The following is a 913,757-nucleotide window of genomic DNA, read 5'->3' on the forward strand; positions in this document are numbered from 1 at the left end:
TGGTCGACCACTACTGGCGCGACACCGTGCTGTCAGGTGTGACCTTGGACATGCAACTGCTGATCGATGGCCAGGTCGCCGCGCGCCACGAGCGCATGAGCATCCGCTGGATGCCTTCGGCCAGCTGGGACAAGTTGCGCGCCCGGGGCCTGGCAAGCGTTCCCGCCGATGCGGACCCACGGGTACAGCGCCCCGAACCGCTGGCCCCGCGGCGGGTAGGGCGGCACTGGCTGACCAACGTGGTGCTGGGGCGCGACCTGGACGAACAGGAGGACGGATTCTCCGCGAGCCTGATCGTCGACCGCGACAACCCGGCGATCTTCGACCACCCGCTGGATCACATCCCCGGCATGCTGCTGCTCGAAGGCTTCCGCCAGGTAGCGCTGGTCGCGGCACGTCGTTATCGCTCCATCGAGGCCGATGCGTTGCTGCTGTCGCAGTGCAAGGTTGCCTTCACCCGCTTTGGCGAGTTCGGCCTGGAGACCCGCTATCGGGTGCGCTCGGCCGACCTCCGGCTACAGGAGGACGGGCAGACCCTGTCGTTGCCGGTGGAGGTGGTGCAGGGCGGACAGGTGATCGCTCGTGCGGAAGTTCACCTGGTGCCGATCGCCTCGGCGCTCCCCCAGGAAGTCAGCACCGTGCCGCTGCGCGAAGAGGTGGCCTGAGATGAGCGCACCCAAGTTCGTCTGGTTCGATTTCGGCGGCGTGCTCTCGCCGCCGATTCCGGAACTCTTCACCCAGTACCAGCGCAAGACCGGCATCGCACCGGCGGCCCTGCAGCAAGCCATGCAGGATGTCGCCGACGATCTGGGACTGCCGATGCTGGCGCCCATCGAGAACGCCGTGCTGAGCGAGGTCGAGTGGGGCGCGCGATTGGCCGAGGCGCTGCGCCGCAACGACCCTTCCCTGGACCTCTCCCGGGCACGCCTGGAGCAGTTCGGCCAGCAGTGGTTCAGTGGTGTCGAGCCCAATCCCGCGATGCGTGAGGCGGCGTTGCAACTCAAGGCGGCGGGTTACCGGGTCGGCATCCTCACCAACAATGTGGTCGAGTGGGAACCTTACTGGCGTGAGTTGGTGGGGCTCGACACGGTGGTGGATCTGATCGTCGATTCTTCCCGCGAGCGCTGCCGCAAACCGGACGCCCTCTTCTTCGACATCGCTGCCCGGCGCGCAGGACTCGCTCCCGCGCAGAACCTGCTGATCGACGACGTCGCCGAGAATATCGAAGCGGCCGCCGCGCTCGGCTGGCAGACACTGCACTTCCGCGACAACCCCGGTGCGCTCAGCGCTCTTGAGGCCTTGACGGGCATACCTTTGCGCGCGCCGCAGGAGGCACTTGCATCATGACCATAGCCCTTCACACACGTCCCCCCGTGCTGGTGTCGCAGATTCCCAACCTCGACGCGGCTGCACAGTACCGTGTTGCCGAACCCGCTGCGGGTCTGCCGCGAATCGTCCTGCCCAGCGGGCACCTGGCCTATCACCTGACGCGCTACGAGCACGTCCAGCAGATACTCACCGACGCACGAGCGATCCGCGGCCCGTGCAACGCCGAGGACGGTGCCAGCTTCCTGCCAACCATCACGCCCCCGGAAATGCTCCTCAACAATGACGCGCCCTTCCACAGCCGCCTGCGCAAGGTGATAGCCAAGGACTTCAGCCCGGCGGGTGTGGCCGAACTGGGCGAGCTCGTGGCGAGTGTCACCCATCAGCGCTTGGACGAGCTGGCACGGGCGGGCGAGGGGGCCGACCTGTTCGGGCTGGTGCTGGATGAAACACCCGCGACGGTGGACTGCCACCTGCTGGGTATCGATCTGGCTGACCGCGCCTATTACCGGCCCCTGAGCCACACCATGCAGATCGCGTCCGATGAGGACGTCCCGGAACTGCTGCGGCAGTTCTGGGAGGTCTATGGCTACCTCACGGACCTGGTCACCGGCGTGCGGCCATCCCTGCCCGGCGGCCTGATCCAGCGTCTGGTCGCGGGGCGCGGGGACAGCGAGCCGCCGCTCAATGACAAGGAGCTCGTGGGAATCCTCATTGGCGTACTGGTGGGCGGCGACCAGAACATCCTCACGGTACTGACCAAGGCGCTCTACACGCTGCTCGCCGCGCCCGGCCTGTGGCAGTCGCTGGTCGACAACCCGGCGCTGATCCCCTCGGCGGTGGAAGAGCTGCTCCGGCTGATTCCGCTGGGCACCATTTCCACCTTCCCGCGCCTGGCCAGCGAGGACATCGACGGGCCATGGGGCGTCATCCCCGCCGGCAGCGCCATCTATGCCGATGCCTTCGCTGCCAACCGCGATCCCGAGGCTTTCGCCGACCCGCTGGTGATCCGCCTGGATCGCCAGGGACCGCGCCACCTGCAGTTCGGTTATGGCATGCACAACTGCATGGGTGCAGCGCTGGCTCGCCTGGAGATCACCACCGTCCTTCAGGTGCTGGTCGAGCGGCTGCCGCGTCTGCGCCTGGCGGTGCCCGCCCAGGAGCTGCCGTGGGTCCACGGCATCATCCTGCGACGTCCGCAGCACCTGCCGGTGCGCTGGTCCGCCACTCACTGACCTCGACGGGAGCGAACATGAGCAAAGCACTGATCGACAAGGCCCTACTGGGCGTAATTCTGCTGGCGATTTTCGTCGTCCCCAGTTCGATATCCGGCACGGCGCTGGCGCTGCCGGCGATCGGCAGCGATCTGTCAGCGCCGCTGACCGGCCTTCAATGGGTGGTCAACGCCTTCAACCTCGCCTTCGCCTGCTTCACCCTGACCTGGGGAGCGCTGGCTGACCGTCTGGGGCGCCGCCGTTGCTTCACCATCGGCGTCGGCCTGTACGTTTTGGCATCGCTGTTCTCGGCGCTGGCGTTCCAGGCCTGGGTACTGGACCTCGCTCGGGCGCTGGCGGGAATCGGGGCGGCAGCGATCTTCTCCTGCGGTATCGCGATTCTCTCCACTTACTTCGAGGGCCCGGCGCGGCTGCGTGCCTTTGCCCTGTTCGGCACGGTGGCGGGGTTAGGCGTGAGCCTGGGGCCGACCATTTCCGGTCTGCTGCTGGACAGCGTCGGCTGGAGAGCCATTTTCGCTGCCCATACCGTGACGCTGGGCCTGGTGCTGCTGGGCAGTCCGTTGATACCCAAGGATGTCGCTCGCCCCGGCGGGCAGCGGTTTGACGTGCTCGGCGCCGGCCTGTTCATCCTGGCGCTGCTGGCATTGATGAGCGCTATCGTCCAGGGCTCGCAGTGGGGCTGGCAAAGCCAGGGCATCGGCTTGCTGGTGCTGGCGGCTGCGGGCCTGCTTGGCCTGTTCACCTGGCAGGAGAGGCGACATGTGCAGCCGATGCTTGATCTCTCGCTGCTGGCCAATGCCCCCTTCGTCGGTCTCGCCCTGGTGACGGTTGCTGCATCCTTCGGCTTCGTCACCCTGCTGACGTACCTGCCCAGCTACCTGTCCGGAGTCTTGCGCCTGGCGCCTACCCACGCGGGCCTGGCCATGCTGCTGCTCACCGCGCCGATGCTGGTTTGTCCGATCCTGGCGGGCAAATGGGTCGGTCGAGGCGTCTCAGCGGTGGGGATCCTCAAGGCAAGCCTGCTGGCGCTCCTGGCCGGGCTGGTTTCTCTGGCCCTGCTCAGTCAGCCGGGTGCGCTGCTCGCCCATCTGGCGGTGCCGCTGTTGCTGGTCGGGATCGGCATGGGGCTGTCCGCGGGTCTGGTCGACGGCCTGGCGCTGAAGACAGTCCCGGAGCAGCAGGCAGGCATGGCGGCTGGCCTGCTCAATACCTTCCGGCTGGGCAGCGAGGCGGTGGCGGTAGCGCTCTACGGCTCGCTGCTGGCGACCTTCCTCGGCCAGCAACTGGGGCCTCGTATCGCCCCGCTGGTTGAAGGGCCCGGCAGCCTGAAGGGTTGGTTGGATGCCACCGCGGCGGGAAACCTCGATGGGCCTGCCGGCGCCCCCGAGGGTCTGCTGCAGAGTCTGCAACCCTTGTTGCTGGCGGGCTACGACCAGGCTTTCCATGAAGTGCTATGGGTGCTGGCTGGCATCGTGCTGGCCCTGAGCCTTGCGGTGGTATGGCTGGTCCGTCCGCTACGCGCGCAGGAACGTCAGGCGACGCTGGCCGGCGCGATCTGACGGCTGCTACAGAGCCGACAATATGCGCAACGGGCTCCTTCCGAGGAGCCTGCTGGCGTGTGTCCGCGTGTCGCATTTCATATAACGAAATTGCTGCAGCTTGAAATTTTTTATTTCTTCTTTGAGGCGATTGGATCATGCAGATTGATAGCCAACCGGTTCCTCGCAGGTCCCGGGTGCGTCGCCACGGCGCACGCCTCTTTCAACGACAGGCCCACTACCGCACCACACGTTGGCGTGAGCAGTCCCCAAAGGCCTCGATTCATATGGACCATGAAGCCCTCAAGCAGAAAGTATTCGGCCAGCTGTTTCAGCAGAACTACGCCTGGCTCTGTGCTCGCCTGTCTTATCGCACCGGCTGCGCCCACAGCGCTCAGGACATCGCCTCGGAAACCTTCCTGCGGGTCTGGTCGCACACCGACCCCAGCGCCATCCGCGAACCCCGTGCCCTGCTCACGACCATCGCCCAGCGTCTGATGTACGAAGGCTGGCGCCGGCGCGAGCTGGAAAAAGCCTACCTGCAGGTGTTGGCCACGACCCCGGAGGAAACCCATCCCTCGCCGCAGGAACAGTGGATCCTGGTGGAAAGCCTCCTTGCCATCGATCGCATGCTCGATGGCCTGTCGCGCCAGGCCAAGTCGGTATTCGTCTACAGCCAGATCGACGGCCTGACCTACAGCCAGATCGGTGAACGCCTGGGACTCTCGCTCGGGCGCGTGCACCAACTGATGGCCGAGGCGTTGCGTTGCTGCTACCAGGAGTTGGCCGGATGAGCCGCAAGCCCCTTGCCGATCCACTGGTGGAAGAAGCGATTCAATGGATGGTGCGCCTGCAATCGGGAGAAACCACGGAGCAGGAACGTCGAGCGCTGGAACACTGGCTGAGTACTTCGCCGCGGCATGAGGCGGCGTTTCAGAAGATTTCCCAGGGGCTCTCGCCGCTGCGTGAATCGCCATGGCGATCGCGCTCCGGGGATCAGCTGCTCAGCGCCATGCGGGCGCCGTCAGGGCGTCGCCAGTTCCTGCGCGCCAGCCTGGCGCTTGCCGGCCTGGCACTCGCCGCAGGCGCGATTCTACGTGTGGAACGCGCAGGGCTGGCGCTGCCCGGCGATCTCTACACCGGCACCGGCGAGCGGCGCTCCTGGAACCTGGAGGACGGCAGCCGCATCGATCTGAACGCGCGCAGCGTGGTTGCCACCTGTTTCGAAGAGCATCAGCGCGGCGTGCGGTTGCGTCAGGGCGAACTGTTGCTGCGGGTCGCGCCGGACCGTCGGGGAGCTTTTCGATTGGCCACCGGCAACGGGCAGGTGCTGGTCCATCGAGGCAGCCTGATGCTGCGCGAGGAAGCGCAAGGGACGCGCCTGGTCACCCTCGACACTCCTGCGCAGTTGACTCTGGGGAATGCCGGTACCCATGATCTTCAGGCGCACCGCAGCGTACTCTTCAATGAGAACGGCTTGTTGGCCAATGATGCGATGCAGCCATCGGAGAGTGCCTGGGTGGATGGATGGCTGGCGGCGCATGATCGCCCGCTGGCGTGGGTCGTCGAGGCAATCAAGCCCTATCGCCGCGGAATAGTCAGCTTAGATGCTGCCATTGCGGGCGTTCGCGTCAGCGGGCTATACCCGCTGGATAACAGTGACCTGACTCTGGAGATGCTCGAGCGCAGCCTTCCGGTGCGAGTAGTAAGGCGCAGCGAATACTGGGTCAGGATTGAAGCTCGGGGATAATTGGCGGGTCTGTGCTAACAAGCCCGTCTCTCTAGGCTGACAAGGTCTTGGCTGAGAGACTGCTACCGACCGATTCTGTTGAAAAAGTAGCGGCCTCTCCATACCGTTGGCAAAATTGCTCTGTCAGCGAGCGTGGGGGCGAACAGCATGATGGGGCAGTTACCGGGAGGACAGCAGCGCCTGTTCTACTCGTTCAACCTAGAAGATCACGTCCCGGCTCAACACCTCCTGCGCAGCATCGACCAGTGCCTGGATCTTAGTGATCTGCGCGCCTACCTGGCGGACTTCTATAGTCCCATCGGACGCCCCTCGATTGACCCGGAATTGATGGTGCGCATGCTGGTCGTCGGCTACTGCTATGGCATTCGTTCCGAGCGGCGATTGTGCGAAGAGGTGCACCTGAACCTGGCCTATCGCTGGTTCTGCCGGCTGGGTCTGGAAGACGAAGTCCCCAATCACTCGACCTTCTCGAAGAATCGCCATGGGCGTTTTCGTGACAGCGATCTGTTCCGCTGGTTGTTCAATGAGGTGCTGCGGCGTTGCATGGCAGCCGGCCTAGTCAAGGGCGAAGGTTTTGCCGTCGACGCTAGCATCATCAAGGCGGATGCCAGCCGGCAACGTGGGGTAGCGGGAGATGAGGTCGATTGGAACGATCCAAAGCTCAGCAGCCGCGCAGTGCGCGAGTACCTCGAAGCCCTTGATGAAGAGGCGCTGGCTGAGGCTCTTCCCAAGAAAATTTCGCTCACAGATCCTCAGTCCCGTTGGACAGCAGCGCCAGGTGGGCCGGCCTTTTTTGCCTACTCCACGAATTACCTGATCGACACTGAGCACGGTGTGATCATGGACGTGGAAGCTACCCCGGCGCACCGTACCGCCGAAGTCGATTCGACTAGGACGATGGTTGAGCGTGTCAAAGCTCAGTTCGATCTCACACCGGAACGCCTTATCGGCGATACCGCTTATGGCACCGCCCCGATGCTGGCCTGGATGGTCGAAGAAAAGGACATCGAGCCGCATGTGCCGGTGTGGGACAAGACTGAGCGCAAGGACGACAGCCTCTCCAGTAACGACTTCCACTGGAACCAGGAGGCCAATGAATACCGCTGCCCAGCCGGCAAACCACTACGCAGTGAGTGGCGCGCCTTCACCCAGAAAAGATCGCGGGTGACCAAGGCCCACACCATCATTTATCGCTCCAGCCAAACCGACTGCACTACCTGTCCGCTGAAAGCGAAATGCTGCCCCAACACGCCGAATCGGAAGATCGTCCGCAGTATCCATGAGGCTGCCCGCGATGTGGCCAGGCGCATCGCCAAGACACCGGAATACCTCGTCTCTCGCTGCGAACGAAAGAAGGTGGAGATGCTGTTCGCCCACCTCAAACGGATCATGAAACTCGATCGTTTACGACTGCGCGGCCTGACAGGTGCCACTGACGAATTCACTTTGGCGGCGGCGGTGCAGAACCTGCGACGCATGGCCAAGCTTTTGCCTCAAGGGCCACCGCTCACGGGATAGGTACGCCTGCTGAGAGCAGAAACCTTCAAATTAACCCTCAGGCCTGAGCAAGGACGCTCAGCGAAACGCCGAAAGGCAACCTGAAGTGGCTTGCAGTCACTTCGACAGCAGGCACACCTGATCGGCAGGCCGCCGCTAAACCTACTTTTTCAACAGAATCGGCCGGTTTCTGCCTGTCGCGACCGACAGAAGCCGACCCATTGCAACAGCTCACAGGTGACCTGAACCGGCCAGAAGTGGGCGCTGGCGCTCCCAGCCTCAAGCCTAAGGCGTCCCCGATTTTCCAATTCTCGTGGACAGGGGCATCTGATTACAGCTTGAAGTCATCGTATCCACTATTGCTTCGCTTCGTTCTGGCGCCGTGGCCTGGTCCATCAGTGACTGGCGACGATGAAGACACTGGAGGGAGCAATGGCTGGGTACCGTTTTGAGGGTCAGAGAAGTTGATCCAGCTGTTGAACGCATTGGCCTCTTCGGCGAGAAAACGCTCCAACTGCTTTTGCTGCTTTGGGTTTAAGAACCTACCGGTGGCGCCGATCGTTAGCGTATCAATTAACTGATCCAAATCATTGGCGGTTGGTTGATCCAAAAGCTTCACGGAGCTTGTTCCGTAAATCAGCATCATCAGCCCATTAGTAAGCAGGCCTTCTGAACGTATAGCGGCGAAAATCCGGGCGAATCTTGTCGTGTTGTCTCCTCCAACTGGCACCTGCTTTAGCCACTCCAACAAGCTGTAATGCTGTTCCATGGCCGGATATTTGTCGGGCAGCATTGAGGGCTCTGAGTAGTTGGTGGCTGCCAGTGTCATCTCTGGGAAGTCGTAGGGCTGAGGCTTTTCGTAATACGGCATTAGGGATGCCGTGTTGTAAACGTAGATAATGGGAAAACCACATCTTTCGAAGCTCAGATTCTCCTTGTATTGCTCCTCCTCAAATCTGATCAGCTCCCCCCCTTCCTGCACCTTCGTTTCGGCGAGCAGGAGTGTTGAGTCATCCAGCGTCGCAAGGAAATCCGCGCAAACTCGATTTACCCCATCGCCCTGTTGGTTTGCAAAGTACTCAAGGTGGCTGCAGCGGATCCTTTTGTCGCGGCAGTAAGCCCCCAAAGCGCCGATGATTGCGGATTGCAGCTCGTTTTCCTTCTGGGTGCGTTCACGTCTTTGTCGCATTGGAATACCTAAATCAGAGAGATAAGCAGGGAGGAGGATGCTTGGATGAGCTGGCCATCGTCGCTGGTGATGACGGCCTTACTCTCATCAGCAAAAAACCGCTGTGCGCCAATATGCCAGAGTCCCCTGGCCAGTACTGGCTGTTTAGCAGCTGAATCGCCCCTAGTTTCGTCGTGACTACCGAATCTCATAAGGGGCTTAATCAATGGCGGCTTCTGGTCCAGGCTGTGTGAAAACGTCGCCCTCGCCTAGAGTTGCTGGAGTATTGTCGCGGGGCGGGGTATGAAGCGATTCATCGAAGAGGTGAGCCGGGCGCAGGTCAGCTTGCATTCCCGAATGCCTGGATGACTTCGTCGCCGAAGAATATCCGATTCGCTTCGTCGAAGCCTTCGTTGAGTAACTCGACTTGGTGGCCCTGGAGTTCGATGGGGTCACCCCTGCCGTAACTGGGCGACCGTTCTATCACCCCCGTGGTGGTGCTGAAGGTCTACATCTACGATTACCTCAACCGTATTCAGTCCAGCCGTCGTTTGGAGCGCGAATGCCAGCGCAACCTGGTGTTGAGGTGGTTGACTGGGCGGTTGGCACCGGACTTTAAACCGTTGCCGACTTCTGGCTCGACAATGGCACAGCCATTCGCAATGTCTGCCGGCAGTTTGTCGCCCTGTGTCGTCAGCTCGACTTGTTCTCCCGGTCGCTGGTTGCCATCGATGGCAACAAGTCAAAGCGGTCAACAACCGCGCTCGAAACTTCATTCATGGCAAACTCCGGATTAATAGAGTCCAGTGCGGTCTCTTCAGCCGCTCGGAAATAGCTGCAGTCGGCAGCCGAGGCTGCAACTTTAGTGGCCTCAGACCATGGTCTATTCGGGCGTACTTTTCCGGTCAACTTCATAAAAAAGAGCTTCTACTGTGTTCCTTGACTGCCAATTAGTCACTTCTACCTACGAAGGAACCTACTATGTCCATCAGAAACATTCGCGTCTCGACTCGTATCAGCCTGGGCTTCACCGGGCTAGTGCTGCTGCTGATGGTGGTCGGCGGTGGCTCGCTGCTACAGATGCAGCGTATGAACACGAGTTCGGCGGAGGTTCATGACAATTGGCTGCCGAGTATTCTCGCCTTGGATGAGCTAAATGGCGCCTCCATGCGCGTGCGAATTTCGACGTTGCGCGCGGCGGTCCGCCTGGAGGCCGATGCTCTGCCGCGCATCGAGCGGGAACGGGCCGGCCTGGCTGAGGCCCAGGAGCGCTACCGCAAGTTGATTTCCAACTCCGAAGAACAGCAGATCTACGAGCGCTTCGCGGCTAACCAGCAGACCTACATCGAAACCCAGAATCAGTTGCTGGAGCTGCTGAAAAACGCCAAGAGAGAGGAGGCCGACAACCTGATCGGCCAGATGAGCAGCCGAGCGACGAGCATCGCCAGCGACCTGGAAGCACTAACGAAGCTGAACAGCGATGGCGCTACCAGCGCGGCCATGACCAGCAAGACCGCCTATGAGAACGCGAAGCTTATGGTCTGGCTGATCCTGGCTGGCACTGTGGCCCTTGCCATTGGCCTGGCCGTGCTGCTCTCGCGCAGCATCGTGCGGCCGCTGGCACAGGCGGTGCAGGTGGCACGTACGGTGGCCTCGGGCAACCTCAGCGAGCATATCCAGGTGGAGGGCCGCGATGAGGCGAGCCAGTTGCTGGAAGCGCTGCGCAGCATGCAACAGGGCCTGCGCAAGACCATCAGCACCATCTCCGATTCCTCGGCGCAACTGGCCTCGGCCTCGGAAGAGTTGCATGCGGTGACCGACGATTCTAACCGCGGGTTGTTGCAGCAGAACCAGGAAATCGAACAGGCGGCAACCGCCTGCAATGAGATGAGCGTGGCGGTGGATGGCGTGGCGCATAACGCCGCCAACACCCTGGAGGCTTCTCGCCACGCCGACCGCACCGCCAAGAACGGCCGCGAGCAGGTGCAGCAGACGGTGCAGTCGATCAATGCCCTGGCCAGCGATGTGACCGGCAGTGCCGAGCGCGTGGAGCTCCTGGCGCGGCAGATGCAGGATGTCGGCAAGGTGCTGGATGTGATCCGCGCCATCGCCGAACAGACCAACCTGCTGGCGCTCAACGCTGCCATCGAGGCGGCGCGGGCCGGCGAACAGGGCCGTGGCTTCGCCGTGGTGGCCGATGAGGTGCGGCTTCTGGCGCAGCGCACTCAGCAATCGACCCAGGAGATTGAGCAGATGGTCGGCGCCCTGCAACAGGAAGCCGCCAGCACCGTGCAGACCATGCAGGATAGCACCACCCTGGCCCAGTCCACCGTGCAGCTGGCGGAGGCCGCCAACGCCTGCCTGGACGATATCACCGACACCATCGCGGCTATCAATGAGCAGAACGTGCTGATCGCCAGCGCTGCCGAGGAGCAGGCCGCGGTGGCCCACGAGGTCGAGCGCAACCTGACCAACATCCGCGACCTCTCGGCGCAAACCGCAGCTGGCGCCAGCCAGACGAGCGCCTCCAGCCAGGATCTCTCGCGCCTGGCGGTGGACCTGCACTCGGTGGTGGCGTCGTTCCGCCTGTAAGGGCGGCTCGCCACCGCCACCCGTACGACTACATCGACGGTAGTCTTGGCGTGGGGAATGCTCAGCAACTCAAGGGCGCGCTGGTAGGCGCCGACCTCGACGAGACGCGGATCGCTCCAGGGCACGATGTTGATGAGCACGAAGATCGAGCCCAGGTAGAACAGGCAGATTCGCCAGGTGACCGAGTTGGTCGCACGGGTAATCTGGCGGCAAGGGTCCTTCGATTCGGCCGCGGCGATGATTACGAGCCGAACTCAACTGGTTTGCAACCGACATCATGAAATGAATAACCCAGCCCAAAAATTGACTATCCAAGGTGCCGCGAGCATTAGCATTGTCGGGAATGGTCCCGGTGAAATGCCTATGCTTGAGCATGACCGGCCATTCATTCGCTTTAATCTCAGTAACGACACGCCCCTATCGCCGTTGGAAGTTCGGGTTTCCAATCCGCGAGCGGCCCGAAGGTCCAGTGAGTCAGCCGCATTCCAGGTTCTGAGTCGGGTCTTGAGTGGCGCAGAGCGCGATCAGCTCCAGCACATACTCACACATCAGGCATTTGAACTTAGTGCCGAATTGGGATGCTTGCCATCCACCGGCCTTGCTACCGTTTATGCCTGTATGGAGCTCGGTCTGTCGCTGCAAGTATTCCGTATGCCGCTGCGCCCGTCACTGTGCCGGGCCTCCGACCTAGCACCGAGGCAACCGTTGGCGGCGGCATTTCACAATTGGCTGGGTGAGCAGCGCTTGGCGTGGCGGCTGATTGCTTCTCAGGGCGACCACCTGCGGTGGCCTGAAATGACGACAAAAGGTTGCGCAATACCGAGTGAAACCAAGGGGCATTTGGATCCCTATTCTTGCATTTTCGAATGGATGCAAGACGCGGCAAGAGACCCGAACTCTGCTGATCAGACGAGCCTAGTGGAATTGGCCACCTCTTCACGATTCGATTGGGAGGGATTCGCGAAGCACGAGCATCTACGTCAACTCGAGCCCTTTTTCCATCTGGATCGGACCAGGCAGGAGACACCAAACTGGTGGCTGTACAGCAACTCGCTCTCAATAACTATCGACGCACTTCTCGGGCGGCTCACCCAGGCTCAGCAGTTCCTCTACTTTGAGCAGGCGGCAAGCTGAAGATCCAATCGAGCAACATCTTCTGTCGCGCTTTCCGATCGGCAGGGTAAGCCTCACGTTGGTGATAGTAGCAATACAGATCGTCGATAAAAAAAGGCTGCCTAGCCAGCTCACTCAGCGGCAGCATAATCCCGTAGTCCGTCACCTCATCCAACCAGGCGCCGTCATGCCGGAGATAGTCCGGGGCTAGCGAATCAAACAGTCGCTTGCGAAAACCACGCAGATGCGCCCAGATGTTGCCGCCCCCTTGCGCCCGTGCGTTCGAATAGCTCGGCGGATACTCCTGTAACGGCTTATCGGGACGAAACATTGCGCCATTGATCAGATCCGCCCCAGCCGCCTGAGCAGCCAACAATCGGGAGGCCACATCGGGTGACATCAGTGCGTCATCCAGATCCACGGTGACAATAAGCGTCTCCGGGTCGCGGCAGATGTCCTCCACTGCGATCAGAAAATTCGGGATATATCCGTAGCGGCGTTCACGCCGAATCAACGTGGTGCGATCTCGCAGGTCCCCGAGCAGCATGGGAATTTGCCATGTTTCGTCGGCGGGGCTGCCATCATCGATTACGATCAGGCCAAACCTCTGTTCACGTTGCAGGGCGAGCGAAGCCAGACTGCGACGCAACTTGGCGATTCCGGTATGCCGTCCTTTCAGCAGAAATACCAACGGCTCCTCGCGCGGAGGGTATTTCCACCCAGCATCAGCAACCAAGTCCCATTTCCCACGCTGGAACGGGGGCTCCTTTCCTTGGGCCACCAAATCGCGCCAATGCGGCAGATTTCCTGAGTTTTTATCCGCATTCTGTGGGTGCAGGTAGTAAGTGCGACTGTCACCGCCACGCAGTGAGCACGCTGCCGCACTGGCCTGAGCTTGTTGAGCGCTGCGATGCCACATTAGCTCGAAGCGCCCCTCAACGACTCCGTTAGGCAATGGACACATGGCCTGCATGCGCGGCACATGGAGCAGACCGCAGCGAACCTCAGGTGGGTATTCCCCTGGCTTCCCGATGTAGGGTTTCACAGCCAACGTTAGCTGAGGGATGTTAAACCCAACCGAGACGACGCCCGGCGCCTCAATGGCACGACACATGTCATCGAGGAAGTCGTGCTCCCAATCACGCCGACCGACCAGGATGTCGATATCGCATTGCAATACCAGTTGCGTATCAAGCTGATCAAAGGCCCAAAGCTGTGCGAACAACGGTGCGCCAGCGTGCGTGTGACTATGGGCAACATCATCTCGGCCGAACCATCGCCGGTAAGTTGTTTTGATGTCGCCGCTGTCGGTGGGCGCCATCCAAACGGCATCTATCACCTGGTCTTGCAAAAGGCTATCAGCCACGCGCACCAACCCGGCCAGATCCGCGCTGGCGTACTGCCTCAGGAATGGGCCCGAATGGGTATCGAGCAACAGAATGCGGCGTGAGAACGCAGCAGGGTAGGACAACTGACTGACGATATGCCGCGCCTGAGCATCCAATACGTCCGCATCCTGGGCACAGGCCTTGATTAACAATGTGACCCGCGATTCGTGCCGCACTGGCGGAAATGCCGATGAGTAACGTGCGACATCCACATGCGGATAGGCCGCTTCAATCAGCTCACGGAAGAACGCCGAGAACCCCGGCAGAGTATCCAGTGCTTCATGCTGGCGCAGTGTCGAGTCCCGCCGAGCCAAATCGTGGTCGGCTTGGCCCAGTATCCCGACGCTGTAGAGCCGTGCCGCAGTATCCAGAAAGCGCGACACAGTGAGCTCACTGATATCCGCCCCTATATCGATACAGACCAGACGGCCATCCGATCGCACGCGAAAATTGGCTCGGGTGACATTACCAGTGACGTAACCACAGGTGAGCAGCTGCAGAAGAAAGCACTTTACCGTCTCGACGGGAAGGCGCGATGGCAAGGGCTGGCTCTCGAACCAAGCGTAGCGGCAGTGCCAGCTGCCTCCTTCTGCTTGCCACCATTGCGCCCTCGGCACTGGCCCTTCGTCGTCCTGGACCAAGGCCTCAATGCGCGCTGCATCGTCCGCACTCATGGCCCATGGGTAGAACTGCTTGTGTACCCACTCGCCTTCACGCCAAACCACACCCTCCTGGCCCACCCCCAGCAGTGATTTGCGGTGCCTACGGGACTCGGTCCAAATCCTGGCCGCTTGCGCCAAACGCTCCCGCTGACGATACCAATGATCCGAACGACGATTCGCGCAGGTCAGCTCACCACCCAACGAATAGATGCTCACCACCGGATAGGGAAGAATTACCCCTTGCTCACCCTCAAGGATGAGTAGACGGGCCACGAGCCAGTGATCTTCGGCACTACGCGTATGTGGATAGCGAATCCCGCTACGAGTGCGCAACAGCAGATTGCAAGACGGCAACTCTTGATCCGCCTGCCCCAGGCAAAAGGCTTCGATGAATTGAACCAGTCGCTCAGTGTCATGAAGCCATTCCGAGTCGGCGATATTGCTATGCGGCTGCGGCACGCCACCCAATTCGAGATGATTGCTGCCCAACACAAAACGCGCCTTGGCCCGTTCGCCGGCGCGCACCATCGCGGCTACCGCCTCCGCGCAGGCAAAACGGTCATCCGCATCCAGCCGCGCGACCCAGGCCGCCGCAGGCAGGTGCTCATCCACCCAATCCAGTAGCGCATTGCGGGCCTTGGCGGCGCTGCCGCAGTTCGCCGTGAGCACGATCAGTTTCGGATCGGACAACAAGGACTCGACCGCCGATTGCCAGTTATCACTGGAGCCATCATCGAGGATCACGACTACTCCTCGGCCCTGCTGCACGATCTGCTGCGTCATGGCAGAGTCGAGTGCGCTTGGCAGCTTGCTGGCTTGATTGTGCAGACAGATACCGATGACGACCTCGGCCGTCCTTGCGCTGGCCGATAATTCGCCGACCAAGTGAGTCCCGCGTGAACAGACGATGCGCGAGCGTCGGCGTGGCGCACTAAGGTGCATGATCCAATTCCTTTTGGCGTTGCAGTATCAGGTCACGGGAAAGACCGAATAGATCCTGTGCGCGGGTAAAGAAGCGTATCTCAAGCTCAACTGTCATCCGCCAGCCGTGTAGCTGATGGAACCGCGCCAGGCCATTGAGCTTTCCATCTGACCCAGCCGAGGAGAGGCAAGCGCGCCCACGCTCATGGTGCCAATTCACCGTATGGCGTGCGGTAAAGGCAGGGCGGACATCATCGAGGCTCAATACCCGTATGGCAAGATCGCGGTCATTGCAGCTCGAAAGGCCTGGGGTAAAGCCCCCGGCCCTCAATAATGTAGCGATGCGAATGAAGGTATTGGATCCCTGCCAACCGGGATTGCCCGCCAGGAAATCGCTCACACACATAGTTCGAATCGGCTCGCGGGGCTGCTCGATGCCATCCAACCAGGTGCGGATGCCAGAGATAACCAAGTCCGGCCAGTCCGCTTGCACCGCACAGCTCAGACATTCCAACAGATGCTCCGAATCCCAGGTGTCATCGTCATCCAATATGGCCAAGTAGTCGTCTGGCCAGCGCTGCGCTATGTAGTCGATGCCAGTGTTCCAGGCGTTTGCTGCACCGGATGGACCTGGGTTCTCTAGCCAATGCAGATCCTCGACCACTAGATCAATTGCCGCAGCGATATCCGCTGGCATCAAGCCGCAGTCGCACACGATCACTACTGAGTTCGGTGCCATCGTCTGGGCGCAGACTGATGCTATTGCCCGGCGCAGCAACTCTGTGCGCCCTGGCACTGTGGTAATCAAAACCCTGATCCCTGGCATCAGCTCTCCAAATTCAAGGCAACAGATGTTGTTCGAGGTGGTCCTATCGACGGCGAAGAGTGCGTTGTGGAGCGATTAAGGTCCAGGCAGTTAGTTCGTCACGTGCCAGAGCGATTCAGGTTTCGGGTACGCCAGCTGGTTTTCTATCAGCCAGAACAAGGTTTGGTGGGTGTAAGTCGATGCTTCAGCCGGCGGCTCCTGGTCGGCTGAGGGGATCACTGTCACCGGCGACAGCGGCACCTGCGACAGTGAGCTAGTTCGAAACTTCTATGCCCTGGTTCGGGTTGAGTTGCCCTGCAGTTCAAACAGCGGAAGCGTCCAGGACTGAAGTAAGATCGGGTCGCTGCCCTGTCAGGCTATAACCATGGCAATGAACTTCTTCCCCGGCGACCTTGCCGAGACGCTTTCCGAGATGGCCGGCTACAAGGTTGGCCTAGCCCTTTCTGTGGAGGAGATCTGCGAACACCTCGCGCAAGGGCCAGGCAAGATGGCCGACATTATTCGGCACTCTGAAGTCTATGGAATACGCATCCGCTCCGAGGAGTACGAGGCGCTTCACTACCGCCTGTTGCATCGTATTGGCTACACCAAAAACGAGCAAAGTGGACTTTTGCCGGGAATTAGCGACTACCGCAAATACAAGGCTTGTCCAGAACTCCTGGAGATCAGTCAGCGGATGAAGCTGATCTTCACTGATACGTTGGAAGTGATGATGGATGAGGCGCTGGCTAAGGGGGAGAGAGGTATCAGTCCGATCCCTTTCCTGGACCGGTGCAGAGCGGAACTGGGACCCATAGGGCTGAAGATGGCGTACGAATTTCTGCAGCAATGGGTAAACGCGCAACGTACCAGCCCATACCACCAGAGTCGCAGTGTGGAATGGCAAAGCCCACTGGAGCTGAAGAAGCTGTTCACGGGCACTGACCAGACGCCGGAGGCGGGGAAGTTCATTGACCAGCGGTATCTCGACTACCTCGCTAACAACACCAACCGGCTGCAGGACATGCACTGGAGGAAGTTCGAAGAGATGACCGCGGAGTACTTCGAGCGGGTGGGCTTCCGCGTAGAAATTGGTCCCGGTAGTAACGACGACGGGGTTGATGTGCGGCTCTGGAAACCGGATGCGCCTGAGGACGCTAAGCCGACCTGCCTCGTTCAGTGCAAACGGCAGAAAGCCAAAATCGAGAAGGTCATCGTCAAGGGCCTGGCCGCAGACGTGCAGTACATGGAGGCTGACTACGGCATGATTATCACCACGTCGACACTAAGTCCTGGAGCAGAGGCGACCATTACTGCGCGGGGCTATCCGATTCAGGCCGTCGAACGCGACGCGGTGACCAAGTGGCTCGAGCGGCTGCGAACACCTGGCACTGGCATCGTGCGGGTGTAGCCGATCCAACGGTGCACTTCCCGCTGAGGAGCTCATCTGTAAGGCGAGAAGGGGCTCCGAATCGCAGCAGGTTCCCCTAGACCACACGCTTTCACCGAGTGGCGTCGCTTGGCGGTGAGGACCGATCAGGGCGGAACAGATGGGCGAAATGACGCCGAAGGCCCAAAGCTTGGAGTTGGACGTCAGGAAGATATGGGGCGAGCGAGGTGCATAAGAGTCGACTCTCGCCCAGGGGCTTGTGCATTGAGGGCAGCTACGGGTAGATTCTTTGGCCTGCATCCCTTGGATGCCTCGGCCGTGAATGGCCTTAGAACTAGAAAAAGGCACCGCACCTTCGGAGACTTGCCACTGAGCCTCTCTGAGCAGCGGAAAACGCGCATAGCGCACGTCCTTTTTTGTGGTTCTTGGAGGCTTCCATGTCTTTTTTCCGTAACGACTCTGTTGCTGCCGGCGAAAGCGTTGTCATTTCTCGTGGTCCAGTTGCCACGGTGACAAAGCAGGTACGCAGTGCGTCGCTTCCCGTGAAAGTTAGCCGTCGCACTGTTCGGATGACTTCTCGTTACGCTTCGAATTGTGCTGCCTGCGGTAGCGAAAATATCCCTGGATTTGCATCGTGGCTTCACAATGTTGAGGTAGCTGGCCTTGCCTTCGAAGGGGGAACCGCCTGCTGCGAGGATTGCTACAAGACCCTTCGAATTCGCATGGCCAATGAGCTCTTCTATGCAAAGGTGATCAAGTCCGTCTCGATCAACTACGAAGGCAAGCTGAAGTCGGCACTCCGCCTTGATCGAGATCTCTGCACTGGGGATTTTCCGATTGCCAAACTCGCTCGACGGGAGCTGTTGCTACAGGCTGCGGAGCGAGGTTGCACCTATATCATCGAGGTAGACGTGCATGATGAGGTGGTGTACTGCGAGGGCAGAGAAAAGACGGTCTACTGGGCCACAGGTAGGGTGTAGCCCATCGCAGGGTTCGTTTACCGCAAGCGTTCATCAGATGACCCGACCTTCTCTGTGCTTTATCGCACGACAGGTATCACGACGAAGCATCTTCTGACGGGGCGAGATCTGGTTCCGGCATTCAGCGGCCTCACTGCTGCCAGCCTCGTGCTGAGCGTCACCTCCAGTCGGGTGCAACTGTTCAAAGATCACTGGTGCAGAAGGCGCGGGCTCTTGAGCTGCTGTTTGCGCTTGGGGGCACTCTGATGAGCTGCGCTGTTGGCGCCGCGGTTGCAGCATCGTGGAACCGTTGCCAATCCACCTTCGAAAGAAGTTGTTGGTGCGTGCCCATTCTCCTGTTGGGGATGGCGTTAGACGTGTTCGTGTTGGTCACTGGACATTCGTGTGGGGTGCGTACGATGAGCATTTCCCTGGAAGGGGGCCGGGCTCAGGCGAAATGCGGAGCTGTTTCAATGGCAGCCTCAGTTTTGGATGCAGTAGGCTCTTGTCAGGCCAAAAGCGCTAATAGGAGTGCAGTGGGTGAGCGAGAAGGGAAATCGATGCCTGCAGCATTACCTGTTGACCTACAGAAGGACCTTATCAACTGGTAGCAGCCGTGCTCTCGATGAGTGCTTACACCACTTCTTGGATCAGCGACCTGCCGGCAAGCATCTATCGGCACTCGATCGTGCGATCGGCTTAGCTTCAGCACCATTCTGGTGGGACCCGCAGGCCGTACAGGGCTCCGAACTGGCCAGTTTGGCGCTTAGCCGAGTGCTTCATTTCGACAACGCCATCAGTCTCGATCTGCTGGTACATCTGGCTAACCGAAACCCTGAGACGCTCAGGTGGGCGATCCGCTACTCGAAGCTCTTTGAGCGTTCAGGTTCTCCTCTATGGACTGGCCTTAGAGCAGCGCTAGAGGAGGAGGGGTGGCAGATCTTCTTCGGTGTCTGCGAGCGCCTGCTAGAGCAGCTAGAGTCTTTCGATGAGCTCATTTTCAAGGCCGAAAATCAGCTCAAGCATTTATCGCTGCTTGAGCTGCTCTCTTACCTCAGTGTTCTCGCCTATCAGGCATTTACTGATGAGGTTCAGGCCGATCCTTCCGGACAGCAATGGGAGGTCTATAACCGCATCATTTTACGGAAGCTCCAAACCTGCCAGGAGGAAGATTTCCGTCTGAATGAGCTACGGTTGGGGCGCTCCCTGAAACAGCATCTCGCTCCGATTCTCTTCATGGAACCAGGGACAGCAGACTCGGCAGAGTGTCGTGCCAATCTCGAATCGTTGGCTGTGCTGATCGCGGCAACCCACGAGCGAATCGATTATGAAGGCTCGATCAACTGGTTCTGCTTCGACTCCGAATGTCGTTATCAGCTGAAGCCTGGCGAGCCTGTTCTCTACAACGATACGGAAGAGGGAGCAGAGCGCTGGCGTCGAACCGGGCATAAGCATGATCTGCTGTGGCACTACTGGATGAACCGTGCTGTGCAGGAGCTTATCGACTCCGGTATGGCAGGGGAGATGATCGGCTCAGCTGAGAATCATGAACTGAACCAACTGGCCTACATCAAGACGCTTCGCAGCAAGCTGCAGCTGCAGACGATTTATGGTGTCGAAGAGCATCTCTCGCTTGGAGATGGTTCCAAGGTTCAGCTTCAGCACGTGCTGCTGGCGAGCGAGCTGACCTCTGTTTTCTTTCAGAAGGAATTCATCCAGCCATTCCAGGAATACTTCCGTGACTCCGGCGTGGTCGCCCATGCGCTGGGACGACTAGCTATGAAGGGCATGCAGGTGGGCGAGAATCGATTTCCAATGACCTGGTCGGAGGAAGAGGAAAAGATCCGAAGGATCAGCGGATGGACTGTCTGTGAGGAGCATCCCAAGGGCAGCGCAGATTCGGCCAAGTCGATCCTGAAATTTTGGACCAGCGACTTAAAGTCATTGTCGCAGCAACTGAAGGCGCAGCCTCGAATGCCGGTGCCTAGGCTCTATGAGCGTCCTTTCTACAAAATTGGGCGCTACAGCTTTCAGTTCCCTTGGATTGTCGCGCAACAAAACAACCTGACCGCAACCTTCAACAATCTAAGGCGATTGGGGGCTCGTAGAGCCGGTATGCAGGCAGAGACTCGGCAGGTAGAACTCCTGCTAGCTGAGAGTTTGAGGCGTCGTGGCTTCGCTGTTGAGGTTGGCTTTCGGCCGCCGGTAACAGAGGACGATGATGCCGGTGAGGTCGACCTGATTTGTCAGCTGGATGGCGTACTGCTGCTTTTGGAGGTCAAGTCAGGATACATCCGCTCGACAACCCATGAAGTCTGGCTCCATCGATCGAATACCTTGCGTAAGGCCGCGTGGCAATTGCGACGTAAGCTCGTTGCAGTTGCAGGCGCGTTGAGGGAGGACCAAAGCCTACGATCGAGGTTAGGATACCGTGGCGAACATCTGGAAAGAGATCTGCGTGCTTGGATCGTCGATACTTCCATCGAGCTAGATGGGCAGTTAATCGATGGGTATAGAGTCGTTTCTCGTGAGGCCCTTGAGGTCATCTTACGGGACGAAAAGCACCTACTGCAGCCGGTTGGGCAGGTTGGCGCAGATGACCAGGACTCGTTGTTTCCTGAAGGATTCTCCGCGGGCCGATTCGTCGAGATTGTCGAATCAGGGGCGCTTTGGCGTGATCTCTGTTAACGATCAGCATCCAGACGATGGCAGACCTGTTCACCTAGCGGTGCAGCAAACTCCGGATCGTCCCCCCCGGAGGGTGCTTTGGATCGAAACGTCCCTACGCTTGTCGATTTCCGGTTTTGGCGCAGTTTCGGCATTGGCTCAATGAAGGAGAAGTGATTGTGGCCTCGGTCGGCACGAGAGATGAGTTTAAAAAGGAAACTATCCGCACACTTCAGGAGCGTGCTGGGAACAAGTGTTCAGCTAAAGGGTGCGAGCGCCTTACCTCCGGTCCTAATCTTCAGCCAGATAAGGCAAGTCGTATCGGCGTGGCTGCGCATATCACAGCTGCTGCACCTGGTGGACCGCGTTACGATCCCTCTCTTTCATCTGAAGAGCGATCCTCTATCCGTAACGGGATATGGCTTTGTCAGAACTGCGCCAGACTTATTGATGTTGATCCCAGTCGCTACACGGTTCTGCGCTTAATGGGCTGGAAAGAGGACGCTGAACGTGCTGCGCTGGCCGAACTTGAAGGACGGGGAACTCCTCGTACCTTACCGAATGAGGAGTTGGACGAGGACGGATGGATCTGCCCGCATTGCCGGTCCTTTGTGAAGCTTCAGCAGACTGTCTGCTTGGGATGTAAGGCAGAGGTGATAGCGGGGGCGACTCAACAGGAAAATGCGAACGCTATGCAATTGGGGGCAATAGCCGGTGGTGCTATTTCTTTTGGCGTCCTTACCTACGTGCCCCAATGGCTGAATTCTGCATTCAACTTACAAGTTCCTGGGAATTTTGGGCTCGGATTTACGGCGCTAGGGGTCGGGGGAGGTGTGGCGCTGATAGGTGGCTTCGCGGGCTTGATATTTGTCGAGAGGTATTGGAGAACTCAGCCGCCTCGGTTTGTTCGTCGAAAAATGGAGTAGCAAGGTGCCAGGGGATTGCTGGTTGGGATTGTTTTGAAGCTTAAGCACAGGTTTTCAATTCGCAGCCTTTCCAGATTGTGGGCCTCAGGGAAGGCCCACTTGCTTCTGAGCGGTCTTCATTTGTTATTAAAAATACAATAACGTCCAGCTCTTGGTCTCCCGCTCACTCGCTCATCAAGTAAAAATTCTTGGTTTTTGTATAGTGGCAGAGCCGTGATTGTGACGATCTCGCCATTTCGTAGTATGGGTTCCTCTTCCGTAATAATTGATTCTTTGAATTTGTATCGACCTTTGTCCTTTATGAGATGTCCGAGCTTCCCTAATAGCTCAATCGCAGCTTGTAATCGGTCTGCATTGGCTCTGCCTCGAAGTCTATAGGGGCCGAGCTGCTTAATTTGAGTGAGGGTGACGGTTGTCTTGAACCCCTCTCTCAGATGCGGTGGGAGATTTGATCTATTTATTCTCAGATTCGCACCAGGCGCGCCCTCGTCAAAGATGTGATTGTTGCGAGAGTCATCTTGAGATATTCGCAACAAGTAGTTTGCAAGCTCGCAGGCGTCTGTGACGATCTGCGGTTCATTAGCCAGATTTTTGGAAAAATGCCCCGAGCAGGCCTGGGCAAATCTCCAGCTGAACTTCAAGGTGAAGAGATCAATTTCGACATCATCATTCGAACTTCTTTCAAATGCGTGCAGAACAGCGGCTACGCGACTGGTGTTTTCCAGTAGCTTTGATGCGTGATCTTTCATGTAGTGGAATAGGCCGCTTTCTTGCATCTGGTCTTCTATGTATTTGTTGATTTCAAACCATAGGCTCTTGGCGGGCTCTGAAAATGTAAGCGTTTGTCGGGCGGCTGGAAGTGGAGTTTCAAAAATCTCACGAATTCGATTATCGAAGGCCTCCTTACGTGGTTGGGCAGCAGCTCTCATACTGTTAGTGCGCTCGCCGGCCTTGGGTTTTGGCTTTGCGACGAGAAACCGTGCGAGAAAACCAGTGCCGCGCGCTTCTTCCCCGCGCCGTCCCATGAAATTGGAAATTACACTTGGCTGCGCCATAAGCGCCATGGTAAGCCGAGCGCCTCTAAGCGTAATAGGGGCCCTGGATAGGCGATCTACGATTAGGGTGCCTCCGTCCCAAAGAGTATTTAGCTTGTCGATCTCACTCATGGCTTTTCCGTTGAATATACTGTTAGCTTCACTGGTCAGCAGGCAGCCATTCTCTGAGTTCTCGTAGAGAAACTGAACCAAAGCTTGGGGTGTCGTATCCTCATATAGGAACTTTCCTGAGGGGGTGGGGACTGGCTCAAGTCGTAAGTGTTCTTCAATATCCTTAGTTGCCGCGTCAGCCGCTTCATCGTCACCCACACTTGCATACTTGCCGTACATTCGTTCTAGGTGACGCAGCTCCGTTTTCCAAAGCTTGTGCTTTATCCGATGTTCTCGGAGATCTTTAGAGTTAGCTTCAATGGCTTTTCCATTTATCTTGTCGATTGATTCAGAAAAATACTTTTGTGTAGTGGTCTTGCGCTCTCCTGATTCGGCGATTGTTAAAAGCATCAGGGACGCTGGTGCTTTACTTCCAGATGGCATTTCTACATCTACATACCGCTGGCAAGCCGTTGCCATCGCTCCAAGTGCGCACATCATGGCCATCTCTCGAGATACCTCCAGCTGTCGGGATGACTCCTCTACAGCGGCCTCAAAGAGGCTGTGCTCTCGATAGCATGGCCACTCGTCTTGCCTTCTCGGCTCTTCGGGGTCCGTGGATTTAGATGTGTTGCTGATCATTTCGCTCATGATTTTCCTGCTATTCATGCTAGGTCTAGCGAAAATAGCAGGGTTGCATTGATTCCTGTTTGTGGATTTTGTGCTGACTTGAGGAAAACTTACCGAAAATTGATATTTATCAAATTTTACTTTGAAGCTGGTGTGGCCCTCTATTAGTCGAGTTTTGACTCTGGCTCTCGGCGGCGAAAGGCGTGGAAGCTGCATTCGATTTGCCAGGTCAGTAACTTTTTAACGAACCCGCCAATTCTCTGGACGAACATGAGGAGCACGTTCATGAGAATTATTCGGCTGCAAGAGGTCATGGCTACAACTGGTCTGGCTAGATCGACTATTTACAAACTGATCAGCGAAGGCACGTTTCCCAAGCCTGTTCCTTTAGGGGGGCGATCCGTGGGGTGGGTCGAAGAAGAGGTGCAGGATTGGGTGCTGGAGCGAATTGAAGAGCGTGATGCGGAATTGAATGCTGCATAAAAATAACTTGGCTAAATTCAATGCTTAGGCATAAACACCATGACTGGATGTGATTCCAGTCATGGTGTTTATGCCGTCCACGCTGGCTGATTGAGAATTATTTTTTGAATATCACGGGCGGAAATATTAGTTCGTGCCAGGTGGATGGCTCAATTTTATTTATGGCGGATTAATGGTTAAGGATGTCTCTGAGGATATTAGGTAATCTGTGCGGTAGACTTGTAAGCTCTTAGGATAAAGATATATTTACACTCCTTGTGAGGTGGTCGGCTGGATTGAATGCCATCACGATCAAAAAGCTCCGTGAGGGTGTCGGTTGTTCAATTGCCTCTGAAGGGGCGGAGATATTTCTAATGCTAGGATTGAGTGGGGTTTGATATTTTGTAGGAGCAATAATCTCCTCCAATGACTCAATCATCTATGCTGTTTTGATGTAGTTGTGCTAGGAAATCTTGAGGGTTCTATTTTCGGTGCGGGTAATATGCTTTAACTGTCTTCATGCATAGAGCAAAGCTCATGTCCGACTACTCCTCAGCTCTGTGATCACCTCTTGGTCACCTAACCAGTGCGCGGTAAAAAAATACCTCCTGTGCAGAGGGTGTGAACCTCACATAGGAGTACCCTCATGCGGCGCCATGTAATCAACACCAATCTTCACTTGTACCATGATAGGACCTTCGAAGGCCTGCCCGTTATGGACAAGAAGGGCCCATTTATTGAGCAGTACCTTTCTCGCTGTAAATACACTATCGAGAGGGCCCTGGAGCATTACTCGAGAGTATTCGCCTTCAGAGTGGACCTACGGCTGCCACTGACGCGTGAGCTTCCTGAGCATGCTTACACGAATGTAGTCATCAGGGAGTTCCTGGAGTCATTCAAAGCCAAGATCGAGCATGACCGGCAGAGAGCCCGGGCGCGCAACCGGTACGCTCATGACAGCAAGGTTCGTTACATTTGGGTCAGGGAAGTGGGGAGGGGAGATCGACCGCATTATCACCTGCTCTTCCTTCTCAATGCGGATGCTTACTTCAAAGTAGGTAAGAAGACCTCTCGAGAGCAGAACATCTTCCATCGCCTCCAGGAGGCATGGGCCCAAGCGTTGGGGCTAAGTGAAGAGGATGTCAGTGGGCTGGTAGGGATTCCTCCAGCGGCTGAGTATCGGCTCACTCGAAGGCCTGCAGATGAGAGCGTGTTAGAAGAGTTGTTCTATCGAACGAGCTACCTGTGCAAGGCTGCCACTAAGACCTATGGAGATGGTCAGCATGGCTTTGGGAGTAGCCGGCACTGAGGCTCCCAATGGCTGTTTGACTTGGCGTGCCCTGTCTCCGGCCACTGGAAATTTTCCTCCTCCAAGTGATTGCCAAGTGATTCCTGAAGGAGTCGGGTGGGCTCAGCGTGGCGTCGGGATGTTCTGAGTCCATTTGCAGCTGGGGTAGTTGGAGCAACCGTAGAACTGCCCATACTTCCCCGATCTGAGCTTCCGGAATCCGCTGCCGCACGCGGGGCAAGGTTCTGATGAGACCGCAGCTCCATCATGGCCGATTATGGTGATCTGCCCCTTTTTCGCCAGCTCGTCCAGAAATGCAGAGCGGCGAAATTCAAGCGTGTAGATGAAGACGCCACGCCGTGCCCTGGTGAGCGCAACGTAGAAGAGCCGACGCTCCTCTGCGAAAGGGAACTCCTCTGGTAGGGGCATGGCTGCTTGAAGGATAGGGTCGTCGGCGATCTCGCTAGGAAAGCCTTTGCGGCCGCGGGTGACATTCAGGATAAGAACGTAGTCTGCTTCGGTGCCCTTACTGCTGTGCACCGTAGTGAAGTTGATCTCGATATTGGGTCCGCAGATCCGCTTGAGCTCGGGCATGTTGTATGGCCGATCGCTGCGATACCGGCCAAGCAACATGATTGTGGGTTTACGCGGCAGATCCCACACGGTTTTGAGTTTTGCCGCGATCCTAGTTAGGGTGCTTTCGACGAGCTCCAGCAGCTCATCGTCGCTCTTCGCTGCGTAGCACTGGAGCGCCTTTCCGGTCACAGTCGAGGTTGTCTTAACCTCCTTTTTTAGCTGTAGCGGATTTTGCTGTACGAAGTCGGAAGAGATCTTGCAGATCTCCTCCGGACAGCGAAACGTTTGCGTCAGCTGCAGTACCGTTCCTGAGCCATAGAACGCCTGGAAATTTCGCATCACACTGATATCGGCGCCAGCGAAGCGGTTGATGCTCTGGGCGTCGTCACCCACGGCTGTAAGGAATGTGTCTGGCCGTACTGTGATCGCGCGAAGAAGTCGCGCTCGGGCAGCGGAGGCATCCTGATACTCGTCGGCGATGACGAGCTTGTATGGGGAGCGATACCGGCCCGATTCAGCATGATCGATGGCGAGGTTGATCATGTCGTCGAAGTCGACTGTGCCGGCTGCCTTTAGCTCAGCTTGCCAGCGCTCAAGCACCCTCTCATACAGACGGATGATCAAGGGACCACGAATAGGGTCGACTTTAGCAGCTCGCTCACTGAGCTCGCTCGGCGTAAGGTGGTTGCCTTTGGCGTGCTGGATCAGGTTGCGAATAATCCTTGCCAGAGCTTCGTACTCTAGCGGAGGACGGCCTGTTGGGATTCGATCCGGATCTGGCTTGAGGATTACGCCGCGACTCTCCAAAGCGTGTTGCAGCGCCGGCAGGCCTTCACCGGTGCGCAGCGTATGGCTAGTTGTCTCGAACAGATCCGTTTCATGTTGCTGGTGTAGCGCGCGCTTCCAGGTAACGCCCTGTGCATAGCCCTTGAACTCTATCGGCGGAACGCCGTGGGCGTCCAACGCGAAGTGCTCATGGAAGAGCTTAATTTGTGGATAGTAGAAGTCCGGGTGGTATTGGCTGTGCTGGGCGTCGGCTGTATTGACGGGGTAGGGGGCCTCGTACTGGTAGTCCACCCAGTGGAAGAACAACCAGTCAGCAATCAGCTGCTCTTCGCGGCTTTTCACCTTCTCCCCTCGGGAGGTAACCAGTTCATCGTCGTCACTCTGCGGTGACGTGACTGCGCCGGGCGTCCCGCCAATTGGACGGGCGAAAACTGTCCTGACCAGCATCAGATTGCTGTGGAAGGACGCGTCTGACTGATCCAGCGCTTGCATCAGAGCGACTACTTTGGCGATGTCCTGACCGGACTCAAGCCACGGCGCTGGGCGTGGCTTGGAGCCAGTTGCTTCACCGATGACAGACAAGCCGAAGCTGTGGAAAGTCTTGCACGCAATTTGGTCAGCATCTGGGTATTGGCCCAGGCGCTTATTCAGGCGTTGCTGTAGTTCCTCAGCTGCATCGGTGTTGAACGCCAGCATGAGAATTTCATGGGGTTTGGCGATGCCAGTGGCGATTGCATAGGCGGCCTTAGCAACCATCGTGGCGGTTTTTCCGGAGCCAGCAGCGGCTACGAGCATCAGTTTTGAGTCGAAGCAGATCACAGCCCGCCGTTGCTCCATGGTGAGCGGCGTGGCTTCCAGAGTGTCAAACAGCGAGAGCGACTTGTGCTGCTCAAAGAGTGTCTCGTTGAGCTTGCTCAAGTGAGCATTTAGGCCTTGAGCCGGACTGATGGGGTGCGTCGGTAGAATGTTCGGATATGCCTTGCTGGCCTCGACTATCAACGGGTGTGAAGCAATGGCTTCAACGGGTAGCCCGCATTTGAGTTCAACAGTTGGTTTGGTGCTGGCCAGATGATCCCCCATCCATGAGGGATGCCAGCAGTTGGGTAGCTGGCTGATAATCCTTTTCGACCATTTGGCATAGTCTGCCAAGGCCTCCTTTCCTGCGGTGGCAAGGCATTTGAGCTGCAGAGATTTGAATGCGCCTTGCCAGCGATCACCTTCGATCTTTTCGATCCCGTCGAGCTTAACGTCATCGCCGTTGAGCGTTTTGATCTGCGCTGCTGCCCAAACAATGCCGGGGCGCAGCTCAATCTCCGCGATAGCCACGAGCGGCCAGGAGTAGTTCTGGTCTCCAAGCTTCAGGGTGAGCTCATCCTCGGTCAGATAAGCAGTGAAGCGAGGTGAGAATGTGAGGCTGGCGCCAATGAGGCTATTTCTGAGTATCACGTCCTTGTTCCGATAGGCGGGATTCAGGGATCCCTTGAGCCAGTTCGTCTTTGTATCACAAGGATTCGCTGAGTCCTTGGCTTGCGCCAAGCCGGCGAGCATTCGGCAAGCTTTGGCGCCACAGCCAAAGCACTGCGAGCAGTATATGGGCAGCTGAAATACGTCTGAGCCAGTGCTGAGAAACACACTACGTCATTGCACTCAGAACGATCTCTTAGACAGAAGCCTTAGCCCTTGTCCTGAAGACCCTTCCGCGACCAGGCAGTCAGGCCGTAGCTTCAAAATCCAAGCTGGAATCCCCCTCTGAGTGATGGCATAAAGCCTGTGTGTTGTGCGTGGGCGTGGTGTGTCCATCGCGCTAAGAGGTAGTCATGGAGGGACTGGAAATGCGCATCGGAATCGATTTTGGAACTAGCTACACCGCTGCGGCGGCCTACATAAACGGCTCCATTCAGCACATTCTTTTTCGAGGTGAAAGCCAGTTTCGTACGGCTGTTTTTGTTCCTGAAAAACCAGTCGACATGAGCCAGTTCGATGAGTCGCTCTACGTGCAGGAGGTCGCCAATAGCATCCTCAGCTCAAAGAGTAGCTACACCCAGAAGCTCAAAAAGTATGAAGAAGCGGCTAGCCAGATCCGAGTGGATTACCGCAGGCAGGTTCGTGATGGATACCTTTCAGAAGAGGAAGCCATCGCGAAAATAGGTCAAGCCATCTTTGCCCTGAACAAGCCTACCCTGAGGTCCGATGACGATCTCAGAAAGTCTGCGTATGGCGAGATTCGTCGCCGCTGGGTTCAGGCTCAGATTTCTGCTGGCCGTGAGCAGACGACCAGCATTGATGACTCTGCTGTCTTTGGTGAAGAGGCGATTGAGGAGTTCTTCGCCTATGAGGCCGGTCGGCTGATCCAGTCTCCCAAATCCATGCTCGGCTTCAAGCTAGGAGAACCCCAGCGTGTTGCGATAGTCCGCATTGTCTCCAACGTACTACGTCATATCCGTTTGGCCGCCTGTGAACAGCTGGGCATGGACGTGACCGAAGCGACAATCGGGCGGCCCGTTACGTTTCGAAGCTCCATGGGAGAGGCAGGGAGTAAGCAGGCTATTTGCCTGCTGCGCGAGGCTGCCTCGCAGGCTGGATTTACATCAGTCGATTTCCTCGCTGAGCCAGCAGCGGCAGCAATTACCTATCACGCCAGCTCGCCCATTATGCGGCGAACAGTAATCGTCGACGTGGGTGGCGGCACGACTGACATAGCGCTCGGAGATGTCGGAGGCTCAGCTAGCGAGCCCAAAATCGACACGACATGGGGAGTGGGAAAAGGAGGTACCGATGTGGACCTTGGTCTTTCGCTCAAGGCGGTCATGCCGAAGTTCGGTAAAGACCAGTGCCTCTTGCTCGCCCCTGTTTATGTGAATGCAGCGATGGTCAGTGATCTCAACCGGCAGAAGGAGTTTCGACAGACTCAGTTGCTTGGAGTGCAAGAGCCATTTCTGAGTCGTATTCGCTCTCTGCAACGCAACGGGGTAACGGTCCGGCTGAACCGTGACGTTGAGGCCCTTAAGGTGGCCCTGAGTGCAGAGGCCCAAGCCGAGGCCGTGCTTGATTACATTGAATCAGATCTTTCGGTTGCCGCGACGCGATCGGACCTTGAGCAAGGACGCGAGCGATTTATGCGGTCGTTCGATCAGCTTTTACATCAGGTGAGCGAGGCGACTGCCAACAGCTCTCCCGTCTTGTTTCTCACTGGTGGCATGTCGCGTGCGCCCTACATTGCTGAAGCGGTGCGTAAGCATTTCCCCCACAGTGAAATCGTTAATGGCGATGCATCGTTAGGTGTCGTTGGAGGCTTGGCCATACACGCGGCGATGAATCACTCTTCGCTGACTGTGGACGTGTGAGGGCAAGCGACACCAGCGGGTGATGATCGTTGGGCCTAGCGAGTGAGTCTGCTGTTATACCGAGGTACTGCGATGCCTCTAGCTTGGGGGTGCAGCAGACTGACTGTCCTCTCGTTACGCCTTCAATGCACAAAGCCTATTGGGCGCTGTGCCGGCGCCTCTTTGAGTGCTAGCTCCGATTGCAGTGCATGGAAGAACTCATCGGCATCGGAAAATGGGCGGAAACGAGAGCGGCGGGCGAGAGTGGCGAAGTCTCCGGGCGTCAGGCGCTGCAGCCTCCTTACTTTCGCATCTTGTTCAGCACTAGGGGCGCTAAGCCCCATCTGCTCCAAATGCAGGCGAAACAAATGGCTGACTTGTTCGGGGCGCAGGTAACCAAAACCAACCTTCAGATCGAAGCGCCGTAGTGCCGCTTGATCGAGATTGTCCATCAGGTTGGTCGAGGCAATCAGCAAGCCCCGGTGGCTATCCATTTGCATGAGCATCTCGTTCACTGCAGTGACCTCCCAGGAGTGCTGGGCATGCCTGCGCTCCTGGAGGAAGCTGTCCACTTCGTCGAGAAGAAGAACGGCATCCTCGTCCCTGGCTTGCTGAAAAGCATGGGCAAGATTCTTCTCGGTCATGCCGAGGTAGGGCGAAACAAGATCGGAGACTCGCTTAACCAGCAGCGGCTGGCCGATTTCTCGCGCCAGCCAATGCCCGTATGCCGTCTTGCCCGTGCCAGGTGGCCCATAGAAGCACAGTCTGGCATCGCGATTGTGCGTCAGTCCCTCCAGAAGCCCTTCCAACGGAACATCAGTGTTGCTCTGCTCCGGGGAGTAAAAAACGGGCAGTACTTGGTCCTGAGCTCGTGCGAGCTTGTCGAAGCCTTGCGCCTGTAGAGTGGCGTTGACCATGTACTCGACTGCTCGATTGAGATTTGGGGCATCGGCCGATCCGCGTAGGCTTTCTGCTACTCGCAGGGCCCGGGTGGCTACGGCGGGAGTGAGGTGTTCGTGGCTGGCCATGCGCAAGAGCAACGCATCTTCAAGTTCTCCAGCGGCATTGCGGATGATCCGCTCACGCTCGGCTTTCGGAGGGTTCTGCAGCTCTAGAAGCAAGTCGAAGCGGCGAATGTAGGCATTGTCCAAGGCTTGAATATTATTGGTGAGCCAGAAGCAGGGCAGCGAATTCTCTTCCAGCATACGGTTGATCCAGCCCTTTCGTTTGCCCTGGTCGGGAGAGTAGATGCTTGGCTCGCTGATCAGGTCCTCAATCTCGTCGAGCACCAGCATCGTTGCCTTCTGATTCAGGATACCCATAGCTGTACGAAGGGCGCAGAGGCGTCCACGGCCATCGATAGGATCGCCATCACGATTAGTGCAGGCGATCTCGAAAAGCTCAGCGTTCAACTCCTCGGCAAGTAGGCGAGGCAACTGACTTTTCCCCGTTCCCGGAGGCCCGTAGATCAGCACGTTTACGCCGCGCGCTGCTTCCTGGAGCGCTCGTTTGAGATACGGGCGGGCGATTGAAAGGGGGAGCGCGAGGTGCCGGTAGTCATCGATGCATAGCTCGCCCTCTGGTGCCTTGCGGAAAGCGCTCTGAAACAGACCGATGGGGGAGCCGCTGTGGAAGCGCAGATCTCGAAGCAGATCCTTATTGCCAATACCCAGGCGGTCAATGAGACCGGAGCGATAGGTGCGAGACATATTCACTTCGACAAGCCCTGTACGCACTAGTGGGGCATTCGCAGACAGATGTTGCCTGATGGCCTCTGCTGGGTATCCAAGCAGGAGGGAGAGTACTCGCAACGTGCGGTTGAAGCCGATCTGGCCGAGCTGGTCGGTAGCTTCTTCCAGGAGTGCGTCGCTATGCATGAGCACGCAAAAGCCCAGCAGCGCGCGATCAATCTCTTCCAGGCCAATCAATTGCGCCAATTGGCCAAGGTTTTCTGCCAAGTTGTCCGGATAGCTGAGCGCGGGAAACTCACGCCGGAAGAGGCGTTGCTCTTCAGCCATTCGGCTGAGCACTTTTTGGCGGAAGCTGGTTCCTTGCTTCGGAGGCGAGGTGTCTTCGTCCTCATCGTCAAAATGGAAGCGCCGTTCTTTGAATTGCTCCTCAAGCTCAGCCACGCCCAGCTCCATGGCGAGCGCATCATCATTGAAATTACGCTCGCCGATCAGCTGGCGGTGACCGCCCAGGTCGAGAATCAAGGTGAAGATCCACTTCAGCGTAAGCGGGGTGACGTCATCAGAGTGCGGGCCTGCGGCGCGTACAGTCTTACTGCGCATGATGTCTCCTGGCGTTCTTGGGCAGTGAAGGCTCGAGGCAAACCTTCACAAGGTCGACCGAAGGATTAACCAAGGGTGCGACAGATTGTGTCGTGATGAAGCTCAGGTGTGGTCTGCCCTCACGCGGGACCAAATCTCAGGAGTCTGAGGCCACAGCCTGAATGCCCTTTAGACAGCCAGCCAGTGGCAATGACTTGGCACTCGATAGCTGCTCCAAGCTGGTCAACAACGTTTGTGAGATCGCCGATCGTGAGGTCGAGATTGGACTCGATTAGCAGTAAGGCTTGGGCCGTGTTGGCATGGTCTGCAGGCTTTAATTGCGCCAGTAGACTGGTCGCGGCGAGGGATGCGGTGGTGCCCCTGCTATTTGTCACCTGACCGAATCCAGGTCCTGGTGACCATGTGGTGTAGCTGTTCCAGTCGAGTCCGGGGACGCTTGGGTTTTCTCTGGCTACGTACAGGCTTGCCCAGAACGCAGCCAGTTCATCCCAGCTGCGCCATAGGTAGTGGCGAGCGTGAGGGTGAGTATCGGAAGCAGGGGGATCCAGGTGATGGACATGAACGATATCTGCGTGAGCGAACAGCCGCGGATATGGGATAGGGTAGGAGGGCGAAGCCCTAAGCCAATGGATCTCATTGACTCGCTGGTTGGACCAGTTCTGGGCCGTGTCCAGAGCGGTGACCCGGTGCCAGCGAAAGCGCAGTTGGTCTAAGGCGAGGAGGCCATCGCAGTGCCTCTGGATGTCGTTCACGACCTGCCTGGCTTCGGTATTCGTTTCGGCAGCCAATCCTATCTTGATGCAGTCCCGAGGCAGCGCTTGTGCCGTTGTAACCTCATGCGCCAGTCGCTGCACTCGGTGCTTTCCCATGGTCAGCGCACCTGTACCGGCGCGTTGATGCACTTGTACCCAGGGTACTGAGCCTCAGCCGTTACTCGGGCCATATCCGAGCTAACAGCTTGAACCGTTATCTTGAAGTTTGCTCGAGAGCCGGCGCTGGGCACAACACGCTGTAGGAAAGCGGAGTAGGTTTTCATCATTCAGTCTCCTTCGATTAGCGACAGGAGACAGAGTGATGGTTGCTTGCGACACCTCATGTCGCATGGGCTATTGCGATTTGTAGAGCATCGCCATGCGCGCGGCTGTCTCGGAGATTTGCTCGCGTAACTCAATGGGTTCGAGCACCTCCACATGCTCCCCCTGACTTAAGAGCCACAGATCCAGCCCCTGGCTTAGATGGAGGCTGCCAGTCATCAGCCACCAGCCGTCTTTGAGCGCTTCCAATCGCTGGTCATGGGTGAGTGCGTTTTCCTGCAAACGTACGTGAAGTGTCTGGCTTACGCGAAGCTTCAGGGGCACTGGGTGGTCTGTCTTCAGACCTACCAGGCTTTTCTGTGCGGCGATGGAGTTGAGGTCAAAGTTTTCGGGAGCTGGGAGGTCCTCGAAAGTCGAACGGGCTGACAGAAAGCGGTGCAATGGAAGCGCGGCGATGCTGTCTTGTGGAAGCCCTTTGAAGACGCAGGAGAGGTAGATGTTGGAGTCTTGATAGGAAAGGCCTAGAGGCTTGAGATGAAGCTCCTTAGGCTGCTGCGCACCTCGCTTCAGATAACGAGCCTTCACACTGCATTCGTCCAGCAGTGCTTGCTGTATCACTGCGAGAACATCGGGGTCCACAGCGCTTGGGGCAAGCGTTACGAAACGGGTGTTGCTGACGATCTTTCCGGTGCAGTCCTGGGCGGGGCGATTTCCCTTTAAGAGGGATACGGCGTACTCCCGGATAGAGGCTAACTTCTGCACCTGCGCCGCCATACCGAACCGAGATGCATGATCCATGATCATGACAAGGTTCATCGCATCGGTCGGCAACATGCTAAGGCGTGAGAGCGACTTGTCCGCCCACCACAATTTAGCTTTTCCGCTGCCCTTAAGGCGACTGTGCACATGGGGATACTTCAGCTCGAGCTCACTCAGATCCCGCTGGATGGTGCGCTTGTCGACGTCGAGCCCTTGGCTGGTTACACGTTGATGAACGGCGGCGCTATCGAGCGCATTTTCCTTGTTCGGAAGTAGGCCAAGGATTAGGTCTTGGCGATAAAGCTGTTCCACTCAGTCATCCCTGTTTGCTTGCGACACGAGCTGTCGCATGGCTGTTGAAAATAGGCTGAAGCGAATGATCAACGATGGGCATCAGCCCGTGCGGGTCCACCGACATGCTCAATCGGATGAGGAGTCTCTTCCTACCCATGGCCTCGCTTCCCGTGATCCGGGTGGCTGCTTTAGCGCTTTGAGCGTGATATTGCAATAAGGCTAGGAAGTGGAGGGGCGAAATAAATTTCTGCCTAGTTTGATAAGTGTCAAATGGCCATCCATCGATAGTAGGATGCTTGAGCTCAAATTTATGGTGCAGCAGGGAGGCGGCATGGAGCTTTTCAGGGCAATTCCGTCCAACCAGATAGCTAAGGCAAGAGAAGGACAGCGGAGGCATTCGTCCGCTCGCATCCCAAGCAACGTGCCTTATGTGGTGGATAACCTCTGGGAGTGGCTAAGGCCTTTGAGCATGCCCTCCCGGCGGCACGCTATCTATGCCAGTCCCACTCCCGAAATGGCGCTTGCCAACGCGAGTGCCCCCCTCAATGAGGGCGAGCACTACATTGCGTGCCGCGTGATCGTCGATCCAGACCATGTACGACTTGCGCAGCTCCCCGTGCGTGATGCGCGTGAGCATCCCGATATTCGAGTGATCACTCGTTGGGTGAGCAGCAATGGCAATGCATTTACCGCACTAGAGCCTGCGCAAAAACAGCAGGTAGCGCCGCTGTTCATGCCTGGCTTGGGACGCGAAGAGCTTGAGGACTTACTCCACAAGGACCGTCTGGTGGAGCAGCTCTGCCGTTACATTCGCCAGACTTCGACCTTCTGGAGCGCTGCGTCGACGCCAGTCGCTGCATCTGAGGGGGAGCTGTTCTTTGAGCTTATTGACCCGTTTGTTACCTACCGGCTGGAGCCGGTCTGAGGAAGTAGTGACATGAACGATGTTTTCCAGATTGAGCCGTTCACCCAAATTGACCGAGCGCAGTCCTACATCCGCGCCTACCCCCATATTTTGTCGGCGTTGAAGACGCCGTACGTACTGGATGAGCAGGCCTTCGTTTGCGGTGCTCACATGGTGTACGGGTGGATGCCAACCATTTTGGAGATCCACGTCAGCGAGTCGATTGATGTACATGCCGGGGTGGCATTGCTCAACAAAGCTCGCACTGCTGGACGCCTTAGCCGTGAAGAGATTGAGCAGCTAGCAGGTCTCGTTAATCGCTCTGTCGTTGGGGCATCCAAGCTGCTGCACTTTGTGAATCCAGAGGCATTCGCAATCTGGGACTCTAGGATCTATCGCTTCCTACACCAGAAGCCTGCACACGCTTATCGCGTCAACAACGCCGGCGAGTATGAAACCTATCTGGACCTGTTGCAGCGCTTGCAGCAGGACGATCGATTCCCTGAGCTCCATGCCTCCGTCAATCGGAAAATGGGGTATGCGGTTTCGCCGCTACGTGCGCTTGAAGTGGTGATGTTCCTCAACTCTCCCTCCGAGGCGGCGCCCCCAGAGAGAGCATCGCATCCGGCAGAAGCGGTTGCCGTTTAGCGATGCTGCTTCAACGCTGTTGTGCGCTTTGTGAGCCATGAGTTGGTGGTGACGACATGCGTTGTCGTCGCGCTCCTTTAACGTTTCCCTTCTGTGCATATGCAGGAACCTGACTGATGCAGGAGCTTGAGCCTGGCCTGATCATCATCCACGGCAATCACCTGGAAGAGCTGCGTTCTCTTTCGGTGCAGTGGATGCGCCGCTACCCATTGCGGCCACTGGAAAACGAAGTGCTACTGGTGCAAAGCAATGGCATCGCTCAGTGGCTTAAGCTTGCGCTCGCTGAGCACGAAGGCTGTGGGATCGCCGCGGCGCTTGACGTTGATCTGCCGGCGCGCTTTCTGTGGCAAGCCTACCGCACCGTGTTGGGCAAGGACGCGATTCCTCCGCAATCGCTGTTGGACAAGGCTCCCCTGACGTGGCGTCTGATGCGATTGCTCCCTGGCTTGCTCGCTGACGATGCTTTCGTTCCCTTGCGCCGCTTTTTGTCGGACGACAGCGATCTGCGTAAGCGATACCAATTGGCCGAGCGCTTGGCGGATCTGTTTGACCAATACCAGGTTTACCGCGCCGACTGGTTGGCTGATTGGGCTGAGGGGCAAGATCGGCTACGCACATCGCGTGGCGGCGAGCGTCTGTTAGACGATACCTCTCGGTGGCAGCCGGCTTTGTGGCGAGCCTTGCTCAGCGATGTAGGGCACGAGCATTTGGCGGAGAGCCGGGCTGGCGTGCACCCACGCTTCGTCGCCCGCCTGCGAGAGCTTGAGGAACGACCACCGGGCCTGCCGCGTCGGTTGACGGTCTTCGGGATCTCGTCCTTGCCAGCCCAGGTGTTGGAGGCGCTGCAGGCAATGGCACGTTTTACCCAGGTCATGCTGTATGTCCACAATCCTTGCCAGCATCACTGGGGCGATATTGTCGAAGACAAGGATCTGCTACTCCACGACTACCGACGGCAGCAGCGTAAAGGTGGACTAAGCGGGCCATTCGACGATACGCAGATGCACCAACATGCTCAGCCGTTGTTGGCTGCGTGGGGGAAACAAGGGCGCGATTACATCAACCTACTCGACCGGCATGACGAGCCTGAGCGTTATCGTGACCGGTTCGAGCGCATCGATTTGTTCACTGCGGCTCCTGAAAGCACGTTGCTTGGCCAGTTGCAGAACGACATCCTGGATCTGCGCACACTGGCCGAAACTCGAGCGACTCACCCTCCGGTGGATCCTGATCTTGATAGCTCGTTGCGCTTCCATGTAGCCCACAGCGCTCAGCGTGAAGTGGAGGTGCTGCACGACCAGCTTCTGGCGTGCTTTAGCTCCGACCCGAGCCTACGGCCGCGCGATGTAATCGTCATGGTGCCGGACGTGAATGCCTATGCGCCGCATATTCAGGCGGTGTTCGGTCAGTTCACCCCTGGGGACCCGCGGTTCATCCCGTTCACCTTGGCTGACCAAGGCGTGCGTGGCAAAGAACCTCTAGTGATTGCATTAGAGAATTTGCTGCGTCTGCCTGAGAGCCGACTTAGTGTCAGCGAAATACTCGACCTTCTGGATGTAGCAGCTGTACGTGCGCGCTTTGGCATCGCTGAAGAGGACATGCCGACGCTTCGTCGCTGGCTTGAGGGGGCAGGCGTGCGTTGGGGCTTGGACGCTGCCCAACGTCAGTCCTTCGGCCAGAGTGAAGGGCTGGAGCAGAACACATGGCGCTTCGGTCTTCGACGCATGCTGCTGGGATATGCAGTTGGGGCCGCCGGGAGCTTTGCCGAGATCGAACCTTACGATGAGGTAGGTGGCCTCGATGCAGTGCTGATAGGCCCACTAACCCGTTTGCTGGACGCACTCGATCGGCATTTGCAGCTTCTTCGAGAGCCTGCGGTCCCCTCGGCTTGGGGAGAGCATTTGCGTGGGCTGCTGGAGGCTTTCTTCCTGCCCTGTAGCGATGGCGACGAGATGCTGCGTACTCAATTGCTGGACGCTCTCGAGGGCTGGTTAGCGCTTTGCGATGCTGCGGCATTGAGCGAGATGCTGCCCTTGCCCGTGGTGCGCGAGGCGTGGTTGGCAAACCTCGATCAGGGGCGGCTGAGTCAGCGATTCTTGGCTGGCTCAGTGAATTTCTGCACGTTGATGCCGATGCGAGCCATCCCATTCCGTCACGTCTGCTTGCTGGGCATGAATGATGGTGACTATCCGCGCAGTCAGGCGCCGCTGGACTTTGATCTGATGGCTGGCGATTACCGTCCTGGTGACCGATCGCGACGCGAGGACGACCGCTATCTGCTGCTTGAGGCATTGTTGGCTGCTCGTGAACGACTCTATGTGAGCTGGGCCGGACGCAGCATTCGTGACAATAGCGAACGTCCTCCATCAGTACTGATCGGCCAGTTGCGCGATCACTTGGCTAGTGGGTGGCGCTTGTCGAGAGCAGGGAAACTGCTCACGGCGCTGACTACGGTGCACCCCCTTCAACCCTTTAGTCGCCGGTACTTTGGGGACGAGCCAGGTCTATTTAGTTACGCCTACGAGTGGGCTGAGCTGTATGGGCAGGTAGCTGCACCAACAGCGGCGCCTGCCCTTTCTCAGTGGGAGGAGGGCCGCAAAGTCAGCCCCGAGCAATTGCAGAGCTTCCTGAAGGATCCGGTTAAGTACTTCTTTACGCGTCGCCTACGGGTGTACTTGGACGAAGAGGAGCAGACGCAGTTGGATAGCGAGCCCTTTGGCCTTGACGGTCTGGAGCGCTACCACTTGCAGGACCAATTGCTCAAAGCTGCACTGGCAGTGCCGCAAGCAGATCGCGAGGGTGCTTTGGAAGCAGCTGCCAATCGATTGAGGCGCAGTGGTCAACTGCCGCTTGCTGGCTTTGGCGAGCAGTACCGTGCAGATCTGTTGGGGCCATTGCCAAATCAGATGCAGCGATACAGCTCGCTATGCGAGCTCTGGCCCGAATGCCAAGAGTCTTCCCTGCAACTGGCTTTTGAAGCCTCCGGTATACAGCTGCAGGGTTGGCTCAGTGGGCTGCGTCGTCATGCTGATGGGCGTCTGGCTCGTTTGGAATTGATGCCTGGTAGCCTCGCCAACGATAACGATTTGAAGTGGCACCGTTTGTTGCGGCCGTACGTGATGCACGTTATTGCAGCGGCCTGCGGAGCACCATTGACGACGCTGTTGGTGGGGGCGGATCAGTCGCTGAGCTTCGCGCCGGTATCAGGGGTCGATGCCGAACGCGTACTAGGTGGGTGGTTGCAAGCTTGGGGTACTGGTATGGCGGTTCCTCTGCCAGTGGCTCTGAAAACCTCTGTGAATTGGCTGCAGAACCAGGATGAGGACAAGGCGCAAAGCTGTTATGAGGGCGCCTTCAAGGTCGTCGGTGAGGTTACCACTAGTGCCAGCCTTGCTCGCCAATATCCCGACTACTCTGCGCTCATCGCAGACGGGCAGTTCCCGATTTTGAGCGAACAGCTCTATCGATCTCTTTTGGATAGTGAGCTGACCCAGCTTGAGGAGTCCCAGGCATGAGTTCGTCACAACGGCCTCTGGCCCTGCGCTTCCCGCTGTATGGCAGCAGACTGATTGAAGCAAGTGCAGGTACGGGTAAGACCTTCACCATATCCGCACTCTACTTGCGGCTGATCCTTTGTCATGGAGGCGAGCACGCCTTCCGTGAGCCCCTCTTGCCGCCCCAGATACTCGTCGTGACCTTTACTGATGCGGCTACTCGAGAGCTGCGAGATCGCATTCGTGCGCGGTTGGTGCAGGCGGCGGAGGTTTTTCGAGGAGACGGTGAGCCAGACGAGTTGCTCGAGGAGTTGCGCGGTGATTTTCCCGAAGCTGAGTGGGCAAGTTGTGCGCGACGTTTGGAGCTGGCTGCGCAGTGGATGGACGAGGCAGCGGTCTCAACAATTCATGGCTGGTGTCAGCGCATGTTGCGCGAACATGCTTTCGACAGTGGCAGCTTGTTCAACCAGACCCTAGAGACCGATCACAGCGACCTACTGGCTGAGGTAGTCCGTGACTATTGGCGACAGCATTGCTATCCGCTAGATGGGGCTGCGCTGTCATGGGTGGTTAAGAACTGGGAAACCCCTGCGGGTCTTGGCAAGAAGTTGCAGGATCTGCTTGGCGAGACGGACGCTCCTGACAGCCTCTCGCTTCGAGAGGTGATTGATCACAGCCAGGCCAGGCGAGCGCAAGAATTGTCAGACCTGAAGGCACCATGGTCGGCCTGGGCAGATGAGATCGAATCGCTGCTAGATGAGGCACGAGAATCCAAAGCGTTCAACGGAAGTAAGCTCAAACAGCCGGACTACAAGGGCTGGAGCAGGAAGTTGAGGGAATGGGCCTCTGGTGCTGAGGTGGCACTGAAAATTGGCAGAGGCTTCGAGCGTCTGACTCCCAACGGCCTGGCTGAAATCTGGAAAACGACGCCGCCCGATCACCCAGCCCTGAACGCCATGACCACGCTGCCCGAGCAACTGAAAAGGCTCCCTGATCCAGTTGAGGCAGCTCTGCGCCACGCAGCAGCCTGGGTGAGTCATCGCTTCGATCACGAAAAGCGCCAACGTGCTGAGATGGGCTTTGACGACATGCTGTCCCGTCTTGACGCAGCGCTGCAGAGTGACAATGGTCCGCGCCTTGCTGAGGTAATTCGTCGGCAGTTCCCGATCGCGCTGATCGACGAGTTCCAAGATACCGATCCGCTGCAGTACCGCATCTTCGACACGCTTTACCAGGTCGAGGCCAATCGGGACGACTGTGGATTGTTCATGATTGGAGATCCCAAGCAGGCCATCTATTCGTTCCGTGGCGCCGATATCTACACCTATCTGCGGGCACGCCGTGCAACCCTTGGGCGGCACTACAACCTAGAGCGTAACTTCCGTTCCAGCCAGAACATGGTTGATGCTGTGAACGAGCTCTTCTTGCGTGCTGAGCGGTCTGAAGTCGGGAGTGGGGCATTTCTCCTACGTGATGAGCTGCCGTTCATTCGCGTGGATGCAGAAGGTCGCGAAGAAGTTTGGACTGTGGAGGGCGAGGAGCAGCCGGCCCTCACCGCTTGGCAGTTGACCCAAGACGAACCAGTGGCAAAAAAGGTCTATCTCAAGGCTATGGCAGAAGGGGCGGCCAGCGAGATTGTCCGTTTGCTCGATTTGGGGCAGCAGGGGAGGGCTGGATTTAGACACGAAGGCGAGTTTGATTCGCTGCAACCTAGCGACATTGCAGTGCTGGTGCGCGATTTCAAAGAAGCCCAGGCTATTCGAGGGGAGTTGGCAACCCGCGGTGTGCGCAGCGTGTATATGTCCGACAAAGACTCAGTATTTGCCGGACAGGAAGCACGAGATGTCTTGCTCTGGCTACGTGCCTGCGCCGAGCCCGATCAAGATCGTCCGCTGCGAGCGGCGCTTGCGAGTGCAACGTTGGGGCTGGAGCTCGTCGAGCTAGAAGCACTAAACCTCAATGAGCGTACTTGGGAACGTCGAGTGATGCAGTTCCGGGAGTACCGCCAGCGTTGGCAGCGCCAGGGTGTTCTGCCGATGCTTCGTCAGTTACTCCAGGATTTCGCACTGCCACAGCGTCTGATGGGGCGTACGGAGGGCGAGCGCGTACTAACCAACGTGTTGCATTTAGCTGAGCTTCTACAGCAGGCCTCTGCTGAGCTTGATGGCGAGCTGGCGCTGATCCGACATCTGAGTGAACTGCTAGCCAATGAGGGACAGGCTGCGGACGATCAGGTGCTTCGTCTGGAGAGTGATGAAGCGCTGGTGCGCGTGGTGACGATCCACAAGTCCAAAGGTCTGGAGTACCCGCTGGTATTTTTGCCCTTCATTTGCGCCTTCCGGTCGGTAGATGGCGATAAGCCAATTCAGATACATGATGGGGAGCAGCGGCGACTGGTGTTCAACGCCGACGCACAAACCCTGGCGCGTGCTGAGCGCGAGCGTTTGGGTGAAGATTTGCGCCTGCTCTACGTTGCTCTGACACGGGCACGACATGCGTGTTGGATGGGCGTTGCGGATCTGAAAATTGGTAACGCACACCGGTCGCGGCTACATGATTCTGCTCTGGGGTATTTGCTCGGCGGTGGCCTACCGCTAGCTGCTAGCCAAGATTTGAACGGATGGCTGGCGCCTTTGATCGATCCTTTGCGCAGTGCAGTCGCAGCTGCCCCAGAAGCCAGCCAACAGTATTACCGCGCAGATGAGGCACAACTCCCTCCCGTTCGATGGAGCACCCCAGAACGGGATGCCGCTGAGGATTGGTGGATTGCGTCATACAGTGCACTACGCCTAGACGAGGGGGCGATCATCCCGGTGAGTCGGCATGAGGATACTGCGCCAGACAGCCTGGCGATGCAGAACTCCACTGATGATGACAGCTCCGAAGTGGTACCGGCATCGTTGCTCATGTCCGCTCAGGGGCTGCATCGTTTCCCTCGCGGATCGAATCCAGGAACGTTCCTGCATGGCCTTCTGGAGCTGTCTGCTGAGGAGGGTTTTGCCCACTGTCTGGCGAACCAAGCACAGATGCGCGAGGTCGTGGCACGACGTTGTCAGCGTCGTGGCCTCGAGGCTTGGATCGATCCGTTGCACGAGTGGCTGTTGGCATTGCTGAGTCAGCAAATGGCCCTCGGCGACGGGGGCTCGGTGAGCCTAGGAGATTTGACTCAGTATCAGGCTGAGCTGGAGTTTTGGTTCGAGGCCCGGCAGGTCGATGTCAGGCAGCTCGATCAATTGGTCAGGAGTACTGAGCTGCCCGGCCTACCGCGGCAGCCTTTGCAAGCCGACACACTGAACGGCATGTTCAAGGGCTTCATTGACTTGGCCTTCGAGTACCAGGGGCGCTACTACGTAGCGGACTACAAGTCCAACTGGCTCGGCGCTGATGATGCTGCTTACACGCGCAAGGCGATGGAGTCGTCGATGGCAGCCCATCGCTACGACCTGCAGTACGTGCTCTACGTGCTAGCACTGCACCGTCAACTGCGTTTACGTCTGCCGGATTATGACTATGACCGTCATATGGGGGGAGCTCTTTACTTGTTTGTGCGCTCCCCAGGGGGCGGGGTTTACCAGGCTCGCCCTACGAGAGGGTTGATTGAGCAGCTAGACGCCTTGTTTCTTGGCGAGTCCCAGGAGAGCTTCGCATGACTGTTGAATTGTCCTCGGCGCTTTTCGACCGCACTGAGACGCTTGCACTGCTCGAAGGTTGGTGCGAACGCGGCTGGTTGCGCGATTTGGACCGGGCATTGGCTCAGTTCTTCATTGAGTTGGACCCAGCAGCCTCTCCGCTTCTGATCCTGGCTGCCGCGTTGGCAAGTCATCAACTGGGACAGGGCCACATATGCCTTGATCTTGAAGCGACGCTGAGACACCCAGACCTGACCCTGTCACTGCCGCCCGAAGGCGAAGCCCCGGAGGTAGCTGCGCTGCTGCCCTCCCAAATACTGGCAGGATTGAGTTTAGAGGCGTGGCTACAGTCTTGTGCCGGTAGTGTGTTGTTAGAAGGTGATTGCGCTCCGCTCGTGTTGATCGGTCCTTGTCTGTACATGCGACGTTACCGGGATTACGAGCAGCAAGTTGCTACCAGCATTGCGCGACGGATGCGATTGCCAGCAGATGCACCAACGGACCTTGCTGCTCGCCTGTCGACATTATTTCCCGAACCGTTTCTGCTGGATGGTGAGCGCAAGACCGACTGGCAGAAAGTGGCTTGTGCGCTCGCTGCGCGAGAACATTTCACTCTCATCACGGGCGGGCCAGGTACCGGGAAGACCACCACAGTAGTTCGGCTCATTGCCTTGCTGCAGGAGTCAGCGCTTGCTGTGGGCGCACCGCTGCGAGTGAGTTTGGCCGCACCAACTGGTAAGGCCGCTGCACGTCTTACCGAGTCAATTGGTGATCAGGTGGCATCGTTGCCGGTGCCAGCGAACGTGCGTGAACAGATACCTACCACCGTAACCACATTACACCGCTTGCTTGGCAGCCTGCCCGACACTCGCCACTTCCGGCACAACGCGAGTAATCCATTACCGCTTGATGTGCTCGTGGTGGATGAGGCGTCGATGATCGACCTAGAAATGATGGCCAGCCTGCTCGGCGCATTGCCTGACCACGCTCGACTGATATTGCTTGGAGATAAGGACCAGCTTGCTTCAGTGGAAGCGGGGGCGGTACTGGGCGATCTCTGCAGAGAAGCGGAGAGTGGGGGGTACAACGAAGCCACCCGTGCGTGGCTAGAGTCCCAGACTGACGAGCAATTAGTTGGCGCAGAGTTGATATCGGGCGACCAGGAACTGGCACAGCACATCGTGATGCTGCGGCACTCGCGGCGCTTTGGTAGTAGCTCTGGAATTGGCCGTTTGGCGCGCGCCGTCAATGCGGGTGATGCAGTCACTGCGCGGGCGACGCTGGCCGACGGAGATGAGAGCCTGCATGTGCAGAGGCTCGCAGGAGAGCATGATCGGGCCTTAGAGCAGCTGCTACTCGATGGTGTAGGAACTGCTGATCGACGTCCCCGTGGTTATGCACATTACTTAGAGGTTATGCAGGCTTATCGACCTTCGCTTGGTGATGCTGGCGAAGTCTGGAATGCCTGGGCGAGTCGTGTGTTGACTGCCTTTGACCAGTTCCAGCTGCTCTGCGCGGTGCGGAAAGGGCCTTGGGGCGTGGAGGACTTGAATGGGCGCATCGCCCATGCGCTTCAGGGGCGAGGCTTGTTGGAGCAGGACCATGGTTGGTATGAGGGGAGGCCGGTACTGGTAACCCGAAACGACTATGGCTTGGGGTTAATGAATGGAGATGTTGGTATAGCCCTGCGCCTGCCTGAGCCCTCAGAGCTGCCAGGCTCACCGCCGAATCCGGTTCTGCGAGTCGTTTTTCCGCGTAATGACGGTAGCGGCGAGCTGCGGCATATCCTGCCAAGCCGGCTAAGCGCGGTAGAAACGGTGTTCGCAATGACCGTACATAAGTCCCAAGGCTCAGAATTCGAACACTGCGCGCTGATCCTGCCGGATGCGCTGAGTCCTGTGCTCACCAAGGAGCTGCTTTACACCGGTATTACACGTGCAAGAGACTGGTTCACCCTGTTGGAAAGCCGTGCTGGGCTATTGGAGCAGGTCGTCCGTAGGCGAATAGAGCGACGTAGCGGGTTAAGGGCGTCATTGATTACAGGGGACTAGTGCTTCTAGCTGTGGCAGGTGCGACATAGATTGTCGCACCTGTCTGCCAGTTTGGGAGCACATGGTCGTCGTGAGTGCATGTGATGCCGATACCTCCCCAACCCTACGTAATCAGCTGTACCTCCTGTCGATGGAAGAAAACCATTATTCCCCTTAGTGATGTGCTTGCTTTGGGGTGGGACTGGTTCGCCAATTGTCCCCAATGTGGTTGCGAAGCTTTGCGGCAGCGACCAGCTTCGCAAGCAGAGATCCTGCGTGCCAGGATTGAGCGCTTCCTTCGAGTTGGCCGATGGTGAGTAATCAATCATGTAAGGCCCTTGTTGCATGGCCAAACGCCATCTTCCGTTGTAGGCTTGCACCACTGTCGTCGCCAATCGACTGGCGACGTGCGTTTGACAGGCTTTAGGGAATTGAAGCAATGCTGCCATCAAGGATGCACTGGCCGGAGCCCGTCCTCCCCCGCAATGGATTATCCGAGGCTCATTCATCCATCGGAATTGGCGTCTGCCGGATGATTAGTTCAGGCATTGCGCAACACAAGCTTGCCAACTCATTTTTCTGCAACCTAGCACCCACTGGCGCAAGGCGGCCTTTGCGGTGTTGGGATACCTCAATCGGACTGTTCAAGTGTGCTGCTGACGTAGCTCGCTCGTAATTTGCTGGCCTCAGAAAAGAGGCTCGTTCAAGGAGATGACATGCACGAAAACACCATCGCAATTCTTCAGGAAGAAGCGCGCAGGCTTCTTGATGTTGAAATTGACCTGCTAGAGCGGATGCAGGCCGAGCCTGGTGTGGTGGTAGATGAGCAGGATGGTGGGCATCAGACGTTCTCTAGCACTTCGATAGGTAAAGACATTGAGATGCTGCGTGGTGAGCGAGCCAAGCTAGAAAACCTAGATATGGTGCTGGCTGTCGTTGGGACGATGAAGGCAGGCAAATCCACCACCATCAATGCGATTGTTGGCACTGAGATTTTGCCGAATCGCAATAGACCGATGACTGCTCTGCCGACGCTGATCCGACACACTCCAGAGCAAATCGAACCTGTGCTGCGTTTGGAAAACAACGCTCCCATTAATGATCTGCTTGGCCAACTGTACGAGGTCTATCGCAGCCCGGCCGGTCAGCAGGCATTAGAGGGACTTGAGCGTACTGATGACATGCTGCAGCTACTGAGCATGATTCAGCGGCAGGAGCGCTTTGCAATGCGTTATGAGGGGCCTGAAGCTATTTTCGGATTCCTCAAGAGCCTCAACGACTTAGTGCGCTTGGCCGCAGTACTGGGTGTGGAGTTTCCATTCTCGAGCTATGACGAAGTCCACGAGCTGCCTGTCATCGAGGTACGCTTTGCTCACCTGAGCGAGACGGCCGAAGCCGGAGGGCGCCTCACTCTTCTGGACACTCCTGGACCAAATGAGTCCGGGCAGCCTCACCTGCGGAAGATGCTACGGGAGCAGCTAAGAAATGCTTCGGCAGTCCTGGCAGTCATGGATTTCACTCAGCTCAAGTCAGAGGCTGATGAGCAGGTTCGCCAGGACTTAGAGAGTATTTCTGAAATCTGCAGCGGTCGTATGTATGCCTTGGTCAATAAAATTGATCAGGCAAACCGGAATAGCGATAGCCCAGAGCAAATTCAGGCATTTGTCGCCGATACCCTCATGGGTAAGCGTCTGAAACGTGAACATGTGTTTCCCGTTTCTTCCAGCTTTGCATACTTGGCCAATCGCGCCCGCCATGAGTTGGCCAACGGACGGCGTTTGTCTGTTAGCGATGCTTGGGTCGGTGACTTCGGTGAGCTGGCTTTAGGGATGGACTGGGAAGAGGATATTGAGGACTCTGATGAGGTTCTACGCCGGGCTGATAAGCTGTGGAGGAAGTCCCAGTTCAGTGCGCCATTAGATAACGTTATCCGTATGGCGCATGGGCAAGCGGCAAAGCTTGCTATAGCTTCCGCGGCGTCAAAGCTAGTAGACATTTCTTATCGGCTCAGCCGCTTCCTAGAAGTTCGTGATACCGCGTTGGCCAAAAGCTCCAAGGAACTTGAGGACCAGATAACGTCACTGCTTGATGATGTCAGAAAAGTAGAATGCCTTGAGAGGGAAAGCCAAGATAAGGCTGAAAATGTACTGAAAAAAATTGATGCCGGCTTGGACAAGATCTTCAACGCCATTCACGGAAAAATTAGTCAGGAAATAGAAGAAGGGTTCAAGGCAGGGAAAGCCACTGAGAAGGAGCAGGCACGAGTCCGCGCGCAGCAAGATGCTTCACCTAAGGGGGTTATGGCGCTTGCAGGTTTTCTTATTTCTGGATTAAGTGTCGCGCGTGACCGCGGCAAGACGGGCTTTGGTTTTGAGTTTGACGAAAACAATCCGTTGATTGCTTTCGACAGCAAGGATGAAGCCACTGCATTGGTAGCAAAGATTGAAGAAGGTGTTCAGTACATTATCGCTGACGGCGAAAAGGAAATGGCGGGAAGTATTGACGTTTTGCTTTCGGGATTTCGCTCCACTTTTTCCAGTGACGTTAAGGCTGAGGCCATTAGTCTGATTGAAACGCTCAATGAACGCTTCAATCGTAGTGGGTTTGCAATTGACATCTGCCTTCCGGATACTGCTCCGCTCACTTTTAACTATTCGGCAAGTGAGTTGCTGGGAGAGGCGGTCGACAGCAAGCAGCGTACAGTAACCCGCTACCGGCGTAGTAGTGGTGTATGGGGGACGATTTGCAGTTGGTTCGATAGCTCTGACTGGGGGTGGGAATCCTATAAAGCAACCGAAGGCTACTACGAAGTGGATATCGATAGTGTTCGGAAAAAAATAGATGGCTCTGTTAATAACTTGTTCGAGGAGCTGCGCGAAGCGACCAATATAACAATCAAAGCGCCGTTGGAAGCTGGTGTTCACCAATTCTTTGAGCAGCTTAAGTTGACCTTGGAGAATATTCGGAGCGATTTGGCGCAAAGCCTAATTGATAAGCAAAGCAATCGAGGTGAGCAGGAGGCGTTGGCTCAGCGTCTTGCCGGTCTTAAGCGCCATGTGCCAGAAATCCGGAAAGACAGCGAAGAGCTCAAGAATGATGTACAGCCTGCTGCAGAGGGGATGTTGGCATGAGCGACGCCAGCGTGCTGAACTTGGACTCTGAAGTTATCCAACTACTCTCTTCCCTGCCGGAAAAGTTCGTAGTTGATTTTGCTAATGGCATCGATGTGGCCCGCGAGCGCCAGCGCTATATTGCTGGTAGAACTGCATTTTTCTCCCGGATGTACGATGGGCTTACTGGGCAGGGAGCACGACATCAAGCAGAAATCAATTCCAGCCTCACTGATGGTGTGGAGGGGGCACTAGAGTGGCTCAAAGATCTTAGTGGGTCTTTGGCCAAGAGCAATCACGCCATCGTCCAAGTAAATGCCAGAGTCAGTGCTCTTAAAGAGGACGCCGCCAAGATTGCAAATTACTCCATCGTCACTCGTCAGTGCTTAGAGCAGCTGTCCAATGAGTTGGAGGATAGGTGTGGGGCACTGGAGCAGGAGGTTGCTCGAATTGGAAGTTTGCAACAGGCCCAAGTCCATCTAGACGCCGTTTTTAGCAAGTGGGCCGCTGGCCGATTCAGCAGTTTCTCACTGTCAGGACGTTGTTACGCCGCTCTGGAGGAGTTGCGTTGGGGAGCGTTTGGCGATCATCTGCAGCGGCTCTCAGGGCACGAGCGTCAAAAACAATTGGAGCTGCTAGCCAATCGAGCCATCGTTCAACTAAGCCAAGACGCAAGTCTGAGTGTAGGGGAGCGGATTGGCACCCGAGACCGCTGGCTCGCCCTGCCGCAAGGGCGTCACGTACTGGCCGATGCAAGCGACGCTCTAGGGTACCTGGGCGATTGGGCTGACGCCGAGCACAATCCATTCACGTTCGTTGTTTCCCAGCAGCCTCAGGAGCTGCCGCTGCAAGTCCCACTCTTGGGATCCGCGCAGCGCTTCACTGAGACACTCATTAGTGAGCTTTTCCTGGAGGCGTGGCATGGCTGAGTCGATGAAGGTTGGTTTGGTTCTGTCTGGTGGTGGAGCTAAAGGTGCTTATCAAGTCGGCGTTCTCAAGGCTCTCAGGGAGCTAGGTACTCAAATTGATGCGGTTTCCGGCGCCAGCATCGGCGCGCTGAACGGTGGAGTATTGGCTTCTGCTCCGTCTCTGGACGTCGCGATTGCGCGCCTTGAGGAGCTTTGGGGGCGTTTGGCCAAGCAGTCACCCCTGAATATGAAAGTCCCAGGTTATCTGATGTTGCTTGCCGCCGCGGGCTTGCGGCTCCAGGGCGCAGGAGCTGCGCTAACAGCTGTGCATGCCGCTCAGGACATCGCTCGTCGATTAGATTATGAGCTGCCAGAATGGCTGGAGTTTCTTGAAGACAGCGTGCTCGACGACCAGCCACTCCAGGAGCTGATGGACGAGTACCTCGTCTCCGACGGACTCGAAACTGGTCTGCCGCTTTATGTCTCTATCTACAAGAGCAATGGAGGACTAACCGATCTTCTATCCGCTTTTAAAGCAGAGCTTGGTTTCGCCGATACTCCAGATTCTGAGTTTGTCCATATCCAGTCGAAGGAGCCCGCCGAGCGCAAGAAGCTTCTTCTGGCCTCCGCTGCGATCCCTATGTTGTTCAAACCCCGAACCATACAGGGGCAGCGTTATACCGATGGTGGTCAAGGTGGTTGGCAAACCATGCAGGGTAATACTCCGATTACGCCGCTGCTCAACTCTGGCTGCAATTTGATCATCGTGACCCATCTCAGCGATGGTTCGCCCTGGAGTCGACATGACTTCCCAGGCGCCACCATTCTGGAAATTCGCCCGAGTGAATCGCTCAACCGCGCTCAAGGCCCTCTAGGAGGAGCTCGTGACTTACTCGGTTTCGATGCTGACAAGATTCCGTCGTGGATTGAGCAGGGGTATCGCGACACCCTCGCATGTGTCGGCAGAGTCATGGACGCTCAAAAGAGTCGAAATGAACTGCGTGTCTCCGAGGCTGCGTTAGAGGCTATCGATCAACAGGGTGACCAAGCTGACAAGGCGCTTGCAGACGTAATGGCCAAGTTGAAATAGACATGAGTGATGTAAGCGAAGTCGGTGCGCTGGCACAGTTACTCGCCAAGGCGAATTTGGAATATCTCGATCTTTTGGTGGACTACATCACCGACGCCGGGAAAGGGCGCCTGATGTTGTCGTCCGCCAATTGCAGATCGCTGCTGAAGGCTAAAGCTGAGAGCGACTATTCGGAAATCAATTTGGAGCTGCTGGTCAGCGAGCTATTGCACTTCGGGGGCAACAGCATCGCCAACCTGTTGCGTAGCCAAGGCGCCTCTTGGGTATCGATCGTTGTAGATGTGCTCGATCATCTAAAAGGAAAGCGTGAAGAGGGAGACTCGATCATCGAGTTGGAGCGGCGGGTGCTTGTGCAGCTCCTTAGGCACTTTTGGAGCAAGTTGTCTGAAAGCGAACTTGGGCCTTTGTGCGAAGTGCTGGAGCTAAACGGTGTACCGGACCAGGACCAGCTGGAGGTTCTGCGCCAGGCCGTGATGGGAGCAACCGAGGTTGGGACGACGCTCGCGAAGATATTGGCCGCTGCTATGGCAAGTTCAACCTTCGGCGCCAGCGCGGCGTTTACTGGCCTGTCCTGGGGGGGCGCCGCAGCGGGAGTTGCGCAGTTTGCGGCTGGCCGTGGAGCCTCAATAGCGTTGGGGCCCATTGGACTGGCGCTGGGGGGGATCTGGGGCGCCTACAGCCTCACTGGGCCAGCTTTTCGCGTAACCGTACCTTGCGTGGTGTTGATTGCCTTGATCCGCCTTGAGGCGAGGCACCCAGGCTAATCTCATGTTCGTGCGGCTGGCCGGAAGCAATCTCAAGCTGGTCGGTCGTTGGAAGAGTGCAATAAGTAAAGGTAGTGCTATGTCTGAAGCGAAGGATACGCTGCTCAGGATGTTTGCTTTGCTACGCCTGATCCCCGAATTTCCCGGTCATATCGCATCGACAACGTTGTTGGAGAAGCTGCGCGACCGTGGCTTTTTTGTTGATATGCGTACAGTGCAGCGGGATCTAATTCGGCTTAGTACGCCTTTCTCGTTGATGTGTGATGAGAGCGTTACACCGTATCGCTGGAGCTTCACGAAGGATGCGGAGCTGGATCTGCGAGAAATGGACCCTTCCACCGCGCTAGTTCTGTATCTAGCCCAGGATCATTTGAAGAGTCTCTTGCCGCAAAGCGCACTCGACCTGCTGGCGCCTCAGTTTAACCGGGCTCGTAACTACCTGGATGGCTTGGGGCAGAACGGTTTATCGCATTGGGCGAGGCGTGTACGCGCAATCCCTAATGGGAGAGCTCTGGTGCCAGCACAAATCCCGCTACAAATCTGGGAGCAGGTATCGACTGCGTTGCTGGAGCATCGTCAATTGCGGGTTCTCTACCTCAGCCGCAGTAAGGCGGCACTAAAGGAGATGCGACTGCATCCTGTCGGCTTCATTTCACGCCATTCGATCAGCTATCTGATTGCTACGGTTGATGGTTACAGCGATGTCATTCAGTTTGCTGTGCACCGTATCCGTGAGGCTGAATGCCTTGATCTCCCTGCTGTGGAGCGCATGGCAGTAGATCTCGATGAATACCTAAACGGCGGTGGCTTCAACAGTGCAGGACCTGTGCCTACGGTGGAGCTGAAGGCTGATATTTCGCCTCAAATTGCCTGGCACTTGAGTGAGACGCCATTGAGCGAGGAGCAAAGTCTCGAGTCCCTACCTGGGTCGGATTGGAAACGTTTGCATGCTCGCGTGCCACAGGATCAGGAAACCCTGTGGTGGATATTCGGTTTGAACGAGAACATTCGCGTTCTTGCGCCGCAGGTTTGGGTGGATGCGGTCAAGGAGAAGCTAGAAAAGGTCCGGCAGATGTACGCCTGACAGCTGAGGATGCAGTGCCATCGGACTTCGCTGCTTACGCCGATGGCACTGCATTTACAGAGGAGTGGTGATGGCATGAGCCTCCCACTCAATGGCTTGAGGCGAGCAATTCTTCCAGTTGATCAACGATTGCCTTGGCATCATCGTCGCTTCCGAGCTCTGCCAGGCCGACTCCATGCTTTCGCCAGAAGTCTTTGCTTTGCAGCTGCACGACTGCCCCCCCGCGGGGGACTAGTAAAAGAGCGCAGGTCGGGCGATGACCGAACCAGCGCAAACTGTCATGGTAAATATGTGCTGAAGCCATGCCGTCGAGAACCCCTTCGCGGCTGGTCCTGTACTTAGCATCAAGTATCACGAACCTGCGTTGGTCCCCCAACTCCAGAGCAATCACGATGTCCGGAAAGCGTCGTTTCGAGAGACTAGAGAAACCTTGGTAAGGCTTTTTGTCGATGGCTGGGCATCGGACCTGAAGCCAGATTTTCAACGTGAGCCCCGGACCTTTTCCTCTCCAGCAAATGCAGTCGTCGCTCTGTGTCGGGTAGTGGCCTTTCCACTTTAGCGTCGGATGGCGTAATCGCAGCTGCTCGACGATTTTGATGTAGCACCAGCGCTCGTAGATCTCCCAGGTAGGGCTGATCCACAAGCTCTCATCGCTTGTCGTACCCAGCAGCCCGGGCCGTAGGCAGCGCCAGCCGAAACGGTAAGCCCGTGCATAGATGGGGTGCGCGGAGATTGCATTCAGTCCTGCCGCAGTGATGTGCCGAGCACTCAGGTGGCAGAAGGGCTCCATTCTCTGTTGGCGTCGCAGAGCTCGGTACAAGCTATCAAGGTAGGCGATACGCCTGTTCAGGCGTGGGGCTAGCTGTGAGCGGGTATCAGAGGTGCGTTCTGTTTCGGCAATACGTTCGAATGCTTGTACCGTCTCTCGGCAACGCAACATCACCTTATGAAGTATCGCCCCGAGCACCTGATTAGCTGGGTTGTCTTGATGCTCAAAAACCGCAGCGACCTCGAAGGTAGCTTGCGATGAGGGCAAGGTTACACCCTCTGATCTCGGCACCATTGTGCGGCTTTTAAGGGCCGCTCTGACTGTCGATGGTTCAAGGCGCCTAACTTGGTGGGCGCCTACTGCAACACGTTCGCGACGAAGCCTAGTCAGTGGTCTTTCTGTCACCTGTCGAAGAGCGGCCACTAGCGATTCTCCGTAACGGCGAAGGCGCGCGTATTGCAGGTGGGGGCTTGAGTCATCCCCATCCGTGCCAACGGAGAACTGGGCACTCTCAGTGCCGAACAGTAATTTGGCGTCGAAGGCAAAGATCTCATCCAGCATCGTCGCGAAAATGTCTCGGCCGAGCTTGTCGCCGCTGGGCGCGACATCAAGGCGGTAACTGGCGATGATAGAGCCGTGCAGGTCCGTAAGCTCCGCCGAAACCTCACCTGCGAAGTATCCTGGCTCCCAAAGCCAAACGGCTTCACCTTCGTGTAGCTGTTCAGGCAGCAGTGCGTCGTCAATGTAAAGCCGATGTTCTGGCAGTGCTCTGAATCGGTAGACGTCCAGCTCACCAAACCCCGACGTGAGTACGTCGGGGAGTATCGTGACCTCTGAGCCTTGTTCGTCGTAGCAGAGAAGACTCGTCATGATTAACGCCAGAAACGGGCGGAACCTAAGTGACGCAGGTCTTCGAGCATTTCCTTCACCTTGTTAGCGGAAGCTGTCAGTTCAGCTTTCGTCAGCGCCTCTAGGACCTGGCTGAATACCTTCTGTAAACGTGGACTATCTTCACCACGAAGCTTCGGAAGCACCTTCGCGTAAACAGCCTGGTCTAGCGCTTGGTTGAAGGGGATGACTTTGCCGCTCGCAGCTTCTTGGAGGTAGCCGATCACATCGTGCAGGGTCCGCCAGCCAAAGTGCAGGCGCATAGGCCGTAGTGCCTGGACGAGCTCAGTAAGCAGGTTTCGAACGAAGGTAACCTGCTCGGCCGGTAGCGAAGATGTCACCCAGCCCGGGAAAGCCCCCACGTCGATATCCCAGAATTCGATAACCGAAGCTCGATCGAGCACCTTGTCACTCAACCCATGAGTGGTCTCATCCATGTTCACGGTGCCAATGATTAGCAAATTGGCGGGGTAGGCGATGGAGGTAGGCACGTCACTGATGCCGTCGCCTAATGCGTGGAGTTCTATGTGATCGCCGGTCTCCATCGCTGAGAGCAACGGAGCCAGATACTGCTCCGGATGCGATAGATTCATTTCGTCCAGAATCAGCGTGTAAGGCGTGGTTGGGTCAGCGCTGGCACGTAGCAGGAAGTCCAGGCAGGCAGTGCGCACGTAGGTATCGGCTTCCAACGGGTTTACATACCCGAGAAGGCACGATGGGTCATGCCAGCCAGGCTGTACTGGCACGATCAGCAATCCTTCGTGAGGATTCTGGGCGTGTTGCCAGAGACTTAGCGCGTATCCTCGTGCCAACTGCGTTTTACCCGCCCCGCTAAGGCCCGTCAGCACGGCTAAGTGGCGACGGGAATGGCTCCAAAGCCCAGCATCCAGCTGGGCGATAAGCTCAGGTGGGAACTGGATTTCTGGAGCAAAGCCTTCAATGATTTCCATCAATGGCGGACGCCTGGCATTACCTGAGGCAGCCTCATTGGACTGGTCGCTGGCGCTAGACTCTGCCGCAGATGGCCCTGCTTTAAGCACACCAGGTGTCCAATGGATGCGAGCAACCCATTGCTCACCTCTTTCCGACAAGTGCAGTGTCTTTGAGTCGTCGAGCTCAACCAGTAGTAACGAGCGAAGCCAGCCCACCAGTGCGCTTGGTGCGAAGTTGGTGGTCCATCCCGGATTCACTTTGCGCAGAAGCTCATTGGCCTGCTGAGTGGATAGAGGGGAATGTCCGAGCGCATGTAGCAGATTGTCGAAGCCGAGGACTCGCGTAATCATCCAGTCGACGACTTCATCTGGATCACCTGACTCCAGAAAGGCTTCGCCCCGCGGCGTTAGTTGTAGGTCACTGCCTTGTGCTCGTAGCACCCCCCACTCGGCGATTAGCGCATTCAGCTGGGTGTTCAGCGAGGATCTCTTGGATGCAGGGTTCAGCGACTGAAGGTGTTGAATGAAGTCCTCGCGGGTGCATCCTTCACGAGCGAATTCGATCATCGCTAGTACGGTCGCCAACCCGCCGCCGATCGAAAGTAGGCCTCGGCGCCGGCGTTCTGCAGGTAGGGGATTGAGCAGCTCTTCGCCGGTTTCTGGGTCGGCTAGCTCCGTAGACTCTTGCTCAGGGCGTTGGACGTACGTCACATACAACAGCCATGGGAGAGTCATCCGCTCCACGCCGGCGGTAGTAAAGATGTCTGCTGCGGGACCTAGCACTTCATCCAGCCGGTCCAGCACCTTGCGATGAAGGATCTGGCGCGACTCACCTCGCTGGGCTGCTCCCATTGCGCTAGCGAGCTCGCGAAGTTTTCGGGAGTGCCCGATGGTGGTGAAGAATCCTGGGCATAGCACTGCGAATACACGGTACATCTTCAGCTTGGGGAAGCGCTTGACCAGCGGTGTTATAGCGGTGAACAGCGAGTTCCAGGTCTCAGTGATCAGCAGCTCCTGTTGAGCTCTTTCAAGATCTGGAAACCGTTTCTTCAGCCGCCACAGCTGCTCGATCACACCGTGATCCTGGGCAACCTTCGAAATATCGACTTGCCCCATTCCGGTGGATGTAACCTGCTCGCTATCCCACAAGTTGCGCTGGAACCGCTCGCTGAAGAAGGTTGGCTCGTCGACATCACGGACTTCCTGCAGCAGTTTCAGCAAGCCTGCCACCCAGTCTTGATTCCCCTTTTGCCCTAGGGATTGCTGCAAGGTTGTGTCGCATGCGTGCTTCAGTTGAGCATCGTCTTTCAGGTTTAGGACCATCGAGGAGCCATCTCCGGCGGAGTTATTACGGTTGAAAGAGGGGCGTAGCCTGCTGGGCGATCAGGCGAATTCCTGGAGTTTGTCGCGCTCTTCCAGTACCTCTTCAGTTACATGCCGTGCGCGATTTCCACGTCCGCTAGGTTGCATGACCACGCGAATGGATTCTTCCAGCGTCATGAGATTGTCATCGGCGTCCTCGCCAATCACGTAGGTGCGCGAGAAGGGGGCAAGGGCATGGGCGAGCTGCTCGATCATTGTCTCGCGGTCTGAAAGCTCGTCCTCGTCGAGCTCAAGCATCGACGCCATGATCGAGCAGTCGATCATCGTGGCCGGCAGCCACTCACAGCTTGACGCGTAGCCGGCGCACCACTTGACGTTTGTGCCCTGCATAAAGACCTCAATTCTGTCGGTGTCTGTCCCGGCGAAGCAGGCCCCAAGCATGATGCCGGTGATGTTCGTGCTCTTGGAGTGATCTCCGATTTCGAACAGGATGTCCTCCAACTTGACGCCCCCTACCTTACTTTTGCTGCCGTGCGCTGCGATGTAGATCACTGCATTGTTAAAGCGAGGGCTGCAAAGGATTTCGAGTGCCCGGTCGAAGCTTCGCTTGTCATAGAAGTTGGCGTGAAATACCTCGGTATCGCCGGCCAGCTTGGCAATGCCTTCAACAAAGGGCAGCACGCTTGAGCGGTTGCAGTCTCCGCCATCCAGTTCCCAAGGGTTTTCGAGGATCAGGATGGCTCTGTTGGAGTAGTGGTGTCTCGGCATTGTCTGGCTTCCTTGTCAGGGGGCCTGAAACATCAGGCATATGTTAAGAAAGGGGCGGATGGTTAGCGGAGGGTTGGCATGGCTCGACATTCTCTGACGGCGGCATTGCGTGCATGGGCGTCAGCCGAAAAGGGCTGCCTTGGTAAGGTCAGGGTCAGGATCGTTATCGTCGACCAGGTGTGCCATTTTCGTGAGGCTACGAGCTTGTGTCTCGTACTTCCCCCATAAGACGAGCATGTGCTCGAAAACCTGGCAGATGGCGTCTTTGGCGTGGAGGGGAAGTCCTTCTACATCTACGTAGTCATAGGTTTTTTGAAGGTGCTGTGACTCGAGATGCTCCTCAAGAATTGATTGCTGCTCAATCAGCAGGTTATAGCCTTCGTAGCACTCATCTCGTAGCTGATCTGCATATTGGCGGAAGTCCTGATCATCATCGCCAAAGTGCTCTTGGAGGTGCTCAGGAATGTCCTGCAAGCTGCGAAAGCGCCGGCGCTTCCCATCGCGACGGATCTGCGAGGCGAGCCACTCTTGTTCGTCGAAAGCCTGACCCTCTGGGAGGAAACCACACTGAGTGTTGGCGAGCTCCGCCTCTTCGACGCAATCCGAGACCTCATTCATGATTTCGCCTACGACTGTACCGGCGAAAAAAGGCGCGAGATGGGCCTGTAGGTCGTAGAAGTTTCCAAGATGCTCGTAGTAACGGGCAGCAGTTTGGTTCGCGTGTTGTAGGTCCATGAAAAAGCTCCCACGGCTTCTCAGGTGCATCAGGGGAGTGGCGTATCTTTGACTCAATGCGCAGAGACGGCCTATGTATGACGTCGTCTTGAGCTTGATGCTACCGAGGGTGGTGGCGCTGCGCCATCGGTCTTGCGTCAAGCACGCCCTTCAAGATCAATCATGTCCGGTGGACTTCAGGAACTGCTCTAGGCGTTCTTTAAGAATTTCCTTCTTGTTCGCAATGCGTACATCTAGCGAGGGATTCTGGCAATTAGGGCAGCCAGTGAACCACTCGAGAGGGCGTACCGGCACGTCACCTCTTGGGAGGAAGGTCTTCTTCCATGAGCAGTGACGGCAGGTCAGGGTGAGTGGTTGTGGCGGTGAAAACATGGTTGCATCCGTGGCCATCGATTGGCGGCAGCTTGGCTGCTATGGGCGACAGAATGTGTCGCTCATGGAGGCCGCTGGCCGCTGAATGCAGTAATCGACCTAGGATGTTTGTTGGCTGGGGGAGGGGAGCGAAGGTACTCCCCTCCGTCGGTTGCGGTGACCGTATCGGGGCTGGGTCGTGAGGTAGATTTCAGTGGTACAGCCAAGGCTGCAGTTCATCAAGGTTCGCCGCGACAATCTGTTGAGCCGTCGCCTTGGCGTGCAACTTGGTCGGGTCGATCTGATAGCGCTGCAGCACGTATTGGACTAAGGCACCGCGGGTTTCAATCACCAATTGACCATCCTGCATGCCGTAGTCGGCCTCGATGATGCTTCGCTGCTCAGGCTTAAGTCGCGAATCGGGTTCGATGATGACCGGAACAAGCGTGTTCCATCCAAGGTCGTCTTCTCGGGTGTCTTCAGACTGGTCATCCATTAGCTCTGGGATACCACGGAAGCGGCTCAACACAAAGTCACGATAATCGCGGTTCTTCTCGCAGTAGGCCCGGACGTGCCAGCGTATGCCGGTGTAGATGAGTGTATGAGGTGCTATCAGCCTGGTTTCACCACTCGGGGTGGTAAAGGACACGTACTCGCACTCTAAACGTAAACCTTCCCGGCAGGCTCTGAGCAACGGGCGTAGCACTTCGGGGCGAACTGTACGATCGGGAACGCTCAGGACTTCTGTGTGGGCATAAGCGAGCGCTAACCCCTCGACGTGCGGGGCACGCTCGTGGTTTTGATTCAGCAGGTGTAGGTAGGCGCTGGCACTGTCGTCAATGAACAAGGGCCTGAACTGCTTACTCGGTACGTACCCTTTCAGATGCTTGTCGTATGTCAGATTTTTGGACGCATGCTCATTGATGTAGGTATTGATGTCCTTTGACGCCTGCTGTCGGCTGATCCCAAAGCTCTGCATCAGGTGACCTGTGGTTAGCCGTCCCTCCCACCAGACCACGGTCTCTATTAGCTTATAGCGAAGGGCCAAATCCCAGCGGACTGACTCGATCGACTGCTTACGTTTCATTGGCTCTCCATGTGCTCGAAATGTTTACCTGTACATGTAAACATTCTAGATACAACTTGGAAGGCTACATATCGTGAAGGTGTTCTAGGCCGCTGCGGGAGACTGGCCCTCGATATGGATTTTCTTACCTTGCTCTGGGCTGTTGTGGCCACGTGGCTTTTCCTGGGCTTGCTGGGCACCGGCTTGGTTATGTCTTTCTGGGTGCGCTGTGACCAATTGGCGGAGCAGAAAGCCAGCCTCCAGCGACAACTGGAGATTGAGCGCGCAGATAGAGCTGATTTGGTGAGCAACCTGATGGAGCTACAGGCCGCCCTGCGAGCGGAGAAATTTCATGTTGAGCAGCTGCAGCGCAAGATCCAACTGTTGCAGTTGCCCTATGGCCACGGTTGCTAACGTGTCGGAGGCGAGAGGGGCATTGATGAACGTTGACGCGACTAGCAGTCACTTGGGTAGAGAGCCCGCGAGCCTTGAATCAATCGTGGCTTGAGGGCAAATTGACACTATTAGGATATTGGGAGGGAGTTATGCAGCAGCTGACTACGGCGCAGGGAGCATTCGAGTTGACGTTGCTCAACGCCGAGTGCGCCAGAGATCAATTTGATGATCTGGTCATCGAGGGATTGAGCCTCGGTATTCCGGCAGAGATCATGACTCGTCTTGAGGCGATCTGGTCTACCACAAGGAAAATTGCTGGAGAGGTAATCACTGTCGGCAGGATCGTTGTGAGGCAGATTCTGGCATTCATCAAGGCCCATCCTGGAATTGCCATCGGCGTGGCTATAGGGGCTGCTATCGGGGGTATAACCTCAGCGATTCCTTTCATTGGTCCTCTGCTCGCGCCAATTACAACAAGCGCTGCAGTGCTGATGGGAGCAGCTGTCGGGGCCACCATTGATTCGGGAAGTCCCTCTTCAGATCCTTTGGTTGCGGCGATCCAGCTCGCTCGGAAATTCTTTGAGTTCATCCAATCGGTCTTTCTGGCAGTCAGAGACCATTACTCCGAGGTTTAAGGCTCGTCATGGATGACTACATCGCGAAGGTTCATCGACTACGGAAAGCTGCAAGGGAGCGGGTGCAAGCCGAAGACTCCACTCCGGATCAAGGTGCAATGGCCGTATCCGAAGAGCTAGCGGCCATTGCCTCTGAGGATCCTAAGGTTCGAGCGGCCCTCGATAAGCTTAAAGGTCGAGACCGAGTTGGCGTAATGGGGGAGGGGGCCGCACTTCTCGGCGGCGCTGGCGCGGGAGCAGCATTGGCCGGAAGTGCTGCGGGCATGGCAGGCGCTACCACATTGCTCGGCTCTACAAGCCTAGCGAGCCTGCTAGGAGGTGTGTTCGTTACGACCACTCCGATTGGCTGGGTAGTTGGATCTGCTGCAGTGGCGGGAGCCGCTGGCTACGGCATTGCAAAACTCATACGGTCAGGCAGTAAGCAGGATCAGCTAAGGGGCGAGTTGTCTGGTCGCATAGCCGCGCGGTTGGTCGAGCACTCTCAGCCTGCGGCTGAAGATGAGTTGGAGACACTGCTTGCCACGGCACTAAAGACTGGGACAGTTACTTCAGCGTCCGCGCAAAGAATGCAGACTCTGATGCAGGCGGGGCTGCTGCATCCAGACATGGCGTTGCAGCGTCTTAGGGCAATCGTCAGTTCGCATCAGGAGTGATTGCATTTATTGATCCTCCACAACTCAACAAGGATGTAGTCGAATGAAAAAGCCAACCACAGTTAAGACGCTGGAAGATCTCGGTCGAGTAAGACTCTCCACTCACTTCTTCATGCGCGACTTCCTCTATTCGGAAATCAGCCAGATTGAGGGTATTGCAAACATTCCGGATTTCCCGGATCGCGCCGTTGAGGCTGGACGACAGCTTTGCGAACAGCTGTTAGAGCCGTTGCAGGATAGGTTCGGCCGGATCGCCATTCGCTCGGCTTATCGATCGCCCTCGGTGAACGCCAAGGGGGCAGAGAATGGCAACCAGTACAGCTGTGCAACTAATGAAAAGAACTATGCCTCACACATCTGGGATTACCCGGATGAGCAGGGGCACCTGGGGGCTACGGCGTGCATCGTAGTGCCTGCATTGTTGCCCTGGTATGAGCAGACGGGGGATTGGACGCCGCTAGCCTGGTGGATTCATGACAATCTGCCGTACGCGAGCCAATTTTGGTTCCCCAAGCTTGCTGCGTTCAATCTGCGCTGGAGTGCCAATCCAGCCACGCTCCCGAGCATTAGCACCTATGTCCGTAATCCACACACTGGAGACCGGACAGCACTAGTCAAGGATGGTGTGGCTGCGTGCGGCCTTGAAGAGCGAAAGCTCATCGTCGGGCCATGGTTGGCCAGCCTCAAATGAATGCGCGCGGAAAATTGACGGATTTGCTGGTCAGGTACCAGTAGCCCGCGCCAGTGCCGCTCCGAGCCACCCAAACCCGCTTAGATAGTTGACCTGTATGAACACCCAATATTGGTGTGTCTAGTAGGGCGACATATCCTGCTGCTGTACCCGCTGGATGTGGGTAGGGAAAGCCCGCCGGTCAAGGATGACCAACCTGACGGGGCAAGGGTCGACATCGGCAGAGGAGCTGGGCAATGGAGCTTACCGCACATGCCACGCAACGTTGCAGTCAGCGCGGAATACGCTTACAGCAGATTGATTGGTTGATCGCGTACGGACGCCACGTGTGGAATCGAGGTGCTCGCGTGTACTTCTTCGATAGGGCGCATTTCCGGCAGATGCTATTCAGCCTGACGGCATCAGAACGACAATTGGCTGAGAAAACGCGCAACAGCTATGTCGTGGTGAAGGACGATCAGGTAATCACCGCCGGGCATCGTCAGCCGGTGTTCTGTGCCAATAAGCCGGGGAGTCACCACCATAGGCGTACTGACTGGCGGCATGGTGCATCTCGAGTTGCGTGAGCCCAGCCGCTGACCAGCGAATCAAAGGAAAAATTCCGTCTAGGCCTCTGCCGGTCTTTACCCACGAAAAGCAGGTGGATATTGTGAGGGGATTCATATTTTGCTCAGCCTCAGCTATGTCGTTCAGCAGATCGAAAGTGCTGAAGGTCGCCGTGGTGAAGGGTTAAACCACCACAAGGCGGTTTGAAATATGTGGTCAGAGCTTTATGCCTCGTGACAATAATGGATTGAAGTTGAGAGGGCGTCATGGCGTTCAAGGATAAGGCGGAGCTGCGTGCGTTTCTGGAGAGAGAAGCGGCATCAGTTTCTCACTTGCCGTCCCCGTCTCGGCGTGGGGAGCCCTCCGCCAGCGCTGATGAGTACGCTCGAGCGCTCAAAGAAATCGAGCCCCGTATTTCTGACGGCCAGCGTCGCATGCTGACAGGCCACGCTATAGCACCAGCGCAGACCTTAACCATGACGCAGTTGGCCGCATTGATGGGGCAGGACAAGTTTCAATCTGCCAATAGTCAGTATGGTCGACTTGGTGGAATGCTAGTTGCGGCTCTTGGTGTGCCGAGGCCTAAGTGGTTGGTCTATGCCATCGCGAGCTTCGATGACAATCCGGAGTCCGGGAAAAGGCGTGCGCGTATGCATCCTGAGCTGTGCCAAGCGCTTTTGCAGTTGGGGTGGATATCTGAGCAGGATTTCGGTGACGCGATTACCCGTCAACCTAGCAAAGAGCAGGGGTCGGCTTCTGGACCTCATCAAGGCTCGCTCAGTGCTCAAGATGTCATTTCAACGCTGGAGAGCGCGGGCTTTAGTCGGCCCGAACAGTCTGGTCTCAAGGTAGTGCGTCTGGCGCATCCAGCTCTGACTGCCCCTGTGTTCGTCAAGCAGAGCGCCAGTGAGACGCCACTCGTGCTACACCCGCAATACGAAGAGCTGCTCTCTAGCTGGTCGAACATCCAGGGTGTCGAGCAAGGCCAAGCGCTTTACTACCACAACAGCAATCTCCGCGGCTTTCCCAAGCGGCGTCATACCGGGGTTACAGAGATCAGCTATGGCATTGACCTGGGCTTCCAGCATTCAGGTGCGCTCAAGGCGCTCATCCGTCAGCTGATCGGCCAGCCGCAGGCAGTGGATGACGTACAAATCACGCCGACACGCTTGTTCTCGCAAGGTGACTTGGAGGACATGGCCCTGACCGACACGGAGCGAGAGGCCTTGATCAAGGCGCGTATTGGTCAGAATGGCTACCGTGAGGCGCTTTTGGCTTATTGGGGAGGTTGCGCGGTTACTGATTGTTGTGTGCCTGAGTTACTGCGCGCGTCGCATATCAAGCCCTGGCGCGTCGCTAGTTCTAGCGAGCGATTGGATCCGTTCAATGGCCTTTTGTTGACTCCAAATCTTGATCAGGCCTTCGATCAAGGTTTAATCAGTTTCGACGACGAGGGTCAAATTCTGCTCAGCGGCGATCTGGATCCCGCTAGCGCTACGGCGCTGCACCTCACGTCAAAACTTCGCTTGCGTCAGGTTGAGCCACGTCACCGCGATTATCTGGCTTGGCACCGTGAACACTTGTTCAGAGATTGAGTATGTCGTTCTCATGGACTGCCAGTCCATCCGTAAAAAACTACGCAAGGCTGCCAAGGCTGAGGGTAGTGACCAGCGGCGACAAGCTTACGGGCCGGATTGAAGCCAACTCGTTTCAGCGCCGCAGAATCTGCCATCACCTCTAACTTTTTGTACGCCGACCCCACGGACGGATTGCCATGACTGAACTGCTGCATCACCTCTGGCCCAACTTCTCGCTGCTGAAGCAAGGAAGCACCGAAGCGTTGGGTGCGTTTTTCTGGATTGTCATGGCCACAATCTTTGCTGGGTCGCTGCTCGCTTTGCTACGCAGCTGGCTTCACTTTAAGGGGCGAATGGGCAGCTTGAACAAGCTGCTAGCGGGCCAGACACGCGAGAACCTTGCCATCAATCGGCGCGAGATGCTGCAGAAGGCCGATGCCCTAAAAGACAAGCGTATCGCGTCGCTTTGGTACGAATTTGACGACAGCTTGGTCGCATCCAGCGATCAAAAGAAATTGTTCAACACCTTAGATGCTGATCATTTCTTCAACGCGCGCACGTTGGCCGTGGGATTGACGGCAAGCCGCTTGCTTGGCGCCCTCCCAGGGTTGTTGGTGGGGCTGGGTGTGCTAGCTACCTTTGTGGGGCTGACCATCGGCCTTTCTAAGCTGAAATTGGATAGCCATGCAGGTGTTGAGCAACTGCGTGCCGGTATCGACGTGATGATTCAGGGGGCTGCCGTTGCGTTCATGGCATCCGTCTGGGGGGTGTTCTTCAGCTTAGTGCTCAATTTGATCGAGAAGCTGGTCGAGCGGAGAGCGCTAGGGCAGATTTTGGACCTGCAGCACCGTATTGACGCGCTGTATCCGCTCATTCCCGCGGAGCAATCGTTGGTTCACATCGCTGATTACAGTCGGGAAAGCAAGGAGGCACTGCAAGAGCTCCACGAGCGTATAGGTGACCGCCTTCAGGAAAGCTTGGTAGGCATGAACGAGGCTATGCAGGCGGCCCTTACGGATGCCCTGAACAACATTATGGCTCCGGCCATCCAGACCCTCGTCAGCACTACCAGCCAACAATCTACGCAAGTATTGGAAAAGCTGGTGAGCAATTTCACTGATGGTCTCACTTCGGCTGGGCGTGAGCAGGGCAGCCTGATGCAGCAAGCTGCTGCCGATGTAAATGCTGCGGTTGGCGGAATGACCGATCGTTTGAATCAGCTATTCCAGACTCTGAGCGATCAGCAAGGGCGACAGCAGGAGGTGGCCAGACAGCAAAGCAGCGAGTTTCAGGCTCAGATGGATCGGCTTTCTTCGTCAGCAGATCAGCGCCAACAACAATTGGAGTCACGCTTCAGTGAGCTGATGAGCGGATTGACTGGCCAGTTGGATACGCAGCTTAGCTCCGCGCAGCGACGGGATGAAGAGCGCCAGGTGCTTTTCGAGCGCACCTTGGTTGAGGCAGGGGCGAGCCAATCTGCGTTGTTGGAGAGGTTTGCAAGCGCAAGCCGTGAACAGCTTCAGGCTATGGCAGAGGCTGGAAACGAGCGGCATGGCAATCTGGAGAAAGTCTTCTCCCGGTTAATGATGACACTGAACTCCCAGCTGGATTCGCAAATGGGTGCTGCTGAGACGAGAGAGCAAGAGCGAGCCTTGCGCCATGATCAGCAGCAGGCTGCGGTATTGGCGCAGCAACAGCAGTTAATTGGCAGCCTTGGGCAGACCAGCCAGCAGCAGATCGGTGCAATTGCTGAAGCGACGGCTGCACAGCAACGTGCTTTGGAGGAGTCAGTTAGCAAGCTGCTCGGTAACTTCAATGAGCAGATGTCGGGCCATGGCCAGCAGGCTGAGCAGCGTGAACATTCTCGCCAGCAACGCTTCAACGAGCAGCTGGAAAGCATGGCGGCGCAGCAGCATGCTCTGCTGGAAGGTATCGCCACAGCTGTACAAGCAACCCAGCAGCAAAGTCGCCAAATGGCTGAGCAGCATCAGCAACTGATGGGGCGTTTGCAGCAAGCCAGCGACGCGGCAGCTACTAGCAGCCGGCACATGGACAGCAGTGCCAACCAGCTCGGATTGCTCTCAACCAATGTTCGTCAGGCAGCAGAGCTTCTTGGTCAGCGGTTAGAAAGCGTGACGCAGCGTATTGAGTCCGCTGGTGAGCAGAATGCTGAGCTCGCAGGCCAACTGCGGCAACAAGCTACCGCTTTGGCGCAACTTCAAGGTGCGTTGTTGGACGGCGCTCAGCGCTTCGAGCAGGCCGCCGCAGAAGCGCGCAGCGGATTTGGCGAGATGAGAGCTCATCAGCAAGAGTTCCTAGCCGGAGTGCGTGGTGAGTTCACTGCTCTGGGAGAGGCGCTGCGCAGTCAAGTGCAGGGGGTCGAGCAGCAAGCTGAGCAATGGCTGCGTAGCTACTCCACCGAAGTTCGCGACCAGGTGCATGAGCGCATGGACCAGTGGAACAAGGAAACCCTGAGCTTTGCTGGCCAGATGCATGCCGCAGTGCAGGCGATCAGTAACGTGGTCGACGAGCTGGAGGCGCGCTAATGCGTTGGCGAAAATCCCATGACGTACCAATGGAAGACGAGGATCCGTACTGGAAGTCTTTCGTGGACATTATGTCGGCGCTGCTGGTGCTCTTCATCTTGGCGTCGGTGGTACTGATCCTTCAGTTGATGGAGAAAAGCGCTGATTTTGATCAGCAGGTCGAGCAGCTGAAGAAAGCAGAAACCGTACGGCAGCAGATTCTCGATGAGGCGGTGGAGAAGCTCCGCCAGCGCGGAATTAAGGTTGAGGTTAGCGAGAACCATACGGTCCTGCGTATACCCAACGAATTGCTTGGCTTTGACACGGGCGCCTTTGAAATTCAACCACGCTACCAGCCGACGGCCCTGGAGATCGGGGAGGTCATCAACCAGGTAATCAGTCGTGAAGATCGGGTCAACTACCTCGATACCATCTTCATCGAAGGGCACACAGACAACCGCCCCTTCCCGGGCTTTATGGGGAAGGGGAACTGGGGATTATCGACGTTTCGTGCAATCTCACTCTGGCAGTTCTGGAGCACCGAGATGCCTGAAGCGGAGCGTCTGAACCGACTGAGCAATCAGGACGGTGAGCCTTTGTTCTCGGTTAGTGGCTACGCCGAGACTCGCCCTGTAAGTAAGCGGCAGGACGGGGAGGAAGACTATCGGTTGAATCGTCGTATCGACATTCGCTTCACCATTCGCCGGCCGCAGAGTTCTGAGTATGAAGCGGTTAAGTCATTGCTCGGGAACTCAACTAAATGAAGCTGCCGCCGATCGATAACCGTCCTGGTGAGTGGTCGCCTACGGTCATCGAGGGCTGGTCGCGCTTGGTGGAAAGGGCCAGCCGCATGAAGGCGAAGGCCGGTAGCGGCGATGCTTTCGAGCGAGCTATTGCCCGGTTGCGCAGCATGGCTAGTAGTGGGCGATTCGACGGACTAGTTGAGTTACTCAGCCGACGTCTAGGTGCTAGAGCGCTTACTTGGCTTTGGTTGCATGATGATTTTGCTGGTACTCGACTGTTCAACGGACGAATGCTAGAGGCCTTGTTGGAGAACCAGCAGCCCCGCTTGAGCCGACTGACGTTGATTCAGTTGCTCCAACTGTATTTCATCGTTTTTGATCGCCTTGACGAGAGAGACAAGCAGGCCAAGACCAGCTTACGAGGAAGGTTGGAGTGGCATTTACTGGATCAGCTCAAACGTTTGCCGGAGAAAGCTCGGCCCCAATCATTCGTTGCTGATCCGTTAACAACGCTCAAGACGGAAGGAGATTGGCTGCTGGCACTGGACGGCCCACTTCGTCTCGCACAGGCTGTGCGACAGCGTGGCAAGGAGCTAGCACAGACTTTCGAAGAGATGGGCCTGAGCGGATTTGATGTCGGACGTTATGGGGATATCTGTCGCGCACACTTCTACTTGGAAAGGCTGCGCCAGCTGCGACCAGGTGAGTGGGATGAGGTGCTCGAAGAGCTGCTCAAACCATCAGTGAGTAAGGCACCGTATGAGGCGGATAGACGCATTGGTCATGCTGCACTGGAGATCATGATCGATCGTGCTGGGGATGATCCAGGTGACACCTGGCAAAACTTCATTCTCAGCCTGGCGGGTGATCCACGTATTGCGAGCTCAGCTCCGAATTTCCGCGAGTGGTGGAAACCTCTGGGCGAGGAGCGCATTGGTAAGGTGCGCGGGTGGCTATCCAAGGAAGACCTGCGTTTATTCCTGCAGGCTGTTGAGCAGTATGGCGTGGAGTCAGGCAAAGAAGACCTCCAGCGTATGTTCCCGGCACGCAAGCTCTTTCTGGAGGGGTTGTTCAAGCTTGGCCTTATCCGATACACACGGCTGATGCTCGGTAACAGCGCCACGCACTCCGTTAAGCGCATCCTTGGGGGTGAAGTAAAAACTAGTTTTGCCAGCATGGACTCAGTGATGAATGACAAGGCTGTGATCTATCTGGACTGCGGTGATTTCCATTTAGTCGAGGGCTCGCATAGCTTCAGAATCTGGGCCTATCTCGGTCAGCCGGGCCATTGGATCAAGTCATACGAGCGCAATCATTTCTCGCATCATGACCTGACTATTTCGTTGCCCAGGGAGTACAAGGCGGCCTATCCGGGTCTTCCCTATGAGGCAGTGGTTCACAACGGTTCCTGGCAACACAAGGTGTTCGAGTTTCTGGCAGAAAACGGCATTGCTCTGGATATCGAGAAGCTGCTTAGCCGATCGGACTACAAAGCGTATCTAAGCAGGTACGGCATGCCGGTTGTTGGGCTAAAGAAGGCGAGAGTTGAGCCCTTAGTGCCGCCGACTGCGGAAAGTGGGATTAGCAAGGATCGGGAGCTTGGGGCCATGAGCTCGGCCGAGTCGAACCTGGTCAAGCTTCAGGCTGCAAGGAGGGTTGCATCCTCCGCAGGAGCACCTGGTCCCTCTCAGATCGAGCTCAACAAGACTCAGCGTTCAATCTTGACCTATTTAGCCTCGAATCCAGATCGTTCCATGGGGGAAATCCGGCGGGCGATGGATGGGGATGAGGCTTTGCTTTACGAAATACAGGAGAGTCTCAGGGGTAGGCTTGCAGCTTACGTTCAACAAAATGACGTCTTCCAATGGTCCTTGTCAGAAGCAGGGCGAAATCTACTTGGAGACGTGCCTGCCCCTGCTCGAACCAAGAGCCCTAGTACGGGCAGCTCTAATAGCGCAGCTCAGCTGAAGCGGCTTGGCGCGTTTGAGTTGCAGGTGCTTTGGTACTTCAAATCAAACCCAGGCGACAGGGTGAGATCTGCGGCCAACGTTCTTGATGTTGAGGCGCGAGAGATTAATCGGGTGCTCTACGGAGCCCTTAAAAATATGTGTGAGCAAGGCAGAAACTTTGGCTGGGCAGTAAAGGCCGACATATCTGACGCCTTGGAGCAACTGCCAACAGAATCGTGAGACGACCATGGGATTGGCTGACATCTTTAAAAGCCTGCTTGGCGAGGGGCGAGCAACGCTGAGCACGCAGCAGGGATTTGCCTACGCAGGGGACTCGGACGGCGTGAATTTCTACTTGGACAAGACGGTGTACGCGGCGCTGGCCACCGGCCAAGGGAATGCCTTGCAGAAGGTCCAGCTGATCGTTTTGCGTATGCTGCAGGAGCAGGGCTTAGCTGAGCCACTTGCTAATGGATTCCATGTGGCTGCTGAAGACGTCGCCGGCATGGATGATGAGCAGGCTGAGATTCTTCGTTTGCCCCGCCGGCTCAGTATGAGCTTTGTCAGCAGAATCAGCGGTCGAACTGGGCATAGTGGTTTTCGTGTCGATCTGACAATTCAATCCAAGGCAGGTGAAGTGCCCTTCACGCGGAAGGGGCCACTGCTCTACCTGACGTCCACAGAATGCTATCGCCTGACGCCTGCTGAGTTGATGGGGCTAATGGCGTGGGAACACCACCAAAACCTGCCAGCACAGCAACGAGGAGAAGCCTCCAATTTGCGGATGATGGCTGAGCTGCAGACCGCTGCGCGTAGCGGGATGCGTGTCGACCTCAGCCATTTTGAAAGGCTGGATGTGGTGGTGCCGGAGAACATTGGCGTCATTGCTACGCGTCTGGCAGATGGCAGCCTCATGCTCAGCCCCAGCTTGGGAGATGGCTCTACACCGGATCAGTTAGAGAAGCGCTGGTCCCAACTGGATATGGGAGCAGATGGCGGAGTATTGCGCATCGACAACCGTGTGGTGCTGCTTGAGCCGCAGAAGATGGCTGCGATTAAGGAAGTGTTGGGCAGTAAACGCATTCCTGCTGACAGAGTCGCGGAGTTCATTGCCACACCAAGCGCGTTCCTGGATGCGGCGTTGGTCAATCTTGACCTTGGTTTTTCTGTCCGGGTCGCAGGCATTGGCAAGCTTCAACACATGGAGTTTGGCGACCTAGACAATCAGAAGAATGATTGGTTTGCACTGGATTCACGCCCCGCTCCCGCTGAGATCATTCCGAAGTTAGTGCAATCCGAAGAGGACCTACAGCACTTCAACGAGCTCTACAAAGCGGCCATTGAGCAGGGCGCGACCAGCATGACCTTTGGGGGAGAGACGATTGATATCTCCGATCCCGCCCTTGTTGAGCAACAGCTGAAGAGGATTGAGGCGTCTCTGAGGGACCCGGCACTCGACGAAGTGCCCGGGGACTCATTGTCAGTAGAGCCCAAAGAGCGAGTGAGTGTGCTGCTACGTGATGCTGACGAGATCAGCAGCACGTTGTTGCGCAAAGCAAGCGAGGCTAAGCCCGCGCACGAGCCTGAGTGGAGTGCGTACGCGCGCCAACCCTTCCCGCACCAACGGGAGGGGGTTGAGTGGATGCTTGGGCTGCTGGAGTCGGCAGTTTGCGATGATCATGATGATCTGTATCGGTTGCAGGGCGGACTGCTCGCTGACGATATGGGGTTGGGTAAGACCTACATGTCGCTGGTTACAGTAGGTGAGTATCTAGCACAGCAAAAGGCCTCTGGGCGTGCACAAAAACCAGTGCTTGTGGTGGCTCCCTTGAGCCTGCTGGAGAACTGGGAAGATGAGGTCGGGCAGACCTTTAGAAGCATCCCATTCCGGGACATCGTAGTGCTGCAGTCCGGAAGGGACTTGAGCCGCTTCAGAGTCAAAGGGGCCGAGCGAGAGTCCGCGCAATTGGCTTCGCTGATAAATGACGATGGAGAAATGGACGATGAATCCATTCGCTATGCGCTCACCATCGGTCCAGAGGTGGGTGTCCATCGCTTGGATATGGACCGCCGCCTGGTTCTGACTACTTATCAAACCCTAAGGGACTACCAGTTCTCCCTGTGTAGGATTGACTGGGGGCTGGTGATTTTTGATGAGGCACAGAACATCAAGAATCCTAATGCGGCGCAAACGCGAGCGGCGAAGGGCTTGAAAGCGGACTTCAAACTGTTGGCTACCGGTACTCCAGTCGAGAACAGTTTGGGGGACTTCTGGTGCCTCATGGACACGGCCCAGCCAGGAATCCTAGGAGGCTGGAGCCAGTTTCGTGACAATTGGATCAAGCCGATCCTGGCTGCGACAGATGATGAAAAGGATGAGGTTCGGCGAAGGGTTGGGGCTGATCTGCGAGAGGCTGTAGGCAGATTCATGCTCCGTCGTATCAAGGAAGACCAGTTAAAAGGGCTTCCAAGCAAGACCATCCATAGCGGCGTGGCGCAGCCTCAAGGGGGGCTTCAGCTTCATGCAGCTCATCTTGCGGTTTCCATGAAGGGCCTGCAGCTTCAAGCTTACGACGCCGTGCTCGAGGGCTTCCGGGCAAGGCGTGCGACTGAGGACATGCGCGGTGCTGCGCTTGCAGCTCTTTCTCAGCTTCGAGAGATCTCTCTGCATCCTCGTCTTCGTGAAGAGGCAGCGCTGATAGCTGGCAGCGCTAGTGAGGCGCGTACCCATATGGCTCAGTCAGGGAAGCTGGTGGTGCTGCTGGACTTGCTCGATCGAATTCGTCAGGGCGAGGAAAAGGTCATTCTGTTCATGGTCACCAAACGGCTTCAGAGGATCTTGAAGCTGTGGCTCGACCAGATCTACGGGTTGGACGTAGCGATCATTAATGGTGAGACCGCGGCAGTTGCGAAGAGATCAGATGAGCTGACTCGCAAAAAACTGATCGGTGTTTTTGAGTCTAAACCTGGCTTCAACATCATGATCATGTCTCCGGTTGCTGCAGGGGTTGGATTGACTGTGGTCGGAGCTAATCACGTTGTGCATTTGGAGCGACATTGGAACCCCGCCAAGGAGGCTCAGGCGTCCGATCGTGTGTATCGGATTGGCCAGAAGAAAGACGTGCACATACACCTGCCCGCTGTGCTCCATCCGCAATTCGACTCTTTTGACGTTCACCTTGATCGCTTGCTTAGAGGCAAGCTGATGCTCAAGGATGCGGTAGTGACGCCGGAGGTCGTGAGTGAGGGGGAGATGATTCACTCAATGGGGTTGTGACGAGCAGAGTTAAGGGCTGCGCGTTGACTTGCCGGGGGCGGGGCAGCGTTGTTGCCTTCGTTCGTTTTTCTCAAATAGCCTACAGTGACAGGGCGAAGCGATTGCTCTCCGCCCTGATCAGATCATCGTGCATTACCCAGCGTATGAGCTGATGAGGCGAGCAGTCTGCGGGTCGTAAGTTACATCGGTAATCGACCCATCTCGAATACGTTCAACCGCCTCATCGATCACATGCAGCGGCACCAGAAACCACTCCCTAGGTTTGACTGGATGGCCAAAGCGATCTTCGATGGTCAAGTCCAGCTGCGCTGCGCCGAACAGACGATGGAAAATTTTTTCCAGCCTCGTGCGGTTCAGATTGTGCAGCTTGTAAGTAGCGACCACCTCCACATCAGCCAGCAGGTAGGTAGCATCTTTGTCCGCACCTGCGATGCGAGTTTCAACCTTGCCACCAGTCACGCCGATCTTGTGGATCAGCTCGCGGTGCTCGGCTACAAATGGGTGGTTGGACTGGCTGCGCAGCACATAGATAATGCCAGTCTCGATGTCGTCCGGCTCTGCTATGTCGCTGAACAGTGGCCCGGAATCTACCTTGATGAGCCGAGATCCGGCACGCCCCTCACTGTCCTTGTAGAGCGCCCGTTGCAGGGATCGTAGTAGCAGATCGCTTTCCGTTTCATTGGAGTAGATGACGCGCAAACGCCCATTGGTCTCAGCATTAGGCGTTTTGTAGGTGTCGCCGATCTCGGCGACATAGGCAATGAGGCCGCTCAGAATGAAGAAGTCTCCGGCCTCAATACTGGCGTTCTTGCCAAAGGGCCTGGTTGCCCACAGGTTTTGCTTGAGGCCCGCTTCAACCTCCGCGAACAGTGGCTTGAACTTCTCGAAGTCCTTACATGGAGTCCGAGCGGCCATTTCTTCTGCGGCTTTAATTGCAGCACTGGAGCGCACATGCCGCAGCACGGTGATGTCATCCTGGTCGACGGACTCGCTACCGATGCCTAGCTCGGCGAGCAATGCGTCTTCATCCAGCTCATCCACATTTACTGCTGCGGCCGCAGTACCTGACAGTAGGCCGTAATTATCCAGGTCGGCCAGTAGGGTTTGTGCCTCCGGCAACTTGCGTAGCTGATCCAGGCGCACGGCGTACAAGCGCTCGAAGATGTCACGGTCTTCGCCATGCAGTGGGGGGCGGCCGTGGGTTTGATAGAAGCGCTGGATGTCCTCGAAGCCAGCGATGATGCGTTCCTCGCGAGGGGTTCGAGTGGCTGTCTTGAGCGTGGGGACTTCTACCCCCAACGCATCCAGCAGGTCGTCATCGTTCATTTCAGCCATTGGCGGATTCCCCCTGCGCCGCTTTGGCTTGGGCGCGGTAGCGTGCCAACGCGGCTACGCCTTCAGCCATGCGCTTTTCCCAGGCATCGGCAGAGTTGATGTCGGGCAGGCGGCCGCGCTCGTTCTTGAACTGCAGGGCACGCTTGGCCAGCTCTCGCGCCTCATCTTCAGGGATGCTCACCTTTTTGGCCGCAATGCTGGCCTGCACCTGGCGTAGGGATTTTTCATCCATCGCCTTCGCCAGTACCGCATAGGCCGCATCGAAGGGGTTTATGCGATCGATCAGGTCAATATCCAGCTCGCGCACGTTTACGAACTTGCGCACGCCATCCAGTAGCGCAGTACTGCCTTGCACGTTGTCGCCACCATTAGCATCAGCCTGCGCTAGAGCCAGCTTGGCCTGCTGGGTAATGTTCATAGCGGCAATGGCGTGCTGGCGGATGGCCTCCTGGTCGACGTCACTCAAGTCGGGGTAACGTTCACGTACGATCTTGCCCATGCGCAGTTGGGTCAGCTCTTCCGGCAGGGTGTTTTCCTTGTCGAACAGGCCGCACTCCAGGACGGTTTTGTCCTGCAGGAAGCTGGTCACTACTTCGTTCAAGTCTTCTTTGCAGATGCGCGTGGCTTCCGTGCTTTGCGGTGTAGTCAGGCCGTTAATCTCGACATGGAACTGGCCCGTGGTTTCATTCACACCCAGGTTGGTGCCGCCCAGTTGATACCCCTCCGCCCCGTAATTGAAGCCTTCTTTCGGCCCGGTATCTTTCGGGGTGAACTCATAGCGCGGGGCGAGCACCTGTTCCATCAGCAGGCTGGCGGAAATGGCCTTGAGCATATCGTTTACCGCTTCGGCTACAGCTGCTTGATCAGCCATTGGCTCAGCGATCAGGTTGGTGAAGCGCGAGCGCTCCTTACCCTCGGCATCACGGGTGGCACGGCCAATGATCTGCACGATTTCGGTCAGGCTCGAACGGTAGCCGATGGTCAGAGCATGCTCGCACCAGATCCAGTCAAAGCCCTCCTTCGCCATGCCCAGCGCGATGATCACATCCACGTTGTCGCGATTGTTCTTCTGAGCCGGGTCCTTCAGTGCACCGAGCACTTTGGAGCGTTTGCCTGGGTCGCTGTCATCCACCAGGTCGGCCACTTTCAGCGTGCGGCCGTCCTTGGCTTGGATCAGGTGGAAGCCGGTCGCTGGGTCGACACCTTGCCAATCGCCCAGCGAGCTCATGATCTCGTTGACCTCGCGCTCCTTGTCTTTGAGACTCTCGCGGGCATTTACGTTTGGAATGTGGACGATAGTTTTCAGCGCTGGGTCCAGCACCTTGGCGACCGCATCCACGTACCTCCCGGTGTAGAAGAAGTAGCCAATATCCAGTGACTTGAGCCAGCGATAGCCGTTGAGCTGCTCGTAGTAGGTGTACGTCACAGTCTCAAACTTGTTCTCTTCCGACGGGGCAAGCACGGCCTCGCTGTCACCACGGAAGTAGGAGCCGGTCATGGCAATCAGATGCACCTTGTCGCGGTTGATAAACGCGCTTAGTTGGCTACCCAATTTGTTGTCCGGGTTGGCGGAAACGTGGTGGAACTCGTCGATGGCAATCAGGCGGTTGTCGAAGGCGTCAATACCCAACTCTTCCACGGCAAAGCGGAAGGTGGAGTGTGTGCAGACCAGCACCTTGTCGCCGCTCTTCAGGAAGGCGCGCACGGCGTCTACCTTGGACTTGGCCACACGCGGCTCATCGATGCCTGGGGCATTGCACAGGTTCCACTGTGGGGCTACTTGCCAGTCCCAGTAGAAGCCATGTTGGCTCAGCGGCTCATCGGCGAAGCTGCCGCCAATGGAACGCTCGGGTACTACTACGATGGCTTGCTGCAGGCCCTGGTTATTCAGCTTATCCAGAGCGATAAACATCAGGGCGCGAGACTTGCCTGATGCCGGTGGCGATTTGATCAGCAGGTACTGTTCGCCACGCTTGGCATAGGCGCGTTCCTGCATGGTACGCATGCCCAGCTCATTGGCCTTGCTGGATGCTCCAGTGTGCGCTGTAACGATGGATACCGACGGCACCGTGTAGCTGTTGGTCGGGTTGGTAGTGTTAGTCACTGTGATTCTTCCTCCATGAGGGTGCCATCACCCGGATATTGTTGATGCGGCCTTTTAGGTCAGCCAACCACTCGCTGCAGCCTTCGAGTGGTGTAGTTAGGCTAGCAGGGGGATTGCTCACGCCTTTTTTCCCCGTGGTTTCTTCGGCGCGGCCATTGCTGTTTCTGCGATCATCTTGGTGTAGAGATCAAACAGCTTTTCCAGACGCTCGGTGTCGTTCTTGAAGCGGCGACCGATATAGATGCGCTCCAGTACTTCATCGTTGCGCTCGTGGGCGCGACGCAGGTTATCCGGCATTGTGTCCGGGTCGTACAAGTCGGCGATGGTTGCGGGAAAATGGGCTTCGCGGGCTATCAGGATGTCCTCGGCACAGCGGGTCAGATCGGTCTTATTCTGCTCGGTGAGCAGGGGGACCGGGAAGGTGTTGTAGCAAGTGGCCGATGTATATCGAATCCTATCCTCTAGTTTTCCCGCCACTGCACGAACCCAGCAAATATGCATGGATGACGAAATAATTGCGAAAACGTGCGATTTGGGAGCCTGCACAATGCTTGCTGCGTTACTTACGATATAGCGGTCATCCAATAGGCCTGCCGTGATGTATTCGCGCCTTTCCGAGAAGACGGTTGGAATAATGAGCTGAAGGCCGTGCTGCTTGTTTGTCCACGCGAATCTATGGGGACGACCAACTGCTGTTTTTGCTCGCGTACCCGCATTCATTCGAAATTTTTTGACCGCATCAATGCGGTTGGCAATATGTGGACTCTCTAAAGCCAGAGACACATCAGCATCCTCAATCCACAGACACCAGCGGGTCGTGCCACGGATGAATTCGCTCGAGCCAAGATAGGGCCGTACAAAGCGCTCAAATTTACCCATCGAGTCCGTTAAAATGGAACGGTATTCGTCGCTCGACAGTATGAGGTGTCCGCCGTCTAACGCGCCGCTTCCATCGGTAATTAACGAATCGAATGAGAGTGGAGCTTTCGCCGCTGTTACAAAAACTTTTTTGGCATTTAAGAGGTAAGCGTTGATCTGTTCAACTTGCCGAACGCTCGCCACACCGGATGTTCCGACATCGTACAAAAATTTATTTTTTACAGGAGCCGGAGATAGGCCAATGACGATTACTGATACCCCAGCGTTATAGCTCGCTAAATTTGCCCATTTAAATGACGTGTGAGCGAAAGCAATGTCCTGACCCAACTCAAAAATTAGCGGCCACAGTATTGATGCTTGAAGCCCTTGGCAAACTGAGTTGGTGGTTACGAAGGCAGAAGCGCAGGGCGAGCGCGAACTGTATTCAGCGGCTTTGATAATCCAGCCGGTTACATAATCCAACGCTTTCCAGCCATCACACTTGGAAGAAAAAAGCTGACCAAGTTCTTCCGTCTGCTCTGGGGTTCGCCAGTTGCTGCCTTTGTAGGGCGGATTCCCGCAAATGAACGTTTCTCCTCCTTCGTTCTCGAAGTCAATTTCCTTTTGATCCAGCGGCGTGCCAAACAAATCATCGGCAAGCACTTTTACACCTGTGCCTGTAGGTGGACAGATGCTCAACCAATCCAGCCGTAGCGCATTGCCGCACACAATCCAGTTCTGCGCATCCAGCGGCAAAAACTCGGCCAGAGCATCCTGCTGGCCGCGATACAGCACGTCGCACTGAAACTCAGCAATGATCAGCGCCAACCGTGCAATTTCTGCCGGGAAGTCACGTAATTCAATGCCACGGAAGTTGGTCAACGGTATTTCTGACCTATTGTGAGCCTCACCCCGGCGGCGATTGATTTCCGCCTCGATCTCGCGCATCTGCTTGTAGGCGATAACTAGGAAATTGCCGGAGCCACAGGCTGGGTCGAATACGCGGATATGCGCCATGCGCTTGCGCAGGTTGAGCAGCTTGGTTCTGTTGTCACCGGCCGCTTTCAGCTGAGCGCGCAGATCATCCAGAAACAGCGGGTTCAGCACCTTTAGGATGTTGGGCACGCTGGTGTAGTGCATGCCCAGTGCGCCGCGTTCCTCATCGTCAGCCACGGCTTGGATCATGCTGCCGAAGATGTCCGGGTTAATTTTTTGCCAGTTCAGGTTGCCGGCATGCAGCAGGTAAGTGCGAGCCATGCGCGTAAAGCGCGGCGCCTCGGTACTGCCGGAGAACAAGCCGCCATTCACATACGGGAATTTGTTGGCCCAGCCAGGCAAGCGCGGTTCGGCGCTGGCGCGCTCGGCGAGCTTGATGTTCATGGCGCGGAAGATTTCCGACAGCACCTGGTCGGTGTTGGAGCCATCGCGCTCGCTGAACTGTTCAACCGTTTTGGTAAACAGACCATCGCCATGGAAAATATCGGTGTCTTCGGCAAAGAAGCAGAACACCAGGCGCGCCATAAAGTGGTTCATGTCGGCGCGGCGCTCGGCTTTGGCCCAGTCCGGGTTCTCGTTCAGCAGTTCGACGTACAGCTTGTTCAGGCGGCTGGTGGCGCGCACGTCGATGGGGTTGTCCTTGATCTCCTTGATGGTGGAGATGCCGGCCAGCGGCAGCAGGAAACCGAAGTGGTTGGGGAGGTCTCGGTAGTCGCAGGTGATGGTTTCGCCCGTGATCAGCTCCTCAGCCTCCAGCGTTTGCCCATCGGTGGCGAGGATAAACTTGGCTTTGGCTTTTGTGGTGGCCGAGCTGACGCTCAGAGCCTTGAGCGTTTCGCCTACGCTGCCGGGCGTGCAGGTGGCGATATGAATATTGTTGCGCAGTAGTACGCCGCCAGGTACGTCCGATGTGTTGTTGTTGCCGGCGCGCAAGCGCTTGAGCGTAGTTTCCTTGTTGCCGAACGCGGCCAAGAAGGTGAATGGAAACTCTGCTGGGTCAAAGGGTTCTAGGGCCAGGTCTGATATGGCGGACTCAATTTCTACTGCATTCATGCTTTAACTCTATCCAGATCGCTGGTGCGCGAAGGCGGCGATTTTAGCCGCTAATTTTTCTTGGGTGATGGCTGCATCCTGGCCGGCACATGCCGTTCTGTCGGCTTGGCGGCGGCATCGGCAACTCAGCTATGCTCGGGCGCATCCGTTTATACCGGATGCCACTTGATGCGGCGGAGCGCCCTGAGCCAATGACCGAGAAATCAACCAACACCAGATGCCGGGGATGATAGAGGAAGGTGCATCTGTAATGTGAAAAAGCCGCAGAATAGTATCTTCGAGTGTAGAGCGGGGCGGTTGGCGGCGCTCACCGACAGGCTTACTTCTACGATTTGCTGTCAGCGTCGTGAGGGTACTTTCCGAAACGGGTAGGCGAACCGCCACTAGCCCGTCGACAAGGACGTCATAAACGTTTCTAGCTTCGCTCCCAGAAGCCGCCAAGCTTCTGTTTTCTCCTTTGCATAGTCGTGATGCAAGTAATGGCGGCGCACCTTAGATCCGCCCAGTAAGTGGTTCTGACAGCGGTCGATGATTTCCAGAGTTACTCCAAGCTCCTGCATCATCGTTGCACCGGTGCGGCGTAAATCATGTGGCGTCCATTCACCCTTGGTGCCTTTGCTCAACACCAGTGAGTCGTCATGGTGGCGGCCTGTCAAAGGTTTGCTGCGGTTCTTGAAACGGCACTGCCGATCACCGATCAGCTTGCTGACCGTCTTGGTGTCGACATGGTTTTCCTCGTCTTTGCTGGGGAAGCAGAAGGGAGTATGTCCGGTTTCTTCTTTCAAACGCCTGAACTGTGCCAGGGAGAAAGAGGACAGGAACACGTGGTGATCTTGGCGCTTGCCCTTATGTCCTTTCGTGGCTTCGGCTGGGATGAACCAGGTGCCTTTGTCCAGATCCACATGGCTCCATTTGGATTTGAGCAACTCGCCGATACGGCAGAGTGTGCTCAGGCAGATCCAGACGGCACATTGCACGCGCGGATTGACCGGGCGGATGCCGGAGTATTTCTGGCCGGCGGGGAGGGCATCGTAGTCGCGCTCCAGGCGGGCGAAGATGTCGCGCAGTTCGCGGATTTCGCCAGGGGAGAGCACGCGGTCCCGCTGTTCCTCGTAGTCGTGGTCGAGCAGCTTGTTGACGTCTATCAGATCGGCCGGGTTGCCATCGGCCATTAGGGTGCGCCATGGCTTGCGTTTCTCGGCCCAGCGCAGCATCTGACCGATGTCCTTGCTGCGGATCACTACGGTGCGGTTCAGGCCACGGGCTTTGACTGAGCGCAGGACGTTGAGCAAGTCTTTCTCGGTTAGAGTACGCAGCGGCTTCTTGCCAATGAGTGGAAGCACGTCTTTTGTGAAACTGCGGCGCAACTCGGCGTTGCCGTCCTGGCGGGACACGCCGTCGCGCATCCATTCTTCGAAGAGGTCGGCGACCGTCTTGTTCTCTGCAGTCTGGCGCTCGGCCTCGGCAATGGTGGCCGCGATGGCGGCCTGGGCTTCGATCTTGGCAGCCTTGCGGGCAGCTGTGGGGTCGATCCCTTTGGCAGCTATCGCTTTCACTTCGTCGCGTTCGGCGCGAATCTGCGCCAGCGATTTCTTCGGCCAACTGCCCAGGCTTTGGTCGCGCTTCATTCCATCTTGCTTGAATTCGTAGCGGAACTGCACTGTCACGCCACGTATGCCGGCACGGACTTTGGCGACCAGGCCTCCATCCTCCCGGAGGATCCGACCGTCATCGGCAGTGGTGAGCGCTTCCAGTTGCTTGGCTGTCAGTTTGGCCATGTCCTACCTCTTGCCTAATTCGGTTTCATGGAATTTTACCCCACTTTTACCCCACCTATTTGCTTGGCTGTCGGTGGATGCTCGTGGATCGCGGTGGACGTTAATTTATCCTGTATGCCCCGTATTTAGTAGGGTTTTTGCGATCCATCAGTGTCCACTGGTGTCCATGAAATTTCATGGATTAAGCGCATGGGGTGCAAGGGGTCGAGTGTTCGAATCACTCCGTCCCGACCAAAAAACCCTAAAAAATCCAGTCACTTAGCGGTGACTGGATTTTTTTATGCGTAGTGGTTTTGCGGTGCCTTAGATTTTTGTGCCACTTTTTGTGCCACCGAGATTTTGTGCTGCTATCGAGCGAAAGGCTGGTTTGTTATCCGCCGCCTTTATCCAGTGGTCGAAGGCACAGCTTCTCTTCTGTGCTGCCAGAGGGAGCTCCGGGTTTGTGCATCTCTACAGCATTCAGTTTCCGCTTCGTATGCGCATTGCTTGTAATGGTCAACCCACTGTCCGGGATGGGTTGACCACTACAAGGAGACAGCGGTGTCTGAGCGACGTTTTCCTACGAGGCCTGGCGTACGAGCGCAGGGCGAGATGCGGCAGGAATGGGATGAAGGTTCACAGCGAAACCAGCGCCCCCTGAGCAGATACTCTCTGCCCGAGGGGCGCTTGGCCTCAATCCTCAACTTGCATGACAAGGCGCCGCCTGGTGACCTGAATGCTCACCTTGCAGCCAACCTCAAAGCCCGCAGCCTCCAGCCTCCAGCCAATCGCCACTCAACCGCAGGTAGGGAATTTGCCGTGGTTTGCCACGACGTTCCCAGTCGCTATGACGGCTTTCATAAAGCTGATAACCGACTTTTAAATGCCGAGACTTCGAAAGAGAAGCTTTCTTGATGGTCATGAGTTTTTTCCTAGAGATCGTTCAGTTTCGCCTCCTGTTCAGAGAGGCGGCCGGGCGCTTGAACACCGCTCTAGGACGGCCCGCAGTTTTCCCCCGAAGGGTCTTGTATGGCTGCGCGCCACCCGGCCATAAGCGGGCATGACCGAAGATTCGATCCTGCAAAACTTATGGACGCAAAAAAACCGCTTGGCTTTCGGGAGCGGCTAACCGCCTAGAGAAGGTGTGTTCAGCACCTGGCCGGCAGGGTAGCGAGGGGGCATCCAGGGGTCAAGCGATGGGCTGCCCGGATCGAATGCCTCGCCGAGGCGCCAGCCGGCCCCTTCACAACCCCCTCTGCCGCACCACCCCCATCTCCTGCTGCTCTTCCTCGCCAATCTCCTTCAACGCCACTTCTCCCACCCCCAGCGCGCGTTCCACGCTGAGTTCGCCGCCCTGGGCGGCGAGCAGGGCCTGGAGGCGTTGGAACTCGCCGCACCAGAGGGTTTCGATGTCGCGGTCGCGCTGGCTGTCGCGGTTGGCGTTGAGGGCGACGGCGCGCAGTTGCAGGCGGCCGTTGTCGGCCTTGCCGCCGACTTCCAGGCCGTAGCCGGGGGTGGCGGGTTTGCGCAGGACGACCCTGCCGGTCTGCGCCCAGGCGGTGGCCATGCCTTCGCGGACTTCGTAGCCGAGGCTGGCGAGGCCCTGGAGCACGGCCTGGCGGCGGGCGAGGGCGGCCTGTTGCTGGAGGTGGGCGGTGAGGATGGCGTTGCATCGCTCGGTGAGTTCGGCGAGTTGCTGCGGATCGCTGTCGGGCTGGCAGGCGGCGGCGCGCTGGAGCAGTTCGGCGTGTTCGGCGGCGCCGAGGGCGGCGACTTCGCTGGCGAGGTCTTGCAGGTGTTCCAGGCGCTGGCGTTGCTGCTGGTGTTCGCGGGCGGCCTGGGCGAGGTCGAGGACCAGGCTGTCGAGCAGCAGGTTGCGGCGCTCCGGGCGCTGTTCGGCTTCGGCGCGTGCCAGTCGCTCGAGGAACGCTTGGGCGCTGGCCTCGCCTTGCAGCAGTTGCAGTTCGGCGATGTGCCGGTCGATGCGCGCCAGGCGCTGTTCGCGCGGGGCGTCCTGTTGCTGGCGGGCGCGCCACTGTTCCAGGGTGATGGGCGTTTCGTCGGTCTTCAGGCGCTGGGCGAGTTCGTGCTGGGCTTCGCTGAGGCGTTCCTCGGCGGGGGCGCTGGCGAGGGCGGCGAAGCCTTGGGCGAGCAGGGCTTCCGCGTCGTCGCGGAGGGCGCCGTCGGCCAGCGCTTGCAGGGTTTGCCGGAGTGCCGCGCTGGCGGCATCGGGCTTGGCGTCGAGGGCCTGGAGCAGGGCGCTGGCGTTTTCCTGGAGGCGGCGGTGTTGCTGGCGTGATTCCGCGGCCTGGCGGATGGCGCGCTCTTCGCGTTCGGCGAGGTCGCGCTTGAGGAATTCGCTTTCGATCTTCACCTGTAGTTGCACGTCCAGCCAGCGTTCCTGTTCGAGCAGGGCGTGCAGGCTGGCGCGGCGGGCGTGGGCGGCGGCGCGCTCGGCGTCGCTGAGCTGGGCGAGCCGGCTGGCCTGGTTTTCCCAGCGCGCGAGGGCCTTGTCCAGGCGTTGCAGGTCGCGCTCGCAGGTGGCGATGGCTTCTTCCCGGGTGACGATTCTTACAACTTTCGGTCCGCTCATTGGGAGGCCTCCGCTGCTGCCGTGGGATGGGTTTCCGCGCTGGGCGCCAGGGCCTTCTCGATGGCGGCGCGCAGCCGTGCGCGTTCGTTGTCGCCGTCGTGGTACCAGCCCTGGGAGGAAACCCGGTGGAGGTGCGGGATCGCCCGCCGCAGCACCGAGGGTCGCCAGATTTCCCGGGCGCGGGCGCGTTCCAGCAGCGGGTGGCAGGGGGCGTCGCATTCGATGCCGATGGCGTAGAGGCCGGTGGCCGGGTTCTCGATGGCGAAGTCGAGGCCGAAGGCGTCGCCTTCGCTGGCGGGTGCGGCGGACCAGCCCAGCGAGCGGATGTACTCGCCGACGATCTCGCTGAAGCCGTCGTGTCGCTGGTAGTGCTGGCGGCGCTGGTCGCTGCGGTCGGTGTGCAGGCGCTCGAGCAGTTGGCCGGTACCGGCGAACTCGCCGGCGGACAGTGCGCGGGCGTATTCCAGGTAGCCTTGCAGGTAGTCGCGCGGGCTGCTCGGCGAGCGCTGGGTGCCGAGCATGTCGGAGATGTCGCCGATCGGCATCGAGGTGATCATCACCACCTTGCGCCGCGCGCGGGTCACCGCCACGTTGAGGCGGCGCTCGCCGCCGGTCTGCCCGAGCACGCCGAAGTTGCGCCGGAAGCTGCCCTGGCCGTTGCGGCCGAAGGTGGAGGAGAAGACGATCACGTCGCGCTCGTCGCCCTGCACGTTCTCCACGTTCTTCACGAACACGCCCATGTCCTCGCCGTCTTCGCTGCGCTCGCGCTCCTCGCTGTAGGCGGCGCGGAACGTCTCGTCCTGCTCGGCGCGCAGTTCCAGGCGCTCCTCGATGAGGTCGGCCTGCTTGCGGTTGAAGGTGACCACGCCCACCGACGGCCGCGCCGCGTAGGGTTGGCGCCAGAGTTCGGCGAGGTAGTCGACGACTCGCTCGGCCTCGCGCTCGTTGCTCTGGTTCTGGTACAGGCCGTTCACCTGGATCAGTTCCAGCGGCTTGATGCGCAGGATGTTGGCCTGCGGATGGCGTACCGGCACGCTCAGGCGGTTGCCGTAGAACGAGGCGTTGGAGAAGCCGATCAGCTCGCGGTAGGCCGAGCGGTAGTGGATCTGCAGGGTGGTGCTGGGCAGGGCGTTGCGCGCCAGTTGCAGGAGGTCCGGGCAGTCCTTGATCTCGCGGCGGTTCCAGGTGTCCTCGTAGGCTTCGCGCTGCTCCTCGTCGGCGTCCTCGTCGGGCGCTTCGCCGTCGAACAGTTCGGCCTCGTCGCTTTCCACGCGGCTGGAGAAGAACGCGGTCGGCGGCATCTGCTTCTCGTCGCCGCTGACCACCGTGACCCGCCCGCGATAGAGGGTCGGCAGGGCGAACTCCACCGGCATCTGCGAGGCTTCGTCGTAGATCACCATGTCGAACAGCCCGGCCTTGAGCGGCAGCACGCGGCTGGCCAGGTCGGGGTTCATCAGCCAGACCGGGCGCAGGCTCATCAGGCCGAGTTCGGCGCCCAGCTCGATGAACTCGCGCAGGCGCCGCGAGCGCTTGCCGGTCAGGCGGGTGACGTCTTCCCATTGCTTGCGGCTGCCCAGGCGCGCGGCGCCGATGCCCTTGCCGAGCAGTTCGCGGTTCAGCGCGCGCATCTGCACATCGGCTTCGGCGAGGCTGGCGACCCTGGCCCTGGCTTCGTCCTGGCTGAACAGCAGTTCCGGATTGTCTTGTTCCAGGCGCTGCTTCCAGCCCAGCCGCGCTTCGCGGTTGAGCATGCGGCGCACCGTGGCTTCGAGTTCTTCGGCGGGAATCGCGTCGAGTCGTTCCTGGCGCTGGCGCAGCAGGGCCAGGAATTCCAGGTCGGTGGCTTCGAGCTGGCCGGCGCGGCCACGGAAGCGCTGGTAGGCGACTAGTTGCGGTAGCGCCTCGCGCAGGCGGCCGAGGGCCGGCAGGTTGCTCTGGTTGCCGGCGATGGCGCGGTGCAGCTGTTCCAGCAGTTCGTCGCCGAGCCAGTCGGCGAGCACCTTCAGTTTGTCCAGGCTGAGCTGGCGTGCGGCCTGGCGGATCAGCGCGGCGTCGAGGTCGCCGAGCAGCGCTTCGAAGCGCTGTTTCTCGCCGGTGAGGATCACCGCGTCGAGCTGCTCGGCGCGCGGCGCTTGGGCCAGGCCACGAGCCAGGACCTGGATCTCGCGCAGCTGCTGGCTGGCGTGGCCGGCCAGGCCGGTCAGTTCCGGACCGGCATCGGTGGCGACTGTCGCCAGCCCCAGGCTCTGTTGCAGCGCCGCCAGTTGCCGGCGCAGCGGCCGCCACTGGCGCTCCAGGTCGCAGGCGCCGAGGAGGGCGGCCAGGCGGCTGTCGTCGTCGGCCTCGCCGTGCTCGCGCAGGAAGCGCCGCAGGCGGCCGCGCCGCAGCAGGCGCAGCGGGTTGAGCCGAGCCAGCCAGGTGCGTGCCTCGAGCACCTGGCGGGCGTGGGCCTGGAAGCGTTCGAGGTTGTTCTCTTCGAGCATGGCGAGGGCCGGCGACAGCAGCGGCGCATGCCGTTCGAGGTCGAGCTGGCGCAGTTGCCGTTCGATCTGCTCGGCCTCCGCCAACAGGCCGTCGCCACGGCTCGGCTGCCCTGGCGTGGCGTCGCGGAACAGCGGCAGCCAGTGGGCCAGGCGCTGGCGCTGCTCCTCGCGCAAATTCAGCAGGGTACCGACCTGGCTTGCCAGCCAGGCGCGGTAGGGCGTCGGGTCGTCGACCTCGAAGCTCGCCGGGTGTTCGTCGAGGGCTTTCTGCCGGGCGTTCTCCGCTTCGCCGAAGGCGCGCAGGCTGTCGGCGAAGGCTTGCAGGGTGGCCTGGTCGGTGGCGAAGGCGCGCAGTTGCGCCAGCGGGCTGCCTTCGTAGCGGGCCGGTAGCCAGAGGCGGACCAGCGGCGCGCAGTTTTCCTCCAGGCGCGCCAGGCTGCCGATGTCCAGCGCCGCCAGGCGCTGGCGCAGGGCCGGGAAGTCCAGCGGCGGCGAGCCTTTCTCCAGCTCGATCAGTTCGCCGAGCAGGCGCCGGTAGCTCAGCCCGGTGGCCTCGTCCACGCGGTGCAGGCTCTGGTGGTAGCGGTCCAGTTCGCCTTCCAGCGCCTCGATACGCGCCGCCAGGCGCTCGCGCTGGCGCTCCCAGCCCTGGGCGCCGCCGGCGTCGGCGAACAGCGCTTCGAGCTGCTCGCGGATGTTGCGGATCACCGGTTCGCGGTCGCGGTTGACGTCGTTGAGCATGACGATGCGCTGGCCCAGGCCCTCGGCCACCAGGCGCTTGTGTACCACTTCCAGGGCGGCGTGCTTCTGGCAGACGATCAGCAGGCTGCGCTGGCGGCCGATGGCGTCGGCGACCATGTTGACGATGGTCTGGCTCTTGCCGGTACCGGGCGGGCCTTCCACCAGCAGCCCCGGGCTCTGCCGGGCCTGCAACACGGCGGCCTCCTGGGACGGGTCGCTGGCCACGGTGAAGTAGCGCTGCAACTCCGGCGGGCTCTCGCGGGCTTCCGGCTCGCCGTTCTCGCGCAGGCGCAGCGCGGTCTCCAGGCCGGTGCCGGAGGGCGGCAGGCTCTTCAACTGGCGCAGGTCCTCGCCGATCGCCTGGCCCATGAAGGTGACGTGGAACAGCACCGCGGCGCAGGCCAGTTGGTCCTGGTAGGGCGTGACCTCGGTGGAACTCGGCGGCAATCCTTCCAGCACCCGAGCACGCGGGGTGGCGAGCAGGCCGAAGGCATCCATCACGTCGGCGGCGCGCAGCGCGGAGCGGCCGAGCAGTTCGTCGGCGACCTTGCGCCAGCGCTTGCACGGCTCGGGGCCGAGCAGGCTTTCCAGGGCCGGGTTGAGGCGCACTTCCTCGCGCTCGCCGTCGAAGGCCAGCGCCACCTGGCCACGGCTGCCGACTTCCAGCTGCAGCTTCAGCGGCCACAGCAGCAGCGGCACGATGCGCGTGCGGGTGGTGCCGCGCGGGTCGCGGTTGAGCAGGAAGGGGAAGCCCAGGTAGAGCCCGTCGATGCCGGTGTCGCGCTTGTACAGCGAGCTTTGCCGGGACAGCGCGTTGAGCCGCACTTCCAGTTGCGGGTTGGCGAGGAAGCTGTCCGGGTCGAGGCTCACCGCGCGGGCGTTGCGTTGCAGCAGGTGGTCGAGCAGGGCGGCGGCGGGGCGTCGCGCGCTATCCAGTTCGTTGAGGTCGATGCGTGGAGTGCTCTTGCCGATGCTCATGCGCACCAGCGGCCCGCGCATCACCGCGGCGACCACTTTCTTCTCGAAGAAATCGAGGATCTGCGACACGTACTGCTGCTTCTGCGGTTCCAGCCACTGTTCCGGCGGGATCGCCAGCAGCACCAGGACCCTCGCCAACGGCATGCGCCGCTCCAGGCGGAACTGCTCGGCCCATTCGTCGACCCTGGGCACGCCGCTGCGGGCGAAGCCGCTGATGCGTTCGTCGACGCGGCGGTACAACTCCTGCCGCGAGTGCTGCAACAGGCCGCGCGCGGTCTCCGCGTCGAACAGGTGCACATCGGCGTCGCGGGCCAGGCCGGCGGCTTCCTCGACGATCGCCTCGGCGGCACGGAACTGGCCGATGTTGGCGCTGAGCAGGACGATCAGGTCTTCCTCGGCGATCACCCGGCGCTCGGCCAGGGCCAGCAGGCCGGGGTGCTCGGTGTCCGGCAGGAGGCGCTGGCGCTCCTGCCACTGCGCGGCGAGGCGCGCCCGCGAGGTCGACAGCAGGTAGATGCGCAACTGTTCTTCGGCGAGTTCGATGTGCTGGTGCAGGGCGCGCTGGCGGACGTTCTCGGCGCGGGTCTTGAGCCGCGACAGCCAGCTTTCGGTGTGCAACTGTTCGAGCAGGTCGGGCACCGAGCCGCTGATCAGCCGGTAGCCTTCCAGCGGATGCTCCAGCAGCCAGCCGGGGGTGACGATCTCGCCGCGCTGGATCAGCGGGATTTCCGGGTTCAGCAGCTTGAGCGCCAGCATCAGCCGGAAGTCGTCCTCCAGCCCCTCGTGCTGGGCCACCTGGCGCAGGCCGGCGAGCAGCCTGGGCGACAGGCCGATGTGCTCGGCCCAGGTGACGATCGCCCCGCGCAGCAGGTGGTCGAGGGCCTCCGCCCAGTGCTCGGCCTGGGCCGCGGCCAGGGCGAAGACCGTCGGCTTGCGGAAGCGCCGTGCGCCGAGGGCGATGCTGGCGCCTTCGGCGTCGTCCTTTTCGCTGTCCGCCGAGGCCGGCGCGTCCACCGCCTCGCCGTTCAGCCAGGCCTGTACCTGCGGCCACTGCCAGCGCTGGTGGCGGTCGCGTGCAAGCAGGCCGCGCAGCAGCAGGTGCAACTGCGGGTCGAGGTCGTCGGGCAGCGCCACGCCGTTGGCCAGCACGTGGATCAGGAAGGCGTTGGCGTTGACTCCTTCGAAGCAGGCGCCGCGGGTCAACTGCTCCAGCAGGATCATGCCCAGGCTCCACCAGTCGGAAGCCGCCGCCACGCCGCCGGCGATCGCCTCGGGGGCCATGTAGCGGCTGGTCTCCAGCGGCGAGACGATATCCAGGTCGAACTCCGACAGGCGCGCCGAGCCGAAGCCGCTGATCACCAGGTCCAGTGGCTCGTGGCTGCGCACCAGCAGGCTGGCCGGGCGCAGGTCGCGGTGGCGCAGGCCGGCTTCGTTGAACACGTGCAGGGCGTGGCCCAGCTCGCGGACCACGTGGCGCACCGCCTCGCGGTCCTCCAGCACGGTGCCGAGGTCGGCGAGGCTGCCGCCGGTGAGCTCCTCGACCACTTCGTAGGCGCGCTCGTCCCAGCGGCCGGTGGCGAGGATTTCCGGTACGTGTTCGCGCGGCAGGCGGCGGATCACGTCGTAGATCGCCGGGTCCGGCTCGGCGCCCGGGCGATACAGGGTGAGCACCGCCTGGCGGGCGCCTTCCGCGTGTTCGGCCAGGTAGCGCTCGCGCACGCCGTCGCTGCTGGCGATCTGCCGCAGCAGACGCCAGCCGTCGATCAGGGTTTCCGTGACGGCGGGCTGCGGCGTGGCCTCGGCCTGCATCGGCAGCGGGCCTTCGGCCGGCGCGGCGCCGCACTCCAGGCACATCAGGTCGCCGGGTTGCAGCGGGTGGCCGTTGGCGCAGAGCGGGGCGGACGCCGCTGGCGGCTCGCTGGCGGGCGGCGCGATGGCTTCCTGGGTCAGCACCGGTTGCGGTCGCCAGCCGGCGGGATGGATGGCTTCGGCGGAAAGGTCCCAGCCGCAGGGCTGGCCCTGGATCGAGCCTTCGCAGAAGATTTCCGAAAGCGAGCGTTCGCTCTGGCAGTTGGGGCAGAAACGTATCATCGGTATCGATCCATTCAGCGCGGCCGGTGGGCGCTGACGCTAAGTTGGTGGCCCTGGTCGCGCAGCAGGTCCTGTAGCCGCAGCAGGTCGTCGCGGCGCGGGATGCCGGCCATCCACACGCTGCCGTCATGGTCGAACATCAGGTCGAGGGCCTTGTCGTCTTCGCGCAGTGGCCGCTGGTAGCCGCCGAGGCGCGCGCGGCCGAGTTCGGTGAGCAGGCTCAGGCGCTGGTTGTCGCTGCCGCGCAGGGCCAGGCTCTGTTCGGCGTGCTGTTGGTAGGGGTCGCTGATCAGCGCGTCGATCAGCCCGGCGGCCTGTTCCAGTTGCGCGTGCAGATGCTCCAGCGGGTAGCCGCTGTAGACCAGGATGTCGGCGCGGCTGCGCCGGCGCAGTTCGCCGAGCAGGGCGAGGAGGGCAGCGAACTGCTCGAAGGGTTCACCGCCGGAGACGGTGATGCCCTCGGCCTGCTCCAGCCATGGCTGGATGTCGGCGAGCAGGCGTGCCAGGGCGATACGCCGCCTGCCCGGCCCCCAGGTATCGGCGGAGATGCAGCCGGGGCAGCGGATGCTACAGCCCTGGAACCAGATGCCCAGGCGCCGTCCCGGGCCCAGGGTGGTCACCGGGAAATGCACCCGCGACAGGCTCAGTTCCATCTCAGCGGCGTTCCAGGGTCAGGCCGTCGGCGTCCAGGGCGCTGATCAGGAAGCGCTCGCCCGGCTGCGCGTCCTGGTCGAACAGTGCCCGCGACAACGGGTTGAGCAGGCGCGCTTCGAGCTGGTTGCGGATGCCGCGGCCGCCGTTGGACAGGTCGCCCAGGCAGAGGTCGTGCAGCGCCTGGCGCGGCGCCTCGGCCAGTTCGATGACGAGGCGCTGCTCGCGGAGGTCGGCGAAGGTGCCGTCGACCATCTGGGTGAAGATCTGCTCGGCGACGTCGGCGCGGATGAAGTCGAAGACGATGATGTTCTCGCCGATCCGGTTGAGGATTTCCGGGCGGTTGAGAACCAGCTTGAAGTAGCGCTCGATCTCGCCGTGGACCTTGCCCTGCACCGCCTCGAAGGGCTCGCCGGGGAGCACGTTGGCGACCCGTTCGCCGTTTTCCCCCTGGCGGTAGATGCCCAGGTTCGAGGTGAACACGATCAGCGCCTCGGAGAAGTACACGCGATCGCCGCGCCCGGAGGTGAGCACGCCGTCGTCGAGGATCTGCAGGAACTTGTCGAGGATCCGGGGGTGGGCTTTCTCGATCTCGTCGAAGAGCACCACGCTGAAGGGTTTTTCGCGGATCGCGTTGGTCAGTTCGCCGCCGACGTCGTAGCCGACGTAGCCGGGCGGCGCGCCGATCAGGCGCTGGTCGGCATGCTCGGCGCTGAACTCGGACATGTCGAAGCGGATGTAGGCGCTCTCGTCGCCGAACAGCAGGCTGGTGACGGTCTTCGCCAGCTCGGTCTTGCCGACCCCGGTGGGCCCGGCGAGGAAGGCCACGCCGCGCGGGCGGTTGCCCTTGCGGCTGGCGCCGACCCCGGTCATCGCGCGCTTGACGATGTCCAGCATGTGGGTCACCGCGTGCTGCTGGCCCTTGACCCGGCGGCGGACGATCTCGTCGGCCTGGCGGATGCGCTGGCGGTCGATCTTCAGCCAGGGGTCTTCGGTGACGCCGACCTTGTAGCGCCGCACGGCGTCGGCGATGCGTTCCATGGCCAGGCCTTCCACGCGCGCCAACTGGACGATGGCGTTGAGATCGAGGAGTAGCAGGCCTTCGGTGTTCTCGACGAAGGTTGCGGCGGCCTGTTGCAGGGCCTCCTCGGCGACGCCCGCGCCGCCTAGCCCGCGGAGCAGCGCCGGGGCCAGGGCCCGGCGCGCCGGCTGGTCGGGCTTCGACACCGGGATATGGCGCAGGCGCGGGTTGTCCACCAGCAGCCAGTCGGGCAGGTCGCCTTCCTTTTCCACCACCCACAGCACGCTGTTGAAGAACGGTTTGCGCTGTTCCCCGGCGGGACGGCTGCGGGCCTGGTGGGAGAGCACCAGGGCCTGGGTGAACAACTGATGCTCGGCGGCGCTCAGGGCGTCGTTGCGCACCGCCAGGCGCGAGGCGAAGTCGACGATCAGGGCGATCGGCTCGCCGCTACGGTTGACCAAGCGTTGCAGGGTCGCGCCGAGCAGGTCGATGCCGGCCGGCGCGGCGCCGTCCACCGGGGTCAGGCCGAGGTCGAGAAGCACCTGCGGAGTGGCCCCCGCCTCGCTGCCCGGCCGGCCGAGCACGCGGAACCCGGCCAGCGGATCCCAGGCCAGCACCTGGGTGTAGCCGGCGTCCAGCAGGGCGTCGCAGAGGGTCTGGTTGAAGCTCTGCGCGGTGACCGTACCCGGCACCACTTCGCAGGCTTGCAGGTCGCGGATGTTCCCGGAGAGGACGAATTGGCTCTTGAGGGGCAGGAAGCGCAGGAGGTCGCGCAACCAGCGTGGCTTTTCGAACAGTGCAGTCCCTGGCATCGATAGTCGCTCACAGCGTGTGTCGTGGCCACAGCATATTGCCCCGAGGGCCATGTCTCCAACCCTGACCTCGCCGGAGGCGACGAAAACCGCTACGAGTTCCGGGTGCCAGGCTTGGCGGAGCGCCTGCTCAACCGTCGTAGCTCCGGCAGCCCCAGCGGAACGCCTGCGCCGCCGCCTCGATCCCGCGGCCGATCACCAGGCGCGGCGGGCTTTCGTCGAGGTCGGGACGCGGCGGCAACGGACGGCTGTAGAGCACCTCCAGCTCGCCGAAACCATCCAGCGCGGCGCGTTCCGCCGGGTGCGGCGTCGCGCCCTGGCGCCGGGCGAAGTCTTCGAGGTCGCCCTCGGCGTAGGCCATCACCAGCACGCTGCTGTCGCCGCGTACCCGCACCGCGTTCACCAGGCTGCCGTCGATGCGCAGCGGGGTGGCGAAGCGGTAGAGCAGGTCGAGGGTCTCGCCGGGCGCGCGATCCAGCACTTCGACGCCCTCGGCGCGCAGGCGCTCGGCGGTTGCGCGGTCGCGGCCGTCGGGGAAGTCGCCGCGGCAGTGCAGGGCGTCGGCGAACAGTGCGGTCAGGTTCGGTGCTGGCGGGGCAGGGGACGTGCAGGCGGCCGGCAGGAGCAGCGCCAGGCCGGCGGCGAGACGGAGCAGGTAGGGGCGGGTCATGTAGCCTTCCGTTGGCGGACAGTGCGGTGGGAGAAATTGCCAGCAGACGCTTCCGAGATACTGGCGGCCTGCGCTCAGAGCAGTACGGGCAGCGCGTCTTCGCCCAGCCCCGCTTCCCTCAATCGAGCCCTGGCCCTGGCGGTCGCGCGCACGGCGTCGAGGTCGCAGCCGCGAGGAATATAGACCGGATCGAAGCCTTCGAGCACCAGGTAGGTGGAGGCCTGGCCGCGGGCATTCAGGTAGGCGTTGAAAGCCTGGTCGGCCGGGCGCAGAAAGACATCGCACCAGTACGGCAAGCGCTGCGCGAAGAGCGCCTTGGCGATCTCCAGGTGCTCTTCGAACAGTTCGTCCATGCTGCCTCCCTTCTCCTGCTGGAACAACGTCACTCTTCGCTGCGTCCGTCGCCTTCGCGATCCCTTTCATAGTGCCGTGCCAGCGGAAACGCCGGCAACCAGCCCTCGCGGCGGACGGTCCAGAGTTCGTAGGTGGGCTGGAACCGGTCGGGAGCGTCGAGGGCGCCGAGGCTGACCTCGATCTCGTCGGCGCTGCGTGAGAATACCGAGGAGCCGCACTGCGGACAGAAGAAACGCCCGGCATAGTCGCGGGTCTCGCCTTCTATGCTCACCGCCTCCTCGGGAAAGATCGCCGAAGCGTGGAATAGCGCGCCGTGGTGCTTGCGGCAGTCGAGGCAGTGGCAGAGCCCGACCCGGTAGGGGCGGCCGCTCGCCACCAGGCGGACCTTGCCGCAGAGGCAGCCGCCGGTGAATCGATCCATTTCGTGACTCCTTTGCAAGGCGTTGGGGCGTTCAGCCCTTGCAGGCCTTCTCTATGGTGGCGATATCGATCCTGCCCATCGTCATCATCGCCTCGAAGGCGCGCCTGGCCGCCGCGCGGTCGGGGCTGGCGATGGCTTCGCTGAGTACGCGCGGGGTGATCTGCCAGGAGATGCCCCACTTGTCACGGCACCAGCCGCAGGCGCTTTCCTCGCCGCCATTGTCGACGATAGCGTTCCACAGGCGGTCGGTCTCGGCCTGGTCGTCGGTGGCGACCTGGAAGGAGAACGCTTCGCTGTGGCGGAAGGCCGGGCCGCCGTTGAGCCCGAGGCAGGGAATGCCCATCACCCGGAACTCCACCGTCAGTACGTCGCCCTCCTTGCCGGAAGGGTAATCGCCGGGCGCGCGATGGACAGCCAGCACGGCGCTGTCGGGAAATGTCTCGGCGTAGAAGGTCGCGGCCTCCAGGGCGGCGCTGTCGTACCAGAGGCAGATGGTGTTCTTGCTGTTCATGGCGAGGTCTCCACGGGCGGGGTCGACCCCGCCAGTCTAGTCGGCTGGCGTGCGGCGACCTGGGCAGGCGCCGAACGGGAGGTCGCGCCGCGAGTGCCGATCTGCGCTACCCTATGCCGCGTTTCGCCCGGCCTCGCCGGGCTTTCCGGGCAGCGCCTCGGCGGCGCGCCCTCGACCATGCAAGGACAACCCATGGAAGCGGTCTCCGTCTCGCAGCATCTGGCTGCTCTGTTCGAATCCCACCGGATCGACTGCGTCGTGCACGGCGAATGGGTGGCGCCAGCCGGGCGGCTACCGGCGATCCGCGCCACCTGGTATGCGGGGGAGAAGACCGGACGGCTGGATGTCGACGTGCTGCTGGAGGACGAGCACCAGTTGCAGGAAGCCTTCGCCGGCATCGGCAGCGCCGAGGACGGCTTGCAGGACGCGTTGCGTAACTTCGCCTCCAGCTCTTTCCACGTGCTGCTTTCCGCGCTCTGGGGCCAGGCCGAGGAGGACCAGGTGATGGTGGAGACCTGGGAGATCGGCGAGCGGCGTTTCGAGGTGCATATCGGCAACCTCGGCCTGCGCGGCGCCGAAGGCAAGGCGCCGCCGCTGCCGGCCGGGCTGTTCCCGAGCATCGAGCGGGCGATCCGCACCGAGCCGCTGGACGCGCGCCTGCACTGGTTCCGGCATTTCTTCTGTGCCTTCGGCAACCAGCGCACGGTGGAAGCGCTGTTCGACAACCAGCCGTGGGAGGCCGGCATGCAGAACCTGGCCGCTCTCGACTGGCAGGATTCGCAGGGTTACTACAGCGTGCGCAACTTCCTCATGCTCAAGCCGCTGGCGTAGGCCGCCGCGTCGCCCTTCGACGAGTTCGACCCCTACCACACGACCAGCACTGCGACGATCCTGCGGCCCCTGGCCGACGGGACGATGCAGAATCGTTCTTCATCGGCAAGCGGCGCCATGACTTCCAGATGAGGCGCGCGCAGGACTGACACGCCGCGTTCAGCCGAGCAGGGCGGCCACCTGCTCGGCCGTGGCCTTGGCCGACTGCGGGTTCTGCCCGGTGACCAGGCAGCCGTCGACCACCACCTTGCTGGTGAACGGCAGCAGGCTTCTTTCGTAGAGCGCGCCGCGTCGTTTCATTTCTTCCTCGACGTTGTACGGCACCTTGCGGGCGACCCCGGCGAGCACTTCCTCGATCCAGGAGTAGCCGGTGAGGCGGCGCCCGGCGACCAGCAGGCGGCCATCGTCCAGGCGTGTGTTGAGCAGGCCGCAATAGCCGTGGCAGACCGACGAGACGATGCCGCCGCGCTGGTAGATCTCGCGGGTCAGGTGCTGCAGCCCGGCGTCGTCGGGGAAGTCCCACATCACGCCGTGGCCGCCGGTGAAATAGATGGCGTCGAACGCCTCCGCGTCGACCTGCTCGGGAGCGGCAGTGTCGGCCAGCAGCGCCAGGCGCGTCTCGTCGGCCAGCCAGGCCTTGGCGCTGGCGTCGGCGTGGGGCCAGCCGAGGGCGCGCGGCTCCAGCGGCGACTCGCCGCCGCGGGGGCTGACCAGGCGTTGCTGGTAGCCCCGAGCGGCGAAGATCTCGTAGGCATGGGTCAACTCCGACAGCCACAGCCCGGTGGGCTGGGTCGGATCGGCATAGTGGGCGACGTTGGTGACGACGTGCAGGATGCGCTTGGTCATTGCGTTGACCTTCCTCGGTGAGTGATCCCGTCGGCAGCCGGTTTCGGCAGGCTGTCCGGGTGGGTTGGCGTCACTCTAAGATTCAAGTCGACTTCAAGGTCAAGCGTCGGAAAGCCGCTGCTCCGCCGGCGTGGGAGAGGACGCCCGCGAGCGGGTTTGCCGTGGACGCCCGACCGTCTGTGGAGGGCCTTCCTCGCGCAGGCGCTCCAGCACGCGCTGGGTGTTTTCCGTGCACTGCAGACCGTCCGGCTTGTTCTCGATGCTTTCGATGGCCACCAGCAATTGTGCCTTGTTCTGTTCCAGGCGTCGTTGCAGGGCCTCGATCTCGGCCACCTTGCGGCGCAAGCCTTCGAGCAGCTCGCCGTGCTGCCAGGCGCCGTCGCCGCTCGGCAGCAGGCGAGCGATCTCCTCCAGGGAGAAGCCGGCGCCCTGGGCGCCGGTGACCAGCTCCAGGATCCACACGGTGTCTGCCGCATAGTCGCGGTAGCCGTTGGCCTTGCGCTGCGAGCGGATCAGGCCGCTGGCCTCGTAGAAGCGGATGCGCGATGTCGCCAGGCCGGTGAGCTTGGCCAGTTCGCCGATTTTCATGTCGCACCTCGAAACGCGTTGACCTTCAAGCCTACTTCAAGTCTAGGGTGGTTTCACGGCCGGGCGACGAACTCGCCTCCATCGACGGGTTCGCCAGGCCGCATGGGCGCTACCGCCGGTCGCGTTTTCCTCGTCCAGGCGGCGCAACGCAGGCGGCTTTCTACTCTACACAGGGGACGGCGGCCGCAGGGTGGCGCCGTTGCCTGCATCCACACCGATCGGGAGAAGCGACATGGGTTACGTGACAACGAAGGATGGCGTCGAACTCTTCTACAAGGACTGGGGGCCGCGCGACGCCCAGGTGATCTACTTCCATCATGGCTGGCCACTGAGTTCCGACGACTGGGATGCGCAGATGCTGTTCTTCCTCGCCGAGGGCTTTCGCGTAGTGGCCCACGATCGCCGTGGCCACGGTCGCTCCAGCCAGGTCTGGGACGGCCATGACATGGACCACTACGCCGACGACGTGGCGGCGGTGGTTGAGCGCCTCGGGGTGCGCGGGGCGATCCATGTCGGCCATTCCACCGGCGGCGGCGAGGTCGTCCACTACATCGCCCGCTATCCCGACGACCCGGTGCCGAAGGCGGCGATCATCAGCGCGGTACCGCCGCTGATGGTGAAGACCGAGGGCAATCCGGGCGGCCTGCCGAAGAGCGTCTTCGACGATCTCCAGGCGCAGCTCGCGGCCAATCGCGCGCAGTTCTACCAGGACATTCCCGCCGGCCCGTTCTATGGCTACAACCGTCCCGGGGCGCAGCCCTCGGAAGGGATCGTCCGCAACTGGTGGCGGCAGGGCATGATGGGCGGCGCCAAGGCCCACTACGATGGGATCGTGGCCTTTTCCCAGACCGACTTCAGCGATGACCTGAAGCGCATCGACATCCCGGTGCTGGTGATGCATGGCGACGACGACCAGATCGTGCCCTACGAGAATTCCGGCGTACTCTCGGCGAAGCTGCTGCGCAACGGCACGCTGAAGATCTATCCGGGGTTCCCGCACGGCATGCCGACCACCCAGGCCGAGGTGATCAACGCCGACCTGCTGGCCTTCATCCGCGGCTGAGCGCGCCGGGTGCCGGGGCGCGCTCCCGGCACCCGGTCGGGGCCCGGGCGGCGCGGCAAAAAAAGCGTTGACCTTGAAGTCGACTTCAATCTTATCGTCGGGCCACTGTCCTCATGAGGTAGGCCCATGAACCTGTTCGACACGCTGACGCTTCCCAACGGCTCGACCATTCCCAATCGCCTCGCCAAGGCCGCCATGGAGGAGAACATGGCCGATGCCGCGCAGGCCCCCTCCGAACGCCTGATGCGCCTCTACCAGGCCTGGGCCGACGGCGGCGCCGGGCTGCTGATCAGCGGTAACGTGATGGTCGACAGCCGTGCCATGACCGGCCCCGGCGGGGTGGTCCTGGAAAACGACGCGCAACTGGAGAAATTCCGCCGCTGGGCGCGCATCGGGCGTTCCGCCGGCGCGCAGTTCTGGTTGCAGATCAACCATCCCGGTCGGCAGATGCAGGCCAATCTCGGCCAGCAGGCCTGGGCACCCTCGGCGGTGCCGCTGGAACTGGGCGGGATGTCCAGGCACTTCGCTACGCCGAAGGCGATGGACGAGGCGATGATCGCCGAGGTGATCCAGCGGTTCGCCCGCAGCGCCGGCCTGGCCGAGCGGGCCGGCTTCAGCGGGGTGGAGATCCATGCCGCCCACGGTTACCTGCTCAGCCAGTTCCTCTCGCCGCTGAGCAACCGCCGCAGCGACGCCTGGGGCGGCTCCCTGGAGAATCGCGCGCGCCTGCTGCTGGAGATCGTCCGGGCGGTGCGCGCCGAGGTTGCCCCTGGCTTCGCGGTGGCGGTGAAGCTGAATTCCGCCGATTTCCAGCGCGGCGGCTTCAGCGCCGACGATGCCCGCGAGGTGGTACGGATGCTCGATGGCCTGGGCGTCGACCTGGTCGAGCTGTCGGGCGGCAGCTACGAGGCGCCGGCCATGCAGGGCGAAGCGCGCGACGGGCGGACCCTGGCCCGCGAGGCCTACTTCGTCGAGTTCGCCCGCGACATCCGCGCGGCGGCGCGGATGCCGGTAATGGTCACGGGCGGCATCCGCCGGCGGCCGGTGGCCGAGCAGGTGCTGGCCAGCGGGGTGGACATGGTCGGCATCGGCACGGCGCTGGCGATCGAGCCGAACCTGCCGCGCGACTGGCGCGCCGGCAAGGACTCGGCGCCGCAGTTGCGGCCGATAACCTGGAAGAACAAACCCCTGGCATCGCTGGCGAACATGGCCGCGGTGAAGTTCCAGCTGCGCAAGCTGAGCCGGGGCAGGGCGACCAACCCACGGGTGTCGCCGCTGTGCGCGTTGCTCGCGCAGCAGGCCGGCGCGCTCCTGCAGACCCGCCGTTACCGGCGGCTCATGCGTTCGCGCGCCGAAGCCTGAGCACCGTCAGCGCCTCAGGCGCCGTTGCGGTCGAGTTCGGCCAGCTTGCCCGGCAGGCCGAACCAGGCGTCGTGGTCGTCGGGCGCCGGCTTCTTGCGGGTGATCTGCGTCCAGTTGGGATGCGCGGCGAGTTCGCCATTGAGGGCGATGAACTGCCGTTGCCCGAGCGGCACCTCGTCCTCGGCGCGAATCGCGGCGACCGGGCATTCCGGCTCGCAGAGCGCGCAGTCGATGCATTCATCGGGGTGGATGACGAGGAAGTTGGGGCCTTCGTAGAAGCAGTCCACGGGACAGACTTCCACGCAGTCGGTGTGTTTGCAGCGGATGCATTCTTCCAGCACGACGAAGGTCATGATCGTCCTCCCTGGCTCAGGCGTTCGTAGCGGCGGGCGTCGCCAGCCGTTCCAGGCGCGCCGGCACGTACTTGTGCCAGGGCGTGCCGGCGAGGAAGTCGCGCTGGGTGCAGTCGGTCACCTCGTTGGGCGCCACGCCCCGGCGCACCACCTCGCCCTCGGCGTTGCGGTAGTCCAGGCCCTGGCCGTTGGGCAGGGAGATATTGCCCGGCTGCATCATGTCGCTGATCTCCACTTCCGCCTCGACCTCGCCGCGGCGGGTCACCACGCGCAGCACCTCGCCGTCGGCGCAGCCCAGCGCCTCGGCGTCCTGCGGGCTGATGCGCAGGGTGCCGTAGCGCCCGCGGCGGTGCCAGCCGGTGTCGCGCACGGCGGTATTGCTGGTGTCGCTGCGCCGCTCGCCGGCGGCGAGGATGAACGGGTAGGCCGGATCGTGGGGTGGCGCGCTGTGGGCGAGCTTGGCCAGTTCCGGCAACAGTTCGGGGATGTGCAGGTTGATCCGCTGTTCGGGACGGGCGACGGCCTGCCAGCTTTCGGCGTAGGTGGTTTCGGCGAAGACCACCCCGGACGGGTTGTCGAGCATGGCCTGGAACAGGCGGTCGGCGGCCAGCGGCGGCAACCCGTCGAAGCCGGCGCGGGCAGCGGTCTTGCGGTTGTTCAGCACGTGCAGTTGGCAGATGCCCCAGATCGCCGCGGCCGCTTCCATGCCGGCGGGCAGGGTCGGGCCGAGGGTACGGTAGAGCAGGACCGGCGCGTATTTCATGACCTTGGGGCGGGTCGCCGCGGCGGCGAGGAAAGCCGCCGAGAATGCCTTGCGCCCGAGCTTCAGGGCCAGGCGCAACGGCCGGTAGTCTTTCTCGCCGAGCACGCCCATGGCTTCCAGCAGGCGGGCGTGGATCTCCGCTTCCGGCAGGGTGCCGGGGCGCGCCGGGAACAGCGGCGCGCGCAGGTGGAAGGCGTTGCGCGGGAATTCCAGGTTGAAGAAGGTCGCCTCGGCCTTTTCGAACTGGCTCGCCGCCGGCAGCACGTAGTCGGCGTGGCGCGCGGTCTCGGTCATGGCCACGTCGATCACCACCGACAACTCCAGGGCGCGCATGGCTTCGCGCATGCGCTGGCTATCGGCCAGCGAATGCAGCGGGTTGCCGGTCTCCACCAGCATGGCGCGATAGCGCTTGGGATGGTCGGTGAGGATTTCCTCTGGAATCACGTTGCAGGGAATCAGGCCGATGATGATCTTGGCATTGGCCACCGGGCTGCGCTTCTCGACGCGTGGCGCGCCCCTCTTGCCCATCGAGGTATCGCCCTTGCTCGCCTTGGACAGCGAGAGGAAGGGCACGAAGGCGTTGCTGGTGCCGGGGCGCCCGTAATGGCCGGTGAGTAACCAGACCAGGCGTTGCAGGTAGCTGCCGAGGGTCGAGTGCAGGTTCATCTGCATGCCCAGGTCTTCCAGCGCCGATACGCTGCTGGCGCTGGCGATCCGCCGGGCGGCGGCGCGCAGCTTGTCTTCCGCCACCCCGCAGGTCTCGGCGCAGTAGGCCACCGGGATGGCGTTCAGTTCGTCGACGATGTGCTCGTAGCCGCTGGTGTGTTCGGCCAGCCAGTCGCGCGCCAGCAGCCCGTCCTGGACGATGATCCCGACCAGCGCCGCCAGGCACCAGGCGTCGGTGCCCGGACGGATCTGCAGGTGGAAGTCGGCCAGGGCGGCGGTTTCGCTCAGGCGCGGATCGATCACGATGATCGAGCGTGCGGGGTCCTTGGCCATGGCGTTGAGCAGCACGCGGGCGCGGGCGAAACCATGGGATTGCCAGGGATTCTTGCCGATCAGGATGGCCACCTCGCAATGCTCGAAGTCGCCGTGCACGCCGGTACCGAACATCTTGCCCTGGACCCAGAACTCGCCGGTCTTTTCCTGGGCCAGGGCGTTGGAGCGGTACTTCACCCCGAGGGCCTTCAGCGTGCTGTCGCCGTAGGCGCCGCCGAGGTGGTTGCCCTGCGCGCCGCCGCCGTAGTAGAGGATGCTTTCGCCGCCATGCCTGCGCTTGATGGCGAGGAATTTCTCCGCCACCTCGCGGATCGCCGTGTCCCAGTCGATGGCTTCGTAGCTGCCATCGGGGCGCCGACGCATCGGCGTGTCCAGGCGGTCGGCGCCGTTCTGGTAGTAGTCCATGCGCTGCGATTTCTCGCAGACGTAGCCCTGCGAGGCGGGGTGGTCGTCATCGCCGCGGATCTTGCTGATGCGGCCATTCTCGGTCTGCACTTCCAGCCCGCAGTTGAGGCTGCAGAGGATACAGGCGGTCTTCTTCCATTGCGGGGACGGCGTAGTCACGGTGTGTTCCTCGTTGTTGTCGTTGCCGGCGCAACCTGGGGCGCACCCCAGCCGTGCGGGCTTCGTTCTTTCGGGACTGCCTGACGCTGTGCTGCAAGGACGACGCGCGGGCGGCACACGGAACCCCGTCGTATCGGCCTTTCCCTCTCATGCTCGACGCTTCTACAGTTCCGAATCGGAACTTATTACGCGGGCGCTGACATGGGACCCGTCCGTAGTGCTGGTTTGTCCGATCCTGGCAGGAGCGCGCCGGGTCCATGACCTTTTCGGCCGGATACTAAGTTCCAATTTGGAACTGGTCAAGCTCCGAAGCGGCCCCCTAGAATGGACGGAGGTTTTTCCGGGAGAACCCCATGAAATGGCAAGAAGTCGGCGAAACGCCCTGTTCGATGGCGCGCAGCCTGGCGATCCTCGGCGATCGCTGGACGCTGCTGATCCTGCGCAACTGCTTTCTCGGCATGCGCCGCTTCGATGAGTTCCAGGCCAGCCTCGGGGTCACCCGCCAGGTACTGGTCGACCGCCTGAGCCGGCTGGTGGAGGCGGGCGCGCTGAAGAAGGTGCCTTACCAGGAGCGACCGCCGCGCTACGAATACCGCCTCACCGAGATGGGCCACGACCTGCATCCGGTGCTGCTGGCCCTGGCCAATTGGGGCGACCGCTGGCTCGACGAGGGCCGCGGCGCTCCGGTGGAGTATGTGCACAAGGCCTGTGGCCACAAGTTCCGGCCGACCATGGTCTGCCCGGAGTGCGGCGAGCCGGTGGGGTCGCGCGATGTGACGGCGGTGCCGGGGCCGGGGTTCGCGGCGATGGCTGGCAAGCTCGCGCAGAACTGAATCCGCGCGCGCTCTGCCAAGGGCGGGCCGCGACCCGCTCGGTTCGCTCAGCCGGCCTTGCGGAAGACGAACATCAGCCCCACCACGATCAGCCCCATGCCCAGCAGGCTGAGCCAGCCGAGGCGGTTGCCGAAGACCATGAAGTCCATGATCGCGGTCACCGCCGGCACCAGGTAGAACAGGCTGGTGACGTTGACCAGGTTGCCCTGGGCGATCAGCCGGTAGAGCAGCAGGGTCGCGCCCACCGAGACCACGACGCCCATCCATAGCGCGGGGACCAGGAAGCCGGCGTTCCATTCGAACTCGAACGGCTGGAAGGGCACGAACGCCAGGCACAGGCCGAGGCCGGCGAGGTACTGCAGGGGCAGGGTGCCCAGCGGGTTCTCGCGGATGCCCTTCTGCATGATCGAGCCGCCGGTGACGCCGGCCAGCGCCAGCAGTGCGCAGAGGATGCCGGCCGTGGACATCCCGGCCAGACCGATGCCCTGGTAGACCACCAGCACCAGGCCGGCCAGGCCCAGCAGCAGGCCGAACAGGCGCGCCGGCGACTGCCGGCGTTCGAGGATGACGGCGGTGAGGATCGGTTGCACGCCGAGGATGGTCGCCATCATGCCGGGAGTGACCTGCAGCTTCAGCGAGAAGATATAGAAGATCGGATAGACCCCCAGCATCACCAGGCCGGTGAGCAGGGCCTTGCCGCGCTCACGCGCGCTGCGCGGCGCGCGCAGCCTGAGCAGCGGGGCGAGCGGCAGCAGGCAGGCGAGGGCGATGCCGAAGCGGAACACCAGGAAGGCGAACGGCGAGGAATGCGCCAGGCCCCATTTCGAGGCGATGGCCCCGCTGCTCCAGAGCAGGACGAAGAGGCTGGTGCTGGCCAGGCCGGCCAGTGCGGATTTGTTCAGTGCAAACATGGATCTGCCACCTTGTAGTCGGGCATGCCGCGGGCTCGGGCCGGCGGCGGACGGCACGCTTCGGCAGCGGATGGCGCTGCTTGCGGCGGGCTGTGGAAGGGCGTTGGGGCGCTACCGCGCTCGTCAGGGACTGACGCCCGGCGGCGGGCAGGCGGCCGAACCGGGAGGGGGAGGCGGCGGCGAGGCGACTACAGGAGGGGAAACGCAGCCCAGGCTGGCGCACGGCTGGAGCGCGCCGACCTCGCCGGTGGCTACCGGAAGGGCGGGGAGCGAGCTGTGCGAGCGCTGGTTCATGGAGGCTATCCGGTCGATGAAGACAACGAGAGGGACTATAGCGGGCCGTCCGGGATTTGACGAGCCTGTGGGCGAGCCTTGCGCTAAAACGCCAGCCCGGCGACAAACCGGGCCGGCGCCGGGCTTCACTTGCCGGTCTTCGCCGTGTTCCAGGTGCGCGTGCGCACGCGGTCGATCTTCTGCGGCATGGACTCGAGGGCGAACAGCTTGGCCATCTTCTCCTGCGGCGGGTAGATCGCCGGGTCGGCCTTGATCTCGGCGTCCACCAGCGGGTCGGCGGCCAGGTTGCCGTTGGCGTAGTGCACATGGTTGCTGATCGCGGCCATCACCTCGGGACGCAGCAGGTAGTTCATGAAGGCGTAGCCGGCCTTCTCGTCGGGCGCGTCGACCGGCATCGAGACCATGTCGAACCACAGCGGCGAGCCTTCCTTCGGCGTCGAGTAGCGCACTTCCACGCCGTTGTTGGCCTCCTTGGCGCGGGTCGCGGCCTGCAGGATGTCGCCGGAGAAACCGACCACCATGCAGATCTCGCCGTTGGCCAGGTCGCTGACGTACTTCGAGGAGTGGAAGTAGCGGATGTACGGGCGCACCTTCAGCAGCGCCGCCTGGGCCTGCTTGTAGTCGTCGGCCTTCTGGCTGTGGTGTGGCAGGCCGAGGTAGTTGAGGGTGATGGGCAGCAGCTCGGGGCCGTTGTCCAGCACCGCCACCCCGCACTTGCTCAGTTTCTGCATGTATTCGGGCTTGAAGAAGATATCCCAGGAGTCCAGCGGCGCGTCGTCGCCGAGCACCGCCTTGATCTTCGCCGGGTTGTAGCCGATGCCGGTGGTGCCCCAGAGGTAGGGGAAGCCGTACTGGTTGCCCGGATCGTTGACCTCCAGGGCCTTGAGCAGCACCGGGTTGAGGTTCTTCCAGTTGGGCAGCTGGGACTTGTCCAGCTTCTTCAGGGCGCCGGCCTGGATCTGCTTGGCCATGAAGTGGTTCGACGGGAATACCACGTCGTAGCCGGATTGGCCGGTCATCAGCTTGCCGTCGAGGGTCTCGTTGCTGTCGTAGACGTCGTAGGTGGCCTGGATGCCGGTTTCCTTGGCGAAGTTCGCCACGGTTTCGGGAGCGATGTATTCGGACCAGTTGTAGATCTTCAGGTTGTCCGCGGCGAGGGTTGCGCCGCTGCCGCAAGCGAGGGCGAGGAGGGTGAGGGAAGCGATGCGGGTCTTCATTGTTGTAGGTGTCCTGTCGGCTGACGACAGCGTCGGCGACGGACTGGTTCGCCGCCGGCGCTCAGGGGGCGCCGGCAACGCTGGCCGGCACCTGGGTTTTATCCCGCGTTGCCGGAAGCGAGGAAAGGGGCGGCTTTTACCTGCGGGCCCGCAGACAGGCGCCGGCACCGCAGCGGGGCGTCGCTCCGCCCGCCTGCCTCAACTCAGGGCGACCTTGACCCCGAGGGCGATCAGCAGGCCGCCGAGCAGCTTGTCCACCACCCCCTGGGCCCTGGCCAGGCCGCGGCGCACCACCGCGCTCTGGATCAGCACCACCAGCAGCGGCCACCAGAGTGCGGCGAGGCCGACGATGATGCCGGCGTACCAGAGCTTCTCGGCGAAGCTGGAGTCCAGGCTCAGCACCTGGGTGAACACGGCGAGGAAGAACAGCGTGGCCTTGGGGTTGAGCAGGTTGCACAGGTAGCCCTGGAGGAACGCGCTCCAGTGGCCGACGCGCTGCACGCCGCCGACCGCCAGGTCGAGCGTGCCGCCGCCGCGCGAGCGCAGGGCCTGGATGCCGATCCAGATCAGGTAGACCGCGCCGGTGTACTTCAGCGCGTTGAACAGCCACGGCGTGGTGGTGATCAGCACCGCCAGGCCGGCGACGCAGTAGGCCATGTGGGTGGCCACGCCGAGGATCACCCCCAGCGAGGTCATCATCGCCGCCGAGCGCTGGTAGCGCGCCGCGTTGCGGATGATCAGGAAGAAGTCCGGGCCGGGCGAGAGCATGCCCAGGGTGGCGAGGGTGGCTACGAAGAGCGAGGTTTCCAGCATGATTCGATACGCCTGGCGCAAGGCGGCGCCGGTTCGCTGCGGCGCCGCGGGTCGGTGGTTACTGGGTCAGTTCCTGTTCGCTGAACAGGCCGTCGAAGAGCATGCTCGAAAGATAGCGCTCGCCGGAATCGGGGAGGATCACCACGATGGTCTTGCCCTGCATGTTCGGCTCCTCGGCCAGGCGCACCGCGGCGGCCATCGCCGCGCCGGAGGAGATGCCGCAGAGGATGCCTTCTTCCTGCATCAGGCGCAGCGCCATGTTCTTCGCTTCGTCGTCGCCGATCTTCTCGACCCGGTCGACCAGCGACAGGTCGAGGTTCTTCGGCACGAAGCCGGCGCCGATGCCCTGGATCTTGTGCGGGGCGGGCTTGACCTCCTCGCCGGCGAGGGTCTGGCTGATCACCGGCGAGGTCACCGGCTCCACCGCCACGGCGAGGATCGGCTTGCCCCGGGTGTTCTTGATGTAGCGCGAGACGCCGGTGAGGGTGCCGCCGGTGCCGACCCCGGAGACCAGCACGTCCACCGCGCCCTCGGTATCGTTCCAGATCTCCGGGCCGGTGGTCTTCTCATGGATCGCCGGGTTGGCCGGGTTGTCGAACTGCTGCGGCATGAAGTACTTCCCGGGATCCCCCGCGACCAGTTCCTCGGCCTTCTGGATCGCACCCTTCATGCCCTTCGCCGGTTCGGTCAGGACCAGCTCCGCGCCCAGCGCCTTGAGCACCTTGCGTCGCTCCAGGCTCATCGACGCCGGCATGGTCAGGATCAGTTTGTAGCCGCGTGCGGCGGCGACGAAGGCGAGGCCGATGCCGGTGTTGCCGGAGGTCGGCTCGACCAGGGTCATGCCGGACTTCAGTCTGCCGCTGGCTTCGGCATCCCAGATCATGTTCGCGCCGATCCGGCACTTCACCGAATAGCCGGGGTTGCGCCCTTCGATCTTGGCCAGGATGGTGACGCCGCGCGGGGCGATGCGGTTGATCTGGACCAGCGGCGTGTTGCCGATGGACTGCGCGTTGTCTGCGAAGATGCGGCTCATGATGGTGTCCTTGTCGCATGGAGAAAGATCAATCAGCCTATTCCGCCCCCGCCCGCGCGTCCAGACGCGTTCGAACCAGCGGCGCGCCGCGCGTGTCCACTGTCCAGGAGGGCCGTACCGATGAAGAAACGCTATGCCATTCCCCTGGGCAGCCTGGCGGCGCTGCTTCTGTTGTTGCTGGCGCTGCACCTGGCGCTGCCGTACCTGGTGCGCGACTACCTGAACGGCAAGCTGGCCGACATGGGCGACTACCGTGGGCACATCGCCGACGTCGACCTGGCGCTCTGGCGCGGCGCGTATCGGATCGACGGGCTGAGCATCGTCAAGGACAACGGCAAGGTGCCGGTGCCGTTCCTCGACGCGCCGAGCATCGACCTGTCGGTGAGCTGGCAGGCGCTCTGGGATGATCACGCAGTAGTGGCGCGGGTGGTCTTCGAGCGTCCGCAGCTCAACTTCGTCGATGCCGGCGGCGACCGCGACGCCTCGCAGACCGGTGCCGGCACCGACTGGCGCGAGCAACTGGACAAGCTGCTGCCGATCACCCTCAACGAGGTGCGGGTGGTGGACGGCACCCTGCGTTTCCGCAACTTCACTTCGAAGCCGCCGGTGAACCTGCACGCCTCGGCGCTCAACGCCAGCATCTATAACCTGACCAACGTGGCCGACGCCCGGGGCGAGCGGCCGGCGCGTCTCGAAGGCACGGCGCGGATACTCGGCCAGGCGCCGCTGGAAGTGGCGGCGCATTTCGACCCGCTGAGCGACTTCGAGGACTTCGACCTGCGCCTGCGGGTCACCCGCGTCGAGCTGAAGCGGCTCAACGACTTCGCCAGCGCCTATGGCAAGTTCGACTTCAATGCCGGCACCGGCGACCTGGTGCTGGAGGCCCAGGCTAAGCGCGGCCAGTTGGATGGCTACATCAAGCCGCTGCTGCGCGACGTGGACGTGTTCAACTGGCGGCAGGACGTGGAGGATGGCGACAAGAACCTGTTCCGCTCGGTGTGGGAGGCGCTGGTCGGCGGTGGCGAGACGGTGCTGAAGAACCAGCGCAAAGACCAGTTCGCAACCCGTGTGAGCCTGAGCGGTAATATCCACCAGCGGGACGTCAGCGCGTTCCAGGCGTTCCTCGGGATTCTCCGCAACGCGTTCGTCGAGGCGTTCAACGCTCGTTTCGAGCGTTCCCCGGCGACGCGCGACGACGACGGTTGAAGACGCGGGCGGAACGGCGGGTCGCGAGGTGGCCGGGCATTCAGTGACTGAATGACCCGTCTGCGTTCACAGTGCGCTTGTCCCCGCGTTATAGTCGGGTTTTCAAACAATACTGAACTGCCCGGTTTTCCAGCCAGGGCGTTACCGTTCGAGGATTTCCTGATGAAGTTCGAAGGCACCCAGTCCTACGTCGCCACCGACGACCTCAAGCTCGCGGTCAACGCCGCCATCACCCTGCAGCGGCCGCTGCTGGTGAAGGGCGAACCGGGCACCGGCAAGACCATGCTCGCCGAGCAGCTGGCCGAGTCCTTCGGCGCCAAGCTGATCACCTGGCACATCAAGTCCACCACCAAGGCCCACCAGGGCCTCTACGAGTACGATGCGGTAAGCCGCCTGCGCGATTCGCAGCTGGGCGTGGACAAGGTTCACGACGTGCGCAACTACATCAAGAAGGGCAAGCTCTGGGAGGCCTTCGAGGCCGAGGAGCGGGTGATCCTGCTGATCGACGAGATCGACAAGGCCGACATCGAGTTCCCCAACGACCTGCTGCAGGAACTCGACAAGATGGAGTTCTACGTCTACGAGACCAACGAAACCATCAAGGCGAAGCAGCGCCCGATCATCATCATCACCTCGAACAACGAGAAGGAACTGCCCGACGCCTTCCTGCGCCGCTGCTTCTTCCATTACATCGCCTTCCCCGACCGCGAGACGTTGCAGAAGATCGTCGACGTGCACTACCCGAACATCAAGCAGTCGCTGGTCAGCGAGGCGCTGGACATCTTCTTCGACGTGCGCAAGGTGCCCGGCCTGAAAAAGAAACCTTCGACTTCCGAGCTGGTCGACTGGCTGAAGCTGCTGATGGCCGACGAGATCGGCGAAGCGGTGCTGCGCGAACGCGACCCGACCAAGGCGATCCCGCCGCTGGCCGGCGCCCTGGTGAAGAACGAGCAGGACGTGCAGCTTCTCGAGCGCCTGGCGTTCATGAGCCGCCGCGCCAGCCGCTGAGTGCGTCGGCCCTTTCCGGGGAAAGGGCTGCGGGGCGGCACGCCAGACAGCGGAGGAACATCCCATGCTCAGCGGAAGTTGCCTGTGCGGCGCGGTAAGCTATGAAATCGACGCGCCCATCGAGTCGGCCAGTCATTGTCATTGCAGCCAGTGCCGCAAGGCCCACGGCGCGGCGTTCGCCACCTACGGCAAGGTGCGCCGCGAGGCGTTCCGCTATGTCGCCGGAGCGGACGCGGTGGCCGAATACCACTCGTCGCCAGGCGTCACCCGTACCTTCTGCCGCCACTGCGGATCGAACCTGCAGTGGCTTGGCGGCAACGAGGACCCGACGTACACCTCTATCGCCCTCGGCACCCTCGACTCGCCGCTGCCATCGGTAGCGCAGCGGCACATCTACGTGGGTTCGAAAGCCGACTGGTACGTCATCGCCGACGACCTGCCGCAGGAACACCAATACTGACCGGCGCTCGCGCGCCGGGATCAACGGACAACAGACGAGGTCGCAGCCATGCTGCTCAACCTGTTCAACGAAATGCGCGCAGCCAAGGTGCCGGTGTCGGTGCGCGAGCTGCTCGACCTGATCGATGCCCTGAAGCACCGCGTGGTGTTCGCCGACATGGACGAGTTCTACTACCTGGCGCGCACCATCATGGTCAAGGACGAGCGCCACTTCGACAAGTTCGACCGGGCCTTCGGCGCCTACTTCAAGGGCCTGGAGAAGCTCGACGACCACCTCAAGGCGCTGATCCCCGAGGAATGGCTGCGCAAGGAGTTCGAGCGCCTGCTGACCGACGAGGAAAAGGCGCAGATCCAGTCCCTCGGCGGCCTGGACAAGCTGATCGAGGAGTTCAAGAAACGCCTCGAGGAACAGAAGGAGCGCCATGCCGGCGGTAACAAGTGGATCGGTACCGGCGGTACCAGTCCGTTCGGCTCCGGCGGTTTCAACCCGGAGGGCATCCGCGTCGGCGACGCCGGCAAGCGCCAGGGCAAGGCGGCCAAGGTCTGGGACCAGCGCGAATACAAGAACCTCGACGACCAGGTCGAACTGGGTACGCGCAACATCAAGATCGCCCTGCGGCGCCTGCGCAAGTTCGCCCGCGAGGGCGCGGCGGAGGAGCTGGACATCGACGGCACCATCGACCACACCGCGAAGGACGCCGGGCTGCTCAACATCCAGATGCGCCCGGAGCGGCGCAACACGGTGAAGCTGTTGCTGCTGCTGGACATCGGTGGCTCGATGGACGCCCACGTCAAGGTCTGCGAGGAGCTGTTCTCGGCCTGCAAGACCGAGTTCAAGCACCTGGAGTATTTCTACTTCCACAACTTCATCTACGAGTCGGTGTGGAAGAACAACCTGCGCCGCAGCAGCGAACGCACCGCCACCTTCGACCTGCTGCACAAGTACGGTCCGGACTACAAGGTGGTGTTCGTCGGCGACGCGGCGATGGCGCCCTACGAAATCACCCAGGCCGGCGGCAGCGTCGAGCACTGGAACGAGGAAGCCGGTTACGTCTGGATGCAGCGCTTCATGGAGAAGTACAAGAAGCTCATCTGGATCAACCCCTATCCGAAGGACACCTGGAACTACACGGCGTCCACCGGCCTGGTCCGCGAACTGGTCAAGGAACAGATGTATCCGTTGACCCTGAGCGGCCTGGAGGAGGGCATGCGCTTCCTCTCGCGCGGTTGAGCCAACTGCCTGCGGGACCGGCGACAGGCGCGGCGGCACGCAACTTGCCTACCCTGTGTATCCCGTCCGCGCGGTAACAGCGCGGCGCGGCCACCGGTAACGATGGGCACGCCATGATCGACTCGACCTTCTCCCGCGCCACCTGGCTCAACTCGCTGCACATGTCGACCCTCACTCTCTCGCTGCTGGAGAAGGAAGGGTTCGCCCGCGAGCAACTGCTCGAAGGCAGTGGCATCACCCCCGCCGACCTGCTCGACCTGCGGCGCCTGATCAGCCCCTGGCAGGAGCAGCAGGTGTTCGCCAACGCCTGCCGGCTCAGCGACGAGCCTGCCCTCGGCCTGCGCCTGGGGCTGCGCACGCGGATTTCCGCCTACGGCCTGCTCGGCTACGCGCTGCTCTCCGCGCCGACCCTCGGCGAGGCGCTGCGCATCGGCCTCAGCTATCCGGTCTTGCTCGGCACCTACTTCCACCTGTCGCTGGAAGTCGCCGACGGCCGCGCCTGGCTGGTGGCCACCGGCTACGGCGAGGACGAGGCGCTGCGGCCATTCAACACCGAGCTTTGCCTGGGCTCGCTGAAGGTCACCTGCGCCGACCTGCTCGGCCAGCCGCTGCCCTTGCTGGAAGCGGCCTTCGACTATGCCGGCGACGAGGCGATGGCGCGGGCCTACGCCGAGGGTTTCGCCTGCGAGTTGCACTTCGAACGCGAGCGCAGCGCCATCGGCTTCGCCGCCGAATGGCTGGAGCGCCCGTTGCCGCTGGCCGACCCGGTGACCCACCGGGAGATGCTGGAACAGTGCCGGCGGCAGAACATCGACCTGGCCGCGCGTCGTGCCTGGCTGGACAAGGTCCGGGCGATCCTCGCCGAGCGCTTGCAGGACCCGCCCGGCCTGGAGGAACTGGCCAGGCGCCTGAACTGTTCGTCGCGCAGCCTGCGCCGGCACCTTCAGCAGCAGCGCACCAGCTACCAGCAATTGCTCGACGAGTTGCGCTTCGCCCGCGCCAAGGAGTTGTTGCAGAGCGGCGACATGCCGATCTACCGGATCGCCGAGGAACTCGGCTTCAGCGAGACCGCCAGCCTGCGCCATGCCTTCCAGCGCTGGAGCGGCCAGCCGCCGAGCCATTTCCGCGCCTGAGCGCTCGCTCAGGCGGAGGGGCTGGTGTCGGCGTGGCGCCGTCGCCGTTCGTCCGCCACCTCACTCAGGGATTTTGCCGCGCCGTCGCCAATCCAGGCCATGAAGGCACGATCGAAGCGGAAGTCGGCGCCGCACAGCCCGACGAGGAAGCGCCGTACGTCCTGGGCGTTGCGCTAGTCGCGGCACACTGCGGTGTCGCGGGTGATGGTGTCGCCGTGCCAGCCGAAGACCATCTGTCGTTTCTCTGCGCGCGCTGGAGCGGGCAGGCCAACGATGGCCTGCCCACGGGCCGTCAGGATGCCGGCTCTTCGATCAGCCGGTCATAGGGCGGCAGGCCGCTGTATTGGCCCAGGGCTTGCTCGTAGGCGTTCTTCAGGTCGTCGGCGGCGAGGTCGTAGCCGACCAGCAACTGTTCGAGTTCAGCGGCGTTCTGCGGGTCGTCGTTCTGCAACTGCGCGTCGAGTTCGCGGGTGCGCGCGGCGACGCACTGGATCGCCACCATCAGGGTCTGGGGTTTCAGGTTCATGGTTCACTCCTAGAGCCCGCGGGCTTTTTCCCATTGGCGGCGGATGGCGTTGCGCACGAAGTTGTCCAGTTGGCCCATGAGGACCTCCCGGTACATCGGCTTGGCCGGCATGATGGTGTAGTGGGTGGCTTGCAGGCGCTTGTTGTAGCTGTCCTGCTTCACCTTAAGGTCCGGCGGGATGTCGGTGCCGTCGGGTATCACGAAGTCGCCGTCGGCGCGGCGCAGCACGCCGGCGCGGTCGAACATCGAGGTGCCGCCGGTGTCCGGGGCGTAGAGGCCGTCGCGGCCGGCGACGATGTCCGGCGCGCGGGCGGGGACGCCAGGGGTGTTGGGGCTGTCGAAGGTCGGATGCAGCAGCGGGGCGACTTCCGCAGCCTCGGCGAGTTCCTTGTCGGGATGCAGGTAGCGACCGACGTCGCCGTCGTAGTTGGCCTTGAATACCGCCCGGTAGAGGGTGAGGCTGGTTTTCTCGTAGTCGTAGGACATGCGTGGACTTCCCTGTGGGTTGCGTTCGCGGCGCCGCGGGTGCGCGGCATCGCTACCGGCCACCGTCCTTGTGGCGCCATCGGCGAGCAGGATAACAGCCGTGGGCGGATCCGCCAGGGGCAGGCGACGACCGTCGCCCGGGAGGCTCAAGGCCTGGCCGCGCCGTGCAGGTAATGGCGGATGCGCACCTCCACGCCGGCGCTCTGGAAGCGCCGGGCGGCGGCCTCGACCCGCAACTCGCCGCGGGTCACCCGCTGGTGGTGGCGCAGGTGCTCCAGCCAGGATTCGTCGATGAAGAACTCCAGCCACAGGCGACGGTTGCCGCTGTCCTGGACCAGCCCCCAGGACACCGCGCCGTTGCGCCGACGCATGGCGCGCACCTCCACCATCGCCGCCTGGAATGCCGCGGCGTCCTGCGGGTCGATGTCGTACTCGAGGGTGACCATCACCGGGCCGCGTTCCTGGTCCACCTCTTCGTCGACCAGTGGTGCCGGCCAGTGCAGCGACGGCGCGAGGTCCTCGGCCTCGGTGACCGGCAGCCGACAGCGCAGCGACGCGAACAGGCCGAGCAGCAGCGCGGCGCTGGCGCAGAGCAGGGCGAAGGTGATCGACAGGTGGCTGGCGACCAGACCCCACAGGGCGCCGCCGGCGGCCATGCTGCCGAAGAACACCAGGATATAGACCGCCAGCGCGCGGGCGCGGACCCAGGCCGGTACGGAGGTCTGCGCGGCGACCTGCAGGCTGGAGAGCACGGCGATCCATGCCGCGCCGCTGAGCAGCATCACCGGCACCAGCAAATAGAGGTTGCGCAGCAGCGCCAGGGCCACCAGCACCAGTGCGTAGAGCACGCTGGAGAGCAGCACCAGGCGGTCGCTGCCGAGGCGTTCGCGCAGGCGCGGCAGGAACGCGGCGCCGAGCACCGCGCCGACGCCGACGCTGCCCAGCAGCAGGCCGAAGTCCATGGCGTTGCCATGCAGTTCGCCGCGCACGATCAGCGGCAGCAGCGACATGCCGGCGCTGGCGCCGAGGAAGAACGCCACCGCGCGCACCAGCACCGATTGCAGTGGCCTCGAGCTGCGGCTGTAGCGCCAGCCGGCGCGCAGGGCGCCGAACAGGCGTTCCGCCGGCAGCACCGAGGGCACGGCCTCGCGTTTCCAGGCCAGCAGCACGGCGATCACCGCGAAGAAGGAGAGGGCGTTGAGGGCGAAGGTCAGCCAGGGGCCGACCAGGCTCACCAGCACCCCGGCGATGGCCGGTCCGACCGCCCGCGCCAGGTTGACCCCGACACTGGACAGCGCCACCGCCGCCGGCAGTTCGTCCTTGCCCACCAGTTCCGGAGTGGTGGCGCTCCAGGCCGGCATCATCAGCGCGGTGCCGATGCCCATGCACAGGGTCAGGCCGAGCAGCAGCCAGACGCTGGTCAACTGGAGCAGGGTGAGGCTGGCCAGCAGGGTGGCCACCAAGGCCATCCACAATTGCACGCCGAGCAGGTAGCGGCGCTTGTCGACGATATCGGCGAGGGCGCCGGCCGGCAGGGCCAGGAAGAACATCGGCAGCGATCCGGCGACCTGCACCAGGGCCACGTTCAGCGGGCTGGCGGAGAGCGAGGTCATCAGCCAGCCGGCGCCCACCTCGTGCATCCAGGTGCCGATGTTCGAGGCGATGCTGGCCAGCCATAGCCAGCGGAAGGTGGCTTGGCGCAGGGGACTCCAGGGTGAGGCGGCGGGTGCGGTCATGGTCAGAGCGAGCCTTTGAGTGGGTATTCGACGATCAGGTAGAGGCGGTCGATGTCGTCGCCGGCCTGGGCCGCGTTGGCCCGGTGGCTGAGGTGCGAGACGTTCAGCGAGAGGTCCTTGAACGGGCCCGAGGCGAACAGGTAGCGCAGGTCGAGGTCGCGCTCCCAGTGCTTGCCGCCGCTGCCCTGCAAGGGCCGGTAGCGGCCATCGGCGCCCAGCGGGTTGTAGGCGCCGCCGGCCGGCGCATGGCTGCCGTCGATGGCGCGGCCGCTGACGTAACGCGCCATGAAGCTCAGCCCCGGCAGGCCGAACGGGGCCAGGTCGAGGTCGTAGCGGGCCTGCCAGGAGCGTTCGCCGGGACCGTTGAAATCGGCGTACTTGATCGAGTTGGCGAGGTAGATGGAGTCACCTCCGACGAAGTCGAACGGCGTATCCCCATGGACACGCTGGTAGGCCAGGGAGAAACCCTGCGCGCCGACGCGGTACTTCAGTTGCAGGCTGTAGGCCAGGGTGTCGATCGCGCCGGCCCGGCTGCGGCCCTGGTCGCGCGTGCGATAGAGGTTGCCATCCAGGCTGAACGCGGCACGTTGCAGGTTCATGTTGAGATAGACCTGGCGCCAGACGTTGTCCAGTTGCGCGGCGAACAGCGAGCCGCTCAGGTTGTCGCTGGCCGCCAGGCTGGCGCCGGCGAAGCCGATGGCGCTGCCGGCGGTGCTCGCGCCGTAGCCGTCGAAGTCGCCATGGCCGGAGCTGGAGGCCTGTTCCTTGAAGGCGGTGAAGCGCCCGGCCTGGATCCGCACGCGGTCGAGGTCGTCGCTCTGCAGGAAGAAGCCCCTGGCGTACTGGGGTTGCAGGCGCTTGTCGCTGGTATCGAAGACCGGGGTCTCGACGGTCATCTCGCCGACCTTGAGCAGGCTCTCGCCGAGCCGCAGCTTGAGTGCGGCGCCGGCGTCGGAATACTCGCTGGCGTTATCGCCGGATGAGTCCAGCGGCAACAGGCCGGTGCCGGCATGGCCACGTCCGCCGTCGAGCTTGAAGCCGGCGAAGCCGTGGAGATCGAGGCCGAAACCGACGCGGCCGGGAGTATAGGCCGACTCCAGGTCGGCGATCAGGCCGTGTGCCCATTCCTTGCGGTAGCCGCGCCCGGCGTCCGCGCGGCGATAGTCGTTGTAGAGGAAGTAGTTGCGGTTGAGCAGGCGCCACTCCAGGTAGTCGGGTGCCTTGGCTTCCTCTGTCGCGGCGTGGCACGGCGAGGTGCCGCCCAGCGCCAGGAAAAGGGCCAGGCGGCCGACCGGTCGAACGCGGATCATCGGGAAAACTCCGGGCGAGGCGGGCCGCGAAGGGCCCGCCCGGGTACGTCAGAAAGCGAAGCAGGAACAGCCGAATGCGCCCCAGAAACCCTGGAAGTCGCTCACCGGTACGTTGGAGTGGCGCGCGCGGTTGTGCTCGTGGGCGTGTACCGCGCAGGCACCGACGCACTGGTGGAGCTGGGCGGTCAGCGGCGCGCCTTGCCGCCAGTGGCCGGGTACCTTGGCCACCGGCGACCAGTCCGGCAGCACCGGCGGCGCCGGCGGACCGAGCTTGTCGAACTCGGCGGCGGCATAGACGACCTTGCCGTCGACCACCGTGAGCACCGACTCGATCCACTTGATGGCCTCTTCCTCGACGCCGAAGAAGTCCGCCGACAGCGCCGCCAGGTCGGCGAGCTGGCCAACCTTGATCTGTCCTTTCTTGCCCTGCTCGCTGGAGAACCAGGCGCTGCCGTGGGTGAACAGCTGCAATGCCGTTTCCCGCGGCAGGCCCTGCGGATACAGGGCCATGCCGCCGACGGTGCGGCCGCTGACCAGCCAGTACAGCGAGGTCCAGGGGTTGTAGCTGGAGACCCGGGTGGCGTCGGTGCCGGCACCCACCGGCACGCCCTCGGCGAGCATGCGCTGGATCGGCGGCGTGGCCTCGGCGGCCTTGGCACCGTAGCGGTCGACGAAGTACTCGCCCTGGAAGGCCATGCGGTCCTGGATCGCGATGCCGCCGCCGAGTGCCCGCACCCGCTCGATGTTGCGCGGGGTGATGGTCTCGGCGTGGTCGAAGAACCAGGGCAGGCCGTTGAACGGAATGTCGCGGTCGACCTTCTCGAACACGTCGAGCATCCGCGAGATCGATTCGTCGTAGGTGGCGTGCAGGCGGAACGGCCAGCGCTGCTCCACCAGGTGGCGGACCACCGGCTCCAGCTCCTGCTCCATGGTCTGCGGCAGGTCCGGGCGCGGTTCGAGGAAGTCCTCGAAGTCGGCGGCGGAGAACACCAGCATCTCGCCGGCGCCGTTATGGCGGAAGAAATCGCTGCCCTGGCCGTACTTGACGCTGCCGGTCCAGTTCTTGAAGTCGGCGAGTTCTTCCTTGGGTTTCTGGGTGAACAGGTTGTAGGCGATGCGTACGGTGAGCTGGCCCTGGTCGGCCAGTTCGCGAATCACCTGGTAGTCGTCCGGGTAGTTCTGGAAGCCGCCGCCGGCGTCGATCGCGCTGGTCAGGCCGAGGCGGTTGAGTTCGCGCATGAACTGGCGGGTGGAGTTGACCTGGTATTCCAGCGGCAGCTTCGGTCCCTTGGCCAGGGTGGCGTAGAGAATCATCGCGTTGGGCCGGGCGATCAGCATGCCGGTGGGTTCGCCGCTGCTGTCGCGGACGATCTCGCCGCCGGGCGGGTTGGGCGTGTCCTTGGTGTAGCCGACCACGCGCAGGGCGGCGCGGTTGAGCAGGGCGCGATCGTACAGGTGGAGGACGAACACCGGGGTGTCCGGCGCGGCCTTGTTCAATTCCTCCAGGGTCGGCATGCGCTTCTCGGCGAACTGGAACTCGTTCCAGCCGCCGACCACCCGCACCCACTGGGGGCTGGGCGTGCGTTCGGCCTGGTTCTTGAGCATGCGCAAGGCGTCGGCCAGGGAGGGCACGCCTTCCCAGCGCAGCTCCAGGTTGTAGTTGAGGCCACCGCGGATCAGGTGCAGGTGCGAGTCGTTGAGACCGGGGATCACGGTGCGCTTCTGCAGGTCGATCACCTGGGTGGCGCTGCCGCGATGGAGCATCGCCTCGGCGTCGTTGCCGACGGCAAGGAACTTGCCGTCCTTGATCGCCACGGCGGTGGCGGTGGGGTTGTCGCGGTCCACGGTGTGGAAACGGCCGTTGTGCAGGATCAGGTCGGCGGTCATGGAACCTCCTGGGTTGCTTGCGGGAGAAAGGCTGGCGGCGTTGGCGAAGGGCAGGGCGGACCACAGGACTCCGGCGGCGCCCAGCACCGAACTGGTAGTGAGGAAATGGCGGCGGTCCTTGCTCGGCGGATCGTGGCTCATGGCGTGCTCCTGGCAGCGGGGCGGAATCGGTCAGCGAGGGCGGCGGCGAGAGAGGCCACCGGACAGGATAGGTGCGGCGGGAAACGTACGGGACGAAAGAGCGGTTTTCCCGAATGACGCATCCTCCTGCAAGCGCAACTTGCTGGTGGTCGATAGCAAGTAAGGCGCGAGACATGTCCTGAACTTCATGGGGGCTTTTTCTTATAGGGCGGACTGTCGATTCTGCTAGCTGGTAATCCTTCTTTTATTGTCTCTGTGTGCGCTTTTTGTATGGATGTGTCGAATATTTTGAATATCGCCGTTCAACTTTATCCAGGGCCGCAGTTCAGTGATTTATTTTCTCGAAAAGTTTGTTTTTTCCAATATTCATGCTTCATAGTCTGGCCGGCCACGGGAAATTATCTGTTGGCCTGCGTGCTGTTGTGCGCAACAGCTGGAATTCATCGTTCGTTGTCAGGAAACAATCATGAGCCACTATCTCGAAGTTCTAACTCCGCAGAACAGCCAGATCATCTTCATCGACCAGCAGCCACAGATGGCATTCGGCGTACAGTCCATCGATCGCCAGACGCTGAAGAACAACGTAGTGGGCCTGGCCAAGGCGGCGAAGGTATTCGACATCCCGGTCACCATCACCACGGTGGAAACCGACAGCTTCTCCGGCCCGACCTATCCGGAGCTGCTGGCGGTGTTCCCCGAGCAGAAGATCCTCGAACGCACCTCGATGAACTCCTGGGACGACCAGAACGTGCGCGACTCGCTGGCCGCCGCGGGCCGCAAGAAGGTCGTGGTCGCCGGGCTGTGGACCGAGGTCTGCAACACCACCTTCGCCCTCTGCGCCATGCTCGAGGGCGGCTACGAGATCTACATGGTGGCCGATGCCTCGGGCGGCACCTCCAGCGACGCCCACAAGTACGCCATGGACCGCATGGTCCAGGCCGGCGTGGTACCGGTGACCTGGCAGCAGGTCCTGCTGGAGTGGCAGCGCGACTGGGCCCGCCGGGATACCTACGACGCCGTGATGGCCATCGCCAAGGAGCATTCCGGGGCCTACGGCATGGGCGTGGACTACGCCTACACCATGGTGCACAAGGCGCCCGAGCGGGTGACCCACGGCGAACGCATCGGCCCGAATCCGGCCAAGTGAATGCCGGCCGTGCCGCTCCGGTCCGCCGGGTGGCACGGCCGCGAAGGAGAACGAAGATGAAGCTCTACGTATTGTCGCTGGGCGCCGGACTGTTGGTGGGGATCGTCTACAGCCTGCTGCAGGTGCGTTCGCCGGCTCCGCCGCTGGTGGCGCTGGTGGGGTTGCTCGGCATCCTGCTCGGCGAGCAGGTCATCCCGGTCGGCAAGCAATTGCTCGGCGGTTGCGCGTTCGCCTCGGCCTGCGACAAGGCGGGTTCGGTCGGCCATGTGCTGGGGCAACTACCGGGTCGGCATCGCCTCGACCAGGCCGCTGGCCCGTCGGAAAAGGAAAAGGGTTGAGCGTTATATCATCGAGTAACAGCGCAGTAATCTGGTAGTTATCTTCGTCGGTTAGATTTCCCCGGAACGGCTCCCTCGGATTAATCTCTGGGGGAGCTTTCGTGCGTCGTTTTTCGCGTCGAGAGAAAAGTGTCACGAGATCATCGGGCGCATGGAATCAGGGGGAGTCATGACTGTTGCCATAGACAGAACAAAGGGCGACCAATCCACGCCAGGGAACATCATAAGGGGAGAAGGGTACGCCTTGATTCGCAATAGTGAGGCGACTCCCGATCCGGACAAGGTGATCCATATTCCTTGTGCCGATTCGTTTTCCGTCATCGTGCAGTTGCGCGATTTCAATTCCCATCGTCTCTGGAATGGAAACAAACTGGTTTTCGATGGCGGACATCCACGGAAAAGTATCTCCATCGCCTATCTTGGCGATGAAATAAAGTGCCAGCACCGGACAACTTACGACAATGTCCGCTTCATGTTGCCGCGCGCTTCGATAAAGGAGTTTCTCTACGAAGAAGGGCAACGCGCGTCCGCCGAGCCGGAGCGGATCATCGGTGTCGACGATCCGGTGGTCTATCACCTGGCGCTGGCGCTGCTGCCCAGCTTCGCCAGGGCGGGCGAGCGCAACGAACTGTTCATCGAGCAGGTCATGCTGGCGCTGTTGACCCACGTTCAGGATCGCTTCGCTTCGACCCAGGTCCCGGTCTGCACCGGCAAGGGCCTGGCGCCCTGGCAATTGCGCAGGGCCAAGGAGCTGATCGCCGGGCATCTGGCCGAGGGCGTGTCGGTGGCGCGCCTGGCCGAGGAGTGCGGGCTCTCGCGCAGCTATTTCACCAAGGCCTTCAAGTGCAGCACCGGTTTTTCGCCCCACGAATGGCTGATGCGCATGCGCGTCGACCGGGCCAAGGAGCTGATGCTGGGCAGCGACGAACCGCTTTCGCAGATCGGCGTCGCCTGCGGCTTTTCCGACCAGCCGCATTTCTCGCGGATCTTTCTCCGGCTGGCCGGCGCCTCGCCCTCGACCTGGCGTCGGGTCAAGCGGCAGCGCACCGACGCAGCGCTGTGAACCGCGACCGTGCGTGACGGACGGTACGGAAGCCGCCGGATGCTCGGCTAGAATGCCCTGGCTTCGGCGGTCGCCATCGGCCGCCCACTTCGCAACGGAACAGGGAATCGCAGATGAAAGCAGTACGCCAGGGTCGCGGCGTAACGGGGTTGCTCATGCTCCTGGCGCTGGCCGGGTGCAGTTCGCGGTCGGCGGAGCCGCCGCCCAACCCCGACGAAGTACGGGCGAAGATCGTCCGCCTGATGCCGGCCACGGTGCGCGATCGCCAAGGGTGGGCCAGCGATATCTACGCGGCCTTTTCCGCCCAGCAGATCTACCCCAGCGACGAGAATCTCTGTGCGGTGCTGGCGGTGACCGAGCAGGAGTCCACCTACCAGGTCGACCCGCCGGTGGCCGGCCTGGGCAGGATCGCCACCCGCGAGGTCGAGCGTCGTGCCGGCAAGCTGCACGTGCCGGCGTTCCTGGTCAGCTCGGCGCTGAATATCAAGTCGCCCGATGGCCGCACCTACAGCCAGCGCCTGGCCGCGGCGCGCACGGAGAAGGAACTGAGCGAGACATTCGACGATTTCATCGCCATCGTGCCCATGGGCGGCAAGCTGTTCGGCGGCTTCAACCCGGTACACACCGGCGGGCCGATGCAGGTCAGCATCGCTTTCGCCGAGCAGCACGCGGACGGCTATCCCTATCCGCTGGACGGCAGCATCCGCCGCGAGGTGTTCAGCCGGCGCGGCGGCATGTATTTCGGCATCGCCCACCTGCTTGGCTATCCGGCGGACTACCCGGCGCCGCTGTACCGCTTCGCCGACTTCAACGCCGGCTGGTATGCCAGTCGCAACGCCGCGTTCCAGAGCGCGGTGAGTCGCGTCTCGGGGATTCCGCTGGCGCTGGATGGCGATCTGATCCGCTACGGCACGCGCACGCCGGGCTCCACCGAACTGGCCGTGCGCAGCCTCGGCAAGCGCCTGGACATGAGCGACGCGGCGATCCGCCGGGCGCTGGAGCAGGGCGACAGCCCGGAGTTCGCCGACAGCGCGCTGTACCGCAAGGTCTTCGCCCTGGCCGAAAGCGCCACCGGCAAGACATTGCCCCGCGCCGTGCTGCCGGGGATCACCCTGGAGAGCCCGAAGATCACCCGCAAGCTGACCACCGCCTGGTTCGCCAAGCGCGTCGACGAACGCTACCAGCGCTGCATGGCGCGCGTGCGGAAACGCTGAGTCCATCGTCGCGCGGGTCGAACCTGGCGCCGCCGCGGGAGTCTGCCGTCCTGTCAGCCAAGCTCATGGAGAAGCAGCGTATGAAGACCCGATACAGCGCCGAGGCACCGGCGCGCGACGAACTGGACCGGCTCGCCGGTCCGACGCTGGTGGAGTTCGGTACCGACTGGTGCGGCCATTGCCAGGCCGCCCAGCCGCTGCTGGCGGAAGTATTCAGCGACTATCCGGAGGTCGGCCACCTGAAGGTCGAGGACGGTCCCGGGCGCCGCCTGGGGCGCTCGTTCCAGGTCAAGCTGTGGCCGACCTTCGTCTTTCTTCGCGACGGCCGGGAGGTGGCGCGGGTGGTCCGCCCCGGCAGCGCCAGCGTGCTGGAAGAAGCGTTCGAGAGCCTGGTCGGCGAGGGCTGAGGACCCGGCCCGCGGGCCGGGCGGCGTTCAGGCCGGCATCGCGTGATCCACCTGTTCGCGGATCTCCTGGTAGCGCAGTTCCATCAGCTTGCGCTGCTCGCGCCGGGCCAGGGCCTGGGCGTAGCGGCGTTTCTCGATCGCGGTCTCCGGTTCCAGCGGACGCACCGCCACCGGCCGGCGCTGGTCGTCCATCGCCACCATGGTGAAGAAGCAACTGTTGGTATGGCGCACGGTGCGCTCGTGGATGTTCTCGGTCATCACCTTCACCCCGACCTCCATCGAAGTGCGCCCGGTGTAGTTCACCGAGGCGAGGAAGGTCACCAGTTCGCCGACATGGATCGGCTCGCGGAAGATCACCTGATCCACCGACAGGGTCACCACGTAGCGTCCGGCGTAGCGCTTGGCGCAGGCAAAGGCCACTTCGTCGAGGAGCTTGAGCAGCGCGCCGCCGTGGACGTTGCCGGAGAAGTTCGCCTTGTCGGGGGTCATGAGCACGCTCATGGTCAGTTGGTAGCTGCCAGGTTCCATCGTTCACCTATCACGCAAGTTGGTCACGGGCCATTGCAGTGGGCCGGCGGCCGCTCTGCGGCGGCCTCTGGCGATAGGGTAGGGAGAAACGCCGGCGCGATTAGCACCGCAGTCGACAATGGTGTTTTCCGCGAAACGGGCTTGCGGCGCCGCTCCGTATGCGCCAAGGGCTAGTCGCGGGAGCCGCCGCGTCCTTCCCGGCTGGCATCCATCCAGCGCAGCACTTCTTCGCCGAACTCCGGTGGCGCGATACGCCCCACCCGGCGTACCAGGTCGAGGATGGTCTGCTGGGCCAGCGCTTCTTCCATGCGCTTCTGCGCGGTGAGCATCACCGCGTGGATCGAGCAGGTGTTGCGGGTCGCCCAGGAAGGCGGGTTGCCTTCGAAGATCGCGCAGCGCTCGCGGACCTCGCGGCATTCGAAGATCGATTTGTCGCCGTCGATGGCGCGGACCACGTCGAGCACGCTGATTTCGTTGGCTGGCCGTGCCAGGCGGAAGCCACCGCGCACGCCTTCGGTGGCAGCCACCAGGCCGGCCTTGGCCAGGCGGGTGAAGACCTTGGCCAGCAGTTCCGGCGGCACGCCCTGCAACTCGGCGAGGGTGCGTACGCTGGACTCGCGGCTGTCGCCTTTCTCGTCGGCGAGGAACAACAGGCAGTGGATGCCGTATTCGACGCCGGCGCTATAGAGAGCCATCACTAACTCCGACAGAAATATTCGCAATATTCTGCGCGGTTTTCAGGCCGCTCACAAGGACAGGTCGTTCGCTGTCTTCCGCCTCGAAGCGCTCTATCTCCGATCCTTTTCGTATGTTTTCGACGTCTTTTCCTCTCTTTCACGGCGAGGGGCGATTGCCTGTCGGAACGCTTTTCGGGGATTGATCTTCTTAACTGCGACAAATATAGTCGTAGTTACGGAGAGGCTTTTCTCCGGATATCCCGTCCTTTCCCTCCAGGAGCCCCCAATGAAACAACGTATCCTGATCGTCGGTGCCGGATTCGCCGGCATGTGGAGCGCGCTGAGCGCAGTGCGCCAGCTCGACCGCCAGGGCCGCGACGACGTCGAGGTCGCGGTGCTCGCGCCGCAGCCCGAGCTGCGCATCCGCCCGCGTTTCTACGAGCCTGACGTGCAGCGCATGGCGGCGCCGCTGGGCGAATTGTTCGCCGCGGTCGGCGTGCGTTTCGTGCAGGGCAGCGCGCAGCGCATCGACGTGGCCGGCAAGCGAGTGGAGTACCGCGATGCCGAGGGCACGCTGGCGCAACTGGACTACGACCGCCTGGTGCTGGCGGCCGGCAGCGGCGTGTGGCGTCCGGCGAGTGTCGCCGGCATCGACGCGGCCTTCGATGTCGACCAGTTGGAAGACGCCCTGCGCCTGGAGGCACACCTGCATGCCCTGCGCGACTTGCCGGATTCGCCGGCACGCAACACCGTGGTGGTCGCCGGCGGCGGCTTCACCGGCATCGAGACCGCCACCGAGATGCCGGCGCGCCTGCGGGCGATCCTCGGCGAGAAAGCGGCGCTGCGAGTGATCGTGGTCGACCGCGGCGCCGCCATCGGCGCATCGATGGGCGCGGACCTGAGCGGCTTGATCGCCGAGGCCTCGGCGGAACTGGGCGTGGAGTGGTGCCTGGGGCGTTCGGTGGCGGCGGTGGATGCCGAGGGCGTGACGCTCGACGACGGCCAGCGGATCGAGGCGAAGACCGTGGTCTGGACCGTGGGCGTGCGGGCCAGCACCCTGACCGGGCAGATTCCGGGCGAGCGCGATGCCCAGGGTCGCCTGCATGTCGACCGCAACCTCAAGGTGCTCGGTCTCGACGATGTCTACGCCACCGGCGACGTGGCCCGCGCGGCTACCGACGACCTCGGCAACCATGCCCTGATGACCTGCCAGCACGCCATCGCCCTGGGTCGCTCGGCCGGCAATAACGTGGCTGCCGACCTGCTCGGCGTCGAGCCGATTCCCTACAGCCAGGTGAAGTACGTGACCTGTCTCGACCTCGGCGGCTGGGGCGCGGTGTTCACCGAGGGCTGGGACCGCCAGGTACGGCTCGTGCGCGAGGAGGGCAAGAAGATCAAGACCGAGATCAATGGCGTGTGGATCTACCCGCCGGCGGCGGACCGCGCCGTGGCGCTGGCGGCGGCCGACCCGCTGATTCCGGTGGTAGCGTAGGGCGATTTTCCCTCACCCCAACCCTCTCCCGCAGGCGGGAGAGGATGCCGTGCAGCGTAGAGGGATGCAGCGGCGCGCGGATGCCTGGCTTCCGGTAGGGCGAATAACCGCGAAGCGGTTATCCGCCGTTGCCTCGGTTCTCTTGGGAGCGTGCGTCTTCAGCGCTGGCGTTCCACCGCCGGACGGGCGAGCAGAAGGCGCAACGAGGCCCCCAGCGTTTCGCCATGACCCAGGCCGTCGAGCGGCTGGAAGTCCAGCGTGAGCCCGGCAACCCGGCGCAGGTCATCTACCAGCCGCGCCATCGCCTGGCCCGGCTCGGCTTTCAGCGAGCCGCGCGGGCTGGCCGGTTCGGCGCTGCCGCGCCAGAGCAGGAGTTCCGCGCGCTTTCCGCGCAGGCGCTGTTCGAGCCCCGCTCGTTCGCCGAGGATCGCCCCGTCGCGCCACCACAGCGACGGGCTGGCCGCGGCGTAGCGGGCGAACTCGCCGGGACGGGTGAACAGTGCGTGGAGCACCAGCAAGCCGCCGTAGGAGTGTCCCCAGAGGGTTTGTCGCGCAGTGTCCAGGGGCGCCTGCGCCGCCACGGCCGGGCGCATGCCGTCGCGCAGCAGGTCGAGGAAGGCGTCGGCGCCACCGCTGGGCAGGCCGTTGAGCGGGTCGCGCTGATCGGCCTGGCCGGGACTCGCGGGGGTGTAGTCGAAGGTACGCCCGGCGCGGTCGATGCGCAGCGGCGTGCGGTAGCCGATGGCGACCAGCAGCGGTGCGTCGCCGTCGGCCAGGCGTCTCAGGGTTGACTCGTCGAGGGCGCCGACGGCGGCGTTGCCGTCGAGCATCCAGACCACCGGGTAGCCGGCGGCGGGCGGTGCCTGCAGCGGTCGGCCGAGCCACAGCCGGTAATGCCGCTGGCCATCGACGGAATCCAGGTCCACGGCGCTGAAGCGATAGGGCAGGTCCTGGCGTTGCAGCAGGCTGCGGTCCATGGTCGCCTCGGGGTCCGGTTGCGCCAGCGGCGCGCCGCCGGGCAGGGCCGCCGCCAGGGCGAGGCCCAGGGCGGCGACGAGCAGGGAGGTTCTCATCAGGCTTTCTCGTTATGGCTCAGAACGACGCGGTCAGGCTGGTATAGAAGGTCCGTCCGGGCTCGTTGTAGGTCGCCGCGCCGGCCCCGTCGATGCCGACCACGCCCTGGGCATTGCCGGCGCGGAACAGGCGCTTGTCGAACAGGTTGTCGACGCCGGCGCCGAGGCTCAGGTTCTTGCTCAACCGATAGGTGCCGCCAAGGCCGGCGATGGCGTAGGGCGAGAGCTGGTCGTTGGCGCTGCCGGTGACACGGTCGCCGTGATAGTCGTATTTCTTCGGCTTCTGCTTGCCGTACCAGGTGACCGTGGCTTGCAGCGAGAGGTCGTCGGTGGCCTGCCAGTCGAGCATCGAGTTGAGGGTGTAGCGCGGCGTCACCGAGAGCACGTCGCCGGTTTCCTTGTTCTTCGATTGCAGCATGTAGGTGAAGTTGTTGCTCCACTTCAGGCCGTCGGCCAGGGGCAGGGTCAGGGTACCTTCGAGGCCCTCGACCACCGCCTTGGGCACGTTCTCCCACTGGTAGATCGCCGCGTTGGCGTAGTCGCCCTTGCCGCCGCTGGCGTGGTCGACCGGTGACAGGCCGGATTCGATCTTGTTCTTGTAGTCGTTGCGGAAGTAGGTCAGCCCCGCTACCAGGCCGTCGTGGCTGTACTCGATGCCCAGTTCCTTGTTCACGCTGGTCTCGGCCTTGAGGCCGTCGTTGCCGCGCAGGTAGCAACTGGTGCTTTGCCCGTAGCAACCCTGGCCACGGCTGTAGAGCAGGTAGTCGGGGTTCAGCTGGTACAGGTTGGGGGCCTTGTAGGCGCGGGCGATACCGGCCTTCAGGGTGACCCGCTCGGTGAGCGCGTGGGACAGGTTCAGCGATGGGCTCCAGTTGTCGCCGACGATGTCGTGGTGGTCCCAGCGCAGGCCTGGGGTGAGCATGGTGCCGGGCATCAGCTCGATGTTGTCCTCGGCGAACAGCGAGAAGATCCGCGCTGAGGAACTGCTGCTGCGGTTCTTTCCGGCGAGACCGGGGATCGAGCCGCCTTCCTCGGTGTTCTGGGTGTTGGAGCTGGGGTCGTCGAGCTTCTGCTCGGTCCACTCGCTGCCGAGGGTCAGGGTCTGCTCGTAGCCCAGGTGCAGCGGCAGGTTGACCTCGCCGTGGGCGGTCAGGTCGCGCAGGGTGGCGGTGTAGAAGCCGGCGTTGTTGGGGTCGAAGATACCTTCGGTGCCGCCGGCCAGGCCTTCGTTGATCCGGCTGTTGCGGGTCTTCTCGTACTGCAGGTAGGCCAGCGAGCTGCCGAAGTCCCATTCGCCGCGATGGGTGACCGAGTAGGTCTCGCGGTACATGCGGTTGGTCTCGTGGCCGAGCATCTGCTTCACGTAGTTGTTGCTGTTGGTGTTCTGCGTGTCGCCGGTGTAGATGTTGCCCTGGCGGCTGAAGCCGGCCTCGAACTCGAGGGTCTGCTCGGGCGTCAGGCGCCAGCTGAGCAGCCCGTCGATGTCCTTGTTGCGCACGCCTTCGCGACCGGCGGGGAGGGTGCCGGCCTGCTTGCCGGTGCGGTTGGATTCGTGGCCGGCGTTGATGTCCCAGTCGTCCGAGTCGGTCTTGGCGATGTTGCCGTAGACGCGGTAGCTGAGGTTTTCCGTGAGCGGCCCGTTGAGACCGAAGCTCATCCGTTCGCTGGCGCCTTCGGCCTTGTGTTGCGGGAAATTGCTGTAGACGCTGAGATTACCGTGGGTTTCCGCGCCGGCCTGCTTGGTGATGATGTTCACCACGCCGCCCGCCGCGCCGTTGCCGTAGCGCGCCGCCGCCGGGCCGCGGATCACTTCGATGCGCTCGACCTGGTCGGCCGGCACCCAGTTGGTATCGCCGCGGCTGTCGCGCTCGCCGCGCCAGCCGTAGCGCACCGAGTTGCGCGAGCTGACCGGCTTGCCGTCGACCAGGATCAGGGTGTTCTCCGGGCCCATGCCGCGGATGTCGATCTGCCGGTTGTTGCCACGCTGGCCGCTGGAGCTGTTGCCGGTCAGGTTGACCCCCGGCATGGTCCGGATGATCTGCGACAGGTCGTTGCTCGGCGGTCGCTTGGCGATGTCCTCGGCGGTGATGATGGAAACCCCCGGCGCCTGCTTGGTTTCCTCCTGGGCGGTGGCGACCACGGTCTGCTCGCCCAGCTCGATGACGGAGCCGTCGCCCTGGCCGGCGGCGTGTACGGCGTTGGCGAGCAGGCAACTGGACAGCAGCAGGAAGGGAACGGCGGGAAGGGCGCGTGAGGACATCGGTGATCTCCGGGCAATGCAGCGAAATGCAAGAGATCACGAATGATATTGATTGTTATTTGAGAGTAAAGCGCATTAACTTTCTAAACACTTCGCCCTCAGGCGGCCGCCGGCAGCCACAGGTGCAGGCACAATCCGGGCTTGCCGTTGCTGGCCCAGAGCCGGCCGCCCTGTAGCTCGATGGCGCGCCGGGCGATCGCCAGGCCGAGGCCGAAACCTTCGCCGGCGCTATCGTCCAGGCGCTGGTAGGGGAGGAAGATGCGTTCCAACTGGTCTTCCGCCACGCCAGGGCCTTGGTCCTGCAGGCGCAGGTGCCAGAAGTCGCCCTCGCGCTCGCCGTCGAGGCTGACCGTGCCGTTCTCGGGCGAGTGACGGATGGCGTTGCGCAGGAGGTTCTCCATGGCCTGGGCCAGGCTGTCCAGGTGGACCTCGACGCGACAGTCGACGCCCAAGCGGCAGGGTAGCCGCGCCGGGTCCCAGCCGCTTTCGAAACAGGCGTCCTCGCGCAGCGCTTCCCACACCGACAGCGCCAGCACCGGCTCGGTGGGCAGTTGCGGGCGCTCGGTGTCCATCCAGGCGAGGTCGAGGGTGTCTTCCAGCAGTCGTTGCATATCGCCGATTTCGCGATCCAGGCGCTGGCGCAACTGTCCCGGCGGTAGCTCGCTGTCGTGGGCGATGCGCAGGCGCGCCAGCGGCGTGCGCAGTTCGTGGGACAGGGTGCGCAGCAGCAGGCGCTGCTGGGCGAGACTCAGGCGCAGGCGCTCGGCCATGTGCTCCAGGGCCTGGGCCAGCTCGCCGAGTTCGTCGCGGCGGGCCGCCAGCGGTGCGGCGAGGGGAGTGCTTTCCAGTTCGTCGGCGCGCAGGGCGTCGGCGCGATCGCGCAAGCGGTTCAGCGGCACCACCAGGTGGCGGTAGAGCAGCAGGCCGAGCAGGGCGGCCAGCAAGGTCGGGACTATGCCGTGGGTGACCAGGTGGGTCCAGGGGGTCAGTCCGCCGGGCAGCAGGCGCTCCGGTAACTGGATTACCAGCCGGCCCTGCTCGGGATGTCCGGGGAACTCGATGCTGACGTACGGCAGTTCGTCCTGCAGGCGCCGGCTCATCGGCCAGTCGAGCTTGCGCATGAAGGTCAGGTGGCTCGACTCCTCGGTGCTTAGCGGCGTGCTGCCGAGGCTTTCCAGGTGCGGTCCGACCAGCGCCACCCAGGTATCTTCCTTCGCCGACAGTTCCTTGCGGAAGCGTTCGGCGCCCGCGGCACCCTCGCTGCGCCAGGCATCCTCCGCCTGCCGCGCGTAGTCCGCCAGGTAGCTGCGGTCGGCCGGGGCGAGGAAGTAGGTGCTGCGCTCCACCGACAGGCCCCAGGTGTAGATCAGCCAGGTCAGCAGCAGGCAGAAGCCGACCTGCAGCAGCGCCAGTTTCCATAACAGCGGGTGCCTGCGCATCAGGGGTGTTCCGTCTCCACCAGTAGGTAGCCCTGGCCGCGTACCGCCTGGATCTGCAGGTGACGGACGGCGACCGCGGCGAGTTTGCGCCGCAGGTTGCAGACGTGCACGTCGAGACCGCGGTCGAGGCGCGTGTAGCTGCGGTGCAGCACGCTCCGGTAGAGGAACGGCTTGCTCAGCGCCTCGCCAGCGTGTTCGCGGAGCGTCGCCAGGAGGCGGTACTCGGATGGCGTCAGCCCCGCCGGAAGGCCCTGGTGGAGCACATCCTGGGCCTGGTCGTCGAACACCAGCCGGGTATCCCGCCGCTGCGCCGACGGCAGGCGGTCCAGTCGTACGCGGCGCAGCAGGGCGTCGGTGCGGGCATCCAGCTCGGCCAGGCTGAACGGCTTCGGCAGGTAGTCGTCGGCGCCGCGGGTGAAGCCGCTGATGCGATCCTGTTCGGCGCCCAGGGCCGACATCAGCATCACCGGCGTGGCCTGCTCGCGGCGCAGCGACTCCAGCAGGGCCAGGCCGTCGAGGCCGGGTAGCATGATGTCCAGCAACACCAGGTCGAACGCTTCGCGCCCGGCGGCTTCCAGTCCGTGCGAGCCATCGCCGCAGACGGTTACGCGGAAGCCGCGCCGGCGGAAATGCGCGTCGAGATCATCGCGTAGGCGCGGGTCGTCTTCGACCAGCAGCAGGCGGGGAGATGGGATTGAAATATGAGAATGATTCACGTTCGTGAATATCTCATTTTTGCCGGGTATCGGGCAATGGGCCAATGCGCCGCAGCGTGCTCGGAGCGGAAATACTTTTCGACAAAGCCGTCGTTGCTTCGGCTTTGGTTCTGGCTTAGGGTCGGCGGGTCCGCAGGAGGCGGGCAGGAGTGTCGTGGCTATTGGCCAGCCTTTCGCGACGGCACTGGGTTGTACGATCATCTGGCGCGCTGCTGGCGCGTTGTTCGGGCCGCCCGCCGCAGGTGACTATCAAGGAAGATTCCCCCATGCTGTTCTCCCAACACACCCGCCTGGTACACGTGGACTCCCCGCTGGGACCCGAGGTCCTGCAACTGCAACGGCTGGAGGGTCGCGAAGAGCTGGGCCGGCTGTTCAGCCACGAGCTCGAACTGGTCTCGAGCAATCCCGCCTTGCCTCTGGATGCCCTGTTGGGCAAGCCGATGAGCCTCGCGCTGGAACTTCCCGGCGGCAGCCGGCGGTATTTCCACGGCATCGTCGCGCGCTGTAGCCAGGGCGCCGGCGCCGGCCAGTTCGCCAGCTACCAGGTCACCCTGCGGCCCTGGCTGTGGCTGCTGACGCGCACCTCCGACTGCCGCATCTTCCAGAACCAGAAGGTCCCGGACATCATCAAGCAGGTGTTCCGCGACCTTGGCTTCTCCGACTTCGAGGACGCCCTGAGCCGCTCCTACCGCGAGTGGGAATACTGTGTGCAATACCGCGAGACCAGCTTCGATTTCGTCAGCCGGCTGATGGAGCAGGAAGGCATCTACTACTGGTTCCGCCACGAAAAGAAGCGCCACATCCTGGTGCTCTCCGATGCCTACGGCGCGCACCACAGCCCGGCCGGCTACACCAGCGTGCCCTATTACCCGCCGAGCCTCGGCCATCGCGAGCGCGACCACTTCTTCGACTGGCACATGGCGCGCGAGGTCCAGCCCGGCTCGCTGAGCCTCAACGACTACGACTTCCAGCGTCCCGGCACCCGCCTGGAAGTGCGCTCCAATGTCGGGCGCGCCCATGCCGCGGCCGACTACCCGCTCTACGACTACCCTGGCGAGTATGTGCAGAGCCAGGACGGCGAACACTATGCACGGACCCGCATCGAGGCGATCCAGACCCAGTACGAGCGAGTTCGCCTGCGGGGATGCGCCAGGGGTATCGGGGCGGGCCATCTGTTCCACCTGAGCAACTACCCGCGCCTGGACCAGAACCGCGAATACCTGGTGGTTGGCGCCGAGTACCGGGTAGTCCAGGAACTCTACGAGACCGGTAATGGCGGGGGCGGCGCGCAGTTCGAGAGCGAGCTGGACTGTATCGACGCCGGCCAGGCTTTCCGCCCCTTGCCGTCGACCCCGGTGCCGGTGGTGCGCGGCCCGCAGACCGCGGTGGTGGTCGGGCCCAAGGGCGAGGAGATCTGGACCGACCAGTATGGCCGGGTCAAGGTGCATTTCCACTGGGACCGCCACGACCAGTCCAACGAGAACAGCTCCTGCTGGATGCGCGTCTCGCAGGCCTGGGCCGGGAAGAACTGGGGCTCGATCCAGATCCCGCGGATCGGCCAGGAAGTGATCGTCAGCTTCCTCGAAGGAGACCCGGACCGGCCGATCATCACCGGGCGGGTCTACAACGCCGAGCAGACGGTGCCCTACGAGCTGCCGGCGAACGCTACCCAGAGCGGCACCAAGAGCCGTTCGAGCAAGGGCGGCACGCCGGCCAACTTCAACGAGATCCGCATGGAGGACAAGAAGGGCGCCGAGCAGTTGTTCATCCATGCCGAGAGGAACCAGGACATCGAGGTCGAGAACGACGAGACCCACTGGGTCGGCCACGACCGGACCAAGACCATCGACCACGACGAGACGGTGCATGTGAAGCACGATCGCACCGAGACCGTGGACAACAACGAGACCATCACCGTGCATGCCAACCGCAGCAAGACGGTCGACCGCAACGAGACGGTCAGGATCGGCATGAACAAGACGGAAACCATCCTCATGGCCTCGTTGCAGAACGTCGGCATGGGGCGCATGGAAAACGTCGGGCTCGGCTACAGCCTGAACGTCGGCATGATGATGAACACCGTGGTCGGGCTGAACCAGAGCACCCAGGTGATGAAGAAGAAGACCTTGTCGGTGGGCGATAGCTACGAAGTGAGCGTGGGCGGCAGCGACGATGGCTCTAAGATCACCCTGGACGGTCAGAGCATCACCCTCGGCAGCCAGCGCATCGAGCTGACCGCCGACCGCGAGATCCTCTTGCGCTGCGGCCAGAGCACGATCCGCCTGACGCCGGGGGAGATCGAGATCCTCTCGCCCAATGTCGATATCAACTGTTGAGCGGCGGGCGGATGTCCTGTCGCGGCTTTTCCCAAGGAAGGATGGATAGATGAGCGGCCTACCGGTTTCCCATGTCGGCGAGAAAGTCTCGGGAGGGGTTATCTCCACCGGCTCGCCCACCGTGCACGTCGGCAGCAGCGCGGTCGGCCTGGCCGACCGGGTGTCCGCCTGCGTGCCGTTGGTGGGCAAGCCGGTCAACCCGATGCTCGGCAGCAAGCTGCTGCCGGAAGAGGTCGATTTCGCCCTGGCGGCGCCGGACACCTTCACCTTCGCCCGTGGCTACCTGTCGAGCAACCCCCGTATCGGCCGGCTCGGCCGGGGCTGGTGGCTGCCGGGCGAGAGCATGCACCTGGAACTGAGCGAAGACGCCTGCGTGCTGGTCGACGCCCAGGGCCGCCGGATCGGCTTTCCTGCGCTGGCTCCCGGCGCCCAGCATTATTCCGGCAGCGAGGAGCTGTGGCTGCGCCGCGGCGGTTCGAGCGGCGGCGAAGCGCAGGCCTGGCGCGGGCGCTGGGCGGCGGTGCCGGCCGAACTGCAGACGCAGGAGGGCTCCGTGCTGGTGCTGTCCGGCCACAGCTACCTGCATTTCCAGCGTTGCCCCGACGGTATCTGGCGCCTGCAGGCCAGCTTCGGCCGCGCCGGCTACCGCACCGAGTTCCGCTGGAGCGGACGTGGCCTGCTCACCGGCGTGCGCGACAGCGCCGGGCGCAGCTATGCGCTGGTCTACCAGCAAGCCTGCGAGCCGAGCGAGGGCGACGACGGCCTGCGTCTGTTCGGCGTGATCCTGGCCAGCCACGACGGACCGCCTCCGGACTACATCGATCCGCAGAGCCCGGGGCTCGACTGGCTGGTGCGCTACCAGTTCAGCGACAGCGGCGATCTGATCGCCGTGCGCGACCGTCTTGGCCAGGTGGTCCGGGTATTCGCCTGGCGCGAGCACATGCTGGTCGCCCACGGCGAACCGGGCGGGCTGGAGGTTCGCTACGAGTGGGATGTCCATGCTCCGCACGGGCGGGTCGTGAAGCAGATCGAGGCGGGCGGCCTGACCCGTACCTTCCGCTACCTGCGCGATGCCACCGAGGTCAGCGACAGCCTCGGCCGCGTCGAACGCTACGAGTTCGCCGGCGAGGGCGGGCAGCGGCGCTGGACCGCGCTGGTCAGGGCCGACGGCAGCCGTAGCGAGTTCGACTACGACCTGTTCGGCCGCCTGGTCGCCATGCGCGATCCGCTGGGACGGGAGACGCGGCGCCGGCGCGATGGCCAGGGGCGGATGCTCGAGGAGGAGTCGCCGGGCAAGGCGCGCTATCGCAAGCGCGTCGACGAAGAGACCGGGCTGCTGGTCGAGCTGGAGGACGCGATGCAGCGCCGCTGGACCTTCGAGCGCGACGAACGGGGCAATGCGACGACGGTGCGCGGCCCGGCCGGCAGCACCCGCTACGCCTACGAAGACCCGCGCCTGCCCGACCGGCCGACGCGAATCGTCGACCCGCGCGGCGGCGAGCGGCGCCTGGAGTGGAACCGCTTCGGCCTGTTGGCCGCGTTGACCGATTGTTCCGGCCAGGTCTGGCGTTACGACTACGACAACGAAGGACGTTTGGTCGCCAGCAGCGACCCGCTGGGACAACTGACCCGGCGCCGCTACGACCCGCTGGGGCAACTGATCGGCCTGGAATTGGCCGACGGCAGCGCCCTGAGCTATGAATACGACGCCCTTGGGCGGCAGACCCGTATCGCCGATGCCGAGGGGCACGCCACGCTGTTTTCCTGGGGGCACGGCGATCTGCTGGCGCGGGTTTCCGACGCCGGCGGCGGCGAATTGTCCTACCTGCACGACGAAGCCGGCAGGCTGGTCGCCCTGACCAACGAGAACGGCGTCCAGGCGCAGTTCCGCTACGACCTGCTGGACCGTCTGGTGGAAGAGACCGGCTTCGACGGTCGTCGCCAACGCTATCGCTACAACGCCGCTGACGAACTGATCGCCCGCGAGGATGCCGACGGTCGCGAGACCACCTATGCCTACGACCGCGACGGCCGCCTGGCGAGCATCCGGGTTCCCGCCACCGAGCACGCACCGGCCCTGGTCGAGCGTTACCGCTGGTTGGCCGACGGCCGCCTGGCCAGCGCCGGCGGGGCGGATTGCGAGGTGCGCTACACGTACGACGAGGTCGGTAACCTGCGCCTGGAAAGCCAGGTACATGCCGACGGTTGGGTCTACAGCGTCGAGCACAGCCACGACGCGCTAGGCGTGCGCCAGACCAGCCGCTACGGCGACGCGCCGCCGGTCGCCTGGCTGACCTATGGCCCGGGTCATCTGCACGGCGCGCTGGTCGGTGCGGTCGAGCTGGCCTTCGAGCGCGATGCCCTGCACCGTGAGGTGCGTCGCGACGCCCGCCGCGACGGGCAGGATGACGCGTTGTTCACCCAGGAGCGCCAGCACGCGCCGCTGGGACGCCTGCAGCGCAGCCGCCTGCGTCTGGCCGGCGGTTTCGACTGGCAGCGCGGCTATCGCTACGACGGACTTGGACAACTGGTCGGCATCGACGACAACCAGTATCCGTCGGTGCGCTACGAATACGACCTCGGCGGTCGCCTGCTGGCCAGCCGGCGCGCTGGCGCGGCGGCCAGCACCTACCGCTACGATGCCGCCGGCAACCGCCTGGAGGGCGTCGGCGAGTACGCGCGCGAGGACGCTCGCCAGGCATTCGCCGAGAACGAACTGTACCGCTCCGGTTTCAGTCGCTCCGAGACGCGCGCGAGCCAGGCCGGCGAAGGCCCGGCGCGCTGGGCCGGCAACCGCGTGGAGAGGATCGCCGGCAACCGCTATCGCTTCGATGCGCCGGGCAACCTGGTCGAGCGTATCGGCGCCGACGGCGAGCGCCTGCGCCTGGCCTACGACGGCGCGCAGCGCCTGGTCCATCTGACGCGCGATTACGCCGACGGTACGCGGCTGGAGGCGCGCTACCGCTACGACGCGCTGTCGCGACGGATCGCCAAGGTGGTGCTGCGCGACGGTGTCGAGCAGCAGGTGCGCTTCGGTTGGGACGGCGATCGCCAATGCGCCGAAGCCTTTGCGCGGGAACTGCGCACCACCGTTCACGAACCGGGCGGTTTCGTCCCGTTGCTGCGCCTGGAGCAGGCCTGCGAGCCCGATCCCCCGGAGCTGCTGCAACTGCGCCAGGCGTTCGCCGCCGAAGGCCAGCCGCTGCCGGCGCAATGCGTGCCGGCGCTGGGCGAGGCGCGGATCGCTTTCTTCCACACCGATCACCTCGGTACCCCCCTGCAGCTGAGCGACGAACGTGGCCAACTGCGTTGGCAGGGCGTTCCGGACGACTGGCGGGCGGTAGCGCCGGAACGACAGCCGGGTGCGCAGCCGATCCGCTTCCAGGGGCAGTACCACGATGAGGAAAGCGGCCTCTACTACAACCGCTACCGTTACTACCTGCCGGAAGCCGGGCGCTATGCCAGCCAGGACCCGCTCGGCCTGGGCGGTGGCCCCAACCCCTATGCCTACGCGCTGAACGCGCCCACGCTGGCCTACGATCCCACCGGCCTGATCATCCCGCTGGTGGTGATCGGCGCCTTCGCCGCCCGCGCCGCGATCGGAGCGGCGCTGGGCGCCGGCATCGAGCTGGGGATGCAGACCGGCAAGCAGGTGCTGGGGCAGATGAAGGACAATTGGGACAGCGATCGCGACCTCACCGATATCAAGTGGAAGTGCATCGACATCAACTGGAAACACGTCGGCGCCTCGGCGGCCATCGGCACCGTGGCGCCGGGCATGCTCAGCACCGGCAAGACCGTGGTGCAGTCCGCCAAGGCGATCAGGACCCTTTCCGGACAGGCGGCCAACACCGCCAACCGCGCGGCCAAGCTGGCCGCGCGCAAGGCCGCCCATGCCGATACCATCAAGAAGGCCGTGGCCACCCAGGCCGCCTGGCAGACGGGCAAGCAGATCGTCAAATGCCCGCTGAAGGACGAAGAAGAGGAGTGCCCGCCGCAATGATCAAGCATTACCTGCTGATGACCCTCGTCTGCATACCGCTGGCGTTGCTCTATGTCTGCCTGGAATGGTTCTTCGGCAACACCTGGGTGACCGTCGGGGTGTTCTTCGGCGTGCTCGTCGTGCTGCGCCTCGGGCTCTACCTCTACCGCCGCTCGAAGGGCATCAGGGACGGCTACCTGGACGAGTGAGGCCGACCCGGCATCGCGGAGCATCGACCCATGCAGGGCCTCTTCGTCAATGGCTCCGCCAGTCTTCCGCCGCCGATGCTGTCGCGCAGGCGCTGCTGGCGGCGTTCGCCTGGTAACCTGGTGACCTGCCTGTCTTCTTTGCCAAGGTCCGAGGAGCCGACCATGCACGACCTGCCTACCTACGACGATGTGATCGCCGCCGCCGCGCGGATCGCCGGGCATGCCAACCGCACGCCGGTGATGTCCTCGCGTACCCTCGACGAAGAACTCGGCGCGGAAGTCTTCTTCAAATGCGAAAACCTGCAGCGCATGGGAGCGTTCAAGTTCCGCGGCGCCTTCAACGCGCTGTCGCGGTTTTCCGCCGAGCAGCGTGCCGCCGGGGTGGTGGCGTTCTCCTCCGGCAACCACGCCCAGGCCATCGCCCTCTCGGCGCGCTTGCTGGGGATCCCGGCGACCATCGTGATGCCGGCCGACGCGCCGGCGGTGAAGATCGAGGCGACCCGTGGCTACGGCGGGCAGGTAGTGCTCTATGACCGCTATACGGAAGATCGCGAGCAGATCGGCCGCGACCTGGCGCAGCGCCATGGCCTGACCCTGATCCCGCCCTACGATCACCCCGACGTGCTGGCCGGGCAGGGCACCGCGGCCAAGGAACTGTTCGAAGAAGTCGGTCCGCTGGACGCCTTCTTCGCGCCCCTCGGCGGCGGCGGCTTGCTCTCCGGCTGCGCCCTGGCGATCCGCGCGCTGGCGCCGGCCTGCCGGATCTACGGGGTGGAGCCGGAGGCCGGCAACGATGGCCAGCGTTCGCTGCGCAGCGGCGCCATCGTGCATATCGATACGCCGCAGACCCTCGCCGATGGCGCCCAGACCCAGCATTTGGGCAATCTCACCTTCCCGCTGATCCAGCGCAACGTCGATGACATCCTCACCGCCAGCGACGCCGAACTGGTGGATGGCATGCGCTTCCTCGCCGCGCGGATGAAGCTGCTGGTCGAGCCCACCGGTTGCCTCGGCCTGGCCGCCGCCCGCCAGCGCAAGGACGAATTGCGCGGCAAGCGGGTCGGGATCCTGCTCAGCGGCGGTAACGTCGACCTGGCGCGTTTCTGCGCCTTGCTCGGCGGCTAGCCGGCCGCTAGAGGCCGAGTCCTTCGCTGGCTGCCCAGCGCGCCATCAGGCGGTTCGACGGCAGGCTTTCGTCGAGCAGCTTGCGCGCGCTTTCCACCCCCGCGACCGGCAGGCCCTGCGGGTCGAGCAGGCCGATCTGCACCAGCACGCCGGCCTGGTCCCAATAGATGTGCTCGTGGTAAAGGCGGTCGCCGCGAAAGCGCACCACGCCGAGCATGGGGATTTCCACGAAGCGCCCGGTGGGTGGGACGCCGGGCAGCAGCCAGTCGATCTCGCAGCTGTGGGTGAAGCGCATGACGAACTCGTCGACCACCTGCAGCGCCCCCACCGTCCGCGAAATCGGCGTGAGGGTCATGTCCGGCGGGTTGCCGTGGATGAAGTGATGGCGGTAGAAGCGGCTCAGTTCGCGCTGGCCTACGCCGCCGGTGAGGGTCGGGACATGGTTGACGTAGGGCTCGGCGACCATGGTCGCCATGGTCGCGGCGACGTCGCGGGTATCGAACTCGTGGCGCACATGCTCGTCCCACAGCGCGGAGAGGTCGAAGTTCGGCCCGATCTCCCGCTTCAGGGCGGCGATGCTGCGTTCGTGAGCCATCAGGTAGGCCGGTTTGTCGAAGTGCATGCCGCCGACGCGGGCGAAGGCGTGATCGACGCCGGGGTAGAGGTACAACTCGGTCTTGGGCAGGTTGCGCAGGCAGGGCAGGATCGCGTCGCGGGCCTGCTGCGGGCAGTAGGCGTCCTGTTCGGCGAAATGCAGCACCAGCCGGCCCTTGATCTGTTTCGCCTCGTCGAGCAGCGCCTCGATGCCCATGCCGTAGTAGCCCACCGAGCAGGAGACGTCGGTGCGCGTCGCGGCGAGGTAGGCCAGCTTGCCGCCCATGCAGAAGCCGACGAAGCCGATCCCGGCGTGGACCACCTCCTCGCGTTGGCGCAGGTGCTCGATACAGGCGGCGATGTCGTCCACCGCGGCGTCCAGGTCGATGCGCTGGAACAGCTCGATGGCCTTGGCGAAGGCCGCTTCGTCGTAGCCCAGGTCGACCCCCGGCTGCAGCCGCCAGAACAGGTCGGGGACCAGGGCCACGTAGCCCTCTTCGGCGTACAGGTCGGCCACCGCGCGCATGTTCGCGTTGACGCCGAAGATTTCCTGACCGATCACCACGCCCGGCCCCTTGCCGCTGGCGGGGAGCGCGAGATACGCGTCGAACCGGCCGCTGCCGTCGGACGCGGCGATGCTGACGTACTGTCCCATGCCTGGATTCCTCATCGGGTTGTTGTTGGAGTGGGAAAACGGGAAAGCGAAGCGAACCAGCCTAGTAGGAACCGGTCGGCGGGTCATTGGCTATCCGCATGCTGGCGGGAGGGTATCCGGATTGTCCGGGAGCGAGGGGCGGGAGGCGGCGCGCTCCTCGGCGAGCCGCTCGCGGATACCGCTCAGGCCCGCTGGCGCTGCCAGGGCGGGCCAGCGGCGAACCGCGCTTCCACCCATTGGCGGAACGCGCTGGCCGCCGCCGTGGCGTAGCGCGCCGAGGGGCGCACCAGGTAGACGCCGGCGTCGGCGTCCAGTTGCCACTCCGGCAGCACCCGTACCAGCCTGCCGGCTTCGAGGTCGCGGCTCATCAGCCACTCGCCGGCGGCGAAGATGCCCAGGCCCTGGCGTGCGGCGCAGAGCAGGGCTTCGTTGTCGTTGCTGACCATCGAGCCGCGTACCCGCACGGGCTGCTGTTCGTCCTGGCGGGTCAGCTTCCACTCCGGGTACGAGTGCAGTCCGCTGAAGCCGAGGCAATTGTGTGCCGCCAGGTCGGCCGGGATACGCGGTACCCCATGCCGCTTCAGGTAGTCGGGAGCGGCGCCGAGGATGCGCCGATGGGCGCACAGCCGCCTGGCCACCAGGCGGCTGTCGGCCAGTTCGCCGACCCGGATCGCGAGGTCGAAGCCTTCCGCGATGATGTCGACGAAGCGCTCCGAATAGTCGGTTTCCAGCACCACCTGCGGATGCGCCAGGGCGAACTCCGCCAGCAGCGGACCGAGCCAGAGCCGGCCCATCGCCGACGGCAGGGCGATGCGCAGGCGTCCGCGCAGTTGCGCGGCGCCCAGGCTGGCTTCGTGCTCGGCCTCGTCGAGCAGGTCGACGGCCTGGCGGAAGCGGCTCGCCAGGCGCTCGCCTTCATCGGTGAAGCGCAGTTGCCGGGTGGTGCGTTCGACCAGGCGGATGCCGAGGCGACGCTCCAGTGCGCCGAGCCGCTTCGAGAGCACCGAGGGATGGCGTTGCAGGGCGCGGCCGGCGGCGGCGAACGAACCGTGCTCGGCCAGGGCCAGGAGCGTGGCGACTTCATCGGCCTGCCGGCTGTCGAACGGTTGCATGCATGCGCCTCTTGCGGGTGGGTCAGGGCAAGAGTACCAGCGCGCCTTGCGAGCGTCCCTCCAGCAGATCGGTATGCGCCACGGCCGCCTCGGCCAGCGGGTAGCGCCGCCAGACCTGGGGCTGGATGACACCGTCTGCATGGGCGCGCAGCACAGCCTGCGCGCGTAGCCGGTATTCCTCCGGGTTGGCGGTGTGGGCGGCGAGCGAGGGACGGGTGAGGAACAGCGAACCCTTGGCGTTGAGGGTGGCGACTTCGACGGCTGGCGGCACGCCGGAGGTAGCGCCGAAGGACACCAGCAGGCCGCGCGGACGCAAGCTGTTCAGGGATGCCTCGAAGGTAGCGCGACCGATGGGGTCGTAGGCCACATCGACCTTGCGCCCGGCGGTCAGCTCGGCGACCTGGGCGGCGAGACTGGCCGCGTCGAACACCAGCACCTCGTCGCAGCCGGCAGCCCTGGCCCGCTCGACGCTTTCCGCCTTCGACACCACGCCGATCACCCAGGCGCCCAGGTGCCGGGCCCAGGCCGCCATCAACTGGCCGACGGCGCCCGCCGCGCCGTACAGCAGGATGCGTGTGCCGGGCCCGACGGGGTAGGTGGCGTGCAGCAGGTAGTGCGCGGTGATGCCCTTGAACAGCAGCGCCGCCGCGTCCTCGAAAGCGAGTCTGTCGGGCAGCTTCAGCAAGCGCTCGGCGGGGTAGAGCCGGGCGCTGGCATAGGCGCCCAGCGGGCCGGTGGCATAGGCGACGCGGTCGCCCGGCGCCAGTCCGGAGACTCCCGGACCCAGCGCGGCGACCACTCCGGCGCCTTCCAGGCCGAGGCCGGACGGCAGCGGAATCGGTACCGCTCCCGAGCGCTGGCCGAGGTCCAGCGGATTGACGCCGATGGCGGCCTGCTCCAGCCAGACCTCGCCGGGGCCCGGTTGCTGCGCCTGGACTTGCTCCAGGCGCAGGACCTCGGGGCCTCCGTTTGCGTTGAGGGTGATGCGACTGGGCATGGCGGTCTCCTTGGCTGCGTTCGTCGTTCCGGCAGTCTAATGAAGCATCCGGGGATGACCAGGTAGGTTCTTTGCAGTTGATTGCTGCACCGCATGCAGTAGTGAGACGGTGCTCCAAGGTGACCGAAAGTCGTGTTTCCGTATCGACAGGATTCGCCTAATGTAAGGCGGCAGCCTGGACGGCCATGGTCCCTGTGGTCGCCGGGATCATTTCGGGAGAGTCCCATGACGGCACCTTTCAAGGATCATTTCTCCACGGGTTCGGCGAACTACGCCGCACATCGTCCGACCTACCCGGCGCGGTTGGTCGACGAGCTGGCCGCGCTCTGCCCCGGCACCCGCCTGGCCCTGGACTGCGGCTGCGGCACCGGACAGCTCACGGTGCTGTTGGCCGAGCGTTTCGAACGGGTGGTCGGTACCGACGCCAGCGCCGCGCAGATCGACAAGGCGCAGGCTCGCGAGCGGGTCGAGTATCGCGTGGCCCTGGCCGAGGACAGCGGACTGGCGGCGGCCAGCGCCGACCTGGTGACGGTCGCCCAGGCCGCCCACTGGCTGGACCTGCCGCGCTTCTACGAGGAAGTCCGGCGTGTGGCCCGCGCGGACGCCATCCTGGCCCTGGTTACCTATGGCGTATTGCATGTCGACGGACCCATGGAACCGCTGGTCCAGCACTTCTACCACCAGGTCGTCGGCCCCTACTGGCCTGCCGAGCGGCGCCACGTGGAGGAGGGCTACCGCAGTCTGCCGTTCCCCTTCGAGGAGCGTCGCCTGCCGGACCTGGCCATCGAGGTGGCCTGGACCCTGGACGAACTGCTGGGCTATGTCGGTACCTGGTCGGCGGTGAAGGAGGCCGGCAAGGCCCTTGGCCAGGATCCGGGCGCCGCGTTCGTCGATGAGCTGCGCGAAGCCTGGGGCGACCCGCAGACGCGCTATCGGGTCAGTTGGCCGCTGACGGTGCGCGCCGGGGTGATCCGCTGAGCCATCGGACGCAATCCGAAACTCAACCATGACGGCGGGGAGAGCGCCGATCGCGTCCGCCTGCCGTCTACGCAGGTCGCTGCAACCCCTTGGCAGCCGCGGCGTCGCTTGAGCGCGGGCACAGGGGGCAGGTGGTGCGCCGAGTCGTATTCGTCGAACTCGCCATGCCGCCCCAGGCCGGGTCGGCGTGCAGGTTGCCAGTTCCTGGCGTACGGGGCGCTCAGTGCGTGCTTTCGTTTCACTGAGCGAGGTTTTCCAGCGCTATGAAGAAATCGCCCCGATTGCAGGATGAGTCTTGCTTTCGTCCCGGTTTCCCTGCCGCTGGCTGCTGAATCGAGGGTGCACTCCGCGCAGTCCGGCCCCTCACCTTGAGAGCCGTTGCCATTGTCGGGGTTACCCACGTGCTTTCCAGCAGGTACGGAGCCGATGGGAGATCGAGTTGGCGAGAGTGCCGGCTTGCTCCGGCCTTCTGAAGGCTCTTCTTGAATCAGAAAAACCTTACGCCAGAAGTAGTGGGGGCTGATGGCCCCGCTCGCTTCGATCCTTCATGGTTAGCGGGTTCTGTTCTTCTTCGCCGTGGAGAGTTTTTCTGTGAGTGGTTCCCTCTTGGTACCGGCCAGTCTCGCCAGTCGCATCAGGCTCCTGCTGGTCATGACCCGGCGCGAGGTCGAACTGCGTTATCGCGACGCCATGTTGGGCCGCATCTGGATCATCGTCTCGCCGTTCCTGCTCTTGCTGATCTATACGTTTGTCTTCGGCTTCGTGCTGAAGTCGCGCTGGGGTGGAAGCCAGAGCACGCTCTCCTTCGCCTTGACCCTGTTTTCCGGACTCCTGCTGAACGGGATCCTCGCTGAAAGCCTGTCCAGGGCCCCGACTATCATCCAGGCCAACGCCAACTACGTGAAGAAGCTGGTTTTTCCCCTGGAGATACTCCCCCTCACACCGCTGCTGGCCGCTTTCTTCAACGCCATGCTCGGCTACCTGGTGCTCTGTATCTTTCTTCTCTTCAGCGGCGTCGAGCCAGGCTGGCAACTGGTTCTGCTACCGCTTGCCCTGCTCCCCTTCCTGCTCTGCGTGACGGGGCTGGCGTGGTTCCTCGCGGGGCTCGGGGTCTATGTTCGCGACATAGGGCAGTTCGTCCAGTTTCTCCTGGTGCTTCTGCTATTCATCAGCCCGGTGTTCTATCCGCTGTCTTCCTTGCCACCGGTAATGCAGCCCTACCTGTACCTCAATCCGCTGACGATCCCGGTGGAAATGGTCAGGGCGATCCTTTTCGATGCTCCCTATCCGACCCTTGGGGTCTTCAGCGTTTATTGCGTTGCGTCTCTGCTGGTCTGTTCATCGGGCTTCCTCTGGTTCCGTCGGGTTCAGGAAGGTTTTGCAGATGTCCTCTGAGGCCGTTTCCCCGGGCCCGCAGATGACGGCCGAGTGGATACCGCTGGGGCAGCGTTTGCTCGAACGCGGGTTGGTGAGCGGCCAGGAACTCGAGCGGGCGCTCGACCTGCAACGCCGGCTTGGCGGCCGTCTGGGAGGCATTCTCGTGCGTTCCGGAGCCATCTCGGAAAATACCCTCATGCAGGTGCTGGCGGAGCAACTGCGGTTGCCGCTGGTGGGGGACGACCTGCGGAAGCCGAGCGAAGAGTCCATCGCCGCATTCCTGCTCAGTACCCCGATCAATACCGACTGGTTCGTCGAAGAGCAACTGGTGGTCTGGGAGGAGGGCGAGCAACTGCTGTTCGCGGCGCGTGATCCGTTATCTCCTTCGATACGCGAAACCCTGGGCTATTTCTATCCGGAGCGCTCGATTCAAGCAGTGCTGTGCCGCTCCCAGGATCTGGACGGCTGGTTGGAGCACTCCCTGGACCTGGCCCGGCAAGGTGCGGATCGGCACGCCTACGGCAGCGAAGACATCCGCTACCTGCGGGAGTTGGCGGAGGAGGCGCCGGTAGTCGAACTCGTCAACAACGTGATGAGCCAGGCCATGGAAAAGCGTTCTTCGGATATTCACATCGAACCCCGGGAGTTCGACTTCCGTATCCGCTTCCGCGTCGACGGCGTCCTGCACGACCAACTGAGCCTTCCCCGCGAGCGATTCGCGGCGGTCGTCTCGCGGATCAAGCTGATCTCCGCCATCGACATCGCGGAGCGACGGTTGCCGCAGGATGGACGCATGAGCATCCGGGTCAGCGGTACGGAGCTCGACGTGCGGGTCTCCACCTTGCCAGGGGTGCATGGCGAATCGGTGGTCATGCGCCTGTTGCCGAAGGAGCGCGAGGGGTTGCGCCTGGACCGGCTCGGGATGCTCCCGGACCACTTGCGGAGGATGCGTGCATGGGTAGCGGAACCCCACGGCATCATCCTGGTGACCGGCCCCACCGGATCGGGCAAGTCCACCACGCTCTATGGCGCGCTGGAGGAAATCAATGATGGCGTGCGCAAGCTCATCAGCGTGGAAGATCCCGTGGAATACCAGGTGCCCAATATCACCCAGGTCCAGGTCCATGCCGACATCGGCCTGACCTTCGCTGCCGCCTTGCGCTCGATCCTGCGGCAGGATCCCGATGTGATCATGATCGGGGAGATACGCGACCTGGAGACGGCGGAGATCGCCGTACAGTCCTCGCTCACCGGTCACCTGGTGCTTTCGACCCTGCATACCAACGATGCGGTGAGCGCCTTCACGCGTTTGATCGACATGGGCGTGGAACCCTTCCTGGTGGCTTCGCCGGTGCGCGGTGTCCAGGCCCAGCGACTGGTGCGCAGGTTGTGCGCCCACTGCGCGGAACCTTGCGAGCCAACCCTTGCTGCGGCCGATCTGGCAGCGACCCAGGCGGCCACCGCGCGGCTGTTCCCGGGGCAGGCAGCGCAATGGCGCGTGGCGCGAGGCTGCGGCCGCTGCGAAGGTACCGGCTACAGCGGCCGTGTGGGCATCTACGAACTCGTCGATCTGTCTTCCGAGATGCGCGACCTGATCGTGCAGAGAGCTTCCCTCGAACAGATGCATCGGCTTGCCGCCAGCCAGGGACAGCGCAATCTGCGTGAAGATGGCTTGATCAAGGCCTGGTTGGGTATGACCAGTCTTGACGAGGTGCATCGCGTGACCAGCGGCTAAGCCCATGAATTTCATCTACCAGGCCGTCGATCGCAAGGGCAGGCGCGTTCGTGGCGAACTCTGCCTCCCCACGCGCCAGGATGCGCTGCGGCAGTTGCAGCGCCAGGGGCTCACCCCGCTCAGCCTGGAGGTGAAACGCCGCAACCTGGGCTCGCGACGTCGGCTCAAGGCCGAGGAATTGAACATGGCCATCCACGAGCTGGCCACCATGCTCGCGGCGGGAGTGAGCATGGCCGACGCGGTGGAGGCTCAGGAGCGAGGCGCGCGCCACCCGAAGTTGATTACCGCCCTGCAGGCGATGGCCAATGGCCTGCGCCAGGGGCAATCCTTTCCCGTGGTGCTGGAGAGCGCCGGCCTCGACTTGCCGCGCTATGTATATCAACTGGTGGCGGCCGGCGAGATGACCGGAAACCTCGCAGGAGCCTTGAGGGACTGTGCCACGCAGATGGAATACGAATGGCGAACCCGCGCCGAGTTGCAAGGGGCGCTGATCTACCCTGCGATTCTGGTGCTCAGCGGGGTGCTCGCCGTGGCGACCCTGTTCGTCTTCGTCGTTCCGAAATTCGCCAATCTCCTGAACGAGACCGCCCAGCTCCCGTGGCTTGCCTGGGCAGTGCTGAGCATCGGGGTATGGAGCAACGAGAGTTCCGGCTTGCTGGCGTTCGCCGTCCTGCTGCTTGCTGGCGGCATCGCCGTGGCGCTGCGCAATCCGGCGCTCCGCGCCCATGCGCTCGACCAGTTGGTGCGCCTGCCCGTAGTCGGGGAATGGTTGATGCAGGCGGAAATAGCGCAATGGTCGAAGGTGCTTGGAACCCTGCTGGGAAATCGTGTGCCGCTGGTGGAGGCCCTGCTGCTTTCCGCCGCTGGCGTCCGCATTGCCCGGCAGCGCCGGACCCTGGAGCGAGTCACCCAGGATGTGCGGGCCGGCATCGCCTTGTCGGCAGCGTTGGAGGAGCGCCAGGCGGTCACGTCCATCGGTTCGAGCCTGGTGCGGGTTGGAGAGGCTTCCGGGCAGCTCGCGGAGATGCTGCAGAGCCTGGCGACGCTCTATGGAGAGGCCGGGCAGGCGCGAATGAAAAAGGCCCTGGTACTGATCGAGCCTTTGGCGATCCTGCTGATCGGCTCTGTGTTCGGCCTGATCATTACCGGCGTGGTACTGGCGATTACCAGCGCCAACGACATGGTGCTTTGAATGCCGGGTATCGATGCCGCGGCTGGTTGGATGAGACGTGAAGTGGAAACCGTATGAACAGAGCTGCACAACAGGGCTTCACCCTGCTCGAGATGATTGTGGTGTTGGTGATTATCGGCATGCTGATGGGGCTCGTCGGGCCGCGACTGTTCAATCAGGCCGACAAGGCGAAGGCGCAGACGGCGGATACCCAGGTGAAGATGCTCAAGGGCGCGTTGCTCACCATGCGCCTGGACATCGGCCGGCTGCCGACCGAAGAAGAAGGCCTGGCGCTACTCAACACGCCGCCTTCCGATGAACGTCTCGGGGCCTTCTGGCACGGGCCCTACCTCGAGGGCGGCGTACCGCTGGACCCCTGGAACCGGCCTTACCTGTACAGCGACAGGCCGAGTGCCGAACAACCCTTCACTCTCTACAGCCAGGGCGCGGATGGGCAGCCCGGTGGGAAAGGCCTGGATGCCGATGTCGGTTACGCGCCCAAACGTTGACCAGGCCGCGTTCACCTTGCTCGAACTGCTGGTGGTGCTGGTGATCGTCGGGGCCATTGCTGCGGTGGCGTTGCCCGGCCTGGTGAGGATGCAGGAGACCTGGGCGCGCAGGACCGCGCTGGACGATCTGTTCAATCAATTGCAGACCTTGGGCTATCGCGTGCGCAGCGATGGGCGGGAGCTGCTCATTGGTGAGAGCGGGGCGGTTCCCGAGCAGTTGCTGCGACTGCCCGATGGCTGGACGGTTACTGCTCGGCCGCCGATACGTTACATGGCAAACGGAGTTTGCCTGGGCGGAAAGTTGCAGGTCCATCATGGGCGCGCGACACATACGCTGCTGCTTCAGCCACCCCTCTGCGCGCCCGGGACGATCCGCTGATGCCGGCGCGGCAGGAAGGCTTCACGCTCCTGGAGGCGGTGGTTGCGCTGACGCTCCTGGCAGTGGTCGGCGGTGCGCTATTCGCCTGGCTCAACAGTGCCTTTCGGAGCATGCAGCGGGTCGAGGCGGCCGAGCTGCGCATCGAGACGGCCCGGGTGGCGATGGCCTATCTGGAGCGCATGAACCCTGCGCTCGAACCCGCAGGCAGGGCCCGGCTGGGGCATTACCGGCTGGAGTGGCGAAGTTCGCCGCTGTCCGCGTCGAAAGCGGCGGTGGGCCGCCATAGCGGCAGTCCGGGCATCTACGACGTGACCTTGTTCAGGGTCGTCGCCAGCATCCGGGCCGGCGATGGAACGCCGCAGACGCTGCAACTGGAGCTTCCCGGGTACGTGGTCATCCCAGCGCGACTGGGTGATGGACCATGATCCGCTCGCGACGAAAACAGGGTGCATTCACCCTGCTCGAGATGATCGTGGTGCTGCTGGTCGTTTCCTTCATCGGCACGTTGCTCATGCAAGGGTTGAGCTATGCCAGCAAGGCCAACCAGTCCTTGCACCAGAGCCTGGGGCGCGGACAGGTCCGGGCGCTGACCTTCGATTGGTTCCGTGATGCGATGGAGAACCTGGTCGCTCCCGAGGCTGGCGAGGTCCGCTGGCGTCTGCGAGGGGACGAACTCAGTTTCGAGGCCATGTCTGCCGCGGCCCTGGATCGCCGTGCGGGCATCCCGACGCCCTTGGCCTTCCGGCTTGAGCGGCGGGCAGGAGAGGACCGGACCGAGTTGATCTATGTGCGAAGGCTGGAGGACAGTCGCTGGCCCCTCCTGCATCTGCGCGGCGAAGCTCGCTTCCGCTATCTGGACGGTCACGGCCAGTGGCACCGGGACTGGCCGCCGAGCGCGCAACTGGCCGATACCCTTCCCGAGGCGATGGCACTGGCGGCTCCCGAGGAGCGTCTGTTTGTCCTTGTCGCGGTCGCACTGCCCAGAGCGAGGCCCGCCGAACATGATTTCTGATGGCGCACGCCGACATGCGGCGTCTGCCCGCTCGTCTGGCTTCGTTCTGGTCGGAGTGGTCTGGTTCCTGGCCATCATGACCCTGCTGGCCAGTGCCGCTGTACTCTGGGTCGGGCGCTCGCTGGATGCCACGGAAAACCGGCGCAAGGTGCTGCTTCGTGAGCTGGAGGAGCATGCCTTGCTGGCGCGGGTCCAATGGCTGGTGGCTACCCAGCGCTATACCGTCGCGGGCCTGAGCGTACCGGGAAATGCTGGCGCCGCGCCGAGCAAGGTGGACATGGACACTTCGATCCTGCCCATTGGCGGGGAGCTGCCTCTGGATGGCCGGGAGTTCTGCATGGCCAATGGCTGGTGCGTTGCGCTGCTCGATCGCTCTGCGCGCCTCAGTCTTTCCGGCATCGATCCGCGGGTACTGTCCAGGCTGCTGGCGGGGTTGGGGGTTCCCGCCGAGCAGGTGCAGGTCATGGTCGCCCAATGGTTCAGCTATCTCTATCCCGGCGCCGCTCCACGACTGGGTAGTGCCGCGCAAGCCAGCGACAGGTCCTCTCCGGGCCAGGCCCGGCGCCGTCCGTTGCGCTCGGTGATGGAAGTCTTCCGGCTGGAGGCCTGGCGCCCCTGGGAAGCGCATTTGCTCGACGCCGGTTGGCGCGATCTGGTTGCGGCGGACGAGGCGGCGCTGAACATCAACACTGCGGATGCCCGAATCCTGTCTCTTGCCTGGGGACTACCGGAGGACGCTGTCGGCCGACTGCTGCAAGCCCGCTGGCAGCGTCCGTTCACCCGGATGTCGGACCTGCATGACATCCTCGGGGGTCATGCGAGGCTGGTTCCCGAGGATGGATGGGCGCGCCTGGCCAGTCCGGTCCTGTCGATTCGGCTCTACCCGCCAGGAGCCGAGCAGGGGACGGAATACGAGGTCCGCTTCAACTCAGAGCACCGCCTGCTGCCACCCTGGCAGCTTCTCTCGAAGAGGTCCGTGAAGATAAATGATCGCTACTCGAATCCTCCGCTGCATCCCGATATCGCCCCCGGGGTTCTTGCCGCCCCGCTTGTGGCAAGGCCGTGGTAAGGATGGCCGGGCGCAGCTTGAGTGGGTACGTAGAGGTACAGGGTTGGCGCGGCGCGCCCCAGCGCAGTGGATCGTGGATCGGGCGTGGTGTGTCTATCGCTGTCTCGATCTCAATCATGTGCCGCGCTCTGACCGGTATCAGGCACTGGCGTTGAAGCTTGCCGCCCTGGCGCCTTTTCGCCGCGCGGGCCATTACGTAGCCTGGCGGGGTGGCCATGCTCTGGTCTGGTTCTGGGATGAGGAGGTCCGGGAGGCCGTTGCCGAAGACTGCGTCGACCAACCTCGGCGTTATCGCTGTATCCCCGAATCCCTGCTGCAGGCTCCCCCTCGGTCGATCGCGGAAGGCGAGACGGTTCGGCTGCTTCGGGTTCGCTCCGGGCTGGATCTCCAGGTCTGGAGAGATGACTGCCTTGTCCTGAGCCATTTCTTTCCCAGCCCACCCCAGCCAGAACAATGGGTTCGGTTGCTCCGGGGGCTGGCGGGAATACGCATCCCGGAGAGCCTGGTTGCCGAGCCTGGAGAGTCACTGGGCCGTCCCTGGGCCGTTCCGGCGGCGGAAGCAACGCTGCTGCGATGGGAGCGTTGGTTGCCGCATGGGCTCATAGCCACCCTGTTGCTGGGATGCGGATTCAATCTGGGGGAAGGTTTGTCCTGGTGGTGGGCCGAGCGTGCGCTGCGAACGCAGTACGACCAACTGAGCGGCCAGGTCTCGCCGATCCTCAGCGCACGCAACCAGGCCTTGCAGACCAATCGGATGGCCACGGAGCTGGGGCGCGCTTTGCAGCATCGCTCGCAGGTGGCGCTGCTGGGACAGGTAGCGGAACTGTTGCCGAAGGACAGTCGGTTGCTCGCCTGGCGCTATCGAGGCTCCGAGCTGGAGTTGCGGATTGGCACCGACAGTGTCGACCCGTGTCTCTATGTGAGGCGTTTCATGGAGTCGGGGAGTTTCGACGATGTCAGGGTGGAACCTTCGCAGAGCGAGGGGCTATCGCTGAGCCTGGTCCTGCGTACGCCGGGGGAGGGTGCCTGATGTCGGACTTCCAGCGATCACTGCAGTTCCAGGGGCGGAACCTGCAACGACAATGGCAGGAAAAACCACTCTTGCGCATGGCCATCTGGAGCCTGTGCCTGCTGCTGGTTGTGCATCTGGTCATGCTCAGCATGGATTGGAGGGAGGAACGAGGGGAGGAATATCGTCGTCTGGCCGGGGAATGGCTCAAGCTCCAGGACGTTTCCCGGCAGACCGCCTGGCCGGAGCGGGCGATGCAGGCGGAGCAGGTCCTCAACCTTCAGCGAGAGCGCTTCTGGCAGGCGCCGAATGCGTCGCAGGCGAGGGCCGATGTGCAGGCCTGGCTGACCGAGCGGGTTCGCCTGGCGGGCGTCCCTGACGCGGAAGTGAGCGTACTGCTTCCTCGCGGCTTCGAGAAGCAAGGGACGATCGCGCGTATCGAGGCCCAGGTTCGCGGGCAGTTGCCGCCAGCCTCGTTCAGTCGGTTGTTGCAGGATATAGAAGCGGAGCAGCGACAAGTATCGGTGGAGTTTCTGGAACTGAACAATATGTTGTCGCCCATGCTCAATCTACAATTGCCGTTCCTGTTCGTAGCGGCCTATTGAAGCGGATGCGGAACGGGCAGCACCCGTTTGCCGGAAGAGTTCGGCTAGAGGTCGGCGCCCGTCGATGGAGCGAGTTGCCGCCAGGCGGCCGGGAAACCGAATCCGCTCGGGACGCCTGCGATTCGGCTCTCCGGCCCGCCACTGTCGCATTCGCGCAGCGAAGAACGGCCAGTCTGGTCCGGCCTGTAAACAAGTGCAAAATTTTACTTCATGGTCGGCTTGGCACTCCGAGCCGGCTCGTCCATGCTGGAGCACAACTTTCCCATGGATACCATTGCCATGAAGTTCCTGCTGCCCCTGCTGCTGTTATTCCCGCTTTCCGCTCTCGCCGACGACAAGGACTACGACCAATGCATACTCGACTACCAACGCACGGCGAAGAGCGGGGTGGCGGTTCACTTCATCACCCAGGCCTGCGACAAGTTGTATAACGACGGCTCCTTCCTGCTGTCGCGGGAAAAGGCTTATTACGAGTGTCTGCTGGAGAACCTGCCGGGGGTGGAGAACAACCTGGCGGCGCAGAAGATCAGGAGCGCTTGCGAATCGAAGTCGCAGAATTGATCTGGCGAGGAGGGGAGCGAAAGTAGCCAGTGGGGTTTCCGACGGCATCGGCAGGATGCCGTCGGGAAAACCGGCTTAGCGTTGCAGCCAGGATTCGACGGTTTCGGAACCGTACTGTTCTTTCCAGGCTTTCAGAACCTTGTGGTTGCCGCCCTTGGTTTCGACGACTTCACCGTTGTTCGGGTTCTTGTAGACCTTCAGGGCGCGGGCACGGCGCTGCGGAGCGGCGCTGACGGTGACCGGAGCCTTGGGGTCGAGGATGGCGATGATGTTGTGCAGGGTCATGCCGTACTTGTCCATCAACGCCTGCAACTTGTCCTTGAATTCCAGTTCCTGCTTCAGGCTGCTGTCGCTTTTCAGCTTTTCCAGCAGGGCCAGTTGCTCCTGAAGTTTGCGCTCTGCCTCGCGGAACTCGGCAAGTTTGGACATTCGTTTCACTCCCGTTCTAAAAATATGGTGCTGGGTTTTGGTGCATTTATAGTGGCTTTACGGACTTTCCGTGTCCGCGGCAAAGGATAAGTCTTTATCTACTGGAAGAACAATATAGTTACACGGTTTTATTGACTAACGGACTGTAGGGACAGCTTGCCGGATGTTTCCCGGAAGAATATGAAACCTTTATGTCCGTGGGGATAATGCTTCGTACAACCCATGGGAGAGAGACGGCAGAACGGGCCCGTTGTGTGGAAGCCCGTTTTAGAGCAGATGGCGAAGCGCCAGGGGAGAGTCGGGCGAATCAATCGCCCCGATATTCGCAACCGCTGGTGCAAGTTTCGTGGACGCGGACCTTGGAGAGTTCCGGCAACAGCGGCTTGAGTTGTTGCCAGATCCAGCGGCAGAGGTTTTCGCTGGTGGGGTTTTCCAGGCCTGGAATATCGTTCAGATAATTGTGGTCGAGTTGCTCGTAGATCGGCTTGAAGATCGCCTTGATTTCCGCGAAGTCGCGGATCCAGCCGGTATGCGGATCGACCTCACCTTCGATGTGGATGGCGACACGGAACGAGTGGCCGTGCAGGCGCCCGCATTTGTGGCCTTCGGGGACGTGGGGCAGGCGATGGGCGGATTCGAAGGTGAATTCTTTGAAGAGTTCCACTGTAGTGCGCTCTGGATCGGGGTTATCGGACAACCGGAATGGGGGCGCCATGGTAGCAGGTTTGCGCGCCGGACCCGGTCTGCTCCGACCGGGCGGTCGTTTACCTGAGTTGCAGGCGGCGCGCCAGGCGCGCCAGGTTGGCGCGATCCAGGCCCAGCTCGCGTGCAGCCGAGGCCCAGCTTCCCTGGTGGCGGGCCAGGCAGTCCTGGATCAGGCGGCGTTGGTAGGCGTCGGTGGCCGCGCGCAACGAGTGACCGGTCGTTGGCGCGGCGGGCGCGGGCTCGACCACGCTGCGAGGTGGCGCGGGGGTTTCCGCGGGCAGGTCGAGATCCTGCCGATGCAGGGTGACGATCCGCGACCGCTCCGGATTGTGGCCGAGGGCCTTGAGCGAGGCGCGGCCGACCAGGTGCTCGAGTTCGCGCACGTTGCCCGGCCAGCGATAGTCGAGGAGCGCGGCCTGGGCCTCGTGGTCCAGGCGCAGGCTGCGCAGTCCCAGGCGCGGTCGGTTTTCCTCGAGGAAGTAGCCGGCCAGCAGGAGGATATCGCGGCCGCGCTCGCGCAGCGGCGGCACGCGCAAGGGATAGACGCTGAGGCGATGGTAGAGATCGGCGCGGAAGCGCCCGGCACGCACTTCCTCGGCCAGGTCGCGGTTGGTGGCTGCGATCAGGCGTACGTCGACGCGGTGCTCGCGATCGGAGCCGACCCGCTGCAACTGCCCGCTCTGCAGCACGCGGAGCAGCTTGGCCTGCACCGCCAGCGGCAACTCGCCGACCTCGTCGAGGAACAGGCTGCCGCCGTCGGCCAGTTCGAACTTGCCGCGCCGTTCGTTGACCGCGCCGGAGAAGGCGCCGCGCACATGGCCGAACAATTCGCTTTCCACCAGGGTCTCGGGCAGCGCGGCGCAGTTGAGACTGATCATCGGCTTGCCGCTGCGCATGGAATGCCGGTGGATGGATTGCGCCACCAGTTCCTTGCCGACCCCGGTCTCGCCGGTGATCAGTACGCTCAGGTCGCTGTTGGCGACCAGGCGGATTTCTTCCAGCAGCGCCTTGTGCGCGGCGCTCTGGCCGATCATTTCCCGTGGCCGCTCGCCAGCGGCTTCGAGATAGGCCTCGGCGCGCTGGTGCTCGTCCTCGGCGCGGCGGGTCAGGTCGCGCATCCGCTCGCTGGCCTTGACCGTGGCGGCGGCGAGGCTGGCGAAGGCCTCCAGGGTATCCAGGTCGGCGCTGGCGAAGCGCGACGGATCGAGGGTATCCAGGGTCAGCAAGCCCCAGGGCTGGTCGTCGAGGTACAGCGGACAGCCCAGGCAATCATGGATTTCCAGGTGGCCGTGGAGGCCTTCCACCAGACCGTCGTAGGGATCGGGCAGGCCGCAGTCGGCGGGGAAGCGGGTCGGCCCGCGGCGCTCCAGGAGGGCCTCGAGGCGCGGATGTTCGCCGACCCGGAAGCGCCGGCCGAGGGTGTCCGGGCTGAGGCCGTCCACCGCCAGCGGGATCAGGTATTCGCCGTCCAGGCGCAGCAGCGCGGTGGCGTCGCAGGGCAGCAGGTCGCGCAGGGCCTGGAGCAGGCGGCGGTAGCGTTCGTCTTCCGGCAGGTCGCGGGACAGGTCGGCAACCAGCGGGATCAGGGTGGCAAGCAAGGGGTTGGTGGTCATTTCGACCTCTTTGCAGTCCTAATGACTCTGAATGGTTGCAGTCATTATGACCTATGCCGGCCTGCAAGGCCCGTGAATTCTGGTAGTTTGCCTTGGCACGCTTCCTGAAATGCTTCGAGGTGAAACAAAACCTTGCATGCGTCAGGAGTCATCTATGTTGTCCAATGCCCAACGTGCCCTCATCAAAGCCACCGTACCGCTGCTGGAGACCGGCGGTGAAGCGCTGATCACCCATTTCTACCGCACCATGCTCGGCGAGTACCCCGAGGTTCGCCCGCTGTTCAACCAGGCCCACCAGGCCAGCGGCGACCAGCCGCGGGCGCTGGCCAATGGCGTGCTGATGTACGCCAGGCACATCGACCAGTTGCAGGAACTCGGCCCGCTGGTGGCCAAGGTGGTGAACAAGCATGTCTCCCTGCAGGTGCTGCCCGAACACTATCCGATCGTCGGCACTTGCCTGTTGCGGGCGATCCGCGAGGTCCTCGGCGAACAGATCGCCACCGACGAAGTCCTCGAAGCCTGGGGCGCGGCCTACCAGCAACTGGCCGACCTGCTGATCGAGGCCGAGGAGTCGGTGTATGCCGCCAGCGCCCAGGCCGAGGGCGGCTGGCGCGGCGTGCGGCGCTTCCGCGTGGCACGCAAGCAGGCGGAGAGCGAGGAAATCACCTCGTTCTACCTGGAGCCGGTGGACGGCCAGCCGCTGCTGGCGTTCCAGCCGGGACAGTACATCGGCCTGCGGCTGGACATCGACGGCGAGGAAGTGCGCCGCAACTATTCGCTTTCCGCTGCCAGCAACGGCCGCGAATACCGCATCAGCGTCAAGCGCGAGGCGGGTGGACGGGTCTCCAATTACCTGCATGACCGGGTCGCCGAGGGCGACGAGCTGGATCTGTTTCCGCCGGCTGGCGATTTCGTCCTGCGTGACAGCGACAAGCCGCTGGTGCTGATCACCGCCGGCGTCGGCATCACCCCGGCCCTGGCCATGTTGCAGGAAGCGCTGCCGCAGGCGCGGCCGATCCGCTTCATCCATTGCGCCCGGCATGGCGGCGTGCATGCCTTCCGCGACTGGATCGAAGACGTGTCGGCGCAGCACGAGCAGGTCGAGCACTTCTTCTGCTACAGCGAACCGCGTGCCGGCGACAGTGCCGACGCCGAGGGATTGCTGAGCCGCGAGAAACTGGCCGACTGGTTGCCGCAGGAGCGCGACCTGGACGCCTACTTCCTCGGACCCCGGCCTTTCATGGCGCAGGTCAAGCGCCACCTGGCCGACCTCGGCGTACCCTCGCAGCAATGCCACTACGAGTTCTTCGGTCCGGCCGCCGCGCTGGACGCCTGAAGCGACGGGCCGGCGCGAGGTGCGTCGGCCCTTTTTCGGAAAAAGGAGATCGAGATGAACGCTCTGTTCGATTGTCCACGGCGGGTGCTGCGGATCGGTCACGGGCTGCTGGCGGCCGGCCTGGCGCTGCTCGTCGCCGGCGTGATCGCCGCCTATTTCCTCGACCGCTACCTGAACATGCCGGCGCTGGTGTTTTCCCATGCGCTGGTGATCCTCGGCCCGACCCTGTTGAAGATCGGCTACGTGATGCGCCTGAGCGCGCTGTTCCGCATGCGTCGACCCGGTTGGGAGGTCTGCTGTGCAAGTGCTTGATCGTTCCAGGCTGATGGCCATACCGCCGATCTGGCGCCTGGGCTTCCGCCCGTTCTTCCTCGGCGGCGCGCTGTTCGCGGTCCTCGCCATCGCGCTCTGGCTGGCGGCGCTGGCCGGGCTCTGGAGCGGCTGGCAACCGGTCGGTGGCTGGCTGGCCTGGCATCGTCACGAAATGCTCTTCGGTTTCGGCGTGGCGATCATCGCCGGCTTCCTGTTGACCGCCGTGCAGACCTGGACCGGCGTACCCGGCCTGCAGGGCAAACCCCTGGCCCTGCTCGCCGGGCTCTGGCTGGCGGCGCGCCTGGCCTGGCTATTCGATGCGCCGCTGGCGCTGCTGCTGGTGCTGCAACTGAGCTTCCTGCCGCTATTGGCCTGGGCTATCGGTCGCAGCCTGTGGCGGGTGCGGCAGAAGCGCAATTACCCGGTGGTGGGCCTGTTGCTGCTGTTGACCCTGGCCGACGCCCTGGTCCTGCTCGGCCTGTTCGAGGGCAACGACGACTGGCAACGGCGTGCCTCCATCGCCGCGCTATGGCTGATCGCCGGGATGATGAACCTGATCGGCGGGCGGGTGATCCCGTTCTTCACCCAGCGCGGTCTCGGCCGTCAGCAGCAGGTGCCGGCGATCGCCTGGCTGGACAATGGCATCCTGCTGGGCTGCGTGCTGGTGGCGCTGCTCACCGCCGCGGGCGTCACGACGCAGCCGACGCCCTGGCTTGCAGGACTGTTCGCCGCCCTCGGTGGTGCGCAACTGTGGCGTCTGTGGCGTTGGCGCGATCGCGGCATCTGGCAGGTGCCGCTGCTCTGGTCTCTGCACCTGGCATATTTCTGGATCGCCGTGGCGCCGCTTGGCATGGCGCTCTGGAGCCTGGGCCTGGCGCTGGCGCCGAGCCAGGCGCTGCACGCGCTGGCGGTGGGCGGCATGGGCGGGTTGATCCTGGCGATGCTGGCACGGGTCACTCTCGGCCATACCGGTCGCGCGCTGCAACCGCCGGCAGCGATGCCCTGGGCTTTCGCTCTGCTCAATCTCGGCTGCGCGGCGCGGGTGTTCCTGCCCAGCCTGTTGCCGGCGAACTGGGCGCTGCCCCTGGCAGGCGGACTGTGGGCTTTGGCGTTCCTGCTGTTCGCCTGGTTCTATGCGCCGATGCTGTGTCGTCCGCGGGTCGACGGCCATCCCGGTTGATCAGGGGGCTTGCCGCAGACGCCGCAGCTCCTGGTTCAGCCAGTCGGCGGAGTTGCGCGTCTGCGTGGCGCAGCGCACCTGGTAGGGCTTGCCGCTGAGGCTGCTCTGGGTCGCGGCGCGCTCGATGAAGTCCTCGCTGCTGGCGACCAGGTCCTTGCGCTCCAGGTAGTCGAGCTTCTTCTGCAGGTGGGCGCGGGCTTCCGCGGCCGGGTATTCGCTGCCGTTGCGGATGAAGGTGCAGCCGCTGTCTTCAACAAAGCTCAGCAAGCGGCCGATCTCCTGGCTCGCCTGCGGGGAGGGCGCGGCCAGCGCCGGCAGGCTCGAGGCCAGCAGCCAACAGGCGGCGCAGGTAGTCCGCCAGGTAATCGTGAAAACGCGCATCGTTCCAGTACTCCATGTGGCTCAACGGGGTGTGCCGCTTGTACCAGGGTCCGACCGGCAGGGCGAGGTCCTCGTGGACGACCGCGGCGTAGTTCTGCAACGGCCGCAGCGGATAGCCGAGCGGATCGGCCGGCGCGTAGACGTTCAGCCAGCGTGCCTGCTGGCGGATGGCCGGGGGCAGGCAGTGGCCGGGAAAGCGGATCGGGCAGACCTTCTCGTAGGCGAAGGTGAACAGCGGGATGTTGCAACCGAAGGTGACCAGCCCGGCCAGGGTTTCCAGGCCGAGGAAGGGGTCGATCGAGCAACTCGGCGTGCGGTTGAGCTTCTGCTGGTCCCAGATGAAGTTGGATACGATGTGCCCGCCCAGGGAGTGGGCGAGGATCACCAGCGGCGTCTGCGGCCCGACCTTCGCGCGCAGGGCCATGATCCCGCTGCGCACGTGCTGGTGGACCTGCTGGTAGGTGGTGTCGTAGGCGGCGCTGACCTTGCGGTAGCCGCTGGCGTCGCCGAGGAATAGCGTCACCGCCCGGCGCAGCCAGCGCCAGCCCAGCGGCTCGCGCTCGATGCGCTTGAGGTAGGCCAGCTCGCGGGCGTCCAGTACGCTGGCCCAGTACAGGCTCTGGAAGGCCACCTCGCCGGCTTCCGCGCCGAGACGTCGGCGCAGCGCCGCCACCAGTTCGCGGGCGTAGCTGTGCAGACCGTCCTCGTCGCGGCTATCGGGCTGGTCGCCGATGCCGTGGATCAGCGCTACGGCCAGTTTCATGCAGGATCCTTCTCGTCGGTGGCGGCTCAGTCCAGCGCTTGCAGGCGTTCGCCGAGCCGGCCGCCGTCGACCAGTTCGAGGAATTCGTCGCCGAGCCTGCGGCTTTCCGCCATCGCCTGGCGCCAGTAGCGCTCGCGGCCGTCGTCGTCGCCGAGGTAGCGGGTGAAGTCCTTGCGGTCCGGCAGCTTGGCGTGCGGCAGGCGCGCCAGGTAGTCGCGCGACGGCGCCAGAAGCAACACGTCCTGCAGGCGCCCGGCGTCGCCACGGCGCCAGGGCAAGCCCTTGTCGAACCAGCCGGGGATCACCTTGTCGGTGAAGTGCGGGTAGAGCACCACGCCGCGGTCCTCGTAGGGCAGGTCGAGATGGTAGTCGAGCAGGCCGCCGTCGCGGTAGGTGCCGGGGCCGGCGCCAGGCAGGTCGCGGACGCCTTCCATGACCATCGGGATCGAGCCGGAGGCGAGCAGCGCCTGGCGCAGGTTGCCGCCGTCCAGGTGCAGGTAGCGCGACGGGAAGTCGGTCAGCGCGGCCAGCGGCGGCGCCTGGCGGGCGTCATGCAGGATCACCCGTTCGAAGTGGCGGTGCAGATGGCGGCGGCCGATCAGGTTGTCGCGGATCACCGAGGACAGCCCCAGGCCGAGGCTGGCCTTGTGGTCGTGGGCGAGGCGCCCGTGGCTCTTCACCACCACCACGTTGAGGCGGTACAGCGGGTTGTCGAGGATCCGCGCGTCCTGGCCGGCGAGCAGGTCGTCGAGCATCGCCGCGCACTTGCGCGAGACTTCGGCGATGCTCACGCCCTTGGGAAAACGCTGCCGGGTGTACAGCTCGCCGAGGCGGGTGAGGCCGGCCACGGCGTCGGGCAGGCAGGCACTGGCGAAGCGCCAGGAACCGATGGAGGCGCCGATCAGCGAGCGTTCACGCGGGGCGCGCGGCAGCCACTCGCCGAAGATCGCCAGGTCCAGTCCCTGGATGCCCAGCGCCTTTGGCCCGCCGGCGGCACCGGGGACGATGCCGACGTCGGCCGGCTGCAGGCCGCGCTCGCGGATGCGGGCGAGGGCGCGGCGACCGGCCTTGAGGGTCAGTGCGGGGGACTTGATCTGGATGGCTGGCATGCTGGTCTTCTCCCTTGCGGACCGGCGATTATAGGACGAGTTGTCGCAGGACCAAGCGCTTTCGAACGCCGGCGAGCCCCATCGCAGAGGCTTTCCGTTACCCTATGGCGCGCCCCGGCCATGTCCTTGCGGCAAATTCAGCTTCAATTAAGAGCGCCCGGTTAATCTGCAAACCGTCGAAAGCAACACGATTGATTCCCACGGAGAGATTCCCATGAAGAAACTGACTGCCCTGTTCGCCGCCACCGCCATCGCCCTGACTGCCGGCCTGGCCCAGGCCCGCGACCTCGGCCCGGACGAGGCGCTGAAGCTGCGTGACGCCGGGACCATCAAGTCCTTCGAAGAGCTGAACAAGAACGCCATCGCCAAGCATCCCGGCTCGAGCGTCCACGATACCGAGCTGGAAGAGGAATACGGCCGCTACATCTACCAGGTCGAGTTGCGCGACCCGCAGGGCGTGAAATGGGACCTGGAGCTGGATGCCGCTACCGGCGCCGTGCTCAAGGACCACCAGGACGACTGATGAAGTGGCTCATGCGCTACGCCGGGATCGTCGCACTGGTCCTGGCGGTCATCAGCCTCGAAGCGATGGCGCGCGACCTGGACCAGGACGAGGTCCTGCGCCTGCGCCAGGACGGTGTGATACAGCCGCTCGAATCCCTCATGCAGGAAGCCCTGGGGCGTTACCCCGGGGCGCGCCTGCTGGAAGTCGAGCTGGAAGAGGAAGACGACGTGTATGTCTACGAGGTGGAGCTGCTCACCCGCGACGGCGTCGTGCGTGAACTGGAACTGGATGCCCGCAACGGCCGCATCCTGAAGGACGAGGAAGACGACTGATGCGGTTGCTGCTGGTTGAGGATCACGTTCCCCTGGCCGACGAACTGATGGCCAGCCTGACCCGCCAGGGCTACGCGGTGGACTGGCTGGCCGACGGCCGCGACGCGGCGGTGCAGGGCGCCAGCGAACCCTACGACCTGATCATCCTCGACCTCGGCCTGCCCGGGCGTCCCGGCCTGGAGATACTCCAGGAGTGGCGTGGGCTGGGACTCGCGACTCCGGTGCTGATCCTCACCGCGCGCGGTTCCTGGGCCGAACGCATCGATGGGCTCAAGGCCGGTGCCGACGACTACCTGACCAAGCCGTTCCATCCGGAAGAGCTGGCCTTGCGCATCCAGGCCCTGTTGCGCCGCGCCCATGGGCTGGCCAACCAGAGCCAGCTGGAGGCCGCCGGGCTGCGCCTGGACGAGCAGCGCCAGTGCGTGTGCCTGAACGGCGCCGACGTCGACCTGACCGCCGCCGAATTCCGCCTGCTGCGCTATTTCATGCTGCACCCCGGCCAGGTCCTGTCCAAGGGGCACCTGGCCGAGCATCTGTACGACGGCGAGACCGAACGCGATTCCAACGTCATCGAGGTCCACGTCAACCACCTGCGGCGCAAGCTCGGCCGCGAGGTGATCGAGACCCGCCGTGGCCAGGGCTACCGCTACGCCGGGGTGGCCGCCGGATGAGGTCGATCCAGCGGCGCCTGAGCGTCGGCCTGTTCGCGGTGCTGCTGGTGGTCGGGCTGGTCCTCGCGCAGACCGGCCTGTGGCTGTTCGACCAGGGCCTGCGGCGCTATTTCGCCGGCAATCTGCGCGAGGAGGCGGAGAACCTGCTGGTGGCCATGGTGCGCGGGCCGAACGGCATGCAACTGGACGAGCAACGCCTCAACCCGGCGTTCCAGCGCCCGTATTCCGGGCGCTATTTCGTCATCGAGCTGGAAAAGGACACCTGGCGCTCACGCTCCCTGTGGGACAGCGAGCTGGAAGTGCCGCACAAGAAAGGGCTGGTGCAGGGCCTGGTCGATGGGCCCGAGGAGCAGCGACTGCTGGTGTTCCGCGGCCACTACAAGCGCATGGGCCAGAAGCTGCGGATCGTGGTGGCGCAGGACTATACGCCGATCCTGGAAAGCTTCGCCCGTGTGCAGTGGATGGGTCTGGGCGCCGGCGCCCTGGCGCTGCTCCTGGTATTGCTATTGCAGCGCCTGACCGTGCGTCGTTCGCTGCGTCCGCTGGAGGAGGTGCGCCTGCAGATCGCCCAGCTGCAACAGGGCCAGCGTAGCCAACTGGACAACCAGGCTCCCGAGGAACTGGAGCCGCTGGTGGAGCAGATCAACCACCTGCTGGCGCACACCGAGGAGACCCTGAAGCGTTCGCGCAACGCCCTGGGCAACCTCGGTCACGCCCTGAAGACGCCGCTGGCGGTGCTGGTCAGCCTCGCCGAGCGCGAGGAGATGGCGCGCCAGCCGGAGTTGCAACAGGTCCTGCGCGAACAGCTGGAACAGATCCAGCAGCGCCTCGGTCGCGAGTTGGGCAAGGCGCGCCTGGTCGGCGAAGCGCTGCCTGGCGCACATTTCGATTGCGCCGAGGAGTTGCCGTCGCTGTGCGACACCCTGCGCCTGATCCACGGCCCGCACCTGCAGGTGAGCTGGAGCGCGCCACCGGGGCTGCGCCTGCCATGGGACCGCGAGGACCTGCTGGAGATGCTCGGCAATCTGCTGGACAACGCCTGCAAGTGGGCCGATAGCGAAGTCCGCCTGACCGTCGCGCAGGGCGAGGGCATGGTCCGCCTGAAGGTCGACGATGACGGCCCCGGTATCCTCCCCGACCAGCGCCAGGCGGTGCTCGAGCGGGGTACCCGGCTCGACGAGCAGGTCAGCGGCCATGGCCTGGGCCTGGGCATCGCGCGCGACATCGCCGAGGCCTGCGGTGGCCGCCTGAGTCTCGAGGACAGCCCGCTGGGCGGCCTGCGGGTGAGCGTCGAGTTGCCGTTGCAGAAGAGCGGCCGCGCCGCCAGGGCTTAACAGTTCTTCACCATTTGCCGACAGTCCCGGCAAGATTTCCTCCTGCGCTTTCCCTAGCATCCCGGGCTTCTTGCAAGGAGGTCTTGGACGATGAAACGGCGGACGGGTACGGGCCGCTGGCGCTGGGCGCTGATGCTGCCGGTGCTGGTGTTCCTGTTGGGCGAGTCCAGTGGACAGCGAGAGGAGGGGCGGTCGCCGCGGTTACCCGCGCAGGCTCGCTACGAGCAGGCCGTGGAAAACGCGTTGCGCAGCGAGCGCGGCGAGCCGCGACAGGCCGGGACAGCGGCAGCGAAGGTGGCCGAGGCGGGAGCCCCGGCGCGTCTGCGTGGCTGGCTGCGCTCGCTGGCCCGCCTGGCGATCTGGGGGACCTACGGCCCCCCGGCGCTATTCAGGCCGTGAACGGTCAGGCCTTGAACTGTTCCATCAGGCCCTGCTGGTGGTTGGCCAGGCGGTTCAGCGACTGACTGACCTGGGCCGATTCCTCGGCCTGGCTCGACAGCGACTCGGTGACGTCACGGATCGCCGCGACATTGCGGTTGATCTCCTCGGCTACCGAGCTCTGTTCCTCGGCGGCGCTGGCAATCTGCAGGTTCATGTCGTTGATCACCGTCACCGCCTCGCCGATCCGTTGCAGCGCGGCCACCGCTTCATCCACCTGCTCGACGCTGCCCTGGGCCTGGCGATGGCTGCCGTGCATGGCGTCGACCACGTCGCGGGTGCCCTGTTGCAGGCCTTCGATCACCCCGCGGATCTGTTCCACCGAGTCCTGGGTGCGCCGGGCGAGGTTGCGCACTTCGTCGGCGACCACCGCGAAGCCGCGGCCGGCGTCGCCGGCGCGGGCCGCCTCGATGGCCGCGTTGAGCGCCAGCAGGTTGGTCTGCTCGGCGATGGCGCGGATCACTTCCAGCACCGAACCGATTTCCTCGCTGCTGCTGGCCAGTTGCTCGACCTGGCCCATGGCGCTGGTCAGGTTGGCGGCCAGGCTGTCGATGCTCTGGGTGGTGCGGTCGATCAGCGCCAGGCCGTCGCGGGTCGCCTGGTCGGCACCGCGCGCGGCGTCGGCGGCCTGGGCGGCGCTACGGGCGACGTCCTGGGCAGTGGCGGTCATCTCGTGGGATGCGGTGGCGACCTGGTCGATCTCGCGGAACTGCTGCTGCATGCCGGCGCTGGTCTGGCTGGAAATCGCCGCCGACTGGTCGGCGGTACTGCGCGCATCGCGCACCGAGACCTTCACGTCGCGGATGATCGGCTGCAGCTTGTCGAGAAAACGGTTGAACCAACCGGCCAGTTCGCCCAGCTCGTCGCGCCCGGTGTGCGGCAGACGCTGGGTCAGGTCGCCTTCGCCGCTGGCGATGTCGCGCAGCATGTGGGCGACGCCGAGGATCGGCCGGGTCACGCCGCGGGCGCTCAGCCACAGCACCAGCAGGCCGAGCACCGCGGCGCCGAGGCCGAGGCCCAGTTCGACCCAGGTGCCTTCGCGACGCATGTCGTCCAGTTGCCGCTCCAGCGCCAGGGCCGGGCCGAGCAGGGCGCTCTTCGGCACTTCGAGGAGCACGCCCCAGGGCTTGGCGCCGGGAATCGGCTGCAACGGTTGCAGCACCTTGAGGTCGTCGTTCTCGTTGAACAACCGGCTCTTGCCGGCGGCCAGCAGTTGCAGGAGTTCGCCGGCGTGCTGCGGATCCGCCTTGGCCAGGTTCTTGCCGAGCAGGCCGGCGTCGCGGCTGTTGCCGGCGAACAGCCCGGCCGGGCTGAGGATGCCGACCTGGCCGACGCCGTCGTAGAGTTCGCGGTTGCCCTGTTCGCTGAGCGCCTGCAGGTTGCTCAGGTTGATGTCCAGGCCCATCACGCCGATCACCTTGCCATCCAGTTCGAGGGGAAAGGCGATGCTGGTCATCAGCAGTTGGCGTTCGCCGACCTTGTCGAAGTAAGGATCGAGCACGCAGGGTTGCCCGCTTTCCTTCGGGCAGGTGTACCAGGCGTTGTAGGCCGCGCCGCTGGGCCCGCTGCTGGTGTCGGCGAGTTCGGACTCGATCATCGACTCGGATTCCAGCTGTCCCGGCGTGGCCTGCGCCCAGTACAGGGAGAAGCGTCCCTTGTCGTTGCTGCCCAGGGCGGGCTGGTCGACGAACAGTTCGTCCTTGCCGTCCAGCGCATTGGGTTCGAAGACCACGTACAGGCCGAGCACCTCGGGATTGGCGGCGAGCGCGGTGCGCACCTGGCGGGTCAGGTCTTCGCGCAGGTCGTAGGCATCGAGGAAGCGCTTCTGCGCCTGGTCGCGGAGGAACAGGATCTGCCGGGAGAAGCCCTTGCCGTACTGGAAGGCATCCATGAAATAGCGCTGGATGCGTAACGCCTGCAATTCCCCGCGGGCTTCCAGGCGCAGGCGCGCCGATTCGTCGAGCATCTGCGTACTGGCGCTTTTCACCAGCACGCTGCTGTGCTGCATGCGGTAGACCGAAAGGCCGACCAGCAAGGCGACCACGCCGAGCAGGCAGAGCCCTGCCAGCAGGGTGATCTTCCATTGGATGGACAGGCGGCGAAGGAACATGGGAGGGGTCCTTGTACGAAGAAACTGCGGGGGCCCAAGGCTTATCGGCAGGGCTCGCCCATTCTTGACGACGGTCCGGTCGCTGGCGCCGGATTGCCGTCGTTCGGCGAATCGCACGCAAGAACCGTGCACAACGGTTTATAGCCAGGCGACATTCGCGCATGCGCGGCTTTGACAGGCGAGGATGGCTGTAGCAGAGTACGCCCCTTTTTTCGGCCGCAGACGGTCGAGTTCGTTTCATTTGCAAGGAGTTCAACGATGAACGCAGTGGTGCTGGCGGTGGGGCTGATGCTCGTCCTCAGCCTTTGCCGTGTGCATGTCGTGCTGGCGCTGATCATCGGCGCGGTGGTCGGCGGACTGTTCGGTGGCCTAGGCCTTGAGGGGACTCTCAAGGCCTTCAACGGCGGCCTCGGCGGGGGTGCCACGGTGGCCCTGTCGTACGCCATGCTCGGCGCCTTCGCCGTGGCCATCGCCCGCTCCGGCGTGGCCCATGCGCTGGCCGACAAGGTCCTGGCGCTGCTCGGCCGGCACGACGAGCAGGGCAAGGGCGCCGGTGCGTTCAAGTGGATCCTGGTCGGCCTGCTGCTCTGCGTGGCGGTATCCTCGCAGAATATCCTGCCGATCCATATCGCCTTCATCCCGCTGCTGGTGCCGCCGCTGCTCTATGTGCTGAGCAAGCTGCAGATCGACCGGCGATTGATCGCCTGCGTCATCACCTTCGGCCTGATCACCCCGTACATGTTCCTGCCGGTGGGCTTCGGCAACATCTTCCTCAATGAAATCCTGCTGGCCAACGTGGCGCGCAACGGCGTCGACGTCAGCGGGATCAACGTCACCCACGCCATGTTCATCCCAGCCCTGGGCATGCTCGCCGGGTTGCTCATCGCGGTGCTGTTCAGCTACCGCCGCAAGCGCATCTACGACTTGCAGCGGATCGAGCAGGCCGAACGCGTCGATGTCAGCTACAACCCGAAGAGCCTGGCGGTGGCCGGGGTATCCATCGTCGCCGCGTTCGTCGCACAGCTGTGGCTGGACTCGATGATCATCGGCGCGCTGGTCGGTTTCGTGGTCTTCTCGCTGTCCGGCGTGGTGCGCTGGAAGGAGACCGACGACCTGTTCACCGAAGGCATGAAGATGATGGCCACCATCGGTTTCATCATGATCGCCGCGGCCGGTTTCGCCGAGGTGATGAAGGCCACCGGCGAGGTGCAGAGCCTGGTCGACGCCTCGGTGGCCTGGATCGGCAACAGCAAGGCGGTCGGCGCCATGCTGATGCTGCTGGTCGGCCTGCTGGTCACCATGGGCATCGGCTCGTCGTTCTCCACCGTGCCGATCATCGCCGCGATCTTCGTCCCGCTGGCGGTGCAACTGGGCTTCAGCCCGCTGGCCATCGTCAGCATCGTCGGCACCGCCGGCGCGCTGGGGGATGCAGGTTCTCCGGCGTCGGACTCGACCCTTGGGCCGACCTCCGGGCTCAACGTCGACGGCCAGCACAATCACATCTGGGACACCGTGGTGCCGACCTTCCTGCACTACAACCTGCCGTTGCTGGTGTTCGGCTGGGCCGCCGCGATGTTGCTCTGAGTTCCATCTCGGGCGGTCGCCTGACGGAATGTCGGGCCGGCCGCTTAAGCTTCCGACGGGATTGCCGATGAAACGGGAATCCCGTTTTTTATTGGGCGTCATGCTAGGAGTTGATGATGCGTCTGACCCTGAAATCCAAAGTCCTCCTGCTGGCCATGGTGCCGGTGCTGCTCTTCGCCCTGGTGCTCAGCGGCGGAGCGGTGCTGATCCTGAAAAAACAGGCTGATGCCGAAGTCAAGGATACCCGCGAGCGCCTGCTCGGCGACCGTCGTGCCGAACTCGAGCACTACGTGCAGATCGCCATGGGCAGTATCCAGGCCGAGTACGACCGCTCGGCCAACGGCGACCTGAATGCCCGCGCCGAGGCCATCGCGCGCCTGTCGAAGATCAAGTACGGCAAGGACGGCTATATCTTCGGCTACGACTCCCAGGTGGTGCGCCTGTTTCGCGGCGACAGCCCGGTGGACGTCGGCAAGAGCTTCCGCGACCGCCGCGATCCCAGCGGCGTCTACCTCAACCGCGAACTGGTGGAGGCCGGCCGCAACGGCAGCCACTACGTGACCTATACCTCGCCGCTGCCGGGCAACGAGAGCGTCATGGTGCCCAAGCTGTCCTACACCCTGTACCTGCCGAAGTGGGACATGGTTATCGGCTCGGCGATCAACCTCGACGGCGTCGAGGCCCAGTTGGTGGAAATCAAGCAGGACATCGACGAGCGTATCGGCACCCTGATCGCCAGTATCGTGGGGATCGCCGGCGTCCTTCTGGTGGTCCTGCTGGTGATCGGCCTGGCGGTGGCCAACGCGATGCTGCGGCCGTTGCACCAGATCCGCCAGAACCTCGATGACATCGCCGCCGGCGAAGGCGACCTGACCCGTCGCCTACCGGTGACCAGCCACGACGAGCTGGGCGAGCTGGCCGGTTCCTTCAACCGCTTCGTCGAGAAGATCCACGGTCTGGTGCGGCAGATCGCCGGGATGACCGGCGACCTCAAGCAACTGGTGGAGCAGATGTCGGCCCAGGCCGAGCGTTCCGAGCAGGCCATGGAGCGCCAGCGCCACGAGACCGACCAGGTCGCCACCGCGATCAACGAGATGTCCGCCGCCGCCCATGAAGTGGCGCAGAGCGCCCAGCGCGCCGCCGAGGCCGCGCAGCAGACCGACCACGAAGGCCAGGCGGCCAAGCGCGTGGTGGACGGCAGCATCGAGCGCATCCACGCGCTGGTGGACGAGATCCGCGACAGCGGGACTTCTCTGGATAGCCTGCAGCAGGACGTGCAATCCATCGTCAGTGTGCTCGGGGTGATCCGCTCCATTGCCGAACAGACCAACCTGCTGGCGCTCAACGCGGCCATCGAGGCGGCCCGTGCCGGCGAGGCCGGACGTGGCTTTGCGGTGGTCGCCGACGAAGTGCGGGCGCTGGCCAGCCGCACCCAGCAGAGTACCCAGGAAATCCAGGGCATGATCGATCGCCTGCAGCAGGGCACCAACGCCGCGGTCGACGCCATGCGCCGTTCCGGCGAGGCCGGCGAGGGCACCAGCAACCAGGCCAACCAGGCCGGCGATTCGCTGGATGCCATCGCCCAGCTGATCGCCACCATCAACGCGATGAACGCGCAGATCGCCAGCGCCGCCGAGGAGCAGACCGCGGTGGCCGAGGAGATCAACCGCAGCGTGCACCAGATCGCCGGCGCGGTGGACAGCGTCGCCGACGAGGCCCAGCAGGGCGCGCAGACCGCCCGCAGCCTGGCGCAACTGGGCCAGGGCCTGGGCCGACTGGTCGGTCAGTTCCGCATCTGACCCTTCCCCCGCGCGACCGCTGCCGGCAAAAGAGCCAGCCGGCAGTGGTGCGCCGCAGAGCCTTCCTGTCATTATTCGGCGGAGTCGGCCGGCAGTCGTGAACGATCCACGTCCGCCGGCTGACTAATGCTTTGCTTCCCACTGCCAGATGGATTGGACATGCTCGACACGAAACTGGAATCCCGGACTTTTCTCCTGTTGCTGGCGGTGGTCACGCTCGCCTTCGGCTGGCTCTTGCTGCCGTTCTACGGCGCGGTGTTCTGGGGCACCATCCTGGCGATCATCTTCGCCCCGGTGCAACGCCGCCTGCAGGTGCGCCTGAGGGATCGGAAGAACCTCGCCGCGCTGATCACCCTGCTGATCTGCGTGCTGATCGTGATCATCCCGGTGATCTTCATCGCCGGTTCGCTGGTGCAGGAAGGCGCGAGCGTCTACCAGCGGGTCAAGTCCGGCGAACTGAACTTCGCCGCCTACCTGCAGCAGGCGGTGGCTGCCTTGCCGCCATCGGTGCACCAGTGGCTGGAGCGCTTCGACCTGGCCAATCTCTCGAGCCTGCAGGAGAAGCTCTCCTCGGTGGCGATGCAGGCCAGCCAGGTGGTGGCGACCAAGGCGTTCAGCATCGGCCAGAACACCCTCGACTTCGTCATCAGCTTCGGCATCATGCTCTACCTGCTGTTCTTCCTCCTCCGCGACGGTCGCGTGCTCGGCCGGCGGATCAAGCAGGCGGTGCCGCTGAGCCAGGAACACAAGCACCACCTGTTCGCCAAGTTCACCACGGTGATCCGCGCCACGGTGAAGGGCAACATCGCCGTGGCTGCCACCCAGGGCGCTCTCGGCGGCCTGATCTTCTGGCTGCTGGGCATCGAGGGCGCCTTGCTCTGGGGCACCCTGATGGCCTTCCTGTCGCTGCTGCCGGCCATCGGCGCGGCGCTGATCTGGGCGCCGGTGGCGGCCTATTTCCTGCTCACCGGGGCGATCTGGCAGGGCGTAGTGCTGATCCTGTTCTGCGTGGTGGTGATCGGCCTGGTGGACAACATCCTGCGCCCGATCCTGGTCGGCAAGGACACCAAGATGCCGGACTACGTGGTGCTGATCTCCACCCTCGGTGGCATGGCCTTGTTCGGCCTCAACGGCTTCGTCATCGGCCCGCTGATCGCCGCGCTGTTCATGGCCAGCTGGGACCTGTTCACTGGTCGCGAGGAAGAACCACAGGCCTGAGTCGCGCCCGTGGCAGACAAGCCCCGCGAATGCGGGGCTTGTTCGTTTCAGGCCTTGAAGGTCAGCCACGGACGCAAGCGTGCCAGCGGCCGGATCAGCCCGGCACGCTCTTGGGCATCGATCACCGGCCCCACCGGCTTGTAGGCGCCCGGGGCCTCTTCGATGCGGCGCTCCTCACGGAGGGTCACGCAGTGCCAGGGCAGCGCGCTGTCGCCCGGGCCTTTCAGCGCTCGTAGCGCCTGCCGGCGGATGCTGCGGCCGGCCCCATGGCTGCAGGACCATAGCCAGTCCGGGTGGCCCAGGCCGCTGGCGATGTACGAGTAATCGCCCATCGAGCCGGGAATCAGCAGCAGATCGCCCTGGCGGGCCGGCGTGGCGCCCTTGCGGTGGAGATTCAGGCCCTGTTCCTGGAGCACCACGTTGTGCGGGACGTCCACCAGCAGGGCGCTGTCGTCGCGCTGGAAGGTCTCGCGCAAGACCTTGCGCACCAGCTCCGCCAGCACCACCCGGTTCAGCCAGGCATAGCGCGCAGCGCCACCCATGGCCTGGAGGTATTCTCCGGCCAGCTCGCCGCCCAGCGCGTAGAGGCCGGACGCGGGGTGGCGCCGGCCGCGCGGCCAGGCGGTGCGGGCACGGTCCATCCAGCGCTGGCCGACGTGGAAGCCGACATCGCGCGAGCCGCTGTGGATCATCACCACCAGTTCGTCGGCCCTGAGGCCCAGGGCGAAGGCCTGGTGGCGGTCGAGCAGGCGGTCCACCACCTGCAACTCGACGAAGTGATTGCCGGAACCGGTGGTACCCAGGCCGGGATCGCGGATCAGGCTGCGGCGGCGATCGCGCAAGGCCTCGGGGGCATACTCGAGACGCCCGCCGAATTCATCCAGGCCGATGCAGCCCTGTAACTCGCGGAACAGCCGCGCCTGGTCGACCTCGGCCCACAGGCCGTCTTCGCTGAGACGCTCCAGGCAGTGCCCGGGGCTTTCGGCGAACAGCGCTTCGAACGCCTGGACCCGCAATGGTACGTCGCGACCGTTACGCAGCAGGACGTGGGTCAGGCCGGCGACCAGGGCTTGCCTGTGCTCCTCGGCGCTGGACAGGGTCAGGCCGGTACGCAGCAGGCGCATGCCGCAATTGATGTCGGTGCCGATGGCAGCGGGAATGACGAAGTCCGCCGTACTGGCGACGATGGAGCCGACCGGGGCGATGCTGCCGGGATGGAAGTCCGGCGTGGCGCAGGCCTTGCAGACGTGCCCGGTGTCGCCGGGTGCCTGGACCGAGGCGAAGTCGAGCAACTGGCGCACGGCCTTTTCCTCCAGCGCGAAGCTGGCGGGCAGCAGGACCTGGGCCGAAGTACCGTCGTGACGACGGGTGAGGGTGACGATGTCCTGCTGGCGGTCGACGAGGATGCCGCTGCGCAGGAAGGCTTTTTCAAGCCGGGAATGTTTGGACATGACAGTGCCGCTCTACAGACAATGCGAAGCCGTCCGGTGGAAACCGGAGGCTGGCGTCTTTCCGCTCAGCAGCACAGGCGGGAAGGGAGCGCGGACTCTAAGGTCCGCGCGCGCCGCTGTCAACCGGCGGCGGACCTCGGCTTGAGCGCGCAGGTGGCGAGGAAGGTCGGCATGAAGCGGTCGATGACGAAGCGCGGGTGCGGTTGCCAGTCTTCGTAGAAATCCTGCAGCAGCAGGCCGGCGGCGAGCTGGCCGGCGATCTGCTGGGTCAGGCTATGGCCGAACACCAGGGCTTCGCCTTTCTCGCGCTTTGCCGCGAGGGCTTCGGCGGAGAGGCTTTCCAGGTCGGAGTAGGGCAGGCGATGTCGCGGCCGGATCAGGCCCTGCTCTGCCAGTTCCGGCGAGCGGTCCTCGATGAACAGCGCCGGGTTGTAGAAGCTCGCCAGCAGCTTGCCGCCCGGCCGCAGCACCCGCGCGCATTCGCGCCAGACCGGCAGGACATCGTCGACGTAGAGATTGGAGATGGGATTGAAGACCAGGTCGAAGGAGGCATCGGCGAAGGTCGAGAGGTCGCGCATGTCGCCCTGCACGCAGGCCAGTTCGAGGCGGTCGCGGGCGGCGACCTGGCGGTCCTTGTCCAGCTGTCCCCCCGAGGCGTCGAACAGCGTGACCCGTGCGCCGGCGGCGGCAAGGATCGGCGCCTGCTGGCCGCCGGCCGAGGCCAGGCAGAGGATCTCGCGGCCGCGTACGTCGCCCAGCCAGTGAGCGGGTAACGCGCCCGGGGTCAGCTTCACCGCCCAGTCGCCGCGGCGTGCGGCGGCGACCTCTTCGGCGCTGACCGGTCGCGACCATTCGCAGTCACGGGCGGCCTGGGCGTCCCAACTGGCGCTGTTGTGTCGCAGGACGTCGATTTCGTGGAAGGTGGGCATGAGGCCTCCGGGTTCATCCATGGAGCGCGGAGCATGCCACGGCAGCGGGGCAGGGTGCGTGGGGCGGGCCAAAGAAAAACCCCGCCGAGGCGGGGTTTTCGTGGAGCGGGCGACTCAGCCGGCGAGGGCCAGGCCGGAATGCTGGAGGATTTCCAGCAGCGGCTGCGGGTAGACGCCGAGGAAGAACGCCAGCAGGGCGATGGCCACCAGCATGATGCCGCCGGCGCGCTGGCCCCAGTTGAACGGTGCGTCGTGCTGGCGGATGCCGGGCTCGACCAGGAACAGGGTGACCATGACCCGCAGGTAGTAGTACAGGCCGATGGCGCTGCCCAGCACCAGGGCGCCGATCAGCCACCACAGGTGCGACTCGACGCCGACCGCGATCACGTAGAACTTGCCGATGAAGCCGGCGGTCAGCGGGATGCCTGCCAGCGACAGCATCATCACGGTCATCACCGCGGTCAGTACCGGCCGGCGCCAGAACAGGCCGCGGTACTCGAACAGCGCATCGGCGTCGCGGCCGCTGTACGGGGTGGACATCAGGGTGATCACGCCGAACGCGCCGAGGGAGGTCAGTACGTAGGTGGCCAGGTAGACGCCGACCGCTTCCACGGCCATGCCCTTGCTGGCGATCAGGGCGACCAGCAGGTAGCCCAGGTGGGCGATGGACGAGTAGCCGAGCAGGCGCTTGATGTTGCTCTGGGTCAGTGCCAGCAGGTTGCCGAAGAGGATCGAGGCGACCGCGATGACGCTCAGGGAGATGTTCAGCAGTTGGTTGTCCAGGGCCGCCGGGGCGATCTGGAACAGCCGCAGCAGCACGGCGAACACCGCGACCTTGCTGGCGGTGGCGAGGAACGCCGAGACCGGCGCCGGGGCGCCTTCGTAGACATCCGGGGTCCACAGGTGGAAGGGCACCAGCGACAGCTTGAAGCCCAGGCCGACCAGCATCATGCCTACGCCAACGCTGACCAGCGGACCGCTCAGCACGTGCTCGGCGACCTTGGCGCCAAGGCCGGCGAAGCCCAGGGTACCGGACTCGGCGTAGAGCAGGGCCATGCCGAACAGCAGGAAGGCGGAGCCGGCGGCCGAGAGCACGGTGTACTTGATGCCGGCTTCCAGCGAGCGCTTGTTGAAGAAGGCGTAGGCGACCATCCCGTAGACCGGGACCGAGAGCAGCTCCAGGCCGATGAACAGGCTGGCCAGGTGCTGCGCGCTGACCAGCACCAGGCCGCCGGCGGTGGCCAGCAGCAGGAGCAGGTACAGCTCTTCGCGGTTACCCGGATAGCTTTCCATGTAGGCGTGGGCGAGGGTCACGCAGGCCAGGGCGGAGACCAGCACCAGGGCCATGTAGAAGCAGGCGTAGTTGTCCACCAGCACCAGCGGTGTCACCTCGATCGGGGTGACGCCGAGGACCGGCAGCAGCGACAGCAGGGCCAGGTTGAGGCCGATCACCGAGAGGGTGGCGGTGAACGAGTGATTGCGTTTCCAGGCTACCGCCAGCATCACCACCACCAGGGTGGCGCTGGTGATCAGCAGTGGCAGGAGCGCGATGAAGTGTTGAATCGTAAAGGTCATTTCGCGACTACCGTCCTGCAAGGGTGGAAAGGGCTGCGCCCAGCCATTGCTGCACGCCGTGCATGCTGGCCGCGGAGATGTCCAGCACTGGCTGCGGGTAGACCCCGAGCAGGACCAGCAGGACCGCCAGGCCGAGCACCATGCTCAGTTCGCGGGCATCGAGGCCGAGGATCGGCTCGTCGGACTGGCTGGGGCCGAAGTAGGCGCGGTGGATCATGATCAGCGAGTAGACCGAGGCGAAGACCAGGCCGAAGGTGGCGATCACGATGATCACCGGGACCACCTTGAAGGCGCCGATCAGGATCAGGAACTCCCCGACGAAGTTGCCGGTACCGGGCAGGCCCAGCGACGCCGAGGCGAAGAACAGGCTGATCGCCGGCAGGTAGGGCATGCGCGACCACAGGCCGCCCATCTTGCGCATGTCACGGGTATGCAGGCGCTCGTAGAGCTGGCCGCAGAGGATGAACAGCGCCGCGGCGGAGAGGCCGTGGGCGATCATCTGCACCACCACGCCCTGCAGCGCGACCTGGCTGCCGGAGTAGATGCCGATCATCACGAAGCCCATGTGCGAAACGCTGGAGTAGGCGACCAGGCGCTTGATGTCGGTCTGCGCGAAGGACAGCAGGGCACCGTAGAAGATGCCGATGATGCCGAGCCACATGGCGATCGGCGCGAATTCCGCCGAGGCGTTGGGGAACAGCGGCAGGGCGAAGCGGATCAGGCCGTAGGCGGCGGTCTTCAGGAGGATGCCGGCGAGGTCCACGGAGCCGGCGGTGGGCGCCTGGGCGTGGGCGTCCGGCAGCCAGGAATGCACCGGCACCACCGGCATCTTCACCGCGAAGGCGACGAAGAAGCCGAGCATCAGCAGCCATTCCACGTGGGGGCTCAGCTGGGTCTTCAGCAGGGTGGCGTAGTCGAAGGTGATCACGCCGGTGGCATTGAAGTTGACGAACACCAGGCCGAGGATCGCCACCAGCATCACCAGGCCGCTGGCCTGGGTGAAGATGAAGAACTTGGTGGCGGCGTAGATGCGGGTCTTCTTGCCGTCATCGGAACTGTGTCCCCACAGCGCGATGAGGAAGTACATCGGCACCAGCATCATTTCCCAGAAGAAGAAGAACAGGAACAGGTCGATGGCGAGGAACACGCCGATCACACCGCCCAGGATCCACAGCAGGTTCAGATGGAAGAAGCCGATGCGGCGCTGGATCTCGTTCCAGGAGCAGAGGACCGAGAGCACGCCGAGCAGGCCGGTGAGGGCGACCATCAGCAGCGACAGGCCATCCATCGCCAGGTGGATGCTGATGCCGAGACGCTCGATCCACAGCACCTTGAATTGCAGGGTCCATTCCGGCTCGCCGCCGGGCGCGGGCGCCAGCTGGAAGTCGCCGGTGGCCCAGATCCACAGGCTCAGGATCAGGACCAGGGTCATCGAAAGCAGCGCGATCCAGCGGGGCAGGGTCTTGCTGCTGTGTTCGGCGATCCAGCAGAGGAAACCGCCGATGAAGGGGATCAGGATTAGCCAGGGCAGAATCATGACAGGCTCAGTCTCTCCGTGAATTCGTTAGGCCAGCAGCAGCGCGCCGAGCAGGATGGCGGCGCCACCCACCAGGGAAGCGGCGTACCAGCGCAGGCGGCCGTTCTCGGTGAGGCTGAGGAGGTTGTGTCCGCCGCGCACGCTGAACGGAACGACGCCCAGGGTACGGTCGATGGGGTCGCGCCCCAGCAATTGGCAGAGCAGCAGGTAGGGTTTCACGAACAGCTTGTCGTATAGCCAGTCGAAGCCCCAGGCGTGGTACCACCAGGTACCGAAGAAGCGACCCGGGGCGCTCTTCGCCAGGGCGCTGACGAAGCGGCGCTGGCCGAGGAAGAGCAGGGCGGCCAGCAGGATACCGGCGATGGCGATGGCACCCGAGGCCAGTTCCAGGCTGTGCTTGGCTTCGCCACCGGCGTGGCCGACGCTTTCCGGCAGGACGCCAGCCAGCGGCGGGGTGATCAGGGCGCCGACGAAGGTCGACAGGACGATCAGCACGCTGAGCGGCAACCAGTGGGAAATCCCGTGGCCGGCGTGGGCTTCGGTCTTCGGCTCGCCGTGGAAGGCGACGAAGATCAGGCGGAAGGTGTAGATCGAGGTCAGGAACGCACCCACCAGGCCGGCGATCAGCAGTTCGCGATGGCCGCTGGCGAAGGCCTCCCAGAGGATCTCGTCCTTGGAGTAGAAGCCCGCGGTGAGGAAGGGCAGGGCGGCCAGCGCCGCACCGCCGACCACGAAGCTGGCGTAGGCCAGCGGCAGCTTCTTCCACAAGCCGCCCATCTTGAAGATGTTCTGCTCGTGGTGGCAGGCGACGATCACCGCGCCCGAGGCAAGGAACAGCAGGGCCTTGAAGAAGGCGTGGGTCATCAGGTGGAAGATCGCCGCGTCCCAGGCGCCGACGCCGAGGGCGAGGAACATGTAGCCGATCTGGCTCATGGTCGAGTAGGCGAGGATGCGCTTGATATCGGTCTGTACCAGGGCGGCGAAGCCGGCCAGGACCAAGGTCACCGCGCCGACGATGCCGACCAGTTCGAGGATGTCCGGGGCCAGGGTGAACAGGCCGTGGCAACGGGCGATCAGGTAGACGCCGGCGGTCACCATGGTGGCGGCGTGGATCAGCGCGGAGACCGGGGTCGGGCCGGCCATGGCGTCGGCCAGCCAGGTCTGCAGCGGCAGCTGGGCGGACTTGCCGACCGCGCCGCCGAGCAGGGCCAGGGTCGCCAGGGTCAGCCAGAGGTTGCCTTCCGGGAACTTCTGCGGCGCCAGCACCAGCAGCTCCTGGATGTTCAGGGTGCCGAACTGCTGGAACAGGATGAACAGGCCGAAAGCCATGAACACGTCGCCGACGCGGGTGACGATGAATGCCTTGAGCGCCGCGTTACCGTTGTTGCGATTGCTGTAGTAGAAGCCGATCAGCAGGTAGCTGCACAGGCCCACGCCTTCCCAGCCGAAGTAGAGGAACAGCAGGTTGTCGCCCAGCACCAGGAACAGCATGCTGGCGATGAACAGGTTGGTGTAGGCGAAGAAGCGCGAATAGCCGGTTTCGCCACGCATGTACCAGGAGGCGAACAGGTGGATCAGGAAGCCGACGCCGGTAACCACGCCGAGCATGGTTACCGAGAGGCCGTCCAGGTACAGGGTGAAGTTGGTGCTGAAGTCGCCGGCCGCCATCCACTGCCACAGCACCAGGCTGTAGGCGCCGCCTTCCGGCGGACTGCTGTGGAAGCTGAAGATGGCCCAGGCCGCGCTCAGGGCGGAGAGGCCGACCGAGCCGACGCCGACCAGCGCCGAAAGGTTTTCCGACCACCTGCCGCGGGAGAACGACAGCAGCAGGAAGCCGACCAGGGGGAACAGGAAGGTAAGAGGTAGAAGGTTCATCCGCGCATCTCGCTGGCAGCGTCGATATCGAGGGTGTGGAAGCGGCGATACAGTTGCAGCAGGATCGCCAGGCCGATGCTCGCTTCGGCGGCCGCGAGGCTCAGCACCAGGATGAACATCACCTGGCCGTCGGGTTGGCCCCAGCGGCTGCCGGCGACCACGAAGGCGAGGGCGGCGGCGTTCATCATCACTTCCAGGCTCATCAGTACGAACAGGATGTTGCGTCGCACCATCAAGCCGACCAGTCCGAGGGCGAACAGGACGCTGGCGAGGGCCAGGCCGTGTTCCAGTGGTATTGCGTTCATAGCGTTACGTTCCCTTGGGGCGGGCGCAGGGCGCCCGCCGAACCTTTATTGTTTGGCGTCTTGACGACCCAGGTGATAGGCAGCGACCAGGGCCGCGAGCAACAGCATGGAGGCCAGTTCGACCACCAGCAGGTACGGGCCGTAGAGGCTGATGCCGACCGCCTTGGCGTCTACCGTGGTATGGCCGATGCCGGCACCGCTCGGGGTGCGGGCGAGGACCACCAGCAGTTCCACCAGCAGGACCAGGGCCAGGGCCGAAGGCCCGACCCAGATGCCGGGCGTGAGCCACTTGCGCTCCTGCTCGACCACGGCCGGGCCGAGGTTGAGCATCATCACCACGAAGACGAACAGAACCATGATGGCGCCAGCGTAGACGATGATCTCCAGGGCACCGGCGAAGGGTGCGCCGAGGCTGAAGAAGGTCATCGAGATGGCCAGCAGGGAAATGATCAGGTAGAGCAGGGCATGCACCGGGTTGCTGTTGGTGATGACCCGCAGCGTGGCCAGTACGGCGACGCCGGCAGCGAAATAGAAAGCGAATTCCACGCGACGTCTCCTTATGGCAGCAGGCTTTTCACGTTGATCGGTTCGGCTTCGTTCTGCGCGGCGCCTTTCGGCTTGCCGGCGATCGCCATCCCCGCAACGCGGTAGTAGTTGTAGTCCGGGTTCTTGCCCGGCCCGGAGATCAGCAGGTCGTGCTTCTCGTAGACCAGGTCCTGGCGCTTGAACTCGCCCATCTCGAAGTCCGGGGTGAGCTGGATCGCGGTGGTCGGGCAGGCTTCCTCGCACAGGCCGCAGAAGATGCAGCGCGAGAAGTTGATGCGGAAGAACTCCGGATACCAGCGACCGTCCTCGGTCTCGGCCTTCTGCAGGGAGATGCAGCCAACCGGACAGGCCACGGCGCACAGGTTGCAGGCTACGCAGCGTTCCTCGCCGTCGGGGTCGCGGGTCAGGACGATCCGGCCACGATAGCGCGGCGGCAGGTAGACCGGCTCTTCGGGGTATTGCAGGGTGTCGCGCTTGCGGAAGGCATGGCCGAAGATCATCACCAGGCTGCGAAGCTGGGTGAAGGTGCCATGCACGACGTTGATGATTTCTTTGATCACGGTGGTTCTCCTTACTGGGCCGCGGCCAGCACGAGCGCGCCGGTCACCAGCAGGTTGATCAGGGTCAGCGGCAGGCACACCTTCCAGCTGAACGCCATCACCTGGTCATAGCGCGGACGCGGCAGCGAGGCGCGGATCAGGATGAAGAGCATGATGAAGAAGCCGGTCTTGGCGGCGAAGTAGAAGAACGACAGCCAGGGCAGGGTGTCCAGGAACGGACCGTGCCAGCCGCCGAAGAACAGGGTCGCCAGCAGCGCCGAGACCAGTACGATGCCGATGTACTCGCCGACGAAGAACATGCCCCATTTCATCCCGGCGTACTCGATGTGGTAGCCGTCCGCCAGTTCCTGTTCCGCTTCCGGCTGGTCGAACGGGTGACGGTGGGTCACGGCGACGCCGGCGATGATGAAGGTGCAGAAGCCGAAGAACTGCGGAATGATGAACCAGACGTTGTCGATCTGGTACTGGACGATGTCGCGCATGTTGAACGAGCCGACCTGGGCGACGATGCCCATCAGCGACAGGGCCAGGAACACCTCGTAGGAGATGGTCTGGGCCGAGGCGCGCAGGCTGCCGAGCAGGGCGAACTTGTTGTTGCTCGACCAGCCGGCGAACAGCACGGCGTACACCGTCAGGCCGGCCATGGCGAAGAAGAACAGGATGCCGATGTTCAGGTCCGCCACGCCCCAGGTGGGGGTGATCGGCACGATGGCGAAGGCGACGAGCAGGGCGCCCATCGCGATCACCGGGGCCAGGGTGAAGATCATCTTGTCGGCGAACGGCGGGGTCCAGTCCTCCTTGAAGAACATCTTGACCATGTCCGCGCCGAGCTGGAACGCACCGAACGGACCGACCCGGTTGGGGCCGTAGCGGTCCTGCCAGAGGCCGAGCAGGCGGCGCTCGACCCAGCTTAGCAGGGCGCCGCAGATGACCACGGCGAGCAGCACCACGATGGCCTTGACCACGGTGAGGATGATGGTGACCAGAGCGGGAGTCAGCCAACTCATTGTGCAGCCTCCTGCAGACCTTCCACGGAGCAGCCGGCGATCGCCGCCGGGATGCCGGCGAAGCCGACCGGCAGGCCGATCAGGCCGGCGCCGAGTTGTTCATCGATGCGCAGCGGCAGGCGCAGGGCCTGGCCCTTGAGCTGGAAGCCGAGGGTCGCGCCGTCGTTGACGCCGAGGCGGTCCGCGTCTTCCTTGGACAGGGCCACGTAGGTCTCCGGGATGCGCTGCTGGATCGGCGCGGCCCGCGAGCTGTTTTCCTCGCTGCCGAACAGGTGGTACAGCGGCACTACCTTCCAGCTGTCGGCCTTGGCGCTGAACGGCACCGGCACGGCCTGGAACCAGTCGAGGCCTTCGCCCTTCGGTTCGATCAGGCGCACGCCGGGGTCGCCGGCGCGCAGGTGGCCGCCGACCTCGTCCTGGAACTTGTTCCAGGCCTGCGGCGAGTTCCAGCCCGGCGACCAGGCGAACGGGATCTGCTGACGGTCTTCCTGGCTGCCGGAGTAGCCTTCCATGGAGAAGGCGAACGCCGAGTCGATGTCCTGCGGGGTGCGCGGCTCGTGCACGCTGATATTGGCGCGCATGGCGGTACGCCCGCTGTAGCGGTGCGGTTCGCGGGCCAGCTTGAGGCCCTTGATGCGGAACGAGGCGGCCGGTGCGGCGTCGCGGATGCCGGCCAGGATCGGCTTGGCCTCGGCCACGGCTTCGGTGACGTGGTCCAACTGGGTCCAGTCGACGCGCTTGCCTTGCAGGGTGCTGTGGATCGCATGCAGCCAGCGCCAGCCCTCGCGGACCATGTTCCTGGCGTCGTAGTAGGTCGGGTCGAACACCTGGAAGAAGCGCTGGGCGCGGCCTTCCTGGCTGACCAGGGTGCCGTCGCCTTCGGCGAAGCTGGCCGCCGGCAGCACCAGGTGCGCCTTGGCGGTGGTGGCGGTCTGCTGGTGATCGGCGACGATCACCACCTTGGCCGCCGCCAGGGCCGCGTCGACACGGGCGGCGTCGGTGCGGCGATAGAGATCGTTCTCCAGCACCACCACGGCGTCGGCCTGTCCGGAGGTCAGTCGCTCGAGCGCGGCTTCCACGGAGTCGCCGCCGAAGAGCGCCAGGCCGAGGCTGTTGGCTTCGCCGACCACCAGGCTGATGGAACCGTTCTTCTCGCGCTGCTTGAGGGCTTTGGCGATGTTCGCCGCGGCTTCGATCAATGCCTTGTTGCCCAGCGAGTTGCCGGACACTACCAGCGGACGCTTGGCCGCCAGCAGGGCATCGGCGATGCGCTGGGCGAAGGCCTGGGCCTGCGGGTCGAGGTCGGCCACGGACGGGGCGCTTGGGTCGATCGCGTGGGCCACGGCGAAGCCGAGGCGAGCGAGATCGTCCGGCGCGGCGTGAACGGTTTCCTCGGCCACGTCGTCGAGGCGGGTCGCGCTGACGCTGGCGATGAACAGCGGGTTCTGCGCATGCTGGGCGATGTTCTTCACCGCGGCGTCGAGCCACGGCTGGACCTTCATGTCGGCAGCCATCTCGACGGCCTTGCCCTTCACCGACTGGCGCAGGGCCAGGGCGATGCGGGCGGCGGTCTGGGTCAGGTCCTCGCCGAGGACGAAGACCGCGTCGTGGTCCTCGATGTCGCGGATGCTCGGCACCGGCAGCGGGCCTTCCTGCATGACCTGCAGGATCAGGCGCAGGCGGTCGAGTTCGCCTTCGTTGATGCCGCTGTAGAAGTTGCCTTCGCCAACCAGCTCGCGCAGGGCGAAGTTGCTTTCCAGGCTGGCGCGCGGCGAACCGATGCCGACCACCTTGCGCTCCTTCAGCAGGGCGGCGGCCTGGTCGAGGGCGCCGTCCAGGCTCAGCTTCTGCTTGCTCAGCACCAGCAGCGGCTGGCGCGGACGGTCTTCGCGGTTGACGTAGCCGTAGCCGAAGCGACCGCGGTCGCAGAGGAAGTAGTGGTTGACCGAGCCGTTGTAGCGGTTCTCGATGCGGCGGATCTCGCCGTAGCGCTCGCCGGGGCTGATGTTGCAGCCGCTGGAGCAGCCGTGGCAGATGCTCGGGGCGAACTGCATGTCCCACTTGCGGTTGTAACGCTCGGAGTGGGTCTTGTCGGTGAACACGCCGGTGGGGCAGACCTCGGTGAGGTTGCCGGAGAACTCGCTTTCCAGTACGCCGTCCTCGACCCGTCCGAAGTAGACGTTGTCGTGGGCGCCGTAGACGCCGAGGTCGGTGCCGCCGGCGTAGTCCTTGTAGTAGCGCACGCAGCGGTAGCAGGCGATACAGCGGTTCATCTCATGGGCGATGAACGGGCCGAGTTCCTGGTTCTGGTGGGTGCGCTTGGTGAAGCGGTACCGGCGCTCGTTGTGGCCGGTCATCACCGTCATGTCCTGCAGGTGGCAGTGACCGCCTTCCTCGCACACCGGGCAGTCGTGCGGGTGGTTGGTCATCAGCCATTCGACGACGCTGGCGCGGAACTGCTTGGCCTCTTCGTCTTCGATGGAGATCCAGGTGTTGTCGGTGGCGGGGGTCATGCAGGACATGACGAGGCGACCACGCTTGTCGTTCTCGTCGGTGTACTGCTTCACCGCGCACTGGCGGCAGGCGCCGACGCTACCGAGCGCCGGGTGCCAGCAGAAGTAGGGAATGTCGAGACCGAGGGACAGACAGGCCTGCAGGAGGTTGTCTGCACCATCGACTTCGAGCGTCTTGCCGTCTACGTGGATAGTGGCCATGGTTCAAGTCTTCGTTGGCCCGTTGTCAGCGGGCGTGGCTAATAGAAACTCACGGTTCCGTCGGGCCTGCGGCCGGGCCGCGGCACGACGACGAAACATCGCCGGACGGCTGGCCGTCCGGCTGCAAAGCATCAGGCGCCGACCGTTGCCGGGCGCGGCGCGGCCGAAGGCTGGCGGGAGATGCCCGCCTCGAATTCGGCACGGAAATACTTGAGGGCGCTGCCCAGCGGCTCGACGGCTCCCGGCGCGTGGGCGCAGAAGGTCTTGCCTGGGCCGAGGAAGTTGACCAGCTGCTCGAGGGTCTCGAGGTCGCCGGGCTGGCCTTCGCCCCGCTCCAGGGCACGCAGCAGCTTCACGCTCCACGGCAGGCCATCGCGGCAGGGGGTGCACCAGCCGCAGGACTCGCGGGCGAAGAACTCTTCCATGTTGCGCAGCAGGGAAACCATGTTGATGCTGTCGTCCACCGCCATGGCCAGGCCGGTGCCCATCCGGGTGCCGACCTTGGCGATGCCGCCGGCGAACATCTGCGCATCCAGGTGCTCCGGGAGCAGGAAGCCGGTACCGGCGCCGCCGGGCTGCCAGGCCTTGAGCTGGAAGCCGTCGCGCATGCCGCCGGCGTAGTCCTCGAACAGCTCGCGGGCGCTGACGCCGAACGGCAGTTCCCACAGGCCGGGGTTCTTCACCTTGCCGGAGAAGCCCATCAGCTTGGTGCCCATGTCTTCGCTGCCGGGGCGGGCCAGGGTCTTGTACCAGTCCACGCCGTTGCCGACGATGGCCGGCACGTTGCACAGCGTCTCCACGTTGTTCACGCAGGTCGGCTTGCCCCAGACGCCGACGGCGGCAGGGAAGGGCGGTTTGGAACGCGGGTTGGCGCGGCGGCCTTCCAGCGAGTTGATCAGCGCGGTCTCTTCGCCGCAGATGTAGCGGCCGGCACCGGTGTGGACGAACAGCTCGAAATCGAAGCCGCTGCCGAGGATGTTCTTGCCGAGCAGGCCGGCGGCCTTGGCTTCGTCGATGGCGCGGTTGAGGTTGCGCGCCGCGTCGACGTATTCGCCGCGCAGGAAGATGTAGCCGCGGTAGGCCTTCAGCGCGCGCGCGGAAATCAGCATGCCTTCCACCAGCAGGTGCGGCAGCTGCTCCATGAGCATGCGGTCCTTCCAGGTGTTCGGCTCCATCTCGTCCGCGTTGCACAGCAGGTAGCGGATGTTCAGCGACTCGTCCTTCGGCATCAGGCCCCACTTCACGCCGGTGGGGAAGCCCGCGCCGCCGCGGCCCTTGAGGCCGGAGTCCTTGACGGTCTGGACGATGTCGTCCTGGGCCATCTGGGTCAGCGCCTTGCGCGCCGCGGCATAGCCGTCCTTGCTCTGGTATTCCTCGAGCCAGACGGGCTGGGCGTCTTCGCGCAGGCGCCAGGTCAGCGGATGGGTTTCCGCCGAACGCGCCATGCGGTTGGCCGGACCAATGGAGGTAAGGGTCATACGTAGGCCTCCAGCAGTTTGGCGACACCGTCGGGACGCACGTCGCCATGGGTGTCGTCGTCGATCATCAGCGCCGGGGCCTTGTCGCAGTTGCCCAGGCAGCAGACCGGGAGCAGGGTGAAGCGTCCGTCGGCGGTAGTCTGGCCGAGACCGATGCCGAGTTGCTTCTGGATCTCGCCGACCACCGACTCGTGGCCGCCGATGTAGCAGACCATGCTGTCGCAGACGCGGATGATGTGGCGGCCCACCGGCTGGCGGAATATCTGACTATAGAAGGTGGCGACGCCTTCGACGTCGCTGGCCGGGATCCCCAGCACCTCGCCGATCGCCGGGATGGCGCCGTCCGGCACCCAGCCGCGCTGTTTCTGGACGATCTTCAGGGCTTCGATGGACGCCGCGCGCGGGTCCTCGTAGTGATGCATTTCATGCTCGATGGACGAGCGCTCGGTTTCGCTGAGGACGAAACGGTCGGTCTGAATCAGGTTGCTCTGGCTCATGTCAGCGGTCCACGTCAGCCATAACGAAATCGATGCTACCCAGGTAGGCGATCAGGTCCGCGATCATGCTGCCGTTGATCACCGAGGGGATCTGTTGCAGGTGCGCGAAGCTGGGCGTCCGGATACGCGTGCGGTAGCTCATGGTGCTGCCGTCGCTGGTCAGGTAGTAGCTGTTGATACCCTTGGTCGCCTCGATCATCTGGAAGGCTTCGTTGGCCGGCATGACCGGGCCCCAGGAAACCTGCAGGAAGTGGGTGATCAGGGTTTCGATGTGTTGCAGCGTGCGTTCTTTCGGCGGCGGCGTGGTCAGCGGATGGTCGGCCTTGTAAGGGCCTTCCGGCATGTTCTTCAGGCACTGTTCGATGATCCGCAGGCTCTGGCGCATCTCGCCCATCTTGACCATGCAGCGGTCGTAGGCGTCGCCGTTGTGGGCCAGCGGTACCTCGAACTCGAAGTTCTCGTAGCCGGAGTAGGGGCGGGCCTTGCGCAGGTCGAAGTCGCAACCGGTGGCGCGCAGGCCGGCGCCGGTGGTGCCCCACTCGAGGGCTTCCTTGGTGTTGTACTGGGCGACGCCGATGGTCCGGCCGCGCAGGATGCTGTTCTTCAGGGCCGCGGTCTCGTACTCGTCGAGGCGCTTGGGCATCCAGTCGAGGAACTCGCGGACCAGCTTGTCCCAGCCGCGCGGCAGGTCGTGGGCGACGCCGCCGATGCGGTACCAGGCCGGGTGCAGGCGGAAGCCGGTGATGGCCTCGACCACCTTGTAGGCGCGCTGGCGGTCGGTGAAGGTGAAGAACACCGGGGTCATGGCGCCGACGTCCTGGATATAGGTGCCCAGGTACAGCAGGTGGTTCAGGATACGGAAGAACTCCGCCATCATGATCCGGATCACGTCGACCCGCTGCGGCACCTTGATCCCGGCGAGCTTCTCCACCGAGAGTACGTAGGGCAGGTTGTTCATCACCCCGCCGAGGTAGTCGATGCGGTCGGTGTAGGGAATGAAACTGTGCCAGGACTGGCGCTCGGCCATCTTCTCGGCGCCGCGGTGGTGGTAGCCGATCTCCGGGACGCAGTCGATGATCTCCTCGCCGTCCAGCTGCAGGATGATGCGGAACGCGCCGTGGGCGGACGGGTGGTTCGGGCCGAGGTTGAGGAACATGTAGTCCTCGTTCTCGCCGTGGCGCTTCATGCCCCAGTCTTCCGGCTTGAAGCGCAGGGCCTCCTGCTCCAGGTCCTGCTTGGCGGCGGACAGGGAGTAGGGATCGAACTCGGTGGCGCGCGCCGGGTAGTCCTTGCGCAGCGGATGGCCCTGCCAGGTCGGCGGCATCAGCATGCGGGTCAGGTGCGGGTGGCCGGTGAAGGTGATGCCGTACATGTCCCACACTTCGCGCTCGTACCAGTTGGCGTTGGGCCAGATACGGGTGGCGGTGGGCAGGTTGAGGTCGCGCTCGGACAAGGCGACCTTGATCATCACGTCACTATTACGCTCCAGCGACATCAGGTGGTAGAACACGCTGAAGTCGGCGCTCGGCAGGCCGCGGCGATGGGTGCGCAGCCGCTCGTCGACGCCGTGCAGGTCGTAGAGCATCACGTAGGGCTTGGGTACCTGACGGAGGAAGGTCAGGACTTCGATCAGTCTTTCGCGCGGGACCCAGAGCACCGGCATGCCGGTACGGGTGGGCTGGACGGTGAAGGTCTCGGCGCCAAAGCGGGAATTCAGTTCGACGACGATATCCTGGTCGTCTGCCTTGTAAGGCGGGATGTACAGAGCGGAGTCTGCAGTCATGGTCTCGGTCGCTTTCGGTCAACGGTGGGGTGAACGCGGCTGGTCTCGGCCGGCCAGCGGGGCTGGCCGGGAGTTCCGGATCACACTTCGTCGGGGCTGCGCAGGTTGGTCACCTGGATGCGCTGCTCGCGTTTCAGGTCTTTCTGGGCCGGCATTTCGGCGCGGTAGACCCCCTGGTCGCCAACGACCCAGGACAACGGGCGGCGCTCCTGGCCGATGGATTCCTGCAGCAGCATCAGGCCTTGCAGGAACGCCTCCGGACGGGGCGGGCAGCCGGGGATGTAGACGTCCACGGGGAGGAACTTGTCGACCCCCTGGACCACCGAATAGATGTCGTACATGCCGCCGGAATTGGCGCACGAGCCCATGGAGATGACCCACTTGGGTTCGAGCATCTGCTCGTAGAGGCGCTGGATGACCGGGGCCATCTTGATGAAGCAGGTGCCGGCGATGACCATGAAATCGGCCTGGCGCGGCGACGCCCGGATCACTTCGGCGCCGAAGCGGGCGATATCGTGCGGCGCGGTGAAGGCGGTGGTCATCTCCACGTAGCAGCACGACAGCCCGAAGTTATAGGGCCAGAGCGAGTTCTTGCGACCCCAGTTGACGGTGGAGTTCAGCACATCCTCGAGCTTGCCCATGAAGATGTTCTTGTGAACCTGGCCCTCGACCAGCGGGTCGGCTACGGTTTCCCGTTCGCCTATCGGGTATTGGTCGTTGGCCGCATCGGGATCGATCCGGGTAAGTTTGTATTGCATCGCCAAAGCCTCATTGTTTTAGCTTCGCCTGCCGCTTGCGACGGCTTTCGGGAGCCCAATCGAGCGCACCGATCCGCCAAAGATAGACAAGACCCGCCAACAGAATTGCTATGAAAATGGTTGCCTCGATCAGACCGGCCCAGCCGCTTTCGCGAACCGACACCGACCAGGCGAAGAGGAAGAGGGCTTCGACGTCGAAGATCACGAAGAGCATCGCGACCAGATAGAATTTTGCCGAGAGACGCAGGCGTGCGCCTCCGGTGGGGACGATCCCGGATTCGAAGGGTTCGTTCTTGCTGCGACCAAATGCCTTGCTGCCAAGCAGGGACGAAACCCCTAGCATGAAGGCGAGAAGGCCAACGACCCCTAGAAGGAAGGCAGCGAATCCCCAGTGATGAGCTGCAAGTTCAGCTGGGTTTGGCATGCTGATACTCCTTCTGTACCGGATATATAAGATCGTGGGTTCTGGGCGCAATGCCCGACTTCTTGTGCAACCCGCTGCGTAGTGAGCTAAGGGTTGTATGTATCTTTCCGATTTTATGCCCAAAGCGCCGGACAAGTAAATTTTTCTAACACAAACAGACGCTTCTCTGCTTTTTCCAGCGCTTTGGTTAATCCCCGAAAGCCTCGTGAATGCTGTCTCTGCGAGAGATGGCGCGGCCTGGCTGGCTTTTGGTCGTATTGCCGCGAAGCGTGGGGGAGGGCTCTTTGCAAGACCTCAAACGATAATGAATATCGTTTGCAATGTCGCATCCGTATAACTTCGCTACATATATTCTTCGCCGCGTTACTATTGTTTACCCTTTTATTGGTAATTACTCGCGATCAATCCGTTATTGCATTAAACCGGGAATATTTTCCGGGCCGGGCGCATGGCGGTTTTTCTTCTTTCCGCACCATGACAACCCGGCTGTGGCGCCGCCTGGGGCTGCGCCCGCGGTTCTTCGTGACGGATGCGAAGGCGCTGGGCAAGGTTTGCGGCGGTTCGCTTCGCAGCACAGATGTAGTCGCTCTGGAGGTGCGCTACCTAGGGGCTGCGGTAGCGTCCCGGGGTTTCTTGCCGACCCAGGCCCAGACCATCTCGCAGGCGATCGGCTGGTTGCCGTTCTCGTCGCTGACCAGCACCGCCACGCGGACCTCGCCCTTGTCCTGTTGCCGGATCTGCTCGATCTGTCCGGCCTCCAGCGTCGCGATGGCGGTCAGGTCGCCCTGGGCGCGCTTGAGATAGTCGATCTTCATGGTCTTGATCAGCGGCAGCTTGTCGTCCGGTACGTTCATTCCGACCAGGAAGCCGCTGGCCGACTCGGCGAGCAAGGCCATCGCTGCGGCATGGATACCTTTTATGTGGTTCTGCACCGGTCGACGGTTCTTCAGGCTGAGGATGGCGCGCTCCTGCCCCAGTTCATGGATGCGCACCCTCGCCGTGCCGGCGAAGCGCACCTGGGAGCCCAGCAGCAGCGTCAGGCTGCGGCTGCGCAGGCGGCGGGGGAGGAGGTTGATGGCGCCGACGGCGCGGCTGAGACGATTGCGCTTGGGCATGCTGGCGTCCTTCCATAGAGAGGGGAGCCTGCATTCCACCCGCTTTGCCCGGGCTTGCCCACGGCTGTAGCGGCGACCTGCGCCGGCATTCCGGCCAACGCAGGTCGTCGTGGCGCGTCAGAGCAGGCGTCGGCCGTCTTCGCGGGTGATCACCACGGTGGCCGAGCGTGGCCGGCGGCCCGGCCCGTCCGGCCAGGTGCTGAGGAGGTTATCGGCGGTCGAGCCTTCCCCCGGGTGCTGGATGTTGATGAACAGCGTACGGAAGTCCGGCGTCGCGGCAATGCCGGTCACCTCGCAACCCAGCGGACCGGTGAGGAAGCGCTTCAGTTCGCCGGTGCGCGGGTCGGCCACCAGCATCTGGTTGTTGCCGAACGGGCCGCTGCTCAACTGGCTGCCGCTCATGTCGGTCTGGATCCACAGGCGGCCTTCCGGGTCGAACCAGAGGCCGTCGGGGCTGGCCAGGATATTGTCCTGGTTCAGCGGCTTGCCGTCCGGGCCGCGGCTGTCTTCGCCGGGACCGGCGAGCATGAACAGGTCCCAGGTGAAGCGTTGCCCGGCATAGTCGCGGCTGCGTTCGCGCCAGCGGATGATATGGCCGTAGGCGTTCTTCACCCGTGGGTTGGCGGCGTCGGCGACGGTGCGCGACGTGTTGTTGGTGAGGGTGAAGTAGACGTCGCCGTTGTCCGGGTTGACCGCGCCCCACTCCGGGCGATCCATCTTGGTCGCGCCGAGGACATCGGCGGCCAGGCGGGTGTTGATCAGCACTTCGCCCTGGTCGGCGAAGCTCACCCCGGCCTTGCGACAGGCCGCGCGGAAGTTGCCGTCGGCGATGTCCAGCGGCAGCCACTGGCCGCTGCCATCGGCGTTGAAGCGGGCGACGTAGAGGGTACCTTCGTCGAGCAGGCGAGCGTTGCTGCGACCCGGACGGAACTTGTCGCGGCTGACGTACTTGTAGATGTACTCGTTCTGCGAGTCGTCGCCGGAGTAGCAGACTACCTGGCGGCCCGGCTTGACCGGGGCGAAGACCAGGCCTTCGTGGGCGAAGCGGCCGAGAGCGGTGCGCTTGACCGGTACCGATTGCGGGTCGAACGGGTCGATCTCGACGATCCAGCCGAAGTTGTTCGGTTCGTTGCGGTAGTCGTCCTGAGCCTGTTTGCCCTTGCGGGTGGCGTCGAAGCGCTCGAACTCGTCGCCCGCCAGGGTCTCCCAGCCGAAACGGCTGGTGTTGCGAATGCCGTAGCGGGTCAGTTCGCGCGGCAGTTCGCTGTCCTGGGTGGAGAAATAGCCGACCCAGTTCTCCTCGCAGGTGAGGTAGGTGCCCCAGGGGGTGAAACCGTTGGAACAGTTGTTGTGGGTGCCGCGGGTGCGGGTGCCGTCCGGACTGTGGCGGGTGCGCAGCAGTTCGTGGCCGCGCGCCGGGCCGGCGATACGCATCGGCGTGGCGGCGGTGATCCGCCGATTGCGTTGCGACGGTACGACATTCCACTCGCCACGCACGTTGCGACGGATCTCCACGACGGAAACGCCATGGGCGTTGATTTCCTTGCGCACTTCATCGGCGACGGTGCGCTTGCCATCGACCACGGTCGGGCCATTGGTGTGCAGCAGCGGCGCGTCGATGTATTCATGGTTGAGCACCAGCAGGCCATGGTTGCTGATGTGTCCGCCGCCGAAGCCGAACTGCGCGTCGATCGGGAAGAAGTGCATGCCGTCGTGGTGCATGCCGATCTGTTCGGCCTGGTCCTGGGCGCTGTTGCTGGCGTCGTCGAGGAATCCCGGATAACTGCCGCTGATCGGGGTGCCCCAGGGTATGAAGGGCGTCGCCTTGTAGCCGGCGGGCACCCGGATGGTATCGGCGCGGCCGCTGGCGATGGCTTCGAAGGGCAAGCGGTTGCGGCGTTTGAAAGGCAAGCCGCGCAGGCCTTCCGCGGCGGGCGCCTGCGCTTCGGCGGGAGCGGCGCTGGCGGGGAGCGCGACGCCGAGGAAGGCGAGGGCGCCGAGCGCCGCGCCGCCGGCCAGGACCTGGCGGCGGCCGAGGCCGGCGATCAGGTCGTTCATGTGCGGGTTGTTCGAATGGTTGCTGGGCAACTCGTCGCCATCACCGAACAGGATGGCATCTTTTTTCTCCAGGCTCACGGACGTGCTCCTTGTGGGCTGATCGACGGAGCATTGACGCTAACCGCTGAAAGCGACGGGACGATGACAGGCACTCGAGGCCTTTTGCCATGATCCGGAAATGAAAAACCCCGGCCGGAGCCGGGGTTTTCGCGAGGCGGGCCGGGCAGATCGTGGCTGCCCGGCTGGCCCCTGTTCCTTAGTGGAACTGGTTCATGGTGTTGTCTTTGCCGCTGGCCTTCAGAGCGGCTTCGCCAGCGAAGTACTCTTTATGGTTGTCGCCGATGTCGGAGCCCGCCATGTTCTGGTGCTTGACGCAGGCGATGCCCTGGCGCAGTTCCTGGCGCTGCACGCCCTTCACGTAGGCCAGCATGCCTTCGTCGGCGAAGTAGCCCTTGGCCAGGTTGTCGGTGGACAGCGCGGCGGTGTGGTAGGTCGGCAGGGTGATCAGGTGGTGGAAGATGCCGGCGTGGGCCGAGCCATCGCGCTGGAAGGTGCGGATCTTCTCGTCGGCGACCTTGGCCAGCTCGGTGTCGTCGTACTCGACGCTCATCAGCTTGTTGCGGTCGTAGGCGGAAACGTCCTTGCCTTCGGCGACGAACGCATCGAACACCTGCTGGCGGAAGTTCAGGGTCCAGTTGAAGGACGGGCTGTTGTTGTAGACCAGCTTGGCGTTCGGAATCACTTCGCGGATGCGATCGACCATCGCCTTGATCTGGCCGACGTGCGGCTTCTCGGTTTCGATCCAGAGCAGGTCGGCGCCGTTCTGCAGCGAGGTGATGCAGTCCAGGACGCAGCGATCTTCGCCGGTGCCCTTGCGGAACTGGAACAGGTTGGAAGCCAGGCGCTTCGGACGCAGCAGCTTGCCTTCGCGCTTGATTACGACGTCGCCGTTGCCCAGCTCGGCCTCGGAGATCTCTTCGCAATCCAGGAAGGAGTTGTACAGGTCGCCCAGGTCGCCCGGCTCGTTGGTCACGGCGATCTGCTTGGTCAGGCCGGCGCCCAGGGAGTCGGTACGGGCGACGATCACGCCATCGTCCACGCCCAGCTCGAGGAAGGCGTAGCGTACGGCATTGATCTTGGCGAGGAAGTCGATGTGCGGAACGGTAACCTTGCCGTCCTGGTGGCCGCACTGCTTCTCGTCGGACACCTGGTTCTCGATCTGGATGCAGCAGGCGCCGGCTTCGATCATCTTCTTGGCCAGCAGGTAGGTCGCCTCGGCGTTGCCGAAGCCGGCGTCGATGTCGGCGATGATCGGCACCACGTGGGTTTCGAAGTTGTCGATCTGGGCCAGCAGCTCGGCTTCCTTGGCCTTGTCGCCAGCGGCGCGGGCAGCGTCCAGGCCGGTGAACAGCAGGTCCAGCTCGCGGGCGTCAGCCTGGCGCAGGAAGGTGTACAGCTCTTCGATCAGGCCGGAAACCGCGGTTTTCTCGTGCATGGACTGGTCCGGCAGCGGGCCGAAGTCGGAGCGCAGCGCGGCGACCATCCAACCGGACAGGTAGAGGTAGCGCTTGTTGGTGGTCTTCAGGTGCTTCTTGATCGAGATCAGCTTCTGCTGCCCGATGAAGCCGTGCCAGCAACCCAGCGACTGGGTGTAGACGGAGGAGTCCGCATCGTATTCGGCCATGTCCTTGCGCATGATGGCCGCGGTGTACTTGGCGATATCCAGGCCGGTCTTGAAGCGGTTCTGGATACGCATGCGAGCTGCGTACTCGGGGTTGATCGCGCTCCAGCTGCTGCCGTTCTTCTCTTTCAGCGCGGCAACTGCCTTGATCTCGTTCTGATATGCGGACATGGTCAATCCTTCAAGAAATGTATTGGTTGAGCACCGACTGACCCACTCAAAACCTGCTGGTGAAGGTTGTCTTGCGGGTGGCTCACCGCTGCATGGCGAGAGAATGACCGTGGCGAAGAATGACGCCGAGGAGGGGGTGGAGACGAACAGTTCGCGGACCGTGCTTCTCGACTGGATCAAGTGCCGTTCGGCTCGTGGTTGCCGGTGGGCGACTCGCTGTCGAGTCTTTCGATCTGGCTGATACGTAAACGCTTCCCCGTCCCTCAGGACAACTTCGTTCCAGTCGCAATCTCGTCAAGCCGCCTTGTGGGCAGATCAACACGGTGGAGGCCGAGGGCGTATCGGCGCAGGCACCGGGAGCTCGTCGTTTCAGAGCCCCTGATTAGCGGGAGCGGGGCCATCATGCTCTGGAAAAAATCCGTCGTCAAACGTTTTGTAGTGTTTTTTCAAGACTACTACACGAAGGTCTAAGAGTGACCGGATGGTCTTGTCTGGTCGAGATGTTTCCGTTTGCATCGAAAATGCCCGCAAAAGCCCGCGCCCCGTGGCTTTGCCGGAGCGGGAGGCAATTCGCGCTGGAAAGAGCGCCGTCGGTCAGTCGAGGGTTTCGACTTTCAGGCGCAGGCTGGTGTCGTCGCGTCCCTGGGTCGAGTAGCGACGCACGAAGCCGTGCTGGTCGGCCTGGTTCTGTTCGCTGACGCCGCCCAGGGTGATCCACTCGCCGAGCTTGCCGCTGACCCGGGTGTCGGTGCTCTGGGTATCGATGACGCCGGGATGGCTCTGGCTGAGGCGGTCATTGCTGGAGCTGATGGTGACGTGCACCAGGTTGCCGGTCAGCGTCGCGGTGACGTAGAAGCCGCGGTTGACGTTGCGGTATTCGGTCTGGCTGTAGATCTGCCCGTAGGGACCGGTGGCGGTGCTGGTGATGGGGACGCTCTGGCCGACCTGGATCAGCGCCGGGTAGCCCTCGGTGGCCTGGACCTGCTGGCTGCCGCCGGAACGGCTGTCGGTGGAGCGACGGATGATGCGGACTCGATCCTTGCCGTTGACCTCGCCGCGGCCGCTCTGGATCTCGATGTTGCCGGCGCTGGTCGAACCATCCACCGAATAGCCGCGGCTGTCCTGTTGCAGGTTCTCGCTGGTATCCACGGTGATCAGCAGGCGATGCGGGCGCGAGTCGATCTGCTGCAGGACCGATTGCAACTCGCGGATCTTCGCCGGCTCGGCATTGACGATCAACTGGTTGCCATAGGCGGTGACCTTGCCTTCGCTGCCGATGACCGACTGGGCCACCGCCATCACGTCGTCGGCGGTGCGGTAGTTGAGCGGGATCACTTCGGTGCGCGGGGCGGCCGAGGCGCCGAGAACGACTGTCGCCAACAGCGAGGAGAGCAGGGTGGTGCGCAACAGGGTCACAGGAGGAAGCTCCGCAGGTCCGGGTCGGAAAGACTGGTGTCCCAGGCCTGCTCGAAGCGGGCCTGGAGTTGACGCACCCGCCCGGCGGCACGGTAGCAGGCGTAGCCCGCCGGTTGCGCCGGTTTCGGGCGCAGCAGCAGGCCCTGGTCGTCGGCCAGGAGGAAGGCGTCGTCCTCTTTAGGGTAGTCCGGGTTGAGGCGGCGGATCAGGCAGTTGCTCGACAGGCGGCGCGAAAGGTTGATCAGGCGGTGGCCGTTGCGCACGGCCTGGGCGCTGTCGCCAACGAGGATACGCAGGCGATTGCGTGGATTGGCCAGGAGAAAACGGGTGCAGGCTTCCTGGATGCTGCTGTGGTGATAGAGCCAGCTTTCCAGGTCGGGACTGTGCAGGCAGAGTGAGCGGCGGGCCTGCTGCAGGAGGGCCAGGGCATGGGCGCGGGCTTCCTGCGGATGCTCGAAGCGCTCCAGCGGCTCATGTTCGCCGAGGCGGAATGGCGCTGGTTCCCAGCGTTCCGCAGGCAGCGCGGCGCTGGCCGGGTTGCGTACCGCAAAGCACCCCGGAGAGCTGAATTCGATGGCCGGCAGGTCGGCCGGCGAGGTCTCCGGGGCGTCGCTCATCGGGCCTCAGTCGCTGTCGCGAACCATGTCGACATGGGGCAGGCCGGCGTCGAGGAACTCGCCGCTGTCGACCTTGAAGCCCAGTCGCTCGTAGAAGGGTATGGCATAGACCTGCGCGGTCAGCAGTTGGCGCTTCAGGCCGCGTCGCTCGGCTTCCTCGATGGCCGCGCGCATCAGCGCGTCGCCGACCTTCAGGCCGCGCCAGTCCTTGAGTACCGAGACCCTGCCGATGTGCCCGTCGCCCAGCAGGCGCGCGGTGCCGATCGCGTATTCGCCTTCATAGGCGAGAAAATGCACGGCTTCGTCGTCTTCGGCGTCCCACTCCAGTTCCGGCGGAACCGACTGTTCGGCAATGAAGACCGCTTCGCGGATGCGGCGCAGCTCGGCATTGTCCTTCTGCCAGTCGGCTACGCGTACGCGGATCTTATTCATCTGCAAACTCCAAACTGCCCTGTTTGACCAACTCCGCCAACAGCTTACGCGCATCGTCATCGGCCAGCCATTGGCCGAGGTTTTCCAGATGCAACGCATCGGCCGAGCAGACCAGCTTCAGCAGTTCCTTGAGCTGCCCGGGCAGGAGTACGCTCTGGCCGCTGGCGAACAGCACCAGGCCGATGTCGATCTCGCTCCAGGCCAGGCGGGCGCTGGGGTTGCGCACCAGCAGCGCGCCATCCTCGAGGGCGCCGAACAGCTCCTCCTCGGGGATCTCCTCGCCGGCAACCAGTTCGGGATAGCGCGGCTCGGTCATGAACTGGCCGAACCAAGTCAGCAGCAGGCGCTCGTCGCTCATGTGCTCCTGGATCAGGACCTGCAGGCGCTCCAGAGCGTCGCGCTGGATCTGGTGCGGATCGTCGCCTACCGGTTGCAGGCCGGCATCGGTGTAGCGCTCCTCGTCGGAGAGGAACTGGCCGAGGAAGTCGGTGAAATGGGTCAGCACTTCGGCGGCGCTGGGCGCGCGGAAGCCGATCGAGTAGGTCATGCACTCGTCTTCGGCGATGCCGTAGTGGGCGAGGCGCGGGGGCAGGTAGAGCATGTCGCCGGGCTCCAGGACCCACTCGTCGCTCTCTTCGAAGTCGGCGAGGATGCGCAGGTCGGCGTGCTCGCGCAGCGGGCTGTCGCTGCTGCACATCTGTCCGACTTTCCAGCGCCGGCGTCCGTGGCCCTGAAGCAGGAATACGTCGTAGTTGTCGAAGTGCGGACCGACGCCGCCGCCGGGAGCGGCGTAGCTGATCATTACGTCGTCGATCCGCCAGCTGGGCAGGAAGCGGAATTGCTCCAGCAGTTGGGCGACTTCCGGGACGAACTGGTCGACCGCCTGCACCAGCAGGGTCCAGTCCTGTTCCGGCAGGTGCTGGTAGTCCTCCTCCTGGAACGGGCCACGGCGCATTTCCCACGGGGTTTTCCCGTGTTCGAGGACGATGCGCGATTCCACCGACTCCTCCAGCGACAGCCCGGCCAGCTCGTCGGCGGACAGCGGGCTTTCGAAGTCCGGGATCGCCTGGCGGACCAGCAGCGGTTTGCGCTGCCAGTAGTCGCGGAGGAATTCGGCAGCGGTCAGTCCGCCCAGAAGTTGCAGGGGAGTATCAGCATTCATGGTTAAGTCCTTGAAACAAAAACGCCCGGCGCAGCCGGGCGTGCAAAAGGGTTGCGTGCTCAGATGCGCTTGGCCTGGGCGGCGGCATTGCCGACGTAGCCGGCCGGGGTCAGCTTCTTCAGCTCGACCTTGGCCTCGGCGGGAATCGCCAGCTCTTCGATGAAAGTCTGCAAGGCTTCGGCGCTGATGCCTTTGCCGCGGGTCAGTTCCTTCAGCTTCTCGTAGGGGTTTTCCACGCCATAGCGACGCATCACGGTCTGCACCGGCTCGGCGAGGACTTCCCAGCAGGCGTCCAGGTCCTCGGCGATGCGCTGGGCGTTCAGCTCCAGCTTGCCGATGCCCTTCAGGCTGGCCTCGTAGGCGATGACGCTGTGGGCGATGCCGACGCCGAGGTTGCGCAGCACGGTGGAGTCGGTCAGGTCGCGCTGCCAGCGCGAGATCGGCAGCTTGCTGGCCAGGTGCTGGAACAGCGCGTTGGCGATGCCGAGGTTGCCCTCGGAGTTCTCGAAGTCGATCGGGTTGACCTTGTGCGGCATGGTCGAGGAGCCGATCTCGCCGGCCACGGTCTTCTGCTTGAAATAGCCGAGGGAGATGTAGCCCCAGACGTCGCGGTCGAAGTCGATGAGGATGGTGTTGAAGCGGGCGATCGCATCGAACAGCTCGGCGATGTAGTCGTGCGGCTCGATCTGAGTGGTGTAGGGGTTGAAGGTCAGGCCGAGGTCGCCTTCGATGAACTGGCGCGCGTTGGCTTCCCAGTCGACTTCGGGATAGGCGGACAGGTGGGCGTTGTAGTTGCCCACGGCACCGTTGATCTTGCCCAGCAACTCGATGCCGGCGACCTGCTTGATCTGCCGCTCCAGGCGGTAGACGACGTTGGCCAGTTCCTTGCCCAGGGTGGTCGGCGAGGCAGGCTGGCCGTGGGTGCGGGAGAGCATCGGCACGTCGGCGAGTTTCACCGCCAGTTCGCGGATGGCCTCGGCGATCTGGCGCATCAGCGGCAGCAGCACGCTGTCGCGACCCTCGCGGAGCATCAGGGCGTGGGACAGGTTGTTGATGTCCTCGGAGGTGCAGGCGAAGTGGATGAACTCGCTGACCGCGGCCAGCTCCGGAAGCTTGGCGGCCTGTTCCTTGAGCAGGTACTCCACGGCTTTCACGTCGTGGTTGGTGGTGCGCTCGATTTCCTTGATGCGTTCGGCGTGTTCCAGCTGGAAGTCGCTGGCCAGGCTGTCGAGCAGGGCGTTGGCTTCGGCGGAGAACGGCGCGACCTCGGGAATCCCGGCGTGGGCGGCGAGGCGCTGCAGCCAGCGGACTTCCACCATGACGCGGAAACGGATCAGGCCGTATTCGCTGAAGATCGGACGCAGGCTGCTGGTTTTGCCGGCATAGCGGCCATCGACGGGGGATACCGCGGTGAGCGAGGAAAGCTGCATGAGACGTTCTCGTGGCTGGAAGTCAACGAAAAAGGGGCGCATATCATACATGAAAGGTGCGCCCCGGTGGGGCATTCAGCGGGGCCTTTCGGCGGGGCGGTTGCCCAGCAGGGGGATCAGGCTGGCGGCGAAGATCAGGGCGGCGCCGAGCAGCGACGTGTGGCTGGGCAGTTCGTCCCAGCGCAGCCAGGCGATCACCCCGGCGAAAACGATGGCCATGTAGGCGATCGGTCCGATCACTCCCGGGGAGGCCAGGGCATAGGCCTGCGACATGGTCAGTTGGCCGAGGCTGGCGAACAGTCCGGCGCCGAGCAGCAGGAGCAGTTCCTGGCCGTTCAGCGGCTGCCAGGCCCAGGCCAGCGGCACGCCGGAGAACAGGGTGCCGAACAGGGCGAAGTAGAACACGATGCGATAGGCTGGCTCGCTGTCGCTCATTTCGCGGATCGAGACGAAGGCGCAGGCAGCCATCAGGCTGGAGGCGATGCCGACCAGGGCGATCGGCGCCACTACCGCGCCGCTGGGCCTGGCCACCAGCAGCACGCCGAGGAAGCCGACCAGGGTGGCGACCATCATGCGGCGGGTCAGCGGCTCCTTGATCCACAGGTGTGCGATCAGCGGCGTGAACACCGGCGCGGCATAGCTGAACAGCATGGCGTCGGTCAGCGGCAGGTGGGCGAGGGCGTAGAAGTAGCAGTACATGCCGCCCAGGCCGTAGGTGGTGCGCAGCAGGTGCGATAGCGGGCGGCGGGTGCGCAGCGGGCCGATGCCGCGAGTCAGCGCCAGGGGCAGGAAGAACAGCACGCCGACGAGGTTGCGGAAGAACACCACGGTTTCGTTGTTGACGGTGCTGGAGGCCTCGCGGATCAGGCCGCCCATCAGGGCGAAGAACAGCGCCGAAAGAGCCAGCATGGCGGCGCCCTGGGTCGGGCTGTTGCGCCGTTGCGGCTGGCTCCCGGCCATGGCCATGGCTAGCCGCGCAGCAGGGGATAGAGTTCGTTGAGCAGCCGGCGCCGGCTGAATACCATCTGCCAGCGGCTGCCGCCCAGTTGCCGCCAGAGCCGCGCCGAGCGGATGCCGGCGAGCAGCAGGGCGCGGATCCGCGCGGCGTTGCTGCTGACCTGCAGGTGGCGCATGTCGCCGTGTACCTGGATGCGCTGGCGGAAGGTGCTGAGGGTGTCCTGGTAGATGCTGGCGAACGAGGCGATGACGTTCTCGTGGACCAGCCCGAAGTGCTGGACCTGCTGTTCGACCTGGTCGAGGCGCTGGCCGATCAGGTCGAGCATATCGCCGCGCTTGTCCAGTTGCCGTTCCAGGGTCAGCATCGCCAGGGCGTAGCGCAGCGGTTCGCGCTGCAGGCTGCCGGGCTTGCGCTCCAGGGCGCTGGCCAGGGCTTTGAAGCCGTCGCGCAGGTTGAGGCTGTCGCCACCGTAGACGTCCAGGGTGCTGGCCGGGTTGCGCGCCAGCAGGCTGCCGAGCATGCAGCCCAGCGGGGCTTCGCTGATCTGTCCGGTGCGTGCCAGCTTGTCGACCAGGGCTGCGGATTCGAAGACGGCGCCGAGGGCAATCAGTTGCTGTCGCGGATCGCTCACGGGCGTCCTCCGAAATCCCAGGCTTCCGCCGTTTCGATCACGCCGCCGCCGAGGCAGACGTCGCCGTCGTAGAACACCACCGATTGCCCCGGGGTCACTGCGCGCTGCGGTTCGTCGAACACCGCGCGGTAGCCTTCGGCGGTTTTCTCCAGGACGCAGTCCTGGTCGCTCTGGCGGTAGCGCACCTTGGCCCGCAGGCGGCGCGGCCGCTCCAGTTCGACCGGGTTGACCCAGTAGATTCGCGAGGCCAGCAGGGCGCGGGAGAACAGCAGCGGGTGGTCGTTGCCCTGGCCGACCAGCAGCACGTTGCGTTGCAGGTCCTTGCCGAGCACGTACCAGGGATCGTCGCCGGCTTCCTTGAGACCGCCGATGCCGAGGCCCTGGCGCTGGCCGATGGTGTGGTACATCAGGCCGCTGTGGCGACCGATGACCTTGCCTTCGATGGTCTCGATGTCGCCCGGCTGGGCCGGCAGGTACTGCTTGAGGAAATCGGTGAAGCGTCGCTCGCCAATGAAGCAGATGCCCGTGGAGTCCTTCTTCTTCGCCGTGGCGAGGCCATGCTTCTCGGCGATGGCGCGGACTTCCGGCTTCTCCAGTTCGCCGACGGGGAACAGGCTGCGGGCGATCTGCTCGCCGCCCACCGCGTGCAGGAAGTAGCTCTGGTCCTTGTTCGGGTCCAGGCCCTTGAGCAGCTCGGTGCGCCCGTCGCGGTCGCGGCGCCGCACATAGTGGCCGGTGGCGATCAGGTCCGCGCCGAGCATCAGCGCGTAGTCGAGGAACGCCTTGAACTTGATTTCGCGGTTGCAGAGGATGTCCGGGTTCGGCGTACGGCCGGCCTTGTACTCGGCAAGGAAGTGCTCGAACACGTTATCCCAGTATTCCGCGGCGAAGTTCGCCGTGTGCAGCTTGATGCCGATCCGGTCGCAGACGGCCTGGGCGTCGGCCAGGTCCTCGCGGGCGGTACAGTATTCGGTGCCGTCGTCCTCGTCCCAGTTCTTCATGAACAGGCCTTCGACCTGATAGCCCTGCTGCAACAGGAGCAGGGCGGAGACGGACGAGTCGACGCCGCCGGACATGCCGACGATCACGCGCTCGCGGCGTGGGGTGGGGGCGGATTCAGACATAGCGATCAGGCGTCACGGGCGAATTCGTAAAACGCGGATTCTATCAGGCCTGGGGTAGGGAGGGCGACAAGTGGGTGTCGCGGATCAGCGCCAGGGGATAGCGGCCGCCGGCCAGGTAGTCGTCGATGCAGCGCAGCACCAGGTGGCTGCGCCAGCGCTGCGGCTGGGCGGCCAGTTCGTCGCGGCTCAGCCAGCGCGGGCCGATGATGCCGTCGTCGAGGGCGCGCTCGGGGTGGTGGCGCACGGGGCGGGCGGCGAAGCATACGCGCTGATAGGTGACACCGTTGGACGGGGCGGTGTACAGGTAGATGCCGGTGACGGCGCTCAGCTCGACCTCCCAGCCGGTTTCCTCGAGGGTTTCGCGCAGGGCGGCCTCGAGCAGGCTTTCGGCGGGCTCCAGGTGCCCGGCGGGCTGGTTCAGCACCTCGCGGCCGTCGGCCTGTTCCTCGACCAGCAGGAAGCGGCCCTGGTCCTCGACGATGGTCGCTACGGTGACATGGGGGTGCCAGCTCATGGATGTCTCCTCGGTACGGAAAAGGCCTCGATAAAAAGAAACCCCGAGCGTAGGCCCGGGGTTTCTGCTTCGTCAGCGTGACGCCATCAGGCCAGGCTGTCGATCGCCGCGTTGAAGGTGGCGCTGGGGCGCATCACCTTGCTGGTCAGCTCCGGGTTGGAGCGATAGTAGCCGCCGATCTCGGCCGGCTTGCCCTGGACCGCATTGAGTTCGGCGACGATGGTCGCTTCCTGCTCGGTCAGGGCCTCGGCCAGCGGTGCGAAGTGCGCTTTCAGTTCGGCGTCTTCGTCCTGGGCGGCCAGGGCCTGGGCCCAGTACATCGCCAGGTAGAAGTGGCTGCCGCGGTTGTCGATGTCGCCGACCTTGCGCGACGGCGACTTGTTGTTGTCCAGCAGCTTGCCGGTGGCTTCGTCCAGCGCCTTGCCGAGCAGCTTGGCCTTGGCGTTGCCGGTCTTGATCCCGGTTTCCTCCAGGGACACGGCCAGGGCCAGGAACTCGCCCAGGGAGTCCCAGCGCAGGTAGTTCTCTTCCACCAGTTGCTGGACGTGCTTGGGTGCCGAGCCGCCGGCGCCGGTTTCGTACATGCCGCCGCCTGCCATCAGCGGAACGATGGAGAGCATCTTGGCCGAGGTGCCCAGTTCCATGATCGGGAACAGGTCGGTCAGGTAGTCGCGCAGGACGTTGCCGGTCACCGAGATGGTGTCCTTGCCGCGGATCAGGCGTTCCATGCTGACGCGAATGGCCTCGTTGTAGCCCATGATGCTGATGTCGAGACCGGTCAGGTCGTGGTCCTTGAGGTACAGCTCGACCTTCTTGCGCAGTTCGCGGTCGTGGGCGCGCTCCGGGTCCAGCCAGAAGATCGCCGGGGTATCGGACTGGCGTGCGCGGGTGACGGCCAGCTTGACCCAGTCGCGGATCGGTGCGTCCTTGGTCTGGCAGGCGCGCCAGATGTCGCCGGTCTCCACGTCGTGCTGCATCAGCACGCTGCCGTCGGCCAGGACCACGCGCATGGTGCCGTCGGCGGTCATTTCGAAGGTCTTGTCGTGGGAGCCGTATTCCTCGGCCTTCTGCGCCATCAGGCCGACGTTCGGCACGCTGCCCATGGTGGTCGGGTCGAAGGCGCCGTTGGTCTTGCAGAAGTTGATCATCTCCTGGTAGATGCGGGCGTAGGTGCTTTCCGGCATTACCGCCTTGGTGTCTTTCTGCTTGCCGTCCTTGCCCCACATCTGGCCGGAGTTGCGGATCATCGCCGGCATCGAGGCGTCGACGATGACGTCGCTCGGAATGTGCAGGTTGGTGATGCCTTTCACGGAGTCGACCATCGCCATTTCCGGGCGGTGGCTGTACACCTCGTGGATGTCGTGGAGGATCTCTTCCTGCTGGGAGGCGGGCAGCGACTTGATCTTGTCGTAGACGCTGGAGATACCGTTGTTCGGGTTCACGCCGAGCTCTTCGAAGAGTTGGCCCCACTTGTCGAAGACGTCCTTGTAGTAGACGCTCACCGCATGTCCGAAGACGATCGGGTGGGAAATCTTCATCATGGTCGCCTTGACGTGCAGGGACCACATGACGCCGGTTTCCTTGCAGTCCTGCAGGGTCTTCTCGAAGAAGTCGCGCAGCTTGCCGCAGCTCATGAACATGCTGTCGAGCACTTCGCCTTCCTGCAGGCTCAGTTGCTTCTTGACCTCGACCTTGCCGTCCTTGCCGACGAATTCGATGCGCACGTCACCGGCCTTGGCCATGGTGATGGACTGTTCGCTGGAGAAGAAGTCGCCGCCGCGCATGTAGTCGGCGTGGGAGCGCGAGGCCATGCTCCACTTGCCCATGGAGTGCGGGTGCTTGCGGGCGTAGGCCTTCACTGCGGCAGGCGCGCGACGGTCGGAATTGCCTTCGCGCAGGACCGGGTTCACGGCGCTGCCGAGGATCTTCGCGTAGCGTGCGCGAACCTCTTTCTCTTCGTCGGTCTGCGGGTCTTCCGGGAAGTCGGGAACCTTGTAGCCCAGGCCCTGCAGCTCGGCGATCGCGCCTTTCAGCTGGGGCACCGAGGCGCTGATGTTGGGCAGCTTGATGATATTGGCGTCGGGCGAGGTGGCCAGGACCGCCAGGCGGGCGAGGTCGTCTTCGATACGCTGGTCGGCTTCGAGGCGGTCGGCGAAGTTGGCCAGGATGCGTCCTGCAAGAGAGATGTCGCTGGTCTCGACGTCGATGCCGGCGGAAGCGGCAAAGGCCTTGACGATGGGGAGGAGCGAGTAGGTGGCGAGCGCGGGTGCTTCGTCGGTGAAGGTGTAGGTGATCTTCGAGCGGATGGACATCTACGGTAACTCTCTTTTTTGCTGGGCGCGCACAGAGTCTCGATACGCGTTGGTGGACGCGATGCCTTCGCTCAACATCGGGTTGAATCGAAATCGAGATATGCCGCGGGATATAGGGGCGCCAGTAGAGCGTTGTACGGCGGGTTCATGGTGGCGAACCCGACGCTGCGAGGGGAGAGGGTCTGGTCCCAGACTGCTCGGACCTCGATGACTGCGAAGTCATGGCGCGCAGTATACCACCCTCTCGCCGGGCTGATGCGCTCGCCTGTTTAGACTAAGGAAGATGTGGTTTCCGGGCGGACAACTGGGCTACCCTAGAAGGCTGCAACAGGGTTTTAACCACAACACGGAGTTCAGCATGGGATACCAAAAGATCCAGGTGCCGGCGACCGGTGACAAAATCACTGTGAATGCCGACATGTCCTTGAGCGTACCGAAGAACCCGATCATCCCGTTCATCGAGGGTGATGGCATCGGCGTCGATATCAGCCCGGTCATGATCAAGGTTGTCGACGCTGCAGTGGAAAAAGCATACAAGGGCGAGCGCAAGATCGCCTGGATGGAAGTCTACGCCGGCGAGAAGGCCACCCAGGTGTATGACCAGGACACCTGGCTGCCCCAGGAAACCCTGGACGCCGTACGCGACTACGTGGTTTCCATCAAGGGCCCGCTGACCACCCCGGTCGGTGGCGGCATCCGCTCCCTGAACGTGGCCCTGCGCCAGCAACTCGATCTCTACGTCTGCCAGCGCCCGGTACGCTGGTTCGAAGGCGTGCCCAGCCCGGTGAAGAAGCCCGGCGACGTGGACATGGTGATCTTCCGCGAGAACTCCGAGGACATCTATGCCGGCGTCGAGTGGAAGGCCGGTTCGCCGGAAGCGGAGAAGGTCATCAAGTTCCTCACCGAGGAAATGGGCGTCAAGAAGATCCGCTTCACCGAGAACTGCGGCATCGGCATCAAGCCGGTTTCCCAGGAAGGCACCAAGCGCCTGGTGCGCAAGGCCCTGCAATACGCCGTCGACAACGACCGCAGTTCGGTGACCCTGGTGCACAAGGGCAACATCATGAAGTTCACCGAGGGTGCCTTCAAGGATTGGGGCTACGAAGTCGCGCGCGATGAATTCGGCGCCGAGCTGCTGGACGGCGGTCCGTGGATGCAGTTCAAGAATCCGAAGACCGGCAAGAACGTCGTGGTCAAGGACGTGATCGCCGACGCCATGTTGCAGCAGATCCTGCTGCGCCCCGCCGAGTACGACGTGATCGCCACCCTGAACCTGAACGGCGACTATCTCTCCGACGCCCTGGCGGCCGAGGTCGGTGGCATCGGCATCGCGCCCGGCGCCAACCTGTCCGATTCGGTGGCCATGTTCGAGGCGACCCACGGCACCGCGCCGAAGTACGCCGGCCAGGACAAGGTCAACCCGGGTTCGCTGATCCTCTCCGCGGAGATGATGCTGCGCCACATGGGTTGGACCGAGGCGGCCGACCTGATCATCAAGGGCACCAACGGGGCGATCGCCGCCAAGACCGTGACCTATGACTTCGAACGCCTGATGGACGGCGCGACCCTGCTGTCCTGCTCGGAGTTCGGCGACGCGATGATTGCCAAGATGTAGGAAGGGCTAGCGCCCGAACGAGAAAAAGGCCGGTTCGCACCGGCCTTTTTCATTTCCGCATCCGCGCTGGGGTCAGGCTTCGATGGGCGTCGCCTGCGGCTCTTCCTGCGGGGCGGGGGCGGAGGGTGCGGCGGTTGTCGCGGTGGCGGGGCTGATGTTGATGGCATGCAGTCCCTTCGGTCCCTGGATGATCTCGAAATTGACCGGCTGGCCCGCCTTGAGTGTCTTGTAACCGTCCATCTGAATGGCCGAGTAATGGGCGAACAGGTCCTCATCTCGGCCCTCGGCCAGGATGAACCCGTAGCCCTTGGCGTTGTTGAACCACTTGACCTTACCGCTGAGCATGCTCATATCCCTCTGCAAAGGACTCCAACGCTGGAGTATCATCCACTACGATCCCGCGTCCGACCTGGGTCGAGACGGGTGCGGAACCCCTGATACCCTGTAGGGGTATTCCATTGTTTGTAACACCCTTTTGCAGTTAGTCAAGGCGCTGAACCATACGCCTGAGAAACGGATCAACATCATGTCGGTCCATAACTTTCCAGAAAGGCAAAGCTTTTTTTCCTCATGCATGCACCTAGCCAGATTCGACTAACATTCAATCAGGACCATCCCGAGCCTCATGAGCACGAGGACGAAGGGGCGGGGCTCGCGGTACAGGAGTCGAAGCCTGTATTACAGCCGCCACCGTTGTATAAGGTGGTACTGTTCAACGACGATTACACGCCGATGGACTTTGTTGTTGAAGTGCTGGAAGTGTTCTTCAACATGGACCGGGAAAAAGCCACCAAGATCATGTTGACGGTACATACTCAGGGTAAGGCGGTCTGCGGCTTGTTTACCCGGGACGTGGCCGAAACCAAGGCGATGCAGGGCAATCAGTATGCACGGGAGAGCCAGCATCCATTGCTCTGCGAGATAGAGAAAGACAGTTGATCGGATGTTTGGGAGCGAGGTGAAGCCATGTTGAATCGAGAGCTCGAAGTCACCCTCAATCTCGCCTTCAAGGAGGCGAGGGCCAAACGCCATGAATTCATGACGGTTGAGCACCTGCTGCTGGCCTTGCTGGACAATGAGGCGGCGGCAACGGTATTGCGTGCGTGCGGTGCCAACCTGGACAAGCTGCGGCGCGACCTGCAGGAATTCATCGATTCCACCACGCCGCTGATCCCGCAGCACGACGACGAGCGCGAAACCCAGCCGACGCTGGGCTTCCAGCGCGTCCTGCAGCGTGCGGTGTTCCACGTGCAGAGTTCCGGCAAGCGCGAAGTGACCGGGGCCAATGTCCTGGTGGCGATCTTCAGCGAACAGGAAAGCCAGGCGGTGTTCCTGCTCAAGCAGCAGAGCATCGCGCGTATCGATGTGGTGAACTACATCGCCCATGGTATCTCCAAGGTGCCCGGGCATGCCGAACATCCGCAGGATGGGGAGCAGGATATGCAGGATGAGGAAGGTGGCGAGTCGGCCACGTCCAACCATCCGCTGGACGCCTATGCCAGCAACCTCAACGAACTGGCTCGCCAGGGGCGGATCGACCCGCTGGTGGGGCGTGAACATGAAGTCGAGCGGGTGGCGCAGATCCTTGCCCGCCGGCGCAAGAACAACCCGCTGCTGGTAGGCGAGGCGGGGGTCGGCAAGACGGCCATCGCCGAGGGCCTGGCCAAACGCATCGTCGATGGCCAGGTGCCGGACCTGCTGGCCGACAGCGTGGTCTACTCCCTCGACCTGGGTGCCTTGCTCGCGGGTACAAAGTACCGCGGCGACTTCGAGAAGCGCTTCAAGGCCTTGCTCAACGAGTTGCGCAAGCGCCCGCACGCGGTGCTGTTCATCGACGAGATCCATACCATCATCGGCGCCGGTGCGGCATCCGGCGGGGTAATGGACGCCTCCAACCTGCTCAAGCCGGTTCTGTCCTCGGGCGAGATCCGCTGCATCGGCTCGACCACCTTCCAGGAGTTCCGCGGCATCTTCGAGAAGGACCGGGCCTTGGCGCGGCGCTTCCAGAAGGTCGACGTGACCGAGCCGTCGGTGGAAGACACCTATGGCATCCTCAAGGGCCTCAAGGGGCGCTTCGAGCAGCATCACCACATCGAGTACAGCGACGAGGCGCTGCGCGCCGCGGCCGAGCTGGCGGCGCGCTACATCAACGACCGGCACATGCCGGACAAGGCCATCGACGTCATCGACGAGGCGGGCGCCTACCAGCGCCTGCAGCCGGAAGAGAAGCGCGTGAAGCGCATCGAGGTGGCGCAGGTCGAGGATATCGTGGCGAAGATCGCGCGGATCCCGCCGAAACACGTCACCACCTCCGACAAGGAGTTGCTGCGCAACCTCGAACGCGACCTCAAGCTGACCGTGTTCGGCCAGGACGACGCCATCGAGTCGCTGTCCACGGCGATCAAGCTGTCCCGGGCCGGGCTCAAGGCGCCGGACAAGCCGGTCGGCTCGTTCCTCTTCGCCGGTCCCACCGGCGTGGGCAAGACCGAGGTGGCGCGGCAGTTGGCGAAGGCCTTGGGCGTGGAACTGGTGCGCTTCGACATGTCCGAGTACATGGAGCGGCATACCGTGTCGCGGCTGATCGGTGCGCCTCCGGGCTACGTCGGCTTCGACCAGGGCGGCCTGCTCACCGAGGCGATCACCAAGACCCCGCACTGCGTGTTGCTGCTCGACGAGATCGAGAAGGCTCACCCGGAGGTCTTCAACCTGCTGCTGCAGGTGATGGACCACGGCACCCTGACCGACAACAACGGGCGCAAGGCGGACTTCCGCAACATCATCCTGATCATGACCACCAACGCCGGCGCGGAAGTGGCGGCGCGCGCGTCGATCGGCTTCAACCAGCAGGATCACACCACCGATGCGATGGAAGTGATCAAGAAGAGCTTCACCCCGGAGTTCCGCAACCGCCTGGATACCATCATCCAGTTCGGCCGCCTGAGCACCGAGACGATCAAGAGCGTGGTCGACAAGTTCCTCACCGAGCTGCAGGCGCAGCTGGAGGACAAGCGCGTCCAGCTCGAGGTCAGCGATGCGGCGCGCGGCTGGCTGGCGGAGAAGGGCTACGACGTGCAGATGGGTGCGCGACCGATGGCGCGGCTTATCCAGGACAAGATCAAGCGGCCGTTGGCCGAGGAGATCCTGTTCGGCGAGCTGGCCGAGCATGGCGGCCTGGTGCATGTCGACCTGAAGGGCGACGAGCTGGCCTTCGAGTTCGAGATCACGGCGGCGGAGCCCGCCTGATCCGAGCGCGGCAACGAAAACGCCCGGCAGATGCCGGGCGTTTTCTTTTGCAATCGGCGAGCCGCAGCGGCTCGTGTCGACTCAGCGGGCGCGGTAGGTGATGCGGCCCTTGCTCAGGTCGTAGGGCGTCAGTTCCACGCGGACCTTGTCGCCGGTGAGGATGCGGATGTAGTTCTTGCGCATTTTGCCGGAGATGTGCGCGGTGACGACGTGCCCATTTTCCAACTCCACACGGAACATGGTGTTGGGCAGGGTGTCGACGACAGTACCTTCCATTTCGAAGCTGTCTTCTTTCGACATGCAGTAGAGCCCTCGGTATCTATGGGTGGCCCTTTCAATGAGAGGTGGGCCGTGAAAAGCGGCGTGCATTGTGCCAGAAAATCGACAATAGCGCCACACGGCTATCAGGTGAGGGCGACCCAGCGCTGGTTGACGAACAGTTCGATGGGCCGGTACTGGGTCTTGTAGTTCATCTTGCGGCAATTCTTGATCCAGTAGCCCAGGTAGACGGCCTGCAGGCCCAGGCGTTCGGTCTCGGCGATCTGCCAGAGGATCGCGTAGCGTCCCAGGCTGCGCTGCTCTTCGTCGGGATCGTAGAAGGTATAGACGGCCGAGAGTCCGTTCGGCAGCACGTCCGTCACGGCTATGGCCAGCAGGCGGCCATGCAGGCGGAACTCGAAGAAGCAGCAGAAGGGCAGGTCGCGGACCAGGAAGGTGGCGAACTGGTCGCGGCTGGGCGGATACATGTCGCCGTCGGCGTGGCGTTGCTCGATGTAGCGCCGATAGAGGTCGTAGTACTCCTCGTTGAAGCTCGGTCGCTTGCGGATCACCTGCAGTTCCGCATTGCGCTTGAGGATGCGCCGCTGCTGGCGGTTCGGGCTGAAGCCGGCGACCGGTATGCGCGCGGCGATGCAGGCGGTGCAATGCTGGCAGTGCGGACGATAGAGATGGTCGCCGCTGCGGCGGAAGCCGACCTCCGACAGCGAGGCGTACAACTGCGTGTCCATGGGCTGGCTGGGATCGAGGAACAGGGTGGTTGCCTGCTCCTCGGGCAGGTAGCTGCACGGGTGCGGTTGCGTCGCGTAGAACTTCAGTCGGGCGAGTTCGGTCATGGTGAACTCCAGCAGGGACCCATAAGCAAGTTTATGCCAGGCACGGAAACTCGCCTAAAAATCCAGGTCGCCGGTAGGAGGCTGGTCGCGATAGCGTTGCAGGTAGTCGGCGAATTCCCCCCGGCTGATGGCGCGGGCGCCCAGGCTGTGCAGGTGGCGGGTCGGCATCTGGCAGTCGATGAGGACGAAGCCGGCGTCGCGCAGATGGCGGACCAGCGTGACGAAGCCGACCTTGGAAGCGTTGTCGGCGCGGCTGAACATCGATTCGCCGAAGAACAGCCTGCCCATGGCCAGGCCGTAGAGGCCGCCGACCAGTTGTCGCTCCTGCCAGACTTCCACGGAGTGGGCGATGCCGCGCAGGTGCAGCTCCTGGTAGGCCAGTTGCATCGGCGTGGTGATCCAGGTGCCGTCGGCGTAGTCACGCGGCGCGGCACAAGCCTGGATCACCGCCCGGAAGTCACGGTTGAAAGTGACTTCGAAGCGTTGCTGGCGCAGGCACTTGGCCAGGCTGCGGGAAACGTGCAGTTCGTCGGGGAACAGGACGGTACGCGGGTCGGGCGACCACCAGAGGATCGGCTGGCCATCCTGGTACCAGGGGAAGCAGCCGTGGCGATAGGCTGCAACCAGGCGTTGCGGATTGAGGTCGCCGCCGGCCGCGAGCAGCCCGTTGGGCTCCTGCAGGGCCTTGTCGAGGGGCGGAAAGTCGAAGTCGGTGCGGGAAAGCCAGGTCAGCATGGCGGGGTAGGGGAGGGCGGGCCTCCCCCGGGTCCGATCAATGGTCGTCGAGGTATTTTTCGGCATCCAGCGCGGCCATGCAGCCGGCGCCGGCGGAAGTGATGGCCTGGCGGTAGACGTGGTCGGCCACGTCGCCGGCGGCGAACACGCCTTCGATGCTGGTCTGGGTGGCATTGCCTTCGCTGCCGCCGTGGATCCGCAGGTAGCCGTCGCGCATTTCCAGTTGGCCCTGGAACAGGTCGGTGTTCGGCTTGTGGCCGATGGCGATGAACACGCCGGCCAGCGATAGCTCGCTGGTGCTGCCGTCGATGGTGCTCTTCAGGCGTACGCCGGTGACGCCGCTGGCGTCGCCCAGCACCTCGTCCAGGGTGGTGTTCCAGTGCAGGCGCACGTTGCCGTTCTCGGCCTTGTCGAACAGCTTGTCCTGGAGGATCTTCTCCGAGCGCAGCTTGTCGCGACGGTGGATCAGGTGGACTTCCTTGGCGATGTTGGCCAGGTACAGCGCTTCCTCGACGGCGGTATTGCCGCCGCCGACCACGCAGACCACCTGGTTGCGGTAGAAGAAGCCGTCGCAGGTGGCGCAGGCGGAAACGCCCTTGCCCATGAAGGCTTCTTCCGACGACATGCCCAGGTATTGCGCGGAGGCACCGGTGGCAATGATCAATGCATCGCAGGTATAAGTGCCACTATCGCCCTTCAGTGTGAAGGGGCGCTGTTGCAACTCGGCGGTGTGGATGTGGTCGTAGACGATCTCGGTGTCGAAACGCTCGGCGTGCTGCTGCATGCGGGTCATCAGCGCCGGGCCGGTAAGGCCTTCGACGTCGCCCGGCCAGTTGTCGACTTCGGTGGTGGTGGTCAGCTGGCCGCCTGGCTGGATGCCGGTGATCACCACTGGCTTGAGATTGGCGCGTGCGGCGTACACGGCGGCGGTATAGCCGGCCGGACCGGAGCCCAGGATGATGAGGCGCGAATGCTTGACTTCACTCATAAAAAGACTCCATAAGCCTTTGTCACATAAGAAAATGCGTGCTCCAATGGAGCCGCCTGAAGAGTTCTGCCGGCTATGCTACACCTATCCGCAAAAGGCCGGCAAAACCCCGGGGCCGGGATCAGCCACGCACGGATTGCCGCTGATTTCGGGTGTGATTTTTCAGAGTTTCCCTAAAGCCGTACAATAGGCGCGTTTTGACCAAGACAGCTTCTAAAGCACCAGCCGTGCGCAGGAAAAATAGCGATTTGAAGGATTCGACCACCGCGAGCCATGCCGCCGCATGGCGTCAGCAACTGCATTCCCGCCTGAAGGAAGGGGTCCTGATCGCGCTGGGCGCGCTCTGCCTCTACTTGTGGATGGCTCTGCTCACCTATGATCCGGCCGATCCGAGCTGGAGTCACTCGAGCCAGGTTGACCAGGTGCAGAATGCCGCCGGTCGGCTCGGTGCGGTATCCGCCGATATCCTGTTCATGACGCTCGGCTACTTCGCCTACCTCTTTCCGCTGTTGCTGGGCATCAAGACCTGGCAGGTATTCCGCCGCCGCAACCTACCGTGGGAATGGAACACCTGGCTGTTTTCCTGGCGCCTGGTCGGGCTGATCTTCCTGATCCTGGCCGGCTCGGCACTGGCCTACATCCATTTCCACGCCAGCGGCCACATGCCGGCCAGCGCCTCGGCCGGTGGCGCCATCGGCCAGAGCCTGGGCCGCGTCGCGGTGGATGCGCTGAACGTGCAGGGCAGCACGCTGGTGTTCTTCGCCCTGTTCCTCTTCGGCCTGACGGTGTTCGCCGACCTCTCCTGGTTCAAGGTGATGGATGTCACCGGCAAGATCACCCTGGACTTCTTCGAACTGATCCAGAACGCCTTCAATCGCTGGATGGGCGCGCGCGCCGAGCGCAAGCAACTGGTCGCGCAACTGCGCGAGGTCGACGAGCGCGTCGCCGAGGTGGTGGCGCCGAGCGTGCCGGACCGCCGCGAACAGTCCAAGGCCAAGGAGCGCCTGCTGGAACGCGAAGAGGCCCTGGCCAAGCACATGAGCGAGCGGGAGAAGCGCCCGCCGCCGAAGATCGATCCGCCACCGCCGCCGAAGGCCCCGGAGCCGAGCAAGCGCGTGCTGAAAGAGAAGCAGGCGCCGCTGTTCGTCGATACGGCGGTGGAGGGCACCCTGCCGCCGCTGTCGCTGCTCGATCCGGCGGAAGTGAAGCAGAAGAGCTACTCGCCCGAGTCGCTGGAGGCGATGTCGCGCCTGCTGGAGATCAAGCTGAAGGAGTTCGGCGTCGAGGTCAGCGTGGATTCGGTGCATCCGGGCCCCGTGATCACCCGTTTCGAGATCCAGCCCGCGGCGGGGGTCAAGGTCAGCCGCATTTCCAACCTGGCCAAGGACCTGGCGCGCTCGCTGGCGGTGATCAGCGTGCGGGTGGTGGAAGTGATTCCCGGCAAGACCACCGTCGGCATCGAGATTCCCAACGAAGACCGGCAGATGGTGCGCTTCTCCGAAGTGCTGTCGTCGCCGGAGTACGACGAGCACAAGTCCACCGTGCCGCTGGCCCTGGGCCACGACATCGGCGGTCGGCCGATCATCACCGACCTGGCGAAGATGCCGCACCTGCTGGTGGCCGGTACCACCGGCTCCGGTAAGTCGGTGGGGGTCAACGCCATGCTCCTGTCGATCCTGTTCAAGTCCACGCCGAGCGAGGCGCGACTGATCATGATCGACCCGAAGATGCTCGAACTGTCGATCTACGAAGGGATCCCGCACCTGCTCTGCCCGGTGGTCACCGACATGAAGGAAGCCGCCAACGCCCTGCGCTGGAGCGTGGCGGAGATGGAGCGGCGCTACCGCCTGATGGCGGCCATGGGTGTGCGCAACCTGGCTGGCTTCAACCGCAAGGTGAAGGACGCCGAGGAGGCTGGCACGCCGCTGACCGACCCGCTGTTCCGTCGCGAAAGCCCGGACGACGAGCCGCCGCAGCTGAGCACCCTGCCGACCATCGTGGTGGTGGTCGACGAATTCGCCGACATGATGATGATCGTCGGCAAGAAGGTCGAGGAGCTTATCGCCCGTATCGCGCAGAAGGCGCGGGCGGCCGGTATCCACCTGATCCTGGCGACCCAGCGGCCGTCGGTGGACGTGATCACCGGCCTGATCAAGGCCAACATCCCGACCCGGATCGCCTTCCAGGTCTCCAGCAAGATCGACTCGCGCACCATCCTCGACCAGGGTGGCGCCGAACAACTTCTCGGCCACGGCGACATGCTCTACCTGCCGCCGGGCACAGGCCTGCCGATTCGCGTGCACGGCGCCTTCGTTTCCGACGACGAGGTGCACCGGGTGGTCGAGGCCTGGAAGCTGCGCGGCGCGCCCGACTACATCGAGGACATCCTCGCTGGCGTCGACGAAGGCGGCAGCGGTGGCGGTTCCTTCGATGGCGGCGACGGCTCCGGCGAAGGCAGCGAGGACGACCCGCTCTACGACGAGGCGGTACGTTTCGTCACCGAGAGTCGCCGGGCATCGATCTCCGCCGTGCAACGCAAGCTGAAGATCGGCTACAACCGCGCCGCGCGGATGATCGAGGCGATGGAGATGGCCGGCGTGGTCACCCCGATGAATACCAACGGCTCCCGCGAAGTCATCGCGCCGGCGCCGGTTCGTGATTGAACCCGACAGGTTTTAGAGGATTCCGATGCGACTGATCCGCACGTTGTTCGTTGCCGCCCTGGCCATGGGCGCTTCGCTGGCCCATGCCGACGACAGCGCCGCTGTCCAGCGCCTGACCGGCCTGCTGAACAAGGCCCAGACCCTGACCGCGCGTTTTTCCCAACTGACCCTGGACGGTAGCGGCACGCGCCTGCAGGAAACCGCCGGCCAACTGAGCCTGAAGCGGCCGGGACTGTTCCGCTGGCATACCGATGCGCCGAACGAGCAATTGCTCATTTCCAACGGCGAGAAGGTCTGGCTGTACGACCCGGACCTGGAGCAGGTGACCATCCAGAAGCTCGATCAGCGCCTGACCCAGACGCCGGCGCTGCTGCTCTCCGGCGACATCTCGAAGATCAGCGAAAGCTTCGCCATCACCTACAAGGAAGGCGGCAACGTAGTCGATTTCGTGCTCAAGCCGAAGACCAAGGACACCCTCTTCGACACCTTGCGTCTGTCGTTCCGCAGCGGCAAGGTGAACGACATGCAGATGATCGATGGCGTCGGCCAGCGCACCAACATCCTGTTCTTCGACGTGAAGATGAACGAGGCGCTGGATGCCAAGCAATTCACCTTCGACGTTCCGCCGGGCGTCGACGTGATCCAGGAGTAAGCGCAAGCCGTGGATCTGTTCCGCAGCGAGCCCGTCGCGCAGCCCCTGGCGGCACGGCTGAGGCCCGCAAACCTGGACGAGTACGTGGGGCAGGAACACCTGCTGGCCCGCGGCAAGCCCTTGCGCGAGGCGCTGGAGCAGGGCGCGCTGCACTCGATGATCTTCTGGGGCCCGCCGGGAGTCGGCAAGACTACCCTGGCGCGGCTGCTGGCGCAGGTGTCGGACGCCCATTTCGAGACCATTTCCGCGGTGCTGTCCGGGGTCAAGGAGATCCGCCAGGCGGTCGAGGTGGCCAAGCAGCACGCGGCGCAATACGGGCGCCGGACCATCCTGTTCGTCGATGAGGTGCACCGCTTCAACAAGAGCCAGCAGGATGCCTTCCTGCCCTATGTGGAAGACGGCACGCTGATCTTCATTGGCGCGACCACCGAGAACCCGTCCTTCGAGTTGAACAATGCGCTGCTCTCGCGGGCTCGCGTGTATGTCCTCAAGAGCCTCGACGAAGCCGCCCTGCGCAAGCTGGTGGGCCGCGCGCTGAACGAGGACAAGGGCCTCGGCAAGCGCAAGCTGAGGCTGCCGGAGGAGAGCTTCCAGGTTCTCCTGGCCGCCGCCGACGGCGATGGGCGGCGCCTGCTGAACCTGCTGGAGAACGCTGCCGACCTCGCCGAGGACGGCAGCGAGATCAGCCCCGAGCTGCTGCAGAATCTGCTCGGCGATACCCGCCGACGTTTCGACAAGGGCGGCGAGGCGTTCTACGACCAGATCAGCGCGCTGCACAAGTCGGTGCGCGGCTCCAATCCCGACGCGGCACTTTATTGGTTCGCGCGTATGCTCGACGGCGGCTGCGATCCCCTGTACATCGCCCGGCGGGTGGTGCGCATGGCCAGCGAGGAGGTTGGCAACGCCGATCCTCGCGCCCTCGGCCTATGCCTGTCGGCCTGGGACGTGCAGGAGCGCCTGGGCAGCCCCGAAGGCGAGCTGGCGGTGGCCCAGGCCATCGTCTACCTGGCCTGTGCGCCGAAGAGCAATGCGGTGTACAGCGCGTTCAACGCGGCGATGCGCGACGTCGCCGAAAGCGGCTCGCGGGAAGTGCCATTGCACTTGCGCAACGCGCCGACCAAATTGATGAAGAGCCTCGGCTATGGCGAGGAATACCGCTACGCCCACGACGAGCCGGATGCCTATGCCGCCGGAGAGGATTATTTCCCCGAGGATCTGGAGCCGCGGCGTTACTATCAACCGGTGCCGAGGGGCCTGGAACTGAAGATCCGCGACAAGCTGGAACACCTGGCCGAGCTGGATCGCACCAGTCCCCGCCAACGCAGAAAATCCTGAGCGGTATGGGCTCGGCGGAGCTAGCCAGGCTTCCGCGACGGCGTCGATGACGTCGCCGGGGCCGGCGAAGCGCCAACCGGGCCACGAACCGCCGATAACCGACACGAGACGAGAAAAGAGCATGCTCGATCCCAAACTGGTACGCACCCAGCCGCAAGAAGTGGCTGCCCGCCTGGCCACCCGTGGCTTCCAACTGGATGTCGCACGCATCGAAGCGCTGGAAGAGCAGCGCAAGTCGGTACAGACCCGTACCGAGCAGCTGCAAGCCGAGCGCAACGCGCGTTCCAAGGCGATCGGCCAGGCCAAGCAGCGTGGCGAGGACATCGCGCCGCTGCTGGCCGATGTCGACCGCATGGGCTCCGAGCTGGAGGAAGGCAAGCGACAGCTGGACGCCATCCAGGGCGAACTGGATGCCATGCTGCTGGGCATTCCCAACCTGCCACACGAGTCGGTGCCGGTCGGTGCCGACGAGGACGCCAACGTCGAAGTGCGTCGCTGGGGCACGCCGAAGACCTTCGATTTCGAGGTCAAGGACCATGTCGCCCTCGGTGAACGGCACGGCTGGCTGGATTTCGAGACCGCTGCCAAGCTTTCCGGCGCGCGCTTCGCCCTCATGCGCGGCCCGATCGCCCGCCTGCATCGCGCCCTGGCGCAGTTCATGATCAACCTGCATACCGCCGAGCATGGCTACGAGGAGGCCTACACCCCTTATCTCGTCCAGGCTCCGGCGCTGCAAGGCACCGGCCAGTTGCCGAAGTTCGAGGAGGACCTGTTCAAGATCGGCCGCGACGGCGAAGCTGACCTCTACCTGATCCCGACCGCCGAGGTTTCGCTGACCAACATCGTCTCCGGGCAGATCCTCGACGCCAAGCAATTGCCGCTGAAGTTCGTCGCCCATACCCCGTGCTTCCGCAGCGAGGCCGGTGCCTCCGGGCGCGATACCCGCGGCATGATCCGTCAGCATCAGTTCGACAAGGTGGAGATGGTGCAGATCGTCGATCCGGCCACTTCCTACGAGGCGCTGGAAGGCCTGACCGCCAACGCCGAGCGCGTCCTGCAACTGCTCGAGTTGCCGTATCGGGTGCTGGCGCTGTGCACCGGCGACATGGGCTTCGGTGCGACCAAGACCTACGACCTGGAAGTCTGGGTTCCCAGCCAGGACAAGTACCGCGAGATTTCCTCCTGCTCCAACTGCGGCGACTTCCAGGCCCGGCGCATGCAGGCCCGCTACCGCAATCCGGAAACCGGCAAGCCCGAGCTGGTGCACACCCTCAACGGCTCCGGCCTGGCCGTCGGCCGCACCTTGGTGGCGGTACTGGAGAACTACCAGCAGGCGGACGGCTCGATCCGTGTGCCGGAAGTCCTCAAGCCCTACATGGCTGGCATCGAGGTGATCGGCTGACATGGATTTCCTGCCGCTGTTCCACTCCTTGCAAGGGCGCCTCGCGCTGGTGGTCGGTGGCGGCGAAGTCGCCCTGCGCAAGGCGCGCCTGCTGGCCGACGCCGGCGCGCGCCTGCGCGTGGTCGCGCCGCAGATCCACATCGAACTGCGGCATCTGGTGGAGCAGGGCGGCGGCGAGCTGCTCGAACGCGACTACCAGGACGGCGACCAGCCCGGCTGCGCCCTGATCATCGCCGCCACCGACGACGAACCGCTGAACGCCGAGGTGTCGCGAGCGGCCAATGCGCGCGGGATACCGGTCAACGTGGTGGACGCGCCGGCCCTGTGCAGCGTGATCTTCCCGGCCATCGTCGACCGTTCGCCGCTGGTGGTGGCGGTCTCCAGCGGCGGCGATGCGCCCGTGCTGGCGCGGCTGATCCGGGCCAAGCTGGAAACCTGGATTCCCTCGACCTACGGGCAACTGGCCGGACTCGCCAGCCGCTTCCGCCACCGGGTCAAGGAATTGCTACCCGACCTGCAGCAGCGCCGGGTGTTCTGGGAAAACCTGTTCCAGGGCGAGATCGCCGAGCGTGTCCTGGCCGGCCGTCCGGCGGAAGCCGAGCGTCTCCTGGAGGAGCACCTGGCCGGCGGCCTCGCGCACATAGCCACGGGCGAGGTATATCTGGTCGGGGCCGGGCCGGGGGATCCGGACCTGCTGACGTTCCGTGCCCTGCGCCTGATGCAGCAGGCCGACGTGGTGCTCTACGATCGCCTGGTGGCGCCGTCGATCCTCGAATTATGCCGCCGCGATGCCGAACGCCTGTACGTCGGCAAGCGCCGCGCCGAACATGCGGTGCCGCAGGATCGGATCAACCGCCTGCTGGTGGAGCTGGCCAGCCAGGGCAAGCGCGTGCTGCGCCTGAAGGGTGGCGACCCGTTCATCTTCGGCCGCGGCGGTGAGGAAATCGACGAACTGGCTGCCCACGGCATACCTTTCCAGGTCGTGCCGGGAATCACCGCGGCCAGCGGCTGCGCGGCCTACGCCGGGATTCCACTGACTCATCGCGATCATGCGCAATCGGTTCGTTTCGTCACCGGTCATCTGAAGGACGGCACCACCGACCTGCCGTGGCAGGACCTGGTAGCGCCTGGCCAGACCCTGGTGTTCTACATGGGCCTGGTGGGATTGCCGGTGATCTGCGAGCAACTGGTCGCCCACGGTCGCTCCGCACAGACCCCGGCGGCGCTGATCCAGCAGGGGACCACCGCCCAGCAGCGGGTATTCACCGGAACCCTGGAAAACCTGCCGCAACTGGTGGCTGAGCACGAAGTGCATGCGCCGACCCTGGTGATCGTCGGCGAAGTCGTGCAACTGCGCGACAAGCTGGCCTGGTTCGAAGGCGCCCGCGAGGACGCCTGAGCCTTCAGCCTTCTCCCCAGATGCCCTTGCCGGGAAGTCGTTCCCGGCCTGGCGCGCGCGCCAGGTCGAGACGCGGGCCCAGCGGTACTATCCCGGTCGGGTTGATGGTGCGGTGGCTGGCGTAGTAGTGCCCCTTGATATGTTCGAAGTCCACTGTCTCGCCGATGCCCGGGCGTTGGTACAGCTCGCGCAACCAGCCGGAGAGATTCGGGTAGTCTTCGATGCGCCGCAGGTTGCACTTGAAGTGTCCGTGGTACACCGCATCGAAGCGCACCAGGGTGGTGAACAGGCGGATATCGGCCTCGGTCAGGTATTCGCCGGCCAGGTAGCGGCGTTCGCCGAGCAAGCCTTCCAGGTAGTCCAGCTCCTCGAACAACTGGACGAAGGCCTCCTCGTAGGCGTCCTGGCGAGTGGCGAAGCCAGCACGGTACACGCCGTTGTTGACCGCAGGATAGATGCGTCCGTTGAGGCGTTCGATCTCCTCGCGCAGCGGCTCCGGGTAGAAGTCCAGCGCGTTGGCGCCGATGGCGTCGAAGGCGCTGTTGAAGATGCGGACGATATCGGCTGATTCGTTGTTGACGATCTTCTGCGCCTGCTTGTCCCACAGCAGCGGCACCGTGACCCGGCCGCTGTAGTGCGGGTCGTCGCGGGTGTAGCGCTGGTGCAGAAAGGCCAGGCCGTCGAGGCGATCGCCGGTGGAGCCGTGGGCGGGGTCGAAGGTCCAGCCGTTCTCGCGCATCAGCCAACTGACCACCGAAACATCGACCAGCGACTCCAGCCCCTTCAGCTTGCGCACGATCAGGGTCCGATGGGCCCAGGGGCAGGCCAGCGAGACATAGAGATGGTAGCGCCCGCCCTCGGCGGGGAACGCCGGCTCGCCCAGCCAATGGCGGCGCTGGGCGTTTTCGCGCTGGAAGCGGCCGTCTTTCTGTGTGTCATACCACTGGTCGTGCCAGCGGCCATCGATCAACTGTCCCATGAGCGGGTTCCTCCATACGTCGTTGGAGGAACAGTCTAGTGTCGGGTGATCGATAAATTTATATAAATAAAGGGCTATTCGTATCGATCAGATCGATTCGTTTCGGGTCGCCCAGTAGTGTGCGGCTTCCTTGAAGGCTTCTTCGCGATTCTTGCCAAGGGCCCGTAGCGCCAGGGCCATGCTGGAGAGCACCGCCAGGTGGCCATAGGCGTCGCCTTCGCGGCCGTCCCAGACGGCCCGAAGGAAACCCGGGTCGAGCTGTTCCGGCTTCATGTGCCGGTGCGTCGACAATGCTGGCCATTCCTCGTCCCAGGCTTCGCCCTGGTCGCAACCATACAGGTGGGCGACGACGTCCGGGTTGACTTCGATCTCGCCGCCTTCGCCCTTGATGACGATGGCCCGGTCGCCGAGCAGGCGGCTGGCCTCGCGGTGGGTTTCCTGGTAACCGGGGTGGAAGATGCTCTGCAGGATGCAATCCGCATTCAGGGGGTTGAGCAGGCGAACCAGCGAATGGATCGGCGAGCGCAGGCCGAGGGTATTGCGCAGATCGATCATGCGTTGCAGCACCGGCATCCAGGCGCCGAGCGGAATGAACGCCAGGTGGCCGCGCTCCAGGGCCTGTTCTACCTGCAGCCAGTCGTGGCAGAGCGGGATCTCCAGCGCCGCCAGCAACTGTTCGCTGTACAGGCGTCCGGCGGTATGCGCGCCGCCGCCGTGCATGAGGATGCGCACGCCATGGCCGGCCAGGCACTTGGCGGCTAGCAGGTACCAGGGCAGGTGGCGCTTCTTGCCGGCGTAACTGGGCCAGTCGAGGTCGACGCGCAAGGACGGGACTTGCAGGCGCTCGCGCACCGCCTCTGTGAAACCGGCCAGTTCCTCGCTGCTTTCCTCCTTGTGCCGCAGGAGCATGAGGAAGGCGCCCAGCTGGGTGTCCTCGACCCTGCCGTCGAGGATCATGCCGAGGGCCTCGCGGGCTTCCTCCCGGGTCAGGCTGCGCGCTCCGCGCTTGCCTTTGCCGAGGATGCGGACGAACTGGGCGAACGGATGTTCGGCGGGAGTCGAGAGAGTCATAGACAGTTGCTCGGTTTCGGCAGGCCGGCCAGCTTCGCGCCAAGCTTGGCCGGGGCGCCCTTGAACAGGTGGTTGAGGTGCAGGCTGTTGCCCTTGTCCGGACCCAGTCGCTGGGCGACGTACTTGATCAGCGGGCGGTTGGCCGGAGACAGCTGGAACTCCGCATAGAACTCGCGGAGCAGTTGGAGAATCTCCCAGTGCTCGGCGGTCAGGGCCAGCTCCTCGCGGGCGGCCAGGGCTTCCGCCACCGGCTCCGACCAATCGTCGAGGGCGGCGAGGTAGCCGTCCTTGTCCAGCCGGATTTCCCGGCCTTCCAGCGTAAGGAGCGTCATAGCCAACTGTTGACCTTGTCGAAGCGGGTGGCGAGTTCGACGAAGCCGGGGTAGTCCACCGCCACCAGGCGAGCGGGGACGTCCTCGATACCGCGCGCCTGTAGGTCTTCCAGCAGGGCGAACAGTTCGATTTCCGCCGGCATCAGTTCCAGAGCCTGGCAGGCGTGGCTGCCGGCCAGCAGGGCGTGCACGGCGTCGCCGCAGAGCAGCAGGCCGTCGCCGGGGTTGAGCAGGTACAGGCAACTGCCCAGGCGGCCGTCATTGAACGGCGAGCGGGACAGTACGTGGAGGGTCGTGGCCATCAGAGGGTAATCACCTGGTCGTAGCGTTGCAGCAGGTCGCGCAGGGCCTGGTCGTCGAGCACCTCGACCGCGAGGGCCAGGCGCTCTTCAGCCAGGCCACGCTCGCGCAGGCTACGGGCCGAGACGTAGAGGTCGTCCACGCCGAACATCGGCAGGGCCTGCAGGTTGGCCTGCAGGTCCTTCTGCTGCAGGTGCGCAGGATGCTGGCCGGGAGCCAGCTGGAACGCGCCGTCGTCGAGGAACAGCATGCCGACCGGTAGATCGAAGGCGCCGCCGGCCAGGGCTATGTCCAGCGCCTCGCGGGCGCTCGGGCCGGACCAGGGCGACTGGCGGCTGATGATCAGCAGCGACTGGCTCATCGGTCGCCTCCGAAGCAGACCAGGCGGTCCGCGCTTTGCGCCGCCTCGTGCAACTGGCCGAGTCCGGACAGTTCCCATGGTGCGCCAAGGTTGGCGCCGGGACGGCCGTAGCGTTCGGCTTCCTCGGCGTTCAGCACGCCGCGGCGCAGGGCGGCGGCGATGCAGACCACGGCGTCCAGGCCGTTGCGCTCGACCAACTCGCGCCAGGCGGCGGGCAGGTCGAACTCGTCCTGGCCGCTCACGACGTTGGCCGAGGCGCTGTGCACGCCGTCCTGGTAGAAGAACAGGCGGACGATTTCGTGCCCGCCGGCCAGCGCGGCTTCGCTGAAGCGCAGCGCGCGGCGGGCGGCGGGGGAGTGGGGAGGGTCGAATAGGGCGATGGCGAATTTCATGCTGCGATACGCGAAGGATTTATTCGAATGATAAACCAATGCCTGTGTTTTGCCGGTCCGCAAATGAAAAGCCCGTCGCGGGGACGGGCTTTTCCGGAGGCGTTTTCTATCAGTCGTCGCCGCCGGCGATGCCGAAGATCTGCAACAGGCTGATGAACAGGTTGTAGATCGACACGTACAGGCTGATGGTGGCCATGATGTAGTTGCGTTCGCCGCCGTGGATGATCGCGCTGGTCTGGTAGAGGATCATCGCCGAGGAGAACAGGACGAAGCCGGCGCTGATCGCCAGTTGCAGGCCACTGATCTGGAAGAACAGCGATACCAGCACGGCGCCCAGCAGGACGAAGAAGCCGGCGGTGATGAAGCCGGACAGGAAGCTCATGTCCTTGCGGGTGGTCAGCACATAGGCGGACAGGCCGAAGAACACCAGGGCGGTCATGGCGAACGCCGAAGTGATGACGCTGCCGCCGTTGGGCAGGCCGAGGTACATGTTGAGGATCGGGCCGAGCGTGTAGCCCATGAAGCCGGTCAGGGCGAAAGTGCTGACCAGACCCCAGGCGCTGTTGCGCAGCTTCACGGTGAGGAAGAACAGGCCGTAGAAGCCGATCAGCACCACGAACACGTTCGGATAGGGCAGGCGCATCTGCTGCGAAACGTAGGCCACCAGGCCGCTGAAGGCCAGGGTGAGTGCCAGCAGGCCGTAGGTATTGCGCAGAACGCCGCTGACTTCACGCTGTTCCGCGACGGCGGAGTTCAGCTGATATTGCTGTTCTTGCATGGTGTGGGTACTCCTTAACGGGAACGGGTCCATGACGTACTGATGGGCATGATAGCAAAGCCTCTGCCAGGGCCAATCGATAGAGTTTGACAGTGTGTTGCTATCCGGTACTATGGCGCCCCGCGATGCGGAGGTGTGGCCGAGTGGTTTAAGGCAACGGTCTTGAAAACCGTCGAAGGGGAGACTCTTCCGTGAGTTCGAATCTCACCGCCTCCGCCATATCCGCGTACTGAAAAGCCCCGCTGAGCGGGGCTTTTGCATTTTCGGGGCGCCGCTCTTCCGCACTTCCGGGTCGTTTCCGCAGCCTGCCCGGCGTCGATTCGATGACTCTCCGATTTCGTCGGGTAATGGCTTCAGATCACGAAGAAGCCGTGGGTTCCGTCGCGACCGAGTTGTTCCACCAGGCCGAACTCCCAGTCCAGGTAGCCCTGCATCGCTTCGCGCGGATTGTCGGTACCTTCGTAGGGGCGGCGGTAGCGGTCGATGCGCGGCGACGCCAACAGGCTTTCGCCGTCTTCCGTTGGCAGGCCCGCGGCGACCCAGGCGCTGGTGCCGCCGTCGAGAAGGAACACCGGCTTGCCGCTGAGTGCCTGGACTTCCGCCACGGCGAAGCGCGCCAGCAGGCTGCTGCCGCAGGTGAGTACGTAGCGCTCGGCCGTGCCCAGCCGTTCCAGTGCCTGCTTCAACTGGCTGCGCAATACCCAGGCGGCGCCGGGGATGTGGCGTTTCGCATAGTTGGCGCTGGCGGTGAAGTCGAGCACCCGGGTGCCCGGTTCGCCCAGCCAGTCGGCGAGGGTGGTCGGGTCGATGGTGTCGGCCCGGGGTTGCCTCGGCAGCGGCGCGCTCCAGGCGCCTCTCTCGCTTAAGTCGGCGTCGGAGAGTCCGTCCAGTACCGCGACCTGCCAGCCCATCTGGGCTAGCCAGGAGGCGCTCATGTTGGCGCGTACGCCATCGTCGTCCACCAGTACCAGGCGCGCGCCGCGCACGCTGGCGACATGGTCGGTTTCCTGAACCAGCTGGCCACCGGGCGTGGAGCGGGAGCCAGGCAGGTGACCGGCTTCGTATTCCTCGGGCGTGCGTACGTCGAGCAGGTAGGTGGTGCGGTCGTGCTCGTCCTGCCATTGGGCCAGACCGGCCAGGTCGAGGCGTTCGACGCCGGCGCGGTCGGCGACGGCACGGGCGCGCTGGGCGGCGGCCTTGCGAGTGTCCTGGGAGATCGCACCGAAGCGTCGCGTCTGGCCGTGTTCCAGTTGCTGACCGGCCAGCGTCCAGCCGATGGTGCCGTTGCGTAATGCCGCCACCGGGTTGGGGATGCCGGCGTTGAGCAGCGACTGGGTACCGATGATGCTACGAGTGCGCCCGGCACAGTTGACTATCACCCGGGTGCGCGGGTCCGGCGCCAGTTCGGCGACGCGCAGCACCAGTTCGGCGCCGGGCACGCTGATGCCGCCGGGGATACTCATGGTCTGGTATTCGTCGAAACGACGGGCATCCAGGATCACCGCGTCGGCCCTGGCGTCGAGCAAAGCCTGTACTTCCTCCGCGGCCAGCGATGGCGTGTGGCGCTCGGCCTCCACCAGTTCGCCGAAGGCCTTGCTCGGCACGTTCACATCCCTGAACAGCTCGCCGCCGGCGTTGCGCCAACCGGACAGGCCGCCATCGAGCAAGGCCACGTCGCTGTAGCCGAGGTCGTGGAGGCGTTGCGCGGCGACCGGCGCCAGGCCTTCGCCGTCGTCGTAGACGGTAATCGGCGTGTCGCGGCGCGGCACCCGGGCATGGATCTCCAGTTCCAGCCTGGACAGCGGCAGGTTGGCGGCGAACAGGGGATGGGCCTGGGCGAACGGGTCCTCCTCGCGCACGTCGAGCAGCGCCAGCTCCCGGCGGGCGAGGAGAGCGGCGCGGATATCGTGGAAGGTGCGTACGGCGATCTGGCTCATGCGGGGTTCTCTTTCGACAGGTCCCAGATATTGGGCAAGCGGCTGTTGGAATAGCCGGAAATGAAGGGTTTTTCCTCACCTTCGGCGCTGAACACGGCACGCCGTACCGCACCGATATTGGCGCCGTAGACGTGGATACTGATGGATGTTCGGTCGCTGAAGGCGTTGCTCACCTGGTGCACGTCGCCAATGCGTGGCGACAGCGCTTCGACCTCGCCGGGCTCCAGGCGTCGACGGGCTCCGCTGGGATGCGGACGCCCCCCCGCATCGAAGGCGTACGGCTGCGAGTATTCGGCCCCGCGGAGCATGCCGATCAGGCCCCAGACCCGATGATCGTGTACCGGTGTGATCTGGCCCGGCCCCCAGACAAAGCTGACCACCGAGAAGCGCTGCCGTGAGTCGACATGCAGCAGGTACTGTTGGTAGCGCTGTGGATCGGGGCGGGCGCAGTCTTCCGGCAGCCAGTCGTCCTGGCGCACCAGCTCGGCCAGCAGGGGGTGGGCTTGGGCGAGCAGGGTGGATTCGTCGGGACGGCTGTCGAGCAGTGTCGCCAGCTCGCCGATGAACTGGCGCAGGCGGTCGAGGCGCAGGATGGATGACATGCGGGGATTCACTCCGGGAAGTTCTGGCGGTACGGTAGCAAACGCTTTTTTATTCCTGAAATGCATTTTGAATCTAAGCTAATATGCGAGAAATGCAATTGGTGCCGGCCCCATGAAAATCGATGACATCGACGCCTTCGTCGCGGTGATCCGCAACGCTTCCCTGAGCCAGGCCGCCGAGAGCCTGGGCCTGACCCAGTCTGCGATCACCCGGCGGGTACAGAGCCTGGAGGAGTCCCTCGGAGTGGCATTGCTGGACCGCAATACCAAGCCGCTCAAACCCACCGCCAGCGGACTGCGGGTCTACGAACAGTGCCGGCGGGTGCTCCGCGAGGTGGATGGCCTGCGTGAACTGGTGGCCGGTGACGCCACACCAAGTGGCGTGCTGCGCCTGGGCGTGCCGCAGAGTATCGGCGAGGTGGTGTTGCTGGATGCCCTTCGGCGGCTGGCCGACGAGTACCCGGAGCTGCGCGCGCAGGTCGGCACTGGCTGGGGCAGCCATTTGCTGGCGCGCCTGGAGAATGCCGAACTGGACGCGGCAGTGGTGTTGTTTCCGCCAAGCAAGGTGTTCCCCGAAGAACTCGGCGCCACGCCCCTAGGGCGCATGGAACTCTGCGTGGTGGTCGCCCGCGACAGTGCCATCCAGGCGCGACGCCTGCTCGATTGCTACCACCATGGCTGGGTGCTCAACCCCGATGGCTGCGGCTTCCGTGCCGGCCTGCAACGGGCCCTGGCCGATCAGGGCCTGGGCCTGCAACTGAACCTCGAGACTTTCGGCAGCGAGCTGCAACTGGGCCTGGTCGCCGCGGGCCGGGGTCTCGGCCTGGTGCCGGCGCCGGCCCTGGCGCGTAGCCGCTACCGCGATCAGTTGCAGGTGCTGCAACTGGAGGATTTCCAGCCGCTGATCCAGCTCTGGCTGGTGCGTCCGCGCCTGCTGGGCAATCTGGAGACGCCGGCACGGCTGTTCGGCAGGGCGGTGGCCGAGGGGTTGGATATGCAAGCCGGTTGAGTAGCGGCGCCGGGAGATCCCCGGGAGACGGGAGCGTGAATGAGAAGGGGCTGCAGTCGGGATCAACATTCCCCTGCGAGCCCCTTTTCGCTTCAGAGGGAAGAGGGAGCGAGGGCGGCTACGCATAATGTCCGCCTTGGGAAACGCAAAGACGGAAAAGCTAAATATGCGCGTTTAGCATATTAAGATATGACAAAAATGAATTTCCATCATGTAGTTTCAGCCTGTAGCTTCTAAGAAAAGCACCCATGCAGATGTTTTTCTTATAACGACAGCCGCCAACCTTATCAGTCGAGCGGCCCAGGCGAGGGCAACAGCGTGAGCGTGGAAATTCTCGGCATGATCACCGCCACACCGAGTTCCGAGGTGGACCAGCCGTTGGGGGAGGCTGTGGACGCCGGTTTCGTCCGGCGTTTCGCCCAGGCCCATGAGGACGCCGGCTTCGACCGGGTGCTGGTGGGGTATTTCAGCAATGCCGCCGAGGGCGCGGTGGTCAGTTCCTTCGTCGCCGCTGCCACCCGGCGCCTTGGCGTTCTCCTGGCCTATCGCCCGGGGGTGATCGCAGCGCCGCTGGCGGCACGCCAACTGGCTACCCTGGATCAGTTCAGCGAGGGCCGCCTGGCCCTGAACGTAGTCAGTGGTGGTAACGACGAGGACCTCGCGCGCGATGGCGACTACCTCGACCATGACCGCCGCTACGCCCGTACCGACGAATACCTGCAAGCCCTGCGTGCTATCTGGACCGCCACGGGACCGGTGGATTTCGACGGCGAGTTCTACCGCTTCCAGGGCGCCTCGCCAGCGGTGCGCCCGCGCCAGTCGCCGCACATACCGATCTATTTCAGTGGCTCCTCCGACGCAGCCATCGAGGTCGCCGCCAGGCACGCCGACACCTACATGCTCTGGGGCGAGCCGCTGGCCGCGGTCGACGGGCATATCCGCCGAGTGCGCGCCGCCGCCAAGGCCCAGGGACGCGATCCGCGCTTCTCGGTGTCATTCCGGCCGATCGTCGCGGATACCGAGGAGGCCGCCTGGAAGCGTGCCGCCGAGGTGCTCGAACAGGTCCGCGAGAACCGTGCGCGCCTCGGTCTGCCGCTGCGCGACCACCAGCCGCAGAACGTCGGTTCGCAGCGCCTGCTGGCCGCTGCCGAGCAGGGCGAAGTGCTCGACAGCCGTTTGTGGACCGGCGTGGCCCGGCTGACCGGGGCGCGCTGGAACTCCACCGCCCTGGTAGGCACCCCCGAGCAGGTTGCCGCTGCGCTTGGCGAGTACTACCGGCTGGGCGTCTCGACCTTCCTGATTCGAGGCTTCGATCCGCTCGGCGACGCCGTGCGCTACGGCCAGGGCCTGATTCCCGCCATACATGACCATATCGCCCGCCTGCCGCTGTTGCGGCACGCCGGTTGAGGAGCTCCGATGAAACTCAAGCAATACCTGCTAACCAGCTTCGCCACGCTTCTGCTCGGTGCCTCCCTGGCCCAGGCCGCAGAGCTGCCGACGTTGCGTGTGGGCGACCAGAACTACTACAACGTTCGGGCTTCCATGGAGGCCTCGGGAGTTCTCGAAGGCGCGCCTTACCAGGTCGAATGGAAGCATTTCCAGTCCGCCGCGCCGGTGGCCGAAGGGTTGCAGGCCGGAGCGCTGGACCTGGGTTTCCTCGGCGACTCGGGCTTCATCTTCCTCGCCGCCAAGGGTGCGCCGGTGAAGCTGGTCGGCGTCTCGCGGCAGAACCCCGATACCATAGCCCTGCTGGTGCCGAAGGATTCTCCGGTGCGCAGCATTGCCGATCTCAAGGGCAGGAAAGTCGCCTACTGGCCCGGTGCCTGGAGCCAGCAACTGACCTTGCGCGCGCTGGAGAAAGCCGGCCTGCCGAAGGACTACGTGGAGTTCGTCAAGCTGATGCCGATCGACGCCGCCGCCGCCTTGCCGCGCGGCAGCATCGATGCCTTTCCGGTGTGGGAGCCGTATATCTCGCAGCAGATCGTGGTTTCCGGCGCACGGCCGATTCTCACCGCCCGCGACCTGATGCCGGGGCTGTCCAGCATCGCCGCCAACGCTGCTTCCATCGAGCCCAGGCGCGCGCAGATCGCCGACTTCCTCGGCCGCCTGCGCAAGGCACGGGCCTGGGTCGAGGCACACAAGGAGCAGTACGCCGACCTCTGGGCGCAGAAGGCCAATCTCGACCGGGCAGTCTCCCGCCATTGGATCGGCCAGGCCGGCATGAGCGTCGGCCCGGTAGACGCCCAGGCCGCCACCGACTACCAGGAGACCGCGGATTTCCTGCTGCAGACCGGTGCCTTGCCCAAGCCGTTCGACACTTCCACGGTGATCGACACGTCCTTCAACGAAGCCTTCCACTGAGTACGGACCATGAGCATCCAGTTTCTCGGCATGATCGGCCATCGCCTGGCCTCGGAGCCCCTCGCGCCGGTCGGACCTATCCTCGACAAGCCTTACATCGCCGCTTTCGCACGCGCCCACGAAGAGGCCGGCTTCGATCGAATCCTGGTCGGCTACTGGTCGGACCAGCCGGATGGATTCCTGGTGGCCGCCGCCGCTGGCCTGGCCACTTCCCGGATCGGTCTGCTGCTGGCGCACCGCCCCGGTTTCGTCGCCCCGACCCTGGCCGCGCGCAAGCTGGCGACCCTCGAACACCTCCTCGACGGGCGCCTGGCGGTGCATATCATCAGCGGCGGCAGCGACGCCGACCAGCGCAAGGACGGCGATTATCTCGACCACGACCAGCGCTATGCCCGCAGCGACGAATTCATCGAACTGCTCAAGCGCACCTGGACCAGCACCGAACCCTTCGATTTTCACGGCGCGCACTACCGCGTGGAGCACGCCTTCTCGGCCATCCGTCCGCAGCAGAAACCGCACATTCCGGTGTATTTCGGCGGCTCCTCGGAAGCCGCGCTGAAGGTCGCCGGCAAGCAGGCCGATGTGTTCATGCTCTGGGGCGAACCCCTGGCACAGGCCGCCGAAACCATCTCCGCTGTGCGCGAACAGGCGCGCTCGAATGGTCGCGAAGTGGAATTCAGCCTGTCGTTCCGGCCCATCCTCGGGCGCACGGAGGACGAGGCCTGGGCCAAGGCCGAGGCGATACGCGCAAGCGCCGGCGCGCGCCTGGGCGAGGCCGGCTTCCCCAAGGGCAAGCCGCAGAGCGTCGGCGCCCAGCGTCTGCTCAAGGCGGTGGAGCAGGGCGAGCGCCTCGACGAGCGCCTTTGGACCGGAATCGCCAGGCTGGTCGGTGGTGGGCACAACTCCACCGCCCTGGTCGGTACCGCGGAACAGGTGGCCGACGCCCTGCTCGCCTACTACGACCTGGGCGTGCGCAATATCCTCATTCGCGGTTTCGATCCCCTCGCCGATGCCGTGGAATATGGCCGCGAGCTGATCCCGCTGACCCGCGCCAAAGTCGCCGAGCGCGAGCGCCGGCGCGCCACGGCCTGATCCCATGGCCGTCCTGCAGACTCCCTCGGCGGCGTTCGACGAACGGCTCCCGGAACTGACCCGGCAACTGGCGGAAAGCGCCGATGCCCATGACCGCAGCGGAGATTTTCCCCATGCCAACCTGGCCCTGCTGCGACACCACGGGCTGCTCGCCCTGGCCTTGCCGCCTGCGCTCGGCGGTCCCGGCGCCAGCCTCGGCGAGCTGCGCCGGGTAATCGGCGCGGTGGCTCGCGGCGAACCCTCCACGGCCCTGGTGCTGTGCATGCAGTACCTGCATTTGCGGCGCCTGGCCGATAACCCCGATTGGCCCGGCGCGCTCAAGCGGCGCGTGGCGCGCGAGGTGCTGGAGCAGGGGGCGTTGATCAATAGCCTGCGCGTGGAGCCCGAGCTGGGTTCGCCGTCACGCGGCGGTCTGCCGGGTACGCTGGCGCGGCGTGTCGGCGACGGCTGGCAGCTGTCCGGGCACAAGCTCTACACCACCGGCATTCCCGGCCTGACCTGGCTGGCGGTATGGGCGCGCAGCGACGAGCCGATCCCCCGCGTGGGTACCTGGCTGGTGCGCCGCGACAGCCCAGGCGTCCGTATCGTGGAGAGCTGGGACCATCTGGGCATGCGCGCCAGCGGCAGCCACGAGGTGCTCTTCGAAGAGGTGGCGGTGCCTCTGGAAAACGCCATCGGCCTGCATCCCCACGACCAGCCTCCGGCGCCGGACCAGGCCGTGCTGCGCGACTTCGCCCAGGCTAGCGCGGTGTTGCTTGGCGCTCTCTACGACGGTATCGCCGGGAGCGCCCGCGAGTGGCTCGTCGGCTGGCTGCGCGAGCGCGTGCCGGCCAGTCTCGGCGCGCCGTTGGCGAGCCTGCCGAGGATGCAGGAGGCGCTCGGCGGGATCGACGGCCTGCTCCTGCAGAACCGCCTGCTGCTCGATGCCGCGTGCTGCGGACAGTTGCCCGCCAGCGACTCCGGGCTGCTCAAGGTCGCGGTCATCGACAACGCGTTGGCGGTGGTCGAGAAGGCCCTGGAACTGAGCGGCAACCACGGCCTCAGCCGGCACAATCCGCTACAGCGGCACTACCGCGACGTGCTTTGCGGACGTGTCCACACGCCACAGAAAGATAGCGTCTGGAGCGCGGCGGGGAGGGCGGCGCTGAGTCTTTGAAACGTACCTCCCACGATTCTCGACCCTGGCCTTGTCGGCGACCGCACCGGCGGAACGGATAGCCCAGATAGCCCCGGCTCCGTGCGGAGCTGCCTGGAGATTGCCCATGAAACGACCCCTGTGTGTGCTTGCCGGCCTGCTGGCCGCGACCCTGCTGGCTGGAGCCGCCAGCGCCGCCGACCTCATCAGCCTGCGCCTGGGCGATGTGAAGGGCGACCGCTACGCCGCCCTGCGCGCGTCCGGCGAGCTCGACGACCTGCCGTACAAGCTGGAAATGTCGGCGTTCCCCTCCGGTGCACCGGTGCTCGAGGCGCTCAACGCCGGGGCCCTGGACATAGGCTTTACCGGCGACATCCCGTTCCTCTTCGTCTACGCTGCCGGCGCGCCGCTCAAGGCGGTGGGCGCCTGGCACTTCAACCCGGCGACCGTGGCGCTGGTGGTCGGCAAGGACTCGCCGATCCGTTCGGTGGCCGGCCTCAAGGGCAAGCGCATTGCCGTCAATCGCGGCGGCTGGGGGCATTTCCTCGCCCTTGGCGCGTTGCGTCGCGCCGGCCTCGGACCGCAGGACGTAAGCTTTTCCTTCCTTGGTCCGGTGGACGGCCGCGCCGCCCTGGTGCGTGGCTCGGTAGACGCCTGGGTGCCCTGGGAGCCCTATACCTCCAGCGCCGTGCTGCTCGATCAGGCGCGGGTCATCGACAACGGTGCCGGGATCATGAGCGGCTACTCCTATGCCCTGGCCAGCGACGCTGCGATCGCCCGCAAGAAGGCCGCGATCAGCGACCTGCTGACCCGCCTGGCGCGTGCCCAGGCCTGGGCCCTGAGGCATCCGGAGGCGTTCGCCGAGGCCCTGGCCAAGGATCTGAACATGCCGCGCGAAGTCACTCGGCGCTGGGTTGGCGAGGCGCGCATCAGTCCTGTGGTCTTCGGTCCGGAGGTTGCCGCCACCCTGCAGACCGCCGCCGATTTCTTCCATGCCGAAGGCGTGCTGCCGAAGTCGCTGGAGGTCGCCCCGGCGTTCGACTTCAGCCTGTCCGCCGGTGCCGCCGAAGTGGCTCGCCAGTTGCCCGCCGACCTCCGCGTCGGCCAGCGTTGAGGAGTTACGGAATGCGTCAGACCCTGAGCCTGTTCCTGCTTCTCTGCCTGCTCGTCGGCCAGGCCTGTGCCGACGAGCGCGTGACCCTGCGCCTGGCCGACCAGAAGGGCAACATGCGCGCCCAGTTGGAGGCTGCCGGCGCGCTGGACGACCTGACCTACGACATCCGCTGGTTCGAATTCCCCGCCGCCGCCCCCCTCGCCGAAGCACTCAATGCCGGTGCGGTGGATGCCGGCATCATCGGCGACGCGCCATTGCTCTTCGCCCTGGCCGCCGGTGCCCGGCTGAAGGCCATCGCCGTCGACAAATCCGATCCCTACGGTACCGCCGTGCTGGTGAGAGGGGATTCGCCGCTGCGCTCGGCCAACGACCTGAAAGGTCAGCGCATTGCCACCGGGCGCGGTTCCATCGGCCACTTCGTCGCGCTCAAGGCCTTGGCCTCGGTCGGGCTGGGCGAGAAGGACGTCGAATTCCGCTTCCTCGGCCCGGTGGACGCGAAAATGGCCCTCGCCAATGGTTCCGTGGATGCCTGGGCGACCTGGGAGCCCTACACCGCGTTCGCGGAGACCGCCGACAAGGCTCGGGTACTGGTCGACGGTCGCGGCCTGTGGGCTGGCAACAGCTTCCTCGCTGCTACCGATAGCGCACTGGCCGACCCGGCGAAACGCGCCGTGCTGCAGGACTACCTGCAACGCCTGGCCAGCGCCCAGCGCTGGGCGTACCTGCACCTGGACGAGTATTCGCGAAGCCTGGCGCAGATCATCGGCTTCCCCGAGGACGCCGCGCGCTTGCAGTTCGAACGCCGGCGCTTGCGTTGGCAGGCGCTGGATGAGCGAACGCTCGGCCAGCAGCAGGAGACCGCCGATTTCTACCAGGCCCATGGATTGATTCCGCAGCGCCTCGATGTGCGGCCGACCTTCGCCAGCGGCTTTGCGGTCAGGCAGGCGTCGGATGCGGATATCCGGTAGGCGCTGCCCGGGCATTAATTGATAACTATAAGTTATTTATCGATTGTTTTTTATTCCAATAATCTATCCGTTCCGTCGCCGGCAGCTGGAACTCCCGTCCCTGCGGGCGCTCGCACCTATCCCAGGAGTCATCGCATGTCTCGTCCGTTCCTGCGTCGCTTGGCCATCGTGTTTGCCGCTTCCGCCGTCCTGTCGGGCATTGGTGGCGCACAGGCCGAGGAGGTCCTGCGCATCGGCTTCCAGAAATCCTCGACTCTGCTGACCCTGATCCGCAGCCAGGGCACCTTCGAGCGCGAGTTGGCCAGGCAGGGCATCCGGGTGTCCTGGCATGAGTTCCCCAGCGGCCTGCCGTTGCTCGAATCGCTCAATGTCGGCAACGTCGATCTCTCCGCCGACGTCGCCGACACCGTGCCGGTGTTCGCCCAGGCGGCGGGTGCTCGCCTGACCTACTTCGCCCGCGAAACACCTTCGCCCGCGGCGCAGGCGATACTGGTCGGCGAACATTCGCCGCTGAAGTCCCTGGCCGAGCTGAAGGGCAAGCGCATCGCCGTGACCAAGGCCGCCGGCAGCCACTACCTGCTGATCGCCGCGCTGGCCAGCGCCGGGCTTGAGTTCTCCGACATCCAGCCAGCCTACCTGACGCCAGCCGACGGCCGCGCCGCCTTCGAGAACGGCAAGGTCGACGCCTGGGTGACCTGGGACCCCTACGTGGCAAGCGCCCAGCGCCAGCAACGCGCGCGGGTACTGGCCGACGGCCAGGGCCTGGCCAGCTACCAGCGCTACTACCTCGCCTCCAGCGACTACGCCAGGAAACATCCTGAAGTGCTCCAGCAGGTCTTCGCCGAACTGCAGCGCACCGGGCGCTGGCTCAAGAGCCACCCGGCCGACGCGGCCAAGGTGCTGGGGCCGCTGTGGGGCAATCTTGATGCCGCTACCGTCGAGCAGGCGAATGCGCGGCGCAGCTACGACGTACAACCGGTGAGCGCAGATGGTCTCGACGAGCAACAGCGCATCGCCGACGCCTTCCACGCCCAGGGACTGCTACCCAAACCGGTGGATGCGCGCGCCGTGGAGGTATGGCAGCCGCGGCACTGAGCGGCGCGGCTGCCCTGTGATGCGCGGCACCGGCGGCCAGCGTAGCTTGCCGCTGGCGCGCGTCCTTCAGGCCAGCCCATAGCTGATCTGCTCGGCCTTGACGTGGAACGCCTGCTCACGGCTCGGAAGATGCTGGTTGGCATCGGCGTTGCCCTGGCGCAGGCGTTCGGACCTCAGCGTCGGCAGGCGGAACACATCCTGCCGCTCGGTCTGCAACGCATTGCCGCGCATCAGTTCCATCAACGGAACCTGCATGGCCGGGGTGCTCTGGCCGAGGAAGTAGTTGGGCACCTCGTCGCACCACAGCAGCATGTAGTCGCTCACCGCATCGTGCTCGGCGTCGAGCACCACGTACTCGACGCGGTGGCGCAGGACCACTTCGGCGTCGATGCTCCAGCGGGTGTCCACGGTGAACAGCGGAACGTGCTTTTCCACGTCCACCAGCAGGCCATTCACCGCCTTGCAGCCGGACTTGCGGCAGGCCACGTGGTAGCGCTTGTCGGGGAGGGGGTGACGCGCCACCACGTCGCGCCCGCCAAGCAGGTGCAGGTCGAACTCCTTGATGCGGATGTCGATCAACTCGCACGGCAGGTCGAACCCCGCAGGCGTCAGCAGCCTGGGGCAGAAATGGATAAGCATGGTTTTCTCCATCAGGCATGCCCGGGGCTTTCCCGCCCTGGGGGAGAGGTATCTCTATCGGTCGCAGGTCAGCCGGCAAGCCGCATCCTGACGGACGAGGCAGAGCCTCGCCCGGTGAAAGACGCGAACGCCGGTCCTGGCGGACCTCGCTGGATTTTTCTGGCTCCGGGCGCTCCCGCGCTTCCAGGGGGCGTCTCGGGCGAGTGTCAGCTCCCGGTCTTGACCCGGCTCCAGACCCGGGTACGTATTCTCTCGACCTTCAGTGGCAGGGTTTCCAGCGGGAAGAGGGTCGCCATGGTTTCCTTGCTCAGGTAAACCGCCGGGTTTTCCCGCAGCTTCCGCTCTACCAGCGGCAGCGCCGCCTGGTTGCCATTCGGATAGCCCACGTAGTTGGAGGTCCTGGCGATGACCTCCGGACGCAGCAGGTAGTCGATCAGCGCATAACCCTGCTGCGGATGCGGTGCATCCTTGAGCAGCGCCATGTTCTCGGTCCAGACCAGCGAGCCTTCCCGGGGAATGCTGTAGGCGATATGGCGACCGTTCCCGGCCTGTTCGTTGTTGACCTGGGCCATGTAGGCCGTGCCCTGCCAGCCGACCACCACGCAGACGTTGCCGTTGGAGAGATCGGTGTCGACTCTGGAGGAGTCGAAATAGCGAATGTAGGGGCGAACCTTCAGCAACAGTTCCTGGGCTTTCTGGTAGTCCTCGGGATTCTGGCTGTTGTGCGGCAGGCCCAGGTAGTTGAGGGCGATGGACACCAGCTCGGTGGAGGAGTCCAGCGTGGCCACGCCGCACTGGCTGAGGCGGGAGATGTTCTCCTCCTTGAAGACCAGGTCCCAGGAGTCGACCGGCGCGTCGGGGCCGAGCAGCTTGCGGACCTTGTCCGCGTCATAGGCGATCCCGGTGGTTCCCCAGAGATAAGGTACGGCATAGCGATTGCCGGGATCGTTGGCCTGAAGCTTCCCGAGGATGTCCGCGTCGAGGTTCTTCCAGTGGGGGAGCCGGTCGCGGTCGAGTTCCTGGAGGACGCCCGCCTTGATCAGCCCGGGCAGGATGTTGGAGGTGATCACCACCACGTCGTAGCCGGAGCGGCCGACCATCAGTTTGCCCTGCGCGGTCTCGGCGCTGTCGAAGGTGTCGAGGACGACACGGGTGCCGGTTTCCTTCTGGAAAGCCTTGGGCGTTTCCGGGGCGATGAAGTCATACCAGTTGTAAAGATGGACGCTGGTTTGCGCAGCCCATGCACTGTCCGCCGCTGTCGCACCGATCGTCGTCAGGATCGATAACGCCAGTGCACAAACTTTTTTCATTGGATTTCCTTTCCGAAACGAAACAAGTTGGATTTTGCACCTACCAGAACTGGTAGTTCTGACCTGTGGCTATCTTCGAAGGCATCGATATTATGCACATTGGAACTCTTCATGACATAACGCCGAGTGACTAATCCCAGAGGAGTAGTTGTGTGGATATCGCATTGCACGGCGGCGCCTGGCACGAGTCACTGGGAAAGTTGCTCGAAGCGCTGGACCGGCCGTTCTTCTGGCGGATCCTGGCGCAGACCCTCGGCCAGTTCGCCCCCGTCGACAACTGGGCGGCCCTGATATTCAGCGATTCCAGTCCCTTGATTCTTTCCTTCATGGAGGAGGAGAGAGAAGAAGTCGAGCCGGACCCGCTGATCAGTCGATATATAACCGGACTTTATCTGCAAGATCCTTTCTACCAGGTATCCAGGAACTGTCGGCGCGGCGGGCTTTTTCATCTTGCGGATATCGTCTCCGAAGATTTCGAAACGACCGAATATTACAATACGTACTTTGCGCATTATGTGGTGACGGACGAAGTTCAATATAACGTCCCGCTGGATGGTGAAAGAACCCTATGCCTGTCGTTGGGCAGCGAGAGCCGCTTCGGTGCCGAGCAGATCGCGCTGTTCGAGCTGCTTCGCCCGTGGGTCATCGCGCTGATGAAAAAACGCATCCACTTCGAGGATGCGGTCAGGGAGGAGGCGAAACCGATCGCAGCGGCGGAGGTGGAAGTCCAGCCCTGGAGAGGGTTGATATCGCCGCTGACCGCGCGGGAGTCGGATGTCATCCGGCTGATGCTGGATGGATACTCGAACAAGGAAATAGCGGATCGGCTGACGCTGTCGATCGCCACTATCAAGGTGCATCGCCGGCACATCTACGCGAAGCTGAACGTGAAGTCCCACTCCGAGATATTCGCGCTGTTGATCAACCCGCCCGCGCCGCGGCTCGCCGACGCACGCTAGTGCGCCGCCTGCGGAGGAACCCGGGCGCATAAGGTTATGCGAAATTCATATTGCCCGGCGCTGAAAAAGCCGGCGTCGGATTGCACTCATGGGCGAATTCCATCCAGGACGATTCGACCATGCCCGATGTACGTCTTTCCTCTCGTTCGTTGACCCCCGTGCTCTGTGCGGTGGGGCTCGCCTGCGCGCTGCAGGGCGAGGTGCAGGCCGCCGACGGTGGGCCGCGCGACGTGGCCACGGCGCCCCGGGTATTCGACATAGCGCCCGGCGAACTGGCCGAGGTGTTGTTGAACATCGTGCGCCAGGGACACGTGCCGATCGCCTTCGACCAGCGCCTGGTGGCGGGGTTGCGCGGACCGGATATCCGCGGCCGGCTCAGTGTCGAGGACGCCTTGCGGCGTGCCCTGGCCGGCAGCGGGCTGGCATACGCGCAGGACGAAAGCGGTGCCTTCGTCCTGCGCCGCGGACAGGCGCCTGTGCAGGAGACGCGAGGTGCGGCGGTGGCACCGACCTTGTCCACCGTGGTGGTCACCGGCACGCGCAAGAGCGATGTGAGGGCGCAGGACAGCCTGAGCCCGATCGACGTGGTCAGCGCTACCCAGCTACGTAGCAGCGGCGCGGTCGACCTGCGCGATGCACTGGTCAAACTGCTGCCCTCGCTGACCCGCCAGGCCCAGCCGTTCAACGCCTCGGCGTTGACCCACACGCAGTCGCTGCGCGGGCTGAGCCCCAACCATGTGCTGGTGCTGGTGAACGGCAAGCGTCGCCACGAAACGGCCAATCTCAATATCAGCGGGGGGCTGGAGAAGGGCTCCACCGGGGTCGATCTGGACACCATCCCGATCAACGCCATCGAGCGGGTCGAGGTGCTGCGCGACGGCGCCTCGGCGCAGTACGGTTCGGACGCCATCGCCGGGGTGATCAACGTCATCCTCAAGTCCGCCGACAGCGGCGGGTCGGCGGCCGCTGACGTCGGGCAGACCGGCGACGGCGACGGCTTCACCCATGGCGGCGGGGGGAACATCGGGCTGGCCTTCGGCGATAGCGGCTTCGTCAACCTCACCGCCGAATATCGCGAGCAGGAGCGCACGATGCGCAGCGGCATCGATGAGCGCACCGGTCGGCGCGACAATATTTCCATGGGCGATCCCGCGTTCCACCGGCAATCGTTGGCGCTCAACTCGGGTTTCGGGTTGGGCGACGATATCGAGGTGTACGGCTTCGGCACCTATACCCGGCGCAAGGCCTCCTCGGCGGCCAACTATCGCCTGGCTTCGGTGGCGCCGACGCTGTATCCGGACGGCTTCACGCCGCGCCCGAACAGCGACGAGGACGACTATGCGTTCCTCGCCGGGGTGCGCGGCGAGCGTCTGCTGGATGCCTGGCACTGGGACCTGAGCAGTGGCTACGGCGCCGACCGTCCCGATATCGGCATGACCCAGTCGGTGAACGCGGCGATCTACCGTGAAACCGGCAACAGCCCGAGAAGCTTCGACCTGGCGCGCTACCGCAACAGCCAATGGACCAGCAACCTGGACCTGGGGCGAGAATTCGAACTGGATTTCCTCGCTGCTCCGCTGGCGTTGTCGCTGGGTGCGGAATACCGGCGGGAAAGCTACCGCATCGACGCCGGCGACCCGGCGTCCTACTACAGCGGCGGGGCGGAATCCCTGGCTGGCCTCTCGCCGCTCAGCGAGGGGCAATGGTCGCGGCACGCCTGGGCGTCCTACCTGGACCTGGGTACCTCCCTGACCCCAGCCTGGGAGGTCGACGTGGCGGTGCGCCACGAGAAATTCAGCGACTTCGGCAGCACCACCAACGGCAAGTTCGCCACCCGTTACCAGTTCGATCCGCGGGTGGCGCTGCGCGCCAGCGTAAGCAGCGGGTTCCGCGCGCCGTCCCTGGTCCAGGAGCACTACACCGGCCTCAGCGTCGGCCCGACCATCGCCCTTGGCCTGCTGGCGGCCAACTCGCCGGCGGCGAAGATGCTCGGCGCCGACGAACTGCAACCGGAGAAGTCGACCAGCTTCAACCTTGGCCTGGTACTCAGCCCGTGGGAAAACGTCGGGCTGAACATCGACGCCTACCAGATCAGCATCCGCGACCGCATCGTCGACAGCGCCACCTATTCCGGCCAGGAAGCCATCGATGCCCTGGCCGCGGCGGGGATCTCGTTGCCGGCCAGTGCCAGTACGGTCAGTACCCACTACCTGGCCAACGGTGCCGACACCCGCACCCGCGGTGTCGACATCACCGGTCACTACCTCGTCGCGCTTGGCGAGTACGGGCAGGTCGACTGGGAACTGTCGGCCAACTTCAACCGCACCACCTTGCGCAAGAACCATCGAGGCGCCAACGGCGAGCCGCTGCTCAATGCCCAGCAGGTCGCCTGGATCACCAGCTCCACCCCACGCAGCCAGGTTTCCCTCGGCGGCACCTGGAGCCGCCAGGACTGGGAGGTCAGCCTGCGCCTGACGCGCTACGGCCGGACCAGCTCGGAACTCGACTACACGGTAGGGCCGGACGCCTGGTCGACGGAGAAATTCAACCATTTCGTCAACGACCCGAAGTACATCACCGACATCGCCGCGCGCTACCGGCTCAGCGCCGACCTGACGCTGACCGCCGGCGCCGACAACCTGTTCGACGTCCGTCCGGACAAGCTGCCCGCGCAGAACACCACCTATGGCGACGTGCTGCGCTACGACACCTATGCCTCGCAGATCGGCTTCAACGGCGCCTTCTACTACCTACGCGCGGCATACCGCTTCTAGAGGGCCAGGCGTGGCGCAACGAGAATTTTCCGCGACCAGCGGCGGTGTGCTGCTGGCGTCGGTGGTGGCGATCATGCTCGGGCCCACCGGCATCCTGCTGAACACCTTCAGTCTGTTCATCGCACCGATGAGCGCCGAGTACGCCTGGGACCGCGCCGAGGTGTCGTTGCTGGTGACGCTGTTCGGACTGGCGGTCGCCATCACCAGCCCGCTCAAGGGCTGGCTGATCGACCGTTGGGGAGCGCGGCGGACAATGCTCGGGCTGACCGCCGCCCTGTCGCTGCCGCTGCTCGGCCTGGCGGCGGTGAATGCCGTCTGGCAACTCTACGCGCTGTTCCTGCTGATCGGCCTGCTGGCGCCAGGCAACCTGCCTTACGGACGTATCCTCGGACTCTGGTTCCGCCAACGCCTGGGCGTGGCCTACGGCCTGCTAGGCCTGGGCTTCGGGGTGGGCGGGCCGCTGGGCCTGCTGGTCGGCCACCAGAGCCTCGAAGCGTGGGGCTGGCGCGGCGCTTTCCTGGTCTACGGCGTGCTCGAACTGGGCCTGGCGCTGCCGCTGCTGGCCTGGCTGTTCCGCGAGCCAGCGCCGGATGCTGGCGTGGCCGCCGGCACGGCCGTAGCGGAAACCGCGCTGAGCGGATCGACGGCGCCCCAGGCCTGGCGCAGCGCCAGTTTCTGGCTGGTGCTGGGCAACCAGGTACTGGCGGTGTTCGTGATGTCCGGGATCATGACCCATGGCGTGCCGATGCTGGTGGAGCGCGGTTTGTCCCGGGGCGAGGCGGGCACCGCGCTGTCGGCGTTGTGGGTCGGCATGATGCTGTCGCAGCCGCTGATGGGCTGGCTTCTCGACCGCGTGGCGACGCCTCGGGTGGCGTTGCCCTTCGCCCTGGCGGCGGTGCTCGGCATGGCCTGGTTCCTGGTGGGCGATACGCCAGGCGGTCTATGGCTGGCGGTGTTCCTGGTCGGCCTGGGTGGAGGAGGGGAAAGCGGCACCACCAAGTACCTGTTGATGCGCTACTTCGGCCTGCGCAGCTTCGGTGTGATCTACGGTTCGATCCAGCCGTTCACCTTCGCCCTGTCGATCAGTCTCGGCGCTTACCTGCTGGGCTGGCTGTACGACCGCGCCGAAGGCTACGGGACGGCCGAATGGGTGCTGCTCGCGGCTTTTTCCCTGGCTGCGTGCAGCCTGTTCGCCTTTCGCCCCTATCCGCAGAAATTGCCCTGAAGGGAATCATGCCGGCTAGCGTTCGCCCTGGCGCCGCGCGGTCTTGCCGGCGAGGCGGGCCTGGCGATAGTCGTTGGCGCACTGTCCCGTCCAGCGACGGAAGGCGTGGCGAAAACTGGAGGTATCCATGTAGCCCAGCCTCTCGGCGACTTCCTCGATGCGCAGTCGCTCGTCCCGCAGCAGTTGGCGCGCCCTGTCGTGGCGGACCAGGTCGAGCACTTCCCGGTAGTTGGTGCCCTCGTCGGCGAGCCGTCGGCGCAGCGTCCGCTCGGTGACCTTCAACTGCCGGGCGACCCAGGCGATGCTCGGGTAGCGGTCCTGTAGCACCTCCAGCAGTGCCACGATGCGTTGGCGGTAGCCGCCCATCTCGCGGGTGACGCGGGTGTTGAAGGCCTTGCTGCCGAGCGCCAGCGAGGCCTGGAACACGGCGGAGTTGGCAGTGGCGATCTCGGCCTCGAGCAATTCCTCGGGGAGGGTGAAGGTAATGCCTGCGCCGGCGAAATACACCGGCACCCGGAAATACTCCTCGTATGCCCGCACGTCGCCGTTCCTTTCCGGGAGGCGCAGGCGGACCAGTTCCAGCTCGCCCAGCAGCAGGTCGCGGAACACCGCGTAGGCGGCCGACGCCAGGACGTTGGCGTGATACAGCCGGGCCGACTGCGGCCAGTCCGGCTTGTCCTGCAGGTCGATATCCACATCCACGGTGTCGCAACTGGAACGTCGCACCGCGATCCCGCGGATATCCTTGCGGAACAGCAGCATGTTGGTCTTGATCAGTTGCAAGGCTTCGCCCACGGTGCCGGCACTCTGCAATGCCAGCCCGGCGACGCCGTAGTCGGAAAGGCGGTAGTGCTCCCCCAGGCTCAGGCCTTCCAGGGGGGAGCGTCCGTTCAGCACGATCCACTCGTAGAGCGCTTCGCTGGGCAGGCGCGGCTCGGCAGCCGAACCCTGACGCATGTCCGGAGGCGTGATGCGTTGCACGGCGAGGTAGTTGTTGAGTGGTCGCCACTCGAAATCGTACTGGATGTTTTCGGACGGGCTCATCGGTTACCTCTTGCACGCGATGCTATCGCCCTGAAGGCGTCAGGGCTTCGTTATTCCATGCGGATGTCGTTTCGGTTGATTTTCGTACGCTGGGCTTCCGGCAATCACTACCTTGCGTAAGGGGTTGACAGGAGCGGGGTCTGCGTATAGCCGCGCCTCCGCGACGCCGTGCCGATCGGTCGTGCATGCTTGCCGTGGCCCGGCTGAGCACTGCCGTCCCGGCCACTCTCGCCGGGGTGGCTGCGCCTGGATGATCGTCGTGGGCGGTGGTGGCGCGGGCCGGTTGCCCTGAGCTTCAGGCGCCATCGCCGCTTGCCGGCGCTCGGGAGGCCGCTGGCCAAGGAAAACCGTAGCGCCGCGGCGGGCGGCGGCTAGCGGGGATTTCCGGCCACGCGTGCCGTGCCCGGGCCTCGCTTGCCTTCCCGGCGCGCCGGACTCCCGGTGGCCTGGAGGACAGGAAAAGCGAGCGGCGAGGTGTCGGCGAGCAGGGTCAACTCGATCTTCTGATAGGGTCGGTGGGCTGTCCGGGGCGGCTAGGATGGACATTTTCATCGTCTCGGGCAGGCCTGTCGCGACCGCACGAAGTCGCGACGGATGCCGCTGCTAAGGAGCAACGGATGACCGTTCTTATCCAGGGGGCCGGGATCGCCGGCCTGGCGCTGGCGCGCGAATTCACCAAGGCAGGCATCGACTGGCTGCTGGTCGAGCGGGCCAGCGAGATCAGGCCCATCGGTACCGGCATCACCCTGGCGAGCAATGCGTTGACGGCGTTGTCCAGCACCCTGGATCTCGACCGGCTGTTCCGCCGTGGCATGCCGTTGGCCGGCATCAACGTATACGCCCACGACGGTTCGATGCTGATGTCGATGCCTTCCAGTCTGGGTGGGAATTCCCGCGGCGGCCTGGCGTTACAGCGCCACGAACTGCATGCGGCGCTACTGGAGGGGCTGGATGAGTCGCGCATTCGGGTCGGGGTCTCCATCGTGCAGATCCTCGACGGACTCGACCACGAACGCGTGACCCTGAGCGACGGCACTGTCCACGACTGTTCGCTGGTGGTCGGTGCGGATGGCATTCGTTCGAGCGTGCGACGTTATGTCTGGCCGGAGGCGACCTTGCGTCATTCCGGCGAAACCTGCTGGCGCCTGGTCGTTCCCCATCGGCTGGAGGACGCCGAGCTGGCGGGAGAGGTCTGGGGGCACGGCAAGCGCCTCGGCTTCATCCAGATCAGCCCGCGCGAGATGTATGTCTACGCGACCCTGAAGGTGCGCCGGGAGGAGCCCGAGGACGAGGAGGGCTTCGTAACCCCGCAACGGCTGGCCGCCCACTACGCGGACTTCGACGGCATCGGCGCGAGCATCGCCCGGCTCATACCGAGCGCCACCACGCTGGTGCACAACGACCTCGAGGAGTTGGCCGGCGCCTCCTGGTGCCGCGGACGGGTAGTGCTGATCGGTGACGCCGCACACGCCATGACGCCGAACCTGGGGCAGGGCGCGGCCATGGCCCTGGAGGACGCCTTCCTGCTGGCGCGCCTGTGGTGTCTGGCGCCGCGCGCCGAGACGCTGATCCTGTTCCAGCAGCAACGCGAGGCGCGGATCGAGTTCATCAGGAAGCAATCCTGGATCGTCGGCCGCCTTGGTCAATGGGAATCGCCCTGGAGCGTCTGGCTGAGGAATACCCTCGTTCGCCTGGTGCCGAATGCCAGTCGCAGGCGCCTCCACCAGCGTCTTTTCACCGGTGTCGGTGAGATGGCCGCGCAGTAGCCGCCGGTGCCAGTGGCGTCTTGGTCGCCTGTTTTCGACTTCGGCGATGGTCGCTATGGAGGAGTCCCGGGCAACCAGGGCGCTTGCGCTTTACCAGGCCCGGCGTCGCTGGGCTCTCCACAGATTCGCCGGTTTTTGCTGCGATCCGGTCTGCCGCTCGCCGGGGGCTGGCGGTATACTTCGCAGCGCCCGTTCGATGCCGTCGAATGATGTTTCCATGACGCTTGATTTATGACGCCTTTGCGCCAAGCTAGGTCATGGGATGGCTTTCTGTTAAGGTTGCCGAAATCTCCTGGGGGCCCGTGTGGGCGGTTGTCTGCTAATGCGCGACGAGGTGCAGCGTGATTAAGGTGCTGGTGGTCGACGACCACGATCTGGTACGCACCGGTATTACCCGCATGCTGGCCGACATCGAAGGCTTGCAAGTGGTCGGCCAGGCCGACTGCGGTGAAGACTGTCTGAAACTGGCCCGCGAACTGAAGCCGGATGTCGTCCTGATGGACGTGAAGATGCCCGGTATCGGCGGCCTGGAGGCAACCCGCAAGCTGCTGCGCAGCCAGCCCGACATCAAGGTCGTGGTAGTCACCGTCTGCGAAGAGGATCCGTTCCCCACCCGCCTCATGCAGGCCGGCGCCGCCGGCTACATGACCAAGGGCGCGGGGCTGGAGGAAATGGTCCAGGCGATTCGCCAGGTCTTCGCCGGCCAGCGCTATATCAGCCCGCAGATCGCCCAGCAACTGGCGCTGAAGTCCTTCCAGCCGCAGCAGCACGATTCCCCCTTCGATTCGCTGTCCGAGCGCGAGATCCAGATCGCCCTGATGATCGCCAACTGCCACAAGGTGCAGAGCATCTCCGACAAGCTGTGCCTGTCACCGAAGACCGTGAATACCTATCGCTACCGCATCTTCGAGAAGCTCTCGATCACCAGCGACGTGGAGCTGGCGCTGCTCGCCGTCCGCCACGGCATGGTCGATGCCGCCAGCTAGATGAGCGCCGTTTTCGACGCAAGCGCTTTCCTCGCTACCTGCAGCAATCGTCCGGGCGTCTACCGCATGTTCGATGCGGACGCCAAGCTTCTCTACGTGGGCAAGGCGAAGAGCCTGAAGAAGCGCCTGGCCAGCTATTTCCGCAAGTCCGGCCTGGCGCCGAAGACCGCTGCGCTGGTGGCGCGGATCGCCCAGGTGGAAACCACCATCACCGCCAATGAAACCGAGGCGTTGCTGCTGGAGCAGACGCTGATCAAGGAGTGGCGGCCGCCCTACAACATCCTGCTGCGGGACGACAAGTCCTATCCCTTCGTGTTCCTCTCCAGCGAGGACGAGTATCCGCGGCTGTCCCTGCACCGTGGCGCGAAGAAGCGCAAGGGGCGTTACTTCGGTCCCTATCCGAGCGCGGGAGCGATCCGCGAGAGCCTCAACCTGCTGCAGAAGGCGTTTCTCGTCCGCCAGTGCGAGGACAGCTATTTCCGCAACCGTACGCGGCCCTGCCTGCAATACCAGATCAAGCGCTGCAAGGGGCCCTGCGTGGGGCTGGTCAGTCCTGAGGAGTACGCCGAGGACGTGCGCCACTCGGTGATGTTCCTCGAAGGAAGGAGCAACGCGCTGGCCGACGAGCTGAACGTCGGCATGGAGCAGGCGGCGATGCGCCTGGACTTCGAGAAGGCGGCGGAGTTGCGCGACCAGGTGGCGATCCTGCGGCGGGTCCAGGACCAGCAGAGCATGGAAGGTGGCAACGGCGACGTCGACATCGTCGCCGCCATCGTCACCCCTGGCGGCGCTTGCGTACACCTGATCAGCGTACGCGGCGGGCGGGTGCTGGGCAGCAAGAACTTCTTCCCGCAGGTCGCGATCGAGGAGGAGGTGGGCGAAGTGCTGCTGGCGTTCCTTGGCCAGTACTATCTCAGCCACCAGGAGCGCGACCTGCCGGCGGAGTTGATCGTCAACGTGACGCACGAGGATTTCCCGGTGCTGGTTTCGGCGATCGCCGAAGCGCGAGGCCGCGAACTGGAGATCAGCTACCGGGTGCGTGGTACCCGCGCACGCTGGCAGCAACTGGCGGTGACCAACGCCGAACAGGCCCTGGGCGCACGCCTGGCCAACCGCCAGCATGTGGCGGCACGCTTCGAAGCCCTTGCCGAGGCGCTCGACCTGGCGGAGCCGCCGCAACGCCTGGAGTGCTTCGATATCAGTCACTCCAGCGGCGAGGCCACCGTGGCTTCCTGCGTGGTGTTCGGCCCGGAAGGGCCGCTGAAGTCGGACTATCGCCGCTACAACATCGAAGGCGTCACGGCCGGCGACGACTACGCGGCGATGCACCAGGCGCTGACCCGCCGCTTCAGTCGCCTGAAGGACGGCGAGGGGAAGATGCCCGACATTCTCCTGGTGGATGGCGGCAAGGGGCAATTGGCCATGGCCCAGGAGGTGCTCCAGGAACTGGCGGTCGCCGGTCTGATCCTGCTCGGCGTGGCCAAGGGCGTGACCCGCAAGCCGGGGCTGGAAACCCTCTACCTGAACGATGCCTCCCACGAGTTCACCCTGCCGGCCGATTCGCCGGCGCTGCACCTGATCCAGCAGATACGTGACGAAGCGCACCGTTTCGCCATCACCGGCCACCGTGCGCGGCGCGGCAAGGCACGGCGGACGTCGACGCTGGAGGACGTCCCTGGCGTCGGCCCGAAACGTCGGCGCGACTTGCTCAAGCATTTCGGCGGGTTGCAGGAATTGTCGCGGGCGAGTATCGATGAACTGGCCAAAGCCCCCGGTATCAGTAAAAAGCTTGCCGAGCAGATTTATGCCGTCCTGCACAGCGAGTAGAATGCCGGCTCACCTCGCAGCCTAGATGGTCCGATGAATATCCCCAATCTGCTCACGTTACTGCGCGTCCTGCTCATTCCGATCTTCATTCTGCTGTTCTATCTGCCGACGTCCTGGAGCTACCTGACCGCCAGTGCCGTGTTCGCCCTGGCCGCCGCCACCGACTGGCTGGACGGCTACCTCGCCCGGCGCCTCGGCCAGAGCACGCCGTTCGGCGCCTTCCTCGACCCGGTCGCGGACAAGCTGATGGTGGCGGTTGCGCTGGTCTTGCTGGTGGAAGAGCACGCCAACCTGTGGCTGACCCTGCCGGCGGTGATCATCATCGGCCGCGAGATCGTGGTTTCCGCCTTGCGTGAGTGGATGGCCGAACTGGGGGCGAGGGCGCAGGTCGCGGTGTCCAACCTGGGCAAGTGGAAGACCGCGGCGCAGATGCTGGCGCTGGTCATTCTCCTGGCGAATCCGCCGCTGATGACCTTCTGGGTGATCCTCGGCTACGTGCTGCTGATCATCTCCGCGGCGCTGACCCTGTGGTCCATGGTGCACTACCTGCTGGCCGCATGGCCGCATCTGTCGACCACCCCGAAAGAGAAATAAACTTTTTTGAATCAAGGAGTTGACACGGCGCCGCGATGCTATAGAATGGCGCCCGTCACCAAGACGATGCGGGAATAGCTCAGTTGGTAGAGCACGACCTTGCCAAGGTCGGGGTCGCGAGTTCGAGTCTCGTTTCCCGCTCCAAATATAGATCTATAGAGTTCCAATGAAGTCTGTAGATCATTGAGAAAGGGCCTTCGGGCCCTTTTTTCGTTCCGCCTCCAAGTCCCGTACCCGTTCGTGGAACGTCTGCGCCGAGGGGCGGTTCTCCTTGCCGCTTTCCCGGCGACCGGGGCCGTACGTTTCGCGAAGCCCTTCGTCTCGCCAGCGAGGCGGCTTGCCGCAAGATGCTGCCTCGGCACATCAGAAGTGTGGCTGTCGCACTCCAGGGGGGGCTCGATTCATTGCACCTTGGACCGCCTTCGTGCGCCTGTTGCTTTGGCTGCCACGTTCGACCGAGCCGTCCCAAGGCCAGCGCTTCGGTATCGCAGCGCTTCGACGACCACTGAGAAGGTCGGCGAAGGTTGCCTCTGACTTGGGTGATAGAGGTAATAGCCCGGGAATGGATCGCACCAGCCTTCCAGCACGCTACCAGGTTGCCCTCGGCGATGTGCGGCTCGAACTGGGCTTTCGAGTGCAGGCATGCCACGGCCAGGGCGCACGTCATCGCAAGCGGCTTCATCGATCTAGCCGGCGACGCGAAAGAGTCGAGGGTTTTCGCGAGCCGGGCATAAGGCGGCTGTCAGAGCGAGTGTCGACAGGCGTGGGTTCCTGGGAAAAGTATCCATCTACCTGCTAACATGGCGGCATCGTTGCCGATGTATCCGCAGGCTCCGGGTCGCGGATGCGCTGCTTTCTGTCCGGCCGGAGAACTTTGCCATCGTAGACTCGACATGCTGACAAGGTCGTTGCTGTCCGCGGTCTTTTGCCTGTTGCTGATCGCTCTGCAGCCGCTGCCCGTCGAAGCCGAATCCATCCTGCCGGATGGGCGTACGACGACAACGATGCGTCCCTGGCTCGATAAACGAGCCAGGCAGTGGCTGGATGCACGGGAGCCGCTGACGGTAGGCGTGGTTTCCCCCGACTATCCGCCGTTGTCCATCTTCTACGCAGGCTCCTACAAGGGCTTCACGGCCGATTACCTGGCCCTGGTGTTCGAGCGGCCGTTGCGCGTCAGGGACTTTCCGTCGCGGCAGGCGGCAATCGACGCGTTGTCGCAAGGGGAGATCGACCTGCTTGGCGTCGGTAGCGAGGTCGAGGCCCGACAACACGGCTTGCTGGTATCCGCTGCGTATCTTTCCGACCGGCCGGTACTGGTGTCTTCCAGCGGTGCCCCGTTCGATTCGCAGGCGGAGTCCTGGCTGGCCACGGTCAAGGGCTATCTTCCCGCCGAACGTATCAAGGCTGCCTATCCGCACAGCAGGATCATCTGGTTCGACTCGCCGCAGCTTGCCCTGGAAGCGCTGAGCATGGGGGATGTCGATGGCGTGCTGGGGGACGCAGTTTCCACGCACTACCTCATCCAGACCCATTACCTGCTGAACTTGCGCATCGAGAACTTCGCACCCATCGACAGCCAGGGTTTCCGTTTCCTGCTCCGGCCAGGTGACGAACCTCTGCTCGCGCTCATCGATCGCGCCCTGCCGCATATTAGCGGGCGCTACGGCGACGAACTGTTGCGCAGCTGGAGCGCCGGGCGGCGCCTGCGCTTCGACGAGCCCCGGGTGACGCTGTCGCCGGCGGAACAGCGTTGGCTCTCCGCGCACCCGGTCGTGCCGGTGGTGATCAACCATTCCCTTGGCGCGCTCGGACAAGTGGACAGCGAGGGGAAGCTGAGCGGTATCGGGCGTGATTACCTGGAACTGATCGGTAAGCGCAGTGGCCTGCGGTTTTCCTTCACTGGAGCACGCAACTTCGTCGAGACGAAAAGTCGACTGGATGCGGAGGAGGCACTGGTTACGCCGACCATGCCTTCGTCGGAGCGCTTCGATTCCGGCCTCGAAGTGCTGACGCCCTATCTACGCAGCGCCACGGTGCTAATGGGCGCCCGCCAGGGTGGCCGGGATGAAAGGGTGGGGCGTGTCCATGGCCTCGCGGACCTGGCGGGCAAGCGATTGGCGACGACGATTGGCTATTTTCTCAACGACTTCATTCGACGCGAACACCCGGAGATCAAGCTCCAGGTCTATCCGACCTTCCTCGCCGCCATGCGCAGCGTAGACGCCGGCCAGAGCGAGGCCGCCATCAGCAGCGACTATACCGGTCGCTATCTGTCCGCCCAGCATTTCGACAACCGGATCCAGGTCGTCGGTATCCTCGATGACCTCTCCATCCCGATCAGCATCGGCGTGGCGAGGAACCAGCCGGAGCTGCAGGGCATCCTGGAGAAGGCGCAGCTGGCGATCGCTCCGGAAGAAGTGGCGGAAATCCTCCACCGCTGGGAGCCTCGCTTCGCCAAGGGAGGGGCGGACTTCTGGCGCGATCACCGGAGCAAGATTCTGCAGATCGGCGGATTGTTCGGCGTACTGATTTCCATCTCCCTCATCTGGGGTTTCTACCTGATGCGCCAGGTGCGCAAGACCCGCCAGGCAGAAGAGCAAGCCGACACTGCCAACCGTGCCAAGAGCGTGTTTCTTTCGACGATGAGTCACGAGATCCGCACGCCATTGAATGCGGTCATCGGCCTGCAGGAACTGGTGCTGAAAAAGGGCGAGAAGGGCGTGTTGGACCTGGACTCGCTGAGCATTGCCCAGGAGGCGGCCCAGGGGTTGCTGCTTCTGCTGGGCAATATTCTCGATTTGTCGCGGATCGAATCCGGTCGGTTCGATTCCGCTCCCGAACCAGTGCTTCCTGGCGAGTTGATCAGAGGAATCCTGCCGTTGGTTGGTGGGCTGACGCGGCAGAAGAATCTTTCCCTGGCACTGGAACTCGACGGGGATCTCGAGCACTGGGTGCTGGTGGATCCCCTGCATTTCAAGCAGGTGTTGTTCAACCTGCTGGGCAATGCCATCAAGTTCACCGAGCGCGGAGGGGTAACGGTGCGGGCGGTGGGGCGGCGCGAGGCGGAGAGGCTTCATTTGCTGCTCGAGGTAAGCGACACCGGCCTCGGTATTTCGGAGGAGGACCAGGCCAGGCTGTTCCGGCCATTCTCGCAGGTCGGCTCTCCTGCGCTTGGCCAGGCGTCCGGCAGCGGCCTGGGGCTGTACATTAGCCGGCGCCTGGTACACCTGATGGGCGGCCGGATCAGCCTGCGCAGCGAACTGGGCAACGGCTCCTGCTTCTCGGTCGAGTTCGATCTTCCGCTGACCGAGCCTCCGCCCAGCGAGTCCAGCGAAGCGCGTTCCGGAGTTGCCGAGGTCGAGGAGCGGAAAGAGGCAAGGGCGCTCTCGATATTGCTTGCGGAAGACCATCCGTTCAATCGGCTGACCCTGACCATGCAATTGGAAAGCCTTGGGCACCGGGTGACCTCCACGGAAGATGGCGAGGAAGCATTCGAACGTTGGCAGAGCGAAGACTTCGACGTCGTGATTACCGACGGCATGATGCCGCGGATGGATGGCTACGAGCTGGCGCGACGGATCCGGTCGCAAGAGGCCCTTGGCGGTCGGCGTCGCTGCTTGGTGATAGCGCTTACCGCCAGCGCCGAGAAGGATGCGCTGGAGCGTTGCCTGGCTGCCGGCATGGACCGGGTCCTGTTCAAGCCGACTACGCTCGATGAGCTCGCTCGGGCGCTGAACGGGGGAGAGCCGCTCATGCCTACGAGCGTCGATTCGCAATGAAAGTGCCCGACTGGTTGCCGTTTTGCGTGCCGCGAGCGGATGTATCGGGTAATCTCTCGCAGAAATGAACCAGCACTAGTGAAGCGAACGATGGGTTTTGAACAACTTGCCGAGCTGAGAGACCGTCTGCGCGCACAGGCGGCGCAGGCGAAACCGGCTCAAACCAAAAGCTCCGCGGGACGCGCGAAGAAACGTGAAGCCGTCGAGCCGGGAGTCGAGGCTATCTGGAGGCTGCAACGGCATTTTCCGCTGGCGTTTCCGAAAAGTCCCGCGGCCAAGGTTCCGCTCAAGCAGGGTATTCTCCAGGATGCGCAGCAGCACCTCGAACTACTGGGAATCACCGCCGAACAACTGAAACAGGCCATCGCCACCTGGTGCCAGGGCAGCCGCTACTGGAGTTGTATGGTGGAAGATGCGCCGCGACTGGATCTGCAAGGCCAGGTTGCCGGCAAGGTAACCGCCGAGCAGGCGGTGTATGCGCGGCGGCAGGCGTCTCGCCGGCAGCGCGAGCAGATGCGCGAGAAGCGCGCCAAGCGTGCACAGGCGGGTGGCGAAGCGCCGGCCGCCACGGAGGCGCCGACGCCTGAAGCGCCCGCAACCGAAGCGAGGCCCGAGGCGAACTGATCGCCGGGGCAGGGCGCGTCGGATCCTGGCGCGCTCCTCGGTTGCCGGTCGCTGCGGGCCCATTTCGCGGACGTCTGGGCCCGTTTCTCCCGGCTTGTGCTACGCAATAGCCTGATCTGCAAAGTTTTTTTCGTAGAGCGCTTGCCAAGCTCGGCGAATCCGTCCATAATTGCGTCCATTCCAGCGATGGGTGAGCTAAAAATCTTTTGAAATCAAAGGGTTATAAGTTCAAAATCGCGCCAGGAAAGAAATTTCAGCGATATGCCAAACGCATGTCGCTTCGCTCAAAGGCTGAGTAGCAGAGTGGTTATGCACCGGATTGCAAATCCGTGAACGCCGGTTCGATTCCGACCTCAGCCTCCAACAGGAAAGCCCCGTAGCTCAGTGAGTTACGGGGCTTTTTTCTTTCCTGTCCGGTATTGCTGAAGCAAGTTCCTTGGGGTGCCCCCATAACGCTTTCATACTTTTACGGTCTCGCAACCGCCTCCCTTTCCCGATAACCGCTCCGTAATTGCTACTTTCCCGGAGTGTCCGAGGAGTACCCCAGCACCTGTCACGTTTTCGGCCGTTGCCTGCAATCCAGCCCCGTGCGCGGCTTTCATCTGGACGCAAGATCCGGTCTGGGTCGGTCATCGGCTGGTCGTCATCGAACATGACCAGCCGAGCCGGTCTGTCCTGCCGCCTGCCTTCCGGGCCTCTATCGATCAACCGTTGTGGCGACCGCGAGCGGAAGGCGCTCGGCGGAGGGCCCGTTTCATCTTGCCTTGCGTTTCAAGGAAACCGGCAGGCCCCAGGTCAGGTCTTCCATGCCTGCTTCGCCGAGTATCTCGGTTTTCATCGGCTGGATGCGCGCGAGCACCTGGCGGCCCGTTTCATCCAGCCTTGGCTGCTCGTGATCGATGAACCTTTTCGTCAGCTCCATGGGCGCTGGCCTCATGAAGACCTGGATATCCTGCAAGGCGCACTTGATGTTTTGCGTGTCCACGGCCTTGCAGGTCTTCCTGTCATAGCTCACGGCCGGGGTCTTCAAGTGGAACCGATCGCTGAGCAGGATCTGCCCAGGCTGAATGGTGAAGGACAGCGGGGCATAGGCGTCGGGTATCTGCGCTTGCAGCTTGATGGAGGGAACATCCTCGATCTTCGTGCCTTCGGCCCAACCGGCATCCGAGACCATTTCCCGCTGGCTGTATTGCTGCTCGGTCCAGCCCACGCATTGGCCGGAGGCCATGTGCACGGCGCTGCAGACATTCTGTGTGTAGGTTTTGTCTGCATAGGAGGCGTCGCGCCAGTAGTTCTCCTTCACGAACCGGCGATACAGCACGGCGGACAGGTTCACCGAACCAAGTGGGCTGGCAGCCGGCTGCCCCTTTGGCGCCTTGATCTGGGCAAGGGTGCTGTCGATCTTGTAGTCGATCCCTCCGGACAGCAGGTAGGTTCCCGGCGGGACGATGTTGACCTCGAGGAAGTCCCACAGATAGACGGCTTCCTTGATCTTCTCCAGGTCGTTGTTGGCAAAGGCCTGCATGTAGGCGATCCCGGGCACGTCCTTGTTCTTGAATATGACCCGATGCGAGTAGCTGGAGAGGTCCGTCACGCTCTTGTTGGGCATGAGTGCCGGTACCAGCACCACGGACATACCTTCGCGGGTAGCCTCATCGATCATGTTCAGGAGCTGGTTGGTGGGGTTCTGCTGGGAGCCGCCGAGTCCGGCGTTGCCTAGGGAGGCGCAGGCTGACAACAGGCTTGCCGGGAGCAGGATCGCGAAGGGGCTCAGACGCCGAGCGATGGTTTTCATGAGATATCCTTATCTATACGGGCCAATGACTTAAGGCGAGTGCGGGAAGAATCCTAATCTACTCCTTGCGGATTCCCAAGGAGCGTTCGTCCCGCGCGTAGGAAGGAGCGTTTGAGTCGAGCGCGTCACAGCCTGTTGCTGCAATCCTGGGTACTCACATGCGTTCGAATGCTGGCGAGCCAGTGCGTACTGCGTTGGTGATGGCTCGCTGCGGGTAGAGTTCGTGCCGGTCATCGAGGGCTGGCTGCGTGGGGGCGCAATGAAGACGCGCATCCCAGCTCTTCTGGCGATTCGTGAGTGCGGATCAAATCTGTTTTACCGCCGTACGACTTTTTCCGTTCCCTGCGCCTATCTAACCTGCCGCTCTCTTCAACCCGGGATCGGCAGGCATCTCCGCTGCGGTTCCAGCATGTACGGAACACCATGAAAAACATTCTCCTGCTCAACGGCGGAAAGCGTTTCGCCCATTCCGACGGTCGCCTCAACCAGACCCTGCACGAAACCGCCCTGGCCCATCTGGACCGCCGTGGCTTCGACCTGCGCCAGACCTTCATCGACGGTGGCTATGACATCCCGACGGAGGTGGACAAGTTCCTCTGGGCCGACGTGGTGATCTACCAGATGCCCGGCTGGTGGATGGGCGCCCCGTGGACGGTGAAGCGCTACATCGACGAAGTCTTCACGGCCGGTCACGGCAGCCTCTATGCCAACGACGGTCGTACCCGCTCCGACAGCACGCAGAAATATGGCAGCGGCGGTCTGGTGCAGGGCAAGCGCTACATGATCTCGGCGACCTGGAATGCACCACGGCAGGCGTTCGACGATCCGAGCGACTTCTTCGAAGGAAAAGGCGTGGATGTGGTGTATTTCCCCTTCCACAAGGCCAACCAGTTCCTCGGCATGTCCGGCCTGCCGACGTTCCTCGCGGTGGATGTGATGAAGCGCCCGGACGTCCCGGCTACCGTCGCTGCCTACCAGGCGCACCTGGACAGGGTGTTCGGGCGCGCCGGCTGAGTTCGACGGCGGGCCTCGTGTCGCTTCGCTGGATGGAGTGGCGGGTCGAAATCCAGGCTCTCGGGACGAGGCCTAATGGTCACGGATCCGCTATCCGGGCTTTTCTCGGCCACGACCCGCGAGTGATCCGAAATTCGATTTTTCCATCGATCCGTCGAATTAGATTTCATCGGGGACGGGCAGGAAAGGATGCTTTGCACGAATATTCGAATGGGCGCATCGTAAAATGAGCGCGCTTCGACCGTGTCGAAGCCACCCCCGACAACGTTGCCGGCAGGTCGCTCATCGACTTCCGACGCCTGCCGCCGAATTCAGGAGATTCACATGTGTCCTTGCCCTCACTCCCAGGCCCAGGGAGAAGCGGACGGAGAGGCTGAGTGGCATAACGCCGCCCTGGACTTCACCCATGCGATGAGCTACGGCGATTACCTGAAGCTGGACAAGGTCCTGGACGCCCAGTTCCCGCTTTCGCCCGACCACAACGAAATGCTGTTCATCATCCAGCACCAGACCTCGGAGCTATGGATGAAGCTGATGCTCCACGAACTGCGGGCCGCCCGGGAGCACGTCAAGTCAGGCAAGCTCGGTCCGGCGCTGAAAATGCTCGCCAGGGTCTCGCGGATCTTCGACCAGCTGGTACACGCCTGGGCGGTGCTGGCCACCATGACGCCGACCGAGTACAACACCATCCGCCCGTACCTGGGCCAGTCTTCCGGTTTCCAGTCCTACCAGTACCGCGAGATCGAATTCATCCTCGGCAACAAGAACGCCACCCTGCTCAAGCCCCATGCTCACCGTGCCGAGCTGCTGGCGGCCCTGGAGCAGGCCCTGCATACGCCGTCGCTATACGACGAAGCGATCCGCCTGATGGCCGCCCAGGGGTTGCCGGTAAGCCAGGAGCGGCTCGCCCGGGACGCGGCGGCCGGCACCTGTTACGAGGCCTCGGTGGAGGCGGCGTGGCGACAGGTCTACCAGGCGCCGGAACGCTACTGGGACCTGTATCAGCTGGCGGAGAAACTGATCGACCTGGAGGACTCGTTCCGCCAGTGGCGCTTCCGTCACGTGACCACGGTGGAGCGCATCATCGGTTTCAAACCCGGCACGGGCGGAACCGAGGGAGTGGGGTATCTGCGCAGCATGCTCGATACCATCCTCTTCCCCGAACTGTGGCGGCTCCGTTCCAACCTGTAGTACCGGATGAGGCGCAGCATCCGCCTGCGCCTCAGTCGTTGCCGGCGCCTCCCGCCGCCCACTCTTGCCGCAAAAGCCCCATGAGAACGACATTCCAGCGTTCCCGGCCGACCCGGGTGGCGGAGCGGCGCAAGCCTTCTTCGCGGAACCCCGCGCGTCGATAGAGATGACGGGCGGCAGCGTTCCAGTCGTACACGTTCAATTCAACGCGCTCGATGTCGGCGTCGGCGAAGGCCTCGGCGAGCAGCGCCTCCAGCATCGGTAGCCCCAGGCCCTGGCCGCGCGCGCTTGGCGCCAGGACTATGCGAGCCAGGCGGACGACGCCGTTGCGGCGGTCGAACAGCAACTGGCAATGGCCGATGACCTGGTCATCCCGGCAAGCGCTCCAGAGCAGGCGCAGCGGCGGTCGCCGGCGGCTTTCCGCGAGGTCTTCATGCATCTGCTCGAGGCTCAGCGGATGCCGCAGGGCGGGGCCGGCCCATTGCACCAGCTCCTTTTCCGTGGCGAACCAGCGTTGCAGGATTGGGAAGTGTCCCAGCTGGAATGGGACGAGTTGCAATTCCGGGACGGAACCCGTGCCGGGTGTGGGCATGCGGAGTGCCTCGCTCAGGTCATCGGGGGGAGCCGGCGTTTAACCGGGGACTTCTTGACGATGGCGGTGTTGGTTTCCGCGTAGCCGTTGATCCTGTCCAGCAGCGTGTCGAGCTGTTCCATCGAACGAACCTGGAGGCGGGCGATGAAGCAGTCGTCACCGGTGACCTTGTCGCACTCGGTGAACTCGGCGATGTCCTGGATCTGTCGCTCGACCTCGTGCAGCCTGCCGGGCAGGGGGCGGATGCGCACGATCGCCTGGAACTGGTAGCCGAAACAGCGGGGGTCGACATCCAGGGTGTAGCCGCGGATCACGCCGCGTTCTTCCAGCTTGCGCAGGCGTTCGGCGACGCTCGGGGCCGATAGCCCGCTGACCTGGGCGAGAGCCTTGAGGGACAGTCGCGAGTCAGCCATGAGGGCGTTGATCAGGCGTTGGTCGATGTCGTCGGTCATGTCGGCCTCGAAAGTTTTTTTTCAAAATAGCCCTGATAAAAAAGGTCGTCACGGGTTTTTGCCTGAGTAATGCGATGGAGGGCTGGAAGACGACTTTGGATAATCATAGGCCTGTCTTGCGGGAGAACGCCCATGAACGATCCGATCCGTCGCGGTACGCTGGAAATGACTTCGGCCATGCTGATCTGCGGCACCATTGGCTGGCTGGTGCTGCTCTCCGGGCAGCCCGTGCTGGACGTGGTGTTCTGGCGCTGCGTATTCGGTTTCGCCACGCTGCTGGTCGCCTGTGCCGCGCTGGGTTTCCTGCGCCGCGGCAGCCTGGGGCGCGAGGCGTTCCTGCTGGCGCTCCTCAGCGGGGTGTTCATCGTCGGCAACTGGGTATTGCTGTTCGCATCCTACTCACGGGCTTCGATCGCCATCGGTACCGCGGTCTACAACGTCCAGCCGTTCATGCTGGTGGGGCTAGGCGCGGTGTTTCTCGGCGAGAAGGTCACGGCGCGCAAGCTGGGCTGGCTGGGGCTTTCGTTCGCCGGCATGCTGGCGATCGTCAGCGCCCACGGCGACAGCGACGCCCCGCGCGGGGACTACCTGTTCGGTATCCTCCTGGCGCTCGCTGCCGCGCTGCTGTATGCCTTTGCCGCGCTGATCGTGAAGCGCCTGCAAGGCACGCCGCCGCATCTTATCGCCTTGATCCAGGTGGGCACCGGCGTGCTGATGCTCGCACCGCTGGCGAACCTTGCCGAACTGCCCCGGGACGTTGCTCCCTGGGCCAGCCTGGCGACCCTGGGAATCGTCCATACCGGGCTGATGTACGTACTGCTCTACGGCGCCATTCAGAAATTGCCGACGGCGCTGACCGGTGCCTTGTCCTTCATCTATCCGGTCGCGGCGATCCTGGTGGACTGGCTGGTCTTCGAACATCGCCTGAGCCTGGCCCAGTGGCTTGGCGTGGCCGCCATCCTGCTCGCCGCGGCAGGCATGCAGCAGGGTTGGAGCGTGCGCCTGCCGAGGCCGGCGGTGCGTCGCGGCTGAGGCGCGGGGGAAAGAAAAAGCCCCGCGACGAGGCGGGGCTTTTCTACGGCGATCTCGGCCGATCAGTTGCCGAAGACCTTGAAGCGTTCGCTTTCGGCGATGAAGGCTTTCTCCCCCGCCGGAGCGGCGATGGCGCCGAAAGGCATCTGTGCGCGCAGCTTCCAGCTTTCCGGCAGGTTCCAGGTCTTGTGGGTCTGCGCATCTACCAGCGGGTTGTAGTGCTGCAGGCTGGCGCCGACCTTGTGCTCGGCGAGGGCGGTCCAGACCGCGAACTGGGCCATGCCGCTGGCCTGCTCCGACCACACCGGGAAGTTGTCGGCGTAGAGGGCGAACTGCTCCTGAAGCTGGCGCACTACCGTCTGGTCTTCGAAGAACAGTACGGTGCCGGCACCGGCGGCGAAGGAATTGAGCTTGGTTTCGGTGGCGGCGAAAGCGTCGGCGGGAACGATCTTCTTCAACTCGTCCTTGGCGATGTTCCAGAACTGCTCGTGCTCGGCGCCGAACAGGACGACCACCCGCGAGCTCTGCGAGTTGAACGCGGAAGGGCTGTGCGAGACGGCCTCCTTGACCAGTTCGACGATTTTCTCCTGGGAGACGGGCAGTTGCTTGTCCAGGGCGTAGATGGTGCGGCGGTTCTTGATGGAGGAGAGGAATGCGTCAGACATCGTGAGGCTCCTTGTTTGGAAATTGGATTCGATATTAGCGACGGCCTCGATGAGATCAATGGGAAATAACCGGTGATTCCTATCGGCTGATGCGATGGATACCCGGCTTCCCCAGGAAAGCCGGGTATCCACGGTCCAGCGCGGCCGGCAGCGAGAGACGGCCAGTACGGATGAAAATGGAATATCGAGAAAGTCGATGGGCATAAAACCGCGAGGACTTGGCCTTTGATTCAGGTCAAGCAGGGTGAAGGCGGGGGAGGCGGCCAACCTTTAGTGATGGTGACCTGGCAGCCCGGCTCGGTGATGGTTCGATTGTAGGATTGTCGGACAAAAACTGGAGCGCACGATGTTTGAAAATTTCTCTCCCAGCACCATGCTGGCCATCAAGAAGTACGCCTATTGGCTCTGGCTGCTGCTGGCGTTGTCCATGCCGTTCAACTACTGGATGGCCCAGGACAGCGCACATCCGGCCTTCTGGGCATTTTCCCTGGTGATTGCGGTATTCGGCATCGGGCCGCTGCTGGACATGCTGTTCGGCCGCGACCCGGCCAACCCCGACGAGGAAACCCAGACGCCGCAGTTGCTCGGCCAGGGCTATTACGTATTGCTGACCCTGGCCACGGTGCCGGTGCTCATCGGTACGCTGGTGTGGGCCGCTGGCGTGTTCGTCGCTTTCCAGGAGTGGGGCTGGCTCGGCCGGTTGGGCTGGATCCTCTCGATGGGCACGGTGATGGGAGCGGTGGGGATCGTCGTCGCCCATGAGCTGATCCACAAGGACTCGGCGCTGGAGCAGGCTGCCGGCGGCATCCTGCTGGCCGCCGTGTGCTACGCGGGGTTCAAGGTCGAGCATGTGCGCGGCCACCATGTGCATGTGTCTACGCCGGAGGACGCTTCGTCGGCGCGTTTCGGCCAGTCGGTCTACCAGTTCCTGCCGCATGCCTACAAGTACAACTTCCTCAACGCCTGGCGCCTTGAAGCGGTGCGGCTGCGCAAGAAGGGCCTGCCGGTGTTCGGCTGGCAGAACGAACTGATCTGGTGGTACCTGCTGAGCCTGGCGTTGCTGGTCGGTTTCGGTTGGGCGTTCGGCTGGCTGGGGATGGTTTTCTTCCTTGGCCAAGCGTTCGTCGCGGTGACCCTGCTGGAGATCATCAACTACGTCGAGCACTACGGCCTGCATCGGCGAAAGGGCGAGGACGGGCGCTACGAGCGGACCAACCATACCCACTCCTGGAACAGCAACTTCGTCTTCACCAACCTGGTCCTGTTCCATCTGCAACGGCATTCCGACCATCATGCCTTCGCCAAACGCCCCTATCAGGTCCTCCGTCATTATGACGATAGCCCGCAGATGCCCAGCGGTTATGCCGGGATGGTGGTGCTGGCGCTGATCCCGCCGCTGTGGCGGGCGGTCATGGACCCCAAGGTGCGGGCCTACTATGCGGGCGAAGAGTTCCAGTTGACGGCCGAACAGAGCGAGCGGCCGGCAGCTTCCTGAGAATGGCCGGCGTCTCCCGCTCCGTGCCCGAATAGCTCTTCGTTCGGGCAGTCCCGCCTTGCCTGGGGTTGACTATCCTTAGCGATATCTCGGCACGGAAAGGAGCCCAGGGATGAACATTCGGCAGAGGATCCTCGCTTCGGGCGCCATCGGCATCGTGGCTGTGGTGCTGCTCGGCGGGGTCGGCTTCTGGGGGCAATTGCGGTTGGGCAAGGCACTGTCGGAGAACGAGCTGAGCGTCAATGCGCTGCGCAACCACATGGAAGGCGACATGATGCACGACGCCTTGCGCGCCGACGTCCTCGCGGCGTTCGTGGTCCAGCCCGGCGACGGCGCGGCGGCCGAGCAGGTCCGCGAGGACCTGCAGGAGCACAGCCAGTGGTTTCGCAAGGTGGTCGAGCAGAACCAGGGGCTGCCTCTCAACGACGCCATCCACCAGGCGCTGGTCGAGTTGCGGCCCGACCTGGAAGCCTACATCGGCGCCGCCGAGAGCATCGTCGGCAAGGCGTTGCTTGATCCCGTGGCGGCGCGGGCCGAGCTGCCGCAGTTCGTCCAGGCCTTCAAGGAGCTGGAAGGGCGCAACGAAGCGCTCAGCAGCCTGATCGAGAAACACGTCGAGCAGACCAACCGGGCGCGCGAAGACAGCATGCGCTATTCCGCCTGGATGCTCGCGGGCGGCATCCTGGTCGCCTGCCTGGTCCTTGGACAGCTCTGTCGCCAGTTGCTGCGCGCCGTCCTGCAGCCGCTGCGCAAACTGGTCTCATCGGCCCGGGTGATCGCCCAGGGCAACCTGCAGGAGCCGATCGGCGTCGACAGCAATGACGAGGCCGGCCAGTTGCAGCGGGCGTTGGGCGAGATGCAGGAGAACCTGCGGCAGATGATCACCATCATCCGCCAGGAAAGCGAAGAACTCCACGACACCTCCCAATCCATCGGCCAGACCTCGCAGTCGATCGTCGACGGTGCCAGCCAACAGGCCGACAGCGCCACCAGCATGGCCGCGAGCATGGAAGAGATGATCACCAATATCTCGCAGATTTCCGACCACGCCGACAACGCCAGGGTGATCTCGGCCAAGTCCGAGGAGCTGGCCAGCAGTGGCGGGCAGGTGATCCTCAACGTGGTGGAAGGGATGAGCCGCATCGCCGACGTGGTCAACCAGTCCTCCACCAGCATCACCGCTCTCGGCCAGTCGTCGGACGAGATCCATTCGATCATCCAGGTGATCAAGGGGATCGCCGAGCAGACCAACCTGCTGGCGTTGAACGCCGCCATCGAGGCGGCGCGGGCCGGAGAGGCCGGGCGCGGTTTCGCCGTGGTCGCCGACGAGGTACGCGGGCTGGCGGCGCGGACCACCCAGTCGACGCAGGAGATCACCGCGATGATCGAGCGCATCCGCGCCAGCACGGGGCAAGCGATCAACAGCATGGAGGCCGGCGTGAGCCGGGTCAACGAGGGGGTGTCGTTCGCCCGCCAGGCAGGGGTGTCGATCAACGAGATCCTCGATGGAACCCGTCATGCCGCGTCGGTGGTCGATGAGATTTCCCAGACCATCCGCGAGCAGTCGCGCGCCAGTGATGAAATCGCCCAGCGCGTGGAACTCATCGCCCAGCGTTCGCAGCAGAACACCCAGGCGATGCACGAGATGGCCGCCACCGCCAGGCGCCTGAACGAGGTTGCAGCGACCATGCGCTCGTCGGTGGAGCGCTTCAAGATCTGACGGGAGCCGCCTAGGTCGTCGACTCCGGGAGGCGCACGAACAGCGTGTAGCGTGCGCCTTCGATCGCTTCGAAGGCGATCAGCTTCTCGATCAGCGCCAGGTTCAGGACCTTGCCCGCGTTGAGCAGCAGCATGCCGTTGTTGGCGGTGAGGTTGCGCGCCAGCACCATGCCCGGAACCAGGTCGCGGGTGCCATGGGCACGGACTTGCGGATCGGCCAGGGTGACATCGGCAAGGGTCGTCGCGCAGACCTGGATGAACGGTTCGATCAGCTCGGGGTCGTACAGCCGGCCGGCGTATTTGCGGATGTACATCAGTGCTTCGTCGCGATTCATGCGCCGTTCGAGGATCAGTCCGCGCTGCAGCTCGACGAAATCCACCGCCAGCTTCAAGAGGCGCGAGCCCAGGGGAATGGCCTCGCCCTTGAGGTGGTCCGGATAGCCGCTGCCGTCCCAGTGCTCCTGGTGATGGCGAATCAGGCGGGCGGCGTCCTGCATCGGTTCCAGCGACATCAGCAGCGACTCGCTGAGCTCCGGGTAGCCGCGGAAACGATCGCGGTCGTGGTGATAGAGCAGGTCCGAGGGCGAGCTGAGCAGGGTGTCGTTCCAGCTCAGCTTGCCGATGTTGTAGAGCGCCGCGGCCATCGCCAGGTCGCGACCATCCGATTCGTCGACGAGGCCGCTGGCACAGCAGGCGCGGACCAGTTCGATGATTTGCTGGTTGGTCTGCTTGTCCTTGGGCAGGCGCTGGTTGACCAGCAGCGAGAAGACCTCGGTGCCGACCACGTAGCTGCGCTTTAGCTCCTCATAGGCGAGGTCGAGCATGTCGGCGGTCTGCTGCAGTTCGGCGGTGCGCGCCTGAACGCGCTTTTCCAGCGTGGCGTTGAGTTGCTGGAGGCGGTCGTTCTGCTCCTGGGTAAGTCGCTCCAGGCGCCGCCGCTCGCGCTCGGAATGCAGGTATTCGAGCGACTGGCGCAGGGTCAGCAGCAACTCGTCGTCGTTCCACGGCTTGCTCAGGTAATGGTGGATGCGCCCTTCATTGATGGCCTTGGCGATGGTTGGCAGGTCGGCATGGCCGGTGAGCAGGATGCGAATGGTTTCCGGGGAGCGGCGATGGATTTCCGCGAGCAGGGCAGCGCCGTCCATGTTCGGCATGCGGGCGTCGGACACCACCAGGTCCACGGGCCGGCTTTCCAGCAGTTGCAGGGCCTGTTCGCCGCTCTCCGCCAGCAACAGGTCGTAGGGCTGGTTGCGTAGCAGCCGGCGCAGGCTGCTGAGGATCAGCGGCTCGTCGTCGACCAGCAGCACGCTGAAGCGGATCTCCGTCTCGTTGGAAGGAGGTGCGCTATCGTTCATGAGTGTCTGTCCACCGGGTGAGTTTTGCCTGAATACTTCAGGCAAGCATAGTCCGAGTCTGGCCTGGACGAGGGCGCATGCACGCGGCGGTTGGGCGAGCGGAGGTGCGGATCATGGAGACGTTACCCATCAGGAACCGGCGCTTGCTGGTGATCGATGAGCGGCAGGCGGATCGAGACCGTGTATGCGGGTTGTTGCAGGGAACCCTAGGGGCCGAATCGCCTCCCGTGGCGCCTGAGCGGGGCTACCAGGTGGATACGGCGGGAAGCGCCGAGGAGGCATTGGGGCGGATACGCTCGGCCCTCCAGGCCGATGCGCCGTATGCCGTGGTGTTTCTCGGGATGCCGTCGGTAGGCGCGGATATTCCCGTTCTAGAGCGGTTCTGGCGTCTCGACTCCCGCTTGCAGGTCGTGGTGCATGCGCCTCCCGCCGATTTTCCGCTATTGGCGCCGTGGGCTGCGGAAGAGCGCCTGCTGCTCCTCGGCCTGCCTTTGCAGGGACAGGAGGTCCGCCAGATGGCCGGCAATCTCAGCGCCAAGTGGAACGTGACGGCTCACCTCCAGTTGCAGATGAGCCGGATGGAGGCTGCCATCCAGGAGATCACCCGGGAAGTCGGCCAGGCCAAGGAGGCGCTGGAGAAAGAGATCGGCGAGCGCAAGGAACTGGAAAGCCAACTGGTGCAGACGGAGAAGCTTGCCTCGATCGGCCACCTGGCCGCCGGCGTCGCCCATGAGATCAATAACCCCATCAGCTACGTTTCCTCCAACTACACCACCCTGGAGGAGCACGTCAGGCGTTTGCTGGAGGTACTTGAAGCCTATGAAGAGGCTCGCCCCGCGATCCGCGACGAGGCGCTGGCAAGACGCCTGGAGCAGCTCGGTGAGCGGGTCGAACTGGCCTTCGTCAAGGAGGATGTCGCCGTGTTGCTGCGCGAATCCAGGGAAGGTATAGGGCGGGTGCGCAAGATCGTCCAGGACCTGAAGAACTTCTCCCGCGTCGACGCCGAGGACGACTGGCAGTGGACCGATCTGCACCAGGGGATCGAGTCGACCCTCAATATCGTCGCCAGCGAACTGAAGTACCGGGCCGACGTGGTCCGCGAATACGGCGATCTACCCGAGGTGAAGTGCCTGCCGTCGCAGATCAACCAGGTGGTGATGAACCTGGTGATGAACGCGGCCCAGGCGATGGGGCCGGAGCGGGGTCGCATCGTGATTCGCACGGGGCATACCGTGGAGCATGCCTGGATCGAAGTGGAAGACTCGGGGCAGGGTATCTCCCCCGAGATCCTGCCGCGCATCTTCGATCCGTTCTTCACCACCAAGCCGGTAGGCAAGGGGACCGGCCTGGGGTTGTCGCTCTCCTACGGCATCGTCCAGAAACACGGCGGCACCATCGAGGTACGCAGCCAGCCGGGAGTCGGCAGCGCTTTCCGGATCGTGCTTCCCCTGGAATCACCCGGCAACCTGGGCGGAGCCCACGGAAATTAACTGTTGCGCCGGCTAGAGTAACGTAAGACAATGATTTATCTACCGTTTGGGGTGGGTCTCGGGTTGGGATGCCGGTTTGGTTCCCGTTGCCGGCTCACTTGAAGCGAGATCCTGCCCGGATGGCGAAATCGGTAGACGCAAGGGACTTAAAATCTGTTTTGTCAAGTCCTTCCTGCTAGAACTACCGAGCCAGAAGGTCAATAGTGACAACGGTTTGCGGGCATCCGAGCTGTAGCTTTGTAGCTAGGCTTGACGGCCAGGGGCCAGCTAGGCGCCAGTAGATGGAGGTAGGTGTTTTCAGTGTGTTGAGCACTACGCCCGAGTGGTGAAATCGGTAGACACAAGGGACTTGAACAATTTGAGCCTTCGGGGGGAAACGCCCGAAGTGAAGCCCGTCAAAGTCGGCGAACGCCCTGGATGCTTTTGCATCCGAGCCAACGCCGAGCCAAGCCCAAGCTAAAGCTTGGGAAGGTGTAGAGAGCAGACGGCGGGCACCTACGGCCGCAAGGCTATGGTGAAGGCGTGCTCCAGACCACGAACGCCCTGCGTTGAGCAGGGCGGCGGCGAAAGTCGAAGTGGTAAGAAAATCCCTCGCCGAAAGGCGTGCCGGTTCGATTCCGGCCTCGGGCACCAATCCAGAGCCGTCCCTGTTCACGCAGGGGCGGCTTTTCCGTTTTTGGGCTGTGTGCGCTTGAATCCCCGATCCCCCGCCATGAACGCCTCCAGCATGTGCGGGATCAACTTCTCTGCATCGACGGCCTCGCCATACGCCTGCGCGTGCAGCGCGGCGTAGCGGTCGAGGTCTGCCTTCAGGCTGACCGGGCAGGCGAAGGTCAGCTTGACGTTCTCGGTCTTGGGCAGCGGCCCAAGCCGCAGCTTCTTGGTCGCGTTCATTGCGAAGCTCCCCGATTGAAGAACAGAGGCTGGTACGGCCGCAGCACCAGATCTCGGTTGACGATGATCCGCACCGGCAGGCCCGGTCGCTCGGTCAGCGTCGGCTGGATGTTCATGTTGCGCCGGGTGATCTCTTGGCCGATCTGATTGATGCTGTCCTGGGCGCTGTCGCGCCCGGCGATGACGATGCGGTTGCCGTCCTGGCGGTTCTCCGGCGCGGCCAGCTCGGCACCCACGCCCAGCAGCGTCGTCAGCACCGAGCCCGCGACGATGCGCTTCCAGTGCCAGTCCACGTCGTCCTCTAGGCCGGAGTAGCCCGCTGGATCGGTGCCCACAAGGTTGTCGAGCGTTAGCGATGACGTGTCCGGCAGGATGATCCGGTTCCACACCACCTGCACGCGGCTCTGCCCGTAGCTGACCTGGCTGTTGTATTTGCCCAGGATGCGCGATCCCTGCGGGATCAGCAGGAACTTGCCCTTGGCCGTGTCATAGACCGGCTCCGTGACGGTGGCGATCACGTCGCCCGGCAAGTCCGACTTGATGCCCGTCACCAGCGCGCCCGCGATCACGGTTCCGGCCATCACCTGATACGGTGACGCCGGCAGCGCCAGATTGCCGGAGTTGCGGGTTTCCGTAGAGCCACCTTTCAGGAACGCCTCTTTCTGGTCTTGCCGGTTCTGCACGGCGGTCGGGTCGGCAGGCTGCGCAGCTACCGACGCCGGCCCGGCGGCGAGCGGGTCGAAGGCCGCGAGCGTGTTTGCCGCGTCAGGCACAACCGGCGCTGCCTGCGCCACCGTGGCCACGGCTTGTCCGCCCGAGCGGAAGAACACCGACGAAGCCGCCGCGGCTTCCGCCTCCTTGCGCAAGGCGTCGTTGGGATCATGGCCGGGAGCCGCGTAAGCAGCCACGGCCGGCTGCTGCGAGTTCACGATGGCCGGGCCGAGATCGCCCGGTAGCGGCGGCCCCAGCTCGGGGATTTTCGGCGGTAGCTTCGAGTAGTCGGCCGGCAGGCCATCCAGCCTTTCGGACTTCGACACGCGATCGATGTTGTAAAGCTCGGTCTGCTCGTTGGCCCCATGCCGCTGCGGTTGCAGCGACCAGATCGTGGCCCCGAGCACGGCGACCGACAGGCCGCCGACAAGGATGGCGAGCGTTCGCCTGTTCAAGCGCGTGACCGGACGCGGCTGGACGCGCAGCGTCACCGACTCGGGCGCGACCTTGCCCGCCTGTGGCGTGGCGAGGTCGGGGGTGTCGTCCTGGCTCATGGTCAGTTCCTCCGCGCAACGCCGTCCGTGCGCTCGATTCGCACCACGTCGCCCTTGTCCCCGCCCAAGCGAAGTTCGGCGGCGCCGAACAGCCGATCCACGATGTAGTACGGCGAGCGGAAGCGGTAATTGACCAGTTGCCCGTCGCCTTCCGGCCCGATCACGAACAGCGGCGGCAGCTCGCCTTGCGCGATGCCGGCGGGGAACTGGATATAGACCTTCTGCCCATCGTCGAAGGCGCGCAGCGGCTTCCAGGGTGGATTGCTGCCGCTGACCGCGTAGCGGAAGCGCAGGTTTTCCAGCGACAAGCCGGAGTCCACCGGCGCGGCGGCGCTGGCCGCCTGCGCCTGGCGTTGCAAGGCCAGCATCCGGTCGCGCGGATACTCCCAAGAAGCCGACGCCATCCACGTCTTTTCCGTCGAAGCCAACTCCAGCAGGTACGTCCTGCGGTTGGTGGTGATGACGAGATTGGTCTTGAGGCCCGAGCGGATCGGCTTGACCAGCACATTGACGCGCAGGTCGGCACCGCTGCCGCTGGACGTATCGCCCACGATCCAGCGCACGGTATCACCAGCGGCCACCGTCACCAGCTCCTCGCCCGGCTGGAGCGAAACCACGGTCACGCGGCCCACGGCCGCATAGACCTGATAGAGCGCGCCATCGGTGAAGGGCCACACCTGAATTGCGTTGACGTAGCCCTCGCGCGTGGGCGCGACGCGGGCCTCTGCATTGGCGCGCGAGACGCGCACCTTCTCGTCGGCTGGCTCCGGCGTGGGCTTGGCGTCCTCGGCTTCGGGCAATGGCTTCAACTGCGCCGGCATCGGCAACACCTCGGGCACGGCCACCACCTCCACCGGCGCGGGTGGCTCGGGCAGCGGCTGGGCCTGCACCGGCTCATCGAGCGAGATGGTCGGCGGTGGCTTGCCCTGCGTGGCGCAGCCCGCCAGGGCAAGCAAGATCACCAGCAAGGCGGATTTACGGAAAAGATCATTCATTGCTTGGCTCCTTCGAAAGAATCCAGTTCGCGGCTCCACGACAGGCCGTTGACGTAGATGCCCAGGGGGTTCTTGCGCAGGCGTTCTTCGGTGCGCGGCGGCTGGAGCACGATGGACACCACGGCCGTCCACCGCTCCAAGCCCGCCGCGGCGCCGTTGACGTAGCGGCGTTCCGTCCAGCGCACGTTGAAAGACGTGTCGCTGGCGCGCACGACGCTGGTGATCTGCACCGTCACCGACTCCTTGCCGATGCGCGCGAACGGGTCGTTGACCCGTGCGTAGTCGTTGAGCACGGCCGCGCCCTTGTCGGTCGTGTAGTCGTAGGCGTCCAGCCAGTTCTGGCGGACGACGATGGGGTCGATGGACAGCGAGCGCACCAGCGTCACGAAGCGCGCGATGTGGTGCGCGGTCTGCGCGTCGTTGGGCCGGTATGGCGTGGCGGCTTCGCCCACGGCGCGTACCTGGCCCGCGTTGTCCACCTCCACGACGTAGGGCGTCACGATGGATTGCGCCGAGCGCCACACCAGGCCGCCGGCCATCAGCAGCGCAAGCGTCAGGCAGCCGAAGGCCATCAGGCGCCAGTTCTTCGCCTGGACGCGCGGCGAGCCGATGCGCTCGTCCCACACCTGGCCGGCAGCTTGGTACGGCGTGGCAGGCTGCGGCGTGTCGGCGTAGCGCACCTGCGGTTTCTTGAATCGCATGGTCAGTTCTCCTTATGAATCGGAATCGCGCAGGCTCGGCCCCTGGCCGGAGCCGCCGCCATCGCCACCGCGCAGCGCGTGGGCGGTGGTGGTCGCGGCATGGGTGAGTTGCTGGCGGCGATGCAGGCGTTTGGCCCAAGCGGGCTGTTCCTGTTTCTGTGCGGTAGCGGCGCTGGCTGCGGCCTCGCCTGCGCCACCCTGACCGGATGCCGCGCCGCCATCGGCAGCAGCGCCATTCCAGCCAGCGCGGAAGGGAGCGGCCATGCGTTGCCCGGCAGCGGAAGCGCGGGATGCAGCGCTTCGCCCGGCTGCCTGCGCGCCGGTCTTGGCGACGTTGCCCAGGCCCGCCATCGCGCCCTTTGCGCCGCCGCCAGCGGCGGCGGAACCGGCCTGGAACGCCGACTTCGCACTGCTGGCCGCCGACGTGGCGGCGCGCGCACCGCTACCGGCCAGCTTGGCGGCAGCCGGGGCCATGCGCGCACCAGCAGCCACGGCGCCACCCACGCCCGTCGCGGCGGCGCCGATGGCGACGGCCGTGCCGGCAGCGCCGACAGCAGCACCGGCCATTGCGCCCGCTCCGAGCTGCGGCGCACCGGACACGAGGCCCGTGGCGATGCCGGGGCCGAAGATCCCGAGCGCCAGCAAGGTGAGCGAGGCCAGCATGATGACCAGCGCGTGGTCGATAGACGGCTCGGCGGGATGGACTTGGAACTGAGCGAACAAGCCCGAGCCGATACCGACGATCACGGCCAGCACGAGAACCTTGACGCCGGAGGCCACCACGTTGCCCAAGACCTTTTCGGCGAGGAACGCGGTCTTGTTCCAGAGCGCGAATGGCACCAGCACGAATCCGGCGAGCGTGGTCAGCTTGAACTCGATCAGCGTGATGAACAGTTGGATCGCCAGCACGAAGAAGCACAAGACCACGACCAGCCACGCGAGGAACATCACCACGATGGGGTCGAGGTTCACGAACACTTCGGGAAAGCCCGCCATCTCGCCGATCTGCTCCAGAATCGGCGCCCCGGCGTCGATGCCGGTTTTCGCCAGCCGGCCCGGCTGCAAGAAGTTCTCCATCGTGATGGCCGAGCCGGTGGCGGTGATGCCCAATCCCGCAAACGAGCGGAACACGATGCTGGCCAGCCAGTTGAAGTTATTGATGATGTAGGCGAAGGCACCGACGTAGAGCACCTTGCGCAGCAGCTTGGCGATCACGTCCTCGCCCTGGCCGGTGGCATGGCTCATGGCCCAATACAGGCCGGCGATCGTCATGTCGATGACGATCAGCGTGGCAGTGAGGAACGCCACTTCGCCCCGCAGCAGCCCGAAACCCGAGTCGATATAAGCGGCAAAGGTGTTGAGGAATTGGTCGATGATGGTCACGTCATTCATGGCGTGTCCTCCGGTTCGGCGGGAACGGCCGGCGCCATGCCATCGGCCGGTTCCTCGAAGCTCGGCGGGATCGGCGGCAGGTCGGCCAGCGTCTGGTATTCATCCGGCCCGGCCTGGCCGGAGAAGAAGCGCCGCCGGAAGGCTTCGGCGGCGGCACGGCAAGCGTCCTCGCCCGTGGCCTGCCGGTCGGCCGCGCATTGCGCGCGCAATGCCTTCAGCCGCACGGGATCGGCGGCCAGGGCATCGGCAAGGTGGTCGGCCGGCTGCTCGCCGCAAGCGGCCAGCAGCGCGACACACAGGACGAGGACGCATCGCATGGCGGCCTCCCGTCAGTTGCCGTAGAAGTTCACGGACTGCGGCGTGTACGGCGTGCCTTCGCCCAGGAAACGCCGCCGCACTTCGCGGGCGCGCTCCGTGGCTACCGCCTGCCGCGCCAGCTCCAGCGACGCCGCCCGGTCTTGCGTGATCTGGAGCCGCTGCGACTGGATCGACTGCTTGGCCTGCAAGGCCAGCAACTGATTCATGGCCTGCATCGCCTGCAACGCACCTTCGGCCGACTGGCTCTTGCCCACAAGATCGGCCAGCACGCTTTCGTCTTCGCCCAGGTTCTGCGACACCTGCGCCTGCATCTGCATGGTGGTCTGCAAGCCGCTGAGCGTGTTCCGCCAACGCTCCTGCGCGTCGCGGTACATCTGGTCGCCGCTGACGGTGGCGGCGTACTGCTCGGGATACAGGCGCGCGAACTCCCGATCCAGATTCGTCACGTCGTAGGCCAAGCCTCTGGCCTGGGCGATCAGCCGCTCGGTCGTCGCCAGGTTGGCGCGCAACTGGTTCACCACGCTGGACGGCAGGCTGGCGAGGTTGCGCGCCTGGTTCATCAGCATTTGCGCTTCGTTTTGGAGCTGACGAATCTGGTTGTTGATCTGCTCTAGCGTGCGGATCGCGGTCAGCGTGTTTTGCACATAGTTGGTCGGATCAAAGACAATGCGCCAGGCCAATGCTGGTGAAGGCGTCAATATCGTCAGCGACAGTGCGGCAGCAAGCGAAATGGAAAGCGCACGGATCTTCATAGCTGGTTCTCCTATGAGTGGTCGGCGGTACGGAGGGAACCCGGCGCGAGGCCGGGGAACGAGGGCAGCAGGTCGGCCGCCCAATCGAGGCCGCGATGGCGCAGCCACGCGCCCGCGAAACCGGGTACGCCGGCGTCCAGCAGCACGCGGTCTATGTCGCGCTGGTCTTGCGGCGTGGATGCGCCCGCGAAGGCCAGCGCCGCCGGCCCCAGGTCGAGGTCGAACAGGCGGTTGCCGAGGCGGGATTGGTAGTAGTAGTCGCGCTTGGGCTGCGCGGTGGCGACGATTTCGATCTGCCGCTTGTTGAGGCCGAAGCCCTCGTAGATCGTGCGAATCTGCGGTTCGGTGGCCTGCGGGTTGGGCAAGAAAATCCGACTCGCGCAGCTCTCGATGATCGCGGGCGCGATGCTCGAATCCTTGATGTCGGCGAGGCTCTGCGTGGCGAAGATGACGCTGACGTTCTTCTTGCGCAGCGTCTTGAGCCACTGGCGGATACGCGCGGCAAACGCCGGGTCATCGAGGAACAGCCAGGCTTCATCGAGGATCAGCAGCGTGGGCGCACCGTCGAAGCGTTCATCGAAACGCGCAAAGAGGTAATGCAGCACGGCCATGACGGCGGCCTTGCTGTGCATCAACTCCTCCATCTCGAAGCACTGCACGTCGGCCATGCCCATCCGATCGTGATCGGCGTCCAGCAGCTTGCCGTGGGCGCCGCCGAGCACGTAAGGCGACAGCGCCTGCCGCAGCGCGTTCGATTGCAGCAGCACGGAAAGCCCCGTCATCGTGCGCTGCTCCAGCGGCGCACCGGCGAGACTTCCCAGCGCCGACCAGATGGCCGCTTTCTCATCGGGGCCGACCGCCACGCCTTCGTGCAGCAAGCGGCCTTCGATCCATTCAGCGGCCCAGGTGCGGTAGCCCTCGCGGTCGATGCGCGCGAGCGGCTGGAAGGCGATTTCGCCATCCGTGCCCAGGTCGTAGTGTTCGCCGCCCAGGCCGAGGATGGCGGCCCGCATGGAGCGGCCCATGTCGAAGGCGAAGATGCGCGAGCCGCGATAGCGGCGGAACTGCATCGCCAGCGTGGCGAGCAAGACCGACTTGCCCATGCCGGTCGGGCCTGCGACCAGCGTGTGGCCCACGTCGCCGATGTGCGTCACCAGCCGGAACGGCGTCGCGCCATCGGTGCGCGTGACGATCAGCGGCGGGCCGTCGAGGTGGTCGTTCTTCTCTGGCCCGGCCCATACCGCCGACACCGGCATCATGTGCGCCAGGTTCAGCGTCGAGACGATGGGCTGGCGCACGTTCGCATAGGCGTTGCCAGGGATCGAAGACAGCCAGGCATCCACGGCATTGAGCGTTTCGGGGATGGTGACGAAGCCCCGGCCCTGGATGGCGCGCTCCACCATGCGCAGCTTCTCGTCTGCGACGGCGGCGTCCTCGTCCGTGACGGTGACGGTCGCCGTCAGATAGCCGAAGGCAACTTGATCGCTGCCCAGCTCCTGCAAGGCAGCGTCGGCGTCGGCGGCCTTGTTGTTGGCGTCGGTATCGACCAGCGGGCTTTCCTGCTGGAAGATCGTTTCGCGTAGCAGCGCGATGACGTTCTTGCGCTTGGCGAACCACTGGCGGCGCAGGCGGGCGAGTTCTCTTTCCGCCTCGGCTTTGTCGAGGCAGAGAAAGCGCGTGCTCCAGCGGTACGCAAAGCCAAGGCGGTTGAGGTCGTCCAGAATCCCCGGCCAGGTCGAGGTCGGGAAGCCCCGCACCGACACCACGCGCAGGTGCTGGTCGCCCAGCATGGGCGCCAGGCCACCGACCAGCGGCGAGTCGGTCAGCAGCGCGTCGATGTGGAACGGCACTTCGGGCACGCCGACGCGATAGCGCCGCGTCGAGATGGTCGCGTGCAGGTAGGTCAGCGTCTGCGCGTCATCGAGCCAGTCAATCTCCGGCATCACGCCGTCGAGCAGGTCAAAGACGCGATCCGTTTCCGCGACGAAGGCTTGCAGCCGCTCGCGCCAGTCCACGCCATTCGTCGGCGTGTTCTCGTAGAGCATCTTGGCTGCACGGGCGCGGGATTCTTCCGGCGGCAGGTAAAGCAGCGTCAGGTGATAGCCGCTCTCGAAGTGATTGCCCGATTCCTCGAAGGCGGCCCGGCGTTCTTCCTCCACCACCCAGGAAAGCGGCTCGGGAAACTCCGAGTGCGGATAATCGGCCGCAGGCCGACGCTCGGCTTCGATGAACAGCGCCCAGCCCGATCCCATGCGGCGCAGCGCGTTGTTCAGTCGCGCCGACGTGGCGATCAGCTCGCCTTGCGTCGCGCTGTCGAGGTCAGGCCCGCGAAACCGGGCTGTGCGCTGGAAACTGCCGTCCTTGTTCAAGACGACGCCCGGCGCGACCAGCCCGGCCCAGGGCAGCCAGTCGGCAAGCAAGGCCGGCCGCTGGCGGTATTCGGCAAGGTTCAGCATGTCGGCATCCCCTCACACGTCCAGCAGCGGCTTGTGCTTGATGTGCCGGGCGAAGACCTGCATGAACTGCGGATCGACGCGAGCGCCCCACACGGCCAGCGAATGGCCGACGATCCAGAACACCACGCCGGGAATCCACAGTTGCAGGCCCAGGCCGACAGCGGCGGCCAGCGTGCCGTTGGCGATCGCCACGGTTCGCGACGCACCGCCCAGCAGAATCGGCTCGGTCAGCGAGCGATGCAGCGGTACCTCGAAGCCGTCCGCGAAGGTGTCGGGGGCACTCATACGACGGCCCCGCCGGAGAAGCTGAAGAACGACAGGAAGAAGCTCGAAGCCGCGAAGGCGATGGACAGACCGAAGACGATCTGGATCAGCTTGCGGAATCCGCCGGACGTGTCGCCGAAGGCGAGCGCGAGGCCCGTGGCGATGATGATGATGACCGCGACGATGCGCGCCACCGGCCCTTGAATCGACTCCAAGATCGACTGCAAGGGGCCTTCCCACGGCATCGAGGAACCGGCGGCCTGCGCGGTTCCGGCCAGGAACAGCAGCAGCGCGGCCAGCAGCAGCCCTTGCCCCGCAGGGCGGGCCAGGCAGCGCAGCCGCGCAAGACGCAAAGCCGGATTTGCAGAAAAACGGAAAGCAGGAACGTACATCTGCGTCATGGCAGTTCTCCAAGTGAGTGAGGGGATGGGGAAGTCGCCGCAGCGGGTGCGGCATCGGGAAGTGGCGGCAGCTCGGGAAACGGCGTTTCCAGCGCGTCCGCCAGTTGGTAGCCCACGCCGTCGAAGCCGACGACGCGGGCGATGCTCTCGATGCGGCGCTTGCGCCCGCGCCCGGCGATGTGGATCACCACGTTGACCGCCTCGGCGATCAGCGCACGCGGCGGGTTCACTGCCACTTCGAGAATCAGTTGCTCCAGGCGCAGCAGCGCGCCGAGCGCGGAGCCGGCATGGATCGTGGCGATGCCGCCGGGGTGGCCCGTGCCCCACACCTTGATGAGATCCAGCGCCTCGGCGCCGCGCACCTCGCCGACGACGACGCGATCAGGGCGCAGGCGCATGGACGAGCGCACCAGTTCGGTCATCGACACCACGCCTGCGCGGGTGCGCAGCGGAACGTGGTCGCGGGCCGCGCATTGCAGCTCCACCGTGTCTTCGAGCACCAGTACGCGGTCGCCGGTGGCGGCGATTTCGGCGAGCAAAGCATTGGCGAGCGTGGTCTTGCCGCTGCTGGTGGCGCCGGCGATCAGGACGTTCTGGCGCTCGCGCACGGCGCGAACGAGAAAGCCCGCTTGCGCGCTGGTCATCATCCCGTCGATGACGTACCGCTCCAGTGGAATCACGCCGATGGCGCGCTTGCGCAACGCGAAGGCCGGCCCCGGCGCTGCCGGCGGCAAGATGCCCTCGAAGCGTTCGCCCGTTTCGGGCAACTCGGCGGACAGCAGCGGCTGGCCGCGATGGACTTCCGCGCCGACGTGGGCCGCGACGAGGCGGATGATTCGCTCGCCGTCCGCCTCGGGCAGTTCCACGCCCATCGGCGCGCGTCCACTGGAAAGCCGATCCACCCAAAGGGTGCGATCGGGGTTCAGCATCACCTCCACCACGTCCGGGTCTTCGAGCGCGGCGGCGATCAGCGGCCCCATCGCCGTGCGCAGCATCTGGATGCGGCGGTCGAACGACGTGGCGGACATGGATTGGGGAACGGCGCTCATGACGCACGCTCCTGCGCTTTGGCGACTACCGCCGCGTCCTCCATCCGCATCGGGTCGGGGTGCAGTTCCTCCACCACATCGCGCACCAGGCTGCGCCCGCGCATCAGGTGGCGGCCAAGCTGCTCGGTGAACTGCTCGAAGCGTGCCTTGCCTTGGGCGCGGGCGGCTTCTTGGTGCGCCTCGGGAACCGGCGTGCTGACGGTCAGGTAGTAGCGGATGAACAGCGCCAGCGTCTCGATGGCGATGTTCTGGTCGCGCTCCATGCGCTCGGCCTGGCGAGACAGGCGATCAAGGCGCTTGGCGATGGCGGCCTCGCGCTGGTCGGCGGCATCGGGCGACAGCCACGAGGCGAGCGCCGCCGCGACGATGGACGACTTGGACACACCTTTCTTGGCGGCCAGCTCATCGAGCCGCTTGGCGTGCTCCGGCTGGATAAAGAGGTTCAGGCGGTAGTGGCTCATAGCTCGATTCCGTCGTTGGGGTCGAGGGAAGCCAGCCGGGCCGTGCGCTGCATGGCTGGATCGAGCTGGCGCGGAAGGGGAAGCGGCAAGTCGTCGTCATCGAGCAGCCCAAGGTCGGCCGTGGGCGCGGCCAATTCGGGGTCGTAGGCGACGGCCTCAGTTAGTTCGGGCTGGCGGCGCGGGCCACCGTCGTCGGCCGAACCCAAGTTCTCCAGGCCATCGGCGGATGCCGTGGCCGGCGCAGGGGGTGCAGCAGGAATCACCAGCCCGCTCCAGTCGTCGGCGCGGGCCGGCGGCGCGTCGGCGTACTGCCCATCCGCCGGCGTGGGCGGTGGCAGCACGCGGCGCTTGAAATTGGCGTCCGCGTAGTAGCGCAGCTTCTTCGCCTTGATCGGCGCGACGCTGGACACCATCACCACCGCCTCGTCAGGCGGAAGCTGCATCACCTCACCCGGCGTCAGCAGCGGGCGCGCTGTTTCCTGCCGCGACACCATCAAGTGGCCGAGCCACGGGGCCAATCTGTGGCCGGCGTAGTTGCGTTGCGCGCGCAGCTCGGTGGCGGTGCCCAGCGTTTCGGAGATGCGTTTGGCGGTGCGCTCGTCGTTGGTGGCGAACGTCACGCGCACATGGCAGTTGTCGAGGATGGAGTGGTTTTGCCCATACGCCTTGTCGATCTGGTTGAGCGACTGCGCGATCAGGAAGCTGCGGATGCCGTAGCCCGCCATGAAGGCCAGCGCCGTCTCGAAGAAGTCCAGGCGCCCCAGCGCCGGGAACTCGTCGAGCATCAGCAGCAGCTTGTGGCGGCGCGCGATGCCATCGGAACCATCGAGCGATTCGGTGAGGCGCCGCCCGATCTGGTTGAGGATCAGACGAATGAGCGGCTTCGTCCGCGATATGTCCGAAGGCGGCACCACCAGATACAGCGATACCGGATGCTCGGCCGCGATCAGGTCAGCGATGCGCCAGTCGCAGCGCGACGTGACTTCGGCCACCGTGGGATCACGGTAGAGGCCGAGGAACGACATGGCGGTGCTCAACACGCCGGAACGCTCGTTGTCCGATTTGTTGAGCACTTCGCGCGCCGCCGAGGCCACGACCGGATGCGGCCCATCGCCCAGGTGGGGCGTGGTCATCATCCGGTGCAAGGTCAGCTCGAACGGGCTGGCCGGGTCGGAGAGGAAGTTGGCGACGCCGCGCAGCGTCTTGTCTGCACCCGCGTAGAGCACGTGCAGGATGGCCCCGACCAGCAGCGCGTGCGAGGTCTTCTCCCAATGGTTGCGCTTCTCCAGCGCGCCTTCGGGATCGACCAGAATGTCCGCGATGTTCTGCACGTCGCGCACTTCATGCGCACCGCGCCGCACCTCCAGCAGCGGGTTGTAGGCTGCCGACTTCGCATCGGTTGGGTTGAACAGCAGGCAATGCGAGAAACGTGAGCGCCAGCCTGCGGTGATCTGCCAGTTCTCGCCCTTGATGTCGTGGATGACGGCCGAGGCCGGCCAGGATAGGAGCGTCGGCACCACCAGGCCGACACCTTTACCCGAGCGCGTGGGCGCGAAGGTCAGGACGTGTTCTGGGCCTTCGTGACGGAGGTACTGCCGATCATGCTGGCCCAGGAACACGCCGGCAGGCTGCGTGAGGCCGGCCTGGCGAATGTCCTGCGCGTTCGCCCAGCGCGCAGAGCCGTAGGTCGTGACCAGGCGCGCTTGACGCGAGCGCCAGACCGACATGGCGATGGCAACGCCCACGGCGACCATGCCGCTGGCGCCGGCAATGGCACCGCCGGTGTCGAAGACCTCCGGCGCATAGGCACCGAAGAAGAACCACCACTCAAACAGCTTCCACGGGTGGTAGATCGGCCTGCCAAGAAGATCGAACCAGGGCGAGCCAAGGCGTAGCTGATAGCCAAGGGCGGCTGCTGTCCATTGTGTGGCGCCCCACACGCCGGCGATCACGATGCCGAATACCACGGCAATCTGACCGAACAGCACGTTCGTCCCTTGCATGACCTAGCCTCCGATTTCTCCTGCGCCGATTCCTCATGGAAAAAGCGGCACAAGGACGTGCCGGAGGCGTCAGGATCGGTGCCGCGTCAGTGCCGGTCAAAGACCGTTTTAAGCAGAAAGATCGAGCAAAAAGAAAGAATTAGCGCGGTGGCGAGCCAACGAAAAACGTCGCAAGCGCAGGCGCGTTGCGGCGTGTCGGTCAGGAAATCCAATATTCGTGGCGAAGCGGCCACGATCAAAACTTAGGCGGCTCCTTCGGCGGTGTGTAGGGCGTTTCCCCGTCGCCATAGAACCGCTTGCGCGTGGCCTCGGCCACCCGGTTGCACAACACGTCGCCCAGCTTGGGGCGGTCGGTCTTGCACTGCTGGCGCAGTTCCTTGAGCCGTTCGGGGTTGGCCGCCAGCTCTTCCACTGTCGGGATGTTGGCTGCGGAACCGGCGGACTTCTGTGGCCCATCGGACTGGCCGCAGGCAGTCAACACGGCAACCAGCAAGAATGGGATGATCTTCTTCATGGCGTCAGTTCCTCCGGGTGATCGGGATTACGGCCTCGTATGGGCCTGGGGGTTTCCGGCTGTTCGATGGCCTGTGCGCGCTCAATAAACCGCGCCAACTCGTCGGACGGATCTCCGTCCAGCCGCAACAGATAGGTCGTGAGGGGCGACACGCGCGAAGCTAGCGGCCGGGCCACTACACCCGGCTCACGGCTGGCGGCAATGTGTGCACTGCCTGCTAGGCCGAGCGCAAAACCGGCCGAGACTAGGGCCATCATCAGGTCGGTGGACGAAACCCTCTCTGCAATCAGTGGCTCCACATCCGCACGGCGCAACACCCGTTCAACTTGCTTGGCATGGCCCTCACATGCCTGTGGATCGCACAGAACCAGTGGATAGCGAAGCAACTCATCCAAGGGGATGCGCTTGTGGGCCAGAAGCGGATGCCGAGCTGGCACGGCCACCATCAGCGCATCGCTCCATGCGGGCGTGGCGACGATACCGTCGCCCACTTCGTCGGATTGAGCAAACCCTACGTCATACAGATCGCTATGCAGCCCCTTGATCTGTTGCGATAGGGGCACCTCGAAGAACCGGATTTCGACCTCGGGTTCTTCCTGGCGGCAAAGTACGAGCAACGCAGAAAGGCGCGACGGCGTGATGCCGTCGGACAATGCCACGCGCAACTGGCCATGAAAACCGTTTGCTGCCGCTTTCACGCTATCGCGTGCCTGCTCCAAGGCGGAGAGCACGCGGCGCACGTGCTCCAGAAACAGCTCGCCCGCACGGGTCAGCCGAGTGCTGCGCGTGGTGCGGGCAAACAGCATCACGCCCAGTTCTTCTTCCAGTTCCTTGATGGCCCGTGACAGTGGAGACTGCTCGATGTGCAGCCGCTCGGCAGCGCGGGCGAAATGGAGTTCCTCAGCAACCGCAATGAAGCAGCGCAAGTGACGAAGTTCCATAGTCTTGTCCTTCCATGATCCATGTTGATTCGGGGGACGAGATGCACGCCTGCTGTAGCACCAGTCGAGCTGAGGCCAAATATTGAATAAACAATTATACATGTGTTCATATATTAGTCAAAGAAGCCTGCACCGTGCCGTGGTGATGTTCGATTGTGAGGAGATGAATGGTGCAAGCTGCACGAGGGCCAATGGGCATCGTGGAGGCCGCTTGCCAAAATAGTGCGAGCCCCACCGGGGCTCGCGAGATGCGGAAGGTGCTATGCCTTCAGGGGGAAAGCCCGAATCAGGCTGGGTTGATTTCCAGCGCGCCGCGGTTGATCTGGTCGCGCTCCATCGACTCGAACAAGGCACCGAAGTTACCTTCGCCGAAGCCCTCGCGGTAGTTGCCCTTGCGCTCGATGAACTCGAAGAACACCGGGCCGAGCAGCGGCTCGGAGAAGATCGGCCTCACGCTCACGGCCTACCTGAACGTGCGTCTCGAAAAGCACTCCGACTCGCACAAGCGCAATCCCATGGTATGCGTCCGCCGAACACACCTTGACGGTTGCAGCCCCGGGGCACGGTGCAGCAGATTCCCAGCCCCTGACGGCGGGGATGGGAATCGCCGTCCAACAGCGAAGAGGCTTCAGCTCGGTGACCAGCGGTGCGGCAGCAGTTCGTCGATCCGGCTGGCCGGGTGCGTCGGCAGGCGATCCAGCACGTCCTTAAAGTAGGCGTTCGGGTCATGCCCGTTGATGCGGGCCGAGTGCAGCAGGCTCATGATGGCCGCGGCGCGTTTGCCCGCCCGCAGACTGCCGGCGAACAACCAGTTCGATCTGCCGACCGCGATCGGACGGATCTGGTTCTCGACCCAGTTGTTCGAGATCGGCACGTCGCCGTCGCTGACGAAGTGCGTGAGCTCCTTCCAGCGTTTCAGGCTGTAGTCGATGGCCTTGATGGTCGCGGAGCCGGGTGGCACCAACTGCCGCTTTGCGATCAGCCATCGGTAGAACACGGCGAGCACCCTTCGTGACTTGCGCTGCCGGATCCGCTGTCGCTCGTCACTCGTGAACTTCTCAGCCTGGCGCTCGATGCGGAACAGGGTCTGATAAAAGCGCAGCGCCTGCTCGCCGACCTTGCTGCCGTGGTTGGCCCACAGCTCGTGGAACTTCCTGCGGCTGTGAGCCATGCATTGGGCCGAGGTCACTCCCTTGTCGACGCAGGCCGAGTAGCCACTGAAGCCGTCGGTCACCAGCGTGCCCCGCCAGGCGCTGGGAGTGTCCAGGCGCAGGAAGTCACGCACGTTCTCGCCGCTGCGGGTCTCGCTGAACTCGAACACTACCGCCTTGATGGGGTTGGTGCTCGGGGTGCAGTACGACCAGATGTAGGCCTTGTGGGTCTTGCCGTTGCCCGGCTTGAGCATGGCCACCGGCGTCTCGTCGGCGTGCAGCACCAGGTGGCGCCGCAGTTCGTCGGCCAGGGCCTGCACCAGGGGCTGCAACTGCGCGCCACAGGCCCCCACCCACTCGGCCAGCGTCGAGCGGGCGATCACGTGGCCGGCGCGCGCGAAGACGGCTTCCTGCCGGTACAGGGGCAGGTGGTCCATGAACTTGGCCACCAGCACGTGGGCCAGCAGGCCGGTCGTCGGGATGCCCTTGTCGATCACGTGGGCCGGCACCGGCGCCTGCACGAGGCGCTCGCAGCACTTGCAGACCCACTTGCCGCGCACGTGGCGCTCAACGGTGAACACGCCGGGCTGGTAGTCGAGCTTTTCGGCCACGTCCTCGCCGATGCGCTGCATGGCCTGGCCGCAACCGCAGCTCGTATCGGTCGGCTCATGGGGCACGTCGCGACGCGGCAGGTGGGCGGGCAACTGGGCGCGCTTGGGCGCCTTCTTCTCGTCCTCGTCCTTCTTGTCGGCTTTCTTGCGATGGCGCTGCAGCTCGGCGTCGAGCTCGTGGATGTCGGTGTCCAGCGTCTCCTCCAGCAGGCTGCGCTGCTCGGGCGAGAGGGTGCTGGCGAAGCGCTCGCTGGTAGCGGCGAACTTCATGCGCTTGAGGATCGCCATCTCGTGCGTGAGCTTGTCGATGAGCGCCTGCTTGAAGGCGATCTCCTGGTCACGCTGGCGGACCTGAGCGAGCAGCGACTGCACGGCCTGCCGCGTCTGCGGGTCCAAGGCGTCCAGTTGCTCTGCGCTGATCATGGACGGCCATCGTGCCGCGTCGACGACCTCAGCGCATCGGCATATCCGGCAATTGCCCGAGCTCGCGCAGAGCGCTTCAGATCGTGCGGATGATGCCGGCCTCGCCCAGGCGCTGCCACGGCAGGCCCAGCACGAGCGCGTCGAGTTGCACGCGCGTCAAGCTCTGCGTGCTGGCGCCGTCCAGCGGCCACACGAACCGGCCGGCATTGAGTCGCCTGGCAGCAAGCCACACGCCGATGCCGTCGTGCACCAAGCACTTCAGGCGATTGGCGCGCCGGTTGGTGAACAGGTAGGCGTGGTGCGGATGCGCGGCACCGAAGATGCCGACCACGCGGGCCAGTGCGGCTTCGGTGCCCAGGCGCATGTCCAGCGGCTGCACGGCCAGCCAGACGGCGTCCACGCGGATCAACCCAGAACCTCGCGCAGCCAGGCAGCGCTGCGCGCGTCCAGCGGCAGCTCGGCCTGTACCGTGGTGCTGCCACGGCGGATTTCCACGGCGATGCAGCGTGGCGACAGCGTCGGCACAGGTGGCACGGCCGGCGGCGCCTCGTGCGGCATGGGCAACTGCACGAATGCCGGCCCCGCAGCCGCTGTGTCCTTGTGTGCACCGACCGGCGCGCACTCGCCGGCCTCCCTCACCCAGCGGCGCAGCATGTTGGCGTTGAGGCCATTGGCCAGCGCCACCGCCGCCGTCGAGACCCCGGGCTGGCGCGCCAGCTCGATGACTCGGGCCTTGAATTCGGCTGAATGTCGCCGCCAGCTTCGCCCGGCCGGTGTCGCCGGTTCTCCTGTACTCTGGTTTGAAGTGCTCATATGTCCACGCTCGTCGTCGTGGACACAAGCATCCAAGTCCGCCTACCGGACTTCAAGGTGACTTGGCCGGACGCCTACATCCCATGGACGTGTTCCGCGCGTCGGTCCAGAAATGGCCGGAGGTCGTGGAATGCCATGCGCTGACCGGCGACATGGACTATCTGCTGCGGGTGGTCGTCAGGAACATGGCTCACTACTCTCGCTTCGTGCTCGACACGCTGCTCAAGCACCCCAGCGTGCAGGACTGCAAGACAAGCTTCGTGCTGGATCGGGTAAAGAGCACCACGGCCTTGCCCTATGAGCATTCGGCCGATTGGTGTAGCGGGGATGCAAATAGCGCTTGACCTTCCAACCGTGGCAAGGACCAGACTTCAAACACCCCAACCCGAAAGGAGTTTTCCATGCAATTCCATCTCGAAGACATGACCTGCGGCGGCTGCGCCCGCACCGTTACGAAAACGATCCAAACGATCGACCCCAACGCCAAGATCGTCACGGACCCGCCGACCCGCCGTGTCGAGGTCCAGACCTCGGCCTCGCAAGAGCAGATCGCCGCGGCCCTGAGCGAAGCTGGCTTCCCGCCGCGCGCGCAGTAACACCGCGTCGTGGCCGGCCTGCACACAGGACGGCCGATGCGAGCACGTGCGCTGCGCCGTACCTGGCGCGGCGCTCAGTGCATCCCAAGGTAGGCGACCTTGGCCCACATCCACAGGGCCATCGCCACCATCATCAGGTTCTCGGTCAGGGACACGAAGCCCAGCGGCACGTTGCTGTCCCCGCCCACACAGGCGCACTTGAGTTCCCGGCGATCGACATAGACCGCCTTGAAAACCGACACGGCCCCGACGGTCCCGATGAACAGCGCCAACGGAATCGACACCCACATCCCCACGCCCGCGACCATCAGGACGCCTGCGATGGCCTCCGCGAACGGGTAGAAATAGGCATACCGAACCCAGCGCTTGGCCAGCAGGTCGTAGTTGAGGAACATCGTCGCGAAGCCGTCCACGTCCTTGAGCTTCTGCAGCGCCAGGAGACACATGGCAAAGGCCACGAACCACTCTGCCGCCTGAATGCTCCAGAGCTGGCCGAAGGCCGCCCAGCTCGCCGCCAGCGCCATCGCGGCCGCCATGGCGAACAGCGCGATCACAGGGGTGTAGGTCACGGCGTTCTTGTCCTTCACGGACATGCCGAAGAATTTGCGCAGGTCGTCGTAGCCGCCCACGCGCCGCCCGTTTATGAAGACCTGGGGCGTGGTCTCGACGCCATGCTCCTTCTTGAACGCATCCGTCTGCTCGCGGCTCGCCAAGTGTTTGTCCTCGACCTCGTAGCCCTTGCGGTTGAGCAGATCGAGCGACTTCAGCCCGTAGGGGCAGGTATGGCCGGGCATGACCATCCGGTAGAGCGTGGCTTGTTTGGGCGCAGACATGCTGGACTTCTCCTGTGGGACTTTTCATGGGCCGGCCGCAGCGCCGACTATCACGGATTGAAGGACTTTGACGACATTTCCAGCCTAACCGGCGGTGGTGCAAGGGGGTGTAGGCATCTGGCTCCCGGGGCGGTCGTCAGGCTGCAACGCCGTCAGTCCTCCGTCTGCCAGAGCAACCCCGCCGCAGGCCGGCGCGCCCGCGGCGGCACGCTGGGTCCTAGTGGTTCTCCTTGGCATGGTTGATCGTGTACTTCGGGATCTCGACGGTCAGGTCCTCGTTCGCCACGATGGCCTGGCAGCTCAGGCGCGATTGCGCCTCTAGCCCCCAGGCCCGGTCAAGCAGGTCGTCCTCGCACTCCTCGACCTCGTTGAGGGAATCGAATCCCTTGCGCACGATGCAGTGGCAGGTCGTGCAGGCACAGCTCATGTCGCAGGCATGTTCGATCTCGATGCCGTTGTCTAGCAGCGCCTCGCAGATCGAGGTGCCGACCGGCACGTTCAGCTCGGCGCCCTCGGGCGCCAGTTCAGGATGGGGCAAGACGGTGATCTTGGGCATGGTCTCTCCCGGCTGCTCAGTGCGCACGCGGCTTCTTTGCCGCTGCGTTGCCACTTGCACGCCGTGGCACGGCGCCGGTGCGCGCTTCGGGCTCGTCGTCGCTGGTATCGAGTTGCTCCAGCGTGTGCAGGATCGGGCAGTCGGGCCGTTCGTCGCCGGCGCAGCACCGGATCAGCGCCTTGAGCGTCTCGGCCATCTCCAACATGCTCGCGATGCGCCGGTCCAGCTCGGAGATGTGCTGCTGCGCCAGGCGCTTGACGTCGGCACTCCGGCGCGACTTGTCGTTCCACAGTCCCAGCAGGTCCGTGATCTCGGCCACCGAGAAGCCGAGGTCGCGCGCACGCCGGATGAAGTGCAGCCGGTGTACGTCGTCCTGGCTATAGGCGCGGTAGCCCGAATCGTTCCGGTCGGCCGGGGGAATCAAGCCGATCTGCTCGTAGTAGCGGATCATCTTGGCCGAGACCTTCGAGGCCTTGGATGCTTCACCGATGTTCATGGTGTTCCTCCTTTCTCAATGAGCGGTATCCGCCGCCAGCGGCGGCTGGAAGCGGCGCAGGCGCAGCGCGTTGCCGAGCACGAACACGCTGGACAGCGCCATCGCTCCGGCCGCGAAGATCGGCGACAGCAGCACACCGTATGCGGGGTATAGGACGCCAGCGGCCACCGGGATCAGGGCCGTGTTGTAGCCAAACGCCCAGAACAGGTTCTGGCGGATGTTGCCGATGGTGGCCTTGGACAGCGCGATGGCGTTGGGCACACCCTGCAGGTTGCCGGACATCAGCACCACGTCGGCCGACTCCACCGCCACGTCGGTGCCGGTGCCGATCGCCAGGCCCACGTCGGCCTCGGCCAGCGCCGGCGCATCGTTGATGCCGTCACCCACGTAGGCGATCTGGCCGTGGGTGGCCTTTAAGCGGCGCACGGCTTCGACCTTGCCCTCGGGCAGCACTTCGGCCACCACCTCGTCGATGCCCAGTTGCTTGGCGATGGCCTGCGCGGTACGCGCGTTGTCGCCAGTGATCATCGCCACCTTCAGGCCGAGCTGGTGCAGCGCGGCAATGGCCGCGGGCGTGCTGGACTTGATCGGATCGGCCACCGCGATGATGGCGGCCAGTCGGCCGTCGATCGCGGCGTACAGCGGCGACTTGCCCTCATTGCCCAGGCGCTCGGCCGTGCGAGCGAAGCCGCTCACGTCCAACCCCAGCTCACGCATGAAGCGATCGGCACCGACCTCGACACGCGCGCCGTCCACGGTGGCGCGCACGCCCATGCCCGTGACCGAATCGAAGTCTGTCATCGTCGGCAGCGCGATGCCACCTTCCACGGCCGACTCGACGATGGCGCGTGCGATCGGATGCTCCGAGCGCGATTCGACAGAGGCGACCTTCGCCAGCACCTGGTTGCGGTCAAAGCCGTCGGCAATCTCCAGGTCGGTCAGGACCGGGCGGCCCTCGGTCAGCGTGCCGGTCTTGTCCACGGCCACCACCTTGGCGTCCTTGAGCAGTTGCAGGGCTTCACCCTTGCGGAACAGTACGCCCATCTCGGCGCCCCGGCCCGTGCCGACCATGATGGAGGTCGGCGTCGCCAGACCCATGGCGCACGGGCAGGCAATGATCAGCACCGCCACGGCATTGACCAGCGCGAAGGACAGCGCGGGCGACGGGCCGAACACCAGCCAGACCAGGAAGGTCAGCACGGCGGCCAGCATGACGGCGGGCACGAACCACAGTGTCACCTTGTCCACCACGGCCTGGATCGGCAGCTTGGAACCTTGCGCCTGCTCGACCATGCGGATGATCTGCGCCAGCATGGTCTGACCGCCCACGGCGGTGGCACGCAGCGTCAGCGCACCCTTCTGGTTGACGGTGCCGCCGACCACGGTGCTGCCTTCCGCCTTTTCGACGGGAATCGGCTCGCCGGTGATCATCGACTCGTCCACGAAGCTGCGGCCCTCGGTCACTTCACCATCGACCGGCACGCGCTCGCCGGGGCGCACTTCCACGATGTCGCCCTGCGCCACGTCGTTGATCGGGATGTCCACGATGCGGCCGTCGCGCAGCACGTGCGCCTCCTTGGCCTGCAGGCCGACCAGGCGCTTGATGGCCTCGGAGGTGCGGCCCTTGGCCCGTGCCTCAAGAAAGCGGCCCAGCAGGATCAGCGCCACGATGACGGCGGCCGCCTCGTAGTACACGTTCACCGTGCCGGCCGGCAGCAGACTGGGCGCGAATGTGGCGACCATCGAATAGCCGAAGGCTGCGGCCGTGCCGACCGCGACCAGCGAGTTCATGTCGGGACCCAGGCGGAACAGCGCCGGGAAGCCCTTCTCGTAGAAGCGCCAGCCCGGAATGGCGAGCACCAGCAGGGTCAGCACGAACTGCAGATACCAACTCTGCTGGATGCCGATGGTGGAAGCCACCCACTCATGCATGCCGGGAATCATGTGCGAGCCCATTTCGAGCACGAACACAGGCAGCGCCAGCACGGCGGCCAGGGTCAGGTCGCGCTTGAGTTCGGCGCGCTCGGCGTCCTTCTTCTCGGCGGCTTCCTCGTCGGCCTGCGCGCCGGTATCCACCGGGTTGGCCTCGTAGCCGACCTTCTCGATGGCCGCGATCAGGTCCGCCACGGCGGCCACGCCGCGCACGGTGGCACGCTCGGTCGCGAGGTTGACCGTGGCCTCGGTGACGCCGGGCACGGCCTTGAGTGCCTTCTCGACGCGGCCCACGCAGGAGGCGCAGGTCATGCCCTCGACCGCCAGTTCGACGGTGCCAGCCGGCACGTCGTAGCCGACCTTCTCGACCGCCTGGATCAACGCGATGCGATCGACAGGACTGGCCAGGCGGATGTCCGCCCGCTCGGTGGCGAGATTGACGGACACGCTGTCCACGCCCGGCACCTTGGCCAGGGCGGCCTCGACTCGGCCGACGCAGCTCGCGCAGGTCATGCCCTCGATGGGTAGGCTGATCGCTGCTGCGGTGGCACGAGCATCACTCGTTATTGGCATGCTCATGGTTGTTTCCCATAGTTGATATTCGACATGGGGGAGCTTAGGGTTTACCATCGTGGGAAGGTCAAGCGCTTTTTTCGGGTACTGTCAGGTTTCAGAAATGGCCCGGCGCACGGGGGAAACGAGGGGCCTTGGTCGCCAGGCTCGCCCTGGTCCCGGGCTGTGCGCGCGCTCAAGCGGTCGCAGCCTCGTTGATCCTGAAGGGCACGAACAGCCGTTCGAGGGTAGGAATTTTTGAGAGATGACTCCACGCAAACCAGCCAGTGCCCCACCGAAGGGCCCAAGCACCGATCTGGCCTCCCTGTCACAGAATGACGTGACCATCCTGGCCGAGACTTTCCGGCTCCTGGGCGATCCGTCGCGGCTCAAGGTCATGCTGTGCTGCATGAAGGGGTCCACGTCGGTAAGCGACATCGCGGAAGCCGTCGAACTCTCGCAGTCGTTGGTCAGCCATCACCTTCGACTGTTGCGTGGAGCCCGTCTGGTCAAGGGCGCGCGCCAGTCCAAGCAGATCTTCTATGAGGTAGCGGACAAGCACGTGAGCCAGGTGCTGCTGGACATGGCCATCCACATCGTTGAGGACAACAGCGACGACTAGCCTTGGTGCGAAACAGCCCTTACCGCGTCCCGTGAGGCCTATCCTTTCGGCCAGATCCGGTGCAAGTCATCCACGACCAGCACGTGATGGTGCCCGCCTTGGTTCGCGTGCTGACGCAAGTGGGGGTGATCCGCCGACAGGTTCGGATGGTCATGGGCCAAGTCCGACGGGTCGCTGGCCGGCCACAGCCGAAGCGCCAGCGCCACGCCAGCTAGGCCGATCAAGGACATGACGACGAACGTCGATTGCAGCCCCATGGCCGCGCCGAAGCGTCCGGCCAGCGGGTAGCAGATGAGCCAGCAGGCGTGCGACAGCGCGAAGTGGGCCGCGAAGATCGCTGGACGGTCCTCGGCGTGGGCCGAGCGGCGCAGAAGACGGCCGGATGGCGTCTGCGCCACGCTGTAGCCAAAGCCGATCACCAGCCACAGCGGCAGCAACAGCGCATAGCTCGGCAGCAGTGCGCCGATCGCCGTGCCCACGACGAGGACAGCGGCGCCGGTGAGCATCGCGGGTCGGTCGGCTACTTTCTCCAGTAGGGACGGCAAGACGAAGGCGGCCACCATCGAGCCGCCTCCGAACGCCGCCAGTGCCCACGCCACCTCGACTTCGCCCAGGCCGAAACGCGCCTTCACGAGCACCACCGTGTTCACGATCACCATCGCGCCGGCCGCCGAGACGGCCAGGCTGATCGCCAGCAGGCCCCGCAGGCGAGGCGTGGCGAGGTAGATGCGCGTGCCGCGCGTCGTTCGCTCCCAGATGCCGCGGCGCGGGCCGGGGACGGACGTGGGCAACCGCACGCTGACCACGAGAGCGGCTGAAACGAGGAAACCGAGCACCGTTCCCGCGAACAGGTTGTGAAAGCTGATGACGGTCAGCAGCGCGGCGGCCAGCATCGGGGAAATCAGGCTTTCCAGGTCGTAGGCCAGCCGGGACAGCGACAGCGCCTTCGTGTAGTCCTCTTCGTCGGGAAGGATGTCCGGGATGGTGGCCTGGAAGGTCGGCGTGAAGCCGGCGGATGCCGCCTGCAGAACGAAGATCAGCAGGTAGATCTGCCAGACCTCGGTGACGAAGGGCAGGCACAGCGCGACGGCCGCTCGCACGAGGTCCAGCGCCACGAGCAGCGAGCGCCGCGGGAGCCGGTCGGCGAAGGCCTGCGCGACCGGCGCGACCCCCGCGTAGGCCAGCATCTTGATGGCCAGCGCCGTCCCGAGCACCGCGCCTGCATCCGCGCCGGCCAGCTCGTAGGCCAGCAGGCCGAGCGCCACCGTCATCAGGCCGGTGCCGACGAGCGCGATCACCTGGGCGGTGAACAGGTGGCGGTAGGTGCGGTTATTCAGGACGGAGAGCATCGGACGGCCTCAGAGCAGTTTGGTCAGCGCCTTCATTTCGGTCAGAACGGAGTCCTCGTCATGGGACAGGCAGTGGTCGATGTGGTCGTGGATCAGGACGCGCTTGGCCGCCGTCACCGCGCTTTCCACCGCCGCGAGCTGGCGGGCGATGTCGAGGCAGGTTTCTCCCCCTTCGATCATCCCGATGACGTGCCGCAGATGCCCCTCGGCGCGCTTGAGCCGCTTCACCAGGTCGGGATGGGTGGTGTGCTTATGCATGTCTTCCATGCTGAAATCATATCCCCCCAGGGGGGATACTGCCACTGGATGTTAGATCAACGGCTGCTTGCCAGGCGGGGGGAATGGTCGCCGAGCCAGGCTAAGGCAATTGCCCGGAGCGGCATCCCGGCCGTGGTGAGACGCGAACACAAATGTGTACAACAATTCACATGAAAACATGTTCATGTGTTATATTTTGAGCCACAGTCAAAGACCCAGTTTCCCGAGGCCCCATGTCCCAATCCCACGCACATGACCATGGTCACGATCACGACCATGATCATGACCACACCCCGACCGTGACCAGCGCCAACGAGCGCAAGGTCCTGCTGTCCTTTTTCCTGATCTTCGGCTTCATGGTCGTGGAGGCCGTCGGAGGCGTGCTGTCGGGCTCGCTGGCCTTGCTGGCCGACGCGGGCCACATGCTGACCGACGCCGCGGCGCTCGCACTGGCCTACGCAGCATTCCGGTTCGGCCGCCGCGCGGCCGACAGCAAGCGCACCTTCGGCTACCTGCGCTTCGAGGTCATCGCCGGTTTCCTGAACGCCGTGACCCTGTTCGCGATCGTCGCTTGGATCGCCTACGAGGCGTGGGAGCGGCTGCAGGCGCCGCCCGTGATCCTGGCCGGCCCGATGATGATCGTCGCCGTGCTCGGCCTGCTGGTGAACGTGCTCGTGCTGTGGATCATGACCCGCGGAGAGACCGATCACGTCAACGTGAAGGGGGCCATCCTGCACGTGATGGGCGACCTGCTCGGCTCGGTCGGCGCCATCGTCGCTGCGATCGTCATCTACCTCACGGGCTGGACGCCGATCGATCCCATCCTGTCGGTCCTGGTCGCGGCGCTGATCCTGCGCAGCGCATGGAAGCTGCTCGCCAAGTCGATCCACATCCTGCTGGAAGGCGCGCCGGAGGATGCTTCGCCGGAGAAGGTGGAGCAAGGCCTGATGGGCGCCGTGCCGGGCCTGGCGGCCGTCAGCCACGTTCACGTGTGGCAGCTCACCTCCGGGCGCACGATGGCCACGCTGCACGTTCGCCCCAACGTGGACGAGGAAGCACGCGCCGTGGTCAAGCGCGTCGAAGCGGTGCTTCGAGAGCAATTCAGCATCGAACACGCCACGGTCGGGATCGACTGGAACTCGGGCACCGACGAGAACGTCTGCAGCTTGCAGCCCACGTCGGAGCGTCAGGACCACAGCGGCCACGATCACAGCGGTCATGACCACAGCGGGCACGACCACAGCGGCCATGATCATGGCAATCACAAGCATGGCGGCGGGCACAGCCACGGCCATGACCACGACCATTCCGCTCCTGGTCACAGGCATTGAGGCCGCGCGAGCCGGCTCGCACTCCACTTGAGGATTTGCATCCATGACGTCCCGCAAAACCACCAGCGCCGACACCGCGCAATGCTCGACCACCAGCCACGACGCGGCGACCGATGCCCTCGCAATGTCGCAAAGTGACGTCGCTGTTCTGGCCGAGACCTTCCGCCTGCTGGGCGACCAATCGCGATTGAAGATCCTGCTGCAGTGCATGCATGGCTCGGTCGCCGTGGGGGACATCGCCGAAGCGCTCGACCTGTCGCAGTCTCTGGTCAGCCATCACCTGCGGCTGCTGCGCGGTGCGCGCCTCGTGCGCGGCGAACGCCAAGCCAAGCACATCTTCTACAGCATCGCGGACCAGCACGTCAGCCAGGTGCTGCAGGACATGGCGGTCCACATTTCCGAGGACAAAGCCGACGACTGACCAGGCCCAAGCACCCAGGCGAATGGCAGGTTGCGAGGCGCCGGTACCCACGCCGCCGGTTAGCCTCAAGGACGTCCTCGATGCGGCCTGGGCGCAACACCCTGAATCGCGGGCCCTGCCTGGGCGCCGGGATGCCGCGCAGGCACAGCAATGGGCGGCGGCAGCTTGGACGCCTGAGCCTCCCGCGCTCGCAATCACCCACAAGACCGACCGGTTCAACCGCACAACGGCACTCGTGAGCTGGATGTCGGAGTGGCCACAGCGACGACGCGGGGTTTTCCCACCACCTTGTCCATGCAGCCTGCCCGCTAGGGCAACCCAAAGGGCTTGACCTTGCCTTCGTTGTAACGCCTAGCCTCCACACAAATTTCTGCAGAGCGCTTCGGAAGGGCCGGAGTCCTGCATCCAAGAAAGGGGCACTTCCATGCGTAAAAAAATCAGAATCGTTGTGGTGGCAGGCGTCATCGCAGCCGTCGGGGGCATAGCGATTGCCGCCCGCGACGCCAAGGACGAGGGCAAGGCCGCGGCGCCCCCGGCGGGCGCGCCGATGGCGCCGCAGGTGCCCGTGGCCGAGGTCATCACCCGCACGGTCGCGCCATCGGCCGAGTACACCGGCTTCCTGGCCGCGCCCAAGACCGTCGAGCTGCGCTCGCGGGTCGGCGGCGCCGTCGATGCTGTGAGCGTCCCCGAGGGCAGCCTGGTGCGCAAGGGACAACTGCTGTTCCAGATCGACCCCCGACCGTTCCAGGTCACGCTCGACACGGCTGCGGCGCAACTGCAACAGGCCGAGGTGCTGGCCAGTCAGGCCCAGGCCGACTTCGACCGCGCCGAGCGCCTGGTGGCGACCGGCGCTGTCGCGCGCAAGACCTACGACGATGCCGTCTCCGCGCGCAGTGCGCGCCAGGCCCAGGTGCAAGCGGCCAAGGCCGCCGTCGCTGCGGCGCGGCTGGATCTGTCCTACGCCCGCGTCACGGCGCCCATCGCCGGGCGCGTTGACCGCGTGCTCGTGACCGAGGGCAACCTGGTCAGCGGCGGTGTCGCCGGCGCGGCCACGCTGCTGACCACGATCGTGTCCATCGACCCGCTGCACGTGTACTTCGACATCGACGAAGCCACGTACCTCAACGTCGTGAGCCGCTCGCGGCCCGCTGCGGGCGCCGGCGGCAAGGCCTCGCTGCCCGTGCAGGTCGGGCTGACCACGGACAAGGGTTTCCCGCACAGGGGCGCGCTCGACTTCGTGGGCAACACCATTGACCGAAGCACCGGCACGATCCGCGCGCGCGCCGTTGTGCCCAACCCGGATGGGCGCATGGCACCCGGCATGTTCGCCCGGGCCAAGCTGTCCACCGGCGCGGCGCGCGAGGCCGTCCTGATCGACGATCAGGCCGTGGGCACCGACCAAGGGCGCAACTACGTGCTGGTCGTGGGCGAGAACAACCAGGCCCAGTACCGGCCCATCGAACTGGGGCCGGTGGTGGACGGGCTGCGCGTCATCAACGGCAGCCTGCAGGCCGGTGAGAAGATCATCATCAAGGGCCTCGTGCGCCCCGGCATGGCGGTCACGCCGCGCATGGTGCCCATGCAGCCGCCCGCGGCACCGGCCGCCGGCGCGGACCCCGCCAAGGCTGACGGCGCGGCCGGCTCGGCGGAGGCCCGCAAATGAATTTCCCCCGCTTCTTCATCAACCGGCCCATCTTCGCCATCGTCCTGTCGGTGCTGATGCTGATCGCGGGCGCGATCAGCTACTTCCAGCTGCCGCTGAGCGAATACCCGCAGGTCACGCCTCCCACGGTGCAGGTCACCGCTAGCTATCCCGGTGCCAACCCGCAAGTGATCGCCGATACCGTGGCATCACCGCTGGAGCAGGCGATCAACGGCGTAGAAGGCATGATGTACATGCAGTCTCAGATGTCCACCGACGGGAAAATGGTGCTCACCGTCTCCTTCGAGCAGCATATCAACGCCGACATTGCGCAGATCCAGGTGCAAAACCGGGTCTCGCGGGCGTTGCCGCGCCTACCGCCTGAAGTTCAGCGCATCGGTGTTGTCACCGAGAAAACGTCGCCGGACGTTCTCATGGTGGTGCATTTGCTTTCGCCTGGAGGTCGATATGATCCGCTGTACGTCTCCAACTACGCCACACTTCATGTGAAGGATGAGCTGGCTCGTACGCCAGGCGTCGGCGATGTCCTAGTCTGGGGCGCCGGGGAGTATTCGATGCGGGTCTGGCTCGAACCCGCCAAGGTCGCTGCTCGTGGGCTGATCGCGAGCGACGTGGTTGCCGCCATCCGCGAGCAGAACATACAGGTTGCCGCTGGTTCGGTTGGTCAGCAGCCGGATGCCTCGGCGGCGTTCCAGGTCACGGTCAACACTCTGGGCCGACTGTCGAGCGAGGAGCAATTCGGCGAGATCGTCGTGAAGACGGGCGCCGACGGCCAGGTAACTCGCCTGCGGGATGTCGCCCGCATCTCGATGGGGGCCGATTCCTACTCTTTGCGCAGCCTGCTCAATGGCGAGCCGGCGGTGGGGATACAGATCATCCAGAGCCCGGGCGCGAACGCGCTGGATGTGTCTAGCGCGGTGCGCGCGGCAATGGACCGACTTCAAGCTAAGTTCCCCGACGGCATTGAGTATAGGATCGCCTACGACCCCACGGTCTTCGTGCGCGCCTCGCTCCAGTCCGTCGCCGTCACGCTGCTGGAGGCCATCTTCCTGGTGGTGATCGTGGTGGTGCTGTTCCTGCAATCCTGGCGCGCGTCGATCATCCCGCTGATCGCCGTGCCGGTCTCGCTGGTCGGCACGTTCGCGGTGATGCACATGTTCGGTTTCTCGCTGAACACACTGTCGCTGTTCGGACTGGTGCTGTCCATCGGCATCGTGGTGGATGACGCCATCGTGGTGGTGGAGAACGTGGAGCGCCACATAGCGCTGGGCGAATCACCCAAGGACGCGGCGCGCAAGGCGATGGATGAAGTGACTGGCCCGATCCTGGCCATCACCTCGGTGCTGGCAGCGGTCTTCATCCCCTCGGCGTTCCTGTCGGGGCTGCAGGGCGAGTTCTATCGCCAGTTCGCGCTAACCATCGCGTTCTCGACCATCCTGTCGGCGATCAACTCGCTTACGCTGTCGCCAGCGCTGGCCGCCATCCTGCTCAAGCCGCACCACGGCGCGGCCAAGCCCGATCGCGTCACGCGCATCATCGACGGCGTGTTCGGCGGCTTCTTCCGCCGCTTCAACCGCTTCTTCGACCGCGCCTCGAATTCCTACGTCGGGGGCGTGCGCCGCGCGGTGCGCGGCAGCGCCATCGTGCTGCTGCTCTACGTCGGCTTCCTGGGCCTGACCTGGCTGGGCTTCCACAAGGTGCCTGCGGGCTTCGTGCCCGCCCAGGACAAGTACTACCTCGTGGGCATCGCCCAGCTTCCGACCGGCGCCTCGCTGGATCGCACCGAGGCGGTCGTCAAGGAGATGACCAAGATCGCACTGGCTGAGCCGGGCGTCGAGAGCGTGGTGGCCTTCCCGGGCCTGTCGGTCAATGGACCGGTGAACCAGCCGAACACCGCGCTGATGTTCGCCATGCTCAAGCCCTTCGATGAGCGCAAGGACCCGTCGCTGTCGGCCTTCGCCATCCAGGGCAAGCTCATGGGCAAGTTCAGCCAGATCCCGGACGGCTTCGTCGGCATCTTCCCGCCGCCGCCGGTGCCGGGCCTGGGTTCTATGGGCGGCTTTAAGCTGCAGATCGAGGACCGGGCGGGCCTGGGTCCCGAGGCGCTTGCACAAGCACAGGGCCAGATCATGGGCAAGGCCATGCAGGCGCCCGAGCTGGCGAACATGCTCGCCAGCTTCCAGACCAATGCGCCGCAGTTGCAGGTGGACATCGACCGGGTGAAGGCCAAGTCGCAGGGCGTGTCGCTGACCGAGGTGTTCGACACCCTGCAGGTCAACCTTGGCTCGCTCTACGTCAACGACTTCAACCGCTTCGGTCGCACCTACCGGGTAATGGCCCAAGCCGATGCGCAGTTCCGCATGCAGGCTGAGGACATAGGCATGCTCAAGGTGCGCAATGCAGCGGGCGACATGATCCCGCTGAGCGCGTTCGCGACCATCGAGCGCAGTTCCGGCCCCGACCGGGTGATGCATTACAACGGCTTCCCCTCGGCGGACATCAGCGGCGGGCCAGCGCCGGGCTACTCATCCGGCCAGGCCACCGCCGCGATTGAGAAGATCGTGAGCGAATCGCTGCCTGACGGTATGACCTACGAATGGACGGACCTGACTTTCCAGGAAAAGCGAGTTGGCAATACTGCTATCTATATCTTCGCGCTGGCGGTGCTGCTCGCCTTCCTGTTCCTGGCGGCCCAGTACAACAGTTGGTCGCTGCCGTTCGCTGTGCTGCTGATTGCACCCATGGCGCTGCTCTCGGCGATCGCCGGCGTCTGGCTCTCTGGGGGGGACAACAACATCTTCACGCAGATCGGTTTCGTGGTGCTGATCGGCCTGGCCGCCAAGAACGCGATCCTGATCGTGGAGTTCGCCCGCGCGAAGGAAAGCGAAGGGGCCGATCCGCTGGCAGCCGTGCTCGAAGCCGCGCGCTTGCGGCTGCGCCCGATCCTGATGACGTCGTTCGCCTTCATCGCTGGCGTGGTGCCGCTGGTGCTGGCCAGCGGTGCGGGCGCCGAGATGCGCCACGCCATGGGCATCGCGGTGTTCGCCGGCATGCTGGGCGTGACGGTATTCGGCCTGGTGCTGACGCCGGTGTTCTACGTCGTGGTGCGCAAGCTGGCGCTGCGCCGCGAAGCGCGCCATGCCCGTGTCGGCATGACCGACCAGCACGCATGACGGCCAGGAGGACATACGACATGAAAACATCTTTCGCATTCACACGACCCGCCAGGACGCTGGCGCCGCTCGCCCTCGCGGCGGCGTTGACTGGCTGCTCCATGGCACCGAAGTATGACCGGCCCGCAGCGCCGATCGACACGGCTTATCCCTTGGGCGCGGCCTATGTGGAACCGGCGGCCGCGACGCCCGACGACGCGATCACGGCCGAGATCGGCTGGCGGGACTTCTTCCGCGACCCGCTGCTGCAGCAGTTGATCGGCATTTCACTGGAGAACAACCGCGACATGCGCAAGGCCGCGCTCAACGTGGAGGCGGCTCAGGCGCTGTACCGTATCCAGCGTGCCGAGATGCTGCCGAACCTGGGCGTTTCCGCCCGCGGCGCGTCAGAGCGCGTACCGGCCGACCTCAGCACCACGGGGCAAAGCGACGTGCTCCGGCGCTACGACGTGGCCGGGGTGACGGCCGCCTGGGAACTGGACCTGTGGGGCCGCATCCGCAGCCTCAGCGACCGGGCGCTGGCGTCCTACCTGGCCCTCGACGAGACCCGCATCGCCACGCAGATGAGCCTGGTGTCCGAGGTGGCCAGCGCCTACCTCACGCTGCGTGCCGACCAGGAACTGCTGCGCCTGACGAGCGACACCCTCGCCACGCAGAAGCGCTCCTACGGGCTGACCACCCAACTGGTGGAAGCGGGCAACTCCACGCAGCTCGACCTGCGCCGCGCAGAGATCGCGTTGCGCACCGCCGAGGCCAACCATGCCGCCTACACACGGCAGGCGGCCAAGGACCGCAACGCGCTGGTGCTGCTGTTGGGCCAGCCGCTGACGCCGGAGCTGTCCCGGCAGCTTGACGAGGCCATGGCGCTGCCGGACGACATCGTGCCGACCGGCCTGCCGAGCGGCCTGCCGTCCGAACTGCTCGCGCGCCGGCCGGACATCCGCGCCGCCGAGCAGATGCTGATCGGCGCCAACGCCAACATCGGCGCGGCGCGGGCCGCGTTCTTCCCGACGATCAGCCTTACGGGCTCGGCGGGCACGGCCAGCGCTTCGCTGGACGGCCTGTTCGATTCGGGCTCGCGGGCCTGGAGCTTCCTGCCGCAGATCACGCTGCCCATCTTCCGCGGCGGCGCGCTGCGCGCCAACCTGGACGTGGCGCACGTACAGAAGCGCATCGAGATCGCCAACTACGAGAAGTCCATCCAGGCGGCCTTCGCCGAGGTGGCCGACGGCCTGGCGGGCAAGCGCACGCTCGATGAGCAGATCCGCGCGGAGCAGCTCCTGGTGGCGGCCAGCCAGAAGGCCTACGAGCTGGCCGAGCAGCGCTTCCAGGAGGGCGTGGACGACAACCTCACTGTACTCGACGCGCAGCGCACGCATTACGGCACGCAGCAGACCCTGGTGCGCACGCGCCTGACGCGGCTGAACAACCTCATCCATCTGTACAAGGCGCTGGGCGGCGGCTGGACTGAGCACACGGTGCAATCGGGCGCCACGGCGCAGCAGTCCGCCCGGTCGCCGGGATGAGGGCCGGCGCGCAGCGGTGGCGTCCCCCATCGCTGCGCGCGGAGAGCTGGATGAGGATTGGTGAACTCGCGCGCTTGACCGGCACGCCCCCTGAGAACATCAGGTTCTACGAACGGGAGGGCCTGCTGCCCGCTCCCGAGCGGTCCCGCAACAACTACCGGCGCTATGGCCCGGCCCATGTCGAGCGGCTTTACCTGATTCGCAACTACCGCGCGTCGGGCATCGGCCTGGATGACATGCGCAACTTGCTGGGCTGGACGCATCGCGAGTCCCCGGAACCCGAGCTGCTGACGCAGGCTGTCCGGGACCATCTCGCCTATGTCGAGGAACGCATGGCGCAACTGACCCGGGTGAAAGAGCACCTGCTCGCATTGGAACGGCAGGCTGTTCCTTCTGCCGCTCGGGAGATTTGCGAGGAGCGACCAGGTTGCGGCGGTTCATGAGCATCGCATGGCCGAATCATGGTCGGATAACTGAACATATATTCATGCGTGTAATATTTCCGGCCAGACAAACGAACAAGAAAGACCGCCCATGACCGACCAGAGCATCACGCGCCGAAACATCGGCGTTCTCACCGCCGCGCAGGCGCTCGGTGGCGCCAGCGCGCCCATCGTGATGTCGCTGGGCGGGCTGGTCGGCCAGCAGCTTGCCAAGGACTCGGCCTGGATCACCTTGCCCGTGAGCCTGTTCGGCCTGGGTCTTGCCATCGGCACCTTGCCTGCGGCGTTCATCATGCGGCGCCATGGCCGCCGCAACGGATACGTGGTCGGGGTCGGCTTCGGCGTGGCCTCGGGCCTGATCGCCGCGCTGGGCATCATGCTGGCCTCGTTCTGGATCTTCTGCGCCGGCACCTTCCTGGCGGGCTTCTACGGCGCGTATGTGCAGAGCTACCGCTTCGCAGCCGCCGACACCGCCGAGGACGCGCTCAAGGCCAAGGCGATTTCCTGGGTAATGGTGGGGGGTCTCGCGGGTGCCATCATCGGGCCGCAGTTGGTGATCTTCACGCGCGACGCGGTAGCGGGCACGCCCTACGTCGGCAGCTTCCTCAGCCAGGCGCTGCTGCCGCTGATCGCCCTGCCGATCTTGCTGATGCTGCGCACGCCGCGCCAGACCCCGGCCGAAGCCGCCGCCGACAGCGGCCGCACGGTGCTGCAGCTCCTGGCGATGCCGCGCTACGCGCTGGCCGTGGCCGCGGGCGTGGTGTCCTATGGGGTGATGGCGTTCGTGATGACCGCCGCGCCGGTGGCGATGGTCAACCACGGGCATTCGGTGGACAACGCCGCCCTGGGCATCCAGTGGCACCTGCTGGCGATGTTCGGGCCGAGCTTCTTCACTGGGCGGCTGATGGTGCGCTACGGCAAGGAGCGCGTGACCGCCGTGGGCATGGTGCTGCTCGCCGCCTCCGGGGTGGTGGCCCTGGGCGGGCTCGGCCTGTCCCACTTCTGGGGCTCGCTGGCGCTGCTGGGCATCGGCTGGAACTTCAGCTTCATCGGCGCGACGGCGGTGGTCACCGATTGCCACACCCCGGCCGAGCGCAGCAAGGCGCAGGGCATGAACGATTTCTTCGTCTTCGCCGCCACGGCGGCCGTGTCGTTCCTCGCGGGATCGATCCTGCACAGCTCGGGCTGGCAGGCGGTCAACTGGATGATCTTCCCGGCCCTGGCGCTGATCTTGGTGCCGCTGCTGTGGCAGACCGCGCGAAAGCCGGTGCGGCTAGGTCCGGGCTGATCGGGCCGATGCGGGAGGTGTTCCATCTAGCGGTCGCCTCAGGCGCTACATCACCTGCTTCCACCGCTGCAGCTTCGACAGCGCGTTGTCGTAGGCGGCGGAAGTGAAGGACTGGATCTTGCGCCGAGGGTCTTCATCGGCATCAACGGCGAAATGAGGGGCTTGACCTTCCAACAATGGGAAGCCCTACAGTGACTCCATCAATCTCATTCAAGGAGTTTTTCATGAGAGTCAACAAGTTCAGCCTGTTGTTCATTGCGGGCGCCGTCGTGGTCGCCATCGGCCTGATGGCCGTTCAGAAGAAGGTGGTCCCGTCGGGTGAAGTGATGCAGGCCAATGCGAGCGGAGATCACCAAGGGCACGCGATGCCCTCCAGCGCCTCGGCCAATGACAGCCCTTCCACGACCGCGTATCGCGCCGTGAACGACCAGATGCACGCGGGGATGGGAGCGCAGTTCACTGGCAACGCCGACGTCGATTTCATGCGCGGCATGATCCCGCACCACCAGGGCGCGATCGACATGGCCAAGGTGGCGTTGCAGTACGGCAAGGACCCGGAGGTCCGCAAGTTGGCTGAGGAGGTTATCTCTGCGCAGGAAGGCGAGATCGCCATGATGAATAAGTGGCTTGGAGAACGCGGCCAACAGGCGGCGACCGGCAGCTCGGGCGACGCCTCGACGACCGCCTACCGTGCCGGCAATGACCGCATGCACGCCGACATGATGATTGACTTCAGCGGCGATGCCGATGTGGACTTTATGCGCGGCATGATCCCGCATCACCAGGGCGCGATCGACATGGCCAAGGTGGCGTTGCAGTACGGCAAGGACCCGGAGGTCCGCGAGTTGGCTCAGGAGGTTATCTCTGCGCAGGAAGGAGAGATCGCCATGATGAAGAGCTGGCTTGCCGCTCGGGGAAAGTGAAGGCACGACCATGAACCAAGCCAGCACCCCGCGCATCATCATCTATAGCACTCCAGCCTGCCCGGACTGTCGGGTGCTGAAGGAGTGGCTGTCCCAGCAGAGCATCGTGTTTGAAGAACGCGACCTGACCGACCCGAAGATTTCTGCGGAAGCCAAGTCACGAACCGGCGTGCGCGTGGCTCCGATCACGCTCATCGGTAATGAGGTCTTCTATGGCACCTTTGCGAGCCAGAAGCCGGGGCTGATGAAGGCGCTCGGCCGTTCGACAAGTAGATGAAGGGTCTCAAGAAATACTTGGCCCGCGCTGCCGTCCAAGCTCCCAAGATACGCCGCCACCGCGCACCACGGCGGCGATATGCTGCCCCAGCCGCTGCTCGATCACCGGCCGCCACGGCACCAAGCTGAATCCCATGCCGTCGTCCAGCATCGCGTAGCGCCCGCTGGCGAGCATGACGCTGCGCCGGTAGATGCCAGCCACGCGCTGCCCGTCGGCCACCGGGCGATGCTCCAGGCCGGTTTCAGCGGCAATGCCCTTCGCGGCCTGTGCCAGTTCCCGGTTGCGCAGTGTGCCCAGCAGGTTGCGCGCCAGGATCACGCGCTGCCCGCGCCGCTCGGCCAGCCCCTGTTCGGCCAGGAAGTCGGCGCGCTGTTGCATGGCCTGTTTGGCCTCGCCACCAAAGCCCAGGTCGCCCAGGCCCGAGCCGCCGCCGATCAACTGCTGGTCGAGCCACGTGGCCCCGATCACGCGGGCCTGCCGCTCGATGGGCAAGTGCGATTTCAGCTCCACGGCCACGCCGCCCAGGCGCTGCGCGTCGTACTGGCGGCCACGCTCGGCCAGGTCGTCCGGCACCTTCCATAGCCCTTCGGCAACGCGCTCCACAATGCCGGCCCGACGCAGGGCCTCCAGCCGGCGGATGTGGGCGGCGACGACTTCTTGCGGGTCGCGTCCGGCCTTGGCCCGGCCCTGCCCGATCGCCAGGTGATGGTCAGTGCGGTACAGGCCATCGCTCGCCAGCGCGGCGATGTTCTTGTCGGCTGCGCGCACGTCGGCCGAGCCTTTCACCTCCACCACGGCGCCGCTCGGGTAGTTCGCCAGCTCGTCGCGGGCGTTGAGCGCGACGTAATGGGCCTTGCCGTCCACCCCGTCGATGACCAGATAGCCCCGGTCGCGCAGCTCGTCGGCCAGCCCCTTCGCGGCCACACGGCCGAGGATGGTTCGGCCATCGTCCCCCGGCTCGAACACGGCCAGCTCGCGCGGCTCGCCGCGCATGGCCCGCTGCACGGTGCGGATGATGTCGCCGCGCTCGCCCAGCGCGCGCAATGTCTTTTCCGCATCGGCATGGATGGCCCAGGTGCCGGGCTGCGTCTCGTCGGCCAGGCCCAGGCGCTGCAAGTGTTGCAGGCGGCCGATTAGCATCAGGCGTTGGCGCTGCAAGCGGGGGGCGTTGAACCTTTCGACGCGCACCAGGCCATCGCCGCCGGCCTCGCCTATCTCACGCTTGAGGGTGCGATCCAGGCTCGTCCACCGCTCTTGCTCCACCTCACGCTGCAAGGTCTGCTGGATCTCCAGTTCGGTGCGCGGCCCCAGCCATTCGGTCGCCAGCTCGGCGGCGCGATAGCGGAAGCCATCGGCGATGTAGTCGCCCGCGATGATGAGGTCTTTGCCGGTGTCGTCGCGCCCGCGCACGACGATGTGCGTGTGCGGGTTGTCGGTGTTCCAGTGGTTCACGGCCACCCAATCGAGGCCCGTACCCAGGTCGGCCTCCATGCGGCCCATGAGGTGCCGCGTGTAGGTGCGCAGGTCTTCCAGCTCCGCGCCATCCTCGGGCGAGAGGATGAAGCGGAAATGGTGCCGGTCGTCGGCGCAGCGTTCCTTGAAGGCGTCGAGATCGGCCACGTCTGTCTGCGGCCCGTAGGCTTGGCCCGGCTCGCCGTCGCGGCCCACGCCGTCGCGCTCGATGTAGCGCAGGTGCTTGGCGAGCGACTGCGGGCTGGCCCGCTGGTGGTTCACCAGCAGCGTCTTGATGGTCGCGCGCCGCGACATAGGCGTCAGCTTCGCCCCGGCGAAGCGTGCTGCCGTGTGGCCGCGCCCCAGGCGCGAGCCGGGCCGCTGGCCGGTGCCACTCGCCGATGCCGGACGGCGCACCGTGGACTTGCCGCTGCTGGCTTTGCCCGCCTGTTTGAGCACCTTGGAAACGAAGCTCTGCCCCTGGCCCTTGCCCCGGTTCTTCGGGGCGCTGGGGCGCACGCGGAAATCGTCGTCGCGGCGGTCGGTCATGGCTGCGCTCCCTGCAAGCTCTGGCGTGTCCTGTCGTGCGAAGCACGCGGACATGCCTGCATTGGCGCGACCTTCGCGCCGAACGCGGCACGGCGGCAAAGCCGCTCCGTGCCGCGCCACCCCCATGTGCAGACTGGCTTTCGACGCGGCCCGGTGCCGCGTCCTTTTGTCTTGCCTTCCGCTTTTGCCCTTCGCTGGCGCTCCGGGCAGCGGCGGCCCGGCGGCGCTGCGCGAGCAGCCAGCGCGCCGGCGAACGCGCGAACAAGCGCGATGAGGGCCGCAGGCCGGGCGCGTTCGAGGCAAGACGCCTGCACATGGGACGGCTGCGCCGGAGGCAGCGTGAAGTGCGGTAAGAATGCACCCGCACTGCACGCGCGACGACACGCCGACGAACAGCAGAACGTCACGCCCGATGGCACGACAAGATGCACGGCAACGTGCAGCGAGTCGGCGGCCATCATGGGCGTGACTCCAGCCAGACCGGATGCGCCACGCCGATCACGGCGGATGCGCTGACCGGCCCGAAATACCGGCTGTCGAACGACGCCGGGTTGGTCACACTCAAGAGGAACAGTTCGCCGGGTTCAAGGCGGCGGCATTGCTGCCAGGATGGCAGCGGCCGGCGCCAGCGGTCAGCGGGCAGCACGGCGGCCGAAGGCACGCTGTCGATGCGGACAACGCGGCCAGTGATGCACACCTCCTGCGGCGCGACGGCGCCCACACGCTTGAGCAGCGGCACGCGCGCCGGCAGGTAGCCGCGCTGCGCAGCCAGCGCGGCGGCATCTGGCGGCAGCGTGGTCAGGACGATGCTGCCTACGGACAAAGGACGTGGCAGCGAGCCGGTGCCGTGCTCCTGTGGATCGACGCGATACCAGCCTACCGCCACGCTGTCGGACGGGTTGTAGATCAGACGCGGCATCGGATGCACGAAGGACGCCCAGGCCAGCGCCGCGAGGCCACAGGCGGACAGACCCGCCAGTACGAGGCGGGCGCGCAGGCGCGAGCGAGGACGCGGCGCGGTGCCGGCAGTCGAAACAGCGGTCATGGCATCGCCCTCCCGGTCAGCCAGGCGGCGTGCCGTTCGGCCGTGTATTCGGGCAGAGACAAGCGCGCAGCGAGCCGGTTGGCGAGCGTGCGCCAGTACGCGGGCGAGACAGCGGCGGGTGCGATGCCCAGCACCTCGATGGCGTCGATGCGCTCCAGCACGGCGCGCACCTGGTTCTCGCCCTCGGCGTGCAGCAGCAGGCGCGCGCCCGGCTGGACGCCGGGGATGCGCTGCGCCGCGTCCAGCGGCGTGCATGCCTGCATCACCATGAGCTGCCAGCGCACGGTGCCGTAGTCGTTGGCCTGCCAGCGGATGCGGCAGAACATGGCGCCCGGCAGGAACACGGCGCAGCGCCGCCAGCGGTCGAGCTGGTGCGTGCGCGCAGGTTCGCCGAAGCGCAAGTAGAGCTTGAAGCGTGGTTCGATGTAGGCCAGCGCCACGCGCGTCAGCGGCGCGCTGGCCGGCCGGCCGGAAGGTGCTGCGAGCGCAGCCGTGGCCGCGCCAGCGGCAGGCGAAGCGGATGCGGTCATGGAGTGTTCTCCCTGCGGTGTTCTGGAAACTCGCGCTCCAGCAGGCCGCGCAGCAGATCGGCCACGGTCACGCCTTGCGTGAAGGCCGACACCTTGATGCGCGCCCGCATGGCGGGCGTGATGTCGAGGGTCAGGCGAGCCGTGTAGAGGTCGCCCTTGCCCAGCGCATCGGCGTCGCCTTGGCGAATCCACGCCTCGGCGTGCGGATTCGCGGGCGGACGCGCGCCGATGCCGACGCGCTTGGCCGTGCGTTTGCTGTTCGGTGGCGGCTTCGTTGTCATGCCGGCCACCACAGCAGTTCGTCCACCAGCGCGGTGATTTCGCGCGCGGCGGCGCTGTCCGGCGCCGTCTCGCGTGCAAGCCGGCCAGCGGCAACGCTGTCGGCGAACACGATGCGCTGATGCACTTCCGCGTGCAGCGCAGGAAGCGGCTGGTCGGCCAGCGCCTGGCGCGCTTCGCGCCCGATCACGGTGGTACTGACGCGCCGATTGATGACGAAGGCCGCGCGCAGCGCAGGCCGGAACACCTGCGCCTCGCGGATCAGCGCCACCATCTCGGCGCTGGCCCACAGGTCGTAGGGGCTGGGCTGCACGGGGATCAGCACGTGCTCAGCCGCCAGCAGCGCGGAGCGCGCCAAGGCGGCGATGCGCGGCGGGCCGTCGATGACGACGTGATCGGCCCGTCTGGCGAGTTCTGGTGCTTCCTGATGCAGCGTTTCGCGCGCGAGGCCCACGGCGCTGAACAGCCGTGGCAAGCCTTGCTGGCTTCTGCGCTGCGTCCAGTCCAGCGATGAACCCTGCGGGTCGGCGTCCAGCAGGACGACGTGCTGGCCGCGCATCGCAAGCTCCCCGGCGATGTGCGTGGCGAGCGTGGTCTTGCCCACGCCGCCTTTTTGATTGAGCAGAGCGACGATCATGGCACGGCCCCCCATGCTGGAAAGCCGGACTTTTGCTGCTGCGCTTGGAGCCGAGTGATGGTTGTCCACCGCAGCGGCGTTTCTCTACTAAAAGTTAGAGAAATTAAGTTAGGGAAGTTAGAGCGCGCGCAAACCCAATGCTGGCGCGGATTTGCGGCCGATCGGCACGCCTGATAGCACGATAGGCCCACGCCTGATAGCACGATACCCCGCACGCCTGATAGCACGACGCCATCCACAGGCTTTCCCGGAGTTATTCCCGTGCCGTATGCGGCACGGGCCGGAAGGTCAGCAGCTCCATGCCGTTGTCCGGCATCCGCTCGATGCCCAGGACGTAGCCGGGCAGCGACTGCCGCGCTACAAGCGCGCGCAGGTCGCAGGCGAAGTCGTAGGGCTTCGCGGTACTGCCCGATTTCCGGTGCAGGTAGCGAAAGTCGAACTGCCAGCCGTATGCCTGCTTGCCGCCGTGCTTGCGCACTAAGCGGTACAGCCACCGCTCGATGCCGCCCGTGAGCCGGAAATACGCCGGGTCGATGGTCAGCACTAGGGCGGCGTCGAGCACGCCCGCATAGAACCAGTCCGGCAGGATCAGCTCGATGCCCAGCGGCGTGCCATTGGCATCGGCCAGTTCCTTCCATTCGTTGATCCACGAGAAACGGTGCAGGCGCCGTCCGGTCGTCTCGCGGATGGACGTGGCCACCGTGGTCGATTGCAGCCGGTCGAGTGCGGCCTTGAGCCGCTGGTAGTCGCGCAGCGACTTGCCGCGCCCGATGAAGCGCAGGATCTCGTAGGGCGTCGCGCGCATCAGCCGCGACGGGCGCAAGCCTGCGTCCTTCGCCTCCACGATCTGCGAGGCCGCCCATATCAGCACGTCCGCATCCCAAATCGTGGCGATGCCGTGCTCCTGCGTGCCTTCCACGCGAATCGTCACGTTGCCCGCACGGAAGTCGATGGGCTTGACCCGCTTGGACTTGCCGAGCGAGAAGAACGGATAGGCCATCAAATCCTGGCTGTCGCGCGGCGCCATGTCGCCGGGCAAGGCGCGGAACAGGTCGAGCTGTTCGCGCTCCTGCAACGGCCGCTGCCGCATGGGCAGCGCAGTGCTGGACATGGCGATGGCCTGCCGCACGCCGCCGATCAGCGCGCACGGCTGTCGGCCGAGTGGTGCTCGGCGTATTCGGGATCAGAAGTCGTCTCGAAGCTGCGGTCGGCGGCCCAGGCATCGAGGTCGGCCACGGCGTACATGACGCGCCGGCCGAACTTGCGAAAGCGCGGGCCGCCGCCGATCACGCGCTGCTTTTCCAGCGTGCGCGGCGACAGCCGCAGGTACTCGGCGGCTTCATCGTTGGTGAGGTAGCGTTGGGGCTGCGCGGCAGCGGTCGAGACAGCGGCGGCAGGCCGCAAGGGAGCGGGACGCATGGTGTGAACCTCCATCGGTTGAAAGCGCCCGGCCACACAGCGCGACCGGATGGAGGCAGTCTCAGAAAACCAAGCTGTCCTGCTCAGGGCCGTTTTGCGTCGTCCTCAAAACGGCCCTTCTCAAGCGGCGGAAGCTGTGCTAGGCGGCGATAGCCGCCGCGCATCAGCGCATCGCCGCGCCGTACCAGGCGGCGCACCTTCGAGCGCAGGCCACCGTCGCTGTACCAGTCGGCCACGGCGTCGGCACCGAACAGTCCTTCGCCCACATCGCGCAAGGACGCGCCCGCCAGAGTCGCGTCGAGCGCCTGCAAGGTGTGCAGCTCCAACAGCGCGGAGGGTGTTGGCCTGGGCGTGGTGGCAGCGAAGGCCGTGCCGGACGCATGACCGCGCACAGCCGCGGCAGTGCCGCCCCGCCGGGCATAGGCCACGGCCATGCCGTCTTCCAGACCGGGCGCCAGGGCAAAGCGCAGGCAATGGCCTGGGCTGCGTGCGATCAGCGCCAGCTTCTTGCCGTCGTGGAATAGCTGTTTGTGGCCTGGGATGTGCCAGAACGCGAAGGCGGTGGCATCCTGCGGCGGATCAGTATCGGGGTAGAGCTGCACCACGGCGGCATGGCCGGGCAGCCAGGCCGGATGCGCGTCGCGCGCATCCAGGGCGGGGTCTTCCAGCAGGCGCAAACCCCAGCGATGCGCTTCAGGTCGGCGGTGACGGCGCAGCCAGTCGAGCCGGTAGTCGGGATGCCTGCGCAGGTATTCCCAGGCCAGTGCGAGCGCATCCAGCCACAAGACGTAGAGGTATGCCGCAGTTGGATACCAATGCGTGACGTGATGGGGATCGACCATGACGCAACCTCCCGCGAACAGGACTCGCCGCCACGGCAGGGCTACGCGCTACATCGCCATCGTCAGAACGTCATGGGTCAAAAAGTGGATGGGGGCTGTCAAGACCGATTGGCTCCGATGCGTTGCGGTATTCGTCTCAATGCTGCGGCGGCAGCGCCCCAATGTGGGGTGCCATACAAGCCAGCCTGCCGCAGCCCGCGCCGGGCATCATCTCTATTTGAATCAGATTGGTGCGGCTACGCCGCAAGAATCTCGATTGAGACCTATCCGGTATGACATCAGACTGAAAAAGTCACAGTAGGCCGTATTCAGTCCGGGATCGCTCCGTCACGCTCGGCCAGCCGGGTGTATTCCGACAGCGTGCGCGTGGGGCGGAAATAGAGGTCGCGCATCACGGGCTGCTGGCGCGGCCCGACGATGCCGGCCAGCTCGGACAGCTTGACGGTTCCCGGCGTCGGCATTCCGATTCCCAGGTCGATGAGTCCCCAGGCGGTGTCGCCATCGGCGGGATCGAGTGCGGCCAACAGCCAGGTCACATGCGCGTCCGGCGTGAACAGCCGCACCACGGGCACCGGGTCGATGACCCGGCCAGCGGCACGGGCCTCGCCGTTGGCGAGCAGTTGCGCGCGCTCCAAGGCGGTGGCGAGTGGCTGGGGCATGGTCGGCAATCCCACAAATCCAATGATGCACGGATACGGTTTCACGCCCAAGCGCAGAACCGCCAAACCGGATTTACGCCTTCGTGCGCAAGCACGAAGGCGCTTGCGTGGCTTTGCTGAAACCCGCCGATGCGGACTTCCGTAAAGGCACAAAAACGCAGAACACCAAATGAACACTATAGATTGTAGCCCTATAGGGCGCAATGGGCTGTCATCTTGGTTTTTGAAGGGAAACCATAGGTGGCGGCTGGGAACTCATTGGCGAAGGCGTTGAAGACCGTTAGAAAGGCGCGTGGCTTGAGCCAGGAAGCCTTCTCTGACGTGTCCAGCCGCACCTATATGAGCACCCTCGAACGCGACCTCAAAAGCCCGACCCTGCATAAACTGGCCGAGCTGTGCGAGGTGATGGAGATCCACCCGCTCACGCTGCTGACGCTGGCTTACGCGGGCGACAGCCCGCAGAAGGCCGACGAGTTGCTGGCGCAGGTGCGCCAGGAGCTGGAGGCGGTGTTGAAGGAACGCGACGCGGCGAAGCCGCACGCGTGACGCGGTGATGTGCTGCGAATAGCAGCACAGCGCCCCGCCGCGATGGGCGGGGCACTGCGGCGGTCACGCCGCCTGGGGCTTGCTGCGCGACCAGATCAGGTCGTGCGCGCCGTCCTCGCCTTCGATCAGGCGGGCATAGACCGGAGCCGGGAACGAAGGATCGTCGAGGGTCACGGATTTGTATTCCCGCCCGGCCTCGCTGGTCTTGTTCCACGCCGCGCCGATGTCGTGGCCGGCGGCCTGGAGGCGGAAGTCGGGGGCGTTCTCGCTGCTGCCCTTGTCGTTGGGAACCAGCTTGACCTTGACGTTGAGCGTCAGGGTGCGAAGCGTGCCGGCGAAGCCGTCTTTGTCTGCGGTGAAGGTGCCGATGTTGGCCATGATGTTTTCTCCTTTCGGTTGAACAAGGTTCGCGCCCATCGCGTCCTTGTTGTGATCCGACCTGCGGGGGACGGGCTGGCTGCACCGCTTGCGGTCGAAACGCAGTGGAGAGCCGGGAGGCGAAAAGAATTTGCTGCGCGAGGAAGCCGCGTAGCGGCGGGGAAATTGTTTTCGCCGGACGGTTGCAGCCATGAAGCCCGAGGCGCAGCCGTGCCACCGCCAGGATTCACAACGAGACAAGGACGCCTTGGGCCGAACCGCTCCGAAAGGAGATGGGGCCGACTCGGCATCCCCGCCCGAAGGCTTCTCCGGCTCGCCCGCTGACGCGGGCCAGGTCAACCATCCGACGACAAGTGAGAACGTCCCCGCCGCACCTTGCGGCGCCGGTCTTGAGGCGTGGCGTGGAAGCTCCATAGCGATGCCGGGCGGGTTGTCCGTGAACTGTCCTTCGTGACGTGATGGGCAGGAACCGCCAGCGTTGAGGACGGCACGCACCTGCACAACCTGCCGCAGCGAGCGCCAGCGTGTTCGCCAGCGCCCCGTCCATTGCGGCGGGGCGCTGGCCGGGCCGATCCGGCGCAGCCGGTTCGGCTGCATCGAGGGGAGCCAAGCATCGCGCGGCGGGGATAGCCCGCGGGGCTTTCCCCTGGAGGCAAGCGCAGCGCGCAGCGCCGCAGGCGCGAAGGCGTGAGGGATTGAAGCCGAATGGCCGTGACAGCGAAGTCGGCACGGGGCGCAGCCCGAAAGCCCGGCGGCGCTGTGCGCCGACACGCCCAGGCCGTTCCAGATTTCCAAACAGGAAACGCGGACATGCCTCTGATGAAATGGGCGCGGCCTACGCTGCGGGCTATGCACTCGGCAAGCCGAAAACTGCTGGTGATTCCTGCGCACTGCGGGCGCTTCGGCTTGCAGTCCCATGCGGGCCTGCTATTGCCGGGCGGGAAGCCCGGTCACGTCAACGCCGCCGCCTGAACTGCCGTGATGGCGGCGGCGTTCTGATTCGGCTGTTGGCCTTGAACACCGGGCGCGGCCACTGCCGCGCCCGGATTTTGCGTCCACCGCGCCCAGGACGGAACGGCCTGGGCGCGGTGCTGATCGCGGTTATTCCTTCGTCTCGATGAGCCACCACAGGGCACGCGGCAAGACGCGGCCCGTGATGGGATGAATGTCGGTGAGGTCGGCGCGAGCCGACCAGCCCGAGGGCGGGCGGTAGCCGCGCACGTCGCCTTCGCCGTGCCAGCGGCGGGCGCGTACCGTGCCGGGGGCGTAGATCGCCGCCATGCGCGGGCGGCTGGTGGTGGTGCGGGTCATGGGGGCTTCTCCTTGCAGCGAAGCGCCCCGGTCGAGGCCGGGGCGCTTGCCTTCGGCGCGGGTCAAGCGGCCAGCGCCTCGGCGGGTTCATCCGCCATTGCTTCGGCATCCTCCGGGGCGTCCTGCTCCGGGTTTGCCTCCTGCGCGGCATCCTGCGGGCCTGCGGCCGTGAAGATGGCGGGCATCCAGCCCGTACCATCGGCCAGCCGCTCGGCTTCGCTGGCAATGTCGGCCTTCTTGAGTTTCGCCAGCCGGGTGACGGATTCCGGTGCAAACGCGCCCACGGCATCCAGAATCACAGCCTTGGAAACGTGCTTGAAGTAGCCTTCTGCGGTCGGCTTCCACCATGCGGCCATGTCGAGGCCCACGGCTTGCGCCAGTTCCTCGCCGGGCCGGTGCGCCGTGGCGCGAGGCGTCACCACGTCCACCGTGGAAGCCACGCACACGGCCAGCAGCCGCACCAGCTCGTCTTGCGGCTTCGCCAGCAGCGCGGCGAACAGTTCGGCGCCGTCCTCCGGCAAGGCTTCACCGGCTACCTGTTGCAGTTCGCGCAGCGCCACGGCGGCAGGCGATTCCGGCCAGTCCGGGGCCATGCCTTCCAGTCGGTCTTGCGCCGTGAGGCGCACGCCCAGCGGCAGGTCGTGGCCGTAGTGGCTTTCCTGCAAGACGGTCTGCACCATGCCATGCACCAGCGCGGCCAGCGCAACATGCGGATGCCGGGCGACTTCGATTTGCAGCGCCGCCGTGCGGTGGGCGCTCAACCGCTGCGCCAGCCGGTCGGACAGGCTCGCGGCCTTGGGTGCGTCGTCGTCCTCGTGCTCGTCGTTGGCGGCTTCGCCTTCGGTGTTGCCGAAACCGCGCCGCAGCTTTTCCAGCGTGCGCAGCGCCTTGGCCTCGGCTTCGCGCAGCAGGCCGCGATGAATGACGGCCTCGCCGTTGCGGTCAATGGTGACGATCGCACCGGCCACCTCGCGCACCTCGGGGGCATAGCCTTGTAAGGCGTCCTCCGCGTCTTGCAGTTCCCCGACTACCTGATCGCGCCGCTGTTCCAGCTTCTCGGCCTTGGCTTCGTCCTCGCTGCTTTCAACTTGGCAGGCTTCTTCCAGTTCGGCGTCGATCTTTTCGAGGCGGGTTTCCAGCGAGGCGATGCGGCGGGCCTCGCGGGTGGTCGGCTCGCGGCGATGGCGCGGGGCGTTCTGGAACGCCTGCCGTTCCTCGTAGGCCAGATGCGGCACGGCCTCCACCCATGCCCAGCCCTCGGCACGCACGTCCTCGGCCAGCGTTGCCAGCTTGTCGCGCACCAGCGTTTCCAGCACTGCGGTATCGGTGAGGTAGGTTCCGGCATCGCCTTCTGCGAACAGGTCGCGGCGGATGCCGCCGCCTGCCTGCCGGTAGGTGTCCAGCCCGACGAAGCGCACCAGCGCGTGCGTGGCGTCGATTTCGCGCTCGGTCAGGCGCTCGCGCAGCTTGGACGGGCTGCGCTGCCATTCCGGCGCACCATAGAACGCGGCCTCCTGCGCGGCGTGGTCGTCGGTGATGGTCAAGGCCATCAACTGTTCCAGCGTCACGCCACCGGCCCGGTAGTCGGCCATCAGGCGCGGCGAGACATTCGCCAGCTTCAAGCGGCGCTGCACCACCAGCGGGGACACGCCGAAGTCGGCGGCAATGTCTTCGACGGGCCGGCCTTCCTTGACCAGTGCGGCGAAGGCTGCGAACTGGTCGGCGGGGTGCATGTTCTCGCGCTGCACGTTCTCCGCAAGGCTGACGGTGCGGGCGGACGCATCGGCCACCAGCAGGCACGGCACTTCGTAGCCGGCGGGGATGCGCTTCTTCTTCGCCAGCAGCTTCAAGGCGGTCAGGCGGCGGTCGCCTGCCACCACTTCGTAAGCCTCGCCATCGGCGGAAAGGATGACGATCAGGTTTTGCAGCAGGCCGATGCGGGCAATGCTCGCGGCCAGTTCGGGGATGGACTGGCGCGGGGTCGTCCGCACGTTGCGCTTGGAACGGCGCGGCAGCAACTGCGAGAGGGGAACCAAGATCAGGTTCTTGGTCGGATCGGCCACTTCCAGCGGTGCGGCGGCTTCGATGGCGATGGCTTCGGTTTTGAGTACGGCGTTCATGGTGATGACTCCTTGCGGTTGGGATGCAGCAGCGAGAGAAGCGGCAAGGGCTGCTGCCTGCCCCTGCCGCGTGGGGATTCAGGCTTTCAACTGGCGCAGGCCATCGGCCAGCAGCCACAGGGCGCGGTTCAGGCGCACGCTTTGGTCGATGCCCTGCACGGGCCGGGTGGTCTGGCGGCGGCCATTGGCGGCGCGGGCGGACAGGCCGCCTTTGGTCAAGTTCTCCTGCGTGCGGTTGAACACGCTCCACAGGTCGCGGCGGTCGTCGTCATGGCGGCGCGGCATCAGGATTTGCGATTCCGTGACGGGCGCGGGCTTGTCCTCGTCGTACTTCAACGCCAGCGCAGCGCGGGCGAACACTTCCGATTCCCCGGCGTCGAGCGTGATGGCGCGCATGGCATCGCGGGATTCCTGCGCCCGGTCGAAGCCGTGCAGGACTTCGTAAGCGCCTTCGATCACCTGCGCCGCCACGTCGCCCTTGTGCGGCACGCGCACGTCGGCCACGGTGTCGCCGCAGACAAGGCCATTGCTGCAAACGAAGCGGAACATCCCGGCCAGCATCTGATAGCTGCTGGTGCCGTCATGGGAGTTCAGCAGGATGATTTCGTTGGCCTCGCGGCCGTTGATCTGGCTGGCGTGGCGCAGCCGGATCATGTGCTTGGTGTAGTCGCGGCGGTCGTCGTGGCGCACGCGGGTTTGCGTCACCATGAAAGGCTCGAAACCTTCTCCGCGCAGTTCTTGCAGCACGGTGGCGGTGGGGATGTAGCTGTACCGCTCGGAGCGGCTTTCGTGCGGGGCTTCCGCGAAGATAGACGGGGCCACGGCCCGGATTTGGTCGTCGGACAAGGGACGTTCCGAACGCAGCACCGGGGAACGGGAAGCGAAGCGGGATGCGAGTTGCATGGCATTTCTCCTGACAAAGAAAAAAGGGTTTGCTGTTCACACCGCACACCGGATTCCTAGATTCGGAAGCCCAGCCTTTCGGCTGTTTGGTGCGGTCGGCACGAGGAACCCGGTTGGCCCTGTTGCCACCGTCTTTCCTGAGTTCATCGCCCGCGACGGTCAGGAGCGCGCGGACGGGGGCCGTCAAGGAGGCAAGCGCAGGGTTGGTGCGGCCCGCAGGCGCAGCCGAGGACACGGCCCTGCGCGCCTTGACGGCACACGGCCGCGGGCTACAGTCGCGGTGAAGGTGATGAAGTCAGGGGAGACGGCTGGACAAGGCAACGGCCCCTCAACACGCCGACCGCACGGCAAGCGAAGCGCGCAGGCCCGGATCTAGGAATCCGGGCCGGAGGCGTCAGCCGAGCGGAGCGAGGGAACGATGGAAGCCCGAAGGGGGCGAGACTCGCGTAGCGAGGCTCGATGCGCAGCACGACAGCGCGACCGGCCATGTTTCTTGGCCGGGGACGCACGACTGTCCTACGATCCCTCTATGGAGGAAACCATCATCAACAACGACGATCGTTTGGAGCACATGCTCCACCGCTCCAATGCCTTGCACGAACGTCTGGATGAACTACTGGGCGACGCCGATTTCGATGGATCGCCCCGTGGCGAGTCAGCTCTTGGCATGTGCCTGGTCGCTATGGAGCATGCAACAGCGATGCGAGCATTGATGGCGCTGCGACTACCCTCGTCCGCCGTCGGCCTCATGCGCCTGCAGTTCGAGGCCCTGACGCGGGCAATGTGGCTGCTCTACGCAGCCAGCGACGCAGCGATCGACAAGCTGCTGGCGCCACTGACGCTGCAGAGCGAACAGGCGGCCAAGAACTTGCCTGGCGCCAGCGAAATGATTGAGCAGATCGGCAAGCGAGTCGGACAAGGCGCGCCGGCGGCTGCGCACCAAATGCTTTCGCATTTCAAGGATGTGACCTGGCACGGCATGAACTCGTTCGTGCATGGCGGCATTCATCCACTGCGGCGCAGTGCCGACGGCTTCCCGGTCGATCTTGCGCTACAGGTACTGCGCAGCTCGAACGGTCTGACGACCATGACCGGCATGACGATGGCAGTCCTCACCGGCGACGAGGCCGTGGCCAAGCCCGTGAGTAAGATCCAGCCGGCATTCGCCGACTGCCTGCCGGATCTCCTGAAACCTTGAACGAGGCATCTTGCGACGCCCCGCGCGAAATCATTCGATGATCCGCCCGGCCAGCCGCGCATCGCGCGCATAGGCACTCAGGCGCTTCTCGGCACGGAAGTGCAGATCGCGTTCGACCGGCAACCCGAGCCGCCCGCGCACGGCCGCCAGCTCCTGCAGGCTGACCCAGCCGATTTCCGGCATCCCCAGGCCCAAATCGCACAGCCCAAAGGCGTGGTCGTGGTCATCGGGATCAATCTCGGTCAGCAGCCAGGTCGCGCCGGCGTCCGGCGTGAACAGCTTGACCACGGGGGCCGGATCGAAGTCCGGGTTCTCCAAGGATTCGCGGCCGTTGGCCAGCAACACGATGCGCTGCTCGTCGGTGATGAGTGCGTTGTTCATGGTGAACTCCTGAAAGGAAGCCGGGCGGAATTGCCCGACCCTTCCGGGGCACGGCGCAGCGCAAGCAGTCAGGGGTCAACGACGGCCGCCAGGACGCAAGCGCCATCGGCGCGCAGCCCTTGACGGCGAGAACGCCGTGGCACGATGAAGGGAACAGCAAGACCGCCTCCCTCGCACCTCCACGCACCCCGGTTTTCGGCAAGTGCGCAGCACGCGCAGGCCCGCGAGGGCCGGAGTCGCGCCGCCGGGCGCAGCAAAAAGGGGGCCGAAGCCCCCAATGGTCAAAGCAGGCCGCGTTCGGCGAATGACGTGGTGCGAGTCCCCGCAACGATGACGTGATCCAGCGTGCGAATGTCCACCAGCGCCAGCGCCTGCCGAAGCTGCGAGGTCATCGCCTTGTCGGCCGCGCTCGGCTCGGAGTTTCCGCTCGGATGGTTGTGCGAAACGATGACCGCCGCCGCATTGAGCCGCAGCGCCTGCTTCACCACCTCGCGCGGATGCACCTCGGCGGCGTCGATCGTGCCGCGGAACATCTCCACGTAGTCGATCAGCCGATGGCGCGTGTCGAGGAACAACACCGCGAAGACTTCGTGCTCGAAGCCGGCCAGCTTGGCGCGCAGGTAGTCCTTCACCGCCTCCGGCGAAGTGAACGCCTCGCCGCGCTGCATCTTCTGTTCGATGACCTGGCGCGCGGCTTCCAGAATCTGGTCGGCGTCCGCCAGCCGATAGCGCCCACGGCCATCGCGCACCATCAGCGGGGTGTCGAGAGTGAGGGTCAGTTGCGACATGATCGTGCTCCGGTTGCTCGGGCGGAATTGCCCGGAACCGGTGCCAGCACGGCGCAGCGCAAGCAGTCAGGGGTCGCAGACGGCCGCCAGGACGCAAGCGCGCATGGCGCGCGCCGCCCTTGACGGCGAGAACGCCGTGGTACGGTGAAGGGAAACAGCAAGACCGCCCCATGCCATACACGAACCCTGGCAAGCGGAGCGCGCAGGCCCAGCAGGGCCGGAGGCGTCAGCCGAGCGGCGCGAGGGAACGATGGAAGCCCGCAGGGGCGAGACTCGCGCAGCGGGGCTTGATGCGTAGCACGACAGCGCGGCCCGACCGGGGACGCCCGAAATCGGCTATCTTTGAAGGAGATTCCCGCATTGGGTTTCGTAAGGTCAGATAGGCGAGAACACTGAAATCACAAGGAAGAGCATGGCCGCCCTCTATCAACTTGCAGTGCTTGGTTCGCCAACCGACGCCCAGATTTCTGAGCTTGAAGAAATCGTCGGAACTGCCGTAGGCATGTTCAACTTGCGACTAGGACATGAAGTTGGATGGGAGGTGCGCCCGGAAGCGTTTAACCCCGACCAACAGCGCTCATCCGCTGCAGTATTTTTCGGGGGCGACAATCCACCTCTCGCCAACGTGGCGAAGTTGCTGGAGCGAGGCATCCCGCTACTGCCGATAGCATCCGACGTCAATCGAGTTAACGCAGAGATTCCTGAATTACTGCGACCTCTCAACTGCTTAGCCTATGCCGCCAACGGGTCACAGCGTGTCGCGACCGCTTTACTTGAGTGTGCGGGGTTGCTACCTCGCCAGCGTCGAGTGTTCGTAAGTTACCGCCGGGGCGAAGCCCGTGAGGCAGCCTTGCAGCTCTTTGACGCCTTATCTGCTCGGCTATTCGATGTGTTTCTCGATACGCATGGGATTCCACCTGCGGAAGATTTTCAGACGATGCTATGGCATCGCCTTTGCGATTCCGACGTTCTTGTGATGCTTGACACGCCAGGCTACTTTGAAAGCCGCTGGACAAGCGCAGAGTTCGGACGCGCTCTGGCGAAAGGCATCAGCGTCTTACGGGTTGGCTGGCCAGACTGCACGCCATCTGCGCGAACAGCCACCGCCAGTCGCGCAGAATTGTTGCCCGACGAAGTGGATGCGGCCACAGGACGCCTCGCGGACAGCGCTGTGGAGCGAATCTGTCTACAGCTCGAAGAAGTTCGCAGCCAAAGCCATGCGGTCCGTTCCGTCAATCTAGTGAGCAATTTGCGCAACGCTATTCAAACGATTGGCGGTCAACTTGTCGGCGTTGGACCGAACAAGGCGGTCTATATCCGACTGCCGGATGGCCGGAATGTCGTCGTCTACCCAACAGTTGGTGTCCCCACGTCGACCACGTTGCATGACGCATCCACCAATTCGCCAGATCAATCGGTTGCCGTCGTTTACGATCATGTTGGCTTGCATCCCCGGTGGCTGGGGCATTTGGACTGGCTGGGCCAGCATATCCACTCTGCGCGGTGGGTCAAAGCCAGCGAGGCTGGATGGCAATTTGCGGACTGGGAGGCCTGAATCGTGAGCGCAATCTTCCTTTCAGCCAGTGTCCCACTTATCGGCCGCGGCTCGTATCACGAGACCGCCAATCCATTCCTCATCCAATGCGCTGTGAGGGAACTGGTCATGGCCGTCATTCGTCAGCACAAGATCGTGTGGGGAGGCCATCCCGCTATCACGCCTATGATCTGGAGCATTTGTGAGGATTTGGGTGTCGATTATTCTGGGGCCGTGGTTCTGTATCAGAGCACGTTCTTCAAGGATCGTTACCCGGAAGAAAACGACCGTTTTCACAATGTAGTATTCACCAATGCAGTTGCCGGTGACAGAGAGGCGAGCCTGCTGCTAATGCGGGAAGAAATGCTGTCGCGCGATGATCTCGTTGCCGCTGTTTTCATCGGCGGCATGGAAGGAGTGGAAGCCGAGCATGAACTCTTCAGGCAATTCCACCCCGCCGCCAAAGTTCTGCCCGTACCGTCGCCAGGCGGGGCGGCCTTGAACTTGGCCAAAGATCAAGGTTATTTCGCCGATGCGGATCTTGGTGATGTGGACTTCGCGCAACTCTTTCACACGCACCTCGCATTGAACATTCAAGGTGCAGCGAGTTGAGTCTCCTCTGCAGATTTACATGATCCAACAAAGGACTCGCCATGCCACGGAGAATCTTCTATAGCTTCCACTATCAACGCGACAGTTGGCGCGCCTCCAAGATACGGAATATTGGTGTTGTTGAGGGCAACCAACCAGCAAGCGATAACAAATGGGAAGAAGTGAAGCGAGGCGGCGAGGCCGCAATCAAGCGCTGGATCGACGATCAGCTGCAAGGACGGACATGCACAATTGTTCTGGTCGGAGCCGAAACGGCGAATCGCCCCTGGATTCGATATGAGATTGAGCAGTCATGGAATAGTGGCAAGGGACTCTTGGGGATACGAGTCCATAAGCTGCTGGACCACAACCAGCAACCATCAGTTGCCGGGGCCAATCCATTTGACTCATTTACCTTGAACGACGGTAGAAAGCTATCCACCGTCGTCCGCATGTACGATCCACCAGGGGCCACGAGCAGTGCGGCCTATAACCACATCAGTGACAACCTGTCGGGCTGGATTGAAGCGGCGATCGCTGCGCGCTAAGAAGCCAAGCCTCCCGTCAAAACAACGACCCAGTGCTCATGGGGCGCCCATAGAGCTCCGAGATTTGCCTCTGGAACTGGGTCTGTCCTCCATAGCTAGGATGCCTCACGCAAATCACGGGTACGGAATCCGTGATGCGATGGGCCGCAGCGGCGGCATCGTTGCCGATGGCGACGATGCGAGAGGGACGTAGCAAGACAATGAGCTGTTGGAGCAGTTCTTCGCCGGCTCGCCTCTCACGCGCGTTGTGCTGCCGGTTGGTGAACGGATCTCCTGATTCGTGCGGATGCAGAGGGAAAACGTTCCAGAGGAAGATGCGGGCATCAATATGTTCCAGCATGCCCCATATGACCGCGGCGGTTCGTTCGGCCACAGCACTGCCTATCGTCGGCCGTTCGGCGACCTGGTCGAGATTCCAACGCCTAGCGTGCTGGCTTATGTGAAGGTCGTCGGTCAGGGCTAACCCAGTGCGGCGTCCTCCGCGATATCCGAGGTCTCGTCCAATCCATATCGCGTCTACGGGTTCCTCGGTTGCACGACGCAACATGGCGGACAGTGCAGCAGCACGGCGACGTGGTGCATCGCGTCGATCATGAACTTCACAACGATCCGAATACGGATTGAAGCAGTCTTCGAACTGCAGAGAAGCAACTGCATCAACGAACGGGTGGATCTTCATTTTTCAGACTCAAGTGGCATGTATTTGATGGTGCGTTGTTCTCGGTTTCCAATGATCCAGCCGCCTTGATTTTCCTTGAGCTGGCGAAAGACAGCATAGCCATCCAGGATTGCCTTTTCCCAGAGCTTTAGCGGACATTTCTCCACTTCGTAACCACTCACGAACTCACCAATGGTCTTGAGAACCCCAAGTGAGACCTTTTCCTGATTCTCGAAGAAATTCAGCTCCTTGGCTCTGGAGAAAATCCACGCTGAAAGCCCTTCTTCCACGACGATGGCCCGACCACTGTCCTGCTCTTCATCGTATTTCGGATTGCTCTTTCGCTTGTGCTTGATCAATGCCCGCATCACAGGTGACCAGTGCAGGATTGCTGCATAAGCAAAGTGGAAGACATCATGGAACCGGTAGCCATCGCGATCGGCAATGTTGTCCGTCAGAGGGTCTCCAATGAATACGCCCTTCCATTGGAGGTAACTCTTGCCGCTGCCTCGCTGATTGACCCGGATTTTGAAATCCCTGGGTAGCTGTTCCTCAATTCCAAACTCACTGTCGAAATCAAGGCCAGCCAGGTCTTCTGCCTGCGGCTCCAAGAACGCGCCGCGAGCTTTCCGGAGATTTCCGCGAGCCACCTCAGAGAACGCAAGTTCGGCCGCATGAATTGCATCCAGGTAAGCCCGTGCGAAAGCAATCAAGTCTGCGCGTGCAGGCGTACTTCCAAGTAGCGCTGCCGCTGACTGCCCCAAACGCACCAAGGTGGCATCCAACGAAGCAGTCGCGGCGACAGGCACAGCGATATAGGCTAACGCACCTTCGGTGATGTCACTTGCAGCGCCCACATTCTTGAAGTTTCCGTGGTTCGCAGCTTCCGAGAATATCTCTTCGAGAGGAATCTGCAGGCGCCTGCAGATTGCAGCCAAATACCAGAGGGTGTCGCCAAACTCTTCTTCTGCCGCCTTCTTGAAACCCGGGTAAGCCGTTCTCTCTCGAACACTTTTCTTGGCCGTAGCCATTATTCCGCCGACTTCTCCGTATAGACCTTGGAGGACAGGATTGAAGTCATTCGGGTTGAGTACGTCTGTGGCTGCAATTTCCGCAGCGTAATCCGAGAGCAAGAGGGAGCCTTCCTTTTTCATCGGTCACCTGCGAAGAGTCAGCCATTCGAATGGAGTGCCCTGATAACCGCTCACGTCAAAGCTGCGAATCCATTTCTCAAGGTTCGCAATCAGTTGCGCATCGTCAAAGGTGGTTAGACCTATTCCCGTTTTGCATAAGGGCCGATCTTGCTGGTCTTTCAGTTCCTCGGGAAATTCCGGACCCTCGCCCCCGAAGTACACAAAATCATTACTGATCAGGACCCTGTTGACGCCCGTATCACGGGCAACATGGTCCGGGTTGAGCGTGCCATTGGGGCGGGAATGAAATGAGTCTCGCTGCTGCCAAGCGGCTCCAGGCGCGGCCCTGAAGTAGATGTTGTCCCCGCAACTTTGCTTCCGACTCCCATTGCGGTACGGCATCTTGTATTCAAACCGTGGATCTGCGCCATATTCGTCGAATGTCATCGCCTCGGTAACGCGCATCGCGTACACGAGACGCCCGCCACGTCGGACAGTTCTATCATTGCTGCCACTGCCGACCACCCAATCACCGATGTCAGCGGATCGGCGGATATTGGGTTTGCAGGTCGCAAGCGTGCAGTAGCCATAGAAAGGGTTGGGCGCGAAACCACTGTCGTATCGCACCACATAGGAGTGAATGCGAGCCATCAGCAGGGATGCCGCTTGAGTGGAACCGGGTCGCAGGCACCACCGTCTGGCTTTTCCCACGAGTCCTTCCCGTTGATCGCGTCAATGATCGCATCGCCGTTCCACCCAACCAAGGCGTCGGCATATTCTTTCAGGGCCTCTGGAAGGTCGCATTCCTTCTCGCCATGCTCCCAAACACCGACAATGCGCTTGCCCTGTTTGGCCGCATATTCGATTTCCCAGTTCACCCAATCGCTATTCTTGGTCTGGGGCGAAACGTAGCAAATGAACACTCCAGCCCAGTTGATGGCAGGGGCAAGGATCTGCGTCTTTATGTAGTGCTCATCGGTGGCATTGTTGAACTTCCCTGTATGGATGGAGGAATCCCTGACCTCGATCCCTTTTGGAGCTAACAGATCTACAGGGACTTCCCCTTTCGTCAACAGCGGCTCATAGGTTTTCTTCCTGATAAACGGTATTCGCATTCATTGATCGCGGACGCACGATGAACTCAGAAGCCACCGCAAAAGGACAGACTGCACATCTACAGGCGGGCTTTTGTCGGCCAGTTGGTCCGAGGCCCCAGATACGAACCGCTCAGCAGGACTCCATTCATTCGTCGTGCTTGAAGCACGGACGAGTTATCGAGCTCACCTGCTGCCGGTCTGACCTGTGGTGGTTATCTGCTATCGCACGTCCAACTCAGAGAATCAGTTCATGCCAGTTGCGGCTTCTGCCGCGCCGCCGGTATTTGGGGCACATGGTTGGGGTCGAATGCACCGTCGCGCGTGAGCACCGCCCACAGAATGCGCGCGTTCTTGTTGGCCAGCGCCACCACGGCCTTTTGCCAGCCCACGCGCTCTTTCAGTTGCACCAGCCACTGGCTGATGCGGTCGCTGCGTTTGGCCGCGCTCATCACGGCCGACTTGGCGCCCTGGATCAGCAGCGTGCGCAAGTAGTCGTCGCCGCGTTTGGTGATGCCCCCGAGCCTGGCTTTGCCGCCGGTGGAGTTCTGGCTGGGCACCAAGCCGAGCCAGGCGCCGAACTGCCGCGCGTTGGCAAACTGGCCGAAGTTGCCCACGCTGGCAACCAGCGCCGACGCCGTGGTCGGACCGATGCCCAGCAAAGTGGCTGCCTTGGCCGCCCGCGCATCGGCGCGCACGTGGGCGGCAATGCGCTCGTCGCACCAGGCAATCTGCAGGTCGACGTCGATCCAGTGCAGATGCGCGCGTTGCAGCGCCAACCGTGCCACGCCGGGCAACTCGTTGCTGGCGTCCTCGATCACGCTGGCCAGCACCAGGCGCAGCGCGTCTGGACCTTGCGCGAAGACCAGCCCGAACTCGGTCAACAGGCCGCGGATGCGGTTGATCAACGCTGTGCGCTCTTCCTTGAAACCTTCGCGCAGCCGGTGCACGGCAAGCTGGCCTTGCTGCTCGGCCGTCTTGACCGGCACGAAGCGCATGTGCGGGCGAGCTGCGGCCTCGCAGATGGCAGCGGCATCATTGGCGTCGTTCTTGCCGCTCTTGCCAGCCATGCGGTAGGGCGTGACGAAGTGGCCTGCGATCAGCCGCGCATCCAGGCCCAGCACGCGCAACCGGCGGGCCACATGGTGTGCGCCACCGCAGGTCTCCATCGCCACGATGCAACCGGCCGGCAACTCCGCGCACCAAGAGAAGAAGCGGTCAGGCGGCAACGCGCGGGCTACGACCACGCGCCCAATCGCATCGACCGCGTGAACCTGGTAGACCCGCTTGGACAGATCGACCCCTACCCGCGCCACCGGCGCCCGTGTAATCTCTGCCATGGACTTCCCCTTTCCTGTTTCAGATTGAACTTCCGCGAGTCAATCTTGGTGCCTGGACACCGTGCTGGGATTGGGGAAGTCCCTTCGTATTCCTTCAGCTTCTGGAGTCCGTGATCGTCCTTATGGACATGGCTGATGAACACGTTCCTTTTCTCTGCCACCTGTCACCTCCATTGTTCTTACATGGTTTGAAGATCGTAACTGTGTTTTCGGCCGCTGTGGCAGGAAATGCTGACCCGTTTGCCTTGATCAAATAATTGCCTGCAAACCCTTGTCGGCGATGACGTTGAGCAGCTTGAGGGCCGGCCCGGTGGGATGGGTTTCGCCTTGCTCCCACTTTCGCACGGTCGACGCGGTGGTGTGCAGGTGAAGTGCGAACACCGGCTGGCTGAACTTCAACCGTTCGCGCAGGTGTTTGATGTCGGCAGCACTGAACTCCCGCACCGGCGGCGGGCAGATCGCGTCGAACTCGCGCATCGTCACCTTGCCGATCGCTCCCGCTTCGTGGAGCGCAGCCAGGTCGCCACGCAGGGATTCAATGATCTTGCTCACAATGCACCTCCAATAACACGCCCGAGTGCAACGCCTTCGACAAAGCCTCGGCGGACAGTTCCAGGAACACCTTGCCGGCGAATTGCAGCGCCTTCTTCTCGTCCTGCGTGATATTCGCCTTGTCGCTCTTGGGGAACCCATGCAGGAATACGTAGCGGCTGCCGATCCGGGCCGACAGCAGCGTGCGGTAGCCGCCGCTCTTGCCGCCGCCGGATCGGGCAACCCGCTTCTTGTAGAGGAAGCCGCCCAAGTCCGCGTCAATCAGACCGCTTTCCATCTCTTGAACCGCCTTGCACAAGGCAGCATCAGGCAGCTTTTCGCCCGCCTGCCACCGTGCAAAGTCCTTCCGCTTGAGGACGTGGGTCATCTTGACCTCCAAACTATACCCGTAACGGGCATGCTTTTCCAGTCCCCAGTGCGATGCACGGGCGGGGAGGGCTGCCGAGCCGATTGGCGTAACGGCGACACGGCAATCAGGGCCGACATGCCGAGGCACTGGTCACCGATCATGCGGTCACCTCTTTGGGTTCTTGCCGCGTGCCGACGACCGACTTGCGCCGGCTGGCTACCAACTCGGCTGCCTTACGCACCGGGTCGTCCTCGGTGTGGACGTAGCGCATGAACATCGCCACGGTCTTGTGCGCGGTTAGCGCCATGCCGACCTTGACGGGGATGCCGGAATTGGCAATGTCGGTCGCTGAGCGGTGGCGGATGCCGTGGGTGCCAACCTTCGGCACGCCGGCGCGATCAAGGATTCGGCGCCACGCCTGATAGTAGGAATGGGGGCCGAGCGGCTTGTCATGGTCGAGGATGGCCGGGCATACGTAGGGCGAATTGCCGTAGCGAGGTGCATTCGTCAGCAACCGGCGGGCTTCCTCGCTCAACGGCTTGGACATATCGCCCGTTTTGCTGTCCGGCCAGACAACCCGGCCGTTGGGCAAGTCGAGCCAATTCCACTGCAACAGCAGGATTTCCGACATGCGGGCCGCGAACTCGAATTGCAGCCGGACGGCCAGCAGATAGATGGGATGTTCCAGGCCCTCGGCTTCGGCTTTGTCCAAGTAGGCGAACAGGCTGACCATCTGCTCGTCGGTGATAAGGCGGGTCGAACCTTTCTCCGGGTACTTGGGTACGTGACGGCAAGGATTGGAGCCATCGGGCCGGTAGCCCCACAGTTCGGCCAGGTTGAACATCTTGCGGACGAGCGACAGTACGCGGTTTGCCTGCGTGGGGGACCTCTCCATGCGCTTCATCAGCGCGGTGATGTCGTGGCGCGTGACCTCGTGAACCTTCTTGCTGCCGAAGGCTGGGATGACGAAGTTGTCGATCTGGTACTGGTAGCCGGCCTGGGTGCTGGGCTTGTTGTGCAGTTTGGAGTGGTCATCCATGAACCGGCCGCACAGTTCCTTGACCGTCGGCGCCTTGCGGGCTTCGGCCTTGTCGAGTCCGGGATCGCCCCCGCGCCGGACTTCGGCCAGCCAGTCTTGGGCCAGCGACCGGGCCTGTTCGACCGTCAGCTCGCCGAACTGGCCGAGTGCCGGCTTGCGCCGCACGCCGGAGTTCGTGCGGTATTGAACCATGAAGACCTTGCGGCCCGTTGGTGTTATCTTGCAGAAGAAGCCCGGAACGAGCGTATCCCGGAGTTCCACATCGCAGGTTTGCGCCTGCGCCGTGTCAACGACGGACTTGGTGAGTTTGATCTTCGCCATGAGGTGCTCCTGAAAGGCCCCGATTCCAGGGGCCGGCTAGGAGCCAGGCGGAGGGGAACCGGAGCGGTTTGCATCGCGCACCGGGATATGATGGAAGGCACTGGCCTCGGGGAAAACCTGCTACAGCAAGCCTCATCCAAGTCCATCGTTAGCCCGGTGCGGATGCCATGCTCTGGCTTAAAATCCCTCGGGGGTAACCCCGTGCCGGTTCGACCCCGGCTCCGGGCACCATCGTGTTTCCTGGCGTTCAGCCGACTTCTGCGTTCCTTCCCCGATTTTCTTCCGGCCCGCCATCGCGCGGCAGTCAACGAGTCGACGTTGCCTTCTTTCCCTCCTCGGCCTTGGAGGCTTTTCATTCTAGTACGGCTCCGTATAGGGTTCGCCCTGGCTGGCGAGCGGGAGTGTTTGTTCAGCTTGAAGTAGTTGTCTTTGGAAGTTTGATTTTTTGTCGTTATCTTCTGCTCCTGCTTTTTAATTTCCTTTCCGAATATATTCAATTCACTGGCGGAATTATCCTCTTTTCTCCTGCATGAATTGGTAGGCGGTACTTCCTCGTTGCTGTGCTTTGCTGACAGGGAAGGATCGCGAATCAGGGTTTTCGCCTCTTTCGTTTATGAACAGGAATTCATATATCGGAGATCAATCATGGCTTGGAAAGGTGAGGTTCTGGCTAATAACGAAGCAGGGCAGGTAACGTCGATTATCTACAATCCGGGCGATGTCATTACCATCGTCGCCGCCGGTTGGGCCAGTTACGGACCTACCCAGAAATGGGGGCCGCAGGGCGATCGGGAGCATCCGGACCAAGGGCTGATCTGCCACGATGCGTTTTGTGGTGCGCTGGTCATGAAGATTGGCAACAGCGGAACCATTCCGGTCAATACCGGGTTGTTCCGTTGGGTTGCACCCAATAATGTCCAGGGTGCAATCACTCTTATCTACAACGACGTGCCCGGAACCTATGGCAATAACTCCGGCTCGTTCAGTGTCAATATTGGAAAGGATCAGTCCTGATAACTTGTCTCGGAAAAAAAAAGGGCCCGAATGGGCTCTTTTTTTTAATGCAAATAAAGTGAAGTTGCCCGTGTGGCCGTTATGAACGGACAGGCAGCGCTTCGCAGTTGCGACTACCAATGACAAGAGTATCGAACTCCTGGAGCTGCCGCGGTCGTGGGAAACCGAGCGAGTGGGGGCGGGGAACTGCTTCAACACGCTTCGGTCTGAACGGGAATATCGATTCCTGACCCGATTCAGAATTCCGTCCACATAGTAGACAGTACCGAAGCCGATGCCCTGCCGACTTTCCCTGGTTGTATTTCCCGCTCTCTTCTCCATTGCCGCTGGCGCCGCGGAGGAACTCAAGGACATGGCAGGTTCGACCATCGTCGTTGCCGGAAGACTCGAGGCCGTCGAATGCCCTGGCGCAGGCCTGTACGATTGCACGGGGTGGCCTGCCAACCTGTACCGTTTCGAGGGACAGGACGTGTGCCTCAGCATCGAGGCTGGCTGCGATTACAGTTGCGATGGCATTCTCAGCGAGAAGGGCGGCACGCAATCGATCCTGGTTTCCGGCTCCTATCGCGATCACATCCGCAAGGTGGAAGGCACGCAGGTCTCCTGCCCGCGCTAGAGACGCTCGGCCGAGCGCTGGAAACATCGCGAGGTGCAACGGACGGTCTGCCGCCCGCTGAAGAAGGCGAGCGGCGTGGGATGTGCTAGGGTGCCCGTTTGCAGGGAGGACCCAGGGCATGGAGCACCCATACAAGACCCCAGAAGCGGACCTGGCCGACGAGAGGCTGACTGCGGGAGGTTTCCTTTCCGGCGGGCAGCCGCTTTGGAAGGCATTCTGGCTGTTCTTCGCTGCGGGTTTCTTATTGCTCAGCGTCGCCGCCAGGCAGGCGATGGTGGCCATTGTCGATCCGCTGATGCAGGAAGCTCCCGGCGAACATGCGGTGGCCCTGACCTTGTGGGGAATGGTCGGTGTCGAGCTGGTTAGGCTGGCCTACCTGTGCCTCAGCCTCGTCGTGGTCTGGCGCTGCGGGCGCAATTCCCGCTGGGTGGCTGCGCGCCATGCCAGCAGGGCGGTGCTGTTGGCACTGATACTCCTGACCCTTTACTCGATCTATCTGGTCTGGGCCTTGCTCGCCAGTCCCTGAGCGACGCGCCGAGGCTGGCGAGCATGCTGGTACGGCCCATTCCACGTGCCTGCGTTGGCTAACGCCGCAGCCAGTCCTCCAGTTGCTCCGGCAGCATCGGCTGGGCGATCAGATAGCCCTGGCCCTCGTGGCAGCCCCATGCCTGCAGCAGGTGGAAGGTGTCGTGGGTCTCTATGCCTTCCGCGACCACCCGATAACCCAACTGGCTGGCCAGGCCGATCACCGCCTGGGTGACGCTCTGCGCCTTCGGCGAGCCGGCGAGGTCGCGGGTGAACGATTGGTCGAGCTTGATGGCGGTGATTGGCAGATCGCGCAGGTAGGTCCAGTTGCTGTAGCCGGTGCCGAAGTCGTCCACCGCGATGCCCATGCCAAGCTCCCGGGCACGCAGCAGCACCGAGCCGACCGCCGAGGCGTCGCGGATGAGTACGCTTTCGGTGAATTCCAGCTCGAGGGCGGAAAGGTCGATGTCGTAGGTTTTGGCGAGTCTGACGGCCTCTTCCAGGAAGCTGCTGTCTTCCATGTCCGATGCCGATACGTTGATCGCCAGCCTGAGCGGGATGTTCCGTGCGTTCCATTGCGCCAGCTGGGCCATGGCATGGCGCAGCACCCAGTCGCTGAGGGGGCGCATCAGTGCGGTTTTCTCCGCCAGGGGCACGAATTCGGCGGGGCTGACGAAGCCGAGTTGCGGGTGCCGCCAGCGCAGCAGCGCTTCCACGCCCGTGCACCTGCCTGTCGGCAGGTCGATTTTCGGCTGATACACCAGATGGAAGCCTTCTTCGGTTCCGATCGCCTGGGACAGCGAGGTCAGCAATGTGAAGGCACGCTGCTGGGCCTGGTCCAGCGGCGGGTTGTAGCGGGCCCAGCCGACACCGCGGTCGCGGGCGTCGTCGGCCGCGCTGACCACCAGGCGCAGCCAGTCCTGATCGCCGTCGAGGGTATCGTCGGCAAGCGGTAGTACGCCGAGGCCCACGTTGGCCTTGATCGGGATCCCGCGACATACGACGGGGCTTTCGAAGGCCCGCAGCAGGCGGAGGCAGACCGACTCGGTTTCTTCCTGTTGCTGCCGTGGCAGGAGCAGTCCGAAGCGCGTCGGGCTGATCTTGTAGAGAGTGAAATCCGGCAGTTCCGCGCGGATGCGGTCGCGCGCCTCGAGCATGAGGTCGTTGGAAAAGGGATAGCCCAGCGTACGGATGATGGTATTCAGCAGGGCGAGGGGCAGGAGGTCGGCGGCGATCACGGTGAGGGCGCCGTCGCGCTGCAGGCGCAGGGAAACGTCCTCCTGCAGGCGGAGACGGTTGTACAGGCCGGTTGGCTCGTCGATGTAGTTGGTCGAGCGGAGCGTATGGATACGGGCCATCACCAGCCGGGCGAAGTGCTCGAGCATGGCGACGTCCCGCTCGGCCAGCGGCCCGCGTGGTTCCCGGTCGATGACGCAGAGGCTGCCGAGGTTGAGACCTTCCGCGGTGGCCAGCGGAGCCCCGGCGTAGAAGCGGATGCGCGGTTCGCCTTGCACATAGGGGTTGTCCCGGAAGCGCGGGTCGAGGGTGGCGTCGGCCACCTCGAATACTCCCTTGCCCAGGATCGCATAGGCGCAGAATGAATCCCGTCGCGGCGTCTGCCGGATATCGAGGCCGATGCTCGCGCGAAACCACTGGCGCTGATGGTCGAGGATGGAAATGAGCGCGATGGGCGTCTGGAAGTAGGACGTAGCGGCGGCGAGGATTTCCTCGAATACCTCGTCCGCACCTTCTTCCAGCAGACCGAGTTGGTCGACGTAGGCCTGTCTCGAATGCTCGTCCTCGGGATAGGGTGGGGTTGCCATGCTGGACTCCTGGGCTACTGCGATGTCGGGCATCGGCAATCAATGATGTCATTGTGCCTTTATTTCGTGGAGCGCGGGCTCTTTTCCCAGATTGCAGCGATGAAAGGGCATGGAGGTTGATCGCGGTCATGCCGGTACGGCCTTCGACGCCGACGCCAGCTCTGCGAAATCGATTACCTGGTAAACGGACTCTTCCTATATCGGCCAGCATCACCGCTCGCTAAAACGGTCGCACATGCTTCCACCGAGAAAAGACATGTCCGACACGCTCTCCTTCGCCTCGCGCCTCTGCAAGTTCGTCATCCTTCTCGTCATCCTGCTGATCGGCGGCGCCAGCCTCTTCCTGTGGTGGCTGGGGCGGCCTTACCAGGACGCCATGTCCGCCTTCGTCCCGTTGCTCATGCCGATGCTGTTTCTGGTGCTGGCGTTCGACACCTTTCGCGCCTTCTCCCGCCCCGGGCGCTAGGCCTCCGGGCGCGCAGGCACCGATGCAGCGCTGTATCCCCGTGCTGCCCCCTGTCAGCACTGATACGTGGAGCGGCGGGCTCTCCGCCACAGCGGAAGGGCCAGCTCATGCCTGCCCGCCGAGTGGCGCTTCGCTCAATGGCCGGGGAGAATGTCCACGGCGCCCGGCTTGTCATAGGCGCCGAAGCGATCGACCAGGGTCGCGCTGGCGGCGTTCAGGCCCAGCACGTCGACCTGCACGCCGCGCTGGCGAAAGCCCAGGATCACCTTGTCCAGTGCCGCGACGGCGGTGACGTCCCACAGGTGGGCGTGGCGCAGGTCGATGAGCACATGCTCCAGCGTCTCTCTCAGGTCGAAGGCGGCGATGAACCTGCCGGACGACGCGAAGAACACCTGCCCGCTCACCTGGTAGTGGCGGCGGGTGCCGTCGGCGGAGCGTTCGCTGTCGATATCGAGGTAGTGCCCGATCTTGTTGGCGAAGAACAGCGAGGCCAGGAGAACGCCCGCGACCACGCCGAAGGCCAGGTTGTGGGTGGCGAGGACCACGCCGACCGTCACCAGCATGACCAGGTTGGTCGATAGCGGGTAGCGCTTCAGGTTGCGGATCGACTCCCAGCGGAAGGTGCCGATGGATACCATGATCATCACCGCCACCAGGGCCGCCATGGGAATCCGCCCGACCCAGTCGCTGAGGAACACCACCATCAGCAGCAGCGCGACGCCGGCCACCAGGGTCGAGAGCCGGCTGCGCCCGCCGGATTTAACATTGATCACCGACTGGCCGATCATCGCGCAGCCAGCCATGCCGCCGAGCAGGCCGGTGGCTATGTTCGCCAGGCCCTGGCCCTTGCATTCGCGGTTCTTGTCGCTGCCGGTGTCGGTCATCTCGTCGACGATGGTGGCGGTCATCAGCGACTCCAGAAGGCCGACCACCGCCAGGGCGGCGGAGTAGGGCAGGACGATCAGCAGGGTGTCGAGGTTCAGCGGCACGTCCGGCCAGAGGAACAGCGGCAGGCTGTCGGGCAACTGACCCATGTCGCCGACGGTGCGGATGTCCAGGCCCAGGTAGATGGATATGCCGGTGAGGACCAGGATGCATACCAGCGGAGAGGGCAGCAGCCGGCCGATCCGTGGCAGGTGCGGGAAGCCGTAGACGATCGCCAGGCCCGCGGCGGTCATCGCGTAGACCGGCCAGCCGACATCGGTGAGTTCGGGTAGCTGGGCCATGAAGATGAGGATCGCCAGGGCATTGACGAAACCGGTCACCACCGAGCGCGAGACGAAGCGCATCAGCGAACCCAGGCGCAGGTAGCCGGCGAGTATCTGCAGCACGCCGCAGAGCAGGGTCGCCGCCAGCAGGTATTGCAGGCCGTGGTCCTTCACCAGGTTGACCATCAGCAGCGCCATGGCGCCAGTCGCGGCGGAGATCATTCCCGGACGGCCGCCGGCGAAGGCGATCACCACCGCCATGCTGAAGGAGGCGTACAGGCCGATCTTCGGGTCGACCCCGGCGATGATGGAGAAGGCGATGGCCTCGGGGATCAGCGCCAGGGCGACGACCAGGCCGGCGAGCAGGTCGCCGCGGAGGTTGGAGAACCAGTTCTGTTTCAGCGTCTGTAGCATCGGGATACCCAGGGGCGAGGCACGGCCCGTGCAGTCGGTCGACAGCGCGGGCCGCGGGATGGCATTGGAAAAAACAAGGGATGACGACAGGCGTTCAGGCGAACGAACGCTGGCCACGGTCGTTCGGACCGTGGCCGGAAGGGGCAGGCATGGCTATGGCGGAGTGGGCAGCCAGGTCATCGGGGAGTAGCGGGTAGTCGCTTGCAGGGAGCGGCAGCATAGCCGATTCGACAGGTTCGACCAAGCCGGCAGCTCGGGCTTTCCCTGGGTTGCGTCGCGATCGACGGCATGGAACCAAACAAGCGAAACGGTTCTAAGCTATCGAGGGATCGTCCTCGCATGGAGAGAACATCATCATGTTCAACACTCGTTCTGTGCTCGCGCTGGTCGTGAGCCTGTCCCTGATCGGCGGTACGCCTGCCGTCCTGGCCGACCCGGGCAATGGCAAGGGCAACCCGCACGGTAACCAGATGGACGGCGGAAAGGGTAACAAGGGCAACAAAGGCAACCAGGGTGGCCACGACAACCATGGCGGCCCCGGCAACAAGGGCGGCGGCGCCGGCCAGAAGGGCAACGGCGGCGGCAACTGGGACTCGGGACCGCGTATCGACGTCGGCGGGGTACGGGTGATCCTCGGCGACAACCGCGGCTACTGGAACCCGGGGCCGGCCCTGCCGCCCGGCATCCAGAAGAACCTGGCGCGCGGCAAGCCGCTGCCGCCCGGCATCGCCAAGAAACTCGACGGCCGCCTGCTAGGCCGGCTGCCGCACTACGACGGCTACGAGTGGATGCAGGCCGGCACCGACCTGCTGCTGGTGGCGGTGGCGACCGGGCTGATCTACGAGGTGCTGGACAACGTCCTCGACTGATCGAACCCTGGCTGTGCATGGCGGATAGCGCCACAACGCTATCCGCCATGACCCCCCGTTGGAGCGGCGGATAATCGCGTTGCGGTTGTCCGCCTTACCTCATGGAAGTCGTTTCCTTACCCCAAGTCAGGCCCGCAGGCGTTGCAGGGCATCGCCCAGTTGCGCGGAGAGGCCGTGGAGATCGCGGCTGGCGGCTTCGGTCTGCTCCACCTGTTCCTGGTTGCTGGAGGCGATCGAGGCGATTTCCGTGAGGTTGCGGGAAATGTCCTCGGCCACGGCGGTCTGTTCCTCGGCGGCGGTAGCGATCTGGCGGTTCATGTCGCGGATCGATTCGACCGAGGCGGTGATCTGGCGCAGCATGGTGCCGGCGTTGGCAACCTGCTCGGCACCGGCCTCGCTGCGCGACTGCCCGCTTTCGATGGCGCGCGCGGCATTCACCGCGCCGTTCTGCACGGTATCGATGATCTGGTGGATCTCGGCGATGGACTCGGCGGTGCGCTGCGCCAGGGTGCGGACCTCGTCGGCGACCACCGCGAAGCCACGGCCGGCATCGCCGGCGCGGGCGGCTTCGATGGCCGCGTTGAGAGCGAGCAGGTTGGTCTGCTCGGCGATGCCACGGATCACGTCGAGGACCTTGCCGATCCTGCCGCTATCGCTTTCCAATTGGCGGATGACCTCCACCGTATGGTCGATCTCCTTGCGCATCTCGCCGATGCTGCGAATCGTTTCTTCCATCACGTCTTCGCCGCGCTGGGCGGAATCGTCCGCCTCGTCGGCGGCCCTGGCCGCGTCGCCGGCGTAGCGCGCCACTTCCTGGGCGGTGGCGGACATTTCCTGCATCGCCGTGGCGACCTGGTCGGTGCGGCTGAACTGCTCGCGGGTACCGGCCGCCATCAGGCTGGCGATCGCGTTCAGCGAGCCGCTGGCGCTGTCCAGGTCGCGGGTACTGCGCCGCAGCCGGTCGAAGATGTCCACCAGGAAGTCGCGCAGGGTGTTGGCGGCCAGGGCCAGCTTGCCGAGTTCGTCCTTGCGCCGGATCTCGATGCGCTCGCCGAAGTCGCCATGGCTGAGCTGGGCGATGTGCTCGATCAGGCGTTGCACCGGACGGACCAGGTTGCGGTTGACCAGCCACAGGCTGAGCAGGGCGACGGCCAGGCTGGCGCCGATCAGCACCAGGCTGCCGAGCAGCATGGTGCGCCGGGCCTCCGCGCTGATGGAGGAGGAATGGAGATCACTGGCCTGGTGCAGTTCGTCGCGCAGGGTCTGCATCTGCGCGGTGGTGGCGCGGTCGATGCCGGTCACCGCCTGGTCGCCGGCGATGGGGTCGGCGCCCGCCTCGAGGAACCGTTGCCTGCCTTGTCGGTAAGCCGTACCGAGTCGCCGGTGCTCTTCGCGCAGGCGCTCGACACGATCCTTCAACTCGCCTTCGGCCACGCTGCCCAGGCGCCCGAGGATGTCCTGCACCGCTCGCTCCTGGGCTTCGAACTGGCTCCAGTATTTCGTCTGGGCCTCCGTCTGGCGTCCGCGCAGCAGGACGTTCTTCCATTCCTGGACCTGGCCGCGGAATTGCAGGTTGGCCTCGTCGATCAGTTGCGCCGCCCGCACGGGGCCGCCGAGCAGCTCGCGGTAGGCGCGTACGTCGCCGGTCAGCGAGCCGAAGCAGGCCAGGGCTATGAGTAGCAGCGCCGCCAGGCTGCCGCCGAGCAGGACAAGGATTTGCGCACGTAGGGATTGTTGCAGCATGGAACGCCTCGATGGATTGCCAGGTTGGACCGGCACGCAGGCTGCGACGAGGCAGCCGAGGACGTCCCTGTGGCCCGGCGAGGCGGGCATGGCGCGTGTTCCGGCTCGCAGAGTATCGACAGCGGATCTGACAACTTGAGGACGACGCAGGGGCCGGGCCAGAGCCGACGAAGGGAAATAGCTGGCATGGATGTTCTGCGGGGCTTCGGTTAATCTCTGTGACGAATGTCACATTGTGCCAGTCGAAGGATCTGACTCATGGATGTCCCTCCCACCGTTCAGGATGAACAGGCCGTTTCCCGCCAGTTGCACTCGTTGAGTGTGCGCAATCTCGCTCACCTGGCCGCTGCCCTGACCCAGCTCGGCTTCGAGCTGTCGCGCAGCTCCGACCCTGGCACCCGCCAGGCGGCCAATGCCTTCATCGGCCAGTTGGCCAATATCAACCAGGACATTGATCGACAGATCGAGCTGCTCAGCGCGCTGGACGCCGACAACGTGGGGTTTCGCCTGCTGGACGAGGTGCAATACCCGGATGCGCCCGAATGAGCCGACGCCAGGAGCACGCAAAGAGTGGAGGGGGTGTGCGGGCCGAGAGCGGCAGTCTCCCGGCGTGGCGCTGATCAGTCTTCCTGGCGCAGGTCGCTGAGCATCTGCTCCCAGTACTGGTTGGCCTTGCGGTTGAGATCGAAGGCGGCTTGACGCAACTGGTCGTACTCGGCGCCGCTGTAGCCGCTTTCGCGCAGCTTCTGGCGAGCGGCGTCGGCTTCTTCGCGCAGACGGTTGTAGGTCGCCTGGTCGTCCGCCCAGGTCCTGCCTGTGCGCCGGGTGTACTTGTCCTGGGGTTCAGCCATGGGTTCTCCTTGCGGGCCGGATGGGACTTGGAAAAACGCTGCGCTGAACAGACTTTTTCCAATGGCAAAAATTCAAAAAAAACTGACGGATTGCGCGACTTCGCTATTGGTACCGATGTCCCATACCTGTACGCCAGCCGATGAAATTTGTGCGTTCCTCGCCAAGTCGGCTAGCTTGTTCAGGCTTGCGCCTTGGCGCTCGCCGTCTCTCCGGTAAGCTGGGAACGTTGTCGCCATGGGCTCGCAGACTGCGCGGACGGCGCCATGGCGACAGGTCCGACCTTTCCCTCCGATGGGTTTTGCGAGTAAGGAAATGCTATGAGAAGCAAGGCGTCCGGCTTGGCGCTGGTGGTAGTGGCGGGGCTTGTGGCGGGTTGCGCCAGCAGTGGCTATCAGCCCGAGGTCGACTGGCCGGCCGGCTGGCAGGTGATCACCGAGAGCATCCCACCCGAGGCCAGCGACGTGGAGCAACTGGGCTCCCGGCAACTGGCGACCAAGCTCGGGCCGGGAGGCGAGAAGGAAGCCAGCATCGAGTTGCTCAGCCTGAAGATGATGGAAGAGGAGTCGGTGGAGATCGACGGCCAGTTCCAGAGTGTCTTCGATGTCGTCCAATCGGGCTACCGCAAGGCCGGGCTGGGCTCGCGCTGCACCACACCGATCCGCTCGAACCTCGGCGGCCTGGCATCGCTGGAGACCCACTGCCGGATCAGCCAGGGCAACGAGGTGCTGCTGACCCAGATCGTGGCGATGGCCCTGGGACAGCGCGCGATGTACTCCCTGGTATATACCGCCAGTCCGGCCAACAGCGTGGTCTACCGGCAGAGCTACCTGCGCACCCGGGCCAGCCTGGTCCTGCGCTGAAGGGCCAGCCGCTCGACGCCTGGACGCGACCGGCGTCGCTCAGGCTTCCTCGGGCGGCGCCTCGACGCTGAGATAGCGATGGGCGCCGCAACGCCGGCAACGTTGGCGCAGCATCAGGTCGGGGCCTACCGTGACCAGGCTACCTTCGTCCCAGCGGCAACCTCGCAAGAAACAACGCAAGCGCATGACTCCTCCCCGCGGGGCGGCTCGCCCCGTCCACGAAACAGGCAGTGGTGGTGTGGTTCACTCCGGCTTGTTCTTGTCTGGAGGTGGGAAAAGCCTGCGGCGAAGCGTCTAGAATGGGCAACCTAAATTCGCCGGTTCATTCCGCGGCGGGATTCATCACCCAACTGGCGGCGGTGACCTGCGGTGCCAGGCACAGCTCGCCGACCATCTGTTCCACCAGCGAGTCCTCCTTGTGCAGGGTGAACACCACGGCGTTCACTTCCACGTTGCCGCTGCCTTTCAGCGCGTGGCTTTCCAGGCTCTGCAGGTTCAGGCGGTTGTCGCCCATGCGTTGCAGCAACTGCATGCGCACCAGCGCTTCGTTGCGCGCCTCGCAGGACACGCTGATCTGGTAGAAGCGCTCCTGCTCGGCCTCGCCCGAGGTGTGGCGGTCCACCACCCGGCCGAGAGCGGGCAGGAACAGGTTGGCGATGACGATCAGCGCAGTCGTCATGCAGGCCGCCAGGATGAAACCGCTGCCGGCCAGTACGCCGATCGCGCCGGTGCTCCAGATGCTCGCCGCAGTGCTCAGGCCGCGTACGCTGAGGCCGTCGCGCATGATCACGCCGGCGCCGAGAAAACCGATGCCGCTGACTACCTGGGCCGCCATGCGGGTCACGCTGACCTCGTTGTCGAGCAACAACGGCAGGATCGAGAAGCTGGCCGCACCGAGTGCGACCATCGCGTGGGTGGCCATGCCGGAAGAGCGCTGTCGCCATTGTCGCTCGAGACCGACCAGCGCACCGAGGCCGAGGGCCGTCACCAGGCCGATGGCGATTTCCGGGGTCATGCTGTGCTCCTGTGAAAAACCGCCCATTCTACGCCGTTCCGTTGGGCCGCGCCGGGGCCGACGGCCCTGGGCGGATAAGCCTCTTGCGTTTACCTTTACGTTAACGTAAACATGCTCTTCGACTTCACCGACACCGCTCGCCGGTGTCCGTCGTAGCGCCCTGGCGGCGCAGGACGACGGTTCAGCGACATTCCCAGAACAACCACAACAAGGGAAAGCCATGAATCAGCCGAGCTATACCTCGGGTCGCCAGGATGTCGCCTTGCTGGCGACCACCGTCGGCGACGCCTTCGATGCCACCGTCGCGCGTCATGCCGAGCGCGAGGCGCTGGTGGTGCGGCATCAACGCCTGCGCTACAGCTGGCGGCAACTGGCGGAGCGGGTCGATGCCTACGCCCGCGCCTTCATCGCGCTGGGCCTGCGCCCCGGCGAACGCCTGGGGATCTGGGCGCCGAACTGCGCCGAATGGTGCATTACCCAGTTCGCCAGCGCCAAGGTCGGTGCGGTCCTGGTGAACATCAACCCGGCATACCGCAGCAGCGAGCTGGAATACGCTCTCAAGCAGTCCGGTTGCAGTTGGCTGATCTGCGCCGACGCCTTCAAGACCAGCGACTACCACGCGATGCTCGGCGACCTGCTGCCGGAGCTGGCGCGGGCGCGTCCGGGCGAACTGGCCAGCGAGCGCCTGCCGGAACTGCGCGGCGTGATCAGCCTGGCCGAGCGGGCGCCGGCGGGCTTCCTGCACTGGCAGGGCCTGCCGGGGCTGGCCGCCGCGGTAGGCGCCGAGGAACTGCGCCAGCGCCAGGCCTCGCTGCAGTTCGACGAGCCGATCAACATCCAGTACACCTCCGGTACCACCGGCTTCCCCAAGGGCGCCACCCTCAGCCACTACAACATCCTCAACAACGGCTACATGGTCGGCGAAAGCCTCGGACTCGGCGCGGAAGACCGCCTGGTGATCCCGGTGCCGCTGTATCACTGCTTCGGCATGGTGATGGGCAACCTCGGCTGCGTCACCCACGGCTCGACCATGATCTACCCGGCGCCCAGCTTCGACGCCGAGGCGACCCTGCTGGCCGTGGCCGAGGAGCGCGCCACCGCGCTGTACGGGGTACCGACCATGTTCATCGCCGAGCTGGATCATCCGCGCCGCCGCGAATTCGACCTTTCCAGCCTGCGCACCGGAATCATGGCCGGCGCCACCTGCCCGATCGAGGTGATGCGGCGGGTCATTGGCGACATGCACATGGCCGAGGTGCAGATCGCCTACGGCATGACCGAGACCAGTCCGGTGTCGCTGCAGACCGGTCCGGACGATGGCCTGGAGCTGCGCGTGACCACTGTCGGACGCACCCAGCCGAGGCTGGAGAGCAAGATCGTCGACCAGACGGGCAGGGTGGTGCCGCGCGGCGAGATCGGCGAGCTGTGCACCCGCGGCTACAGCGTGATGCTCGGCTACTGGAACGACCCCCAGGCCACCGCCGAGGCCATCGACCCGGCGCGCTGGATGCACACCGGCGACCTGGCGGTGATGGACGACGACGGCTACGTGCGGATCGTCGGGCGCAGCAAGGACATGATCATCCGCGGCGGCGAGAACATCTATCCGCGCGAACTGGAGGAGTTCTTCTTCACTCACCCGGCGGTGGCCGACGTGCAGGTGATCGGCATCCCCGACGAGCGCTATGGCGAGGAAATCGTCGCCTGGATCAAGCTGCATCCGGGCCACCACGCCGATGACGAACAGTTGCGGGCGTTCTGCAAGGCGCGTATCGCTCACTTCAAGATCCCGCGCCACTTCAAGTTCGTCGACGAGTTCCCGATGACCGTTACCGGCAAGATCCAGAAGTTCCGCATGCGCGAGATCAGCATCGAAGAGATTCGCCTGCTCGCGCTGCGCCAGGGGCGCGATTGAGAGGATGGAGCCGCGCCCCGCTCCTGCGCTAAGGTGGCGGGCGGCGCGCAGCGAGGCGAGAGGGGCGGGTGAAGAACGACGGCGAGACTCAGGTGAGCACCAAGGGCACCATCTCGGTGCGCCTGGTCGGCGAGGCGCTGGTGGAGTGGCGCCGGCAGGGCGGCGAGGAGGGGGAGGTCCTCCAGGCCGCCGGTATCGATCCGCAGCTGCTCGGCAAACCCTACGCGCGGGTCACCTCGCACGCCTATTCGCGGCTCTGGCTGGATCTCGCTCGGCGCATGGACGACGAGTTCTTCGGCATGGACTCGCGGCGCCTGAAGAGTGGCAGCTTCGCTTTCATGAGCCGCTGCGCGATCCACGAGCAGACCCTGGAGCCGGCGCTGACCGGCATCCTGCGATTCCTCTGCCTGCAGTTCGACGACTTCCAGCCGCGCCTGCAGCGCCGCGGCGGCCTGGCGGAAATCGTCCTCGACGAGGCGCCGGGCCGGTACGGGCGAGCGCTGTCCTACTTCACCCTATGGATGATCACCCATGGCCTGGCCTGCTGGCTGGTCGGCCGGCGCATCCCGATCCTGGCCATCGACCTGCGCTGTCCGCAGCCGGACTACATCGAGGACTACCGGGTGATGTTCAGCGACAACCTGCGTTTCTCCCGTCCCCTCAGCCGCCTGCTGTTCAATGCCGACTGCCTGGCCTTGCCGGTCCGCCGCGACAAGCGGGAGCTGCGGCGCTTCCTGCTCGGCGCGCCGGCCAACATCCTGGTCCGCTATCGCGATCCGCAGAGCCTGGCGGCGCGGATCAAGGCCTACCTGCGCAGCCTGCGGCCGGGACGCTGGCCGGACGCGGACGCGCTCGCCGGGCATTTCTTCATGGCGCCCTCGACCCTGCGCCGCAAGCTGTCCCTGGAAGGGCAGAGCTACCAGGCGCTGAAGGACCAGGTCCGCCGCGACCTGGCCATCGCGCGGCTGGACGCCGGCGCGGCGAATTTCGCCGAACTGGCGCTGGAGCTGGGCTTCGCCGATGGCAGCGCGTTCCACAAGGCGTTCAAGAAGTGGACCGGCTCGACCCCCGGGCAGTACCGGACGCAGGTCGCGGCGGAAACCGCGTCGGCCGAGTCGTCAGGCGTCTTGTCCGAAACGCTCGGCCATCGATAGGGTGAATGCCCGCGCAGCGTCATCCGCCGTATGTCGCGAACGGTTCGGCGGGGGCAGGCGGCCAGCACGGATTGTCCAAACCGCTCAGGCAGATTGAAGCCTTTCGACATTGCCCCGCGTCGGCCACGGCGTGAAGATTCCGGCTACTCCATACAAAAACAAGCCGAGGAGTCCTGCAATGCGCGACTACGCCACCACTGCCGCCGGGTTCGACTTGCAGCGGACCGCCGCCGCCACGCTTTCCGGTACGCTCCAGGCGCTCAACGCCTGCGTCGAATGCTGCGACCGGCATACCCTGCCGGGTCGGATCGCGTTGTTCTGGGAGGGCAAGGATGGCAGTCGCGCCAGCTATACCTTCAGCGAGCTGAAAGCGCTTTCCGGACGTTTCGCCAATTTCCTCCAGGCCCAGGGCGTACGCCCGGGCGACTGCGTCGCCGGCCTGTTGCCGCGCACGCCCGAGCTGCTGGTCACCATCCTCGGCGCCTGGCGCCTGGGCGCGGTGTACCAGCCGCTGTTCACCGCCTTCGGCCCGAAGGCCATCGAACACCGCGTGGCGACCGCCGGCAGCAAGGTGCTGGTCACCGATGCGGCCAACCGCGACAAGCTCGACGAACTCGCCGATCCGCCTCTGGCCGTCACCGTCGGCGGACCGAAGGGGCAGGGCATCCGTCGTGGCGATTTCAGCTTCTGGGCCGAGCTGGAGCGCTATCCGGCCGAATTCGAACCGGTTCCGCGCAGCGGCGAGGATCCGTTCCTGATGATGTTCACCTCCGGCACCACCGGCCTGGCCAAACCGGTGCCGGTGCCGCTCAAGGCGATCCTCGCCTTCGTCGGCTACCTGCGCGAGGCGGTGGACCTGCGCCCCGAGGACGCCTTCTGGAACCTCGCCGATCCGGGCTGGGCCTACGGCCTCTACTACGCGGTTGCCGGTCCCCTCGCCATGGGCCATCCGACCACCTTCTACGAAGGGCCGTTCAGCGTAGAAAGCACCTGCCGGATCATCCGTGACTACGGCATCACCAACCTCGCCGGATCGCCCACCGCCTATCGCCTGCTGATGGCCGCCGGCGCGGCCGCGGAAACTGCGCTGAAGGGGCGCCTGCGCGCGGTCAGCAGCGCCGGCGAGCCGTTGACGCCGGAGGTGATCCGCTGGTTCGCCGACAGGCTCGGCACCACCATCCACGATCATTACGGGCAGACCGAGCTGGGCATGGTGCTGTGCAACCACCATGCCCTGGCGCATCCGGTGCGGGTCGGCGCCGCCGGGTTCGCCTGTCCCGGGCACCGGGTAGTAGTGCTGGATGACGATCTCAACGAACTGCCGCCCGGCCAGCCAGGCATCCTCGCCCTCGACCGGCGGCGTTCGCCGCTGATGTGGTTTCCCGGCTACCAGGGCCTGGAAACCGCAGCCTTCGTCGGCGACTACTACCTGAGCGGCGATACCGTCGAACTCAACGAAGACGGCAGCATCAGCTTCGTCGGCCGCGCCGACGACGTCATTACCACCTCTGGCTACCGGGTCGGCCCGTTCGATGTGGAGAGCGCGCTGATCGAACACCCGGCAGTGATGGAGGCGGCGGTGATCGGCAAGCCCGACCCGGAGCGCACCGAACTGGTCAAGGCCTTCGTCGTGCTCTGCGCCGGCCACCGGCCGACGCCGGAACTGGCGGACGCATTGCAGCGATACGTGCGCCAGCGCCTGTCGGCGCACGCCTACCCGCGGGAGATCGAGTTCCTCGAGGAACTGCCGAAGACTCCCAGCGGCAAGATCCAGCGCTTTCTCCTGCGCAACCAGGAGATCGCCCGGCAACGCGAGGCGGCCCCACGGGCGGCCGCCGCGAACTGATTCAGCAGGAGAAAACGACGTGCGTATCGAAAATCGAGTGTTCCTGGTTACCGGCGGCAGCTCCGGCCTCGGCGCCGCCACCGCGAAGATGCTGGTGGAGCAGGGTGGCAAGGTGGTGCTGGCCGACATCAACGCCGAGGCCGGCGCGGCCAAGGCCGCCGAGCTTGGCGCCCAGGCGCGCTTCGTCAGGGCCGACATCGCCAGCGAGGCCGACGGCCGCCAGGCCGTGGCCGCTGCACTGGAGGCCTTCGGCGGCCTCCATGGCCTGGCCAATTGCGCGGGCGTGGCGCCGGCCGAGAAGGTCCTCGGACGCAATGGCATCCATGCCCTGGAGAGTTTCCGCCGGGTCATCGACATCAACCTGGTGGGCAGTTTCAACATGCTGCGCCTGGCCGCCGAGGCCATGTCCCAGGGCCAGCCGGACGAGGGCGGCGAGCGCGGGGTGATCGTCAATACCGCCTCGGTGGCGGCGTTCGACGGGCAGATCGGCCAGGCCGCCTATTCCGCCTCGAAGAGCGGGGTGGTCGGCATGACCCTGCCCATCGCCCGCGAGCTGGCGCGCTTCGGCATCCGGGTGATGACCATCGCCCCGGGCATCTTCGAGACACCGATGATGGCCGGCATGCCCCAGGAGGTGCGCGACTCCCTCGGCGCCAGCGTGCCGTTCCCGCCGCGCCTGGGGCGTCCGGACGAATACGCCGCGCTGGTCCGGCAGATCATCGAGAACAGCATGCTCAACGGCGAAGTGATTCGCCTCGACGGCGCCATCCGCATGGCCGCCCGCTAATACAGGAGGAAGATCCCATGACCCGCGAAGATCCGATCGTCATCGTCAGCGCCGTCCGCACCCCGATGGGCGGCTTCCTCGGCGACTTCAAGGACGTCAACGCCGCTACCCTCGGTGCCGCGGCGGTGCGCGCCGCGGTGGAGCGGGCGCGCCTGCAAGCCGACGAAGTGGACGAGGCCGTGCTCGGCTGCGTGCTCGCCGCCGGCCAGGGCCAGGCGCCGGCGCGCCAGGCGGTGCTTGGCGCCGGACTGGCGCGCGGCACGCCGTGCTCGACGCTGAACAAGATGTGCGGCTCGGGCATGAAGGCGCTGATGCTCGCCCATGACACGTTGCTCGCCGGCAGCGCCGGGGTCGCGCTGGCCGGGGGCATGGAAAGCATGTCCAACGCGCCCTACCTGCTGGAGCGCGCCCGTAGCGGCTACCGCATGGGCCACGGCAAGGTGCTCGACCACATGTTCCTCGACGGCCTCGAAGACGCCTACGACAAGGGCCGCCTGATGGGCACCTTCGCCGAGGACTGTGCCGAGGCCTACGGCTTCACCCGCGAAGCACAGGACGAGTTCGCCGTGGCCTCGCTGACCCGCGCGCAGCAAGCCATGCGCGACGGGCGCTTCCAGGCCGAGATCGTGCCGCTGACGGTCACCGCCGGCAAGACCGAGCGCCTGGTGGATAGCGACGAGCAGCCGCCGAAGGCCCGGCTGGACAAGATCCCGACCCTGAAGCCGGCGTTCCGCGAAGGCGGCACGGTGACCGCGGCCAACTCCAGTTCGATTTCCGACGGCGCCGCCGCGCTGGTCCTGATGCGCCTTTCCGAGGCCGAGCGACGCGGGCTCGCGCCGTTGGCGGCGATTCGTGGGCATGCTTCGTTCGCCGACGCGCCGAACCTGTTCCCCACCGCGCCGGTCGGTGCGGTGAAGCGTCTGATGCAGCGTACCGGCTGGTCGCTGGGCGAGGTCGACCTGTTCGAGGTCAACGAAGCCTTCGCCGTGGTCGGCATGGCGGCAATGCGCGACCTCGACCTGTCCCACGAGCGCCTCAACGTCCACGGCGGCGCCTGTGCGCTGGGCCATCCGATCGGCGCGTCCGGCGCGCGGATCGTCGTGACCCTGCTCAACGCCCTGCAGCAGTACGACCTGGAACGCGGCGTGGCGGCGGTCTGCATCGGCGGCGGCGAGGCGACCGCGATCGCCGTCGAGCGCTTGCGCTGATGCAGGCAGTGAAGAAGAGGAACCCGCGATGATTCCCTGCGAAGAAGAGATCCAGATCCGTGACATGGCGCGGCAGTTCGCCCAGGAACGGCTGAAACCGTTCGCCGCCGACTGGGACCGCGAGCACCGTTTCCCGGCCGAGGCGATCCGCGAGATGGCCGACCTCGGCTTCCTCGGCATGCTGGTGCCCGAGGAATGGGGCGGCGCGCAGACCGGGCACCTGGCCTACGCCATGGCCCTCGAGGAGATCGCCGCTGGCGACGGCGCCTGCTCGACCATCATGAGCGTGCACAACTCGGTCGGCTGCATGCCGATCCACAAGTTCGGCAGCGCCGAGCAGAAGGAGCGCTTCCTCCGTCCGCTGGCCCAGGGTTCGATGCTCGGCGCCTTCGCCCTGACCGAGCCGCAGGCCGGTTCCGACGCGAGCTTCCTGAAGACCCGCGCCCGCCGCGACGGTGACCACTACGTGCTGAACGGTGCCAAGCAGTTCATCACTTCGGGCAGCCACGCGGGGATGGTGATCGTCTTCGCGGTCACCGATCCGGATGCCGGAAAGCGCGGCATCAGCGCGTTCATCGTGCCCACCGACACGCCCGGCTACGAGGTGGTGCGGATCGAGGACAAGCTCGGCCAGCACGCCTCGGACACCTGCCAGCTGGCCTTCAACGACCTGCGTATCCCGGCCACGCTGCGCCTGGGGGAGGAGGGCGAGGGCTACCGCATCGCCCTGGCCAACCTCGAAGGCGGCCGCATCGGCATCGCCGCCCAGGCGGTCGGCATGGCGCGCGCGGCGTTCGAGGCGGCGCGCGACTACGCCCATGAGCGGGAAACCTTCGGCAAGCCGATCATCGAACACCAGGCGGTGGCCTTCCGCCTGGCCGACATGGCCACCCGCATCGCCGTGGCGCGGCAGATGGTCCACCACGCCGCCAGCCTGCGCGAAGCCGGCCTGCCGTGCCTGACCGAAGCCTCGATGGCCAAGCTGTTCGCCTCGGAGATGGCCGAGGAAGTCTGCTCCGCGGCGATCCAGACCCTCGGTGGCTATGGCTACCTCAAGGACTTCCCGGTGGAACGCATCTATCGGGACGTGCGGGTCTGCCAGATCTACGAGGGCACCAGCGACGTGCAGCGCCTGGTGATCGCGCGCAGCCTGTAGCGGCGACTATCCGTCGTTTCCGCAACGGCGCCTTCTCCCTTCAGGGAGAGGGCGCACTGAGGCACCTCGGAAGCAAATGCCCGAGCCTCGTTCGCCCTACGCCCCTTGGCAGGCGCTCACGCCGGCTGCGCCGCCTTGTTCTCGCGCGCGGTGACCTGCTGGCACAGCTCGATGATCTGCTCGCGCATCCAGCGGTTGGCCGGGTCCTGATCGGTGCTCTCGTGCCAGTACAGGTGGGTTTCCAGCTTCGGCACGTCGCTCACCGGCAGCACCGCGTAGTGCAGGTCGTGGTGACGGGCGAAGCGTTCCGGCACGGTCATCGCCATGTCGGTCTGCTGGACCACCGTGGAGGCCATCAGGTAGTGCTGCGAGCGCAGCGCGATCTTGCGCTGGATGCCCATCTTGCCCAGCGCCAGGTCGATGTAGCCGAGGCCGCTGCGGCGGCTGGAAATATGGATGTGGGTCAGGCCCAGGTAATCGTCCAGGGCCAGCTTCGGCTTGCCCGCCAGTGGGTGGCCGCGGCGCATGGCGCAGACGTAGCGGTCCTCCATCAGCTTGACGTGGCGCACCTGGGGATCGGTGTTCAGCGGCGCGTCGACGGCGAAGTCGAGGCGGCCGGCGGCGAGTTCCTTGGTGGTCTCGCGGCGCTTGGCGAGGAAGCTCTCGATATGCACGTTCGGCGCCAGGCGGCGCAAGCGCTGGAACAGCGGGGGGAGGATGACCGCTTCGGTGAGGTCGGTCATGCTGATGCGGTAGGTCTTGTTCGCCTGCTGCGGATCGAAGCTGCGGCTCTCCTGCACCGAAACCCGCAGCAACTGCAGCGCGTTGCGCACCGGGCCGATGATGTTCTGCGCCATAGGGGTCGGCACCATGCCTTGGGCGGTGCGCACGAACAGCGGGTCGTTGAAGGTCTCGCGCAGCCGGGAAAGGGCGTTGGATACGGCTGGCTGGGTGATGCCGACGATCTGCCCGGCGCGGGTCAGGTTGGCTTCGGTATAGATCGCATCGAACACGATGAACAGGTTCAGGTCGACTTTGTTCAGGTTCATGGCACTGGCTCCGCGACTTTTCTTGTTATTGGGGGCTTGGATGACCCCCATATGGATCATGAATGTTCATGGACGGAAAAAATAGACTGGGCAAATCTTAAGCCCTGTTCCGGCATCGTTACCAGCGCCTTTGTCCGATGCCTCGCTTGCCAACCCGTCAGAAGGTATCCCCCATGGATTTCGCCTATTCCCCCAAGGTCCAGGAGCTGCGTGAACGCGTCAGCGCGTTCATGGAAGCGCATGTCTATCCCGCCGAAGCCGTGTTCGAGCGCCAGGTCGCCGAGGGCGACCGCTGGCAGCCGACGGCGATCATGGAAGAGCTGAAGGCCAAGGCCAAGGCCGAAGGGCTGTGGAACCTGTTCCTGCCCGAGTCCGAGTACGGTGCCGGGCTGGCCAACCACGAATACGCGCCGCTGGCGGAAATCATGGGCCGTTCGCTGATCGGGCCGGAACCCTTCAACTGCGCCGCGCCGGATACCGGCAACATGGAGGTGCTGGTGCGCTACGGCAGCGAGGAGCAGAAGCGCACCTGGCTGGAACCGCTGCTGAGCGGCGAGATCCGCTCGGCCTTCGCCATGACCGAACCGGGCGTGGCCTCGTCCGACGCCACCAATATGGAGGCGCGCGCCGAGCGCCAGGGCGACGACTGGGTGATCAACGGGCGCAAGTGGTGGACTTCCGGCGCCTGCGATCCGCGCTGCAAGATCCTGATCTTCATGGGCCTGACCAACCCGGACGCGCCGCGCCACCAGCAGCACTCGATGATCCTGGTACCGGTCGACACCCCCGGGGTGAAGATCCTCCGCCCGCTGCCGGTGTTCGGCTACGACGACGCGCCGCATGGCCATGCCGAAGTGCTGTTCGAGAACGTACGGGTGCCCTACGAGAACGTCATCCTCGGCGAGGGCCGCGGTTTCGAGATCGCCCAGGGGCGCCTCGGCCCGGGCCGCATCCACCACTGCATGCGCTCCATCGGCATGGCCGAACGCGCCCTCGAACTGATGTGCAAGCGCGCGGTCAGCCGTACCGCGTTCGGCAAGCCGCTGGCGCGCCTGGGCGGCAACATCGACCACATCGCCGACTCGCGGATGGAGATCAACATGGCGCGCCTGCTGACCCTGCAGGCCGCCTACATGATGGATACCGTGGGCAACAAGATCGCCCAGAGCGAAATCGCCCAGATCAAGGTGGTGGCGCCCAACGTGGCGTTGAAGGTGATCGACCGGGCGATCCAGATGCATGGTGGCGCCGGGGTTTCCAACGACTTCCCGCTGGCCTACTGGTACGCCATGCAGCGCACCCTGCGCCTGGCCGACGGTCCGGACGAGGTGCACCGCGCGGCGATCGGCAAGTTCGAGCTGGGCAAGTATGTGCCCAGGGAGATGCTGCGCAGCAGCCGCTGACGGCTGTGGTATACGGGAAAGGCCCGCGGATGCGGGCCTTTTTCATTCCGGGGACTCCGCCCCTTTTTCCTCGGCGTTGCGTTCCAGCTGCCACGCGCGACGGCTGTGCAGCAGGGCGGCGAACTCGCGGGCCGCCCGCTCGTTGCGGAAGCAGATCCCGCGCGTGCCGAGGCGGACCCGCCAAAAAGGTTCAGTGTGGGTGTCCAGACGTTCGATCCAGAGCGTGTTCGGCATTCGGTTCGGCCTTGTCCTCGACGGTGGCTTTCGGCGTGCGGGTCTTCAGCAGGGAGAGCAGGATGCCGCCCGCCAGCAGGCCGAAGGTTACGCCAAGCGAGAGGCCGGCGGGAATCTTGCCGATCACACCGTGGAGCATGATCTTCGCACCGATGAACACCAGCACCAGGGCCAGGGCGTACTTCAGGTAGACGAAGCGGTGGATCATCGCCGCCAGCGAGAAGTACAGGGCGCGCAGGCCGAGGATGGCGAAGATGTTCGAGGTGTAGACGATGAACGGGTCCTGGGTGATGGCGAAGATCGCCGGCACGCTGTCCACCGCGAACACCAGGTCGGCCAGCTCGATCAGCACCAGGGCGAAGAACAGCGGGGTGGCGTAGCGCACCAGCTTGCCGCTGGCGTCCGGCAGGCGGACGAAGAAGTGATGCTCGTGCAGTTCCTTGGTCACCCGCATGTGCTTGCGCAGGAAGCGCAGCACCGGGTTGTGCTCCAGGTCGGGTTCTTCCTCGTGCTTGTTGAACAGCATCTTCACGCCGCTGAACAGCAGGAAGGCGCCGAACACGTACATGATCCAGTCGAATTCCTTCACCAGCGCGGCGCCCAGGCCGATCATGATCGCCCGCAGGACGATGGCGCCGAGGATGCCCCAGAACAGCACCTGGTGCTGGTAGCGGCGGGGGATGCCGAAGAAACTGAAGATCATCGCCATGACGAACACGTTGTCCATCGATAGCGACTGTTCGACCAGGAAGCCGGTGTAGTACTCCACCGCGCTGGTGGGGCCGAAAGCGTACCAGACCCAGCCGCCGAAGGCCAGGCCGCAGGCGAAGTAGCCGGCGGACAGCAGCAGGCTTTCGCGCACGCCGATTTCGTGGTGGTCGCGTTGCAGCACGCCGAGGTCGAGGACCAGGAGAACGATGACGATGGCCAGGAAGGCCAGCCAGAACCAGGTAGCCGTACCGAGGAACGGTTCGGTGAGAAATGCATGCAGAGCTGCCATTGGGCCCCCTCGCTTCGAATTGTCGGATGGTCATGTGACTCCGACATGGCGGCAATTGCTTACCGTCAGAGGGGCCCGCAGTCACTCGGAAAAAATAAACCAGGCTCCGGGCGCCGGCAAAACGGCGAGGTTACAAAGTGCTACAGCGTTCAGTAGACCCAGACTTCCACCCGCCGGTTCTTCTGTCGGCCCAGTTCCTGGTCGTTGCTGGCGACCGGCAACTCGTCGCCGAAGCCGGCGATCTCGCGGAAACTCACGCCGCCGCGGGCCAGTTCGCGGCGCACGGCCATGGCGCGCAGGCGCGAAAGCAGGACCGAGCGCTCGGCGTCGGACTTGGGATCGCCGAAGCCCACCAGCACGGTGCGCTCCTGCAACTTCCGATTTTGCCGCAGGTAGTCCAGCAAACGCTGTACGTCGAGCAGTGCCTTGTTGTCGAGCAGCGCGCTGCCTTCCTGGAAGCGGAAGTTCACCGTCAGGCGCCGCGCCTGTTCCGCGAGCTTGCGGTATTCGGCGGGCATCTGCGGGCGCGGTGCGATCTGCACCGCCTGGATCTTCTGCGCGACGAAGCCGCTGCGGGTGACGATCGCCTGGCCGCGCGGGCCCTGGGCGAAACGTACCAGGGCCTGGGCCCAGGGGTTCTTCTCGCCGGGCTTCAGGTAGAGGAACAGGCGGCGCGACAGCGGATAGTCCTCGGTGGCGATCAGGCTTTCCTGGGGCGCCATCGGCAGCGATTCGCCGTCGGCGATGGCCAAGGCGCGGGCCCGGCCCACCGACGCGATGCCGACGAAGCCGATGGCGTGCGGATCGGCGCTCACCGCGGCCGCCAGCCGATCGTTGGATTCGAAGCGGCGGGCGTCGCTGGCCAGGCTTTTGCCGTGACTGGCCAGCACCAGTTCCTTGAAGGTGTCGTAGGTGCCGGACTGCTCGTCGCGAGCGTACAGGCGGATGGCGCCGCCCTTGCCGCCCAGTTCTTCCCAGGTACGCACCTCGCCGGCGAACACCGCCGCCAGTTGCGCGGTGTCCAGCGAGGCCAGCGGGTTGTCCGGATGCAGGATGATCGCCAGTCCGTCGATGGCGATCACCTGCTCGGCATATGGGCTGCGCAGGTCGCCGAAGCCGGCCAGGGCGCGAACTTCGCTGTCCTTGACGGGACGCGAGGCCGCGGCGAGTTCGGCGTGGCGTTCGAGGAGGGCGGTGAAGCCGGTGCTCGAACCGTGGGCGGATAGCTCCACCCTCACCAGGCGGCCGTCGCGGCTCTTGCCGATCAGATGGAGTTCGTTTTCCCGTTCTCCGGGGGTACGGCGGATATCCTCCAGGCCTTCCTCTTCCATCAGGCCCTCGACCAGGGCCGGCAGGAGCTTCGCGCCGATGGTGTTGGAACCCTGGATGCGCAGCGCCGGCGTGTCGTCCGTGGGGATCGGCAAGGGGGCGGCGAATACCGACCAGGGGAAGGCGTAACAGAGGAATCCGAGGAAAACCAGGCTCAGGGTACGGCTCCAGAGGTCTTTGTCACTGGCGCGCTGGCGGTGTGGCATCGCGGGCATCGTCTTCTATGGGGGAAGGGATTTGCCGGCGAGATTAAGTCAGACGGGTGACGCTAAGGTTACAGCGTTGGGGAATCATGGCCCTGCGCCATTGTCTCGGTCAGGAAGTCGAGAAACACCCGGGTCTTGCCGGCCAGTTGGCGCGATGGATAGACCGCGTGGATCGCCGTCTCGTCGGCCTTCCAGTCAGCCAGCAATTCAACCAGGCGGCCTTCGGCCAGTTCCGCCTGTACGTACAGCCGTGGGATCAGGCTCAAGCCGAAGCCGGCGAGCAGGGCATCGCGCACCGCCAGGCTGGAGGACACCCGGTAACGGCCGGCGATAGGCACCGCTATGCACTCGCGGTCCTTGCGGAAGGTCCAGCGGTCGGCATGGCCAGAGAGGCTGAAGCGGATGCACTCGTGTTCGCGCAGGGCCTCCGGCCGCAGCGGCTGGCCATGCTGACTGAGGTAGGCCGGCGCCGCGCAGAGCACGTGCTCCAGGACCAGCAGCGGGCGGGCGACCAGGCCGGAGTCCGCAACCCGGTCGCTACCACGCAGGGCCAGGTCGATGCCTTCGGCGATCAGGTCCTGGCGGCCGTCCTGCAGGAGCAGTTCCAGGCGCAGCTCCGGATAACGCTGGAGAAAAGCCGGAATGGCCGGGGTCAGGCAGGTGAGGGCGAGGGTCAGCGGGGCGCTGACCCGCAGCAGGCCGCTGGGGCCCTGCTGCATCGAAGTGAGCGCGGCGTCGGCGGCCTTGAGGTCGTCGAGGATGCGCTCCAGGCGCTGCCGGTAGACTTCGCCGGCCTCGGTCAGGCTCATGCTGCGGGTGGTGCGATTGATCAGGCGCACCTTGAGGTGCGCTTCCAGCTCGGCGACGTTCTTGCTCACGGCGGCCGGCGAGAGATTCATCTGCCGGGCCGCGGCGGCGAAGCCGCCATTCGCGGCCACGGCGCGGAAGACCTTGAGAGCGGTGAGGTGATCCACGGGGATAATTCACTGTCAGTAATCAATGAATCAGGGATTAAACCATTATCAACCCGAGGTGTGCTGGCTAAAGTCTTGCCATAGTCCACGGTCCAAGAGGTGAATGACCATGCAACCCTTCGTCGTTGAACGTCTCGATCACATCGTCCTGCGGGTCCGCGACCTGGAACGCAGCATCGCGTTCTATCGCGATGTCCTCGGTTGCGTGGTGGTGAAGTGGCGCGACGACCTGGAGCTGGCCCATCTGCGCCTGGGCACGTCGATGCTCGATCTGGTCGCGGTGTCCGGGGCGCTCGGCCGGGAGGGCGGTGCGGCTCCGGGTGGGGAAGGGCGCAACGTCGACCATTTCTGCGTGCGCATCGAGCCGTTCGACGAGGCCGCGCTGGTCGCCCATCTCGAGGGGTTCGGCCTGGTCCCGCAGGTTCCCGCGGAAATCCGCTTCGGCGCCGAGGGCGACGGCTGGTCGCTGTACTTCTTCGACCCGGATGGCAATCGAGTGGAGCTGAAGGGGGCGCGGGTGGACAATCCTGCCTGAGGGAAAGGCCCCGCGCCGGATAGGGGGGCGGCGTCGGCGAGATCGCCCGGACCAGGTAGCGATCGCCTGAAGGCTCATCCGGGGATGAGCCTTTTCCTTGGGCTGAGCCTCAGGCCAGTTCCAGCCAGATCGGGGCGTGATCGGAGGGTTTCTCCATGCCGCGCAGGTCGTAGTCGATGCCGGCGTCCTTGAAGCGCGACTGCAGCACCCGGCTGGCCAGGATCACATCGATGCGCAGGCCGCGCTTGGGGTTGTCCTCGAAGCCACGGCTGCGGTAGTCGAACCAGCTGAAGCGGTCGTTCACCTCCGGATTCAGGGCCCGGAAGCTGTCGACCAGGCCCCAGTTCTTCAAGGTAGCCAGCCATTCGCGCTCTTCCGGCAGGAAGCTGCACTTGCCGGTCTTCAGCCAGCGCTTGCGGTTTTCCTCGCCAATGCCGATGTCGCAGTCCTCCGGCGAGATATTGATGTCGCCCATCACCACCAGGGCCTGCTCGGGCTTGAAGCTGTTCTCCAGCAGCGACTGGAGATCGGCGTAGAAGCGCTGCTTGGCCGGGAACTTGGTCGGATGCTCGCGGTTCTCGCCTTGCGGGAAGTAACCGTTCATCACGGTGATCGGGTTGCCCTGGGCGTCGCTGAAGGTGCCCCAGATGAAGCGCCGCTGGGATTCCTCGCCGTCGCTCGGGAAGCCGCGATGCAGTTCCAGGGGCGCCTGGCGGGAGAGCAGGGCGACGCCGTAGTGGCCTTTCTGCCCGTGGTAGTGGACGTGGTAGCCGAGCGCCTCGATCTCGGCCTGGGGAAACTGGTCGTCGGCGACCTTGGTTTCCTGCAGCCCGATCACGTCGGGCTGGTGCCGCTCGATCAGCGCCGCCAACTGGTGCGGCCGGGCGCGCAGACCGTTGATATTGAAAGAGACGATTTTCATGGTGGGCGTCCTGGCAAAAACAGGAATGCTAGCCCAGCCGGGGGATGCCTGGCGACCCTGGAGGCGCTGTGCTAGTGTCCGCCGGGTACCCGATGGCTGTGTGGCTTGGCGCCTTGCCGGCCCTGTGGTCTGCCGCGGACGGGGATGGCCAGGCCATCCGCTCGACCAATCGCCGTGGCGAAGCGTGCGTGTCGCTGCGCCGGTGGCCGACAAGGAATGCGTTCCATGCCTGATCAGGTCTCCGATGTTCGTCTGCTCGACGACGGCTATAGCCGCGAAGTCCGCTCGCTTTTCTACCACGCCTACCGCCACGAACCGACCTTCGCCTACCTGATGGATGCGCAGCGCGCCGGCTACGACCAGCGCGTGCGTGCCTGCGTCCGGGAGATGGTCGAGCGCCATCTGGGCGAAGAGTTGCCGGCCATCGGCCTGTTCATCGACGATCGGCTGGTCGCGGCGGCCCTGATCACGCCGCCGCAGCGGCGCCTGGATATCACCGAGAGCTGGAGCTGGCGCCTGCGCATGCTGTTCAGCGTCGGCCTGGCCGCGACCCGGCGCTACCTGGATTACCACCGGGCGGTGCAGGCCTGCCTGCCGGTCGGCCCCCACCACCAGTTGCCGATGCTCGGCGTGCATCCCGAGTACCAGGGCAGGCAGATCGGCGAGCAGTTGCTGGCCGCCGTGCAGCGCTGGTGCGCCGAGGACTCCGCTTCGCAGGGGCTGGTCCTGGATACCGGCAATGCGCGCTACCTGGACTTCTACCAGCGGCACGGCTACCGCGAGATCGGCGAGGTGACGCTGGGAGCGGTGCGCGAGCACGTCCTCCTGCATCCTGGCGAGACGCCGGCGGCGACCTGAGCGTTCCCCCGGACGCGCGAGAAAAGCCATGCCTGTCAGGCGCTTGGCGTCATAAAACCCGAATGTCAGGAGGTGGTCGGCGGCGTCCGCGCAAATCTGGACGCGCGCCACCCGCCTGCGTAGCATCCGCGCCATGAGACTGACTCAAGGATTGTTCCGGTTCCCGCTGGCCGGGCTGCTGTGCCTGAGTACGGCCGCCTTCGCGGAGAGCCAGCTTAGCGTGCGCGTCACCCCCGCCAATGCCGCCCTGAAGGCCAATATCGAGGCCTATGTGGGTAGCCTCGGCGAGCGGGACGAGGCGGCGTTGCAACGTTTCCGCCGCAATGCCGAGGCACAGGCGGAAAAGGCGGCCCAGGCGCTCGGCTACTTCCAGGCGCAGATCGACAGCGAGGTGAAGGACGGCAAGCCGCCGAAGCTCACGCTCAAGGTAGTGCCCGGCGAGCCCGTGCGCCTGCGCCAGGTGAATATCCAGGTGCTCGGCGAGGCCGCCAGCCTGGAGAGCTTCCGCTTGCCGTCGGGCAAGCAGCTGAAACCGGGCGCGAAGCTGAACCAGGGCGTCTACGAGGACGCCAAGCGGCTGATCCAGAACCAGGCCTCGCGCTACGGCTTCTTCCAGGGCCGCTTCAGCACCCAGCGCCTGAGCATCGATCCGCGCGCCGGCATCGCCGACATCGACTTGGTCTACGACAGCGGCCAGCGCTACACCTTCGGCAAGGTGAGCTTCGACGGCGACTCGATCATCGAGGAAGAACTGTTGCGCCGCATGGTGCCGTTCAAGGCCGGCCAACCCTATGACTCCGAACTGATCGCCGAACTCAACCAGAACCTGCAATCCAGCGGCTACTTCGAGGGCGTGCGGGTCGACGCCGCGCCGACCCAGGCGCAGGCCGACGGCGCGCGCCAGGCGATCCCGGTAGCGGTCCGGCTGGAGGCGCGCAAGCCCCGGACCATGGGCGTCGGCCTCGGTTTCTCGACCGACGTCGGGGCGCGCGCGAGGTTCAACTGGACCCGCCATTGGGTGAATGCCGAAGGACATAGCCTGGGATTCGAGTCGGAAATCTCCGCACCACGGCAGAACGTCGGCGCCTGGTACGAGATTCCCCTCGATCCGCCGCTCACCGACAAGCTGCGCTTCACCAGCGGCTACCAGTTCGAAGACCTGGTCGACACCGAGAGCAAGCTGCTGACCCTTGGCGGCGAATGGCACAGCAAGCGGCCCGATGGCTGGCAGCGGGTGGTTTCGCTGAACTGGATGCGCGAGGAGTACAAGCTGGGCGACGACTCCGGGCTGAGCAGCTTCCTGATGCCGGGGATCGGCTACTCGCTGCTGGAGACCGACAACAAGGTCGACCCCAGCCATGGCTACCGCCTGCAGTTCAACGTCAAGGGGGCGAAGGAAGGCCTGCTGGCCGACGCCGACGTCCTCCATGTCGACGCCATGGCCAAGGGCCTGACCAGCTTCGCCGGCGGCCATCGCCTGCTCGGCCGCCTGCAGGTAGGCGGAATCGCCACCAACGACTACAAGTCGATCCCGCCCTCGCTGCGCTTCTTCGCCGGCGGCGACCAGAGCGTGCGTGGCTACGACTACCGGACGCTGTCGCCGGAGAATTCCGATGGCGACAAGATCGGCGGCCGCTACATGATCGCCGGCAGCGTCGAGTATCAATATCCGCTGGCCGAGCGCTGGCGCCTGGCGACCTTCGTCGACCAGGGCAACGCCTTCAACTCGCTGGACTTCCCGTCGATCAAGACCGGGGTCGGCTTCGGCGTGCGCTGGGTCTCGCCGGTCGGCCCGTTGCGCCTCGACCTGGCCCATGCGCTCGACGACGACGGCGGTTTCCGCCTGCACTTCTCCATGGGGCCAGAACTGTGAAGGCGCTGAAGATCACCTTGCTGGCCATAGTCGGGCTGCTCCTCGCGCTGCTCCTGGGACTCGCTGCGCTGCTCGGCACCCAGACCGGCAGCGCCTGGCTGCTCGGCCGCGTGCCGGGCCTGCAGGTCAGCGGCTTCGAGGGTCGCCTCGGTGGCGCCTGGCAGGCACAGCGACTGTCCTGGGCGCAGGACGGTACGCAACTGGTCGTCGAGCGGCCGGAACTGCGCTGGTCGCCGGCCTGCCTGGCGGGGCTGCGCCTGTGCCTGCAGCGGGTGGCCGCCGAACGGGTCGCGCTGAACCTGCCGCCGAGCGGCGACAGCGCCGACAGCGGGCCGATCAGCCTGCCGACGCTGAAACTGCCGCTGAGCATCGAGCTCGGCGAAGTGGCGGTCGGCAGCTTCCTGCTCGACGGCAACCAGCAGGTCGCCGAACTCAAGCTGGCGGCCCATTGGCTGGCCGATGGCCTGCACATCGACTCGCTGACGGCGCGGGGCTTCGGCCTGGACCTGGCGCTCCAGGGGCGCTTGCAGCCGAGCGGCGACTGGCCCTTGCAGGCCGAAGCCACGCTCGGCCTGCCCGCTCCCGAAGGCAAGCCGTGGAAGCTGGCCGTCCAGGTCGGCGGTGAGCTGCAGCAGGCGCTGACCCTGAAAGGCCGCAGCAGCGGTTACCTGGACGGCAGCCTGGAAGGACAGTTGCAGGCGCTGGCGGAAAACCTGCCGGCACGATTGCTGATCCGCGCCGACGGTTTCAAGGGTGCGGCCGGACTACCGGACACCTTGACCCTGAATGCCATCCAGCTCGATGCCGGCGGCGATCTCAAGAGCGGTTACCTGATCCGCGGTGGCGCCAGCCTGCCGGGCGAGGGCGGGGCGGTGGCGTTGAGCCTGGACGGGCGGGTCGACGCCCAGGGCGCGGATATCCGCCAACTGCGCCTGGACGCTGGCGGCGAGCAGCGCCTGGAGCTGGTCGGACGCCTGGACTGGCGCGAAAGCCTGGCCGCCGACGCGACCCTGGACTGGAAGGACTTCCCCTGGCTGCGCCTGTATCCGCTGGAGGAGCCGCCGCCGGTGACGCTGAAGACCTTCAAGGCGGAAGTGCATTACCAGGACCAGCGCTACCTGGGCAATTTCAGCGCGGCGGCGAGCGGTCCGGCGGGCGACTTCACGCTGGCCAGCCCGGTGTCCGGCGACCTCGTCCAGCTCAACCTGCCGTCGCTGCAGCTCCGCGCCGGGCAAGGCCAGGCCGAGGGGAGGGTGACGTTGCGTTTCGACAATGGCGTGGCTTGGGATACCGCCCTGCAGCTCAGCGAACTGAACCCGGCTTACTGGGTCGCCGAGCTGCCGGGTTCACTGGCCGGTCCCTTGCGTAGCCAGGGAAGTGTTCGCGACGAGCGGCTGGCGTTGGGCGTGGATCTCGACGTCAAGGGCCGCCTGCGCGGCCAGCCGGCTCTATTCCAGGCGCGCGCCGAAGGCGAGGGGCAGCGCTGGACGATGGGCAACCTCGACCTGCGCCTGGGGGATAACAAGGTTCAGGGCAGCGGGGCGCTCGACCAGCGCCTGCAAGGCCGCCTGGACATCGCCCTGAACCGTCTCGGCCAGCTTTGGCCGCAACTCTTCGGTCGCCTCGACGGACGCCTCGACCTGGCTGGCAGCCTCGCGGCGCCGCAAGGCAGGCTGAACCTCAAGGGACAGCAGATCGCCTACGCCGAGCAGCGCATCGCCGGCCTCGACCTGCAGGCGAACCTCGATGCCCGGCAGAACGGCACCCTGGCGCTGGTCGCTTCCGGCCTGCGCAGCGGCGAAACCGACCTCGGCCTGTTCAAGGCCAATGCCCGCGGCGACCAACGCCGCCAGCAACTGGAACTGGACCTGCAAGGTGCCTTGCTCAAGCTCGGCCTGGCCTTCGACGGGCAACTGGAGCGCGGCAACTGGCGCGGTCGCCTGGCGCGCGGCGAGTTGAGCAGTGGCGGCCAGGACTGGAAACTACAGCAGCCGGCGCGCCTGGAGCGGTTGGCCGACGGCAGGGTCAATTTCGGCGCACATTGCTGGGTATCCGGCGCCGCCAGCCTCTGCGGCGGCGAGCAGCGCCTGCTGCCCGAGCCGCGGCTGCGCTACACCCTGCGCGACTTCCCGCTGGACAGCCTGAAGCAATGGTTCCCCGAGGACTTCGCCTGGCAGGGCAAGCTGAACGGCGACCTGCAACTGGACGTTCCGGCCCGCGGCCCGAGCGGCGTGGTCAGCCTGGACGCCGGCAGCGGTACGCTGCGCCTGCGCGACCAGGGCCAGTGGGTCGACGTCGGCTACGACAGCCTGCGCCTGGAGAGCCGGTTGGCGCCCAACCGCGTCGATACCTCCCTCGACTTCCGCGGACCGAAGCTCGGCGAGTTGCGGGTGCAGGCGCAGATCGACCCGCGCCCGGCGAGCAAGCCGCTGAGCGGCGAGTTCAGCCTGGCCGGCCTCGACCTGTCGCTGGCGCGCCCGTTCGTGCCGATGGTGGAGAAACTGCAAGGCAGGCTGAACGGCAGCGGCCGGCTGTCCGGCGGCCTGCTGGCGCCGCGGGTCGACGGACGGGTGACGCTGAGCGACGGCAACATTGGCGGCGGCGAGCTGCCGACCAGCTTCGAGAACCTTTCCCTCGACGCTCGCATCGCTGGCGAAAGCCTGGAACTCGGCGGCGGCTGGCGCAGCGGCAGGTACGGCCAGGGCAGCCTGTCCGGCAACCTGAGCTGGGGCGACGCGCTGAACGTCGCCCTGAACATCCGTGGCAACCGCCTGCCGGTGGTGGTCGATCCCTATGCGCAACTGGAGGTGGAACCGGACCTGAAGATCGGCATGGCCGGGCAGGAGCTGGCGATCTCCGGCAAGGTCCTGGTGCCGCGTGGCGACATCACCATCCGCCAGTTGCCGCCATCCACGGTCAGGGTCTCCGACGACGCGGTGATCGTCGGCTCCGAGCAGCCCGAGCAGCAGCCGCTGAAGATGAAGATGGACATCGATGTCGAGGTCGGCCAGGACAAGCTGGCGTTCTCCGGCTTCGGCCTCAGCGCCGAACTGGCCGGCCACCTGCACATCGGCGACAACCTGGATACCCGCGGCGAGCTGAACCTGAACAAGGGCCGCTATCGTGCCTACGGCCAGCGCCTGACGATCCGTAGGGCGCGGCTGTTCTTCGCCGGACCGATCGACCAGCCGTACCTGGATATCGAGGCGATCCGCCGGGTCGACGACGTGGTCGCCGGCCTGCGCCTGACCGGCAGCGCCGAGCAGCCGACCAGCGCGGTATTCTCCGAACCGGCGATGAGCCAGGAGCAGGCGTTGTCCTACCTGGTGCTGGGGCGACCGATGAGCACCGGCGAAGACAGCAACATGCTCGGCGAGGCGGCCCTGGCCCTGGGCCTGGCCGGTAGCGCACCGCTCACCGGGGAAATCGCCAAGCAGCTCGGCATCCAGGACTTCCAGCTGGACACCGAGGGCACCGGCAACAGCACCAGCGTGGTCGCCAGCGGGAATATCACCGACAAGCTCAGCCTGCGCTATGGTGTTGGAGTGTTCGAACCGGCAAATACCATCGCCTTGCGCTACCAGTTGACCAAACGCCTCTATCTCGAAGCGGCGAGCGGCCTGGCCAGTTCGCTGGACCTGTTCTTCAAGCGCGATTTCTGACGGATGCGCTGATACGGACCATGCGTAACGCATAAAAGTGTGTCACTTTTAGCGGCGCATCGACGTCGTAGAATGGAGCGGGCGCCGACCGCCAGGTCGGTGCCCGAAGCAACTCGGCACAAGGACTGGCTGACATGATTTCCGTCTATCAACTCAAACCGCGCTTTCAGAATCTTCTTCGTCCCGGCGTGCAGCGCCTCTACCGGCGCGGCATCACTGCCAACCAGGTGACCCTGGCGGCCTGCCTGCTGTCGCTGCTGGTCGGCGCGCTGGTCGCCGGTTTCGCCAGCCATCTCTGGCTGTTCGCCCTCGTTCCGCTGTGGATGTTCCTGCGCATGGCGCTGAACGCGGTGGACGGCATGCTCGCCCGCGAGTTCGGCCAGAAATCCGACCTGGGCGCCTACCTCAACGAACTTACCGACGTGATCGCCGACAGCGGCCTGTACCTGCCGTTCGCCCTGTTGCCGGGAGTCAACCCGCTGTGGGTGGTGCTGGTGGTGCTGCTGGCGGTGATCAGCGAATATGCCGGCGCGCTGGGCACCATGGTCGGCGCTTCGCGCCGCTACGACGGCCCGATGGGCAAGAGCGACCGGGCGCTGTGTTTCGGCGTGATCGGCGCCGGGGTGGCCAGCGGCCTGTTGCCGCTGGCCTGGATCGACTGGCTGATGTTGCTGATCGCGGCCCTGCTGTTGCTGACCATCGGCAACCGCGTGCGCCAGGGCCTGGCCGAGCTGGCCGCGAGTCGACGGGGCAGCGACGGCCAGGCCTGAGAGGGAACGGGCGAACGCCATGGAGGTGGGCGCCCGCAGGAAGCAACCCCGCCGGGATCCCGGCCGGGGCAACGACATAGGGACATCACATGCGCGACGTACAGGAATTGCGTTTCACCACCCACGACGGGGTAGAGCTCTTCTACCGCCACTGGCCGGCCAGCCGCCCGGCGCCGGACGGCACGCGCCAGGCGGTACTGCTGTTCCACCGCGGCCATGAGCACTCCGGGCGGATCGCCCACCTGGTCGACGAACTCGACCTGCCGGAACACGACTTCTTCGCCTGGGACGCCCGTGGCCACGGCCTCTCGCCAGGCGCCCGCGGCGACAGCCCGAGCTTTGCCACCAGCGTGCGCGACGTACAGACCTTCGTCGACCATATCCAGGCCGTCCACGGTATCGCCGAAGAGCGGATGGCGGTGGTGGCGCAGAGCGTCGGCGCGGTGCTGGTTTCCACCTGGGCCCACGACTACGCGCCGAAGGTGCGCGCACTGGTGCTGGCTTCGCCGGCGTTCCAGGTCAAGCTCTACGTGCCGTTCGCCCGCAGCGGGCTGAAACTGATGCGCCTGTGGCGCGGCAATTTCTTCGTCAACAGCTATGTCAAGGCACGCTTCCTCAGTCACGACCCGCAGCGGATCGCCTCCTACGACAGCGACCCGCTGATCGCCAAGGCGATCTCGGTGAACGTCCTGCTCGGCCTCTACGAAGCTGCCGAGCGGGTGGTAGCGGACGCACAGGCGATCCAGATTCCCACCCAACTGCTGATTTCCGGGGCCGACTTCGTCGTCCATCGTGCGCCGCAGGAGCGCTTCTTCGAGCGTCTCGGCAGCCTGCGCAAGGAAAAGCACATCCTGCCCGGCTTCTTCCACGACACCCTTGGCGAGCGCGATCGTCACCTGGCCGTCGGCCGTGCCCGGCGCTTCCTCCTCGAGGCATTCGCCACGGCACCTGAACGACCGAGCCTGCTCGATGCCGACCGCCTGGGCCATACCTGCGCCGAGGCCGAGGCGCTGGCCGCGCCGTTGCCGAAGAACTCGCCGCGCGATCTCTACTGGCGCGCCACCCGTGCCGGGCTGCGCCTGGGCAGCCTGTGGTCGGACGGGGTCAAGCTGGGCTTCGACACCGGTTTCGATTCCGGCAGCACCCTCGACTATGTCTACCGCAACCAGCCCAGCGGCAGCGGCCCGCTGGGTCGCCTGATCGACCGCAACTACCTGGACTCCATCGGCTGGCGCGGCATCCGCCAGCGCAAGCTGCACGCCGAGGAGCTGCTGCGCCTGGCCATGCAGCGGTTGCGCGAGGAGCAGCGCGAGGTGCGCATCGTCGACATCGCCGCCGGCCACGGCCGCTACATCCTCGAAGCTCTGCAAGGCGTCGAGCCGCTGCCGGAAAGCATCCTCCTGCGCGACTACAGCGAGATCAACGTGCGTGACGGCAGCGCCCTGATCGAAAGCAAGGGCCTCGCCGGCATCGCCCGCTTCGTCAAGGGCGACGCCTTCGATCGCGCCGACCTGGCGGCGCTGCAACCGAAGCCGAGCCTCGGGGTGGTTTCCGGGCTCTACGAGCTGTTCGCCGACAACCGCATGGTCGGCGACTCCCTCGCCGGCCTCGGCGAGGCGCTGGAGGAGGGCGGCTACCTGGTCTACACCGGACAGCCCTGGCACCCGCAGCTGGAACTGATCGCCCGCGCGCTGACCAGCCACCGCCAGGGCCAGGCCTGGGTGATGCGGCGCCGGACCCAGGCGGAAATGGACCAACTGGTGGCCGCCGCCGGCTTCCGCAAGATCACCCAGCGGGTCGACCAGTGGGGCATCTTCAGCGTATCGCTGGCGCAGAAGGTCGCCCGCTGATGGCGCCGCGCGAGCCGGGGGTACTGAAGCGGGCGGTGCTCTGGCTGCTGTTCCTCGGCCCGTTCTTCTTCGCCAGCTATGGCCTGGCCAACTGGTTGACCAGCCAGCGCGGCGACGTCGGCAGCCTGGTCTTCGACTGGGAACGCGGGATGCCGCTGTGGCCCTGGACCATCCTGCCGTACTGGTCGATCGACCTGCTCTACGGCCTGTCGCTGTTGTTGCCGCGGGACAAGCGCGAGCTGGACACCCACTGCCTGCGCCTGCTCAGCGCCCAGGTGCTGTCGGTGACCTGCTTCCTGCTGTTCCCCCTGCGCTTCACCTTCGAACGGCCGGAACTGGGCGGCGTGTTCGGCTGGCTGTTCGACGTGCTGATGGGGTTCGACAAACCGTACAACCAGGCACCGTCGCTGCACATCGCCCTGCTGGTAGTGCTCTGGGTCTGCTACGCGCGCTACGCCAGCGGCGCCTGGCGCTGGCTGCTGCATGGCTGGTTCGCGCTGATCGGGCTGTCGGTGCTGACCACCTGGCAGCACCATTTCATCGACGTGCCCACCGGCGCGCTGGCCGGTTGGCTGTGCGTCTGGCTGTGGCCGCAGGCGCAGCCCGCGCCGTTCGCCCGCGCCAGTCTGAGCCGCGACCGGCAACGGCGGCGGCTGGCCGCTCGCTACGGCCTCGGCGCGCTGGCCTGCGCCGCCGTCGCCTTTGCCGTCGGCGGTGCGGCGTTGTGGCTGTGCTGGCCGGCGCTGGCGCTGGCGCTGGTGGCGCTGAACTACCTGCTGTTCGGCGCCGCCGGCTTCCAGAAGGGCAGCACTGGCCGCCTGAGCGCCGCCGCGCGCTGGCTGCTGGCGCCATATCTGCTTGCCGCGCGGATCAACGCCTGGCTCTGGACCCGTCGCCGGCCGCAGCCGGACGAGGTGCTGCCGGGCCTCTGGTTGGGGCGCCTGCCGTCGTCCGCGGAACTGGCCGACGGCCGCTTCCGCGCATTGCTCGACGCTACCGCCGAACTTTCCTGCGAGCCGCAGGGGCTGGCCTATCGCAGCCTGCCGTTGCTCGACCTGGTCGCGCCGGACGTCGAGGACTGCCGGCGCGCCGCGGTGCTGATCGACGAACTGCTGGCGCAAGGGCCGCTGCTGGTGGCCTGTGCCCTGGGCTATTCGCGCAGCGCCACGCTGGTCGCCGCCTGGCTGCTGCTCAGCGGCCGCGCGGCGGACGTCGAGTCGGCCGTGGCGGTGTTACGTCGGGCGCGACCGCAAGTGCTGCTGGGCGAGGCCCAGCGGCGGACCCTCGCGGCGCTGAGCGGGAGCGTGCCGGAGCCATCGGCGGAACTGGGCGAGGTGCGCCATGCCTGAGCAAACCCTGGCCCTGGTGGCGGCCCTGCTGCGCCGTGGCCGCGAGCTTGACCGGCTGTCCGCCGCACTGACCCTGCTGGCCATCGGGCTGGGCCTGTACCAGGCCGTGCAGGGCATCGGCTGGCGCTATTTCGCTGCGGCGATGCTGGCGATCGCCCTGCTCGGCCTGTGGCAGAAGTACTGGGCGCTGCGAGTGGCCCTGGACGCCGAACTGTTCGAACGTTTCAGCCGCGTCGGCGACAGGCTGGAAGCGCAGACCCAAGACCTGGACCGGGCCCTGGCCGATCTCGGCCTGGCCCGAGCGGACGCCGCAGGGCGCACCTGGCACCAGCGCAGCCGCGGCGCCCTGCGCCTGCTACGCTGGCAGGCGCTGGCCTGTGGCGCCCAGTTCCTGCTGGCCTTGTCGTGCCTGTTGTCGGTCCCTCTATTCAACGCTCAAACCTGAAGAGTCTTCCCATGCTCGAATCAGTCGTCGCCTATGGCATCATCGCCGGCGCCCGCGCCATCACCGGCTTGCGCAGCCTCTGGCTGGGCACCACGCCGATCCCCAAGCAACGCATCTATTACGCCAACCACAGCAGCCATGGCGACTTCGTCCTGCTCTGGGCCTCGCTGCCGCCGGAGGTGCGGCGGCGTACCCGGCCGGTGGCGGGCGCCGACTACTGGAACAAGGCCGGCCTGCGCAGCTACGTGATCAACAAGGTGTTCAACGGCGTGCTGGTCGACCGCCAGCGCAGCGAGGCCAATGCCAATCCGCTCGAACCCCTCGACCGCGCCCTGGACGGCGGCGATTCGCTGATCATCTTCCCCGAGGGCACCCGCAACCTGGACGACGAGGTCAAGCTGTTGCCATTCAAGAGCGGTATCTACCACCTGTCCCTGGCCCACCCGGACGTCGAGCTGGTGCCGGTCTGGCTGGCCAACCTCAACCGGGTCATGCCCAAGGGCCGCATGCTGCCGTTGCCGCTGCTCTGCACCCTGAGCTTCGGCAAGCCGCTGGTCGCCACGGCGGAAGAAGGCAAGGAGGCGTTCCTCGAACGAGCGCGCATGGCCCTGCTGGACCTGGCGCCGGAAGAGGAGGCCTGAGATGAACGAACAGACCTGGATGCTCTTCGGCGGGATCGGCGCGCTGCTGCTGCTCGCCTCGCTGGTCGGCTTCGTCCTCAAGTGGCGCGCCGGTCCCGGCCCGAACGCGGTGATCGACAACCTGAACGCGCGGATCAACGCCTGGTGGGCGATGGTCCTGGTGATCGGTTTCGCCTTCTGGCTTGGCCAGGCGGCGGTGATCCTGCTGTTCTATGGCGTGTCGTTCTACGCCCTGCGCGAGTTCATCACCCTCACCCCGACCCGGCGCAGCGACTACCCGGCGCTGGTGGCGGCGTTCTACTTCGTGCTGCCGATGCAGTACCTGCTGATCTACATCGACTGGTACAGCATGTTCTCGATCTTCATCCCGGTGTACGTGTTCCTGCTGTTGCCGATCCTCGCCTCGCTGGGCGGCGACACCAAGCACTTCCTCGAGCGCGCCTCGAAAGTGCAGTGGGGCCTGATGCTGGCGGTGTTCTGTATCTCCTTCGTGCCGGCGCTGCTGACCCTCGACATCCCCGGCTTCGAGGGGCGCAACCTGCTGCTGATCGCCTACCTGGTGATCGTCGTGCAGCTCTCCGACGTGATGCAGTACATCTGCGGCAAGCTGTTCGGCAAGCGCAAGATCGCTCCCAACCTGTCGCCGTCGAAGACCGTCGAAGGCTTCGTCGGCGGCATCGCCCTGGCCACCGCCATCGGCGCCTCGCTGTGGTGGATCACCCCGTTCAACCTCTGGCAGGCGGCGCTGATCGCGCTGCTGATCAACCTGCTGGGCTTCTTCGGCGGCCTGGTGATGTCGGCGATCAAGCGCGACCGTGGGGTCAAGGACTGGGGGCACATGATCGAAGGCCACGGTGGCATGCTCGACCGCCTGGACTCGGTGTGCTTCGCCGCGCCGATCTTCTTCCACGTGGTGCGCTACTGGTGGACGCCCTGAGGTTCGCCTGGCGCCGAGGGGAGCGGGGCGGTTGCCGATGGCGGCCGCCCCGTCGTCGTTTTCCCGCCGTGTAGGCAGCCAGGAAATTGCGAGCGATAGAGACCCGTAGGGCGGATACCGTCACAGGCGGTATCCGCCGAAACCCCGGATAAGCGGCGGATAACCGCAAGCGGTGATTCGCCCTACAACCAGGCTCCGGCATACGGGGACGTGACTGCAGCTTCACTGTCTCAGAGATTGACCAGGCGCATGCCTTCCTCGCTATAGCGACTGCCGGCGACCGCCTCGGCGGGGAAGATCGCATCCAGCTCGGCCAGTTCCGCCGCGCTCAGGCGCAATTCCGTCGCGGCGACGTTCTCCTCCAGGTAGCGCCGCTGCTTGGTGCCGGGAATCGGGATCAGGTCATCGCCCTGCGCCAGCACCCAGGCCAGCGCCAGTTGCGAGGGTTTCACGCCCTTGGCTGCGGCCAGTTCGCCGACCTTGTCCACCAGCTTCAGGTTCTTCGCGAAGTTCTCGCCCTGGAAGCGCGGGCTGAAACGACGGTAGTCGTCGGCGGCGAAGTCTTCCGGGCGCTTCAGGGTGCCGGTAAGGAAACCTCGGCCCAGCGGGCTGTAGGGGACGAAGGCGATGCCCAGGCGACGGCAGGCGGCGAGCACCCCGGTGTCCTCCGGATCGCGGGTCCACAGCGAGTACTCGCTCTGCAACGCGCTGATCGGGTGCACCCGGTGGGCACGCTCGAGGGTTTCCGCCGAGGCTTCGCTGAGACCGATGTGGCGGATCTTGCCGGCCTTCACCAGGTCGGCGAGGGCGCCGACGCTGTCCTCGATGGGTACCTGCGGGTCCATGCGGTGCTGATAGTACAGGTCCAGGCGGTCGGTACCGAGGCGCTTCAGGCTGCCTTCGATGGCGCGGCGGATGTACGCCGGGCTGCCGTCGACGCCGCGCGCCCGGGGATTGGCAGGGTCGCGGACGATGCCGAACTTGCTGGCCAGGAACACCTGCTCGCGTTTGCCGCGCAGGGCCTCGCCGAGCAGTTCCTCGTTACTGTGCGGGCCGTACATGTCGGCGGTATCGAAGAAGTTCAGCCCGAGTTCCACGGCGCGATGCAGGGTGGCGATGGCCTCCTGGCGGTCGCCGCCGGTGGTGTAGAAGTCGGTCATGCCCATGCAGCCGAGGCCAATGGCGGAGACGGAAGGGCCGTTGTGGCCGAGTTGACGGGTTTTCATGTGTCGAGCCTCGCGGGAGGGAAGGAAAACGTCGTCATTCTTCGCTCTGCATTTGTCTGGATAAAGCCCATAATTACGGTTTTACCATTCGTATTTTCCAAATAATCGAGGGTGTCCGATGGATCGTTTCCAGGCCATGCAGGCCTTCACCCGCATCGTCGAGCTGGGCGCCTTCGGCAAGGCCGCGGACAGCCTGGAGCTGCCGCGCGCCAGCGTGACCCAGGCGATCCAGCAACTGGAGGCGCACCTTGGCGTGCAGTTGCTGCAGCGCACCACCCGCCAGGTCAGCCTGACCCTCGACGGGCAGGCCTACTACGAGCGTTGCGTGCGCCTGCTGGCGGACCTGGAGGAGGCGGAAAGCTGCTTTCCACGCGTCCTGAACAACCCGCGCGGGCGCTTGCGGGTCGACCTGCCGGGCGCACTGGGGCGGATGCGGGTGATTCCGTTCCTGCCGGAGTTCTGCGAGCGCTACCCGGAACTGGAGCTGCAGTTGAGCAGCAACGATCGCCTGGTCGACCTGCTGCGCGAGGGCGCGGACTGCGTGCTGCGGGTCGGCGAGCTGCACGATTCCAGCCTGGTCGGCCGGCACCTGGCCGACCTGCCGCAGGTGACCTGCGCCAGCGCCGCCTACCTGGAGCGTCATGGCCATCCGCGGCAGCTCGCCGAGCTCGGCGGGCACCTCGCGGTGAACTACCAGTCGCCTTCCAGCGGGCGTACCTTCGACTTCGAGTTCAGCGTCGACGGGCGTCTGCGCACGTTGCCGATGCGCAGCCGGGTCAGCGTCAACAACGCCGATGCCTACGTCGCCGCCTGCCGGGCCGGGCTCGGGCTGATCCAGGCGCCGCACTATCACGTCGCCGCCGGCCTGGCCGACGGTAGCCTCCGACAAGTGCTCGGAGAATGGTTGCCGCCATCGCTGCCGCTGCATGCCGTGTATCCCTCGCAGCGCCAGTTGTCGCCGCGGGTGAGGGTGTTCGTCGACTGGCTGGTGGAACTGTTCGGTCGCCAGGCGGCCGGCGAGACGCAATGAGACGCAGGCTTTCCGGGCGAAGATTTTTCTCGATTTCGCCGAGAGAACCTCGTTAGGATCGGCAGCCTTGGCCTGTCGAGCAGGGATGTTCGTCCGAGTTCCGGATGCCCGCTGCCGCCAGGCCGCATTCATTCGAACAAGAATAAGGATCGCTGATGGAAAGCTTGCAGAAGTGGGTGGTCGACCTGAACGGCGTGGTCTGGGGGCCGTTGATGCTGGTGCTGATTCTCGGCACCGGCCTGTACCTGATGCTGGGGTTGAAGTTCATGCCCCTGGTGCGCCTGGGAGTCGGCTTTCGCCTGCTCTGGCAGGGGCGTAGCAAGGATGACGAGAGCAGCGGCGAGATCAGCCCGTTCCAGGCGCTGATGACCTGCCTGGCGGCCACCGTCGGTACCGGCAACATCGCCGGGGTGGCCACGGCGATCTTCCTCGGCGGCCCGGGCGCGCTGTTCTGGATGTGGTGCACCGCGCTGGTGGGAATGGCCACCAAGTTCTCCGAAGTGGTGCTGGCGGTGCACTACCGCGAGAAGGATGAGCGCAACGAACACGTCGGCGGTCCGATGTATGCCATCAAGAACGGTCTGGGCAAGCGCTGGGCCTGGCTCGGCGCGGCCTTCGCGCTGTTCGGCGGGCTCGCCGGCTTCGGTATCGGCAACATGGTCCAGGTCAACAGCATGGCCGATGCCCTTGAGGTTTCCTTCGGCGTGCCCGACTGGGTCACCGGGGTCGCCACCATGCTCGTCACCGGGCTGGTGATCCTTGGTGGCATCCGCCGTATCGGCAAGGTCGCCGAAGCCCTGGTGCCCTTCATGTGCGTCGGCTACATCGTCGCCTCGGTGATCGTCCTGGTGGTCCATGCCGAGGCGATTCCCGGCGCGTTCCAACTGATCTTCACCCACGCCTTCACGCCGATCGCCGCCACCGGCGGCTTCGCCGGCGCAGCGGTGATGGCGGCAATCCGTTTCGGCGTCGCACGCGGGATCTTCTCCAACGAGGCCGGCCTCGGCACCGCCGGCATCGCCCAGGCCGCCGGCACGACCCATAGCGCGGTGCGTTCGGGCCTGATCGGTATGCTCGGCACCTTCATCGATACCCTGATCATCTGCAGCCTGACCGGCCTGGCGATCATCACCTCGGGCGTCTGGACCAGCGGCGCCAGCGGCGCGGCGCTGTCCTCGGCGGCGTTCGAGGCGGCGATGCCGGGCGTCGGCCACTACATCCTGTCGCTGGCCCTGGTGGTGTTCGCCTATACCACCATCCTCGGCTGGAGCTACTACGGCGAGCGCTGCTGGGAGTACCTGGCGGGCACCCGGGCGATCCTGCCGTTCCGGATCGTCTGGACCCTGGCGATTCCGTTCGGCGCCATGACCCAGCTGGACTTCGCCTGGCTGGTGGCGGATACCCTCAACGCGCTGATGGCGATTCCCAACCTGATCGCCTTGCTGCTGCTGAGTCCGGTGGTGTTCCGCCTGACCCGGGAGTATTTCGCCAAGGCCAGGAGTTGAGCCTCGGGGGACGGCGACGCTCAAACCCGAGGTTTTCGCTCGGGTAAAGCGTGCTAGCATCGTCGCCGGCCCCGAATGCTTCCGCCGCCGGCCACAGGGCCGGCGGCTTCTCACTGACTAGAAGGATCAACGCAATGGCTCAAGTGACTCTCAAGGGCAACCCGGTCAACGTCGATGGCCAGCTCCCGCAGAAAGGCGCCCAGGCTCCGGCCTTCAGCCTGGTCGGCGGCGACCTCGCCGACGTGACCCTGGAAAACTTCGCCGGCAAGCGCAAGGTGCTGAACATCTTCCCCAGCGTCGACACCCCGACCTGCGCCACCTCGGTGCGCAAGTTCAACGTCGAGGCCGGCAAGCTGGCCAACACCGTGGTGCTGTGCATCTCCGCCGACCTGCCGTTCGCGCAGAAGCGCTTCTGCGGCGCCGAAGGCCTGGAGAACGTAGTCAACCTGTCGACCCTGCGCGGTCGCGAGTTCCTCGAGAACTATGGCGTGGCCATCGCCAGCGGCCCGCTGGCCGGCCTGGCCGCGCGCGCCGTGGTGGTGCTCGACGAGCAGAACAAGGTGCTGCACAGCGAACTGGTCGGCGAAATCGCCGACGAGCCGAACTACGCGGCGGCCCTGGCGGCTCTCTGAGCCCCACGGCCAACCCGCTTCGTCCCATGACCGTCAGCCAGGCTGGCTGGTAACGGGCGAACCCGAATCCCTTGGCTGCTCGCCTCGGGCCATGAGCAGGGCGGATAATCGCGGCGCGGTCATCCGCCCTGCGTCGCAGAGACGCAGCGCTAGCGCATGGCGACCTGGTGGCGCCGGCTGACGCTGGCGAAGGCGCTCCGGAACGCCTGCATCTCTTCCTCGCTGCCTACCGTCACGCGGACCCAGTTGGGCCAGGAGGCCCACGGGCGGCCGACGTGCACCCGCTGTTTCTCCAGTTCGGCGATGACCAGCTCGGCGGGACGGCGCATATCCACCATGAAACAGTTGGACTGTGAGGCGGTGCAGCGGAAGCCCTGCTGGCGCAGCCAGGCGATGGTGCGCTCGCGGACCTCTGCGTTCTGCTGCTTGCGCCGTGGCACCAGATCGTCGTCACGCAGGCTTTCCAGCCCGGCGTGGGCGGTCGGCGAGGGCACCACGTTGTGGCCGCCGAAGCGCTCCAGCCGCGCCAGCAGCTGCGGATGCCCGATGGCCAGGCCGAGCCGGGCGCCGGCCATCCCGTAGAGTTTCGAGAAGGTACGCAGGACCAGCACATCCTGGCGCTGGATGGCCAGGCCAACGACGCTGGGTGCGTCGGAAAAATGGATATACGCCTCGTCGACCAGCACCACGCTGCGCTCGGGCTTGCGTTCGATCGCCCTGACGATCCGCTCGTGCGGGGTGAGGGTGCCGGTCGGGTTGTTCGGGTTGCAGATATAGATCAGCCCGGCGTCGCGTTGCGCGGCGGCGAGCATGCGCTCGATGTCGTGGGCCGCCTCGGCGTCCAGCGGCACGGCAGCGACCTTCGCCCCCTGGACCTGGGCGGCGCCGACCACGGAGTCGTAGGAGGGATCGGCCATGACCAGTCTGCGCTCCTTGCCGGTGAACGCCGCGACGGCGTATTGCAGCGGCTGGCGCGAGCCGCAGTAGGCATGCACGCATTCGGCGGGGATGCCGTTCTGCTTGGCGAACAGGCCGACCAGGGCGTCCTGCGCGTCGTAGTCGTAGCGGCCGCAGAGCGCGGCCGCCCGCTGCATGGCGGCCCTGGCCTTGGCGGAGGGGCCGTAGGGGCTTTCGTTGAAATCCAGGAAGGTCTCTTGCGGCTTCCCGGCGGCGCTTGTCGCGCCGCTCCCGGCGAAGGCTCGCGGGCTCAGCAGGATGCTGCTGGAGGCCAGGGCGGTCAGGGTCACGAACGAACGACGACTCAAAGCGGGCATAGCTTCACCTCCGTGTACCGAATGGGATATGCGTGCGGTGGGTTCCTCTCGGGCGTGTGTCACCAGAGTGGAGAACGAGGAGGGAGCCGGTCCGTTTATGGTGGCGTGATAATGGCGCCAGAATATCGGCGGGTGTTCTTCGGATTGCGCACGCGGCGCTCCCGGGCGGCGAACCGCCGGGGAGCGCCGCGCGGGCTCAGAGCGTGAGGGTGAAGCGCCCGGTCAACGCGCCCGGCAGGTGCATCGAGTCGGTCTGGCGTTCGCCGTAGGTATTGCTGGACAGGCGCAGTTCGCGCTCGTGGCTGAGGTCTTCCAGGTGGGCGCCGAGGAAGCTGTACAGGCTGTCGTCGAAGCGCATGGTGCTGACCGGCGCCCGGATCTGGCCGTTCTCCACCCAGAAGGTGGCGAAGCGGGTCATTCCGGTCAGGCGTGCGGCGGGCATGTCCGAGTAGTTCAGGTACCACAGGTTGCCGATGTACAGGCCGGTATCCAGGGCCTCGAGGATGCGCGCCTGCTCCAGGCTGCCGCCGGCCATGTCCAGCGCCGTGGGCGCCTCGTTGGCGCCGGCGCCATTGGCTACCAGGCCATATTCGCGGGCGCTGCGCGAACTCACCAGGCGTCCGCTCAGGCGGCCGTTGCCGACCAGTTCGACCTCGGCGCGCGGCGAGCCTTCCGCGCTGAATGCCGGGGAGGGCGAGGTGGCAGGGCGCTCGGCGAGGTTCAGCAGCGGGCTGAGCAGGGCGTCGCCGTTCTGCAGGCGTTGCAGGGGGCTTTCGCCGGTAGCCAGGGCGCGCGCGGAGAAACCGCCCCAGCAGAGCATCTGCATGACTTCCTCGAGCGCCGCCGGCGCCAGGTAGGCGCGATAGTCGCCGGGGCGCAACTGGCGCAGCGGCTTGCCCAGGTGGCCGAGCTGCTCCCGGGCCTGTTCGAAGCGCCGGGCGAAGGCTTCGTCGTCCCAGCGCTGGCCGGCGTAGTCGGCCTTCACCGCCTGGCCGTTGCCATGGAACAGGCTCCAGTCGAAGTTGAAGCTGCTGCCGGCATGCCAGCCGAAGGCGCCCCAGGAGTTGGCGAAGCCACGGAACAGCGGTCCGGCGGCATAGATGCCGACCAGGTCGAGGTCGCGCGCCCGGCGTTCGAGGCTGGCCAGCAGCGCGCCGCTGTCGGGCGCTGCGCCGAGGTCCTGGTTCTCTCGCTGCCAGGCCGAGGTGTCGAGCAGCAGATAGGGATCGGCGGGAATCCAGGCCAGGCTCTGGCGCAGTTGCCGAAGGCCTTCGGCCAGACGCTGGCGGTCTTCTTCCGGCGCGCCGGAGAGCGTCAGGTCGAGGCTCGCCTGGCGTTCGTCGCGAATCAGCCGGAGCAGCGCGCTGGCCTGGCGCACCCGGCCGGCCTGGCGCACCCGCGCCCGGTTGAAGCGGATGAACTCGGAGTCCTCGGCGCTGTACCAGAGGGTGAAGTCCTCGCCCTCGGCCAGATGCCGGCGCAGGTCCTCGGCGAGGGCTTCGAAATGCTGTCTCTGGTGCATCAGGTATCTCCCCCGAATACGTCCACATCGCTGAATACGCAGGCCGGCGAGGCGTGGCCGACACGGATCACCTGGTTCGGCTCGCCCTTGCCGCAGTAGGGCGTGCCGAGCACCTCGAAGGTGCCGGCGTCGCCCACCGCGCTGAGGTTGCGCCAGAACTGCGCGGAGATGCCCCGGTAGTTGGGGTTCTTCACCACGCCCTTGAGTTCGCCGTCCTCGATCAACTGGCCCCATTCGCAGCCGAACTGGAACTTGTTGCGTGCGTCGTCGATCGACCAGGAGCGGTTGTAGGACATCAGCACCCCGCGCTCGATACCGGCCACCAGCTGCGCGAAGCTCTTGTCGCCGGGCTCCAGGTTGAGATTGGCCATGCGGTCGATGGGCGCGCGGTTCCAACTGCTGGCGCGGCTGCTGGCGACGCCCTCCAGGCCGCTGCGGTGTTGCGACAGGGCGCCGCCGAGCGGACGCAGCAGGCGGCCTTCGCGGATCAGGTATTCCTTGCGCGCGGGGCTGCCGTCGTCGTCCTGGCGGTAGCTGGCCAGCTCCTCGGGGATTTCCGGGTCGAAGCTGACGTTGAGCAGGCTGGAGCCGTACTGGTAGCGACCGAAGTCCTCGGTCTTGATGAAGCTGGTACCGGCGTAGTTGCGCTCGTCGCCGAGGATGCGATCCAGCTCCAGCGGGTGGCCGATCGACTCGTGGATCTGCAGGATCATCTGGTCCGGCATCAGCAGCAGGTCGCAGCGGCCGCTCGGGGTGTTCGGCGCCGCCAGCAGTTGCAGGGCCTGGTCGGCGATGCGCGGCGCGGCGCCGACCAGGCCGAGGCGCTCGATCACTTCGGCGCCGCCCTGCTGGCCGGCATGGTGGCCGCCGAAACTGCGGGTCTGGCTGTCATGGCCGTCGTAGGCGGTGACGCTGGCGCCAGGATAGACGAAGCGCTGCTCGTGGTATTGCTCGGCGCCGGCGCTGTTCAGGTAGAGCTGTTCCTGGCGGCTGACTTCGAGGAATACGCTCCAGTTCACCAGGCGCTCGTCGCGCGGCACCTTGGCGGACTCCTCGGCGAGCAGTTCGTAGCACTCGGCGAGGGAGGGGAAAGGGGCGTCCTGGTTCGGCGAGCGATACTGCGAGCGGCCGCTTGCCGGCGGCAATCCGCGGACGTCGAACAGGGCGTGCCGGGCGATCCGCTCGGCTTGCCGTTCGGCCTGCTCCAGGGCGGCCTGCAGGCCGGCCGCGGAGAGATCGTTGGTGGCGGCGTAGGCTTCCACGCCGTTCAGCCGTACGCAGAGCATGGCGCCGCGGTCCTGGCTGAAGTGCGGCGGTTCGCTGACGTTGCGGCGCACCGAGAGGTACTCGCCGCTACGCTGGACGTAGCGCAAGGAGTGGAATTCGGCGCGACTGCGGAGCGCCGCGAAGCGGTGTTTCAACGGGTCGATCATCTGTGCGTCCCTGGCCGATTGCGGAGTGGGCGAATGCAGAACGCTCTATTTCAAGCCTTCGCCCGTAACGGAGCAAGCCGTTTGTTGTCATAGCCTGGTGCCAGGCTGCGGGTGGCTCGCCGAAGCATGCGGGCGGAATGCCTAACTATCGGTAAAGCAAGGGTAAATAGCGGGTAAAGAGGCTTTGCCTGGGCCCCTGCAATGCTTATCGTGCAGCCTGGAAAAAGCGCCTCCGTTCTAAGCCTGAAGAAGAACCATGACTCCAACGACCGGTAAATCCAAGTTCCGTACCCTGCGCCCGTGGCTGATCACCGCCCTGGCCTTCGCCGCCGTGATCGGCCTGGTGATGTGGCTGGCGGCGCCCGCCTCGGCACCGTCCTCCGACGGGCGACCCGGTCGCGGCGGCAAGCCGGGCGCCGCGCTGCCCAAGGCCAACGCGCTCACCGTCGGCGTGGCCAGGGTGGAGCAGGGCGACCTGGCGCTGCATTTCAACGCGCTTGGCACCGTCACCGCCTTCAACACGGTGAACGTCAAGCCGCGGGTCAACGGCGAGCTGGTCAAGGTGCTGTTCCAGGAGGGGCAGGAGGTCAAGGCCGGCGACCTGCTGGCGGTGGTCGACCCGCGCACCTACAAGGCGGCGCTGGCCCAGGCCGAGGGCACGCTGATGCAGAACCAGGCGCAACTGAAGAACGCCGAGATCGACCTGCAGCGCTACAAGGGGCTGTATGCCGAGGACTCGATCGCCAAGCAGACCCTGGATACCCAGGAAGCCCAGGTCCGCCAGTTGCAGGGCACCATCCGTACCAACCAGGGCCAGGTCGACGACGCCCGCCTCAACCTGACCTTCACCGAGGTCCGCGCACCGATTTCCGGGCGCCTCGGCCTGCGCCAGGTGGACATCGGCAACCTGGTCACCAGCGGCGATACCACGCCGCTGGTGGTGATCACCCAGGTCAAGCCGATCTCGGTGGTGTTCAGCCTGCCGCAGCAGCAGATCGGCACCGTCGTCGAGCAGATGAACGGCCCCGGCAAGCTGGCGGTCACCGCGCTGGACCGCAACCAGGACAAGGTTCTCGCCGAAGGCACCCTGACCACCCTGGACAACCAGATCGACACCACCACCGGCACGGTCAAGCTCAAGGCGCGCTTCGAGAACGCCGACGGCAAGCTGTTCCCCAACCAGTTCGTCAACGTGCGCCTGCTGGCGCAGACCCTCAAGGGCGTGCTGACCATTCCGGCCAACGCCGTGCAGCGCGGCACCAACGGTATCTATGTCTACGTGGTCGGCGCCGACAACAAGGTCAGCCAGCGCAGCGTCGCCATCGGCACCAGCGAGAACGAGCGGGTGGTGGTGGAAAGCGGCCTGAAGGCCGGCGAGCAGGTGGTGGTGGAAGGCACCGACCGCCTGCGCGACGGTATGGAAGTGCGTGTCGCCGAGGCCTCCCCGCAGGTCCTCGAGGGCGAGCCGCAGAAACCGCAGACTGGCCGCCCCAGCGGCCTCCAGGGCGACTCGGTGGGTAGCGGGAGCGCTGAATGAACCCGTCCCGCCCGTTCATCCTGCGGCCGGTCGCGACCACCCTGCTGATGGTGGCGATCCTGCTCTCGGGCCTGATCGCCTACCGCTTCCTGCCGATCTCGGCGTTGCCGGAAGTGGACTACCCGACCATCCAGGTGGTCACCCTGTACCCCGGCGCCAGCCCGGAGATCATGACCTCGTCGATCACCGCGCCGCTGGAGAACCAGCTCGGGCAGATTCCGGGGCTCAACGAGATGTCTTCCAGCAGTTCCGGCGGCGCCTCGGTGATCACCCTGCAATTCAGCCTGCAGAGCAACCTCGATGTCGCCGAGCAGGAAGTCCAGGCGGCGATCAACGCCGCGCAGAGCCTGCTGCCCAACGACCTGCCGAACCAGCCGGTGTTCAGCAAGGTGAATCCGGCGGACGCACCGATCCTGACCCTGGCGGTGATGTCCGACGGCATGCCGCTGCCGCAGATCCAGGACCTGGTGGATACCCGCCTGGCACAGAAGATCTCGCAGATCTCCGGGGTCGGCCTGGTCAGCATCAGCGGCGGCCAGCGCCCGGCGGTGCGGGTGCGCGCCAACCCGACGGCGCTGGCGGCGGCGGGGCTGAGCCTGGAGGACCTGCGCAGCACGGTGACCAGCAACAACCTCAACGGCCCCAAGGGCAGCTTCGACGGCCCGACCTGTGCCTCGACCCTGGACGCCAACGACCAGTTGCGCTCGGCCGACGCCTACCGCGACCTGATCATCGCCTACAAGAACGGCTCGCCGCTGCGCATCCGCGACGTCGCCAGCGTCGAGGACGACGCCGAGAACGTGCGCCTGGCCGCCTGGGCCAACAACCTGCCGGCGGTGGTGCTGAACATCCAGCGCCAGCCGGGGGCCAACGTGATCGAGGTGGTCGACCGGATCAAGGCGCTGCTGCCGCAGCTGCAATCGACCCTGCCGGGCAATCTCGACGTGCAGGTGCTGACCGACCGCACCACCACCATCCGCGCCTCGGTCAAGGACGTGCAGTTCGAGCTGGCGCTGGCGGTGGCGCTGGTGGTGATGGTCACCTTCCTGTTCCTGCGCAACGTCTACGCCACCCTGATTCCCAGCTTCGCCGTGCCGCTGTCGCTGATCGGTACCTTCGGCGTGATGTACCTGTCCGGCTTCTCGATCAACAACCTGACCCTGATGGCGCTGACCATCGCCACCGGCTTCGTGGTCGACGACGCGATCGTCATGGTGGAGAACATCGCCCGCTACCTGGAGCAGGGCGACTCGCCGCTGGAAGCGGCGCTCAAGGGCTCGAAGCAGATCGGCTTCACCATCATCTCGCTGACCTTCTCGCTGATCGCCGTGCTGATCCCGCTGCTGTTCATGGGCGACGTCGCCGGGCGGCTGTTCCGCGAGTTCGCCATCACCCTGGCGGTGGCGATCCTGATTTCCGGCTTCGTCTCCCTGACCCTTACGCCGATGCTCAGCGCCAAGCTGCTGCGCCACATCGACGAGGACCAGCAGGGCCGCTTCGCGCGCGCCGCGGGGCGGGTCATCGATGGCCTGATCGCACAATACGCCAAGGCCCTGCGGGTGGTCCTGCGGCACCAGCCGCTGACCCTGCTGGTGGCCATCGCCACCCTGGCGCTGACCGCGCTGCTCTACCTGGCCATGCCCAAGGGCTTCTTCCCGGTGCAGGACACCGGGGTGATCCAGGGCGTCGCCGAAGCGCCGCAGTCGATCTCCTTCCAGGCCATGTCCGAGCGCCAGCGCGCCCTTGCCGAGGTGGTGCTGAAGGACCCGGCGGTGGCCAGCCTGTCCTCCTACATCGGCGTCGACGGCAGCAACCCGACCCTCAACACCGGCCGCCTGCTGATCAACCTCAAGCCGCACAGCGAGCGCGACGTCACCGCCAGCGAAGTGATCCAGCGCCTGCAGCCCGAACTCGACCACCTGCCCGGAATCAAGCTGTACATGCAGCCGGTGCAGGACCTGACCATCGAGGACCGGGTCGCCCGCACCCAGTACCAGTTCACCTTGCAGGACGCCGACCCGGACGTGCTCGCCGAGTGGGTGCCGAAGCTGGTGGCGCGGCTGCAGGAGTTGCCGCAGCTCGCCGACGTCGCCAGCGACTGGCAGGACAAGGGCTTGCAGGCCTACCTGAACATCGACCGCGACACCGCCTCGCGCCTCGGCGTGAAGCTCTCCGACATCGACAGCGTGCTCTACAACGCCTTCGGCCAGCGGCTGATCTCGACCATCTTCACCCAGGCCACCCAGTACCGCGTGGTGCTGGAGGTGGCGCCGCAGTTCCAGCTCGGCCCGCAGGCCCTGGAGCAGCTCTACGTGCCGTCCAGCGACGGCACCCAGGTGCGCCTGTCGAGCCTGGCGAAGGTGGAGGAGCGGCATACCCTGCTGGCGATCAACCATATCGCCCAGTTCCCCTCGGCGACCCTGTCGTTCAACCTGGCCAAGGGTTACTCCCTGGGCGAGGCGGTCGAGGCGATCCGTGGCGTCGAGGCCAGCCTGGAGCTGCCGCTGAGCATGCAGGGCAGCTTCCGCGGCGCGGCGCTGGCCTTCGAGGCCTCGCTGTCGAACACGCTGCTGCTGATCCTCGCCTCGGTGGTGACCATGTACATCGTCCTGGGCATCCTCTACGAGAGCTTCATCCATCCGGTGACCATCCTCTCGACCCTGCCCTCGGCCGGGGTCGGCGCGCTGCTGGCGCTGATGCTGGCGGGGCAGGAGATCGGCATCGTGGCGATCATCGGCATCATCCTGCTGATCGGCATCGTCAAGAAGAACGCGATCATGATGATCGACTTCGCCCTCGACGCCGAGCGCAACGAAGGCAAGCCGCCCCATGAGGCGATCTACCAGGCCTGCCTGCTGCGCTTCCGGCCGATCCTGATGACCACCATGGCCGCGCTGCTCGGCGCGCTGCCGCTGATGCTCGCCGGCGGCGCCGGCGCCGAGCTGCGCCAGCCGCTGGGCATCACCATGGTCGGTGGCCTGCTGCTGAGCCAGGTCCTGACCCTGTTCACCACCCCGGTGATCTATCTCTACTTCGACCGCCTGGCCCGTCGCTGGGCGGCCTGGCGCAAGCAGCGCGGGCTGGACCTGAACACCGAGGCCGGGTTCGACGGGGACGCCGGGCGATGAGTCTGTCCACGCCCTTCATCCGCCGCCCGGTCGCCACCACGCTGCTGACCCTGGCGTTGCTGCTGGCCGGCACCCTGTCGTTCGGCCTGCTGCCGGTGGCGCCGCTGCCCAACGTCGATTTTCCGGCCATCGTGGTCAGCGCCAGCCTGCCGGGCGCCAGCCCGGAAACCATGGCCTCGTCGGTGGCCACGCCGCTGGAGCGCTCGCTGGGACGGATCGCCGGGATCAGCGAGATGACCTCCAGCAGTTCGCTGGGCTCGACCACCGTGGTGCTCGTGTTCGACCTGGAGAAGGACATCGACGGCGCCGCCCGCGAGGTGCAGGCGGCGATCAACGGCGCGATGAGCCTGCTGCCCAGCGGTATGCCGAACAATCCCAGCTACCGCAAGGCCAACCCCTCGGACATGCCGATCATGGTCCTCACCCTGACCTCGGAGACCCAGAGTCGCGGCGAGATGTACGACCTCGCCTCGACCGTGCTGGCGCCCAAGCTGTCGCAGGTGCAGGGGGTAGGGCAGGTGAGCATCGGCGGCAGCTCGCTGCCGGCGGTGCGGGTCGACCTCAACCCGGATGCCATGAGCCAGTACGGGCTGTCCCTGGACAGCGTGCGCACGGCCATCGCCGCGGCCAACAGCAACGGCCCCAAGGGCGCCGTCGAGAAGGACGACAAGCACTGGCAGGTGGACGCCAACGACCAGTTGCGCAAGGCCCGCGAGTACGAGCCGCTGGTGATCCACTACAACGCCGACAACGGCGCCGCGGTGCGCCTCGGCGACGTGGCCAAGGTCAGCGACTCGGTGGAGGACGTGCGCAACGCCGGCTTTTCCGACGATCTGCCGGCGGTGCTGCTGATCGTCACCCGCCAGCCCGGCGCCAACATCATCGAGGCCACCGACGCCATCCACGCGCAACTGCCGGTGTTGCAGGAACTGCTCGGGCCGCAGGTCAGGCTGAACGTGATGGACGATCGCAGCCCGTCGATCCGTGCGTCGCTGGAAGAGGCCGAGCTGACCCTGCTGATCTCGGTGGCGCTGGTGATCCTGGTGGTCTTCCTGTTCCTGCGCAACGGCCGCGCCACGCTGATCCCCAGCCTGGCGGTGCCGGTCTCGCTGATCGGCACCTTCGCGGTCATGTACCTGTGCGACTTCAGCCTGAACAACCTGTCGCTGATGGCGCTGATCATCGCCACCGGCTTCGTGGTGGACGACGCCATCGTGGTGGTGGAGAACATCGCCCGACGCATCGAGGAGGGCGATCCGCCGATCCAGGCGGCGATCACCGGCGCCCGCCAGGTCGGTTTCACCGTGCTGTCGATGACGCTCTCGCTGGTCGCGGTGTTTATCCCGCTGCTGCTCATGGGCGGCCTCACCGGACGGCTGTTCCGCGAGTTCGCGGTGACTCTCTCGGCGGCGATCCTGGTGTCCCTGGTGGTATCCCTGACCCTCACGCCGATGCTCTGCGCGCGTCTGCTGCGTCCGCTGAAACGGCCCGAAGGCGCTTCCCTGGCGCGGCGCAGCGATCGCTTCTTCGCCGCCTTCATGCTGCGCTACCGCGCCAGCCTGGGCTGGGCGCTGGAGCACTCGCGGCTGATGGTGGTGATCATGCTGGCCTGCATCGCCATGAACCTCTGGTTGTTCGTGGTGGTGCCCAAGGGCTTCCTCCCGCAGCAGGACTCCGGGCGCCTGCGCGGCTACGCGGTGGCCGACCAGAGCATCTCGTTCCAGTCCCTGAGCGCGAAGATGGGCGAGTACCGCAAGATCCTCTCTTCCGATCCGGCGGTGGAAAACGTGGTCGGCTTCATCGGTGGCGGCCGTTGGCAGTCGAGCAACACCGGTTCGTTCTTCGTCACTCTCAAGCCGATCGGCGAGCGCGACCCGGTGGAGAAGGTCCTCACCCGGCTGCGCGAGCGGATCGCCAAGGTGCCCGGCGCGGCGCTCTATCTCAACGCCGGCCAGGACGTGCGCCTGGGCGGCCGCGACAGCAACGCGCAGTACGAATTCACCCTGCGCAGCGACGACCTGACCCTGCTCCGCGAATGGGCGCCGAAGGTCGAGGCGGCGATGCGCAAGCTGCCGCAGCTGGTGGACGTCAACAGCGACTCCCAGGACAAGGGCGTGCAGACCCGCCTGGTGATCGACCGCGACCGCGCGGCGACCCTGGGGATCAACGTGGAAATGGTCGACGCGGTGCTCAACGACTCTTTCGGCCAGCGCCAGGTGTCGACCATCTTCAACCCGCTGAACCAGTACCGGGTGGTGATGGAGGTCGACCAGCAGTACCAGCAGAGCCCGGAGATCCTCCGCCAGGTCCAGGTGATCGGCAACGACGGCCAGCGCGTGCCGCTGTCCGCGTTCAGCCACTACGAACCGAGCCGGGCACCGCTGGAGGTCAACCACCAGGGCCAGTTCGCCGCCACCACGCTGTCCTTCAACCTGGCACCGGGCGCGCAGATCGGCCCGACCCGCGAGGCCATCATGCAGGCCCTGGAGCCGCTGCACATCCCGGTGGACGTGCAGACCAGCTTCGAGGGCAACGCCGGCGCGGTGCAGGACACGCAGAACCAGATGCCCTGGCTGATCCTCCTGGCGCTGCTGGCGGTGTACATCGTCCTCGGCATCCTCTACGAGAGCTACGTGCACCCGCTGACCATCCTCTCGACCCTGCCTTCGGCCGGGGTCGGCGCGCTGCTCGCGCTGATCCTCTGCCGCAGCGAGCTGAGCCTGATCGCGCTGATCGGCATCATCCTGCTGATCGGCATCGTCAAGAAGAACGCGATCATGATGATCGACTTCGCCCTGGAGGCCGAGCGCAACCACGGCCTGAGCCCGCGCGAGGCGATCCTCGAGGCCTGCATGATGCGCTTCCGGCCGATCATGATGACCACCCTGGCCGCCTTGCTCGGCGCCTTGCCGCTGATCTTCGGCATCGGCGGCGACGCCGCGCTGCGCCGGCCGCTGGGCATCACCATCGTCGGCGGGCTGATCGGCAGCCAGTTGCTGACCCTGTACACCACCCCGGTGGTCTACCTCTATCTCGACCGCCTGCGCCACTGGGTCAACCAGAAACGCGGCGTACGCACGGACGGTGCGCTGGAGACACCCCTATGAAACACACCCCCTCGTTGCTTGCCCTGGCCCTGGTCGCCGCCCTCGGCGGCTGCGCCATCGGCCCCGACTACCAGCGACCGGACCTGGCGGTGCCCGCCGAATTCAAGGAAGCCGAAGGCTGGCGCCGCGCCGAGCCGCGCGACGTGTTCCAGCGCGGCGCCTGGTGGGAGCTGTACGGCGACCAGACCCTGAACGACCTGCAGATGCACCTGGAACGTTCCAACCAGACCCTGGCCCAGTCGGTGGCGCAGTTCCGCCAGGCCGAGGCGCTGGTGCGCGGCGCGCGGGCGGCGTTCTTCCCGTCGATCACCGGCAACGTGGGCAAGACCCGCAGCGGCCAGGGCGGCGGCGACAGCACCGTGTTGCTGCCGGGAGGCTCGACGGTGAGCAGCGGCGGCTCTGGCGCGATCAGCACCAGCTACTCGACCAACCTCAGTGTCAGCTGGGAGGTCGACCTCTGGGGCAAGCTGCGCCGGCAACTGGAGGCCAACCAGGCGAGCCTGCATGCCAGCGCCGCCGACCTCGCCGCGGTGCGCCTCAGCCAGCAGTCGCAACTGGCGCAGAACTACCTGCAACTGCGGGTGATGGACGAACAGATCCGCCTGCTCAACGACACGGTGACGGCCTACGAGCGTTCGCTGAAGGTGGCCGAGAACAAATACCGCGCCGGCATCGTCACCAGGGCCGACGTGGCCCAGGCCCGCACCCAGCTGAAAAGCACCCAGGCCCAGGCCATCGACCTGAAGTACCAGCGTGCCCAGCTGGAGCACGCCATCGCCGTGCTGGTCGGCCTGCCGCCGGCGCAATTCAACCTGCCGTCGGTGGCGAGCGTGCCGAAGCTGCCGGACCTGCCGGCAGTGGTGCCGTCGCAATTGCTCGAACGACGGCCGGACATCGCCTCGGCGGAACGCAAGGTGATTTCCGCCAACGCCCAGATCGGCGTGGCCAAGGCCGCCTATTTCCCCGACCTCACCCTGAGCGCCGCCGGCGGCTACCGCAGCGGCAGCCTGAGCAACTGGATCAGCACGCCGAACCGCTTCTGGTCGATCGGCCCGCAGTTCGCCATGACCCTGTTCGACGGCGGCCTGATCGGCTCCCAGGTGGACCAGGCCGAGGCGACCTACGACCAGACCGTGGCGACCTACCGGCAGACCGTGCTCGACGGTTTCCGCGAGGTGGAGGACTACCTGGTGCAATTGAGCGTCCTCGACGAGGAGAGCGGGGTGCAGCGCGAAGCCCTGGAGTCGGCCCGCGAGGCACTGCGCCTGGCCGAGAACCAGTACAAGGCCGGCACCGTCGACTACACCGACGTGGTCACCAACCAGGCCACCGCGCTGAGCAACGAACGCACCGTGCTGACCCTGCTCGGCAGCCGCCTGACCGCCAGCGTCCAGTTGATCGCGGCAATGGGCGGCGGCTGGGACAGCGCCGATATCGAGCGGACCGACGAGCGGCTCGGCCGGGTCGAGGAGGGCCTGCCGCCTTCGCCCTGAGTTCTTCTCGCTGCCTGTTCCTGACGAATGCCTTTCCCCGCTATTGCGCTTGCATGACACACCGCCGTCCGCGTCTCGGCTAGAGTGTGGCGGCGGATGTGGAGGTGAATACGTGTCGGGGAAGTTTCCGGAAATGCCCTCGCGCCGAGGCTACTGGCTCGGCTGGTTGTGCCGCCTGGCCATGCTTGGCGGCGTCGCCGCGATGTTCTGGGCGCTGCTGCAATGCTTCGTCCTGCTGCACGGTGAACCGCCGCTCCAGCGCGCCCCGCTGCGGACGCCCTGGACCCTGCTGGCGCTCGGCCTGGCGCTGTTCCTCGCCGGTTTCTGCGGCGAGTACCGGCTGTGGCGGCGCCGCGCCGGTTGCTGAAACCGGCGTCAGGCAGCGCCCGTCGAAGGGAACAGCAGGCGCAGGTGGGTCTTCTGCTGCGGTACGCTTTCCGCTTCGGCGCGGCCGCCGTGGTAGGCCATGATCGATTGCACGATGGCCAGTCCCAGGCCGGTGCCGGCCTGGGCTCCAGTCTGGCGTCCGGCGCGGCGGTAGAAGCGCTCGAACAGGTGCGGCAGGTACTCCGGCGGGATGCCCGGACCGTCGTTGCTGACCCTCACCTCGGTGTGCCCCGCGCGTTCCCCGATCCGCACGTCGATGCGCCCGCCTTGCGGGGTGTGGCGCACGGCGTTGGACACCAGGTTGGAAATGGCGCGCTGGATCATCAGGTTGTCGCCGTGGGCGAAGCCGTTGCCGGACAGGCGCAGTTCGACGCCCTTGTCCTCGGCGACCATCTCGTACAGGTCGATGACCTTGGCCGCCTGCTCGTGCAGGGCGACGCAGCCGAACTGGGCCTGGATCGCCGGGTTGTCCACCTGCACCAGGAACAGCATGTCGGTGACGATCCGCGACAGCCGCTCCAGTTCCTCGGCATTGGACTCCAGGGCTTCGCGGTATGCCGCGCCGTCGCGATGCTGGCTGAGCAGCACCTGGTTGCGCACCAGCAGGTTGCAGATCGGCGCGCGCAGTTCGTGGGCCAGGTCGTCGGAGAACTGCGAGAGCTGGCGTACGCCATCCTCGAGGCGGCCGAGCATGTGGTTGAAGCTGCGGGCCAGGCTGTCCAGCTCGCGCGGCAGGTTCTGCTCGGGGATGCGGTAGGAGAGATCCTGCGGGCTGACCTGGGCGGCCACCCGGCGGAAGCGGTTCAACGGTTCGAGGCCGGCACGCACCACCCACCAGGCGGCCAGGGCGATCAATGGCAGGAGGAAGGGCAGGGCCAGCAGGGTGGCGCGGAGGAAACCGTCGAGCAGGCGCTCGTCGGCGTTGCGCTCGCTGCTCAGCAACACCTGTACCGGGGTGCCGTTCTTCATGCGCATGGAAGCGCCGATGCTCAGCAGGCGCTGGTCGTTGCCGGTGCTCCAGCTCTGGAACACCGGCTGGCGGGCGTCCGCCTGCAAGCGGGCGAGAAGCGCGCGGTTGGTCGCGACGCTGGCCGCGGCCTGGTCGCCGAAGCTCATCAGCGGCTGGCCGCTGCGGCTGTCGAGAATGCTCAGGTGCAGGCCGCTGTGCGCCACCAGTTGGTCCTGCAGGGCATGCGCCTGTACGGCCGGGTCGCTGCGCAGGTCGAGATCGTCTTCCAGGCTGTGGCGGATCTGCTCCAGCTTCAATTGCAGGTTTTCCCGCTCGCGGGCTTCCAGCTCGCGGCCGAGGTTCCAGTGCGCCATTGCGCCGAGCGCCAGGGCCAGCAGCGCGCCGAGGGCGCCGACCAGCAGGGCCAGGCGCAGCGACAGTCGGCCTGGTGGCGTCATCGGCGCGCTTCCAGGACGTAGCCGACGCCGCGAATGGTATGGATCAGCTTGAGGTCGAAGCCGTCGTCGATCTTCGCCCGCAGGCGGCAGATGGCGACTTCCACCACGTTGGAGTCGTTGTCGAAGTTCATGTCCCAGATCAGCGAGATGATCTGCGTCCGGGTGATGACGTCGCCGTTGCGCCGCATCAGCAGGTGCAGCAGGGCGAACTCCTTGGTCGTCAGGTTGATCCGCACCCGGCCGCGGAAGGCCCGGTGGCGGCTGGCGTCCAGCTCCAGGTCGGCGACCCGCAGGACGTCCTGCATCGGTGCCTGGTCGTGGCGGCGCAGCAGCGAGCGGACCCGCGCCAGCAGTTCGGGGAACTGGAACGGCTTGACCATGAAGTCGTCGGCGCCGAGATCGAGGCCGCGCACCTTGTCGGTCAGCCTGCCATGCCCGGTGAGCATCATCACCCGCGCGCTGCTGCGTTCGCGCAGGCGGCGGAGCAGGTCCCAGCCGTCGATGCCGGGCAGGTTGACGTCGAGGATCACCAGTTCGTAAGGGTGTTGCAAGGCCATGTGCAGGCCGTCGATGCCATCGTTGGCGCGGTCGACGATGTAGCCGCTTTCGGTCAGGCCCTGGTGCAGGTAGTCGGCAGTCTTGACTTCATCTTCGATAATAAGGATGCGCATGTTCGCCCCTATATAAAGTATGGATTCATTTGCAAGTAAATGTTTAAGTGCATTGCTATAAAGTTACATTGCGGGCGTTGCCTGGATAGAGTCCTGGAAATGTAATTTCATATCGTTGCGCTGCTTCGATGATAATTATCGAATGACCGGGTAGTTCTCCCGGGAGTCCGCCTGAGAACTTTGGAAATGTCCGCGGCGCAAGCACCGCTGGGCGTGAGAGGCAATGCCTTTTGTAAGCGCATGTTGCTTTTGTCCCTATGTTTCATCCAACTATTGCCAGTCTCTTCGAAGGTTGCCGAAGTGTAACCGCTAATTGTCCGTGGAGAATATTCATTACCGACTTGTAATTCTTCCGTCACCTTGCCGATAAGCCCCGCTACCTAACATCTGCCGCATCCCGGAAGTGCAACTTCGAATATCGCCGGCGAGATATCGCCGATGAACGGTTGCGTGGTTCCGGGCCGGTAATGGATCGCCGTCGCCGACGACGATCAGCAGACGAGGAGCGGAACATGCCGATACTTCGGCCACTGGCCAGCGCGGGGAAACGCGCCTGCTGGCTACTGATGGGACTCTGCCTGGGCCTGCCGGCCCTGGCGAACGAGGCGCCGGTGAGTTTCAACGGCACTTCGATCAGCCTCGAGCAGGCGTTGGAGCGAGCCCTGCGGAGCAACCCCGAGCTGGCGGCGGTGGGGCGCGAGACCGAGATCGCCAGCGGCGCGCGGCAGCAGGCCGGGCTGATCCCCAACCCGGATCTGTCCTGGAGCGTCGAGGACACCCGCCAAGGCAATCGCCAGACCAGCGTCAGCATCGCCCAGCCGCTGGAGCTGGGCGGCAAGCGCGGTGCGCGGGTGGAGGTGGCGAAACGCGGCAGCGAGATCGCCTGGACCCAACTGGAAGTCCGTCGCGCCGAACTGCGCGCCCAGGTCCGCGGCGCCTACTACGCGGCGCTGACCGCGCAGGAGCGGGTGCGCCTGGCGAAGACCTCCCTGGACCTGGCCAGGCGCGCGCTGCAGGCCGCCGACCGACGGGTCAAGGCCGGCAGCATCTCCTCGGTGGAACGGGTTCGCGCCCAGGTCCTGGCGGACAACGCCAAGCTCGACCTGAGCCAGGCGGAGCTGGAGCAGCAGCGCACCTATGTGCAGCTGTCGAGCACCTGGGACGAGCCGCAGCCAGGCTTCGCCAGGGTCGGCGGCGCGCTCGACGCGGTGCCGGCGAGCATCACCCGTGGCGCCTTGCTGCGCCATCTCGACGAGTCGCCGACCCTGCGCCTGGCGGCCCAGGAGGTAGCGCGCGGCGAGGCCCAGGTCGACCTGGAGAAGCGCCAGCGCATCCCCAACCTGACGGTCAGCATCGGCAGCAAGTACGACCAGACCGCCCGCGACGGACGTGGCGAACGGGTCAACCTGATCGGCCTGTCGATGCCGCTGCCGCTGTTCGACCGCAACCAGGGCAACATCTACGCCGCCCAGAGCCGCGCCGACCAGGCCCGCGACCTGCAGCGCGCGACCCTGCTGCGCCTGCGCAGCGAAGCGGTACAGGCCTACGACCAGTTGCGCACCTCGGAACAGGAGCTGGCGCTGGTCCGTCGCGACCTGCTGCCCGGCGCACAGAGCGCGCTGGACTCGATGACCCGCGGCTTCGAGATGGGCAAGTTCAACTTCCTCGACGTGCTCGATGCCCAGCGCACCCTGGTTGGCGTCCGTGCCCAGTACGTGCGCGCGCTGGACGCCGCGGCGCAGGCGCGGGTGAGCATGGAGCGCCTGCTCGGTGAAGACATCGGCCACCTCGGCCAGTGAGATTTCCGGGGCGGGCCGCCGGCGCGCCCCCCGAACGGTTCGGGAGAACAGAATGGGCAAGAAGACGATTATCGCGGTGACCGCACTGGCACTGCTCGGCCTGGGCGGCGGCGCCTACCTGGAGCTGGGCGGCAAGGCGCCGGCCGGCGCCGGCGAAGCGGCCGCCGAGGGCGAGGGCAGCGGACCGCGCGGCGGCATGTTGTTGCGCCAGGGCGACCTGACCCTGGAACTGCTGGTGCCGGAGGACGGCAGCCCGCTCAAGGCCTGGGTCGAGCGCGGCGGCAAGGCGCTGGCGCCGCAGGAGGTGGTCCTCGGCGCCGACGTCGAGCGTGCCACCGGCGAGGTCGAGGACCTGCTGTTCAAGGCCAGCGGCGATGGCCTGGTGGCCAATGCCGGGATCGCCGAGCCGCATGCCTTCACCGCGCGCCTCAAGCTGATGGCCGGCAAGCAGGGCTACGACTTCGCCTTCACCCGCGAGGAGGGCAAGCTGGAGCTGGATGCCGAGCAGATCGAGGCCGCCGGCATCACCCTCGATACGGCGCGGACGATCAGCCTGGCCCAGGTGGTCTCGCTGCCCGGCGAGATCCGCTTCAACGAGGACCGCACCGCGCATATCGTCCCGCGCCTGCCGGGGATCGTCGACAGCGTGCCGGCCAATCTTGGCCAGGCGGTGAAGCAGGGCGAGCTGCTGGCGGTGATCAGCAGCCCGCAGTTGTCCGACCAGCGCAGCGAATTCGCCGCCGCCCAGCGCCGCCTGAGCCTGGCGCAGAGCACCTACAAGCGCGAGCAGCAGCTGTGGAAGGAGGGCATTTCCGCCGAGCAGGAATTCCTGCTCGCCCGCCAGGGTTTGCAGGAAGCCGAGATCGCGCTGAACAACGCGCGGGCGAAGATCGCCGCGCTCGGCGGCAATCCCAGCCTGCAGGGCGGCAACCGCTACGAGCTGCGCGCGCCGTTCGCCGGGGTGCTGGTGGAAAAGCACCTGACCCAGGGCGAGCCGGTGGACGGCACCGCCAACGTCTTCACCCTGTCCGACCTGTCCTCGGTCTGGGCCACCTTCAACGTGCCCGCGCAACTGCTCGGCCAGGTCCGCGTCGGCAGCAAGGTCAAGGTGCTCGCCCAGGCGCTGGATAGCGAGGTGGAGGGCACCGTGTCCTACATCGGCGACCTGCTCGGCGAGCAGACCCGCGCGGCCACCGCCCGGGTCACCCTGAGCAACCCCGAGAGCACCTGGCGCCCGGGTCTGTTCGTTTCCGTGCAGGTGGCCGAGGCGACCCGCAAGGAAGTCCTGACGGTCGCCGACGGCGCGGTGCAGAACGTCGACGGCGAGGACGTGGTGTTCGTCCGCGTGGCCGATGGCTTCGTGGTCCAGCCGGTCAAGCTGGGCATCAGCGACGGCCAGCGCGTCGAGGTCCTCGAGGGCCTGCGCGCCGGCAGCCAGGTCGCCGCCAGCGGCAGCTTCATCCTCAAATCCGAACTGGGCAAGGGCTCGGCGGAACACGGTCACTGAGTCCCGCTCCAGGAGTCTTCGCATGTTCGAACGCATCATCCAATTCGCCATCGAGCAACGCTGGCTGGTCCTGCTGGCGGTGCTGGGGATGGCCGGGGTCGGCATCGGCAGCTACCAGAAGCTGTCCATCGACGCGGTCCCGGACATCACCAACGTCCAGGTGCAGATCAATACCGCCGCCCCCGGCTACTCGCCGCTGGAAGTGGAGCAGCGGATCACCTACCCGGTGGAGACCGTCATGGCCGGCCTGCCGGGTTTGCAGGAAACCCGTTCGCTGTCGCGGCCGGGGATTTCCCAGGTGACGGTGATCTTCGAGGAGGGCACCGATATCTACTTCGCCCGCCAGCAGGTCAACGAACGCCTGAGCACGGCGCGCGAGCAACTGCCGGAAGACATCTCGCCGACCCTCGGGCCGATCTCCACCGGTCTCGGCGAGATCTACCTGTGGACGGTTGAGGCCGAGGAGGGCGCGACCAAGGAGGACGGCAGCGCCTACACGCCCACCGACCTGCGCACCATCCAGGACTGGATCATCCGTCCGCAGTTGCGCAACGTGAAGGGCGTGGCCGAGATCAACACCATCGGCGGCTACGCCAAGCAATTCCTCATCGCCCCGGATCCGAAGAAGCTCGCGGCCTACAAGCTGACCCTCGGCGACCTGCAGAACGCCGTGCTGCGCAACAACGAGAACGTCGGCGCCGGCTACATCGAGCGGCGCGGCGAGCAGTTGCTGATCCGCGCGCCGGGCCAGGTCAAGGACATGGACGATATCCGCGGGATCATCGTTTCCAACGTCGACGGCGTGCCGATCCGTATCCGCGACGTCGCCGAGGTCGGCCTGGGCAAGGAGCTGCGCACCGGCGCGGCCACCGAGAACGGCCGCGAAGTGGTGCTCGGCACGGTGTTCATGCTGATCGGCGAGAACAGCCGGGAAGTGGCCCAGGCGGTCGGCCAGCGCCTGGAGGAGATCAACCGGACCCTGCCCAAGGGGGTCAAGGCGATCACCGTCTACGACCGCACCACCCTGGTGGACAAGGCCGTGGCCACGGTGAAGAAGAACCTGGTGGAAGGCGCGGCGCTGGTGATCGCGGTGCTCTTCCTGTTCCTCGGCAACATCCGCGCGGCGTTGATCACCGCCACCATCATCCCGCTGTCGATGCTGTTCACCTTCACCGGGATGGTCGGCAACAGGGTCAGCGCCAACCTGATGAGCCTCGGCGCGCTGGACTTCGGCATCATCGTCGACGGCGCCGTGGTGATCGTCGAGAACGCCATCCGCCGCCTGGCCCACGCCCAGGCCCACCACGGCCGCCAGCTGACCCGCGCGGAACGTTTCCACGAGGTCTTCGCCGCGTCCAGGGAGGCGCGCCGGGCGCTGGTCTTCGGCCAGATCATCATCATGGTGGTGTACCTGCCGATCTTCGCCCTCACCGGGGTCGAGGGGAAGATGTTCCACCCGATGGCGTTCACCGTGGTCACCGCGCTGCTCGGCGCGATGATCCTCTCGGTGACCTTCGTCCCGGCGGCGATCGCGCTGTTCATCACCGGCAAGGTCAAGGAGGAGGAGAACTTCGTCATGCGCCGCGCGCGTCTGGCCTACGAACCGGCGCTGCGCTGGGTGCTCGGGCACCGCGCGCTGGTGGTCGGCGGCGCCCTCGGCGCGATCCTGCTCACCGGGCTGGTGGCCTCGCGGATGGGCAGCGAGTTCATTCCCAGCCTCAGCGAGGGCGACTTCGCCATGCAGGGCCTGCGGGTGCCGGGCACCAGCCTGACCCAGTCGGTCGAGATGCAGCAGACCCTGGAGAGGAAGCTGATGGGCAAGTTCCCGGAGATCGAGCGGGTCTTCGCCCGCACCGGGACCGCCGAGATCGCCTCCGACCTGATGCCGCCGAACGCCTCCGACAGCTACGTGATGCTCAAGCCGCAGAGCCAGTGGCCGGACCCGAAGAAGTCGCGGGAGGCGCTGCTGGAAGAATTGCAGGCCGCGGCCCTTGAGGTGCCGGGCAGCGTCTACGAGTTCTCCCAGCCGATCCAGTTGCGCTTCAACGAACTGATCTCCGGGGTGCGCAGCGACGTCGCGGTGAAGGTCTTCGGCGACGACATGCAGGTGCTCAACGACACCGCGGAGAAGATCTCCAAGGTGCTGCAAGGCATCGACGGCGCCTCCGAGGTGAAGGTCGAGCAGACCACCGGCCTGCCGGTGCTGACGGTGGACATCGACCGCGACAAGGCGGCACGCTTCGGCCTCAATGTCGGCGACATCCAGGACACCGTGGCCACCGCCCTCGGCGGACGCAACGCCGGTACCCTGTTCGAGGGCGACCGCCGCTTCGACATCGTCATCCGCCTGCCGGAAACCCTGCGCGCCGACCTGCCGGCACTGTCCAACCTGCTGATCCCGCTGCCGCCGAACAACCTGGCGCGGATCGACTTCATCCCGCTGTCGGACGTGGCGCGCCTCGACCTCTCGCCGGGACCGAACCAGATCAGCCGGGAGAACGGCAAGCGGCGCATCGTGGTCAGCGCCAACGTGCGCGGCCGCGACATCGGCTCGTTCGTGCTGGAAGCGCAACAGAAGCTGCAGGACGGGGTGAAGATCCCGGCCGGCTACTGGACCACCTGGGGCGGCCAGTTCGAACAGTTGCAGTCCGCCGCCAAGCGCTTGCAGGTAGTGGTGCCGGTGGCGCTGCTGCTGGTGTTCACCTTGCTCTTCGCCATGTTCAACAACGTCAAGGACGGCCTGCTGGTGTTCACCGGCATCCCCTTCGCCCTCACCGGCGGGGTGCTGGCCCTGTGGCTGCGCGGGATACCGCTGTCGATCTCGGCGGCGGTGGGTTTCATCGCCCTGTCCGGGGTGGCGGTGCTCAACGGCCTGGTGATGATCTCCTTCATCCGCAACCTGTTGCAGGAAGGACGCAGCCTCGACCAGGCGGTGTGGGAGGGCGCCATCACCCGCCTGCGTCCGGTGCTGATGACCGCCCTGGTGGCGTCCCTCGGTTTCGTGCCGATGGCCCTGGCCACCGGCACCGGCGCCGAGGTGCAGCGGCCGCTGGCGACGGTGGTGATCGGCGGCATCCTGTCCTCGACCATGCTGACCCTGCTGGTGCTGCCGGTGCTCTATCGCTGGACCCACGGGCGCGACGCCGGACCGCGCGAGGAGACGCCGGCGGCCGGCTGAAGCGGGCGCGCAAGCGGGCCGGCAGGGGAAACCCTGGCGGCCCTTTTTCGTTGGCCGTTGGACGGATTCCGTTCGATTACCGCACGCGATTGCCGGCCCGGATTGTCGCCGGCGGAGGGCTTGCGTAGTGTGGGTGGACGTTCCGCGCCCGGCGCTTGGCGCCGCGCGGCGATAACAACAACGATAGCAGCCTGAGTGTCCTGCCCATGAATGCCTCCTTGCTCAGCGAGCGCAGCCGGGTGTTCGAACGTGCCGACCCCTATGCGGTGTCCGGCTATGTCAACCGGCACGTCGGTACGCACTGCATACGCCTGCCGGCCGCCGGCAGGCCGCAAGCCAGCCTCGACCACCGCACCTTCGCCAGCCTCGACCTGTGCCGGATCAGCTACGGCGCGGCGGTACGGGTCACCTCGCCGGCGCTGGAGAGCATCTTCCACCTGCAGATCCTCCTGCGCGGCCACTGCCTGTGGCGCGGCGGCGGGCAGGAACACGCCCTGGCGCCGGGCGAGCTGTTGCTGATCAACCCGGACGATCCGGTCGACCTGACCTATTCGGCGGACTGCGAGAAATTCATCGTCAAGCTGCCCTGCGCGCTGCTCGAAGCGATCTGCGCCGAGCAGCGCTGGAGCCATCCGGCGCGCGGCGTGCGTTTCCTCGAACATCGCTATCGCCTGGACCAGCTGGAAGGCTTCGTCGGCCTGCTCGCCCTGGTCTGCCGCGAGGCCGAGTCCGGCGAGCGGCTGGCGCGGGTCGACAGCCACTTCGAGCAGATCCTCGGCAGCAAGCTGCTGACCCTGCTGAAGACCAACGTCAGCCGCGAGGACCCCGGCGATGCGCAGGTCGTCTTCGCCCGCCTCGATGCCTACATCCGCCGCCATCTGCAGAGCGAGATCGAGGTCGCGGCGCTGGCCGAGCAGGCGCACATGAGCACCCGTTCGCTGTACGCGCTGTTCGAGCGCCAGCTTGGCGAGAGCCCTCGGCAATACATTCGCCGGCTGCGCCTGGAGCGCATCCGCGCCTGCCTGGAAGACCCCGGCTGCCGGGTACGCAACCTCACCGAACTGGCCCTGGACTTCGGTTTCGCCCACCTCGGCCGCTTCGCCGAGCAATATCGCCGGCAGTTCGGCGAGCTGCCTTCGGAAACCCTGCGCCGGCGCGCCTAGCGCCGACCGCCACGGCGTGCAGGAATCGGCCAGCGATCCGCAGGCAACGGATATCCCCAGCAGCACGCGCTACCTAACCTGACCGGGCCTGAACAATAACAACGGAGGCCCCGGCCATGTCCCTGGGTAGCGATTACTTGCGTTCTCTGCTCGAGGAAGACCCCGAGCGCGGCGTCTACCGCTGCAAGCGGGAGATGTTCACCGATCCACGCCTGTTCGAACTGGAGATGAAGCACATCTTCGAGGGCAATTGGGTCTATCTCGCTCACGAAAGCCAGGTTGCCGGAGTCAACGACTACCTGACCACCCAGATCGGCCGCCAGTCGATCGTCATCGCGCGCAACCGCGACGGCCAGCTCAACGCCTTCATCAACGCCTGCAGCCACCGTGGCGCGATGCTCTGCCGGCACAAGAGCGGCAATCGCAGCAGCTATACCTGTCCGTTCCACGGCTGGACCTTCAACAACTCCGGCAAGCTGCTCAAGGTCAAGGACCCGGCCGAGGCCGGCTACCCGCAGGGCTTCAACTGCGAGGGCTCGCACGACCTGACCCGGGTGGCGCGCTTCGAGTCCTACCGTGGCTTCCTGTTCGGCAGCCTCAACCCCGATGTCAGGCCGCTGGCCGAGCACCTGGGCGAGTCGGCGAAGATCATCGACATGATCGTCGACCAGTCGCCGGAAGGCCTCGAGGTGCTGCGCGGCTCTTCCAGCTATGTCTACGAAGGCAACTGGAAGCTCACCACCGAGAACGGCGCCGACGGCTATCACGTCAGTTCGGTGCACTGGAACTACGCGGCGACCCAGAGCCAGCGCCAGCAGCGCGACGCCGCGGACCCGCTGCGGACCATGAGCGCCGCGGGCTGGGCCCGGCAGGGCGGCGGCTTCTACTCGTTCGAGCATGGCCACATGCTGCTCTGGAGTCGCTGGGCCAACCCCGAGGACCGGCCGGCCTTCGAGCGCCGCGCCGAGCTTGCCCGCGACTTCGGCGAGGCCCGCGCCGACTGGATGATCGAGAACTCGCGCAACCTCTGCCTGTACCCCAACGTGTACCTGATGGACCAGTTCAGCTCGCAGATCCGCATCGCCCGGCCGCTGTCGGTGGACCGCACGGAAATCACCATCTACTGCATCGCGCCGAAAGGCGAGAGCGCCGAGGCGCGCGCCCGGCGCATCCGCCAGTACGAGGACTTCTTCAACGTCAGCGGCATGGCCACCCCGGACGACCTGGAGGAGTTCCGTTCCTGCCAGCAGGGCTACCAGGGCAGCGTGGTCGGCTGGAACGACCTGTCGCGCGGCGCCGAACACTGGATAGAGGGCGCCGACGCGGCGGCCGCGGCCATCGACCTGCGGCCGCGCCTGAGCGGCGTGCGCACCGAGGACGAAGGGCTGTTCGTATTGCAGCATCGCTACTGGCAGGAGGCGCTGCTCGCCGCCCTGGAACGCGAACGGACGCAGCGCGTGGCGCTGCGGGAGGTGGCGTCATGAGCCTGGGCTACGACGCCCTGCGCGATTTCCTCTACCGCGAGGCGCGCTATCTCGACGACAAGGATTGGGACGCCTGGCTGGCGTTGTACGCCGCGGACGCCAGTTTCTGGATGCCGTCCTGGGACGACCGCGACCAGCTCACCGAGGACCCGCAGCGGGAAATCTCGCTGATCTGGTACGGCAACCGCGGCGGCCTGGAGGACCGGGTATTCCGCATCCGCACCGAGCGCTCCAGCGCGACCCTGCCGGACACCCGCACCTCGCACAACCTGAGCAACATCGAACTGCTCGGCGAGGACGACGGCATCTGCCGCGTGCGCTGCAACTGGCACACCCTGAGCTATCGCTACAAGACCGTGGACAGCTACTTCGGCACCACCTTCTACGACCTCGACGTACGCGGCGAGAGTCCGCTGATCAAGGCCAAGAAAGTGATCCTGAAGAACGACTACGTTCGCCAGCTGATCGACGTCTACCACGTCTGACGCCCGCGCCGGCGGGCTGTCGAGGGACATGCCATGAACCATCGGATCGCACTCAACTTCGAAGACGGGGTGACCCGCTTCATCCATGCCGCGCCCGGCGAGACCGTGGCCGACGCGGCCTACCGCCAGGGCATCAACATCCCCCTGGACTGCCGCGACGGCGCCTGCGGCACCTGCAAGTGCCTGGCCGAGGCCGGGCGCTATGCGCTGGGCCAGGACTACATCGACGATGCCCTCAGCGCCGAGGAAGCCGCCCGCGGCTACGTGCTGACCTGCCAGATGCGCGCCGAAAGCGACTGCGTGCTGCGCGTGCCGGCGTCCTCGACCCTGTGCAGGACCGGCCAGGCGCGCTACGAGGCGCGCATCAGCGAAGTCCGGCAACTCTCGCCGAGCACCATCGGCCTGTCGCTGCGCGGCGAGGCGCTGGCCAGCCTGGCGTTCCTGCCCGGGCAGTACGTCAACCTCCAGGTACCCGGCAGCGAGCAGCGCCGCGCCTACTCCTTCAGCTCGCTGGCGAAGGACGGCGAGGTCAGCTTCCTGATCCGCAACGTCCCCGGCGGGCTGATGAGCGGCTTCCTCAGTGGCACGGCCAGGGCCGGCGACAGCCTGGCGATGGACGGCCCGCTGGGCAGTTTCTACCTGCGCGAGATTCACCGGCCACTGCTGATGCTGGCCGGCGGCACCGGCCTGGCGCCGTTCACCGCGATGCTCGAACGGATCGCCGAACAGGGCAGCGCGCACCCGCTGCACCTGGTCTACGGGGTGACCCACGACGTCGACCTGGTCGGTCTCGAGCGCCTGGAGGCGTTCGCCGAACGGATTCCCGGCTTCACCTGGAGCGCGTGCGTGGCCAGCGCCGACAGCGACTATCCGCGCAAGGGCTACGTGACCGAGCACATCGCCGCGCAGCACCTGCACGAGGGCGACGTCGACATCTACCTGTGCGGGCCGCCGCCGATGGTCGAGGCGGTCGAGCGCTACCTGCGCGAGCAGGGCGTGCGCCCGGCGAATTTCTACTACGAAAAGTTCGCCGCCAGCGCGGCCTGAACCCGAGCGAGCCAAGGAGACTCCCATGAACGACAGATTCCGCGACAAGGTCGCCCTGGTCAGCGGCGCCGCCCAGGGTATCGGCCTGGGCGTGGTCCGGCGCCTGCTGGAGGAAGGCGCGCGGGTGGTGGCGGTGGACCGCTCCGAGCTGGTCCACGAACTGGCCGGCGACGCCTGCCTGTGCCTGACCGCCGACCTGGAGCGCTACGCCGAATGCCAGCGGGTACTGGAGCGGACCCTGGAGCGTTTCGGCCGGCTGGACATCCTGGTCAACAACGTCGGCGGCACCCTCTGGGCGAAGCCCTACCAACACTACGCCGAGGACGAGATCGAGGCCGAGCTGCGGCGTTCGCTGCTGCCCACCTTGTGGTGTTGCCGAGCGGCGCTGCCGGCGATGCTGGGGCAGGGCAGCGGGGCGATCGTCAACGTCTCGTCGGTTGCCACCCGCGGGGTCAACCGGGTGCCCTATGGCGCCGCCAAGGGCGGGGTGAACGCGCTGACCGCCTGCCTGGCGTTCGAGACCGCCGACCAGGGCATCCGCGTCAACGCGGTGGCGCCGGGCGGCACCGACGCGCCGCCGCGAAGGATTCCGCGCAACGCCGCGGCGCAGAGCGAGGAGGAGCGGCGCTGGTATCGACAGATCGTCGAGCAGACCCTCGACAGCAGCCTGATGAAGCGCTACGGCAGCATCGACGAACAGGTCGCGGCGATCCTTTTCCTCGCCTCCGACGAGGCGTCCTACATCACCGGCGTGACCCTGCCGGTAGCTGGCGGTGACCTCGGCTGAGCGCTTCAGTCGCCGCTTTCGGTGAACTTCTCCAGGTACAGCCGCAGATGCTCCAGGGAGTGCTCGCGCAGCCACTGGCGGACCGCCTCGACCATCGGCGGAGGCCCGCACAGGTAGAGGTCGAAAGCTTCGTCGCGCAAGCGGGCGGCGTCGAAATGCTCGTGCAGGTAGCCGCGCCGGCCATCCCAGTCGGCGTCCGCCTCGCTGAGCACCGGGACGAAGCGGAAGCCGGGAAGCCGCTCGGCGTAGCCGGCGATCCGTTGCAATTCGCAGAGATCGTCGGCGCGGCGTACCCCGTAGTAGAGATGCACCGGCCGCTCGCAACCGCGCTCGGCCAGTTCGTCGAGCATGCCGAGGAACGCCGACAGGCCGGTGCCGCCGGCCACCAGCAGCAACGGGCGCTCCACCTGGCGCAGGTAGAAGGTGCCCAGCGGCGCCTCGAAGCGGATCTCGTCGCCGACCCGGCACCCTTGGCGCAGGTAGTCGCTCATGGCGCCGCCCGGGAGCAGGCGGATGAGGAACTGCAGGTGGTTCTGCGGATTCGGCCGGTTGGCGAAGGAGTAGGCGCGCCGGCAGTCGCTGCCGGGTACTTGCAGGCGCGCGTACTGGCCGGGCAGGAAGTCCAGCTGGCGGCCCGCGGCGCCGGCGTCGAGGCGGAGCAGCGCGGTGTCCTCGGAGAGCAGGCGCAGTTCGCGCACCACGCCGCTGTGCGCCTGGGCCGCGGCGGCATGGCAGAGGGTCGAGGCGAAGTCGAAGTAGAAGGCCGCGTCGGAGCGCACCCGGGTCTGGCAGGCGAGCACCTTGCGCTGCTCCAGGTCGGCGGCGGAGAGGGTGTCCTCGTCGGCGTAGTCCAGGCTGTAGCTGCCCGCCTCGCAGCGGCCCATGCAGGTGCCGCAGACCCCTTCGCGGCAGTCCAGCGGCAGGTTGATGCCGTGGCGCAGGGCGGCGTCGAGGAGCAGGTCGTCGTGGCCGACGGGCAGGAACAGGGTCTTGCCGTCGGCGAAGCTGAGGGCGACTTTGTGATTCATCGTGACGGGTCCCGCCGTTCAGAGGTGGTAGAAGTCGAGGACCGAGTCGATCCGGTCGTTGAGCAGGACGATGTGCTTGCGCGCGATCAGCCAGGCCTCTCCATGGGGTTTCAGGCGGTAGGTGGCATGGCCGAAGAAGCTGCCGGTCTGGTCCAGGCGCTGGAACAGGGTCTGCCAGTTGACCCGCACTCGCAGCAGGCCTTCGCCTTCCTCGGCGATGCGCACGTTGCCGATCTGGTGCAGGGTGCGCGGCATCGGCACGGTGGACGCGGCCTTGCCGGTGCGGATACGGAACACCCGGTCTTCCAGGCCGGCACGGCTGGGGTAGTAGATCAGCGACATCTCGCGCTTCGGATCGCGGGTGTAGCGCTGCTCGGACTCCCACTGCGGCAGGTGGAACTCGCACTGTTCGTCGAACTGCGCGAGGTAGCCGTCCCAGTCCTGGGCATCGCAGAGTTCGGCGTGGCGGTAGAGGAATTGTTCGACGCGGTACTGCAGTCCGGCGTTCATGGGGTCACCTCCTTCGCGCGCAGGGCCAGGCGCTCCAGGCCGTCGAGGAGGAAGCGCCGCCAATGCGCGTGCTGGTTGACGTAGAGGCCTTCGTGGGTGATCTCGGTGCCGGTCAGCAGCGGCGCGATACCCAGCGCCTGGCTGTTCGGCGTCGCGCCTTCGAGCCACTTGCCGTGGCCGCGGGAGATGTCGCTCCAGCGCTCCAGGCGGGCCTGGAAGCCACGCTGGGCTTCGCGGAACTCCACCAGGTCGTCGGGCGTGCCCATCCCGGAGACGTTGAAGAAGTCCTCGAACTGGCGGATCCGGTTCTCCCGGTCGGCGTCCGACTCGCCCTTTACGCCGATGCACTGGCTGACGATCTCGGTACGGTTCCAGGCCAGCGGGCGGACGATGCGCAGCTGCGAGCTGATCTGGTCGATGACGAACAGGCTGGGGTAGAGATTGAGGTTGCGCAGGCGATGCATCATCCACTCGGCGCGGGCCTGGCCGTATTCCGCCACCAGCCGCGGCATCACGCTGGCGTAGCCGGGGCGTACGGCGGGGTTGGGCATCTCGCTGAAGAGCACGCTGTGGCCGTTGGCGAAGGAGAACCAGCCGTCGTCGGTGGCCGCGTCGCCGGCGCCGAGCTTGCTGTAGTCGAGGGTGGCGGCCACGCCGCCGCGCTCGGCCTCGACCTGCTGGCGGTGCTGCACGGTGGCTACGTAGTTGTAGTGCACTGTGCTGACGTGATAGCCGTCCAGGCCATTCTCGTTCTGCAGCTTCCAGTTGCCTTCGTAGGTGTAGGTGGAGGTGCCGGGCAACACTTCCAGCTCGCCGCTGGGAGACTGCGCCACCAGCATGTCGAGGAACACCCGGGCGTCGCCGAGGAAGTCCACCAGGTCGTCCTCGCCGGCGACGTCCAGGCTGACGAAGACGAAGCCCCTGTAGCTCTGGATGCGCGCTTTCTTCAGGCCGCGGGTGGCCTTGTCGAAGCCTTCCGGGTATTCGCCCGGCGCCTTGACCTTCACCAGCCGGCCGTCGTTCTTGTAGCACCAGGCATGGAACGGACAGGTGAAGGTCGACTGGTTGCCCTTGCCGACCCGCACCAGGGTCGCGCCGCGATGCTGGCAGGCGTTGACCAGCGCGTGCAACTGGCCGTTGCCGTCGCGGGTGACGATCAGCGGCTGGCGTCCGGCGCGCAGGGTGACGAAGTCGTGGGGCCTGGCCAGTTCGCTTTCGTGGCAGGCGTAGATCCAGTTCTTTTCGAAGATCAGCCCCATCTCCAGGTCGAACAGCTCCGGTTCGGTGAACATGTCCCGGGCGATGCGGAAGATGCCTTCCTCGGGACGGAAGTCGAGGCAGCCGCCGACATAGTCGCGCCACTGTTCGAGGCTTCTGCGGGTAGCGTTCATGCGTTCTCACCCTTGTGCGTTGTCGTTATGGGTGACCCATTCAACGGCCGCGAGCGGGGGCGGGCTATCCGCTTAGTCGACGATGCGCATCCCGAAAATCCGCAGCCGCCGAGGAGCGGCCGGGGGGCTCGCGGAGGGCTCGGCCGAGGTTCGAGCGGCGCTTGCGGCGGACGCTTTGTCCGGAAAGTCGGCGAACGCTATCCGGATAGTGGAGGATGCGGGGAGCCGGCCTTGCGCCGGCATATGCCTTGCATTTTGCTGAAAACAGAGCGCCAGCAGAGCGCACCCCCAGCCTTGCCGTGTCGAGTGCCGAACCATGATGAGGACCCATCCCGTCGCCGATCGTGGCGATCTCCATGCCGACCACCTGGACCTGGCCGCCGCCCGTTCCTGGATGTCGAAGGTCTGCGGGCCGCACCGGCTCGAAGCGGCGAGCCCGGGACTGGTGCAGTTCGAGCACCACGGCAACGTGCTGAAGTCGATGTGCACCACCCTTGGCTACATCGGCTACGGTACCGACGTCACCATCACCGTCGAGGATGCCGCGGCGTTCAACGCCTACAGCCTGAGCCTGCCGCTCAGCGGCGAGCAGGAGCTGTGCCGGGGCGGGCTGCGCCTGCTCTCCGACGTCCGCCGCGGGGTGATCATCGCGCCCAACGAGCGCCAGGAGCTGAGCATCGCCGGGGACTGCCGCAAGCTGCAGGTGGTGATCGGCCGCACGGCGATGCGCAAGGTCCTGGAGGAGATGTTGCAGCGGCCGATCGATACGCCCTTGCGCTTCGATCCGGAGATGGATGCCCTGGATGGCGCCTCCGCGTCCTGGTGGCGCACCGTGCGGCACATCAGCGAGGAGATGGCGCGCAGCGAACTCTACGCCCAGGCGTTTTTCAGCAGCGACCTGGAACGCGCGCTGATCAAGGGACTGATCCTGGCCCAGCCGAACAACTACAGCGAGGCCCTGCAGCAGGGCCTTGGCGGGCGCCCGCCGCACTACCTGCTGCGCGCCCGCGAGTTTCTCCAGGCCAACGCCCGCGAGACCCTGAGCCTGGAGGACGTGGAACGCGCCGCCGGGGTCTCGCGGTTCAAGCTGTTCGAGGGCTTCCGTCGCTACTTCGGGGTGTCGCCGATGAGCTACCTGAAGCACTACCGGCTCGCCGCGGTGCGCGAGGAAATCCTCGCCAGCGGCGGCGCCCGCAGCATCTCGACGATCGCCCTGGGCTGGGGCTTCAGCCACCTCGGACGCTTCTCCGTGGACTACCGCAAGCGCTTCGAGGAAACCCCGAGCATGACCCAGCGCCGCGCTGCGCGGCGCTCCTGAGAGGGCGTTCAGGCGTCCTCGCGGCCGATCAGCGCCAGGCAGCGCCGCAGGTGCGGGGAGCCGTCGCCCTGGCGCCGGCTGACGATGATCGGCGAGGTCAGGGAGGCGTCGGCCAGGGCCTGGTAGGCGACGTCGTCGCGGTGCTGCAACTGCACCGAGGCCGGCACCAGGGTCGCGCCGAGTCCGGCGGCGACCAGGCCGATGGCGGTCTGCATCTCGTTGGCCCATTGCGTCACGCGCAGGCTCAGGCCGTGGGTGGCGAACAGCGCCAGCACGTGGTCGGCGTAGCTCGGCCGCGGCTGGCCGGGGTAGAGCACGAACGGCTCGCGCGACAGGCGCTCCAGGCTCAGCGGCTGGCCGAGCAACGGGTGCCCGGCGGGCAGGGCGGCGACCAGCGGCTCTTCGCTGAGCACGCTCTGGCGGATCGCCGGGTCGTCGATGCGGATGCGTCCGAAACCGATGTCGATACGCCCGCTCTTCAGCGCCTCGACCTGTTGCAGGGTGGTCATCTCCAGCAGGCCCAGCTCCAGCTCCGGGTCGCCGCGCAGGTGGCGGATCAGCTCCGGCAGCACGCCATACAGCGCCGAGGGCACGAAGCCGATGCCGAACCACTGGCGCTGGCCCTGGCCGATCCGCCGGGTGCTGTCGCAGATGCTTTCCAGTTGGTCCAGGAGCGTCGCGCTCTGTTCGTGGAAGAAGCGCCCGGCTTCGGTCAGGCGCAGCGGCCGGCCGCGCTCCAGCAGGGCCACCCCGAGCATTTCCTCGAGTTGCTGGATCTGCCGGCTCAGCGGTGGCTGGGCGATGTGCAACTGCTCGGCGGCGCGGGTGAAGTTGAGGGTCCGGGCCAGCGCCTGGAAGTAGCGCAGGTGACGAAGCTCCATGATACCTCCAGGGTATGGTTCGAGAGGGAGATGATATTGGACCCCAGTGAAGAAGGCGATGGATGCTTGGCCGAAACGACGGCGAAACCCGCTCGGTATCGAGCGAGCCTTGAGCGGCGAACCGTCGAAAACCCGACCGCAACCCTGGTGGACCCCCGAGAATGAGCCAAGCCGTGATCCAAAGCCTCGAGTCGATCATCGTCGACCTGCCGACCATCCGCCCGCACAAGCTGGCCATGCACACCATGAACCGGCAGACCCTGGTGATCCTCCGCCTGCGTTGCAGCGACGGCATCGAGGGCCTCGGCGAAGCCACCACCATCGGTGGCCTGGCCTACGGCAGCGAGAGCCCGGAGAGCATCAAGAGCAATCTCGACGCGCATTTCGCCCCGTTGCTGCTGGGCCAGCCGGCGGACAACGTGAATGCCGCGATGCAGCGCCTGGACCGACACATCAGGGGCAACACCTTCGCCCGCTCGGCGGTCGAGACCGCCTTGCTCGACGCCCATGGCAAGCGCCTCGGCCTGGCCGTCAGCGAACTGCTCGGCGGCCGCCTGCACGACAGCCTGGAGGTGGCCTGGACCCTGGCCAGCGGCGACACCGGCCGCGACATCGAGGAAGCCGAGCGGATGCTCGACCTGCGCCGCCACCGGCATTTCAAGCTGAAGATCGGCGCCGGTGAGGTGGATGCCGACGTGGCCCACGCGATCGCCATCAAGCGCGCCCTCGGCGAGCGCGCCAGCGTGCGGGTGGACGTCAACCAGGCCTGGGACGAAGGCGTTGCCCAGCGTGCCTGCGCGACGCTCGGCGACAACGGCATCGCCCTGATCGAACAGCCCATCGCCCGCCACAACCGCGTCGGCCTGGCGCGCCTGAGCAGCCGCGGCGGCGCGCCGATCATGGCCGACGAGGCCATCGAGAGCGTCGAGGATGCCTTCCATCTGGCTCGCGAGGGCGCCGCCCCGGTGTTCGCCCTGAAGATCGCCAAGAACGGCGGACCGCGCGCGGTGCTGCGTAGCGCGGCGATCGCCGAGGCGGCCGGGATCGGCCTGTACGGCGGGACCATGCTCGAGGGCGGCATCGGCACCCTGGCCGCCGCCCACGCCTTCGTCACCCTCGACCGCCTGGCCTGGCACAGCGAACTGTTCGGCCCGTTGCTGCTGACCGAGGACATCCTCCTCGAGTCGCCGCGCTACCAGGATTTCCACTTGCACGTGCCGCGTGCGCCGGGTCTCGGCCTGGCGCTCGACGAGGAGCGCCTGGCGCGCTTCCGCCGGCGCTGAAGCCGTCCCGCAGACAGAGGAGAAACGACCGATGCTGTTCCACGTGAAGATGACCGTGAAGTTGCCCGTCGACATGGACCCGCAACAGGCCGAGCGGCTCAAGGCCGAGGAGAAGGAAATGGCCCAGCGCCTCCAGCGCGAGGGCAGCTGGCGGCACCTCTGGCGGATCGCCGGGCACTACGCCAACTACAGCCTGTTCGACCTGCCCAGCGTCGAGGCACTGCACGACACCCTGACCCGGCTGCCGCTGTTTCCCTACATGGACATCGAGATCGACGGGCTTTGCCGGCATCCCTCGTCGATCCATGCCGACGACCGCTGAGATTCCCTTCCCACGCCCGACAACAACAAGCAGAGGCAAACGCCATGACCGTGAAGATTTCCCAGACTGCCGATGTCCAGCGCTTCTTCGAAGAGGCCAGCGGCCAGCTCAACGAACGCGGCGATCCGCGCACCAAGGCCCTGGTGCGGCGCATCCTCGACGACACGGCGAAGCTGATCGAAGAGATGCAGGTCACGCCCGACGAATTCTGGAAAGCGGTGGACTACCTGAACCGCCTGGGCAGCCGCCAGGAAGCCGGCCTGCTGGCCGCCGGGCTGGGCCTGGAGCATTACCTGGACCTGCTGCTCGACGCCCAGGACGCCGAGGCCGGCCTCACCGGCGGCACGCCGCGCACCATCGAAGGGCCGCTGTACGTCGCCGGCGCGCCGCTGAGCGATAGCGAGGCACGGATGGACGACGGCCGCGACGCCGGCACCGTGATGTTCCTCCAGGGCCGCGTCAGCGGTCCCGACGGCCAGCCGCTGGCCGGGGCCATCGTCGATGTCTGGCATGCCAATACCCAAGGCACCTATTCCTACTTCGACAGCAGCCAGTCCGAATACAACCTGCGCCGGCGCATCCGCACCGACGCCGACGGCCGCTACCGTGCGCGCAGTATCGTGCCGTCCGGCTACGGTTGCCCGAGCGACGGCCCGACCCAGGAACTGCTCGACCGCCTCGGCCGCCACGGCCAGCGGCCGGCGCACATTCACTTCTTCGTCTCGGCGCCCGGCCATCGCCACCTGACCACCCAGATCAACCTGGCGGGCGACCGCTACCTGTGGGACGACTTCGCCTATGCCACCCGCGATGGGCTGATCGGCGACCTGCGCTTCAACGACGACCCCGCCGCGGCCCGCGACCGCGGCGTGGAGGGCGGACGCTTCGCCGAACTGGATTTCGACTTCCAGCTCCAGGCCAGCCCGGCACCCGCCGCCGAGCGCCGCAGCCAGCGGCCGCGGGCATTGCAGGAGTAAGGTGGGAAACGGGGAGGGCGGCTGGTCGCTGGCGACCATGCCGCCTTCTTCCGCCAGGCGCGACGGCGGATAAAAAAAGGCGCCATGACTGGCGCCTCAGGACTTGTCCAAAGGAGCAACCCAAAAAGGACAAGTGTATTGCTCGGTGAAAGGCTGCTCAGCCGTTGCCGTTCTTGCGCTCGGCGCATTTGCTGCGGTCGGTCTTCTGCGCTTGCGCTTCCAGTTGTTGCTTCTGCAGGCGCTTTTCGCGCAGTTCTTTCTGCGCGGCGCGGAATTCGGCGTTGTACTGCCAGGAGCGTTCGCTGCCGTCCTGGGCCTGGGCAGTAGCGGCGCCGGTCGCCAGCAGGGCGGCCAGCAGCATCGGGATGATCTTCATGGCAAACCTCTCGGGTTGGCTCGTCGCCGGGGCGAGGTATTCGTCCCGTTTGAGCAAAGAGTAAGAGCGGACGGATTACCCGAGGGTGAGTGGAAAATTACGTTTCCGATAACTTCGGCGATGCTCCGTTGCATGGCGGAGGAGTCTGCGCGAAGCGCATTAAGTGCGAGTTAAGATTGCGGAAAAGTAATCCCCGCCTCATGTCTGCGTCATTTCCCCGGTTCCAGAATCAGCCCCACGGTCAATGCCGGTTGCGGCAGGACTGCGCGGGGGCGCGATCGACCAGAAGTTCACGCACAGCCAGCGCCGCAAGGCATGGCCGCAGAAGAAAAACAGACATGAACCGATCTGGAGCAATCGCCATGCAAGGGGATGGAAAGAAACGACTGTGGACGCTTCCACTGCTGCTGGGCGCCGGACTGATGGCCTCGGCCGTCGCCGAGGAGAACGCCGAGCGGAGCAAGGAAGGTTTCATCGAGGGCAGCGAGGTCAACCTGCTGCTGCGCAACTTCTACTTCAACCGCGACTTCCGCAAGGGCCAATCGAGCCCGGCGGGCGGCGGCTACACCGAGGAGTGGGTGCAGGGCTTCATGGCCAACTTTTCCTCGGGCTTCACCCAGGGCACGCTGGGCGTCGGCATCGACGCCTTCGCCCAGCTCGGCGTGCGCCTGGACAGCGGCGGCGGGCGTTCCGGCGCCGGCGGTAGCGTCGACCTGCTGCCCTATGACGACCAGGGGCGGCCGCAGGACGACTATTCGCGAGCCGGCGGCGCGGTCAAGCTGCGCTGGTACGGCACCGTGCTGCGGGTCGGCGACGTGTTCCCGGAAACCCCGGTGATCCAGTACGGCAACAGCCGGCTGTTCCCCTCCAGCTTCCGTGGCTTCACCCTGGTCAACGACAGCCTGGCGAAGGGCCTGACCCTGCAGGCCGGCAAGCTGAACTCGATGACCCAGCCGAACAGCACCAGCGGCAGCGACGACTTCTACAGCTTCTACACCGGCCGGCGCATCGACTCGCCGTGGGTCGCCTACGCCGGCGGCGACTACCAGGCCACCGAGCACTGGAGCGTCAGCCTCTACGGCAGCCGCCAGAAGGACGCCTGGGACCAGTACTACGCCGGCACCAGCTTCAACTATCCGCTGGACGACAAGCTGTCCCTGCTCGGCGGCGCCAACTACTACAAGGTCAAGGACCAGGGCAGGCAGGTGATGGGCGAACTCGACAACGACATCTGGAGCGTGCGCGGCGGCTTCGCCTACGGTCCGCACCAGGTGCTGCTGTCGTACCAGCGCAACAACGGCGACGACGACTTCGACTACCTGCGCCAGACCGACTCCATCTACCTGGACAACTCGATCCAGTACAGCGACTTCAACTCGCCCAAGGAACGCTCGCTGATGCTCCGCTACGACCTCGACATGGCCGCCTTCGGCGTGCCGGGGCTGAGCTTCATGACCCGCTATGGCAAGGGCTGGGACGCCGATTATTCGAATGCCAACAGCGTCTACATGCGCACCGACGCCAACGGCAACCCGCTGACCAACCAGGGCCGCTGGGAACGCGACGTGGAGGTCAAGTACGTGGTGCAGGGTGGCGCGGCCAAGGACCTGGCGTTCCGCGTGCGCCAGGCCACCGTGCGCTCCGACAGCTTCGAGTCGGACCTCGACGAAGTCCGCCTGATCGTCGAATACCCGCTGCAAGTCCTCTGAAGGCGCGCCGCCGCCCCGTCCGGGGCGGCGCTCTGCGACAGCCCGTTGCTGGCGGCTGCGCGGCGGCGCTGCTACTTTCCTCTGGGTAGGCGGGCCGAAGGGCGGTTCCTGGCCGGGCATGGCTTCGACCTGCCGGTGGGCGCCGCGACCCGAACCTCGGCCACGCCATTCCACCCATGCCGCCCGGGCACCGGCGTGCCCGTGGCAGCCCAGGCTACGGGCGCCGCGTAGCCAGCCAAGCGGGAGTCGACATGGCCTCGTGGACCTTGGTGGACGCCAGTGCGATCGCTGTCCGCCATCCCTACACCTTCTACAAACCGGACGCGGAGACCATCGACCGGGTCGCCGCCGGGGAAAGCGTCAAGCTGATCTTCGCCTTCGATACCGACAACCCCGATGCGCCGCGCGCCGAGCGTCTCTGGGTGACGGTCGAGGGCATCGAGGCGGATGGCGCCTTCAGCGGCCGCCTGGACAACTATCCGCAATACATCCGCGACCTGTCGCTGGGCGAGCGCATCGTCTTCGAGGCGCGGCACATCATCAACACCGAGCACGACCCGCGGGAAACGCCGATCTCGCGCTATGCCCGGCGCTGCTTCGTGACGCGCCGGGTGATAGACGAGGGGAAGGCGGTCGGCTACCTCTACCGCGAGGCGCCGGAAGAGGAAAACGACAGCGGCTGGCGGCTGATGGCCGGCGACGAGTCGGACGACTACATGAATACCGCCGGGACCACCGCCTACGTCAGCCTGGGCTCGGTGCTGAACGCCGACGACAGCATCCTGCCGCTGCTCGACGCGCCGCCGGGACGGGCGTTCGAGCGGCTGGCCGACGGTTCCTTCATCGAGGTGCAGGGACCGGAGGGTTGAGCCTCAGCCAGGCAGCTCGGCGAGGAAGCGCTCCAGGCGCTCGGCCAGGGCCAGGTAGTCGTCGGGACTGCGGTTGCTGCCCATCTTTCCCGACCTGACCCGCCTGGCGTCGCTGCGCTCGCGCTCGGCGCGGCTGGCGAGGGCCAGGCGCAGGGCGCTGGCCCGCGACGGCGACTCCTCAAGCAGCGGTCGCGCCATGATCCGCGCGGCGTCGGCGTCGCCGTATTGCAGGGCGAGGAGCACCGTATTCGGGTCGGAGATCGCGCCGAGCCGCAACAGGCGTTCGGCCAGGAGCGCATCGAGGTGCGCGGCGCCAATCTGCAGGCTGTCCTGGTGCACCGCGACGCCCTGGTCGAGCAGCCATCTGGCGGCCTCCAGGCGCCCGCGGGCGAGGCAGGCCTCCAGCACACCGCCGCGTCCGCGCAAGGTTTCGGCGAAGTCGCAGCCGGCATCGCGCAGGCGTTGCAGCAGGTCGATGTCGCCGTCTTGCGCAGCTTCGGCCAGGGCCAGTTGACGCAGCCTTGGCTCGGCGGCCAGGCTGCCGTCGGCGAGGGCCGGCCGCCAGTCGAGGATGCGCTGGCGCAGCAGGACTTCCAGGCGGCCCTTCAGCGCCTTGCCGGGCTCCCCGGCGGCCTCCAGGGCGTCCAGCGCTTCCAGTAGCTCGTCGGCCACGCCGCAGGCGTTCTCGGCATCGAACGGATCCTGTTCGAAGGACAACAGGCGGAACAGCCCGCCGACATCGTCGGCCAGGCGCGTCACCGAATCCTGGTGCAGGCGTCCGGCCCAGGCCGGCGGCAGGCCGTGGCTCCAGGCGATTACCGCGCCATGCTCGGGGCCGGGTTCGACGCAGACGTAGAGCCGCTCCAGGTACTCGAAGCCACCGAACGGCAGGTAGGCCAGCTTGCCGTTCCAGTCGCGGCCTTCTTCTGCCGCGGCTTCCGCCGCCAGCTCGAGCTCGTGTTCGATCCAGCCCCAGAGGTCGTGGTAGCCGTCGCTGTCCGGATAGAACAGTTCGCTGAAAGAGAACGGGTGGCGGTGGCCGTCGTAGTCGACTTCCAGGTCATAGCCGAGGCGCCCGCCGAAACAGGTGCGCCAGAGGCGCAGCAGGTCTTCTGGAATCGGTCCGGCCAGGCCTTCGGCAAGACGCTGGACGTGTTCGGCGGACACCGGCGGTTGGGCGTCGTACACCACGCAGCCGTCGAACACGGCCAGGCGATGGGCCAGCAGGAGTTGGCGTTCGGCGGGGGAGAGTTCCATTCTCTGTGGTCCTGTCGATTCGGGGCGGCCACTCTAGCACGGCGAGGGTGCGCGTTCCGCAACGCCTTGGCTATCATGCGCGGCTTTCCATCCGCCCTGGCCGGAGTCCGTCGAACCATGCACACCTTGCAGCAACTGCGCAGCGGCGAACTGGCCGGCGCCACGCGCCTGGACCTGTCCTGCGGCCTGCGCGAGTTCCCCCGGGAAATCTTCGAGCTGGCCGACTCCCTGGAGGTGCTCAACCTCAGCGGCAACGCCCTGGACAGCCTGCCGGACGACCTCGGGCGGCTGCATCGTCTCAAGGTGCTGTTCTGTTCCGCCAACGACTTCGACGAATTGCCGGCGGCGGTGGGGGACTGTCCGGCGCTGAGCATGGTCGGCTTCAAGTCCAACCGCATCGAGCGGGTGCCGGCCGCGGCCCTGCCGCCAGCGCTGCGCTGGCTGATCCTCACCGACAACCGGATTGCCACGCTGCCCGAGGAACTGGGCCGCCGGCCGTTGCAGAAGCTGATGCTGGCCGGCAACCGCCTGGAGGCCTTGCCCGAGAGCATGGCCGCTTGCGAAGGCCTGGAACTGCTGCGGATCGCCGCCAACCGTTTCCAGCGCCTGCCGGCCTGGCTGGCGACGCTGCCGCGCCTGGCCTGGCTGGCCTACGCCGGCAACCCGTTGTGCCGTCTGCCGGCGCTGGCCGACAGCGGCATCGCTGCGCTGGACTGGAGCGAGCTGAGCCTGGACGGTTTGATCGGCGAAGGAGCCTCCGGGGTCATCCATCGCGCCGGCTGGCACCAGCCGGACGGTTCGACGCGCACGGTGGCGCTGAAGCTGTTCAAGGGCGAAGTGACCAGCGATGGCACCCCCGCCAGCGAGATGGCCGCCTGCCTGGCGGCGGGGCGCCATGCGCAATTGATCGAGGTGCTCGGCCAGCTCGCCGGGCATCCGCAAGGGCGCGACGGGCTGGTGCTGGAGCTGCTCGACGACGCCTATCGCAACCTGGCGGGGCCGCCGAGCCTGGAGTCCTGTACCCGCGACGTCTATCCGCCGGGACTGCGCTTCGAGCTGGCCACGGCGCTGCGCCTGGCGGCCTCGCTCGCCGCGTTGATGGCCCATCTGCATGGACGCGGCATCAGCCATGGCGACTTCTATGCGCATAACATCCTCTGGCGCGAGGATGGCGCCTGCCTGCTGGGCGATTTCGGCGCCGCGTCCTTTCTCCCGGACGACGCCGTGCTCGCCGGCGCCCTGCGGCGCCTGGAAGTACGTGCCTTCGCCTGCCTGCTGGAAGAGTTGCTCGAGCGCAGCGAGGCGCCGCCGGGGCAGGCCTCGCTACGTGCGGTGCTGGTCGAGTTGCAGCGACGTTGCGCGCTGCCACGGGTGAGCGAGCGGCCGGACTTCGGCGAGATCCAGGCGATCTTGCGCGACCTTGCCGCTCGCAGCCAGGCGTTTCCTCAAGTTCGATGAATTTGTCCGAAATTGACCGCAGGCTGATAAATATCAACGCAGTTCTAGCGGGCTTGGAGCTAGACTGACAAGTATGTCAGGAACGCGGCCAACGAGGGTAAACATGGATTCCTACGGCGTCACTTTCGCAATCATCGTGCTGGGCATGCTCTTCATCGGCACGGGTTTCACCAAGCGCGACACGCCGTTCGGCCTGTTCCTCATGTGGGTCGGGGTGATCTGCATGCTGGCCATCATCAGCTACCGCATCTATATCGCCACCCATTACTGAAGCGCCACCCGCGCCTGCAATGGCGGGCGCGGAGGTCCGCCGCTCAGTCGCGCGTCTCGCCCATGGCCCGGGCATAGCCGGACGGGGCGAAGCGCAGGGTCACCAGCAACATCGCCACCACGCTCGCCGCGAGCAGCAGCCAGGAGGCCTGGAAGCTGCCGGTGGCGTCGCGCAGCCAGCCGGTCAGGTAGGGCACGATGCCGGTGATGATGAAGCCGATGCCTTGCACGAAGGCCGCCAGGCTTCCCGCCGCACGCGGCTCGTGGAGGTGGTCGAGGGTCAGGGTCAGGCTGAGGGCGAAGCAGGCGCCCAGGCCGTAGCCGATCAACGCCACCCACAGTGCCGCGTGCTGTAGCGGCATCAGCAGCAGGCCGCAGAAGCCGCCGAGCTGGACCAGCAGCGCGGCCAGCAGCCAGGGCCGGCGGTCGAGGCGGCGGCGAATCAGCAGCGGCACGCTGAGCGCGGCGAGCACCTGGAAGATGGTCATGATCCCGACCAGCCCGCCGCTGTCCTGGGCGCTCCAGCCGAGCTGGCGGTAGTACACCGGCAACCAGGCCACCATGCTGGTGTAGCCGCCGTTGATCAGCCCGAAATACACCGCCAGCAGCCAGCCACGGCGATTGCCGAAGAAGTGCGGGACCGGCCCCTCGCCAGCGCTCGGCAGCACCTCCCTTGGCCGCGCGAACATCCACAGCAGCAGCGCCAGCAGGGCCGGTACGGCCCAGGCGCCGAGGCCGGCCTGCCAGTTGGAGAAGTGTTCGGCGATCCGCGGGCTGAGCACCGCCGCGGTTCCGCCGCCGGCCATCAGCGAGGCCGAGTAGAGGCCCATCGCCGCCGGGACCCGCCTCGGGAACCAGCGCTTGACCACGCCCGGTACCAGCGCCTGGATGATCGCCACGCCGCTGCCGGCCAGCGCGGCGCTGGCGATCAGCGCCAGCCCGCTATCCAGTTCCAGGCGCCAGAGGCAGGCTGCGGCGATGGCCAGCAGTCCGCAGACGATGCCGCGGTGCTCGGCCAGCCAGCGCCCGAGCCAGGGCAGCAACAGCGCCACCAGGCCCATGCAGAGCACCGGCAACACCGTCAGCAGCGACGCGCCCTGGAAGCCGAGACCGGTGCCGGCGGTGATTTCCTCGAGCAGCGGGCCGATGCCGGTGAGGATCGGTCGCAGGTTGATGCCGAGGCAGAAGATCACCAGCAGGCCGACCCAACTGACCTCCGCCGCGCCGACGCCGGTGGCGGCCTGGCCGCCGGAAGGGATTCGCGCGCTCATGCCTGGCGTTGCCGCCATTGCCGGTACAGACCCTCTTCGCCGGCAGGACGCAGGGCGCGTAGCGGCAGGCTTTGCCGCTGTGGCGGGCGCGCCATCTCGGCGTAGAGCGTGGCCGTGGACAGGCCGAACGGTTCGCCGTCCTCGTTGGAATAGGCGAACCAGGCCGCCTGGATGCCGCAGAGATGCATGGCGGCCAGACACATCGGGCAGGGATGGCCGCTGGCGTAGATCACACAACCGTCCAGACGCGGGCTGCCGAGCGCCTGACTGGCCTGGCGGATCGCCTGCAGTTCGGCGTGGGCGCTGGGATCGTGGGTCTCGTGGATCTGGTTGACGCCGCGGGCCAGGACCCGCCCGTCGCGCACCAGCACGGCGCCGAACGGGCGGCCGCCGGCCTCGACGTTGGCGCGGGCGAGGGCGATGGCCTCGCGCATGAAGATTTCATCGGACATGTCTTTCTCCTTCGCTTTCATTGGGCGCCGGCGGCCAGCAGCAGCCGCTCGATCCCGCCCTGGCCGCGCTGGCGGGCGTGGGCCAGCGGGCTGACGCCGTCGGCATCGGCCAGGTTGACGTCGGCGCCGGCGTCGATCAGCAGGCGCACGATCTCCTGGTGGCGCGGACCACCGTCACTCAGCAGGATCGCCTCGAGCAGCCCGGTCCAGCCGAGCTTGTTGACATGGTTGGGATCGACCCCGGCTTGCAGCAGCGTCTTCACCACTTCCACATGGCCGCGTTCGCAGGCCGGGATCAGCGCGGTGCCGCCATAGCGGTTGGTACTCTTCAGGTCGGCGCCGTGGAGCAGGGTCAGGCGCAGGATTTCCAGGCGGCCCTCGGCGCCGGCCAGCAGATACGGGCTGTCGAGCCGGCTGTTCTGCCGGTTGACGTCGGCGCCGGCCTCGATCAACTGGCGCGCCACCGCCAGGTGGTCGTTGGCGGTGGCCAGCAGCAGCGGGGTGCTACCGTCGGCGCTGGGCGCGTCGACCTCGACCTTGCGTTCGAGCAGGCTGGCGACCTGCGCGGTATCGCCGCGACGCGCGGCTTCGAGCAATGCTCCGGCGTCGCTCGCGCCGGCGCCTCCGCTGAATGCTGCGCAGACCAGCATGGCTCCGCTCCTGCATAGATTGGCCAGGGACATGTCGATGGGCTCCGATAGGCGTTGGCGAAAAGTATGGCGTCGATGTCATGTATGCTGAAATTAAATGATGTAATGCCTTTCAGTGGGAGTGTGCATGCTCGATCTGGTCCTGCTCCGTACCTTCGTCAGCGTTGTCGACACCGGCAACTTCACCCGCGCCGGCGAACACCTGCACCTGACCCAGTCCACCGTCAGCCAGCAGGTCATCCGCCTCGAACAGAACCTCGGTTGCCGCCTGCTCGACCGCAGCCAGCGGCAGGTTTTGCCGACCGAGGAAGGCGAGCGTCTGCTTGGCTACGCGCGGCGCCTGCTGCGGCTCTCGGACGAGGCCAGCGAGGCCCTCAGCCCGGCCCATGGCGACGGCGTGCTGCGCCTCGGCGTGCCGGAAGACCTCGCCGGCGAAGTGCTGATGCCGGTGCTGACGCGCTTCACCGAAGAGCGTCCGCGACTGCGCCTGGAGGTCGAGAGCGGTCTCAGCCATCACCTGCTGCGCCTCTATCGCAGCGGCGAGCTGGACCTGCTGCTGGTCAAGCAGTGGGGGGCCGACAGCGACTGCCATGCACGCTGGGCCGAGCCGCTGGGCTGGTTCGGCAGCGCCACGCGGCCGTTCGGCGAGGGTTCGCCGGAGGAGCCGGTGCCGCTGGTGGTGTTCCCGGTCGGCGCGCTGTATCGCCAGGAGATGATCCATGCCCTGGAGAGCATCGGGCGTCGCTGGCGCATCGGCTATTCCAGCGCCAGCCTGGCCAGCCTGGTGGCCGCGGTCGGCGCCGGACTGGGGGTCAGCCTGCTGCCGCTGGGCTGCGTCGGGCCCGAGCATCGCCTGCTTGGCGCGCAGGCCGGCTTCCCGCCCATCGCTGGCCTGGAGCTGGCGCTCTACGCGCGGCCCGAGCTGGACAGCGCCGGGCGCACCCTCCGCGACCGCCTGCGCGACCTCTGCGATGCACGCCTGGAAGGGTTGCAGGGCGAGCGCTGAGCGCTGTCTCCGGGCTATGATCCGGCTCCCTCAGCGAATGGACACGGAAGCCCGCCACATGTCCCGACCCACCCTGCAAGTCGACCTGCTGGTCGAGTCCTTCAACTACAAGGCCTGGTCCGACCGCCGCACCCTCGATGCCATCGCCCGGATCGACGCCGATGCGTTCCCGGCCTCGCTGGCCTTCGCCTTGCAACAGCTCAATCACATGGCGATCGTCGAGGAACTGTTCAGGGCGCGCCTGCTGGGCGAGCCGGCGCCCCACCAACAGACCAACAGCGAGGTGGTGCCTGGCTACGACGTCCTGCGTCGCCGGCTGGAGGATTCGGCCGCCTGGTTCGCCGGCTATGTCGCCGAGCTGCCGCTGGAGCGTCGCGGCGAATGGCTGCGCTTCCGCTTCGCCGATGGCCGCGACGGCGGCATGACGCGCCAGGAGATCCTCTTCCATATCGTCAACCATGGCACCTACCATCGCGGCGCCATCGGTCATGCCCTCGACCTGGCGGGCGCGCCCCGGCCGGCGGATACCTACACCCTGTATATCCACTCCGCGCAGCCGGAGCGGCGGGAATAGCCCGCGGCAATGGCCGCCGAGCCTCTACGCCATCGCCGAGAAACGACGTGGGGCTCGACCGAGCCCCCGCGCTGCGCATAAAAAAGCCCCGCGACCAGGAGCTGCAATCGCGGGGCTGGAGTGGCCGATTTCCATCGGCCGGGGGATAGCCGGTTCAGGCGCTGGGTTGCCAGCCACCGCCGAGGGAGCGGTAGATCGCCACGATGCCGCGGTACAGCTCGACCTCGGCCTGGGCCTGGGCATCTTCGGCGGAGAGTTGCTCGCGTTCGGCGTCCAGCAGCACCAGGAAATCGGTGGTGCCTTCGCGGTAGCGGATCGCCGCCTGTTGCGCGGCGGCGCGGCTGGCTTCCGACTGGCGGACCAGCGAGACCAGGCGCTCCTGGCGCTTGCCATAGTCGCTGAAGGCATTCGCCGATTCTTCCAGGGCCAGCAACACCTGCTGTTCGTAGCTGGCCAGCGCGGCGTCGGCGTCGGCCTTGGCGCCGCGCAGGCGGGCACGCACGCTGCCGAGGTCGAAGGCGGCCCAACTGATGCTCGGGCCGACGCTCCAGGCGCGGGCGGCGCTTGAGCCGATCTGCGAGCCCCGCCCGGCGGTGAAGCCGAGGAAGCCGCTGAGGCTGACCCGCGGGAACAGGTCGGCGGTGGCCACGCCGACGTCGGCGGTGCTGGCGGCCAGGCGCCGTTCGGCGGCGCGGATGTCCGGCCGGCGGCGCAGCAGTTCGCCGGGATCGCCGATCGGCAGGGCCTTGGTGATCGCCGGCAGGTCGCGCGGCGAAAGGTCCACTGTCAACTCTTCCGGCCGTTGGCCGAGGAGGGTGGCGATACGGTGCCTGGCGCGCTCGGCTTCCGCCTGCAGTTGCGGCACGCTGGCGGCGGTGGCCGCCAGGCGCGCATCGGCGCGCAGTACGTCGAGTTCGGCACCGACCCCGGCGTCGCGCAGTTGCTCGGTGAGCTGGCGCGACTCCTTCTGGTTCTCCAGGTTGCTCAGGGCAATCTTCTCGCGCAGTTGCGCGCCGCGCAGTTGGCCGTAGGCGTCCACCAGCTCGGCGATCAGGCTGACCTGCAGTTGCTGCAGGTCGGCCTCGGCCGCTTCGCTGAGGGCGTCGCTGGACTCCAGCTGACGGCGGATGCGCCCGAACAGGTCAAGCTCCCAGGCGCTATCCAGGCCAAGGTCGTAGCGCTCGCTGTTGACCCGGTCCTCGGTCACTCCCGGTTGCTGGCCCTTGCCGATGTCGGCGCTGGCGCGGCTGGTGACCACCGGGAAGCGATCGTTGGCCACGTCGTCGCGCAGGGCGCGGGCGGCGCGCAGGCGGGCGAAGGCCACGCGCAGGTCGCGGTTGCCGCTCAGCGACTGTTCGACCAACTGGTTCAGGGTCGGATCGTCGAACTGTTTCCACCACAGGCTTTCGAAGCGGCTGCGGTCGTAGGGCTTGCTCGCCGTGGCGTCGATCTTCGCCGCCGCGGTGTCGGGGGTCCGGTAGTCCGGACCCACCGTGCAGGCGCTGAGCGCCAGCAGACTGAACAGACCCAGGGCGGACGCGAGCCCGCTCCGGATCGACTGCGCGTGAATCATGCATGCACCTCTGGCAGGCCTTTGTCGTTGGCGGCGCGGCGCGCTTCGCGGTTCTCCACGAAGCGGCGGATGAGGACGTAGAACACCGGCGTCAGCAGCAGGCCGAAGAAGGTCACCCCGATCATCCCGGAGAACACCGCCACGCCCATCGCATGGCGCATCTCGGCGCCGGCGCCGGTGGAGATCACCAGCGGCACCACGCCCATGATGAAGGCGATGGACGTCATCAGGATCGGCCGCAGGCGCAGGCGGCAGGCTTCCAGCACCGCGGCGACGCGGTCCATGCCTTCCTCCTGCTTGTCCTTGGCGAACTCGACGATCAGGATCGCGTTCTTGCACGCCAGCCCCACCAGAACGATCAGGCCGATCTGGGTAAAGATGTTGTTGTCGCTGCCGGCCAGGATCACCCCGGTGATCGCCGACAGCAGGGTCATCGGCACGATCAGGATCACCGCCAGCGGCAGGCTCCAGCTCTCGTACTGGGCGGCCAGCACGAGGAAGGCCAGCAGCACGCAAAGCGGGAAGACGAACAGCGCGGTATTGCCGGCGAGGATCTGCTGGTAGGTCAGCTCGGTCCACTCGTAGGTCATGCCGTTGGGCAGTTCCTCCTTCAGCAGCTTCTCGATCGCCGCCTGCGCCTGGCCGGAGCTGTAGCCCGCGGCCGGGGCGCCGTTGAGTTCGGCGGTGATGAAGCCGTTGTAGTGCATCACACGGTCCGGACCGGAGGTGTCGCTGACCTTGATGAAGGACGCCAGCGGGACCATCTCGCCGAGGTTGTTGCGCACCTTCAACTGGCCGATCTGCTCGGGTTCGAGGCGGAACTGCTGCTCGGCCTGGACGTTGACCTGATAGGTACGGCCGAAGCGGTTGAAGTCGTTCGCGTACAGCGAGCCGAGGTAGACCTGCAGGGTGTCGAAGATGTCGCTGATCGCCACGCCGTGGGTCTTGGCCTTCTCGCGGTCGATGTCGGCGTCGATCTGCGGCACGTTGACCTGGTAGCTGGAGAACACCGAGCTGGGTTCCAGCTCAGGCAGCGCACGGGCCTTGGTGATGATGTTCTGGGTCTGCTTGAACAGCTCCTCGTAGCCCTGGTTGCCACGGTCCTCGATCTGCAGGCGGAAGCCGCCGATGGTCCCCAGCCCCTGTACCGGCGGCGGCGGGAAGATCGCGATGTAGGCGTCCTGGATGTCGGCGTACTTGGCGTTCAGCGCGGCGGCGATGGCCCCGGCCGACTGGCTCGGGTCCTTGCGCTCGTCGAACGGCTTCAACGGGGTGAACACGATGCCGCTGTTCGGGCTGTTGGTGAAGCCGTTGATCGACAGGCCGGGGAAGGCCACCGAGTCCGCCACGCCGGGCTGCGCCAGGGCGATCTCGGACATCTGCTTGATCACCGCCTCGGTACGGTCCAGGCTGGCCGCGTCGGGCAACTGGGCGAAGGCCACCAGGTACTGCTTGTCCTGCTGCGGGACGAAACCGGTCGGCGTGCTGGAGAAGCCGAAGTAGGTCAGCACCATCAGTCCGCCGTAGACCAGCAGGGCGATCGAACTGCCGCGCAGGACCCGGTTCACCGTGCCGACGTAGCCATGGCTGGCGCGGTCGAAGAAACGGTTGAACGGACGGAACAGCCAACTGCCGAGGAGCTTGTCGAGGAACACCGAGAAGCGGTCCTTCGGCTCGTGGTGGCCCTTGAGCAGGACCGCCGCCAGCGCTGGCGACAGGGTCAGCGAGTTGAACGCCGAGATCACCGTGGAGATCGCGATGGTCAGGGCGAACTGGCGGTAGAACTGCCCGGTGAGGCCGGAGATGAACGCGGTCGGGATGAACACCGCGCAGAGCACCAGCGCCGTGGCGATGATCGGCCCGGTCACCTCGCGCATGGCACGCTTGGTGGCTTCCACCGGCTTGAGGCCGAGGCCGATGTTGCGCTCGACGTTCTCCACCACCACGATGGCGTCGTCCACCACGATGCCGATGGCCAGCACCAGGCCGAACAGCGACAGCGCGTTGAGCGAGAAGCCGAGCATGTGCATCACCGCGAAGGTGCCGATCAGCGACACCGGCACCGCGGCCAGCGGGATGATCGAGGCGCGCCAGGTCTGCAGGAACAGGATCACCACCAGCACCACCAGCACCAGGGCTTCGAACAGGGTGTGCACCACCGCCTCGATGGAGCCGCGGACGAAGATGGTCGGGTCGTAGACGATGGAGTAGTCCATGCCCTGCGGGAAGCTGTGCTTCAGCTCGGCCATCTTCTCCCGCACCAGGTTGGAGATCTCGATGGCGTTCGAGCCGGGACGCTGGAAGATCGGGATCGCCACCGCCGGCTTGTTGTTCAGCAGCGAACGCAGGGCGTACTGGTTGGAGCCCAGCTCGACCCGGGCGATGTCGCGCAGACGGGTGATCTCGCCGTTGGCGCCGGCGCGGATGATGATGTTCTCGAACTCTTCCTCGGTGACCAGGCGACCCTGGGTGTTGATCGACAACTGGAAGCTGGTGTCGCTCGGCGCCGGCGGCGCGCCCAGGGTGCCGGCGGCGACCTGGCGGTTCTGCTCGCGGATGGCGTTGACCACGTCGGTGGCGGTGAGGTTGCGCGAGGCGACCTTGTTCGGATCCAGCCAGACGCGCAGCGAATAGTCACCGAGGCCGAACAACTGGACGTCGCCGACGCCGTCGAGGCGGGCCAGTTCGTCCTTCACGTTGAGCACCGCGTAGTTCGACAGGTAGAGCATGTCGTAGCGGTTATCCGGCGAGGTCAGGTGCACGACCATGGTCAGGTCGGGCGAGGCCTTGTCGACGGTGATGCCGAGCCGGGTCACTTCTTCCGGGAGCTTCGGCTCGGTCCGGGTGACGCGGTTCTGCACCTGCACCTGGGCGTTGTCCAGGTCGGTGCCGAGGGCGAAGGTGATGGTCAGGGTCAGCTTGCCGTCGGAGGTCGACTGGGAGGACATGTAGAGCATGTTCTCCACCCCGGTGATCGCCTGTTCAAGGGGAGAGGCGACGGTCTCGCCGATGACTTTCGGGTTGGCGCCGGGGAAGTTGGCGCGGACCACGACGGTCGGCGGCACCACTTCCGGGTATTCGCTGATGGGTAGCTGGAACAGGGAGATGGCGCCGCCGATCAGGATCAGCAGCGACAGCACCGCGGCGAAGATCGGCCGCTGGATGAAGAATTGGGAGAAATTCATCGGTTCTTCCTATCGCCGCGCTCAGCCGCGCGGCTCGTTGCGAGTGGCGTTGTCCTTGGACGCCGCCACCTTCGGTGGTTCGCTGTCGCCGACCGACTGCCGCAGGCGCGCGAGGGTGGCCAGGGTGTCGGCGCTGGCCATCTCGACCTTCTGCGGATCCACCTGCATGCCCGGGCGGACCCGCTGCAGGCCATTCACGACGATCCGGTCGCCCTTGCTCAGGCCGCTGCGGACGATGCGCAGGCCCTCCAGCTTCGGTCCCATCTCGACGGTGCGGTAGACGGTCTTGTTGTCGCCATCCAGGACCAGCACGAACTTCTTGCCCAGGTCGGTGCCGACCGCTTCGTCCTTGATCAGGGTGGCGGCGTAGGTCTTGCTGCCGACCAGCTTCAGGCGCACGTAGAGGCCCGGGGTGAACTCGCCCTTGGCGTTGTCGAACACGGCGCGGCCGCGGATGGTGCCGGTACGCGGGTTGACCTGGTTGTCGAGGAAGTCCAGCCGGCCCAGGTGCGGGTTGCCGTCCTCGCTGCTCAGGCCGAGGTACACCGGGCTCTCGCTGCGCGTGTCGCGACCGGCCTGGCGGGCCAGCTCGACGTACTTGAGGAACACGCGCTCGTCGGCGTCGAAGTAGGCGTAGACCTTGTCGGTGCTGACCAGGGTGGTGAGCAGGGTCTCCCCGGAGTTGACCAGGTTGCCGGCGGTGACCTCGGCGCGGCTGACGCGACCGTCGATCGGCGCGGTGATCCGGGTGAAGCTCAGGTTCAGGCGCGCCGCGTCCAGTTGCGCCTGGGTCGCGGCGACCGCCGCCTTGGCTTCCTGGGCGGCGGTGGTGCGGGCGTCGGCGAGTTCCGCGGAGATCGCGTTGCTGGCGCGCAGGCGTTCGCCGCGCTGGGCTTCGTTGACGCTCCGCGCCTGGGCCGCGCGGGCCTGTTGCAGCTGGGCTTCGAGGCGCTTGACCTCGGCCTCGAACGGGCGCGGGTCGATCTGGAACAGCAGGTCGCCTTTCTTCACCAGTGCGCCTTCATGGAAGGCCACGCGGTCGATGTAGCCCGACACCCGCGGGCGCAGCTCCACCGACTCCGGGGCCTCCAGGCGGCCGGTGAATTCGTCCCACTCGTTCAGCGGTTGTTCGATGACTTCGGCGACGCTGACCTTGGGCGCCGCCATGCCTTGGGTGGTTTCCGGGGCCTTGCCGCAGGCGCTCAGGACCAGTACGGCCGCGAGTGCGAGGGGGTAGCGCCAGGAGAAGTGGGATGACTGTTCCATGCTTGACTCCGCCAGTCGGTTTTTCGGGATTGGCGAAGTCTGCGGGCTGCTCCGGCAGGGAACTAATCGAACGACGAGATTTTGATTATCACGAACAGTGATACATGGTTTTTCGTTTTCTGTAACAGTCGATGGTTATGGACAGTGCTTTCGATGGAATAAGCCGCACACCCGCGGCGCGCGATCGATTTTCCCGTTGCGACGCCTCGTGCGGGTAGCTGCCGGAGGGCTCAGAGACTGTCCGGATCGCCGATGAACATGCTGATCCGCGAGCGCAGCCAGCGTTCGGCCGGATCGTTGTCCTGGGCGCCGCGCCAAGCCATCGACAGTTCGAAGGCGCGGGTCTCGAACGGTGGGTCCTCGGCGCGTAGGCCGCCGGCGGCGATCAGCGCCTGGGCGGCGTAGTCGGGCACGGTGGCGATGATGTCGGTGCCGGCCAGGAGGGTGCCGAGGCCGTTGAACTGCGGCACCGCCAGGACCACCTTGCGCTTGCGGCCGAATTTTTCCAGCTCCTCGTCGACGAAGCCGCTGAGGTCGCCGGCGAAGGACACCAGCGCGTGCGGTCGCGCGCAATAGTCGTCGAGGGTCAGCTGGCCGGGCGCGGAGTCGGCGCGGAGGATCTTCGGCTTGCTGCGGCGCACGGTCTTGCGCTTGGCGTTGGCCGGCAGTTCGTCGGTGTAGCTGACGCCCACCGAGATCTCCCCCGAGGCCAGCAGGTTCGGCATCAATAGATAGTTGGCGCGGCGCACGACGAGGACGATCCCCGGCGCCTCCGCGCGCAGGCGGCGGAGCAGGGGCGGCAACAGGCCGAACTCGACGTCGTCGGAAAGGCCGATGCGGAACACCGCGGTGCTGGTCGCCGGATCGAACTCGCTGGCGCGACTCATGGCGGTGGAGATGGAATCCAGCGCCGGCGACAGGTGGGCGAAGATTTCCTGGGCTCGCGCGGTGGGCTCCATGCTGCGTCCGGTACGGACGAACAGCGGGTCGTCGAACAGCGTGCGCAGGCGCGACAGCGCGGCGCTGATGGCCGGCTGGCCGAGGAACAGTTTCTCTGCGGCGCGGGTCACGCTGCGTTCGTGCATCAGGGTCTCGAACACGATCAGCAGGTTCAGATCGACGCGGCGCAGGTCGTTTCGGTTCATGGCGTTCCTCGTTTCCAGGGGCTAGAGGCTGCAACCGCGGGGGCTCGCCGTCAAGCCTTGCGTGCGAGACGGGGCGGGGCCTGGCGAGGTGCCGGAGGGGCATAGGATCACTGACAGGCATAGCCATTATCAATAACGACGGGTGGTTTTGTCAGGCATGGGCGGATACAGTCACAACCCATGAGGTTATTCACCCCGTGATGCACTGCAGAGGTTTGCGATGTCCCGAGTGATCCGTTTTCATCAGTTTGGCCCGCCAGAGGTCCTCAAATGCGAAGAGCTGCCGACCCCGGCGCCAGCCGCAGGGGAAGTCCTGGTGCGTGTCCAGGCGATCGGCGTGAGCTGGAAGGATGTGCTCTGGCGTCAGAACCTGGCCCCGGAGCAGGCTGCGCTGCCGTCCGGTCTCGGCTTCGAACTGGCCGGCGAGGTGCTGGCGGTCGGCGCCGGCGTCGGCGACCTGCCGCTGGGTTCCCGCGTGGCCAGTTTCCCCGCCCATACCCCCGATCATTATCCGGCCTATGGCGACGTGGTGCTGATGCCGCGCGCGGCCCTGGCGGTCTACCCCGAGGTACTCACCCCGGTGGAGGCCAGCGTCTACTACACCGGCCTGCTGGTGGCCTATTTCGGCCTGGTCGACCTGGCCGGGTTGAAGGCCGGGCAGACCGTGCTGATCACCGAGGCGGCGCGCATGTACGGGCCGGTCTCGATCCAGTTGGCCAAGGCTCTCGGCGCGCGGGTGATCGCTTCCACCAAGTCCGCCGAGGAGCGCGAGTTCCTCCGCGAGCAGGGCGCCGACAAGGTGGTGGTGACCGACGAGCAGGACCTGGTCCTGGAAGTCGAGCGCTTCACCGAGGGCAAGGGCGTCAATGTCATCCTCGACGAATTGGGCGGTCCGCAGATGACCCTGCTCGGCGATGTCTCCGCCACCCGCGGCAAGCTGGTGCTGTATGGCTGCAACGGCGGCAACGAGTCGGCGTTCCCGGCCTGCGCCGCGTTCAAGAAGCACCTGCAGTTCTACCGCCACTGCCTGATGGATTTCACCGGTCATCCGGAGATGGGCCTGGAACGCAACGACGAGTCGGTGAGCAAGGCCCTCGCGCACATCGAGCAACTGACCCGCGATCGCCTGCTCAAACCGGTGGTCGACCGGGTATTCGAGTTCGACCAGGTGGTCGAGGCGCACCGCTACATGGAAACCTGTCCGAAGCGCGGCCGGGTGGTGATCCACGTCGCCGATTGAGGACGACCCGCAGCGAAAGAGCCCGGCCATCGAGCCGGGCTTTTTCATGGGCGCGGTTTCAGATCCACAGATCGTTGACCGCCGTCCGCTCGCCGCCCTGGTCGCCGGTGTTGCGCACGCCGCAGGGCTCCACCAGGAGCATGCGCACCTCGCCCTCGGCGAACGGCTTGTGCTCCACGCCGCGCGGCACCACATACATCTCGCCGGGGCCCAGGTGCACCGCGCCGTCGCGGAAATCGATGCGCAGGCGACCGGCGAGGACGATGAAGGTCTCGTCGGTGTCGGCGTGGCTGTGCCAGACGAAGTCGCCTTCGATCTTCACCAGCTTGAACTGGTAGTCGTTCATCTGGGCGATCACCCTGGGTTGCCAGCGGTCGTCGAACAGGGCGAGCTTGGCGGCGAAGTTGATCGCTTGGGTTGTGCTGGTGGACATCGGTGCGCTCCGGTGGTTGGTCTCTGGCGCCAGGGTAGGCGGCTACGGAGCGGGCGGTCTTGGATGATCGTGCAACCTGGCTAGGCGCGGCCGAGCATACGCAGCCAGCGTGCCGGCGGCAGGCCGTAGCTCTGGCCGAAATGGCGGGTCATGTGGCTCTGGTCGGCGAAACCGGCGGCAAGCGCGGCTTCGGCCAGCGTCTGGCCGCCGAGCATCAGCCGGCGGGCGATGTCCAGCCGGCGCTGGATCAGGTAGCGGTAGGGGCTGGTGCCGAACAGCGCGCGGAAATCGCGCGACAGGCTCCAGCGTTCTCGCTGGGCGACCTGCGCCAGTTCGTCGAGGCCCAGCGGGCGCTCCAGGTGCGCGTGGATGTACTGCCGGGCGCGCTCGGCGGCGACGAAGTCGAAGTGGCGCCTGCCGCGCGCCCGGTTGCCGGCCACGGCGTCGAGGGTGTGGGCCAGTTCGAACAGGGCGTCCTGTTCTTCCAGCGGCTCCAGCGGGGTATCCATGGCCTGTAGCAGGGTCCGGCTGGCGGCGATCAGGCGCGGGTCGTCGGACAAGCCCCCGCGCACGAACGGCAGCGGCCGGCCGCCGAGGGCCTGCTGGATCAGCGCCGGCTCGACGTAGAGCATCCGGTAGCGGAACCCTTCCTGGCTGCCGGCCTCGCCGTCGTGCAGCTCGTCGGGATGCAGCACCAGGCAGCCGCCCGGCAGGCTGTGGCGCTGGCTGCGGCGATAGCGGAAGCTCTGCACCCCGGCCAGGGTCTGGCCGATGGCATAGGTGTCGTGGCGATGCGGATCGTAGCCGTGGCCGGCGAAGTAAGCCTCGATGCGTTCCACCGCACCGTGTTGCGGGGCGCGTCGAACCCAGTCGCGGGGCGTATTGGCGTGGCTCATGGGGAAAGGCTCGTGGCGCGGAAGGTTCAGGCTAGCGCTTCGTTGGCGCGACTGGAATAGCCGGACGGCGTCTCGCCGAATACTGCGCGGAAGGCACTGGCGAAGCTGCTCGGGCTTTCGTAGCCGAGCGACCAGGCGACCTCCCCGACCGCCTGGCCCGCTGCCAGCCGTTCGACGGCCGCGTGCAGTCGCGCCAGTTGCCGCCATTGCGCGAAGCTCATACCGGTCTCGGCGCCGAACAGCCGGCTCAGGCTACGGCTGCTGAGGCCCGCCCAGCGTGCCCATTCGGCCGCCGGCCGCGGATCGCCGGGGTTGGCCAGCAATGCCTCGGCGATCCTGCGCAGGCGCGAATCCCCCGGATAGGGCAGGCGGGTCCGCTGGGGCACGGCGTGGCGCAGTTCGTCCAGCAGCACGCGCAGCAGGTTCTCGCGTTCGGTGCTCCAGGCGGAGCCGGTCGGCCAGCGGGTGGCGCGTTCGACGATCAGCGCCACGAAAGCCGAGCAGGCGAGCACGCCGGGGTGCCGGGGCAGGTCGCGGCAGTGTTCGGCGGCGAGGTAGGCGCTCCAGCCCGCCAGGCTGCCGTGGGAGTGCGCCGAGTGTGGGTGACCCGGTGGGATCCAGGCGATCTGGCGCGGAGGCAGGGCCTGGCGGCCATGCTCGTCCTCGACCACCAGAAGGCCGCGCTCCAGGCAGTAGAGCTGGCCGCAGGCATGGCGGTGGGAGGCCGTGCGGCTGGCTGCGCGGTCGATGCGCAGGGCGAAGAGCGGGACGGGCAGGGGTTCCGGAAGCATTTGGCGGAAAAGCGACGATGATTGGCTCGGGATGGATAATAGGCCATTCGACTGCGGATGTAGCCTGGCGGCTCATCATTCTTGCCTGGAGCACGCCATGAAAGCCGAAGACATCCTTCCCGACCGACAGGACCGCATCCGCCTGGGCGGCGTGGAGATACGCAAGGGCAGCGTCGGCGCGTTCATCGCCAACGCCCGGCTGCTGCTTGAGGAGGAACTGCCCGCGGCGCAACGGCGGCAGGCTGAAGAAGACCTGCGCGCCCTGCTGCCGGCGATCCGGGCACTGGGGCTGCTGGAACTCTTCGAACTGCGCGACGCGCGACTGCGGACGCTGGTGGCGGATTGGGAAAACGCCGCTGGCCGCTCCTGAGAGCGGCACACGGGCACTGGAGGTATCAGTCGTCGATGCAGCTTTCGATCAGGCGTTGCAGGGCTTCGCGCTCACTGACCGGCGTGCGCATCGGCATGTGCGCGAGGCTGCCGTCGCGGCGCTCGATGATGTACTCGGTCTCGAAGTGCAGGGTGCAATCCTCGAGGCTCACATAGGTGACGCCATAGGTCGGGGCCTTGCGGGAGCGGGCTGAGAGCATGGATGCCTCCTTGGGCTCATTTCTTCTCGCTGGTCGGCGCGGGCGCGCTGGCCTGAACCGGGCGAGTAGGGGTCACTGCATTGCTGTAGAACGCGGAAGCGGCGAAGTAGCTGGCGAGGGCGCTGAAGCTGGACATGATCGGTTCTCCTGGGGAAGGGTGGGCGTCTGCCCTTGGAGAGCATGTTTGCCCAGCGGGAGAACCGGCAGAAGTAAAAAGCCTGCATGGTGTATATCGAGCGCGGTGATGGATCAAGCGACCCCCTCCAGCCTTGCGACTGTTCGCCGGTGTTACCATATGACGTGTTTTTTTCTCAGGAATTCCCATGGCCAAGCGTGGACGCCCCTGCGGCTTCGATCGTGAACAGGCATTGCGCCGGGCGCTCGACGTGTTCTGGGAGGCCGGCTACGAAGGCGCGACCATGGCCGCGCTGAAGGAGGCCATGGGTGGCATCTGCGCGCCGAGCATGTATGCCGCCTATGGTTCCAAGGAGGCACTGTTCCGTTCGGCGGTGGAACTCTACCTGAGCCAGGAATGCCAGCTTTCCAAGGGCGCCTTCGCCCTGCCGACGGCGCGCGAGTCGATCGCCGCGCTGCTGGAAAGCGCCGCCGTCAGCTACACCACGGAAGGCAAGCCGCGCGGTTGCCTGGTCGACCTCAGCACGACCAATTTCTCGCCGGCCAACAAAGGCGTCGAAGACTACCTGCGCGATCACCGGCGGCGCGCCGCGCGCCTGCTGCGCGAGCGTTTCGCACGAGGCGTGGCCGACGGCGACGTGCCGGCCGGAGCCGATCTCGACGCGCTCACCAGTTTCTACAGCAGCGTGCTCCAGGGCCTGTCGATCCAGGCCCGCGACGGCGCCAGCCGCCAGCAGTTGCTGGCCATCGGCTGCTGCGCGATGGCGGCCTGGGATTCCCTGCTGGCGGTCGAGGCCGCCTGACGCCACAGCGCGCCTTGACTGGAAAAAGCCCATGGATTCTCCGTGGGCAAAAACTATAACGCGTGATATAGAATTGATCCAAACCCCGGACGAGGTCCTTCCGCGCGTGTCTCGCGCCCTGGCCATCGCCCGCTGCCGATTGGAGCCTTCATGACAACGCTTGCTGATATTCCCCTGTCCATGCTCGACCTGGTGCCGGTGCGCACCGGCGGCAGCGTGGCCGAAGCCCTGCACAACTCCCTGGACCTGGCGCGCCATGTGGAGCGCCTGGGCTTCAACCGTTTCTGGCTGGCCGAGCACCACAACATGGATGGCATCGCCAGTTCCGCCACCGCGCTGCTGATCGGCCATATCGCCGGCGGCACCTCGCGGATCCGCGTCGGCTCGGGTGGGGTGATGCTGCCGAACCATGCGCCGTTGGTGGTGGCGGAAAACTTCGGCACCCTGGAGACGCTCTACCCGGGCCGCATCGACCTCGGCCTTGGCCGCGCCCCCGGCGCCGACCAGGCGACCATGCGCGCCTTGCGTCGCGACCGCCTGGGCAACGGCGACGACTTCCCCGAGCAGGTCGCCGAGCTGGAAATGCTGCTCGGCCCGCGCCGTTCCCAGCAGAGCCTGCTGGCGGTGCCGGGCGAGGGTACCCAGGTGCCGATCTGGCTACTCGGTTCGAGCCTGTTCAGCGCTCACCTGGCGGCGCAGAAAGGCTTGCCCTATGCCTTCGCTTCGCATTTCGCACCGCGTTACCTGCACGAGGCGCTGCGCATCTACCGCAGCAACTTCCAGCCCTCGGCGGTACTCGACAAACCTTACGCGATGATCGGCGTGCCGCTGATCGCCGCACCTACCGACGAAGAGGCCGAGTTCCTCGCCACTACCGCCTTCCAGCGCGTGCTGGCGCTGATCCGCGGCGAGAGCCTGAAACAGAAGCCGCCGGTGGAAAGTATGGCGCCGTTGTGGCTGCCCCACGAGCAGGATGCGGTCGGCAGCTTCTTCGGCCTGGCGGTGATCGGCGGTCCGGAGAAGGTTCGCGCGCGCCTGGAGATCCTCCTGGAGCAGACCGGCGCCGACGAGCTTATCTTCACCAGCGACTTCTACGAGCACGCCCATCGGCTGCGCTCTTGCGAAATCGTCGCGGGGCTGAAAGGGGCGTGATCCGGGGCCTGTAGGGAAAATGATGTAGACCTGCGTGCGGTAGGGTCTTTCGGCGATAGGTTTTTTGGTTCTAAACTTAGAACTAAAAACAATAAGCCAGAGAGGAACCCTGCCATGCCGGTTGCACACCGACTGCTGTTTTCATTGACCATCTTGCTGGCGGCGACGGCCCAGGCCGCCGTCGACGGCCAGAAACTCTACACACAGGGCGGCGCCAACCCGGCCGCCGCGGCCTGCGTCACCTGCCACGGCGCCGATGGCATGGGCCTGGCCGCCGCCGGCTTTCCGCGCCTGGCGGGCCTTCCCGCCGCCTACCTGAGCAAGCAGCTGCACGACCTCAAGCAGGGCGGCAGTCGCGAGCACCCGGTGATGAAGGGCATAGCCGATGCTCTCGGCGACGACGAGATCCAGGCGCTCGCCACTACCCTCGCGGCAATGCCGGCGCCCAAGCCGGTGGCGCTGTCGCGCGTGGCCACCCCGCGCAGCCCCGGCGAGACCCTGGCGGTGCGTGGCGCCTGGGAGCGCAACATTCCCGAGTGCGTGACCTGTCACGGTCCGGCCGGCAGCGGCGTGGGAGAGGCCTTCCCGCCGTTGCAGGGGCAGGGCGAGATGTACCTGAGCAACCAGTTGCGCGCCTGGCAGCTTGGCACTCGCCGCAACGACCCGAACGATCTGATGGGACATATCGCCAAATCCCTCAGCGAAGAGGAGATCCGCAGCGTCAGCCAGTTCTTCGCCACCCTCGGTCAGGCAGGAGGCCAGCCATGAACATGCCGTCGATCCTTTCCCTGGCCGTCGCCGGCCTGCTGGTCGCTCCCGTCCACGCGGCAACGGCGCCCTCGGAGCCGTTCCAGCCGCCGGCGGAAAGCAGCCTCCCGGACAACGCCTTCGGCGAAATGGTCCGCCAGGGCCAGGCGTTGTTCGTGGAAACCCGGAAGAACGCGCCGCATCTGGTCGGTAACCAGCTCAACTGCGTCAACTGCCATCTCGACCAGGGCCGCCGGGCCAACTCCGCGCCGCAGTGGGCGGCCTATCCGGTCTATCCGGCGTTCCGCGCCAAGAACAACAAGGTCAATACGTTCGCCGAGCGCCTGCAGGGCTGTTTCCAGTTCAGCATGAACGGCAAGGTGCCGGCGGCCGACAGCCCGGAGATCAAGGCCCTGACCGTCTACGCCTATTGGCTGGCGAGCCAGGCGCCGACCGGGGTCAGCCTGCCCGGACGCGGCTATCCGGACGTGGCCCCGCCGGAAGGCGGCTACAGCATCGAGCGCGGCGCCAAGGTCTATGCCGCGCAGTGCGCGATCTGCCACGGCGCCGACGGCCAGGGCCAGATGGCTCTGGGGCAGACGGTGTTCCCACCGCTGTGGGGCGCGCAGTCGTTCAACTGGGGCGCGGGCATGCACCGCATCAACACCGCGGCCTCCTTCATCAAGTACAACATGCCGCTGGGCAAGCCCGGTACCCTCAGCGACCGCGACGCCTGGGACGTCGCCGCCTTCATGAACAGCCACGAGCGCCCGCAGGACCCGCGCCTGGTGGACGGTTCGGTGGAGAAGACGCGGCAGAAGTTCCATGCCAACGACGGCGTCAACCTGTACGGACAGAAGGTCAACGGCGTGCTGCTGGGACAGGGAATCTGACCCTCGTGGCCTGGCGTCCGCAGGACGGAGACCCGGTCCGGCGGAAGCAGGTCGGCGCGGGGGTAGGGCGGATAACGCCAACGGCGTTATCCGCCGATGCCTGGGCCTCGGTCCGGCGGATAGCCGCGGGCGGCTATTCGCCCTACGGGGGCCGGTTGGCGGGTGGGCCCGCGCATCACTCGCGCAGCGGCATTTCCAGCGTCACCCGCAGGCCGTCCGCGCGGCTGTCGAAGTCCAGCCGGCATTGGCAGCGTTGCACGATAGCCTGGACGATGGCCAGGCCGAGCCCGCTGCCGCCGCTCTTGCCGTGGCGCCAGAAACGCCGGGTGAGGTGCGGCAGGTCGGTTTCGGCGATGCCCGGACCGTGGTCGCGGACGTGGAAGCGCGCGCAGCCTTGCGCGGTTTCCACCGCCAGCTCCACCCGGGTGCCGGCGGCGGTGTGGCGCAGGGCGTTGTCCAGCAGGTTGCGCAGCGCGGCGATGGCCAGCACCGAGGGGACTTCCAGCGGCGCCTCGGACAAGCCGTCGGCCAGCTTCAGCTCGAACATCCGCACGTTGCCGTGGCCGGCGTCGTGCATGGCTACCCGGGCGGCGTCCTCGGCGCTGCATTGCACGCCGTCGTCGAACGACAGGCTGCCTTCCACCCGCGCCAGCAGCAACAGCTGGTCCAGCGTCCGGTGCAGACGGTCGGCGCCTTCCTCGGCGTGGGCCAGGGCCTGCTCGGCGGCGGCGCCCTCGGTCATGCGCGCGACCTGCAGGTGGGTCTTGATCGCGGTCAGCGGGCTGCGCAGCTCGTGGGCGGCATCGCCGGTCAGGCGTCGCTCGCGTTCGATGGCCTGGGCGATGCGCTGGAACAACTGGTTCTGGGTTTCCACCAGCGGCTTCAGTTCGCTCGGCAGGGCCGCCAGCTCCAGTGGCTCCAGCGAGTCGGCGCCGCGCCGGGTGAGGGCGTCGCGAATCCGCTTGAGCGGCGCCAGACCCTGGCCGGCGCCGAGCCAGAGCAGGGCCAGGCTGCCGAGCAGGGCGACCGTCACCGGCACCGCGGCGGCCACCACCACCGAGCGTTGCAGCACGTCGCGCTCTTCCAGGCGGTCGGCGGTGCTGACCCGCAGATCGCCGGCCTGCACGGTGAAGCTGCGCCACAGCACGCCGTTGATTTCCTGGTCGCGGAAGCCGCTGGCGGTGCTGTCCAGCGCCCGCTCCGGGGTGGCATGGCTCTGCGCCAGGACTTCGCCGCGCAGTGAGCTGACCTGGCAGGCCATGCCGTTGGGAATTCCCAGTTGCTCCGCGCTCAGGCGCGTGGTCTGGCCGTCCGCCGGCTGCGGCTGCGGCAACTGCTGGAGCAGGCCGGCAACCATCCGCGCCGAGGCCGCCAGGCGTTGGTCGAAGGAGCGCATCATCTGCCCGCGCAGGTCGCAGAGCATCCAGGCCGCGGCCAGCGACCAGAGCAGGATGAAGGCCGAGCCGAGGATCAGGGTCAGGCGCAGGCGCAGGCTCATGCGTCGTCTCCGTCGCCGCGCGCCGGCCCGAGGCGGTAGCCGAGGCCGCGCACGGTCTGCACGATGGCGTTGCCGAGCTTGCGCCGCAGGTGATGGATGTGGACGTTGAGGGCGTTGCTCTCGACCTCGTCGCCGAAGCCATAGACGCTGTCCTTGAGCTGCTCGCCGCTGAGGATCCGCCCGCGGTTGTTGAGCAATGCCTGCAACAGCGCCTGTTCGCGTCGCGACAGTTCCACGGGGCGGCCGTCGAGCCAGGTTTCGCGGGTGCTCGGATCGTAGCTGAGGCGGCCGTGTTCGATGACGTTGACGCAACGCCCGGCGGAGCGCCGCTGCAAGGTATGCAGGCGGGCGCCGAGTTCGCGCAGGTCGAAGGGCTTGAGCAGGTAGTCGTCGGCGCCGGCCTGCAGCCCGGCGACCCGGTCGGTCACCGCGTCGCGCGCGGTCAGCACCAGCACCGGCAGGTCGACGCCCTGCTGGCGCAGGCGCTGCAGCAGGCGCAGGCCGTCCTCGTCGGGCAGGCCGAGATCGAGGACCAGCACGTCGAAGCGCGCCACCTGGAGCAGCGCCTGGGTATCGGCGGCGCTGGCCACCCGGTCCACGGTCAGGCCCTGGGCGTTGAGGCCGGCGACGATGCCGCTGGCGATCAGGTCGTCGTCTTCGGTGAGCAGTACATGCATGGCGGTATCGCTGGTTAAAGGGATAGGAGTCTGAAGCGGGCGAATTAAGCCAGGATTATGCCCCGCCCGGCGCGTCGCCGGGGTTTTCCCGTGGCCGCGTTAACGGCCTGTTAATCGTCGCTGGCCATGCTGCCGCCGAGTTCATCGTAGAAGGCGTTATCCATGCGTGTGTTGATCCTGCTCCTGATGCTCCTGCTGCCGGGCCTGTCCCAGGCGCAACCGGGCGACGACCTGTTCGCGCCGCGCGGCGCGACGCAGACGGATTTCCTGCCGGTGGAGAAAGCCTTCCGCTTCACCTGGGAGCGCCTCGACGACGGCCAGGTGCAACTGCGCTGGCAGATCGCGCCGGGCTACTACCTGTACCAGAAGCGCCTGCGCTTCGACGGACTCGACCCGGCCTTGCAGCCGCAGCTGCCGCCCGGCGAAAGCCACAGCGACGAGTTCTTCGGCGAGTCGCAGGTCTATCGCCAGAGCCTGGAACTGACCCTGCCGGCGGCCGCCGCCGGACAACTGCGCCTGGGCTGGCAGGGCTGCGCCGATGCCGGCCTGTGCTATCCGCCGCAGAGCCAGGCGCTCGACCTGGGCGGTACCGGCCCTGCCGCCGCCGGGACGAGCGGCGAAGTCGCCGAGGACCAGGGCCTGGCCGGCAGCCTGCAGGCCGGCAACCTGGCCTGGAGCCTGTTGCTGTTCTTCGGCCTCGGCCTGCTGCTGGCGTTCGCTCCCTGTTCGCTGCCGATGCTGCCGATCCTCGCCGGGCTGGTGGTCGGCAGCGGCGCCGGCCCTCGTCGCGGCCTGCTGCTGGCCGGTAGCTACGTGCTGAGCATGGCGCTGGTCTACGCCGGACTCGGGGTGGTCGCGGCGCTGCTTGGCGGCAACCTGCAGGCCTGGCTGCAACAGCCGTGGCTGCTGGGCAGCTTCGCCGCGCTGTTCGTGTTCCTCGCGCTGCCGATGTTCGGCTTCTTCGAACTGCAACTGCCGGCTGCCCTGCGCGACCGCCTCGACGGTCTCAGTCGCGGCCGCAAGGGCGGCAGCCTGGCCGGTGCCGCTGCGCTCGGCGCGTTGTCCGGGCTGCTGGTGGGACCGTGCATGACCGCGCCGCTGGCCGGCGCCTTGCTCTATATCGCGCAGACCGGCAATGCCCTGCATGGCGGCCTGGTGCTGTTCAGCCTGGGCCTCGGCATCGGCATGCCGCTGTTGCTGCTGGTGACGGTCGGCAGCCGCTTCCTGCCCAAGCCCGGTCCCTGGATGAACCTGGTCAAGGGCGTGTTCGGCTTCCTTTTCCTCGGCACCGCCTGGATACTCCTGCGTCCGCTGCTCGGCGAGGCGCTGTGGATCGGCCTTGGCGGCGCGTTGCTGCTGGTCCTGGCCTACGCCGCGCTGCACACGGCGCGAGGCCTGGCGCGGCACGCGGTGCTGTTCGGCGCGGCGGGCTGCATCTTCGGTCTCTGGGGCGCGGCGATGTTGCTGGGCGCCGCGGCCGGGGCCGACGACCCCTGGCGTCCGCTACAGGTGTATGCGGCGGCGAACCGGGGCGCTACGCCGACGGCCAGCGCCCACGAGGCGTTCCTCACGGTGAGCCAGCCGGCCGAGCTGGACCGTCAGTTGGCTGCGGCCAAGGCCGAGGGACAATGGGTGCTGCTCGACTACTACGCTGACTGGTGCGTGTCCTGTCGGATCATGGAGAAACAGGTGTTCGCCAAGCCCGATGTGCTCGCCGCCCTGCAGGGCGTGCGCCTGCTGCGGCTCGACGTGACCGCGGACAACGCCGCCAGCCGCGAGCTGCTGCACCGCTACCAGGTACCCGGCCCGCCGAGCCTGATCTGGATCGGCCCGGAAGGCGAGGAGCGCCGCGCGCGCCGGTTGACCGGCGAAGTCGACGCCGGCGGCTTCCTCGCCCATTGGCAGGCGACCCGGGAGCGCGGCTGATGCTGAGTTTTTCCCTGGGGCCGCTGGTGGTCTCGCTGCAACACCTGCTGCTGTTCCTCGCCCTCGGCGCCGCGCTGCTCGGTGGTTGGCTGGCGGCGCGCGGCGGCGGGCGCAACGCCGAGCCGGTGCTGTTCAACCTGTTGTTGCTCGGCCTGCTGGTGGCGCGCCTGGCCTTCGTGGTGCGCTACTGGCCGCAGTACCGTGGCGACTTCGCACAGATGCTGGATATCCGCGATGGCGGTTTTCTCGCCTGGCCAGGCCTGCTCGCCGCTGTGCTCGGCGCACTGTTCTGGGCCTGGCGGCGACCGGCGCTACGTCGCTCGCTGGGTGTCGGCGCCAGCCTCGGACTGGCGTTCTGGCTGCTTGGCAGCCTGGGCCTGGGCATCTACGAGCGCGGTACGCGCCTGCCCGAACTGAGCCTGCGCAACGCCGCCGGCGAGTCGGTGCAACTGGCCGATTTCCGGGGCCGCCCGCTGGTGATCAACCTCTGGGCCAGCTGGTGCCCGCCGTGTCGGCGCGAGATGCCGGTGCTGCAACAGGCGCAGGCGGAGAATCCCGACGTAGTGTTCCTCTTCGCCAACCAGGGCGAGAGCGCCGAGACCGTGCGCCATTTCCTCCAGGGCGAGAACCTGCGCCTGGACAACCTGCTGTTCGACAACGGCGGGCAGCTTGGCCAGCAGGTCGGCTCGGTCGCCTTGCCCACCACCGTTTTCTACACCGCCGAGGGCCGCCTGCTGGGCAGCCATCTCGGCGAACTGTCCCGCGGCAGCCTGGCGCGCTACCTCGAAGCCTTCGAGCCGGCCGCTGCCGCCCCCGCAACCAGGAGTTCCGAATGAGACTGCCGCGCAACCTGATCACCCTTGGCCTGGGCCTGACCCTCCTCAACGCCGGCCTGGCCACGGCGGCGGAGGAGCTGCCGGCGCCGATCCGCATGGTCCAGGAGAAGGGCGCCCGCATCCTCGGCAGCTTCGACGCCCCGGATGGCCTGCGCGGCTACGCCGCCGAATACCAGAACCAGGGCATGGCGCTGTACCTGACGCCCGACGGCAAGCACGTACTCACCGGCCACCTGTTCGACGCCCAGGGCAAGGACCTCAGCCGCGAACCGCTGGAGCGCCTGGTGTATGCGCCGCTGGCCAAGGAAATGTGGCAGAAGATGGAGCAGAGCGCCTGGATCGCCGATGGCCGTGCCGACGCGCCGCGCGTGGTCTACCTGTTCAGCGACCCGAACTGCCCGTACTGCACCATGTTCTGGGAGCAGGCGCGACCCTGGGTGGATGCCGGCAAGGTGCAGTTGCGGCATATCATGGTCGGCATCATCCGCGAGGACAGCGAAGCCAAGTCCGCCGCGCTGCTGGCCAGCAAGGACCCGCAGAAGGCCCTGCACGACCATGAGCAGGCGGGCAAGGCCAGCACCCTGAAGCCGCTGGCGAAGATCCCGGCGGCGGTGCGCAAGCAGCTCGCCGGCAACATGGAACTGATGGAGTCGATGGGCGCCGCGGCGACCCCGGCGATCTTCTATCTCAATGCCGAGGGGCGCATGCAGCAGCAACAGGGCGCGCCGCAGCCGGACCAGTTGGCGGAGATCCTCGGTCCGCGCTGATCCTCCGGGCCGGCGCCGAGCCGCCGGCCATCTATACTCCCTGCGTTACGCCAACCCAGCGGAGCAAGGGCCATGGACGACGCATTCAGCGAGGAAGGCAGCGCGCAGCCGCGCCATGACGCTCAGCGTCCGGCGCTCGCCCCGCGGAGCGACGGTTTCGACATCCACACCTACCATCCCGACTTCGTCGCCGATCCCTATCCGCTGTTGCGGCTGATCCGCTCCCGTGCGCCGGTCTGCCGCGACCAGGCCTCGATCTGGTGGATCAGTCGCTATGCCGATGTTTCGGCGTGCCTGCGCGACCGCCGTTTCTCCGCCGACCCCGCTCGCCTTGGCGCCGCCGGCGTCCGCCAGGGCGGCGCCAGCTGGTTCGGCCACCAGCAATTGCAACCGCTGGCGCGCTTCTACGACAACTTCATGCTGTTCAACGACGCGCCGCGGCACACCCGCCTGCGCAGGCTGTTCGCTCCGGCCTTCGGCCCCGACGCCGTGCGCCGCTGGGAAGCGCGCATCGAGGTGCTGGTGGAAGAACTCCTCGACAGCTTGCTGGAGCGCCGCGAGCCCGATCTGCTCAGGGATTTCGCCGAACCGCTGACGATCCGGGTGGCCGCCGAGCTGTTCGGCTTTCCCCGCGAAGATACCGGGCAACTGCTGCCCTGGGGCCGCGATCTGGCCGCCGGGCTCGATCTCGCCGCCAGCCACGGCGATGCCGGGCAGATCAACCGCAGCGCGGCCGCCTTCAGCGACTACCTGCAACGCCAGGCGCGCGGCTGGAGCGATGGCTCTTCGCGCCCGCCGTCCGGCGCGGCGCCGAGCATCCTCGACGGCGCCGCGATGCTGGAGGCCGGACTGGGCCTCGAGGACCTGGTAGCGGCCTATGCCATGGTGTTCATGGCCGCCTTCGAAACCACCATCAGCATGGTCGGCAACGCTACGCTGGCGCTGCTCACCCATCCCGACCAGCTCGACCTGCTGCGGCGGTGCCCGGAGTTGGCGGCGAACGCGGTGGAGGAACTGCTGCGCTTCGATGGCGCGGTGCGCGGCGGCGTGCGTTGCACCCTGGAGGAGGTGGAGATCGGCGGCCAGCGGATTCCGCCTGGAGAGAAGCTCTGGCTGAGCTTCCTCGCGGCGAACCGCGACCCGGAGATGTTCGCCGCCCCCGACCGCCTGCAGTTGCAGCGAGCGAACGCCAAGCAGCACGTGGCGTTCGCCCATGGTCCGCACTACTGCCTGGGCGCGTACCTGGCCCGGCTCGAATTGCAATGCGCATTGCGCGGCCTGGTGCGTCGCCGTTTCGCCCTGGCCTCGGAACCGACGGACCTGCGCTGGCGGCGCAGCTCGGTGTTCCGCACCCTGGAGCGCTTGCCGATCGTCCCGGAAGGCGACGCTCAGAAGACCTGCGAGTAGCGCAGGATCAGCCGGCTGCCCTCGCTGCGGTTGCGTGCGCCGTATTCGTGATAGGCGTTGAGGAACAGCCGCGACTTGCCCCAGCCGAACATCAGCGCCGGGCCGATGGCATCGACCCGCTCGCGGGAGTCCGGGCGGTCGTGGCCGTCGACCCGCTCGTCGGTGATCTGTCGCAGGCTGTAGCCGGACAACCCGAGCCGCCAATGCGCATCCAGCGCCAGCGATACCGAGTAGTTGGCGTGGAACGCCTGGCCCGGTTGCAGGTAGTCGTCGGCCAACGGCGCCGCCGGGTCGCGATTCTTGCCCGGCAACAGGTACTGCAGGCGAGCGCTGGCTTCCCAGCCTTCGGCGAATTCCCAGGTCAGCGCGTAGTGCGGGTTGAAGCTCCAGTGGTTGCTGCCGGGATTGATCGCCCGATGCCTGTCGTAGCGCCCGGTGGGTAACTGGAAGGCGAGGTTCAGGCGCTGCCAGTAGGGCCGGCCGAACAGCTCGGTCTGCGGCCATTGCAGGATGAACGGACTGACGATCAGGTTGCCGAGGCCGTTGGCGCTGCCGGCGTGGGGTTCGAAGTCGGGATCGGCGAGCAGCACCGGGACGAGGATTTCCGCGCCGTAGTAGGCGCCGAACAGCTGGTGCTGGCTGATGTGGGCGAAGTGGCTGGTGGCGAGCAGGGTGCGCAGGCGGTTGTCGAGCGGGCGCCGGTGACCGTTGGCGTCCATGAAGTCGTCGGCCTCGTAGATATTCACGAACTGCTGGAACAGCGTGCCGGGCAGGGCCTTGCCGTCGAGGAAGGAGGTCTGGCCGAGGTTCATCCCCGGCAGCGCGGCGATAGCCTGGAACGGAGGCAGCAGCAGGGGCAGGGCCAGCAGGCTGGCCCGGATGCGGGTGGTCATGGGCGTGTCCTTCTTGTTGTTGTTTTCCACGGGGCAGCGCGTCAGTCCGGCAGGTAGTCGGGCTGGCGCTCGGGGCTGGCGCGCTGGAAGGCTTCGAGCGCCAGGCAGCGCCCCTCCAGTTCGAGCAACGCCGGGTAGGGCGCCAGGTCACAGCCCATGCGCCGGGCGTTGGCCAGTTGCGGTACCAGGCAGCACTCGACGATGCCCGCTGCGGCGCCGGCGAAGAAGGCGCCGCGACGGTGTCGGTTCAGCAGGGTCTCCGCCGCCGCCAGGCCCTCGGCGACCCAGTGCGCGTACCAGCGCTGGCGGTCCTCGGCGTCTATGCCGAGGACCTGGGTCAGGTACTTGAGCACCCGCACGTTGTTCAGCGGATGGATGTCGCAGGCCACCAGCAGGGCCAGTTCCAGCGCCTGGGCGCGATGCAGTGGGTCGAGAGGGATCAGGCGCGGTTCGGGCTGCACGGCGTCGAGGTAGTCGATGATCGCCAGCGACTGGCTGAACCGGCGGCCGTCGGCGTCGACCAGGGTCGGCAGCGCGCCCATCGGGTTGCGCTGGCGGTCGGCCGGGCGCAGTTGCTCGCCCTGCCGCAGGTTGACCGGCACTACCTGGTAATCCAGGCCTTTCAGGGCCAATGCGATACGCACCCGATAGGACGTGGAGCTGTTGAAGAAGCTGTAGAGCTGCATGGAAAGTCCTGTTCAGAGAGTGGTGGGAGAAGGCCTGACCCGGCGCCGGCCCAGGCGATGCACGGCCACGGCGGCGAGCAGCGCCGGGATCACCAGCAGGGCGAGGATGCCGCTGAAGCCCAGGCCCAGGCCGAGCAGGGCGCCGCCGCTAAGGGAGCCGACGATCGAGCCGATGCGGCCCAGGCCGAGGGCCCAGCTGACCCCGGTGGCGCGGCTGCGGGTCGGATAGAAATCGGCGGCCAGGGCGTTGGCGCCGACCTGCGAGCCGCTGATGCAGAAACCGACGCCGGTGACGCACAGCGCCAGCAGGGCGAAGCTGTGGTAGAGGCTGGCGATGCCGAGGATGAACAGGGCGCCGCCGACGTAGGCCAGGCTCAGCACCCGGTGCGCGTCGAAGCGATCCATGGCGCTGCCCAGGAGGAGTGCGCCGAGGGTGCCGCCGAGCTGGAACATGGCGCTGATCGTCGCCGCCTCGCCGAGACTGAAGCCGGTGCCGCCGATCAGCGTCGGCAGCCAGTTGGTCAGCAGGTAGATGATCAGCAGGCCCATGAAAAAGGTGGCCCAGAGCAGCAGGGTGCCGCCGCGCAGCTCGGCGCCGAGGATCTGCCGCAGGGGCGAGGTGCCGTCGGACTCGTCGGCGGGCAGTTCGAGGCGTCCGGCCCAGCCGTCGGGCAGGCGCCCCAGGCGTTCGAGGATGCGCCGCAGGCGCGCCGCGTCCGGTGCGCGGCGGGCGAGGAAGCGCACCGACTCCGGCAGGCATGCCCAGAGCAGCGGCAGGCTCGCCAGGGGCAGGCCGCCGCCGAGCAGCAGCACGCTTTCCCAGCCCAGCGCCGGGACCATCCGCGCGGCGAGCAGGCCGCCCAGCGCCGAGCCGAGGGTGAAGCCGCAGAACATCGCGGTGACCATCAGCGCGCGGTGCCGGCGCGGGCAGTATTCGGAGGTCAGGGTGATCGCGTTGGGCATCGCCCCGCCCAGGCCGAGGCCGGTGAGAAAGCGCAGAAGGGCCAGGGTTTCCACCGAACCGGCGTAGGCCGAGGCAAGGCTCCAGCCGCCGAAGAACAGCACCGAGAGCAGGAGTACGCTCTTGCGTCCGAAACGGTCGGCCAGCGGGCCGGCGGCGAAGGCGCCGAGGGCCAGGCCGGCCAGCGCGGCGCCGAGGATCGGGCTGAGTTGCGCCGGGCTCAGTTGCCAGTCGTGGGCCAGGGCCGGGGCGATGAAGCCGATGGCGGCGGTGTCGAATCCGTCCATGGCGACGATCAGGAAGCACAGCGACAGGACTCGCAACTGGAAGGCGGAAACCGCCTGCGCATCGATGAAAGCCTGGACGTCGATCTTGTTGTTCTTGTCGGGCGTAGGCATGAGCGTTCCTCGGCCGTCGCCGCGGCGACGGCCCGGATGAAGGGCAGGGTGGGCCCGCGCCGTGCGCGGGCGGTGGGTCAGACCACGCGGACGCTGAGTTCGCCGAGGCCGTCGATGGCGCCGAGCATCCGCTCGCCGCGCTCGACCGCGCCGACGCCTTCCGGGGTGCCGGTGAAGACCAGGTCGCCGGGGCGCAGCTCGAAGAAGCGCGACAGGTAGCTGACGGTTTCCGCCACCGACCAGATCAACTGGTCGATGTCGCTGCGCTGGCGATCCTCGCCGTCGACCTGGAGGCTGATGGCGGCGTGGCGCGGATGGCCGACCTGGCTGGCAGGGTAGAGCGGGCCGATCGGCGCCGAGCGGTCGAAGGCCTTGCCGATCTCCCAGGGCCGGCCCATCTCGCGCATGCGCATCTGCAGGTCGCGGCGGGTCATGTCCAGGCCCACCGCGTAGCCCCAGACGTGTTCCTCGGCCTGCTCCAGGGGAATGTCGCAGCCGCCCTTGCCGATCGCCGCCACCAGTTCGATCTCGTAGTGGTAGTTGCCGGTCTGGCTCGGGTAGGCCAGCTCCAGGGTGCTGCCGGCGGCGACCGGGACCACCGCGTCGGCCGGCTTGCAGAAGAAGAACGGCGGCTCGCGCTCGGGATCGAAGCCCATTTCCCGGGCGTGGGCGGCGTAGTTGCGGCCGACGCAGTAGACCCGCCGCACCGGGAAGGTCTGGTCGCTGCCATGGATGGTGAGGCTGACGGGTGCTTCGGGCGCGAAGAGATGGTTCATGGGACGGGTCCTTCAGTGGGCGAGGGTTTCGCGGGATTCGCGGAGGATGCCGAGCGCCTGCTGCACTGGGCGGTCGGAGAAACTGAACAGCACGCAGTCGGTGGCGCCGGCTTCCAGGCGCAGCTCGGCCCAGGAGGGCACGACGAACAGATCCTTGGCCTCGAAGGCGAAGCGCCGGTCGCCGATCTGCGCCACGCCGCTGCCTTCCACCACCGAATAGACGCTGGCGTCGGTGCTGCGCGCGGGCTGCCCGAGGAAGCCGGCCGGCAGCAGTTGCAGGCAGGTGGCGATGGTCGGCATGGCCCAGCCGCCGGTGGCCGGGTTGACGTAGCGCAGCTTGTGGCCTTCCCAGGGATCGGGCCGTTCGAGGCGCGCCAGGCGCTCGAGGACCTCGCGGCTGCGCGCGTAGGGGTAACTGAACAGCGGCGAGGTCGGCGTCGTCGGCTGATGGCGCAGCGGCAGCATGTTGCTGCCGTAGCGGGCGAGGCTGTCGCCTTCGCCACGTCGCAACGGCTGTACCGGTTCATCATGGTTTTCGGCGAAGGTGGCGCCGAAGAAACGCAGCATCGGGATGTCCAGGCCGTCCAGCCAGACCACCGGCTCGCCGCCTTCCGCGGCGGCGCGGTTGCCGTGGTCGTGCCAGGTCCAGGACGGGGTGATGATGAAGTCGCCCGGCTCCATGCGGGTGCGTTCGCCGTCCACCGAGGTGTAGGCGCCGTAGCCCTCGACGACGAAGCGCAGGGCCGACTGGGTGTGCCGGTGGCTGGGGGCGATCTCGCCCGGCAGGATCAGTTGCAGGCCGGCGTAGAGGCTCGGGGTGATCGCCGACTGGCCGGGAAGGTCCGGGTTCTCCAGCACCAGCACGCGGCGCACCGCTTCCTCGGCGCTGATCAGGTCGCCTGCCTCGAGCAGGAACGGGCGCAGTTCGCGATAGCGCCACAGCGCCGCCTGGCAGCCGCCGGCGGGTTGCGCCGGGACCAGGCTGTGCAGGGCTTCCCAGAGCGGGGTGAGGTGCTGCTGGCGGATGCGTCGATAGAAGTCGGCGCGCTTCTCGGTGGAATTGTCGTTATGCATACCGATGAATCTCCGGCGGGAGGAGGCGGGGCCGCCTCGGTCTGGTAGTCATTATTCGAGGTGAAGGCATAACCGAATAATGATATTTAGACATCGACCTATACGTATTTGAGGATGGCTTGCGATGAACTGGACCCGCCGCCTGCGCCTGCAACACCTGCAACTGCTGGTCAGCCTGATGGAGACCGGCAACCTCAGCGGCACCGCCCGGGCCGCACACACCACCCAACCGGGCCTGTCGAAGTGGCTCAAGGAACTGGAGGAGGACGTCGGCGCGCCGCTGTTCGAGCGTCACGCCCGTGGCCTGCGCCCGACGCCCTATGGCATGACCCTGTTCAACCACGCCCAGCGCGTACTCACCGAGATGGAGCGGGCGCGGCAGAACCTCGAGGCGATGCGCAGCGGCAGCGGCAGCCGGGTGCTCCTCGGCACGTCGCCGGCCTCCGCGCCGAGCCTGGTGCCGCGCGCATTGCGGGCGTTCCTCGGACGCTACCCCGGGGCCCAGGTGGAACTGCTCGAAGGCACCATGAACGGCCTTCTCGAACGGCTGGAGAAACGCCAGCTCGATGTGGTGGTGGGGCGCCTGGACAACTATGCGCCGCGCGCCAGCCTGCGCTGCGAGGTGCTCTACAGCGAGGCGATCGTGGTGATGGCGCGCCCCGGTCACCCCCTGGCCCAGGCCGCCGCGCTGGACTGGGAAGACGTGCGGCGCTACGACTGGATCGTCTGGCCGCCCGGCTCGCCGATCCGCAGCAAGCTCGACATGGCCCTGACCCAGGGCGGCCGGCAGCCGCCGGCCTACCGCCTGGAGTCATCGTCGATGCTGGCCAACATCGAATTGTTGCGTGGCAGCGACATGCTGTCCATCGGCTCGGCGCGGGTGGTCGAGCACCTTGCCGGGCTCGGCCTGGTGGCCAGGCTGGCGCTGGAGATTCCCGGCGAGGGCGCGGTGGGCATGTGCTGGCGCGACGAACCGCACCGCGACCGTGCCAGCGAAGACCTGCTGGCCTGCCTGCGCGAAGGCGCGGCGGCCGAGTAGGGCGCCGGCCGGCGGGTGCTATTGCAAAAAGGCCGCGGCTTCTCGACAATGCGATTCATTATCATTCATGTGTCGCCCCGACTTTCCCATGTCCGCCCCGATCCTTCTCAGCGCCCACCATCGCGCCATGCATGCGCTGTACAGCGAGCACCATGGCTGGTTGCAGAACTGGCTGCGCGGCAAGCTGGGCTGCGCGGCGGACGCGGCGGACCTGGCCCAGGACACCTTCCTGCGCATCCTGCTCAAGCGCGAACTGCGTGAGATCGGCATGCCGCGCGCGTTCCTGCGGACCATCGCCCGCGGCCTGGTGATCGACCACTGGCGTCGCGAGGAACTGCAGCGCGCCTACCTCGAAAGCATCGCCCACCTGCCCGAGGCACAGGCGCCGTCGCCCGAGGCGCGGGAACTGGTGCTGGAACTGCTGGAGGAAATCTCGCGGATGCTCGACGGGCTCAAGCCGAAGGTCCGCACCGCCTTCCTCCTGGCCCAGTGCGAAGACCTCAGCCACCGGCAGATCGCCGAACGCATGGGGGTTTCCCAGCGTAGCGTCGAGCGCTACGTGGCCGAGGCGCTGTACCACTGCTACCTGCTGCGCTACGGCGAATGAGCGGAGCCGTGGACGGGACGCGCGGTAGGGTCGACGAAGCGGTGGTCAGGCAGGCCATCCACTGGCTGGTCCGCCTGCGCTCGCAGCCGGCCGACGATCGCCTGCAGCGCGCCTGCGCGGCCTGGCGCGCGGAGCACGGCGAGCACGAGCGGGCCTGGCAGCAGGTCAGCGCGCTCAACGAAGAACTGCAAGGACGCTTCAAGGCGCTGCCCGGCGGGGTCGCCTACGGCACCCTGGACAGTAGCGCGCAGCGCCTGCAGCGGCGCCAGGCGCTGAAACTGCTGTCGCTGCTGGTGGCCGGCGGCGCCGTGGCCTGGGTCGGTCGCGATAGCCTGCCCTGGCAGCGCCTGAGCGCCGACTACAGCACCGCCACCGGCGAGCGGCGCAGTATCGAGCTGGTCGACGGCACCCGCCTGCAACTGAACACCGACAGCGCGGTCGACGTGCGCTACGACGCCGGCCAGCGCCTGATCCTCCTCGCCCGCGGCGAGATCTTCCTCGCCAGCGGCGCCGATACGCAATCGCCCACGCACAGGCCGCTGCGGGTACGTACCGCGCAAGGGCTGTTCGAGGCCCTCGGCACCCGTTTCAACGTACGCCTGCAAGATGCCGCCACCTGTCTCAGCGTCAGCGAGGGTTCGGTGCGCATCGATGCCTTCGGCGCGCGTCCGCTGCAGGCTCCGGTGGCCGAGGCGGGGCAGAGCTATCGGATCGCCGCCGACGGCGTGCGGCGCCTCGAACGGCCGCAGATGGACGCCGTGGCCTGGGCCGATGGCCTCATCGTCACCCGCGACATGCGCCTGGCCGATTTCCTCGCCGAGGTCGCCCGCTACCGCAACGGCTACCTCGGCTGCGCCGCGGAGGTCGCCGACCTGCGCCTGTCCGGGGTCTATCGCCTGGACGACACCGACAAGCTGCTGCAGGTGCTCGCGCGGACCCTGCCGGTGCGCCTGCAGCGACATACCCGCTGGTGGGTGAGGGTGGTCGCCGCCTGAGTCGCGCCGGCGGCCGCGTGTACGCTTGCTTTCGTCCGGAGCGAAACGCACTGAAAATTATTTTCATTATTTTTGTCGGCTTTCCGCGACTGGTCCGGCTTTACCGATTGAACACCCTTCAACGACTCCAACGGATCCCGTTCATGACCGCCACCGCCGTCGTCCTCCGCAATGCCCCGTCGTCCCTCGATTTCCCCCGCGCCTCGCGCCTGAGCCGTTCGGTGCGCGCGGCCCTGCTGTCGTTGGCCATGGCGGCCGGCGCGGCGCCGCTCTGCGCCTCGGCCGCCGAAGCGGCGGCGGAACAGGCGCGGCCCTATGCGATCCCCGCCGGACAGTTGGGCGACGTGCTCAACCGCTTCGCCCGCGAAGCCGGCATCACCCTCTCGGCCACTCCGGCGCAGACCGGTGGCTACAGCTCCCAGGGGTTGCGCGGCAGTTTCACCGTGCAGCAGGGCCTGGCCCGGCTGCTCGCCGACACCCCGCTGGAAGCGGAAGACCAGGGCGACGGCAGCTTCGTCTTGCGCGAGGCGCCGGCAAAGGACGGCGATGTGCTGAACATGCAGGCGGTGGAGGTCTTCGCCCTCGGCAACAACCTGGGCAGCACCGATGGCTACCTGGCCACCCATAGCCAGATCGCCACCAAGACCAGCAAGCCGCTGCTGGAAACCAGCCAGACCGTCTCGGTGATCACCCGCGAGCAGATCGACGACACCGCCTCCAAGACCGTGCAGCAGGCGATGCGCTATACCCCCGGCATCTTCACCGGCCAGGTCGGCGCCTCCAACCGCTACGACTACGTGGTGATGCGCGGCTTCGCCGACAACAGCGTGGACAACATCTACCTCGACGGTCTCAAGGCCATGGGCGACAGCGGTACCTTCAGCTCGATGCAGGTCGACCCGTACTTCCTCGAACGCATCGATGTGCTCAAGGGGCCGTCCTCGGTGCTCTACGGCCGTAGCCTGCCGGGCGGCCTGGTGGCGCTGACCAGCAAGAAGCCGTTGTACGAGGACTACCGCCAGATCACCGGCAGCATCGGCAACATGGGCCAGAAGGAGATGGGCTTCGATTTCAGCGGGCCGCTCGACGAGGAGAAGCGCATCGCCTACCGCCTGATCGGTCTCGGCAAGGGCTCGGACACCCAGTTCGATCACGTCAAGGAGGAGCGCTACGCCATCGCCCCGACCCTGGCCATCGACTTCAGCGATGACACCACCCTGACCCTGCAAGGCTACCTGCAACACGATCCCAACGGGGGCTACCACGGCGGCGTACCGGCCGACGGCACCCTGTCGCACCACAACGGCCGGCACATCTCCCGCGAGTTCTTCGATGGCGAGCCGAGCAAGGACGACTTCGACCGCACCCAGCGGATGTTCGGCTACCAGCTGGAGCACCGCATCGACGACGTCTGGTCGGCGCGGCAGAACTTCCGCTACCTGGACTCCGACGTCGACCTGTCGCAGGTCTACGCCTACGGCTGGAGCGCCAGCGAGCCGAACAAGCTGAACCGCTACTTCAGCGGCGCCCGCGAGCACCTGCAGGCGTATATCGTCGACAACATGCTGCAGGCCGAATTCGCCACCGGCGCGGCGCGCCACACCCTGCTCACCGGCCTCGACTACCAGCGCCGGCGCACCGTGGTCGACTGGCGTTCCGGCTCGGCCTCGGCGCTGGACGCGTTCAACCCGGTCTACGGCGACGACGCCATCAGCTATTTCCCGGACGACAACCACACCCGCCGCCTGGAGCAGACCGGCGTCTACCTCCAGGACCTGATCGACATCGACCAGTGGCGCTTCTCGCTCGGCCTGCGCCAGGACTGGGTCAGCGTCACCGACAAGAACCGCAGCACCGGCAGCAAGGCCGACGACGACTGGGAGAAATTCACCGGGCGGATCGGCGCGCTGTACCTGTTCGACAACGGCCTGGCGCCCTACGTCAGCTACTCCGAGTCGTTCAATCCGAACGCCTATTCCGACGCCTCCGGCACGCCCCTGGCGCCCACCGAGGGCAAGCAGTGGGAACTCGGCCTGAAGTTCCAGGCGCCGGGCAGCAACAGCTTCTACACCGCCTCGCTGTTCCATATCACCCAGGAAAACGTCGCCTCCAAGGAACCCCAGGACAACTTCTACACCTCGGTCGGCGAAGTGCGCTCCCAGGGGCTCGAACTGGAGGCCCATACCCAGCTCAGCGACAACCTGAAACTGCTCGGCAGCTACACCTACACCGACATCACCTACACCAAGTCGCTGGACGGCAACCAGGGCCATACGCCGAACCAGGCGCCCAAGCACATGGCTTCGCTGTGGGCCGACTATGCCTTCGACGCCGGCCCGCTCAGCGGTCTGAGCATCGGCGGCGGCGCTCGCTACGTCGGCGAGACCTGGGCGGACAAGGAAAACACCTTGCGGGTGCCGGACTACACCCTGGTCGACGCGCGGATCGGTTACGACCTCGGCAAGATCGGCCTGAAAGGCCTGGACGTCAGCCTCAATGCCAACAACCTGCTGGACAAGGACTACGTGGCGTCCTGCTACAGCCTGGACTTCTGCTACTTCGGCGAGAAGCGCAACGTCACCGCGACGGTGAACTACCAGTTCTGACCGTCCACCCGGGCCCCGGCGCCAGCGCCGCGGTACCGGCCAAGCAGCCCGGCGCGCGACGTACGCGCCGGGCATTCGCCGGCGTCGCCGGCCGTACCCTGGTTACCTGGAGCCCCCATGCGCCCCGTCCTGGTCCTGCTGCACCGCTATGTCGGTCTGGCTACCGCGCTGTTCCTTTTCCTCGCCGGTCTCACCGGCAGCCTGCTGGCCTTCCATCATGAAATCGACGAATGGCTGAACCCCGGCTTCTACGCCGTGGGCGAGGGCGGCGAGCGCCTTTCCCCGGGCAGCCTGGTGCAACGCGTCGAGTCACGCTATCCGCGACAACTGGTGTGGTACATGGAGTATCCCGAGGCGGGCGGGCATCCGGCGTTGCTCGCCACCGTGCCGCGCGAGGCCGGCGCCAAGGTCGAGCACGACGTGTTCTACCTCGACCCGGTCAGCGGCGAGGAAGTCGGCAAGCGCCTCTGGGCGGCCTGCTGCTTCCAGCCGGCGAACCTGGTTCCCTGGGTCCTGGAGTTCCACCACAACCTGACCCTGCCGGGGAACTGGGGCCTGTACCTGATGGGCGGGGTGGCGATGTTCTGGTTCCTCGACTGCTTCGTCGGCGCCTGGCTGACCCTGCCGCGCGGCCGGCCGTTCTGGAGCAAGTGGACGACAGCCTGGAAGATCAAGCGCGGCAACGCCTACCGCTTCAACTTCGACCTGCATCGCGCCGGCGGCCTCTGGCTCTGGCTGCTGCTGGCGCCGGTGGCGCTGAGCAGCGTCGCCCTGAACCTGCCGAGCCAGGTGTTCAAGCCGCTGGTATCGCTGTTCTCGCCGATCGAACCGAGCGTCTACGAGGCGCGCGGGCGGCTGCCCAGGGAGCAACTGGGGGAGACCCGCCTGGACTACGACCGCACCTTCCAGTTGGCCAGCGTCGAAGCGGCGCGGCTGGGCATCGCCGAGCCGATCGGCGAGCTGTACTACAGCTTCGAATACAACTTCTTCGGCGCCGGCTTCGGCGACCACGACGACCCCATGGGCAAGTCCTGGCTGTTCTTCCACGGCAGCGACGGCCGCCTGCTAGGCCAGGAAGTCGCCGGGCAGGGCAGTTGGGGAGAGCGTTTCTACCGCTTGCAGTACCCGATCCACGGCGGGCGCATCGCCGGCCTGCCGGGACGCATCGCCATCGCCGCCCTCGGCCTGGCCATCGCCGGGCTGTCGCTGACCGGTGTCTACATCTGGTGGCGCAAGCGCCGGGCGCGCCACTGGAACGGCCGCTAGACGGCTGTTAGTCTGGCTGCCTCCCACACCACCAGAGGATGGACGAATGAACGCAAGGATCGCCGCATTGGGACTGCTCCTGCCCCTGGCCGCCGGCAGCGCCGTGGCCGCGGAGGAGGGCAGCTCGGTCAAGGATGCGGCCAAGGCCGCGGTGTCCTCGGCCATCGAGACCGGCAAGAACCTCCTCGGCGGGGTCAGCGAGGGCATCACCAGCGGCCGCCAGTCGGCCCAGGGCGCCGATGGCGCCAAGGTGGTCTCCGACAACGCCGGCTTCGCCGAGATCGGCCAGGTCGAAGTGCTCAAGACCGAGCCGCGCGACCAGCAACTGGCCGTCACCCTCGGCTTCAAGAACGACAGCGACGCCACCGTGCGCCTGATCAACCTGACCCAGACCGGCGCGCTGCTGGTGATCGACAACGACGGCTACTCCAACGCCCTGGTCGCCCTCGCCAACCCCGACGACGTCACCGTCCCGGCCAAGGCCGGCATCCGCCAGACCTTCGTCTTCGAAGGCGGCGCGGAAGGGATCAAGGCGGTGCGCCTGTGGGGCAAGGACCTGCCGGTGAAGTGAATTCGAGTCTGCGTCAAAGCAGCCCCGCCTTGGCGGGGCTTCTTTCTGCCGGGCCACGAGCGCAAATAATCAGCTCACCAGAACCCGGCCGAGCGCTGCCTGGAGACCGATAGGTCCTTCCCATTACGAAAATGACGACATCGCATCGATCCTGAAACGTCCGTACAGTCAGGACGACGCAATGAAGGCAAAGTGCCATTCCCTCCTGTCCCTGTTTGGATTAGCATTCCTACTTTTGGACTAATCCCCCCTCAACACGCCCATGTCGTTTAGCTATGCGGTGGATATTGAAGGGAACTCGCAGGACATCGGATGTTGCGTTCTAGCTATCGAGCGGTTGTCGCTGGCTTGGTTTTACTGCCGCTGCTTGCCAGCGCCGCCCCCTTCACCTCCCCCGGCGACCGCGACCTGATCCGCGACCGCCAGCAGCGCCTGCTGGACGAACAGCGCAAGCGCCTGGAGGAACTCCAGCAACTGCCCGGCAAGGGAGCGCCCGCCGCTGCGGATGCCTCCGGCGACGACGAGCGCTGCTTCGAGATCCGCCGCATCGAGCTGGAAGGCGCCGGGCACCTCGACGAAAGCGCGCGTCGCCAACTGCTGGCGCCCTACCAGGGGCGCTGCCTGGGCGTCGGCCAGCTCAATGCGCTGCTCAAGGCCGTCACCGACCATTACCTGGATCGCGGCTACGTCACCACCCGTGCCTACCTGCCACAGCAGGACCTGGCCTCCGGGACCCTGCGCATCATCGTCGTCGAAGGCCGCCTGGAGGGCCTGGACAGCTCCGCGCTGGCCAGCCCGCGCGAACTGGCGATGAGCTTTCCGGGCAGGACCGGCGAGCTGCTCGACCTGCGCGAGCTGGAGCAACTGGTCGACCAGTTGAGCCGCCTGCCGTCGCGCCAGGCGCAACTGGAGCTGGTGCCCGGCAGCGAGGTCGGCGGCAGCCGGGTGCGTCTCAAGGGCGAGCGCGACAAGCCCTGGCGGGTCTCCGCCACGCGCAACAACGACGGCGACGTCAGTACCGGCGAGCAGCAGATGGGCCTGGGCCTGGACTGGGACAGCCCGCTGGGCCTGGCCGACCAGCTCAACCTGCGCGCCAACCGCGACGCGGTGACCGACCGCTGGCGCCATTCCGACAGCCAGAGCCTGTTCTACAGCCTGCCCTGGGGCTGGTGGACCTTCACCTACGGCTACAGCCAGAGCGACTACCGCACGCGCAACGAGGCCAGCGGCTTCCCCTTCAAGCTCGATGGCGACAGCCGCAGCCACCAGTTCCGCGCCGAACGCGTGCTGCACCGCGACGGCGTGAGCAAGACCGCCATGAGCCTGGGGCTCAGCCACCAGCGCACCAACAACTATGTCGAAGACACCCGCCTGGAAGACCAGAGCACGCGGATCACCGAGACCCAGCTCGGCTTCAACCATGGCCGGCGGATCGGCAGTGGCTTCGTCAACCTCGACCTTGGCTGGCAGCAGGGCATCGGCGCCCTTGGCGCGCAGGGTCGCGGCCACCCGCACGCGGGCGATCCGAATGCGCGCTACGACAAGTACAGCCTGACCCTCAGCTACCTGCAGCCGTTCCAGCTATGGGGCGAGCGCTTCAGCTTCGACAGCCTGGCCACCGGGCAAAGGAGCGAGGACGTGCTGTTCAGCCCGCAGCGCATCAGCCTCGGCGGCAACAGCTCGGTGCGCGGCTTCAAGGACCAGACCCTGACCGGCGACAGCGGCGGCTACTGGCGCAACCAGTTGCGCTGGCGGCGTGCGGTGGAATGGGCGCCGCTGCGGCCCTGGCTGCAGGAATACGGCGTGGCCTTCGCCTACGACGTCGGCGTGATCCGCCACGACCGCTACAACGACGGCGCCAGCGGGCGCATGAGCGGCAACGCCATCGAACTGGATGCCCGCGGCCGCTATTTCGCCGCCAGCGTCGGCTTCGCCCGCTCGCTGGAGCGGCCCAGCGCCATCGAGCGGCGCGAGCACCCGATCTATTTCCGGGTCGACGCGTTCTTCTGAAGACGCGGCGACCTCCTGAACGCTTTAGGAAAGCGCCTACCTGCATCGAGGCCCTTTCCTTGGAAAACCTTGCTTAACCTCGCCGGGCCCCTACCCGCCAAGGAGTAACGATATGGACATCCGCAGCCCGCTGAACCAGTGCATCGCCCTGTCCCTGGCCGGCATCCTGTTCCTCAACCCGATCGTCGCCGCGGCGGCGGGGCTGGCGCTGGACAAGGCCGCCGGCGGCAACACCGGCCTGGGCCAGGCGGGCAACGGCGTGCCCATCGTCAATATCGCCACGCCCAACGGCGCCGGGCTGTCGAACAACCATTTCCGCGACTACAACGTCGGCGCCAACGGGCTGATCCTCAACAACGCCACCGGCAAGACCCAGGGTACCCAGCTCGGCGGGATCATCCTCGGCAACCCCAACCTCAAGGGCCAGGCGGCGCAGGTGATCCTCAACCAGGTCACCGGCGGCAACCGCAGCACCCTGGCCGGCTACACCGAGGTGGCCGGGCAGTCGGCGCGGGTGATCGTCGCCAACCCGCACGGCATCACCTGCCAGGGCTGCGGCTTCATCAACACGCCGCGCGCGACCCTCACCACCGGCAAGCCGATCATGGACGGCCAGCGCCTGGAGCGCTTCCAGGTGGACGGCGGCGACATCGTCGTCGAAGGCGCCGAACTGAACGTCGGCAACCTCGAACAGTTCGACCTGATCACCCGCAGCGCCAAGCTCAACGCCAAGCTCTACGCGAAGAACCTCAACATCGTCACCGGCCGCAACGACGTCCAGGCCGACAGCCTGCAGGCCACGCCGCGCGCCGCCGATGGCAGCGAGAAGCCGCAGCTGGCGATTGACAGCTCGGCCCTGGGCGGGATGTACGCCGGGGCGATCCGCCTGGTCGGCACCGAGCAGGGCGTGGGGGTGAAGCTGGCCGGCGACATGGCCGCCAGCGGCGGCGACATCCGCATCGACGCCAGCGGCAAGCTGAGCCTGGCCCAGGCCTCCAGCCAGGGCGACCTGAAGATCGCGGCCCAGGCCGTGGAGCTGAATGGCAAGACCTACGCCGGCGGCAGCGCCGAGATTCGCAGCGCGGAGGAACTGGTCAACCGGCAGAGCCTGGCGGCGCGCGAACGCATCGCGCTGGACGCCGCGCGCCTCGACAACGCCGGGGTGATCGAAGCCGGCGTCGAGCCGGACGAGCGGCGCAACGCGCGCGGCGACCTCGAGCTGCGCAGCGGCACCCTGCGCAACGCCGGCAGCCTGGTGGCCAGCCGCGCGCTGGAAGCGAAGGCGAGCCAGGCGCTGGACAACCAGGGCGGCAGCCTGAAGGGGGCGACCGTCCGGGTCGACGGCGGACACCTGGACAACCGTGGCGGCAAGCTGCTCGCCGAGGGCGAACTGCGGGTCGAGGCGAGCAGCCTGGACAACCGCCAGGACGGCCTGTTGCAGAGCCGGGACCGCGCCGTGGTCAAGACCCGTGGCGATCTCGACAACCGTGGCGGCCAGGTCGTCGGTCTGAACGAACTGCAGGTCCAGGCTGCCGCACTGGACAATCGCAGTGCCGGTCTCCTTTCCAGCAAGGGAGACATGGACATCGAGGTCGCTCGTCTGGACAACAGTGCGGGCGGCAAGCTGGTCAGCGAGCGCCGTACGCTCCTGAAGGCGGATCGGCTCGATAATCGCAGCGGTCGCATTGTCGCCGGCCAGGATCTCGACTTGAGCTCTCGGTTGATCGACAACCGAGCGGGCGATATCTCCAGCACGTCGAGGGTGGTGGCGAGCGCTCGCGAACAGTTGGACAACCGCGGTGGCAAGATCGTCGGTGACAGTGGCCTGGACATCACAACGCCACGCATGCTCAACCAGGACAAGGGGGTACTCGCCAGCCGCGATGGGCTGCGCCTGAGTGCTACGGAGTTGTTCAACGGCGCGGGGGGCCTGCTGTCCAGCCAGAAGGGTATCGACGTCTCCCTGGCCGGTGCGTTCGATAACCAGGCCGGCAGCCTGGACAGCCGGGGCTTCCTGACGGTGAAGTCAGCCTGGCTCGACAACCAGGGCGGTACGCTATCCAGCGCAGGGGCATTGGCAGTGACCAGCCAGGGCGCCCTGAACAATCAGGGCGGCAGACTGGCGAGCGACGCCGGAATTAGCTTGAGCAGCGCCAGCCTCGACAACAGCCAGACCGGTGCGATCAGTGGCAAGGGGGCCGTGGAGATTCGTACCGGCAACCTGAACAACAGCCGGAAAGCCAGTATCGGCAGCGATGCGGGACTCACCCTGGTCGCCGCTCGGGTAGACAACAGCCAGGCGGGCCGGATCGCTGCCAAGGGTGCGATCGATGCGGATCTCCAAGGGTTGGACCAGCATGACAGGGGCAACCTGGTCAGCGATACCGGCATCACGCTCGATCTGAACAAGGGAAGCCTGGTCAATCGCGCTCAAGGCCTGATCGCCACGCCTGGCACTTTGCTCCTGCGCCAACTCGGCGTGGTGGACAACAGCGGTGGGGAAATCTCCAGCGACCGCGCGTTCACTCTTGCCACCTCCGCGTTGAACAACCAGGAGGGACGCCTGCTCAGCGGCGGAGCCCTGACCTTGCGTATCGCGCAGGCCCTGGACAACAGCCTCGAGGGGATTGTCTCCGGTGCCGGAGGTCTGGATATCCAGGCATTCGTCCTGGACAACCGTAGTGGCTCCATCGGCAGCAAGGGTGCCATCGATATCGGTGTGACCCGCCTGGAAAACGACGCTGGCACGCTGATCGCCGAACGCGGCCTGAAGCTGGCGGCCGATGAGGCGAACAGTTCCAAGGGGCGTATCGCCGCCAATGGTAGCATGCATGCCAAGGTTGGCACGCTGAGCCAGAAGGGAGGAGAACTGACCAGTCAGGACTCGCTGACTCTCGACCTGGGCATCCTAAACAATAACGCTGGCCGTATCGCTGGCAACCAGGGCGTAGACATCACGGCCCGGCAGGTGGACAACAGCGTCGGCGAGATTGCCAGCCAGGGCGTGGTGGCGCTGAACCTCACTGAGCAGCTGGACAACCGTGGCGGCAAGATCGTCGGTGACAGTGGTCTGGGCATCACCGCGCCGCACGTGCTCAACCAGGACAAGGGGGTACTCGCCAGCCGCGATGGGCTGCGCCTGAGTGCTACGGAGTTGTTCAACGGCGCGGGGGGCCTGCTGTCCAGCCAGAAGGGTATCGACGTCTCCCTGGCCGGTGCGTTCGATAACCAGGCCGGCAGCCTGGACAGCCGGGGCTTCCTGACGGTGAAGTCAGCCTGGCTCGACAACCAGGGCGGTACGCTATCCAGCGCAGGGGCATTGGCAGTGACCAGCCAGGGCGCCCTGAACAATCAGGGCGGCAGACTGGCGAGCGACGCTGGACTTAGCTTGAGCAGCGCCAGCCTCGACAACAGCCAGGCCGGTGCGATCAGTGGCAAGGGGGCCGTGGAGATTCGTACCGGCAACCTGAACAACAGCCGGAAAGCCAGTATCGGCAGCGATGCGGGACTCACCCTGGTCGCCGCTCGGGTAGACAACAGCCAGGCGGGCCGGATCGCTGCCAAGGGTGCGATCGATGCGGATCTCCAAGGGCTGGACCAGCATGACAGGGGCAACCTGGTCAGCGATACCGGCATCACGCTCGATCTGAACAAGGGAAGCCTGGTCAATCGCGCTCAAGGCCTGATCGCCACGCCTGGCACTTTGCTCCTGCGCCAACTCGGCGTGGTGGACAACAGCGGTGGGGAAATCTCCAGCGACCGCGCGTTCACTCTTGCCACCTCCGCGTTGAACAACCAGGGGGGACGCCTGCTCAGCGGCGGAGCCCTGACCTTGCGTATCGCGCAGGCCCTGGACAACAGCCTCGAGGGGATTGTCTCCGGTGCCGGAGGTCTGGATATCCAGGCATTCGTCCTGGACAACCGTAGTGGCTCCATCGGCAGCAAGGGCGCCATCGATATCGGTGTGACCCGCCTGGAAAACGACGCTGGCACGCTGATCGCCGAACGCGGCCTGAAGCTGGCGGCCGATGAGGCGAACAATTCCAAGGGGCGTATCGTCGCCAAGGATGAACTGCGTGCCAAACTCGGTGCGCTGGTGCAGAACGGGGGAGAGCTGACGACTCAGGGCGCGCTGGCCCTCGACGCCGACAAAGTCGACAACGGCGCTGGTCGCATCGCCGGCAACCGAGGTGTGGTCATCGATGCCCGGCAGGTGGACAACCGTGCCGGCGAGATTGCCAGCCAGGGCGTGGCGACGCTGAATCTCACTGAGCAACTGGACAACCGTGGCGGCAAAGTCGTTGCTGACAGTGGTCTGGGCATCACCGCGCCACGCGTGCTCAACCAGGACAAGGGAGTAATCGCCAGCCGCGATGGGCTGCGCCTGAGTGGTACCGAATTGTTCAATGGCAATGCCGGACTGCTCAGCAGTCAGAGACATATAGAGGTCACTCTGGACGGCGTGCTGGACAATCAGGGCAAGGGCGCGCTGCTCAGCGACGGTACCCTGACGGTGAGCGCCGGGCGCATACACAACCAGGACGCCACTCTGTCCAGCGCCGGTGCGCTGAGACTGAGCAGCCAGGAGGCGGTGGACAACCGTGGCGGCAAGTTGGTGACGGACTCCAGCCTGCGCCTGACCAGCGCCAGCCTGGACAACAGCCGATCAGGGATCATCAGTGCCAACGCAGCGGCGGAGATCCATACCGGGGTTCTGAACAACAGCCAGAAAGGCAATCTTGGCAGCAATGACGGGCTCGGCCTGATTGCTACTGAGGTGGATAACAGCCAGGAAGGCCGGATCACTGCCAAAGGCATGATCGACGCAAATATCAAGGGACTCGATCAGCAGGGTAAAGGGCGGCTGGTCAGTAATGCCGGCATCATACTCGACCTGAACGAGGGAACCCTGGCCAATGGCGCTCAGGGCCTGATCGCCACGCCTGGAACCTTGCTCCTGCGCCAACTCGGCATGGTGGACAACAGCGGCGGGGAAATTTCCAGCGACCGAGCCTTCACACTCACCACCTCCGCGCTGACCAACCAGGGTGGCCGCCTGCGCAGCGGCGGTGTACTGACGTTGCGCATCGCCCAGGCTCTGGACAACAGCCTCGAAGGTGTTCTCTCCGGCACCGGAGGCCTGGATATCCGGGCGCTTGCCCTGGACAACCGCAGTGGCTCCATCGGCAGCAAGGGCGCCGTCGATATCGACGTGTCCCGTTTGGAAAACGATGACGGCGACCTGCTTAGCGAAGGTCGTCTGAAACTGACTGCCGAGCGAGCGAACAGTGTCAGGGGACGGATCGCGGCCAGGGGTGACCTGCACGCCAGCGTGACAGCCTTTAACCAGGCGGGTGGCGAATTGAGCAGCGAGGGTGCGCTGATGCTCGAGGCCGATAGCCTCGACAACCGCAGCGGCGGTCTGGTCAGTGCTGATGGCAACCTCACCGTTTCCGCCCGGAGGATCGACAACCGTGCGGGCGAAATCGCCGGCCCGGGCCAGGTGACACTGGACGTCGCCGAGCAGTTGGACAACCGAGGCGGCAAGGCCATCGGCGATAGCGGACTTCGCCTCGCCGCGCCACGGGTACTCAACCAGGACGGCGGGGTACTCGCCAGTCGTGATGGGCTGCGCCTGAATGGCGCCGAACTGTTCAATGGCAACGGCGGCCTGCTCAGCAGCCAGCAAAGCATCGACGTCATTCTGGACGGCGTATTGGGCAATCAGGCGGGCAGCTTGAGCAGCCAGGGACGCCTGAGCGTGAATAGCGGTCGGCTGGACAACCAGGGCGGTGCAGTCTCCAGCGCCGGGACCTTGTCGCTTTCCAGCCAGGGTGCGTTGAACAACCAGGGGGGCAGGGTGGTCACCGACGCCGGTGCCGTCCTGCGCAGCGCCAGCCTCGACAACAGCCAGGGCGGCATCGTCAGCGCCAAGGGGGCCGCGGAGATCCGTACTGGCAGCCTCAACAATAGCCAGAAGGGCGGCATAGGCAGCGGTGCCGGGCTCGCGCTGGTCGCGGACCTGGTGGACAACAGCCAGAACGGCCGGATCACTGCCAAGGGTGCGATCGATGCCAACCTGAAGGGGCTGGATCAGCAGGGCAGCGGCAGGCTGGTCAGCGATACGGCCATCGCGCTCGATCTGCGCGGGGGAGAACTGGTCAACCGTGCTCAGGGCCTGATCGCCACGCCTGGAGCCTTGCTGCTGCGGCAACTGGGTGTCGTGGACAACAGTGGCGGTGGCGAGATCTCCAGCGATCGAAGCTTTACCCTCGCCGCGACCGCGCTGAGCAACCGGGGTGGCCGCGTGATCAGCGGCGACTCCCTGACCCTGCGCATCGCCCAGGCACTGGACAACAGCCTCCAAGGCGTTCTTTCCGCAAGCGGAGGGCTGGATGTCGCTGCACTCGTCTTCGACAACCATAGCGGCATCGTTGCTAGCAAGGGCGATACACACATCGGGGTGAACCGCCTGGAGAACGAGGCAGGCCGCGTGGTCAGCGAAGGCGCCCTGGATCTGACCGCCAAGCAGGTGAGCAGCGCCAAGGGGCGCATTGCCGCGAAGGGCGATCTGCAGGTCACGGTTGGCACCCTCGAGCAGCAGGGTGGAGAACTGGCCAGTCAGGGGACGCTGACTCTCGACGCCGATAGCCTGGATAACCGCAATGGCGGCCTGGTGAGCGCCGATGGCGGGGTCACCGCCGAGGCACGCCAGATCGATAACCGCGGTGGGGAAATATCCAGCGTGGCCAAGGTGGCTCTGGCTGTCCGGGAACAACTGGACAACCGGGGGGGCAAGGTGATCGGCGACAGTGAGCTGAGCCTAACCGTGCAGCGCCTGCTGAACCAGGCCAAGGGTGTGCTCGCCAGTCGCGATGGATTGCACCTGGACGGCGCTGAACTGCTCAATGGCGATGGCGGCCTGCTCAGCAGCCAACGCCTGGTGGATGTAACGCTCAGTGGTGCATTGGACAACCAGGGGAGCGGTGCACTGGTCAGCGAAGGGTCGCTGACAGTGAAGGCCGACCAGGTCAATAACCAGGCGGGGACTTTCTCCAGTGCGGGTAGCCTGCTCGTTACCAGCCGGGGCGAGTTGAACAACCAGGGTGGCAGGTTGGTGACCGATGCTGGAGCCACCCTGAACAGCACTGGCTTCGACAACAGCCGTGCGGGCCTGGTCAGTGCGAAAGGGGCTGTGGCCATTCGTACCGGAGCCCTGAACAACAGTCAGAAGGGATCCATTGGCGGCAATACGGGCGTCACCCTGGTCGCCGGGTTGGTCGACAACGGCCGGGAAGGACGGATCAGCACCAAGGGTACGCTCGACGCCAACCTGAAAGGGTTGCTTCAGCAGGGGGGAGGCTCGCTGGTCGGCGAGCGCGGTGTCACCCTCGACCTCAACGGTGGCACCCTGGACAACCACGACCTCGGTCTGGTTTCAACGCCTGGCGCGCTCCTGCTGCGCCAACTCGGCATGGTGGACAACAGCGTCGGCGGAGAGATATCCAGCGACCGTGCTTTCACCCTCGCCGCCAACACACTGAACAATCAGGGCGGGCGGCTGATCAGCAGCGAAGCTTTGACCCTGCGCATCGCCAAGACACTGGACAACAGTCTCAAGGGGCAGGTCCTGGCGACCGACGGACTGGCCATCGAGTCTCAGGTCTTGGACAACCGTGCGGGAACCATCGGCAGCAAGGGCGATGCCCGTATCAGCGTGACCAGCCTGGACAACGCCGAACAAGGCAGCCTGGTGAGTGAAGGCCGCCTGGAGCTTGTAGCCGACCAGGTGAGCAACGGCAACCAAGGCCGTATCGCCGCCAGAGGCGTGCTGGAGGCGGCGGTCGGTACGCTGCTCCAGCAAGGCGGCGAACTGGTCAGCCAGGGGAGCCTGGACCTTCGCGCCGACACGCTCGACAACAGCCAGTCCGGGCTGATCGCCGCGAATGGCGGCATCGCTATCGAGGCGCGGCAGGTCGACAACCGCGCCGGCGAGATTTCCAGCACCTCGAAGGTCGCCGTGAACGCCCGCGAGCAACTGGACAACCGCGGCGGCAAGGTCATCGGCGACAGCGGCCTGCGCCTCACCGTGCAGCGCCTGCTGAACCAGGCCAAGGGGGTGCTGGCCGGGCGCGACGGCCTGAGCCTGGACGGCGGCGAACTGTTCAACGGCGACGGCGGTCGGCTCGACAGCCAGAACAGCCTGAGCGTGAGCCTCGGCGGCGTGCTGGACAACCAGGGCGGCGCGCTGGTCAGCGAAGGCAGCCTGACGGCGCGCGTCGCGCGCCTGGACAACCGTGGCGGAACCTTCTCCAGCGCCGGTGCGCTGGCGCTGACCAGCCAGGCCGCGCTGGACAACCAGGGCGGCAGGCTGCTCAGCGATGCCGGCGTGACGCTGAAGGGCGCCAGCCTCGACAACAGCCGTTCCGGCGTGATCAGCGCCAAGGGTGCGGTGGATATCCGCACCGGCGTGCTGGACAACAGCCGCAACGGCGGCATCGGCAGCAACGCCGGCATCACCCTGGTGGCCGCCCGGCTGGACAACGGCCAGCAGGGCCGGATCAGCGCCAAGGGCCTGCTCGACGCCAACCTGAAAGGCCTCGACCAGCGCGGAGGCGGCGTTCTGGTCAGCGAAACCGGCGTCACCCTCGACCTCAATGGCGGCACGCTGGTCAACCGCGACGGCGGCCTGATCGCCACGCCCGGCGCGCTGCTGCTGCGCCAGCTCGGCGCGGTGGACAACGGCGCCGGCGGGGAAATCTCCAGCGACCGCGCCTTCACCCTCGCCGCCGCCAGCCTGGACAACCGCGGCGGGCGCCTGATCGGCGCCGACAGCCTGACCCTGCGCATCGCCCAGGCCCTGGACAACAGCCTGGCCGGGGTGATCTCCGGCGCCGCCGGCCTGGACATCGCGGCCGCTCGCCTGGACAACAGCGCCAAGGGCACCCTGGCCAGCCGCGCCGGCATCGACCTGCGCGTCGATGGCGCGCTGGACAACCACGCCGAAGGCACCGTTTCCGGCGCCCGCCTGACGCTCGCCAGCGCCTCGCTGGACAACAGCGGCAAGGGCCTGCTCTCTGGCAACGCCGGCCTGAGCGTCGTCACTGGTGCGCTGGACAACGCCGAGGGTGGCCAACTGATCAGCCAGGGCGTGCTGGACGTCAGCAGCGCCGACCTCGACAACCGTGGCGGCGCCCTCAGTGGCAAGCAGTCGCTGCGCCTGAGCGCCGCCAACCTGGACAACCGTGGCGGCCTGCTCACCAGCGACGGCGAACTGGAACTGACGGCAGGGCGCGTCGATTCCGCCGACGGCGGCGAAATCTCCGCCCGGGGCGACCTGCGCCTGACGGTCGAGCGCCTGGTGCAACGCCAGGGCCGGCTGATTGGCGAGCGCGGCGTCAGTCTCGACCTGCGGGGCGGCGACCTGGACAACCAGGGCGGCCTGATCAGTGCCCGCGGCCCGCTGAGCATCGAGCGGCTGAACGTCCTCGACAACCGCCAGGGCGGCGAGATTTCCAGCCAGCAGGGCTTCGAGCTGCTGGCCAGGCGCATCGACAACGGCCAGCAGGGGCGCATCATCAGCGCCGGGAAACTGCGCCTGGACGCCGACGCGCTGGGCAACGCCGGCGCCGGCCTGCTCTCCGGATGGCAGGGCCTGACGGTGACAGGCGGGAGCCTGGACAACAGCGCCGGCGGCACCCTTTCGAGCAAGGACGGCGAGCTGGCCATCAGCCTCGGCGGCGCGCTGGACAACCACGGCCAGGGCGCCCTGGTCAGCAAGGGCGCGCAACGGATCGACGCCGCCAGCCTGGATAACGCCCAGGGCATCGTCTCCGGCGAAAGCGACGTGACCCTGAGCATCGTCGGGAAGCTGGACAACGGCCAGGGCGGCCTGGTCTCGGCGCAGCGCGCGCTGAGCTTCGAGCGCGACGATACGCTGCTGAACAACGCCGGCGGCCGGATCAACGGCGGCAGCCTGCTGCTCAAGGGCGCCAGCCTGGATAACAGCGACGGCCAGTTGATCAGCCAGGGCCGGCTCGACGCCATCCTCGGCGGCGCCCTGGTCAACACCGGCGCGGCGCGCCTGGCCAGCGGCGGCGACCTGCTGCTGCGCAGCGCCAGCGTCGACAACCGCGGCGGCAAGCTGGTCAGCCAGGGGCTGCTGGAGATCAGCGCCGGCAGCCTCGACAACAGCGCCTCCGGCACCCTCGCCAGCCAGGCCGACATGAGCCTGCGCCTGGGCGGCGGCGCCCTGCGCAACCAGCAGGACGGGCTGATCTTCAGCCAGGCCGGCGCCCTCGAGGTGCAGGCCGGCAGCCTGGACAACCGCCAGGGCACGCTCCAGGCCCAGGGCGACAACCGGCTGCGTATCGGCGGCGCGCTGGACAACCAGGGCGGCCGCCTGGACAGCCGGGCCGGCAACCTCGACCTGCAGAGCGGCAGCCTCGACAACGGCGCCGGCGGCGTGCTCAACAGCGCCAAGGGTTGGCTGAAGCTGGTCACCGGGCTGTTCGACAACAGCGCCGGCGTCACCCAGGCGCAGTCGCTGGAGATTCGCGCCGGGCAAGGCGTGCGCAACCAGCAGGGCCACCTCTCGGCGCTGGGCGGCGACAACCGCATCGTCACCGCCGACTTCGACAACCAGGGCGGCGGCCTCTACGCCAGCGGCCTGCTCAGCCTCGACGGCCAGCGCTTCCTCAACCAGGGCGCGGCGGCGGGTCAGGGCGGCAAGGTCGGCGCCGGGCGCATCGACTTCAGCCTGGCCGGCGCGCTGGCCAACCGCTTCGGCCAGTTGGAAAGCGAGAGCGAGCTGCACCTGCGCGCCGCCGCGATCGACAACAGCGGCGGCAGCCTGCGCGCCCTCGGCCGCAGCGGCAGCACGCGGCTGGTCGCTGGCGACCTGAACAACGCCTACGGCGTGCTGGAAAGCGCCAACCAGGACCTCGACCTGCAACTGGGCAGCCTGGCCAACGCCGGCGGGCGCATCCTCCACACTGGCAACGGCACCTTCGGCCTGGATTCCGGGCAGGTGATCCGCGCCGGCGGCGAACTGACCACCAATGGCCTGCTGGACATCCGCGCCAGCGAATGGACCAACAGCAGCGTGCTGCAAGCCGGACGCCTGAACTTGGACATCGGCACCTTCCGCCAGACGGCCGAGGGCAAGCTGCTGGCGGTGCAGTCCTTCACTGGCCGCGGCGGCGACTGGAGCAACGACGGCCTGCTGGCCAGCGACGGCAGCTTGCGACTCGACCTGAGCGGCGGCTACCGTGGCAACGGCCGCGCCACCAGCCTCGGCGACTTCGCCCTGAACGCCGCCAGCCTCGACCTCGGCAATGCCGCCAGCCTCGCCGGCGGCGCCAATGTCACGCTTGGCGCCGGCAACCTGCTGGTCAACCGTGGGCGGATCACCGCTGCCGGCGACCTCGTGGCCAGCGCCGCGAGCCTGAACAACTACGGCACCCTGGGCGGCGGCGGCAACCTGCGATTGAACGCGCCCGCCCTGCTCAACGAGCGCGGGTTGCTATTCAGTGGCGCCGACATGACCCTGCGCGCCGGCGACATCACCAACCTCTACGGGGATGTGTACAGCCTCGGCAGGCTGGATATCGCCCGCGACGATGCGGGGGGCTGGGCAAATCGCTTGGAGAACATTTCCGGGAATTTAGAGAGCACAGGTGATATGCGTTTCTCCGTGAGTTCACTTCTCAATAGAAGGGAAACCCTAGAGATTGAAGGTGACTTGCAGAATAGCGCTATTGGCGTCCGCTGTACGGGGTGTCAGCTTTCTGAGAGGTGGGGAAAAACTAGGTCTTCGAGCGAGCTTGTCTGGATCAGGGAATATAAGTCTACATTGGGAGAGTCTTCTGCCGCTGCTTCAATTACGGCTGGTCGAGATCTGCTTGTTGTAGGTGCAAGCCTGCAGAATATTGCTTCTAATATAAGTGCTGTAAGAGACGCCACGCTATCTCTGAGTAATTTCGAAAACAAAGGTTATGCGTTAGGGGAATATGCGGTCAGGGGCGTTTATTCGCCGCCGAGTAAATTTGGCGAAGAATTGCTTATGCGCATATTGGCGTATAACGCTGTCAACGATCCCAGTTATGGGGAGGGATATGCGAGCACAGGGGGGAGACTTCCGAATATTCATTATTTCGACAAGAATTTTAATGAAAAAGTCTCTCCGCTGGAGGTCATTCATGGAAACGGGAAAAATGGTGGGCCGGGTTGGCACCTGTACTTCGGTACCTTAGATGTTGAGTATCCGGGCACAGATCGCTGGAATAAGGCTATTGGACGAATACCGGCGCCGAATTATTCATCGAAAAAAACGGATGCTATTCCAGATCTACTTAAGGGATTGGCTCCTCTCGATGAGTTGACGATTAACAAAGGGGCGAACTCAACGGTTGGTGCTGTCGTGCAAGCTGGCGGTCGTGTAACGGTGAATGCTGCGGAGAGTTTCAATAACTCTGTCCTACAGGGATTTCAGGCCGTTCAGGAAACCCAGTTACCTCATCAGGACATAGCTGTTTCAAGCACGACGAGCGCCGTAGTGACTCTGAAGAGTCAACTGCCAGCGGATTTGGCAAGGCAACAGATCAATCCTCTCACCTTGCCGGGCTTCAGCCTGCCTCAAGGCCAGAATGGGCTCTTCCGCCTGGCGTCCCAAGGAGCCCAGGTGAACCAGGCAAGTGGTGCTCTGAAATCCGCCAGCGATCTCACCCAGAGCGGCCATGGCGTATCTGTATCCGCACAGGCAGGCAGTGACGCAAGTGGCTGGAGTACCCAGGCGCGTCGTGTCGGCGATGATCGGGTCACCTCGCTTACCGGTTCCGCCTATCAAGGCCGGGTAGCTGAGGCTATCGATGCGCTACGGGCTTCCGCGCCAATCTCGGGCGACGGGGGAAACACTGGCCGTTTCCAGGCCGGTGAGCACCAGGCGACCACGGGACTGGGTGGACTCGTCGAGGGCAATGCATCGGGTCACAGCGGCAATGGCGTCATCCTCGCCGATCTGCGCGGTGGTCTACCCTCGTTCTCAAGCCTTCCCGCGGCTGATCGTATTCAAGGCACAGCGCCCGGTCACGATGGGAATGGAACTATTCTCGCCAATTGGCAGGGTGCGCAGGCGACGGTCCAGGCCTCGCCTTCGACAGTGCGTGTAGAGGGGGTAGTTTCCAGTCCAGGTGGCAATGGCAGCATCCTTGCCGATCTGCCGGCTGAGCAGTCGTCGGTGCAGGCACTGCCTTCGGCCGTTAGGGCTCAGGGCAGCCTGCCTCGCCTCGAAGAGCGGAGCGCCGTTCTTGCCGAGCCTCCGGTTGGGCAGCCAGCGTTGCAAACCCTGCCGTCGGTTGCGCGCGTTGAGGGCGTGCCCAGCAATGCCACACCGAGCAACAGCCACAAGTATCTGATCGAGACCAACCCGGCGCTCACCGAGCTGAAGCAGTTCCTCAACTCGGACTACCTGCTCGGTGGCCTGGGTATCAATCCGGATGACAGCAAGAAGCGCCTGGGCGACGGTCTATACGAGCAGCGCCTGATACGCGAAGCGATCGTCCAGCGTACGGGGCAGCGCTTCATCGCCGGATTGAACAGCGACGAAGCGATGTTCCGCTATCTGATGGACAACGCCATCGCCAGCAAGGACGTATTGGGACTGACCCCTGGCGTCACCCTCAGCGCCGCCCAGGTGGCCGCGCTGACCCACGACATCGTTTGGCTGGAAGAAGTCGAGGTGAATGGCGAAAAGGTCCTCGCCCCCGTGGTCTACCTGGCCCAGGCCGAGGGGCGGTTGGGCCCGAACGGCGCGCTGATCCAGGGGCGCGACGTGAACCTGATCACCGGTGGGGACCTGAGGAACGCCGGTACCCTGCGCGCGCAGAACGACCTCAGCGCGACAGCCGGCAACATCGACAACAGCGGCCTGATCGAGGCCGGCAACCGCCTCGACCTGCTGGCCAGCGGCTCCATCCGCAATGACCAGGGCGGCATCATTGCCGGGCGCGAGGTAAGCCTCTCCGCCCTTACCGGAGACGTCATCAATGAACGGACGGTGACCCAGCACCAGTCTTCCTACAGGGGAACCGGTACCACTGAGGCATTTGCCGATAGCGCCGCGCGTATCGAGGCTGCGCAGAAGCTGACCGTTTCGGCAGGACGCGATGTAGCCAATATTGGCGGTGTCATCGACAGCAAGGGTGACCTCGCTTTGCAAGGCGGCAGGGATGTCCTGGTTTCGGCTGCGGTAGCGGAGCGGGGCTGGACGGCAGGAAGCCAGGCATACCAGACCCAGACGACCCAGATGGGCGCCGAGGTCGTGGCGGGACGCGACATCAGCGTCAGCGCCGGACGCGATATCAGCGTCGTGGGCAGCCGCATCGACGCTCGTCGCGACGTGACATTCGAGGCGGGTCGCGATGTGGGCCTGGTCGCGGCTGCCAACGAAGAGCATGCCTATGGCAAGACCAAGAAGGTCACTTTCCAGGACGACAAGATCACCCAGCAGGCCACTCGCGTGGACGCTGGCGGCGACCTGGCGATCAATGCCGGACAGGACCTGCGCCTGATCGCGAGCCAGGCCAGCGCCGGCGACGAAGCCTACCTGGTGGCCGGCGACAAGCTGGAGCTGCTGGCCGCCAACGACAGCAGTTACTACCTCTACGACAAGAAGAGCAAAGGCAGCTTCGGTAGCAAGAAGACCCGGCGCGACGAAATCACCGATGTGACGGCAGTGGGCAGCCAAATATCCAGCGGCGGCGACCTCACCCTGCTCAGTGGCGGCGACCAGACTTACCAGGGCGCGAAGCTGGAATCGGGCAACGACCTGGCCATCGTCAGCGGCGGCGCGGTGACCTTCGAGGCGGTAAAGGACCTGCACCAGGAAAGCCACGAGAAGAGCAAGGGCGACCTGGCGTGGCAGTCGTCGAAGGGCAAGGGCCAGACCGACGAAACCGTACGCCAGAGCCAGCTCGTCGCCCAGGGCAACCTGGCGATCAAGGCCGTGGAAGGCCTGAAGATCGACCTCAAGCACATCGACCAGAAGACCGTGAGCCAGACCATCGACGCGATGGTGCAGGCGGATCCGCAACTGGCCTGGCTGAAGCAGATGGAGCAGCGCGGCGATGTGGATTGGCGGCGCGTGCAGGAACTGCATGACAGCTGGAAGTACAGCAACTCCGGGCTGGGCGTCGGCGCGCAGTTGGCGATAGCGATCGTCGTGACTTACTTCACGGCGGGCGCAGCCAGCGGGGCGATTGCAACGGCCGGGGCCGGAACCTCCATGGCAGGCGCGACCGCAGCCGCTACCGCTACGACTTCGGCGGGCTGGTTGAACGCGGCAGGTACCGCAGCGCTCAGCGGCGTGGCCAGCAATGGAGCGATCAGCACCATCAACAACCGGGGAAACCTGGGGGATGTCGTCAAGGACGTGACCTCCAGCGATGCGCTGAGGGGCTATGTAGTCGCTGGCACGACTGCGGGGCTGACTGCCGGCGTCTACGACAAATGGACCTCGACCCAGACCGGCACCTCGACCGCTCTACCGAACACCGGGGCCGTGGCGCCCGCCGCAGGGTTGGGCACCTGGCAAGGCGTGGGCCAGTTCACCTCGAACCAGTTGCTGCAGAATGGTACTTCGGTGCTGTTGGACCGGGCGCTGGGCGGCAAGGGCAGCCTGGGCGATGCGTTGCAAAACAGCCTGGCAAATGCCTTTGCGGCCTACGGCTTCAAGCTGATTGGCGACACCACCCATGGTGTGCTGGACGACGGCAGCCTCGGCAAGATCGGCTTGCACGCCCTGATGGGAGGTCTGGCCGCCGAAGCGGCCGGTGGCGATTTCCGTACCGGAGCCTTGGCTGCGGGAGTCAACGAGGCGCTGGTGGATAGCCTCGCCAAGCAATACGCCAGCCTGCCCATCGATGACAAGAAGGGCCTGCTGACCATGAGTTCGCAGTTGATCGGCATGCTGGCGGCTTCGACGCAGGGCGATGCGGACGCCAAGAGCTTGCAGACGGGAGCCTGGGTGGCGGGGAATGCTACTCAGAACAACTATATTGAACACTCGGATGTTCTGGCTTTTGCCGAAGACATGAGGTCTTGCGGCAAAGACGAAGGTTGCCAAAAGGACAAGTGGGAGAAAGAAAGGTACAGCGACGAAAGTAAACTCAATGTACAGGAGGCCCAAAATACCTATGGTCCGCTGAGAGCAAAGGAGAAAAGGCTCCAAATCGTCGAGAGCATGGACACATTGGTGTCCATCCAGTGCGTGACGTCGCGATGCGAGTCGTACAAGACGGAATTGTTGGAGCAATCAGTCGATAGCTATATACACCTGAGCAAGGTCCTCGATGAATGGGTGCCGACGCTGGACCGATTGGCGCTTATCGGAGGTGCTGCTGCAGGTAAGCAGATAGACTCGAAAGTCAAACGTCCGGGTATGCCGGAGCCTGTAGAGCTTGCGCAGGTTCAGAAGGCTGTGGATTATCTTGCAGCCCTAAAAGCGACTGGGGCATCAGGAAAACCGCTGGTTTCAAAGGGCTCAGAGGTGACCCCTGAAGTTATTCAAAAAGCATTGCAGGGTGATCGTGTTATTACTGCGCAAGGCGCTGTGTCATTACCTGCGGTGCAAAGATATGTTGATCGGCTTCTTAAGGGCGATGTTGCCCCGGCAATAAAAATGGATGGCAATGTGATTGTTGATGGGAATCATCGTTATATCGCAGCAAAAATATTAGGGCGAAATCTAGATGTGACGCCGGGGTCTTTATCTCCTAATAAAGTCCATCAAACCAAACCTGTGTCTGAGCTGAAGATAGATCAAGTGGATTGGGGGAACAAATGATAACTATTTTTTTTGAAACTGGTGAAAAGCTGGATTTGCCTTTGGCTAGTTTTGCTAAGTCAAACTTAAGTGGGCTAGAGCTGCATCGGGCAATTTTTGATGGTTTAGATCTTTCAGAGGCTGATTTTACTGCCTCAAATTTGAGGAACGCTTCTTTTAATCATGCTCTGTTGGGTGGTGCTGTAATGAATAGTGCAGCGCTTATGAATGCAAGTTTTGTTGATGCTATAATGAAAGGTGTAAAACTTGTGGATGCTATGGCGGCTTATGTTGATTTTTCAGGGGCAGATCTTTGCATGGCTAGTCTAAAAAATGCTGATATAGGCGGTTCTAATTTCATAAATTCCAATTTGCGAGATGTTAATATTGATGTAGCGAGGATAGATGGCGCTGTTTTTCGGGGTGCCATATATAATGATAGAACGATTTGGCCTAAAGGATTTATTCCGGAAAATTTTGGTGCGATTAAAGGCTAATTTGACAGGGCCGTAAAGGGGCCGTAAAGGGGGGGATTTTCCCTGCTCTAATGCTCTGAAAAGGAGGCTCTAGACGCCGTAAGTGAATAAAGGGGACAGATTTATTTTTCGGTGTTTATGAGCTGGTCAAGAGCTGGAGGGAAACCTATGCAGCTCTGGAGCAGTTGGCCACTTCGCCAGAGTTCCGGCAGCAATTTGGCGATAACTACCTGAAGGGGCTGGAGGAGCGCGCCGCATTCTTGACCCAGGCTTACGAGGATGCCGGCTGGCAAGGTTCGGTCACAGCTGGTGTCGAGGGCGGTAGGTTCGCTGCGGAACTTGTTGGCGTTCTGACGGCAGTGAAAGGTGGCGCGCAGATAACCGCCAAGCTGCCAACAGCAGCCAAGAACCTGGTCAACGCGATTGCGGAGTCACCTGTTTCCGGTAGTATGAGTTCGCAGCTCGGGGCCGTGGGGGACTTGGGTCGGCTGGGTGGGGGTGCAAAAGCGACTGCGACGGTGATCGATACCGCTCCGATGGCCCAGCGGGTCATGGATGTTCGAGCTGGATTGCCGTCTAATTTAAGGCGCAGTGGTAATGTAGCTATCGCAGAAATAGATATTCCCGGAATACCTAGGCAGATGGCTGCGCACAGCCAAGTCTCTGATGCCGGTAAAGGGCTTATTGGCTCTGGAAGTGGAAATTTTGTGGCTCAATCTGTACCCAACAAGGCCGGAGATATGGTTTATCGGGGAATAGATACGGAATACAAAATACTAGACAATATTGCTGATCAATTAGGAAGCAACACCTCCGCAAGAGGGACTGTAAATATTCTAACGGAGAAAGCAGCTTGCGCAAGTTGTCTAAACGTGGCTGAGCAGTTTAAGGCGAAGTATCCCAATATCACAGTTAATATTCTTGATAATCAGGGCGTTATGCTCCGTCCGCCGAGGAAGACGCCGTAATGGAAGAACGTGTGACTTATGGAGAAATCCGGGCTTGGTTTCTGGGCAGCTATTACAACTATTGCAGGGTCAAACTCAACCACCAAAGCCCATGGGTTGAGGGAGAAAGTGAAGTAGGCTATGCCTACAGTGAGCTTGAAAACTCCTTTGATTTGCCTATTGAGAAATTAATGTTGGAAGTTTTAGCGCTTATTCTCTCGGCGGGTAGGTCTTCGGATAAAGTTAAGAGATATCATCTTGATATTATTCATGGATTGCTAAAGGAGATCAAGCTGTCTTCTGTTCTGGATGATTTGCCTTCTGATGAGGCAGCAGAGCTAAGAGACGATCTCAGAGTGTTAGGTCTTTATTAATTAGCCCAGGGCGGGTTATTTACTTGGTGCAAAAGGAACTGCTAATTTCCCGGAAGGGATGAGCTTCAATCCCAACATCAAGAATCACCTCAGCAATTTTGATGGCCTGACGCAGAAGAGTGGGATTAGCGGTACTCATAACCTAGATGCTTTCTCTCAGGCGGCATTCAGTAATGGGGTGAAGGTAATTAGTGAAACTCCTGGCTCGGTTAAGGGAATTACGACGATTGAATATCAGATTCCTGCATATGATCGTGCTGGGAATGTAATTGGCTATAAAGCGCAGCCTTTTACTAAAATCCTAAAGTTATTTCTGATCAGAAGGTTCTAGATCTCGGGCAGCAAGCTGCTGCCAGTGGTTATGTAAAAACGGTAGCTAGTGGTGATCGTTATTATGATAGTACGGCTGGAGGTATCACCTTTAGAGTTTATCTGGATGAGGGGGCTTGAATGATGGCTGCTTTCTCGCTGTCTTGGGTTTTTGGCGTGGGCGCTAAAGCTAAGGGGGGAAGGAATAGATTTCCCTCTTGGGATGATGTCCTCTCTTGTCTAGAGCTAATCAGAGAAGGTAAAGGTTCGGTCACTCTTGAACTTATTTCCAAGACGGCTGTGGGGCCGCAGTCGCTACAAGTACAGTCTGAAGGCGGAAAGTATTTCGTCTCTTTGGGGGAAGACGATGGGGTGGACTATATTGTTCGATCTTATAGAAATTTAAAGCTGCAAGGCATACCCTTCGAAGTGTTTGGGGATGTTTGGGATGGCGTCTTGATATGCGATGAATTTTCTATACTGAAAAAATATATTTGAAGAATTCTTCCTAATAGGTGATGTCAGTAAGGAGCTTCTCAATTAAGATTTTTTCTTAATAAAAACTCCAGCCAAGACCATAAAATGCGGCATAAAGGGGACCATAAAGGGGACAGTTTTATTTTCCCTACTCTAATTCTCTGAGCAGGGAGGCTCCAGTGCAGACGCCGTAAAGAGGCTCCGCGAAGCCTAGGCAGAGGCGAGTGGTTCTACTGAACTATCCGTTTCACGTGGTTCAGTGTGGGTAAGATCGGCAGTGGTATACAGTGGGAATGAGAAATATAAATACTAGCCAAAACTAGAGTAGGAGGAATAAATCTGTCCCCTTTTGGCTTATACTCTCATGACGAGTTTTTGAAGGAGTTTGGGAGATGACTCAGTGGCAATTGTTAGCTGATGATTTGTGGGGGGGTGAAAAAAATATATGCTTTTTTGTTCATTCTGGTGCGTGCTTCTGGGTTGTGGATGATAAATTCAACTTCATCTTGGATGCGGAGAAGGACTATCGTGCATACCTTGATAAGGGTCATATAACTCAGGAGCAATATGCGTCGGCATGCATGACGTTTAGAGGTGGGGTGCTTAAACTTACTGCTGAGAATTTTTTGAAATATTTGAGGGCGGAGGAACGGTGGGTGTTGTCGCGGCAAGACCTAAAAGATATGTTTGTGTGCGGGCTTGATATGAGCGAGTCTTTGCATGGAAGAATTGAAGGTTACTATATTTCTGGTGTTGAGTTGAGTGCAAGCTACTTTCATGACGCTAATACTGTTGCCTCTAGGCTTCCAATGTTCTATGTGAATTTCGATCGCAAAATTTACATGCATATGGACTGTAATCGGGCGCATGAAGAATTGGCTTACTCAGACTGGCTTGCTAAGTGTTCGGATTTTTGCCATTTAGTACCCGATAGGGAGAGGTATTGGGTTTTAGAGGGTATGGATTATTGGAAGTATAGATTTTTGCAATCGGCATAAGATGCAAAAGGAACTGCGAATACTGCTGATGCCTCTATTCAAGTTCCTGGACGTGTTCAGTCACGTGTTAACTTGATGGCCGGTGGCAAGATGCGGGTTGAGCGAATAAAGGGGGCAGATGTATTTTCCCTACCCTGATTTCTGAGCAGGGAGGCTCCAGTGCAGACGCCGTAAGGAGGCTCCGCGATGCCTAGGCAGAGGCGAGTGGTTTTACTGAACTATCCGCTTTACGTGGTTCAGTGTGGGTAAGATCGGCAGTGGTATACAGTAGAAATGAGAAATATAAGCACTAGACAAAACTAGAGTAGGGAAAATAAATCTGTCCCCTTTTCCCATAACATTTATTCCGATCAATAATTGAGGGTTAATTCATTGTCGATAAAGTATTATGAGTCGATGCCGTCATATAGTGCTGCGGAAGTGTTTTATGTGAGGGTTGATCCTGGTATATCTGTTCCGGACGAGCTATTGAAGGCTCTGTATTATTTGCTGTGGTTTCCAGGGTATTTTGGGTTTAATTGGGATGCTCTGTATGATTGTTTGAATGATTTTGAGTGGATTCCCTGCAAAAAAATTGTTGTTGTACATGAGCGTCTTCCAAATTTTGTAGACGAAGATTTGAAGATTTACTTGGAAATCTTGCGTGATGCAGTTGCCAGTTGGTCAGGAAGTGAAGCTCATGAGTTCGAAGTTTTCTTTCGAGAAAGCGATCAATGTAGAGTGGAAAGTATTTTAGCTAGCTAGTTGGTGCAAAAGAGCGAATAAAGGGGGCGGATTTGAATGGCACTTACTTAACCCTTTTCGGATGACCGTGTTTCTTGATCGCTGCCCGAGCAGATTGACGTGTGCAGGTCAGTAATGGGTAGGGCTTTGGCCTTCGCTTGAGGGCTCTGGGTTCAACTCGCCCGGAGCGATTGCCGACACGCTGTTGCGCGGCCAGAACCAGCAGGCCACGAAGAGTCGTACCTCCGTCAGGATCATCGTCGAATTGCCGCCACGCCAGCCATAGCTGGAGGCTGTGCTTGAAGCTCAATTCACGGAGTAGGCAGTCAGCCATCGAGGCCGATTGCGCCATGATCAGGCGAATCAGGTTGTGTGCCAGTAGGTAAATCCAGAACGGGGAAAACTTTCACTTGGACACGTGGTATTGATGGGTGGCGATAATGATACTTGATTATGAAGATGATTTGGAGCCGGTCCTTGAGTTGCACTGCGGTGACAATTCTGCCTCCTCTCTAGCGGTAGTGGTTGAGCAGCCAGTCTGGGAAAGCATAGAGAAAGGAATAGTTAACTCATTTAAGTTTGGCGGATTTGTAAGGGTAGAGGTTATTCGTCCGAAAAAATCTTTTGTTCGTCAGCTAAGTATGAAGTCTTTGCCTGGAAGTTTTAGGATAAATATACTGACTCGTTCAACTAACCCTAAAGAAGAATATCTTGAGTGGTGGGGGTTGGATGAGTCCCCTTATAGAGGGATGATAAAATTTGGTGATGATGATTTCGACTCCAGAACTGTATGTACAGATGTATCAATAGCTGAAGCGGTTTTTAAAGAGCTTTATGAAACAGGCGATCTGGATGTGGGTCTGTCTCAAATGCGTTCGCTCTGGAATCCCAAGCCATGACCACAAATAGACCACGAGCAGCAAAGGGGGCAGATTTATTTTCTGCCACTCTAAATCTAAAGGGCAGGTAGGCCTCCTCCTTTCAATAATCTCCTGCTCTTTAACAATTTACCTTTTCAGTTTAGAAGAAGAGCACTGTGCAAGACCTCACTGTCGCCACATCCGCAGAGTCCTGAACCCCCGACCCGGCCATCCCTGGCGGGTCGCTCGCCGGGGCAACGTATGCGTTGCCTGGGCCTGCTGATCATAAGTTCGCAGTTGATCGGCATGCTGGCGGCTTCGACGCAGGGCGATGCGGACGCCAAGAGCTTGCAGACGGGAGCCTGGGTGGCGGGGAATGCCACCCAACACAACTACCTCAGTCATTGGCACGAGGAGAAGAAGCGGCAGGAGGTCGATGGCTGCAAGGACAAACAGCTCTGCAAAACCGGAATAGAAGCCAAATGGGCAATTATTTCGGCCCAGCAGGATGTCGGTATCGTCGTAGGTGTTGGAGGAGGCATCGGTCTTTCGACAGCTGAAACCGCAGTGGGTGTTTATGAGCTGGTCAAGAACTGGAGGGAAACCTATGCAGCTCTGGAGCAGTTGGCCACTTCGCCAGAGTTCCGGCAGCAATTTGGCGATAGCTACCTGAAGGGGCTGGAGGAGCGCGCCGCATTCTTGACCCAGGCTTACGAGGATGCCGGCTGGCAAGGTTCGGTCACAGCTGGTGTCGAGGGCGGTAGCTTCGCTGCGGAACTTGTTGGCGTTCTGACGGCAGTGAAAGGTGGCGCGCAGATAACCGCCAAGCTGCCAACAGCAGCCAAGAACCTGGTCAACGCGATTGCGGAGTCACCTGTTTCCGGTAGTATGAGTTCGCAGCTTGGGGCAGTGGGGGACTTGGGCAAGCTGGGTGGGGGGCCAAAAGGGTCAGCAACGGCTCTTCAGAATTTTGGTGGACGCACTGCTAATGACCTTGTTGCTGCTGCAACTGAACCAATCAACAAGGAAGGTTTGACTAAGGCTGCTAGAGCCCTTACCAAACACGCATCCGGGCAAAGAGCGACAGGAACATTTCCAAAGCTTACTGGCGGAATTGAAAATCAAAATTCAGTGGCTCAGAAGATTGTTGATGAAATAGTCACTGATCCGAAAGCTGTGTACACAAACCTTAGTCGAGGAGGGCTTGAAATTCGAGTTCCTGATGGTCGGGGCATACGCTATAACAGTGATGGCTCCTTCTCTACATTCCTTGATCCGAAACTGTGATTATGAAACTCGAACGAAATCCCGATTTTGAAATTCTGCGCTCTAGTGATGTACGATACGAGCATCTCACGACCGAGGTTCAGTACAAAGGTGAGCCAGTTGCTCAGATCAACCAAGATAAAGGTAAAGAAAACTTAGAGCTGGAGATATTTGCAGACTTGAAGGATGCAGTTTTACGAGTTCCATTGGATGATTTTCTGGAGTCTCTGAGGTTGGCAAGGAACTCTTTGCTCAGTAATGATTAGTTGGTGCAAAAGGAGTTCGAAAACTTCCTGAACTCGGCGGGGTTGATACGTTTCTTAGCTCTCAAGCAGAAAATTTACAGCATAAAGGGGACAGATTTATTTTCCCTACTCTAATTCTCTGAGCAGAGAGGCTCCAGTGCAGACACCGTAAGGAGGCTCCGCGATGCCCTAGGTAAGGGCGATTGGTTTAGCGAGTTATTCGCTTTGAGGGGTTTGGCGTGGGCGGTTGCTGAAATTATAGTAGTAAAAATAAATCTGTCCCCTTTTTCCTTAGAGTCGGTTGAGATAACCGGTGCGAAGGTTTCCAATAAAATCACAGATGCTCGTTTCCCTGGGGTTGTTGAGTACAGCTATCAGTTGCCTAGAGCTAACACTAAGGGCGAATTTATTGGTGGGTATAAGTCTGTATCCACGAAAACGACTTACGACCCCAAAATTCTGCCAGATAGTAAAGTGGCTGATATGTCTAGTCGCGCGGCAGTCCAGGCGGAATCTGTATTCAAAGCCAATCCGGCCTTGAGGGAAACTAGTATCAAGGTTGATGGCTATTACTTCCAGGTGACACGTAACAGCAAGACTGGCGAAATAACAAATTCCTTCATCACTATGCCTCCGAGGATAAAATGATGGCTTGTTTGTCTTGGCTTGAAAAGCTCAAGGAATCATTCGCTTCCACTGGTCTGGACTATGAAGACCTATACGAGCTAATAGAGGCATCTATAACGAGGAAGAGGACTAACTTCCCTGCGTTTATAAATGAGGCTTCGAAGGGGGTTGGCTTCTCTGTGGGTGAGGGACATTTCTACTCTCTTGATCAGGATTGGGATGATCCTGAAGAGTTTAATGAGGTCAGTTTCTTTTTGGGGGAAGTGGAGACCTCAAGTATTCCAGTGCTCGACTATGTTTTTTTGATGAAGATTGCAGCCGATGTTTATTCTGATTTCTTCCCCGAGGAGAGGGATAGTGTTCTAAGTTCGGCTAAAAAATTGGAGGAGCGTTACTCAAAGAGATTCCCGGTCTAGCCGGAGGTTCTTATTTCACTCGAGTAAAGGGGCGAATAAAGGGGTAGATTTATTTTCCCTGCTCTAATTCTCTGAGCAAGGAGGCTCCGCTATGCCTAGGCAGATGCGAGAGGTTTTACTGAACTATCCGCTTCACGTGGTTCAGTATGGGTAAGATCGGCAGTGGTATTATACAGTGGGGGTGAGGAGTAAGCACTAGCCAGAATTAGAGTAGGGAAAATAAATCTGTCCCCTTTTCCGATCAAAATATTTACTGATCAGGGAATCCTTGATCTAGGGCAGCAGGCCGCAGCTGGCGGCTATAAGGACGCGCTATCTAAAGGGCTGAGTCAATATGACTCTGTTGCCGGGGGTGTCACTTTTAGGGTTTATTTAGATAAGTTCACAGGAACGGTGACAAATTTCCACCCGAAGTAAAGGAGGTGCTTGTGAAAGAATTGTTTGGTCAGCCATACAGCGAGTCAGACCCTTATTGGGTCGTTAAAGGGTATTTTGACAGGATGTATGATGATGGCTACTTCATTGAGGCGGTTGGCTATATCGTGAAGAGATGGGGGTTCAGTACGGATGGGGCGTACTGTAACTTCCCTGATGAAAATAGTCCGTTTGATGAGGAGCACTTCGAGGGGGTTGAGTTTTCTTATGGCTATCCCCCTAAGGATGAAGACACCATTGTTGTGAGCGAGGTTGTTTGTTCTAAGTTCATTCGGCTCGCTTGTGAAAAATATCTTCAGCGCCATCCTGAAGATGCTGAGAAAGTAAAAGAGCTTTTAGATAAGCTGTCTTTCTGATCCCTGACCGATATACTCCGTAGCCATGAACAGATTGAATCGTCAAAAGCCTCTATTCAAGTTCCTGGACGTGTTCAGTCACGTGTTAACTTGATGGCCGGTGGCAAGATGCGGGTTGAGCGAGTAAAGGGGCAGATGTATTTTCCCTACCCTGATTTCTGAGCAGGGAGGCTCCAGTGCAGACGTCGTAAGGAGGCTCCGCGATGCCTAGGCAGAGGCGAGTGGTTTTACTGAACTATCCGCTTCACGTGGTTCAGTGTGGGTAAGATCGGCAGTGGTATACAGTGGGAATGAGAGATATAAACACTAGTCAAAATTAGAGTAGGAAAAATAAATCTGTCCCCTTTTTCCCGAGGGTTGGCAGGGGCAGGCAAGGGCGTCGTTACGGATGGTCCGAAAGAAATACCTAAAGACTTAGGCAAGGTTTCTTTTGATGCGTCTAATGGTGTGGGAACTATTTATTCCCCCAGAGTCACCTTGAATTCCGGTGAGATAATATTTGATGGGTTCTCTGTAGGTACTTCGAAGGGACTCATTGGCGTCGGGGCTGATGGGGCGGCAAAATTGGTCGGGCCATTGAGAAAAATGCTCTCTTACTCTCAGTCCCAAGGCGCGCAGACAATTACCTTGAAGGGGCACTATGTATCCGAGCAAGGATCGATGTTAGGAACCGGCAGCGTTAATAATGTGAATCAAAAATTTTCCTTTAGTTTTCCCGCAACTACTGATGGGTTGAAAGCGTTCTTGAAGGAGCTCGGGAAGTGAAAATTCGTCGGTCTATTGAAAAAAGAATGAAGGATTTGGAGGGTTCAGGGCGAGGATGTTTTTATGAGAGGGAAGAAGAGGGGCAGATTTTGTTCTCCACCCACCTTGAAGAGGGGAGGCTGGATATATATATAAATGGGTTCGCTTTTGGGGTGGAAGGGAGGATGCGAAAGCTTCTATTTTCAGAGGTTGTTCGCATTGTTAGCCATTTGAGTATTGAGATGTTTTCAAGCGCTGGAGATCAGGGTGACTTGGATTTTTACGTTCCTTTAGATGTTGAGTGTGAGTCTCTTAATGTTACCTTGTCAGTGCCGTTTCTGGCTTACTCGAATATTATGAATATCCTGCTTGGACTTAGAGAAGACTGGATTAAACGAGACTATTCTGATGGCTAGTTGGTGCAGGAGCGACTTTAAATGCCGACTTGATTGTTAACTTGGTAAGCAGCCAAGGGCACAGCATATTTTGCTGGAGGATGCTGCTGGCGGAGGAAATCTGTGGCCGGGAGCCTCAGGAAGAACAGCTTTCCCTGCCTCTCTTTTTGAGCATAAAGGAGCAGATTTACTTTCGCTACTCTAGAAATAAAAGGTAGATAGGTTTTCCTCGTTCAGTAATTCCCTGTTCTTTAATAATTTACTTTTTCGATTTTAAAAGAAGAGCACTGACCTCCCTTTCGCTACTTCCGCAGAGTCCTGAACCTCCGGCCCCGCCATCCCTGGCGGGTCGCTCGCCGGGGCAACGTATGCGTTGTCTGGAGAAGAAGGGGCCTGCTGACCATGAGTTCGCAGTTGATCGGCGTGCTGGCAGCTTCGACGCAGGGCGATGCGGACGCCAAGAGCTTGCAGACGGGAGCCTGGGTGGCGGGGAATGCCACCCAACACAACTACCTCAGTCATTGGCACGAGGAGAAGAAGCGGCAGGAGGTCGATGGCTGCAAGGACAAACAGCTCTGCAAAACCGGAATAGAAGCCAAATGGGCAATTATTTCGGCCCAGCAGGATGTCGGTATCGTCGTAGGTGTTGGAGGAGGCATCGGTCTTTCGACAGCTGAAACCGCAGTGGGTGTTTATGAGCTGGTCAAGAACTGGAGGGAAACCTATGCAGCTCTGGAGCAGTTGGCCACATCGCCAGAGTTCCGGCAGCAATTTGGCGATAACTACCTGAAGGGGCTGGAAGAGCGCGCCGCATTCTTGACCCAGGCATACGAGGATGCCGGCTGGCAAGGTTCGGTCACAGCTGGTGTCGAGGGCGGTAGGTTCGCTGCGGAACTTGTTGGCGTTCTGACGGCGGTGAAAGGTGGCGCGCAGATAACCGCCAAGCTGCCAACAGCAGCCAAGAACCTGGTCAACGCGATTGCGGAGTCACCTGTTTCCGGTAGTATGAGTTCGCAGCTCGGGGCAGTGGGGGACTTGGGTAAGCTGGGTGGGGGTGCAAAAGGAACTGCTCCCACTGTAACTGCCGAAGGGCGTATTGGTAACTCTGTATTTACCGACGTTAACCAAACTGCCAGGCCTGCCGCTCAAGCGAATCCCAATCAGCCGACTTTGATTGCGGACCGAGTGGATGCAAAGATTGCGGCTAATGGAAAACCTCACCCGAATGGAAATATGGCGGATGCTCATGCCGAAATTGGAGTTATTCAGCAAGCATATAATGCAGGGAAAACCACTGGTGCAGATATGGCCTTGAAGGTTGAAGGTAAAGCTGTTTGCAGCTATTGCCGTGGTGATATCGCGGCAGCGGCAGAAAAGGCTGGTTTGAACTCTCTACAGATAAACGAAGTGACTACAGGAATAACTCTATATTGGAAGCCTGGTATGCGGTCTTTGAGGGAGCTTGAATGATGGCTGCTTTCTCGCTGTCTTGGGTTTTTGGCGTGGGTGCTCAAGCTAAGGGGGGAAGGAATAGATTTCCCTCTTGGGATGATGTCCTCTCTTGTCTAGAGCTAATCAGAGAAGGTAAAGGTTCGGTCACTCTTGAACTTATTTCCAAGACGGCTGTGGGGCCGCAGTCGCTACAAGTACAGTCTGAAGGCGGAAAGTATGTCGTCTCTTTGGGGGAAGACGATGGGGTGGACTATATTGTTCGATCTTATAGAAATTTAAAGCTGCAAGGCATACCCTTCGAAGTGTTGGGGGATGTTTGGGATGGTGTCTTGATATGCGATGAATTTTCTATACTTCAAAATATATTTGAAGAATTCTTCCTAACAGGTGACGTCAGTAAGGAGCTTCTCAATTAAGATTTTTTCTTAATAAAAGAAGGATAAAGGGGGCAGATTTATTTTTCGGTGTTTATGAGCTGGTCAAGAGCTGGAGGGAAACCTATGCAGCTCTGGAGCAGTTGGCCACTTCGCCAGAGTTCCGGCAGCAATTTGGCGATAACTACCTGAAGGGGCTGGAGGAGCGCGCCGCATTCTTGACCTAGGCATACGAGGATGCCGGCTGGCAAGGTTCGGTCACAGCTGGTGTCGAGGGCGGTAGCTTCGCTGCGGAACTTGTTGGCGTTCTGACGGCAGTGAAAGGTGGCGCGCAGATAACCGCCAAGCTGCCAACAGCAGCCAAGAACCTGGTCAACGCGATTGCGGAGTCACCTGTTTCCGGTAGTATGAGTTCGCAGCTCGGGGCAGTGGGGGATTTGGGTAAGCTGGGTGGGGGTGCAAAAGGGACTGCGACTGCCGGAAAAGTGGCCGATGAGTTCATTCCACCAGGAATGGAACGTCCGTTCCGTCCAGTTAATCCGGAGTTCCCACCAAACAAAGCTGTAGTGGATGCGATGGAAAGCCCGCGCATTAAAGGAATGACGGCTTGTGATGGTACAGACTGCTCAGAAATTGCGAGTAAGTTGCTTGCGGCAGCAGGCGGGAAGGGGAAAGTTATTGAGGTTAGGCCAACTCAGCGGAGTAACCTAAATTTGTATGAGAATGGTAATGAAGTCCCAGGGCAAGCTTATCACCAAGTCTATACAGATGGGCGGTACGTGTATGGCCCTCGGCTGTCATCTCAGCCAATACCTAAAGGCGACTGGGAACAGCATATAAAAGGCATGAATCCTGATGGGGTCACTATTTCTGATAAGTTGCAGGGGGTTGCGATGAATACTCCTGAAATCAAAAGAGAAAGTAGCTCCTTGCTCGAGTTAATCGAGGCTCTCGGTGAAACTGAATGGCGAAAATGTGTAAATAGCCAATTTGTCAATAAAGAGCGTGGGGAATGGGTGGTTAAAGATCAGTCTTCACATCCTCCTAGGGTTTGGTTTAGATTCATACAGGAAGACCCCGCCATAATTTCGCGCCTGCGAGTGGCTATAGAAAGCTATCAGGGGAGAGTTAAGTGGGTTCTTGATGAGCATAAGAGGGTTAATCTTCTTGGAACAAACTGGGGCATAGTGCCGAGCCGCTTATTAGAAGTCTGGGATCTTGCTCGTGCGTTAGATTTAGCCCCTAATCAATATATGGCTAAATACGAGCCGGAATTCGGGCCGATTGCCTATGAAGATATCATTGATCTGACAGAGCACGTCCGCCGAGCCTTTCCTGAAGTTACAAGCAAAAACCCCAGCTTATGAGCTGGGGTTTCCTTTGCGCACTATCACCAGCATAAAGGGGGCAGATTTATTTTCCCTACTCTAATTCTCTGAGCAGGGAGGCTCCAGTACAGACGCCGTAAGGAGGCTCCGCGAGGCCTAGGCAGAGGCGAGTGGTTTTACTGAACTATCCGCTTCACGTGGTTCAGTGTGGGTAAGATCGGCAGTGGTATACAGTGGGAATGAGAGATATAAACACTAGTCAAAATTAGAGTGGGAGAAATAAATCTGTCCCCTTTTCCCGAAATTTATTGCCGATACTGGCATTTATAGGGTTTCCCTGGAAAGATGAGGGGGCTTGGCATCCGTTTTCGTTGGGGATTCCCGCGTTCTTTCGATCGGAGACGTCAGTGGGGCACTCGTACCGGCCATTGAAAAGGTTGTATGGGCAGCCAGTTGGAGGAGCCTGAGTAACGTTTACAGCCGTGCCGGAGGCCCCTCACCAGTTAGGATTTCCGTAGGTAGCAGTGCCGGATGTAGCTGCTAGCGGAGACTTTCTGAATATGCTGATGCTGCAAAAAAATGAATTGTATCGGGCATCTATAAGTGTTTTTCTGCTGATGTACCCTAGAACTACGTGACCACCCTTCAGATTGCTATCTATATAGTACCTGTCGCTGGCCGCGCAAGCGGCTTCGAGCGAGGGTTGTCGCCTATCTGGATATGGCACGTGTTCAGGTTGTCCAGGGGCTGGTCCTGAAACTGAAAGCTCCCAGCCTTCCTCCGCATGCACTACGGCGATGAATGTATTTAACAGGAGAAAAGCGAGAGCTTTGTACATTTCCATTCCTTGAAGTCTATTTGCACTGCTGATTATCAACGAGACTCAGCATCAGACTATAGATTGAACACCAGATGAACATCCTCCGGCTCCAACCGATACAACTCCTCATCCGGTTCCATGCACAGCCGGCATCCGAGTCTCGTATAAAAATCCACCGTGTTCTGCGACGGCGTAGCCGAAACGTAGAGCGCGCTGGCGCCGAGGTGGCGGGCCTGGGTGGCGGCGAGGTGGAAGAGGTGGGCGCCGAGGCCGCGGCGGCGGTAGGCGTGGCTGAGGTGGAGGAACTTCAGTTGCAGCCAGTCGCGCTCGGGGCCGAGGCGGCGTGGGTCGAGGACTACCGCGCCGATCAGGCGGCCCTGGTCGAACAGGCCGAGGAACCAGCCGCCGCGGTCGAAGCAGTCGAGCAGGATCGGCGTGTAGTGCTCGGCCTCGCCCTCCGGCCAGCCGCGCATGTCGTAGAACTCGGGGCGCAGCACCAGTTGGCCGGCCTCGACGGAATACAGGTGTTCGATCACTTCGCTGCGGTCGATCTCCCAGACCAGGGGGATTTCGTCGCGGCGCAGCAGGCGTTCTTCGGTCATCGTGGTTTCCTTGCGCTGAGGCCGTACATCAGCGGCAGGCGCGGACGATCGGCGGGCGGCAGCATGCGTCCGCCGCCGCCGTCGCGCATGCCGTCGAAGCCGGCCCAGCCGTTGGCGTAGGGGTATTCCTCCAGCCGTTCGAGTTGCAGGCCGGCGCCGAGCAGGGCGCCGATCACATCGGCCAGGCCCCACTGGAACTCGTAGCTGGGATGAGGGTTGCTGAAGTTCTCGACGCCGGCGCGGTAGCCGGAGGGCGCCAGGCTGGCGCCGGACTCGGCGACGTAGTCGCTGACGCCGCTCTCGGCGATCGGCTCGCGGCTGAAGTAGTCGTAGGCCGGTTGCCAGTGTGGGTCGAAGTACAGGGCGAAAGGATGGAACTCCACCAGGACGAAGCGCCCGCCGGGAACCAGTACCTGGGCGATGCCGTCGGCCCAGCGCTTGAGGTCGGAGAGCCAGACCAGCGTGCCGTAGGAGGCGAAGACCCGTTCGAAGCGTTCGCCACGGGTGGCGGCGACGGGCAGCCAGCGGAGGATGTCGTCGCGCTGGAAGTCGGCGGCGATGCCGCTGTCGCGGGACAGCTGGCGGGCGAAGTCGATGGCGCTGTCGGCGATGTCGACCCCGGTGACGCGGGCGCCAAGGCGCGCCAGGCTCAGGCTGTCCTGTCCGGCGTTGCATTGCAGATGCAGCAGGCGCAGGCCGTCGAGATGGCCGAGCAGTTGCAGTTCCTCGGGATAGAGCGTGGAACCGCCGTTGCGGAAGAAGGCGGCCTGGTCGGCCTTGTGGCTGTTGTGCGCCCGGGTGGCGGCGTTCCACGACAGCCGGTTGGCCTCGTGCAGGTCGGATCTCATGGTTCGACTCCTTCCCTGGAGTGCGCCACCGCGCGGATGGCGGGTCCGGGGGATTACATGTCCTTGATGCTGCGCACCTGGTCCTTGTTGACGCGGGTGCGCTTGCCGTCCAGTTGCTCCAGTTCGTAGAAGCCGGAACTACGATCATAGCGCGGGGTATCCACCGCCTGGATCTCGCGGCCATCGTTGAGGGTGACGATGGTCGGGGTGGAGCAGCCGGCCAGGACGGCGAATGCGGACGAGAGCAACAGGGCGGGCAGCAGACGGGAGGTCATCGGAATTTTCCTTCGGACGGTTTTCGAGGCGGCGGATTCTACTCCAGTCGCGGCGCAACCGCTCTAGCCTGGATCACAGCGGCAAATTTCCGCTGCGATCGTACGTCTCTTCCGGTGAGCCGCCCGGAGGGCGGCGCCTATTCGAAGGGAGATTCCATGTCTGCCGTTTCCACCTCGTTGTTGCTTTTCCTCAACCTGCTGACCCCGGCCCAGGCCGCCCAGCCCGTGCCGCTGGCCGATGGCCGCATCGAGATCGCTGCCGGCGAGAGCCGCCAGCGCTACCTCGACCTTGCCCCCGGCGAGTTGCAGTTGCTCGACCTGGAGGTCGACCGCGGCCGCGTCCGCCTGCGCGCCACCACGCCCGACGGCAAGGCGTTGCGCGCGACGGAGCTGGCCGGACGCCAGTCGCTCGGCCTGCAGGCCGGCGAGCGCCAGGGCCTGCGCCTGACCTTCAGCGCCGACGAAGACACCGCACTGACCCTGATCCCCACCCAGCGCCTCACCCCGCAGACCCCGGCGCTTGATTCGCCGGCGCCGCAGAGCCCGACCCTGCAACGCCTGCAGGCGGAGCTTGCGGAAAAGCGCCCCGGCGCGCTGAAGGCGTTCTGGAAGCAGGTAGCGAAGCAGGGCACGCCGCTGGTGGAGCCGCTGGATGCCGAACGTGTGCTGGTCACCTTCCTCTGGCGCCAGCAGCGTCCCGGCGACGTGCGCCTGCTGTGGCCGACCCCGGAGGTCAACACCCGCCGCTTCGAGGCCCTGGCCGGCAGCGACGTGCGCTACCTGAGCCTGCCGCCGCGCCGCGACGCGCGGGTTTCCTACCAGCTCAGCGCCGACCTGCCGGACCTGCAACAGGCCGATCGCGGCACCTTGCGCCTGGCGTTGCAGGCGGCGGCGCGGCCGGACCCGCTGAGCCGTACGCCGTGGCTCAACAGCCGCGCGCTGCCGCGGGCCGAGCAGGCCTCGCTGGTGCAGCTCGGCGGCGCCCCTGCCGAGACCTGGGACCAGCCGCGCAAGGACGTGCCGCGCGGCAAGGTGGAGCGCCTGGGCTATAGCAGCCAGGCCCTGGCCAACCAGCGCCAGCTGACGCTCTACACGCCGCCGGGCTACGATCCCGAGGGCCAGCGCTATCCGCTGCTGGTGCTGTTCGACGAGGACCACTACGCGCGCGACGTACCGACCCCGACCATCCTCGACAACCTGATCGCCGCCGGGCGTATCCGCCCGACCCTGGCGGTGATTGTCGGCAATGTCGACGCCAGCAGCCGGGGCCGCGAGCTGCCCTGCAACGAGGCCTTCGCCGACATGCTCGCCCACGAGTTGCTGCCCTGGTTGCAGCAGCGCTATGCATTGAGCGAGGAGCCTGCCGATCGCGTGCTTTCCGGTTCCAGCTACGGCGGGCTGGCCTCGGGCTGCATCGCCTACCGTTATCCGGAACGCTTCGGCAAGGTGCTGAGCCTGTCCGGCTCGTTCTGGTGGGGGCCGGACGAGCAGCAGCCGCAGTGGCTGGTACGGCAGTTCGCCGCTGGCGAGCGTTTGCCGCTGGCGTTCTTCCTCAGTTCCGGCCTGCTCGAGGAGCCCGAGGCGGACGGCATTCTCGGCAGCAACCGCAGCCTGCGCGCGGCGCTGCAAGGCAAGGGCTACCCGCTGCACTACCGTGAGTTCCCCGGCGGTCACGACTACGCGGCGTGGAGCCTGGAGCTTGCCGAAGGGTTGCAGGCCTTGTTGCCGGCGCATTGAGCCGGCTGGCTGGCGTGGGGCGGATAGCCGCTTGCGGTTATCCGCCGTGCCGCGGCCTGGAGGTGGGGGAAGGCTGTCCGGAGCGTGTCCGCAATGCTCACCGCGTTGCGGAATCGGAAAAAATCGTCCAGGGCCATTTGCCAGCGTCGGCGGATAGGGGACAATCGGCGTTCGCCTCAATCGAACGACAAGGATGTTCTCGATGCGCCGACTCTTGCGCCCGGTATTCTGCGCCGCGCTCTTCTGCCTGTACCCAGCGCTGGTCCAGGCTGCCGCCGAAAGCGAAATCCTCGGCCTGTTCCAGCGCTGGCAGGCCGCCCACGGGCAACGCAGCGGCAAGGCCCTGGAAGGGGTCTATGCGCCGCGCCTGGACTACTATGGCCGCGCGCAGACGCGCGAGCGCACCCTCTCCGCCAAGCAGGCCTTCTTCGCCCGCCATCCCGACTTCGAGCAGCGCATCGTCGCTGCGCCGCAGATCGTGCCGGGCGACCAGGAAGGCAGCTACGAGGTGCGCTTCGTCAAGCAGGTACGCCTCGACGGACGCCTGCGCAACTATCCGGGGCTGCTCCTGGCCGAGCGCGCCGGGCCGGGCGATACCTGGCGCTTCGTCGGCGAGAGCGACGAGATCACCCGCTACGCCGTCGACCCGCGGTACACCCCGCTGGCTCGCGGCCGCTTCGCCGGTACCGAGGCGGACTTCGCCTGGGTAGTGGCCCACGCGCCGAACAGCGCCGCCTTGTGCGACGAATACGAGGATTGCCGCTGCGACCTCTGGAGCGCCGACGCGCGCGTCCCGCCCAAGCCGCTGGGCAGTTGCACCGGCGCGGTGCTCAGCGTCCTCGGCGACCTCGACGACAGCGGCCGCGAGCGCCTGCAACTGCTGCGTACCTGGTGGACCAGCACCTGGACCAAGTCGTCGCTGCTGGAAATCCGCGACGGCCAGTGGGTGCGGATGCTGCCGGACATCTCCACCACCTGGGACGATGCCGAGGCCGAGCTGGTGCTGTACAAGGCCGACCCGCAGCAGCCGGGCCGAGTGCTGGTGACCGAAACCGTGATGGACGACGAGGGCGACTGGAGCCACCGCACCCGCAGCGAGGCGCTGCGCCCCGTACCCTGACGCCGGCCCCTTGGGCTGGGCGGCGCCAGGCCGTACAATCGACGGCTTTATGGCGAGCGTCGCCGCAGTCCAGGTTCCCGCATGCGCATCCACGTCTCCTTCATCGACCGTGTCGGCATCACCCAGGAGGTGCTGGCGCTGCTGGGCGGGCGCAACCTGAACCTGGACGCGGTGGAAATGGTGCCGCCGAACGTCTACATCGACGCGCCGACCCTCAGTCCCGAAGTGCTGGAGGAACTGCGCGCAGCGCTGCTGGGCATCCGTGGCGTGCAGGCGATGACCGTGGTCGACATCCTTCCCGGCCAGCGCCGCCGCTTGCAGCTCGATGCGTTGCTGGCGGCGATGGCCGATCCGGTGCTGGCGGTGGACGGCAAGGGCCTGGTGCTGCTGGCCAACCCGGCCTTCAGCGAGCGCTGCGGACGCGACCCGGCCGGCGAGCGGCTGGCCAGCCTGTTCGACGATGAAACCCTGGAGGATGCGCTGGTCGAGCAGGGCTTCCGCCTGCCGCTGCGCGAAGTGACCTTCATGGGCCAGGCCCTGCTGCTCGATGCCACGCCGATCACCGAAGGGCCGGGCGAGGGCGAGCGGCACCTGGCCGGCGGCCTGTTGACCCTCTACGAACCGAACCGCATCGGCGAGCGCCTGGCGGCCTTGCACCATGACCATGCCGAGGGGTTCGAGATGCTCCTCGGCGATTCCCAGCCGATCCGCACCCTGAAGACCCGTGCGCAGCGCGTGGCGGCGCTCGACGCGCCGCTGCTGATCCACGGCGAGACCGGTACCGGCAAGGAACTGGTGGCGCGCGGCTGCCATGCCCTGAGTGCGCGGCACAACTCGCCGTTCCTGGCGCTGAACTGCGCGGCGTTGCCGGAGAACCTGGCCGAAAGCGAGCTGTTCGGCTACGCTCCCGGCGCCTTCACCGGCGCCCAGCGCGGCGGCAAGCCGGGCCTGCTGGAGCTGGCCCACCAGGGCACGGTGTTCCTCGACGAGATCGGCGAGATGTCCCCCTATCTGCAAGCCAAGCTGCTGCGCTTCCTCAGCGACGGCAGCTTCCGCCGGGTCGGCGGCGACCGCGAGGTGAGGGTCGACGTGCGGATCCTCAGCGCCACCCACCGCAACCTGGAGAAGATGGTCGCCGAGGGCAGCTTCCGCGAGGACCTGTTCTACCGCCTCAACGTGCTCAGCCTGGAAGTCCCGCCGTTGCGCGAGCGCGGCCACGACATCCTGCTGCTGGCGCGGCACTTCATGCAGCAGGCCTGTGCGCAGATCCAGCGCCCGGTGTGCCGGCTGGCGCCGGGCACCTACCCGGCGCTGCTGAGCAACCGCTGGCCGGGCAACGTGCGCCAGTTGCAGAACGTGATCTTCCGTGCCGCTGCGATCTGCGAGAGCAGCCTGGTGGATATCGGCGACCTGGAGATCGCCGGCACCGCCGTGGCGCGGCAGAACGACGGCGAAGTGGGCAGCCTGGAGGAGGCGGTGGAGGGCTTCGAGAAAGCCCTGCTGGAGAAGCTCTACGTCAGCTATCCATCGACCCGCCAGTTGGCTGCGCGCCTGCAAACCTCGCACACCGCCATCGCCCACCGCCTGCGCAAGTACGGCATCGGTCCGCGCGCCTGAAGCGGGCTCAGCCCTCGCTGGAATACACCGGCTTGCCGGCGAACCAGGTCTTCAGCACCTTGGTTTCGCCCAGTTGCGTCTCCGGCACCTCGAACACGTCGCGGTCGAGGACGATGAAGTCCGCCTGCTTGCCCGGCTCCAGGCTGCCGATCCGGTGTTCCAGGCCGATGGTCCGCGCAGCGTTGCGGGTGTAGGCGTAGAACATGGTCTGGCGGTCCAGGCGTTCGCCGGCGTTGAGCACGCCCTGCGGGCCCTTGCGGGTCACCGCCTGCTGGATGGCCTTCCACGGCGACAGGCTGGACACCGGCCAGTCGCTGGCCCCGGCGATGGTCGCGCCCTTGCTCAGCAGGGAGTGCGCCGGGTACTGGTAGCGGTAGGCGAAGGCACTGATATAGGGCTTCATCAGGTCCACCGTGGTTTCGTCGGCGGCGGCCCAGTACAGCTGCATCGAGGCGATCACGCCAAGCGGCCTGAAGCGCTCGAACTCCTTGGGATTGACCAGTTGCAGGTGGGTAATCGAATGGGCGATGCCGCTGTCGCGGTCGCGCCGCGCCTGCTGCATGCCGTTCAGCGCCTCGCGCACCGCGCGGTCGCCGATGGCGTGGACGTGGACCAGCCAGCCGCGGGCGTCGGCGGCGCTGACCAGTTCGCCGAAGTGCGCCGGGTCGATCAGCAGTTCGCCCGTCTTCCTGCTGTTGCGGTAGGGCTCGAGGAGCGCGGCGGTCTGCGCCGGGTATTCCGGTACGCCGTCGGCGAACACCTTGATTCCCGGCAGGGTCAGGTTGGGGCTGCCGAGGAAGCGCTGGCGCACCTTGTCTAGCACCTCGAGGTCGGCCGGCCGGCTGCGTGGATTGGCGACCAGGAGGGCGGCGACGTGGGCACTGAGTTCGCCGCCCTTGGCCAGCCGCTGGTAGACCGGTAGCACGCCGACGGTGTTCTCGTCGGGCCTGAGGCTGAACAGGGCGTCGCCCGGCGAGCCATTGGCGGCCGGGTCCATCCATGCGGTCAGGCCCAGCGAGTTGCTGTAGCGCACCGCGCTGCGTCCGGCTTCTAGCATCTGTTCCGCGCTCGGCGCCGGCAGTACCGCGAGCACCGCGTCGAGACCGGCATCGGCGAGGAAGCCGTTGGGGGTGGCGTCGGCGTCGTGGCCGATGGTGTTGCGCTGTTCCTCGGGCAGGGCGCGGACCCGCGCGGCGTCGATGCCGGCGCGTTTCAGCATGGCGGCGTTGGCCCAGCCGGTGTGGTGGTCGCTACCGATGAAGGCCAGCGGCTGGTCGGCCCATTCGCCGTGGTCGAAGCGCGCGCGGAAGTCCTTGACCTGGCTCCAGTAGGCGGTATGCATGCCGCTGACATTGAGCATGTCGCCATGTCGCGCCTTGCCGTTGTCGCGCCAGGCGCGCAGGCGCCGTTCCAGTTCGTCGAGGCCGACCTGTTCGTTGCCCATGTCCGCGCCGGCCAGCTCCAGGCCGCCGAACACCGCGTGCGAATGGGTGTCGATCAGGCCGGGCATCAGGCGCTTGCCGCCGAGATCGACGACCTGGCTGTCGCCATCGGCCAGGGCGCGCAGCCCGGCCTCGTCGCCGACCGCGAGGATCCGCCCGTCCTCCACCGCCAGGGCCTCGGCGAAGGGTTGCTGCGGATTGGCGGTGAAGATCCTGGCGTTGACCACCAGCAGGTCGGCGGCGCCGAGGGCGTGCAGGGGGATGGCCAGGCAGGCGCCGGCGAGGAGGGTGGGAATCCGTTGCTTCATGGTGGTTTCCTTTGCTTCTTGGTCTTGTGTAGCGTGGCCCGGGCAAGGCGAGACTAGCCAAAGCGCCGGCCCGGCAGAACCGGGCGCGACGCACAACACTTGTGCCGGAACGGAAGGAGTCGATGGACAAATTGAATGCCCTGGCGATGTTCGTCGCCACTGCCGAAACCGGTAGCTTCAGCCGTGGCGCCGAGCGCCTGGGCAAGACGCCCTCGGCGCTGACCAAGGCCGTCGCCCACCTGGAAGCGGAACTCGGTGCCCGCCTGTTCGAGCGCACCACCCGCAGCCTGGCGCTGACCGAGGCCGGGCAGATCTACCTGGAGGCGGCTCGTCAGTCCCTGGAAACGCTGCGCACGGCGGGGCAGGAGATCGAACTGCTGGAGTCGGAGTTGCGCGGCGAACTGCGCCTCGCCGCGCCGCCGTCGTTCGCCGCGGCGTTCCTCCAGCAGGCCTGCGCCAGCTTCCTCGAGGCGCATCCGCGGATCAGCCTGCGGGTGGACCTCGACGAAACCTTCCTCGATCTCAGCGAAGGCGGCTACGACCTCGGCCTGCGCGACGGCCCCATCGACCTGCCGGGGCTGGTGGCGCGGCCGCTGGCGCCGAACCAGATCGTGCTTTGCGCCAGCCCCGCCTACCTGGCGCGGCAACCCGCGCCGCAAGGCCCGGAGGACTTCGAGCGGCACGCCTGGCTGGTCTTCCAGCACCCTTCGCTGAACCAGAACTTCTGGTGGATGGAACGCGACGGCGCCCGCCAGCGTATCGACCAGCCGCGCCCGCGACTGGCCAGCGACAACTACGACTTCCTGCTCGCCCACCTGCTGGCCGGGCTGGGCCTGCAGTTCTGCCCGCAGTGGAGCGTCGCGCCGCTGCTCGGTGAAGGGCGGCTGGTGCGCCTGCTCGGCGACTACCACTTCGACCCGGGGCCGTTCGGGCCCTCCATCCATGTCCTCTATCCGGGGCACCGGCGCAACACGCGGAAGGTCCGCGCGTTCCTCGAGCACCTGCGCGCCAGCTTGCAGCGACAGGGGCTGTGCCATCGGCTGTAACGCTTCGGTTACGAGTGGAACGAATTCGTTCCGATTGCCGGAAAAACCTTTGCTGTCAGGCGTTTGCGCTCTGGTTCGGGAAATGTCCGGCGGGTCTGTAACGAAAGCGTTCCATGGCGGCCCTGTCCGGGTTTCCCCCGCGCCCGGCCACGCCCCGTGGCGACAGGGCCGGGGCCGCTTGGCACCCTGCTTGCTACGGGCAGCCGCAGAACAAAGTCCCGTCCCGACCGGGCGACCCGCTGACAATGAGGATCCAGCATGAGCAAGTTGCGCTTTACCACCGACCACGAATGGCTGCGCCAGGACGACGACGGGCTGCTGACCGTCGGCATCACCGCCTACGCCCAGGACGCCCTCGGTGACGTGGTATTCGTGCAGTTGCCGGAACTCGGCGAACACGCCGCCGGCAGTGAAGTGGCGGTGCTGGAGTCGGTCAAGGCCGCCAGCAACATCCTGATGCCGCTGGACGGCGAGGTGGTGGCGATCAACGACGCGCTGCCGGACGCCCCGGAGCTGGTCAACCAGGATCCGCTCGGCGAGGCCTGGTTCTTCCGTTTCCGTCCGGCCGACGCCGGCGCCTGGGAAAAGCTGCTCGACCAGGCCGCCTACGACCGCCTGCTGAACGCCAACGCCGACGCCTGAGGATCCCGCCATGACCGATAACCTGAACCTCGGCGCCATCGACCTGGGCACCGACGACGAATTCATCGCCCGCCATATCGGCCCGCGTGCCGCCGACACCCAGGCCATGCTCCAGCGCCTGGGCTACGACTCGCTGGACGCGCTGATCGGCAACGTGATCCCCGACAGCATCAAGGGCAGCAGCGTGCTCGACCTGCCGGCCGGCATGGGCGAGGCCGAGGCGCTGGCCAGCCTGAAGGCGATCGCCGCGCGCAATCGCGCGTTGCGTTCCTTCATCGGCCAGGGCTACTACAACTGCCACACCCCGGCACCGATCCTGCGCAACCTCCTGGAGAACCCGGCCTGGTACACCGCCTACACGCCGTACCAGCCGGAAATCTCCCAGGGCCGCCTGGAGGCGCTGCTGAACTTCCAGACCCTGGTCAGCGACCTGTCCGGCCTGCCGATCGCCAACGCCTCGATGCTCGACGAGGCGACCGCCGCCGCCGAGGCCATGACCTTCTGCAAGCGTCTGTCGAAGAACCGCACCAGCCAGGCATTCTTCGCCTCCCGCCATTGCCACCCGCAGACCCTCGACGTGCTGCGCACCCGTGCCGAGCCGCTGGGCATCGAGGTGGTGGTCGGCGACGAGAGCGCCATCGAAGACTTCTCCGCCTACTTCGGCGCGTTGCTGCAATACCCCACCTGCGACGGCGAGATCGTCGACTATCGCGAACTGGTCAGCCGCTTCCATGCGGTCGATGCTCTGGTCGCGGTGGCCGCCGACCTGCTGGCGCTGACCCTGCTGACCCCGCCGGGCGAGTTCGGCGCCGACGTGGCCATCGGCAGCGCCCAGCGCTTCGGCGTGCCGCTCGGCTTCGGCGGCCCGCACGCGGCCTATTTCGCCACCCGCGACGCCTTCAAGCGGGACATGCCGGGACGCCTGGTCGGCGTCTCCATCGACCGCCACGGCAAGCCGGCCTACCGCCTGGCCATGCAGACCCGCGAGCAGCACATCCGCCGCGAGAAGGCCACCAGCAACATCTGCACCGCCCAGGTGCTGCTGGCCAACATCGCCAGCATGTTCGCCGTCTACCACGGCCCGCAGGGCCTGCTGCGCATCGCCCGGCGCACCCACCGGCTGACCGCGATCCTCGCCGCCGGCCTGGAGCGCCTGGGCGTGGCCGTCGAGCAGAAGCATTTCTTCGACACCCTGAGCCTGGCCACCGGCGCGCGTACCGCGGCGATCCATGCCAAGGCCCGCGCCGCCGGGATCAACCTGCGCGAGATCGATGCCGGCCGTCTCGGCCTGTCGCTCGACGAGACCGTCCGCCAGGCCGACGTGGAGACCCTCTGGGGCCTGCTGGCCGAAGAGGGCCAGGCGCTCCCGGACTTCGCCGCCCTTGCCGCCAGCAGCGGGGACCGCCTGCCGGTCGAGCTACTGCGCCAGTCGGCGATCCTCAGCCACCCGATCTTCAACCGCCATCACTCGGAAACCGAGCTGATGCGCTACCTGCGCAAGCTGGCGGACAAGGACCTGGCGCTGGACCGCACGATGATCCCGCTGGGCTCCTGCACCATGAAGCTGAACGCCGCCAGCGAGATGATCCCGGTGACCTGGGCCGAATTCGGCAACCTGCACCCGTTCGCCCCGGCCGAGCAGAGCGAAGGCTACCGCCAGCTCACCGACGAACTGGAGGCGATGCTCTGTTCCGCCACCGGCTACGACGCCGTGTCGTTGCAGCCCAACGCCGGCTCCCAGGGTGAGTACGCCGGCCTGCTGGCGATCCGTGCCTACCACCAGAGCCGCGGCGACAGCCAGCGCGACATCTGTCTGATCCCGTCCTCCGCCCACGGTACCAACCCGGCTACCGCCAGCATGGTCGGCATGCGCGTGGTGGTGGTGGCCTGCGACGCGCGCGGCAACGTCGACGTCGAGGACCTGCGCAACAAGGCCAGCGAGCACAAGGAACGCCTGGCCGCGCTGATGATCACCTATCCGTCCACCCACGGCGTGTTCGAGGAAGCGATCCGCGAGATCTGCGCCATCGTCCACGACTGTGGCGGCCAGGTGTACATCGACGGCGCCAACATGAACGCCATGGTCGGCCTGTGCGCCCCGGGCAAGTTCGGTGGCGACGTTTCCCACCTGAACCTGCACAAGACCTTCTGCATCCCCCACGGCGGCGGCGGCCCGGGCGTCGGCCCGATCGGCGTGCGCGCGCACCTGGCGCCGTTCCTCCCCGGCCACGCTCGCGGCGAGCGCAAGGAAGGCGCGGTGAGCGCGGCGCCGTACGGCAGCGCGAGCATCCTGCCGATCACCTGGATGTACATCCGCATGATGGGCGGCGAAGGCCTCAAGCGCGCCTCGGAAATGGCCATCCTCAATGCCAACTACATCGCCCATCGCCTGGAGGAGCACTACCCGGTGCTCTACGCCGGCGGCAACGGCCTGGTCGCCCACGAATGCATCCTCGACCTGCGTCCGCTCAAGGACAGCAGCGGGATCAGCGTCGACGACGTGGCCAAGCGCCTGATGGACTTCGGCTTCCATGCGCCGACCATGTCCTTCCCGGTGGCCGGCACGCTGATGATCGAGCCCACCGAGAGCGAGTCGAAGGCCGAGCTGGATCGTTTCTGCGACGCGATGATCCGCATCCGCGAGGAAATCCGCGCGGTGGAACGCGGCGAGCTGGACAAGGAAGACAACCCGCTGAAGAACGCGCCGCACACCGCCGCCGAACTGCTCGGCGAATGGAACCACACCTACAGCCGCGAGCAGGCCGCCTATCCGCTGGCCAGCCTGGTGGAGGCCAAGTACTGGCCGCCGGTGGGCCGCGTCGACAACGTCTACGGCGACCGCAACCTGACCTGCTCCTGCCCGCCCATCGAGGCGTACAGCGAGGAGTGACGGACGAGGAGGGCGCCGCCAGCGGCGGCGTCCTCGCGTTTCCGGCGATACCCCTTTCCCGGCGCCGCGCTTGCGTAGCGGCGCCGCGGCCACGCTCGCGCCAGCGAGCGTCCTGACACCGACACGACAAGAGGCCAGCGCCATGTTCAGCAAGCACGACCAGCTCCAGGGCTACGACGACGAACTGCTCGCCGCGATGGACGCCGAAGACCGGCGGCAGGAAGACCACATCGAACTGATCGCCTCGGAGAACTACGCCAGCAAGCGGGTCATGCAGGCGCAGGGCAGCGGCCTGACCAACAAGTATGCCGAGGGCTATCCGGGCAAGCGCTACTACGGCGGCTGCGAACACGTCGACAAGGTCGAGCGGCTGGCCATCGACCGCGCCAGGCAGCTGTTCGGCGCCGACTATGCCAACGTCCAGCCGCATTCCGGTTCCTCGGCCAACGCCGCGGTGTACCTGGCGCTGCTCAACGCCGGCGACACCATCCTCGGCATGAGCCTGGCCCACGGCGGCCATCTCACCCACGGCGCCAAGGTGTCCTCCTCCGGCAAGCTGTACAACGCCGTGCAGTACGGCCTGGACACCGCTACCGGGCTGATCGACTACGACGAAGTCGAGCGCCTGGCCGTGGAGCATAAGCCGAAGATGATCGTCGCCGGCTTCTCCGCCTACTCCAAGACCCTCGACTTCCCGCGCTTCCGCGCCATCGCCGACAAGGTCGGCGCGCTGCTGTTCGTCGACATGGCCCACGTCGCCGGGCTGGTCGCCGCCGGCCTCTACCCGAATCCGATCCCCTTCGCCGACGTGGTCACCACCACCACCCACAAGACCCTGCGCGGCCCGCGCGGCGGCCTGATCCTGGCGCGCGCCAACGAGGAGATCGAGAAGAAGCTCAACTCCGCGGTATTCCCCGGCGCCCAGGGCGGCCCGCTGATGCACGTGATCGCGGCCAAGGCGGTGTGCTTCAAGGAAGCGCTGGAGCCGGGCTTCAAGGACTACCAGGCGCAGGTGATCCGCAACGCCAAGGCGATGGCCGAGGTGTTCATCGGGCGCGGCTACGACGTGGTTTCCGGTGGCACCGACAACCACCTGATGCTGATCAGCCTGGTGCGCCAGGGCCTGACCGGCAAGGAAGCCGACGCCGCCCTCGGCCGGGTCGGCATCACGGTGAACAAGAACGCCGTGCCGAACGATCCGCAGAGCCCGTTCGTCACCTCCGGCATCCGCATCGGCACCCCGGCGGTGACCACTCGCGGTTTCCGCGAGGGCGAGTGCCGCGAACTGGCCGGCTGGATCTGCGACATCCTTGACGATATCGACAATCCCGAGGTCGGCGAACGGGTCAGGAACCAGGTCGGCGAATTCTGCCGGCACTTCCCGGTCTACGCTGATTGAACAGGAACGCCGCCGTGGTGGCGGCCAATCCGCAAGCGGAGACGAGCATGTCCCTGAGTGTCTTCGATCTGTTCAAGATCGGCATCGGGCCGTCCAGCTCCCACACCGTGGGGCCGATGCGTGCCGCCGCGCGCTTCGCCGAGGGGCTGAGGCGCGAGGGGTTGCTGGAGGCCACTGCCAGCGTCAAGGTCGAGCTGTACGGCTCGCTCGGCGCCACCGGCAAGGGCCACGGCAGCGACAAGGCGGTACTGCTCGGCCTGGAGGGCGAGCAGCCGGACACGGTGGATACCGCCGCGATTCCCGCTCGGCTCGATGCCATCCGTTCCAGCGGCGAGCTGCGCCTGCTCGGCGAGCGGCCGATCCGCTTCGTCGAGAAGGAACACCTTGCGCTGATCCGCAAGCCGCTGGCCTACCATCCCAACGGCATGATCTTCCGTGCCTTCGACGCTGCCGGCCTGCAGGTCCGCAGCCGCGAGTACTACTCGGTGGGCGGCGGTTTCGTGGTCGACGACGAGGCCGCCGGCCTCGACCGCATCGTCGAGGACCGCACGCCGCTGGCGTTCCCCTTCAAGACCGCGCGGCAACTGCTCGACCATTGCGCCCGCGAAGGCCTGTCGATCAGCCAGTTGATGGCCGAGAACGAGAAGGCCTGGCGCCCCGCCGAGGAAACCCGCACCGGCCTGCTGCGTATCTGGCAGGTGATGCAGGACTGCGTCGAGGCCGGCTGCCGCAACGAGGGCATCATGCCCGGCGGGCTGAAGGTCAGGCGCCGTGCGGCGGCGCTCCACCGCCAGTTGTGCCAGCGGCCGGAGGCCGGCCTGCGCGATGCCCTCAGCGTGCTCGACTGGGTCAACCTCTACGCCCTGGCGGTGAACGAGGAGAACGCCAGCGGCGGCCGCGTGGTGACCGCGCCGACCAACGGCGCGGCGGGGATCATTCCGGCGGTGCTGCATTACTACGCGCGCTTCATCCCCGGGGCCGACGACGACGGCGTGGTGCGCTTCCTGCTCACCGCCGCGGCGATCGGCATCCTCTACAAGGAAAACGCCTCGATCTCCGGCGCCGAGGTCGGTTGCCAGGGCGAGGTCGGCGTGGCCTGCTCGATGGCTGCCGGGGCGCTCTGCGAAGTGCTCGGCGGTAGCGTGCAGCAGGTCGAGAACGCCGCCGAAATCGGCATGGAGCACAACCTCGGGCTGACCTGCGACCCGGTCGGCGGGCTGGTCCAGGTGCCCTGCATCGAACGCAACGCGATGGCTTCGGTGAAGGCGATCAACGCCGCGCGCATGGCCCTGCGCGGCGACGGCCAGCACTTCATTTCCCTCGACAAGGTCATCCGCACCATGCGCCAGACCGGCGCCGACATGAAAAGCAAATACAAGGAAACCGCGCGCGGCGGCCTCGCCGTGAACATCATCGAATGCTGAACCGCGCCGCTGCGCCGGCGCTTCTTTTTTCTTTCCCGACAATCGATCGCGGCTCTCCGGCAGAAAGGAGGCCGGGATGCCATGGAGTGAAACATGACCGCAGAAACCCTCGCCAAGACGCCCCTGCACGCCCTGCACCTGGAACTGGGGGCGAAGATGGTGCCCTTCGCCGGCTATGACATGCCGGTGCAGTACCCGGCCGGGGTGCTCAAGGAGCACCTGCACACCCGCGAGCAGGCCGGTCTGTTCGACGTTTCGCACATGGGCCAGATCCGCCTGGTGGGCGCCGATGCGGCGCTGGCCCTGGAAAGCCTGGTGCCGGTGGACATCCTCGACCTGCCGGTGGGCCAGCAGCGCTACGCGTTGTTCACCGACGAGCAGGGCGGGATCCTCGACGACCTGATGGTGGCCAACCTCGGCGATTGCCTGCTGCTGGTGGTCAACGCCGCCTGCAAGCACCAGGACCTGGCGCACCTGCGTCGTCACCTGGAAGACCGTTGCAGCGTCGAGCCGCTGTTCGAGGAGCGTGCCTTGCTCGCCCTCCAGGGACCGGCGGCGGTGCGGGTGCTGGAGCGCCTGGCGCCGCAGGTGGCGCAGATGACCTTCATGCAGTTCGCCCGCGTCGAGCTGCTCGGCCAGGACTGCTACGTCAGCCGCTCCGGCTATACCGGTGAAGACGGCTACGAGATCTCCGTGCCCGCCGCCCATGCCGAGGCCCTGGCGCGGCGCCTGCTGGCCGAGCCGGAAGTGGCGCCGATCGGCCTCGGCGCGCGCGACTCGCTGCGCCTGGAAGCCGGCCTGTGCCTCTACGGCCACGACATGGACAGCGCCACCACGCCGGTCGAAGCCAGCCTCGGCTGGGCCATTTCCAAGGCGCGCCGCGCCGACGGCGTGCGCGCCGGCGGCTTCCCCGGCGCCGAGCGGATCTTTGCCCAGCAGGCGCAGGGCGTTGCCAGCAAGCGCGTCGGTTTCCTGCCGCAGGGGCGGATGCCGGTGCGCGAGGGCGCCGAGATCGTCGATGCCCAGGGCCGGGCGATCGGCAAGGTCAGCAGCGGCGGTTTCGGTCCGAGTCTCAACGCGCCGCTGGCCATGGGCTACGTGCCGAGCGAGCTGGCCGGCCTGGGCAGCGAGGTGACGGCGATGGTGCGCGGCAAGCCGGTGACCCTGGTGGTCAGCAAGATGCCCTTCGTGGCGCAGCGCTACTACCGCGGTTGAGCACTGGCCCTCTCTCGCCTCGGCGGGAGAGGGCGGCGACCGGCCTCACGGGTGTTTCGGCCGCTGCCGTTGCAGGCCCAGCTTCTTGGCCCGGTGGAATACCGCTGCGCGGGTCTTGCCGGTCTGCTGCGCGCACCATAGCGAGCCGCGCTGCTGGTAGTGCTGGCGCAACAGATCTTCCTCGGACTTGCTCCAGATCGCATTGTTGCGGTCGCGCCCGCTGTGCGGGGAAAGCTCCTCGGCCTTGCTGGCGACACTCTGGTAGCTGCGGCCGAGCATGTAGGCGCACCAGGCCAGGCTGCGCTTGCTGCCGTGGCGGCGGATGAACTCGACTTCTTCGCTGGACCAGGCGGCCGGTGCCTTCGGCGGCGCCTTGCGGTCCAGCGAGCGGGCGAGGGCGGCGCGGGCGCGCGCCACCGCCTGGTCGCCGGGATTGTTGCGGCGGGTCACGCCGAGGGCGCGGCGCCAGCGCCCCACCAGGCTCGGACTGAAACCCCACCAGAACTGCACCGACTCGGCGCATTCGGTACGTACCGCGCGCAGCAGGTCGCCGCAGAGAATCGGCGAAGGGCGGCCGCTGCGCTTGCGCGTCGGCCAGCGGAACAGGCCGTCGGTGAAGCCGCCGACCTCCACGGCGCCTTCCAGCTCGTCGACCAGCCAGTCGCCGGGGATCACCAGTGGGCTGGTGTAGGGCGCGCCGAGCAGCAGGTGGTTGATGGTAGCGACAGAGGTAGGGGTGTCTGCAGTCATGGGACGATCCTTGCTGATACCGGGCCAGCTGGGCTGGCCATATCCCTGAGAGCGGCGTCGCTGCGGCGTGGCGGGCGACGGCGCGTTCGCTTCCCGTGGTTCGGGCGGTCTTCCGGCGGAGGGCGACTGCCTGTCGCGCCTCCTTGGGAACGGGCTGGAAGCCATGCTCATGGGCGGGCTCCACGATAGATGCGCCAGGCCAGCCGGCCGGGACGGGCGGCGATCGCCGCATCCACCTCGATGCGCGGCAGGTCCAGCGGGTCGCAACGGGTATCCACCAGGCCATTGCGCGCGCCGAAGGCGAAGCGGTAGCCAAGCCGACCGAGGGCGGCGCGCAGGCCGGGTTGCGCGGCGGGTGTGGTGCGAGCTTGGCAGAACACCGGCAGGGAGGCGGCGCAATGCTGCTGGAGCTGGCGGTGGGCGCGGCCGAGACAGTCCTCGGCGCAAAGGCCTGCCGATGGGTGCGGCTCCTGTCCGCGCAGGCCGAAGCGAAGCAGGCCGCTGTTTTCCAGGCGGCGGACCCGCTCCCAGTCGCCAGCGCTGTACGGTGCGGGAACCGGGCAGGCCGCGTGCAAGGCCTGCTGCGAGGCCGGGTCGAGGCGTTCCAGCTTGCGCAGGAGGAGGTCGAGGTTGCGGCTGCGACGCTGGTCGTCGCCGGTGCGTTCGAACACCGCCATGAGTGCCGCGCCGCTGTAACCCTCCAGCAGTTCCAGCAAGGGTCCGGCGGCAGTCGCATCGGCCTGCCAGAGCGTCTCGGCCACCGCTTCGCGCCAACTGCGCGGGTCACCGCCGATGAAGGCGCTCGCCGGCATTTCGTAGCGTTCCAGCAGCGGATAGACCTGCTCGGCCAGTTCCGCAGGGTTGCCGTCGACGCTCAGGGCGATCCGCAGGCAGGCTGGAGCGGGGCCTTCGAGCAGGTGTTCCAGGGGAACGCAGAGGAAGTGCCGCTGTAGCCATAGCAACAGGGTTTCCAGGTCCTGACGATCGAGGCAGTGGCCTTGCCGGTGCGGCAGGGTCGCGCGCCGGCGATCCGCGACTACCAGTCCCAGGCGCAGCACGATACCGTTCTGGCGCAGCCGGCGCTGGCCTACGGAGGAGTTCAGGAACGTCATCCCGATCAGGCTTCGCATGGCTTCCCCCGGCTCATCGACGATCCGTCACCGGCGATCGTTCCCTGCGCGCGGCAGGGCTTTCGCCAGCCTGTCCGGAGGCTGTGCCATGGACTCCGGCCCCGGCAGTCGATTCGGTCATGGGCGAGCCTCCTGGGGTAATCCGCACAAACGTTTGCTGCGACCACGCAATGCGTGGCTCGAACCGGGGCTTGGCGAGGCCCCGGCGGTTGTTCGATAAGGACTGCATGGCACCGGATAACGCTACAAAGGATCGATATGATTCTTTTTTGACGCTATCACAGTCGATGGTCGGATTATTGACGCTCTGCCGCTGTTATAAAACCGTCAGGCTATGCGAAAAGGCCTGCCGGCTACGCGTCGAGGCCCGGAATGGCGTGCCTTTGCGGGGGAGATGAGGGCTCCGGTAGGCCTATGCGGATTGGTTATAAGAAATCCGATTTGAATGAGAATTGCCGACGAATGGTCGTTTGCACGGATGTCCGGTGGTTTTTCCCGGCTGCTTAGAACCTTTCGATTGGTTAGGTGTTGCCCAGGGTGCTGCACACAGACTCTCGTCTTCCAGTCAAGAGCCTTGGGATGCAGACTGTTTTTCAAATCATGACAACTTCTTAACGCGCATTGTTATAAAGTTGCGGGCGTTTGCGCCGGCCTGGCCGGTACCTTCGAGTTTTGCCTGGAGTGAAGATGAGAGTCGACCTGGACGCCGAGGGCGTCGCCGCCGAATCGCTGCCGCGTTTCCAGCAGGCGCCCCGGCAGTTGCGCCAGCTGTGGCGATGGGCAGCGGCCAGCGTCGCCTTGGCCGCCGCCTGCGCCGTGCTGGGGTTCTTCATCGGCCTGTTCGCCGCCGACTCGCTCTGGCCGCCGCTGCTGTACAACCTCGGCGCGGCCTGGCTGGTCCTGTTCGCCGGTCTGCACGCGGCCTACCGGGTCGCGGCCTGGCGTTGCGTGGTCCTCGGCGCGGAGGCCAACGCGCGGCCTGCCTGGCTGCGCTGGCAGCGGGACGAACCCGACGCCACCGCCGACAGCGCCTATGAACGGCTGCTGGAGCGCCTGGGCCAGGCCATCGCCCACGGCCTGGCCCAGCTCGGGCACGCTGCGCTGTGGCTGGCGGCGAGCGCGGCGCTGGCGTTGTGCCTGGTAGCCGCCGGCTGGCGTCTCGACCTGCCGCCGGCCAGTTCCGGGCAAGCGGCCGACCTCGCCATCGGTATCTGCCTGCTACTGGCCTTCGCGGTGCTGGTGCTGGAACGTCGCTTCGCCAGCCAAGGGCCGGCGCAGTGGCCGGAAGCCCCGGTCCTCGGGCAACTGGCGCGGGCGTTGATCGGTACCCTGGTGCTGGCCGCCCTCTGTCTGTTCCTGGCTCGCCAGGGACACCCCTGGGCCCCGCGCCTGGCGGTACTGCTCGGCCTGTTGCCGGCGGCGCTGGCGCTGGAGTTGCTGGGCAGGGCGATCCTGGCGATGTTCGCGCCGCAGCGTGCCGGCCTCGAACCGCGCCTGGTCGCCACCAGCCTGCTGGCCGACCTGTTGCGCTGGCCGCCGCGTCCCCTGCAGCGTCTGCAGCATGAGTTGCACCAGCGCTTCGGCATCGACCTGCGCCAGGTCTGGGCCTTCGGTTTCATGCGGCGGGCGTTCCTGCCGGTGCTGGCGGTGGTGTCGCTGAGCGGCTGGCTGCTCAGCGGCGTACGCGAGATCGGCATGGATGCACGGGGTGTCTACGAGCGCTTCGGCAAGCCGGTCGCGGTGCTCGGCCCCGGCCTGCACCTGGGGCTGCCCTGGCCGCTGGGGCGGGTGTTGGCGGTGGAGAACGGGGTGGTCCACGAGTTGGCCACCAGCGTCGCCGCCGGCGACGGCGGAGCCGAGCCGCTCGCGCCCGCCGAAGGTCCGGCCCCGGATAGCGCCAACCGCTTGTGGGACGCCTCCCACGTCAGCGAGAAATCGCAGGTCATCGCCAGCCTGGCCGACCGTCGGCAGAGCTTCCAGATCGTCAACATGGACGTGCGCATCGTCTACCGCATCGCTCTCGACGACGCATCGGCGCTGGCGGCGACCTACCGCAGCGCCGACGTGCCGACGCTGGTGCGCAGCACCGCCAGCCGCGTACTGGTGCATGCCTTCGCCTCGCGGACCCTCGATGAGGTCCTCGGCGAGCAGCGTGCGGGCCTGGCCGAGCAGATCGGCCAGGCCGTGCAGGCCGATCTCGACCGCCTCGGCAGCGGCGTCGAGGTACTGGGCGCGGCGGTCGAGGCGATCCATCCGCCGGCCGGTGCGGCGAATGCCTACCACGCGGTGCAGGCCGCGCAGATCACCGCCCAGGCGCTGATCGCCCGCGAGCGCGGGCAGGCCGCCGCGCAACGCAACGAGGCGCAACTACAGGCCAGCGTGGCGCACGACCGGGCCAGCGCGCAGGCCCGCGAGGCCCTGGCCGCCGCGCAGGCCGCCGACCGGCGCTTCGCCGCCGAGCGGGAAGGCTATGCCGACGCCGGCCAGGCTTTCCTGCTGGAGGCCTACTACCGCCAACTCGGACGCGGCCTGGGCAAGGCCAACCTGCTGCTCATCGACCACCGCATCGCCGGCGCCGGCGCGCCGACCATCGACCTGCGCAGCTTCGGCCTCGGCCGCCTGGATTCCCCGTCTTCGTCCCGTCCGTCCGCCGCTCCGGCGTCCGCGGCCGGGCAATCCGCACCATGAGGAGAGCGCTCTTGAGCCTCGGTCACTCCCACTCGCACAGCCACCACGAGCATCATCACGATCACGATCACGATCACGATCACGATCACGATCACGGCCATGGCGCACAGGCCGCGTCGCCCTGGCGCCGGCTGCTGGTCGCCGCGCTGCTGGTGCTGTTCGCCGTCGCCGCCGCTTGCCTGGTGCAGGTACGTTCCGGCGAGGCGATGGTCATCACCCGTTTCGGCAACCCGGCGCGGGTCCTGCTCGAACCGGGCCTGGCCTGGCGCCTGCCGTTGCCGTTCGAGAGCGCGATCCCGGTCGACCTGCGCCTGCGCACCACCTCCAGCGGCCTGCAGGACGTCGGCACCCGCGATGGCCTGCGGATCATCGTCCAGGCCTACGTGGCCTGGCAGGTCCAGGGCGACGCCGACAACGTGCAGCGCTTCATGCGCGCGGTGCGCAACCAGCCGGACGAGGCTGCCCGGCAGTTGCGCACCTTCGTCGGCTCGGCGCTGGAAACCACCGCCAGCGCCTATGACCTGGCCGACCTGGTGAATACCGAGGCGTCGCGGGTGCGTATCGGCGACTTCGAAGCGCGCCTGCGCGAACAGATCGACCATCAGTTGCTGGCGACCTACGGGGTCAAGGTGGTGCAGGTCGGCATCGAGCGCCTGACCCTGCCCAAGGTGACCCTCGGCGCCACCGTCGACCGCATGCGCGCCGAGCGCGAGACCATCGCCACCGAGCGTACCGCCGAGGGCCGTCGCCAGGCCGCGGAGATCCGTTCGGCGGCGGAGCGCGACGCCCGGGTGATCCAGGCCGAGGCTTCGGTGAAAGCCGCGGAGATCGAGGCCCAGGCACGGGTCGAGGCGGCGCGCATCTACGGCAAGGCCTACGCCGGTTCGCCGCAGCTATACAACCTGCTGCGCTCGCTGGACACCCTCGGCACCATCGTCAACGGCGATACCCGGCTGGTCTTGCGCACCGATGCCGCACCGTTCCGCGTGCTGGTCGACGGGCCGCCGGCGCTCCCCGCCGAAGCGCCGGCCAACGGGCGCCGGCCATGAGCGGCGAAGCGCACGAGGGGCTGCGCAGCCCCTGGCTGCAGGCCGGACGCCTGGCGTTCCTCGCACTGTTCGGCGTGACCCTCCTGGCGGCGCTGGCCTGGGCGTTTTCCAACGTCCGCCAGATCGGCCCGGAGAACCGCGCCGTAGTGCTGCGCCTGGGCGCGCTGGAGCGCCTGGCCGGTCCCGGCCTGCTGCTGGCCTGGCCGCAGCCGCTGGAGCAGGTGGTGCTGCTGCCGTCCGCCGAACAGGTGATCGAACGCCGCGTCGAGGGCCTGCTGCGTTCCGAGCAGGCGCGTCGCGCCGATCTCGACGTCAGCCTGTCCAGCGACGCGCTGGCCGGCTCCGGCTACCTGCTGACCGGCGACGCCGGGGTGGTGCAACTGGACGTGCGGGTGTTCTACAAGGTCGACGACCCGTACGCCTACGTCCTCCAGGGCGCCCACGTGCTGCCGGCGCTGGACCGGCTGGTGGCGCGCAACGCCGTGCAGGTCTGCGCCGCGCGCGACCTGGACACCATCCTGGTGGCGCGCCCGGAGTTGCTCGGCAACGACAGCGCGGTCGCCGAGCGCCGCGAACGCCTGCGCGGCGACCTGGTGCAGGGCATCAACCACAGCCTGGCGGCGTTGGCCGCGGCCGGCAGCGGGCTGGGCATCCAGGTGGTGCGGGTCGACGTGCAGTCGAGCCTGCCGCGCAATGCGGTAAGCGCCTTCAACGCGGTGCTGACCGCCAGCCAACTGGCCGAGCAGAACGTCGCCAAGGCGCGCACCGAGGCGGAGAAACTCACCCAGGCCGCCACCGAGGGGGCCGACCGCACCCTGCAGCTCGCCCGCGCCGAGGCCGGCGAACGGCTGGCCCAGGCGCGCCGCGACACCGCCAGCATCGTTGGCCTGGCCCCGGCGCTGGGCGCGACCGATGCCGGCCTGCTCTGGCGCCTGTACCGCGAACGGGTGCCGGCGATCCTCGGCAAGGCCGGTTCGGTCGGCAGCGTCGATCCGCGCGACGATGGCCGCCTGATTCTGCAAGGTGGGCAGCCATGAGCCGCTGCCCGACGGTGCCCTTCGCGGGCTGTGAAACAATGGACGGACAAGCGAACGTGAAACGGCTACCCTGCGTCGGCATCAACCTTCGGTACGCGCTTCCGCCAGCGGAACGCGGCGCCGAGTCGAACAACCAGGCGAACGGGACGGGCAATGACGGCAGGCGGTATTCCATTCACGGGCAACGGTGCGCGGCTATCACCCGGCAGGGCCCTGCTGTGCGGGCTGGCGCTGTTGCTGTGCGGCGGCGAGGCGCTGGCGCGGCAGTTGCCGAGCGACATGCTGGTGGGCTTCGTGGCCAGCGCGCAGTACCCGGTCATCACCCTGAAGAAGCCCAAGCAGAGCCTGCTGCGCAGCGTGCTCACCCTGGGGCTGGGGAAGAAGACCGTCAGCTATTCGGTGGCGCCGTCGGTGCGCATCCGCACGGCGCAGAACCTGTTCATCGTCTATGGCCGCATGCCCCAGCTCAAGGGCAGTTTCGTCGGCCTGAAGAGCGACAACAACGGGCAAGTCAAGCAGATCTGGGAGCTCACCGAGAAGGAAGCCCTGGACTACGTACGCCGGCCGGACGCGCGCTTCCCGCAATAGCCGCCGCGGCTCGCCCCGGGAGGTGCGCATGAGCGAGCCGACCGCCCACGGCAGCCATGGCGGCTGCGCGCACCACCATCATCACCTGCCGTTCGGCGGCGGCCTGCTCAGCCGCGACGAGCAGCGCCGCGCCGCGCGCCAGCTGAGCCTGGCGATGCTCGCCCTCGGCCTGTTGCTGCTCGGCCTGGCCTGGCGCTGGCTGGCGGCGGACCAGGCCGGGGTCAGCCAGATCCTGCTCGGCGTCGCGTCGCTGCTGGTGGCGCTTCCGGTGGCCCGCTCGGCCTGGGACAGCCTGCGGCATCCGAGCCTGCACGGCGTCACCGACCAGTTGATCGCGCTGGCCATGCTCGGCGCCTGGGCCAGCGGCGACCTGCTGACCGCCGCGCTGCTGCCGATCATCATGATCTTCGGCCATGTACTGGAGGAGCGCAGCGTGATCGGCTCCCAGGAGGCCATCGCCGCCCTCGGCGAGCTGACCCGCAGCCATGCCCGGCGGATCGAGGCCGACGGCAGCCTGAGCGAGGTGGACAACGCCAGCCTGCGAGCGGGCGACCAGGTGGAAGTGCGCGCCGGCGACCGGGTTCCGGCCGACGGGCGGGTCCTGCAGGGCCAGGCCAGTCTCGACACCGCGCCGATCACCGGCGAGTCGGTGCCGCTCGAGGTGGCGCCGGGGATGGAGGTCTACGGCGGCGCGATCAACCTCGACGGCCTGCTGCGCATCGAGATAACCCGTACCGGCGAGGCCTCGACCCTGGGCAAGGTGATCGGCCTGATGCAACAGGCCGAGCGCGCCAAGCCGCCGATCACCCGCCTGCTGGAGCGCTACGCCGGGCAGTACATGTTGCTGGTGTTGCTGATCGCCGCGGTCACCTGGTTCGTCACCAACGATGCCCAGGCCATGCTCGCCGTGCTGGTCGCCGCCTGTCCCTGCGCCCTGGTGCTGTCCGCCCCGGCCACGGCTATCGCCGGGATCGCCGTGGCCGCCCGCCACGGTATCCTGATCCGCAGCTCGGCCTTCCTCGAGGAGCTGGCGGACCTGACTTCGCTGGTGGTCGACAAGACCGGCACCCTGACCCACGGCAGCCTGCGCCTGCAGGCGCTGCGCCTGGCCGATGCCGCCGAGGAGACGTCGGTGCTGCGCCTGGCCGCCAGCCTCGGCGCCGCCAGCAGCCATCCGGTGAGCCGAGCGCTGGCAGCCCTGGCGGCGCACGATGCCTATCATCCATTGAGCGATATCCGCGAACGCCAGGGGTTCGGCGTGGTCGCACGAACAGCGGCGGGCGAAGCCGCCCTCGGCCGGCCCGAACTGTTCCAGCAACTGGGCATCGACGCCAGCGAGGTGCCGGAGCATGAGGGACCGATCGCCGGAATCGCCCTGGACGGGCGCTTCCTCGGCTGGCTGCTGCTGGCCGACAGCGTACGCGCGGAGGCCGCCGAGGCCCTGGCCGATCTGCGCGAACTGGGTCTGGGCCGGCAACTGTTGCTGACCGGCGATCGCCGGGCGGTGGCCGACGCCGTGGCCAAGCAGGTGGGGATTCGCCAACTGGTGGCGCAGGCGTTGCCGGAGGACAAGCTGCGCCAGGTCGGCGCGGAGATCGGCAGCGGTTTCCGGCCGATGGTGGTCGGCGACGGCATCAACGATTCGCTGGCGCTGAAGGCCGGTGTGGTCGGGGTGGCAATGGGCGCTGGCGGCGCCGACATCGCCCTGGCCTCGGCGGATATCGTGCTGATCGGCAGCGACCTGCGCCGGCTCGGCACCTGCGTGCGGCTCAGCCGGCAATGCCGGCGGACCCTGCAGGTCAACGTGGCGATCGGCCTCGGCTGGACCCTGGCGATCGTCGCCGCGGCAGCCTTCGGCCTGCTCGGCGCGGCCGGGGCGATGGTCGCGGCGCTGCTGCACAACCTCAGCACCTTGCTGGTGCTGGGCAATGCCGGACGCCTGCTGCGTTTCGAGGAGCCCCTCGGGCAGCCCCGGCCGGCCGTGGAGGGACGCGAAGAGGAGGGTACACCGTGAGGCAGGCGCAAACGCGACGCAACGGCTGGCGCTGGCTGGCCCTGGCGGTCGGCACGCTGTCCGCGCTGAGCCTGGCCGAGGCGTCGATGGCGCGCTGGCCGGCGGGCTGGCAGGTCAGCGACCTGCCCGCCGCGCAGCCCGGCCAGGCCGGCGCCGGCCAGCGCCAGCGCGCGGTCAAGTTGCAGGCAGACGGCTCCCAGGCACTGGTGATGGAGGTGACGCGGATGCCCCTGCAGAGCGGGCAGGCAGTGAACCTGGAGAAAGTCCTCGGGCACATGCGCAAGCTGGTGCAGATCGAGTTCCTGCGCAACGGCCTGCAGACCGCCTGCACCTCGCCGCAGCCGTCCACCACCGGCGGGCTGGCGGCGCTGGAGACCACCTGCACCATTCGCCAGCGCGGCGCCGTGGTGATGAAGCAGACCTTGCTCGCCGCGGCCGGCAAGACCTCGGCCTATTCGCTGTCCTATGCCGGCCTGGCCGAGGCCTACGACGCCAGCCAGGCAGAAATCCGTGCGGTGCGGGAAAGCCTGCGCTTCGAATGAGCGAAATCGGACGCGGTCGGGGCGGGGGCTGGAGTGTCGGCGGATAACGCCTGCGGCGCTATTCGCCCTACGGAGGGTTGCATTGGGGTAGGGCGGATAACCGCTTGCGGTTATCCGCCTTGCGTCTGTCGCGGATCATTTCTTCCCGGCGTTCTGCAGGATCTGCAGGGCCTGGGTGGTGGCGGTGATGCAGCCCTTGGTGTCGCCGCTGGCCTGGTCCTGCCTGGCCTTGGCCTGGAGTTCCTTGACCTCGGTGACCCGCGCACCGGTGACCGAGGTCTTGCCGCGCACGGCGAGGATATCGTCCAGCTTCTGCAGGTTGGCGCCGCACAGGTCGGTGCTTTCGGCGGCTTGGGCGGTGCCGCCGAGCAGGGCGGCGGCGATGAGCAGGGTACGCACGATCATGGCAGTTCTCCTTTGTGGGCCGGGTGGCCGGACGGGGGAGAGACGACAGGCTCCTGGGAGTCTTCTCCGCATGCCCAGTATCTGACCGGAGCCTCGCGGGAATGGTTCGGTCGCTCAGCCGTTGCCCCAGGGCGGGATCGACAGCGCCTGCTGGAGATGCTGGATGAACGCCTTGACCTTCGGCGACATCGCCGCCGCCCGCGAATACATCGCGTAGATCACGTCGTCGAGTGGGCGCAGGCCGGGCGCGGCGTCCACCAGGCGGCCGTTCTTGAGGTCCTCGGCGACGATGAACAGCGGCAGCAACGCCAGTCCCTGGCCGCGCAGGGCGGCGTCGCGCATGGCCTGGCCGTTGTTGCTGCTGAAGCGTCCGCGTGGCGAGACGGCGCGGGGCTTGGCGCCGGGGAACGCCGGTTCGAAGGTCCAGACCTGGCTCGGCGTGGCGTTGTTGTAGCCCAGGCACTCGTGCTGCATCAGTTGTTCGAGGGTGTCCAGCGTGCCGTGGCGTTCCGCGTAGCCGGGGCTGCAGCAGACCACCCGCTGGCTGTTGGCCAGCGGCCGGGCGATCAGCGAACTGTCGTCCAGGCGGGTGACGCGGATGCTCAGGTCGTAGCCTTCCTTCTCGAAGTCGGTGAGGCGGTCGTCCATCTGCAGGACGATCTCCAGGCGCGGGTGCTGGCTCATGAAGTCGGCGATGATCGGCGACAGCCAGAGGGTGCCGAAGCTCATCGGGGTGACGATGCGCAATTCGCCGCACAGGTCGTTCTCGCGCAGGGCGACGATCTCCGCGGCGTTGTTGAGTTCCTGCAGCGAGGCCTTAGCGGCCTTGTAGAAGAAATGCCCGGCCTCGGTCGGCTCGACGTTGCGCGTGGTGCGATAGAGCAGGCGGACGCCGAGGCGTCGTTCGAGATCGCTGACACGCTTGCTGATCACCGACTTGGACAGGCTCATGCGCTCGGCCGCCGACGTCACGCTGTTGAGTTCGGCGACGTTGAGGAAGGCTTCGATATCGTCGAAACGCAGGCTCATCGGTGGGCCCACGATACAGTGGCAATCGCTCGACGCATTCTCGGCTCCTCCTGGTCGTTTTCCTTGGGCTTTCTATCCGCTTGATTCGCAAGCTAAATCGATCCAGCCCTGAGCAAGCTTACCCAATCGAAAGGCGCCGCAGCGTTCGTTCTCAGCGAAAACGGTTTTCGCCTGGACGCGCTACCGGGAAGGCCGTCGGGGCTTTTACCCTGTAACCGCGACTCGTCGCTCCGTGGCCGACCGCACCTGCCCGCCCCCGTAGGCGGCCACGGATTTCCTTGCGCCTTCTAGACTGGAAGCGAACCCGCCGCATGAACCCCGAACGAGAAACCAGCATGTCGAGTCGCTTCATCGCCGCCTGGTCCGCGGCCAACCGTTGCCTGGAGGTGTGGGGCCGGGCATGGAAGGGCTGAAATTCTACGCCCGCTTGCTCTGGCGGCCGCCGCGGGAAACCCTGCTGTTCGCCCTGCGCACCGTCGCCGCCGGGCTGCTGACCCTCTACCTGGCCTTCCTCTTCGACCTGGAGCAGCCGAAGTGGGCGCTGATGACCGTGGTCATCGTCAGCCAGCCGCTGGCCGGGATGGCTCTCAAGCGCAGTTTCGCCCAGGTCCTCGGTACCTTCGCCGGCGCCGTGGTGGCGGTGCTGATCATGGCGCTGTTCGCCCAGCAACCGTTGCCGTTCTTCGTCGCCCTGGGACTCTGGCTGGCGCTCTGCACCGCCGGCGGCACCTTGCTGCGCTACACCGACTCGCACGCCTTCGTGCTCAGCGGCTTCACCGCGGTGATCGTCGCCGTGCTGTCGATTCCCGATCCGGAAAACACCTTCATGCTCGCCGTGGTGCGGGTCACCGAGACCCTGCTGGGCGTCGCCTGCGTGGCCCTGGTCAGCCTGCTCAGCGCGCGACCGCAGGCGGTGGCGAAGGGCTACTTCGCCCAGGTCGACGGCCTGATCCGCAGTACCGCGCGGCACGCCGCGGCGGTGATCCGCGGCGACGAGGGCGACGAGTCGTTCAACCAGCGGCAGATGCAACTGGTCGCCAGCATCACCGCGCTGGACGGCCTGCGCCGGCACCTCTATTTCGACGCGCCGAACCTGCGCCGCGCCGATGGCCTGGTGCAGTTGCTGGGTAACCTGCTGGTGCTGATGGCCTCGCGGCTGTTGCTGCTGCGCCAGCATCGCCTGCTGGTGCGGGCGCACTGGGTCGGGCCGTTGCCGGCGGATATCCAGGCACTGCTGGATCGTGCGTTGCGGGTGCTGGACGCGCTGGCCGAGCAGGGGCGGGCGGTACCCTCCGAGGTGCTGGAGGAGTTCCAGGCGGTGCGCCAGGCCTTCGATGCCGCGGCGACGCGCGCGGAGTCCTACGACGAGGCGCTGAGCCCGGCGCTGCGCCCGCAGGTGGCGATCCTGCGCTGGGAATACGCGCGGCTGTTCCAGCGCCTGGGCGAAGTGCTCGAACTCAACGATGCGATCCAGTCCGGCCGCCAGGCCAGCAGTTTCTACCGCCGTGGCCAGGCGCAGGCGCTGCACCTGGACTGGGCGCTGGCCTCGATGAACGCCGTGCGCGCTTTCGTCGCCTTGTCCTGCGCCGCCTGGCTGTGGATCACCAGCGCCTGGAACGGCGCCCTCAGCAGCCTGCTGCTGGTCGGCGTGATGTGCTCGCTGATGGCGACCTTCCCGCGTCCGCTGCTGGCGGCGCAGAACTTCCTGCGCGGGCTGCTGCTGGCGATCCTGATCTCAGCGGCGCTGCTGTTCGTGCTGTTGCCGGCATCCGCCGACTTCGAGTGGCTGGCGCTGTGGATGGCGTTGCTGCTGTACGTGGTCGCGGTCGGCCTGAGCAGCCCGCTGAGCGCCGGGATCGCCATGGGCATCGGCCTGGAGACCCTGCTGATGGTGGCGCCGCAGAATATCGCGGTCTACTACAGCAACGCTTCGCAGTGGTTCGAGTTCGTCGGCGGCTTCCTCGCCGCGGCGGTCCTCGCCGTGCTGGTGTTCGCCCTGGTCTATCCGTTCCGCGCCGACCCGCGCCTGCGCCGGCTGCTCTACCTGTCGCGCCAGGACGTCGCGGAAATGTCGCGCTGCGAGGCCAGCGAGGCGCAGCGCTTCGCCTTCGAGACGCGGATGATCGATCGCCTGGCGGTGATGGTCGGCCTGCTGCCGGCGAGCCAGGAGCCGGCTGCGGCGGAACGTTTCCAGTGCGCCCTGGGCTGCGTGGTGATGGGCGTGGCGTTGAACCGCCTGCGCGAGCCGCTGCATGACGCCGGGGTGGTGCCGCTGGAGTTGCAGCCGCTGCTGGGCGAGGCGCTGCGCGAGGTCGCCGCCTACATAGCCGGCGGCGCGGACGCCCCGCGGCAGGACCTCGCCCTGGCCGCCCTGCGGCGTTTCGGCCGGGGCCTGGAGGCCTTGCTGGCGCAGCCGTCGAAGGACCTCGGGGCGACGCGCCAGCGCTTCATCATGAATGTCGCGGTACTGATCCTGCAGCAGTCGCTGCAACGCTATCGGACGTTGCTGGAGGAGGACCGCGGCGCACCGGCGGTCGTCGAAGAACCAGAAGAGGAGGGCGGACATGCCCGCTGATGTCGAGGTCGGGGGCGCCTACCTGCCGCCGATCGCCCAGGCGCTGCTGCTGGCCTGGCTGATCCTGCTGCTGCTCAACCCGCTGTTGCGGCGCTTCGGCGTGTTGCAGCGGGTCTGGCACGAAGCGCTGTTCCAGGGCGCGTTGTACTGCGCGATCTGCGCCGGTCTGATCCTGTGGATGGGAGAGATGTCCCGATGAACCTGTTGCAAGGCAAATGGCCGCGCCTGGCCACCCTGCTGGCGGTGCTGGTGGCGGCGGCGCTGGTGTTCCTCGCCTGGGAACGCTACACCCGCACGCCCTGGACCCGTGACGCGCGGGTCCGCGCCGATGTGGTGACGCTGTCGGCGGACGTTTCCGGGCTGATCACCCGGTTGCCGCTGAGCGACAACCAGCCCGTGGAGAAGGGCGAGCTGCTGCTCAGCATCGATCCGGCGCGCTATGAACTGGCGGTGCTGCGCGCCGAGCGCGCGGTGAACGTGGCGCGGGCGGCGCTGGGCGAGTCGCGCGCGGCGATCGAGGCCAGCCAGGCCCAGTTGCGCCAGCGCCGCAGCGAGGCGCAGCGGCGCTCGGCATTGCAGAAGCGCTCGATGCTATCGGTGGAAGAGAACGAAAAGGCCCAGACCGACGTCAGCCTGGCCCAGGCCGAGTTGCTGAGGAACCAGGCCAGCCTCGGCCTGGCCCAGGCCAACGTGGAGCTTGCCGAAGCCGCCTTGCAGCAGGCCCGTCTCGACCTCGAACGTACCCAGGTGCGCGCCCCGGTCAGCGGCTACGTGACCAACCTGCAGACCCGCGAGGGCGACTACGCCCACGCCGGGGTGCCATTGCTGGCGCTGGTGGACCGCGATTCGTTCTATGTCAGCGGATACTTCGAGGAGACCAAGTTGCCGGGCATCCACGTCGGCAGCCGGGCGCGGGTGGAACTGATGAGCGGCGAGCGCTTCGACGGGCGCGTGCAGAGCATCGCCCATGCCATCACCGACCGGGAGAATGCCGAGGGCTCGCGCCTGCTGGCGAACATCAACCCGAGCTATACCTGGGTCAAGCTGGCCCAGCGAATTCCGGTGCGCATCGCCATCGATCCCGCCTATCGCCAGCGCAACACCTTGCGCGCCGGCGTGACCGCGACCATCCGGGTGCTGCCCGCGGAGGACACCGCGAAAGTCGATTCCGCGGCGCCCGGGACTGCCTTGCGGCCTTGAGTCAGGCCGAACCGGTCAGTCTGTGCCGGTCATGGCTCAGGGTTGTTCGCGGACGATTTCCGCCAGGTGCAGGATCAATCGCTCGTCAGCCTGGTTGCCGCTCTGCTGGCGGAATTGCCTGGCCTCCTCGCGGGCGCGCTGGAAGGCCGCATCGACGCTGGCCTGGCCATGGCTGTCGCGAATCCACAGGTAGAGGCCCATGACCAGGCTCTGCAGGGTGGCCAGGTCGCTGCTCTGGGCGTTCAGCGCATCGATGAGTTGCTGTTTGGAAAACGCTTGCATGGTCGATCTCCGATCAATGGCGCCGCAAGGGCGCGGTTCGCCCCGGCGGTCGCCGGGGTGCGCGGAGCATGTGGAAAGTGCGGAGAGGCTGGCCAGCTTAGGCCAAGTCATTCAAATGATTAGGGAATTTTCTGACTTTCAGTGACCTTTCGACTGTTTTCGACGGCGGGCGATCGCTACGTTTTCATCGAACCGTCACCAAACCGTCATGAAGACGCGCCTAGCATTCGCGGTATTTCGGCATGACGTGGAGAGCAGCGCATGGACTCCTATGGCGATACCTCGGGCCGCATCGGTCGCGACTGGCTCGATCGACACGACGAAGAGCTGGAGCAGGAACTGCTCGACGACGAGCTGAACCTGGACGAGCTGTTCGGTCCCGAGCAGGAGGATGCGCCCGGCGAATTGAGTCGGCGCCGCTATTTCCGCGAACTGTTCCGCCTGCAACGGGAACTGGTGAAACTGCAGAACTGGGTGGTGCACACCGGGCACAAGGTGGTGATTCTCTTCGAGGGACGCGACGCGGCGGGCAAGGGCGGCGTGATCAAGCGCATCACCCAGCGCCTCAACCCGCGGGTCTGCCGTGTCGCCGCGCTGCCCGCGCCGAACGACCGCGAGCAGACCCAGTGGTATTTCCAGCGCTACGTCTCGCACCTGCCGGCCGGCGGCGAGATCGTCCTGTTCGACCGCAGCTGGTACAACCGCGCCGGGGTCGAGCGGGTCATGGGTTTCTGCAACGACGAACAATACGAGGAATTCTTCCGCAGCGTGCCGGAGTTCGAAAAGATGCTGGCGCGCTCGGGCATCCAGTTGCTCAAGTACTGGTTCTCCATCTCCGACGCCGAGCAGCACCTGCGCTTCCTCAGCCGTATCCACGATCCGCTCAAGCAGTGGAAGCTCAGCCCGATGGACCTGGAGTCGCGGCGGCGCTGGGAGGCCTACACCAAGGCCAAGGAAACCATGCTCGAACGCACCCACATCCCCGAGGCGCCCTGGTGGGTGGTACAGGCCGACGACAAGAAGCGCGCGCGGCTGAATTGCATCCACCACCTGTTGCAGCAGATGCCCTACCGGGAAGTTCCGCAGCCGCCGGTACACCTGCCGGAGCGCCTGCGCCACGCCGATTACGTCAGGCATCCGACGCCCGGCGAGATCATCGTGCCGGAAGTCTATTGATGGCCGTTCGGCCGGACGCCGGGCTGGACGGGTAAATTCGCGGCGGGATGCGACGTTACTCAGGCAAGCCCCACGAGTAGCCGGCCATGCTTCCGTCTCCAGCCTCCAGCCTGTCGTTTCCGTCGCCCCTCGAGCGCCGCGAGGCCGATCCATATGCCCGCTGCGACAGGCAGCGGCCTGCGTGCAACGAGTCGCACGAACCGGCGCAGGAGCGTCCTGAACCTGTCGCGACCTGCGCATTCATCGAGGAGGAGCGCCGGCGTGGCGATCCCACGGGCTTGCTTTACGCCCTTGGGCCGCGGGAGCGGGGAGAGCCGGAGCGGGTGGCGGAGTGGTTGGCGGCGCTGGTCCACCATTTCTACCTGGACGGTCCCGTTGAGCCGCCGAGGCCAACGCTGGGAAAGGCGCGCTGCGAAACCGCGCCGGGCCTTTGCCGCTGCTGCGGCCAACCCTTCGATTTTCGCCACAAGCGCGCGGCGCTGTTGCTGCTGGGAACCCATTTCGCCGCCAGGGCCGAGGCGCAGGCGGCGTCGGTGCGCCGCTACCGGCGCTGAGGAATGCTCGCCGCCGTCAGCGGCGGGCGCTGAGATGGGTGACGTTGTCGCCCTGGCGCTCGGCGGTGACCTTGCGGCAGTGCACCAGGGCGTCGCGGATCATGAAGTTGACCAGGATCGGCGAGACGCCCAGTTCCTTGGCGATGTCCTTCTGTGGCACGCCGTGCAGGCGGTACATCTCGAAGGCGTAGCGGGTGCGCTTGGGCAGCTCGGTGAGGGCATCCGCGATGTGTTCGAGGGTCGCGTAGTTGATGTGCGAGGTTTCCGGCGAGGCGCCCTGGATCACCACGTTCAGGCCTTCTTCCTCCGGCCCCGAGTATTTCTGTTCGAGCGCCTGCTTGCGGTAGTGATCGATGGCCAGGTTGCGGACGATCTGGAACAGGTAGCTGAGCTGTGCCTTGAACGACGAAGTGATCTGCGGCGCCGACTGGAGCCTGAAGAACGCATCCTGGACCACATCTTCGGCTCGCGAGCGGCAACCGGTAATGCGGGCGGCGATCTTCACCAGGATCGTACGGTTATCGACGAATGCCTGGAGGAGCGGGGTATCGCATCTGCGGGTAGACAGTTGTTCCGACATGGAAATCACCTTGCTGCGGAGGGGGCTGCAGAGCACTGGCGGTGGGGTAAGACCCACACATGGCGCAACAAATTATGTTGAATGATAATGATTGTCAATTACGAAGAAATAACCAATCTCACCTTTATTCGTGAATGGTCCGCATGCTGGCAAATAGCCGCTGCGAATGATGGAGGGGAGAAATTCTTCGGCGTTTCAGAAGGATGGCCGCGCCAATGTTGCAGTCATGCGTCGCAGACGAAATTTTTTTAATAATCTTTAGGAATCAGCTAGTTAGAAATCGGTATTGAATGCCTCGCCGCTCCTGCCGGCGTTCCGCGCAAGAACTGCGCTAAGGCGCTGCGACAACCGTTCCCGGCTGCTCCATGGCGTACATCGCTATCGCCGATGCGGCGATAGCGCCGGGCACAACCCATCAGAATGGATAGGGGTTGGCGTCCTTTCGCGCAATGCTCCGCGGTTGCCCGGAGATTGCGGTTACATGCGCTAATTATTTGCCGTTGTTATCCGTTCCCCTCTGTGACAGCGCGGGCAGGTGCCCGGCGCCCCGGCGTGCGCAGCAGGAGACGGAAATGCCGATCGATCATGGGAAAGCGCTCTGCCCCGGACGAGGGCCACGACAGCGGCGCAAGGAGGTCGGCAGGTGAGCCCGGCCGTTTCCCTGCAATTGTTCTGCCTGCCTTATTCGGGGGCCAGCGCCACGCTGTTCCGCCGCTGGCAGCCCAGCCTGCCGGGCTGGATCCGCTTGCTACCCCTGGAATTGCCGGGGCGCGGCCTTCGCTTCGGCGAGGCCCTGCATACCGATGCCGCCAGCCTGGTCGCGCAATTGGCCGGCGAGCTGCACGGCACCCTCGACAGCGCTTCTCCCTACGCCTTCTTCGGCCACAGCCTGGGCGGGCTGCTGGCCTTCGAACTGGCCCATGCCATGCGCCGGCGCGGCCTCGAAGGGCCGCTGGCGCTATTCCTCTCCGGCGTATCCCCGCCCGCCGAAAACGATGTCAGCGGCTACCGGCGCGCCAAGGCCGACGCCGAACTGGTCGCCGCGTTGCGCGACTACCGGGGTACTCCGGAGGCCGTCCTCAACGATCCGTCGCTGATGCAGATGCTGTTGCCAGTGGTGCGAGCGGACTTTCTCGTCACCGGCAGCTACCGCTACCAGGCGCATGGGCCGCTGGACGCGGCGCTGCACCTGTTCGGTGGACGCGAGGACAGCCTGCGCAGCGCCGAGTTGCTCGGCTGGCTGCATGAGGCCGGGGGCGACTTCACCCTCGACCTGCTCGACGGGCAGCACTTTTTCATCCGCGAACAGCAGGGGCAGTTGCTGCGCCTGCTGCGTCGCTACGCCGGCCAGCATCTGCTGCGCTGGCACAAGGACAAGGTCCGGGGAAGCATCCGCGCCGCCAGTTGAGGGGCGGCCGCGACGACTGTTTCCGGAGACTCACTAGAACTCGATTGCAAGCCGAATTCAGGCAGGAAAACACATGATGGACGCCTTCGAACTTCCCACCACCCTGGTCCAGGCCCTGCGTCGCCGCGCCGTCCAGGAGCCCGAGCGCCTGGCGCTGCGCTTCCTCGCCGAGGACGATGGCGAAGGCGTGGTCCTCAGCTATCGCGATCTCGACCTGCGCGCGCGGAGCATCGCCGCGGCCCTGCAGGCCCATGCGCAGCTGGGCGATCGCGCGGTGCTGCTGTTTCCCAGCGGCCCCGACTACGTCGCGGCGTTCTTCGGTTGCCTGTATGCCGGGGTCATCGCGGTGCCGGCCTATCCGCCGGAGTCGGCGCGCCGCCATCACCAGGAACGCCTGTTGTCGATCATCGCCGACGCCGAGCCGCGCCTGGTCCTGACCACCGCTGACCTGCGCGAGCCATTGCTGCAGATGAACGCGCAACTGTCCGCCGCCAACGCCCCGCAACTGCTCTGCGTCGACCAGTTGGACCCGGCCGTTGCCGAGGCCTGGGACGAGCCGCAAGTGCGTCCCGAGCACATCGCCTTCCTCCAGTACACCTCCGGTTCAACCGCATTGCCCAAGGGCGTGCAGGTCAGCCATGGCAACCTGGTCGCCAACGAGGTGCTGATCCGCCGAGGCTTCGGCATCGGTGCCGACGACGTGATCGTCAGCTGGCTGCCGCTGTACCACGACATGGGCCTGATCGGCGGCCTGCTGCAACCGATCTTCAGCGGCGTACCCTGCGTGCTGATGTCGCCGCGCTACTTCCTCGAACGTCCGGTGCGCTGGCTGGAAGCCATCAGCCAGTACGGCGGCACCGTCAGCGGCGGTCCCGATTTCGCCTACCGGCTGTGCAGCGAGCGGGTCGCCGAGTCGGCCCTGCAGCGTCTCGACCTGAGCGGCTGGCGGGTAGCCTTCTCCGGTTCCGAGCCGATCCGCCAGGACAGCCTGGAACGCTTCGCCGAGAAATTCGCCGCCAGCCGCTTCGATGCGTCCAGTTTCTTCGCCTGCTACGGCCTCGCCGAGGCGACCCTGTTCGTCACCGGCGGCCAGCGCGGCCAGGGCATTCCCGCCCTGGCGGTGGATGGCGAGGCGCTGGCGCGCAACCGCATCGCCGAAGGCGCAGGCAGCGTGCTGATGTGCTGCGGCCGCAGCCAGCCGGAACACGCCGTGCTGATCGTCGACGCGGCGAGCGGCGAGGTCCTCGGCGACGACAACGTCGGCGAGATCTGGGCCGCCGGGCCGAGCATCGCCCACGGCTACTGGCGCAACCCGGAAGCCTCGGCGAAGACCTTCGTCGAGCGTGACGGGCGTACCTGGCTGCGCACCGGCGACCTCGGTTTCCTCCGCGACGGCGAACTGTTCGTCACCGGGCGCCTGAAGGACATGCTCATCGTCCGCGGCCACAACCTCTATCCGCAGGACATCGAACGCACCGTCGAGAGCGAGGTGCCGTCGGCGCGCAAGGGCAGGGTCGCGGCCTTCGCGGTCACGGTCGATGGCGAGGAAGGCATCGGCATTGCCGCCGAGATCGGTCGCGGCGTCCAGAAATCGGTGCCGGCCCAGGAGCTGATCGACTCGATCCGCCAGGCGGTGGCCGAGGCCTACCAGGAAGCGCCGAAGGTGGTGGCGCTGCTCAATCCCGGCGCCTTGCCGAAGACGTCCAGCGGCAAGCTGCAACGTTCCGCCTGCCGCCTGCGCCTGGAAGACGGCAGCCTGGACAGCTATGCGCTGTTTCCCGGCCTCCAGGCCTTGCAGGAGGCGCAGCCGCCGGCAGGCGACGACGAACTGCTGGCACGCATCGGCGAGATCTGGAAGGCCCGGCTGGGCGTGGCGCAGGTAGCGCCGCGCGATCACTTCTTCCTGCTTGGCGGCAATTCCATCGGTGCCGCCCAGGTGGTCGCCCAGGTGCGCGACAGTCTCGGCGTCGCCCTCGACCTGCGCCAACTGTTCGAGGCGCCGACCCTGCAGGCCTTCAGCGCCACGGTGGCCCGCCAACTGGCCGCCGGCCTGCCGGCCGAGGCACCGATGGCGCACCTGCCGCGCGGTGTCGACCTGCCGCAGTCGGCGGCGCAGCAGCGTCTCTGGCTGACCTGGCAGATCGATCCGCAGAGCGCCGCCTACAACATCCCCGGCGGCCTGCGCCTGCGCGGCGAGCTGGACGAAGCGGCGCTGCGCGCCAGCTTCCAGCGCCTGGTCGAACGCCACGAAGCGCTGCGCACGCGTTTCCTCGAGCGCGACGGCGCGGCCTTGCAGCGTATCGACGAGCGGGGCGAGTTCGCCTGGCAGTTCGTCGACCTCGCTGCGCTGGCCGAGCACGAACGCGCCGCGGCTGCCGCGCAGCGCCGCGAAGCCGAGGCGCAGCAGCCGTTCGACCTGGAAAAGGGGCCGCTGCTGCGGGTCAGCCTGGTGCGCCTGGACGAACAGGAGCACCAGCTCTGGGTCACCCTGCATCACATCGTCGCCGATGGTTGGTCGCTGAACCTGCTGCTCGACGAATTCTCGCGGCTCTACGCCGAAGCCTGCGGCGGCCAGCCGGCCGACCTGGCGCCGCTGGAACTGCACTACGCCGAGTTCGCTGCCTGGCAACGGCAGTGGCTGGACGCGGGCGAGGGCGCCCGCCAACTGGCCTACTGGCGGGAACGCCTGGGCGACACGGCGCCGGTGCTGGAACTGGCCACCGACCATCCGCGCACGGCGCGCCAGGCGTCGCCGGCCGCGCGCTACAGCCTGCGGGTCGACGAAGCCCTGGCGCGGGCTATCCGCGAGGCCGCGCTGGACCATGAGGCGAGTGTCTTCATGTGGCTGCTGGCGGCGTTCCAGGCGCTGCTGCATCGCCACAGCGGGCAGGGCGAGATCCGCATCGGCGTGCCCAGCGCCAACCGCCAGCGCCTGGAGACCCAGGGGCTGGTCGGCTTCTTCATCAACACCCTGGTCCTGCGCGGCACGCCCCGGGCGCGCCAGCCGTTCGCCGCGTTGCTCGGCGAGGCTCGCGAGGCGACCCTCGGCGCCCAGGCCAACCAGGACCTGCCGTTCGACCAGGTGCTCGCGGCCTGCGGCCAGGGCGGCCAGTTGTTCCAGGTGCTGTTCAACCACCAGCAGCGCGACCTGTCGGCGTTGCGCCGGCTGCCCGGCCTGCTCGCCGACGAGCTGCCCTGGCACAGCCGCGAAGCCAAGTTCGACCTGCAACTGCAGAGCGAGGAGGACGCTCGCGGTCGCCTGACCCTGAATTTCGACTACGCCGCGGACCTCTTCGACGAGGCCAGCATCCGGCGTTTCGCCGCGCAATACCTGGAGCTGCTGCGCCAGGTCGCGGAAGACCCGCAGCGCTGCCTCGGCGATATCGCCCTGGTCGACGCCGAGCAGGCGGCGCGCCTCGCCGAATGGGGCAGCGCGCCCTGCGAGCCGGCGCGCGCCTGGCTGCCGGAGCTGCTGGAGTGGCAACTGGCGCAGTCCGCCGAACGCGTCGCCCTGGAGTGGGACGGCGGCAGCCTCGGCTACGCCGAACTGCACGCCCAGGCCAACCGCCTGGCCCACTACCTGCGCGACAAGGGCGTCGGCCCGGACGTGCGGGTAGCGATCTGCGCCGAGCGTTCGCCGCAACTGCTGGTCGGTCTGCTGGCGATCGTCAAGGCGGGCGGCGCCTACGTGCCGCTGGACCCGGACTACCCCAGCGAACGCCTGGCCTACATGCTCGCCGACAGCGGCGTCGAGTTGCTACTGACCCAGGCCCATCTGTTCGAACGCCTGCCTGGCGCGGAGGGCGTCACGCCGATCTGCCTGGACAGCCTCAAGCTCGACAACTGGCCGAGCCAGGCACCGGGCCTGCACCTGCACGGCGACAATCTCGCCTACGTCATCTACACCTCCGGCTCCACCGGCCAGCCGAAGGGCGTGGGCAACACCCACGCGGCGCTGGCCGAGCGCCTGCAGTGGATGCAGGCCACCTACGCCCTCGACGGCGACGACGTGCTGATGCAGAAGGCGCCGGTGAGCTTCGACGTGTCGGTGTGGGAGTGCTTCTGGCCGCTGGTCACCGGTTGCCGGCTGGTCCTCGCCGCCCCCGGCGAGCACCGCGATCCGGCGCGCCTGGTGGAACTGGTGCGGCAGTTCGGGGTGACCACGCTGCACTTCGTGCCGCCGCTGCTGCAACTGTTCATCGACGAACCCGGCGTCGCCGCCTGCGGCAGCCTGCGCCGCCTGTTCTCCGGCGGCGAGGTGCTTCCGGCGGAGCTGCGCAACCGCGTGTTGCAACGCCTGCCGGCGGTGGCCCTGCATAACCGCTACGGGCCGACCGAGACCGCCATCAACGTCACCCATTGGCAGTGCCGCGCGGAAGACGGCGAGCGTTCGCCGATCGGCCGGCCGCTGGGCAACGTGGTCTGCCGCGTGCTGGACGCCGAGTTCAACCTGCTGCCGGCCGGCGTCGCCGGCGAGTTGTGCATCGGCGGCCTGGGCCTGGCCCGTGGCTACCTGGGGCGCCCGGCGCTGAGCGCCGAGCGCTTCGTCGCCGATCCGTTCTCGGCCGCCGGCGAGCGCCTGTACCGCACCGGCGACCGCGCGCGCTGGAACGCCGACGGCGTGCTGGAATACCTCGGCCGCCTCGACCAGCAGGTCAAGCTGCGTGGCTTCCGCATCGAGCCGGAGGAAATCCAGGCACGCCTGCTGGCGCAGCCGGGGGTGGCCCAGGCGGTAGTGGTGATCCGCGAAGGCGTGGCCGGCAGCCAGTTGGTCGGCTACTACACCGGCGCTGTCGGCGCCGAGGCGGAAGCCGAGCAGAACCAGCGTCTGCGCGCCGCGCTACAGGCCGAACTGCCGGAATACATGGTTCCGGCGCAGTTGATGCGCCTGGCGCAGATGCCCCTCGGCCCGAGCGGCAAGCTGGATACGCGGGCGCTGCCGGAGCCGGTCTGGCAGCAGCGCGAGCACGTCGAGCCGCGGACCGAGCTGCAACGGCGCATCGCCGCGATCTGGAGCGAAGTGCTCGGCCTGCCGCAGGTCGGCCTGCGCGACGATTTCTTCGAACTCGGCGGGCATTCCCTGCTGGCCACCCGCATCGTCTCGCGCACCCGCCAGGCCTGCGACGTCGAACTGCCGTTGCGCGCGCTGTTCGAGGCCAGCGAACTGGAGGCCTTCTGCGAACAGGTCCGCGCAGCCCAGGCCGCCGGACGCACCGACAGCCACGGCGCGATCCGCCGCATCGACCGCGAGCAGCCGGTGCCGCTGTCCTACTCGCAGCAGCGCATGTGGTTCCTCTGGCAACTGGAGCCGGACAGCCCGGCCTATAACGTCGGCGGCCTGGCGCGCCTGAGCGGGCCGCTGGACGTGGCGCGCTTCGAGGCCGCGCTACAGGCCCTGGTGCTGCGCCACGAGACCCTGCGCACCACGTTCCCCAGCGTCGACGGCGTGCCGGTACAGCGCGTGCACGGCGATGGCGGCCTGCACATGGACTGGCAGGACTTCTCCGCGCTCGACCGCGACAGCCGCCAGCAGCACCTGCAGACCCTCGCCGACAGTGAGGCGCACCGGCCCTTCGACCTTGAGAGCGGGCCGTTGCTGCGGGTCTGCATGGTGAAGATGGCCGAGCGCGAGCACTACCTGGTGGTGACCCTGCACCACATCGTCACCGAAGGCTGGGCGATGGACATCTTCGCCCGCGAACTGGGCGCGCTCTACGAGGCCTTCCTCGACGACCGCGAATCGCCGCTGGAGCCGTTGCCGGTCCAGTACCTGGACTACAGCGTGTGGCAGCGCGAGTGGCTGGAGAGCGGCGAGCGCCAGCGCCAGCTCGACTACTGGAAGGCCCAGCTGGGCAACGAGCATCCGCTGCTCGAACTGCCGGGCGACCGGCCACGCCCGCCGGTGCAGAGCCACCAGGGCGACCTCTACCGCTTCGACCTGAGCCCCGAGCTGGCCGAGCGCGTGCGTCGCTTCAACGCCGCCCGCGGGCTGACCATGTTCATGACCATGACCGCCACCCTTGCGGCCTTGCTCTACCGCTACAGCGGCCAGCAGGACCTGCGTATCGGCGCGCCGGTGGCGAACCGCATCCGCCCGGAGAGCGAAGGGCTGATCGGCGCCTTCCTCAATACCCAGGTGCTGCGCTGCCGGCTCGACGGACAGATGAGCGTCGGCGAGCTGCTTGAGCAGGTGCGGCAGACCGTGATCGATGGCCAGTCGCACCAGGACCTGCCGTTCGACCACCTGGTGGAAGCCCTGCAGCCGCCGCGCAGCGCCGCCTACAACCCGTTGTTCCAGGTGATGTGCAACGTCCAGCGCTGGGAGTTCCAGCAGACCCGGCAACTGGCCGGGATGACCGTCGAGTACATCGCCAACGATGCGCGGGCGACCAAGTTCGACCTCAACCTGGAGGTCACCGACCTCGACCAGCGCCTCGGCTGCTGCCTGACCTACAGCCGCGACCTGTTCGACGAACCGCGCATCGCGCGGATGGCCGGACACTGGCAGAACCTGCTGGAGGCGCTGCTGGGCGACCCGCAGCGGCGCATTGCCGAATTGCCGCTGTTCGCCGCCGAGGAGCGGAAGCAACTGCTGCTCGCCGGCACGGCCGGCGAGGCAGGGCTCCAGGACACCCTCCATGGCCTGTTCGCCGCCCGCGTGGCGGCTAGCCCCCAGGCCCCGGCGCTGACCTTCGCCGGACAGACCCTGAGCTATGCCGAACTCGATGCCCGCTCCAACCGTCTGGCGCGCGTCCTGCGCAGTCACGGCGTCGGCCCGGAAGTGCGGGTCGGCCTGGCCCTGGAGCGTTCGCTGGAGATGGTCGTCGGCCTGCTGGCGATCCTCAAGGCCGGCGGCGCCTATGTGCCGCTGGACCCGGAATATCCGCTGGAGCGCCTGCAATACATGATCGAGGACAGCGGCGTACGCCTGCTGCTCAGCCACGCGGCGCTGTTCGAGGCCCTCGGCGAGCTGCCGGCGGGCGTGGCGCGCTGGTGCCTCGAGGAGGACGGCCCGGCGCTGGACGCCGAGGACCCCGCGCCGCTGGCAGCACTGAGCGGGCCGCAGCACCAGGCCTACCTGATCTATACCTCCGGCTCCACCGGCAAGCCGAAGGGCGTGGCGGTCTCCCACGGCGAGATCGCCATGCACTGCGCCGCGGTGATCGAGCGCTTCGGCATGCGCGCCGAGGATTGTGAACTGCACTTCTATTCGATCAACTTCGACGCCGCCAGCGAGCGCCTGCTGGCCCCGTTGCTGTGCGGCGCCCGCGTGGTGCTGCGGGCCCAGGGCCAGTGGGGCGCGGAGGAAATCTGCGAGCTGATCCGCGCGGAGGGCGTGAGCATCCTCGGCTTCACCCCGAGCTACGGCAGCCAGCTCGCCCAGTGGCTGGAGAGCCAGGGCCGGCAGTTGCCGGTGCGCATGTGCATCACCGGCGGCGAAGCGCTGACCGGCGAGCACCTGCAACGGATTCGCCAGGCCTTCGCCCCGGCGTCGTTCTTCAATGCCTACGGACCGACCGAAACGGTGGTCATGCCGCTGGCCTGCCTGGCTCCCGAACGACTGGAGGAGGGTGCCGCCAGCGTGCCGATCGGCAGCGTGGTCGGCGCGCGGGTCGCCTACATCCTGGATGCCGACCTGGCCCTGGTGCCGCAGGGCGCGACCGGCGAACTCTACGTCGGCGGCGCCGGCCTGGCGCGCGGCTACCATGAGCGTCCGGCGCTCAGCGCCGAGCGCTTCGTGCCCGATCCCTTCGCTGCCGAGGGCGGCCGCCTGTACCGCACCGGCGACCTGGTGCGCCTGTGCGACAACGGCCAGGTGGAATATGTCGGCCGCATCGACCACCAGGTGAAGATCCGTGGCTTCCGCATCGAACTGGGCGAGATCGAGGCGCGCCTGCTGGAGCATCCGCAGGTTCGCGAAGCGCTGGTCCTGGCGCTCGACAGCCCGAGCGGCAAGCAGTTGGCCGGTTATGTCGCCAGCGCGGTGGCCGAGCAGGACGAGGACGCCCAGGCGGCGCTGCGCGAGGCGCTGAAAACGCATCTCAAGCAGCAATTGCCGGACTACATGGTGCCGGCCCACCTGCTGTTGCTCGCCAGCCTGCCGCTGACCGCCAACGGCAAGCTCGACCGCCGCGCGCTGCCGGCGCCCGACCCGGCGCTCAACCGGCAGGCCTACGAGGCCCCGCGCAGCGTGCTGGAGCAGCAACTGGCCGGGGTCTGGCGCGAGGTGCTGAACGTCGAGCGGGTAGGTCTCGGCGACAACTTCTTCGAACTGGGCGGCGATTCGATCCTGTCGATCCAGGTGGTCAGCCGCGCCCGCCAGCTCGGCATCCACTTCAGCCCCCGCGACCTGTTCCAGCACCAGACCGTGCAGAGCCTCGCCGCGGTGGCCCGGCACAGCCAGGCCAGCCAGGCCGAGCAGGGGCCGGTGCAGGGCGACAGCGCGCTGACGCCGATCCAGCACTGGTTCTTCGACCTGCCGCTGGCGCGCCGCGAACACTGGAACCAGTCGCTGCTGTTGCAGCCGCGGCAGGCCATTGACCTCGGTCTGCTGCGCAAGTCCCTGCAACGCCTGGTCGAACAGCATGATGCCCTGCGCCTGGCGTTCCGCCAGGTCGACGGCGAGTGGCTGGCGCAGCATCGTCCGCTGCACGAACAGGAACTGCTCTGGCACGTTCCGGTGCAATCCTTCGACGAATGCGCCGAGCTGTTCGCCAAGGCCCAGCGCAGCCTCGACCTCGAACAGGGGCCGCTGCTGCGCGCGGTGCTGGTGGACGGCCCGGCCGGCGAGCAACGCCTGCTGCTGGCGATCCACCACCTGGCGGTGGACGGGGTGTCCTGGCGGGTGCTGCTGGAGGATCTGCAACAGGTCTACCGTCAGCTCGACGAGGGCGCCGAACCGGCGTTGCCGGCCAAGACCAGCGCCTTCCGCGACTGGGCCGGACGCCTGCAGGCCTACGCCGGCAGCGAATCGCTGCGCGAAGAGCTGGGCTGGTGGCAAGCCCGGCTGGGCGGGCAGTCGGCCGAGTGGCCATGCGACCGCCCGCAGGGCGACAACCGCGAGGCGCTGGCGGAAAGTGTCAGCCTGCGGCTCGACCCGCAACGTACCCGGCAATTGCTGCAACAGGCGCCGGCGGCCTACCGCACCCAGGTCAACGACCTGCTGCTGACCGCCCTCGCTCGCGTGCTCTGCCGCTGGAGCGGGCAGCCGTCGACGCTGGTGCAGTTGGAAGGGCATGGCCGCGAGGCGCTGTTCGACGATATCGACCTGACCCGCAGCGTCGGCTGGTTCACCAGCGCCTACCCGTTGCGCCTGACCCCGGCGCAGAGCCCGGGCGAGTCGATCAAGGCGATCAAGGAACAGCTCCGCACGGTGCCGCACAAAGGCCTCGGCTACGGCGTGCTGCGCTACCTCGCCGATCCGGCGGTGCGCCAGGCGATGGCCGCGCTGCCCACGGCGCCGATAACCTTCAACTACCTCGGACAGTTCGACCAGAGCTTCGCCGACGCCCTGTTCCAGCCGCTGGACCAGCCCACCGGGCCGATCCACGACGAGCAGGCGCCGTTACCCAACGAGCTGAGCGTCGATGGCCAGGTCTACGGCGGCGAGCTGGTGCTGCGCTGGACCTACAGCCGCGAGCGCTACGACGCGCGGACGGTGAACGAGCTGGCGCAGGCCTATCTCGCCGAACTGCAGGCGCTGATCGAGCATTGCCTGGAAGACGGCGCCGGCGGCCTGACCCCGTCCGACTTCCCGCTGGCGCAACTGAGCCAGGCGCAACTGGACGCCCTGGCGGTGCCGGCCGGCGAGATCGAGGACGTCTATCCGCTGACCCCGATGCAGGAAGGGTTGCTGTTGCACACCCTGCTGGAACCGGGCACCGGCATCTACTACATGCAGGACCGCTACCGGATCGACAGCCCGCTCGATCCCGAGCGCTTCGCCGCCGCCTGGCAGGCGGTGGTGGCCCGCCACGAGGCGCTGCGCGCGTCGTTCGTCTGGAATGCCGGCGAAACGATGTTGCAGGTGATCCACAAGCCCGGTCGCACCCGCATCGAGTTCCTCGACTGGAGCGAGCTGCCGGAGGACGGCCACGAGGAGCGCCTGCAAGCGCTGCACAAGCGCGAGCGCGAGGCCGGCTTCGACCTGCTCGAACAGCCGCCGTTCCACCTGCGCCTGATCCGCCTGGGCGAGGCGCGCTACTGGTTCATGATGAGCAACCACCACATCCTCATCGATGCCTGGTGCCGTGGCCTGCTGATGAACGACTTCTTCGAGATCTACGGCGCCCTCGGCGAAGGCCGCCCGGCGAACCTGCCGACGCCGCCGCGCTACCGCGACTACATCGCCTGGCTGCAACGCCAGGACCTGGAGCAATCGCGTCGCTGGTGGAGCGAGAGCCTGCGCGGCTTCGAGCGGCCGACCCTGGTACCCAGCGACCGCCCGTTCCTCCGCGAGCACGCCGGCGAGAGCGGCGGGATGATCGTCGGTGACCGCTACACGCGTCTGGACGCCGCCGACGGCGCGCGCCTGCGCGAACTGGCGCAGCGCTACCAACTCACCGTCAACACCTTCGCCCAGGCCGCCTGGGCGCTGACCCTGCGCCGCTTCAGCGGCGAGCGCGACGTGCTGTTCGGCGTCACCGTGGCCGGGCGTCCGGTGGGCATGCCGGAAATGCAGCGCACCGTCGGCCTGTTCATCAACAGCATCCCATTGCGCGTGCAGATGCCGGCCGCCGGCCAGCGCTGCACGGTGCGCGAATGGCTGAACCGGCTGTTCGAGCGCAACCTGGAGTTGCGCGAGCACGAGCACCTGCCCCTGGTAGCCATCCAGGAAAGCAGCGAGCTGCCCAAGGGCCAGCCGCTGTTCGACAGCCTGTTCGTGTTCGAGAACGCCCCGGTGGAAGTCTCGGTGCTGGACCGCGCGCAGAGCCTGAACGCCAGTTCCGACTCCGGGCGTACCCACACCAACTTCCCGTTGACCGTGGTCTGCTATCCGGGCGATGACCTCGGCCTGCACCTGTCCTACGACCAGCGCTACTTCGAGGCGCCGACCGTCGAGCGCCTGCTCGGCGAGTTCAAGCGCCTGCTGCTGGCCCTGGCCGACGGTTTCCATGGCGAACTGGAGGCCTTGCCGCTGCTCGGCGAGGACGAGCGTGACTTCCTCCTCGACGGCTGCAACCGCAGCGCCCGCGACTACCCGCTGGAGCAAGGTTACGTGCGGCTGTTCGAGGCGCAGGTGGCGGCCCATCCGCAGCGCATCGCCGCCAGTTGCCTGGAGCAGCGCTGGAGCTACGCCGAGCTGAACCGCCGGGCCAACCGTCTCGGCCACGCCCTGCGCGCCGCCGGCGTCGGCATCGACCAGCCGGTGGCACTGCTGGCCGAGCGCGGCCTCGACCTGCTCGGCATGATCGTCGGCAGCTTCAAGGCCGGTGCCGGCTACCTGCCGCTCGACCCCGGCCATCCGACCCAGCGCCTGACCCGGATCGTCGAGCTGAGCCGCACACCGGTACTGGTCTGCACCCAGGCCTGCCGCGAGCAGGCGCTGGCGCTGTTCGACGAACTCGGCTGCGTCGACCGGCCGCGCCTGCTGGTGTGGGACGAGATCCAGCAGGGCGAGGGCGCCGAGCATGATCCGCAGGTCTACAGCGGGCCGCAGAACCTCGCCTACGTGATCTACACCTCCGGCTCCACCGGACTGCCGAAGGGCGTGATGGTGGAGCAGGCGGGCATGCTCAACAACCAGTTGAGCAAGGTCCCGTACCTGGAACTGGACGAGAACGACGTGATCGCCCAGACCGCCTCGCAGAGCTTCGACATCTCGGTCTGGCAATTCCTCGCCGCGCCGTTGTTCGGCGCCCGCGTGGCGATCGTGCCGAACGCCATCGCCCACGATCCGCAGGGCCTGCTGGCGCACGTCGGCGAACAGGGCATCACGGTGCTGGAAAGCGTGCCGTCGCTGATCCAGGGCATGCTCGCCGAAGAGCGCCAGGCCCTCGACGGCCTGCGCTGGATGCTGCCCACCGGCGAGGCGATGCCGCCGGAACTGGCGCGCCAGTGGCTCAAGCGCTACCCGCGGATCGGCCTGGTGAATGCCTACGGGCCGGCGGAATGCTCCGACGACGTGGCGTTCTTCCGCGTCGACCTGGCCTCCACCGAGAGCACCTACCTGCCGATCGGCAGTCCCACCGACAACAACCGCCTGTACCTGCTCGGCGCCGGCGCCGACGACGCCTTCGAACTGGTGCCGCTGGGCGCGGTGGGCGAGCTGTGCGTGGCCGGCACCGGCGTCGGTCGTGGCTACGTCGGCGATCCGCTGCGCACCGCCCAGGCCTTCGTCCCGCATCCGTTCGGCGCGCCGGGCGAGCGTCTGTACCGTACCGGCGACCTGGCGCGGCGGCGCGCCGACGGACTGCTGGAATATGTCGGGCGGATCGACCACCAGGTGAAGATCCGCGGCTTCCGCATCGAGCTGGGCGAGATCGAGGCGCGCCTGCACGAACGCGCCGACGTCCGCGAGGCGGCGGTGGCGGTGCAGGAAGGGGCGAACGGCAAGTACCTGGTGGGCTACCTGGTTCCCGGCGAGACACAGCGTTCCAGCGCCGACTCGCCGGCCGGACTGATGGTGGAGCAGGGCGCCTGGTTCGAGCGGATCAAGCAGCAACTGCGCGCCGACCTGCCGGACTACATGGTGCCGCTGCACTGGCTGGTGCTGGACCGGATGCCGCTCAACGCCAACGGCAAGCTCGACCGCAAGGCGCTGCCGGCGTTGGACATCGGCCAGATGCAGAACCAGGCCTACCAGGCCCCGCGCAACGAACTGGAGGAAACCCTGGCACGGATCTGGGCCGAGGTGCTGAAGGTCGAGCGGGTCGGGGTGTTCGACAACTTCTTCGAACTCGGCGGGCATTCGCTGCTGGCCACCCAGATCGCCTCGCGGGTGCAGAAGGCCCTGCAACGCAACGTGCCGCTACGGGCGATGTTCGAATGCACCACGGTGGAAGAGCTGGCCAGCTACATCGAGTCCCTGGCCCCGAGTGAGATCAGCGAGCAGAAGGCCGAGCGCCTGAACGACCTGATGTCGAAGCTGGAAATGCTCTGAGGCACGCGCCCCGCCACAGGACGGATACCTGTGCGGGGCGCGTGGCGGAAAGGCATGAAAAAGGCCCGCCGAAGACGCCCGGGCGTCCTTGGCGGGCCTTTCTACAAATCCGCTCTAGGCAAACCAGCCCTCTGACCTTGAGGGAGAGGGGCGTTCGGAGCGGCGAACCCGCCCGCTAGGCGAGCGTAGCTCCTACAGGGGACGGTCCGGCCGGGAGTCGCGCAGCGTTCGCTTGCGCGGCTTCTCCTTGGTTTCACGACGCATCTTGCGAGGCTGACGGAGGCCCGTCAGGTCCTGGCTGCCCTGGTCATCCGTGTAGAGATCGTCCAGAAGGTTTCGCGTTATCTTCATGCCAGCGGTTTCGTGCTGTCCGTGGGAAAGGAGAGGCTAGGCCCGAGTCGTTGCTCTATTGTTAATGGATGGCGCCGCACCGCTTAAGCTGGCAGAACTGACAGGCCCCGCCCAACACGACGCCAGAGCGGCGCCTAGAGCGGGCGCAACTTGCGCAACCAGCGTCGCCAACCCAGTTGCACCATGGGTTCGCCCTGGCGTTCGAGGAGGTCGGGCATCTCGCTGAAATTCACCCAGAGCTTGCCCTGCCAGTCGAGCATGTGCACCACCTGGCGCTCCCAGCGCAACTTGACGTAGCGCGGCATGCCGCTGTCGTCGGTGGCGCTGCGCAACTCCGGCACCACCTCGCCGCTGAGCCAGCGGCGCAATTCGCTGCCATCGCCGCGCTGCTGGTAGATCAGCGCGGCATACGCGCCGGACTCGCTGATCAGCCACTGCGCCTGGTCTTCGCCACGTTCGGAACGCAACGACTCCCGGCGCGCCTGGTCGTCGTCCAGGCGGGCGAGCATCTGTTCGGGCTGGCTGTGTTCGATGAGCCGGGCGAAGTCGTCGAGGACGAACCAGGCCTGGTCGTCGATCAGCAGCGCGCGCAGCAATCGCTGCTGTCGGAAGAAGTAGTGCGGGGCAAGCTGGGTATGGCCGTGCATAGGAGAAATCCTTCTCTGAGCTGTCCGCTGCCTGGCTTCTGCCGGCGCGGCAGGGAGACAGGCCGCTCGTGGGTGTTGGGCCAGCAGGCTGTGGCCTGCCGGGAACCGAAGTCGCCGGCGAAAAAAGCCTACTGACAGCGCCTGTAGGACGGCAATGGCTAAGCCTTGTACGAAGTCTCCGATGGCACAAGCCCGCTGAACAGCTAGGCCTATGAGGGTAGGCTCTTGTCCACTGTCTATATGGCGGTGAACTGCTCGCAGCCGAACCCGTTCCCTGAGCATTTCCTGGTTATCTGCGTGGCACTGGGCTGGCCCGGAAAACCTATAGCCATTTGGCGGAAAACAGGAGCGGCGGGTTTTTCCCTGCCAGAAAACCTCTTTTTTCGAGGTCTCGTAACTTGCTGATTTATAAGGGCGTAAGAAATCGTCCGAAAAAAGGGTCGGAAGCTTCGGGCAATTGGCGGCCGTTTCGCGAGGACCGGGACGGCGATCAAGCGTGCCGTTCGGGCGCGAAAGGTCTTGTGATGGCGATGCCGCAAAGCCCCCGACCAGGCCGGGGGCGTCGCGCCAGGGAGCGGCGCTACAGGCTCGGGTGGCCCGCCTCGATTTCGGACAAGGCATCGCTGAGCAGCGACAGCAACGCACCGTTGATGTAGGCCAGGGTGCCGCCGGGCTCTTCTTTCTCATCGAGCAAACGGGTCATGGCCAGGATGTTGATCGCCGACCTCAAGCGCACTTTCGCGTTGTCGAACAAGTGCGTGGGGAGTGCATGGGTGTCTACGTACAGGGTGGCGCTACGCGGACACATGTCGGCCTGGGAGGTGGGGAGCAGCGGGACGAAGCGGGGGGACGATTCTGTTACCTCGGGGTTGGACGTATCATTCGGCTTAGCCATGGGTCAGCTCCTTTATAAGCTGGTTTGTGGTTAGCGGGTCGTAGGTGTTCCCGCACCTGCGGCCCGCGTCTTTTTTGCCCTCAGAAAATAGAGGGCAGTGCCGTTCGGTCCTGTCCCTGCGGGACGGATTTGCCGGCCCCTCCATCATCCTCCTACTGGGTTTTTATCCAATTCCCGGGCTTCTGAGAGAGCCTGCGGAAATGTCCGGGGGAGCTGTCCGGCGTTTCCAGGGCCTGTAGGGCGAATACCGCCACAGGCGGTATCCGCCGATACCCCGGATAAGCGGCGGATAACCGCGAGCGGTTATTCGCCCTACGGAGTTGGGACGCTGTCCGGCGTTTCCGGGGTGCGTAGGGCAAATAACACCATGGGCGTTATCCGCCGATGTCGCGGATAAGCGGCGGATAACCGCGAGCGGTTATTCGCCCTACGGAGTTGGGGTGCTGTCCGGCGTTTCCGGGGTGCGTAGGGCAATGAAATGGACTCCTCCCTCCTACGGCGTCAAGCGCCAGACTAATGGTGCAGCCACAAGTCCCGGAGGGGGAGTCAGCATGAACCTTAGTCGCATTGGTCTGGATCTGGCAAAACAAGTATTCCAGGTGCACGGCGTTGATCGTCACGAGCATGTGGTATGTCGTCGCCAACTCAAGCGGGCACAGGTGCGGGATTTCTTTCGCCAACTGCCGCCGTGCCTGGTGGCGATGGAGGCCTGCGGCAGTGCGCACTACTGGGCGCGCGAGTTGCGGGAGCTGGGCCACACGGTACGCCTGATCGCACCGCAGTTCGTAAAACCCTACGTCAAGGGTGACTGTAGTGGTCAACCCATCCCGGACAGTGGGTTGAGTTTTTCTTCGGCCACCGCAGGTGGTAACCCGTCGTTGAATTGATGCGGCCTGATCCAGTTGTAGCGGTGCATCAAGTAATGACTGATGTCCCGTTGGGCCTCCTGCGCCGTCAGGTAACCCGTTGACGGGACCCACTCCGACTTCAGACTGCGGAACAGGCGCTCCATCGGCGAGTTATCCCAGCAATTCCCTCGGCGACTCATGCTCTGCTGCATCCGATAGCGCCAGAGCCGTTGCCGAAACAGGCGGCTGGCGTACTGGCTGCCCTGGTCTGAATGGAACAGCACCTGCTGTGGCTTGCCGCGCTGTTCGTAGGCCATGTCCAGGGCCTTGATCACCAGTTCGGCATCCGGCTTGGCCGAGAACGCCCAGCCGATCACCCGCCGGGTATGCAGATCCAGCACCGCGGCCAGGTAGTGCCAACGGCCTTGCGCCCAGACGTAGGTGATGTCGCCACACCACACCTGATTGGGATGCTCGGTCGCGAATTTGCGGTTCAGCCGATTCGGGATATCCGGCCGCTCAACCGTGGCCTGTTTGTAGGCGTGCGAGCCCGGTTGCTTGCTGACCAGGCCCAGCTCACGCATCAACCGACGCACTCGGAAACGGCCGATGGTCACGCCCTCTTCGCGCAGCATGCCCAGAATGCTGCGGCTGCCGGCCGAGCCCCGACTCTGGCTGAACAACTGGTTGACTTGGCTGCGTAGCGCCACGCGGCGAGCATCGACACGCCGCCGTCGAAGACGGTGGACGTAGTAGCAAGACCGCGCCACATCGAAAGCTGAACAGACCACTTCCACCGACTCCTGCTCACTCAACTGGTCTATCAGCGCGTACGATCGAGTTCGTCCGACATCAAGAGAGCGGTAGCCTTTTTTAATATCGCTTTCTCCCGCTCCAACCGGTTGATCCGGGCTTCCAGCTCCTGGATCTTTTGCTGCTCAGGCGTCAACGCCTTGCTCTTCGGGGTCACACCCTGGCGCTCCGCCTCGAGCTGCTTCACCCAACGGCGCAAGGCCGAATCCACCACCCCCAGCGAACGGCAGGCGTCGATATGGCTGTAGCCTTGGTCCAACACCAGGGCCGCGGCCTCTCGTTTGAACTCGGCGGAAAACGTACGTCGTTGCTTGCTCATCAGACACCTCTCTCACGGCGAGGATTCTCGCCTAAATCGGTGTCCGGGATCAGTAGACCACTACAGACAAGCACGATGCACACGACGCCGAGGCGATCTGCGAAGCCGCCAGTCGTCCGAGCATGCGCTATGTCCCGGTGAAGAGCGCAGAGCAGCAGGCCGTGCAGTCGATGCATCGGGTGCGCAGTCGTCTAGTGCGGGCCCGCACGGCGTTGTGCAATGAGGTGCGTGGCTTGCTGGGTGAGTTCGGGCTGATCGCGACTCGACGTGGGCGAGCGGCGACGATGGCCTTGCTCGAAACGGTCATGGCTACCGAGCCGGCGCCCTTGCCGGCCCCGATGGGCGAGCTGTTGCGTGAATTGAAAGATGAATTGCAGACGCTGGAGGCGCGCATCGCTCGACTGGAGCGACAGATTCAGGCTCACGTACGTGGCGATGCCCGCATCCAGCGCCTGCTGGCGGTGGAAGGCATCGGCCCGATCAGAGCCAGCGCGGTGGCGGCATCCGCCGGTGATGCACGGCAATTCCGCACGGGCCGCCAGTTTGCGGCCTGGCTGGGCCTGGTGCCACGGCAGCACTCCACGGGCGGGCAGCAGCGCTTGGGCAACATCAGCAAGCGCGGCGATACCTACTTGCGGACCTTGCTCATCCATGGCGCCCGTGCAGTCGTGCGCTGTTGCGCCAACAAGACCGATGCCCGCAGCCGCTGGCTGCAAGGTCTGCTGCACCGGCGTCCTGCCAATGTCGTCGCCGTTGCCCTGGCCAACAAGAATGCCCGGATCCTTTGGGCCTTACTCAGCCGGGAGACATGCTACCGGCCCGGTTGAGCGTTCCTGCCACACCGTAGTTGAAACATCCACCACGATTGCTCAGTGAATGACAATGATGACGAACCGGTCGAACCGGCCTGCATGAAACCTGGTTTATACGTGGGCTCCCTGCTGCAGTGAAGCAAAGCCGTTAGGGCGATCAGGCATGTAGGCGCGCATTTCATCAGGGCTCGGGAGTTGCAACACCATTCCATGAAGCCGGATATACGGATGCAGTCGTACACAGGTTTGAAATCAAGACAAACACTGGCAAACCGGGAGGAGTCCATATACGAATAACGCCATGGGCGTCATCCGCCGATGTCGCGGTTAAGCGGCGGATAACCGCGAGCGGTTATTCGCCCTACGCACCCGGGGAGGTGTCGGCGTTTCCAGGGCGTTATCCGCCGATTCAGAACGCCAGCAGGTAGCTGTAGTGCGGTGGCAGTTTTGGCGCGGATTTGGAAAATCAATGACGCGGTAGAAATGGCCCCGGAAGACGCCCAGCCCATCGAATACCAAAGGAAACTCACCCGCCGAGGCCTCGGATTCACGCAAGCAAGGTCGTCCCAAACTGGTGGTATAGCTTCTGCCAGTCAGCATCCGAAATACCTTCAGGCGCTAGCGGGACGTACCTCAGAATATCCAACTCGGCGGCGGCTTGCTCAAGTGGCACGCCTATCATGCGCTCCAAATAGGCACGGGACTCCAGGCTCAAGCCTGCGAACTTATCACCCTGTTCTGGCGGAAGGGCACTAAGTGCTACAAGGCTAAGATCGGTTAAACCGTTGAGGGCAGGGTTATTTGTCAGAGCCACACTATGAAGCCCAGTTACCTCAAGACTAGCCGCATCGTAAGTAAGGGCTGGGGAGATATACCGATAGTGCCCGCCCCGGATCATTTGCCTAGCCTGATCAGTCCACTGAACGTCCACGGCATATAACCCGTCTACTCGCATTTCCATCCGCTTAATCCAGCCGGCAGCGGGGTTTACTTCACCTGCCTGCAACGTCTTGTGCTCGTAATCGATCACCAGAGCATCACCCCGATTCAGTAGCGCTTGAACGATGGCTTGCCCTCGAACCTCATTAAGCTGCCATCTCTGCCCTACGCCGGGGCGGCCATCGTTGGCTTGAAACTCGCCCAAAGGGACGACGCGAAACGCACCCGCCAAGGCCGCAGGGCTATCTAGCCTCAAAGGAGCCAGAAGATGTAGGTTAGCCATGCGCGCTACCTCGCACGAAAGGTACACCAACCAGAGGCTTGCGCGATTCCGGCTCGACAACGCCAAGCCCTGACAGTTGTTGATCTATTGCCGCGACTTGCTCCTCCAGCCCTTCAACTTCTCGGTCAATATCAGAGATTCGTGCTCGCCGCTCTTCAATTGACGTTCCCACGTCTTGCCGTTCTGCCGGTAACGCATAGCCAGAAAACAGACCGTCAAAAGCCTCGAACATTTTAGTCTTGATAACGTCTCCGAAGAAATAGCAAGCCGCTATGTCAGACCCCGTAATCAAGTGACCAGGGAAAAACTCAAGATTGCCGCCAAAGAAGCTTCTGACTTCTTCCGGTGTCTTTCCAGGAAATGAATTGACATCCCGCAGGTTCAAAGCCTTTCCCCGCACATAGGCTGAGGCTCCACGCGAGGGATTGGCCATACGGGAAAAGGTGTCGCCAAGTTTTGCCAATTTTGGAAACGCTTCCGCACGCGCATCTACATAGGTGGCAATGAACTGCTTTAAGTCATCTCTATTTAGTGGTTGACTTAACAGAAGATTTTTTTCTTCCAGTAGCATTTCCTTGACGCTCAATGCTTGAATGCGCTTGTCCTTTAACTCTGCAATGAACCGCTTTAGCTCTTTGGCTGCTGCCTGCGCTTGCGCTAACTTTGAATCCATGATGGATAGCCTCTAATAAATTCAGTTTCTATTGATGATTGCTGTGTAAAAAAGTGTGATCCCTTAAGGTTTCTCGACAACAATGGCCTCTACGAAGAACTGAGAATATTTAAGATTTGCCTGTCACAAAGATTGTACTCTTGACTAAAATCAAAAATTATCTCTCTAATAGAAACTCCATTCCTAATAAGGATCTCGGCCTTGTCGGCTATTTCCCTATTTCTTTTTTGAATACCTGCCTTGTAGGTGGCCTCAGACAAAGATAAAACATGTATTCCACATTCGCCAAAGTGAAAAGAAAGAGTTCTTGCAATCTTTTCACCAAGCAGACTCTTTATTTTGTTTGAAGTATTTCGATTGGTAAATCTTGGAATTGTGACGGTTTGCCCTTCAAATAATCTAACGAATTTCAGAGTGCTATCCATCCCTAGCAGATCAACCATTTCCTTGATATATGAACTTCTAGATTGATAAATTATTTCTTTGTAGTCTTCATCGGTGAATTCCATCGTCGCGCCCTGAGTGGAGTGTTGAACGAATTGGAAACGCTTCCACGGCTGACTGCGCGTTGATCTACTTCAACTACAGAGATGCGCCCTGTATCGCCGCAGGACGCTTTCGACGGACTACCCGCTACCCTGGGTGGGAAAGAAAAGATAGGCCCGTTAGACCCGCGTTAGATTTCGTTGCAGCAGTATAGATACCTTGCGCCCGAGGTTGGCGAGGTACTTACACGCCCCCAAAGCTCGATCTTATTCATTCGTTTGATAAAGGCTTATCTATTGATAGGTTTTTACTATTACCATAGCCAAAAAAACACCTGGGCGACTTTGGGTCGGCCAGGTGTCTTAAAGGAAGCGCCTACCGCTTACTTACTCGCCGAGCGACGAGCAGCAAGGTAAAGACTTTCGGCGTCACTCACGAGAAGCATTGCCGCCTGCGCCAGCCCCGTCAGGTGCTCACCATCCACACCATCGGACATTACGTTCCATGCCAACGCCTTAAGCATGCTACGCACTGCCCACTGGCGCCGTTCTGCCGCATCAAAAAGCACATCAGCAGGCAGGTCCTCACGAATGAACAGGACGGCTTTATCCTCGGTGTGAGAATGCTGACTGTCATCACCCAAGGCGGTGAAGTTTGCGGCAGGAGCAATATTGGGAAGGCGTTTTACAGATGCGTTCATTTCTCACCCCCTTGGAGGTAGAAGCGGCGGAAAAGGTCGTAGCGGGCGTAATTCAGCTCTTCAGATGGATGCCGAGAAAGGATTCCGGAGACCTCATTCTCGATGAGATGAGTGAATTTCTTTATATCTCCAATAGAGGCATGTTGGAGTAACTCGCAGACTAGAGCATGGCAATAAGCAACAGTGTTGTCATGAGTGATTGCCTTGGCTGACTTTGGCGAGCTTTTAGGGTGTGGACGACTTCCTGTTGATGAAAGACGCATCCCACCAGCATCCAACCATTTAATTACTTCAGGCACGCCAGTGGACTTAATGCTGCCACACACTTGAAGTACAGCAAGTTCACTGAGGTACTTTCCACCATCCTTTGTTTTGTGATCAGCACTCAGCTTTTCAGCATGCCACTGGACTTTTCGATATGGGCATTTAAGCGCCTTCACTAGGTCAGCTTGGCGAACCCACACTTTTCCCTCCGAGACGCCTAAACGAAGCAGCACATTATTGACGGTTACAACATTGTAAGGGCTCATACATCACCCCCAACAGCTACAGCATCACAACCGCCTTGCTGAGTAAAAACTCGGGCCGCTTGCATGTGATGGTTGTAGCGAGCCAGTCGAACCGAAAGGCTGGAGCTGGAGTGCAGAGAGGCCAAAGCACAAGCTCGGTGGTATGCCGCACGGGCCTTGGACGGATTGAGGGTAAGAATGCGACGCTTAATCATGGTCGGGTCCTTTCCAGCGGTTTTTTTCCCGCCACCCAAACGCCAATTTGGGAGGGCAGGGCCGTGCGGGTTGGCGTACCGGGGAAAGGGTCCGGCGTGCCCGAAGGCACCCACGCACGGCCCGCCCATACAAGGACGTAGCCATGCTACGGACACAAAAAAACCGCGCTTAGGCGGTATGTCCGCCTTTCCCAACGGGACGCCAATCCCGACCCCCGGATTTACGGAGGCACGGTCATATTTGCGCGATATTTGACGCATGTCAAGCGCCATCGCTGACCGAACCATGCTGCTTGAGGATATTCCAGAGGCTTCGCTCGCTCATGGCAAACTCATTCGCCAACTGGGTAACGACAGCTCTTATTGGCTTTCCTTCGCCTAACAACTCTTCAGCTTTCACGTTGATCCGTCTATGTCTGGCAAGCGTCTCTATCCTCTTCATTCTGGGAATGTAAATTTCTTTCCCCTGATAGCGTTTATTGATAAACCCCTCAACATCTTCTCCTATCATTTCGGCGAGCTGTTTTCGTCTTTCTCGCGCCTTGGGGGTCCTGCCTTCGGCTACCCAGTAAGTTCTGCCGCCAAGCTTACTTACTAGGTTGCTTGCCTTGTCTGAACCAAATTTTTCAATCACGTCCTTCAGTATATCAGGAAGGCTATTGATAACTTCGGAAGACATTGTGTCGATGGTGAACATTGGGATGCCCTTCAGTGGTTTTCCAAGGCAATAGATGAAGTCTTTCACCGGATGACTGATAGGTGAAACACTTCAACGAATGGCGGCATCCGATTTGTTCCAGCTTGTTTCGCTTTCCTGTTTGGCGGGAGTACCGAGCAAGGCGAAATAAGATTATGATTTATAAGGAATTTATAGCAACCGCAAGCTTTGTTTGCCTCTACCGTCCAGCGTTCCGATTACCATCCGTTGAATGCGAACTGAAATGGACGGGAAATAGCGTGTCCAAGGGAATAAGGATGGACCTTTTACATAGTGCGTAGAGTTTCAAGAAGGGTTTCAACGGCCAGACGTATAACTACCCGTTAGACCTAGACATCACGCGGGTTTAAGCCAATCTCTAGTATTGCCATCCGGCCTTTCAAGTAGCTTTGCGGAAGCTGAAAGTGCAAAATGGAGACCGCCCCTCTATTGAGAGCGCATTCCTGCCCGGTCTAGCGCCAATAAATATTCTGAATCTGGCTGGAATCTCGCAATCCATACCATTCTTCGGTTGGTATACGCGAGACGGTCAAACACCCCTAAACCCGCGCCACGCCTGGCTTCCAGCCATCCGACGCCACCCGCTCCCCCGCGCCAAAAGAACCACCCCCCCACAGTCTCAAGCCACCGCGTAGTAATGCTTGACGAAGCCGCCGTCGGCAACCTCCCAGAGCACCGGGGTGCCCTTGCTGACGAACCAGCTGTCGCCGGCCTTGTAGAGCGTGCTCTGGCCGGTGGACTCGTCGGTGAGGCGGACCTCGCCGCTGACCACCGTGGCCTGTTCGCTGAACGGATAGGTCATGCGGAACTTGCCGGCGGTGGTGCCGAAGTAGGCGGCGCTGACCGGGTCGGTGGGGGCTCCTGCGGTCATCTTGCCGAAGGCTTTCACCTCGCCTTCGAGGATCTCCGAGCCGAGGTCGGCGACGCTGCCCCAGGCGTCCAGTTCGTCGAGGGTGATGCCGTGGCGGATAACGGTAATGGCCATGGGAATGCTCCTTGTAGAGTGATCGGTAGGTTTCAGCGCCGGCCGTTCCAGTAGCCGGAGAGCTGGTGCCAGGTCTTGCCTGCGCTGAGCAGCAGCGGGCGGAAGTGGTCCTTGCCGTGGATCGGGATGCGGCGCACCGAGCTGAGCAGGTCGTAGCGCGCCGAGCCTTCGCTCATGCCTTCGGCGAGGACCTTGCAGACGATGTGGCTGGGGGTCACGCCGAACCCGGAATAACCCTGGACGAAGAACGCGTTGGGCCGCCCCGAGAGGCTGCCGATCTGCGGGAACAGGTTGGCGCTGCAAGCCATCGGCCCACCCCAGGCGAGGTCGATGCGGACGTGCTCCAGGTAGGGGAAGATCTTCAGCATCAGCTTGCGGTTCCAGGCCTTGAGGTCGCCGGGGATGCGTTCGACGAAGGGTGTGGCGGCGCCGAACAGCAGGCGGTTCTCGTTGGTCACCCGGTAGTAGTCGATGACCGGGCGGATGTCGCTGTAGGCGCCGCGGATCGGGCTGATCCGCTGGATCAGTTCGTCCGGCAGCGGTTCGGTCATCATCTGGAACGCGTAGGTATTGATGGTGGTGCGGTGCAGCTCGGGTTCGAGCCGGTTGAGGAAGCTGTCGCAGGCCCAGAGCAGCTTGTTCGCGGTGACCGAGCCCTTGGCCGTGCGCACGCGGATGCGCTCGCCGTATTGCACCTCCAGCGCCGGGCTGTATTCGAATATCCGTGCGCCGAGGCCGGCCAGCGCCTTGGCTTCGCCGAGCAGCAGGTTGAGCGAGTGCACATGGCCGCCGCCCATGTGCAGCAGGGCGCTGCCGTAGGCGTCCGAGCCGATGATCTGGCGCACCTCGGCACCGTGCAGGTAACGGATCTCATGGGGCGAGCCGAGCGACCGGAATTCCTTTTCCCAGGCCTGCAGGGTCTTCGCCTGGCGTGCGTTGAAGCCCATGTAGCCGTAGCCATGGCAGAAGTCGGCGTCGATGGCGTACTTTTCGATACGGCCCTTGATGATGTCGGCGCCGAGGTCGCTGATCTCGAAGATCGCCCGCAGGCCGTCCTCGCCGACGTCCTTGCGGATCTTCTCCAGGTCGTGGCCGATGCCGGCCATGATCTGCCCGCCGTTGCGCCCGGTACCGCCGAAGCCGAGGTGGCGGGCCTCCAGCACGACGATGTCGGTGATGCCGTGCTCGGCCAGCTCAAGCGCGGTGTTGATCCCGGAGAAGCCGCCGCCGATCACCACCACGTCGGCGTCCAGGTCGGTTTCCAGGGAGGGGAAGGACAATTCGTACTTCTTGGTCGCCGTGTAGTAGGTCGGCGTCTCGATGTTGATCATGGATGCGGCCTGGCAAGGGGTGGATGTACCTATTAGACGCTCCGTGGCCGCCGCGGTCTTGTTCCTGTCTGCCGCCGGCTTGACCGGCCCTGCCAGGCGCGCTTCAGCCCAGCGTGGCGATCACCCGTGGCGCGACGAAGTCGATGAAGGCGCGCAGCTTGGGCGAGACCTGGCGGCCGGACGGCCAGAGCAGGAAGAACCGCGCGCGGCGCTCGCAGAAGGTGTCGAGGACGCTGACCAGGCGCCCTTCGCGCAGCGCCTCGCGGATCGAGAAGTCCGGCAGGCAGGCGATGCCCTGGTCGCGCAGGGCGAAGCAGACGCGGGTCTCGATGTTGTTGCAGACCATCGACACCGGGATCTGTGGCGGGGCTTCGCCGTCCGCGCGGCGCAGCGGCCATTCCTCGAGGCGGCCGGTATTGGGGAAGCGGTAGTGCAGGCAGGTGTGCCGCAGCAGGTCTTCCGGGCAGCGCGGCGTGCCGTGGCGGGCGAAGTAGGCCGGCGAGCCGACCAGCTTCAGCTGGAACTCACCCAGTTCGCGCATGGACAGCCGCGAATCCACCGGCTGGCCGGTGCGCAGGACCACGTCGAAGCCTTCGTCGACGACATCCACCACGCGATCGCTGAAGTCGAGGTCTAGCTCGATGTCCGGATAGGCCTGCATGAAATCGGCGAGCGTCGGCAGGACCAGCCCGCTGACCAGCGGCAGGCTGACCCGCAGGCGCCCGCGCGGAGTCTCGCGGCTTTGCGACAGCTCCAGCTCGGTGGCTTCGATCTCGGCCAGGATGCGCCGGCTGCGCTCGAGGAACAGGCTGCCTTCGGCGGTCAGGGTGATGCTGCGGGTGCTGCGGTGGAACAGGCGCACGCCGAGTTTCTCTTCCAGGCGGGCGACCCGCTTGCCCACCGCCGAGGCGCTGACGCCGAGGGTCCGGGCGGCGCCGACGATGCTGCGGGTCTCGGCGACGCGGACGAAGACGGTGAAACCGCTGAGGCTGTCCATGCAAGGCTCCGATTACGGACATGACGGTCCGGATAGAACGGAACTCTATCCGTCTTTTTCCGCTTTTGCAGCGCTCTTAGCCTGTCCGCATCCTTCATCTGCGGAGAGTCCCGCATGTCCAGTTTCGAACGAGAGCCAGGCTGCGGCCTGGCGGAAAATGTCGATCAGGTGATCGAGGCGGCATTCGCCGACCAGCGCCTGGTGGGGGCGGTGGTGCTGGTGGCACACCGGGGGCAGTGGCTCTATCGACGGGCTGCCGGCCTGGCCGACCGCGAAGCCGGCCGGATAATGGGCGAGGACAGCCTGTTCCGCCTGGCCTCGGTGAGCAAGCCGATCGTCAGCGTCGCGGCCCTGAGCCTGGTGGATGAGGGCCGGCTGGCCCTCGATGAGCCGATCGCCGACTGGTTGCCGGCGTTCCGTCCGCGCCTGGCCGACGGCCGCGAGGCGCGCATCACGCCGCGGCAGTTGCTGAGCCACAGCGCCGGCCTCGGCTATCGCTTCCTCGAAGCCGACGCAGACGGCCCCTATGCCCGCGCCGGGATTTCCGATGGCATGGACCTGCCGGGTTTCGACCTGGCCGAGAATCTCCGTCGCCTGGCCTCCGTGCCCTTGCTCTACGAACCCGGCCGCGCCTGGGGCTATTCGCTGGCCACCGACGTGCTCGGCGCGCTGGTGGAGCGGGTCGACGGGCGGCCGCTGGCGGAAGCGCTGCGGCAGCGGGTCGGGATTCCAGCCGGCATGCGCGACAGCGGCTTCCTCTGCGCCGACGCGTGCCGACTGGCGGCGGTCTACGTCAGCGACCGGCCACGCCCGCGCCGAATGGCCGGGCGGGAGACCGTGGCGCCGTTCGAGGACAGCGTCGGCATTCGCTTCGAGCCGAGTCGGGCCTTCGAACCGTCTGCCTATGCGTCCGGCGGGGCGGGGATGATCGGCAGCGCCGGCGACGTGCTGCGCCTTTTGGAAATCCTTCGCCAGGGCGGCGCGCCGTTGCTGACGCCTGGCCTGGTGGAGGAGATGGGCCGCGACCAGGTACCCGGCCTGGAACTGCTGGCCAATCCCGGTTTCGGCTTCGGCCTGGGTTTCTCCGTGCTGCGCGACCCGGCTATCGCGCAATCGCCGGAGGCTCCCGGCACCTGGCGCTGGGGTGGCGCCTACGGGCATTCCTGGTTCGTCGACCGGGCCCGCGAACTGTCGGTGGTGGCGCTTACCAACACCCTGTTCGAGGGCATGTCGGGACGCTTCGTCAACGACCTGCGCGACGCCGTCTACCGTTCCGCGGAGCTGCGCTGATGGGACGCCGCGAAGCATTTCCGGAGAACGCCGGGGCCGCTGCGTCGGCCGTGGCGCCGCGGCTGCCGCTGAGTGCGCTGCTGGCGATGGCGATGTCCGGCTTCGTCGCCATTCTCAGCGAAACCCTGCCGGCCGGCCTGCTGCCGCAAATCGGCGCGGGGCTGGCGGTCAGCGAGGCGCTGGCCGGGCAACTGGTCAGCGTCTACGCCTTGGGTTCGCTACTGGCCGCGCTGCCGGCGGCGAGCCTGACCCAGGGCTGGCGGCGGCGCCGGGTGCTGCTGCTGGCGCTGCTGATCTTCTTCGTCTGCAACAGCCTAACCGCCGTTTCCTCGGATTACCGCCTGACCCTGCTGGCGCGCTTCGGCAGCGGCGTCGCCGCCGGCCTCGCCTGGGGCCTGCTGGCCGGCTACGCGCGGCGCCTGGTGCCGCCGGAGCAGCAGGGGCGGGCGTTGGCGGTGGCCATGCTCGGTGCGCCGCTGGCGCTGTCGCTCGGCGTTCCGCTGGGCACCTGGCTGGGCGGCCTGCTCGGCTGGCGCTGGGCCTTCGGCCTGTTGTCGCTGACCGCGCTGCTGCTGGTCGGCTGGGTGCTGCGCAGCGTGCCGGACTTCCCTGGCCAGCCGGCCGGGCGGCGCCTGCGTCTGCTCGGGGTGCTGCGCACGCCGGGCGTGCGTCCGGTATTGCTGGTGATCGTCGCCTGGGTGCTGGCGCACAACATCCTCTACACCTATATCGCGCCGTTCCTCGCCAAGGTCGGCCTGGGCGCCTCGGTGGACCTGGCCCTGCTGGTATTCGGCAGCGCCGCGGTGGCGGGAATCTGGCTGGTCGGCGTGCTGGTCGACCGGCACCTGCGGCGGATGGTCCTGGCCAGCCTGGCGCTGTTCGCCGTGGCGGCGCTGGCGCTGTGCCTGGGTGCTCGCTGGAGCTGGCTGGCGTTCGCCGGCCTGGCCCTCTGGGGGCTGACGTTCGGTGGCGCGGCGACGCTGCTGCAGACCGCCTCGGCGGACGCCGCCGGGGAGGGCGCCGACCTGGCCCAATCGATGATCGTGGTGGCCTGGAACCTGGCCATCGCCGGCGGCGGAGCGTTGGGTGGCATGGTGTTGCAGCGCTGGGGCAGCGAGATGCTGCCCTGGACCCTGCTACCGCTGATCGGCTTGGCCGCCGTGCTGGTCTGGGGCAATGCCGCGCACGCTTTCCGCGGCGGCCCGCGCGACTTCCGCAGGGCATCGTCCGAGCACCGGAAAGCGGCGCAATAGACGGGGCTGCGCCCGGCAAGGGGAAAAAGGCTGCGGGTCTTAGAACGTTTATTCACCTGGGTTATTTGGATAGGTCCGTTTCGAATATCCATCGCGTCGAAATACCGGCCGTGACGATGCGTTCCTCCGCCATGCAGCGGAATCCGCCGTCATTGCGCCGAACATCTTCGCTGTCTCGCCGCTAACCACCATGCAGCGCCCGGCTCGGCTGTTGCACCGGCATCTTGCCGGTGCGTCGGCGCTGCCTAGAATCGGCCCCATTCGCACCTACCCCCGCTTCGCCTACAGGAGTTACCACCATGATGAATGCCATGCAGATGCCGATGAACATGAATGCCGCCATGCCGATGATGCCCATGATGGGCATGCCGATGATGATGGCGACCATGCAGTGCGAAACGATGGACGACGGCATGCTGTGCAAGATGATGCCGGCGATGGGCATGGACATGGGCCAGTTCCGCAACAGCGCCGAGATGATGGCGATGATGATGAACTGCGGCATGCCCATGATGATGCAGTGCGGCAACCTGGCGATGATGGGCATGTCCCAGGCCTGCATGGCGATGATGCCGACGATGGGCATGGGGATGGGCATGCCGATGATGGGCATGGCTCCGATGAAGTGCATGATGGAGTGCTCCATGCAGGGCGACGCCATGCACTGCAGGATGATGCCGATGCAGGGCATGGACATGGAGATGTTCAAGAACTGCTGCATGCTGATGGCGAAGATGATGGAGTGCGGCATGCCGATGATGATGAGTTGCAACGGCATGCCGATGATGTGCTGCACCTGCTGATCCGTCGCCGGATGGAAAAGGCCCGCCCGGGATGACCGGGCGGGCCTTTCTTCGTCCATGGCAGCAGGGCCGGGGTCAGTCCAGGCGCTCCGGGTAGGTCATCACCAAGTACGCCAGGGCTTCGCTATCGGCGGGGTTGCGGTAGCTGTGCGGCTGGTCGGCGTAGAACAGGATCGAGTCGCCGGTGGCGAGCAGGAAACGCTCTTCGTTGACCCGCACTTCCAGTACCCCCTGCGCCACCACCAGGTTCTCCTGGGTGCCGGGGGCGTGGGCCTCGGCGTCTTCCTGGCCGAGGCCGCGCAGGCGCAGTTCGTAGAACTCCACCTGGCGCGCCACATCGAAGGGGAACAGCGCGCGGCTGGTGAAGGCGCCGTCGGCGCTGACCAGGCGCTTGCTCTGTTGCGCCGGCAGCACGGCGACGCCGGCGAAGGCGCGATCGTCGAGGAAGGCTGCCACCGACACCTTGAGACCCTGGGCGATCTTGCACAGCACCTTGATCGACGGCACGCTGCGCCCGGACTCGATCTGCGCCAGCATCGCCCGGCTGACACCGGAAATCCGCGCCAGGGCGTCCAGCGAGAGATTGCGCTTGCCGCGCAGGCGCAGCAGGTTGTGGGCGACGCGCTGGCCAATCAGATCATCGGGTTCGGTATGCACGCCGGCGGCCAGTTCCAGGTGGGCAACGCCATCGCTGGCGGGCAGGTTCATCGGTCAGGCCCGGCGGCTGCGCTCGTCGTGCCTGGCTGGCGGTTGCGGCACGGCGTAGCCGGCCCGCCAGGCGTACACCGCCCACATCATTTCGCCCAGGCGGCGTGCCTGGCGGCGCGAGCGGTAGCGGGCGAAATCGATGACGTTGTCGGTGCGGTCCATGAGGCATTCCTCGGGCGGCGGGTTCGATGGCAGCCAGACTATCCCTTCGCCGCTTAGAGCCATAAATACTAAGTTTTTATTTATTAATTCACTTTTGTGCTTACAAGGAACGCCGAACCGTACGGAGCAGCATATTTATATTCTTTAAAGATATTTAAATTAATTTTCTTATTCCAATAAATTAAAGACTCTCGCGTACCTGCCGACCAATCGGCGCGCCGCACCGAATCCATGCCGCCTTGCGCGGTATCTCGTGCCTGGCGTGTCCGGGCTTGCGTGGGAGTCAGCGATGTCCGTTTCCCTTCCGGCGCCAGCGCGCGCCGACGTTCCCTTGCAGATCCGTGCCCTCGATGCCGCATTCGGCGCCGAGGTGCTCGGCCTCGACCTCGGGTTGCCCCTGGCCGCCGAGGACTTCCGCCGTATCCACCGGGCGCACCTGGACCACCATGTGCTGGTGTTCCGCGAGCAGCGCATCACCCCGGCGCAGCAGATCGCCTTCAGCCGGCGCTTCGGTGAGTTGCAGATCCATGTGCTGAAGCAGTTCCTGCTCCCAGGGCATCCGGAGATCCTCATCGTTTCCAACATCGTCGAGAACGGCCAGCCCATCGGTCTCGGCGATGCCGGCAAGTTCTGGCACTCCGACCTTTCCTATAAGGAGCTGCCGAGCCTCGGCTCGATGCTGCATGCCCAGGAGCTGCCGGAGGAGGGCGGCGATACTCTGTTCGCCGACATGCACAAGGCCTGGGACAGCCTGCCGGAAGCCCTGCGCAAGGCCATCGAGGGACGCACGGCGGCGCATTCCTATACCGCCCGCTACAGCGAACCGCGCTTCGAGGGCAACTGGCGGCCGACCCTGAGCGCCGCCCAGCTCGCCGAGGTGCGCGAAGTGGTCCATCCGATCGTGCGCACCCACCCGGAAAGCGGGCGCAAGGGGCTGTTCGTCAGCGAAGGTTTCACCACCCGCATCGTCGGCCTGCCGGCCGACGAGAGCGCCCAACTGCTCGCCGAGCTGTATGCGCACAGCGTGCGCCCCGAGCACATCTACCGGCATCGCTGGCAGGCGCATGACCTGGTGTTCTGGGACAACCGCTCGCTGATCCATCTCGCCGGCGGTTGCCCGGCCCACCTGCGGCGCAAGCTCTACCGCACCACCATCCAGGGCGACGCGCCGTTCTGACGACGGCACGCGCTTCCCCCTTTTCGCCAGGAGCGTTTCCATGAACCGCATTCCCCGTTTCACCCGCCTGGTCGCCGCGCTCGGCCTGGGCCTGAGCCTCGCCACCACGCTGCTGGCCAGCCGGCCGGCGCAGGCCGAGGGCGAGATCCGCATCGCCGAGCAGTTCGGCATCGTCTACCTGCTGCTCAACGTGGTCCGCGACCAGCGCCTGATCGAAAAGCACGGCCAGGCCGAGGGCCTGCAAATCAAGGTCGACTGGACCCAACTGTCCGGCGGCGCGGCGGTCAACGATGCGCTGCTGTCCGGGGCGATCGATATCGCCGGTGCCGGCGTCGGTCCGCTGCTGACCATCTGGGACCGTACCCGCGGGCGCCAGAACGTCAAGGCGGTGGCTTCGCTGGGCAACTTCCCCTACTACCTGCTGAGCAACGACCCGCGGGTCAGGAGCATCGCCGACTTCGGCGCCGGGGATCGCATCGCCGTGCCGGCGGTGGGGGTTTCGGTGCAGTCGCGCTTCCTCCAGTACGCCGCGGCGAAGCAGTGGGGCGACAAGCAGTTCGACCGCCTCGACAAGTACACCGTGGCGCTGCCGCATCCGGACGCCACCGCCGCGCTGGTGGCCGGCGGCACCGAGCTGACCGGGCATTTCTCCAACCCGCCGTTCCAGGACCAGGCGCTGGCCAACCCGAAGGTCCACGTGGTGCTCGACAGCTACGAGCTGCTGGGGCCGAATTCGCCGACCGTGCTGTTCGCCACGGAGAAGTTCCGCCAGGACAACCCGAAGACCTACCGGGCCTTCGTCGAGGCGCTGAAGGAAGCGGCGGCCTTCGCCCAGAACGACAAGGCGGCCGCCGCCGATACCTATATCCGGGTGACCGGGGCGAAGATCGACCGAGCCGCGCTGCTGAAGATCATCGCCAATCCGCAGGTGGAGTTCAGCGTCACGCCGAAGAACACCTATCCGCTGGCGGAGTTTCTCTACCGGGTCGGTGCGATCCGCAACAAGCCGGCCTCCTGGCAGGACTATTTCTTCCAGGACGGCGCGCCGTTGCAGGGGAGTTGAGACGCCGATGAACGCCGCCTCCCGCCAACCTTCCACGCTCCCCGCCGACGCCCTGCTGGCGGTGGACGGAGTCAGCCTCGAATACCGCACCCGCTCGCGCGTGGTGCGGGCCACCCAGCGGGTCAGCTTCGAAGTCGACCCGGCCGATCGCTTCGTCCTGCTCGGCCCGTCCGGTTGCGGCAAGTCGACCCTGCTCAAGGCGGTGGCCGGCTTCATCACGCCCAGCGAGGGCGAGATCCGCCTTCAGGGACAGGCGGTCAGGGCGCCCGGCCCCGACCGTATCGTGGTGTTCCAGGAGTTCGACCAGTTGCCGCCATGGAAGACCGTACGGCAGAACGTGCTGTTCCCCTTGCGGGTGTCCGGCCAGGTGACGCGCGACGAGGCCGAGCGACGCGCCGACGAATGCCTCGAGAAGGTCGGCCTGGCGGGCTTCGCCGAGGCCTACCCGCACACGCTGTCCGGGGGCATGAAGGCGCGGGTGGCGATCGCCCGGGCGCTGGCGATGCAGCCGAAGATCCTGCTGATGGACGAGCCGTTCGCCGCGCTGGACGCGCTGACCCGGCGAAAGATGCAGGAAGAACTGCTGCGCCTGTGGGAAGAGGTGCGTTTCACCCTGCTGTTCGTCACCCACTCCATCGAGGAGGCGTTGGTGGTGGGCAACCGCATCCTGCTGCTCTCGCCGCACCCGGGGCGGGTCCGGGCCGAAGTGCACGGCCACCCGTTCGGGCTGCACAGCCTTGGCGGCGAGCCGCTGCAAGCCGCGGCGCGACGCATCCACCGCTTGCTGTTCGACGAGGGCGGCGAACCGACGGCGGCCGCGACCCTCGACTTCGCCGATATCCGGCTGGCCCATTGAGCAGAGGAATCGATCGATGAGTCGAGTCACGCGCGTTCGCGAAGAATACGAAGTCCAGCTCGAACCCCTGCTGGAGGTCTCCCTGGAGCGGCGCCTGCCCCTGAGCCAGCGTCTCTGGCAACAGGGCTGGCTGCGCAAGGGGCTGATCCTGGCGCTGCTGGCGCTGGCCTGGGAGCTGGCGGCGCGGGTCCAGGGCAACGACCTGCTGCTGCCAGGCTTCCTGCAGACGGCCAGGGCCCTCGGCGAGGGCCTGGCCAGCGGCGAACTGCCGGCCAAGGCGGGGATCTCCCTGCTGGTGCTGTTCAAGGGCTACCTGCTGGGGATCGTCCTGGCCTTCGTTCTGACCAGCCTGGCGGTCTCCACGCAGTTGGGCCGCGACCTGCTCGGGACCCTCACGGCGATGTTCAACCCGCTGCCGGCGATCGCGCTGCTGCCGCTGGCGCTGCTCTGGTTCGGCCTGGGCCAGAACAGCCTGATCTTCGTGCTGGTGCATTCGGTGCTCTGGGCGCTGGCGCTGAACACCTATGCCGGTTTCCTCGGTGTCTCGGAGACCCTGCGTATGGCAGGGCGCAACTACGGCCTGCGTGGCCTGCGCTTCGTCCTGCTGATCCTGGTGCCGGCGGCGCTGCCGTCGATTCTCGCCGGGCTGAAGATCGGCTGGGCCTTCGCCTGGCGCACGCTGATCGCCGCGGAACTGGTGTTCGGCGCGAGCAGCGGCAAGGGCGGGCTCGGCTGGTACATTTTCCAGAACCGCAACGAGCTGTACACCGACAAGGTATTCGCCGGCCTGGCCGTGGTGGTGCTGATCGGCCTGCTGGTGGAGAACCTGGTGTTCGGCAGCATCGAGCGCCTCACGGTGAAGCGCTGGGGAGTGCAACGCTAGGGCGGCGGACGGGTGGAGTGTTACGGCAACTTTCTCGGCAACTGTTGCGCTGGCGCGGCGGCAAAGCGGAGTAACGTCTTGCCCGCACCCACTTCAAAGGATGGAACGAATGTCGCTCTCCGTGGATCTGCTGCTGGCGTTCTCCCTGTTCGCCTTCGTCACCTCCGTCACGCCCGGTCCGAACAACACCATGTTGCTGGCCTCGGGGGTCAACTTCGGTTTCGTCCGCTCCATCCCGCACATCCTCGGGATCAGTTGCGGCTTCTTCATCATGGTGATGGCGGTGGGCTTCGGCCTGGGCACGGTGTTCGAGGCCTATCCGGTGCTGTACACCATCCTGCGCTACGTCGGCGCGGCCTACCTGCTGTACCTGGCCTGGAAGATCGCCACGTCCGGCCCGGCCGGCAACGACCCGGAGGGACGTGGCAAGCCGTTGAGCTACTGGGGCGCGGCGGCGTTCCAGTGGGTCAACCCGAAGGCCTGGGTGATGGCGGTCGGCGCCATAAGCACCTATACGCCGTTGCAGGGCTACTTCACCAACGTGGTGGTGATCTCGACGGTATTTGCCCTGATCAACGCGCCGACCATCGGAATCTGGGCCGGTTTCGGCAGCATGCTGCGCAACGTGCTGCGCGATCCGCGCTGGCTGAGGGTGTTCAACGTAGGGATGGCGCTGCTGTTGGTCGCGTCGCTGTACCCGATCCTCGCGGAAAGCCATTCGGCCTGACCTGTCACCACCCTATCAATTGTATTAGCTCGTAACTCGTCGCCATTTCGTGAAGAGTTTTTCGCTCGGTGCCCAGCCTCGGAAGGGGGAGAGCGATGCAGGAGCGACATGGCTTACCGTTACGCAGCTTTTCGTCGGGCAAGGCGCTGACCGCGGGACGCGCAGCGCGGCCGGAGGTTGCGCAGGAGCGGCGCTACCTGCAAGGCGCCCCGCTGGGGCTGGAGTTGCCGGGACGAATCGCCTTGCGCGACCCGCATTGCGCCTGGCAATGGTTCGAGCCGGAGGCGGCCGCGGAAGCGTTCCCGGCGGCGCACTGGCTGGCGGCGTTCCTGGTACTGCTGGGACGCTACGGCAACGAAGAGATCACCCTGGGCTTTCCCGAGCCGATCACGGTTCGCGGGCGGCAGGCGCCCGCGCTGCTGCGTTCCTCCTACCGGGCGATGGAGTCGTCCGCCGAACGTAGCGCGCGGCTGGCGGAAGAACTCGATGACGCCCGGCGGCAGCTATCCGCCGACGGCCAGGAGCGCGCCGCCCTGGCCGGGCGCTGCGCGGTCCAGGTGCTGGCGGCGCGGCCGACGGCGAGCAGCCCCGGCTGGCTGGCCCTGGTGCTGGCGGCGGACGGCAGCGTCGGCCTGGCTCTGCGCGATCCCCAGTACGACGAATTGCGGCGTATCGCCGGCCATCTCGCGCGCCTGGCGCGCGGCCTGGTCGACGCCCAGGCCTGCGTCGGCCGGCTGCCCTGGCTGGACGCCGACGAAGAGCGCCGTTTGCAGGCCCTGCGCAGCGAGCCCCAGGCCGCCCCGTCGCGCGGCGTACTCCACCATCTGTTCGAGGCCCAGGCGCGGCGCACACCGCAGCGCATCGCCGTGCACGCCGCCGACCGTAGCCTCAGCTATGCCGAGCTGGAGCGCGAAAGCGCCGCGCTCGCCGTGCGCCTGCGCGCCGCCGGGGTGGCTCCGGAGCAGCGGGTCGGGGTCTGCCTGCGGCGCGACAGCGGCCTGCTGGTCGGCCTGCTTGGCGTGCTCCGCGCCGGCGGTTGCTACGTCCCGCTGGACCCGGCCTATCCGGAGGAGCGGGTGGCCTACATGCTCGACGACGCCGACTGCCTGCTGGTGCTGGTCGACGCGAGCACCCGCGAGCGGGTCGCCGCGCTGGGCCGGCCATGCCTGACGCTGGAGGAGGGCGGCGACCAGGCGAACGACCTGGCGCTGCCCGCGAGCGAGGTCGGCGCCGACCACCTCGCCTACATCATCTATACCTCCGGATCCACCGGACGCCCCAAGGGCGTCGCCATCGAGCACGGCAGCGCCCATGCCTTCCTGCGCTGGGCCGGCCAGCACTATGCCGCCGAAGAATGGAGCGGGGTACTGGCGGCGACCTCGGTGTGCTTCGACCTGTCGGTCTACGAGCTGTTCGGCACCCTGGCCGAAGGCGGCACGCTGCACCTGGTGGAAAACCTGTTCAGCCTGCCGGACTACCCGCGCCGCGACGAGATCAGCCTGCTCAATACCGTGCCCTCGGTGTGTGCCGCGCTGCTCGCCCTCGGCGACCTGCCGGGCGGGGTGCGCACGCTGAACCTGGCCGGCGAACCGCTGCGCGGCCACCTGGTGCGACAGATTCGTGGCCAACCCCAGGTACGGCGCCTGGTCAATCTCTACGGGCCGACCGAGGACACCACCTATTCGACGGCGCACGAACTGGACCTGCACGCCGAAGCGCTCGACGAGCCGCCCATCGGCCGACCGCTGCCCGGCACCACGGTGGAGGTGCTCGACGGCTTCGAGGCGCCGCTGCCGCTGGGCGTGGCCGGGGAGCTGTACCTCGGCGGCATCGGCCTGGCGCGTGGCTATTTCGGCAAGCCGGAGCAGACCGCCGAGCGTTTCCGCGTCGATCCGGGCAGCGGCGAGCGCCGCTATCGCACCGGCGACCGCGTACGCATGCGCGAGGACGGCGTGCTGGAACACCTCGGCCGGCTCGACGACCAGGTCAAGTTCAACGGCTTCCGCATCGAGCTGGGCGAGATCGCCTCGTGCCTGGCGAGTTTTCCCGGGGTGAGCGAAGCCTGCGCCATGCTCACCGAGGACAGCGCCGGCCTGCGTCGGCTGGTCGGCTACCTGGCGGCGCCGTTCGCCCCGCCGCTCCAGGCGCTGAACGAGCACCTTGGGCAAAGTCTGCCGCACTACATGTTGCCGTCGGCGTTCGTGGTCCTGGCGGAGCTGCCCAAGACGCTCAACGGCAAGATCGACCGCAAGGCCCTGCCGCGTCCCCAGGCGAGCGGCGCCGAGCCGCAGGCGCTGCCCAGCGATCCGCTGGAGCAGGCGCTACACCAGGCCTGGCAGGCGCAGCTTGGTGCGCCGCCGCGCGCCGGACAGGGCTTCTACGCCGCCGGCGGCGATTCCCTGCGGGCGGTGCACCTGCTCGCGACGCTGCGCCAGCGACTGTCCCGACGCGTACCGTTGCAGGCGTTCGCCGGTGGCCCGGCGACCCCCGAGGCCCTGCTGGAACTGCTGCGCCAGGCCGCGCCCGAGGGCGACGAGCCGGAGCCGAGCGCCGGCGCCGCCGGGCTGAGCCTCGCCGAACGGCGCCTGTGGGTGGCCCAGCAACTGGCGCCGGAGGACACCTCCTACAACCTGCTGGCCCACCTGCGCATAGTCGGCGCCACGGCCGACGCCATCGAACAGGCCTTGCGCCAGTTGCTGGAACGGCATGTGGCGCTGCGCCGGCGTGTCGAAACGGGCGTCGACGGGCCGCAGCCGCATGCGCTGGCGGCGCATGCGGTGCCCCTGCAACGCCTGCTGGCGAGCGACGCCGTCCACGCCGAGCGGTTGCTGGAGGATGGCGTGCGCCGTGAGGGCGCGCGAGTCTTCGACCTCGCCCACGAGGCGCCGGCACGCCTGCTGCTGGTCGTCACCCGCGACAGCGCGCGCGCCGACCTCCTGCTCAGCGTCCATCACTACGCCTTCGACGATGTGTCGCTGGCGGTCTTTGCCGCGGAACTGAAGACGCTGCTCGATGGCGGTCGCCTGGGCGTGCTCGCCAGCACGCCGGAACAGGTTGCCGCCCGCGAGCGCGCGGCGTTGGCCTCGGGACGCCTGGACCGTGTCGCCGAGCGCTGGGCTGAGCGTTTGTTGCCGCTGGCGAAGGCTCCCGGCGCCGCGCCGGCGCGCCCGGAGGAGAGCGGCGGGCGCGCCGGCCAACGCCTCGCCCTGCCGGTTTCCGCCGCCGTCCATGCCGCCTGCCGGGCGCTGGCCGAACGCACCTCGGTAAGCCCGTTCAGTGCTGCGCTACAGGCCTTCGCCGAAGTGCTCGGCGCCGAACTGGGCGTCGACGACCTGCTCGTCGGCGTGGCCCTGGCCGGGCGTTCGCGCCTGGAAATGCAGGGGCTGGTCGGCTGCTTCGTCAACCTCCTGCCGCTGGCGGTCGGCCTGCGTCCGGAGCAGTCCGTGGAGTGGCGCCTGCGCCAGGTCGGCCATGATCTGCTGGAACTGCTCGAACACCAGGACGTGCCCCTCGAATGCGTGACCCAGGCCCTGCGCCAGCGCGGCGCCAGCGGCCTGCCGATCCGCATCGCCTGCGGCGCGCACAACGGTCGGGCGGCCCCGGCGGTGGATGCCGGGGTGCGCGTCGAAGCCGACTTCATCCCGGTGCCTGGCGCGCGCCTCGACCTGACGCTGTGGCTGGAAGACCAGCCGCAGGGTTGGCTGGCCGTCTGGACCGGGGTCAGCGCGATCTTCGACCTGCACCGCATCGAGCGCCTGCACCAGGCCTGGGAGCGGCGCCTGCTGGCGAATGCCGGCGAACCTATCTCGAAACGCATGTCGCCGGAGGGCTGCAACGCTTCCTGACGACCCCGAGCCTCCCACGGAGAACAGCGATGGAACGAACAGCTCCCAGTCTCACCGGTCGCGGCTTCGCCCGGCCGCGCAATCTCAGCCCGCGCAGCAGCGAGGCGCTGGTGCGGCGCCCGGCGGCGGAGCGCGACGGCCTGCCGCTGCTGATCGAGGCACAGGCTCCCGGCCTGTCCCTGGCCGACTGGATTCGCGAGCAGGGCCAGTCCCTGCACGACGACCTGAACCTGGCTGGCGGCCTGTTGCTGAGAGGCTTCGAGGTCGACTCGGCGGAGCGCTTCCGCGCAGCCGCCGCTGCCTTCGCCCCGCAACTGCTCGACTACAAGGAGCGTTCCTCGCCGCGTAGCCAGGTCAGCGGCGAGGTCTACACCTCCACCGATTATCCGGTGGACCAGCCGATCTTCCTGCATAACGAGCAGTCCTATACCGCCGACTGGCCGCTGTACATCATGTTCCATTGCCAGGTCGCGCCGCTCGAGGGCGGCGCCACTCCGGTGGCGGCCAACCGGCTGGTGCTCCGCCACCTGCCGGACGAATTGCTGGAACGCTTCGGGCGCCTGGGCATCCTCTACGTGCGCAACTACCGCGCCGGCCTCGGCCTGTCCTGGCGCGAAGCGTTCCAGACGGACAGCCGCGCCGAGGTCGAGGCGTTCTGCGCTGAGCACCGGATCGCCCATGCCTGGATCGGCGACGAGCACCTGCGCACCTGGCAGAGGCGCGCGGCGTTCCAACGCCACCCGTATACCGGCGAGCGCCTGTGGTTCAACCACGGCATGTTCTTCCATGCCACCAGTCTCGAGCCGGGCCTGCGCGATGCGCTGCTGCGCAGCGTCGCCGAGGAAGACCTGCCGTACCAGACCTACTACGGCGATGGCAGCCCGATCGAGGCGCAGACCCTGGCGACCATCCGCAGCGCCATAGACCGCGAGACGCGGCGCTTCGACTGGCGCGTGGGCGACGTGCTGATCCTCGACAACATGCTCGCCCAGCACGGCCGCGAGCCGTTCCGCGGGCCGCGACGGATCCTCACCATCATGTCCACGCCGTATTCCAGCCTGGCGCCCGCCGATGTCCCGCCGACACCTTCGCGCCTGGCGCTCGGAGGTGCCGCATGAGCGCCTCGTTCAGCGCGCCGCGCCTGCGCCCCCGGCAGCTCTCGGCCGGCGACCTGGTGGAGGAAAGCCTGCTCGACCCGGCCAACGACTACCTGCGCATCGTCCGCGCGCGCCAGCCGGGCATGGACCTGCGGCAATGGATCGCTGCCGCCGGCGCAGGGCTGCGCGACAGCCTGCTGCGGCATGGCGGCATCCTGTTTCGTGGCTTCGCGGTAGACGGAGCGGAGGGCTTCTCCCAGGCGGTACAAAGCTTTTCGCCGAACATGCTCGACTACCTGGAGCGCGCGGCGGCACGCCAGGAAGTGGCGCACCGGGTGTTCACCTCCACCGAGTTCTCGCCGGACGGCTGGATTCCGCCGCACCACGAGATGTCCTACTCGCACAACTGGCCGAGCTATATCCACTTCTACTGCCAGACACCGCCCGCCACCCAGGGCCGCACGCCCCTGGCCGACGAGCGCCGGGTCAGCGCTCGGATACCCGAGGCGATCAGGCAGCGCTTCCTCCGCCATGGGGTGTGCTACGTGCGCAACTACGGGCCGGAGATCGACCTGACCTGGCAGGAAGGCTTCCAGACCGACAGTCGCGCCGAGGTCGAGGCCTACTGCCGGCAGACCGGTACCCAATGGACCTGGCTCGACGACCAGCGCCTGAATACCCGCCAGGTACGCCAGGCGATGGTGCGCCACCCGCTCAGCGGCGAGACGCTGTGGTTCAACCACGCGCACATGTTCCATGTCTCCAACATGCCGCCGGCCCTGGCCCGGGCCTTGCTCGACGAGGTCGGCGAACAGGGCCTGCCGCGCAACGCCTACTACGGCGACGGCAGCCCGATCGAGGCGGAGGTGCTGGACACCATCCGCGCCGCCTACCGCGAGGAAACCCGCGCGTTCGCCTGGGAGCGCGGCGATGTCCTGATGCTCGACAACTTCATCAGCGTCCACGGCCGCGAGCCGTACACCGGCGAGCGCAAGGTGCTGGTGGCGATGACCGACCTGCATGTCCACCAACCCTGAACCCGTGCGAGGGATAGCCATGAGTGCGTCAGAAGACCTGCAATCCGCTGTGCAACCGGCCGCGAGCGAAGCGCTCGAAGGATTCCCGCTGTCTCCCTTGCAGACCCGCGCCTGGCGCCGCCATGCCGAGCGGCCGGAAAATACGGTTGTCGGCGTGCGCCTGCACGCCCCGGCCGATCCCGTGGCGACGCTGGAGCGGCTGCGCCGGGCGCTGGACGGCGAGGCGCAACTGCGCGTGGCCTACCGGACGATGCCGGGCATGAGCCTGCCGGTGCAGGTACTGGATGGGCGCGCGGCCGATCTGCTGGTCGAGCGCCTGCCGGGAGACGGCGACTGGGCCGGACGCTTCGCGCGCGAAAGCGCGCGTCTCGCCGCTTCGCCCTTGGGCGGGGAAGGCCAGCCGGTACTGGCGCTCGGCCTGCTGCTGGACGCCGCCGGAGAGACGCTCCAGGGGCTGTTGCTGGCGGCGCCGGCGTTCGTCGTCGATGCGGCCAGCCTGGTGGCGCTGCTGCGCCGCGGCCTGGGGCCGGCCGGCCAGGCGAGCGCGGACGAGGGAGACGAGGCGCTGCTGTTCCAGCATTTCTCCGAGTGGGCCAACGAGGCGCTGGCCGGCGAAGACGGCGAAAGCGCCAGCGGTTACTGGCGCGAGCAGGCGGCCGTTGCGGCGGAGAGTCCGCTGGCGCTGGCGGACGACCTGGGCGAAGGCGAGTGGACGGCGCGGCGCCTGCTGCCGCGCGCGCTGCTCGAACGCCTGGCAGCCAACGGCTTGCCGGAGGCGGCCGCCCTGCTGGCCTGGACCCAGGTCGCCGGGCAGTTCCAGGGCGACGAGGGACTGCCGCTGGAAATGGCGCGACTGGTCTCGGGGCGCCTGTTCAACGAGTTCGCCGAGCTGGCCGGACCGTTCGCCGGGGTCGCGCCGCTGTGCCTGGAGAATGTCCGCGCGGGCAGCGTCGGCGAGCGGCTCGACGCCCTCCAGGCGGCGATCCTCGCCCAGGAGGAGGCAGCGGCCCTGCGCGATCCCTTTGCCCCCGACTGGCCGCTCGCCGAGTTGGGCTTCGCCTGGCTGGCGGGCGAACTGGATGGCGCCGGGGTGGCCGAGCTGGATTGCCGTCAGCCGCCGCTGGGCGGGTTCCTCGAGTTGCAGGTGCTGCCCCACGGCGAAGGCAGGCTGGCCAGCCTGCGGGTCCGTCGCGACCATGACGGAACGCTGGCCGGGCGCTTGCTCGACGCCTGGGTCGAATGCCTGGAAAGCATCGCCGCCGACAGGCAACTGCCATTGGCCGGGCTGCCGTTGATCGGCGCGGCCGAGCGCGAGCGCTACCAGGCCTGGCAGGGCGAGCGCGTGGAGCCCGCGCCGGTGGAATCCCTGGTGGCCGCGTTCGATCTGCGGGCCGCCCTGCAGCCGCAGGCGCCGGCGTTGCTGGATGCCCACGGCAGCCTGGATTTCGCCACGCTGTGCGCGCGCAGCGAAGCGGTCGCCGAAGCGCTGCTGGCTGCCGGCGTGCGGCCCGGCCAGGCGGTGGCGGTGATGACCGGGCGCAACCGCGAGGCGATCGTCGCCCTGCTCGGGGTGATGCGCGCGGCGGCGGTGTACACCCCGGTCAATCCGGAGTTTCCGGCGGCGCGGGTGGAGCGGATGCGCGAAGCGGGCGGGATCGTCTTCGCTCTTGCCGATGCCGAGTGCGCCGGGCGCGCCCGCGAGGCCTTCGCCGGGGCCTGCCTGGACCTGTCGAGGCTGCCGCTTGCCGGCAGCGGTATGAGCCTGCCGGCGCCGGGCGGGCGCGATGCGGCCTACATGATCTTCACCTCGGGCACCAGCGGCCAGCCCAAAGGCGTGGTGGTCGAGCACGCCAGCGCGCTCAACCTGTCCCAGGCCCTGGCGCGCACGGTATACGCGAACGTGGTGGGCGAGGGCCTGCGGGTGACGGTCAACGCGCCGTTCTCCTTCGATTCCTCGATCAAGCAGATTCTCCAGTTGCTCTCCGGCCATTGCCTGGTCCTGGTGCCGCAGGAGGTGCGCAGCGATCCGCAGCGGATGCTGGGGTTCCTCGAAGAACGGCGCATCGACGTGCTCGACTGCACCCCGTCGCTGTTCCGCCTGCTGCTCCAGGCCGGCCTCGACGATGCCCACCCGGCGCTGCCCGGGCGCATCCTGGTAGGGGGTGAGCGCTTCGACGAAGCGTCCTGGGAGGTCGCCGCCGGCTGGCGCCGCTGCCAGGTGTTCAATCTCTACGGTCCTACCGAAGCCACGGTGAACGCCAGCCTGGCGCGGGTCGCCGAGCATGCGCGGCCGACCATCGGCCGCGCCCTGGCCAACGTCGATCTGCATGTGGTCGATGGCCTCGGTCGTCGCAAGACCCGTGGCGCCAGCGGCGAACTGTGGATCGGCGGCGCCGGGGTGGCGCGCGGCTATGCCGGCGACGCCGGCGAGGCGGCCGGACGCTTCCTCGAGGAGGGCTGGCCGGGCAGCGGCCGCCTGTACCGCAGCGGCGACCTGGTGCGCTGGCGCGCCGACGGTTGCCTGGAGTTCCTCGGGCGGATCGACGAACAGGTGAAGATCAACGGCTACCGCATCGAACTGGGCGAGATCCGCAGCGCGTTGCTGGAACACCCGGCGGTGGGCGAGGCGGCGGTACTCACCGACGAGGCCGATGCGGCCGAACCGGGCGCGGATCGCCGGATCGTCGCCTTCGTCACCGCCGCCGAGGAGACCGCGGACGAGTCCTGGCTGGAAGTCGACCTGCCCAGCGGGCACCGGGTCGCCGGACTGAACCTCAACGAAACCGAGTACGTCTACCAGGAAATCTTCGTCGACGAGGTCTACAGCCGCGACGGCATCGTCCTGCCGCCGGACGCGGTGGTCCTCGACGTCGGTGCCAACATCGGCCTGTTCTCGCTGTACATCGCCAGCCGCGCGCCGCGCGCGCGAGTGGTCGCCTTCGAGCCGCTGGCACCGATCCGCCGGCGCCTGGAGGCCAACCTCGGACGCTACGCACCGCAGGTCGAGGTATTCGGCATCGGTCTGTCCGACGCCGAGCGTGAGGAAACCTTCACCTACTATCCGGGCTACTCGACCTTCTCCGGGATCGCCGAGTACGCCGACGCCAGCGGCGAACGCGACGTCATCCGACGCTACCTGAGCAACCAGGGCGAGGAGGGCGGGGCCAACCTGCTGCTGGACAACATCGACGAAATCCTCGACGACCGCCTGCGCGCCGAAGCCCACCGCTGCCGCCTGCGCCGCCTCGACCAGGTGATCGGCGAACTGGGCCTGGAGCGTATCGACCTGCTGAAGATCGACGTGCAGCGCGCGGAAATGGATGTGCTGCTCGGTCTCGACGATGCGGCGCTGGCCAAGGTCCGGCAGATCGTCCTGGAGGTCCATGACAAGCGCGACGGTGCCACCGCCGGCCGCGCCGATGCCTTGAGCGACCTGCTGCGCCGCCATGGCTTCGAGGTGAGCATCCGTCAGGACGCGCTGCTGGAGGGTACCGACCGTTACAACTGCTACGCGGTGCGCCCGGGCTATGCCGAGTCGCTGGCTGAGCGCATCGACTGGCGCGCGGTCGCGCCGCGCCCCGCCGCGGCCCTCGGCGGCGAGCTGAGCGAGCAGGCCCTGCGTGGCTTCCTCGAGGCGCGCCTGCCGGCCTACATGCTGCCGAGCCGGATCGCCCGGGTCGAACGCCTGCCGCTGACCGCCGAAGGCAAGCTCGACCGTCGCGCGCTGTTGGCGGCGCTGGCCGCCGAGGCGGCCGCGCAGACCCTGGAAGCGCCGGCCAATGCCACCGAGGCGGCCCTGCTGGAGATCTGGAAGAGCGTGCTGAAACGCCCGGCGATCGGCGTCAGCGACAATTTCTTCCAGGTCGGCGGCGACTCCATCCGCCTGATCCAGATGCAGGTCATGGCGCGCGAGGCGGGGCTTGCCTTTACCCTGCGCGACGTGTTCAACCACCAGAGCATCCGCGAACTGGCGCGCCTGCTGGCCGCTCCGGCGAGTCCGGCGGATGCGCTCGGGACCTCGGCGCCGCAGTCGCTGGAGCCGTTCGCCCTGTTGTCGGCGGCGGAACGCAAGCGCCTGCCGGAGGGGCTCGACGACGCCTATCCGATGACCAGCCTGCAACAGGGCATGCTCCTGCAAAGCGAGGCCAGCGGCGATCCACGGCTGTTGCACAACGTCGTCCTGCACGAGGTGCATGGACGCCTGGACGGCGAGTTGCTGGCGCGCGCCTGGGCGATCCTGATCGGCCGCCACGCGATCCTGCGTACCGGCTTCGATCTGCACGGCGGCCAGGCGCCCTTGCAATGGGTCCACCCGGCCACGGCGGTCGCCGCCGAGGTGCCGGTGCACGACCTGTGTGGCCTCGATGGGGAAACACGGCGCCTGCGCCTGCGTGCCTGGATCGAGGAAGAGCAGGCCACCCCGTTCGACTGGAGCCGCCCACCGCTGGTGCGCCTCGCCGCGCTGGCGCTGGACGAGCGGCGCTTCGCCCTGGGCGTCGCCGAACACCATAGCGTGCTGGACGGCTGGAGCCTGCAAAGCCTGGTGGACGAGCTGCTGGCGGTCTACGCCGACCTTCTCGCCGGTGTCGTCGCGCGGGAAGCGGAAGCGCCCGCGGTAGGCTTCCGCGACTACGTGGCGCTGGAGCGTGAGGCCGAGGCCAACGCCGCCTCGGCGCTGTTCTGGCTCGACTACCTGGCCGGCGCCCGCTACCGGCCGTTGCCCGGCCTGGCGGAGGAGGGACCCCGGCGCATGGCGGCGGTCCGCGTGGACGTGCCGGCCGACAGCCTGTCGCGCTTGCGCGCCCTGGCCGAACGCAGCGGCTTGCCCTTGCGTTCGTTGTTGCTGGCGGCGCATGGCCGAGCGTTGTGCCGCTTCAGCGATGCCGATGAAGTAGTCACCGGCTTCGTCAGCCACGGGCGCCCCGAGGAGCCGGGAGCGGACCGCCTGCTCGGCCTGTTCCTGAACACCCTGCCGTGCCGGCTGTCGGCTTCCGTCGATCTGCTCGACAGCGCCCGTCGCGCATTCGACTACGAGCGCGCGAGCCTGGAACATCGGCGCCATCCGCTGGCGGCGATTCGCAGGCGCAACCGCGAGTTGCGCCTGGACAGCCTGTTCAACTTCGTCGACTTCCACCAGGACGACGCCGCGCCGGCGGCGGGAGTAAGGCACGGCGGCATCCTCGACCAGGTGGTGGTGGACGTCGACGTGCCGCTGGCGGTGGACTTCGAGGTGGCCGGCGAGCGCCTCGAGGTGGGCTTCCAGTATGCCGCCGGACGTTTCCCCGCCGAGCGCGCCGAGGCACTGGCCGGCGCCTACCGCGAGGCGTTGCTGGCGCTGCTCGGAGACCCGGTGCAGCCGCCCGCGGCGGCCCAGGCCGAGGACAGCGTGGAGCTGCGGCGGGTGCTCAAGGTGTTGTCCCGGGTGCTCGGCCGGCCGCTGGCGGCCGACCAGGGCTTCGCCAGCGCCGGCGGGCATTCGCTGCTGGGCGTGCAGGCGATCGCCGAATTGCGCCGGCTGACCGGCAGGCAACTGAGCCTGGGGCTGTTGCAGGGCGATCCGGATGCCCGCGAAGTGGTGCGCCGCTGCCATGCCGCCGACGCGCCGCCGTTGCCGCCCGCCACCGAGCGCGCCCGGGCCCTGTGGTTGCAGCGCAGCGGGAGCGCGCAGCCGCGCCTGCGCCTGATCGCGCTGCCGCCCGCGGGCGGCAACGCCGGCACTTTCCGTGGTTGGGACGCGCGCCTGCCGGCGGACGTGGAGCTGCTGGCGATCCAGTATCCGGGGCGCCAGGAACGCCAGGACGAGCCATTCGTCACCGATGTAGAGGCCATGCTCTGTGCCATCGACGACGCGCTCCTGCCATTGCTCGACCGTCCGTTCGCCCTGATCGGCGCCAGCCTCGGCGGCATGCTCGCCTACGAACTGGCGGCACGCCTGGAAAGCCTGCACGGCCTGCGCGCCAGGCAGTTGTTCGTGATCAGCAGCCGCGCTCCGGGGCCGGACCTGGAATACCCGCGCTTCCATGCGATGGGCGACGCCGAGTTGCTGCGAACCCTGCGCGAGTACGACGTGCTGCCGCTGGAAGTGCTCGACGACCCGGAGCTGCGCGAGATCAGCCTGGCCACCCTGCGCGCCGATTCGCGCCTGGCCGCCGACTATCGCTACCGCCCGCGCGAGCCGCTGGCCATACCGATCACCGCGATCCTCGGCGAGCAGGACTCGGGCGTCTCCAGGGTGGCCATCGACGGCTGGCGGCGGCACGCCAGCCGCTACGAGCTGGAGACCCTGGCCGGCGGCCACGGCCTGGTGGTGACGGCGGCGGAGGAGGTCTGCGCGATCCTGCGGCAGCGCCTGGCGCCCGATGTGCCTGGCGGCGTGCCGGCGAACCTGGCAACCTGAACCGCCGGCCCCTGCCGCCCCCCTGGCGGCAGGGGCCGGTGCCGTCCGTCTTCATTCGAGGTTGCCCATGGTTCTGCGCGAATACACCCAACGCCACCGGCTCGACGCCGTCGCCCCGGCCGACTACCACCGCCATCTGCCGGAGCAGGTCGCGCGCGGCCTGCCTTCCGCCGAGCTGGTGGTGTTCCGCGTCGCCGACGAGCATTCCGACACCGCGGCGTTCAGCGCACGCTACGGCTTTGGCCTGGAGGACTGCGCCAACACCCTGGTCCTGCGCTACAAGCGCGACGGCGCCGAAGGCTATGCCGCGGTGGTCAACCTGGGCTCGCGGCGGCTCGACGTGAACGGCGCGGTCAAGGCGCTGCTCGGGGCCCGCCGGCTGTCCTTCGCCGCCCGCGAGGTCGCCACCGAGCTGACCGGCATGCAGTTCGGCGGCATCACCGCGTTCGGCTTGCCCGAAGGCATGCCGCTGCTGGTCGACGCGGCGGTCTTCGAACGGCCGTTGGTGGTGATGGGCGCCGGGGTCCGCGAGACCAAGCTGCTGCTGTCCCCGGCACTGCTGAAAGACCTTCCCGGAGTGGTGGTCGCCGAACTCAGCGAAGCCGGTTGAACCCGGCGCGGAGCATCGCCGCCGCGGCTCTGCCAATTGTGGTAGGTGAAGCCTTCCGCCGTCTCTGCAACCATGCCCCCGCCCTGATCGCGACAAACGCCGGAATGCCCCGTGGTAGACGCTCGCGCCTGTTTTTTCTAAGCGTTCGCGGCGGCCACGGCGCGGTTCGTCGGACAGCCCCTCCGGATGCGTTTCCTACCTTCATCCGAGGAGCGGTAAATGATCAGGATCGACTTTTCCCAGTTGCACCAGGCCCGCGAAGATGCCGCGGCGGCCATGCCGAGCATCGCCGGCAAGAAGATTCTCATGGGCTTCTGGCACAACTGGCCGGCCGGCGCCGCCGACGGCTACCAGCAGGGCTCGTTCGCCAACATCGCGCTGGAAGACGTGCCGAGCGAGTACAACGTGGTCGCCGTGGCCTTCATGAAAGGGCGCGGCATCCCGACCTTCCAGCCATACAACCTGTCCGACGCGGAGTTTCGCCGCCAGGTCGGCGTGCTCAACGCCCAGGGCCGCGCGGTGCTGATTTCGCTGGGGGGCGCCGACGCGCACATCGAGTTGCACGCCGGGCAGGAGCAGGCGCTGGCCGCCGAGATCGTCCGTCTGGTGGAAACCTACGGTTTCGACGGCCTGGACATCGACCTCGAGCAGAGCGCCATCGACCTGGCCGACAACCAGCGGGTGCTGCCGGCGGCCCTCAAGCTGGTGCGCGAGCACTACGCCGGGCAGGGCAAGCACTTCATCGTCAGCATGGCCCCGGAGTTTCCCTATCTGCACAAGAACGGCAAGTACGTGCCTTATCTGCAGGCCCTGGAAGGCGTCTACGACTTCATCGCGCCGCAGTACTACAACCAGGGCGGCGACGGCCTGTGGGTCCAGGAGGCGAACGGCGGCAAGGGCGCCTGGATCGCGCAGAACAACGACGCGATGAAAGAAGACTTCCTCTACTACCTCACCGAGAGCCTGGCCACCGGCAGCCGCGACTTCGTGCGGATCCCGGCGCAGCGCCTGGCCATCGGCCTGCCGAGCAACGTCGATGCGGCGGCTACCGGCTACGTGATCGATCCCGCCGCGGTGAGCAACGCGTTTCGCCGCCTGGAAGCCGCCGGTCACGCGATCAAGGGCCTGATGACCTGGTCGGTGAACTGGGACGATGGCCTGAACAAGCGCGGCGAGCGCTACAACTGGGAGTTCCGCAAGCGCTACGCCAGCCTCATCCATGACGGCGAGGGCGGCGACCAGCGCCCGGCGGCGCCGCAGGGCCTGCGTCTGCTGGAGCGCGGCGAGACCAGCCTGGTGCTGGCCTGGAACGCCTCCAGCGGGCAGCGTCCGATCGATTACTACAGCCTCTATCGCGACGGCGCCATGGTTGGCCAGAGCGCCGCGCTGGGTTCCACCGACAGCGGCCTGACGGCGGACACCCGCTACAGCTATTTCGTCACCGCCACCGATACCCAGGGCAACCAGTCGCTGCCCAGCGAAGGCCTGGAGGTCAGCACCAGCGGCGGGGCGGTGGATCCGCAATTCCCGCAATGGCGGGAGAACCAGGCCTATCGGGTCGACGATGGGGTGACCTACGAGGGGCTGCGCTATCTCTGCCTGCAGGCGCACACCTCCAACAGCGGCTGGACGCCGCCGGTAGCCTTCACCCTCTGGCGGCCGCTGCGCTGAGGGGGCGGGCCGGTCCGCGCTGCGGGCCGGTCCTTTGGCCGGCGAGAGCCACGCACGGGTGGCGCCATATCCATATGCGTTTTCGGTATTTCCGCTTGATCGTTCATGGCGTTTACCATCACAGCATAACTTGTTATAACAAGTGTCCGAGCCACTCCGACAAGCGAATCCGACCATGGGCAAACTGCTCCCGCTTTCTCCCGTGCCGCTGTACAGCCAGCTCAAGGAGCTGCTGCGCGGGCGCATCCTCGACGGCGTCTACCCGCCGCTCAGCCGCATGCCCTCGGAGAACGAGCTGGGCAAGGCCTTCGACGTCAGCCGCATCACCGTGCGCCAGGCGCTCGGCGACCTGCAGAAGGAAGGGCTGATCTTCAAGATCCACGGCAAGGGCACCTTCGTCGCCCGGCCGAAGGCGTTCCAGAACGTCAGCACCCTGCAAGGCCTGGGCGAGTCCATGACGCAGATGGGCTACGAGGTCATCAACCGCCTGCATGGCCTGCGCTACGTGCCGGCCGGCGCGCGGGTGGCCGAGCGCCTGCGGGTGGAAGAGGGCAGCCCTGTGTGCGAGATCAAGCGGGTGCGGCTGGTCAACCGCGAGCCGGTTTCGCTGGAAGTCACCTACCTGCCGCAGGCGCTCGGCGAGCGCCTGGAGAAGGCCGACCTGGTGACCCGCGACATCTTCCTGATCCTCGAGAACGATTGCGGCATTCCCCTCGGCCATGCCGACCTGGCCATCGACGCGGTGCTCGCCGATGCCGACCTGACCCGCGCCCTGGCGGTCGAGGAGGGCGCGCCGATCATGCGTATCGAGCGCCTGACCCATGCCGCCGACGGCGCGCCGCTGGACTTCGAATACCTCTACTACCGCGGCGACGCTTTCCAGTATCGCCTGCGCATCGATCGGCAGAAGGGAGAGCGGGCATGAACACCCTGGAGCAGGAATACGACATCGTGGTGATCGGCGGCGGCACCGCCGGGCCGATGGCGGCGATCAAGGCCAAGGAGCACGACCGCGAACTGCGCGTGCTGCTGGTGGACAAGGCCAACGTCAAGCGCAGCGGCGCCATCAGCATGGGCATGGACGGGTTGAACAACGCCATCGTCCCCGGCCACGCCACGGCCGAGCAGTACACCCGGGAAATCACCGTGGCCAACGACGGCATCGTCAACCAGGCGGCGGTATACGCCTATGCCAGCCACAGCTTCGAGACCCTGCGGCAGCTGGATCGCTGGGGCGTCAGGTTCGAAAAGGACGAGACCGGCGACTATGCGGTGAAGAAGGTCCACCACATGGGCGCCTATGTGCTGCCGATGCCGGAAGGGCACGACATCAAGAAGGTGCTCTACCGCCAGCTCAAGCGTGCGCGGATCCCCATCGCCAACCGCCTGGTCTGCACCCGCCTGCTCACCGATGCCGAGGGCGCGGTGAACGGCGTACTCGGTTTCGACTGCCGCAGCGGCGACTTCCATGTGATCCGCGCCAAGGCGGTGATCCTTTGCTGCGGCGCGGCGGGCCGCCTGGGCCTGCCGTCCTCGGGCTACCTGATGGGTACCTACGAGAACCCGACCAACGCCGGCGACGGCTACGCCATGGCCTATCATGCCGGCGCCGAGCTGGCCAACCTGGAATGCTTCCAGATCAACCCGCTGATCAAGGACTACAACGGCCCGGCCTGTGCCTACGTCACCGGCCCGCTGGGTGGCTATACCGCCAACGCCAGGGGTGAGCGCTTCATCGAATGCGACTACTGGAGCGGGCAGATGATGTGGGAGTTCCACCAGGAACTCGAAGGCGGCAATGGCCCGGTGTTCCTCAAGCTCGACCACCTGGCGGAGGAAACCATCCAGACCATCGAGGACATCCTCCATGGCAACGAACGCCCCAGTCGCGGGCAGTTCCACGCCGGGCGCGGCACCGACTACCGCCAGCAGATGGTCGAGATGCACATTTCCGAGATCGGCTTCTGCTCCGGCCACTCGGCCTCCGGCGTGTGGGTCAACGAGAAGGCCGAGACCAGCGTGAAGGGCCTCTACGCTGCCGGCGACATGGCCGCGGTGCCGCACAACTACATGCTCGGCGCCTTCACCTATGGCTGGTTCGCCGGGCGCAACGCCGCCGAATACGTCGCCGGGCGCGCCTTCAGCGCGGTCGACCGCGCCCAGGTCGAGCGCGAGCGTGCGCGGATCGAGGCGCCGCTGCTGCGCGAGCATGGCCTGCCGGCGGCGCAGGTGGAGTACAAGCTGCGCCGGCTGGTCAACGACTACCTGCAACCGCCCAAGGTGACCCGCAAGATGGAATTGGGCCTGCAACGCATCCAGGCCATCGCCGAGGACCTGGAGCGGATCAAGGCGGACAACCCCCACGAGCTGATGCGCGCCCTGGAAGTCAGCGTTATCCGCGATTGCGCGGAGATGGCCGCGCGCGCCTCGCTGTTCCGCACCGAGAGCCGCTGGGGCCTGTACCACCACCGGGTGGACTATCCGCGGCGCGACGACGCTGCCTGGTTCTGCCACGCGCACCTGAAGAAGGACGAGCAGGGACGCATGGCCAGCTTCAGGAAACCGGTCGAACCCTACCTGTTCGCCATCGACGAGGGCGAACAGCAGGCCTACCAGCGCCTGCGGCTGAGGAACGACGCCGCCTAGGGCCCCACGCCCCGGCGTAGTACCGCTAGACACCGAGCCCGCCGCCACGAAAGCGGGCCAGATCGAACCACGAGGACCGCGTGCCATGGCCTACCGACCCCAGGACATCTTCTTCCGCAGCAGCGCCCCGGTGACCATCGACGAAGACCGCTGCATCGCCGACAAGGGCTGCACCGTCTGCGTCGAGGTCTGCCCGATGGACCTGCTGGCCATCGATCCGACGACCCGCAAGGCCTACATGGCCTACGACGAGTGCTGGTACTGCATGCCTTGCGAAAAGGACTGCCCGACCGGCGCGGTGAAGGTCGAGATTCCCTACCTGCTGCGCTGACGCCCGCTCCCGGCAAGCGAGGCAGAACCCGCCATCCGGCCACTCCCGGACGCCACCCTGAAGCACCCCTCGTTTCCCACCACCGTCCGGGTGGCGGAGACGATTCCCATGACCATGATTCGAGGGGAATCCCCATGCGACTGCGTGCAATCCTGGCCAGCCTGGCGCTGGCCCTGACTTCCCTGGGTGCCCAGGCGGAAACCATCCGCGTGGCCATCGGCACTCAGGACACCACCATCAACTGCGCCGCCGGCGGGCTGCTGATCCGCGAGCTGGGCCTGCTGGAGAAATACCTGCCGCGCGACGGCCGCTACAAGGATGCGGACTACCGGGTGGAGTGGAAGAACTTCACCAGTGGCGCACCGCTGACCAACGAGATGGTCGCCGGCAAGCTCGACTTCGGCGCCATGGCCGACTTTCCCGGCACCTTCAACGGCGTGGCCTTCGCCGCCGCCGGCAAGCGCAGCCTGTTCATCAGCGTGCTGTCCGGCAGCACCCGTGGCAGCGGCAACGGCATCGTGGTACCGAGCGGCTCGCCGGTGCAGTCGCTGGCCGAACTGAAAGGCCAGACCATCTCCGTACCGTTCGCCTCCACCGCCCATGGCATGCTGCTGCGCGCGGTGGCGGCGCAAGGCTGGGACCCGCAGCGCGACGTGACCATCATCGCCCAGCCGCCGGAAATCGCCGGTTCGGCCTTGCAGGCGAACAAGATTGCCGCCCATGCCGACTTCGTACCCTTCGCCGAGCTGTTCCCCAATCGCGGCTTCGCCCGCAAGATCTACGACGGTTCCCAGGCCAACGCGCCGACCTTCCATGGCGCGCTGGTGGACGCCGCCTACGCCGAGCGCTATCCGGAGGTGGTGGTGGCCTACCTGCGGGCGAGCATCGAAGCCAATCGACTGCTGGCCGCCGAACCGGAGAAATACAGCGAGCTGATCGAGAAGGTCACCGGCATCGAGGCCGAGGTCAATTACCTGTTCCACGGTCCGCTCGGCCTGCAGACCCGCGACCAGGCCTGGAAACCCGAATACCGCCAGGCGCTGGCGACCTCCATCGACACCCTGAAGCTGCTGAAGAAGGCCGACCGTGGGCTGGACGTCGAGCGTTTCGTCGACGACCGCTACATCCGCGAGGCCTACCGTCAGGCCGGGCTGGACTACCAGGCGGCGCTGGCAGACTACGCACCGTCGCCGCTGCGCGCCAGCGACGCGCGCAGCGGCCGGCCGATCGAGGAGTTCGAACGGGTAGCGCAGATCTGGGTGAAGGGCGAGGCCAGGGTGCGCCATTACGCTTCGCCGGAGTCGGCCCTGGCCGATCTTGCCGAGCTGAAGGCGCAGGGCAAGGCGATTCGTGCGATCTACGCCCAGGATCGTGACAGCGGGATCAAGCTGCTGGCCAACCAGGCGTGGTTCGTCCGCGACGGCGAGGGTCGCCTCAACGCCTTCCTGCTCCGCGAGCAGGCCCAGGACTATGCCCGCCGCCATGGCGGCGAGGTACGCGACTTTGCCGCCGCCAGCCAGCAGGCGCTGGCGCTCCGCTGAGGCGGGCGTCTTCGGAGTCCGCCCATGAGTTCGCTTCCGATCTCCCGACCCTGGCGCTGGGCCACCCGCGCCGCTTCGCTGGCGGCCTGCCTGGCGTTCTGGCAGCTCGCCGCCGGTCTGCAACTGAATCTGGGCCTGGTGACCTTCGCCAACGTGCCGACGCCCGGTGCGGTGTTGCTGGCGGCCTGCAACCTGGCCCAGTCCAGCGTGCTCCTGGCGCACCTCGGCGCCAGTCTGGCGCGGGTCTTCGCCGGCTATCTGCTGGCCGCCGCGCTGGGCATCGCCCTCGGCCTGGCGATCGGCCGCTCGGCCTGGGCCGAGGCCTTGCTGCTGCCGCCGCTGGAAGTGCTGCGGCCGATCCCGGCGGTGGCCTGGATTCCCCTGGCGATCCTGATGTTCCCTTCGTCGGAGGCCTCGATGATCTTCATTACCTTCACCGGCGCGCTGTTCCCGATCCTGCTCAATACCGTGCATGGCGTGGAGGCGCTCGATCCGCGCCTGCTGGCTTCGGCGCGCAGCCTGGGGGCGGGGCGCCGGGCGCTGCTGCGCGAGGTGCTGCTGCCCGGCGCCGGACCGGGCATCTTCACCGGCCTGGCGATCGGCATGGGCACCTCCTGGTTCTGCCTGGTGACCGCCGAGATGATCTCCGGGCAATGGGGACTGGGTTACTACACCTGGGCTTCCTACAACATCCAGAACTACGACGAGGTGGTGGTCGGCATGCTGCTCATCGGCCTCTTCGGCATGGGCAGCAGTGGGTTGGTGAAGCGCGTCGGCGCGTCGCTGACGCCCTGGTACGCGGCGGGAGGCAAGGTCCGATGACGACGGCCGGCAACAGCCTGGGGCGCATCCAGATCCGCGACCTGAGCATCCGCCTGGGGCAGGGGAGCGAAGCCTTCGAGGCGGTCCGCGATCTGAACCTGGAGGCGCGGCCGGGCGAGTTCGTCTGCCTGCTCGGGCCTTCGGGATGCGGCAAGTCGACCCTGCTCGGCGCCCTGGCCGGCCACCTGAGGCCAAGCGCCGGCAGCGTGAGGGTCGACGGCCGGAGCGTGGAAGGACCTTCGCCGCAGCGTGGCATGGTATTCCAGCAGCACACCCTGTTCCCCTGGCGGCGGGTCCGCGACAACGTCGCCTTCGGCCTGAAGATGCAGGGCCTGGCCCGCGCCGAGCGCAACCGGCGCGCCATGGAGATGCTCGGACTGGTGGGGTTGGCGGACTTCGCCGGGCGCTGGCCCGGCCAACTGTCCGGGGGTATGCAGCAGCGCGTGGAGATCGCCCGGGTGCTGGTCAACCGGCCGCGCCTGCTGCTGATGGACGAGCCCTTCGGCGCCCTCGACGCGCAGACCCGGCTGAAGATGCAGACCTTGCTGCTGGACGTATGGGCGCGGGTCCGCACCACGGTGCTGTTCGTCACCCACGACATCGACGAGGCCCTGTACCTGGCGGACAGGGTGCTGGTGATGAGCCCCCGTCCGGGACGGATCATCGCCGACCTGGCGCTGGACTTCCCGCGCCCTCGCGACACCCGGCTGGTGACCAGCGCCGACTTCGTGCGCCTGAAACGCCACTGCCTGGAACTGCTCGACCACGACGACGGCCGCCAGTTGCCGCGCCTGACCCCGCTCGGCTTGCCGCCGGGCATCACCCCGGACCGACTGCGGATCGCCATATGACCTGTAAAAACGCCACCCTGCCCGAAATCCTCGAACTGTCGCCGCGCCTGGAGGACGCCGACCCCGGCGTACGCCGCCTGGCGCTGATCGAACTGGCCGACCTGGAGCTGCCGGAGGCGCTGCCGTTGCTGGTTGCGGCCCTGCGCGGCGATCCCGACCCCGGCGTGCGCGGCGAGGCCGCGCGCCTGCTGGAGGCCTGGGAGGAAGACGCAGTGGTCGATGCGCTCTGTGCGGCCCTGGCCGATCCGGTGCCGGCGGTGGCCGATGCCGCCGCGCAGAGCCTTGGCGAACTCAAGGAACCGGCCGCCGGGCGGCGCCTGCTGCCGTGGCTCGGGCATGCCGATGCCTTCGTCCGCGCCAGCGTATTGCGTGCGTTGCGCGAACTGCGCCTGGAGGAGAGCGCCGTGCCGGCCCTGGCCGCCCTCGGCGATCCGCAGGCGGCGGTGCGCCGCGAGGCGGTGGCGGTACTCGGCTGGCTCCGCCACCAGCCGGCCCTGGCCGAACTGGCCAGGCTGGCCAGCGCCGATGTCGACCCGGAGGTACGCCGGGCGGCCACCGGCGCCCTCGGCCTGAGCCGCGAGGCGACGGTGCTGCCGGCGCTCTGCGCGGCGCTGGCGGACGCTCAATGGCAGGTTCGCGAAGAGGCGGCGACGACCCTTGGCAAGCTGGGCCGGGAGGAGGCCGGCGAGCCGCTGCTGAAGGCCCTGGCGGACGACTACTGGCAGGTCCGCCTGCGCGCCGCGCGGGCGCTCGGGCGCTTGCGCCACCGCCCGGCGCGGGAGGCGCTGGAAGCATTGCTCGGCCATCCCATCGGCAACCTGCGCAAGGAGGCCGCCCTGGCCCTCGGCGAACTGGCGGACCCGGCCTCGGCCCAGGCCTTGCGGGTCGCCGAAGGCGACGGCGATCCCGAGGTGCGCAAGGCGGTGCGCATCGCCCTGGCGCAACTGCGGATGCCGGCATGACCCAGCCGCCGCTGCGCCTGCGCAATGCCGCCAGGGACGGCTGGCTGATGCTCGAATGGGCGGACGGCGCGGTCAGCCGGATCGACCATGCGCGCCTGCGCGCCGCCTGTCCCTGTGCGCAATGCCGGGCGCAGCGCCTACGCGGACGGATCGTCGCGGCGGAGCAGGGCGTGCGCCTGCGCGATATCCGCCTGCAGGGCTACGGCGTGCAGTTGCTGTTCGACGATGGTCACGAGCGCGGTATCTACCCCTGGTCCTATCTGCGCGACGAACTCTGAGGCGGGTATTGTTCCGCTCCCGGCAACAACGTGAAGCGTGTTCATGGGTTTCAGATTGTTGCCAATCCCTGCGTTGTCCCCGTCCCGCCACGGCCACCACCCGGGTGACCCGCTCGGAGGCCCGCCGCCTGGCTTCGTTGTCGTTTCCGTAACACTGTTTTCCAGCCTGAAACGTTTCAGCTTTACTTGCAAAGACCTTATCATTCGCAAATTAACCATTGTTCTGCTTGGCTCAGATCATGAGTCCTCTTCATAAACCCTTGCTCCTTGCAAGGTTATCGAGGAAGTAGAGCGGTCGCTGCGTGCGGCCAGTCGATCATTCGCAACGAGGAAGCGTTCGCGTGAAATCCCATCTTCTCCGCCCGGCCCTGCGCCCCGTGGCCGGCGGCCTATTGTCCGCCTCCCTGCTGTGCAACGCGGCGCACGCCGCCGAGGCGTTCTCGCCGAACTCGAAATGGATGCTCGGCGACTGGGGCGGCAAGCGCACCGAGCTGCTGGAGAAGGGCTACGACTTCAAGCTGGAGTACGTCGGCGAGGCGGCGGCCAACCTCGATGGCGGCTATGACGACGACAAGACCGGACGCTACACCGACCAGTTCGCCCTGGGCGTGCACATGGATCTGGAGAAGATCCTCGGCTGGAAGGCTACCGAGTTCCAGTTCACCGTCACCGAGCGCAACGGCAAGAACCTTTCCAACGACCGCATCGGCGACCCGCGTGCCGGGCACATCAGCTCGGTGCAGGAGGTCTGGGGCCGCGGGCAGACCTGGCGGCTGACCCAGCTGTGGCTCAAGCAGCAGTACTTCGACGGCGCGCTGGACGTGAAATTCGGCCGTTTCGGCGAGGGCGAGGACTTCAACAGCTTCCCCTGCGATTTCCAGAACCTGGCCTTCTGCGGCTCGCAGGTAGGCAACTGGGCGGGGAGCATCTGGTACAACTGGCCGGTCAGCCAGTGGGCGTTGCGGGTGAAGTACAACTTCGCGCCGGACTGGTACGTGCAGGTCGGCGCCTACGAGCAGAACCCGTCGAACCTGGAGACCGGCAACGGCTTCAAGATGAGCGGCAGCGGGACCAAGGGCGCGTTGCTGCCGGTGGAGCTGATCTGGCAGCCGAAGGTCGGCGCCGAGCAACTGCCGGGCGAGTACCGGCTGGGCTACTACTACAGCACGGCGAAGGCCGATGACGTCTACGACGACGTCGACGGCCAGCCGCAGGGGCTGACCGGCAACGACTTCAAGTCGCGCGGCAGCAAGCATGGCTGGTGGGTGGTGGCGCAGCAGCAGGTCACTTCGCACAACGGCGATGCCTCGCGCGGGTTGAGCCTGTTCGCCAACCTGACGGTCCACGACAAGGCGACCAACGTGGTGGACAACTACCAGCAGCTCGGGGTGGTCTACAAGGGTCCTTTCGACGCGCGGCCGAAGGACGATATCGGCCTGGGCATCGCGCGCATCCATGTCAACGACGATGTGAAGAAGCGCCAGCGCCTGGTGAACCAGGTGAACGGCATCGACGACTACGACAACCCGCTGTACCAGCCGCTGCAGGACACCGAGTACAACGCCGAGCTGTACTACGGGGTGCATGTGACCGACTGGCTGACGGTGCGGCCGAACCTGCAATACATCAAGCAGCCGGGCGGGGTCGACGAGGTCGACAACGCGCTGGTGGCGGGGATCAAGATCCAGACGGTGTTCTAGGCTGTTGCTTCGGACAACCGCGATTCGGTCATGGCCAGCGGCCATTTCTTCAGCGCCGCCCAACGCGGCGCGGCGGGCTGAACAGCCCGGCGTGCAGAACGTAATAGGAGAGTAAGCAATGCCTGTCATCAACCCCGAAGGGAGTACCGGACGATGAGCGAAGGTAACCGCAGTCGATCGCGCCTGCTGCCGAGCCTGCTCGGCCTGTTGATCCTGCTGTCCGGCCTGGCGCTGCTGGCCGGCGGCATCAAGCTGGCGAGCCTGGGCGGCTCGCTGTACTACCTGCTGGCCGGCATCGGCCTGGCCCTGAGCGGACTGTTGCTGCTGCTGGGCAAGCGTGCGGCGCTAGGCCTGTACGCTCTGGTGCTGTTCGCCAGCACCGTCTGGGCTCTGTGGGAAGTCGGCCTGGACTGGTGGCAACTGGTGCCGCGCCTGGCTCTGTGGTTCGTCTTCGGCCTGCTGCTCTGGCTACCCTGGTTCCGCCGCCCGCTGCTGGCCGACGGTCCGGCGCCGCTGGGCACCGCGGCGCTGGGCGTGGCGGTGGTCCTGGCCGGCGCCGCCGCGGTGGGCAGCCAGTTCACCAATCCGGGGCAGATCGTCGGTCGCATCGACCGCGACAGCGGCATGACCAGCACCGCCCCGGCGATGCCGGACGGCGACTGGCAGGCCTACGGGCGCACCGAGTTCGGCGACCGCTACTCGCCGTTGAAGCAGATCACCCCGGCCAACGTCGGCCAGCTCGAGGAAGCCTGGCGCATCCGTACCGGCGACCTGCCGACCGCCGACGATCCGCTCGAACTGACCAACGAGAACACCCCGCTGAAGGTCAACGGCATGCTCTACGCCTGCACCGCGCACAGCAAGGTGCTGGCCCTCGACCCGGACACCGGCGCGGAAATCTGGCGCTTCGATCCGCAGATCCAGAGCCCGGTAGGCTTCAAGGGCTTCGCCCACATGACTTGCCGTGGCGTCTCCTACTACGACGAAGAGCAGTACGCCAGGAGCGACGTCGGCGCGCCGCCGGCCGCGCTCTCCGAGGCCGGCAAGGCGGTCGCCGCCAGTTGTCCGCGGCGCCTGTTCCTGCCCACCGCCGACGCCCGCCTGATCGCGATCAACGCCGACAACGGCAAGGTCTGCGAGGACTTCGGGGTCAAGGGCGCGGTCGACCTGACGGCCGGCATCGGTCCGTTCACCCCGGGCGGCTACTACTCCACCTCGCCGGCGGCGGTCACCCGCAATCTGGTGATCATCGGCGGCCACGTCACCGACAACGAGTCGACCAACGAGCCGTCCGGGGTGATCCGCGCCTTCGACGTGCACGACGGCAAGCTGGTGTGGAACTGGGACAGCGGCAACCCGGACGAGACCGAGCCCCTGGCTCCCGGCAAGTTCTATACCCGCAACTCGCCGAACATGTGGTCGCTGGCCAGCGTCGACGAGAAGCTCGGCCAGGTCTACCTGCCGCTGGGCAACCAGATGCCCGACCAGTGGGGCGGCAACCGCACCCCCGGTGCCGAGAAGTTCAGCGCCGGCCTGGTGGCCCTCGACCTGAACACCGGCAAGCTGCGCTGGAACTACCAGTTCACCCACCACGACCTGTGGGACATGGACGTCGGCAGCCAGCCGACCCTGCTCGACCTGAAGACCGCCGATGGCGTCAAGCCGGCGCTGATCGCGCCGACCAAGCAGGGCAGCCTGTACGTGCTGGACCGCCGCGACGGCACGCCGATCGTGCCGATCCGCGAAGTGCCGGCGCCGCAGGGCGCGGTGGAGGGCGACCATACCGCGCCGACCCAGGCGCGTTCCGACCTCAACCTGCTGCGCCCGCCGCTGACCGAGCGCGACATGTGGGGCAGCAGCCCGTTCGACCAGATGCTCTGCCGCATCCAGTTCCGCTCGCTGCGCTACGAGGGCCAGTACACCCCGCCGTCGGAGCAGGGCAGCCTGATCTATCCGGGCAACGTCGGAGTGTTCAACTGGGGCGGGGTGGCGGTCGACCCGGTGCGCCAGATCCTCTTCACCAGCCCCAACTACATGGCCTTCGTCTCGCAGATGGTGCCGCGCGACAAGGTGCCCAGCGGAAGCAAGCGCGAGGGCGAGACCAGCGGCGTGCAGCCGAACACCGGCGCGCCCTACGCGGTGATCATGCATCCGTTCATGTCGCCCATCGGCCTGCCGTGCCAGGCGCCGTCCTGGGGTGACGTGGCGGGTATCGACCTGACCACCGCCAAGGTCGTCTGGCAGCACAAGAACGGCACCAGCCGCGACAACACCCCGGTGCCGATCGGCCTCACCGTCGGCGTACCGAGCATGGGCGGCTCGATCACCACCGCCGGCGGCGTGGCCTTCCTCAGCGGCACGCTCGACCAGTACCTGCGCGCCTACGACGTGAAGGACGGCAAGCAGCTCTGGCAGGCGCGCCTGCCGGCCGGCGGCCAGGCCACGCCGATGAGCTACACCGGCAAGGACGGTCGCCAGTACGTGCTGATCGTCGCGGGCGGACACGGCTCCTTCGGTACCCGCATGGGCGACTACATCATCGCCTACGCCCTGCCCAGGCAATGACCCGCCCACCGGGAGCCCACAGCCGGCTCCCGGCCTTCCGGGCCTCGGCCCGGAAGGGGCTTTGCCAAGGGGAGGCGCGTTCCCGCCCTTGGCAAAGCCCCTTCGATACCTTGCGACCCGCGGAACCCTGCATGCCGTCCCGACCCCGACCCAGCTTCGTCTCCCACCTGTTGCCCGGCTCCCTGGCGCTCTGCGGCCTGGCCATCGCCTGCGCCGTCCAGGGCGAGGAGCGACGCAGCCTCGAACCCATGGTGGTGACCGGCAGCTACAACCCCAGCGACACCTTCGACCTGCCGTTCTCGGTGGATAGCATCGAGCGTCGGCAGATCGCCGACGGCCAGCTCGGCATCAACCTCTCCGAAGTCCTGCCGCGGGTACCTGGCCTGGTGGTGCAGAACCGCCAGAACTACGCCCAGGACCTGCAAATCTCCTCGCGCGGCTACGGCGCCCGCTCGGCCTTCGGTATCCGCGGGCTGAAGCTGCTCGCCGACGGCATCCCGGCCAGTACGCCGGATGGCCAGGGCCAGGCCGCGACCCTCAACCTCGACGTCGCCGAGCGCATCGAGGTACTGCGCGGGCCGGCCTCGACGATCTACGGCAGCAACGCCGGCGGGGTGATCCAGATGTTCTCCCGCGACGGCCAGGGCGCCCCGCGGGTCGGCGCGGAAACCACCGTCGGCAGCGATGGCCTGAGCCGCAACCACCTGTACACGGAAGGCGAGGGCGACGGGGTCGGTTTCCTGGTGGATGCCTCGCGGATGGACACCGACGGCTACCGCGACCACAGCGCCGCGCGCCGCGACCAGACCTTCGCCAAGCTCAACTTCAGGCCCGACGCCGACAGCCGCCTGGCGCTGATCTACAGCAGCCTGGAACAGAACGACACTGAAGATCCGCTGGGGCAGACCTGGGACGCCTACAAGCACGACCCGCGCTCCGTCACCGCCAACGCCGAGCTGTACGACACGCGCAAGAGCATCGACCACCAGCAGGCCGGGATGAACTACGAGCGCTACTTCGGCGAGGCGACCTTGCAGGTCAACGCCTACGTGGGCAAGCGCAGTGTCGTGCAGTATCAGGCGATACCCAAGCAGATAGGATGCGAGAGTAATCCGCGTTGCCAGAGAAACGGCGCGGTGATCGACTTCGACCGCGACTTCCACGGTGGCACCGTGCGCTGGCTGCAACCGGTAAGCCAGGCGCCGGGCGAGCTGAACCTGACCGTCGGCCTCGACTACGACCAGAGCCGCGACGACCGTCGCGGCTACCAGAACTTCAACGGCGACCAGCTCGGCGTGAAGGGCGAGTTGCGCCGCGACGAGGTGGACACCGCCACCAGCCTCGATCCCTACCTGCAGGCGAGCTGGGCCATCGACGCCTGGACCCTGCAGGCCGGGGTGCGCCACAGCACCATGAAGATGGAGGTCGACGACCGCTACCTGAGCAACGGCGATGCCAGCGGCTCGCGGCGCTACCGGAAGAACACCCCGTCGTTCTCGGTGATGTACGCCTTCACCCCCGACCTGCACGGCTACCTCAGCGCCGGCAAGGGCTTCGAGACCCCGACCCAGGCGGAGATGGCCTATGCGCCGGTGGCGGCGAACGCGCCGGACGCCTTCAACTTCGGCCTCAAGCCGGCCACCAGCAGCCAGTACGAAGCCGGGCTGAAGGCGCGCCTGTGGGGCAATACGCGGGTCAACGCGGCGATCTTCCAGATCCGCACCGAGGACGAGATCGTCGTCGCCAGCTCCCTCGGCGGTCGCACCAGCTACCAGAACGCCGGCAAGACCCTGCGCCGCGGCTTCGAACTGGGCGTGGAGAGCGAACTGAGCGAGCACTGGAACGCCAACCTGGCCTATACCCGGCTATCCGCCACCTACGATTCGGATTTCGAGGCCGGCGGCAAGACCATCGGCAAGGGCAAGCACCTGCCGGGCGTGCCGGCAAGCAGCCTGTTCGGCGAACTGGTATGGAAGCCCGTGGAGGGCATCAGCATGGGCTGGGAAGGCATGTACCGCAGCCAGGTCTACGTCGAGGACAGCAACAGCGAAAAGGCCGCGCCGAGCTATGCGGTATTCAACTGGCGCACCCGCTTCGAACAGCGCCTGGGGGCCTGGACCTTCCACCAGCTGGTGCGCCTGGACAACCTGTTCGACCGCCAGTACGTCGGCTCGGTCATCGTCGGCGACGGCAACCGGCGTTACTACGAAGCGGCCCCCGGGCTGTCCTGGTACGCGGGAGCCGGGGTCGAATACCAGTTCTGAAGTGCCGGGCGCGCTTGTTCGAGCTACCCGGCCAGCCCTTGTCAGCGTCGTCAATTCCGATTACTGTATGGATGTACAGTAATCGGAAATCGCCTGCCTGCGCGACAAGGAGCACCGATCATGAGCCACAACCTTGCCGAACTGCCGCTGTCCCGACGCCGCGCCCTGGAGCGCGAGAAACAGGCCTGCCTGCGCCTCCACCTGTCCCGCAATCGTGCCAGCGAACGCCTGGAGCGCGCCGTGCGCGACGAAGTCGAGCGCCTGCTGGGTGCTCGCGAGCGCCAGGGGACCGGCTGGCCGGAGTGGGTCAGCGCGGAACTCTGCGTGGCGGACGACCCGCTCTTCGTGCGCAAGGTGGTGGCGCGCCTGAAAGCTGCGGTGGACTGGCAACGCCAGCGCGCAGCCTGAGCGTTGCTCGCTTCAGGCCCCGCTGCCGTCGCTTCCGGGCGCGCGATGATGTTGCAGGGCGCGCTGGCGATGGCCGGCGAGGATGTACCGGTAGATCAGTCGTGCGAGCGGCTCCAGCTCCATTTTCTGGCCGTTCAGCGCGGCGCCGCAGAGTGCCAGCTTGACCCGCTTGCCTCCGGCCACCGCACGGGCTTCGGGGCGGGCGAAAGCCCGCGGGTCGAAACGGGCATGGCTGTCGAAACGCGGTGCCGTGCAATCGAAGGTGGTCGCGAAGGTGAGTTCCAGCCAGCGCCCGCGCTCGATCTCCAGCGACTGGAAGGTGTACATCGGCACCTGCGGCGCGTTGGCGAAGGCGATGCTCTCCGGCGTCAGGGTGAGCGCGACCTGGCCGTGGCGCCGGTAGAGGAACACGCCCGCCAGGCAGGCGTACAGGCCGCCGCCCAGCAGCAGCGCGGCTGGCAGCCAGAACAGCCATTGGCCACTGGCCAGGCGCCAGGCGTGGGGCAGCGAAGCGAGCCAGAGACCGGTGGCGCCAGCCACCAGGCCAGCGAGCAGGGCAACGCAGGCGGTGCCCCGCGAGACCTCGCGGATCTCGCAGCGGGCTTCCAGCGGCGGCAGTTCGTCGAGGGTTTCGTCAGTTTCTTGCATGGGGATTCTCACAGGTCTTGCCGAGCAGGTCGGCGCTGAGCGCTCGGCTCAACGCCAGGGGGGCGCCGAACCAGACGCCCAGCGCCTGGCTCGGCGGTCGTGTCGGAACGGCCCGGCCGGCGGTCCCGGCCCAGGTGCGTTCGAAGCTCTCTCCCAGCGCCGTGCAGCGCAGGCCCAGCGGAGGGTGGGTATCCTGCGGATGGACCTGGAGTCCCTCCGCCCCGGGGGCCGGTGCTTCCAGGCCGGACTGGCCCAGGTAGACGTGGATGGCGTCCACCAGGTTGTCCGGCGCGCGCGCCGGAGCGAGCAGGCAGTGTTCGAGGAACGCCCGTATCGGCGCGCCGGCCGCCGCGCTGCGCAGCAGGGCCGAGGCCATCGCCGGCGCACCGGCCAGTTGTGCGGCGCGGCGGTCGGCGGCGAATTCGCGCAGGCGGCTCCAGTGGTTCACGGCGAGGCCGAAACGTTCGAGGAAGTACCCGGCCAACAGTCGCGCCGGTTCCAGTGCCGCACGTTCGAAGACGTTGGCTTCCTGCTCCTCGATGGCGGCCAGTTGGCTCGCGGCGCCCTGGTAGATCGGCAGGAAGTGCAGGCTGTAATGGGCGTCGCGGCCGGCGAAGTGGGCCAGTTCGTGAGCGATCACTGCACTCAGTTCGGCGCGGTCCAGCAGGCCCAGCAACGGTAGCGAGAGGTATAGGCTGCGTCCTTGCAGATGCTCGCCGGAAGGTTGCAGGCAGACGCGGTTGGCGGTCACGTAGAAGCCGTCGCAGAGACCTACCAACAGGTGCTGCGGGGCTGGCGTGTCGAGGCGCGCCGCCAGCTCGCGCAGTAGCGTCCAGAGTTCCGGTACATCCTCTTCGCCCAGCCGGCGGCCGATGACATCCAGGGCCGGCGCCGGGCGCAGGCGCAAGCGGCTGATCTTCGCCAGCATTTGCCACGCCGACGCCAGCAGGCCGAGAAGGATCAGCGCCACGCTCAGTTGGGTGCGTCCTTCGCTGACCGGAACCTGGCCGACCCGCCACAGCCCGAGGATCTCGAACGTTCCGGCACAGGCCAGGGCCAGGGCGAGCAGGCCGATCTGGGCGAGGAGCAGGCAGGGCAGCAGGCGTCGGCCCAGCTCGAACCACAGGAGCAGGCAGCGACGCGAGCGCAGTGCGCTGCGTGCGGCGCCGGCGATGCCGGCCAGGGAGACGGCTCCCAATACGGCGACCAGCGCCGCCAGGCAGGCTCCGCTATCGGCGAGGACGGCGGCGAAGCGATTCAGGCGCTGTGCGCTTCGTGTGTCGGCGAGTCGCTCGTCGAGCCGCGCCAGGGCCAGGTCGCGCACATAGGCCCGGCCGTCCACCCGGACGCTGGCCCTCGGCGGCAGCGCCCGCGCTTCGGCGAGCGCGCGCTCGACCCGCTGCTGCGCGGCGCCCAGTCGCTCGGCCTGCTGCTCGGCGCGCCAGGACTGCCAGGCGCCGAGCCCCGCCAGCAGCGCTGGAACCAGCACCAGGCAAAGCAGCAGCCTTCGCGGATGGACCGTGCCCTTCACTCAGCCCTGGCTGCGCAGTTGTTGCAGGTAGCGCTGGGCGTGGGCGGCCTGGATGTAGGCGTCGAGGATCGCCGCCATGTCGTCGCAGTCCAGCTTCTTGCCATCGCTCTGCAGGCCGGCCGACATGATGGTGATGCGCGGGTCCTTGCCTTTGAAGGCCATGGCCTGGGAGGCGAACACCTGGCGTACGGCGCGATGGGTCGGCAGCGGCGTTTCGGGCCGCAGGTGGAGGGTCTGGGTGGTTTGCAGCATGTCGGCCTTGACGCTGAAATCGATGACGTCGGCCAGCTCGACCGGAGCCGACAGGCTGTCGGCCCAGAGCTGGGTACGGGTCAGGCGCATGAAGGGGGTCTTGCCTGAGTTGCGATGCTGGTAGCCGAGGAACAGCCCGAACAGGCCGAGCAGCAAGCCGACGACGCCGACCCCCGGCTTGCCCTGGGAGAACCACATGCCGGTCATGATGAAGGGCACGATGCTCAGCAGCGGACCCAGCACCACGTACTTGCGGGTATTGGTGAACTCGGTGGCCGGCGGTACGTTGGCGATCACCCGCTCCAGGTGGGCGATGACCTCGGCGGTCTTCGCCTGGTTCAGCTCTTCGTGTTCGGCACCGAGGGTTTCGGCGAGGTTGGAGACGAGGTCCCGGGGTTCCTGGTTGCTCATGGAAATATCCTTGGAGTTGGGAGTGAAGAGGAAGCACTGGGCGGGATCTCGCCCAGTTGGCGGAGCCGGGCCTGGGCGCGGGCGATGTCCAGGTAGAGGTCGATGACCTCCGCGGCTTCCAGTAGCGACAGGTTGCGACCGTTGAGGCGCCAGCCGGGGGACAGCAGGCGAACCCGTGGGCCGTCCCGGCATTCGCTGACGGCACGCGCGGCGAACGGATCGAGCGGGCGCGTGGATGGTGCCGGTAGCGCCTTGCCGTGCAGTTCGAGGACTATCGCGGAGAACCAGACCCCGTCCTCCAGGCGCAGGTCGGCGACCTCCAGCAGGTCCAGCGGCGCCGACAGGCTGCGGGCGCGCAGGCGCCCCTGGCCGAGGACGAGGAACGGCGCGCTCCTGGCGTTGCGCTGCAGGCAGGCCAGGCACATGAGGAGGGCGGCCGCCGCCAGCAGGCACAGCGCCGCCGCCTCATGGCCGGGACCGGGGTGGTCGCGCAAGGTCCAGGCGCCGCCGAGCAGCAGCAGGCCGAGCAGGGCGGACAGCGGCGCCGCGCCACGGGCGGCGCCGATGCTTATCCGGTTGGGGACGCTGGCGACGAAGCGCCGCAACTGCGTGGCTTCGTCGCCCCTTGTCCCGGCGGGGCAGGGCGTTTGCGCGCCCGGCGGGATCACCGGCTTTCCCCGTGGCCTGCATCGAGCAGGCGGTTGAGCCACTGCGTGTCGTCGGCGCTGACGATGCGCCTTGCCTGTCGCAGCAGATCGTCGTCGAGCGCCAGGGAAAGGTCCGCGATCCGCTGGTAGGTCGGCGGGTGACTGTCGAAGGGGTGTTCCAGGCGGCGAGCGCTGTCGTGTTCGTCCAGTTCCAGGGAGTTCCCGCGCAGATGGTCGGTCAGCGCATGCACCAGGTTGCGCGTCTGCGGGCTGGCCAGCAGGCGTTCGATCAGTCCTGCAAGGGCGCAGGTGCGTAGCAGCGCGATGGCGAAGACCCGCGCGCCGGCTACCCGCGCCCCGACCTTGTCGGCGGCCAGTTCCTGGCGGCGATTCCAGTGCAGGGAGGCGCGCTCGAAGCGATCGAGGAAGTACAGCGCGGCCCACAGGCCCGGCTTGCCGAGCAGGCCGACATGCCCATCCTCGGGGGCGGCGATGCGTTCGATGCGCAGGCGCACCTGCCGCTGCAGGAGCGACAGGGATGCACCGTGGGCGGTGTCGCCGGCGGCGAAGTGGCCCAGTTCGTGGCCGATGATCGCGGCGCTTTCGGCCTCGCTCATGACCGAGGCATAGGTCAGCGGGATGTACAGGGTACGCCCCTCCAGCGGAATGCCGCGGGGTGCCAGCAGGACCTTGGCCTGGGTGACGAAGTAGCAGTGCTCGATGCCGGTGACGACATGGTCCGGTAGCGGCGCTCCGGCGCGGTCGGCGATCTGTCCCAGCCATTGCCAGAGGCCGGGCGCGGCGACGCGGTCGAGTTCGCGGCCGAGCAGGTGGAGCACCGGTTCCTCCAGCGGCAGCAGTTCGCCGCGCAGGCGCCGCAGCATGAGCAGGCCGCCGAGGAACAGCAGCCACAGCGGCAGTGAGAAGAGCAGGGCGACGAAGCCGTGGCTGTGCCAGTGGCTGTAGCTCCACAGCGCTTCGTAGAGCAACTGGCTGACCAGGGCGGCGACCAGCAGGCCGGCGTGCAGCGGGACTAGTCGACCGAGGCGCCGCCAGGCCGGCGCGAGGTGGCCGAGCAGGTAGGCTTGCGAGCGCATCGAGCGGCGCCCGTCGTATTCCAGTCTCGCCAGCAAGGCGGCCGCGACCAGCGCCGACGCCAGCGCGCAGAGCTTGCCGATAGCGGCCAGCCAGCCGCGCAGAGCCAGCCAAGGATGGTCGCGGCGGATGGCCTCGGCGTCTTCGGCGAACTGGTGAAGATGACCTTCGACGCCATAGGCCGGACGGAACAGGTGACGGGGAATGGCGCCGGCGGCGTCCGGGTCGTTGCGCACCGAGGCGCTCCAGTCGCGCATGAACTGTTCGTCGCGCAGGGTCGAGTCGACCCGGAAGGCCTGCACGGCGGACCAGGCGTAGAGCGCCAGGGGAATCAGGAAGAGGAATGCGAGCAGCCTTACCCGCAGCGTATCGTGGCTCATCCGCGTTTATTTCTGCTCGAGGTAGTCGGTCAGGAATGCCTGGGGCTCGCCTGCGGACGACAGCGACTCGCTATAGGCGACCTGCCGCGTCTGCTGTTCGCCGGGCAGGTAGAGCTCGCCCCAGCCGTCGCGCACGATCAGGATCACATACTTGCTGCCGTTCAGTTCGGTGGAGTAGCGACTGTCCCTGGCGCTCTTTTCCACCTTTACCTTGTGGATCAGGCGGTCCCAGTCGTGGTCCAGACCTTCGACCTGCAACAGCGCTTCGCCGGCCGCCGCTTCGCCGATACGCAGGGTCCAGACCTTGAGCCCCTGCTGGCCCTGGTAGGCCACCACCTTGTCGGCGACTGGCGGCCGCGCCTCTTCGGCCTGCGCCGTGCAGGATCCCCACGCCAGTGCGCCCATCAGCAGTGCCGCAGTCCACTTTGCTATCATTCTCGCCCCCTTTGGCAACGCGATGTAAAAGGGGCGCATCTATTAATACAGGCGCGAGACACGAACAACCGAGGCGGCCGCCGCTCACAGGAAAAGCGTCGTCGCCCACAGGTTCGGTTCGATCAGCGCACGGAACCATCCTGGAAAGCCGCTGCCTGAACCGGTTCAGATGGTTGCGTCCCACCGATACCTACGCCATGGAAAGCTGGAATCCCTACCACGACACGGAGCTCTATTTCGACGCTCCTTCACCCCTGAGCCAGTCGCAGATCCTCGACGCGCGCGAAATGCTCGGCAGCGCCACCGGTCACTACCAGGCGCGGACGGTGCGCCCGTCGATGCAGTATTTCGATTGCGACCTGAGCTTCACCGAGCCGCTGCGAACCCACAAGGTGCTGCCGGAAGGCCTGTGCATCGTGCAGATGTTCGACGGCCAGTGGCGGCACAGCGTCGACGGCGGCGAGCCTTATCTCTACAACCTGGGCGGTCCTTCGGTGCTCGGCACCGGCGAGCCGATGGAGGCCTTCGATATCCTGCCGGCGGGCAGCCGCGTGCGCCTGGGCGGGCTGCGGATCGCCGCCAGCTATCTGGAAGAGGAACTGGAAACCGGCGATGGCGCCTTGCGGCCGCTGGCGCGGCTGAAGGGCGACGGCGCGAGCTTTACCCAGTTGTCCCGTTGCGGCGCCATCACCGCCCTGTTCGAGCGGCTCTACCAGAATCCATACCGCGGCGCCCTCGGACGCCTGCACGAAGAGAGCCTGACCCTGGGCCTGCTGGTGGAGCTGGCCGCCTACCTGGGCGGCGCGGACCTTCGTCGCGCGCGCACCCCACGCGCCCAGCGCGACCTGGCCCATGAAGCGCGCCGCCTGCTGGAGGCGAACCTCGGTGAGCCGCCGGCCAGCCTCGAACTGGCGCGCCAACTGGGGGTCGGCGAAACCACCCTGCGGCGGATTTTCAAGAACGAGTTCGGTCGCTCGATGTTGCAGTACGTCCGCGACCGGCGTCTCGAGATCGGCCGGCAGATGGTCCGCGAGGGTCGCTGGCAGATCGCGCAGATAGCCTATCGCCTGGGTTACTCCAGTCCGGAAAACTTCACCCATGCCTACCGCGCGCGCTTCGGCCATCCGCCGGGGCGCGAGTGAGGCGGACGCGGTTCAGAGCGAACGCTGGTCGACCCGCGCGGAAAGCTGCTCGGCGCTTTCCTTGCGCTCCGAATAGCGGTCCACCAGGAAGTCCGTGCGCTCGCGCAGGAGCAGGGTGAACTTGAACAACTCCTCCATCACGTCGACCACCCGGTCGTAGTAGGGCGATGGCTTCATCCGGCCCGCTTCGTCGAACTCCAGGTAGGCCTTGGGAACCGAGGACTGGTTGGGAATGGTGAACATGCGCATCCAGCGACCCAGCACGCGCAACTGGTTGACCACGTTGAACGACTGCGAGCCGCCGCAGACCTGCATCACCGCCAGGGTCTTGCCCTGGGTCGGGCGCACCGCCCCGAGTGCCAGGGGAATCCAGTCGATCTGCGCCTTGAATACCGCGGACAGCGCACCGTGGCGCTCGGGCGAGCACCAGACCTGGCCTTCCGACCACTGCACCAGGTCGCGCAACTCGCGGACCTTGGGATGCTCCACCGGTGCATCGTCGGGCAATGGCAGCCCGGATGGGTCGAAAATCCGCGTTTCGGCACCGAAGCGTTCGAGCAGGCGTGCGGCCTCCAGCACCAGCAGGCGGCTGAAGGAGCGCTCGCGGGTCGAGCCGTAGAGCAGGAGGATGCGCGGCCTGTGCCCGGAGACGGGGGGCGGGTCGCCGAGCAGCGCGGGATCGAGGTTGGGTAGTTGTTCGGACATGCTTCCTCCGGTCAGAGCGAGCCGATGCGCTCCAGCTCACGCTTGAGCTGGTCGCGATCCAGGGTAGCGAAGGGCAGGCCGAGGAAGGCTCGGCAACGCTGTTCGATGCGTGCCAGGGTGGCGTGGAACGCCGCATCCCGCAGGGCTTCGTCGCCATCCAGGGCGGAGGGATCGGCCAGGCCCCAATGGGCCTTCAGCGCTGCGCCGAGATACAGCGGGCAGGCTTCCCCCGCGGCGGCGTCGCAAACGGTGATGACGATGTCCGGCGGTGCGCCTTCGAAGGCTTCGCTGCCCTTGCTGTACAGGCCGTGGGTGGCGATGCCGGCCTGTTCGAGGGTCGCCAGGCTGCGCGGATGCACCCGCCCGCTGGGCTGGCTGCCGGCGCTGCATGCCTCGAAACCCGGCGGGGCCAGGTGGTTGAACATGGCTTCGGAAAGAATGCTGCGGCAACTGTTGGCCGTGCACATGAACAGGACTCGCATGGGATGCTCCTGCCGCCGTCGCCGGCGGCCGTCAGATGGCCAGGCGCAGGGCCAGGGCCGAAAGGGTCGCCAGCAGGACCGGCAGGGTCAGCAGGGCGCCGACCCTGAAGTAGTAGCCCCAGGTGATGCGCATGCCTTTGCGCGCCAGCACGTGCAGCCAGAGCAGCGTCGCCAGGCTGCCGATAGGGGTGATCTTCGGACCCAGGTCGCAGCCGATGACGTTGGCGTAGATCATCGCTTCGCGCACCGCGCCGGCGGTGTCGCTGGCCTGGATCGACAGGGCGCCGAGCAGCACGCTGGGCATGTTGTTCATTACCGACGAGAGGGCGGCGGAAAGCAGTCCGGTACCCAGCGCGGCCGCCCATACGCCGTGCTCGGCCAGGCGGTTCAGGAGCTGCGCCAGGAGGTCGGTGAGACCGGCGTTCTTCAGGCCGTAGACCACCAGGTACATGCCCAGCGAGAAGACCACGATCTGCCAGGGCGCTTCGCGCAGCACCCGCCGGGTCGAGATCACCCGCCCGCGCCCGGCCACCGCCAGCAGCAGCGCCGCACAGGCCGCGGCCACCGCGCTGACGGGGACGCCCAGCGGCTCCAGGGCGAACAGCCCGGCGAGCAGGACCAGCAGCATCCAGCCACCGACGACGAAGGTCGCGCGGTCGCGGATCGCCGCCCGCGGCGGCTTCAATTGCTCCAGCGCATAGACCGGCGGCAGGTCGCGGCGGAAATAGAGGAACAGCACCAGCAGGGAGGTCGCGACGCTCACCAGGTTTACCGGCAGCATGACCGCGGCGTACTCGCCGAAGCCGAGCCCGAAGTAGTCGGCCGAGACGATGTTCACCAGGTTCGAGACCACCAGCGGCAGGCTGGCGCTGTCGGCGATGAAGCCCGCCGCCATGACGAAGGCCAGGGTCGCCGCCGGGCTGAAGCGCAGGGCCAGCAGCATCGACATCACGATGGGCGTGAGGATCAGCGCCGCGCCGTCGTTGGCGAACAGCGCCGAGACCGCCGCGCCGAGCAGCACGCAGAAGGCGAACAGGCGCCGGCCGTCGCCGCCCGCCCAGCGCGCGACGTGCAGCGCGGCCCATTCGAAGAAGCCGGCCTCGTCCAGCAGCAGGCTGATGACGATCACCGCGATGAAGGTGGCGGTGGCATTCCAGACGATGTTCCAGACGGTCGGGATGTCGCCCGGCGCGACGCTGCCCAGCGCCAGGGCGAGCAGGGCACCGATACTGGCGCTCCAGCCGATGCCGAGGCCCCTGGGCTGCCAGATGACCAGGACCAGGGTGAACAGGAAGATGGCGAAGGCGATCAGCATGGGGCGGCTCGCGCTATTGGCAGCAGGCGGAGGCGCGCTGCGGGCGGCCGTCCATGTCGCGCAGGCGCGCTGCGTCGGCTTGCAGCCAGTCGCCGTTGGCCCGCAGGGTCACTTGCAGGACTTCGTGGATCCAGGCCGGCAGCGCAGGGTTCAGGCGGTAATACACCCACTGGCCCTGGCGACGGTCGAGGAGCAGCCCGGCACTGCGCAACTGGGCCAGGTGGCGGCTGATCTTCGGCTGGCTGTCGGCGAGGGCGCACATCAGTTCGCAGACGCACAGTTCGCCCTGGTCGACGATCAGCAGGGTGGCGCGAACGCGCGTCTCGTCGGCCAGGCACTTGAACACTTCGGCGGGGCTGGGCATCGCTGGGCCTTCCTGGATATATGGAAAGCTGAATATACGGATATCCGTATGTATTGCAAGCGCCCCCGCTCCCGCCGGCTAGCGGCGGGCGGCCTGGACTTCCTCGCTCGGCGTGCGCCCGAAGTAGCGCTTGAACTCGCGGCTGAACTGCGAGGGACTCTCGTAGCCGACCTGGTTGGCGGCGGTACTGGCGTTCAGCCCGTCCTGCACCATCAGGCTCCAGGCCTTGTACAGGCGCACGCTCTTCAGGTACTGGAGGGGCGAGGTGAAGGTCATCGCCTTGAAGTTGTGGTGGAAGGTCGACACGCTCATGTTCGCCTCGCGAGCCAGGGTGTCGATGTCCAGCGCACTGGCGTAGTCGGTGTGGATGCGCCGCAGGGCCCTGGCCATGCGCCCGTAGCCGCTGTGCCGGCCGGCCACCGCACGCAGGGCGTTGCCCTGCTCGCTGCGCAGGGCGCGGAAGATGATCTCGCGGACCAGTTGCGGGCCGAGGATATGGCTGTCCAGCGGGCTCTGCAGGCAGCCCAGCAGGCGCATCACCGCATCGGCCATCCCCGCGTCCAGCGGTACCGAAGCCATCGGCGCGCTGGGTGCCAGCTCATTGTCGTCGTCGCTGCCGGGAGCCTCTTCCATCTGTAGCAGCAGTTCCTTCAAGGTGCCGATATCCACGTCGACGCTCACTCCCAGCAAGGGTTCGGCGGCGGAGGCGTGGGTTTCGCATTCGAACGGCAGGGGCACCGACATCACCAGGTAGCGTTCGGCGTCGTAGCGGTAGGTTTCGCCGCCGAGGAAACCGATCTTCTGGCCCTGGGCGAGGATGCAGATGCGCGGCTCATAGAACACCGGGCTGCGCGGATAGGCCTGTTCGGCGCGCATCAGGCGAACCCCGGGGATGCGGGTGGCGTCGAAACCCGGTTCGTCTTGCAGGGTGGCGATCAGCGACGCCATGTCGGTGGAAGTAGTGCTCATGCCTTGGCTGTTTCTCCAGGAGAGAAGGCAAACGTAGCAACCCCGTGCGCGCCTGGGCAGTGGCGGCACGCAACATCGGCACGAATGGGCAAGGCTTCGACAGGAATGGACATTCTGCGGCGGCGCCCATCCGGCGAACAATTGCCCCCCGAACGGACCGCCGCCAGCAAGCCGTCGCGGCCCGCCATCCTGCGAAGAGGACACACCGATGACCCTACAGATCCGCGGCTACGCCGCCCAGTCCGCCAGCACCCCGCTGACCGCCCATCGCTTCGAACGCCGCGCGCCGCGCGCCGACGACCTGGTGATCGACATCCTCTACTGCGGCGTCTGCCACTCGGACCTCCATCAGGCGCGCAACGAATGGCACAACAGCCTGTACCCGCTGGTGCCGGGCCACGAGATCATCGGCCGGGTCGCCAGCGTCGGCGAGGCGGTGAGCGGTTTCGCGGTCGGCGAACTGGTCGGCGTCGGCTGCATGGTCGACTCCTGCCGGCACTGCGCCGCCTGCTCCGAGGGCCTGGAGCAGTATTGCGCGGAATACCCGACCCTGACCTACAACGGCCGCGACCGCCACGACGGCCTGCCGACCTTCGGCGGCTACTCGGAGCGCATCGTGGTCTCGGCCAGGTTCGTCCTGCGCATTCCCCAGGGGCTCGACCCGAAGGCGGCGGCGCCGCTGCTGTGCGCCGGGATCACGTCCTACTCGCCACTGCGTCACTGGAAGATCGGCCCCGGTAGCCGGGTGGCGGTGGTCGGCCTGGGCGGCCTCGGTCACATGGGCCTGAAGTTCGCCAGGGCGCTCGGTGCCGAGGTGGCCCTGTTCACCCGCTCGCCGGGCAAGGAAGAGGAAGCGCGGCGGCTCGGCGCCGACCAGGTGATCCTTTCCACCGACCCACAGCGGATGGCCGCCGTCGCCGGACGCTTCGACCTGATCCTGGACACCGTGCCGCACCAGCACGACCTCAATCCCTATCTGGCGACCCTCAAGCGCGACGGCACCCTCGTACTGGTCGGCCTGCTCGAGCCGCTGGAGCCGGCGGTGCACGGTGCGCAACTGGTGATGGGACGCCGCTCGATCGCCGGCTCGGCCATCGGCGGCATCGCCGAGACCCAGGAAATGCTGGATTTCTGCGCGGCCCACGGGATCGCCTGCGACATCGAGATGATCGAGATCCAGCAGATCAACCAGGCCTACGAGCGGATGCTGGCCAGCGACGTGAAGTATCGCTTCGTGATCGACATGGCCTCCCTGCAGAAGTCCTTCTGAGACGGGCCGTCGGCGCCGGCGGGCTCAGCAGCCCTCGGCGTCGACCAGGAAGGTCTCGAAACGCACGCTTTTCGCCCCCAGCCCCCAGCCGCCAGACGCCCGCGCTCAGCGGGCCTTGCGCGTCCTCCCGGGCCTGCCAGGCGCGTTCGCAGTCCTCGCGTGAACGCCAGCAGGTGTAGTTCAGTACGTGCTGGCCGTCCTCGCTGGGGTGCAGGCTGGCGGACAGGTAGCCCGGGCAGTTCCTGAAGCAGCGTTCCAGGCGTTGCAGGTGCGCGTTCTGTTCCAGCGCCAGCGACAACTGGCTGGCGGGTTCCACCTCGATATCGATGAGTTGCGCGTAGCACGGCGACCGCTCGCTAGCGGCCGGGCACTGATCGTCGGTGCAGCAGTAGGAGGAGGGGATGAGCATGGCGGGTTACTCCGGGTGACTTGTGTCGAGGGCCGGCCCAGGGTAAAACCTCAAGCAAACTTGAGGTCAAGCCAATCATGAAGAATTCCTGCGCATCTCGTGAACTGAGCGTCGGCGAACTGGCCAGGCGTGCCGGCGTGGCGGTCTCCGCCCTGCATTTCTACGAAACCAAGGGGCTGATCAGCAGCCAGCGCAACGCCGGCAACCAGCGGCGCTTCAGTCGCGAGACGCTACGCCGGGTGGTGGTGATCAAGGTCGCCCAGCGGGTCGGCATTCCCCTCGCGGAGATCGCTCGCGCCCTGCAGACCCTGCCGGCGGGGCGTAGCCCTAGCGCGGCGGACTGGGCGCGCCTGTCGGCGCAGTGGAAGGAGGATCTCACCGAGCGCATCGACAAGCTGCTGCTGTTGCGCGACCAACTGGACGGCTGCATCGGTTGCGGCTGCCTGTCGCTCCAGGCCTGCCCGTTGCGCAACCCCGGCGACCAGCTTTCCGCCGAGGGGCCGGGAGCGCACTGGCTGGACGCCGAGGGCCGCGAGCACGACGGCTAGGCAGCGGTCAGCCGTGGTGCTGGCGGTCGGCGACGGCCGGGCTGTCCTGCAGGTTGTCCGGCGAGATCGCCAGGGCGCGTAGCGATCCGGCCATGATGTCGCTGAAGGTGGGCGCCGAGACCAGGCCGCCGAAGTAGCCGATCCTGGTCGGCGAATCGATCATCACCGCCAGCACCAGTTGCGGGTCGGACGCCGGCGCCATGCCGACGAACAGCGAACGGTAGGACTTGTCCGCGTAGCCCCGGCCCGAGGCCTTGCGCGCGGTGCCGCTCTTGCCCGCCACGTGGTAGCCCGGCACGCGGGCGCGGACCACGCCCTTCGGGTCTTCCACCACGGTTTGCAGCATCGCCCGGATGCGCCGTGCGATCTGCGGGTCCATCGCCTGGCGCACCTGGTTCTGCGGGTTGTCGCGGAGCAGGCTGAGTGGCACCAGCTTGCCGTCGTTGGCGAACACCGAGTAGGCCTGGGCCAGCTCGGCGGTGTTCACCGCCAGGCTGTAGCCGAACGACATGCTGGCGGTGGCGATGTTCGACCATTTCTCGTGGAACGGCAGGTAGCCCGGGTTCTCGCCGGGGAAGCCCAGCGACAGCGGCGCGCCGAAACCGACCCGGCCGAGCTGTTCGAGGATCGGCTTGGGTCCGATCTGCAGGGCGACCTTGCTCATGCCGATGTTCGAGGAGTTGATCAGCACCCCGGTCATGGTCAGTACGTCGCGACGGGCGACGTCGTGGATGGTGTGCCCGTCGATGGTCATCCAGCCCGGTGCCACGCTGACTTGACTGTTCTCGTCGAACTTGCCGGAGGCCAGCGCCGCCGACATGCTGAACGGCTTGATCACCGAGCCCGGCTCGAAGGTATCGGTGAGGGTGCGGTTGCGCATGAAGGCCGGGGCGAAGCTGGCGCGGTTGTTCGGGTTGTAGGAGGGGAAGTTGGCCATCGCCAGGATCTGCCCGCTCTTCGGGTTCACCAGGACCGCCGAGCCGGAGTGCGCGCCGAACTTGAGCACGGCCTTTTCCAGCGCCTTGTAGGCGATGAACTGTAGTCGCAGGTCGATGCTCAGGGCCACGTCCTGGCTGGCCTTGGGCGTCTTCAGCACCTTGATGCTGTTGACCAGCGAGCCGCGCGGGTTGATCGCCACCTCGCGTACCCCGTCCTTGCCGCTCAGCCAGTCGTTGAAGCCCAGTTCGGTGCCTTCCTGGCCGCGGCCGTCGATGTTGACCAGGCCGATCAACTGCGCGGTCAGCTCGGAACTGGGGTAGAAACGCTTGTATTCCTTGATCTGGTGTACCCCCGTTATGCCCAGGGCCATCACCTCGCTGGCCTCGATCGGCGACAGGCCGCGCTCGAGGTAGAGGAAGCGCTTGTTCGGGTTGGCCTGGAGTTGGGCCAGCAGCGGCGCCGCGGGGCGGTGCAGGGCGCCGGCCAGGCGTGGCACCTCGTCGAGGTGGGCGGCCATTTCCCTGGGGTTGCACCAGATCGACGCGACTTCGGTGGATACCGCCAGCGGCTCGCCGTTGCGGTCGGTGATCATGCCGCGGGTGACCGGGATCGGCAGGTCGCGGATCGAGCGGAGGTCGCCCTGGTCGGCTAGGAATTCGTGGTCGTGGACCTGGAGATAGACCAACCGTCCGGAGACGGCCAGGGAGGCGAGGACGAACAGGGTGACGACAAGGATGAAGCGGTAGTTTCGGCGTTGACTGCTCATGCAAGGGCACACTGGGGAAGAGGGAGAGCGGAAGCCCGTCCGGGGCAGTGCTGAAACATCCTGTTGCAGTTGGCAACTGTACCGTCATCCGCCACCCGCCGGTCAAGCCCCTTGCCGCCGTCTAGAGCACCAGGCGCATCGCGCAGCGGCTGTCGGCGGCGAAGCCGATCTCCTGCTCGTGGCCGAGGATCGCGCGCAAGCGCTCGCCGGCTTCCTGCCAGGTCAGCCGCTGGAAGCCCAGGCGTGCGTAGAACGGCGCGTTCCAGGGCACGTCGCAGAAGGTCGTCAGGGTCAGCGCCCGGCAGTGGCTGGCGTGGGCGTAGGTCACCGCGCGCTCCAGCAGGCGGCGGCCCAGGCCCTGTTGCTGGTGGGCCTGGGCGATGGACAACTCGGCGATGTGCAACTCGTCGGCGCAGCGTTCGGCGGCGAGGAAACCGACCGGCTGGCCATCGGCGTCTTCCGCCAGCCAGTGGCTGCCGCGCTCGATCAGGCGGCGATGGAAGTCCACCCCGGCGACCCCGGCGTCGGCGATCCAGGCCAGCTCGGGCAGCAGGCGGAAGCTTTCCCCGGCTGAGCGCTCGATGGCCGGGAGCAGCGCGGCGTCCTCGTCGCGGCTGGTTCTGATGCGGTAGTCCATTGGCTTTTCACTCCATGAGCAGGCCGTCGAGCAGCACGTCCAGGGCCTGGCAGGCCCTGGCCAGGCTCTCCGGCGGGTGTTCGGCGTTGGCGATACGCAGGGCGGCGTCCACCAGCGCGCCGTTGAGCAGCCAGGCCAGGGCCTCGGCGTCGGTGCGGCGGACCCGCCCGCTGTCCATCAGTTCGCGCAGTTGCCCGGTCATCGAGCTTAGGCAGCGCAGTTGGCTGGCCTCGCTGCTGGGGCTGCCGAGGATGGCCGGGGCATCGCGCAGGACGATGCGCTGGATTTCCGCTTCCAGGGCCATTTCCAGGTAGGCCCGGTTGTAGGCACGGAAGCCGCTCCAGAGGTCCTCGCCGGCAGCCAGGATGGCGCCGAGGCGAAGATTCATCTCGTCGTCGATCTGCTGCACCACCGCGGCCAGCAGGCCTTTCTTGTCGCCGAAGTGGTGATACAGCGCGCCGCGGGTGAGGCCGGCGCTGGCGGTCAGTTCGTCCATCGAGGCGCCGGCGTAGCCGTTGTCGGCGAACGCTCGGCGCGCGGCGTCGATCAGCTTGGCGCGGGTTTCCTCGATCATCTCGGCGCGAGGCTTGCGGGCCATGCGAGGTCTCCGGGTGGCAAAGGGGCTTCAGGATAATTGACATACGCTGCGTATGTCTCCATGATTTTTGACATACGCAGCGTATGTTAATTTCGTCTTCTCCCATCGTCGCCGGTTCCGCTGGAGCCGGCCAGCCGAGGCTTTCCATGAGCAACCCCTATCTCGAACTGTTCGCCGCGCCCGGCGCCAAGGGCTTTTCAGCCGCCGGCCTGCTGGCGCGGATGCCCCTGTCGATGACCGGCCTGGGCATCGTCACCATGCTTTCCCAGGTGCATGCCGACTACTGGCTGGCCGGTACCGTGGCGGCCACCTTCGTGTTCTGCAATGCCTTGCTCGCGCCGCAGGTATCGCGCCTGGTGGACCGCTTCGGCCAGGGCCGGGTGCTGCTCCCGGCCGCGCTGGCCAGCGCCCTGGCGATGAGCGCGCTGTTGCTGTGTACGCACTATCGAGCGCCGAATGCCTGGCTCTACCTGTTCGCCTTGCTCGCCGGGGCGATGCCGAGCATGCCGGCCATGGTACGGGCGCGCTGGACCGAGCTGTACCGGGGCTCGCCGAAGCTGCACACGGCGTTTTCCTTCGAATCGGTGATGGACGAGGTGTGCTACATCATCGGGCCGGTGCTGGCGGTGAGCCTCAGCGTCGGCTGGTTCGCCGAGGCGGGGCCGCTGCTGGCGACGCTGTTCCTGGTCGCCGGGGTGAGCCTGTTCAGCCTGCAACGCGGCACCGAACCGCCGCTGCATGCCCATCCGCGGCGCCGCGCCGGCAGCGCGCTGGCCTATCCGGCGGTACGCGTGCTGGCGCTGGTGCTGGCCGCCATCGGGGTGATCTTCGGCGCGGTGGAAGTGGTCAGCGTGGCCTTCGCCGAGGCGCACGGCAACAAGGCTGCGGCAAGCCTGGTGTTGTCGGTCTATGCCGTCGGCTCATGTCTCGCGGGATTGCTGTTCGGGCTGCTGCGCTGGCGCCTGGCGCTTTCCCGGCAACTGCTCTGCATGGTTACGCTGATGGCCCTGAGCCTGATGCCGCTGCTAGGGGTGGAGAGCATCCTTGCGCTTGCCCTGACCGTGCTGGTGGCCGGCTTCAGCGTGGCGCCGACGATGATCCTGGCCATGGGCCTGGTCGAGCGCGCGGTGGACCCGGCGCGCCTCACCGAAGGCCTGACCTGGGCCATCACCGGGCTGGGCATCGGCATGGCCTTGGGCTCGGCGCTGGCCGGTTGGGTGGTGGAGGGCTACGGCGCCGCCAGCGGTTTCCTCGTCGCGGTCGGCGCCGGCTGGCTGGCCTGGCTGCTGGCCCTGGCCTGCTTCCGGGTGCTGGCTCAGGACGAGGCCGGAGACTGCGCGGTGTCCGGCTGAGCCGGGAAGGCGTATTCGCGTTCGACCCGGGCGATCCGCGCGCTGAAACCGGCGTACCAGTCGCGCCGGCCGCGCGCCTGGGCGTCGCGGTGCTCCGCGTGGCGGCTCCAGGCACGGATCGCCGCCTCGCTGTCCCAGTAGGAGACGGTGATGCCGAAACCGTCGGCGCCGCGGACCGACTCCACGCCGAGATAGCCCGGCTGGCGGCTGGCCAGTTCCAGCATGCGCTCGGCCGCTTCGGCGTAGCCGTCGTCGACGGCGCTGCGATGGGAGCTGAAGATCACTGCGTAATAAGGTGTCGGGCCGCGCCGGGGGCGGTCGCGGCGCTGCGTCCGGCACGCCTCGACGAATGCCTTCGGCAGTGGCGGCAGGACGCCGGCCAGGGCTGCCCGCTCGGGTTGGAACAGGGTGGCGACGAAGAACGGATGCTGTTCCAGCTCCACCGCGCGGATCGCTCCGTCGGCGCTCCAGGCGCTGGCCCGCAGTGCGCCGCCGGTAAGTTCCGCGGCGAAGCGCGGGGCGATTGCGTAGCGGCAATGGTAGTCCGCCTCGATCCAGTCGGCGGCATACGCCAGGGCCAGGCGCGAGCCGCGCAGCAGGCGGACTTCCTCGCGGGCTTCGAGCAGAGCGCAGGGCAGGGCGGCGATCACCGCCTGGTCGCTGTGCGGATGCTCCTCACCATGGGTCGCCGCCTGCCAGCCGAGGGCGTTGCGGGCGAACTCGAGGATCGTGTGCTGGAAGCCGGCGCAGGTACCGAGGAACGGCCGGCGCCGGCCCCGGGCATGGGCGATCAGGCGCAGCACCGCGTCGGCGTCGCGATAGGGGCTGCCCGGCACGCACCAGAACCCGTCATAGCGCTCCAGCGCCGGCTCGGCGGGCAGGCGGTCGCTGGCCAGCCAGTCGAATGCGATCTCCAGGCCGAGTGCCTCGCCGGCCAGGCGCAGGGCCAGGGGAATCGCCCGGTGGGCGGTGATGTGCGGGTCGTGGTCGCCGACCAGGGCAATGCGCAGCGGCGCCGCGGGAGGGGTGGACATCCGTTTTCGCTCCAGTTTCGCCACGCCGGTTGGCGGGCCCTGGCGCTCACTCTATAGTTGCGTTTCCGCACTCGATATCGGCGCCAATGCAAAAGATGAATGCACCGCTGCAATATCGCCTGGACCATGCCGATCTTGCCCTGGTCCTCGCCCTGGTTCGCGGCGGCAGCCTGGCGCGGGCCGCAGAGTTGCTCAGGGTCGATGTGTCGACGGTCTTCCGGGCCATCCGCCGGCTGGAGAAGAACCTCGGCAAGGCATTGTTCGACAAGAGCCGCAGCGGCTACCTGGCGAACCAGACCGCCCGCCGTCTGGCGCAGCAGGCGGAACTGGCGGAGCAGGCGCTGGAGGCGGCGCGCATCGGCCTCGAACTGGAGCGCGAGGTGCTCAGCGGTACCGTGCGCATGACCTGCTCCGACGCCGTCCTGCATGGCCTGCTGCTGCCGGCGCTGGCGCGCTTCATGCCTGGCTATCCGGCCCTGCAACTGGAGCTGGCGACCTCCAACGACTTTGCCAACCTCAGCCGGCGCGACGCCGACATCGCCCTGCGCATGACCCGCACGCCGCCGGAACACCTGGTCGGGCGCAACCTCGGCGAGGTGCGCTACGTGCTCTGCGCCAGCGAACGCTACCTGGAGGGCCGCGACGCGACGGAGCCCGCCATGCTGCACTGGATCGCCCCGGACGATTTTCTTCCCGACCACCCGAGCGTGGTCTGGCGTCGTCGACACTATCCCGGGGTGCTGCCGGCCTACCGCTGCAACGGCGTGCTGGCGGTCGCCGAGATGGCCCGCGCCGGCCTCGGCCTGGCGGCGATCCCTGCCTACCTGCTACGCGACGGCGACGGCCTGCGGGTACTGGACGCCGACCTCGAGGGCTGCGCCAGCGCCCTGTGGCTGCTGACCCGTCCGGACTGCCGGGCGTTGCGCTCGGTGGTCGCGTTGTTCGACGAGCTGGGGCGGCATGTGCGATTGAGAGATGAGTGAAGGGGTGGCCGTGCCTGGTATGGCAACCCTCTCCCGCGAGCGGGAGAGGGGCTGGAATGGCAGGCCTGGCGCTCAGCCGCGATCCGCCGCGGCCGATCCCGGCGGCGGAATGTCGCCCACCGCCGCCGCGCCGGTGTCCTTGCGCAGGCGCCTGACCTCGTCGACGCTGACGCTTGGCGCCTGGTTGCCCCAGCTGGTGCGGATGAAGTTGACCACGTCGGCGATCTCCTGGTCGTTCATCCGCCAGCCGAACGGCGGCATGGTGAAGCTCGACGGTGCCTGGTGGGTGGCCGGCAGGGTGCCGCCCTTGAGCACGATGTGCACCAGGGAGGTCGGGTCGCTGCCGGTCACTACCGGGTTGCCGGCCAGGGCCGGGAAGACCCGCGCATAGCCCTTGCCGTCGGTGCGGTGGCAGGCCCCGCAGTTGTCGACGTAGAGCGCCGCGCCGGTCTTGCTGTCGTCGCCGTGGAACAGTGCCTGGGCTACGCTCTCGTCGTAGACGTGCGGCTGGTCGGCGGGGTCCGCCGGCGGCAGCGACTTGAGGTAGCGGGCGATGGCGGTGAGGTCGGCGTCGGTCATGTACTGCATGCTGTGCACCACCACGTCGGACATGCCGCCGAACACCGCGCTGCGCTCGCTGCGGCCGGTACGCAGGAAGCTGACCAGGTCGGCTTCGCTCCAGCTGCCCAGTCCGGTCCGGTGGTCGCCGCGCAGGCTCTTGGCGATCCAGTTCTCCAGCGGCGCGCTGCCGGACAGGTAGGCCGCGCCATCGCTCGCCGCCAGGGCCTTCTCCTGCATGCCCAGCCCACGCGGGGTATGGCAGGCGCCACAGTGGCCAAGGCCTTCGACCAGGTAGGCGCCGCGCGCCAGCACCGGGTCCTGCCCGGCGGCGGCCTGGAAGTCCTTCACCTCGGGAGCGAAGGTCCAGCGCCAGAATGCCAGCGGCCAGCGCATCGACAGCGGCCAAGGGATGTCGCTGGCCTTGTTGGGCTGCTCCACCGGCTCCACGCCATGCATGAAGTAGGCGTAGAGGGCGCGCATGTCCGCTTCGCTGACTCGCGCGTAGGACGGGTAGGGCATCGCCGGGTAGAGCGTGTCGCCGGACCTGGCCACGCCGTGGCGCACGGCACGGTCGAAGTCCTCGAAGCTGTAGTCGCCGATGCCGGTCTTGCGGTCCGGGGTGATGTTGGTCGAGTACACCGCGCCGATCGGCGTTTCCATCGGCAGGCCCCCGGCGAACGGCTTGCCGTCCCTGGCGGTGTGGCAGGCCACGCAATCGCCGGCGCGGGCCAGGTATTCACCCTGCCTGACCAGGGCCGGGTCCGGCGCTGCGGCGGCCTGGGCGATGCCGCAGGCGAGGGCGGAGAGGGCGAGGAAGGCTGTCGGTTTCATCGTTGCGCTCCTCATGCCTGCACCAGCGGACCGGGGTTCTTCAGGTATTGCTCGCGGATCGCCTTGGCCGACCAGTAGGCCAGCGCCGCCACCAGCCCAGTGGGGTTGTAGCCGGTGCCCTGGGGGAAGGCCGAGGCGCCCATGACGAAGACGTTGTGCACGTCCCAGCTCTGCAGGTAGCGGTTGAGCACGCTGGTCTTCGGATCGCTGCCCATGATCGCCCCGCCGAGCAGGTGGGTGGTCTGGTAGACCCGTGTATTGAAGTGGTCGCCGAAGTTCTTGACGCTCACCGAGATGGCCTTCGGGTTCATCGCTTCGGCGATCTTGCGCATGTGCTCGGTGACGTAGCGGCTCATGCGGATCTCGTTGTCCTTCCAGTCGAAGGTCATGCGCAGCAGTGGCTGGCCGTAGGCGTCCTTGTAGGTCGGGTCGAGGTCGAGGTAGTTGTCGCGGTAGGTCATGTTGCTGCCGTGGGCGTCCATCGACACGGTGTGCGTGTAGGCGTCCTTGACCGCCTGTTTCCAGCCGCTGCCCCAGCTCGGCGTGCCGGGCGGCACGGCGAGGCCGCCGATCGGCTTGGAGCCGGCCTGGTTGACCCACATCGGCGAGCCGCCGACGAAGCCCAGCGGTCCGTGGTCGAAGTTGTCGGCGTTGAAGTCGTCCACCGCCACGCCGCCACCGCCGGTGCCGACGAAGGGGTTGGTATGCACGTCCTTGTCGAAGAACGCCTTGATGGTGGCCATGTTCTGGTAGGCGAAGTTCTTTCCCACCACGCCCTCGCCGGTGCGCGGGTCGTAGGGCTTGCCGATGCCGGAGAGCAGCAGCAGGCGCACGTTGTGGAACTGGAAGGCGCTGATGATCACCAGCTTCGCCGGCTGCACGATCTCGCGCCCCTGGGCGTCGACGTAGGTCACGCCGGTGGCCTGCCTGCCGTCGCTGTCGAGGTTGACCTTGAGCACGTTGCAGTTGGCGCGCAGTTCGAACAGCGGGGTCTGGCGCAGCGCCGGCAGGATGTTCAGGTTCGGCGAGGCCTTGGAATACATGTAGCAGGCGTAGCCGCTGCAGAAGCCGCAGAAGTTGCACGGCCCCATCTGCACCCCGTAGGGGTTGGTCCAGGGCCCCGAAGCGTTGGCCGCCGGCAGGTCGTAGGGGTGTAGGCCGAGTTCCTCGGCGGCCTTGCGGAACAGTTGCGCGGAGTACACCTGGCGCAGCGCCGGCAGCGGGAAGTCGTCCGAGCGGTCGGCGGCGAACGGATTGCCCTTGCCGACCACCTGGCCCTTGACCGTATGCGCGGTGCCGGAGGTGCCGAAGACCTTCTCGGCGAAATCGAAGTGCGGCTCCAGCTCTTCGTAGCTGACCCCGTAGTCCTGGATGGTCATGCCTTCGGGGATGAATTTCTTGCCGTAGCGTTCCTCGTAATGGCTGCGCAGGCGCAGTTCCTCGGGCATGATCCGGAAATGCACGCCGGACCAGTGCAGGCCGGCGCCACCGACCCCGTCGCCGGGAAGGAAGGCGGAGAGCTGGCGGTAGGGCAGCGCGGTATCGTTGATCCCGTGGCGGATGCTCACGGTGCTCTTGGAGAGATTCTGGAACAGCTTGCCGCGTGTGTTGTAGGTCAGCTCGTCGAGGGTGTTCGGGTAGGCGCCGTCGGGATAGGTATCGCGGTTCTCGCCGCGCTCCAGCGCCACCACGTTGAGCCCGGCCTCGGTCAGCTCCTTGGCCAGGATCGCTCCGGTCCAGCCGAAGCCGACCACCACCGCATCCACCGGTTTGAGTGTCGTCGCCATGTTCAACCCCTCTCGCCGGAAATCGCCACCGGCGGGAAGGGATACTTCTCGCCGCGGTCGGCCCAGTCCATGAAGTCGGCGCGGGCGCCGGGGAAACCGACCAGCTTCCAGCCCACCAGGCCGCGATTGCCGCCGTGCTGCGGATCGGAGAAGAAGCCTTCGTGGGTGTTTTGCAGCAACTGGCCGAAGAGCAGCTTGGCCGGCAGGTCCTGCAGGTCGATCTGGCCGGCTTCCAGGCGTTGCAGGATGTCGTCCTGCGCCGACGGCTCCAGCTCGGCGAACGGCTTGCCCTGGTTGGCCTTGCTCCAGCGTTCCAGGGCGGCGATGCCGACCCGGTAGATGTCGCGTGGCACCAGCTTCAACTGATGGCCGAACTCCGGCGCGGCGTCGGTGACGAACGGCCCCTGCATGTACCAGAGTGCGCCGTGCCCGTAGGGGGTTTCCATCTGTCGGTCGATGAACTCCGGCACCCCGGCCTCGATGGCGCCGGGGCCGTTGTCGTCGCTGGGGATCAGTCGCGCCACCGCGGCGTTGACGAAAGCCCATTCGGTGTTGGTGAAGAAGCGAGGCTGGTAGCGTTCGCGGGGTTTGTCCTGCTCGGCGGCGGGCGTCTGCATGGCATGGCCGACGCCATAGCCGGCCAGGGTCACCGCCGGGATCACGGTCAGGGTCTTGCGCAGGAAGTCGCGGCGGCCGTTGACGGCCTTGTCATCGGGCATGGTGGGGTCCTCTCTGGATCATCACGGTTTCGTCTTTCTGATAATGATTAGCAGGCTAATTATAAGTTCATGTGTCACGTTGAAAAAACGTTTCAGCAAGGATTCAGGCAGGCCAATACCGGCAAGTGAAGCAGAACGGCGCGCCGGGCGTCGGCCCGGCGCGGCCTTCAGGCGCCTCGCCGTCGCGCCCAGGCCGAAGGATTGACCAGGTTCAGCGGCCGCTCGCCGGCGAGGGCCGCCAGCAGGTTGTCTACCGCGCAGCGGGCCATGGCTTCGCGGGTTTCCTCGGTGGCCGAGCCGATGTGGGGAGTGGCCACCACGTTCGGCAGGCGCAGCAGCGGCGAGTCGGGAGACAGCGGCTCGCGCTCGAACACGTCGAGGCCGGCGGCGCGGATCCGCCGCTGGGCCAGGGCCTCGATCAGGGCCGCCTCGTCGACCACCCGGCCACGGGAGATGTTGATGAAGATCGCCTGCGGGCGCATCCGGGCGAACTGCGCGGCACCGATCAGGCCTTCGGTGGCGGCGGTCAGCGGCAGGGTCAGGCAGACGAAGTCGGATTCCTCGAGCAGCGCGTCGAGGGGGCGGTAGCTCGCTGCGTAGCGTTCTTCGACGTGGGGCTTCGGGCTATGGCTGTGGTACAGCACGCGCATGCCGAAGCCGTGGTGCCCGCGCCGGGCCAGGGCCTCGCCGATGCGGCCCATGCCGACGATACCGAGGGTCTTGCCATGCACGTCGGTACCGAACTGGGCGGCGCCGACGCTCTTCTTCCATTCCCCGGCGCGCACCCAGCCGGCCAGTTCCACTACCCGCCGGGCTGTCGCCAGGATCAGCGCGAAGCCGGTGTCGGCGGTGGTCTCGGTGAGCACGTCGGGGGTATTGCTGAGGAGGATGCCGCGGCGGTCGAGGTAGTCGATGTCATAGTTGTCGACGCCCACCGAGACGCTGGCGATGGCTTCCAGTCGCGGTGCCAGGTCGAGCAGGCCGGCGTCCAGGCGCAGGCTGGCGCCGAGCAGGCCGTGGGCCTCGGGCAGGGCGTCGCGCAGGCGGGCCAGGCCGTCGCGGCCGGGCTCCTCGACCAGGAGCACCTCGACCCGTTCGCGCAGGCGTTCCATCAGGGGCGCGGAGAGACGTTTGTAGAGAACCACTTTCTTCATCGGATGCTCCGGAGTCGGTCAGGGGTGGGCCGGCGCCGCCCGCCGCGAGGCGTGCGCGCGAGCGGCATCGGGCTCGCGCTTGTCGGCGTGCGGGTTGAGGAACACGGTGAGCAGCACCGACAGCAGCAGCGCTCCGCTCATGAACAGATAGGAAGCCCCGGGCCCGCCGGTGATGCCGTTCAGGTAGCCGACCAGCCAGGAGCCGGAGAACGAGCCCAGCGCGCCCATGCTGTTGATCAGCGCCATGGCGCCGCCGGCGACGTTGGCCGGGAGGACTTCCGGGACGATGGCGAAGAACGGTCCGTAGGGCGCGTACATGCAGGCCCCGGCCAGCACCAGCAGGGCGTAGGACAGCCAGAAGTGCTCGCTGCCGAGGGCGTAGGAACCGTAGAAGGCGATGGACGCGATGAGCAGCGGCGGCCAGACGAAACGCTTGCGTTTCTGCAACCGGTCCGAGGCCCAGGACACCCCGAGCATGGCGATCACCGCCGCCAGGTAGGGCAGCGCCGACAGCCAGCCGGCTTCTATGATGTCGATGTTGGCGCCGTGCTTGAGGATCGACGGCAGCCAGAGGACGAAGCCATAGACGCCGATGCTCCAACAGAAGTACTGCAGCGAGAGGACGATGACCTTTGGCGAACGGAACGCCTCGCGGTAGTTCTTCACTGGCTTGATGCCCTGCTGCTCGGCGGCCAGGGCGTCTTCCAGGTCGCGTTTTTCCGAGCCGCTCAGCCAGGCGGCCTGGCGCGGGCGGTCATCCACCAGGCACCACCAGATGAAGGCCCAGATCACCGCCGGCAGGCCTTCGATGATGAACATCCAGCGCCAGCTGAAATGCTCCACCAGGTAGCCGGAGACCACCGACATCCAGAGGATGGTCACCGGGTTGCCGAGGATCAGGAAGGTGTTCGCCCGCGAGCGCTCGGCGCGGGTGAACCAGTGGCAGAGGTAGACCAGCATCGCTGGCATCACCGCCGCCTCGACCACGCCGAGGAGGAAGCGGATGCCGATCAGCAGATAGACGTTGGCGACCATCCCGGTCAGGGTGGCCAGTCCGCCCCAGAGGATCAGGCTGACGAAGATCAGCTTCTTGACGCTGCGCTTTTCCGCGTAGATCGCCCCCGGCACCTGGAAGAAGAAGTAACCGAGGAAGAACAGCGCGCCCAGCAGCGAGGACAGCCCGGGAGTGATCCGCAGGTCGTCGGCCATCCCGGAGGCGGCGGCGAAGCCGTAGTTGGCGCGGTCCAGGTAGGCCAGGCTGTAGGTGACGAAAACGATCGGCATGATGTACCACCAGCGGCTGCTGGCGAGGCGAGGCATGGTCATGGTCGGGTATCTCCTGAGCTTGTCTTGTTCTTGTCGCAACAGGTGCCGTGTGGGCGGCGGGTTCAGGCGCTCCTGCGGCGCTCGCGGTCGAGCAGTTGGCTGCGTTTCGGCAGCCCCTCCATGTCGCCGCGGACCTGTACCGCGCGGCTGCCGATCCAGTTGCCGCGCGCCACCGCGTCGGGCAGCGGCAGGCCTTCCAGCAGCGCGCTGACCACCCCGACCGCGAAGCCGTCGCCGGCGCCCACGGTGTCCACCACGGTCGCCACCGGCACGCCGGGGACCAGCCCTTCGCCGTGGGCATCGCGATAGTAGGCGCCGCTCGGGCCGAGCTTGATCGCCACCGCGTCGACGCCCATGTCCAGGTAGAACGCGGCGATATCCGCGGGTTCCTGCCAGCCGCTGAGCAGGCGGCCTTCCTCCAGGCCCGGCAGGACCCAGTGGGCATGCGCGGCGAGGGCGTTGATCTCGGCGATCATGCGGCGCTCGCTGGGCCACAGCGAGGGCCGCAGGTTGGGGTCGAAGGACAGGCTGGCGCCCTTGCCGCGCATGCGCCGCATCAGTTCGTGGGACAGTTCGCAGGCACTCGCCGAGAGTGCCGGCGGAATGCCGGTGGCGTGCAGGTGGCGGGCGCCGAGCATTTCTTCGCGGATATGGGCGAGGCCCAGCCGGCTGGCCGCCGAGCCGCGGCGGAAGTACTCGACCCGCGGGTCGGCACCATCGACCTCGCGGGACTTCATCTGGAACCCGGTGGGCGCTTGCGCGTCGACCTCGACGAAGCGGCAGTCGAGGCCCTCGCGGGTCAGGCTGTCGAGTACGAAGCGGCCGAGCGAGTCGTCGCCGACCCGGCTCAGCCAGGCCACCGCGAAGCCGAGGCGGGCGAGGCCGATGGCGACGTTGCTGTCGGCGCCGGCGATGCGCTTGCCGAACTGCTCGACCCGGTCCAGTTCGCCGGGCTGTTCGGCGACGAACATGGCCATGGTCTCGCCGAAGCAGAGGATCTCGAAGTCAGCCATGCTGGCGTTCCTCCTGGGGCTGGCTGAGGCGGGCGAGGGCGGCGATGTGCCGGCGGCTGAGACTGAGCAGGTCGTCGCCCTGCAGCGGGTATTCGATGGCCCGCGCCACGCCTTCCGGGAAATGCTGCAGCAGGCGCTGCCAGTACTGCAGGTCGGCGGCCGACGGCGGCACCGCGACCAGCTTGCCGTCGCGGTTGCGGATCACCGCCTTGCAGTGCACGTAGCCGACATAGCGGCCAAGGCGCAGGGCGGCTTCGTCGGCCGCCTGCTCCTGCCAGCGCCAGTTGCCGATGTCGAAGGTCATCGCCAGGTTCAGCTGCTGGCGTTCGGCGAGGCGGAAGAAGCGTTCCAGCACCTCGATCCGGCCGCCCTGGGGCGTCTGGTCGTTCTCCACCAGCAGTTGCAAGCCGTGGCGCGCCAGGCGCCGGCCGAGGGCGGCGAGATCGGGCTGTTCCGGCAGAAGGCCGAGCGAGACCTTGAGCCATCCGGCTCCGCAAGCTTCGGCGCGGCGCAGGGTCGGCTCCAGCTCGGGGTTCAACTGGCCGTCTTCGCGCCACAGCTCGAGGGGTGAGGAGAACACGCACTCCAGCCCCTGCAACTGGATGGCGGCGGTCAGCGCCTCGGTATCCGGCGGGCCGGCGAAGAGTTCCTCGCGCAGTTCCACGCGCTGCGCGCCGGCCATCGCCAGCAAGGGCAGGAAGCTGGCCTGGCCGCGACTGCGAACGAGGTCCGCGCCATAGCTGGAAAGACTGATGGAGACGGGGTGAAGGGACATTGGCGATCCTCTGAAACCGGTTTCATTTCAAGCCGTGCGAAAGCCGCCGGCAACGCGCCGGCGGCGGGCCGCTAGCCGCGTGGATGGGTCGAGCCGCGAACGATCAGTTGCGCCGGGAAGGTCACCCGGCGCGCCGGCTCGCGGTCGCCTTCGAGTCGCGCCAGGAGGCGCTCGAAGGCGGTGCGGCCGATTTCGTCGGTGGGTTGGGCGAGGGCGGTGATGCCGCTGCCCACCAGTGGGTACCAGTCGAGTTCGTCCAGGGCCAGTAGGCCGACCTCATCGAACAGCCGGCAGCCGAGGTCGCGCAGTTGGCGGGTGGCGCAGAGGGTGGCGACGCCGTTGCAGGTGAACAGCGCCTTCGGCCCGGGGCCGCTGGCCGAAAGGAAGGCGCGCAGGCCGTCGCGGAAGAAGTCGTCGGTTTGCAGGACCTGGCCCTTGAGCGCCGGTCGCCGGCCGATGGAGGCATTGAAGGCCTGGACCCGCTCGATCCGCGAGCTGGTGCCGTCGAGCGGTTCGGTGACCAGCAGGATGTCGCGGAAGCCGCGGTGCTGCAGGTGGTCGAGGGCCTGTTCGACGGCGTCGGCGTTGTCCAGGCCGACCAGGTCGGTATCCAGCTCGGCCAACTGGCGGTCCACCAGCACCATCGGCAGTTCGCGGTGCAGGGCGCGCAATTCGCCGGGATGGTGGCCGAGGGTGTTCACGATCAGTCCTTCGACGTTGTAGGACTGCAGGGCGGCCAGGTGATGACGCTCCTGCTCGTCGTCGCGGTCGGTATTGCACACCACCAGGCTGTAGCCGTGTTCGCGGCAGGCGGTTTCCACGCCATGCATGACGGCCACGGAGTAGGGGTTGAGGATGTCCGCCACCAGCATTCCGATTAGCCGTGTGCGCCCGCGCTTGAGGCCTCGGGCCATCTGGTTGGGGCGGTAGTCGAGCTGGTCGATGGCGCGCTCGATGCGCCGGGCGGTGGCATCGGCGAGCAACTGGCGGTCGCCGCCGATATAGCGCGACACGCTGGCCTTGGAGACGCCGGCGGCCTCGGCCACCTGGTTGATGGTGACGCGGCCACGGCTGGGCAGTACTGAACCATTCACGGACCTGGTACCTCTTGGTGCTGTTCTTATTGGTGTGTCCGGCTGGTCTTCGCCAGCGGATGCCAGGATTTGAAACCGGTTTCAGAAAATACCAGAAGGCCGATGCCCGTCAACGGGAAAAAAACGCCTACCGGGGCCGAGCCAGGCATGAGGCCAGGACGTTGTTCATGAAAACCGAATAATCGTTTCGAATGATGGTTTGCAATTATTAATGTCGAATGGAATGAATGTGCCATATCTCCATAAATAAAAAGGAAGTTTGTCCAATACTTAAGAAACTACTTTAAGAAGGTTTTGTCGGTAGAAAGCGATCAATCAGGCGAGCTTCGCAGACATGAAAAGCACCCGGCCGACCGTCTGAAGCAGTTCTCATTTATCGGAATACGAAGGTGGCGCGCTGAAACTTATGCGCGCCTGGCGGTCTTTATCGACGACCTGACCGCCCGGTCGCGTCATCACGCTCACCGATCGTTGCGGGTCCTGTCGAATGCCGCCGTTCCGTCGCAGCAGGATTTTTCGACAAGACCCGTCCGGACCCACTTCCCGGCTAAGGAATGACAGGATGAGCGCCGCCCTGGAGCGATTGAATCATCTGAACCTGAATCACTTGTATGCCTTCGTCGCCGTCGCCGAACACAACAGCTTCACCGCCGCGGCGGAGGCCCTGGGCTTGTCGAAATCGCTACTCAGCGAGCAGTTGCGACGCCTGGAGGCCGACCTCGGGATCCAGTTGCTGACCCGTACCACCCGTCGCATGACCCTTACCGATCGCGGCGAACTGCTGTTCGGCGTGGCCCAGCGCATGCTCGGCGAGCTGGACGGCGCGCTCTCCGATGTGCGCGACCTGCAGGGCGAGCCCAGTGGCCGGTTGCGCATCACCGCGCCGCAGGACTTCGTCAAGTGGCACATCAGCAGCGTTTCCGCGGCGTTCATCCGGCAGTTTCCCAAGGTCCAGGTGGAAATGCTGGCCGATGACCAGTTCAGCGATCTGGTCGGCCAGCGCATCGATCTCGCAGTACGTATCGGCTGGCCGCGCGACTCCGGCCTGCATGCCAGCAAGCTGTGCGACTTCCAGCAGGTTGCCGTGGCGACGCCGGGATACCTCGCCGGCCTGCCGCCGGTGCTCCAGCCGCACGACCTGGCGCGTTGCGAATGGATCGGCCATACCCGCCTGAGCACGCCCTGGACCTGGACCTTCGAACGCCAGCGCGAGCGTGCCACGGTACAGACCCGAGGGCGCCTGCTGGCGAACAACACCCTGGCGGTGTACCGCCTGGTGCTCGACGGTGCCGGCGTCAGCGTGCTGCCGAGCTTCCTGGTAGCCCGCGAGATCGCCCGCGGACGGCTTGTCCGGCTGCTGCCCGGTTGGCGCCTGCCGCAGGGCGGCATCTATGCCCTGTACCCCTCGGCGCGCTACATGCCGGTGCGGGTCAGGGCGTTCATCGAGTCGCTGCGCGAGCATCTCGGTCGCGAGCCGTTCCGCCTGGCGCAGAGCGAATGAGGCCGGGCATCCGTGCCTGGGGATAGGGCGAATAACGCCACCGGCGTTATCCGCCGCCGATGCCAGGGATAGGCGGCGGATAACCGCGAGCGGTTATTCGCCCTACGGCCCCAGGCTGCCCAGGTAGCCGGCGAGCGCCTGGATGTCGCTATCCTCCAGGCCGCCGGCGACCGCGCGCATGGTCGCGCTGTTGCCGCGCTTGCCGTCGCGGAAGCCGTGCAACTGGGTTGCCAGGTATTCCGCCCATTGCCCGGCCAGGCGCGGCGCCTTCAGCGCCGCCAGGCCCTGGGCGGCGGGCCCGTGGCAGGTGACGCAGGGCGGTACGCCGCGCTGCGCCAGGCCATTCTTGAAGAGCTGGCGGCCGCGTTCGCGTTGCCTCGGGTCGGCCAGGGTCTGCTCGCCGGCACTCATGCGCTGGGCGGCGAACCAGGCGGAGACGTTGACCACGTCCGCCGCGCTCAGCTCCTCGCCGCGGCCGTTGGTGGCCGGGTTGCGCCGGCGCTGGGTCTTGAGGTCGTAGATCTGCTTGTACAGGTATTCCCGGTCGAGCCCGGCGAGCTTCGGGTAGCTGCGGTTCGGCCGCGGCCCGCCGTTGCCGTCGTCGTCGTGGCAGCGCGAGCACATTTTCTGCGCCATCGCCTTGCCGCGCGCCAGGTCGGCGGGCGCGTCCGGGCCCGGCACGGCGGCGGCCAGCGGCAGGGAAAGCAGGGCCGAGAGGCAGCCGGCCAGCCAGCGTTTGCGCTCAGTCATGCTGCCAGGGCCCCCGCAGCCAGCCGTGGATGTCGTAGTCGGCCATGCAGCGCTGGACCATCGCCTCGCAGTAGGCCAGGTGCCCGCGACGGCTGGCCCAGGCCAGCGAGTCGAGGCGGATCTGCTCGGCATTGCCGGAATAATGGCTCTCATAGACCGCGTGGCGCGCGCCGAACTCGCTGCCGGTGGCGTCCCAGATCAGCTTGAACAGCTTCAGGCGCTGCTCCGGCTCCAGCTCGGCACCGCGGTAGTAGCTGTCCACCAGCCGCCGCGCCTCGCCGTCGCGCAGGTCGGCGGCGCCCGAGACGGTGACCAGCGGGGCGCCGCCGAGAGCGCTTTCCAGCAGCTCGCGGACCCGCTTCCAGATCTGCGGCACCTGGATGCGCAGGGCATTGGCGTACTCCAGGCGCGGCACCGCCGACCCGGCGGCGTTGCGCTCCGGGTCGCGGGCCATGGCGGTGGTCAGCGCCTGCAGCAGGTGCTGCAGGGCGATCAGCTCGCCGAGGGCAGCCTGTATCCCGCGGAAGCCCTGGGTGCCATTGGCGCGCACGCCGAGGGAAAGCAGGCCGATCATCAGCTCCAGCTTCACCCCGAGGCGGATGCCGGACTGGAAGTTGTACAGGTTGGCGAAGCCCGACTCGGCATAGAAGCCGGTGGCGCGGCGCAGGTCGCGGTAGACCAGGACGTCCTCCCAGGGAATCAGCGCCTTGTCGAACAGCAGCACGCTGTCGTTCTCGTCGAAGCGGCTGGACAGCGGATAGTCGAAGGGACTGCTCGCGCGCTCCTCATAGGATGGCCGGCACATCAGGCGCAGGCCGGGGTTGTCCATGCGGGCGAAGAACACCAGGGCGAAGTCCTCGGCCTTGCCGGCCTCCATCTGCGCCGAGGCGACCGGGGCGACGAAGGTGGCGTTGGTGATGGCGCTGCCGGTGGCGAGCATCTTCGCCCCGCTGACGACGATACCCTGGTCGGTCTCGCGTTCGACGTGGACGAACACGTCGCGCATCTCGTGGATCGCCTTGCTGCGGTCCAGCGGCGGATTGATGATCGCGTGGTTGAGGAACAGCCCGCGGTCGGCGAAGGCGCGGTGCCAGGCGCAGGCGTTCTGCCGGTAGTCGCCGTAGAAGCCGGCGCCGGCCTCCAGCCCGGACATGAACGCCGCCTTGTAGTCCGGGGTACGCCCCATGAAGCCGTAGGTCATGCGCGACCAGCAGCCGATCGCCTCGCGCGCGCCGAGCAGGTCCTCGGCGTTCTGCGCGGGGGTGAAGAAGCGGTGGCTGCGGCGGCCCTGGGCATCGACCCGGGTGAGGACGTCGCGCTGCTCGCCGTGGAGGCCGTCGTAGAGCCCGGCGATGCTGCGGCAGGCGTTGCGGAACGCCCTGTGCCGGGTGACGTCGGCGACCCGTTCGCCGTTGAGGTAGACCTGGCGACCGTCGCGCAGGCTGTCGAGATAGTCGGCGCCGGTCATCAGCGCGTTGGGGACGGAATGGCTCATGCTGGTTCCTTGTCGGGACGCCGGCCGTGGCGCGCACGGCCGGCGGGGCGGTCAGTCGCGCTGCAGGTGCGGGTTGCGCAGCGCCGGCTCGGCGTGGATATGCACCCGCCGCAGGTGGCGCGGCGCGCGGTGGGCGAAGGCCTCGCGACCGTGCAACAGGGTCAGGTTGTCGGCGATCACCAGGTCGTCGCTGCGCCAGCGGTGGGCGTAGTGCGCCTGTGGGTGGTACAGGCAGCGGCGCAGGCTGTCGAGCAGTTCGCCGCGCTGTTCCGGGGCGATGCCGTCGTAGTGGAACTCGGAGGGGTTGATGAAGCTGGCGTCGCCCTCGACCGGCGGTTCGCAGAAACGCAGGATGGGGAATTCGCGGCGCGGGTGGCGCTCGACTATCGGCGCCGCCGAGCGGCTGCTGTAGTGCGCCGCGCTGCGCTGGTACCGGCCGCTGGCGCGGCGCCAGACTTCCAGCTCGCTACTGTCGGCCAGTTGCAGCGCCGCCGGGGTCGAGCTGAAGGTGGTGCGGCCGCCGTCGCTGTCGCCGGGCGCGTCGACACAGTGGAACACCTGGAATTCCGGGACCGTCTCCAGGTACATGCCGTCCCAGTGCAGCGGCACGTAGTTGTTGGCGAAGATGTGGTCCTCGGCGCCTTCCTGTTCCACCAGCTCGAGCACCGCGCCGAACGGCCACAGCATGACTTCGCCGAAGTCGTGGCAGTAGCGGGTCAGGCTCTCGGCGTCGGCGAAGGCGGCGAAGCCGCGCAGGAGCAGCAGGTGGTGGCTGCGAGCCAGGCCCTTGAGCCACTGCGCCGGCAGCTCGCCGACGTGCATGCCGGGGCGGCCGGGCTCCAGCAGCAGGCCGAAGCGCGGCTGGTTGCCCTGTTCGTCGCGCAGCGGCGAGAGACGTACCGGTTGATCGCTGAGATAGGCGTTCATCGTCTGGCTCCTCGGGCTCAGGCCACGGCGGCGCGCCGGGCGGCCCTGGCCGGCAGGCGGTAGTGACTGGGCTGGCCGTTGATCTGCACCAGCTCGCCGCCGAGTTCCAGCACCTCGCTGCGCTTCATCAGCACGAAGCGGTCCTCGGTGTTCACCGCCACGCCGTGCCAGGGCGTCAGCCAGTCGTCGCGGGTCGGCATCATGTGGATGCCGAACTTCAGACTGTCCGCCGGCTGCGGATGGATGGACAGGCGGATCGCGCGGGGGAACTGGTCGGCCAGCAGCGCGCCCCAGGCCCAGCTGCGCTGGATCACCCCGTAGGCGCGCTCCTTGGCGTCGCGTTGCAGGGCAGTCTTCGAGCCCTGGTAGTCGGGGGTCAGGCCGTCCTCGTAGAGGAAACGGGTGATGGCGCGGTACAGCAGCAGGCCTTCTTCGCTGGCCAGCAGGGTCTCGCGGATGCTTTCCAGCGGCTCGGCGTAGCCGTCGATCAGCAACTGGCGGAGCTGCTCGTGGTTGTCGCGCTGGGCCTCGAAGGCGCGTACGTCCTCCAGGTTGAACACGCCGATATGGGTGGCGCCGATCTCCTCGATCATCAGGCGCAAGGCATCCTGGTAGGCGCTGATGTGCGCATCGCCGATCCTCACCAGGTCGCCGAACACCCGGCCATCGGAGCAGACGGTGATCTTCGCGCCGGGTGCATAGAACAGCTGGATGCGCTGGCACAGGTGGTTGAGGAACGACAGCGACAGGCGCTCGGCCATGTCCGGACGGCTGTCGAGGACCTTACCGGGGTTCGGCGACTTGGCCGGAAACGCCGGCAGGACGAATTCAATGGGCTCGCCGGCTTCGATGAAGGCGGCGATGCGCGGCAACTGGACCTGTTCGATGCGGCGGATCTCGTCCGCTTCGCTGGCGCTCTGGCGATGCTCGGGGTAACGGCGGCGATAGAGCAACAGTTCTTTCAATACGCGTGCGGGAAGGGTGTCTTCGGCGATGGCGTACATGCAGGTGTTTCCTCCTTGTGGGCGGATGCCGGCGGGGCCGGCAGCGGAAGGCGACATCCTGTGGACTCGCCGCCGGGGGATAAACCGGGGAAGGCCGGAAACACTGTTCGCTGAAGCTTGACGATGGGCGCCGGGCACGGGCGGGCCGCCGGCGTTGTCGCGTATCGCGGGGAGGGCTGAAGGAAGCGGCCGCCGGCGGGCGGCCGCAGGGCGGTCAGTCGGCGTTCTCGCCGCACAGGTCGAGGGCGAACCAGCGTTGCGCTTCGTCGCGTCCGAGGCCGGCGCCGAGCAGGCCGAAGAGCTTGCCCAGGGCCGCCTCGCGGGTCATTCCGCCAGCCGAGAGCAGGCCGGCGTCGCGCAGGCGGCTGCCGGCGGCGTAGACGCCGAACTCGACCTGGCCGTAGGCGCACTGGCTGACCGCGGCGAGCAGCACGCCGCGGGCGTGGGCTTCGCGCAGCAGCGCCAGCAGCTCCTCGTCGTCGGACGGGCCGGTGCCGCTGCCATAGCATTCCAGCAGCAGCGCTTCCACGCCGCTGTCGAGCAGCCCGCGCAGGTGCGCGGCGCGCAGCCCTGGATAGAGCGGCAGCACGGCGAGGTTCACTTCCCGGCGCGGCTGGCGGTAGCCGAGCGCCGCAGGCACCGGCGCATGCTCGGCGTGGCGCGGTCGCGGCAGTTCGGCGAAGGCGTCGAACGCGTCGCTGCGCAGCTTGCTGACTCGCGCGCCGTGCAGCAGGGCATCGTTGAAATAGACCTGTACGCCGCGCGCGTGGCCCTCCTGGAGGACGCGCAGGGCGCCGACCAGGTTGTCCCAGGCATCGCTGCCCGGCGCGCCGGCCGGCAGCATGGAGCCGGTCAGCAGCACCGGGATCGGCAGGTCGAGGAGCAGGAAGGACAGCGCCGCGGCGCTGTAGGCCAGGGTGTCGGTGCCGTGCAGGAGCAGCACGCCGTCGTGGCCGGCGTCGAGCGCGGCGACGATGGCGTCGCGCATCGCCAGCCAGTTGCCCTGGGTCATGTTGGCGCTGTCCAGCGGCGGTTGCAGTTCGGCGAAGCGCCAGCGCAGGTCCGGGGCGTCGCCGAGGCTTTGCAGGTGGTCGCGCATGCGCGCTTCGAAGCCACCGGCCGGAGCCAGACCCTGCGGGGTCTGCAGCATGCCGATGGTGCCGCCGGTGTAGAGCACGAAGAGGTTCTTGACTGGGAGCATCCGTAATCCTTGTGTCGGGCCTTTTCGCGCCGGACGTGCGAAGAGGGGACACCATTGTGGCGCAGGCGCCGCTCCGGGGGGAGGGCGCCTGCGCGAGACTCAGCGATTGCCGCTCGGCAGCGGCTCGGCGTCCGCCTGCGCCGGGGGCTCGGCGCGCTGGCCGGCGGGCCAGGCTTCGCGGTCCAGGTCGAGGTCGGCGAACTGCGCCGAGTCGAACACCGGTTGCTTGATCCCGGCGCGGCGCTGCACGTCATAGTCGCGCATCACCCGCAGGCCGACCTTGAACAGCAGGGCCAGGGCCATCAGGTTGACGAAGGCCAGGCAGGTCATGGTGATGTCGGCGAAGGCGAACACGGTGGACAGGTCCTGCACCGAGCCCCAGACCACCAGGGCCAGCACCAGCGCGCGGTAGCCGATCAGCACCAGGCGGTTGCGGCTGAGGAACTGTAGGCTGTTCTCGCCCAGGTAGAAGTTGTAGAGGATGCAGGTGAAGACGAACAGCGACAGGGCCACGCTGACGAACACCCGGCCCCAGTCGCCGACCACTGCGGCCAGGGAGTTCTGGGTGAGGACGATGCCGTCGCCTTCGAAGCCCGGGGTGTAGAAGCCCGAGAGCAGGATCAGCAGGGCGGTGCAGGTGCAGATCACGAAGGTGTCGAGGAACACGCTGAAGGCCTGGACCACGCCCTGTGCCGCCGGATGGCGCACGGCGGCGACCGCGGCGACGTTCGGCGCGCTGCCCAGGCCGGCCTCGTTGGCGAAGACGCCACGCTTGACGCCCATCACGATGGCGCTGCCGAGCAGGCCGCCGAACGCCGGGTCTAGGCCGAAGGCGCTCTTGACGATGGTTTCCAGCATTGCCGGGACGTGCTCGATCTGGCTGGCGATGACGTACAGGGTGACGCCGATGTAGGCCAGGGTCTTGATCGGCACCAGCAGGTCGGAGACCGCGGCGATGCGCTTGATGCCGCCGATGAAGACCACGCCGAGCAGCACCGCCAGGGCGATCCCGGTGTGCTGCGGGGCGAAGCCGAAGGCGTTCTGCAGCGAATGGGTGACGGTGTAGGACTGCAGGCCGTTGAAGGCGAAGCCGTAGGTCACCAGCAGGAGTACCGCGAAGACCACCGCCATCGAGCGCAGCTTCAGGCCGTGCTGGATGTAGTAGGACGGGCCGCCGCGATACAGGCCGTCGCCGTCGCTGCGCTTGTAGACCTGGGCCAGGGTGCATTCGAAGAAGCTGCTGGACATGCCGACCAGCGCGGTGACCCACATCCAGAACACCGCCCCCGGACCGCCGAGGGTCACGGCGATGCCGACCCCGGCGATGTTGCCGGCGCCGACCCGGCCGGCGAGGCTCAGCATCAGGGCCTGGAAGGAACTGAGCTGGCCGGCCTGGCCGCGCAGCGATTCCCTGAATACGCCGAACATGTGGCCGAAGTGGCGGAACTGGACGAAACGCGAACGGATCGTGAAGTAGGCACCCAGGCCGACGATCAGGACGATGAGGACTTTTCCGGAAAGGAAATCGTTGAGCATTTCAAGCATGGAGGTCTACCTCGGTTCTTATTCTGGTACCGGCGTGCGCTGCGGCAGCGCCTTGGTGCGCGGCGCATGGTTGGCCATGACGCACCTGGTTACAATTTCGCGGGTTGCTCCTGCTTGATGCGACCTGATGCTAGAATCGCGTCCATAGCATCAGTTTTGGAGCCATCGATGTCCGAGCACCTGGGCGCCAATCTCAAGCTGCTTTGCAGCCATTACCGCTCGATTTCCGAGGTTTGCCGGCAATTGGCGATCAATCGCGCACAGTTCAACAAGTACCTCAGCGGCCAGAGCCAGCCGACGCCGTACAACCGCAAGCGGATCGGCGACTTCTTCGGCGTCGAGGACTACGAGCTGGGCTTGCCGCCCGAGCAGTTCGCCCGCCTGATCGGCGCCCGCACCAGCGCCCAGCCGCGCCAGCCCAGCAACGACCCGCTGTTGCGGCTGCTGCAACCGCTGCGCGCCGAGGCCGGCGACCTGGGCCGCTACTGCGGCTACTACTTCGAATATGCCAACTGCATGTCGGTGCCAGGCAGCATCCTGCTCTCCCTGGTGCATCTCTACGAGGAGGACGGCGTGTTCCTCTTCGAGCGCCAGGAACGCCAGGAGCGCACCAGCAGTACCGACGTGCAGGCGGAGGAGTGGGCGCGTTGCCGCTATCTCGGCGCGGCCTTCCAGTTGCAGGACCGGGTGTTCCTGATCGACTACGAGTCGCTGACTCTCAACGAGATGAGCCAGACCATCCTCATTCCCAGTTTCAAGAGCCGTATCACCCGCCTGAACGGCCTGAAGATGGGCGTTTCCAGCGGTGACCGGCGGACCCCGGCATGCAGCCGGGTGGTCTGGGAGTACCTCGGTGCGGAAATCAACCGGATCAACGCCTACCGCCAGGTGCGCCTGTACCGCCCGGACGATCCGCGGATCGACGAGGATATTCGCCAGCGCCTGGCGGCGGGGAGCTTGCGGCATGGGTTGCTGGAGACGGAGTGAGGGGCGGGGGATCGCGCAGGGCGGTGAGACCTGCTGACGACCCGGTTCGCGGCCACGAAAAAAGCCCCCTTGCCCGACGGGCAAGGGGGTAATGTGCGCCGGTGTTGGCCGGCTACCGAGGTTCGCGGGAATCAGATGTGCAGGGCGTGTCCCAGCGCGCGCAGGGCGGCTTCCTGGACCGCTTCGCCGAGGGTCGGATGGGCGTGGATGGTGCCGGCGATGTCTTCCAGGCGGGCGCCCATCTCCAGCGACTGGGCGAAGGCCGTGGACAGTTCCGAGACCGCCTTGCCCACCGCCTGCCAGCCGACGACCAGGTGGTTGTCGCGACGCGCCACCACGCGGACGAAGCCTTCGTTGGCCTCCAGGGTCATGGCGCGGCCGTTGGCGGCGAACGGGAAACTCGCCACCAGGCAGTCCAGGCCGGCATCCTTCGCCTGCTCCGGGGACAACCCGGCGACCACCACTTCCGGATCGGTGAAGCACACCGCGGGGATCGCCACCGGGGCGAACTGGCGACGCTTGCCGGCGATCAGCTCGGCGACCATCTCGCCCTGGGCCATGGCCCGGTGCGCGAGCATCGGCTCGCCGGCGAGATCGCCTATGGCCCAGACATTGCGCATCGAGGTGCGGCACTGGTCGTCGACCTTCACCGCCCGGCCGTTCATGTCCAGGCCCAGGCTTTCCAGGTTCCAGCCTTCGCTGCGCGGCTTGCGGCCGACCGCCACCAGTACCTGGTCGGCGGCGATCTCGCGCTCCTCGCCGGCGCCGTCGCGGACCCGCACGCCGTTCTCGCTCGGGCCCAGCAGGCTGTGCCCGAGGTACAGCTCGACGCCCAGTTTGCGCAAGGCCTGGGCTACCGGCTTGGTCAGTTCCTCGTCGTAGCCCGGCAGGATGCGCGGTTGCGCTTCCACCACCGCCACCTCGACGCCGAGCTTGCGGTAGGCGGTACCCAGCTCCAGGCCGATGTAGCCGCCGCCGACCACCACCAGGCGCTTGGGCAGGCTGCCGGGCGCCAGCGCCTCGGTGGAGGAGATCACCTTGCCGCCCAGCGGCAGGATCGGTAGCTCGACGCTCTGCGAGCCGGCGGCCAGCAGCAGGTGCTCGCACTCGATGCGCTGGCTGCCGCCGCCGGCGAGTTCGACCGCCACGCTTTTGCCGTCGAGGATCCTCGCCCAGCCCTGGACGACATCGACCCCGTGTTTCTTCAGCAGCGCGGCGACGCCGCTGGTGAGGCGGTCGACGATGGCGTCCTTCCATTCCACGGTGCGGGCGATGTCGATGCTCGGCGCCTGTACCTGGATGCCCAGCGCCGACCGGCCGGCATAGTGGCGGGCCTTGAGGTATTCCTCGGCGGCGTGGATCAGCGCCTTCGACGGGATGCAGCCGACGTTCAGGCAGGTGCCGCCGAGGGCGGCGCCCTCCACCAGTACGGTGGGAATGCCCAGTTGCCCGGCACGGATCGCCGCGACGTAGCCGCCGGGACCGCCGCCGACGATCAGCAGGGAAGTCTTCAGGATCTGGCTCATCGCTTACTCCAGGAACAGGGTGGCAGGATGTTCGAGCAGGCCGCGCACGGCCTGGATGAAGGCCGCCGCGTCCATCCCGTCGACGACCCGGTGGTCGAAGGAGGAGGAGAGGTTCATCATCTTGCGCACGACGATGTTGCCGCCGACCACCATCGGTCGCTCGACGATGCGGTTGACGCCGACGATGGCCACCTCCGGATGGTTGATCACCGGTGTGCTGACGATCCCGCCGAGCGCGCCGAGGCTGCTCAGGGTGATGGTCGAGCCGGACAGCTCCTGGCGTTGCGCCTTGCCGCTGCGTGCGGCTTCGGCCAGGCGCGCCACTTCGCTGGCGTTGCCCCAGAGGTCGCGCGATTCGGCGTGGCGCAGCACCGGCACCATCAGGCCGTTGTCGCTCTGGGTGGCGATGCCGACGTGCACCGCGCCGTAGCGGGTGACCACCTCGGCCTCGTCGTCGTAGCGCGCGTTCAACTGCGGGAAGTCGCGCAGCGCCACGACCATGGCGCGGACCAGGAACGGCAGCAGGGTCAGCTTGCCGCGCTGGCCACCCCATTTCTGGTTGAGATGGGCGCGCAGGGCTTCCAGATCGGTGACGTCGATTTCCTCGACATAGCTGAAATGCGGGATGCGTCGCTTGGCGTCCTGCATCTTCTGGGCGATCTTGCGACGCAGGCCGATCACCGGCACCGCCTGTTCGTCGTGTCGCTCGGCATACCCCTGCGCGGCGGCGCCGCTGCGCGCGACGCTGCCATCCTGGGTCAGGTAGGCATCGAGGTCCTCGTGGAGGACGCGTCCGGCGGGACCGCTGCCCTGCACGAACTGCAACTCGATGCCCAGGTCGCGGGCGCGCTGGCGCACCGCGGGGGAGGCCAGCGGGCGTTCGCCGGGCTGGCGCCGCTGCCGTGGCGCCTCGCTGTCGCGCAAGGCGCGCGGCGCTTCGGCGGCGGCTTTCGGCGCCGCGACCGGGGCTTCCTTCGGTTTCTCCGGGGTGGCGGCGACGGGCGCGGCCGGCGTCGCCGCGGCCGGACTCTCGGCGAGGTTGCCGGCGCCTTCCACCTCCAGGCGGATCAGTTCGCCGCCCACCGCCATCACCTGGCCCGGCTGGCCGCCGAGGGCGAGGATGCGTCCGGCCACCGGCGAGGGAATCTCCACCGTGGCCTTGTCGGTCATCACCTCGGCGAGGACCTGGTCTTCATTGACCGAGTCGCCGACCTGGACATGCCACTCCACCAGTTCGACCTCGGCGATGCCTTCCCCGATGTCCGGCATCTTGATCACATGGGTACCCATTCAGACCTCCATCACACGCTTGAATGCCGCGCCGACGCGCGCGGGGCCGGGGAAATACGCCCACTCCTGGGCATGCGGGTAGGGGGTGTCCCAACCGGTGACGCGCTCGATCGGCGCCTCCAGGTGGTGGAAGCAGTGCTCCTGCACCAGCGACATCAGCTCGGCGCCGAACCCGCAGGTGCGGGTCGCCTCGTGGGCGATGACGCAGCGGCCGGTCTTCTTCACCGAGGCGACGATGGTTTCCAGGTCCAGCGGCCAGAGGCTGCGCAGGTCGATGATCTCGGCGTCCAGGCCGGTCTCGTCGGCCGCGGCCTGGGCCACGTAGACCATGGTGCCGTAGGTCAGCACGGTCAGCGCCGCGCCGGGGCGGACGATCGCCGCCTTGTCCAGCGGCACCTTGTAGTAGCCGTCCGGCACCTGGCTGGCCGGATGCTTGGACCAGGGCGTCACCGGGCGGTCGTGGTGGCCATCGAACGGGCCGTTGTAGAGGCGCTTGGGCTCGAGGAAGATCACCGGGTCGTCGTTCTCGATGCAGGCGATCAGCAGGCCCTTGGCGTCGTAGGGGTTGGACGGCATCACCGTGCGCAGGCCGCAGACCTGGGTGAACATCGCCTCCGGGCTCTGGCTGTGCGTCTGCCCGCCGTAGATGCCGCCGCCACAGGGCATGCGTACGGTCATCGGCACGATGAAGTCGCCGGCCGAGCGATAGCGCAGGCGCGCCGCCTCGGAGATCAACTGGTCGGAGGCCGGGTAGACGTAGTCGGCGAACTGGATCTCCACCACCGGGCGCAGGCCGTAGGCACCCATGCCGACCGCGGCGCCGATGATGCCGCTCTCGGAGATCGGCGCATCGAACACCCGCGAGGTGCCGTATTTCTTCTGCAGGCCTTCGGTGCAGCGGAACACGCCGCCGAAGTAGCCGACGTCCTGGCCGAATACCACCACGTCGTCGTCGCGCTCGAGCATGATGTCCATCGCCGAGCGCAGCGCCTGGATCATGGTCATGCTGGTGACCGTCTGGGCGTTCTCGTGTTGCGGGTTCATGGCATTCATACCCCGAGCTCCTGGCGTTGCCGGCGCAGGTGCTCCGGCAGTTCTGCATAGACGTCCTCGAACATGCTGGCGGCGCTCGGCACCCGGCCGTCGATCAGGGTGCCATGGCTCTCCGCCTGTTTCTGCGCGGCCAGTACTTCGGCTTCGAGGGCCTTGTGGGTGGCTTCGTGCTGTTCCTCCGACCAGATGCCGAGGCCGATCATGTGCCGCTTCAGGCGGGCGATCGGGTCGCCCAGCGGGAAGTTGGTCCAGTCGTCGGCGGGGCGGTACTTGGACGGGTCGTCCGAAGTCGAGTGCGGGCCGGCGCGGTAGGTGACCCATTCGATCAGGCTCGGCCCGAGGTTGCGCCGGGCGCGCTCGGCGGCCCACTCGGAGGCGGCGTAGACCGCCAGGAAGTCATTGCCGTCGACCCGCAGCGAGGCGATCCCGCAGCCCACGCCACGGTTGGCGAAGGTGGTGCCTTCGCCGCCGGCGATGGCCTGGAAGGTGGAGATCGCCCACTGGTTGTTGACCACGTTGAGGATTACCGGCGCGCGGTAGACATGGGCGAAGGTGAGGGCGGTGTGGAAGTCCGACTCGGCGGTGGCGCCGTCGCCGATCCAGGCCGAGGCGATGCGCGTGTCGCCCTTGATCGCCGAGGCCATGCCCCAGCCGACCGCCTGGATGAACTGGGTGGCGAGGTTGCCGGAGATGGAGAAGAAACCTGCCTCCTTGCTCGAGTACATGATCGGCAGCTGGCGGCCCTTGAGCGGGTCGGCCTCGTTGGAGAGAAGCTGGCAGATCATGTCCACCAGCGGGTATTCGCGGGTGATCAGGATGCCTTGCTGGCGATAGGTCGGAAAGCACATGTCGCCGTCGCGCAGGGCCAGGGTGTGGGCGGTGGCGATGGCTTCCTCGCCGAGGCATTGCATATAGAAGGAAAGCTTTTTCTGCCGTTGCGCGGTGAGCATGCGCGCGTCGAACAGGCGGGTCTTGAGCATCGCCCGCATGCCGCGCAGCAGTTGTTCGTTGCTGAGCTGCGGATTCCAGGGACCGACGGCGTGGCCGTCGTCGTCGAGCACACGTACCAGGCTGTAGGCCAGGTCGCTGGTCTCGGCGGGCTCGACATCCACCGGCGGCTTGCGTACCTCGCCGGCGGGGGACAGGTGCAGATAGGAAAAGTCGGTCTTGCAGCCAGGACGCCCGGTGGGCTCCGGGACATGCAGACGCAACGGCTCGTAATCACTCATGACAGGCCTCCGGCCCGGTCCGGGCCAAACGGTTGGAGAGATCAGAAACGGGCGAACGGCGCTCGAAGCGGCGGACTGGGCGGATGGCGGGTTCCCGTCCTGTGGGTGGGGGCGGGTTGCAGGCATGCCGGGGTACGGCAGGCGCGGTCGTACTGGGTGACGTCACTCATGGTGAGGCCCTCGGGTTTTGTTTTTGTAATTTCAGTATAGGCTTCGGGTGCTAGTTTTTTGCTCCAAATTGACTAAGGTATTCCGGCAGTATTGGGTTGTTTGAACTACAAGAATCGCTAACAAGAGAAACAACGCACCATGGCTGAACTCGACCGCATCGACCTGAAAATCCTCCGTGCCCTGGCCGACGACGGCCGCCTGAGCTGGCGCGATCTCGCCCAGAAGGTCGGCCTGTCGCTGACGCCGACGCTGCGCCGGGTACGCCGCCTGGAAGAGGAACACTACATCCAGGGCTACTTCGCCCGGCTCGACGAGGAGCGCCTGTCCGGGGCGATGAGCGTGTTCGTCTCGGTGTCCCTGGAAAAGCAGACCGGCGACTACCTCGCTCGCTTCGAGGAACGCATCGTCGATGCGCCGCAGGTCATGAGCTGTTTCCAGATGACCGGCGATGCGGACTACATGCTGCGGGTTGTAGTCAAGGATCTCGCCGCCTACCAGGCGTTCCTCACCAATACCCTGACCTGCATTCCCGGCGTGGCTGGCATCAAGTCGGCCTTCGCGCTGAAGTCGGTGATGCTGCGCTCGGCCCCGCCGCTCTAAGCATAGACCCTGTCTATCTGCGTAACGTTACGCTATTCTGATTGCGTAACGTTACGCAGATAGAGGCGTTCATGAAAGCCAGCAAACCCGGGCCCAAGCCGAGCGGCAAGGCCAAGTCGGCCGCCCAGCGGATGCGCGAATACCGCGCGCGCAAGGCCGAAGAGGCCCTCGGCGCCGAGCATTCCGACAAGGAGCGCGAGCGGCAGATCCGCCGTGAGGCGCGCGCCGAACTCGAACGCGTGAAGCTGGAGCAGCAGCGCCGCGAACACACCCTGCGCAAGGAACTGGAAGCCTGCCAGACCGAGATTGGCCGCCTGCTCGGCCTGCTGCGCCGGCACGGCATCGGTCCGCACCCGGGCAACTGATCAGCCGGGCGTGTCGAGGAAGGCCAGCAGGGTCGCTTCCTCGGCACTCAGCCAGCGGCGCTTGCGGGCGCGCCTGAGCTGGCCCAGTTGCCCGGCCTGGTAGGCCTCGATGATCGCCGGGTGGATGTAGCATTGCCGGCAGATCGCCACGCTGTTGCCCAATTCGGCGGCGACCTCCGCCACCACCGCGCCAAGCCCGTCGGCTTCGGCACGCCGCAGGCGCTCCAGCGCCAGCGCGCTGCCGGCCCAGGTACGGTAGTCCTTGGCGCTGAAATCCTCGCCGGTATGCCGGCGCAGGTACTCGTTGATGTCGTGGGAGCCGATGCGGTGCGGCTGGCCGTCCTCGTCCAGGTACTGCAAGAGGTCCTGGCCGGGCAATTCCAGGCAGCGCCGCAGCACCCGCGCCAGGCGCGGATGCTCCAGGCTGACGTCGTGCTCGATGCCGCTCTTGCCCTTGAAGCGGAACCGGATGCGACTGCCGTTCACGTCCACGTGCCGGGTACGCAGGGTGGTCAGGCCGTAGGAGCGGTTGTCGCGGGCGTAGCGGTGGTTGCCGACGCGGATCAGGGTGGCGTCGAGCAGCGCAACCGCCAGGGCCACCACCTTGTCGCGACCGAGGCCGGGCAGGCGCAACTGGGCGTCGATGTGCCGGCGCAGCCGCGGCAGCGCCTGGCCGAAGCGCAGCAGGCGCTCGTACTTGTCGGCATCGCGTACCTCGCGCCAGCGCGGGTGGTAGCGGTACTGCTTGCGCCCACGGGCGTCGCGGCCGGTGGCCTGGAGATGGCCGTTGGGGTCGGGACAGATCCAGACCTCGCGATAGGCCGGCGGAATGGCCAGCTTGTCCAGCCGGCGGATCTCCTCGGCGTCGCCGATGCGCTGGCCGTCGGCATCGAAATAGACGAAGCGCTTGCCCTGCCGGCGTCGACGGATGCCCGGCTGGCGGTCGTCGACGTAGCAGAGGCCGGCGGGCAGGGCGGGGATATCCGGTGGCGCTGCGCTCATGCTTGGGTTCCGAAGGAAAGCTTGCCTGTTTAGGCCGCTGCGCCCGCTGGAACGTTCAACCGCGCTGCGCTTGCTCCTGCTCGTAGCCGAGGGCGCCGGCGATATGGCGGCCGGCGATGTAGCCGAAGGTCAGCGCCGGCCCCAGGTTGATGCCGCCGGAGGGATAGTGGCCGGCGAACAGGCTCGCCATGTCCGCGCCCGCCGCGTACAGGCCGGGGATCGGCTGCCCGCCGCCGTCCAGCACGCGGGCCTGGGCGTCGGTCTTCAGCCCGGCGAAGGTGCCGAAGCAGCCGGGCTCGACCTGCACCGCGTAGTACGGTCCGCGTTCGATGGGGGCGACGCAGGGATTCGGCCCCGGATACGCCGGGTCGCCCTGCTTGCGGTTGAATGCCGTGCCGCCGCGGCCGAACTCTGGGTCGCGGCCCTCGCGGGCGTGGCGGTTGTATTCGGCGACGGTGGCGGCCAGGCCGGACGGGTCGATGCCGCAGCTCCTTGCCAACTGATCCAGGCTGGTCCCGCGCTTGAGATAGCCGCTGCGCAGGTGCGCGGCGATCGGCAGCGGCGCCGGACGCACGTAGCCGAGGCCGTAGCGACGCAGGAAGCGCCGGTCGCAGACCAGCCAGGAGCGTGCCGGCTGCCCGGGCGGGGTGGCCTCGAGCAGGGCGGCGACATAGTCGTGGTAACCGTGCGCCTCATTGACGAAGCGCCTGCCGTTGGCCAGCACGCCGATCAGCCCGGGCTTGCCGCGCTCGATGATGTGCGGGAAGTGCCCGGTCTCGCCATCGCCGTGGGGAACTCGCGAGACCGGCGCCCAGGCGATCGGCGAGCGCAGGTCGTCGGCCACCCGGCCGCCGGCGCTTTCCCCCAGGCGCAAGCCGTCGCCGTTGCAGCCCGGCGGCGGCAGCGGCAGCAGGGTGTCCAGGGTGGGGGCCAGCTCGGCGCGGCGCTGCGGATCATGGGGAAAGCCGCCGCAGGCCAGGACCACGGCGCCTGCCTCGATGCGCAGGAGTCCCTCGGCGCTCTCGACCAGCGCGCCGACCACCTTGCCGTCACGCAGCAGCAGTTCGCGGGCTGGCGCCGATTCGATCAGGCGCACACCCAGGGCTTCGGCGGACTTGGCCAGGCGCGCTACCAGGGCCACGCCATTGACCAGGTGCATGGCGCGACCGTAGCGCAGCAGGTGCCAGAGGTGGCTGGAAAAGCGCCGGGCGACATGCAGGAAGGCCGGCAGCGAGCGGGTCAGGTCGAGGAAGGCGGCGAGGTCGGCACCGGCCATGATCGGCATGCCCATGAACGAGGTCTCCCGCAGGGTCTTGCGCAGGCGCGGCAGCAGCGGGCCCAGTTGCCGTGCGTCATAGGGCGCGGCGACCAACTGGTGGCCGCCCTCGGCGGCGCCCGGCGTGTCGCCATGCATGTCCGGGATGCCGTTGCCGTCGACGAACCGCAGGTGGGTGTGGCGCTCGAAGAAGGCCACCATGTGCGGGCAGGCTTCGAGGAAGGCGTCGATCCGCGCGGCGTCGTAACGCTCGCCCAGTTCGTGGCGCAGGTAGGTACGCGGTTGCTCGATGTCCTCCTCGATACCGGCGCGACGCGCCAGCGGGTTGCGCGGCAACCAGGCCCAGCCGCCGGACCAGGCGCTGGCGCCGCCGAACACCGGGTCCTTCTCCACCAGGACTACCCGGCGCCCGTGCCAGGCCGCGGTCACCGCCGCCGCCAGCCCGGCGGCGCCGGAGCCGACGACCAGCACGTCACAGGTTAGCGGGGTGGTCTCGACGGCCGCAGAGGTCATGGCTTCTCCCTTTTTCAAGATTTCGGAACGATGTTCCATATTCTAGGGAGGCAATGCCCGCGTACCAACCCGCTCAGCGAAAGGAGCGGGCGATCATCGGCCAGGTCGAAGCGAGGTCGGCCGCCCGTTAGGGAAAAGGGAGACGGGAGGGGAAAGGCCCGGCGCAGGCGCACCGGGCCGAGGGCGTCAGCGCGCTTCGCCGCCGCCCTGGACCGCGGCGGTCTTCTTGCGCACCGGGAAGGGAAAGTAGAGGGCGCGCAGCAGCGCGACGCGCTTGATCACTTCGCCGATCAGCAGCGAGACGATCACCGAGATCACCAGGGCGACGCTGGCAGCGGCCGGTTCCGACAGACCCAGGTGGACCAGCAGGTTGAAGGTCTTGTGCTGGATCTCGCCGTGGAAGATCAGCAGGATCAGGGTCGACTGGCCGATGTAGGTCATCGCCTTGCCCAGCCAGTCGATCTTCATCATCAGCCCGGACAGCGCCCAGCACAGGTAGACGCCGCTCACTGCCTGGACGGTGGCCCAGAACCAGTGGTCGTAGCGGCGCTGCGCCATGTCCACCACCGTCGGGTAGTAGAGGAAGCTGGCGGTGGTCACGGCAAGGGCGATGCACAGGGTCAGCAACGAACTCTGGTGGCGACGCAGGACGTCGCGCAGGACATAGCCGAACATGAAGTGGGCGCTGCTGATCAGGGTGATGTCCAGGCTGAACGGCAGGCCCGGCAGCAGGTACTGTTCGCCGCCGAACTCCACCGGGATCTGCCAGAACGTCTTGAGGAACAGGATGCCCAGGCCCAGTTGCACGGCCAGCAGCACGCAACTGGCGGCGAGGGACAGGCCGAGACGCTGGATGACGCGCAGCATGAACCAGGCGAACAGGGTCGCTACCCAGAAGTGCGGCAGGTACCAGAGCGCCTGCCAGGGCAGGGTGTCGACCGAGGCGTACAGCACTCCGCCGATGTCCGGCAGCAGCGGCTGGCCGCGCAGCAGGTCGCGGAGGATGACGTAGCCGAGCATGGTCACGAAGAACGGCTTGAGGAGGGCGTCGGCCTTGCGCAGGGCCATCTCGCCGAAGGGTTGCTCGGTCCTGAAGAACACCCCGGAAATGAAGAAGAACAGTGGCAGGATGAACGGAGAGAGCAACGGATAGAGCACGGTCGGCGAACTGGCGACGAACCAGCTGTGCCCGAAGACGATGATCAGGATGCCCACGCCGCGGGTCACATCCATCTGAATCCAGCGTTTTTTCACTTTGCAACTCCCGCTTGACGCGCTAACTCACAGTGGTTGTTCGAAGGCCCCCAGGGCCAGGCTCCCTACCCGGAGCCATGGGTCAATCGGTGCGCCAGGGCCGCAGCCAGAGCGCCATGCCGAGCAGCGCCAGGCAGCCGGCGACGGTGCCCAGGCCCAATTGCAGCCAGATACCGTCGATGCGGAACAGCAGGCCGGCGGCGAGCGCCATGGCCAGGGCGTTCAGTAGCCACAGCCGGGCCCAGGGCAGGGCGCCGAGCAGGGCCTGGCGACGCATCAGCAGCAGCGCGGTGCAGAGCACCCCGCCAAGGGCCGCGAGGGGAATCCCCGGCAGTCCGAAAATCAACGGCAGGACCGCCAGCAGCGCGGCGTTCAGCGCGCTGCCGAGCAGCTCGCAGCGCAGCGGCAGGCGAGTATCGCCGGCGGCGTAGGCGTAACGCGCCAGCAAGGCATTCCAGGCGCCGAACACCAGTGGCACGGCGAACCAGGCCAGCAGCGCCGGCAACGGCGAGCCGGCGGTCTGCCGCGGCAGCAACAGGGCCACCAGGCCGGGTGCGGCAGCGACCAGCCCGACCCCGGCCGGCAGGGTCAGCAGGCTGGCGGTCTCCAGGCCGCGGCGAAGCAGGGCCAGACGCTCGCCACCCTGGCGTCGGCTCATCATGCCGAGCAACACCTGGTTGAGGCTCATCAGGGCGATCAGCGGCAGGTTCATCAGCTTGCGCGCCAGGTTGACCCAGGTCACCGCGCCTTCGCCGAGCAGCGAGGCCACCAGCCGCTCGACCAGCGCCAGGCCCTGGCTGGCGGCGTTGCTCAGCAGCAGCGGAGCGATGCGCCCGCCAAGCTCGCCCAGTTCGACGCCGGAAAGGCGCCAGTGCCAGGGCCGCCAGCCCTCGATCCATAGCGAAGGCAGCAGCACCAGCGGCATCAGCAGGCTGCCGAGCAGGCAGGCCAGGGCCAGTTGTTCGGGCTGGCTGGCCTGGCCGTGCAAGGCCAGGTAGAGCACCGGCGGTAGATTGAACAGCAGCGAGCCGAGCCCGGCCAGGACGAAGCGCTCGGCGGCCTGCAGGGGGATGCTGAATAGCGCATGGAGCATCAGCCCCGGCACGCACCAGGCGAGGACCCGCAAGTTGGCCGCGGCCTGGGCGCTGGCCGTCTCGGCCAGGCCCGGGCCGAGCAAGCGCACCAGCCAGGGCGCCGCCGCCAGCAGCAGGAGGCTGAGCGCCACGGCGATACCGAGCAGCGCCGGGAGGATCGCCGCCAGCCAGTCGAGGCGACGTTCGCCCTGGCGTTCGAGAAACAGTGGCAGGGCCGCCGCGCTGAGCACGCCGCCGGCCAGCGACATGCGCAGGGCCTCGGGCAGGAACAGGGCGATGAGGAAGGCGTCGCTGCGCTCGCCGGCGCCCCAGGAGGCCACCAGCAGCCATTCGCGGGCGAAGCCCAGGCACAGGCCGAGCAGGGTGGCAAGGGTCAGCCAGAAGGCGGAGCCGAGCATCTCAGGCCTCGGCCCCGCGCTCGAGCTGTCGCTTGAGCTTGCGATAACCCACCGCCCGCGGTTGCGGCTGGCGTTCCGGGAACAGCCGGCGGGCTTCCAGCAGGTTGATCCCGACCAGCAGCCAGAACAGGCCGATCATCACCACGGCGAAGCTGAAGTAGTGGTCGAACAGGCCGCTGACCAGCGCCGCCAGGATGCCGCCCGTACTGCCCAGCCAGATCGCGTTGTCGCGGGTCAGGCGGATCGGGCCTTTCTCCGGACGGGCTTCGCGCCACCAGCGCCAGGTCACCGCGATGAACAGCAGCATGCCGCCGAGGCCGACCTTGTACATGAAGTTCAGCCACAGGTTGGAGATGCCCAGGAGGTCGGTGCCCGGCACCGGCGGGTCGACCTTGAAGCCGATTCCCAGCGGATAGCGGGCGACGGCCTTGGGGAACATCCGGTATTCGTCGAAACGCACCTCGGTACTGGCGTTCTGCGGCGAGAAGATGGTCGCCAGGCGCTCCTGCAACGGCGGGTAGCTGAGCACCAGGACCACCACCAGGCCGACCCCGAGCAACAGCAGGCGGCCGGTGTAGGGCACCTTGCGCAGGGACATCCAGAACAGCACCACCGCCAGGCTGAGCATCGCCCCGCGGGAACTGGCGAGGAGGATCGCGGCGGCGCCGAGGACCGCCACGGCGAGGCCCAGGCCGCGCCGCCAGCCCTGGTTGGCGACCCCGTAGCAGAACGCCAGGGGCAGCAGCAGGGCCATGATCCCGCCGGTGGCGTTGGGGTGCATCCATGGCGAGCCCATCCGCGAGGAAAGCGCCTCCAGGCCGAACTTGAGGGTGTCCAGGTTGGCGTAGTTGAACATCGCCAGGATCGGCGCCATCCCCGACGCCGAGCGGTAGCGGATGAACACCGCGATGGACATCAGCAGCATCGCCAGGGTGCCCAGCAGCAGGGCGATGACCAGTGTCTCGCGGTTCTTGCGCTCCACCAGCAGGCGTCCGGCGAGGAACACGATGGACAGGTTGAGCAACCAGCGCAGCCAGTTCGACAGGCCGCTGGCCTCGGCCTTGATGCTGACCTGGCCGACCACGAACGGCAGCACGGTGAACAGCATCAGCCACAGCAGCATGCGCTCGGTGGAGCGGTAGCGCAGCGCCGGCGCCGGCGGCAGGCGCGAGAGGAAGATGTGCCAGAGCACCGCGCCCCAGGTCAGGGCGAGGATCGCTTCGCTGACCGTCGAACGGATCCCCACGTTGACCGTGGAGTAGGGCATGAAGGTCGCCACCAGGGCGAACAGCAGCAGCCCCCAGAACGGGAAGCGCAGGATGGTGACCGCGGCCGCCAGGCCGACCATGGCGGCGCCGGCCTTGGCCGGGCTGAGCATCAGCAGCGCTCCGCCGAAGGCCAGGCCGAAGACGACAGCGACGAGGTTTCCCAACGACATTCTCAACTCAGTTCCTCGATCAGTGCGGCCAGCCGTTGCCGGTAGGCTTCGCGGTTGAAGCGCGCGGCCCAGGCGATGAGTTCTTCCGCCGAGGCTTCGCGCGGCGCATCGGCCAGGCGCAGCATCAGGCGTTCCAGGGCGGCGCCGTCGCTGGGCGAGAAGCGCGGCGCCGACGGCGGGGTGACTTCGTCCAGCGAGGTGCCGCTGGCCACCGCCACCGGCGTGCCGACGCTCAGCGCCTCGACCACCGGCAGGCCGAAGCCTTCCGCGTAGGACGGTTGCCAGAGCCGCTCGGCCTGGCGGTACAGCGCGTGCAGTTCGGCGTCGTCGAGCCCGCCGAGCGCGTGCAGGCCGGGCAAGCCGCGTTGTTCCTCGGGCAGGTGGTCGAGGCTGCCGACCAGCACCAGCGGCGGCACGCCGGGCGCCTGGGCGCGCGCCCGGGTCCAGGCACTGACGAACCAGGGCACGTTCTTGCGCAGTTCGCGGGTACCCACCAGCAGCCAGTAGCGTGGCGGCAGGCCGCGTGCCGAGAGGTCGGCGGGTTCGCCGGCGAAGCCGTCGACCTGGTTGGGCAGCACCCGGACTTTCCCGGCGACCCCGGGAAACAGCCGCACAGCCTCGTCGGCGCTGTACTGCGAAGGGGTCCAGACACGGTCGGCGACACGCAGCGCATAGGCGATCGACAGGTAGTCGCTGATCCGATAGACCAGTGCCTTGAGGCGGTTGGCGTGGTAGTTCTTCAGGGTGATCTGGAACAGATCGTGGATCAGCAGCGCATAGCGCACGCCCGGCGGACGCGGCGGTAGCGGCAGGCCCATGTTGAAGGTGCTGATGTACAGGTCGATGTCCTGTTCGCGCAAGGCGCGTGGGAGGAACCCGGCTTCGAAGCGCAGGCGCTGGTGCGGCTGGTGCATCGCGGTGCGCGGGCAGCCCCACGGCGGGCAGACCGCCCGCTGGCGCAGCGGGTCGTCGAGAGGGGCCACGGTGAAGCGGGTCACCTGCGTGCCGGGCAGGCTTTCCAGGGCCTGCTCCATGGCATAGACCTGGCGGCTGATGCCCGAGTGCGGCGAGCTGCCGACGGTGCGGTAGTCGAGTCCTATGCGCATGCCGGCGCTCCTTCGGCGAGGCCGGCGTAGACCTGTTCCAGTTGGCTGGCGGCGACGCTCCAGTCGTGCGCGCGACGTACGTAGGCGCGGCCGTTCTCGCCCAGCGCGCGGGCCTGCGCCGGGTCCTGCAACAGGCGCACCACGGCGTTGGCGAGCTGCTCGGCGGATTCGCCGCCGAGGTAGTCCTCGCCGTCCCGCAGTTCCAGGCCGGAAACGCCCTGCGCGGTACTCGCCAGCGGCAGCCCGGCGGCCAGGGCCTCGAGCACCTTCAGCTTCGAACCGCCGCCATGGCGCAGCGCGGCGAGGAACACCGAACTGCTCGATTGCAGTTGCAGCAGGTCGGGAACGAAGCCTTGCCATTCGATGCGCGGATCGCTCCAGCGTTGCGCCCACTCCGCCGGCAGCGCATAGCCGCAGACGCTCATGCGCGCCTCGGGGCAGTGTGCCCAGACCCGCGGCAGGATCTCGTCGAGCATCCATTCCACGGCATCGACGTTCGGTGCGTATTCGTAGTTGCCGAGGAACAGCACGCGCTGCGCTTCGGGCGTCGGCCGGGCGGCGGCGAAGTGCTCGCAGTCGACCCCGTTGACCACCACTGGCACCGGGCGCCCGAGCATCGCGCTGAGCTGCCGCGCATCTTTCTCGGTCACGGCGACGACCGCTGCCGCCTGGCTCATCACCCGGCGTTCCCAGCGGCGGTAACGCCACTGGTCGTAGCGCACGAAGGGCAGCGCCCAGCCCGGCAGGCGGTCGTAGGTGGCGGCACCGAGGGACGACTCGACGTTGTGCTCGGTGAGCACGAACGGCTGGCCGGCGTCGCGCAGCGGTCGCTCGTAGGGCTGGAAGCTATAGCTGTGCTCGACCTGGACCACGTCCCAGGGCTCGCGCAGCAACTCCGTGGCGGTGCGTTGCAGCTCCGCCGACAGGCCGTTGACGCTGGCCAGCAGCGGGTAGGGCGCGAACAGCGCGGCGAGCAGCGTGGAGAGGCTGCGCAGCGGTCGGCGCGGCAGCACGACCAGGCGTTCGAGGAAGGGCTCCAGGGCCTGGCGGTCCTCGGCGCTCACCGGCTGCTTGCTGTGCAGCAGCACGGTGATCCGGTGGCCGCGTGCCGCGAGGCTGCGCAGCAGGTGGTACTGGCGGGTCTTGCCGCCGCTGGTGGTGGGCCAGGGCGAGTAGGGCAGGATCCAGAGAATACGCATGGGTGGCTTCACTCCCAGACCAGCATCTGCAGGCTGGACTTCACCGGGACTTCCAGGCCGTCGCTGCCGCTCAAGGGCGTGACCTTGCCGCTGAGCGGATCGTGCAGGGTGGCCTCCTTGAGCTTCGGCAGGCGCACGTTGCCGCCGCGGGCCGACCAGAACAGCCAGACGTTGCGACCGTCCTCGCGGGTCCAGCCGATGCTGAAGGAACCGTCGGGCAGGTCCTCGGTGACCGGCGGGTCGGCCGGGCGCAGCTTCGGCCCGGTGACCTTGAGGAAGCGTTGCAGGGCCAGGTAGACCGGCTTGGGGTTGGCGTCCAGGTCGAGCAGGCCGTAGTCGCGGTCGCGCACGCTGGCGCGCTGGTCGAGATCGCTGAGGGTGAAGAGGAAGATCCGGTCGTAGTCCAGCGCACTCATCAGCGCCAGGCGGCGCAGCACGTAGTCGGCCTGGCCTTCGACGCCGATGATGTCCTGCAACTCCTTCGGCCCCTTGTAGGCCGACCAGCCCCACTCGGTGCTCCAGATCGCCGGCACGCCGGCGTTGCGCAGGGCGCGGTTGATCTGGTTGGCGTGGGAGACGAAGTCCAGGTTCCACGGGTAGTTGCCTTCCGGCAACTGGGTATAGGGGTGGTAGGTGGCGATGGTGCCGAGGCTCTCCACGCCCAGGTGGCCGAGGGCGTCGAACATGGTGCGGCCGTCGGGCATCTCGCTGAAGAAGGCCATGCCGGCGGAAACCACCGGCTTCTCCGGGTCGACCATGCGCAGGGCGATGGTGCTGGCCTGGAGCAGCTTGGCGTAGCCTTCCGGGTCGGCCTTGGGCCGCCAGAAGCCGATCAGGTTGGGCTCGTTCCATACCTGCCAGGCGGCCACGCTCGGGTAGCGCTGCGAGAGCATCGCCATGCGCCGGGCGAAGACTTCCGGGTCGCGCGGCGGATACTGGTCCTGGAAGGGCGAGTAGAACGGCGCGGTGGTGATGAAGCGGGCCGAGCCGACCAGGTAGAACACCGACTTCAGCTGGCGCGCCTCGAGATCCTTGACCAACTGGTCGAGGGAGGCCAGCTGGTACTGGTCCTCGGCGGTTTCCAGGCGGTCCCAGTGCAGGTCCAGGCGCACCCACTCCAGCCCCAGGTCCTGCAGGCGGTCGATCTGCTTGTTGTAGCGCTCCGGGCTGAACCAGAGGAACTGCGCGTTGACCCCGAGGAAGTCTTTCCAGACCACCGCGCGAGGCGCCTTCAGTACCTGGATCTCGGCGTCGGCGGGACGCCCCCAGAACACCAGCAGCAGTACCACGGCGAGCAGCAGCGCGCTGCCGCCCAGATAGAGTCCCTTACGTGCCATGAACGGTTCCCACCATGTCGTTGAACAGTGCCTGGAAGCGCAGCGCGGTGCGCGGCCAGGTCCGCGCATGGCCGATCGCTCCGGCGCGCTCGGCCCAGGCCTGTGCCAGGCGGGGTTCGCGAGCGAGGTTCAACAACTGTTCGGAGAGGGCTGCCACGTCTCCCTGAGGGTAGATGGCGCCGTTGCCGCTGGCGACTTCCTCGGCGAAGGCGCGAGCGTCCGAGGTGATCGCGCCGCGCCCGCAGGCTGCCGCCCAGGACAGGGCGCCGCTGGTGCCGCGCTGCTGGCCGAGCAGACCGAGTTTCTTCGACTCGCGGTACGGCAGGACCATCACGTGGTGGGCCTGGATGGTACGCGGGATGTCCGCGGCGGCCAGGTTCAGGTTCCAGTCGATGGCGTCGGCCAGGCCAAGCTCGGCGATCTGTGCCTTCAACTGGTCGAGGTAGTTGCCGCCGGCGCCGAAGGCCATTTCCGCGGCGGTGCCGCCGGCCAGGGTCAGGCGCACGCGCTGGCGCATCTCCGGCGCGCTGGCGAACAGGTCGGCGAGGGCCTCGAGCAGGTCCTCGATGCCTTTGCCGCGATAGATGAATCCGAAGTACAGCAGGCGCAGGGTGTCCAGCGACGGCAGCGGCACCGTGGCGATCTCCAGGTTGCCGTGGTTGATCACCTCGACCCGCCCGGGCGGCAGGCGCATCCGCCGGGCCAGGCACTCGCCGCCCAGGCCGGTGAGGGTCACCAGGCGCGTCAGGCCCTGGGCCACGGCACGCTCTTCGCGCAGGGTCAGCGGGTCGGCGAGCACCACGGCGGCCTGGGGCAGGGGAGAGGGCAGGCGTTCCAGCAGGTTCAGCGGCCAGGGCAGGCGCTCGCGGCGCCAGACCATGCGCTCCGGATCGTGCACCGTGGCGCTCAGCGGCAGGCGCGGGAAGCGCTTGCGCAGCTCGCGCAGGGCGATGAACTCGCCCAGGCGGCCGCCGCCGAGTTCGGCATGGACCAGGTCGAAGCCGTTCCAGTCGACGCTGTCCAGCCGGCTGGCGATATTCGCGCTGTCGGCCGCCACGCCGGCGAGCGGCGTGGCTACTTCGATGCCGAGACCCTGCAGGGCGTTGCGGAAATGACTGGCGTAGTCGGCGATGCCATTCTTTTCCGGCGGCAGGGGCGCGAGGAGGGCGATCCGCATCAGAACGCGCTCCGGTAGCGGGCGATGGTCTGCAGGACCTTGCTCGGCACCTCGAAGCGGCGCCGGTTGATGATGATCCCGTCGACCTTGCCGAACGCCGTGGTGAGGATGGTCAGCGCATGCTCGACCACCGGCACGGTGCTCTTCTGCGCCTCTACCACCAGGGCGATCAGGTCGGCGCGGCGCAGGGCGATGAAGGCCTCGCGGCTGTCCAGCAGGGCCGGCGCGTCGAGCAATACCACCTCACCCGGCTGGGCCGGTTCGCCGCCGATCCGCACGCGCACGCCGTTTTCCTCCAGCAGGCGGCGCAGTTGCTCGATGATGAAGGTCACGCCTTCACCGTGGCGCGCCGAGGTCAGGCCCAGGGTCAGGCCCTTTTCCTCGATGCGCGCGTAGGGCAGCAGCCCGTACAGCCGGTAGATGCTGGCGGTGAAGGCGTTGCTGCTCTCCGCGGTGCTGTTGCTCAGCTCCGGCAGGGTGGTCCACAGCGGCAGGCCGAATTTCTCCTCGACCAGGCCGCCGTCGTGGATGCGCTGGTCGAGCAGGTAGCAGAGATAGACCACCAGCAGGCCGACGGCGAGGCCGAAGGGCACGGCGAGGAACAGCATCAGCAGGGTTTTCGGGAAGATCCGCCCGGGGTTGTAGGTGGCTTCCTCGATCACCGAGATGTTGCTGATCTGGCTCTTGTCCAGTTCACGGTCGATCCGCGATTTCTCCAGGCTGTCGACGTACAGCGCGTAGTTGCGCTCGGTGGCGTTCAGCTCGCGCTGCAGGCGCGCCAGGGTCGGCTCGATGTCCAGCGCTTCGCGCCGTTGCGCCTCGAGTTCGGCGAGCTGCTTTTCCTGCTCCGCGAGCTGGGTGCGCAGGGCCGCGTTGTTGCTGGTCTCGTCCAGCAGGACCCGTTCCAGGTGAGTGGTCAGGGTGTTCGGCGCGCGGTCCTCGGAACTCTGCACGGTGGCGCCTTCGTCCTGGACTTCCTTCTCCAGGGCACGGATCGAGGCGTCCAGGGCCTTCACCGGCGGCGCGTCGTCGGTGTAGGTGCGCATCATGTCGGCGCGTTCCAGGCGCTTCTGGTTGAGCAGCCGGCGCAGGTCCTGCTGCGCCGGGTTCAGCGCGATCTGCCGCACCGTGACGATCTCCCTGGGCAGCCCCTTGAGTTGCTGGCGGGTGGATTCCAGGGCGCTGTCGGAGGAGGCGATCAGGCGGATCGAGTTGAAACGCTCGCCGCGCAGCACGTTGATCCGCTCGGACAGGTCCTGCAGGCGGTCCTCGATGCTGGATGCGCCGATCTCGTTGAGGTGCTTGAGGATCTGCGCCTTGTAGCTCTTGATCTGCGCCGCGCTGTCGGCAGTCTGCGCCTCGTAGAAGGCGTACAGGCTCTTGCGGCCGAGCGCCTGGGTGCGCTCTTCCATGTAGATCTCGATCCAGGCCTTGACCACTTCCTGGGCGACTTCCGGCTCGCTCCAGGTGAAGCTGATCTCCATCACCGTCGAGCCGGCCGCATGGGTGACCTCGAATTTCTTCTCGAGGTCCTTGGCCAGGCGCTCGACCGCGGTGGTTTCCTCGATCACGCCGAAGGTTTCCAGGGTCACGCGAATCCCGTCGAACACCGCGCCGATGGCCTTCTTCACATAGAACTTGGTGCGCTTCCACAGGCCCTCCGGCGGCGGCCGGTTGGCCAGCACCTCGAGGTAGCGCTCGGCCACCTGACGGACGATCGGCCGGCCGGTGAGCAGGCGTTCTTCGTCGACGATAGGGTCGCGCTGGGTGCTCGGCATCACCAGCGCCTGGCGGTTGCTGATCTCTATCGGCAGGGTCGAGTCACGGCCCGGCTTGACCAGCAGGCGTGCGTTGGACTCGTACTTGGCCGGCAGCAGGAAGGCGCCGAGGACGATGATCACCACCGCGCTGAGGGCCGCCAGCTTGAACTCGCGCTGGTAGATGAACAGCAGGCGCAACAGATCACGCAAGGAACGAATTTCTATCATGGCGATGTCGCTCCTCAGCGATCGTTGTTGACGGTGTAGCTGACGCCGACGCCGATGGACTTGGCGAAGGGCAGCAACTGGTTCAGGTAGACGTCGACGCCCTCGATACGGTCGCCGACCATCGACTTGGGCACGAAGACGATGTCGCCACGCTGCATGGCCAGGGGCTTGCGGCCTTCCGGCCCGATCTTCATCAACTGGCTGAAGTCGAGGAAGTAGGCGTGATAGCGGCCTTCCGAGTCCTCGCGCATGAGCGCCACGCGGCGGGCGTCGCCCACCGGCAGGATGCCGCCGGCGCCGAGGATCGCCTGCTCCATGTTGTTGGCGGCGGGGATCGGCACGGCCGACGGGTTGCGCACCGCGCCGCCGACGAACACCGTATTGCCCGGCGCCTGGTTGATGTTCACCGTGACCCGCGGCTCGCGGTAGATCGGCGCGAGCTTGGTGGTCAGCTCGTTGGCGATTTCCTGCGGCGTGCGGTGCGCGGCCTGGATGCGACCGATGAACGGATAGTAGATGCTGCCGTCGTTGAGCACGGTGTACAGCGTCAGTTCATAGATGGTGGCGACGTTGAACGCCGAGAGGGTCGGCATCTCCCCGGCATCGCGGACGATCCGCAGGGTGTCCCCGACGCGCACCCGCTCCATCGCCGGCGGTAGCCTGGCGAGTTCTTCCAGGGCACGCTTGCCGCTGTCCACGGTGTCGCTGTCCGGTGCGGGAATCCGTGCGGGGGTGTTGCATGCGGCCAGGGCGAGCATGGCGAGCATGAGGAGGGTGCGTTTCATGAGGGAGCACTTCCTGTAGGTCATGATGTTCACTTCCAGTAGCCTGGAAACATGCTGATGCGGCGCTTGAGGGCGACCGGCAGGTGGCGTTCCAGCTGGCCAAGGCGGTAGCCGAGCAGCTTGAACGCGCTACGCAGCGCTATTTCAGGTACGCGATACAGGGCACCGGCGGCACGCAAGGCCTGTATCTCGGCGAGGACATAGCGCTTGCCCTCGCCACCCGCGCCGCCGAAGGCGGCACGTATCCAACGCTCGCGGCCGTAGAACACGCCGATGTCGAAATAGCGGCGGAACTCTTCCAGCAAGCGGTAATCGTGGGAATGGTAGACCTCGGCGCTGGCCGCGTAGCGCACCGCGTAGCCGGCCTGCAGCAGGCGCGCGGCGACGTAGGCGTCCTCGCTGCCGATGACGTCTTCGGGGAAGCCGCCGACGGCCGCCAGGGCGTCGCTGCGGTAGGCGGAGAACGAGTCGGAACTGAAGCAGGTCTTGATCCCCAGTTCCGAGGCGTCGACCAGGCGCTTGCTGCGGCTTTCCGGCGGGTAGTTGAAGCGCCGCGCCTGGGCGCCGAGCAGGCCGGCGCCGGGGTGCGGCAACTGGCGGCCGTAGGCCACGCCGATGTCGGCCTCGGCATAGAGTTCGTCGAGCAGGTTGGCGAAACTGTCGGGCGAGGCGGGAATGGCGTCCTGGGTCAGGTAGATCAGCGCGTCGGCCTCGACCTGCTGGCTGGCCCAGCGCCGCGTCCCGCCGTGGTTGAAGCTGGCCGGCTCGATGACCTCGACCCGCGCGCCGAAGGCGCGGAAGCGCTCCACCGTGTCGTCGCTGGAGCGGCTGTCCACCACCAGGATGCTGTCCGGCTGCCGCCGTTGCGCGGCCAGGGCCGGCAGCAGCCGGTCCAGGTGCGCGCCGGCGTTGCGCGTGGGAATGACCAGGGCGCAGCGCATCAGGCTTTCTTCTCGTCGCTGGCGGGGGCGCGACCGTAGATGTCGTTGAAGCGGACGATGTCGTCCTCGCCGAGGTACTCGCCGCTCTGTACCTCGATCATCACCAGGTCGATGATCCCCGGATTGCTCAGGCGGTGGCTATGCCCGGCGGGGATGAAGGTGGATTCGTTGGTGTTGAGGAGAAACTCGCGCTCGCCGTTCTCCACCAGCGCCATGCCGCTGACCACGATCCAGTGCTCGCTGCGATGGTGGTGCATCTGCAACGACAGCGAAGCCTTGGGGCGCACCACGATGCGCTTGATCTTGAAGCGGCGGCCTTCCTCGAGCACGGTGTAGGTGCCCCAGGGCCGGCTGACCGTGCGGTGCAGGCGGAAGGCGTCGTGGCCGCGACGCTTGAGTTCCTGGGCGACGAACTTGACGTCCTGGCTGCGCGCCGCGTCGGCCACCAGCAGGGCGTCGGGGGTGTCGACGATGATCAGGTCGTGCACGCCGACGGCGCCGACCAGGCGCTTCGGCGAATCGATGTAGCAGTTGCTGACGTCGTGCAGCACGCTCTCGCCGCGTACCTGGTTGCCGTTCTCGTCCGCCGCGCTGAGTTCGCGCAGCGCCTGCCAGGAGCCGATGTCGCTCCAGCCGATGGAGCAGGGCACCACGGCGACCTTGTCCGAGCGCTCCATCAGCGCGTAGTCGACGGAGATGTCCGGCGCCTCGGCGAAGGCCCCGGCGGCCAGCTCGCGCTGGCGGCACTGGCCGTTCTCCAGGCTGCTGCCGTCGGCCAGGGCGGCGCGGGCGGCGATCAGCACCTCCGGCGCGTGGCGCTCCAGTTCCTGCAACACGGTGGCGGCCTGGAAGCAGAACATGCCGGCGTTCCACAGGTACTTGCCGCTGTCCAGGTAGGACTGGGCGGTGGCCTGGTCGGGTTTCTCGACGAAGCGCGCGACCCGGAAGCCGTTGCCCAGCGGGGCGCCCTGTTCGATATAGCCGAAGCCGGTCTCGGCGCGCTCCGGGGTGATGCCGAAGGTCACCAGGTAGCCTTGGGCCGCGAGTCCGCGAGCCTCGGCCACCGCCGCGGCGAAGGCCTGCTCGTCGCGGATCAGGTGGTCGGCGGGAAGGATCAGCAACTGCGCCTGGTCGCCGAAGTGCTCCTGCACATGCAGCGCGGCGGCGGCGATGGCCGGCGCGGTATTGCGTCCCACCGGCTCCAGCAGCAGGTCCTGGGCCAGGCCGCTGCGGTTGACCGCGCGGTAGTCGTCCAGGGTGCGGAACAGCAGGTCGCGGTTGGTCACCGTGAGCAGGCGGGCGACGTCCGGCAGCCCGGCGATACGCAGGAAGGTCTTCTGCAACAGGCTCTGGTCATCGGCCAGGCGCATGAAGGGTTTCGGCATGCTCTCCCGGGAAACCGGCCACAGGCGGGTCCCGGAACCGCCGGAAACGATGCAGGGGATCAGCGGGGCGACGGCGTTCATCAGTAGACTTCCTTGGTCAGGAGTACGGCTGGCACCGTACGGAACAGGATGTAGAGGTCGAACCACACCGACCACTTGGCGATGTATTCGAGGTCGTATTCCACGCGTTTCTTGATCTTGTGCAGGGTGTCGGTCTCACCCCGGTAGCCGTTGATCTGCGCCCAGCCGGTGATGCCGGGCTTGACCCGGTGGCGCGAGCTGTATTCGCTGACCGCCTCCTCGAAGGGAATGCCGGCGGCCTTGGTCGCGGTGGCGTGGGGGCGCGGGCCGACCATCGACATGCTGCCGGCGAGCACGTTGAACAGCTGCGGCAGCTCGTCGATGCTGGTCTTGCGGATGAAGCGGCCGACCCGGGTGATGCGGTCGTCGTCGCGGGTGGTCTGGCGTTCGGCGTTGGCGTCGGTCCTTTCCGTGTACATCGAGCGGAACTTGAAGACCCAGATCAGCCGGTTGTTGTAGCCGTAGCGTTTCTGCCGGAACAGCACAGGCCCCTTGGAGTCGAGCCTGATCGCCAGGGCCACCAGGGCCATCAGCGGGGCGAAGAGGACCAGCGCGATGCTCGCCAGGACCAGGTCCTCGCAGCGCTTGATCAGCGGCGACCAGCCGCGCAGCGGCAGCTCGGACGCGTTGAACATGGGGATTCCGGAAACGTCGACGATGCGGTTGTGGGCATGCCGGAAGGCAGCCATGTCCGGCACCAGCAGGACGTTCACCGGCAATTGCCGCAGGCGGTGGACGATGGCGCCGATGCGCCCCTCGGCGAACCAGGGCAGGGCGACCAGCACCTGGTCGACCTGTTCCTGGCGGATCAGCTTCTCCAGGTCCTTGGTGTTGCCCAGCAGCGGCAGCGAGTTGTAGTTCTCCGGGACCCGCTCGGAGCGGTCGTCGATGAAGCCGATGATGCCGGAGCGGATGTCGTGGTTGCGTACCAGGTATTCGGCCAGGTGCATGCCGCTCTCGGTGAAGCCGAGGATCACCGTGCGTTGCAGGTACATGCCGCGTTTCATCCAGGCCCGGTACAGGCGCAGCACCAGCAGGCGCTGCACGCCGAACAGCAGCAGGCTGCCGGTGAACCAGAAGATCACCAGCTTGCTGCTGAGGTAGGGAAACAGGCCCAGGCCCTGGTACATGAACAACAGCAGGCAGAACGCCGAGGCCCAGGCGAAGAACATGATGCGGAAGCGCAGGCGGTTGCTGAAGATATCGTCGGAGTAGACGTCCAGTGCCTGGAACATGATCACCGTGAGCGCGCCGAAGAACAGCAGCAGCCCGAGCATGTTGCTGCGCAGCTCCACGGGAACCAGGCCGGGGTAGTACAGCAGGAACAGCGCCGGGGCGATGGCGGTGAGCGCGTGTACCAGCTTGGTCGCGACCAGGAAGTACTCGATGAATCCAGCCCGTGTCAGCGACAGGCTATCTACCGACTTCGAATGCATGTTGTTTGCTCTGCCGATCACGGGCAGTCCATTGAGTGGATAGGGAAGAGCAAGGCGGTGAAGCGTCAATTTAGTGACTATTTTTCATTTGCCACGCGGTTTAGTCATTTTCCCGTCGAATAGGTTCATTCGTCGATAGTGGCTTTGTGATAGCTATCTTAGCATTCCCAGGGAAATATCCGTAGTCTGGGTAAGTTTTTTTAGTCAATTTATTGACGTATTTCTGGCGCCAAACTTTTATCCAAACAGTAGACGAGGAAATCTGACGCCGCCAATCCGCGAGCGCTCTGGCCTGGGAAGCGAAGCGGGGTGAAAGGTGAGGGCAGGCCGCTCGGCCAGGTGGCCAGCCGCCGGTTCGACGACCCGCCTGTTCACTGGCGCTGCGGGCTGCCTGGGCAGGATGCGCCTGCGGTTCCATGACGCAGGTTGGCCGTTCGAGCGTGCCGGTCCGACCTGGGGGGCTTGGCGGACGTTGTCCGTTGCCCTCGTCGAAGGCGGAATAGGTTCGGGCCTGCGGCGTGCGCGGACGGGCTACCAGAACCAGCCGCCGCGCGACAGTTCCTGCTGGCAACTGCGGTACTGGGCGCCGAACAGCGAGGCGCGGGACTGGACCTTCTGCGAGACGTTCTTCAGCCATGGCTTGGCGTCGTAGCTGCGGTTGCGGTAGCCGCCCCAGCCCTCGTGGTAGTTCAGGTACTGGCCGTAGGCGTCCCACTTGGAGACGCCGTTGACCCGCTGGCTCTTCTGGATGTACCAGCCCATGAAGTCCAGGGCGTCGGCGAAGTCGTCGCGGCTGGCGCCCCAGCCGCCGGCCTCGCGCTTGTAGTCGGCCCAGGTCTCGTCCTTGGCCTGGGCGTAGCCGTAGGCGGAGCTGACCCGGCCCCAGGGGATGAAACCGAGGAAGTAGTAGCGCGGCGGCAGGGCGTCATGCTTGAAGGAGGATTCCTGGTACATCATCGCCATCGGCACCTGGACCGGCGCGCCCCAGCGCTGCTGCATCTTCAGCGCCGCCTCGTGCCATTTCGGTTTTTCGCGGAAGATCTCGCAGAGGTTGTCGGGATTGGCGGGGGGCTTGGTGGCGCAGCCGGCAAGAGCCAGGAGCAGGGCCGGCATCGAGAGCCGCAGCATGAAAGGGGTCCTTTGGCAGACGTCTGGGTCGCTTAACGCTGGCGCTTTATACCCGCTTTCCGGCACTCCATGCATCCCCAGGCCGATTCCCTGCCTGCGGGGGGCGTCGGCGCTTCCTCAGGTCGGCCTGGGCGTCTCGGCCTGGCCGGGGGCTCCCTCCAGGCGCGGCCCCCAGTCCTCGACCTGGCCTTTTTCCAGGCGCCGCTCCAGGGTGCGCCGCCAGGATGGCGTCAGCGGCAGCGCCAGGCACTGGCGCAGCAGCTCGGCGTCGGCCCGCCTGTCGAACAGCACCTCGGACAGGCGCAACAACGACCAGTCCGGATGGCGCCGTTCGACCAGTTGCAGGATATCGCCAGCCGCCACCACGCCTTCCTCCAGCACCCGGTAGTACCAGCCGGTGCGCCCGGACTCCTGCACCCTCAGGGACATCCCGGCGACCTCGAAGCGGTCGTTGAGCTTCCAGCAGGGCATGCGCCCCTGGGACACCTCCAGCAGCGCGGTGCCGGCCCGCACGCGGTCGCCGAGGCAGACGTCGGCTTCGCTCCAGCCGCTGGTGCTGAAGTTCTCGCCGAAGGCGCCCGCCTGCATCAGCAGGGGGTGTTCGCCCAGTTCGGCGATCCAGGCGGCGTAGTGTTCGCGTGGGTAATGGTGGATCGCTTTCTCGACGCCGCCATGGACGCGCAGGTCGCCCTGTTCGTCGCCCTCCAGGCCGACGGGGGTGACCCTGAGCGCACCGTCGCGCGGAGACTTGGCGATGCCGCTGCGCGAGCCGGGGCGGGTGAAGGGCCGGGCGCGGCCGGTGAGAAGGGCATCCAGGGGTAGGGCAGGCAGGGGCATGGGAGGGTTCTCTAAGATGCGAGATGGTATCGACTAAATACAATATAGAGTCCGCCAAGCCTTCGCCCGCTGTCAAGCCGCCAGACCCTCCGGATGCGTCGATAGCCTCGGTGGGCGGGGAGTCCCCAGGACCTAGCTGAGCTGGCCGTGGGATTCTGAAGCTCGTCAAGAATCTTGGCGTAATGGTCACGCTGGCTTGCACGCTACGGTGCTTACGACATTACTTTGCGTACGGAACCTAGCGCAGAAGTAACACAAGATAAGTGTTCAATCGATATCTCCAAGCATGAAATGGATTTTCGAATCTATAAATTGTAGCGAATACCTCTAGTCGACTCATCTACGATAGTTACAATCTGGACGACAAGTCATTAGTACTCTCCATGGGGTGTTTAATGAAATAAAAGCGCAGATAAGACATGGTGCTGCTAAGGACCTGCCGAAGAGGGTGTCCGAAAATATCCGGCATTTGTCCGAAGATACTCTAGCAAAAAGATGCTTCATGCTGGTTTTATCAGCTTTCGGGCTAGTAGTACGCATGAGGCGGCGGATGGAAATAATGAAAAAGACTGAATCTATCCTGTTGCTGATCCTCCGGGATATGCGGTGATGTTGGGTCTTGTTTATTGCGGGCGTCTATTGATGAGTCTGCCGATTCATCCAAGGGCGATATCGATCATGCTGCAGTGTTTCGTGTTGCTAAATTGAAAGCATAGTCCAAGGGAGGCGGATACCTTCGTGACTCAGATAATAGTAGTGCATGGCATGCGTGCGGAGTAGTGTTAAGCGAGTTAAAATTAAATATCAGTAGATGGTGAAATGCCTTGATCTTCACCTTTAAGAGAAAAGTCCTTAAGGACTTAACCTTGCTCCACTACCGGATAGTCACTGGCTGTTAGCAGGGTCGAGACGAGCTAGCACAAACTGAGAGATCGACAAGAATGATAAATAAGAGAAATGCTATTTTCCTCTCAATGATTCTCATCTTTTTTAGCATCGCCTGCATTGGTAGTGCAGGTGTGAGAGTGTGGAATTTTTACACTTTGTTTGACTCGGGGAAGATTGCTGAAAATTTTCGAGCAATGCCGAGACTGTTTAACTCGGTCCCAATAAAGAAGAGCGGATCGGCTCATTTTTTTGAAAAAAACCTCAGGGATATGCCTGGCTCATTTAGCTTTCAAGATCACGAGATTGGCTTTAAAGACTGGTTGGCGAGCAGCAATACCACCGGCCTTATAGTTCTCAGTGATGATCGCATTGCCTTTGAGGAATACTACCTGGGCAATAGTGCGAAAAGCCTTGCTATTGGCTGGTCGCTAAGCAAATCACTAATGTCCCTCTTGATTGGAATGGCAGTTGATGAAGGATCAATACACAGTCTGCTAGATCCTGTGAACCTGTACGCCCCACAGCTTTCTGCTGGCGGATATGCGGGTGTTTCTTTGAGAGATGTGCTTGAGATGTCATCAGGAATAGCTTTCAGTGAGGACTACGGGAATTCGGACTCCGATATCAACCAGCTAGGTAGGACTATAGCGCTTGGCGGATCAGTAAATGAAAAAGTGAGTTCATTGAGAAGAGAAGATGTCCCGGGGAGAGTGCACCACTACGTTAGCGTAGATACCCAGGTGCTTGGTATGGTCTTATTGGGCGCGACTGGTATGGGCCCCTCACAGTTTATGAATCAAAGACTTTGGCCCCAACTGGGTGCCGAATGTGAAGGTGCTTGGTTAACAGACGATCGGGGCACAGAGCTAGCATTCGGTGGGGTGAACCTTTGCCTAAGAGACTTTGCACGCATTGGTCTATTATTTCTTCATGGCGGTCGCAGCCTGACTGGAAGTCAAATTGTAAGTGCTGAGTGGGTCAAGGCATCAACCAAACCTCGGAGTGCTCACTTGCGTCCTGGACGTTACATAGAGGATGGTGAGCCAAATCTTGGGTATGGTTACCAGTGGTGGATTCCAGAAGGCAAAGAAGGGGAGTTCTTGGCTATCGGAGTGTACGGGCAGTTTATTTATGTAAATCCACTTAGGCGTGTGGTGATTGCAAAGACCTCCGCGTATGTCGACTACAACGTTGACGGCATCCGTATGGAACATGAGGCACTTGCAGCGTTCAGGGCTATATCAAGAACAGTAGGGGTGAGGTGAATATAGACATGGTGACCGAACACATATTTGATTTTGAATGGCGCCCTCTGCAGAACTATCTTCGTGATCGTGATATCGCAATACCACCCTTTGCGGCAGAACAAGAGTCAAGAAGTGACGCACTTTACAACTGGATAGTCAGCAAGGGGTATTCAGGAAAAGAAGGACTGAATCTTGGAACTTATTACCATATATCTGATTATGGCGTGATAGGATTGGCGTTGCTATGTGCCGAGAACGTAGGTGATATTTTGAAAGTCATCAGGGCCTATGTCAAGTTGTTCAATCGTGATATAGCTAATGTTGGCGTCAAGCCTAGGGAGAATTACGAAGTAGAAATCCATATTTCAGTTAACTTTAAGCCAGAGTGGAATGACGCATCCCGTCAGTTTCATGTAAATGTTATAGCCTCTGCAACCTACAAGCTCATTATGGATCTGTTAGGTAATGACTTTCCCATCTCTGCATTGACAGTGCCTGTGCACGGCGCAGATAAAACAATATATGAAGGTTTCTTTTCTTTGCCTGTGAAGCATGAAGGAAATGACATAATATTTAGCTTTCCAGCTCATCAGTTGAATAGAACACTGGCGACTGCCAATCCGGCGGTATTTCAGTCGGCCCTGACTATGGCAGGTGAGAGTTTCAATGCTCTGTTGGAAGTAGAGATGGGAGGGCTTCGTCAGCGAATCGAGTTATTCCTTGATTCCATACCAGATCAATACCCTAGCTTGGTGACTACCGCAAAGTATTTACGCATGAATGAGCGGACGGTAAGACGTCGCTTGGCGGACGAGGGCTGCACTTATCGCCAGATTGTAGATAAGGCCCGCAAAGAACGAGCAATTGCACTGCTACTGAATTCATCGATACCAGTTGATCGTATTAGCGATATTCTGGGGTACTCGGAAACAGCGAGTTTTAGACATGCATTCAGACGTTGGACCGGGCAGTCCACTACAGAATTCAGAAACAGTTTCCACTGATCTATCTAGTTTGAGATTGGGCAAGGAGCATCTTATGAATTTCAATAATCGTAATAATCAGATTCTGTCTATGATTGCCGAGACTCAGTTCGATGCTTACGTTTTGGGCTATATTGCGAAGGCGCGGACAATCTCGATTGCTGATGATTCCCTTCGCATTGAGGCCGAAGGATCAGCAATGCTTGCTGGACTAATTAGCGACTCATGCAGGAAACGTCGAACTCAAAAGAATCCATTTCCATATTTGCTACTTCAGATCGCGCACGAAGCCTTGGATCGAATCAGGCTTAATCTCGCAAATATTCGTAATATATCTAGCGCTGATGCATTGTATAAAGAGCTGCTTAGTCAGGCTGCGTGGGACGCCTCAGTTGCTATGGATAATATATCGGAATTTGTCGAGCCAGATCAGGGTGGCGTCAGAGTAATCGAGCGACTTGTCGAGTTTGCACATAATTCGGGTATTGCAGAAGGTCAAAACCTGGCGCTGGAAGCTCTTGCAGTTCTTGGCTTAGACGTCAAGAGTCATTTTTAGATACTAAAATAAAAGACTGCCTCTTTTTCAAGGAGGAAGAGCGTTGAGGAGAGTTTGCCTATTGGTATTGCTGAGTCTGATCGGCGGCTGCTCCCATTCAGTCACTTTGCAGGAGCGAGCAGAGCAAGAGGCCATTTTTATCCAGGAATTCCGCCAGGAATTCGCCAAGAGGCTTCGTTACCCGCTGTTCGCACCGGGAGATGAGATCCCCGAGGCCGATGTTATGGTGTTTTTCCGCTTCGCAAGCTCGTCGGGGCGCATAAGCAGTTGCCGGGTACAGTACGGCGCGGGGAATGATAAGAGCCGCAGTACGCTCGATGAAGTCTTCGCCAAGCGCGTGATAGCCACCTGCCGCGAGCCCGATCTACCGGTTGCTCCGCCGGCGCTGCTGGATGGTGGCGGAGGTTTCAGCTTCAAGCAGAGAGTGATGTTTCGCAAGGAAGTGGAACGCCTCAGGTGAGCAGCGTTCAGCGTCTAGGGTCGTTGCCGCAACTTTTTCCAGTTCATGCTCAATGACGTCTAAACTTTAGTGATGTTGTACATGAAGTGCTGGTAAAACAGAATGACTCTTACAAGTCTGCTTGTGTTTTTTGGGCGGACTAGCCTGCTCGACGGAACTTATAGATCAGTCGATCTGACCAGCAAAAAAACCATCCTATATGGGATCACCCAGCGCCCCACCTAGCTGCTTTCATGCAGGGCATAAACATGAAGCTCAAAAGCATTAGCATTTTTGCCATACTCACCCTTTACTACAATATCACTCTTTGTGTCGCTGAAGAACCAAAGAGCTACTTCCCTCCTGGGGATTACTATAGGACTGGAAATAGTGGGCTGCTGACGATATCTCCGTTATTCGAAGGACTTCAAAAGTTTCGGATACGAAGCACTGGACACAATGCACATGCTTGCGGATTGAATGGAACTATAGAGTCAGGTCATGTGCAGGTCGACGTCCGTGGCATCGGCGATATGTCGTGCGATGTCGTTTTCAAACTGAATGATGACAGAATTACCATAGAGAAAGGAGCCGCAAGCAGGGACTGTCAGGGCTTCTGCGGGGCGGCAGCAGGTTTTACTGGTACGTATTGGAAGCCTTCCCCAATCTGCGAGCCCGCCTCTATAAGATTCAACGACAAGCAAGTGAAGAAAGCACTGAAGAATAACGAGACAGAGAAGGCCTACTGGATTTCTCGAAAACTGATAACAGAGTGTAGGGATATGTTTGAAGGTTTTGGTTATCTCTCTCGTGTTTTTCATACGGCACATCTCTCCTTGTCTGCCAAAAACCACCAATGCAAGAAGATACTAGAGATGGGCAGCTTCTTCAGAGACCTGAAGCGAGAGTATTTGCCGGAAAAAATGCAAAATGAATATGATAAGTATTCTACTGAGTTCAATCGTCTAGAAAGCGAGTGCGAACAGTCAATGAAATAAAAAATTGGCTTCACTAAGCAGAGGAGACTAAGGTGGATAGAGAATTGGATCAGACCCTTCAGCGCAATCTGGAGCGGCTATACAATTACCTAGAAAATCCAGAACGAGAGGAGGCACAGCGTGTTCTGCTCGCAGCGGAACCAGAGCCTATCCGAATTACTCACGGAATTCCTGACCTCTATACCGACTGGCTGTCATCCCCCAGCTACTCAGCACAAGGTGGGTTGACGGGGCAACTGACGCAGGTCATAAGCCAGACTGCCGGGCGGCCCGTTCTAGTCTTCGACGACTACTTCAAGGTTCATGAGGTCACTATTCGTACGGTCGCCGAAACCGGAGGAGCCAACAGTATTTCGGTGAGCGACCTCCAGGTGCAATTGAACCAGCAGATCAATACCTTTATCCAAGACCGCATCGATGGTGACAAAGCCGATAAGGTCAGCCGCCTCCAGTCCAATATTTCCTATCTGATTGAAATGGGTATTAATATCGATTTCACCGCCCGTCATGAGCTTCCACCTGGTGGGCGAGGCAACAGAGCTACTATTCCGACCTCTGACCCCAACGGTGAATCAGGTGTAACGATTGGCTATGGCTTCGATGTCGGCCAGCACGATGAATCCGGCATTCAGGCTCTGAACATTGCTGAATCCACGCGCAAAAAAATTCGCCCCGCCCTCGGCTTGAAAGGAGCGAACACCGCGACCTTCCAGGCATTAGCCCAACTCATCCCGGTACTCACAGATGAAGACGGGCTGTCCCTCTTTACCGCCAAGATGATCAAGGTCACTGATCGGATGAAGGTGAAGTTCCAGCAGTGGAGCACCTTACCTCCGGCGGTCAAAACCATAGTGACAGACCTGTAAGTGACCGATATGTACCGGAGGCGCTGAAGGTCACTGGGTTGTCTTTAGAGCGGCTTCGTTCCGACGGGCTAGATCCCGATGAAGCCATGCAGCGATTCAAGGTTTGGGTTGAACAGGTAACACCGGAGGGCGCTCGAGCTGTATTTGTCGGCTTTAATGCATCTTTCGACTGGTCGTTTGTGAATCATTACTTCCATTATTTCCTGGGGGAAAACCCTTTCGGTATCGCAGCCCTTGATATCAAATCGATGTACTTTGGCGCCGCGCGCAGCACCTGGGAGCAGACCCGCTCTAGCGAGATCGCCCAAACCGTCAACCCCCGCAAGAAAGGTGACCATGACGCTCTTCATGACGCGCTTTACCAAGCCGAACTGTTCAGGCTGATCAAAGCCCAGTTGATGAGTGACTAATCCGTCTGCTCTACGTCAGCAGCCCTCATGTTCTCCGCCAGATGTAAGGCGTTTGATGTCCCTGGTATGGGGAACATCGCTGGCGAATAATCAAGCAGCCAGCGAAGGGCACTTCCCGGTGTCGCTGGACCATCTAGATCGCCATGAGTGGCTCCAGTAAGGCATCGACCAGCTCCCAGGGGAGCATAGGGTACGAAGGCAATGTGGTTGGTCGTGCACCATCGCACAACGTCATCTGAGCTAGTATTGATCAAGCTGAAAGAGTTCTGGATGGCTGCTATTGGCGCAATCTTGGCCGCCTCAACAGCTTGCGCGATGGTCACTTTGGACAGTCCCAGCGCTTTGATCTTACCCTCCGCGCGCATCTGCTCCAGCTCTCCGACCTGATCGGCGAGCGGTACGTTTGGGTCAATTCGGTGAAGGTAGTAAAGATCGATGGCTTCGACGCCAAGTCGGCGCAAGCTAAGCTCCACGCACTGCCGCAGATAGGCTGGCACGCCGCACGGTGTCCATTGGCCCGGGCCCTGTCGGGTAAATCCGCCTTTCGTTGCAATGACCAAATCGTCTCTGTAGGGATGAAGTGCTTTGTGGATAAGTGTTTCCACTTCATGCGGACCGTATGCGTCAGCAGTGTCGATATGCTGGACGCCTGCTGCTACTGCTGAACGTAAGACTCGGATCGCGTTCTGCTGGTCCCAGGGAGGCCCCCATACCCCAGGCCCTGTCAGTCGCATGGTTCCAAAGCCCAGACGCCGAACCTTCCTCCCGGCCAGCATGCCGTGCGATGAATACATCATGCTAACCCCAAGCGTTGAAATACGTCGGCAGTGACATGCGCGAGAATCCCTTCACGCGCTGTTGGAGAGAGCACCTGGTGGGTAATAGCGTGTCGGCCAAGAATGTCATGCAGATGAGTGTCAACCGCTGTCCTGAATCGAGAGTCAGTATCTCGCCCAGGGCCGAGCGCAATTGTGTGATCCAACTTCGTGGCAAGAACAGTCGTGTAGTTTGGGACATGGTTCATCATCAAGTTACCTATCGCTTCCAGCTCATGCGGAGTGATACTCATGCCTCGATACTCGACTGCCGCACTCCAATAGGCCACTGCATCGATGACTGGCCTGTCGACAAGAACGACTTCGGCATTGGTTCGCGCAGCATGCTCCGCCTCAAGCGTCCGGTCGATGAACCACATTGTGGAGTCGTAAGTATGCTGGGTCAGCAGCGGGATGCCCTGTTGTGCAGCCAAAGCCCCAAAGGAAGGAACGGTTTCGACGCGAATGTCCCTTAACTCAAGGCCTGCTTTCAGCTCTCTGCAGAAGGTAGATTTGCCGGTCGAATGGGTACCAGCAACTCCGATAACGATTGAGCTCACCACAAGCTTCCTTGTTCTGGTGCTGGCTCTTCCTTTTCGATCTGAATCTTGAGCTGCGCGATTTTGCACAGCTCTATCCAGGACTTGATGAGCGAATCTTTGAGCAAGCGGCTCAGGAGGAGGGCAGTGACACGAGCATCCTCCCCGGCGCGATGTAGCTCACCAGAGACCTCACTGTCCAGGCCGGTCATAGCCAGAAGCGCAGAGAGGCTATGGCTTTCAGCATCCGGATACACATGGCGTGCGAGCTTCAGGGTATCTATCACTCCGACCGGAGCCCAATCGGGCAAGTGACGTTTCATCACTTCATAGTCGATGGAGGCATTATGCGCGACGAACCATTTGCCCTGAAGCTGCTGTTCGACATCGCCCCGCAGCTCCTCCCAAACGGGTGAACCTTTCACGCTCGAGTTGCCGATGCCGTGCACACGTTTGGCCTGCCAAGTGATAGGGTTCGGCGGCTTGATGAGCCAACTCGAAGGCTCTTCACCCTCAACGACTGGGAACGATGCGATAGCTAGCTCCACGAGGTCAGGGGGCGTGTGGCCATTTCCTTCAACGTCCACAATTACGATGGGCTCGGAGGGCCACCGGAAATCCGCGTCTGTCATCAGATATTCCTCTGCGCTTCCGCGCGTCCATGGCGATCATACTGATGCGGCTTGTCGGCATCGTGCACTTGATATCCAAGTGTGTGTTGCATGAAGTACCGTCGTTGTTCATCGAGACCGCGAACAATGATGGCGCGATCTGTGATCACCGGCTCACCCACAACGCCCAGCTGCTGACAAAGGCTGTTGAGAAGCGTCTCATCAGGCTTCTTCCAGACGGCCTCACACGTTGAATATTGGGCGGAAGGGCAGGTGCCACAAAGCTCGGTGATCCCAAAGTGGCCATTGTAGTCGGGCTGCTGATGAGCATAGGCCACCCCACAGGAGGTCTTGCGGAAGATTGGTGTACCTGAAGCGTGTGACTGATACAGCCTCAGCAGCTGTTGTTCTTCCTCCAGCGGCAACAGCTTGCGCCTTGCAGTCGAGGTGTAGGGTTCAGGAATACCCTGGCTTCGGTAATACTCGGCAATCTCTCGCCGGTAGAATAATCCGCTGAATACCGTCGCATGGGCGTATTTGGACAACTGAGCAGCCCGAGTAATGTGCTGCTCAGAATCGTTGAGTCCCGGGACAATAGGCCGCCAATAAAGCAACGTCCGATAACGTTGCGCATGCTTGAAAAGGGTACGTAGGCTATTAGCCGCGATCGAAGATTTGATTGGCTCGACCCTAGGGTCGTCAATCCCAGAGTAGGTCACCAATATCGTCAGCTTGATATTGCTCAGAGCGTTGAAGCGCTCGCAGTCCTCAGACGTCACTCGCCAACGCGTGATGACAAGCACGTTGTTAGTCAACCCTGCCTGATCCAGCAAGTGCAAAAGGTTATGGGTATGGCCTTTCACTTCTGGAAGCATCGGATCAGTCGCCCGATTAAACAGCTGAATTGGCGTGATGTGAGGCTGGAAGAAGCGATGCGAGACGAATCGTTCAAACGCCTCCTCATCAGGCATCAACGCTTGAGGCTTACGCTGATCGAAGTTACCGAACAGATGCCTTACGCAGTAGCTGCAATCCAACGGGCATCCTACGATGTGGTTCAGGCTTAAGCCGCTCTTGCGATACTCGACGGGATCTCTCAGGCTGGGGTTAACCAGTGGCAACTGCGTGGCATTGATGATCGCAACGTTCTTGTCCATTGACGCGCTCCTCGCAACTCGATTGGGTCGCGGCTATCCCTACGATGTATGTCCATTCGCCTATAGCGCGCCGTCGAAAGCAGCCTCTATCAGGTTCGCCAACTGTAAGGCTATCAATCTGCCACCAATCCAAGCAATGAATTGTGGTAGGTAAGCCGTTCTGGTGCGTGGGGGCGGTGGAGGGTCAGCGATCTTGCATAATGCGTCGTAGAGTCGCCCGCAAGACCTAACAAGAGAGCGTGCGAAATCAGCTAAGCAGACGGAAACATGAGCAGGTCGACAAAATTGCCGCCTGACCTATAGCATTGAGCCATCAAAGCTGCAACGCAGCTGCACTCCGCGAAGGAACGTCGATCGTGATCACCAAAATCCGAATCCGTGGTTATCGAATTTACAAGGATTTTCTTCTGAGGCCGAATCCCGGCGTAAATATCCTTATAGGAGACAATGACGCCGGCAAATCTACTCTGATGGAAGCAATTTCGCTGGCGCTCAACGGCCGGATTGGGGGGCGCGGCATTCTAGAGGAGCTAAACCCGCATTGGTTTAACACCGAGGTGGTGGCCGAGTTTCTTTCTCTCAGGCAAGCCGGGAAGAAGCCAGCCCTCCCGGAAATCCTCATCGAGCTATACCTACAAGACACAGACGAACTGCAGGGGCTTCTAGGCGCCGTGAATGCCGACGTCCCAACCAATGCCTGTCCCGGCGTATGCCTCTCCATCTTCCCCAGCGAGGAGTACCAAGACGAGCTAGATGAGTGGCTCAAGCATCCATCCGCACTGCTCCCCATCGAGTATTACACCTACGAATGGCGATCTTTCGCAGATAATGAACTCACACGGCGGCCCCGAGCTCTCTCGGTGGCCACTATAGACTCCCGGACGGTTAAATCAGCCGCCGGCGTTGACTATCACCTTCGCCAGATCCTAAGTGACCACTTGGAGTCATCCGAGAAGGCACAGATATCTCTGGACTACCGCAGCATCAAAGCATCCATGACGGATGGTGCGCTGGCGCCGGTGAACAAGCGACTCTCCGGTATTGATGCTGCGTTACAACAAGAGCCAATGGCTCTGGCGATGGATCAGACATCTCGTACATCATGGGAAAGTGTGGTCACTCCACATGTTGACGGCCTCCCATTTGCAATGGCAGGCCAAGGCCAACAGGCTGCTATCAAGATTTCACTCGCGATGAAGCGTCACTCTTCGAAGGCGAAGATCGTGATGATCGAGGAGCCGGAGAACCATCTCTCGCACACTAGTCTGACGACTTTGCTCGATCGTATCGAGGCTCTGAAGACGGAAGAGCAACAACTCTTCATTTCAACTCACAGTACCTACGTGCTCAACCGCCTAGGGTTGGATGCTTTGCTCTTACTGCATCGCAATAGCGCTGCCAAAATCACAGAGCTTGATCCAACCACAGTAAGCTATTTCCAGAGGCTGCCTGGCTACGACACTTTACGCCTGGTGCTCGCCAAAAAAGTCGTGCTGGTTGAAGGTCCATCGGACGAAATTATCTTTGAACGCGTCTATAAGGATTGTTTCAGTCAACGCCCAATGGGCCACGGTGTAGATGTCATCAGCATGCGAGGGTTGGCGCTGGCTCGATGCCTTGAGCTTTGTGCTGCGATCGATAAACCAGTAGCTGTAATGCGCGATAACGACGGCGTTGATCCTGAGGAGCTATCTAAACCGGTTGAAAAGTGGCTGGACCATAAACGGCGAGCACTTTTCATCGGAGCCGTCGCTAATGGCCGCACGCTTGAGCCGCAGCTCATAACCGCAAATGGCGAGCCTCACTTGCGCAAGATGCTCGGCATCACCGCCGCAGCAAACCTGGAAACGTGGATGGCTCGTGAGAAAACGGAAGGGGCCATTCGACTGGCGGAATCAGTCGAACGTCTTAGCCCGCCTGATTATATGAAGGCGGCAGCCGAGTTCATCCACAATGCCTAACCATCTAACTCTTGCGGTTGCTGGCGGTAGAAAAACTCAAGGACTGGTCGATCATTGCAAAGCATTGCCTACTGATCGGCACGTACTTCTCGTTACATTCACTCAAACCAATCAGCAAGAACTGATTCAACGGCTCAGCTCTCAGGTCGGTGACCGCCATAGCATGGAGGTTATGGGCTGGTACACCTTCTTGCTACGCCATTTCGCAAAGCCGTTCCTGCCATTCAAATTCCCAGGTGAGCGGGTAGGGGGCTTCAGTTTCGAAGGACGCCCCGGACAGTTTGCGAAAGGCAGGCACAGGTTTATGGACAGCAGTAATCATCTGTATGCCTGCGAGCTCGGCCGTCTCGCGAGTGAACTGATGGCAGCGACGCCGGCATTACTACGCAGACTGGAATGCCTTTACGACGAGATTCTGATCGACGAGGTCCAGGATCTCAGTGGCTATGACTGGGAGATTGTGCATGGGCTACTGCATTCACGAGTCGACATTCGCATGGTCGGCGATGTGCGCCAGGCGGTGCTCTCAACTAACCCGAGGGGGCAGAAAAACAAGCAGTACGGTTACGCAGGTGCACTTGAGTGGTTTTTAGAGCGCGAAGCAGATGGCCTGCTAAGTATCAGCTACGCGACTACAACCTACCGTTGCCGAGCCGAGATTGCGGCGTTCTCGGACACTATTTTTGATAAGTCATGGGGTTTCCCAGAGACCATCTCAGAGAACCACGTAGAGTCTGAGCACGATGGTGTGTTCCTAGTGCATTCGAAGCATGTCAGCCAGTACGTCGAGAGCTACCAGCCCCAGTGTCTGCGTAACACCGCATCTTCGGGCAAAGATTTCACTTTAGACTTCATGAATTTTAAGGTTTCGAAGGGAGCCACATTCGAGCGTGTGTTGATCGTGCCAACGGCGCCGATCAGGACATTTATACAGAAGCAGGAGTGCTTGGAGGCTACGCCCGCAGCGGCGTTCTACGTAGCAACAACAAGGGCAAGACAAAGCTTGGCAATCATCATCGATAATCCAGGCAAATCCAAGCTGCCAGTGTGGGTGCCATGAGAGTGGATGCGCATTTTTATTTAATGCATCAAGGAGCCAGGCTGGCTGCAATTTTCTCAGTAACCGTCTGATTTTCCTGCCGTTTCATTTTTATCTGTGTTTGCGCAGATTTATTTGATCTCGACAGTGACGGTGGTGAATTCTGGCAAGCCTGGGCTGCTGTGGTGATAACCCTTGCTTCGCATAATGTGCAGACGTTACGTTAGGCGCAGCCCGACCGAGGGGAGAGTCCAGCGCATGGACAATGCGCAGCCCAGGCGCTGGATTTACACGTAACGTCCGTTATGCGATGCCGCTTTGGTACCGTTGCAGGATCCTGCAGAACGACCTGGTCGAAAATATTGGTACCATTTTTCGGCGGCAGTGGTACCATTTTCGTCGAGCTCGAGCACGACCTGGTCGAGAATACGGTACCAAAAGGAGCCGCCATGCTTGTCAAACTCCCCGATGAATCCCCCGACTTCGTAGAGAAACTCAAGGAACAGACCGGTGCGACCACTGCTGCCGGTGCCTATCGGTTCGCCGCTGAGCGGTACGGGTCGCTGACCTATCAGCTCAAGCAAGCCATGGACGAACTGGCGAGGTTGCAGACCCGGTGCAACGTCCAGCAGCAGATCATCGACAACGCTCGCGCCTCTGCCTCTTCGCTGCTTGACCACGTCGCCCAGGGCGATCTTCTCCAGGGCTGAACGCCCCTCCGAACTTTCCCTAGTCAGGTGCCGCGCTCCCGGCTCGTCGGATCAGCTTCACCGATCCGGCGAACGGAAGCACGGGCGAAGCGAACACTTGACGTAACTCCCCCTGAAACAGCCTCCGCAAGGGAGGGAGGGGAAGCTCTATCTCCCCTGCCTCCCGAGCCCTCGGCGGGAAGAGCGGGATAGTAAGGGCAGCGCCCTTACGACCTTTCGGACGGTCCGCCTAGCTGATCAGCAGGCCGACAGTCAGGCCTGCCAGGAAGCCCATGAGGACGCCCGGCCAGAACCCGGCCAGGTAGTGGATGAACAGGACTCTGCGAGGCCGCTGCGGTGCGCTGGTGGCGTTTTTGGGCTTGTGCCGGCTTTCGTTGAACCATTCCCTGTCGTGCAAGCCCATGCGTTTCTCCGTTGGTTTGCGGGGCTCCGATCTGGCCCCGGAGGGGTGGGGGTGCTGTAACACCCCCAATTTGGTATGGACTTCCATACTTTGCGGGCCTTTCAAACGCCCCTGGCCCATGCCTTTAGCCTCTCTCGGCTTCGTATGCGGCCTCTTCTACGCCCCGGCTTAGTCCCTTTTTTTGTGGAAGCGCTCAAGGTCTTCCGGGGTCATTTCTTCAAGCCCTTTGAGGATCAGCCAGCGTAATACCTCAGTGTCTTTGACCGAGGCTTGCAGGTGGATCACCGCCTTAACGGTTTCCTTCTCAACCTTTCGCCATGTCGCGTCGTCGATGTGCTTGGTGGGCATCTCGTTCCTATGTCCGTCAAGTGTTTGGCGGGGACTATCGTAGCCTGATTTTCTAAGACCCTTGACATTGAGAATCTTAGAATCTAATTTTCCGCTCGAATCTAATTTCTTAGAAACTCAGGTTTGAAGGGAATTCAATGTCGCCTCTGATCGATCCGGCCCCCCGGATGTTCTACGACTACCTCACGGTAGAGCAGGTATTCCCGTACCAGCTCCCGCAGGTTGGCGATACTGGCATCTGCTACTACGACCGGCGGACCGGCGAGCAACTGCGCGACACGTCTCCTAGTTTCAAGGTTGAGGGCAGTCACTCGACGTCGATTCGGGTTCGGGTCGATGGGAACAAGCTCCGCGTTGAAGGGAATCCGAGTGCAGTCAACCGCTTGGACAACCTGCATGGGTTCCAGTCCATCGCTGAGTGTGTCGCGGTCTATAACGACATCCTCCATGAGATCAAGGACGACAAGGGCAACCGTTTGCCGCCGTTCACGGCTTGCACTGATTGGGGCCACCTCCAGACCGAGGACGGCTCGAAAACTCGGATGGTCGGCAACGGTGCGCGCCTGCGCCGGGTTGACTTGACGACGAATCGGACGGTGGGGAAGGGCAATGAACTGGCCTACATCCGCGCCCTGAGTACTCAGCGTGTGGGCTACAAGAATGGCCACCTCTACGAAGATGGTTGGACCTGCGACTGGCAGGCCCGCGACCACTACTACAAGGCCTACGGTAAGGCTCAGGCCATCCGCAAGTTCCTGTTTCCGAAGTGCAAACGGAACTTTGGCGAAGACTCCCCCGAATTCCGCTACCTGCTCGATCTGGCCGCGTACTGCGATCAGCAGGGCGTCGTGCGCATGGAACAGGAACTCAAGAGTGAGTATCTGGCCCGTGAGCGGCTGGAGTGGTGGGGGCTTTTTGATGAAGGCCGCTTTGCGGCGATCCATGGGGAGTTTTTGAGGGGATTCGACAAGCTCGAGGTGATGGCGATGGATTACGAGACGATTGCGGAAAGGCTGCTTTCTGAAGAGGTTGTAAGCAGCACTCAGGCGGCGAATGCGACCGCCAATATTGCGATGAAGTGGATGCACTGCCCTGGTATCAGCTTCGACTTTACGAAGTCGCAAATGAAGACCTACCGGGCGCGCTTGAACCGGATCGGCATCAACATCGCCCAGCCCTACGACGTGACCCGTCATTCGGTCGTGATGATTCGTCGTGCTGAGGAAATCGTCACCAGCGACGTGCTGGATTTGCCGGAGTTCTATCGGCATGCACCGCGCCCGCGTCACCTCCGGTTGGTGGCCTGACGTGCTCGCCCCGACTCTCGAAGCTCTCGCGTTGCTCGCCGGTGCTGCAACTCTGATTCACGCCCTGGGCGTGTGGGCTCGCTCATGAGCGCCTACAGCCTCCAGGGCGTGTCCCTATCTTCCAGCGAGCGTCGGTCGCTCCAGCTTCGTCGGCAGGCCCGCGCCGCTGTCGATCGCAGCGTGTTGCAACAGGCCGTCGCTCAAGCGCTACAGGCGCTCGAAAAGCATAAGGAGGAGGGCGGTAAGGCCTCCAATCCTTGGACCACTGTCACCAATGAAAAAGGCACGCCGTGGGTCGGTGATGCATTCGGGTGGCCGTGATGGCGATTGAGATCGGACGGCAAGCCTACCTCCAGTTGCGGGGCTCGGTAGAGCTCGTCCTGCTTGATGCCGGTATCGACTCGCCGGACCTGCTGAGTCAGGTCATGCGCCAGGTGCTGGCAACTGAATCCGCTGCTCGAACTGAGCGGCAACACCTGCGCCGGGCCTTCGTGACGGCTCGTCGTTCACCACCAGTAGCACCGGCCCGGCCGGGGATCACGTATGCGCCTGCTCGGCGCTGGAGAAAGAGACCATGAAGATTCTGAAAGGGTACGTCCTGGGCGTAGTGGACAAGGGGGAAGGGGACAAGCGTTGGGCCATCGTTGGCATCAAGGCGACCGACAAGGACCGTGACGGCTTTGACGTGGACACTACGTACAAGCTTCGTGTCTTCGGCGATGCCGTGAAGAACGGCCTGCATAACGCCTATCGCAACCTCGCTGGTGTCGAGGTCTACGCGCCCTATAACGATGAGTTCGACGAGAAGTACAAGCGCATTAGCTACTCGCTGGCAGGCGCGCCCTTGGCACTGATTGAAAAGCCCTTGGGGACCGCCCAGCCGAAGCCGGCTGCTCCGGCCCAGCCGCAGGCGGCGCAGCTGCCGAAAACGGCTACTCAGGCGGCCTCGTAATTCGGGCTAATTATTAAGAATCAGGGGTGATCGAAAATGGAAGCGGCAATGCAACTTTTAAGTTCGGTCACTTTTGAAAGTCTCACGGCGGTATACGGTTCCGGGTTTATCTTGACCTTTGCCGCATATGCCGTGGGTTTAAAAGTAGGAATCGTACTAAGTGCGATCCGCAAACTATGAAAGAGGTGAATCATGGCTGATATTTTCGGTGCGGTAGACTTTTCCAGCGTTTCCACCTGGGTCGTAAGTGCCGGTGTTGCGATCATCGGCATTGCGATGGCGTTCAAGGGGATCGACCTGGGCAAGCGCGGCGTTAAGAAGGCCTAAGGGCCAGGGCAGGGGGCTGAAAGGCCCCCTGTATCTTATGGAACCTTCTCAACTTACATTTACAGCGGCGGACCTTGCGCTGGTAGTTCACGCCCTGGTCTTCCATGGCGGGGTATTGGCAGCATGGGCATTTATCGCCGGTATGCGGCAGCGTTTCTAGCGTTCGCGTTTTTTCTCTCCTCTGAAGTTTCGTACTCCGCGACTCGAAAGAGCGTCACCGTGCCTAGTGCAAGTATTGTTGCGCGCGGTGGCGGCTCTCCTTCTGTTTCCGGTCCATCCTTAAAGATTCCTGGCCAGCCTGGCGTTGAGTACATTCCACGATCTGGTGGCGGGACTGCTGGTGTTCCGATAAAGATTATCCCGACGATTGATTTCTCTATTCCAAGGACGATTAAGGGTAGTGTTTCGTCGCTCAAGGGTGGAATTGCTGGTATTGCTGCAACTGCGGCCATGTCAATGGCTCTTGATAGTATCGGGGGCTTTATTGATGAAAATGGCAAGCCGGTTAAGAAAGTAAGTGACGCGCCTTCGGGTGCGGTGGCGGGCGTCTATTATGTTAGGCCGCCACAAAATGTTGGCGGTGTTTATCTTGATCTTAAATATGGCTTGACTCGTCAACAGGCTTGTGAATATGAGGTTACTCAGAGTGGTAACTGTGTAATTAGGATTAATGGCATTGTGAGTTCTTCTATTATTTACGCTAATAGCTGTGACCCTGGCGTGTGGTTTAATGTTTCAACTGGCAAGTGCGATAGTTTGTGGAAGCCCGGCGAGCATATAGAGTCGTTGACTGATCCGGATTATGACGATATTACGGACTCGCTGTCTGGCGTGGTTGATCCGAACTGGCTTAAAGATTTGTTAACAGCGACGTGTGAAGGGTCTTTGAATCCTGCCGCGTGCTATGAGCAGATGTCTGAAACCACGCATCTTAGCGGGCCTTCATCGGTAAACGGTCCCAAGACATCGACGACGACGACAACCACGAATCCTGATGGCACTACCAGCACGACGACAAAGGATACACAGACTAAGTATGAGATTAAGTATGGCGATAACTATATCGACTATACGGAAACCACTACGACTACGACCACGAAAGACGGTGATAAAACCGAGGAGACGACTACGACCGACACTGATGATGTGACAGCAGAAATTCCTCCCGAAGAGAAAGAGGAGGAGGGTGGTAGTTTTGAGGACTCCGAATTTCCGGAAGTTAAGCCGTTCTATGAGCAAAAATACGAGGACGGGCTTGAGGGTGTATGGCGTGACAAACGCGCGGAATTTGAAGATACGGAGTTTATGAAGTTTCTCCAGGGGTTCATTCCGTCGTTTTCGGGGCGTTGTCCGGCATTTGGGCTGGATATGAATATTGCGTCCTGGGCGAACTATGGTTATCAGCAGTTCGGGTCTATCTGCTATGTGCTTGATTTCGTGAAAGCGATTCTTATGGTTTCGGCCTTGTTTTTGTGTCGCGCTCTGATTTTTGGAGGTTGATATGGCTGGGGTTTTTAAGTTCTTTACTGCGCTGCTTGCTAAGATTGTCGGGTTTGCAAAATGGCTACTGCTGGTATTCGCTCAGATATTCAAAGATGCGTGGAATATGGTTACTGATGTTGTTTGCTGGGTGTTTGAGCAGACGCTTTCTATTGCGGCCTCGGCACTTGATGCAATCGCGATACCATTCAATCCGCAAACATATTATGCAATGATCCCAGCTGAGGCGGCCAACATGCTGGGCTATGTGGGTGTGCCTCAGGCTATAACGCTTATTGTCGGCGCTCTGGTCGTCCGATTCCTGTTGCAAACTATCCCGTTTGTCCGCTGGGGGTCGTAATGATTAACTTGATCCTGGGCCAGCCTGGTGGCGGAAAGTCTCATGAGGCTGTTGTTTATCATGTTGTTCCGGCGTTGAATCAAGGGCGAAAGGTCATCACGAACTTGGCCTTGGACATGGACAAGTTCAAAGCGTTTTTCCCGGAGTCTTGGCATTTGATCGAACTTCGGGACTCTACTGTTGAGGTCTTCGACAATGAGAGTGGCGAGGAAGAGAGTAGGGTAGTACGCCCGTTTAGCCGGGTTGATCATTATGCGGACCCTTGGCGGCATCCTGACGAGGGATTCGGGCCGCTGTATGTGATTGATGAATGTCACCTTTCGATACCGCTGCGCGGCACGCCTGTGCCGGTTGAGGAGTGGTATTCGCTTCATCGTCACGAACTGGCCGATGTGCTGTTGATCACTCAGAGTTACGGCAAGATCAACCGGGCAATTCGTGACCTTGTCCAGGTCGTGTATCGCTGTAAGAAGGCCACGGCTTTCGGCACCAATGATCGCTATATCCGCAAGGTCCAGGACGGTCTGCGCGGTGAGGTCGTGAATACCAGCATCCGGGAGTATCAGAAACAGTTCTACGGATTCTGGAAGTCACATACGCGGTCCTCGGCCGCAGGCCAGGAACTGGCCGCTAATGACATTGTGCCGATCTGGAAGCGCTGGCCGTTCAAAGGTGCTGCGCTGTGCTTCCTGATCGTCATCTGTCTGTCGACGTGGAACGTCACGCGGGAAAAGAAGCATGCGCCGCCGCCTAGGGTTCAGCCGGTGGTTGCGAGTGTCGATTCTGCGCCTGTAGGTGCGGCTCCAGCGGCTCCGGTGATCGAGGCCAAGCCTCGGGGGCCTGAGCAGAAGCTACACCCGTTCCAGGGGCTGTCGATGCATCTGATCGCAACCATGCGTGGTAAACGCTTTCGGGATGGTGTTGAGGAAGAGTTTCTGGGTGGTTTTATCCAGCTCGCGAACAACGGGCAGCCGGTCAGTAAGGTGTCGTTTGACGACCTACGCACCGCGGGCTACTCGATCACCTGGGAGTCGCCGACGGTCGTTTCGCTGACGTACAAGGGCTTCGATATCGGTTACGTTGTAACGGACATGCCGCTGGTATCCGCAGCAAAGGACATCGCAGTAACCACGCCTGTGCAGGCGCCTTGAGGGAATCGGGAGGGCTCCCGCTTGCGGGAGGGACCCGATTCCCGGCGGTGCCTGCGTTCTCGATTAACCCCTTTGACGGTCGCTCCAGGGACAGCCCAAAGGCTCCAGGCCTGGATATCTTCGCCCGTTGTCAGCGTCGATTTCGGCGTCGATGGCTCGGGGGTTCGTATCCCTGGCTTCGCATAATGTGCAGACGTTACGTTAGGCGCAGCCCGACCGAGGGGAGAGTCCAGCGCATGGACAATGCGCAGCCCAGGCGCTGGATTTACACGTAACGTCCGTTATGCGATGCCGCTTTGGTACCGTTGCAGGATCCTGCAGAACGACCTGGTCGAAAATATTGGTACCATTTTTCGGCGGCAGTGGTACCATTTTCGTCGAGCTCGAGCACGACCTGGTCGAGAATACGGTACCAAAAGGAGCCGCCATGCTTGTCAAACTCCCCGATGAATCCCCCGACTTCGTAGAGAAACTCAAGGAACAGACCGGTGCGACCACTGCTGCCGGTGCCTATCGGTTCGCCGCTGAGCGGTACGGGTCGCTGACCTATCAGCTCAAGCAAGCCATGGACGAACTGGCGAGGTTGCAGACCCGGTGCAACGTCCAGCAGCAGATCATCGACAACGCTCGCGCCTCTGCCTCTTCGCTGCTTGACCACGTCGCCCAGGGCGATCTTCTCCAGGGCTGAACGCCCCTCCGAACTTTCCCTAGTCAGGTGCCGCGCTCCCGGCTCGTCGGATCAGCTTCACCGATCCGGCGAACGGAAGCACGGGCGAAGCGAACACTTGACGTAACTCCCCCTGAAACAGCCTCCGCAAGGGAGGGAGGGGAAGCTCTATCTCCCCTGCCTCCCGAGCCCTCGGCGGGAAGAGCGGGATAGTAAGGGCAGCGCCCTTACGACCTTTCGGACGGTCCGCCTAGCTGATCAGCAGGCCGACAGTCAGGCCTGCCAGGAAGCCCATGAGGACGCCCGGCCAGAACCCGGCCAGGTAGTGGATGAACAGGACTCTGCGAGGCCGCTGCGGTGCGCTGGTGGCGTTTTTGGGCTTGTGCCGGCTTTCGTTGAACCATTCCCTGTCGTGCAAGCCCATGCGTTTCTCCGTTGGTTTGCGGGGCTCCGATCTGGCCCCGGAGGGGTGGGGGTGCTGTAACACCCCCAATTTGGTATGGACTTCCATACTTTGCGGGCCTTTCAAACGCCCCTGGCCCATGCCTTTAGCCTCTCTCGGCTTCGTATGCGGCCTCTTCTACGCCCCGGCTTAGTCCCTTTTTTTGTGGAAGCGCTCAAGGTCTTCCGGGGTCATTTCTTCAAGCCCTTTGAGGATCAGCCAGCGTAATACCTCAGTGTCTTTGACCGAGGCTTGCAGGTGGATCACCGCCTTAACGGTTTCCTTCTCAACCTTTCGCCATGTCGCGTCGTCGATGTGCTTGGTGGGCATCTCGTTCCTATGTCCGTCAAGTGTTTGGCGGGGACTATCGTAGCCTGATTTTCTAAGACCCTTGACATTGAGAATCTTAGAATCTAATTTTCCGCTCGAATCTAATTTCTTAGAAACTCAGGTTTGAAGGGAATTCAATGTCGCCTCTGATCGATCCGGCCCCCCGGATGTTCTACGACTACCTCACGGTAGAGCAGGTATTCCCGTACCAGCTCCCGCAGGTTGGCGATACTGGCATCTGCTACTACGACCGGCGGACCGGCGAGCAACTGCGCGACACGTCTCCTAGTTTCAAGGTTGAGGGCAGTCACTCGACGTCGATTCGGGTTCGGGTCGATGGGAACAAGCTCCGCGTTGAAGGGAATCCGAGTGCAGTCAACCGCTTGGACAACCTGCATGGGTTCCAGTCCATCGCTGAGTGTGTCGCGGTCTATAACGACATCCTCCATGAGATCAAGGACGACAAGGGCAACCGTTTGCCGCCGTTCACGGCTTGCACTGATTGGGGCCACCTCCAGACCGAGGACGGCTCGAAAACTCGGATGGTCGGCAACGGTGCGCGCCTGCGCCGGGTTGACTTGACGACGAATCGGACGGTGGGGAAGGGCAATGAACTGGCCTACATCCGCGCCCTGAGTACTCAGCGTGTGGGCTACAAGAATGGCCACCTCTACGAAGATGGTTGGACCTGCGACTGGCAGGCCCGCGACCACTACTACAAGGCCTACGGTAAGGCTCAGGCCATCCGCAAGTTCCTGTTTCCGAAGTGCAAACGGAACTTTGGCGAAGACTCCCCCGAATTCCGCTACCTGCTCGATCTGGCCGCGTACTGCGATCAGCAGGGCGTCGTGCGCATGGAACAGGAACTCAAGAGTGAGTATCTGGCCCGTGAGCGGCTGGAGTGGTGGGGGCTTTTTGATGAAGGCCGCTTTGCGGCGATCCATGGGGAGTTTTTGAGGGGATTCGACAAGCTCGAGGTGATGGCGATGGATTACGAGACGATTGCGGAAAGGCTGCTTTCTGAAGAGGTTGTAAGCAGCACTCAGGCGGCGAATGCGACCGCCAATATTGCGATGAAGTGGATGCACTGCCCTGGTATCAGCTTCGACTTTACGAAGTCGCAAATGAAGACCTACCGGGCGCGCTTGAACCGGATCGGCATCAACATCGCCCAGCCCTACGACGTGACCCGTCATTCGGTCGTGATGATTCGTCGTGCTGAGGAAATCGTCACCAGCGACGTGCTGGATTTGCCGGAGTTCTATCGGCATGCACCGCGCCCGCGTCACCTCCGGTTGGTGGCCTGACGTGCTCGCCCCGACTCTCGAAGCTCTCGCGTTGCTCGCCGGTGCTGCAACTCTGATTCACGCCCTGGGCGTGTGGGCTCGCTCATGAGCGCCTACAGCCTCCAGGGCGTGTCCCTATCTTCCAGCGAGCGTCGGTCGCTCCAGCTTCGTCGGCAGGCCCGCGCCGCTGTCGATCGCAGCGTGTTGCAACAGGCCGTCGCTCAAGCGCTACAGGCGCTCGAAAAGCATAAGGAGGAGGGCGGTAAGGCCTCCAATCCTTGGACCACTGTCACCAATGAAAAAGGCACGCCGTGGGTCGGTGATGCATTCGGGTGGCCGTGATGGCGATTGAGATCGGACGGCAAGCCTACCTCCAGTTGCGGGGCTCGGTAGAGCTCGTCCTGCTTGATGCCGGTATCGACTCGCCGGACCTGCTGAGTCAGGTCATGCGCCAGGTGCTGGCAACTGAATCCGCTGCTCGAACTGAGCGGCAACACCTGCGCCGGGCCTTCGTGACGGCTCGTCGTTCACCACCAGTAGCACCGGCCCGGCCGGGGATCACGTATGCGCCTGCTCGGCGCTGGAGAAAGAGACCATGAAGATTCTGAAAGGGTACGTCCTGGGCGTAGTGGACAAGGGGGAAGGGGACAAGCGTTGGGCCATCGTTGGCATCAAGGCGACCGACAAGGACCGTGACGGCTTTGACGTGGACACTACGTACAAGCTTCGTGTCTTCGGCGATGCCGTGAAGAACGGCCTGCATAACGCCTATCGCAACCTCGCTGGTGTCGAGGTCTACGCGCCCTATAACGATGAGTTCGACGAGAAGTACAAGCGCATTAGCTACTCGCTGGCAGGCGCGCCCTTGGCACTGATTGAAAAGCCCTTGGGGACCGCCCAGCCGAAGCCGGCTGCTCCGGCCCAGCCGCAGGCGGCGCAGCTGCCGAAAACGGCTACTCAGGCGGCCTCGTAATTCGGGCTAATTATTAAGAATCAGGGGTGATCGAAAATGGAAGCGGCAATGCAACTTTTAAGTTCGGTCACTTTTGAAAGTCTCACGGCGGTATACGGTTCCGGGTTTATCTTGACCTTTGCCGCATATGCCGTGGGTTTAAAAGTAGGAATCGTACTAAGTGCGATCCGCAAACTATGAAAGAGGTGAATCATGGCTGATATTTTCGGTGCGGTAGACTTTTCCAGCGTTTCCACCTGGGTCGTAAGTGCCGGTGTTGCGATCATCGGCATTGCGATGGCGTTCAAGGGGATCGACCTGGGCAAGCGCGGCGTTAAGAAGGCCTAAGGGCCAGGGCAGGGGGCTGAAAGGCCCCCTGTATCTTATGGAACCTTCTCAACTTACATTTACAGCGGCGGACCTTGCGCTGGTAGTTCACGCCCTGGTCTTCCATGGCGGGGTATTGGCAGCATGGGCATTTATCGCCGGTATGCGGCAGCGTTTCTAGCGTTCGCGTTTTTTCTCTCCTCTGAAGTTTCGTACTCCGCGACTCGAAAGAGCGTCACCGTGCCTAGTGCAAGTATTGTTGCGCGCGGTGGCGGCTCTCCTTCTGTTTCCGGTCCATCCTTAAAGATTCCTGGCCAGCCTGGCGTTGAGTACATTCCACGATCTGGTGGCGGGACTGCTGGTGTTCCGATAAAGATTATCCCGACGATTGATTTCTCTATTCCAAGGACGATTAAGGGTAGTGTTTCGTCGCTCAAGGGTGGAATTGCTGGTATTGCTGCAACTGCGGCCATGTCAATGGCTCTTGATAGTATCGGGGGCTTTATTGATGAAAATGGCAAGCCGGTTAAGAAAGTAAGTGACGCGCCTTCGGGTGCGGTGGCGGGCGTCTATTATGTTAGGCCGCCACAAAATGTTGGCGGTGTTTATCTTGATCTTAAATATGGCTTGACTCGTCAACAGGCTTGTGAATATGAGGTTACTCAGAGTGGTAACTGTGTAATTAGGATTAATGGCATTGTGAGTTCTTCTATTATTTACGCTAATAGCTGTGACCCTGGCGTGTGGTTTAATGTTTCAACTGGCAAGTGCGATAGTTTGTGGAAGCCCGGCGAGCATATAGAGTCGTTGACTGATCCGGATTATGACGATATTACGGACTCGCTGTCTGGCGTGGTTGATCCGAACTGGCTTAAAGATTTGTTAACAGCGACGTGTGAAGGGTCTTTGAATCCTGCCGCGTGCTATGAGCAGATGTCTGAAACCACGCATCTTAGCGGGCCTTCATCGGTAAACGGTCCCAAGACATCGACGACGACGACAACCACGAATCCTGATGGCACTACCAGCACGACGACAAAGGATACACAGACTAAGTATGAGATTAAGTATGGCGATAACTATATCGACTATACGGAAACCACTACGACTACGACCACGAAAGACGGTGATAAAACCGAGGAGACGACTACGACCGACACTGATGATGTGACAGCAGAAATTCCTCCCGAAGAGAAAGAGGAGGAGGGTGGTAGTTTTGAGGACTCCGAATTTCCGGAAGTTAAGCCGTTCTATGAGCAAAAATACGAGGACGGGCTTGAGGGTGTATGGCGTGACAAACGCGCGGAATTTGAAGATACGGAGTTTATGAAGTTTCTCCAGGGGTTCATTCCGTCGTTTTCGGGGCGTTGTCCGGCATTTGGGCTGGATATGAATATTGCGTCCTGGGCGAACTATGGTTATCAGCAGTTCGGGTCTATCTGCTATGTGCTTGATTTCGTGAAAGCGATTCTTATGGTTTCGGCCTTGTTTTTGTGTCGCGCTCTGATTTTTGGAGGTTGATATGGCTGGGGTTTTTAAGTTCTTTACTGCGCTGCTTGCTAAGATTGTCGGGTTTGCAAAATGGCTACTGCTGGTATTCGCTCAGATATTCAAAGATGCGTGGAATATGGTTACTGATGTTGTTTGCTGGGTGTTTGAGCAGACGCTTTCTATTGCGGCCTCGGCACTTGATGCAATCGCGATACCATTCAATCCGCAAACATATTATGCAATGATCCCAGCTGAGGCGGCCAACATGCTGGGCTATGTGGGTGTGCCTCAGGCTATAACGCTTATTGTCGGCGCTCTGGTCGTCCGATTCCTGTTGCAAACTATCCCGTTTGTCCGCTGGGGGTCGTAATGATTAACTTGATCCTGGGCCAGCCTGGTGGCGGAAAGTCTCATGAGGCTGTTGTTTATCATGTTGTTCCGGCGTTGAATCAAGGGCGAAAGGTCATCACGAACTTGGCCTTGGACATGGACAAGTTCAAAGCGTTTTTCCCGGAGTCTTGGCATTTGATCGAACTTCGGGACTCTACTGTTGAGGTCTTCGACAATGAGAGTGGCGAGGAAGAGAGTAGGGTAGTACGCCCGTTTAGCCGGGTTGATCATTATGCGGACCCTTGGCGGCATCCTGACGAGGGATTCGGGCCGCTGTATGTGATTGATGAATGTCACCTTTCGATACCGCTGCGCGGCACGCCTGTGCCGGTTGAGGAGTGGTATTCGCTTCATCGTCACGAACTGGCCGATGTGCTGTTGATCACTCAGAGTTACGGCAAGATCAACCGGGCAATTCGTGACCTTGTCCAGGTCGTGTATCGCTGTAAGAAGGCCACGGCTTTCGGCACCAATGATCGCTATATCCGCAAGGTCCAGGACGGTCTGCGCGGTGAGGTCGTGAATACCAGCATCCGGGAGTATCAGAAACAGTTCTACGGATTCTGGAAGTCACATACGCGGTCCTCGGCCGCAGGCCAGGAACTGGCCGCTAATGACATTGTGCCGATCTGGAAGCGCTGGCCGTTCAAAGGTGCTGCGCTGTGCTTCCTGATCGTCATCTGTCTGTCGACGTGGAACGTCACGCGGGAAAAGAAGCATGCGCCGCCGCCTAGGGTTCAGCCGGTGGTTGCGAGTGTCGATTCTGCGCCTGTAGGTGCGGCTCCAGCGGCTCCGGTGATCGAGGCCAAGCCTCGGGGGCCTGAGCAGAAGCTACACCCGTTCCAGGGGCTGTCGATGCATCTGATCGCAACCATGCGTGGTAAACGCTTTCGGGATGGTGTTGAGGAAGAGTTTCTGGGTGGTTTTATCCAGCTCGCGAACAACGGGCAGCCGGTCAGTAAGGTGTCGTTTGACGACCTACGCACCGCGGGCTACTCGATCACCTGGGAGTCGCCGACGGTCGTTTCGCTGACGTACAAGGGCTTCGATATCGGTTACGTTGTAACGGACATGCCGCTGGTATCCGCAGCAAAGGACATCGCAGTAACCACGCCTGTGCAGGCGCCTTGAGGGAATCGGGAGGGCTCCCGCTTGCGGGAGGGACCCGATTCCCGGCGGTGCCTGCGTTCTCGATTAACCCCTTTGACGGTCGCTCCAGGGACAGCCCAAAGGCTCCAGGCCTGGATATCTTCGCCCGTTGTCAGCGTCGATTTCGGCGTCGATGGCTCGGGGGTTCGTATCCCTGGCTTCGCATAATGTGCAGACGTTACGTTAGGCGCAGCCCGACCGAGGGGAGAGTCCAGCGCATGGACAATGCGCAGCCCAGGCGCTGGATTTACACGTAACGTCCGTTATGCGATGCCGCTTTGGTACCGTTGCAGGATCCTGCAGAACGACCTGGTCGAAAATATTGGTACCATTTTTCGGCGGCAGTGGTACCATTTTCGTCGAGCTCGAGCACGACCTGGTCGAGAATACGGTACCAAAAGGAGCCGCCATGCTTGTCAAACTCCCCGATGAATCCCCCGACTTCGTAGAGAAACTCAAGGAACAGACCGGTGCGACCACTGCTGCCGGTGCCTATCGGTTCGCCGCTGAGCGGTACGGGTCGCTGACCTATCAGCTCAAGCAAGCCATGGACGAACTGGCGAGGTTGCAGACCCGGTGCAACGTCCAGCAGCAGATCATCGACAACGCTCGCGCCTCTGCCTCTTCGCTGCTTGACCACGTCGCCCAGGGCGATCTTCTCCAGGGCTGAACGCCCCTCCGAACTTTCCCTAGTCAGGTGCCGCGCTCCCGGCTCGTCGGATCAGCTTCACCGATCCGGCGAACGGAAGCACGGGCGAAGCGAACACTTGACGTAACTCCCCCTGAAACAGCCTCCGCAAGGGAGGGAGGGGAAGCTCTATCTCCCCTGCCTCCCGAGCCCTCGGCGGGAAGAGCGGGATAGTAAGGGCAGCGCCCTTACGACCTTTCGGACGGTCCGCCTAGCTGATCAGCAGGCCGACAGTCAGGCCTGCCAGGAAGCCCATGAGGACGCCCGGCCAGAACCCGGCCAGGTAGTGGATGAACAGGACTCTGCGAGGCCGCTGCGGTGCGCTGGTGGCGTTTTTGGGCTTGTGCCGGCTTTCGTTGAACCATTCCCTGTCGTGCAAGCCCATGCGTTTCTCCGTTGGTTTGCGGGGCTCCGATCTGGCCCCGGAGGGGTGGGGGTGCTGTAACACCCCCAATTTGGTATGGACTTCCATACTTTGCGGGCCTTTCAAACGCCCCTGGCCCATGCCTTTAGCCTCTCTCGGCTTCGTATGCGGCCTCTTCTACGCCCCGGCTTAGTCCCTTTTTTTGTGGAAGCGCTCAAGGTCTTCCGGGGTCATTTCTTCAAGCCCTTTGAGGATCAGCCAGCGTAATACCTCAGTGTCTTTGACCGAGGCTTGCAGGTGGATCACCGCCTTAACGGTTTCCTTCTCAACCTTTCGCCATGTCGCGTCGTCGATGTGCTTGGTGGGCATCTCGTTCCTATGTCCGTCAAGTGTTTGGCGGGGACTATCGTAGCCTGATTTTCTAAGACCCTTGACATTGAGAATCTTAGAATCTAATTTTCCGCTCGAATCTAATTTCTTAGAAACTCAGGTTTGAAGGGAATTCAATGTCGCCTCTGATCGATCCGGCCCCCCGGATGTTCTACGACTACCTCACGGTAGAGCAGGTATTCCCGTACCAGCTCCCGCAGGTTGGCGATACTGGCATCTGCTACTACGACCGGCGGACCGGCGAGCAACTGCGCGACACGTCTCCTAGTTTCAAGGTTGAGGGCAGTCACTCGACGTCGATTCGGGTTCGGGTCGATGGGAACAAGCTCCGCGTTGAAGGGAATCCGAGTGCAGTCAACCGCTTGGACAACCTGCATGGGTTCCAGTCCATCGCTGAGTGTGTCGCGGTCTATAACGACATCCTCCATGAGATCAAGGACGACAAGGGCAACCGTTTGCCGCCGTTCACGGCTTGCACTGATTGGGGCCACCTCCAGACCGAGGACGGCTCGAAAACTCGGATGGTCGGCAACGGTGCGCGCCTGCGCCGGGTTGACTTGACGACGAATCGGACGGTGGGGAAGGGCAATGAACTGGCCTACATCCGCGCCCTGAGTACTCAGCGTGTGGGCTACAAGAATGGCCACCTCTACGAAGATGGTTGGACCTGCGACTGGCAGGCCCGCGACCACTACTACAAGGCCTACGGTAAGGCTCAGGCCATCCGCAAGTTCCTGTTTCCGAAGTGCAAACGGAACTTTGGCGAAGACTCCCCCGAATTCCGCTACCTGCTCGATCTGGCCGCGTACTGCGATCAGCAGGGCGTCGTGCGCATGGAACAGGAACTCAAGAGTGAGTATCTGGCCCGTGAGCGGCTGGAGTGGTGGGGGCTTTTTGATGAAGGCCGCTTTGCGGCGATCCATGGGGAGTTTTTGAGGGGATTCGACAAGCTCGAGGTGATGGCGATGGATTACGAGACGATTGCGGAAAGGCTGCTTTCTGAAGAGGTTGTAAGCAGCACTCAGGCGGCGAATGCGACCGCCAATATTGCGATGAAGTGGATGCACTGCCCTGGTATCAGCTTCGACTTTACGAAGTCGCAAATGAAGACCTACCGGGCGCGCTTGAACCGGATCGGCATCAACATCGCCCAGCCCTACGACGTGACCCGTCATTCGGTCGTGATGATTCGTCGTGCTGAGGAAATCGTCACCAGCGACGTGCTGGATTTGCCGGAGTTCTATCGGCATGCACCGCGCCCGCGTCACCTCCGGTTGGTGGCCTGACGTGCTCGCCCCGACTCTCGAAGCTCTCGCGTTGCTCGCCGGTGCTGCAACTCTGATTCACGCCCTGGGCGTGTGGGCTCGCTCATGAGCGCCTACAGCCTCCAGGGCGTGTCCCTATCTTCCAGCGAGCGTCGGTCGCTCCAGCTTCGTCGGCAGGCCCGCGCCGCTGTCGATCGCAGCGTGTTGCAACAGGCCGTCGCTCAAGCGCTACAGGCGCTCGAAAAGCATAAGGAGGAGGGCGGTAAGGCCTCCAATCCTTGGACCACTGTCACCAATGAAAAAGGCACGCCGTGGGTCGGTGATGCATTCGGGTGGCCGTGATGGCGATTGAGATCGGACGGCAAGCCTACCTCCAGTTGCGGGGCTCGGTAGAGCTCGTCCTGCTTGATGCCGGTATCGACTCGCCGGACCTGCTGAGTCAGGTCATGCGCCAGGTGCTGGCAACTGAATCCGCTGCTCGAACTGAGCGGCAACACCTGCGCCGGGCCTTCGTGACGGCTCGTCGTTCACCACCAGTAGCACCGGCCCGGCCGGGGATCACGTATGCGCCTGCTCGGCGCTGGAGAAAGAGACCATGAAGATTCTGAAAGGGTACGTCCTGGGCGTAGTGGACAAGGGGGAAGGGGACAAGCGTTGGGCCATCGTTGGCATCAAGGCGACCGACAAGGACCGTGACGGCTTTGACGTGGACACTACGTACAAGCTTCGTGTCTTCGGCGATGCCGTGAAGAACGGCCTGCATAACGCCTATCGCAACCTCGCTGGTGTCGAGGTCTACGCGCCCTATAACGATGAGTTCGACGAGAAGTACAAGCGCATTAGCTACTCGCTGGCAGGCGCGCCCTTGGCACTGATTGAAAAGCCCTTGGGGACCGCCCAGCCGAAGCCGGCTGCTCCGGCCCAGCCGCAGGCGGCGCAGCTGCCGAAAACGGCTACTCAGGCGGCCTCGTAATTCGGGCTAATTATTAAGAATCAGGGGTGATCGAAAATGGAAGCGGCAATGCAACTTTTAAGTTCGGTCACTTTTGAAAGTCTCACGGCGGTATACGGTTCCGGGTTTATCTTGACCTTTGCCGCATATGCCGTGGGTTTAAAAGTAGGAATCGTACTAAGTGCGATCCGCAAACTATGAAAGAGGTGAATCATGGCTGATATTTTCGGTGCGGTAGACTTTTCCAGCGTTTCCACCTGGGTCGTAAGTGCCGGTGTTGCGATCATCGGCATTGCGATGGCGTTCAAGGGGATCGACCTGGGCAAGCGCGGCGTTAAGAAGGCCTAAGGGCCAGGGCAGGGGGCTGAAAGGCCCCCTGTATCTTATGGAACCTTCTCAACTTACATTTACAGCGGCGGACCTTGCGCTGGTAGTTCACGCCCTGGTCTTCCATGGCGGGGTATTGGCAGCATGGGCATTTATCGCCGGTATGCGGCAGCGTTTCTAGCGTTCGCGTTTTTTCTCTCCTCTGAAGTTTCGTACTCCGCGACTCGAAAGAGCGTCACCGTGCCTAGTGCAAGTATTGTTGCGCGCGGTGGCGGCTCTCCTTCTGTTTCCGGTCCATCCTTAAAGATTCCTGGCCAGCCTGGCGTTGAGTACATTCCACGATCTGGTGGCGGGACTGCTGGTGTTCCGATAAAGATTATCCCGACGATTGATTTCTCTATTCCAAGGACGATTAAGGGTAGTGTTTCGTCGCTCAAGGGTGGAATTGCTGGTATTGCTGCAACTGCGGCCATGTCAATGGCTCTTGATAGTATCGGGGGCTTTATTGATGAAAATGGCAAGCCGGTTAAGAAAGTAAGTGACGCGCCTTCGGGTGCGGTGGCGGGCGTCTATTATGTTAGGCCGCCACAAAATGTTGGCGGTGTTTATCTTGATCTTAAATATGGCTTGACTCGTCAACAGGCTTGTGAATATGAGGTTACTCAGAGTGGTAACTGTGTAATTAGGATTAATGGCATTGTGAGTTCTTCTATTATTTACGCTAATAGCTGTGACCCTGGCGTGTGGTTTAATGTTTCAACTGGCAAGTGCGATAGTTTGTGGAAGCCCGGCGAGCATATAGAGTCGTTGACTGATCCGGATTATGACGATATTACGGACTCGCTGTCTGGCGTGGTTGATCCGAACTGGCTTAAAGATTTGTTAACAGCGACGTGTGAAGGGTCTTTGAATCCTGCCGCGTGCTATGAGCAGATGTCTGAAACCACGCATCTTAGCGGGCCTTCATCGGTAAACGGTCCCAAGACATCGACGACGACGACAACCACGAATCCTGATGGCACTACCAGCACGACGACAAAGGATACACAGACTAAGTATGAGATTAAGTATGGCGATAACTATATCGACTATACGGAAACCACTACGACTACGACCACGAAAGACGGTGATAAAACCGAGGAGACGACTACGACCGACACTGATGATGTGACAGCAGAAATTCCTCCCGAAGAGAAAGAGGAGGAGGGTGGTAGTTTTGAGGACTCCGAATTTCCGGAAGTTAAGCCGTTCTATGAGCAAAAATACGAGGACGGGCTTGAGGGTGTATGGCGTGACAAACGCGCGGAATTTGAAGATACGGAGTTTATGAAGTTTCTCCAGGGGTTCATTCCGTCGTTTTCGGGGCGTTGTCCGGCATTTGGGCTGGATATGAATATTGCGTCCTGGGCGAACTATGGTTATCAGCAGTTCGGGTCTATCTGCTATGTGCTTGATTTCGTGAAAGCGATTCTTATGGTTTCGGCCTTGTTTTTGTGTCGCGCTCTGATTTTTGGAGGTTGATATGGCTGGGGTTTTTAAGTTCTTTACTGCGCTGCTTGCTAAGATTGTCGGGTTTGCAAAATGGCTACTGCTGGTATTCGCTCAGATATTCAAAGATGCGTGGAATATGGTTACTGATGTTGTTTGCTGGGTGTTTGAGCAGACGCTTTCTATTGCGGCCTCGGCACTTGATGCAATCGCGATACCATTCAATCCGCAAACATATTATGCAATGATCCCAGCTGAGGCGGCCAACATGCTGGGCTATGTGGGTGTGCCTCAGGCTATAACGCTTATTGTCGGCGCTCTGGTCGTCCGATTCCTGTTGCAAACTATCCCGTTTGTCCGCTGGGGGTCGTAATGATTAACTTGATCCTGGGCCAGCCTGGTGGCGGAAAGTCTCATGAGGCTGTTGTTTATCATGTTGTTCCGGCGTTGAATCAAGGGCGAAAGGTCATCACGAACTTGGCCTTGGACATGGACAAGTTCAAAGCGTTTTTCCCGGAGTCTTGGCATTTGATCGAACTTCGGGACTCTACTGTTGAGGTCTTCGACAATGAGAGTGGCGAGGAAGAGAGTAGGGTAGTACGCCCGTTTAGCCGGGTTGATCATTATGCGGACCCTTGGCGGCATCCTGACGAGGGATTCGGGCCGCTGTATGTGATTGATGAATGTCACCTTTCGATACCGCTGCGCGGCACGCCTGTGCCGGTTGAGGAGTGGTATTCGCTTCATCGTCACGAACTGGCCGATGTGCTGTTGATCACTCAGAGTTACGGCAAGATCAACCGGGCAATTCGTGACCTTGTCCAGGTCGTGTATCGCTGTAAGAAGGCCACGGCTTTCGGCACCAATGATCGCTATATCCGCAAGGTCCAGGACGGTCTGCGCGGTGAGGTCGTGAATACCAGCATCCGGGAGTATCAGAAACAGTTCTACGGATTCTGGAAGTCACATACGCGGTCCTCGGCCGCAGGCCAGGAACTGGCCGCTAATGACATTGTGCCGATCTGGAAGCGCTGGCCGTTCAAAGGTGCTGCGCTGTGCTTCCTGATCGTCATCTGTCTGTCGACGTGGAACGTCACGCGGGAAAAGAAGCATGCGCCGCCGCCTAGGGTTCAGCCGGTGGTTGCGAGTGTCGATTCTGCGCCTGTAGGTGCGGCTCCAGCGGCTCCGGTGATCGAGGCCAAGCCTCGGGGGCCTGAGCAGAAGCTACACCCGTTCCAGGGGCTGTCGATGCATCTGATCGCAACCATGCGTGGTAAACGCTTTCGGGATGGTGTTGAGGAAGAGTTTCTGGGTGGTTTTATCCAGCTCGCGAACAACGGGCAGCCGGTCAGTAAGGTGTCGTTTGACGACCTACGCACCGCGGGCTACTCGATCACCTGGGAGTCGCCGACGGTCGTTTCGCTGACGTACAAGGGCTTCGATATCGGTTACGTTGTAACGGACATGCCGCTGGTATCCGCAGCAAAGGACATCGCAGTAACCACGCCTGTGCAGGCGCCTTGAGGGAATCGGGAGGGCTCCCGCTTGCGGGAGGGACCCGATTCCCGGCGGTGCCTGCGTTCTCGATTAACCCCTTTGACGGTCGCTCCAGGGACAGCCCAAAGGCTCCAGGCCTGGATATCTTCGCCCGTTGTCAGCGTCGATTTCGGCGTCGATGGCTCGGGGGTTCGTATCCCTGGCTTCGCATAATGTATATTATGTTAAATTAAATGCTATGTTAGAAGCCAGGATGATTCAGTCCTAAAGCGTCAAGCCCGATCTGGCGCTGTGCTGTACGGTGGTCGCTAAGCTGCTACCTTCAACGCTCAGGCGTCCTCAGATGTCATTGCCGAGGGCCTGGTGGTTGCGATGATGACGTCGTCCTCTGAGGTCACCGTTGCCAAGTACCCCTCAGATCTCATCTCGTTGACTAACCTCCGGTTTGACTCGGTGTTTCTTACCTTGATCTTCTTGACCTTCGCGCTCACGGTTTTGAAGTCCTCATCGTCGAGCAACCCTAGAGCTGCGGCAACCTCCGGCCACTTCATCCCAGGAAGACATTGTGTCAGCATTTCAGAGCGCTGCTCCGAGGTTAGGCTCGCGTTGCGAACCAGATGTCGCAGCACAGGCATCAGCGGATCAGCAAACCTTTCGCCAGCTTTATTGGCCAGCATAGATACACGGCCGAGCTCTGGAACCGCTTCCGGTTTGCTTTCAATCGTCTCTAGGCTAAGCCCTGACCACATCTGAATTTTCTGTGTGAGTGGCAGCGCTTTGCTTTTGCTCAGAGTGAGCATCGAGTCGAGCTGGAGAGAACTGATATCGATCTCTGCCTTTGCTAGATCCCACCGTTCAACCAGGTACTGGCCTTCGAGATGTGGGCAAGTATTCAGTACGATCTCCCTGACTTCCGAGCTGTATGGCAGAAATGATGAGGCTACCAGCATGACCCACCGCCCTTCAGGTAGCGCTGCTTTTATCATTGATAGGTCTTGAAGCACGACGCCATCGAGCAATATTTTGAGCACGTCATTACTGATACTGGTGGAGCTCAGAAGATACTGTTGCAGCGACCAGTCTGCGCTCGTTGACTGCCACAGCTTGCCCTTGAGAGACGATGCGTTCCGAACGATGAAATCGGTGAACACCGTTTGTAGTGGTCAACCCATCCCGGACAGTGGGTTGAGTTTTTCTTCGGCCACCGCAGGTGGTACCGCTGGACTTCCTGCGCCGTCAGGTAGCCAGTCGGCGGGACCCATTCCGACTTCAGGCTGCGGAACAGACGCTCCATCGGCGAATTGTCCCAGCAGTTCCCCCAGCGGCTTATGCTCTGCTGCATCCGGTAGCGCCACAGTCGCTGCCGGAACAAGCGGCTGGCGTAACTGGCTGAATCCGAATGGAACAGCACCTATTGTGGCTTGCCGCGCTGTTCGTAGGCCATGTCCAGGGCCTTGATCACCAGCTCGGCATCCGGCTTGGCCGAGAACGCCCAGCCGATCACCCGCCGTGCCTGCAGATCCAGCACCGCCGCCAAGTAATGCCAGCGGCCTTGCGCCCAGATGTACATGATGTCGCCACACCACACCTGATTGGGACGCTGGACCGCGAACTCGCGGTTCAGCCGATTCGGGATATCCGGCCGCTCAACCATGGCCTGTCTATAGGCGTGCGAGCCCGGTTGCTTGCTGACCAGGCCCAGCTCACGCATCAACGCGGCGCGCATCGACCCGACGACGTCGAAGACGGTGGACGTAGTAGCAAGACCGCGCCACATCGAAAGCTGAACAGACCACTTCCACCGACTATCGAGTTTGTCCGACATCAAGAGAGCGGTAGCCTTTTTTAGGATCGCTTTCTCCCGCTCCAGCCGGTTGATCCGAGCCTCCAGCTCCTAGATCTTCTGCTGTTCTGGGGCGAGCGCCTTGCTCTTCGGGGTCACGCCGTCGCGCTCCTGCTGGAGCTGTTTCACCCAACGGCGCAAGGCCGACCCAGCGAACGGCAGGCGTCGATATGGCTGTAGCCTTGGTCCAACACCAGGGGCGCGGCCTCTCGCTTGAACTCGGCGGAAAACGTACGTCGTTGCTTGCTCATCAGACACCTCTCTCACGGCAAGGATTGTCGCCTAAATCGGTGTCCGGGATTACAAACTGCCCTTCAAAGCTAGCTATTGGTCGTTCTCTGCCGGTCTCAGATCCGATGCAAATGCTTGGTCCAGTCAAATGCAATCAGGTGGTCAAGTAAGCGCAATTGCGCAGCGGCGAGCGGTAGTTCAGTGCGCTGCGGATGTTCCTCGTTGTAATCCTCTCTCCCCTTCAAGGCCTGACACAAGAAGGGCATAATGGCATAATGCAGCCACCTGCATCGCTTGCTGCCAGGAAGCGATGACGTAGCGATAAGGAAGTCGCCCCGCAATGCTCTTCCCTTGCTTTCCGTCATTTCTTGATATCCGTAAATCATCACTACCCTCTCGATGCAACGACCAGAGTTGCGGGTAGTTCAAGGAGAGACCGTGCGTTCGACTCTGCCACCACTCACTGGTTTGCTGATGCTTGGTCTGGGCGGGTGTGTTTCGTTCCATCCCGCCGGTCCCATCGGCGCACCTTCAGAAACAGCGCAAAGCACCTACCCGCACGCTGTTCAGGTGGAAGAGGTACAGATCACCGACAGGAAAATTACCAATGCTGACTGGCGCCGCACCGTCAGCGCGGCCCTGACCCAACAGATCGGGCAGCATGTCGAGCGCGGTGAGTATTTCGGGCGCTTGATCAGCTTTCCAGCGAAGGTCGAAGGCAATGACGTTGTGTTGAAGTTCAGCTTCTCCTCGCTAGAAGGCAAGCGAACCCCGCATCCCGGCTATATCCCAGGTGCCCTGCTGACACTGACTGCATGGATCTGGGTGAACGGCCCAATCTACGTGGACAAGTACGATCTGGTCGGTGACCTGTTGATCGAAAACGCTGAGGGCAAGGCGCTGGCCAGCAGCCACAAAGCACTGGACGTCCAGCAGAACACAGGCCTCTGGGATCACGACTATGCCGCCTTCTCCCTGGGCAGTGTGCAACTCACTCAACTGGTGGAGTCGCTGCTGAAGGATGCCACTGCGCAGTTGCCCTGCCCTGAGGGGGAGCCTTGTGAAAGCAAGCCGGATTGACCAGGGAACGGTTGCAGTCCGCCAAACCGGTAGTTTCACCATCCAAACAGCAACAACGGCGATTCAAAGCATTAGCCACTGCAAGATCATCCAGAAGGCCGATGGCTACGCCTTTTTCTCACACCCTACCGATAGCACCCCCCAGAAGGAGGCAGCGAGAGCAGGGTCACGCTTCGCGTGACGGGCTATCCCTCCTCGCCCAAGGACGAGGTTTCTCGCGCAAGACTGATGAAGAAATACCACCTCGCGCTATTAGGCGCTCTCTGCCTGCAACTCACCGGCTGCATTTCCTATTCGCACCAGCAGCAGGCAGACGCCAGCGCTTGGCCGATTCCACTGAACTCGGCCAAGCCCACCGTCAGCCTCAAGGTCGATACCGACTATCAGTTCAACGGTACCCCCAGTCAGCGCGGATTCAATCTACCTCGCCTGGAGAGACTGCTGATCAAAGAGTACCAGAGCAGTCAAGCGTTCGAGCAAGTCGCGCTCGGACTCAATACTGCGGACGTCTACGCCAAGGTGAAGGTTAGCAACCATGAAACCGGCAGCATGCTTCTGGCGATCCTCTCAGGCGCTACTTTACTGGTGATTCCGGGAACCTTTGACAATGAGTGGATCATGGAGACTCGTTTCTTCGATGCCAATGGCAAGGAACAAGGACGCGTGGTCAAACGGGAGATAACGACTACCTGGACGCAGCTACTGCTGGTGTTCGCCCTGCCCTTCAACGAATCGACTGATGAGATCTTGGCCAAGTTGGCACGGAGCACTCTGGAAGAAGCAAGTCAGCGCAAGTTGCTCTGAATGACGTTACGGTAGGGGGCATCAGTAGGCCGACCAAAACATCTTGGCGTAAGACTGGGTAGGTGTGATGATCAAGGCAGTCAATGTGCCCGCGTTGCAGTGACCTGCCCCCAGTTTTAGTACCGCTGCCTAGTTAGTAGGCCCTGGGGTTGATATTAATTTTTCCTGCTTCAGCTGCTGCTGGCGAGTTCGCCAACTTGCAGCAAATTCTGCCGGGGTGGGATTGCCAATCGCGCTGTGCGGTCGGTGTGCGTTGTAATCCCGCCGCTTTGCACACTGGCTCGCGGCTGGTAGCACAACACCGAGCGGGACAGCCCGATCAACTGACAGGCACGACGCTCGGAGATGCCGGTTCGCGCCTGCATCTCCTGCACCGCCTCCCGCCGTGCTGTCGGGCTTACCCTTTTCCCCGGGCGACCACTTTCAGCGACTCGATGTCGAGGTGGGCCTCGGCGAGCAATTTCTTCAATCGGCTGTTTTCCAGTTCAAGATCCTTCAACCGTTTGGCGTCCGCCACGGTCATACCGCCAAACTTGGCCCGCCAGGTGTAGAACGAGGCATCACTGAAGCCGTGTCGGCGACACAGTTCCTTCACCGGCACACCGGCCTCCGCCTGCTTGAGGAAGTCGAGAATCTGCTCTTCGATAAAACGCTTTTTCACTGCCGTCTCCTGCTCGGAAAACGGACTCTACTAAGTTTGACGTGGTACTGAAACCGGGGGCAGGTCACCGCCTCTGCACGGAGCCCACTGCATGAAATGCTGTATCGCCGATACGGGCCCGTCATGAGCAAATACTCATCCTCACGCTGAATGTCCCGCAGCCATGACGGTCCATCTATGCCGCATATTCGCAGCCTGCCGGCTGCTCTGGCACTCCGTCTGGACAATGGATTGGCAATCAACAGTCGAATGGATAGATCGACGTTGAATGCATTGGGACGACGTCCGCTGTCTTGAGTCGAAACCGGAACATGACATGAAGATGAAATTGTAGGTATGTTCCATTGACGATGACGGCGCTGCTGCAGCAAGCGCCGTCCTGCATTGAATATTCAAAAAGTGCTCTGGCGGGACTCATCTTTCTATTCGAAGATGAAACGAGCAGGCAACCATAGCAGAAGGACGACGGATGTCACCTAGCCCCTCCCCCGACGAGCGTCGGCTTGTATTCGAAGCGCGCCGACTGACCATTGAAGCACTGGTGAAAATCTATCTTGAGCAGGTTTCTTCCTCAAGGAACCTGGTGACGGTCTACCTTCGCCTCATGTTCACGTTGTCACTCGGTGCCCTCGCCGGCGTGATAACTCTATATGGGACCATGCTTCGCTTTGGCACTTCGGCCAGTATCAGCATGATCACTCCCCTGGAGGTGGTTCTTGCTATCGCAGCGCTTGCGGCCCTGGTCACTTCGGCTCTGCTTTCCGCGCGTGCGCTCCAGAAAAGTGCATTCGATGTCGCTCCGCTCTTGCATAACCCATTTCCAAGCGCGGACTCGGTGATCGATTCAATATTCGATGCAGACGATATCGATGAGCGGCAAATACTCAGAAAGCTTTATTTCGCCCTGGACAAGACTGTCGAGCATCAGCCTCCTCTCAGGCTCAGCACTCGTCTGATCACCCTCTTCCTTATTGGCGGTCTTTTCCTGACCGGGGCATCCTTTTTACTGTGAAGAGCGCGTTCGGTCTTTATGGTTATTTATCATCATCGATCAGGGGAGTACTCCAGATCACCAGTTCAAGGGCCGCGGCGATCTGAATGCGATGATCGGCAAGCCGGACGGGCAACAGGTCCTGGGCACGCTCCAGCCGGCGCAGCAATGTGTTGCGATGCGTGCCCAGCGCTTCTGCGGTCTGGGTGACATTGCAGCCATTGGCCAGGAAGGCGTGCAGCGAGCGCTGAAGCACCGAAGGCTCCGTCGCCAGCCGCCCCAGGGTGCTCAAGACGAACTGCCTGGCCGCGCGGTCGTCCTGGGTCATCAGCGACACCATCCTCACCTGGTCGATGGTGGCAACGGCGGGTGCGCCCGCCAGGCGGCCCATCAGCCTTTGCGTCGTCAGTGCCTCCAGATGCGAGCGACGGAAGCCATTGACTCCCGTGCCCGGCGAGCCGATTGCCGCGCGAATCCCTGAAAACCGCAGTGCGATGCCTTGCAGCAGGTTCAGGTCCAGCGGTTTCGCCGCATGGCTCCAGACCCACAGGGTCGCGGGGCCGGCGAATACGATCAACGGCGCCGCCGTGCCCGTGAGTTGCGCCAGGGTACGCGCCACATCCTCCAGAAGGCGGATCTCGGCGTCCGGGCTTTCGCACCAGACCAGGCCGGCGTAGTGCTTCTGGAAAAGGCTGTAGCCCAGCCGCCTGCCGAATTGCTCCGTATCCACATCCCTGCCCTCGAGCAGCCGACTGACCAGGCTTCGTTTGTCGATCGGGTCGTCATGGGCCTGGGCGCTCTTTTCTTCGAGGATGATCTGGGTCACCACACGCATGTTGCTGTCGATGAACTCCGAGATGGACCGCGACGAGACCTCCAGGAATTCCTCAAGCACCCTGGGATCCTGCGTCAGGTTGAAGGCCATCTTCATCCATAGCTCCCAGGCGGTATTCTGTGTCGACCTCGCGACATTCATCAGCAGCTCGGACAGCCCTCTGCGGGCGAGTTCCCTGGCCGTGTCTACCATGTCGGCCGAGACGTAGGGTTGCACCGGTTCTCCGGGGCGCTGCAGATTGGCGTTCGCCCAATGCAGCAACTCTGCGCGGTTGGCGCGCCGGCACGCCGCGAGGATGACCGGGTCCTCCAGCAGCTTGGCATCTTCCGGTGAAGAGAACAGCGCCTGATTGAGGCGCTCGACCCACTCCGGCGGCAGCGTCTGAGCGAGCTCGGCGCCTTTGCGCATGAGTTCACGAACGGCTTCCGATGGGCGTGGCCAGGAGGATGGCGTACTGGTCATGGGCGGTGCAAAACACTCAAAAATCACAGAGGAAATGGTGCAGTTCGTACCTTGGCGCAAGGTTGGGGGAAACCTAGCATGAACTCACTGCCTGAACAAAAAATACAAGGAGGCGCCGTGACGCTCCATGTTCTTTTTTTGGGGTTTAGCGCAGTGGCAAGCGGGCTTGTTCGCCGGTGCCCGTTGCCCGGGCAGCGACCCGCCTGCGCCAACCGTTCCTTCAATCCGGAGTTCTTTCAATGTCAGCCTCTCGCGATACCTTCAGCCTGCCCGTCGTAACCCGCTCGACTCCAGCGCAAGAGATTGCACTGCTGAGCGACCAGGCAGGTGCGGTGATCATCCGCAACTTCATGACCCCCGAACAAGTCGCACGGATCAACAACGAACTGGACGCTCCCCTGGCCGCGCTCGAGGCCGGCTCCAAGCACCAGCACGAGCTGATCGCCGAGTTCCATGGCCGCCAGACCAAACGGCTCACCAACCTCGTCACCCACAGCAAGACCTTTCGCGAGGAGATCCTCGATGACGACCTCTTTCACGACCTGGGGAATGTGCTCTACGCCGCGGAGTGCGGTGACTGGTGGCTGACCACGGCCCAGTTGATCGAGATCGGCCCAGGCAACAAAGCGCAAATGCTGCACCGCGACATGGCGCAGTACCAACCGTTCGTGGCCATGAATAAACATGCGCCGCGCACCATCACCAACCTGATGCTGGCGCTGACCGATTTCACCGAGGAAAACGGTGCCACGCGCTTGATCCCCGGGAGCCAGGACTGGGATGACTTCGACGATGTAGGAACCCCAGAAATGACGATCCCTGCCCTGTTGAAAGCAGGAGATGCCGTGCTGTTCGGCGGGAAAGTCGTTCATGGCGGCGGGGCCAACGTGACCGCTGACTTCTACCGTCGCGGGCTGACCATCCCGATGCAGGCTTCGATCATCACGCCTGAAGAGGCCTACCCGTTGATCGTGCCGCTCGAACTGGTCAGAACGCTTGCTCCGCGCGTTCAGAAGATCCTCGGCTTCCGCTCCCAGTACCCCAATGGCAGCCCAGGCCTGTGGCAACATAACTACGCAGACCTGGCCGACTATCTCCAGCTCTAGAAGCCTTCCACGCTGGCCGGCCTGGCCCCGAAGGCGCCAGGCCCAACCGCGTCCCCGGACAAGCAAAGAGGCCGGTGAACACTTTCATTCCTGGCGGGGCATTACTCCGCGACGTGAAAACAGCAGCGGCGTGCCGTCGGCGTTGAACAGTGCCGCCGTCAGCGAAAGGCCGTCAGCCGACGGTGCTTCCTGGAAACTGTTTCCACCATCCCTGCTCCGTACCTTCAGTCCGTCAAGCCCGACCGCCAATACCCGAGCGCCAGCCACTGCTATGGATGTGACCGAGCCCTTGCCTTGCGTCGGCACTCTGCGAAAAGCCTTGCCATCGGCAGAGCCCTGCAACAGGGTGCCACGCTGACCACCCAGCAGCAGACGCCCATCGGCCAGCACCGCGCCAGACCACAGGGTGCCCTCATAGCCGGTATCCAGGTAACGCCAGTTCTTCCCCTGGTCGTCGGAGCGCAGCACCTGCCCATGCTCGGCCGTGGCGTACAGGGTGCCGTGGTTGTCGGCAAACAGCCCCATCAGGTTGAGGTCGGCCCGCTTGGCTCCTGGAGGCGCTTGCAACGGCTGCTCCGTCCATGTCTTGCCGCCATCCTCGGTGGTCAGCACCAACGACCAGAGGCCTACCGCAACGCCCTGCCGGGCATCGAAAAAGTGCACGGCGAACAGCGGCCGGTCTTCTTCGCTCGACAGGCGCTGGACCTGCCAGGATTCCCCGCCGTCGGCGGTGGACAGGATCGCGCCCCAGTGACCCACCGCCCAGCCGTGCCTGGCATCCACGAAGGACACACCCGTCAATGGCGTGGATAGTGGGACCGAGCGTGCCTGGCGCCACTGCCTGCCCTGGTCGTCGGACAACAACACGACACCGTGGTCGCCCACGGCAACCACCCGCTCTCCGGCCCAGCCGGCGGCCAGCATGGTGGCCTGCGTGGCATTGCCCGCCTGCACGGCCGGCACGGCCTGCAACGGCGCGGCCTGGAGAGACATCAGCGGCAATCCTGCTGCGAGCAAGGCCGCGGTGAATGAAACCCTGAACTTCATGCTTCTCTCCTCAGTGCACCAGCGCGCCGATCATGCGCACGGGACGTTTGCGCGGGAACGCCCGCTCCAGCCATACGGCGAAGGCCGGCAGCACGGTCATGGCCATGACCATGTTGACGACGAACATGAAGGCCAGCAGCTTGCCCATGTCGGCCTGGAACTTGAGCTCCGAGAAGGCCCAGGTGGCCACGCCAACGGCCAAGGTGATGGCGGTGAAAATGGTGGCGACGCCCACCTCGAGCAGCGCGTACTCCACCGCCTTGGTGATCGTCTGGCCATGGGCCAGGTGCAGTTGCAGGCGGTTGTAGATGTAGAAGGCGTAATCGACGCCAATGCCCACTGCCAGCACCATCACCGGCAAGGTGGCGATGGTCAGGCCGATCTGCAGCTCCTTCATGAACCAGTAGCCAATGAAGGTGCCGATGGTCAGCGGCAGGCAACACACCAGGACTGCCCGCAAGTCGCGATAGACCACGAACACCAGCAAGGCGATGGCGGCATAGACGTAAAGCAGCATGGGGGTTTCGCTCTTCTCCACCTCTTCGTTGATCGCTGCCAGGACGCCGGCGTTGCCGGAGGCGAGGCGAATCGAAATGCCTGACATCGGATACTCGCTGCGGAAGGCCTTGGCGGCGTCCACCACTCGGTTGATGGTCGTGGCCTTGTGATCGGCCAGGTACAGGTGCACGGCCGACATGCTGCAATCGGTGCGCATCAGCCCGGGGGTTCGCGCAACCTCGGTGGCCAGCGCGGCGTAGTTCATCGGGTCGATGGGCACCGCCGCCATCTTCGGGTTGCCTTCGTTGTAGCCCTCGTTGAACTGACGCATGGTGGTGGAAAAGGACGCGACCGAGAGGACGCCGGGCACCCCCTGCATGGCCCACACGAAACGATCCTGGTACTGGCCCAGGGCAACATCCTCGCAGGCCACCTCGGAAGGAGCCTTGTCGACTTCGAACACCACGCTGAGCCAGTCCAGGCCAATGTCGTAGTTGCTGGCGATGGAGACCGCGTCGCGATTGAAGCGCGAGTCCTCGCGCAACTCCGGCGCACCCGCCTGCAGCGTGCCGACGACGCGGTCATGGCTTTGCCAGATCGCCGCCAGGAACACCGCCAAGGCCGCGCCGAGCACCCACTGCGCCTTGCGTGGCTCGGCGAGCCGGGCCAGGCCCCGCAGCCAACGGCTGCGACGCTGCCGGGAAACCTCCTGGGCGGCTGCGTACTTGTCGTCGACGCGCAGCAACGACGCCATCAACGGCAGCATCACCAGGTTGGTGACGATCTTGTAGGCCACGCCAAGCGAAGCCGTGATCGCCAGTTCCCGCACCATCGGGATCGGGATCAACAGCAGCGTCACGAAGGAAACCAGCGCGGTCACCAGCGCCAGCGTCCCGGGAACCAGCAACCCGGTGAAGCTCGAGCGTGCCGCCTCTTCGGCGCTCTTGCCGATGGCGATCTCGCGCACGATGAAGTTGATTTGCTGCACGCCATGGGAAACCCCGATGGCGAACACCAGGAAGGGCACCAGCACTGCCAGCGGATCGAGCCCGTAGCCCAACAGGCGCAGGCTGCCGAACTGCCAGACCAGCGAGGCCAGCGAACAGACCAACGCCAGCAAGGTGAAACGCAGCGAGTGGCAATACCAGTACACCGCCCCCGCCGTCAGCAGCAACGCCAGCAAACAGAACTCCAGCACGGCTGAAGCTCCGTCGGCGATGTCGCCGATCTGCTTGGCGAAACCGATGATCTGGATTTCGAAATCGCCGTCTTCGAAGCGCTGGCGGATCTCTTTCTCCAGCCGATGGTTGAAGGTTACGTAGTCCAGATGGGCGCCCTGGCTATCGTACTCGTTGAGTTCCACCGTGATCATCGCGCTGCTCTGGTCCCGGGAAACCAGCGTACCGATGAAGCCGCCCTGGGCAGTGGAATTGGCGATCTTCGCGATGATCCGGTCATCCAGGTGCTCGGGAGAAACCGTTCCGGGTACCAGCGGATCAGCACGAAAACCTTCCTCGGTGATTTCGTTGACGAAGGCGTTGGGCGTCCACAGGGAGCGCACGCTGCTGCGCGATACTCCCGGGAGGAAGGTCACCGCCTGGGTGACGTCATACAGCCGCTTCAGGCCCGGGGCGCTCCAGATATCGCCCTCTCGGGCCTTGACCACGATGGTCAGTCGGTTCGCCCCCAGCAGGTCATTGCGGTAGGCCTCGAATGTCTCGATGTATTCGTGGCCTACCGGCAATTGCTTTTCGAAGCCGGCATCCATGCGCAGCTGTACGGCGAACCAGCCCATGATCAGCGTGAATACCGCCAGGCTCGCCAGCACCAGCCGGCGATGCCTGAACAACACACCTTCGACATATGACAACAGGCCACGTGTCGGGGCCTCAGGTAGCTTTACAGAACCGTTCACGGCAAGCCTCACAAGGTGCGGGAGATCGCGATGCCGACATAATCGCGGTCACGATAAAGCTGGTCGTAGGGCGTCTCACCGCCCATGAACTTCGCGTAGTTGAGGGAAATCTGCCAACTGGCCGGGTTCCGCACGAAGTTCAGGTACAGGTTCATGCTGCTCGCGTCCTCGGTGAAGGTTGCGCTGAGGTTCGGTGTCCGTCCTCCCAGCGACCGTGCATAGAAGACGCCCGGCGTGACCTGCCAGCCCGGCAACAAGGTGCCGTCATAGGTCAGGCTGAAGTCCAGGTTGATCCCTGAAGAGGTCTTGTCGCCACGGGACTTCGGCGCTCTGGCAGGATCCAGCTGCCAGGCATTGAGTCCCGCGGCGAGCGGTTCGCCATTGACCTCGTCATGCAGCCCCGGGTACTTGATGACCACCAGTTCGGTCAGCAAGCTGCCCGTGCTGGCCCCGCTGAAATCCAGAAGCGTCGGGGAATTGGACGGCGTGAAGCTGTACAAGCCGGTCAGGTGCCACTGGAATTTCTTCTTGTCCTTCCAGCATTTGCCGCCGTTGCCGGTACACAGGTCGATGACCGGGTTGAGCATGACCGAGTCCTTCGGCCGGTACGACAGCTCCGTACCGACGGCCCAGTCACCGATCGGCATGTTGGCACTGATGCCGTACATCATCCGGTCTTCCTGGTACTCCCAGGTCGGTGCCGCCGCGAAGGTGTTCGGGTCGAGAATGGCGACACGCAACGATGGCAACTTGTCGTGATAACGCATCACGTAGAAGCCATAGGCGACGTCGCTGTCCTCCGGCTGCCAGCGCAGCGAAAGGCCCCACTGGCCGCTGTCGCGGGCGTCCTTTTCGGAGAATCCGTAGTCCCCCCTGCCCTCACCCAGCGCGTTGGTGGTGGACCAGTAGCTGCCCACCGGCGGCAATTCGCTTTTGTTCCAGCGGAATTGGTAGTAGGCCTCGACGTTGACACCCGAGCCCAGGCCCGACGCGACACTGAGCATCGGCGCCGGCAGCACGGCCTCCTTGAGCTGCACGCCGGGGCGCGCCAAGGCCTGGTAATCGTAGGCGTTGGTATTGTTGATGCCACCGGCCACGAACAGGCTTTCGCCCCAGTTGATCACCTGGTTGCCCAGGCGTGCGCGGACCCGCTGCCCGCCCACGTCGAAGCCTTTGCTCACCCACAGGTCCAGCAGGCGGGCCTTGAACGCGAGGTCGTCGCGGGCGTCGTCGCTCAGCCCGTTGCTGCCGACGCTCTCCGGGGTGTTGAACGACAGCGTGCCGGTGGTATCGGTGGCAGCGAAGTCGCGGATCCAGGTGCCGCGCGCCATGAAGGTGATGTCCTCGGGCATCTTCAGCAACAGCTCATGGGTGCCCTTGAGGTAGTTGGTGAACATGTCGCCGCGGTCGTAGTTCAGGTCGCCCTGGTCGGCCACGCCGGAGCTCTGCGCCAGGCAGCCGGAGGGCGCGTTGTGCCCGGTCGGTCCCTGGTTGATCAGGTTGCAGCCCCGTGACTCGGTACGCAGACCCATGCCTGCGGTGATCGTGGAGTCGAAGGAGCCATTGAGGGTTTCGGTTTCGAACGTGAATCCCATTGCCAGTGGGGTTGTGCACGCGATGACAAGGCCTGAGGCTTTCGTAATTATTTTTTTCATGCTGGCTCTCGATCTGGCGTCGGTTAGCGCTCGCTGATGGCTCGCAGATTGTCGGAGGTGAAGAAGTCACGCTTCAGGCGGGGGGAGCCGTTGTCTTCGGTGAGCCAGCGAATATCGTTCTTGCCCGCACCGATCGAGGTCATGTCGAAGAGGTAGCGGCCATCCGCCAGGTTGTACTGGACCTGGGCCTGGACGTCGCAGGCGCCTGTCTCGTACACGGGAATCGAGAACCCTTCGCGCACTTTCCAGATCTGCCCTTGCTTGTCGTAGTCCACCGCCAGCAACGGGTTCCAGCTGTCCTCGTCGATGTAGAACATGCGCTTCGGCGCCTGATGGCGCATGCCTTGACGGACATTGGCCTCGACGACCCAGACCCGATGCAGCTCATAGCGACGCGACTGCGGCGCGATCGAGTCGTTGCCGGCAAACGTCTCCACCTTGGCGCCAGTGTCGTAGGCACCGAAATCGTTGTAAGGCACCAGCAACTCCTGCTTGCCGATCAGCTTCCAGTCGAAACGGTCCATGGTGCCGAAGAAGACGTTCGCCTCGTCGACGGTGTACTGGTTATCCAGGCCGATCTGTGGCGCATCGTAGGAGTACGACGGCATTCGCCGCACGCGGCGCTGGCCGGGGAAGTAGTAGAAGGTCGTGGCCTGTTCGCCGGCCACGGCAGTCTGTACCGCGGACTGGCCGGCCAGAGCAGCCGGCTCGAGGTAGTTGAAGAAGGTCGCATTCTCCAGGCGGCCAACTGACGAGAAGAGCGCACTCCCCTTTTTCCCCCAGGGCGTGAAGAAGAAGGTATCTGTCGACTGACGTAACCATTCCCCCCCTTTGCGTGGAGAAATTCCGGAAATGGTCCGGGGAATTTCGACGCCAACGCCGCGGTAGCGCATCTTCATGTTCCACATCACCTCGGCACCGGTACTCGGCATGGGGAACGGGATGCCCGGAACGTGAGCCTCGTCCAGAGCGAGGCCGGCAGCATCGAGCTTGGCGAAACCAACGTTCTGCCGGGTGTTCTCGACCACGAAGTCCGGAGCGCTACAGGTCCGACGGGTCGGATACACATCCATGCGATAGCCGGGAATCCTCTTGAACAGCTCGACCTGTCCGGGGGACAGCTTGCTCGAGTGTTGCGCGAGATTGTTCGCGTCGATGCTGTAGAGCGGCTTGTCGCCCTTGAACTTCCAGTGCTCTCCTCGCACCTGGCCGTAGCTCCATCCCTCGTCCTGCTGTCCAGGCTGCGTCCAGGCAGGAATATCCCCGCTTGCACTCGCTGCGATCTCCCCGCCCAAGGGGGTCAGTTTCGACCCCAGCGCCTCGGGGCCCTGGGGCGCAGCCTGGACCGAACAGAGCACGGTCGATACCGCGAGGGTCATGAACAACTGCTGCTGGAAAACACGACGGGTGGGCGCTTCACCTTCCAGCCGTTCAGTTACATCTTTCATTGGATGGCTCCTCACACAGGGCATGGACCGGTTGCTCGACCTCCCAAGGGGATGAAGTCGGCTCTTGTCGATAATGATCATTTGACCTGATCAATTGACCATGTCGGACGATCATGAGGCAAACCATATGCCAGTTCTCTTTCATGTTTTTTTAATTGTTATAAATCAGGCGGTTATGGAAAAAGTTCTGTTCCAGGCCCAGTGCCCTGTGCACCACCTTGGGAAGTAAAGAAACATGTGTTACCTGGAGATGCTTGGTAACAGGGCACAAGAGAGCTTGAGGGGAACTTTCGTAGATATCGGCTCGGGCATTTTTAATTGTCGTTTCGCCTCGGGTCAGAGGGAGCGATCGGATATGACCGGTCATGAATCGAGCAACTTTATCCGACAATGCACGCTCCGCGGCGGAGCGGGACTATAGCGGATGTAATGCCTGCAAAAAAAACCGCCCCGAAGGGCGGTAAAAGGCAGGGCCAGGGCCTGCCATGGAGTTACAGCAGAACAGTTCTGCCAGGTTATCGGGTCAGAAAGAAAAACTTGTCGCGCCGTATTGTTTATCGTGGACGAGGAAACGCTTGGCCGTATACCTTGTTCGAACGCTCCAGCGCACCATAGGCATAGTACAACTGCACCATGGAATAGGACCAAGCCAGGAAGGCCATGGTCATGAAGACCATCTTCGTGTCGTCTCCCGGAATCGGGAAGAAGTCATATCTGAGCGCTACTACCAGGCCCGCCAGCCCGCCAGCGATGGTGGCCAGAGTATGGAGGGCTTCGCCTGCACGGGCCAGTTGCAAGGTGAAGTAGCAAAGATACAAGGTATAGGCTGACCACATGAATACATAGAAATAAGGGAGGAATCCCTCGATGATTCCAGACAGGAAATAGACGCCGGTAGCGGCAAAGCCAGCTACAAAAATGAGGATGTCCTTGGCGGGCGACGGTTTGTAATCGTGGGTAACTGCCATTAGCCCGAGCGTAGCGATAACTGGCACTCCCACCCCTCGCGAAAAGGCGTCGAGAAAGATCGCGATGTTGTAGTTGGCTTGCCAGCCGGTGGCTATGAATGTAGTGAAGTTCGATGCCGAGATACCTACGATCAAGAACTCCAGACCAAGCAAATAGTTTTTCCGCCTGATGAATGCAGCGCCATAAAACAATCCGGAAATCACCAGGAGAATACATGAGAGCAGAGCGAACAAGTCTCTCGGTTCCACGTTAACTGCCCCTTCAGATAGAGTTGTATCGATGCCTTGTGTCTAATCGGTGCAAGGGAGTACGGGCATAACCCCATTAACTCCCCGCATCGTTATCAGCCGTTCAAGGCTTTGTCTTTGCGCACTTTCTTGTCGGTCCATGCATCCAGTAGCCTGGCGGCCGCAAAGGCCGTCTTTATGGCGCACCATTGAAGTGGCTCGGGTAGCATGGATGGCGTCTTGTGTTCCAGCGCCGCTAGCAGCGGAGGCTCTCCACCGCCGATTCGCTCGGCGAAAAGCGCGCCCATGAGCGATTGAGTGGCAAGGCCATGCCCTGAACATCCCGCCGTATAGAAGATGTTCTGCCTGGCCCCTGTCACCCCGACCACGGGGAGGAAGTCGTAGGCCCCGCTGATATACCCGCTCCAGCAATGCCGAATGGCAAGGCCCTGCAAGGAAGGAAAACGCTCGCGCAACACTCTCGACAACGCGGCGTAGGCGGCGTGGTCCGGAACATTGGGTGTCTTCGAGCCGTAGGCATAACCCAATTGCTTCACGGTCAGCAGCAGGGTGTCATGGGCCGTCAGGCGATGACTTTCCATGGTGTAGTGCGGCGTAATGAGGCCTTCACGCTCTTGCCAACCCAGGGACGCCAGTTGCTCCGCCGATAGCGGCTGGGTTTCGATTGCCGAAACCCGGATCGGTGCAACCTTGTTGCGGAGCACTCCCAGCTGAGGCGTGTAGGCGTTGGTCGCCAGAACCATTACAGGGGCGGTGGCGATACCCTGGGCCGTATTGCAGGTAATCACCTGCCCTTCACAGTAGGAAAGCACCGGCGTGCGTTCGTACAATTTCACGCCAGCCTTGATTGCCGCACGACGCAGGCCGTTGACGTACTTTCCCGGATTCAAGGTGCCGCCACGCTGCTCGCTGCCAAACAGGAATGCGGGCGGTATGCCTCGCGCGCGCATCTCGGCGCTATCCACGAAGCGCGTGACAGAGCCCAGCGCGTGGCCAAGCTCCATGTTCGCTCGCAGTCGCTTTTCCTGGCTGGGATGGACGGCGGCCCGGATGATTCCCGAGGGCGTGTAATCGCAATCGATGTCCAGCGCAGCCAAACGCTCTTCCACATAGGTGACGGCCTCGTCATAGAAACCGACGAACTTACGTGCCTGCTCAAGCCCCACTCGCTTGACGAAAACCTCGCATTCTATGCCCATACTGCCGAGCAGATAGCCGGCATTGCGCCCGCTGGCCCCGAAGCCTGCGAACTGCTGTTCCAGAACGATGACGTTCGCTCCACGCGCCATTAGTTCCAGCGCCGTTGACAGGCCGGCGAACCCGGCGCCGACCACGACTACGTCTGCGTGCTCGTGGCCTTTCAGCGCCGGCTGCAGGTCGTCTGGCTGCTCCACCCATCCGCCAAGGCTGCGGAATCTCATGGGTTCTGCATTGTTGCGTGCCGCTCCGTTGAAGGCATTCATTCACATCACTCCCGGGTTGCCGGACGTTGTTCCTCTCATGGGCCGATCCATGGCAGTGCCGCTAGAACCCCTTACCCGCCTCGGAAAAGGAGGGCATGCCCAACAGCTCTTGCGGGTCACGCATCTGACCATCGATCTCCACCCAACCCAGTAGCGTGGAACTGGCACTCCACCCCAGCAGACGCTGCATTTGCGAGGGGAGCTGCCGAACGCGCTCGACGGGTATGGAAAGGAAGTGGTTTTCTTCCAGGCGCAGGAAGGCCAGGTCATAGGCCATGGTCAGGCCTGTGCGAGGAGCGTCGGATCTGTTGGCGCCACCGCCGTGATATACCGATCCCAGCCAGAGAAGCGCAGTGCCTGCCTTCATTTCTGCGCCGATGGTTTCTTCCTGGGTGGGCATCCGTTCGTCATCCCATTGATGACTGCCAGGAATGACCCGCGTCGCGCCGTTCTCTTCGGTGAAGTCGGTAATCGCCAGCATGAGCTGCAAGCGAGCCTCGCGACCATACTGCGGATGCCGCCAGAGCGAAGTGGCATCGTCGCGATGCAGGGGTTGAAGACCTTGTCCAGGCCCGATCTGTATCGCCTGGGTCATGCTCAGTTGGATATCGGGCGTGATCTCGACCCGATCGTTCCCTACCCAGACATGGGTGGGAGTCTGCAATACCTGCTTTGCCGTCTCGAGGAACAGGGGGTTCAGTGCCACTTCCACGGCGGAGTCGCTTTTCGCCAGGATCCGCGCGGTACGTCGAGTCTGGGTGCCGGCGAAGTAAGGGTCCATGCCGCAGGGGGTAACGCCCAGATAGCTGTCCAGGTCCTCGGTAAGAGACTTCAAGGTTTCTTCCGAGACGAAGTTGCAAATAGCGACAGCGCCATCACGCCTGATGATTTCCACTACCTGCTCGATCGGGGTGTCGCAGCTGACTGTCGTCAATCTTCGCGTACTCATCTGATGCCTACCTGTGTGGTGTTGTCATTGTTCTGCAGGGCTTCCGCAATCAACCTCAGCCCATGAGCGTTCACTCTCATGCGGTCAGACCGCCCTCTCCTTGCGCCTGGCGAGGAAAGGAGGTTTGATCATACGACATGATCACGTGATCAAGTCAAACGATTAATAATTCTGCGTGGCATCTCGGCGCTCAGGAAAGGCCAGCCGAATCAAGATCCGGCTCTACGCGGGTTCGCGCTGGCGATAGCGGATTGCCCAGGCTCGATCCTGTTTCGCTTCGGCTACGCATCGCCGGCGGTCGGAGCGAAACATCTGGAGAGACAAAGGGTCGCTGCCTCGGTCCTCAAGCGTGTCGACTCATGGATTGGGGGACGGCCATGCGTTAGCATTCGTCCCGGTCGACAGCGGACCAGTCGCCTGGCGGCAACACCGAAGAAGGAGAAGCTGAATGGCTCGAGTGGGCGCCGAAGTGCGCAGGCAAGACTTTATTGAGGCCGCCGTGAAGGTGATCGCGGAATATGGTGTGGCGAATGCCACAACCCGTCGCATCGCGGCCGCGGCGAATTCTCCATTGGCCTCCCTGCACTATGTCTTCCACACCAAGGACGAATTGTTCGACGCGGTCTATGAATCCCTGATAGACAAGCCACAGCAGTCCTTGCTGCACGTTACGGCGGGAGCCACGGCGGCAGACTCGGTAGCAGAGATATTGCGCCAGTTGGTCGGGTGGTTCACCACGCATCCGGAACTGGCGACTACGCAGTTCGAGCTGTTTTTCTGGAATCTGCGTAACAACCCCGCTATGGCGAGCAAGATCTACACCGATTCCGTCGAAGCGACGAAGCAGGCCATCGAACAGGTCGCTGGCTCGGTGCTGGACCAGGAAGCGCTGGCCACTGTCAGTCGCTTGCTCATCAACCTGTTCGATGGCTTGCTTCTCGCCTGGTCCGCCCATGGTGACCAGGAGCGGCTGAATGCCGAGACCGAAGCCGCCTGCCAGGCTGTGAAGCTGTTGGTGGCCAGCTTCTGATCTTTTCGAAGGCGCATCTCTAGAGAGGGGCATGGTGACACGGTTCGCCGTGCCCCTGCTCTTCGGGCCTCTTGCCAGTTCAGGTGCGGCGCCTCTTCTAGTTCTCCTCTCCCCGCCTCCGCTTCCAGCGGAATCCTGGGCGGCTATCTCGCCGGTCCTTCCCCCTCATAGTCCTGCAAGTTGACTGTGCGCTTCTCGTCCATGCAACAGGCCTTCCGCCATGGCCTGGCGGGAACTGGCTGCGGCACCTAGGTGCAAATAAACCCAAACCGATGGAAACCTGGTGCATTTCGCACCTTGTACCAGCAGCTCGCTCGCGCCTATTCTGGTCAAACGATCAAGTCAAAAGATCAAGTCTCTATAACACAACAATAGGAGGCGACATGTCCTCTCACACTGCTCTTCCAATTGAGCCGCTCGATGTTCTGATCATAGGAGCCGGTGTGTCTGGCATCGGCGCTGCGGCTTACCTTCGACGTCACCAGCCGCACAAGGTGTTTGCGATTCTCGAGTCCCGGGAGCGAATGGGCGGCACCTGGGACCTGTTCCGCTATCCCGGCATACGCTCCGACTCGGACCTGTACACCTTCGGCTTCGACTTCAAGCCTTGGACCAAGGCGAAATCTCTGGCGGATGCCGCCGACATTCTCGAATACCTGCGAGAAGCCGTCGCTGAATACCAGTTGGACCCCTTCATCCAGTACCGGCAGAAAGTGGTCTCGGCGAATTGGCAGAGCGACAAAGGGCTGTGGGCAGTATGCGTCGAGGACGGCCACACGGCAGAAACCCGCACCATCGAATGCCGCTGGCTGTTCAGCGCAGGCGGCTACTACCGTTATGACCAAGGCTTCAGCCCACGCTTCGAGGGCGCGGAGCAGTTCAAGGGGCAAATCATCCACCCGCAACACTGGCCCGAGCGCTTGGACTATCGGGGCAAGCATGTGGTGGTCATCGGCAGCGGCGCAACGGCGGTGACCCTGATTCCCGCCATGGCCGACGAGGTCGCCAGCATCACCATGTTGCAGCGGACGCCCTCCTATATCGTCAACCAGCCCGCCAACGATTCCGTTGCCGCTTTTCTTCGCAAGATTCTGCCGGCGCAAACCGCCTACTCACTGACGCGCTACAAGAATGCCAAGATCACCCTGGTCTTCTGGCGATTCTGCCAGCGCTTCCCCGGGCTCGCCCGCAAGCTGCTCATATGGCTGACCCGTAGAGAATTACCGAAGGGCTATCCGGTCGACGTTCATTTCAACCCGCCCTACAAGCCCTGGGACCAACGCTTGTGCTCGGTTCCCGAAGGCGATCTTTTCAAGGCCATCAGTGCAGGTAAAGCCTCGGTCGTTACCGACCATATCGAGCGCTTTACCGAGTCCGGTGTCTTGCTCAAGTCCGGCACGGAACTGAAGGCCGATATCATCATCACGGCCACCGGTCTGAACGTGCAGTTGTTCGGCGGTATCGCCCTGCACAAGGATGGCGAGCCGGTAGTGTTGAGCCAGACGCTGGCGTACAAGGGCACGATGCTTTCCGGCGTACCCAATTTTGCCTTTGCGGTGGGCTATACCAACTCATCCTGGACGCTGAAAGTATGCCTGCTGTGCGACCACTTCTGTCGCTTGCTGGGCTTCATGGACAGCCAGGGCCATAACGTCTGCGAGCCGAAGGCGCCGGATGGTGTCGAAACCCGTCCCCTGCTGGATTTCGGGGCCGGATATGTCCAGCGGGCATTGGATGGCATGCCGCGCCAGGGGCCTCGTGAGCCCTGGGTGATGTCGATGGATTACTTCCGTGACATCAAGCTTTTGCGCCGAGGGAAGGTCGCCGACGAATGCCTCCGGTTCAGCACGGTGCCTGACGCCTATCTGCACAGAAGCGTGGCGCTTCAGACTCAGGGCGGCGGGCGATGACTGCGGATCGGTTCTGCGAGCTACCGGGCAAGCGTAGCCTCTGCTATCGCAGCCACGGTCCGGAAACCGCGCCTGCGGTCATCCTCATCGTCGGCCTGGGGCTGCAATTGATCTACTGGCCTGAAGCGCTCATCGCCGGCCTGGTCGAGCGGGGCCTACGCGTGATCACGCTGGACAACCGTGACTCGGGCAGGTCTTTCTTCACCGAGGTCACCCCGCCCACGACCCTGCAACAGTTCTTCCGCAAACCGACTGCGGGGTATGACCTGGGCGACATGGCCGACGATGTGATCGGCCTCATGGATGGCCTGCGCCTGGGTGCGGCGCACGTCGTAGGGATGTCGATGGGCGGCATGATCGCCCAGACACTTGCCGCTCGTTATCCGCAGCGAGTCATGAGCCTGGCGTCCATCTTCTCGACGACAGGATCGCTTCGAGTAGGCCAGCCAGCGTTCAAGACCATCTTGCAGCTTCTCCGGCGTCCTCCCCGGAACCAGCGGGAGAGCGTTCGCGACTATGTGGAGATCATGCGTTCCGTCGGTACGACGCTGGAATGGGACGAGCAGGCCCATCGCGACTACGCCATGCAAGCCTGGGAGCGAGGCGGCGGGGAAGCGAGCAACCTCGGGATGGCGAGGCAGATCGGCGCCATCATCAACTCGGGCGACCGAACGCAGGAACTCCAGCGAATTCGCTGCAACACGCTGGTCATCCATGCTGAGAAAGACCTCATGGTCGCCACCAGCGGAGGCTTCGCCACGGCGGCGGCCATTCCCAGGGCGCGCTTGGTGCTGTTGCCGGGAATGGGGCATGACTTCCCCGCCTGCCTGACAGGAACACTGCTTTCCCTGCTCGCAGGCCAAATGCATTAGTACGGAGCATCCCTTCAGGGGCGGGTGGGTGCCGCCCCTCTTTTTACACCTCGGGACTTGCATGGGGCTTTTCGAAGTTCGTGCTTATCCCGGCCCACATAAGACAAAAAGGTTCCCGGTTGATTCTCGACCGCAGAGCCATGCATCACACGCCGGAGCCGTTGGTTCGCCCTGCGCGTGAATTCCTCCACTGCCGTTCAACAACGACAAAAATCGAGCAAGAGGTACGTATGGAATTCAAGTTCTTACTCCCCGCCAAAGTCGTGATGGGACCCGACCTGCGTGAGCGCACCGGCGAATACCTGCGGGAACTCGGCGTGGCGCATGTGCTGATCGTGACGGACGCCGGGGTAAAGGCCGCAGGCCTGTTGAATGGCGTGTATGCCAGCCTGAATGAGTGGGAGATCGCGTTCGACGAGATATCGGACGTCAAGGCAAACCCTCGCAGCGAAGACATCAACCAGGCGGCGCAGCTGTATCGCGGCAAAGGTATCCACGGCCTGCTGGCCATCGGCGGCGGCAGCGCGATGGACGCGGCCAAGGCGATCAGCCTGCTGCTGACCCACGAGGGTCGGATCGAAGACTACGAGGGCTCTTTCACCCTCAGGCACGCCATCCCGCCTATCGTCGCCATCCCGACCACCGCCGGAACCGGCAGCGAAGTGACCTGCTTCTCGGTGATCACCGATACCGCCCGGCATTTCAAGATGAGCGTCCAGGATTACCGGGTGGGCCCCGTTCTGGCATTGCTCGACTCCCGCATTCTCGACACGCTGCCTGCATCGATTGCCGCCGCAACCGGCATGGATGCCCTCACCCACGCCATCGAAGCCTACACCTGCCGTGTGTCGAATCCGATCAGCGACGGGCTGGCGCTGCATGCCATCCGCCTGATCAGCCAATACCTCAGGCCCGCCGTACTGGAGCCGGGCAACCTGCATGCACGCGAGCAAATGCTGGTGGCCAGCCTGATCGCCGGCATGGCCTTCGGTAACGCGGACGTCGGCAGCGTGCACTGCATTTCCGAAGCCATCGGTGGCATGTACGACACGCCACACGGCGTGGGCAACGCGATCTTCCTGCCCTTCGTGTTCGGCCATAACCGCGACGCCGACATCACCCGCCACGCGCAGGTCGCCTATGCACTGGGTATCGACCCCAACCTCTCGCCGGCCGAGGCCGCCGAGGCCGCTGTCGGCTACCTGTTCCAGATGAGCAAGGACCTGGGCATCCCCCGCTTCGCCGAGGTGAAAGGCGTGCGCGAGGAAGACTTCCTGAGCATCGCCGAAAAGTCGAAGAAGAATTTCTCCGACGGCAGCAATGCCAAGCAAATGACGGTGGAAACCTACCGTGAAATCGTCGCCGCCGCTTACCACTACGTAGCGTGAAGGAGGCCAGTCATGAGCGAATCAATCGCCGGCGCTTCATTGAAGCGCACGCTGGGTCCGTTTTCCGTTCTGCTGTTCGGTCTGGCGTTCCTCGCTCCGTTGATCGTGTTCGGCACCTATGGCGTGATCACGCAGGCCAGCGGCAACACCACTGCGATGGCCTACCTGATCGCGGCAATCGGCGTGGTGTTCACGGCCTTGAGCTATGGCCGGCTGGTCAGGGTGTTCCCGGTCGCCGGTTCGGCCTACACCTATACTCGCAAGATGCTGAGCGCGAACCTCGGCTTCATGGTGGGCTGGGCCGCCCTGCTCGATTACTTCTTCATCCCGATGCTGATCTGGCTGCTCGGCGCCAGCTACCTCAACATGGCCTTTCCAGAGGTGCCGCAATGGGTGTGGATCATCGGCTTCATCGTCTCCACCTCGCTGCTTAATATCCTGGGCATCCAGGTCGCCAACCGCTTCAACGTGCTGTTGATGGTCGCGCAACTGGCCATCATCGTCGTGTTCATCGGCCTGTGCGTGCACTACATCGTCGCGGTCAACGGCCCTGGCGGGCTGCTGTCGGCCAAGCCGTTCTTCAACCCGGACGTGTCCTTCGCCACCAGCATGGCCGGCGCCGCCATTGCCGCGTACTCGTTCCTGGGCTTCGACGCGCTGTCCACGCTCAGCGAGGAGACCCGCGACCCGGGCCGGACACTGCCGCGCGCGATCCTGCTGGTCGCATTGATCGGCGGCTCGGTCTACGTCGGCTCGTCGTACTTCATGTACCTGGCGCACCCCTCCCCCGCCTTCGAGCATGTGGACGGCGCCGCCTTCGAGATCGCCCGCATGATCGGCGGCGACCTGTTCTTCGCCGTGGTCCTGGCGGGGATCATCATCGCCCACTTCGCCGCAGGCATGTCGTTCCAGGCCAGCGTGGGCCGGCTGCTGTACGCCCTGGGGCGGGACAACCAACTGCCGCGCAAGCTGTTCGGTGCCCTGCATCCTCGCTACAAGACCCCGGCCTTCAACATTCTGCTCTGCGGCATTTTCGGCTGCGCGGGTTTTGCCCTGACGATCGCCACCGCGACGTCCCTGGTCAATTTCGGCGCGTTTCTCGCCTTCAGTGCAGTCAACCTTTGCGCGTTGCGGCTCTCCTTCGATACCCGCCTCGGAGACGGGGCGGGCTTGCTGCGCGGGGTGCTCTGCCCGCTCGTTGGCCTGGTCACGGCCGGGTGGATGCTGGTCAGCCTGGATAAAGACGCGCTGATCATGGGCTGTAGCTGGCTGGGCCTGGGGGCGGTCTATCTCGCTTGCCGGACCAGTTTCTTCCGCAACCCGGTGCCCGACGCGCTGGCGTAGTGACCACCCTTCTATCGAACGCTCTGACAACAACCACAAGGCCGGCTTCGAGCCTGCCCTTCAATGGCGAGAATCGATATGCAAACCAAACTTCTGATCAATGGTGCCCTGGTGGCCGGCGAAGGCGAGAGCCACGCGGTGTACAACCCGTCCCAGGGCAACGTCCTGGTGCGAATTACCGAGGCCAGCGGCGCCCAGGTCCATGCCGCGGTGCAGAGCGCGGATGCGGCCTTCGACGCCTGGTCGCAAACGCCGCCCAAGGATCGCGCGGCCCTGCTGCTCAAGCTCGCCGAGCGCATCGATGCCCAGGCGCACGTGTTCGCTCGCCTGGAGGCGGACAACTGCGGCAAGCCTTTCAACGCCGTGCTGCTGGACGAACTGCCCGCCGTGTCGGACGTGTTCCGTTTCTTCGCCGGCGCCGTGCGCTGCCTTCAGGGCTCGGCGGCGGGAGAGTACGTCGCGGGGCATACCTCGATGATCCGCCGCGACGCGGTGGGCGTGGTCGCCTCCATCGCGCCGTGGAACTATCCGTTGTTGATGGCAGCGTGGAAACTCGGCCCGGCATTGGCCGGCGGCAACACCGTGGTGCTGAAACCGTCGGAGCACACGCCGCTGAGTACCTTGAAACTGGGCGAGCTGCTTGCCGAGATCTTCCCCGCCGGCGTGGTCAACATCGTCCACGGTCGAGGTGCCTCGGTGGGTGAGCCGCTGACCAGCCATGCCCAGGTGCGCATGGTGTCGCTGACTGGCTCCGTGCGCACCGGCAGCCGGATCATCGAAGGTACGGCCGAGAGCGTGAAACGCATGCACATGGAGTTGGGGGGCAAGGCTCCTGTACTGATCTTCGACGATGCCGACATCGACGCCGCCGTCGAAGGCATCCGCACCTTCGGCTTCTACAACGCCGGCCAGGACTGTACCGCCGCGTGCCGCCTCTATGTGCAGAAAGGGGTCTACCAGGAGTTCGTTCGCAAGCTCGGCGAGGCCGTATCCAGCATCCGGTGCGGGCTGCCGGACGATCCGGCGACCGAGATGGGACCGCTGATCACCAAGGAGCATCTGGAGCGTGTCGAGGGGGTCGTGAACCGGGCCAGGGAGTTGCCGCACATCGAAGTGGTCACCGGCGGCAAGCGCGCCGAGGGTGCCGGCTTCTTCTTCGAGCCGACGGTCCTGGCCGGCGCTACGCAGGAGGATGAGGTGGTGCGCCGCGAGATCTTCGGCCCGGTGGTGACCGTCTCGCCGTTCGAGGATGAAGCCCAGGCGCTGGCTTGGGCGAACGACTCCGATTACGGCCTGGCGTCTTCGGTATGGACCGCCGATGTGGGGCGCGCTCATCGCCTGGCCGCCCGCCTGCAATACGGCTGCACCTGGGTCAACACCCACTTCATGCTGGTCAGCGAAATGCCCCACGGCGGGGTCAAGCTGTCCGGCTACGGCAAGGACCTGTCGATGTACGGCCTGGAAGACTACACCGTGGTGCGCCACGTGATGTTCAAGCACTGACCGCCCACACCCCGGACTACCCAGATCATTTTTCAAGAGGTTTGCATGAACAACATCGAGACGTTCGAAAGGCTCGAGTCCAACGTGCGGATGTACTGCCGCGACTTGCCCCTGGTGTTCGATACCGCCCAAGGCAGCAGGATCCGCGGCGAAGATGGCCGCGAATACCTGGACTTCTTCGCCGGCGCCGGCGCCCTGAACTATGGCCACAACGACCCGCGCATGCGCGATGCGCTGATCGCGTATCTGTCGGCCAACGGCGTGACCCACGCCCTCGACCTGCACACCACCACCAAGCGCCAGTTCCTGGAAGCGATCGAGCGCGACCTGTTCAAGCCACGCGGCTGGGACTACAAGGTCCAGTTCACCGGCCCGACCGGTGCCGACGCCGTCGAGGCGGCGTTGAAGCTGGCGCGCAAGGCGACCGGGCGTACCAAGGTCGTATCGTTCTACGGGGCTTACCACGGCATGACCGCCGGCGCCCTGGCCGTCACCGGCAACCGCACTCGCCGTGGCCCCGGGCTTTCCACCGACGTGGTGTTCGTGCCCTACGAAGACAGCCCCTATGGCGAATTCGACAGCATTGGCTTCCTCGAGCGCCTGGCCAACGACCAGGGCAGCGGCTCGGAGCTGCCGGCGGCGGTGATCGTCGAGTCGGTGCAGATCCAGGCCGGCGTCTACCCGGCTTCCAACCAATGGCTGCAACGCTTGCGCAAGTGGACCACCGACCACGGCGTGCTGCTTATCTGCGACGAGATCCAGGCCGGTTGCGGCCGCACCGGCGACTTCTTCGGCTTCGAGCGCTCCGGGGTGGTGCCGGACCTGATCACCTGCGCCAAATCGATCGGCGGCTTCGGCCTGCCGATGGCGATCGTGTTGCTTCGTGCCGGGCTGGATGTATGGCAACCGGGCGATCACATCGGCACCTTCCGCGGCAACCAGTTGGCGTTCCTGACCGCCCGCATCGCGCTCAGCTATTGGCACGATGAGCAGTTCCTGAAATTGCTGGCCGACAACTGCGCGGCCATGGAGCGCGCAGTTGCCGGCTTTGCGGAAATTCCAGGCGTCGCGTCCGCGCGTTGTCGCGGCATGATCGCCGGCATCGATTTCGGCCGCGGCAACGTCGAGGTCGCCAAGGACGCCCAGCAGCGCGTGCTGCAAGCGGGCGTGCTGGTCGACCGCTGCGGCCCGAATGGCGAAATCATCAAGCTGATGCCACCGCTGAACACTCCGACCGACCAACTCGAAGACGGCCTCAGGGCCTTCGGCGAATCGGTCGCGGCAGCGCTGGGAGAATAGCTGCCAGGGTCACCCTTCGGCCTGTGTTGAAGCGCAGGCCGGAGACCTGTTGGACATCAGCCAGAACAATAATCAGGAGACCTCGAGCGTGCGTGAACACAATGATGAAAGCTTCGAGTTCGAAGTGTCCGTGATCGGGCTCGGAGCCATGGGAACCATCATGGCCCAAGCGTTGCTCAGGCAAGGCAGGCGCGTGGCGATCTGGAACCGCTCGCCCGGCAAGGCCGCGGCGCTCGTCGCCGCTGGCGCTCACCTGTGCGAGAGCGCCGAAGCCGCGCTGGCTGCAAGCCCGGCCACGATCTTCGTGCTCCTGGACAACCAGGCGACCCACGAGGTGCTCGGGATGCCAGGTGTGATGCAGGCGCTGGCCAACCGTACGATCGTCGATTACACGACCAACGCCCGGGACGAGGGCCTGGCGCTTCAGAGTCTCGTCAACCGCGCGGGCGGCCATTACGTCAAAGGGATGATCGTGGCCTACCCGCGCAACGTTGGTCGTCGCGAAAGCCACAGCATTCATACCGGTGATCCTGAGGCCTTCGAACGGCATCGGGCGCTGCTTGAGGGGCTTGCCGGTCATACGACGTTCCTCCCCTGGGACGAAGCATTGGCCTTCGCCACCGTGCTCCACGCGCATGCGTTTGCCGCGATGGTGGCTTTCTTCGAGGCCGTGGGGGCTGGTGTCCACTTCGGCCTGCCGCCTTCGAAGACCGCTCGGCTCATGCTCGACACGTCGCGCTTTTTCGTCGCCGATGCACTCGAGGAAGCGGTCCGTCGGCTGGAAGCGCAGGATTTCGCAGGCGATCAGGCGAGGCTCGATGTGCATGCCCAGGCCTTCGCCCATATCGCCGGAGCCCTGCACGCACAAGGGGCCTGGACGCCGGTCTTCGACGCGCTGTGCCAGGCCGTGCAACGCGCGGCAGCCATGGGCTATGGCGACCAGGACATCGTAGCCGTCACCCGCCTGTTCGCCCGCGAATGCGACACCGCAAGCGCGGCGGGACAGTGACTGCGCTGCGCTTCTAAGGTCCTCGTGGATAGCGCCCGAAGACAACAACTATAAAAAATCGCTGGAGAATCATATGCGCCGATTCGGTTTTCTACTGGCTGTCCTTGTACTGGTCATCTTCCTGAGTGCACTGTTTTCGAAGCCTTCCGTCGTCAACCGCGGGACGGCTCAGCGCATGGAGCACTACCCCACCGTCGGTATCGGAGACATCTTCCGGGGGCACTAGCCAGGCCTCGGGCGACAGACAGCCTCAAAGCCTGCCATGCGGTCGCTGCCACCCGTTCGACAGCGACCGTGTGCGCCTCAGTGGTCTATGGCTCCGCTGGCGCCAAGGCCGGTCTGGCCTCGTACGTATTGGTCGGCGAAGGCTGCCCTTTCCGCCATGGCCCGCTTGGTCCGGTCCAGGCGGGAAACGCCATACGCCACCAGGAACGCCAACGGCATGGAGAACAGCGCAGGCTGGGTATAGGGGAACAGCGGCTCGGCGAAGTGCAACACATCCACCCACACCAGCCTGGAGAAAACCACGAAGCCCATGGCGCTGAACAACCCGACGTAGCCACCGGCCAACGCGCCACGGGTGGTCAGCCCCGACCAGAACATCGACAGGAACAGCACCGGGAAGTTGGCCGAAGCGGCGATGCCAAAGGCCAGGGCGACCATGAAGGCCACGTTGATGTTCTCGAACACGATGCCCAGGGCTATCGCCACCAAGCCAAGGCCCAGGGTTGCCAGCTTGGTTACCCGCAGCTCCTGCGCCTCGCTGGCCGCGCCCTTCATGATCACCCGCGCATACAGGTCATGGGCGATGGCGGACGCCCCGGCCAGGGCCAGGCCTGACACCACGGCCAGGATGGTGGCGAAGGTCACGGCGGAGAGGAAGCCCAGCAGCAGGTTGCCTCCCACTGCCTGGGCCAGGTGCATGACCACCATGTTGCCCCCGCCCAGCAGCTTGCCTCCCGCTTCCCCGCCCTCGAAGAACCGGGGCTGCTGGCTGACGATCACGATCGACGCCAGGCCCAGCAGGAAAATGACATTGAAGAAGTAGCCGATGAACCCGGTGGCGTAGAGCACCGACTTGCGCGCCTCCCGGGCATCGCCGACGGTGAAGAAACGCATCAGGATGTGCGGCAGCCCGGCGGTGCCGAACACCAGCCCCAGGCTCAGCGATAGCGCGGTCAACGGGTCGGCCAGCAAGCCACCAGGGGCCAGCAGGCGTTCGCCCAGGGCATGGCTATCCATCGCCTGGCTGACCAGCCTGTCATAGCTGAAGTCGAATTCGCGCATCGCCAGGAACAGCACCAGCGAGCCGCCGACCAGCAGCAGGAATGCCTTGACGATCTGCACCCAGGTGGTTGCCACCATACCGCCGAAGGTCACATACAGCATCATCAGCGCACCGACGATCACCAGGGCGATCTGGTAGTCCAGGCCGAACAGCAGCCTGATCAACTGCCCGGCCCCGACCATCTGCGCCACCAGGTAGAAACACACCACGGTCAGCGATCCGATGGCGGCCATGGTGCGCACCTTGCCCTGGTCGAGACGGTACGAGGTGATGTCGGCGAAGGTGAAGCGGCCCAGGTTGCGCAGCCGCTCGGTCATCAATAGCAGCAGTACCGGCCAGCCCGCGAAGAAGGCGATGAGATAGATGTAGCCATCCATCCCGGAGCTGTAGATGAGCGCGGTGATTCCCAGCAGCGTGGAGGCGGACATGTAGTCGCCGGCCAGCGCCAGGCCGTTCTGCCAGCCCCGGATACCGCCACCGGCGCTATAGAAATCCGCCGTCGAATGGGTCCGTCGCGCCGCCCACCAGGTGATGCACAGGGTGAACAGCACGAACACCATGAACATGCCGATGGCATGCAGGTTGAGCGGCTGGCGCTGGCCAGCGTCCAACGCGGGCGAGGCCAACAGCAGGCCGGAGTGCAGCGACAACGCCAGGGGAAGGAGCTTCTTCATGCGCCCTGCTCCTCTTCCAGCCCAGCGACCAGAGCCTGGGTCAGGCGATCGAATTCGCCGTTGGCGCGGTACACATAGAGCGCCGACAAGGCACAGAAAAACACGAACAGGAACACGCCGGCCGCGACGCCGAAGGTCATGTTCGAGCCCTGCGCCAGACGCCTGGCAATCAGCTCGGGGCAGAACGATACCAGCGCGATGTAGCCGTGGAACGTGGCCAGGATCAGCAGGAGCAGGCTCAGGGTGAAACGGTTTCGGCGCGCCACCAGTTGCTGGAACCGGGCACTGGCGCGGATACGCGCGTATAGCAGGCTGGACATGGGACACCTCGGGCAACCTAGTTATTGTTATGGAATATGCGGGTGCGGCAGCGCCATCAGCGGCCGGCGTCGCCGGCCTCCTCCTCCTGCCGGGCCCACTCGCGCAGGACGAACTTCTGGATCTTGCCGGTGGCGGTCTTGGGCAGTTCGGTAAGCGTCACATGCCGCGGTGCCTTGAAGTGCGCCAGGCGCTCGCGGCACCAGCGGACCAGATCGTCACCCGTGGTTCTGGGTAAGGCATCCGCCCGCAAGGCGACGAACGCGTGGGGTGTCTCGCCCCAGCGCGAATCCGGGCGCGCCACCACCGCGGCCTCGACCACCTCGGGGTGCTGGTAGAGCACTTCCTCGATCTCCAGCGAGCTGATGTTCTCGCCGCCGGAAATGATGATGTCCTTGGCCCGGTCCTTGATTTCCACGTAGCCGTCCGGGTGCAGCACGGCCAGGTCGCCGGTGTGCAGCCAGCCGTCGGCCAACGCGGCACGGGTGGCCTCGGGGTTGTGCAGGTAGCCTTTCATCACGGTGTTGCCCCGCACTACCAGTTCGCCAAGGGTGCGGCCGTCGGCCGGGACCGGACGGCCGGTGTCGGTATCCAGCACCGTGGCCTCCTCGAGCATCGGGTGGGCGACGCCCTGGCGGCTCATGAACTGGGCCCGGGCCTCCAGCGGCAATTCGTCGACCCCCGGCTGCCACAGGCACAGGGTGCTGGGGCCGTAGCTTTCGGTCATGCCGTAGGCGTGGGTGATGCTGAAGCCGCGTGCTTCCATGGCGGCGATGACCGCGCTGGGCGGCGCGGCGCCGCCGGTGATCACCGATACCGGCACGGCAGGGACGCTGGCATGCTCGGCATGGATCAGCATCGACATCACCACCGGCGCGGCGCTCAGGTGGGTCACCGCATGCTCGGCAATCGCAGCGTGGATCGCATCTGGCTGGACCTTGCGCAGGCACACGTGCGTGCCACCGGACAGCGTCACCGCCCAGGTATGGCTCCAGCCGTTGCAGTGGAACATCGGCAAGGTCCACAGGTAGATGCTGCGCGGCCCCAACTGGAAGATCAGCGCGCCGGCGCAGGCGTTGAGGTAGGCGCCGCGGTGATGCAGGACCACGCCCTTGGGATCCCCCGTGGTGCCGGAGGTGTAGTTGATGGCGATCGACTGCCATTCGTTCTGCGGCGCACTCAGCGGCCGCCCCGGGTCGCCCTGGGCCAGAAACGCCTCATAGTCCAGGTCGTGGGCGAGGTCGGCTCGCTCGGCCTGATCATCGTCGATGCCCACCAGCAAGGGCGGCGCATCGAGCATGGCCAGCGCCTGCTGGGCCACGGCACCGAACTCACGGTCGCAGATCAGCACCCTGGCCGCGCAGTGGCGCAGGATGAAGGCGATGCTGCGTGCCTCCAGGCGAATGTTGATGCATACCAGCACCGCCCCGGCACCGGGTACGCCATAGTGGGCCTCGAGCATTTCCGGGATATTCGGCGCCAGTATCGCCACCCGCTCGCCCGCTTGTACGCCGACCCGCTCCAGGGCACTGGCCAGGGCGCAACTGCGCTCGTGCAACTGGCGGTAGCTGTAGCGCCTTGCGCCATAGACCACCGCATCGCGCTGCGGGTACACCTGCGCGGCACGCTTGAGGAACGACAGCGGCGACAGCGGGACATGGTTGGCTTCGTTGGGAGCAAGCTCGTGCTCGAGGGTCGGAACCATCATGGCAGCCACCTCATCGACACATTGCTCGGGTCTTGCACGCACATACATACCTCCTGTTGTTGTTGTTATTGCGCCAGGGCGCGTTACAGGCTGCTGCACAGGTGGCCGCCATCGACCACGATCTCGGCGCCGCTCATGGCCCGCCCGGCATCGCTGGCGAGCAGCAGCAAGGCGCCGTCCAGGTCCGCCGGCACGCTGAAGCGGCGGCTGGGGATACGCGAGCGCAACTTGTCGCCGGCCTCGCTGGCCAGGAAGGCCTCGTTCAGGTCGGTCATCACGTAGCCGGGCGCCAGGGCGTTCACCCGGATGCCATGGCGCGCCAACTCCAGCGCCATGGCGCGGGTCAGGTGGGCCAGGCCGGCCTTGGCCGCCAGGTAGGGGCCGACGGCGCCGGCCACACGGCTGGCGAGGATCGAAGTGACATTGATCAGGCTGCCGCCCTTCCCCGCCGCGACCATGCGCCTGGCGCTTTCCTGGGCCACCGCCCAGGCGCCCTTGAGGTTGGTGTCGAGCACGCGGTCCCAGCTTTGATCGTCGCAGGCCAGCAAGGGCTGGCTGTCGCTCACCCCCGCATTGTTGACCAGCACATCCAGCGGGCCGGCGGCATCGAGCACCCGGCAGATATCCTCACGGCAGGTCACATCGAGGGCAAAGGCCTGCGCCCGCCCTCCCGCCACCTCGATGGCCTCCACCAGTGCCTGCAGCGGCGCCTGGCGCCTGGCAGTCACCACCACCTCGGCGCCTGCGGCGGCCAGGGTCATGGCGAAGTGGCGGCCCAGGCCGCTGGAGGCTCCGGTCACCAGGGCGCGGCGCCCGTCGAGGGCGAACAGTCGGGTCAGGTTCGGCTGCATCAGCGGGCCTCCAGGCGCTGGTCGAGCAGTTTCTTCGCCAGGCTCATGCGGTGCACCTCGCTCGGGCCGTCATAGATGCGGAACGGGCGAATGTCGCGGAAGATCCGCTCCACCACGGTGTCTCCGGTCACCCCGCGCCCGCCCAGTACCTGGACGCAACGATCGACCACCCGCCACAACGCCTCGGCGCTGATCACCTTGGCCATGCTGGAGTCGACATTGGCCCGCCGGCCCTGGTCGAGCACCCAGGCACAGTGCCACACCGCCAGGCGCACCACGTGCAGGTCCATCATGTTGTCGGCCAGCATGAAGCCCACACCCTGGTGCTCGCCCAGCGGCTTGCCGAAGGCGTCGCGGGTGCGCGCATAGTCGCAGGCGATGTCGTGGGCGCGACGCGCGGCGCCCAGCCAGCGCATGCAGTGGGTGAGCCGCGCCGGCGCCAGGCGCACCTGGGCATACCGGAACCCCTTGCCGATCTCGCCGAGCACATCGCTCGCCGGAATACGCAGGTTGTCGAAACGCAGCTGCCCGTGGCCACCGGTGAAGCAGCTGTCCAGCGAGTCCAGCTGACGCTCATGGATGATGCCGTCGCGTTTCATGTCGGTCAGGAACATGGTCGCCGTACCATCCTCCATGCGCGCCATGATGATGCCGAAGTCGGCGCCTTCTGCGCCGGTGATCAGCCACTTGCGGCCATTGATCAGGTAGTCGTCGCCATCGCGGGTGGCGGTGGTGCGCAGCATCGAGGGGTCCGAGCCGGAGCCTGGCGCAGGCTCGGTCATGGCGAAGCAGGAACGGGCATGGCCCTGGACCAGCGGGCGCAACCAGCGGTCTTTCTGCGCCTCGGTGGCGACCACGTCCATCAGGTGGATGTTGCCTTCGTCCGGGGCATGGATGTTCAGCGCCACCGGGCCCAGCGGCGAGTAGCCGGCCTCTTCGAAGACGATCGCCTTGGCCACGTGGCTCAGCGCCAGGCCACCCATTTCGCGGCTGGCGTGGGGCGTCAGCAAGCCGGCCGCGCGGGCGCGGGCCACCAGGTCCTGGCGCAGGGCGTCGCTGGGGCCGTGGCTGTCCTGGCGGGGGTCGTTCTCGAGCGGGATGACCTGCTCGGCGATGAAGTCTCGGGTCTTGGCCTGCAAGGCGAGCAGTTCGTCCGGGAGGGTGAAGTTCATGGTTGTCCTTCTGGGTGCTTGTCTGTCGGGAATGAGATGGCTGACGCCGTTCAGGGCAAGGCCTTGGGATTGCTGATGGCCAATCGGGCGAGGGTGACCTGGCGCAATGTCTCGACCAGGGTTCTATGGTTTTGCGGGGCGTCATGGCTGCCCAGGCGAATGGCCCGTGCCAGTTGGCGGCGCAGGTCGGGCAAGGCTGCGGGCGCCTCGTCGACCAAGGCGGCCAAACGTGTCCGCTCCTGGTCCTCGGCCAGAGCCCCCAGGCGGCTTTCGCGGGCTGCGATGGCCATGGCATTGGCGATCATCAGGGCCGGGTAACGCAGCTCGCCGGGCAGCGCTGGCAGCAGTTGCTCCAGAAGCGTCGAGCGAGCGATGTCGAGCAGTTCATGGGCATCGGGCTGGGTCATGGCGCTTCGGCTCCGGTCATGTGCAGGATGTCGAGCTCAAGCTCCGGCAGCAGTCGTGCGGTCAGTGCCAGCTCAATGGACGGCTCTTCGCCGGACAGGTGGCGCTGGCCTTGCTGCAGGGCGATCACCGCCCAGCGCAGGGTGGCCATGACCTGCCAGTAGTGCAGTTGGCTGCGCTCGATACGCAGCGGAGACACCTCGTGGTAGCCCCCCAGGAAGTCCTCCAGTTGGCCGATACCGCCGGCCTCGAGGTCTGGGCGGGTGAAGCGCCAGCAGCGGGCGGTGAACCAGCCGAGGTCTTCGCACGGGTCGCCCCAGCCGGTGAACTCCCAGTCGAGTACGGCTTCGAGTCCCTGTTCGCTGGCCAGGTAGTTGCCGGTGCGGTAGTCACGGTGCAACAGACACAGGATGCTGTTGCGCGGTGCGTGCAGCTCGCACCAGCGCAGGCCCCACTCCAGCACCGGATAGGCATCGGCGAGGGTGTCGAGGTAGTGGCGATAGGCGTCGATGGTCGCCAAGGCCGGTGAGCGGGTTGGCATCGGCAGGAAATCCAGCGCGGCGCACGGCGGGCGAACCTGATGCAGGCGCGCCAGGTTGGCGCCAAGCTGCGCCGCCAGCTGCGCCCGGCCCTGGGTGCCGGCGCCAGCGCTGAGCAAGCGACCGGCGGCGACACCCGGCACGTACTCCATCAGGAAGAACACCCGCCCATGCACGCGCATATCGCGGCACAGCCACAGCGGGCGCGGTACTTTCACACCGGCCTGATGAACCACTTGCAGCACCGCGAACTCCTGTTCGCGGTCAAGGCTGGCGGGTAGCGCGGAAAGCGCATCGCTGCGCAGCACCCAACGCCGGGCGCCAGCCCAGGGGCCGCCTTCGATCAGCAGGTCCAGCAGCCAGTTTTCCTGGATGGCGCCGCCGCTCAGGCGCTGGCGTGCCTGGATGACCACCCGCTTCGCTGCGGCGTGCTCGCGGATGAACTCGACCAGTGGCTGGTCGTCCGGGGCCACGAATGTCTCGCCGTCCCGTACGGTCGTAGGAGGAGTGCTCATGGGGTTGTAGGGCCTGCCTGTAGTCATGTTGTCAGACAGCTTTAGCAACGCCTGGGCCAATTTTCGGGATATGCCTGTAACCCGCGCGCTCTCTGGCGCCAGGTTTTTCCATGGCGCTCGACGAAGCAATCCGGGTTTCACTTTTGCAACGAACTGATTCAGTATCGAAACAATTCAATCCTGAACAGGTCTCGACATGCGTCCTCCCCTTTCCCAGGTCGTCGTGCTGGTCAGTCACCTTCAACGACCTCGGCAGCGCAGTCGCCTCGCCAGCCTGGTGGCCGGCCTGGCGGCGGGCTACCCGGACGTCCATATCGAGGTGCTCGACACCTCGGTATCCGAAGCCCTGCAAACCGCCCGCGATCTCGAACAGCGCGGCAAGGCCGACGTGTTCGTCTGTGCTGGCGCCACTGCCGCCTACCTGCGTAGACACCTGGCACGTCCGGTTCTGACGATGCGTGTTGGCGGCGGAGACCTGTTGCGTGCGCTGGAGCAAGCCCGCGAACACTCCTCCCATGTCGCCCTGCTCAGCTACAACCGCATCGACCGGGACCTGCAAGCCATGCGAACGCTGTTCACGGTGCAGGTTCACCAGGTCGCCTACACCACCCTGGAAGAGGCTCGCCAGGCTGTCCTGGAGGTATCCCGCCTGGGTTGCCGCAGCATCATCGGTTCGTCGACGGTGGTGGAGCTGGCGGAACAGGCAGGCCTGCACGGCGTGCTGTCGCTGAGCGAAGACACTGCGCGCAAGGCGCTCGAGGAAGCCATGGGAGTCCTCGACAGCCAGCGCCTGGAGATCGCCAAGCGGCGGCATCTGGACGCGGTGCTGCAACACATTCCAAGCGGTGTGGCAGCGGTCGACAACCAGGGTGTGGTGCAATCGCTCAACCCTGCCCTTGCCCAGTTGCTGGAGTTGCCGGTCAGCTCGGCTCTGGGTCGACCGTTACAGCAGCTATGCCCGGAGCTTGACCTGCAACAGGCGCTAGAGGATGGCGGTGGCGAGGAAAACCGGGTGATCCGGCTGGGCTCGCACGCCGTGGTCAGCAATCTCCTGCCGATCCTGGAGAATGGCGAGCGTACCGGCCTGGTGCTCACCTGCCAGGACATCACCGCCGTGCAGCGCGCGGATCAACGCATCCGCTCCACTCGCCGTCCAGGTGCCTTCACCGCGCGTTACCGGCTCGAACAACTCAACGGCGCGAGCAAGGCCAACCGTGAGATGTTGCAGCTGGCCAAGCGCTTTGCCGCCAGCCATTCGACCATCCTGATCACTGGCGAAAGCGGCACCGGCAAGGAACTGCTCGCCCAAGGGATCCATAACGAGAGCCCTCGCCGGCACGGGCCTTTCGTCGCCATCAACTGCGCGGCGTTTCCCGAGTCGCTACTGGAAAGCGAACTGTTCGGCTACGAGGAAGGCGCCTTCAGCGGTTCGCGCAAAGGCGGCAAGCCCGGCCTGTTCGAGGCGGCGCACCGTGGCACGCTGTTCCTCGACGAGATCGGCGACATGCCTGTGTCGCTGCAGACTCGCCTCCTTCGTGTATTGCAGGAGCGAGAGGTCTTGCGCCTGGGCGGCACCGAGCCGATCTCCATCGACGTGCGCATCATCGCCGCCACCCACAAGGACCTGGGGGCCGCCATGAAGGATCGCGAGTTTCGCACCGACCTGTATTACCGGCTGAATATCCTGCGCTTGCAGACCACTCCCCTGCGCGAGCGGCCCGAGGACATTCCTCTGATTTGCCAGGGAATCAGCCAGCGCCTGCTGGTCCAGGGCCAGCCACCGGGTGCCGCAGGCATAACGACGCTCCTGCTACCCTACCTCGTCCGCCATTCCTGGCCCGGAAACGTCAGGGAACTGGAGAATGTCATCGAACGGGCGATGCTCTCCGCCAGCGAAATCTTCCATGAGCACGGCGTGGATGAGCATTACCTGGCTCGCGTGCTGCCCGAGCTATTCGAAGGCCAGCCTCAGCCCAGGTCCCGGAAAGAGCCATCGCGCACAAAGGATTTGCACGCCATCGGCAAAACCGCGCAGTTGCGCTACATACAGGAGACGCTGGACAGCTGCCAGGGCAGCCTTGACGAGGCTGCGCGTCGGCTCGGGATCAGCCGGACCACGCTGTGGCGGCGGCTTCGCTCGGCACGCTGAGCAAAACGATGCGCCTGGGCGATGCGGAACTCGCCCAGGCATGGACGCGGCCGGTGCCGTGAAACTCAATTGATCAGCGGAACCTGCTTGCCGATCTGCAACGCCTCCAGCGCGTCCAGCTGCGCTTCGATCTGCAGGAAGCGCATGGCCCGCCGAGGTGACATCTTCTCGGCCACTTCCTGCACGTACCGGTGCAGCACGGCCAGCTGTTTCTCCTGCAATCCCCGATAGAGGTCGACCATCCTCGAAGCTTCCGCGTCGGTAATGCTGCCGGAACCATAGGCGCGGGCATATTCGAGCAGGAGCTGGAATGTCTCCTTGTGCAGGCTGTCCGTCTCGCCTCGGTAGCGTGAATAGATCGGCCAGAACGTCTCGGCTTCGGTGCCGTCCAGCGCCATGTTTGCCTCGACCATCCGTTTGCGCTTGTAGTTGATGGTTTCCAGCTGGTTCCTGATCTTTTCCTTGTGCTCGTTCATCACCTGCTCGACCGATGGCAGGGGTTCGTCGGCATGAGCGGCAAGGGAAAGGGTCGCGACCAGGGTGGCCACGAAAAGCAAGCGCCTGGACATCGGCGTTCTCCTTCTGGGTTGATCGAATGGATTCATGCTGCCGCGGTGCTGTAGCGCCGCGCGATATTTGACCTTGGTTTGCGCGATATTTGCCTAGGCAGTTCCGTTTCACATACGGCAAAGGAATTGTCTAACTGATACCGAGAACCGATCTCCAGCGCGCCGGATCACGACTAAGCATAACCGTAAATGCTTCCTGACCAGCTATCGGCGTATAAGCAGCAGCGATCCTTTCAGGGTCGTCAATCAAGTTGAATGTCATATCGTTCTTAAGCGTGGCACTCAGGAAAAAGCACACGCCCAGGTTGCGCAGCATGGCCGGCAGCGCGCTGGTCTCGAGCCGAATCTTCTCGGCGCTGCTATTGACATCGCCCATGCGCCGCCCGGCTCGGGAGACCGACTTGCCGGTGTCGCCCAGCGCACCAATCAGCCGCCGTAGCTCACGCTGACCTTGCTCCAGGTCAGCGCGCAGCCGCAGTGCGAACTCGATATTGCCCTTGCCACCCTTACCGATTATTCAGCGCATCACCAAACACGTGCCGCAGATTGGCCCAGTCTTCAGCAGTGACGCCTTCCGGTGGCGTGTCAGGCTTTTCAGCATGCAGCGCTGCCAGTGCCTCAGGAGACGTGCCGAACACATGCTCAAAAACCTCCCGATCTCGCGCAGTCATGCCGCTACCAGAAGCATCCTCACCGCTCTGCCGCTGAGCACTGGCCACGGCCACCTGAGACAGATCAGTCAGGCCCAGCAACGCCGGATCACCCGTCAGCGCAATGCTCTCCAGTGCCAGCACTTCCCCGGTTGCCCCATTGAAGCGGAACACGGGCGAGATAAAGCGTTTCTTGCCGCTGGCGATCTGGGCTTTCGCTTCAGCCGTCCAGCTCGCATCCGCGACATACAGCCCATCATCGCGCCACTCCAGCACCGTCGCGCGGCCAGCCTCGGGCGCGTCGGCCTTCTTCAAGCTCTCATGCTCGAAGTCGATCAGCAGCCCCTGGCTGTTCTGGTTGGCCAGCGCCGCGATCTGCCGACCACGCTCTGGCATCAGATACCAATGCCCACCTTCGCGCCCGTCATGTGCATGGAAGCGGCCTACCGGGATGATGCGGAAGGCCTTCGGCAGTTGGCTGGAGATACGCAGCACGGCCAGGCTCATCACTCACCACCTAGCAGGCGACGCGGCTCACGCACGCCCAACTGTCGCAGCTTGGCATCAATCTGGTTAATGCCGCTGTCCAGCTCACCGATCTGCCGATCCAGCTCCTGGATCAACGCACGGCGTTCAGCCATAGGCGCCCCGACCACGTCCGGGTTCGGTTCCGGGTACTTCGCATCGAAGTACTGCTCTAACTTCGCCTTGACCAGGTCACCGAAGAAGAAGCACGCCGCCCCGATGTGGCTAGCGTTCATCATGGCGATTCCATCGCCAAAAATCGGCAGTGGGAAGGCTTTGAAGATCGACTGCCCTTTGGGCATTTCACCCGAGTACAACACGGTCTCAACATCGCGCAGGCAGAGGTAAGGCACCGTCAGGTTGTTGGCCTCGGCAAACGTCTTGTCGCGATTCGGTGCGGCGATCATCTGAAACAGATCATCCAGCACCCCGCGCGCCAGGTATTGCTCGGCCCAGGCGTCGATATAGTCGAACAGGAACAGCTTGGCGTCCGCCTTGCTCAGCGCCTGGAGATACAGCGCCTCGCGCTGTGCGTGCAAACTGTCCTTTAGTGCCTGGAGCTTGCTGCGTTGCGAGCGCAAGTCAGCAGTAGCCGTACGGAGTGATTTGGCAGCCTCTTCCGCTGCATTGAAGTTAATGCCGAACATGATGTGCCTATCCTCTTGTGGCTGGCCTACTAGACCTGAGCGCCTTTCAGAATCTTGTAGATGTAGTTGACCGACAGCCCGAACTCAGCGGCCAACTCAGAATGGTTGGAGCCATCGAACGCTTCGACGATGGCCTGTCGCCGTTTAGCGCTCCGATAGTTGATGTCCTTGGGAACCGTGATGTACTGGCCACCCCAGCTCTCGGCCAGATCGTCGGCCACGTTGTCGGCGGCGGCCTGGGCCTGGGAATCATCGAGACCGTAGCGCTTCATAATCCGCATCGTCAGATCCGCCACATCGGCCAGAAATTCGTTGCGACGCACCTCCGCCCGCTTACTTTTAGCCATCTCATCACCCACCAATGCATGAATACCGGCATCAATATTTGCCGGATCAAAACAACCGAGTATTTTGGACGCGGTAAAAATATGGCCAGCGGGTGAAAAAGGTCGAACGCCAGAGCGCGCGCTACAGCGCGAGCAACGCATAATCGGCATCAGTTTTCCTGGCGCAGCAACTGGCAGTAGTCGTCGAAGCTGATAGCCGTATCGGAGAGTCCATACCGCTGGTGACCCAACTCCGCATGCTTGTCGCTCAGTTCATCAAGGCGTCGCTCCAGATCGGCGCGGGCGCTCGCGATTGAACCGACAGGTTAGAGGTGCTGCGGCGGGCTTGTTGGAACTAGTCAATAGATTCTCCTATCAGCCGTACTTGCGGCTGCGCAATGAGGGGTCGTTGGTGATCAGCAGTCCGATCAACTGCCGAGGGATATTGGTGTCGGCGTAGAACACCGGAGAGAAGTAGCGGTATTCATCGTTGACCACGGCAGAGACACCACGCTTGGCAAGCACCAGGTCGAGGACATAGAGGCCGTCCGCGCGCCAAACCAGTTGCTTGAACCAGCCGGCTGCCGGCGTATCACCCTCATTATCGATCCCCAAGCTGACCTTGAACGGTAGCGGCTGTGCGGTTGCCTGATCCGCCAACGCCTTGCCGCTGGCATCGTTCAGGTAGAAGTCCTGCTTTCGACCACCTCGACCGCCAACGCTGACGAAGTTGCCCGAGGGTAAGAGCCGGATCGGTTCTTTGAGTTTGGCGGGGATGGGGATGTAGAACTCTGCGGCCTGCTGAATGGCAAAGGACATGGCTAGAAGCCTCTTTCTGGATAGGTGGGGGTGGAAATGGAGAACTGCGCAGGAAGGCCCGTAGAGACTCCTGAGCGATAAATCCATGCCGTCGTATACCGATGCATGGGAAACGCGGCTGAGGGCGCTGCCAGGGCGTTTATAAACCGCTCCCGAGCGGTGCGAGAGGGACAACCGCGGCGAAATGGGCAATTCATGCCGATGCCCTCAGCGGAAGGTTGCGATATCGATCCAGAGCGCGCTGGATTTCATCGACAGGCAACTGATATTTCTCGGCCAGCGCCTGAACGTTGCTGCCGTCGAACTCCCGTAGAAGCTCAACATGCAAGTGCGCGGTTTTCAGTGAATAGTCCCAAGGGAGCACCAACTGGATTCCGCCAAACTCATCTGCAATGAAGTCGGCCACCTCATTGCCGATCTTTTCGGCCTCTGGTTGAGAAAAATTGTGCTTGCGCACCATCAGATTAGCAATACTCTCAACGCAGGTCCGCATAAACTCAGTACGCTCCGGAGTTATATTCGCACGCCTCTTGAACCTTTTGATGATGTCGTAAACGGTATTAACACGAACCCTGAATTTTCGAGATAGTTTGACAAAATTGGTGCCATCGAACTCCTTAAGCAGAACCTGGGCAATCATGGCGCGTCGATAAATGTAATCCATGGGGATGGTGAAATTCTCTCCTGCATACATGAAAGCAAGCTCTTCCACGTAGTGCCGAGCGATATCTTCGGCTTTGGCCTTGTCCAAGCCATGGCGCTCGAACAGCAGCAGAGCGACGCCCCGTTCGATCTCCAGCAGTAATTCTGTTCGTTCTATTTGCAGGATTGGATTAAGAACTGTCACGCCACGCGTTCCCTTTGTTTGATTACCGAAAAGTAATGGAGAGGCACGAAGAAAAACTTTCGGGAATTCAACAATTGGGCAGGCAAAGCGATTTAGGAGAGGATACGATGGCGCGAGCGGGTCGACTATAACAAAAAGCGCCCCGAAGGGCGCTTGAGATGGTGATGAGACTATTATTTACGGCGCGATCTTTTAGGCGGGGCTGACAAAGCTTTGTATTGCCGCCTGACCTTTTCGACCTGAGTAGTCAGCGCATAGAGCATGCAGTCCAATACAGACAACTCCATTTCAAACTCTTGGCGTGCCTGCGAAGTCCTAGCGACTTCATCAGGAAATGAAATGATCGTCATGTTACGCATGGGCTTTGAAGCTCCGTCAGCGCCAGAGTTCTTAATCACGCTCATTTTTCACCCCCTTGCAGCCAGTACTTCCGATAAAGGTCGTAGCGGGCGGCATTCAGGCCGGGGCAGTTGTGGGCTTCCAGATACGATGAGATTCGCGCCTCGATCATGGCCGTCAGATCATCCACTTCGTCCGGGCCGCAGTAGCGCACCATCGTTTTCACCAAGTCACGGCAATACGCCTTGTCCTTGGCCAGGCGCTGTTGCAGCACATCGACAACAGAGGGCACCAAATACGATGTAGCCGTGGGCGGCGGCTCTGGTGCGTCGGCCAACTCGATCTCTTCCGGGATGATCTCCTGCACACCAGGCAAGGGCGGTTGCTGGTCGAGCCTCATGCCCCCAGCTTCGATCCAGCGCATCAGCTCAATTGCGCATTGACGGTCGCGCCGCTGGCAAAAAAACATGACGGCTACTTCGTCAAAAAGACGGCAAGGACTGCCTGCATAGCCGCCTACGATAGCCTTGATTACATGACCTTCTAACGCTTCATGTTTCCGGTGACGGTAGTAAGCCTGCCTTATGGTTGACTCGGATTTGTAGCGGAGTACTTGGGCAAGATCCCGCGCTGCAACCCACAGCCGGCCCTGGGCACGGATGATGTCCAGGCAGGTGCCGAGAATGGTCACGGAACGGATAACGGTGGCAGTCATTTTCCACCTCCAGTGCGCAGGCCGCGAGCCAGACCCAGGATCAGTTCCAGAGAGCGAGCGCAGTTCATGTGGTGGTTGTACCGACTCATACGGCTGGAGAGACTTGAGTCGGCGCGAAGGGCGGCAAGCGCCATTGCTCGGTGAGCGGCGATCCGATCCGCAATCGCGGACGGAGCGGGGGCGTGTGATTTCGCCATGGGTACGGCTCCTGTATCTGGATGGAACCGCCAGCACCGTGACCAAACGATGGGTGGCGGACTGCACGCAGGTTGGTCAACCGGGGATACAGGAACCCGGCGCACCCGAAGGTGCCCCGCGCACAGCCGCCATAAAGCAGCATGCGAACACAAAAAAAGCGCCTGCATGCTATGGGGCGCTGTTGCGCCTGTATTCTCTCAGGTGACCAAACCTGGCTGCCGAATTTGCGGCAGCGATGTGAAGGTAGCACCGGCCTCCACAAACTGCAAGGTTGTTGCCATGAGTCATATGTGCCGTTGACGGCACATATGACCAAAAAGCATTTTTCAGTCACATTTCTCGTCGACGAGACATTTGCCATGAGCAACTCACCGCGACCGTCCCGGTGGAAAAGTTCTGAGGCAAATGTTGCGTCGTCGCATCATTTGCCAGGAGTCCTTGTCGGGTAGGCTAAAACGGCCAGCGCTGGCCATTTTGGCTGCCTCTGGTCTGCTGTGGAAAACGGACAACGTTGTCCGTTTTGACCTTTGGCAAAAGCGCCAACGTTGGCGCGTTCCTGGCGCTTTCGGAGATGAAAGCTCCAAACCGTTTGGAGTTCGCGAGGTGCTGACGTTGGCGAAAACTCCGAACGGTTCGGAATTTTCAGCCCCTTGGAATCCGCATAGGTACTGAGTTTCCGCTTACCACTGACTCCGAACGGTTCGGAGTTTTTCCCAACGTCGGCACTCAGTGAAGAGCCAAACGGTTTGGTTTTTCCGCACGGTGCGGAGTAGCCCGTCCCCCTTGCCAGAAGATCAAGGCTCTCCGGCTCGCCCTGGCTCCGCACCGTGCGGAAATATCCTGGAGCAAATGATGCGACGTCGCATCATTTGCAAAGAGCGACTCACCGGGACAGTCCCAGCTTGAAACTGCTGACGTCAGCACCCACTCCCTCAAACTACGCCAGTAATTCCGGGCTTTGTAGCCAGAGAACCGCTGACCGTCAGCACTTTTTTCCGTGGACTACCGCGACCGTCGCGGTAAAAAGGAAGTGAAGACGGTCTTCGGTTTTTTCAGCGTCACGACGCTGAAAAAGTCGTAACCGTCAGGAGTTTTTGAGGGCACTCGGATGACTTGGTTGCGTTGGAGGGCCCGGAGTTACTGGGTCATGGCCGCATAACCGGCATTTGTTTTTTCCTAACCGTTACGACTTTTCGCCTCGACTGGTCTGAAGACCGTCTTCAGTCCGACATCGACTTGAGCGCTAGTCCCACATCGCGGAAAACTGGTAACGGTTACCAGTTCTTCCTATCGACCAGCCCAGTAGACATGCGGTAACGGGCCTTCATCGGTGGTAACGGTTACCAAAATCGCCTGCGACGTATGGCGGTTTCCGGTCACGGTGACCAGTTTCCCATTCCGGACGGTCCGGAGAAAACCTACAGTGCGTTTCAAGTCGAGATGGCCGTCAACCCGCGCAAACATGGGCCTTCCCTGGGATGAGGCGTGAGACATGCTTCACTTTCGCGCTCCAGACAGTCCGGAGTTTTCTGGTCACGGTGACCAGTTAGCCAGTCTGCACCGTGCCGGGGGGATTCCGGCACGGTGACGACTTCTATTTTCACGAACGGTTCGCAGTTTTCAGAAACGGCTTCTAGTTTGAATCTCTGCAAACCCGCATGGTTGCTGGGCTTTCGTGATGGAGAAGTTGAAACGGTTTCTAGTTTTTCGCGAACGGTTCGCAGTTTCTCACCGTCCCAATCACTTCGCATAGGTGCGGTTTTTCCGACACGGTGACGGAATCCATTTCTCACGGACTGTTCGCGTTTTTCTGGTGACCGTCACCAGTTCATGATTTCACACACCCAGTAAAAACAAGGGTTCCCGAGAATGGAAACCGGTGACCGTCACCAGTTTTTCACGAACGGTCTGCAGTTTCCCACTACCCCAGCCACTTGCCATTTCTCAATTTAGCCGACCGGTTCGGCTTACCATGCTCGCCTCTGTGCGTGAAACAATCTCTATCGATCTATTGGCAGAAGATAGATGCCGAACGGTTCGGCGTTTCGACGCCTGGAAAACGGCAGGCGCTTGCCGTTTTGGATGAAGGTCCAGCCAGGCTACTCGCCACTATTCCAAAACGTCGGCTGATTTAGACGTGCTCCTGAAGCGACTGCCGAGGCCCTTCCAAACATGGCTGGGCGTTTGGAATAAACGAAAAGACACGCTGCGCAACCCGTTGCGTAATGCTGGCATCCAACAAAAAGGAAGCCAGAATGCCTAGGCCGTTTGTGATCGACAAAGCCCCCTCCAATATTCGAGAAATGCTCATAGGCCGTGCCTCCGACTGTCCCGGTCTCTCGCTCGACGACCATGTGAGTTGGCTCGCTGAGCAAGGTGTTAAGACTTCCCGATCAGCGGTTCACCGTTTTCTGAAGGCGAAACGGCGACCCGCAGGTCTGAGTCCTGCTCAGATCAGTGATCAGCAGCAGGACGAGCGATCAATTCGCCTTGGGTGCCTGATGGTGGCTGCGAACTACGCACTGCCAGGCGATAAGATTAGCTTGCTGAAGACAGCCGAAGAGCTGCTCGATTGGGTGGGAGAGGATCCAGCGGAATGATCAATTTCCGCTGTTTCATCTATGGAAAATCCTTTTCATTTCCTATCCCAATAAATCCTAGCTGCACCCAATAAATCCCAAAATTATCGCGCCCGGTGGGCAACCTTTTTCTCACTCCCTCTCACCGTTCAGCAGGTGGATCGCGCCCGGCCCCGAGGTGGCGAGGCACACCCCGACCTCTCCGGTGAACTTGGCGTGGGCGCCGGCCATGAAGGCCGCCATCTCCTCGTGGCGCACGCGGATATAGTCGAATGCCTCGGCGCGCCGGCCCATGGCGCCCATGATCCCGTTGATGCCATCGCCGGGGTAGCCGAAGACGCGCTTCACCCCCCACTGGCTCAAGCGTTCGAGCAATTGATCGGCAACCGTGCTGGACATTCTCGCCTCCTGGTCGTGTCTGGGGTCGTACCAGTGAGGACTGGCGCCGCGGGCGAGGGTTCAAGGCAATCGAGCGGCGGTGCCGACGGCGAAATCGACTGAACTGTCGGCATCGTCGACCGGCCCAAGGAACAGGGCCCGCATGGGCGCAATCGCCAGGAGGTGCCGCCATGACCCGCGCCATCAACGATCCCGGAAACGAAGACCCCGGCTCCCTGCTGGAAACCGACGCCGACGCCCTGCTCGGCGGTGCCGCCGTCCAGGCGCCGGAAGAGCGCTGCCGGCTCGCGTCCCAGGACTGCATCCGCGCGTGCGAGCGCTACCTGGCGCTCTGCACCGAGTCCAGCAGGGAACAACGCCAGCACGCCGGCGACTGCGCCGACCTCTGCCGCCTCGCCGCTCTGCTGCTGGAGCGCCGCAGCCCATGGGCGCCGGCCGCCTGCGAGCTGGCGGCGCGCTATGCCCTGGCATGCGCGGAGCGTTGCGATGGCGACGAGCCGCTGGAGCGCGAATGTGCGGGTGCCTGCCGGCGCTTCGTCGAGGCCTGTCGGCCGTTGTTGCCGGCCTGAGGCCCTCTGGCATTGCATGGAGCTGCCGGGCGTGGCGAGGGTGACCTGTGGCGTAGAATGGGAAACCGACGGCCATGTCGACGGTAGTCGCTCAACCCAGTACCAGTACCACCCTACGGGTGCGCGCTGATTTCTTCTCCATCTTGGAAACGCGCACCACCCCAACTTCTTCGGTATTCGCCACATGGGTTCCACCGCAAGGCTGCAGGTCGGTGTCTTTAATACTCACCAACCGAACCTGCCCGGCGCCCATCGGAGGTTGGACACTCATGGTGCGCACCAGATCTGGCCTAGCCCGCAGTGCATCGTCGCTCATGGTGTCGATCGAAACCGGATGTGCTGCCTCGACCATTGCCGCCAAGGCGCTATCAATGGCCTCGCGGGACAGCGGTTCACTCGTCACGAAGTCCAGGCGCGCATGCTCATCAGTGATGCTGCACCCATTGACCGGATAGGGCAGGACAGCACAGAGCATGTGCGCTGCGGTATGCAGTCGCATGTGCCGGTAACGACGCACCCAATCGATCTGCGCAAGAACCACCTCGCCAGGCTTCATTGCTCGGAGAACGGTTGCCTGGCCTTCAGCTGGGATATGCAGGATGGCATCCCTGCCAGCACCTGCTTCTGTCCCCTTGCGTGTATCGGCGATCCGGAGCCGCGTGCCATCAGCCAGCGTCAGCCAACCACTGTCTCCAGCCTGGCCACCCCCCTGGGGATAGAAAACGGTCTGGTCGAGCAGCAGGCCATCTTCAACGAGATCGGTGATTCTCGCCAAACACTCTTCCCGGTAGGAGTCCTGGAGAAAAAGGGAGGCGGTCTGCGTCATGATGCCTCCATTGGTTGAATTTGGGTCTGCGTGGCTGCCGGCTGTAGTTGCTGAACTATGTGGGGGCCTCGGATGACCTGTAGTTCAGAACGCAGGGTTACGACTGAACCGACAGGGATGTCGTCCTTGATGACACAATGCGGACCGACAAACACATCGTCGCCGATAGCGATGTCACCCAGTACACGCGTGAAGGCCCCGATTTGGACGCGGCTCCCTATGGTGGGGTGACGCTTACCGGCGGGATTAGCCGATATGCCAGTTGCCCCCAATACCACACCTCCGAGGATGTAACAGTCATCACCGATTACCGCTGTCTCGCCAATGACCGTGCCATGCCCATGGTCCAGGATGAATCGACTGCCAATCTTGCATCTTGGGTGGATTTCCGCGCCCGACAGGAGCTTTCCACGAGAGGAGACCAGGAGCGCGGTAGCCTCCAACGCTCTCTCAGGATCGCCTTCAGATGTGCTTCGCAGACACAGCATGTGGGAAAGCCGGTAGTGCAGCACTGCCTTGAACGAGCTGTAGCCAAACGCAATGTCGGATGTCCGTCCCTGTGCGGCTGGATCCTTGCTGGCGAATGCCTGCAGGTCTTCCTCGCACCAACGTCTGGCTTCTTCGAACATCGAATGAGCGACTATCCGCTCCACCAGTTGGGGTGAGCAGCACTCCATCAATGCCGCGCGCATCAGATTACCTACCAGTTTGTCCATCGCATGCGACCTCATTTCGACCATGCAAGCGTTATCGCCGTGCTCTGCTCTACAACTTCATCGAAAAGCGTCCATGTATGACTCGACGCCATCGTAGATCATCGTCAGTACACGAGCGCCTGACGGCATGGCAGATGCCATGTTCAGCACCGCGACCAGGTTGGCTGCGGAGGACAACCCCATGCTCACAGAGTCGTTTTGCAGGACTTCCCGGATCATCGACAAGCAGGCAGATTTCGACACCCCGACCATGCCAGTAACAATGCCGAGGTTGCAGACTTCCGGCACGATACCAATGGAAAGTCCCTGAATCTCATGCGGTGCGTGCCTATCGTCGAGCAAGTCGCACTGCTCTGGCTGCACGCCATAGATGGCCATATCCGGCCAGTGGTTCCTCAGCACCTCTCCAACACCCGTGATATGTCCACCAGTTCCAATGCCAGCGAAGAAGAAGTCCGGAGGTGGCTGGCCTGCAAAGTCCCTCAGGATTTCCAGGGCTGTAGCTTCGCGATGGGCTTGCGGGTTGGCTGGATTGCGCTGCTGGTTGAGCATGACGAACTCCGGATGTTCCAGCAGTATCTGGATTGCCAGCTCGCCATGCGAGTTGTTCCCTTTTCTGCTATCCGACAGCACGACGTGAGCGCCATACAGCTCGAGCAATTGTCTCTTGTCAGGGCTGTAGTTGTCGGGAACCACCAGGGTCACGCGGTACCCCAGGATGTTCCCCGCCATTGCCAGTCCAATCCCCGTATTTCCCCCGCTCGGCTCGAGAATGGTCTGCCCTTTCCCGCGCACCAGGATTCCTTTGCGTTCGGCATCCAGAATCATCCAGAGCGCGATACGCGCCTTATGACTTCCTCCTGGATTGAAGGATTCCAGCTTGGTGAATACGCTCACCCCCAGGCGAGCAGACAATTTGCTCAGCCGTATCACCGGCGTCCCGCCAATTAAATCGAGTAGCGAATCGTAGATCATGCTTTCCCTGCCTATGGTTCAGTACATCGGCATGTGCTGCTCTATCTCTTTCGCCCATCGCTTCATGCCGCCATCGAGCACTTGGACGTTGGAGAACCCTGCCCCCATGAGCTGTATGGCCGCGCGTTCGGCACGAGTGCCGGCGTAGCACACGAGGATGTAGCGCTTACTGAAGTCGAGATTGGCGAAATGGCTGGCGAGTTCGTTCAAGGGAACGTGGACGATCCCCGGCAACTGGCACACTTCGAGCTCGCCCGCGTCGCGTACATCCAGAAGGGCATAGTTTTCGCTGTTGGATTTCATCAACTGCAACAGGCAGCCGGGATCGATATAGCGATCGTCGTCGAGTCGTTGCGACGGTGCCGCGCTTGCCTGGCAGAGCAATCCCTCCCTCCAGTGGCGGGGATTCTCTGCAGCGGTTTTGCCGCAGGCCGGACAATCGTCGCGCCGATTGAACTTCACTTCATTGAAGTGCATGAGCAGCGCGTCGAATCGAAGAAGTCTGCCTGATAGGGACTTGCCCAGGCCGACGAGGGCCTTCACCGCCTCGGTTGCCTGCAGCAGGCCAATCACTCCAGGCAGCACACCAATAACTCCCCCTGCGTTACAGCTTGGAGCCATCTCAGGCGGGGGATTGTTCGGGAAGAGACATTGGTAGCAGGGGCCTCCCTCCAGATTGAAGACGCTGACCTGACCTTCGAACCGATAGATCGCGCCAAAGACGAGTGGTTTTCCGAGCTTGGCGCAAACCGCGTTGACCAAGTAACGTGTGGCGAAGTTGTCGGTGCCATCCAATACCAGGTCATAGCTCTGAATCAGTGACTGCGCATTGTCCGCGTCGATGGCGTAACGGTGGGTTACGACTTCAATGTAGGGGTTCAGGTCCTGCATCCGGCGCTGGGCGGACTCAACCTTCGGCATACCGAGCGTGCTATAGCCATGGACGACCTGGCGCTGGAGATTGCTCGACTCCACCACGTCAAAGTCAACCAGCCCGATGGTGCCCACTCCTGCTGCGGCCAGATAAAGGCAAGCGGGCGAACCCAGGCCGCCCGTTCCGATTATCAGCACCCTGGCCTGCTTCAGGCGCTGCTGGCCTTCCCTGCCAACGCCTGGCAACGTGATGTGGCGAACGTAGCGTTGAACTTCTTCGTCGCTCAACGCTTCAACGCCAGAACCGCCAGATGTCGCGAGCATGACTTCGACTTCATCTCCATCGGAAAGCTCGCCATCCAGATTGACTAGCGAACCTTTGTGGGTCAGCAGGAAGTGTTCTTTCAATTGACCGTTTTCGTAATACAGGTGCCCGAGTAATGAAGAATGCTTCCTGGCAAGGCCTGCCAGCAGCTCGCCAACCGTCAAGCCCGCTCCCTCCAGGCGCCCGCCTTCCAGTTGGGCGGCCCGTACCAGTACTTCCGGAAAAATTACCGTCTTCACTTTTCAGCTCCTTGCCAGATGTCTACTCGTCCTGGCTCGATGGCCCGAACTCTCGTGTGCATTCAAAGCGTCCGTTGCGCCAGGCAAACAGTTTTGCGCCGCGAACGTTGCCGGCGGCCACATCAACAACCAGGTAGTCGACCGGCAGCATTGGCTCCCCGGCATACAATGCCTTGTCGATATCCTCCCGGCTGAAGTAGGCACCGACGTCCGGGTGGGAGTGGTAGATGACGGATACCGGGCTGCACGTCTTGAAGCTGCTGTTGAGGAATACGGTATCCGTCACGGAAAACGTGTACCCGTTGGCGGCCGTGCGTGGGTACCTCCGGGGGTCAGCCATGTGCAGTTCATCCTGGATGTTCGTACCCTCTTTCACTTTTGCATCGGCGAGAACGAATCCGCAGCATTCCCTTGGATAGGTCCTGCAGGCGTGTCTGTAGATCACGCTCAATGCATGCTCGGTCAACACGTTCGTATTCATGTCACCTCCTGCCGAGCAGCTTCTCGATGGGAAGCTTGGTGATGGCAAATCCAGCCAATAGGAGCACGGTGAAGCCAATCAACTCGCGAGAGATGGCAACCCCTTCGTACCAGGCGCCGATGATCACGGCGAACACCGGGAAAATGATGAAGACGAACGACAGCACAACGGGACTCAAACGCTTGAGCAGGAAGAAGTACACGATGAATCCCCCGACTGATGCCACCAGACCGAGATAGATCAGGGCAGCCCAAGATCGGCTTGTGACGGCAGACAGGTTCGGGTGTTCCATCACGAGTCCGGCCATGAACAGCCCCAAGCCGGCGATGCCAATGGGCAGCGTATTGAAGGTGATCACGCCGATGTCAGCACCTTGCCTTTTGGTGATGACGTAGCTGAGTGCGTGCATGATCGCCGCGAGCAGGATGGCAAGTACGCCTAACAACTCCGTGTAGTCCAGATGCAGCCCTTGAGACCTGATGATCATGAACAGGCTGCCGAAGCCAATCGCAATACCAAGGATCTGCGACAGGTAGATGCGCTCGCGCAGGAAGATCGCGGAGAAGATCAGGATGAACACGGGCATGCTGCTGAACAGCAGCGCGGTAAGACCTGAAGCGACGTATTGCTCGCCATAGTTCAGCAGGTAGTAGGGCACGCTGAAGTAGCCGAGCGTCACGAAGACGAAGAAGGCCAGGAGTCGCCGCGGGAAAAAGATCGTCTCGTGGCGCAGCCGCGCAAAGAGCAGGAAAAGCGGAAATGCGATCAGAAAGCGCAATCCGGCGGCAGTTAGCGGCGGCACGCTCTCCACGGCGATCTTGATGCCGAGCCAGGTAGTCCCCCAGCTGATACACACCACTAGAAATAGAACAGCGGTCACCAGGCTGGCCACACGTACCTGCCGCCTGTTGATAGTCAGAGCTTGAATTGACATAAGTTGCACGTCTTTCCCCCATGTTATTCTTTGATTGACGCCCTTTATTGCTTATCAAACCTCTTTATTTGAGGTTAATTCGGAGAAAATATGCCGGTCAAAGCAAATATTGACACCGATTCAATTTTCAGATTCTTCCTACCAGAAGGGCCCGGCCTGAAGTACAAACGGCTGGCCCAGGGCATCGAAGAATCTATTCGCAATGGGGTTCTCCGGCAGGGAGTCAAGCTGCCGCCACATCGCATCCTCGCGGACAAGCTCGGTGTGACCGCGGGCACGGTGAGCCGGGCCTATGGTGAGCTGGAGCGCATGGGGCTGGTTGAGGCTCGGGTCGGCGACGGTACGTTCGTCCGCAACCGCGGTCGAGAACGTGCTCGGGAGGCGGGCTTTCGCAATTTCGTAGACAGCACCGAGATGTGCAACGACATGAGCCGGAATATGCATATTCCGGGCAATGAGACCGAACTGCTTTCCCGCAGCCTTCAGCAATTGAGTGCGGCCCCTGAGCTCCTGCAGGAGTTAATGCTCTACACACCCGACACAGGACTGCTCCGACACCGGCAAGCGGGAGCAACATGGCTGTCTCACGGTGAGTTTCAAGCGGAGCACCAGCAGATTCTGTGCGTCAATGGCAGCCAACACGGTCTGCTCGTCGTGCTTATGGCCATGCTGCGCGCCGGCGACACCCTGGTAACGGAGCAGCTCTCCTATCCTGGGCTGATCAGTGCCGCGCAACTGTTGGGCATCAAGGTGCTCGGCTTGGAAATGGATGAAGAGGGGCTACTGCCCGACGCCCTCGAAGAGGCCTGCCGCACGAACAGGATCACCGCCCTGTACTGCACACCCACCATCCAGAACCCGACCACTGCAGTGATGTCAGGCGCCAGGCGGAAGGAAATCGCGAAGATCTGCCGCGAGCACGGCTTGATCGTCATCGAGGACGAAACCCATGCTGTATTGATGGCCGAACGCCCCACCCCTCTCTGCCATCTGCTGCCTGAGCGGGGCATCCTCATCGGTGGCATGAGCAAGGCGGTCGCTGCAGGATTGCGGGTTGGATACGTTCATGCTCCTGCATCCATGGTAAGTCGCATGGCAGCAGCGCTTCGCAATTCGTGCTGGATGGCGACACCACTGGTTCTCGAGATTGCGAGCCGATGGGTCGAGGACGGTACTGCAAGCGCACTGCTCGAATACCAGAGAGGGGAAATCGCGCGTCGCCAAGCGCTGGTTGTGGACCTGCTGCAGGGCCTGACCTATCGCAGCCATCTATGCTGTCCGCATTTCTGGGTAGAAGTGCCAGCCCCCTGGCGCGCCATCGAAATAGAGCAAGGCATGCGCGGACAGCAGCATCTTGTCACCACCGCAGAGGCCTTTAGTACGGGCCGCGGTACGCTTCCCCAGGCCATTCGAATCAGCGTCAGCAATTCCCCAGGAGGGGGGAATACGTTATCTGACGGCTTCGCAGTCCTGGCAGCGCTCCTACGCGAAGGCCCCCAAGAGATGCTGACGATGCGTGCTTGATACGGGAGGCAACGGTCCCACCCGAGGAGGACTCTTGGGCTCAACGGTAGCGATAAGCACCGGCGCCTGGCTAAGGCATACCTATGGTCCGAGATCTACCATGGATTTCACTCGCCTGGGACGGCGAAACAAGAAGTCGAGGCAGCCACGAAAAGCAGCTAGACCAACCAGCGTGAAACCCACCCAAGCTTTAATCCGTTCTATCCATCCTGCGCAGAGCCTAACCCCGCGACAACCACGCCATCACCGCTCGGTTCACCCACGGCGGAGACAACTGCCCAGCCCAGTACAGCGCCGTGAACAACCCGCCCACCGGCCGGTGTACCCGCCGGCTGTGCGCCTGCCGCCAGGCCGCTTCGGCGATATCCTCGGCGTCCAGTCTCAGCCCCAGGCGACGCAACACCGGCGGCTGGTAGGGCTGCCCGGCGACCATCGGCGTGCGGACGAACGGCGGCATCAGGTCGGCCACACGAATACCGTGGCGGCGCCATTCCAGCTCCAGCGCCTCGGTAAGCCCGCGCACGGCGAACTTCGAGGCCGAGTAGACGGCCATCTCCGGTACGCCATACAGCCCCGATGCCGAGCCCATGTTGAGCACCTGCGCCTGCGGCGTCGCGCGCAGGAACGGAAAGGCCGCGTGACAGCAGTTGAGGACGCCTTGCAGGTTGATCGCCAGCAACCGCGCGTGGTCCTCCAGGGCGACCTCTTCGAAGCGGCCGAAACGCAGGACGCCGGCGCAGTTGAACAGCAGGCGCAGGCGGCCATCGGCACAGAACTGCGCAAGCGCCTCGCCGACCGCGTCGGGCTCGCTGACGTCCACGGCGCGGTGCCAGGCGCCCGGCAGTTGCGCGGCCAAGCCGCGCAACGCCTCGGCATCGATGTCCAGCAAACCGACCCGCCAGCCCCGGCGGTGGAACAGACGCGCGCTGGCGGCGCCGATTCCGGAAGCGGCACCAGTGATCAGGATGTTCTGCACCTGTCGCCCTCCGCGCTGCATTCGACGACGAACGCGGCCGCCTCGTCCAACGCCCGGTCGGCGCTGGCCAACACGCCGGCATGAGCCTGGAACACGTGCCAGCAACCGGCGTAGCGCTGCAATCGCACCGCGACGCCCTGCTCACCGGCCCGTTGCGCCAGGCGCAGGCTGTCGTCGCGCAGCAGTTCGTCCTCGCCGACCTGTACCAGCAGCGGCGGCAGCCCCGCCAGGTCGGCATGCAGCGGCGACAAGGCGGCCGAGCCTGGCTCCGCGTCGGCCGGCAGCAGCAGGCGCACCGCGCTTTCCAGCCAGGCCCGCGACAGCAGCGGGTCGCCGGCCGCCGGCGTGTGCAGGCGCTGGCAGCCGAGGTCGGTCCAGGGCGAGAACAGCAGCAACCCGGCCGGCAACGGCAAGCCGCGCGCCTTCAGCTCCAGGGCCAGGGACAGCGCCAGGTGGCCGCCCGCGGAGTCGCCGGCGAGCAGCAGCCGGCGCGGCGAATGGCCGGCCTCCAGCAATGCCAGGTAGACCGCCAGGGCGTCGTCGCGGGCGGCGGGGAACGGATGTTCCGGGGCGCGCCGGTAGTCCACCGCGCAGACCTCGGCGGCGCAGCGCCGGGCCAGGTGCGTGGTGATCGCCCGGTGGGTCGCCGGCGAGCCGATCAGGTAGGCGCCGCCGTGCAGGTAGAGCACCCGGCGCCGCGCCTCCACCCCGCGCGGCCGCAACCACTCGCAGGGCACGCCGGCGAGGCTGCGGCGCTCGCGGACGACGCCGCCGGCGCCCAGCGTCGCCAGGCTCAGCCCGCGCAACACGCCGCGTTGCAGCGCCACTGGCATGGGCGGACGGACCAGCCCGCGGAACAACAGGCGCAGGCAGCCGCGCAGGAGACCGGCGCGCAGGCGTTGCGGCGGCGACATCAGGGGCGCTTCAGCGGGCCAGGTCATAGTCGGCAAGCTCCGGCCGGCGCGTACGCCAGCGATAGACGAAGGTGTAGCCCGGCCAGTTGTTGGTGTTCTTGCCGGCGGCAGTCTTGTACCAGCTGTCGCAGCCACGCTCCCAGACGGTATGGCGCAACCCCTGTTGCACCTCCAGGTTGAAGCGCCGCTGGACCTCGGGCTTCACGTCGAGGTAGCGCAAGCCCTGCTCCTGGAGCTGGCGCAGGCAGCCGAGCACGTAGGGGAACTGGCTTTCCAGCATGTAGACGATGGAGTTGTGGCCGAGGTTGGTGTTCGGCCCGTAAAGGATGAACAGGTTGGGGAAGCCGCTGACGCTGATGCCCTTGTAGGCTTCCGCGCCATCCGCCCAGGCCTGCCGCAGGTCGCGTCCGTCGAGGCCGAGGATGCGCATCGGGGCGAGGAACTCGGTGGCGGCGAAGCCGGTACCGAAGATGATCGCGTCGACCTCGTGCCGGCGGCCGTCACGGCCGACCACGGCGTCTTCGGTGACTTCGCGAATGCCCGTGTCGACCAGTTCGACATTGCTCCTGGCCAGCGCCGGGTAATAGTCGTTGCTGATCAGGATGCGCTTGCAACCCAGCGGGTAGTCGGGAACCAGCCGCGCGCGCAGTTGCGGATCGGCGATCTGCCGGTGCAGGTGACGATGGAAGCTCAGCCGCATCACCTTCATCAGCGCCGGGAAGGTCGCGAAGGCGAGCATCCGCGATTCGTGGTGCAGGTACTTGAGCCCCCGATCCAGGCGTTGCAGCCACGGCCAGCGCGCCTTCAGGCGGCGTTCCCAGTCGGCGTAGGTGCGGTCCGGCTTGGCGATCACGTAAGGCGCGCTGCGCTGGAACAGCGACAGGCGTTGCACCTGCGGGGCGATCCGCGGGACGAACTGGATGGCGCTGGCTCCGGTGCCGATCACCGCGACCCGCTTGCCGGCCAGCTCGACCTCGGCGTCCCAGTTCGCCGAGTGGAACGCCGGACCCTGGAAGCGCTCCAGGCCGGGCAGGCGCGGCAGCAGCGGCCGGCTCAACTGGCCGGTGGCGCAGACCAGGGCCCGTGCGCGCAGCGTCTGGCCATCGGCGCAGCGCACCTGCCATTCGCCGCTGCCGGCGTCGAAACGGGCCTCCTCCACCTCGCAGTGGAAACGGATCTTCTCGCGCAGACGGTACTTGTCCGCGCAATGCCGCAGGTAGTCGAGGATTTCCGCCTGCGGGGCGAACTTGCGCGACCAGTCGGCCTTCGGCTCGAAGGAAAACGAATAGAGATGCGAGGGGACGTCGCAGGCGGCGCCCGGGTAGCGGTTTTCCCGCCAGCAACCGCCGACATCGGCGGCCTTTTCCAGGACCAGATAATCGTCGATGCCTGCCTGTCGCAGGCGGATCGCCAGGCCGAGACCGGCGAAGCCGGCGCCGACCACCAGCACCCGCAAGGGGGCTTCAGGGCGGGACTCGTTGTGCATTGTTGTGCTCCCGTTTGTTGCTTGCCACGCCGTCCGGCGCGATTCCGCCCAGCGGCGGATGGCAGCATCCTAGTTCGCCGGGGCGACTGGCGTTATGGCCGGGCCGGACATAAAGTTGTGATTTTCGGTCAACCTCGGACGCCACCATGCCCACTCCGCCCTGGTCTCCCCGCCGCAGCGCCATCAGCGCGCACCTGCTGATCCAGTTCGGCATCGACCGCGGCCTCGGCCTGGAGCAGTGCCTGGCAGGTAGCGGCCTGGATATCCGCCTGCTCGGCGATCCCTCCGGGGAAATCGACGCGGCCCAGGAACTGAGCGTAGTGCGCAACCTGGTCCGGCACCTGGGCGACGCCTGCGCACCGGGCCTGGCGGCAGGCCTGCGCTATCACCTCAACGCCTACGGCATCTGGGGCTTCGCCCTGCTCAGCAGCCCGACCTTCCTCAGCGCCGCGCAACTGGGCCTGCGCTACCTCGACCTGACCTTCGCCTTCCATGGCATCCGCCTGGAGGTACACGACGATGAAGCGCACCTGGTGCTCGACGACGCCGGCATTCCCGAGGACCTGCGGATTTTCCTCCTCGAACGCGACGCCGGTGGCGTGCTGCGCATCCAGCGCGACCTCACCGGGCAGCGCCTGCCGATCCTCCGCGCCGGCTTCCGCCGCCCACCGCCCGCCGATCCCGCGCCCTACGTGCGCGAGCTGGGCCTGTGCCCGGCGTTCGGCCAGGCGGACAACCGGGTGGTCTTCGAACGGCGCTTCCTCGACCTCCCGCTGCCCGGCGCCAATCCAGAGGTGGCGCGCGCCTGCGAGGAGCAGTGCCGCGCCCTGCTCGCCCGCCGCCAGGTGCGCGGCGGTCTGGCCGGACGCATCCGCGACCGCTTGCTGAGGACGCCCGGCCACTTGCCGGACATGCAGACCCTGGCCATGGAACTGCACCTCACCGTGCGTACCCTGCGTCGCCGCCTGGACGACGAGGGCAGCAGCTACCGCCTGTTGCTCGACGAGGTGCGCCAGGCCCTCGCCGAAGAGCTGCTGGCCACCGGCGCGATTCGCCTGGAGGAGATCGCCGAGCGCCTCGGCTACGGCGAGGTGTCCAACTTCAGCCATGCCTTCAGGCGCTGGAAAGGCATGACGCCGCGCCAGTATCGCCAGCGGCGACGACTCGACGCGATGTCCTGAGCCGCTCCGGGCTTATTCCACGAAGGCAGGACGCCAGCGCTCGATGTTCGTTTCGCCGCCGCCTGCCAGCGGCTAGATTGGCCGTTCACGCGCGGCATCCGGCGGCGCGGCAGCGGAGGCATCTCCGCTGGCAACGGGAGAACGACACATGGGTTGCCAGCAACACGCATGGCCGGCGCACGCGCCGGAGCAGGTCGAGGCCGAGGTCAACTATATCCGCGACAACGGCCAACGGCCGGTCGCCTACACCTATCCGGCCCCCGCCGGGACGCCGCAGCGCAGCGCGCTGTTGCAGCCGACCCGGGTGGCGATCCGCAATGCGCGTCTGCTGGCGCAACCGGCCAGCCTGGAGCGCGAGGGTTTCCAACTGGTGCGCGAGGCGAGCGCGGTGGGCGATTTCGAGGATGAAGCCCAGGTTCGTGAACGCTACTACCCGGAAAGCATCGCCCTGCTCCGCCGCCTGACCGGCGCCGCCGAGGCGGTGATCTTCGACCACACGCTGCGCGTCGACCAGGCCGGGCGCGAAGAACGCGGCCTGCGCGAACCGGTGCGCTACGTGCACAACGACCAGACCCTGCGCTCGGCGCCGCGCCGGGTCCGCGACCACCTGCCGGCGGAACGCGCCGAACGGCGCTTGGCCGGACGCTTCCAGATCGTCAACCTGTGGCGTCCGTTCGGCCACCCGGCGCAGCGCGCGCCGCTGGCGTTGCTGGACGCCCGCAGCCTGGCGTTCGACGACCTGGTGGCCAGTGACCTGGTGTACCGCGACAAGGTGGGCGAAACCTACTCGGTCAAGCCCAACCCGGAGCACCGCTGGTACTACTACCCGCACCTGCTGCCGGAGGAAGCGCTGCTGCTGAAGATCTACGATTCGCGGGAGGACGCGCAGACCCGCCTCGGCGCGCACACCGCCTTCGACGATCCCTGCACCCCGGCCGATGCGCCGCCGCGGCAGAGTATCGAACTGCGTTGCCTGCTGTTCTTCGACGAATGAGTCAGGCGGGGCGCAGGCTGATCCAGTAGTCGCTGTAGCGCAGCACGCGGATCGGCAGGCTGCGTCCGAGCATGTCCAGGGACGTGTGCATGTCGTCCAGCGGGAACAGACCGCTGACGCGGTTGCCGGCGATCTCCGCGTCGAGCTGGAGGATGCCTGGCAGATAGGGCCGGAAGGCCTCCGCGACCCAGGCCAGGGAGCGGTCGTGGACCTCCAGCCAGCCGCTGGCCCAGGCATCCTCTCCGGCCTGCATCGGGCCCTGTTCGAGCAGGCCGCCGGCATCGAACAGCAGACTACGTCGTGCCGCCACCGCCAGCTGGCGTCCCTCACCGGTGGTCAGCCGCGCGCTGCCGCGCAGGGTCACCAGGCGGATCGCCCCGCGCTCCTCGGCCAGCAGCAGGCTGCCGCTGGCGCAGTCCACCCGTCCGGCGGCGCAGTCGAGGGCGAAGGCGCCGCGCGGGTCCTCCTTCACTTCCAGGCGCATCGCGCCGCGCCGCAGCTCCAGGCGCCGCTGGGCGCCGTCGAGCAGCGGTCGCGCCTTGCTCCGCGCGTTCAGGCGCAGGCGGCTGCCGTCGGCCAGCAACCAGTCGCGGCGCTCGCCGGTGCCGGTCGCCAGTTCGCCGGGCAGACCCATGCCGGCCTGGACCCAGCGCTCCAGGCCGGCGCCGCCGGCGAGCAGGACGAACAGCCCGAGGGCGCCGCCGACGAAGCGCCGGCGGCTCGACGGCTGCTCCAGGGCGCGCAGCACGGTAGCGCTCGGCTGGCCGCGCCAGGGCGAGTCCTGTAGCGGCGCGAGGCTGCCAAGCAGTTGCCGGAACACCTCGGCATGCTCGCTCGACAGCGCCTTCCAGCGTTCCAGGGCATCGCCCTCGGCGGCGCTGAAGTCGCCGGATTGCAGGCGCACCATCCATTCGATGGCCTCCTCGACGATGCGTTGCCGTTCCGGCTTCTCGCTCATTCCTGGAATCCCCGGTAGCAGCAGTGCAAGGCATCCTTCATCAACTGGTGGATGCGCCCCAGGGACAATCCGAGGCGTTCGCCGATCTGCACGTAGGTCAGGCCTTCCAGCTGGCTCATCAGGAACACTGCCCTGGCCTGCCCGGACAGGCCGTCGAGCAGGCGGTCGATGGCTTGCAGGCTCTCGATCAGCATCCACTGCTCGTGAGGCGACGGCTGCACCGCCTCCGGCGCCTCGGCGAGGATCTGCAGGTAGGCGCGCTCCAGGTCCTTGCGCCGCCAGCTCTCGTACATCAGGCGTTGCGCGATGGTCGCGAGGAACGCCCGCGGCGAGCGGATCGACGCCGGGTCGGGGAGCATCCAGACCTGCAGGAAGGCCTCGGCGGCGAGGTCTTCGGCGCTGTGGCTACAGCCGGTCTGGTAGGACAGCTTCTTGCACAGCCAGTCGTAGTTCTGCTGGAACAACTGGGCGATCAGGGTGTTCTTGATGGAGCCTTGGCTATCCATGGTAAGCGTTCGCTGCTGGCAGGCCACGCCACGGATAGCGGTAGTGAGCCTGGAGGTTGAGGAACGGCGCCCGGGGCTGTTCCCGTGGCGCGCGGTAGGGAATCAATCGAGGCGCTCCCGGCAGTCCGCCGTGCCCGCCGGCCGCTGCGCGGACAGCCAGCCGCAGGCGGCGGCGCCGAGGATCAGCGCGGCGCCCCACCAGGGGAGCGCGCGCACCGCCACCTGGTCCACCAGGATCGCGCCGATGAAGGCGCCCAGGGCCACGCCGAGCTGGATCGCGCTGGTGTTGAGGCTGATCTGGATCGCCGCGGTGTCCGGGCTAAGTTCCACCAGGTATTTCTGGATCGCCGGCCCCGGCGCCATGTTGAACACGCACCAGAACACCACCGCGCCCAGCAGCAGCGGCAGGCCGTCGGTGGCGAACGGCAGCAGGACCAGGGCCAGTGCGTGCAGGAGCAGGAAGGCGACGAAGGTGGCCGGCCCCGGCCAGCGGTCGGCGGCGCGTCCGCCGAGCAGCGCGCCGAGGATGCCGCCGCCCCCGTAGACCAGCAGGACCAGGCTGATGGTCGGTTTGTCGAGGGCCATGCTGCCGACCAGGAACGGCACGATGTAGGTGTAGACGGTGAACTGGCCGGTCATCTGCAACAGCGATGCCAGGTGGGCGAACGGCACCCGGCCCCGGGCCAGCGCCCGCAGTTGCTCCGCCGGGGCGATGCCGGGCGCGCCGGGGATGGCCGGCAGCAGGCGCAGGAGCAGCGGCAGGCCGAGCAACGCGACCCCGGCGAGCAGCAGGAACAGGCTACGCCAGCCCCAGAACTCGCCGATCAGGGTGCCCAGCGGTACGCCCAGCACCAGCGAGGCGACGATGCCGGCGAACACCAGACCGATCGCCCGGCCGCGCCGTTCCGGCGCGACAATGGCCACCGCCAGGGTGATCGCCACCACCACGATGACCGAGGCGCTGGCCGCCACCAGCAGCCGGCTCGCCAGCAACAGGGCGAAGCTCGGCGCGGCGGCGCTGGCCAGGTTGGCGCCGATGAACGCCAGCAGCGCGCCGGCCAGCAGGCGGCGGCGCTCGATACCGGCGCTGAGGTAGACCAGCAGCGGGCCGAGCAGCGCATAGACCAGCGCGTACAGGCTCATCAGCAACCCGGCCCGGCCCTGGCTGACGGCGAAACTGGCGGCCAGTTCGTCGAGCACCCCGGCCACCACCAGTTCCACCGTGCCGACCACGAAGGCCAGTCCGGCCAGCAGCCAGACGCCGACCTCCGCCCTGCTCCGTTCAGTCTCGCCCATGGCTGCGTGCCTCCCCGTCGATGGCGTAGCGATAGCGCCCGAGCATGACCAGCAGCCCTGCCGCCACGCCGAACGCGCCGAGCAGGACCAGCGTCGAGCCCGCGTAGGAGCCCGCGCGGTCGTAGAAGTAACCCAGCAGCCAGGACCCCAGGCTGATGGCGATGGCGAAGGTGAAGGGCTGGATCGAGCCATAGATCACGCTGAAATGGCGCAGGCCGAAGTAGCGGCTGACGAAGTACTGGGTGGTGCCGGTCTCGCCGCCGGCGCCCAGGCCGATCAGGAACACCGCGCCCCAGAGCAGCGCCGGCGGTCCGCCAAGGAGCAGGAGCAGCAGCCCGAGCGCCGCCAGCAGGGCGAACGGCAAGGCGATGCGCGGGGTGTCGTAGCGGTCCAGCAGGTAGCCCAGCGCCGGTTGCGAAACGATCATGCCGACCCACAGCGCCGCCAGCACGTCGGTGGCGACTTCCCGCGACAGGCCGCGCTCCTGCAACAGCGGCACGCCATGCACCATCACGCCAGTGACGGCGAACACGCCGAGGATCAGGTTGCCGACGATCAGCCAGAAGTCCGCCGAGCGCCAGGCCTGGCCTGGCGTCGCTCCGGGCAGCGCGTCGGCTGGCGTGCGCCGCGCCTGCGGCAGGTCGCCGGGTCGCTCGCGGAACAACGCATAGAGCAGCGGCAGCGCCAGGAGGCCTTCGAGCAGGCCATAGACGAGGAAGGTGGCGCGCCAGCCGAAGGCGTCGATGCAGGCGCTGCCCAGGTACAGCGCCAGCGGCCCGCCGACGCCGAAGCCGAGTCCGAGGATGCCGTAGGCCGCGCCGCGACGACGCTCGAACCAGCCGCCGAGAATCCGCGCATAGGGAATGTTGCCCGGCGTCAGCAGGCCGAGCAGCGCGAACAGCAGGTATAGCTGCCAGCCGCTGCGCGCCAGCGCCAGGCTGGCCAGGCACAGGGCCAGCGCGGCGGTCAGCGGCAGGACCAGGGCGCGCGCGCCCCAGCGATCCACCAGCCAGCCCTTCAGCGGGCTGCTCAGGGCTACCGCCAGGCCCAGCAGGGTCACCGGCAGCGCCGACTGGCCGCGGTCCCAGTCCAGGTCGGCGGCGATCGGCTCGATGAACAGCGAGAAGCTGCTGATCACCAGCCCGGTGGGGCCGAAGATCACCCCCACTACCGAGGCCAGCAGCACCCCACAACTGGCCACGCCGAACTCGCCGACGCCAGGCGCCGGCGCGACGTCCTCCATGGCCTCGCGGGCGACGCCGCTCATGCGTCGCGCCTCAGGCGCTCGATCAGTTGGCGGCGCAAGCGGATGTCCTCGGCGTTCTCGGTGGTGGCCTCGAGCTGGACGATCTCGATGCCGGCGCGATGAAAGGCCAGGATCTGTTCCGCCACCTCGCCGACGCTGCCCACCAGCACCCCGGCGAAGCTGCGCTGCACGGTATTCGCCACCCATTCGCGCAAGGCCTCCGGCTCCAGCCGGGCGAGCCGGTCGCGCTCGCCGTCGCGGGCGACCTGCGGCGATGCCGCCAGTTCGTCGAGGGGCCGTGCCAGAAGCAGTTCGAAAGCGGCCTGGCGGTAGTGCTCGGCGATGTCCAGGGCCGCCGCCGGACTGTCGCCGAGGATCACCTGGAAGTGCTTCCAGAACTTCAGCCGCCGTCCCTGCTCCGCCGCCTCCTCGTTCAGCCTGCGCTTGAGCTCCGCGGTCTGCGTGGGGCTGGCGAAGTGGCCGGCGTAGACGTCGGCGAAGCGCACCGCCAGGCGTTGTGCCTGCGCCGAGGAGCCGCCAACGGATAGCGGCGGGCGCGGCCGCTGGATCGGCAGGAAGCCGCTGCCGGCGTCCTCCAGCCGGTAGAACTCGCCGTGGTAGTCGAAGGGTTCGCGGCTTTCCAGGGCGCGGGTGAAGACCTCCAGGTACTCCACGGCGCGCCGGTAGCGTTCGTCCTTGTCGGCGAAGTCGCCGTCGCGGCGCACGTCGGCGTCGCTGGAGCCGATCACCAGGTGTACGCCGGCGCGCCCGTTGGACAGGCCGTCGAGAGTGGCCAGGGCGCGCGCGGCAACGGTCGGCTGGGCGCTCCCCGGTCGGTGCGCGACGGTGGCGCGCAGGCGCGGCGCCGCGGCCAAAGCCCAGCCGGCGACCAGCCAGGGGTCGGGCCAGGCAGCGGAAACGGTGAACAGCGCGCCGTCGAGGCCGTCCGCCTCTTCCAGGCGGGCCTTCTGCTGGATGTCGAAGGCGCTCACCGCGCGACTGCGGGTGTCCGGCAGGAAACGCGCGGCCTGGCGGGCGAAGGCACTGTCGCCGATGACCGCGGAGGCGCGCACGCCGCCGCGCAGTTCGATGCTCATGGTTCGTCCTCCTTAGAAGGTGTAGGCCGCGCCGAGGTAGTAGAAGGCGCCGTTGAAGCTGATCTGCGAGGCATAGGTGTCGTACTGGTTGAAGCCGAGGTAGGCGCTCTCGGCCGGCAGCTTGTCGGGCTTCACGTCGAACAGATTGTTGGCCCCGGCGCTCAGGGTCAGGTTGCGGCTCGCCGCATAGCGCAGGGCAACGTCGGTGATGTACTTGGGCGAATTCTCGAAGCGGTTGAAGACCGTGGTCGAATAGGCATGCTCGCCGGTGTAGTAGTCCAGTTCGGAAACCGTCTTGCTGTAGCGCGTTTCGCGCAGGGTCAGGCCCCAGCGCCGGTAGCTCCAGTCGGCCTGCAGGCTGACCTGGCTGCGCGGCGTGGAGCTGGTGATCCAGGCCTGCTGCTGGTCGTTGAGCAGCGGCTGGCCGTTGCGCCCGCGATGATTCCTGACCAGCTTCGTGCGATTGACGTTGGCGCCCAGGCGCCAGTCGATCCGGCCCCACTCGCCGAGCCGGGTCAGGTAGCTGGCGGTGAGGTCGAGGCCGTGGGTACGGGTGTCGGCGCCGTTGGTCATGTAGTGGGTGCTGACCTGGGTCAGTCCGGCCGGGATGCTGATCCCGCCGGCGCGCAGCGCATCGATCGCCGGCTGTCCGGAATAGGTGGCACCGTCGACGATGCGGTCGCGGATCTCGATGCGATAGGCGTCGATGGCCAGGTTCAGGTCCGGCAAGGGATCGAGCACCAGGCCGAGGTTGTAGCTGATCGATTTTTCCGGCTCCAGGTCTTCGGCGCCGAGCAGCCTGGCCGCCGGCGAGTTGACCGCCAGCAGGCCGCTGGCGATGGTCGGCGAGACGCCCAGGCTTGTGTAGTTCTCCTGGGCCAGCGACGGCGCGCGGAAGCCGCTGCTGAGACTGGCCCGCGCCGATACCTCGGGGCTGAAGCGGTAGCGGCTGGCGAGCTTGCCGTTGGTGGTGCTGCCGAAGTCGCTGTAGTGCTCGTAGCGCGCCGCCGTCTCCAGTTGCCAGCGCTCGTCGAGGGCGATGGACAGGTCGAGATAGGCGCCGAGCACGTCGCGGCTCCACTGTCCGGCGGTGGCCGGCGCCTGCCCGGGGAGTGCCTTGGAACCGCCGTTGTAGTAGGACCAGGGATCGCCGGCCTCGACCTCGTAGAGCTCGCGGCGCTGCTCCAGGCCCCAGGAGAAATTCAGCGGCGCCGGCAGCCAGGCGAGGTCGAAGTCGCGGCGCAGGTCGAGATTGTTGGTCCACTGGGTGGCCTTGTAGCGCGCCAGGTCGAAGGAGCGCGGCGAATCGCCGGTCTCGCCGTAGAGGGCGAGGTTGATCGAATGGTCCATGCCGATCTCCGGGCGGTCGGCACCGTAGGTCGAACTGAGGTCCCAGTCCCAGGCGCCGAACAGCTCGCCGCCACGGGCGCCGAGGGTCAGCGAATAGTCGTCCTCGTCGCTGGTGATGCGCGGGGTGAAGCCGTTCGGATAGAGTCGCGGCGCCAGGGACGGCAACTGGTAGATCTGCGCCGAGGACACCGAGCGATGGGTATAGGTGGCGAAGCTGTACAGCTCGACGTTGTCGCCCAGCGCCACGCCGGCGTTGTAGGCCAGCGCCTGGCGGTGCAGCGAAGGGTCGCCGATGGACGGGTTGCCGTAGTGCCCGGTACGCTGGTCGATGCCGGCGCGGATGGTCCGCGCCTGTTCGCGGAACTGCGCGCTGAGGTTGAGGAAACCGCTCTCGCCGAAACGCAGGCCGCCATTCACCCCGCCGTTCTGGGTCAGGCCGTCGCCATCGCCGTAGCGACCGTTGTCGTAGGCGAGCCGGCCGCCGTGGTCGGCCGACTTGAGGATGACGTTGATCACCCCGGCGATGGCGTCCGAGCCGTACTGCGCCGAGGCGCCGTCGCGCAGCACCTCGATGCGCTCGATGGCGGCGAGCGGGATGGTATCCAGGTCGACCCCGGTGGAGCCGCTCTGCAGCCCGCCGCTGACATTGATGTTGGCGGTCTCGTGACGGCGCTTGCCGTTCACCAGCACCAGCACGTGGTTGGGACTCAGGCCGCGCAGCGACTGCGCGTTGGTCAGCGCCGAAGCGTTGTAGGCCTGGGCCTGGCGCGACAGCGAGGGCAGCAGGCGCACCAGGGCGTCGCGCAGGTCGCCGCTGCCACTGTCGCGCAATTGCTCGGCGCTGACCACATCGATCGGTGCCAGGCTCTCGCCGGCCTTGACATCGGCCTTGCGGGTGCCGGTGACCACCACCGTGGCCAGGGTCCCGGCGGGCTTCGCCGCCGGCAGCGCGGCATCCGGCGCCGTGGCGCGTTGCAGGCTGAGCACGCCGGCGGCGCTGCGGATGTATTCCAGGCCGCTGCCCTGCAAGGCCCGCTGCAGCGCCTGCTCGACGCTGTAGGAGCCCTGGATCGCCGGTGCCGGCAGGCCCTCCACCAGGTGCTGGTCGAAGGCGATCGGGGTGCGACTCTGGCGGACTATGCTCAGCAGTACCTGGGCCAGTTCGCCGGCCGGGATGTCGAAGCGCTGGATCTCGGCGCTGCTGGTGGCGCGGACCTCCTCTGCCGCCGACTCGCCGGGCTGGCCAAGGCAGGCCAGGCCGACCGCGCAGAGCACGGGGACAAGTCGAAGACGTGGCGAACGCGGGTTGGACATGGTCGGTTCATCCTTGATCGGTTGCGGATGCCACCGAGTGCAATTGCCCGTACCGATTTTCAGCCGCGCGGCAGACCGATTGCGCATAAGGTTATGCCTCGCCCTCCCGAGCCCGGCAGCGCCAGACACTGACCGGGATTTCGCTGACCTGTCCGTCGGCCTGCATGCGCCGCTCGGCGATCCGCCCGAGGCGGACGAAGAATTCCTCCAGGCGCGTCGCCGGCACCAGCGGTGCGAAATAGGTGCCGAAGGTGGCGGCGTGGAAACGCTGGTATTCGGCGGAGTCGGCGACACGCAGGACCGCCGGGCGGGAGACGATGGAGTCGACCCGGTAGTGTCGTTCGACGCGTTCGCGCAACGCCTCCCGGCCACGGGTGCGGGTGCCCATCGGCAGCAGCCCGGCTTCCGCGTAGAGCGCCGCCACCCGTTCCGGCGCAGCCAGGCCCATCTCGACCAGGGCCTGGGCGACCAGGTCGTCCTCGCCGCCGAGGCCATCCTCGGCGAACGGATGGTGCGAGGTGAACAGGAATACCCCCTGCGCCTCGAGGTGCCGCGCGACCCACCGGAACAGCCGCTCTTCATCGGGATACAGCCAGTGCAGCACGGCGGTCATGCTGATCAGCTCGAAGCGTTCCGCCAGCGGCGGCAGGTCGAGCAGGTCGCCCTCCAGCAGACGCGCCTCGACGCCAGCCCCGCGCAACTGCGCGCGCGCCTGCTCCAGGCGTAGCGGCGAACGCTCGATGCCCCACAACCGTTGCAGGCCGGGCCAGCGCCGGGCGCCGCCGAGCAGCAGCGAGCCGATGCCGCAGCCGAGATCGAGCAGGCTGCGCGGCTCGATGCCGGCGCGGTCGAGCACCCAGTCCTGGTCGCGACGTTGCAGCAGTTCGCTGGAATCCTGGTAGCCGTCCAGGCTGCGCGCCTGTTCAATGATCGCGTTCATGTACGCCTGCTCCTTGGTTGAGGCTGTCCGCCGTGATGGTCCATACGCAGCCGTGGCCTTGCGGCTCTTCGTAGAGCCGCCAGTCGGCGCGGCAATCGCTGGCGGCGACGAACGCCGACAGCAGCTTGGTGCAATAGGTGCAGGCCGACTCCAGGGTGATCGGCACGCCTCGGGCGCGGGCGCGCTCGCGGTAGTCCCAGATCGCGCAGTGACGGTTGTGGAATACCGCGCGCCCGTCAGCCTCGGCCTGCACCTCGAAACGCGAACCGTAGAGCGCGGCCTGGCGTGCCAGACGGTCGGCGGCGCTGGCCGGATCGCCCCGCCCCGCCGGTTCCAGCGCGCGATAGATCCGCGCGGTGGCGCGCGCCCAGTCGTCGAGCCGGTAATCCGCCGGGCGCGCGACGATGAACTGTTCGATCAGCGCCTGGGCGCGGAAGAACACCGCCTGCCAGGCTTCGGCGCGCAGGTCGTCGGTCGCCGGCAGATCGGCGAATATCCGCGCGCTGGTCGCCACCCAGTCCCCCAGGTCTTCACGCCGATGGCGCTCGGCGACGTAGGCGGACATCGCCGCGTGCACCTCGAACACCCGCTGTCGCCAGAGCGTCGCCTGCACCGCCGGATCGCGTTCGACGGCGCTCATCGGAGCGCCTCCCGGTGGCTGGCGAGAAACCCCAGCAGGTGCTCCAGCACGGCGTCCGGCGCGTCCTCGGGAAGCATGTGGCTGGCGCCGATGGCGGCGCCCTCGACCTGCCCGGCCCAGATCTTCCAGATTTCCAGCGGATGCTGCCCGGCGGCGTAGGGGCGCTCCTGCCAGAGCACCTGGACCGGGCATTGCAGGCGCCGGCCGGCGTCGCGATCGGCCTGGTCGGCGTCGGCATCGACGCCCACCGCGGCCCGGTAGTCCTCGCACATCGCATGGCGCACGGCGGGGTCGCGGAACGCCCGGCGGTAACTTTCCAGCGCCTGCGGGTGGTAGATGTCGCGGCCCTGGGCCATGCGTCGCAGGGTGTAGTCGAGGAAGTGCTCCGGATCGGCGCCGATCAGGCGCTCCGGCAGGTCGTACGGCTGGGCGAGGAGGAACCAGTGATAGGCGTTGAGGGCGAAGGCCTTGTTCACCGCGGCCCAGTTGTCGAGGATCGGCACCACGGTCAGCGAGACGAAGGCCGCGACCGCTTGCGGATGGTCCAGCGCCAGGCGATAGCCGACCCGCGCGCCGCGATCGTGGCCGATCACCGCGAAGCGTTCGAAGCCTAGCTGGCCCATCGTTTCCAGTTGGTCGCGGGCCAGCGCGGCCTTGGAATAGTCGGCGCCCTCCTCGTCCAGCGCCCGCGATTCGCCATAGCCGCGCAGGTCGGCGAGGACCACGCTGTAGTCCTCGGCCAGGCGCGGAGCGATGCGATGCCAGGCCAGGTGGGTCTGCGGATAGCCATGCAACAGCAGCAGCGGCGGGCCGCTGCCCTTCACGGCGACGCGGAGGCGCGCGGCGGAGGTGTGCAGGGTCAGGTAGTCGAAGCCGGGCAGCAACGGATCGGTATTCATGGGCGGCGCCTCACAGGATGATGCTGATGCGCCGCTGGGCGCTGATGGTCTCGTGGTCCAGGCGGATCTCCCGCGAGACGATGCGCAAGCCCCCGGGGCCGTCGCGCAGGACATGACTGGCTTCGCCGACGAAGCTCCAGGCCTCGCGGTTGCGGAACTGATGGACGACGAAGTTGCTGCGGCTGCTGACCAGTTCGCCCTCGACCCGCTTCAGCCGCACGTTGCCCACCAGGCGGCGGGTGCGCGAGCGCGGCTGCTCCATCCAGGTATGCCCGCCGAGGATGCTGTCGACCCGCTCGCGCAGGCGCACGTGGTCGTCGTCGATGATGTACAGGCTGTCCTCCGGCGCCTGGCCGGCCAGTTGCTCCTGCAAGGGCAGCACCCGGTAGCGTGCGGCGCGCTCGAACAGCGCGAACCAGGTATCCAGCAGGCGGTCGTCGAGCAGCTCGGCTTCGGCGACGAGGAAATCGCTGACCCGCGCCAGCAGGTCGCTGTCGGGACGGGACAAGGCAAGGCTCATGAGTATCCTCCGCTAAGAAAGTGCCGCTCAGAGGCTGATGTCGACCCCATGGCGGGTCAGCCAACGGTCCAGGTTCAGCAGGTAGGCCAGGCCGGCGGTCGGGCTCGCCGAGGCACGCGGGCTGGGCAGCGGCGTGCCCTGTTCGAGAGCCTGGCGGACCCGCCCGGCGTCCACCAGTTCGAACAGCGGCGAGCGGCCGTCGTCGAGCAGGCGGCCGACCCGCTCGCGCAGCAGCGCCAGGTAACGTGGGTCGGGGTTGGCCGGGAAACCGCTCTTGCGCCGCTCCAGGATCGCCTGCGGCAGGTGCCCGCGCAGGGCCCGGCGCAGCAGGCTCTTGCTTTCCCCGGCGACGCTCTTCAGCGCCCAGGGCAGGTTCCATACGTACTCCACCAGGCGGTGGTCGCAGAACGGCACGCGCACTTCCAGGCCGACCGCCATGCTCATCCGGTCCTTGCGTTCGAGCATCGCCGGCAGCCAGCGGCTCAGCGCCAGGTAGGCGACCTCGCGCTGGCGTCGCTGGGCGGCATCCTCGCCATCCAGCCGCGGCACTTCGGCGAGGGCCTCGCGGTAGCGCGCCCGGATGTATTCCGGCGCCGCCACCCGTTCGGCGACCTCCCGCCGCAGCAGTTGCCAGGGCCCGCTCTTGCCGGCCAGCCAGGGGAAGCCGTCGTGTGCGAGGGCGCTCGGGTCGTGGAAGAACGGGTAGCCGCCGAACACCTCGTCGGCCGACTCGCCCGACAGTGCCACCGTGGTGTGCTCGCGGACCTGGCGGAACAGCAGGTAGAGCGAGGCGTCCAGCTCGCCCCAGCCGGGCAGGTCGCGGGCCTGGAGCACCGCCTCGTCCTGTTCCAGCACCTCTTCCGGGGCGACCAGCACGGTACGGTGCGGCGTACCGAGGAAGTTCGCCGCCAGCTGCGCATAGGGTTCGTCCCAGCTGCTTTGCCAGGGCGTCGGGACGAAGCCGCGGCCTTCGCCGGGGAAGTCCACGGAGAAGGTCGGCAGGCGCCGCGCGTCGCCATCCAGCGCGGCCACCGCGAAGGCGCTGATGGCGCTGGAGTCGAGCCCGCCGGAAAGCAGGCTGCCCAGCGGGACGTCGGCCACCAGTTGCTCGGCCACCGCCTCGCGGAGCAACTGGCCGGCGCGTTCGGCGCTGTCCTCGGCGCCCTCTTCGTGACGTTCCGCGCGCAGCGCCCAGTAGACCAACTCGCGCACACCATTGCGGTCGAAGCGCAGCGCCTGGCCCGGCCGGACCTGGCGCAGGCCCTTGTACAGGCCGTGGCCGGGAGTCGGCGCGGTGGTCAGGGCGAACAGCTCGGCGATGCCGCTGGCGTCGAGCACCGGGTTGGCCTCGGGGTTGGCGAAGATCGCCTTGGGTTCCGAGGCGAACAGCACGCCTCCGGCGGTCGGGTAGTAGTACAGCGGCTTGACCCCGAAGCGATCGCGCACCAGCCACAGGCTCTGCTCGCGCTCGTCCCACAGGGCGAAGCCGTAGATGCCGCGGAGGCGGGCGAAGGAAGCCTCGCCCCATTGCAGATAGGCGCGCAGCACCACTTCGGTGTCCGAGCGGGTGCGGAAGACCTGGCCCAGCGTCTCCAGCTCGGCGCGCAGCTCGCGGAAGTTGTAGACCTCGCCGCTGTAGGTCAGCGCCACCCGCCCACCAGCCTCGGCAAGCATCGGTTGAGCGCCGTTCTCCAGGTCGATGATCGCCAGGCGCCGATGGCCGAGCAGCGCGTGCCGCGACAGCCACAGGCCTTCGGCGTCCGGCCCGCGCGGGGCCAGGGTACGGGTCATGCGTTCGAGGATGCTGCGCTGCTCGCCGAGGTCGCGGCTCCAGTCGGTCCAGCCGGTGATTCCACACATGGATGACGTTCCTTGCAGTGACCCTTTATTCCCCGCGTAGCCAGGGCGGCGCGCAGGGATCTGCAGGGAGCGATGGTTGAAGACGGCTCAGACGGCCACGGCGAGACGCCGCAGGGCGGCGGGCTGCTGCCCGAGCCGGCGGCTCCACTCGCGCCAGAAGCCGCGGTTCTGCTCCTCGTCGACGTGGCGGCGGGTTGCCGGTCCCATGCCGCGGGAAAAATCGCTGTAGCCGAGGGCGGCGTGGGCGTAGGCGCGCTGACAGGATTCGAGGATCTCGACGTCGTCGGGGGTGCCGAAACCGCCCGGGCCGATGAACGAGATCAACCCATTGATCCGCGCCGCCCGCTCCTCGCGGGTCTCATCGGCGAAGCCGGCGCCCCATACGGTGACGCTGACCTCATCGGCGGCAGTCGGGAAGAACGAGCGGATGTTCAGGCCGAGGATGTCGTTGATCACCAGGTTGGGAAAGATGAACAGGCTTTTGTTGGTGTGGGCGATGTCCTCTGCTCGCGCCTGCCCGAAGCGTTCCACCAGGCGTTCGAACTTGGCGGCGATGGACGGCTTGAGCGCTTCCGGGAACAACGGGCTCCAGTAGGCGATCGGCCGTCCGGTGGACGGCGGGCCGCTGATGATCAGCGCGTGGCCGTTGCCCAGCGCCTCGCCGCGACCGTGGCGCTTGTGCGACTCCGGATCGGTGCCGAGGGTATTCAGGTATTCCAGGTAGCGCTTGTGGGCGAACGGCAGGTGGTAGGCGTCCACGCCGTTTTCCGCGAGCAGCTTCCAGTTGGCCTTGATCGAATGCTCGAAGCCACCGGGGATGATCTCCAGTTCCGCCTCGGACTGGTCGCAGATCAGGTCGATATAGTCCTTCGCCTGGCCCAGGTAGGTTTCCAGGGACGGTTGCCGGGCGGCGTAGTGGATGAACAGGAAGTTGCGGTAGACCGCGTGTTTCACCCGTGTCAGGGACAGCTCCGGATGGCATTGCCCGGCATGCTGGTAGGCGGCCTTGTCCGGCAGGCCGATCAGGCTGCCGTGGCTGTCGTAGGTCCAGCCATGGTAGGGACAGGTGAAACGCTGGCTGTTGCCCTGGCGCTCGGCGCAGACCTTGGCCCCACGGTGCGCGCAGGCGTTCAGGTAGACCGCCGGCTCGCCATCGGCGCGACGCTGGATGATCAGGTTGCGCCCGCCGACGTCGCGGGTGATGAAGTCGCCGGGCTCGCGCAGTTCGCTGAGGTGGGCGGCATACAGCCAGCTGTCGTCGAATATCTCGTGCAGTTCGCGCCGGTGCAGTTCCGCGGAAACATAGGCCTGGCGCCTGACCCGGAAGTAACTTGCGTCGTCGGTCTCGATATATTCACTCACCGCCTAACCTCCGTGTAACGTTGACAACCCGGCAACGGGGACGGAGGAAACCTAGCACGGGGAAAATCAATTCCGGCAGACTATTTATTCATTAGCTAATAACTCGTAACCCCATGAAAAAAGACAAAATAATTATTTCCCTCGACGACTGAAAATTCCTCCCGCTCATTGCACTCATGCTTTTATGAGGGGTCGCCCCGTTCAACTCTTCAGGTTCACCAGGTCGAGCAGGTCGGCACCGGCCTTGATCTCCTGCAGGACGATTTCCGAGCGGATGTCGGTGACGCCGGCGGCGCGGTTCAGCTTGTTCACGATGAAGTCCGAATAGTGCTTGAGGTTGCGCGCCCGGACCCGTAGCACATAGTTGGTGGCGCCGGTCACCACATAGGCGGTGACCACCTCCGGCCAGTCCCGGACCCTGGCGATGAACGCCTCGTGCCAACCCTCGACGTCCTGGCGCAGCGACACATGGACGATGGCTTCCAGCTCCACGCCCAGTCGCTCGGCATCCAGCTCCACCGAGTAGCCGCGGATGATCCCCTCGCTTTCCAGCAGGCGCAGCCGGCGCAGGCAGGCGGATGGCGAGAGGGAGACCTTCTCCGCCAGGTCCTGGTTGCTCATCCGCCCGTCCTGCTGCAGGTGACGGAGAATGCGCAGATCGATGGCGTCCAGGGACATGTGCAATTCCTATCAGAATGAATAGCTATCTTCGAATTTTGTGCGAACAGATTGCCATGCGACCTTGCATTTCGCACGAAAATTCTCCGAAATCTCGTTCATTATCATTCGCTGGACTTCCGGAGAAAAACAATGACTTCGCTCCGCTACTGGGACATCAGTCCCGCCCTCGACCCGAACACGCCGACCTGGCCCGGCGACACGCCGTTCCAGCAGGAATGGGCGGCGCGGCTGGACGAGCAGTGCCCGGTCAACGTCGGCCGGATCACCCTTTCGCCGCATACCGGCGCCCACGTCGACGGCCCCCTGCACTACCGCGCCGACGGCCTGCCCATCGGCCAGGTGCCGCTGGACATCTACATGGGACCGTGCCGGGTGATCCACTGTATCGGCGCTAACCCGCTGGTGACCCCCGAACACCTCGCCGGCCAGCTCGACGACCTGCCCTCGCGGGTGCTGCTACGGACCTTCGAACGGGTCCCGGCGAACTGGCCGGAAGGCTTCTGCGCTATCGCTCCGGCCACCATCGAGTGCCTCGCCGAGCGCGGCGTCAGGCTGGTCGGCATCGACACCCCGTCGCTCGACCCCCAGCACTCCAAGACCCTCGACGCCCACCACGCGGTGGGCCGCCACGGCATGGCGATCCTCGAAGGCGTGGTCCTCGACGACGTGCCCGCCGGCGACTACGAACTACTCGCCCTGCCGCTGAAATTCACCCACCTCGATGCCAGCCCAGTGCGTGCCGTGCTGCGCGCCCTGCCTACCGCGGAGTAACCGATGACCACTCGTGACGACTGCCTGGCGCTCGACGCCGGCGATCCCCTGGCCGACCTGCGCCAACTGTTCGCCCTGCCCGACGGCGTGATCTACCTCGACGGCAACTCCCTCGGCGCCCGCCCCCGGGCCGCCGTGGAGCGCGCCGCCGAAGTGGTCGCCGCGGAATGGGGCGAGGGGCTCATCCGCAGCTGGAACAGCGCCGACTGGCGCGGCCTGCCGGAGCGCCTCGGCGACAAGCTGGCGCCCCTGATCGGCGCGCGCGCCGGCGAAGTGGTGATCACCGACACCACATCGATCAACCTGTTCAAGGTGCTCAGCGCCGCCCTGCGGATCCAGGAGGAAGACGCGCCAGGGCGCAAGGTGATCGTTTCCGAATCGAGCAACTTCCCCACTGATCTGTACATCGCCGAGGGCCTTACCGACATGCTCCAGCGCGGCTACCGGCTACGCCTGGTAGATGACCCGGAGCAATTGCCGGCGGCGATCGACGCGGATACCGCGGTGGTGATGCTCAGCCATGTCAACTACAAGACCGGCTACCTGCACGACATGCGCGAGGTCACCCGCCTGGTCCACGAAAACGGCGCCCTGGCGATCTGGGACCTGGCCCACTCGGCCGGCGCGCTGCCGCTGGACCTGCACGCGGCCGACGCCGACTACGCCATCGGCTGCACCTACAAGTACCTCAACGGCGGCCCCGGCTCGCCGGCCTACGTGTGGGTCGCGCCGCGCCTGCGCGAGCGTGTCTGGCAACCGCTGTCCGGCTGGTTCGGTCATTCCCGCCAGTTCGCCATGGAGCCGCGCTACCAGCCCGGCGAAGGCATCACCCGGTTCCTCTGCGGCACCCAGCCGATCACCTCGCTGGCCCTGGTCGAATGCGGCCTGGATATCTTCGCCCGGACCGACATGCAGCGCCTGCGCGACAAGTCGCTGGCCCTCGCCGATCTGTTCATCGAATTGGTGGAAAGCCGTTGCGAACGCTTCGGCCTGACCCTGGTGACCCCGCGCGAGCATGCCCGGCGCGGCAGCCATGTCAGCTTCGAGCATGCCCAGGGCTACGCCATCGTCCAGGCCCTGATCGACCGGGGGGTAATCGGCGACTACCGCGAGCCGGGCATCCTGCGCTTCGGCTTCACCCCGCTGTACACCCGCTTCGTCGAGGTCTGGGATGCGGTGCAGGCGTTGCTGGAAATCCTCCAGAGCGAAGCCTGGAAAGAGCCGCGCTACCAGGTCCGGCACAAGGTGACCTGAGTCCCGCCCGCGCGGACCGCGCCGGTATTCCCGGGGCGGCCCGCGAGCACCCACCGCTCTCGCGCACAGGAGCCCGCGACCGGCACCCGCACATCGCCACCGACGTTCCCTCGGCAATTCATAAGAACCCCAATAAGATTCCAGAGGACATCCAGATGAACGACCCCCAGGGCTTCGAGGCCATCTCGCGCCGCGAACAGGGCCTGCAACGGCGGCTCTCGGCCGCGCAGATGAGCATGATCGCCATCGGCGGCGCCATCGGCACCGGCCTGTTCATGGGCAGCGCCTTCGCCATCGGTTTCGCCGGCCCCAGCGTCCTGCTCAGCTACGCCATCGGCGCGCTGATCACCCTGCTGCTGATGGGCTGCCTGGCGGAAATGACCGTGGCCCATGCCACCCCCGGCTCGTTCGGCGCCTTCGCCGAGCACTACGTCGGCCCGCTGGCCGGGTTCCTGGTGCGCTACGCCTACTGGGCGGCCATCGTCCTGGCGGTGGGCACCGAGGTCACGGCGGTGGCCATGTACATGAAGTACTGGTTCGCCGGTATCCCGGAATGGGTCTGGATCATCTCCTTCTCGACCCTGCTGATCGGCCTGAACGCCAGCAGCGTGAAAGCTTTCGGCAACTTCGAATACTGCTTCTCGACACTGAAGATCGCCGCCATCGTCGCCTTCATCCTGCTCGGCGCCTACCTGGTGTTCGGCTCCGCCAACCCGGCCTACGGCGTGCACAACTACAGCGCCCACGGCGGCTTCTTCCCGCACGGCCTGAAAGGCATGTGGATCGCCGTGGTGGTGTCGATCTTCAGTTATCTCAGCGTGGAGATGATCGCGGTCGCCGCCGCCGAGGCCGAGCATCCGGAACAGGCGGTGAAGTCGGCGTTCCGCTCGACCATCGTGCGCCTGGTGGTGTTCTACCTGCTGACCCTGGCGCTGATGCTCGCCATCGTCCCCTGGGACCAGGCCGGGCAGAGCCAGAGCCCGTTCGTCACGGTGATGCAGGCGATCGGCCTGCCCGGCGCCACCGGAGTGATGAACTTCGTGGTGCTGGTGGCCGCGCTGTCGGCGATGAACAGCCAGCTCTACATCACCACCCGGATGATGTTCAGCCTGTCGCGCGCGGGGCACGCGCCGAAGGGCCTCGGCGAACTGAGCCGCCAGGGCGTGCCGCTGAACGCGCTGCTGCTGTCGAGCGTCGGTATCGCCCTGGCGACCCTGCTCAACCTGGTCTACCCCGAGCAGTCCTTCACCCTGATGATGGCGGTGTCGATGTTCGGCGCCCTCTTCACCTGGCTGATGATCTTCTTCACCCACCTCTGCTTCCGCCGCCACCGCGCCCGCCACGGCGGCGCGCCGCTGGCCTTCCGCATGCGCCTGGCGCCCTGGTCGACATTGCTCGGCCTGGCGCTGATGGCGGCGATCCTGGTCACCACCTTCTTCACCGAGGCGTTCCGCATGACCCTGGTCTTCGGCGTGCCGTTCCTCGCGCTGCTCAGCGCACTCTACCTGGTCTTCGTCCGCAAGCCCGGCAGGGATTGTCCGATAGAACGGGCAACGCCCTAGGCGCTCTCCGCCCTGCGAACCTGGCGCGCAGGGCGAAGCCCGACCGGCGCGCCCTTTCCGGACCGGGCGGTTCCGTTTCCCATACCTTTTCCGTCGCACAAAAAGCATTACCCGCCGGCCGCCGCGACTCCGTAGCGTAGTGCCCAACCGGACGTTCCGGCCCGCGGCGCGCCGCGGCCGGCGCGCTCCCGTCAGGGACGAAGTGGCGGCACGCCCAGCCATCGAGCGCACTGCATCGCTCTGCCCTGTGGGGACGCAGACGTCGTCAGCCATGAGGGGAACACGATGCATCCGACCTTTTCGCGGGTCCTGCTGGCCGCCGCACTGGCCGCCGCCGGCAGCCCTGCCGTCGCCACCGAAATCCAGCTCGAGCAAGGCTGGAACGCCGAGCAACGCGCCTCCTGGTACGACGCCTCGCTCGGTTCGCGGCTGCTGCCGCTGGCCTGGGCCCAGGCGCTGGAACGTCCGGACAGCGAGGAGCGCCTGTTCTCCGAAGACAACGCCCGGCGCCTCGGCTTTCCCCTGCGCAACTGGCAAGGCGGCGAACTGCGCCTGCCGCGCGGCTTCGCCCTCGACCAGCAGGACGACAGCCAGTTCTCCGACACCCGCCTGCGCTGGAAAGCCCGCCAGTCGTCCAGCGAACCCTGGGTCGGGCTGAATTGCGCCGGCTGCCACTCCACCGACATCAGTTACCGCGGCAGCGAACTGACCGTCGACGCCGGCGCCACCCTGGCCAACGTCCAGGCGATCTTCGACGAAGTGCTCGCCGCGCTGCGCCGCACCAGCGACGACGGCGACAAGTTCGCGCGCTTCGCCGGCAACGTCCTCGGCAGCGAGGACAGCCCGGCCAACCGCGAGCTGCTGAAGGCCGCCCTGGTCAAACGCGCGGCGCTGATCGACACCCTGCTGAGCATGTCCGCGACCGACCTGCAACCCGGCCCGGGGCGCCTCGACGCCACCGGCCAGTCACTCAACCGCGCGGCAATCAACTCCGGCGCCCGCCATCTGCAAGCGAACCCGACCGACGCGCCGACCAGCTTCCCGGCACTGTGGCACACGTTGCAGATGGACAAGCTGCAATCCAGCGGATTCGTGCCCAACGTCAAGGTCCTCGACCTCAACGGCCAGGTCTTCGACCTCGGCTACCTGGCCGGCGACATCGGCGTGGTCCAGGGCGACTACGGCGACGTGGTCAGCCATCCGCTGTCCGGCCTGGAGGGCTACATCTCGAGCATCCGCGTGGACAACCTGACCCGTGTCGAGGGCCTGATCCACAAGCTCAAGGCGCCGGCCTGGCCGAGCCAGCTGTTCGGCGCCCCGGACAGCGCCAGGCTGGCCCAGGGCAAGCGCCTCTACGAGGAGAACTGCGCGGCCTGCCATGCGAGCATCGGCCGCGACGACCTGCAAACCCCGATCAAGGTCCGCCAGGTGCGCCTGAAGGCCCATGGCGACGACGCGCCGATCGGCACCGACCCGTGGATGGCCTGCAACACCTTCACCTTCAGCAGCCCCAGCGGCAACTACTTCGGCCTGTTCCGACCGTCCCTCGGCACCCCCAGCGGCGTCGGCATCGTCGGGCGGACTTCGAAGATCGCCGACATGCAGGTCCCCGAGGTGTTCCAGATCATGCTCGGCAAGAAAGGCCAGCTGGCCGACGGCATCGCCGAGATCATCCACGCCATCGTCACCGGGCAGCAGACCCTGCCCGGCTCCGACAGCCTGCAAGCGCTTCCCACCGGGCAACTGCTGCTGGCCGGCGGCGACCCGGCCGGCAGCCAGGCGCCGAGCCTCGCCGCCGGCGAAGTCCCCGCCGACAAGAGTGCGCGCAAGGACTACTGCCTGAACACCGAGCATCCGTTCCTCGGCTACATCGCTCGCCCGCTGAACGGCATCTGGGCCACTGCGCCCTACCTGCACAACGGTTCGGTGCCGTCGCTGTACGACCTGCTGCTGCCCCAGGAGCAACGGCCGACCACCTTCTACACGGGCAGCCACGAGTTCGATCCGAGCCGGGTCGGCTACCTCACCGGGCCCGGCCCGGACAACGCCTTCCTCTTCGACACCCACCTGGAAGGCAACTCCAACGCCGGCCACGACTTCGCCCGCGAGTACGACGAAAGCCAGCGCCTGGCGCTGCTCGAATACCTCAAGACCCTGTGAGCCGGCCCCGCCCACATGCCCAATAGAGAGAACCGCCCGATGACCCTATCGCAACTCAGCCTTGCCATCCTTTCCGTCCTCGCCGGTGCCCCGGCATTCGCCGACGACAGCGGCGTCGACCTCGACCAGGGCTGGAACCAGACCCAGAAGACCGCCTGGCTGGAAGCCGGCCAGGGCTCGCGGATGCTGCCGCTGGCCTGGCTGGTGGCGCTGGAGCAGCGCGCCAGCGAAGAACCGCTGATGTCCGACGCGCTGATCCGCCAGTACGGCTATGTCCCGCACACCCTCGGCGGTTCCAGCGTGAAGGTGGTGCAGGGCTACGCGGTCGACCGCAGCGACGACAGCGACCTGACCTTCACCAAGCTGCGCTGGAAGGCCCTGCAGGGCTCCAGGGAACCCTGGGTCGGACCGACCTGCAGCATGTGCCACACCTCGCACATCAGCTACCAGGGCACCCAGTTGACCGTCTACGGCGGGCAGACCATGGGCGACCTCGCCGGCTTCCAGCTGGAGATCCTCGGCGCCCTGCAGAGCACCCGCGCCGACACCGCCAAGTTCGAGCGCTTCGCCCGCAAGGTGCTCGGCGCCGACGGCCTGGTCAGCGGCTACAACGACGCCAACAAGGCGCGCCTGCAGGCAGCCCTGGACGCCACCATCGTGCGCCTGCGCGACGGCTCGCACTTCAACCTGCCGCACGATCCCGAGTTCGGCCCGGGGCGCCTGGATGCCATCGGTTCGATCTTCAACTCGGTGGGCTACGAACTGCACGCCGACGAGCAGATCTACGGCGCCGAGGACGCCCCCGTGAGCTATCCGTTCCTGTGGAACGTACCGCAGCTGGACCGCGTGCAGTGGACCGGCTTCAACCCGAACCACATCAACGTGGTCGACATCGACAACCGCAAGTTCGACGTCGGCGCCCTGGCGCGCAACGCCGGCGAGGCGGTCGGGGTATTCGCCGACGTCAAGGTGCTCAGCCCGATCCAGTCGGCGCTGCACATCGGCTACCCGTCGAGCATCAACGTCGACAACCTGATCCGCATCGAAGACCAGCTCGGCCAACTGAAGCCGCCGGCCTGGCCGAACCAGCTGTTCGGCGCCCCGGAGCCGACCAGGGTCGCCGAGGGCCGCGAGCTGTACCGGCAACATTGCTCCAGTTGCCACACGCCGCTGGACCGCAACGACCTGCGGACCCCGGTGAAGACCGTGCTCACCCACCTGCAGGCGCGCGGCGAGGTCGCGCCGATCGGCACCGACCCGTGGACCGCCTGCAACAGCATCGCCCAACTGAAGACCGGCTATGTGCGCGGCAAGCCCTACCTGTCCTTCGTCGGCACCGGCCAGCGCGGTTTCTACGGCAAGCAGGCCTATGCGGTGGACGTGCTCCAGGAAGTGGTGGTCCAGGCCCTGGCCGCGCGCGGCCTGAGCGTCGCCCTGGGTGCCTTCCAGACCGCCGCCCTGGGCATCTTCGACGGGCAGTTGCCGCCGCTGATCAGTCCGGTGCCGGACAGCCCCGACGCCGACAGCGTCGAAGCGACCGCCGCGGACGCGCCAGGCGCCCTGCTCCTGGCCGAAAACGTCGCGGCCGACAGCGACAAGGCCCGGCGCCTGGAGCAGTGCCTGGCGATGACCAGCGACCTGATGGCCTACAAGGCGCGCCCGCTGAACGGTATCTGGGCCAGCCCGCCCTACCTGCACAACGGCTCGGTGGCGACCCTCTACGACCTGCTGCTGCCGCCGGACCTGCGGCCGCGGACCTTCTATACCGGCAGCGTCGAGTTCGACCCGGTCAACGTCGGCTACATCACCGATGCCGGCGGCGCCAACCGCTTCCTCTTCGACAGCGGCAAGCCGGGCAACGCCAATGGCGGCCACGACTACGGCAACGCGCAGTTCAACGAGCAGCAGCGCCGCGCCCTGGTCGAGTACATGAAGACCCTCTGAAGCCCCTCGCGCGGCCGGCGCTCCCGGCCGCCTCCCTCAACCGGCGGCGACCCGCCGCGCGGTCTCGACGAAGCATTCGAACTGGGTGTCGCTGGCACGAAGCCGCGAAGTCGGCGACACCGCCAGCCCCACCGGCAGGCGGAAGCCTTCGTTGACCGCCGCCGGCAGAGCGGTGAAGGCCACCCCCGGATAGGCGAACTTGGTCAGCGACAACGGTAGGAAGGCGAAGCCGTCGCCGCTGGCGACCTGGGCCAGGAGAATGCTCAGGTCGTTCGGCCGCACGCTGCGCCGGGGCGCGAAGGCAGCGGCATCCATCGCATCGTTCATGAACTGGCTGTAGGCGGGAAACAGCGAGTCCTTCGGTACCAGCAGCGGCTCGCCAATCAGGTCGTTCAGCGACCAGTCGGGCGCCAGTCGCCGGTGCAGGGTTTCCGACAGGGCGATGACGTGCTCGTAGCTGCCGATCTCCATCAGCTCGTATTCGCGCACCACCTTCGGCGGCGCGCCGATGATCGCCGCGTCCAGGGACGACTCGCGGACCAGGCTGAGCAGGTCCAGCGATGGCGCCCAGGATGGCGAAACGGCGCTGCACACCCGCGCTTCCTTCAACTGCCGGGCCAGCTCGCCGGACCAGCCGGGATCGAGGTAGCGGCTGAAACCGATGTGCAACTGGCGGTCGTCGCCGTCGCCGATGTCGCGGGTCAGCGCCTTGGCCTCGGCGATGATCTTCACCGCGCGGCAATGCACCACCCTGCCCACCTCGGTCAGGCTCACCCCGGCCGGACCGCGGACGAACAGCGCCTCGCCGATGTGCACTTCGAGCGCCTGGATCTGCCGCGACAGCGACGGCTGCGAAACGTGCAGCACCTCGGCGGCCTGGCCGATGCTGCCGTACTCGGCGACACAGGCGAAATACATCAGCTGGCGCAACGAAGGCATCGCCTTCGACCAGTTGATGATCGGGAAACTGGCATCGGTCACGGACATTGCGTACATACCCCTCGCTGGCAACACGGGTCGGATCGGCACGGGCAGGGAAACCCCGGGACGGCGCGACGAACGACCGCCGGCAGCCTGCTTCCGAAAGCCGTTTCGCGGCAGAAGAACGAAAGATAGGTAGCGGAGATGACAGGAAGCGCGACGTTCGGGGCCGGGACGCTCTTCATGGGCGGCGTCTTGTTCCCGCGCCGCCAGTATAGCCAGGCGGCATGGGGAACTGGCCATGCGGCGCGCCACCACCGCGGGCCACCCTCGCCGTTCGGATAGGTCCCCTTGCCAGGTCGGACCGAAGCTGCCAGGGACCGTCGCAAGCGCCGCGCCGTGGGCACCGGCCACGAACGCAGGCCACCTCGTCGGCAGCGGCTGAACCGCTTCGTCTTTTCGTGAACCGCTTCCGTGTCGGCGGAGCGCCAGGGGGTCTACGCTGAGTTTTTCAGGATCAGGAGTACCGCCATGCTGGATCACGACCTGACTGTCGCCCTGCTCTGCCGTCTCAACCAGAACCAGAGTGCCCTCGGCATGGCCCTGGAGGAGCTGGCGATCTGGGCGAAGCGCCATGAAGGCGGCGAAACCTACGATGTCGTCATGAACCACCTGCAGACCCTGGAGCGCAATGCCGACTTCGTCGCCGAGGCCATCGTCGTCCTGATGGCGGATCGCTGAAGCGCGCCGCCCCCGTACGAGCGGACGAGCCTGCGCGGTGTGCTGGGCACGGTGCGCAGTAAAATCTTCAAGATTTTTCTTACAAGGCAATAGGACTCGTCCAAGTTACCTCGCCCATAGCTCCCGGTACCCTCGCCCGTTACACCTTCCAAGCACCAACGGGATCTCCAGGGCTTATGCTTCTTCGAACCATCAGTGTGGAAACTGCCGAGCAGACGGAACTGAATGCGGCCTTGTTGTGTGGTTTCGCCATTCCCGCCAGCGACCGCAACTTCATCGCCTACAGCCTCAACGAACAGGTCGACGAAAACGACTCGCGCGTCTACATCGCCTCCCTGTTCAAGACCGACGACGGCTTCCGCCTGGGCCGCCTCGACACCGACGAGGCCTGCGAGGCGGCCATCCAGGTGTTCCGCCAGCTGGTCCGCGAAGCCACCACCGGCAACCGCCGGACCAGCGACCTGGCCTACCACCTCATCGACCTGCAGGACGCGGCCATCGCCCCCTCGCGGCGGGAAGAACACCGCTCCCTGGTGCTCGAGCGCGAGTGGGTGATGAAGCTCGTCACCTTCGAGTCCCCCCATGGCTACGGCCCCGCCCTGGATGGCGAGGAACCCTGCGCGGACGTCCCGCCGCTCGTCCATGAGGCCCTTTTCGAAGACGCCGCTCCCGATGTCCTCGCCGCGGACGATGCGGACGAGGCCTCGGACGGGCCGGCGGAGCCCATCGACGAGCCCGAGGCGGCGGAAGACGAAACCGTCACAGAGGCCGGCTGCGTCGAGCCCGAGCTGCGGCCGGAGGCGGAAACGGCAGTGCCCGAGGGTCGGGCGCCAGCCGAGTTCCCGGCGAATGCGGAGCAGTCCGCCAAGGTAGCGGATGCCGAGGCCATCGGCGCCTTCGTCGACAACGCCAGTCATCTTCGCGAGGAGCTTGCCGACCTGGCGCAGCTGCTCCACCCCGCGCTGCACGCCGCCGACGCCACGGGCAGCGCCAACCTTCCGTCTCCAGACGCCGCCGAGGAATCCTCCATGCCCCCGAGCCCCTCCCCCCTCGCCGCTTCCGCACCCGCGCCGGAACCGGTATCGGCCAGGGTCCCCAGCCTGTCGCTGCGCCTCCGGGTGCCGCCCGCACGCCTGGCCAGCGCCGAGGGCGAGGCCGACGCCAGAGAGGCGCCCACCCAGGCCGCCGCCGTCATTCGCCAACCCGAGGATGAAGCCCACGTGGATACGGATACCGCGCTCGATATCGGCAACGATACCGAGCATCTGCTACAGGACGTGCAGGGCACCCTGGCCGACCTCGCCGGCATGGCCCAGCAACTGAGCCAGCAGAAGCAGGAAGCGCTCAAGCAGCAGGAGTCGCTGGAGTCGCTCCAGACGCAATTGCACGAGAAGGAGCGGCAATTGCAGGAAAAGGAAAAGCAGCTCCGGCAGTGGCACAAGCGCCTGCAGGACGACCGCCAGGCGCTGGAGCGGGAAACCGAGCAAAGCAACCGTCTCCTGGCCGAGCGCAGCGCGGCCCTGCAACAACTCGCGGAAAGCGTCGAAGCCCGCGAGCGCAGCAGCGCGCGGCGAGCCGAAGTACTGCAGATCGAACAGGAACGCCTCGAAGAGTTGCGCAGCCAGCAGAACCTGCGTCAGGCCGAACTGGAAAAGCGCGAAGCCAGCGTCCAGCAGCGCAGCCTGGAACTCGGCGAGCGCTTCAAGAAGCTGGAAAGCGCCCGCGAGAAGCTGGCGCAGATCGTCAAGGGTTTCAACGAGACCGTACAGTTCAATACCGCTCTGCACGCCATCAGTCATACCGGGTTGAAGCGCCAGGAAGAGAGCGCAGCCGAACTGGAATAAGGTTCTCCTCCGGCAAAAGGGCGCGGCGCCGATACTGGCCCGCGCCCTTTTTCATTCGCCCAGCTGCGCCCGGCCGCTCGCCCTTGGGACGCGGTGCCGCCGGCCAGTTCACCGGCGCGCAGAGCAGTTGTGCGCCGGACAGCGCCGGCAGGCGCACCCATTCGGGAAACTCCAGGTCGTAGCAGACCATCACCGCGATTCGCCCGAAGCGGGGAGCGACCACCGGCGCAGGCCCTGGCACAAGGCCATGGGAAGGACGGAGTGTCGGCAAGCGAAGACGGGAAGGGAATCAGTCAGGTCAAATAATCAGTTCAGCATTTTCTGAACCATACGCAGGGCGATCGCTGAACCGAGGGTCGCCGAGGCACCGCGTGCGCCCTTCTGACGCCCGCTCAAGGCCGGCGCGCAGCATGGCCTTCGGCGGAAACCTGGGGCGCCTGGGTCTGCCCCGCCTCGCGCTCCAGCAGATCGCGCAGGCGCTGCGCATCCAGCGGTCGGCTGAGCAGGAACCCTTGCAGTTCGTGGCATTGCTCGTCGCGCAGGATGTGCATCTGCCCTTCGGTCTCCACGCCCTCGGCGGTGACCCGCAGGTTCAGGGCGTTGCCGAGATTGATGATGGCCTGCACGATCGAACGGTCGCGCCCGGTCTTCTCCATGCTGGCGACGAAGCGCTTGTCGATCTTGATGCTGTCGAAGGGATAGGTGCGCAGGTAGCCGAGCGAGGAATAGCCGGTACCGAAGTCGTCCATGTTGAGGCGGACGCCCAGTTCCTTGAGGGCCGTCATGGTCCGCAGCGCGCCGTCGACATCGTTGAGCATGACGTTCTCGGTCACCTCCAGCTCCAGCCGGCGGGCATCCAGGTGGGCCAGGCGCAGCGCCTCGCGCACCTGCCAGACGATATCGCCGGTCATGAACTGCGCCGGCGACACGTTCACCGAGACCATCACCTCGCCCGGCCAGGAGGCGGCGGTGGCGCAGGCCTCGCGCAGCACCCAGTTGCCGATCTGCACGATCAGGTCGCTTTCTTCCGCCAGGCCGATGAACTCGTCCGGGCCGATCAGCCCGCGGTGCGGATGGTTCCAGCGGATCAACGCCTCCGCCGAGGCGATCGTCTGTTCCTGCGCCAGGAAACGCGGCTGGTAGTACAACTCGAACTCGCCGTTCTGCAAGGCGGCGCGCAACTCGGTCTCGCGCAGCTTCTTCTCGGCGAGATGGGAGTCCATCGCTTCCAAGTAGAAACGCCAGGTATTGCGCCCCGCGGCCTTGGCCTCGTACATCGCCACGTCGGCGCAACGCAGCAGGCCCCGCGGATCGCCGCCGTGCTCCGGCGCCAGGGCCACGCCGATGCTGGCGCCGACATGGAAGCTGTGCCCTTCGTAGGCGACCTCGCGGTTGATCACGTCGATCAGCCGGCTACAGAACTTCTCGATTTCCAGCTTCGACGACACGTGGGTACTGACCACCACGAACTCGTCGCCGCCGAGCCGGGCAACCATGTCCTGGTCGCGGGTCGAGGCGCGCAGCCGTTCGGCGATGGCGTAGAGCACCGCATCGCCGGCGGGATGGCCGTGCTGGTCGTTGATCGGCTTGAAGCGGTCGAGGTCGAGCATCAGTACCGCTACCGGCGACTTGCCAGCCTTTTCCGCCAGCAGGCGTTCGAGGAACTGGAACAGCTTGTTGCGGTTCGGCAGGCCGGTCAGGGCATCGTGCAGGGACAGATGCTGGATCTTCGCATGGGCTTCGACCTCGTCGGTGATGTCGGCCGCCGTGCCGCGATAGCCGCTGGCGACGCCGTTGCGGATCGCGCTGGCGCTCAGCTTGCCGACCCGCGCCTGGCCCTGGCTGTCGCGGAAAGCGCAGACCAGGCTGGACGGCGCACCGGCATCGGGCAGCCCTTCCAGCCACTTGACGATGTTCACCGTATCGCTATCCAGCAACTCGTCCAGCCGCCGCCCGATCCAGGCCTCCGGCTGGTAGCCGGTGACGTCGCGGAAGCGCACGGAGAGATAGGTGAAGACGAAATGCCCGTCGACTTCCCAGATCCAGTCCGAGGCCGCCTCGGCTATCGACTTGAAACGTTCCTCGCTGGCCAGCAGGGCCTGGTTGCTGCGTTTCAGGACCTTCTGCTGGCGATCCACCGCGCGGGCGTTGAGCACGGCGCTGCGGCTCAGCCAGAACAGCAGCCCGGCGGCGAGCACGAAGATTCCCAGCAGCGGCAACGCGGTCTCCCGCAGCATGGCGCTACCCGGACGCGACGACACCCAGGCCAGGCGATGGGGAGTGCCCTCCAGGGCAAGGCTTTCCTTGTCGCCCGCCGCGCCGCCGGCCAGCAGGTGCAGGTTGGCGATGCCGTAGTCGCCGCCGAGCTTGGCCAGCTTCGCCGGGGTCAGCCGGTCGACGAAGACCATCACCGAGGCCTTGGCCAGGTCGATGGGCGCATGATCGCTGGTGGGCTTGATCGCCGAGGCGACCAGGATCGCCGGTGCGCCGTCGAAGTCGACGTAGCGGCTGATCGCCGCCTCGTCCACCGCGGCACGGCGTGCGGAGCGGAGGATGTCCCCGGTGTCGGCGTTCAGCGAGTCGGCCAGCGAGCGTTCGGAAAGCTCGCCCTCGAGCATGGCGTAGCGAGTGCCACGGTCATCGATGACGAAGACGCCGTCGTAGCCATTGGTGGTGTAGAGCACCGAGCCGAGGTTGTTCTTGGTGAAGGCCCAGTCCACGTCGACCCGGTTTCCCAGATAGACGTAGGCGTCGGTCCAGAAGGAATAGGTGGTGGAGAACTGCTCGGAATTTTCCCGGCGATTCTGCAGCGCCTTTTCCACGTAGAAATGGCTCTGCTCGATGGCGATGTCGTCCTGGTGCCTGGCGATGTGCAGGATCGCCCAGCCGCATGCACCGAGGGCGAGGAAAAGGGCGGCCAGGAACATTAGGAGATGCTTGGAGACCTGGGAGACTGCGGTACCGCTGGCAATCGCTGAAGCAAGCATCGATTCGCCATCCTTGTGACCGTATAGGTGCGGGCCTTGGTCACTGTCTTATAGTTAAGCATCCAGGGGGCGTCAAAAACCCCGCTTGGCAAGCGCATCGGCGCCGAAGATGCGGCTGCCGCTCCCGCAAAGGCGCGCGCCGCCGCTGGCCTCGGCGGCGCGCGGCGGCTCTCAGCGGCCCTGCCTGGCGACGATCGCCTCGGCCACGCTGGCCGGTACCTCGGCATAGCGGACGAACTCCATCGAGTAGCTCGCGCGCCCCTGGGACATCGAGCGCACGTCGGTGGCATAGCCGAACATTTCGCCCAGCGGGACCTCGGCACGGATCACCTTGCCCGCCGGGGTATCCTCCATGCCCTGGATCAGGCCACGCCGGCGGTTGAGGTCGCCCATCACGTCGCCCATGTAGTCCTCCGGGGTCACCACCTCGACCTTCATCACCGGCTCCAGGAGCACCGCTCCGCCCTTCTGCGAGAGTTGCTTGGTGGCCATCGAGGCGGCGATCTTGAACGCCATCTCGCTGGAGTCGACGTCATGGTAGGAGCCGTCGTACACCGTCGCCTTCAGGCCGATCAGCGGGTAGCCGGCGAGCACACCGTTCTGCATCTGGTCCTCGATGCCCTTCTGGATCGCCGGGATGAACTCGCGGGGAATCACCCCGCCGACCACCTCGTTGTGGAACTCCAGGCCTTCCTGCCCCTCGTCGGCCGGAGCGAAGCGGATCCAGCAATGGCCGAACTGGCCGCGGCCGCCGGACTGGCGGACGAACTTGCCCTCGATCTCGCAGGTGTTGCGGATGGTCTCGCGATAGGCCACCTGCGGCTTGCCGATATTGGCTTCGACGCCGAACTCGCGGCGCATGCGGTCGACGATGATGTCCAGGTGCAACTCGCCCATCCCGGAAATGATGGTTTGCGCGGTCTCCTCGTCGGTCTTCACGCGGAACGACGGGTCTTCCTGGGCCAGCTTGCTCAGGGCGATGCCCATCTTCTCCTGGTCGGCCTTGGTCTTCGGTTCCACCGCCACCGAGATCACCGGATCGGGGAAGTCCATGCGTTCGAGGATGATCGGCTTGTCGATGGCGCACAGGGTGTCGCCGGTGGTCACGTCCTTCATGCCGATCAGCGCGGCGATGTCGCCGGCGCGCACTTCCTTGATCTCGTCGCGCTGGTTGGCGTGCATCTGCACCATCCGCCCGACCCGCTCCTTCTTGCCTTTCACCGAGTTGAGCACCGCGTCGCCGGAAGTCAGCACCCCGGAATACACGCGGGCGAAGGTCAGGGTGCCGACGAAGGGGTCGGTGGCGATCTTGAACGCCAGCGCCGAGAAAGGCTCGTCGTCGTCCGCATGGCGCTCGTCGTGCTTCTCTTCGTCGTCCGGGTCGGTGCCCCTGATCGCCGGGATTTCCGACGGAGCCGGGAGATAGTCGATCACCGCGTCGAGCACCAGCGGCACGCCCTTGTTCTTGAACGAGGAGCCGAGCACCGCCGGTACGATCTGGTTGGCCAGGGTCCGCTGGCGCAGCCCGGCCTTGATCTCCTCGATGCTCAGTTCCTCGCCTTCCAGATACTTGTTCATCAGTTCGTCGTTGGCCTCGGCGGCGGCCTCGACCATGTGCGCCCGCCACTCCTCGGCCAGCGCCCGCAACTCCGCCGGGATCTCCTCCTCGCGGTAGCTGGTGCCCTGGTCGTCATCGTTCCAGTAGATGGCCTTCATCTTCACCAGGTCGATCTGCCCGCTGAAGTTTTCCTCCGCGCCGATCGCCAGCTGGATCGGCACCGGGACATGGCCCAGGCGTTGCTTGATCTGCGCGACCACGCGGAGGAAATCGGCGCCCTGGCGGTCCATCTTGTTCACGTAGGCCAGGCGCGGCACATGGTACTTGTTGGCCTGGCGCCAGACCGTCTCGGACTGCGGCTCGACCCCGTCGGCGCCGCTGAACACCACCACCGCGCCATCGAGCACGCGCAGCGAGCGCTCCACCTCGATGGTGAAGTCGACGTGGCCGGGGGTGTCGATGATGTTGAAGCGATAGCGGTGCGGGAACTGCTTGGTCGAGCCCTGCCAGAAGGCCGTGGTCGCCGCCGAGGTGATGGTGATGCCGCGCTCCTGCTCCTGGACCATCCAGTCCATGGTCGCCGCGCCGTCATGGACCTCGCCCATCTTGTGGTTGACGCCGGTGTAGAAGAGGATCCGCTCGGTCGTCGTGGTCTTGCCGGCGTCGACGTGGGCGACGATGCCGATGTTGCGATAAAGCTCGATGGGAGTGGTGCGAGCCATGATCTGCCCCTTGGGTGCTGCCCTGGATGATGGGAACGACTGCTGAAAGAAAAATGTAGCTGAAGAAAGGACGCCACAGCACCGCCGCGACGCCTGCTTTTCGACCTCGGCAGAGGGGACTGGTTCTGCCGCTCCGGCCCGCCGACGAAAGGCGCGACGGCAGGGCTTGTTCCCAGCGGACATAAACTCATGGCGCAAAGGTCTAAGCCGTCCCTGGAAAATCCCCCGGCTCGACGGACATCCCTGGACACACCGGAACAAGGGATGCCCCGACCATGCACCGATCGCTCCACACCGACGCGCCGCTGGGCGCCGCCCTGCTGCTGGCCCTGCAGCTCGCTCCCGGCAGCGCCGCCGCGGCGGAGGAACAGGCGCCTGTCGACCCGCCCACGGTCCAGTTGCAACGAATCGAGGTGACCGGCAGCGCGATCCGCCGGGTCGATGCGGAAACCGCGGTGCCGATCAGCGTCCTGCGCGCCGAGGAGCTGCGCCAACAGGGCGTGACCAGCACCGAGGAACTGATCGGCCGGCTTTCCGGCAACCAGGGCGTATACAACTCCAGTCGCTCGGTCGGCAGCGCCACCGGCGGCGCCTCGTTCGCCGACCTGCGCGGAATCGGCGCGAACAAGACCCTGGTGCTGCTCAACGGCCGGCGCCTGGCGAACAATGCCATCGACGGCTCCGCGGTGGATCTCAACACCATTCCCTTCGCCGCCATCGACCGGGTCGAGGTGCTGCGCGACGGCGCCTCCGCGCTGTACGGCACCGATGCCATCGGCGGGGTGATCAACTTCATCACCCGCAAGAGCCTGAACGAAGGCCGCTTCGACAGCGGCTACGCCTCCCCCACCCACGACGGCGGCGGCAACCAGCGCAACGTCAGCGCTAGCTGGGGCTTCGGCGAGCTGGAGGAGGATCGCTTCAATGTCTTCGCGGTGGCCAACTACGACAAGCAGGAGCGCCTCGGCGCCAAGGACCGTGGCTACACCTACAACTACCAGCCGGGACGCGGCCTCGACTACAGTTCCGGAACCGCCTTCCCCGGCAACTGGAGCCAGGGCGCCAACGCCAGCAATCCGCTGGCCGCCGGCGGTTGCAAGGGCGCCGACCTGATTCCGCGCAACGGCATCTGCCGGCAGAGCCTGTGGCGCTACCTCGACCTGGTGCCGGAAACCGAGAAGACCTCGGTGTTCAGCCGCGCCACCGGCAAGCTGGCCGACGAGCACAACGTCAGCCTGGAGTATTTCTGGTCGCGCAACGACAACGCTACCCAGGTCGGCCCAGGGACCCTCACCGGCCTGCAGATCGATCCCGGCACCGCCTTCTATCCCGGCAACGGCATCACTCCCGGACCCGGCGGCTTCGTCCTCGACCCGAGCCGGCCGGTGGAGGTCAACTGGCGACAGAGCGTGCTCGGGCCGCGCCTGCAATCCTCGCAGAACACCGGCCAGCGCCTGCTGCTCGGCTTCGACGGCCAGTTCGCCGGCTGGGACTACGATATCGGCGCCTCGTACAACCAGAACAAGGTGGTCGACCATATCCACAGCGGCTACGTCGATGATCGCGCCGCCGCCCTCGGCATCGCCAACGGGACGCTGAACCCGTTCGGGCCGCAGACCGACGCCGGCCTCGCCTACCTCGGCAGCCACGCCCTGAGCGGCGACTTCCGTACCTCGGTCGGCCGCGTCAAGGGCCTGGATGCCCGCGCCAGCCGGGAGATCGGCGACTGGTTCGGCGCCGGGCCGGCGGCCCTGGCGCTGGGCGGCGAGTTCCGCAAGGAAGCGTTCCACCAGGACATCCAGGACTTCGCCGGCAACGTGCAGAGCCTCGGCGTCGATCCCGCCGCCACGGTCAGCGGCGAGCGCAACCTGAAGGCGCAGTACGCCGAACTCAACGTGCCGGTGCTGGACAGCCTGGAACTCAGCGCGGCGATCCGCCACGACAAGTACAGCGACTTCGGCAGCACCAGCAACCCGAAATATTCGTTCCGCTTCCAGCCGTTCCGCCAGTTGGTCCTGCGCGGCGCCTACAGCGAAGGTTTCCGTGCGCCGTCGCTGTACGAACTGTACAACCCGACCTTCACCACCTATACCAGCGCCAACTACGACGACCCGCGCCTGTGCGCTGGCGGCCAGCCGAGCCAGGGCGGCATCGCCAACCGCGACTGCGCCCAGCAGTTCTACAACGCCACCGGCGGCAATACCGACCTGCGACCGGAAACCGCGCGCAACGTTACCCTGGGCCTGGTCTACCAGCCGCTGCGCGACCTTTCCGTCGGCCTGGACTTCTGGTGGATCAGGATCGCCAACCAGATCGCCGAGTTTCCCGAAGCGGCGATCTTCGCCGACCCGCAGGCCTACGCCGGACGCATCGTGCGCAAGGCCGACGGCTCGATCGATCACGTCGTCACCGGACTGGCCAACCTCGGCAAGGTAAAGACCAGCGGCGTCGACCTGAGCCTCGATTATCGTTTTCCGGCCAGCCGCTACGGGCAGTTCGGGCTCGACCTGCAAGGCACCTACGTGTCCCGCTACGACTTCCAGCAGCAGATCGGCGGCCAGTACCTGGACAACGTCGGCGACTTCCAGGGCGTCGGCGTGATCGCCCGCTGGAAGCACGTCGCCAACGCCACCTGGAGCCGCGACGCCTGGCAGGCCACCCTGAGCAACCGCTACACCAGCGGCTACAACGACTACGACCGCGCCAGCCACGGCAAGGTCGGCTCGTGGAACCTCTGGAACCTGGCCGGCAGCTACCGCCTCAGCCACGCGCTGGGGCTAACCCTCGGGGTGAAGAACCTGTTCGACCGCGAACCGCCGTTCAGCAACCAGACCTACACCTTCCAGAGCGGCTACGACCCGCGCTACACCGATCCCTACGGGCGCATCCTGTTCGGCCGCCTCAGCTACAGCTTCTGATGCCGGCGCGGGCGCCCGGCCGGTATGGCCGGCAAGCCCGTCGACGGCTGTCCAGCTACCAGATCCGGTAGCCCTGCCAGATTTCGCAGGCGACCAGATCTGGCAGGTTGTTGGGCTCCCGGTGCCATGCAACCTATTACGCCTCTCGCCCCCCACCCGTTCGCGCAAGAGGACACCGCATGATCATTCTCGGGATCACCAACAACGACCTGGCCGGCGCCTGCCTGGTGCGCGACGGCGGGATCGTCGCCGCCGCCAGCGAGGAGCGCTTCACCCGCCAGAAGGACCACAAGGCCTGGCCGAGCCGCTCCATCGACTATGTGCTCGGCGAGGCCGGCATCGACCTGGCCGACATCGACCGCATCGCCTACGGCTGGAACGCCGGGTTCGACGCCGGGCGGCACCTCGACCTCTACCTGGACCGGGTCCTCGAGGAAGCCCGCGAGCGTCCCGAGGGCCTGCCGCACCTGCGCAAGCGGATCGCCGACGAAATGGCCAACGACAAGGCCAAGCGCGGCGAATTCGATGCCTTCGTCCGCGCCAACGGCCTGCGCGGCAAGGTCGAGTACATCGACCATCACGAATGCCACGCCCTCGGCGCGTTCGTCTGCTCGCCGTTCGACGAGGCGCTGACCCTCACCTGCGACGGCCGCGGCGACTTCCAGTCGCTCACCGTCACCCACTACCGCGCCGACGGCGGCGAGGCGGTCCTGCAACGCGAGACCAGCGTCGACAGCCTGGGCTACTTCTACGGGCGCATCACCCGCCTGCTCGGCTTCAAGCCGAACCGCCACGAAGGCAAGATCACCGGCCTGGCGGCGTTCGGCGACGCGGAAAAGCTGCTGCCGCTGATGAACGACATGATCCGCCTGGAGAACGGCCGCCTGCGCGCCCGCTGCGGCGAACTGTACCTGCCCTCCTACGACGGCTACAGCGATCCGCTGCTGCAACGCTGCGCGGCGGAACGCCCGGCGGATGTCGCCGCCGCCGCGCAACGGCACTCCGAAGACCTGCTGGTGGCCATCGCCCGGGAGCACGTGGCGCGCACCGGCTGCGCCAACCTGTGCCTGGCCGGCGGGGTGTTCGGCAACGTCAAGCTGAACCAGCGCCTGCGCGAGATCCCCGGGGTCCGCGATGTCTACGTGCTGCCCTGCATGGGCGACGGCGGCCTGGCCCTGGCCGCGGCGGTGGCGGTGGCCTATCGCGAGAACGGTACGCGCTTCCCGGCGCCGAGCATGGCCCTCGGGCCGGACGCGCGCAGCGCCGCGCAGAATGCCGAGCTGATCGCCAGCCAGTACCCGCAGCTGGCCTACAGCCGGCCGGCCAACCTGATCGAGACGCTGGTCGAAGCGCTGCGGGAAAACCAGGTGCTGGGCATGTTCAAGGGCCGCATGGAGTTCGGCCCGCGCGCCTTGTGCAACCGCAGCATCGTCTACCATCCCGGCGATGCCAGCGCCAACGACTGGCTCAATCAGCGCATGGAACGCACCGAGTTCATGCCATTCGCCCCGGTCACCGCGGTAGAACACGCCGAGGCTTGCTACGTTGGCTGGCGTGAAGACCAGGTGGCGGCCGACTACATGACCATGACCTACGACTGCCATGCGGATTTCCGCGCACGCTGCCCGGCGGTGGTGCATGTCGACGGCACCGCCCGGCCGCAGATCATCCGGCCGCAGGCCGATCCGTTCATGCACGCCCTGCTGCATGCCTGGCATGCCCGCAGCGGCCAGCCGGCGCTGATCAACACCTCCTTCAACCGCCACGAGGAACCGATCGTCTGCGCCCCGCAGGACGCCCTCGGCGCGCTGGAGGACGGCATGGTCGACCTGGTGGTGCTGGGCGAGTCCCTGCTGGTCTGGCGCAAGGGCGAGAACGCCTTCGCCAGGGCGCGCTTCGAGTGAGGCGCAAACCGCAGCGAACCGGCACGGCGACGCGGGAACCGGCATGTACCTGATCTTTTCCGGCTACTTCGCCGCCGAGGGGCTGATCTATCCGTTCTGGCCGACCTGGCTGGCCAGCCTGGGCTTCGGCGCCAGCCAGATCGGCCTGTTGATCGCCGCGGCCTACTGGCCGCAGGTGATCGCCGGGGTGGCGCTGACCTACGTGGCCGACTGGCGCATCGACCAGTTGCGCCTGGCGACCCTGCTGGCGGCCCTGGCCGGCGCCTGCGCCCTGCTGTTCCAGCTGGCCGAGGGCCTGCCCCTGTTCATCGCCCTGAGCGTGCTCTACGGCGCATTCTGGACCAGCGTGCTGCCGCTCACCGAATCCTACCTGCTCAAGCGCGACAAGGCCGCCCTGCAGAACTACGGGCGGGTACGCGCAGTCGGTTCGCTGGCCTTCATCCTCACCGCGACCCTGGGCGGCCTGCTGCTCGGTCGGTTCGGCCAGCAACTGGTGCCCGCCCTGGTCGGCCTGACGATGCTGCTCACCGCGCTGGCCTGCCTGTTCCTCCGTCGCCGCAGCCTGCGCCGTCCGGACTCGCCGCTGCCGGGCGCCAGGCGCCGTCCCGACCTGCGCGGGATCCTCCGGCAACGCCCCCTGCTGCTGGCCATCGCCGCGGCGGGAATGATCCAACTGAGCCACTCGCTGTACTTCACCACCGCCTCGCTGGGCTGGCAGACGCTGGGCTACTCGTCGTTCTCGGTCGGCGCCTTCTGGGGCCTGGCGGTAATCGCCGAGATCAGCTTCTTCGCCGTCTCCAACCGCATCCTGGACCGCCACCCGGCGCTCCAGGTGATGCTCTTCTCCAGCCTTTGCGCGGCGCTGCGCTGGGGCCTGCTGGCCGGCAGCGAACACCTCGCCGCGATCCTCCTCGGCCAGTGCCTGCACGCCCTCAGCTTCGCCGCCTACCACGCCGCGGTGATGCGTTACATCCGCGACCACGCGCCGGAAAGCGCGCGGGTACTGACCCAGGGGATCTACTACTCTCTGGCGGTAGCGCTGCCCATGGGCCTCGCCAGTCCGGCCGCCGGCTGGCTGTACGAAGGCCTGCCGCAGTGGTCCTATCTGATCATGGCGCTGTTCGCCCTCGGCGGCGCGGTCCTGGTCTGGCTTGCCCTACAGAGTGCCCGAGATGCATCGACTAGCGTTTTCAGCCGTTCTGTTTGACATGGACGGCGTCCTGATCAGCTCCCGCGAAGCCATCGCCGCGGCCTGGAGCCGGGTCGCCGGCGAACAGGGCGTGGCGCTCGGCCCGGACTGCCTGCGCGACCACGTGCACGGTCGCCCGGGCGGCTACACCCTGGACTATCTGTTCGGCCACCTGCCGATGGAGCGCCGGCGGATCCTCAAGCAACGGGTCGATGCGCTGGAGGAAGGCGCCGACTGTCCCCTGCTGCCCGGCGTCGCCGCGGTGATCCGCCAGCTGCGTTGGCTGGACGTGCCCTTGGCGCTGGTCACCAGCAGTTGGCCGGCACGCATCGACCACGTGCTGCGCCAGCACGACCTGCAGGCGGCGTTCCGCACCCTGGTCAGCCGCGACGACGTGGTCCACGGCAAGCCGGCTCCGGATGGCTATCGCCTGGCCGCGGCCAGGCTCGGCGTGGCACCGTCGCGCTGCCTGGTGTTCGAAGACTCCCTCAGCGGCGTGCAGGCCGCCTGTGCCGCCGGCGCGACCTGCGTGGCGATCGGCGAGGAGAGCGGCCTGCTCGCCGCCGGCGCGCGCTGGTCGGTCCGGGATTTCCGCGAGCTACGGATCGTCCGCGAAGACGACCGGCTGTACTGCCAGCATCGGCACCCCGCCACGACCGGCAGCGAGAGGAGCGTTGGCGTCCCATGAGCCCGACCCTGCAAGATGCCCGGCTGCTCTGGGACTTCCTCGGCCAGGGCCGCTGCCATGTGCCCTGCGAACTGCTGGTGGTATGCGGCTCCTACGACCTGCGAGTCTGCGACCACGCCTGCGAACTGCTCGAACGCGGCCTCGCCGAACGCCTGCTGTTCACCGGCAACACCGGGCACTGGACGCGCCATCTCTGGGTCGAGCCGGAAGCCGAGCTGTTCGCCCGCCATGCCAGGGCACGCGGGGTAAGCGACAGCCTCATCGTGATCGAGCCGCGGGCGACCAACTTCGCCGAGAACATCGCCTTCGCCCGCGAGCTGTTCCCCGACCTGCGCCGCGCGACCTTCGTCACCAAGCCCAACTCGATCCGCCGCGTGGCGCTGACCCTGCCGGTCCGCTGGCCGGGTCTGGAGGGACACGTGGATGCGCCCGACTACGCATTTCCCGACGGCATCTCGAACCTGGTCGGCGTACTCGGGGTGATCGACGAGATGGTCGGCGACCTTGACCGCATCATGCGTTACCCGGCGCTGGGCTTCCAGGTCGCCTGCCCGATCCCGGCGCAGGTCATGGACGCCTGGGAACGCCTGGTGGCGCGCGGTTTCGACCGCCACCTGGTGAACCCGCCGCGCTGAGCTGACAGCACTGTAATCTTCCCCACAGCTTGCCGACAGGCGCGCGCCGCTAGGGTGTCCGCATCGCCGCACCGCCCTGGCGGGGCCGCGACCTCCCGGCTGCGCAGGCTCGCGCAGTCCGTCCTGCCACCTGCGTGGAAACCAGCGGATGCACAGAACTTCGCGACGCACCTTCGTCAAAGGCCTCGCCGCCACCGGTCTGCTCGGCGGACTGGGTCTCTGGCGCGCCCCGGCCTGGGCCCTGGCCGGGCCGGGCCAGCAGAACCTGCTCGCCGGCGACAGTTTCGACCTGTTCATCGGCGAGACCCCGGTGAACCTCAGCGGCTCGCCGGCCACCGCCATGACCATCAACGGTTCGCTGCCCGGCCCGACCCTGCGCTGGCGCGAAGGCGACAACGTGACCCTGCGGGTGCGCAACCGCCTCGCCGAGGACACCTCGATCCACTGGCACGGCATCATCCTGCCGGCCAACATGGATGGCGTGCCGGGCCTCAGCTTCGAGGGCATCGCTCCCGGCGGTCTCTACGAATACCGCTTCAAGGTCCGGCAGAACGGCACCTACTGGTACCACAGCCACTCGGGGCTACAGGAGCAGGCCGGGGTCTACGGCGCCCTGGTGATCGACGCCCGCGAGCCGGAACCGTTCAGCTACGACCGCGACTACGTGGTGCTGCTCAGCGACTGGTCGGACGAGAAGCCGCAGCGCATCCTCGCCAAGCTGAAGAAGCAGTCCGACTACTACAACTTCCACAAGCGCACCGTCGGCGACTTCATCGACGACGTCAGCGCCAACGGCTGGGCCGCGACCCTGGCCGACCGCAAGATGTGGGCCGAGATGAAGATGAGTCCCACCGATCTCGCCGACGTCAGCGGCTACACCTATACCTACCTGCTCAACGGACAGCCGCCGGACGGCAACTGGACCGGCCTGTTCCGCCCCGGCGAAAAGCTCCGCCTACGCTTCGTCAACGCCTCGGCGATGAGCTATTTCGACGTCCGCATTCCCGGCCTGAAGATGACCGTGGTGGCCGCCGACGGACAGCACGTCGAGCCGGTCAGCGTCGACGAGTTGCGCATCGCCGTGGCCGAGACCTACGACGTGATCGTCGAACCGGGCGGCGAGCGCGCCTATACCCTCTTCGCCCAGTCCATGGACCGCAGCGGCTACGCCCGCGGCACCCTGGCGCTGGCCGAAGGGCTTAGCGCGCCGGTGCCGACGCCCGATCCGCGCCCGCTGATCGGCATGGACGACATGGGCATGGGCGGCATGGACCACGGCGCCATGGGGCATGGCGCGGCGACGAGGCCCGCCAGCGAGATGGACCATTCGAAGATGTCGGGCATGGACATGAACGGCATGGACCACTCCAAGATGGCCGGCATGGACCACTCCAGGATGGGCATGGGCGCCATGCCGATGCAGTCCCATCCGGCTTCGGAGGACGGCAACCCGCTGGTCGACATGCAGACCATGACGCCGACACCGAAGCTCGCCGACCCCGGCCTCGGCCTGCGCGACAACGGGCGGCGGGTGCTGACCTACGCCGACCTGCGCAGCCGCTTCGCCGACCCGGACGGCCGCGAGCCGGGGCGCACCATCGAGCTGCACCTGACCGGACACATGGAGAAGTTCGCCTGGTCCTTCGACGGCATCAAGTTCTCCGACGCCGAGCCGCTGCGCCTGACCTACGGCGAGCGCCTGCGGATCGTCCTGGTCAACGACACCATGATGACCCACCCGATCCACCTGCACGGCATGTGGAGCGACCTGGAGGACGAGCAAGGCAATTTCCTGGTGCGCAAGCACACCATCGACATGCCGCCGGGCACCCGCCGCAGCTACCGGGTCACCGCCGACGCCCTGGGACGCTGGGCCTATCACTGCCACCTGCTGTTCCACATGGAGATGGGCATGTTCCGCGAAGTGCGGGTAGACGAAGGAGACAACGCATGAGCCGCCAGCCGAAACCCGCCCGCCTGGCCGCCGGTGCCCTCGCCCTGGGTCTGCTGCTGGGCCTGCCGAATCCCGTCGAGGCCGCGCGGGACAATGGCATGGACCACTCGGCCATGGACCACGGCGCGATGCCTGGCATGGACCACGGCCAGAGGACCTCCGCCCCGGCGAAACCCATGGACCACCAGGGGATGGGGCATGGCCGGATGCCGGGGATGGACCACGGCGCCGCATCGCCCGCCCCGGCACAGCCCATGGAGCACCAGGGAATGGACCATGGCCGGATGCCGGGGATGAGCCGCGCTGCGCGGCAACCTCCGGCGCAGGCCGCGCCCAGCCAGAGCCGTACGCCGATCCCGGTGCCGACCGAGGCCGACCGCCGTGCCGCCTTTCCGCCGCTGGAGGGGCACAAGGTGCACGACAGCGCGCTGAACAGCTTCTTCCTGCTCGACCAGTTGGAATACCAGGACGCCGACGACGGTAGCGCGCTGGCCTGGGACGCCAGCGGCTGGATCGGCGGCGACATCAACCGCCTGTGGCTGCGCAGCGAAGGCGAACGGCTCGACGGCAAGACCGAGGACGCCGAGGTCCAGGCGCTGTTCGGGCACGCCATCGGTCCCTGGTGGGACCTGGTCGCCGGCGTGCGCCAGGATTTCAAGCCCGGCTCGCCGCAGACCTGGGCGGCGTTCGGCGTGCAGGGCCTGGCGCTCTACGACTTCGAGGCGGAAGTCACCGCCTTCCTCGGCGAGAACGGCCAGAGCGCGCTGCGCCTGGAGGGCGAGTACGACATCCTGTTGACCAACCGGCTGATCCTCCAGCCCAGCGCCGAGGTCAACCTGTACGGCAGGAACGATCCCGCCCGCGGCATCGGTTCGGGCCTTGCCGATAGCGAGCTGGGCCTGCGCCTGCGCTACGAGATCCGTCGCGAGTTCGCGCCCTACATCGGGGTGACCTGGAACCGCTCCTACGGCAACAGCGCCGACCTGGCCCGCGCCGAGGGCGAGGACGACGACGAGGCGCGCTTCGTCGCCGGTATCCGCATGTGGTTCTGAACGCGATCGCGGCCAGCCGCTAGCGGTAGCCGTCGAGCAACGGCGAATCGTCGATGAGGTCGCAGCGTTCCAGCGCTGGCAGGTTGCACGGCCGGTAGTCGGGGCATTCGTCCAGCCGCCGCTGCACCGAACGGTGCAGCTTGACCCGGGTTTCCTGCCCGACCGGTTCCAGCGGCCGCGAGCGCGGCCGGCCACGCGACCAGCGCCAGGCGCGGTTGCCGCTGCGGCGGTCCCAGACCAGCAGCGGCAGCCACTCGGCCAGGCGCCAGGGCCGGGTCATCACCGGCAGGATCGGCGCGGTCGGGTCCGGGCCCTGCTTCGAACGTGCGCGCAACTGGTCGCGGCTGCGCGCCGGGTCGACATGCAGGCCGGCCTCCAGCGCCTCGCCGAGCATCCAGGTAAAGGCCACCAGAGCCAGCCGCGAGTCCTTCGGCGCATAGCCACCGCCGACATCGGAGTGCATGCCGGGGAACCACACCTGCAACACGTCGGACTTGAGGTCCTTCTCGCCGAACCAGAGGTTCTGCCGGAAGAAGCAGCGGCATTCGTCGATGGCCAGGGCCTGGCGGACCACGTCGACCATTTCGTTGTTCGAGGAATACGGCACGGTCAGCGGGTCGTAGACCCAGCCCACCGAGGTCACGGTGTCGAACAGGCCGAGGAAGTGCACCTTCACCTGCCGGCCGAAGACCTTGCGGAAGCGTCCCAGCAGGCCGAAGTCCGGTCCGCGGCGACGCGTGCCGGCCCGCTTGTCTTCGTCGCGGGGCGGCATGCGGGTGGTGAGCAGGGTCCAGGCGTAGTCGAAGAGGTGCGGCTGGTGCGCATCGATCAGGCCCACCGCGCGCAGCATCGCGGCCAGCACCCGCACCGCGTAGGCCCCGCGGGAAAAGCCGAAGAGGAATATCTGGTCGCCGGGCCGGTAGTGCTCGGCGAGGAAGCGATAGGCGCCCTCGACGTTGCGCTTGAGCCCCCAGCCGAAGGCCAGGCCGGCGATCCGCGAGGGAAACTTCTGCCACTCGAACAGGGTTTCCTTCAGGCCGAAGGTGCCGACGCCCTGGTCGTAGTAGGCCAGCACCCTGCGCGGATCGCGCGACAGCGAGCGGTACAGGCGCACCACGTTGGTCGGCTGGTCGCCGAAGCGGTTCGAGGTTCCGTCGATGCAGACCACCAACTGGCGCGGCGCGTCGTTGTCCTGGGCGCTGCCGGCAGGCGGCAAGGCGGAATCGGGGGAGAGATCGTCCATTGGGCTCACGCAGGCAAAGCCTGACTTCCGTCGGCGGTGGATGGGAATGGCGACGCATGATACCCAACCTGGATGATCCGCCAAGCGCACATTGCCGGGAAATGGCGGCAAAGACGAAAAGCCCCTGGAGCCGCAGGGCGAATAACCGCTTCGCGGTTATCCGCAGCCCCTGGCTTCGGCGAGGGCGGGTCGAGCCGGCCGCTCAGCCTGCCCTGGATACCCCGAGGAACGGCTGCCACGCCGGCGCGCCACTATCCGCCGCGGCCTTGAGGGCGGCCACCGCCGCGTCGACGTCGGCCTCGCGGGTGTAGCGACCGAGGCTCAGGCGCACGCTGCGGCCAGCGCTGGCGGCATCGTGGCCGAGGGCGAGAAGCACGTGGGACGGCGCCGGCCGCGCCGAGTTGCAGGCCGAGGTGCTGGACACCGCCAGGCTGGACTCCAGTGCCTGGGGGACAAAGGCCGGGTTGTCGAAGGTCAGGTTCAGGGTATGCGCGATGCGTGCGTCGGCGCTGCCGTTCAGGCGCCAGCCGTCGATCTGCGCCAGCCCCTCCAGCAGACGCCGCTGGAGTCCGGCGATGCGCCTGCCCTCCTCCTCGAAAAGCTCGCCGGCGAGGGCGAAGGCCTCGCCCATACCGACGATCTGGTGGGTCGCCAGGGTCCCGGAACGCAGGCCCTGCTCGTGTCCGCCGCCGTGGATCTGCGCCTTCAGCCGCCGCTCGGCGCGCGGCCCGACGTACAACGCGCCGATGCCCTTGGGCCCGTAGGTCTTGTGTGCGGAGAACGACATCAGGTCCACCGCCAGGCGGCCCAGGTCGATCGCCACCTTGCCGCTGGCCTGCGCCGCGTCGACGTGGAACAGCGCGCCGCGCTCGCGCACCCGTTCGCCGATGGCGGCGATGTCGGTCAGGGTGCCGAGTTCGTTGTTGACCCGCATCAGCGACACCAGACGGGTATCGGCGCGCCAGGCCGCCTCCACCTGTTCCGGCCGGATCAGGCCATCGGTGCCGGGCGCCAGCCAGGTCACGCTCCAGCCGTCATCGGCGAGTTGCTGCACGGTGTCCAGCACCGCCTTGTGCTCCAGGCGACTGGTGATCAGGTGGCCGGGTGCGTCCAGCGCCTGGGCCACGCCCTTGAGGGCCAGGTTGTTGGATTCGGTGGCGCCGGAAGTCCAGACGATCTGCCCGGCGCTGGCGCCGACCAGCGCGGCCACCTGCTCCCTGGCCCGCTCCACTGCCCGCCGCGCCTGGCGGCCGTAGGCATGGGAATTCGACGCGGGATTGCCAAAACACGCCTGGTAGCCGAGACACTCCACCATGGCCCGGATCACGCGCTCGTCCACGGGCGTGGTGGCGGCGTAATCGAAGTACAACGGTAACGAACTCATCGCATTCCCCCAATCGATCGGACGGACCCGGAAGCCGACATGGCTCCTTGTCCCTGACGGGCCCGCAGGCCGATCTTAAGAAAAGCGCCGGGGCGTCTGGAAAGAACCTTTCGGAACATCCTTAGAGTCAGCATGGTTTCCCGCCTCAGATTCCCAGCCCGGCCACCCGCAGGTGCTCTTCCAGGCGCAGCGCGGGTATCGCTCCGAGCAACTCGCGGGTATAGGGGTGGCGCGGCTGGCTGAACAGCGCAGCGGCGCTGCCCTGCTCCACCACCCGGCCGTCCTTGAGCACCAGGATGTCGTGGGCCAGGGCGCGTACCACGGCCAGGTCGTGGCTGATGAACAGGTAGCTCAGCCCGTGGCGACGCTGCAACCGACGCAGCAGCTCGACCACCTGGCACTGCACGCTGCGGTCGAGCGCCGAGGTCGGTTCGTCGAGCAGGATCAGCGCCGGCTTCAGCACCAGCGCGCGGGCGATGGCGATGCGCTGGCGCTGGCCGCCGGAAAACTCGTGGGGATAGCGTTCCAGGCAAGGCTCGTCGAGACCGACCTCGCGCAGTGCCTCCAGCACCCGCGCGCGGCGTTCGCCGGCATCGCCGATGCCATGGATACGCAGGCCTTCGCCGACGATCTGTTCCACGCTAAGGCGCGGGTTGAGGCTGCCGTAGGGGTCCTGGAACACCGCCTGGAACTGCCGGCGCAATGGCAACAGGCGCTTGCCGTGCAGCCGGTCGAGGCGCTCGCCCTGGAACAGGATCTGCCCTTCGGCCGGCAACAGGCGCAGCAGCGCCTGGCCGAGGGAGGACTTGCCCGAACCGCTTTCGCCGACGATCCCCAGGGTGCTGCCACGGCGCAGCCGCAGGCTGACCTCGTGCACCGCGCGCAGTCCCGCGCGCCGGCGCAGCCAGCCGCCGGGCGCGGGGTAGTCGAGGCTCAGCGCGCGCACCTCCAGGCAGGTCTCGCGGCACGCCACCGGCTCCGCCAGCCCACCCGGCTCGGCCTCGATCAGCAGGCGCGTGTAGGGATGCCGGGGCGAGCGGAACAGCGTCTCGCAGGCGTTCTCCTCGACGATCTGGCCATCGCGCATCACGCAGACCCGATCGGCGACCCGGCGCACCAGGTTGAGGTCGTGGCTGATCAGCAGGATCGCCATGCCCAGCCGTCGCTGCAAGCTTTGCAGCAGCTCCAGGAGGCGTTTCTGCACGGTGACGTCGAGAGCCGTGGTCGGTTCGTCGGCGATCAGCAGTTGCGGCTCGCAAGCCAGCGCCATGGCCAGCATCACTCGCTGTCGCTGGCCGCCGGAGAGCTGGTGCGGATAGGCCTCGAGCAGGCGTCGCGGCTGCTCGAGGCCGGCCAGTTCGAGCAGTTCCAGTACCCGCCCGCGCAGCGCGGCGCCACGCAGGCGGCGATGCAGGCGCAGGCCCTCGCCGACCTGGCGGCCGATGCGCTGCAATGGATTGAGCGAGGTCATCGGCTCCTGGAACACCATGCCGATGCGCTGCCCACGAATCGCCAGCAATGCCTGCGGCGACAGGGCGAGCAGTTCCTCGCCGTCCAGGCGCACGCTGCCGCCCAGGCGCGCCGCGCCCGGCAGCAGGCGCAGCAGGGCGTGGGCGGTCTGCGACTTGCCGGAGCCGGACTCGCCGACCAGGGCCAGGGTCTCGCCGGCGCGCAGGCTGAAGTCGATCCCCTTCACGACCTGCGTGTCGCCATAGGCGACGCTCAGGTTTTCCACTCGCAACAGTTCCCGGTTCATCTCATTTCCTCGGATCGAAGGCGTCGCGCACCGCTTCGCCGATGAACACCAGCAGGCTGAGCAAGGTCGCCAGGACCACGAACACGGTCAGCCCGAGCCAGGGCGCCTGGAGGTTGTCGCGGCCCTGCCCGACCAGTTCGCCAAGGCTCGGCGAGCCGGGCGGCAGGCCGAAACCGAGGAAGTCCAGGGCGGTCAGGGTGGTCACCGCGCCACAGAGCAGGAACGGCAGGAAGGTCAGGGTCGCGACCATGGCGTTGGGCAGGATGTGCCGGAACATCACCCCGGCGTCGCCGAGGCCGAGGGTTCGCGCCGCCTTGACGTACTCCAGGTGACGACCGCGCAGGAACTCGGCGCGAACCACGTCGACCAGGCTGGTCCAGGAGAACAGCAGCATGATCGCCAGCAGCCAGCCGACCCCGGGCTGCACCAGGCTGGCGAGGATGATCAGCAGGTAAAGCATCGGCAGACCCGACCAGACCTCGATGAAGCGCTGGCCGAACAGGTCGATCCAGCCGCCGTAGTAGCCCTGCACCGCGCCTGCGCAGATTCCCAGCAACGACGAGGCCAGGGTCAGGCCGAGGGCGAAGAGAATCGACAGGCGCAGGCCGTAGATCACCCGCGCGAGCACATCGCGGCCCTGGTCGTCGGTACCCAGCCAGTTCTCCGCCGAGGGCGGCGCCGGCGCCGGGCGCGCGTAGTTGATGCTGCGCGCGTCGAAGCGGATCGGCGGCCACAGCGCCCAGCCGTCGCGGGCGATGCGTTCGCTCATGAAGCGACCGCGGTAGTCCGGCGGGAACGGCAGCTCGCCGCCGAAGGCGGTTTCCGGATAGTCCCGCAGCACCGGCAGGAACCACTGGCCACGGTATTCCAGCAGCAGCGGGCGGTCGTTGGCGATCAGCTCGGCGAACAGGCAGGTGACGAACAGCGCGAGGAACAGCCGTAGCGCCAGGCGCCCGCGGCGGTTGGCGCGGAACGCGGCGAGGCGGCGGCGGTGCAGCGGGGAAAGGACGATGGCCATCTCACTGTTTCCTCGCGGCGAAGTCGATGCGCGGGTCGACCAGGCTGTAGGCCAGGTCGCCGGCCAGCTTCACCAGCAACCCGAGCAGGGTGAAGATGAACAGGCTGCCGAACACCACCGGGTAGTCGCGGCCGAGCGCCGCTTCGTAGCCCATCAGGCCGAGGCCGTCGAGGGAGAACAGCACCTCGATCAGCAGCGACCCGGTGAAGAACACCGAGACCAGCGCCGCCGGCAGCCCGGCCACCACCAGCAACATGGCGTTGCGGAACACATGGCCGTAGAGCACCCGGCGCTCGCTGAGCCCTTTGGCGCGAGCGGTGGCGACGTACTGCCTGGATATCTCGTCGAGGAAGCTGTTCTTGGTCAGCAGGGTCAGGCTGGCGAAACCGCCGACCACCAGCGAACCCACCGGCAGCGCCAGGTGCCAGAGGTAATCGGCGAAGCGCGCCAGCGGGCCGAGGCGCTCGGCGCCCTCGGAAGCCAGGCCGCGCAGGGGGAACCAGTCCAGGTAGCTGCCGCCGGCGAACAGCACGATCAGGACGATGGCGAAGAGGAAGCCGGGCACCGCATAGCCGATCACCACCAGCGCGCTGCTCCACAGGTCGAAGGCGCTGCCGTGGCGCACCGCCTTGGCCACCCCCAGGGGAATCGACACCAGGTAGGTGATCAGTGTCGCCCACAAGCCCAGGGACAGCGAGACCGGCAGCTTCTCGGCGATCAGGTCGATGACCCGCGCGTCGCGGTAGAAGCTCTCGCCGAAATCCAGCCGGGCGTAGCTCGACAGCATCAGCCAGAGCCGTTGCAGCGGCGGCTTGTCGAAGCCGTACTGGCGCTCCAGGGCGGCCACCAGCTGCGGATCGATGCCGGTCTCGCCGTGGCGCTGCGGTTCCAGAGCGCCATGCCCACCCTCCCCGCCACGCCCCAGCGGGCCGCCGCCGTCGACGCCCTGCAGGCGCGCGATGGCCTGATCCACCGGCCCGCCGGGTGCGGCCTGGACGATGGCGAAGTTGATCAGCAGGATGCCCAGCAGGGTCGGCAGGATCAGCGCCAGGCGGCGCAACAGGTAGCCGCCCATGTCACTGCGCCTCCCGGCTCGGCGCGGCCCGCTCGCGGACTTCCCACCAGGTGTTCAGCCCCAGGCTGTAGCGCGGCGCCTGCGGCGGTCGGCCGAAGCGATTCCAGCTGGCGATCCAGACCTCGTCGGAATACCAGGTCGGGATCAGGTAGTAGCCCCATTGCAGCACCCGGTCGAGGGCGCGCACGGCGGTTTCCAGGGCGGCCCGCGAGTCGGCCTCGACCACCGCCTGGACCAGCCGGTCGATGGCCGGGTCCTTCAGGCCGATGCGGTTGTAGCCGCCGGGATCGGCGTAGCTGGAGGAATGCCAGAAGCTGTACTGCTCGTTGCCCGGCGAATTGGACTGGGAGAAGCTCGAAACGATCATGTCGTAGTCCCGCGCACGTATGCGCTCGATGTATTGCGAAGCGTCCACCTGGCGCAGGCGCATATCGATGCCGATCCGCGCCAGGTTGCGCTGGAACGGCAGCAGCGCGCGCTCCAGGCTCTTGCCCTGGAGCAGGAGGTCGAAGCGCAGCGGCCGTCCGGCGGTATCCAGCAGGCGCCCGTCGACGGCATGCCAGCCGGCCTCGCCGAGCAGGCGGTAGGCCTGCACCAGGCGCTCGTGGATATCGCCGCTGCCGTCGTTCACCGGCGGAGCGTAGGCCTGGCCGAAGACCTCCTCGGGGATCTGCCCGCGCAGCGGCTCCAGCAAGGCCAGTTCGTCGGCGCCGGGCAGGCCGCGAGCGGCCATCTCCGAGTTGTCGAAATAGCTGCGCAGGCGCTTGTAGCGACCGCCGAAGAGCTGCCGGTTGGTCCATTCGAAGTCGAACAACAGGCTCAGCGCCTGGCGTACCCGGCGGTCCTCGAACAGCGGCCGGCGCAGGTTGAACACCAGGCCCTGGAGGCTGGCCGGGTACGGGTAGGGAAAGCTCTCCTGGCGCAACCGGCCATCGCGCAGGGCCGGCGAGTCGTAGCCGCTGCTCCAGGCCTTGACGCTGGTCTCGACATTGATGTCGGCCTGCCCGGCCTTGAACGCCTGCAAGGCCACGCCGCTGTCGCGGTAGTAGTCGAAACGGATCCGCTCGAAGTTGTACAGGCCACGCCCGACCGGCAGGTCGCGAGCCCACCAGTCGGGGTTGCGCCGGTAGCTCACCGAACGCCCCGCCTCGGCCTTCTCCAGCCGGTAAGGTCCGCTGCCCAGCGGCGGCTGCATGCTGCTGCGGTTGAAGTCGCGTCCCTGCCACCAATGCCTGGGCAGCACGTAGAGCTGGGCCAGCACCAGCGGCAGCTCGCGGTTGCCGGCATGACGGAAATCGAAGCGGATGCGCAGGCGATCCTCCACCACCGGCTCGCGGACCTCCTTGTAGTAGGCGCGCCAGAACGGGCTGCCCTGCTCGACCAGGCTATCGAAGGAAAACTTCACGTCCTCGGCGGTGACCGCCACGCCGTCGCTGAAGCGCGCCCGCGGATCGATATGGAAACGCACCCAGCTGTTGTCCGGGGCTTTCTCGATGTAGCGCGCCAGGTAGCCGTATTCGGTGAACGGCTCGTCCAGTGACTGGAAGCCGAGGGTTTCGTAGATCAGCGCGGCCTGGGTCATGCTGATCGGCGTGCCGCGGTTGGCGAAGGGGTTCAGCGTGTCGAAGCTGCCGCTTTCCATCCGCCGCAGGCTGCCGCCCTTGGGCGCCTGCGGGTCGACGAAGTCGAAGTGCTGGAAACCCGGCGGATATTTCGCCGGCTCGTCGTAGAGCGTGATGGCATGGCGCGGCTCGCTGCGGGCCAGGCTGGCGAGCAGGCAGCAGGCGAAGACCAGGATGCGTCCGGGCATGGCTCAACCACCGAAGTGATAGCTGAAGTCCAGCCACCATTGGCGGCCCATGGCGTCGTAGTTGCCGGTGGGATAGTACGGCCAGCCATCGGAGTCGTCCTCCTTGATCTGGTCGAGCAGGTTGTTCACCGTCAGGCCGACGCTGGCGCGTTCGTTGAGCCGGTAGCGGGCGCTGGCGTTGAACACCGTCCACGGGCTCAGGCGCCCGCTGCCAGCGGCGTTGGTAACGCTGCCGTAGCGCACCGCGAAGAGCGTCGAGGTGAACTGTGCGTAGTCCCAGGTCAGGCTGGCGTTGAGTTTGCTGCGCCAGTCGTGGGAGTCGAGGCTGTCGCGCTGGTTCTCGCTGGGGTAGTCGTCGGACTGCTTGTAGTCGTGGGACAACACCAGGGTGTAGCCGAGGGTCGAGGAGAAGGCGCCGTAGTCGCCGGCGCCCCAGCGGATGTTGCTGCGCAGGTCGATGCCGCTGGTGCGCTCCTTGGCCGCGTTGATGGCATTGACGTAGACCTTGTTCAGGCGATTCGGGTCGACGCTGGCGTCGCCGGCGTTGCGCTCGACCCGCGCCAGGGTGTCGCGGCACTGCGCCGAGTCCGGATCGAGCCCGCCGCTGCGGCAGGCCGCCTCGTCGCGCAGCAGTTTGTCCGGATCGAGGGTGGTCAGCAGGTCATCGATCTGGATGTGGTAGTAGTCGGCGGAAAAGTCGAACCTGCTCGACGGCGACCAGACGAAGCCGTAGCTCCAGTAGCGCCCGCGCTCGGACTTCAGGTCGGGCGTGCCGCTCTGCACGTAGTCGACCCGGCCGTTCTTGCAGGCGCCGTCGACGCCTTTCTCGCAACCGTAGTAGTCCTTCTGCGCCGGGTAGTAGCCGTTGGCGTCGGCCTGGTAGATGTAGTTCAGGTCCGGCGCGCGGAAGCTGGTGCCGTAGCTGCCGCGTAGCAGCAGGCTGGTCAGCGGGCGCCACTCCAGCCCCAGGTTGTAGGTGGTCTGCTCCTCGGTGCGACCGCTGAACCTGTACTGGTCCCAGCGGCCGGCGGCGGACGCCAGCAGCGTGTCGTGCAGCGGGATGCTGAATTCGCCGCCGGCGGCGTAACGGTCGCGCGAGCCGCCGGAGCTGCTGGCCTTGGAGACGTTGTAGAGAGAGCCGTCGTTGTATTGCGAGTCGGGACGGATCCTGTAGCCCTGCTTGCCCACCTCCAGCACGCCGGCGAAGGCCACCGGGCCGGCCGGCAGGTCGAACAGCTCGCCGTTGCCGGTGAAGCTGTAGGTCTGCGAGTAGGACTCGCTGTGCTGGGTCACGTTGCGCCGCAGGCTGCGCCACTCTTCCTCGCTCAGCGGACGTCCGAGGCGCGCCGGATCGGGATCGTAGACCGGGTAGCCGTCGCGTTCGCCGAGCTTGCGGCCCAGGTACAGGTCGAGGATCCCGGCCGCCGGGGTGTAGCGGGTAGTGCGGTCGCTGCGGTACTCGGAGCGGGTCGCGGCCAGTTCGTATTCCCAGGAAGTATTGGCGACGTGGTCGCTGTAGCCGAGGGTGCCGGTCCAGGACACCTCGCGCCACTTGCTGTTGTTGCTGCTCTTGCCGCCGATCTCCTCGGGCGAGAACAGCCGGTACCAGCGCTCCAGGTCGCCGCTGGAGGCATTGATGAAGTCCGGCGAGGTGAAGGACGGCCCGCGGGTATTGTTCTGCAGGTGGTCGAAGCCGAACAGCAGGTCGGCGAACAGCTTGCCGCTGTCGCTCAGGTGCCAGGTGCCGCCGGCGTAGCCGTCGTAGTTTTCCTTCTTGGTCTGTAGGGTCCAGTAGTTGTTGTAGTACTGGTCGGTCATGCAGCGATAGCCACCCCTGGCGCCCGGCACCGGCGCCACGTTGCCGCCGAACAGGCCGCCGAGGCCGGCGCAGGAGGCGTCGCCGAGGTAGCGTCCGCTCTGCGGGTTCAGCCGGTAGCCGACGTTGTTGCCGTCCGGGTAGCTGTCCATGAAACCGCGCTGGTTGGCCCAGACCGGCTGGCGCTGCTCGACCTGCAGGCCGAACAGGCCTTCGAAGTCGCCCGTCGCGCCGCCGCCGACCAGTTGCAGGCGCTGGTTGTCGCCGCCGCCGCGCTCGGTGGTGCCGGCGCGCAGGTTGACGTCGACGCCATCGAATTTCTTCTTCAGGACGATATTGACCACCCCGGCGATGGCATCCGAGCCGTAGATCGCCGAGGCGCCGCCGCTGAGGATCTCGATGCGGTCGATCATGACCGCCGGGATGTTCGCCAGGTTGGTGAAGTTCACCGAGCCGCCATAGGCGGTCGGGTAGTCGGCGACGCGCCGGCCGTTGATCAGCACCAGCGTGTGGTTGGGGCCGAGATCGCGCAGGTTGAGGGCGTTGGCCGCCGGTTGCCAGGTGTTGCCGTAGTCCTCGCCCTGGGTCATGCCGGTGTTCTGGGTCTGCGTCTGCAAGGCCTCGAAGACGTTGCGGTAGCCACGGTTCTGGATTTCCTCGCTGCTGATCACCGTGACCGGCGACGGCCCTTCCTGCTGGGCGCGGGGAATCCGCGAGCCGGTCACCACCACCCGCTCCAGGGTCTGCTCCGCTTTCGCCGCCAGCGGCTGCACCTTCGCCGCCGGTACGGCCGCGCGCAGCGGCGCGGCGGAAATCACCGCGCCGCGCTCGGAACGGCGGAACTGCAGGCCGCTACCGCGCAGGGCCTGTTCCAGGGCCTGGTCGACACTCAGCGGACCGCGCACCGCCGGCGCCTGCCGGCCGCGCACCAGCGACTGCTCGAAGGAGATCAGCAAGCCGCTCTGTCGCGAGATGCCCAGCAGCACCTGGTCCAGCGGGCCGGCGGCGACGTCGAAGGTGAGCGCCTTGGCGGCGGGCGCGGGCGTCTCCGCACGTGCCTCCGGCGGCGCGGCGTAGGCCGCCGCGAGCAGCGCGGCCAGGGCCAGGCTGGAAGGCAGGCGTGTGGATGGAGCATGGTGCGGCATCGTTCGGTTCCCCCCGAAAACATGGTTTCCAGGGGATGAGCGATGAGCGCGGGAGATTTGCAGGGCAGGCTTGGAACGCTTTGTTCTGAGCTTATAAGCGCGGGCGAATAAGCGTATCGGCGGATAACGCCTCCGGCGTTATTCGCCCTACCCGATAATCTTCCCCAGCTCCCCTACCGGCCTTGCCCCGCGTAGGGCGAATAGCCGCTTGCGGCTATCCGCCGGTTCAGGCAGGGCGTAGCGGCGGATAACGCCTCCGGCGTTATTCGCCCTACCCGACAATCTTCCCCAGCTCCCCTACCGGCCTTGCCCCGCGTAGGGCGAATAGCCGCTTGCGGCTATCCGCCGGTTCAGGCACGGCGTAGCGGCGGGTAACGCCTCCGGCGTTATTCGCCCTACCCGACAATCTTCCCCAGCTCCGCTACCGGCCTTGCCCCGTGTAGGGCGAATAGCCGCTTGCGGCTATCCGCCGGTTCAGGCAGCGCGTAGCGGCGAATAACGCCTCCGGCGTTATTCGCCCTACCCGACAATCATCCCCAGCTCCGCTACCGGCCTTGCCCCGCGTAAGGCGAATAGCCGCCTGCGGCTATCCGCCGGTTCAGGCACGGCGTATCGGCGGATAACGCCTCCGGCGTTATTCGCCCTACCCCAAAATCACCCCCAAGCTCGGCTACCGGCCTTGCCCCGTGTAGGGCGAATAGCCGCTTGCGGCTATCCGCCGGTCCGAACACGGCGTTATCCGCCCTGCCGCCCTCGGGTCAGTACGTCAGCGCCCCGCACCAGTGCGCGCTCTTCAGTTCCTCGTAGAGCGCGCCGATCTTCAGCGAGCACTGCCGCGACGGCGGGTAGATCAGCGACACCGGGCACAGCGGCGGTTCGAAGGGCTGGAGGATGCGTACCAGTCGACGCCGGCGGATCGCCTCCTCGGCCATGAAGCCCATCACCTGGACGATGCCCTGGCCGACCAGCGCCGCGTCGACCAGCGCGTCGGCCACGTCCAGCACCAGGTCGCCGCGCACCGCCAGGCTCAGCGGCTGGCCGTCGCGCTGGAACTGCCATTCCAGCAGCTTGCCGGTGTGCAGGTCGCGCACCGTCGGGCAGTTGTGCCCGGCGAGTTGCTCCAGGCGCTCCGGCGTGCCGTGGCTGCGCAGGTATTCCGGCGACGCCACCGTGACCCAACGCAAGGCCGCCAATGGCCGGGCGATCAGGCGCACGTCGCCGACCCGGCCGAGACGCACGGCGGCGTCGAAGCCTTCCTCGGTGAGGTCGACCAGGCGATCGGTCATCGCCGCCTCGATCTGCAATTGCGGGTAGCGCCGCGTCAGTTCGCGCAGCACCGGCATGATCACGATCCGCCCGAGCGCCTGCGGGGTGGTGATCTTCAGCGGACCGCTCGGCGCGCACTGGCGGTCCACCAGCAACTTCTCGACTTCCTCCAGTTCCGCCAGCAAGGGTGCGCAGCGCTCGTAGAACAGCAGGCCGTCCGGGGTCAGGCTGACGCTGCGGGTGGTGCGGTGCAGCAGACGCACGCCGAGTTCGGCTTCCAGCCGGCCGATGGCGCGCGACAGGCCGGACTGGGTCAGACCGAGGGAAACGGCGGCCTGGGTGAAGCTACGGGTCTCGGCCACGCGGGCGAGCAACTTGACGGCATTCAGGTCCATGGCGATCTCATCGATGATTATTTTCATCAGTGAAAGGACGGAGAGGCTATTTATCACGATTCCAGCATGAGAAACACTGGCCGCGCCCAACCCAGACCAGGAGTCCCGCCGTGACGGACCGTGCCGCCCCTTCCAACTGGATGCTCGCCCTGCTCGCCTGCGCGCAACTGATCATCGCCCTCGACGCCACCATCGTGTTCGTCGCCCTGCCGGAAATCAGCCGGGCGCTGGATTTTTCGGCGCAACGCCTGCAATGGGTGGTGAGCGCCTATACGGTGGCCTTCGGCGGCTTCCTCCTGCTCGGCGGGCGCGCCACCGACCTGCTCGGCCGGCGCCGCATGTACGTCCTCGGGCAAAGCCTGTACGCCCTCGCCTCCCTCGCGGGCGGCCTGGCCCAGAGCGAGTTGCCGTTGATCCTCGCCCGCGCCGTGCAGGGCCTGGGTGGCGCGCTGCTGTTCCCGGCGACCCTGGCGCTGATCGGCAATCACTTCGCCGAGGGCCCGGCGCGCAATCGTGCCCTGGCGATCTGGAGCATCGCCTCGGCGTTCGGCCTGGCCCTCGGCTCGGCGCTTGGCGGCGCGCTCACCGAGCTGTTCGGCTGGGCCTCGATCTTCCTGGTCAACGTGCCGCTGGCCGGCGCCGCGGCGCTGCTCGCCCTGCGCCTGATCCCGGCCGACGCCCGGCGCCAGCGCGGTCGGCGCTTCGACCTGGCCGGCGCGCTGACGGTCACCGCCGGCGCCACCCTGCTGGTCTTCGCCCTGGTCCAGGGCCCCGAGTCGGGCTGGGATGCGCCCTCGGTACGTTTCGGACTTTACCTTTCCGTCCCGCTGCTACTGGCGTTCCTCGCCATCGAACACTACAGCCGCGACCCGCTGATGCCGCTGCGCCTGCTGGGCAACCGCAACCTGCAGGTGGCGATGCTGCTGACCGCGATCTTCATGAGCAGCTACGGCGTGCAGTACTACTTCCTGGCCATCTACTTCCAGTCGGTGTACGGCTACAGCGTGTTGCAGACCGGCCTGGCGTTCCTCCCGGCGACTCTGCTCTGCACCCTCGGTATCCGCGTCGCCGAGCGCCTGCTGGCCCGCCACGGGGCACGCGCGACGCTGGTCGCCGGCCTGCTGCTGGGCGCACTCGGGCTCGGCCTGCTGGCAGCGTGCCTGCCGCTGGGGCGCGGCTTCCTGGCGCTGCTGCCGGCCATCGTGATCCTCAGCGTCGGCCAGGGCATGACCTGGACCGCCATGTGGGTCAGCGCCGCCAGCGGCGTCGATCCCGCCGAACAGGGCGTCGCCTCGGGGATGGCCTCGATGACCCAGCAGATCGGCGGCGCGCTCGGCCTGGCCCTGCTGGTGGCGCTGGCCAACGCCCAGGTGCGCGGCGCCGATGCCGCCAGCCTGCTGGCCAGCCAGGCGCGCGGCATCGAATGGGTGACCGCGCTCAGCGCCCTGCTCGCCCTGTTCGGCGCCGCCCTGGCCTTGCGGCTGCGCCGCGAGGAGCCCGCGGCGTTGCAGCCGAGTCGCGGCTGATCCCGCTCAGGCGTCGCCCAGCTCGGCGCCGAGTTCCAGCGCCAGGGCCTGGAAGGCCAGGCGCGCGGCACCGGGGTGGCTGCCCTGGCGCCAGAACAGCGCTACCTGGCGGGTCGGCAACGCCGGCCGCAGCGCCACGCAGCGCAACCCGGCCTGCTGGCGCGCCACCGCCTCCGGCAGGATGCTGGCCAGTCTTCCGCGGCGAACCACGTCGACGATGGCGCTGATCGAGTTCGCCTCCAGCGCCACCCGCGCCGTCACCCCTTGCTGGCGCAGGTAAGCGTCGATGTGCCGGCGCGTGGCGAAGTCGTCGCGCAACAACGCCAACGGCAACTCCGCCAGCGCTGCGGCGGCCAGCGGCGCGTCCGCCGCCGGGTGTTCCGCCCCCAGCACCAGGCCCAGGCGCTCCAGGTAGAGCGGCTGGCTGTCGATCTCCACCGAACCCGGCTCGCTGAAGGCCACGCCAAGGTCCAGGCGATCGTCGATCAGCGCCGCCTCCAGGGCGTCCTGGGGCAACTCCTCGAGGCTCAACTCGATGCCCGGATAGCGCTGATTGAACGGATCCACCAGGGCGCCCACCAGATAGCAGGTGAAGGTCGGCGTCATGCCCAGGCGCAGGCGGCCGCGACTGAGGTCGCGCACCTCGTGGATCGCTCGTTGCGCCGCTTCCAGCTCGCGCAAGGCACGCCGCGCATGAAGCAGGTACAGCTCGCCGGCATCGGTGGGACGCACGCTCCTGCCGGAGCGGTCGAGCAATTGCACGCGCAGTTGCTCTTCCAGTTGCCGCACCTGCTGCGACAGGGTCGGCTGCGAAACGTGCAGCGCCTCGGCGGCGCGGGTGAAGTTGCGATGCTCGGCGACAGCGAGCAGGTAGCGCAGGTGGCGAAGCAGCATGGAAACATCCAACTATAGGCCAGACCAATGATTGGAATAATAAACCGGTCTTGGACCCTATGGCTCAATCCGCGCATCCTGGCCCCACCATTCGACGGCCAGGAGCCCAGCGCCATGCGTGACATCATCGACGGCTTTCTCCGCTTCCAGCGCGACGCCTACCCGGCGCGCTCGCAACTGTTCAAGTCCCTGGCCACCCGGCAAGCCCCCAAGGCGCTGTTCATCGCCTGCTCGGACAGCCGGGTGGTCCCCGAGCTGCTGACCCAGCGCGAGCCCGGCGAACTCTTCGTGATCCGTAATGCCGGCAACATCGTCCCCGGCTACGGGCCGCAGCCCGGCGGGGTCAGCGCCTCGGTGGAATACGCGGTGGCGGTGCTCGGGGTCGGCGACATCGTGGTCTGCGGCCACTCGGACTGCGGCGCGATGGGCGCCATCGCATCCTGCGCCTGTCTCGACCAGTTGCCGGCGGTGGCCGGCTGGTTGCACCACGCCGAGGCCGCACGGGCGATGAACAGCGCCCACGAACACGCCTCCGAGGCGGCGCGGCTGGACGCCCTGGTGCGGCACAACGTGATCGCCCAACTGGCCAACCTGCGCACCCACCCCTGCGTCGCCCGCGCCCTGGAACAGGGTCGGCTGAACCTGCACGGCTGGGTCTACGACATCGAAAGCGGCCGCATCGACGCCCTCGACGGCGCCAGCCGGCGCTTCGTCTCCCTCGCCAAGCATCCCGAAGTGCGCGCGGTAGGCGGCGCACCCGGGCAGGCGGTCGCCTGAATCCCTTCCCTCACAACCACCCGCAAGGAGAGTCATCCCATGCAACACAGCCAAGTGTCCCCCAACGCGCGCCAGCAACTGGCCGAGACCGTGGTCCTGAACAAGGCCCGCCTGGGCCTGTCCTGGCAGGATCTGGCCGACGGCACCGGTCTCGCCCTGACCTTCGTCACCGCCGCCCTGCTCGGCCAGCATGCCCTGCCAGAGACGGCGGCGCGCAAGATCGCCGCCCAACTCGGCCTGGACGACGACGCGGTGCTCCTGCTGCAAAGCATCCCGCTGCGCGGCAGCATTGCCGGCGGCATCCCCAGCGACCCGACCATCTACCGCTTCTACGAGATGCTGCAAGTCTACGGCAGCACCCTGAAGGCACTGGTCCACGAACAGTTCGGCGACGGCATCATCAGCGCGATCAACTTCAAGCTGGACATCAAGAAGGTCGAGGACCCGGAAGGCGGCTCGCGGGCGGTGATCACCCTCGACGGCAAGTACCTGCCGACCAAACCGTTCTGAAGCGTCGCGCCGCCCGGCTCGCCGCCGGGCGCGCGCCTCAGCGGCTGGCGATGCTGACCCAGTAGGGCCCGTGGTAGTCGATCCGGATCGGCAGGCTCTGCTCCAGCAATGCCAGCGCCACGCCGCTGTCGTCCAGCGGGTAGATACCACTGACGCGCAGCGCCGCCGCGTCGTCGGCGACGCTGACGATGCCGCGGCGATAGGCGCGCAACGCCTCCAGTACCTCCCCCAGCGGACGGTCGCGGACCTCCAGCCGGCCATCCAGCCAGGCGCTCTCGCCGCCTTCGGCAGGACCTCGGGCGAGAATCGCCGAGGCGTCGAAACGCGCGCTCTGGCCGCGCTCCAGCAGGCATTGCCGTCCGTCGGCCGTGGTGATCCGCACCCGCGACTCGAGCACCACCACCCGCGAGCTGGCACCGTCATCGCTGACCTGGAAGCGGGTTCCCTGCGCCTCGACCTGGCCGCGCCCGGTGTCGACGACGAACGGCCGCGCCGGATCCCGTGCCACGTCAACCAGCAGGCGGCCCTCGCGTAAGCGCAGGCGACGCCGGTAGCCATCGAATTCGGGGCGTACCCGGCTGCGCGCGTCCAGCACCAGTTGGCTGCCATCCTCCAGGCGGAAACTCTGGCGTTGTCCGGTGCCGGTATACAGGTCGCCGGGCCAGGGGAAGCCGACGATGCCGATCCGCCCCAGCGCCAGCGTCGCCACGCCGAACGCCGCCAGGCCGAGGCTGCGCTGGAGAAACCGGCGACGGGCGGACGGCGCCTCGAGGGCTCCGATCAATTGCTCGGCGCGCAAGCCGTGCAAGGGCTCGTCGCGAAACGACTGCAAGCCCAGGCTGAGCCGGTCGAACACCGCACCGTGCTCGGCGTCGGCCTGGCGCCACTGCTGGAACGCCAGGCGCTCCTCGGCGCCGGCATGGCCGGATTGCAGCAGCGCCATCCACTGCGCCGCTTCGTCGAGGATGCGTTCGCGCCTTCCCTGGCTCATTCGGCAAGCACCTGGTAGCACTGCTTGAAGCCCTCGACCATGTACTGGTGGATGCGGCTGACGGAAACCTCCAGCAAGCCGGCGATCTCCACGTAGGTCAGTCCGCCGATCTGGCTATGGATGAAGGCGGCGCGGGCCTTCGGCGACAGCCCGGCGAGCATGCGCTCCAGGCGCAGCAGGGTTTCCACCACCTGGGCCTGCTCCTCGGCGGACGGCGCGAGGGCCTCCGGAAGCCCGGCCAGGCTTTCCAGGTAGGCGCGTTCCAGGTCCTGGCGCCGCCAGCCGTCGTACATCAGCCGGCGGGCGATGGTGGTGAGCAGCGCGCGCGGCTCGCGGATGCTTGCCGGGTCCGGCAGGGCAAGGACCTTGAGGAAGGTTTCCGAGGCGATGTCCTCGGCGCTGTGGGGGCAGCCGAGGTAGCGCCGCAGGCGCCCGCTCAGCCAGGAATAGTCGTTCTGGAACATCAGGCCGACGAGGCGATTGCGTGTCTGATCCATGCCCATTCCGCACTCTCGTGCTACGGGCCTGCGCCACCGGGCGTCGGGGTGGCAGGCGAAACCTTGATCGGCGGGAGGCGGCGCCGACGTCGGATTGCACGTGTCCCTCCCGCAAACAGCGATGGCAGGCCGCCGGGCCTGCGCGGAAGGCAATATGCCGCAGAAGCTCGAACGCAAAAAAGAATATTAATTAAGGTGTACTTAACTTTTTGGCATTAGAAGATCGCCATCCCGCGACGACTGTCGTCATTCCTTACGAAATGGCAACGCCGCGATCCGCCGAAAGCGGCATACTCGTCAGCTTGTTTCGCCGCGTCGACAACGCCCGTACCAATGTCCGCCTCGCTCCCCAACGACACCCCGCCTGACGAAGCCCTGCCCCTGGTCCTGGCCGGTCCCCTGCTGCGCCGCGCAGAGCCCGGACGCCTGGTGTTCTGGCTGGCCACGTCATGCCCGACGACCATCGAACTGATCCTCGCCAGCGAAGGCGAGGCGGAGCGTCGGGTCCGCCTCGCGGAAGGAACCCACTCGGCCATCCGCATCGGCACCCATGCCTGGCTGCACCTGCTGGATGTCGCGCTCGACCCGCCGTTGCCCTGCGCCCGCCTGGTCGACTACGACCTGCGCCTCGCCGCCGACGGCCGGGAGCCTGCGGGAATCGCCGAATGGGCGCCGCATCTGCTCTACCCCGGTCGCCAGCGCGCCAGCCTGGTGCTCAAGCCACGTCTCGACCAGTTGCTCCACGGCTCCTGCCGCAAGCCGCATCACCCAGCGGCCGATGGCCTGCTGCAGGTCGACCGGCTGCTGGAGGAAAACCTGCTGCAGGCCGAAAGCCGCCCGGCGTTGTTGATGATGAGCGGCGACCAGGTCTACGCCGACGACGTCGCCGGGCCGATGCTGGTGGCCATCCATGGGTTGATCCACCGCCTCGGCCTGTACGGCGAACACCTGGAAGGCGCACTGGTGAACGACAGCGAGGCACTCTACGCGCACCCGGCCACCTACTACCGGCGCGAGGACCTGCTGCCCGCCTTCGAGTCCAACGAAGCCCTGCGCGAGCGCTTCTTCGGCGGGGTGAAGAAGCCGATCTTCACCTCGGCCAACGCCCACAACCATCTGGTCGGCCTGGCCGAGGTGCTGGCGATGTACCTGCTGGTCTGGTCGCCGGCGCCCTGGCGCGTGGTCAGGCTGGAACCGCCGCCGGGGCTGGATGCGCGGCACGCGCAGCGCTTCGCCGGCGAGCGCCGGCACATCGAAGCCTTCCGCGATGGCCTGCCCCGCGTGGCGCGGGCGCTGGCGCATATCTCGTCGCTGATGATCTTCGACGACCACGACATCACCGACGACTGGAACCTTTCAGCACGCTGGGAGCTGACCGCCTACGGCCATCCGTTCTCCCGGCGGATCATCGGCAACGCCCTGCTCGCCTACCTGCTCTGCCAGGGCTGGGGCAACGACCCGCAGCATTGCGGCGAATGGCTGGCGCCGGTCGCGGCCCTGATGGAGGGTGCCGCGGCAGACGGCCGGCTGCCCTGCGCCGAGCAGGACCGCCTGCTCGATGCCCTGCTCGACTTCCAGCACTGGCACTACCGGTTGCCTGGCAGCCCGACCCTGATCGTCCTCGACACGCGCACCCGCCGCTGGCGTAGCGAGCGCAACCTGGGCCGGCCCTCCGGGCTGATGGACTGGGAGGCACTGAGTGAATTCCAGCAGGACCTGCTCGGCGAAAAGGCGGCGATCATCGTGTCGCCGGCGCCGATGTTCGGGGTCAAGCTGATCGAGGGCGTACAGAAGCTTTTCAGTTGGATCGGCCAGCCGCTGCTGGTCGATGCGGAAAACTGGATGGCCCATCGCGGCGCGGCCTCGGTGATGATGAACATCTTCCGCCACTCGCGTACGCCGGGTAACTACCTGATCCTTTCCGGCGACGTGCATTACTCCTTCGTCTACGACATCCGGATTCGCCATCGCGAGCGCGGGCCCCGGCTCTGGCAGATCACCAGCAGCGGGATCAAGAACGAATTCCCGCGACGCCTGCTGGACTGGTTCGACCGCCTCAATCGCTGGCTCTATGCGCCCTGGTCGCCGCTGAACTGGCTGACCCAGCGGCGCAGTCTGGAAATCCGCCCGCGCGTTCCGCAGCACAGCCAGGCCGGCGAGCGCCTGTGGAACAGCGCCGGGATCGGCCAGGTATTCATTGGCGAGGACGGCCGTCCGCGCGCGGTGTTGCAGGTCAATGCCGATGGCTCGCCGGCGACCGCCTTCGAGCGACATCGCGACGTCGAAGACGAACGAGCGGACCAGTCGCCGGTCACGCCGGGTCGCTGAGAGGCCAGAACAAGGGGGACGGGCGGACGCCGCGCCGCATCATCCGCCCGCCCGGTTTCAGAAAGGCCGCTCCTGCACGTCCAGGGTCGCCGCCAGCGCTTGCCAGAGCACCTCGGCGAAGACCCGCTGGGCGTCGCCGGCCAGGTACGCCTGCATGGCCGCGTCATCGCTCCACTCGCTGTGCAACAACCACAGGTCGGAGTCCCCGTCCGCCTGGCGCAGTTCGTAGCGCAGGCAACCGGGCGCGGCCTGGCCCGCCTGCGCCAGCTCTTGCAGGCGCAGGCCGAGGCGGTGCGACTGGCCGCTGCGGGCGCGAATGCTGACCAGGTGACTGGCCCGATTGAACGCTGGCATGCTCTCTGCCTCCTCGACATGGATTCGCCGCTGCGCAAGCGGCACCAGAAGTGGAAGGGCCGGCGGCGCCAAGACGCCGGCCGGCCGCTGTGGGGTGTAAGGGTGACGCATGTGCCCTGCCTCCGATTACCAGTTGCCGGGATGGGTCCGCCGCGCCAGCGTGCCGCCCGCGGCAGGGCCGGAAGGCGAACGGGAAGGCGCCTCGGGGACCAGCGCGCCGTCGCGCACCGGCCGCGAACGGAAGGCACCCGGCGCGCGCTCCGGCGACATGCCGCCCGATGACAGTCTGGCCTGTTGATTTGACATAGGTGTGTCCCCCTGCATGTGTTTCCCATCGGCATGACGGAGATTCCGCCATGCCAGCCAGATTAGGGGGATGGCGCGGGGAATCGGTAGACGGATACTGTCGGGTTCTTGCCTGAAACTGCCGCGTTCCGGTTTTTTCTCATCCGCTTGCGCCCCGTGCGACGAGCTGGCTTGCCTGTTCCTGGCGAATGCTTGCCTGATCCTGCCAACGCGCATCGCGATGAGTGCCTGCCGCCGCGGCGCGCGCTAGTCTTGGGAAGGTTTCCCCCGCGAGTCCCCGCATGAGCGAAAACACCCCGCTTCTTTCCGTCGATCTCCCCGCCGAACTGCGCCAGCGCCAGAGCGAACTGGCGCAGTTGCTGCTCGAGCACTGTCCCAGCGACGGTGTCTACGGCACCGCCGTCGACCCCCTCGCCCTGATTCGCGCCGACGGCCCCACCCTGCCGGCGCGCGGCATGCACAAACCTGCCCTGTGCATCATCGCCCAGGGCCGCAAGGAGGTGCAGTTGGCCGAGGAACGCTATATCTACGATCCGCTGCACTACCTGGTGGTCTCGGTCACCCTGCCGCTGGCCGGCCAGGTGATCGACGCCTCGCCGGACGCGCCCTACCTCTGCGTCCGGCTGGATATCGACCCTGCGGAAATCACCCAGCTGATCTCCGACGCCGGGCCCATGGAAGTGGCCAGCCGGCGCGGCGACCGTGGCCTCTACGTCGACCGTATCGACGCCAGCCTGCTGGATGCGGTGCTGCGCCTGATCCATCTGCTGGACAGCCCGCGCGACATCCCGATGCTGGCGCCGCTGATCCTCCGCGAGATTTTCTACCGGCTGCTGCGCAGCGGCCAGGGCCAGCGCCTGCACGAGATCGCCATCGCCGACAGCCAGGCCCACCGCATCACCCGCGCCATCGACTGGATCAACCAGAACTACGGCAAGCCGCTGCGCATCGAGCAACTGGCCCAGGTGGTCAACCTCAGCCCCTCGACCCTGCACCACCGCTTCAAGGCCGTGACCGCGATGAGCCCGTTGCAGTACCAGAAGCAGCTGCGCTTGCAGGAAGCGCGCCGGCTGATCTTCAGCGAGGGCCTGGAAGTGGCCGCCGCCGGCTACCGGGTCGGCTACGAAAGCCCATCGCAGTTCAGTCGCGAGTACAGCCGGCTGTTCGGCGCCCCGCCGCTGCGCGACCTGGCGCGGGCGCGCAACACCGCCTAGGGGAACGCGGCAGCGGCCGCGACGGTCAATCGGGAAGCGGCGGCATACCTTCGTCGCCCCGACCGACCTTGCGCAACCGTACCCGCCATGACCCGAGCCCTGCCCCTGCTCCTGCTTGCCCTGTCCCTTCCCGCCGCGGCGACGGACAGCGAGTCGTTCGCCCGCCGCTACCTGGCCTATGTCCATGCCGTCGGCCAGCACAGCGAACGACTCTGGCCCGGCTGGCGGATGGCCGACAAGGCCTTCCTCTACAGCGATGGCCGCAGTACCTGGGTCGCCGATGCCGAAGGCCGCGCGCAGCGCACCACGGCGGCGGGCGACAGCGACCCGGATCTCGACCTGAGCTATGCCTTTCCGCGTTACCGGGGCCGTCCGGCGGTGCTGCTGCAGATCAGCGCCGCGCACCTGCGGAGCAATACCGGCAATAGCGAGACGCTGGCCGCCATCGGCCCGCACGAAGCCTTCCATCGCTACGCCCAGGAAGACTGGCCGGGCCTGCGCAAGCCCGGTGGCTATCGCGGCGACCTGGCCACGCTCGACCCGCGCCCGCGGGAATACCGCTATGCCCTGTTCCAGTCGCTGCTCCAGGCCCTGCGCACGCCCGGGCAGCGCGACAGCTACCTGAGCGACGCCCAGGGCTGGCTGCGCCGCTGGCGCGAAGCGGCTCCCGAGGAAAGCCGGCTGGCGGCGCAGGTCGATCTCAGCGAAGGCACCGCGCGCTACATCGAGATGGCCGCCGCCGCGCGCTACCGCACCGATTTCGCCGAGGATCCGCAACGCTATCGGCAGGCGCTGCGGGAGTACGCCCTGGCCTTCTACGATGCCAACGAGATCGGCGTCGGCGTCGACAGCGAAGCCTACGAGATCGGCGCGCTGGCCGGAGTGCTGCTGGACCTGCGCGACGACGACGCGGACTGGAAGGAAGCCGCGACGGCCGGCACCTGGCCGCTGGACTACCTGCTGCGCGACCAGCCTCCGGCCTGGAGCGAACTTCCCGACGACGCGCGGGCGCGCGGCGAGCGCTACCGGCGCGAGATGGGCGCCACCCGCCAGCGCCTGGTCGAGTTGCAGGAGGCCTTCGCCGACCCACGGCGACCGCTGCTGGTGATCCCGCAACCGCGACGCACCATCGGCTTCGCCACGGCGGCCAGCGAGGTGCGCGGGGGCTTCTACGTCCTTGCCGACGGGCCGTTCCGCCAGGCCTACCTCGGCGCGCGCTGGAATGTCGGCGAGCTGACCCTGGACGGCGTCGACTACCTGGAGGGCGACGCCGAGGCGTACTGCCCGGGCTACGGCCGTTCGGCGCTGATTCCGTTGCGCGGAGGCGATTGGCGCGAAGGCACGCTGGCGCCGGAAGAACCCGGCCTGCGCGGCCGCCTGGCGACTGCTCGCAGCCTCGTCGACGGGCGGACCCTTTATTGCGCGGCGGAGAATGCTCCTTGAGGACCGACAACGGCGCTACAATGCCCGCTCGCCGCCGCAACCCCGCCGAGGGCTCGCCATGAAGTTCCTGCTGATCGGGCTGATCCGCTTCTACCAGTACGCAATCAGCCCGCTGATCGGTCCCCGCTGCCGCTTCTACCCCAGTTGCTCGCACTACACCCTGGAAGCCATCCGCGTGCATGGCGCGCTGCGAGGCGGCTACCTCGGCGCGCGCCGGCTGCTGCGCTGCCACCCCTGGCACCCGGGCGGCTACGACCCGGTTCCGGAGCGCCAGGAACAGGCGTGCGCCTGCCACAGAACGGCAAAGCCCGGCAAATGAAGCCGGCGAAAAGATCGCAACGGCGACATTCCGCACATAACCGGACCCGCCGGTCGACATGCGGAATTGATAAAACCTATCATTCAGGGTCCATCTCCCCGGCTATCGCCCGGCGCCCCCATGCGCCAGGCGACGCCTGGGAGCTCCGCTCAAACGTTTCATCCTGAGGCACCGATGCCCCGTCATCCCTTCTCCCCTTCCTTCCTCGCCGCCAGCGTCTTCTGCGCCGCCACCCCGGCCCTCGCCGCACTGCAACCGATCGCCGAGGCGCCGCTGGCCGGCGAAACCGAGTTCCGCTGCCAGTTCAACGCCGACAACAGCACCGATTGCGTGAGCACCTACAGCTTCACCATCCTCAAGCCGAGCGGCCGCGAGATGCTCTCGCGCATCGATCGCAGCTACGCGGAGACCGACAGCCTGATCGTGGAGAAGGCCGAGCTGACCCAGCCCGGCGGCAAGCCGGTGCCGCTGGACCAGTCGCAGATCGATACGCGCACCGCGCCGAACCCGGACCAGGGCTTCCTGCGCGAACGCCAGACCTCCCTGGCGTTCCCCAACCTGCGCGTCGGCACCCGCATCAGCTACACCCTGCGTGAGCACTTCACTGCCAAGCCGCTGAGCACCCAGTTCCACTACATTCTCAGCCGCCCGCCGATGCCGGTGCGCGACGACCGCTTCGTCGCCGAGTTCAAGGCCGAGCGGCCGATCTTCGTGCGCAGCGAGCTGATGGACGCCTATCGCATCGAACAGAGCGCCGACAAGAAGACCCTCAAGGTCAGCCTGAAAAAGCCGCAATACACCAACTACATCAACGAAGCCGGCAACGCCTACCTGCGCCATACCCCGCGCCTGGAGCTGGGCAGTTCGCTGGACCTGCAGGACAACTTCGGCCCGTTCGCCGCGCGCTACAACGAGATCCTCGCCGCGGAGCTGCCCAAGGGCGCCGCGGCGGCCGTCGCCGCGGTGAAGGGCAAGCCGGCCCGCGAGCAGGTCGCCGGCCTGATGCAGTACATCAACGACACCTACCGCTACCTGGGCGACTGGCGCGCCAGCGAGCGCGGCTACGTGCCCTTCTCCCTGGCGGAGATCGAGCGCAATGGCTACGGCGACTGCAAGGACCTGGCGATCCTCCTCGCCGCCATGCTCAAGGCCGCCGGGATCAAGGCCGAACCGACCCTGGTCAGCCGCGGCGACGTGGTCTGGGACCTGCTGGTGCCCGGCATGTACGCGCCGAACCATGCCATCGTCCGCGCCGAGGTGGACGGCAAGACCTGGTGGCTGGACCCGACCAACCCGGTGTTCGCTCCCGGCCGCATCATGCCCGACATCCAGCAGCGCTGGGCGCTGGTGCTGGGCGCCGACGGCAAGGTGCGGCGCGACGAGATTCCCCTGGAAGCGCCCGGCGACACCCTGCGCGTGACCCGCAGCGAGCATTACACCCATGACGGCGAAGCCCGGGTCGAGTCGCGCGTGGAGCTTTCCAACGCGCCGCTGATGCAGCTCAGCGTCGCCGATCGCCAGCGCGGCCGCACCAGCACCGACCAGGACCTGTGCCGCAACTTCGCCAAGGAAGGCAGCGACTGCGTGCTGGAGCGCGACGACAGCCAGTTCGTGCTGCCGCCCAGCTATACGATCAGTGCCAGGCTTACCGACCGCCGCGCCCTCGACCGGCTCGGCGGAGAGTATTTCTACAACCGCCAGGACCTGGCCAGCCAGTGGGATGCCTTCGCCAAGTACCGTAGCGAAGGCCAGTTGGCCGAGCTGTACCTGGGCGAACCGCAGATCACGTCCTACGACATCAGCCTGTCCGGCGGCAAGACTGACGAGCCGGCGCACAGTTGCGAGATCCGCAGTCCCTGGTTCGACATCGACCTGCAGGCCGAACCGGCCAAGGATGGCGGCTACCACTATCGTTATCGGGAAGTGCAGAAGACCAGTTGGCTCAACCACGACGAGATCAACAGCGCCGAGTTCGGCAAGCTGATCGAGCAGAGCCGCGGTTGCGTCGAGCAACTGCGCCTGGTGGTCAAGCTGGACAAGCGTCCCTGAGCGACCCGCGCCCGCTCCGGCGGGCGCGTCCAGCCGCACCAGCGGGCGATCCTTCTACTCGCCCGCGCAGCCCTCCAGGCCGAGCACCTGTTCATAGAAACGCGCCATGCGCTCCGGGTCGGCGACGTACGCCAGCATTCCGCTGGCGAGCCTGTCGCCTACACCTGCCAATCGAGCCGCAGCCCGGATTCGAACGTACGCCTCTCCCCGCTCAGCGGGTCGTCGAAGCGCAGCCCCCTGGCCAGCAGCTTGAGCGGCCGCAGGTAGTCGTCGGGGCTGCCCTCGGCGTCCAGCAGCTCGGGATAGAACCCATCGTTCTGGATACCCGCGCCGAGTGCCGCGAGGTGCACGCGCAGCTGGTGCTTCTTGCCGGTCACCGGATACAGCCGGTAGCGCCACCAGCGGCCGTTGCGCTCGACGACCTCGATGCGCGTCTCGCTGTTCGGCTCGCCCTCGCCTTCGCGCATGCGGAAGAACGGCTCGCCGGGCACCAGGCGGGTCCTGCGCAGCAACGGGAAGTCCAGTTGCGGCAAGGCCGGAGCGATCGCTTCGTAGCACTTGTCGATGCGCCGCTCGCGGAACAGCGCCTGGTAGCGCCCGCGGCTGCCGGGATTGGTCGAGAACAGCACCAGCCCGGCGGTATGCCGGTCGATCCGGTGCAGCGGCACCAGGTCTCGATTGCCGGTGCTGCGGGCCAGCCGCGCCAGGAGCGTCTGCTCGACGTAGCCGCCGGCCGGCATCACCGGCAGGAAGTGCGGCTTGTCCGCCACCAGCAGATGCTCGTCGCGGTACAGGATGCGCGCCTCGAAAGGAATCGGTGCCTCCACCGGCAACTCGCGGAAGTAGTGCACACGCAGGCCTTCGCGATATGCCGCCTGCGGGCCCAGCGCACGCCCCTCGGCGTCCAGCACCCGGCCCCGCTGCATGCGCGCCAGCCAGGTGTCGCGGTCGATGGCCGGGAAACGCGCGCAGAGACAGTCGAGCACGGTGCTCCAGGGACCGGCCGGCAGATGCAGGGTGCTGGCGCGGAGACTGGCATCGGGCAAGGAAGGAGACGACATGCGGCAACTCGGGAAGGACGGGCGACCATTAGGCCGCAGCGCGGCGCACAGGTCAAAGCACGCCGGGGCGAAACGAAGAAACCGCCCGAAGGCGGTTTCTTCCGTGACCCAGGGATCGAATCAGGCGGCGCTCGCCTTGCGCTCTTCCGCCTCGCAGGCGGCTGCGGTGAACAGCACGTCGGTCGAGGAGTTCAGCGCGGTCTCCGCGGAGTCCTGGAGGATCGCGATGATGAAGCCTACCGCCACCACCTGCATCGCCACCTCGCTGGGAATCCCGAACAGGCTGCAGGCCAGCGGGATCAGCAGCAGCGAACCGCCGGCCACGCCGGACGCGCCGCAGGCGCAGATCGACGCCACCACGCTGAGCAGGATCGCGGTCGGTACGTCCACGGCGATGCCCAGGGTATGCACCGCTGCCAGGGTCAGCACGGTGATGGTGATCGCCGCGCCAGCCATGTTGATGGTCGCGCCCAGCGGGATCGATACCGAATAGGTGTCTTCGTGCAGGCCAAGGCGCTCGCAGAGCTGCAGGTTGACCGGGATATTGGCTGCCGAGCTGCGGGTGAAGAACGCGGTCATGCCGCTTTCGCGCAGGCAGGTCAGCACCAGCGGATAGGGATTGCGGCGGATCTTCAGGAACACGATCAGCGGGTTGACCACGAAGGCCACGAACAGCATGCAGCCGAGCAACACCACCAGCAGGTGGGCATAGCCTTTCAGGGCCTCGACGCCAGACTCGGCGAAGGTCGAGGCGACCAGGCCGAAGATGCCCAGCGGGGCGAAGCGAATCACCACCTTGACGATCAGCGAGACGCCGTTGGACAGCTCGGAGAGCAGGTTGCGGGTGGTATCGCTGGCGTGGCGGAAAGCGATGCCGAGGCCGATGGCCCAGGCCAGGATGCCGATGAAGTTGGCCGAGATCAGGGCGTTGACCGGGTTGTCCACCACGCTCAGCAGCAGGGACTGGAGCACCTCGGCGATGCCGCCCGGAGGCGACATCTCGCCCGGATGGCTGGCCAGCACCAGGCTCGAGGGGAAGGCGAAGCTGGCGATCACCGCCACCACCGCGGCGCTGAAGGTGCCGACCAGGTACAGCAGCAGGATCGGCCGGATATGGGTCTGCTGGCCTTGCCTGTGGTTGGCGATGGATGCCATCACCAGGACGAACACCAGTACCGGCGCGACGGCCTTCAGCGCGGAAACGAAGACCTTGCCGATGAAGCCGACCTTGAGCGCGGCGGCCGGGAAGAAGCTGGCGAGCAGCAGGCCGGCGATCAGGCCGACGATGATCTGGCCCACCAGGCTGGTACGCGTCAGCAGATGAAGCAGGGGACGTTCAGGGTATGTCATGCAGATTTCTACTCTTATAGGTGTGTCGAAGGCCGGCCCAGGCAGCTTCCATGCCGAACGACCCTGTGCCGTTCCGCCCCCGCGAAGGGATGGTTCGAGCGAGCCGGGTAGTCTAGGGAAGGACGCACAGCACCACAGGAAACACCGACCAGCGGATACCGGGCTCCCCCGCCACGGCCATCGAACCGGATCGGGACGGCGTGGATTCTAGCCGTGTCTGCGCTTTTTGGGGGCGTCCAATTCTGTCTGGATTCGGACATGTCGTCGCAGGCGCATTGCCAGCCGGGAGGCCGGAAATCCCTGTGAAAAGGAGGAAAAACGCGAAATTCGCTGTCTGCAGATAGCCAAAGCCCGCCATGAGGCGGGCTTCAGATGGGGGGCTAGTCCGTTAGCCATGGGTCCATGATTGACCCGTCACCGTGAAAATTTCGTGAAGATTACCAATCTTTTTCCTTCACATTTCCGCTGAATCCATTCACCGCTCGCCTCACTGGGTCGGGCTCAGCTCGCTCTCCTGGAAGCGCGGCGGCGGACGGCTGAAGCTGCGAGTCAGGTAGAACAGGTAGCCGAAGCCCAGTCCGGCCCAGATCAGCCCCATCACCAGCGAGGTGCTTTCCAGGTTGAGCCAGAGCACCGCGACGATGGCCGCGCCGAGCAATGGCAGGACCAGGTAGTGGAAATGCTCCTTGAGGCTGCGGTTGCGCCCGCCGCGCACATAGAAATGCACGATCACCGAGAGATTGACGAAGGTGAAGGCCACCAGGGCGCCGAAATTGATCAGCGCGGTCGCGGTCACCAGGTCGAAGGAGATCGCCGAGAGCGCCACCATGCCCACGATGAGCACGTTGATCGACGGCGTACGCCATTTCGGATGGACGAAGCCGAAGATCCGCTCCGGCAGCACGTTGTCCCGCCCCATCACGTACAGCAGGCGCGACACGCTGGCCTGGGAGGCCAGGCCCGACGCCAGGGTATTGATGAAGGTGGCGCAGAGGAAGATCGACTGGAACAGCTTGCCGCCGACGTACAGGGCGATTTCCGGCAGCGCCGCGTCGGGTTCCTTGAAGCGTACGTTGGTCGGGAAATAGGACTGCAGGAAATACGACACGGTGATGAAGATCACCCCGCCGTACAGCGCGGTGAGGAAGATCGCCCGCGGGATCACCCTGCCGGCGTCGCGGGTTTCCTCGGACAGCGTAGTCACCGCGTCGAAACCGAGGAAGGAAAAGCAGAGGATCGTCGCCCCCGCCACCATCGCCGAGAGATGCGCGTGCTCGGAGAAGAACGGCTGGGTACTGAGCACCGTGGCGGTCCCCTCCCCGTTGTTCAGGCCGTGAATCACCAGGCCGATGAAGACCACGATGATCGCCAGCTGGACCAGCACGAAGACGGTGTTGAAATTGGCGACCAGGTTCACGCTCTTGATGTTGATGAGGGTCATGATCAGCACGAACATCACCACCCAGATCCACGGGGCGACCTCGGGGAACAATGCGGTCAGGTATATCTTCGCCAGCAGTGCGTTGATCATCGGCAGGAACAGGTAGTCCAGCAGCGACGACCAGCCGACCATGAAGCCGACATGGGGATTGATCGCTCGTTGCGCGTAGGTATAGGCCGAGCCTGCGGTGGGGAACTGGCGGACCAGCTTGCCGTAGCTGATCGCGGTGAACAGCACGCCGGCGAGGGCCAGCAGGTAGGCGGTGGGCACGTGTCCCTGGGAAATCCCGGATACGATGCCGAAGGTGTCGAAGACGGTCATCGGGGTCAGGTAGGCCAACCCGATCATGACGATCTGCCACAGCTTGAGGGACTTGCGAAGCTGGGTTCGTTCTGCGGTGGGGGGAGGATTCGACATGGGTATGCTTGCCTCGATTTCTTCTTTTTCTAATGCACAGCAAAGGAAGGCGGACGGGCGGAAACCGCAGGCTTGCCGCCGTCTACCTTCAGCAAGGGTGGGAACCTCGACGGAAGAACGGGCGGGCGGCGCCGGACCGGAGCCGCCCGCCCATGCTCACACGGTGTGCAGGTACCAGTTGTACTCGAGGTCGGAGATCGAGTACTCGAACTCCTCCAGCTCGCTTTCCTTGCAGGCGACGAAGATGTCGATGTACTTCGGATCGATGTACTTCGCCAGGATCTCGCTGTCGTCCAGTTCGCGCAGGGCGTCGCGCAGGTTGTTCGGCAGGCTCGGCTCCAACTGCTCGTAGGAGTTGCCTTCGATCGGCGCGCCCGGCTCGACCTTGTTGGTCAGCCCGTGGTGCACCCCGGCAAGCACCGAGGCCAGCAGCAGGTAGGGGTTGGCGTCGGCGCCGGCGACGCGATGTTCCAGGCGTACCGCGTCCGGGCTGCCGGTGGGCACGCGCAGGGCCACGGTGCGGTTGTCCAGGCCCCAGCTCGGCGCGTTCGGCACGTAGAACTGCGAACCGAAGCGGCGGTAGGAGTTGACGTTCGGGCAGAGGAAGGCCATGGAGGCCGGCAGGGTCTCGAGCACGCCGCCGATCGCATGGCGCAATGCGGCGTTCTGCTCGGGATCCTCGCTGGTGAAGATGTTGTTGCCGTGCTTGTCGAGCAGCGAGATATGCACGTGCAGTCCGTTCCCGGCCTGGCCCGGATAGGGCTTGGCCATGAAGGTGGTGTCCATCTCATGGTCGTAGGCGATGTTCTTGATCAGGCGCTTGAGCAGCACCGCATAGTCGCAGGCCTTCATCGGGTCGGCGACGTGATGCAGGTTGACCTCGAACTGCGCCGGTGCGGATTCGGCGACGATGGCGTCGGCCGGGATGCCCTGGGCGCGGGCGCCGTCGATGATGTCCTGGAGGCACTCGACGTATTCGTCGAGGTCGTCGATGGAGTACACCTGCACCGACTGCGGACGCTTGCCGGAGATCGGCGAGCGCGGCGGCTGCGGCCGGCCGTTCACGTTCTCCTGGTCGATCAGGTAGAACTCCAGCTCGAAGGCGGCGACGATGGTCAGTTCCATCTCGGTGAACCTGGCCACCACCTGGCGCAGGACTTCGCGGGGGTCGGCGAAGAAGGGATCACCTTCCAGCTCATGCATGGTCATCAGCAGTTGCGCGGTCGGGCGCTTCTGCCAGGGTTCCATGGAGAGGGTGCCGGGGATCGGGTAGCAGATCCGGTCGGCGTCGCCGATGTCGAGACCCAGGCCGGTACTCTCTACGGTGGAGCCGGTGATATCGAGGGCGAACAGGGAAGCGGGAAGGTTGATACCTTTTTCGAAGACTTTGGGCAGACTGTTGCGTTCGATTCGCTTGCCGCGAACCACGCCATTCATGTCTGAAATCAGAAGGTCGACGAACTGGACCTCGGGATGTTCCTGAAGGAACAGGCTCGGCTCAGTGAGCTGAACGGCACGCAGGGGTACCGACATGATGCAACACCTTTTTTGTTAAAAATTTCAATCATGCGGGGGCTGGAGCCAGAGTCAATCGGAAAGCCAATTTGTTGTCAATAGCCCTCTCATCGCCCTCGCGGCCGGCGAAATGGCCGTAGACAGGGCCTTCCAGCGCATCGCGAAAGCGGCCAAAGCCAGGCCAGGCAAGGTGTTCAACCTGGTGCAGCAGATATTTTACAGGCTCCGTTGTACGAAAAATTGAACAAGGCTAAGCTGTGCCAACCCTACAACAGCAATAAACCGGGTGTTCCATGTCCTACCAGCCGTCCCTCGGCGCCAAGTTCCGCGGCCACAAGATCGGTCAGCATCCGCGTTAGCTCCGCTCCGGTTCTTCTCTCCCTCGATTCTTCGCAGCGCCCTCAAGCGGCCCTCGCTCGTCCGCCGCCTGCCCTGCCCGTCCTCCTTATATAAGGAAGGACACCGGCCGCTTTCGCCTGCGTGGATAACGGATACGAAGAGCAAGATCGTTCAAGCCAGCCCGATGCGCCTGCTGGCATGCTGGACCGACGTTCACCACCGCCATGCCCCCATGACTGCCCACGACCTGCCCCGCCAAGCCTTTCTCCGCGGCGCCGTCGCCATCCTCCCATTGTCCCTGGCCGTCGCGCCCTGGGGGCTGCTGGCGGGATCGATGGCCATCGAAGCCAACCTCACCCCGGCCGAGGGCCAGGGCCTGTCCGCCATCGTCTTCGCCGGCGCCGCCCAGTTGGTGGCGATCGGCATGCTCAAGGGCGGTGCCGGGTTCTTTTCGATCATCTTCACCACCCTCCTCCTGACCTCGCAGCACCTGCTCTACGGCATGAGCTTGCGGCCGGTCCTGTCACCTCTGCCGGGACGCTGGCGGATCGGCCTGGGATTCCTGCTCACCGACGAGTTCTTCGCCCTCGCCAGCCAGCACGACCGGCGCAACTTCAACCGCTGGTACGCCCTCGGCGTCGGCCTGACCTTCTATATCGCCTGGAACCTGTTCACCCTCGCCGGCATCCTGCTTGGCCGCAGCATTCCCGGTCTCGAACACCTGGGCCTGGATTTCTCCATCGCCGCCACCTTCATCGCGCTGGTCGCGCCGCTGGTGCGCAACGTACCGACGCTAGTCTGCGTGGCCACCTCGCTGTTCTGCTCGGTGCTGTTCAGCCACTGGCAATGGAGTTCGGCGCTGGTCCTCGCCGGTCTCGCCGGGATGGCCGCCGGTTTCATCTGCAACAAGCTGTATCGGGAGGCGCCATGGTCTGGGCAGTGATCTTCGGGATGGGCGCGATCGTCTTCCTCAACCGCTACCTGTTCCTCGAACCGCGCCTGCCGATCCGTCTCGGCAGCAACCTGCGGCAGTTCCTCGGTTTCGCCGTGCCGGGAATGCTCACGGCGATCTGCGGCCCCATCGTGTTCATGCCCGAGGGCCGCATCGACCTCGGCTACGACAATCCCTACCTGGTCAGCGGCGCAGTCACCGTGGCGCTGGTGCTCTATACCCGCAATACCCTGGCGAGCATGCTGCTGGGCATGGCGTTCTTCTTCCTGTTCAAGTGGTTGGTCTGAGTGGACTCCATAGCAGCCACGTGGATAGTCGGGAGGAATCCATATAGAAGTCCGCAGCGACGAGTGCGGTAGACGAAAGCTCCCGACGCCTCGCCTGGCTGCCGAACTTCCTGTATGCCTTCGCAACAGAGGAATGCCAGGTTCATGCGCCACGGGAATGAACTCGCGAAGAAAGGTCGCTTGGCGCTGGCGCGCTTTGGGCCGAATATCGGGGCAACCACAACGTGCGCAGCGAGGCCCTCATGTCCGACTCCCTTCCCCAGCGCAACGGCGGGCAGATCCTGGTAGAGGCATTGCGGCGCAATGCCGTCGATACCGTCTACTGCATCCCCGGGGAAAGCTACCTGCCGGTGCTCGATGCGCTGCACGACGCCAACGGCATCCGCACCATCGTCACCCGCCACGAGGGTGCCGCCTCGAACATGGCCGATGCCTACGGCAAGCTGACCGGCCGACCAGGCATCTGCTTCGTCACCCGCGGCCCCGGTGCCACCCATGCGGCGAATGGCGTGCACACGGCGCAGCAGGACTCGACGCCGATGATCCTGTTCGTCGGCCAGGTGGAAAGCGCCTTCAAGGGCCGCGAGGCGTTCCAGGAAGTCGACTACGTGCAGATGTTCTCGGGCCTGGCCAAGTGGGCCGTGGAAATCGACCGTATCGAACGCATCCCGGAGATCGTCGGCCGCGCCTTCAGCGTCGCCACCTCGGGCCGACCGGGCCCGGTCGTGGTCGCCCTGCCCGAGGAAATCCTCTTCGGTTTCGCGCAGGTCGCCGATGCGCCGGAGCCAAGGGTGCTTCCGGGGCGGCCGGGCGCCACGGCGATGGCGGAACTGCGCGAACTGCTGGCGAACGCCAGGCGCCCCCTGCTGGTACTTGGCGGCAGCGGCTGGGACAGTGCCGCCAGGAAACGGCTAGGCGCCTTCGTCGAGGCCAATGGCCTGCCGGTGGCCACCTCGTTCCGTCGCCAGGACCTGTTCGACAACCGTGACCCGCACTACGCCGGACAACTGGGCTTCGGCGCGGCGCCGGCGCTATTGGAGCGGCTGCGCCAGGCCGACCTGCTGCTGGTGGTCGGGGCGCGCCTGGGCGAAACGCCGAGCGCCGGCTACAGCCTGGTGCGTAGTCCGGCCCCCGCGCAGACGCTGATCCACGTGCATCCGGACAGCGCGGAACTGAACCGCGTCTACCTGGCGCGATTGCCGATCCAGGCCACCCCGTGTGCCTTCGCCGAGGCCCTGGCCGACCTCGCGCCGTTGCCCTCGAGCACCTGGCAGGAGTGGCGCGAAGCCGCCCATGCCGATTACCTGGCCTACTCGACCCCGGCCGCGAGCGACCCCGCCGTCCAGGGCGTCGACCTGGCGTCCGTGGTCGCGTACCTCAGCGAAAACCTGCCGGACGACGCGGTGATCGCCAACGGTGCCGGCAACTATGCCGTCTGGGTGCATCGCTTCTACCGCTATCGCCAGGCCCGCACGCAGTTGGCGCCGACCAACGGCGCCATGGGCTACGGCCTGCCCGCCGCGATCGCCGCCAGCCTGCGCGATCCGCAGCGCAGCGTGGTGTGCTTCGCCGGCGACGGCTGTTTCATGATGTATCCGCAGGAGCTGGCGACCGCCGCGCAGTTCGGCGCGACGCCGGTGGTGATCGTGGTCAACAACGGCATGCTCGGCACCATCCGCATGCATCAGGAGCGCGAATATCCCGGGCGGGTATCCGCCACCCGCCTGGACAACCCCGACTTCGTCGCCCTGGCGCGAGCCTTCGGCGCCCACGCCGAACGAGTGGAATGCAGCGCCGACTTCCCCGCCGCATTCCGCCGCGCCCGCGAAAGCGGACGCCCGGCGCTGCTGGAGCTGCTGACCGACCCACGCCAGATCACGCCGCAGGCGCGCCTCGCCTGAGGCATCCTCAGCCGGCGCGGAAGGCGATCCAGGCCTGGTAGCCCACGGCCTGGAAATAGCGGCTGGGCAGGACGAAGCCGGTGTCTTCCAGCAGTTCGCCGAGGCGCTGCTCGGACAACGGATCGAAATCCTCGCGCAAGCGTTGCAGCATGCCGTCGCTGTCCTCCGGGGAAAGCCCGGCCAAGCGGCAGGCCTCGGCCTGCACCGGACGTTCGAAGGCGTCCCGGGCTTCCATCAGGTTGGCCAGCAGCAACGGCGCCGCTGGCGCCAGACGCTCGGCGACCGCCTCGAGAAAGCGCCGCTTGGCCTGGTCGCCGCGCAGGAAATGCAGCACCAGCAGGACCAGCGCCGCATCGCAAGGCGGCGCAGGCGGTAGCCCGGCGACGTCGCCGCAGTGCAGCTCGATCCGCTCCAGCAGGCCGAGCCTGGCGCAGCGCTGGCGGGCCAGGGCGAGCATGTCGGCCGACAGGTCCGCCGCGACGAAACGCCAGCCTGGACGCAACCCGGCCAGCTCCGCCAGTTCGCCGCCGGCGCCGCAGCCGACGCTGAGCAGGCGCGCCCGTTCCGGCAGACGGGCCAGCAACTGCGCGCGACTGAGCAGGTGCAGCAACTCGTAGCCCGGCAACAGGCGGCCGATCCGCGTCTCGTAGCCGTCCGCCTGTTTCCCGACGAAGCGGCCCATCAGTCGAACACCTTGCCCAGGCGCCAATAGCCCATCAGGGTCAGATGACGCTTGTCGATACCGCGCTCCTGCACCAGGTAGCGCCGGATCGCCATCACCGCCGCCGACTCGCCGGCGACCCAGGCGTAGAAACTGCCGCTCTCGGGGCTCGCCAGTTCCCAGAGGATCTCCTCGTCGATATCGATGTCCTCCAGTTCCTGGGCCGCACCACCCGCCACCTCGCGTTCCGGCAGCCGCGCCTGGCGCGCCGCCTCGATCATCCGCTCGCCGTTGCGCGAATGGATACCGGCCTGGTGGCGCGGCAGCCAGTGCAGGCGCGCAGCGGGAATCGCCGGCAGGTCGAGGATGTCGGCTTCTCCCGGCACTTCGAGAAAGGCCTCGACCACCGGCGGCTCGGTTTCGCCGGCCAGCTCCTCGAGAATTCCCGCCACCGCGGGCAAGGCGGTTTCGTCGGCGATCAGCAGGATATGGCGGACGCCAGCCGGCGGTTTCCATTCGTAGCCGCCGGGGTCATCGCCGTATTGCCGGTTGGGCGCGGCCAGTTGCAGGCGGTCGCCGATCCGCGCGTGGGTCGCCCAGGCCGAGGCCGGGCCGTTCTCGCCGTGGAGGACGAACTCCACGTCGACCTCTTCCTGCTCGGCGCGCAGCGCACGGATGGTGTAGGTACGCATCGGCGGCCGGCGGGCCGGCTCGACGCTGCGATAGGCCTGGTACCACTCGCTGCCGCCGGGCAGGCTGGGCGGCTGGCCGCTGGCATCGGGGAAGAAGATCTTGATCCGCTGGTCGGCGGCAAGGGTCTTCATCTCGGCGACCTCCGGACCGCCGAAGACGAAGCGGGTCAGCGCCGGGCTGAGTTGCTCACGGCGCTTGAGTTCGACATTGAACAGACGATAGGCGGGTTGCGACATGACGATGGTCTCCTGGTGACCGGCGCCCAGTGGAGCCGGCGGATGCATGCGTCAGACAACTCTAGCAAACAATGCGAATGATTAGCATTTGCTATTTGCGCAATCGTCGACTGCGTCGAAAGCACGACTGCCGCTCAGGCCTCGCAAGGCTCCAGCAGCTCGCAAGCGCTCTCCCCTACTCGCCTGACCGCCTGCTCGATGGCCGGGGTCGGCAACGCCGCGTAGTTCATCCGCAGGCAGTTCCGATACTTGCCGGAAGCGGAAAAGATGCAGCCCACCGCGACTTGTACGCCGCGGTTGCGCAAGGCCTTGTCCAGGCGCAGGGTGTCGAACGCCTCGTCCAGTTCGACCCAGAGCAGGAAACCGCCCTGGGGCCGGCTGGCGCGGGTGCCCTCCGGGAAATAGCGCGCCACCCAGTCGATCATCAGGTCGCGTCCGCGCTGGTACTGGGCGCGCATGCGCCGCAAGTGCGGCTCGTAGTGGCCGTTGCCGATGAATTCGGCGATCGCCAGTTGCGGTTGCAGGGCGCTGGCGCCGGTACTGATGTACTTCATGTGCAGCACGCGGTCGGCGTAGCGCCCGGGTACCATCCAGCCGATCCGCAGGCCCGGCGCCAGGACCTTGGAGAACGACCCGCAGAGCAGCACCCGGCCATCGTCGTCGTACGACTTGATGGTGCGCGGGCGCGGATAGGTGTAGGCCAGGTCGCCATAGACATCGTCCTCGATGATCGCCACGTCGTAGCGCTGGGCCAGGGCCAGCAGCGCCCGCTTGCGCGACTCGGGCATGATGTAGCCGAGCGGGTTGTTGCAGTTCGGGGTCACCTGGATGGCCTTGATCGGCCACTGTTCCAGCGCCAGTTCGAGGGCTTCCAGGCTGATGCCGTTGACCGGATCGGTGGGGATCTCCAGGGCCTTCATGCCGAGGCCTTTCAGCGATTGCATGGCGCCATGGAAGCTCGGCGACTCCACCGCGACGATGTCGCCCGGTTCGCACACCGCGCGGATGCTCACCGACAGGGCCTCGTGGCAGCCGGTGGTGATCACCACGTCGCTGGCGGTGGCCCGACAGCCGGAGTCCACCAACAGGCGGGCGACTTCCTCGCGCAGCAACGGCGAGCCGTGGATCCCGTCGTAGGCCAGCGCACGGGCGTCGGCGTGCCGGTTGAGCCGGGCCAGGCTGCGGGTCAGCGGTTTCAGCGAAGGGCTGGAGATGTCCGGCATGCCGCGGCCGAGCTGGACCACGTCCGGCCGCGGTACCGTGCTGACCAGGGCCAGCACCTGCTCCCATTGCGAGATTTCCACCGGCCGCTGGGCCAGGCGGGCGATCGCCGGCAGCGGCGGCATCTGTCGCGCGACCGGTACGAAATAGCCGGACTTCGGCCGCGGCTCGGCCAGCCCGCGATCTTCCAGCAGCCTGTATGCCTGTTGCACGGTGCTCAGGCTGACGCCGTGCTCGATGCTCATGGCCCGCACCGAGGGCAGCCGGTCGCCCGGACGGTAGAGGCCCTGTTCGATGCGCGAACCGAGGGTCTCGGCGAGTTGCAGATAAAGGGTCATGAGCGGGACTCCAGGGTGAGCGAAAGCGGGACCGGTACAGATGGTGGCGAAATCCACCATTCAGGCCGGGGAGCGCTTGATCTGTATGCAGTCAACCCACCTTTTCTGGACCTGTACGGAACAGCGCGCGATGGCCATTCTATCTCCGTCGTCCAGCCGATCAATATGGAGTACGCAGCATGACGCGACTCAGTGCGAAATCCGAGCGCCGCCAACGCCTCGATGGCCCCTTCCCACTCGCCGCGATGGACAACCTGGCGCAGGCCCTGCGTCGCGGCTATCGCCTGGCCCGGCAACGCCAGCTGACCCGGCGCGCGCTGCTGGACCTGGAAGCGGCGGAACTGAAGGATATCGGCCTGAGCGCCGAGCAGGCCCGCGAGGAAGCCTCGCTGGCGTTCTGGCAGGCGGGAAGGTCCGGCGGGAGAAAGGCATGATCCGCTGTCGCAACTGTGGCGAACGCCCAGCCAGCGAAGGGCATATCTGTATGGTCTGCAAGCGCCGATCCGACATCGACCCATACAAGGCGCTGATCGCCATGGCCCTGCTGGTCTACTGCGGCGTCAGCCTGGCGGCCTACCTCAAGCCGCATATGCCGGCACCGCCGCCTACCGCCGGCAGCAGCGTCCAGCCCGCCGAGGAGCTGGCCCAGCGCGCCCGCCAGGCCACCCTGGAACAGCGCGGCATCTGAAGAACGCATGCTCGGGAGGGGAGGCAGTTTGAGCCCCTCCTTCTTTTATATGCCTGTGGCCGCCAGCGCGTGGCTCAGTCCGCCGGATACTCCAGCGCCGCCGCGATTCGCCGATGCTGCTCGACCACCCACTCCCGCCGTACCGCCCCCCAGTCGCGGATGACATAGCCGCCCTGGTGGTTGCGCGCACCCTCCCGCTGCTCGAACTCGCAGACGATGTCCAGTTCCTCCAGCGCGGCGATGGTGTCCTGTGCGGTACGCCGGGGCATGCCGGTGGCGGCCATGATCTCCGGCACGCTGGCGGTGCCGCTGTCGATCAGGTAGGCGACGTAGAGGCGGCGGTAGAAGCTGGACTTGGTCTTGCTGATGGTCATGGGCAGGCGTTCTCCGGGAAGGCTCAGGGAGCGAGCAGGGGCAAGGTAGTGGTGGATTTGATTTCCGACAAGGCGACGATGGAGTTCACTTCCTGGATGCCCGGCACCGCCGACAGTTTCTCGAAGAAAAAGCGTTCGTAGGATTCGATATCGCGGGTGACGATACGCAGCATGAAGTCCACCGCGCCCATCAGTACGTGGCACTCCAGCACCTCGGGAAACTGGTGCATCGCCTCGGCGAAATCGGTGAGGTTCTTGCGCCCATGGGCGTTGAGCTTGATCTGGGCGAATACCTGGGTATTCAGGCCGATCTTCTTGCGGTCGAGCAGGGTCACCTGCTTGCGGATCACCCCCTCCTCCTTCAGGCGCTGGATGCGCCGCCAGCAGGGCGACTGGGAAAGTCCGATGCGCTCGGCGATCTCGGCGGTGGAAAGCGAGGATTCCTCCTGCAGCAACGCAAGAATACGCTGATCGTAGATATCCAATGGAATGGACATAAATATTCCCTACAAAGAAAAATATAGGAATCAAGTATGCACATATAGCGCAAAATCACGCAAAAACAGGAGAAAAAATCCGGCACGCCTCTGGGAGAATTTCTCTCGTCGAAACACTGCCTGGAGCGTCACATGTCAACCCTCGCCCCCCTTTTCATGGCCAAACACCCTGACGGCGAAGAACGCCAGGTGATCCGCCCGAACGTCTGGGAAACCTCCTGCGCAGATACCGAGACCCTGTCGATCTTCCATATCGAGGGCATGGCCGATCCGGACCTGCTGTGCCGGGTGCTCAACCTGTTCGCCGTGCAATCCTTCACCCCGGAGCGGGTTCGCGCCGACCGCGAGGACCACAAGATCCGCCTGCTGCTGACCTTCCCCGGCCTCAGCCAGCACCGCGCCAGCGTGATCGCGGAGAAGCTGCGCTCGCTGGTCACCGTGCTCGCCGTCCGCCTGGAGTTCTCTCCCCATGCCGGCAAGGTCCGTCCCAGCGTCAGCGAGCCGCTGCTGGCCAGCGTCGTCTGAGCCCCTCGGGGCGGCGCGGCGGCCGCCCTGTCCATTCGGCGTCATCGGCTGGCCTTCTGGCGTTAGCCGGTCGCCCAGCCCATGGCTACAGTGCAGGTTCGCCGGGCAGCCAGAAGACTGCCATGTGTTCCCCCGATCCTGCAGAGCGTGCCCATGTCCCGACCGCGTTTCCTTCCGGATAACTTCACCCTGGCGCTGATCGCCACCGTCCTTCTCGCCACTTTCCTGCCCTGCAGCGGCCAGACCGCCGTGGTCTTCGAATGGGTGACCAACATCGGCATCGGCCTGCTGTTCTTCCTCCACGGCGCCAAGCTGTCGCGCCAGGCGATCATCGCCGGCATGACCCACTGGCGCCTGCACCTGCTGGTGTTCGCCTGCACCTTCGTGATGTTCCCGCTGCTCGGCCTGGCGCTGAAACCGGCACTGTCGCCGATGGTCACCCCGGAGCTGTACCTCGGCATCCTGTTCCTCTGCGCCCTGCCGGCCACGGTGCAATCCTCCATCGCCTTCACCTCGCTGGCGCGCGGCAACGTGCCGGCAGCGGTATGCAGCGCTTCCGTGTCGAGCCTGCTCGGCGTATTCCTTACCCCGCTGCTGGTCAAGCTGCTGCTCGGCGCCGAAGGCGAGACCGGCAACGCGCTGGACGCCATCGGCAAGATCACCCTGCAACTGCTGGTACCCTTCATCGCCGGCCAGGTCCTGCGGCGCTGGATCGGCGCCTGGGTGGAGCGCAACAAGCCGGTGCTGCGCTATGTCGACCAGGGCTCGATCCTGCTGGTGGTCTACACCGCCTTCAGCGCCGCGGTGATCCAGGGCCTGTGGCACGAAGTACCCTGGCTGGCGCTGCTCGGCCTGACCGTCGCCTGCTGCGTGATCCTCGCCCTGGCCCTGGTGCTGACAACGGTGCTGGCGCGACGCCTGGGCTTCAGCAAGGAAGACGAGATCACCATCGTCTTCTGCGGTTCGAAGAAGAGCCTGGCCACCGGCGTGCCCATGGCCAAGGTGCTGTTCGCCACCAGTGCGGTGGGACCGATGGTGTTGCCGCTGATGCTGTTCCACCAGATCCAGCTGATGGTCTGCGCGGTACTCGCGCAACGCTACGCCAGGCGCCGCGACGACGCAGCGGCGGCGCTGGCCGAGGCCCCCTCGCGCTGAGCGCGAAAATGAAAGAAGCCGGCCCAGGGGCCGGCTTCTTCGTTCAGACGCGGCTCAGCGCGTCGGCGTGCGCAGGGTGACGAACTCTTCCGCCGCGGTCGGGTGGATGCCGATGGTCTCGTCGAACGCCTGCTTGGTCGCCCCGGCCTTCATCGCCACCGCAATACCCTGGAGGATCTCGCCGGCCTCGGCGCCGACCATGTGGCAACCCAGCACCCTGTCGTCGTGGGCATCCACGACCAGCTTCATCAGGGTCTTTTCCTGGTCGTCGGTAAGGGTCAGCTTCATCGGCCGGAAGCGGCTCTCGAAGATCTTCACCTTGTGCCCGGCGCTAAGCGCCTCCTCCTCGGTCAGGCCGACGGTGCCGATGTTGGGCAGGCTGAACACCGCGGTGGGAATCAACTTGTAGTCCACCGGGCGATACTCCTCCGGCTTGAACAATCGCCGTGCCACCGCCATGCCCTCGGCCAGCGCCACGGGGGTCAACTGGACGCGACCGATCACGTCACCGAGGGCGAGGATCGACGGCTCGCTGGTCTGGTAGTGCTCGTCGACCGCGATGAAGCCCTTGTCGGTCAGCTTCACAGCTGTGTTTTCCAGGCCCAGGTCGTCCAGCATCGGCCGCCGCCCGGTGGCGTAGAACACGCAGTCCGCCTCCAGCACCCGGCCGTCCTTGAGGGTCGCGGCCAGGCTGCCATCGGCCTGTTTGTCGATACGGGCGATGTCGCTGTTGAACTGCAGGTCCAGGCCCTTCTTGCCCAATTCGTCGCGCAGATGCTCGCGGACGCTGCGGTCGAAGCCGCGCAGGAACAGGTCGCGACGGTAGAGCAAGGTGGTCTCGGCGCCGAGCCCGTTGAAGATCGAGGCGAACTCGACGGCGATGTAGCCGCCGCCGACCACCAGCACGCGGCGCGGCAGGCGCTCGAGGAAGAACGCTTCGTTGGAGGTGATCGCGTGTTCCTTGCCGGGAATGTCCGGCACCTGCGGCCAGCCACCGGTGGCAACGAGAATGTGCTTGGCGCTGAAGCGCTGGCCGTCCACCTCGACGCTGTGCGCATCGAGCAGACGGGCGTGACCTTCGAGCAAGGTCACCCCGCTGTTCACCAGCAGGTTGCGGTAGATCCCGTTGAGCCGCTGGATCTCGCGGTTCTTGTTGCCGATCAGGGTCGCCCAGTCGAACTGCGCCTCGCCGGCGCTCCAGCCATAGGCCCGGGCCTGCTCGAAGTCCTCGCTGAAATGCGCGCCATAGACCAGCAGCTTCTTCGGCACGCAGCCGACGTTGACGCAGGTGCCACCCAGGTAGCGACTCTCCGCCACCGCGACACGGGCACCGAAGCCGGCGGCGAAGCGGGCGGCGCGTACGCCCCCTGAGCCGGCGCCGATGACGAACAGATCGAAATCGAAAGACATGTTCCTACTCCTGGATCAGATGCGTTCCAGCATAACCCATTCACCAGCGTCGGCTCCCGCCGGATCGACGCAGAAACCTGTCGAAACGGCTCAGCGCAGGGCCTGGCAGGCGATGGGCTATGCTTGTCCGTGGAGGTAAGCGCGATGTCCCCCACCCTCACCCACCTGGCGCTGCACGTCCCCGACCTCGACGCCTGCATCGCCTTCTACGAAACCTTCTGCGGCATGCGGGTGATCCACCGGCGCCCCGGCAAAGGCTCGCAGATCGTCTGGATGGCCGAACCCGGCCAGGAACAACGCTTCATCTTCGTCATCATGCCCGGCGGCCAGCCGCGCAACCTGGCCAGCGACGATTACAGTCATTTCGGCTTCGCCCTCTCCAGCCGCGCCGCGGTAGACGATCTGGCGCGCCGCGCCGAGGCCGCCGGCTGCCTGGTCTGGGCGCCGCGCGACGAGCCCTATCCGGTCGGCTACTACTGCGGCCTGCGCGATCCCGCGGGCAACTATGTGGAGTTCAGCTACGGCCAGCCGCTGGGCCCGGGTTCCGAGGCGCTGCCGATTCCCTGACCGGGCACGGAGGCGCCGCGTGGCCCAGGCCAGGCTGGCGGGGTTATTCGCCCGACGCCAACAACGCCACGCCCGCCGACAGCTCAGGTAGGGCGGATACCCCCATGGCCGTTCGCCCCATACGAAAAACGCCGCGCCCCCATCGGGGACGCGGCGTTCTTCATCGGGAACGGCGAGGCTCAGTGAGCCTTGCCGGTCTTGTAGAGGTTTTCGTAGCAGAAGTTGGTCGCCTCGATGTAGCCCTCGGCGCTGCCGCAGTCGAAACGCTTGCCCTTGAACTTGTAGGCCAGCACGCAGCCGTCCTGAGCCTGCTTCATCAGGGCATCGGTGATCTGGATCTCGCCGCCCTTGCCCGGTTCGGTCTGCTCGATCAGGTCGAAGATGTCCGGGGTCAGGATGTAGCGGCCGATGATCGCCAGGTTCGACGGCGCCTCTTCCGGCTTCGGCTTCTCGACCATGGTGTTCACCCGGAAGATATCGTCGCGGATCATCTCGCCGGCGATCACGCCGTACTTGTTGGTCTCTTCCGGCGGCACTTCCTGGATCGCCACGATGGAGCAGCGGAACTGGTTGTACAGCTTGACCATCTGCTTCAGCACGCTGTCGCCTTCGAGGTTCAGGCACAGGTCGTCGGCCAGGACCACGGCGAACGGCTCGTCGCCGATCAGCGGACGACCGGTGAGGATGGCGTGGCCGAGGCCCTTCATCTCCACCTGGCGGGTGTAGGCGAAGGTGCACTCGTCGATCAGCCGACGGATGCCGACCAGGTACTTTTCCTTGTCGGTGTTGCGGATCTGGTGTTCCAGCTCGTAGCTGATGTCGAAGTGGTCTTCCAGCGAACGCTTGCCGCGGCCGGTGACGATGCCGATCTCGGAAAGGCCGGCTTCCAGCGCCTCCTCCACCGCGTACTGGATCAGCGGCTTGTTCACCACCGGCAGCATTTCCTTGGGCATGGCCTTGGTGGCCGGGAGGAAACGAGTGCCGTAACCGGCGGCCGGGAAAAGACATTTCTTGATCATGAGAATCCTTCGACATGGACGAAGTATGCGGATGGCGCGCAGTCTAATCAGGCTGCGCTCGCCTTACAATGCCCGGCCCTTGGACGTCCTATGCCCTGGTAGATGAAGCCCAGTTCCGCCATCCGCGCCGGTGCGTAGAGATTCCGACCGTCGACCAACAGGGGAGTTCGCATGGATCCACGGATTTTCTGGAAGTCCGGCTGGCGGAACTGTTTCCACTCGGTCACCAGCACCAGGGCATCGGCGCCCTCGACGGCGGCGTAGGGCGAGTCGTGGAGCGTCAATCGGGCGCAGGCCACAGCTTCCGGATAGCGTGCCGCGACCCCGGCGTTGGCCACCGGATCATGGGCCCTGACCCGCACCCCGTGGCGCAGCAGCGCCTCCAGCAGGACCAGGCTCGGCGCCTCGCGCAGGTCGTCGGTACCCGGCTTGAAGGCCAGCCCCCAGAGCGCCACCGTGCGCCCTTGCCAGCGTCCCTGGAACAGCTCGCCGAGGGTCTCGAAGAGCAGCTCCTTCTGCCGCGCGTTGCGCGCTTCCACCGCACGCAGTATCTGGCTGTCGAAGCCCTGTTGCTCGGCGCTGCGGATCAGCGCGCGGACGTCCTTGGGAAAGCACGAGCCGCCGTAGCCGCAGCCGGCGTAGATGAAATGGGTACCGATGCGCTTGTCGCTACCCATGCCGCGGCGCACGTCCTCGATGTCGACGCCGGTGAGGGCGCACAGCCCGGCCATCTCGTTCATGAAGGAAATCTTGGTGGCGAGGAAGGCATTGGCCGCGTACTTGCTGAACTCGGCCTCGCGACGCCCCATCAGCAGGACCCGCTCGTGATTGCGCAGGAACGGCGCGTAGAGCTGGCGCAGGGTTTCCCCGGCCTGCGTCTCGGCGCTGCCGATGATGACCCGGTCCGGGCGCCTGAAGTCGTCCACCGCCGAGCCTTCCTTGAGGAACTCCGGATTGCTCGCCACCGCCACCCGGAAGCGCTTGCGCCGGCGCGCCAGGCCCAGGCGGATGATCTCTTCGACCCGTTCGGCGGTGCCCACCGGCACGGTCGACTTGTTGACCACGATGCAGGCCTGGCGCAGTTGCGCGCCAAGTTGCTCGGCGACCGCCAGCACGTGGCTGAGGTCGGCCGAGCCGTCCTCGCCGCACGGCGTGCCGACGGCGATGAACACCACTTCGGCGTCGGCCAGGCCTTCCGCCAGGCTGGCGGTGAAGGTCAGGCGGGCGGCGTCCAGCTGATCGCGCAGGATGCTTTCCAGGCCCGGTTCGTAGATCGGCATCTCGCCGCGTCTCAGCCGCGCGACCCGCTCGCGGTCACGCTCCACGCAACGCACCTGGTTGCCCATCTCGGCGAAACAGGCCGCCGTCACCAGTCCCACATAGCCCGCACCAATCACGCATAGCCGCATGGCGTCGTCCTCCGCTGGCCTCGCCCTCTCTCTGCGGACGATTGCAGCCAAGCGCGGTGGCAGGCGCGTGACGCTGGCGTGAAGCTACCGTGACAGAACCCGCGCGGATGCCTGGGGTCCACCCAAGGTAGGCGGAAAAAACAGGAGGCTCCCATGTCCATCGAAATCGATTCGGAACAAGGCGTCTGCAGCGTGGAGATCGAAGGCAGCCGGCATCGCGCGCCGGTCGACAGCCTGCGCATCGGTACCGACGCCGAGGCGCGCCTGTCGGTGCTCTACATCGACGGCAAGCGCCTGCACATCAGCGAGGAAGACGCCCAGCGGCTGGTGGTCGCCGGCGCCGAGGACCAGCGCAGGCACCTGATGGCGGACGATTGACGCCCTCAGGCGTCCGCCAGCAACAGGTAGGGAGAACTGCGCAGGCTGTCGAGTCCGGCGCGAAACATGCGTTCGGCGCGGTTCCAGGGATCGTCGCGCAGGCGCTCGGTCCAGGCCAGGGTGCCGCAGATGCCGTCCCAGAGCGATTGCAGATAGATGCTGGCCAGCTCGACGTCCAGCCGCGCCGGCAGTTCGCCGCGCTCCACCGCCCGGCGGATCTGCCGGAGGCCGAAGCGTTGCCCCTGCTTCTCGAGCAGCTCGCGGCGGCGCAACAGCGGCTCGTTCTCGTCGCTGCGTTCGCACTTGAGGTAGAGGATCTCCAGCACCCGCTGCACCGAACCGGGCTCGCAGCACTGGCGGAGAAAGCCCATGCCGGCGCGCAGGAGGATATCCAGCGCCGGCACCCTGGCGTTTTCGTCGGGTACCTCGATCTGGCCGAAGGCGCGGTCGCACATCGCCAGGCAGACCTCGATCTTGTTCTTGTAGTGGCCGTAGACCGCACCGCGAGAAACCCCGGCGGCGTCCGCCAGGTCGGCCATGGCAGTGGTGCCCACGCCCTTTTCCAGGAAAACCCGCTCGGCGGCATCGAGTATGCCGTCGCGGGTTTTCTGGGATTCCTCTTTGGTTTTCCTGGCCACTGAACGTCCTCACAAGGGAAAGGCGCCGCAGATCATAAGGATATGTTACAGAAACGCCAATTAATTAATCACTCATGATTGATTATATGCTACTGTCGCGCCGCTCGTGAGTTGCGGTGCCCTTTCCCGGGCAAGCTCGCGAGTTCACGAATCGAGGGACACCCATGCACATCCAATGGACCGGCTCGCTGCGCGGGCTGCTGGCGGCCCTGGTCGCCCTATTCCTGCTGGGCTGCGAAGAAGCAGCGGACGCCGGGAAGACTGCGGAGGCCCCCGCCGAGGTCGGCGTGATCGTCGCCAGGCCGGCGCCTATCGGCATCACCAGCGAGCTGCCCGGACGCCTGGAAGCGTACCGCCAGGCTGAAGTGCGGGCGCGCGTCGCCGGCATCGTCACCCGTCGCCTGTACGAGGAAGGCCAGGACGTCCGCGCCGGCACCGTGCTGTTCCAGATCGACCCTGCGCCCTTGAAGGCGGCCCTGGACATCAGCCGCGGCGCCCTGGCCCGGGCCGAGGCCAGCCACGCGGCGGCGGCCGACAAGCTCAAGCGCTACGCCGACCTGATCAAGGACCGCGCCATCAGCGAACGCGAGTACACCGAAGCGCAGACCGACGCGCGCCAGGCCCTGGCGCAGATCGCCTCGGCCAAGGCCGAACTGGAGCAGGCCCGCCTGCGCCTGGGCTACGCCACGGTCACCGCGCCGATCGACGGCCGCGCGCGGCGTGCGCTGGTCACCGAAGGCGCGCTGGTCGGCGAGGACTCGCCGACACCTCTGACCCGCGTCGAGCAGATCGATCCGATCTACGTGAACTTCTCCCAGCCGGCCGGCGAAGTCGCCGCCATGCAGCGGGCGATCCGCGAAGGCCAGGTGAAGGGTGTCGCCGACAAGGACATCGCCGTACGCCTGGTCCTGGCCGACGGCAGCGAGTACCCGCTGGCCGGCGAGCTGCTGTTCTCCGACCTGGCGGTCGACCCCGGCACCGACACCATCGCCATGCGTGCCCTGTTCCGCAATCCGCATCGCGAATTGCTGCCCGGCGGCTACGTGCAGGTGCGCCTGCAGCGCGCGGTGAACCCGCAGGCGATCACCGTCCCGCGCGACGCGCTGATCCGTACCGCCCAGTCCGCCGTGGTCAAGGTGGTCAACCCACAGGGCGTGGTGGAAGACGTGGAGGTCCGCGCCGACACCCTGCAGGGCCGCGACTGGATCATCAGCCGCGGGCTCAAGGGCGGCGAGCGTGTGATCGTCGAGAACGCCGCCCAGCATGCCGCCGGCTCCAGCGTCCAGGCGGTGGTCCGCCAGCCGGCCAGCGCCGACGCCCCCTCACCGCTGGCCGCCTCGCCGGCGGGCCAGTGACGGAGAACGCTACGAATGGCTCGTTTCTTCATTGACCGGCCGGTCTTCGCCTGGGTGATCTCCCTGCTGATCGTGCTCGCCGGGGTCCTGGCGATCCGCTTCCTGCCGGTCGCCCAGTACCCGGACATCGCGCCGCCGGTGGTCAACGTCAGCGCCAGCTATCCCGGCGCCTCGGCCAAGGTGGTCGAGGAAGCGGTGACCGCGATCATCGAGCGCGAGATGAACGGCGCGCCCGGCCTGCTCTACACCAAGGCCACCAGCAGCACCGGCCAGGCCTCGCTGACCCTGACCTTCCGCCAGGGCGTGAACGCCGACCTCGCCGCGGTGGAAGTGCAGAACCGCCTGAAGATCGTCGAGTCGCGCCTGCCCGAATCGGTGCGGCGCGACGGCATCTACGTGGAGAAGGCGGCGGACAGCATCCAGCTGATCGTTACCCTTACCTCCTCCAGCGGCCGCTACGACGCCATGGAGCTGGGCGAGATCGCCTCGTCCAACGTGTTGCAGGCGCTGCGCCGGGTGGAGGGCGTGGGCAAGGTCGAGACCTGGGGCGCCGAGTACGCCATGCGCATCTGGCCCGACCCGGCCAAGCTGACCTCGATGAACCTCAGCGCCAGCGACCTGGTCAACGCCGTGCGCCGGCACAACGCCCGCCTCACCGTGGGCGACATCGGCAACCTCGGGGTCCCCGACTCGGCGCCGATCAGCGCCACGGTGAAGGTCGACGACACCCTGGTGACGCCCGAGCAGTTCGGCGAAATTCCGCTGCGCATCCGCGCCGACGGCGGCGCGATCCGCCTGCGCGACGTGGCCCGCGTCGAGTTCGGCCAGAGCGAGTACGGCTTCGTCTCGCGGGTCAACCAAATGACCGCCACCGGCCTGGCGGTGAAGATGGCGCCCGGCTCCAACGCGGTGGCCACCGCCAAGCGCATCCGCGCCACCCTCGACGAGCTGTCGCGCTACTTCCCGGAGGGCGTGAGCTACAACATCCCCTATGACACCTCGGCGTTCGTCGAGATCTCGATCAGGAAGGTGGTCAGCACCCTGCTCGAGGCGATGCTGCTGGTGTTCGCCGTGATGTACCTGTTCATGCAGAACTTCCGCGCCACCCTGATCCCGACACTGGTGGTGCCGGTGGCCCTGCTGGGCACCTTCACGGTGATGCTCGGCCTGGGCTTCTCGATCAACGTGCTGACCATGTTCGGCATGGTCCTGGCGATCGGCATCCTGGTGGACGACGCGATCATCGTGGTGGAGAACGTCGAGCGGCTGATGGCCGAGGAAGGCCTGTCGCCGCACGACGCCACGGTCAAGGCGATGCGCCAGATCAGCGGGGCCATCGTCGGCATCACCGTGGTGCTGGTCTCGGTGTTCGTGCCGATGGCGTTCTTCAGCGGCGCGGTGGGCAACATCTACCGCCAGTTCGCGGTGACCCTGGCGGTCTCCATCGGCTTCTCGGCGTTCCTCGCGCTGTCGCTGACCCCGGCCCTGTGCGCCACCCTGCTGCGCCCGATCGACGCCGACCACCATGAGAAGCGCGGCTTCTTCGGCTGGTTCAACCGCGCCTTCCTGCGCCTGACCGGACGCTACCGCAACGCGGTGGCCGGCATCCTCGCCCGGCCGATCCGCTGGATGCTGGTCTACGCCCTGGTCATCGGCGTGGTCGCCCTGCTCTTCGTGCGCCTGCCGCAGGCGTTCCTGCCGGAAGAGGACCAGGGCGACTTCATGATCATGGTGATGCAGCCCGAAGGCACGCCGATGGCGGAGACCATGGCCAACGTCGGCGACGTCGAGCGCTACCTGGCGGAGCACGAACCGGTGGCCTACGCCTATGCGGTCGGCGGCTTCAGCCTGTACGGCGACGGCACCAGCTCGGCGATGATCTTCGCCACCCTGAAGGACTGGTCGGAACGCCGGGAGGCCAGCCAGCACGTCGGCGCCATCGTCGAGCGCATCAACCAGCGCTTCGCCGGCCTGCCCAACCGTACGGTGTATGCGATGAACTCGCCGCCGCTGCCGGACCTGGGTTCCACCAGCGGCTTCGACTTCCGCCTGCAGGACCGTGGCGGGGTTGGCTACGAGGCCCTGGTCAAGGCCCGCGACCAGTTGCTGGCGCGCGCCGCCGAGGACCCGCGTCTGGCCAACGTGATGTTCGCCGGCCAGGGCGAGGCGCCGCAGATCCGCCTGGACATCGACCGGCGCAAGGCGGAGACCCTCGGCGTGAGCATGGACGAGATCAACACCACCCTGGCGGTGATGTTCGGCTCGGACTACATCGGCGACTTCATGCACGGCAGCCAGGTGCGCAAGGTGGTGGTCCAGGCCGACGGCGCCAAGCGCCTGGGCATCGACGACATCGGCCGGCTTCACGTGCGCAACGAGCAGGGCGAGATGGTGCCGCTGGCGACGTTCGCCAAGGCCGCCTGGACCCTCGGCCCGCCGCAACTGACCCGCTACAACGGCTATCCCTCGTTCAACCTCGAGGGCCAGGCCGCGCCGGGCTACAGCAGCGGCGAAGCCATGCAGGCGATGGAGGAATTGATGCAGGGCCTGCCCGAGGGCATCGCCCACGAGTGGTCCGGCCAGTCCTTCGAAGAACGCCTGTCCGGCGCCCAGGCGCCGGCGTTGTTCGCCCTCTCGGTGTTGATCGTGTTCCTCGCCCTGGCCGCCCTCTACGAAAGCTGGTCGATCCCGCTGGCGGTGATCCTGGTGGTGCCGCTGGGCGTACTCGGCGCACTGCTCGGGGTGAGCCTGCGCGGTCTGCCCAACGACATCTACTTCAAGGTCGGCCTGATCACCATCATCGGCCTCTCGGCGAAGAACGCCATCCTCATCATCGAGGTGGCCAAGGACCATTACCAGGAAGGCATGAGCCTGCTGCAGGCGACCCTGGAGGCCGCGCGCCTGCGCCTGCGACCGATCGTCATGACCTCGCTGGCGTTCGGTTTCGGCGTGGTCCCGCTGGCGCTCTCCAGCGGCGCCGGTTCCGGCGCCCAGGTCGCCATCGGCACCGGGGTGCTCGGCGGGATCGTCACCGCCACGGTACTCGCGGTGTTCCTGGTACCGCTGTTCTTCCTGGTGGTCGGGCGCCTGTTCCGGTTGCGCAAGGCGCCGCGCACCGGCAACTCGCCCCAGATCCCCACGGAGCAAGCCTGATGCCCCTAGCGAAACTCTCGCTCCCCACCCTGGCACTGTGCGTCGGGCTGCTCGGCGCCTGCCCGCCGACGCCTCGCCAGCCGCGCGCGGCCCCCATCGTTCCGGCCAGCGGCCCCGACCTTCGGGGCAAGCTGGACGACTGGCAACAGCAGTTCACCGACCCGCTGCTGCGACAGATGATCGGCTACGCGCCGGCGCTATCCGGCGCGCAAGCCTGAATTCCGCCGTCCTTTTCCCACCCTAGTCGGCCGCTGGCAGCGCTCGGCTGAAGCGGTAGAACAGGTTCGGCTCGCTGACCACGTACAGGCTGCCCCGGTCGTCCATCGCCAACCCTTCGGCCTGCGGCACGTCGTCCGTCAGGCCATGGTTGCCGCCACGCAGGGTCAGGCTGCCGAGCGGATCCCCGGCGCGATCCAGTTCGATGACCACCCGCGACTCGTCGGAAAGCACCAGCAGGTGATCGCTGGCCTTGTCGTAGTAGAGGCTCGACAGATCGGTGAGGAACAACCCGCGATCGCGCTGCGGGTCGCCGCCGACGCTCAGGTCGAGCGCCTCGCCGCGGTCGTTGAAGAAGCCGTTTACCTCGATGATGCCCACCGGCGCCTTTTCCCGGGCCACGAACAGGCGCTCGCGCAGCGGGTCGTAGGCCAACCCCTCGAAGCCCTTGTTGCGCTTGTTTGCACTGCCCAGGGAGAACTTCCGGGCGTTGCGCGGATCGTCGATGTCGATCACCCGGGTGTCGGCGTCGACATGGATCTCCACCAGGCGTTGGCGACGCTCCTCGGCGACCACGTAGACGCCGGGCCGGATGTACTCGATAGCCTCCGGATCCTGGAAACCGCGCAGGGGGATGCGTCGCAGCAATTCGCCGTCCAGCGACAGCTCGAGGAAATGCGGGTCCTGGTTGGTCACGCTGACCAGGCTGCGCCGGCTGGGGTCGAAGGACAGCGCCGACACGTTGGACTCCGCGCCCAGCACGCGGGCTTCGATATCGACCCGATAGTCGGCCAGGCGCAGGGCGTTCTCGCGCGCAACATCGCCGCCGTAGCGCTGCTCCAGCTTGAACCAGATTCGCTCGAACGCGCGCTGCTGCTGGCCCGCCACCAGCAGCGCAAGCAACGCGGCGAGCAGGCAAGCCAGCAGCGTCCTGTAGGTCATCAGCCGACTCATCGTTACGACTCCTCCGAGAAACACAGTGTTCGGCGAAGCAGAACAGAGCCATCCGCGCCCTTTCATGAGGCGCCGATTAAATCTTTCTGACAAGCATCTTTCACGGCTGTCATTTTTCCCCCGTTCCAGGCGTTGACAGGATTTCGGCGCAGCTTTACGTTAACGTAAAGGTAAACAAGCAGGTGCCAGCGCATGTCCATCACCTACACCATCTCCGATCTCGCCCGCGAACTGGACATCACCACCCGCGCCATCCGCTTCTACGAGGAGCAAGGCCTGCTCTCCCCCGAGCGACGCGGCCAGGAACGCATCTATTCGCCGCGCGACAAGGTCAGCCTGAAGCTGATCCTGCGCGGCAAGCGCATCGGTTTTTCCCTCGCCGAATGCCGCGAACTGATCGAGCTCTACGACCCGGACCCGAGCAGCGGCAACCAGAAGCAGTTGAACACCATGCTGGAGAAGATCGCCGAGCGCCGCGCCCAGCTGGAACAACAGTTGCTGGACATCGAACAGATGCAGCTGGAACTGGATTCTGCCGAGGAGCGCTGTCGAGCGGCGCTTATCAAAAGCTATAACAAACAGACAGTTGAAACATAAACCTCATTCAAAGCTTTAAACCGGACAAGCACAATTACAGGTGAAAGCATGACCTATCCCAGCCTCAACTTCGCCCTCGGCGAAACCATCGACATGCTCCGCGACCAGGTGCGCGGCTTCGTCGCCGCCGAACTGCAGCCGCGCGCCGCGCAGATCGACCAGGACAACCAGTTCCCCATGGACATGTGGCGCAAGTTCGGCGAGATGGGCCTGCTCGGCATCACCGTCGACGAGGAGTACGGCGGTTCGGCGCTGGGCTACCTGGCCCACGCCGTGGTCATGGAAGAGATCAGCCGGGCCTCGGCCTCGGTGGCGCTCTCCTATGGCGCGCATTCCAACCTCTGCGTCAACCAGATCAAGCGCAACGGCAACGCCGAACAGAAGGCCCGCTACCTGCCGGCCCTGGTATCCGGCGAACACATCGGTGCGCTGGCGATGAGCGAACCCAACGCCGGCTCCGACGTGGTCTCGATGAAGCTGCGCGCGGACCGGGTCGGCGACCGCTTCGTTCTCAACGGCAGCAAGATGTGGATCACCAACGGTCCCGATGCCCATACCTATGTGATCTACGCCAAGACCGACCCGGACAAGGGCGCGCACGGGATCACCGCGTTCATCGTCGAGCGCGACTGGAAAGGCTTCAGTCGCGGGCCGAAGCTGGACAAGCTGGGCATGCGCGGCTCGAACACCTGCGAACTGATCTTCCAGGACGTCGAGGTACCCGAGGAGAACGTCCTCGGCGCGGTCAACGGCGGGGTCAAGGTACTGATGAGCGGCCTCGACTACGAGCGCGTGGTGCTTTCCGGCGGCCCGGTGGGAATCATGCAGGCGTGCATGGACGTGGTGGTGCCGTACATCCATGACCGCCGCCAGTTCGGCCAGAGCATCGGCGAATTCCAGCTGGTCCAGGGCAAGGTGGCCGACATGTACACCGCCCTCAACGCCAGCCGCGCCTACCTGTACGCCGTGGCCGCCGCCTGCGACCGCGGCGAGACGACCCGCAAGGACGCCGCCGGGGTGATCCTCTACAGCGCCGAGCGCGCCACCCAGATGGCCCTGGACGCGATCCAGATCCTCGGCGGCAACGGCTACATCAACGAGTTTCCCACCGGCCGCCTGTTGCGCGACGCCAAGCTCTACGAGATCGGCGCCGGCACCAGCGAGATCCGCCGCATGCTGATCGGCCGCGAGCTGTTCAACGAAACCCGCTGAAGCCTCGCTCTTCCCGGCCCTTTGCCGCCAGGGAGAGGGCATTCCATTGCATCGACAGGCGCATCGCCAGGTCGGGAGCGGGCGCCAACCGCTTCCGCCCACCTCGACACGGAGCCACCGCCATGGCCATCCTGCACACCCAGATCAATCCACGCTCCGCCGAGTTCGCGGCCAACGCCGCGACCATGCTGGAACAGGTCAACGCCCTGCGCACCCTCCTCGGCCGCATCCACGAAGGCGGCGGTAGCGCCGCCCAGGCCCGGCACAGCGCGCGCGGCAAGCTGCTGGTGCGCGAACGCATCAACCGCCTGCTCGACCCCGGCTCGCCGTTCCTCGAGCTTTCCGCCCTCGCCGCCCACGAAGTCTACGGCGAAGAGGTCGCCGCCGCCGGCATCGTCGCCGGGATCGGCCGGGTCGAAGGGGTGGAATGCATGATCGTCGGCAACGATGCCACGGTGAAGGGCGGCACCTACTATCCGCTGACCGTGAAGAAGCACCTGCGGGCCCAAGCCATCGCCCTGGAGAACCGCCTGCCATGCATCTACCTGGTGGACTCCGGCGGCGCCAACCTGCCGCGCCAGGACGAGGTCTTCCCCGACCGCGAGCACTTCGGCCGGATCTTCTTCAACCAGGCCAACATGAGTGCCCGCGGCATCCCGCAGATCGCCGTGGTCATGGGCTCCTGCACCGCCGGCGGGGCCTACGTGCCGGCGATGTCCGACGAAACCGTGATGGTGCGCGAACAGGCCACCATCTTCCTCGCCGGGCCGCCGCTGGTGAAGGCCGCTACCGGCGAGGTGGTCAGCGCCGAGGAACTTGGCGGCGCCGACGTGCACTGCAAGGTCTCAGGGGTCGCCGACCACTATGCCGAGGACGATGACCATGCCCTGGCCATCGCCCGCCGCTGCGTCGCCAACCTCAACTGGCGCAAGCAGGGCCAGCTGCAATGCCGTGCACCGCGCGCGCCGCTGTACCCCGCCGAGGAGCTGTACGGGGTGATTCCCGCCGACAGCAAGCAGCCCTACGACGTGCGCGAAGTGATCGCACGGCTGGTGGACGGCTCCGAGTTCGACGAATTCAAGGCGCTGTTCGGCACCACCCTGGTCTGCGGCTTCGCCCACCTGCACGGCTATCCGATCGCCATCCTGGCCAACAACGGGATCCTCTTCGCCGAGGCCGCGCAGAAAGGCGCGCACTTCATCGAGTTGGCCTGCCAGCGTGGCATCCCGCTGCTGTTCCTGCAGAACATCACCGGTTTCATGGTCGGCCAGAAGTACGAGGCTGGCGGCATCGCCAAGCACGGCGCCAAGCTGGTGACCGCGGTGGCCTGCGCGCGGGTGCCGAAGTTCACCGTGCTGATCGGCGGCAGCTTCGGCGCCGGCAACTACGGCATGTGCGGACGCGCCTACGACCCGCGCTTCCTGTGGATGTGGCCGAACGCGAGGATCGGCGTGATGGGCGGCGAACAGGCCGCCGGGGTGCTCGCCCAGGTCAAGCGCGAGCAGGCCGAGCGCGCCGGCCAGCAGCTCGGCGTCGAAGAGGAGGCGAAGATCAAGGCGCCGATCCTCGAGCAGTACGAGCACCAGGGCCATCCCTACTACTCCAGCGCGCGACTGTGGGACGACGGCGTGATCGATCCGGCGCAGACCCGCGAGGTCCTCGCCCTGGCGCTTTCCGCCGCCCTCAGCGCCCCCATCGAGCCGACCGCCTTCGGCGTGTTCCGCATGTGACGAGCAGACCAGCATGAGCGAATTCCAGACCATCCAGCTTGAGATCGACCCGCGCGGCGTAGCCACCCTGTGGCTGGACCGGGCGGAAAAGAACAACGCCTTCAATGCCGTCGTGATCGACGAACTGTTGCAGGCCATCGATCGCGTCGGCAGCGACCCGCAGGTCCGCCTGCTGGTGCTGCGCGGCCGTGGCCGGCACTTCTGCGGCGGTGCCGACCTGGCCTGGATGCAGCAGTCGGTGGACCTCGACTACCAGGGCAACCTGGCCGACGCCCAGCGCATCGCCGAACTCATGACCCATCTCTACAACCTGCCCAAGCCGACCCTGGCGGTGGTCCAGGGCGCGGTGTTCGGCGGCGGGGTCGGCCTGGTCAGTTGCTGCGATATGGCCATCGGCAGCGACGACGCGACCTTCTGCCTGTCCGAGGTACGCATCGGCCTGATCCCGGCGACCATCGCCCCGTTCGTGGTCAAGGCCATCGGCCAGCGCGCCGCGCGGCGCTATTCGCTGACCGCCGAGCGCTTCGACGGACGCCGCGCCAGCGAACTGGGCCTGCTCAGCGAAAGCTGTCCCGCCGCCGAACTGGAAAGCCAGGCCGAGGCCTGGATCGCCAACCTGCTGCAAAACAGCCCGCGCGCCCTGGTCGCCTGCAAGGCGCTCTACCATGAGGTCGAGGCCGCCGAGCTGAGCCCGGCGCTGCGCCGCTACACCGAGGCGGCCATCGCCCGCATCCGCATCAGCCCGGAAGGCCAGGAAGGCCTGCGCGCCTTCCTGGAGAAACGCACGCCCGCCTGGAGAAACGACGCATGAACCCGGACTACCGCAGCATCCAGCGCCTCCTGGTCGCCAACCGCGGCGAGATCGCCTGCCGGGTGATGCGCAGCGCGCGCGCCCTCGGCATCGGCAGCGTCGCCGTGCACAGCGACATCGACCGCCACGCCCGCCACGTCGCCGAAGCCGACATCGCCGTCGACCTGGGCGGCGCCAAGCCCGTCGACAGCTACCTGCGCGGCGACAGGATCATCGCCGCCGCCCTCGCCAGCGGCGCCCAGGCGATCCACCCCGGCTACGGCTTCCTCTCGGAGAACGCCGACTTCGCCCGCGCCTGCGAGGAAGCCGGCCTGCTCTTCCTCGGACCGCCGGCGGCGGCCATCGACGCCATGGGCAGCAAGTCGGCCGCCAAGGCGCTGATGGAAGAAGCCGGCGTGCCGCTGGTGCCCGGCTATCACGGCGAAGCCCAGGACCTCGAGACTTTCCGCCGGGAAGCCGGGCGCATCGGCTACCCGGTGCTGCTCAAGGCCTCCGCTGGCGGCGGCGGCAAGGGCATGAAGGTGGTGGAGCACGAGGCCGAGCTGGCCGAGGCCCTTTCCTCCGCCCAGCGCGAGGCCAAGGCCGCCTTCGGCGACGCGCGGATGCTGGTGGAGAAATACCTGCTGAAGCCGCGCCACGTGGAGATCCAGGTATTCGCCGACAGCCATGGCCACTGCCTGTACCTCAACGAACGCGACTGTTCGATCCAGCGCCGCCACCAGAAGGTCGTCGAGGAAGCCCCCGCCCCCGGTCTCGGCGCGGAACTGCGCCGGGCCATGGGCGAGGCCGCGGTACGCGCGGCGCAGGCGATCGGCTACGTCGGCGCCGGTACCGTCGAATTCCTCCTCGACGAACGCGGCCAGTTCTTCTTCATGGAAATGAACACCCGCCTGCAGGTGGAACACCCGGTCACCGAGGCCATCACCGGCCTCGACCTGGTCGCCTGGCAGATCCGCGTCGCTCGCGGCGAGGCGCTGCCGCTGACACAGGAACAGGTGCCGCTGAACGGCCACGCCATCGAAGTGCGGCTCTACGCGGAAGACCCCGAGGGCGGCTTCCTCCCCGCCAGCGGCCGCCTGGCGCTGTACCGCGAAGCGCCCGCCGGCCCCGGCCGGCGGGTCGACAGCGGGGTACGCGAAGGCGACGAGGTCTCGCCGTTCTACGACCCGATGCTGGCCAAGCTGATCGCCTGGGGCGAAACCCGCGAGGAAGCGCGCCAACGCCTGCTGGCGATGCTGGCGGAAACCTCGGTCGGCGGCCTGCGCACCAACCTGGCGTTCCTCCGCCGCATCCTCGGCCATCCGGCGTTCGCCGCCGCCGAACTGGACACCGGTTTCATCGCGCGCCACCAAGACGACCTGCTGCCGGCGCCGCAAGCGCTGCCGGAGCATTTCTGGCAAGCCGCCGCCGAAGCCTGGCTGCAGAGCGAACCGGGCCACCGTCGCGACGACGACCCGCATTCGCCGTGGAGCCGCAACGACGGCTGGCGCAGCGCCCTGGCGCGGGAGTCCGACCTGATGCTGCGCTGCCGCGACGAACGCCGCTGCGTCCGCCTGCGCCACGCCAGCCTCAGCCAGTATCGCCTGGACGGCGACGACCTGATCAGCCGGGTGGACGGTGTCACCCGTCGCTCGGCGGCGTTGCGCCGCGGACGCCAGTTGTTCCTCGAATGGGAGGGCGAACTGCTGGCCATCGAAGCCGTCGACCCGATCGCCGAGGCCGAGGCCGCCCATGCCCACCAGGGTGGTTTGAGCGCGCCGATGAACGGCAGTATCGTGCGGGTCCTGGTCGAGCCCGGCCAGACGGTCGAAGCCGGCACCGCCCTGGTGGTGCTGGAGGCGATGAAGATGGAACACAGCATCCGCGCGCCCCACGCCGGGGTAGTGAAGGCGCTGTATTGCAGCGAGGGCGAACTGGTAGAGGAAGGCACGCCGCTGGTGGAGCTGGACGAGAACCAGGCCTGACAGCCAAGACGAGGAACAGCATGAACCTGCCGAAGAAGGTCCGCCTGGTGGAAGTCGGTCCGCGCGACGGACTGCAGAACGAGAAACAGCCGATCGAGGTGGCCGACAAGATCCGCCTGGTCGATGACCTGAGCGCCGCCGGCCTGGACTACATCGAAGTGGGCAGCTTCGTCTCGCCCAAGTGGGTGCCGCAGATGGCCGGCTCGGCCGAGGTGTTCGCCGGCATCCGCCAGCGTCCCGGCGTGACCTACGCGGCGCTGGCGCCGAACCTGAAAGGCTTCGAGGCGGCGCTGGAGTCGGGGGTGAAGGAAGTGGCGGTGTTCGCCGCCGCGTCGGAAGCCTTCTCCCAGCGCAACATCAACTGCTCGATCAAGGACAGCCTGGAGCGCTTCGTACCGGTGCTGGAGGCGGCGCGCCAGCACCAGGTGCGGGTGCGCGGCTACATTTCCTGCGTGCTCGGCTGTCCCTACGACGGCGATGTCGATCCGCGCCAGGTCGCCTGGGTCGCCCGCGAACTCCAGCAGATGGGCTGCTACGAAGTGTCCCTGGGCGACACCATCGGCGTCGGCACCGCCGGTGCCACCCGCCGGCTGATCGAGGCGGTGGCCAGCGAGGTTCCCCGCGAGCGCCTCGCCGGGCACTTCCACGACACCTACGGGCAGGCCCTGGCGAACATCTACGCCAGCCTGCTGGAAGGCGTCGCGGTATTCGACAGCTCGGTGGCCGGCCTCGGCGGTTGTCCCTACGCCAAGGGCGCCACCGGCAACGTCGCCAGCGAAGACGTCCTCTACCTGCTGAACGGCCTGGAGATCCATACCGGGGTCGACATGCACGCCCTGGTCGACGCCGGCCAGCGCATCTGCGCGGTGCTCGGCAAGAGCAACGGATCGCGAGCGGCGAAGGCGTTGCTGGCCAAGGCCTGAGAAGCGGCGGATAACCGCGGGCGGTTATCCGCCCTACCTGACATCACCCTCAGGCTCGGAGACTGCATCATCCACCCTGGGTGCCGTCATACCCCATCCGCCAACTGATAGCCCGAGTCGTCGCAAGCAGCCGTTCCGCCGCCGGCCCCTGCTCCTCGGCCTGGAAGATGCTCGCCGGGCCGACCACCGTGAGCACCGCCGCCACCCGCCCGCGGGCGTCGAACACCGGTGCCGAGAGCGCCTCCACCCCAGGCATCAGCAGCCCATGGATCGCATGCAGGCCGCGCGCGCGGATGCCCTCCAGCAGCACCGCGTAGGCCGCCGGGTCGGCCAGCGGATGGTCGGCGCGCCCGGCCAACTCTTCCTCGCGCAGCTCGGCCACCTCGCGTTCCGGCAGGAACGCGGCGAACACCAGGCCGGTGGACGAACCGAGCAGCGGCAGCACCGAGCCGACCTGGGTGACCACCGTCACCGCGCGCACCGCCTGTTCCACCTGTACCACGGTGGCGCCACGGTTGCCCCAGACGGCGAGGAAGCAGGTCTCGTTGAGCTCGTCGCGCAGCTCGGCCAGCGGCGCGGCGGCGCTCTTCAGCACGTCCATGCTGTCCAGCGCCGCCAGGCCCACGCGCAGGGCCTCGCGCCCCAGCGAGTAATGATTGGTGGAGGCGTCCTGGACCGCGAAGCCGCTGGCGATCAATGCCTGCAGATAGCGATGGACCTTGCTCGCCGGCATCCCCACATGCTCCGCCAGGCGCGACAGCGAGGTCGCCGGGGAGAGTTCGGCGAGGGCCTTGAGGATATCGGTACCGACTTCGGCGGAGCGGACCTTCTGCTTGCCGGAGGTTTCGGCGGGACTGCTGTTCTTTTCCATGGACGCGGGTTCCTGCGGGCGGGGCCGACGTTATAGCTTGACGCTGCCTTCCACTCAAATTACGTTATGCGTAATTGAATTACGATAAAAATAACGCAGCCAGCGTGCCAGGTCCCCGGCGGATCGGCGGCAAGCTGCCCCCACTCCCCGGAGGCCTCAGATGAACCTCGACTCCACTGCCCTCGCCTATCAATCGGGCTTCGGCAACGAATTCAGCAGCGAAGCGCTCCCCGGCGCCCTGCCGGTCGGCCAGAACTCCCCGCAGAAAGCGCCCTACGGCCTGTACGCCGAACTGCTCTCCGGCACCGCCTTCACCATGGCTCGCAGCGAGGCCCGGCGCACCTGGCTGTACCGCATCACGCCGTCGGCCAAGCATCCGCCGTTCCGCCGCCTGGAACGACAGATCGCCGGTGCCGAACTGGATGCGCCGACTCCCAACCGCCTGCGCTGGGACCCGCTGGCACTGCCCGAGCAGCCCACCGACTTCCTCGACGGCCTGCTGCGCATGGCCGCCAACGCGCCCGGCGACAAGCCCGCCGGCGTGAGCATCTACCAGTACCTGGCCAACCGCTCGATGGAGCGTTGCTTCTACGACGCCGACGGCGAACTGCTGCTGGTCCCGCAATTGGGCCGTCTGCGCCTGTGCACCGAACTCGGCGCGCTACAAGTCGAACCGCTGGAGATCGCGGTGATCCCGCGCGGGATGAAGTTCCGCGTCGAGCTGCTCGACGGCGAGGCACGCGGCTATATCGCCGAGAACCACGGCGCGCCGCTGCGCCTGCCCGACCTCGGCCCGATCGGCAGCAATGGCCTGGCCAATCCGCGCGACTTCCTGACCCCGGTGGCGCGCTACGAGGACAGCCGCCAGCCGCTGCAACTGGTGCAGAAATACCTCGGCGAGCTGTGGGCCTGCGAGCTTGACCACTCGCCGCTGGACGTGGTCGCCTGGCACGGCAACAACGTGCCCTACAAGTACGACCTGCGCCGCTTCAACACCATCGGCACGGTCAGCTTCGACCACCCGGACCCGTCGATCTTCACCGTGCTGACCTCCCCCACCAGCGTCCCCGGCCTGGCCAACATCGACTTCGTGATCTTCCCGCCGCGCTGGATGGTGGCCGAGAACACCTTCCGTCCGCCATGGTTCCACCGCAACCTGATGAACGAATTCATGGGCCTGATCCAGGGCGCCTATGACGCCAAGGCCGGCGGCTTCGTGCCCGGCGGCGCCTCGCTGCACAGTTGCATGAGCGCCCACGGCCCGGACGCGGAAAGCTGCGACAAGGCCATCGCCGCCGACCTCAAGCCGCACAGGATCGACCAGACCATGGCCTTCATGTTCGAGACCAGCCAGGTCCTCCGGCCGAGCCGTGCCGCCCTCGAGACGCCGGCCCTGCAGAATGACTACGATGCCTGCTGGGCGTCGCTCGTATCCACCTTCAACCCGCAACGGAGATAACCCCATGAACCAGCCAACCCCCACTCGTAGCTGGGTCGCCTCCGCCAATGGGCATGCCGACTTTCCCCTGCAAAACCTGCCGCTGGGCATCTTCAGCCGTGCCGGCCTGAGCCCGCGTTGCGGCGTGGCCATCGGCGACTCGATCCTCGACCTGGACGCGGCGCTGGCCGCCGGGCTGTTCGAGGGTGCCGCCGGCGAAGCCGCCGAAGCCACCCGCGGCGGCGCGCTGAACGCCTTCTTCGCCCTCGGCAAGCCGGCCCGCGTGGCGCTGCGCCAGCGCCTGCTGGAGCTGCTCGGCGAAGGCGCCGCGGAGCGCCCGGAACTGCTCCATCCGGCCGCCGAGTGCCAAATGCACCTACCGGCCAGGATCGGCGACTACACCGACTTCTACGTCGGCATCCGCCACGCCGAGAACGTCGGCAAGCTGTTCCGCCCGGACAACCCACTGTTGCCCAACTACAAGCACGTGCCCATCGGCTACCACGGCCGCGCCTCGACCGTGCGCGTCTCCGGCAGCGAAGTGCGCCGGCCCAACGGCCAGACCCTGCCGGCCGGCGCCAGCGAGCCGGTGTTCGGCCCCTGCGCGCGCCTGGACTACGAACTGGAGCTGGGCATCTGGATCGGCCAGGGCAACGCCCTCGGCGAAGCCATCCCGGTTTCCCGCGCCGCCGAGCACATCGCCGGCTTCTGCCTGCTCAACGACTGGTCGGCGCGCGACATCCAGGCCTGGGAATACCAACCGCTCGGCCCGTTCCTGTCGAAGAGCTTCATCACCAGCGTCTCGCCCTGGGTGGTCACCGCCGAAGCCCTGGAGCCGTTCCGCCGTGCCCAGCCAGCGCGCCCCGAAGGCGACCCGCGGCCGCTGCCGTATCTCTACGACGACAACGACCAGGCCCACGGCGCCTTCGACATCGAGCTGGAGGTCCTGCTGCTCACCGAGGGCCTGCGCGAGAAAGGCCTGCCGCCGCAGCGCCTGACCCTGAGCAACAGCCTGAGCATGTACTGGACGGTGGCGCAGATGGTCGCCCACCACAGCGTCAATGGCTGCCAGTTGCAGCCCGGCGACCTGTTCGGCTCCGGCACCCTGTCCGGCGCCGAGCCCGGCCAGTTCGGCTCGCTGCTGGAGATCACCGCTGGCGGCAAGCAGCCGGTGCAACTGGCCTCCGGCGAGACCCGGCGCTTCCTCGAGGACGGCGACGAGGTCATCCTCCGCGCTCGCTGCAAGCGCGAGGGACATGTCTCGATCGGTTTCGGCGAATGTCGCGGCAAGGTGCTCGCGGCCCTTCCGGGGGCGCGCGGATGAAGCTCTATACCTACTACCGTTCCACCTCCTCCTACCGGGTGCGCATCGCCCTGGCGCTGAAGGGGCTGGACTACCAGTCGCTGCCGGTCAACCTGGTCCGCGACGGCGGCGAACACCGCCAACCCGCCTACCTGGCGCTCAACCCGCAGGGCCGCGTACCGGCCCTGCAGGTCGACGAGGGCGAGCTGCTGATCCAGTCGCCGGCGATCATCGAGTACCTCGAGGAGCGCTACCCGCAACCCGCCCTGCTCTCCAGCGATCCGCTGCGCCGCGCCCGCGAGCGCGGAGTCGCGGCGCTGGTCGGCTGCGACATCCACCCGTTGCACAACGCCAGCGTGCTCAACCTGCTGCGTCAGTGGGGCCACGACGAAGAGCAGGTCCGGCAGTGGATCGGCCACTGGGTCGGCCAGGGTCTCGCCGCCGTCGAGCAACTGATCGGCGACCAGGGCTGGTGCTTCGGCGACCGGCCGGGCCTGGCCGACGTCTACCTGGTCCCGCAGCTCTACGCCGCCGAGCGCTTCGGCGTGGCGCTGGACGCCTGGCCACGGATCCGCCGGGTCGCCGACCTGGCCGCCGCCCATCCGGCGTTCCGCCAGGCCCATCCGGCCAACCAGCCGGACACCCCGGCCGCCTGAGGGACCGCAGAGTCCCGCTCCTGAAGATAAAGGGGGGCGTCCGCCGGACGCCCCATCACCAATAAGAACCTCAGGTACCTTGCGATGCACAACCAGATCGCCAGCTTTCGCGCGGCGCTCGACGCGCGCCCCGTGTCCCGCTACCAGTGGCTGTTGCTGCTGCTCCTCGCCCTGTTGCTGGTCACCGATGGCTACGATGCCCAGGTGCTCGGCTACGTGGTGCCGACCCTGGCCCAGGAATGGGGCCTGGACAAGGCCGCGTTCGGCCCGGTGTTCAGCGCCAACCTGTTCGGCCTGACCGTCGGTTCGCTGCTGGTGACGCCGCTGGCGGACCGCTTCGGCATCCGCCGGGTGCTGCTCTGCTGCGTGCTGATCTACGCCAGCCTGACCGTCCTGATGGTCTTCGCCGGTTCCCTGGAAAGCCTGATGCTGGCGCGCTTCGTCTGCGGCATCGGAATGGGCGGGGCGATGCCCAGTGCCATGGCGCTGATGGCCGAGTATTCGCCACCGCGCCTGCGTACCCTGATGGTCACCCTGGCGGCCTGCGGTTTCTCCTTCGGCGGCGCCGCCGGCGGTTTCGTCGCCGCCGCCTTCATGGACGGCTTCGGCTGGCAGGCGGTGTTCCTCGCCGGCGGCGTCACCCCGTTGCTGCTGTTCCCCTTCCTCCTCCTGTTCCTCCCGGAGTCGCTGCCGCGCCTGCTCCGCGACGCACCGCCCTATGCCCGCCTGCGCCAGCTCAGCGAGCGTATGGCGCCGGGCTGGCAGCCGCCGCCGGCACAGGCCGACGCCGAGCCGGCGGCAAGCCTGACCGTGCTGGAGCTGTTCCGCCACGGTTACGCGCGGCCGACCCTGCTGCTCTGGGCGACCTTCTTCGTCAGCCTGATCCTGCTCTACTTCATGGTCAGCTGGCTGCCCTCGCTGCTCCAGGAAAGCGGCCTGACACGCAATGCGGCGAACCTGGCGACCTCGATGTTCCTCTTCGCCGGCACCCTCGGCGCGATGCTCCTGGCCTGGCTCGCCGACCGCCTGCGCAGCAAGGTCCGCCTGCTGGCGGCGATTCTCGCCGGCGCCGCGCTGTTCACCCTGCTCCTCGGCCTCAACCACGACCAGCCGCGCTGGCTGCTGGCGTTCGTCTTCGCCGCCGGCTTCTGCATCATCGGCGGGCAGTTGACCCTGAACGCCTTCGCCAGCAACTTCTACCCGGCCCAGGTACGCGCCACCGGCACCGGCTGGGCGCTGGGCGTGGGCCGCTTCGGTTCGATCCTCGGCCCACTGTTCGGCAGCCTGCTGCTGGGCATGCACATATCCGTGGAGAACATCTTCATGCTTGCGGCGATTCCCGCCGGGCTCGCCGCGCTACTGATCCTCCAGGTCCGCTCGCCCGCCGCCCAGGCGCAGCGGGAAAGCGCCGCCGCGCTGGCCGTCGAGGAATCCTGAGCCTTCACCGCGAGCGGCTTCCCGGCTACAGTGGCGGGCCGTTTCGCCGTCCGCCGCAGGAGCCGCCGATGAACGACGCCGACAGCCTCCAGGATTACCAACGCGTGCGCCAGCAGGCGATCCGTTCGCTGTTCGAGATCGTCGAAGGCTCCAGCGAAGGCACGGTGATCGTCGACCGCGAGGCCCGCATCGTCTGGATCAACCAGCGCTACGCCCAGCGTTTCGGCCTCGCCGACCCGGCGCAGGCCATCGGCCGGCCCTGCGAAAGCGTGATCCCCGGTAGCCTGCTGCGCGAAGTGGTAGGCAGCGGCAAGCCGATCCTGCTGGACATGATGGACAGCGCGAAGGACCCGCTGGTGGTGATGCGCCTGCCGATCCACGACCACGCCGGCGAAGTGATCGGCGCCATCGGCTTCGCCCTGCTCGACGAACTGCGTTCGCTGTCGCCGCTGGTGACCCGCTACCTGAGCATGCAGCGCGAACTGGCCTCGACCCGCTCGCAATTGCAGGCGCGCCAGGCCAAGTACAGCTTCAGCCACTTCGTCGGCACCAGTCCGGCCAGCCTGGAAGTCAAGCGCCGCGCCCGTCGTGGCGCGGCCAGCGAAGCGCCGGTGCTGTTGCTCGGCGAGACCGGCACCGGCAAGGAACTGCTCGCCCACGCCATCCACAGCGCTTCGCCGCGGGCGCACAAGGCCTTCGTCAGCGTGAACGCCGCGGCGATCCCGGAAAGCCTGCTGGAGGCCGAATTCTTCGGTACCGCCCCGGGGGCCTTCACCGGTGCCGAGCGCAAGGGCCGGCCAGGCAAGTTGCAGGTGGCCCAGGGCGGCACGTTGTTCCTCGACGAGATCGGCGACATGCCGCTGGCCTTGCAAGGTAAGCTGTTGCGCGTGCTACAGGAGAAAGAGTTCGAAGCGGTGGGTTCCAACGAAGTGATCCGCAGCGACATCCGCCTGGTCGCCGCCACTTCCATCGACCTGCAGCAGGCGATGCGCGAAGGCCGTTTCCGCGCTGACCTCTACTACCGGCTGAACGTCCTGCCGATCGAGATCCCGCCGTTGCGCCAGCGCCTGGACGACCTCCCGGCGCTCTGCGAGTCGATCCTCGACAGCCTCGACCACGGCCGTCTCCACGAACTCGGCGGCGACGCCCTGGCGCTGCTCGCCCGGCATGCCTGGCCGGGCAACGTCCGCGAACTGCGCAACGTGCTGGAACGCGCGCTGCTGCTGGCCGACCAACGGTTGCTGGACGCCGCCGCCCTCGGCGCGGCGCTGGGGCCCCTGCAACCGCTGCCGGAGCTGCCTCGAGCGGCGGACGACAGGCCGGTCGGGGATTTCCAACAGGCCCGCGAAGCCTTCGAGCGCGACCTGATCGGACGGGCCCTGGCGCAGAGTGCCGGCAATGTGGTGGAAGCGGCGAAACGCCTGGGCCTGGGTCGCTCGACCCTGTACAAGAAGATCGTGGCGCTGGGCATTCGTCTCGACAGCGGGACTCGTCTCGAAATAGAGACGAACTGAGACCTGCATAGCCACTGAACTTTCGCTCGATTACGTCTCCATTTTGAGACAACGCTATTCCCCACGCTCCCCTTCGTCTCGCCGCAGCCCGCGAAAACCGCGATTCTGGGGCCTGGCACGGTTATCGCAACGTGCCTTTCCGACGGCCCTGCCCCGTTCCAGGCCGTCACGCCGGTGCCCGCACCGTTCGACAACAAGAAACAGGCCCGGAGCGCCTTCCCCATACGAAGCGCGCCCCGCAGCGCCGTGGAGATATGCCCGATGAGCGTGATCATCGCCCTTGCCGCCCTGGGCCTGCTGATGCTGGCCGCCTACCGGGGCTACAGCGTCATCCTGTTCGCCCCCCTCGCCGCCCTCGGCGCCGTCCTGCTCACCGATCCCAGCGCGGTCGCGCCGACCTTCACCGGGGTGTTCATGGAGAAGATGGTCGGTTTCATCAAGCTTTACTTCCCGGTATTCCTGCTTGGCGCGGTGTTCGGCAAGCTGATCGAGCTGGCCGGCTTCTCCCGTTCCATCGTCGCGGCGGCGATCCGCCTGCTCGGCACCCGCCAGGCGATGCTGGTGATCGTACTGGTCTGCGCGCTGCTCACCTACGGCGGCGTCTCGCTGTTCGTGGTGGTGTTCGCGGTCTACCCGTTCGCCGCGGAGATGTTCCGCCAGAGCGACATCCCCAAGCGGTTGATTCCGGCGACCATCGCCCTCGGCGCGTTTTCCTTCACCATGGACGCGCTGCCCGGCACCCCGCAGATCCAGAACATCATCCCCTCAACCTTCTTCGGCACCCACGCCTGGGCCGCGCCCTGGCTCGGCACCCTCGGCGCGCTGTTCGTCTTCGCCGTGGGCATGCTCTACCTGCGACGCCAGGCGAACAAGGCGCGGCGCAACGGCGAAGGCTACGGCAGCGACCTGCGCAACGAGCCGGAGACCGCCGATGACCTGCGCCTGCCGAATCCCTGGCTGGCGCTCTCGCCGCTGGTGCTGGTCGGGGTCGCCAACCTGCTGTTCACCCACTGGATCCCGCAATGGTACGGCCAGGTCCATACCCTGCAACTGGCCGGCATGGCCACGCCGTTGCAAACCGAGGTCGGCAAGCTCACCGCGATCTGGGCAGTGCAGGCGGCCCTGCTGCTGGGCATCCTGCTGGTGCTGGCGAGCGGCTTCGCGGCGATCCGCAGCCGCCTCGCCGAAGGCACCCGCAGCGCGGTGGCCGGCTCGCTGCTGGCGGCGATGAACACCGCCTCGGAATACGGCTTCGGTGCGGTGATCGCCTCGCTGCCGGGCTTCCTGGTGCTGGCCGACGCGCTCAAGAGCATTCCCAATCCGCTGGTCAACGAAGCGATCACCGTCACCCTGCTGGCCGGCATCACCGGTTCCGCGTCGGGCGGCATGAGCATCGCCCTGGCGGCGATGTCCGATACCTTCATCGCCGCCGCCAACGCCGCGCAGATCCCCCTGGAAGTCCTCCACCGGGTCGCCGCCATGGCCAGCGGCGGGATGGATACCCTGCCGCACAACGGCGCGGTGATCACCCTCCTGGCGGTCACCGGCCTGACCCATCGGGAGGCGTACAAGGACATTTTCGGTATTACCCTGATCAAGACCCTGGCGGTGTTCTTCGTCATCGGGCTGTTCTACGCCACCGGCCTGGTCTGATCCGCCCTTTTTTCATCCAGCGGGAGAAACAGCATGACCCTGAAAGGCAAGACCGCCCTGGTCACCGGTTCCACCAGCGGCATCGGCCTGGGCATCGCCCTGAGCCTGGCCGAGGCCGGCGCCGACCTGCTCCTCAACGGCTTCGGCGAGGTCGACGCGGCACTGGCGCAGGTCCGCGCCCGCGGCGTGCGCGCAGAGCACCACCCGGCCGACCTCTCCAGCCCGGAGCAGATCGCCGAACTGATGGCCTTCGCCGAGCGGACCTTCGGCGGCGTCGACATCCTCGTCAACAACGCCGGCATCCAGTACGTGGCGCCGGTGCAGGAATTCCCCACGGAACGCTGGGACGCGATCATCGCGATCAACCTGTCCTCAGTGTTCCATACCACCCGCCTGGCCCTGCCGGGCATGCTCGCGCGCGGCTGGGGGCGGATCGTCAACATCGCCTCGACCCACGGCCTGGTCGCCTCGGCCGGGAAGAGCGCCTACGTCGCCGCCAAGCATGGCGTGCTCGGCCTGACCAAGAGTGTGGCGCTGGAAACGGCGCGCACGCCGGTGACCTGCAACGCCATCTGCCCCGGCTGGGTGCTGACCCCGTTGGTGCAGAAGCAGATCGACGCGCGCACCGCCGAGGGCGTCTCGCCCGAACAGGCGGAACATGACCTGCTGGCGGAAAAGCAACCCTCGCTGGCCTTCGTCACCCCCGAGCAACTCGGCGGACTGACGCTGTTCCTTTGCAGCGAAGCCGCCGACCAGGTGCGCGGCGCGGCCTGGAACATGGATGGCGGCTGGGTGGCGCAGTAGCCGGGGCGGCCAGCCTCTCCCCAGACCCTCTCCCTGAAGGGAGAGGGAACCATCCGGAGTTCGCCCGCCCCATTGCGTAGGGCGGATAACGCCACAGGCGTTATCCGCCGATACCTCGTTTCCCGGCGCGGCTGCCCTCGCCCCAACCTTCTCCCTGAAGGGAGAGGAAGTTATCGGGGGGGCGATGCGCTACGGCATCACCGGCGGGATGTACGCCAGGGTGCTGCCCAGGGCCCAGAGCAGCACCAGCACCAGCGGGATGTGCACCAGCAACTGGACGAACGAGAAGCCGATCAGGTCGCGCGCCTTCAGCCCCAGCACGCCGAGCAACGGCAGCATGTAGAACGGGTTGATCAGGTTCGGCAGCGCCTCGGCGGCGTTGTAGATCTGCACCGCCCAGCCGAGGTGGTATTGCAGCTCGTTGGCCACCTGCATCACGTACGGCGCCTCGATGATCCACTTGCCGCCGCCGGAGGGAATGAAGAAGCCCAGCACCGCCGAGTACACGCCCATCAGCAGCGCGTAGGTGTCGTGGGAGGCGATCTGTACGAAGAAGGTCGAGATATGGTGGGCCAGGGTCTCGCCGTCGCTGCCGTTGACCGTGGTCATGATCGCCGCGATCGAGCCGTACAGCGGGAACTGGATCAGCACCCCGGTGGTGGTCGGCACCGCGCGCGCCACCGCGTCGAGGAAGCTGCGCGGGCGCCAGTGCAGCAACGCGCCGAGCATCAGGAACAGCAGGTTATAGGTGTTCAACCCGGAGATCGCCAGGATCGCCGGCTTGGTCGAGAACTCGTGGACCAGCCAGCCGCCGGCCAGCAGTACCAGCAGGATGATCAGCAACGGGCTGTGCTCCAGCCACTCGCCGGGCCGGGTCGGCGCCAGCCTGGCCGGAGCGGTGAAGCTCACGTCGACCCCGCAATCCTTGGCGTCGCGGGCGCTGGCGGCGCTCGGCGCGGTCATGTAGGCGATCACCAGCGAGACCAGGATCAGCGCCAGCAGCATGACCCCGGACTGCCAGAGGAAGATGGTCTCGGTGAAGGGGATCACCCCGGTGATCGCCAGGATCGACGGTGGCAGGCTGGCCGGGTTGGCCTGCAACTGCGCGGCCGACGACGACAGGCCCAGCGCCCACACCGCGCCCAGCCCGAGGTAGGCCGCGGCGCCGGCGGCGCGGTAGTCCATGCGCAGGTCGCTGCGGCGCGCCAGGGCGCGTACCAGCAGGCCGCCGAAGACCAGGCTGAGGCCCCAGTTGAGCAGCGAGGCGAGCATCGACACCAGCGCCACCCAGCAGACCGCCGAGCGGCCATTCTTCGGCACCCGCGCGAGCAGGTCGATGAGACGCGAGGCGGGGCCTGAACTGGCCACCACATAGCCGCCGATGACCACGAAGGCCATCTGCATGGTGAACGGGATCAGGCTCCAGAAACCGTCGCCGAAGGCTTTCGCCGTGGCGGTCGGTCCGGCGCCCATGGCCAGCGCGGCCAGGCTGACGATGAGGATGGCCAGGGCGGCGAACACCCAGGAGTCGGGAAACCAGCGCTCGGCCCAGTTCGAGCAACGCATGGCGAAGCGCGCGGAGCGGCTTTCTTGGATGGGAAGGATAGCGGTCATCGCGGATTCTCTCGGTTTTATTGTTATTCGGCGACTACGGGGCCGCCTGTGTGTGCTACGGCTCCCTGGGCACCCGGCCGTCCCGAGGGGCGGAACGGTACGGGGCCGGTCGGACGGTCAAGGCCGTCCGCCGCTCGTTCCCTGGACACGAGCGCGCCATGCCCCCGCGAAAGGACATGGCGCGATCACGCCGCGAGCGGCAGGTCGATGGATCAGTCGCGGGCCAGGGTCAGGGCGACGCCCTGCCCGCCGCCGATGCACAGGGTGGCGAGGCCCTTCTTCGCGTCGCGACGGATCATCTCGTGCAGCAGGGTCACCAGCACCCGGCAGCCGGACGCGCCGATCGGGTGGCCAAGGGCGATGGCGCCGCCGTTGACGTTGACCCTGGCGGCATCCCAGCCCAGTTCCCGACCCACCGCCAGGGACTGCGCGGCGAAGGCCTCGTTGGCCTCGATCAGGTCCAGTTGCTCCAGGCTCCAGCCGGCCTTGTCGAGCGCGCGACGGGTGGCGGAGACCGGGCCGATGCCCATGATCGCCGGGTCGACCCCGGCGCTGGCGTAGCTGGCGATCCGCGCCAGCACCGGCAGGCCCAGGGCCTTGGCCTTGGCTGCGCTCATCAGCAATACCGCGGCGGCGCCGTCGTTGAGGCTGGAGGCGTTGCCGGCGGTGACGCTGCCGTCCTTCCTGAAGGCCGGCTTGAGCTTGGCCAGGGCCTCGACGGTGGTGCCGGCGCGCGGCTGCTCGTCGGTATCGAAGCTCAGCGGCTCGCCCTTGCGCTGCGGGACCTGGATCGGCGTGATCTCGTCGCGGAAGCGCCCGCCCTCGATGGCGGCGATGGCCTTCTGCTGCGAAGCGGCGGCGAAGGCGTCCTGCTCCTCGCGGGTCAGGCCGTACTTCTCCGCCAGGTTCTCGGCGGTGATGCCCATGTGGTAGTCGTTGAAGGCGTCCCACAGGCCGTCCTCGATCATGCTGTCGACCAGCTTCGCATGGCCCATGCGCAGGCCGGTGCGGGCGCCGGGCATGACGTAGGGCGCCAGGCTCATGTTCTCCTGGCCGCCGGCGACGATCACCTCGGCGTCGCCGCAGCGGATCGCCTGGGCGCCCAGGTGCAGGGCCTTGAGGCCGGAGCCGCAGACCTTGTTCAGGGTCATGGCCGGCACGCCGACCGGCAGGCCGGCCTTGATCGCCGCCTGGCGCGCCGGGTTCTGCCCGGAACCGGCGGTGAGCACCTGGCCGAGGATCACTTCGTCGACCTGGCCGGCATCGAGACCGGTCTGTTCGAGCAGGCGGCGGATCACCGCGGCGCCCAGCTCGGGGGCGGGAATGCCGGCCAGCGAGCCCTGGAAGCTGCCGACGGCGGTACGGGTAGCGGCGACGATGACGACGTCTTGCATGGATGGTTCTCCTGGATTCGCCCGTGGCCGGGCCGAATCGCTGCGGGTGGACGTAGGCGGTGCGACAGGCTCCTATCCTACGCCCTCTGGAAAGGACGGTCCGCGCGGCCGGCGCCTTGCGTGGAGGCGCCGGCCGCGCGGGCCGCGATTCAGAAACTCATTTCCGGCACGTGCTCGGGGACGATCAGCTTGCCGGCGGTCTTCGCCACGATCTCCTCGACGCTGACCCCGGGGGCGCGCTCGCGGAGGATGAAGGCGCCGTCCTCGATCTCCAGGTAGGCCAGGTCGGTGAGCACCTTGCGAATGCAGCCGCAACCGGTCAGCGGCAGGGTGCAGTACGGCAGCAGCTTGGACTCGCCGTCCTTGGAGGCGTGGGTCATGGTGACGATGATGTTCTCGGCGCCGGCCACCAGGTCCATGGCGCCGCCCATGCCCTTGACCAGCTTGCCGGGGATCATCCAGGAGGCGATGTTGCCGCGCACGTCCACCTCGAAGGCACCGAGCACGGTGAGGTCGACGTGGCCGCCACGGATCATGGCGAAGGACTGCGCCGAGTCGAAGATCGACGCGCCGACGCGGGCGGTCACGGTCTGCTTGCCGGCGTTGATCATGTCGGCGTCGACTTCCGCCTCGCTGGGGAACGCGCCCATGCCGAGCAGGCCGTTCTCCGACTGGAGCATGACGTCGATGCCCTCCGGTACGTAGTTGGCCACCAGGGTCGGGATGCCAATGCCGAGGTTGACGTAGTAGCCGTCCTTCAATTCGCGCGCCACGCGCTGCGCCATCTGTTCGCGGGTAAGTGCCATCTGGGGAAACCTCTTGTCGTTGTAGCGGCCGCCGTCAGGCGCGCAGCGTGCGTTTCTCGATGCGTTTCTCGAAGCGACCCTGGATGATCCGGTCGACGTAGATGCCGGGGGTGTGGATCTGCGTCGGGTCCAGTTCGCCGGGCTCGACGATCTCCTCCACCTCGACCACCGTGATGCGCCCGGCGGTGGCGACCAGCGGGTTGAAGTTCTGCGCGGTGTGGCGATAGACGACGTTGCCGAAATGGTCGGCCTTCCAGCCCTTGACGATGGCGAAGTCGCCGGTGATGGCCGGTTCGAGGATGTAGTGGCGGCCATTGAACTCGCGCGCCTCCTTGCCCTCGGCGACCGGGGTGCCGTAGCCGGTGGCGGTGAAGAAGGCCGGGATGCCGGCGCCGCCGGCGCGGATCTTCTCGGCCAGCGAGCCTTGCGGGGTCAGTTCGACTTCCAGCTCGCCACTGAGCAGTTGTTGCTCGAACAGGGCGTTCTCGCCGACGTAGGAGGCGATCATCTTGCGGATCTGCCGGTCTTCCAGCAGCACGCCGAGGCCGAAACCGTCGACGCCGCAGTTGTTCGAGACCACCGTGAGGTCCCTGACCCCGCGCCGGCGGATTTCCGCGATCAGGTTCTCGGGAATCCCGCAGAGGCCGAAGCCCCCGGCGAGGACGGTCATGCCGTCGGTCAGGCCTTCGAGGGCCTCTTCGTAACTGCCTACTCGCTTGTCGAGTCCGCTCATGCTGCTGTGCCTCTTCCGGCTCTTGTGATTGTGCGTGCGGCAGTCTGACTGCCGGGTCGCACAGAGCTTCTCCGCTGCGGACTGATTTGTTAAGTTTGTTTTTCCAATCCATTGATGAGAAAAACAAATAAATGACCGTCAAGCAGTTGCGCGCTTTCCTCGCCGTGGCGCAGAGCCTCAGCTTCGCCCAGGCCGGCGAACGCCTGCACCTCTCCCAGCCGGCCCTGAGCCTGGCGATCAAGAGCCTGGAGGAAAGCCTCGGCGGTCCGCTGCTGGAACGTACCACCCGCAGCGTCAGCCTCACCCCCGAGGGCGAGACCCTGCTGCCGCTGGCGCTGCGCCTGCTGGCCGACTGGGACAATACCGAGGAATTGCTGCGCCAGCACTTCACCCTGCAACTGGGCAAGGTCTCCATCGCCGCCATGCCCTCCTTCGCCGGCAACCTGCTGCCGCTGGTCTTGAAGACCTTTCGCGAACGCCACCCGCGGGTCAACGTGGCGGTGCACGACGTGATCAACGAGCAGGTGCTGGAGATGGTCCGCAACCGACGCGTCGAGCTGGGCATCGCCTTCGAACCGGAGTCCCTGGAAAACCTCGAGTTCACCCCGTTCTACAGCGACCGCTTCGTCGCCGTGGTGCCGGCCGGCTCGCCGCTGTCCGGGCAGGAGCGGGTCAGTTGGCGCGAACTGCTCGGCGAGCCCTTCATCACCCTGCAACGCCCCTCGGCGGTGCGCCTGCTCCTGGAAGAAAGCGTGGCCGCCGAGCACGGTCGCTTGCCGGTGGCGTTCGAGAGCCACCAACTGGTCACGGTCGGGCGGATGGTCGCCCAGGGACTCGGTGTCAGCGCCGTGCCGACCCTGTGCATCCAGCAGATGCAGGAACTCGGCGCGCGCTGCCTGCCGCTCTACGCGCCGCAGGTGCAGCGACGGGTCGGCCTGCTGCGGCTGAGCGAGCACAAGCTGTCCACCGCCGCCCAGGCCCTCAGCGACGTGCTGCTGCATGGCACCGACTGGCGCTCGCTGGCGCTGCCGCAGGACCAGTCCACGGAGTGAGGCAGGCAGCGGCGGGTCCGGTTATGCTTCCTGCATGTCCCGGAACAACAACAAGGACGGACACGCCATGCCCGCACCGCTCTGGAGCCCTTCCGCCGAACGCATCGCCGCCAGTCGCATGGAGGCCTTCCGACGCTTCGTCAACCAGCGGCACGCCCTCGGCCTGGTCGACTACCCGGCGCTGCATGCCTGGAGCGTGCAGCGGCGCGAGGCGTTCTGGCAGGCCATCGTCGACTTCTTCGAGGTGCGCTTCCAGCAACCGCCGCGTGCGGTCCTCGAGGAAGGCGCGCAGATGCCCTCGGCGCGCTGGTTCCCCGGCGCCACGCTGAATTTCGCCGAACACCTGCTGCGCCGCCGCGATGATGCCCCGGCGCTGATCGCGGTGAGCGAAGACGGTCGCCGCGAGGTGCTCAGCCACGCCGAACTGGCCCGTCACGTGGCGGGCCTGCAGAAGCGCCTCGCCGCCCTGGGCATAGGCCCCGGCGACCGGGTCGCCGCGCTGATGCCGAACACCTGGCAGACCGTGGTCGGCATGCTCGCCACCGCCAGCCTCGGCGCGACCTGGTCGAGCTGCTCGCCGGACTTCGGTACCCAGGGCGTGATCGACCGCTTCGGCCAGATCGAACCGCGCGTGCTGATCGCCTGTGCCGGCTACCGCTACGCCGGCAAGTCGCTGGACCTGACCGCCAAGCTCAACGAGGTGCTCGCCGGCCTGCCCGGCCTGGAGCAACTGCTGGTGGTGCCCTACGACCGTCCGCAGGCGCAGCCGCAGGACTACCGCTGCCAGGCGCAGGTCGCGCTGTGGGACGGGTTCTACCAGGCCGAGGGCGAGCCGGTCTTCACCCCGGTGCCCTTCGAGCAGCCGCTGTACATCCTCTATTCGTCGGGCACCACCGGAGTCCCCAAGTGCATCGTCCATGCCACCGGCGGCGTGCTCCTGCAACATCTCAAGGAGCACGGCCTGCACACCGACCTGGGCGACGGCGACCGGCTGTTCTACTACACCACCTGCGGCTGGATGATGTGGAACTGGCTGGCCTCCGGTCTGGCGGTGGGCGCCAGCCTGGTGCTCTACGACGGCTCGCCGTTCCACCCCGGCCCCGAGCGCCTGCTGGACCTCATCGACGCCGAGGACATCGCCGTGTTCGGCGCCAGCGCCAAGTACCTGGCGGCGCTCGAGAAGGCCGGCGTGCGCCCGCGCCACAGCCACCGCCTGGACAGCCTGAGGACACTGCTCTCCACCGGTTCGCCGCTGGCCCACGAAAGCTTCGACTACGTCTACCGCGAGCTGAAGAGCGACCTCTGCCTGTCGTCGATCTCCGGCGGCACCGACATCGTTTCCTGCTTCGCCATCGGCAACCCGGTGCTGCCGGTGTGGCGCGGCGAACTGCAATGCAAGGCGCTGGGCATGGCCGTGGAAATCTGGGACGACGACGGCCGCCGCCTCGCCAGCGGCAAGGGCGAGCTGGTCTGCACCCGGCATTTCCCGTCGATCCCGCTGGGCTTCTGGAACGACCCGGATGGCACCAGGTTCCACGACGCCTACTTCGCCAGCTTTCCCGGCGTCTGGGCCCATGGCGACTACGCCGAGGAAACCGCCCACGGCGGGCTGGTCATCCACGGCCGCTCCGACGCGGTGCTCAATCCCGGCGGCGTGCGCATCGGCACCGCGGAAATCTACCGCCAGGTGGAAAAGGTCGAGGAAGTCCTCGAGTCCATCGCCATCGGCCAGGACTGGCAGGGCGATGTGCGTGTGCTGCTGTTCGTCCGCCTGCGCGACGGCGTGCGACTCGACGAGCCGCTGCGCGAACGCATCCGCCAGACCATCCGCGCCAACGCCACGCCGCGCCACGTACCGGCGAAGATCATCCAGGTCGCCGATATCCCGCGCACCCTGAGCGGCAAGATCGTCGAGCTTGCGGTGCGCAACGTGATCCACGGCCGCCCGGTGAAGAACACCGACGCCCTGGCCAACCCGCAGGCGCTGGAGCTTTATCGCGACCTCGCCGAACTGCGCGACTGAAGCCGCGGCGAGCCTGGGCTAGAATGCGCGTTCCGTCCTACCGCAAAAGGTAATTCCATGCCCGTCGCCATGGCCCGCCACATCCTGGTCAAGACCGAAGCCGAGGCCGCGCAACTGAAGCAGCGCCTGGCCAAGGGCGAGGACTTCGCCACGCTGGCGAAGAAGCATTCGACCTGCCCGTCCGGCAAGCGCGGCGGCGACCTCGGCGAGGTGCGCCCGGGGCAGATGGTCAGGTCCATCGACAATGCCATCTTCAGGAAACCCGTGGGCGTGCTCCAGGGTCCGCTGAAGAGCCAGTTCGGCTACCATCTCCTGGAAGTGTATTTCCGCGACTGAACCGCCACCGGAGCGTCCATGACCGCCGACCAGATCGCCGCCTTCTGCCTGCAACTGCCCGGCGCCCGGGAAGACCTCAAGTGGGGTTCGAACCGGGTGTTCTCGGTGGCCGGCAACAAGATGTTCGCCATCCTCGACTTCGTCGACAAGGACGGCGGCCTGGCCTTCAAGGTCGGCAGCGAGCTGTTCCTCGGCTATGTCGACCGCCCCGGCATCCGTCCGGCGCCCTACCTGGCGCGCGCGCACTGGATCGTCATGGCCCGCCCCTACCCGATGAAGGCGGCGGAGTTGCGCGAGGCCCTGGTCCGTTCCCATCAGTTGGTGGTGGCGCGCCTGCCCAGGCGCCAGCGCCTCGGCCTGGTACTCGACGCATGAGTCGCGACCGTCTGTACACCTGGGCCGGCCTGTGGCGCTCGCCGTCGTCCAGCTGGGAGGCCCTGCGCCTGGAGGACGACCAGGCGGAAAGCCAGTTGCGCGCGCCGGACGAACGCAGCGGCCTGCCCTACCAATTGGACTACCGGCTGCGCTGGGACGCCGACTGGCATCTGCGTGAGGCGGTGTTCCACGTCGAAAGCGAAACCGGGGTGCGCAAGCTGCACCTGCTCGCCGATGGCCGCGGCCACTGGCAGGACGGCGACGGCGAAGCGCTACCGGCATTCGACGGTTGCCTGGACATCGATATTTGGCCAAGCCCCTTCACCAACACTTTCCCGATCCGCCGCCTGGGCCTGGCCGATGGCCAGCGCGCGGAAATCCGCGCGCTCTACATCGAGGCCCCGGCCCTGGAGCCGCGTAGCATGCGCCAGGCCTACACCCGCCTGGACGCCAGCCACTACCTCTACGAGAACCTCGAAGGCAGCGCGTTCAAAGCGGTACTGCTGGTGGACGAACAGGGCCTGGTGATCGATTACCCGGGTCTCTTCCAGCGTCTCTGAACGCGCTAGCGCCGGGCACCGCGCGTCGCCGATAGCCCGGCGAATCCGTTAGCCTGCTTTCATTCGTCATCCGCAACGGTCATCATGGCGGACCGCGACAACCCACTGCGACCGCGTTTCCCACATGTCCGTCGATATCCGCCCCACCCCGCCGGCGCAGGACAGCGCCCGGCAAAACGTCACCCTGCAGATCGTCTCGGTGGTGATGTTCACCTTCATCGGCTACCTGACCATCGGCATCCCGCTGGCGGTGCTGCCCGGCTACGTGCACGACGACCTCGGCTACGGCTCGGTGCTGGCCGGCCTGGTGATCAGCCTGCAGTACCTCGCCACCCTGCTCGCCCGACCCTACGCCGGGCGCGTCATCGACGGCCTCGGGCCGAAGCGCGCAGTGCTCTACGGCATGGCCGGCAGCGCCGCGAGCGGGCTGTTCATGCTGCTCTCGGTGGCGATCCAGGGCTGGCCGGCGCTGAGCCTGGCCAGCCTGCTGGTCGGCCGCCTGGTACTCGGCGCGGCGGAAAGCCTGGTCGGCTCGGCGGCGATCGGCTGGGGCATCGGCCGGGTCGGCGCGCCGCACACCGCCAAGGTGATTTCCTGGAACGGCATCGCCAGCTATGGCGCCATCGCCCTCGGGGCGCCGCTAGGGGTGCTGCTGGTGCACTGGCTGGGGCTGTGGAGCATGGGCGCGTCCATCGTCCTGCTCGGGGCGCTCGGCTTCGCCCTGGCCTGGCCGAAGTTGCCGGCGCCGCTGGTGCACGGCGAGCGACTGCCGTTCCACCATGTGCTCGGCCGGGTCACCCCGCACGGTATGGGCCTGGCGCTGGGGGCGATCGGCTTCGGCACCATCGCCACCTTCATCACCCTTTACTACGCCAGCCGTGGCTGGGCCAACGCAGTGCTCTGCCTGAGTGCCTTCGGCGGTTGCTTCATCGGCGCCCGGCTGTTGTTCGCCAATAGCATCAACCGGCTCGGCGGCTTCCGCGTGGCGATCATCTGCCTCGGCGTCGAAAGCCTCGGCCTGCTGTTGCTGTGGAGCGCGCCGAATCCCTGGGTCGGCCTGGCCGGCGCGGCCCTCACCGGCTTCGGCTTCTCCCTGGTGTTCCCGGCGTTCGGCGTGGAAGCGGTGAACCTGGTACCGGCTTCCAACCGTGGCGCGGCGCTGGGCGCCTACTCGCTGTTCGTCGACCTGTCGCTGGGCATCACCGGGCCGCTGGTGGGCTTCGTCGCCAACCTGTTCGGCTTCCGCTCGATGTTCCTCTTCGCCTGCCTGGCCTCGCTCGGCGGGCTGGCCCTGGCCGTCGCACTGCACCGGCGCAGCCGCCGGCCTGGCTAGGGCGTGCACCGTCCCAGGCGGCGGTACGCGTTCTAGAGCTCGCCGAGCAAGGCGCTCAGGGCCGCGCGCAGCTTGCCGGGCTTCAGCGGCTTGTTGAGCATCGGCACGCCCAGGCGGGCCAGCGCGCGGCGGCAATCGTCGCTGCGGTCGGCGGTGATCATCACCGCGGCGATCTCCGCGCCGTAGTCCTCGCGCAAGGCGCCCAGCAACTGGCAACCGGTAGCGCCGTGGTCCAGGTGGTAGTCGACCAGGATCGCATCCGGCGCGCGGCCATCGAGCGCCTTGCGCGCGCCTTCCAAGTCGGTGGCGGTAAGCACCTCGCAGCCCCACTGGCAGAGCAGCGCGGACATGCTGAAGAGAATCTCGGTCTCGTTGTCCACCACCAGCAGCAGCCGTCCCGGCAGCGGATCACCAGCCGAAACCCGCGCAATCGCCTCGCCGGGTGCTGGCCGCGCCGGCTTGCGGACCAGCGGCACCTCGATGGCGAACAGCGAGCCTCGGCCTGGAGTCGAATGCACCTCGATGCGGTAGCCGAGGATGCCGGCGATACGGTCGACGATGGCCAGCCCGAGTCCGACGCCACGGCGCTCGGAAGCGCGCCCGGCGTCCAGTTGGTTGAACTCGAGGAAGATCGCCTGCAACTGGTCGGCGGGGATGCCCCGGCCAGTGTCCCACACCTCCAGGCGTACCTTGCCGCCACGCCGGCGCGCCCCCAGCAGCACGCTGCCGCGCTCGGTGTAGCGGCAGGCGTTGCTGAGCAAGTTGCGCAGGATCCGCGACAGCAGGCGCGCGTCGGTGCGCACTGCCAGTCGCGGGATCCGCGCACGCAGGGCCAGGCCGGCGGCACGCGCGACTTCCTCGAACTCCGAGGCCAGCGGAGCGAGCAGTTCGTCGAGGGAATAGTCGTCCAGGTCCGGACGGATCGCGCTCTGGTCGAGCCGGGCGATTTCCAGCAGGTCGGTGAGCAAGGTCTCGGCACCTTCCAGGGCCAGGTGGGTGCGCTCCACCAGTTGCAGTTCGGCGGCCGGCAGGCCCCGTTCGCGCAGGGTGTCGACCAGCAGCCGCGCCGCGTTGAGCGGTTGCAGCAGGTCGTGGCTGGCGGCGGCGAGGTACTTGTCCTTGCTGTGGTTGGCGGCTTCGGCGGCGTCGCGCGCCTGGCGCAACTGGCGGTTGAGCTCTTCCAGCTCGTGGGTGCGCTCGGCTACCCGCCGCTCCAGCTCCTCGTTCATGGTCTGCAGGCGCTGCTGGGCCTGGACCCGCTCGGTGATGTCGGCGACGAAACCTTCGACCAATTCTTCCTCGTCGTGCCTGAGCAGCAGGTTCATCAATACCTCGATGTGACTGCCGTCCCTGCGCCAGAGGCGCGTCTCGTAGCCGAACAGGCCGCCGCGCTCGCGCAGCAGCGCGCGGATCCGTCGCATCTCGGCCTCGCCGCCGACGAACAGTTGCCCGGCCATGTCCTCCAGCGACCAGAGCACCTGTTGCGGATCGTCGTAGCCGAGCATCTGCGCCAGCGCCGGATTGGCGGCGCGCAGCCCCTGGCCGAGGCTGGCCTGGAAGATGCCGTGCACCGCGTGCTCGAACAGCCATTTGTAGCGGTTGCGCTCGGCCTCCAGCTCCTCCAGGCGCGCCAGCAGCTCCGGGTAGTGGCTCTTGCGCGCGGAGTGGCTGCCCAGGCCGAGTAACCCGGCCAGGGCCTCCTGCTGCTGCTCAGAGGGCCTCGCCATAGACCACCTCGACATCGCGCTGGCTCGACTCGCGCGGGTTGGTAAGGATGCACGGGTCCTGCATCGCGTGGCGCGAGAGGAAAGGAATGTCGGAGCTGCCGACCCCGTGCAGGGCGAGGCTCTCGTGGAAACCCACGGCGTGCTTGAAGGCGATCAGGTGGTCCACCAGGCGCTGGCGGACCTGCCCCTGGGTCAGACCGCGGCAATCGATGCCGAAGGTCTCGGCGATCACCTTGAAGCGTTCCGGCGCGGCGCTGTAGTTGAACGCCACCACGTGTTCGACCAGCGCCGCGTTGCACAGGCCGTGGGGCAGGTCGAGATAGCCGCCGAGGCTGTGCGACATGGCATGCACCGCGCCGAGGATGGCGTTGGAGAAGGCCAGCCCGGCCTGCATGCTCCCGAGCATGATCTTCTCGCGCAGGGCGATGTCGCCGGGATTGGCGATCATCTGTACCAGATTGCCATCGATCAGGCGCATCGCTTCCAGCGCGTGGGGATCGGTCAGCGGCCCGTGGCCGGTGGAGACGAACGCCTCGATGGCGTGTACCAGTGCATCGATGCCGGTACAGGCCGAAAGGAAGGGATCCATGGTCAACGTGGTTTCCGGGTCGATCAGCGAGACGTCAGGCACAACCGCCTTGCTCACCACGGAGAACTTCATGCGCTCGTCCTGGTTGGAAATGATCACGAACTGCGAGACGTCCGCCGAAGTCCCGGCGGTGGTCGGGATCAGGATCAGCGGCGGACTCGGCACCCGCAGCCGGTCGACGCCTTCGAACTCGAGGATGCTGCGGCCATGGGCGGCGACGATGCCGATGCCCTTGGCGCAATCCATCGGGCTGCCGCCGCCCACCGCGACGATCACGTTGCAGCCCTCGCTGCGATAGAACTCGGCGCCGAGCATCACCTCGTCGACCCGGGGGTTGGGCGAAACGTCGGTATACAGGCAGTAGTCGATGCCCTGCCCCTCCAGGCTTGCCTGGATGTCGGCGACCCAGCCGGCGGCGAGCACGCCGGGGTCGGAGACCAGCAGGACCTTGCGCGCACCGAAGGTCTTCACGTAGTTGGCGACGCTGTGCCGGCAGCCGGCGCCGAAGATGATCTCGGGCGAGACGAATTTACGCAGTTGGCTGAGGTCGTGGCTCATCTGACAGACCATTCTTATTGTTATCGGACATTGCCGGCAGCCTACTGCATTCGTCGGTTATTGCAATGCGACCTTGGCGGCCCTTTCAATCCTCCAGCAGGCCCAGGTAGAAGCGCCATTCCGCCAGCAGCGCATGGGCGCGATTGGCCGGCTGGCGGAAACCGTGGCGCTCCTGCGGATAGCGGTGGCACTCCACGCGCACGCCGCTGCGCCGCAGGCCGGCGACCATCGCCTCGGTCTGCTCCGGCACCACCACCGCGTCGAGCCCGCCCTGGAAGAACACTACCGGCGCGCGGATACGCCCGACCTGAAGCACCGGGCTGCGCACCAGGTAGCGACGGCGCTGGCGCAGCGGGTCGCCAATCAGCCAGTCGAGGTAGTCACCCTCGAACTTGTGGGTGCAACGCGCCAGTGCCAACGGATCGCTGACCCCATAGAGACTGGCGCCGCCGCGCAGGCCATCGAGGCAAGCCAGGGCGCGCAACGCGCTGTAGCCTCCGGCGCTGGCGCCACGGACGAAGACCCGGGCGCGGTCGATCCGTCCCTCCGCGTCCAGCTGCGCCAGCGCGGCCTCGATATCGCGCAACTCCAGGCGCCCCCACTGGCCGCGCAAGCGCTGCCGATAGGCGCGGCCGTAGCCGCTGCTGCCCCGGTAGTTCAGCGCCGCCACGGCGAAACCGCGCTGGGTCCAGAACTGCAGGCCGGCATCGAACGCCGGCGAATGCATCGAGGTCGGTCCGCCATGCAGCCACACCAGCAGCGGCGGTGGTCGTCGGGGATCGACGCAGCGGCGGGCATTGCGCGGCGGATAGAAGAAACCGTGGCCGTTTTCGCCGTTGCCCAGCCCATAGACGAAGGCCTGCGGATGCGACAGGTCGTCCTCCGCCAGCGGTCGCTCGCCGCCACGCAGCACCTCGACACGCAGCTCGTCGCGATGGATCGCCAGCAGCGCCGGCAGGCGCCCGGCCGCCGCCGCGATGCAGTAGAACGCCCGGGCATCCGCGGCCAGTCCGGCGAACCGGTTCCAGTCCGCGGCCAGGCGCCGCTCGCTGCCGTCCGCTTCGCGCAGGAACAGTTGCCCGCCGCCGGCCTCGACGCGACTGAGCAGCAGCCTTCCCTCTCCCTGCGGCAGGTAGCTGCAAGCGCCCAATTGCCAGGGCGCGCCAGCGTGGTCGGCATCGGCGAAGCGGCCGGCCAACGCGACCTCGGCGCAGGGACGCCACCAGCCGTCGCGGTCGCTCAGCCAGTGAAGGCGGCCGGCGGGATCGAAGCGTGGTTGCTGGATCGACTCGCCGCCTCCGGCTCCGGCCAGGCAGCGCGTACGCCCATTCTCCGCCAGGCCCAGGCGGGTCTCGGTCCAGGGCTGGTGCGGACGGTCCCATTCGATCCAGGCCAGCCGCCGCCCCTGGCCGGCGGCACGCGGCGCGGCGTAGAAATCGGCACCCTCGACCAGCACCCGGCGCGCGCCATCGGCGTCCAGGCGCACGATGCGATGCACGACCCCGGTCGGCCCATGGCTCTCTTCCACCGCCAGCAGGGCATCCCAGGCATCGACGTAGGCCAGGTCGCCGTAGCGACACTGCGCCCCGCCGCCCAGCACTTGGGCTGCGCGGCCCGCTCGCCAGCGGCGTACCTGCTGGTCGGTTTCGTCGACCCAGGCCAGCCCGTCGAGCGTCACGCAGCAGGCGCCGCCGCCGTACTCGTAGACCCGGCTGCGCACCGAGCCGTCCGGCGCGGTGGGCTCCTCCAGCACGCCGTCGCGCCACAGGTACAGGCGCGAGCGCGCGCTGGCCGGATCGAATTCCACCCAGGCCAGCCCACCATGGGCCGCCTTCAGCTCGCTGAAATCGCGCCCGGCGGCCACCGCGCGCTCGGCGCTCCAGTCGCTCGGCCAGTCGCCGTAGTCGACCATTGCCTCAGGCCTTGCAGATCAGGCGTGACGCGCGCTGGTTGCGCCAGGTCAGCGCGTCCAGGCCAAGCGGCGCCTCCTCGGCCTGGCGACGGGCCGCGAGGATCAGGTCGTGCCGTGCCGACTTGGCGCAGACCGGGTCGGTGGCGTCGGCATCGCCGGTGAGGAGGAACGCCTGGCAGCGGCAGCCGCCGTGGTCCCTCTCCTTCTCCTCGCAGGAACGGCAGGGTTCGGGCATCCAGGCGTCGCCGCGGTAACGGTTGAAGCCGAACGATTCGTACCAGATGTGGCGCAGGCTGTGCTCGCGCACGTTGGGAAACTGCACCGGCAATTGCCGCGCGCTGTGACACGGCAGCGCGGTGCCGTCGGGGGTGATGTCGAGGAATACGCTGGCCCAGCCGCCCATGCAGGCCTTCGGCCGTTCCTCGTAGTAGTCGGGGGTGACGAAGATCAGCTTGCACGGATTGCCTTCGGCGGCCAGCCGCTGGCGGTATTCGGCGGTGATCCGCTCGGCGCGCTCCAGTTGGGCGCGGGTCGGCAGCAGCCCGGCACGGTTCAGCGCGGCCCAGCCGTAGAACTGGCAAGTGGCGAGTTCGACGTAATCGGCTTCCAGCTCGATGCACAGCTGGATGATCCGCTCGATGTTGTCGATGTTGTGCCGGTGGGTGACGAAGTTGAGCACCATCGGATAGCCGTGCGCCTTCACCGCGCGGGCCATCGCCAGTTTCTGGGCGAAGGCCTTGCGTGAGCCGGCGAGCAGGTTGTTCACTTCTTCGTCGGCGGCCTGGAAGCTGATCTGCACGTGGTCCAGCCCGGCCTCGGCGAAGCGCGCCAGGCGTGCCTCGTCGAGGCCGATGCCGGAGGTGATCAGGTTGGTGTAGAAGCCCAGGCCGCGCCCTGCCTCGATCAGTTCGGCGAGGTCCTGGCGCAGCAGCGGCTCGCCGCCGGAGAAACCGAGCTGTGCGGCGCCCAGCTCGCGGGCCTGGCGGAACACCTCGATCCATTCCGCGGTACTCAGCTCGGCGCCCTCGCGGGCGAATTCCAGCGGGTTCGAGCAGTACGGGCACTGCAACGGACAGCGATAGGTCAGCTCGGCCAGCAGCCAGAGCGGCGGCCCCACGCTTTCACTGCAGCTCGATCCAGAATTGCGCATGGGCCACCTCGAGGAACGCCAGGATGTCTTCGTCTATGCCGGGGACTTCGGGGAAACGCTCGCGCAGCGCCGCGACGATGGCCGCCACGTCGCGGCGGCCATCGACCAGCTTGAGGATTTCCCCGGCGCTGTCGTTGAGCTTGACCATGCCTTCGGGGTAGAGCAGCACATGGCAGTCCTGGGCCGGTTCGAACTGGAAGCGGAAGCCCCGGCGCAGCATCGGCACGCTGTCGAGCGACGGCAGGCTCATGATGCCAGCCCCCGATGCCAGACCCGCTCGCGGGTCACCGTGTGGTACGGCGGGCGTTCGAGTTCGTAGGCCATGCTCATCGCGTCGAGCATGCTCCACAACACGTCCAGCTTGAATTGCAGGATATCCAGCATGCGTTCCTGTGCCTCGCGGGTCCGATAGTGCTCCAGGGTGATCCGCAGGCCGTGCTCGACGTCGCGCCGGGCCTGGGCCAGGCGACTGCGGAAATACTCGTAGCCGGCCGCCTCGATCCACGGATAGTGGCGCGGCCAGCTGTCCAGCCGCGACTGGTGGATCTGCGGGGCGAAGAGTTCGGTCAGCGAACTGCTCGCCGCCTCCTGCCAACTGGCGCGACGGGCGAAGTTGACGTAGGCGTCGACGGCGAAGCGCACGCCGGGCAGCACCCGCTCTTCGGAGAGCACCTGCTCGCGCTCCAGGCCCACCGCTTCCGCCAGGCGCAGCCAGGCCTCGATGCCGCCCGCCTCGCCGGGGGCGCCGTCGTGGTCGAGGATGCGCTGGATCCACTCGCGGCGGACCTCGCGGTCGGGACAGTTGGCCAGGATCGCCGCGTCCTTCAGCGGGATGTTGACCTGGTAGTAGAAACGGTTCGCCACCCAGCCCTGGATCTGTTCGCGACTGGCACGGCCCTCGTACATCGCGACATGGAACGGATGGTGGATATGGTAGTAGCGTCCCTTGTCGCGCAGCGCCCGTTCGAATTCGGCGCGATCCATGGCGGCACGGCTCATGTTGGCCCCCTACAGCTGGATGTGCATGCCATCCCAGGCCACTTCGATGCCACTGGCATCCAGTTCGGCGCGTTCGGCCGAAGCGGTGTCGAGGATGGGATTGGTGTTGTTGATGTGGATGAGCACCTTGCGCGCGGCCGGCACCTTCGCCAGCACCTCGAGCATGCCGCCCGGCCCGCTCTGCGCCAGGTGCCCCATCTGCCGGCCGAGCTTGTCGCCGACCTCGCAGACCAGCATCTCGTCATCGCGCCAGAGCGTACCGTCCACCAGCAGGCAGTCGGCGCGGCGCATCCATTCGAGCAGCGCCTCGTCCACCTCGCCGAGGCCCGGCGCATAGAACAGCGTACCGGCGCTATCGAGGTCCTCGACGAACAGGCCGATGTTGTCGCCCGGATGGGGGTCGCCGCGATGCGGGGAATACGGCGGCGCGCTACTGCGCAGGGGGATCGCGGTGAAGCGCAGGCGCGGACAGGCCGGGATGGCGAAAGGCTCGCCATCGAGGGCGATCGGCCGGTGGCGCAGGCCGCCGTTCCAGTGGGAAAGCATGGGGAACAGCGGGAAGCCTTCGCTGAGGTCCTGGTGGACCATCTGCGTGCACCAGACTTCGTGCGGGCAGCCTTCGCGCAGGCTGAGCAGGCCGGTGGTGTGGTCGATCTGGCTGTCGAGCAGGACGATCGCGCCGATCGCCGTATCGCGCGGCCGACGCGCCGGCTGGAGGGCCGGGAAGGCGGCGATCTGGGCACGGATGTCGGGCGAGGCGTTGCAGAGGATCCAGCGCTCGCCGTCGTCGGACAGGGCGATGGAGGATTGCGTGCGTGGCTGGGCCGCTACGCTGCCGTCGCGGACCCCGCGACAGTTGCGGCAGTTGCAGTTCCACTGGGGGAAGCCGCCGCCGGCGGCCGAACCGAGAATACGGATGTGCATGGGTCTGCCCCGCGGGCTGGAGGGAGGCCCCGGAAGACCGGGGCCGAACGGATCAGCGGTTGGCGAAGTAGAGGGTCACTTCGAAACCGAGACGCAGGTCGGTGAAGCTGGGCTTGGTCCACATGGGGTCGATCCTCTCTGGTGGGGCCGGGCGATTCCGGCAGGTCGAGTTAAACATCAGCGGGGCTCGCTCCGAATGAGACTTTCGAAGGAGTTTTCCCCCTGATTTGGTAGGGACTGCCTGTTCCGCCCAAGGTTCGCCGGGAGATCGCCGTTGCGCCCCCCTGGTTCGCCCTGGTGCAGGGCAGAAGCCTAGTCCATGCCGGGGCGGCGGCGAGGCGAAAAAAAAGACGCGGCCAGGGCCGCGTCGCGCCAGAACCCGCCATGGGGAAAGCCGCGTCGGGACGCGGGACGAGCGCACCCGCAGGTGCCTTGGCGGAAAGGCCGCGGGTCGGAGCGATCCGCGGCGGCTGAGGACCGCTCAGAAGAAGCCCAGCGGGTTGATGTCGTAGCTCACCAGCAGGTTCTTGGTCTGCTGGTAGTGGTCGAGCATCATCTTGTGCGTCTCGCGACCGACGCCGGACTTCTTGTAGCCGCCAAACGCGGCGTGGGCCGGGTACAGGTGGTAGCAGTTGGTCCACACGCGACCGGCCTTGATCCCGCGGCCCATGCGGTAGGCGCGGTTGATGTCGCGGGTCCAGAGGCCGGCGCCGAGGCCGTACTCGGTGTCGTTGGCGATGGCCAGGGCCTCGGCTTCGTCCTTGAAGGTGGTGACGCCGACCACCGGGCCGAAGATTTCCTCCTGGAACACGCGCATGCCGTTGTGCCCCTTGAGCAGGGTCGGCTGGATGTAGTAGCCGCTGGCCAGGTTGCCTTCGAGCTTCTCGACGCTGCCGCCGGCGAGCAGCTCGGCGCCTTCCTGCTGGGCGATGTCGAGGTAGGAGAGGATCTTCTCGTACTGCTGCTGGGAAGCCTGGGCGCCGACCATGGTCTCGGTGTCCAGCGGGTCGCCGCGCTTGATCGCCCTGACCTTTTTCAGCACCTCCTCCATGAACGCCGGGTAGATCGACTCTTGGACCAGCGCGCGGGACGGGCAGGTGCACACCTCGCCCTGGTTGAAGAAGGCCAGCACCAGGCCCTCGGCGGCCTTCTCGATGAACGCCGGCTCGGCCTGCATGATGTCTTCGAAATAGATGTTCGGGCTCTTGCCGCCCAGCTCGACGGTGGAGGGAATGATGTTCTCCGCCGCGCACTTGAGGATGTGCGAGCCGACCGGGGTGGAACCGGTGAAGGCGATCTTGGCGATGCGCTTGCTGGTGGCCAGGGCCTCGCCGGCCTCCCTGCCGAAGCCCTGGACGACGTTGAGCACGCCCGGCGGCAGCAGGTCGCCGATGAGTTCCAGCAGCACGCAGATGCCCAGCGGGGTCTGCTCGGCCGGCTTGAGCACCACGCAGTTGCCGGCGGCCAGCGCCGGGGCCAGCTTCCAGGCGGCCATCAGCAGCGGGAAGTTCCACGGGATGATCTGCCCGACCACGCCCAGCGGCTCATGGATGTGGTAGGCCACGGTGCTGTCGTTGATCTCGGCAGCGGAGCCTTCCTGGGCGCGGATGCAGCCGGCGAAGTAGCGGAAGTGGTCGGCGGCCAGGGGGATGTCGGCGTTGAGGGTCTCGCGCACGGCCTTGCCGTTGTCCCAGGTCTCGGTGACGGCGAGCAGTTCCAGGTTCTGCTCGATGCGGTCGGCGATCTTCAGCAGGATGTTCGAGCGCTCCTGCACCGAGGTGCGGCCCCAGGCGTCGGCGGCGGCGTGGGCGGCGTCGAGGGCCTTGTCGATGTCCTCGGCGGTGGAACGGGGGAACTCGGCGATCGGCTGGCCGTTCACCGGCGAGGTGTTGGTGAAGTACTGGCCCTTGACCGGAGGCACGAACTCGCCGCCGATGTAGTTGCCGTAGCGAGGCTTGAAGGTGACGACGGCACCGGGGGTTCCGGGCGCTGCGTAGATCATGGCGAAGCTCTCCTGTGTGGTCGTTCCGCCGTGGCGCGGCGGACTCGTGCAAGGGCGCCGCGGTCGGCGGCGAAGGGTCGGGCGCGTCACTCGTCGACGTGCACGCTTTCCAGATAGCTGCGGATCGCCCAGAGGCCTTCCTGGCTGATGAAGTCGGCCATCTTCGGCATGTACACCGCGCCATCGCGCACCGCGCCGTTGATGACCCGCTCCTTGAACCATTCGTCGCCCTCGGCGCCGGTCTCCAGCAGGCGCAGGTCCGGGGCGATGCCGCCGGACTTGGCTTCCAGGCCGTGGCAGCGCGCGCAGTTCTGGTTGTAGGCGGAGGCGCCGATCTCGACGGCGAGGTCGTGCTTGGCGTAGGGCTTGCGGTAGGGGTTGGTGTCGCGCCATTCCTTGCCCAGCGGCTCGAGTCCCTTGGTGTCCACTGCCTGGGGGGTCACATCGCCGTGGGCCAGCGCCAGGCTCGAGAGGCTGAGACCGGCCAGCACCAGCAGGCCGCGCAAGGCGTTGTTCTTGTTCATCACTTCATTCCTCCGGGGAGACAGGACAAGGCACGGGCGCCAAACGGCGCTCATCGCCATCCTAGGAAGCTCCGCCGCGCGCCCGAATCCTGCTTTGGGCGTCCTCGCCTACTCCCTTCGGAGTAGAGCCTCGGAAGGCCTTACGCGGGGCTTTGGCAGCAAGTCCAAGTCATGCCCCGTCCGGGAAGTCTTCCCGGACGAATCGGGCGATCTTCCGTTCCCGTCGGCGCGCCCCGCTTCCACCATGAAGCCGCCGCGGCCCGAGCAGCGGCCTGCCGTTTCTCGACCCTCACTCCAAACGGGAACCCGATCATGACAACAAGAACCTCACCCGCCCCTGCCGGCCTCCTGCACCCGAGCCTGCACTGCCTCGCCTTCGCCGTCGCCCTGGGCAGCGCTGGCGCCGCGCTGGCCAAGGATGTGACCTGGGAGGACATCGCCAACGACGACAAGACCACCGGCGACGTGCTGCAGTACGGCATGGGCACCCACGCCCAGCGCTGGAGCCCGCTCAAGCAGGTCAACGCCGACAACGTGTTCAAGCTGACCCCGGCCTGGTCGTACTCCTTCGGCGACGAGAAACAGCGCGGCCAGGAGTCCCAGGCCATCGTCAGCGACGGCGTGATCTACGTGACCGCATCCTACTCGCGGCTGTTCGCCCTCGACGCGAAGACCGGCAAGCGCCTGTGGACCTACAACCACCGCCTGCCCGACGACATCCGCCCGTGCTGCGACGTGGTCAACCGCGGCGCCGCGATCTATGGCGACAAGGTGTTCTTCGGCACCCTCGACGCCTCGGTGGTGGCGCTGAACAAGAACACCGGCAAGGTGGTGTGGAAGAAGAAGTTCGCCGATCACGGCGCCGGCTACACCATGACTGGCGCGCCGACCATCGTGAAGGACGGCAAGACCGGCAAGGTCCTGCTGATCCACGGCAGTTCGGGCGACGAGTTCGGCGTGGTCGGCCGCCTGTTCGCCCGCGATCCGGATACCGGCGAGGAAATCTGGATGCGTCCCTTCGTCGAAGGCCACATGGGCCGCCTGAACGGCAAGGACAGCACGGTGACCGGCGACGTCAAGGCGCCCTCCTGGCCGGACGATCGCAACTCGCCGACCGGCAAGGTCGAGTCGTGGAGCCACGGCGGCGGCGCTCCCTGGCAGAGCGCCAGCTTCGACGCCGAGACCAACACCATCATCGTCGGCGCCGGCAACCCCGGCCCGTGGAACACCTGGGCGCGCACCGCCAAGGGCGGCAACCCGCACGACTACGACAGCCTCTACACCTCCGGCCAGGTCGGGGTGGACCCGAGCAGCGGCGAGGTGAAGTGGTTCTACCAGCACACCCCCAACGACGCCTGGGACTTCTCCGGCAACAACGAACTGGTGCTGTTCGACTACAAGGCCAAGGACGGCAAGATCGTCAAGGCCACCGCCCACGCCGACCGCAACGGCTTCTTCTATGTGGTCGACCGCAGCAACGGCAAGTTGCAGAACGCCTTCCCCTTCGTCGACAACATCACCTGGGCCAGCCACATCGACCTGAAGACCGGCCGCCCGGTGGAGCGCGAGGGCCAGCGCCCGCCGCTGCCGGAACCGGGGCAGAAGCATGGCAAGGCGGTGGAAGTATCGCCGCCGTTCCTCGGCGGCAAGAACTGGAACCCGATGGCCTACAGCCAGGACACCGGCCTGTTCTACGTGCCGGCCAACCACTGGAAGGAAGACTACTGGACCGAGGAGGTCAGCTATACGAAGGGCAGCGCCTACCTTGGCATGGGCTTCCGGATCAAGCGCATGTACGACGACCACGTCGGCAGCCTGCGCGCCATGGACCCGGTCAGCGGCAAGGTGGTCTGGGAACACAAGGAACACCTGCCGCTCTGGGCCGGGGTGCTGGCCACCGCCGGCAACCTGGTGTTCACCGGCACCGGCGACGGCTACTTCAAGGCCTTCGACGCGAAGAGCGGCAAGGAGCTGTGGAAATTCCAGACCGGCAGCGGCATCGTCTCGCCACCGATCACCTGGGAACAGGACGGCGAGCAGTACCTCGGCGTGACCGTCGGCTACGGCGGCGCCGTGCCGCTGTGGGGCGGCGACATGGCCGACCTGACCCGGCCGGTGGCCCAGGGCGGTTCCTTCTGGGTATTCAAGCTGCCCAGCTGGGACAACCGCACCGCCAGCCGCTGATCCCCGCGCCGCGCCCTGCGAGGCGCGGCTTTCCCCGCCTGCGGAGTATCCCGATGAAGACCTTCCTCCTCTGCGCCGCCCTGCTCGGCGCCGGCCTGGCCCAGGCCGCCGACGACATCGACGACGTCCGCGTCATCGCCGGCTGCCGCCTGGAGCCCGGCGCGCGCTGCGCCAAGGCCGACTTGCGCGGCGCCGACCTGCGCAACCTCGACCTCGGCCGCATCGACCTGGCCGGCGCCGATCTCTCCGGCGCCGACCTGCGTCACGCCAGGCTCGACCTGGCCAACCTGGAAAAAGCCAACCTGCGTGGTGCCGACCTCACCCGCGCCAGCCTGCAGCAAGCCAACCTGCGCGGCGCCGACCTCTCCGGCGCCAGGGCGGTGGCGATCCAGGCCTGGGGCCTGTTCGCCCAGGGCGCCCAGTGGCAAGGCGCCGACCTCACCGCCGCCTACCTGGAGTTCGCCCGTCTCAGCGGCGGCCGCCTGCACCAGGCCACGCTGCGCGCCGCCGACCTGGAGATGACCTGGCTGTCCCGCGCCGATCTCAAGGGCGCCGACCTGCGCGACGCCAACCTGCAGGAAGTCAAGCTGGCCGAGGCCAACCTGGAAGATGCCGACCTGCGCGGCAGCAAGGTGCGCTTCGGCAACTTCCAGGGCAGCAACATGCAGGGTTGCAAGGATTGCCCCGCGGGCTGGCAGTGAAGCGCCGGACAGCAGCGACGGCCCCCTAGCCGAGGCTGCCGCGAGCCTCCTCGGCGAGCGGCAGCGGCAGGCCCAGCCGCAGCACGCCGCTGTCGATGGCCCGGTGCACCAGTTCCGCCTGGGTACTCACCTGCAACTTCTGCTTGAGCAGGCTGACATGGTTGGACACGGTCTTGGCGCTTACCCCCAGGTGCTCGGCCACCTCGCGCAGGGCCAGGCCACGTGCGAGCAGGCGGAAGATCTCGAACTCGCGACGGGTCAGCCCGCGCAACGCTGCCCCGCCCTGCTCTTCCCACGACTGGCAGGCCAGGCGCGTGGCCAGGGGCTGCTCCAGATAGAGCTGGCCGGCGAGCACTCGCCGTATCGCCTCCAGCAGCACCGTCGGCGCCGCTCGCTTGGTCACGTAGCCGCGGGCACCGGCATCCAGCGCCTGGCGCACCAGGGCCAGTTCGTCGTGGAGGCTGAAGAACAGCACACGCAACTGCGGCAGGCGCTGGCGCAGCCGGCGAGTCAGTTCCAGGCCGCTGATGCCCGGCAGGCCGAGATCGACGATTACCAGCGAAGGAATTTCCCGCTGCACCGCCTGCAAGGCTTCTTCGCCGTCGCCGGCCTCGTTCACCTCCACGTCGGGGAGCAGCCCGCGCAACAGCGCGGCCAGCCCTTCGCGGACCACGAAATGATCGTCCACCAGCAGGATCTTCATCGTCCTCTCCTCTCAGTCGTCGCGTTCCAGCGGCATCCGCAGGCGCAACGCCAGGCCCTGTCCGGGACGGCTGCGCAGGCTCAGTTCAGCGCCCAGGCAGCGCGCGCGCTGGCGCATCGAGTCCAGGCCGAAGCCGGGTGCCGGGTCCGCCGCGCAGCCGCGACCGTCGTCGCGTACGCTCAGGTAGAGAAAGCCGCCACGGCATTGCAGGCGGATCCGCACGCGGCTGGCGCCGGCATGCCGGGCGACGTTGTTCAGCGCCTCCTGCAACAGGCGGTAGAGATGGGTCCCGGCCGCCGCATCCAGGGGCGGCAGCGGACCGCCCAGGCGCAGCTCGCAGGCGATGCCCTGGCCTTCCTGCCAGTCCGCCACGCAGGCGCGCAGCGCCTCGTCCAGCGACTGGCGTTGCAGGGCCGGCGGCGGTAGACCGCGCAGCAGCGCGCGGAAGCTGTCGTCCAGCCCCTGGCAGTAGCGCTCCAGGCGTGCCAGCGCCGGCTGCCCGTCGCCTGCCGTGCAGCGCAGCAATAACAGTTGGGTGCGGATGCCCGTCAGGTACTGGCCGATATCGTCATGCACCGCCTGGGCCAGCAAGCGCCGCTCGCGCTCCTGCACGGCGAGCAGCCAGCGGTACTCCGCCGGGCCGGCGGGTCGCAGGTCATCCATGGCGTGGCTCAGGGGGCGATCCGACAGGCCTGTCCGACGGCGCAGGCGGCAGGTCTTTCCTGGCCGAGGTGGCGGGAATAGAGGAAATCGAACCCGAGCAGGCTGAGGATCAGCAGGATGGGCAACACCAGGGTGACGGCGATGCGCATGGCGGCGACTCCTGTCCATTGTCGTTGTCGAGACATGCTAGGACGCGCGGAGCCACGGCGTGCTACTACCTTGGTACTGCCGGGCCGCTACTTTTGCGCGGCCACCCGCCTCCAGCCGCCCTTGCGGGCGCCGCCGATGCAGCAGGAGCGCTGCGCAAGCGCCTGGTCCTGCTACTTTGGTACTGGTTCACCCCTCCGGACGTCGAATTTCCAAAGCAGCGCGCCTGCCCTGTAATGACGCATACAAGAAGAAACGACGAGAAGCCGCCATGCCCCGCCTTGCCTTGCCCCGCGTAGCGCCCGACTACCCTGCGGCGGTCCCGCCGCAGTACCGAGTTCGCCTTCTCCGCCTACCCGGCTGCCGACCGTCCGCGACGCGTCCCCGGCAGCGCGCGGCGGAACGCCCGCCCGCTGGGCTATCGCGCCCACGACTGCTACCGTGAGCGCATTCGCATCCGCCCGCGTGCCCCGAGCCGCCACCAGCCGCCCATAACGACAATAACGAGGTGCAGGCCATGTACAAGATCCTGATCGCCGACGACCACCCGCTGTTCCGCGAGGCCATCCACAATGTCATCGCCGACGGATTCCCCGGCAGCGAAGTGATGGAAACCGCCGACCTCGACAGCGCCCTGGGCCTGACCCAGGAACACGACGACCTCGACCTGATCCTGCTCGACCTGAACATGCCCGGCATGCACGGCCTCAACGGCCTGATGAACCTGCGCAACGAGGCCCCGACCATTCCCGTGGTTATCGTCTCCGCCGAGCAGGACAAGCAGGTGGTGCTACAGGCCATCACCTACGGCGCGGTGGGCTTCATCACCAAGTCCTCGCCACGCGCGCAGATGACCGAAGCCATCGAGCAGATCCTCAACGGCAACGTCTACCTGCCCTCGGACGTGATCCGCACCCAGAAGAGTTCGCCGCGACGCAGCGGCCACGAAGAACACGGCATCTCCCCGGAACTGCTCCAGGCCCTGACCCGCAAGCAGCTGCTGGTGCTGGAGCGGATGACCAAGGGCGAGTCGAACAAGCAGATCGCCTACAACCTGGACATCGCCGAGACCACGGTGAAGGCGCACGTCTCGGCGATCCTGCGCAAGCTCAAGGTACACAACCGGGTCCAGGCGATCCTCAGCGCCGGCGACATCGACTTCGCCGCCTACCTGCGCCGCTGAGACCCGCCGATGCCCGACCGCCGTACCCTGCTGCTCACTGTCCTGGCGATGCTGGCCTTCGCCGGCAATTCGCTGCTCTGCCGCGCGGCGCTGAAGGACACCGCCATCGACGCGGTCAGTTTCACCGCCCTGCGTCTCTTCTCCGGCGCCCTCATGCTCGCCGTCCTGCTGCATCTGCGCCGGCGCCCGGCCACGCCCGCGCGCGGCGGCTGGCGCGGGGCGGCGGCGCTGTTCGTCTACGCGGCCGCGTTCTCCTACGCCTACGTGCAGCTGGACGCCGGCACCGGCGCGCTGCTGCTATTCGGCGCGGTACAGGTCACCCTGCTGCTGGCCGGCCTGCTGCGCGGCGAACGGGTGGGCGGACAGGCGCTGCTCGGTTTCCTGCTGGCCCTGGGCGGCCTGCTGTTCCTGTTGCTCCCCGGAGCCAGCGCGCCGCCGCTGGGCGGTGCCCTGCTGATGCTCCTGTCCGGCCTCGCCTGGGGTCTCTATACCCTGCTCGGCCGCGGCGGCGGCGATCCGCTGGCGGTCAGCGCGGGCAACTTCCTGCGTGCCCTTGCCTTCGCCGCCCTGCTGCTCCTGGCATTCCACGGGCAGTTGCGGCTGGACGGCGCCGGGCTGGCCTATGCCCTGCTTTCCGGCGCCCTCGCCTCCGGCCTCGGCTACGCCGTCTGGTACAGCGCACTGCCGGGGCTGACGGCGATCCAGGGCGCCTCGGTGCAGCTCAGCGTGCCGGTACTCGCCGCCCTCTGCGGCGCCCTGCTGCTCGGCGAGCCGCTCGCCCCGCGATTGCCGCCGGCGACCCTGGCGGTGCTCGGCGGGATCGCCCTGATCCTCGCCCCGCGCCTGGGCCGCGCGGCGCGCGAAGGCGCCTGAATCAGACCGAGGCTTCGCGCTCCAGCAAGTGGCAGAGCGCGGTCTTCAGCTTCATCGGCCGCACCGGCTTGTGCATCAGGGTATGGCCAAGCTCGCGGACCTGCTGCTTGAGCTCGTTGCTGTAGTTGGCGGTGATCATCAGCGCCGGCAGCGGCGAGCCGCGCCGGGCGTTGATCGCGGCGACCGCGTCGACGCCGTTGCGCTGGTCGTCGAGGTGATAGTCGACGATCAGCAGGTCGGCCTCGGCATGGTAGTTGTCGACCTGTCGCGCCAGGTCTTCCTCCGACAGCGCCGTCACTACCCGGCAGCCCCAGGCTTCGAGCAACGTGCGCATGCCTGCGCAGATCGCCGCATCGTTGTCCAGCACCCACACCCGCGAACCACGCAGGCGCTCGCGCAGGTCGTCCGCGCTGGCCAGCGGCTCGGCGCGACTGCGCGGGGCATGGCGGGCCAGCGGTACCTCGATGGCGAAGCATGAGCCCTTGCCCGGCAGCGAGCCGACCCGGACCCGGTGGCCGAGCATGCGGGCGATCTTGTCGACGATCGCCAATCCCAGGCCGAGCCCGCGGTCTTGGTGACAACGCTGTGACTCGCCGCGCTTGAATTCCTGGAAAATCTCGCCGAGCTTGTCGGCGGCGATGCCCACCCCGGTGTCCCAGACCTCGATCGACAGGCGCTGCCGATGCCGGCGGCAACCCAGCAGCACGCGCCCTCGCGGGGTATAGCGGATGGCGTTGGAAAGCAGGTTGCGGAGGATTCGCGCGAGCAGTTGCTGGTCGCTGCGGACCAGCGCCCCGCAGGCCACGAAGTCCAGGCGTAGCCCTTCGCTGGCGGCTACCTGGCGGTACTCCGCGGCCAGGTTGCCGAGCAGTTCGCCAAGCTCGAACGGGGCGATGTCCGGGGTGATCACGCCGGCGTCCAGCTTGGAAATGTCCACCAGGGTGCCGAGCAGGTTCTCCACGTCCTCCAGCGAATGGCTGATGTTGTTCACCAGCGCCTCGTTGTCCCGCGCCGCGCTGCCGCGCTCCTGCAAGGCGCTGGTGAACAGCCGCGCGGCGTTCAGCGGTTGCAGCAGGTCGTGGCTGACCGCCGCGAGGAACTTGGTCTTCGACAGGTTGGCCTGTTCCGCCTCGCGCTTGGCCTCGCGCAGGCGCGCCTCGACCTGGCTGCGCTCGTGGATCTCGCGCTTGAACTGGTCGTTGAGGGTGGTCAGCTCGGCGGTCCGCTCGCGCACCCGCTGTTCGAGGTTCTGGTAGGCCTGGTGCAGCGCCTCGGCGGTCCGCCGGCGCTCGGTGATATCCCGAATCAGCACGAACAGCCCGGCGACCCGGCCGTCGGCCTGGCGGTTCGGCACGTAGGAGCGCTGCATGTAGCGCTCCTCGCCGGACAACGCGGTCTCGGCGATCTCGAAGGTCACGCTTTCGCCGGCCAGGGCCCGCTCGAAGTACGGCTCCAGGCGCCGGCAGTGCTCGGCGCCATGCACGTCGCGCAGGCAGCGGCCGAGCATCGAGCCGCTGGGCCAGCGGTACCACTCCTCGTAGACCTTGTTGGTGAATTCGTAGACCAGTTCGTCGCTGAGATAGGCGATCAGCGCCGGCACCTGGTCGGTGATCAGGCGGATCCAGCGCTCGCTGGCGCGCAACGCCTCGGCGTGGCGATAGCGTTCGGTGATGTCGGTGAAGGTGTTGACGAAGCCGCCGGTGGGCAGCGCATGGGTACGGATCTCCAGCACCCGGCCATCGAACAGGCGCTGCTCGCGGGCGCTCAGCGGACTCCCCTGGGAGTCCTGGCTGCGCGGCGTGAGCAACGGCAATTCGCTCTCCGCCATCACTTCGGCGAAGGCCCGGTGCCCGGCGATCGGGGCCAGCCCGCAGAGCTCCAGGAAGCGCCGGTTCCACAACTCCAGCACGCCGTCGGCACCGACCATCGCCACGCCCTGGGAGAGATTGTCCACCGCCCGCTGCAACAGGTGCGACTTCTGCGCCAGCGCCTGCTCGCGGCGCGCGGTCTCGCTGAGCTTGATCTCGGTGACGTCGCTGTAGAGCACCGCCAGCCCGCCGTCGCGGGTCGGTCGCTCGCTCATCCGCAGCCAGCGCTCGTCGCGCAGGCGGTACAGGGTCTGCTGGTCGCCGCCGCGCTGCTCCTCGACGATCAGCCCGCCGCTACGCGCCAGTCGGTGCAGTTCGGCGCGACGCATGCCAGGACCGATCCGCGCCCGGCTGTCGATCCACAGCGCGCGGAAGCGCTCGTTGAACAACACGATGCGTTGCTGCGGATCGAACAGGACGAAGGCGTCGGAGATGCTTTCGATAGCGTCGAGCAGATGCTGGTGGGCGGTCTCGGCACGCAGGCGAGCGTCGCTGAGCAACTGGTTGCTGGCCTTCAGTTCGAGCATCGTCTGGCTCAGCGCGTCGGTGCGCTCGCGGACCTGCTCGGCCAGCACCACGGAATACTGGAAGGCGCCGTAGGCCTCGTCGCTCTGCGCGGCGCTCGACTCGATGCGTCCGATCAGCGCCTGGTTGATCCGCTGCAACTTGTGCCGCTCTTCTTCGAGGGCGACGACCCGCGCCTGCAGCTCAGCGACGGACACCTCCGCGGGGTCGGCCAATGGCGACCCCGGTGAAGGTCTGGTTGATATGCATGCCATTGAATTGCTCTCCGTAGGTGTTGAAGCCGATCACCTGCTGGCTGCGGAGAAACGCGGCGGTAGCTTGCGTGTCACCGCCGACCTCCAGCTCCAGGCGCCGCAGGAAGCAGTCGCAACCGATGGTCAGCAACGGCGGTCCGAGGCGCTCGTGGAGGCGGCGGAACTGCGCCTCCAGGTTGGGCAACAGCGGACCGGTGCTCATCGCGGTGAGAACGATGCCGTTCTCCACCGCACAGTAGAACGTCAGGCTCAGGTCCTCGTTGGCCTGCTGGATCGAGCGCACGTAATAGCGTTCGTCGACCCGCACCGCCAGCGGATGCGCAGAGAACAGGGCGAAATCCAGCGCCTGCGGTGGCACCCCGACCAGCCGGGCGTATTCCAGCGCCGCCGGCTCGGCGTTGAGTTCGTGGACCCGCCGGCTGCCGCTGTCGGCGCGGGTCACCACCAACTTTTCGGCGCGCGGCACCACGTGATGGGTGGTGAAGACCTCGAAGTCCAGCCAGGTGTTGACCAGCACCACCACTGCCGCCCCAGTATGGAACTGGCCCTGGTGGTAGACATGGGTGTGGGTCAGGTGCCGGTCGTCGCCGGCCGAGCCACCGAAGTGCGGGATCGCGCCGAGCGCCGCGCCAAGCGCGGCGAGCACCACCTCTTCGCGGCTGGACAGGCCGTCGAGCAAGGTCAGGGCGAAGCTGTGGTCCTTGATCGGCGCCAGGCCGCCGCGGCGACAGCCGGCCACCAGGGTCTCGACCATCTGCTGCGCGTCCAGCAGGCTGAAGCGCTCCATTTCGTCGATCAGCGCGCTGCTGATGGCGAAGCTGCGCACGTCGAAGCCCACCGCGCTGACGCAGCCGCGTCCGTAGCCCGCCGGAGTGATCTCGCCGGCTGTGGTGCAGCCGACCAGGTCGATGCCGCCGAAGTAGCGTTCGAGCATCTCGGCAAGGGCCGGCAGGTCGTATTCCGCGGAACAGAAGAACAGCACGAAGCCCAGGTGCGGATGGATAAGCTGGCGCGCCAGGTCCTGGGCCACCACTTCGACGTCGCGCGCGCTGGACATGCCCCTGCAGACCCCTTCCCCCTGCCCTTCGTACATGCCCGCTCCCCCGTCGTTCCGCCTCGCCAGCATTCTACGAAGGGCGCCGCCGCGGCCCCTATCCTACTTGGGTCGCGGCGGGGTCCTTCGAAAGTAGCGGTATCACCAGTTCAGTACGGCGCCGAGGGCCACGGTGTCGGTGTCCTCGTCGAGCGCGGCACCGTCGCGCCCGTCGATCCGGTAGCGGTTCAGCTCGGCGACCAGCTTGAGGTTGTCGTTGATCGTACGGAAATAGGCGATGCCGCGACTCTCGTAGTCGGCCGCGGAACCCAGGCCGTTGCCGTCGTCGACGGTCTTGCCGTAGGACAGCGCCAGGCGGTTCTTGCCCCATGAATACGAGCCCTGCAGCAATGCGCCGCGGCTGTCCACCTCGCGCAGCGCGGCTTCGCCGGCGTTGTTGGTGAAGAAGGGATTGATGCCCTTGGCGGTGAACCCCGAACCGGTCACGGAGAAGCCGCCCATCTTCACCTGCAAGCCATAGCCGACCCCCTTGGAAGTCACGCTGTCGACGCTGTCGCTGGTGTTCTTCGAAGTCTGGTAGCCGCCGTTGATCCAGCTGTAGACCTGCGCCCCGGCCAGGTCGAACTGGTAGCTGACCTCGCTCTCGTAGCGCGGGTTGTCCTGGTAGGCCTTGTCGTCGAGGCCGTCGCTGGCATCTTTGTCGATCTGGTTGGAGTCGATCGGGTCGAGGATGCCCACGGCGATGCGCAGGCCGGGCAGCAGGTTGTTGTTGCGGTAGGTGATCTGCGAGGTGGGGAACGGATACGGATAGCCGGTGCCGATGTTGCCGAAGGAGACGCCCTTGCCGTCCACCAGGCCGAGGGTGTCGCTGGGGTTGCCGAAACCGGCCAGCAGTTCGTCGAGGAAGATGTTCGAGCGCGAGAACAGGCCGAAGTCCTTGCCGATCAGCACCTCGCCCCAGTCGCCGGCGACCGTGCCATAGAACTGACGGACGTCGATGGCGGTATCGGTGCCGTCGGTCTCGCTGTCGTTGATGGTCACCCAGAAGGAAGCGCGACCACCGAGGCTCAGCTCGTCGACCTTCCTGCCGAAGTTGAAGCCGATGTAGTTCGGCAGGAATCCCATCTTCACCCGCGACTGGCGGCGATCGTAGGTCTCGCCCTGGCGGTCGACGTCGCTGTTGACGTAGAAGGCATTGAAGTAGCCGTCGGTGGAAAATGTGGTCTCGTCCTTGTCGTACAGCAGGATATCGGCGGCGGCCGGTTGCAGGCCGCCCAGGGCACCCAGCGAGGCCAGGGTCAGCGGCAGGATTCGGCGAACGGCGGTGTTGTTCTTGTTCATGGCGCACTCCGCGAGGTGAAACGACCGGGCCGGTCGTGGCGGAGCCGATTATCGAAACCGGGAAAGCCCTGCCATACGCTTCCTTGGGCCTGCTTCGACGCTTCTTCATGGTGGGCGTGGGTGCCGCTGCGCAAGGCGCGGGCAGCGCTCCTCCGGCGGTAGCGCAACCTTGGTCGCGGCGGGAGCGCCACCGAAGCAGCGCGGCTTTCGACCTAACGCCGCAGTGACGCCGGCAAGGCTGTCGTCGAGTTACCGCGTGGCTCGCTTCAGCGCCGGCTGGAAAGCACCCACCAGCCGCCGCGCGCCTCCAGCAACCGGGCCTGGGCCGCGAGCAGGTCGTCGCCGCTCAGGCCGAGGGCGGCCTCGGCGAGCAGCCGGGAGCGACCGGCGCCACCGCCAAGGTGCTCCGCCCAGGCGCGCCGTGCTCGCTCGGCGAAGCTACCCGGCGCTCGGCGCAGGTCGTCGGCGAGGGCTTCGCGCAGGCCGGCCAGGCGTCGCGCCGGCAGTTGCGCGAGCGCCTCGGCGGAGCGCTGGAGGAAGGTCTCCATATGCTCCAGCAGGCGTTCCGGGCAGGCACGCGGAGATTGCGCGGCGAACAGCAGGCCGCGCCGGGCGCCGACCTCGCGGAAACCGCAGAACAACGCGTAGCCCAGTTGCAGCTCGTCGCGCAGGCGCCGCTGGAAGGCCGGTTCGTGCAGGCGCGCCAGCAAGCGCCAGGCCGCCTCCATCGGCACCTCCTGCGTGGGCAGCGGACAGAACAGCAGCAACGCCGACTCGCCGTCCACGGCCAGTTCGCGGCGATGCCGTCCGGGCCTCGGTGGCAGAGGCTCCAGGCGCTCGCCGGCAGCCTGGCCGGGCATCCATCGGGGATCTGGCATCGCGGCCTGCATGACCAAGGCGTCCCAGCGCGTCCGCCGCCAGTCGTCGACCTCCGCCAGCGGCTCGCCGAGTAGGCCGGGCAAGGCGTCCAGCAACTGCCGGATCGGCAGGCCAGTGGCGCTGCGGCGCCGCTCGGCGGAGGACAGACGCTCGCCGCTCGCGCGCCAGTCGGGCGGCGCCGCGAGGAGCCGGGCCAGGGCCGGGCGCACGGCGGCCTCGAGGCGATCGCGCGGACCGAGCAGGCTCAGCGACCAGTCTTCGCCGAGCGCCTCCAGGCCCATCTCCACTCCCCCCAGGCGCGCCTGGCCGCACAGCGGACGCAACGCCTGGCGCAGCGCCAGGAAGCGTAACCGTGCGGGCACACCGGGAAAGCGCCAGCGCAGGAACAGCGCGCCCTCGGCGGCGGCACTGGGCGGCAACGGCAGTTCGAAGCGCCAGGCATGCCGCTGCGCGGCCAGCGGCGGCGCTGCGGCAACCGGCGCCACACTCAGGCGGAAGCCCGCCGACCAGCGCGCTTCGGCACCGTCGAGTTCGCTGTCCAGGTGCAGCCGCAGGCAACGGTCGGCGCGCAGCGCGTCCAGGCAGGCCGGGCGAATCTCCGCTGGCAGGCCAAGAACGCGCTGGCGTAGTCGCTCCAGCGGTGCAGTGGGCTCCGCCAGCAACGGCCGGCGCGCCGCCAGCAGGCTGGCGGCATCGTCGCGCAGGGCGCCCAGCCAGTCGAAAAAGGCCGCCTCCAGCGCCGCCGCCGCGCTGCCGTCGAACAGTTCGAAGGTCAACGCCAGGAGCGCCTGCCGCGCATCCCGGTGAACCACCCGCAGCGCCGCCGATTCGCCCAGGCCCTGTTCGCCGAGTGCCGCCAGCAACCCGCCCGGCGAGCGATCGCCGAGCAATTCGGCGAACGCCTGCAGGGTCTGTTCGTCGGCCTCCCGCAAAGCGTCGAGGGCAAAGCCCAGCACCAGCCGCGGCGGTCCCGGCAGGCGCAGCGCCAGCGCTTCGCCGGCGAAGGGCAGCAACGGCGGCGGCGGCGGACTCGCGCCTGGCGCGCGCCCCGGCAGGTCGGCGCAGGCACGCTGCGCCAGCCTCTCCAGCTCGTCCAGTGCCTGCGGCCCTTGCAGCCATAGCTGGCAATTGCCGGCGTGATAGTGGGCGGCATGGAATTCGCGCAGGGCCCGCTGGAACGCATCGTTCTCCAGGGCCAGGCTGTCGCGGCGCCCGGCAGCGAAACGCCGCAGGGGGTGTCCGGCGGGCAGGCCGAGGGCCAGCGCCGCGTCGATCAGGGTCTGCTCGTCGGCCGAGCGCGCCAGGTATTCGGCCTCGAGTACTTCGCGCTCGCGCCGTTGCGCATCGATGTCCAGCAAGGGGCGGGCGAGCATGTCGATCAGCCGTGCCAGACCGGCGCCAAGGTGCTCCGCCGTCACCTCGAAGAAATAGTCGGTGGTCCTGCCCCGGGTGCTGGCGTTGACCTGGCCGCCGCGCACCTGCAACCACGGCATCAGGCGCTCGTCGCCGGGAAACGCCGCGCCACCGAGAAACGACAGGTGCTCGAGGAAGTGGGCCAGGCCGGGATGCGCGCTCGGCTCGTCGTGGCTGCCCGCCGCCACCCGCAGCCAGGCAGCGGCGCGCGATGCCGCCGGATCATGCGCCAGGTGCAGGCGCAGGCCGTTGGGCAGCACGCAGGCGCGGCTCCTGGGGTGGTGTTGGGCGTGGCGATCCATGGGCGTCCTCGCGGGTTCCGAGGCTGAACCTTACCCTTCCGCGAGGCGAAGGAAATAGTCCTTTCGCCGAGTCGTATCAGGAAGCCGGCGGCTCCTGGCCAGACGCTTCCTCGGAGTACAGCGCCCGTCCGCCGTCGGCCTTGAGCGCCTGCAGGACCTCCGGCGCACGGCACGGGGCGAACAGGTCGAGGCCGGGATCGTAAGCGCCGGTGCGCACTTCCAGCAGGCCGAGCATCGAGTGGAACAGGTTGTCCTGGGACAGCTCCTCGTTGCTGCGCTGGCGCAGGCAGCTACTGTCGAGGCCGAAGGCGCTCTGGTAGCCGGGCGAGAACCAGGCCAGCATGCCGACGTGCTTCTGCTGGTCCGGCGCCAGCAGGTAAGGCGTGCCATGCAGGTAGAGGTTGTACTCGCCGAGCGACTCGCCATGGTCGGAGAGGTAGAGCATGCCGGTATCGATGCGCTCTTCGTTCTTGCGCAGCAGGTCGATCAGGCTGGCCAGCACGTGGTCGGTGTACAGCAGGGTGTTGTCGTAGCCGTTGATGATGCTGTCCCGCGAGCAGGCGCTGAAGTCGTTGCTGGCGCAGACCGGGGTAAACTTCTCGTACTCCCTGGGATAGCGCTTGAAGTAGGCCGGGCCGTGGCTGCCCATCTGGTGCAGGACCAGCACGGTGTCCTGTTGCAGCCCGTCGATGAAGGCCTGCAAGTCGCGCAGGAGGATCTCGTCATGACACTCGCCGCCGGCGCACAGGGCCGGATCCTTGCTCTCGCTCAGGTCCTGGAAGGCGACGCGGTCGCAGGTGCCCTTGCAGCCGGACTGGTTGTCCCGCCACAGGACCCGCAGGCCTGCGCGCTGCAACACATCGAGAAGGCCTTCCTGGGTGCGCGCGCGAGCGTCGCTGTAGTCCGCGCGGCCCAGGTTGGAGAACATGCAGGGCACCGACACCGCGGTCTCGGTACCGCAGGAGTGCACATTGGAGAAGTTGATCAGGCCCTCCTCGGCCTTCAGCCGCGGGTTGGTCTCGCGAGCGTAGCCGTTGAGGCCGAAGTTCTGTGCCCGCGCGCTCTCGCCCACCACCAGCACGGTCAGCGACTTGCGCGCATGGCCCTGCCACAGGTCGGCGCGCCGGGCATCGACGGCGATCGGCCGGAGTGGCTGGCTGGCGGCCTGGGCCTGGCCCTTGGCGTAGCCGATGGCGGCGCCGACCAGGTTGCTCGGGGTGACCTGCAGGCGCAGTTCCTTGTTGTTGCGGAACAGCGAGGACAGCCCCTGGTAATTGGCCAGCGCCACCCCGGCGAGCAGGGCCAGGCAGGCGAGCGCCACCAGCAGCTTGCTCAGCAGCTCGCGTGGCCACGGCCGGTAGCGCACCGGCGTGCGCCACAGCAGCCAGACCGGCAGCGCGCCAAGCAACGCCAGGTAGACGGCGAGCTTCGGCGAAAGCAGGTCGGCGACCTCGGCCGGGTTGGTCTGCATGACGTTGCGCAGCATGCCGACGTCCATCAGCACGCCGTACTGGGTCATGAAGTAGGTGGTACCGGCGGCCGCCAGGATCAGCAGGGTCAGCGCCGGCTTGAGCAGCCAGCGGAACGCCAGCAGGGTCAGCGCCAGGTTGAAGATCGCGGCGATCATCAGGCCGACCGCCAGCATCATGCCGAGGCCCTGCCAGCCCGCCGGGGTGATCGCCAGCAGGCGCTGCCACAGCGGCAGGTTGTAGAACAGCAGGAAGGCGAGGCTGACCAGCAGGGTCAGCAGTTCGGGACGGACGGCGCGGGCTTTCGACATGGGCACGGATCTTCACTGACTTCCGGGTTGCCGTGCGCAGCGTTGCCCCTGGCAGCACTCGACGACGGCGGCAGTCTGCTCGGCGATCCGTCAATCTTTCGTGAAGAATACCTACAGAAAACGTAACCCTTCAGAAGCGCCGCAGCCCTTGTGTTCCGGGGCTTTCAGCCGGATTGCAAAAAGTTCGCGGGAAGCTTTCCGGGCGTTTTCCGGGTTCGCCGGCATACCCCCCGCATGGCGCCGCCGACGCAGGCGGAAGACAACAAGCGGCAAGGAGCGCGGAGCGCTCCGGCGCTGGCGCCTACGGACTGTTCTGATTGCGACGTCGTTTTTCAACAAAAGGACAGCCAGACCAATGTCTATCCCGCGACCCCGGCATTTTCGTTAGCATGCCAAGTTTCCGGCCCGGCTCCCACAAGGACAGCGGCCGCCTCCCCTGCTCGTCCCATCCAGATGAGTGCCGTTTCCCCTACCCCCCGGGAAACCCTTCTGTGAATTTCCTCGAGCAGCGCGGTACCTCTCCAGCATGAACGCTTTGAAAGGCCGGGACATCCTGGCGCTTGGTTTTATGACCTTTGCCCTGTTCGTCGGGGCCGGCAACATCATCTTCCCGCCCATCGTCGGCTTGCAGTCCGGCCCCCATGTGTGGCTGGCGGCGCTGGGCTTCCTGATCACCGCGGTGGGGCTGCCGGTGATCACCGTGATCGCCCTGGCCAAGGTCGGCGGTTCGGTCGACGCCCTCAGCCATCCGATCGGCAGGTATGCCGGCGGCCTGCTGGCGGCGGTCTGCTACCTGGCGGTCGGCCCGCTGTTCGCCATTCCGCGCACCGCCACGGTGTCCTTCGAGGTCGGCGTGGTGCCGCTGCTCGGCGAGAGCGGCACGGCGCTGTTCGTCTACAGCCTGGCGTACTTCCTCCTCGCCCTGGCCATCTCCCTCTACCCCGGTCGCCTGCTGGACACCGTCGGACGCTTCCTCGCCCCGCTGAAGATCCTTGCCCTGGCGATTCTCGGCGTCGCCGCCTTCCTCTGGCCCGCCGGCCCGATCGGCACGGCCCAGCCGGAGTACACCCAGGCCGCGTTCTCCCAGGGTTTCGTCAACGGCTACCTGACCATGGACACCCTCGCCGCGCTGGTCTTCGGCATCGTCATCGTCAACGCCATCCGTTCCCGCGGCGTGCAGTCGCCGCGGCTGATCACCCGCTACGCCATCGTCGCCGGGCTGATCGCCGGCGTCGGCCTGGTGCTGGTCTACGTCAGCCTGTTCCGGCTCGGCGCCGGCAGCCATGCCATCGCCGCCGACGCCAGCAACGGCGCGGCAGTCCTGCACGCCTACGTGCAACATACCTTCGGCAGCCTCGGCAGCTCGTTCCTGGCGGGACTTATCGCGCTGGCCTGCCTGGTCACCGCGGTCGGCCTGACCTGCGCCTGCGCCGAGTACTTCTGCCAGCGCCTGCCGCTGTCCTACCGCAGCCTGGTGATCATCCTGGCAGGGTTCTCCTTCATCGTTTCCAACCTCGGCCTGACCAAGCTGATCCAGGTCTCGATCCCGGTGCTCACCGCGATCTATCCGCCGTGCATCGTGCTGGTGGCGCTGAGCTTCTGCATCGGCCTCTGGCATTCGGCGACGCGCATCCTCGCCCCGGTGATGCTGGTTTCCCTGGCGTTCGGCGTGCTCGATGCCCTGAAGGCGGCGGGCCTGGGCCAGGACTTCCCGCAATGGCTGCTGCACCTGCCGCTGGCCGAACAGGGCCTGGCCTGGTTGATCCCCTCGGTCGCCACTCTCGCCGCCTGTAGCCTGGTCGACCGCCTGCTGGGCAAGCCTGCGCAAGTCGCCGCCTGAGCAGGCCCCAGCGGCCTGCCGCTTGTTCTCCCGGCCGAGCGCGGGACATGCCGGCGGGCGGCGCCAATCGCGGCGTCCGTCCCCCGGCCCGGCTGGCGCCTGCCGCCGCCGGCAGCGCTTCTTCCCGCGTTCAGCCGAACGAATAAGCACTATCGAGCGGGATGATTTCTAGCGCAGCGACGCGGTTGTTAGCCTTTCGACCATTCCCCCAGGAAAGCGAATCCAGGAGCCGGTCATGGCCAAGGCACTCATCAGCGTACTGTTGTTCTCCCTCGCCCTCGCCGGCTGCGCCAGCGACTACAACCCCTCTCGCCCGTACAGCAGCGACGAGGTCAGGCAACTGGCGCTGGAAGACCTGGCCCGGCGCAGCCTGTCGTTCGAGGAATACCAGGCCAAGCGTCAGGCGATTCTCGAGGAAAAACCGCAAACCGCCGTCAGCCAGTCCAACGCCGCCCTACGCAGTACCGCCATCTGAGGCCTCTTCGAACGGCCAAGAGAAAGCCCCGCGATGCGGGGCTTCTTCGTATTCGAGGCTGGACGGTCAGCCGCAGGACAGGCGCTTGATCACCAGCGTGTCGTCGACATCGATGTTCAGCCGGCGCGGGTTGTAGTCCATGGTCACGGCATCGTGCGGGCGCAGCGCCCGGGCGACTTCCGCTCCGGCGGCGCGGCGGGCCTCTTCGACGATGGCTGCGGAAGCCTGCTTGCCGACATAGGCCTGCACCGCGTTGGCATCGCAACGGCCGTCCGCTGCCGGGGTGGCCGCGGGCGCGCTGGCGCTGCCGGTGGCTACGCTGGCGCCTTCGGTGGACGGGCTGTCGCCGTTGCTGCTGCAACCGGCGAGCAGGGCCGCGAGAACGAGTGCACTGGAAAACTGCTTCAAAGGCATACCGCCTCCTCTGATCTTCTGGGATCGCCACCTTACCAGTGGCATGGGTTTCCTGGCGAAACTGCAATCCGCGCTGACAAATTCGCCAGCTTCAGTCGCCGCTCAGGCGCTGCAGTTCGCGACGCACCATGGCCGCGTATTCCGGCGGACGCAGGAGGTAGAGTTGGCCCGCGACCCAGTCCAGCCAGCGGCCGCCCTGTTCGGCGCGGGCGTCGAGCAGGCGCCGCGCCTCTTCCTCCGCCCGTTGCCGGTGCTGCCGATGGAATGCCTGGCGCTTCGACAGGCCGGAAGCATCTCCGGTTCGATCGTCGGGAGTGTCGGTCATGGCTCTCTTCGCAACCTGCTGCACAAGCCGGGCATTCTAACCGCGGAACGCCGTTGCCGTTCGCGGCAAGCGCTTGCCTCCGCCCCGCCCTGCGCCATGCGCCGAGCCCTCTGGCGCGGGGTTCGGCGACCTGGCACGGCCCTTGCGACGGAGCGGCGGTCATTCATTTCCATGGAAGCAGGTCATGAACAGCATAGGTCCCGCCAGCCTTTCCGGCTGGTCTGCGCGTTACCTGAACAACCAGCGGCAAGCCAACACCGAGATCGGCAAAGGCGATCTGCTGAAACCGCGCCCCGCCCTTGGCACGCCATTGCGCAACGAGGCCGTCGATCCCGCCGCGGAGTCCGCCCGCCAGGCCCTGGACGAGGGTTTTGCGAAGCTGAACCTGACGCTGAAGCAGAACCAGGCGAATACCCCTGCCGGCGCCAGCGAAGGCAAGTCGGCCTATGAAGAGTTCAAGGAGTACATGCAGAAATCGCCTGCCGAGCGGATGCGCGAGCAGGTCCTGAAGAGCCTCGGCCTGACCGAGGAGGAACTGGACGCGATGCCGCCGGAGAAACGCGAACAGGTGGAGAAAGGCATCGGCGAACGCATGCGCGAGATGATCGCCATGCAGAACGGCCAGGCGCCGGGACGGCAAGAGGACCCGACGCAGGCCCGCGCGACGCTGAACGCCTGGATCTGAGCCAGGCGCGCGCCAGTCTCTCAGCGCTGCCGGGCGACGACGCGCTTGGCGTAGCTGGCGCGCTCCATCTCGCGCACTTCGACGCTGACGTGCACGCCCTCCTCGCCGCCGCCCGCCACCGCTCCGGCGAGCACCTCGCAGAGCGACTCGCCCAGCGCCTGGCGGGTCGCCGCGTCGCGCCCGTCGAGGATCGACAGGCAGGCATGCAGGTAGGCGCGCTCGACCGCCGCGGTTCCCTGCCGGTAGGCCTCCAGGGTGACGAAGCGCGACTTGATGTCCGCCTCGCCGAATTGCCCGGAAGCGAACAGCGCGGCATTGGCCTGCTCCAGCAGTTCGCCGGGGGACGTTTCGAGGCGGAGGTTGGCAGTGGCTTCGATAACGAGATGCGGCATGCTGGCGGGCCTTGCGGGGAATGGAGAGCGGGATTCTAGCGGCTCGACGAGCGATGCGACAGCCGGCCTGCGCCTGCGTGGCTCAGATCAACCCGGCGGCCGCGAAAGCCCGCGCGTAGATGGCGCGGATCAGCGCGTCTCGCAGGCCTGCCGCTGGCCTTTGGCCGGCGTGTACAGGTAGCCGGGCGTGTCGCCCGCCTGGCGGTACAGGACCGAACCGTCGCTATAGGAAATCGCGCTCAGCGCCTGGCCATCGGCGAGGCTGCGGACATCGCCGCCCAGCGACTGGACGCTGCTGCCGTCGGGCAGCTTTAGACTGGCGAAACCGTCGATCACCTCGAGTTTGCCGAAGTCTCCACAGTGCAACGCCAGCGGCCCGGAAGCGGCCTTTCCGTCCGACGATGAATCCCCGCAACCGCCCAGCAGCGACAGAACCAACAACGCGGGGAGAACAGCGGGCTTCATCGGGGAGTCCTTTGCGGATGAGCGGAAGACGGGACTCTACCACCTGCCGGGCAGCGGGAAAAACCGCTTCGGCGTACGCTGTCATGCAACGGCAGGCGCACCTGTGAGACAATTCGCCGAATGCCAGGCATCACACCCCGCCTTCATCGCGCTACAGCCACGTCATGACGCTGGCTGCGGCACTCCACGAATGCCCGCAGGATCGCCCCATGCTCCAGATGGAGCGCAGCGGAAAGCCGAGACCGGTAGCAGACCGGTATCGCCATGGTCCAGGCGTGCGTAAGTCCTCTATAGGTAAAGAAGTTGATCTCCACCGCGAATATCACCATGCAGTTCGGCGCCAAGCCGCTGTTCGAGAACGTTTCCGTCAAGTTCGGCAACGGCAACCGCTACGGCCTGATCGGCGCCAACGGTTGCGGCAAGTCGACCTTCATGAAGATCCTCGGCAACGACCTGGAGCCGAGCGCCGGCCAGGTCATGCTGGAACCCAACGTGCGCCTGGGCAAGCTGCGCCAGGACCAGTTCGCCTACGAGGACTTCAGCGTCATCGATACGGTGATCATGGGCCACGAGGAACTCTGGGCGGTGAAGGCCGAACGCGACCGCATCTACTCCCTGCCGGAAATGAGCGAGGCAGATGGCATGGCGGTGGCCGAGCTGGAAGTCCAGTTCGCCGAGTTCGACGGCTACACCGCCGAGTCCCGCGCCGGCGAGCTGCTGCTCGGCCTGGGCATCCCGCTGGAGCAGCACTTCGGCCCGATGAGCGCCGTCGCTCCCGGCTGGAAGCTGCGCGTACTGCTGGCCCAGGCGCTGTTCTCGGACCCGGACGTGCTGCTGCTCGACGAACCGACCAACCACCTGGACATCAACACCATCCGCTGGCTGGAAGGCGTGCTCACCGCGCGCAACAGCACCATGATCATCATTTCCCACGATCGCCACTTCCTGAACAGCGTCTGCACCCACATGGCCGACCTGGACTACGGCGAGCTGCGCCTGTTCCCGGGCAACTACGACGAGTACATGACCGCCGCCGAACAGGCCCGCGAGCGCCTGCTGTCGGACAACGCCAAGAAGAAGGCGCAGATCGCCGAGCTGCAATCCTTCGTCAGCCGCTTCTCGGCCAACGCCTCCAAGGCCAAGCAGGCCACCAGCCGCGCCCGGCAGATCGACAAGATCCAGTTGGAAGAGGTCAAGCCGTCCAGCCGGGTCAGCCCGTTCATCCGCTTCGAGCAATACAAGAAGCTGCACCGCCAGGCGGTGACCGTGGAAAACATCAGCAAGGGCTATGACGGCAAGCCGCTGTTCAAGGGCCTGAGCCTGCAGGTCGAGGCCGGCGAGCGCGTCGCCATCATCGGCCCCAACGGCATCGGCAAGACCACCCTGTTGCGCTGCCTGGTCGGCGACCTGCCGGTGGACGGCGGCGAGGTGAAATGGACCGACAGCGCCGACGTCGGCTATTTCGCCCAGGACCATGCCGACGACTTTGCCGACGACATGAGCCTGTTCGACTGGATGGCCCAGTGGACCCAGGGCGGCGAACAACTGGTGCGCGGCACCCTCGGCCGCATGCTGTTCTCCAACGACGAGATCAAGAAGTCGGTGAAAGTGATCTCCGGCGGCGAGCAGGGCCGCATGCTGTTCGGCCGGCTGATCCTCAAGCGCCCCAACGTGCTGGTGATGGACGAGCCGACCAACCACCTGGACATGGAGTCCATCGAGGCGCTGAACCTGGCGCTGGACAACTATCCGGGCACGCTGATCTTCGTCAGCCACGACCGCGAATTCGTTTCCTCGCTGGCTACCCGCATCATCGAGCTGGGCGAGAACGGCGTGACCGACTTCAGCGGCAGCTATGACGACTACCTGCGCAGCCAGGGCGTAATCGTCTGAGTCCCCGTCGCGCAACGCGAAAGCCCCGCATCCGCGGGGCTTTTTCATTCCGGCATGGACGCGCAGGGCCTATGGGGAGCGCGACTCAGTCGACGTAGCCGGCCATCATCGCCGCGCGGGTCGCCAGGCGCTGGCCCTCGGCGATCTTCTCGCGCTGTTCGGCGGTCAGCTCGCGGGGCGGGTGGTCCTTGATGTAGGCAGCCACGTTCACCCCGATGTAGACGATCAGGGCGGCGGCGATCAGGACGTTCTTCGGATTGATGTCCGAGCGCCGCTTGCAGGCTTCGCAGATGCCGTTCTCGACGAGACGGGTCGCTCGGGCGCCGCAGTTGCGGCAGTAACACGCGCTCACAGGGCGGTTCCTTGTGCTTGTAATTGTCCGGCCAATCTACACGCAGCGCGCCGCTGCGCACAACGCGAAAACCCCGCCGAAGCGGGGTTTTCCGATGACGCGGGGATCAGGCCGCGGCGAACTGCCCGGCGATCTGCCGGCGGGCGGCGGCGATGGCCTGGGCGCGGGGCTCCTCGCCATAGGCCAGGCCTTCGGCGCGAACCACTTCGATATCGGTGATGCCGAAGAAACCCAGCACGGTGCGCAGGTAGCCTTCGTGGGCCGCGCCGGTCGGCTGGCCGGCATGCACGCCACCGGCGGTGGAGACGATCACCACTTTCTTGTCGCCGGCCAGGCCAACCGGGCCGTTCTCGGTGTAGCGGAAGGTCTTGCCGGCGACCGCGATGCGATCGATCCAGGCCTTGAGCTGGCTGGAGATGGTGAAGTTGTACATCGGCGCGCCGATTACCACGACGTCGGCGGCGAGGAACTCTTCCAGCACTTCTTCACCCACCGCGACTTCATGCTTCAGCGCGGCATCGCGCAGCTCCGCCGGGGTGCTGCCGGCGGCCAGGGTCAGGGCGGAGAAATGCGCCACCGCGTCGGCGGCCAGGTCGCGGTAGGTGACGTCAAGCCCGTCTTCGTTCTGCCGCCAGGCCTGGACCAGCTCGGCGCTCAGTTGGCGGGAAGCGGAGGCGTCGCCGAGGATGCTGGAATCGATATGCAAAAGTTTCATGTCTCGCTCCTGAAAGTGGGGGATCGCAGTGTGGCGATCGAGTGGTTTGCATCCTACCGACAAGGCCAATCGACGATTAGTCGGTAGAAACATGACTATTCGTCCCACACATAGGACAATCTGTTTTTCCCCCCAGCGGAGCGCCTGCATGCCCCACGACCTCAACGACCTCTACTACTTCGCCAAGGTGGTGGAATGCGGCGGCTTCGCCGCGGCCGGACGCGAGACGGGGATTCCCAAGTCGCGCCTGTCGCGGCGCATCGCCGAGCTGGAGGAGCGCCTTCAGGTGCGCCTGCTGCACCGCACGACACGCAAGCTGGCGCTCACGGAGGTCGGCGAACGCTACCTGCAGCACTGCCGCAACCTGCTGCTGGAAGCGGAGATGGCCGAACAGGTGATCGCCGAGCTGAGCGTCGAGCCGCGTGGCCGGCTGCGCCTTTCCGCACCGGTGGCCATGGCTTCGAGCAACCTGGCCGACCTGTTGCCGCGGTTTCTCGAACGACACCCGCAGGTCCAGCTGGAAATCCTCCTGACCAACCGCCGGGTCGACCTGCTCAACGAGGGGGTGGACGTGGCACTGCGCGTGCGCGAACTCGGCGACGAGGACCCTGCGCTGGTCTGCCGGCGCCTGGCTCCGGCGACCACGCAGATCCTCGCCGCCCCGTCGCTGATCGCCGGGCGTCGCCTGGAACATCCGGAAGACCTCGAAGACCTGCCCTTCCTCGGCGCTATTCATAACGACCGCAAGGTCCACGCGACCCTGATCGGGCCGGATGGCAGCCGCTACCAGTTGGAACGCGAACCGCGCCTGGGCGTCGACGACTTCGTCCTGCGCAAGAAAGCCGCCGTGGCCGGCCTCGGCGTCACCCTGCTGCCCGAAGGCTACTGCGACAGGGAACTGGCCGATGGCAGCCTGGTGCGCATCCTGCCGCAGTGGACCTTGCCGAAAAGCACCATGCAGGCCGCCTACCTGCCGCGCAGCAGCCAGATTCCGGCGATCCGTGCCTTGATCGACTTTCTCGTGGAAGCCCTGCAACGCCCCTCGGGCGAGACCGGCCCGGCCTACCGCCGCGCCCGCGAGTGAGCCGCGCCGTTCAGCCGATCCGCTGCAACAGCGCGGCGGACAGGCGCCCGCCGAGCAGGCTGTCGAGCCAGAACGACTGGTGCAGCAGGACGATGCCCCAGAACACCAGTTGGAACGAGAGCTTGCGGGTCTTGTGGCGGAATACCTGCTGCGCGACCAGCGCGCCAGGCCAACCGCCGAGCAGCTCGAACAGGTGCAGGCGGACCTCCGGGGTACGCCAGTCGCCGCGTGCGGCGCTGCGCTTGTCCCGCCAGTAGAGGGCGAATGCGAGCAGGCTGGCCAGCGGATAGGCCAGCAGCGGCCAGAGGGCCTGTCCGTCCAGGTACATCCGCCAGGCGCCAGCGGCCGGCAGCACGCAGAGGATCAGCAGGACCAGCAGCTTCGCCAACGGGCGCTGCAACGCGCTCGGCGGAGTCGGCGCCGGCCGCGCCTGGGCCCGCGTCACCGGCGCCTGGGCGCCACGGCGGACAGTTGGCGGATCGATGGTCAGCGCGTCCAGCCGCGCCCTCTCGGCGCGCAGGCGGCCCTGGGCATCCTGGCTGGCGAGAAACCACACCTGGTCGCCCTGGCGGGGACGGCGGTCGCCGCGGAACGCGGAGATATGCAGGAAGACTTCTTCCCCGCCGGTCTTCGGCAGGATGAAGCCGAAGCCCTTGTCGTCATACCAGCGGCTGATCATGCCCGGCTTTTCCATATCCACATCCACTCGCTCGCTACCCGTTTCGCGCTGCATTCTAGCCACCCGCGGCGGCCAGACGAAAAAAGGCGCGGCTCGCGCCGCGCCTTTTGCCTGGTTCCCGGGCCTCACATTTCGCCGGCGGTGCTCCAGTCGATCAGGTGGAATTGCCAGGTCGCCAGGATCAGCAGGCCGAAGGCGATCCGATACCAGGCGAAAGCCGCGTAGCTGTGGTTGCCGATGAACTTCAGCAAGGCACGCACCGCCACCATGGCGAAGACGAACGAGGTGACGAAGCCGACGGCGAACACCGGCAGGTCTTCGGGGCGGAACAGGTCGCGGTACTTGTAGCCGGAATAGACCGCGGCGCCGACCATGGTCGGCATCGCCAGGAAGAACGAGAACTCGGTGGCCGCCTTGCGCGAAAGGCCGAACAGCAGGCCGCCGATGATGGTCGCGCCGGACCGCGAGGTGCCGGGGACCATCGCCAGGCACTGGGCACAGCCGATCTTCAGGGCGTCCTTCCAGGTCATGTCGTCGACGTGTTCGGCGTGGATCACATGCTTCCGGCGCTCGGCCCAGAGCATGACCACCCCGCCCACCACCAGCGCCAGGGCAACGGTGATCGGATTGAACAGCCACTCGTGGATCAGGTCGGCGAACAGGACGCCGAGGACTACCGCCGGGAAGAACGCGATCAGCAGGTTGGCGGTGAAACGCTGGGCCTGGCGCTGGCTCGGCAGGTCACGGACGACTTGAAAGATCTTTCCCCGAAATTCCCAGACGACAGCGAGGATCGCCGCCAGCTGGATGATGATGTTGAACGCCTTGGCGCGTTCGCCGCCGAAGCCGATGAGGTCGGCGACGATGATCTGGTGCCCGGTGCTGGAAATCGGCAGGAACTCGGTCAGCCCTTCCACGACGCCCAGGATGAACGCCTGGAAAGCAGTCCACCACTCCATGTTTCTCCCCCTTCTACTACTGTCCCGAACGAGCTTTCGTTGTTCTCGGCGATACACTCGCCGTCTTTTATGAAGGCCTTACGACTCCGAAGAACCCGACCAGTTCCCCCACTGCCGAAGACGAAACCGGCGGGCATGCTACCAGAGCGGCCGGCCAGGAATCTTGGAATTCTTGCCAGCCGGCGTCTGAACGAATCTTTCCGCGCCCGTCCCCTCCGCCCTGGTCTTCGCGAAGCGCCGGATACATTCGCTACAATGCGCCCTCGTCGCATGAGGGCCTTCCGTGTCACCCCTTGAACTCTTCGCCGCTTCGCTCGGCGCCATCGCCGTCTACCTGACCGTCCGCCAGAATCCCTGGTGCTGGCCCATCGGACTGGTGATGGTGACGCTCTACGCCTGGATATTCTTCGAGGTGAAACTTTATTCGGACATGCTCCTGCAAATGGTCTACGCGGCGCTACAGCTCTATGGCTGGTGGCAGTGGACCCGCGGCGGGCAGGACCACGACGGCCGCGCGGTGAGCCGCCTGAACGCCGCGCAGCGCCTCTACGGGCTCGGTGCGGGCCTGGTCGGCAGCGTCGCGCTCGGTTACCTGATGGCCAACCACACCGATGCCGCCAGTCCCTGGTGGGACGCCGGATTGACCGCCTTCAGCCTGGTGGCGCAATGCTGGATGGCGCAGAAGCGCCTGGAATGCTGGGCCCTGTGGATCGCCGTGGACGTGCTGTTCGTGGCGCTCTTCGCCAGCAAGGCGCTGTACCTGACCGCCGCCCTCTACGCCCTCTTCACCCTGCTGGCGATCCACGGCTGGCGGACCTGGCGCCGCGACCCGGCATTACGCGAGGGCGTCGCCGCATGAAGGTGCTGGTACTCACCGGGCCCGAATCCAGCGGCAAGAGCTGGCTTGCGGAGCAGCTCCAGGCCCGCTTCGGCGGCCGGGTGGTCGGCGAGTACGTCCGCCACTTCATCGACGAACAGCGCCGCGACACCTGCTACGCCGACATCCCCGCCATCGCCCGCGGGCAACTGGCCTGGGAGGATGCCGCCCGCGCGGAGCGGCCGGCGCTGCTGATCCTCGATACCCACCTGCTGAGCAACATCCTCTGGAGCCGGATTCTCTTCGGCGCCTGCCCGGACTGGCTCGAACCCGCCCTGCTGCGGCGGCGCTACGACCTGCACCTGCTGCTCTCGCCGGAGGGCGTAGCCTGGAGCGCCGACGGCCAGCGCTGCCAGCCGGAACTGGCGCAGCGCCAGGCCTTCCACCGCGAATGCCAAGCCTGGCTGGAGCGGCATCGGCAGCCCTACCGCGCCATCGCCGGCGACTGGGCCGAGCGCCGGCGCCAGGCTTTCGCCGCAGTGCAAGGGCTGCTCCGGGACGGCTGAAGGGCCGGCCCTGTCACGCCAGCGATACACCGCCAGCACAGTCCGGCCCTTGGCGCAGAGCGTTTCGCGACGGCGCCGCGGAAAGCTGTCTCGGCGCTGAAACAGCTCCGGGCGCTTCCCCGGCAGGCTTGACCCCATGGTCGGCGGGCCTGCTGTTGCACGGATGCAACACTGTCCGCCAGGTTCCCCCGGCGCTCACCTCCAAGCCCTTGATTGACAAGGAAAACGCAAAACCGGCACGCCCCATGCTCGCTCCCTGCCAACGCTGATTAGGGCTCAGCGCCAACGAAGGAAGCGCCATCATGTCGGGGAGTTCGCTACGCATCGTCGTTCCAGCGCTGCTGGTCATCGTCGGCTCCGTGCCGGTGAGCCTCCCCGCGCATGCGGCGGACGGTACGATCGTCGTCCAGCGCCAGGTCCAGCCACGGGTCGCCTACCGTCCGAGCATGGTGCCCGACCCACATCCCACCGTCGTCGACACCAACGTCTCCGCCGAGGTCAACGCCCTCGCCAACGGGGCGGCCAGCGGCAATACCGTGAGCCGCGAACTGGGCGATGCCGACTTCGCCATCGTGACCAGCGGTTCCGGGATTCGCAGCATGATTCTCACCGGAAGCGCCCTGCCGGGTTTCGCCAGCCAGCCGGCGAACCCGGCGACGGTCCAGGCCGTCGGCAACCTCGGCACCACCCACGGCGCGGGAGGCGGCGCCGGCGCAGGCCTCGCCGGGCAGATCAACGGCAGCCTCAAGCAGGGCCTGGCGCCGCTGCAGATGCTCGGGGGTGGACAATGAAGCGCCTGTCCGCCCTCCTCCTCGCCTTCGCCTGTATCACGTCGCTCCAGGCCGACCCGCTGGCCTCACGCAATCGCGCCAGCATCGATGCCAGCGGCACCTACCGCGGCAACTTCGCCCTCAACCAGGCCGCCGGCGACGCCCAGCAACAGAGCAACGTTCGTGTCGTCGCGGTCGGCTCCGCGGCCCTCGTCGGCAGCGACCAGCGCCAGCATCTGCAACTCGACGCCAGCCAGCCGATCGCGGCCAGCGCCAGCATCTCGGGGGCGGCGCTACGCGGCAGCGGCATCCTCGGCGTCAACCAGGGCGCCGGCCTCGGCAACCAACAGATCAACGCCTTCCGGCTGAACGTCAGCAACGGCCCGGAAAGCCTGGATGACAGCGTTCTCGCGCAAAGCGTGGCGCTGACCAAAGTCTCCGGTTCGGCCACTCCGGTCCCGGGAGGACGCAGCGTCTCGACGGACGATCGCGCCTTCGCCGGGAGCAGCGGCGTGGTGCAGGTGAACCAGAGCGCTGGGGTGGGCAATCAGTCGATGAACACCCTCAGCGTCAGGGTCATGGAATGACTCTGCCAAGCCAACACAAGCCCAACACTAAGCACAGAAATGCAAGGAGAAACGCCATGAAAGCGACTATGGTCCTGACCCCGCTGGCCCTGGCAATGGCTGCAGTGCTGTCAGTATCGGCCTACGCCGGAAACGAAGGTGGCTGGCACCCGCCGAAACCCAACCCGCAGTCGAACAACAAGGGCGGAGCCACGGCCCTGGTGGTGGATACGCAGCAGAACTACAACAACAAGGTCAGCAACTTCGGCACGGTGAACAATGCCTCGGTGAGCGGCTCGATCAAGGATGCCTCGGGCAACGTCGGGGTCAACGTCGCCGCCGGCGACAACAACCAGCAGGCCAACGCCGCCGCGCTGGCCAGCGCCGACGCCAGCTTCGTGTTCGGCACCGCGACCGCCAGCACCAGCGTGCTGCAGAGCGGCTACGGCAATACGTTGAACAACTACTCCAACCCCAACACCGCATCGCTGAGCAACTCGGCCAACAACGTCTCGGGCAACCTGGGCGTGAACGTCGCCGCTGGCAACTTCAACCAGCAGAAGAACGACCTGGCCGCCGCCGTCTCCAACGGCCAGTACAGCACTGCCGGTAGCGCCGCGTCGCAGACCTCCACCGGCAACACCACCGTCAACAGCGCCAACTACGCCTATGGCGGCACCTACGTGTCGCTGAAGCTGAACGCCGACGGCAGCTACAAGGGCACCTCCGACCAGATCGGCAACGTCTACCTCGACACCTGGGAAGGCCAGACCCATCCGGGCGGCAGCAATACCGGCCACATCGACGTGGACAGCCAGGCCCAGGGCGCCAAGGACCTGAACCACGACGGCGGTGCGTTCGCCTTCAAGGAAAAGGGCGACGTCGACCTGAAAGGCACGGTGTCCGGCTTCATCCCGGCGATCGTCGGCTTCAAGACCCCGGTCACCAACAACGCCAGCCTGAGCAACTCGTTGCAGAACGTCTCGGGCAACGTCGGGGTGAACATCGCCGCCGGTGGCGGCAACCAGCAGAGCAACTCCCTGTCCATCGCCGCCGGTTGCAGCAGCTGCCCGGCCGGTGGCGAGAGCCTTGGCTTCTGATCCTGGCCCAGGGGTTCCGGCGCCAGCCGGAACCCTTTTCCATCCGACACAGGAACCGGCCATGCGCACGCTCATCCTTTCCCTGCTGCTGCTCGTCGACCTCACCGCCCAGGCGGCGACCCTCGGCTTTCCCGCCCTGCCCGGCGGCGGCCTGGTCTACAAGCAGGTGCAGAGCATCCGCGAGCGGCGCTTCGCCGACCTGGTCGAGCAGAAGACCGATTTCAGCTGCGGCGCCGCGGCCCTCGCGACCATCCTGGAGAAGGCCTACGGCGCCCCGCTCGACGAGCAGGCGGTGATCCAGGGCATGCTCGCCCACGCCGACCCGGAGATCGTCCGCACCCAGGGCTTCTCCATGCTCGACATGAAGCGCTACGTCGAATCCATGGGCATGCGCGCGCGCGGCTACCGGATCGAGGCGGCGCAACTGGAACAACTGAAGATCCCCGCCATCGTGCTGATGGAAATCCGCGGCTACAAGCACTTCGTCGTCCTGCAACGCACCCAGGGCGAGTACGTGTACGTGGGTGACCCGGCGCTGGGGCACAAACGCTACGCGCTGACAGAGTTCGCCAAGGGCTGGAACGGCATCGTCTTCGCCGTGATCGGCCAGGGATACGACCGCGGCAATCCGCTGCTGACGCCGCCCGAACCGCTGACCGCGCGCAATCGCCTGGACCGCTTCAAACCGGTCAGGGACGCCGAACTGATGGAATTCGGCTTCATCCAGAGCGATTTCTTCTGATCGCAGGAGCCGGATGCTCCGGGAGCACGCCATGTACACGCACCACTGCTTCGTCCTCGCCTGCTGCCTCGGCGCTGCGCTGCCCGCCCCCGCCAGCGACCTGTTCGCCCCCGCCGAACTGAGCGACCAGGAGCTTTCCCATCTGCGCGGGCGCTATGTGCTGCCGGGGCGGATCGTCAGCTTCGGAGTGACCATGAGCAGCACCTGGCAGAACGCCAGCGGCCAGGTCCTCGGCGCACGCGTCGACCTGCAGGTGCGGCAGAACCTGGCGCGCCCGGTCCTCAACGTCACCCTGGTCGATCGGCCAGGCGACGCCCCACCACCCGCCGCCGGCAACGGCCAGGTCCTCGGCGGCGCCGGACTGGCGCAGACCCAGGGGGTCAGCCAGAGCATCCGCACCGCCGGCGACCACAACAGCGCCAGCAATGGCGTCAGCATCGAGGTCCGCCACGGCGACGCGCCGCCGCCACTGCCGGGCGGCACGCCGCTGGAAGGTGCGCTGGCCCTCAGCGGCGAGGCCGGCACGGTCAAGGTCACGCCGAACGGCGGCGCCCTGCAACTGGCGATTCAGGCCAGCGGCCAGGGCGCCAGCCTGCAAAGCCTCGGCGCCGGCGGCCTGGTGCAGAGCGTGGCGCTCAGCGGAAACCGCAACCTGGTGCAGAACCTGGCGGCGCTCGAGGTGATGCTCAAGGACCGGCCGGGCGCCGATCCGGCACTGAATTGCGCCTGGGAGCAATTGCGCGCGCTGCGCCCCAGCGGCTACTGAAAGTTGATCTAGTCTGAAATCACTGTGCTATCGGAAGGCCATAAAAACGGAACGGCAAACATGACCCAGACACTCTCGCTGCGAGCTGTCCTCTGCGCCACCACCCTGGTTTCCCCGTTCCTGGCGCAGGCCGCGACGGAGTCCGAGGTCGAGGCGCTGAAGAAGGAACTCCTGGAGCTGCGCCAACGCTACGAGGCCCAGCAGAACGCCCTGATGGTCCTCGAACAGCGCGTGCGCCAGGTCGAGGCGCAACCCCAGGCGCCGCAGCCGCAACGCCTGGTCAAGTCGATCCAGCCGCCGGCGCAGGCGCGCAACGACGCCAACGCGGTCGCCGGCACCTACGGCGCCAGCCTCAAGGACGATGGCGCGCCCGCGCCCAGCGTGGAAAACATCTACCAGGACGCCAGCGGCTTCTTCGGCGGCGGCACCTTCAGCCTGGAGACCGGCCTCACCTACAGCCACTACGACACCCGCCAGTTGTTCCTCAACGGCTTCCTGGCGCTGGACTCGATCTTCCTCGGCAACATCGGCGTGGACCAGATCGATGCCGACATCTGGACCCTCGACCTGACCGGCCGCTACAACTGGAACCAGCGCTGGCAGGTGGATATCAACGCCCCGGTGGTCTATCGCGAATCGACCTACCAGTCCGCCGGCGCCGGCGGCTCGACCTCGCAGATCACCGAGAAATCGGTGACCGGCGACCCACGCCTGGGCGACGTCAGCTTCGGCGTCGCCTACAAGTTCCTCGACGAAAGCGAGAGCACCCCGGACGCGGTGGTCAGCCTGCGGGTCAAGGCGCCCACCGGCAAGGATCCCTACGGCATCAAGCTGAAGCAGGTACCGGGCAACAACAACCTCAACGTGCCCGACGACCTGCCCACCGGCAACGGCGTCTGGTCGATCACCCCGGGCATCTCGCTGGTGAAGACGGTGGACCCGGCGGTGCTGTTCGGCAGCCTGTCGTATACCTACAACTTCGAAGAGTCGTTCGACGACATCAACCCGCAGCAAGGCGTGAAGACCGGCGGCAAGGTCAAGCTCGGCAACTGGTTCCAACTCGGCGTCGGCGTGGCCTTCGCGCTGAACGAGAAGATGAGCATGTCGTTCTCCTTCTCAGAGCTGATCAGCCAGAAGAGCAAGGTCAAGCAGGACGGCCAGAGCTGGCAGACCGTCAGCGGCAGCGACGCCAACGCCGGCTACTTCGGCCTGGGCATGACCTATGCGGTGAGCAACAGGTTCAGCATCGTGCCCAGCCTGTCCATCGGCATCACTCCGGACGCGCCGGACTTTACCTTCGGCGTGAAATTCCCCTACTACTTCTGAGGGGCCACCGTTCGAGCCTGGGCATGCCCTACCCCTCGAAGGGATGCGTGAGCCTGGGAGCGATCCTCGCCTAGCTGCGCAGGGCGGATAACGCCGCAGGCGTTATCCGCCGGTAGCAACGGCACCGTCCCTCTCAAGCCTCGCCAGCGAGCGCCCGCTCGACTTCCTCGCGCGAGGGGATCGAGGTCTGCGCGCCGAGGCGGGTCACCGAGATCGCCGCGGCGGCCTGGCCGAAACGGATCGCCGCCGCCTCGTCGAGGCCGCGCGCAAGGGCCGCGGCGAAGCCGCCGACGAAGGTGTCCCCGGCCGCCGTGGTATCCAGCGCCTTGACCCGCGCCACCGGGAAATGCTCGACCCGCCCCTCGCCCACCAGCAGGGCGCCCTGTGCGCCGAGGGTGACGATCACCCTGCCGGCGCCCATTTCGCGCAGGCGCTCGGCGGCACGCCCGGCGCTCTCCAGGGAGTCCACCGGCAGGCGGCAGAGCAGTTCGCTTTCGGTCTCGTTGGGGACCAGGTAGTCCACCAGCGGCAGCCACTCCGCCGGCACGTCGCGGGTGGCCGGCGCCGGGTTGAGGATCACCGTCTTGCCCAGCGCATGGGCCCGGCGCAGCACATGGCCAACCGTCTCCAGCGGGCTTTCCAGCTGGCAGACCACCACCTGCGCCTGCTCCAGCAAGTGCTCGTGGCGCGCCAGCACGGCCGGCGACAGGTGGCCGTTGCCGCCGGCGACGATGACGATGGCGTTCTGGCTGCTGTCGTCGACCACGATCAGCGCCACTCCGCTGGACTCCCCGGCCACCCGCTCGACGCCCTGGCAGTCGATGCCCTCGGCCTGTAGCGCACGGTACAACTGGTCGCCGTAGGCATCGTCGCCAAGGCAGCCGATCATCGCCACCTCCGCGCCGAGACGCGCCGCGGCGACCGCCTGGTTGGCTCCCTTGCCGCCGGGAACGGTGATGAAGGACTGCCCGGCGAGGGTCTCGCCGCCCCGTGGCAGGCGCGGCGCGCGCACCACCAGGTCCATGTTCAGGCTGCCCACCACCAGTACTTTCGCTTGCATCGTTGCGTCCTTGTTCCAGCCTCTCTCTAGCGAGGGCGCCCCCGGCGCCCGGTTCAGACCCGCACCAGCGGCGGCGCGGTGGATTCGCGCAGGACCAGCGCCGGCGCCACCACCCGCCGCTGCATCGGCTCCTCGCGCTCGGCGATGCGTTGCAGCAGCAATTGCGCAGCGATCTCGCCAAGCAGGCGGATCGACTGGCCCACGGTGGTCAAGGCGGGAAACACGAAGCGGCTCAGCTCGATATCGTCGAAGCCGATCACCGACAGTTCGTGCGGCACCCTGATATTCAGCTCGGCCGCGGCGCGCAGCACGCCGATGCCGATCATGTCGTTGCCGGCGACGATCGCCGTCGGTCGCTCGCCCTCGCCGCCCAGCAGGCCGAGCGCCGCGTGGTAGCCGCCGGGGCTGCTGAACTCGCTTTCCAGCAGCCACTGCGGGCGCACCTCCAGGCCGGCCTTGGCCATCGCCCGCCGGTAGCCCTCGACCCGCAGCGTCGAGACCTTGGTCGACAGCGGCCCGCCGATGCAGGCGATGTCGCGATGGCCCAGTTCGAGCAGGTGGCGGGTCGCCAGGTAGGCGCCCATCTCATGGTCGATCTGCACCCGGTCGGCTTCCACGCCTTCCACCTCGCGGTCGACGATCACGGTCGGCGTGCGCATGTTCGCCAGTCCCTTGGCCAGCGCGCCGTCGCCGCCGGCGGACGCCAGGACCAGGCCGTCGATGCGTTTCTCCTGGAGCACGCGCAGGTAGTTGGCCTGCTTCTGCGGGTTGTCGTCGGAGTTGCAGAGGATCACGCAGTAGCCGTTGCGCTCGCAGCAATCCTCGATGCCGCGCGACAGCTCGGCGAAATACGGGTTGGTGCTGTTCGGCACCAGCAGGCCGATGATCGAGGTGGTGCGCACCTTCAGCGAGCGCGCCACCGCGCTGGGCACGTAGTGCAGCTGCGCGATGGCGTCCTCGACCTTCTTGCGCACCGCGTCGCTGACCGGCCGCGTCCTGTTCACCACATGCGATACGGTGGTGAAGGAAACCCCCGCCATCGCCGCCACGTCCTTCATTGTCGCCATCGTTCAGCCCTGTCTGCGGGCGCGATGGCTGCGATAGGTATCCAGCACCACCGCTACCACGATCACCGCCCCGGTAATGATTCGTTTGGTCGGCTCCGACGCACCGATCTGCGCCAGCCCCGCCGCCAATACGGAAATGATCAGCACGCCGAAGAAGGTGCTGACCACCGAACCTCGCCCGCCCATCAGGCTGGTGCCGCCGATCACCACCGCGGCGATGACCTGGAGTTCCAGGCCGACCCCGGCGTTGGGATCGGCCGCTTCCAGACGCGAGATCTGGAACAGCGCGGCCAACCCGGCGAGCAGCCCCATCAGGGCGAATACTGCAATCTTATAGGGTTTCGGGTTCACACCGGCCAATCGCACCGCTTCTTCGTTGGTGCCGATGCCGATCAGGTAGCGGCCGAACACCGTGCGGGTGAGCACCGCCTGGGCGGCGAACATCACCAGCAGGGCGATCACGAAGGCCGGCGAAATGCCGAACGCCAGCGGATTGGACAGCCAGGCATAGGCGTCGCCGATATAGGCCGTGCGCGAGTCGGTCATCTGGTAGGCCAGCCCACGGGCCATCTCCAGCACCCCGAGGGACACGATGAACGAGGGAATCCGCCAGGCCACCGTGATCGAACCGGTGACGCAGCCGGCCAGGGTCGCGCAGGCCATCCCGAGCATCGCCGCCGGCAGCACGCCCCAGCCCCAGCCGAGCGTCGCCAGGCTTACCGCCGAGGCCGCCAGGGCCAGCACCGAACCTACCGAGAGATCGATGCCGCCGACGATCAGAATGAAGGTCATGCCCACCGCCAGCACCACCAGGTCGGGGATCTGGTTGGCGATGGCGAGGAAGGTGCCATAGCTGAGGAAGTGGCTGCTCAGCGCCGAGAACAGCGCGATCATCGCCAGCAGCGCGCCGGCCAGGCCGAGGTAGGTGCCCAGGCCGAAATAGTTGCCGCGTCGCAGGGTTGGCGCTGCGGCGGCGGTAGCGGAAGACGTCGGGTCGCTCATTTCTGGTTCCTTGCGTTGCGTGTTCACGACGTCGCCAGCAGCGCGTCGCGTTTCTTGTAACCGGCGAAGGCCGCCGCCAGCAGCGCGTCCTGGGTCCAGGCGTCGCGCTCGAAGGTGTCCACCATACGTCCCGCCGAGAGCACGCCGATGCGATCGCAGATCAGCATCAGCTCGCGCAGGTCGCTGGACACCACCACCAGCGCCTTGCCCCGGCGGGTCAACTCGGCGAGCAAGGCATAGATATCGAACTTCGCGCCGACATCGATGCCACGGGTCGGCTCGTCGAACAGCAGCACCTGGCAGTCGCGCTCCAGCCAGCGGCCGATCACCACCTTCTGCTGGTTGCCGCCGGACAGTTCGCCCACCGCCTGCGCGGTGTCCGCGCAGCGCACCCGCAGCGCCTCCACCTGGCGCCGCGCCAGGGCTTCCTCGCGGCGCCGGTCGATCACCCCGTGGCGCGCCAGCGCCGGCAGGTTGCCCAGGGCCAGGTTGGCGCTGATCGACTGGTCCAGCAGCAGGCCCTCGCCCTTGCGGTCCTCGGTGATCAGCGCAACCCCCTGGCGCACCGAGTCGGCCGGCGAACGCAGGCTCAGGCGCTGCGGCGGATCGCCGAGCAGGACCTGCCCACCGTCGGCGCGGTCGGCGCCGTAGATCAGGCGCAACAATTCGGTGCGCCCGGAGCCGATCAGTCCGGAAATGCCGAAGATCTCCCCCGCGCGCACCTCGAACGACACCTCATGCACCTTGCCGCGCCGGCTCAGCCGCTCCACCCGCAGCAGCGGCGCACCGGTCTGCCGTGGGCCCAGGTCGAAGCGCTCGCCCAGTTCGCGGCCGACCATCAGGGTCACCAGTTGGTCGGCGTCGTAGCGCTCGATCGGCTCGACGCAGACCAGGCGGCCATCGCGCAACACCGCGATGCGCTGCGAAATCCGCGCCAGCTCTTCCAGGCGATGGGAGATGTAGACGATCGCCACGCCGCGTTCGCGCAGCCGCTCGACCTGCTCGAAGAGCATGTCCACCTCGCGCGCGGTAAGCATCGCCGTGGGTTCGTCGAGGATCAGCAAGCGGCAGTCGCCGATCAGGTTGCGGGCGATCTCGACCATCTGCTGGTGGCCGATGCCGAGGTCGCCGACCAGCGTGTCGGGATCGATCGCCTCCAGGCCGACCTGAGCCATCGCCTCGCGGGCCGCCGCGCGCAGGCGCCGACGGTCGATCCAGCCGGCGCGCCGGGGCAGGTCGTGGAGGAACAGGTTCTCCGCCACCGACAGGGTCGGCAGCAGGTTCAGTTCCTGCATCACCATGCGCACGCCCAGCGCCTCGGCCTCGCGGCGGCTAGCGGGGGCGTAAGGCCGGCCGAGGAGCTCCAGGCTGCCGGCGCCGGGACGTTCCAGGCCGCCGACGATCTTCGACAAGGTGCTCTTGCCGGCACCGTTCTCGCCGGTCAGGGCCAGCACCTCGCCGCCGAACAGTTGCAGGTCGATCTCCGCCAGCACCGGCTGCGCGTAGGTCTTGCCGACCCCGCGGATGCTCAGCAGCGGCAATGCGTCGCTAGACATGGGAAGGCTCCATCGGACGGCTCAGGGCGCGGTCACCAACTCGACAGGCGTCTCGACCACGCCGTCCTTCTCATGTTCCGGGGTTTGCCCGGCGAGCAGCTTGAGCGCGGTCTGGATACCGAACACCGCCTGCTTCGCGGCGAACTGGTCGGCAGTGGCCAGCACCCGGCCATCCTTGAGCATCGGCTTGATCGCCTGGATATTGTCGTAGCCGACCACCTTCACCTGCCCGGCGCGGCCCGCCGCGCGCACCGCCGATACCGCGCCGAGGGCCATGCTGTCGTTGCCGGCGAGCAGCGCCTTGAGGTCCGGATGCTCGTTGAGCATCGCCGAAGCCACCGCGTTGCCCTTCTCGATTTCCCAGTTGCCCGACTGCAAGGAGACGATCTTCATCCCCGCCGCGTCCATCGCATCCCTGAAGCCGGCGGTGCGCTGCTGGGCATTGGTGGTCGTAGAGACCCCTTCGATGATGCCGACCTCGTCGCCGGCCTTCAGTCGCTTCGCCAGGTACTCGCCGACCAGCCGCGCGCCCTTGCGGTTGTCGGGCCCGACGAAGGGCACGCCGATCTTCTTCGCCTGCAGCACCTGCGGGTCGAAGCGGTTGTCGATGTTGACCACCACGATGCCGGCGTCCAGCGCTTTCTTCACCACCGGCACCAGCGCCTTGGAATCGGCCGGCGCGATCACCAGTGCGTCGACCCCGGAAACGATCATCTGCTCGACGATGCGGATCTGGCTGGAGGTATCGGTCTCGTCCTTGATGCCGTTGGAAACCAGTTCGAACCGGTCGGCATGCTCCTTCTGGTAGGCCTTGGCGCCGTCCTCCATGGTCAGGAAGAACTCGTTCGCCAGCGACTTCATCACCAGCGCGATCCTGGGCTTCTCGGGAGTTTCCGCGTGGACGGCGGACAGGGGCAGGAACGAGGAACAGGCAGTCAGCACAACGGCAGCCAACAGGCGCCGGGAAGCGACCCGCTTCATGGTGTATCCTCCAGCTTTTCTTATCGTTGTATTGAGGCTTTTCCAGGAGATTATCCAGACGCAAACGTTTGCGTTAGGTGAATATGCGTCTATCTGACAGATTCTGTCAATCGCCATGAGCAACTGTCGCGAACCGGTCGGGATCGGTTGGATTCTAGTTCGCTACGGCTGGGAAACGCAGGATATTTTGCTTGGCCGGCACATCTCCCGCCGCCCGCTCAGCGCAACCGGTGCTTGTGCAACAGGCGGTAGAAGGTCGGCCGCGACACCCCGAGCATCCGCGCGGCCACGCTGAGGTTGTCGCCGTAGCGGGCCAGCGCGTCGCACATCGCCTGGCGCTCGGCGCAGAGCTTGTAGACCTCCAGGCTGGACAACGGCGGGCCGTCGCCGCGCGCGCATTCCAGGCCGAGGTCCTGGGCCTCGATCTGCCGCCCCTCCGCCAGGACCAACCCGCGACGCACCCGGTTGGCCAGTTCGCGGACGTTGCCCGGCCAGGCGTGCATCGCCATCGCCGCCAGCGCGTCCTCGCTGAAGCGGCGCGGGCGGCGGCCGGTCTCCAGGCTGTAGAGCCGGGAGAAATGATTGGCCAGCAGCGGCAGGTCCTCGCTCCGTTCGCGCAACGGCGCGGTGCCGACCTGCAGGACATTGAGCCGGTAGTAGAGGTCCTCGCGGAAGGTCCCGGCGTCGATCGCCGCCTCCAGGTCGACATGGGTCGCCGCCAGCACCCGCACGTCCACCTCGACCGGCCGGTTACCGCCGACCCGCTCGATCTGCTGTTCCTGGAGAAAGCGCAACAGGTTGGCCTGCAACTCCAGCGGCAGGTCGCCGATCTCGTCAAGGAACAGAGTGCCGCCGTCGGCCGCCTCGATCCGTCCGACCTTGCGCTGGTGCGCGCCGGTGAAGGCGCCCTTCTCGTGGCCGAACAGCTCGGACTGGATCAGGTGCTCGGGAATCGCCCCGCAGTTGATCGCGACGAACGGCTTGTCCGCGCGCCGCGACTGCCGGTGCAGGGTACGCGCGACCAGTTCCTTGCCGGTGCCGCTCTCGCCACGGATCAGTACCGGCGAGTCGGTCGGCGCCAGCTTCGCCAGCAGCCGGCGCAGGTCGCGTACGGCCAGGCTCTCGCCGAGCAGTTCGTGCTCGCCCTCGGCATCGCCGGGCACCGTGCCGCGCCCGCGCAGGCGGGCCATGCCAAAGGCGCGGCCGAGGGTCACCTGCACCCGCGCCATGTCGAACGGCAAGGTATGGAAGTCGAAGAACCATTCGCAGACGAAATCGCCGACGCCATTCAGCGGCAAGGTGTCCGGGCTGAGCACGGCGATCCACTCGGTGCCGCTGCGGCTGATCAGGTCCTTCACCGTCTCCGGCCGCTCCAGGTGGAACGGCCGCAGGCGCAGCAGGCCGACGTCGCAAGCGCGTTCGCGCGCCGTTTCCAGCGCGCAGCTGTCCACTGCCCAACCCGCCTCGCGAAGGCCCGGCAACAGGCGCCGGCAATCGTCGCACGGGTCCACCACCAGCAGACGGCGGAGGTTCGATGCATCTAACATGTGTGCTCCTTTGCGGCGCCAATTCTTTGAACCGTCATAAAAACGGCATGTTGGCGCTCTGAAAGGAAAATCTAGCAATTTTTTGACGCGCGAAAGTGAATCTTTGTTTATATCGCCAATGCCGAAATCGTCTTATCAGTCGTAGCCGCGACGCTTGACTTCCAGGCGCCGGACGAACTCCTCCAGGACCAGCTTGTAGAGGTCGTCGCCGAGGTAGACATCCTCCACCCCGCAGTCGATGTTCGGGTTGTCGTTCACCTCGATCACCACCACCTTGTCGCCGGCCTGCTTCAGGTCCACCCCGTAGAGGCCGTCGCCGATCAGGTTGGCGGTCTTCACCGCCAGCTCCACCACCTTGCGCGGCGCCTCGTGCACGGGCATGGTGCGGAAATCGCCGCTGACCTCCTCGGCGTCCGGGCTGTGGTCGTAGATCTGCCAGTGGCCCTTGGACATGAAGTACTGGCAGGCGAAGATCGGCTTGCGGTTGAGCACGCCGATACGCCAGTCGTACTCGGTATAGAAGAACTCCTGGGCAAGGATCAGCACCGAGCGCTCGAAAAGCTCGGCGCTGGCTGCCAGCAACTGCTCCTGGTCCTCCACCTTGATCACCCCGCGCGAGAAGCTGCCGTCGGGAATCTTCAGCACCAGCGGGAAGCCCAGGCGCTCGCCGACCTTCTCCAGTTCCTGCGGGTTCTCCTTGTAGAGAATCTCCGTGGCCGGCATGCCCAGCTTGTGGCTGCGCAGCAGGTCGGCCAGGTACACCTTGTTGGTGCAGCGCAGGATCGACACCGGGTCGTCCATCACCACCAACCCTTCGCTCTCGGCCTTCTTGGCGAAACGGTAGGTGTGGTCGGCGACATTGGTGGTCTCGCGGATGAACAGCGCGTCGTACTCGGCGATCCGCGAATAGTCCTTGCGCTCGATCAGGTCGACGTCGATGCCGAGGCTGCGGCCGACCCGCACGAAGTTCTTCAGCGCTTTGGCATCGGAAGGCGGGAACGCCTCGCCGGGGTCGTGGAGGATCGCCAGGTCGTAGCGGAACGGCTTGCGCGAACGCGGCTTGCGCCAGATCTGCCGGCTGAAGCTGTCCAGGGCGTTGGCGAAGAGGTCTTCCTGGTCCTCGCGCAGCTTGTGGATGGCGCCGGGCTTGATGCCCTCGATGTGCCAGGTGCGGTTGCGCTTGAACTCCACCAGCAGCAACGGGCAGGGAAACGCCTCGAACAACTGTCGCGCCAGGTCCTGCAGCGGCTCGATATCGGTACGGCCGAAATACAGGGTCAGGGTGAAACCATCGGTGCTGCCGTAGGGGTGCGCGGCCAGGGCCTTGTCCAGGGTGCGATCCAGATCTTCCAGGACCAGGCTGTACAGCGACTTCCTGGCCAGCTCGCTGATCGTCCGCACCGAGGGGATCACCTTGTGCCCGCGCGCCTCGGCGAGCAGCGAGCAGTAGTAGCCATGGCGCAGGTACTTGTAGTGCCGGCACAGGTTGATCACCTGGACCCGCTTGCCAGTGTCGTCGTCGATGGGCAGTTCCAGGTATTCCTGGGCGGTGACCACATCCTCGCTGGGGTAATAGGACGTCCAGTCTTCCTTGCGTTCCACGATGATGAACAGCTTGCTCACGACACCTCCCGGGGGGACAGCGAAACCACGGCGCATTCGGAACCGGCTTGCCGGCGCACGCATCCCGGCCAATACTCGGCGGGAATCCCTTGCGAAACCGCTCTATGGCGCCTGCCAGCAAACCGAAGCGTACAGCACCCATTACAGCACGCCCGCGCGGAAGTTCCCGCCCGCGGCCGTGGAGACCGCTATGAACCTGACCCTCCGCCCGGCCGGCGCGGACGACCTGTCCGCCCTGGTCGAGCTGGAAAACCGCTGCTTCGACTACGATCGCCTGTCCCGCCGCAACTTCCAGTGGATGCTCACCCGCGCCCACGCCAGCCTGACGGTAGCCGAGGGCGACGGCGGCGTGCTCGGCTACGCCCTGGTGCTGTTCCACGAAGGCACCTCGCTGGCCCGCCTCTACTCCATCGCCATCGACCCGCGCGCCCGCGGCATCGGCCTCGGCCAGAAGCTGCTGGAAGCCGCCGAGCAGGCCGCGCGGGACAACGACCGCGCCTACATGCGCCTGGAAGTGCGCCCGGACAACCGTGGCGCCATCGCCCTCTACGAGCGCAACGGCTACCGTCCCTTCGCCACCGTGCGCGACTACTACGAGGACCACAGCGAAGCGCTGCGCTTCGAGAAACGCATCCGCAACCCCGGCCACGACCAGCGCCGCCACGTGCCCTTCTACCGGCAGACCACCGATTTCACCTGCGGCCCGGCCTGCCTGCTGATGGCCATGGGCGCGCTGCAACCGGAGCGCCAGTTGATCCGCCGCGAGGAACTGCGCCTGTGGCGCGAGGCGACCACCATCTACATGACCGCCGGGCACGGCGGCTGTAGCCCCCAGGGCCTGGCGCTGGCCGCCTGGCGGCGCGGCTTCCGGGTCAAGCTGGTGCTGTCCGCCAGCGGCCCGCTGTTCCTCGACGGCGTACGCAACGAAGACAAGAAGGCGGTGATGCGCCTGGTCCACGAGGACTTCTGCGAGGAACTGGACGCCTCGGGCGTCGAGCAGAAGCGCTCGGCCAGGCTCGACATCCCACGCCAGCTGGCCAGGGGCGGCCAGCCGCTGGTGCTGATCAGCAGCTACCGCCTGACCCGCTCCAAGGCCCCGCACTGGGTGCTGGTCACCCACTACGACGAGGACTTCGTCTACCTCCACGATCCCGACGTCGACCACAGCCAGCACCGCCAGCCGCTGGATTGCCAACACATCCCGGTAAGCCACGCCGAGTTCGACAAGATGAGCCGCTTCGGCCGCAGCAAGCTGCGCGCGGCAGTGATCCTGTTCAACCCGGAATGATCCGCATCGCCCCGTCCTGCGGCGGGGAGATGTTCTCGCCTATCAATCAATTCCATCGATAGTGGCTAGTGAGACTATCCATTTTTCATTCGCCAACGCCGATGTTTACATAGTCGCCAGATCCCCGAATAACCAGAACGGAACTGGAGACGACACCATGAGCTACTCCGCCAAATCCTTCTCGGCCCTGATCAATGCCATGCGCGCCGACGGCATCACCCGCCTGGAACAACTGGCCCGCCAGCCCTTCCGCAACGCCCAGGGCTTCTGGAGCGCGGAGGCGAAGAAATGAAAGCCCTGCTCGACCGCCGTACCGATCCCACCTGGATGCTCTATGCCGCAATCATCGCCTGGCTGGCCTTCTCCGGTCTCTGACCGGCAGGCCACCGGCGCCTCGCCCTGCCGTTCCAAGACGCTCCGGCGTCCGCCTTTCTCCGGTGAAATACCGAGCTTTCGTCGCCAACATCGCCAGGCGAGGCCTGCGCAAACGTTTCACCCGTTCGCTGTCAAGAAAACCTTGTCAAAAAAGCTGATAGCAGCTTGCCAATATGCCAACGCCTTGGCATAACGGTGCCCAAAAAAGGCCTACAAGGACGTTCCTGATGCGCACCGTGAAAAAGGCTCTGCTGGTTGTCGGCGTGATCGTGCTGGCGGTCGTCGGGGTGGTGGTCTACTACGTCGCCAATCCCAACCTCCCCCACTACCAGGCGCCGAGCGAGGTACGCTACCTGCCGCAATGGCAGGACGAGGCCCGCCAGCGCTTCTACTACACGCCCCAGGGCACCCTGGTGAAGGGCCTGCACTACGACTGGTTCACCGCCCTCGAACTGCCCTTCTCCGAAGACCCCTTCGCCGCCCCCGAATACCTCGCCCGCTTCGGCTTCCTCGTCGATCCGCAGCAGAAGGCCAGCGACCTCAACCCCGGCAACCTGCCGGTGGGCTTCAGCCAGCACCGCGACGAGAAGACCGGCACCCGCTACCTGGACATCACCTGCGCCGCCTGCCACACCGGCGAACTGCGCTACCAGGGCAAGTCGCTGCGCATCGACGGCGGCGCCGCCATGCACTCCATCGCCGCCACCGTGCCGACCCTGCGCGGCGGCGCCTTCGGCCAGGCGCTCGGCGCGAGCATGGCCGCCACCTACTACAACCCGTTCAAGTTCAAGCGCTTCGCCAGGAAAGTCCTCGGCGAACGCTACGAACAGGACAAGTCGCAACTGCGCGCCGACTTCAAGGCCGTGCTCGACACCCTCCTGCGCACCGCCTGGAACGACACCCGCCGCCACCTCTACCCCACCGAGGAAGGCCCCGGCCGCACCGACGCCTTCGGGCGCATCGCCAACAGCGTCTTCGGCGATGCCATCGACCCGGGCAACTACCGCGTCGCCAACGCCCCGGTGAGCTATCCGCAGGTCTGGGACATCTGGAAATTCGACTGGGTGCAATGGAACGGCTCGGCCATGCAGCCGATGGCGCGCAACATCGGCGAGGCCCTCGGCGTCGGCGCGCGCCTGCAGATCTTCGACGAGCACGGCCAGCCGCTGCGGGGCGAGCAGCGCTACGCCTCCAGCGTACGCCTGCACGACCTGCACGCCCTGGAAGAAACCCTGCAACAACTGAAACCGCCGACCTGGCCGGAAGACCTCTTCGGCCGCATCGACCTGCAACGCGCCTCCCAGGGCCGCGCCCTGTTCGAAGCCAACTGCGCCTTCTGCCATGCACCCAAGGTGCAACCGGCGGAATACGCCGCCCCCGGACGCAATCCCGAGTGGCGCATGCACATGGTGCCGACCGAGGTGATCGGCACCGACCCGACCACCGCCGACAACATCGCCGACCACCGCTACGACCTGCGCAAGCTCGGCTGGAGCGTCGACGAACTGGCGCGGATGAACGTCCAGCTGATCGGCGCCGATCCGCAGCAACTCGACCTCTCGCAACTGTCCTCGGCCAAGGGCCTGGCCTACATCACCGCCTTCGTCGAGCAGCGCGCCTACCGGGACGCCGGCATCCCGCCGGAACAGCAGAAGACCATGAACGGCTTCGACCTGCCGATCGGCGTACAGGAACTGCGCGCCTACAAGGCCCGCCCGCTGGACGGCATCTGGGCGACCCCGCCGTTCCTGCACAACGGCTCGGTGCCCAACCTGTTCCAACTGCTCTCCCCGGCCGCCGAACGCTCGCCGCAGTTCTACGTCGGCACCTTCGAATTCGATCCGAAATTCGTTGGATTCCGCACCGAGAAATTCCCCGGCGGCTTCCTCCTCGACACCCGTCTCACCGGCAACCGCAACAGCGGCCACGAATTCCGCGACGGCTGCCGGCAGAACGGCGTGATCGGCCGCGCCCTCAGCCCGGAAGAACGCTGGGCGCTGGTGGAATACCTGAAGGTGCTCGGCAACCCCGAATTCGAGCGCCGCCTGGTCCCGGCCCAGACCCCACCCTGGACGCCCGGCCCGAAATGCCCGGCGCCGGAGCAACGGACCGCGCAACGCTGAACCTGGGAAATGGAGAAGCGCGAGGCATGGCGCCGCCGCCCCTCTCCACCCCGAGCAGCCCCTCTCCCTTCAGGGGGGACGCCTGGCCAGAGGACGGGGAGAAGCAATCGTGGCGCACTCCCCGCCCAAGAAGAATAAAAGCCCACAGCCAACGCACACCACCAAGGACACCCACTCCATGCGAGCACTCCTCACCCACGCCTGGCTGTTCCTCGGCAAATGGCTCGGCCGCCTGCTCCTCCTCCTGCTGGCCGTCGGCCTCGGCGGCTGGGCCATCGGCAGCCTCTACTACGCCTGGAAATTCTCCGGCCCGGTGTCCGCGGAAGAGCAGATCGCCGCGGACGAAGCCCGCATCACCCAGGCGATCATCCAGGACGCCATCCGCGTGGTCGAACAGCACCGCGACAACACCCGCGTCCTGCGCGATGCCCACGCCAAGGCCCACGGCTGCGTGAAGGCCGAGTTCAAGGTACGCGCCGACCTCGACCCGACCCTGCGTCGCGGCGTGTTCGCCGAAGCGGGCAAGAGCTGGAACGCCTGGGTGCGCTTCTCCAACGGCAACGCCTACCCGCAGTTCGACAGCAAGAACGACGCGCGCGGCATGGCCATCAAGCTGCTCGACGTGCCCGGCGAAAAACTCCTGCCCGGCCGCGGCCATGACGGCGAGCAGGACTTCGTCATGTTCAACCAGCCGGTGTTCTTCATCCGCGACATCGCCGAATACCGGCAGAACTTCGCCGCCCAGGCCGACGGCAAGAAAGCCCTGGCCTTCTTCCCCAACTGGAACCCCGCCAGCTGGGAACTGCGCCACCTGCTGATCGCCCTACGCACCCTCGCCCCCGCCCCGGACAGCCCGCTGCACGCCGGCTACAACGGCATCTCGCCGTACAAGCTGGGCGAACACAACATCAAGTTCCGCGTCGTCCCCGCCCCGGAGAAGTGCCCGGCCTACCAGCTACCGAAGCAGAACCAGGACCTGCCCAACTTCCTCCGCGCCGCCCTGTACCAGCAACTCTCCATCGACCGCACCCCCGCCTGCTACGCCTTCCAGGTGCAGCGCCAGGACCCGGCCAAGTACATGCCCATCGAAGACACCAGCGTCGAATGGAAGGAGTCGGACGCGCCCTTCGCTACCATAGCCGACATCATTGTGCCAGCTCAGGATTTTGATAGCCGGGAACAGAACCTGTTCTGTGACAACCTCTCATTCAACCCCTGGCACGCGCTGCCGGAGCATCGGCCGATCGGCGGGATCAATCGGTTGCGGAAGGCGGTTTACGAGGCGGTCAGTGGGTATAGGTTGGGGAGGAATGGGTGAGGGGTTGGGAAGGTGGAAGGTAGCTGCGTATGGCGTCTCTCTTGGTATTGATTTCGCCAATTTGGGCTGTCAGAAAACGGCCGATTCTGTTGAAAAAGTAGGTTTAGCGGCGGCCTGCCGATCAGGTGTGCCTGCTGTCGAAGTGACTGCAAGCCACTTCAGGTTGCCTTTCGGCGTTTCGCTGAGCGTCCTTGCTCAGGCCTGAGGGTTAATTTGAAGGTTTCTGCTCTCAGCAGGCGTACCTATCCCGTGAGCGGTGGCCCTTGAGGCAAAAGCTTGGCCATGCGTCGCAGGTTCTGCACCGCCGCCGCCAAAGTGAATTCGTCAGTGGCACCTGTCAGGCCGCGCAGTCGTAAACGATCGAGTTTCATGATCCGTTTGAGGTGGGCGAACAGCATCTCCACCTTCTTTCGTTCGCAGCGAGAGACGAGGTATTCCGGTGTCTTGGCGATGCGCCTGGCCACATCGCGGGCAGCCTCATGGATACTGCGGACGATCTTCCGATTCGGCGTGTTGGGGCAGCATTTCGCTTTCAGCGGACAGGTAGTGCAGTCGGTTTGGCTGGAGCGATAAATGATGGTGTGGGCCTTGGTCACCCGCGATCTTTTCTGGGTGAAGGCGCGCCACTCACTGCGTAGTGGTTTGCCGGCTGGGCAGCGGTATTCATTGGCCTCCTGGTTCCAGTGGAAGTCGTTACTGGAGAGGCTGTCGTCCTTGCGCTCAGTCTTGTCCCACACCGGCACATGCGG

General features: G+C 65.2%; 786 protein-coding genes, 3 tRNA genes and 16 pseudogenes (2 of these 805 only partly in view). 401 read left to right on the forward strand and 404 right to left on the reverse strand.

Features of this window, described 5'->3' with window-relative positions; translation table 11 throughout:
* The 7 genes from ACM0M4_RS12670 to ACM0M4_RS12700 all read left to right on the forward strand — a co-directional run.
* Positions 1–665 carry the 3' portion of a ScbA/BarX family gamma-butyrolactone biosynthesis protein gene (locus ACM0M4_RS12670; protein WP_052153514.1) on the forward strand. 355 nt of this gene lie to the left of the window's left edge, so 665 of the gene's 1,020 nt are visible here — the last part of the coding sequence; its start codon lies beyond the left edge, outside the window; its stop codon occupies positions 663–665.
* 1 nt (position 666) lies between these two features.
* A complete protein-coding gene (locus tag ACM0M4_RS12675) occupies positions 667–1,347 on the forward strand; it encodes an HAD family hydrolase (RefSeq protein ID WP_033992014.1) in 681 nt (226 codons plus the stop codon).
* The gene (locus ACM0M4_RS12680) at positions 1,344–2,561 is read left to right on the forward strand and encodes a cytochrome P450 (protein WP_128662081.1); all 1,218 of its coding nucleotides are present in this window, start codon (positions 1,344–1,346) and stop codon (positions 2,559–2,561) included. Before ACM0M4_RS12675 ends, ACM0M4_RS12680 begins: the two co-directional genes overlap by 4 nt.
* A 17-nt stretch (positions 2,562–2,578) precedes the next feature.
* A complete protein-coding gene (locus ACM0M4_RS12685) occupies positions 2,579–4,120 on the forward strand; it encodes an MFS transporter (RefSeq protein WP_033992017.1) in 1,542 nt (513 codons plus the stop codon).
* 266 nt (positions 4,121–4,386) lie between these two features.
* Positions 4,387–4,893, forward strand: coding sequence for a sigma-70 family RNA polymerase sigma factor (locus ACM0M4_RS12690; RefSeq protein WP_017516929.1), 507 nt, complete (start codon positions 4,387–4,389; stop codon positions 4,891–4,893).
* Positions 4,890–5,849, forward strand: a complete 960-nt coding sequence (locus ACM0M4_RS12695) for a FecR family protein (protein ID WP_033992018.1) — start codon at positions 4,890–4,892, stop codon at positions 5,847–5,849. The genes ACM0M4_RS12690 and ACM0M4_RS12695 overlap by 4 nt, the downstream gene beginning before the upstream one ends.
* Positions 5,850–5,996: 147 nt before the next feature.
* On the forward strand, positions 5,997–7,367 hold the full coding sequence (locus ACM0M4_RS12700) for an IS1182-like element ISCfr1 family transposase (protein WP_065285146.1): 1,371 nt from the start codon (positions 5,997–5,999) through the stop codon (positions 7,365–7,367).
* A 310-nt stretch (positions 7,368–7,677) separates the two neighbouring features.
* Here the strand turns inward: ACM0M4_RS12700 and ACM0M4_RS12705 are convergent, their stop codons facing one another.
* Complete coding sequence (locus tag ACM0M4_RS12705) at positions 7,678–8,535, reverse strand: hypothetical protein (RefSeq protein ID WP_033992023.1); 858 nt, start codon at positions 8,533–8,535, stop codon at positions 7,678–7,680.
* 282 nt (positions 8,536–8,817) lie between these two features.
* Between ACM0M4_RS12705 and ACM0M4_RS12710 the strand changes: the two are divergent.
* Positions 8,818–9,306: pseudogene (locus tag ACM0M4_RS12710) on the forward strand (transposase); the annotation flags it as partial.
* A gap of 189 nt (positions 9,307–9,495) precedes the next feature.
* The gene (locus ACM0M4_RS12715; RefSeq protein ID WP_033992025.1) at positions 9,496–11,106 is read left to right on the forward strand and encodes a methyl-accepting chemotaxis protein; all 1,611 of its coding nucleotides are present in this window, start codon (positions 9,496–9,498) and stop codon (positions 11,104–11,106) included.
* A 5-nt stretch (positions 11,107–11,111) separates the two neighbouring features.
* Here the strand turns inward: ACM0M4_RS12715 and ACM0M4_RS12720 are convergent.
* A pseudogene (locus ACM0M4_RS12720) lies at positions 11,112–11,354 on the reverse strand (GABA permease); the annotation flags it as partial.
* On the opposite strand from ACM0M4_RS12720, the gene ACM0M4_RS12725 reads away from it, so the two are divergent.
* A complete protein-coding gene (locus ACM0M4_RS12725; protein ID WP_124171519.1) occupies positions 11,284–12,240 on the forward strand; it encodes a hypothetical protein in 957 nt (318 codons plus the stop codon). The pseudogene ACM0M4_RS12720 and the gene ACM0M4_RS12725 sit on opposite strands and share 71 nt — an antisense overlap.
* Here the strand turns inward: ACM0M4_RS12725 and ACM0M4_RS12730 are convergent.
* Positions 12,194–15,211 carry a glycosyltransferase gene (locus ACM0M4_RS12730; RefSeq protein ID WP_225030710.1) on the reverse strand — a complete coding sequence of 1,006 codons (3,018 nt, stop codon included), beginning with the start codon at positions 15,209–15,211 and terminating at the stop codon, positions 12,194–12,196. The genes ACM0M4_RS12725 and ACM0M4_RS12730 overlap by 47 nt on opposite strands.
* The gene (locus ACM0M4_RS12735; RefSeq protein ID WP_225030709.1) at positions 15,201–16,016 is read right to left on the reverse strand and encodes a glycosyltransferase family 2 protein; all 816 of its coding nucleotides are present in this window, start codon (positions 16,014–16,016) and stop codon (positions 15,201–15,203) included. The genes ACM0M4_RS12730 and ACM0M4_RS12735 overlap by 11 nt, the downstream gene beginning before the upstream one ends.
* A gap of 364 nt (positions 16,017–16,380) precedes the next feature.
* On the opposite strand from ACM0M4_RS12735, the gene ACM0M4_RS12740 reads away from it, so the two are divergent.
* The 4 genes from ACM0M4_RS12740 to ACM0M4_RS12755 all read left to right on the forward strand — a co-directional run bounded on the left by ACM0M4_RS12740 (position 16,381) and on the right by ACM0M4_RS12755 (position 21,937).
* Complete coding sequence (locus tag ACM0M4_RS12740) at positions 16,381–17,406, forward strand: restriction endonuclease (RefSeq protein WP_225030708.1); 1,026 nt, start codon at positions 16,381–16,383, stop codon at positions 17,404–17,406.
* A gap of 416 nt (positions 17,407–17,822) precedes the next feature.
* Complete coding sequence (locus ACM0M4_RS12745) at positions 17,823–18,365, forward strand: hypothetical protein (RefSeq protein ID WP_225030707.1); 543 nt, start codon at positions 17,823–17,825, stop codon at positions 18,363–18,365.
* A 519-nt stretch (positions 18,366–18,884) separates the two neighbouring features.
* Positions 18,885–21,032: an NERD domain-containing protein gene (locus tag ACM0M4_RS12750; protein WP_225030706.1), complete on the forward strand. Its 2,148-nt coding sequence runs from the start codon at positions 18,885–18,887 to the stop codon at positions 21,030–21,032.
* Positions 21,033–21,190: 158 nt separating this feature from the next.
* The gene (locus ACM0M4_RS12755; protein WP_225030705.1) at positions 21,191–21,937 is read left to right on the forward strand and encodes a hypothetical protein; all 747 of its coding nucleotides are present in this window, start codon (positions 21,191–21,193) and stop codon (positions 21,935–21,937) included.
* A gap of 116 nt (positions 21,938–22,053) precedes the next feature.
* Here the strand turns inward: ACM0M4_RS12755 and ACM0M4_RS12760 are convergent, their stop codons facing one another.
* Entirely contained in the window at positions 22,054–23,733 is a 1,680-nt protein-coding gene (locus tag ACM0M4_RS12760; protein ID WP_225030704.1) for a YfjI family protein, read from the reverse strand.
* Positions 23,734–23,997: 264 nt separating this feature from the next.
* Between ACM0M4_RS12760 and ACM0M4_RS12765 the strand changes: the two genes are divergently transcribed.
* Positions 23,998–24,195 (forward strand): helix-turn-helix transcriptional regulator, encoded by a 198-nt coding sequence (locus tag ACM0M4_RS12765; RefSeq protein WP_225030703.1) that lies wholly within the window; start codon positions 23,998–24,000, stop codon positions 24,193–24,195.
* A 625-nt stretch (positions 24,196–24,820) separates the two neighbouring features.
* Entirely contained in the window at positions 24,821–25,483 is a 663-nt protein-coding gene (locus tag ACM0M4_RS12770) for an inovirus Gp2 family protein (RefSeq protein ID WP_225030702.1), read from the forward strand.
* A gap of 102 nt (positions 25,484–25,585) precedes the next feature.
* Here ACM0M4_RS12770 and ACM0M4_RS12775 read toward each other — a convergent pair whose 3' ends face one another.
* Positions 25,586–28,372, reverse strand: coding sequence for a UvrD-helicase domain-containing protein (locus ACM0M4_RS12775; protein ID WP_225030701.1), 2,787 nt, complete (start codon positions 28,370–28,372; stop codon positions 25,586–25,588).
* Between the two features lie 269 nt (positions 28,373–28,641).
* On the opposite strand from ACM0M4_RS12775, the gene ACM0M4_RS12780 reads away from it, so the two are divergent.
* Positions 28,642–30,168 carry an Hsp70 family protein gene (locus ACM0M4_RS12780; RefSeq protein ID WP_225030700.1) on the forward strand — a complete coding sequence of 509 codons (1,527 nt, stop codon included), beginning with the start codon at positions 28,642–28,644 and terminating at the stop codon, positions 30,166–30,168.
* A gap of 122 nt (positions 30,169–30,290) precedes the next feature.
* Here the strand turns inward: ACM0M4_RS12780 and ACM0M4_RS12785 are convergent, their stop codons facing one another.
* Both ACM0M4_RS12785 and ACM0M4_RS12790 read right to left on the reverse strand, forming a co-directional pair.
* Positions 30,291–32,438, reverse strand: coding sequence for an AAA family ATPase (locus tag ACM0M4_RS12785; protein ID WP_270005884.1), 2,148 nt, complete (start codon positions 32,436–32,438; stop codon positions 30,291–30,293).
* Positions 32,439–33,544: 1,106 nt separating this feature from the next.
* Positions 33,545–34,543 (reverse strand): helix-turn-helix transcriptional regulator, encoded by a 999-nt coding sequence (locus tag ACM0M4_RS12790; protein WP_225030698.1) that lies wholly within the window; start codon positions 34,541–34,543, stop codon positions 33,545–33,547.
* Between the two features lie 274 nt (positions 34,544–34,817).
* On the opposite strand from ACM0M4_RS12790, the gene ACM0M4_RS12795 reads away from it, so the two are divergent.
* From ACM0M4_RS12795 to ACM0M4_RS12840, 10 genes are all read left to right on the forward strand, one after another.
* Complete coding sequence (locus ACM0M4_RS12795; protein WP_225030697.1) at positions 34,818–35,450, forward strand: hypothetical protein; 633 nt, start codon at positions 34,818–34,820, stop codon at positions 35,448–35,450.
* Between the two features lie 12 nt (positions 35,451–35,462).
* A complete protein-coding gene (locus ACM0M4_RS12800) occupies positions 35,463–36,077 on the forward strand; it encodes a hypothetical protein (RefSeq protein WP_052153524.1) in 615 nt (204 codons plus the stop codon).
* 116 nt (positions 36,078–36,193) lie between these two features.
* Entirely contained in the window at positions 36,194–39,592 is a 3,399-nt protein-coding gene (gene recC / locus ACM0M4_RS12805; protein ID WP_225030696.1) for an exodeoxyribonuclease V subunit gamma, read from the forward strand.
* A complete protein-coding gene (recB, locus tag ACM0M4_RS12810) occupies positions 39,589–43,221 on the forward strand; it encodes an exodeoxyribonuclease V subunit beta (protein ID WP_270005885.1) in 3,633 nt (1,210 codons plus the stop codon). Before recC ends, recB begins: the two co-directional genes overlap by 4 nt.
* A complete protein-coding gene (gene recD / locus ACM0M4_RS12815; RefSeq protein ID WP_225030694.1) occupies positions 43,218–45,251 on the forward strand; it encodes an exodeoxyribonuclease V subunit alpha in 2,034 nt (677 codons plus the stop codon). The genes recB and recD overlap by 4 nt, the downstream gene beginning before the upstream one ends.
* A gap of 695 nt (positions 45,252–45,946) precedes the next feature.
* Entirely contained in the window at positions 45,947–48,361 is a 2,415-nt protein-coding gene (locus ACM0M4_RS12820; protein WP_225030692.1) for a dynamin family protein, read from the forward strand.
* A complete protein-coding gene (locus tag ACM0M4_RS12825; RefSeq protein WP_225030691.1) occupies positions 48,358–49,269 on the forward strand; it encodes a YjcZ-like family protein in 912 nt (303 codons plus the stop codon). The genes ACM0M4_RS12820 and ACM0M4_RS12825 overlap by 4 nt, the downstream gene beginning before the upstream one ends.
* On the forward strand, positions 49,262–50,338 hold the full coding sequence (locus ACM0M4_RS12830) for a patatin-like phospholipase family protein (RefSeq protein WP_225030690.1): 1,077 nt from the start codon (positions 49,262–49,264) through the stop codon (positions 50,336–50,338). Before ACM0M4_RS12825 ends, ACM0M4_RS12830 begins: the two co-directional genes overlap by 8 nt.
* Positions 50,339–50,340: 2 nt before the next feature.
* The gene (locus tag ACM0M4_RS12835; protein WP_225030689.1) at positions 50,341–51,102 is read left to right on the forward strand and encodes a ubiquinol-cytochrome C chaperone family protein; all 762 of its coding nucleotides are present in this window, start codon (positions 50,341–50,343) and stop codon (positions 51,100–51,102) included.
* Positions 51,103–51,181: 79 nt separating this feature from the next.
* Positions 51,182–52,186: a helix-turn-helix transcriptional regulator gene (locus tag ACM0M4_RS12840; protein WP_225030721.1), complete on the forward strand. Its 1,005-nt coding sequence runs from the start codon at positions 51,182–51,184 to the stop codon at positions 52,184–52,186.
* 88 nt (positions 52,187–52,274) lie between these two features.
* Here ACM0M4_RS12840 and ACM0M4_RS12845 read toward each other — a convergent pair whose 3' ends face one another.
* The 5 genes from ACM0M4_RS12845 to ACM0M4_RS12865 all read right to left on the reverse strand — a co-directional run bounded on the left by ACM0M4_RS12845 (position 52,275) and on the right by ACM0M4_RS12865 (position 59,039).
* Entirely contained in the window at positions 52,275–53,825 is a 1,551-nt protein-coding gene (locus ACM0M4_RS12845) for a DUF2357 domain-containing protein (protein WP_225030688.1), read from the reverse strand.
* A gap of 2 nt (positions 53,826–53,827) precedes the next feature.
* Positions 53,828–55,996, reverse strand: a complete 2,169-nt coding sequence (locus ACM0M4_RS12850; protein WP_225030687.1) for an McrB family protein — start codon at positions 55,994–55,996, stop codon at positions 53,828–53,830.
* A 162-nt stretch (positions 55,997–56,158) separates the two neighbouring features.
* Positions 56,159–56,866, reverse strand: coding sequence for a hypothetical protein (locus ACM0M4_RS12855; protein WP_225030686.1), 708 nt, complete (start codon positions 56,864–56,866; stop codon positions 56,159–56,161).
* Between the two features lie 120 nt (positions 56,867–56,986).
* A complete protein-coding gene (locus ACM0M4_RS12860) occupies positions 56,987–57,601 on the reverse strand; it encodes a hypothetical protein (RefSeq protein ID WP_225030685.1) in 615 nt (204 codons plus the stop codon).
* A gap of 562 nt (positions 57,602–58,163) precedes the next feature.
* On the reverse strand, positions 58,164–59,039 hold the full coding sequence (locus ACM0M4_RS12865; RefSeq protein WP_225030684.1) for a helix-turn-helix transcriptional regulator: 876 nt from the start codon (positions 59,037–59,039) through the stop codon (positions 58,164–58,166).
* 114 nt (positions 59,040–59,153) lie between these two features.
* On the opposite strand from ACM0M4_RS12865, the gene ACM0M4_RS12870 reads away from it, so the two are divergent.
* The 9 genes from ACM0M4_RS12870 (at position 59,154) to ACM0M4_RS12910 (ending at position 72,010) form a co-directional block, all read left to right on the forward strand.
* Positions 59,154–59,432 carry a hypothetical protein gene (locus ACM0M4_RS12870; protein ID WP_225030683.1) on the forward strand — a complete coding sequence of 93 codons (279 nt, stop codon included), beginning with the start codon at positions 59,154–59,156 and terminating at the stop codon, positions 59,430–59,432.
* A gap of 131 nt (positions 59,433–59,563) precedes the next feature.
* A complete protein-coding gene (locus ACM0M4_RS12875) occupies positions 59,564–60,049 on the forward strand; it encodes a hypothetical protein (protein ID WP_058199728.1) in 486 nt (161 codons plus the stop codon).
* A gap of 696 nt (positions 60,050–60,745) precedes the next feature.
* A complete protein-coding gene (locus ACM0M4_RS12880) occupies positions 60,746–61,393 on the forward strand; it encodes a peptidase M15 (protein WP_225030682.1) in 648 nt (215 codons plus the stop codon).
* 236 nt (positions 61,394–61,629) lie between these two features.
* On the forward strand, positions 61,630–61,959 hold the full coding sequence (locus ACM0M4_RS12885; protein ID WP_124171358.1) for a hypothetical protein: 330 nt from the start codon (positions 61,630–61,632) through the stop codon (positions 61,957–61,959).
* Positions 61,960–62,205: 246 nt separating this feature from the next.
* Complete coding sequence (locus ACM0M4_RS12890) at positions 62,206–63,534, forward strand: HNH endonuclease (protein WP_225030681.1); 1,329 nt, start codon at positions 62,206–62,208, stop codon at positions 63,532–63,534.
* Between the two features lie 179 nt (positions 63,535–63,713).
* Entirely contained in the window at positions 63,714–66,062 is a 2,349-nt protein-coding gene (gene zorA / locus ACM0M4_RS12895) for an anti-phage ZorAB system protein ZorA (protein ID WP_225030680.1), read from the forward strand.
* Positions 66,062–66,805, forward strand: a complete 744-nt coding sequence (locus ACM0M4_RS12900) for an OmpA/MotB family protein (protein ID WP_034020197.1) — start codon at positions 66,062–66,064, stop codon at positions 66,803–66,805. The genes zorA and ACM0M4_RS12900 overlap by 1 nt, the downstream gene beginning before the upstream one ends.
* A complete protein-coding gene (locus tag ACM0M4_RS12905) occupies positions 66,802–68,973 on the forward strand; it encodes an EH signature domain-containing protein (protein WP_225030679.1) in 2,172 nt (723 codons plus the stop codon). Before ACM0M4_RS12900 ends, ACM0M4_RS12905 begins: the two co-directional genes overlap by 4 nt.
* 7 nt (positions 68,974–68,980) lie before the next feature.
* Positions 68,981–72,010 carry a DEAD/DEAH box helicase gene (locus ACM0M4_RS12910; protein WP_225030678.1) on the forward strand — a complete coding sequence of 1,010 codons (3,030 nt, stop codon included), beginning with the start codon at positions 68,981–68,983 and terminating at the stop codon, positions 72,008–72,010.
* A 132-nt stretch (positions 72,011–72,142) separates the two neighbouring features.
* On the opposite strand, the gene ACM0M4_RS12915 is transcribed toward ACM0M4_RS12910, so the two are convergent.
* The 14 genes from ACM0M4_RS12915 to ACM0M4_RS12980 form a co-directional block, all read right to left on the reverse strand.
* Positions 72,143–73,345: a GIY-YIG nuclease family protein gene (locus ACM0M4_RS12915; RefSeq protein ID WP_225030677.1), complete on the reverse strand. Its 1,203-nt coding sequence runs from the start codon at positions 73,343–73,345 to the stop codon at positions 72,143–72,145.
* A complete protein-coding gene (locus ACM0M4_RS12920; RefSeq protein ID WP_225030676.1) occupies positions 73,338–75,449 on the reverse strand; it encodes a DEAD/DEAH box helicase in 2,112 nt (703 codons plus the stop codon). Before ACM0M4_RS12920 ends, ACM0M4_RS12915 begins: the two co-directional genes overlap by 8 nt.
* A 117-nt stretch (positions 75,450–75,566) precedes the next feature.
* A complete protein-coding gene (locus tag ACM0M4_RS12925) occupies positions 75,567–78,356 on the reverse strand; it encodes a class I SAM-dependent DNA methyltransferase (protein WP_225030675.1) in 2,790 nt (929 codons plus the stop codon).
* A 383-nt stretch (positions 78,357–78,739) separates the two neighbouring features.
* Positions 78,740–80,134: a tyrosine-type recombinase/integrase gene (locus tag ACM0M4_RS12930; RefSeq protein WP_034020213.1), complete on the reverse strand. Its 1,395-nt coding sequence runs from the start codon at positions 80,132–80,134 to the stop codon at positions 78,740–78,742.
* Between the two features lie 672 nt (positions 80,135–80,806).
* Entirely contained in the window at positions 80,807–80,908 is a 102-nt protein-coding gene (locus ACM0M4_RS12935; RefSeq protein ID WP_333482466.1) for a SymE family type I addiction module toxin, read from the reverse strand.
* A complete protein-coding gene (locus ACM0M4_RS12940) occupies positions 80,871–81,035 on the reverse strand; it encodes a hypothetical protein (protein ID WP_223716496.1) in 165 nt (54 codons plus the stop codon). Before ACM0M4_RS12940 ends, ACM0M4_RS12935 begins: the two co-directional genes overlap by 38 nt.
* Positions 81,036–81,356: 321 nt before the next feature.
* A complete protein-coding gene (locus tag ACM0M4_RS12945) occupies positions 81,357–82,706 on the reverse strand; it encodes a hypothetical protein (RefSeq protein WP_003119457.1) in 1,350 nt (449 codons plus the stop codon).
* On the reverse strand, positions 82,703–88,999 hold the full coding sequence (locus ACM0M4_RS12950) for an AAA domain-containing protein (RefSeq protein ID WP_054375787.1): 6,297 nt from the start codon (positions 88,997–88,999) through the stop codon (positions 82,703–82,705). The genes ACM0M4_RS12945 and ACM0M4_RS12950 overlap by 4 nt, the downstream gene beginning before the upstream one ends.
* A 14-nt stretch (positions 89,000–89,013) precedes the next feature.
* Positions 89,014–89,652 (reverse strand): 4Fe-4S cluster-binding domain-containing protein, encoded by a 639-nt coding sequence (locus ACM0M4_RS12955; RefSeq protein ID WP_004344339.1) that lies wholly within the window; start codon positions 89,650–89,652, stop codon positions 89,014–89,016.
* Between the two features lies 1 nt (position 89,653).
* On the reverse strand, positions 89,654–91,537 hold the full coding sequence (locus ACM0M4_RS12960) for an AAA family ATPase (protein WP_003122571.1): 1,884 nt from the start codon (positions 91,535–91,537) through the stop codon (positions 89,654–89,656).
* Between the two features lie 76 nt (positions 91,538–91,613).
* A complete protein-coding gene (locus ACM0M4_RS12965; protein ID WP_003119460.1) occupies positions 91,614–92,153 on the reverse strand; it encodes a hypothetical protein in 540 nt (179 codons plus the stop codon).
* A gap of 74 nt (positions 92,154–92,227) precedes the next feature.
* Positions 92,228–92,506: a hypothetical protein gene (locus ACM0M4_RS12970; RefSeq protein ID WP_003119461.1), complete on the reverse strand. Its 279-nt coding sequence runs from the start codon at positions 92,504–92,506 to the stop codon at positions 92,228–92,230.
* Between the two features lie 29 nt (positions 92,507–92,535).
* The gene (locus tag ACM0M4_RS12975; protein WP_003114392.1) at positions 92,536–92,928 is read right to left on the reverse strand and encodes a GFA family protein; all 393 of its coding nucleotides are present in this window, start codon (positions 92,926–92,928) and stop codon (positions 92,536–92,538) included.
* 31 nt (positions 92,929–92,959) lie between these two features.
* Positions 92,960–93,439 carry a VOC family protein gene (locus ACM0M4_RS12980; RefSeq protein WP_003119462.1) on the reverse strand — a complete coding sequence of 160 codons (480 nt, stop codon included), beginning with the start codon at positions 93,437–93,439 and terminating at the stop codon, positions 92,960–92,962.
* 192 nt (positions 93,440–93,631) lie between these two features.
* Between ACM0M4_RS12980 and ACM0M4_RS12985 the strand changes: the two genes are divergently transcribed.
* Entirely contained in the window at positions 93,632–94,270 is a 639-nt protein-coding gene (locus tag ACM0M4_RS12985) for a DUF6348 family protein (protein WP_003119463.1), read from the forward strand.
* Between the two features lie 159 nt (positions 94,271–94,429).
* Here the strand turns inward: ACM0M4_RS12985 and ACM0M4_RS12990 are convergent, their stop codons facing one another.
* The gene (locus ACM0M4_RS12990; protein WP_054375790.1) at positions 94,430–95,116 is read right to left on the reverse strand and encodes a type 1 glutamine amidotransferase domain-containing protein; all 687 of its coding nucleotides are present in this window, start codon (positions 95,114–95,116) and stop codon (positions 94,430–94,432) included.
* 99 nt (positions 95,117–95,215) lie between these two features.
* The gene (locus ACM0M4_RS12995; protein WP_003116691.1) at positions 95,216–95,704 is read right to left on the reverse strand and encodes a MerR family transcriptional regulator; all 489 of its coding nucleotides are present in this window, start codon (positions 95,702–95,704) and stop codon (positions 95,216–95,218) included.
* 232 nt (positions 95,705–95,936) lie between these two features.
* Here ACM0M4_RS12995 and ACM0M4_RS13000 point away from each other — a divergent pair, with 232 nt between their 5' ends.
* Positions 95,937–96,767, forward strand: coding sequence for an alpha/beta fold hydrolase (locus ACM0M4_RS13000; protein WP_003116692.1), 831 nt, complete (start codon positions 95,937–95,939; stop codon positions 96,765–96,767).
* A gap of 126 nt (positions 96,768–96,893) precedes the next feature.
* Entirely contained in the window at positions 96,894–98,129 is a 1,236-nt protein-coding gene (locus ACM0M4_RS13005) for an NADH:flavin oxidoreductase/NADH oxidase family protein (protein ID WP_003116693.1), read from the forward strand.
* A 14-nt stretch (positions 98,130–98,143) separates the two neighbouring features.
* Here the strand turns inward: ACM0M4_RS13005 and fdxA are convergent, their stop codons facing one another.
* Both fdxA and ACM0M4_RS13015 read right to left on the reverse strand, forming a co-directional pair.
* Positions 98,144–98,482 carry a ferredoxin FdxA gene (fdxA, locus tag ACM0M4_RS13010; protein ID WP_003090580.1) on the reverse strand — a complete coding sequence of 113 codons (339 nt, stop codon included), beginning with the start codon at positions 98,480–98,482 and terminating at the stop codon, positions 98,144–98,146.
* Between the two features lie 16 nt (positions 98,483–98,498).
* Positions 98,499–100,808 carry a molybdopterin oxidoreductase family protein gene (locus ACM0M4_RS13015; protein WP_003116694.1) on the reverse strand — a complete coding sequence of 770 codons (2,310 nt, stop codon included), beginning with the start codon at positions 100,806–100,808 and terminating at the stop codon, positions 98,499–98,501.
* A gap of 353 nt (positions 100,809–101,161) precedes the next feature.
* On the opposite strand from ACM0M4_RS13015, the gene ACM0M4_RS13020 reads away from it, so the two are divergent.
* The gene (locus ACM0M4_RS13020) at positions 101,162–101,641 is read left to right on the forward strand and encodes a winged helix-turn-helix transcriptional regulator (RefSeq protein ID WP_023122059.1); all 480 of its coding nucleotides are present in this window, start codon (positions 101,162–101,164) and stop codon (positions 101,639–101,641) included.
* A 47-nt stretch (positions 101,642–101,688) separates the two neighbouring features.
* Here the strand turns inward: ACM0M4_RS13020 and ACM0M4_RS13025 are convergent, their stop codons facing one another.
* The 4 genes from ACM0M4_RS13025 to cysK form a co-directional block, all read right to left on the reverse strand.
* On the reverse strand, positions 101,689–102,552 hold the full coding sequence (locus tag ACM0M4_RS13025) for a DMT family transporter (protein WP_003131044.1): 864 nt from the start codon (positions 102,550–102,552) through the stop codon (positions 101,689–101,691).
* Between the two features lie 419 nt (positions 102,553–102,971).
* Entirely contained in the window at positions 102,972–104,063 is a 1,092-nt protein-coding gene (locus ACM0M4_RS13030) for a polyamine ABC transporter substrate-binding protein (RefSeq protein ID WP_054375791.1), read from the reverse strand.
* Positions 104,064–104,261: 198 nt separating this feature from the next.
* Positions 104,262–104,876: a LysE family translocator gene (locus ACM0M4_RS13035; protein ID WP_003090574.1), complete on the reverse strand. Its 615-nt coding sequence runs from the start codon at positions 104,874–104,876 to the stop codon at positions 104,262–104,264.
* A gap of 58 nt (positions 104,877–104,934) precedes the next feature.
* Complete coding sequence (gene cysK / locus ACM0M4_RS13040; RefSeq protein WP_003090573.1) at positions 104,935–105,909, reverse strand: cysteine synthase A; 975 nt, start codon at positions 105,907–105,909, stop codon at positions 104,935–104,937.
* A 120-nt stretch (positions 105,910–106,029) separates the two neighbouring features.
* Between cysK and ACM0M4_RS13045 the strand changes: the two genes are divergently transcribed.
* The 5 genes from ACM0M4_RS13045 (at position 106,030) to ACM0M4_RS13065 (ending at position 110,946) form a co-directional block, all read left to right on the forward strand.
* Entirely contained in the window at positions 106,030–107,115 is a 1,086-nt protein-coding gene (locus ACM0M4_RS13045) for a DUF748 domain-containing protein (RefSeq protein ID WP_003090572.1), read from the forward strand.
* 162 nt (positions 107,116–107,277) lie between these two features.
* The gene (locus tag ACM0M4_RS13050; protein ID WP_003090571.1) at positions 107,278–108,123 is read left to right on the forward strand and encodes an AAA family ATPase; all 846 of its coding nucleotides are present in this window, start codon (positions 107,278–107,280) and stop codon (positions 108,121–108,123) included.
* Positions 108,124–108,187: 64 nt separating this feature from the next.
* Positions 108,188–108,583, forward strand: coding sequence for a GFA family protein (locus tag ACM0M4_RS13055; RefSeq protein ID WP_003101529.1), 396 nt, complete (start codon positions 108,188–108,190; stop codon positions 108,581–108,583).
* Positions 108,584–108,631: 48 nt separating this feature from the next.
* The gene (locus ACM0M4_RS13060; RefSeq protein WP_003101527.1) at positions 108,632–109,813 is read left to right on the forward strand and encodes a vWA domain-containing protein; all 1,182 of its coding nucleotides are present in this window, start codon (positions 108,632–108,634) and stop codon (positions 109,811–109,813) included.
* A gap of 113 nt (positions 109,814–109,926) precedes the next feature.
* Positions 109,927–110,946 (forward strand): AraC family transcriptional regulator, encoded by a 1,020-nt coding sequence (locus ACM0M4_RS13065; protein ID WP_003101519.1) that lies wholly within the window; start codon positions 109,927–109,929, stop codon positions 110,944–110,946.
* Between the two features lie 8 nt (positions 110,947–110,954).
* Here ACM0M4_RS13065 and ACM0M4_RS13070 read toward each other — a convergent pair whose 3' ends face one another.
* The 6 genes from ACM0M4_RS13070 to ACM0M4_RS13095 form a co-directional block, all read right to left on the reverse strand.
* A complete protein-coding gene (locus ACM0M4_RS13070; RefSeq protein ID WP_307736771.1) occupies positions 110,955–111,083 on the reverse strand; it encodes a DUF6434 domain-containing protein in 129 nt (42 codons plus the stop codon).
* A 155-nt stretch (positions 111,084–111,238) separates the two neighbouring features.
* Positions 111,239–111,472, reverse strand: a complete 234-nt coding sequence (tsi2, locus tag ACM0M4_RS13075; protein ID WP_003114383.1) for a type IV secretion system immunity protein Tsi2 — start codon at positions 111,470–111,472, stop codon at positions 111,239–111,241.
* Positions 111,473–111,481: 9 nt separating this feature from the next.
* A complete protein-coding gene (gene tse2 / locus ACM0M4_RS13080; protein ID WP_221345539.1) occupies positions 111,482–111,958 on the reverse strand; it encodes a type VI secretion system effector Tse2 in 477 nt (158 codons plus the stop codon).
* Positions 111,959–112,104: 146 nt separating this feature from the next.
* The gene (locus tag ACM0M4_RS13085) at positions 112,105–113,694 is read right to left on the reverse strand and encodes an MFS transporter (protein WP_003101515.1); all 1,590 of its coding nucleotides are present in this window, start codon (positions 113,692–113,694) and stop codon (positions 112,105–112,107) included.
* 2 nt (positions 113,695–113,696) lie between these two features.
* Complete coding sequence (locus ACM0M4_RS13090; RefSeq protein ID WP_003160477.1) at positions 113,697–115,004, reverse strand: OprD family porin; 1,308 nt, start codon at positions 115,002–115,004, stop codon at positions 113,697–113,699.
* Positions 115,005–115,052: 48 nt separating this feature from the next.
* On the reverse strand, positions 115,053–116,891 hold the full coding sequence (locus ACM0M4_RS13095; protein WP_115288982.1) for an amidohydrolase: 1,839 nt from the start codon (positions 116,889–116,891) through the stop codon (positions 115,053–115,055).
* Positions 116,892–117,498: 607 nt separating this feature from the next.
* On the opposite strand from ACM0M4_RS13095, the gene ACM0M4_RS13100 reads away from it, so the two are divergent.
* From ACM0M4_RS13100 to ACM0M4_RS13120, 5 genes are all read left to right on the forward strand, one after another.
* Positions 117,499–118,179, forward strand: coding sequence for a hydrolase (locus tag ACM0M4_RS13100; RefSeq protein WP_003090561.1), 681 nt, complete (start codon positions 117,499–117,501; stop codon positions 118,177–118,179).
* Positions 118,180–118,235: 56 nt separating this feature from the next.
* On the forward strand, positions 118,236–118,517 hold the full coding sequence (locus ACM0M4_RS13105) for a XapX domain-containing protein (protein ID WP_003101509.1): 282 nt from the start codon (positions 118,236–118,238) through the stop codon (positions 118,515–118,517).
* Between the two features lie 169 nt (positions 118,518–118,686).
* Positions 118,687–119,580 carry a helix-turn-helix domain-containing protein gene (locus ACM0M4_RS13110; protein ID WP_010793092.1) on the forward strand — a complete coding sequence of 298 codons (894 nt, stop codon included), beginning with the start codon at positions 118,687–118,689 and terminating at the stop codon, positions 119,578–119,580.
* 113 nt (positions 119,581–119,693) lie between these two features.
* Complete coding sequence (locus ACM0M4_RS13115) at positions 119,694–120,794, forward strand: DUF1615 domain-containing protein (protein ID WP_023090502.1); 1,101 nt, start codon at positions 119,694–119,696, stop codon at positions 120,792–120,794.
* 80 nt (positions 120,795–120,874) lie between these two features.
* Positions 120,875–121,201, forward strand: coding sequence for a thioredoxin family protein (locus ACM0M4_RS13120; RefSeq protein WP_003101499.1), 327 nt, complete (start codon positions 120,875–120,877; stop codon positions 121,199–121,201).
* A 27-nt stretch (positions 121,202–121,228) separates the two neighbouring features.
* Here ACM0M4_RS13120 and ACM0M4_RS13125 read toward each other — a convergent pair whose 3' ends face one another.
* Positions 121,229–121,729: an acyl-CoA thioesterase gene (locus ACM0M4_RS13125; protein ID WP_003090555.1), complete on the reverse strand. Its 501-nt coding sequence runs from the start codon at positions 121,727–121,729 to the stop codon at positions 121,229–121,231.
* Between the two features lie 170 nt (positions 121,730–121,899).
* On the reverse strand, positions 121,900–122,424 hold the full coding sequence (locus ACM0M4_RS13130) for an RrF2 family transcriptional regulator (RefSeq protein ID WP_003090553.1): 525 nt from the start codon (positions 122,422–122,424) through the stop codon (positions 121,900–121,902).
* A gap of 268 nt (positions 122,425–122,692) precedes the next feature.
* Between ACM0M4_RS13130 and ACM0M4_RS13135 the strand changes: the two genes are divergently transcribed.
* Positions 122,693–123,898 (forward strand): NAD(P)/FAD-dependent oxidoreductase, encoded by a 1,206-nt coding sequence (locus ACM0M4_RS13135; protein ID WP_054379952.1) that lies wholly within the window; start codon positions 122,693–122,695, stop codon positions 123,896–123,898.
* Between the two features lie 158 nt (positions 123,899–124,056).
* Here ACM0M4_RS13135 and pfeE read toward each other — a convergent pair whose 3' ends face one another.
* From pfeE to ACM0M4_RS13155, 4 genes are all read right to left on the reverse strand, one after another.
* Complete coding sequence (gene pfeE, locus ACM0M4_RS13140) at positions 124,057–124,971, reverse strand: ferric enterobactin esterase PfeE (protein ID WP_003090549.1); 915 nt, start codon at positions 124,969–124,971, stop codon at positions 124,057–124,059.
* A 19-nt stretch (positions 124,972–124,990) separates the two neighbouring features.
* Positions 124,991–127,231 carry a siderophore enterobactin receptor PfeA gene (gene pfeA / locus ACM0M4_RS13145; protein WP_003090548.1) on the reverse strand — a complete coding sequence of 747 codons (2,241 nt, stop codon included), beginning with the start codon at positions 127,229–127,231 and terminating at the stop codon, positions 124,991–124,993.
* A 98-nt stretch (positions 127,232–127,329) separates the two neighbouring features.
* A complete protein-coding gene (pfeS, locus tag ACM0M4_RS13150; RefSeq protein ID WP_054375795.1) occupies positions 127,330–128,670 on the reverse strand; it encodes a two-component system sensor histidine kinase PfeS in 1,341 nt (446 codons plus the stop codon).
* The gene (locus tag ACM0M4_RS13155; RefSeq protein ID WP_054375796.1) at positions 128,670–129,386 is read right to left on the reverse strand and encodes a response regulator transcription factor; all 717 of its coding nucleotides are present in this window, start codon (positions 129,384–129,386) and stop codon (positions 128,670–128,672) included. The genes pfeS and ACM0M4_RS13155 overlap by 1 nt, the downstream gene beginning before the upstream one ends.
* Before the next feature lie 266 nt (positions 129,387–129,652).
* Between ACM0M4_RS13155 and tssI the strand changes: the two genes are divergently transcribed.
* The 4 genes from tssI to ACM0M4_RS13175 all read left to right on the forward strand — a co-directional run bounded on the left by tssI (position 129,653) and on the right by ACM0M4_RS13175 (position 137,038).
* Positions 129,653–131,722 carry a type VI secretion system tip protein TssI/VgrG gene (tssI, locus tag ACM0M4_RS13160; protein ID WP_003158481.1) on the forward strand — a complete coding sequence of 690 codons (2,070 nt, stop codon included), beginning with the start codon at positions 129,653–129,655 and terminating at the stop codon, positions 131,720–131,722.
* Positions 131,723–131,771: 49 nt separating this feature from the next.
* Positions 131,772–135,725, forward strand: a complete 3,954-nt coding sequence (gene tse5, locus ACM0M4_RS13165; protein ID WP_115288768.1) for a type VI secretion system effector Tse5 — start codon at positions 131,772–131,774, stop codon at positions 135,723–135,725.
* A complete protein-coding gene (locus ACM0M4_RS13170) occupies positions 135,722–135,913 on the forward strand; it encodes a hypothetical protein (protein ID WP_003090543.1) in 192 nt (63 codons plus the stop codon). Before tse5 ends, ACM0M4_RS13170 begins: the two co-directional genes overlap by 4 nt.
* Before the next feature lie 162 nt (positions 135,914–136,075).
* Positions 136,076–137,038, forward strand: coding sequence for a threo-3-hydroxy-L-aspartate ammonia-lyase (locus ACM0M4_RS13175; protein WP_003090528.1), 963 nt, complete (start codon positions 136,076–136,078; stop codon positions 137,036–137,038).
* Between the two features lie 7 nt (positions 137,039–137,045).
* Here the strand turns inward: ACM0M4_RS13175 and ACM0M4_RS13180 are convergent, their stop codons facing one another.
* The 3 genes from ACM0M4_RS13180 to ACM0M4_RS13190 all read right to left on the reverse strand — a co-directional run bounded on the left by ACM0M4_RS13180 (position 137,046) and on the right by ACM0M4_RS13190 (position 140,396).
* A complete protein-coding gene (locus ACM0M4_RS13180) occupies positions 137,046–138,287 on the reverse strand; it encodes a dienelactone hydrolase family protein (protein WP_003113399.1) in 1,242 nt (413 codons plus the stop codon).
* A gap of 182 nt (positions 138,288–138,469) precedes the next feature.
* On the reverse strand, positions 138,470–139,399 hold the full coding sequence (locus ACM0M4_RS13185) for a LysR family transcriptional regulator (RefSeq protein ID WP_003116706.1): 930 nt from the start codon (positions 139,397–139,399) through the stop codon (positions 138,470–138,472).
* 22 nt (positions 139,400–139,421) lie between these two features.
* Positions 139,422–140,396 (reverse strand): quinone oxidoreductase family protein, encoded by a 975-nt coding sequence (locus ACM0M4_RS13190; protein WP_054376128.1) that lies wholly within the window; start codon positions 140,394–140,396, stop codon positions 139,422–139,424.
* Between the two features lie 225 nt (positions 140,397–140,621).
* On the opposite strand from ACM0M4_RS13190, the gene ACM0M4_RS13195 reads away from it, so the two are divergent.
* The 12 genes from ACM0M4_RS13195 to ACM0M4_RS13250 all read left to right on the forward strand — a co-directional run bounded on the left by ACM0M4_RS13195 (position 140,622) and on the right by ACM0M4_RS13250 (position 150,801).
* Positions 140,622–141,374: a class I SAM-dependent methyltransferase gene (locus tag ACM0M4_RS13195; RefSeq protein ID WP_010793085.1), complete on the forward strand. Its 753-nt coding sequence runs from the start codon at positions 140,622–140,624 to the stop codon at positions 141,372–141,374.
* A gap of 591 nt (positions 141,375–141,965) precedes the next feature.
* Positions 141,966–142,769: an ABC transporter permease gene (locus ACM0M4_RS13200; protein ID WP_003097732.1), complete on the forward strand. Its 804-nt coding sequence runs from the start codon at positions 141,966–141,968 to the stop codon at positions 142,767–142,769.
* Positions 142,759–144,486, forward strand: a complete 1,728-nt coding sequence (locus tag ACM0M4_RS13205; RefSeq protein ID WP_003122595.1) for a GspE/PulE family protein — start codon at positions 142,759–142,761, stop codon at positions 144,484–144,486. The genes ACM0M4_RS13200 and ACM0M4_RS13205 overlap by 11 nt, the downstream gene beginning before the upstream one ends.
* Before the next feature lie 4 nt (positions 144,487–144,490).
* Entirely contained in the window at positions 144,491–145,678 is a 1,188-nt protein-coding gene (locus ACM0M4_RS13210) for a type II secretion system F family protein (RefSeq protein ID WP_034025297.1), read from the forward strand.
* A 53-nt stretch (positions 145,679–145,731) separates the two neighbouring features.
* The gene (gspG, locus tag ACM0M4_RS13215) at positions 145,732–146,166 is read left to right on the forward strand and encodes a type II secretion system major pseudopilin GspG (RefSeq protein WP_003110089.1); all 435 of its coding nucleotides are present in this window, start codon (positions 145,732–145,734) and stop codon (positions 146,164–146,166) included.
* Complete coding sequence (locus ACM0M4_RS13220) at positions 146,135–146,545, forward strand: prepilin-type N-terminal cleavage/methylation domain-containing protein (RefSeq protein WP_003097723.1); 411 nt, start codon at positions 146,135–146,137, stop codon at positions 146,543–146,545. The genes gspG and ACM0M4_RS13220 overlap by 32 nt, the downstream gene beginning before the upstream one ends.
* Positions 146,545–146,970, forward strand: a complete 426-nt coding sequence (locus tag ACM0M4_RS13225) for a PulJ/GspJ family protein (protein WP_003116709.1) — start codon at positions 146,545–146,547, stop codon at positions 146,968–146,970. Before ACM0M4_RS13220 ends, ACM0M4_RS13225 begins: the two co-directional genes overlap by 1 nt.
* Positions 146,967–147,557, forward strand: coding sequence for a PulJ/GspJ family protein (locus tag ACM0M4_RS13230; protein ID WP_054376129.1), 591 nt, complete (start codon positions 146,967–146,969; stop codon positions 147,555–147,557). The genes ACM0M4_RS13225 and ACM0M4_RS13230 overlap by 4 nt, the downstream gene beginning before the upstream one ends.
* Positions 147,547–148,626: a general secretion pathway protein GspK gene (locus ACM0M4_RS13235; RefSeq protein WP_003097718.1), complete on the forward strand. Its 1,080-nt coding sequence runs from the start codon at positions 147,547–147,549 to the stop codon at positions 148,624–148,626. Before ACM0M4_RS13230 ends, ACM0M4_RS13235 begins: the two co-directional genes overlap by 11 nt.
* A 646-nt stretch (positions 148,627–149,272) precedes the next feature.
* Entirely contained in the window at positions 149,273–149,656 is a 384-nt protein-coding gene (locus ACM0M4_RS13240; RefSeq protein ID WP_181883751.1) for a hypothetical protein, read from the forward strand.
* On the forward strand, positions 149,656–150,240 hold the full coding sequence (locus tag ACM0M4_RS13245; RefSeq protein WP_054376131.1) for a GspMb/PilO family protein: 585 nt from the start codon (positions 149,656–149,658) through the stop codon (positions 150,238–150,240). The genes ACM0M4_RS13240 and ACM0M4_RS13245 overlap by 1 nt, the downstream gene beginning before the upstream one ends.
* A gap of 264 nt (positions 150,241–150,504) precedes the next feature.
* Complete coding sequence (locus tag ACM0M4_RS13250; RefSeq protein ID WP_003097713.1) at positions 150,505–150,801, forward strand: VF_A0006 family four-cysteine protein; 297 nt, start codon at positions 150,505–150,507, stop codon at positions 150,799–150,801.
* 75 nt (positions 150,802–150,876) lie between these two features.
* Here ACM0M4_RS13250 and mvaU read toward each other — a convergent pair whose 3' ends face one another.
* The 3 genes from mvaU to norR form a co-directional block, all read right to left on the reverse strand.
* Positions 150,877–151,230, reverse strand: coding sequence for a histone-like nucleoid-structuring protein MvaU (gene mvaU, locus ACM0M4_RS13255; RefSeq protein ID WP_003090506.1), 354 nt, complete (start codon positions 151,228–151,230; stop codon positions 150,877–150,879).
* Positions 151,231–151,537: 307 nt separating this feature from the next.
* Entirely contained in the window at positions 151,538–151,894 is a 357-nt protein-coding gene (gene queD / locus ACM0M4_RS13260) for a 6-carboxytetrahydropterin synthase QueD (protein WP_003090505.1), read from the reverse strand.
* 100 nt (positions 151,895–151,994) lie between these two features.
* A complete protein-coding gene (gene norR / locus ACM0M4_RS13265; protein WP_003113388.1) occupies positions 151,995–153,548 on the reverse strand; it encodes a nitric oxide reductase transcriptional regulator NorR in 1,554 nt (517 codons plus the stop codon).
* 154 nt (positions 153,549–153,702) lie between these two features.
* On the opposite strand from norR, the gene hmpA reads away from it, so the two are divergent.
* From hmpA to ACM0M4_RS13280, 3 genes are read left to right on the forward strand one after another with little or no spacing between them, the layout of a single operon-like run.
* Positions 153,703–154,884 carry an NO-inducible flavohemoprotein gene (gene hmpA, locus ACM0M4_RS13270; protein ID WP_003097711.1) on the forward strand — a complete coding sequence of 394 codons (1,182 nt, stop codon included), beginning with the start codon at positions 153,703–153,705 and terminating at the stop codon, positions 154,882–154,884.
* Positions 154,885–154,938: 54 nt separating this feature from the next.
* Positions 154,939–155,196 (forward strand): psl/pyoverdine operon transcriptional regulator PpyR, encoded by a 258-nt coding sequence (ppyR, locus tag ACM0M4_RS13275; RefSeq protein ID WP_003090502.1) that lies wholly within the window; start codon positions 154,939–154,941, stop codon positions 155,194–155,196.
* On the forward strand, positions 155,183–156,376 hold the full coding sequence (locus ACM0M4_RS13280; protein ID WP_003122598.1) for an NnrS family protein: 1,194 nt from the start codon (positions 155,183–155,185) through the stop codon (positions 156,374–156,376). The genes ppyR and ACM0M4_RS13280 overlap by 14 nt, the downstream gene beginning before the upstream one ends.
* Here ACM0M4_RS13280 and ACM0M4_RS13285 read toward each other — a convergent pair whose 3' ends face one another.
* Genes ACM0M4_RS13285 through ACM0M4_RS13295 form a run of 3 tightly spaced genes read right to left on the reverse strand, consistent with a single transcriptional unit; the run spans position 156,377 to position 158,629 of the window.
* Positions 156,377–156,643: a DUF5329 domain-containing protein gene (locus ACM0M4_RS13285; RefSeq protein WP_003115326.1), complete on the reverse strand. Its 267-nt coding sequence runs from the start codon at positions 156,641–156,643 to the stop codon at positions 156,377–156,379. It lies immediately after the preceding gene.
* Positions 156,627–157,520, reverse strand: coding sequence for a hypothetical protein (locus ACM0M4_RS13290; protein ID WP_003115327.1), 894 nt, complete (start codon positions 157,518–157,520; stop codon positions 156,627–156,629). The genes ACM0M4_RS13285 and ACM0M4_RS13290 overlap by 17 nt, the downstream gene beginning before the upstream one ends.
* Before the next feature lie 26 nt (positions 157,521–157,546).
* Positions 157,547–158,629, reverse strand: coding sequence for a hypothetical protein (locus tag ACM0M4_RS13295; protein ID WP_054376132.1), 1,083 nt, complete (start codon positions 158,627–158,629; stop codon positions 157,547–157,549).
* Positions 158,630–158,843: 214 nt separating this feature from the next.
* Between ACM0M4_RS13295 and ACM0M4_RS13300 the strand changes: the two genes are divergently transcribed.
* From ACM0M4_RS13300 to ACM0M4_RS13320, 5 genes are all read left to right on the forward strand, one after another.
* Positions 158,844–159,152: a PepSY domain-containing protein gene (locus ACM0M4_RS13300; protein ID WP_003090497.1), complete on the forward strand. Its 309-nt coding sequence runs from the start codon at positions 158,844–158,846 to the stop codon at positions 159,150–159,152.
* The gene (locus tag ACM0M4_RS13305; RefSeq protein WP_003097704.1) at positions 159,152–159,466 is read left to right on the forward strand and encodes a PepSY domain-containing protein; all 315 of its coding nucleotides are present in this window, start codon (positions 159,152–159,154) and stop codon (positions 159,464–159,466) included. The genes ACM0M4_RS13300 and ACM0M4_RS13305 overlap by 1 nt, the downstream gene beginning before the upstream one ends.
* Entirely contained in the window at positions 159,466–160,137 is a 672-nt protein-coding gene (carR, locus tag ACM0M4_RS13310) for a two-component system response regulator CarR (RefSeq protein WP_003090494.1), read from the forward strand. Before ACM0M4_RS13305 ends, carR begins: the two co-directional genes overlap by 1 nt.
* The gene (gene carS / locus ACM0M4_RS13315; RefSeq protein ID WP_003090493.1) at positions 160,134–161,471 is read left to right on the forward strand and encodes a two-component system sensor histidine kinase CarS; all 1,338 of its coding nucleotides are present in this window, start codon (positions 160,134–160,136) and stop codon (positions 161,469–161,471) included. Before carR ends, carS begins: the two co-directional genes overlap by 4 nt.
* 90 nt (positions 161,472–161,561) lie before the next feature.
* On the forward strand, positions 161,562–161,870 hold the full coding sequence (locus ACM0M4_RS13320) for a hypothetical protein (RefSeq protein WP_003097699.1): 309 nt from the start codon (positions 161,562–161,564) through the stop codon (positions 161,868–161,870).
* A 4-nt stretch (positions 161,871–161,874) separates the two neighbouring features.
* On the opposite strand, the gene ACM0M4_RS13325 is transcribed toward ACM0M4_RS13320, so the two are convergent.
* Positions 161,875–164,019, reverse strand: coding sequence for a methyl-accepting chemotaxis protein (locus ACM0M4_RS13325; RefSeq protein ID WP_003113383.1), 2,145 nt, complete (start codon positions 164,017–164,019; stop codon positions 161,875–161,877).
* A 258-nt stretch (positions 164,020–164,277) separates the two neighbouring features.
* Between ACM0M4_RS13325 and ACM0M4_RS13330 the strand changes: the two genes are divergently transcribed.
* From ACM0M4_RS13330 to ACM0M4_RS13340, 3 genes are all read left to right on the forward strand, one after another.
* Positions 164,278–165,603 (forward strand): Na+/H+ antiporter family protein, encoded by a 1,326-nt coding sequence (locus tag ACM0M4_RS13330; protein WP_054376133.1) that lies wholly within the window; start codon positions 164,278–164,280, stop codon positions 165,601–165,603.
* Positions 165,604–165,716: 113 nt separating this feature from the next.
* Entirely contained in the window at positions 165,717–167,402 is a 1,686-nt protein-coding gene (locus ACM0M4_RS13335; protein WP_003143814.1) for a methyl-accepting chemotaxis protein, read from the forward strand.
* A 159-nt stretch (positions 167,403–167,561) separates the two neighbouring features.
* Positions 167,562–168,620 (forward strand): AI-2E family transporter, encoded by a 1,059-nt coding sequence (locus ACM0M4_RS13340; RefSeq protein WP_003113380.1) that lies wholly within the window; start codon positions 167,562–167,564, stop codon positions 168,618–168,620.
* Between the two features lie 47 nt (positions 168,621–168,667).
* On the opposite strand, the gene ACM0M4_RS13345 is transcribed toward ACM0M4_RS13340, so the two are convergent.
* The 28 genes from ACM0M4_RS13345 to ACM0M4_RS13480 form a co-directional block, all read right to left on the reverse strand.
* Positions 168,668–170,071 carry an RtcB family protein gene (locus ACM0M4_RS13345; protein WP_003116715.1) on the reverse strand — a complete coding sequence of 468 codons (1,404 nt, stop codon included), beginning with the start codon at positions 170,069–170,071 and terminating at the stop codon, positions 168,668–168,670.
* A gap of 119 nt (positions 170,072–170,190) precedes the next feature.
* Positions 170,191–171,000, reverse strand: coding sequence for a class I SAM-dependent methyltransferase (locus ACM0M4_RS13350; RefSeq protein ID WP_043555383.1), 810 nt, complete (start codon positions 170,998–171,000; stop codon positions 170,191–170,193).
* 114 nt (positions 171,001–171,114) lie between these two features.
* Positions 171,115–172,575 carry an NADH-quinone oxidoreductase subunit NuoN gene (gene nuoN, locus ACM0M4_RS13355; RefSeq protein ID WP_003090482.1) on the reverse strand — a complete coding sequence of 487 codons (1,461 nt, stop codon included), beginning with the start codon at positions 172,573–172,575 and terminating at the stop codon, positions 171,115–171,117.
* A 7-nt stretch (positions 172,576–172,582) separates the two neighbouring features.
* Positions 172,583–174,112 carry an NADH-quinone oxidoreductase subunit M gene (gene nuoM / locus ACM0M4_RS13360; RefSeq protein WP_003097684.1) on the reverse strand — a complete coding sequence of 510 codons (1,530 nt, stop codon included), beginning with the start codon at positions 174,110–174,112 and terminating at the stop codon, positions 172,583–172,585.
* Between the two features lie 27 nt (positions 174,113–174,139).
* A complete protein-coding gene (gene nuoL, locus ACM0M4_RS13365; protein ID WP_003097681.1) occupies positions 174,140–175,987 on the reverse strand; it encodes an NADH-quinone oxidoreductase subunit L in 1,848 nt (615 codons plus the stop codon).
* A complete protein-coding gene (nuoK, locus tag ACM0M4_RS13370; protein WP_003090475.1) occupies positions 175,984–176,292 on the reverse strand; it encodes an NADH-quinone oxidoreductase subunit NuoK in 309 nt (102 codons plus the stop codon). Before nuoK ends, nuoL begins: the two co-directional genes overlap by 4 nt.
* A gap of 45 nt (positions 176,293–176,337) precedes the next feature.
* Positions 176,338–176,838, reverse strand: a complete 501-nt coding sequence (gene nuoJ / locus ACM0M4_RS13375; protein ID WP_003090473.1) for an NADH-quinone oxidoreductase subunit J — start codon at positions 176,836–176,838, stop codon at positions 176,338–176,340.
* 11 nt (positions 176,839–176,849) lie between these two features.
* Positions 176,850–177,398 carry an NADH-quinone oxidoreductase subunit NuoI gene (gene nuoI, locus ACM0M4_RS13380; RefSeq protein ID WP_003090467.1) on the reverse strand — a complete coding sequence of 183 codons (549 nt, stop codon included), beginning with the start codon at positions 177,396–177,398 and terminating at the stop codon, positions 176,850–176,852.
* Between the two features lie 11 nt (positions 177,399–177,409).
* Positions 177,410–178,405 (reverse strand): NADH-quinone oxidoreductase subunit NuoH, encoded by a 996-nt coding sequence (gene nuoH / locus ACM0M4_RS13385; protein WP_003090465.1) that lies wholly within the window; start codon positions 178,403–178,405, stop codon positions 177,410–177,412.
* Positions 178,402–181,119 (reverse strand): NADH-quinone oxidoreductase subunit NuoG, encoded by a 2,718-nt coding sequence (nuoG, locus tag ACM0M4_RS13390; protein WP_003122603.1) that lies wholly within the window; start codon positions 181,117–181,119, stop codon positions 178,402–178,404. The genes nuoH and nuoG overlap by 4 nt, the downstream gene beginning before the upstream one ends.
* Before the next feature lie 131 nt (positions 181,120–181,250).
* Complete coding sequence (nuoF, locus tag ACM0M4_RS13395) at positions 181,251–182,597, reverse strand: NADH-quinone oxidoreductase subunit NuoF (RefSeq protein WP_003097674.1); 1,347 nt, start codon at positions 182,595–182,597, stop codon at positions 181,251–181,253.
* Positions 182,594–183,094, reverse strand: coding sequence for an NADH-quinone oxidoreductase subunit NuoE (nuoE, locus tag ACM0M4_RS13400; RefSeq protein WP_003090460.1), 501 nt, complete (start codon positions 183,092–183,094; stop codon positions 182,594–182,596). Before nuoE ends, nuoF begins: the two co-directional genes overlap by 4 nt.
* A 1-nt stretch (position 183,095) precedes the next feature.
* On the reverse strand, positions 183,096–184,877 hold the full coding sequence (gene nuoC, locus ACM0M4_RS13405) for an NADH-quinone oxidoreductase subunit C/D (RefSeq protein WP_003090458.1): 1,782 nt from the start codon (positions 184,875–184,877) through the stop codon (positions 183,096–183,098).
* Positions 184,878–184,957: 80 nt separating this feature from the next.
* Entirely contained in the window at positions 184,958–185,635 is a 678-nt protein-coding gene (locus ACM0M4_RS13410; RefSeq protein ID WP_003090455.1) for a NuoB/complex I 20 kDa subunit family protein, read from the reverse strand.
* A gap of 10 nt (positions 185,636–185,645) precedes the next feature.
* Entirely contained in the window at positions 185,646–186,059 is a 414-nt protein-coding gene (locus ACM0M4_RS13415; protein ID WP_003090452.1) for an NADH-quinone oxidoreductase subunit A, read from the reverse strand.
* A gap of 599 nt (positions 186,060–186,658) precedes the next feature.
* A complete protein-coding gene (locus ACM0M4_RS13420) occupies positions 186,659–187,213 on the reverse strand; it encodes a DUF4442 domain-containing protein (protein WP_003119967.1) in 555 nt (184 codons plus the stop codon).
* Between the two features lie 78 nt (positions 187,214–187,291).
* On the reverse strand, positions 187,292–189,310 hold the full coding sequence (locus ACM0M4_RS13425; protein ID WP_003108746.1) for a PhoX family protein: 2,019 nt from the start codon (positions 189,308–189,310) through the stop codon (positions 187,292–187,294).
* A 178-nt stretch (positions 189,311–189,488) separates the two neighbouring features.
* Complete coding sequence (locus tag ACM0M4_RS13430; RefSeq protein ID WP_003090447.1) at positions 189,489–191,084, reverse strand: isocitrate lyase; 1,596 nt, start codon at positions 191,082–191,084, stop codon at positions 189,489–189,491.
* Positions 191,085–191,678: 594 nt separating this feature from the next.
* The gene (locus ACM0M4_RS13435; RefSeq protein ID WP_003097665.1) at positions 191,679–192,500 is read right to left on the reverse strand and encodes a secretin N-terminal domain-containing protein; all 822 of its coding nucleotides are present in this window, start codon (positions 192,498–192,500) and stop codon (positions 191,679–191,681) included.
* A complete protein-coding gene (locus ACM0M4_RS13440) occupies positions 192,497–193,117 on the reverse strand; it encodes a hypothetical protein (RefSeq protein ID WP_003097664.1) in 621 nt (206 codons plus the stop codon). Before ACM0M4_RS13440 ends, ACM0M4_RS13435 begins: the two co-directional genes overlap by 4 nt.
* Positions 193,118–193,123: 6 nt before the next feature.
* A complete protein-coding gene (locus ACM0M4_RS13445; protein ID WP_003090444.1) occupies positions 193,124–193,549 on the reverse strand; it encodes a GNAT family N-acetyltransferase in 426 nt (141 codons plus the stop codon).
* Entirely contained in the window at positions 193,542–194,711 is a 1,170-nt protein-coding gene (locus ACM0M4_RS13450) for a cupin domain-containing protein (protein ID WP_034012256.1), read from the reverse strand. Before ACM0M4_RS13450 ends, ACM0M4_RS13445 begins: the two co-directional genes overlap by 8 nt.
* Positions 194,712–194,770: 59 nt before the next feature.
* Entirely contained in the window at positions 194,771–196,141 is a 1,371-nt protein-coding gene (purB, locus tag ACM0M4_RS13455) for an adenylosuccinate lyase (protein ID WP_003097660.1), read from the reverse strand.
* Positions 196,142–196,216: 75 nt separating this feature from the next.
* Complete coding sequence (locus ACM0M4_RS13460) at positions 196,217–197,107, reverse strand: DMT family transporter (RefSeq protein ID WP_023464803.1); 891 nt, start codon at positions 197,105–197,107, stop codon at positions 196,217–196,219.
* Positions 197,108–197,109: 2 nt separating this feature from the next.
* The gene (gene hflD / locus ACM0M4_RS13465) at positions 197,110–197,730 is read right to left on the reverse strand and encodes a high frequency lysogenization protein HflD (protein ID WP_003090440.1); all 621 of its coding nucleotides are present in this window, start codon (positions 197,728–197,730) and stop codon (positions 197,110–197,112) included.
* Positions 197,727–198,854 (reverse strand): tRNA 2-thiouridine(34) synthase MnmA, encoded by a 1,128-nt coding sequence (gene mnmA, locus ACM0M4_RS13470; RefSeq protein ID WP_003119971.1) that lies wholly within the window; start codon positions 198,852–198,854, stop codon positions 197,727–197,729. The genes hflD and mnmA overlap by 4 nt, the downstream gene beginning before the upstream one ends.
* A gap of 43 nt (positions 198,855–198,897) precedes the next feature.
* Complete coding sequence (locus ACM0M4_RS13475; RefSeq protein WP_054376136.1) at positions 198,898–199,368, reverse strand: NUDIX hydrolase; 471 nt, start codon at positions 199,366–199,368, stop codon at positions 198,898–198,900.
* A gap of 86 nt (positions 199,369–199,454) precedes the next feature.
* Entirely contained in the window at positions 199,455–201,680 is a 2,226-nt protein-coding gene (locus ACM0M4_RS13480; RefSeq protein ID WP_073653240.1) for an NADP-dependent isocitrate dehydrogenase, read from the reverse strand.
* A gap of 358 nt (positions 201,681–202,038) precedes the next feature.
* Between ACM0M4_RS13480 and icd the strand changes: the two genes are divergently transcribed.
* Positions 202,039–203,295, forward strand: coding sequence for an NADP-dependent isocitrate dehydrogenase (gene icd / locus ACM0M4_RS13485; protein WP_003090436.1), 1,257 nt, complete (start codon positions 202,039–202,041; stop codon positions 203,293–203,295).
* A 72-nt stretch (positions 203,296–203,367) separates the two neighbouring features.
* On the opposite strand, the gene cspD is transcribed toward icd, so the two are convergent.
* Positions 203,368–203,640 (reverse strand): cold shock domain-containing protein CspD, encoded by a 273-nt coding sequence (gene cspD / locus ACM0M4_RS13490; RefSeq protein WP_003090435.1) that lies wholly within the window; start codon positions 203,638–203,640, stop codon positions 203,368–203,370.
* A gap of 225 nt (positions 203,641–203,865) precedes the next feature.
* Here cspD and clpS point away from each other — a divergent pair, with 225 nt between their 5' ends.
* The gene (gene clpS, locus ACM0M4_RS13495; RefSeq protein WP_221345540.1) at positions 203,866–204,234 is read left to right on the forward strand and encodes an ATP-dependent Clp protease adapter ClpS; all 369 of its coding nucleotides are present in this window, start codon (positions 203,866–203,868) and stop codon (positions 204,232–204,234) included.
* A gap of 27 nt (positions 204,235–204,261) precedes the next feature.
* Positions 204,262–206,538, forward strand: a complete 2,277-nt coding sequence (clpA, locus tag ACM0M4_RS13500) for an ATP-dependent Clp protease ATP-binding subunit ClpA (protein WP_003090432.1) — start codon at positions 204,262–204,264, stop codon at positions 206,536–206,538.
* 81 nt (positions 206,539–206,619) lie between these two features.
* Here the strand turns inward: clpA and infA are convergent, their stop codons facing one another.
* The 4 genes from infA to trxB form a co-directional block, all read right to left on the reverse strand.
* Positions 206,620–206,838 (reverse strand): translation initiation factor IF-1, encoded by a 219-nt coding sequence (infA, locus tag ACM0M4_RS13505; protein ID WP_002553999.1) that lies wholly within the window; start codon positions 206,836–206,838, stop codon positions 206,620–206,622.
* Between the two features lie 104 nt (positions 206,839–206,942).
* Positions 206,943–207,650, reverse strand: coding sequence for an arginyltransferase (locus tag ACM0M4_RS13510; RefSeq protein ID WP_003097644.1), 708 nt, complete (start codon positions 207,648–207,650; stop codon positions 206,943–206,945).
* A gap of 54 nt (positions 207,651–207,704) precedes the next feature.
* Positions 207,705–208,385, reverse strand: a complete 681-nt coding sequence (aat, locus tag ACM0M4_RS13515; RefSeq protein WP_003108768.1) for a leucyl/phenylalanyl-tRNA--protein transferase — start codon at positions 208,383–208,385, stop codon at positions 207,705–207,707.
* A 37-nt stretch (positions 208,386–208,422) separates the two neighbouring features.
* Positions 208,423–209,373, reverse strand: a complete 951-nt coding sequence (trxB, locus tag ACM0M4_RS13520; protein ID WP_003090421.1) for a thioredoxin-disulfide reductase — start codon at positions 209,371–209,373, stop codon at positions 208,423–208,425.
* A 227-nt stretch (positions 209,374–209,600) separates the two neighbouring features.
* On the opposite strand from trxB, the gene ftsK reads away from it, so the two are divergent.
* The 5 genes from ftsK (at position 209,601) to cysG (ending at position 216,824) form a co-directional block, all read left to right on the forward strand.
* Entirely contained in the window at positions 209,601–212,036 is a 2,436-nt protein-coding gene (gene ftsK / locus ACM0M4_RS13525; RefSeq protein ID WP_003119977.1) for a DNA translocase FtsK, read from the forward strand.
* A gap of 25 nt (positions 212,037–212,061) precedes the next feature.
* A complete protein-coding gene (gene lolA / locus ACM0M4_RS13530; RefSeq protein ID WP_003090414.1) occupies positions 212,062–212,688 on the forward strand; it encodes an outer membrane lipoprotein chaperone LolA in 627 nt (208 codons plus the stop codon).
* Positions 212,689–212,697: 9 nt separating this feature from the next.
* Positions 212,698–214,023 carry a replication-associated recombination protein A gene (locus ACM0M4_RS13535; protein ID WP_003097632.1) on the forward strand — a complete coding sequence of 442 codons (1,326 nt, stop codon included), beginning with the start codon at positions 212,698–212,700 and terminating at the stop codon, positions 214,021–214,023.
* A gap of 121 nt (positions 214,024–214,144) precedes the next feature.
* A complete protein-coding gene (gene serS, locus ACM0M4_RS13540; RefSeq protein ID WP_003097631.1) occupies positions 214,145–215,425 on the forward strand; it encodes a serine--tRNA ligase in 1,281 nt (426 codons plus the stop codon).
* 1 nt (position 215,426) lies between these two features.
* Positions 215,427–216,824, forward strand: coding sequence for a siroheme synthase CysG (gene cysG, locus ACM0M4_RS13545; RefSeq protein ID WP_003113366.1), 1,398 nt, complete (start codon positions 215,427–215,429; stop codon positions 216,822–216,824).
* A gap of 4 nt (positions 216,825–216,828) precedes the next feature.
* Here cysG and ACM0M4_RS13550 read toward each other — a convergent pair whose 3' ends face one another.
* From ACM0M4_RS13550 to ACM0M4_RS13580, 7 genes are all read right to left on the reverse strand, one after another.
* On the reverse strand, positions 216,829–217,803 hold the full coding sequence (locus tag ACM0M4_RS13550) for a glutathione S-transferase family protein (protein WP_003097628.1): 975 nt from the start codon (positions 217,801–217,803) through the stop codon (positions 216,829–216,831).
* Between the two features lie 87 nt (positions 217,804–217,890).
* Positions 217,891–218,874: a glycosyl transferase family protein gene (locus ACM0M4_RS13555; protein ID WP_003108776.1), complete on the reverse strand. Its 984-nt coding sequence runs from the start codon at positions 218,872–218,874 to the stop codon at positions 217,891–217,893.
* Positions 218,871–219,206 (reverse strand): TusE/DsrC/DsvC family sulfur relay protein, encoded by a 336-nt coding sequence (locus ACM0M4_RS13560; RefSeq protein ID WP_003090393.1) that lies wholly within the window; start codon positions 219,204–219,206, stop codon positions 218,871–218,873. The genes ACM0M4_RS13555 and ACM0M4_RS13560 overlap by 4 nt, the downstream gene beginning before the upstream one ends.
* Positions 219,203–219,508 (reverse strand): sulfurtransferase complex subunit TusB, encoded by a 306-nt coding sequence (gene tusB / locus ACM0M4_RS13565; protein WP_003090391.1) that lies wholly within the window; start codon positions 219,506–219,508, stop codon positions 219,203–219,205. The genes ACM0M4_RS13560 and tusB overlap by 4 nt, the downstream gene beginning before the upstream one ends.
* Positions 219,508–219,867 carry a sulfurtransferase complex subunit TusC gene (gene tusC, locus ACM0M4_RS13570; RefSeq protein WP_003090389.1) on the reverse strand — a complete coding sequence of 120 codons (360 nt, stop codon included), beginning with the start codon at positions 219,865–219,867 and terminating at the stop codon, positions 219,508–219,510. The genes tusB and tusC overlap by 1 nt, the downstream gene beginning before the upstream one ends.
* Positions 219,864–220,259 carry a sulfurtransferase complex subunit TusD gene (gene tusD / locus ACM0M4_RS13575; RefSeq protein ID WP_003090387.1) on the reverse strand — a complete coding sequence of 132 codons (396 nt, stop codon included), beginning with the start codon at positions 220,257–220,259 and terminating at the stop codon, positions 219,864–219,866. The genes tusC and tusD overlap by 4 nt, the downstream gene beginning before the upstream one ends.
* A gap of 109 nt (positions 220,260–220,368) precedes the next feature.
* Positions 220,369–221,037 (reverse strand): Bax inhibitor-1/YccA family protein, encoded by a 669-nt coding sequence (locus ACM0M4_RS13580; RefSeq protein WP_003090386.1) that lies wholly within the window; start codon positions 221,035–221,037, stop codon positions 220,369–220,371.
* Between the two features lie 129 nt (positions 221,038–221,166).
* Here ACM0M4_RS13580 and ACM0M4_RS13585 point away from each other — a divergent pair.
* Positions 221,167–221,256 (forward strand) — tRNA-Ser (locus ACM0M4_RS13585).
* 134 nt (positions 221,257–221,390) lie between these two features.
* Here the strand turns inward: ACM0M4_RS13585 and ACM0M4_RS13590 are convergent.
* Together ACM0M4_RS13590 and ACM0M4_RS13595 are read right to left on the reverse strand one after the other, a co-directional pair.
* The gene (locus ACM0M4_RS13590; RefSeq protein WP_003162146.1) at positions 221,391–222,974 is read right to left on the reverse strand and encodes a rhodanese-related sulfurtransferase; all 1,584 of its coding nucleotides are present in this window, start codon (positions 222,972–222,974) and stop codon (positions 221,391–221,393) included.
* Positions 222,971–223,576, reverse strand: coding sequence for a 3-mercaptopropionate dioxygenase (locus ACM0M4_RS13595; protein WP_003097613.1), 606 nt, complete (start codon positions 223,574–223,576; stop codon positions 222,971–222,973). The genes ACM0M4_RS13590 and ACM0M4_RS13595 overlap by 4 nt, the downstream gene beginning before the upstream one ends.
* A 112-nt stretch (positions 223,577–223,688) precedes the next feature.
* On the opposite strand from ACM0M4_RS13595, the gene ACM0M4_RS13600 reads away from it, so the two are divergent.
* The 8 genes from ACM0M4_RS13600 (at position 223,689) to ACM0M4_RS13635 (ending at position 232,350) form a co-directional block, all read left to right on the forward strand.
* A complete protein-coding gene (locus ACM0M4_RS13600; RefSeq protein WP_003090383.1) occupies positions 223,689–224,585 on the forward strand; it encodes a LysR family transcriptional regulator in 897 nt (298 codons plus the stop codon).
* A gap of 339 nt (positions 224,586–224,924) precedes the next feature.
* Positions 224,925–225,992, forward strand: coding sequence for an LLM class flavin-dependent oxidoreductase (locus tag ACM0M4_RS13605; protein WP_003130938.1), 1,068 nt, complete (start codon positions 224,925–224,927; stop codon positions 225,990–225,992).
* Between the two features lie 9 nt (positions 225,993–226,001).
* Positions 226,002–226,946, forward strand: a complete 945-nt coding sequence (locus ACM0M4_RS13610; protein WP_003097609.1) for an ABC transporter substrate-binding protein — start codon at positions 226,002–226,004, stop codon at positions 226,944–226,946.
* 9 nt (positions 226,947–226,955) lie between these two features.
* Complete coding sequence (locus ACM0M4_RS13615; RefSeq protein ID WP_125911955.1) at positions 226,956–228,038, forward strand: LLM class flavin-dependent oxidoreductase; 1,083 nt, start codon at positions 226,956–226,958, stop codon at positions 228,036–228,038.
* Positions 228,039–228,042: 4 nt separating this feature from the next.
* Positions 228,043–229,194, forward strand: coding sequence for an acyl-CoA dehydrogenase (locus ACM0M4_RS13620; RefSeq protein WP_034038742.1), 1,152 nt, complete (start codon positions 228,043–228,045; stop codon positions 229,192–229,194).
* 106 nt (positions 229,195–229,300) lie between these two features.
* A complete protein-coding gene (locus ACM0M4_RS13625; RefSeq protein ID WP_015648972.1) occupies positions 229,301–230,287 on the forward strand; it encodes an aliphatic sulfonate ABC transporter substrate-binding protein in 987 nt (328 codons plus the stop codon).
* An 11-nt stretch (positions 230,288–230,298) separates the two neighbouring features.
* Positions 230,299–231,255 (forward strand): ABC transporter substrate-binding protein, encoded by a 957-nt coding sequence (locus ACM0M4_RS13630; RefSeq protein ID WP_003097601.1) that lies wholly within the window; start codon positions 230,299–230,301, stop codon positions 231,253–231,255.
* A gap of 135 nt (positions 231,256–231,390) precedes the next feature.
* Complete coding sequence (locus ACM0M4_RS13635; RefSeq protein ID WP_009876637.1) at positions 231,391–232,350, forward strand: aliphatic sulfonate ABC transporter substrate-binding protein; 960 nt, start codon at positions 231,391–231,393, stop codon at positions 232,348–232,350.
* A 66-nt stretch (positions 232,351–232,416) separates the two neighbouring features.
* Here the strand turns inward: ACM0M4_RS13635 and qteE are convergent, their stop codons facing one another.
* Together qteE and ACM0M4_RS13645 are read right to left on the reverse strand one after the other, a co-directional pair.
* Positions 232,417–232,989 carry a quorum threshold expression protein QteE gene (gene qteE / locus ACM0M4_RS13640; protein WP_003090369.1) on the reverse strand — a complete coding sequence of 191 codons (573 nt, stop codon included), beginning with the start codon at positions 232,987–232,989 and terminating at the stop codon, positions 232,417–232,419.
* A 206-nt stretch (positions 232,990–233,195) separates the two neighbouring features.
* Positions 233,196–234,299 carry a polyamine ABC transporter substrate-binding protein gene (locus ACM0M4_RS13645; protein WP_221345541.1) on the reverse strand — a complete coding sequence of 368 codons (1,104 nt, stop codon included), beginning with the start codon at positions 234,297–234,299 and terminating at the stop codon, positions 233,196–233,198.
* A 152-nt stretch (positions 234,300–234,451) separates the two neighbouring features.
* On the opposite strand from ACM0M4_RS13645, the gene vqsR reads away from it, so the two are divergent.
* From vqsR to ACM0M4_RS13660, 3 genes are all read left to right on the forward strand, one after another.
* Positions 234,452–235,258, forward strand: coding sequence for a transcriptional regulator VqsR (gene vqsR, locus ACM0M4_RS13650; RefSeq protein ID WP_003097562.1), 807 nt, complete (start codon positions 234,452–234,454; stop codon positions 235,256–235,258).
* A gap of 119 nt (positions 235,259–235,377) precedes the next feature.
* Positions 235,378–238,032, forward strand: coding sequence for a TonB-dependent receptor (locus tag ACM0M4_RS13655; protein ID WP_003113356.1), 2,655 nt, complete (start codon positions 235,378–235,380; stop codon positions 238,030–238,032).
* Between the two features lie 10 nt (positions 238,033–238,042).
* Entirely contained in the window at positions 238,043–239,257 is a 1,215-nt protein-coding gene (locus ACM0M4_RS13660; RefSeq protein WP_023118553.1) for an MFS transporter, read from the forward strand.
* A gap of 15 nt (positions 239,258–239,272) precedes the next feature.
* On the opposite strand, the gene ACM0M4_RS13665 is transcribed toward ACM0M4_RS13660, so the two are convergent.
* Entirely contained in the window at positions 239,273–240,301 is a 1,029-nt protein-coding gene (locus tag ACM0M4_RS13665) for an AraC family transcriptional regulator (RefSeq protein WP_003097554.1), read from the reverse strand.
* A 617-nt stretch (positions 240,302–240,918) separates the two neighbouring features.
* On the opposite strand from ACM0M4_RS13665, the gene pqsH reads away from it, so the two are divergent.
* The 8 genes from pqsH (at position 240,919) to ACM0M4_RS13705 (ending at position 250,240) form a co-directional block, all read left to right on the forward strand.
* Positions 240,919–242,067, forward strand: coding sequence for a 2-heptyl-3-hydroxy-4(1H)-quinolone synthase (gene pqsH, locus ACM0M4_RS13670; RefSeq protein WP_003090354.1), 1,149 nt, complete (start codon positions 240,919–240,921; stop codon positions 242,065–242,067).
* 341 nt (positions 242,068–242,408) lie between these two features.
* Positions 242,409–243,053 carry a response regulator transcription factor GacA gene (gene gacA, locus ACM0M4_RS13675; protein ID WP_003090351.1) on the forward strand — a complete coding sequence of 215 codons (645 nt, stop codon included), beginning with the start codon at positions 242,409–242,411 and terminating at the stop codon, positions 243,051–243,053.
* Complete coding sequence (uvrC, locus tag ACM0M4_RS13680; protein WP_003097551.1) at positions 243,054–244,880, forward strand: excinuclease ABC subunit UvrC; 1,827 nt, start codon at positions 243,054–243,056, stop codon at positions 244,878–244,880.
* Between the two features lie 33 nt (positions 244,881–244,913).
* Positions 244,914–245,474, forward strand: a complete 561-nt coding sequence (pgsA, locus tag ACM0M4_RS13685; RefSeq protein ID WP_003090349.1) for a CDP-diacylglycerol--glycerol-3-phosphate 3-phosphatidyltransferase — start codon at positions 244,914–244,916, stop codon at positions 245,472–245,474.
* Between the two features lie 68 nt (positions 245,475–245,542).
* Positions 245,543–245,618, forward strand: a tRNA-Gly gene (locus tag ACM0M4_RS13690).
* 656 nt (positions 245,619–246,274) lie between these two features.
* Positions 246,275–249,253, forward strand: coding sequence for a response regulator (locus tag ACM0M4_RS13695; protein ID WP_031672899.1), 2,979 nt, complete (start codon positions 246,275–246,277; stop codon positions 249,251–249,253).
* Between the two features lie 90 nt (positions 249,254–249,343).
* Positions 249,344–249,877 carry a ProQ/FINO family protein gene (locus tag ACM0M4_RS13700; RefSeq protein ID WP_019681625.1) on the forward strand — a complete coding sequence of 178 codons (534 nt, stop codon included), beginning with the start codon at positions 249,344–249,346 and terminating at the stop codon, positions 249,875–249,877.
* Between the two features lie 289 nt (positions 249,878–250,166).
* Positions 250,167–250,240 (forward strand) — tRNA-Cys (locus tag ACM0M4_RS13705).
* A gap of 391 nt (positions 250,241–250,631) precedes the next feature.
* Here ACM0M4_RS13705 and ACM0M4_RS13710 read toward each other — a convergent pair.
* Complete coding sequence (locus tag ACM0M4_RS13710; protein ID WP_023096670.1) at positions 250,632–251,672, reverse strand: hypothetical protein; 1,041 nt, start codon at positions 251,670–251,672, stop codon at positions 250,632–250,634.
* A gap of 423 nt (positions 251,673–252,095) precedes the next feature.
* Between ACM0M4_RS13710 and ACM0M4_RS13715 the strand changes: the two genes are divergently transcribed.
* Both ACM0M4_RS13715 and kynA read left to right on the forward strand, forming a co-directional pair.
* Positions 252,096–252,686, forward strand: a complete 591-nt coding sequence (locus ACM0M4_RS13715) for an NAD(P)H-dependent oxidoreductase (RefSeq protein WP_003102463.1) — start codon at positions 252,096–252,098, stop codon at positions 252,684–252,686.
* 324 nt (positions 252,687–253,010) lie between these two features.
* Positions 253,011–253,877 carry a tryptophan 2,3-dioxygenase gene (gene kynA / locus ACM0M4_RS13720; protein WP_010793077.1) on the forward strand — a complete coding sequence of 289 codons (867 nt, stop codon included), beginning with the start codon at positions 253,011–253,013 and terminating at the stop codon, positions 253,875–253,877.
* Between the two features lie 31 nt (positions 253,878–253,908).
* On the opposite strand, the gene ACM0M4_RS13725 is transcribed toward kynA, so the two are convergent.
* A complete protein-coding gene (locus ACM0M4_RS13725) occupies positions 253,909–254,469 on the reverse strand; it encodes a GNAT family N-acetyltransferase (protein WP_003115331.1) in 561 nt (186 codons plus the stop codon).
* A gap of 14 nt (positions 254,470–254,483) precedes the next feature.
* Entirely contained in the window at positions 254,484–254,921 is a 438-nt protein-coding gene (locus ACM0M4_RS13730) for an Lrp/AsnC family transcriptional regulator (protein WP_003102469.1), read from the reverse strand.
* A gap of 132 nt (positions 254,922–255,053) precedes the next feature.
* Here ACM0M4_RS13730 and ACM0M4_RS13735 point away from each other — a divergent pair, with 132 nt between their 5' ends.
* Positions 255,054–255,953, forward strand: a complete 900-nt coding sequence (locus ACM0M4_RS13735) for a DMT family transporter (RefSeq protein WP_023085312.1) — start codon at positions 255,054–255,056, stop codon at positions 255,951–255,953.
* Between the two features lie 62 nt (positions 255,954–256,015).
* Here the strand turns inward: ACM0M4_RS13735 and ACM0M4_RS13740 are convergent, their stop codons facing one another.
* Positions 256,016–256,618 carry a nitroreductase family protein gene (locus ACM0M4_RS13740; protein ID WP_003113348.1) on the reverse strand — a complete coding sequence of 201 codons (603 nt, stop codon included), beginning with the start codon at positions 256,616–256,618 and terminating at the stop codon, positions 256,016–256,018.
* A 346-nt stretch (positions 256,619–256,964) separates the two neighbouring features.
* Between ACM0M4_RS13740 and alkB1 the strand changes: the two genes are divergently transcribed.
* Positions 256,965–258,113: an alkane 1-monooxygenase AlkB1 gene (alkB1, locus tag ACM0M4_RS13745; RefSeq protein ID WP_003102475.1), complete on the forward strand. Its 1,149-nt coding sequence runs from the start codon at positions 256,965–256,967 to the stop codon at positions 258,111–258,113.
* Positions 258,114–258,225: 112 nt separating this feature from the next.
* Positions 258,226–259,833, forward strand: coding sequence for a methyl-accepting chemotaxis protein (locus ACM0M4_RS13750; RefSeq protein ID WP_033994145.1), 1,608 nt, complete (start codon positions 258,226–258,228; stop codon positions 259,831–259,833).
* A 10-nt stretch (positions 259,834–259,843) separates the two neighbouring features.
* On the opposite strand, the gene ACM0M4_RS13755 is transcribed toward ACM0M4_RS13750, so the two are convergent.
* On the reverse strand, positions 259,844–261,187 hold the full coding sequence (locus tag ACM0M4_RS13755; RefSeq protein WP_003102481.1) for a response regulator: 1,344 nt from the start codon (positions 261,185–261,187) through the stop codon (positions 259,844–259,846).
* Positions 261,188–261,264: 77 nt separating this feature from the next.
* On the opposite strand from ACM0M4_RS13755, the gene ACM0M4_RS13760 reads away from it, so the two are divergent.
* A complete protein-coding gene (locus ACM0M4_RS13760) occupies positions 261,265–262,677 on the forward strand; it encodes an ATP-binding protein (protein ID WP_031637697.1) in 1,413 nt (470 codons plus the stop codon).
* 651 nt (positions 262,678–263,328) lie between these two features.
* Here ACM0M4_RS13760 and ACM0M4_RS13765 read toward each other — a convergent pair.
* The 19 genes and pseudogenes from ACM0M4_RS13765 to tnpA all read right to left on the reverse strand — a co-directional run bounded on the left by ACM0M4_RS13765 (position 263,329) and on the right by tnpA (position 280,081).
* Complete coding sequence (locus ACM0M4_RS13765) at positions 263,329–263,571, reverse strand: DUF2274 domain-containing protein (protein WP_180704848.1); 243 nt, start codon at positions 263,569–263,571, stop codon at positions 263,329–263,331.
* Positions 263,568–264,836 carry a TrbI/VirB10 family protein gene (locus tag ACM0M4_RS13770; protein ID WP_180704847.1) on the reverse strand — a complete coding sequence of 423 codons (1,269 nt, stop codon included), beginning with the start codon at positions 264,834–264,836 and terminating at the stop codon, positions 263,568–263,570. The genes ACM0M4_RS13765 and ACM0M4_RS13770 overlap by 4 nt, the downstream gene beginning before the upstream one ends.
* A gap of 2 nt (positions 264,837–264,838) precedes the next feature.
* Positions 264,839–265,831: a P-type conjugative transfer protein TrbG gene (trbG, locus tag ACM0M4_RS13775; protein WP_180704846.1), complete on the reverse strand. Its 993-nt coding sequence runs from the start codon at positions 265,829–265,831 to the stop codon at positions 264,839–264,841.
* Positions 265,828–266,532 (reverse strand): conjugal transfer protein TrbF, encoded by a 705-nt coding sequence (gene trbF / locus ACM0M4_RS13780; protein ID WP_180704845.1) that lies wholly within the window; start codon positions 266,530–266,532, stop codon positions 265,828–265,830. Before trbF ends, trbG begins: the two co-directional genes overlap by 4 nt.
* Positions 266,533–266,544: 12 nt before the next feature.
* On the reverse strand, positions 266,545–267,924 hold the full coding sequence (gene trbL, locus ACM0M4_RS13785) for a P-type conjugative transfer protein TrbL (protein ID WP_221345544.1): 1,380 nt from the start codon (positions 267,922–267,924) through the stop codon (positions 266,545–266,547).
* On the reverse strand, positions 267,921–268,241 hold the full coding sequence (locus tag ACM0M4_RS13790; RefSeq protein ID WP_017677041.1) for a hypothetical protein: 321 nt from the start codon (positions 268,239–268,241) through the stop codon (positions 267,921–267,923). Before ACM0M4_RS13790 ends, trbL begins: the two co-directional genes overlap by 4 nt.
* Positions 268,242–268,253: 12 nt before the next feature.
* Positions 268,254–268,994, reverse strand: a complete 741-nt coding sequence (trbJ, locus tag ACM0M4_RS13795; RefSeq protein ID WP_064314568.1) for a P-type conjugative transfer protein TrbJ — start codon at positions 268,992–268,994, stop codon at positions 268,254–268,256.
* A gap of 11 nt (positions 268,995–269,005) precedes the next feature.
* Entirely contained in the window at positions 269,006–271,450 is a 2,445-nt protein-coding gene (trbE, locus tag ACM0M4_RS13800; protein ID WP_064314569.1) for a conjugal transfer protein TrbE, read from the reverse strand.
* 12 nt (positions 271,451–271,462) lie between these two features.
* A complete protein-coding gene (locus tag ACM0M4_RS13805) occupies positions 271,463–271,735 on the reverse strand; it encodes a VirB3 family type IV secretion system protein (RefSeq protein WP_064314570.1) in 273 nt (90 codons plus the stop codon).
* On the reverse strand, positions 271,732–272,115 hold the full coding sequence (locus tag ACM0M4_RS13810; RefSeq protein WP_013721751.1) for a TrbC/VirB2 family protein: 384 nt from the start codon (positions 272,113–272,115) through the stop codon (positions 271,732–271,734). The genes ACM0M4_RS13805 and ACM0M4_RS13810 overlap by 4 nt, the downstream gene beginning before the upstream one ends.
* On the reverse strand, positions 272,112–273,164 hold the full coding sequence (trbB, locus tag ACM0M4_RS13815; RefSeq protein WP_062832705.1) for a P-type conjugative transfer ATPase TrbB: 1,053 nt from the start codon (positions 273,162–273,164) through the stop codon (positions 272,112–272,114). Before trbB ends, ACM0M4_RS13810 begins: the two co-directional genes overlap by 4 nt.
* Entirely contained in the window at positions 273,161–273,625 is a 465-nt protein-coding gene (locus ACM0M4_RS13820; protein ID WP_043088277.1) for a ribbon-helix-helix protein, CopG family, read from the reverse strand. Before ACM0M4_RS13820 ends, trbB begins: the two co-directional genes overlap by 4 nt.
* On the reverse strand, positions 273,622–275,628 hold the full coding sequence (locus ACM0M4_RS13825) for a conjugal transfer protein TraG (protein ID WP_064314571.1): 2,007 nt from the start codon (positions 275,626–275,628) through the stop codon (positions 273,622–273,624). Before ACM0M4_RS13825 ends, ACM0M4_RS13820 begins: the two co-directional genes overlap by 4 nt.
* Before the next feature lie 235 nt (positions 275,629–275,863).
* Positions 275,864–276,142, reverse strand: coding sequence for an EexN family lipoprotein (locus tag ACM0M4_RS13830; RefSeq protein WP_008786748.1), 279 nt, complete (start codon positions 276,140–276,142; stop codon positions 275,864–275,866).
* Positions 276,139–277,083 (reverse strand): LysR family transcriptional regulator, encoded by a 945-nt coding sequence (locus ACM0M4_RS13835; protein ID WP_008786747.1) that lies wholly within the window; start codon positions 277,081–277,083, stop codon positions 276,139–276,141. The genes ACM0M4_RS13830 and ACM0M4_RS13835 overlap by 4 nt, the downstream gene beginning before the upstream one ends.
* A 286-nt stretch (positions 277,084–277,369) precedes the next feature.
* Positions 277,370–277,528: pseudogene (locus ACM0M4_RS13840) on the reverse strand (4-hydroxyphenylpyruvate dioxygenase); the annotation flags it as partial.
* A gap of 183 nt (positions 277,529–277,711) precedes the next feature.
* Positions 277,712–279,268 (reverse strand): IS66 family transposase, encoded by a 1,557-nt coding sequence (gene tnpC / locus ACM0M4_RS13845; RefSeq protein WP_221345545.1) that lies wholly within the window; start codon positions 279,266–279,268, stop codon positions 277,712–277,714.
* A gap of 76 nt (positions 279,269–279,344) precedes the next feature.
* Positions 279,345–279,668 carry an IS66 family insertion sequence element accessory protein TnpB gene (gene tnpB / locus ACM0M4_RS13850; RefSeq protein WP_260330251.1) on the reverse strand — a complete coding sequence of 108 codons (324 nt, stop codon included), beginning with the start codon at positions 279,666–279,668 and terminating at the stop codon, positions 279,345–279,347.
* Positions 279,669–279,673: 5 nt separating this feature from the next.
* On the reverse strand, positions 279,674–280,081 hold the full coding sequence (tnpA, locus tag ACM0M4_RS13855) for an IS66-like element accessory protein TnpA (protein WP_221345547.1): 408 nt from the start codon (positions 280,079–280,081) through the stop codon (positions 279,674–279,676).
* Positions 280,082–280,164: 83 nt separating this feature from the next.
* Between tnpA and ACM0M4_RS13860 the strand changes: the two genes are divergently transcribed.
* A complete protein-coding gene (locus ACM0M4_RS13860; protein WP_019396553.1) occupies positions 280,165–280,425 on the forward strand; it encodes an Lrp/AsnC ligand binding domain-containing protein in 261 nt (86 codons plus the stop codon).
* 57 nt (positions 280,426–280,482) lie between these two features.
* Positions 280,483–280,677: a heavy-metal-associated domain-containing protein gene (locus ACM0M4_RS13865; RefSeq protein WP_003821167.1), complete on the forward strand. Its 195-nt coding sequence runs from the start codon at positions 280,483–280,485 to the stop codon at positions 280,675–280,677.
* Positions 280,678–280,751: 74 nt separating this feature from the next.
* Here ACM0M4_RS13865 and ACM0M4_RS13870 read toward each other — a convergent pair whose 3' ends face one another.
* The 4 genes from ACM0M4_RS13870 to ACM0M4_RS13885 form a co-directional block, all read right to left on the reverse strand.
* Entirely contained in the window at positions 280,752–281,510 is a 759-nt protein-coding gene (locus tag ACM0M4_RS13870) for a MauE/DoxX family redox-associated membrane protein (RefSeq protein WP_008786745.1), read from the reverse strand.
* 217 nt (positions 281,511–281,727) lie between these two features.
* Complete coding sequence (gene fdx / locus ACM0M4_RS13875) at positions 281,728–282,066, reverse strand: ISC system 2Fe-2S type ferredoxin (protein WP_008786744.1); 339 nt, start codon at positions 282,064–282,066, stop codon at positions 281,728–281,730.
* 16 nt (positions 282,067–282,082) lie between these two features.
* Complete coding sequence (cueR, locus tag ACM0M4_RS13880; RefSeq protein WP_008786743.1) at positions 282,083–282,562, reverse strand: Cu(I)-responsive transcriptional regulator; 480 nt, start codon at positions 282,560–282,562, stop codon at positions 282,083–282,085.
* A gap of 15 nt (positions 282,563–282,577) precedes the next feature.
* A complete protein-coding gene (locus ACM0M4_RS13885; RefSeq protein WP_008786742.1) occupies positions 282,578–285,073 on the reverse strand; it encodes a heavy metal translocating P-type ATPase in 2,496 nt (831 codons plus the stop codon).
* A 238-nt stretch (positions 285,074–285,311) separates the two neighbouring features.
* On the opposite strand from ACM0M4_RS13885, the gene ACM0M4_RS13890 reads away from it, so the two are divergent.
* The gene (locus ACM0M4_RS13890; RefSeq protein WP_008786741.1) at positions 285,312–285,668 is read left to right on the forward strand and encodes an ArsR/SmtB family transcription factor; all 357 of its coding nucleotides are present in this window, start codon (positions 285,312–285,314) and stop codon (positions 285,666–285,668) included.
* A 38-nt stretch (positions 285,669–285,706) separates the two neighbouring features.
* Here the strand turns inward: ACM0M4_RS13890 and ACM0M4_RS13895 are convergent, their stop codons facing one another.
* Both ACM0M4_RS13895 and ACM0M4_RS13900 read right to left on the reverse strand, forming a co-directional pair.
* Positions 285,707–287,017: an MFS transporter gene (locus tag ACM0M4_RS13895; protein WP_008786740.1), complete on the reverse strand. Its 1,311-nt coding sequence runs from the start codon at positions 287,015–287,017 to the stop codon at positions 285,707–285,709.
* A 9-nt stretch (positions 287,018–287,026) separates the two neighbouring features.
* Positions 287,027–287,284 (reverse strand): metal-sensing transcriptional repressor, encoded by a 258-nt coding sequence (locus tag ACM0M4_RS13900; RefSeq protein ID WP_019396551.1) that lies wholly within the window; start codon positions 287,282–287,284, stop codon positions 287,027–287,029.
* A 224-nt stretch (positions 287,285–287,508) separates the two neighbouring features.
* Between ACM0M4_RS13900 and ACM0M4_RS13905 the strand changes: the two genes are divergently transcribed.
* The 9 genes from ACM0M4_RS13905 (at position 287,509) to ACM0M4_RS13945 (ending at position 298,320) form a co-directional block, all read left to right on the forward strand.
* Entirely contained in the window at positions 287,509–288,606 is a 1,098-nt protein-coding gene (locus tag ACM0M4_RS13905) for a cation diffusion facilitator family transporter (protein WP_008786738.1), read from the forward strand.
* A gap of 43 nt (positions 288,607–288,649) precedes the next feature.
* Positions 288,650–289,027, forward strand: coding sequence for an ArsR/SmtB family transcription factor (locus tag ACM0M4_RS13910; RefSeq protein ID WP_008786737.1), 378 nt, complete (start codon positions 288,650–288,652; stop codon positions 289,025–289,027).
* A 424-nt stretch (positions 289,028–289,451) separates the two neighbouring features.
* Positions 289,452–290,690, forward strand: a complete 1,239-nt coding sequence (locus ACM0M4_RS13915) for an efflux RND transporter periplasmic adaptor subunit (RefSeq protein ID WP_008786736.1) — start codon at positions 289,452–289,454, stop codon at positions 290,688–290,690.
* Positions 290,687–293,863, forward strand: coding sequence for an efflux RND transporter permease subunit (locus ACM0M4_RS13920; RefSeq protein ID WP_008786735.1), 3,177 nt, complete (start codon positions 290,687–290,689; stop codon positions 293,861–293,863). The genes ACM0M4_RS13915 and ACM0M4_RS13920 overlap by 4 nt, the downstream gene beginning before the upstream one ends.
* A gap of 20 nt (positions 293,864–293,883) precedes the next feature.
* On the forward strand, positions 293,884–295,389 hold the full coding sequence (locus ACM0M4_RS13925) for an efflux transporter outer membrane subunit (protein WP_008786734.1): 1,506 nt from the start codon (positions 293,884–293,886) through the stop codon (positions 295,387–295,389).
* Positions 295,390–295,439: 50 nt separating this feature from the next.
* Positions 295,440–295,832 (forward strand): MerR family transcriptional regulator, encoded by a 393-nt coding sequence (locus tag ACM0M4_RS13930; protein WP_019396549.1) that lies wholly within the window; start codon positions 295,440–295,442, stop codon positions 295,830–295,832.
* A 91-nt stretch (positions 295,833–295,923) separates the two neighbouring features.
* On the forward strand, positions 295,924–297,120 hold the full coding sequence (locus ACM0M4_RS13935; RefSeq protein WP_008786732.1) for an MFS transporter: 1,197 nt from the start codon (positions 295,924–295,926) through the stop codon (positions 297,118–297,120).
* Between the two features lie 224 nt (positions 297,121–297,344).
* Entirely contained in the window at positions 297,345–298,043 is a 699-nt protein-coding gene (copM, locus tag ACM0M4_RS13940; RefSeq protein WP_008786731.1) for a CopM family metallochaperone, read from the forward strand.
* A gap of 10 nt (positions 298,044–298,053) precedes the next feature.
* Complete coding sequence (locus tag ACM0M4_RS13945; protein ID WP_008786730.1) at positions 298,054–298,320, forward strand: glutaredoxin family protein; 267 nt, start codon at positions 298,054–298,056, stop codon at positions 298,318–298,320.
* A 6-nt stretch (positions 298,321–298,326) separates the two neighbouring features.
* Here the strand turns inward: ACM0M4_RS13945 and ACM0M4_RS13950 are convergent, their stop codons facing one another.
* From ACM0M4_RS13950 to ACM0M4_RS13990, 9 genes are all read right to left on the reverse strand, one after another.
* Positions 298,327–300,321, reverse strand: a complete 1,995-nt coding sequence (locus ACM0M4_RS13950; RefSeq protein ID WP_019396546.1) for a relaxase/mobilization nuclease domain-containing protein — start codon at positions 300,319–300,321, stop codon at positions 298,327–298,329.
* Positions 300,322–300,778: 457 nt separating this feature from the next.
* On the reverse strand, positions 300,779–301,366 hold the full coding sequence (locus ACM0M4_RS13955) for a S26 family signal peptidase (RefSeq protein WP_023087433.1): 588 nt from the start codon (positions 301,364–301,366) through the stop codon (positions 300,779–300,781).
* Positions 301,363–301,896: a DUF2840 domain-containing protein gene (locus tag ACM0M4_RS13960; RefSeq protein ID WP_062832709.1), complete on the reverse strand. Its 534-nt coding sequence runs from the start codon at positions 301,894–301,896 to the stop codon at positions 301,363–301,365. The genes ACM0M4_RS13955 and ACM0M4_RS13960 overlap by 4 nt, the downstream gene beginning before the upstream one ends.
* Positions 301,893–302,177 carry a chromosome partitioning protein ParB gene (locus ACM0M4_RS13965; RefSeq protein ID WP_066689961.1) on the reverse strand — a complete coding sequence of 95 codons (285 nt, stop codon included), beginning with the start codon at positions 302,175–302,177 and terminating at the stop codon, positions 301,893–301,895. The genes ACM0M4_RS13960 and ACM0M4_RS13965 overlap by 4 nt, the downstream gene beginning before the upstream one ends.
* Positions 302,174–302,812, reverse strand: a complete 639-nt coding sequence (gene parA, locus ACM0M4_RS13970) for a ParA family partition ATPase (RefSeq protein WP_056932621.1) — start codon at positions 302,810–302,812, stop codon at positions 302,174–302,176. Before parA ends, ACM0M4_RS13965 begins: the two co-directional genes overlap by 4 nt.
* A gap of 253 nt (positions 302,813–303,065) precedes the next feature.
* Complete coding sequence (locus ACM0M4_RS13975; protein WP_130534130.1) at positions 303,066–303,923, reverse strand: replication initiator protein A; 858 nt, start codon at positions 303,921–303,923, stop codon at positions 303,066–303,068.
* 26 nt (positions 303,924–303,949) lie between these two features.
* Positions 303,950–304,216 (reverse strand): helix-turn-helix domain-containing protein, encoded by a 267-nt coding sequence (locus ACM0M4_RS13980; RefSeq protein WP_019396540.1) that lies wholly within the window; start codon positions 304,214–304,216, stop codon positions 303,950–303,952.
* 98 nt (positions 304,217–304,314) lie between these two features.
* Complete coding sequence (locus tag ACM0M4_RS13985; RefSeq protein ID WP_043088293.1) at positions 304,315–305,073, reverse strand: DUF2285 domain-containing protein; 759 nt, start codon at positions 305,071–305,073, stop codon at positions 304,315–304,317.
* 308 nt (positions 305,074–305,381) lie between these two features.
* A complete protein-coding gene (locus tag ACM0M4_RS13990) occupies positions 305,382–305,732 on the reverse strand; it encodes a DUF2958 domain-containing protein (RefSeq protein ID WP_180704785.1) in 351 nt (116 codons plus the stop codon).
* A 240-nt stretch (positions 305,733–305,972) separates the two neighbouring features.
* Between ACM0M4_RS13990 and ACM0M4_RS13995 the strand changes: the two genes are divergently transcribed.
* Complete coding sequence (locus ACM0M4_RS13995; protein ID WP_180704784.1) at positions 305,973–306,278, forward strand: helix-turn-helix domain-containing protein; 306 nt, start codon at positions 305,973–305,975, stop codon at positions 306,276–306,278.
* Between the two features lie 63 nt (positions 306,279–306,341).
* On the opposite strand, the gene ACM0M4_RS14000 is transcribed toward ACM0M4_RS13995, so the two are convergent.
* From ACM0M4_RS14000 to ACM0M4_RS14015, 4 genes are all read right to left on the reverse strand, one after another.
* A complete protein-coding gene (locus ACM0M4_RS14000) occupies positions 306,342–306,656 on the reverse strand; it encodes a DUF736 domain-containing protein (protein WP_180704783.1) in 315 nt (104 codons plus the stop codon).
* Positions 306,657–307,757: 1,101 nt separating this feature from the next.
* Positions 307,758–307,967 (reverse strand): hypothetical protein, encoded by a 210-nt coding sequence (locus ACM0M4_RS14005; RefSeq protein WP_180704782.1) that lies wholly within the window; start codon positions 307,965–307,967, stop codon positions 307,758–307,760.
* A 62-nt stretch (positions 307,968–308,029) separates the two neighbouring features.
* The gene (locus ACM0M4_RS14010; RefSeq protein WP_221345548.1) at positions 308,030–310,087 is read right to left on the reverse strand and encodes a ParB/RepB/Spo0J family partition protein; all 2,058 of its coding nucleotides are present in this window, start codon (positions 310,085–310,087) and stop codon (positions 308,030–308,032) included.
* A 78-nt stretch (positions 310,088–310,165) separates the two neighbouring features.
* A complete protein-coding gene (locus ACM0M4_RS14015) occupies positions 310,166–310,990 on the reverse strand; it encodes a DUF932 domain-containing protein (protein WP_074231548.1) in 825 nt (274 codons plus the stop codon).
* A 529-nt stretch (positions 310,991–311,519) separates the two neighbouring features.
* Between ACM0M4_RS14015 and ACM0M4_RS14020 the strand changes: the two genes are divergently transcribed.
* Positions 311,520–312,188, forward strand: coding sequence for a DUF6988 family protein (locus ACM0M4_RS14020; RefSeq protein WP_013721782.1), 669 nt, complete (start codon positions 311,520–311,522; stop codon positions 312,186–312,188).
* Positions 312,189–312,218: 30 nt separating this feature from the next.
* Here ACM0M4_RS14020 and ACM0M4_RS14025 read toward each other — a convergent pair whose 3' ends face one another.
* Together ACM0M4_RS14025 and radC are read right to left on the reverse strand one after the other, a co-directional pair.
* The gene (locus tag ACM0M4_RS14025) at positions 312,219–312,569 is read right to left on the reverse strand and encodes a DUF2958 domain-containing protein (RefSeq protein ID WP_013721783.1); all 351 of its coding nucleotides are present in this window, start codon (positions 312,567–312,569) and stop codon (positions 312,219–312,221) included.
* 281 nt (positions 312,570–312,850) lie between these two features.
* Positions 312,851–313,357, reverse strand: a complete 507-nt coding sequence (gene radC / locus ACM0M4_RS14030; protein WP_013721784.1) for a RadC family protein — start codon at positions 313,355–313,357, stop codon at positions 312,851–312,853.
* Between the two features lie 412 nt (positions 313,358–313,769).
* On the opposite strand from radC, the gene ACM0M4_RS14035 reads away from it, so the two are divergent.
* The 3 genes from ACM0M4_RS14035 to ACM0M4_RS14045 are packed head-to-tail and all read left to right on the forward strand — an operon-like array spanning position 313,770 to position 316,030.
* On the forward strand, positions 313,770–314,912 hold the full coding sequence (locus ACM0M4_RS14035) for a toll/interleukin-1 receptor domain-containing protein (protein ID WP_013721785.1): 1,143 nt from the start codon (positions 313,770–313,772) through the stop codon (positions 314,910–314,912).
* 3 nt (positions 314,913–314,915) lie between these two features.
* Positions 314,916–315,503 carry a hypothetical protein gene (locus ACM0M4_RS14040; RefSeq protein ID WP_180704780.1) on the forward strand — a complete coding sequence of 196 codons (588 nt, stop codon included), beginning with the start codon at positions 314,916–314,918 and terminating at the stop codon, positions 315,501–315,503.
* A gap of 41 nt (positions 315,504–315,544) precedes the next feature.
* Entirely contained in the window at positions 315,545–316,030 is a 486-nt protein-coding gene (locus ACM0M4_RS14045; RefSeq protein WP_078465709.1) for a TIR domain-containing protein, read from the forward strand.
* Between the two features lie 16 nt (positions 316,031–316,046).
* Here the strand turns inward: ACM0M4_RS14045 and ACM0M4_RS14050 are convergent, their stop codons facing one another.
* The 8 genes from ACM0M4_RS14050 to ACM0M4_RS14085 form a co-directional block, all read right to left on the reverse strand.
* Complete coding sequence (locus ACM0M4_RS14050) at positions 316,047–316,709, reverse strand: uracil-DNA glycosylase (RefSeq protein WP_011805824.1); 663 nt, start codon at positions 316,707–316,709, stop codon at positions 316,047–316,049.
* The gene (locus ACM0M4_RS14055; RefSeq protein WP_011805823.1) at positions 316,706–317,842 is read right to left on the reverse strand and encodes a nucleoside triphosphate pyrophosphohydrolase family protein; all 1,137 of its coding nucleotides are present in this window, start codon (positions 317,840–317,842) and stop codon (positions 316,706–316,708) included. The genes ACM0M4_RS14050 and ACM0M4_RS14055 overlap by 4 nt, the downstream gene beginning before the upstream one ends.
* A 3-nt stretch (positions 317,843–317,845) precedes the next feature.
* A complete protein-coding gene (locus tag ACM0M4_RS14060) occupies positions 317,846–318,472 on the reverse strand; it encodes a hypothetical protein (protein ID WP_180704779.1) in 627 nt (208 codons plus the stop codon).
* Positions 318,472–318,936 carry a TIR domain-containing protein gene (locus ACM0M4_RS14065; protein ID WP_221345549.1) on the reverse strand — a complete coding sequence of 155 codons (465 nt, stop codon included), beginning with the start codon at positions 318,934–318,936 and terminating at the stop codon, positions 318,472–318,474. Before ACM0M4_RS14065 ends, ACM0M4_RS14060 begins: the two co-directional genes overlap by 1 nt.
* A 230-nt stretch (positions 318,937–319,166) precedes the next feature.
* Positions 319,167–320,255 carry an IS110 family transposase gene (locus ACM0M4_RS14070; protein ID WP_221345550.1) on the reverse strand — a complete coding sequence of 363 codons (1,089 nt, stop codon included), beginning with the start codon at positions 320,253–320,255 and terminating at the stop codon, positions 319,167–319,169.
* A gap of 249 nt (positions 320,256–320,504) precedes the next feature.
* The gene (locus ACM0M4_RS14075) at positions 320,505–320,807 is read right to left on the reverse strand and encodes a helix-turn-helix domain-containing protein (RefSeq protein WP_011805820.1); all 303 of its coding nucleotides are present in this window, start codon (positions 320,805–320,807) and stop codon (positions 320,505–320,507) included.
* Positions 320,791–321,174: a type II toxin-antitoxin system RelE/ParE family toxin gene (locus ACM0M4_RS14080; RefSeq protein ID WP_011805819.1), complete on the reverse strand. Its 384-nt coding sequence runs from the start codon at positions 321,172–321,174 to the stop codon at positions 320,791–320,793. The genes ACM0M4_RS14075 and ACM0M4_RS14080 overlap by 17 nt, the downstream gene beginning before the upstream one ends.
* Before the next feature lie 139 nt (positions 321,175–321,313).
* Complete coding sequence (locus ACM0M4_RS14085) at positions 321,314–322,516, reverse strand: tyrosine-type recombinase/integrase (RefSeq protein ID WP_180704778.1); 1,203 nt, start codon at positions 322,514–322,516, stop codon at positions 321,314–321,316.
* A gap of 645 nt (positions 322,517–323,161) precedes the next feature.
* Here ACM0M4_RS14085 and lecA point away from each other — a divergent pair.
* The 3 genes from lecA (at position 323,162) to ACM0M4_RS14100 (ending at position 324,672) form a co-directional block, all read left to right on the forward strand.
* On the forward strand, positions 323,162–323,530 hold the full coding sequence (lecA, locus tag ACM0M4_RS14090; protein ID WP_003102492.1) for a PA-I galactophilic lectin: 369 nt from the start codon (positions 323,162–323,164) through the stop codon (positions 323,528–323,530).
* 274 nt (positions 323,531–323,804) lie between these two features.
* The gene (locus ACM0M4_RS14095) at positions 323,805–324,146 is read left to right on the forward strand and encodes a hypothetical protein (protein WP_003120049.1); all 342 of its coding nucleotides are present in this window, start codon (positions 323,805–323,807) and stop codon (positions 324,144–324,146) included.
* 118 nt (positions 324,147–324,264) lie between these two features.
* Positions 324,265–324,672, forward strand: coding sequence for a hypothetical protein (locus tag ACM0M4_RS14100; RefSeq protein ID WP_003113345.1), 408 nt, complete (start codon positions 324,265–324,267; stop codon positions 324,670–324,672).
* A gap of 58 nt (positions 324,673–324,730) precedes the next feature.
* Here the strand turns inward: ACM0M4_RS14100 and ACM0M4_RS14105 are convergent, their stop codons facing one another.
* Positions 324,731–326,494: a cyclic di-GMP phosphodiesterase gene (locus ACM0M4_RS14105; protein ID WP_003113344.1), complete on the reverse strand. Its 1,764-nt coding sequence runs from the start codon at positions 326,492–326,494 to the stop codon at positions 324,731–324,733.
* 256 nt (positions 326,495–326,750) lie between these two features.
* Between ACM0M4_RS14105 and ACM0M4_RS14110 the strand changes: the two genes are divergently transcribed.
* The gene (locus ACM0M4_RS14110; RefSeq protein ID WP_003102501.1) at positions 326,751–326,960 is read left to right on the forward strand and encodes a hypothetical protein; all 210 of its coding nucleotides are present in this window, start codon (positions 326,751–326,753) and stop codon (positions 326,958–326,960) included.
* A 134-nt stretch (positions 326,961–327,094) separates the two neighbouring features.
* Here ACM0M4_RS14110 and ACM0M4_RS14115 read toward each other — a convergent pair whose 3' ends face one another.
* On the reverse strand, positions 327,095–328,582 hold the full coding sequence (locus ACM0M4_RS14115; RefSeq protein WP_054376141.1) for a SulP family inorganic anion transporter: 1,488 nt from the start codon (positions 328,580–328,582) through the stop codon (positions 327,095–327,097).
* A 356-nt stretch (positions 328,583–328,938) separates the two neighbouring features.
* Here ACM0M4_RS14115 and ACM0M4_RS14120 point away from each other — a divergent pair, with 356 nt between their 5' ends.
* A complete protein-coding gene (locus tag ACM0M4_RS14120; RefSeq protein WP_003090028.1) occupies positions 328,939–329,451 on the forward strand; it encodes an anti-virulence regulator CigR family protein in 513 nt (170 codons plus the stop codon).
* A gap of 126 nt (positions 329,452–329,577) precedes the next feature.
* Here the strand turns inward: ACM0M4_RS14120 and ctpH are convergent, their stop codons facing one another.
* Positions 329,578–331,284, reverse strand: coding sequence for a methyl-accepting chemotaxis protein CtpH (gene ctpH / locus ACM0M4_RS14125; RefSeq protein WP_012614083.1), 1,707 nt, complete (start codon positions 331,282–331,284; stop codon positions 329,578–329,580).
* Positions 331,285–331,452: 168 nt separating this feature from the next.
* Between ctpH and plzR the strand changes: the two genes are divergently transcribed.
* The gene (gene plzR / locus ACM0M4_RS14130; protein WP_003102510.1) at positions 331,453–331,740 is read left to right on the forward strand and encodes a type 4 pili assembly inhibitor PlzR; all 288 of its coding nucleotides are present in this window, start codon (positions 331,453–331,455) and stop codon (positions 331,738–331,740) included.
* Between the two features lie 74 nt (positions 331,741–331,814).
* On the opposite strand, the gene srfA is transcribed toward plzR, so the two are convergent.
* Positions 331,815–332,045: a stress response facilitator SrfA gene (gene srfA, locus ACM0M4_RS14135; RefSeq protein ID WP_003090022.1), complete on the reverse strand. Its 231-nt coding sequence runs from the start codon at positions 332,043–332,045 to the stop codon at positions 331,815–331,817.
* Between the two features lie 318 nt (positions 332,046–332,363).
* Here srfA and ACM0M4_RS14140 point away from each other — a divergent pair, with 318 nt between their 5' ends.
* Positions 332,364–332,906 (forward strand): DUF4946 domain-containing protein, encoded by a 543-nt coding sequence (locus ACM0M4_RS14140; protein WP_003090018.1) that lies wholly within the window; start codon positions 332,364–332,366, stop codon positions 332,904–332,906.
* Between the two features lie 39 nt (positions 332,907–332,945).
* On the opposite strand, the gene ACM0M4_RS14145 is transcribed toward ACM0M4_RS14140, so the two are convergent.
* Positions 332,946–333,092, reverse strand: a complete 147-nt coding sequence (locus ACM0M4_RS14145) for a PSPA7_2676 family Cys-rich small protein (protein WP_003090016.1) — start codon at positions 333,090–333,092, stop codon at positions 332,946–332,948.
* A gap of 136 nt (positions 333,093–333,228) precedes the next feature.
* Positions 333,229–333,921 carry an MgtC/SapB family protein gene (locus tag ACM0M4_RS14150; protein ID WP_003102512.1) on the reverse strand — a complete coding sequence of 231 codons (693 nt, stop codon included), beginning with the start codon at positions 333,919–333,921 and terminating at the stop codon, positions 333,229–333,231.
* A 220-nt stretch (positions 333,922–334,141) separates the two neighbouring features.
* On the opposite strand from ACM0M4_RS14150, the gene ACM0M4_RS14155 reads away from it, so the two are divergent.
* From ACM0M4_RS14155 to ACM0M4_RS14180, 6 genes are all read left to right on the forward strand, one after another.
* Positions 334,142–335,836, forward strand: a complete 1,695-nt coding sequence (locus tag ACM0M4_RS14155) for an AMP-binding protein (RefSeq protein WP_003113337.1) — start codon at positions 334,142–334,144, stop codon at positions 335,834–335,836.
* A gap of 68 nt (positions 335,837–335,904) precedes the next feature.
* Positions 335,905–336,990, forward strand: coding sequence for an AraC family transcriptional regulator (locus ACM0M4_RS14160; RefSeq protein ID WP_003102515.1), 1,086 nt, complete (start codon positions 335,905–335,907; stop codon positions 336,988–336,990).
* Positions 336,991–337,168: 178 nt separating this feature from the next.
* Positions 337,169–338,836 (forward strand): acyl-CoA synthetase, encoded by a 1,668-nt coding sequence (locus ACM0M4_RS14165; RefSeq protein ID WP_023120500.1) that lies wholly within the window; start codon positions 337,169–337,171, stop codon positions 338,834–338,836.
* 19 nt (positions 338,837–338,855) lie between these two features.
* On the forward strand, positions 338,856–339,623 hold the full coding sequence (locus ACM0M4_RS14170; protein ID WP_003102518.1) for a 3-hydroxyacyl-CoA dehydrogenase: 768 nt from the start codon (positions 338,856–338,858) through the stop codon (positions 339,621–339,623).
* A 17-nt stretch (positions 339,624–339,640) separates the two neighbouring features.
* Entirely contained in the window at positions 339,641–340,831 is a 1,191-nt protein-coding gene (locus tag ACM0M4_RS14175) for an acetyl-CoA C-acyltransferase (protein ID WP_003108823.1), read from the forward strand.
* Between the two features lie 28 nt (positions 340,832–340,859).
* Positions 340,860–341,987, forward strand: a complete 1,128-nt coding sequence (locus tag ACM0M4_RS14180) for an acyl-CoA dehydrogenase family protein (RefSeq protein WP_003090001.1) — start codon at positions 340,860–340,862, stop codon at positions 341,985–341,987.
* A 116-nt stretch (positions 341,988–342,103) separates the two neighbouring features.
* Here the strand turns inward: ACM0M4_RS14180 and ACM0M4_RS14185 are convergent, their stop codons facing one another.
* Positions 342,104–343,036: a LysR family transcriptional regulator gene (locus ACM0M4_RS14185; protein ID WP_003090000.1), complete on the reverse strand. Its 933-nt coding sequence runs from the start codon at positions 343,034–343,036 to the stop codon at positions 342,104–342,106.
* A gap of 173 nt (positions 343,037–343,209) precedes the next feature.
* Here ACM0M4_RS14185 and ACM0M4_RS14190 point away from each other — a divergent pair, with 173 nt between their 5' ends.
* On the forward strand, positions 343,210–344,439 hold the full coding sequence (locus tag ACM0M4_RS14190; RefSeq protein WP_003089998.1) for an acyl-CoA dehydrogenase: 1,230 nt from the start codon (positions 343,210–343,212) through the stop codon (positions 344,437–344,439).
* A 42-nt stretch (positions 344,440–344,481) separates the two neighbouring features.
* Here the strand turns inward: ACM0M4_RS14190 and ACM0M4_RS14195 are convergent, their stop codons facing one another.
* From ACM0M4_RS14195 to ACM0M4_RS14210, 4 genes are all read right to left on the reverse strand, one after another.
* Positions 344,482–344,673, reverse strand: a complete 192-nt coding sequence (locus ACM0M4_RS14195; RefSeq protein ID WP_023115944.1) for a hypothetical protein — start codon at positions 344,671–344,673, stop codon at positions 344,482–344,484.
* Positions 344,630–345,673 carry a TerC family protein gene (locus tag ACM0M4_RS14200; protein WP_023115945.1) on the reverse strand — a complete coding sequence of 348 codons (1,044 nt, stop codon included), beginning with the start codon at positions 345,671–345,673 and terminating at the stop codon, positions 344,630–344,632. The genes ACM0M4_RS14195 and ACM0M4_RS14200 overlap by 44 nt, the downstream gene beginning before the upstream one ends.
* A gap of 149 nt (positions 345,674–345,822) precedes the next feature.
* Positions 345,823–347,217, reverse strand: a complete 1,395-nt coding sequence (locus ACM0M4_RS14205) for a substrate-binding domain-containing protein (protein WP_077149087.1) — start codon at positions 347,215–347,217, stop codon at positions 345,823–345,825.
* A gap of 59 nt (positions 347,218–347,276) precedes the next feature.
* The gene (locus ACM0M4_RS14210; RefSeq protein ID WP_115288772.1) at positions 347,277–348,191 is read right to left on the reverse strand and encodes a LysR family transcriptional regulator; all 915 of its coding nucleotides are present in this window, start codon (positions 348,189–348,191) and stop codon (positions 347,277–347,279) included.
* 94 nt (positions 348,192–348,285) lie between these two features.
* Here ACM0M4_RS14210 and ACM0M4_RS14215 point away from each other — a divergent pair, with 94 nt between their 5' ends.
* A complete protein-coding gene (locus ACM0M4_RS14215; RefSeq protein WP_017001941.1) occupies positions 348,286–348,717 on the forward strand; it encodes a VOC family protein in 432 nt (143 codons plus the stop codon).
* Between the two features lie 109 nt (positions 348,718–348,826).
* Here the strand turns inward: ACM0M4_RS14215 and xthA are convergent, their stop codons facing one another.
* The gene (gene xthA, locus ACM0M4_RS14220; RefSeq protein WP_003104469.1) at positions 348,827–349,639 is read right to left on the reverse strand and encodes an exodeoxyribonuclease III; all 813 of its coding nucleotides are present in this window, start codon (positions 349,637–349,639) and stop codon (positions 348,827–348,829) included.
* Positions 349,640–349,783: 144 nt separating this feature from the next.
* Here xthA and ACM0M4_RS14225 point away from each other — a divergent pair, with 144 nt between their 5' ends.
* The 9 genes from ACM0M4_RS14225 to ACM0M4_RS14265 all read left to right on the forward strand — a co-directional run bounded on the left by ACM0M4_RS14225 (position 349,784) and on the right by ACM0M4_RS14265 (position 362,024).
* Positions 349,784–350,497, forward strand: coding sequence for a GNAT family N-acetyltransferase (locus ACM0M4_RS14225; protein ID WP_115288773.1), 714 nt, complete (start codon positions 349,784–349,786; stop codon positions 350,495–350,497).
* Between the two features lie 133 nt (positions 350,498–350,630).
* The gene (locus ACM0M4_RS14230) at positions 350,631–352,370 is read left to right on the forward strand and encodes an autotransporter assembly complex protein TamA (protein ID WP_004343881.1); all 1,740 of its coding nucleotides are present in this window, start codon (positions 350,631–350,633) and stop codon (positions 352,368–352,370) included.
* The gene (locus tag ACM0M4_RS14235; RefSeq protein ID WP_115288774.1) at positions 352,367–356,032 is read left to right on the forward strand and encodes a translocation/assembly module TamB domain-containing protein; all 3,666 of its coding nucleotides are present in this window, start codon (positions 352,367–352,369) and stop codon (positions 356,030–356,032) included. The genes ACM0M4_RS14230 and ACM0M4_RS14235 overlap by 4 nt, the downstream gene beginning before the upstream one ends.
* A gap of 134 nt (positions 356,033–356,166) precedes the next feature.
* Positions 356,167–356,802 (forward strand): CDP-alcohol phosphatidyltransferase family protein, encoded by a 636-nt coding sequence (locus ACM0M4_RS14240; protein ID WP_003122639.1) that lies wholly within the window; start codon positions 356,167–356,169, stop codon positions 356,800–356,802.
* Between the two features lie 89 nt (positions 356,803–356,891).
* A complete protein-coding gene (locus ACM0M4_RS14245; protein WP_004349997.1) occupies positions 356,892–358,652 on the forward strand; it encodes a bifunctional alpha/beta hydrolase/class I SAM-dependent methyltransferase in 1,761 nt (586 codons plus the stop codon).
* Entirely contained in the window at positions 358,652–360,001 is a 1,350-nt protein-coding gene (locus ACM0M4_RS14250; RefSeq protein ID WP_003116853.1) for a phosphatase PAP2/dual specificity phosphatase family protein, read from the forward strand. Before ACM0M4_RS14245 ends, ACM0M4_RS14250 begins: the two co-directional genes overlap by 1 nt.
* Positions 359,994–360,446, forward strand: coding sequence for a hypothetical protein (locus ACM0M4_RS14255; protein ID WP_003158539.1), 453 nt, complete (start codon positions 359,994–359,996; stop codon positions 360,444–360,446). Before ACM0M4_RS14250 ends, ACM0M4_RS14255 begins: the two co-directional genes overlap by 8 nt.
* A gap of 11 nt (positions 360,447–360,457) precedes the next feature.
* The gene (locus tag ACM0M4_RS14260; protein ID WP_003113327.1) at positions 360,458–361,087 is read left to right on the forward strand and encodes a lysophospholipid acyltransferase family protein; all 630 of its coding nucleotides are present in this window, start codon (positions 360,458–360,460) and stop codon (positions 361,085–361,087) included.
* Between the two features lies 1 nt (position 361,088).
* Positions 361,089–362,024 (forward strand): phosphatidate cytidylyltransferase, encoded by a 936-nt coding sequence (locus ACM0M4_RS14265; protein WP_003089962.1) that lies wholly within the window; start codon positions 361,089–361,091, stop codon positions 362,022–362,024.
* A 230-nt stretch (positions 362,025–362,254) separates the two neighbouring features.
* Here the strand turns inward: ACM0M4_RS14265 and ACM0M4_RS14270 are convergent, their stop codons facing one another.
* Positions 362,255–363,250, reverse strand: a complete 996-nt coding sequence (locus ACM0M4_RS14270; protein WP_003113326.1) for an aldo/keto reductase — start codon at positions 363,248–363,250, stop codon at positions 362,255–362,257.
* Between the two features lie 118 nt (positions 363,251–363,368).
* Here ACM0M4_RS14270 and ACM0M4_RS14275 point away from each other — a divergent pair, with 118 nt between their 5' ends.
* From ACM0M4_RS14275 to tpx, 3 genes are all read left to right on the forward strand, one after another.
* Entirely contained in the window at positions 363,369–364,280 is a 912-nt protein-coding gene (locus ACM0M4_RS14275; RefSeq protein ID WP_003120066.1) for a LysR family transcriptional regulator, read from the forward strand.
* A gap of 155 nt (positions 364,281–364,435) precedes the next feature.
* Positions 364,436–365,785: an alanine/glycine:cation symporter family protein gene (locus ACM0M4_RS14280; protein WP_003113324.1), complete on the forward strand. Its 1,350-nt coding sequence runs from the start codon at positions 364,436–364,438 to the stop codon at positions 365,783–365,785.
* 134 nt (positions 365,786–365,919) lie between these two features.
* On the forward strand, positions 365,920–366,417 hold the full coding sequence (gene tpx, locus ACM0M4_RS14285; protein WP_003089950.1) for a thiol peroxidase: 498 nt from the start codon (positions 365,920–365,922) through the stop codon (positions 366,415–366,417).
* A gap of 149 nt (positions 366,418–366,566) precedes the next feature.
* Here the strand turns inward: tpx and ptaA are convergent, their stop codons facing one another.
* From ptaA to ACM0M4_RS14300, 3 genes are all read right to left on the reverse strand, one after another.
* Entirely contained in the window at positions 366,567–367,691 is a 1,125-nt protein-coding gene (gene ptaA / locus ACM0M4_RS14290; RefSeq protein ID WP_003120067.1) for a pyoverdine biosynthesis transaminase PtaA, read from the reverse strand.
* A 196-nt stretch (positions 367,692–367,887) separates the two neighbouring features.
* Complete coding sequence (locus tag ACM0M4_RS14295) at positions 367,888–369,213, reverse strand: TldD/PmbA family protein (RefSeq protein WP_003113322.1); 1,326 nt, start codon at positions 369,211–369,213, stop codon at positions 367,888–367,890.
* Positions 369,213–370,646, reverse strand: a complete 1,434-nt coding sequence (locus ACM0M4_RS14300; protein ID WP_003116857.1) for a TldD/PmbA family protein — start codon at positions 370,644–370,646, stop codon at positions 369,213–369,215. Before ACM0M4_RS14300 ends, ACM0M4_RS14295 begins: the two co-directional genes overlap by 1 nt.
* Positions 370,647–370,902: 256 nt before the next feature.
* On the opposite strand from ACM0M4_RS14300, the gene muxA reads away from it, so the two are divergent.
* The 5 genes from muxA to ACM0M4_RS14325 all read left to right on the forward strand — a co-directional run bounded on the left by muxA (position 370,903) and on the right by ACM0M4_RS14325 (position 380,278).
* Entirely contained in the window at positions 370,903–372,183 is a 1,281-nt protein-coding gene (gene muxA, locus ACM0M4_RS14305; protein WP_003111498.1) for a multidrug efflux RND transporter periplasmic adaptor subunit MuxA, read from the forward strand.
* Positions 372,180–375,311: a multidrug efflux RND transporter permease subunit MuxB gene (gene muxB, locus ACM0M4_RS14310; protein ID WP_115288775.1), complete on the forward strand. Its 3,132-nt coding sequence runs from the start codon at positions 372,180–372,182 to the stop codon at positions 375,309–375,311. The genes muxA and muxB overlap by 4 nt, the downstream gene beginning before the upstream one ends.
* Entirely contained in the window at positions 375,308–378,418 is a 3,111-nt protein-coding gene (muxC, locus tag ACM0M4_RS14315; RefSeq protein WP_009876537.1) for a multidrug efflux RND transporter permease subunit MuxC, read from the forward strand. Before muxB ends, muxC begins: the two co-directional genes overlap by 4 nt.
* The gene (gene opmB, locus ACM0M4_RS14320) at positions 378,415–379,911 is read left to right on the forward strand and encodes a multidrug efflux RND transporter outer membrane subunit OpmB (RefSeq protein WP_024928845.1); all 1,497 of its coding nucleotides are present in this window, start codon (positions 378,415–378,417) and stop codon (positions 379,909–379,911) included. Before muxC ends, opmB begins: the two co-directional genes overlap by 4 nt.
* Positions 379,912–380,044: 133 nt before the next feature.
* Positions 380,045–380,278, forward strand: a complete 234-nt coding sequence (locus ACM0M4_RS14325) for a hypothetical protein (protein ID WP_003113319.1) — start codon at positions 380,045–380,047, stop codon at positions 380,276–380,278.
* An 8-nt stretch (positions 380,279–380,286) separates the two neighbouring features.
* Here the strand turns inward: ACM0M4_RS14325 and ACM0M4_RS14330 are convergent, their stop codons facing one another.
* The gene (locus ACM0M4_RS14330; protein WP_016253371.1) at positions 380,287–381,705 is read right to left on the reverse strand and encodes a sensor histidine kinase; all 1,419 of its coding nucleotides are present in this window, start codon (positions 381,703–381,705) and stop codon (positions 380,287–380,289) included.
* Entirely contained in the window at positions 381,702–382,376 is a 675-nt protein-coding gene (locus tag ACM0M4_RS14335; RefSeq protein WP_003089900.1) for a heavy metal response regulator transcription factor, read from the reverse strand. Before ACM0M4_RS14335 ends, ACM0M4_RS14330 begins: the two co-directional genes overlap by 4 nt.
* A gap of 512 nt (positions 382,377–382,888) precedes the next feature.
* On the opposite strand from ACM0M4_RS14335, the gene ACM0M4_RS14340 reads away from it, so the two are divergent.
* From ACM0M4_RS14340 to ACM0M4_RS14375, 8 genes are all read left to right on the forward strand, one after another.
* A complete protein-coding gene (locus tag ACM0M4_RS14340; RefSeq protein ID WP_221345551.1) occupies positions 382,889–384,175 on the forward strand; it encodes a TolC family protein in 1,287 nt (428 codons plus the stop codon).
* Positions 384,176–384,227: 52 nt separating this feature from the next.
* Positions 384,228–385,682 (forward strand): efflux RND transporter periplasmic adaptor subunit, encoded by a 1,455-nt coding sequence (locus ACM0M4_RS14345; RefSeq protein ID WP_003109532.1) that lies wholly within the window; start codon positions 384,228–384,230, stop codon positions 385,680–385,682.
* A gap of 22 nt (positions 385,683–385,704) precedes the next feature.
* Positions 385,705–388,860 (forward strand): CusA/CzcA family heavy metal efflux RND transporter, encoded by a 3,156-nt coding sequence (locus ACM0M4_RS14350; RefSeq protein ID WP_003115707.1) that lies wholly within the window; start codon positions 385,705–385,707, stop codon positions 388,858–388,860.
* 206 nt (positions 388,861–389,066) lie between these two features.
* Positions 389,067–390,023, forward strand: coding sequence for an AraC family transcriptional regulator (locus ACM0M4_RS14355; RefSeq protein WP_003109534.1), 957 nt, complete (start codon positions 389,067–389,069; stop codon positions 390,021–390,023).
* Positions 390,024–390,139: 116 nt separating this feature from the next.
* On the forward strand, positions 390,140–391,507 hold the full coding sequence (gene benA, locus ACM0M4_RS14360) for a benzoate 1,2-dioxygenase large subunit (protein ID WP_054376150.1): 1,368 nt from the start codon (positions 390,140–390,142) through the stop codon (positions 391,505–391,507).
* Positions 391,504–391,992 carry a benzoate 1,2-dioxygenase small subunit gene (benB, locus tag ACM0M4_RS14365; RefSeq protein ID WP_003113314.1) on the forward strand — a complete coding sequence of 163 codons (489 nt, stop codon included), beginning with the start codon at positions 391,504–391,506 and terminating at the stop codon, positions 391,990–391,992. The genes benA and benB overlap by 4 nt, the downstream gene beginning before the upstream one ends.
* A gap of 33 nt (positions 391,993–392,025) precedes the next feature.
* On the forward strand, positions 392,026–393,039 hold the full coding sequence (gene benC / locus ACM0M4_RS14370) for a benzoate 1,2-dioxygenase electron transfer component BenC (RefSeq protein WP_003109537.1): 1,014 nt from the start codon (positions 392,026–392,028) through the stop codon (positions 393,037–393,039).
* A gap of 25 nt (positions 393,040–393,064) precedes the next feature.
* On the forward strand, positions 393,065–393,826 hold the full coding sequence (locus ACM0M4_RS14375; protein ID WP_003116862.1) for a 1,6-dihydroxycyclohexa-2,4-diene-1-carboxylate dehydrogenase: 762 nt from the start codon (positions 393,065–393,067) through the stop codon (positions 393,824–393,826).
* Positions 393,827–393,831: 5 nt separating this feature from the next.
* On the opposite strand, the gene antC is transcribed toward ACM0M4_RS14375, so the two are convergent.
* The 3 genes from antC to antA are packed head-to-tail and all read right to left on the reverse strand — an operon-like array spanning position 393,832 to position 396,755.
* Positions 393,832–394,854 carry an anthranilate 1,2-dioxygenase electron transfer component AntC gene (gene antC, locus ACM0M4_RS14380; RefSeq protein ID WP_010793060.1) on the reverse strand — a complete coding sequence of 341 codons (1,023 nt, stop codon included), beginning with the start codon at positions 394,852–394,854 and terminating at the stop codon, positions 393,832–393,834.
* An 18-nt stretch (positions 394,855–394,872) separates the two neighbouring features.
* A complete protein-coding gene (gene antB / locus ACM0M4_RS14385; RefSeq protein ID WP_003116865.1) occupies positions 394,873–395,364 on the reverse strand; it encodes an anthranilate 1,2-dioxygenase small subunit in 492 nt (163 codons plus the stop codon).
* Positions 395,361–396,755 carry an anthranilate 1,2-dioxygenase large subunit gene (antA, locus tag ACM0M4_RS14390; protein WP_003122647.1) on the reverse strand — a complete coding sequence of 465 codons (1,395 nt, stop codon included), beginning with the start codon at positions 396,753–396,755 and terminating at the stop codon, positions 395,361–395,363. The genes antB and antA overlap by 4 nt, the downstream gene beginning before the upstream one ends.
* A gap of 316 nt (positions 396,756–397,071) precedes the next feature.
* Here antA and ACM0M4_RS14395 point away from each other — a divergent pair, with 316 nt between their 5' ends.
* On the forward strand, positions 397,072–398,073 hold the full coding sequence (locus tag ACM0M4_RS14395) for an AraC family transcriptional regulator (protein WP_003116868.1): 1,002 nt from the start codon (positions 397,072–397,074) through the stop codon (positions 398,071–398,073).
* Between the two features lie 8 nt (positions 398,074–398,081).
* Here ACM0M4_RS14395 and ACM0M4_RS14400 read toward each other — a convergent pair whose 3' ends face one another.
* Complete coding sequence (locus ACM0M4_RS14400) at positions 398,082–398,954, reverse strand: LysR family transcriptional regulator (protein WP_003089870.1); 873 nt, start codon at positions 398,952–398,954, stop codon at positions 398,082–398,084.
* Between the two features lie 161 nt (positions 398,955–399,115).
* Between ACM0M4_RS14400 and ACM0M4_RS14405 the strand changes: the two genes are divergently transcribed.
* The 3 genes from ACM0M4_RS14405 to catA are packed head-to-tail and all read left to right on the forward strand — an operon-like array spanning position 399,116 to position 401,536.
* The gene (locus tag ACM0M4_RS14405; RefSeq protein ID WP_003120080.1) at positions 399,116–400,237 is read left to right on the forward strand and encodes a muconate cycloisomerase family protein; all 1,122 of its coding nucleotides are present in this window, start codon (positions 399,116–399,118) and stop codon (positions 400,235–400,237) included.
* A 31-nt stretch (positions 400,238–400,268) separates the two neighbouring features.
* Positions 400,269–400,559, forward strand: a complete 291-nt coding sequence (catC, locus tag ACM0M4_RS14410; protein WP_003089864.1) for a muconolactone Delta-isomerase — start codon at positions 400,269–400,271, stop codon at positions 400,557–400,559.
* 44 nt (positions 400,560–400,603) lie between these two features.
* A complete protein-coding gene (gene catA / locus ACM0M4_RS14415; protein WP_221345552.1) occupies positions 400,604–401,536 on the forward strand; it encodes a catechol 1,2-dioxygenase in 933 nt (310 codons plus the stop codon).
* Between the two features lie 157 nt (positions 401,537–401,693).
* Here catA and ACM0M4_RS14420 read toward each other — a convergent pair whose 3' ends face one another.
* Positions 401,694–401,912, reverse strand: coding sequence for a hypothetical protein (locus tag ACM0M4_RS14420; RefSeq protein ID WP_003089862.1), 219 nt, complete (start codon positions 401,910–401,912; stop codon positions 401,694–401,696).
* A gap of 362 nt (positions 401,913–402,274) precedes the next feature.
* On the opposite strand from ACM0M4_RS14420, the gene ACM0M4_RS14425 reads away from it, so the two are divergent.
* Together ACM0M4_RS14425 and ACM0M4_RS14430 are read left to right on the forward strand one after the other, a co-directional pair.
* A complete protein-coding gene (locus tag ACM0M4_RS14425; RefSeq protein ID WP_003109544.1) occupies positions 402,275–403,621 on the forward strand; it encodes an OprD family porin in 1,347 nt (448 codons plus the stop codon).
* Between the two features lie 251 nt (positions 403,622–403,872).
* Positions 403,873–404,490 carry an immunity protein Imm33 domain-containing protein gene (locus tag ACM0M4_RS14430; RefSeq protein ID WP_003089860.1) on the forward strand — a complete coding sequence of 206 codons (618 nt, stop codon included), beginning with the start codon at positions 403,873–403,875 and terminating at the stop codon, positions 404,488–404,490.
* Between the two features lie 3 nt (positions 404,491–404,493).
* Here ACM0M4_RS14430 and ACM0M4_RS14435 read toward each other — a convergent pair whose 3' ends face one another.
* Positions 404,494–405,747, reverse strand: a complete 1,254-nt coding sequence (locus ACM0M4_RS14435; protein ID WP_058164583.1) for an SMI1/KNR4 family protein — start codon at positions 405,745–405,747, stop codon at positions 404,494–404,496.
* Between the two features lie 117 nt (positions 405,748–405,864).
* Here ACM0M4_RS14435 and ACM0M4_RS14440 point away from each other — a divergent pair, with 117 nt between their 5' ends.
* Positions 405,865–407,205, forward strand: a complete 1,341-nt coding sequence (locus ACM0M4_RS14440) for a leucine-rich repeat-containing protein kinase family protein (RefSeq protein ID WP_003116871.1) — start codon at positions 405,865–405,867, stop codon at positions 407,203–407,205.
* A 103-nt stretch (positions 407,206–407,308) separates the two neighbouring features.
* Positions 407,309–407,476 (forward strand): hypothetical protein, encoded by a 168-nt coding sequence (locus ACM0M4_RS14445; RefSeq protein ID WP_003089849.1) that lies wholly within the window; start codon positions 407,309–407,311, stop codon positions 407,474–407,476.
* Between the two features lie 43 nt (positions 407,477–407,519).
* Here the strand turns inward: ACM0M4_RS14445 and ACM0M4_RS14450 are convergent, their stop codons facing one another.
* Genes ACM0M4_RS14450 through ACM0M4_RS14460 form a run of 3 tightly spaced genes read right to left on the reverse strand, consistent with a single transcriptional unit; the run spans position 407,520 to position 409,848 of the window.
* Complete coding sequence (locus ACM0M4_RS14450; protein ID WP_054376151.1) at positions 407,520–408,746, reverse strand: CynX/NimT family MFS transporter; 1,227 nt, start codon at positions 408,744–408,746, stop codon at positions 407,520–407,522.
* Positions 408,743–409,198, reverse strand: a complete 456-nt coding sequence (locus ACM0M4_RS14455) for a nucleoside deaminase (RefSeq protein WP_003122651.1) — start codon at positions 409,196–409,198, stop codon at positions 408,743–408,745. The genes ACM0M4_RS14450 and ACM0M4_RS14455 overlap by 4 nt, the downstream gene beginning before the upstream one ends.
* Positions 409,199–409,215: 17 nt before the next feature.
* Positions 409,216–409,848 carry an ankyrin repeat domain-containing protein gene (locus ACM0M4_RS14460; protein ID WP_003109549.1) on the reverse strand — a complete coding sequence of 211 codons (633 nt, stop codon included), beginning with the start codon at positions 409,846–409,848 and terminating at the stop codon, positions 409,216–409,218.
* Between the two features lie 127 nt (positions 409,849–409,975).
* On the opposite strand from ACM0M4_RS14460, the gene ACM0M4_RS14465 reads away from it, so the two are divergent.
* Positions 409,976–410,854, forward strand: a complete 879-nt coding sequence (locus ACM0M4_RS14465) for a LysR substrate-binding domain-containing protein (RefSeq protein WP_003122653.1) — start codon at positions 409,976–409,978, stop codon at positions 410,852–410,854.
* A 58-nt stretch (positions 410,855–410,912) separates the two neighbouring features.
* Positions 410,913–411,428 (forward strand): DinB family protein, encoded by a 516-nt coding sequence (locus tag ACM0M4_RS14470; protein WP_003451388.1) that lies wholly within the window; start codon positions 410,913–410,915, stop codon positions 411,426–411,428.
* Between the two features lie 154 nt (positions 411,429–411,582).
* Here ACM0M4_RS14470 and oprN read toward each other — a convergent pair whose 3' ends face one another.
* From oprN to mexT, 4 genes are all read right to left on the reverse strand, one after another.
* A complete protein-coding gene (gene oprN, locus ACM0M4_RS14475) occupies positions 411,583–413,001 on the reverse strand; it encodes a multidrug efflux RND transporter outer membrane subunit OprN (RefSeq protein WP_003113303.1) in 1,419 nt (472 codons plus the stop codon).
* Positions 412,998–416,186 (reverse strand): multidrug efflux RND transporter permease subunit MexF, encoded by a 3,189-nt coding sequence (gene mexF, locus ACM0M4_RS14480; protein WP_003089834.1) that lies wholly within the window; start codon positions 416,184–416,186, stop codon positions 412,998–413,000. The genes oprN and mexF overlap by 4 nt, the downstream gene beginning before the upstream one ends.
* Positions 416,187–416,207: 21 nt before the next feature.
* Positions 416,208–417,452, reverse strand: a complete 1,245-nt coding sequence (gene mexE, locus ACM0M4_RS14485; RefSeq protein WP_003103549.1) for a multidrug efflux RND transporter periplasmic adaptor subunit MexE — start codon at positions 417,450–417,452, stop codon at positions 416,208–416,210.
* 230 nt (positions 417,453–417,682) lie between these two features.
* Complete coding sequence (mexT, locus tag ACM0M4_RS14490; RefSeq protein ID WP_003089829.1) at positions 417,683–418,597, reverse strand: multidrug efflux system transcriptional regulator MexT; 915 nt, start codon at positions 418,595–418,597, stop codon at positions 417,683–417,685.
* 220 nt (positions 418,598–418,817) lie between these two features.
* Here mexT and mexS point away from each other — a divergent pair, with 220 nt between their 5' ends.
* A complete protein-coding gene (mexS, locus tag ACM0M4_RS14495) occupies positions 418,818–419,837 on the forward strand; it encodes an oxidoreductase MexS (RefSeq protein WP_003103552.1) in 1,020 nt (339 codons plus the stop codon).
* A 58-nt stretch (positions 419,838–419,895) separates the two neighbouring features.
* Here mexS and ACM0M4_RS14500 read toward each other — a convergent pair whose 3' ends face one another.
* From ACM0M4_RS14500 to ACM0M4_RS14510, 3 genes are all read right to left on the reverse strand, one after another.
* Positions 419,896–420,270 (reverse strand): cupin domain-containing protein, encoded by a 375-nt coding sequence (locus ACM0M4_RS14500; RefSeq protein ID WP_003089825.1) that lies wholly within the window; start codon positions 420,268–420,270, stop codon positions 419,896–419,898.
* A gap of 80 nt (positions 420,271–420,350) precedes the next feature.
* Positions 420,351–421,166 carry an AraC family transcriptional regulator gene (locus ACM0M4_RS14505; RefSeq protein WP_115288776.1) on the reverse strand — a complete coding sequence of 272 codons (816 nt, stop codon included), beginning with the start codon at positions 421,164–421,166 and terminating at the stop codon, positions 420,351–420,353.
* Between the two features lie 26 nt (positions 421,167–421,192).
* The gene (locus ACM0M4_RS14510) at positions 421,193–421,957 is read right to left on the reverse strand and encodes an AraC family transcriptional regulator (RefSeq protein ID WP_015648905.1); all 765 of its coding nucleotides are present in this window, start codon (positions 421,955–421,957) and stop codon (positions 421,193–421,195) included.
* A gap of 97 nt (positions 421,958–422,054) precedes the next feature.
* On the opposite strand from ACM0M4_RS14510, the gene ACM0M4_RS14515 reads away from it, so the two are divergent.
* Positions 422,055–422,327 carry a hypothetical protein gene (locus ACM0M4_RS14515; RefSeq protein ID WP_003089816.1) on the forward strand — a complete coding sequence of 91 codons (273 nt, stop codon included), beginning with the start codon at positions 422,055–422,057 and terminating at the stop codon, positions 422,325–422,327.
* A gap of 25 nt (positions 422,328–422,352) precedes the next feature.
* Here ACM0M4_RS14515 and ptrC read toward each other — a convergent pair whose 3' ends face one another.
* Positions 422,353–422,547, reverse strand: coding sequence for a type III secretion system co-regulatory protein PtrC (gene ptrC / locus ACM0M4_RS14520; RefSeq protein ID WP_003089814.1), 195 nt, complete (start codon positions 422,545–422,547; stop codon positions 422,353–422,355).
* A gap of 16 nt (positions 422,548–422,563) precedes the next feature.
* On the reverse strand, positions 422,564–422,683 hold the full coding sequence (locus ACM0M4_RS14525) for a PA2485 family small membrane protein (RefSeq protein WP_003089810.1): 120 nt from the start codon (positions 422,681–422,683) through the stop codon (positions 422,564–422,566).
* 187 nt (positions 422,684–422,870) lie between these two features.
* Here ACM0M4_RS14525 and ACM0M4_RS14530 point away from each other — a divergent pair, with 187 nt between their 5' ends.
* The 4 genes from ACM0M4_RS14530 (at position 422,871) to ACM0M4_RS14545 (ending at position 426,277) form a co-directional block, all read left to right on the forward strand.
* Positions 422,871–423,485, forward strand: coding sequence for a TetR/AcrR family transcriptional regulator (locus ACM0M4_RS14530; RefSeq protein ID WP_108202097.1), 615 nt, complete (start codon positions 422,871–422,873; stop codon positions 423,483–423,485).
* 150 nt (positions 423,486–423,635) lie between these two features.
* The gene (locus ACM0M4_RS14535) at positions 423,636–424,637 is read left to right on the forward strand and encodes an LLM class flavin-dependent oxidoreductase (protein WP_003089806.1); all 1,002 of its coding nucleotides are present in this window, start codon (positions 423,636–423,638) and stop codon (positions 424,635–424,637) included.
* Positions 424,638–424,751: 114 nt separating this feature from the next.
* Entirely contained in the window at positions 424,752–425,405 is a 654-nt protein-coding gene (locus tag ACM0M4_RS14540; RefSeq protein ID WP_108202098.1) for a c-type cytochrome, read from the forward strand.
* Positions 425,402–426,277, forward strand: coding sequence for a c-type cytochrome (locus ACM0M4_RS14545; protein WP_003103565.1), 876 nt, complete (start codon positions 425,402–425,404; stop codon positions 426,275–426,277). Before ACM0M4_RS14540 ends, ACM0M4_RS14545 begins: the two co-directional genes overlap by 4 nt.
* 175 nt (positions 426,278–426,452) lie before the next feature.
* Here ACM0M4_RS14545 and ACM0M4_RS14550 read toward each other — a convergent pair whose 3' ends face one another.
* Together ACM0M4_RS14550 and ACM0M4_RS14555 are read right to left on the reverse strand one after the other, a co-directional pair.
* Positions 426,453–427,775, reverse strand: a complete 1,323-nt coding sequence (locus ACM0M4_RS14550) for an ATP-binding protein (RefSeq protein ID WP_009876521.1) — start codon at positions 427,773–427,775, stop codon at positions 426,453–426,455.
* A complete protein-coding gene (locus ACM0M4_RS14555) occupies positions 427,772–428,452 on the reverse strand; it encodes a response regulator (protein ID WP_003103570.1) in 681 nt (226 codons plus the stop codon). Before ACM0M4_RS14555 ends, ACM0M4_RS14550 begins: the two co-directional genes overlap by 4 nt.
* A 162-nt stretch (positions 428,453–428,614) precedes the next feature.
* On the opposite strand from ACM0M4_RS14555, the gene dsbD reads away from it, so the two are divergent.
* From dsbD to ACM0M4_RS14575, 4 genes are all read left to right on the forward strand, one after another.
* Positions 428,615–430,378: a protein-disulfide reductase DsbD gene (gene dsbD, locus ACM0M4_RS14560; RefSeq protein ID WP_003103572.1), complete on the forward strand. Its 1,764-nt coding sequence runs from the start codon at positions 428,615–428,617 to the stop codon at positions 430,376–430,378.
* Positions 430,378–431,214 (forward strand): TlpA family protein disulfide reductase, encoded by an 837-nt coding sequence (locus tag ACM0M4_RS14565; protein ID WP_003089792.1) that lies wholly within the window; start codon positions 430,378–430,380, stop codon positions 431,212–431,214. Before dsbD ends, ACM0M4_RS14565 begins: the two co-directional genes overlap by 1 nt.
* Entirely contained in the window at positions 431,211–431,981 is a 771-nt protein-coding gene (gene dsbG / locus ACM0M4_RS14570; protein WP_003089790.1) for a thiol:disulfide interchange protein DsbG, read from the forward strand. The genes ACM0M4_RS14565 and dsbG overlap by 4 nt, the downstream gene beginning before the upstream one ends.
* Before the next feature lie 72 nt (positions 431,982–432,053).
* Positions 432,054–433,388 (forward strand): cytochrome P450, encoded by a 1,335-nt coding sequence (locus ACM0M4_RS14575; RefSeq protein ID WP_115288777.1) that lies wholly within the window; start codon positions 432,054–432,056, stop codon positions 433,386–433,388.
* On the opposite strand, the gene ACM0M4_RS14580 is transcribed toward ACM0M4_RS14575, so the two are convergent.
* The 5 genes from ACM0M4_RS14580 to gtdA all read right to left on the reverse strand — a co-directional run bounded on the left by ACM0M4_RS14580 (position 433,370) and on the right by gtdA (position 438,176).
* Entirely contained in the window at positions 433,370–434,281 is a 912-nt protein-coding gene (locus tag ACM0M4_RS14580; protein WP_058181301.1) for a SphA family protein, read from the reverse strand. The genes ACM0M4_RS14575 and ACM0M4_RS14580 overlap by 19 nt on opposite strands.
* A gap of 41 nt (positions 434,282–434,322) precedes the next feature.
* The gene (gene maiA / locus ACM0M4_RS14585; protein WP_003113293.1) at positions 434,323–434,967 is read right to left on the reverse strand and encodes a maleylacetoacetate isomerase; all 645 of its coding nucleotides are present in this window, start codon (positions 434,965–434,967) and stop codon (positions 434,323–434,325) included.
* A 12-nt stretch (positions 434,968–434,979) separates the two neighbouring features.
* Entirely contained in the window at positions 434,980–436,326 is a 1,347-nt protein-coding gene (locus ACM0M4_RS14590) for an MFS transporter (RefSeq protein WP_023096692.1), read from the reverse strand.
* A gap of 77 nt (positions 436,327–436,403) precedes the next feature.
* A complete protein-coding gene (locus ACM0M4_RS14595) occupies positions 436,404–437,102 on the reverse strand; it encodes a fumarylacetoacetate hydrolase family protein (protein ID WP_003089781.1) in 699 nt (232 codons plus the stop codon).
* A gap of 12 nt (positions 437,103–437,114) precedes the next feature.
* A complete protein-coding gene (gene gtdA, locus ACM0M4_RS14600) occupies positions 437,115–438,176 on the reverse strand; it encodes a gentisate 1,2-dioxygenase (RefSeq protein ID WP_023089168.1) in 1,062 nt (353 codons plus the stop codon).
* Between the two features lie 124 nt (positions 438,177–438,300).
* Between gtdA and ACM0M4_RS14605 the strand changes: the two genes are divergently transcribed.
* The 15 genes and pseudogenes from ACM0M4_RS14605 to ACM0M4_RS14675 all read left to right on the forward strand — a co-directional run bounded on the left by ACM0M4_RS14605 (position 438,301) and on the right by ACM0M4_RS14675 (position 468,417).
* The gene (locus tag ACM0M4_RS14605; protein WP_023096693.1) at positions 438,301–439,215 is read left to right on the forward strand and encodes a LysR family transcriptional regulator; all 915 of its coding nucleotides are present in this window, start codon (positions 438,301–438,303) and stop codon (positions 439,213–439,215) included.
* A gap of 88 nt (positions 439,216–439,303) precedes the next feature.
* Entirely contained in the window at positions 439,304–439,822 is a 519-nt protein-coding gene (locus tag ACM0M4_RS14610; RefSeq protein WP_003089775.1) for a sigma-70 family RNA polymerase sigma factor, read from the forward strand.
* Between the two features lie 8 nt (positions 439,823–439,830).
* Entirely contained in the window at positions 439,831–440,817 is a 987-nt protein-coding gene (foxR, locus tag ACM0M4_RS14615) for an anti-sigma factor FoxR (protein ID WP_003113290.1), read from the forward strand.
* 143 nt (positions 440,818–440,960) lie between these two features.
* Positions 440,961–443,423, forward strand: a complete 2,463-nt coding sequence (foxA, locus tag ACM0M4_RS14620) for a ferrioxamine receptor FoxA (RefSeq protein WP_003106347.1) — start codon at positions 440,961–440,963, stop codon at positions 443,421–443,423.
* Positions 443,424–443,540: 117 nt separating this feature from the next.
* Complete coding sequence (locus ACM0M4_RS14625) at positions 443,541–444,689, forward strand: PepSY-associated TM helix domain-containing protein (protein WP_003113288.1); 1,149 nt, start codon at positions 443,541–443,543, stop codon at positions 444,687–444,689.
* 46 nt (positions 444,690–444,735) lie between these two features.
* Positions 444,736–445,260: a hypothetical protein gene (locus ACM0M4_RS14630; protein ID WP_003120098.1), complete on the forward strand. Its 525-nt coding sequence runs from the start codon at positions 444,736–444,738 to the stop codon at positions 445,258–445,260.
* Positions 445,261–445,572: 312 nt separating this feature from the next.
* Positions 445,573–447,270 (forward strand): two-partner secretion system transporter TpsB1, encoded by a 1,698-nt coding sequence (gene tpsB1, locus ACM0M4_RS14635; RefSeq protein WP_059303336.1) that lies wholly within the window; start codon positions 445,573–445,575, stop codon positions 447,268–447,270.
* A 112-nt stretch (positions 447,271–447,382) separates the two neighbouring features.
* Positions 447,383–464,113, forward strand: coding sequence for a two-partner secretion system exoprotein TpsA1 (gene tpsA1 / locus ACM0M4_RS14640; RefSeq protein ID WP_434324258.1), 16,731 nt, complete (start codon positions 447,383–447,385; stop codon positions 464,111–464,113).
* The gene (locus ACM0M4_RS14645; protein ID WP_034039270.1) at positions 464,110–464,589 is read left to right on the forward strand and encodes a pentapeptide repeat-containing protein; all 480 of its coding nucleotides are present in this window, start codon (positions 464,110–464,112) and stop codon (positions 464,587–464,589) included. Before tpsA1 ends, ACM0M4_RS14645 begins: the two co-directional genes overlap by 4 nt.
* Before the next feature lie 110 nt (positions 464,590–464,699).
* Positions 464,700–465,536 (forward strand): annotated as a pseudogene (locus ACM0M4_RS14650) (deaminase domain-containing protein); the annotation flags it as partial.
* A complete protein-coding gene (gene imm2, locus ACM0M4_RS14655) occupies positions 465,536–465,889 on the forward strand; it encodes an Imm2 family immunity protein (protein ID WP_004349959.1) in 354 nt (117 codons plus the stop codon). The pseudogene ACM0M4_RS14650 and the gene imm2, both read left to right, overlap by 1 nt.
* A 58-nt stretch (positions 465,890–465,947) precedes the next feature.
* Complete coding sequence (locus ACM0M4_RS14660; RefSeq protein WP_182910269.1) at positions 465,948–466,220, forward strand: CdiA family toxin C-terminal domain-containing protein; 273 nt, start codon at positions 465,948–465,950, stop codon at positions 466,218–466,220.
* 119 nt (positions 466,221–466,339) lie between these two features.
* A complete protein-coding gene (locus ACM0M4_RS14665) occupies positions 466,340–466,696 on the forward strand; it encodes a DUF6911 family protein (protein WP_126152380.1) in 357 nt (118 codons plus the stop codon).
* 371 nt (positions 466,697–467,067) lie between these two features.
* Positions 467,068–467,673: a hypothetical protein gene (locus ACM0M4_RS14670; RefSeq protein WP_023116514.1), complete on the forward strand. Its 606-nt coding sequence runs from the start codon at positions 467,068–467,070 to the stop codon at positions 467,671–467,673.
* A 396-nt stretch (positions 467,674–468,069) separates the two neighbouring features.
* Entirely contained in the window at positions 468,070–468,417 is a 348-nt protein-coding gene (locus ACM0M4_RS14675; RefSeq protein WP_050394801.1) for a barstar family protein, read from the forward strand.
* A 43-nt stretch (positions 468,418–468,460) separates the two neighbouring features.
* On the opposite strand, the pseudogene ACM0M4_RS14680 reads toward ACM0M4_RS14675, so the two are convergent.
* A pseudogene (locus ACM0M4_RS14680) lies at positions 468,461–468,787 on the reverse strand (IS4 family transposase); the annotation flags it as partial.
* A gap of 49 nt (positions 468,788–468,836) precedes the next feature.
* Here ACM0M4_RS14680 and ACM0M4_RS14685 point away from each other — a divergent pair.
* From ACM0M4_RS14685 to ACM0M4_RS14730, 10 genes and pseudogenes are all read left to right on the forward strand, one after another.
* Positions 468,837–469,295 (forward strand): DUF6911 family protein, encoded by a 459-nt coding sequence (locus tag ACM0M4_RS14685; protein WP_221345553.1) that lies wholly within the window; start codon positions 468,837–468,839, stop codon positions 469,293–469,295.
* A gap of 234 nt (positions 469,296–469,529) precedes the next feature.
* Positions 469,530–470,225: pseudogene (locus ACM0M4_RS14690) on the forward strand (hypothetical protein); the annotation flags it as partial.
* A 320-nt stretch (positions 470,226–470,545) separates the two neighbouring features.
* Positions 470,546–470,788: a hypothetical protein gene (locus ACM0M4_RS14695; protein ID WP_045176722.1), complete on the forward strand. Its 243-nt coding sequence runs from the start codon at positions 470,546–470,548 to the stop codon at positions 470,786–470,788.
* Between the two features lie 635 nt (positions 470,789–471,423).
* Positions 471,424–471,810, forward strand: coding sequence for a hypothetical protein (locus ACM0M4_RS14700; protein ID WP_171897537.1), 387 nt, complete (start codon positions 471,424–471,426; stop codon positions 471,808–471,810).
* 428 nt (positions 471,811–472,238) lie between these two features.
* Positions 472,239–472,601, forward strand: a complete 363-nt coding sequence (cdiI, locus tag ACM0M4_RS14705; RefSeq protein WP_024918422.1) for a ribonuclease toxin immunity protein CdiI — start codon at positions 472,239–472,241, stop codon at positions 472,599–472,601.
* 761 nt (positions 472,602–473,362) lie between these two features.
* Complete coding sequence (locus tag ACM0M4_RS14710) at positions 473,363–473,761, forward strand: hypothetical protein (protein ID WP_123789288.1); 399 nt, start codon at positions 473,363–473,365, stop codon at positions 473,759–473,761.
* Between the two features lie 363 nt (positions 473,762–474,124).
* A pseudogene (locus tag ACM0M4_RS14715) lies at positions 474,125–474,835 on the forward strand (hypothetical protein); the annotation flags it as partial.
* Positions 474,836–475,210: a cytidine deaminase-like fold-containing protein gene (locus ACM0M4_RS14720; protein ID WP_419197886.1), complete on the forward strand. Its 375-nt coding sequence runs from the start codon at positions 474,836–474,838 to the stop codon at positions 475,208–475,210.
* Complete coding sequence (locus tag ACM0M4_RS14725) at positions 475,207–475,608, forward strand: DUF6911 family protein (protein ID WP_124034331.1); 402 nt, start codon at positions 475,207–475,209, stop codon at positions 475,606–475,608. The genes ACM0M4_RS14720 and ACM0M4_RS14725 overlap by 4 nt, the downstream gene beginning before the upstream one ends.
* Before the next feature lie 32 nt (positions 475,609–475,640).
* Positions 475,641–476,033 (forward strand): annotated as a pseudogene (locus ACM0M4_RS14730) (hypothetical protein); the annotation flags it as partial.
* Positions 476,034–477,788: 1,755 nt separating this feature from the next.
* Here the strand turns inward: ACM0M4_RS14730 and ACM0M4_RS14735 are convergent.
* Genes ACM0M4_RS14735 through ACM0M4_RS14745 form a run of 3 tightly spaced genes read right to left on the reverse strand, consistent with a single transcriptional unit; the run spans position 477,789 to position 479,439 of the window.
* On the reverse strand, positions 477,789–478,316 hold the full coding sequence (locus tag ACM0M4_RS14735) for a GNAT family N-acetyltransferase (RefSeq protein WP_003089734.1): 528 nt from the start codon (positions 478,314–478,316) through the stop codon (positions 477,789–477,791).
* Positions 478,313–479,164 carry a class I SAM-dependent methyltransferase gene (locus tag ACM0M4_RS14740; RefSeq protein ID WP_003089732.1) on the reverse strand — a complete coding sequence of 284 codons (852 nt, stop codon included), beginning with the start codon at positions 479,162–479,164 and terminating at the stop codon, positions 478,313–478,315. The genes ACM0M4_RS14735 and ACM0M4_RS14740 overlap by 4 nt, the downstream gene beginning before the upstream one ends.
* A gap of 53 nt (positions 479,165–479,217) precedes the next feature.
* Complete coding sequence (locus ACM0M4_RS14745) at positions 479,218–479,439, reverse strand: YgdI/YgdR family lipoprotein (protein WP_003089729.1); 222 nt, start codon at positions 479,437–479,439, stop codon at positions 479,218–479,220.
* Between the two features lie 156 nt (positions 479,440–479,595).
* On the opposite strand from ACM0M4_RS14745, the gene ACM0M4_RS14750 reads away from it, so the two are divergent.
* From ACM0M4_RS14750 to ACM0M4_RS14760, 3 genes are all read left to right on the forward strand, one after another.
* Entirely contained in the window at positions 479,596–481,176 is a 1,581-nt protein-coding gene (locus tag ACM0M4_RS14750) for an alpha/beta hydrolase (protein ID WP_115288778.1), read from the forward strand.
* A gap of 202 nt (positions 481,177–481,378) precedes the next feature.
* A complete protein-coding gene (locus tag ACM0M4_RS14755; RefSeq protein ID WP_031672466.1) occupies positions 481,379–482,296 on the forward strand; it encodes a hypothetical protein in 918 nt (305 codons plus the stop codon).
* Positions 482,297–482,377: 81 nt separating this feature from the next.
* A complete protein-coding gene (locus ACM0M4_RS14760) occupies positions 482,378–483,913 on the forward strand; it encodes a sigma-54-dependent transcriptional regulator (RefSeq protein WP_003105794.1) in 1,536 nt (511 codons plus the stop codon).
* Between the two features lie 7 nt (positions 483,914–483,920).
* Here ACM0M4_RS14760 and ACM0M4_RS14765 read toward each other — a convergent pair whose 3' ends face one another.
* Positions 483,921–485,663 carry an amidohydrolase gene (locus ACM0M4_RS14765; RefSeq protein WP_003111567.1) on the reverse strand — a complete coding sequence of 581 codons (1,743 nt, stop codon included), beginning with the start codon at positions 485,661–485,663 and terminating at the stop codon, positions 483,921–483,923.
* A 122-nt stretch (positions 485,664–485,785) separates the two neighbouring features.
* On the opposite strand from ACM0M4_RS14765, the gene ACM0M4_RS14770 reads away from it, so the two are divergent.
* The 6 genes from ACM0M4_RS14770 to gcvT all read left to right on the forward strand — a co-directional run bounded on the left by ACM0M4_RS14770 (position 485,786) and on the right by gcvT (position 494,279).
* Positions 485,786–486,709, forward strand: a complete 924-nt coding sequence (locus ACM0M4_RS14770) for a LysR family transcriptional regulator (protein WP_003089722.1) — start codon at positions 485,786–485,788, stop codon at positions 486,707–486,709.
* A gap of 258 nt (positions 486,710–486,967) precedes the next feature.
* Complete coding sequence (gene gcvH, locus ACM0M4_RS14775; RefSeq protein WP_003089718.1) at positions 486,968–487,351, forward strand: glycine cleavage system protein GcvH; 384 nt, start codon at positions 486,968–486,970, stop codon at positions 487,349–487,351.
* Positions 487,352–487,361: 10 nt separating this feature from the next.
* Positions 487,362–490,241, forward strand: a complete 2,880-nt coding sequence (gcvP, locus tag ACM0M4_RS14780) for an aminomethyl-transferring glycine dehydrogenase (RefSeq protein ID WP_003105788.1) — start codon at positions 487,362–487,364, stop codon at positions 490,239–490,241.
* 142 nt (positions 490,242–490,383) lie between these two features.
* Positions 490,384–491,640: a serine hydroxymethyltransferase gene (gene glyA / locus ACM0M4_RS14785; protein WP_019726242.1), complete on the forward strand. Its 1,257-nt coding sequence runs from the start codon at positions 490,384–490,386 to the stop codon at positions 491,638–491,640.
* A gap of 47 nt (positions 491,641–491,687) precedes the next feature.
* Complete coding sequence (locus tag ACM0M4_RS14790) at positions 491,688–493,064, forward strand: L-serine ammonia-lyase (RefSeq protein ID WP_012614114.1); 1,377 nt, start codon at positions 491,688–491,690, stop codon at positions 493,062–493,064.
* Between the two features lie 93 nt (positions 493,065–493,157).
* Positions 493,158–494,279, forward strand: a complete 1,122-nt coding sequence (gcvT, locus tag ACM0M4_RS14795; RefSeq protein ID WP_003122380.1) for a glycine cleavage system aminomethyltransferase GcvT — start codon at positions 493,158–493,160, stop codon at positions 494,277–494,279.
* Between the two features lie 45 nt (positions 494,280–494,324).
* Here the strand turns inward: gcvT and ACM0M4_RS14800 are convergent, their stop codons facing one another.
* Together ACM0M4_RS14800 and ACM0M4_RS14805 are read right to left on the reverse strand one after the other, a co-directional pair.
* On the reverse strand, positions 494,325–495,200 hold the full coding sequence (locus ACM0M4_RS14800; protein ID WP_004349942.1) for a hypothetical protein: 876 nt from the start codon (positions 495,198–495,200) through the stop codon (positions 494,325–494,327).
* Positions 495,197–496,159, reverse strand: a complete 963-nt coding sequence (locus ACM0M4_RS14805; RefSeq protein WP_221345554.1) for a polysaccharide deacetylase family protein — start codon at positions 496,157–496,159, stop codon at positions 495,197–495,199. The genes ACM0M4_RS14800 and ACM0M4_RS14805 overlap by 4 nt, the downstream gene beginning before the upstream one ends.
* A 687-nt stretch (positions 496,160–496,846) precedes the next feature.
* Between ACM0M4_RS14805 and ACM0M4_RS14810 the strand changes: the two genes are divergently transcribed.
* The 6 genes from ACM0M4_RS14810 (at position 496,847) to ACM0M4_RS14835 (ending at position 504,077) form a co-directional block, all read left to right on the forward strand.
* Positions 496,847–498,847: a protease modulator HflK gene (locus tag ACM0M4_RS14810; RefSeq protein WP_054375899.1), complete on the forward strand. Its 2,001-nt coding sequence runs from the start codon at positions 496,847–496,849 to the stop codon at positions 498,845–498,847.
* Positions 498,848–498,858: 11 nt separating this feature from the next.
* On the forward strand, positions 498,859–499,896 hold the full coding sequence (gene hflC, locus ACM0M4_RS14815) for a protease modulator HflC (protein ID WP_028680831.1): 1,038 nt from the start codon (positions 498,859–498,861) through the stop codon (positions 499,894–499,896).
* Entirely contained in the window at positions 499,893–500,933 is a 1,041-nt protein-coding gene (locus tag ACM0M4_RS14820) for an SPFH domain-containing protein (protein WP_010793040.1), read from the forward strand. The genes hflC and ACM0M4_RS14820 overlap by 4 nt, the downstream gene beginning before the upstream one ends.
* A 153-nt stretch (positions 500,934–501,086) precedes the next feature.
* Positions 501,087–501,521, forward strand: coding sequence for a hypothetical protein (locus tag ACM0M4_RS14825; RefSeq protein ID WP_003089693.1), 435 nt, complete (start codon positions 501,087–501,089; stop codon positions 501,519–501,521).
* A gap of 28 nt (positions 501,522–501,549) precedes the next feature.
* The gene (locus tag ACM0M4_RS14830; protein WP_115288779.1) at positions 501,550–503,535 is read left to right on the forward strand and encodes a cation-translocating P-type ATPase; all 1,986 of its coding nucleotides are present in this window, start codon (positions 501,550–501,552) and stop codon (positions 503,533–503,535) included.
* Positions 503,532–504,077, forward strand: a complete 546-nt coding sequence (locus ACM0M4_RS14835) for a DUF4946 domain-containing protein (RefSeq protein ID WP_003102966.1) — start codon at positions 503,532–503,534, stop codon at positions 504,075–504,077. The genes ACM0M4_RS14830 and ACM0M4_RS14835 overlap by 4 nt, the downstream gene beginning before the upstream one ends.
* Before the next feature lie 135 nt (positions 504,078–504,212).
* Here the strand turns inward: ACM0M4_RS14835 and ACM0M4_RS14840 are convergent, their stop codons facing one another.
* Entirely contained in the window at positions 504,213–504,482 is a 270-nt protein-coding gene (locus ACM0M4_RS14840) for a hypothetical protein (protein WP_003089681.1), read from the reverse strand.
* A gap of 114 nt (positions 504,483–504,596) precedes the next feature.
* The gene (locus ACM0M4_RS14845) at positions 504,597–505,511 is read right to left on the reverse strand and encodes a LysR family transcriptional regulator (RefSeq protein WP_054375898.1); all 915 of its coding nucleotides are present in this window, start codon (positions 505,509–505,511) and stop codon (positions 504,597–504,599) included.
* A 400-nt stretch (positions 505,512–505,911) separates the two neighbouring features.
* Here ACM0M4_RS14845 and ACM0M4_RS14850 point away from each other — a divergent pair, with 400 nt between their 5' ends.
* The 3 genes from ACM0M4_RS14850 to ACM0M4_RS14860 are packed head-to-tail and all read left to right on the forward strand — an operon-like array spanning position 505,912 to position 509,286.
* The gene (locus ACM0M4_RS14850) at positions 505,912–508,086 is read left to right on the forward strand and encodes an FUSC family protein (RefSeq protein WP_003160355.1); all 2,175 of its coding nucleotides are present in this window, start codon (positions 505,912–505,914) and stop codon (positions 508,084–508,086) included.
* On the forward strand, positions 508,076–508,285 hold the full coding sequence (locus tag ACM0M4_RS14855; RefSeq protein WP_003116901.1) for a DUF1656 domain-containing protein: 210 nt from the start codon (positions 508,076–508,078) through the stop codon (positions 508,283–508,285). Before ACM0M4_RS14850 ends, ACM0M4_RS14855 begins: the two co-directional genes overlap by 11 nt.
* On the forward strand, positions 508,282–509,286 hold the full coding sequence (locus tag ACM0M4_RS14860) for a biotin/lipoyl-binding protein (protein ID WP_003113071.1): 1,005 nt from the start codon (positions 508,282–508,284) through the stop codon (positions 509,284–509,286). The genes ACM0M4_RS14855 and ACM0M4_RS14860 overlap by 4 nt, the downstream gene beginning before the upstream one ends.
* Positions 509,287–509,322: 36 nt before the next feature.
* On the opposite strand, the gene ACM0M4_RS14865 is transcribed toward ACM0M4_RS14860, so the two are convergent.
* Entirely contained in the window at positions 509,323–509,568 is a 246-nt protein-coding gene (locus ACM0M4_RS14865; RefSeq protein WP_003113070.1) for a hypothetical protein, read from the reverse strand.
* Positions 509,569–509,829: 261 nt separating this feature from the next.
* On the opposite strand from ACM0M4_RS14865, the gene ppk2 reads away from it, so the two are divergent.
* The gene (gene ppk2 / locus ACM0M4_RS14870) at positions 509,830–510,744 is read left to right on the forward strand and encodes a polyphosphate kinase 2 (protein WP_003089666.1); all 915 of its coding nucleotides are present in this window, start codon (positions 509,830–509,832) and stop codon (positions 510,742–510,744) included.
* A gap of 86 nt (positions 510,745–510,830) precedes the next feature.
* On the forward strand, positions 510,831–511,298 hold the full coding sequence (locus ACM0M4_RS14875) for a hypothetical protein (RefSeq protein ID WP_016253400.1): 468 nt from the start codon (positions 510,831–510,833) through the stop codon (positions 511,296–511,298).
* 16 nt (positions 511,299–511,314) lie between these two features.
* Here the strand turns inward: ACM0M4_RS14875 and pvdS are convergent, their stop codons facing one another.
* Positions 511,315–511,878, reverse strand: a complete 564-nt coding sequence (pvdS, locus tag ACM0M4_RS14880) for a pyoverdine signaling pathway sigma factor PvdS (RefSeq protein WP_202070590.1) — start codon at positions 511,876–511,878, stop codon at positions 511,315–511,317.
* 643 nt (positions 511,879–512,521) lie between these two features.
* Here pvdS and pvdG point away from each other — a divergent pair.
* Entirely contained in the window at positions 512,522–513,286 is a 765-nt protein-coding gene (gene pvdG / locus ACM0M4_RS14885) for a pyoverdine biosynthesis thioesterase PvdG (protein WP_054375897.1), read from the forward strand.
* Positions 513,287–513,359: 73 nt separating this feature from the next.
* On the forward strand, positions 513,360–526,388 hold the full coding sequence (gene pvdL, locus ACM0M4_RS14890) for a pyoverdine non-ribosomal peptide synthetase/polyketide synthase PvdL (protein WP_054375896.1): 13,029 nt from the start codon (positions 513,360–513,362) through the stop codon (positions 526,386–526,388).
* A gap of 485 nt (positions 526,389–526,873) precedes the next feature.
* Here pvdL and ACM0M4_RS14895 read toward each other — a convergent pair whose 3' ends face one another.
* Positions 526,874–527,386, reverse strand: coding sequence for a BRO-N domain-containing protein (locus ACM0M4_RS14895; protein ID WP_003102990.1), 513 nt, complete (start codon positions 527,384–527,386; stop codon positions 526,874–526,876).
* A 580-nt stretch (positions 527,387–527,966) separates the two neighbouring features.
* Complete coding sequence (locus ACM0M4_RS14900) at positions 527,967–528,281, reverse strand: hypothetical protein (RefSeq protein WP_003113065.1); 315 nt, start codon at positions 528,279–528,281, stop codon at positions 527,967–527,969.
* 551 nt (positions 528,282–528,832) lie between these two features.
* Between ACM0M4_RS14900 and ACM0M4_RS14905 the strand changes: the two are divergent.
* A pseudogene (locus tag ACM0M4_RS14905) lies at positions 528,833–529,090 on the forward strand (IS110 family transposase); the annotation flags it as partial.
* 8 nt (positions 529,091–529,098) lie between these two features.
* Here the strand turns inward: ACM0M4_RS14905 and ACM0M4_RS14910 are convergent.
* Positions 529,099–530,261 (reverse strand): IS3-like element IS222 family transposase gene (locus ACM0M4_RS14910; protein WP_101476525.1). Its coding sequence is split into 2 segments (ribosomal slippage): positions 529,099–530,006 and positions 530,006–530,261, totalling 1,164 coding nucleotides; the frame shifts between segments, so codons are not numbered across the junction.
* Positions 530,262–530,326: 65 nt separating this feature from the next.
* Between ACM0M4_RS14910 and ACM0M4_RS14915 the strand changes: the two are divergent.
* Positions 530,327–531,088: pseudogene (locus ACM0M4_RS14915) on the forward strand (IS110-like element ISPa11 family transposase); the annotation flags it as partial.
* A gap of 532 nt (positions 531,089–531,620) precedes the next feature.
* On the opposite strand, the gene ACM0M4_RS14920 reads toward ACM0M4_RS14915, so the two are convergent.
* The 9 genes from ACM0M4_RS14920 to ACM0M4_RS14960 all read right to left on the reverse strand — a co-directional run bounded on the left by ACM0M4_RS14920 (position 531,621) and on the right by ACM0M4_RS14960 (position 538,909).
* On the reverse strand, positions 531,621–532,295 hold the full coding sequence (locus tag ACM0M4_RS14920) for a phage protease (RefSeq protein ID WP_003098103.1): 675 nt from the start codon (positions 532,293–532,295) through the stop codon (positions 531,621–531,623).
* A complete protein-coding gene (locus ACM0M4_RS14925) occupies positions 532,288–532,968 on the reverse strand; it encodes a hypothetical protein (protein ID WP_143492775.1) in 681 nt (226 codons plus the stop codon). The genes ACM0M4_RS14920 and ACM0M4_RS14925 overlap by 8 nt, the downstream gene beginning before the upstream one ends.
* A gap of 89 nt (positions 532,969–533,057) precedes the next feature.
* Positions 533,058–533,477: a hypothetical protein gene (locus ACM0M4_RS14930; RefSeq protein WP_124075410.1), complete on the reverse strand. Its 420-nt coding sequence runs from the start codon at positions 533,475–533,477 to the stop codon at positions 533,058–533,060.
* Between the two features lie 359 nt (positions 533,478–533,836).
* Positions 533,837–534,154, reverse strand: a complete 318-nt coding sequence (locus ACM0M4_RS14935) for a hypothetical protein (protein WP_058133410.1) — start codon at positions 534,152–534,154, stop codon at positions 533,837–533,839.
* Positions 534,151–534,684, reverse strand: a complete 534-nt coding sequence (locus ACM0M4_RS14940) for a hypothetical protein (RefSeq protein WP_124075411.1) — start codon at positions 534,682–534,684, stop codon at positions 534,151–534,153. Before ACM0M4_RS14940 ends, ACM0M4_RS14935 begins: the two co-directional genes overlap by 4 nt.
* Before the next feature lie 456 nt (positions 534,685–535,140).
* On the reverse strand, positions 535,141–535,575 hold the full coding sequence (locus tag ACM0M4_RS14945; protein WP_434324260.1) for a Mor transcription activator family protein: 435 nt from the start codon (positions 535,573–535,575) through the stop codon (positions 535,141–535,143).
* A gap of 640 nt (positions 535,576–536,215) precedes the next feature.
* A complete protein-coding gene (locus ACM0M4_RS14950; RefSeq protein ID WP_003089408.1) occupies positions 536,216–536,581 on the reverse strand; it encodes a cupin domain-containing protein in 366 nt (121 codons plus the stop codon).
* A 32-nt stretch (positions 536,582–536,613) separates the two neighbouring features.
* Positions 536,614–537,912: an NAD(P)/FAD-dependent oxidoreductase gene (locus tag ACM0M4_RS14955; protein WP_003089406.1), complete on the reverse strand. Its 1,299-nt coding sequence runs from the start codon at positions 537,910–537,912 to the stop codon at positions 536,614–536,616.
* A 103-nt stretch (positions 537,913–538,015) separates the two neighbouring features.
* A complete protein-coding gene (locus ACM0M4_RS14960; RefSeq protein WP_003117841.1) occupies positions 538,016–538,909 on the reverse strand; it encodes a LysR family transcriptional regulator in 894 nt (297 codons plus the stop codon).
* 114 nt (positions 538,910–539,023) lie between these two features.
* Between ACM0M4_RS14960 and ACM0M4_RS14965 the strand changes: the two genes are divergently transcribed.
* The 3 genes from ACM0M4_RS14965 to ACM0M4_RS14975 all read left to right on the forward strand — a co-directional run bounded on the left by ACM0M4_RS14965 (position 539,024) and on the right by ACM0M4_RS14975 (position 542,255).
* Entirely contained in the window at positions 539,024–540,199 is a 1,176-nt protein-coding gene (locus ACM0M4_RS14965) for a serine hydrolase domain-containing protein (protein WP_042858189.1), read from the forward strand.
* A complete protein-coding gene (locus tag ACM0M4_RS14970) occupies positions 540,199–541,452 on the forward strand; it encodes an MFS transporter (RefSeq protein ID WP_034021885.1) in 1,254 nt (417 codons plus the stop codon). The genes ACM0M4_RS14965 and ACM0M4_RS14970 overlap by 1 nt, the downstream gene beginning before the upstream one ends.
* Positions 541,453–541,751: 299 nt before the next feature.
* The gene (locus ACM0M4_RS14975; RefSeq protein WP_003113089.1) at positions 541,752–542,255 is read left to right on the forward strand and encodes a hypothetical protein; all 504 of its coding nucleotides are present in this window, start codon (positions 541,752–541,754) and stop codon (positions 542,253–542,255) included.
* A 75-nt stretch (positions 542,256–542,330) separates the two neighbouring features.
* On the opposite strand, the gene ACM0M4_RS14980 is transcribed toward ACM0M4_RS14975, so the two are convergent.
* Both ACM0M4_RS14980 and ACM0M4_RS14985 read right to left on the reverse strand, forming a co-directional pair.
* A complete protein-coding gene (locus ACM0M4_RS14980) occupies positions 542,331–542,912 on the reverse strand; it encodes a helix-turn-helix domain-containing protein (protein ID WP_003122724.1) in 582 nt (193 codons plus the stop codon).
* Between the two features lie 54 nt (positions 542,913–542,966).
* Positions 542,967–543,125 (reverse strand): hypothetical protein, encoded by a 159-nt coding sequence (locus ACM0M4_RS14985; RefSeq protein ID WP_003089396.1) that lies wholly within the window; start codon positions 543,123–543,125, stop codon positions 542,967–542,969.
* A 289-nt stretch (positions 543,126–543,414) separates the two neighbouring features.
* On the opposite strand from ACM0M4_RS14985, the gene ACM0M4_RS14990 reads away from it, so the two are divergent.
* From ACM0M4_RS14990 to ACM0M4_RS15100, 23 genes are all read left to right on the forward strand, one after another.
* Positions 543,415–544,302, forward strand: a complete 888-nt coding sequence (locus ACM0M4_RS14990) for a TauD/TfdA dioxygenase family protein (protein WP_003124614.1) — start codon at positions 543,415–543,417, stop codon at positions 544,300–544,302.
* Between the two features lie 40 nt (positions 544,303–544,342).
* Positions 544,343–545,365 (forward strand): ABC transporter substrate-binding protein, encoded by a 1,023-nt coding sequence (locus ACM0M4_RS14995; RefSeq protein ID WP_003089389.1) that lies wholly within the window; start codon positions 544,343–544,345, stop codon positions 545,363–545,365.
* A 7-nt stretch (positions 545,366–545,372) separates the two neighbouring features.
* The gene (locus ACM0M4_RS15000; RefSeq protein WP_003113091.1) at positions 545,373–546,221 is read left to right on the forward strand and encodes an ABC transporter ATP-binding protein; all 849 of its coding nucleotides are present in this window, start codon (positions 545,373–545,375) and stop codon (positions 546,219–546,221) included.
* Between the two features lie 16 nt (positions 546,222–546,237).
* Positions 546,238–547,104 carry an ABC transporter permease gene (locus ACM0M4_RS15005; protein WP_003117834.1) on the forward strand — a complete coding sequence of 289 codons (867 nt, stop codon included), beginning with the start codon at positions 546,238–546,240 and terminating at the stop codon, positions 547,102–547,104.
* Positions 547,105–547,213: 109 nt separating this feature from the next.
* Complete coding sequence (locus ACM0M4_RS15010) at positions 547,214–547,831, forward strand: LysE family translocator (protein ID WP_003113093.1); 618 nt, start codon at positions 547,214–547,216, stop codon at positions 547,829–547,831.
* Between the two features lie 95 nt (positions 547,832–547,926).
* A complete protein-coding gene (locus ACM0M4_RS15015) occupies positions 547,927–551,676 on the forward strand; it encodes a non-ribosomal peptide synthetase (protein ID WP_034055765.1) in 3,750 nt (1,249 codons plus the stop codon).
* 29 nt (positions 551,677–551,705) lie between these two features.
* Positions 551,706–552,794: a TauD/TfdA family dioxygenase gene (locus ACM0M4_RS15020; RefSeq protein ID WP_221345560.1), complete on the forward strand. Its 1,089-nt coding sequence runs from the start codon at positions 551,706–551,708 to the stop codon at positions 552,792–552,794.
* Positions 552,791–553,810, forward strand: a complete 1,020-nt coding sequence (locus ACM0M4_RS15025) for a TauD/TfdA family dioxygenase (RefSeq protein WP_003113096.1) — start codon at positions 552,791–552,793, stop codon at positions 553,808–553,810. The genes ACM0M4_RS15020 and ACM0M4_RS15025 overlap by 4 nt, the downstream gene beginning before the upstream one ends.
* Positions 553,811–553,829: 19 nt before the next feature.
* A complete protein-coding gene (locus tag ACM0M4_RS15030) occupies positions 553,830–560,207 on the forward strand; it encodes a non-ribosomal peptide synthetase (RefSeq protein ID WP_115288787.1) in 6,378 nt (2,125 codons plus the stop codon).
* 67 nt (positions 560,208–560,274) lie between these two features.
* A complete protein-coding gene (locus tag ACM0M4_RS15035; RefSeq protein ID WP_003089366.1) occupies positions 560,275–560,817 on the forward strand; it encodes a YbaK/EbsC family protein in 543 nt (180 codons plus the stop codon).
* A 219-nt stretch (positions 560,818–561,036) separates the two neighbouring features.
* Positions 561,037–562,488, forward strand: a complete 1,452-nt coding sequence (locus tag ACM0M4_RS15040) for a carbohydrate-binding protein (protein WP_003089363.1) — start codon at positions 561,037–561,039, stop codon at positions 562,486–562,488.
* A gap of 175 nt (positions 562,489–562,663) precedes the next feature.
* Positions 562,664–563,413 carry a GntR family transcriptional regulator gene (locus tag ACM0M4_RS15045; protein WP_003113099.1) on the forward strand — a complete coding sequence of 250 codons (750 nt, stop codon included), beginning with the start codon at positions 562,664–562,666 and terminating at the stop codon, positions 563,411–563,413.
* Positions 563,410–565,134, forward strand: a complete 1,725-nt coding sequence (locus tag ACM0M4_RS15050) for a fumarate reductase/succinate dehydrogenase flavoprotein subunit (RefSeq protein WP_003113100.1) — start codon at positions 563,410–563,412, stop codon at positions 565,132–565,134. The genes ACM0M4_RS15045 and ACM0M4_RS15050 overlap by 4 nt, the downstream gene beginning before the upstream one ends.
* An 85-nt stretch (positions 565,135–565,219) precedes the next feature.
* On the forward strand, positions 565,220–565,465 hold the full coding sequence (locus ACM0M4_RS15055; RefSeq protein WP_003089354.1) for a 4Fe-4S dicluster domain-containing protein: 246 nt from the start codon (positions 565,220–565,222) through the stop codon (positions 565,463–565,465).
* Positions 565,466–565,599: 134 nt separating this feature from the next.
* The gene (locus ACM0M4_RS15060; RefSeq protein WP_003113101.1) at positions 565,600–567,006 is read left to right on the forward strand and encodes an ABC transporter substrate-binding protein; all 1,407 of its coding nucleotides are present in this window, start codon (positions 565,600–565,602) and stop codon (positions 567,004–567,006) included.
* Positions 567,007–567,030: 24 nt separating this feature from the next.
* A complete protein-coding gene (locus ACM0M4_RS15065) occupies positions 567,031–567,828 on the forward strand; it encodes an ABC transporter permease (protein WP_003113102.1) in 798 nt (265 codons plus the stop codon).
* Positions 567,825–568,679 (forward strand): ABC transporter ATP-binding protein, encoded by an 855-nt coding sequence (locus ACM0M4_RS15070; protein WP_003113103.1) that lies wholly within the window; start codon positions 567,825–567,827, stop codon positions 568,677–568,679. The genes ACM0M4_RS15065 and ACM0M4_RS15070 overlap by 4 nt, the downstream gene beginning before the upstream one ends.
* The gene (locus tag ACM0M4_RS15075) at positions 568,676–569,641 is read left to right on the forward strand and encodes a HEAT repeat domain-containing protein (protein ID WP_003113104.1); all 966 of its coding nucleotides are present in this window, start codon (positions 568,676–568,678) and stop codon (positions 569,639–569,641) included. Before ACM0M4_RS15070 ends, ACM0M4_RS15075 begins: the two co-directional genes overlap by 4 nt.
* Positions 569,638–569,919 carry a DUF971 domain-containing protein gene (locus ACM0M4_RS15080; protein ID WP_004343622.1) on the forward strand — a complete coding sequence of 94 codons (282 nt, stop codon included), beginning with the start codon at positions 569,638–569,640 and terminating at the stop codon, positions 569,917–569,919. The genes ACM0M4_RS15075 and ACM0M4_RS15080 overlap by 4 nt, the downstream gene beginning before the upstream one ends.
* 341 nt (positions 569,920–570,260) lie before the next feature.
* On the forward strand, positions 570,261–571,619 hold the full coding sequence (oprB, locus tag ACM0M4_RS15085) for a carbohydrate porin OprB (RefSeq protein WP_016263480.1): 1,359 nt from the start codon (positions 570,261–570,263) through the stop codon (positions 571,617–571,619).
* A gap of 153 nt (positions 571,620–571,772) precedes the next feature.
* Positions 571,773–574,184, forward strand: coding sequence for a glucose/quinate/shikimate family membrane-bound PQQ-dependent dehydrogenase (locus tag ACM0M4_RS15090; RefSeq protein ID WP_003158923.1), 2,412 nt, complete (start codon positions 571,773–571,775; stop codon positions 574,182–574,184).
* A gap of 131 nt (positions 574,185–574,315) precedes the next feature.
* Positions 574,316–576,448 (forward strand): TonB-dependent receptor family protein, encoded by a 2,133-nt coding sequence (locus ACM0M4_RS15095; RefSeq protein ID WP_054376086.1) that lies wholly within the window; start codon positions 574,316–574,318, stop codon positions 576,446–576,448.
* Positions 576,449–576,568: 120 nt separating this feature from the next.
* Complete coding sequence (locus tag ACM0M4_RS15100; RefSeq protein WP_003122735.1) at positions 576,569–576,856, forward strand: hypothetical protein; 288 nt, start codon at positions 576,569–576,571, stop codon at positions 576,854–576,856.
* Positions 576,857–576,868: 12 nt separating this feature from the next.
* Here the strand turns inward: ACM0M4_RS15100 and ACM0M4_RS15105 are convergent, their stop codons facing one another.
* From ACM0M4_RS15105 to ACM0M4_RS15130, 6 genes are read right to left on the reverse strand one after another with little or no spacing between them, the layout of a single operon-like run.
* Positions 576,869–577,504 carry a hypothetical protein gene (locus ACM0M4_RS15105; RefSeq protein ID WP_003089334.1) on the reverse strand — a complete coding sequence of 212 codons (636 nt, stop codon included), beginning with the start codon at positions 577,502–577,504 and terminating at the stop codon, positions 576,869–576,871.
* The gene (locus ACM0M4_RS15110; protein ID WP_054376085.1) at positions 577,491–579,035 is read right to left on the reverse strand and encodes a M48 family metallopeptidase; all 1,545 of its coding nucleotides are present in this window, start codon (positions 579,033–579,035) and stop codon (positions 577,491–577,493) included. Before ACM0M4_RS15110 ends, ACM0M4_RS15105 begins: the two co-directional genes overlap by 14 nt.
* Positions 579,036–579,698 carry a hypothetical protein gene (locus ACM0M4_RS15115; protein ID WP_003089328.1) on the reverse strand — a complete coding sequence of 221 codons (663 nt, stop codon included), beginning with the start codon at positions 579,696–579,698 and terminating at the stop codon, positions 579,036–579,038.
* Complete coding sequence (locus ACM0M4_RS15120) at positions 579,695–580,366, reverse strand: hypothetical protein (RefSeq protein WP_003122739.1); 672 nt, start codon at positions 580,364–580,366, stop codon at positions 579,695–579,697. The genes ACM0M4_RS15115 and ACM0M4_RS15120 overlap by 4 nt, the downstream gene beginning before the upstream one ends.
* Positions 580,363–581,820, reverse strand: a complete 1,458-nt coding sequence (locus ACM0M4_RS15125) for a M48 family metalloprotease (RefSeq protein WP_054376084.1) — start codon at positions 581,818–581,820, stop codon at positions 580,363–580,365. The genes ACM0M4_RS15120 and ACM0M4_RS15125 overlap by 4 nt, the downstream gene beginning before the upstream one ends.
* 6 nt (positions 581,821–581,826) lie before the next feature.
* The gene (locus tag ACM0M4_RS15130) at positions 581,827–582,255 is read right to left on the reverse strand and encodes a hypothetical protein (RefSeq protein WP_003089323.1); all 429 of its coding nucleotides are present in this window, start codon (positions 582,253–582,255) and stop codon (positions 581,827–581,829) included.
* Between the two features lie 287 nt (positions 582,256–582,542).
* On the opposite strand from ACM0M4_RS15130, the gene ACM0M4_RS15135 reads away from it, so the two are divergent.
* On the forward strand, positions 582,543–583,397 hold the full coding sequence (locus ACM0M4_RS15135; protein ID WP_003122741.1) for a helix-turn-helix transcriptional regulator: 855 nt from the start codon (positions 582,543–582,545) through the stop codon (positions 583,395–583,397).
* Positions 583,398–583,409: 12 nt separating this feature from the next.
* Here ACM0M4_RS15135 and arsH read toward each other — a convergent pair whose 3' ends face one another.
* The 5 genes from arsH to ACM0M4_RS15160 form a co-directional block, all read right to left on the reverse strand.
* Positions 583,410–584,102: an arsenical resistance protein ArsH gene (gene arsH / locus ACM0M4_RS15140; protein ID WP_003117819.1), complete on the reverse strand. Its 693-nt coding sequence runs from the start codon at positions 584,100–584,102 to the stop codon at positions 583,410–583,412.
* Between the two features lie 11 nt (positions 584,103–584,113).
* The gene (locus tag ACM0M4_RS15145; RefSeq protein WP_003112098.1) at positions 584,114–584,584 is read right to left on the reverse strand and encodes an arsenate reductase ArsC; all 471 of its coding nucleotides are present in this window, start codon (positions 584,582–584,584) and stop codon (positions 584,114–584,116) included.
* A gap of 31 nt (positions 584,585–584,615) precedes the next feature.
* Entirely contained in the window at positions 584,616–585,899 is a 1,284-nt protein-coding gene (locus tag ACM0M4_RS15150) for an arsenic transporter (protein WP_003122742.1), read from the reverse strand.
* Positions 585,900–585,912: 13 nt separating this feature from the next.
* On the reverse strand, positions 585,913–586,263 hold the full coding sequence (locus ACM0M4_RS15155; RefSeq protein ID WP_003089312.1) for a metalloregulator ArsR/SmtB family transcription factor: 351 nt from the start codon (positions 586,261–586,263) through the stop codon (positions 585,913–585,915).
* 78 nt (positions 586,264–586,341) lie between these two features.
* Positions 586,342–587,232, reverse strand: coding sequence for an AraC family transcriptional regulator (locus ACM0M4_RS15160; protein WP_003113750.1), 891 nt, complete (start codon positions 587,230–587,232; stop codon positions 586,342–586,344).
* Between the two features lie 208 nt (positions 587,233–587,440).
* On the opposite strand from ACM0M4_RS15160, the gene ACM0M4_RS15165 reads away from it, so the two are divergent.
* Positions 587,441–588,502, forward strand: coding sequence for an NAD(P)-dependent alcohol dehydrogenase (locus tag ACM0M4_RS15165; RefSeq protein ID WP_023128879.1), 1,062 nt, complete (start codon positions 587,441–587,443; stop codon positions 588,500–588,502).
* Between the two features lie 24 nt (positions 588,503–588,526).
* On the opposite strand, the pseudogene pumA reads toward ACM0M4_RS15165, so the two are convergent.
* Positions 588,527–588,911 (reverse strand): annotated as a pseudogene (gene pumA / locus ACM0M4_RS15170) (monooxygenase PumA).
* Between the two features lie 77 nt (positions 588,912–588,988).
* Here pumA and soxR point away from each other — a divergent pair.
* Positions 588,989–589,459 carry a redox-sensitive transcriptional activator SoxR gene (gene soxR / locus ACM0M4_RS15175; RefSeq protein WP_003089301.1) on the forward strand — a complete coding sequence of 157 codons (471 nt, stop codon included), beginning with the start codon at positions 588,989–588,991 and terminating at the stop codon, positions 589,457–589,459.
* Between the two features lie 7 nt (positions 589,460–589,466).
* Here the strand turns inward: soxR and ACM0M4_RS15180 are convergent, their stop codons facing one another.
* The 3 genes from ACM0M4_RS15180 to ACM0M4_RS15190 form a co-directional block, all read right to left on the reverse strand.
* Positions 589,467–591,164: a peptidoglycan D,D-transpeptidase FtsI family protein gene (locus tag ACM0M4_RS15180; protein WP_115288788.1), complete on the reverse strand. Its 1,698-nt coding sequence runs from the start codon at positions 591,162–591,164 to the stop codon at positions 589,467–589,469.
* Positions 591,165–591,285: 121 nt separating this feature from the next.
* A complete protein-coding gene (locus ACM0M4_RS15185) occupies positions 591,286–591,801 on the reverse strand; it encodes a GNAT family N-acetyltransferase (RefSeq protein WP_003089295.1) in 516 nt (171 codons plus the stop codon).
* A gap of 7 nt (positions 591,802–591,808) precedes the next feature.
* A complete protein-coding gene (locus ACM0M4_RS15190; RefSeq protein WP_003113746.1) occupies positions 591,809–592,399 on the reverse strand; it encodes a TetR/AcrR family transcriptional regulator in 591 nt (196 codons plus the stop codon).
* A 146-nt stretch (positions 592,400–592,545) separates the two neighbouring features.
* On the opposite strand from ACM0M4_RS15190, the gene ACM0M4_RS15195 reads away from it, so the two are divergent.
* A complete protein-coding gene (locus tag ACM0M4_RS15195; protein WP_003117816.1) occupies positions 592,546–593,751 on the forward strand; it encodes an MFS transporter in 1,206 nt (401 codons plus the stop codon).
* Here ACM0M4_RS15195 and ACM0M4_RS15200 read toward each other — a convergent pair.
* Complete coding sequence (locus ACM0M4_RS15200) at positions 593,715–594,785, reverse strand: CTP synthase C-terminal region-related (seleno)protein (protein ID WP_003089287.1); 1,071 nt, start codon at positions 594,783–594,785, stop codon at positions 593,715–593,717. The two genes, ACM0M4_RS15195 and ACM0M4_RS15200, sit on opposite strands and share 37 nt — an antisense overlap.
* 86 nt (positions 594,786–594,871) lie before the next feature.
* Here ACM0M4_RS15200 and ACM0M4_RS15205 point away from each other — a divergent pair, with 86 nt between their 5' ends.
* Positions 594,872–595,768, forward strand: coding sequence for a LysR family transcriptional regulator (locus ACM0M4_RS15205; RefSeq protein ID WP_115288789.1), 897 nt, complete (start codon positions 594,872–594,874; stop codon positions 595,766–595,768).
* A gap of 72 nt (positions 595,769–595,840) precedes the next feature.
* Here ACM0M4_RS15205 and ACM0M4_RS15210 read toward each other — a convergent pair whose 3' ends face one another.
* The 8 genes from ACM0M4_RS15210 to ptxS all read right to left on the reverse strand — a co-directional run bounded on the left by ACM0M4_RS15210 (position 595,841) and on the right by ptxS (position 605,028).
* Positions 595,841–597,160 (reverse strand): cytochrome c, encoded by a 1,320-nt coding sequence (locus ACM0M4_RS15210; protein WP_003113742.1) that lies wholly within the window; start codon positions 597,158–597,160, stop codon positions 595,841–595,843.
* Positions 597,161–597,171: 11 nt separating this feature from the next.
* Positions 597,172–598,947, reverse strand: a complete 1,776-nt coding sequence (locus ACM0M4_RS15215) for a GMC family oxidoreductase (RefSeq protein WP_003110747.1) — start codon at positions 598,945–598,947, stop codon at positions 597,172–597,174.
* A 2-nt stretch (positions 598,948–598,949) separates the two neighbouring features.
* Positions 598,950–599,666, reverse strand: a complete 717-nt coding sequence (locus ACM0M4_RS15220) for a gluconate 2-dehydrogenase subunit 3 family protein (protein ID WP_003110746.1) — start codon at positions 599,664–599,666, stop codon at positions 598,950–598,952.
* Positions 599,667–599,833: 167 nt separating this feature from the next.
* Positions 599,834–600,820: a 2-hydroxyacid dehydrogenase gene (locus tag ACM0M4_RS15225; RefSeq protein ID WP_003120140.1), complete on the reverse strand. Its 987-nt coding sequence runs from the start codon at positions 600,818–600,820 to the stop codon at positions 599,834–599,836.
* 18 nt (positions 600,821–600,838) lie between these two features.
* Positions 600,839–602,146, reverse strand: a complete 1,308-nt coding sequence (locus ACM0M4_RS15230) for an MFS transporter (RefSeq protein ID WP_221345562.1) — start codon at positions 602,144–602,146, stop codon at positions 600,839–600,841.
* 62 nt (positions 602,147–602,208) lie between these two features.
* The gene (locus ACM0M4_RS15235; protein ID WP_003089272.1) at positions 602,209–603,159 is read right to left on the reverse strand and encodes a sugar kinase; all 951 of its coding nucleotides are present in this window, start codon (positions 603,157–603,159) and stop codon (positions 602,209–602,211) included.
* A complete protein-coding gene (locus ACM0M4_RS15240) occupies positions 603,152–603,934 on the reverse strand; it encodes a sugar phosphate isomerase/epimerase family protein (RefSeq protein WP_031631064.1) in 783 nt (260 codons plus the stop codon). Before ACM0M4_RS15240 ends, ACM0M4_RS15235 begins: the two co-directional genes overlap by 8 nt.
* 71 nt (positions 603,935–604,005) lie before the next feature.
* Entirely contained in the window at positions 604,006–605,028 is a 1,023-nt protein-coding gene (gene ptxS, locus ACM0M4_RS15245; RefSeq protein ID WP_003113738.1) for a transcriptional regulator PtxS, read from the reverse strand.
* 562 nt (positions 605,029–605,590) lie between these two features.
* Here ptxS and ptxR point away from each other — a divergent pair.
* Positions 605,591–606,529, forward strand: a complete 939-nt coding sequence (gene ptxR, locus ACM0M4_RS15250; protein WP_003089264.1) for an HTH-type transcriptional regulator PtxR — start codon at positions 605,591–605,593, stop codon at positions 606,527–606,529.
* A gap of 102 nt (positions 606,530–606,631) precedes the next feature.
* On the opposite strand, the gene pvcD is transcribed toward ptxR, so the two are convergent.
* The 6 genes from pvcD to ACM0M4_RS15280 all read right to left on the reverse strand — a co-directional run bounded on the left by pvcD (position 606,632) and on the right by ACM0M4_RS15280 (position 613,451).
* Complete coding sequence (gene pvcD, locus ACM0M4_RS15255; protein ID WP_014602929.1) at positions 606,632–607,279, reverse strand: paerucumarin biosynthesis heme-binding protein PvcD; 648 nt, start codon at positions 607,277–607,279, stop codon at positions 606,632–606,634.
* Positions 607,272–608,774 (reverse strand): paerucumarin biosynthesis protein PvcC, encoded by a 1,503-nt coding sequence (gene pvcC, locus ACM0M4_RS15260; RefSeq protein WP_003122752.1) that lies wholly within the window; start codon positions 608,772–608,774, stop codon positions 607,272–607,274. The genes pvcD and pvcC overlap by 8 nt, the downstream gene beginning before the upstream one ends.
* Before the next feature lie 51 nt (positions 608,775–608,825).
* Positions 608,826–609,701: a paerucumarin biosynthesis oxygenase PvcB gene (pvcB, locus tag ACM0M4_RS15265; RefSeq protein WP_019371790.1), complete on the reverse strand. Its 876-nt coding sequence runs from the start codon at positions 609,699–609,701 to the stop codon at positions 608,826–608,828.
* Positions 609,702–609,718: 17 nt separating this feature from the next.
* Positions 609,719–610,705, reverse strand: coding sequence for a paerucumarin biosynthesis protein PvcA (gene pvcA, locus ACM0M4_RS15270; protein WP_003089256.1), 987 nt, complete (start codon positions 610,703–610,705; stop codon positions 609,719–609,721).
* A gap of 214 nt (positions 610,706–610,919) precedes the next feature.
* Positions 610,920–611,906 carry an asparaginase gene (locus ACM0M4_RS15275; RefSeq protein ID WP_003113732.1) on the reverse strand — a complete coding sequence of 329 codons (987 nt, stop codon included), beginning with the start codon at positions 611,904–611,906 and terminating at the stop codon, positions 610,920–610,922.
* Positions 611,907–612,005: 99 nt separating this feature from the next.
* Positions 612,006–613,451, reverse strand: a complete 1,446-nt coding sequence (locus tag ACM0M4_RS15280) for an alanine/glycine:cation symporter family protein (RefSeq protein WP_003113731.1) — start codon at positions 613,449–613,451, stop codon at positions 612,006–612,008.
* 168 nt (positions 613,452–613,619) lie between these two features.
* Between ACM0M4_RS15280 and ACM0M4_RS15285 the strand changes: the two genes are divergently transcribed.
* Positions 613,620–614,438, forward strand: a complete 819-nt coding sequence (locus tag ACM0M4_RS15285) for a transcriptional regulator (RefSeq protein ID WP_003117809.1) — start codon at positions 613,620–613,622, stop codon at positions 614,436–614,438.
* A 131-nt stretch (positions 614,439–614,569) separates the two neighbouring features.
* Here ACM0M4_RS15285 and lpdA read toward each other — a convergent pair whose 3' ends face one another.
* Genes lpdA through ACM0M4_RS15310 form a run of 5 tightly spaced genes read right to left on the reverse strand, consistent with a single transcriptional unit; the run spans position 614,570 to position 619,706 of the window.
* A complete protein-coding gene (gene lpdA, locus ACM0M4_RS15290; protein WP_003120146.1) occupies positions 614,570–615,964 on the reverse strand; it encodes a dihydrolipoyl dehydrogenase in 1,395 nt (464 codons plus the stop codon).
* 3 nt (positions 615,965–615,967) lie between these two features.
* Positions 615,968–617,254: a dihydrolipoamide acetyltransferase family protein gene (locus tag ACM0M4_RS15295; protein ID WP_003124668.1), complete on the reverse strand. Its 1,287-nt coding sequence runs from the start codon at positions 617,252–617,254 to the stop codon at positions 615,968–615,970.
* Entirely contained in the window at positions 617,255–618,307 is a 1,053-nt protein-coding gene (locus ACM0M4_RS15300) for an alpha-ketoacid dehydrogenase subunit beta (RefSeq protein WP_003089248.1), read from the reverse strand. It lies immediately after the preceding gene.
* Positions 618,304–619,536, reverse strand: coding sequence for a 3-methyl-2-oxobutanoate dehydrogenase (2-methylpropanoyl-transferring) subunit alpha (locus tag ACM0M4_RS15305; protein ID WP_003111886.1), 1,233 nt, complete (start codon positions 619,534–619,536; stop codon positions 618,304–618,306). Before ACM0M4_RS15305 ends, ACM0M4_RS15300 begins: the two co-directional genes overlap by 4 nt.
* 41 nt (positions 619,537–619,577) lie before the next feature.
* Positions 619,578–619,706 carry a hypothetical protein gene (locus ACM0M4_RS15310; RefSeq protein WP_009315775.1) on the reverse strand — a complete coding sequence of 43 codons (129 nt, stop codon included), beginning with the start codon at positions 619,704–619,706 and terminating at the stop codon, positions 619,578–619,580.
* 139 nt (positions 619,707–619,845) lie between these two features.
* Here ACM0M4_RS15310 and ACM0M4_RS15315 point away from each other — a divergent pair, with 139 nt between their 5' ends.
* Positions 619,846–620,307, forward strand: coding sequence for an Lrp/AsnC family transcriptional regulator (locus ACM0M4_RS15315; RefSeq protein ID WP_003089245.1), 462 nt, complete (start codon positions 619,846–619,848; stop codon positions 620,305–620,307).
* Positions 620,308–620,378: 71 nt separating this feature from the next.
* On the forward strand, positions 620,379–620,672 hold the full coding sequence (locus ACM0M4_RS15320; RefSeq protein ID WP_221345563.1) for a hypothetical protein: 294 nt from the start codon (positions 620,379–620,381) through the stop codon (positions 620,670–620,672).
* Here the strand turns inward: ACM0M4_RS15320 and ACM0M4_RS15325 are convergent, their stop codons facing one another.
* The 16 genes from ACM0M4_RS15325 to ACM0M4_RS15400 form a co-directional block, all read right to left on the reverse strand.
* Positions 620,673–621,674 carry a DNA topoisomerase IB gene (locus ACM0M4_RS15325; RefSeq protein ID WP_003113726.1) on the reverse strand — a complete coding sequence of 334 codons (1,002 nt, stop codon included), beginning with the start codon at positions 621,672–621,674 and terminating at the stop codon, positions 620,673–620,675.
* 55 nt (positions 621,675–621,729) lie between these two features.
* Entirely contained in the window at positions 621,730–623,463 is a 1,734-nt protein-coding gene (locus tag ACM0M4_RS15330) for an FAD-dependent oxidoreductase (RefSeq protein ID WP_003113725.1), read from the reverse strand.
* Positions 623,464–623,649: 186 nt separating this feature from the next.
* On the reverse strand, positions 623,650–624,717 hold the full coding sequence (locus ACM0M4_RS15335; RefSeq protein WP_003160261.1) for an acyltransferase family protein: 1,068 nt from the start codon (positions 624,715–624,717) through the stop codon (positions 623,650–623,652).
* An 82-nt stretch (positions 624,718–624,799) separates the two neighbouring features.
* The gene (locus ACM0M4_RS15340; protein ID WP_003113723.1) at positions 624,800–626,209 is read right to left on the reverse strand and encodes a lipid II flippase MurJ; all 1,410 of its coding nucleotides are present in this window, start codon (positions 626,207–626,209) and stop codon (positions 624,800–624,802) included.
* 1 nt (position 626,210) lies between these two features.
* Positions 626,211–627,647 carry a biofilm formation protein PslJ gene (locus ACM0M4_RS15345; protein WP_003089234.1) on the reverse strand — a complete coding sequence of 479 codons (1,437 nt, stop codon included), beginning with the start codon at positions 627,645–627,647 and terminating at the stop codon, positions 626,211–626,213.
* 2 nt (positions 627,648–627,649) lie between these two features.
* Positions 627,650–628,753 carry a glycosyltransferase family 4 protein gene (locus ACM0M4_RS15350; RefSeq protein WP_003450807.1) on the reverse strand — a complete coding sequence of 368 codons (1,104 nt, stop codon included), beginning with the start codon at positions 628,751–628,753 and terminating at the stop codon, positions 627,650–627,652.
* The gene (locus ACM0M4_RS15355; protein ID WP_003120153.1) at positions 628,744–629,952 is read right to left on the reverse strand and encodes a glycosyltransferase family 4 protein; all 1,209 of its coding nucleotides are present in this window, start codon (positions 629,950–629,952) and stop codon (positions 628,744–628,746) included. Before ACM0M4_RS15355 ends, ACM0M4_RS15350 begins: the two co-directional genes overlap by 10 nt.
* 8 nt (positions 629,953–629,960) lie before the next feature.
* Entirely contained in the window at positions 629,961–631,289 is a 1,329-nt protein-coding gene (locus tag ACM0M4_RS15360; protein WP_003089230.1) for a cellulase family glycosylhydrolase, read from the reverse strand.
* On the reverse strand, positions 631,279–632,466 hold the full coding sequence (locus ACM0M4_RS15365; RefSeq protein ID WP_003158941.1) for a glycosyltransferase family 4 protein: 1,188 nt from the start codon (positions 632,464–632,466) through the stop codon (positions 631,279–631,281). The genes ACM0M4_RS15360 and ACM0M4_RS15365 overlap by 11 nt, the downstream gene beginning before the upstream one ends.
* On the reverse strand, positions 632,466–634,454 hold the full coding sequence (locus ACM0M4_RS15370) for a GumC family protein (protein WP_003113719.1): 1,989 nt from the start codon (positions 634,452–634,454) through the stop codon (positions 632,466–632,468). Before ACM0M4_RS15370 ends, ACM0M4_RS15365 begins: the two co-directional genes overlap by 1 nt.
* Before the next feature lie 14 nt (positions 634,455–634,468).
* The gene (locus ACM0M4_RS15375; protein ID WP_003089227.1) at positions 634,469–635,239 is read right to left on the reverse strand and encodes a polysaccharide biosynthesis/export family protein; all 771 of its coding nucleotides are present in this window, start codon (positions 635,237–635,239) and stop codon (positions 634,469–634,471) included.
* Between the two features lie 29 nt (positions 635,240–635,268).
* A complete protein-coding gene (locus ACM0M4_RS15380; RefSeq protein WP_054376080.1) occupies positions 635,269–636,180 on the reverse strand; it encodes a glycosyltransferase family 2 protein in 912 nt (303 codons plus the stop codon).
* Complete coding sequence (locus ACM0M4_RS15385; RefSeq protein ID WP_003113717.1) at positions 636,180–637,646, reverse strand: mannose-1-phosphate guanylyltransferase/mannose-6-phosphate isomerase; 1,467 nt, start codon at positions 637,644–637,646, stop codon at positions 636,180–636,182. The genes ACM0M4_RS15380 and ACM0M4_RS15385 overlap by 1 nt, the downstream gene beginning before the upstream one ends.
* Entirely contained in the window at positions 637,646–639,082 is a 1,437-nt protein-coding gene (locus ACM0M4_RS15390) for an undecaprenyl-phosphate glucose phosphotransferase (RefSeq protein WP_003111160.1), read from the reverse strand. The genes ACM0M4_RS15385 and ACM0M4_RS15390 overlap by 1 nt, the downstream gene beginning before the upstream one ends.
* 531 nt (positions 639,083–639,613) lie before the next feature.
* Positions 639,614–640,210, reverse strand: coding sequence for a hypothetical protein (locus ACM0M4_RS15395; RefSeq protein ID WP_003089218.1), 597 nt, complete (start codon positions 640,208–640,210; stop codon positions 639,614–639,616).
* A gap of 117 nt (positions 640,211–640,327) precedes the next feature.
* Positions 640,328–641,047: an MOSC domain-containing protein gene (locus ACM0M4_RS15400; protein WP_003117249.1), complete on the reverse strand. Its 720-nt coding sequence runs from the start codon at positions 641,045–641,047 to the stop codon at positions 640,328–640,330.
* Positions 641,048–641,988: 941 nt separating this feature from the next.
* Between ACM0M4_RS15400 and ACM0M4_RS15405 the strand changes: the two genes are divergently transcribed.
* From ACM0M4_RS15405 to ACM0M4_RS15435, 7 genes and pseudogenes are all read left to right on the forward strand, one after another.
* Positions 641,989–643,200 carry a serine hydrolase domain-containing protein gene (locus tag ACM0M4_RS15405; RefSeq protein ID WP_115288791.1) on the forward strand — a complete coding sequence of 404 codons (1,212 nt, stop codon included), beginning with the start codon at positions 641,989–641,991 and terminating at the stop codon, positions 643,198–643,200.
* 8 nt (positions 643,201–643,208) lie between these two features.
* Positions 643,209–644,186 carry an HTH-type transcriptional regulator VqsM gene (vqsM, locus tag ACM0M4_RS15410; protein ID WP_003113714.1) on the forward strand — a complete coding sequence of 326 codons (978 nt, stop codon included), beginning with the start codon at positions 643,209–643,211 and terminating at the stop codon, positions 644,184–644,186.
* A 34-nt stretch (positions 644,187–644,220) separates the two neighbouring features.
* The gene (locus tag ACM0M4_RS15415; protein ID WP_003124674.1) at positions 644,221–644,721 is read left to right on the forward strand and encodes a hypothetical protein; all 501 of its coding nucleotides are present in this window, start codon (positions 644,221–644,223) and stop codon (positions 644,719–644,721) included.
* A gap of 43 nt (positions 644,722–644,764) precedes the next feature.
* A complete protein-coding gene (locus tag ACM0M4_RS15420; RefSeq protein ID WP_031761348.1) occupies positions 644,765–645,181 on the forward strand; it encodes a hypothetical protein in 417 nt (138 codons plus the stop codon).
* 248 nt (positions 645,182–645,429) lie between these two features.
* Positions 645,430–646,158 (forward strand): hypothetical protein, encoded by a 729-nt coding sequence (locus tag ACM0M4_RS15425; protein ID WP_023128887.1) that lies wholly within the window; start codon positions 645,430–645,432, stop codon positions 646,156–646,158.
* A 32-nt stretch (positions 646,159–646,190) separates the two neighbouring features.
* Positions 646,191–647,021, forward strand: a pseudogene (locus ACM0M4_RS15430) (pesticin C-terminus-like muramidase); the annotation flags it as partial.
* Complete coding sequence (locus ACM0M4_RS15435) at positions 646,976–647,434, forward strand: 3'-5' exonuclease (RefSeq protein WP_078452243.1); 459 nt, start codon at positions 646,976–646,978, stop codon at positions 647,432–647,434. The pseudogene ACM0M4_RS15430 and the gene ACM0M4_RS15435, both read left to right, overlap by 46 nt.
* Here the strand turns inward: ACM0M4_RS15435 and ACM0M4_RS15440 are convergent.
* Genes ACM0M4_RS15440 through ACM0M4_RS15455 form a run of 4 tightly spaced genes read right to left on the reverse strand, consistent with a single transcriptional unit; the run spans position 647,431 to position 650,556 of the window.
* Positions 647,431–648,231: an aldo/keto reductase gene (locus tag ACM0M4_RS15440; protein WP_023128890.1), complete on the reverse strand. Its 801-nt coding sequence runs from the start codon at positions 648,229–648,231 to the stop codon at positions 647,431–647,433. The two genes, ACM0M4_RS15435 and ACM0M4_RS15440, sit on opposite strands and share 4 nt — an antisense overlap.
* Positions 648,228–648,809, reverse strand: a complete 582-nt coding sequence (locus ACM0M4_RS15445) for an AAA family ATPase (protein WP_049876641.1) — start codon at positions 648,807–648,809, stop codon at positions 648,228–648,230. The genes ACM0M4_RS15440 and ACM0M4_RS15445 overlap by 4 nt, the downstream gene beginning before the upstream one ends.
* Positions 648,806–649,420, reverse strand: a complete 615-nt coding sequence (locus ACM0M4_RS15450; protein WP_023128891.1) for a 3'-5' exonuclease — start codon at positions 649,418–649,420, stop codon at positions 648,806–648,808. The genes ACM0M4_RS15445 and ACM0M4_RS15450 overlap by 4 nt, the downstream gene beginning before the upstream one ends.
* The gene (locus ACM0M4_RS15455; protein WP_023128892.1) at positions 649,420–650,556 is read right to left on the reverse strand and encodes a hypothetical protein; all 1,137 of its coding nucleotides are present in this window, start codon (positions 650,554–650,556) and stop codon (positions 649,420–649,422) included. The genes ACM0M4_RS15450 and ACM0M4_RS15455 overlap by 1 nt, the downstream gene beginning before the upstream one ends.
* 356 nt (positions 650,557–650,912) lie before the next feature.
* On the opposite strand from ACM0M4_RS15455, the gene ACM0M4_RS15460 reads away from it, so the two are divergent.
* From ACM0M4_RS15460 to ACM0M4_RS15470, 3 genes are all read left to right on the forward strand, one after another.
* Positions 650,913–652,517 carry an ATP-dependent nuclease gene (locus ACM0M4_RS15460; protein ID WP_023128893.1) on the forward strand — a complete coding sequence of 535 codons (1,605 nt, stop codon included), beginning with the start codon at positions 650,913–650,915 and terminating at the stop codon, positions 652,515–652,517.
* Positions 652,510–653,577: a UvrD-helicase domain-containing protein gene (locus tag ACM0M4_RS15465; RefSeq protein ID WP_023128894.1), complete on the forward strand. Its 1,068-nt coding sequence runs from the start codon at positions 652,510–652,512 to the stop codon at positions 653,575–653,577. Before ACM0M4_RS15460 ends, ACM0M4_RS15465 begins: the two co-directional genes overlap by 8 nt.
* 428 nt (positions 653,578–654,005) lie before the next feature.
* Positions 654,006–654,266 carry a hypothetical protein gene (locus ACM0M4_RS15470; RefSeq protein ID WP_023124608.1) on the forward strand — a complete coding sequence of 87 codons (261 nt, stop codon included), beginning with the start codon at positions 654,006–654,008 and terminating at the stop codon, positions 654,264–654,266.
* Positions 654,267–654,495: 229 nt separating this feature from the next.
* On the opposite strand, the gene ACM0M4_RS15475 is transcribed toward ACM0M4_RS15470, so the two are convergent.
* Entirely contained in the window at positions 654,496–654,669 is a 174-nt protein-coding gene (locus ACM0M4_RS15475; protein ID WP_153570532.1) for a hypothetical protein, read from the reverse strand.
* A gap of 168 nt (positions 654,670–654,837) precedes the next feature.
* Positions 654,838–655,017 carry a hypothetical protein gene (locus ACM0M4_RS15480; RefSeq protein WP_023124247.1) on the reverse strand — a complete coding sequence of 60 codons (180 nt, stop codon included), beginning with the start codon at positions 655,015–655,017 and terminating at the stop codon, positions 654,838–654,840.
* A gap of 137 nt (positions 655,018–655,154) precedes the next feature.
* On the opposite strand from ACM0M4_RS15480, the gene ACM0M4_RS15485 reads away from it, so the two are divergent.
* From ACM0M4_RS15485 to ACM0M4_RS15525, 9 genes are all read left to right on the forward strand, one after another.
* Entirely contained in the window at positions 655,155–656,324 is a 1,170-nt protein-coding gene (locus ACM0M4_RS15485; RefSeq protein ID WP_236086997.1) for a phage/plasmid replication domain-containing protein, read from the forward strand.
* Between the two features lie 84 nt (positions 656,325–656,408).
* Complete coding sequence (locus ACM0M4_RS15490; RefSeq protein WP_124214006.1) at positions 656,409–656,645, forward strand: hypothetical protein; 237 nt, start codon at positions 656,409–656,411, stop codon at positions 656,643–656,645.
* On the forward strand, positions 656,645–656,902 hold the full coding sequence (locus tag ACM0M4_RS15495; protein ID WP_258163999.1) for a hypothetical protein: 258 nt from the start codon (positions 656,645–656,647) through the stop codon (positions 656,900–656,902). The genes ACM0M4_RS15490 and ACM0M4_RS15495 overlap by 1 nt, the downstream gene beginning before the upstream one ends.
* Entirely contained in the window at positions 656,899–657,276 is a 378-nt protein-coding gene (locus ACM0M4_RS15500) for a hypothetical protein (RefSeq protein ID WP_124214005.1), read from the forward strand. Before ACM0M4_RS15495 ends, ACM0M4_RS15500 begins: the two co-directional genes overlap by 4 nt.
* 192 nt (positions 657,277–657,468) lie before the next feature.
* Complete coding sequence (locus ACM0M4_RS15505) at positions 657,469–657,603, forward strand: membrane protein (protein WP_021264005.1); 135 nt, start codon at positions 657,469–657,471, stop codon at positions 657,601–657,603.
* A 123-nt stretch (positions 657,604–657,726) separates the two neighbouring features.
* Positions 657,727–659,103: a hypothetical protein gene (locus ACM0M4_RS15510; RefSeq protein WP_270005894.1), complete on the forward strand. Its 1,377-nt coding sequence runs from the start codon at positions 657,727–657,729 to the stop codon at positions 659,101–659,103.
* 1 nt (position 659,104) lies between these two features.
* Entirely contained in the window at positions 659,105–659,443 is a 339-nt protein-coding gene (locus ACM0M4_RS15515) for a DUF2523 family protein (protein WP_021264007.1), read from the forward strand.
* Entirely contained in the window at positions 659,443–660,594 is a 1,152-nt protein-coding gene (locus ACM0M4_RS15520; protein ID WP_270005893.1) for a zonular occludens toxin domain-containing protein, read from the forward strand. The genes ACM0M4_RS15515 and ACM0M4_RS15520 overlap by 1 nt, the downstream gene beginning before the upstream one ends.
* Before the next feature lie 427 nt (positions 660,595–661,021).
* A complete protein-coding gene (locus tag ACM0M4_RS15525; protein WP_023124608.1) occupies positions 661,022–661,282 on the forward strand; it encodes a hypothetical protein in 261 nt (86 codons plus the stop codon).
* Positions 661,283–661,511: 229 nt separating this feature from the next.
* Here the strand turns inward: ACM0M4_RS15525 and ACM0M4_RS15530 are convergent, their stop codons facing one another.
* Together ACM0M4_RS15530 and ACM0M4_RS15535 are read right to left on the reverse strand one after the other, a co-directional pair.
* Complete coding sequence (locus tag ACM0M4_RS15530; RefSeq protein ID WP_153570532.1) at positions 661,512–661,685, reverse strand: hypothetical protein; 174 nt, start codon at positions 661,683–661,685, stop codon at positions 661,512–661,514.
* A 168-nt stretch (positions 661,686–661,853) separates the two neighbouring features.
* Positions 661,854–662,033: a hypothetical protein gene (locus ACM0M4_RS15535; RefSeq protein WP_023124247.1), complete on the reverse strand. Its 180-nt coding sequence runs from the start codon at positions 662,031–662,033 to the stop codon at positions 661,854–661,856.
* Positions 662,034–662,170: 137 nt separating this feature from the next.
* Between ACM0M4_RS15535 and ACM0M4_RS15540 the strand changes: the two genes are divergently transcribed.
* The 9 genes from ACM0M4_RS15540 (at position 662,171) to ACM0M4_RS15580 (ending at position 668,298) form a co-directional block, all read left to right on the forward strand.
* Positions 662,171–663,340 (forward strand): phage/plasmid replication domain-containing protein, encoded by a 1,170-nt coding sequence (locus tag ACM0M4_RS15540; protein WP_236086997.1) that lies wholly within the window; start codon positions 662,171–662,173, stop codon positions 663,338–663,340.
* Positions 663,341–663,424: 84 nt separating this feature from the next.
* Positions 663,425–663,661 (forward strand): hypothetical protein, encoded by a 237-nt coding sequence (locus ACM0M4_RS15545; RefSeq protein WP_124214006.1) that lies wholly within the window; start codon positions 663,425–663,427, stop codon positions 663,659–663,661.
* The gene (locus ACM0M4_RS15550) at positions 663,661–663,918 is read left to right on the forward strand and encodes a hypothetical protein (RefSeq protein ID WP_258163999.1); all 258 of its coding nucleotides are present in this window, start codon (positions 663,661–663,663) and stop codon (positions 663,916–663,918) included. Before ACM0M4_RS15545 ends, ACM0M4_RS15550 begins: the two co-directional genes overlap by 1 nt.
* Positions 663,915–664,292 carry a hypothetical protein gene (locus ACM0M4_RS15555; RefSeq protein ID WP_124214005.1) on the forward strand — a complete coding sequence of 126 codons (378 nt, stop codon included), beginning with the start codon at positions 663,915–663,917 and terminating at the stop codon, positions 664,290–664,292. The genes ACM0M4_RS15550 and ACM0M4_RS15555 overlap by 4 nt, the downstream gene beginning before the upstream one ends.
* Positions 664,293–664,484: 192 nt before the next feature.
* On the forward strand, positions 664,485–664,619 hold the full coding sequence (locus tag ACM0M4_RS15560; RefSeq protein WP_021264005.1) for a membrane protein: 135 nt from the start codon (positions 664,485–664,487) through the stop codon (positions 664,617–664,619).
* Positions 664,620–664,742: 123 nt separating this feature from the next.
* Complete coding sequence (locus ACM0M4_RS15565) at positions 664,743–666,119, forward strand: hypothetical protein (protein ID WP_270005894.1); 1,377 nt, start codon at positions 664,743–664,745, stop codon at positions 666,117–666,119.
* A 1-nt stretch (position 666,120) separates the two neighbouring features.
* A complete protein-coding gene (locus tag ACM0M4_RS15570) occupies positions 666,121–666,459 on the forward strand; it encodes a DUF2523 family protein (protein ID WP_021264007.1) in 339 nt (112 codons plus the stop codon).
* Positions 666,459–667,610, forward strand: a complete 1,152-nt coding sequence (locus tag ACM0M4_RS15575; protein WP_270005893.1) for a zonular occludens toxin domain-containing protein — start codon at positions 666,459–666,461, stop codon at positions 667,608–667,610. The genes ACM0M4_RS15570 and ACM0M4_RS15575 overlap by 1 nt, the downstream gene beginning before the upstream one ends.
* Positions 667,611–668,037: 427 nt before the next feature.
* A complete protein-coding gene (locus tag ACM0M4_RS15580) occupies positions 668,038–668,298 on the forward strand; it encodes a hypothetical protein (protein ID WP_023124608.1) in 261 nt (86 codons plus the stop codon).
* Positions 668,299–668,527: 229 nt separating this feature from the next.
* On the opposite strand, the gene ACM0M4_RS15585 is transcribed toward ACM0M4_RS15580, so the two are convergent.
* Positions 668,528–668,701 (reverse strand): hypothetical protein, encoded by a 174-nt coding sequence (locus tag ACM0M4_RS15585; RefSeq protein WP_153570532.1) that lies wholly within the window; start codon positions 668,699–668,701, stop codon positions 668,528–668,530.
* Between the two features lie 168 nt (positions 668,702–668,869).
* Complete coding sequence (locus ACM0M4_RS15590; protein WP_023124247.1) at positions 668,870–669,049, reverse strand: hypothetical protein; 180 nt, start codon at positions 669,047–669,049, stop codon at positions 668,870–668,872.
* A 137-nt stretch (positions 669,050–669,186) separates the two neighbouring features.
* On the opposite strand from ACM0M4_RS15590, the gene ACM0M4_RS15595 reads away from it, so the two are divergent.
* From ACM0M4_RS15595 to ACM0M4_RS15630, 8 genes are all read left to right on the forward strand, one after another.
* Positions 669,187–670,356, forward strand: coding sequence for a phage/plasmid replication domain-containing protein (locus ACM0M4_RS15595; protein WP_236086997.1), 1,170 nt, complete (start codon positions 669,187–669,189; stop codon positions 670,354–670,356).
* Between the two features lie 84 nt (positions 670,357–670,440).
* Positions 670,441–670,677, forward strand: a complete 237-nt coding sequence (locus ACM0M4_RS15600) for a hypothetical protein (RefSeq protein ID WP_124214006.1) — start codon at positions 670,441–670,443, stop codon at positions 670,675–670,677.
* Positions 670,677–670,934 carry a hypothetical protein gene (locus ACM0M4_RS15605; RefSeq protein WP_258163999.1) on the forward strand — a complete coding sequence of 86 codons (258 nt, stop codon included), beginning with the start codon at positions 670,677–670,679 and terminating at the stop codon, positions 670,932–670,934. The genes ACM0M4_RS15600 and ACM0M4_RS15605 overlap by 1 nt, the downstream gene beginning before the upstream one ends.
* Complete coding sequence (locus ACM0M4_RS15610; protein ID WP_124214005.1) at positions 670,931–671,308, forward strand: hypothetical protein; 378 nt, start codon at positions 670,931–670,933, stop codon at positions 671,306–671,308. Before ACM0M4_RS15605 ends, ACM0M4_RS15610 begins: the two co-directional genes overlap by 4 nt.
* Positions 671,309–671,500: 192 nt before the next feature.
* Positions 671,501–671,635 carry a membrane protein gene (locus ACM0M4_RS15615; RefSeq protein WP_021264005.1) on the forward strand — a complete coding sequence of 45 codons (135 nt, stop codon included), beginning with the start codon at positions 671,501–671,503 and terminating at the stop codon, positions 671,633–671,635.
* Positions 671,636–671,758: 123 nt separating this feature from the next.
* A complete protein-coding gene (locus ACM0M4_RS15620) occupies positions 671,759–673,135 on the forward strand; it encodes a hypothetical protein (protein WP_270005894.1) in 1,377 nt (458 codons plus the stop codon).
* 1 nt (position 673,136) lies between these two features.
* The gene (locus ACM0M4_RS15625; protein ID WP_021264007.1) at positions 673,137–673,475 is read left to right on the forward strand and encodes a DUF2523 family protein; all 339 of its coding nucleotides are present in this window, start codon (positions 673,137–673,139) and stop codon (positions 673,473–673,475) included.
* Positions 673,475–674,626 (forward strand): zonular occludens toxin domain-containing protein, encoded by a 1,152-nt coding sequence (locus tag ACM0M4_RS15630; RefSeq protein WP_270005893.1) that lies wholly within the window; start codon positions 673,475–673,477, stop codon positions 674,624–674,626. The genes ACM0M4_RS15625 and ACM0M4_RS15630 overlap by 1 nt, the downstream gene beginning before the upstream one ends.
* Before the next feature lie 302 nt (positions 674,627–674,928).
* On the opposite strand, the gene ACM0M4_RS15635 is transcribed toward ACM0M4_RS15630, so the two are convergent.
* From ACM0M4_RS15635 to ACM0M4_RS15645, 3 genes and pseudogenes are all read right to left on the reverse strand, one after another.
* The gene (locus ACM0M4_RS15635; RefSeq protein ID WP_043514340.1) at positions 674,929–675,750 is read right to left on the reverse strand and encodes a hypothetical protein; all 822 of its coding nucleotides are present in this window, start codon (positions 675,748–675,750) and stop codon (positions 674,929–674,931) included.
* 65 nt (positions 675,751–675,815) lie between these two features.
* Positions 675,816–676,693 (reverse strand): annotated as a pseudogene (locus ACM0M4_RS15640) (IS3 family transposase); the annotation flags it as partial.
* Between the two features lie 96 nt (positions 676,694–676,789).
* Positions 676,790–677,062, reverse strand: coding sequence for a hypothetical protein (locus ACM0M4_RS15645; protein ID WP_172413195.1), 273 nt, complete (start codon positions 677,060–677,062; stop codon positions 676,790–676,792).
* A gap of 49 nt (positions 677,063–677,111) precedes the next feature.
* Between ACM0M4_RS15645 and ACM0M4_RS15650 the strand changes: the two genes are divergently transcribed.
* Complete coding sequence (locus ACM0M4_RS15650) at positions 677,112–677,753, forward strand: hypothetical protein (RefSeq protein ID WP_023087971.1); 642 nt, start codon at positions 677,112–677,114, stop codon at positions 677,751–677,753.
* A 177-nt stretch (positions 677,754–677,930) separates the two neighbouring features.
* The gene (locus ACM0M4_RS15655; protein WP_172655202.1) at positions 677,931–678,557 is read left to right on the forward strand and encodes a hypothetical protein; all 627 of its coding nucleotides are present in this window, start codon (positions 677,931–677,933) and stop codon (positions 678,555–678,557) included.
* A gap of 281 nt (positions 678,558–678,838) precedes the next feature.
* On the opposite strand, the pseudogene ACM0M4_RS15660 reads toward ACM0M4_RS15655, so the two are convergent.
* Positions 678,839–679,218: pseudogene (locus ACM0M4_RS15660) on the reverse strand (transposase); the annotation flags it as partial.
* A 469-nt stretch (positions 679,219–679,687) separates the two neighbouring features.
* Between ACM0M4_RS15660 and ACM0M4_RS15665 the strand changes: the two are divergent.
* Entirely contained in the window at positions 679,688–680,230 is a 543-nt protein-coding gene (locus tag ACM0M4_RS15665; protein WP_003122765.1) for a hypothetical protein, read from the forward strand.
* A 22-nt stretch (positions 680,231–680,252) separates the two neighbouring features.
* Here the strand turns inward: ACM0M4_RS15665 and ACM0M4_RS15670 are convergent, their stop codons facing one another.
* Complete coding sequence (locus ACM0M4_RS15670; RefSeq protein ID WP_003160255.1) at positions 680,253–681,452, reverse strand: PucR family transcriptional regulator; 1,200 nt, start codon at positions 681,450–681,452, stop codon at positions 680,253–680,255.
* 293 nt (positions 681,453–681,745) lie between these two features.
* Here ACM0M4_RS15670 and ACM0M4_RS15675 point away from each other — a divergent pair, with 293 nt between their 5' ends.
* Positions 681,746–682,612, forward strand: a complete 867-nt coding sequence (locus ACM0M4_RS15675; protein WP_003089190.1) for a phytanoyl-CoA dioxygenase family protein — start codon at positions 681,746–681,748, stop codon at positions 682,610–682,612.
* An 84-nt stretch (positions 682,613–682,696) separates the two neighbouring features.
* On the opposite strand, the gene ACM0M4_RS15680 is transcribed toward ACM0M4_RS15675, so the two are convergent.
* The 7 genes from ACM0M4_RS15680 to ACM0M4_RS15710 all read right to left on the reverse strand — a co-directional run bounded on the left by ACM0M4_RS15680 (position 682,697) and on the right by ACM0M4_RS15710 (position 692,804).
* Positions 682,697–683,659, reverse strand: coding sequence for a WD40/YVTN/BNR-like repeat-containing protein (locus ACM0M4_RS15680; protein ID WP_003144176.1), 963 nt, complete (start codon positions 683,657–683,659; stop codon positions 682,697–682,699).
* Between the two features lie 10 nt (positions 683,660–683,669).
* A complete protein-coding gene (locus ACM0M4_RS15685; protein WP_023082917.1) occupies positions 683,670–686,072 on the reverse strand; it encodes an efflux RND transporter permease subunit in 2,403 nt (800 codons plus the stop codon).
* An 8-nt stretch (positions 686,073–686,080) separates the two neighbouring features.
* Entirely contained in the window at positions 686,081–687,667 is a 1,587-nt protein-coding gene (locus ACM0M4_RS15690; RefSeq protein ID WP_221345564.1) for a DUF1302 domain-containing protein, read from the reverse strand.
* Between the two features lie 83 nt (positions 687,668–687,750).
* Entirely contained in the window at positions 687,751–689,175 is a 1,425-nt protein-coding gene (locus tag ACM0M4_RS15695; RefSeq protein ID WP_003089182.1) for a DUF1329 domain-containing protein, read from the reverse strand.
* Between the two features lie 554 nt (positions 689,176–689,729).
* Complete coding sequence (locus ACM0M4_RS15700) at positions 689,730–690,377, reverse strand: hypothetical protein (RefSeq protein ID WP_003122770.1); 648 nt, start codon at positions 690,375–690,377, stop codon at positions 689,730–689,732.
* A gap of 110 nt (positions 690,378–690,487) precedes the next feature.
* Positions 690,488–691,855 (reverse strand): NAD(P)/FAD-dependent oxidoreductase, encoded by a 1,368-nt coding sequence (locus ACM0M4_RS15705; protein ID WP_023105328.1) that lies wholly within the window; start codon positions 691,853–691,855, stop codon positions 690,488–690,490.
* A gap of 61 nt (positions 691,856–691,916) precedes the next feature.
* The gene (locus tag ACM0M4_RS15710) at positions 691,917–692,804 is read right to left on the reverse strand and encodes a phytanoyl-CoA dioxygenase family protein (protein ID WP_003158799.1); all 888 of its coding nucleotides are present in this window, start codon (positions 692,802–692,804) and stop codon (positions 691,917–691,919) included.
* A 448-nt stretch (positions 692,805–693,252) separates the two neighbouring features.
* Here ACM0M4_RS15710 and ACM0M4_RS15715 point away from each other — a divergent pair, with 448 nt between their 5' ends.
* From ACM0M4_RS15715 to ACM0M4_RS15750, 8 genes are all read left to right on the forward strand, one after another.
* Positions 693,253–693,834 carry a TetR/AcrR family transcriptional regulator gene (locus ACM0M4_RS15715; protein WP_003122773.1) on the forward strand — a complete coding sequence of 194 codons (582 nt, stop codon included), beginning with the start codon at positions 693,253–693,255 and terminating at the stop codon, positions 693,832–693,834.
* Between the two features lie 383 nt (positions 693,835–694,217).
* Complete coding sequence (locus tag ACM0M4_RS15720) at positions 694,218–695,744, forward strand: flavin-containing monooxygenase (protein ID WP_010794177.1); 1,527 nt, start codon at positions 694,218–694,220, stop codon at positions 695,742–695,744.
* Positions 695,741–696,616: an alpha/beta fold hydrolase gene (locus ACM0M4_RS15725; RefSeq protein WP_003144183.1), complete on the forward strand. Its 876-nt coding sequence runs from the start codon at positions 695,741–695,743 to the stop codon at positions 696,614–696,616. The genes ACM0M4_RS15720 and ACM0M4_RS15725 overlap by 4 nt, the downstream gene beginning before the upstream one ends.
* Before the next feature lie 230 nt (positions 696,617–696,846).
* Positions 696,847–698,004: an iron-containing alcohol dehydrogenase gene (locus tag ACM0M4_RS15730; protein WP_023128897.1), complete on the forward strand. Its 1,158-nt coding sequence runs from the start codon at positions 696,847–696,849 to the stop codon at positions 698,002–698,004.
* A 12-nt stretch (positions 698,005–698,016) separates the two neighbouring features.
* Positions 698,017–699,348, forward strand: coding sequence for an APC family permease (locus ACM0M4_RS15735; protein ID WP_023128898.1), 1,332 nt, complete (start codon positions 698,017–698,019; stop codon positions 699,346–699,348).
* A 78-nt stretch (positions 699,349–699,426) separates the two neighbouring features.
* Positions 699,427–700,851 (forward strand): gamma-aminobutyraldehyde dehydrogenase, encoded by a 1,425-nt coding sequence (locus ACM0M4_RS15740; RefSeq protein ID WP_054376076.1) that lies wholly within the window; start codon positions 699,427–699,429, stop codon positions 700,849–700,851.
* 45 nt (positions 700,852–700,896) lie between these two features.
* A complete protein-coding gene (locus ACM0M4_RS15745; RefSeq protein ID WP_003089166.1) occupies positions 700,897–702,150 on the forward strand; it encodes an aspartate aminotransferase family protein in 1,254 nt (417 codons plus the stop codon).
* An 88-nt stretch (positions 702,151–702,238) separates the two neighbouring features.
* Positions 702,239–703,159 (forward strand): NAD(P)-dependent oxidoreductase, encoded by a 921-nt coding sequence (locus tag ACM0M4_RS15750; RefSeq protein ID WP_003122778.1) that lies wholly within the window; start codon positions 702,239–702,241, stop codon positions 703,157–703,159.
* Positions 703,160–703,462: 303 nt separating this feature from the next.
* On the opposite strand, the gene ACM0M4_RS15755 is transcribed toward ACM0M4_RS15750, so the two are convergent.
* The 7 genes from ACM0M4_RS15755 to ACM0M4_RS15785 all read right to left on the reverse strand — a co-directional run bounded on the left by ACM0M4_RS15755 (position 703,463) and on the right by ACM0M4_RS15785 (position 710,629).
* On the reverse strand, positions 703,463–705,121 hold the full coding sequence (locus ACM0M4_RS15755) for a cation acetate symporter (RefSeq protein WP_003158805.1): 1,659 nt from the start codon (positions 705,119–705,121) through the stop codon (positions 703,463–703,465).
* Positions 705,118–705,441: a DUF485 domain-containing protein gene (locus tag ACM0M4_RS15760; protein WP_003089157.1), complete on the reverse strand. Its 324-nt coding sequence runs from the start codon at positions 705,439–705,441 to the stop codon at positions 705,118–705,120. The genes ACM0M4_RS15755 and ACM0M4_RS15760 overlap by 4 nt, the downstream gene beginning before the upstream one ends.
* Positions 705,442–705,497: 56 nt before the next feature.
* A complete protein-coding gene (locus tag ACM0M4_RS15765; protein ID WP_029770929.1) occupies positions 705,498–707,144 on the reverse strand; it encodes an AMP-binding protein in 1,647 nt (548 codons plus the stop codon).
* Positions 707,145–707,230: 86 nt separating this feature from the next.
* Positions 707,231–707,998 carry an SDR family NAD(P)-dependent oxidoreductase gene (locus tag ACM0M4_RS15770; RefSeq protein WP_003123438.1) on the reverse strand — a complete coding sequence of 256 codons (768 nt, stop codon included), beginning with the start codon at positions 707,996–707,998 and terminating at the stop codon, positions 707,231–707,233.
* Positions 707,998–709,170 (reverse strand): acyl-CoA dehydrogenase family protein, encoded by a 1,173-nt coding sequence (locus ACM0M4_RS15775; RefSeq protein WP_010794173.1) that lies wholly within the window; start codon positions 709,168–709,170, stop codon positions 707,998–708,000. The genes ACM0M4_RS15770 and ACM0M4_RS15775 overlap by 1 nt, the downstream gene beginning before the upstream one ends.
* A gap of 50 nt (positions 709,171–709,220) precedes the next feature.
* Positions 709,221–709,577, reverse strand: coding sequence for a DUF6285 domain-containing protein (locus ACM0M4_RS15780; RefSeq protein ID WP_003089151.1), 357 nt, complete (start codon positions 709,575–709,577; stop codon positions 709,221–709,223).
* Complete coding sequence (locus ACM0M4_RS15785) at positions 709,574–710,629, reverse strand: phosphotransferase family protein (protein ID WP_016253453.1); 1,056 nt, start codon at positions 710,627–710,629, stop codon at positions 709,574–709,576. Before ACM0M4_RS15785 ends, ACM0M4_RS15780 begins: the two co-directional genes overlap by 4 nt.
* A gap of 196 nt (positions 710,630–710,825) precedes the next feature.
* Between ACM0M4_RS15785 and prpR the strand changes: the two genes are divergently transcribed.
* A complete protein-coding gene (prpR, locus tag ACM0M4_RS15790) occupies positions 710,826–712,778 on the forward strand; it encodes a propionate catabolism operon regulatory protein PrpR (protein WP_023128900.1) in 1,953 nt (650 codons plus the stop codon).
* 65 nt (positions 712,779–712,843) lie between these two features.
* On the opposite strand, the gene ACM0M4_RS15795 is transcribed toward prpR, so the two are convergent.
* The 9 genes from ACM0M4_RS15795 to ACM0M4_RS15835 all read right to left on the reverse strand — a co-directional run bounded on the left by ACM0M4_RS15795 (position 712,844) and on the right by ACM0M4_RS15835 (position 718,215).
* Positions 712,844–713,326 carry a transcriptional regulator gene (locus ACM0M4_RS15795; protein ID WP_223309047.1) on the reverse strand — a complete coding sequence of 161 codons (483 nt, stop codon included), beginning with the start codon at positions 713,324–713,326 and terminating at the stop codon, positions 712,844–712,846.
* A gap of 151 nt (positions 713,327–713,477) precedes the next feature.
* On the reverse strand, positions 713,478–713,723 hold the full coding sequence (locus tag ACM0M4_RS15800) for a hypothetical protein (RefSeq protein ID WP_034028439.1): 246 nt from the start codon (positions 713,721–713,723) through the stop codon (positions 713,478–713,480).
* Positions 713,724–713,853: 130 nt separating this feature from the next.
* Positions 713,854–714,504: a phage protease gene (locus tag ACM0M4_RS15805; RefSeq protein WP_074227104.1), complete on the reverse strand. Its 651-nt coding sequence runs from the start codon at positions 714,502–714,504 to the stop codon at positions 713,854–713,856.
* Positions 714,504–715,169, reverse strand: a complete 666-nt coding sequence (locus ACM0M4_RS15810; RefSeq protein WP_003150342.1) for a hypothetical protein — start codon at positions 715,167–715,169, stop codon at positions 714,504–714,506. Before ACM0M4_RS15810 ends, ACM0M4_RS15805 begins: the two co-directional genes overlap by 1 nt.
* A gap of 29 nt (positions 715,170–715,198) precedes the next feature.
* A complete protein-coding gene (locus ACM0M4_RS15815; RefSeq protein ID WP_174484972.1) occupies positions 715,199–715,666 on the reverse strand; it encodes a Mor transcription activator family protein in 468 nt (155 codons plus the stop codon).
* 204 nt (positions 715,667–715,870) lie between these two features.
* Positions 715,871–716,314 (reverse strand): phage protease, encoded by a 444-nt coding sequence (locus ACM0M4_RS15820; protein ID WP_003150338.1) that lies wholly within the window; start codon positions 716,312–716,314, stop codon positions 715,871–715,873.
* A gap of 193 nt (positions 716,315–716,507) precedes the next feature.
* Positions 716,508–717,161, reverse strand: coding sequence for a Mor transcription activator family protein (locus ACM0M4_RS15825; protein WP_003150335.1), 654 nt, complete (start codon positions 717,159–717,161; stop codon positions 716,508–716,510).
* Between the two features lie 173 nt (positions 717,162–717,334).
* Positions 717,335–717,565 (reverse strand): hypothetical protein, encoded by a 231-nt coding sequence (locus tag ACM0M4_RS15830; RefSeq protein WP_128571766.1) that lies wholly within the window; start codon positions 717,563–717,565, stop codon positions 717,335–717,337.
* On the reverse strand, positions 717,562–718,215 hold the full coding sequence (locus tag ACM0M4_RS15835; protein WP_003150333.1) for a hypothetical protein: 654 nt from the start codon (positions 718,213–718,215) through the stop codon (positions 717,562–717,564). Before ACM0M4_RS15835 ends, ACM0M4_RS15830 begins: the two co-directional genes overlap by 4 nt.
* 2,453 nt (positions 718,216–720,668) lie before the next feature.
* On the opposite strand from ACM0M4_RS15835, the gene ACM0M4_RS15840 reads away from it, so the two are divergent.
* A complete protein-coding gene (locus tag ACM0M4_RS15840) occupies positions 720,669–721,013 on the forward strand; it encodes a hypothetical protein (protein ID WP_003150332.1) in 345 nt (114 codons plus the stop codon).
* 123 nt (positions 721,014–721,136) lie between these two features.
* On the opposite strand, the pseudogene ACM0M4_RS15845 reads toward ACM0M4_RS15840, so the two are convergent.
* Positions 721,137–721,391 (reverse strand): annotated as a pseudogene (locus tag ACM0M4_RS15845) (thiamine pyrophosphate-binding protein); the annotation flags it as partial.
* A gap of 170 nt (positions 721,392–721,561) precedes the next feature.
* On the opposite strand from ACM0M4_RS15845, the gene ACM0M4_RS15850 reads away from it, so the two are divergent.
* A complete protein-coding gene (locus ACM0M4_RS15850; protein ID WP_003106156.1) occupies positions 721,562–721,960 on the forward strand; it encodes a four-helix bundle copper-binding protein in 399 nt (132 codons plus the stop codon).
* Positions 721,961–722,051: 91 nt separating this feature from the next.
* Here the strand turns inward: ACM0M4_RS15850 and ACM0M4_RS15855 are convergent, their stop codons facing one another.
* The 6 genes from ACM0M4_RS15855 to ACM0M4_RS15880 form a co-directional block, all read right to left on the reverse strand.
* On the reverse strand, positions 722,052–722,786 hold the full coding sequence (locus tag ACM0M4_RS15855; RefSeq protein ID WP_003450502.1) for an alanyl-tRNA editing protein: 735 nt from the start codon (positions 722,784–722,786) through the stop codon (positions 722,052–722,054).
* On the reverse strand, positions 722,783–723,478 hold the full coding sequence (locus tag ACM0M4_RS15860; protein WP_003120270.1) for a serine O-acetyltransferase: 696 nt from the start codon (positions 723,476–723,478) through the stop codon (positions 722,783–722,785). The genes ACM0M4_RS15855 and ACM0M4_RS15860 overlap by 4 nt, the downstream gene beginning before the upstream one ends.
* Before the next feature lie 81 nt (positions 723,479–723,559).
* Entirely contained in the window at positions 723,560–724,477 is a 918-nt protein-coding gene (locus tag ACM0M4_RS15865; protein WP_003106153.1) for a PLP-dependent cysteine synthase family protein, read from the reverse strand.
* Between the two features lie 18 nt (positions 724,478–724,495).
* Positions 724,496–725,914 carry a molybdopterin-synthase adenylyltransferase MoeB gene (gene moeB, locus ACM0M4_RS15870; RefSeq protein ID WP_023093515.1) on the reverse strand — a complete coding sequence of 473 codons (1,419 nt, stop codon included), beginning with the start codon at positions 725,912–725,914 and terminating at the stop codon, positions 724,496–724,498.
* Between the two features lie 22 nt (positions 725,915–725,936).
* Positions 725,937–726,395, reverse strand: a complete 459-nt coding sequence (locus ACM0M4_RS15875) for a Mov34/MPN/PAD-1 family protein (RefSeq protein WP_003106151.1) — start codon at positions 726,393–726,395, stop codon at positions 725,937–725,939.
* Position 726,396: 1 nt separating this feature from the next.
* Positions 726,397–727,287 (reverse strand): DMT family transporter, encoded by an 891-nt coding sequence (locus ACM0M4_RS15880; protein ID WP_003120268.1) that lies wholly within the window; start codon positions 727,285–727,287, stop codon positions 726,397–726,399.
* 132 nt (positions 727,288–727,419) lie between these two features.
* On the opposite strand from ACM0M4_RS15880, the gene mdrR2 reads away from it, so the two are divergent.
* Positions 727,420–728,853, forward strand: coding sequence for a transcriptional regulator MdrR2 (gene mdrR2 / locus ACM0M4_RS15885; protein ID WP_003106149.1), 1,434 nt, complete (start codon positions 727,420–727,422; stop codon positions 728,851–728,853).
* Between the two features lie 220 nt (positions 728,854–729,073).
* Here the strand turns inward: mdrR2 and ACM0M4_RS15890 are convergent, their stop codons facing one another.
* From ACM0M4_RS15890 to ACM0M4_RS15900, 3 genes are read right to left on the reverse strand one after another with little or no spacing between them, the layout of a single operon-like run.
* Positions 729,074–729,829 carry an SDR family oxidoreductase gene (locus ACM0M4_RS15890; RefSeq protein WP_073652833.1) on the reverse strand — a complete coding sequence of 252 codons (756 nt, stop codon included), beginning with the start codon at positions 729,827–729,829 and terminating at the stop codon, positions 729,074–729,076.
* On the reverse strand, positions 729,814–730,743 hold the full coding sequence (locus ACM0M4_RS15895; protein WP_003142502.1) for an alpha/beta hydrolase: 930 nt from the start codon (positions 730,741–730,743) through the stop codon (positions 729,814–729,816). The genes ACM0M4_RS15890 and ACM0M4_RS15895 overlap by 16 nt, the downstream gene beginning before the upstream one ends.
* 10 nt (positions 730,744–730,753) lie before the next feature.
* On the reverse strand, positions 730,754–732,229 hold the full coding sequence (locus ACM0M4_RS15900) for a flavin-containing monooxygenase (RefSeq protein ID WP_003107859.1): 1,476 nt from the start codon (positions 732,227–732,229) through the stop codon (positions 730,754–730,756).
* A 146-nt stretch (positions 732,230–732,375) separates the two neighbouring features.
* Between ACM0M4_RS15900 and ACM0M4_RS15905 the strand changes: the two genes are divergently transcribed.
* Positions 732,376–733,410, forward strand: a complete 1,035-nt coding sequence (locus ACM0M4_RS15905; protein ID WP_003114843.1) for an AraC family transcriptional regulator — start codon at positions 732,376–732,378, stop codon at positions 733,408–733,410.
* A gap of 148 nt (positions 733,411–733,558) precedes the next feature.
* Entirely contained in the window at positions 733,559–734,404 is an 846-nt protein-coding gene (locus ACM0M4_RS15910; protein WP_023089856.1) for a CmcJ/NvfI family oxidoreductase, read from the forward strand.
* 1 nt (position 734,405) lies between these two features.
* Here ACM0M4_RS15910 and ACM0M4_RS15915 read toward each other — a convergent pair whose 3' ends face one another.
* The 13 genes from ACM0M4_RS15915 to kynR all read right to left on the reverse strand — a co-directional run bounded on the left by ACM0M4_RS15915 (position 734,406) and on the right by kynR (position 749,070).
* The gene (locus ACM0M4_RS15915; RefSeq protein WP_003118512.1) at positions 734,406–735,362 is read right to left on the reverse strand and encodes a FecR family protein; all 957 of its coding nucleotides are present in this window, start codon (positions 735,360–735,362) and stop codon (positions 734,406–734,408) included.
* The gene (locus ACM0M4_RS15920; RefSeq protein ID WP_003107976.1) at positions 735,359–735,868 is read right to left on the reverse strand and encodes a sigma-70 family RNA polymerase sigma factor; all 510 of its coding nucleotides are present in this window, start codon (positions 735,866–735,868) and stop codon (positions 735,359–735,361) included. Before ACM0M4_RS15920 ends, ACM0M4_RS15915 begins: the two co-directional genes overlap by 4 nt.
* 102 nt (positions 735,869–735,970) lie before the next feature.
* A complete protein-coding gene (locus tag ACM0M4_RS15925) occupies positions 735,971–737,164 on the reverse strand; it encodes an MFS transporter (protein ID WP_010794128.1) in 1,194 nt (397 codons plus the stop codon).
* Complete coding sequence (locus tag ACM0M4_RS15930; RefSeq protein WP_003118514.1) at positions 737,151–738,431, reverse strand: MFS transporter; 1,281 nt, start codon at positions 738,429–738,431, stop codon at positions 737,151–737,153. Before ACM0M4_RS15930 ends, ACM0M4_RS15925 begins: the two co-directional genes overlap by 14 nt.
* Positions 738,428–739,507: an LLM class flavin-dependent oxidoreductase gene (locus ACM0M4_RS15935; protein WP_003120261.1), complete on the reverse strand. Its 1,080-nt coding sequence runs from the start codon at positions 739,505–739,507 to the stop codon at positions 738,428–738,430. The genes ACM0M4_RS15930 and ACM0M4_RS15935 overlap by 4 nt, the downstream gene beginning before the upstream one ends.
* A gap of 12 nt (positions 739,508–739,519) precedes the next feature.
* Positions 739,520–742,171 carry a TonB-dependent receptor gene (locus tag ACM0M4_RS15940; RefSeq protein ID WP_115288803.1) on the reverse strand — a complete coding sequence of 884 codons (2,652 nt, stop codon included), beginning with the start codon at positions 742,169–742,171 and terminating at the stop codon, positions 739,520–739,522.
* 91 nt (positions 742,172–742,262) lie between these two features.
* On the reverse strand, positions 742,263–743,111 hold the full coding sequence (locus tag ACM0M4_RS15945) for a class I SAM-dependent methyltransferase (protein WP_054376328.1): 849 nt from the start codon (positions 743,109–743,111) through the stop codon (positions 742,263–742,265).
* A complete protein-coding gene (locus ACM0M4_RS15950; protein ID WP_003109668.1) occupies positions 743,095–743,751 on the reverse strand; it encodes a hypothetical protein in 657 nt (218 codons plus the stop codon). Before ACM0M4_RS15950 ends, ACM0M4_RS15945 begins: the two co-directional genes overlap by 17 nt.
* Positions 743,748–744,650 (reverse strand): alpha/beta fold hydrolase, encoded by a 903-nt coding sequence (locus tag ACM0M4_RS15955; RefSeq protein WP_023084310.1) that lies wholly within the window; start codon positions 744,648–744,650, stop codon positions 743,748–743,750. Before ACM0M4_RS15955 ends, ACM0M4_RS15950 begins: the two co-directional genes overlap by 4 nt.
* 10 nt (positions 744,651–744,660) lie before the next feature.
* Entirely contained in the window at positions 744,661–745,170 is a 510-nt protein-coding gene (locus tag ACM0M4_RS15960) for an aromatic-ring-hydroxylating dioxygenase subunit beta (protein ID WP_003105327.1), read from the reverse strand.
* Positions 745,171–745,197: 27 nt separating this feature from the next.
* Positions 745,198–747,030 (reverse strand): asparagine synthase (glutamine-hydrolyzing), encoded by a 1,833-nt coding sequence (gene asnB / locus ACM0M4_RS15965; RefSeq protein ID WP_003105325.1) that lies wholly within the window; start codon positions 747,028–747,030, stop codon positions 745,198–745,200.
* 87 nt (positions 747,031–747,117) lie between these two features.
* A complete protein-coding gene (locus tag ACM0M4_RS15970; RefSeq protein ID WP_003142518.1) occupies positions 747,118–748,392 on the reverse strand; it encodes an aromatic ring-hydroxylating oxygenase subunit alpha in 1,275 nt (424 codons plus the stop codon).
* A gap of 201 nt (positions 748,393–748,593) precedes the next feature.
* Positions 748,594–749,070 (reverse strand): kynurenine pathway transcriptional regulator KynR, encoded by a 477-nt coding sequence (gene kynR / locus ACM0M4_RS15975; protein ID WP_003088777.1) that lies wholly within the window; start codon positions 749,068–749,070, stop codon positions 748,594–748,596.
* 132 nt (positions 749,071–749,202) lie between these two features.
* Between kynR and kynB the strand changes: the two genes are divergently transcribed.
* From kynB to ACM0M4_RS16000, 5 genes are all read left to right on the forward strand, one after another.
* Positions 749,203–749,844, forward strand: a complete 642-nt coding sequence (gene kynB / locus ACM0M4_RS15980; RefSeq protein ID WP_003114853.1) for a kynurenine formamidase KynB — start codon at positions 749,203–749,205, stop codon at positions 749,842–749,844.
* A gap of 3 nt (positions 749,845–749,847) precedes the next feature.
* Positions 749,848–751,098 (forward strand): kynureninase, encoded by a 1,251-nt coding sequence (kynU, locus tag ACM0M4_RS15985; protein ID WP_003114854.1) that lies wholly within the window; start codon positions 749,848–749,850, stop codon positions 751,096–751,098.
* Between the two features lie 155 nt (positions 751,099–751,253).
* Positions 751,254–752,660 carry an amino acid permease gene (locus ACM0M4_RS15990; protein ID WP_003088769.1) on the forward strand — a complete coding sequence of 469 codons (1,407 nt, stop codon included), beginning with the start codon at positions 751,254–751,256 and terminating at the stop codon, positions 752,658–752,660.
* Between the two features lie 285 nt (positions 752,661–752,945).
* Complete coding sequence (locus ACM0M4_RS15995) at positions 752,946–754,820, forward strand: (7S,10S)-hydroperoxide diol synthase (protein ID WP_054376327.1); 1,875 nt, start codon at positions 752,946–752,948, stop codon at positions 754,818–754,820.
* 39 nt (positions 754,821–754,859) lie between these two features.
* Positions 754,860–756,764: a 10S-dioxygenase gene (locus ACM0M4_RS16000; protein WP_221345400.1), complete on the forward strand. Its 1,905-nt coding sequence runs from the start codon at positions 754,860–754,862 to the stop codon at positions 756,762–756,764.
* Positions 756,765–756,800: 36 nt separating this feature from the next.
* On the opposite strand, the gene ACM0M4_RS16005 is transcribed toward ACM0M4_RS16000, so the two are convergent.
* Entirely contained in the window at positions 756,801–757,703 is a 903-nt protein-coding gene (locus ACM0M4_RS16005; RefSeq protein WP_003139628.1) for a LysR family transcriptional regulator, read from the reverse strand.
* 513 nt (positions 757,704–758,216) lie between these two features.
* On the opposite strand from ACM0M4_RS16005, the gene ACM0M4_RS16010 reads away from it, so the two are divergent.
* Both ACM0M4_RS16010 and ACM0M4_RS16015 read left to right on the forward strand, forming a co-directional pair.
* Positions 758,217–758,426 (forward strand): hypothetical protein, encoded by a 210-nt coding sequence (locus ACM0M4_RS16010; protein WP_003088759.1) that lies wholly within the window; start codon positions 758,217–758,219, stop codon positions 758,424–758,426.
* Positions 758,427–758,602: 176 nt separating this feature from the next.
* Positions 758,603–760,270, forward strand: coding sequence for a hypothetical protein (locus ACM0M4_RS16015; protein WP_054376325.1), 1,668 nt, complete (start codon positions 758,603–758,605; stop codon positions 760,268–760,270).
* A 28-nt stretch (positions 760,271–760,298) separates the two neighbouring features.
* On the opposite strand, the pseudogene ACM0M4_RS16020 reads toward ACM0M4_RS16015, so the two are convergent.
* The 3 genes and pseudogenes from ACM0M4_RS16020 to fusA all read right to left on the reverse strand — a co-directional run.
* Positions 760,299–760,502: pseudogene (locus ACM0M4_RS16020) on the reverse strand (nitrilase-related carbon-nitrogen hydrolase); the annotation flags it as partial.
* A gap of 160 nt (positions 760,503–760,662) precedes the next feature.
* A complete protein-coding gene (locus ACM0M4_RS16025; RefSeq protein WP_115288804.1) occupies positions 760,663–763,257 on the reverse strand; it encodes a bifunctional diguanylate cyclase/phosphodiesterase in 2,595 nt (864 codons plus the stop codon).
* Between the two features lie 171 nt (positions 763,258–763,428).
* Positions 763,429–765,537 carry an elongation factor G gene (gene fusA, locus ACM0M4_RS16030; RefSeq protein ID WP_003088751.1) on the reverse strand — a complete coding sequence of 703 codons (2,109 nt, stop codon included), beginning with the start codon at positions 765,535–765,537 and terminating at the stop codon, positions 763,429–763,431.
* 275 nt (positions 765,538–765,812) lie between these two features.
* Here fusA and ACM0M4_RS16035 point away from each other — a divergent pair, with 275 nt between their 5' ends.
* The 7 genes from ACM0M4_RS16035 to ACM0M4_RS16065 all read left to right on the forward strand — a co-directional run bounded on the left by ACM0M4_RS16035 (position 765,813) and on the right by ACM0M4_RS16065 (position 775,877).
* On the forward strand, positions 765,813–768,455 hold the full coding sequence (locus tag ACM0M4_RS16035; RefSeq protein ID WP_115288805.1) for a TonB-dependent receptor: 2,643 nt from the start codon (positions 765,813–765,815) through the stop codon (positions 768,453–768,455).
* A 179-nt stretch (positions 768,456–768,634) separates the two neighbouring features.
* Positions 768,635–770,359: a carbamoyltransferase family protein gene (locus ACM0M4_RS16040; protein ID WP_003118530.1), complete on the forward strand. Its 1,725-nt coding sequence runs from the start codon at positions 768,635–768,637 to the stop codon at positions 770,357–770,359.
* 43 nt (positions 770,360–770,402) lie between these two features.
* The gene (locus ACM0M4_RS16045) at positions 770,403–771,566 is read left to right on the forward strand and encodes an MFS transporter (RefSeq protein ID WP_003114866.1); all 1,164 of its coding nucleotides are present in this window, start codon (positions 770,403–770,405) and stop codon (positions 771,564–771,566) included.
* Between the two features lies 1 nt (position 771,567).
* The gene (locus tag ACM0M4_RS16050) at positions 771,568–772,236 is read left to right on the forward strand and encodes an HAD family hydrolase (protein WP_003103648.1); all 669 of its coding nucleotides are present in this window, start codon (positions 771,568–771,570) and stop codon (positions 772,234–772,236) included.
* The gene (locus ACM0M4_RS16055) at positions 772,233–772,871 is read left to right on the forward strand and encodes a YdcF family protein (protein ID WP_003088740.1); all 639 of its coding nucleotides are present in this window, start codon (positions 772,233–772,235) and stop codon (positions 772,869–772,871) included. The genes ACM0M4_RS16050 and ACM0M4_RS16055 overlap by 4 nt, the downstream gene beginning before the upstream one ends.
* 148 nt (positions 772,872–773,019) lie before the next feature.
* A complete protein-coding gene (locus tag ACM0M4_RS16060; protein WP_023086305.1) occupies positions 773,020–774,825 on the forward strand; it encodes a copper resistance system multicopper oxidase in 1,806 nt (601 codons plus the stop codon).
* A complete protein-coding gene (locus tag ACM0M4_RS16065; RefSeq protein ID WP_003120248.1) occupies positions 774,822–775,877 on the forward strand; it encodes a copper resistance protein B in 1,056 nt (351 codons plus the stop codon). Before ACM0M4_RS16060 ends, ACM0M4_RS16065 begins: the two co-directional genes overlap by 4 nt.
* Positions 775,878–775,896: 19 nt before the next feature.
* Here the strand turns inward: ACM0M4_RS16065 and ACM0M4_RS16070 are convergent, their stop codons facing one another.
* The 8 genes from ACM0M4_RS16070 to ACM0M4_RS16105 all read right to left on the reverse strand — a co-directional run bounded on the left by ACM0M4_RS16070 (position 775,897) and on the right by ACM0M4_RS16105 (position 788,785).
* Complete coding sequence (locus ACM0M4_RS16070) at positions 775,897–777,120, reverse strand: DUF2235 domain-containing protein (RefSeq protein ID WP_054376323.1); 1,224 nt, start codon at positions 777,118–777,120, stop codon at positions 775,897–775,899.
* A gap of 202 nt (positions 777,121–777,322) precedes the next feature.
* Entirely contained in the window at positions 777,323–778,504 is a 1,182-nt protein-coding gene (locus ACM0M4_RS16075) for an aminotransferase class V-fold PLP-dependent enzyme (protein WP_003120247.1), read from the reverse strand.
* Positions 778,505–778,649: 145 nt separating this feature from the next.
* Entirely contained in the window at positions 778,650–780,260 is a 1,611-nt protein-coding gene (locus tag ACM0M4_RS16080) for an ABC transporter ATP-binding protein (protein WP_010792375.1), read from the reverse strand.
* A gap of 1 nt (position 780,261) precedes the next feature.
* Positions 780,262–781,278: an ABC transporter permease gene (locus ACM0M4_RS16085; protein ID WP_003160167.1), complete on the reverse strand. Its 1,017-nt coding sequence runs from the start codon at positions 781,276–781,278 to the stop codon at positions 780,262–780,264.
* 1 nt (position 781,279) lies between these two features.
* Positions 781,280–782,353 carry a microcin C ABC transporter permease YejB gene (locus ACM0M4_RS16090; protein WP_003103638.1) on the reverse strand — a complete coding sequence of 358 codons (1,074 nt, stop codon included), beginning with the start codon at positions 782,351–782,353 and terminating at the stop codon, positions 781,280–781,282.
* Between the two features lies 1 nt (position 782,354).
* The gene (locus tag ACM0M4_RS16095) at positions 782,355–784,163 is read right to left on the reverse strand and encodes an extracellular solute-binding protein (RefSeq protein WP_003103635.1); all 1,809 of its coding nucleotides are present in this window, start codon (positions 784,161–784,163) and stop codon (positions 782,355–782,357) included.
* Between the two features lie 3 nt (positions 784,164–784,166).
* Positions 784,167–787,124, reverse strand: coding sequence for a TonB-dependent receptor (locus ACM0M4_RS16100; protein WP_009876340.1), 2,958 nt, complete (start codon positions 787,122–787,124; stop codon positions 784,167–784,169).
* A 758-nt stretch (positions 787,125–787,882) separates the two neighbouring features.
* The gene (locus tag ACM0M4_RS16105; protein ID WP_054376342.1) at positions 787,883–788,785 is read right to left on the reverse strand and encodes a LysR family transcriptional regulator; all 903 of its coding nucleotides are present in this window, start codon (positions 788,783–788,785) and stop codon (positions 787,883–787,885) included.
* A gap of 140 nt (positions 788,786–788,925) precedes the next feature.
* Between ACM0M4_RS16105 and ACM0M4_RS16110 the strand changes: the two genes are divergently transcribed.
* Positions 788,926–790,311 carry an MFS transporter gene (locus ACM0M4_RS16110; protein ID WP_033865917.1) on the forward strand — a complete coding sequence of 462 codons (1,386 nt, stop codon included), beginning with the start codon at positions 788,926–788,928 and terminating at the stop codon, positions 790,309–790,311.
* 6 nt (positions 790,312–790,317) lie between these two features.
* Here ACM0M4_RS16110 and cynR read toward each other — a convergent pair whose 3' ends face one another.
* Positions 790,318–791,205: a transcriptional regulator CynR gene (cynR, locus tag ACM0M4_RS16115; protein WP_003114874.1), complete on the reverse strand. Its 888-nt coding sequence runs from the start codon at positions 791,203–791,205 to the stop codon at positions 790,318–790,320.
* A gap of 114 nt (positions 791,206–791,319) precedes the next feature.
* Here cynR and cynT point away from each other — a divergent pair, with 114 nt between their 5' ends.
* Together cynT and cynS are read left to right on the forward strand one after the other, a co-directional pair.
* Positions 791,320–791,982 carry a carbonic anhydrase CynT gene (gene cynT, locus ACM0M4_RS16120; RefSeq protein ID WP_054376321.1) on the forward strand — a complete coding sequence of 221 codons (663 nt, stop codon included), beginning with the start codon at positions 791,320–791,322 and terminating at the stop codon, positions 791,980–791,982.
* A gap of 39 nt (positions 791,983–792,021) precedes the next feature.
* Positions 792,022–792,492 carry a cyanase gene (cynS, locus tag ACM0M4_RS16125; RefSeq protein ID WP_221345401.1) on the forward strand — a complete coding sequence of 157 codons (471 nt, stop codon included), beginning with the start codon at positions 792,022–792,024 and terminating at the stop codon, positions 792,490–792,492.
* 37 nt (positions 792,493–792,529) lie between these two features.
* On the opposite strand, the gene ACM0M4_RS16130 is transcribed toward cynS, so the two are convergent.
* Together ACM0M4_RS16130 and ACM0M4_RS16135 are read right to left on the reverse strand one after the other, a co-directional pair.
* Positions 792,530–793,483 carry a FecR family protein gene (locus tag ACM0M4_RS16130; protein ID WP_003128727.1) on the reverse strand — a complete coding sequence of 318 codons (954 nt, stop codon included), beginning with the start codon at positions 793,481–793,483 and terminating at the stop codon, positions 792,530–792,532.
* Positions 793,480–793,986 (reverse strand): sigma-70 family RNA polymerase sigma factor, encoded by a 507-nt coding sequence (locus ACM0M4_RS16135; RefSeq protein WP_003088700.1) that lies wholly within the window; start codon positions 793,984–793,986, stop codon positions 793,480–793,482. Before ACM0M4_RS16135 ends, ACM0M4_RS16130 begins: the two co-directional genes overlap by 4 nt.
* A 327-nt stretch (positions 793,987–794,313) precedes the next feature.
* On the opposite strand from ACM0M4_RS16135, the gene ACM0M4_RS16140 reads away from it, so the two are divergent.
* Positions 794,314–796,308: an alkaline phosphatase D family protein gene (locus ACM0M4_RS16140; RefSeq protein WP_025324900.1), complete on the forward strand. Its 1,995-nt coding sequence runs from the start codon at positions 794,314–794,316 to the stop codon at positions 796,306–796,308.
* Between the two features lie 57 nt (positions 796,309–796,365).
* Here the strand turns inward: ACM0M4_RS16140 and ACM0M4_RS16145 are convergent, their stop codons facing one another.
* Entirely contained in the window at positions 796,366–796,662 is a 297-nt protein-coding gene (locus ACM0M4_RS16145; RefSeq protein ID WP_003118540.1) for an antibiotic biosynthesis monooxygenase family protein, read from the reverse strand.
* Positions 796,663–797,249: 587 nt separating this feature from the next.
* On the opposite strand from ACM0M4_RS16145, the gene cmrA reads away from it, so the two are divergent.
* The 4 genes from cmrA to ACM0M4_RS16165 all read left to right on the forward strand — a co-directional run bounded on the left by cmrA (position 797,250) and on the right by ACM0M4_RS16165 (position 801,993).
* Complete coding sequence (gene cmrA / locus ACM0M4_RS16150) at positions 797,250–798,182, forward strand: AraC family transcriptional regulator CmrA (RefSeq protein WP_003106506.1); 933 nt, start codon at positions 797,250–797,252, stop codon at positions 798,180–798,182.
* A gap of 87 nt (positions 798,183–798,269) precedes the next feature.
* The gene (locus tag ACM0M4_RS16155; RefSeq protein ID WP_016561831.1) at positions 798,270–799,625 is read left to right on the forward strand and encodes a hypothetical protein; all 1,356 of its coding nucleotides are present in this window, start codon (positions 798,270–798,272) and stop codon (positions 799,623–799,625) included.
* Between the two features lie 58 nt (positions 799,626–799,683).
* Positions 799,684–799,944 carry a membrane protein insertion efficiency factor YidD gene (gene yidD / locus ACM0M4_RS16160; protein WP_003106504.1) on the forward strand — a complete coding sequence of 87 codons (261 nt, stop codon included), beginning with the start codon at positions 799,684–799,686 and terminating at the stop codon, positions 799,942–799,944.
* Between the two features lie 174 nt (positions 799,945–800,118).
* Entirely contained in the window at positions 800,119–801,993 is a 1,875-nt protein-coding gene (locus ACM0M4_RS16165) for a DUF3857 domain-containing transglutaminase family protein (RefSeq protein ID WP_003114879.1), read from the forward strand.
* 158 nt (positions 801,994–802,151) lie between these two features.
* On the opposite strand, the gene ACM0M4_RS16170 is transcribed toward ACM0M4_RS16165, so the two are convergent.
* From ACM0M4_RS16170 to ACM0M4_RS16185, 4 genes are all read right to left on the reverse strand, one after another.
* Entirely contained in the window at positions 802,152–803,054 is a 903-nt protein-coding gene (locus ACM0M4_RS16170; RefSeq protein ID WP_003106501.1) for an RluA family pseudouridine synthase, read from the reverse strand.
* A gap of 120 nt (positions 803,055–803,174) precedes the next feature.
* On the reverse strand, positions 803,175–804,404 hold the full coding sequence (gene sstT / locus ACM0M4_RS16175) for a serine/threonine transporter SstT (protein WP_003106499.1): 1,230 nt from the start codon (positions 804,402–804,404) through the stop codon (positions 803,175–803,177).
* 487 nt (positions 804,405–804,891) lie between these two features.
* Positions 804,892–806,262, reverse strand: coding sequence for an APC family permease (locus tag ACM0M4_RS16180; protein ID WP_003106497.1), 1,371 nt, complete (start codon positions 806,260–806,262; stop codon positions 804,892–804,894).
* A gap of 156 nt (positions 806,263–806,418) precedes the next feature.
* A complete protein-coding gene (locus ACM0M4_RS16185) occupies positions 806,419–807,795 on the reverse strand; it encodes a glutamine synthetase family protein (RefSeq protein WP_003118546.1) in 1,377 nt (458 codons plus the stop codon).
* 553 nt (positions 807,796–808,348) lie between these two features.
* Between ACM0M4_RS16185 and ACM0M4_RS16190 the strand changes: the two genes are divergently transcribed.
* From ACM0M4_RS16190 to ACM0M4_RS16200, 3 genes are all read left to right on the forward strand, one after another.
* The gene (locus ACM0M4_RS16190; protein ID WP_003162262.1) at positions 808,349–809,059 is read left to right on the forward strand and encodes an AzlC family ABC transporter permease; all 711 of its coding nucleotides are present in this window, start codon (positions 808,349–808,351) and stop codon (positions 809,057–809,059) included.
* Positions 809,044–809,355 (forward strand): AzlD domain-containing protein, encoded by a 312-nt coding sequence (locus ACM0M4_RS16195; protein ID WP_003121706.1) that lies wholly within the window; start codon positions 809,044–809,046, stop codon positions 809,353–809,355. Before ACM0M4_RS16190 ends, ACM0M4_RS16195 begins: the two co-directional genes overlap by 16 nt.
* 242 nt (positions 809,356–809,597) lie before the next feature.
* Positions 809,598–811,256 (forward strand): thiamine pyrophosphate-binding protein, encoded by a 1,659-nt coding sequence (locus ACM0M4_RS16200; RefSeq protein ID WP_010794106.1) that lies wholly within the window; start codon positions 809,598–809,600, stop codon positions 811,254–811,256.
* A 7-nt stretch (positions 811,257–811,263) separates the two neighbouring features.
* On the opposite strand, the gene ACM0M4_RS16205 is transcribed toward ACM0M4_RS16200, so the two are convergent.
* The 3 genes from ACM0M4_RS16205 to ACM0M4_RS16215 form a co-directional block, all read right to left on the reverse strand.
* On the reverse strand, positions 811,264–811,938 hold the full coding sequence (locus ACM0M4_RS16205; protein ID WP_003100350.1) for a class I SAM-dependent methyltransferase: 675 nt from the start codon (positions 811,936–811,938) through the stop codon (positions 811,264–811,266).
* Positions 811,938–812,846: a siderophore-interacting protein gene (locus ACM0M4_RS16210; protein WP_003100352.1), complete on the reverse strand. Its 909-nt coding sequence runs from the start codon at positions 812,844–812,846 to the stop codon at positions 811,938–811,940. The genes ACM0M4_RS16205 and ACM0M4_RS16210 overlap by 1 nt, the downstream gene beginning before the upstream one ends.
* 134 nt (positions 812,847–812,980) lie before the next feature.
* Positions 812,981–814,405: a PLP-dependent aminotransferase family protein gene (locus tag ACM0M4_RS16215; RefSeq protein ID WP_003100354.1), complete on the reverse strand. Its 1,425-nt coding sequence runs from the start codon at positions 814,403–814,405 to the stop codon at positions 812,981–812,983.
* Positions 814,406–814,584: 179 nt separating this feature from the next.
* On the opposite strand from ACM0M4_RS16215, the gene ACM0M4_RS16220 reads away from it, so the two are divergent.
* A complete protein-coding gene (locus ACM0M4_RS16220) occupies positions 814,585–814,839 on the forward strand; it encodes a DUF1127 domain-containing protein (protein WP_003088655.1) in 255 nt (84 codons plus the stop codon).
* The gene (locus ACM0M4_RS16225) at positions 814,836–815,093 is read left to right on the forward strand and encodes a hypothetical protein (RefSeq protein ID WP_003100357.1); all 258 of its coding nucleotides are present in this window, start codon (positions 814,836–814,838) and stop codon (positions 815,091–815,093) included. Before ACM0M4_RS16220 ends, ACM0M4_RS16225 begins: the two co-directional genes overlap by 4 nt.
* Positions 815,094–815,167: 74 nt before the next feature.
* Here the strand turns inward: ACM0M4_RS16225 and ACM0M4_RS16230 are convergent, their stop codons facing one another.
* Both ACM0M4_RS16230 and ACM0M4_RS16235 read right to left on the reverse strand, forming a co-directional pair.
* Complete coding sequence (locus tag ACM0M4_RS16230) at positions 815,168–815,467, reverse strand: winged helix-turn-helix domain-containing protein (protein ID WP_003113511.1); 300 nt, start codon at positions 815,465–815,467, stop codon at positions 815,168–815,170.
* A gap of 23 nt (positions 815,468–815,490) precedes the next feature.
* Positions 815,491–815,964, reverse strand: a complete 474-nt coding sequence (locus ACM0M4_RS16235; RefSeq protein WP_003100361.1) for an Lrp/AsnC family transcriptional regulator — start codon at positions 815,962–815,964, stop codon at positions 815,491–815,493.
* Positions 815,965–816,096: 132 nt separating this feature from the next.
* Between ACM0M4_RS16235 and ACM0M4_RS16240 the strand changes: the two genes are divergently transcribed.
* Entirely contained in the window at positions 816,097–816,489 is a 393-nt protein-coding gene (locus ACM0M4_RS16240; RefSeq protein ID WP_221345402.1) for a hypothetical protein, read from the forward strand.
* Positions 816,490–816,642: 153 nt separating this feature from the next.
* Positions 816,643–817,644 (forward strand): bile acid:sodium symporter family protein, encoded by a 1,002-nt coding sequence (locus ACM0M4_RS16245; RefSeq protein WP_003100363.1) that lies wholly within the window; start codon positions 816,643–816,645, stop codon positions 817,642–817,644.
* Between the two features lie 54 nt (positions 817,645–817,698).
* On the opposite strand, the gene gorA is transcribed toward ACM0M4_RS16245, so the two are convergent.
* Positions 817,699–819,054, reverse strand: coding sequence for a glutathione-disulfide reductase (gene gorA, locus ACM0M4_RS16250; protein ID WP_003100366.1), 1,356 nt, complete (start codon positions 819,052–819,054; stop codon positions 817,699–817,701).
* Positions 819,055–819,198: 144 nt separating this feature from the next.
* Here gorA and ACM0M4_RS16255 point away from each other — a divergent pair, with 144 nt between their 5' ends.
* Positions 819,199–819,621, forward strand: a complete 423-nt coding sequence (locus ACM0M4_RS16255) for a VOC family protein (RefSeq protein ID WP_003100368.1) — start codon at positions 819,199–819,201, stop codon at positions 819,619–819,621.
* A 179-nt stretch (positions 819,622–819,800) separates the two neighbouring features.
* Here the strand turns inward: ACM0M4_RS16255 and galU are convergent, their stop codons facing one another.
* Positions 819,801–820,640 carry a UTP--glucose-1-phosphate uridylyltransferase GalU gene (galU, locus tag ACM0M4_RS16260; protein WP_003088639.1) on the reverse strand — a complete coding sequence of 280 codons (840 nt, stop codon included), beginning with the start codon at positions 820,638–820,640 and terminating at the stop codon, positions 819,801–819,803.
* Positions 820,641–820,687: 47 nt separating this feature from the next.
* The gene (locus tag ACM0M4_RS16265) at positions 820,688–822,049 is read right to left on the reverse strand and encodes a UDP-glucose 6-dehydrogenase (RefSeq protein ID WP_003100370.1); all 1,362 of its coding nucleotides are present in this window, start codon (positions 822,047–822,049) and stop codon (positions 820,688–820,690) included.
* Positions 822,050–822,202: 153 nt separating this feature from the next.
* Here ACM0M4_RS16265 and ACM0M4_RS16270 point away from each other — a divergent pair, with 153 nt between their 5' ends.
* Positions 822,203–822,427, forward strand: coding sequence for a DUF3203 family protein (locus ACM0M4_RS16270; protein ID WP_003100372.1), 225 nt, complete (start codon positions 822,203–822,205; stop codon positions 822,425–822,427).
* Between the two features lie 5 nt (positions 822,428–822,432).
* Here the strand turns inward: ACM0M4_RS16270 and mexZ are convergent, their stop codons facing one another.
* Positions 822,433–823,065: an efflux pump transcriptional repressor MexZ gene (gene mexZ / locus ACM0M4_RS16275; RefSeq protein ID WP_003088626.1), complete on the reverse strand. Its 633-nt coding sequence runs from the start codon at positions 823,063–823,065 to the stop codon at positions 822,433–822,435.
* 164 nt (positions 823,066–823,229) lie between these two features.
* Between mexZ and mexX the strand changes: the two genes are divergently transcribed.
* The 3 genes from mexX to ACM0M4_RS16290 are packed head-to-tail and all read left to right on the forward strand — an operon-like array spanning position 823,230 to position 827,791.
* A complete protein-coding gene (gene mexX / locus ACM0M4_RS16280) occupies positions 823,230–824,420 on the forward strand; it encodes a multidrug efflux RND transporter periplasmic adaptor subunit MexX (RefSeq protein WP_003118551.1) in 1,191 nt (396 codons plus the stop codon).
* A gap of 15 nt (positions 824,421–824,435) precedes the next feature.
* A complete protein-coding gene (gene mexY / locus ACM0M4_RS16285; protein WP_003144329.1) occupies positions 824,436–827,573 on the forward strand; it encodes a multidrug efflux RND transporter permease subunit MexY in 3,138 nt (1,045 codons plus the stop codon).
* Positions 827,573–827,791 carry a hypothetical protein gene (locus tag ACM0M4_RS16290; RefSeq protein ID WP_003113507.1) on the forward strand — a complete coding sequence of 73 codons (219 nt, stop codon included), beginning with the start codon at positions 827,573–827,575 and terminating at the stop codon, positions 827,789–827,791. The genes mexY and ACM0M4_RS16290 overlap by 1 nt, the downstream gene beginning before the upstream one ends.
* Before the next feature lie 22 nt (positions 827,792–827,813).
* On the opposite strand, the gene ACM0M4_RS16295 is transcribed toward ACM0M4_RS16290, so the two are convergent.
* Complete coding sequence (locus ACM0M4_RS16295; protein WP_003088602.1) at positions 827,814–828,743, reverse strand: SdiA-regulated domain-containing protein; 930 nt, start codon at positions 828,741–828,743, stop codon at positions 827,814–827,816.
* A 192-nt stretch (positions 828,744–828,935) separates the two neighbouring features.
* On the opposite strand from ACM0M4_RS16295, the gene liuR reads away from it, so the two are divergent.
* The 6 genes from liuR to liuE all read left to right on the forward strand — a co-directional run bounded on the left by liuR (position 828,936) and on the right by liuE (position 835,980).
* On the forward strand, positions 828,936–829,340 hold the full coding sequence (gene liuR / locus ACM0M4_RS16300; protein ID WP_010794102.1) for a liu genes transcriptional regulator LiuR: 405 nt from the start codon (positions 828,936–828,938) through the stop codon (positions 829,338–829,340).
* Between the two features lie 48 nt (positions 829,341–829,388).
* Positions 829,389–830,552 (forward strand): isovaleryl-CoA dehydrogenase, encoded by a 1,164-nt coding sequence (gene liuA / locus ACM0M4_RS16305; protein WP_010794101.1) that lies wholly within the window; start codon positions 829,389–829,391, stop codon positions 830,550–830,552.
* 122 nt (positions 830,553–830,674) lie between these two features.
* Positions 830,675–832,282 carry a methylcrotonyl-CoA carboxylase subunit beta gene (liuB, locus tag ACM0M4_RS16310; protein ID WP_010794100.1) on the forward strand — a complete coding sequence of 536 codons (1,608 nt, stop codon included), beginning with the start codon at positions 830,675–830,677 and terminating at the stop codon, positions 832,280–832,282.
* Between the two features lie 13 nt (positions 832,283–832,295).
* A complete protein-coding gene (locus ACM0M4_RS16315; protein WP_003088598.1) occupies positions 832,296–833,093 on the forward strand; it encodes a gamma-carboxygeranoyl-CoA hydratase in 798 nt (265 codons plus the stop codon).
* The gene (gene liuD, locus ACM0M4_RS16320; protein WP_115288806.1) at positions 833,090–835,057 is read left to right on the forward strand and encodes a methylcrotonyl-CoA carboxylase subunit alpha; all 1,968 of its coding nucleotides are present in this window, start codon (positions 833,090–833,092) and stop codon (positions 835,055–835,057) included. Before ACM0M4_RS16315 ends, liuD begins: the two co-directional genes overlap by 4 nt.
* A gap of 20 nt (positions 835,058–835,077) precedes the next feature.
* A complete protein-coding gene (gene liuE / locus ACM0M4_RS16325; RefSeq protein WP_003100393.1) occupies positions 835,078–835,980 on the forward strand; it encodes a bifunctional 3-hydroxy-3-isohexenylglutaryl-CoA lyase/hydroxymethylglutaryl-CoA lyase in 903 nt (300 codons plus the stop codon).
* Between the two features lie 67 nt (positions 835,981–836,047).
* Here the strand turns inward: liuE and ACM0M4_RS16330 are convergent, their stop codons facing one another.
* Complete coding sequence (locus tag ACM0M4_RS16330; RefSeq protein ID WP_003100395.1) at positions 836,048–836,851, reverse strand: IclR family transcriptional regulator; 804 nt, start codon at positions 836,849–836,851, stop codon at positions 836,048–836,050.
* A 160-nt stretch (positions 836,852–837,011) separates the two neighbouring features.
* Here ACM0M4_RS16330 and hmgA point away from each other — a divergent pair, with 160 nt between their 5' ends.
* From hmgA to bdhA, 7 genes are all read left to right on the forward strand, one after another.
* Positions 837,012–838,310 (forward strand): homogentisate 1,2-dioxygenase, encoded by a 1,299-nt coding sequence (gene hmgA, locus ACM0M4_RS16335; protein ID WP_003100397.1) that lies wholly within the window; start codon positions 837,012–837,014, stop codon positions 838,308–838,310.
* Between the two features lie 4 nt (positions 838,311–838,314).
* Positions 838,315–839,613, forward strand: a complete 1,299-nt coding sequence (fahA, locus tag ACM0M4_RS16340) for a fumarylacetoacetase (RefSeq protein ID WP_003100400.1) — start codon at positions 838,315–838,317, stop codon at positions 839,611–839,613.
* The gene (gene maiA, locus ACM0M4_RS16345) at positions 839,610–840,248 is read left to right on the forward strand and encodes a maleylacetoacetate isomerase (RefSeq protein ID WP_003100402.1); all 639 of its coding nucleotides are present in this window, start codon (positions 839,610–839,612) and stop codon (positions 840,246–840,248) included. The genes fahA and maiA (ACM0M4_RS16345) overlap by 4 nt, the downstream gene beginning before the upstream one ends.
* A gap of 84 nt (positions 840,249–840,332) precedes the next feature.
* Positions 840,333–841,685 (forward strand): MFS transporter, encoded by a 1,353-nt coding sequence (locus ACM0M4_RS16350; protein ID WP_003088580.1) that lies wholly within the window; start codon positions 840,333–840,335, stop codon positions 841,683–841,685.
* Positions 841,686–841,753: 68 nt separating this feature from the next.
* A complete protein-coding gene (gene hbcR / locus ACM0M4_RS16355; RefSeq protein WP_058182060.1) occupies positions 841,754–843,199 on the forward strand; it encodes a sigma-54-dependent transcriptional regulator HbcR in 1,446 nt (481 codons plus the stop codon).
* 261 nt (positions 843,200–843,460) lie between these two features.
* Positions 843,461–844,852 carry a GntP family permease gene (locus ACM0M4_RS16360; protein ID WP_003088575.1) on the forward strand — a complete coding sequence of 464 codons (1,392 nt, stop codon included), beginning with the start codon at positions 843,461–843,463 and terminating at the stop codon, positions 844,850–844,852.
* A 33-nt stretch (positions 844,853–844,885) separates the two neighbouring features.
* Positions 844,886–845,656: a 3-hydroxybutyrate dehydrogenase gene (gene bdhA, locus ACM0M4_RS16365; protein ID WP_004349518.1), complete on the forward strand. Its 771-nt coding sequence runs from the start codon at positions 844,886–844,888 to the stop codon at positions 845,654–845,656.
* Between the two features lie 189 nt (positions 845,657–845,845).
* Here the strand turns inward: bdhA and ACM0M4_RS16370 are convergent, their stop codons facing one another.
* The 4 genes from ACM0M4_RS16370 to ACM0M4_RS16385 all read right to left on the reverse strand — a co-directional run bounded on the left by ACM0M4_RS16370 (position 845,846) and on the right by ACM0M4_RS16385 (position 850,203).
* Positions 845,846–847,270 carry a short-chain fatty acid transporter gene (locus ACM0M4_RS16370; RefSeq protein ID WP_003088572.1) on the reverse strand — a complete coding sequence of 475 codons (1,425 nt, stop codon included), beginning with the start codon at positions 847,268–847,270 and terminating at the stop codon, positions 845,846–845,848.
* A 212-nt stretch (positions 847,271–847,482) separates the two neighbouring features.
* A complete protein-coding gene (locus tag ACM0M4_RS16375) occupies positions 847,483–848,664 on the reverse strand; it encodes an acetyl-CoA C-acetyltransferase (RefSeq protein WP_003121716.1) in 1,182 nt (393 codons plus the stop codon).
* Between the two features lie 149 nt (positions 848,665–848,813).
* Complete coding sequence (locus ACM0M4_RS16380) at positions 848,814–849,470, reverse strand: CoA transferase subunit B (RefSeq protein ID WP_003088567.1); 657 nt, start codon at positions 849,468–849,470, stop codon at positions 848,814–848,816.
* Positions 849,471–849,504: 34 nt separating this feature from the next.
* Positions 849,505–850,203: a CoA transferase subunit A gene (locus tag ACM0M4_RS16385; protein ID WP_003088566.1), complete on the reverse strand. Its 699-nt coding sequence runs from the start codon at positions 850,201–850,203 to the stop codon at positions 849,505–849,507.
* Positions 850,204–850,334: 131 nt separating this feature from the next.
* Between ACM0M4_RS16385 and ACM0M4_RS16390 the strand changes: the two genes are divergently transcribed.
* The 6 genes from ACM0M4_RS16390 (at position 850,335) to ACM0M4_RS16415 (ending at position 855,882) form a co-directional block, all read left to right on the forward strand.
* Positions 850,335–851,255 carry a LysR family transcriptional regulator gene (locus tag ACM0M4_RS16390; protein ID WP_003120214.1) on the forward strand — a complete coding sequence of 307 codons (921 nt, stop codon included), beginning with the start codon at positions 850,335–850,337 and terminating at the stop codon, positions 851,253–851,255.
* Between the two features lie 67 nt (positions 851,256–851,322).
* Positions 851,323–853,278, forward strand: a complete 1,956-nt coding sequence (locus ACM0M4_RS16395; protein WP_023114324.1) for an acetoacetate--CoA ligase — start codon at positions 851,323–851,325, stop codon at positions 853,276–853,278.
* A gap of 57 nt (positions 853,279–853,335) precedes the next feature.
* Positions 853,336–853,614 carry a peptidylprolyl isomerase gene (locus tag ACM0M4_RS16400; RefSeq protein WP_003088559.1) on the forward strand — a complete coding sequence of 93 codons (279 nt, stop codon included), beginning with the start codon at positions 853,336–853,338 and terminating at the stop codon, positions 853,612–853,614.
* An 18-nt stretch (positions 853,615–853,632) separates the two neighbouring features.
* Entirely contained in the window at positions 853,633–853,989 is a 357-nt protein-coding gene (locus ACM0M4_RS16405; RefSeq protein WP_003100422.1) for an MmcQ/YjbR family DNA-binding protein, read from the forward strand.
* Positions 853,986–854,549, forward strand: coding sequence for a putative glycolipid-binding domain-containing protein (locus tag ACM0M4_RS16410; RefSeq protein WP_003088555.1), 564 nt, complete (start codon positions 853,986–853,988; stop codon positions 854,547–854,549). Before ACM0M4_RS16405 ends, ACM0M4_RS16410 begins: the two co-directional genes overlap by 4 nt.
* 124 nt (positions 854,550–854,673) lie before the next feature.
* Positions 854,674–855,882, forward strand: a complete 1,209-nt coding sequence (locus tag ACM0M4_RS16415) for an MFS transporter (protein WP_003450410.1) — start codon at positions 854,674–854,676, stop codon at positions 855,880–855,882.
* 32 nt (positions 855,883–855,914) lie between these two features.
* On the opposite strand, the gene ACM0M4_RS16420 is transcribed toward ACM0M4_RS16415, so the two are convergent.
* From ACM0M4_RS16420 to pedF, 10 genes are all read right to left on the reverse strand, one after another.
* On the reverse strand, positions 855,915–857,609 hold the full coding sequence (locus ACM0M4_RS16420) for a hybrid sensor histidine kinase/response regulator (RefSeq protein WP_221345403.1): 1,695 nt from the start codon (positions 857,607–857,609) through the stop codon (positions 855,915–855,917).
* Positions 857,593–858,756 carry an alcohol dehydrogenase-like regulatory protein ErcA gene (gene ercA, locus ACM0M4_RS16425; RefSeq protein ID WP_003088548.1) on the reverse strand — a complete coding sequence of 388 codons (1,164 nt, stop codon included), beginning with the start codon at positions 858,754–858,756 and terminating at the stop codon, positions 857,593–857,595. The genes ACM0M4_RS16420 and ercA overlap by 17 nt, the downstream gene beginning before the upstream one ends.
* Positions 858,757–858,841: 85 nt before the next feature.
* A complete protein-coding gene (locus ACM0M4_RS16430) occupies positions 858,842–860,668 on the reverse strand; it encodes an alpha/beta hydrolase family protein (protein ID WP_016561816.1) in 1,827 nt (608 codons plus the stop codon).
* Between the two features lie 4 nt (positions 860,669–860,672).
* Positions 860,673–861,818, reverse strand: coding sequence for a pyrroloquinoline quinone biosynthesis protein PqqE (gene pqqE, locus ACM0M4_RS16435; RefSeq protein WP_003119136.1), 1,146 nt, complete (start codon positions 861,816–861,818; stop codon positions 860,673–860,675).
* Positions 861,790–862,068: a pyrroloquinoline quinone biosynthesis peptide chaperone PqqD gene (gene pqqD / locus ACM0M4_RS16440; RefSeq protein WP_003088542.1), complete on the reverse strand. Its 279-nt coding sequence runs from the start codon at positions 862,066–862,068 to the stop codon at positions 861,790–861,792. The genes pqqE and pqqD overlap by 29 nt, the downstream gene beginning before the upstream one ends.
* Entirely contained in the window at positions 862,065–862,817 is a 753-nt protein-coding gene (pqqC, locus tag ACM0M4_RS16445; RefSeq protein WP_003111679.1) for a pyrroloquinoline-quinone synthase PqqC, read from the reverse strand. The genes pqqD and pqqC overlap by 4 nt, the downstream gene beginning before the upstream one ends.
* Positions 862,818–862,826: 9 nt before the next feature.
* On the reverse strand, positions 862,827–863,741 hold the full coding sequence (pqqB, locus tag ACM0M4_RS16450; protein WP_003106464.1) for a pyrroloquinoline quinone biosynthesis protein PqqB: 915 nt from the start codon (positions 863,739–863,741) through the stop codon (positions 862,827–862,829).
* 52 nt (positions 863,742–863,793) lie between these two features.
* On the reverse strand, positions 863,794–863,865 hold the full coding sequence (gene pqqA, locus ACM0M4_RS16455) for a pyrroloquinoline quinone precursor peptide PqqA (protein ID WP_003106462.1): 72 nt from the start codon (positions 863,863–863,865) through the stop codon (positions 863,794–863,796).
* Positions 863,866–864,222: 357 nt separating this feature from the next.
* Positions 864,223–865,743 carry an acetaldehyde dehydrogenase ExaC gene (gene exaC / locus ACM0M4_RS16460; protein ID WP_003117412.1) on the reverse strand — a complete coding sequence of 507 codons (1,521 nt, stop codon included), beginning with the start codon at positions 865,741–865,743 and terminating at the stop codon, positions 864,223–864,225.
* A gap of 86 nt (positions 865,744–865,829) precedes the next feature.
* Positions 865,830–866,267, reverse strand: a complete 438-nt coding sequence (gene pedF / locus ACM0M4_RS16465; protein WP_003107652.1) for a cytochrome c-550 PedF — start codon at positions 866,265–866,267, stop codon at positions 865,830–865,832.
* A gap of 312 nt (positions 866,268–866,579) precedes the next feature.
* Between pedF and exaA the strand changes: the two genes are divergently transcribed.
* Positions 866,580–868,451: a quinoprotein ethanol dehydrogenase gene (gene exaA, locus ACM0M4_RS16470; protein ID WP_023087554.1), complete on the forward strand. Its 1,872-nt coding sequence runs from the start codon at positions 866,580–866,582 to the stop codon at positions 868,449–868,451.
* Between the two features lie 53 nt (positions 868,452–868,504).
* Positions 868,505–869,152, forward strand: coding sequence for a pentapeptide repeat-containing protein (locus ACM0M4_RS16475; protein WP_003088520.1), 648 nt, complete (start codon positions 868,505–868,507; stop codon positions 869,150–869,152).
* 25 nt (positions 869,153–869,177) lie between these two features.
* Here the strand turns inward: ACM0M4_RS16475 and ACM0M4_RS16480 are convergent, their stop codons facing one another.
* Genes ACM0M4_RS16480 through ACM0M4_RS16490 form a run of 3 tightly spaced genes read right to left on the reverse strand, consistent with a single transcriptional unit; the run spans position 869,178 to position 870,667 of the window.
* Entirely contained in the window at positions 869,178–869,855 is a 678-nt protein-coding gene (locus tag ACM0M4_RS16480; protein WP_003124732.1) for a response regulator transcription factor, read from the reverse strand.
* Between the two features lie 12 nt (positions 869,856–869,867).
* Positions 869,868–870,518, reverse strand: a complete 651-nt coding sequence (locus ACM0M4_RS16485; protein WP_003107757.1) for a sensor histidine kinase — start codon at positions 870,516–870,518, stop codon at positions 869,868–869,870.
* A gap of 8 nt (positions 870,519–870,526) precedes the next feature.
* Positions 870,527–870,667, reverse strand: coding sequence for a hypothetical protein (locus ACM0M4_RS16490; RefSeq protein WP_003088510.1), 141 nt, complete (start codon positions 870,665–870,667; stop codon positions 870,527–870,529).
* A gap of 515 nt (positions 870,668–871,182) precedes the next feature.
* Here ACM0M4_RS16490 and agmR point away from each other — a divergent pair.
* Both agmR and ACM0M4_RS16500 read left to right on the forward strand, forming a co-directional pair.
* Positions 871,183–871,848: a response regulator AgmR gene (gene agmR, locus ACM0M4_RS16495; RefSeq protein ID WP_003107754.1), complete on the forward strand. Its 666-nt coding sequence runs from the start codon at positions 871,183–871,185 to the stop codon at positions 871,846–871,848.
* 9 nt (positions 871,849–871,857) lie between these two features.
* On the forward strand, positions 871,858–872,721 hold the full coding sequence (locus ACM0M4_RS16500; protein WP_034017829.1) for a DMT family transporter: 864 nt from the start codon (positions 871,858–871,860) through the stop codon (positions 872,719–872,721).
* 1 nt (position 872,722) lies between these two features.
* Here ACM0M4_RS16500 and nahK read toward each other — a convergent pair whose 3' ends face one another.
* The 5 genes from nahK to ACM0M4_RS16525 form a co-directional block, all read right to left on the reverse strand.
* Complete coding sequence (gene nahK / locus ACM0M4_RS16505) at positions 872,723–875,368, reverse strand: hybrid sensor histidine kinase/response regulator NahK/ErcS' (RefSeq protein ID WP_003119141.1); 2,646 nt, start codon at positions 875,366–875,368, stop codon at positions 872,723–872,725.
* The gene (gene nosP, locus ACM0M4_RS16510; RefSeq protein WP_010794091.1) at positions 875,298–876,461 is read right to left on the reverse strand and encodes a nitric oxide-sensing protein NosP; all 1,164 of its coding nucleotides are present in this window, start codon (positions 876,459–876,461) and stop codon (positions 875,298–875,300) included. Before nosP ends, nahK begins: the two co-directional genes overlap by 71 nt.
* A gap of 102 nt (positions 876,462–876,563) precedes the next feature.
* Positions 876,564–877,763 (reverse strand): porin, encoded by a 1,200-nt coding sequence (locus ACM0M4_RS16515; protein ID WP_003107001.1) that lies wholly within the window; start codon positions 877,761–877,763, stop codon positions 876,564–876,566.
* Between the two features lie 266 nt (positions 877,764–878,029).
* Positions 878,030–880,357 (reverse strand): pyrroloquinoline quinone biosynthesis protein PqqF, encoded by a 2,328-nt coding sequence (gene pqqF / locus ACM0M4_RS16520; protein WP_115288808.1) that lies wholly within the window; start codon positions 880,355–880,357, stop codon positions 878,030–878,032.
* 76 nt (positions 880,358–880,433) lie between these two features.
* Entirely contained in the window at positions 880,434–882,137 is a 1,704-nt protein-coding gene (locus ACM0M4_RS16525) for a phosphoethanolamine transferase (RefSeq protein ID WP_016253519.1), read from the reverse strand.
* Between the two features lie 526 nt (positions 882,138–882,663).
* Here ACM0M4_RS16525 and brnQ point away from each other — a divergent pair.
* Positions 882,664–883,977 (forward strand): branched-chain amino acid transport system II carrier protein, encoded by a 1,314-nt coding sequence (brnQ, locus tag ACM0M4_RS16530; protein ID WP_003113469.1) that lies wholly within the window; start codon positions 882,664–882,666, stop codon positions 883,975–883,977.
* A 235-nt stretch (positions 883,978–884,212) separates the two neighbouring features.
* Complete coding sequence (locus ACM0M4_RS16535; RefSeq protein ID WP_003088496.1) at positions 884,213–884,452, forward strand: hypothetical protein; 240 nt, start codon at positions 884,213–884,215, stop codon at positions 884,450–884,452.
* Between the two features lie 66 nt (positions 884,453–884,518).
* On the opposite strand, the gene ACM0M4_RS16540 is transcribed toward ACM0M4_RS16535, so the two are convergent.
* On the reverse strand, positions 884,519–884,866 hold the full coding sequence (locus ACM0M4_RS16540; protein ID WP_003088494.1) for an I78 family peptidase inhibitor: 348 nt from the start codon (positions 884,864–884,866) through the stop codon (positions 884,519–884,521).
* Between the two features lie 91 nt (positions 884,867–884,957).
* A complete protein-coding gene (locus ACM0M4_RS16545) occupies positions 884,958–885,191 on the reverse strand; it encodes a hypothetical protein (RefSeq protein ID WP_003111311.1) in 234 nt (77 codons plus the stop codon).
* Positions 885,192–885,375: 184 nt separating this feature from the next.
* On the opposite strand from ACM0M4_RS16545, the gene ACM0M4_RS16550 reads away from it, so the two are divergent.
* A complete protein-coding gene (locus ACM0M4_RS16550) occupies positions 885,376–885,876 on the forward strand; it encodes a hypothetical protein (RefSeq protein ID WP_115288809.1) in 501 nt (166 codons plus the stop codon).
* A gap of 20 nt (positions 885,877–885,896) precedes the next feature.
* On the opposite strand, the gene ACM0M4_RS16555 is transcribed toward ACM0M4_RS16550, so the two are convergent.
* Complete coding sequence (locus ACM0M4_RS16555; RefSeq protein WP_115288810.1) at positions 885,897–886,268, reverse strand: 5-carboxymethyl-2-hydroxymuconate Delta-isomerase; 372 nt, start codon at positions 886,266–886,268, stop codon at positions 885,897–885,899.
* Positions 886,269–886,397: 129 nt separating this feature from the next.
* Positions 886,398–886,733, reverse strand: coding sequence for a hypothetical protein (locus ACM0M4_RS16560; protein WP_003119150.1), 336 nt, complete (start codon positions 886,731–886,733; stop codon positions 886,398–886,400).
* Between the two features lie 303 nt (positions 886,734–887,036).
* On the opposite strand from ACM0M4_RS16560, the gene ACM0M4_RS16565 reads away from it, so the two are divergent.
* On the forward strand, positions 887,037–888,626 hold the full coding sequence (locus tag ACM0M4_RS16565; protein ID WP_003111315.1) for an ABC-F family ATPase: 1,590 nt from the start codon (positions 887,037–887,039) through the stop codon (positions 888,624–888,626).
* An 85-nt stretch (positions 888,627–888,711) separates the two neighbouring features.
* On the opposite strand, the gene ACM0M4_RS16570 is transcribed toward ACM0M4_RS16565, so the two are convergent.
* Positions 888,712–888,978, reverse strand: coding sequence for a hypothetical protein (locus ACM0M4_RS16570; protein WP_003088334.1), 267 nt, complete (start codon positions 888,976–888,978; stop codon positions 888,712–888,714).
* Positions 888,979–889,084: 106 nt separating this feature from the next.
* Positions 889,085–889,693, reverse strand: coding sequence for an FMN-dependent NADH-azoreductase AzoR2 (gene azoR2 / locus ACM0M4_RS16575; protein ID WP_003088332.1), 609 nt, complete (start codon positions 889,691–889,693; stop codon positions 889,085–889,087).
* Between the two features lie 148 nt (positions 889,694–889,841).
* On the opposite strand from azoR2, the gene ACM0M4_RS16580 reads away from it, so the two are divergent.
* On the forward strand, positions 889,842–890,777 hold the full coding sequence (locus ACM0M4_RS16580; RefSeq protein ID WP_003119152.1) for a LysR substrate-binding domain-containing protein: 936 nt from the start codon (positions 889,842–889,844) through the stop codon (positions 890,775–890,777).
* Positions 890,778–890,787: 10 nt separating this feature from the next.
* On the opposite strand, the gene ACM0M4_RS16585 is transcribed toward ACM0M4_RS16580, so the two are convergent.
* Both ACM0M4_RS16585 and ACM0M4_RS16590 read right to left on the reverse strand, forming a co-directional pair.
* Positions 890,788–891,510: a DUF1294 domain-containing protein gene (locus ACM0M4_RS16585; RefSeq protein ID WP_004349387.1), complete on the reverse strand. Its 723-nt coding sequence runs from the start codon at positions 891,508–891,510 to the stop codon at positions 890,788–890,790.
* A 71-nt stretch (positions 891,511–891,581) separates the two neighbouring features.
* Positions 891,582–892,415 (reverse strand): undecaprenyl-diphosphate phosphatase, encoded by an 834-nt coding sequence (locus ACM0M4_RS16590; protein WP_003088326.1) that lies wholly within the window; start codon positions 892,413–892,415, stop codon positions 891,582–891,584.
* 283 nt (positions 892,416–892,698) lie between these two features.
* On the opposite strand from ACM0M4_RS16590, the gene pnuC reads away from it, so the two are divergent.
* The 8 genes from pnuC to ACM0M4_RS16630 all read left to right on the forward strand — a co-directional run bounded on the left by pnuC (position 892,699) and on the right by ACM0M4_RS16630 (position 899,068).
* Positions 892,699–893,274 (forward strand): nicotinamide riboside transporter PnuC, encoded by a 576-nt coding sequence (pnuC, locus tag ACM0M4_RS16595; RefSeq protein WP_023110108.1) that lies wholly within the window; start codon positions 892,699–892,701, stop codon positions 893,272–893,274.
* On the forward strand, positions 893,271–893,798 hold the full coding sequence (locus ACM0M4_RS16600) for an AAA family ATPase (protein WP_003088322.1): 528 nt from the start codon (positions 893,271–893,273) through the stop codon (positions 893,796–893,798). The genes pnuC and ACM0M4_RS16600 overlap by 4 nt, the downstream gene beginning before the upstream one ends.
* Before the next feature lie 302 nt (positions 893,799–894,100).
* Positions 894,101–894,589, forward strand: coding sequence for a hypothetical protein (locus ACM0M4_RS16605; protein ID WP_003113478.1), 489 nt, complete (start codon positions 894,101–894,103; stop codon positions 894,587–894,589).
* Positions 894,586–895,155: a hypothetical protein gene (locus ACM0M4_RS16610; protein ID WP_029610356.1), complete on the forward strand. Its 570-nt coding sequence runs from the start codon at positions 894,586–894,588 to the stop codon at positions 895,153–895,155. Before ACM0M4_RS16605 ends, ACM0M4_RS16610 begins: the two co-directional genes overlap by 4 nt.
* Positions 895,156–895,211: 56 nt before the next feature.
* Positions 895,212–896,234 (forward strand): hypothetical protein, encoded by a 1,023-nt coding sequence (locus tag ACM0M4_RS16615; RefSeq protein ID WP_003088317.1) that lies wholly within the window; start codon positions 895,212–895,214, stop codon positions 896,232–896,234.
* Positions 896,235–896,295: 61 nt separating this feature from the next.
* Complete coding sequence (locus ACM0M4_RS16620; protein WP_003117395.1) at positions 896,296–896,976, forward strand: C39 family peptidase; 681 nt, start codon at positions 896,296–896,298, stop codon at positions 896,974–896,976.
* A gap of 13 nt (positions 896,977–896,989) precedes the next feature.
* A complete protein-coding gene (locus ACM0M4_RS16625; protein ID WP_003144431.1) occupies positions 896,990–897,742 on the forward strand; it encodes a hypothetical protein in 753 nt (250 codons plus the stop codon).
* 60 nt (positions 897,743–897,802) lie between these two features.
* The gene (locus ACM0M4_RS16630) at positions 897,803–899,068 is read left to right on the forward strand and encodes a transporter (RefSeq protein WP_003088309.1); all 1,266 of its coding nucleotides are present in this window, start codon (positions 897,803–897,805) and stop codon (positions 899,066–899,068) included.
* A gap of 133 nt (positions 899,069–899,201) precedes the next feature.
* On the opposite strand, the gene rbsK is transcribed toward ACM0M4_RS16630, so the two are convergent.
* From rbsK to ACM0M4_RS16665, 7 genes are all read right to left on the reverse strand, one after another.
* Positions 899,202–900,128, reverse strand: coding sequence for a ribokinase (gene rbsK / locus ACM0M4_RS16635; RefSeq protein WP_003450278.1), 927 nt, complete (start codon positions 900,126–900,128; stop codon positions 899,202–899,204).
* A 53-nt stretch (positions 900,129–900,181) separates the two neighbouring features.
* Positions 900,182–901,195: a LacI family DNA-binding transcriptional regulator gene (locus ACM0M4_RS16640; RefSeq protein WP_003119158.1), complete on the reverse strand. Its 1,014-nt coding sequence runs from the start codon at positions 901,193–901,195 to the stop codon at positions 900,182–900,184.
* Between the two features lie 3 nt (positions 901,196–901,198).
* The gene (locus ACM0M4_RS16645) at positions 901,199–902,197 is read right to left on the reverse strand and encodes an ABC transporter permease (protein ID WP_003088303.1); all 999 of its coding nucleotides are present in this window, start codon (positions 902,195–902,197) and stop codon (positions 901,199–901,201) included.
* 23 nt (positions 902,198–902,220) lie between these two features.
* Positions 902,221–903,753, reverse strand: a complete 1,533-nt coding sequence (locus tag ACM0M4_RS16650; protein WP_003119159.1) for a sugar ABC transporter ATP-binding protein — start codon at positions 903,751–903,753, stop codon at positions 902,221–902,223.
* Between the two features lie 21 nt (positions 903,754–903,774).
* The gene (locus ACM0M4_RS16655; protein ID WP_003088297.1) at positions 903,775–904,734 is read right to left on the reverse strand and encodes a sugar ABC transporter substrate-binding protein; all 960 of its coding nucleotides are present in this window, start codon (positions 904,732–904,734) and stop codon (positions 903,775–903,777) included.
* A 218-nt stretch (positions 904,735–904,952) separates the two neighbouring features.
* Positions 904,953–906,281, reverse strand: coding sequence for a sigma-54 dependent transcriptional regulator (locus tag ACM0M4_RS16660; protein ID WP_003111270.1), 1,329 nt, complete (start codon positions 906,279–906,281; stop codon positions 904,953–904,955).
* A 135-nt stretch (positions 906,282–906,416) separates the two neighbouring features.
* Entirely contained in the window at positions 906,417–907,904 is a 1,488-nt protein-coding gene (locus tag ACM0M4_RS16665) for a RimK family protein (RefSeq protein WP_003088294.1), read from the reverse strand.
* Between the two features lie 190 nt (positions 907,905–908,094).
* Between ACM0M4_RS16665 and ACM0M4_RS16670 the strand changes: the two genes are divergently transcribed.
* The 4 genes from ACM0M4_RS16670 to ACM0M4_RS16685 all read left to right on the forward strand — a co-directional run bounded on the left by ACM0M4_RS16670 (position 908,095) and on the right by ACM0M4_RS16685 (position 913,008).
* A complete protein-coding gene (locus ACM0M4_RS16670; protein WP_054376069.1) occupies positions 908,095–909,192 on the forward strand; it encodes a GNAT family N-acetyltransferase/peptidase C39 family protein in 1,098 nt (365 codons plus the stop codon).
* Positions 909,193–909,349: 157 nt separating this feature from the next.
* Positions 909,350–909,484 carry a hypothetical protein gene (locus tag ACM0M4_RS16675; protein WP_003088290.1) on the forward strand — a complete coding sequence of 45 codons (135 nt, stop codon included), beginning with the start codon at positions 909,350–909,352 and terminating at the stop codon, positions 909,482–909,484.
* Positions 909,485–909,794: 310 nt separating this feature from the next.
* Entirely contained in the window at positions 909,795–911,690 is a 1,896-nt protein-coding gene (locus tag ACM0M4_RS16680; RefSeq protein ID WP_054379995.1) for a di-heme-cytochrome C peroxidase, read from the forward strand.
* A gap of 178 nt (positions 911,691–911,868) precedes the next feature.
* The gene (locus ACM0M4_RS16685; RefSeq protein WP_054376067.1) at positions 911,869–913,008 is read left to right on the forward strand and encodes a catalase family protein; all 1,140 of its coding nucleotides are present in this window, start codon (positions 911,869–911,871) and stop codon (positions 913,006–913,008) included.
* Between the two features lie 242 nt (positions 913,009–913,250).
* Here the strand turns inward: ACM0M4_RS16685 and ACM0M4_RS16690 are convergent, their stop codons facing one another.
* Positions 913,251–913,757 carry the 3' portion of an IS1182-like element ISCfr1 family transposase gene (locus ACM0M4_RS16690; RefSeq protein ID WP_065285146.1) on the reverse strand. 864 nt of this gene lie beyond the right edge of the window, so only the last 507 of its 1,371 coding nucleotides appear in the window; its start codon lies beyond the right edge, outside the window; its stop codon occupies positions 913,251–913,253.

It is taken from the genome of Pseudomonas sp. 18-147 (genome assembly GCF_051048045.1).
In the GTDB taxonomy this organism is placed as follows: Bacteria; Pseudomonadota; Gammaproteobacteria; order Pseudomonadales; family Pseudomonadaceae; genus Pseudomonas; species Pseudomonas aeruginosa.

Bases quoted from the DNA above. Each gene is read 5' to 3' on its own strand.
- ACM0M4_RS12675 (WP_033992014.1), top strand. From the start codon at position 667: ATGAGCGCACCCAAGTTCGTCTGGTTCGATTTCGGCGGCGTGCTCTCG.
- ACM0M4_RS12680 (WP_128662081.1), top strand. From the start codon at position 1,344: ATGACCATAGCCCTTCACACACGTCCCCCCGTGCTGGTGTCGCAGATT.
- ACM0M4_RS12685 (WP_033992017.1), top strand. From the start codon at position 2,579: ATGAGCAAAGCACTGATCGACAAGGCCCTACTGGGCGTAATTCTGCTG.
- ACM0M4_RS12690 (WP_017516929.1), top strand. From the start codon at position 4,387: ATGGACCATGAAGCCCTCAAGCAGAAAGTATTCGGCCAGCTGTTTCAG.
- ACM0M4_RS12695 (WP_033992018.1), top strand. From the start codon at position 4,890: ATGAGCCGCAAGCCCCTTGCCGATCCACTGGTGGAAGAAGCGATTCAA.
- ACM0M4_RS12700 (WP_065285146.1), top strand. From the start codon at position 5,997: ATGATGGGGCAGTTACCGGGAGGACAGCAGCGCCTGTTCTACTCGTTC.
- ACM0M4_RS12705 (WP_033992023.1), bottom strand. From the start codon at position 8,535: ATGCGACAAAGACGTGAACGCACCCAGAAGGAAAACGAGCTGCAATCC.
- ACM0M4_RS12715 (WP_033992025.1), top strand. From the start codon at position 9,496: ATGTCCATCAGAAACATTCGCGTCTCGACTCGTATCAGCCTGGGCTTC.
- ACM0M4_RS12730 (WP_225030710.1), bottom strand. From the start codon at position 15,211: ATGCACCTTAGTGCGCCACGCCGACGCTCGCGCATCGTCTGTTCACGC.
- ACM0M4_RS12735 (WP_225030709.1), bottom strand. From the start codon at position 16,016: ATGCCAGGGATCAGGGTTTTGATTACCACAGTGCCAGGGCGCACAGAG.
- ACM0M4_RS12740 (WP_225030708.1), top strand. From the start codon at position 16,381: ATGGCAATGAACTTCTTCCCCGGCGACCTTGCCGAGACGCTTTCCGAG.
- ACM0M4_RS12745 (WP_225030707.1), top strand. From the start codon at position 17,823: ATGTCTTTTTTCCGTAACGACTCTGTTGCTGCCGGCGAAAGCGTTGTC.
- ACM0M4_RS12760 (WP_225030704.1), bottom strand. From the start codon at position 23,733: ATGAGCGAAATGATCAGCAACACATCTAAATCCACGGACCCCGAAGAG.
- ACM0M4_RS12765 (WP_225030703.1), top strand. From the start codon at position 23,998: ATGAGAATTATTCGGCTGCAAGAGGTCATGGCTACAACTGGTCTGGCT.
- ACM0M4_RS12770 (WP_225030702.1), top strand. From the start codon at position 24,821: ATGCGGCGCCATGTAATCAACACCAATCTTCACTTGTACCATGATAGG.
- ACM0M4_RS12775 (WP_225030701.1), bottom strand. From the start codon at position 28,372: ATGCTCGCCGGCTTGGCGCAAGCCAAGGACTCAGCGAATCCTTGTGAT.
- ACM0M4_RS12780 (WP_225030700.1), top strand. From the start codon at position 28,642: ATGGAGGGACTGGAAATGCGCATCGGAATCGATTTTGGAACTAGCTAC.
- ACM0M4_RS12785 (WP_270005884.1), bottom strand. From the start codon at position 32,438: ATGCGCAGTAAGACTGTACGCGCCGCAGGCCCGCACTCTGATGACGTC.
- ACM0M4_RS12795 (WP_225030697.1), top strand. From the start codon at position 34,818: ATGCTTGAGCTCAAATTTATGGTGCAGCAGGGAGGCGGCATGGAGCTT.
- ACM0M4_RS12800 (WP_052153524.1), top strand. From the start codon at position 35,463: ATGAACGATGTTTTCCAGATTGAGCCGTTCACCCAAATTGACCGAGCG.
- recC (WP_225030696.1), top strand. From the start codon at position 36,194: ATGCAGGAGCTTGAGCCTGGCCTGATCATCATCCACGGCAATCACCTG.
- recB (WP_270005885.1), top strand. From the start codon at position 39,589: ATGAGTTCGTCACAACGGCCTCTGGCCCTGCGCTTCCCGCTGTATGGC.
- recD (WP_225030694.1), top strand. From the start codon at position 43,218: ATGACTGTTGAATTGTCCTCGGCGCTTTTCGACCGCACTGAGACGCTT.
- ACM0M4_RS12820 (WP_225030692.1), top strand. From the start codon at position 45,947: ATGCACGAAAACACCATCGCAATTCTTCAGGAAGAAGCGCGCAGGCTT.
- ACM0M4_RS12825 (WP_225030691.1), top strand. From the start codon at position 48,358: ATGAGCGACGCCAGCGTGCTGAACTTGGACTCTGAAGTTATCCAACTA.
- ACM0M4_RS12830 (WP_225030690.1), top strand. From the start codon at position 49,262: ATGGCTGAGTCGATGAAGGTTGGTTTGGTTCTGTCTGGTGGTGGAGCT.
- ACM0M4_RS12835 (WP_225030689.1), top strand. From the start codon at position 50,341: ATGAGTGATGTAAGCGAAGTCGGTGCGCTGGCACAGTTACTCGCCAAG.
- ACM0M4_RS12840 (WP_225030721.1), top strand. From the start codon at position 51,182: ATGTCTGAAGCGAAGGATACGCTGCTCAGGATGTTTGCTTTGCTACGC.
- ACM0M4_RS12845 (WP_225030688.1), bottom strand. From the start codon at position 53,825: ATGACGAGTCTTCTCTGCTACGACGAACAAGGCTCAGAGGTCACGATA.
- ACM0M4_RS12855 (WP_225030686.1), bottom strand. From the start codon at position 56,866: ATGCCGAGACACCACTACTCCAACAGAGCCATCCTGATCCTCGAAAAC.
- ACM0M4_RS12860 (WP_225030685.1), bottom strand. From the start codon at position 57,601: ATGGACCTACAACACGCGAACCAAACTGCTGCCCGTTACTACGAGCAT.
- ACM0M4_RS12865 (WP_225030684.1), bottom strand. From the start codon at position 59,039: ATGAAACGTAAGCAGTCGATCGAGTCAGTCCGCTGGGATTTGGCCCTT.
- ACM0M4_RS12870 (WP_225030683.1), top strand. From the start codon at position 59,154: ATGGATTTTCTTACCTTGCTCTGGGCTGTTGTGGCCACGTGGCTTTTC.
- ACM0M4_RS12875 (WP_058199728.1), top strand. From the start codon at position 59,564: ATGCAGCAGCTGACTACGGCGCAGGGAGCATTCGAGTTGACGTTGCTC.
- ACM0M4_RS12880 (WP_225030682.1), top strand. From the start codon at position 60,746: ATGAAAAAGCCAACCACAGTTAAGACGCTGGAAGATCTCGGTCGAGTA.
- ACM0M4_RS12885 (WP_124171358.1), top strand. From the start codon at position 61,630: ATGGAGCTTACCGCACATGCCACGCAACGTTGCAGTCAGCGCGGAATA.
- ACM0M4_RS12890 (WP_225030681.1), top strand. From the start codon at position 62,206: ATGGCGTTCAAGGATAAGGCGGAGCTGCGTGCGTTTCTGGAGAGAGAA.
- zorA (WP_225030680.1), top strand. From the start codon at position 63,714: ATGACTGAACTGCTGCATCACCTCTGGCCCAACTTCTCGCTGCTGAAG.
- ACM0M4_RS12900 (WP_034020197.1), top strand. From the start codon at position 66,062: ATGCGTTGGCGAAAATCCCATGACGTACCAATGGAAGACGAGGATCCG.
- ACM0M4_RS12905 (WP_225030679.1), top strand. From the start codon at position 66,802: ATGAAGCTGCCGCCGATCGATAACCGTCCTGGTGAGTGGTCGCCTACG.
- ACM0M4_RS12910 (WP_225030678.1), top strand. From the start codon at position 68,981: ATGGGATTGGCTGACATCTTTAAAAGCCTGCTTGGCGAGGGGCGAGCA.
- ACM0M4_RS12915 (WP_225030677.1), bottom strand. From the start codon at position 73,345: ATGGCTGAAATGAACGATGACGACCTGCTGGATGCGTTGGGGGTAGAA.
- ACM0M4_RS12925 (WP_225030675.1), bottom strand. From the start codon at position 78,356: ATGAATGCAGTAGAAATTGAGTCCGCCATATCAGACCTGGCCCTAGAA.
- ACM0M4_RS12930 (WP_034020213.1), bottom strand. From the start codon at position 80,134: ATGGCCAAACTGACAGCCAAGCAACTGGAAGCGCTCACCACTGCCGAT.
- ACM0M4_RS12940 (WP_223716496.1), bottom strand. From the start codon at position 81,035: ATGACCATCAAGAAAGCTTCTCTTTCGAAGTCTCGGCATTTAAAAGTC.
- ACM0M4_RS12945 (WP_003119457.1), bottom strand. From the start codon at position 82,706: ATGAGCGGACCGAAAGTTGTAAGAATCGTCACCCGGGAAGAAGCCATC.
- ACM0M4_RS12950 (WP_054375787.1), bottom strand. From the start codon at position 88,999: ATGATACGTTTCTGCCCCAACTGCCAGAGCGAACGCTCGCTTTCGGAA.
- ACM0M4_RS12955 (WP_004344339.1), bottom strand. From the start codon at position 89,652: ATGGAACTGAGCCTGTCGCGGGTGCATTTCCCGGTGACCACCCTGGGC.
- ACM0M4_RS12960 (WP_003122571.1), bottom strand. From the start codon at position 91,537: ATGGCCCTCGGGGCAATATGCTGTGGCCACGACACACGCTGTGAGCGA.
- ACM0M4_RS12965 (WP_003119460.1), bottom strand. From the start codon at position 92,153: ATGACCCGCCCCTACCTGCTCCGTCTCGCCGCCGGCCTGGCGCTGCTC.
- ACM0M4_RS12970 (WP_003119461.1), bottom strand. From the start codon at position 92,506: ATGGACGAACTGTTCGAAGAGCACCTGGAGATCGCCAAGGCGCTCTTC.
- ACM0M4_RS12975 (WP_003114392.1), bottom strand. From the start codon at position 92,928: ATGGATCGATTCACCGGCGGCTGCCTCTGCGGCAAGGTCCGCCTGGTG.
- ACM0M4_RS12980 (WP_003119462.1), bottom strand. From the start codon at position 93,439: ATGAACAGCAAGAACACCATCTGCCTCTGGTACGACAGCGCCGCCCTG.
- ACM0M4_RS12985 (WP_003119463.1), top strand. From the start codon at position 93,632: ATGGAAGCGGTCTCCGTCTCGCAGCATCTGGCTGCTCTGTTCGAATCC.
- ACM0M4_RS12990 (WP_054375790.1), bottom strand. From the start codon at position 95,116: ATGACCAAGCGCATCCTGCACGTCGTCACCAACGTCGCCCACTATGCC.
- ACM0M4_RS12995 (WP_003116691.1), bottom strand. From the start codon at position 95,704: ATGAAAATCGGCGAACTGGCCAAGCTCACCGGCCTGGCGACATCGCGC.
- ACM0M4_RS13000 (WP_003116692.1), top strand. From the start codon at position 95,937: ATGGGTTACGTGACAACGAAGGATGGCGTCGAACTCTTCTACAAGGAC.
- ACM0M4_RS13005 (WP_003116693.1), top strand. From the start codon at position 96,894: ATGAACCTGTTCGACACGCTGACGCTTCCCAACGGCTCGACCATTCCC.
- fdxA (WP_003090580.1), bottom strand. From the start codon at position 98,482: ATGACCTTCGTCGTGCTGGAAGAATGCATCCGCTGCAAACACACCGAC.
- ACM0M4_RS13020 (WP_023122059.1), top strand. From the start codon at position 101,162: ATGAAATGGCAAGAAGTCGGCGAAACGCCCTGTTCGATGGCGCGCAGC.
- ACM0M4_RS13025 (WP_003131044.1), bottom strand. From the start codon at position 102,552: ATGTTTGCACTGAACAAATCCGCACTGGCCGGCCTGGCCAGCACCAGC.
- ACM0M4_RS13030 (WP_054375791.1), bottom strand. From the start codon at position 104,063: ATGAAGACCCGCATCGCTTCCCTCACCCTCCTCGCCCTCGCTTGCGGC.
- ACM0M4_RS13035 (WP_003090574.1), bottom strand. From the start codon at position 104,876: ATGCTGGAAACCTCGCTCTTCGTAGCCACCCTCGCCACCCTGGGCATG.
- cysK (WP_003090573.1), bottom strand. From the start codon at position 105,909: ATGAGCCGCATCTTCGCAGACAACGCGCAGTCCATCGGCAACACGCCG.
- ACM0M4_RS13045 (WP_003090572.1), top strand. From the start codon at position 106,030: ATGAAGAAACGCTATGCCATTCCCCTGGGCAGCCTGGCGGCGCTGCTT.
- ACM0M4_RS13050 (WP_003090571.1), top strand. From the start codon at position 107,278: ATGAAGTTCGAAGGCACCCAGTCCTACGTCGCCACCGACGACCTCAAG.
- ACM0M4_RS13055 (WP_003101529.1), top strand. From the start codon at position 108,188: ATGCTCAGCGGAAGTTGCCTGTGCGGCGCGGTAAGCTATGAAATCGAC.
- ACM0M4_RS13060 (WP_003101527.1), top strand. From the start codon at position 108,632: ATGCTGCTCAACCTGTTCAACGAAATGCGCGCAGCCAAGGTGCCGGTG.
- ACM0M4_RS13065 (WP_003101519.1), top strand. From the start codon at position 109,927: ATGATCGACTCGACCTTCTCCCGCGCCACCTGGCTCAACTCGCTGCAC.
- tsi2 (WP_003114383.1), bottom strand. From the start codon at position 111,472: ATGAACCTGAAACCCCAGACCCTGATGGTGGCGATCCAGTGCGTCGCC.
- tse2 (WP_221345539.1), bottom strand. From the start codon at position 111,958: ATGTCCTACGACTACGAGAAAACCAGCCTCACCCTCTACCGGGCGGTA.
- ACM0M4_RS13085 (WP_003101515.1), bottom strand. From the start codon at position 113,694: ATGACCGCACCCGCCGCCTCACCCTGGAGTCCCCTGCGCCAAGCCACC.
- ACM0M4_RS13090 (WP_003160477.1), bottom strand. From the start codon at position 115,004: ATGATCCGCGTTCGACCGGTCGGCCGCCTGGCCCTTTTCCTGGCGCTG.
- ACM0M4_RS13095 (WP_115288982.1), bottom strand. From the start codon at position 116,891: ATGACCGCCGACCTGATCCTGCACAACGGCCGTTTCCACACCGTGGAC.
- ACM0M4_RS13100 (WP_003090561.1), top strand. From the start codon at position 117,499: ATGAGCCACTATCTCGAAGTTCTAACTCCGCAGAACAGCCAGATCATC.
- ACM0M4_RS13105 (WP_003101509.1), top strand. From the start codon at position 118,236: ATGAAGCTCTACGTATTGTCGCTGGGCGCCGGACTGTTGGTGGGGATC.
- ACM0M4_RS13110 (WP_010793092.1), top strand. From the start codon at position 118,687: ATGACTGTTGCCATAGACAGAACAAAGGGCGACCAATCCACGCCAGGG.
- ACM0M4_RS13115 (WP_023090502.1), top strand. From the start codon at position 119,694: ATGAAAGCAGTACGCCAGGGTCGCGGCGTAACGGGGTTGCTCATGCTC.
- ACM0M4_RS13120 (WP_003101499.1), top strand. From the start codon at position 120,875: ATGAAGACCCGATACAGCGCCGAGGCACCGGCGCGCGACGAACTGGAC.
- ACM0M4_RS13125 (WP_003090555.1), bottom strand. From the start codon at position 121,729: ATGGAACCTGGCAGCTACCAACTGACCATGAGCGTGCTCATGACCCCC.
- ACM0M4_RS13130 (WP_003090553.1), bottom strand. From the start codon at position 122,424: ATGGCTCTCTATAGCGCCGGCGTCGAATACGGCATCCACTGCCTGTTG.
- ACM0M4_RS13135 (WP_054379952.1), top strand. From the start codon at position 122,693: ATGAAACAACGTATCCTGATCGTCGGTGCCGGATTCGCCGGCATGTGG.
- pfeE (WP_003090549.1), bottom strand. From the start codon at position 124,971: ATGAGAACCTCCCTGCTCGTCGCCGCCCTGGGCCTCGCCCTGGCGGCG.
- pfeA (WP_003090548.1), bottom strand. From the start codon at position 127,231: ATGTCCTCACGCGCCCTTCCCGCCGTTCCCTTCCTGCTGCTGTCCAGT.
- pfeS (WP_054375795.1), bottom strand. From the start codon at position 128,670: ATGCGCAGGCACCCGCTGTTATGGAAACTGGCGCTGCTGCAGGTCGGC.
- tssI (WP_003158481.1), top strand. From the start codon at position 129,653: ATGCTGTTCTCCCAACACACCCGCCTGGTACACGTGGACTCCCCGCTG.
- tse5 (WP_115288768.1), top strand. From the start codon at position 131,772: ATGAGCGGCCTACCGGTTTCCCATGTCGGCGAGAAAGTCTCGGGAGGG.
- ACM0M4_RS13170 (WP_003090543.1), top strand. From the start codon at position 135,722: ATGATCAAGCATTACCTGCTGATGACCCTCGTCTGCATACCGCTGGCG.
- ACM0M4_RS13175 (WP_003090528.1), top strand. From the start codon at position 136,076: ATGCACGACCTGCCTACCTACGACGATGTGATCGCCGCCGCCGCGCGG.
- ACM0M4_RS13180 (WP_003113399.1), bottom strand. From the start codon at position 138,287: ATGGGACAGTACGTCAGCATCGCCGCGTCCGACGGCAGCGGCCGGTTC.
- ACM0M4_RS13185 (WP_003116706.1), bottom strand. From the start codon at position 139,399: ATGCAACCGTTCGACAGCCGGCAGGCCGATGAAGTCGCCACGCTCCTG.
- ACM0M4_RS13190 (WP_054376128.1), bottom strand. From the start codon at position 140,396: ATGCCCAGTCGCATCACCCTCAACGCAAACGGAGGCCCCGAGGTCCTG.
- ACM0M4_RS13195 (WP_010793085.1), top strand. From the start codon at position 140,622: ATGACGGCACCTTTCAAGGATCATTTCTCCACGGGTTCGGCGAACTAC.
- ACM0M4_RS13205 (WP_003122595.1), top strand. From the start codon at position 142,759: ATGTCCTCTGAGGCCGTTTCCCCGGGCCCGCAGATGACGGCCGAGTGG.
- ACM0M4_RS13210 (WP_034025297.1), top strand. From the start codon at position 144,491: ATGAATTTCATCTACCAGGCCGTCGATCGCAAGGGCAGGCGCGTTCGT.
- gspG (WP_003110089.1), top strand. From the start codon at position 145,732: ATGAACAGAGCTGCACAACAGGGCTTCACCCTGCTCGAGATGATTGTG.
- ACM0M4_RS13220 (WP_003097723.1), top strand. From the start codon at position 146,135: ATGCCGATGTCGGTTACGCGCCCAAACGTTGACCAGGCCGCGTTCACC.
- ACM0M4_RS13225 (WP_003116709.1), top strand. From the start codon at position 146,545: ATGCCGGCGCGGCAGGAAGGCTTCACGCTCCTGGAGGCGGTGGTTGCG.
- ACM0M4_RS13230 (WP_054376129.1), top strand. From the start codon at position 146,967: ATGATCCGCTCGCGACGAAAACAGGGTGCATTCACCCTGCTCGAGATG.
- ACM0M4_RS13235 (WP_003097718.1), top strand. From the start codon at position 147,547: ATGATTTCTGATGGCGCACGCCGACATGCGGCGTCTGCCCGCTCGTCT.
- ACM0M4_RS13245 (WP_054376131.1), top strand. From the start codon at position 149,656: ATGTCGGACTTCCAGCGATCACTGCAGTTCCAGGGGCGGAACCTGCAA.
- ACM0M4_RS13250 (WP_003097713.1), top strand. From the start codon at position 150,505: ATGGATACCATTGCCATGAAGTTCCTGCTGCCCCTGCTGCTGTTATTC.
- mvaU (WP_003090506.1), bottom strand. From the start codon at position 151,230: ATGTCCAAACTTGCCGAGTTCCGCGAGGCAGAGCGCAAACTTCAGGAG.
- norR (WP_003113388.1), bottom strand. From the start codon at position 153,548: ATGACCACCAACCCCTTGCTTGCCACCCTGATCCCGCTGGTTGCCGAC.
- hmpA (WP_003097711.1), top strand. From the start codon at position 153,703: ATGTTGTCCAATGCCCAACGTGCCCTCATCAAAGCCACCGTACCGCTG.
- ppyR (WP_003090502.1), top strand. From the start codon at position 154,939: ATGAACGCTCTGTTCGATTGTCCACGGCGGGTGCTGCGGATCGGTCAC.
- ACM0M4_RS13290 (WP_003115327.1), bottom strand. From the start codon at position 157,520: ATGAAACTGGCCGTAGCGCTGATCCACGGCATCGGCGACCAGCCCGAT.
- ACM0M4_RS13295 (WP_054376132.1), bottom strand. From the start codon at position 158,629: ATGCCAGCCATCCAGATCAAGTCCCCCGCACTGACCCTCAAGGCCGGT.
- ACM0M4_RS13300 (WP_003090497.1), top strand. From the start codon at position 158,844: ATGAAGAAACTGACTGCCCTGTTCGCCGCCACCGCCATCGCCCTGACT.
- ACM0M4_RS13305 (WP_003097704.1), top strand. From the start codon at position 159,152: ATGAAGTGGCTCATGCGCTACGCCGGGATCGTCGCACTGGTCCTGGCG.
- carR (WP_003090494.1), top strand. From the start codon at position 159,466: ATGCGGTTGCTGCTGGTTGAGGATCACGTTCCCCTGGCCGACGAACTG.
- carS (WP_003090493.1), top strand. From the start codon at position 160,134: ATGAGGTCGATCCAGCGGCGCCTGAGCGTCGGCCTGTTCGCGGTGCTG.
- ACM0M4_RS13320 (WP_003097699.1), top strand. From the start codon at position 161,562: ATGAAACGGCGGACGGGTACGGGCCGCTGGCGCTGGGCGCTGATGCTG.
- ACM0M4_RS13325 (WP_003113383.1), bottom strand. From the start codon at position 164,019: ATGTTCCTTCGCCGCCTGTCCATCCAATGGAAGATCACCCTGCTGGCA.
- ACM0M4_RS13330 (WP_054376133.1), top strand. From the start codon at position 164,278: ATGAACGCAGTGGTGCTGGCGGTGGGGCTGATGCTCGTCCTCAGCCTT.
- ACM0M4_RS13335 (WP_003143814.1), top strand. From the start codon at position 165,717: ATGATGCGTCTGACCCTGAAATCCAAAGTCCTCCTGCTGGCCATGGTG.
- ACM0M4_RS13340 (WP_003113380.1), top strand. From the start codon at position 167,562: ATGCTCGACACGAAACTGGAATCCCGGACTTTTCTCCTGTTGCTGGCG.
- ACM0M4_RS13345 (WP_003116715.1), bottom strand. From the start codon at position 170,071: ATGTCCAAACATTCCCGGCTTGAAAAAGCCTTCCTGCGCAGCGGCATC.
- ACM0M4_RS13350 (WP_043555383.1), bottom strand. From the start codon at position 171,000: ATGCCCACCTTCCACGAAATCGACGTCCTGCGACACAACAGCGCCAGT.
- nuoN (WP_003090482.1), bottom strand. From the start codon at position 172,575: ATGACCTTTACGATTCAACACTTCATCGCGCTCCTGCCACTGCTGATC.
- nuoM (WP_003097684.1), bottom strand. From the start codon at position 174,112: ATGATTCTGCCCTGGCTAATCCTGATCCCCTTCATCGGCGGTTTCCTC.
- nuoL (WP_003097681.1), bottom strand. From the start codon at position 175,987: ATGAACCTTCTACCTCTTACCTTCCTGTTCCCCCTGGTCGGCTTCCTG.
- nuoK (WP_003090475.1), bottom strand. From the start codon at position 176,292: ATGAACGCAATACCACTGGAACACGGCCTGGCCCTCGCCAGCGTCCTG.
- nuoH (WP_003090465.1), bottom strand. From the start codon at position 178,405: ATGAGTTGGCTGACTCCCGCTCTGGTCACCATCATCCTCACCGTGGTC.
- nuoG (WP_003122603.1), bottom strand. From the start codon at position 181,119: ATGGCCACTATCCACGTAGACGGCAAGACGCTCGAAGTCGATGGTGCA.
- nuoF (WP_003097674.1), bottom strand. From the start codon at position 182,597: ATGACCCTTACCTCCATTGGTCCGGCCAACCGCATGGCGCGTTCGGCG.
- nuoE (WP_003090460.1), bottom strand. From the start codon at position 183,094: ATGAGCCAGAGCAACCTGATTCAGACCGACCGTTTCGTCCTCAGCGAA.
- nuoC (WP_003090458.1), bottom strand. From the start codon at position 184,877: ATGACTGCAGACTCCGCTCTGTACATCCCGCCTTACAAGGCAGACGAC.
- ACM0M4_RS13410 (WP_003090455.1), bottom strand. From the start codon at position 185,635: ATGCAATACAAACTTACCCGGATCGATCCCGATGCGGCCAACGACCAA.
- ACM0M4_RS13415 (WP_003090452.1), bottom strand. From the start codon at position 186,059: ATGCCAAACCCAGCTGAACTTGCAGCTCATCACTGGGGATTCGCTGCC.
- ACM0M4_RS13430 (WP_003090447.1), bottom strand. From the start codon at position 191,084: ATGTCCGCATATCAGAACGAGATCAAGGCAGTTGCCGCGCTGAAAGAG.
- ACM0M4_RS13440 (WP_003097664.1), bottom strand. From the start codon at position 193,117: ATGAGCGACGCCCCGGAGACCTCGCCGGCCGACCTGCCGGCCATCGAA.
- ACM0M4_RS13445 (WP_003090444.1), bottom strand. From the start codon at position 193,549: ATGAATAAGATCCGCGTACGCGTAGCCGACTGGCAGAAGGACAATGCC.
- ACM0M4_RS13450 (WP_034012256.1), bottom strand. From the start codon at position 194,711: ATGAATGCTGATACTCCCCTGCAACTTCTGGGCGGACTGACCGCTGCC.
- purB (WP_003097660.1), bottom strand. From the start codon at position 196,141: ATGCAGCTTTCCTCGCTCACCGCGGTATCCCCCGTCGATGGCCGCTAT.
- ACM0M4_RS13460 (WP_023464803.1), bottom strand. From the start codon at position 197,107: ATGGCCATGGCCGGGAGCCAGCCGCAACGGCGCAACAGCCCGACCCAG.
- mnmA (WP_003119971.1), bottom strand. From the start codon at position 198,854: ATGTCTGAATCCGCCCCCACCCCACGCCGCGAGCGCGTGATCGTCGGC.
- ACM0M4_RS13475 (WP_054376136.1), bottom strand. From the start codon at position 199,368: ATGAGCTGGCACCCCCATGTCACCGTAGCGACCATCGTCGAGGACCAG.
- ACM0M4_RS13480 (WP_073653240.1), bottom strand. From the start codon at position 201,680: ATGTCCATCCGCTCGAAGATCACCTACACCTTCACCGACGAAGCACCC.
- icd (WP_003090436.1), top strand. From the start codon at position 202,039: ATGGGATACCAAAAGATCCAGGTGCCGGCGACCGGTGACAAAATCACT.
- cspD (WP_003090435.1), bottom strand. From the start codon at position 203,640: ATGCTCAGCGGTAAGGTCAAGTGGTTCAACAACGCCAAGGGCTACGGG.
- clpS (WP_221345540.1), top strand. From the start codon at position 203,866: ATGCATGCACCTAGCCAGATTCGACTAACATTCAATCAGGACCATCCC.
- clpA (WP_003090432.1), top strand. From the start codon at position 204,262: ATGTTGAATCGAGAGCTCGAAGTCACCCTCAATCTCGCCTTCAAGGAG.
- infA (WP_002553999.1), bottom strand. From the start codon at position 206,838: ATGTCGAAAGAAGACAGCTTCGAAATGGAAGGTACTGTCGTCGACACC.
- ACM0M4_RS13510 (WP_003097644.1), bottom strand. From the start codon at position 207,650: ATGACCGAACTCGCCCGACTGAAGTTCTACGCGACGCAACCGCACCCG.
- aat (WP_003108768.1), bottom strand. From the start codon at position 208,385: ATGCTGACCTGGCTTTCCCGCACCGACTTCGACTTTCCGCCCCTCGAC.
- trxB (WP_003090421.1), bottom strand. From the start codon at position 209,373: ATGAGTGAAGTCAAGCATTCGCGCCTCATCATCCTGGGCTCCGGTCCG.
- lolA (WP_003090414.1), top strand. From the start codon at position 212,062: ATGCGACTGATCCGCACGTTGTTCGTTGCCGCCCTGGCCATGGGCGCT.
- serS (WP_003097631.1), top strand. From the start codon at position 214,145: ATGCTCGATCCCAAACTGGTACGCACCCAGCCGCAAGAAGTGGCTGCC.
- cysG (WP_003113366.1), top strand. From the start codon at position 215,427: ATGGATTTCCTGCCGCTGTTCCACTCCTTGCAAGGGCGCCTCGCGCTG.
- ACM0M4_RS13550 (WP_003097628.1), bottom strand. From the start codon at position 217,803: ATGGGACAGTTGATCGATGGCCGCTGGCACGACCAGTGGTATGACACA.
- ACM0M4_RS13555 (WP_003108776.1), bottom strand. From the start codon at position 218,874: ATGACTCTCTCGACTCCCGCCGAACATCCGTTCGCCCAGTTCGTCCGC.
- ACM0M4_RS13560 (WP_003090393.1), bottom strand. From the start codon at position 219,206: ATGACGCTCCTTACGCTGGAAGGCCGGGAAATCCGGCTGGACAAGGAC.
- tusB (WP_003090391.1), bottom strand. From the start codon at position 219,508: ATGGCCACGACCCTCCACGTACTGTCCCGCTCGCCGTTCAATGACGGC.
- tusC (WP_003090389.1), bottom strand. From the start codon at position 219,867: ATGAGCCAGTCGCTGCTGATCATCAGCCGCCAGTCGCCCTGGTCCGGC.
- tusD (WP_003090387.1), bottom strand. From the start codon at position 220,259: ATGAAATTCGCCATCGCCCTATTCGACCCTCCCCACTCCCCCGCCGCC.
- ACM0M4_RS13580 (WP_003090386.1), bottom strand. From the start codon at position 221,037: ATGCAAGAACAGCAATATCAGCTGAACTCCGCCGTCGCGGAACAGCGT.
- ACM0M4_RS13590 (WP_003162146.1), bottom strand. From the start codon at position 222,974: ATGAGCCAGATCGCCGTACGCACCTTCCACGATATCCGCGCCGCTCTC.
- ACM0M4_RS13595 (WP_003097613.1), bottom strand. From the start codon at position 223,576: ATGTCATCCATCCTGCGCCTCGACCGCCTGCGCCAGTTCATCGGCGAG.
- ACM0M4_RS13600 (WP_003090383.1), top strand. From the start codon at position 223,689: ATGAAAATCGATGACATCGACGCCTTCGTCGCGGTGATCCGCAACGCT.
- ACM0M4_RS13605 (WP_003130938.1), top strand. From the start codon at position 224,925: ATGATCACCGCCACACCGAGTTCCGAGGTGGACCAGCCGTTGGGGGAG.
- ACM0M4_RS13610 (WP_003097609.1), top strand. From the start codon at position 226,002: ATGAAACTCAAGCAATACCTGCTAACCAGCTTCGCCACGCTTCTGCTC.
- ACM0M4_RS13615 (WP_125911955.1), top strand. From the start codon at position 226,956: ATGAGCATCCAGTTTCTCGGCATGATCGGCCATCGCCTGGCCTCGGAG.
- ACM0M4_RS13620 (WP_034038742.1), top strand. From the start codon at position 228,043: ATGGCCGTCCTGCAGACTCCCTCGGCGGCGTTCGACGAACGGCTCCCG.
- ACM0M4_RS13625 (WP_015648972.1), top strand. From the start codon at position 229,301: ATGAAACGACCCCTGTGTGTGCTTGCCGGCCTGCTGGCCGCGACCCTG.
- ACM0M4_RS13630 (WP_003097601.1), top strand. From the start codon at position 230,299: ATGCGTCAGACCCTGAGCCTGTTCCTGCTTCTCTGCCTGCTCGTCGGC.
- ACM0M4_RS13635 (WP_009876637.1), top strand. From the start codon at position 231,391: ATGTCTCGTCCGTTCCTGCGTCGCTTGGCCATCGTGTTTGCCGCTTCC.
- qteE (WP_003090369.1), bottom strand. From the start codon at position 232,989: ATGCTTATCCATTTCTGCCCCAGGCTGCTGACGCCTGCGGGGTTCGAC.
- ACM0M4_RS13645 (WP_221345541.1), bottom strand. From the start codon at position 234,299: ATGAAAAAAGTTTGTGCACTGGCGTTATCGATCCTGACGACGATCGGT.
- ACM0M4_RS13655 (WP_003113356.1), top strand. From the start codon at position 235,378: ATGCCCGATGTACGTCTTTCCTCTCGTTCGTTGACCCCCGTGCTCTGT.
- ACM0M4_RS13665 (WP_003097554.1), bottom strand. From the start codon at position 240,301: ATGAGCCCGTCCGAAAACATCCAGTACGATTTCGAGTGGCGACCACTC.
- pqsH (WP_003090354.1), top strand. From the start codon at position 240,919: ATGACCGTTCTTATCCAGGGGGCCGGGATCGCCGGCCTGGCGCTGGCG.
- uvrC (WP_003097551.1), top strand. From the start codon at position 243,054: ATGAGCGCCGTTTTCGACGCAAGCGCTTTCCTCGCTACCTGCAGCAAT.
- pgsA (WP_003090349.1), top strand. From the start codon at position 244,914: ATGAATATCCCCAATCTGCTCACGTTACTGCGCGTCCTGCTCATTCCG.
- ACM0M4_RS13695 (WP_031672899.1), top strand. From the start codon at position 246,275: ATGGCGGCATCGTTGCCGATGTATCCGCAGGCTCCGGGTCGCGGATGC.
- ACM0M4_RS13700 (WP_019681625.1), top strand. From the start codon at position 249,344: ATGGGTTTTGAACAACTTGCCGAGCTGAGAGACCGTCTGCGCGCACAG.
- ACM0M4_RS13710 (WP_023096670.1), bottom strand. From the start codon at position 251,672: ATGAAAACCATCGCTCGGCGTCTGAGCCCCTTCGCGATCCTGCTCCCG.
- ACM0M4_RS13715 (WP_003102463.1), top strand. From the start codon at position 252,096: ATGAAAAACATTCTCCTGCTCAACGGCGGAAAGCGTTTCGCCCATTCC.
- kynA (WP_010793077.1), top strand. From the start codon at position 253,011: ATGTGTCCTTGCCCTCACTCCCAGGCCCAGGGAGAAGCGGACGGAGAG.
- ACM0M4_RS13725 (WP_003115331.1), bottom strand. From the start codon at position 254,469: ATGCCCACACCCGGCACGGGTTCCGTCCCGGAATTGCAACTCGTCCCA.
- ACM0M4_RS13730 (WP_003102469.1), bottom strand. From the start codon at position 254,921: ATGACCGACGACATCGACCAACGCCTGATCAACGCCCTCATGGCTGAC.
- ACM0M4_RS13735 (WP_023085312.1), top strand. From the start codon at position 255,054: ATGAACGATCCGATCCGTCGCGGTACGCTGGAAATGACTTCGGCCATG.
- ACM0M4_RS13740 (WP_003113348.1), bottom strand. From the start codon at position 256,618: ATGTCTGACGCATTCCTCTCCTCCATCAAGAACCGCCGCACCATCTAC.
- alkB1 (WP_003102475.1), top strand. From the start codon at position 256,965: ATGTTTGAAAATTTCTCTCCCAGCACCATGCTGGCCATCAAGAAGTAC.
- ACM0M4_RS13750 (WP_033994145.1), top strand. From the start codon at position 258,226: ATGAACATTCGGCAGAGGATCCTCGCTTCGGGCGCCATCGGCATCGTG.
- ACM0M4_RS13755 (WP_003102481.1), bottom strand. From the start codon at position 261,187: ATGAACGATAGCGCACCTCCTTCCAACGAGACGGAGATCCGCTTCAGC.
- ACM0M4_RS13760 (WP_031637697.1), top strand. From the start codon at position 261,265: ATGCACGCGGCGGTTGGGCGAGCGGAGGTGCGGATCATGGAGACGTTA.
- ACM0M4_RS13765 (WP_180704848.1), bottom strand. From the start codon at position 263,571: ATGAACGCGACCAAGAAGCTGCGGCTTGGGCCGCTGCCCAAGACCGAG.
- ACM0M4_RS13770 (WP_180704847.1), bottom strand. From the start codon at position 264,836: ATGAGCCAGGACGACACCCCCGACCTCGCCACGCCACAGGCGGGCAAG.
- trbG (WP_180704846.1), bottom strand. From the start codon at position 265,831: ATGAATGATCTTTTCCGTAAATCCGCCTTGCTGGTGATCTTGCTTGCC.
- trbF (WP_180704845.1), bottom strand. From the start codon at position 266,532: ATGCGATTCAAGAAACCGCAGGTGCGCTACGCCGACACGCCGCAGCCT.
- trbL (WP_221345544.1), bottom strand. From the start codon at position 267,924: ATGAATGACGTGACCATCATCGACCAATTCCTCAACACCTTTGCCGCT.
- ACM0M4_RS13790 (WP_017677041.1), bottom strand. From the start codon at position 268,241: ATGCGATGCGTCCTCGTCCTGTGTGTCGCGCTGCTGGCCGCTTGCGGC.
- trbJ (WP_064314568.1), bottom strand. From the start codon at position 268,994: ATGAAGATCCGTGCGCTTTCCATTTCGCTTGCTGCCGCACTGTCGCTG.
- trbE (WP_064314569.1), bottom strand. From the start codon at position 271,450: ATGCTGAACCTTGCCGAATACCGCCAGCGGCCGGCCTTGCTTGCCGAC.
- ACM0M4_RS13805 (WP_064314570.1), bottom strand. From the start codon at position 271,735: ATGAGTGCCCCCGACACCTTCGCGGACGGCTTCGAGGTACCGCTGCAT.
- ACM0M4_RS13810 (WP_013721751.1), bottom strand. From the start codon at position 272,115: ATGACGCAGATGTACGTTCCTGCTTTCCGTTTTTCTGCAAATCCGGCT.
- trbB (WP_062832705.1), bottom strand. From the start codon at position 273,164: ATGAGCGCCGTTCCCCAATCCATGTCCGCCACGTCGTTCGACCGCCGC.
- ACM0M4_RS13820 (WP_043088277.1), bottom strand. From the start codon at position 273,625: ATGAGCCACTACCGCCTGAACCTCTTTATCCAGCCGGAGCACGCCAAG.
- ACM0M4_RS13825 (WP_064314571.1), bottom strand. From the start codon at position 275,628: ATGCAAGGGACGAACGTGCTGTTCGGTCAGATTGCCGTGGTATTCGGC.
- ACM0M4_RS13830 (WP_008786748.1), bottom strand. From the start codon at position 276,142: ATGAAGAAGATCATCCCATTCTTGCTGGTTGCCGTGTTGACTGCCTGC.
- ACM0M4_RS13835 (WP_008786747.1), bottom strand. From the start codon at position 277,083: ATGGAACTTCGTCACTTGCGCTGCTTCATTGCGGTTGCTGAGGAACTC.
- tnpC (WP_221345545.1), bottom strand. From the start codon at position 279,268: ATGATCAGCGCAGAGCAACTGGACGCCTTGGACCCGCAGACGCGGCAG.
- tnpA (WP_221345547.1), bottom strand. From the start codon at position 280,081: ATGAGCACTTCAAACCAGAGTACAGGAGAACCGGCGACACCGGCCGGG.
- ACM0M4_RS13860 (WP_019396553.1), top strand. From the start codon at position 280,165: ATGGACGTGTTCCGCGCGTCGGTCCAGAAATGGCCGGAGGTCGTGGAA.
- ACM0M4_RS13865 (WP_003821167.1), top strand. From the start codon at position 280,483: ATGCAATTCCATCTCGAAGACATGACCTGCGGCGGCTGCGCCCGCACC.
- ACM0M4_RS13870 (WP_008786745.1), bottom strand. From the start codon at position 281,510: ATGTCTGCGCCCAAACAAGCCACGCTCTACCGGATGGTCATGCCCGGC.
- fdx (WP_008786744.1), bottom strand. From the start codon at position 282,066: ATGCCCAAGATCACCGTCTTGCCCCATCCTGAACTGGCGCCCGAGGGC.
- cueR (WP_008786743.1), bottom strand. From the start codon at position 282,562: ATGAACATCGGTGAAGCATCCAAGGCCTCGAAGGTCTCGGCCAAGATG.
- ACM0M4_RS13885 (WP_008786742.1), bottom strand. From the start codon at position 285,073: ATGAGCATGCCAATAACGAGTGATGCTCGTGCCACCGCAGCAGCGATC.
- ACM0M4_RS13890 (WP_008786741.1), top strand. From the start codon at position 285,312: ATGACTCCACGCAAACCAGCCAGTGCCCCACCGAAGGGCCCAAGCACC.
- ACM0M4_RS13895 (WP_008786740.1), bottom strand. From the start codon at position 287,017: ATGCTCTCCGTCCTGAATAACCGCACCTACCGCCACCTGTTCACCGCC.
- ACM0M4_RS13900 (WP_019396551.1), bottom strand. From the start codon at position 287,284: ATGGAAGACATGCATAAGCACACCACCCATCCCGACCTGGTGAAGCGG.
- ACM0M4_RS13905 (WP_008786738.1), top strand. From the start codon at position 287,509: ATGTCCCAATCCCACGCACATGACCATGGTCACGATCACGACCATGAT.
- ACM0M4_RS13910 (WP_008786737.1), top strand. From the start codon at position 288,650: ATGACGTCCCGCAAAACCACCAGCGCCGACACCGCGCAATGCTCGACC.
- ACM0M4_RS13915 (WP_008786736.1), top strand. From the start codon at position 289,452: ATGCGTAAAAAAATCAGAATCGTTGTGGTGGCAGGCGTCATCGCAGCC.
- ACM0M4_RS13920 (WP_008786735.1), top strand. From the start codon at position 290,687: ATGAATTTCCCCCGCTTCTTCATCAACCGGCCCATCTTCGCCATCGTC.
- ACM0M4_RS13925 (WP_008786734.1), top strand. From the start codon at position 293,884: ATGAAAACATCTTTCGCATTCACACGACCCGCCAGGACGCTGGCGCCG.
- ACM0M4_RS13930 (WP_019396549.1), top strand. From the start codon at position 295,440: ATGAGGATTGGTGAACTCGCGCGCTTGACCGGCACGCCCCCTGAGAAC.
- ACM0M4_RS13935 (WP_008786732.1), top strand. From the start codon at position 295,924: ATGACCGACCAGAGCATCACGCGCCGAAACATCGGCGTTCTCACCGCC.
- copM (WP_008786731.1), top strand. From the start codon at position 297,345: ATGAGAGTCAACAAGTTCAGCCTGTTGTTCATTGCGGGCGCCGTCGTG.
- ACM0M4_RS13945 (WP_008786730.1), top strand. From the start codon at position 298,054: ATGAACCAAGCCAGCACCCCGCGCATCATCATCTATAGCACTCCAGCC.
- ACM0M4_RS13950 (WP_019396546.1), bottom strand. From the start codon at position 300,321: ATGACCGACCGCCGCGACGACGATTTCCGCGTGCGCCCCAGCGCCCCG.
- ACM0M4_RS13955 (WP_023087433.1), bottom strand. From the start codon at position 301,366: ATGACCGCTGTTTCGACTGCCGGCACCGCGCCGCGTCCTCGCTCGCGC.
- ACM0M4_RS13960 (WP_062832709.1), bottom strand. From the start codon at position 301,896: ATGACCGCATCCGCTTCGCCTGCCGCTGGCGCGGCCACGGCTGCGCTC.
- ACM0M4_RS13965 (WP_066689961.1), bottom strand. From the start codon at position 302,177: ATGACAACGAAGCCGCCACCGAACAGCAAACGCACGGCCAAGCGCGTC.
- parA (WP_056932621.1), bottom strand. From the start codon at position 302,812: ATGATCGTCGCTCTGCTCAATCAAAAAGGCGGCGTGGGCAAGACCACG.
- ACM0M4_RS13975 (WP_130534130.1), bottom strand. From the start codon at position 303,923: ATGTCCAGCACTGCGCTGCCCATGCGGCAGCGGCCGTTGCAGGAGCGC.
- ACM0M4_RS13985 (WP_043088293.1), bottom strand. From the start codon at position 305,073: ATGGTCGATCCCCATCACGTCACGCATTGGTATCCAACTGCGGCATAC.
- ACM0M4_RS13990 (WP_180704785.1), bottom strand. From the start codon at position 305,732: ATGCCCCAGCCACTCGCCACCGCCTTGGAGCGCGCGCAACTGCTCGCC.
- ACM0M4_RS14000 (WP_180704783.1), bottom strand. From the start codon at position 306,656: ATGGCCAACATCGGCACCTTCACCGCAGACAAAGACGGCTTCGCCGGC.
- ACM0M4_RS14005 (WP_180704782.1), bottom strand. From the start codon at position 307,967: ATGACCCGCACCACCACCAGCCGCCCGCGCATGGCGGCGATCTACGCC.
- ACM0M4_RS14010 (WP_221345548.1), bottom strand. From the start codon at position 310,087: ATGAACGCCGTACTCAAAACCGAAGCCATCGCCATCGAAGCCGCCGCA.
- ACM0M4_RS14015 (WP_074231548.1), bottom strand. From the start codon at position 310,990: ATGCAACTCGCATCCCGCTTCGCTTCCCGTTCCCCGGTGCTGCGTTCG.
- ACM0M4_RS14020 (WP_013721782.1), top strand. From the start codon at position 311,520: ATGGAGGAAACCATCATCAACAACGACGATCGTTTGGAGCACATGCTC.
- ACM0M4_RS14025 (WP_013721783.1), bottom strand. From the start codon at position 312,569: ATGAACAACGCACTCATCACCGACGAGCAGCGCATCGTGTTGCTGGCC.
- radC (WP_013721784.1), bottom strand. From the start codon at position 313,357: ATGTCGCAACTGACCCTCACTCTCGACACCCCGCTGATGGTGCGCGAT.
- ACM0M4_RS14035 (WP_013721785.1), top strand. From the start codon at position 313,770: ATGGCCGCCCTCTATCAACTTGCAGTGCTTGGTTCGCCAACCGACGCC.
- ACM0M4_RS14045 (WP_078465709.1), top strand. From the start codon at position 315,545: ATGCCACGGAGAATCTTCTATAGCTTCCACTATCAACGCGACAGTTGG.
- ACM0M4_RS14050 (WP_011805824.1), bottom strand. From the start codon at position 316,709: ATGAAGATCCACCCGTTCGTTGATGCAGTTGCTTCTCTGCAGTTCGAA.
- ACM0M4_RS14055 (WP_011805823.1), bottom strand. From the start codon at position 317,842: ATGAAAAAGGAAGGCTCCCTCTTGCTCTCGGATTACGCTGCGGAAATT.
- ACM0M4_RS14060 (WP_180704779.1), bottom strand. From the start codon at position 318,472: ATGGCTCGCATTCACTCCTATGTGGTGCGATACGACAGTGGTTTCGCG.
- ACM0M4_RS14065 (WP_221345549.1), bottom strand. From the start codon at position 318,936: ATGCGAATACCGTTTATCAGGAAGAAAACCTATGAGCCGCTGTTGACG.
- ACM0M4_RS14070 (WP_221345550.1), bottom strand. From the start codon at position 320,255: ATGGCAGAGATTACACGGGCGCCGGTGGCGCGGGTAGGGGTCGATCTG.
- ACM0M4_RS14080 (WP_011805819.1), bottom strand. From the start codon at position 321,174: ATGACCCACGTCCTCAAGCGGAAGGACTTTGCACGGTGGCAGGCGGGC.
- ACM0M4_RS14085 (WP_180704778.1), bottom strand. From the start codon at position 322,516: ATGGCGAAGATCAAACTCACCAAGTCCGTCGTTGACACGGCGCAGGCG.
- lecA (WP_003102492.1), top strand. From the start codon at position 323,162: ATGGCTTGGAAAGGTGAGGTTCTGGCTAATAACGAAGCAGGGCAGGTA.
- ACM0M4_RS14095 (WP_003120049.1), top strand. From the start codon at position 323,805: ATGCCCTGCCGACTTTCCCTGGTTGTATTTCCCGCTCTCTTCTCCATT.
- ACM0M4_RS14100 (WP_003113345.1), top strand. From the start codon at position 324,265: ATGGAGCACCCATACAAGACCCCAGAAGCGGACCTGGCCGACGAGAGG.
- ACM0M4_RS14105 (WP_003113344.1), bottom strand. From the start codon at position 326,494: ATGGCAACCCCACCCTATCCCGAGGACGAGCATTCGAGACAGGCCTAC.
- ACM0M4_RS14110 (WP_003102501.1), top strand. From the start codon at position 326,751: ATGTCCGACACGCTCTCCTTCGCCTCGCGCCTCTGCAAGTTCGTCATC.
- ACM0M4_RS14115 (WP_054376141.1), bottom strand. From the start codon at position 328,582: ATGCTACAGACGCTGAAACAGAACTGGTTCTCCAACCTCCGCGGCGAC.
- ACM0M4_RS14120 (WP_003090028.1), top strand. From the start codon at position 328,939: ATGTTCAACACTCGTTCTGTGCTCGCGCTGGTCGTGAGCCTGTCCCTG.
- ctpH (WP_012614083.1), bottom strand. From the start codon at position 331,284: ATGCCCGCCTCGCCGGGCCACAGGGACGTCCTCGGCTGCCTCGTCGCA.
- plzR (WP_003102510.1), top strand. From the start codon at position 331,453: ATGGATGTCCCTCCCACCGTTCAGGATGAACAGGCCGTTTCCCGCCAG.
- srfA (WP_003090022.1), bottom strand. From the start codon at position 332,045: ATGGCTGAACCCCAGGACAAGTACACCCGGCGCACAGGCAGGACCTGG.
- ACM0M4_RS14140 (WP_003090018.1), top strand. From the start codon at position 332,364: ATGAGAAGCAAGGCGTCCGGCTTGGCGCTGGTGGTAGTGGCGGGGCTT.
- ACM0M4_RS14145 (WP_003090016.1), bottom strand. From the start codon at position 333,092: ATGCGCTTGCGTTGTTTCTTGCGAGGTTGCCGCTGGGACGAAGGTAGC.
- ACM0M4_RS14150 (WP_003102512.1), bottom strand. From the start codon at position 333,921: ATGACCCCGGAAATCGCCATCGGCCTGGTGACGGCCCTCGGCCTCGGT.
- ACM0M4_RS14155 (WP_003113337.1), top strand. From the start codon at position 334,142: ATGAATCAGCCGAGCTATACCTCGGGTCGCCAGGATGTCGCCTTGCTG.
- ACM0M4_RS14165 (WP_023120500.1), top strand. From the start codon at position 337,169: ATGCGCGACTACGCCACCACTGCCGCCGGGTTCGACTTGCAGCGGACC.
- ACM0M4_RS14175 (WP_003108823.1), top strand. From the start codon at position 339,641: ATGACCCGCGAAGATCCGATCGTCATCGTCAGCGCCGTCCGCACCCCG.
- ACM0M4_RS14180 (WP_003090001.1), top strand. From the start codon at position 340,860: ATGATTCCCTGCGAAGAAGAGATCCAGATCCGTGACATGGCGCGGCAG.
- ACM0M4_RS14185 (WP_003090000.1), bottom strand. From the start codon at position 343,036: ATGAACCTGAACAAAGTCGACCTGAACCTGTTCATCGTGTTCGATGCG.
- ACM0M4_RS14190 (WP_003089998.1), top strand. From the start codon at position 343,210: ATGGATTTCGCCTATTCCCCCAAGGTCCAGGAGCTGCGTGAACGCGTC.
- ACM0M4_RS14195 (WP_023115944.1), bottom strand. From the start codon at position 344,673: ATGCCGAACACGCTCTGGATCGAACGTCTGGACACCCACACTGAACCT.
- ACM0M4_RS14200 (WP_023115945.1), bottom strand. From the start codon at position 345,673: ATGGCAGCTCTGCATGCATTTCTCACCGAACCGTTCCTCGGTACGGCT.
- ACM0M4_RS14205 (WP_077149087.1), bottom strand. From the start codon at position 347,217: ATGCCCGCGATGCCACACCGCCAGCGCGCCAGTGACAAAGACCTCTGG.
- ACM0M4_RS14215 (WP_017001941.1), top strand. From the start codon at position 348,286: ATGACCATGCAACCCTTCGTCGTTGAACGTCTCGATCACATCGTCCTG.
- xthA (WP_003104469.1), bottom strand. From the start codon at position 349,639: ATGAAAATCGTCTCTTTCAATATCAACGGTCTGCGCGCCCGGCCGCAC.
- ACM0M4_RS14225 (WP_115288773.1), top strand. From the start codon at position 349,784: ATGGCCAGGCCATCCGCTCGACCAATCGCCGTGGCGAAGCGTGCGTGT.
- ACM0M4_RS14230 (WP_004343881.1), top strand. From the start codon at position 350,631: ATGAGACTGACTCAAGGATTGTTCCGGTTCCCGCTGGCCGGGCTGCTG.
- ACM0M4_RS14240 (WP_003122639.1), top strand. From the start codon at position 356,167: ATGATTTCCGTCTATCAACTCAAACCGCGCTTTCAGAATCTTCTTCGT.
- ACM0M4_RS14245 (WP_004349997.1), top strand. From the start codon at position 356,892: ATGCGCGACGTACAGGAATTGCGTTTCACCACCCACGACGGGGTAGAG.
- ACM0M4_RS14250 (WP_003116853.1), top strand. From the start codon at position 358,652: ATGGCGCCGCGCGAGCCGGGGGTACTGAAGCGGGCGGTGCTCTGGCTG.
- ACM0M4_RS14255 (WP_003158539.1), top strand. From the start codon at position 359,994: ATGCCTGAGCAAACCCTGGCCCTGGTGGCGGCCCTGCTGCGCCGTGGC.
- ACM0M4_RS14260 (WP_003113327.1), top strand. From the start codon at position 360,458: ATGCTCGAATCAGTCGTCGCCTATGGCATCATCGCCGGCGCCCGCGCC.
- ACM0M4_RS14265 (WP_003089962.1), top strand. From the start codon at position 361,089: ATGAACGAACAGACCTGGATGCTCTTCGGCGGGATCGGCGCGCTGCTG.
- ACM0M4_RS14270 (WP_003113326.1), bottom strand. From the start codon at position 363,250: ATGAAAACCCGTCAACTCGGCCACAACGGCCCTTCCGTCTCCGCCATT.
- ACM0M4_RS14275 (WP_003120066.1), top strand. From the start codon at position 363,369: ATGGATCGTTTCCAGGCCATGCAGGCCTTCACCCGCATCGTCGAGCTG.
- ACM0M4_RS14280 (WP_003113324.1), top strand. From the start codon at position 364,436: ATGGAAAGCTTGCAGAAGTGGGTGGTCGACCTGAACGGCGTGGTCTGG.
- tpx (WP_003089950.1), top strand. From the start codon at position 365,920: ATGGCTCAAGTGACTCTCAAGGGCAACCCGGTCAACGTCGATGGCCAG.
- ptaA (WP_003120067.1), bottom strand. From the start codon at position 367,691: ATGCCCGCTTTGAGTCGTCGTTCGTTCGTGACCCTGACCGCCCTGGCC.
- ACM0M4_RS14295 (WP_003113322.1), bottom strand. From the start codon at position 369,213: ATGCACCAGAGACAGCATTTCGAAGCCCTCGCCGAGGACCTGCGCCGG.
- ACM0M4_RS14300 (WP_003116857.1), bottom strand. From the start codon at position 370,646: ATGATCGACCCGTTGAAACACCGCTTCGCGGCGCTCCGCAGTCGCGCC.
- muxA (WP_003111498.1), top strand. From the start codon at position 370,903: ATGACTCCAACGACCGGTAAATCCAAGTTCCGTACCCTGCGCCCGTGG.
- muxB (WP_115288775.1), top strand. From the start codon at position 372,180: ATGAACCCGTCCCGCCCGTTCATCCTGCGGCCGGTCGCGACCACCCTG.
- muxC (WP_009876537.1), top strand. From the start codon at position 375,308: ATGAGTCTGTCCACGCCCTTCATCCGCCGCCCGGTCGCCACCACGCTG.
- opmB (WP_024928845.1), top strand. From the start codon at position 378,415: ATGAAACACACCCCCTCGTTGCTTGCCCTGGCCCTGGTCGCCGCCCTC.
- ACM0M4_RS14325 (WP_003113319.1), top strand. From the start codon at position 380,045: ATGCCCTCGCGCCGAGGCTACTGGCTCGGCTGGTTGTGCCGCCTGGCC.
- ACM0M4_RS14330 (WP_016253371.1), bottom strand. From the start codon at position 381,705: ATGACGCCACCAGGCCGACTGTCGCTGCGCCTGGCCCTGCTGGTCGGC.
- ACM0M4_RS14335 (WP_003089900.1), bottom strand. From the start codon at position 382,376: ATGCGCATCCTTATTATCGAAGATGAAGTCAAGACTGCCGACTACCTG.
- ACM0M4_RS14340 (WP_221345551.1), top strand. From the start codon at position 382,889: ATGCCGATACTTCGGCCACTGGCCAGCGCGGGGAAACGCGCCTGCTGG.
- ACM0M4_RS14345 (WP_003109532.1), top strand. From the start codon at position 384,228: ATGGGCAAGAAGACGATTATCGCGGTGACCGCACTGGCACTGCTCGGC.
- ACM0M4_RS14350 (WP_003115707.1), top strand. From the start codon at position 385,705: ATGTTCGAACGCATCATCCAATTCGCCATCGAGCAACGCTGGCTGGTC.
- ACM0M4_RS14355 (WP_003109534.1), top strand. From the start codon at position 389,067: ATGAATGCCTCCTTGCTCAGCGAGCGCAGCCGGGTGTTCGAACGTGCC.
- benA (WP_054376150.1), top strand. From the start codon at position 390,140: ATGTCCCTGGGTAGCGATTACTTGCGTTCTCTGCTCGAGGAAGACCCC.
- benB (WP_003113314.1), top strand. From the start codon at position 391,504: ATGAGCCTGGGCTACGACGCCCTGCGCGATTTCCTCTACCGCGAGGCG.
- benC (WP_003109537.1), top strand. From the start codon at position 392,026: ATGAACCATCGGATCGCACTCAACTTCGAAGACGGGGTGACCCGCTTC.
- ACM0M4_RS14375 (WP_003116862.1), top strand. From the start codon at position 393,065: ATGAACGACAGATTCCGCGACAAGGTCGCCCTGGTCAGCGGCGCCGCC.
- antC (WP_010793060.1), bottom strand. From the start codon at position 394,854: ATGAATCACAAAGTCGCCCTCAGCTTCGCCGACGGCAAGACCCTGTTC.
- antB (WP_003116865.1), bottom strand. From the start codon at position 395,364: ATGAACGCCGGACTGCAGTACCGCGTCGAACAATTCCTCTACCGCCAC.
- antA (WP_003122647.1), bottom strand. From the start codon at position 396,755: ATGAACGCTACCCGCAGAAGCCTCGAACAGTGGCGCGACTATGTCGGC.
- ACM0M4_RS14395 (WP_003116868.1), top strand. From the start codon at position 397,072: ATGATGAGGACCCATCCCGTCGCCGATCGTGGCGATCTCCATGCCGAC.
- ACM0M4_RS14400 (WP_003089870.1), bottom strand. From the start codon at position 398,954: ATGGAGCTTCGTCACCTGCGCTACTTCCAGGCGCTGGCCCGGACCCTC.
- ACM0M4_RS14405 (WP_003120080.1), top strand. From the start codon at position 399,116: ATGAGCCAAGCCGTGATCCAAAGCCTCGAGTCGATCATCGTCGACCTG.
- catC (WP_003089864.1), top strand. From the start codon at position 400,269: ATGCTGTTCCACGTGAAGATGACCGTGAAGTTGCCCGTCGACATGGAC.
- catA (WP_221345552.1), top strand. From the start codon at position 400,604: ATGACCGTGAAGATTTCCCAGACTGCCGATGTCCAGCGCTTCTTCGAA.
- ACM0M4_RS14420 (WP_003089862.1), bottom strand. From the start codon at position 401,912: ATGAAGATCATCCCGATGCTGCTGGCCGCCCTGCTGGCGACCGGCGCC.
- ACM0M4_RS14425 (WP_003109544.1), top strand. From the start codon at position 402,275: ATGCAAGGGGATGGAAAGAAACGACTGTGGACGCTTCCACTGCTGCTG.
- ACM0M4_RS14430 (WP_003089860.1), top strand. From the start codon at position 403,873: ATGGCCTCGTGGACCTTGGTGGACGCCAGTGCGATCGCTGTCCGCCAT.
- ACM0M4_RS14435 (WP_058164583.1), bottom strand. From the start codon at position 405,747: ATGGAACTCTCCCCCGCCGAACGCCAACTCCTGCTGGCCCATCGCCTG.
- ACM0M4_RS14440 (WP_003116871.1), top strand. From the start codon at position 405,865: ATGCACACCTTGCAGCAACTGCGCAGCGGCGAACTGGCCGGCGCCACG.
- ACM0M4_RS14445 (WP_003089849.1), top strand. From the start codon at position 407,309: ATGGATTCCTACGGCGTCACTTTCGCAATCATCGTGCTGGGCATGCTC.
- ACM0M4_RS14450 (WP_054376151.1), bottom strand. From the start codon at position 408,746: ATGAGCGCGCGAATCCCTTCCGGCGGCCAGGCCGCCACCGGCGTCGGC.
- ACM0M4_RS14455 (WP_003122651.1), bottom strand. From the start codon at position 409,198: ATGTCCGATGAAATCTTCATGCGCGAGGCCATCGCCCTCGCCCGCGCC.
- ACM0M4_RS14460 (WP_003109549.1), bottom strand. From the start codon at position 409,848: ATGCTGGTCTGCGCAGCATTCAGCGGAGGCGCCGGCGCGAGCGACGCC.
- ACM0M4_RS14465 (WP_003122653.1), top strand. From the start codon at position 409,976: ATGCTCGATCTGGTCCTGCTCCGTACCTTCGTCAGCGTTGTCGACACC.
- ACM0M4_RS14470 (WP_003451388.1), top strand. From the start codon at position 410,913: ATGTCCCGACCCACCCTGCAAGTCGACCTGCTGGTCGAGTCCTTCAAC.
- oprN (WP_003113303.1), bottom strand. From the start codon at position 413,001: ATGATTCACGCGCAGTCGATCCGGAGCGGGCTCGCGTCCGCCCTGGGT.
- mexF (WP_003089834.1), bottom strand. From the start codon at position 416,186: ATGAATTTCTCCCAATTCTTCATCCAGCGGCCGATCTTCGCCGCGGTG.
- mexE (WP_003103549.1), bottom strand. From the start codon at position 417,452: ATGGAACAGTCATCCCACTTCTCCTGGCGCTACCCCCTCGCACTCGCG.
- mexT (WP_003089829.1), bottom strand. From the start codon at position 418,597: ATGAACCGAAACGACCTGCGCCGCGTCGATCTGAACCTGCTGATCGTG.
- mexS (WP_003103552.1), top strand. From the start codon at position 418,818: ATGTCCCGAGTGATCCGTTTTCATCAGTTTGGCCCGCCAGAGGTCCTC.
- ACM0M4_RS14500 (WP_003089825.1), bottom strand. From the start codon at position 420,270: ATGTCCACCAGCACAACCCAAGCGATCAACTTCGCCGCCAAGCTCGCC.
- ACM0M4_RS14505 (WP_115288776.1), bottom strand. From the start codon at position 421,166: ATGAGCCACGCCAATACGCCCCGCGACTGGGTTCGACGCGCCCCGCAA.
- ACM0M4_RS14510 (WP_015648905.1), bottom strand. From the start codon at position 421,957: ATGCTTCCGGAACCCCTGCCCGTCCCGCTCTTCGCCCTGCGCATCGAC.
- ACM0M4_RS14515 (WP_003089816.1), top strand. From the start codon at position 422,055: ATGAAAGCCGAAGACATCCTTCCCGACCGACAGGACCGCATCCGCCTG.
- ptrC (WP_003089814.1), bottom strand. From the start codon at position 422,547: ATGCTCTCAGCCCGCTCCCGCAAGGCCCCGACCTATGGCGTCACCTAT.
- ACM0M4_RS14525 (WP_003089810.1), bottom strand. From the start codon at position 422,683: ATGTCCAGCTTCAGCGCCCTCGCCAGCTACTTCGCCGCTTCCGCGTTC.
- ACM0M4_RS14530 (WP_108202097.1), top strand. From the start codon at position 422,871: ATGGCCAAGCGTGGACGCCCCTGCGGCTTCGATCGTGAACAGGCATTG.
- ACM0M4_RS14535 (WP_003089806.1), top strand. From the start codon at position 423,636: ATGACAACGCTTGCTGATATTCCCCTGTCCATGCTCGACCTGGTGCCG.
- ACM0M4_RS14540 (WP_108202098.1), top strand. From the start codon at position 424,752: ATGCCGGTTGCACACCGACTGCTGTTTTCATTGACCATCTTGCTGGCG.
- ACM0M4_RS14545 (WP_003103565.1), top strand. From the start codon at position 425,402: ATGAACATGCCGTCGATCCTTTCCCTGGCCGTCGCCGGCCTGCTGGTC.
- ACM0M4_RS14550 (WP_009876521.1), bottom strand. From the start codon at position 427,775: ATGAGCCTGCGCCTGCGCCTGACCCTGATCCTCGGCTCGGCCTTCATC.
- ACM0M4_RS14555 (WP_003103570.1), bottom strand. From the start codon at position 428,452: ATGCATGTACTGCTCACCGAAGACGACGACCTGATCGCCAGCGGCATC.
- dsbD (WP_003103572.1), top strand. From the start codon at position 428,615: ATGCGTGTGTTGATCCTGCTCCTGATGCTCCTGCTGCCGGGCCTGTCC.
- ACM0M4_RS14565 (WP_003089792.1), top strand. From the start codon at position 430,378: ATGCTGAGTTTTTCCCTGGGGCCGCTGGTGGTCTCGCTGCAACACCTG.
- dsbG (WP_003089790.1), top strand. From the start codon at position 431,211: ATGAGACTGCCGCGCAACCTGATCACCCTTGGCCTGGGCCTGACCCTC.
- ACM0M4_RS14575 (WP_115288777.1), top strand. From the start codon at position 432,054: ATGGACGACGCATTCAGCGAGGAAGGCAGCGCGCAGCCGCGCCATGAC.
- ACM0M4_RS14580 (WP_058181301.1), bottom strand. From the start codon at position 434,281: ATGACCACCCGCATCCGGGCCAGCCTGCTGGCCCTGCCCCTGCTGCTG.
- maiA (WP_003113293.1), bottom strand. From the start codon at position 434,967: ATGCAGCTCTACAGCTTCTTCAACAGCTCCACGTCCTATCGGGTGCGT.
- ACM0M4_RS14590 (WP_023096692.1), bottom strand. From the start codon at position 436,326: ATGCCTACGCCCGACAAGAACAACAAGATCGACGTCCAGGCTTTCATC.
- ACM0M4_RS14595 (WP_003089781.1), bottom strand. From the start codon at position 437,102: ATGAACCATCTCTTCGCGCCCGAAGCACCCGTCAGCCTCACCATCCAT.
- gtdA (WP_023089168.1), bottom strand. From the start codon at position 438,176: ATGCATAACGACAATTCCACCGAGAAGCGCGCCGACTTCTATCGACGC.
- ACM0M4_RS14605 (WP_023096693.1), top strand. From the start codon at position 438,301: ATGAACTGGACCCGCCGCCTGCGCCTGCAACACCTGCAACTGCTGGTC.
- ACM0M4_RS14610 (WP_003089775.1), top strand. From the start codon at position 439,304: ATGTCCGCCCCGATCCTTCTCAGCGCCCACCATCGCGCCATGCATGCG.
- foxA (WP_003106347.1), top strand. From the start codon at position 440,961: ATGACCGCCACCGCCGTCGTCCTCCGCAATGCCCCGTCGTCCCTCGAT.
- ACM0M4_RS14625 (WP_003113288.1), top strand. From the start codon at position 443,541: ATGCGCCCCGTCCTGGTCCTGCTGCACCGCTATGTCGGTCTGGCTACC.
- ACM0M4_RS14630 (WP_003120098.1), top strand. From the start codon at position 444,736: ATGAACGCAAGGATCGCCGCATTGGGACTGCTCCTGCCCCTGGCCGCC.
- tpsB1 (WP_059303336.1), top strand. From the start codon at position 445,573: ATGTTGCGTTCTAGCTATCGAGCGGTTGTCGCTGGCTTGGTTTTACTG.
- tpsA1 (WP_434324258.1), top strand. From the start codon at position 447,383: ATGGACATCCGCAGCCCGCTGAACCAGTGCATCGCCCTGTCCCTGGCC.
- ACM0M4_RS14645 (WP_034039270.1), top strand. From the start codon at position 464,110: ATGATAACTATTTTTTTTGAAACTGGTGAAAAGCTGGATTTGCCTTTG.
- imm2 (WP_004349959.1), top strand. From the start codon at position 465,536: ATGGAAGAACGTGTGACTTATGGAGAAATCCGGGCTTGGTTTCTGGGC.
- ACM0M4_RS14660 (WP_182910269.1), top strand. From the start codon at position 465,948: ATGAGCTTCAATCCCAACATCAAGAATCACCTCAGCAATTTTGATGGC.
- ACM0M4_RS14665 (WP_126152380.1), top strand. From the start codon at position 466,340: ATGATGGCTGCTTTCTCGCTGTCTTGGGTTTTTGGCGTGGGCGCTAAA.
- ACM0M4_RS14670 (WP_023116514.1), top strand. From the start codon at position 467,068: ATGACTCAGTGGCAATTGTTAGCTGATGATTTGTGGGGGGGTGAAAAA.
- ACM0M4_RS14675 (WP_050394801.1), top strand. From the start codon at position 468,070: ATGCCGTCATATAGTGCTGCGGAAGTGTTTTATGTGAGGGTTGATCCT.
- ACM0M4_RS14685 (WP_221345553.1), top strand. From the start codon at position 468,837: ATGATACTTGATTATGAAGATGATTTGGAGCCGGTCCTTGAGTTGCAC.
- ACM0M4_RS14695 (WP_045176722.1), top strand. From the start codon at position 470,546: ATGAAACTCGAACGAAATCCCGATTTTGAAATTCTGCGCTCTAGTGAT.
- ACM0M4_RS14725 (WP_124034331.1), top strand. From the start codon at position 475,207: ATGATGGCTGCTTTCTCGCTGTCTTGGGTTTTTGGCGTGGGTGCTCAA.
- ACM0M4_RS14735 (WP_003089734.1), bottom strand. From the start codon at position 478,316: ATGACCGAAGAACGCCTGCTGCGCCGCGACGAAATCCCCCTGGTCTGG.
- ACM0M4_RS14740 (WP_003089732.1), bottom strand. From the start codon at position 479,164: ATGAGATCCGACCTGCACGAGGCCAACCGGCTGTCGTGGAACGCCGCC.
- ACM0M4_RS14745 (WP_003089729.1), bottom strand. From the start codon at position 479,439: ATGACCTCCCGTCTGCTGCCCGCCCTGTTGCTCTCGTCCGCATTCGCC.
- ACM0M4_RS14750 (WP_115288778.1), top strand. From the start codon at position 479,596: ATGTCTGCCGTTTCCACCTCGTTGTTGCTTTTCCTCAACCTGCTGACC.
- ACM0M4_RS14755 (WP_031672466.1), top strand. From the start codon at position 481,379: ATGCGCCGACTCTTGCGCCCGGTATTCTGCGCCGCGCTCTTCTGCCTG.
- ACM0M4_RS14760 (WP_003105794.1), top strand. From the start codon at position 482,378: ATGCGCATCCACGTCTCCTTCATCGACCGTGTCGGCATCACCCAGGAG.
- ACM0M4_RS14765 (WP_003111567.1), bottom strand. From the start codon at position 485,663: ATGAAGCAACGGATTCCCACCCTCCTCGCCGGCGCCTGCCTGGCCATC.
- ACM0M4_RS14770 (WP_003089722.1), top strand. From the start codon at position 485,786: ATGGACAAATTGAATGCCCTGGCGATGTTCGTCGCCACTGCCGAAACC.
- gcvH (WP_003089718.1), top strand. From the start codon at position 486,968: ATGAGCAAGTTGCGCTTTACCACCGACCACGAATGGCTGCGCCAGGAC.
- gcvP (WP_003105788.1), top strand. From the start codon at position 487,362: ATGACCGATAACCTGAACCTCGGCGCCATCGACCTGGGCACCGACGAC.
- glyA (WP_019726242.1), top strand. From the start codon at position 490,384: ATGTTCAGCAAGCACGACCAGCTCCAGGGCTACGACGACGAACTGCTC.
- ACM0M4_RS14790 (WP_012614114.1), top strand. From the start codon at position 491,688: ATGTCCCTGAGTGTCTTCGATCTGTTCAAGATCGGCATCGGGCCGTCC.
- gcvT (WP_003122380.1), top strand. From the start codon at position 493,158: ATGACCGCAGAAACCCTCGCCAAGACGCCCCTGCACGCCCTGCACCTG.
- ACM0M4_RS14800 (WP_004349942.1), bottom strand. From the start codon at position 495,200: ATGAGCATGGCTTCCAGCCCGTTCCCAAGGAGGCGCGACAGGCAGTCG.
- ACM0M4_RS14805 (WP_221345554.1), bottom strand. From the start codon at position 496,159: ATGCGAAGCCTGATCGGGATGACGTTCCTGAACTCCTCCGTAGGCCAG.
- ACM0M4_RS14810 (WP_054375899.1), top strand. From the start codon at position 496,847: ATGAGAGTCGACCTGGACGCCGAGGGCGTCGCCGCCGAATCGCTGCCG.
- ACM0M4_RS14820 (WP_010793040.1), top strand. From the start codon at position 499,893: ATGAGCGGCGAAGCGCACGAGGGGCTGCGCAGCCCCTGGCTGCAGGCC.
- ACM0M4_RS14825 (WP_003089693.1), top strand. From the start codon at position 501,087: ATGACGGCAGGCGGTATTCCATTCACGGGCAACGGTGCGCGGCTATCA.
- ACM0M4_RS14830 (WP_115288779.1), top strand. From the start codon at position 501,550: ATGAGCGAGCCGACCGCCCACGGCAGCCATGGCGGCTGCGCGCACCAC.
- ACM0M4_RS14840 (WP_003089681.1), bottom strand. From the start codon at position 504,482: ATGATCGTGCGTACCCTGCTCATCGCCGCCGCCCTGCTCGGCGGCACC.
- ACM0M4_RS14845 (WP_054375898.1), bottom strand. From the start codon at position 505,511: ATGAGCCTGCGTTTCGACGATATCGAAGCCTTCCTCAACGTCGCCGAA.
- ACM0M4_RS14850 (WP_003160355.1), top strand. From the start codon at position 505,912: ATGGAAGGGCTGAAATTCTACGCCCGCTTGCTCTGGCGGCCGCCGCGG.
- ACM0M4_RS14855 (WP_003116901.1), top strand. From the start codon at position 508,076: ATGCCCGCTGATGTCGAGGTCGGGGGCGCCTACCTGCCGCCGATCGCC.
- ACM0M4_RS14860 (WP_003113071.1), top strand. From the start codon at position 508,282: ATGAACCTGTTGCAAGGCAAATGGCCGCGCCTGGCCACCCTGCTGGCG.
- ACM0M4_RS14865 (WP_003113070.1), bottom strand. From the start codon at position 509,568: ATGCAAGCGTTTTCCAAACAGCAACTCATCGATGCGCTGAACGCCCAG.
- ppk2 (WP_003089666.1), top strand. From the start codon at position 509,830: ATGGACTCCTATGGCGATACCTCGGGCCGCATCGGTCGCGACTGGCTC.
- ACM0M4_RS14875 (WP_016253400.1), top strand. From the start codon at position 510,831: ATGCTTCCGTCTCCAGCCTCCAGCCTGTCGTTTCCGTCGCCCCTCGAG.
- pvdS (WP_202070590.1), bottom strand. From the start codon at position 511,878: ATGTCGGAACAACTGTCTACCCGCAGATGCGATACCCCGCTCCTCCAG.
- pvdL (WP_054375896.1), top strand. From the start codon at position 513,360: ATGATGGACGCCTTCGAACTTCCCACCACCCTGGTCCAGGCCCTGCGT.
- ACM0M4_RS14895 (WP_003102990.1), bottom strand. From the start codon at position 527,386: ATGCACGGCCATACCCAGCTTGCCCCGCACTACTTCTTCCGACAGCAG.
- ACM0M4_RS14900 (WP_003113065.1), bottom strand. From the start codon at position 528,281: ATGGCTAAGCCGAATGATACGTCCAACCCCGAGGTAACAGAATCGTCC.
- ACM0M4_RS14920 (WP_003098103.1), bottom strand. From the start codon at position 532,295: ATGGCTAACCTACATCTTCTGGCTCCTTTGAGGCTAGATAGCCCTGCG.
- ACM0M4_RS14925 (WP_143492775.1), bottom strand. From the start codon at position 532,968: ATGGATTCAAAGTTAGCGCAAGCGCAGGCAGCAGCCAAAGAGCTAAAG.
- ACM0M4_RS14930 (WP_124075410.1), bottom strand. From the start codon at position 533,477: ATGGAATTCACCGATGAAGACTACAAAGAAATAATTTATCAATCTAGA.
- ACM0M4_RS14935 (WP_058133410.1), bottom strand. From the start codon at position 534,154: ATGAACGCATCTGTAAAACGCCTTCCCAATATTGCTCCTGCCGCAAAC.
- ACM0M4_RS14940 (WP_124075411.1), bottom strand. From the start codon at position 534,684: ATGAGCCCTTACAATGTTGTAACCGTCAATAATGTGCTGCTTCGTTTA.
- ACM0M4_RS14945 (WP_434324260.1), bottom strand. From the start codon at position 535,575: ATGTTCACCATCGACACAATGTCTTCCGAAGTTATCAATAGCCTTCCT.
- ACM0M4_RS14950 (WP_003089408.1), bottom strand. From the start codon at position 536,581: ATGGCCATTACCGTTATCCGCCACGGCATCACCCTCGACGAACTGGAC.
- ACM0M4_RS14955 (WP_003089406.1), bottom strand. From the start codon at position 537,912: ATGATCAACATCGAGACGCCGACCTACTACACGGCGACCAAGAAGTAC.
- ACM0M4_RS14960 (WP_003117841.1), bottom strand. From the start codon at position 538,909: ATGGACAGCCTCAGCGGTTTCACCGTCTTCGTCCGCGTCGCCGAGACC.
- ACM0M4_RS14965 (WP_042858189.1), top strand. From the start codon at position 539,024: ATGTCCAGTTTCGAACGAGAGCCAGGCTGCGGCCTGGCGGAAAATGTC.
- ACM0M4_RS14970 (WP_034021885.1), top strand. From the start codon at position 540,199: ATGGGACGCCGCGAAGCATTTCCGGAGAACGCCGGGGCCGCTGCGTCG.
- ACM0M4_RS14975 (WP_003113089.1), top strand. From the start codon at position 541,752: ATGATGAATGCCATGCAGATGCCGATGAACATGAATGCCGCCATGCCG.
- ACM0M4_RS14985 (WP_003089396.1), bottom strand. From the start codon at position 543,125: ATGGACCGCACCGACAACGTCATCGATTTCGCCCGCTACCGCTCGCGC.
- ACM0M4_RS14990 (WP_003124614.1), top strand. From the start codon at position 543,415: ATGTCCGTTTCCCTTCCGGCGCCAGCGCGCGCCGACGTTCCCTTGCAG.
- ACM0M4_RS14995 (WP_003089389.1), top strand. From the start codon at position 544,343: ATGAACCGCATTCCCCGTTTCACCCGCCTGGTCGCCGCGCTCGGCCTG.
- ACM0M4_RS15000 (WP_003113091.1), top strand. From the start codon at position 545,373: ATGAACGCCGCCTCCCGCCAACCTTCCACGCTCCCCGCCGACGCCCTG.
- ACM0M4_RS15005 (WP_003117834.1), top strand. From the start codon at position 546,238: ATGAGTCGAGTCACGCGCGTTCGCGAAGAATACGAAGTCCAGCTCGAA.
- ACM0M4_RS15010 (WP_003113093.1), top strand. From the start codon at position 547,214: ATGTCGCTCTCCGTGGATCTGCTGCTGGCGTTCTCCCTGTTCGCCTTC.
- ACM0M4_RS15015 (WP_034055765.1), top strand. From the start codon at position 547,927: ATGCAGGAGCGACATGGCTTACCGTTACGCAGCTTTTCGTCGGGCAAG.
- ACM0M4_RS15020 (WP_221345560.1), top strand. From the start codon at position 551,706: ATGGAACGAACAGCTCCCAGTCTCACCGGTCGCGGCTTCGCCCGGCCG.
- ACM0M4_RS15025 (WP_003113096.1), top strand. From the start codon at position 552,791: ATGAGCGCCTCGTTCAGCGCGCCGCGCCTGCGCCCCCGGCAGCTCTCG.
- ACM0M4_RS15030 (WP_115288787.1), top strand. From the start codon at position 553,830: ATGAGTGCGTCAGAAGACCTGCAATCCGCTGTGCAACCGGCCGCGAGC.
- ACM0M4_RS15035 (WP_003089366.1), top strand. From the start codon at position 560,275: ATGGTTCTGCGCGAATACACCCAACGCCACCGGCTCGACGCCGTCGCC.
- ACM0M4_RS15040 (WP_003089363.1), top strand. From the start codon at position 561,037: ATGATCAGGATCGACTTTTCCCAGTTGCACCAGGCCCGCGAAGATGCC.
- ACM0M4_RS15045 (WP_003113099.1), top strand. From the start codon at position 562,664: ATGGGCAAACTGCTCCCGCTTTCTCCCGTGCCGCTGTACAGCCAGCTC.
- ACM0M4_RS15050 (WP_003113100.1), top strand. From the start codon at position 563,410: ATGAACACCCTGGAGCAGGAATACGACATCGTGGTGATCGGCGGCGGC.
- ACM0M4_RS15055 (WP_003089354.1), top strand. From the start codon at position 565,220: ATGGCCTACCGACCCCAGGACATCTTCTTCCGCAGCAGCGCCCCGGTG.
- ACM0M4_RS15060 (WP_003113101.1), top strand. From the start codon at position 565,600: ATGCGACTGCGTGCAATCCTGGCCAGCCTGGCGCTGGCCCTGACTTCC.
- ACM0M4_RS15065 (WP_003113102.1), top strand. From the start codon at position 567,031: ATGAGTTCGCTTCCGATCTCCCGACCCTGGCGCTGGGCCACCCGCGCC.
- ACM0M4_RS15070 (WP_003113103.1), top strand. From the start codon at position 567,825: ATGACGACGGCCGGCAACAGCCTGGGGCGCATCCAGATCCGCGACCTG.
- ACM0M4_RS15075 (WP_003113104.1), top strand. From the start codon at position 568,676: ATGACCTGTAAAAACGCCACCCTGCCCGAAATCCTCGAACTGTCGCCG.
- ACM0M4_RS15080 (WP_004343622.1), top strand. From the start codon at position 569,638: ATGACCCAGCCGCCGCTGCGCCTGCGCAATGCCGCCAGGGACGGCTGG.
- ACM0M4_RS15090 (WP_003158923.1), top strand. From the start codon at position 571,773: ATGAGCGAAGGTAACCGCAGTCGATCGCGCCTGCTGCCGAGCCTGCTC.
- ACM0M4_RS15095 (WP_054376086.1), top strand. From the start codon at position 574,316: ATGCCGTCCCGACCCCGACCCAGCTTCGTCTCCCACCTGTTGCCCGGC.
- ACM0M4_RS15100 (WP_003122735.1), top strand. From the start codon at position 576,569: ATGAGCCACAACCTTGCCGAACTGCCGCTGTCCCGACGCCGCGCCCTG.
- ACM0M4_RS15105 (WP_003089334.1), bottom strand. From the start codon at position 577,504: ATGCAAGAAACTGACGAAACCCTCGACGAACTGCCGCCGCTGGAAGCC.
- ACM0M4_RS15115 (WP_003089328.1), bottom strand. From the start codon at position 579,698: ATGAGCAACCAGGAACCCCGGGACCTCGTCTCCAACCTCGCCGAAACC.
- ACM0M4_RS15125 (WP_054376084.1), bottom strand. From the start codon at position 581,820: ATGAGCCACGATACGCTGCGGGTAAGGCTGCTCGCATTCCTCTTCCTG.
- ACM0M4_RS15130 (WP_003089323.1), bottom strand. From the start codon at position 582,255: ATGATAGCAAAGTGGACTGCGGCACTGCTGATGGGCGCACTGGCGTGG.
- ACM0M4_RS15135 (WP_003122741.1), top strand. From the start codon at position 582,543: ATGCTCGGCAGCGCCACCGGTCACTACCAGGCGCGGACGGTGCGCCCG.
- arsH (WP_003117819.1), bottom strand. From the start codon at position 584,102: ATGTCCGAACAACTACCCAACCTCGATCCCGCGCTGCTCGGCGACCCG.
- ACM0M4_RS15145 (WP_003112098.1), bottom strand. From the start codon at position 584,584: ATGCGAGTCCTGTTCATGTGCACGGCCAACAGTTGCCGCAGCATTCTT.
- ACM0M4_RS15150 (WP_003122742.1), bottom strand. From the start codon at position 585,899: ATGCTGATCGCCTTCGCCATCTTCCTGTTCACCCTGGTCCTGGTCATC.
- ACM0M4_RS15155 (WP_003089312.1), bottom strand. From the start codon at position 586,263: ATGCCCAGCCCCGCCGAAGTGTTCAAGTGCCTGGCCGACGAGACGCGC.
- ACM0M4_RS15160 (WP_003113750.1), bottom strand. From the start codon at position 587,232: ATGAGCACTACTTCCACCGACATGGCGTCGCTGATCGCCACCCTGCAA.
- ACM0M4_RS15165 (WP_023128879.1), top strand. From the start codon at position 587,441: ATGACCCTACAGATCCGCGGCTACGCCGCCCAGTCCGCCAGCACCCCG.
- soxR (WP_003089301.1), top strand. From the start codon at position 588,989: ATGAAGAATTCCTGCGCATCTCGTGAACTGAGCGTCGGCGAACTGGCC.
- ACM0M4_RS15180 (WP_115288788.1), bottom strand. From the start codon at position 591,164: ATGAGCAGTCAACGCCGAAACTACCGCTTCATCCTTGTCGTCACCCTG.
- ACM0M4_RS15185 (WP_003089295.1), bottom strand. From the start codon at position 591,801: ATGGACTACCGCATCAGAACCAGCCGCGACGAGGACGCCGCGCTGCTC.
- ACM0M4_RS15190 (WP_003113746.1), bottom strand. From the start codon at position 592,399: ATGGCCCGCAAGCCTCGCGCCGAGATGATCGAGGAAACCCGCGCCAAG.
- ACM0M4_RS15195 (WP_003117816.1), top strand. From the start codon at position 592,546: ATGAGCAACCCCTATCTCGAACTGTTCGCCGCGCCCGGCGCCAAGGGC.
- ACM0M4_RS15200 (WP_003089287.1), bottom strand. From the start codon at position 594,785: ATGTCCACCCCTCCCGCGGCGCCGCTGCGCATTGCCCTGGTCGGCGAC.
- ACM0M4_RS15205 (WP_115288789.1), top strand. From the start codon at position 594,872: ATGCAAAAGATGAATGCACCGCTGCAATATCGCCTGGACCATGCCGAT.
- ACM0M4_RS15210 (WP_003113742.1), bottom strand. From the start codon at position 597,160: ATGAAACCGACAGCCTTCCTCGCCCTCTCCGCCCTCGCCTGCGGCATC.
- ACM0M4_RS15215 (WP_003110747.1), bottom strand. From the start codon at position 598,947: ATGGCGACGACACTCAAACCGGTGGATGCGGTGGTGGTCGGCTTCGGC.
- ACM0M4_RS15220 (WP_003110746.1), bottom strand. From the start codon at position 599,666: ATGCCCGATGACAAGGCCGTCAACGGCCGCCGCGACTTCCTGCGCAAG.
- ACM0M4_RS15225 (WP_003120140.1), bottom strand. From the start codon at position 600,820: ATGAAGAAAGTGGTTCTCTACAAACGTCTCTCCGCGCCCCTGATGGAA.
- ACM0M4_RS15230 (WP_221345562.1), bottom strand. From the start codon at position 602,146: ATGACCATGCCTCGCCTCGCCAGCAGCCGCTGGTGGTACATCATGCCG.
- ACM0M4_RS15235 (WP_003089272.1), bottom strand. From the start codon at position 603,159: ATGGCTGACTTCGAGATCCTCTGCTTCGGCGAGACCATGGCCATGTTC.
- ACM0M4_RS15240 (WP_031631064.1), bottom strand. From the start codon at position 603,934: ATGTCCCTTCACCCCGTCTCCATCAGTCTTTCCAGCTATGGCGCGGAC.
- ptxR (WP_003089264.1), top strand. From the start codon at position 605,591: ATGAGCGCCGCCCTGGAGCGATTGAATCATCTGAACCTGAATCACTTG.
- pvcD (WP_014602929.1), bottom strand. From the start codon at position 607,279: ATGACTGAGCGCAAACGCTGGCTGGCCGGCTGCCTCTCGGCCCTGCTT.
- pvcC (WP_003122752.1), bottom strand. From the start codon at position 608,774: ATGAGCCATTCCGTCCCCAACGCGCTGATGACCGGCGCCGACTATCTC.
- pvcB (WP_019371790.1), bottom strand. From the start codon at position 609,701: ATGAACGCCTATCTCAGCGATCAACCGGTACGTCTCTCGCCGCTGCGC.
- pvcA (WP_003089256.1), bottom strand. From the start codon at position 610,705: ATGTACGCCATCGCCGAAGACACCCTTCCCGCACGCGTATTGAAAGAA.
- ACM0M4_RS15275 (WP_003113732.1), bottom strand. From the start codon at position 611,906: ATGCTCCCAGTCAAGAACCTCTTCGTGCTCTACACCGGCGGCACCATC.
- ACM0M4_RS15280 (WP_003113731.1), bottom strand. From the start codon at position 613,451: ATGCTTGAAATGCTCAACGATTTCCTTTCCGGAAAAGTCCTCATCGTC.
- ACM0M4_RS15285 (WP_003117809.1), top strand. From the start codon at position 613,620: ATGTCCGAGCACCTGGGCGCCAATCTCAAGCTGCTTTGCAGCCATTAC.
- lpdA (WP_003120146.1), bottom strand. From the start codon at position 615,964: ATGAGCCAGATCCTGAAGACTTCCCTGCTGATCGTCGGCGGCGGTCCC.
- ACM0M4_RS15295 (WP_003124668.1), bottom strand. From the start codon at position 617,254: ATGGGTACCCATGTGATCAAGATGCCGGACATCGGGGAAGGCATCGCC.
- ACM0M4_RS15300 (WP_003089248.1), bottom strand. From the start codon at position 618,307: ATGAATGCCATGAACCCGCAACACGAGAACGCCCAGACGGTCACCAGC.
- ACM0M4_RS15305 (WP_003111886.1), bottom strand. From the start codon at position 619,536: ATGAGTGATTACGAGCCGTTGCGTCTGCATGTCCCGGAGCCCACCGGG.
- ACM0M4_RS15310 (WP_009315775.1), bottom strand. From the start codon at position 619,706: ATGAGTGACGTCACCCAGTACGACCGCGCCTGCCGTACCCCGGCATGC.
- ACM0M4_RS15315 (WP_003089245.1), top strand. From the start codon at position 619,846: ATGGCTGAACTCGACCGCATCGACCTGAAAATCCTCCGTGCCCTGGCC.
- ACM0M4_RS15320 (WP_221345563.1), top strand. From the start codon at position 620,379: ATGAAAGCCAGCAAACCCGGGCCCAAGCCGAGCGGCAAGGCCAAGTCG.
- ACM0M4_RS15325 (WP_003113726.1), bottom strand. From the start codon at position 621,674: ATGAGCGCAGCGCCACCGGATATCCCCGCCCTGCCCGCCGGCCTCTGC.
- ACM0M4_RS15330 (WP_003113725.1), bottom strand. From the start codon at position 623,463: ATGACCTCTGCGGCCGTCGAGACCACCCCGCTAACCTGTGACGTGCTG.
- ACM0M4_RS15340 (WP_003113723.1), bottom strand. From the start codon at position 626,209: ATGCTCGGCTCCGCCTTCTGGCTGACCCTTGCCACCCTGCTCGGCCTG.
- ACM0M4_RS15345 (WP_003089234.1), bottom strand. From the start codon at position 627,647: ATGTCGTTGGGAAACCTCGTCGCTGTCGTCTTCGGCCTGGCCTTCGGC.
- ACM0M4_RS15350 (WP_003450807.1), bottom strand. From the start codon at position 628,753: ATGCGCATAGGACTCGACTACCGCACCGTCGGCAGCTCGCCGCACTCG.
- ACM0M4_RS15355 (WP_003120153.1), bottom strand. From the start codon at position 629,952: ATGCGTATTCTCTGGATCCTGCCCTACTCGCCCTGGCCCACCACCAGC.
- ACM0M4_RS15360 (WP_003089230.1), bottom strand. From the start codon at position 631,289: ATGGCACGTAAGGGACTCTATCTGGGCGGCAGCGCGCTGCTGCTCGCC.
- ACM0M4_RS15365 (WP_003158941.1), bottom strand. From the start codon at position 632,466: ATGCGGATCGCCCTCCTCGCGCCCCTGCCGCCGGAAAAGAATGGCATC.
- ACM0M4_RS15370 (WP_003113719.1), bottom strand. From the start codon at position 634,454: ATGATAGAAATTCGTTCCTTGCGTGATCTGTTGCGCCTGCTGTTCATC.
- ACM0M4_RS15375 (WP_003089227.1), bottom strand. From the start codon at position 635,239: ATGAAACGCACCCTCCTCATGCTCGCCATGCTCGCCCTGGCCGCATGC.
- ACM0M4_RS15380 (WP_054376080.1), bottom strand. From the start codon at position 636,180: ATGCGCTGCGCCCTGGTCATTCCCACGCGCAACGCCGGCGCGCACCTG.
- ACM0M4_RS15385 (WP_003113717.1), bottom strand. From the start codon at position 637,646: ATGAACGCCGTCGCCCCGCTGATCCCCTGCATCGTTTCCGGCGGTTCC.
- ACM0M4_RS15390 (WP_003111160.1), bottom strand. From the start codon at position 639,082: ATGCATTCGAAGTCGGTAGATAGCCTGTCGCTGACACGGGCTGGATTC.
- ACM0M4_RS15395 (WP_003089218.1), bottom strand. From the start codon at position 640,210: ATGCTGCGGCTCTCGATGCCGGCCCTGCTCCTGGCTCTTGCCGGCTGC.
- ACM0M4_RS15400 (WP_003117249.1), bottom strand. From the start codon at position 641,047: ATGCCCCTGCCTGCCCTACCCCTGGATGCCCTTCTCACCGGCCGCGCC.
- ACM0M4_RS15405 (WP_115288791.1), top strand. From the start codon at position 641,989: ATGATAAATAAGAGAAATGCTATTTTCCTCTCAATGATTCTCATCTTT.
- vqsM (WP_003113714.1), top strand. From the start codon at position 643,209: ATGGTGACCGAACACATATTTGATTTTGAATGGCGCCCTCTGCAGAAC.
- ACM0M4_RS15415 (WP_003124674.1), top strand. From the start codon at position 644,221: ATGAATTTCAATAATCGTAATAATCAGATTCTGTCTATGATTGCCGAG.
- ACM0M4_RS15425 (WP_023128887.1), top strand. From the start codon at position 645,430: ATGAAGCTCAAAAGCATTAGCATTTTTGCCATACTCACCCTTTACTAC.
- ACM0M4_RS15440 (WP_023128890.1), bottom strand. From the start codon at position 648,231: ATGATGTATTCATCGCACGGCATGCTGGCCGGGAGGAAGGTTCGGCGT.
- ACM0M4_RS15450 (WP_023128891.1), bottom strand. From the start codon at position 649,420: ATGACAGACGCGGATTTCCGGTGGCCCTCCGAGCCCATCGTAATTGTG.
- ACM0M4_RS15455 (WP_023128892.1), bottom strand. From the start codon at position 650,556: ATGGACAAGAACGTTGCGATCATCAATGCCACGCAGTTGCCACTGGTT.
- ACM0M4_RS15465 (WP_023128894.1), top strand. From the start codon at position 652,510: ATGCCTAACCATCTAACTCTTGCGGTTGCTGGCGGTAGAAAAACTCAA.
- ACM0M4_RS15470 (WP_023124608.1), top strand. From the start codon at position 654,006: ATGCTTGTCAAACTCCCCGATGAATCCCCCGACTTCGTAGAGAAACTC.
- ACM0M4_RS15475 (WP_153570532.1), bottom strand. From the start codon at position 654,669: ATGGGCTTGCACGACAGGGAATGGTTCAACGAAAGCCGGCACAAGCCC.
- ACM0M4_RS15480 (WP_023124247.1), bottom strand. From the start codon at position 655,017: ATGCCCACCAAGCACATCGACGACGCGACATGGCGAAAGGTTGAGAAG.
- ACM0M4_RS15485 (WP_236086997.1), top strand. From the start codon at position 655,155: ATGTCGCCTCTGATCGATCCGGCCCCCCGGATGTTCTACGACTACCTC.
- ACM0M4_RS15490 (WP_124214006.1), top strand. From the start codon at position 656,409: ATGAGCGCCTACAGCCTCCAGGGCGTGTCCCTATCTTCCAGCGAGCGT.
- ACM0M4_RS15495 (WP_258163999.1), top strand. From the start codon at position 656,645: ATGGCGATTGAGATCGGACGGCAAGCCTACCTCCAGTTGCGGGGCTCG.
- ACM0M4_RS15500 (WP_124214005.1), top strand. From the start codon at position 656,899: ATGAAGATTCTGAAAGGGTACGTCCTGGGCGTAGTGGACAAGGGGGAA.
- ACM0M4_RS15505 (WP_021264005.1), top strand. From the start codon at position 657,469: ATGGCTGATATTTTCGGTGCGGTAGACTTTTCCAGCGTTTCCACCTGG.
- ACM0M4_RS15510 (WP_270005894.1), top strand. From the start codon at position 657,727: ATGGGCATTTATCGCCGGTATGCGGCAGCGTTTCTAGCGTTCGCGTTT.
- ACM0M4_RS15515 (WP_021264007.1), top strand. From the start codon at position 659,105: ATGGCTGGGGTTTTTAAGTTCTTTACTGCGCTGCTTGCTAAGATTGTC.
- ACM0M4_RS15520 (WP_270005893.1), top strand. From the start codon at position 659,443: ATGATTAACTTGATCCTGGGCCAGCCTGGTGGCGGAAAGTCTCATGAG.
- ACM0M4_RS15525 (WP_023124608.1), top strand. From the start codon at position 661,022: ATGCTTGTCAAACTCCCCGATGAATCCCCCGACTTCGTAGAGAAACTC.
- ACM0M4_RS15530 (WP_153570532.1), bottom strand. From the start codon at position 661,685: ATGGGCTTGCACGACAGGGAATGGTTCAACGAAAGCCGGCACAAGCCC.
- ACM0M4_RS15535 (WP_023124247.1), bottom strand. From the start codon at position 662,033: ATGCCCACCAAGCACATCGACGACGCGACATGGCGAAAGGTTGAGAAG.
- ACM0M4_RS15540 (WP_236086997.1), top strand. From the start codon at position 662,171: ATGTCGCCTCTGATCGATCCGGCCCCCCGGATGTTCTACGACTACCTC.
- ACM0M4_RS15545 (WP_124214006.1), top strand. From the start codon at position 663,425: ATGAGCGCCTACAGCCTCCAGGGCGTGTCCCTATCTTCCAGCGAGCGT.
- ACM0M4_RS15550 (WP_258163999.1), top strand. From the start codon at position 663,661: ATGGCGATTGAGATCGGACGGCAAGCCTACCTCCAGTTGCGGGGCTCG.
- ACM0M4_RS15555 (WP_124214005.1), top strand. From the start codon at position 663,915: ATGAAGATTCTGAAAGGGTACGTCCTGGGCGTAGTGGACAAGGGGGAA.
- ACM0M4_RS15560 (WP_021264005.1), top strand. From the start codon at position 664,485: ATGGCTGATATTTTCGGTGCGGTAGACTTTTCCAGCGTTTCCACCTGG.
- ACM0M4_RS15565 (WP_270005894.1), top strand. From the start codon at position 664,743: ATGGGCATTTATCGCCGGTATGCGGCAGCGTTTCTAGCGTTCGCGTTT.
- ACM0M4_RS15570 (WP_021264007.1), top strand. From the start codon at position 666,121: ATGGCTGGGGTTTTTAAGTTCTTTACTGCGCTGCTTGCTAAGATTGTC.
- ACM0M4_RS15575 (WP_270005893.1), top strand. From the start codon at position 666,459: ATGATTAACTTGATCCTGGGCCAGCCTGGTGGCGGAAAGTCTCATGAG.
- ACM0M4_RS15580 (WP_023124608.1), top strand. From the start codon at position 668,038: ATGCTTGTCAAACTCCCCGATGAATCCCCCGACTTCGTAGAGAAACTC.
- ACM0M4_RS15585 (WP_153570532.1), bottom strand. From the start codon at position 668,701: ATGGGCTTGCACGACAGGGAATGGTTCAACGAAAGCCGGCACAAGCCC.
- ACM0M4_RS15590 (WP_023124247.1), bottom strand. From the start codon at position 669,049: ATGCCCACCAAGCACATCGACGACGCGACATGGCGAAAGGTTGAGAAG.
- ACM0M4_RS15595 (WP_236086997.1), top strand. From the start codon at position 669,187: ATGTCGCCTCTGATCGATCCGGCCCCCCGGATGTTCTACGACTACCTC.
- ACM0M4_RS15600 (WP_124214006.1), top strand. From the start codon at position 670,441: ATGAGCGCCTACAGCCTCCAGGGCGTGTCCCTATCTTCCAGCGAGCGT.
- ACM0M4_RS15605 (WP_258163999.1), top strand. From the start codon at position 670,677: ATGGCGATTGAGATCGGACGGCAAGCCTACCTCCAGTTGCGGGGCTCG.
- ACM0M4_RS15610 (WP_124214005.1), top strand. From the start codon at position 670,931: ATGAAGATTCTGAAAGGGTACGTCCTGGGCGTAGTGGACAAGGGGGAA.
- ACM0M4_RS15615 (WP_021264005.1), top strand. From the start codon at position 671,501: ATGGCTGATATTTTCGGTGCGGTAGACTTTTCCAGCGTTTCCACCTGG.
- ACM0M4_RS15620 (WP_270005894.1), top strand. From the start codon at position 671,759: ATGGGCATTTATCGCCGGTATGCGGCAGCGTTTCTAGCGTTCGCGTTT.
- ACM0M4_RS15625 (WP_021264007.1), top strand. From the start codon at position 673,137: ATGGCTGGGGTTTTTAAGTTCTTTACTGCGCTGCTTGCTAAGATTGTC.
- ACM0M4_RS15630 (WP_270005893.1), top strand. From the start codon at position 673,475: ATGATTAACTTGATCCTGGGCCAGCCTGGTGGCGGAAAGTCTCATGAG.
- ACM0M4_RS15665 (WP_003122765.1), top strand. From the start codon at position 679,688: ATGTCACCTAGCCCCTCCCCCGACGAGCGTCGGCTTGTATTCGAAGCG.
- ACM0M4_RS15670 (WP_003160255.1), bottom strand. From the start codon at position 681,452: ATGCGCAAAGGCGCCGAGCTCGCTCAGACGCTGCCGCCGGAGTGGGTC.
- ACM0M4_RS15675 (WP_003089190.1), top strand. From the start codon at position 681,746: ATGTCAGCCTCTCGCGATACCTTCAGCCTGCCCGTCGTAACCCGCTCG.
- ACM0M4_RS15680 (WP_003144176.1), bottom strand. From the start codon at position 683,659: ATGAAGTTCAGGGTTTCATTCACCGCGGCCTTGCTCGCAGCAGGATTG.
- ACM0M4_RS15690 (WP_221345564.1), bottom strand. From the start codon at position 687,667: ATGGGATTCACGTTCGAAACCGAAACCCTCAATGGCTCCTTCGACTCC.
- ACM0M4_RS15695 (WP_003089182.1), bottom strand. From the start codon at position 689,175: ATGAAAGATGTAACTGAACGGCTGGAAGGTGAAGCGCCCACCCGTCGT.
- ACM0M4_RS15705 (WP_023105328.1), bottom strand. From the start codon at position 691,855: ATGAATGCCTTCAACGGAGCGGCACGCAACAATGCAGAACCCATGAGA.
- ACM0M4_RS15710 (WP_003158799.1), bottom strand. From the start codon at position 692,804: ATGAGTACGCGAAGATTGACGACAGTCAGCTGCGACACCCCGATCGAG.
- ACM0M4_RS15715 (WP_003122773.1), top strand. From the start codon at position 693,253: ATGGCTCGAGTGGGCGCCGAAGTGCGCAGGCAAGACTTTATTGAGGCC.
- ACM0M4_RS15720 (WP_010794177.1), top strand. From the start codon at position 694,218: ATGTCCTCTCACACTGCTCTTCCAATTGAGCCGCTCGATGTTCTGATC.
- ACM0M4_RS15725 (WP_003144183.1), top strand. From the start codon at position 695,741: ATGACTGCGGATCGGTTCTGCGAGCTACCGGGCAAGCGTAGCCTCTGC.
- ACM0M4_RS15730 (WP_023128897.1), top strand. From the start codon at position 696,847: ATGGAATTCAAGTTCTTACTCCCCGCCAAAGTCGTGATGGGACCCGAC.
- ACM0M4_RS15735 (WP_023128898.1), top strand. From the start codon at position 698,017: ATGAGCGAATCAATCGCCGGCGCTTCATTGAAGCGCACGCTGGGTCCG.
- ACM0M4_RS15740 (WP_054376076.1), top strand. From the start codon at position 699,427: ATGCAAACCAAACTTCTGATCAATGGTGCCCTGGTGGCCGGCGAAGGC.
- ACM0M4_RS15745 (WP_003089166.1), top strand. From the start codon at position 700,897: ATGAACAACATCGAGACGTTCGAAAGGCTCGAGTCCAACGTGCGGATG.
- ACM0M4_RS15755 (WP_003158805.1), bottom strand. From the start codon at position 705,121: ATGAAGAAGCTCCTTCCCCTGGCGTTGTCGCTGCACTCCGGCCTGCTG.
- ACM0M4_RS15760 (WP_003089157.1), bottom strand. From the start codon at position 705,441: ATGTCCAGCCTGCTATACGCGCGTATCCGCGCCAGTGCCCGGTTCCAG.
- ACM0M4_RS15765 (WP_029770929.1), bottom strand. From the start codon at position 707,144: ATGGTTCCGACCCTCGAGCACGAGCTTGCTCCCAACGAAGCCAACCAT.
- ACM0M4_RS15770 (WP_003123438.1), bottom strand. From the start codon at position 707,998: ATGCAGCCGAACCTGACCCGACTGTTCGCCCTCGACGGGCGCCGCGCC.
- ACM0M4_RS15775 (WP_010794173.1), bottom strand. From the start codon at position 709,170: ATGAACTTCACCCTCCCGGACGAACTGCTCGCCTTGCAGGCCAAGACC.
- ACM0M4_RS15780 (WP_003089151.1), bottom strand. From the start codon at position 709,577: ATGACCCAGCCCGATGCCCATGAACTGCTCGACATCGCTCGCTCGACG.
- ACM0M4_RS15785 (WP_016253453.1), bottom strand. From the start codon at position 710,629: ATGAGCACTCCTCCTACGACCGTACGGGACGGCGAGACATTCGTGGCC.
- prpR (WP_023128900.1), top strand. From the start codon at position 710,826: ATGCGTCCTCCCCTTTCCCAGGTCGTCGTGCTGGTCAGTCACCTTCAA.
- ACM0M4_RS15800 (WP_034028439.1), bottom strand. From the start codon at position 713,723: ATGGGCGATGTCAATAGCAGCGCCGAGAAGATTCGGCTCGAGACCAGC.
- ACM0M4_RS15805 (WP_074227104.1), bottom strand. From the start codon at position 714,504: ATGAGCCTGGCCGTGCTGCGTATCTCCAGCCAACTGCCGAAGGCCTTC.
- ACM0M4_RS15810 (WP_003150342.1), bottom strand. From the start codon at position 715,169: ATGTTCGGCATTAACTTCAATGCAGCGGAAGAGGCTGCCAAATCACTC.
- ACM0M4_RS15815 (WP_174484972.1), bottom strand. From the start codon at position 715,666: ATGCCGATTATGCGTTGCTCGCGCTGTAGCGCGCGCTCTGGCGTTCGA.
- ACM0M4_RS15820 (WP_003150338.1), bottom strand. From the start codon at position 716,314: ATGTCCTTTGCCATTCAGCAGGCCGCAGAGTTCTACATCCCCATCCCC.
- ACM0M4_RS15830 (WP_128571766.1), bottom strand. From the start codon at position 717,565: ATGAGCGTGATTAAGAACTCTGGCGCTGACGGAGCTTCAAAGCCCATG.
- ACM0M4_RS15835 (WP_003150333.1), bottom strand. From the start codon at position 718,215: ATGACTGCCACCGTTATCCGTTCCGTGACCATTCTCGGCACCTGCCTG.
- ACM0M4_RS15840 (WP_003150332.1), top strand. From the start codon at position 720,669: ATGCCTAGGCCGTTTGTGATCGACAAAGCCCCCTCCAATATTCGAGAA.
- ACM0M4_RS15850 (WP_003106156.1), top strand. From the start codon at position 721,562: ATGACCCGCGCCATCAACGATCCCGGAAACGAAGACCCCGGCTCCCTG.
- ACM0M4_RS15855 (WP_003450502.1), bottom strand. From the start codon at position 722,786: ATGACGCAGACCGCCTCCCTTTTTCTCCAGGACTCCTACCGGGAAGAG.
- ACM0M4_RS15860 (WP_003120270.1), bottom strand. From the start codon at position 723,478: ATGCGCGCGGCATTGATGGAGTGCTGCTCACCCCAACTGGTGGAGCGG.
- ACM0M4_RS15865 (WP_003106153.1), bottom strand. From the start codon at position 724,477: ATGATCTACGATTCGCTACTCGATTTAATTGGCGGGACGCCGGTGATA.
- ACM0M4_RS15875 (WP_003106151.1), bottom strand. From the start codon at position 726,395: ATGAATACGAACGTGTTGACCGAGCATGCATTGAGCGTGATCTACAGA.
- mdrR2 (WP_003106149.1), top strand. From the start codon at position 727,420: ATGCCGGTCAAAGCAAATATTGACACCGATTCAATTTTCAGATTCTTC.
- ACM0M4_RS15895 (WP_003142502.1), bottom strand. From the start codon at position 730,743: ATGTCGCCGCCGCAACGCCTGCGCGCCGGTCTCCTGCGCGGCTGCCTG.
- ACM0M4_RS15900 (WP_003107859.1), bottom strand. From the start codon at position 732,229: ATGCACAACGAGTCCCGCCCTGAAGCCCCCTTGCGGGTGCTGGTGGTC.
- ACM0M4_RS15905 (WP_003114843.1), top strand. From the start codon at position 732,376: ATGCCCACTCCGCCCTGGTCTCCCCGCCGCAGCGCCATCAGCGCGCAC.
- ACM0M4_RS15910 (WP_023089856.1), top strand. From the start codon at position 733,559: ATGGGTTGCCAGCAACACGCATGGCCGGCGCACGCGCCGGAGCAGGTC.
- ACM0M4_RS15915 (WP_003118512.1), bottom strand. From the start codon at position 735,362: ATGAGCGAGAAGCCGGAACGGCAACGCATCGTCGAGGAGGCCATCGAA.
- ACM0M4_RS15920 (WP_003107976.1), bottom strand. From the start codon at position 735,868: ATGGATAGCCAAGGCTCCATCAAGAACACCCTGATCGCCCAGTTGTTC.
- ACM0M4_RS15925 (WP_010794128.1), bottom strand. From the start codon at position 737,164: ATGGGCGAGACTGAACGGAGCAGGGCGGAGGTCGGCGTCTGGCTGCTG.
- ACM0M4_RS15930 (WP_003118514.1), bottom strand. From the start codon at position 738,431: ATGAGCGGCGTCGCCCGCGAGGCCATGGAGGACGTCGCGCCGGCGCCT.
- ACM0M4_RS15935 (WP_003120261.1), bottom strand. From the start codon at position 739,507: ATGAGCATCGAACTGCGCGGCGGCGTGCGCGCCTCCGCGGTCATCGGC.
- ACM0M4_RS15940 (WP_115288803.1), bottom strand. From the start codon at position 742,171: ATGTCCAACCCGCGTTCGCCACGTCTTCGACTTGTCCCCGTGCTCTGC.
- ACM0M4_RS15945 (WP_054376328.1), bottom strand. From the start codon at position 743,111: ATGAACGCGATCATTGAACAGGCGCGCAGCCTGGACGGCTACCAGGAT.
- ACM0M4_RS15950 (WP_003109668.1), bottom strand. From the start codon at position 743,751: ATGAGCGCCGTCGAACGCGATCCGGCGGTGCAGGCGACGCTCTGGCGA.
- ACM0M4_RS15955 (WP_023084310.1), bottom strand. From the start codon at position 744,650: ATGAATACCGATCCGTTGCTGCCCGGCTTCGACTACCTGACCCTGCAC.
- ACM0M4_RS15960 (WP_003105327.1), bottom strand. From the start codon at position 745,170: ATGAGCCTTGCCTTGTCCCGTCCCGACAGCGACCTGCTGGCGCGGGTC.
- asnB (WP_003105325.1), bottom strand. From the start codon at position 747,030: ATGTGTGGAATCACCGGCTGGACCGACTGGAGCCGCGACCTCGGCGAG.
- kynR (WP_003088777.1), bottom strand. From the start codon at position 749,070: ATGTCCCTGGACGCCATCGATCTGCGCATTCTCCGTCACCTGCAGCAG.
- kynB (WP_003114853.1), top strand. From the start codon at position 749,203: ATGACTTCGCTCCGCTACTGGGACATCAGTCCCGCCCTCGACCCGAAC.
- kynU (WP_003114854.1), top strand. From the start codon at position 749,848: ATGACCACTCGTGACGACTGCCTGGCGCTCGACGCCGGCGATCCCCTG.
- ACM0M4_RS15990 (WP_003088769.1), top strand. From the start codon at position 751,254: ATGAACGACCCCCAGGGCTTCGAGGCCATCTCGCGCCGCGAACAGGGC.
- ACM0M4_RS15995 (WP_054376327.1), top strand. From the start codon at position 752,946: ATGCATCCGACCTTTTCGCGGGTCCTGCTGGCCGCCGCACTGGCCGCC.
- ACM0M4_RS16000 (WP_221345400.1), top strand. From the start codon at position 754,860: ATGACCCTATCGCAACTCAGCCTTGCCATCCTTTCCGTCCTCGCCGGT.
- ACM0M4_RS16005 (WP_003139628.1), bottom strand. From the start codon at position 757,703: ATGCCTTCGTTGCGCCAGCTGATGTATTTCGCCTGTGTCGCCGAGTAC.
- ACM0M4_RS16010 (WP_003088759.1), top strand. From the start codon at position 758,217: ATGCTGGATCACGACCTGACTGTCGCCCTGCTCTGCCGTCTCAACCAG.
- ACM0M4_RS16015 (WP_054376325.1), top strand. From the start codon at position 758,603: ATGCTTCTTCGAACCATCAGTGTGGAAACTGCCGAGCAGACGGAACTG.
- ACM0M4_RS16025 (WP_115288804.1), bottom strand. From the start codon at position 763,257: ATGCTTGCTTCAGCGATTGCCAGCGGTACCGCAGTCTCCCAGGTCTCC.
- fusA (WP_003088751.1), bottom strand. From the start codon at position 765,537: ATGGCTCGCACCACTCCCATCGAGCTTTATCGCAACATCGGCATCGTC.
- ACM0M4_RS16035 (WP_115288805.1), top strand. From the start codon at position 765,813: ATGCACCGATCGCTCCACACCGACGCGCCGCTGGGCGCCGCCCTGCTG.
- ACM0M4_RS16040 (WP_003118530.1), top strand. From the start codon at position 768,635: ATGATCATTCTCGGGATCACCAACAACGACCTGGCCGGCGCCTGCCTG.
- ACM0M4_RS16045 (WP_003114866.1), top strand. From the start codon at position 770,403: ATGTACCTGATCTTTTCCGGCTACTTCGCCGCCGAGGGGCTGATCTAT.
- ACM0M4_RS16050 (WP_003103648.1), top strand. From the start codon at position 771,568: ATGGACGGCGTCCTGATCAGCTCCCGCGAAGCCATCGCCGCGGCCTGG.
- ACM0M4_RS16055 (WP_003088740.1), top strand. From the start codon at position 772,233: ATGAGCCCGACCCTGCAAGATGCCCGGCTGCTCTGGGACTTCCTCGGC.
- ACM0M4_RS16060 (WP_023086305.1), top strand. From the start codon at position 773,020: ATGCACAGAACTTCGCGACGCACCTTCGTCAAAGGCCTCGCCGCCACC.
- ACM0M4_RS16065 (WP_003120248.1), top strand. From the start codon at position 774,822: ATGAGCCGCCAGCCGAAACCCGCCCGCCTGGCCGCCGGTGCCCTCGCC.
- ACM0M4_RS16070 (WP_054376323.1), bottom strand. From the start codon at position 777,120: ATGGACGATCTCTCCCCCGATTCCGCCTTGCCGCCTGCCGGCAGCGCC.
- ACM0M4_RS16075 (WP_003120247.1), bottom strand. From the start codon at position 778,504: ATGAGTTCGTTACCGTTGTACTTCGATTACGCCGCCACCACGCCCGTG.
- ACM0M4_RS16080 (WP_010792375.1), bottom strand. From the start codon at position 780,260: ATGAACCGGGAACTGTTGCGAGTGGAAAACCTGAGCGTCGCCTATGGC.
- ACM0M4_RS16085 (WP_003160167.1), bottom strand. From the start codon at position 781,278: ATGGCCATCGTCCTTTCCCCGCTGCACCGCCGCCGCCTCGCCGCGTTC.
- ACM0M4_RS16090 (WP_003103638.1), bottom strand. From the start codon at position 782,353: ATGGGCGGCTACCTGTTGCGCCGCCTGGCGCTGATCCTGCCGACCCTG.
- ACM0M4_RS16095 (WP_003103635.1), bottom strand. From the start codon at position 784,163: ATGCCCGGACGCATCCTGGTCTTCGCCTGCTGCCTGCTCGCCAGCCTG.
- ACM0M4_RS16100 (WP_009876340.1), bottom strand. From the start codon at position 787,124: ATGCCGCACCATGCTCCATCCACACGCCTGCCTTCCAGCCTGGCCCTG.
- ACM0M4_RS16105 (WP_054376342.1), bottom strand. From the start codon at position 788,785: ATGGACCTGAATGCCGTCAAGTTGCTCGCCCGCGTGGCCGAGACCCGT.
- ACM0M4_RS16110 (WP_033865917.1), top strand. From the start codon at position 788,926: ATGCTCGCCCTGCTCGCCTGCGCGCAACTGATCATCGCCCTCGACGCC.
- cynR (WP_003114874.1), bottom strand. From the start codon at position 791,205: ATGCTGCTTCGCCACCTGCGCTACCTGCTCGCTGTCGCCGAGCATCGC.
- cynT (WP_054376321.1), top strand. From the start codon at position 791,320: ATGCGTGACATCATCGACGGCTTTCTCCGCTTCCAGCGCGACGCCTAC.
- cynS (WP_221345401.1), top strand. From the start codon at position 792,022: ATGCAACACAGCCAAGTGTCCCCCAACGCGCGCCAGCAACTGGCCGAG.
- ACM0M4_RS16130 (WP_003128727.1), bottom strand. From the start codon at position 793,483: ATGAGCCAGGGAAGGCGCGAACGCATCCTCGACGAAGCGGCGCAGTGG.
- ACM0M4_RS16135 (WP_003088700.1), bottom strand. From the start codon at position 793,986: ATGGGCATGGATCAGACACGCAATCGCCTCGTCGGCCTGATGTTCCAG.
- ACM0M4_RS16140 (WP_025324900.1), top strand. From the start codon at position 794,314: ATGTCCGCCTCGCTCCCCAACGACACCCCGCCTGACGAAGCCCTGCCC.
- ACM0M4_RS16145 (WP_003118540.1), bottom strand. From the start codon at position 796,662: ATGCCAGCGTTCAATCGGGCCAGTCACCTGGTCAGCATTCGCGCCCGC.
- cmrA (WP_003106506.1), top strand. From the start codon at position 797,250: ATGAGCGAAAACACCCCGCTTCTTTCCGTCGATCTCCCCGCCGAACTG.
- ACM0M4_RS16155 (WP_016561831.1), top strand. From the start codon at position 798,270: ATGACCCGAGCCCTGCCCCTGCTCCTGCTTGCCCTGTCCCTTCCCGCC.
- yidD (WP_003106504.1), top strand. From the start codon at position 799,684: ATGAAGTTCCTGCTGATCGGGCTGATCCGCTTCTACCAGTACGCAATC.
- ACM0M4_RS16165 (WP_003114879.1), top strand. From the start codon at position 800,119: ATGCCCCGTCATCCCTTCTCCCCTTCCTTCCTCGCCGCCAGCGTCTTC.
- ACM0M4_RS16170 (WP_003106501.1), bottom strand. From the start codon at position 803,054: ATGTCGTCTCCTTCCTTGCCCGATGCCAGTCTCCGCGCCAGCACCCTG.
- sstT (WP_003106499.1), bottom strand. From the start codon at position 804,404: ATGACATACCCTGAACGTCCCCTGCTTCATCTGCTGACGCGTACCAGC.
- ACM0M4_RS16180 (WP_003106497.1), bottom strand. From the start codon at position 806,262: ATGTCGAATCCTCCCCCCACCGCAGAACGAACCCAGCTTCGCAAGTCC.
- ACM0M4_RS16185 (WP_003118546.1), bottom strand. From the start codon at position 807,795: ATGTCGGTACCCCTGCGTGCCGTTCAGCTCACTGAGCCGAGCCTGTTC.
- ACM0M4_RS16190 (WP_003162262.1), top strand. From the start codon at position 808,349: ATGACTGCCCACGACCTGCCCCGCCAAGCCTTTCTCCGCGGCGCCGTC.
- ACM0M4_RS16195 (WP_003121706.1), top strand. From the start codon at position 809,044: ATGGTCTGGGCAGTGATCTTCGGGATGGGCGCGATCGTCTTCCTCAAC.
- ACM0M4_RS16200 (WP_010794106.1), top strand. From the start codon at position 809,598: ATGTCCGACTCCCTTCCCCAGCGCAACGGCGGGCAGATCCTGGTAGAG.
- ACM0M4_RS16205 (WP_003100350.1), bottom strand. From the start codon at position 811,938: ATGGGCCGCTTCGTCGGGAAACAGGCGGACGGCTACGAGACGCGGATC.
- ACM0M4_RS16210 (WP_003100352.1), bottom strand. From the start codon at position 812,846: ATGTCGCAACCCGCCTATCGTCTGTTCAATGTCGAACTCAAGCGCCGT.
- ACM0M4_RS16215 (WP_003100354.1), bottom strand. From the start codon at position 814,405: ATGACCCTTTATCTGCAACTCGCCGAGACCCTCGGTTCGCGCATCGAA.
- ACM0M4_RS16220 (WP_003088655.1), top strand. From the start codon at position 814,585: ATGACGCGACTCAGTGCGAAATCCGAGCGCCGCCAACGCCTCGATGGC.
- ACM0M4_RS16225 (WP_003100357.1), top strand. From the start codon at position 814,836: ATGATCCGCTGTCGCAACTGTGGCGAACGCCCAGCCAGCGAAGGGCAT.
- ACM0M4_RS16230 (WP_003113511.1), bottom strand. From the start codon at position 815,467: ATGACCATCAGCAAGACCAAGTCCAGCTTCTACCGCCGCCTCTACGTC.
- ACM0M4_RS16235 (WP_003100361.1), bottom strand. From the start codon at position 815,964: ATGTCCATTCCATTGGATATCTACGATCAGCGTATTCTTGCGTTGCTG.
- ACM0M4_RS16240 (WP_221345402.1), top strand. From the start codon at position 816,097: ATGTCAACCCTCGCCCCCCTTTTCATGGCCAAACACCCTGACGGCGAA.
- ACM0M4_RS16245 (WP_003100363.1), top strand. From the start codon at position 816,643: ATGTCCCGACCGCGTTTCCTTCCGGATAACTTCACCCTGGCGCTGATC.
- gorA (WP_003100366.1), bottom strand. From the start codon at position 819,054: ATGTCTTTCGATTTCGATCTGTTCGTCATCGGCGCCGGCTCAGGGGGC.
- ACM0M4_RS16255 (WP_003100368.1), top strand. From the start codon at position 819,199: ATGTCCCCCACCCTCACCCACCTGGCGCTGCACGTCCCCGACCTCGAC.
- galU (WP_003088639.1), bottom strand. From the start codon at position 820,640: ATGATCAAGAAATGTCTTTTCCCGGCCGCCGGTTACGGCACTCGTTTC.
- ACM0M4_RS16265 (WP_003100370.1), bottom strand. From the start codon at position 822,049: ATGCGGCTATGCGTGATTGGTGCGGGCTATGTGGGACTGGTGACGGCG.
- ACM0M4_RS16270 (WP_003100372.1), top strand. From the start codon at position 822,203: ATGTCCATCGAAATCGATTCGGAACAAGGCGTCTGCAGCGTGGAGATC.
- mexX (WP_003118551.1), top strand. From the start codon at position 823,230: ATGCACATCCAATGGACCGGCTCGCTGCGCGGGCTGCTGGCGGCCCTG.
- mexY (WP_003144329.1), top strand. From the start codon at position 824,436: ATGGCTCGTTTCTTCATTGACCGGCCGGTCTTCGCCTGGGTGATCTCC.
- ACM0M4_RS16290 (WP_003113507.1), top strand. From the start codon at position 827,573: ATGCCCCTAGCGAAACTCTCGCTCCCCACCCTGGCACTGTGCGTCGGG.
- ACM0M4_RS16295 (WP_003088602.1), bottom strand. From the start codon at position 828,743: ATGAGTCGGCTGATGACCTACAGGACGCTGCTGGCTTGCCTGCTCGCC.
- liuR (WP_010794102.1), top strand. From the start codon at position 828,936: ATGTCCATCACCTACACCATCTCCGATCTCGCCCGCGAACTGGACATC.
- liuA (WP_010794101.1), top strand. From the start codon at position 829,389: ATGACCTATCCCAGCCTCAACTTCGCCCTCGGCGAAACCATCGACATG.
- liuB (WP_010794100.1), top strand. From the start codon at position 830,675: ATGGCCATCCTGCACACCCAGATCAATCCACGCTCCGCCGAGTTCGCG.
- ACM0M4_RS16315 (WP_003088598.1), top strand. From the start codon at position 832,296: ATGAGCGAATTCCAGACCATCCAGCTTGAGATCGACCCGCGCGGCGTA.
- liuD (WP_115288806.1), top strand. From the start codon at position 833,090: ATGAACCCGGACTACCGCAGCATCCAGCGCCTCCTGGTCGCCAACCGC.
- liuE (WP_003100393.1), top strand. From the start codon at position 835,078: ATGAACCTGCCGAAGAAGGTCCGCCTGGTGGAAGTCGGTCCGCGCGAC.
- ACM0M4_RS16330 (WP_003100395.1), bottom strand. From the start codon at position 836,851: ATGGAAAAGAACAGCAGTCCCGCCGAAACCTCCGGCAAGCAGAAGGTC.
- hmgA (WP_003100397.1), top strand. From the start codon at position 837,012: ATGAACCTCGACTCCACTGCCCTCGCCTATCAATCGGGCTTCGGCAAC.
- fahA (WP_003100400.1), top strand. From the start codon at position 838,315: ATGAACCAGCCAACCCCCACTCGTAGCTGGGTCGCCTCCGCCAATGGG.
- maiA (WP_003100402.1), top strand. From the start codon at position 839,610: ATGAAGCTCTATACCTACTACCGTTCCACCTCCTCCTACCGGGTGCGC.
- ACM0M4_RS16350 (WP_003088580.1), top strand. From the start codon at position 840,333: ATGCACAACCAGATCGCCAGCTTTCGCGCGGCGCTCGACGCGCGCCCC.
- hbcR (WP_058182060.1), top strand. From the start codon at position 841,754: ATGAACGACGCCGACAGCCTCCAGGATTACCAACGCGTGCGCCAGCAG.
- ACM0M4_RS16360 (WP_003088575.1), top strand. From the start codon at position 843,461: ATGAGCGTGATCATCGCCCTTGCCGCCCTGGGCCTGCTGATGCTGGCC.
- bdhA (WP_004349518.1), top strand. From the start codon at position 844,886: ATGACCCTGAAAGGCAAGACCGCCCTGGTCACCGGTTCCACCAGCGGC.
- ACM0M4_RS16370 (WP_003088572.1), bottom strand. From the start codon at position 847,270: ATGACCGCTATCCTTCCCATCCAAGAAAGCCGCTCCGCGCGCTTCGCC.
- ACM0M4_RS16375 (WP_003121716.1), bottom strand. From the start codon at position 848,664: ATGCAAGACGTCGTCATCGTCGCCGCTACCCGTACCGCCGTCGGCAGC.
- ACM0M4_RS16380 (WP_003088567.1), bottom strand. From the start codon at position 849,470: ATGGCACTTACCCGCGAACAGATGGCGCAGCGCGTGGCGCGCGAATTG.
- ACM0M4_RS16385 (WP_003088566.1), bottom strand. From the start codon at position 850,203: ATGAGCGGACTCGACAAGCGAGTAGGCAGTTACGAAGAGGCCCTCGAA.
- ACM0M4_RS16390 (WP_003120214.1), top strand. From the start codon at position 850,335: ATGACCGTCAAGCAGTTGCGCGCTTTCCTCGCCGTGGCGCAGAGCCTC.
- ACM0M4_RS16395 (WP_023114324.1), top strand. From the start codon at position 851,323: ATGCCCGCACCGCTCTGGAGCCCTTCCGCCGAACGCATCGCCGCCAGT.
- ACM0M4_RS16400 (WP_003088559.1), top strand. From the start codon at position 853,336: ATGCCCGTCGCCATGGCCCGCCACATCCTGGTCAAGACCGAAGCCGAG.
- ACM0M4_RS16405 (WP_003100422.1), top strand. From the start codon at position 853,633: ATGACCGCCGACCAGATCGCCGCCTTCTGCCTGCAACTGCCCGGCGCC.
- ACM0M4_RS16410 (WP_003088555.1), top strand. From the start codon at position 853,986: ATGAGTCGCGACCGTCTGTACACCTGGGCCGGCCTGTGGCGCTCGCCG.
- ACM0M4_RS16415 (WP_003450410.1), top strand. From the start codon at position 854,674: ATGTCCGTCGATATCCGCCCCACCCCGCCGGCGCAGGACAGCGCCCGG.
- ACM0M4_RS16420 (WP_221345403.1), bottom strand. From the start codon at position 857,609: ATGGCGAGGCCCTCTGAGCAGCAGCAGGAGGCCCTGGCCGGGTTACTC.
- ercA (WP_003088548.1), bottom strand. From the start codon at position 858,756: ATGAGCCACGACCTCAGCCAACTGCGTAAATTCGTCTCGCCCGAGATC.
- ACM0M4_RS16430 (WP_016561816.1), bottom strand. From the start codon at position 860,668: ATGGTCGACTACGGCGACTGGCCGAGCGACTGGAGCGCCGAGCGCGCG.
- pqqE (WP_003119136.1), bottom strand. From the start codon at position 861,818: ATGCGCAATTCTGGATCGAGCTGCAGTGAAAGCGTGGGGCCGCCGCTC.
- pqqD (WP_003088542.1), bottom strand. From the start codon at position 862,068: ATGAGCCTGCCGTCGCTCGACAGCGTGCCGATGCTGCGCCGGGGCTTC.
- pqqC (WP_003111679.1), bottom strand. From the start codon at position 862,817: ATGAGCCGTGCCGCCATGGATCGCGCCGAATTCGAACGGGCGCTGCGC.
- pqqB (WP_003106464.1), bottom strand. From the start codon at position 863,741: ATGCACATCCGTATTCTCGGTTCGGCCGCCGGCGGCGGCTTCCCCCAG.
- exaC (WP_003117412.1), bottom strand. From the start codon at position 865,743: ATGATCTACGCAGCGCCCGGAACCCCCGGTGCCGTCGTCACCTTCAAG.
- pedF (WP_003107652.1), bottom strand. From the start codon at position 866,267: ATGAACAAGAACAACGCCTTGCGCGGCCTGCTGGTGCTGGCCGGTCTC.
- exaA (WP_023087554.1), top strand. From the start codon at position 866,580: ATGACAACAAGAACCTCACCCGCCCCTGCCGGCCTCCTGCACCCGAGC.
- ACM0M4_RS16475 (WP_003088520.1), top strand. From the start codon at position 868,505: ATGAAGACCTTCCTCCTCTGCGCCGCCCTGCTCGGCGCCGGCCTGGCC.
- ACM0M4_RS16480 (WP_003124732.1), bottom strand. From the start codon at position 869,855: ATGAAGATCCTGCTGGTGGACGATCATTTCGTGGTCCGCGAAGGGCTG.
- ACM0M4_RS16485 (WP_003107757.1), bottom strand. From the start codon at position 870,518: ATGGATGACCTGCGACCCGCCGGCCCGGCGGAGTACCGCTGGCTGCTC.
- ACM0M4_RS16490 (WP_003088510.1), bottom strand. From the start codon at position 870,667: ATGCGCATCGCCGTCACCCTGGTGTTGCCCATCCTGCTGATCCTCAGC.
- agmR (WP_003107754.1), top strand. From the start codon at position 871,183: ATGTACAAGATCCTGATCGCCGACGACCACCCGCTGTTCCGCGAGGCC.
- ACM0M4_RS16500 (WP_034017829.1), top strand. From the start codon at position 871,858: ATGCCCGACCGCCGTACCCTGCTGCTCACTGTCCTGGCGATGCTGGCC.
- nahK (WP_003119141.1), bottom strand. From the start codon at position 875,368: ATGGCATGCATATCAACCAGACCTTCACCGGGGTCGCCATTGGCCGAC.
- nosP (WP_010794091.1), bottom strand. From the start codon at position 876,461: ATGTACGAAGGGCAGGGGGAAGGGGTCTGCAGGGGCATGTCCAGCGCG.
- ACM0M4_RS16515 (WP_003107001.1), bottom strand. From the start codon at position 877,763: ATGAACAAGAACAACACCGCCGTTCGCCGAATCCTGCCGCTGACCCTG.
- pqqF (WP_115288808.1), bottom strand. From the start codon at position 880,357: ATGGATCGCCACGCCCAACACCACCCCAGGAGCCGCGCCTGCGTGCTG.
- ACM0M4_RS16525 (WP_016253519.1), bottom strand. From the start codon at position 882,137: ATGTCGAAAGCCCGCGCCGTCCGTCCCGAACTGCTGACCCTGCTGGTC.
- brnQ (WP_003113469.1), top strand. From the start codon at position 882,664: ATGAACGCTTTGAAAGGCCGGGACATCCTGGCGCTTGGTTTTATGACC.
- ACM0M4_RS16535 (WP_003088496.1), top strand. From the start codon at position 884,213: ATGGCCAAGGCACTCATCAGCGTACTGTTGTTCTCCCTCGCCCTCGCC.
- ACM0M4_RS16540 (WP_003088494.1), bottom strand. From the start codon at position 884,866: ATGCCTTTGAAGCAGTTTTCCAGTGCACTCGTTCTCGCGGCCCTGCTC.
- ACM0M4_RS16545 (WP_003111311.1), bottom strand. From the start codon at position 885,191: ATGACCGACACTCCCGACGATCGAACCGGAGATGCTTCCGGCCTGTCG.
- ACM0M4_RS16550 (WP_115288809.1), top strand. From the start codon at position 885,376: ATGAACAGCATAGGTCCCGCCAGCCTTTCCGGCTGGTCTGCGCGTTAC.
- ACM0M4_RS16555 (WP_115288810.1), bottom strand. From the start codon at position 886,268: ATGCCGCATCTCGTTATCGAAGCCACTGCCAACCTCCGCCTCGAAACG.
- ACM0M4_RS16560 (WP_003119150.1), bottom strand. From the start codon at position 886,733: ATGAAGCCCGCTGTTCTCCCCGCGTTGTTGGTTCTGTCGCTGCTGGGC.
- azoR2 (WP_003088332.1), bottom strand. From the start codon at position 889,693: ATGAAACTTTTGCATATCGATTCCAGCATCCTCGGCGACGCCTCCGCT.
- ACM0M4_RS16580 (WP_003119152.1), top strand. From the start codon at position 889,842: ATGCCCCACGACCTCAACGACCTCTACTACTTCGCCAAGGTGGTGGAA.
- ACM0M4_RS16585 (WP_004349387.1), bottom strand. From the start codon at position 891,510: ATGCAGCGCGAAACGGGTAGCGAGCGAGTGGATGTGGATATGGAAAAG.
- ACM0M4_RS16590 (WP_003088326.1), bottom strand. From the start codon at position 892,415: ATGGAGTGGTGGACTGCTTTCCAGGCGTTCATCCTGGGCGTCGTGGAA.
- ACM0M4_RS16600 (WP_003088322.1), top strand. From the start codon at position 893,271: ATGAAGGTGCTGGTACTCACCGGGCCCGAATCCAGCGGCAAGAGCTGG.
- ACM0M4_RS16605 (WP_003113478.1), top strand. From the start codon at position 894,101: ATGTCGGGGAGTTCGCTACGCATCGTCGTTCCAGCGCTGCTGGTCATC.
- ACM0M4_RS16610 (WP_029610356.1), top strand. From the start codon at position 894,586: ATGAAGCGCCTGTCCGCCCTCCTCCTCGCCTTCGCCTGTATCACGTCG.
- ACM0M4_RS16615 (WP_003088317.1), top strand. From the start codon at position 895,212: ATGAAAGCGACTATGGTCCTGACCCCGCTGGCCCTGGCAATGGCTGCA.
- ACM0M4_RS16620 (WP_003117395.1), top strand. From the start codon at position 896,296: ATGCGCACGCTCATCCTTTCCCTGCTGCTGCTCGTCGACCTCACCGCC.
- ACM0M4_RS16625 (WP_003144431.1), top strand. From the start codon at position 896,990: ATGCTCCGGGAGCACGCCATGTACACGCACCACTGCTTCGTCCTCGCC.
- ACM0M4_RS16630 (WP_003088309.1), top strand. From the start codon at position 897,803: ATGACCCAGACACTCTCGCTGCGAGCTGTCCTCTGCGCCACCACCCTG.
- rbsK (WP_003450278.1), bottom strand. From the start codon at position 900,128: ATGCAAGCGAAAGTACTGGTGGTGGGCAGCCTGAACATGGACCTGGTG.
- ACM0M4_RS16640 (WP_003119158.1), bottom strand. From the start codon at position 901,195: ATGGCGACAATGAAGGACGTGGCGGCGATGGCGGGGGTTTCCTTCACC.
- ACM0M4_RS16645 (WP_003088303.1), bottom strand. From the start codon at position 902,197: ATGAGCGACCCGACGTCTTCCGCTACCGCCGCCGCAGCGCCAACCCTG.
- ACM0M4_RS16650 (WP_003119159.1), bottom strand. From the start codon at position 903,753: ATGTCTAGCGACGCATTGCCGCTGCTGAGCATCCGCGGGGTCGGCAAG.
- ACM0M4_RS16655 (WP_003088297.1), bottom strand. From the start codon at position 904,734: ATGAAGCGGGTCGCTTCCCGGCGCCTGTTGGCTGCCGTTGTGCTGACT.
- ACM0M4_RS16660 (WP_003111270.1), bottom strand. From the start codon at position 906,281: ATGTTAGATGCATCGAACCTCCGCCGTCTGCTGGTGGTGGACCCGTGC.
- ACM0M4_RS16670 (WP_054376069.1), top strand. From the start codon at position 908,095: ATGAACCTGACCCTCCGCCCGGCCGGCGCGGACGACCTGTCCGCCCTG.
- ACM0M4_RS16675 (WP_003088290.1), top strand. From the start codon at position 909,350: ATGAGCTACTCCGCCAAATCCTTCTCGGCCCTGATCAATGCCATGCGC.
- ACM0M4_RS16680 (WP_054379995.1), top strand. From the start codon at position 909,795: ATGCGCACCGTGAAAAAGGCTCTGCTGGTTGTCGGCGTGATCGTGCTG.
- ACM0M4_RS16685 (WP_054376067.1), top strand. From the start codon at position 911,869: ATGCGAGCACTCCTCACCCACGCCTGGCTGTTCCTCGGCAAATGGCTC.